Raw genomic sequence first — 914,768 nt, 5'->3', positions numbered from 1 at the left:
TTGTAATAATAATAAGATTAACAAAGATAAACCCAAGATTAAAAACACTTTAGATAACAAATCTTTAATTGCTTTGCCTAAATCTTCATTAAAACAAACATTAGAAGTAGCCAAAGGCAATAACAATAGTAACATAATAACATCACCAGAACAAATACTACCAAAACGACAACAACCTGTAGGAACACTTGAAATTAATAAAATTAATAAAACAAATCAACAAGTAGTAACACAAAAAGGAAATGTAACATCTTCAGTAGAAAATAATAATGGTAATTCAGAAAATCAACTTAATGTAATATCTCAAACAGGAACAGGCTCTATTTCAATAGAAAGTAATGAAAAAATTTTACCACCACCTCAATCACCATCACTAAATTTATCAAATAATAATAATTTAGACTTGGATGCATGGAGTAAAACTTTTTTTGAACAATGCACTACCCACCAACTTAGTGATTGTAACAAACCAAGTTATATTTATTCAAACGATAAATTTTTAGTTGATAAAAATGAAATTATAAATGAGTTTATAAGACAAATAAATATGTCAGTTGAGTATAAAATTGATTGGTCGGGAGAAGAAAATTATAATACAAAAGAAAAAGCTATCCAAATGCTTAAACAAGACATAAATCAAATTTTATTAGTTAATTCTTCAAAAGAAGGCTCTATTCAAAATCATAAATTTAATCCTGAAAATTATCCAGGAGTATCTATAAAACAATTCTTGCACGACAAGGTTAAAATTTATACTGATTTTACAGGTATGTCTGAACAAGTATTATATTCTGCACTTAATTATGATAAAAATTATATTTATCCGTTGATAAAAGCAATGGGGAAGGTATTAAAAGAATGGTCCGACCATAATGAAGCTAAACAAGTTTGTCAGGCTTTATTGAAATCGATAGCATGGATGTCTGCCAAGACACATATTTATATCTATAGATGGGCGAATAATGATGATAATATTCTAGATAAATTAACTAGAAAAGAAATCATTGATTTGACAGCTGGATTGATTATTCAATGGACTAGGAGAAATAGTGTGCTTTATGGCATTACTCAAAAACACATATCTTTTCTTTTTTCTAAAGGAGCAAGTGCTCAAGAGTTTTTAAATCTGTTTAAAGTATTTAATAAACCTGGATCTACATGGAATAATGAATTTAAAAGACGTGATATTGAAAATGAATATCTGATTTCAAGATACTATCGTTAAAGAAAAAACTGAATAAAAAGAAGTACTGTCACAAAACCTCTGCAAGTTAGAATTTACAGTAGGTATTATTGCAAATATTATATATTTGCAATAATACCTACTACTTTTACTGTTATGTTTTCCACTTCTTTTTGAGACACCTTCTTTATCAGCTAATAAAAAATAAAAATAATATCATTATTATATTTAATAAAAAGTAAGAAGATAAGACAATCTGCCCAATCTTCTTTTATCGTCTACCTTTTTGAAAATTATGAAATTATTTAATTGTATCTAGAATAACTACAATTCTATCAAATACTGATTTCATTCCTGGAATTTTAACTTTAATAAGATTTTTATATTCCTTATCAACATGAGCTATTAATTTCTTACTATCAGAATCAATCCCTCCTGTCTTAGCTTTATAAGATGCTATAAGACTATTTACAGCTTTCCTAAATGCTAATCTTTGTATTTGAATTTCTTCAAATTTTGATTTAACTTCTCTTAAATCATCAAGACTTAATTTACCTAATTTATCTCTATTATCTGCTAACTTATTAACCACTCTCTCAAAGTTAGATTGAAGATGTTCTCTTCCTGCATCTATTATATCTTTAATCCATGTACCCTTTGTTTCATCTGATTCTATCTTCTTAAGTATTTCTGCAAAATCTTTTATTCTCTCTTTATTATATAACAAAGAAGAATAAAACAATCTTCTTGCTTCCTTATTATTATCATGCTCTAATGTCTTACCATTAAGCGTATTTATTACTGCTTTAAACACTTCATCCTTCATACCATATTGATTTATATCCTCAACTTCAACTTTATCTTGACTTACCATTTTCCTAACATTATCAACATCATATATAAGAGCAGATATTAATTGCTCTCTCTCATCTTTTCCAATAGGTACTTTATTTCCTTCTTCTTTGGTTTTTTCTTTATCTCCCCCCAACAACAATTTAGAATCTAGATTACAAGACATCATCCCTACCATCAATAGTGTATATAAAAACAAATTTTTTCTCATAGAAATATTCTCCTTCCTTCTAATTAATCATCATTACATTAACAATAATGATGATTAATTAATAATGTATATCACTTTGTCTAAATTACAACTTTTATAAAAATATTTTTTTATTTATTATTCTTACTTTTATAATATATTTCCTTTTCTAAGAGACATTTATCATAAAAAAACAAAATAATAAATCTTTCATTTTTAAATGACTACTTTCTTTATTAAATAATTATTTACAGTTTTTATTAACTATATATTATTGACTGGATATCTCATTAAAATGAGATTTAAAAACTAAAAATACCATAATAAAAACGCGTTCTTATTAAAAAAAATAAATTTAATATACACCTACACAATAATAACCATATTTAAAACTTTGTTTAGTATCATATCAAACAACCATTAGCCCTAACCTTAGAGCTAATGCTAATCCATTCAATTTATCATATGTCAAGTTCGGAAATTAATTTGAGTAAAGCAGAACATATTTTTGAGGAAGTAAAATCAAAGATGTATAGTCTTAAATCTGATCTGGAAGAGGTAGAGAAAGATTTTGCTGCTTTAGATAAGGCACATCAAGCATTATTAGCGGTAAAAAGTGGTATATAAAAGAATTTTAACTTTCAAGATTTATTGTAAAATTTTTATATAAGTGTATGGTTAATCAACAAATTAAAAGAACAGTATGCTAACCTTGCTAAAAAAGATGATGTTGTTTCAGAATCTGATGCAAAAGCAGATATAAAACATACATCAATTTATCCAGACCACCCATTTACATTATTTATTTATCAAATAATAATTGTTCCTCCTTTTCCATTAATACCCTCAATAATATTATTCAATGAAGTAATAATTGCTTTTCTTTTACACCCCTCCCTACTACTATTGCCACCAGACCTTACAAATTCAATACTTGCTTCTACTTTAGGTAACATAGAGCCTGACTCAAAATGTCCTTCTCCTATATATTTCTCTAACTCAAAACTACTTATCTTATCAATTAAAATTTCATCTATTCTCCCAAAATTTAACGCTACTTTTTCGACAGCAGTAACAATTAGCAAATTATCTGCGTCTATATCTTGACCTAATCTAGACGACGAAAAATCTTTATCAATTACTCCACTTATGCCTCTCATTACACCTTTTTCATCCATTATAACAGGAATTCCTCCCCCTCCACATGCGATAACTATAAAACCTTGATTAATTAATGCTTTTATTTCTTCTATTTCCACAATCTTAATAGGTTTTGGCGATGCCACAACTCTTCTATAATACCCCCGCTTTCTATTATCTTCCTTTAAAATATATCCTTGACTCTTTTCAAGCTCACCCGCTCTTTTCTTATCATACAATGGTCCAATAGGCTTACTAGGATTTTTAAAACACTTGTCTTCTTGATCTACCAATACTTGTGTAAGTATTACTACCACTCCACGTTTAATTCTTCGCTTATACAACTCATTTCTTATAGCCTGCTCAATATAATATCCTATCATTCCTTGACTCATACCCACACATACATCAAACGGTATCAAAGGTGTTTCTGTACACATTTCATTATCCATCAAAATTCTTCCTATTTGTGGACCATTACCATGACTAATAATAACTTCATAATTATTTTCTATTAAATCTACTATCTTACACACACAAAACTCTAACTTTATCAATGTCTGATAAAATGACTCTTTTTCTCTTACATCTTCTAACGCATTTCCCCCAAGACTTACTACAACCTTTTTACTCATACAAAATGTTCTCCTAACTTATAAAAAATAAACATTAGCCATTATCACTAAAACACATATTACAAATTCAATCATAAATATCGGAAATACAAATTTAAACCAACTGCCATAACTTATCCTTGCCATACCTAACACAGCCATTATCACTCCACTTGTTGGTGTTAATAAATTAACTAGCCCTGATGCTGTCTGCATAGCCAATACAACCGATGATCTTGGCATGTCTAAAAAGTCAGCCAATGGCGCCATTATTGACATAGTAAGACTTGCATGTCCAGATGATGAAGGAACAACAAAGCCTATACACATTTGCACAAACTGATTTAGCACTACAAACATTCCTTTAGGTAATCCATATAAAAATCTTGATGCTGCATCCAACATAGTTCCTGTAATCATCCCTTCATCAGCTACTATCATCACACCTCTAGCCATGCCTATAATAAGCGCCGCTGTTATCATATCTTTAGTTCCTTCCACAAACGATTCCCACATTTGTAATTCACTAATCTTACATATAAATGTAGACAAAATTGCCGTACCAAGATATAACATTGCCATCTCTTTCATGCCCCACTTAAGCTCCATAATACTATACATCAAAAATAGGATCATAATTCCATACAATACCAATACCATCTTTCTTCTAAATGTAAATTCAGGCATGCAAGTCCCTTCTCTACCATCTTTGACAAAGAGATCATAATGTTCTTCTTTTTGCGCATACACTATAGATCTATTAGGCTCACTCTTTATTTTACTCGCATATACTAATACATACAGTATAGCCACAGACACAGAAACTATATATAAAATAATACGAAAATAAAAACCCTCTTTTATGTCTATACCAGCTATGGATGATGCTATACCAGTAGAAAATGGATTAATAGTAGAGGCCATAGTTCCTATGCCAGCCCCTAAACCAATAATTGAAACAGCTACAATCGTATCATAACCTAAAGCTAGTATTAATGGAATAATAATAAGATAAAATGGAATCGTTTCTTCATACATCCCTACAACAGTTCCTCCTATAGAAAAGATAAACATCATCAATGGTACAAGAATTTTATCTTTATTTCCCACCTTATTAACTAATGAGTTTATTCCTGCATCAATGGCTCCTGTTCTTAAAATCACTCCATAAGCTCCTCCAACAATCAAAACAAACACAATAACCTCAACAGCATGTTCCATTCCTTTAGACATTGCAGTTAAAATAGTAAAAATAGCATCTAAAAATCCCCTAGGTACCCTTTCTACTGTATGATAAGTCCCAGCTACAACAATTTCTCGTAAATTTCCATTTACTTCTCTCGTCTCCTTATAAAATTCACCAGCAGGAATTACATAAGTTAATATAGTCATAACTACTATCAAAAAAAATATTATCGTAAAACTACTTGGCATTCTATTTTTTTGCATCATTTTGTCTCTCCTAATATATTTTTTATTTTTTTTAATCTAATCTTAAAAAAACAATTATCTCAAAGTACTAACCATTATAGCCTTAATAGTATGTAATCTATTTTCAGATTCATCAAATACAACAGAACGATCGCTTTTAAAAACATCATCTGTAACCTCAATACCTTCAAGTCCATACTTATTAAATATTTCCTTACCAATTACTGTATTTAAATCATGAAAAGCTGGTAAACAATGCATAAATATTGCATCTTCTTTTACTAATTTCATTAATTTACGATTGACTTGATACGGCATTAAGAGTTTTATTTTTTCATTCCAATTAGTTTCTCCCATAGATACCCAAACATCAGTATAAACAATATCGGCATCTCTAACTGTTTCTTCAATAGAATTAGAAATAACAATACTACCGCCACTCTCACTTGCTATCAATTTTGTCTTTTCTACTAATTCTGAATCTGGAAATAGTTCCTTTGGTGCAAATATTCTAAAATCCATTCCCATAATAGCACATCCTTCCATTAAAGAATTAGCAATATTATTTCTGCCATCACCACAAAAAACCAGCTTTAAATTATTTAAACAACCTTTATGTTCTTCAATAGTCATCAAATCAGCAAGTACTTGTGTTGGATGCGCAATATCTGTTAATCCATTATAAACTGGAACATTAGAATATCGAGCCAAATCCTCAACTGCTTTTTGAGAAAACCCTCTAAATTCAATAGCATCATACATTCTTTCTAGCACTCTTGCAGTATCAATTATAGATTCTTTATTGCCTATTTGATTACCCGTTGGTCCTAAATAAGTAACATTAGCTCCTTGATCATAAGCAGCTACTTCAAATGCACACCTTGTTCTTGTTGAATCCTTCTCAAAAATTATAACTATATTTTTCCTCTTAAGTTTTTGCTCTTCAATTCCTAAATATTTAGACTTCTTTAATTGATGAGATAAATCAAGTAAATAACGAATATCTTTTTGACTAAAATCTAAAAGCCTTAAAAAATCTCTATTTTGTAAATTACACATAAATATTTCTCCCATTAAAAATTAAAAAAAATCCTCTCTTATTAAAGGCATTGCCATACACCTTGGACCGCCTCTTCCTCTTGAAAGCTCGCTAGAAGGCATCCTATGAACTTTAATTCCAAATTCTTCAAGTAATTTATTAGTTACATGATTTCTATCATAAACTATTACTTCCCCAGGTGATATTGCTAAAGTGTTAGCACCATCATTCCACTGTTCTCTTGCTCCATGTATCAAATCTCCTCCTGCACACTTTATCATATTAACCTTACATCCAAGATAGAATCCTAAAATATCCTCCAATTTAGCATTTTCAATTTTAACTTTAATACTTCCAGAATTTAAATCATAACTCAAAGCATAAATTGTAAATCTCATATCATCACTTGAAAAACTTGTAAAAGTATTACAACTTATTTGAGTAAAAACTGTATCTAAATGCATATAAGCCCTACTTTGTGGAATTTGGAAAGCTAAAATAGTACTAAAAGACGCTTTTTGTTCAAAAATATTGCGAGCTACTTTTTCAACAGACTCAGCTTCGGTTCTTTCAGAAACACCAATAGCCAAAATATCCTGACTCAAAATCAACTCATCTCCACCTTCTAATGAAGTATCTTCATCTCTAGTATACCATACAGGAACATTTTCTCTATAAACAGGATGATATTTAAAGATATATTCGGCAAATATTGTCTCTCTTTGCCTTGTTTTAGAGCTCATTCTACTTATTGATACACCATTACCAATACTTGCAAAAGGATCTCTTGTAAAGAGCATATTAGGCATAGGCTCAATAATTAAAGGGCATTTACTATTCACTAAAGAATTAAGAGAATCAGACTTATAATTCTTAAGATCATTATTTGTAACCCCTGCTATCATCTTTGAAATCATATCTTTAATAGACATATTATAAAAATAATCTTTCAAAGATTTAATCCTATCTTCAGTTTTAATCCCCGCTTCAAAAATAAATTGAGATATAAATTGTTCTTTTATATCATCATACTTAGACATAATTTCGCTAATTAAATCTGTAATATAAATAACTTCTACTCCACTATTTTCTAAAATACTAGCAAAAACATCGTGTTCTTGCTTTGCAACCTCAAGATAAGGAATATCATCGAATAACAATCTATTCATTATTGGAGGAGTCAGGTTTTCCAATTCTTCTCCTGGCCTATGTAGCAACACTTTTTTTAAATGACCTATCTCTGAAAATACATTTATTGGTTTTGAATATAGCATAAGAAACTCCTATTTTATAAAAAAAATTAAAAAATCTTAATTTATTATAAAATATAAATATAAAAAAGTATAAACTAAATATAATTAAAAATTATAAAAAATAAATAGATATTAACTATTATGAAAATTTATAGAACTTAATTTCTCAATATATCAAGTCATTATATTTTGTTATGTCTTTAGTTAAATATTAAATAGTTATTGATTTATTGAGCATCACAAATTATATGCATTGTCAAATTAATTGCAAAGTATAAATATTTTTGATATTTTAGTTATAGAAAGAAGTATAAAAAGTGTATTACTTGTTTTTTTGATAAGTTATCTTTTATGGAAGCCAAGATCCGCAATATTATTATTTCCTGATATTAACAAGACCTTCCCTCCTTTTTCTTCAAATATATTTCTTAATTTAATTACATTTTCAATTAATTTGATAGTATTTTTATTTAAGTTTTTATTGTAAAATCCCTTAGACCAATAATCAATTACTAGTTTGCTATCTCCGAATATATTTTTTACATCATCTTTTAATGATATTTTTAATGCAACATATAGCCCGAAGAGTTCACCATAATTATTGCTAATTCCATCGAACTTTTTGATATAATGATTATTGTAATCATTGATTAAGCTTTGATCTATGATCTTATTAAGCATCGGCATCCCTTTTTCATTGACAACCCTAATTTCTATACCTTTACCTCTTCCGGTTCCAGAATCAAAGTATATTCCTGCTGGATAGATATAAGTAGTTTTTCCATCTCTTAATAACCAATCCTCGGCTTCCCCTCTTGTTTGAAAGCTTTTAATTTTGTTTGCTTGTCCTTTAATTTTATTTTTACATTCCTCCCAAGATGTAAAGATAATTTTTTCATTGTTATTTTTTAATATACATGCATAATATTTTTTCATGCTTAATTTTAACTCCTTTGGATATCAAAAGTTAATCATATTTTCAATATTAACAAATTTTGTCCATTTAAAATCTTTCATTCTATCAATTTTTCATCTTTATATTCTACCTAAACAGTTTTCCTCTAAAATAAAAACTCCTCTTTTTAAATAAATTAAAAAAAGTGAATTTTTAAACACATTAAAACTATATCTAAGCTTAAAATCATATCCAAATTTTTTTTACCACAACAAATTTTTACCGCAACAAAAAATCACACCAAAATTATTTCTTAGATTTTTGATTAATTAAAAGTTCATAATTGGTATTTGAATTATTTTCAAATGAGGAATTAACAGGTTCAAAAAAGTTCCAGGAAATATAAATTGAAAAATTGTTCCTCCAAATAGAAGAATATTGACCATTCGCATCTTTTAAAATATCTGGATTTAAACTATACTCTCCACTAAATTGCCAATCATAAAAATTAAATTTAAAACCTGTAGTAATTTTTTTAATTTTAAACAATGATTCCTTTCTATCTTGAACATTAAAGAAATTAAATGATTTAAACAGGTCCATAAAAATATTAATTGTCTCAAGACCAACCTGATTCATATATCCACTAAAGTATCTAAAAGTTTTTGTATTAATAGAACGAGTAGAAAAATTCAATTCAAAAAACTTAGCATACTTAAAATTGATAATAAACTCAGCCCAAAGTTCATTATCTATAAATTTCTGTAAATTCATTTTCCATCCAACATCTGTCCCTATCCCAAATGAAAACCTTTCATCTAAAAATTTAAACGTATATAAATCTTTTTCATACTTAGTAGATACAGAATATGGAATAAACTTGGTTGTATTGCCTACTTTTATAAAATCACCAATCAATTTATCATACTTATACTCAAAATCATCTTTCATTGCAAATATAAATTCAAAATCATAAGAATTAAATTTAAAAGAAAGTTCAGATATCCTATTAATTAAAGGATCATAAGCAACTAAAAAAGCAAGTTTTAAATAATCTAAATATCCTGGTTCTATCTTATAATATAAGGCAGGATTCATCTTAAAATTTTTATCAGTAGAAATTGAATTTAAAGAGGACAAATTAACAGTCATTTTATTAAGAGAAAATTTATTCTTTTCTTCATTAAATTTTTTATCATATTTAATCCCAAGACCTACCTCTTGCAATAAATAAGGAAACTCCAAAGTGACTTTAAAATCAGAAGAAAAATATATATTTTCAAAGGTATTTTTCAGCACTCCTGAAAGATTAGTTGTCAAAAACCTATAATCATAACTTAAGGCAATACTAAGCTCTTGATAAAAAGTTTCAGGACTCTGCCAAAAAATAGTACTGCTCTTTCCATCTAAAATTTTAGAATTTTGATCATACTTTTTATCAAACGAATAAAGTGTCACTTTGTTTTCATACTTAATACTGCTCCTAGAAAAAGCAGGATACATAATAAAGGGCAATAAATCTAAACTAATCTTATTAATAACTGAATATTCGCTCTTCTTATCTTTATCGATTAAATGATAATCTTTGTCTAAAGGATTATATTCAATAGTATTGAAGTATAAAATATCTTCAAAAGTAACAAGTTTATCATAAAAATCAGCATAAAATTTTAAATCCATTTTATTTTTAATATCAAATAAATAGGATTTTACATTATAGTTAAAATCCTGGGGGGACCTCTTCGAGGTATCAAAAAATATATTATTTTTCAAATAAGGATTAATTCCAAATCTCAAATAAAAAGTATCTTGCTTTCCAAAATCATTAGATACAATTGGCTCAGGAGATAAATACAAATTCTGATCGGTATCTTTTTCTTCTTTAAATTTTTTGACATTCTCCTTATCTTTGTCATCCTCCTTTACAATATCACGTTTAACATTTTCGACTTTAGGAGCCATAATTATCTCTTTATCCTTATTATCGTCAAAAGAAGAAGTCCAACTACTATTATAAAGATCTTTTTGAAAGTTTAAATCAATGTAAGGAACATACACTCTTTCTAAATAAAACCATCTACTAGTTGGGTCCTTATTTTTTTTAGGAAATTTGCCAAGGGTATTTTCATAATCTGACAACTTAAAGGTAAAGCCAAAATTATTTAATCTATAATCAATAAGAGTATTATTACTAAAAGTTCGATTATAAAAAGAAGACAAATTCCAATCGAATGTATTTATAAAATGTTTTGTTTCTGACAATTCTTTTGCAGGACTCAAAAGAGAAAAAAATGTAGCACTCTCTAGTCTATCTTTAAAATCAATAATGACATAGGGATCTGAATAATGTTCAAAAATAACTGAAAAAAGAGCATCATGAATCAAAAATTCTGATTTAGATTTGAGTAAATATCTAAAAGGCACCTCAAATCCAAATATGTCACCCTTATTTATATTATCAAAACTAAAAAGAGAATATTCAATGCTGTTATTTTCAAAAGGCCTATAAACATTAGATAAACTATTTTGATATAGAGTTCTTGTTAAACCTATTCCAAAACTACCTTCAAAAGTTTTAAAAAAATTTAAAGTATTGCCTAAATCAAAATCAAAACCTACATAAAATCCTAAATTAGAATAAATATCAAAAATAAATTTAACATAGTCTTTATTAAGTTTAGAAACAACATCTTCTGCAAAGAAATAAGTTAAGTAACCATTTCGAATATAAGGCTCTTTATCTGAACTATATATTGCATTCAAATCAAAATCTAAAAAAGAAAGCTCATTAAGATCAAGAGATTTTTTTCCAAATAAATACACAGTATTAAAAAGCGTAAGACCCTTTTTTGAGGAATATCCTAAAGATGGATTAAAGAATAAACTATCACCTGGCTTAAAAAAAAATGGAATGTAAAATATAGGTACTTTGCCAACATAAAAAACGGCATTAAGAAAACCCAAATCCCCAGATGGCAAAATCCACATTTTAGAAGCTTTAATAGAATAATAAGGTTCTAAAACTTTACTAGTTGTAATAAAAGCACTTTCTAGTATATTTACCTCATTATCTAATCGTTTTAAAACTTTTCCACCAAATGAAACAATATGATCCATTAAATTCTTATGCATTTTCTTCTGAACAATCCCATTTTTAAGAAGAAAATTCTGAGAATCAAAATCTACAAATAATTCACTGCCGTAAAAATATAACTTATCATTTACATTTAAATCAAGACTATAGTCAACATTACCACTAGAGAAAAGCTTCTTGGTCTTCTTATTAAAAAGAATTTTATCACCCTTAATACTGTGCTTTTTATTCTCTTTAATGTCTTCAATAATAATCCTAACTCTTCCTTTCAATATGATATTTTCGTCTTCAGTAAGTTCATAAGTAAAATTTTCAAGATTATCTGTACTTTCAATAATTATTTTATATCTGCCTAAATCTTTTTTATCTTTTGAAAAAAGATTAGGAGATATACCAAATTTTTCCAATAGTAAAGCTTTTATTTTAGAAACATCTTTTTCTTGAATACCTTCTTTTAAGGCCCATTTTCTCAAATCTTCATCACTAGATAGTTCAAGCTCTTTTAAATTGGCTTTTTGCAACAAAGTCAGATTTTTTCTATCATCCAAACTCTTTTTATTATCGACATTCTGAGCAAATAAAACAGAATAATTAGAAATATTTATTAAAAATAATATTACAAAAGATTTTTTAAGAACATTCCTGTATAGGAACTTTTGCATTTTGAAACCTCTTCAGGAGTTCCAGACACAACAATATTTCCTCCAGACACTCCACCTTCAGGACCTAAATCTATTATATAATCTGCCTGCTTAATCACATCTAAATTATGTTCTATCAAAACCACAGTGTTTCCACGTTGAACAAGCAATTGCAATACCTTCAACAATCTATTTATATCATCAAAATGTAAACCTGTTGTTGGTTCATCAATAATATAAAAAGTTTTACCTGTACTTTTTTTTCCAAGCTCAAAAGCCAACTTGATCCGTTGAGCCTCTCCTCCTGAAAGAGTTATTGATGATTGCCCCAATTGAATATATCCAAGACCCACCTTTTCTAAAATATTTAAATAATGATTAATCTTTGGGATATTTTCAAAAAAATTTTTCGCCTCAATAACACTCATTTTTAAAACATCATAAATATTTTTTCCTTTATATCTAATTTCTAAGGTTTCCTCATTAAATTTTTTACCCTTACACAAATCACAAGGAACAAAAATATCAGGTAAAAAATGCATTTGAATATTTAAATGCCCATCCCCCTGACATTTTTCACAACGCCCACCTTTAACATTAAAAGAAAATCTACCGGCCTTAAATCCCCTTGCTCTAGATTCTGGAAGCCTAGAAAACAGTTCGCGAATTTCTGTAAAAAACCCAACATAAGTTGCAGGATTTGATCTTGGGGTTTTACCTATTGGCTTTTGATTTATCTGAATAATTTTATCAATTTGTTCATACCCAATGATATCCTCAAACCCATCACAATAATTTGTGTTTAATTTTAACCTACTATCAAGAGCAGGATATAATACTTCATTAAGAAGTGTACTCTTACCACTACCAGAAACTCCTGTTATTACAGTAAAAACTCCCAAAGGAATACTAACATTAATATTCTTTAAATTGTTTTTATTGGCACTTAAAAGCAAAATTTCCGAACTCCCTATCTTACGCCTTGTTTTTGGAACTTCTATCTTAAGCTGACCACTTAAATACTTTCCAGTTAAGCTATTTTCATTATTTAAAATATCAACTAAAGTTCCTTTAGCAACTATCTCTCCCCCATAGATCCCAGCTCCAGGACCAACATCAACAATATAATCTGCAGTACGTAAAGTTTGCTCATCATGCTCTACAACAATTACTGTATTGCCAAGTTCTTTCAAATTAACAAGAGTACTTATTAATTTTTCATTATCCCTTTGATGTAATCCAATACTAGGTTCATCAAGTATATAAAGAACACCAGCAAGGGCAGAACCTATTTGAGTAGCAAGTCTAATTCTTTGAGCTTCTCCTCCTGAAAGGGTTCCAGACATCCTATCTAAATGCAAATAAGAAAGTCCAACATCAATTAAAAATTTAAGCCTGCTCTTAATTTCCTTTACAATTTCCTTAGCAATCTTTGCATCAAAATCATCAAGCTCAATATTTTTAAAAAACAAACAAGAATCGATAACAGAAAAACTACTAAGTTCTTGAATATCTTTCCCACATAACTTAACAGACAAAGTTCCAGGACTTAAACGCTTACCCTTACAAGAATTACAAATCTTTCTAGACATTAAACTTTCATAAAACAATCTAGCACTATCAGATTCAGTAGCAAGATAACGTTTCTTCAAAAGAGGCATAAGACCCTCAAATTCCTTAGAATAACTAAAACCAACACCATCTATTTCTTCATCCGCTATTCCTTTAGATTGATATACAAAATTTATTTTCTCATTGGTTCCATAAAAAATTTTTCTAAGAATAGATTCTGGAATGTCCTTCACAGGAGTATCTAAACCAAAACCATAATGCTTATCAAGTCCTTTAAAAATCGCCAAAGCCCAAGATGAACTGGTTTTAAAAGTCACAAATGCATTTTCATTAAAAGAAAGTTCTACATTAGGACAAATTTTTTCAAAATCAAAATCAAGTGTGATACCAAGACCAGAACATTCACTACAAGCTCCAAATGGACTATTAAAAGAAAAAAGTCTTGGCTCGATTGCAGGCAGAGAAAATCCACACAAAGGACAACTATTATGTTCTGTAAAAATTTTGTCTATCCTTTCTAAATCATTTTCAACCTCTACACGCAGATACCCATTAGAAATAAATAAAGCAGTCTCAATAGATTCTGAAAGCCTAATTCTTATAGCACTACATAATTTTATCCTATCTACTATAACTTCAATATTATGTTTCTTATTTTTATCCAAATTCAAATTAACAGCATCTTCTATTAAATAATCTTGAGAATCTATTCTTACTCTACTAAACCCCTGACTTAATATCTTTTCAAGCTCTTTTTTATGCGTACCTTTTGCACCCATCACAATAGGAGCAAACAATATAATCTTAGAACCCTCGGGATAACTTAAAATAGCATTAATCATTTTATCTAAAGACTGCTTTTCTATTAAACTCCCATCTTTTGGACAATATGGTTTACCAATTTTTGCAAATAGTAATCTATAATAATCATAAATTTCAGTAATTGTTCCAACAGTTGATCTTGGATTATTGCTTATTGTTTTCTGCTCAATTGAAATAGCAGGTGAGAGTCCTCCTATGTACTCAACGTTGGGTTTCTTCATTACCCCCAAAAATTGCCTTGCATAAGATGACACAGATTCCATATACCTTCTTTGACCTTCTGCAAAAATTGTATCAAAAGCCAAAGAAGACTTGCCCGAACCACTCTTACCAGATATAACTACCAAACTATTCCTTGGAATATCAATATTAATATTTTTTAAATTATGCTCTTTTGCACCTCTGACAGTAATTTTTTCTCTCAAAAATATAAACTCCTCTAAATTTTCAAGATTTTATCATTTTAAAATCTCTCTTATTCTATCTCGTATCAAAATAGCATCCTCAAACCGTTCATCATTAACTGCCTCCTCAAGTTTAGACTTAAGTTTCATAATAATATCTTTTTGAGACATTTTTTTATCAGAACTAATCTTTTCAATATCATAATTAACTGTTTCAGTTTTTAATTCTTTGTCTAAAATATTTTGTACTTTCTTAATAATCGTTCTTGGTATAATATTATTTTTTTTATTGTACTCAATTTGAATATTTCGCCTTCTATTAGTTTCATCAATGGCTTCCTGCATTGCATAACTTATTTGATCATAATACATTATAACACACCCATTTGAGTTTCTAGCAGCCCTACCAATCATTTGAATCAAAGAAGAAGTAGATCTTAAAAATCCTACTTTATCAGCATCTAATATAATAACAAGAGAAACTTCAGGAATATCTAAACCTTCCCTTAACAAGTTAATACCCACAATAACATGAATTTCTGATCTTCTAAGAGATGTAATAATATCTACTCTCTCAATAGTATCAAGCTCTGAATGCAGATATCTAGCCTTTATGCCAAGAGTTAATAAATAATCTGTCAAGTCCTCAGCCATTTTTTTAGTTAAAGTTGTTATTAAAACTTTTTCATCTAAAGCTATTCTTTTTTGAATTTCCCTATAAATATCTTCTATCTGTCCATCTGAAATTCTAAGCATAATTTCTGGATCAACAAGCCCTGTGGGACGTATTATTTGTTCAACAATAACACTACTTTTTTCATGTTCTTCAAGACCAGGAGTTGCTGAAATAAAGACAGCCTGATTAATTAAGGATTCAAACTCATTATATTTAAGTGGTCTATTATCAAGTGCTGATGGAAGTCTAAATCCAAAGTTTACAAGGTTTAATTTTCTTGAATAATCTCCATTATACATACCTCTAAACTGAGGCAAAGTAACATGAGATTCATCAATAAATAGTAAATAATCTTTAGGAAAAAAATCAAATAAACAATAAGGCCTACCCATTTCATTTTGATCAAAATATTTTGAATAATTTTCTATACCTTGACACGATCCAGTCTCTCTTAAAAGCTCAAGATCATATTCTACTCTTTGCCTAAGTCTTTCGGCCTCAACAAGCTTATCATTTTTCTTTAAATAATGATATTGTATTTCTAAATCATTACATATTTTAGGAAGAGCATTCAATATATTTTCATAAGGAATAACAAAGTAAGACTTAGCAAAAAGAGTAAATCCATCAGTAGAACCTAAAACCTTTTTTGTAAGTGGACTAATCCTAGTTATCCTAACAATTTCATCAAAATCCAAATAAATTCTATATGCAAAATCACCATGTTCATTACTAGGCCATACTTCAATAATATCACCCTTAATAGAAAACTTATCATGTTCAAGATTCATAAGCGTCCGCTCATACTGAAGCTCAACAAAAATTTTTGATATCTCTTTAATAGAAATTTTTTGCCCTACAAAAAAAGCATGAGCCGCATTCTTAAAAAATTCTGGTGAACCTAATGCATAAATTGAAGAAACTGTAGCAATAACAATGACATCTCGCCTTCTGGAAAGAGATGTTATCGTCCTTATTCGCTTTATCTCAATCTCTTCATTAATAGTAGCTTCTTTTTCTATATACAAATCTTTTGAAGGAACATAAGACTCTGGCTGATAATAATCATAATAGGAAACAAAGTATTCAACTGCATTATTGGGAAAAAAATCTCTAAATTCTCTATAAAGTTGTGCTGCTAACGTTTTATTATGACTAATGATCAAAGAAGGACGATCTAAATCTCTAATAATATTAGCTATCGTAAAAGTTTTGCCACTACCTGTAACGCCCTTTAAAGTTTGATACTTATTATTAAGTAAAATAGATTGCTTAATTTCTTTAATTGCTTTTGGTTGATCACCAGCAGGAGAATAATCAAACTTTAAACAAAATTGCATAAAAACCTCAAGTAAAAAACCATAATTGAATATAATTACTAACTTCTATAAATTCTACATCCTTATTTTATCATTTAAAAATTTAATTATAAATTTTTAAATGATAAAATAGAGAAAAAAATAATATGAAAAATAGTCAACTTGAAAAAAAAGTAAAACAATATATCCAACTTGAACAAAACAAATACTTTAAAGACGAAGCAAAAAAATTACTAAAAGAAAATAACAAAAGGGAAATTTACAATAGATTTCACAAAGATTTAGAATTTGGAACTGCTGGCATTAGAAATATTATTGGAGCTGGAACATGTTATATCAATAACTACAACGTTAAAAAAGTAAGTCAAGGGATTGCCAATTATATTCTTGAAATAACAAAAAATCCTAAAGTTGTAATAAGTTATGATTCAAGATATTTTTCAAAAGAATTTGCATACGACACTGCTAAAATTTTTGCAGCAAATAAATTTAAAGTTCATATATATAAAAATTCAAGACCAACACCCCAATTATCATATACAGTTAGAAAACTAGAGTGCGATATTGGAATAATGATAACATCAAGCCACAACACAAAAGAATATAATGGATACAAAGTATATTGGAAAGGAGGCGCTCAAATAATTCCTCCTCATGACATACAAATAACATTGAAAATTAAACAAACATCTAATATCATGAATATACTTACAAATAGAGCAAGCATAAATCAAAAACAAACAATAATTGAAATTAATGATGAAATTGATATGCAATATATAGAAAAAATAAATGAAGAATTTCCTGATTTTAATGAAAAAAGCAAAAAAATAACTTTAAAAGTAGCATATACTCCTTTGCATGGAATAGGAGGAACAATAATAAATAAACTCTTTAAAGGTAGCAAAGTAGAACTTATAACTGAACCTAGTCAAATAAATCCCGACCCAGAATTTCCTACAATTAAATACCCTAATCCCGAAGATCAGTCTGCCATGTCAAGAGTAATCAAACTTGCAAAGAACAAGAACTGTGATATTGCATTTGCAACTGACCCAGACGCTGATAGAATGGGAATAGCTTTTAATGAAACTCAAGAAAAATGGAAAATTTTAAATGGGAATCAAATTTCTTGTATTTTAATGAATTACTTATTATCTAGAGAAGATAATCCACAAAACGCATTTGTAATAACTTCTTTTGTAACAACACCAATGCTAGACAAGATAGCAAAAAAATATAATTCAACATTATTTAGAACATATACAGGATTTAAGTGGATAGGAAACTTAATAGATGAGATAAAAAAAAAAGAGCCAAACAAAAAATTTATTTTAGGATGTGAAGAAAGTCATGGATACCTAATCGGAAATGCAACAAGAGACAAAGATGCATTCTCAGCAATAAAAGGAATTTGCTATTTAATGTTTGAACTAAAAGAAAATCAAACAACAATAGGAAACTATCTTCAAGAAATGTATAAAGAATTTGGATACTATAAAGACTTTGTAATTAATAAAAGTTTTAAAGGAACTAAAGGAGATTTTTTAAGAGAAGAATTAATATCAAAATTTAGAAAAGAAAACCTAAAAAAATTTGCAAATATTAATATAATTAAAAAGTTAGATTACAAAACATTAAAAGAAACTGACATTAAAGGAAATGTATATAATATGACAAAATATAAACATACCACAAATGCAATAAAATTTTTATTAGAAAATGAATCAGAAGTAACTATTAGGCCATCTGGAACAGAACCAAAAATCAAATTTTATGTATCCATATATTCAAAATACGAACAAAAAAATAATATTTTTGATATAATGAATGATATAAAGATGGAGATAGAAAAATATTAATATAGCAGAAAATCTAATCAACCTAGTCGAAGTATCTGCAAGAGAAGTTGCTAGAAAAAATAAAAATAGAGAAGTTTCAACTTGGCATCTATTAATGTCTATACTAATTTATCCTAAAAAATCTGAAATAAAAAATCTAGATACCAAAACATTAAAAAATATCAAACAAGACACACTATATGAAATAGAAAAATTAGAAAAAGTTCTACTCGGAATTAACGAAATTATGATTCCAAAAATAAACAGAGAAATCTTTATTCTTATTGAAAAAACTAAAAAAGAGTTCAAATCTAAAACTTCTATAGGAATCAAAGAAATCTTTTATCAAATATTAAAAACGAAAAAACTTTTAAAAAAATACAAACTTAATAAATTGAGCTTTAACTTTAAAGACGAAAATATAATCACTAGCGTAGATAAAATAAGATTAATTGAAACATATAAAGACTTTGACGATGAAATAAGACTTGCAAATGAATACTTTGAAATAAACAAATATGTTAAAAATCTAACAATACTTGCAAAAGAAAAAAAACTTGATCCTTTAATCGGGCGTGAAAAAGAAATCCAAGCACTAATAAATGTGCTTGAAAGACGAAATAAAAATAACACGATTCTAATAGGAGAACCTGGAGTTGGAAAAACGGCAATCGTTGAAGGACTAGCCATCAAAATTGCAAATAAAGAAATCAAGGGCCAACTAAAAAATAAAGTAATACTACAAATTGATACTTCTGATTTAGTATCAGGCACAAAATATAGAGGTGAATTTGAAGAAAGATTAAATAATATCATCAAGTCAATTAAAAACAATAAAAACATAATAATATTTATCGATGAAATACACACTTTAATAGGAGCTGGAAATTCTGAAGGTTCCATTGATGCAGCAAATATTTTAAAGCCTGTTTTATCTCGCTCTGAAATACAAATTATAGGTGCAACAACTTATGATGAATATAGAAAACATATATCTAAAGACAAAGCATTTATTAGAAGATTTCAAACAATATCAATTAAAGAACCTAATGAAAAAGAAACACTAAATATAATCAACAGTATAATAAAGAATTTTGAAGACTACCACGGTGTTACTTATGAAAAAGAAGCCATAGAAAGTGTGATAAATCTATCATCACAATATTTAATTAACAAAAGATTTCCTGACAAAGCAATCGATTTAATCGACATTGCTGGAGCTCAGAAAAAACAAAAGGAAGTCAATCAAAAAATAGTCAGTGGCGAAGACATTAAAAGAGCAACAGATGAACTATTAAGTATTAAAATAAGATCTAATATCAAGGAAGAAATCAATACACTTAAAAAAAAAGCGGCATATATAAAAGAAAAAATTATAGGACAAGAATATGCAATAAACGAAATAATTATAGAAATGGTTAAAACAAAACTCAATATCAATAACAATGCACAACCTTTAACATCAATACTACTTATAGGTTCAAGTGGAAGTGGAAAAACAATCATAGCAAATGAAATATCAAATACTATGATTGAAGATCAAAACTCAATATTAAAACTAGATATGTCAGACTATAAAGAAGAAATTTCCATATCAAAATTAATAGGGACAAATCCAGGATATACTGGCTATAATGACGGTGGAATTCTAACAAATAAATTAAAATATAATCCCAGAACATGTATCATACTTGAAAATATTGAAAATGCTCATCATTCTGTACTAAACACAATAGAGCAAATACTTGAAAATGGAGAGCTGATTAGTAACCAAGAAGATAAAATATCCTTTAAAAATGCCATTATTATTCTAACTACGTCTATTGGTTCTAAAATACTACTTGGCAAAGGAAGTATTGGATTTAATAATACAGATAATAATAGAAATTTTAAAAGCGAAATCAACAATGAACTCAAAAGACGATTCAACTCATCGCTATTAGATAAAATACAAAAAAAAATAATCCTTAATGTTTTAAATGAAGAAGACACAAGCATAATTTATAATAATTATTGCAAAGAACTTACTAAAAAATTTAGCTTAAAAAAAATACAAGTAAAAATTGATGAAGCTCTTAAAAATTATATAATCAAAAAATATTATGACAAAAATTCTGGAGCAAGAAGTATTTTAAATGCAATAAAAGAAAAAATAGAAGAAAAAATTGTAAATCAAATCTTTCAAAATCCTAATACCAATCTAATAACAGTATATTTAGAACAATATAATATAAAAATAAAACAAAAGGAAATATTATGTTCAAAAAAGTAGAAAATAAAGTGGATTTTCCTAAAATAGAAGAAAAAATATTGAAATTTTGGAATGACAATAAAATTTTTGAAAAATCCATGCAACAAAGAGAAGATTGTGAAGAATTTATATTCTATGATGGACCACCATTTGCAACAGGACTTCCACATTTTGGGCATTTTGTTCCAAATACGATCAAAGACATAATTCCAAGATATAAAACAATGAAAGGCAAATATGTTAAAAGATATTTTGGATGGGATACTCATGGTTTACCTGTGGAATATGAAGTAGAGAAATCTTTAAAAATATCTGGAAGATATGAAATAGAAAAATATGGAATCGAAAAATTTAATGCAGAATGCAAAAAGATAGTTCTAAGATATACAAAAGAATGGCAAAAAACAATTTTAAGACTAGGTAGATGGGTTGATTTTGAGAATCATTACAAAACAATGGATGTAACCTTTATGGAATCTGTATGGTGGGTATTTCAAAAACTTTATAATAAAGGATTAATTTATGAAAGTTACTATGTATTACCATACTCTCCAAAACTTGCAACTCCTCTATCAAATTTTGAGGTAAACCTTGGCGAATATAGAGAGGTTAATGATCCATCACTAACTATAAAGTTTAAAATTAAAAATAGAAATGAATATCTACTTGCATGGACAACAACCCCTTGGACATTACCTACAAATCTTGGTATTGCAGTTGGTCAAGATATAGAATATTCTAAAATATTTGATAAGGAAAAAAATGAAACATTCATCATAGGCACAAACAGATTAGATCACTATTATAAAGATGAAAAAACATACACAATAATAGAACAATTCAAGGGAAAACACATTGAAGGACTCGAATATGAGCCTATATTTGACTACTTTTTAAAACAACAGGATAAAGGAGCCTTCAAAATTCATACAGCACAATATGTCACAACTGATGATGGAACAGGAATAGTACATATAGCACCATTTGGAGAAGAAGATTATAAAATACTTAAAAGTAAAACAAAAACTGATATAATAGCGCCTATAGATGCCGAATGCCGCTTTACAAACGAAGTAAAAGATTTTGAAGGATTATTTGTTAAAGATGCAGATAACAAAATAATAGAAAAATTAAAATCAATGAATTTACTATTTAAAAGAGAAAACTTCCTACACAGGTATCCATTTTGCTACAGAACAAATTCACCTCTAATTTATAGACCAATAAGCTCATGGTTTGTAAACATTGAAGCAATAAAAGAAAAACTTATAAAATCAAATGAACAAATAAATTGGATGCCCTCACATTTAAAAAAAGGAAGATTTGGCAAATGGCTAGAAAATGCTCGAGACTGGGCAATAAGTAGAAACAGATTTTGGGGCAATCCAATACCAATTTGGGTATGCTCAAAAACAGGAAACAAAATATGTATAGGATCTAAAGAAGAACTTGAAAAAAGATCGGGTCAAAAGATTAACGATTTGCATAAAGATAAAGTCGATAAAATAACCTGGCCTAGTGAATATGGTGGTGTATACGTTAGAACAAGTGAGGTTTTAGACTGTTGGTTTGAATCTGGCTCTATGCCTTATGCAAGCAAACATTATCCATTTAAAGATAAAGATAAATTTAATAATATTTTTCCTGCTGACTTTATTGCAGAAGGATTAGACCAAACAAGAGGATGGTTTTATACACTAACAATCTTAGGAACTGCACTTTTTGAAAATACAGCGTTTAAAAATGTAATAGTTAATGGACTTGTATTATCTAGTGATGGAAGAAAAATGTCAAAATCACTTAGAAATTATACAGATCCAATGGAAGTAATAAATACATTTGGAGCTGATGCTTTAAGACTTTACTTAGTAATGAGTCCTGTAATCAAGGCTGATGACTTAAAGTACAGTGATGATGGAGTTAAAGATGTTTTAAAAAATATTATAATACCTATTTGGAACGCTTATTCATTTTTCATAACTTATGCAATAATTGACAAATTTGAACCTAACAATAACACAAATTTACATAAAACTAATATACTTGATAAATGGATAATTAGCGAAACTGAAAGCCTAAAAAAAATTTTAAACAAAGAAATAGATCAATATAACTTAACAAAATCAATAGCAGAACTTATTGCATTTATAGACAAATTAAATAATTGGTATATAAGAAGATCAAGAAGAAGATTTTGGAAATCTGAAAATGACAATGACAAACTTGATGCATATGAAACTTTATATTACACACTCAAAAATTTAATGTTGATGCTTGCACCATTTATACCTTTCCTAACAGAAGAAATTTATCAAAATTTGAAAGCAAAAGATGAAAAAGAATCAATACATCTAAACGAATATCCACAAGAAATTGAAGAACTGATTAATATAGATCTTGAAGAAAAAATGAATTTTACAAGAAAAGTTCTCTCTCTTGCAAGAGCACTAAGGGCATATCATAATATTAAAATACGAAAACCTATCAGCACAATCTATGTTGTTACCAAGAATCATAAAGAACAACAAATACTAAGTGAAATGAAAGAAATAATACTTGAAGAAATTAACGCAAAAGAAATCGAAATAAAATTCAATGAAGAAGAACTGGTAACTTACAAAGCAAAAGCAAATTTTAAAGAACTTGGAAGTAAACTTGGTCAAAATATGAAAGTAATAGCATCAAAGATAATGAATCTAAATAACGAAGACATATTAAAAATAATCAAAGGTAATAAATATATAATTAAAATCAAAGAACATACATATGACATTACACTAAAAGATATAATCTTGGAAAGACAAGAAAGAGAAAATTTAAAAGTAATTAACGAAGATTCTGTTACAATTGCTCTAAATTCACTAATAACAGAAGAATTATATTTAGAAGGCTTATCAAGAGAACTAATAAGAAAAGTACAAAATTTAAGAAAGGAAAATAACTTCAACGTTAGTGATCGAATCATACTATATATAGATAATAATGAAATATTAAAAAAAATAATAACTCAATTTGAAAGCTACATTCAAACTGAAACTTTAACATTTAAAATAGAAATCAATAAAGAAAAGGCAATAACAAAAGTAGAAATTGACGATGAAATGTTAATTAATATAGGTATTGCAAAATGGGAAAATTAATTATCAATACTTTATTAAGTATTTTTATTATAGGATGTGAAACTTTCACTTACCATAAACCTAAAAACAACGTATCTTTAATCATGTTGTTAGAGCCTTCATCAGATGTATATGTCTACATAAACTTATCCAAAAACAGATTTATCTATGATGAACTTAACTTCAAATACAAACTTGGCCTTCATACTATTGGTAACCTATACTTAAGTTATACAAAACAGCCAGAAGTTTTTTCATTAATAGTAACTGGAAATTTTCCCAAAAACATATTTTGGGGTATACAAAAAAACTCAAATTTTGAATCTCAAGGCAATATATTTACAAATCCAAAATGGAAGATAAAAAATTCAAATATATATATCAGACCTACTAAAAATAAAAAAGGAATTTTAATAAATCAAAAAGCAACAATTCACAAAAATGAAAACATATTAACAACAAAATTTATTGATATCATTGATCAAAATGAAATATTCATTTTGATCAATGATATCAATAAATTAATGCCAAATAATATAAAAAAAACAAATCTAATTCCCTTTAGTAAAGGGATATTCATTGCAAATAATAGTGCAAACGAAAATGACTATAACTTAAAATCTTATTTAAATACTAATAACCCAGAAATACTATCAATTTTTTCAAAAAAATTGATTCCAATTTTATTAAAAAACACAACGAATATAATAGTTTCAAGTCCGATACAATCTAGCGTCAAAGATCAAAATACTCTAGAACTTCACTTTAACGTTAATAAGATGAGCGTTAAAAAATTTATAACAAACTTGATAATCAATAAAAATTAAAAAATCAATATGCTAAAAACAACTATGAATTTAAATCACCGACAATAAGTCTCCCATGATAAGCCCTGGCACTTAAAATAGAATCAATATTATCAATATTATAGCTATTAACCTTACCAGCAATAACAATTTCTAATTCTTCTCCAACCATTAGTATCAAATCTTTAAGTATCATAAGTGAATCTTCTGCCTTAAGACCTCCTCCTGAAGTCAATATCCTATGCACACCAATATCTAAAAGTGTAATTACAGAAGATCTAATATCAAAAGTTGCATCAATTGCTTTATGAAAAGTGACTCTTAAAGGCTTAGCAAAACTTAGCAACTCTTTAGTTCTCATTATGTCAATTTCATGATCATCATTCAAAATTCCAAAAACAACGCCTTCTACTCCAATATTTTTGCAAATCTTAATATCTTCCTTCATAGCTTTAAACTCTAAATCAGAATATATAAAATCCCCACACCGTGGCCTAATCATTACAACAATAGGAATATCTAAAATTTCTTTTAAAACTTTTATATTACCATAAGAGGGAGTAGTGCCTCCACAAGCCGCATTTTCACAAAGCTCAATCCTATTGGCACCAAGTTTAACAGCATTTAAAGCTTCTAATATATTAAATACACATGCCTCTTTTATCATCAAAACACCTACATAGAATAACACAATTTATTTTCAATAAAATAATGATATAATGCTCCAATTTTACCAGATTCATTGTTAAATTTAGCTGTCTCAATTTTAATAAGTTTTTTAATATCATTATCATAAATATTAGCCAATTCTAAAGACCATAAATTCTCTAACTTATCATATATCCTACTTATTAAATCGAGCCTTGAACTTATCCCTCCTCCAATTAGGACTTTTTCAGGATTTAAAATAAAAGTCAAATTAAAGATTCCAAATGATAAAGATTCAAAAAAACAATCAACTTCATTCCTAGCATGGATGTTACCAGAATCAGCAAGATCAAAAACATATTCTCCAGATACTTCATCAAAATCCATTTCCAAACGCTCTGCAACTCTTTTCCTTAAAGATGCGACAGAAGCTACAGATTCCCACCTACAATTAAAAGGAATATTATTACTTAGACCCCTAGTAATCATAAATCCAACTTCACCAGACATAAAAGAATGTCCTCTTAAAAGTTTTCCATCCATAAATAGCCCAGCGCCAATGCCTGTCCCAAGAGTCAAAGCAACAAAATTATTAGAATTTACAGCATTGCCTTTAAATTTTTCTGCTAAAGCTACACAATTAGCATCATTTTCAATCTCTACATTCACACCTGTTAAAACTTCAAGTTTTTTCTTTAAAGGATAATTAATAAATCCTTTAATAGCATTGACTCTAATAACAATTCCCTTAGGATCGACAAATCCAGGCATACAAATTGCAACACCATTAACATTTTCTTTTATTTTATAAGAATTAATTATATTGACTAAAATACAAATTTGCTCATCAAGAGTAGCACCTGATTTAACTTCATGTTTATCAAGTAAATTCCCATCACTATCTGCAAGAGAATATTTAGTATTAGTACCTCCAACATCAATTGAAACATAACGTTCCATATAAAATCTCCATATTTTTAAAATATTTTTGATAATTATACAATGAAAAATTAAAAACTCTCTATGGTAATTTTAGAAACTGAAGAAATTTTACTTATAAGTATTTGGGCCTTAATCTCCTCCTTTAAATAAGAGACATGAGATATTATACCGATTTGACGTCCATCAATACGCTGTAAATCAAAAATTTTAGGAATAACCACTTTTAAAGTATCCTCATCAAGACTTCCAAATCCTTCATCAAGAAAAAAAGCCTCTATTTTAAGCTCACTATCCCTTATCATATCTGATAAAGCTAAAGAAAGTGATAAAGAAATAAGAAATTTTTCACCACCAGATAAAGTTTTAACACTACGAGTCATATTACCATCCCTTTTGCTTCTGACTAAAAAATTAAAATCTCTGCTATTTGTATTAATTTCAAGCTTAAAATCAGGGAAAATAACACTTAAATACTTTTTATTTGATATATTTAAAATCTCATTAATCAGAAAACTTTGAACATAGTACTTTAAAGTAGGCGAGGTAATAACAACTCTCTTTAAAATTTCTAATTTATCATTACGCTCATTTATACTACTTAACTCATCCTTAATATTTTCTAAATTAATTTTTTGTTTATTAATCTCTATTTGAAGCGTCTGAAAATTTAACAAAGTTGTCTCATATTGACTAATATCTTTTGAGAAAACCTCAATCTGAGACATAAAATTAGATTTCAACTCTAAAAAATAATCTAAACTATCTTTATTAGGTCTTAAAGAATCAAGAGATAAAATAAAATCTTGAACACAAAAACCATATACAATGATTAATCGTTTAAAATCTGCAAAACTAGAACTAAAATTCATCAATTCACGCTTAAGATCTTTTTTTAAATTTAGCATTGTTTGTTCTATAAACTCAATTTGACTCTCAAGCTTCAATTTTGTAATATTTATATTATCAAGATGCAAGCTCAATTTAAAATGATTATTTTCTATTTCTGCCTTAGATCTTAAAAGTTCTGAAAACTCTTCCTCTAACAAAGCAGGATTACTCAAGTTTATATTTAAATTTATATGAGACAATAAACTTTTTATATTATTTAAATCCTTTTCAATTTCTATCTCCTTTAAAGAAATTTTAGAATTTAAATCATTAAAAATAGCCTTTAAGGCTGCAACCTTTTTAAGTTTATCTTCAAAAATCAAAATCTTATTTTTATTAGAATAATCTATATATTTATTAAATAAATCATGACCAATTCTTTTTAAAATTTCTGTATTATTTTTTTTAAAATTCAAAGTTTGATTTTCCCATTTAATTTTATTTTCCTTAGTACGCAAAACATCTTGTTTAATAACCTCCAATTCAGACTGTAAAACCTGAAGACCTGAATTTAACTCCAAGAGCTCATTTAGACTATTCATTTTTAATATTTTTTTCCCTTGATATACCTTATATGCATCCTCAAGATACGCAAGCTTTTTTATATCTCTCTTAACAGACTGATTATTAGTACTAAGATGCGCCAAAAATTCCTTATATAAATCAACTTTAATATTATTTATATTAATGTCCCATAATGAATCGCTATCAATTGACTCTAACAATGATTTTAATCCATTTCTATATTTCAATATTAATTCTTCATTAAACCCTCTTAATAACTTCAAAGCCTCATAATAAACATATTTTTCAAAATCAAATTTTGTCTCCTCTGAAGTAATATTTTTTAGTTCAATATTTTTAATTCTTTGTTTTTCTAACAATTCTTTTTTTTGTGCTTCTAATTGACTTTCTTTTATAAACAATCTATCACAAGCTTGTTCATCAAAATCTATATCAAAGAAAAGAATATTTTCGTAATACAAGTCTTTAACATAACTAAAATTAAAATTATCTAAATCCAGATATTTTAATTCTTCCAAATCTTTTTGGATACTTAAAAGCTCTAACAAAAACTTATTCTTATCATGAAGAAGTTCGCTATGTCTTTTAACAAAATTTTTTAAATCTAAAAAATCATTAGAATTATAAAATTTAAGGCTCTCATCTAATTCTAATTTAATCTTTTCCTGCAAAGAATATTCATGTTTTAGTTTTTCTTTATCCTTAACCTTAGAAGATAATTCCAAGTTTAAATTATTTATCCTATATTGAATATCTAAATAATTCCGATTAAATTTTATTATTTGTTCACAACAAAATATCAACTCATACACATTATCAAGATTTTTTTTTAAAATTTTTATATCAATAGAATTCAAAAAATTAGTCAATTCATTTAATTTTTGAACATTTAGATTAAATCTATTTTTTTCTTCTATATCTAAAAATTGTAACTTTTCTTTATTAAATTTTGTAATTTCTAATTCACGCTTTAAAAAAATTTCTATATCATCATATTTTTTTAAGCTAAAAATATTGTCAATAATCGCCGTTTTATTCCTTGGTTTTGAAGTTAAAAATTCCTGAAAATTACCCTGAGGCAAAATAACGGTTTGACAAAACTGTTCAAAATCCAATCTACAAAGGTTTTTTATAAAAAACAAAATATCGTCTTTATTGTCAATCAAACTTCCATCACTAAGACAATTCAAAATCATATTTTGAGGAGTTTCCTTTTGTTTTATAGTCAATTCAATAAACGATTCATAAATTTTTTCAGAAACAGTGAAAGTAAGCCTAACATAGGCACTTTCAAAACCCTTAGAAATTGAATCTGAAATACTCCTATCAAGCCTATAAACTCGAGCATAAAGAGCAAGAGTGATGCAATCTAAAATTGTACTTTTACCAGCTCCAGTATTTCCAGAAATCAAAAAAATGCTAGATTTTTTTAAAACCGGAATATCAAAATCTATTTCATATTTTCCTTTATAAGAAGCAATATTTTGAAATACTAACTTATTGATTCTCATAATCGCCTGCTCTTCCCTTGAGTAATATTTCTTCAAAAAGAGCAATAATATCTTCTTCTTTAAATTTATTTCCTTTCCTAAAACCATTCATAATATCTCTTCTTAATTTTTTTTGGAAAAAATATTTTTCATCTTTACTTAATACCTCATCCCGGCTAAGTAATTTTTGTTCATTGTGTAAAAATTCTTCCTCAGAATCTACTAAATGATAATAAATATCAAATATATTAATTGAACTTGACCTTACCAAATTATAAATCTGCTCTTCAAATTCAACATTCACTTTCTCATTAATCTCAATTTTTAAGTAACAAAGAGAAGAAATATCACCTTTAATCTTATTCAAAGCATTCATAATATCATCAAAGGAACCTTGCAAAAAACGTAATTCGCCAAATAAAGGAAGTAAAATCCTGTTTTGCTCAATCAATTCATTACCACTAAAAAACAAAACATTAACATATTTTTTAACATCTTCATCAAATGAATACTGAATTGGTGAACCTGAATAAACTATATTATCTTTTAATTTTTTGAAATTATGTATATGTCCAAGTGCAATATAAGAAAAATTACCATCACCAAAAACACTAATAGGCAGAATAAAACTATTCCCAATACTACTAGCTACAGAACTATTAGAAAAAAAAGAATGTGCAATTAATATTTTAGGAATATTACAATATTTATCATCAAACGAGCCAACAATATTTAATATTCGATCTTTATAAACATTTTCAAGATTTTTAAGAAAGACATCATTATGAAGTTCAATATCACCACAACTTTGATTCACAAGAAATTTTTCGTTAAAATAAGGCACACAGACAATAATAAACTTAATATCACCACAATCTTCTAAAAAAATCACTTGATTGAAAAATTCATCTCCAGTAACTAAAAAAAAATTAAACTTCGAGAGTATTTTTTTATTAATATTAAAATAATCTTTTTTATCATGATTTCCAGTAATGACTACACACCACCTACAAGATGTAAAGGATAATTCATAAAAAAAATCATTTACTAATCTTTGCTCATCAAGTCCAGGTCGCTTGGAATCATAAACATCACCAGCAATAATTAAAAGATTAATTTTTTCATTTTTGATAAATTCTAATAAAAAATTTAAAAACTTTTTTTGCTCACCAATCCTAGAAAAATGGCCAATCTTCTTACCAATATGCCAATCAGATGTATGCAACACTTTACAAATACTCATCAATATCACAATATCACATTATTTTTCTTAAAATTTATAATAATTTATACATTATGTTATATTATATATATATAAGGGTTTTATGCAACAAAGAAAGTTAATAATAGTAGAATCACCTACAAAAGCGACAACAATAAAGAAATATCTTGATGGCTCATTCTCAGTAGAAGCCTGCATAGGACATATAAGAGATTTACCTAACAGTGCTAAAGAAATACCTGAAGAATACAAAAAATTTGAATGGGCAAATATCTCTATAGATTATCAAAACAACTTTAAGCCACTATACATTATTCCAAATAACAAAAAATCTGTAATAGAAAAACTTAAAAATCTTATAAAAGAAAAAGATGAGATATACCTTGCAACTGACCAAGATAGAGAAGGAGAAACAATAGCTTTTCATCTAAGAGAAGTTTTACAGATTAAAAATTACAAAAGAATGGTATTTCATGAAATTACAAAAAGTTCGATATTAGAATCACTTAATAACACAAGAGAAATTAATATGAACCTTGTTAATGCCGGGGAAACAAGAAGAATATTAGACAGACTTTATGGATATACAATATCTCCTCTACTTTGGAAAAAAATCGCATATGGGCTATCTGCTGGCAGAGTACAATCTGTTGGACTACAACTAATTATAGAAAAAGAAATAGCAAGAATAAAATTTAAGCAAGCCAATTACTATTCAATTACACTGACATGCAAACATAACAAAAATGATAGTATAAGGATTGAAACAACATTAGAAAAGATTGAGGATAAAAATATAGCTGAAAGTAAAGATTTTGCAAATGATACAGGAACTTTGCAAGATCCTAATAAAACAATTATAATAGACAAAACATTAATGAATATACTTATAAAGGAATTAAAAAAAACAAAAGAAATAAAAGTAATCTCTATTGAAACAAAAGATGTAAAACAAACCAGTCCTAAACCCTTTATTACATCATCCCTTCAACAAGAAGTAAACAGACGATTAAAAATAGGAACTAAACAAATTATGAATTATGCACAAAAACTGTATGAGAACGGTTATATAACTTATATAAGAACAGATTCTTATCATATTACACAAACAGCAAAAGATAAAATAAAAACTATTATAAAGCAAAAATACGGTGAAGAATATATAGAAATGAGTGACAAAATATATGCTAAAGCAAAAATGGCTCAAGATGCACATGAAGCAATAAGACCTTCTGAAATGTTTACTCCTCCCGAGCAAATAAAAATAGAAAGCGAAACCGCCAAAGCAATATATAAAATAATATGGGATAGAACTATCGAATCCTTTATGGGGGATGCAATAAAAAAAATTATAAAAATAACATTCAAGTATGGAAATTTAACTTTTAAATCAAGTTTCACAAAAATAACTTTTGATGGATTTTTGAAAAATAGTAAAGAATCTTATGAGGAGGATAATAACATAGACTTTTCCCTTATAAAAGAAGGTGATCAATTTATTATATTGGACATAAAACCAGAAGAACACTCCACTAAGCCTCCAATTAGATATACAGAAGCATCACTAGTACAAAAACTTGAAAAAGAAGGTATAGGACGCCCTTCAACTTATTCCACTATTATTTCAACATTATTTGAAAGAGAATATGTATTTAAACAAAACAATACATTAATACCAACAATAAAAGGAACTGCTGTCATAAATCTGTTAAAAAAATATTTTCCAGTACTCATTGAACTAAAATTTACATCACATATGGAAGAAAACTTAGACAAGATCGCAATAGGCACACTAGATAAAGTTAAATATCTAAATAAATTTTATAATGGAGAAGAAGGTCTAAAAAATAAAGTAAATAAAATCGAACCTATCATCAGCCCTGAAGAATTTAGAATAGTCCACGAATACAAAAATGATGTAAAACTCAATTATAGCATCAACATTGGAAAATTTGGTCCTTATTTAATTTATAACGGAAGTAACTACTCTATTGATGTAAAAACACCACTAGAAAACTTATACAAAGAAGATGAAATAAAAAAAATAATAGCAGAAAAAGAAATAAAACCCAATATATTAGGAGTCGATCCTGAAACAGGTCTTAATGTAATATACAAAAATTCTAAATATGGAGGAATTGTCCAACTTGGAGAAGATGTATATGCTTCACAAGAATTTACAAAAACAGGCAAACCAAAAAAAGCTAAATTAATAAAAGCAAAAAAAGTTTCAACAAAAAATATAGCATATGAAAATATAAACTTAGAACTTGCACTAAAACTACTCTCACTTCCAAAAATAATTGGAGAATATCCTAAAACTAATGAAAAAATAATTGCTGCAACAGGAATTTTTGGAGATTATATTAAAACTGAAAAAAACAGTATAATATGCCCACTAAAAAAAGATGTAAAAGCATATGAAATAACATTAGAAGAATCAATCAAACTTTTAGACACAAAATTAGAAAAAAACGGAATCATTGTAAAAATAATATCACTATCAAAAAACAAAGTTGGCAATAAAATCTATGTTTACAAACAAAATGATAAATTTTATGCTAAAATTAAGAGAACTAAAGTTTATTTGCCACCTGGCATTGATCTTAGTCAGATAGATGCAACTTATATTTTTGGACTAATGTAGAATATGAGCGATTTTGAGCTTCCTATTTATAAATATAAAGATGAACTAATTAAAAATTTAGAAACAAATAACGTTTTAATAGTAGAAAGTCCAACAGGAAGTGGGAAAACAACACAAATACCAAGAATAATATATGAAGCCGGGCTTGCAAAAATTGGTAAAATTGGTGTAACTCAACCAAGAAGAATAGCCACTGTATCAATAGCAGAATATATTGCAAAACATATTGGTGTCAAACTTGGAGAAGAGGTAGGCTATAAGATAAGATTTAGAGAAGTTATAAGCTCTAAAACTAAAATTAAATTAATGACTGATGGGGTTTTATTACAAGAACTCAAGAAAGATACCCTACTTTATGAATATGATGTAATCATAATAGATGAAGCTCATGAAAGAAGTTTAAACATAGATTTCATACTAGGACTTATTAAAGACATATTAAATAAAAGAAATGATTTTAAAATTATTATTTCATCTGCCACAATAAATACACAAGTATTTTCAAAATACTTTAATAACGCACCAATACTTAACATAGAAACAATTACTTATCCTGTACAAATCATATACAATCCACCATCATTTAATACATCAAAAGCAATGATATTAAAAATAAAAGAGATAATTAGTGGTATTCTTAAAGAGGGAAAAGAAGGTGATATTCTTATATTTCTATCAGGAGAAAAAGAAATCAAAGAAACAATAAAAGAAATTCATGAATTGAATTCAAAACAAAACTTAGTAATATTACCTTTATATGGCCGAATGGCAAAAGAAGCACAAGAGGAAATATTCAGGCCTACACCAAAGAATAAAAGAAAAATAATAGTATCTACAAATATCGCAGAAACATCAATTACAATTGAAAATATTAAGATAGTAATTGATAGCGGAAAAGTCAAAACAAACAGGTTTCAAATGAAAACACATACTTACTCTCTTCAAGAAGTACCAATTTCAAAATCATCTGCTACACAACGAGCAGGAAGAGCAGGAAGACTTTCAAAAGGAACATGTTACAGGTTGTACAAAAGAGACGAATATAATTTAAGAGACGAATATCAAAAGGAAGAAATATATAGAACAGATCTCTCTGAAGTAATATTAAGAATGGCCGATATTGGAATTAGAAATTTTACAAAATTTGACTTTATTTCAAAACCATCAATTAAATCCATCCAAACAGCAAGTGATATATTAAAATCTCTAGACGCAATAAACGAAAAAAACGAGCTTACAGAAATTGGAAAATATATGATAATATTTCCTTTAATACCAATACATTCAAGAGCATTAGTCGAGGCAATGATAAACTATCAACAGGCAATATATCCAACCACAATTGGACTATCATTTCTATCCACAAGCGGGATTTTTTTGTTGCCTCAAAATGAAGAAATTGAGGCTAGACAAGCTCATATAAAATATAAAAATCCACTAGGAGATTTAATAGGATTTATCAACATATTTGAAGACTATAAAAAAGCTATTAACAAAGAAATATTTGCTAAAGAAAATTACTTGGACTTACAAGGTCTTGAGGAAATTGCCAATGTACAAAGACAACTTGAAAACATTGTAAGTAGCTTTAATATCCCAATAGTAAACAAACATGAAATTGATCATGAAGGCTACCTTAAATCCATAATGAGAGGAATGAAAGATTATATTTGCTTTAAAACTTCAAAAAATAAATATAAAACCATAAAAGCACAAAATGTAGTAATACATCCTGGATCACTTATTAATACAGACTCTGTAAAATATTTTGTGGCCGGAGAAATAATAGAGACAACCAAAAGATATGCTAGATCAATTGGGGTACTTAAAAAAGAATGGATCAACGGTATTCAATTTGAAAAAAATGAAAATAAATATGCTAAAAAAGAGAAAAAAAATCTAAATAATAATACTTATCACACTATAGAAAAAAAAGATCAAAATCTTGTATCAAAAAATGAAATAACTATTGGAAAGAAAAAATTCAATATTAAAAATGAAAATAAAAATCAATTAACACTGAGTTTAAAGGAAGTACAAGAACTAATTTCAAGAACAATAAAAAATGAAGAAGAAAAATCATTAAGGAATACCTTTGCAAAATTAACATATGAAAACTTAACAATATTTAAAAATAAAAAATTAATAGAAATAATGCGTATAGTAAATGGTATGGAATTGGATTGGAAACTACTAGAAAAATATGAAAACACAAATGTCAATATCAGTGAAATTGATAAAATGAAAAATATTTTAGAATGCACCATGAATTTTATTAAACATCCAAATAAAAAGTCAGTCCTTTTTCTATCACTTAGAAGTGACTATTCTGACAATTTCTGGCTCAAGCCTCAAAAAAGTTTTATTATAGCAATAGAAGAATCAATGGATAGCATAAAAAGTTTAATCGACACTCAAGATAATATTAAAAAATTAACATCTATTAAAAAAACAATAAATAAAGTTTATCAAAAATTAAACTTTTTTTTCTAAAAATTTAAAAATTACACATCACAGTTAAAACAATAAAATCAACAAAATTTAAAATAAGGTGTCAGATTTAAAATTAAAATATAATAACGAACAGTATAATAAATGGGAGGTTAAACATGAATAATTTAATGAAAAATATGCAAAATCTTGGAAAAGCCTTACAAACTCCTGCAGCTATCTTACCAATTGCTGGTATTTTACTTGGATTTGGACATTTGATAATAGCAACTATACAAACTTCCAACACAATGATACAAATAGGTAAATTAATGGAACAATCAGGAAGTGCTATTCTTGGAAACTTACCAATATTATTTGCAATTGGAACTGGAATGGGATTATCTCAAAATAATAAAGCAGCAGCAGCACTAGGGGGTGCTGTAGGATATCTAATTTTTAATGCAGGACTATCTACATTTACAATAACCATTAATGGAAAATTAGAACCTGTCAACATGTCAGTTTTAGGGGGTATTATTACAGGTATAAGCTCAGCCAATCTTAGTGACAAAGTAGTAAACTATAAAATGCCACAATTTCTAGGATTTTTTTCAGGACAAAGATTGGTACCAATATCTAATGGAATACTTTGTGCAATACTCTCCGCAATATTTGGGTTTTTATGGGCACCACTACAAATAACTATTAATCAGATTGGAATCTGGATGATAGAAGCCGGAAATATAGGATTATTTATATTTGGCTTCCTAAATAGATTACTCATAATAACTGGCTTACATCAACTTTTAAACACCTTAGTATATTTTGTACTTGGAGAATATACTACAAACGATGGCAACATAGTTCAAGGAGAAATTACAAGATATTTAAATGGGGATCCAAATGCTGGAATATTTACATCAGGAATGTATCCAATTATGTTATTTGGATTACCAGGTGCAGCTCTTGCAATGTACTTAACATCCAAAAAGGAAAAAAGAAAAGAGATAGGTGGTATTCTCTTCTCAGCAGCACTCACCTCATTTCTAACAGGCATTACAGAACCAATAGAATATACTTTTATGTTAATAGCACCTTTACTTTATTTAATACATGCCATCTTAACTGGAATATCATTAATTATTACTAATATATTTGGAATACGTATAGCATTTGCACTCTCAGCAGGAATAATAGACTACTTCTTGATGTTCCCAAAATCAACAAATGCGCTACTAATAGTCCCAATAGGGCTTGTCATTGGAATTGTTTATTTCACTATTTTTATCACACTAATAAAAATATTTAATATTAAAACACCTGGCCGTGAACAAGAGACGACGGAAAAAATAACGTTTAATTTCCTTAAAAACGAAGAATTTGAAAAAGTCATTCAAGCTCTTGGGGGAATTGATAATATCATAGATGTAGATGCATGTTTTACACGACTCAGAGTCGATGTAAAATCTACCTCATTATTAAACCAAAACTTAATGCTAAAAATTGGAGCTACAGGAATGATAATTACATCAGGAAATCAAGCTCAAGCAATATTTGGAGCAAAATCTGAACAAATTTCAAATTACATAAAATCTAAAATTTAAATTATAAAGAAGAATAAGAAGAAAAAATTTCACTCATTTCTTCTTATTCTCTTTAAAAAAGAGTATACTGATTTAAATAAGTCATATGAATATTATATTATTTATAATGTTGCTATTTTATTTATTAATGATTCCTATTATTTCAACATACTGCACAGATAAAAAAAGTTTTGAAAAACTAAATAAATTATATATGCTATATAATTTAAACAATAACTTACCAAAAGAACTTGAAACAATAAATGAAATTAAAAACTTGGACTTGGAGTACTATTATTTACTCATGACAAAATACTTGCTTAAAATAAAAAAATATGAAGAAGCCAATAATTTTTTAAACAAGATGAAAGAACCCAAAGATAAAAATAAACAAAATGAAATACTGCTATTAAAACTCATCATTAATGAAGATCATATAAGGGAAAATGAAATTAATGAAATTTTAGAAAGATATAAAGCTCTAGACATAAAAATAATTTACCAACTATATAATATTGCAAAAATAAAAAATGATAAAATATCGTTGAAGATAAAAAACATAATTTTAAAAAATTATCCTAAAAGTATTTATGCCTATAAACTAAAAAGAAATGAATAAAAAAACCTTACATTTAACAATATTGCTCTTCATATCAATCATCTTTCCATTACAAAAATCACTTCATTCAAAAGATATAAACATGAGATACGAAATAATCAAAGGGTCTTTCAAAGAAAGCAATTATGTGATTGTTAAAATCAAAAATCAAAATTTAAAGTTCATAATATCAAAACCTATTTATGATGCAAAAAAGAATAGTTATCACTTTAAAGGACAAACAACAAGTCAATTCTTACTTTCTAATAAAGTAGATATTGCTATTAACACTAGCCCATATGAAATCAAAGGAAACATCTTCTATCCCAATGGCTTATATATATATGAAAAACAAATAATATCCAATGCAAAAAAAAATCAAGGAATAATTATAATCAAAGATAATCAGATTATTTTAAATCCTAAACAAGAAGAAATCAAAAATTCTGATTATGGTTTTAGTGGTTTCTTTTCGTTGATTAAAAATGGAAAATATATTAAACATTTTAAAGAAAATAAACACCCAAGAACAATAATAGGTGCTGACAAAGGCAATAAACACTTATATCTTATAACAGTTGAAGGAAGGGGTACTAACAATAGCAAAGGAATCTCATTAAATGAAGCAATCGATCTATCATTAAGTTATGGTATTATAAATACCATTAATTTAGATGGAGGTGGTTCAAGCACACTTGTAATAAAATCTAACAATTTTTCTCACAAACTTAATTCTACATCTAATTTTTTTGGCCAAGAGAGAATAGTACCTTTTCACTTAGGTATAAAGCTACCTGATTAATTAAGAAATTTCCAACCAATATTAATTCCAAGAGTAATTTCAGTTGTCAATGAAAAAAATTTATTTACAGACAAAGAAGTAGGTGAAATTGAAAGCATAAATAAAGGTCTAATATAGAGTCCTTCAACCTCAGGAATAAAAAGATCTGTAGCAAGACCCAAAGACAAAAACAACAAATCTAGCCTTTTAGGGCTTAAATCAATTGTATACTTAAGACCAAGCAAAGGAAATAATGTTCTAACATATTCATTAAAAACCATTGGATAAATCCCATAAAGTCCAAAAGCAAAATATCTACTATGATGACTAGATAAAAAAGCCTCTTTATAAGAAAAATCTAAAATAAAATAATTAGCATCAAAAAACAAATTTAAATTCATTCCATTGTCTATCCTATTATCATTTTTTACAAACTCACCTATATCACTTTTACTAATAGTATAATGAGTAAATTGATAAGATATCCCCCCTCCAAAAGACAATGGATATGAAAATATGAAAATACTTGAAGGAAAAAACAAAAATAACACAAAAATACACTTTTTCATTGATAATCCCCAAACTTTATAAAAAAAACATTATGTGATTAATACACATGTATATCAAGTAATATATATAATATATAATATAGAAGAAACTTATGAAAGTAAAATTTCTACCCTTAATTTCTATAATATTTTTAACATGCAATAAAAAATCAGAATTGTCCTTAATAGAAAAATTCAATTTGCCCAAAAGCAGTATATTAGGATTTTCAATAAAAATGGGAATAGTAACAAAAAATTATGTTATTTTAAATAATACAACGAAAATAGACAGTAACAATTATAACTATCTAACAATAATTAGAAAAAATGAAATAGTCAAAATCGAAAAAATCATGCAAAACACAGAAAAGCATGGAATTAAAGGCAAATGGATCTTAGTAAGTTATAAAGGAAAAAAAGGATATCTATTTAGCAAAGACATCAACATAATAGATAACATTATAATTAAATAGTTCAACATAACACAAAGCAAAATGTTAGTTAGCAAATAACTAACTAACATTAAATATTATTTATTCTTTTTCTTATGTCTATTTTTTCTTCTCTTCTTTTTTCGCTTATGAGTAGATATTTTTTGTAATTTTCTTTTTCTTCCGCAAGGCACGCCCTATATCTCCTTATTATACAAAAATTAAATCCAAAATGTCTTTTAAGTCATCATCTGGATGAAACCATAAAACATTAGGAATCTTATCAAAAAAAGTCATCTGCCTTTTCACATATAAAAATGAATTTTTAATTATCAAGTTTATTATATCACTTAACATATAATAAGGTCTACCTTTCCAAAACAAAAATTCACGATATCCTATCCCTTTAAAAGCCGGAGTTGATTCATTGTATCCTTTGCCTAATAATCTCTTAATCTCTTCAAGCAAACCACAATCAACCATATTATTTACCCTAGATATTATCCTAGACTTCATTTCATCTATAGGTCTTATCAAACCAATGGCCAAGATATTTTCAATCTTTTGACCTTTGTTTAAAAATTGACTAATTGAAATACCTGTCTGATAATAAACTTCAAGTGATCTTTTAATCCTATAAATATCATTTTTACTTATTGATTCATATCTATTAAAGTCCACTCTCTTAAGTTCCTCTAAAAGGAAATTTTTTCCCCTTGTAGCTAAAAGATTGTTTACATAAATTCTCACTTCAGAAGAAACAGCTGGAGTTTCAGGCAGTCCATCCTTTAAATGTTTAAAATAAAAAGCAGAACCACCCACAAATATGGGAATCTTTCTTTGCTTTTTTAAATTTTCTATTATTTGACATGCCTCTTTATAAAATAATCCAAGAGTATATTCTTGGGTTGGCTCCAAAAAATCTACTAAATGATGTCTTATATGGGATCTTAACTCAAGACTGGGTTTACAAGAAGCAATATCAAACTCCTTATACACTTGAATAGAATCTACATTAATTACCTCAGCAACATCTTTAGGAAAATTGAATAAAATGTCACTTTTACCTACACTGGTAGGACCAAATATAAAAACTATCTTATTTTTCTTCAATTGAATATGTATATTTACCTGTCAAAATATCATTAAAAGCATTAGCTACTACTCTTTCATCAGAAATAGCATGCTCTGCCAAAGAAATTTGCTCAACAATCTGTTCTGTACGAACTATTACTGCCATAACAAGCTCGTAATAATTACCACTAAAATCTTGTATATCCTTTAAAGGTATTTTCATTTTCAAACATCTCCTTAATTATTCATTTAATTTATATAAATTCCGTTTCTCTATTTCATCCTTTATTAATTCAAAAACTCCATTTGCAGATCTATTAGTCGTATCAACTATAAAATCAGCCACGTCCAAATAATGATCAACATTTATATTATATACAGATAAATATCTCTTTGAATCATTGGAATCCCTATTAAAAGTATTTTTTAAAATATCAGAATACATACCACCTTCTCTGTTTATTATTCTCTCTGCTCGAATTTCTATCTTCGCATAAAGATATATCTTTAAATCAGCATTCTTTGAAAGCCAAATTGCAAGACGAGATGCAAGAACTGTATTATCCTCTTTTGAAAGTTCTAATAACTTACTATCAAGATATTCATCCCAATAATAATCATTTCTACCTATTATTTCCTTTTCATAAAACTTATCAAAAGACATATCCTTTTCCCTGGCAATATCATGAAAAGTATAATTAATAAGTTTTAGTCCATAATATTTTGCAAGCATTCCACTAATAGTTGTATTGCCACAACCACTTTTGCTAGAAACAGCTATTCTCATTCAATATTCCTTACATGTTCTTTGATTTTCTCTAAATTTAATTTCATATTTAAAACCAGATTTCTAACATCAAGATCAATTGCTTTGCTACTCATTGTTGTAACTTCTCTATGCATTTCTTGAGTAATAAACTCCAAAACTTTGCCACATACTTCATTTTCAAGATTTTTATAAAAGTTATCTATATGTGAATACAATCTTACTATTTCCTCATTAATATCTAATCGAATTGCCATCTTAGCAGCCTCTTCTGCAATATTAATATCACTAAAATCATCTATTAATTTCGATAAATTTTCCTTTAAGCTTAAAAAAAGTTTATTATTTATACTATTTTGAGATTCTTTTAATATTTCTAAATCATTACGTATTAAAACAAGAATTGAAATTATATCTTCCTTAGTATTCTCTCCTTCAAAAATCCTACTCTTATCATAACTTAATAAAGTTTCTTCTAAAACATCTCTAAAAACATTATAAATCATTTCTTGATCAACATGACTTTCATCAAAAATTAAAGCACCTCTTAAGGACAAAAAATCACCAAAACTTAATTCATCTTTAATATTTAAATTACTATTTAATAAACTATCTCTAAGACGAGATATTGCATCAACATAATGAGGATTTAAACTAAAATGGATATTTGGAACTATTTCCTTATAACCCACACTTAAAAAAACATTTCCTCTTTTAATATAATTTGAAATTATATTTCTTATCTCAAGCTCATAAGCATATAAAATCTCAGGTAACTTAAATTTCAATTCCAAAAATTTACCATTATAAGACTTTAAATTAACACTAAACATATAATTTGAAATAATTTTTTCTAAATGAAAAAATCCTGTCATACTCTTCATTAAAAATACCTTTTACAAAAAATCATGCAAAACAAAATTATTACCAGCCCCCATTGTAATAAATAAATCATTTTCCTTTAATAGATCCTTTATAAAACTAACAGAATCCACTACTTCTTTAAAAAAATAAACATTTTGTTTTAAATTTTTAAGAGCTAAAAATAGTTCTCTAGAGAGTTCATCAGGATCACAATCTTCTCTTACCGAAAGATATATATTATGCAAAATTAATACATCAACATTACTTAAAGATTTAACAAAATCATTAAAAAGAACTTCTGTTCTTGTAAACGTATGTGGCATAAAATCTAAAATAATACGCCTATCCTTATAAAAATTCTTTAGCCCCAAAAGCGTATTTTCAATTTCCTTTGGATGATGAGCATAATCATCAAGATATATAACTCCATCTTTTTCCATGATAAATTCTACTCTTCTTTTTATACCCATATAATTTTTCGCTATTGTCTTTATTCGTTCATCAAAATCCCATATTAATCGTTTATTATTTTCTAAAAATAGTTTTAAAGCTAAAAGTGCTGCTGCAAAATTTAAAACATTATGCATTAAAGGAGTTCTTAACTTAATATCAACTCCTCTTAAAAAATCAAATTTTATAAACTCACCTATCACTTCGACACGTTCAATTTTAAAATCAGCCAAAGAACTAAAGCCAAAACTAAACACTTTAATATCTGTTCTTAAAATTTTATTTTTAATCTTAAGCAAATTAATTTCATCAGCATTAATTATTAATATACCATTTTGCTTTAAATTATTAATATATTTCAAGAAAACATCTTCAACAGCTTCATAACTTTCAAAAAAATCAACATGCTCATAATCAATATTAGTTAGAACAATCATGTTTGGTGAAAAGTGTAAAAAATGATTTCTATATTCACAAGTCTCTGCAATAAATATATTGCTTTGACCAACAATACTAGATTTACCTCCAAAATCTTTAACACTAGCACCTAATATCACATTAGGTTCAAGTCCTAAATTACTAAATAAAATACCTAAAAATGCTGTTGTAGTAGTTTTACCATGAGAACCTGCAACACCAATACTATAATACTTACTAGAAATTTTTCCAATAATCTCAGGATAAGATAATATAGGAATACCAAGTTCGCGTGCTTCTAATAAAACATTCAAATTATCCTTATCATAAGCTGGTGAATATATCAAAAGATCATAAGACCTATTACAATCCTTTAATGAGAACTCATAAATATTCTCATAGTAAGTTATACTATTACTATTTAATATATCTTCTGTATAAAATCTGCAAGGAACATCAACTCCTTCGACAAAATACCCATTATCATTTAAAAAACAGGCAAGTGAACAAAGCCCAGCACCCTTTATGCCCACTAAAAATACATTCTTTAAATTATCTAAGTCAACATCATACATTTTTATCCCGAATTACCTTTCTTTATGATCAAAAAATTTATGTATTACAATATCAATACTAGATATATTAATTACTGTATATTTTAATACATTTGCAATAATATAATTTCTAAGCATTTCTGCGTTATCAAATAAGTTATTCTCAAGTGGAACATCCAAAAAAAGCTTAAAAGAATAAGTACCCTGATTTTTTTTAATCTTCAAATTATAAACAATATAATCTTTATTGTATTCAGAAACACAATGTTCAATAATCTGTCTTACAGCATTTTTAGAAATAGATAAATTTCCCCCTTCTTCATGGAAATGAGGCTTGACAATAGAACGAATATAGTTTTTTCTCTTTGATAAAAACCACTTACTTTTAAAAAAAACTCGAATTGAATCCAATAATAAATTTGGTTTAACAGATGTTATCTCAAAAGCTGCTGCTGGAACAACATGTTCACCCATCTGTCTTGACATTCTTGCCCTTTCGATTTCTTTCTTAGTCGAAACATCTGTTATATAAATAATTTTAAAATAACTAGGTAAGCAAAGTCTAGACGTGATTTTATCTATCATACGAACACTTGTACCCAATATTAATATTTTACTGAAATTTTCTCTTTTAAGAGCCTCAACAACCTCATTTCTATGAACATCATCTTCAAAAATAGAACGCCTTATTGCATTAAATACATTATCCTCAAACTTAGCAGAATTTCCAGCAATAATCTTCATATTCTTTATTAAAAGACCATCATCAATAATCAAAGGAATGGAATACTTATCTGCTATTAAGTGAGACCTAAAACTTTTTCCAGTGCCAGCTACACCAACTAAAGAATAAACCTTAATCTTTTTAAACTTATTCTTAATAGAAATTGAGATGCACTTCACCACACCTAAAGCATTTTTAAATGCAAATTTATTAAATAAATCCCTCAAAATCATATACACCAAAAATGTTACTTATCTGCTTTAAAAAATCTGAACTAGGTTCAGCAAAAAACTCATTTCTTAAAAACAATGACTGGTTAAATTTTATCAAAAAAGAATGTAAAAAGTAATTGGTTCTTCTAAATTTAGAATCGTATTTTTTATCATTAATTAAGGCATGTCTATTAAAAGCACACTGAGCACGTATTTGATGTGTAAATCCTGTTTTAATGGACACTTCTGCAAGTGTTGCAAATTTAGAAAATAAAATTGGTTTAATATCAGTTATAGAATTACATTTATCTGTATCCTTAACAACAAAAGTTCTTCTTAAGACCCTATCACGACATAAAAAGTTTCTATAAGTTAAAGGTTTCTTAATCTCACCATCAAGTAAAGCTAAATACTTTTTAGTAACAAAACCATGCTTAAATGCATGACTTAAAAGTCTTGCAGAATCTATATTTTTTACAAAAATAATAAGCCCTGAGGTATTCCTATCAAGTCTATGCACAGCCGAGGGTTTAAAACTAAGAGACTTAAGATTTTCACTTACAAGATAAGCGCTAATTAAATTATCAAGCGAATATTTATCTCCATGCACCAGAACTCCTTTACGCTTATTAATTACAAGCAAATCTTCATCTTCATATATTATTCTTCCCTTTATATCTCTTAATACATCAGTTTCATCCATAACTGCAATTTTTTTTAAACTAAAACTTAAATTTTGTAATAAAGGCTTATATAAAAAAATTTCATCATCCTTAAAAACTCTATGAGAAAAAGAAACCTTTAAATTATTTAAAAGAATATCTCCATTTCTAATATGTTTGATTATTTTAGATTTAGGAAATTTTAAAAACTTTATTAAAACTGCATCAAGTCTTTTACCATCATCATTCTTAAGAACATTAATAACATTATATTTACCAAAACTTTTCATATATAAACCACACATAAAACTAAATTTTACTATATTTTTTACAAATAAAATTAACTATTAAAAATGAACATACAGAGATAAAAAGCGAAGGAATAACAGGATGAAAATGACAACCACTGCCTACTTCATTATAAAAAATGATGTTTAAATAACTGAAAAGTCCCAAAAATTGAGAAATAAAAGCTGCTATTTTACTTACAAAATTTAAATAAAGCCCAAAAACAATAATAGAAAAGAATGCAACTTCTAAAGCTCCAATTGCAAAAATATTTAAAAAAAGCAAAAAGTCATATGGTTTAAAAGATAAAGACACTATGATTAACATAAAAAAAACATTAGAAATAACAATAATTTTATTAATTCCAACCTTATCTCCAATTTTTTCACTTAATAACAATATTGATTTTACCCAAATGGAAGATAAAAAAAGAAAACCTGAATCTATTGTAGACATTATTGCTGATAAAAGACCTATAAAAAATAAAATTAAAATTCCAGGGTTTAATACCTTTAATGCTACATTTAAAATAACTTTATCGTTTGGTTCAAATTCAGGAAAAATGACAAGACAAAAAAAACCTATTAAATGCATAATGACAACCAAAAATCCTATTACAAAAGTAACAATAGGAAGAGAAAATCTAATAGCTCTCCTGTCTTTAAATGCTATAAAATTATTAACAAATTGTGGTAATCCTAATGCCCCAACTCCTATTAATATCCAAAAAGAAATTATATATTCAATTGTTAAATTCAAGTTTGATGGTAAAAATAATTCATTTTTAAGATTTAATTTGGCTGTTTTAAAGATATTACTAATTCCACCTCCTAAATCAGATAATTTAGAAAATAGTAGTATAGACGATATGAACATTAAAATTCCTTGTATTAAATCCATGTATGCTATCATCTTAAATCCTCCTAAGCAAACATATAAAAACACAGATAAAGAGAAGAAAATAAGAGCATCAGTGTAATTAATATTAAAAAAAACTTCTAAAAGTTTAGCACCACCCATAATCTGAGCTGATACTAAAAACAAGGAAAAGAAAATAATTACTAAACTACTAACAAGAGCTAAAAAGCGACTGCAATATCTATATCTAATATAATCAATAATATTTATCGCATTAATCTTTTTAGATACTAAATTTAATTTCTCACCAACAATAACAAATAAAATTAAACTTGTAGGAATTTGAATAACTGCTAAAAATATAAAAGATAATCCATATTTATAAACAGCCGAAGGTCCTGATATAAAACTACTAGCACTAATATAGCTAGAAGCCACAAGTAATGACATAATAAAAAAATTTAGACCTTTATTCGCAAGAAAATAATTATGCAAAAATAAAATTCCTTCTTTTTTTTTGCTAATAAAAAGGCCAAAAGTACAATATAAAATCAAAAAGATAAAAAATAAAAAAGAACTTTTAGTCATTTTTAAAAATGCTCACAAAAATACACACTAATAACAAACTGAAAATAGGCAAGAAAATACATGACAGCACAAACCACAGAGGAATATTAAATATCGCAATAGAAAAGTAAGACAAAAAATATGAAAAAAGCCACCACATAAATAAAAAAAAATATATTGCAATAACTGCAAAAAATACTTTAGTTATCAACCAAAACTCCTTTCAAAAATGTTAAATACAATTATATAATGTTATATAAAATAAAGATGAACAAACATAAAAATATATTAATAGGAATATGCGGAGGAATTGCAGCCTACAAGGCTGTTTATATCATCTCAAACTTAGTCAAAAGAGGATATAATGTCAAAGTCATAATGACGGATAATGCAACAAAATTTATTACCCCTCTAACATTAGAAACTATCTCTAAAAATAAAGTAATTAAAAGTTTGTGGAATACAACTCATGAAGAGATAGAGCATATAAACCTAGCAAGATGGGCAAACTTAATATTAATTATTCCAGCCACATACAATACTATTTCTAAAATAGCCTCAGGTATTGCTGATGATGCATTAAGCACAGTCATATCTGCAAGCACAGTTCCAGTCTATTTTGCAACAGCAATGAATAACATAATGTACCAAAATCCTATCTTAAAAGAAAACATTAAAAAATTAAAACAATATAATTACAAATTTATTGAACCTGATGAAGGATTTTTGGCATGCTCTTTAAACGCTATTGGGCGACTTAAAAATGAAAATGATATTTTAAATATAATATTAAACGAATTAAACCCAAAATTACCTTTAAAAGGTAAAAAAATACTTATAACTGCGTCTAGAACCGAAGAAGCATTAGATCCCATTCGTTACTTCTCAAATAAATCAACTGGTCAAATGGGCTTTAATTTAGGAATAGAAGCACGAGATCTTGGATCTGATGTAACAATAATTACAGGACCAAGCAATGAAAAAAATCCTTATGGAATAAACGTTATTAAAATCAAGACAGCATCAGAAATGTATAAAGAAGCAATAAATATATATCAAAAATTCGATATAATAATTGGTACTGCTGCTGTGGCAAACTTTAGGCCTGAGAAAATTTATGAGATTAAAATCAAAAAAAATATTATGAAAGATCTTCATATAAAGTTCATTCAAAATCCAGATATAATAAAATATATAGGTCAAAATAAAACTAAAAACCAAATTGTTATTGGATTTTGTGCTCAAGAAAACGAAACTTTAATAGAAAAGGCTAAAGAAAAATTAAAAACTAAACAATTAGATTATATCATTGCTAATGATTTAAAATATTTCGGATCAAACTTAAATAAAATTTATATAATAGACCAAAATAACGTTAGGGAACTGCCTGAAATGTCAAAAAAAGAAACTGCAAAGGAAATCTTAAAAATACTATATTAATAATTTTCTAAAAGTTTCCTTAAATATGTAGAATTAGTCGTTCTCTTGATCTCTTGAAGTCTACCTGAGAGTAAAGAAGATTTATTATAAGCAGCTCCCTTTACTGCAAGATTCATCAAATTAATATTTTGACTATTAATGATCTTAGAATAAAAATCATCAAAATTACCCTTTTTAGCTGAAAGAAGTATAGCAATACCTATAAGTACCTTTGAGGGTTTATTAATATTTTCCTTTTCTAAAAGTTTTAAAGCAATTGAAAGTGCAGAACTTACATCTTTATCTAAAAGATAGCCAAACATATTAAGTTTAAAGTCTCTCTCAAGGATAGAATCAAACATTATATCTTGTATTCCCTCATAACCAGAACCCATATCTATTAAAACTTTAGCAGATGCCTCTCTGACTTTCAAAGAAGGATCACTTTTAATCTTATAAGTTAAAATCTCTTTTGAAACAATATCGCCATGACCTTTAATAGCATTAACAGCACTAACTCTAATGTTCTCATCAGAATCTCTTAAAAAATCTTGCAATATCTCTTTTGATTTTGCAGATATATCTCTTGAAAGTGCTTCTAAAATGGCAGATTTAATATAATAATTGTTATTGCTACTTTGAAGATATAACCCAACATTTTGTGTTATTTTTTCAGGCGTAAAATATGATAATGCCCTAATTGCGGATGCCTTAATTGACGAATTTTCATAACTATCCATAGAAATTTCATAAAATCTATTCTCATAATCAACAGCACTAGATTTACCAAGAGCAATCAGTATTGCTGATTTAACTCCATCATCACCAGAATACCTATCATAAACATCCATCATATCTTTTGAATACTCAGGAGAAGAAAGCTCACCAAGATAATAAGCAGCAGCAGCAGCAACATTACCTGCTTTATTTTGAAGTATATTAATAAGTTTTTTCTTTAATGAATCCTTATCACTAAATTCCTTAAGATATAAAATTGATAAATTAATCAAATTATTGGGATATTTATTGATCTCATAATTATCAAGAATATAATTAGCAGTATCAACAGCCCCTGAATATTTAAGTGACAAGAATAAATCAAAAATTGATAATTTAAGATCAACATTAAAAGTTTTTTGTAACCGATTCTTAAGTAAAGAATTATATTCACCATCACCTGATTTTTTAAGACTATTAATAATTTCAATAACTTGAACATCAAGCCCATAAGAAATCACATCACTTACTCGCTTCAGATTTAAATTAGTATTGTCAAAATTAGGATTTTTCGTAACATCACTCTTAAAATAATTTTCATTTATGTTCTTATCATTTTCAGACCCAGACTGTTGAGACAATAAAAAGATAGTTGATAATTCTGGAGACTTAATAGCAAAAATATCAAAAATAATGAAAAAGAAAAAAATAAATTCTAAATTTTTCAAACGATCTCCTCTCTACCAATAAATTTAAAAACTTTATTAACACCAAGCATATAATAACAGGATATTAAAATAATAATATTACCAATACCTACAAAAGTTAATAAACAAAAATTACTAAAACTAAACCCTATATCCCACTTAAAGTTTTTAAAAAGAGTATAAAACAAATATAAAGGTATAAGGGAAATAAATGCTTTTATAAAGGCTATTAACGACATTACAAATTTTAGTTTCATTCCATTCTTTAATCCAACAAAATAAAAAATAATCACACATAAGGCAAAAGAAACTGATTGTGCGATAGGCAAAATATCTACCTTATAAAGGTTAATACCAAAAACTGAAATAGCAATATCAATAACAGCAAAAATAAGACTCAAGTAAAGCGGGATTTTTGAATTACAAATTGAAAAATAATATTTCTGAAAAAACCCAAAAATGGAAGAAAATGGTAATCCAATTAAAAAATACTGCAACACATTAACGGTCCTTTGCGTATCATATACAGAAAATTTACCGCCTGTAAGCAATAAATTTAAAATAGGACCAGCCCAAATATATAATAAAAATGAAATAGGAACCAAAATAAAAATTAAAATATCAATTCCCTGATTTAAAATCATATTTAATCCCTTTTTATTTCCCATAGAAGCATATTCGGTCATTTTAGGAAAAATAACTGTAGAAATAGATACATAAAAAATTCCAACAGGAAGCTGATAATAAACAATTGCATTACTTAAAACAGAAACACTCCCAATATCTAGGGTTGATGCTAATGCAAAAGAAATTTGCTGAGTAGCAATTGAAACCAAAGCCGATAAAATCATATGTAACCATCGTTTCAAAAACCTTAAAAATGCAGGATTATTAAAATTAAATATTGGTTTATATACAATGCCAATATAAATACAATTTATAATCTGGACTACAAACTGCAAAATTCCACCAACAATCACACCAATAACAGCACTATATATTCCATATTGATTATAAAATAGATATATACTTAATATCACACTAAAAGAGAGCATAACTGGAGAAAAAGATGGAATAAAAAAAATCTTATAAGCATTTAAAACCGATGCAAATACTGAAGTTAAGCTTATAAGCAATATATAAAGTACTAAATAATTAAACATATAACTCGCTGATTCTAAATGACTGCCTCTATAAGAAGATATAAAATATATAACTTGTTTAGAAAAAAAAATCATAACTAAAATACCAAAGCTAATACTTATAACATTAAAAGTAATAACCTGCCTAAAAAAATCAATAGCATGCTTATTAGATTTATTTTTTTCATAAATAAATTCAGGCATAAAAGCCGATGTCATTGCACCTTCTGAAAGAATCTTCCTCAAATTATTTGGAATATTAAAAACATAATTAAAAATATCTGATTCAAGATTTGCCCCAAAATAATAAGAAAATACCTTTACCTTAATAAAACCCATTATACGAGAAAAAAAAATTGAAACCATTACAATAATTGTTGAAAAAATATCTTTACTCATTAAAATTACCTTCATCATACTTGTTTAAATAAAGCTTTTTAAATTTTGCAAAATCATCATTCATAATTGCATTTCGGGCTCTCTCAATAAGTCTAAACATATAATAAATATTATGCTCACTAGCCAACATAATTCCAAAAATTTCTCCTGATTTAATTAGATGTCTTAAATACCCTCTTGAATATCTTGTACACAAAGTGCAAAAACAACCTTGCTCAACAGGAGAAGTATCAACAGCAAATTCAGCCCTCTTAATACGCAATATTCCATTATCGGTTAAAAGTGAACCATGCCTAGCAATTCTGGTAGGATTAACACAATCAAAAATATCAACACCATAATATATTGCTTCTAATATATAGTGTGGAGTACCAATCCCCATAACATACTTTGGCTTATTTTTAGGTATTAATGAAGAATTATATTCAAGAATTTCTAAATATTTATCTCTTGGTTCTCCAACAGAAATACCACCAATGGCTACACCAGGACTATCTAATCCCACAATATCCTCAGTACTTCTTTTTCTCAAATCTTTAAAAAAATTACCTTGGGTTATTAAGAATAAAAGACCATTATATCCCTCTTTCCGATTTTTATAAGCACTCAATGTACGACGAGCCCAAGAGGTTGTAATATTTGTATATAAACTTGCCTCACTATAATCAATACCGTAAGAACTACAAATATCAAGCGCCATAATAATATCACTTTCAAAAATTTCTTGCATCTTAAAAACACTCTCAGGTGTAAAATAATGCTTAGAACCATCAATATGAGATTTAAAATTTATTCCACCAGTCTCAATTTTTCTAAAATTAGATAAAGAAAAAACCTGAAATCCCCCAGAATCCGTCAATAAATTTTTCTTCCAAGATGTAAAATTATGCAAACTTCCATATTCTTTAATTACATTAATACCAGGCCTTAAATAAAGATGATAAGTATTTGCAAGTATTAAATTACATCCTAATTGATTAAGGACATCATGCTTTAAACCTTTCATAGCACCTAAAGTACCAACCGGCATAAAACATGGGGTTTTTACCTTGCCATGAGGAAGTTCCAATATGCCAAGCCTTGCATAAGAATTTTTATCATTTTTAATTATATTAAACATATACTTCCTAAATACCCACTACTTATATACAAGATTATAAATAACAAAATTAATAATAATAAACAAAACAGTGGGTAATAAACTTGCAATTGCTATAGGCAGATAGCCAAGATCAGCTAAAAAGTTAAAAATTGTTATTGCAATAACATATACAACTGCAAATGCAATACTATTTAGTAAACTCCATATAAAAATATTTTTTTTCAAAGCAAGACTTACAAAAACCACAGTAAAACTAAGAAGTATGAGTCTAAATGAAAAAAATATCCTATTTAGCAAATCAAATAAAGCTTCAGAATAATCTAAATTTTCTCTCTTAAGATCCCAAATCCAATTAATAAGCTTTGAAAAATTCAATGTTTTTGAAGAAAGCATAATTACTTTAATATACTCAGGATCTAAATTAATAATCCCGCTTCCATCAAGAACCTCATAGAATTTTTCTATAACGTCGCGCTCCACCTTCGAAAACTCTCTTATACCATAAAGTTGCCATTTATTATCAATCCATTCTGCCTTATTTATATCATACCGTTTTTTAAAATTATCATCTTGATCTTTTAATATAATCATTAATTTTGAAATAGTCTTATTCTTAATATCATAACTCCTAAGATTATAAATTTCTCTTGCAAAATCCTTAATGATTATATTTTTATCATCATTAACACTATTACTACTACCAATACTTTTTTTAAGAAAAATATCCCTTTTAGTAACAGTATCTACAACTAAATAATTATCAAAAAAAAATAGTATTATTGAAATCAAAATACTAATTATAATTATTGAAATTAGTATCCTAAAAATAGAAATACCACAACTAAAAAGCCCTATCATTTCATTTCTCATGGAAAGATTACCAATAAGATTAGAAATAGCAAAAAGAAAAGATAAAGCCAAACCATCTGAAAAAGATTTTGGCAAATAAAGATAATAAATATAAATGATATCATTAATACTAAGATTGTTATCAATATAATTAAAAATATTGGTAAACAAATCGAAAAGCACAAGCAATATCACGAAGAATAAATTCATAACCAAAAAAGTCGATAATATATTACTTATAAAAAGCTTATCTACTCTCATTTTTTTAAAAGTCTAAAAAAGAGTATTAAACCCATAAAAATTAACAATAAATTTGGCAAAACAGTTACAATAAAAGGGTTTGCAGCATTCTGCACAGTATACACTTTTCCACCAATAAACATCGTCCAATAGAAAACGCAAATAAGAATTGAAATCACAAGTTCAAGAATAATGGAATATTTTTTATTTGAATACATACCCATACCAAAAGCTAAAAAAATAAAAAATAAAACAGACAATGGTAAACTAATTTTTTGATAAAATTCAAGATAAAAAAGAGCATGGTTTTTCTGCATAATTAGATCTTCATAAGGAGTATAATTTAAATTTAATTCATACAAATAATGTAAATTTTCAAGAACAGAATCTTCATTAAAAAAGTTGTTCTTATCATATAAATAATTTAAATAAGTATTTGTAAGATTTAAACTCAAAAAGTCTTCCTCTAAATTATTTTTGATATTTAAATCTTTGACTAAATTATTTTGTTTAACAATAAGTTTCATAACATCTCTTATACTCATTTGCGATGGAGTAACACTACTTAATAACCAATTATCACTAAAAGTAACTTGCTCAATTGAATATTTCATCCGATCAGCATAAAAATAATCATAAAATCCACTCTGATCTTCTGTTAAAGCGATCGATAAAACGTCATTTAAAATGAAATACACTTGATAGCTTTCTTTTTTAATATTAAGTTCCTTTGCCATAAATATTCTATCATAACCTTTAAGTCTAGTATTATCAAAGAAAGTAACATTTTTATATCCAGTATCAGATTTTTCTCCTGATACAAATATCAAATCTCCATACTGTTTGCTTGAATAAGGTTTTAATATCAAATGGGGCACTTCTTCTTTTATTTCATTAAAAATTTTCAATCTACCAATAGAACCAAGAGGGAGCAAAAAATCATTTGCAATAAAAGAAATCAATGCAATAACTAGACCTAATTTTAAAAATGGCAATAATAAATCAAAAACAGATAGTCCAATTGATCTAAAAGCTAATATTTCATTATGAAGTTTAAACCTATAAATAGTAAGCACAACTGAAAGCAAAGCTGCAAATGGAGGTGAAAGGTTAATAACCATAGGAAGCGAATATATAACAAAAGTAAAAGCTTTGAAAAATGGAACATAGTTTTGAAGCAATACCCTCATAAAAAAAAGTATTTGATTGACGAAAAACACAAAGAAAAAAAATAAAAAAGTAATTAAAAAATACTTACAAAATTCAAGAACTATATAAACTTCATAATTGTTTTTTAATAATTTCATTTACAAAAACCAAACCATTATTTAAAGTCCCAATCAAAACATAATCCTTAAAATTTAAAACTTTGATTAAATTTAAACTAAGAAGTCCATCACGAGGGCCTAAATAATCCCAACTATTATTTACTGTATCGTAAATTAATAAACCATGCTCAAAAGTTGCAAATAACAATTTATTATCTCTAATCTCCATATCTAGAAAATACCCAATACTAGGATCATTATTAACAATACACTTTACATATGTATCATTGTCTAAATTTAACCTAAAAAGACCACCGCCATAAGTCCCAACATAATAATCACTATTATGTTCTTTTATAAAATTAATATTTCTCTCACTATCTAACTTGCTAAAAAAATTTAAATGTTTAACATCATTAAAATCAGTTATAGCAACACTATAAATACTTTTATCCATTGTCCCGACTAACAATAAATTTTTATGTTCATCTAAATAAAGTGATGAAATTTTCTTAGAACCAAGTTTAATATAAGTCCATTCACCCATATCAGAATAAAACCATAGTCCAGAATCTAGAGTACCAATAAAAATTCCATTCTTAGCACTTATCAAAACTTGCACACTATTTAAATTCACATTTAAAGGTATTTTAACTTTCTTAACTAAACCTTGAAAATTATCAATATAATAAAGAGCATCATTTCCACCAATATATATAACATTATTATGCTCTGCAAAACCCTTAAGACCATTTAAAACGATACTTTTTTTGTCTTTAATATAAACTTTATATTCATTAGTCTCAATGTTATATCTTAAAAGACCACCAAATATATTAGAAATAAAAATATTATTTCCAGAAATAAACATATCAAAAATACTATTATCCAAAAATCCTAATGTCTTTAAATTTAAATAATTGATCCCAAACTTATTATTTAAGAAATAATAAATTCCTAAATCATAGTCTGATTCAAGAGACAATCTATCAACACAACTTAATGCAGATATAGCACCAATCTTATCTTTAATAAAATATTTTAATTCAGCAACCCGAAGACTAGCATGAGAATATTTATAATATTTTAAAAAATTATCGAAATTATATTCAGAGAGATCATAAGCACCAACACTATAATTCACATAACCAAAAAATAAATTCGCCTTTGCAACTAATTCTTTATCATAATTTTTATCATCGCTTACTATTTTATTTAAATAGTAACTAGTCATACCAATATTTTTCTGAGCATAACTCTCTCTAGCCATTTTAAAATAAGAATTATTTTCTTTTAAAAAAGCATCACTTAAAAAAAAGAACTCGTTATCTTGAAGCCCCGATAAATAACTCCTTTTGTTTACATCTAGATCATCAACATTTGTTCTATCAATATCATCAATCAAATTAAAATGTAAATTAGTATCTTGATTAGTCAAACATGAAATTAATAAAAATAAGCTTGAACAAATAAACCTATTTTTTACAATGCTATTTAAAAGTTCAATTAAATTCATAATATCAATTATTAATCTCTAACAAATTCAAGCTCAATCTTACCAAACTTATCGATATCAGATATTCTAACCTTTATTTTTTGTCCTTCTTCTAATCTTGGAGGACGAATACCAAATGTAGTTTTATTATCTCTACTACCATATCTAGAATATCTATTATTGCCATACCTAGAATTTCTAACATCACTGTATCTATCATCTTTTAATTTTGCTCGATTACTCAAAAATCCTTCTTTTATAGGAGTAAGCTCAACGAAAGCTCCAAAACTGTTAATCTTTTTAACAATTCCTTCATAAATTTCACCAACCTTAGGTTCTCTAACAATACTCTCTATCCTTTCTTTAGCTTTTTGCATTTTTAAGCTATCAGTTCCAAAAAGATTAATTCTTCCATCTTGCTCAATTTGCACTCTAACTTCAAATTCATCTGTAATTGCTTTAACTGTTTTACCAGTAGAGCCAATAACAAGCGAAATTTTATCAATATCAATTTGTAATTGAATAATTTTTGGAGCATTAACAGATATATCATACCTTGATCTTGAAATTACAGAATCCATAATAGAGAGAATATGCATTCTCCCAATTCGTGCCTGTTCAAGAGCTTCCTTCATTAAATGCCTTGTAACATTTGAAATCTTAATATCCATCTGAAAACCAGTAATTCCATTCTTAGTTCCTGCTACCTTAAAGTCCATATCCCCTAAATGATCCTCTTCTCCAAGAATATCACTTAAAACAACATACTTATCACCCTCACTAACAAGTCCCATTGCTATTCCTGCAACTTGCTCCTTAACAGGAACCCCCGCTGCCATTAAAGACATACTCCCAGAACATACTGTGGCCATGGAAGATGAACCATTGGACTCTAAAACTTCAGATACTACCCTAATAGTATATGGGAAATTATCTTTTTTAGGTAACATAGCTTCTAAAGACCTCTGAGCCAAATGCCCATGTCCAATTTCACGTCTTCCAGTCATCAGCCTACCTGTCTCTCCAACAGAAAATGGAGGAAAATTATAATGAAGCATAAAATTAAGACGCTTATCGCCATCAATATCATCCATTATCTGTTCATCAATGCTTGTACCCAAAGTAGTTACAGCTAATGCTTGAGTTTCACCTCTTGTAAAAAGAGCAGAACCATGGGTTCGCTTTAAGAGATCAATTTCAGCAACAATATTTCTTATTTGTGTAGGAGTACGTCCATCAGTTCTAAGATTATCTTCAAGTATTGATTTTCTAACAATTTCTTGCTCAAATCCATCAAAAGCCTTATAAAAAAGAAACTCATTCTCTTCATTTACTTGATTGAGAGAAGAAAAATGTTCATAGGCCTTAGTTTTAACTAACTTTATAGCTCGATCTCGATTAAGCTTACCCTTAACAAAGCAAGCATCTCTAAGTTCAGAATAAATTAAACTCTTAAGTTCATCCTTAAATTCAAATACTCTTTCCTCATAAGCAAGTGGTAATTTTTCTTTATTCTGCATTATAGACATAAATTCCTTTTGGAGATTACAAATTTGTTTAATATATTCATAAGCTTGATCTATAGCGGACAGTAAAATTTCTTCGCTAACTTCATTAGCACCACCTTCAACCATTGTAATCCCGTCCAAACTCCCAGCAACAACAATATCAAGCATAGAATCTTCAATTTCACTAAAAGAAGGATTTACTATAAATTCATTATTTAAGTAAGCTATTCTAACAGCCGCAATTGGACCATTAAAAGGTATATCTGATAAAAAAACTGATGCAAAAGCAGCATTCATCCCAACAATATCAGGAGGATTCATCTGATCCGTAGATAAAGTAGTAGGCACAACCTGAATTTCCCTACCAAATCTCTTATCAAAAAGGGGTCTCATGGGTCTATCTATTAACCTAGAAACAAGTACTTCTTTATCTTTTGGTTTACCTTCTCTCTTAATAAACCCTCCAGGAATTTTCCCAGCAGCATAATACTTCTCATTATATTCAACTGATAAAGGGACAAAATCTAAATCTTCACGAACTAAATCTGAACAACAAACCGTAGCAAGAACAGTAGAACCACCATAAGTAGCAAGAACTGCGCCATTTGCTTGTTTGGCCAATAAACCCGTCTCTAAAATCAAGTCTTCCCTTCCTATTTTCAACTTTAAAACTTTTTTCAAAATTAACCCCTTATTACTTTCTAAGTCCAAGTTTAGCTATCAAGGTTCTATAAGCTTCCAAATTTTTTCTCTGATAATATCTTAAAAGGCTTCTTCTCTGTCCAACCAACTTCAATAAACCCCTCTTAGAACTATGATCTTTTTTATTATTCTTCAAATGCTCTGTTAAATACTTTATTCTACCTGTAATCAATGCTATTTGAACTTCAACCGAACCTGTATCATTCGGATTTTTTCCAAATTCTGTAATTATTTTTTGTTTTTGTTCTTTATTAACCATAAAATACGACTCCATATACCATCATAGCAAAGCCTAAAAAAAACCATTTTGCTATAATTAAATCTTCACAGTAAATTATAATATTTTTTCATTCAAATAACAAAAATAAACCAAAGACTTTTTCCAAGTTATACAAACTACCAATTAAATAAATTAATCAATTATTAATTGATTAATTTATTTAAATACTTCCTTATAGCCCAATTTCCTATTTTATTGCCTTGTTGCAAAATTAATATTAATTATCAAAAAATAATAATATATTTGTATTTATTAAAACCAATGCCATAAATTAATGCTAACATCTCTTCATCTCTAGACTTAAAAAGCTTAAATTCACCAACATTAATAAGAATATTTATATAAATACCATTTTGAATAACCTTAATCATATTATTATTAACATAAATTTTTTCAAAAAATCCTAAAGATTCTAAACTGATTAAAGAATTTACATTACAATCCTCACAAAAGCAAGCACTATCCAATTTAAAATCTCCAACTCTAATTCTCTCAAGACTCTTCACATAAGCAAAAGATCCTAAAGAAAGTGCCAAATCTCTTGCTATACTTCTAATATATGTTCCTTTAGAACATTTTATTCTTAATTTCAAAATACGAAAATCAATATTATAGTTTAGGATTTCAATATCATATATTTTAATCTTTCGAGGTTTAAGTTCAAAAGATTCTCTACCAAGAGCCAACTTATAAGCTCTTTTTCCCTCAAAATGCACTGCAGAAAATTTAGGAGGAATTTGATAAATTTCCCCTAAAAAAGATTTAATTCCACGATTTAATTCTTCTAAACTTGGAACATAATCTGTTGTATTTAATACTCTACCATTAGGATCAAGAGTATCAGTTTCAATTCCAAATTCAAATTCTGATACATACTCTTTATCTAAAAATGTAATATAACTTGAAAGTTTAGTATATTTACCAACAAGAACAACTAAAAGACCACTTGCAAATTTATCAAGAGTCCCAGTATGTCCAACTCGACTTGTAGAGAAATATTTTTTTAAAGGTAACAGCGTGCTACAAGACGTTATGCCAGCTTTCTTATTTAATAAAACAATTCCATCCATCACACTCTATTGTTATTAACCACCAAAACCTAAATTTTCAATTACTTTATTAACATAAAAGGCCTTAGAAATAGTATCATCTCTTAAAAAATTCAATTTTGGAGTATTCCTAACCCTAATACGTTTAACAATCTCTCTTTGAATGAATCCTTTAGCATTATTTAATGCTTTAATAGCATTATCAAGAGATGCACCTTCTTTAATAGAACAAATAAATACTTTAGCATTTATTAAATCTTTTGAAACTTCCACTCTTGCAACAGTTAAAAATTCATGTACCCTAGGATCTTTAATTCCTTTTGTTACTATCAAATTACCAATCTCTTGAACTAATAAACTTTCAAGTTTTGATTTTCTTATTTCTCTTTCCATAAATAAAAACAATAAAGCAAATGCTTAAGAGTTAAATCGTCTTTTGACTTTCTTAATCTCAAATGCCTCAATGATATCTCCCTCTTTAATATCAGAATAATTATCAATTATAATTCCACATTCATATTGAGCATTAACTTCCTTAACATCATCTTTAAATCTCTTTAATGAAGAAATTTTACCTGAATGAATCTGGAATCCTTCTCTCATCACATTAGTTATAGCATCCCTTTTTATGCATCCTTGAGAAACATAACATCCAGCCACTACTCCACCCTTAGGAATGCTAATCACAGCACGAACTTCAGCAAATCCAATAAATTGCTGCTCGATATCTGGTTCTAACATACCCTCTAAAATTGATTTAATACTATTAATTGCATCATAAATGATATTATATTTTTTAACTTCTACCTTTTCTTGATCAGCTAATAATTGTGCTTTTGCTGTAGGTCGCACATGAAAACCAATAATAGTTGCTTCACTTGCCGCAGCAAAACTAATATCAGTTTCTGTTATTGCCCCTACTGATGAATGAATAACTTTAACCCTAACCTCATTATTTGTTAATTTTTCAAGTGAATACCTTAAAGCCTCAACAGAACCTTGAACATCTGCTTTTAAAATTATCTTAAGTTCCTTTAATCCCCCATCTTTAATTGAATCATAAAGATTTGACACGGTAACTTTTTTAACATTTTTAGCATCTTCATATTTTTTAAAATCTTGCCTTTTAGAACTAATAAACTTAGCTTCTTTCTCTGTTTTTGTAACCTGAAATGGATCACCAGCCTGAGGAACTGATGAAAAGCCCAAAACACTAATAGCTTTTGCAGGACCAACACTCTTAACAGATATTCCTCGCTCATTAACTAAAGCCCTAACCTTACCATGATAGACTCCTCCAACAAAAGAATCCCCAACAGAAAGCGTCCCATCCTCAATTATAACAGAACAAACTATTCCTCTACCTAAATCAATTTTAGCATCAAGAATTCTACCAATAGCCCTTTTGGCTGGATTAGCCTTTAATGACATTACTTCAGCCTGCAAAATAATCATATCAAGAAGTTCTGTAATACCAATATTTTTAAGAGCTGAAATTGCAACAAAAATTGTAGTTCCTCCCCAATCTTCAGGAACCAAATCATATTCTGAAAGCTGATGCTTAACTCTGTCCAAATTTGAATCTGGTAGATCAATCTTATTTATTGCAACAATAATTGGAACTTTAGCATCCTTAGCATGATTAATAGCCTCAATAGTCTGTGGCATCACTCCATCCACAGCAGAAACAACAAGAACAACAATATCTGTAACTTGTGCTCCTCTACTTCTCATCATTGTAAAAGCTTCATGCCCTGGCGTGTCTAAAAATGTTATTTCATGGTTATTATAATTAATAGTATAAGCACCAATATGTTGAGTAATTCCTCCATATTCTGTTTGATTTATATCAATATTTTGTAATACCGACAAAAGCCTAGTTTTTCCATGATCTACATGTCCCATTATTGTAATAATAGGGGGTTTTGCAACCCTATCACTCTCATTATCTTTTTCTAGTTCTATAACCGTTTCATCATATATTGAAACAACATTTACTTTAGAACCATATTCTTCAACTAAAATAGTAGCAGTATCAGAATCAATCTTCTCGTTAATAGTTGCCATCACTCCTAAAGTCATTAATTTGGCAATTAAATCTGAAGACTTTAAATTCATTTTTCTTGCAAGTTCAGCAACAGTAATAGTTCCCATTATATCAATTGATTTAGGAATCGGATTTGCAAGATTGTCTTTTTTCTTTTTTTGAAGTTGCTCAAAAACTTTTTGTTCTATTGTTTTGCTCTCAATTTCTTCCTTTTTCCTCTTGTAACCTTTCTGACTTTCCTGTTGTTGCTTTTTCTTTTCACCAAGCTTTCTATTAAGCCCCTTACTATCAGAATCAGCAGGCGACAATGCAACATTAGAGACAACTTTAGTTCTTATCACTCGTCTAAATGTTTGACCAGTAGCAACACTACTATTGTTGGAATTGGTTTTATTAAAAGGCCCTCTATTATGACCTTGTGAATGACTACCTACCCCACTTTTATCCGCATAAGAAGGCCTTGCACCTCCCCTATCTCTATTGCCATAAGAATGTCCTCTATTATCTTTAATATAAGTATTAGTACTATTGTTGGAACTGGTTTTATTAAAAGGCCCTCTATTATGACCTTGTGAATGACTACCTGCCCCACTTTTATCCGCATAAGAAGGCCTTGCACCTCCTCTATCCCTATTACCATAAGAATGTCCTCTATTAAATCCTTGATTACCAAGTGAGTTTGATGGCTCAAAAGAATCTTTTTTGAACTTATTTAAATTTCTATCAGTATGGGCTACAACCTTTACTATTTTTTTGCGCAACTTAACAACTTTAATTTTTCTTTCATCCTCATTGCGATCATCATCAATATTTTTCGACAAACTACTACTCCTCTTCAAATTCAAAGCTAAGTCCTATCTTACAACCTGGACAAAAAGTCATATTTTCATTAATAACAGCTCCACACTCAGGACAAAGCAATTCTTCTTCTTCTTTAACTCCTTCAATAGACCCATCATCATTAGAAATTATTACCATACCTTCTTTCAAGATCTTATTTATTTCTTCTTGCTTATCATAACTTATTCCTAGCTCAAAAAGTTTTTCTTCACTAGCATCTAAAAAATTATCAATATCATCAAAACCTGATTCAATTAACTTATCAACAATCTCATTATCAAGAATTTTAAGATCGCTAATTTTATTTATTTCTTCAAATTCATCTTCCTGAACATTGTCCATAATTTTGTCAAACATTTCAAATGTTTCTTGTTTAAATTCGCCACTTGCTTTCATTTCCGCAAACTGGCTATTAGTTTTAACATCAATTGCCCAATCAAGAAGCCTATTTGCAAGTCTAACATTCTGCCCCATTTTACCTATTGCAAGAGAAAGTTGATCATCACTAACAACTACTAAAGCCTTATGCAAATCTTCATCAACAATATACACATGATCTATTTTGGCAGGAGTTAGAACATCTTTAATAAACTCTTTAATGTCTTTAGAATAAGGAATAATATCTATTTTTTCTCCTTCAAGTTCCTTAACAATTGACTGGATCCTAACACCTTTTTGCCCAATACAAGGACCTACAGGATCAATCTCATCTTTCTCAGAATAAACAGCAACTTTAGTCCTATAACCGGGATCTCTTACTATTTTATGAATCTTAATAATACCCTCTTCAATTTCAGGAATTTCAAGAGTTAGAAGTTCTTCAATGAATTTAGGATGAGTTCTTGACAGAATCACTTCTACTCCATTTTTACCCTTATTTATACTATAAACAAGAACTCTAACTTTATCATTAAGCCCATAAACTTCCCTTGGAGATTGATATTTTTTAGGAATAACACCATCTGTACTACCAAGATTAACATAAAGGTCTCCATTTCTATTCTGTTGAACATAACCAATAACAATTTTATGCAGTTTGTGTTTAAACTCTAAATAAAGTTCATTATCTTCGATTCCTTGCAAATCACTCTTGGTTCTTTGTTTAGCAACTTGAATTGAAAGTCTATCAAAAATCTTAGGATCAATTTCAACATATACATATCCATCTTCCATGATTTTAAATTTCTGAGCATCGTCTTTCGATATTTCCAGTATGTCATCTTGAACTTCACTATCTACAACCTTTTTTTTGGAATAAACTATTAAATCTCCAGTATCTTCATCAAATTTAATTAAAGCATTCTCACTTGTTCCAAAATATTTTTTATAAGCTATAATCATAGATTCCCTCACTGTCTTTCGAATAGCATCTATGCTCATCCCTCTATCATTAGCTATATTGGAAATCATTTGACCAGTACCCTTTATCATACCAACGACTCCTTCATGATAATTTAGCCTTTTTTATATCAGTATAAAGAACTCTTATTTCTTTGTTATCTGTCTTAAAAATAAAACTATCTGCTTCTGCTTTTAAGATCAAACCTTCCTCAAAATCATTATCTAACATTAACTTAATCTTTTTACCCTCAAAAATTTGGAACTCCCTATCACTCTTAATATTCCTATTTATCCCAGGTGTAGAGATTTCTAAACTAAAGTTATACCTAATAACTGACTGTAAGCGCAATAAAATCATTTTATGTAAATCACAAAGTGTATCACACCCAAATTCATGATCTTTATAAAGAACTATTTGAATCCTACCCTCACCTTTTTTCATGAAAAAATTTACTTCTATAATTTCAATTCCCAAACGATCTGTCACACTCTTTATTAAATTGTAAATTTCACTATTATCAAAAGTTTTAACCAATCACATTCCCAAAAAGAATAAGGTCCTTTCAAAAGAACCTTATTAAATACAGCAATCAACCTGTTTAAAGGCTAGCATTAATGGTAATAAATGTCAATATAATAAAATTACCCTAAGCCCTTGCAATTGACAACTTTAAAACACTAAAAGCTCCATGTTTAACAAGAATATCTTTACACAAAGACATGGATATTCCTGTTGTTACAATATCATCAATCAACACAATTTTTTTGAAATTAATATTTCTATATCTCAATTTCAATTTAACTTTATTTTTTAAATTACTATATCTCAAATCCCTACTCAATAATTTTTGACTCCTACCTAAGCCTCGCTTAAAAACATTGATATAATTTATTCCATTATTACTCAATAAATTCCCAATATATTCCATATGATCAAAACCATAAACAATCTTTCTTTTAAAACTACAAGGAACGCTAACAACTAAATCAAAATCAATGTTTTTTAAAAATTGATAAATCCCATTTGCAAAAAATTTACCAAGCGACCTTTGTCCATATTTTTTATAAGCAAGGATTAACCTTTTATATTCATTTTTATACTCAAAAAAATACCAATCAGTATCTTTCATCTTGATATCAAAATGAAGAAATTCAATGCAACTCTTACAAAGAGCATTTAAATAAATATAATCTTTATGACAACACGAACAAAAAGGAAGAAATATGCTCTTTACAATAACCCAATTCCACATCTAATATACCTATACTTCAATTTTTAAGACTATTTCTCTTAGTAAATCCATAGCCTGTAAAGGAGTAATATTATTTATATCTATCTTAGAAATAATATTTTTTAGTTCTAAATAAGAATCAAGATCAGATTTATAACATAAATCTTCTTCTATTTTTTCTTCACTATTATTAATAGCAAAAAAATTTGAAGTAAAAAATTTTGTAACATACAAGTGATCTCTACTTGTTAAACTTTTAAGCATAACAGTAGCTCTCTCAATAACTTTTAAAGGTATTCCAGCTATTTGAGCAACATAAATTCCATAAGAATTAAGAGAAGGTTTTTTTTCAACTTCCCTTAAAAATATAAGCTCATTACCTTGCTTTTCAATTTTCATCGAAAGATTAACAAAAGAATTATGATTAATAGCTGAAAGTTCATGAAAATGGGTTGCAAATAAACTTCTAGACTTAATACATCCTAAAATATATTCAACAACTGAACATGCAATAGCAAGTCCATCATTAGTACTAGTACCTCTACCAACTTCATCCATAATGATCAAACTATTTTGTGTTGCATTTCTTAAAATATTAGCCGTCTCATTCATTTCTACTAAAAATGTAGATTCTCCTTTAGAGATATTATCACTTGCTCCGATCCTACAAAAAATTTTATCTGTAACTCCTATGATAGCTTTATCAGCAGGTACAAAAGAACCAATATGTCCCATTAAAACAGCTAAAGCTGTCTGACGTAAATAAGTTGACTTACCTGCCATATTAGGACCAGTAATTAAACAAAAATATTTTTCGCTGTCAATCATTATAGAATTTTTAGTAAAAGTACCAACACCCTTCATATAATGTTCAACAACAGGATGTCTGGCATGCTCAAGAATAATCTCTTTATTATTAGTCAAAGTAGGTTTTACATATTCATTCTTCTTAGCTAAATACGCAAAATTAGAAATTACATCAACATATGCATAAAATTCAGCAAGCCTTTTAATAAGTATACTATGCCTTACAATTTTTAAAGCTATTTTATCAAATACTTCTTGCTCAAGAATTGATAAATTATCTTCAGCATCATTAATCTCTCTTTCAAGTTCAATAAGCTTATTGGTTTTATATCTCTTAATAGAATTTAAAGTTTGACTTTCTATAAAATGAGATGGAACTTGTCCGTAATAACTCTTAGTAACCTCAAAAAACAAACCTCGAATGTTAGTTTTCTTAATTTTAAGATTATTAATCTTACTAAAATTTCTCTCAAAATTAAGATAATCATCAATATATTTGCTTGCATTATTCTTAAGCTCTCTTAAACGATCAATATTAGAATTATATCCATGTTTAATAATTTCATCTCGATCTTCTGAAATAGAATCATTAATTAAAGAGTAAATTTCTCCTAGATCACTCTCATCCTTAATATTAAATATCCAATAATCAAAAGAATACTCATTAAATAATTCCTTTATCGAAAAAAATACAATTAAAGCTTCTCGAATAAATAAAAAATCTCTTTTAGCATATTTTTTCATTTGAAGTCTTGAGATTATTCTTTCAATATCCCAAACATTACCAAGAATATCTCTTAGCTTGATACTTAAATTAATATTGTTGTTTAAAAATTCTACATGATCCAATCTATTATTAATTGCAACAATGTCTATAAGCGGATTTAATATATATTCTCTTAAAAGTCTCTTACCCATTGAAGTTTTACACTCATTTAAAACTGAATAAAGAGAATAATTAACACTTAGATCATTATTATTCTTAACAAGTTCAAGATTTATTTGAGTAACATCATCAAGAAACATATACGAAGAATCATTATTAATATAAATTGTATTAATATTTTTCAATAAATTCTTCAAGTTGTTCTTTATATAATCTATGACTAAAAAAGATGCAATATAATAAGGCTCGTCTTCTTTAAATCCAAGAGCACTTAAACTTAGAACATTAAAATGATTTTTTAATGTTCTTATTGCAATTTCTTTATCTAAATGCCAATTAGGCACTTTATTTACTAAAAATCGATCAAGAACAAGCTTATCTAAATATTGATAATAAAAATTCTCTGAAACTATTATTTCTCTTGGACAATACTTTGCAATATCACGTCTTAATTTTGCTAAAAAATTTCCATCATAAAAAATTATTCCAAGTTTAGATGTTGACAAATCTATATAAGAAAATGAACAATAGCCCTTATAATCACTAATAGCAACTAAATAATTATTAATATCATCCTGTAAAAAATCTTCATCAACTATAACTCCAGGACTTATAACCTCAACAACCTCTCTTTCTAAAGGCCCGCCTTTAGAGTCCGATTGTACTCCTTGCTCACAAATAGCAACCTTTTTATCAAGTAAAATTAACTTTTTTATATATTCTTTACTTGCATGACAAGGTACTCCACACATAGGAACATCATCTTTTTTAGTAAGAGTTAAACCTAAAAGCTTACTTCCCTCAATAGCATCATCAAAAAACATTTCATAAAAACTACCTACTCTAAAAAACAGAATAGCATCGCTATATTTGACTTTAATATCTAAATATTGCCTCATCATAGGCGTAAGCTCTTTTTTCATACTTATCAATAAATTATTTAAACAATAATCAAATTATAATTGATATTATTAAAACTTTACAATATATTTATAAAGTTAATTAACACATCTAATTTATACAAATTAACAATTATTATATTAAAATAAAAATTACTACAACCTAATATTATTATTATTATTGAGCTCTCAAATGTTTAATTACATCATCTGTTATATCAACTGTACTATTATAATAAAGAATATAAGGATTATCCTTTTTCATCACCAAAGAAATACCATTAGCTTCTGCAACATATTGAACACCATTTAGTATTTTGCTCCAAAGCAACCCATCACTATTTAAATTATTTATATTAATCCGCTTCTGTTGCTCAAGATCATTCTTAGCCAGGCTTTTAAGTTTTTTAAGCTCATCAATCTTTAAATTATACTGATTACCATATAATTTAGCATTCTCCAAATCATGAATACTAATAGATTCATCATACATTTTTTTTAAATCTTTAATCTTAGAATTTAAAATATCTATTTCCTCTTGATAACGATTTTTTAATTTTTCAAGATTAGATTTTAATTGGGGACTCAAAAATCCAATCACAACTTTTTCAAAATCTACAATACCCACCTTTGTTACATTTACCGAAAAAATATTTAATGGGAAGAAAAATGAAAATACAAGAATCATTAAAAACATAACATTCCTCCTTATTATATCAGTATAATAACTAACTAAATTATATCAATACCTCATATCAACTGCTAAGAAAAATTTGAATCCTTTAAAATAATCATAATATCTATTCACACCTGTATCATTAAAATAAAATGGATAAGCTATTACAAAAGACAAAGGCATTTGAGGTAATATACTTCTAACTCCAAATCCCCAACTAAAAATAAAATTACTAAAAGGAACAAATAGAGAATTTGCTTGTCCTTCTAAAGAATATGAAGCTATATCTAAAAATAAAACATCCCAAACCAGAATATTCTTAATTAAAGGCATTGACAACTGAATAGTATTAACAAATGAACTATAAATATTGTTTAAAGTTCCCCAACCTCTTGACATCATAAAATTTTCACTAATCACTATAAGATGATGTGGTTGTGCTTCTATTTCAAAACCATTTCCAAGTGGCGGCAAAATATTTGAATAAACACTTCGTAAAGTTAAGATTAAATCAAAAAATGGGCTAAAAATATCTTGATATCCTAACAAAGAGAAATATCTCTCAAAAGTTGTCGTAGATTTTGAAAAGTGACTCTGTCCAAATAAAAATCCACCAAAAAAATCAAATTGCTGCTTAAGTAAAAACCCATTATTAGCCAAAGATTGAGAATTTCTTGTATCCCATGAAACACTAAGGCTAAGAGAATTTTCAAATCTAATAGTATTATGATTATCTCTTAAATAATAATTTGAAGGCCTATTAATATTATCATCATAATATACATATTTTAAAGCTGTCTGTAGAGTACCAATAAACGATTGTTTGCCAAGATAGTTTAAAAAACTATAACCAGTAAACCCACTCAAACTAAATTTAGCTAAAGAATAATTCATAAAATTAAAATCTGAAAAATTTTTAGCACTATTATATGTTCCCAAACTTACAAAAGGATCTGGAACTTCCTTCTTTCCTATAAAGATAGGACCATTAATATCCTGATAAGCTGTATTTATAGAATGTGAAAAATCAACAAATCCCCCAATAGTCCACCTAGTCTGCATAAACCAATTATCTTCAAACATAAATCTAAAGCTTTGCTCTGAAAAAGCAAGATTAAGTTTTGCAGATAAAGAATGCCCTTTACCTAAAAAATTAGATTCCTCCCATTGCCCAAAAATTGAAAATGGAAGCCAAGAATTATTAATTCCACCAAAATTCATACCAAATCTAAAACTCGCCGTCTCTCGCTCTTCCACAGCAAAATTTATTTTCATCAAACCTTCAATATTACTTGGAACAATATCAGGTACAACATTCCCAAAATAACCAATCCTTTGCAAATTAAGCATTCCCATTCGAAGTCTTTCTAAATTAAAAATATCACCTTCTACTAATGGAATTTCTCTCAGTATTACATACTGAGCTGTTCTTTTATTGCCTGAAACAGTAATAGACTCAATATGTGCCTTTTCTTTTTCTGTAATCTTAATGGAATAATCTACAAATTCATCTCTTATCATTTGAGAAGGAACAATCTCTGTAAAAATATAACCATCTGAATAATATTTGTCCCTAATTTTTGCAAAATCTTGTTCAAATCTAGAATCATCAAAAATATCTCCTTCATTGAAGGTAATTAAAGATTGCAATTCTTCCAATTTAAAAACCAAATTACCAATAATTTCACATTTACCAAACTTAAAAACATCGCCTTCTGAAATAAAATATTTTAAGTAAACCCATTTTTCCAATTTTTTAGAATTAACGGGCTCTTGTATATTTACAATATTATTTATAACTTTTGCATTAACATATCCATTATTCTTATAATAAGACTCAAGCTGGGACTTATCTTTTTCAAGATTTGATTCTAAATATTTGCCATCAGAAAACAAAGATGCGGTTTTTGATACTAAATATTTTCTAAGAGTACTGTTCTTAAAATTTACATTACCATCAAAAGAAACCTCTTTGACAATATATTTAGGACCAGCATTAATTTTAAAAACAACATCTACTAAGCTATTTTCTTCTTTAATATCAAATTCAATAGAAACATCAAGATATCCAGCTTCTTTATACATTTCTTCAAATTCAACAACACTCTTTTTAATCTTTGAAAGATTTAAGGCTCCTTTTACTTTAACACTTGATTTATCTCTCAATTCACTATTCCAAAAAATCCCACTCTTATCAATAAAAGTAACACTGGTTATTAAAGATTTTTCCTTGACAAAAAATGTAATAACAAGCTTATCATCTTTTAAATTAAATTCAGGACGAATAAATCCTTCAAAATAATCAAGTGCATAAAGATCAATTTGTAATTTATCAAAAAGTTCATCAGAGTAAGCTTGCCCCAAATAAGAATTTAAAATAAAGCTAAGATCATTTTCCTTTATATTTTTAAGGCCATTAAAATTAATACTATCTATTATTTTGTCCGTATAGTTCTCTTGAGCATAAAGAAAATCAAATACACATAAAAAACAAATCATAAAAACAAAAGTTTTTAATAAACGCATAGCAAACCCCTTAAATAACTCAGTATTTAAACTTCCAAAAAATAGATATATGGCTTCCTATCCCATGACCATGTTTCATAAAATTATAATTAAAAACATAATCAATAAAGAAAAATGGTGCATCAAGCTCAAGTCCAAAATTAACACTAAAGTTTAAGTTCTGAGAAAACGGTGTGATTGTTTCTTTTAAAAATCCAAATCCTGCTTTAGCAAAAACACCATCGACAATATACTTGCCTACGTTAACACTTGTCTTATCAAGAACACCTGCAAAAGTTGTTGGATTCCCCAAGGTACCAATAGCATTCCTTAATATATCTGTTTTGATACTCAATAAGTCTAATTTTAATACAGAACGCATATAATCTTCAATAGGTTGTACGATTAGATCAACAAGAATATCACTAGCTATACCAAGCGCCATTTCTGCCGTATTTGTACCTGCTGATTGTAATCCACGCTCACCTCCAATTATTGCATTTGATAAGAGATATTTTATTTCCTGCTCTGTTCGTACAGGATAAGATGAAAAGTTTAGCCTCCACAAACTTAGAGGACCATCTATGTTCATCGTTACCAATAAATTTTCACTACCATCTTTAATGGTATTTGTTGCTTCAGCTTTTACCCAAGGGTCAAATTTATTTCTATTCTCATTAAAAGATATATATGAACCACTCTTAAAAGCAAATTGCTTATTATTATAATTAAAAGAACCACTTGCAATATTTAAATCTCCCTTAATAAGGAAATCATCCGTTTTAGTATCAAATTTAACCTCAAGCTCATTTCCTCGTGCAATAAAAGCATTTAAAAAAGAAATCTTATTATCCGGCCAGTGAAAAGCAACATTACTATCAAAATGAATTTTAAGTTTCATACCAATGTCTAAACCCTTAGATTTAACATCAGATACTATTGGCTTTCTTGAGAGTTTATAAGGATCTATTAATAAATCAACAATCGAATTTTCAAGTAAGTAAATCCAAGCATTCGAAACATTTATATTTCCTGTTAACATAACCTCTTCAAAATTACCTTCAATTAAAAAATTACCTAAAACATGTCCCGTAAAATTTATAGTTATGTCATTAAATTGAATAGGCGCCCCAGAACTACCAAAAACATCAATATTTACTTTATAATAATCAACAATACTATCACTTAAAAAATTTAAGTTTAAATGAACATCAAAATTGAGATTAGAATAATAATCCAAGTTAAACTCGTGCTTAATATATACGTTATTGTCCTTAATAATAACTGGAACATTGACAAAATTTAAAATTCTATTCTTTCCATATTGTCTAGAAGATTTTAGATATCCATTGCTTATTGAACCATCTAATATATTAAATTTGCCATTAAGATTGGGATTATATAAATTACCATCAATAGACAATTGACCAGTCAAATTAATATCATAAAGAATAAAATATTTTTTAAAATCAAAAAGGGTTTGTGAACCTAACAAATCTTTTGATATTAAATTCGAATCAAATTTAATATCTTGAATACTACTATTAATTTTATTCCCCAAAATGCTACCTGATGCATCAAAACTAAGGGGTAAATAATCATATAATCTAAAATTAAAATTACCGCTCTCATATTCATACAAACACTTAACAAGATCGTACTCAACTGATGACATGATAAACCTTTCAAAATTATTTTTAAATTCAATTGTAAGATCAGAGAGATCGTTACCTTTATATCTTAAGGCTCTAAAAGCAACTTCTCCATCAGTTTTCTTCTTTAAAATACCAAATTCTTCCTCTAATTTATCTTCAAATTGCTGAAAATTTATATTCACACTTGAAGAGAAAAGTTTGCTACTGAAATTTAAATTTGAAACTCCAATATAATTCTTAATATCATATCTAAAATTACCTGTGAGAATTTCTCTTTTATTCTGAATAGCCTTTATGTTATAAATATTCAAATTATTCTCAATTAAGCCTAAATTTAAAGAACAATATGTAGGAATACCTGCCAAAGAAAGACCATCTGTTTCAAGAGAAGCACTAAGAGAATAATTAAATAAATTATTCTCTTTAAAATCCAAGATAAAAATAAAATGACCATTAAGTTTTCCATTTAAGAAAGACAAGAATTTGAAATTATTAAAATCTAATCCATGAAATCTAACAACAAAATAACTGCTATTTTCATTAGAGTCAACGCCAAAAAAATAACGCTCTGTATTCAAATTTGAAAACAAATTCAAATTACCATCAAGTCTATCATTCAAATTAAAATTTCCTTGCCCTTGTAAATTTGAAATACTATTTACAAATTTAATATTTGAAAGACTAATTTTTTTATGCTCATATAAACCTTCAAAGCTAAAATTAAAATTATAAGAAGGATTATCTGAAAGTCTATCTAATCTAAACTCAGTAAGGGTAACATTTAAATCATTATTAACTTTTTGATAATTTCCATAAGAATTAATATTAAATAAAAGCTCATAATTTCCATTATAAAAATGAAAATTCTTAACATTTAAAAAATACACTATTAATGAATCAGTATAATTTAGACTTGCTCGTGCCTTAGGTGTAATTTCAAAGTTAACATATCTATCTTTAAAATTCCACTCAAAATACAAAGGATAATTCCTATTTAAATAATTAAGCTTAGTATTTATCTTCAAACTTTCTTCAAATAAATGTACAAAAAAACTAGAATTTACATTATAATTTGAATTACTATAATTAAAATAATTAACCTTATAAACATCATTCGCTCCATCAGCATCAAAAACTAAACTAAAATTATCTAATTTTGATGAAATAGTAAAATTAAGATTATTCAATTTACTCTTAACATAATCAAAAGTATTTACATTAAAATCTGAAGTCAAATTCAAATACTTACCTGACAAAAAAGATTCTGGGATAATATTAGTAATGAATGATTTTGGTAAAACATCCTTTAAAAAAAGCATAGGAAAGTCTTTAACACCCAGATTAAGATTAAAATTTTGTTTGTTAAAATCACCCTTTAACAAAATTTTAGACTTATTATTAATAAAGTCTAACAAATAATCAACATGAATCTTATCTTTAGAAAAACCCGTTTTCATATTTAAATTTTGAACTTTAAGCCTACCAATCCTAAAATTATCAGACTTTACCACAAAGTATTTGTTTTTATTACTAAAATCTAAATATCCATTAATATCTTTAAAACTAAAAATCTTTGCGGATTTAAAATCAAGCCTTCCTATTGGTACTAAATCTGTCCATGAATAAAAACCTTTATAACCAATAAATCCTCGCTTAAGTTTTATGAAAACATTTTGTATATCTGCAACTTTTTCATTACCTTTGATCTGTACTCTTATTCCCTGGATCTCCTTGTCTTTCATATCAACTTTTGGAGATGAATCTAATAATAATGCATACCGCAAATCTTTATCTTTAAAATCATAAGAAAATGCTAATTGACCATTTAAACTTGTATCAAGATAACTGTTATAAGCACTCAAATTATCATTAAGTTTTATCCAATTTAAAAGATTTACATTAAAAAATAAAGCTTCTAATCTTAAAAAATTTTTATTAAAATCATATCTTAAGTTAAAATCTAAATTTTCTCTTACATTAAAAATTTCAATATTTCCTTTTGAATAATTTATTTGAAATCCCTGCTTAAGCAAAGTAAAATAACCAGTATGCAATTTTAAAAAATTAAAATTAATATATCCATCTTTAAGATCCTTTTTAAACTTACCTTCAAAATAAAAAGTAGAATCAGGAATGTCCTTGGTACTAATATTCGAACTTATACTTGAAATAGGACTATAATCAACAACAAAATTAAATAAAAAATCATCATCAATAGTCTTTAATGATAAATTCTTAATCTGAAATCTTAAAAATTTATCATAATTTAATTTAAGATAAACTTTAATATCTTCTAAATAAACATGAAGACTGCCAAATCCGCCAAAAATTTTATTAAGTATTGAATAACTAATACTATTTTCACCCAAATCTAATCTATTAGAATTAAAATTCTGAGCATTAAGGAACAAATCATCTAAATCCAAATTTAAGGTGCTACCCCTTACAAAAATATCTAAAATAATATTTTTATCTCCTAACAAGAGTTTAAATAAATCCAAATTCACCTTAACAGTATTCATCAATATCTTATCTTGTTCATTTAAACTTAACTCTAAATTATCTATCTTAATTGAAGACAAGAAATAAGGAGCAATTCTTTCATATTTGATTTTAAATCCCGATTTCAATTCAAGATAATTTATAATAAAAGATCTTGCAGAATAAACTTGGACCTGAATAAATAAAATAAAAACTATAAAAATTGATATAAAAATCAAAACTGAAAAAACAAAAGATAAAGCTATCTTATTTCTTATAAAAAACAAATTCATATATTTACGTATATATACTATTATATATAATACTTAATAAGTATATAAGGGGAAAATTTTTGTGAATGTGAATAAGATTCTAAAAAACTTTTATTGCATAGAAGGAATAGATGGAAGCGGCAAAACAAGTATAATTCAAAGACTACAAACACTTTGTAACAACAACAAACTCAAATACCATTTTACCAAAGAACCTTCACAAGGAGTAATTGGAGAATTTATAAGACAGCAACTGACTAATTTCAAAAATCCTCTAAAAAAAGCATCGCTTGCACACTTATATGTAGCAGACAGATATGAACACTTATATAATACCAAAAATGGAATAATAAAAATATTAAATAAAGGCAAAACAAAAGTAATAACTGACAGATACTTATTTTCCTCTATAGCATACCAAGGAAAATTGGGATATAAACTAAATAAAGATTTTCCACTCCCTGAAAAACTTTTTTTCATAAAAACGGATCCCAATATTGCATATAAACGCATTCAACAAAATAGAACACAAACTGACATTTTTGAACTTGAAGCATCAATACTCAAAGAAACTAATTTTAAGTATATGAAAATACTTAAAATATTTGATAGCTTAATTGACGTAGTATACATTGAAAATTCAAATAAAGAAGATTTAGAAATAAATACAAGAAAAATTTTTGATCTAATAAAATTTTAATATAATCAAATAATCAAAATAAAGGCAAGGTTTTAAAGTATGTCTAATAAAAGTATTTTTACATTATGTATAATAATATTTGCAATCATATTCATAACCAATACAAATGCATCATCAAAATTTTTTTATGCTGAGCAATGGTATGTAATTTTTAATGAACAAATGAAAAGAGAACCTAGCAATTTTAAAAGAAATATATTTTTCTTAAAAAATGCATTAAAATATCCATTTGGAAACCCAAATTACTCTTTATCAAAAGTAGAAACAAGAGAAGAATGGGACAAATATAAGCTTCTCTTTAAAATGCATATAAATCTGCTTCTTGTTAAACAACATCTATATTTAGGTGATCTATTTGATACAAGACACACATATTTTTATAAAACTCCAAAAAAGAATGGAATTATTAAAAACTTAAATAAAGCGACAAATTTTTATAAAATAGCTGCCAATTATTACACAGAAGCTTTAAAATATCACAATCAAATTAACAAAAATTATAAATTCACTAAAATTCAAAGCGATGGAATAACAAATTGGGAAGATGAATATCATAAGATAGAAATGAAAGAACTTAACTATTATGACATAATTAAAAAAGAATTAGTGCGTATTGAAAAAACAAAAGAATTTTTTAAGAACAAACCAAACTATTATTAAGATCCTTTAAAAATTCCATTCATTTCCTCTTGAAACAACTACTTTGTTAATATAATCCTTACTAAGAGAAAATTTATCGATAAGTTTTTTAAAATCTCCTTTACTAAGGATATTATATTCTAATGAAAGTGTAATTAAAGCTCTCTCTGCTAAAAAGGGCAATTCTAATAAATCTTCCAAAACTGCAATATCATCATATCTTCCTCTAGATTCAATTAAAAGAGAATTTTTAAAATTTGAACTTATCACATTACTGCTTAAATCCAAAATCTCCTTTTCAAAAATTTTTTTATCACCTTGGGAATATAATAATGCAAAAGGTTTAAGAATAGTAAAAAAATATTCCCTACCAACAAGATAATGATGTTTAGAACATCTTGTAGCATAATTGGGGTAAATAGCAGATTCAACAATTTCATCACCACCAACAATCAACAAAGGATCAAAATAAGGTGCAGCTATTTCCTTTCCTCCATGAAAATAATACCTATATGTCAAAAAAGACTCATCCATACAATCAACATGTTCACAATAAGCACCAATACGACAAATTTTATCTGCATACTCTATTAAAAGCCTAGCAGTATTATTAAATATTTCTTTCCTAAAGTTATAAAGCAAGGTAGGAAGTATAAATAATACGTTTGAATCTAATGCAATTTTATTTAAGATAAAAACCAAACGTTCATCATAAAAACAAGTCTCATCAATAATAAATGTTCCATATTCAGGATTATTATCTATCAATTTATCTACATCAAAAGAACTACAAGCAAAATCAACTCCATCAATTTTATCATGCAGACCACCCCTATATGGAATAACATTTTCAGGATAATCTTTAAATCTTTTCTTATCAAGAACATTTCTAATAAAAAATACATTAGCTCTATTTCTTAAACCCTTAGTAACAGATGATAAAACTTTAAGAGATTTATTCTTAATAATAAGAGAATCTTTATAAATTTTAGCAGCATACTCTGTCTTGCCACTACCCATAGGACCAATTATAAGCATTAAATTTAAATTATTTTTAAAGTCAAAATGACTAATAGACACAATATCATTGGGATTGGATTTAGTCTCTCCACTAACTAAATTTAAATAAAAGCCCATAAAATCAACCTCAAAACAAATTAAAATTTTTTATACAAATACAATAGAATCAAATGGAATAACAAGCTGTAATGGAGTTCCTAAATATCCTGAAAATAGTCTTTTAACATAAAGCAATACAACAAATATCTTCTTATTCTTAACCCATTGAAAATCATAAACAAAAATTTCATCATTTGCCCTGAAATTCAGATCGTTTCCAAGACCATTTGTAAATACTTTTGACACTCGATATTCTTTATCGGAAATCAAATTTAACTTTAAACCCAAAAAAGCTCCCAAAAAATTTTTAAAAGAATCATTTTTTACAATATTTTCAATAATATTTTCCGGCCTGTTTTGAGGATAAAAATAACCTTCATATTCCTTATTATCTCGCATATATTTAATTTTCACCATAGACTTTCTTTGTAAAATATAGTATTGAAGATCACTTAAGCTATTAAACTGCAAAGAATTAACACTTAAAATATAATCTCCAATCCTAAGACCACCAATATCTGCAGAGGTGTTAGGAGCAACATATGATATTTCCAAATTTTTTAAGCTCTCAGAACAAGTAAACCCCAACCACTTATTTATTAAACTTCCACCACCATACATAAATGGCAAAACTTTTAAAACCCACTTTGAAGGTATAACAAAATTAAGACCTGGTGCATGTAAAATTCCAGCAAATGAAATTCCAACAAATTTGCCTTTTTCATTTATTACAGGTCCACCAGAATTCCCTGGACTAATTGCAGCATCAATTTGATAAGAATCACCAACAGATAATAAATTTCTATTCTTGCCAGAAATTATTCCAGAAGTAATGCTCTTCTCAAGCCCCATAGGAGATCCCATTGCATAAATTCTATCTCCAATATTAATATTGACAGAATAACTTAAATTAAATTGATGTTCTAATTTGAAAGGAACTTCAATTAAGGCAAGATCCATTTCTTTTGAGTAAGAAATTACTTTTGCAGGAAGTTTTTCACCTTTGCCTCTTGGATGTCTAACATAAAGATTTGAAACTCCATTATACTCCTTATCAACTTGAGAACTAATTACATGATAATTAGTTAAAGCATACCCCTTTGAACTATCAATAACAAAAGCAGAACCTAAAGCAACATTTGGTATCATATATCCACCTGAAACTTTAGTGCCCATATCTACCCAAACTGTTAAAACGGATGTATCAAGCAAAATATTTCTTGAAGGAGATTTTTGTTTCAAAATAAAATTTTCAAAAGAATTAAAAGTATCATCAAGTAGATAATATTTTGCAAAAAAATCCGCAAGCATTTGATCTTTACTTTTCACACTCTCAAGACACTTTAAAATTAATTGTTCTTTACTTTCATTAAGTGAGACGCCAAACAAATTCAAAGTCTCAAACTTAGAGATTGCTTTTTCATAATCTTTTTCTTTATAAAATTTAACATATTCCTCTTTGAGCCTAGATAAAGCTTTATCTCTCAATTTTAAAATACCTTGTTCCATTTCAAATCCATTATTCTTAATGCTATAAAAAATGGAAAGAGCGATTTCAAAATTATTATCATCAATATGTTTTTTTATCTCTTCAGATGGAATGTAATAAATTGGCTTATAGTCTATGTCTTTTATTGTTCTGCATGAAATAATTAAAATTAAGATAATAAAAATTCTTTTATGCATTAATCACTCTTAAAAGCTAATCAACATTATGATAGACATCAATACTATCATCTAAAATAACTTTTTTAGCTTTTAAAACTCCTTTATCATAAATTTCAACATAATTGAATTTTTTAGAACCATTAATTTTTTTATAAACCGATACCAAATTTCCAAGAGAATAATTCTTAATCTCAATAACACCAGAATTGTCCAAAGTTTGTTTATCTACTAAACTTTTCTTAATATCTAAAAAAGAAACTTGATTAGGATTCAAATTTAGATGACTAAAAAGAAAAATCTCTGGAACATTAGCTACTACAAATTCATTAAGACCCACATAATCAAAATTACAATTAAAGCTATCAAAAATTTCATATTTAAAAGAGTGTCTAGAAAAAGTATAGATATACTTCTTATCTGGACTATCAACTTCAATCATACTAACATAAGGATAAATAGAATAATTAACTTTATAATTAAGGGAACTATTTTCATAATAAACAGGGGCCTTATCTTTAAAATAAACTTTATGAAAATACTTCTCATCCAAATTTAGATCCATGGAGCAATTCACCATTTTTGAAAAAAAACTTACAAAAACACCATTCTTAAAAATGGCAACATTCTCTTCATTATCTATAAAATATATGCCAGATAAATTCTTATAATGATTTAAAAAATCATCTTTTATAACAGGATCTCCTAAAAGATCATAAAACATTTTATACTCACTTATTATTTTGGGAGGATCTTCTTTAAAAAACATATAAGCTTCATCAGGAGTTAATAGCTTATACTTTAATAAATAAATACTTTGAACACCATTTAATTTTTTGCTCTTATTCTTTAAGAGGGTAAATAGAGCAATGGTATTGGGTTCGTCTAATACTGTATTTTTAAAGATAAAATCGATATTATTACTTTTAAAAAAAGAATCTTCTTTGAATTTAACTTCATGAAAAAGACTGGGAAAACATTTATCTTCCTTTAAAAACCATTTAAAAAATCTTAAATCATCAATATACATAGCAAAGGAATTTTCCAAAACCTTATTAAAATTTCCTTTAAAATCCCCAAGCTTACTGGAAGCTTCAAGTCGCATGTAAATTAAATCTTTATCATTTTGTAAATCATTGTCCAATTTATCATAAAGCTCAATAATTTCTCTATTTTTATTGATATCATCATTTTGACTTAAAATTAATGAAAAATAATGGTAATATAAATCTCTAGACTTAACAAATGTGAGATTTCCAATATCTATTGCAAATCTCAAAAGATAAATTCTATCTAGAACGGGAATACAATCTTTTAATGAAAGTTCATAAAGAGAATCCGAATTTATTACATTAAACTCAAGAGAACTATAAATTACATCAAGTCCTTTATAAGATATAGTACTACCATAAATGTTTTTAGCCTTAAGAAAAAGAATTTTTGAAATATCCTCGTCTAATTCCCTTAAACTAGCATTCAATCTCATTAAAAATAAAAGAAAAAACACAATTTTTAAGACAACCATACAAACTCCTTAAAAACTTTAATTACACATTCTCTATCTCCACCACATCAGAAGGCTCTTTTAAACTTTTTTCATAATCATTTTCAATAATATCAAATCCTAAAAGTTCTCTTACTTCATTATCTGTCAAAGTTTCTCTTGCGACTAAAGCTTCTGCAACTTTAACTAACTTATCCTTATGTTTAATTAAAATATCTGATGCTTCTTTTAAACATCCTTCAAGAATTTTTTTAACTTCTCTGTCTACTCTATCAGCAGTATTTTCAGAATAAGCTTTTGCTTTAGAAAATTCTTTTGGCAGAAAAATTGGAGCCTCATCATCTACTAAAAATATTGGGCCTACATCTTCTCCCATACCCCACTCTGTAACCATTTTTTTTGCTAAATTAGTAGCCTGCATTAAATCATTTTGTACACCCGCTGTAGTAAAGCCTAAATTAATCTGCTCACTAGCATAACCACCATAACATATTTTAATCTTATCAAGAATCTGATTTTTATTTATTGAAAGCCTATCTTCTTTAGGAAGCGAAAAAGCAACTCCAAGAGCTCTACCTCTAGGAATAATAGTAACCTTATGCAAAGGATCAGCATACTCAAGATAATAATGAAGTAAAGCATGTCCTGCCTCATGATAAGCTGTTTCTAACTTTTGTCTATCAGTAATTGTCATAGATTTCTTGGCAACGCCCATTAATATTTTATCCCTAGCTTCTTCTAAATCACGCATAAGAATTTCAGATTGATTATTCCTTGCTGCAATCAAAGCTCCCTCATTAATTAAATTTGCAAGATCAGCACCACTAACACCAGGAGTAGCTCTTGCTATTACTTTTAAATCAATTCTTTGTGAAAGTTTAGTTTTCTTAGCATGTATATTTAGTATTGCCTCTCTTTCCTTAATATCAGGCAAAGTCACTGTTACTTGTCTATCAAACCTCCCAGGTCTAAGCAAAGCAGAATCAAGAACGTCAGGTCTATTTGTTGCTGCCATAACAATTACATTGGTATATGTTCCAAATCCATCCATCTCAACTAACAACTGATTAAGAGTTTGTTCTCTTTCATCATGACCACCACCAAGACCAGCTCCACGACTCCTACCAACAGCATCAAGTTCATCAATAAAAATTATGCAAGGAGCATTTTTTCTTGCATTGTCAAATAAGTCTCTTACACGACTTGCACCAACTCCCACAAACATTTCAACAAAATCAGAACCTGACATATGAAAAAAATTGACACCAGCTTCCCCTGCAACAGCTTTAGCAAGCAAAGTCTTTCCTGTTCCAGGAGATCCAACTAAGAGAACACCTTTTGGGATTCTTGCTCCTATTTTCTCAAACTTTTTAGGATACTTAAGAAATTCAACCACTTCATTAAGTTCTTGCTTAACTTCTTCTTGACCAGCAACATCTTTAAAGGTAACCTTATTTTTTCCTGCTTCGTACTTTTGAGCATTACTTTTTCCAAATGAAAATACCTTCCCTCCTCCACCCTGAGTTTGACGAAAGATAAAAAAGAAAAAAATAAAAAATAATATCCATGGCAAAGTTTGAAAAATAACACTAATTAAAGAAGATTGACTTTTGCCAGAACTTACCTCAACCTTTTTATCTTTAAGCTCAGAAAGTAAACTGATATCAAAATAAGGTATATTAGTAAAAAAATAAGACTTATCTAAATTATTTAAATTCTTTACAACAAACTGAATTTGACTTTTATCAATGATTACAGCTGACTCAATTAATCCACTATCTAAATAAGTTTGAAATGTACTATAAGGCACATTTTTATAGCTATTACCACCTCGAATGAAATAAGACATTGATATTGCCAAAACTAAAAAAATTATAACAAAAATCAAAATCCAATTCTTTTTTTTATTTTTATTATTAGATTTGCCATTATTACTCAAGTTATTATTGTTAATACTCATTCCTTTAAAAATCCTCCGAACAAAGATATATTAATTTTTTTAAGAATATTCCTATCACTCCACATTAATTTTAAAGTATTTAAATCAATAATTCCAATTATCTTCTCATTCAACACTAACAACATTAAATAGAGCGGATTATGTCTTACAAACTTAGAGAAAAATCTCTTTGCTTGCAACTTATTTTTAAAAAATCTATGCCTAAACTCATAAGAACAACATCTCAATGCCAGTATAGAATCATCTTCACACTCCAAATATTTTAACAAAATCTTACCTAAAGATAAACTATGATATTCATTAAGTTTTAATAAGAAATCAAAAGGTTCATGCATCTTCTCAGCACCCTTAAAGATAAGATTAATCCTATCTTTGCGCTTTTCTAAGAAAAAATCATTGGTCTTTAATAAAATCTTACTTCTTTTATCAATAGGTTTTACCCTGAAAATTTCACCTAAAGCTCCATATGATAAATTTGACACAATGCCCTCTAAATTTAAAATCTTAAAAATACTCCTAAAAACTAAATATTTTGGAAGACTAAAAAAAGTAACAACATCAAAAGAATAGTAGTAATTACCTCTAGTAAATGGAAGTAAATTCTTCTCATCAAAATAATTGACAAGCTCACTTGAAAAATCAGATATTCTCTCCAATCCTCTTTCATAGCCTTTAAAAATTTTTTTAATAACTGGAATAAGAGTATTTCTAATTCTATTTCTTAAATAGAAATTCTCAAGATTAGTACTATCAACAAAATAAACTATATTATTTAAAGAAAGAAACTCTTCAATTTCTTTTCTTGATGCTTCAAGTAAAGGCCTAATAATATTACCATTAATAATTGGAATGCCAGAAAACCCATCCAAAAATGAACCCTGAAAAAATCTCATAACCAAAGTCTCAAATTGATCATTCTTATTATGGGCAATAGCAATATATTTAGCCTTATTTTCAATAAGAGCTTCAAATAAAGCATTATATCGATATTTTCTAGCTAAATCTTCAATTGACATATGTAGTTGCTTAGATTCTCTATTTATATCAATACTACATTCCTTAATTTGAATAGTAATATTGTGACAATTACAAAACTTTTTTACATGCTCTATTTCTAGATTTTGTTCGAATTTTGATCTTATATTATGTGCAAAATAAAGTGCAATAACATTATTATTTAAATATTTTTGCAAACTTAATAGTAGCACAGTAGAATCTGCACCTCCAGAAAAAGCAACAACCACTTTTTCTTTGGTCAAAGAATTGTTTTCATAAAAATTGTCTATTTTTGATATTATATTATTCCAAAACATTAAAAACTACTAGAATTAATAGTTGCAATTTTATATTCAAAATTAAAATCATCAAGCTCTAATATCTCTTCACTTAAGAAATCAAAAATATTTTCAATACGCTCAAGTTCATTATCGCTAAATTTTGAGAGAACAAAATCTCTAAGACTAGATTCATTATTGCAGCCAACTCCAATATAGAGTCTACTATAATTTGTACTGCCTAAGCTATCAGAGATAGAACGAAGCCCATTATGAGTAGAAGCCCCTCCTACCTTTCTAAGTTTACACTTACCCAAAGGCAAATCAACATTATCAAGTACAACTAAAATATTAGCTATTTTCATATAAAACTTAGAAAAAACAGAAGGAAAGATTTTACCACTTAAATTCATATAAGTTAAAGGCTTGACAAACACTATCCTTTTATTTTTAAAATTAAAATCAGAGTATTCATAATTCTTCATCCTCTTAAAGACAAGACCATTTTTAACTACTAATCTGTCTATAAATTCAAAACCAACATTATGTCTAGTATGAAAAAAATTAGACCCGGGATTACCCAGGCCAATTATTAATAAATTCATAACTCTCTATTTTACAACTAAAACAGCTAAATTTTCATCCTCTTCATGAAGTTTAACACTATGGGGAAGAATAATATCCTTATAAGTTATTTGTTCTCCTTTCTTAACAGGTGTTAAATTTACTTCGACAAATTCTGGTAAATCTAAAGGCAAAGACCTAACTTTAACTTTCCTTTTAAGGATATCTAAAGTACCACCTTCCTCCTTAACACCAATAGAAGCTCCCAAAAACTTAATTGAAACATCCCTTTCAATCTCTACATCTCTATCAATTTCATAAAAATCAACATGATAAATCAATCTTTTAGTAATATTTTCACTTACATCTTTAATAAAAACACACTTCTCAACTTTTCCATCACTTAAAATTAAAACAGTATTATCTGTAAACTTGGCAAATTTTTTATTAAATTCATTTTCCTTAACTTTTATATGAAGAACATCTTTTCCTCGCCCATACACAACAGCTGGTATTTCAAACTTTGCTCTTATCCTACGAGCACATAATGAACCAAAATCTAAACGGCCCTCATATCTCAAAATCCTACTACTATCCAAAATGAAACTCCTAATATAAAAATACTGGGACGGAAGGATTCGAACCCTCGAATGCCTGGACCAAAACCAGGTGACTTACCACTTGTCGACGTCCCAAATACTCAATTATCCATAAATCAAAAGGATACAAAATACAATACACTTTGTCAATAATATTTTTTAGCCTAATTCGAGTTCAAGATTTAAAGGATTTTCTTTGACATATTCTTTAAAAATAGCAGTTTGCAAAACCTCTCTAAAACTTTGATTAATAGGATGTACAATATCCTTGTACTCTCCAACTTTAGTTCTTCTGTTGGGCATAACAATAAAAATACCTTTTTGTCCCCTAATAACCCTAATATTATGCAAGACTAAACAATCGTCAAAAGTAACTGTAACATATGCCAATAATTTCGAACCGGAATTTTTATTCTCCACTCTCCTAATTCTTATGTCTGTAATATTCACCTCTAGGCCTCCCTAAATACATGTTTTAAATCTAGAATATTTTTAATTTTTTGTAAATAATTATTGTGATATTTTTATTTTTTCTAATTAAATAACTTTTAGAAATAAATAACTTTTCCTTTATCCCATATTTTTTCAAGTTCATAATATACCCTAGCCTTTTCACTCATTAAATGTATAATTAAATTTTCACATGAAATAATGTTCCAATCATTAACAAAATCCTTACCTTGAGTACAATAATTAAAACCTTTTTCCTTAAAATATTTAATTAATTTATGAGAATATAAAGCTTCCATATGCTTAAATGATAAACAAGAAATAATAATAAAAAAATCTGCCCAATTACAAACAGAGCTAACATCAATACCCACAACATTCATTCCACCAAAATCAGATACTATATTGCATAACTTATAAACATCATTTATTTTTAACATATCTCCCATCAAAATCATCTCCCAAAATGATTATTACATCAGGACTAATATCGGATGTATCAAGTCCTAAAATATCTATATGAAACTCAGAAACTGGCTTGATGTTTTTTGCTTTAATCACATCGCCAACCTTAATGGCTATTTCTAAATTATCTGAATTATTTATTATTAAGGTATGAGAATAATTATGATTATCTGCATTTCCAAACCTTACAACCTTAAATTTAAAAGATTTGAAAATATCAGCTACATTTCTTGCAAGTCCAGCTGTTTTAGTTCCATTTAAAACAATAACTTTTATTGCTTCTTCATTCTTATTCTCACCCATTAAATCTCTATTCAAATTTTCAATTGATTCCTTCAGAACTGCACCCCCATAATAAGGAAAAATAACTTTTATTAAATTATCATCATTATCCTTAAATGTTTCCTCTTGACCTTTAATATTAATAAAAACACTCTTTTCATTATTCATTTTATAGTTAGTAAAAATATATTTAAATATGGTCTCAGAAAGATTAGTATCTAACATAAAATACATTTTGGACAAATAATCATGTTCATCTTTAAAATCAGAAAATTGTAACAAAAATTTTTTAAAAAATTCCTTAAAAAATTCAAATCTTTCATTATAAGAAGCAATATCTCTGAAATAACTCAAATAATCATAAGATTTATCTCCATCAAAAAAAGAATTACCAGAAGGAATTAGAATAGGACGTGTTAAATCATATACTTTAACAGGATTTTTAACAAAGAGTTGAACTCCACCAATATAGTCAATAAATTTCAAAAAATCATTTTTTTTTAAACGAATATAATAGTCAGGTTCATGATTTAACTGTCTAAATATTTTAGACAAAAATTCACGAAAATTATTCTTTTTATATAAATCTTCAAACCAAGACACATTTCCTTTTAAATCCTCATAACCTGTATAAACAGGAATATCTAAAAATCCAATATTACCTGTTTTCATATTAATTAGAATCTCTTGCATGCTTAAAAGACTATTATTATTGCCTTCTATTAAAAATAAAAAACTAATATTATTCTTAGCATTCAATTCAAAATATATTTGCTCTTTTTTAGAGCTATCAACAAAAAAAATTATAATACCAAGAATGATTAAAATAATTAAAACCAAAAAAAATAATTCTTTTCTCAACTATTTACCTTTAATATACAAGTTATTGTCTTTAATATACCGTAAAACATCAAAGGGAAGTAAATAATCAACAGGTAACCCTCTTTCAATCCTACTTCTAATTTCTGAAGAAGAAACAGGCAATATTTTATTATTAATATAAATATGTCTAAACCTACTAATTATTTTTTCATTATAAATTCTATGAACTACAACAAGATTAACTAATTCAACTATTGTATCTGGCTCCTTCCACGAATCAAAATCCTTGAAAAGATCATCACCAATGATCAAATAAATTTCATCATGAATATATTTATTTTTAATACAAGCAATAGTATCAACAGTATAAGTTATACCACCATTAATTATATCACACTCATCAATAAACATATTACGCTCATGTTGTATTGCTAATTTAAGCATTTCAACTCTATCTTGAACACTGGTCTTTTCAACACGCTTATGAACAGGCTTATGAGTAGGAACAAATATGATTTTATCAACATTTAGGAAATATTCTATTTCCTTTGCCAGAAACATATGACCAATATGAACAGGATTATAAGTACCACCCAATATTGCTATTCTCATAAATCTCCTATCTTAATATATCAATTGAAAGTCTATAATAAAAACAATTTTATCCATTTCCTGATAGAGTAAAAAGTTCACTAACAAGTTCGTCTATTCCTATATTTTTATAAATAGAAACTCCTAAAATTTTTTCACTCTTTAAAGTACTCTTAAGCTCATTAAAATTTTCAACAGCACCATCTAAATCAAGTTTATTAGCAACAATTATGCGTTTTTTGTTTAAAAACTCAGTATTATATACACTAAGCTCATGAAAAAGAACATTATAATCATTTAAAAAGTTATTACTAGAAACATCAATCAAAAAGACTAAAATTTTAGTCTTTAAAATATGTCTTAAAAATTCGTATCCAAGACCTAAGCCCCGATTCGCACCTTCTATTATTCCAGGCAAATCTACAACCACCAAATCATCATAATAAGACTTAATCACACCAAGATGTGGAATCTGAGTAGTAAAAATATAATTGGCAACTTTAGATTTTGAATCAGTTATTTTAGAAATAAGAGAAGACTTGCCTGAATTAGGAAGTCCAACAAGCCCAATATCAGCTATTAATGATAATTTAAGACGCAAATTTAAAGTTACACCAGACTCTCCAGGCTGAGCAAACCTTGGAGTCTGTTTAGTAGAACTTTTAAAACTTGCATTTCCAAGTCCACCTCTTCCACCCTTTAAAACAATAACTTCATCATCAAAAGTTTGAAGTTCAAACAACATAGAATCGGTTGCAGCATCATAAACACAAGTATTTGGTGGAACAAAAATAAACAAATTTTCACCACAAGCCCCACTTCTTCTAGAGCCCATACCAGGCTTGCCATTACTAGCAGCAAGCCTTTGACCATTTTTATAAATAGATAAAGTTTTAAGATCGGCCTTGACCTTAAAAATTACATCTCCCCCTTTTCCCCCATCACCACCGTCAGGTCCACCTTTAGCCTTAAATCTTTCACGCAAAAAAGAAACAGAACCAGCACCCCCATTACCTGAAGATACGGTTATGTTCAAAGAATCTTTAAATGTATGCAAATCAACCCCAACTATAAGAATATTAAATAATATTTATATATTTTCGGCCCTTAGAAGTTTTAAACTCTACTATACCATCCTTTAATGCAAATATTGTATAATCCCTGCCAAGACCAGAATTTTTACCTTTATGAAATTTTGTACCTCTTTGACGCACAATTATTTCTCCAGCTCTTACAAATTGCCCACCACTTCTCTTAACACCAAGCCTCTTAGATATAGAATCTCTTCCATTCTTAGAACTACCACCACTCTTACTTGTTGCCACTAGTTTCCTCCAAAATTAATTTAATATCATACGGATATTCAAGACATAAATCCTTTACACCTTGTAATAAAAATTTACTATAATAAAAAAGACTCTGCTTATTCAAATGCCCAAAAGAAGCTTCAAATTTTAAGTACCCTCTCCTTAAAGAATTATCTACAATAAAATTTTCTTGATCATAATCAAGAATACTTAAAAAAGTCCTTAAAATAAAAGAAAAAGAAGAACAAACCATGCTCACACAACCATTTCCTTGTGCATGTCCATTAGCTAAAACATAGATAATCACATCATTATGGGTCTTTATTAAAACACTAATCACTAACTAACAATTATGTTATCAACTAAAACATAAGAATAGGATTGACGATGTCCAACTTTCCTTTCACTTGCTTTCCTTCTTCTATACCTGTAAGAGATAACTTTTTTATCTTTTTTATCTTCTACATAAGTACATTTTACACAAGAACCCAAAACATAAGGTTTTCCTATTTTGACATCTCCATCTTGATTGACAAGCATTACACTGTCAAATTCTAATTTATCCCCTTTAGTAGCTCCAACCTTATCTATCTTTAACATCTCTCCTACAACAGCCTTATACTGCTTGCCTTTTATTTCCAACAACGCATACATGACAATCACCTCTTCAATATTTAACTATGGCATTATAAATTTAATCAGATTTAAAGTCAATCATTAAAATTCAATTAACAATTGAAATTATTTGCTAAAAAGCTATCATGGATATTTAACAAGAGAATTAAAATTATACTCCCTTAAAATATCTCTACCATTTATGCTTACAAGCTCAATAAAACAAAATATATCAGACACTACAGCACCTGCCTTTTCAAGCAACATGGCTGCTGCTTTTAAAGTACCTCCAGTAGCCAAAATATCATCGACTAATAAAATGTTTGAATTTTGTTTAACATCATCATTATGTATTTCAATACTGCTAAATCCATATTCAAGCTTATATTTCTCCTTTAAAACTTGCCTTGGAAGTTTACCTTCTTTTCGAATTAACAAAAAAGGCAAGCTCATTTTCAAGGCCAAAGGAGCACCAATAAGATATCCTCTTGATTCAATAGCAGCAATGCAATCAATTTTTCTTTTTGAATAAAAAGCATATACATCTTCTAATAAGGACTTATATGCTTCTGTTTTTAATAAAACATTAGTAATATCATAAAAAAGTATACCTTCTTTTGGAAAGTTAGGAACTTTTAAAATAAATCTATCATAATATCCCGTTTTATCCTTCATTGAGACTTCTCACAAAATATAAATATTTATTTCTCTGATATAGGGGGATTTGGCAGCATACCTTCAACATCTAACTGTGGAATTTCATTTTTTTTAGCTCTTGTCCAAACTTTACTTCTGCCAAAAATCCAAACCTTACCTTTAGTAAGAAGATTTCCAGTTGTTGAATCTACTCGCATCTCAGAAGCATAAATTTTGCCATTCTTAGGGTCAAGAATTTTCCCATAATCCCATTTATCAGCAGATTTAATATATCTAAGTCCCCACATAAAATCAAGACCTTCAATACTTAAATGTTCAAAACCCACAACCTTAGAGCCAGAAGGATTATTAATATCATATACTTTACCTTTCTTTATTACATTTAAAATTCTACCATAAACTTTATCATTATATTTATAGACATAAATAACAGAATTTTTAAGATTTGTAGTATCATCATATCCAATCCAATATCCTAAAACTTCACTACCATCTTTTTTATCACCTGTCTGCTCAGACTCTGCAAATACAAAAAATAAAAAATAAAATAGAAACATAATTTTTAATATATTATTTTTCATAAAAACTCCTAAAAATTAATTTCTGAGGCTCTAATTCAAATAGATTAAGAATAAAAAAATTATACATTCATTTTTTGCTTTTTGCAAAAGCAAAAAATTTATATTATATAATTTAACATATTAAAAATATTATCATTTCAATCTTTTGAAATCAAAATCAATAAAAGAATCACTAAATTAGAATTGATATACAACTATTTTAGTGATAGAATTTTAATTGTACAAATAAAAATAATGGGGATTTAATTTGGTAAGAGGCATTTATACGGCTGCCAGTGGAATGATGGCACAAAGGCATCGATTAGATGTTATAGCTAATAACTTAGCAAACATTGATCTTACAGGATATAAAAAAGATTCATCTATACAAAAAGCATTCCCTGAAATGTTAATAAGGAGAGTTAATGACGATGGTCTTTATAAATTTCCTAAAGGATATCTTGAAACAGCTCCTGTTGTAGGTAAAATTGGAACAGGAGTTGAAGAAAATGAAATATATACTTCCTTTGAACAAGGGCCACTAAAAATTACTGGAAACCCTCTTGATTTAGCATTAACAAATGAAGGCTTTTTTGTCGTTAAAACGCCAGAAGGAGAAAGATATACACGAAATGGTTCCTTTACACTAGGAAAAGAAGGTATACTTGTCACCAAAGATGGCTATCCTGTGATTGGAGAAAAGGGATATATACACTTAAAACACAATAACTTTAAAATAACAGAAAAAGGACAAATATTTCATAACACAACATTTGAAGAAAACCCTAAAAGACTTGTAAGTGAATATGAAAATTCTTGGGACAACTATGAACTTCTTGATAATCTAAAAATTGTAAATTTTGAAAAACCAAGGTTTTTAAAAAAGCAAGGAAGTTCACTTTGGAACAGTACGGAAATATCTGGAGAAGCCAAAAATATTGCAATAAACTCAAGACCTACAATTGAAACTGGTGCATTAGAAGGGTCCAATGTAAATGCAATTAATGAAATGGTATCAATGATTACAGTTAACAGAGCTTATGAAGCAAATCAAAAAATAATACAAACAGAAGATTCACTTCTTGGTAAATTAATTAACGAAATTGGAAAATTTTAAGGAGATTAGTTTATGATGAGAGCACTATGGACAGCAGCCAGTGGAATGAAAGCACAGCAATATAATGTGGATACAATTGCCAATAATCTTTCAAATGTAAATACCATAGGATTTAAAAAAATAAGAGCTGAATTTGAAGACCTAATATATCAAACACAAAAAAGAGCAGGAACTCCCGCAACTGAAAATACAGTAAGACCCATTGGCAACCAAGTTGGACACGGAACAAAAGTATCAGCAACACACAGAATCTTTGAACAAGGAAAGATGCAAAATACCAATTTAAATACTGATGTTGCAATTGAAGGTGAAGGATTTTATAAGGTTCTTCTGCCAGATGGCACTTACGGATATACTAGAGATGGTTCATTTAAAATAGATGCAAATGGAGATCTTGTAACAAGTCAAGGATACAAATTATTACCTGAAATATCCTTTCCTGCAGAAGGGTATATAAAAGATTCCATAGCAATATCTCAAGAAGGAATAATATCTGTAAAAATTAATGAAAATAATGATCCTATTGAACTAGGACAAATAGAAATCACAAGATTCGTTAATCCATCAGGTCTAAATGCAATTGGAAATAACATATTTAAAGAAACAATCGGATCTGGAGAAGAAATATCAGGAACACCAGGAAATAACGGAATGGGAAGACTAAGACAAGGAATTCTGGAAATGTCAAACGTATCAATTGCAGAAGAACTAGTAACAATGATCGTTGCACAAAGAGCCTATGAAATAAACTCAAAAGCAATTCAAACCTCAGATAATATGTTAGGAATTGCCAATAACTTAAAAAGGTAGTGAACACACTTACTAATAAACTTGTATTATGCTATTTACTTACAACCAATTTATTGCAAATAAAGCCTTGTACTTATGATACCTGTTTTACAATATCTACTAACAAGGTATATTTTTTTTCAAAAGAATATTCAAAAATGTGTAATGATAATAGCATATCACAAATTTACATAGGTTCACATTTTAAGAAAAAACAAATCATATTTGAAATGATTGACTATATTACAAAGTCTCTAGCAAATAAAAATATTTATATATTACAATTCAGTTTTGATGAAGCAGAAATAAACATAGAAAACAAATTTTCTCATAACATAAAATTTAAATTAATAAAAAATATATTATATAAAAACATACCAATTCAAAAAAACTTAATTTATTATGCAAACAAATTTGAAGATTATAAAAAACATAATAAAGTAAACATTTATATTGACATAATAGAACCAATCGTATTTGCAAAACTAAATTTAAAAGTAGGTCAAAGCTTAAACGAATACAATATTTATTTTCAATATAAAATAAATACAATTAGAAATAATGAAATTTTAAACTTAAACTCATTAAAACAGGATCATTATACAGTACTATACGATATAATGAAGAATGACGAAATAAAACTAGATAAAATACAAAAACAAAAGTAAATGATTAATATTTAAACCACAAATCTTCAATCAAGCTATCATTTTTATTTAATAAATTGTCAAACAATTATAAAGCCATAAAAATTCACTTCTAATAAATTTTAACTATAAAAACAGTATTGACATAGTATGATCCAAAAATGAATAAGCACAAAAGCAATTGAAATAATATCAAAATAAAGGTAAACTATATTGCCATACAAAAGGAATATATATCATGAAAGTATTGATAATTATAGCCACACTAAGCCTAAATACAATTGCTAGCTCATTTGCACAAGAAAATCAACACCCACCAAATAATCTAGCAAATACGAATGATATTAGCAATCGAATAATTGAGAAAATAAAGCTAAAAGATATTGCAGAAATACGATCTAGTAATTCACAAATATTAACAGGAATTGGAATAGTAGCAGGACTTATTGATAAAGGAGATTCATCAAAGGGAAAAGAAATTTTAAATCAAGCTTTAAACAAAATTGGCATAAATAACATAGATCTAACAAAAATTGAAAGTAAAAATATTGCACTAGTAAGTGTAACAACCAAAATAAATGGAAATATAATTAAAGGCGCAAACCAAAACGTTTACATAGCATCTATGCTAGATTCAAAAGAATTGACAAATGGCATACTTCTAAGAACAGAATTAAGAAATCAAGAAGGCAAAATATTAGCAACTGCAGCAGGACCAATATCAACTAATTCAAAATCAAAAGGCACAGGATATATACTAAATGGAGCAACAATACACGAAAATAAAGAATACAAAAATTACAATATAATTTTAGAAAAAGAAGATTATACTTTAGTAGATTCAATAAGCAAAAAACTAACAAGCAAAAATATCAAAAATAATGTAAAATCAGGTAAAATCATAGAAATTGAAATTAAAGAAACTCGCTTACTAAGCGAAATTGAAGAAATGACAATAGAAAACATACCTAGAGTTTTAATAAATGAGAAAAATAAACTCATTATAACAAGCAAAAACGCGGAAATAGGGCCTTTAACACTTTCAATCGAAAGAGATGAAAAAAATTTATTTAGCAATAAAAAAAATGAACAAATAAAAATTGAAATAAAACAAATGACAATAAGTGAATTCATATTAAAAAATTCAGATACACTTAGCAATGAAGAGTTAATAAAAATAATAAAGGTATCTAAAAAAATTAATAGACTAAATGGGGAACTAATTTTGGAGGAATAAATATATGATAAACAAAATTAACCTACAAACCTTAAAAACAAATAATCAAATTAACCAAATGAAAAATTTAAAAACAAAAAAATCAAAAGAAACAAATCAACACAAAAATGACCATAGAATTTATACAGCTGCATTAGAATTCGAGGCAATATTTATAGAGCAAATGATTAAAAGCATGAGAAATTCTTTACAAAAAGAAAATAATCTAATTAACGGTGGACAAACAGAGGAAGTCTTTGAAGATATGCTTTATTTAGAAAGATCAAAACAAATAGCTAAATCCAAAAGTTTCGGACTTGCCGATTTAATCTACAATCAAATAACAGAAGTAAAGCAATCCTAGAAAATAATTCATACATATACAATCAGAATATAAATTATTTTCTAAATTGGCATTATTTTTGCATCACATCAAAAGGGAGAAGGATGTTAATACACAAATTTAAAAGATGGGAGAAGTATTGTGAATATATTTAGTAATGAAGATTTAAACATATACCTAAAATCAGTAAGAGGACACAGATTGATAACTCACGAAGAAGAAATTGAGCTAGCAAACCAAATAAAACGTGGGGATATAAAAGCAAAAAATAAAATGATAAATGCCAATTTACGTCTTGTACTGAAAATCATTAAAAGATATGCTGGCAAAGGATTAAAAGTTGAAGACCTAATACAAGAAGGAAATTTAGGTTTAATTAGAGCTGCAGAAAAATATGACCCAAGCAAAAATACTAAATTTTCAACCTATGCTTCATTCTGGATTAAGCAATCACTTCAAAGAGCATTAAATACTAAAACAAGACTTGTAAAGGTTCCTTACAGAAAAGAAAATTTAATACTCCAAATAAACAAATATCTTATGGAAGAAGAAAAATCTCCTAAAAAAGAAGACATAATGGAAAAGTTTAACTTAACAACTTCTCAATATATAAAAATCATTCCTTATCTGGAAAAAGAATATTCCCTTGATAAAAAGATTGAAGGTTCAGAAAATTCCACACTCTTAAATCTTTATGAAGATAATTCTTTTAATCCAGAAAGTACTCTTGAACAAAATTCAACACTAAAACATCTCAATCATATATTAGAGACCAAACTAAACGATAAAGAGAGATATATTATAAGAAAGCGATATAACTTAGATAATGAAGATAAAAAAAGCACATTAAAAGATATTTCTAGTGAGCTTGGCATTTCCTCAGAAACCGTCAGACAAATTGAAAAACGGGTACTAAAAAAACTAAGAGATGAACTTTATCAATAATAATTGACTTAATGCCAGATTCTGATATAATTAAAATCCATTGTGCATGAATATTCATAATGCTTCTATTTTTTTTAAAAAAAATAAATCTAAGGTTGCAATATTGTTAGTTCTTATTACATCTTTTGTTTCAGTGATTGTGATGTTTTTTAGTCTTGCACATATAATAGCAAATTCAAAAAAATTCAATTTAAGTTTTAAAGATAAATTAGCAACAATTAAAAAAGTAAATCTAATCAAAAAAATAAAGAAAGTAAAACTTAGCAAGTTAAAACCTGAATTTTATCTTATAATTGATGATGTTGGCTATGACGAATTTATGCTGGACGAATTCATAAAAATTAACTTAAAAATCAATTTTTCAATTATTCCCTTTCTGCCAAAATCAATGGATTTTTATAATAAACTAATAAATAAAAATAAAATTACAATGATTCATTTTCCAATGCAATCACAACACAATAATTCGATAGAAAAATTTCATATAAATATAAATGACAATCAATTTGCAATACAAAAAAAACTTGAAAAGACATTTAAAGCATATCCTAAGGCAAAAATAATGAATAATCATATGGGAAGCCTTATTACTGCAAACGAAAACATAATGAAAATTATTTTAACCAAACTTAAAGAAGAAAATAAATACTTTTTTGACAGCCTAACTACTCAAAAGAGTATATCTGAAAAAACTGGCAAAAGTATTGGAATTACAGTAGAACAAAGAGATATATTTCTTGATAATAATGATAACGAACACGATGTTAATAAAGCACTTGAAAGAGCAAAACAAATAGCAAGAGAAAAAGGAGTGGTTAAAGTAATAGGACACATTTGGTCAAAAAATACTCTTAAAATATTAAAACAAGAAACAGAGAAATTAAATCAAGAATTCGAATTTAAAAATTTAATCAATCTTTATCAAAGAGAGGAAAATAATGAAGGTACTTGGCATAGAGAGTTCATGTGACGACTGTTGCGCAGCCATAGTAGAAAATGGTACTAAAATTTTAAGCAATATTAAGTTTAGCCAAAAAGAGCACAAAAAATATTATGGCATAGTACCAGAGATTGCCTCAAGACTGCACACAGAATTTATCATGGATATATGTCAAAAGGCAATAAAAAATGCCAAAATACATGTATCAGAAATCAATTTAATAGCAGTAACATCTAAACCAGGGCTTATTGGTTCTTTAATCGTTGGAGTAAATTTTGCTAAAGGACTATCAATTGCCCTTAAAAAACCATTAATTTGCATTGACCACATTTTAGGACATCTCTATTCTCCTTTAATGACTAAAAAAATAGAATATCCATTTTTATCTTTAATATTAAGTGGAGGACACACAATACTTGCAAAACAAAACGACTTCGATCAAGTTGAAATACTAGGCAGAACACTTGATGATGCTTGTGGAGAAGCATTTGATAAAGTAGCAAAACACTATAAAATGGGATTTCCAGGTGGACCAAATATAGAAAAACTAGCTAGAAACGGTAATGAGCATGCATTTAATTTTCCAATTACAATATTTGATAAAAAAGAAAATCAATATGATTTTTCGTACTCAGGACTTAAAACAGCATGCATACATCAACTTGAAAAGTTCAAAGACAAAAATGCAAATATCACAAAAAATAATATTGCCGCAAGCTTTCAAAGAGTAGCTTTTGAAAACTTGATTATTCCAATCAAAAGAGCAATCAAAGATACTAACATAAAAAAGTTAATAATATCTGGAGGAGTTGCAAGTAATCTTTATTTAAGAGACAAGATAAAAAAAAATATTGCAATAGAAACATACTATCCTCCTCTTGACCTTTGCACCGACAATGGGGCAATGATTGCAGGAATTGGATATCTTATGTATTTAAAATATGGGGCAAGTCCAATTGAAACTGATGTTAATTCAAGAATAAGAAGCTACAAATATACAAAAGGATAATAGTTATGAAAAGAATATTGGCCATGCATGATATTTCAACTATGGGACGCTCATCACTTACAATATGCATACCAGTCATATCTTCATTTAATATGCAAGTTTGCCCACTTGTAACTTCTGTTTTATCAGCAACAACAAACTATAAAGAATTTGAAATAATAGATTTAACAAATAACTTAGAAAAGTTTATTTTATCTTGGAAAAATCAAAATGAAAAATTTGATATATTCTATAGTGGATTTCTTGGAAGTAATAAGCAACATAAAATAATAGAAAATATGTTTAAGATGATGAAGTTTAAAAAAATAATAATTGATCCCGTCTTCGCAGACAATGACATACTCTATCCTATTTTCAACCAAAAAATAGTAAATGAATTTAGAAATTTAATCAAATATGCAGATATCATAACACCTAACTTAACAGAACTGAAAATGCTATCTAAAACTGAAAATATAAAAAATAAAGATGAAATGATAAAAGCAATATCAAGTCTTGAAATAAATGGAATAACCATAGTTACAAGTGTAGAAAAGAAAACTCTTATAGGAACTGTCGCTTATAATTCAAAAACAAAAGAATATTCAGAAATTTTTCTAGAAAAATTAGAACGAAACTTTGGTGGAACAGGCGATTTATTTACTAGCTTACTAATAGGTTACCTTGAAAAACTGGAAATAGAACAGGCTTTAGAAAAAGCAACCAAAGTACTTCATTCAATAATAAAATATTCTATTGAAAATAATGTTCCACAAAAAGAGGGTATTCCAATTGAACAATTTTTAAAAAATATTTTTTAAAAATATTGCAACATTTTCAATTAAATAATAACACTATAAAAAATATAATCTAATAAACACAAAATGCACCAGTAAGTTTTTATTAAAAATAAAAAATATAAAATATTTGCATTAATATATATTGTTAAACTAAAATGTAAAGGTAGGTCGATTTAACATACATAAATTTAAGGAATATATACAAGAGGCATATGAAAACCAAAAAGATAATATTTTTTACAGGAGGAGGTACAGGAGGACATATTTTTCCAGGCATAGCAATAATTTCAAAACTTAAAGAATTTGATCCACAGATCAAATTCTTCTGGCTAGGACAAAAAGGCGCAATGGAAGAAAAAATTATAAAAGAACACACACATATCAAATTTATTGCAATTCCATCAGGAAAATTTAGAAGATATTTTTCTTTAAAAAATTTCATTGATTTTTTTAAAGTCATTTTTGGAATAATTACAAGTTTTTTCATAATAAAAAAGTATAAGCCTCAAATTATATATGCAACCGGCGGCTTTGTATCAAGTCCTCCAATTATTGCAGCAAGTTTACTTAAGATAAAAAGAATAACTCATGAAATGGATCTTGACCCAGGACTTGCAACAAAAATTAACTCGAAATTTGCACACAAGATACATGTCAGTTTCAAAGAAAGCACAAAATATTTTAATAACAAAAATGTCTTATATACAGACTCACCAATAAGAAAAGAATTTCTAAATCCAAATCTAAATATCTTAAAAAACTTAACTCAAAATACAAAAAAGCCTATCATTAGCGTGCTCGGAGGTTCTCTGGGAGCAGAGGCTTTAAATAAGTTGACTACTAATATAAAAAATCAAATTGATGCGTATTTTATCCATCAATGCGGAAAAAATTTAGACACAATTAGAGAAAAGAATTACTTAAGAAGCCAATTTTTTAATGCAGAAGAAATGGCAAGTATAGTAAAGTTTTCAAGTATAATAATAAGCAGGGCAGGTTCAGGAGCAATTAAGGAATTCGCAAATGCTAGTGCATGTGTAATATTTATACCATTGGTCAAAGGTTCAAGAGGAGATCAAGTCAGAAATGCAAAATTATTAGAAGACCAAAATGCATGTTTAAAAATAGATGAAGAAAACTTAAATGAGAGTAAAATAATAAATACAATCAAAGAAATTTTGGGTAATAAAGCAAAAGCTAATATACTACGAAATAACATAAAAAAATTTTACAACCAAGATTCATCAAAGATAATAGCCAATCTATTATTAAAAGAATTTACAGAGGAAATCAATGCTAGTTGATAGTCCATTCAAAATAACTGGTATAGTCGATATACTAATAATAATCATTTTCACATCATTGGGATTTAGAGGGTTTTTAAGAGGCTTTATCAAAGAAATAGCTGGATTTGTTGAAATTGTTAGTTTAATATTTCTACTCTATAACAAAACCAATGATTTTAAAATATTAATATCTCCCATTCTCGATTTGTCATATATCCAAGCATTATTAGTATTTTTTTTGGTAATACACATAGGATTCTTAATTTTGCAATCACTAATTGAATCAATAATAAGCCATCTCAAATTATTATTTTTTAATAGAATACTTGGATTAATACTAGGTTTATTTGAGGCTTTTGGAATTATAGCAATCGTGGTTTATATAATTTATTCACAACAAATATTTAATCCTGAATATTTTTTATCGGGAAGTAAATTCCTTGAATATCTAAATCCTGGAATAAACTATATTTTTAAAATATCAAAAACACAATAAAGAGAATCGAAAAAAATGGAAATACTACCCACAATAGCCCAAGAAATAATTAATGAATATAAAAACAATACTCTTCCAAACGCAATACTTCTTTGGGGAGAAAGATTTTCTTCAAAAAAGACAACCGCAATCGCACTTGCAAAAAAAATTTTAAATACAAAAAATCTAACAACTCCAAATATAATCATTTTCTCAAGTCTTAATATAATTGAAGCAAAAGCATACATACAAACTAACTCAAATGAAACGATCAATAAATACCTAGAATATGTTAAGAACATCATCTTTACTAAATACAATTTCAGTAGTGATAAAAACCTAAAAAAAATTGAAGCAAATATCAATTTCATTAATAATATTTATTATAAGAATGAATATAATGAGACAACTAAAAAAGAACTTATAAAAAAAATTGAAGAAATAATCAAAGAGATAAATTTCAACATTACTATAAATGATATTAGAAAAATTAAATCTTGGGCATTATCAGAAAAGAATAAGAAAAAGATAATTTATATAAATGAAATTGAAAACTTAAACCTTAATATCTATAATGCACTACTAAAAATATTAGAAGAACCACCTTTAAACATTTACTTTATCCTAGCTACAAGAAACAAAAATAAGATTCCAAAAACAGTACTCTCAAGACTAAGGGTATACAAATTCAAAAAAGAAAATAGAAATTTTGAAATCAAAAAATGTAAAAAAATCTTTAATCAAAATGAAGAAATGACAACAGAAGAATATTTTAATTCATTTTATAGTGAAGAACAAACAAAATTAAAAGAAGAAGTCAAAAAAATGCTTAATATAATAAAAGAAAAGCAGGGTATATTTAATCTTGACATATTCAATTTCCTAAAAGATGAAAATATATTTAGCCTATTCTTACAAGAACTTATAAACCAACTCAGAAATGAATTTTTAAGCCAAAATTTAGACATTCACATATATTTAAAAAGATTAGATTATCTAAAAAATATCTTAAGACTCCGTCCATACAATCAAAATAAAAAATTAATAATTGAAAATTTAATGTTAAACTATGAGGATGAATGAGCAAATTCGTCAAAAAAACACTCTCTAAATTAAATAAATTATCAAGTGATCAAAAACTTAAATTTATTCAGGACATCTATAAAAAAATAGAAATATATGATGGAATATTTGCATCTATTAATGAAGGAATCTTAGTACTTGATAAGCTTAATAATATAATCTACTTAAATAAAATGCTATTTCAAATTTTAGTAATAAGTCCTAAATATAAACTAGAAACACTTAAAGATATTCAAATCCCAACTTTAACAAATCTAATAGAAGAACTAGCAAACAATGAAGACAAAATAATAGGATTTGAAGTGCAAATTTCAACAAATATATACATTAAAATATCATTTATGCCATATGTCAAAGATCAAAAACTTGAAGGAAATATTATCTTAATTGAGGATATCAAAGAAAAAAAACATAAAGAAGAACTTTTCAGAAGAGCTGAAGCTTTAGCCGCTTTTACAAGACATGCAAGAAATATTGCTCATGAGATTAAAAATCCACTAGGCGCAATTGACATAAATTTACAACTATTAAAAAAAGAAATAGACAGACAAAATATCAAAAGTACAAAAGCAAATAATTATTTTGAGATAATAAAAGAAGAAATAAATAGAATGGATAAAACTGTAACAGATTTTTTATTGACAGTTAGACCAATAAAAATAATGCCCAAAAAGAAAGATATTACAGAAATTATAAAAAGTGTTTATAATCTATTAAATCCAGAATTAAAAAATAAAGAGATTAAATTGTCATTGTCTTTAAAAAAAGTAAGTCCAGTTTTAATTGATGAAAAACTCATCAGACAAGTAATAATCAATATAATAAAAAATGCAGAAGAAGCATTACTTGAAGCAAATAAAAGAATAAAAAAAATAGAAATTTCCATCCAAGAAAGCGAAAATAAAATATATATCAATATTAAAGACAATGGAAATGGAATAAAGAATGAAACAAAAGATGATATATTTAAGCCTCAATTTAGTACAAAAGAATGTGGAAGCGGCATAGGACTTACTATATCTTATAAAATAGTTAAAGAACATGGAGGTGAAATTTTTATGGAAAGTAAAGAACTCAAAGGAACGTTATTTACAATTACACTTCCTAAATTAAACACAGACAAAATTCTAATTGAAGGATGTTTAGAAAATGAGTAAATTACTAGTAACAGATGATGAAAAAAATATAAGAGAAGGAATAGCAACTTATCTTGAAGAGGAAGGTTACTTTGTATTTACTACTAGTAATGGAAAAGATGCTCTTAAAATAATTAAAAATGAAAAAATTGATGCTATAATATCTGATCTTAGAATGCCTCAAATATCAGGAGAGGAACTATTAAGAATAGTAAAAGATAAAAAACCAAATATACCTTTTATTATTCTTACAGCCCATGGAACTGTTGATTCAGCCGTTGATGCCATGAGAGAAGGTGCTTACGACTTTTTAACAAAACCTGTTGATCTTGAAAGATTGCTACTCATCATAAAAAGAGCCTTAAATGATAAAAATAATAAAATACACGAAAAAATATCCCAAAAAAATGTCATAATCCGAAAGGATCTAAGCTATTATGAACAAATATTTGGAAAATCACTTATAATGCAGAAAACCTTAGAACTTGTAAATAAAATTGCGAAATCAAAAGCATCTGTATTAATAACTGGAGAGAGCGGAGTTGGAAAAGAAGTAATAGCAGACGCCATCTTCGACCTATCAAATAGAAATGATAAACCTTTTATTAAAGTTAACTGTGCTGCACTCTCTGAGAGAGTACTTGAAAGCGAACTGTTTGGACATGAAAAAGGAGCATTCACAGGTGCAATATCTCAAAAAAAAGGCAGATTTGAATTAGCAAATAAAGGAACAATCTTTTTAGATGAAATAGTAGAAATATCACCTGAAGTTCAAGCAAAACTACTAATGGTACTTCAAAATAAGACATTTGAACGAGTAGGAGGAGAAACTACTATTCAAGTTGACATTAGATTACTAACAGCAACAAATAAAAATATTGAAGAAGAGATTAAAAAAGGAAGATTTAGAGAAGACTTATTTTATAGACTTAACATCATAAACATAAATATCCCACCGTTAAGAGAAAGAAAAGATGACATACCAGATCTAATAAGAATACTGATTAAAAGTGTTGCAAATGAAAACAATAGAGAAGAGAAAATTCTCTCTAATGATGCACTAAAAACTCTTTACGCATATGATTGGCCAGGAAATATTAGAGAACTAAAAAACGTGCTAGAAAGTGCCTTAATATTATCTAAAGGAAAGCAAATTGTAAAAGATGATCTACCTCTAAAAATTAGAGGTAATACAAATCAAATAGTAAAGATAACACTACCAATAGGCATAAGTTTAAAAGAAGCAGAAAAAGCAATCATTAAGCAAACTCTTTTACACTCTAAGAATAATAAAAGCAAGTGTGCCGAAATTCTTAAAATAGGAAGGAAAACTTTACACAATAAAATAATAGAATATGATATAAAATAATAGAATATAATATAGATTAAACAAAAATATAAAAATACTAAAGTAGGCATATATAAGATTTCAATTTATCAAATCAATATCTATTTTACAATTTGAAAGGGATTAACAGGCAAATCTTTTTTCAATATTTCAAAATGCAAATGAGGACCTGTTGAACGACCAGTTTGACCTACTCTGCCAATAAATTCACCTACCTTTAGAATATCTCCCTTACTTACAATATAAGAACTAAGATGTCCATAAAGAGATTTAACCCTATTTTTATGTTCAATTACAACAAAATTGCCATAAATATCATTATAGCCAACCTCAACTACAACTCCATAAGATGTACAAAAAACCAAGGAATTCATTGGTGCTGCAAGATCTATGCCTGTATGAAAACTTCCTCTGCCAGTAAAAGGGTCTGATCTAAATCCAAAATCAGAACTAATAGTAAATGTCTTTAAAGGAAAAATAAAATCAGAATTTAAAAAGAAAAGCATCTCTGTACTTGATAAAAAGCTTAACTCTGGCTGATTAACAGAATCAAAAAAATAAAATTCATAAATCGTATTATCCCTTTTAACCTTTATCTTTTCTGCTTTTGTTAAATCTCTTGTTGCTAAGAGTAAACTATTAAATCTATATTCTTTGTTATTTAAAATGAAAATACCTTTTTTAGTAGGAATTAAGATTCTTTTTCCTGCCTTTAGTAGAGGAGTATTTAATAAATTAATTGTCGAAATACTAGCTTGCCAACCATTTACCTTATTTGCAATCTTAAAAAAAGTATCACTTTTTTTAACTGTATATGAATAAATAAATAAGGGAACATTTTCCCTTTTATTATATTTAGCAATTTTTCTCCTAAGATCAGAAAAAATAGGATCTTTATTTGAAAAACTTTTTATCTCAGGATAAGAATATATAAAATCAAGCTGTAAAAAAAAACAAAAAAACAAATCCCAAAAAATAGCAAATTTACTCATAGGCAAACTCCAATTAATATAAAGGGTCAATATAATAAAAATTTTAAAAAAAAAAGAAATAATAAACAAACTTGTAAATAAATACAAACTATATTAAACTAGTCTTACTTATGGAATTAAATGAATATCAAGCAAAAGCCAAACAAACTGCTAAATATAAAAATAAAAAGGAAGAACTAATCTTAACAACTCTTGGTCTTGCTGGAGAGACAGGTGAAGTTGTAGAGAAAATAAAAAAATTAGGTCGTGATAAAGATTATATACTTGATCAAGAATATTTATTGTCAATTAAGAAAGAACTTGGTGATGTACTATGGTATATTTCAAACTTAAGTAATAATCTTGGCATCACACTTGAGGATGTTGCTATTACAAATTTAGAAAAATTAAAAAAAAGGTATGATAATGGCACAATAAATGGCGAAGGCGACGAAAGATAAAAACACCAAGCTTATAAAAAGCTAAAAATCATGTTCATAAATTATTACATAAAAGGTCTATTAATTGGTATTGCAAATATAATACCCGGTGTTTCTGGTGGAACATTAGCTTTAATTTTAGGAATCTATCATAAAATAGTATCTTCATCTGCAAATATAATAAAATTAAAAATAGGAAAAGAAAACACAACTTTCCTTATGATACTATCACTTGGCATATTAACTTCAGTAACAATACTTTCGAAAATATTAAAAAATTATATTTTAGACGGTACAACAAGAGAAGCATATTTAAATATGCTTTTTATAGGACTAACTACAGGAAGTATATTCACATTAAAAAAGGAAACAAATCACAAGAGTAATCATAGTAAAGCAATTACAAAATATTTATTATTTTTAATTGGATTCTTAACAACACTATCTTTTGTAATATTAAGAACTTATAACATATCATCATATATATCAGAATATCAAAATAAAAAATCAATCAAATACTACCTAGCAATCGCTAATTCAGGAATAATGGGTGGATGCGCAATGATTTTACCAGGAATCTCAGGTTCACTTATACTGTTAAGCCTTGGTACTTATAAAGAAATCGTCGACATAATTTCACAAATTAAAATAATACCATGCTTAATATTTGGCCTATTTACAATAATAGGAACAGGAATTACAATACTAATAATTGAAAAAATAATAAACAAATATTTTGCCCAATTTATTTACTTGTCTATGGGTCTCATTCTAGGCTCCATTCTACAAATGCTAATAATTATAACAAAACTTAACATAAAACCTAACCTAACACTTAGTGTATTTTCATGTATATTATTCATCACAGGAATATACATCAATAAAAAACTTGAGAATGCAAAAAAACCAACCTTAAACCTTAAATGCCGAAAACCGGACTCGAACCGGTACGGAGATTACTCCTCAGGATTTTAAGTCCTGTGTGTCTACCATTTCCACCATTTCGGCATTGCTAGTAATAATATAACAATGAAATCATGATGTCAAGAACTAAACATTTACAAAATTCATTTAATCAAAATACTTTTTGGAAAACTATCTATATAAAAATCATTATATAAATAACTTAAGATAACATAAATTAAAGAACGAAAAGATATTTGAGCTGAAAATTTAGAATAAACTCTACTATCAATAGTATTAATTATGTGTATAGGATTAATTGAGTCATAAATTAAACTAAAAAACCCATTCTTAATCAATATATCTAGCAAACTAAGCTCATCTTTATATAAAATAAACAATAAATTATCATATCTACAATTTAAATATTTTATCTGATCATCAACAATAGAAAAATCTAAATTATCATATATTTCTTCATCAAAATTAAAAACAACAATTGCATACTGACAATCCTTAAATATAAAATCAATAATCACACCTAATCTATATTGATAAAATCCTTTGACAAAATCTAAAACTGTAATCTTAATATTCTCTTTAGAAAGAATACTAATAGAAGAGTTATTATTTTGCCTAATAAAATACGCATTTTTCAAATTCCCAAATGAAACTCTATTATTAATCAGATCCAAATCTTCCTTATTAGTTAAATTTTTAATAATAACTAAATCAAAATTTGGCAAAATCATATTATAAGCAACATCGACTAATAAATCTAGAGAAGCCGAATCGTTGGGCACATTAGTAATGCTAAATTCCAAAATGCTAAAATCACTCTTCACATAGTTACAAGAAAAAACTAAAAGACTAAAACTAAGAAATAAATTTTTCAAATTCAAGTCTAGTTGTAATAATTTTAAAAACAAGACCATATTTTATTGCAGACTTACTATCTAACCAAAAATCCCTATCGGTATCTTTTTCAACCTTATCAAGCTTCTGTCCTGTTTCTTTTGAAATTATAAGATTAAGTTCACTCTTAATCTTATTAAGTTCATTTGTATAAATCTCAATATCTGTCGCAAATCCCTTAAAACCACTTAAAGGTTGATGTAACAAATACCTAGCATAAGGCAGAGAAAACCTACTCTTTGAATCTGCACCCAAAAAAATTAGAGCACCAGCACTTGCTACAAGCCCAACTCCAATTGTAAAAACTTTAGCTCTTACAAAACGTATCATATTAAAAATAGCAAATCCAGCATCAATATCACCACCTTCTGAATCAATATAAACAAATATAGGTTTATCGCCATCTGATGCTTCTAAAAATAATATTTTTTCCTGAAACAACCTAGAGGTCTCTTTATTAATCTCTCCAGTAATCACTATTGATCTGCTCTTTAATATAACCTCTAGTGATTGCTGCTGAATTCCTATTTGCATATTCATGTCTTTAAAATCCATAAATTTACCTTTCCAACAAATGTATATGTAATACCTATTATAATGAAAAACAAAAGGTTTTTAAATCTAAAAATACTAAAGAATAGAATTAAAATTATTAACCCATATAAGAATATACCAAAAAGAATAAAACAGAGAAGTATAAATAAAGATTTGAAGGCAAATTCAATTCGCAAAAATACTTTCAAATAAAATAAATAATTTTATTAATTTAATCTTAAAATTGTAAAATTAAAATTATAAAAACAAAATATAACAAAAAAGGGAAAAATATTTATGGAATACGAATTCGCTGTTATTGGAGGTGGAATTGCTGGGAGTACTTTAACTTATGAAATACTACAAAGAAAAAAAAGTGTAATTCTTTTTGACAATGGAAAAGACAAGGCAACAACCACAGCAGGAGGGCTTATTAACCCTATTATGGGAAGAAAAATGAATATTGCTTGGAGAGAACCTGAAATTTTCACATTTGCAATTCAATATTATAAAGAGATAGAGCAAAATATTAACTGTAATTTTTTAAAAGAAAATCTTATTTTTAGACCATTTACTACAAAAACACAAAAAGAAGAATTAAACTCAAAAATCAAAAATGATGAAAATATAAAAAATTTTATTGTAAAAATTAAAAATAAGAAAGTATATGATTTTTCTAATGACAATGATGGAGGCATACTAATAAAAGGAGCAATCCTAAACACCAATTTATATATACAAAAACTTAAAAAGTACTTCATAAACCATAATACATATATAGAAGCAGAAATCAATGAAGATCAAATTAAAGCAAATGATAATTTCTTTATAATAAATGGACTTAAATTCAAAAAATTAATCTTCACAAAAGGATATAAAGAAAAAATAAAAGGATTTTTTTCATATCTTCCATTCAGACTAGCAAAAGGAGAAATGCTTATAATAGAACTTAAAGAATTAAATCTTAAAGAGATTTATAATAGACACGTATCATTAATACCTTTGCAAGACAGCAAATTTTATCTTGGTGGAACTTATGAATGGAAAAATTTAAACACAAGCACAAATGAATGGGCAAAAAAAGAATTACTAGACAAGTTTGAAAAAATTACAAACCTAAAAAATTATAAAATAATCCAACATAAAGCTCATATTAGACCTTCCACACTGGATCTAGAACCTTTTCTTGGTGAACATCCAAAATACAAAAATAAATTTATATTAAATGGATTTGGCACAAGAGGAATATCAATGGCAGCATACTTATCTAAAAAAATTCTAGATTATATTGAGAATAAAACAAATCTTCCAACACATTATGATATAAAAAGATATGAAAATTTTCATAATTCTATAAAATAGATATATTTTATATCCCCTCTTCAACTTCTTCTCTACATTCATATAAGGGATTTTCCTTAAAACTTTATTTAAACAAAGAATTTGTATTTAAAATATTTCTAAATTTAAAAAAAAATAATATAATACTTTAATGTACGAAAAACTAAAATTGAAAATTAAGAAAATGTTTGTTTTCCTATCTTTCATCACAATAAAAACACTTTGTACAGCACCAAGGAGCATTTGCTATTAAATTAAAAAATAATTTTAAAAATATTCAAAACACCAATGAAGAGTCCATAATTATTTTAAAAAGCAATTTTGATACATATCTTTGCATACTAATAAGAAAAAAGAATTGGGAGATTATTTTTGGATTTTAATATTAACATTCTTGGCACAGGAGGAACAAGACCACTACATAATAGATATTTAACTTCCATTTTAGTAGAATACCATGGTGAAAATTTCCTCTTTGATTGTGGCGAAGCCACTCAAATGTCCCTTAGAAAACAAAAAATATCATGGCAAAAAATCAAAATTATTTGCATAACACATTTACATGCTGATCACATAACAGGGTTACTTGGAATAGTAATGCTTATGGCACAAAGTGGTGATACAAGAAGAGAACCTCTAACTATAATTGGACCTATTGGAATTAAAAAATATTTAGAAACAAACATCGAACTTTTGCGAGTACACAAGAATTATGACATAATATACAAAGAAATAATAATAAACAAAACAGAATCTGTTTTGTATGAAGATAAAAGAAAAAAAATTGAATACATAAAACTTAAACATTCAATAGACTGTGTTGGATATTTATTTATAGAAAAAGATAAGCCTGGTAAATTTGACAACCAAAAAGCCGAAAATTTAAATATACCAAAAGGGCCTATTAGAAAAAAATTACAGGACGGATATGAAGTAATACTTAATGGAAAGAAAATATTACCCTCTGAAATACTAGGCAAAGCACAAAAAGGATTAAAATTTGCATATATCACAGATACGGCTTACTTTGAAGAACTATCTATACACATTAAAAACTTTAATCTAGTAATAATTGAGAGTACATTCAAAAATGACTTAAAAGAGGAGGCTAAAAAAAAATTACATTTAACATCAAAATCAGCAGCACAAATTGCAAAAAAAGCAAATGTGAAGCAAACAGGTCTTATCCATTTTAGCGAAAGATATATACTTAGTAAAGATTTATACGAATTACTAGATGAAGCAAAACAAGAATATCCCAATGGAGAAATATTTTTAACAAAAGATGGAATGAGACTCAAATCAAATAAAGATAAATTTATTATAAAATAATAATATCTAAGGAGATAATACATGATAAGTGTAAAAAATGTCACTAAAACATATGGGTCATTCACAGCTCTCTTTAATATTAGCTTTAGGGTTGATAAAGGAGAGGTACTTGGCATACTTGGACCAAATGGAGCAGGAAAATCGACATTAATAAAAATTCTAACATCATTTCACTACCCTAACAAAGGCAATGTAGAAATCTTTGGAAAAGATATCACACAAAATTCAAAAGAAATACTTAAAAATATAGGTTACATACCTGAAAAACTAGCTCTTTACCAAGAACTATCTGTTAAGGAATATTTAGACTTCATATCAGAAATTAAGGGAATTGAAAACCCTACAAAAGAAATAGACAAGGCTATTGATATCTTCAAGCTTCAAAGTGTCAAAAATAAACTAATATCTACACTATCAAAAGGATTTAAGCAAAGAGTAGGAATAGCTGGTGCTTTAATTAATAATCCCAAACTTGTAATACTTGATGAACCTACAAATGGGCTTGACCCAAATCAAATTATAGAATTTAAAGAAGTTTTAAAAGAACTTGCAAAAAATAGCACAATACTATTCTCATCTCATATTTTAAGCGAAGTAGAGTCAATTTGTAAAAGAATAATTATTATCAATAATGGAGAAATTATTGCTGATGATACTAAAGAAAACATAACTAAAAACAGAATGCAAGAAACTGAAATAGATCTAATTGTTTATAAAGATTCTGGAATAACAAAAGAATATTTCAATAAAACTGATATATTTACACTAATTAAAATAGAAGAACATCAAAAAGAAATAAACGTTTCACTAAGACTTGCACCTGATAAAACAGAGAAAGAACTTTTTAATTATGTTGTAAGTCAAGGTATGATATTAAAATCAATGATACCAAAATCTGAAAATTTAGAAAAAATATTTAGCAAACTAACAAAGGAGAGAAAACAATGAAAATAGACTTAAGACAATCCCTAATCTTGTCAAAGAAAGAATTAAAAGTTTTATTTGGAACACTAACTGCATATGTTGTAATGTTATTTTTCCTCATATTTGTAAATTTCTCTTTTATTTTTTTATCAGGATTTTTTATCAAAGACAATGCGTCATTAATGTCTTACTTCTCATCAATGCCAATTATTTTAATGTTAGTGCTTCCTGCCCTTAGTATGGGAATATTCTCAGAAGAATATAAAACAGGAAGCATTGAATTACTTTATGCACTACCAATAAGCCCACAAGAAATAGTATTTGGAAAATTTATTACACTTAAGATATTTACATTAATACTTTTCATACTCACACTACCACTGACAATAATGACAATCTTTATGGGTGAATTTGATCTTGGTATAATTTTCCTTCAATATCTAGGAATAATTCTTTACTCCTTATCAGTACTTAGCATGGGAATATTCATATCATCTATCACTAAAAGTCAAATAGTATCTTATATACTAAGCGTATTCACACTAACAATAATATTATTTTCAGGAAAGTTAGTAATGATATTTGGTAAAGATAATATATTTGGAAAAATACTCAACTTTATCTCAATTAACAATCACTTTAATTACTTTAATATGGGAATATTAAACTTATCAGACCTTATCTATTTTATTACATTTTCAATTACTTTCCTGATGTTAAGCTCATATATCATAAAATTAAAAAAATGGAGATAATTATTTTATGAAAAATAAATACAAAGAGATTTTAAATTTAGCATTAAATCTTACAATAATATTTTTAGTTTTTTGCAACATATCCATATTAATTTTTAAAATAGACTTTACTAAAAACAAAGCCTTTACAATTTCTAAAGTTACAAAAAATTTATTTACAAATGCAAAGGAAAAAGTGTATATTACCTACTATAATTCCGCAAGTCTTGGAAATTATTTTGCATTTCCAGATCAAATAAAAAATTTTCTAACAAGCCTTGCTGACTCTTCAGGTGGGAAATTAATTTACAAAGAAATAGATGCTGATAAATTAAACACTCCTTTAGAACAAATTGGAATTCCATCTCAACAAATTGATCTAAGAGATATTAACCAATTTTCAATACTTAAAATATACTCAGGAATTGAAATAATTTATGAAGGAAAACGCGAAGTACTTCCTATAGTAACAGAAATTAGCAACTTAGAATATGATCTTGCAAGTAGCTTAGATAAATTAATAAACAATACAAAAAAAGTATTAGGACTTATTTTTGGAGATGCCAAATTAAAAGAAATACATAAAAATTTTATAACAATAATGCAAAAAGGTTTTAAAACCGAGGTTAAAGAAATCAATATTAACAATGAAACACTGCAAGATATAAATGGATTATTTATAATTGGTTCTAAAGAAATAAACAAGGAAAATTTGAAAAAAATTGACGAATTTATTGTCAATAACGGAAAAGTATTATTAGCCACAAGTAAAATCGATTATAATCCCCAAAGTCCATATACAACAACTGCAATTAAATCAGAACTCTTTGATTTAATTGAAAGTTATGGTGTTAAGTATAATGAGAATATGATCCTTGATAAAAGAGCCCCAAGTCTTTTTTTAGGTGGCAACTTTCAAACTTATTATCCATGGATCTTAATTGATAAAAGTAATATTGTAGATAACAATAATCCCCTACTTAAAAATTTTTATGACACCATAATTCCTTGGAGTAATTCAATAGAGATTATAGAAGCTAAAGAGAATGAAATAAAATATTTACCTCTGTTTACAAGTTCTAAAGAATCTTGGCAAGTTGATGATAAAAAAATTGCAAGCATAGCCATGCATTCGTTTAACGTTCCAAAAACATTTGACAAAGATGATAAGCAAAAAATTCTTGGATATTCCATTGAAGGACAAATTAAAAGCTTATACAAGGACAAAAAATCTGAAAATTCAAAAATAATTTTACTAGGTTCAAGCATGATATTTAGCGATTATATGTATAATGGTTCACCTTCAAACTTTGAATTTGCAGGAAGAATTTCAGATTATCTAATGAAAAAGGAAGCATTTTTTAGCATTAAATCAAGAGAAGTACGTTCTAAATTAAAATTTATCAATTCATCAACAGAAATGTTAAATGCAAAATTTTCGTTAATAATCATAAATTTAATCATATTGCCTACAGCAATAATAATATTTGGACTTATCAGATTTGCCCAAAAAAGAAGAAACAATTAATAAAGGAGAACTTATGAACAATAAAGAAACGTTGTTAGGAATGAAAGAAAATATAAAAATAGCAATAATTATAATATTAATATCTACATTTTTATTAGGAATAATATTCTCCAATCAAAATAAAGTTGCAAGACTTTTAGAAGAAAAATTTTTTTCAATAGATTTTAAAAAAATTGCAAAAATTGAAACAGAACTTGAAGGTACAATGATAAAATCAGGAAAAGTTTGGGAACTGAAATACAATGATATCAATATTCCAATTGATGAGAAAAGAGTTAACTCTATGATTCAAGATTTGGAAAAACTTCAAAAAAATAAACTCGTAAGTAGAGATCACAAAAAACATAAAGAACTAGGAATAAAAGAAAAGCCAGATTTCAAACTATTTGATGATAAAAATAATCTTTTAACAGAAATATTTATTGGCAATTCAGGAGAAGGAGATTCAAGACTATCTTATATCAAAGGCAGCGACCAAAATGTATATTTAACAGACAACATCTTTTTATCATATAAAGGCAACTCTTATAATACATTTGCAAACACTAAACTTTTTGAAGAAAATAACTCAAAAATAGAAAACTTATCTTTTAAAGTACTAAATAAACTAAAAAAAGATGAGGAAGATACAATAAAAAACGATTATAGTGTATCCACTAAAGATGGTCTTTACTTTTTCAATCAAGAAGTATTACACAAAGAAAGAATCTTACAAATGATCCAAGAATTCATAACAGACGGAATTGAAATAGACACAAGCAAAATCAAAGATTACAATCCACAATATAATATTGAAATAAAATGGAACAATAAAAGTATCAATAATATTGATGTTTATTTCAATAAAAATGAAAAAAATAGAGATATCTTAATCAAAAAAGATAATGATACATATTATTATACCACTAACAAGTGGGCCTTTTTTGAGGCATTCGATTTAGAAAAAAAAATAAATATAAAAGATGATGCTCCGCCTAATGAAGATCATCTACAAGAAAACAATGAGCACCACCATTAAGATCTATATGTATGCGATATATAATGAATATAGAAAAACAAAAATAAAAAAAAGACATTAAAAAAAGATACGAAAATAAAATGTAAAGTATCCTGCTTTTTGGCAGGATATTGTAATATATAACTAAACTAATAAGAACATCATCACTTAATTCAAAATTAATTTTAACCTTTTTTATAAAGCCACTACTCTTAAAAGAAGTTGATTCTAACTTATCTTTTAGTTTATAAATAGAATTATCTTTTGATTTATAAACTAATATCCCATCAACTGATGAAAGTAAATAATAAGAATTAACCAAATCATCCTTAAATAAAGTCTGTTCAAAATAATATTCTAGATTTAAATCTCTAAAAAAATTTATATTATATGACTTTATATCATCTACTAAATTATTAAGATCAAACTCAACTTGGTTTAAAAATTTATTAATAAAATAAAAAAAAGTTAAAAACAAAAATAAAATTGAAGCAATAAAAAATAAAAAATAGTATCTAATTAAGTAGATATTTCTACTCTCTAACTAATAAATGCTTAATTTTTTGTAAAATTTCATATTCTTTCTTAATTGTAAAATTATTGGATTCAGATTTAGATTCCATATCTTCTTCTAATTTACTAATAAATTTAACTAACACATCCCGTTCTTCATTGCTTAAATTAATTTTACTTAAATAATCACTATCATTAAACTTATTTATTATAGTCTCAACATCAGCAAAACTAAAATCTAAAGCAACATTCTCATTTTTCATACCCTCGGTTTGCTCTTTTAAAAAAGATGAATCTAATTTCTCATCCTGTTCCAATTTTTCTTCCGAATCTACTAAATGATTATCATAAAGATTTTCCTCTTCAAGATCTTTAATATGTCCTTGTAAATCTAAACACTCTAAATCTGCCTTTAACACATCTTCAAAATTATCAAATTTGTTTAAAGCAAAAGAAACATTATCAATTTCCTGATTTTGATTTAAGCCATCATCATCAATACTATCACTCCCTTTATGTAAGGCCATATCCAAATCAGAACTTACACTATTTATTTTCTGAAGAGCAATCTCACTAAAATTATTTCCTTTGTCATCCTTTTCCTTAGACTCTTCAATATTCATATCATATAAATCTTTATCTAAAGATTGAATCTTGATTAAGTTACCATTATTCAAATAATCATCAGTTTTCTTTAAATTATCTTCAACATCACACGAAACACCACTTCCTTCCTGTAAAGTCATTAAATCTGAATAATTGTCACTAAGAGGTAAATTATCTAAATGAGAATTATCATTAATTTCTGAATCAACACTAACAGAACCCATATCAACAAGCATATTTTCTAACGCTTTATCATCTCCAAGTGCTTTTATCGTCATATCCTTAGATTGAACATCATTACTATTAATAGTAACATCAGATACACCAAAACCATTCAAAGAACCTACATTTTCTGTATCTAATAAATCACCAATAACATTATTGACATCACTTTCTGATTCTGAAAATAAATTTTGACTTACATCTAAATTACTAGACTCATTGCTAGTAATTCTTTCAGAATAAACATCCGTATCTGAATCATTTTTCAAAGCATTACTATTATCAAAACTTTTTCTATTATCTTTGGCATCATTTATTGAAATTTCATTAAGCCCTCCAAGCAAAGCATCAAGCTCTTCTTGATCAAGTGAAACATTTGGCAAATTATTATTATTATTATTATTATTTTCTTTTTTTACTAAATCGCTAAACTCATTACATTTCAAGCTAGAATCATTACGAGAACCAACTATAAAGTCAGTTGATTTTTTTTTGAAATTAGAATTATCAAATTCTAAAGAACTAGAACTAAAATTATGCCCAAGAAGTTCATCTTCAACTCTTGAAATACGATCTTCAACCTTTTTTAAATAATCAACTAACTCTCCGTGTCTTTGTTTTAAAGAATAATCAAGTTTTAATAATTGCTCACCTAAGAGATCTTTAATCTCTTTAGAATGTAAATGAACAACTTTCTCAGTAACTGATTGGCGTATAAATACACTGTCCATATCGAAATCAACTTCTTCAGGTCCTTGCTCGATAAAAAAAGATTTTTTATGATTTGCCATATTAAATTTTCTCCAAATCTAATCAGTCAATATTTAAACAACCAAACACTTGTATAAGTGTATAATTGTAAATATAATATATTAAAGATATAATTACAAGGTAAAGATAATATGGCTTTAACAAAAAAAATTATATTATCCATTTACATAGGAATAATAAGTTATTTTACAATTGTACCAATATTTGGAGAAATGGGAATTGTGAACTACAAGAAACTAAATAACAATCTAGCTTTAATGAAAAGTCATATTGAAAAACTAAAAGAAATACAAAAAACACTAAAAAAAAAATATATTGCTTTGCAAATATCTAAACCAGCAATCTTAAGAGAGGCAAGTAAGATAGGGTACTATCCTAAAAAATCTATAATCATAAAAAGTCTTGATGAAGATGAAAATTTATACCAAGGAAATATATTAAATATAGAACATAAGGTGGAAAATAAAAACATAGTTAAAAATTTTCACTTCTTTTCAATAATAATTTCACTCATTTTTTATTTTTTATTAAGTTACTTTGATAAAAGAACTATTATTAAAAATGGAGGTAAATTCACACAAATACATTTATTCTAAAAAATATATCATTCATGTTAATTAATGCAATTCTATCAACATTTCTTTGCATATCATTACTCAATATGTTTTCGGACAATAAGCATTCTAATATCCCATTTATACAAAAAAATATATTTAGAGATTATTTGGAATATATTGGAATAATAAAAAGTATTGAAAGCTATAGATTAGCATATGATTTTGACCCAAACAAACCCTTGAGCAAAAATCATTTTGCAAAACATATTGCAGGTAGTCTATACATAGTCTATCAAACAAAATATAAAGGATTAATATGGGGTACGCCTTATAACTCTGCACTTATAAAAGGAGAATCACCAATAAGTGTAATTTTTAGCAAAATGAAGAATACATTAAAAATATCAATCCCAGGTATTATTCTCTCTTACACAACAGCCATTTTGTTCATTTTTGTTTGGACTTTATTCGTCAAAAATAAAATATTAAACAATATTTTAGAATATACATTGCTATTTTTACATTCAATACCAAGAAATTTAACGATCATAATAATAACTTCTTTACTTTACTATCTAAAAACAAATCCAAAAAACTTAATAATAGGCGGATTTGCATGGTTCTTTTCCTTTTTTATATTCAATGCTGTTATTTTTAAACAATCTCTTGATAAAAATTTGTCTGAATTCTATATAACAGCTGCAAAATCAAGAGGAATAAATAATTTTAAAATAATAATATTACATGCATTAATTCCCTCGCTAATTCCACTCATTACTCACCTTAGATCTGTTCTTTCTACAGCTTTCTTTGGTTCATTTTTTATTGAGACAATGTTTGGAATTGATGGAATTGGGGCTTTAACAATCAATGCAATGAGAAATAATGATTACATTGTCTATAGAGATTTATTATTTGTTGGGGTTTTTATTATGCTTATACCAAATTTCATAAGTGATATCTTAATACATAATCTTAATCCTTATAGAGGAATATTAGAATGATACCTAAATTAAAAAAGTCACAGGCCATAATATTACTAGGAATATTTTTTTTAGTTTTAATCATAACTCCTAAATTCATTAATGAAAATTCGCAATTAGCCATATATAAAAAAGATCCAAATAAAATATATAATCAACAAAACAATAATTTACCCCAACTACCAACAGACAAAAATCCTCTAGGAACAGATAAAATGGGAAGAGATATACTAGCAAGACTAATACTTGCTACTAGAAATTCTATTTTACTATCATTTAGTTATGCAGCTATTTCTGCAATAATCGGAGTATTTATAGGAATAACAATAGGAAATTTAAAATTTAAAACTTGTTTGATCATCTCAAAACTAATAGAATCACTACAAACAATACCATTTTCTTATATATTAATGCTAATTTTTTACTACTTTGCAAAGCAAAAAACCTACGGTATACTAGAAGTCGCAGTTACTTTAGCATTAATACATGGCTGGATTAAATTTGCATTCATAGCAAGAAATAATACACTGATAATTAAAAACCTTGATTACGTAAAAGCAAGTAAAACGATAGGTGCAAGTCGATCTAGAATAATAATATATCACATATTTCCAGAAGTTTTTTCATCAATATCATCAATAATTCCTCTACAAATTTCTAAAAGTCTAACTACTTTTGAAATAGTAAGTTTCTTACAAAAATCAGATAAAAGCTCTTATCCAAGCCTTGGAGAACTTTTACAATATATAGAAATGGGAAAAGAATATTTTTGGATATGGGGCAATCCATTAATCATATTAATCACCATTAATATAATATTAACACCAATAAGCTTAAAACTTAAAAAATATATAAAACCTTTTATTTCCTGAGCAAGTCAAAATTAAATAACTCTGGGTACAAATTTGTTTAAAAAACAATCATTACAGGTCTTATTGCGTGACGTACAAATATCTCTTCCATGCTTATTAATAGCCATAGAAAATCTATATTGTTTATCAGGAGATATTTTCTGCTTTAAATCTAATTCAATTTTTAAAGGTGTTTTCTCAATTGTAATTCCATGTCTCATTACAACCCTGCTAAAATGAGTATCTACAATTATAGCAGGCTTGTCATAAATAACTCCAAGAATAACATTAGCTGTTTTCCTACCTACCCCTGGCAAAGATACAAGATCAACAATATTATCAGGAATAATACCTTTAAAATTTTCTAAAATCATTCGTGAGCAATTAATAATATTTTTAGATTTATTTAAATAAAACCCTAATTTATAAATTAATCTCTTAACATCCATCAAATCAGCATTGGCTAAACTTTTAAAATCTCTGTATCTTTGAAAAAGTTCAGGTACAGTTTTATTCACCATATTATCAGTTGTCCTTGCACTTAAAATTACCATTATTAAAAGTTCATAATTATTTTTAAAAGTTAAAAAAGGTTTAACATATGGATATCTAGATAAAGTTTCATCTACAATTAAGTCAATATCAAGCATAAAATAATTATAAACCATATTATAATTCTAATAAAATATAAGTAATAATCATTTTTATTGACAAGGATTTTTCAACATGATATACTCAATTTTAGGCTTAAAAGCGCTAATAGCTCAATTGGATAGAGCAACAGACTTCTAATCTGTAGGTTTTAGGTTCGAGTCCTAATTGGCGCGATTATTTATTCGGGACATGGCCTAGTGGCTAAGGCACCTGCTTTGGGAGCAGGGGATCGTGAGTTCGAATCTCACTGTCCCGATATTGTCCTGATAAAATAGCAGTAAGCCAAAGCATTTTTCAAATATTTCCTATTTCCTTGGCATCAATTCAAGATATTTAAGTATCTTTAGATTCAAATATCTTTTTAAGAGTATTTAAATCTAAAGTAATAATATTCTTAGATGCATCTTGCAAATAAACATATTTTTCATCAACAGTAAAACTTGTAAATGGAAAAATTTCATCCTCTGATAGCACAAATTTATTCAAATCATTTGGAGCAAATTTTGCCAATTTCCACATATTATTATCCTTAACAACCACTAAAATCATTTTCGAATCAACAAAAAGAGAAGAATTTCTATTTAAATCAAACTTTGCTTGAGATTTAACTTCTAAATTTTCTGACTTACTAATCAACTGAAGCTTTGCAACACCCGAACAAAGTCTTATAGCTACAAAATCATTATCTCGCTCATAAATACCATATCTTCTAATACCATATTGAGAAGCCTCTTTTACTTTATTTTCATCTGCATCAATCAATCTAAGAACTCCCAAATTAGTATTGGGATTAATAATCTCTAAGAAAACAGACTTATGCTTATGATTCGCATTATTAAGAGGCAATTTACTTATATTTTTTGGATGAACTGATTGAGCAAGTTGCATTTTAGAATTTAAAGGTCTATTCCCTAAATTTTCCCTTTTAACCATATTATCATCAATTTGTTTCTTAATCCTTTCCTTCTCAACATCATCAGTAGCTTTCTCAAGTTGCTTTTTCAAATCTTCAATAGCTTCAGTTAACTGTAATTTCTCATCTACTTTTAAAGAACTTATATCTCCAGGTTTTGGCAAATTCTTATCTTTGTTTTCTTGACCAATTTTTTCTTGTAATTTATTCTTAGCTACATCTCTTTGCTTATCTAATTTACTCTGAGAGTTATCTAATTTCTTTTGAGATTTTTCAAGTCCACTTTCTTTATTCTTTAAAACATCTCTCCTAACTACTTTATCATCAATTTGTTTCTTAATCCTTTCCTTCTCAACATCATCAGTAGCTTTCTCAAGTTGCTCTTTTAAGTCTTCAATAGCTTCAGTTAACTGTAATTTCTCATCTACTTTTAAAGAACTTATATCTCCAGGTTTTGGCAAATTCTTATCTTTGTTTTCTTGATCAATTTTTTCTTGTAATTTATTCTTAGCTACATCTCTTTGCTTATCTAATTTACTCTGAGAGTTATCTAATTTCTTTTGAGATTTTTCAAGTACATTTTCTTTATTCTTTAAAACATCTCTCCCAACTACTTTATCATCAATTTGTTTCTTAATCCTTTCCTTCTCAACATCATCAGTAGCTTTCTCAAGTTGCTTTTTCAAATCTTCAATAGCTTCAGTTAACTGTAATTTCTCATCTACTTTTAAAGAACTTATATCTCCAGGTTTTGGCAAATTCTTATCTTTGTTTTCTTGACCAATTTTTTCCTGTAATTTATTCTTAGCTACATCTCTTTGCTTATCTAATTTACTCTGAGAGTTATCTAATTTCTTTTGAGATTTTTCAAGTCCACTTTCTTTATTCTTTAAAACATCTCTCCTAACTACTTTATCATCAATTTGTTTCTTAATCCTTTCCTTCTCAACATCATCAGTAGCTCTCTCAAGTTGCTCTTTCAAGTCTTCAATAGCTTCAGTTAACTGTAATTTCTCATCTACTTTTGGAGAACTTATATCTCCAGGTTTTGGCAAATTCTTATCTTTGTTTGCTTGATCAATTTTTTCTTGTAGTTTATTCTTAACTGCATCTCTTTGCTTATCTAATTTACTCTGAGAGTTATCTAATTTCTTTTGAGATTTTTCAAGTCCACTTTCTTTATTCTTTAAAACATCTCTCCCAACTACTTTATCATCAATTTGTTTCTTAATCCTTTCTTTCTCAAAATCATCAGTAGCTCTCTCAAGTTGTTCCCTTAAGTTATCAATAGTCTTATTTAACTCATCACTAATACTTTTCAAAGCATCAGATTCAATATCTACCTTATCTTGATCAACATCGCGCATTTCATCCTGAACATCAGTAAGCTCTCTTGCAAAATCTGTTTGAACTTCCTCATTTTCATTTAAAAGCGCCCCTAATACCTTATCCGTAACTAGTTTATCAAGATCAACATCTGTCTCAATGCTACCTGATAAAATATCTCTCTTAAGCGGAATAAAAATACAAGTTTTTCCAGCCCACTGGCTATAAACTCTTGATAATCCTACATTCTCTTTACTTATACCTTCAAGTGCAGGCTGAATATAAGCATCACTATAATAATTCAAATCACCACGATAAACAGCATTAGATATTGTAATAGCTTTAGCCAATAAAGCTGCACTTTCTCTACTGTAACCAAAAGCTTCTATCAAATATCCAGTCAATATTCTTCTAAGATTTAAGATACTATCAAGAGAAGAACTAGCACCAATAAGAAAAACATCTGTACTACTTTTATCATCACTATTATCAACATATCTATTAAGATAATATCTTTTATAATAATTAGACTTATTATTAATTAAATTTTTAGCTAAAAATTCACCAATACCTACTATTTGTTGATACGTATCTGTAGAATCATAAGGACCTCTATAATTCACAAATTCAAGATCCATATTAATAAAATCTTTCAATTTTTTTTTATCAACTTCTCTAGCCTGAAAAGGAAAAACATTCAAAAATATAAATAAAGAAGCAAAAACTAATCTTATTACTCTCATAACAAAAACTCCCTCTAGTTAACCATAAAACCTACTATTGAACCAAAACAGTATAAAACTCAAAAATCAATTTAAAAAAAATAATCATTTATGCACTTAGTAAATAATAACACAAAATTAGCCACAAAATAAATCAAAGATCTGCAATAATTTCATTAACAAACTGGTTAATTTTTTCTGAAAAATTTTGCCGTTTTATAAACTTTAAAAGTATCAAATATTTACTTTTACAATTTTTAAGATTATCCTCTGAAGAATTCAAAATTATCTTTCGCAAGCTCATAAGAACAGCATAAGCTATCTTTATATTACCTTGATAATTTAATACTATATATTGAATATAATTATATACAAGATCATCTTCTCCATGGTAATATTCAAATTTAGCAATATTTTCAACTAATTGAATGACATTATTAATATCCTTTTCCTTAATTGCCATATTAATAAAGCTCTTAACCGAAGAGACATCATCAACATACATAAAATACTTATAAAGTTTCCCTCTTTGCGATATTCTATCAATACCATTTCTTGGAGCAAGCCACTTATCAATAACTTTCTTATATAAATCCAAATACTTTTTTGGAAAGCTACCATATTTCAATACTAAAGAATCTAGAACACTTAAAAAGTTGTTATAATTATCAATACTATATGAGGAGTTTAACATTTCATCAAGAACCAAATAAATATCTTCATTCTCTACTATAGATTTTTCTCTAAAATCTATCCTATTTTGATGATATCTATTGCCTAATATATGGTTCCAAACAATAACATCAAGCTCATTATCATACCCATAATAATAAGTAGTTAATATCCAATTAACTCCACCTGTAGCAATTATTCCAACATTGGCTTCAAGCCCCGATATATCCTTCATTCCATCATACTTATCAACCAGTTTAAAAGATTCATTAAGGGTCAAAACTCCATTTGATTTCGTTACAATAAAAAGATTTTTGTTATCATAAAGCACAGCCTCTTTAATCTCTAAATTTAAATTTTGAAACAATATAAGATCAAGATTTCTACTTAAGCTAAAACAACCCCCAATATTAGATACTGCAATATATTCTCCATTAAACTTTTCAAATAAAAAATTAATAGGGTAACTTAAATTGATAGAACTTAATATATTGCCAAAATCACTATTATAAACAATGATATCTCCAGATTGACATCCAACAATTATTTCATTATTAGTACTTATCATTAATACATTGGGAAAAGACATAATCTCAGAACTCCATATTTTTTCCCCCTCATAATTAAAGGCAAATAGTTGATAATTTTCATTTGCAACATAAAAATTACCATTTTCAAGAACAACAGAAGAAGTTATGGCCTTCCCTTCCGTATCCACTTCAAAAATTTTTTGACCATCTCCAAGTCTTAAAGCAATAACCTTACCATCACTCCTAGGCACTAAAATGTAACCATTGCCTATTGAAGGGGCTTTTACAGGAGGTGCATCTAGATTATATTTCCAGATAAGCTTTCCTCTTCTAATCTTTTGAACTTCATTACGCCCTGTAATGACATAATAACCATTGCCAAAATCTTTTAAAAGATAAGGATATGGAGTACGATTTAATCTATAAGCATACTGTTTATTTAAAGACATAGTATAGGTTATCAACCACCTATCCTTTGTCAACACTGTAATAGTATTACGCCTTTCATCAAGAATAGGATTTCCCAAAATCTGACCTGTTAGAGCTTTCTGAAAATAAAGATTAACATTTGCTGAAATGAGAAGACAATTACTTAGAAATATAAAAATACAAATATTTATTTTAAATACCACAAAAATCCTTTAACAGTCTAATATATACAATCAAAGTTTCAAACTGGTATGTCCTTCATAAAGCCTATCTCTTAATTCCTTCACTTTAACATCGTCTACATATTCTGAAAAAGTCATGAAACGATCAATTATTCCCTTAGGTGTAAATTCAATAATTCTATTAGCAATAGTATCAATAAACTGATGATCATGGGACGTGAATAATACAACTCCTTTAAAATCTTGAAGGCCAGTATTTAAAGATGTAATGGCTTCAAGATCCAAATGATTTGTTGGCTGATCTAATAATAATACATTAGCACCGCTAAGCATTATTTTGGAAAGCATACACCTTACTTTTTCACCTCCTGATAGAACATTCACTCCTTTTAAAGCTTCATCTTGACTAAAAAGCATTCTTCCTAAAAATCCTCTAATATAAGTTTCATCTTGTTCTTTTGAATATTGTCTTAACCAATCTATCAAACTCAAATCAACGTTAAAATATCTCTCATTATCTTTCTTAAAATATTCGAAATTAACAGTAGTACCCCACTCATAATGCCCTTTATAATCTCTGTCTTCATTGGCAATTATATCAAAAAGAGCACTTGCTGAAATCGGACTGCCCAAAAAAACAACCTTTTGTCCAGGTTCTATAATAATACTAAACTTACTTAAAATATGTTGCTCTTCAAATTCTTTAGTCAAATTTTTGATTGTAAGAACATTTTTTCCAAGATCTCTCTCAATCTTAAAGTTAATATAAGGAAATTTTCTTGAAGAAGGCTTTAAATCCTCAACTTTAATCTTATCAATTAACTTCTTTCTTGAAGTTGCTTGCTTAGCTTTTGATACATTACTTGAAAATCTTTGAATAAAGGCTTTAAGTTCAGCAATTTTCTCCTCAGATCGCTTTTTTGCATCTTTTAATTGCTTATTAAGAATTTTACTAGTTTCATACCAAAAATCATAATTACCAAGATAAACTTGAATTTTTCCATAATCAATATCAACAATATGAGTACAAACTTGATTTAAAAAGTGCCTATCATGTGATACAACAATAACTGTATTTTCAAAATTGATCAAAAATTCTTCTAACCACTTAATCGATTGAATATCAAGATTATTAGTAGGTTCATCAAGAAGCAATATATCAGGATCTCCAAAAATAGCTTGTGACAAGAGCACTCTTACCTTTAAAGATGCCTCAATATCTCTCATTAAAACAGAATGCAGCGACTCATCTATACCTAATCCTTTAAGAAGAATTGCAGCATTAGACTCAGCCTCATAACCACCAAGCTCAGCAAACTCAGCTTCAAGTTCCCCGGCTCTTATTCCATCCTCATCACTAAAATCAGGCTTGTCATAAATTTCATCTTTTTCTTTTTGCACAGCATAAAGCTTCCTGTGACCCATAATCACGGTATCAATAACCTTGAAATCATCATAAGCAAACTGATTTTGCTCAAGCACAGCTATTCTTTGATTCTTAGCAATTAATACCTCACCTTTGCTAGGTTCAATGGTTCCTCCTAAAACCTTTAAAAAGGTACTCTTTCCTGCACCATTAGCTCCAATTATTCCATAACAATTTCCAGAAGAAAATTTGATATTAACATCTTTAAATAAAATTCTCTCTCCAAATACAACTTCTAAATTACTTACTGCTATCAAACTACTTTTCCACCTAAATTCGATATTTTAATAAAAAAATTATCTTTAAAATTAGATTAAGTTTCAAGTATTATGTAAATATATTGACTTAATACTTCACTTTTTCGTATATTTATATTATCAAATTAAGGAGATGTTTGAAAATGAAAAATATTAAACCTTTAGGTGATAGAGTTTTAATAAAAATAAAAGAAGCCGACAGTAAAACAACTTCAGGATTATATCTACCAGAAAACGCAAAAGAGAAAACAAATATTGGAACAGTCATAGCTGTTGGTTCTAACAAAGAAGAAATAACTGTTAAAGTTGGGGATATGGTACTTTATGAAAAGTATGCTGGAGCTGCTGTAAAGATTGATGAAAAGGAACATTTAATTTTAAAATCAAAAGAAATAATAGCTATCATAGAAGAATAAAGAGTAAGATAGAGAAACTAAAAGTTAAGGTTAGTTTCTCTTAAAAGGCAAAAAATTTAAAATTGGTAGCTTATATTCTATTATCCTAGTCAAACAAAATATTTTAACAATGTTGTTATATTATATGACTTGTTCATGTATAAGAGTCAAATAAATAAACTTAAGTTTAAAGGTAAAACCATATATTCAAGCAAATTTGAAGATATTTATTATGACCCCCAGTACGGGCTTGAAGAGAGTATTTATGTATTTATAAAGGGCTGTGAATTAGATAAAGAACTTGTAAGACAAAAAAGTATAACAATTGCTGAATTAGGATTTGGAACAGGACTTAATTTAATAACACTTTTAAAACACGTAAAAGAAAATAATATCAAAACAAAAATTAATTATTACTCCATTGAAAAGTTCCCACTAAAAAAAGAACACATTAAAAAAATATCAAAATTCTTTTACAAAGAGACGCACTATTTCAAAACATTGCTTAAAAAATACCCTAATATACCCAAAAAAAACATAAAATCTAAAATAACAGACAATATTAATTTAAAAATATTAGTTGGTGATGCAAAAACAAAACTTAAAGAAGTCCCAAAATACGTAGATTATTGGTTTTTAGATGGATTTAATCCCCAAAAAAATCCCGAAATGTGGAATAAGGAAATATTTATAACAATTTCTCAAAAAAGCAAAATTGGCACAAAACTTTCAACATTTTCTGCATCAAGAATTGTAAAAGATGGATTAAAATTAGCCAATTTTCATTATTCTAAAATAAAAGGATTTAACAATAAAAAACATATGATCAAAGCACAAAAAGAATAATAAATTTTATCTAAAAAAATTCTAAAAAGTTTTAATAAAGTAAAATAGATTTTAAGATATTCTTTGAATACTATAATGAATAATTTAATCAAGATCAAATAAACGAAATACTTTGCATAAATAAATTACAATTAAAAAATAACACTTTAAACTAAAAAAATTACTAACATTTTCTTAAATTACTAATATAATTGTTAATTTTTAAAATGAAAGAATCAAACTCTTCTAATTTTGAATTCTCAAGCTCAATAATCTCATCAGGAGCATTTGACAAAAAATCTTGATTTTCAAGCTTTTTTAATGATGAAAATTTAAGTTTTTCATATTTTTCTAGCTTTTTACTAAGCCTCAAGAGTTCTTTATCAGTGTCTATTAGATTCTTAATATCTGCAAAACTTTCAAAATTAACATTAGGAACACCTATCATATTTTCATAATTTTCATTATAAAAAATAAAATCAAAGTTAATAAGCTTTTTTGCAATATGTTCATGCTTCCTAAAATATCTCTCGTATTTAAAAGTATCACTAAACTTTAATGCAACATTAATTTTAATACTAGGCACTATATTAAACTCACTCCTAAGCGTCCTAATTGACACAATAAATTCTTTTAATAAATTAAATTGTTGAAATTCTTCCTTAAAATTTCTCTGAATAACAGTTTCAGGATATTTTGCTAAAGCCAATATATCCTTTGAAGACATAAACTTAGAATAAATCTCTTCAGTAATAAAGGGTATAAACGGATGCATAATTAGTAAAGATTCTTTTAAAAAGAAAAGCAGCTTAGAGATAACCATATTTTGAAGATTAGTATCATCATTACTTAAATTAATTTTAGCAATTTCAATGTACCAATCACAAAAATCATTCCAAAAAAATTCATATATGGCTTTAGTGGCCTCACTATATCTATAATTTTTAAAAGCCCAATCTATACCTAAAATAGTTGAATTCAAACTTGTAAGCAACCATTTATCAACATCATCTAATTCCAAACTTTCACTTTCTAATACTACTCTACCTTCTAAATTTGTCAAAATAAATTTACACGCATTAAACACTTTATTTACAAACTTAGCTCCAAACATAAAATCTTTAGTATCAATGTTTAAATCCTGACCTTGAACAGATAAAAATGCAAGAGTAAAACGCAAAGCATCACTTCCATACTGTTCAATAATTTCAAGAGGATCTATGCCATTTCCCAAAGATTTAGACATCTTCTTACCCTTTTTATCTCTTAAAAGAGGTGTTATGTATATATCTTTAAATGGTACCTGTCCTGTAAATTCAAGGCCCGCCATTACCATTCGTGCTACCCAAAAAAATATTATGTCATAAGCAGTAATTAAAGTATTTGTAGGATAATAATTTTTGAAATCACAAGTCATTTTTGGCCAGCCAAGAGAAGAAAATGGCCAGAGCCAAGAAGAAAACCAAGTATCAAGTACATCTGGGTCCCTAAAAAAATTCCTACCCTTATACCTTTCAGTCAAAGAAGGATCAATTTCACTGATAATAATTTCTCCTGTTTCAACATCATACCAAGCAGGAATTCTGTGTCCCCAAACTAACTGTCTAGATATACACCAATCTTTAATATTAAGCAACCAATGCTTATATGTATTTTCCCATTTCTTAGGATAAAATCTAATCTGGCCATCCATTAAAGCTTTTAAAGCATTATCAGCCAAGGGCTTCATTTTTACAAACCACTGATTTGATAAATAAGGTTCAATAATCTCTCCAGATCTATGACAATGCCCAACCTGGTGTTTATGAATCTTAATATCTATTAATAATCCTTTTTCTATTAGCTCTCTTTCTATTTTAACTCTTGCATCGCTAACTCCTAATCCTTGATATTCAACTGGAACATTTTCATTAAGTTTTGCATCCCTAGTTAAAATATTAATTTTAGGAAGATCATGCCTTTTTGCAATTTCAAAGTCATTAGGGTCATGGGCAGGTGTTATTTTTAAAGCACCACTACCAAATTCCATATCAACATAATGATCTGCTATTATTCTAACCTTTCGGTTTACAATAGGAACTGTGACATATTTACCAATCAAAGATTTATAACGTTCATCATCAGGATTCACAGCAACTACCACATCTCCAAACATTGTCTCAGGTCTAGTAGTTGCAACCTCAATAAAATTATTATCATCTAACAAATATTTAACAAAATAAATTTTTCCAATAACTTCTCTATACTCAACTTCTTCATCACTAACAACACTCCCAGAGCCAGGATCAAGATTTACAAGATATTCTCCCTTATAAATTAATCCCTTATTATATAAATCAATAAAAACTTTATTAACGGCCTGGCAAAGCTCAGCATCAAGAGTAAATCTTTCTCTAGAGTGATCATAAGATGCTCCAAGTTTCTCTATTTGATTTACAATTATTTCTCTATGTTTCTCTTTGAATTTAAAAATTTCTTCAACAAATTCTTCACGACTAAAATCATCCCTACTTTTTCCACATTCTTTAAGCTGTTTTTCTAAAACCGATTGTGTTGCAATTCCAGCATGATCTGTTCCAAAAAGCCAAAGAGTATCAACTCCCCGCATTCTTTTGTAACGAACAAAAATATCTTGCAAAGTAAAATTAAGAGCATGTCCCATATGAAGAATACCTGTAACATTTGGAGGAGGTGCTACCATACTAAATCTGGATTTAAATCCAGAATTGGGTCTAAACACATCATTATCTAACCACTTCTTATAAATTTTGTCTTCAAAAACTTTAGGATCATAATTTTTTGAAAATTCATAACTCATTATTTAAGGTCATCTCCTATCATATCGATTTGGCTTAGATTTTCAAAAAGTTCATCATAATTATTTGAATTTATAATGTTATAAAAATACTCACTATTTCTCTCATCTATATTAAAATAAATCTTAAAGTATTTCTTAAGTTTATTAAAATCCTTATTAGTACCCCAAGTAGAATGAAAATCTTTTATATGAAATTTTAATATATTTAACCTAAAATTCAAATTATTACTTAAAAAATTAGGTAAACCTTCTCTAAATAAGTTTAAATTCTTAAAAATCCCACGACCAAACATTACTCCATCAAGAGAATACTGTTTTACAATTTGATACGCTTGCTTTAAACTTAAAATATCTCCATTTCCAATAACTAATGTAGAAGGATTGATTTGATTTTTCAGATTAACAACTTCAGCAAACACATTCATATCTATTGGACCTTCACTTTGATTAATAGCAAGCCTAGGATGCACAGTCAACATATCAATTCCTAATGTGAGCAAAAATCCTAACCAATTTTCAACTTCAGAGTTAAAAAATCCATGTCTTGTTTTAATACTAAGAGGCAATCCAAATTTCAAACATGCCTCTTTACTTGCAATAATTATTTCACGAGCTAAGGATTTATTATTAATTAAAGCAGAACAAACTCCCTTTTTAACTATCTTTTTCTTGGGACAACCCATATTAAGATCAATCCCCCAAAATCCCAATTTGCTTAAAATTTCTATTGCCTTAAAAAATTCATCAGGATTATTACCCCAAATTTGAGCAATTAAGGGTCTTTGTAGTTCATCATTTTTTGTTAAAATATGCTGGATTGACTGTTTTGATTTACTTAAAAGTCCTTTTATAGAAATAAATTCAGTAAAATAAATATCAGGCCCATCCTTCTCATCACCTATCAAATGAATCAAATTTCTAAACACAGTATCTGTCACATCTTCCATCGGAGCCAAAATCATAATTGGACGATTTATATTATTTAAAAAATTCATAAAATTAAATATATAATAAGACAATAACATGGTAAATAAGTATATAAAAAGATATAACTATTTTTTCTATTAGATTTCATCTTTAATTACTATAATAATTATAGTATTAGCAAAAATATCAAATTAAAATCATCACAATATTGAGAAAATTTATAAAATGTTAAAAAGGATACTTATAAAATTGGACTTAATTGAATATATATTAGAAAAAGCAGAATTAAAAATCAAAGGCTTTGTAAAAAGAGATACACAATTAAAGATGATAGAAGAAGTAAGCAAATCGTTTGAAAATGAAAATTTTTTAGTTATTGAAGCACCAACAGGTACAGGCAAAAGCTTTGCTTATTTAATTGCTGCTATTGATTTTATTAAAAAAACAAAAGAAAAAGTAATAATCTCAACAGCATCTATTAATCTTCAAGAACAACTAATTAAAAAAGACATAGAATCTATAAAAAAAATCATTCCTTTTAAAATTAAATTTGGAATAATTAAAGGAATGAGCAATTATCTGTGTCTACGCCGACTTGAAGAATTTGAAAAAAGTTTGTTCATATACTCATTTAATAAAGAAAAATTAAAAGCATTACTGGACTGGTCAAAAAGAACAAAAACAGGAGATAAAGACGAACTTAATTTTGTTGATGAGAAAATTTGGGAAGAGATATCAGCAAGCCGTGAAACATGTTCAGGTATTACCTGTCCTGATGAAAATAAATGTTTTTTTAAAAAGGCAAGAAAAAAAATAATAGAAAGTAATATTATCATCACCAATCATCATTTACTTTTAAATGATCTTTACATAAAAAATGAAATACTAAAAGAAAAAGAAAACGATAAAAAAGGTTCTGAAAACTCTAAAAACTCTGAAAAAGATAATGAAAATAAAGAGATTAATTCAGTTTTACCTAATATAAAAAACATAATAATTGATGAAGCACACCATTTAGAAGAAGCTGCTAGAACCTTATTTGGAAATAATTTTTCAAGAATAGGAATGAAACAAATTTTTACAAAAATAAATAAAGTTATAAAAAGACAAAATATAACAAACGATCAAAATACGGATGATTTTGAGACTGCAATAATGATAAGCCTTGAAGATATAGAATATTTAATGAAAATACAAAAAAATTTTCCACCAGTTTATAGAATAACTAATAATACACATAAGATAGGTTCTTATATACGCATTAAAACACAATTAAAATATATTCTGAATAATCTAAAAAATTATAGAGAAGCTATAATATCACTAACACAAAACATTGAAAACAATATGGACAAAATTGAAATAAACAGATTAATGAGAAATATAGAATTAAAAGAATCACTAATTTCAAAATTTATCTTTGTAAATCAATACACTAATCTTTGTATTTGGATAGATAATAAAAATAATATACCTATATTTAAAACATATGAGATTAATTTGGGTCCTGGATTAAATGATATTTTGCATAAACGGGCAAGAAGAGTAATCTTTACTTCAGCTACTCTTACTATAAACCAATCATTTTCATATTTTATCAAACAGACAGGACTTAATTTAATTGATAAAGATATTAAAACAGAAATATTACCATATTCCTTTCCTTATGAAGAAAAATCAATGTTTGCAGTTGTATCAGATATTGAAAATCCTACTAAAGAAGAAAAATTTTTAAATCAATCAATACAATATATTAAAGAACTTGTAATTCTAAACAAAGGAGGCACCTTGATTCTTTTAACATCAATTAAAAGCTTAGAATATACAAGTAAAAATATTAAAGACTTTTTTCTTAAAAATGGTATAAACCTTTTCGTACAAGGAGAATTACCAAAACATGAACTTATAAATGCTTTTAGGAAATCAAAGAAAAAAAGCGTTCTTATAGGAATAAAAAATTTTTGGGAAGGAATTGACATTAAAGGTGATAAATTAACAATGGTAATAATTCCTAAACTACCATTTCAAAATCTTGCAGATCCAATTTTTATGGCCAAAAACGAATTAGCCATAAAAGCAAATGAAAGTTTCTTTTTAAAAGAAGCATTGCCACATGCAGTAATGAAATTTAAACAAGGAGTTGGAAGATTAATTAGAGATCCAAAAGATTATGGCATTATAGTATGTTTTGATAAAAGGATTTTTGAACAACCTTATGGCACATTATTCTTACAAGCCTTGCCTGATATCAAAACATATTACTTGAATTTCAAAAACATAAAAAGCATAATCGATACATTCTTTAAACAAATAGTCCAAAATGCTAATCTATAGAAATATTATCTCCTGGAATCTTAGTCTTTCTTACCAAAACATCTTTATAACCTGTAGATTTAATAAGTTCAACATTTTTATGAACATCATCAGCATAAGTAGGAATGAAAACTGTAAAAAAAGGACCATGAGTATTTATTAAAACATTAAGTCCAACTTTTTTAAGAATTTTATAAGCCCGTTGTGCATAATCTTTAGTCTTATAAGAACCAATTTGTATATAGAAATCTGGTTCTTGGTGATCAGAACTATCTAAAATCTTTTCTGCAACATCAAAGTGGGCTTTATCTACATTAGTATCCTTAGGATCTTTTTCAGATTTTAAATCTGAAACAATATAATTGTCCTTAGAAGAATCTAGCATATTAAAAGTTTTCTTAGATTCTTGTGCTACGACTCTATTTTCATCTAATTTTTCTACTATCTCAACTTTTACAGGAGCAACACCTATGCCTAAAAAATCTAATTTTTCAGCAGCAGATTTTGATAAATCAATGATCCTATCCTTTCTAAAAGGACCCCTATCATTAATTCTTACAATAACTGTTCTATTATTCAATAAATTAGTAACCTTTACAACAGTATTAAACGGAAGTTCCTTATGCGCAGCAGTAAGAGCTGTCATATCAAACTTTTCACCATTAGCAGTAACCTTACCATGAAAAGCTTCTCCATACCATGAAGCAAGTCCCACAATAGCACTGTTCAACTGAGTACAAGCAAACAATAAGAATAAAAAACTAAGCCTAAAGCTAGTACTCCTTAGATTAAACAAATCTACCATACTGCATATTATAATATAAAACTTAATATTTGCAACATAAAGTCAACTATCCAAATTACTTTCAATTGTTTATTTATAATTTTTTTGTTTTAATAAATAAGATAAATAGAGAATTAAACTAATGGAAACAAAAATTATAAAATATTCAGAATTAGAAAAAGCAGTAGAGCTTATAAAAGCAGGAGAATTAGTAGTATTTCCTACAGAAACAGTATACGGAATTGGGGCTGACGCATATAATGATGACGCAATACGAATGATATTCTTAGCAAAGAAACGTCCCATTACAAATCCTTTAATAATACATGTTGAATCAATAGAAAAGGTAAGTGAACTTGTAGAAAATATACCCAAAAGTGCAATGATTTTAATGCAAAAATTTACACCAGGACCTTTGACATTTATACTAAAGAATGCAAGTAAAATGTCTAAATTTATAAGCGGAGGACTTGATAGCATAGCAATAAGAATACCATCAGAACCTATAGCCCTAAAACTAATTCAAATGAGCGGAGTTCCAATAGCAGCACCATCAGCAAACTTATCAAAACGCCCCAGTGCTACCAATTTTACAATGGCAATTAAGGAACTCAATGGTCTAGTTAAAGGCATTATACAAAAAGATGAGGATGAGTCACCAATTGGCATAGAATCAACTGTTATAGGATTCAATTCGAAGGAAGATATACTAATACTAAGACCAGGTTCTATTACAAAAGAAATGATAGAGAAAGAACTCAAGGGAGAATTTCGAGTAGAATATTCAACAGAAGAAAAAACACTATCTAAGTCGCCGGGTAACTTATTAGAGCACTACAGACCACGTATACCCATTTATTTATTTAATTCTGGAGATAACATAAGACGGTATGCAACACAAAGAGACACAAAAATACTCATAATGAAAGATACTTTTAAATCATATTGGTTTAATGATCTTTGGGATATGAATAACATCTGCGTATTTAATACACTAGAAGAATATGCAAGAAATATTTATAAAATATTTGTGGAATCTGAAAAAACATATAAACAAATACTTGCTGAATTTGTAGATAATAGTCAATTTGGATATTCAATTAATAATAGACTTAAGAAAGCTAGCCTAAATAAATTTATTTTATGAAAGCAATATCAAGAATCAATTAAAATTATCTACCTAAAAGATCCAAGTATTTAAGAGCAATAGGATTACTTAAATCATACTCAAGAACTATCTCAAAATATTTTTTAGCTTCTTCCCTACGCTCCATCTTTAAATGAAGAATTCCAAGATTTGAAATAATTTTAAGATTATCAGGCTCAAGCCTTAAAGCTTTAAACAAATACTTAAGACTATCATTAAATTCAAAAAGCTCCATTAAACATATTGAAAGTTCATTCATGGCATCAATATTCTCAGCATCAAGAGATAATACTTTAAGAAAAGCATCCTTGGCATTAGAGTAAGCTCCCTTTCTCCTATAGCTCCATCCAAGCAAAAACCAAGCATTCCAAGAATTTGTATGATATTCTAAAAGTTTAATAAGCTTAAAAATAGCTTCATCTTCCTTTGAGAGAATTATTAAATCATATATTTGCTCAAGATTTATATTTAAACTCTTATACTCCTCTATAGAATTTAACACTTCGCTTACTTTACTCTTCAATTTAAAATTAGTAGAAATTTTTAAATAATGATTAAGCAATTCTTGGGCTTTACCCAATTTATACTGTTTAATAAAGAAAAATCCTGCATTTGCGAAAACATTTTCATTTGGATTTTTAAAGTCTAAAAGACACTCATAAATCTCTAAAGCACTTTGATTGCTACTAAAAGCATCCCTATCTTGCTCAAATTTTAAAAAATTCTCAGCAAGTTTTTCATACAATAATGCCAAATTCAAAAGAAGAATATCATTTTTTTCATCAATGCCTTTTAATGACAAAAAAATTTCAAGAGCTAACTTATAATCTCCTTCTTCAATCTTGACAAGCCCAACATTAATAAGATCATTAACAATATTAGGCTTTAAAGCTAAAAGAAGATTTTTATAATAAATAAAATTAACATTATCTTTATCATAAGCTGCAATCTTAAGGATAGCAGACATAACGGATTCAAAATTAAGTTCATCTTGAGAAAAATTTCGGATATTATCAACCTCAACAGGTAAAAGTATCTTAGGATCAAATACAAAGTCCTTAATTTGAGTTTTAAAATTTACTGGAAGCGAAATATAAATAATATTCTTCAACATAAACTCTCTAGTTAAAATAATCATGAATTAACATAGTGTAATCAAGCGGAATTCTATCCTCACAAAACGCCATTCCTAAAGCCAAAACTTTACCATTAGGCGTCTGAATAACACTTAAATTTCTGGCTTTACCCACAATGAAAACTTTTTTACCTGCAATATCAAAATTCAAAGTCAAATCAGTATTACCTTCATCCATTCCTTCAAAATTAAAACAAGATATTAAAAGTGCACCTCCATAAGACATGTCTTTAATCAAACATTTATGCTTAGTACCATTAATTTCAATAAAAGCTTTATCAGATATAAGATTAAGCTTTCTAAGGGAATCTTTATTAATAATAATACGCTCATGAATTCTTTGATTTTGCCCAAGCTTCAAATCAAGAAGTTTACCAATCTTAATAGCAAAATCTTCTGGCATAGCAGATATCAAATCTAAAGTCAATAAATTATACTCCTTATCCTGCACAGCATAAGCAGATGTATTAACTAATTTAACAAATAAAGGATGAACAAACAAAGGACTATCTCCGATATTGTCAAAACTTTTAAATTGGAGACTACCTGAATTTCCATTTTTTGCTAAAACAGGTAAAACTTCATCTTCTTGCGAAATAAGTTTGATAGCATTCATAGAAATAGAATAAATTACACCACATGCTACGTAATCACCAACTCTAATTTCAACAGTATTTTTAATATTAAGAAAACTGTTAATTTCAGTGCTCATATTAATCTCTTTACCTTTATATTTAGTTTCATAATCTTTTATTTTCTTAGATAAAAACATAAACCTCTCCTTTGAAATCTAACAAACATGTTGAAATCGATATTTAGAAACTTAAAAGCAATAAAACCTAAAAAATCTTAATTTATGCATACACCTTGCAATAATTTTATCCCAAAATATTGCATACAACCAATAGTTGTTTATTTATTCAACATAGATATTAAAATCTAATCTATAACTAAATAAAAGCAAAATGTCAAATTAATTGAATAAATAAAACCTTAAACAAGTCATATCAAAAAAAGTGATTAATTTCAGTTAATGCTTATGCTTATTATAATTTTCAATGTAGAATATAAAAAGAACCAAGTATTTAAGACTTTATTTTTTATAACTTTGTATTATAAAATTATGTAGTAATATACATAAAAAAATTATAATAATTTTAGTTATTAATAATCACTAAATAAAAATAAAAACCAAATGTATCATATTTATAGTATAATTAATTGGAAGGATATAATTTGAAAAACTTCAAATTTAGTAAAAAGGACAATGTTCTCATATATCTCACATATTTTTCTGTCAGCTTCACTATTATTTCGCTCTCAATTGCATTAGCTGAAACTATAAATATTCAAAAAGACAAAAAATTTGGTAACGTGAACCCAGCTATACCATCAAAACTTTTTGATGCTAATGGAAAGGTAATAACACAATTTATCTCTGATGAGAATAGAGAGCTACTATCTTTAAGAGAGATGCCTAACAACTTAATAAATACTCTATTAATACGTGAAGATCTTAATTTTTACTTTCACAGAGGTTTTTCATTCATAGGAATTCTAAGAGCTGCGTTTAATATCGCTCTTGGAAGATATTTTTCAGGAGGAAGCACTTTAACACAACAATTAGCAAAACTTCTTTATACCAATCAAAAAAAACGATCAATCCTAAGAAAGCTAAATGAAATTTGGTGGGCTATACAACTTGAAAAAAAATTATCAAAATATGAAATAATTGAGAAATATCTTAATAAGGTGTATTTTGGAAACGGAAACTATGGAGTCGTAGCAGCTTCAAAATTTTTTTTCAATAAAAGTGTCAAAGATCTTAATACTGCAGAAGCCGTTTTGATGATCATACAACTACCAAATGCAAAACTATATTCACCATTTTACAATCCAAAATTTGCTAAAAAAATACAAAAAACAGTATTAAATCAAGTAGTATCTAATGGGATAATAAGTCCTAAACTAGCTGAGATAGAGTTTAATCAATACTGGGAAAACTACGATTGGACTCGTATGGCAGACACAACAGCTATTTCTGATAAAGAAGATCACGCTCCTTATTTTTCAGAATATATAAGACAAAAAATAATTAAATATCTCCCAGCAGAAGCAAACATATACAAAGACGGATATTCAATATACACAACACTTGATCTTGATGCACAAAAATGTGCAGATAAGATTACACAAGAAATGATTACAAAAACAAGAAAAATGTATAATTCTACAAAATCATCTGAAACATTAGTAATTAATTCTGAAATAGTTCCTGTAATTGATACAATATCTGATCTACTTGGTATAAAAAGTACAAGAGTTAATGGAAGACAATACAAAAAACTACGAACAAGAAAATTTTATGAAGATAACATTGATTTAATTGCAAGTTTTGCAGCAATATTAGGCATTGATAAAATAGATAAAGCAACAAAAGAATACACAACAAACAATAAAACAAATCCAAATTCAACTGTACAACCAGAAGGTGCATTAATAGCACTAGACACTGCAACAGGGGCAATAAAAGCAATGGTTGGAGGAAGTGGATATAGAAAAGGAAGCGAATTTAATAGAGCAACACAAGCAAAAATACAACCTGGAAGTTCATTTAAAGCATTATACTTTTCAGCCGCAATCGATCTAAAAAAAATTACAGCTGCAACAATGTTTTCAGATTCTCCAGTGGCATTTTTAAACCAAGAAGGTGAAATTTATGCCCCTGAAAACTATGGAGGAAAATGGAAAGGCAATGTATTAACACGTAAAGTACTAGCTTTATCCTTAAATATTCCATCTCTGAGAATACTAGATAAATTAGGCTTTGACAATGCAATTAAATATTCTGCTAAATTATTAGGCATAAAAGACCAAAATGAAATAAACAAAACATTTCCTAAAGTATATCCCCTTGCACTTGGAGTTATATCAACATCACCTATACAAATGGCAAGAGCATTTGCAATCTTAGGAAATAATGGCAAAGAGGTTGAACCATACGGCATAAAATATATTGAAGACAGAAATGGAAAAGTAATAGCAAACATAGAATCCACCATATTGACAGAAATTAAAAATAAAGGATCTAATGCACAAATAGTATCTCCTCAAACTGCATATATCATGACAGACATGATGAAATCAACAATCCAATATGGAACTTTAGCAAATCAAAGATATACAAATCTTAAAGATTTCAAATCTGACATTGCGGGAAAATCAGGAACCACTCAGAACTGGGCTGACGCTTGGACAATAGGATACTCGCCCTACATAACAGTAGCTGTTTGGGTTGGCTTTGACAAAAAGGGATACTCACTAGGAATTGCTGGAACAGGAACAGGTCTTGCCAGTCCTAGCTGGGGTAAATTCATGGCAGAATACCATAAAAATTTACCTACAAAAGTCTTTGTAAGACCCAAAGGAATAATTAACGTAAAAGTACAAGCAGAAACAGGATTATTACCAGAAGGAGTAGAAAATGAGAAAACAATAAATGAAATATTTATTTCAGGAACTCAGCCATTTGAAAAATCAAAATACTATGAAAATAAATCTGAATTTTTAAATAAAATGGAATTTAATATTTATGGGATAGATAAAATAAATGATAATGATGACTTGCAAATTGAAACTAATGAATTTGAATATCTTATGGATAATTTTGACAAATCAAATGAAATAGAAAATAAAATATCAACTGAAAAAGATATTAATAATATCAATGAAATTAACAATAATAATTCTTCAGAAACTGAATACCAAAATCAAGAAAAACTAAATCATGACATTCCAGATGTAATAAACAATAATGCTAATGATATCAATCTAGATAAAAGAGATGGAACAAATAATAATACTAATAATAATACCAAGATAGATGAAGTAAATGATAATATTATTGATATGCAAACAAATAAAAAAAGATATACAAAAATTAAAGAAGAGGAAGAATTTAAGGATAACACAAAACTTAAAAAAAATTCTCCCAACATCGAAAATGAAGAACATAAAGATGTAAATGGGGAAAATATTCAATTGGATTAATAAAATGTTAATAGATCTAGAACAAATAAAAATTAAAAGACGAATAAGACAAAATATAGGAGATACTGCAACTCTTAAAGAGAGTATCAAAAAACATGGCTTAATTTATCCAATAATAATAGATAAAAATAAAAATCTAGTAGCAGGCTTTAGAAGATATCAAGTTTTAAAAGAACTTGGCTATAAAGAAGTAGAAGTCAAAGTAATTCCTATAGAAAATAAGAAAACTCTACTTGAAATTGAACTTGATGAAAATAATGTTAGAAAATCATTTACAAAAAGTGAAGCAGAGGCAGGGGAAAATCAATTAAAAAATTATTCGGAAAACAGTATAATAAGATTTTTAAAATCTATTATACTTAAAATAAAACTAATCTTTAAAATAAAGAAATAGAATTATAAACATTGGAGGATGCCTTATGCTTAAATACACAGATCTTAATAAACTAAAAAGCTTTCAAGAGTTAAGACAAACCAATCCAGAAAAATTACATCAAGCTTTAAATGAAAATAGAATAAAAGAATATGATATCAAAATAGACGGGTATGAAGTACATTACAATTATGCTACAAAACAAATTAATGAAAATCACCTAAAAATATTTCAAAACTTAAGTGATGAAGCAAATCTAATAGAAAAATACAAAGAAATAATTAATGGAAATAATATTAATATCAGCGAAAATAGAAAAGTTCTACATCATTTGACAAGAGGTCAACTTGGAACAGAAGTCATAGAAAATAACGAAAATATGAGAAAATTTTTTCAAAAAGAACTTGAAAGAATTTTTGAATTTGCAAAACAAGTTCACAACGGCTCTATTAAGAGTATAAGCGGAAAACTCTTTAAAAATGTAGTACAAATTGGAATTGGTGGTTCAAGTCTTGGACCAAAAGCACTATATACCACAATAAAAAATTATGCAAATAAGCAAAACTTACATCTCATGAAAGCATATTTCATTTCAAATGTTGATCCAGATGAGGCAGAAGAGATCTTAAGTGAAATAGATCTTAAAGAAACACTATTTATTATAGTGTCAAAAAGTGGGAACACACTAGAGACAGCATCAAACATGCAATTTTTAATTAAAAAATTAAAAGATAATGGTATCAACGAATATCAAAAACAAATTGTAATCATTACTTCAAAGGGAAGTATGCTGGCCCTTGAAAAAGGATATCTTGAATACTTCTTTATGCATGACTCAATTGGCGGAAGGTTTTCACCAACATCAGCTGTAGGTCTTGCCCTAATTACTCTTTGCTTTACAGAAAATATCACAAAAGAAATCCTAAAAGGAGCTCATGAAGTCGATAAAAAATCATTAAATAAAAACGTAAAAGATAATGCTCCTCTCTTAGCAGCACTAATTAGTATATATGAAAGTAATATTCTCAACTATAGCAGTAACTGTATTATTGCATATTCAAAAGCAATGGAAAATTTTTATCTTCATTTACAGCAACTTGAAATGGAAAGTAATGGAAAAAGTGTAAACAGATTTGGAGAAAAAATTAATTACAAAACAGTAAGAATAATTTGGGGAGGCATTGGAACAGATGTCCAACATTCATTCTTTCAAATGCTTCATCAAGGAACAGAGATAGTGCCAATGGATTTAATAGGATTTAACGAATCACAACTAAAAGAAGATATTACAGAAGAAACATCAAATAACAAAAAATTAAAAGCAAATCTAATAGCTCAAATAATAGCATTCTCGAATGGGAAAGAAGACATGGACAAAAACAAAAATTTTGAGGGTGAGAGACCTTCTTCATTAATATATTCAAAAGAGCTTACACCCTATAGTGTGGGTGCAATACTCTCGCACTATGAAAACAAAGTGATGTTTGAAGGCTTTTTACTTAACATAAATTCATTTGATCAAGAAGGCGTTCAACTTGGCAAAATAATTGCAAATAAAATTTTAAATAATAACGAAACAAAAGATGAAATAATCAAATCTTACAATAGCTTGCTTAAATTATAAAGAGAATTAATAAGAAAAATATGAATAAAATATACACTCCAAAATAAAACTTATAAATAAGAGGTAAAAATGGATAAAACAATACTGTATATTATATTAAATATAACAATCATGATGATACTAATAGGACTTCTATATTTCCTACACAAAAAACACATTTCATTTACAAAAAGATTATTAATATCTTTAGTTCTAGGAATAATCTTTGGTATAAGCATGAAATATTTTTATGAATCAGAGCCAAGAATATTAAAAGAAACTATTCAATGGATTAATATCATAGGTATAGGATATATAAGATTTATTAAAATGATGGTAATACCACTTATACTTGTATCAATAATATCTGCAATAGTAAAATTAACAAATAGCCAAGATGTTTGGAAGATGAGTTTATCTGTAATATTTATACTCATATTTACAGCAGGAATTGCCGCAGCAATTGGCATTCACACAGCTCTCTTCTTTCAATTAACAGCAGACGGACTTCAATCTGGAGCAGATGAAATTATTCAAGGCAATAAACTAAATCGAGGTCTTGAAAGCTTATATCAAACTCCAATTACGCAAAAAATATCAGAAATTATACCTGAAAATATATTTGCAGATATGGCAGGAACAAGATCAAATTCAACACTAGGAATAGTCATATTTGCTGCCTTAGTAGGAATAGTTGCTCTTAAAGTTGCAAGAAAAAAACCAGAATCAATAGAATTTTTTAAACAAATAATATCTACAGTACAAGATTTAACTTCAGGAATGATCATTTTAATTATCAAGTCAACACCTTATGCTATATTAGCAATGATTACAAAAATATCAGCAACAAGTGATACTGCAAGCATCATGAAACTTGGAAAATTTGCATTTGCTTCTTATATTGCCATTGGTCTTACACTTTTAATGCACATGACACTAATTGCATTTAACAGGCTAAATCCAATTACATTTATTAAGAAAGCATGGCCAGTTCTAACATTTGCCTTTATATCTCGTTCTAGCACAGCAACAATACCTGTTAATGTAGAAATACAAACTAAACAATTAGGAGTTAGCGAGGGAATTGCAAATCTAGCAAGTGCTTTTGGAGCATCCATTGGACAAAATGGTTGTGCGGCCATTCATCCTGCCATGCTAGCAATAATGATTGCTCCTACTCAAGGAATAAATCCAACAAACCCTTTATTCATTCTCCAACTTATAGGAATAATAATAATAACTTCATTTGGAGTAGCTGGAGCTGGGGGTGGTGCAACAATATCTTCTTTAATGGTTCTCTCATCAATGAATCTACCTGTTGAACTTGTTGGACTATTAATATCTATTGAACCTTTAATTGATATGGGTAGAACATCTGTTAATGTAAGTGATTCAATGGTTGCAGGCATAATCACAGCAAAAAAGCTTAATCAATTAGATATCAATCTTTATAATAATAGAAATGAAATATCACAATAAGGAAATTTATGAAAATAATAATTATTGGGGGCACAGCTGCAGGAACGAGTGCTGCTGCAAAAGCAAAACGAACAAATAAAGAATTAAACATTACTATTTATGAAAAAACAAATATAACATCTTTTGGAGCTTGTGGAATACCATACTTCATTGGTGGTTTTTTTGATGAACCAAATAACATGATAGCAAGAACACCCGATGAATTTTCAAAAAATGGAATCTCAGTGTTTGTTGAGCATGAGGTTATTAAAGTAGATACAAAAAACAATACTTTACAAATAAAAAACCTTAAAACAAAACAGGTGTTTAATGATACCTATGATAAATTAGTAATTGCAACAGGCGCAAATCCTATAATTCCTCCAATTAGCAATATTAAACTAAATAATTTTTATACAATAAAAAATATGCAAGACGGAAAGGCGATAAAAGAGCTTTTGGCAAAAAAAGATATAAATGACATAATAATCATAGGGGCTGGATATATTGGTATTGAAATGATAGAGGCTGTTAAAGCCTTAAGAAAAAATGTACGATTAATTCAACTAGATAAAAGAATACTTCCTGAATCATTTGATCAAGAAATTACTAATATAATGGAAGAAGAATTAAAAAGAAACAATGTCTTAGTCCATACAAATGAATTTGCAAAAAGTCTAATAGGAAAAGAAAAAGTTAAGGGAATTATTACAAATAAAGGAGAATATCCAGCAGATCTTATCATTCTTGCTACAGGAGTAAGGCCTGCTACAGAATTTCTAGAAGGTCAACTTGAAACTTTACAAAATGGGGCAATAATTGTTAATGAATATGGTGAAACCAGTATAAAAAATATATTTGCCGCAGGAGATTGTGCTACAATTTACAATATTGTAAGTAATCAAAATGATTATATTCCTCTTGCAACAACAGCCAATAAATTAGGAAAGGTAATCGGTGAAAATTTAGCAGGAAAGCGTGTTTCTTTTAAGGGAACATTAGGATCTGCCTCAATTAAAGTATTATCTCTTGAAGCAGCCAGAGCTGGCCTTACAGAAGAAACTGCTTTAAAGATTGGAATTAAATATAAAACAGTCTTTATAAAAGATAAAAACCATACAAATTATTATCCAAATCAAGAAGATTTATACATTAAATTGATATATCATGAAGAAACAAAAAAAATCATTGGAGCACAAACAATTGGAAAAAATGGAGCTGCAATAAGAATGCATGCACTATCCTTAGCAATTTATTCAAAACTTACAACAAAAGAACTTGGGATGATGGACTTCTCATATTCTCCACCATTTTCAAAGACTTGGGATGCCTTAAATATTGCAGGTAATGCAGCAAAATAACTAAAATAAAACTGCTGCTTGGAGTTTTATTTTAGTTCTTCATACTAAATGGCTGACCAGTACTTGCAAGTACATCTCTCCAGAAAGAACCATTTATATTTACTTTATTTCTTGCAATCACCGCCATTTTGATTGGAATATGTACAAATTTTGTACTCCACAAACTAACTAATAATTTTGTCTTACCTGCCATAGCCGCATGTACGGCATTTGAACCAAGACGAGCACAATAAAGAGAATCACTAGCATTAGCCGGAGCACTCCTAATAATATAACTAGGATCAATATACTTAAGAGTAATTGGAATATCCTTGGATTCAAAATATGCCTTAATCTTAGCTTTCATATAAAGTCCAATATCCTCATAAAGCAAATTGCCAGATTCATCTCGTTGACGATTATCAAAATCAAAATATTTTTGTCCTGCACCCTCAGCTATTAATATTACTGCATGAGGTATTTCATCCAAATTACCCTTTGATAATAGTCTTCTCTCAAGATGAGCAAGAAAACCATTAGGCCCCTCAATATCAAAATCTAGTTCTGGTATCAAACAAAAATTAACATCATTAGAAGATAAAGCCGTATGGGCAGCAATAAATCCAGAATCTCTACCCATAACTTTAACAAGCCCAATTCCATTATAAGCACTATTTGCCTCAAAATGCGCACCAGCAACTGCAACAACAGCTTGTTCTACAGCTGTCTCAAATCCAAAAGACTTTTGAACAAACATAAAATCATTATCTATCGTTTTTGGAATACCTACAACAGCAATTTTCAAATTTCTTCTCTCTATTTCCTCAGCTATTAGAATCGAACCCTTCTGCGTTCCATCTCCACCAATATTAAATAGAATATTAATTCCCTTTTTTTCCAAAGTATCAACTATTTCAACAGGTTTAATACTCCCTCTTGATGAACCAAGTATTGTACCACCAAGCTGATTAATATCATCTACTATATCGGGATTCAGTTTGACAAAATTTAAATGAGCATTTGGCAATAATCCTTGATATCCTAATTTTACTCCATAAACATTACGAACTCCATATACTTTCCATAAGGTTCTAACAATTGAACGAATAACATCATTAAAACCAGGACAAAGACCCCCACAAGTAGTAATTGCCGCTTTAACATCCTTTGGGACGAAATAAATCTTATTTCTAGGCCCAGCTTTTTCTAAAAATATATCTTCATATTTATTGCAAATATCTTCATTCTTATAAACATTAAACCTAATCATATTCATCTCATCAGTAAAATGAATATGACTTTGATTTGCATAAAAATCTATTAAAGGATTATCTTGTCTACATTCTCCCAAATTTTCTATTTCAAAATCCAACTCTCTAAAATTTAAATCCTTATTCGTAAGACTATGCATTAAGTTATTCCTCCATAACAAGTATCATTATAATTCAATTATCTCCTAATAAATTGACTTTGCTCCTTAATCATATCGTATATATCATCGTATATATAAGGCGAACCCTCAGCTGGAGACTTAATTAAATTATTTGCAATAAACTCAAAATACTTATTGAGTTTCGAATTTTTATCAAAATCAGTAAATGGAATTCTATTATTAACAGATTCTCTAAAACTTTTGGCAAATGGAATAAAACCAATAAATTCTACTGGAACATTAATATTGTTTTTAACAACATTTATTAAATTTTCACACATAGCTATTTCCTCACTAGATTCTATCCTATTTAATATAACCCTGGGATAAAAATTATTCATCACCTTTTTTATCTTAAGCGATGAACTTAAAGATACGGTTTCCATCCCCATAACTAAATCTTTAAACTTAATATTTGTACCTTCTATTTTATTTTTAAAAAAATTACTAATATATTCACGCTCAGAACTCTTTGGAGGGAAAGTTAAATATAAAAGACGATAAAGTGCATTTTTTAAAAAAGAATAAGCATTAAGAATTGAGGGCGTTTCTGGAACAGTAACGATTATACCACTATAAGCTGCCAAATAAAAATCTACTGTATTGTAAGATGTACCTGACCCTAAATCTATCAAAATAAAATCAGCAACAAGATCTCTTTGAATTGATTCTATTATCCTCTTTTTAATAGAAAAAGGAATATTAGCTGTTCCTGTATAAAGAGCATCGCCTGGTATTAAATAAAGCTTCTTATAAGGCGTTTTAATAATCAAATTTGAAAAATCTTTTTCATGCTTATTAATAAAAGAACCTATTCCAATACCAGTATTCTTAACTCCTAAACATGTATGTAGATTGGAACCACCAAGATCAAGATCAACAAGTATTACTGTCTTGCCTAAACTTGCAAGTTTATAACCAATATTCGCAACAAAAGATGTTTTGCCCACACCACCCTTACCACTTGCAACAGGAATAATTTTAGTCATATTCAAATTTTTATTAATCATTTCCATTATCTTTGTTAAATTTTTTCATACAATCAAAAAACTTTAAAAATCTGAATCTATTAGACTCTACTTTGACCTTGGAAGAAGTACACTCTGATTTAGAAACTGATATTAAGTCTTTTATTAAATCTTTATTATTTGTAAAATTTTCAATTTTATCAGGTTTACCACAAATCACAATTTTATCATCTTTTAAAAAAAAATAATCTCCATCCACAAATTCATATCTAGAATTACTTAAATTTCTAACAGCAATAACAGTAATGCCCTTTTCTCTTCTTAAATCAGCCTCAAGCAAAGTCTTCCCAACATACTCTTTAGGAATAACAGTCTCAGCAACAATAATGTCATGACCAACAATACTATATGTAGAAAGATTAGGAGATACTAATAAAGGTGTTAATCTTTTTGCAGCATCTTTACTTGGAAATATAATTTTTGTAGCACCAAGAGTTTTTAATATCTCAGCATCATCACTATCTTCAGTTTTCACATATATCTCTTTAACACCCAAAAGATTACAATAATGAGTAATAAGAGCACTCTTACCCAAATCATTGTTAAAATCAATAATAACAGCATCAGTATCTATTGGAATAATCTTCTTTAAAGCATTTTTAGTAAATTGCTCTAAAACAAAGCTCTCTGTAGAAATAACATCATATTCTTCAATCACTTCCCTTGATGTATCAACAATAATAACCTGACAATCAAGTTTACTCAAATTTTCAAGAATATGTATACCTAAATTACTAAGACCAATAATAACAAATGTTTTCACTTTTTATTAACCCACTAAAATATCTTGTCTTGGTCTTGTAAATTCTTCAAAACGAGATCTTCTTGAACCAAAAATCGCAATAGAAAAAAGTCCTATACGACCTGCAAACATAGTAAAAATTATAATTACTTTACCTAAAAATGACAAATCCTGTGTAACACCAACTGACAAACCAACAGTCCCAAAAGCAGAGAAAACCTCATATCCTAAACCAATAACTCTACACTTACCACCACCTTCAGTAGCAAGAAGAACAAAAAATGCAAAACATAAAATAAAAATGGCTCTTACAAAAAATAAAAGCGCAAATCTTATGCTATCAAGAGAAACCTTATAATAACCAATAATATAACCATTACCATCTTGACCATTTTGAGATTTTACTACTGCAAGCAAAATTAAAAAAAAGGTAGTAATCTTAATTCCTCCAGCAGTAGAACCTGGAGCACCACCAATTAACATGAAAGGCAACGAAAGCATTTGGGTTCTACTTGTAATAAGAGAATTTTCAAAATAACTAAAACCAGCTGTTCTTGTACTTATTGAATAAAATATAGAATTAAGTATGAGATCGCCAAGTGAATGACCTTCCTCAAGTTTATGAATCTCTGCGAAAAAAAACACAACTGCACCAAAAACAATTAAAAAGAAACTAAGTAAAAAAACAATTTTGGCATGAAGAGACAGCTTTTTTCTATATTTAATAGTATTAGTAACATCACGATACACCATAAATCCAAGTCCACCACAAACAATTAAAATCGCAACAACAACTATGGCTTCAGGAACATCACGCCACGCATAAATACTCTCAGAATGCATAGAAAAACCTGCATTACAAAAAGCTGAAACTGCTGTAAATAAAGCTTCAAGCAATGAAATCCTAATACCTCTAAGATTAAAACATAATAATATTAATATTAGTCCAATTAGTTCAATTAAAAAAGTTATAAAAAGTATACCCTTCAGGATTTTAATAGGATTGTATTCAATATTTGAAAGAGAATATTGCTTTATTATCCTAGCATCAGTTAAGTTCAACTTACGCTTAGGAATAAGCAAATAAAAAGTCGCAATTGTTATAAAACCAAGACCTCCAAATTGGATCAATAGCATTATAACGATAAAACCAAAAGTAGAAAAATTTTCCATCTTCACAGTAACAAGTCCTGTAATACTAACAGCAGACACAGATGTAAATAAAACATCTATGTAATCTAATTTTTCCTCACCATTCCAAGAAATCGGTAATGACAATAAGAAAGAGCCTAATAACATAATTAAAATAAAATAACTGAAAAGGAAAAACCTATCACCAAATTTAAATTTCAACATAGCAAAATAAAATACATAAAAAAGACACCATTATAAAAATGATAAAATCATAGGCTATTGAAATATTACCATAATTTTACTATTTTTAATACATGTTTGAAGTTGAATTAAAAGCTTTTATTCCCCCCAAAAAATTAAAAAAAATCTTCAAATTGGCTAATGAAAAATTCAAATTTATTCAAGAAACAATAAAAAAAGATATTTATTATTCTAATAAAGAAAAATTAATTAGAATAAGAAAATTTAACACCTCAGAAGAAATTATAACATTTAAAGTTAAATCCTTAGAAAATGACATAGAAATAAATAAGGAGATAGAATTTAAAGTAGACAATACAGAAAATTTTGTCTGTTTTTTAGAACAAATGGATTTTAAAATCCTATATAAAAAAAGAAAAAAAAGTTTAATTTATAAAAAAAGAAATATAAACATAGAAATTAATGAAGTGGAAAATCTTGGGTCCTTTTTAGAAATAGAAAAAATAATTTATGATGAAAACGAATTAACCCCTGCAAAAATAGAAATTTATGCAATAATAAAAGAACTTAAATTACAAAATAACATTGAACAAAAATCTTACTTCGAATTAATATTAGCTAATCAATCTAAAGAATAAAACTTTAAAATCTAAACTCATATATGACAATATGAAACCTTCATCTTGATATTTAAAAAATTGAGGACTACAAACAGATTCCTTAAAAATTTCAGATTTATTTAGAAAATACCAATTATCATCTTCAAAATAAATAATTCTAATATTATTATTATCTTCAAAGGTTAAAAACAAATCATTCCTATAAACAAAAATATCACTCACTATTCCCTTAATATTAATATTTGGACTTATATTTTGCCATTTATCATGCTTTAAGGTAGATACACTCACAAAAGGTTTATCTTTTGTTATACAACTTAAAACAATTGCAGCTTGATCAGACTTAAAATTAAAAAGAATTTTGACAGAATTTGCCATATTGAAAGATTGAATATTTGTATTTGTCCAAGTCTTGCCTGTATCAACAATAAACTCAGACTTAACATAATCATTTATCTTGTAATTATAAAAAATTCCTAAAAAAGGTTCTGAAATAATACCAATATTTGAAACCTTAACATTGGCATTACCTTTAGAGTTATAAGAATCCATAATATTATTCCAAATATTACCATACCCTCTATTTGCAATAAAATTTATTTTATACTCACTACCTATTTTTCTTAAATAAGCTACATATAAATTATCTTTTTTATCAATGCTAATATTTATCAAAAATCCAATGTTATCTCTAAACTTAGGACTAATATCAATCCATTTGCGACTATTAAATTTTTTAACTATAAGTTCACTAGAAAAATCATTGGTATTATTAGTAGTAAATACAATATATAATTCTCCTTTAGAATTAACTGCAAAATCAAAATTCGCAATATTAGTAATATTATTATTAACAGCAGTACTTATATCAAACCAACCAATATTTTCAATAAATGAAGAAACCTTAATATTATCACTATGCTCCATTTGATAAGCAAGATAAATATTACGTTTATAAGTCCTTAAAATATATTTTTTAAGTTTTGAGCTCAATTGAAAGCTTGGCAAATTCCTTATTAAAAAAGTCTTATCTTGTTTTTTTATATTAGATGATTTTGCCCTTAAAGCATTGCCACTTATTATTGACAAATCCAAATCAGTTAGCGTAAAATTAATGTTTACATTTTCAGATGTAATATAGATTACAGCATAAAGAATATCTTTATTTAATTCAAGCTTGGTATCCCTTGTGCTTACCTTATCTGTTATATATCTTTTATTCAAAACATCATATACCATATAAACAAAATCTGAACCTATAGAATTATCAAAAGTTAAAATATAAGTAGAAGATTTACTAACTCTTAGATAAATACTTCCCTTTCCACTTACGCTTGAAATATTTAAAGGCTTAACTTCCGTTAACACTAGTTCTAAGTGAGCATAAGAATGCAAACTAGTTAATATCCAAACAAATATTAGTAATATACTATTTTTCATACTTTATAAGATCCAAAAATATAAAAACATAATCAATTAAAGATATGATAGTCAAAAAGGCAGATGCACAATATATCATTTCAACACAAAAAGAAAAATTTAAATTTAAACTTAAGTTTGAGATAATAAAATTATCAACAAAAATAGTAATTTTTAATTTATCTAAACTATAAAGAAAAAGACTTGCAAATGCCGATATGGCATAAAATAATGATTTTAATTTACCCAAAAATTTAGCTTGCTGAACTACATTAAATTGAATAATTAAATTTCTAAAAACACCAATAGAAATTTCACGATATATAAAAATTACAAAAAAATAATATGGTGTAATACCTTTATAAAAGAAAAAAACAAAATATGTTAGATGTTGCAATACATCTGCATAAGGATCTAAAATTTTGCCTACATCACTAACCAAGTTATATTTTCTGGCAACATATCCATCAATAATATCTGTTATTTCATTAAAAACAATCAGAACCCAAATTATGATTAAAAAAAAATAAAGATTCAAAAAATTTTCAAGAAAAAATATAAATAAAATAATAAAAGATAATATAATTCTACAAAAAGTTATTCTATTAGGACTAATTATGCTCTTGACATTCAACCTATAAAATCTCCTTATTCTTTATTTTTAATTTTAAAAATTCAAGAGCTTCTTGTAATTCAAGTCCATTAATCTGATCATTTGCTCTGGTTCTAATTGAAATTTTCTCTTCTTCTACCTCTTTTATTCCTATTATAAACATATAGGGAATTTTTTGAGCTTGATATTGCCTAATTCTTGAATTCATCCTAATACTGCTATCATTATCAAATTTTATTCTAATGCCTTCATTTTTAAAATAAGATAATACTCTTAAGGCATACTCTTCTACAATATTATTTACAGGAATAATTACAACTTGAAGAGGTGCTAACCATACAGGAAATGCTCCACCATAATGCTCTATCAAAATCCCAAAAAATCTCTCAATAGAACCAAGAAGAGCTCTATGAATAACAAAAGGTTGCCTTTCTTTACCATCTTTTGCTATATAAGTCATCTTAAATCTTGCAGGAAGATTAAAATCAAACTGAATTGTACTCATCTGCCACTCTCGATCAAGAGAATCAATTATTTTTAGATCAATCTTAGGTCCATAAAAAGCTCCGCCTCCCTCATCAATATCATAAAGAATACCTAATTCAATTAAAGCTTCCTCTAAAACTTTTACTGATATTTCCCAATCATCCTTATTTCCAACAGCTTTTTCCGGCTTTGTAGAAAGATATGCTTTTAAGTCGGTAAATCCAAATTTATTCCACATACAAATAGCAAATCTTAAAACCTCTTGAATCTCAGACTTAACTTGTTCATAAGTACATATAATATGTGCATCATCTTGTGTAAATCCTCTAACGCGCATAGTACCATGAAGAGCACCAATCTTTTCATACCGATACACAGTACCAAGTTCTGCCCATCTAAATGGTAGATCTCTATAAGAATGCTTTCTAGTATTATAAATTGCAATATGAAATGGACAATTCATAGGTTTAACATAATAATTACTTTTATCTATCTCCATTTTTTCAAACATACTTTCTTGATAAAAATCTAAATGCCCAGATATCTCCCAAAGACAAGATTTACCAACATGAGGCGTAAAAAGTATGTCATAACCATTTCTAAAATGTTCTTCTCTCCAAAAATCTTCTATTAAAGCCCTTACTCGAGCTCCATTTGGATGAAAAAATATAAGACCAGGACCTATATCTTCATGTACAGAAAATAAATCAAGTTCGCGTCCAAGTTTTCTATGATCCCTCTTTTTTATTTCTTCTTTTAATCTAAGATATTCTTTTAATTCTTTTTCATTATTCCATAAAGTTCCATAAATACGAGTAAGCATTTTATTTTTTTCATTACCACGCCAGTAAGCACCAGCAATATTAGTTAACTTAAATGCTTTTGGATCAATTTTATTCATATTATCAACATGAGGACCCTTACAAAGGTCAATAAAATTATGACTTTTGTATATAGAAATCTCATCTTTAATATCAAGCTCTTGAATTAAATCTACTTTATAAGGCTCATCTTTAAAAAGCATTAAAGCATGCTCTTTAGTTATTACTTCTTTTATAAAAGAACTTCCTGTCCTTAAAATCTCTTTCATCTTTTGTTCTATTAACAAAAGATCATTTTCTGTAATATGTTTTTCAAAATCAAAATCATAATAAAATCCATTTTTAATGGGAGGCCCTATAGCAATCTTAGTATTTGGAAACAATTCAAGAACAGCTTCTGCCATAACATGAGCAATTGAATGTCGTTTTTTATAAAGAACACTGTCTTTATCTAATTTTTCACTCATAACAACACCTTATAAACCCTAAGATTTTAAATAATACTTAATTTAATAATAAAATTTAAACTTCAACCAAAGTTATTCAATAAATAAGAAATTCCATCAATTTATAAGTATAAATATACAAGAAAATTTACTAAAAAAACAGATAAAAAAATAAGAACAAATAAATAAAAAACTTTAATCCATAGTTACTATAGATTCAATATTAAAATAAAGAGTCATAGCCATAAAGAAAGTAATAGTAGAGGAACCACCGTAGGATAAAAACGGCAAAGGTATTCCTGTAATTGGCAAAAGCCCTAAAGACATACCAACATTAAAAGATGTATGAAAAAATAAAAGACTCAATACTCCAGCAAGAACCAAAGACATATAACTATCTTTACTTTTATTCATTATTATTAAAATTCTAAAAAAAATAAGAAAAAATAATACTAAAACTAAACTAGCTCCCAAAAAACCAAATTCTTCAGCAAGGATTGAAAAAATAAAATCTGTACTTTGAGATGGCACATAATTTGCATGAGTATAAGGACCTTTTAAAAATCCTTTACCAAACATGCCCCCAGAACCAATAGCGACTTTTACTTGATTCAAATTCCAGCCAGCACCTTTAAGGTCAATATTTGGATCTAAAAAAACTAAAAATCTTTTAATCTGATAAGGTTTCATAAACTTTGAAAGAAATTTAGAAAAAAAAGCAGAAATTAACAAAATTGAACTTATAAATAACATATAAAAATAAACAAATCTAATAGTTAAATTATATTTCGAAACAAAAAAGCCTATAGCAGAAAATAAAAACACCAAAACTAATACTAAAAAAGATACTTTAAAATAAAAATTATTTGAAAAAATTAAATACAAAATACTTCCCATATCTGCCTGATACTCATACCAAACAGGCAACACCATAAAAAGGAATGAAAAAATCCCTGTTAATGTAAAATACAAAAGATAATGTATATCTACACCAGCAAAAAAAGAAATAAATATAAACATATTCAAATAAACTACAGCAGTACCAAAATCAGGTTGCAACAATACAAGCAAAATAACGGGTAAAATTAATATAAAAGCAAAAATAAAAACAAAAAAACTACGACAATCATTCCTTTTAGTACTGTAAAATTTAGCAAGAGCTAAAATACTAATAATTTTACCAAATTCTGAAGGTTGGCCTCCTAATTTCCAAATTCCAATCCAAGACTTAGCTCCATTAACAGTAATACCAAAAAAAGCAGTGAAAATTAAAGCAACAATCAACAAAAAATATAAAGGATAAATCATGCCATGTATAATCTTAAGGTCATATCTTCCTACTAAAAAAACTATAAAAAATCCACTAAAAACCCATATAATCTGTTTAATATATTCGATTTTCATCAAAGAACCATTAGAAGTATAATCACTAGAATATATAAGTAAAATTCCAATAAAAGATATCATTACTAAACTAAATAATGTAAAACCATCGTAACCTTTTCTAAAAACAGCCATTTGTCCTACCTAATATACCATGGTCTATATACTTTAAGAATATCTTCATAACTTTGATTAGCAAAAATCCCTTGCATCATTAAATCTATAGATTTAGCAGACCACATATTGTCCAAGTTACTCCTTCCTTCAATTAAACTAAATATAATAATTTGTTCATCAGGAGAGCCACCATAAGGAGCAAGTCCGACAAAAGAACTATTTTCAATACCAGTAACACCAGTTTGACCTGTCCCAGTCTTTCCTATAACTTTGACAGCTTTTGTGAGAACTGAATTTTTAGCAGTACCATAAGTTATAACATTTCTCATATAATTTTTTAAAAGTCTAAACGTGGTTTTACTAATAACATTTGTTTTCCGAAGAACTTCGGGAACATTTTTAAGGACAACTTCATTACTATTCCCATCTAAAATTCTATTAACAACCCTTGGTTTATAAACAACACCTTCATTTGCAATCATAGCTATCATATTAGCAATCTGAATAGGGGTAGCATTTACAAAGCCTTGCCCTATTGAAAAATTTACAGTATCACCACCTACCCAAGACTGATTAAAAGTTTTTTCCTTCCACTCCTGACTGGGAAGAAGGCCAGAAACCTCATTTGGCAGGTCAATACCAGTCTTCTCACCAAAGCCATATTCTTTTGCATACTTAACAATATTCTCAATACCAAGATATTTAAGTCCTAATATATAGAAATAAACATTACATGAATGAGCAACAGCCTGCTCTAAATTGACATAACCATGCCCACCACGATTCCAACAATGAAACATTCTATTTCCTACTCTGAAATATCCCAAACAATATATCTTCTTATTCTTATCAAAAACTTTTTCTTCTAACAACGCCGTAGTCATAACTAATTTAAAAATAGATGCAGGAGGATAAACTGATTGAATTGCCCTATTTAAAAAAGAATAATCTTCTTTAGAATCCTTATTATAAACATCATTCATAGAATAGTAAGGATAATTATAAAGAGCCAATATACTTCCTGTTGAGGGTTTTAACACTACTAAAGATCCATATCTTTCACCCAAAGTTTCCTTTGCAAGCATTTGAATATCTTTATTAATGTTTAAAACAATGTTATTACCAGGTATCATATACTCTATAATAGAACCATTATCTATCTTCCTTTCTCTAGAATCTACCTTATATTTAATTAAACCTTCTTTTCCTCTAATATAACTATCATAAGTTTGTTCAATACCCAACTTTCCTATTGTAGAATTATTATCATATCCCTTAACATTATAAAAAGCACGAAGTTCTCTTTGATTAATCTTGCCAACATACCCAATAGAATGAGAAAAAGAATCATCTACCAAATAATTTCTTTTAAAAGAATATGTCCATAAAAGTGCAGGATAATAACTTCTTTTCTCAGCAATTCTAAAAAGCATATCTGGACTTAGCCCTTCAACTATTTCCACATCCTTTAAATATCCTCTAGAAGCCTCGATTTTAGAAATGATAAGCCCTTTTTCCATGCCTAAAATGCTTGATAAAAAATCTAACATCTCCTTTCTATCCTCAATAGGCATACTATAATATTGCTCTAAACTAATCTTTAAAACAAATGCCGTCAGATTATTTGCAAGAATATTAAAGTTTGAATCTAGAATTTCACCCCTTGCAGCCTTAATTTTATCCACTCTAGACAACAGAACTGTAGCTTCTTTATCATACAACAAGTGCTTTCCAATTTGCATTTTAAACAAAGCAAAAAGATAAGAAAAAAAAACGAAAGATAAAAGTAACATCCCAAACCTATATCTGCCAGCCAAAATGACTTTCACTTTAGTATTCCTCTTTGATAGTATAAAAATTTTTAGTACAATAACTTAAAATTGAATATAAAAAATTCAAAAATACTATATTAAGTATGAGATTAAAATCAAATATTGAATAATTAAATCCTTTAAGATCAATAAAATCTGAAAAAACCATTGCCACAAACCAAATAATAAATTTTGAAACAATGAAAAATACGGTTATACTAAACATGCTCTTTGGAACAACCATCTTAATTTTCTCAAGAAGATAAAATATCAAAACATAATTAAAAACAAAAAATCCAAGCGGTAATCCATTGAAATATTCCATAATAAAACCATGCAAAATACTTGAGACTAAACCTAAATTAAAAACAAAGTTCAAAGAATTGAAAATCAAAATAATTAAAAATATATCTATTGAAAAAGAAAAACTAACATCACAATAATATTGAAAAACTTGACCTAAAAATACACTAATAATATAATAAAGCACAAATGATATCACTTCTCTATCCTATTGTTACCCTTAATCAAAAAAACATATTCTAACTTATCTAAAACTATTATGGGTTCTATCTTAATACTTAAAAGAGAGTTATATTCAAGAACATTAAAATAAGTAATTTTTCCTATGTAAATTCCACTGGGATAGTCGCTAAATCCAGCAGTAACAATAAAATCTCCAATTTTTAAAGAACTCTCAGCCAATTTATTGACATAATTCATCTCAAGAGGTTTACCATACCCCTTACCTTCAACAAGACCAATAAATTTGCTATTTTGAATTCTTGCAGAAACAAAATTTTCATAACTAGTTAAAGGCAAAACCCTTGCAGTATGTGCATAAACTTTAACAACTTTGCCAACAAGACCACTAAATCCATCTTGGTAAGCAATAGCTATCATGTCTTTCTGAACACCATCATTATAGCCCTTATTAATTGCCATTAAAGACGAAATATTTGCATAATTCAAGTAAATTATTTCAGCAGAAATAAAATCATGAGAATGTATTGAATAAAATCCAAGCTGCTCTTTAAGTCTAGAATTTTCTTGCCTTAAAACCTGAACATTTTGAAGTACTATTTCAAGTTGCTGTATTCTTTTTTTATAAGCCTCTACTATTTTTCCATAATCTTTATATTCATTTATAGCCTTAAAAATACTAGAAACAAAAACAAAAAAATCATACATATTCCTTTGAATATATGAATTTAATGTAAAAATAAAAAAATTATCCTTCTTCTTTACATGCAAACTACCTGAATCATAAATCATAAGAACAATAGCAAATATTAATACACTTAATACCTTAATAAAATTCTTGATATTAACAAGAAACTTCATACCTATTCATTAATAAAACTATATATATTTTTACTAATATCTATTCTATTGGCATAATCATAAAATAAACCTGCTCCAACAGCCACAGATAGCAAAGGATTATCTGCAACATATACTGGAACTCCTGTTTCTTTTGATAAAAGCCTACTAAGACCCTTAAGAAGAGCCCCACCCCCTGTTAATATAATCCCACGCTCAACAATATCTGTTGCAAGCTCTGGAGGAGTTGCTCCAAGAGTACGCTTAACTTCATCAACAACAGTACTAATAGGTTCTTGCAAAGATTCTCGTATTTCCATGGAATCAATAATTTGCTTTTTAGGAAGCCCAGTAACAGCATCTGTACCTTTAATATCTATCGTTTCTACTTTTAAATTATGAATATCTGGATAAACATTACCAATCTTAATTTTTAATTTTTCTGCTGTTTGCTGACCAATAACAATATTATGAACATTCCTCATGTACTTTATAATGCTTTCATCAAACTCATCTCCACCAGTTCTAATAGCTCTACTTACTACCATACCACCAAGGGAAATAACTGATATTTCAGTAGTTCCTCCTCCAATATCACACACCATATGACCAGTTGGTTCAAAAATAGGGATATCAGAACCAATAGCAGCTGCAAGAGATTCCTCAATAACCTTAACTTCGCGAGCACCAGCATTCATTGCACTCTCTTTTACTGCTCTTCTCTCAACTTCCGTAATGCAAGTTGGCACTCCTATTACCATCCTGGGCTTAAAAAACAATTTTTTTCGAGAAAAAATCTGATTTATAAAATATTTAATCATTTTCTCTGTATTTTCAATATCAGCAATAACACCATCACGAAGCGGTCTTACCGCCTTAATGTTTTCAGGTGTTTTCCAAAGCATTTTCTTTGCATTACGCCCAACAGCCACAACTCTATTACCTTTACTAACATCTATAGCAACTACTGAAGGCTCGCTCATCACCACACCATAATCCTTTATATAAACTAAAGTGTTACATGTACCAAGATCAATACCAATATCTATTAAAAAAGATTTAAAAAAATTCAATTCAAGTTCTCCCTAAAATCCTCTAAACTAATTTTTAGCCTCTCTCTGGCTTCTTCCAAATAAGGATCAATGCTTAGTGCTTCTCTCCAATATTTCCTAGCTTTAGGATAATCTTTATCTTTTTTCCTATATATGTCTCCTATTTTAACATAAACATTAGGATTTAAACTATTAATTTTCAAGACTTTATCATAGCAATTAAAAGCCTCATCATAATCATTTTTGGCCAAATATATATCCCCATATAATAAATATACTTTTTGAATTAAATTACCATCACTTCTCTCATTTGCTGATATGCCATTTTCTTCTTGCAAAAATTTGTTTATATATTCAATGCTATCATCAATATTTCCAGCCTTATAATTCACATAAGCCAAACTCCAAAGCACAAGATCAGACTTATTCTCTTTATAAGCTTTTTCAAAAAATTTCAAGCTAGCATTATAGTCCCTTAAAAGCTGATATGAATATCCCAAGTACTCAAAAATATCATTTTTCATACTCATAAAAGAAAAACCACTTGAATATAGTGCCTTATTTAAATATTTAACGGAAAGATCACTATAATATTCACCCTTATGAGAATAGGCTTTACCCAAAACATAATAAATCAAACCCATAGAAGCATCATCATTAATAGCTATTAAAAATCTCAATCTTTCTATTGCATTGTCTAAAAATTGGTTTTTCAAATAACTATCATTTAACATCAAAGAATAATAAAAATATGAAAATCCAAGAAGCAAATTTAAATTAAAATCAAACCTGTTTGCCTTAAGCCCATTTTCAGCATAATCTATTATTTCTTTATATTCCTTATTATCCCAAAGAGCAAGTAAATTTACCTCAGTAGGTCCTGCCTTTAAATATGAATTGGAAAAAGCCTTAAAATAAGACAAGATGTAAAAAATAAAGAACAAAAGTAATAAGCTGATAAGTAAATAAAAAACATATTTTAAGTAATTGCTCCCCATAAAGGTCCTCTATGAAATATAAAATTTAAGTTGATATCCATAAGCCGAGTTCTGTACTAAGTCATCATCTATCTTGTTTTTCCATCACTGAAAAAATCATGCAATCTACCCGCAAGCACACCCTCAAGAGCTAAGGAAACCTGCATACTTGATTTTGCTCCTAATGAGGTTTGTCTGGACCCTATTTATCACTAAATAAGCGGTGAGCTCTTACCTCACCTTTTCACCCTTACCTTAAGATGGTCTTAAGGCGGTAATTTTCTGTGACACTGTCTTAAGTTTAAAACTCCTAGGCATTACCTAGCATTATGCTCTTATTGGAGCTCGGACTTTCCTCTTAAAATGCCTAAATGCACATTAAGTGATGACTGGACATCAACTTAAACAAAATACAAAATTAAAAAATTTATTATAGCAAATCTGCTAAACCACCAGGAACCATTTCTAAACCAATTTCAAATTTAGCCTGATAATAAAGTATTCTACTACAATAAGGACAAAACTTGATATCATCAGGTTCACGCCTTACCTTATTTGCAAACTCAACAGGAAGTATCATATGACAACCTTTACAAACACTGTCAATTAAAGGTACAACTCCATTAGACTTATTTCTAATAATTCTTTGAAATTTAAATAAAAAGTCCTCATCCATTCTAGAGGCATATTTCTCCTCTTCTAATTTTATAGAATCAAGTTTTTTTATAATTTCTAAAAGCTCATTTTCAAGACTAGCACTCTCGGTAGCATAAATATTTTGCTCAAATTCAAGCTTACTCTTAACCTCTATTATTTCCTTGTCTACTTTTGCCTTAAGGCCAGTAATATGTGTCATTTTCTTCCTAACAGCAACCTCATCATCAATTATAGTCTGTAATTCTTTTTCAAGAGCCTCATACTCCCTTTGAGTTTTAATGCTATCAATTTTTTCCTCTGCCTTACTCTTTCTCACATTAATATCTTGAATATCCAATTTCAAAGAGACATCATCTTTTTGATAGTCTTTAAATTTAAGCTGTAAGTCATCAAGCCATCCAATTAGTTCATCTATTTGAGCTTTTTTAGCTTGCAAATATCTAGGAATAGTTTTTTGTCTTTCCTCAAGCTCAAACCTAGCTTTATATATACCTTCAAGGTTTTTCAGTATATCAATATTAGTTTCCATGAATCCTCCTATTCAATTTAAATCTTCCAAATAATCTTTAAGTTTTTGAGTTTTTTTAGGATTTTTAAGTCGCCTTAATGCCTTAGATTCAATCTGTCTAATTCTCTCTCTTGTAACGTTAAAATGCAATCCAACTTCTTCAAGAGTTAAAGAATACCCATCTTCAAGACCAAATCTCATCTTAACAACTTCCTGTTCTCTTTCTGGAAGAGTTCCAAGAACTGCTCTTATTTGATCTTGCAAAACTACAAAAGATGTGTGTTTTGCTGGATTTCTTATAGCTTTGTCTTCAATAAAATCACTTAAAACAGAATCTTCTTCTTCTCCAATTGGTGTTTCAAGCGATACGGGTTCTCTTGAAACATTCTTTACAGTTTTTACCTTTTTAAGATCCCATCCTAATCTAGCTGATAATTCTTCATCTGTTGGATCCTTACCTAAGACTTGAACTAAATATCTTGTTTCTCTATTCAATCTATTAATCTGCTCAATCATATGCACAGGCACACGAATAGTACGAGCCTGATCTGATATTGATCTAGTTATTGCCTGACGAATCCACCACGTCGCATAAGTAGAAAACTTAAATCCTCTCTTATATTCAAACTTTTCAACTGCTTTAATTAGACCAATATTGCCCTCTTGAACAAGATCAAAAAAATGCAGACCCCTATTAGCATACTTTTTGGCAATACTTACCACAAGTCTTAAATTAGCCTTAATTAACTGATCTTTTGCATGTTGCATCATCTGCTTACCCTTTAGGATCTCTTCTGACATACTTATTATTTTATCCATTGGATACTCATAATACATTTCAATTCTCTCAAGCTCTTTTTGAGCAAGTTGAGCTTCTGTAATTTGCTCTTTAATTAGATCTTCTCGAATATTTAAAGACTTTTCTATCCTTTCCCGTTTTTCAGGAATAGCCAAATCTCTACCAAGAATCCTAAGATTCCTTACTTTATCTATCTTCAATCTATCTAATATAGACTTTTGTTGTCTCTTTAAATCTTTTATCTTACTAGCAGAATCAATGTAATCATCTGAAAAAAGTCTCAACTCCTCTTGATACAAAGGCACAGACTTAAGCATTGCTTTAATCTCAAGTCTCTCATTTGCAATACTTTCTTCAAAAATATCCTCTCCAAGTTCATACAATCTATGTTTCTTTTCTATATACTTTATCAAACGATCTTGAAATGGTTTTAACGAAACCTTATAAAAGGAAGAGATCCTTTTTTTTTTGTTATAATAGTCAAAATTATTATCTTTTTCTCTTTCCTTTTCTTTTTTAAAGAACTCTTCTTTACTTATTCTTGAATAAATAGCATTAACTAAATTATAATAGTTCTCGATAACAAGTCCTTCACTTCTAAGGATATTCTCAATTATACTCTCGCCAGAATCCATCTGCTTTGCAAGCTCAACCTCTTGATTTCCAGTTAATAAAAATTCTTTTCCTATTTCCTTTAAATAAAGTCTTATGGGATCCTCAGAATTATTATCTTTTAACAAACCACTCTTAATATATCCTGAATTAAAATCTTCCCTTTCTATAGATTCATCTTCAAATACATCTAATTTATCATCTATTTCATCATCTATTTCATCATCATCATTTTGAACAGCATCATCTAACATCATACATTGAGTATCAATTTTATCTGCTTCATCTAACTCATCAATATCACAAATGTCTGAATCCATTTTCTCGTTAATCAAGCTTATTCCCTCATCTTCAAGAAATTCATAAAGATAATCAATATTTTCAGGCTCCAAAATATCTCCTGATAGAAAAGTCGATAAATCTCCAAATGCAATGGCTTTCTTATCACCCAAATAATTTAAAATGGCTTTTATTACTTTCGAATTTTTTTTCTTAAAAGTTTGCAAGTCTTTATTCTTTATACTATTCATTCAAATATATCCTCAAGCACTCTCTCTGCATATTTAAAAACATTAATTCTCTAATTTGTGTCTTAGCATCTATTAAAAAATCATCCTTATTCATTTCCTTAAAAAAAGAAATTCGTTTCTCTACCTTTCTTTTTTTAATTGCAAATAAAATTTGCTTAACCATCTCATAATCCACATCAAACTCTACTCTTAGCATATTTTCTAAAAAAACTTCATTACAAAAACCATACTTATTTTTTAATAAATCTTTTAAACAAGTTAATGAAACATTCTCACTATTCTCAAATAGGATTTCAAAACACACAAAAATTTTTTTTACATCAACATCATATAAGTCGCTGTCAATAATATTACGCCTTATTATAGTAAAATAATTAAAGTCTTTCAATAAGGCCACTACTAAATATCTCTCATAGGTGTTTATCTCATGGGAATATGCATTTCTTTTATAAACTTCAATCGCACTCTTTTCTCTAATATTATAGTAATCTTCTCTTAAAGTTTCTAATTTAACACCTACTCTACTCTCAAGCTTTGATAAAAGAAGCTCCCTTTGCGTATTAGTACTTGATAAACTTATCAAATTGATAAACAAACCAATCATACTATTTAAATCTGATGTTTTACTTAAATCATATTTACTGGAATATTTTTCTAAAAGATATTCAAAAGCCTCACAAGTATGATCAATCATATTTTTTAAAGCAGGTACACCTTTTTTCTTTAAAACATCTGCAGGATCAAATCCATAATCCATTCCAATTACACTTACATCAACATCAAAGGGTAAACAAAGCTGATAGGCTTTAAAAGTAGCTAAAAGTCCAGCAGCATCATCGTCAAAACATATTATTATCCTATCTGTATATCTTCTAATTAAAGCAAGATGCTCCCTTGAAAAAGCTGTACCAAGTGTAGAAACAGCAATTTTCACACCAGCTGTAAAAAAAGCAAGAACATCTATATAACCTTCTGTCAATATTACAGATCTACTTTCCTTAATTACAGAAAAACCTTCATAAAATCCATAAAGCAATTCTCTCTTTTTAAAAACCTCTGTTTCACTTAAATTAATATATTTAGGCCCATGATTTTCACATATATTCCTACCTCCAAATCCTACTACGTTTCCTTTAAAATCTCTGATTGGAAAAATTAATCTTCCAGATAAAATCGAAAATTTTTGTTTTTTTCTTGAAAATAAACCACTCTTACTTAATATTTCATCAGAATATCCTCTTGAGCTCAAAAAATCATAAAAATTAAACTTATTTGAAACGTCTCTTTGTAAATAACCAATGCTAAATAAATTGATAACCTCTCTTGATATCCCTCTTACATTGAGAATATAATTTAAAACTCCCTGATTATTATTAAAAAAAAATAAAAAGGTATTAATCAATTTAGAGTTTAAATCATATATTGTTGAAATTATTGACTTATTAGGATCTTCACCCTTAATTTTTATAGTTTTCTTAATATCATCATATACAATCCCTATCCTACTACACAAAGCTTTAACAGCAGAATTATAATCAATCTTTTCAATATCCATTAAAAAATTTATGACATTCCCTCCTTTTTTACATCCAAAACAATAAAAAAGTCCTTGAGAAGGAGTTATAGAAAAAGAAGGTGTTTTTTCAGCATGAAAAGGACAAAGCCCCTTATAAGATACACCGGCCCTAACCAAGCTAACACGCTCGCCTATTAATTCTACAATGTCAACTCTTTTTTTAATCAAATCTATAAAATTAGAATATTCCATATTCCTTTTATTCCTTAGCAACAAAATTACGAATATAAGTATCTACAGCTACAATATGGTCACTATAAGCTGATGAAAAATTATGAGTTCCAACATTAGGATCTTTGATAACAAAAAATAAATAATTTGTATTCTCTGGAAAAAAGGCTGCTTTTAAAGATATAATTCCGGCATTTGAAATTGGACCTGGGGGATAACCTTTATTAATATAGGTATTATATCTAGACTTAATCTCTAAATCTGAAAAATAAATTCTTTCAGGGTGAGGTTTTTTTAATTTCTCAGTAATAATATATTCAATTGTAGCACAAGATTGTAATGCCATATTAGAATTTATCCTATTATAAAAAACAGACGCAATTATTGGTGCTTCACTGATAACCCTATATTCACGCTCTACAATAGATGCAATAATTACTTTATTATAAAACTCTTCATTAGAATAAGACTTATGATCTATGCCAATAGAACTAAGTTTGCTAAAAAAATTCGAAACAAAAATTTGAATTATTTTCTTTATTTCCATATCCTTATAAAATTTATAAGTATCTGGAAACAAAAAACCTTCAAGAGAATCATAACTAAGTCCAAGATTATTAATAAATTCAGTATCGTTTATTAAATCCATGAAACTTTGATCATCATTAATAATACCTGACTCATTTAACTTCAACGCTATTCTTCTACCAGTATATCCTTCAGGTATGGTAATATTAATAGCAAATATAGGCCTACCTTTTAATAACTCTTTATATACATCAAAAGTTGAACAATTACCATTAATTAAATACCTACCTTCCTTAAAATTTTTATCACTACCAAAAAAATAAGAAATAGCTACCAATAATTTATCAGATCTAATTAATCCTTTCTGTTTAAGCTCCCAAGCAATTCTTTTTACTCCCCACCCTTTTTGAACTTCAAATTCATATATTAATTCAGCTTGCAAAGAAGAAGAGTTTAAAAAACATAGGTAAAACAATAAAACAGAAAAAGTAATAAATACAATAAAAAGGGAAATGAAAATTTTTTTTAGTGCCATAAGACTTTAAAATCTCTTTTAACAAAAAGCAAATTAAACTTTTATGCCTTTAACCAAATAAAAATGAAAAAACACATTATCCCTAAAAACACAATCTACAAATATTAAATTAAGACTTGGTCATAATGAATTTTACAATACTTATAAACACTCAACAAGTCCAAAAAAAAATCTAGTATAATATCTATAAAAATTACACCTTAAATTGGGGAGGGTGGGATTCGAACCCACGTAGGCAATGCCAACAGATTTACAGTCTGCCCCGGTTAACCACTTCGGTACCGCCCCTAAAAAGCCGACTGTCGGATTTGAACCGACGACCTGCGGTTTACAAGACCGCCGCTCTAGACCAACTGAGCTAAGTCGGCACACATAACAAAGACAATGGTTAGTTTATAAAAATACCATATATTAGTCAATAGAAAATATAAAAATAAATAAAATTATATTCAAAAAGAAAGAAAAATTTTTATAAAAAAAGATAAAAAACAAATAATAAAGCTAAAAATTAAAATTATATAATTTTTGATCTTCTTTCTTAAAAATATATAAAAAAATATTAATCTAGTAGATTCAAGTCCAAAAGCAAAAGCACTTAATAGAATTGCACATTCAAGTGAAAATTTTTGAAAAGAATACATAAAAACATTATAAGCACCAGCCAAAAATAAAAATAAACTAAGTAAAGAATTAAGAAAAAAAATTAACACTAAAATTCTAATAAAAATTGAAAATAACCTTAAATCATTTATCTTAAAACCTTTCATAATAATCTATAAATTTTCAAGTATAAAAAGAGCACGCTTAATTACAAACAATATGTTACTACTAATAACATAACCCAAACTAATCCTTGAACTACTCTCTGGAGATAATTTATGAGAAATATTAAGAGCACTTTGTATAAAAGTGTTATTATTTTCTAAAAGGGCAATATATTTTTCTTTAAGATCAAGAAAATATTTTGTAAAATTAAAAACTAATTTTTTAATAACATTTGTCTGCTTTAAACACCATGCCAAAATTTTTTCCCTGTAATAATCACCACCATTATCCAACTTGATACATTTTTCATATTCCTCATTTTTATAATTAACCTCAATATAAAAATCATAAACTTCTTTCTTAAGAGCACTGATATTTCTCTCAAGCTTAACATATACGTTCCTTAAATCAGAATTATTTACAAGTACTACATTATTTATTGTTTTCAATATTTCTATCATTTTGACATCATAAATATCTTTAAAAAATTCATTAATAAAGTAAAGTTTTTTAAAACTTGAATATTCAAGTTCTATCCCTTTAAAAATTACGCTATGTAAATTAAAAATAACACTATAATTTTTAATTAGGCTTTTCATTTCTTGATTCATAAGCATTTCTAAGGCATTATCATGCTCTTTAACAAGCTGACTACTAACATTTAACAATAAAATATTCTCATAAAAGCTTTTTACATCAAAATAAGGAACATACTTCTTAGGTGTCAAAACTGGATTTTCATAATAAATTTTAAAAACATCTAAATAAGGCAAAGTTTTTGCTAAATTAATAATCTTTAAAATAATGCCCAAAATGCTTTTAAACATAGCATCAATTTTTAAAAGCTTTTCTTCACTCAAAATAGAATCCTCATTTGACTTTATTATTAAAAAATAATTTTTAATAATAATTTTTAAAATTTCTTCATTTACCTCAATCTCTCTTAATGTATATAAAAGCTCAAAAAAACACTTAAAATACTTATCAATACTTGCAAAACTGGTACTGACTGTCCTATCAAAATTAACAATATCATCAAAATTCTTTAAATCATCTAAAAGATCCACATTAAAAAAAGAAAAAAAAGATTTGTAAGGAAAAAATACAATACTATTTAGAATATAAAAAAATTCAAACATGTCTTCTACAACTTTATAAAGTTGTGAAGGAATTGAATCCACATAAGAACTAATATTTATTTTAATGATTTCTTCCAAGTTTTCTTGACTTTTCTCTTTTTTTAAGAATTGCTCATATATCTCAGGGTCTAAAAAATCTTTTATTTTACACTTGAAATTTGGAATCTTACTCTGAATAACTTCAAACATTGCTTGTTCAATAACATTATTATCCTCTAACATCTTGAAATATTCTTTAAGCTCCATTAAATGGCAATAAAATTCAAAAAACATTTCTATAAAACCTACACGTAAATATCCTTTCTTAAAATCTATAACAGGATTTTTATAAATATTATTAACATGGGTTTCTAATTTTTTTAAAATATGAATTTTATAAATATCCTCTTTAGACTTACTTCTTTGAAAGAGATTTAAAATATAGATCCATATCTTTAGAAAAAACGATTCTTCCATAAATTTTTTAGATAAAAAATCATCAATCTGAACGGAAGAATATGCATCTAAATAATTAGTAGAATTATTTGTAGATAATACTGAAGAATTTAAGCTTAAACTCTTTTTAATTTCCCTTAATAATTTAACCTTCAAATCTTTTGAAAGTTTGTCAATAGAATCATATATATTAACATTAATCTTATTCATAAAACCCCATTTATAATTTATAAACATTAAATATAAACCAGATAAGTATTATTTTATGACATTTTAATAATAAACTAAAATTTTTTTTACGATCTTATAAAAAATAATATTTTAACTATAATATAATTCTATATGAACCTAGGCACTAATGCTAAAGATATATTAAAGATTAGTAAAATATTTAATAATCACAACTATGAATTTTTCTTAGTAGGAGGTGCTCTAAGAGACTTGATTCTTAAAAAGATACCTTATGATTTTGACTTTACAACAAATGCAACTCCAAAAGAAATAATGCGACTTTTTCCAAACAACATGCAAACAGGAATAAAACACGGTACAATAAGTATAATTTTTAACAAAAAAATTTTTGAAATTACAACTTATAGAATAGACATAGACTATGAAAATAAAAGATCACCTAAAAAAATAAAATTTACAAAAAGCTTAATTGAAGATCTAAAAAGAAGAGATTTTACAATAAACTCAATTGCAATGAATATACTTACCTGCAAACTAATAGACTACTATAATGGCAAAAGAGATCTCAATAAAAAGAAAATCAAATGTATAGGAGAACCAAATAAAAGATTTGAAGAAGACGCTCTTAGAATACTTAGAGCTGCAAGATTTGCATCTACTCTTAACTTTACAATTGATCAAAATACATTGGTGTCTATGAAATATAAAAAAGAAAACATATTGCTTTTGTCAAAAGAAAGAATAAATAATGAATTCATCAAGCTTTTGGAAGGACAAAATCCAATAAAGGGAATTAACTATTTACAAAAAGTAAATTTCTTCAAATATTTTTTCAATATAGAAATAAACAAAAAATTAAAAAATAGAATTAATCTTTTAAATAAAAATCAATTCTACTATTTAAAAGCAATAGTTATTCTTACAATAAAAAAAGATATACAAAGTTTAAGAGAAAAGTTAAAATTACTTAAATTTTCAAACAAAGATATAAAACTAATAACACTTTACAGAGTTATTATTGATGAAATTAACAATTTAAAAATGAAAAACTTAAGTAATGTTAGAATATTACTAAGCAAAGCTACCAGAGAAAATCATAAGGAAATATTTGATATATACAAAGCTCTTAAAGGAAAAAACAATAAACTCCAATTTATAATAAACAACATAAAAAGAAAAAAAATGCTCAAAAATCCCTTATCTTTAAGAGAACTAAAAATCAATGGCAATGATATTAAAAATCTCAAACTAACAGACAATAGAAATATTGGAAAAATTTTAAATAATTTACTAAGAGAAGTATTAATTAATCCCACACTTAACCAAAAAGAAACTCTAATCAAAAAAATTAAAGAGCAATATTTACAATATTTTTAAGTGCCATCTCAGCAGCAATCATTTCAGCTTCTTTTTTCGATTTGCCTTTGCCATTTGATATAAATTTATCATTAACATAAAGTTCAACACAAAAAATTTTATTATGATCAGGTCCCAATTCTTTAACTAACTTATAACTTGGTGAAATCTTATACTTTTTTTGAACATACTCTTGAAGAAGACTCTTATAGTCTTTAAAATCACCACGATTGAACATTAACCTTATATGAACTTCAAAAAGTTCCACCACGAAAGCAGATACTTTTAAAAAGCCACCATCAAGATAAAGAGCACCAACAAAAGCTTCAACAGCATCTGCAAGAATACCTTTCTTATTACGCCCATCATTACTTTCCTCACCTCTACCAAGCAAGAGATAGTTGCCAAGATTAAGCTCCCGAGCAATACTAGATAGAGACTCTTCACTAACAATATAAGATCTGGCCTTACTAAGTTCACCCTCACTCTTATCAGGATAAAATTTATATAAATAATCTGTAATAATAAGATTAAGAACAGAATCTCCTAAAAACTCTAATCTTTCATTATTAGCATATCCTTGATCAAATTCATTAGCATACGATGAATGAATAAAAGACATATTCAACAAATCAATATTATTAAAATCAATATGCAAATTCATTAAGAATCCATCTAGTTTTTTTTTACGATCTTTATCTAGCTTCATTATAAAAGAACCCATTTAACCCTTTTTTTTCTCAATGAAAGCAACAACATCACCTATAGTCTCAAACTCACTAGCTTCATTTTCTGGAATTTTATCATCAAAAGCTTCCTCAAGCAAATATAAAAGTTCATAAATATCAAGACTGTCTGCACCAAGATCTTCAACAAATCTAGATTCCATAGTAATTTCATCTTCTTTTTTATCTAATTGCTCAGATATAATAGACCTAACTTTTTTAAAAATCTCACTTTGATCCATAAATAAACATCCCTCGTTCAAACTACAGTTCTACTTCTAAGTACTGACTATTTCTATAATAACCACACTTTCCACATATTCTGTGCCTTATTACAAGAATACCACAATTTGAACATTCTTGAAGCTGAGGTACCTTTTTTCTCATATTTACACTACGCCTTGTCCTACTTCTAGACTTTGAAGGCTTAAATTTAGGAACAGCCATCCCTTTGTCTCCTTAAAATAAACAAATTTATCTTAATAATATATATATTATTAAGATAATTTGTCAATAAATTTGTATTTTAACTTTTTTTGCACTAATTCTGGAATAAAGTTTAAGAGATCAAAATTTTTATTCTTAATTAATTCCTTAACAATATCTGATCTTACAAATAGATATTTATCACTACTTGGTAAGAATACTGTGTCTACATAAGGATTAAACTTGCTATTTGCAATATATCTTTCAAATTCAAACTCAAAATCACGAAAAGCCCTAATACCTCTTACAATAAAACCAATATTATTCTTTAAAATATAATCTGAAATAATCCCATCATATCTATCCACAAAAATATTTTGCAATCCTAAAGATGAAATAACTTCACAAGTAAGTTCATATCTTTCAAAACTACTAAGCAAATAATTTTTAATAGTATTATTAGCAACAAGAACAATAATCTTATCAAAAATCAATGAGGCCCTCTTAACTAAATCAATATGTCCCAAAGTAATAGGATCAAATGAACCAGGAAACAATGCTACTCGCATAATCAATATAATTTAAATCCTTTATTAATATTTTGAAGGATTTTTTCTCTCCAACTAGGATTATTATCTAAATTTTCAAAATTAATCTCTTTAAGTATTTTAAAAGCTAAATTATTGCCTCTAGTAGATTTATCAACAACAAAAAATTTTCCAACACCCCCATACACTAAACTTTCATTATTACAAAAGTTATTCTCAGACTTTAACTTATCAATTGCACAATCAAAATGTATAGGCTTGTCCTCATTATCAAACTTCATAGACATACAAGATGCAACATATTTAATTTGTTTTAAACAAACAGGACATATCTCTTTAATCTTAAAATGAGATACTCTTCGCTCTTTAATAAAATCTTTTTGACTATTCACCTTATAATCAATTCGTTTTCCAAAGTTAATGTCAACAGATTTATGATCATCGGTATTTAAAGATGTACCATTCTGTTTTTTAAGATCATTTCTTAATCTTTTCCTTTTCCAATAAGGAATACCGGTGTTTTTTCGCAAATCAGTGGCAACAACTTTATTTTGAGCATACTTCAATGCTACCTCCTTAAATTATATGAAATATAATAACATCTTATACCTCTAAATTCCAATAAAGTCAAAAAAACTGCCTTTCCAAAAGGAATTTAATTATCAAAATAAACTATAATAACTTTACCTATCATCTTATGATCATTTCTTAATAAATATTTTTAAGCAAAAGATTCTCTTAGCTCAATTTTTAATTTACCTAGCGATTTATAACTTATTATTTTTAAACTTATATACAATAGATAAAATATATGCAATTACTTTAAAATACTTAGAATCAATAAAATCGCCCTCATTAATTGAAAATAAATTCTCGGATAAATATTTATCTTCAACAATAGGAATATTTTCTTGCTTAGCAAGCTCTTTTATAAGTAAAGCTCTCTCTCCCTTAGCCTTAGCTAGAATAAAAGGAGCTGGAAATTTAGTGTCATATTTAATTAATAAAGCTAATTCTTCTTTCTTCATACTGTATAATTAACGCTCTTAACTACTCTTATTTCACAATCAAAATCAGAAAGCTCTTGCATTGAATCTAAGATTTGTATATCAATTATATTATAATCAAAAAGAGAGCTTTTTAGTTTTTCAATCACAGTATCTAAATTAAAATCTGAATATATCCTTAATTTATAATTAAAACCAGCATTATTAATTTCACAAATAATCTTTTCACTTTTATTAAAAAAATAAATAAAACTCCACTTATAAATTATTTTTAAATTTTTATTTGAAAATAAGAATAACAAACCAGAACTATCTAAAAATCTAAAGGGAATTGAAATAATAAAATTATAACCATTTTCAATAAAAATTGGTAACTTGGCATTCCACTCCTTTCTTTCAACTTCACTGCTAAAATAATTATAAATTTTCATAAAATCTTGTTTTGTTATGTTTTGCTCATGCAAAGCCAAAAGAAACTTTAAAACAAATCCATCCTTTACATTGTCATAAATATCACTGAATAACTTTTTAATATTTTGACCTATAAAATCACCATTACGCTTAATTATAAGCTTATTACCGCTTTTAAATAAATCTAAATTTTCAAATACAGATTCATAATTAATACTAATTAAAAAACTCTTTGAAGTCTTCATCATCCTAGAAGGATACTTAAATCCAACCTTTAAAGGTAAACAACTATCTACTTCAAAATATCTACCTACAAAAGATACAAGCCACTTATTAATACCAATAGATCTAACAACTTCTAATTGCCCACTTAAAGAAGGCTTTACTAACCCAAAATCACATTTATATGGTTGAACATCATTTAGGATTTTTAATCTCAAGACGTTCCTTCACCTTCATCGCAGCTTTACCAATTCTATTTCTCATATAATAGAGTTTGGCTTTTCTTACCTTACCTCGCTTTAAAACTTTAACTTTCTCTATAATAGGTGAATGCATTGGAAAAATTTTTTCAACACCAATTCCTGAAGAAATTTTTCTCACTAAAAAAGTTTGTCCAATGCCCTTATTTTGAATAGATATAACAAGACCCTCAAAATTTTGAAATCTCTCATTAGTTCCTTCAATTATCTTATAATTAACACAAACAGTATCTCCTACCCTAAAATTAAAGCTTTCTGCTCTCTTTCCGTCAGCCTCAATTTTTCTTATTAAATCCATCATTTTCTCCTCTCTTTTCCAAATATTCAAGGTATAAATCATATCTATTTTTTTTTGTTTGCTCAACAGATTTAACAAATCGCCATTTCCTTATTTCTTCATGATGGCCTGAAAGAAGCACATCAGGAACTTTTAATCCTTTAAATTCATAAGGCCTAGTATAATGAGGATACTCAAGCAAGCCACATCCAAAATTAAAAGATTCCTCAATCAAGGAACTTGGACTTATTACATCATCTAATAATCTATATACACTATCTATTATAACAAGAGCAGCAACTTCACCTGAAGATAATACATAATCTCCAACTGAAATTTCAAAATCAACGTACAAATCAATTATACGTTGATCAAGCCCTTCATATCTTCCACAAATTATAACAAGTTCACTCTTCTTTGACAAGTCATAAGCCAATTTTTGAGTATACTTAACCCCAGATGGACTTACAAATATCGTGGTTTTTACTTTTGAGTTCACATAATCAAGAGCAGCAGAAATAGGTTGAGCCTTTAAAACCATCCCTGCACCTCCACCATAAGGAGCATCATCACACCTTTTATATCTATCATCAGAAAAGTCACGAATAGATATAATTTCATAACTTATGATGCCTCTATCTACAACCTTTTTCATTATTGAATTTTTAAAAAATGGAGTAAGTATTGAAGGGAATAAAGAGAGAATCGTAATTTTCATTCTAACAGTTCTAATACCTTAAGTTCAATAGTCTTCAATACTCTATCAACATCTCCTAGATAAACACCTAAAAAAGGAATAAAAAACGACTTATTTCTAGCTTTAACTTCAAGAAGAATTGACTTACTACATTCTGAAAAAGACACAACAACACCTAGCTCTTTTCCACTATTAACAAGCTTATATCCAATAAGCTCACCAAAATAATACTCATCCTCTTCTAATTTAGACGCAAACTTATCATTTACCCATAACTCAAAACCCACCAAATCCTTAATTGGTTCAGGAGCATTAAATTCTTCAAACTTTACTAACAATGAATTATTGATTAAAGATACATTTTCAACCTTAACCTCAATAGAAGAACAACTTTCTTTTTTTAAAATCAATTGATGACCTTTTAAAGCAAAAAAATCATTCAAATCATTGGATATGCTTTTGATCTTAGCATATCCATTCACTCCATAAGATGACAATATTATGCCCTTTATAAACATCAATTAGTCCAAAATTTCTAACTGAACTCTCCTATTTGTTTTTGCAGCACAAGCACTAAGAAGCGTTCTAATAGCCCTTGCAATGCGTCCCCTTTTCCCAATTATCTTGCCAACATCATTTGCTGAAACTCTTAATTCCAAAATAGTTGACTTCTCACCTTCAACTACATTTAACTTAACCTCATCCCTTTTATCCACAAGAGATTTTACTACAAATTCTATAAGCTCAATTTCATTGCCGTACTCTTTCATTAAGTCCTCCTAACTCTAAATTTTAAAATTATTTTTATTCACAATTTTCTTAACCGTATCACTTGGAATAGCTCCTTTGCATATCCAATCCTTAAATTTTTCTTCATTTATTTTAATTTGATTTTGGCTTTCAATAGGATGATAATACCCAAGCTCTTCAATAGCTCGTCCATCTCTAGGCGAAGTAGAATCCATTACCACAATTCGATAATAAGGCCTCTTTTTTGCCCCCATCCTTTTTAATCTTATTCTAACACTCAATTTACCATTCCTCCTTTACCTCCCAAAAGAGATGCTATCTTGTTTTGAAAGCTCTTATTTTTCATTTTTTTCATCATTAAAACTACTTGAGTAAACTTTTTAATAAGTTTATTTACTTCAAAAATTGTCGTTCCACTTCCCAAAGCTATTCTTTTTTTTCTTGAAGGACTATTTAAAATGACAGGATTTAATCTTTCTTTTTTAGTCATAGAAAGAATGATCGCCTCTTCTCTTTTAAGTTCCTTTTCATTAATATTACGAAGTAGCATTTCTGATGAAGAAATACCAGGAAGCATTCCTATCAAACTAGAAACACCACCCATACTACGCATATACTTAAATTGATTTAAATAATCTTCAAAATTAAAGTTAGCTTTTTTAAATTTCTCTTCAAGTTTTAAAGCTTCTTCTTTATCTATAACAACTTGGGCTTTCTCAACAAGGCTAACAATGTCTCCCATGCCAAGAATTCGCGAAGCAACCCTATCTGGATAAAAAATATCAAGATCTTCAGGCTTTTCTCCAATTCCAACAAATTTAATGGGAGCACCACAAATAGTCTTAAGTGATAGTATTGCACCACCTTTAGCATCAGAATCAAATTTTGTAAAAATTACACCTGTAATTCCAACCCTGTCATTAAATTCCCTTGCAACATTTACAGCAACTTGTCCTGTAATTGCATCTGCTACCAATATTGTCTCAGTAGGCTTTAATATATCTTTAATATCTTTAATCTCTTTTAATAATAAATCTTCAACTTCAAGACGCCCTCTAGTATCTACTATCACTGTATCAAAAAGTTCTGTTTTATTCGCATATTCAATGGATTTTTTTACAACATTAATAGGATTGCTTTCACCCTCAAGAGTAAAAACAGAAACGCCAATTTGCACACCTAGAACTCTTAATTGTTCAACTGCTGCTGCTCTAAAAGTATCTGCAGCAACAAGAAGAACTCTTCTATTTTCTAATTTAAGTCGCCTTGCAAGTTTTATACAGGTTGTCGTTTTTCCAGAACCTTGAAGACCAAGCATCAAAATGCATGATAATTTATTAACTGGATGTAAAATAAGATTAGAATGCTTATCTCCTAAAAAACTTACAAGCTTATCATTGACAATCTTAATAAACTGAGATTTAGGATCAACATTTCTTAAAACTTTAATCCCCTTGGCTTCCTCAACAACAGAATTTACAAAACGTCTTACAACACTTAAATTAACATCAGCTTCAATTAAAGTATTCTTAATAGTGTCAACAGCTTCTTCAATATTCTTTTCACTTATTACAGATTTTCCAGATATATACTTGATAAAATCTTTAAAACCTGAACCTAAACTCTCAAACACTAAAAATCACCTTCATTTGTAAAAAATTCTACAAAATATACAATACAAAAAAAGAAAATATTAATCAATATCTCCTCCGGTCAAATAAAATTTATTAAATATCACACTAGAAGCAGGACCAACAACAGATACTTCAGTATCTAAAGAACTAAGCTTTAATACTATCTTTTCTTTATTGAATCGCTTGATTTCATCTTTCAACAATTCAAAAAAACTCTTGAGTTTAAAACTTTGTCCATAAAGCACTAAATAATTAAAATCAAGAACTCTTTGAATATTAACAATCACTATTGCCAAATATCTTACCGTATCTTCCATTATTTTCTGTATAAATTCATATTTATCATGCAAAGCAAAAATATCATATATAGTAACTTTTTTAAGTCTACCTTCGTATTTGTCATAAAGTTCAGAAATCTCACCATTCATAAATTCTTTATAAATCAAACGCTGCAATGCAAAATTAGATATTAACATATTAACACAACCCTTATTTCCACATGTAGGACAATTTTTCTCACCTCCATAATCAATTACCATATGACTAACCATACCAGATTTATTATTAAATCCAGGATAAACATTACCACCAGACCAAATAGAAAGCTCAGCAGTATCTGTATAATCAAAAAACATGATATTATCTATGTTCTTTCCCATAAATTCAGCAAGTGAAAGGTTCTTAACATAGCTTTCAAGATACACTGTAAGTGAAAAATATTCCTCTAATATAGCCTTAACAGGAACATCTTTTTCAATCCATGTACCATGACTATCATTAACAATTCCAGATTCCTTGTCCTTAATTATACCAGTAATACTAAATCCTAATCCAATAAATTTATCCCTTGAAAAATTATGCTTCCAGATAATTTCAATCATATGATCCTTAATTTTTTCTAATATTTCATAAGCACTAACTGGTGGTTCAAAGGAATAAGTTTCACTTATTAAAACTTCACATTTAAGGTTTGCAATTCCTATTTGGAAATAATTACTTGAAATAATTACTCCCATTGAATATGCAAAATCTTTATTAATATCAAGAAGTATTTCTTTGCGCCCATGCTTTTTAACATCCGATTCTTTTGAACCAACTTCAACTAAAATATTTTCCTTAATCATATGATTAGTAAGAATCGTAACCGCTGCATTTGTCAATGACAATTTACGAGCTAGATCAGTTCTTGAATACTGCATATTTTTCAAACTAAGGAGTATCTTTTTTCTATTACTACCTCTAATTGAAACCATGTTCTCACCCTGCATAACAACAACCTCCTTTATTTTTAAAATAAAAAAATATTCATAATAAGACATCATATCAAAAAATCACACTAATATTCTAGTAGCACTTACAAGACAAAAGAATCTTTTTTAATAACAAAAAATATCTTATATTTTCAACCTTGAAATAATGCAATCAAATATTAAAATACAAACTTTATAAAAAGTTAAAATCTAGATAATCAAAAAACAGTGCTAAAAATTTAAAAATAGGAAAAAACAAATGCAAACCAACAAATATGGCATTTTAAACTAATTAATCATAAATAATCAAATACCAAAAGGATATCTTGAAACGAAAAACCTATTAAATAACAAAGTCAAAAAATTTACTAAAAGCTAAAATGATTCCATAATAAAATAAACAAATTGAATAACAATTAATCATGCTTTTCCTTAAAATATGAAAATTCCATAGTAAAATCTCCCCTACCTTTAGTAGAGCTTCTTAACACAGAAGTATACCCAAAAAGTTTTTCAAAAGCTGCTTCAGCTTTTATTATCTCATAATCTTCAATATTAGTAATGGAATGAATTATTCCACCAACAGAATTCAATGTAGAAACTACTTCTCCAGTATACTCAATTGGAGTTCTAATTTCTAACATCATTATTGGCTCAAGCTTAATGGGATGTGCTCTTTTAAAAAATTCATTAAAAGCAAGACCCGATACCGACTCAATTGCAAATTCATTAATCTTACCCTTATCAAAATCCAATGAAACGATCTTAATTCCTACATCAATGATTGGATATCCAATAATACCAGTTGATAAGGCAGAAGTAATACCTCTTAATATTGCTGCTTTAAATAAAGAATCAACACTACACTCAAACTCAATTTTATTGCCTTCACCTCTTAGTAAAGGACTAATAATCATACCAATTTTTAGATTAATTTCTTTACCCGCAAAAATATTAACAAATTCAAACACATCCTCAATTTTTAAATTTACACTTTCCCTATAGCTTACTTGAGGCTTACCCGTATACACATTAAGTTTAAATTCATCTTTAATCCTAGTGATAATAATTTCAAGGTGTAATTCACCCATTCCAGAAACCAATAATTGACCTGTTTCTTTGCTTTCTTTATAGCTAAAAGTAGGGTCTTCTTTGGCAATGATCTCAAGAACTTCTTTAAGTCTAGTATCATCTGATGCTCTTTCTGGCTCAATAGATATTGATACAACTGGTTCTGGAAATATTAAAGGTTCAAGTATAATATCATGACCTTCTTCTACAAGTGTGTCTCCCGTTACAGAATATTTAAGTCCAATAACTGCTCCAATATCTCCTGCTTTAATTTCATCTATCTGCTCACTTTTATTTGAAAAAACTCTAAAAATCCTTGTAAATTTTTCACGCTTGTTCTTAACAACATTAAGAACCCTTTTAGATGAATTAAGTTCTCCTGAATACACTCTAACAAAATAAAGATGTGCAGCAATTGCACTAAAATATTGAACTTTAAAAACAAGTGCAGATAAATTTTGCTCATTCTTAGGATCAATTGATATACTTCTATCTGTTTTTGCAGAATAGGCATTAAACTTTTTTTCAAAAGGACTTGGAAGATAATCTACAATTGCATCTATTAAAGGCTCTATACCAATATTCTTCAGGCTAGTTCCCACCAAAACAGGAACAATCAAACCACTAATAGTACATCTTCTAATTTCTTCTACTATAATATGATTATCAATGATAGAATTTTCAAGAAAAAGTTCTGTAATTCTTTCACTAAAATTACTAATAGAATCTATTAAATTTTCTCTAAAAATTTTAACATTTTCAACAAATTCTTCACGCACTGCTTCTTCAAGAACAATAGGTTTGCCATCTTTAAATTCAAAATGCAACTCTTTATTGCGAATAATATCTATAACCCCTTCAAAGCTACTCTCACTTCCAATTGGTATTTGTAAGACTATTGGCACTATACCAAATTTATTTTTTATACCCTCAACTACTTTGAGAAAATCAGCCCCCATACGATCCATTTTATTAATATAAGCAAGTCTTGGAATACCATATTTTGATGCCTGTTTCCAAACAGTTTCAGTTTGTGCCTGAATCCCATCAACAGCGCTAAAAATGATAATGCCTCCATCAAGAACACGAAGAGATCTCTCAACTTCAGCTGTAAAATCAACATGCCCAGGAGTATCAATAATGTTGATCTGATGGTCCCGCCAATAACAAGTAATAGCAGCAGAACTAATTGTAATACCTCTGTCTTGTTCTTGAGTCATCCAATCAGTAACAGTATTGCCAGAATCAACATCACCTATTTTATGAGTTTTACCAGTATAATATATAATCCTTTCTGTAGTGGTAGTCTTTCCGGCATCAATATGCGCCATGATCCCAATATTCCTAATTTTCATAAAGTCCTCAAACATTATAAAAGCTATAGATCTTGCTATAGCTTGTTTCAACTAGAATATAATTCTATAATTAACACATATAAAATTAATCTTAAAATTCTTTTTATATCATATTATAAATTAACATTTTTATCACAACATTTTTTCTTATTACATAAGCACCTACAATCAGTTAATAATGATCTATACATCCATAAATACTTTTCAAAAGAAACAATAATATCATCTAAGATATTAGCAGTACCATAATCAGATGTACTATCAATAAAACACCTGGTTTCACATATATTCTTAAGAATGTCATTAAGATCACAAATAATATTGTTAATTGAAGATAACAAATTTGAAGAAGTCTCTAAAGTAATTTCCTTAATAAAAGATGTCTTCATAAATTCAGAACATCTAAATTCAGAATCATAACCAAGTGCTCTGGATCGCTCAGCTAGAATATCAATAACTTCTCCAACATAATCATAAAGATTTTCGGTTTTTTTATGAATTACAAAAAAATTAATATCTTTTATATTCCAATGAATACCTCTTAAATTAGCATAAAAAACATGAAGTCCTGCCAATAAATCTTGAAGTTTTAAGTTTATTTTATCCAAATCATCTTTTTTCAAATAACTTAAATGATTTGCCATATCATTCTCCTATTATTCTATTATGTTATTAATCAAAACAATTAAATACGTGTTATAATGACATTATATTATAAGTAGGATCATTATGCAAAAGAAATTTATTCTCTTTATTTTAATTTTTACAAGTCAATGCACACTTTTAGGCATAAGTGAAGACTTAGAATTTCTTTACTCATCAATTCACAAGTTAAGAGCTGATTTCAAATTGAAAAAACTAGAAATAGATACTACTCTTGCAAGAGTAGCAAAAGAATATGCAATAAGTCTTAATACAAATAAAGTATTAACACATACACTCTTTGGAACAACTCCTATGCAAAGAGTAAAAAAATACGATCAAGATTTTTCCATAATAAGGGAAATTTTAGCATCAGGTTTGGATGTCGAAGACGTAATATATGCCTGGCTTAAAAGTCCAGGACACAAAAAAGCTCTTTTAAACAAAGATACAAGTAAAATGGGTGGATACGTATTAAAAACTCAAGATAATAAAAATATATTTGTGGTTCTTTTTGGAGAAAAATTTTAAATAAATTGACATAAGTTAAATTTATTTTATATAATTGTCCTCAGTGTTAAAAGGGTTCATAGCTCAGCTGGTCAGAGCGCCTGCCTTACAAGCAGGATGTCGGGGGTTCGAGTCCCTCTGAACCCAAAGTTATTCTATTGGATTGTTTGGTCCTCTTAATGAAATATATCTTAAATCACTCGGTTTTTAATTAGGAAAATCAAAAGTATAAAATGGTTTTTTACTTAATTAGTAAAATTTAAATCTGAATAAAGAATAATTAAAATTTAAATATTTGAAGCTTATAAGTCAATTCAATATTATTTTTATCTAAATCTTTACTTAATTCTCTCAAACACAAACTAGCATCATGATTATCTCTAAAAAGCAAAATGAAAGCTCCACCCCTACCAGCACCACTAAATTTACCAGCAAGAGCCTTAAATTTTAGGCTTCTTCTTATTATATAATCAAGAGTATCTGAGGACAAACCTAAAGACTTTAAATAATTATTCGCAACACCCATATTATATGCCAATAAATTAACATTTTGTTTATCAAAAGCAACACAAGAATTTCTAACAATATAACCAAGCTTTTCAATAATGGCAAATTGACTATTATCAAGAGATAACCTATGATTTAAATCAGATATTATTTCACTTACTATACATTCCCTCTTAATTGCCCCAATTAAGAAATGAAAATTACAAGGTTCAATTTTTTTAAAATTGAAAACATCATTTTTTTTTTCTAAATAAAAAGTTCCACCTAACTCAATTAATAAAATATCCATACCAGAAGAACTACCATGAAAAATATTCTCAATTTCACGTGCCAACACAATTTTATCATAAGTTTTATATTCATCATGACTTATAATATACTCAGCAAAGCATAAACTAAGACTAGCAGAAGATCCAAAACCCAATCCAACTGGAATCTGTGAAAATATTAAAAATTCAATGGGCTTAACCTTATCAAAGTTAATATTAATAAAATGAATTATTTCATCTATTTTAGAAGAAGGCACTCCTAAATATCTCCAAGAATCAGAAAAAGTATAAACTAGCTGCATATAAAGAGGCATTGTAGTACCAATAACTGGAAAACCATAAACAGCACTATGTTCGCCTAAAAACAATATTTTAGAGGGTTTTTTTATTATAAACATCTATCGCAAAATTTAACACCTTCTAAATCTAACTCTATCGGTTTAATATTAAATTGTTTAAAAACTTTAAAATTTGGTTTATAGATTAAAAAAGTTTCATTTCCAGCACCTAAAGCTTTAATTAACAAACATTCTTGTTCAAGATACGCAATATTTAAGGGCAAATCAGCAGAAACACCTATCCTTTTCCCAATTTCTAATCCTATTTCCTTTGCTAATTTTAAACTAACAAGCAAACAATCAAAAGAATTACTAGCATTCAAAACAATTTGCTCCATTTTTATATTAACATCTCTTATAAAATTTACTAATAAATCCCTATTTTTGTAATACATAACAATTGAATTAGTGGTCTTAACTGACTTGGGACCTTTCATTAGGTAGAAATCACTAAAACACATTTTTTCCAAGAGCTCATACATAGGAGAGTCTCCTCCCTTAAGCCTAATAACACCACCAAAAAGACTTGTAGCTATATCATATCCACTGCCCATACCTCCTTGAGCATACCGATAAGCTTCTAAACAATATATAAAAATTTGATCTTTAACAAAAGAACTCTTATTATTCAAAACTAAAAAAATTCCACATGAAATACCAACAGCAACAACAGCACTTGAACCAAATCCTTTCTTTACACCATTATTAAAAAAAAAATTACTTGTATCAATATAAACATCAAAGGAAAAATCTTCTAAATTAGTAAAATATCTCTGTTTTAAATACCTAAACATTTTAAAAACAAAATCATCATTATTTTCTATTAAAGTAAAATTATCAATTTCACTTTTTTTAGAAAAAAAACGCCAAGTATCACTTTTTTTAAAAGTAAAATAAGCTCTCTCTTTGATTGCAATTGCAAGCCCAAGGCCATTCTCTTCTAAAATAGAATATTCTCCCATTAAAAGCAAATTACCAGGCACTGAAAAATTAATTATATCCATTCCAAACCACTTCCAATCCTTGAGACAACAAAATTAACATCTCTAAAATTTTGAGTAAGTTTAGTTAAAATAAATTCCAAATCCCTCTTTAAACATAAAATCTTAACCTGTGGCCCTGCATCCATAGTTTCAAAAACAAGGATGCCCTTACTTCTAAGTTCAGAAACATATTTTATTAATTCTATAGTACGACTTTTAAAATAAATAATAGAAGATGATAACATTAAAGCAAACATGCACTGGTAACTCTTTACAACCTGAAGACCAAATGCATTGAAATCTCCTTTTAAAAAAAAATATAAAGCTTGCTTGAATATATTCCGACTAGACTTAACCCAAGCATCCCAATAAAACCTTTCCTGTTTACAAATCTCCATAGCAATTCTTGATGATATTTCTTTTTCTTGATTGTCAACTATAGCAAATATTATGTATAAATCATTAAAATAATTGAAATTATTTGCCTGAAATGCACTTTTAGCTCCTTCTTTTAAAAAGGTAAATCCACCATAAATAGCCCTTGATGCTGAAGCTGATCCTATTCTTGCAAGCTCTGAAGCCTTTTGATTAGAATATTTATTAAAATATTTTAAAATGCAAGCAGCAATAGATGCAAAACCAGAACTTGAACTTGCAAGTCCTGCAGCTGTTGGAAAATTATTTGTACTAATTACCTTAAAATAAACATTTGGATTATTTAGAATTTTTCTTGCATAATTAAAAAATTTTATTTCTCTATCTTTTAATACAACTGGCTTTGAATTTAAAATTATTTCATCCTTACATGAGAGTTCAAGCTCACTTACTGAATAAAACTTGTCAATACTAACAGCAATACTAGAAGTACCTGGAATATTTAAAAACCTATCTTTCTTGCCCCAATATTTAATTAATGCTAAGCTAGGATTTACCTTACATCGAACCTTCACATTAAACTCTCAAACCTTTTAAAACTTTAAGAGCATAATCAAGAGAATAAATACCACTATTACTCATCTTTAACTCTATTTCTCCAATTTCATACTCAGAAAGATTATAATCTCTTTCAAGAAGATATAAAATCTTCTTAACATGCAATTTCATATGTCCTTTTTGAATTCCATCAAGAGCAAGTGCTCTTAAAGCCGCAAAATTACTTGCAAGTCCAACACAAGACAGAATACCCATAAATTCTCTCTTACAATTAATGCCCATAATTTTAAAACTCAATATAGCTGCTTCATGAGTACTAGTTGAACCTCCTTTAATGCCAACCTGTAAAGGAAGTTCAATCTCTCCAATCAAATTATCATCAGATACATAAAATTTACTAAGGGGTAAATACCTTCCACTTTTTGATGCAAATTTATGTATACATGCTTCAAGTGCCCTTGTATCATTAAGTGTGGCAATACATACACCTGTTATACCATTCATAATACCTTTATTGTTAGTAACAGCACGTTCTTCCTCAAAAAATCCTATTCTAGAAATAAGAGCAATATTGTGAGCTAAAACTAACGATTCTTTACTATCTTTAAGCAAATAATTAACATTTAATTTAAAATTGGCTTTTAAAACAAAATCATTTGAATCATTGCTTAGAATTTTTAAAACACACTCATATCCAAATTCCATAGTAATATAATAAGATATTCGTTCAGCTACTGCGTTCAACAAATTTGAACCCATAACATCACAAACATCTACATAGATATTTAACTTTTGAATACCAATTTCCTTAATAAATTTAGTTGAAATTCTTCTAAGCCCACCACCCCTAAGTTCCATATTATGCAAAAGAGGTTTTGACCAAATATCAATTTTTTCAAAAAGACCAAGAAGTATACAACTCAAATCTTCCTTTGTCTTTATATAAACTTGAGCAATACCTAAAACTTCACCCAAAGAATAATTTAAATCAGCATTTTCAAGAATCTTAGCTGCAAAATTTAATGCAGCAATCACTGATGGTTCTTCTGTAGCAATGGGTATAACATAATACTTATTATTTATTTTTAAATTCTTTACAATGCCAATAGGCAAAGATAAATAACCAACATAATTTTCTATCATAAAAGAAAGAAAATCTTCATTAACAGAATCATAAAAAAAATCAAAAGAATTCAATTTTAAAAGATTCTTTATTTCTCGCTTTTTTTCTAAAATACTTTTATTTCTAAAATTTTTACTAAGCCTCATAAAACTTTTTAAAGCTCTTAACATTAAATAATAATGGATAATTTAAAAAATATTTATTAACCCTAAACTGTTCCAAATTCTTACTATTACTTAAAAGCATAGCCATCTTTAAAACATATTCATAATCTTTGAAAAGCTTATATAAAGCAACTTCACCACCTGTATAAAAAGCCCTAAGGATGGCTGATGCAACACCTACCAACTTAGCACCAAGAGCAATTCCTTTAGCAATATCAATTCCAGTGTCATATCCTCCTGATGTAAAAATCTTACTTTTCAAATAATCCTTAATAGTAAGCAATGTTAAAACCGATGATATTCCCCAATTAGAAAAACAAGATGCAATATCCAAATTCTCTTCTTTAATTCCTTCAACTAACACCCAGTTAGTTCCTCCACTCCCAGCCAGATCAACATAGGAAACCCCAAGTTTTAGTAAACTAATAACAATATCAGGAGAAATTCCAAATCCTGTTTCTTTAACAATGACTGGCAAATTCGATGCAGAGCAAAGTTTAGCAATCGAGTCCTTAATTCCTTTAAAGTTTCTCTCACCTTTTGAATTCATTAATTCCTGACCTGAATTTAAATGAACAATTATAGCATCAACTTCAAATTTCTTATTCATCTCAATTATTTCAGAAATCCCAAACTCCCTTAATTGAATAACACCAATATTTGAGAATAAAGGTATATTATCAGCATATTTCCTTAAGGCAAAATCTTTAATATATTCAGGATATTTAAATACAAGCTTAAAAGAACCCAAACCCATTGGAATTCTTAAATCATTTGCAATCTTAACAAGAGCTATATTGAGCTTATTACCCTCCCTAATACCTCCTGTCATGGATGAGATAAAAATAGGCATAGAAATATTATAACCAAATAAACTCTCTCCAGTATCTATTTCATCAAAATCAAGCTCACTAAGTGCATCATGTTTTAAATTAACATAATTTAAAAGATTACCACTTCTACTAACATCCTCTTTATTTAAACAAATTTCAATCTGCCGTTTCTTATTATCTAATATATTAGACTCGATACCCATAAATTCGGTATCCATCCTCTCTGATTTCTTTTAAATAAAATCCTTCAGATTCACCAGGAATAATCTTATTTTCAAAAAAATCTATATACTCATCATAACTTGCATCATGTTTTACTGAGAGTATTTTATCAATATCCCAAGTTTTAACAACAGACTGAGCACCATCTTCAACTGTAAGCTCATAAATAACCATAATATTACCAGAACCATAAGAACAAAAAAGTATCTTATCTCCACTAATATCTTTTTTTGCAAACACTCGTTTTAAATATGACATTAAAGATAAAAATATTGAACCTGTATACAAATTTCCTACACCCTTAACAGCTTCAACAGAATCATAAAAATCTATAGATTCTAAATAAGCATTACACTCAGATTCTTCTTCACTATAATACTTCTTTAAAACATAATGCATTGAATCTATAGGCATTTTTGCAAAAGGCACATGTAAAATAAACCTATATTTAGAAAATAAATCTTTAATACTGATATTTTTCTTATATGCAAAATTTAATAAAGCCTCTTCATAAGCTTTATTATAACATTCAATAGAATATCGTCCCTTTACTTTAGCCTCAATACTTCCAAGGGGTCTAAAAAAATCATCAACATTATCAGTGTAAACCCCAAATTCAGATAAATTGATAGACACAACCTTTGGATTTTGTTCAATAAGCACTGCTGTTGCTCCAGCTCCTTGAGTAATCTCTGCTGTAGTTAGATTATTATAATGTGCAATATCACTAGAAAATACTATTCCATACTCAGAGTTATTCAAATGGCTCAAAATACTTGCAGCACTGTGCAAAGCAAGTACAGAACCTGCACATGCATGCTGAGTTTGGAAATTCAAAAAATTATTTTTTAAATCAATACCAGCTAGCTTCAAAGCACCATAAACATAAGATGAAATTGATTTTGCATAGTCTACCCCCGTTTCAGTTCCCCCTAAAAATACCCTCATCTTATCTAATTTAAGATCATTATTATCAAAAATCAATTTAACAGCAGAACTAGCCATTGTAACGCTATCCTCATGTGGATTTGTAAATCTAAATGATTTTTGAAGCGTTGCCTCAATTGCTCTATTAAATTTCCTAAAAAAATTTTCATCAGAATTATATAAAGAATTTTCTAAAAGAACACGTAAATCTAAACAATTTAAAGGTAAAAACACTCTAATATCACTAATACCTACCTTCATTAACCTCTCTCAATAAAAAAATCATTTTCAGATATTATACTATAGATCATACAAACATCAAAGTTCAATATAATATGATGATATAATGAAAGGAGAAAAAATTATGAAAATAGCAGTGCTTTTATCTGGAGGAGTCGACAGCTCAGTGGCTCTTTATACTATGATACAAAATGGCCATAAAAATATAAAATGCTATTATCTAAAAATATGGCTTGAAGATGAACTTTCCTACATTGGAAACTGTCCTTGGAAAGAAGATATTAATTACGTAGAAGCTGTGTGCAAAAAATTCAATGTTCCATATGAAATAATCAGTTTACAAGATGAATATTATGACAAAGTAGTAACTTATGCTATTGAAGAATTAAAAATTGGAAATACACCAAGTCCAGATATATTCTGCAATCAAAGAATAAAATTTGGTGCATTCTTTGACAAGATCAACGAAAACTATAACTTAATTGTTACAGGACACTATGCCAAAATAGAAAATATAAATAATAATTTTATACTTAAACAAGCTAAAGATAAAATAAAAGACCAAAGCTATTTCTTATCCCATTTATCTACAAAACAAATATCAAAATTGCACTTCCCATTAGGAGACTTGTTAAAAACCGAAATAAGACAAATAGCACATAAAATAGATCTACCTAATAAAAATAGAAAAGACAGTCAAGGAATTTGTTTCCTTGGAAAAATCAAATACGATGAATTTATAAGATATCATCTAGGAGAACTTAAAGGTAATATTATCGAAAAAGAAACAGGCAAAATACTTGGAACACACAATGGATATTGGTTTTTTACAATTGGACAAAGAAAAGGGATTAAACTTAGCAATGGACCATGGTTTGTAATAGAAAAAGACATTGAAAATAACATCATTTACATCTCAAATAGCACAAACTACTTCAAAGAAAAGAAAAAACAATTTATAGTATACAAAACAAATTGGATAAATAAACCATCAAATCATGATAATTTAAGTGCCAAAATAAGACATGGAGAGAAAAAAATAAAATGCAAAATAGAAGTATTAAAAAACGACTCTATCAAAGTTACTCTAGAAGAAAAAGAATATGGAATTTCACCAGGACAATTCTGCATATTTTATCAAGAAGACGAGTGCCTGGGTGGCGCTAAAATTCTTAAAACACTAATATAACAAAAAACATCTGTAGACATAATAATTTATAGGAATTTGAATATCCCTATAAATTATTGATCAATCTTAAAATAATCTACTGATTCTTTTAAATGTTTAACACTCTCCAACATCCTCTCAGACATTGCTGAGAGTTCTTCACTACTTGATGCTGTTGTTTGCACTAACTGACTAACTTGCTCTATTGCATTCTTAAACTGTTCAATTTGATTACTTTGGTTAGAACTCTCACTGGTAATATTTTTAACAAGTTCAGCTGTTTCTTCCATTCCAGGAACAATTTGTTCAAAATTGTTACCTGCCTTACTTGCAATAGTTAAACTCTTATGTGCAATATCAATAATTTCTCTAGCAGATTCTTTGCTTTGATCAGCAAGCTTTCTAACCTCAGCAGCAACAACTTCAAAACCTTTCCCCTTATCCCCTACTCTGGCAGCCTCAATAGAAGCATTTAAAGCAAGTAAATTAGTTTGTCGAGTTATCTCATCAATAACGCTTATTTTATCTGTAATAATCTTCATAGCTTCAATAGCTTTAACAACAGATTGATGCCCCTTTTTAGTTTTCTCATTAGTACTAACAGCAATACTCTCAGTAGTAGACGCATTACCAGTATTCTCGGTAACGCCTTGGGATATCTGCTCAATGTTTGCTGTCATTTCTTCTAATGTAGATGCCTGCTCAACTGCCCCAGAGCTTAAATTTTGACTAGAATTTGCTATTTGAATTGCATTCTCATAAAGATAATCAAGATTTTCATTAACTCCTCTTGCAACAGATGAAAAATTAGACCTCAAAAGCTCTAAATTTTCATATAATCCATAAAGTTCTAATGTACCCCATTCTAAAGGATTATTTGAAACAGTAAAATCTCCAGAAGCAAGTCTCTCAGAATAACATAAAATTCCATTTAGAGAAGAACTAAGTTTTCCTACAAGATAAGTAGTAACCAATCCAAGAATAATCAAAGTAACTATAAAACTTATTACTAAAATGAAATTAGTAAGTCTAGACATATAATAAAAATCATTGGCATTAGCTCGTATGTACACTATAAAAGGAAAATTGGATAACCGACATTGCACTTTTTGTGCAAGTCCAACAAACTTTTTTCCATAAGGATCCAAATAATGTTTTAAACTAATTTCCTTATTCTTTTGAATTAAATCCTCATAACTATTTTTAACTACATCATCATAGTATGAATTAACATTAACTAAGTTATCACCAGGTAACCATTTATGGTGAACAAGAAATAAACCCGTTTTGTCAAATACCATAGCACGACCACTATTCAATGTTCCAAAAATAATACCTTTAAATGAGCTATAAATATAATCAAGTGCATAAAAATTCATAAAATAACCAAAAAGATCACCAGTCTTATAATCTCTTAAAGGAACCCCTATTAACAAATAAGGAATCTGTCCTGCCTTATTTCTTATTTTAGAAATATCTCTCATCAACACCTCTTCAACAGATCCAGGCTCTGCCAAGAGAACAGAGGAGTTATAAATAGAAGTTGTTTCCCTTAATTTAACAAAGTATTCCTTATCTGAAACAGAAATACCATAATCACTATTATCTTTAATAGCAGTAGTGAGTAATACTTTACCTTCTTTATTAGTTATCATTAGATTATCACCCTTGCTTGTTTTCCCCAAAATTTCAATTTGATCCAAAATAGCTTCTATTCTTTTAGCCTTACTATTATTCATTGATTCAAACTTAGATGAAGAATCTAAATACATTGAATTGATTTTTACCCTTTCCTCCATGGAGGAAAGATAAATCGTTAAAGAATTTTTGATATTTCCAATAAAATTTTTCATAAGATCTAACTGCTGATCAACTAGTCTAGAATTAATTAACAATCCAAATACGATAAACAATATAGAAACAAAAATTGATATACAAATACTAACAATAAACAATATCCTAACTTTCAGCTTGAGTTTCATACACTAACTACCTCTCACAAAATAAATTCTAAAAATCTGAAAAGTCTTCATCAAAATCTAAGTCCTTGTCGGCAATATCAATAGCTTTTTTAGGGTCTACCCTCTTATTAATAGATTTACGACTTATACTTGAATCACCATGCATATTATCATTTTGACTATCAACTGAAGATGAATTATCTTCTATCTTTAAAGAAGAAAAATCTTTAGTCATAAGGTCATCATTAATAGGGCTAAAATTACAAGAAGAAACACCAACTTCACAATCTTTAATTTGGAAGAAAGATACTATTTGCTTAAGCTCCTTGGCTTTTTCAAGCATTCTATCAGCCATACTTGAAAGCTCTTCACTACTTGATGCTGAAGCTTGAACAACTTCCTCTACCTGATCAAGGGCTGTTTTAAACTGAATAATTTGTTCATTTTGTTTATAACTCCCTTCAGAAATCTTCTTTACAAGTTCGGTGGTTTTCTCTATTTCAGGTAATATATCTTTAAAAATCAATCCAGCATCTGCTGCCAATTTAGAATTTTTATCAACTAATTCACCAATCTCAAGAGCAGATTCCTTACTAAGATCAGCAAGCTTCCTAATTTCACTTGCTACAACAGCAAATCCCTTGCCTTCATCTCCAGCCCTTGCAGCTTCAATAGCTGCATTTAAAGCAAGCAAATTAGTTTTTCTAGCTATCTCCTCAATAACACTAACTTTCTCCACAATAGCTTGCATAGCTATAACAGATTCCTCAACAGCTTTACCCCCTATTTGAGCATTCTTATTAGTAGTTAAGGCAATACGCTCCGTTTCTCGGGAATTATTAGCACTCATCTTAACTCCAGATGATATTTGTTCAATATTAGCTGACATTTCTTCAAGTGTTGAAGCTTGTTGTAACGAACTAGAACTTAAGTTTTGACTTGAATTAGCAACTTCAAGACTTGCTTTATTAACATAACTAATGTTTCTAAGAACACTTGTAATAGCATCAGCAATAGCATCTCTCATTTTAATAATTTGTAATCCTAATAAACTCAGCTCATCAGAGTATTTATCACTTTGGATAACATAAGTTCCATCTAAATTGCCTTTAACTATTTCTTTTACTAATTTTCTAACCAGATCCAACCTAGAACTAATAATTTTTTCTACTTCTACTGAAAAAATAATAACTAACACAATAAGCCCTACAGCAGAGCATAAAATAAATTTAAAAGCTAAACTATTAACAACTCCATAAATATCTTCATAAGGAATTCTTGCAAGAAGAATCCCACTATTTTTGCCAAGCTCACTGCCAATAGGCAATATGGCATAATAGTTATACAATTTCATTTCTGGAAGATAAGCCCTCTCAATTTGATAAACCGGTAACTCAGTTGCTACGGAAGATTTTTTAGGAGGTCTAGACAATACATCCTTTAAAATACCAATAAACTTATCACTAACATTGCTACTCTCGTTATATTCTATTAAAGGATTAACAATCCTATTATTTGGATCTAAATAAAATAAATTTCCTCTATTATAAAAACCAAATCTAATTCTATCTAATTTATCTCTTATAACATCATCTAGTACATAACCTACCAAATAACCAAAAGCTACTTTATCTTCTGCTGAAAATACAGGAACAACTACAGCAAAAGCTTTTTTATTATCATATCGGGATCTCGAAGCAACTTCTCCTGCCATACCTTCAGTAAGATTAGAATACCAACCAACGAAATTTAATTTATTTTTTTTAAAATCTTCCAAAGCTTTTTTAATATAGCTGATGTTTGCCTCAGACTGACCAAAATCAGTATTACTTTCATGTCTTGTAGTAACAATTATTTTACCTTCAAAATCAAGAAATGCAAATTCTTCATAAAAAGTATTAAGTTTTAGATCCGATAATATCTCATATAATCGACTTCTATATCTTTGATCTACCTTTAAAGTATCAATAACTATTTTAGAATTAGATCTAATTTTATTTAATTCGACTTCTGAAAAACTACGTCCACCATTTTTTAAAGAAGAATATCCTCCTATAGTCTCAAGAGCTAAAGTAGAGCTTGCACCATCAATTATGATATAAAATGTATCTAACAACGCCTTTACAGAAAAGGCAGCTCGTCTTACTTGTCCTCTTGTAAGCTGTTTATAATAACTTTCTAAATAATTACCCAAAATAAATTTAAAAATTAAAGATAAAAATAATATAGTCATCAATAAATATAAAAATAAAAGTCCAACAAATTTGTGCTTAATTTTTAACATAAAAATACCTCGTAAATTAACCACTCACCTAATTAATTCAACAAACCTAAAAATTAAATAAATATCCCCATAAAAAATTTATACCAAAAAATATAATTCTCCTAAATAAATCTCAAATAATTTAAACAGTATATTAAAAGAGTATATTAAAAAAAATGAGAATAAAAATCAACAACCTTTTTTATAAGGAACACCTAAAGATTTAGGAGCATAATTACTTTTCGAAAAAAACATAAGACTGAGAATAACAACAAGATAAGGTAAAATGATTAAAATTTTAGGAGAAACCATCAAAGAAAAAAAAGAAACCTGAGATAAAATGACAACTAAAGTTCTCATGAAAGAAAATAAAAAGCTACCCATTAAAATTCCAAAAGGTTGCCAATTTCCAAAAATTAACATAACAATAGCAACAAAACCTTGACCACCAACCATACCTTGCGTATAACTTGAAGCAATTACAGTAGAGAGCACCGCTCCAGAAATTCCAGCAAATAAGCCACTTAAAAGCACACAAAAAAATCTAATCATAATTACATTAACTCCAAGCGATTCTAAAACTTCCGGTTCTTCACCACTAGCCTTAATTCTAAGTCCAATTTTAGTATATTTCAATATAATATGAACAATAATAACACATATTATTGCCATATGAAATGAATATCTTTTACCTAAAATCTGAAAGATAAGAGATTTTTTATCTAAGACACCATCAAAAAATACAGGCAATTTAATATCTATTGGAGGCGTTGAAATAGAACCAAAAATAAAAGTTCCAAACAATATAGCAATAGCCGGCCCTAAAAAATTAATAGCCATCCCAGTTATTATCTGATCTGATTGAAAAAAAATAGTAAAAATAGCATGAAGAATTGAAAGAATAAGTCCTGAAAGACCGCCAATAAAAATTGCAAATAATGGACTACCATAATAATATGCACAAGTAGCACCTACAAATGCCCCAAGAGCCATTGTACCCTCAATCCCAATATTTATTATTCCACTTTTTTCACTTATAAGCCCACCAAGAGCAGCTAAAATTAAGATCTGAGAATTTACAAGAGTTTCACTAATTAAAAATACTAGCGTATTTAACACTTTTTATACCTCCCCAAGAAGATCTTATTTAAAAAATGGCTAGCAGACATTACAATCATTACTATTCCTATCATTAAAGTCACAACTGCAGAGGACAACCCCATTAAACTCTGAACTCTACCACTCCCATAAATCAAAACTGAAAATAAAATACTTGAAAATACTATTCCTATTGGTGAATTATTTCCCATTAAAGCAACAGCTATACCATTAAGTCCAATCCCTTCCATATAAGAAAGCTTAAATATTGACTTATTAACCCCTATAACCTGTACAGCACCTGCACACCCAGCAAGTGCACCTGATAAAAACATAGTAAACATCAAGACTTTTTTAATATTAATGCCTACACGATAAGAAGCATCAATGTTATGCCCTACAGAGCTTATTTTAAAGCCAAGAATGGTTTTATTCAATAAAATCCAAATTAAAAATGCAATAACAATTCCAATAATTATCCCAAAATTAATAGGAGCCTTCAACAAATCATTAATAAATGGATGCTCTGCTCTATAAGCAAGTCCTTCAGAGGAAAGTTTCCAAGAACCAAAAAAATCAATAAAAGCACTTTCTCTAACCGGCTTAGATAAATCACTGTTGTCTTTTTTGATAAAAGGCAAATCTACAATCAGATTATTAAAATGAAATAAAATCCAATTAAACATTATACCCGAAATTACTTCGCTTACATTGAATTTAATTTTTAAATATCCAATCAAAATACCTAAAATACCTGAAACTAAAAAGGAAAAAATAAAAATACAAGTTATATGTAATAAAGGAGAAAAATCCAAAAAAATTCCAGCTATCAAAGCTGAAATTGAACCAAGAATAAATTGACTCTCAACACCAATATTAAAAAGTCTGGCTTTTAAAGCAATGCCAATCGAAAGACCAGTAAAAATTAACGGTGTAGCATAGCTTAAAATATATCCAATATGCTTAGGCGAAGAAAATATCCCTTCTATCATTATATAGTACATTCTAAAGGGGGAATAACCAATAAGTAATACTATTAATCCAAGAATTAAAATAGCAAAAAAAAATGCAAAAAAATTGATAAACACTGATGAATTTAAAAATTCCATAATTACTTTTTTAAAGTTATAATTCTTTATGCTCATTTAAACTACTCCCATCATCATCTTACCAATTACGCTAGCATCAAAATTAATTTCTAAAATACCCATAATTTTCCCGTTATACATTACAGCTATCCTATCACAAACTCTCATAAGCTCACAAAGTTCAAAAGATACAAGAAGAATTGTCATCCCTGCATCCCTCTGTTCCATAATCTTTTGATAAACATTTTCAATAGCACCTATATCAAGTCCCCTTGTAGGATGAACTGCTAATAAAATTTCAGGTTTTAAATTAATTTCACGTGCAATAATTACCTTTTGTTGATTACCCCCAGATAAATTTCTAACTTTGCTTGAAACATTCCTCGGTTTAATATCAAATGATACTGCAAGCTGTTTGCTTATTTTCTTAAGAAAGCTTAAATCAAAATTAACAAACTGTTTTTTAAACATATTTAAAAACTTAAATATTAAGTTACTATTATCTAAACTATTACTCTTAATCTTTAAATAATTTGCATCATCAAAACTCTTAAGTCCGATATTTTGAAAAATATTAAAGTCTAAAATAAGACCATGTTTTTGCCTATCAGATGGAATATGACCAATTTTTTTTTCTATTATTTGTTTTACGCTTAGACCTTTTATTGATTCAAACTTATCACCGACTCTCTTAAGAATATCACCACTAAATACATCCCTAACTCCAATGAGTGCTTCAACTAATTCTTCTTGACCACTTCCTTCAATGCCAGCTATTCCAAAAATTTCACCTTTTCTAAGACTAAAACTAACATCCTTTACCTTTAAAACATTTCGTTCATCTTTAACACTTAAGTTCTTAATATCAAGAATGTTTATATGAGAAACAACCTGTTTTTTAGAAAGATCAAGAGAAGTTTCTTTACCTATCATCAACCTAGTAAGGTTCCTTTCATCAATTTCAGCAACCTCAAAAGTTCCAACCACTTTGCCAAGACGCATCACTGTGCATCTTTGTGCCACAGTTTTTATTTCTTTTATCTTATGTGTAATAAGTATTATAGTATGTCCTTCCATAGCTAATTTTCTTAAAATATTCATGAACTCATCAATCTCAATAGGTGTAAGCACTGCTGTAGGTTCATCAAAAATAATAATATCTGAGTTCCTATAAAGAACTTTTAATATTTCTATTTTTTGTGCCATCCCAACACCTAAATTTTCAATTGGATTATCAAGATCTATGTTTAAACCATATTTTTTAGAAAGATGAAGTATCTTTTTTCTGATAAGAGAATAATTAATAAAACCAAATCTTGTATCTTCGCACCCTAAAATGACATTCTGCAAAGCAATAAATCGTGGAATTAACATAAAATGTTGGAAGACCATCCCAATACCATTCAAAATGGACTCGCTTGAATCTTTAAGATGTAATTCTTTGCCTCGTAAAAAAATTTTTCCACTATCTGGCTTATGAATTCCATAAATAGTTTTCATTAAAGTAGTTTTTCCTGCACCATTTTCGCCAAGAATAGCATGTATTTTTCCTTTTTCAAAGTTTATACAAATATTATCATTAGCAATAAAATCTCCATACCGCTTAGTAAGCTTATCTAAAATTAGTATATCTTGCATCAAAAAATAACCTGAAACCTAAAAAAGATAGAATAACAACTTGTTTATACCTTACAAAAATATGTTAAAATTAAAAATAAATATTTTCAAGGGATCTTAAAAAAAAGATAAAGCATGCAAAACATTAAAACCATGCAATACAATTAATAAAAAATAAAAACAATGATAAAATGAAAATACATTCAAAAAATGATTATCTTTAAGAGGATTAAAATATGAAAATCAAAGCTTGCATTTTTGACATGGATGGGACTTTAATAAACAGCATCATGGATATTGCAATTTCAATGAACTGGGCACTAAAAAAACTAGGGTATAATGAAATTAAAACAGATGAATATAAAACCTTTGTTGGAGGGGGATATTCTAAATTAGTAGACAATACTTTAAAACATCTTCAAATAAACTTAAACGATAATCAATTTAAAGACAATCTTTATCAAGAATTTGTAAAAGCATATAATCAAAATATCTTTTCCAAAACAAGAGTATATGATGGAATACCAGAACTTTTAAAAACTCTAAATTCACTTAAAATTCCTGTTGGTATTTTAAGCAACAAAAACCATGAAGAACTCTTAATAGTAACAAAAAATATATTTAAAGATATAAACTTTTTTGAAATCAGAGGTTATTCATCAAGATTTGAAGCAAAACCAAATCCTGCAAATGCACTTGATATGATAATAGAATTAAATCTTATACCAGAAGAAATAGCATATATTGGAGACAGCGATATTGATATGATGACTGCTAAAAATGCCGGATTCTTACCCATAGGAGTTTCATGGGGATTTAGAACAAGAGATGAACTTAAAGAAAATGGAGCAAAATATATCCTCAATAGTCCATCTGAACTTCTGGAAATAATCAAATGAATTTAAAGGTATATTTCCCGCACTTGTATCATTATTTATTTAATCATACAAGCATCAAGGGTTTATCAGTATTTGAAAAAGAAATTGAAATAATCAAATATCTAGAAGAAAATAAAAAAACAATTTCAACATTTATAGATGAAAACTTTAAATCTGATGCTGATTTACTTATTCAATACGTTAAAAAAAAAACAGACATCATACTTAATCCTATTATTTTGTCAAATATCGATTCTATTGATCTTAACCTCGTAAAAGACCTTTTTAGAAAAGAATTCAACAAACATAATTTAGAACTAATATTTCATTCTATTAAAGCAAATCCTTACTTTAGAAAAGAATTTTTATACAATTTTAATTCTATAAGTAGTGGACATATAACATTTTATGTAAACAAACTTTTTGAAGACAAAAATTCTTATACAATATACCTAATAAAAAAAGAAAATGATATTCTTAATTCTTCAAAAATTGTAAAAAACTACTTAAAAATATTACTACTATTGAGGGTTTTAATAATCAAATTTTATATTGAAAAAGAGGTGAAATTAATTTCAACAAATATTGAAAATATATCAAAATTAATCAGCCAAGAAATTGAATTTTTAGACAACACCACAACTAAATTAATAACTCAAAGTCTATTTAGATATGAAAATCTAAATAATATGTCACCAATTGCAACATTAATATCTGTTTTTGCAAACAGAACTAAAATTCCAAACATTAAAAATAATAAGACACAAGGATTCATAGGATATGATGAGAGCTGGTTCTCAATAAAACAATCAAACTCAAAAGAATATGATCCAAGAATTATTAAAGAACTTCTAGAAATAGCTAGGAAAAATAAATGGTAAAGATACTCTCAAATTTTTTTAAAGCTGCTTTGATTGCTTCAATACTTGGATTTTTAATAGAGGAATTATCAATCATACTTTTTTTACCATACAAGATTCGATTTGCACTAATATTTATTGGATTCTTATTTGATTTAATATTGATCTTAATTTTTATCTATAAAATATCAAAAGCTTATTTATCACAAACATTACAAATATATATAAGAAACAATTTATTCTTTGATTTAATACATTGCCTAGTTCCTTTAATATTTTATAGTTCTCATCAAATTAAAAATATAATTAATCCTCATGAAACAATTCTAAGTCCAATTATACTCTCACTTTTAAAATTAAGATTTCTAAGACTACTTAGATTTAACGACCTAATGATAGAAATTTATTATAATTCAAAAGATAAAAATTTAATATTAATTGCATTTGCTAGAACATTTTCAATAAGTTTATTAATTCCATTCATATTTTTCATAATATTCTCAAGTTCAGGTTTTGCAAACACAATTCCAGAGAAACAAGAATTTAATATTATAAAAAACATATCAATAACAACTGAAAAAAACTATATTAAAGAAATGTATCCCTTTATACTCATAATTAAAGATATGGATAAAACAATATATTCTAAATCTGATGATATATTTTTTTACTACAGTCCTAGTGAATACAAGATTATCGAAATAGATCAAACAAAATTTTACATAGATAAATATCTTCAAAGAAAAAACGATTCTGTAACTGGACTATTCCTATTTACAATATTTGTATCATTTGCTATGTTTTTAACAAATTTTTATAAATTTTTTAAAGCAAGTTTTCTAAATCCAATTATACTTATGCAAAAAGTCTTACAAGACCCAATTGAATACAGAAAAATTCAAATTCCATTCTATTTCAGTGAAGAAAAAGTATATCAAATGGCAAAAGCATTTAACAATGTAATATTAAAAGATAAGCTAAATGCAAAGAGAAAAAGCAAAATTCCCTTAGAAATTGAAATTGTAAAAAAAATAATAAATACTAATAGTAAGGAAAATACATGATACAAAAAGTTTTTTTTCTCATAATGATCAGCATACAAATTCACTCAAGATTAATAACAACTTCAATTGAAAAAAGATCATCAGAATCACCTAAAAGATACTCAGCTTTTAATTTAATCATAGAAGAAGAATATTATACTAAATATCCAAAAAACACATATGAAATACAGATATATAAATTAACAGAAAATTTTATAAAAAGCATTATTAAAGGCAAAATTGACTATAACAACATAACACCAACTTACAAAGAAGCCAATAAATATCTAATTCAAGACGAAATTATTGACAATGATTTTTCAAAATATAAAATATTTAAAATAAAAACTATTAACTCAATTTTTAAAAGCTCAGCATTAATATATACAAAAAAAGGATTTTATAAGCTAGAACTATATGTAGGCAATAACAACAAGAACAAATTAGAAATCTTTAACCTAAACATGCAATACTTCACAAAAAATTTAAAAGAAATAAGTAATGAAATTATTTTTTATAGATCACAACTAGAACACTAAACAAAAATAGTGATTCATTTAACAAATACAGACATAACTCTTTGAAGAACCTTGGCTCTATCAAGAGGCTTTACAATAAAAGTCTTTGCACCTTTAATCAAACAATCCTTAACCAACTGCTCTTTCCCCAAAGCAGAAATCATTATGATTTTGGCATTTGCATCAAATTCCATAATATTAGAAAGACAAGTGATCCCATCCATTCTAGGCATAGTAATATCAAGAGTAACAACATCAATGTTAGGGTAGTGATTTTTATACTTAATCACAGCCTCCTCACCATCAGCAGCAGTATCAATAACATTAAACCCTTCAGAAGTAAAAATTTGTGTAAGCTGCTTTACAGTAAAAACTGAATCATCAACAATTAAAACATTAAAAGGGAGTCCTGTATCATAATTAATCCCTCTTGGCTTAGATAAAGAATCCGTAGCAATTGTAGTTTTCTGAATCATATTAAACCCTCTTCTTGTATTATAATAAGTACTTTCAAATTCATAATAATATCAAACCCTCTCTCTTATTGCAATATTAACTTCTATGATTTTACCATCTGGCAAAGTAAAAGGTACTATTAAAGCTTCAGAACCTTTATTACTTATTTTCATATTTTCTCCATAAATAAAAGCTGGTGGGGTTATATCAAACACAAAACCCTTAGCATGTAAAGTAGTAACAAAATTACCAGCAATAATATTACCAACTTCTGTAAGAGTTGCAGCTACCATTTCCTTAGTTTCTTCATCATCAAAATCAGTATACTCCTCAAAATTTAACTTAGATGCCACAAAAAGAGCCGTAGCAATATCCATATCAATAATGATACTACCTTCAACAGAACCTGCAAGCCCTACAATTACAGAAACTCCTTTGATTTTCTGATTTATAGACTTAAGCCCAGGACTACCCATATGAATATCTTCAACAAGCAACATATCCCTTAAAACTGAAGAAGCAGCATCTAAAAATGGTTCTATATAATCTATTCTCATTAATTTCTCCTTTTATACAAGTTAAAACATTCCACAGATCTATCCTTTATAAAAATATCATTATTCTTAAGATCTTCATTATCTCCCAAAATTAAAATTGCACCCTTAACAGATTTCTCTGCAATAGTATCTAAAATCAAAGCTTGATCATCATTATTTAAGAAACACAAAATATCCCTTAAAAAAATAACTCCTAAATTTTCTGGAAACTCTGATAAAATGGCATCTGAATATTCAAACAAAACACTATTCATGATTTCTGGTTTGAATTTATAAATTCCTGAACCTTGCTCAAAAGAATTTTTTCTATAAATCTCGCTCACATTAATCTCAGATTCTGAAAAAGTCATATTAGCAGTCCCAATTACCTTAACTAAATTATTATCAATAGCCGTTACCTTAAAAGGATTCTTATAAGAATCATATAAAGCATTAACAAAAGACATTGTCTCCTTTCCATCACCACACCCAATCTCAAAAACATTTAAAAGAGAACCAATATTACTCATACTATTGATATGTTTATTAACAATTTCATCCTGAAATTCTCTTAAATACTTATCATCCCACAAAACCCCTGATGATTTTGAATAAAACTCACTTAAAAAGTGATCATAAACTAAGTCATCAATATTCTCAATATCTAATTTTAGCCCAATTTTTCTCAAAAATTCATCACTTACCAAAGAAGCATTAAAAGAATATTTAAAAAGATTTTCTTTGATAATTCTTAAATCATCTAACGAAGGTTCAAATGATGTTATAGATGAGCTTGGCAATTCTAACGAATAATTACTATTGATCAATGACTCATCCTCATGTTTAGAATGATTTACTTCATCATTCTTGTTGTTATCTTCTAAATATTCCTCTTCATCATCATCATAATCAAAAATCTTATCAACATCAAGAAGAATATATAACTTTTTACCATATTCAACCACTCCCTTTATGTAGCCTATCAATGATTCCTGAGACAAAACAGGATGGGGCTCTTGAATCATAGAAGAATCAATCGAAAAAATATTATTTACTTTATCAACAATAACTCCTATTAAGAGATCTCTATTTCTAAGGATCATAATATCTTCAACTTCTTTTTGAATAACTTCCAAATTAAACATTATTCTCAAATCAATAATCGAGATTATCTCACCTCTTAAATTATCAAGACCAACAACATATCTTCTAGAATTTGGAACATATGTAAAATTGCCAGATTTCCTAATTTCTTTAACTTGCATAATATCTATTAGATAATTATCATTTCCAATATTAAATGACACTACTTTAAAATCTAAATTAATAGAGTCAGTTCCTTTTGCGTGATCACTTAAATTATGTTCGCCCAAATATATTTCTTTTATTTCCATCATAAGACTATTATTTCATATCCTTTAAGTCAAAAAGCCTAAATACATCAATAATCAAGACAACCTTACCATTACCAAGTGTAGCAGCCCCGACTATTCCAGGACTTGAAGCATATTTATCTTTAATAGGCTTTACAACAAAATCTTCTTCCCCAAGAATAGAATCGACAACTATGCCTGCTTTTTTATCATTAATGCTAACAACTATCAAAAATTTTTCATACAAATCCTGATCATACTTTATATTAAAAAGCTCATCAAGTCTAAGCACGGATATAACTTCTTCTCTTAAATTATAGACCTCATGGTCATTTTCAAGAATTTTAATATTTTCCTCGCTAATCCTATGCGTTTCAAGAACACTATTTAAAGGAAGAACATAAATTTCACTACCAGATCTTACAAGAAGACCCTGAACAATTACTAATGTTAAGGGAAGTTTGATTTTAAAAGTAGTACCAACATTAACTTTAGAATCTATAATAATGGTCCCATTTAATTTCTTAATACTATTCTTAACAACATCCAACCCTACCCCTCTACCAGAAATATCTGTAACATGACTAGCTGTTGAAAATCCAGGAGAAAAAATTAAATTTAAAATCTCATTATCAGATAAAACCGTATTTTCATTAATTAAACCTTTCTCAATTGATTTTTGCCTAATAATATTTGGGTCTATACCTCTACCATCGTCTTCAATCTCAATTGAGATTACATTACCTTCGTTCCTAGCACGCAAAAATATATGCCCAGTTTTATTTTTACCTTTCTTAAGTCTCTCATCAACAGTTTCCAATCCATGATCCATAGAATTTCTAACACAATGCATTAAAGGCTCTACAAGATCATCTATAACAGATTTATCAATCTCAGTATCCTCACCCTCAGTACTAAGCTCTACGATTTTACCTAATTTCTTTGACAAATCTCTTACAACTCTTGTAAATCTTGAAAAAATCCCAGAAACTGGCAACATCCTTGTTTTTAAAACACTCTCATGTAAATCAGTAATTATTCTAGAAAGCCTATTAGATGCAAATTTAGAATCCTGAATAATTTTAAATAATAAGTCTTTCAATTCTGCAATATCATGTAAAGCTCTATCTACCTTAAACTCTATTAAACTTGCTATTTTATTTTCAATAGAACGTTCTAACTCTAAATCTATATCCTTAAAAATCATCTTTAAATCTAGCAAAAAGCTATTTCGCAAATTTTCTTGATAATCATAAAAATGATTAAAACCATTAAGAAATGACATCATATCAGAATTGATTTGATTATAAGCAGACTTACTTACGACAGCCTCACTTACAAGATTTAATATGGAATCTATTCTTTTACTATCAATCCTAATTAAATTAATATGCATAGGTGACTTCTTAGATTCCTTAACAGGAGCATAATCATCAACTTCAGAAGTTAAATCTATATCCTTAATATTTTTAAAATCAACTTCATTAATATCAAAATTTACAACAACATCTGATAAATTTACCTTTTTAATGATACTATCTACTGAGGTATTGGATATCAAATAATACACAATAAAATCAAAAAATTTATCGCTCAATAAATCGTCACTATTAGGAATAGATTTATAAACTTCTCCCAAACTTTTTAATGCCTGAAACATCTGAAATCCTGAAATTGTAGCCATAGGATTATCTTTATTAAAATTTAACTTCACCTCAAATAATTTAGCATCACCAATACGCTCATTTAAACTTATAATCTCATCATTAGAAAGTTGCAATTTCTCTTTAGATGAAATTTTATGATCAACAATACGTTTTTCTCTTAATTCTGCTTTTGCTAATTCATTATCAATATCAAATTCAGTAATTGCATAATTTAAAGCAACATCAGACAAGTTTATTTTTTCCTCAACACTATTATGCAAATTATTATTAGTTGAATAAATCAAATAATAATCTACCCTTTTTAAAAATTTACCTGCAATAATTTGATCATAACTAGGAACAGTGTAAAGGATTGGTCCTAAATCTTTTAAAGATTGAAACATTTGTATGCCAGAAATTGTAAGCATAGGATTATCTTCATTAAAATTAATACTAACCCTTAAAATTTTTTGACCAAGTCCCAAACTCTCTCGCATATCACTAAGTTCATAAAAAGAAAGCAAAAATTCATCATCACTTACATTATTTAATGACACTACGGAATTTGTACTCTCTACTTTTATAAATCCTCTTAATTTACTTTTAAGCTCACTTACATCTTGTAAATAAACATTTCCATGAAAACGTTCATCAAGCATGCTTTTTATTACATCAAGAGAACTTAAAAGTAAATCAATAAGATCATTACATATCTTTAATTTATTATCTCTAATAGCATCAAATACATCTTCCACAACGTGAGTAAATTCTGAGAGTTCCATCATGTCAACTGACGCTGAACTACCCTTAATGGTATGTGCCGCCCTAAATATTTCATCAATAGTTTCTGCATTATTAGGGTCATCTTCTAATGACATAATATTTTCTTCAAGAGTATCTACAAGACTTTGAGCTTCCTCAAAAAAGATATCTAAAAGTTCTTCATTTTCTGAATCTATCATTAAATTAATTTTCCTATATTGTCTCAATATGGCAAAAACTCTTTAACAGAGCTTTGCCATTGACATCATTAAAATTACTTACTTTTCCTTAGTCAGTAATCCAGCTCCAGTATCAGGAGAATTATTACCTTTCTCTAATAAATTTTGGAAAGATTCATCTGACATTGATACATCTTCCCTAATTTTTAAAATCCTCTTAAGAGTTTCTTGCGCCTTCAATTTTTGAAGTGATTTTGCCCCTTGTGTTCTATAAATTTTAAATATAGATTCACTATCAATGTCAGAATCAAAGGCAATGTTTAACTTATCATAAATAACTCTCACATCCTTAACATAAAAAATACAATTTTGCTCCCTTGAACTATGAGATTTCAAGACTCTAAATGCTTTAAATCTCATCCTACTTGAAGGAAGAGGATAATTAGGAATATTTTCTTGTAGAATTCTATAATGCATGCCTGGAAGATAATTCGGATTTGACCATACTAAATCCGACCAACCCTTAAATTTTAAAGTGCCTAAAGGATAAACATACTCCACACCACTCATATCTTCAAATAAAGCATCAAGATAAACCTCATAACCCAAACTGTAAACAGTCACCTTTATCTCTTTAACAGTCTTAACATTGTCAATTAATCCCTTACCTATAAACTGATTGCCATCCTCACCAGAATAAAAAGGAATCTTAAATGGAGGTAAAATCATTGCAGATGATTGAGAATTTCTTGGAAAAAACACTCTAATTCCTAAAATTGTATCACCTGGATATCTAACAGATTCATTCTTAACAATAGCTGGGGCTACAATAGAATTTTTCACATAAGCCTGCATTCTAGCTGAAGGAGTTAAAAGAACAACCCAATTACTTAGCCGTAAATCTAATACCATATCTTCTGACTTAAGAATACCCGCATTTCCAGAATATACACGATCAACATAATCGGTAAGATCAAGCTTAGTTGGGTTTGGATCTTTTGCAAGTTCTGCAAAGTCAAAAACTAATTCTCCAGGCTCACTTTTTTGAGAATTATTACCTGATGATGCACTTATAGGAATATTTTGTGCAAAAATAGAACTAAACAACAGAAAAAAAAATAAAATAAAAATAAGTTTTTTTGCTTTAATCATAAACCAACTTCTCCCATAAAAATAACTTAAGATAAGAACTTGATTCTTAATTTTATAAATATATTCTTACAACATATCTAAACATACTAAATAGGTACACTTAAACATTTAAAATATATCCTTCAATAAAAATCAAAATCTTTCCAACATATCCAGGATAGTTAAAATTAATTGTTTCTTCTAAAGATTTAACAAACAAATTTACTCTTAACTTATCAGAGTCATTATAACCACCATTTTCAAAAGAATAATAAAACTCCTTTGAAAGATTTATACAATATACATCATTATTAATAAAAGAGTATAAAAGTTTCACATCTCTTGTACCAAATTGCAAAGCAAAACCATTAATATTCCCCAACAAAAAGTCTCTAACTACAAGATCCAAATTTTCTTTAATAGTTTTTTTCTCTTTTAAAAATCTCAAATCAGCAATCAATTTATGTTCTAAATGAAAATAAAATACTTTTCTAAAGAAAATATTTTCATAATTAAAAATAATCATACATGAAGAAAATAAAAAACTTGAAAATAAAATCGCAACTAGAATTCCAAGCATATATTTGGTTACAGTACGACTAATAAAATTATAATAAGAGTAACTATTTTTTAAATATATGTTCAACACATTACTTCTCATAAAATTCAATAAACTTAATCAAAGATTCAAGTACTAACATATTCATCTTACTCATATAACTATAATCTAAAATCAACATTGCATCATCAATATTAGATAAAAATCCAATTTCAATTAATACTGCTGGCATACTACTATTTTTTATGACAAACCACTGTTCTTCCCTGATTGATCTAATTTTAGTTTCACATACAACATCAACAAAAGTTTCATATAAAATCTCAGCTAATTTTTTGGATTCGTATTTATACTTAACATCTAGTATATCATTAAGTTCCCTTAAGTATCTATTACCTCTAATATCATATCCTTTAAAATTTTTTATAACTTCTCTTCTTGAATCTTGGGGCAAATACCAAAATTCAATCCCTCTAGCTTTAGGATTTGGAGCATTATTCACATGTATTGACAAAAATATTACATTATTAGGAAAATCCGGTTTAATAGCATTTGCAAGCTCAGACCTATCTTGCAAGGACACAAAAACATCATCTACACGAGTTAATACAATATTCCTGTCTAAAAAATAATTACTTAAAAGTTTATATAGATGCATAGAATAAGTTAAAGAAAAATCTTTCTCAAAAAAAGTAATATCATACTCATTTATCCTATGAGTCACCATAGCTCCTCTATCATAACCACCATGACCAGGGTCAATTACTATTGATGTTATCCTTGGTTTATTATAACTTTGCAAAGAATTAAAATGATTTTCAATCTGCATCAATGCTTTCTTAGTTATTAAGATTTCTCCGTTCTTTAAAAGAATAGGATCTATATAAAGATAATAACCAATGGATGAAAGACCATATTCAAATCCCACCTTAATCTTAAGATATCCTTTTTCATGTTCAATTGTCAGAATGTCATTTTTAATGTCAAAATTAAACTTAAAAAATTTATTATTAAATGAATCGAGAATATTAATATAATTAACTTCTTGGGCTTCTAAAGATAAGTAGCAAGAAAATATTAAATTAATCAATAATATTATTTTCCCAAAGCTCAATTGCACTTTTTAAATCACCTTTAAATCTCAAGCTATTCTTAACAGTTTCACGTTTAATTTCTTGAAATTCTTTGATAAACTGAAAAGGATTAACCCTATATTTTAAACATAATTTCAAAAATCTAAAGAACGAAAATTTTATTCCATTTCCTACAAAAATAGGAACATAATTTTTAAGCAAAAAGATTAAAAAGCTTCTATCTTTTGTCAAATTTTCTGGAACATTTAAAGCCGTATATTGTATTCTCAATTTTCTATAAATATGAACACTCTCTCCAAAATAAATAGCCCTCAGTCCAAAATCTAGTCTTTGAAAATACTCATTTTTAATTCTTCTATCAAAACCTCCCAACTGAATAAACCTCTCTTTAGAATAAAGCCCACAATAATCCATGGTAACTAAAGTTTTCTCATAATCCCTCTCAGAATTTATTAAAATTACCTTTAATTTTTGCTGTTTATCAATAGTAGGAAGAAAAACTGAAGGAATAACTTCCTCTTCCTTATCAAAAAATTCTCCTCCAACAAGAAGCACATTTTTTTTAACTACTTCGTCAAATATATTAGGAATCCAAAAAGGATTTAACAAATACATATCACTTTGCAAAACAAAAACAAAACTACAAATGGATTCTTTCATGGCCAAATTTACTTTTTCACCAGAATTTAAATTATCAGAAAGTAAAATAAACTTTAATTTATCATAGTTTTCTGAAATGGTTTGAACAGAATTCCTATTACTTTGTTTTTCAATAGAAATAATCTCTCTTATAAAATCAAAATTAGAGAGAGACTCAAATAAATCTTCTCTAAAAATTTTTGTACCTCTATTTAAAATTACAAAAGAAATCCCAAATGTTGACTTCTGCACATAATTATTTTTAGACTGAATCACTGTATAAGAATAATCATTGCTCTTAAAATACATAAACTTACTTTAAAAATCCTTATAATTAAACTATAATAATTACATGATAAGTACTAAAATGCTAAAAATAAGTATCTTAAACATATATAAACTAAAATATAGCATAGTTATTTCCGTTTTAATACTTATAAACTTTATAAGTTGTAAAGACAAAAATATAATTTATGATAAGAGAATAAAAAAAATACTTGATAATAACAAAATTGAATATAAAATAGACAAAGAAAATGACTTTATTGTATCAAAAATCAGCAATAATACAAAAATAGAGATAATCATTAGATCCAAGCTAAATTCGTATCAAAAATCAAAAACAAGAGAAATATTTGGCATAGTTGAAACATTCGATATTAATTCAGATAAAATTCAAGAAATATCAGAATCTCTAATGAGTGATAGCTACAATAATAGAGTACTAGGTTCATGGGAGATTATCCATGATACTGAAAGGGGTAATAATTCCTTAATATATATTGTTAAAGCTGAAGAGAACGCAAAAGAATCTTTTATACTTGATGCTATTGAGGAAGTTGTAACAACAGTTTCTATCTTTAAAAAAGTCATAAAGGGTAATGATGCAGAAACAAACATTAAAAATGTATCTAATGAATCTGATAACGATACCTTGCAAAATGAAAAAGATACAATGCAAGATCACGTAGAAGAAGAGCTTCAAAAAATAAAAGCCAAATAACTATTCCACACTTAAAGAATTAATATCAAAATTAAACTTTACTTTGCTACCTACTTTAATTTTAAATCTAGAAAAAGAACCTTCTAAAACTTCAAGTGCATATTTAACCTTATATTTAGAATTCACAGGTTTTTCTGAAAAAGGCACCAAACTATAAATTTCCTTAATAACACCAGCAGAATCAATATAAGCAATTTCAAGTGGAATAGGAGTATCTTTCATCCAAAAAGATAAATTTTTTTCCTTCTTAAAAATAAAAAGCATACCATTATTCTCACTTATGCTCTTTATACCCATATATCCCTTAGCTCTAGTAAAATCATCAACTGCCAGTTTAACAAAAAACTTAGTATCATTATTTATAATAATTTCTTTATCATAATTATGATTATGACAGGAGACATAAAAAATTAACGCAAAAAAAAGAGCATTCAATTTCAATTTGTCTTATCAACCTTATCAATATAAGATTTCAATGTCATTCTTAAGATATTATTATTTAAAGCAATAATAACATTATCAATATACCAAAGATAATTAAAAGGAGTTACAACAGTAGCATCACCAAATTTTTCTTTAATAGCAAGAAATATAGAATATTGAGATATTAATCTTTTATCAAAAACAAAAGTATACGAATAAAGCTTATTTTTATCAAAATTAAAATAAGAATATTTTAAAGGGCTTTTACCATTAAACTTTAACATTTGTGTTTCAGTAAAAGAAAATTCAACTTCTTTAACATCATAATAAAAAATAGGGTTTTTTTGAATATTTTTTTCAACAGATTTAAAATCATCACCAAATTTAAAAGATAGAAAAATAGCAAATAAATGAAAAACTGTAATTCCCACGTGAAATCATCCCTAGAAAAAAAGAATATATGTCATAAACAATACTATCAAAAAACTCGCAAATAAATAAAGCATCACATTCACATTAAATCCAAAATTAAATCTTGTCTTTAAAAAGATATTATCATTCCAAAATCCACTCATTTTCATTTTATGTTTTCTTTTAAAAGGACTTTCCTTAAGTTCTTCAAAAGGACTATAACTACATTTTGGACAACCATTTTCAAACCCAGAAACAACACCTACATATTTACAATTTGGACACTCAAGATCACCAAGCTTGGCTTTACAATTAGGACATATAGACTTACTAAGTTGAACCCTTTCACCGCATTGTTCACAAAAAACTTCAAAATTAATTTTTTTCAAACTATAATCCTTTAAATAAAACTCTTAAAAATAGTATACATCAATTGTTATATATAATATATTATATATTTAAATAAGAAGGCTAAAATGAAATCAGGATTTATATCAATAATAGGTAGACCATCAACAGGGAAATCTACACTTTTAAATTCAATATGTGGGCACCAAATATCAATTATTTCATCTACACCACAAACTACTAGAAACAAAATAAAAGGAATATTTACAGATAATAGGGGTCAAATCATTTTCATAGATACACCAGGCTTTCATCTAAGCAAAAAGAAATTTAATAAAGAATTAATGAATAATATATATTCTGCAATTGAAGAGACAGAACTCATTCTTTATGTAATTGATATTCAAGATGAACCTGGTATTGAAGAAAATGAAATACTAACAATTATTAGCAAATCAAAAATTTTTTTCCTAGTAATAATCAACAAAATTGACATTCCAAAAACAAAAGAAAAAGAAATAATTCTATTTTTAGATGCAAAAGGAATAAAAAAAGAAAATATTATCAAAATATCTGCTAAAAAAAAAATTAATATTGAAACAATCAAAGATAAGATTTATGCAAATCTCAAAGAAGGACCCCTTTACTATCCTGAAGAATATTATACGGATCAAGAAATAAAACTAAGAATTAGCGAAATAATTAGAGGTGTTACTATTAGAAAACTCAAAGAAGAGCTACCATATTCTTTATATACAGAAATTGAAATTTTAGAAGAAAGAAAAAATAAACTTCTAATTAAAACAAATATTATTGTAGCTGGAGAGAGTCAAAAGGGCATAATAGTTGGCAAGGGAGGAAAAGGAATAAAAGCAATTGGAGAAGAATCAAGAAAAATAATATCAGAAATATTTGAAAAGAAATGCGACCTGTTCTTACAAGTAAAATTAAGGAAAAATTGGAACAAGAACAATAAAATAATTAAAAACCTAATAAATTAACAATTTATATCATAAAGCATCCCTTTAAAATCTTGCAACAAAAAAAATAGAATGATAAAATCAAGTTTTAAATAAGGGTAATTTTATGAAAACATCACATTGGGCAGATTTTTATGCAAAAAAAATTATAGAAGAAAAAGGTGAAAAGAAACAATATACGGTTGCATCAGGCATTACTCCATCAGGAACCGTTCATATTGGAAACTTTAGAGAAGTTATTTCTGTTGATCTTGTAGCAAGAGCATTAAAAGATGCAGGCAAAAATGTAAGATTTATCTACTCGTGGGATAATTATGATGTATTTAGAAAAGTACCTAGCAATATGCCAGATCAAAAATTACTAAATTCCTATTTAAGACAAGCCATTACAAGAGTACCTGACACTAAAACTAACAAGTCAAGCTATGCAAAAGCCAATGAAATAGAATTTGAAAAATATCTACCTAATGTAGGAATTGAACCAGAATTTATAAATCAAAGCCTAAAATACATGTCAAGTGATTATTCAAATCAAATTAAGTTTGCATTGGATCATAAAGATGAAATAGCCAAAGTCCTAAATGAATATAGGACAACAAAATTAACAGATGACTGGTATCCAATTAGTGTTTTTTGCACTAATTGCAATAAAGATACTACAATAATAAAAAATTATAATCATTACTATTCCATTGAATACTATTGCGAATGCGGAAATAAAGAATCAATCGATTTAAGAAAAACAGGAGCTGTAAAACTTCTGTGGAGAATTGACTGGCCAATGAGATGGAAATATGAAAACGTTGACTTTGAACCTGCTGGTAAAGATCATCACAGTAGTGGAGGAAGCTTTGATACTTCAAAAAAGATTGTAAAAATTTTTGGAGGCACTCCTCCTATAACATTTCAATATGATTTCATATCAATTAAAGGGTGTGGTGGCAAAATATCTTCCTCATCAGGCAACGTGATATCACTAAAAGATGTACTTGAAATATATACTCCTGAAGTTACAAGATTCTTATTTGCATCTACAAAACCCAACACAGAATTTTCAATATCATTTGATCTTGATGTAATAAAAATCTATGAGGACTACGATAAATTTGAAAGGGTATATTATGAAGTTGAAGATGTTAAAAAAGACAAAAAAGAAGCTTTTAAAAGAATTTATGAACTATCTCAACCCAAAGCACCAGATAAAGAAATTCCTTATCAAATTGGTTTTAGACATTTAAGCGTAATTTGTCAAATATTTGAAGGTGATAAAGACAAAATTTTAAAATTTTTAAATGATGTTAAAGAAAATCAAAAAGAAAAACTGATTAATAAAATTGAGTGCGCAATTAACTGGATTCAAAAATTCGCGCCTGAAAATTTTAAATTTTCATTAAGATCCACATTCGATAATATCCAGCCTTTAAATGATAGCAATAAACAAGCAATCATACAATTACTAGATTTTCTAAAACAAGATTTTGATAGCATAACTGAAAAAGAAATTCAGGATAATATTTATATTATTGCAAAAGAAAACAAAATCGAAACCCCATTATTCTTTAAACAACTATATATTATATTAATTAACAAGGAAAAGGGACCAAAATTAGCAGGATTTATTAAAACAATTGGCATTAATAAATTTGAAAACATTGTAAAACACTATATTTAGATCTAGTATCAAACTAACTAAAATCAAAACTAAAAAGAGATCATTAATATTCTACATATGATCTCTTTTTATTCATTATCAAACTCTTTATTTTTTTTTACCTTGATTGGCAACAGATTCCATAGCTGCCTTAATTTTATCCTCATCACCCAAATAATAGTGTTTAATAGGGCTTAACTCTTTATCAAGTTCATAAACCAAAGGAATACCAGTTGGAATATTGAGCTTTAAAATGTCATCATCACTCATATTATCAAGATATTTAACAAGAGCTCTTAAAGAATTACCATGAGCAGCAATAATAACTTTTTTCCCCTCAATAATAACTTTAGCAATTCTATCTGTCCAATATGGTATCACTCTTGCAACAGTATCCTTTAAACATTCTGTTGAAGGAAGCTCCCTTTTAGGAATCCCTTTATATCTTATATCATGAATTGGGTGACGATTATCAGACTCTTCTAAAGGCATAGGAGGAACATCATAACTACGCCTCCATATTAAAACCTTATCCTCTCCATACTTCTCAGCAGTTTCAGATTTATTTAATCCTTGTAAAGCCCCATAATGTCTTTCATTGAGTCGCCAAGACTTTTCTACATTAATATAAGACTGACCCAATTCACTTAAAATAATATTTAAAGTATCATTGGCCCTTACCAACAATGAGCTAAAAGCAATATCAAAAAAATAGCCTTCTTGCTTAAGAACTCTACCCCCCTCTAAAGCTTCAGCAATACCCTTTTCAGAAAGCTTAACATCAGTCCATCCTGTAAAAAGATTTTCTTTATTCCATTCACTCTCACCATGCCGCACTAAAACTAATTTGTACATAAAATCTCCTAAGAAATGTTTTTATTACTTTAATAACACCTTATTCACTATAAATTATCACAAAATCTGACTAATGTTAATACTTAAAAAGATATCTAATAGTAGCCACAAATATAAAAAATTAATCAGTAATTTTATTAAAAAAATAAAACAGTTGATTATACTATCCTGAATGATATAATGTATTGTAAAAGCTTATTACTAAAGCTAATGCTATTAAGGACAATTTAATAATGGAAGAACAAAAAAAATTAGTTTCGCAATATGCAATTGATCACTATGTAAAAAACAATATGCACATTGGTATTGGAACAGGAACAACCGTTTACTACGCCATTAAATATTTAAGTGAGAAAATAAAATCGGGAGATTTAACAAATCTAAAACTTTATCCAACAAGCAGTGATACAAAATATTTACTTGCAAAAGAAAATATTATATATGAGTCCAAATTCACAAAATTTAACAAAAATATCGATATTACAATTGATGGGGCTGATAAAATTTTATTAGACAAAAAAACTCTAATCAAGGGTGGTGGAGCAGCTCATTTAATGGAAAAAATAGTAGCATATAATTCTGATGAATTATTAATTATTGCAGATGAAACAAAAATTATACAAACCTTAGGAAAAAAAATATCTGTACCGATTGAAATTGTTCCAGATGCTCTTGCCTTTATTACAGCTAATTTAGAAAAAATGAACTTTAACTATGCTTTAAGAACTTGTAAATCTAAAGCAGGTCCAATAATAACTGACAATAATAATTATATTTTAGATATAGAAATGAACCTTGCAAATCCTAAAGGTGCTGAGAAATACTTTAAACTAATTCCAGGAATACTTGAAATTGGAATTTTCAATCATCAAAACACAAAAATTGTATATTATCAAAATGGAGAAGTTAAAGAGACTTAAATTTCACTTTAAAACAATTATTAACTAAATATTCTGAGATCAATCGAAGATATAAATCCAACTTAAACCTTTCATGTCCATCTAAATAAAGAATATCGTTAAAAAAAACAACTGATCGATTTAATCTTAAAAGATAATCAATAAACTTAAAAAAATCCTCTTGATCATATACAAACCTATGCTTTAAAACAGAAATATTAAGACCATTTTTAGTCCCAAGATTGGTAATGAAATGACAAATAAAAAAATCTAAATCACTTAAAATCTCAAAAGTTGCTGAAGATTCTTTACTGCCTAAAAAATTATTATCATTCCTTATTACAGCCTTAGGGCTGCCATCTTGAGTACAAATAAGTAAACTAACAGAACCTATCCCAAGGCCCAAATAAGGTTTAAGCCCCCAATATCTAAAATTATGTTTACTTTCATGGCCTTTTAAGGCAAAATTTGAAATCTCATAATTTACATAGCCATTAGATTCTAAAAAATTAAGGGCATAAAACCACAAATCTTCAGACTTAGCTTCATCATTAACAAAACACACATCTTGAGAATGCCCAATATAATTTCTTTCATCGACTAAAAATTCTGAAAGACATACATGCTTGGGAGAAAATGACAGCAATTTCTCTAAATCATTTTTCAGATGTACTTTTTCTTGATAAGGAATACAAATATTTAAATCAATGTTCAAATCAAAATAAAATTTATGAATATTATCAACTACAGAATTTAAATTCTTTATAGGTGCATTAAAATTATCCATGATTCCTAAGAATTTCGAAGAAAAACTATTTATATCAATACTAACTCTACTAACAGAAAAATCACTTAATACTGACAAAAGAGAAAGAGTTACTTCTTCAGGATGCAATTCAAAAGTAAATTCATCCAATTTAATGAAATCAAACCTTGCAGATAAAGAGGCTAAAAAACTTTTTAAACGAGAATTATTGCAACAATCCAAAGCTTCATATTTAATATAAAGAGTCTTTATTTTTGGAAAACCTAAAATTTCTAAGTAAAAACAAAATTCACGCAATATTTTATCAAAAAAATCATAACTTAGACATTTGCTAAGATCAATATAAACAGATAAATCGGTTAAACTTAAAAAAATCACTACTGTACAAACGGTCTTTAAAAAATTTAAATTTCATTATAATATATATAATATTATTATTACACATAAATAATATAAATAACTACAGTATAAAAACAGAAACAAATAAAATCAAGGGGTTTTGAATGTCTAAAGATTATTACAAAATACTTGGCATACAAAAAAATGCTACGATGGAAGAAATCAAAAAAGCCTATAAAAAACTAGCCATAAAATACCACCCTGATAAAAATAAAGGAAACAAATTTGCTGAAGAAAAATTTAAAGAAATAAATGAAGCATACGAAGTTTTATCATCTCCTCAGAAAAAAAACAATTATGATAATTTTGGAAGCTCAAATTTTAACAATAATTTCAATACAGAATCCTTTAGTAAAGGATTTAAAACCACTGGTTTTCATCATTTTGAAAATTTTGACCTATTCACAAATATTTTTGAAAATTCTACAAAAGGAATACTTAAAGATAAAGAGATAACAATTAAAATATCATTATATGATGCGTACATGGGAGGAAAAAAGTCTATAGTAATAAATAATGAAAAGATAGCAATCAATATTCCAAAAGGGACAATTGCAACTACTCAATTAAAATTCAACGCAAAGGGTAACATAAATCCAATATCTGGAAAAAGAAGTAACTTAATTATAAAATTTGAAATATCAAGTTATAAAAATTTTACTTTGAAAGAACGAAATCTAGAAACAAAAATTAAAGTATACCCATGGGAAATAGCTTTGGGTAGTGAAAAAATTTTTGAAACAATTGAAGGAAAAAAAATAAAAATTAAGATTCCAAAAGATACAAAAAATGGAGAAACACTCATATTAAAAGGTCTTGGCATGCCTGCACTTGGAAATACTATTAAGGGAGACCTTAAAGTTAAGCTAATAGTAGATGTGCCCAAAATAATAAATGATGAAGTAAAAAAAATTTATGAAAGATTAAAAGAAATCTATAATTAAAGATTTTAAACAAACAAATGATCAAAAATTTTTAAATTTTGTTCCCAATCAAGCTTAAGCTCATTAAGCTTATTTATTTTAAGTTCATACTCTTTAATTCCATCCTCGATATTATTAAAATTTTTGTTAATATCAATTGAAAATTGAATAATATCACCTTGACGAGGCGAAAGGCTAAAAAAAGTAAATTTCCAACTTCCAGAATTTATAGCAGATATTATTCTTTTTTGAAAAACATAATCTGATATTAAAACAAGTTTCTGAAAATCTCTCCGATGTAAATAAACAAGTTCATTCCAATCATTAAAAATAGCATCAGGTAATTCATCCAAGCCAATCTCAATAATATTATTTATTGAGAAAAGAATATTAAGAAGCTCTAACAAATTCAAATAATAACTTTCAAAACACTGAATAGTAATATCTAATAAAGAAATTTTAATTAACAGCTTAGATACATCAAGACTATGTTCGCTCATAATCCTTGATACTTTTTCTTGTACATACTCTATAACAAACTTTTTATGTGTATCTTTAATATTTTCGCTTACCTTAACCTGCTCCACTCTTTCATAATAATCACCTATCTCTTTATTGATCAAATCGAGGCTATTATTATTGGCTTCATTAGCAAAAAAATCAATAGAATTTGTAAGTCTTTCTAAAAACTCTTCTTTAATAAAAAAAGTAGCAATTTTTATACAAGAGTATGGGGTTTTGCTTCTTTTGTCAAATTCTTCAATTTTTTTCTTAAGATCTACTCTAAAATTTAAATATCTAAGCTTATCTAAAAATTTATTAAAAGTATCTCCATCATTTAAAAGGATATCACATTCTAAATCTAAAAATTCTGACTCTGGATAATACTTTTTTATCAAACCTTGAATATTAATTAAAACATCACGAAATATCTTTTTATTAATATTTAAACTCTCATTTGTCTTTGAATAAGTATCATCAGAAATCTTAGCAATATCTTTATGGGCTTTATCTAAAAATACAATTTTACCTTTAAGTAAATTGGCATCATTAATAAGAGTTGTTTGTTCTTTATAAGAATAATAATTTATCAAACCATATCGAAAAATACTAAAATTTAAGTGTTTCTGAAAATCAAAAAACCTATAAAATCCTAATGAGCCAAAATCAAAAAACTTCATATCATAATATTATAACAAAATACCTATTTAATCTTTTTATAAAAATTTAAAAGAACAGTAGAAGCTATAAAAATTGAAGAATAAGTACCAACAACAACACCTACCATAAATATTAAAGCAAAATCCTTAATAGGACCCTCAGTAAACACATAAATAGAAAACACAGCAACAAATGTAGTAATAGATGTTAAGATAGTCCTTGATAAAGTTTGCCCAATACTCATACTTAAAACATTGAAAAACGAAGTATCTGGAATATTTTTAGAATTTTCTCTAACTCTATCAAAAATAATTATTGTATCATTTAAAGAATAACCAATAATAGTAAGTATAGAAACAATTATTGAACTATTTATCTCTATTCTAAATACCCCCAAAAAAGCAATTACAAAAAGTATGTCATGTATTGTTGCAAATATTGCTGATATAGCATAAATTAACTTAAATCTCAATGAAACATAAACCAAAATAAGCATAAATGTTAAAAATACTAATAAAATTGATTTTGTTCGTAAAAGAGATGAAAAACTTGAATCAATAAAATAAGAATCAAGAATTTCAACAACAACACCAAACTCTGCTTTTAATTTATCAACTAAAATACTTTGAATTTCTTTTTTAAGAGCATAATCAGTAACATCTGACTTCACTATAATGGAAAAATGGCTCTTAGAAGCATCACTTGAAATAATTTCATTAACATCAAATATTTTATAAACCGAAAAGAATAGTTTTTTTATTTCATAATCCTTAATACCTGCTTTATCTATTACAAAATTGATACTAACCCCCGAAGAAAAATCTATGCCCCACTTATATTCACCATGATGCATAAAAGTATAAACAAAGCCCAATAAAATAACACAAAAACTAACTATAATAACTTTATTCCCATATTTAAAAAAATTAAATACCTTTTTTTGCATAATTTGAACTCCAAGAGATACTTACACATTTATTTTTATTTAAAGAGATAATAGATTCTAAAATAAACCTTGAAAATATTAAACTACTAAAAAGTGAGGCTACAATTCCTATAGATAAAGACCATGCAAAACCTTGAATAGGTCCTGTTCCAAGCAAAGTTAAAAAAAGAACAGCAATAAATGTTGTAACATTTGAATCCATGATTGCCCAAAAAGCTTTTTGAAAACCATCTTCAAACGCTCTCTCAAACTTTCTACCATTTTTAATTTCTTCCTTAATCCTCTCATAGATAATTATATTAATATCAACAGCCATACCCATAGTCAATACAAGACCTGCAATACTTGTAAGAGTTAAAGTAAAATTAAAAGCTGAAAGCATGGCCAATATTAAAACTAAATTATAAATAACCAATGAAAATCCTGCAACAAAGCCACTTGTCTTGTAATATATCATCATAAATACAAAAACTAAAATAAGAGCAAGAATAGACGCTTTTATTCCAAGATTAACTGTTTTTTCTCCAATAGTAGGTCCAATAACTCTTAGGTCATCTATATTTATCTCAACTGGAAAAGCTGCTGTCTTGAAAACAAGTGCAAGCTCATTGGCTTCTCTTTTATCAAAAGAATCTCCCTGAATTGAAACATTTCCTCCAGCAATAGCATTATTAATATTAGCTACTGATTTAATTTTGCCTTCAATAACAACAGCCAAAGCTTTACCAACATTTCTTTGTGTAAATCCAAAAAACTTTTCACTTCCTTCATTATCTAGACTAAATGTAACAATATCCCTACCCGTTTGAGGATTATTTGAAATCCCAGCATCACTAATGTGTGCACCGTCAAAAGAACTATCAACATCAGAATCAACAACATAATAACGCACCGTAGCTTCATCATCAATACCATAAGAATCTTTAACATAAAATGGAAATACTTTCTTATTGTCATTATCGTTAAATTTCATACTATCCTTAATATCAGAAATAGAATAAAGTGGTCCAGCTTCTAATATTTTAGTATTAAGCATGGATGTAGCCTCATTATCAACCACATAAAAAGTCAAATTACCCTTAGTACTCAAAAGAGAATCAACTCGCTTTTCATCCTTTTCTCCTGGAATATCTAAAAAAATTTTATTTCCACCTGCTTCTTTTGTAATTTTAGGTTCTGTAAGACCAAAGGTATCTACTCTTTCTTTAAGTATTTTCATTGTACGCTCAAGAGCACTTTCTTTCTCAAAAGAACTCAAAGTTCTCCCTAATTTTTTCTCAAGACTTGAATAATTAAGAGAAATAGTAATATTCATTCCACCAGATAAATCAAGTCCCAATTGGATTATTCTATTCTTATTTTTCTTTATGTTGTCATAATACCTATAAATCTCTAGACTAAGCTCTTCAATATCAGCATCTGTTAAAAATCCATTTCTTAAAACTTGTAAATTATAAGTTTTAGGAAAATTTTTTCCATAAACTTTATAGTTATTTTTTGCAATTGGAATCAAATACTTCAAATCATCTGGAATTTGAGCATTGGGATCTTTTTGGTATAACTCCTTAAGTCTGACAAGAGAATTTAAAGCTTTATTCTTAGAATAATCTCTTAACATCTCTTTAGAATAAGAGCTAATCCTTTTATCCTCATCATTAGTAAAAAAATACCAATTTAAAGTAGGAAATATCAAAAAATAAGCAAATGACGTTACAAAAAGTATTAGTATAAATTTAGAAACTCTATTCATATAATAACAACACCCTTATTATATTAAGTTTATTTAAAATAAATATTACCCTAAAAAATAACATTTACACTATATTATATTATTAATTTTTAATACCTTAACTTGCATCTTTACTTTCGTCAAAAAAAACCTTTTCAATTGAACTTTTGATAAACCTTGCTTCAGAAGTTGAATTAATCGCAAGTACAACCTCATCATCACTGATCTTTTTAATAATTCCAAAAATTCCACCTACGGTTAATACCTTATCACCCTTTTTAAGATTCTTGATCATCTCTTTCCTTTTTTTATCTTCTTTACGCTGAGGAGATATTACTAAAAACCAAAATATAGCAATTACAGGAATAAAAACTAATAAACTTCTAAACACACTACTGTTATGACTAAACTCTTGTAATAAAAACATAAAATTTCCTAATTCTTAAACATAAGTAACTTTTATACTAGCAATATTATCCGGATAAACTACTCCAAAGAGGAGCTCAAGCTCCTCTTTTTTACTATAACTAGATTTACTAATCTTATTATACTCTTCAATTAAATATCTAATAAGAGTATCATCATTTTTGAAAAGAGCTTTGCTAAAAGCACTCCTATAAAATCCAAGCTTGAAAAGCTCCTCTACATTTTTATCTTTATATTGACGTAAAAGCTCTTTATCTATTATTGCCTTAGAGCCATCATACCCTATACAAAATACAAACTCATCTTCACTCAAAGTTTAGCTCCTAATAACAATACAAACATCTATCTACTAAAGTAGAAATCTAAAGGCAAAACTAACAATTTACATCATTCCCATTCCAGGATCCATAGGATATCCACCACCAGCACTAGTTTTCTCTTCCTTAACCTCAGTAATAGCACATTCTGTTGTCAATAATAAGCCTGCAATTGAAGCTGCATTCTGAAGAGCACTTCTTGTAACTTTAGCAGGATCAATTATACCACTCTCTATCATATTCACCCATTTAAAGTTAGCTGCATCAAAACCAAGTCCCTTCTTTTCAGTTTTAATTTGATGAATATAAATAGAACTCTCAAATCCAGCATTAGATATTATTTGCCTCATTGGCTCTTCAAGACTTCTTTTCACAATTTCAAAACCTTGTTTTTCTTCATAAGTAAGCTTACTTGTATCAACGTTTTCAAGATACATAGCAACTTCAATAAGAGTTGAGCCTCCACCAGGAACAACCCCCTCCTCAACAGCAGCTCGAGTCGCAGATAAAGCATCCTCAACTCTATGCTTCTTCTCCTTAAGTTCCAATTCAGTAACAGCACCAACATTAATAACAGCAACTCCACCAACAAGTTTTGCAAGACGTTCTTGAAGCTTTTCTTTATCGTATTCAGAACTTGTTTCTTCAATTTGTTTTTTAATAAGCTCAGCACGCTCTTTTATTTTATCTTTATTACCAGTATTAATAATTGTAGTATTATCTTTATCAACTTTTACTGATTTAGCCTGTCCAAGCTGCTCAAGTTCAACGCTTTCAAGAGTAAGTCCCAATTCTTCACTAACAAGAGCTCCTCCAGTAAGTATAGCAATGTCTTCAAGAATTGCCTTTCGTCTATCACCAAACCCAGGAGATTTAATTGCACAAACCTTCAAAGCACCACGAACACTATTTAAAACAAGTGCTGCAAGAGCTTCTCCTTCAATATCTTCAGCAATAATTAACAAAGGTTTATTTGTATTTAAAACTTTTTCAAGAATTGGCAAAAGTTCTTTAATTGTACTAATTTTCTTTTCACATATTAATATATAAGCATCATCAAAGCTTACACTCATATTTTCTTTATTTGTAGAAAAATAAGGAGACAAATATCCCCTGTCAAATTGCATTCCTTCAACATAAGAAATTGTAGTATCAAAAGTTTTTGACTCTTCAACAGTAATAACCCCATCTTTTCCAACTCTATCCATTGCTTCAGCAATTTTTTCACCTATTGAAGTATCATTATTAGCAGAAATAGATGCTACTTGTGCAATTTCTTCCTTGGTAGTAATTTTTTTAGCAGATTTACGAATTTTATCAGCAGCTAAAGCCACAGCATGATCTATACCCTTTTTTATTCCAATTGGATTAATACCAGAAGAAACATTTTTAAGTCCCTCTCTTGCAATTGCATAAGCAAGTACAGTAGCAGTAGTAGTTCCATCACCAGCTAGATCATTTGTCTTAATCGCAACTTCTTTTAAAAGCTGAGCTCCCATATTTTCAAACGCATTATCAAGCTCAATTTCACGAGCAACACTCACTCCATCTTTTGTAACAGTAGGAGAACCAAATTTTTTATCAATTAAAACATTTCTCCCTTTAGGACCAAGAGTTACCTTTACAGCATTTGATAATTTTTCAATGCCGCTGAGTAGATTTTTTCTAGCATCTTCATTAAAATATATGTCTTTAGCCATAAATTTTACTCCTTAAACATAAAAATATACAATATAAACTTTAAAGTTAATAAATAAAATATTATTTTTAACACGTATCACTATAAAAATATAGTTTTTTTTTATTCATTAATCAAGCACAAATTATATAAAAATCAAGAAAACCTCTTTTTTGAAACAATTTACTGAAAAATCAATACCATGTATACTAAATCTAATATATACTTATGTAAAGATTTTTTATGATGTTCAGAAAATTTAGAAATGCAAGAACTTACATTGTTATCATTTCAATAACTGCTTTTGCAGAAAATAAACTATGTTCCATTTTATCAAATGCTAAATATTTAATTGAAAATAAAAATTTAAATTACACAATACATTGGATATTTCCAACATACTTTTTTGAAATTTTAAAATTAAATCCAGAATTAAACCAATGGTTTTTTAAAAGACTTAAAAACAATGAAGATATTTACATACCAAGTACGTATAGCGGAAGTCCTCATGAGTATATGTTACACGATGAAATACATGTGGATTTATATTGGGCTTTAAAAAACCCATTTAAAAGCGGATACAAAGATTTATTTAAAGATAATCCACATACATTCTACATATATAACATGGAAAAACTAAGAAAAAAAGTACTAGAACTCTACAGAAACCTTAATTTTAACTATATAGAAGGAATAAGAACTGCAAAAAATAATAAAAAATATTTGGTATTTTATAAAAAAAACTGCCAATTTTTATCAGAAATTCAAGAACCTGAAACAAAAAAATATAATGTAGATACACTTATTTACTTCCACGAAATTAAAGACGTCTATAATAACCAAGAACTAAAGAATTTTTTACTGTATCTAAAAGAAATGGATACAAATTTTTATAGCATTAAAATACAAAACCTAGAAGGAAAAAAAATAAACATAGAACTCTTAGAAATTCCAGAGTTTAATTCATTAAAAGAACAATCATTAATATTTCAATTTCAAAACAAAAGACTAAAAGAATACCAAATAAACGAAAACTCTTTAAAAGAATTTTTAGTGAATAAAAATTTTGAACATCACTCAAATAATTTAGAGACTATTACAAATAAAAATCTTGAATATAACATGGAAGGCAATTTTACATTATCCCATGAAAAATATTATGTTAAATTTGAATCAGGAAAGCTAAATAAAATAAAACATAAAGATAGACAAGCTGAATTTTTAGACTCTTGCAAAACCTATATTAAAATTATATCAAAAAAAAGCATAATTATAGAACCAACTATTGAGAGTTCATTTTCATTTTCAAATGATAAAATTTTAGGAATTAGGCAATATCTAAATTTTAATACAAAAGAGAAATCAATAATTGACTTCTTTCTAGACGAAAGCCTTGCAAGCTTTTTCATATCGCTTAAAATCGTATGGCCTTCTGTTATAAATCACAATAACAAAAATGTAAAAACAGGTAACCTAAATTCTTTAATTGAATATTCAAGTTTTGAAATGCCTATTTTTGAAATTGAAAAAGGAAAAAACTTAAAAATTACGGCAAGATATAATGATTTTGATACTTATGAGAAAATTGTTGAGATAAAAAAAGATACAAAAGGATATATTAATGGAACAGAATTTTTAATATCTAAAGGGAATGATCAAAAAAGTAATTTTTACATTAGCTTCTTAAATATTGAAAAGCATATTATATACACAATTAATTATAAAATTGAAAAAAGAGGCCTTAAGAGATGGTTTATTTTAAACATAGGGGGTTCTTACAATACAATACAAGCCGAAGATTTAAAAAATTATTCTTTGAGTTTAAACTTGCTATTACTACCAATTAATAACAATTTTGATAATAAAATCAAAATAAATTCAAAAATAAAAACACTACTTTTTTACCCAAATATAAAAAAAAATGAAAATAAATAGCTATCAGTAGCAAAATATTAATAAACCGTTATAAAATTATTTTTATAAGGACATTAAAGTACTTAATCTTAAATAATAAAGGGTATTATATATGAACAACAACACAATAGAGGTACATTCTACTTTAGAAAAAGTCGGAATTACTAATGACCCTATCTTACTAAAATCATTAACAACTGAGTTGGGCATGAAAGCCTCTCATTCAAGAAATAGAATAATTTTACACATTGCATCAAATCCAAGAGAATATTTTACAGCAAAAGAGATTTACAACAAATTAATAAAAGAAATACCTAGTTTATCAAAAGCAACAGTGTACAACACATTGAATATCTTAAAAGAACGTAACATTCTAAAAGATATAAAAACAACAGACCAAAAAGAAACAAGATTTTACTTAAGCTTGACTTCTACAATAGCTCACTTTAAATGCAACAAATGCAATCAAGTTTATCCTATCCAACTTGATGACATTAAAGATATTTTAAAAGATAAACTAGGAGAAGAATGGAAAACTAAATCTATTGAAATCATTTACTCAGGATCATGTAATAATTGTTATCAACAATCTAAAAAAGAAAAATTTAATACCGAGTATGACAATAATCAAAAGGAAAATAATTTATGAACATAAAAAATGTTATTTTTATTTTTATATTCTTACTTCTACTAATATTAGTAAGTCCAAGAGTAAAATTTAAAAATGAGTTCTCAAAAATAAACGTTCCCAGTACAATTAAAGAAATTGATCAATACTTAATAACTGAAGAATCCAAGTTTAGTTTAGAAGAAAACACAAAAAAAGAAATTATATGGAATAAAGATAAACAAAGAACAGAATACGCAGTGGTATATATTCACGGCTTTGGGGCATCCAAAAATGAAATTTATCCTGTTCCAAATAACATAGCAAAAGCATTAAATGCAAATATATTCTTTACAAGACTTAAGGGACATGGAATTAAAAATAAAGATGCATTTAAAAACGTCAAGACTCAAGATTGGTTAAGAGACATCGATGAGGCTATTCAAATTGGACAATCAATAGGAGAAAAATTAATACTAATTGGAACTTCAAATGGTGGAACTTGTGCTATTTGGGCATTAAAAAATTATCAAGACAAAATACACTCCTCTGTTTTAATATCACCTAACATTTATCCTAAAGATAAAAGAACAAACCTTATTTATTATCCTTGGGGTCGTCAAATTGCATACCTTGTAACAGGTGGATATGATGAACCTGCAATACAACAAAATAAAAAAAAAGAATATGAAAAAATTAAAACATTTCATTCCTCAACACGACAAGTAGACTCAATTATTGCAATGATGGGACTTGTTAAATTAATTAATGCTAATGGCTATGACAAGATACAAACCCCATTGACAATAATTTATTCCCCAAACGATCCTACAGTAGATTCTAAGGAAATAAATAAATTCATAAACGAATATGGAGGATATAAAAAAGAAATTCCCATGATTCTTGTTGAAGGCACCCACTCTCATGTTCCTGTTGGAAATCATAGCTATAGAAGCGCACAAAATACGTCTTACATAATAAAACATTCGGTAGATTTTATTAAAAATATAAAAAGCAAGTGATATGAAAAAAGTAGCATACACTTGCTTAAAATAGAATTTAGACTATCATTAATTATCCATTATTTCTTCAATTTCATTTTTAAGCACACTAACACCAGGACCATAAATTACTTGAATTCCACTACCGCTTATAAGAACGCCCTTTGCACCAGTACTCTCAAGAGTATCTTTTGACACTTTTATAGAATCTTTAACAGTAATTCTAAGTCTTGTAGCACAACAATCAAGTTCAACAATATTATCAAAACCCCCAAGACCCATAATCACTTGAGAAGCAACACTGCTACTCCCCTTTTCATCAGCCTTAGAAACAGATTCATCCTGAGCCTCTATCATATCCTCTCTACCAGGAGTTTTATAGTTAAATTTAGATATTATAAAAGTAAAACTAAAGTAATATAAGAAGAACCAAAAAAATCCTACTACTGGAACTAAAATCCAATTTGTTCTTGCATTACCTTGTAAAATGCCAAAAAGAATAAAGTCAATAAATCCTCCAGAGAAAGTTTGTCCTATTGTGATTTGTAAAATATGAGCAATCATAAATGCAAAACCATCAAATATCGCGTGAAGAACATAAATAAATGGTGCTACAAATAAAAAAGAAAATTCAAGAGGTTCTGTAATTCCTGTTAAAAATGAAGTAAAAGCTGATGAGAATAAAAGGCCAAAAACTTTTGATCGTTGACTAGGCTTTGCAAGACGATAAAGAGCAAGAGCAGCTCCAGGTAATCCAAACATCATAGTAATAAATCTTCCACTCATGAAACGACTAGTTCCAATAAAAAATTTATCAGTACCAAGAGATGCAAGTTCAGCAAAAAAGATATTCTGAGTTCCTTCAACCAACCTACCATTAATAATTTCAGAACCACCAAGACCAGTTGTCCAGAACGGCAAATAAAATATATGATGCAATCCAAAAGGTCCTATCATTCGTAAAAAAATACCGTAAATCAAAGTACCAACATATCCTGTAGCATCTACTAACATGCCTACCTTGCTAATTCCAGATTGAACAAAGGGCCAAAGAATAAACATAAAAACAGCAAGTATCATACTTGCAAAAGATACTATCATTGGTATAAATCTAGAACCTGAAAAAAACCCAAGCACTCTTGGAAATTCGACTTTATTAAACTTATTATGAAAATAGTAAGTTAAAACACCAATAATAATACCACCAAAAACACCCGTTTCTAAAGTTTTAATTCCAAGTATTGACCCAATAGCCCCACTTGATAAAATTTCAGTTTTTGAAAATATATCTATTAAAATACCAATAGTAGAATTTAAAACCAGATATCCAATAAAAGCAGCAAGTCCTGCTGTTCCCTTATCTGATTTTGCAAGACCAACAGCAACTCCAATTGCAAATATCGGAGGCAAATTAACAAAAATAATAGAACCTGCAGTACGCATTACACTAAACACTACTTGAAGAGCAAATACATCTAAAAAAGAATATGCGTTAATAGTAGCTGGATTAGAAAAAGCACCTCCAATACCTAAAAGCAATCCTGCTGCAGGAAGAATAGCAATAGGCAACATAAAAGAACGTCCAAATTTTTGAGCATTCTCAAAAAATTTTCCCATAAAACCCTCCTATATAAAAAAGAGACTCATCAAACATAATCAACGATCCCTAAGTTCCCTTAACTTCATTTATTTTATCAACAAAACTCTTAGTAATTTCCATAGGTCGTGTAATAGCGCTACCTACAACAACCAAATCAATTCCCAGTTCAAAGCTTCGTTGGGCTTTAAGAGGAGTATCAATCTTACCCTCAACGATTAATTTTGATTTAAAATTACATTTAATTAAATTTTTTAAAAAGTCAAAATCATTATCTGCAATATTACACCCTTCAGTATTCTTTGTATACCCATGTAGAGTTGTACCAATAAAATCAAATCCAAGCTTATCTGCATTGATAGCTTCTTCTAAAGAAGAAATATCTGCCATCAAACGCTGATTTGGATACTTTTTTTTGATCTTATCAAAAAATTCAGTTAACAAGAGACCATCAGGACGTTCCCTAAGCGTAGCATCAAGAGCAATTACATCAACTCCTTCCTTGCAAAGCTCATCAATTTCCTTAATAGTAGGTGTAATAAAAACAGGAGCTCTATCATAAACTCTTTTAATAATACCTATTATAGGTAAATCTACTTCCAATTTTATTTGCCTAATATCTAAAACACCATTGGCTCTTATTCCAATTGCACCTCCCATCTTGGCAGCTAAAGCCATCTTTGACATAATAAAGCTGCTATGCAATGGTTCTCCTTCAAGGGCCTGGCAAGACACAATTAGACCTCTTTTAATTTCTTTAATAATATTAAAACCTCCTATAACTCAATTTTTTAAAAATGTCAAATTATAAACTATATCATTTTTAAAAAAGATACAATTGGATATAAATTGGAATATATAAATTTATATTTGCATAAATTACGCTATAATAAATTTAACAATGTCAAAAAAAATTAACTGGTTTCCTGGTCATATGAAAAGAGCACTAGACTTAATCCAGGAAAACCTTAAAAGAACAAATGTTGTATTAGAAATACTTGATGCTAGAGCTCCAATTAGCAGCAAAAATCCACTAATTGAAAAAATAATTAAAAACACAAAAAAAAATAAAATAATACTCTTAAACAAATCAGATCTAACACAAGAGAGAGAAATCTTGAAATGGAAAGAATACTTTGAAACACTTGGCAACCATGTAATAATTACCAACATATATAAAAAAGGAATAAGAAAACAAATAATAGATAATATAAAAAAAATAGCTAATGTAAAAAAAATAAACAACTATAAAGAAAAAATAAAAATATTAGTAATTGGAGTACCAAATGTTGGAAAATCATCAATTATCAACCTACTAGTAGGCAAAAAAAGTACAAGTGTTGCAAATAAACCAGGGCATACAAAAAACATACAAATAGTAAAAATAAATGAAGAAATTAATATCTTCGATATGCCAGGAATCTTATGGCATAATTTAGAAAATCAAGAGATTGCAAAAAAACTTGCCATATTAGATATGATTAAAAACGAAATACTAGATCACACAGAACTTGCACTATATCTACTTAAAGAAATGCATATAAACAATAAAAAAAAATTATTAAAAAAATATAATATAACATCAATAGATTCACTTAAAATTTTGGAAGAATTTGGAATAAAAAGAGGTTTAATAAATAAAAAACATAAAATAGATATCGAACGAGCATCAAAAATACTAATCAAAGAATATAGAGAAGGAAAATTTGGACAAATTATACTTGACATAAGATGTTAAAATAACAACAAATAAAATTATTTACATAAGCATTGATATAAAGTATAATCTTTTTCATGTAGCCCAAATCGGCACACAAAAGGGAGGGTCCAATTAGTTGGATAGCTATATCCTAGAGATCAAAGATTTAAGTCATTATTATACTGATATTGCCAATAAAACCCTAGATAAGATTAATTTAAAAATTAAAAAAAACGAATTTATAACCTTACTTGGTCCATCAGGATGTGGAAAAACAACATTAATAAAAATATTAGGAGGCTTTTTAAACCAAAATGAAGGAAAAATCTATTTTTTATCACAAGAAATTTCAAAAGTTAAACCTAATAAAAGAGAGATAAATACTATATTTCAAAATTACGCTCTATTTCCACATATGAATGTTTTTGACAACATCTCATTTGGGCTTAGAATGAAAAAAATAAATAAAAAAATAATTAAAGAAAAAGTAAAAGAAGTACTTTCCCTAATTGATATGCAAAAATACGCCTACAGAAATATTAATGAACTCTCAGGAGGACAAAAACAAAGAGTAGCGATTGCAAGAGCAATCATTATGGAACCTAAGCTTTTACTATTAGATGAACCACTCTCGGCTCTTGATTTAAAGATGAGACAAGAAATGCAAAGGGAGCTTAAAAAAATACAAAGAAAGCTTGGAATAACATTTATCTATGTTACTCACGATCAAGAAGAAGCACTCACAATGAGTGACAGAGTAGTAGTCATGCATGAAGGAATAATACTTCAAATTGGAACACCTGAGGAAATCTACAATGAACCTAAAACAAAATTTGTAGCTAGTTTTATCGGAGAAAGCAATATTTTCGAAGGAATATATGAAAAAGAATTCGTTGTGAGCATGTTTGGTAAAAATTTCAAATGTCTTGATAAAGGATTTCAACATAAAGAACCCGTTGACTTGGTGATTAGACCAGAAGATGTAAAAATACTGCCAAAAGGCCAAGGACATTTAACTGGAATAATCACTTCAGCAATATTCCAAGGTGTACACTACGAAATGTCAATAAAAATTCAACAATATAACTGGTTAGTTCAAAGCACAAAACTTACAAAAGTTGGGGAAGAAGTTGATATTTTATTAGGACCTGATGATATTCATGTAATGTGTAAGGAATAATAAAAATGAATAGAATAATTTTAATTATATATATTTTATTCTTATCAATATTTATTATCTTTCCAGTAATCACAATAATAGTTTTAGGATTTATTAATGAACAAAAAGAATTCACATTTGCAAATTTTATAAGATTACTAGAACCAAGTTACTTAAAAATTTTTTCAAGAAGCCTAAACTTTGCACTAATTACAACCACTTTTTGTATGCTAATTGGATATCCAACAGCATGGTTTATATCCATATCAAAAAAAAATATCCAGAACATTCTTATAATAATGATAATACTCCCTATGTGGATTAATACTTTACTTAGAACTTATGCTTGGATAAGAATATTAGGCAAAAATGGTATTCTTAACAATTTAGTTGAAGCAATGGGATTTAAACCTATGGAATTGCTCTATAATGAAAAAGCCGTAATCATAGGCATGGTATATAATTTTTTACCATTTATGGTCCTACCAATATACATAGGACTATCAAAAGTAAAGCATGAATACATTGAAGCTGCTAGAGACCTTGGTGCAAAAACATGGCAAATATTATTGTATATAAAATTGCCATTAACACTATCTTATCTTGCAACAGGCATAATAATGGTATTCATTCCTTCAATCACAGAATTTATTATCTCAGATCTACTAGGAGGGTCAAAGCAAATTTTAATTGGGAATTTAATTGAAAAACAATTTTTATTCGTAGAAGATTGGAATACCGGAGCCTCTATTTCTTTTATCATCATGATAATAATATTAACATTTAATCTAATAATACTTAAGTTAATGAGAAACAATACCTCACAATCAGGATGTTAATATGTTAAAAATATTAAGAAATACTTTTTTAAGTATAATATTTGGATTTATCTATGCTCCAATACTTACTTTAGTAGTTTATTCATTTAATGATGGAGATAATGGATTTTTTTTTCAAGGATTTAGTCTAAAATGGTATAAAGAAGTTTTTTTATCAAATCAAATAAGAACAGTTATATATAATACCTTACTAGTAGCTATACTATCATCATTAATTTCTATTGTAATGGGTATTCTTGGAGCTTACAGTATCTATCAAACAAAAAATAAAAAAATGAAAAACATGCTGTTATCAATAAATAAAATACCAATAATTAATCCTGATATTGTAACTGGCATTAGCTTAATGACATTTTATTCTTTAATAAGAATAAAATTGGGCTTTTCTACAATGCTAATATCACACATAATTTTCTCAACACCTTATATCATAATAATAATTTTACCTAAACTATATTCTCTTCCAGAAAATATTATTAACGCAGCTCGAGATCTTGGAGCATCAGAAAGTCAAATATTTAAGAATATAATATATCCAGAAATAATTAGCAGTATAGCAACAGGAGGCCTTATTGCATTCACTCTATCAGTCGATGACTTTTTAATATCATTTTTTACAACAGGTCAAGGATTCAATAACTTATCAATACTTATAAATTCATTAACTAAGAAAGGAATAAAACCCACAATTAATGTTATTTCTTCCATACTATTTTTTGCAATACTTGGTCTATTATTTATTATTAATAAATGTGTAGGTATCAAAAAATTAACATTAGATACAGAAATTTAATAAAAAGGAGTTTAATTTTGAAAAAAATTTTCATATCAATAATTATTTTAACAATGCTATCTTGTTCTTCTAAAAATACACAAGGTACCCTTAATATCCTCAATTGGGCTGAATATATTGATGAAAAATTACTAATTCAATTTGAAAAAGAACACAACATAAAAATAAACTATGAATGTTTCAATAATAACGAAGAAATGATGGCAAAATTCAATAATACAAAAGGTTATTATGATATTATAGTCCCATCAGAATATTTAATAGAAGAATTAGCAAATAACAAAAAAATTGAAGCTCTAGACCATTCAAAATTACCAAATGTAAAAAATAATTTGTTAGAAGAATTCCAAAATTTAGAATATGATCCTGGCAATACTTACTCTGTGCCTCTATTTTGGGGATTAATGGGCATACTTTATAACAAAACAAAAGTTGATATAAAAGATATGAACGAATTTGATATACTATTTAACGAAAAATATAAAAAAGAAATTTCAATGTTAGATTCTCCAAAAGAGAATATTGGAGTAGCACTTAAGAAACTTGGTTATTCTTTTAATGAACACGACATATCAATAATTCAAAAAGCAGAAGAATTATTAAAAAAACAAGCTCCCTTAGTAGTAGGCTATTTCTCAGATATTCCTGCGAAATCACTCATATTAAATGATGAAGTATCAATCCAATTAACATGGAGTGGAGAAGCAATAGATGCAATGTTGAAAAATCCAAATTTAGACTTCTATACACCTAAGAATACAAATCTTTGGATTGATGTAATTGTTATTCCATCAGATGCACCTAATAAAGAACTTGCTTATAAATTTATAAACTTCCTATATGACAACGAAGCATCTTATGCAAACTTTAAAGAAACAAAATATAATTCACCAAATAAAAATGTATTTAGACGATTAAAGGAAGAAGCAAAAACCAATCCTGAAATTGAACTATACTTACAAGAAAGATTTGTTCCAAAAGATCTCTCAAAACATGAGGTATTTAAATCAGTACCTAAAAAAGTAAAAGAAGAACAAATGCGAATATATGTAAACTTATCATCTTAATAAAACCTATAAGAGGTGCATTTTAAATAAAAAAATGCGCCTCTTTCTTTTTTAAGCCTCATAAGACTGCTCATTAGAACTTAAAAATTGATTTTTTAATCCAAAAAAAGCTATAGATAAAATAATAATAATGCCTAGAAATACTTGATAAAATAAAAACGGCATGATCTCAATCGGAGATATAGTTCCCTTTGAAATATTCATAACACTTATCATATGCATACCATATGGCAAAGCACCAATTAAAGCACAAGAAGAAATTGAAAGTAATGCTGCACAACGTTTAGGACATACAGAATTAGCCTCAGACATACCCTTAGTAACAGTACCATTAACTAAAATTGCAAGACCACTGTTTGAAAGAAATCCAGTCACAAGAACTATCAAAAAAGTAATTGTAAATTCGGCACTTCTTCTACACTTAGCCAAATACTTCAACTTAATTAAAATCCATTCAAAACCCCCACGCTTAATAGTCATATAAGAAATCCCTCCCGTAAAAATAACAAGAAGAAGCATTTCACTTAAATCTAAAAGCCCTGCATTAATCTTCTGAAGCATTAAAAGTAGAGTTATATCACCACAAAAAATACCAATACAACCAGCAATCAATATTCCAAAAAATAAAACTAAAAATACATCTATTCCTAAAAATGCAAAAATTATAACAAATAGATATGGAACTACCTTCAAATAATTTATATCGCCCAGTTCAACATTAACTCCAATATCACCAATATAAGAACCTAAAATAGCAAATGATACAACTGATAAAATAGATGCAGGAAATGTCAAAAAAGCACCACTTTTGAAAAGATCTATAATCTTAACTCCTTGAGTACGACTTGCAATAATAGTTGTATCTGATATTAAAGACATACTATCACCAAAAGCACCACCTCCAAGTACAGCTCCTGCAACCATTGGCAATGGAATCCCACTCTTAGATGCTATTTCAAATCCAATTGGAGTAATAGCTACAACAGTCCCAAGAAAACTACCAGTTGCAGTAGATAAAAAAAGACATATTAGAAATATTCCTGCTACTAATAAATTAGATGGTATATACTTAAGTCCAATATTGGCTACAGTTTCTACACTACCTATTTCTTTACAAACAGTCGAAAAAGCACCTGAAATTAAAAATATGAAAGATATAAATATAATGTCATTTTGTGCACATCCTTGAATAAATTCATTTAACTTATCTATAAAAGAATCTTTAAATAAAATAAATGCTACAATAATAGCTAATAACATAGCCATTAATGGTGGCATTTGATAAAAAGCCATCTCAACACCTTGAATTTCTAAAATTATCCCTGTTCCTACATAAAAAACAATAAAAACAAAAAAAGGAATAAGTCCTAAAAAACTTGGTTTTACACGATCATTATCCTTCATTTTCAAACCTCCTAAATAATTTAGACAAAATCACAGAACCTTATCATAAATATTTCTCAAAATCTAAATTATACTTAAAATAAACCTAACCTTTAGCAAAAGCTTATGTAAATTTATTTATACTAAAACAATTATAGATAAGATTACAAAACACAATAAAAATAATAGATAAATTAAAATGATATAATATTTAAAATATTCATATAAAAGAAAATAAGAACTAAAAAGAACATATATAGCTAATGATAAATCACAAATAAAATTGGATTGAAAAGTAAAAAGACCTGTTATATTACGTTTTCGAGTGCAGTTTGATATAATACCTATATCTGATATCAAAGAAAAATTGTAACAAAATATAGTACCACGTAATATAACAATTAAAATTAGATTAACGCAGTTCTTAATTGCAACTTTAAAAAAGCTTTGCACATCAGTTAAAATAAAACTGACAAAATTCACAAAATCCTTTACTAAAAAAGATATCCTTGTAACAACCCATCTAAAAATAAAACGACAACTATAAAAACATGAAATTATACTGATATCAACACTCTTCACTTTAAAGCCTCAAATATAAAAAAAGAAAAATAATCTTTATACTTATAAAAGTATACGAATATATTCTTATGATTATATCATAAGAATATATTATTTAATAACAAATAAAAAATATGAATTAAAGCCATACTAAAATTTTATTGTTTAAAAGACATATGACTCTTCAAAGAAAGACTTAAATTAATGTTAAATATCTAAAACATACTACAAATAAAGTATCCATAAGCTTTGTTATACTTAAGTAATGTCCTTTACATTTTACGCCAAAAATGATCCTTTTCCAAAACCATATTTGCTTCAACTGGTCCTTCCGATCCATAAAAATAATCCCAATTTTTAACGTATTCCCATTTGTCAAGAATATCTGAAACAAATTCCCAAGAACCATCAATCTCATCATTACGAGTATACAAAGTTCTATCACCCAAAAAAGCATCAAAAAGCAATCTCTCATAAGCTTCATCAAAAAATTTGTTAAATGAAGAATGATAAGAAAATTCCATATTAGCTTCCTGAATATCATAATTATACCCTGGACGCTTAGTATTAAACTTAATTTCAATACCATCTCTTGGTTGAATTCTAAAAATTAAAGCATTTGAAATATTACTTAACCCAGTATTAAAAATAGTAAAATCAGGTTTTTTAAACTGAATATATATTTCTGAAAATTTCCTTACAAGTGCTTTTCCTGTCCTAATATAAAAAGGCACTCCAGACCAACGCCAATTATCAATAAATAATTTCATAGCCAAATAAGTCTCAGTATTTGAAGAACCTAAAAACTCAGCCTCTTCTCTATATCCTTTCTTTAAAACCCCTCTTACCAAAGAACACACATATTGTCCTTTAACAATATGACTTTCCATATTTTCTTTAGTGAATTTTCTTAAACTTTTTAAAACTTTAACCTTTTCATCATGAATAAAGTCAGCATTAAATGCAATAGGAGGTTCCATTGCAACTAAACTTAAAAGCTGAAGAATATGATTTTGAACCATATCTTTTAGAGCACCAGCAGAATCATAATATTCAGCTCTACCATCAATACCTATCTCCTCAGCTACTGTAATTTGCACAAAATCCACATAACGATTATTCCAAATATTCTCAAAAATAGAATTTCCAAATCTAAATGTAAAAATATTTTGAACAGTTTCTTTGCCTAAGTAATGATCTATCCTATAAATTTGTTCTTCTTGAAAAACAGAGTAAAGAAGAGAGTTAAGACATCTAGCTGTATCAAGACTATTACCAAAAGGCTTTTCAAGAATAATCTTAGATAAACAAGGAATATCATTAAACGAATATGGCTTTAAATTTTCAATTATTACTTCATAAAACTGAGGAGATGTTGAAAGATAATATATTGTTTCTCTATTCTTTAAAAGAAAGGATAATTTTACATAAGCATCCTTTTCTCTAAAGTCTCCTGATAAATAAATAAAAAATTTTAAAAAATCATTAACTAAAACAGTAGACTCTTCTTGCCACAAAGAATCTTTAATATAAGCTTTAAGTTCATCATCAGTAAAATTTCTTCGTGAGAACCCAATTACTCTAAAATTACTAATGTGACCATCTTTATATAAATTAAAAAGAGAAGGAATAAGTTTTTTTTTAGACAAATTACCAGTAATACCAAATATTACAACATCAAAATTAGATACATTCTTTTTACTCATAAAATATCTCCAATAAGTAATTATACTATTATTGTCATATCAAAAACTATGAATCAACTTATTCTCCTTTAAACAAATATAAATCCCTTAAATTAAATGACAATAAAGATAAGTTAAGACTAAGGTAAACATCATAAAATTTAAAAGTAAATATCAGTATGATGTATAATATAAACGATGCAAAATCTATCACTATTTACAGACTTTTATGAACTTTCAATGATGAATGCCTACTTCACAAAAAACATTAATCCAAAAGCCAAATTCGAAATGTTTTTTAGAAAAACACCATTTAAAAACGGATATATAATTTTAGCAGGAATTCACACATTATTTAACATTTTAAAAGAATTCCGATTTAAAGAAGAAGAAATTGAATATTTAGAAAGTCTAAAATTTTTTGACAAAAGATTTTTAGACTATTTAAAGACATTTAGCTTAAAAATAAAAATAAGCTCAATAAAAGAAGGAAGAATCGTTTTTCCATATGAACCTATACTAATTGTTGAAGGAAATTTAATTGAACTTTTGCTTATAGAAGGACTAGTATTAAATACAATAAATTTTGAAAGCTTAATCGCAACTAAAACAGCAAGAATTAAAGAAGCTGGAGCTAAAAATTTAGCTGAATTTGGACTAAGACGAGCTCAAGGCATTAATGGTGCGCTCTCGGCAAGTAAAGCTGCTTACATAGGAGGTGCTGACTTTACAAGCAATATGCTTGCAGGATTTAAATATAATATTCCTATAACTGGAACAATGGCTCATAGCTGGGTGATGAGTTTTAAAAGTGAAGAAGAAGCTTTTTGGGAATATGCAAAAACATATCCAAACAATGTAAGCTTGCTACTTGATACTTATGATACGCTTAAAAGCGGACTGAAAAACGCAATAAAAGTATTTAAAGCATTAAAAAGTAATAAAGAAAGCAAAAACTTCTCTGTTAGAATCGACAGTGGCGATCTGGAATATTTAAGCAAAAAAGTAAGAAAAAAACTTGATGAGAATGGATTATTTGAAGTAAAAATTATTATATCAAACGAACTTGATGAAGATATTATTACATATCTAAACTCAATTCACGCCCCTATTGATTTTTGGGGAGTAGGTACTAATCTAGTTACTGCAAAAGGGGACCCCAATATCGCAGGAGTATATAAACTAATATCAATTCAACAAGATGGTCAATTTATTCCTACAATGAAAATATCAAATAATACAGAAAAAATAACGCTACCTTCTCAAAAGGGAATTGCCAGAATATATTTAAATGGACAAATGATTTTTGATTTAATTTTTTTAAAAGAAGAAGAAGAAGAAATAAAAGAAATGTTAAGCTTAAAAAAGAAATTCACCATTTTTCACCCTATACAAGAAAATATATTCAAAGAAATACAAACATATGACAACTTTGAATTTTTAATTCACACAGCTTTCAAACATAATCAAACGTGTAAAACCTTTGAATCAAATCTAGAAAACATACGAAAAAGAGTTAAAAACGATCTTGAAAAAATAGATACAACTTATAAGAGAATAATAAATCCACACATATATAAAGTAAGTATTACAGAAAAATTAAAAAACTTAAGGAATATGCTTGCTAAAAAAAACAAAATACCGTAATACTCATGTATAAAATATATAAAACAAATAAAGTAAGTAAAATTTATAACAAAATTAAAGAACTCACTCAAAAGGACGATATCTTCCAAAAAGAAACCATTATTATTGTAAGAAATAATATTTTAGGCGAAGAAATTAAAAAATACATAGCAAATATAAATGAAGTTTCATATAACCTCAATATAAAACAAAATATAATGAAAATTATATATAAGATTTCAATAGAAAATCAAAACATAAAAAATTTTTTAGAAAAAAATACAATACTTCTTTATTCAGAGACAGAAAAATTCATTTTATATCAAATACTAAAAGACAATCAAATAAAAGACATAAATGAATTTAAATCAACAAAAAATAGATACATATTTGCATCAAAGATAATAAATTTATTTCATAAATATTACTCTAATTTTTCAAATCTCATTGAACATTGGAGACAAAACAAAATTTTATTTCAAGATAAAAATAAGATCCAAAATGAATTAATGCAAAAAGAAATATTTGAAAAACTATTTAAAAATCAAATTAATATTTTTGATTTTCAAGAAAAGATAGAAAAAGAAGCAACAAAGCCCCAACAGAGCATTGAAACAAAAAAAATAATAATTATTGGAGAAACCAGAGAAATTGACAGAAAAATTCTATTTTGCCTGCAAAAAATTTTTGATATTAAAGTATACGAATTAATACTTGAAGATATAGAGCAACTCAAATCTGCACTAATAAAAGAATTAATACCAAAAAAATTGCAAAGATACAAATCAAGTATACAAATAGAACAAGAAATTGACTTGCAATCATTTGAAGAACAAAATTTTTTAGCAAGTTTTAAAAATAATATCTTAAAAGATACCCCTTTATTGAACTTGGATAATAGTTTTAAAATCATAGAGGCAAAAACAAAAAAACGAGAGGTAGAAATATTAGTAAACAATATTTTACATTCAACACAAAATCATGATTTAAAAATAAATGATATTATAATAACTTGCCTTGCAAAAGATATGGATATGTATTTAATATACATAGAGGAATTTTTAAATAAATATGAAATTGAATTTAACATTTTAGATTCTAAAGATTTATCAAAAAGTCAAAGCGTCACTGCTTTAAAAAAATTAATGCAACTTTTTATCTCAAATAAAGGAACAATTAGTAATTTCAATAGAAAAGAAATAATTGAATTTTTAATCAATACAAAAGTAATGAATAAATTCAATATCTCAATAAGTGAATTAGAATACTTAATAAAATTTAGCGAATCAGTAAATATTAATTTTGGAATGAATGATAATCATAAAGAAAGCTTATCTTATGATAAAAATTTTTTAAATTCATGGGAAGATGGTTTTAATAGATTTTTAAAATCTGAAATCTTTAATGAAACATATGAATTTGAAAATTACCAAGGATTTATAAGTTTTCAAGATTCAGATTCAATAATAAGGCTAATAAGCATAATAAGAAGCCTATATGAAGACATAATGTACTTCAAAGAACAAGAATATACAATATACGAATGGGCAGAAATAATAGATATCTTTATAGATAAATACATTAAACTTGACGATGAGAATAAAATCGATGAATATATAAAAACAAGAATACAATACCTTAAAAATTTTTCAAGAGACTTCAATGAAAATCTTCACAAAGATTATATGGAAAAAGTGAAAGGAAGAAAAATTGAATTTGAGCTTTTTAAAATAATACTTGAAGAGAGCATAGAACAAAAAGCATATAAATTAAATAATCCAAATATGGGTATACTTGTTGCAAGCTGCGATAAAATCGAATATCTACAAAAATCTGAAATTCACTTCTTAGGAACTCATGAATTAAATTCAAATATTTACCTTGATAACATGAATTTATTAAATGAATATTATGACTATGTTAATCTAGAAGAACAAAACATTTCAAATTTAATTAAAATAATTTTTGCAGCATCAAAAAAATTATACTTTTATTACTCAACAAATGAATCTATCAATTTAGAAAGCAATAAACCTAAAATAATAAATAAGATAGTCAAACACATCAAAAACATGGGAATAGAAATAAAAATTGAAGTACACCCAATTGAAAATTATAATTTTGAATACTTCAAACAAGAAAAAGATAATCACTTAATAAACTATGACATAGAGGCTTTCAATATCGCAAAGTCATTACAAAAAAGCAAGCCTTCAAAATTCAAACAAAAAAGAATTAAATTACAAAAACAAATTACGCTAGAAATAGAAGATATCAATAAAGCTATGACTAATCCCTATAAATATTTTTATGAAGAAATATTAAATATATATATCAAAGACATAAGCCAAATCAGTATAATTAAGGAAAATCAAGAAGAACAAATTATTGATACTGATAATTTTAATTATCAATTAATGAATAATATAATACCAATACACGAATGCATAAGAAATAAAATTGATGATAATCATATATTAAAAATAATAGACAACATAATTGAGAACCAAATTCAAAAAGGAATAATGCCTATAAACATTAAAAAGACAAACTTAAAAGAAGAATTTATAGGGAAATTCAATGAAATTAAAAATAATATTGCTATTAATTTTCAAGAATTCTCTAAAATGCAAGAAACAGAAATCATATTAAATCAAACTATACCCATTAACTTTGAAGGTGAAATATTAGAATTTAAGTTAAACGGAAAACTTAAAAACATCTATAAAATTGATAATAGATATTATTATATCAATATAGAAAAAAAAGATTACAGCCAAGATAAAATTATTAGAAAAATAAATCTATATATAATGGGACTAATTTTAAAAAGCAAAATTAATAATATGGACTCAATTCAGGAAATAAGAATCATTTATGAAAATTCTAAAATATCACTCAATAATAAATATATCAATGGAATAATAAACTCTTTGGATCTTTCAAATCTACTAAAACAAATAGCATATATTTCAAGCTACCCCACACCAATCTATAAAGATTTAATACAGAAAAGTTTAACTAAAATAAAAAATATAAACGAATTGCCAACAACGTTAAAAACACAAATAAAATATCTAAAAAAAAGCATTAATATTAATAAAAATATGGAATTTATTCTCAAACAAAAAGATATAACATGGTGTCCATACTATAACAGATTTAAAGATACTCACGACCTAATCATAAATGCAAACTTAGAAAAGGTACTTAAGGATTTCTATGCTAAATTTATTTAAGACTATAAAATTAATCCTATGACAAAAATAATAGATAAAATTAAAGATAATGAAAAAATATTAATTGAAGCTTCAGCAGGAACTGGAAAAACCTATACACTTGAAAATACTATTACTAACCTACTCACAAACAAAATGTATTCTCCAAGTGAAATCTTGGTACTAACATTTACAAAAAAAGCAACAGAAGAGATGCTAATTCGAATATTAAAATCAATTGAAACTGAATATCAAAATTCAAAACCAAATCAATATCTACAAACAATCTATGAGCAATCAAATAAAATTTTTATTTCAACAATAAATAAATTTGCACTACACTCTTTAAACAATTTTCAAATAGAGACAGAAAATTTTTCCAGATATAGTGTAAAAACAAACTTCAAATCAGAGATAGATGAAATAGTTTATGAGTTTTTAAGAAAAGCAAACTCATTAAAAAAAGAATTACAAATTAAAGAGTATGAATTTGAAATCTTTAAATCCAAATTTAAAAATACAAAAGATATGGCTCAATATATGAGACAAGCATATAAAAGAAATAAAACAAAAGAACTTGGAGATTGGATAAAAAAACAAACAATTTTTGAAAAAATCCTCATAAATAAGAATAGATTAATTCATAATTACAATTTAATTATCAAAGCATTAAACGAAATGACTATGCAAGAAAAAAGAACTTTCCTCAATAAACATAACCAAGGAGTGAAAATATCAACTATAAAATATAATTATGAAAAAGATATAGTAAAAATAACAGACATACTGATACACAATAAATTTTTCTATAAAATAATAGAATCTAATCTTCAAAAGAATGCTACTCTATCAGATAAAGAACTAAAGATAAAAAATGATTTAATAGAACTTAGCAATGAAACAAACACATATCAAGAAGATGAAAGTAAACTTAAGAAATATATTAGACTAAAAGTAGAATATAAGATACTTCAATATATAGAAAAAGAACTTGCAAATACTATTCATTTAACAAACACAATAGACCAAAAACATATAATGCTACATTTTAAACAATACCTAGAATCTTATAATAGCAAACTATTAAATTCAATAAAAAATAAATATAAAATAATATTAATAGACGAAGCACAAGATTTAGACATCATACAAATAGAAATATTTGAACTGCTTAATTCTTGTGGCATAAAAGTAGTATTTATTGCCGATCCAAAGCAAATAATTTATACATTTAGAAATGCTGATATATCGTTTTACAATCAAAAAATAAAAGATAAAATAAAAAATGATGCAAGAATAACTTTGCTAACAAATCATAGATCAAATAAAGAATTAGTTGAACCTTTAAATATTATGTTTGATAATATCTATAATAAAACATTTACAGATGAAATAGAACGAATAGAATTCAAAAAGGCAATAACAAATCCCAATAATGATGAAAATAAAATTTTTGTAAATGATCAAAAGATAAAAGCAATAAATATAATTGAAATTGAAGAAGATAGAAATATCTTACAAAAGACAGCACTAACAATAAAATACCTGATAACAAATGGAAAAATTTATGATAATAATCAACTTAGACAAATTACAGAATCAGACATCAAAGTGCTTTGTAGAACTAGCAAAGAAATATATTTAATAGACAAAGAACTTAAAAAGCAAGATATAAAAACAAATTTTAAGATCGAAGAATTATTATTTAAAACAAAAGAGTTTAATGAAGTATTTTATCTGATCAAATGTCTAGATAGGAAACAAAATTTTCAAACTCTAAATTATATATTAACCAGCAAAATAATAAACATGCCATGGGTATTATATCTAAGCTTAATTGAAAGAAATGAAATAAAATATATAGAAGAAGCTATTATTGAAATCATACATTTACTTGAAAATCAAGAAATAACACTAATCAAAGCAATAGATAATATTGTCTCAAATAAAGAGTTATGGGTCAGTTTAGCAAAAAATCTTAATAATCCTACATTTATTGAATTTGCACAATCAAAAAAAAGCTACAAAGAAACTCTAATAGTTGAAAAAAAATTTGAATCACTTAAAAATTATCAAACAAGCCTAGATTTTATATCTAAAATTTATTATGAAGAAAAAAATATAGAATCATTAATATACACTCTAGAAAGCCTAATAATTAATGAAAATATTGACCAACAAGATGAAGATCAAAATATAATTCAAGAAAGTAAATCTATAGAAATAATGACAATTCATAAATCAAAAGGACTAAGTCTTAATATTGTATTCTTAATAGGTGATACACAAAACAATGATAATATACTAAAAAAATCTGATCCATTTTATAAGTTTTGCTTAGACAATAAGACAGAATATGACTTTTTAAAATTAAAAAAAAATCAACAATTTGCCAAACAAAAAACCTTCAATGAGGAGAAAAACATTTTTTATGTAGGAACAACACGATCTAGATTTTCTCTATTTATTATCAATCAAGGAACAATAATCAACAAAATATTAGAATTAGCAGAAATAAAAGTAATTGATGGAATAAATCTAGATTTTAATGTATACAACCTTATTAAAATGCATCCCTTTAATAAATTAGAAACAAATATTACAAAAGACACAAAATTGAGCCCACCAACACCAATCAACAAAAACCTGTTTATAAAAGAATATACACACAGCTATACAAGCCTTGCGTCAATTTATAAATCCAATTATTATGCCAAAAATAAAGAAATTAGAAGTGATGAGACTTTTTATGATGAGACTTATTATAATGATCATACTCTTACTGAAGAAACACTTCCAAGGGGTAAAGATATCGGGAATATTTTACATGCCATAATGAAAGATATAAATTTCAACGACGCAAAAAATAATTTAAACAACTTTCAAAAAATCAACATCTCCCTTGTACAAAAAAAAATAGAACATTTTAATCCAAAATTAAATACACCAAAAATACAAGAAATACTAACAAATATGATCTACAACATGCTAAATACTCAAATTAAATTTATCAATGCAAGATTATGTGACATTCAAGAAGTGCAAAAAGAAATGGAATTTTTAATCAAAATAAATACAAAAATCTACAAACAAAAGTCTCTCTTTAATTATCAAAACAAATTAGATTTGACATTAAATAATGGCTATATAAAAGGAATCATTGACCTTATATTTAAGATAAATAATAAAATTTATATTCTAGACTATAAAACAAATTACCTTGGAAAAAACTTAAAAGATTACAATACAATGAGATTAAAAAAAACGATCAAACAAGAACAGTATGATTTACAATACAAAATTTACTCACTAGGCATAAAAAAAATATTCTTTAAGACTACAGAAGAATATAACAATAATTTTGGAGGGGTAATATACCTCTTTACAAGAGCATTTCAAAATATTACTAAAGAACAATCTAAAACTCAAAATGGGATTTATACTAATATACCAAAATTTAAAGAATTAGATTTAGAACAAATACATTTACAATTCAACCATTAAAAGGACAATATGAGAAATTATTTAGTGTTAAGGGAATTTTTAAAAGATCATAAAATGAATTATTTAGGTCCAGAACTTAAAATCCATGAAATAATTGAAACTTTAAACATAAACATAGCAAACTACTACAAAGCATACTTACTTACAAAAAACATACAAAATGAACAGTCGAAAGAACTTGCTATTTTTTTAATATTTTTATTTAATTATCTTTCTAAAGGACATTTAAGAGCCAACATTCATCTACTAATAAAAGATATTCAAAAAACAATTGAATATACTCGCTTGGAATTAGACAAAGAAAATCAATCTTATCAAAAATCAATAGATATACTAGAAGAACTTGCACAATTTACAAAACCAACAAAAATGAATTCCATGATCGCACTTTTAAAAGAAAATAATATCATGGCAAATTACAATCAAAATGAAAAAATCACAACTCCTTTAATATTAGAAAATAATATACATATCTATACCCAAAAAAATTTCAGAGAAGAAGAAGAACTAATACAAAAAATAGATCAAAGACTTAAAGACTATAAAAGTAAAATAAGTGATCAAAGAATACAAGATATTATAACCAAATTAAACACCAAAGGACTAAGTGAAGAACAGATTAATTCAGTCAAAAAATCTCTCAAAAGTAACTTTTTTATACTAAGTGGAGGCCCTGGAACAGGAAAAACAACAACTATCAATTATATTTTAAAGGCAATAGATATTCACTTGAACATTAAGCAAAAAGTAGCTCTTATAGCCCCAACAGGAAAAGCAAGTCAAAAATTAAAGTCAAGTTTAAAGGAATCATTTAAAAATATTGAAACAGAACATAGTACAATACAAAAATTACTAAAAATCTCATTTATTAGCAAAGTCAACAAATACGATGAAGCCAATTTTCTAGATTTTGAAATAATAATAATTGATGAAGCATCTATGATAGATGCAAGTACTTTTTTAAAATTGTTAAAGGCAATCAAAATAAACACAAAACTTATCATAACAGGAGATAAGAATCAACTTCCTTCAATAGCTGGAGGAAATGTATATGCAAGCCTTATGAAAATAAAAGATATAAGTGATGAAAATGTAGAAATACTTAAAAAAAATTTTAGAAGTAACGATGAGATAAATTTATTAGCAAAAGCAATCTATAAAGAAGATACGAATTTAATTGATCTTCAACTTAATGCTAACAAAAATATAATTTTAAAAGATATAGATAAAGTAAATATTGAACACGAACTATTAAACTACAGAAAAAACTTATATAAAGATATATCTAACTTCGATCTTAATTCATTAAAAGATCAAGAAGTCGAATCAATAATAAATACTCTACTTAATAATACAATTTTATGTTCAAAAAATTTTGGAAGATTTGGAACAAAAAAAATTAATGAAATAATAAAATTGGATTTAAAAAAAGTATATGGCGATTTAATTGGACAAATAATTTTAATTACTCAAAATGACTATAAGAATAATCTATTTAATGGAGAAAGAGGTATTATTTTTAGAGAAAATTCTAAAATTTATGCTCTATTTAAAAAAGAGGACGAAAAATATACAAAAATAAATCTTAATTTACTTGATAAATATGAAATTAGTTTTGCAACAACAATACATAAAAGCCAAGGTTCTGAATATCAGCATGTACAAATAATACTAGAAGACCATCCGTTCTTAACAAAAGAACTACTCTATACTGCAATAACAAGAGCTAAAGAAAGTATAGAAATAATATCAAGCAAAAATATTATTAAAAATGTTAGTCTAAAAAAAGTAGAAAGAGATTCAAAGATTTTAGATTACATAAATGCATTGAGTCATTAAATCAAATTGACAAATAAAAAGAAAAACAATATAATCTTAAGGTATTGTATTTGGGGGCGTAGTTCAGCTGGTTAGAATGCCTGCCTGTCACGCAGGAGGTCGCGGGTTCGAGTCCCGTCGCTCCCGATAATGGATCGTCTTTTTACAAAGTTTTACTTAAATTAAAAGCTAAAACTAATTAAATTATGCATACTAAAGAAAAAAATTAAAGATATTTAATTTCCACCTTATCAAGAATAGCATTAACATCATCAAGATTACAAAGTTGACCTTTAAGCGCCGTTGCTGTACCTGATGCAACTCCAAATCTAAAAGAGTCACAAAAAGAACCTCCTTTCATATATGTATATATAAATCCAGCAATAACAGAATCTCCTGCACCAATAGTACTTTTTGCATTAATTTTAGGAACACTAGCCATAAAAATATTTTTATTATTCATAAAAAAAGCCCCATCGCTTCCCATTGAAACTATAAGATTTTGAACACCCATGTCCATAATCTTATATCCAGCATCAATTAATTCCTTGCTAGAATTTAAATTATTACCTAAAAGTTCTTCAAGTTCCTTAATATTTGGCTTGATTAAAAAAGGATTAAGATATACAATTTTTTGCAATGCAATACCACTAGTATCAATAATCAACTGAATGTTTTTTGAAAGATTTTCAGCTATTTCATTATAAGCACTATATCCAAGCGAGCTTGGAACGCTACCAGACATAATTAATATGCCTTTATCTAATTTTTTCAATTTGAAAATTAAAGACTGAAAATCACTCTTCAAAATATCAGGTGAATTGCCATTAATTTCTGTCTCTTTTCCATCTGACATAATTTTAATATTTATTCTAGTATTACAAGATATACTAACAAAATCATGCTTTATTTGCATTAAATCAAGAGTGGATTTTATAAAATCACCCGTAAATCCACCCAAAAATCCAAAAATAACACTTTCCATTCTAAAATTCTTAAGCACACTACTGACATTTATACCTTTACCACCAGCCAAAAAATTATGACTAACAATATTATTAAGACATCCTTCTTGAAATCTATCTACAATCATCTTATAATCAATTGAAGGATTAAGAGTAAGAGTATATATCAAATCAAGCTCCTTATTCATCAAATAAATAAAACAATTAATAAATATATTAATTAATGATTATAATAATCATTAACCATATGCTACAATATCCGTACCAATAATAAGTATAATACAGATATAATAATATTAATAATAATAATAGCAAGGAGAAGTCCCTTATGAAAGATTTATTTTCTAATAAATTAATCATATTAAATTATAAAGGCAAGAGTAAAGATGATGTTATTGAAAAAATGACCGATATGCTTAATGAAAATGGATATTTAACAAACAAAGAAGCCTTTATCAAAGAGATTAAAAAAAGAGAGGCAATAAGCGGAACAGGACTTGAGGAACATATTGCAATGCCACATGCAAAAGGTAATTTTGTTAAAAAACATGGAATAGCTATATTAAGAGTTGAAGGAGAAGGTTTTGATTTTAGCGCTTCTGACTCGAAAGCCTCAAAATTATTTTTCATGATGGCTGTTCCTGAAAATATTACAGGCAATGAGCATATTAAAATAATATCTAATCTTAATAAAATCTTTAACGATGGGGCTTTAAGACAAGAAATCATGACCATCAACGATACAAACAGATTTTTAGAAATTATTTTAAACAGCAATACAGATATAAAGATTAATGAAAATAGTTTCAAAAACTTCATTCTAGCAGTAACAGCCTGCCCCACAGGAATTGCCCATACATATATGGCAGCCGACAGCCTAAAACGAGCAGCAGCCGAACTAAACGTAGAAATCAAAATAGAAACTAATGGTTCTAGTGGAATTGATAATCTACTAAACAATGAAGATATAAAAAGAGCAAAAGGTATAATTATTGCAGCTGGAAAAACTGTTGATAAAGAAAGATTTAATGGCAAACTATTAATTGAAGTTGGAGTTAAAGAGGGAATACACAAAGCAAAAGAACTAATTCAAAATATTATTGAAAATAAAGCAAAGATTTATACTAGTAATGAAGTTAAAGAAAAAAATGAAAAATATAATCAAACAGGAAATGCATATAAACACTTAATGAATGGTGTATCCTTCATGCTTCCATTTGTAGTATCTGGAGGAATAATTATTGCAATATCATTCATGTTTGGCATTCAGGCTTTTGATCCAAATGATCCAAGTTATAATAAAATAGCTGATATTTTAATGTACATCGGAGGTAATAATGCTTTCTTCCTAATGATTCCAATACTTGCTGGATATATTTCATTTAGTATAGCAGAAAGACCTGGACTTACACCTGGAATGATTACAGGATTAATGATGAGCAAAGGAAACGCAGGTTTCTTAGGAGGGATCATAGCAGGATTTCTTTCCGGATATATAACTTTAGCAATCAAATCAATAAGTAAAAAAATAATACCAGTAAAAATAAGTAGTATAAACCCCGTTTTAACCTACCCTTTTTTCTCAGTACTAATATCAGGCTTTTTAACATATTCTTTACTAACACCAATTGCATATATTAACACATCAATAACAAATATATTAAATTCGCTAAGCGGGATAAATATGGCACTATTGGGTGCATTGCTTGGTGGAATGATGGCGATAGATATGGGTGGTCCTATAAATAAAGCAGCCTACGCATTTGGAATTGCAATGATAACTGCAAAAAACTATATCCCTCATGCAAGCATAATGTTAGGAGGAATGACACCTCCACTTGGAGTAGCACTTGCAACTAGTATCTTTAAGAATAAGTTTTCACAAGAAGAAAAAGAAGCTGGGAAAATTTGTTACATTTTAGGTGCATGTTTTATAACAGAAGGAGTAATCCCTTTAGCCGCTGCAGATCCTTTTAAAATAATACCTGCATGTATAATAGGATCATCTATTGGAGGTTTCCTATCTGCATTCTTCGAAGTAAAACTTATGGCCCCACATGGTGGTATTTTTATTCTCCCAATAGTAATTAACCCATTAATGTGGATAATATCTATCTTAATTGGAACCTTAATAACAGGCATATTAATAGGAATTCTATATTAAGAGATAAGAATTAATTCTTATCTCTTAATATAGAATTCCTTAAAATAATATTTACAAAAAGTTTAATAAACTAACTTTAATTTTATTGGCTTTTCAAGACTTAAAGTCCTAATCATATCCAATTTAAGCTCTAAAGTATTCGAGTTAATCTGATCAAATCCAAACTGTTCTTGAATTTTTCTTGATGTCTTAATCTTAACTGTAAGATTAGAGTTATCAATAAGCTGATTGGCATATGGGGTAAAATCTGAGAGAAAATAAACCAAAGCATCTTTATACTCTTTTTCAGACATTGGAATTTCTTCTGAGGGTAATAGTGTCGCAAGAGCATCGTTCATACCTTCCTTATTTGAATTAATGATCTTAGTAATATTTTTCAAATTAACATCAATATTAAGAATATTTTTCCCATTTTTGTTTCTTATCATAAATATAGGCAATTTTTCCTGTGTAAAATATTCTCTTAAGATCTCAATCAAACTATTAAATTGAATATCTAAATAAAAAGAATCATCATCTGACTTAATATTTAAAAGTTTAAGACCTAACTTATTACCTTCATTGTCAAAAAATTGCTTTATTGTATCAACAGGGAAAAGAGGAATCTTAGCAACTTCCTCTCCCCCAAGAGTTGTTACAATTTCTTTTCTGATCCTTTCAAATTCTTTATTAACATTAAATATTAATGAAACCGTCCCACTTACATCATCTTTTAAATTAACTTCTGAAACAGCAGTACAAGCAATAAATATTAAAGGAATAAACATCAATTTATAAAATTTACCCATCTAATCTCCTTAACATATGTACACTTATGAGCTTATTATAATAAAATAATAGGTATTAAAACAACAAAACCATAGGAGAAAAAACATAATGTATGACCAAACACTAGATATATCGCATTTACAAAACTTACTAGATAAAAGTCTAACTCCATACCATGTAGTAACCTATATTGAACAAAAACTAGTGTATTATCTCAATGCAAAAGAACTCAAACTTGATAATAAATGGTCATTAGAAACGGGATTTTACTATGTAAAAAAAGAAGGTACAAGTCTCATTGCATTTAACATTAACACTAACAATGTACACGAACCATTCCTAATAGCAACAGCACACTCTGATAGTCCTAGCTTAAAACTTAAAATAGAATCTATCAAGAAAACAAATAATGTATTTTCTAACCATATAGAAGTCTATGGTAGCCCAATCATTTCAACATGGACTGATAGAGATTTAAGCCTAGCAGGATTTGTATACTTTAATAAAGATGGAATAATTAACTCAGAACTAATAACAATTGAAAATATTGGAATTATACCAAATGTAGCCATTCATCTAAACCGAAAAGCAAATGAAGGATTTGCATACGATGCTCACGAACACATTATAATCATTACAAGTCTCCAAAAAAGCATTAAAGAAAAAATTTTAGAAAAGCTGCAAATATCTGAAAAAGATTTTCTATCATGTGATTTAATATTCACAGCATCTGAACAGGCAAAAATTATAGGTAGTGAAGGCGAATTTTTGGCATCTAAAAATCTTGACAATAAAGCAGGATGTCACGCAATCATGAATGCATTTGTTCACACGAATCATAATAGAAATAAAGTAATTGTATTTTTTGACAATGAAGAGATTGGATCTTTAACTTCTAGAGGGGCTAACTCCAAACTATTAACAGAAGTATTAGAAAGAATTGATCATGCTTTAAATCTAGAAAAAGAAGAACACTTAATCAAACTAAATAAATCATTCAACATTTCAATGGATGGTGCACATGGGACTCATCCAGGATATATAGAAAAACATGACCCAAATTATCAAATCGCTCTAGGCAAAGGCATCACTATTAAAAGTAATGCTAACTTCAAATATGCAACAACAGCAAATGGATATGCAAAACTTAAATTACTAGCTATGAAGAATAATATTAAAACTCAAGAAATAATAATGAAAGCAAATACCAATTCTGGCACTACAATTGGTCCAATTGCAAATTCACAAACAGGTATTGAAACAATAGATATTGGAATACCAATGTGGGGAATGCACTCTTTAAGAGAAACTATTGCAATATCAGATCATATAGAAGCAATAAAACTTATTAGAGTATTTTTTGAAAATTGGAATTAAATCTGAAGCAAATAAAAGAAATAATTGTAGTTGAAGGGAAAAATGATGCTAAGAGAATAAAAGAACTATTTAAGTGTACTATAGTTGAAACTGGTGGATTGTATCTTAAACAAGAAACTATTAATATTTTAAAAAAAGCAATAGAAACAAATGGAATAATTATTTTTACTGACAGTGACAAGGCAGGAAACCTAATTAGGAAAAATATTCTTAAAAAAGTCGGCTGTTCAAATCAAGATAAGATTAAACATGCCCATCTTAAAAATATTGATAAAGAAGTAGAAATGTCTTCTAAACTTGAAATAATAAGCATTATTAAAGAAATAGGTACTTTTTACAATGAACAACACAAGGAAAGTTTAAGTTTAAATGATTTAATAGAACTTGGCATCATAGGAAAACACTCTAAACATAAAAGAGAACAAATACAAAAACAATTAAAACTGGGAAGTGGAAATAATAAAAAATTTCTTGAAAGATTAAACTACTTCAATATAAAACGAGAAGAAATTGAAAAAATAATTTCAAATAAGTAAAAAAAGCTCCCCCAGAAGGATTTGAACCTCCGACCAAGTGGTTAACAGCCACCTGCTCTACCACTGAGCTATAGGGGATCTAATATTTAGATATTATGATAAATTGAAATGCTTTTGTCAAGTATATTTAGATAATATAGTAATTATAAAATTTTTAAAATAGCAGTAGCAAGTATTCTAGAATCCCGATCTCTAATCTTAGAAGATCTAATTGCCCAAGCCTCATCATCAAATGCCAAATTTCTAAGCTCAACTAAAAATTTTGTCTTAACAACATTATTTTTTAGCATATAAAGGTTTTGCCCCTTAATATAAGGGACTCTTTTAAAATCTGATGTCATCTTTTCAATAATATTTTTAGAATGAGAATCAAATCCTTTGCCTTCCTCAGACTGATAATAAAATCCCATGCATCTAGGAGCCCCAACACTATTATCTGAATGTAAACTAATATAAAGAATATCCTCTGACTTAATATTTTTATACTTATTGACAAATTTATTTACAACAGTCAATCTTTTCTTTAAACCTTCCAGAGTACCATTTATCCAAGAATCAACTGTATCGGTTTTATTCAAATCATAATTATTATAGACTTCATTCTTAATATTAACAAATGTATTATTAGCAGACACACTATCTCTAATTAAATGATCAGGTGATAAAATAGTCAATTCAACATTGGCTCCATATTCTTTAAGATATACATAAAGTCTTAACGCAATATCATAAACATATTCATCCTCAACAACAAAAATTTCATTATTAAGTCCATCTTTAGCTTTAACAATAGCACCAGGATCAAGCCCCCCATGACCAGGATCAATAATTATTAATTTATTTTCAAGCTTATTATTTTTAACTGGCCTAGATTGCACAAGCTTTTCAAAACTCTTAAAAAGCTGACTTGCTTTTTTATATGCATTTAAAGGAGAATACCAATCTTCTGAATACAGCTCACTTGGCTGACTTACTTTTTTAGGTTTATACCAATAATAAAAAACCCCATTAACCTCAAAAATAGGTATTTTAGGATCTAAAATAACTAAAGCATTAATATCAAAAGCATTATTACTGTCTAGAACACTAGAAAAATTTAAATCTAACTTTTTACTCTTAGTAGAAGCAATATTTGCAATATCTTTGACTTTAATCTTAGAATTATCAGATTTATCTACTAGCACTTCTCTTAAAGCCTTATCTGCAATAATAGTGCTTTTACTTTTATCATAAATCTTAAGTTCCTGATTATAAAAAATACTATTCCCAATTAAATTATTCCAGGTCTTAAGATCTTCAAGCAAAACTCCATATCTACGAGCAATACTATATAATGTTTCACCAATAGATACCTTATGAGATATAAAAGTTTCACTATCACGTTTTTTAGTTTTTGATTGTAAAGATTTTTTTACATTTGGCAAATTTTTTTCTACCATCTTAGAAACATCTAAAACTGAATCCACTCTTAGATTTGTTGCTTTCTCTCCATTAAGATGAACAAGATGCTTTGCAGTAACGCCATAAATATACGCAATCTTACCAAGAGTTTCTCCTGGCTTCACATAATGAAAATTAATATTATCATAAGCTCTTTTAATATATAATTTTTGACCAATAACTAACTTAGGATTATTCTCTAGATAATTAAAGCGCAAAATATCCTTAATACTAATATCAAAATCCATGGACAACTTTGAAAGAGAGTCACCCTTTTTAACTATATATGGCTTTAAAAAATCAGGCTCATCTAAATGTAACTTAAAACCAACCTTAAGAATTTTAGAACTTAAATTATTCCAAGCGAGTAATGCTTTTTCCTTAATGCCATATTTTTTAGATATAGCTTCAATAGTATCGCCAACTTTAACAACATGAATCTTAATATTAGTATTAATACTAGTATTATTAGATTTAGTTTTATAATTGATCTTTTTAGCAATAATTTCATCTCTAGTAGAACTTGGAATAATCAATACACGCCCAACTCTAATACTATTAGATTTAAGATTATTTATTCTCTTAAGATCTTTAATTGCAACCTTATACTTAAGAGATATCGAATACAAGGTATCACCTTTAACCACTTCATGTTTAAAATCAGCATACAAACTAAAAGAACTTATGGTCCATAAAATAACAACAAACCTTTTAATACTAAAAATAAAAGGACTGTTATTTCTCCCTAATCCCAGTATTTTGAACAGTATAATCATAAATGATCCAACAATAATCATACTTTTTGAAAAAAAAGGTATATCGTCTGGCTACATAAAAATGACCATCATCAAAATACACATCAGACACAACTTTTCCTGTAGAATCTGTATAAGTCGTTTCAACAATGGAAAATTTACTTGGAACTCTTGATATATCAGAACTACTATTTTCCCACAAATACTCCTTATACTCCTTTAACATATTATCAGAACCTGACTTAAATTCTTGCTTATAAAGATATGATTTATTTCGATCATTTAAAATAAGACTTTCAACATCAATATACAAAAAGAATTTCTCTTTTTCTCCAAGCCGCAACGCTGAAAATAAATATTCAACAACCTGATCAGGCGATAAATTCTCTCTTTTTAAAACATCCTGAATCTCATGATTAGAAGATAAATTAGAAAAATTGAATTCTTCAGCACCATTGCCCATTTTAGGCTTCAAAAATAAAGTAATAACATTAGACTCTATACTTTTTTGAGGGTCTGAGATATCTGGGAAAAACACACCCTTAACAAAATAAACTCCATCTCGATCAAACTGAACAAATTGATTTAAGTTAATCACTACAGAAAATCTTTCATTAGGTCTTAAAGTTAAAGTCCTAATAGGAACTGCAATATTTTTTGCTCTATTTTGAACATATTCAAGTGGTCTTTTAACTTTTATATTAGTAGTATCTGTAACATCAAAATCAAAACCAAAAGTATTAACATCACCTATTTCAAGAGTTAATAAATCATCAGATGAATTACTAAGCGAAATTTCAATAGCAACCTTACTATTAACACGATAAATTGATTGATTAAAAAACTTTATCTTAAAATCAAGGCCCTTATAATCTCTAGAAAAAAGCATCAAAGGAACAAAAACAAGAAACATAAAAAACAATAATTTTCTAAATTCCATAAACTCCTCAATATCTAATTATATTACAAATAACGAAACAGAATATATCTATAATATATAATATTATACTAAACTACATAAACAAAAAGGTAAAAAATGAATATAAAAAAAGAATTAACTGATAGATTAAATGACACTCAAAAATTCCAAATGATGCAACGACTAATTGAAAAAAAACAACCTTTTACAATAGTAGGATATGAAGGATTTTTTAAAGCTTTCTTAATAAACATAATAAAGGAATATAATAAGAGTAATAAAGTTGTATTAATAGTCAAAAACGAAAATATTTTAGATAAATTTAAAGATGACTTGATGCAAATTACAGATAAAATATACGAACTTAATTATTTTAGTCTCCTTGCATATCAAGGCATTAGCTCAAAAAGTAAGATATTTAGAGAAAGAGTAAATTTTTTAATAAATTTTTACAACAACAACCCTGGAATTTACATAGTGTTGCTCAAATCTCTACTTAGTAAAATTCCTGCAAAAGAAAATTTATTTAAAAATATTTATACAATTAAGACAGATGAAACAATACAGATAAAAAATATTGAAAACAAGCTTATAAGATTAGGATATGAAAAAACGACAAGAGTCACATTACCTGGAGAATTTACAATCAAGGGCGAAATAATAGATATATATTCATTTAATCAAACAGAACCAATAAGAATTTCACTTAATATTGATAAAATAGAAGAAATCAAATATTTTAATCCCCTTACCCAATTAAAACAAGGTAATGCAATTTATGAATTTAATATCGTTCCAATAAAGGAAATCATTTGGAATAACGAATGCATAAACAAATTAAAAAATTACATCAAAACTAATGAATACACACAATTACTCCAAAACATCGAAACTAAATATCATGCAAGAGCAGAAGAAATATTTTATTCATTAATAGGAGATACATACCTAAGTCAAGAAATAAATGAAGATACACCTATTATAAATTTCGAAATGCCAAATTTAGAAAAAGAGATCCAAAAAATCCACAAAGAATATGAAAATCTTTATAGTCAAGCAATAGAATCGGAAAAAAAAACAATTTTACCAAAACAAATTTTTATAAATTCAAAAGATTTAAAACTAAAAACTAATATTTTTTTTGTTCAAGCCTCTTCAAACATACCAACAAAAGAAATATTAGAATTTGAAATCGAAAGTGAGAGTAAATTTTTTTCAAATATTACACTTGCAAAAGAAAAAATAAAAAATTGGCTTAACAATGGATTTAAAGTAATCATTGCAGCAGAGTCTAACTCACAAAAAGAAAAATTAAAATATATCTTTAAGGATTTGCCAAAAGCCATAATTGAAGTTTTCAAAATATCAAGCTCACTTGTAATAAATAAAGAAAAAATAGCAATTATTATTGAATCAGATATTTTTGATAGAACACAAAAAATAAACAAAATTTTTGAATCATCAAAAACAAAAATTATTGACTCATTTATTGAAATTGAAAAAAATAGTCATGTAGTTCATATAAACCATGGAATTGGAATATTTAGACAAATAAAAAGAATCAAAACAAGTTTTCTGGAAAAAGACTATATTGAAATTGAATATGCAGATGATGAAAAATTATTTATCCCAATTGAACAAACACACCTTATTCAAAAATATATTGGTAACGAAAATCAAAACATAAAATTAGATAAAATCAGTTCAAAAACATGGGAAAAGAAAAAAGCTTACGCAAATAAAAGAATTGATGAAACTGCAGATCATCTTGTTGCGCTCTATTCAGCAAGAGAGAATATCAAAGGCTTTAACTATCCTCAAGATAATGAAATGCAATTATTATTTGAATCAGAATTCCCATATGATGAAACTTCAGATCAATTAACCGCAATATCAGAAATCAAACAAGACATGATGAGTTTTAAAGTAATGGACAGACTTTTATGTGGCGATGTTGGATTTGGTAAAACAGAAGTTGCAATGCGAATCGCATTTAAGGCTGTTATGGGCAACAAACAAGTAGCAATACTCTCTCCAACAACAATTCTCACAGAACAACATTTCAACACATTTAAGCAAAGATTTAAAAATTTTCCGATTAAAATTGCAATGATGAGCAGATTTACAAAAAAATCAAAAGAAAATGAAATAATTAAAAATTTAGAAACAGGAAAAATTGATATAATAATTGGAACACACAAAATACTTTCTAAAAAAATAACATACAAAAATTTAGGCCTTATTATAATTGACGAAGAACAAAGATTTGGAGTAAAAGAAAAAGAAAAATTGAAAGAAATAAAAGTTTCTGTTGACTGCCTTGCCCTATCAGCAACTCCAATTCCTAGATCTCTTCATATGTCACTAATTAAACTAAGAGACATTTCTGTTTTAAAAACCCCACCTAAAAACAGAATTAAAATTGAAACTTATGTGGAAGAATTTAGTGAACTATTAATTAAACATGCAATAGAAAATGAGCTGTCAAGAGATGGACAAGTCTTTTTTATACATCACAATATTAAAGAATTAGACTCAATAAAAACAATGCTAGAAACAGTAATCCCTTATGCAAGAATTGCAACTTTGCATGCAAAACTAACAGATAATCAAATTGAAAATATTATGCACGATTTTATAAATAAATCATATCAAGTGCTAATAGCAACAACAATAATTGAAAATGGAATAGACATTGAAAATGCAAACACAATAATCATTAACAATGCAAATAGATTCGGACTTGCACAACTATATCAACTAAGAGGTAGAGTTGGAAGAGGATCCCAAAAAGCTTTTGCTTACTTATTATATAAAGAAAACTCAAGCTTAAACGAAAGCGCTATTGAACGACTAAGAGCAATATCTGAATCCTCAGAACTTGGATCAGGATTCCAAATAGCCATAAAAGATATGGAGATAAGAGGTGTTGGGAATCTACTTGGAAGAGAACAACATGGGGAAATAGAATCTATTGGACTAGATTACTACTTAACAATGCTAAATAAAGCAATTGAGAAGCGAATGGGTAAGGATTCTAAAGAAAACAAAGTAATTATTGAAATTAACTATAATGGATTCATACCCGATAACTATGTCAATAATGAACAAGATAAAATATTAATCTATAAAAAAATATCATCCATTCAAAGTGAAGAAGAAAATAGTAAAGTAAGAGACGAAATTCATGATCGCTTTGGCTCAATACCAAAAGAAGTAAATGACTTATTTATATTAGCAGAATTGAAAATACTTGCACAAAAACTCAATATTGTAAGCCTTAAAGAAAGAAATGGATTACTAGAAATAGAATATTCAAACATAAAAAACATTCCTGCTGAAGAAATAATGCAAATTATAAAAGAAAATCCAAATAAAATTAAAATAAATCCAGAATATAAAAATTCAATATTTCTAAACTTACAAAATACTAAAGCATCAGAAAAAATTAATTATATATATAGCAATATAAACTTCTTTAATAGTAAAATTAATTGAAAAATATGAAAATATTAACAATTAATACAGGAAGTTCTTCATTAAAATTTACACTCTACAAAAACAAAGACGCACAAGTATTAGCATCTGGGTCAATTGAAAAAATAAAAACAAGAGAATCAATAATTAAAGTCAAAACTAAAAATGGATTACTAGAAATAATCAATCAAAATATTAAGTCCCATAAGGAAGCATTAAAAAAACTAAATGGAATACTAACTAAAAAATTCAAAATCATAAATAACCCAGATGAAATTAAAGGAATAGGCCATAGAATTGTACATGGGGGACCAAATTTTAAAAATTCAGTATTGCTTAATGAAAATGTCTTAAAAGAACTAAAAATAACATCTGGACTTGCACCTTTGCACAATCCAACTGCAATAAAAGTAATAGAAACAATTAGCAAAATATTTCCAAAGGCTAAACAAGTTTTATGCTTTGATACATCATGGCATAAAACCATAAATGAAAAGGCATTCCTATATGCTATACCATATTCCTGGTATAAAAAACATAACATTAGAAAATATGGATTTCACGGTTTATCATACACATATATTACAAAAAGAGTTTCAAAAATACTTGATAAAAACACAAAAGATTTAAACTTAATCATATTACATCTGGGCAATGGCTCAAGCATTAACGCAGTAAAAAAAGGAGTGTCTTACGATACAAGCATGGGTCTTACTCCCCTTGAAGGACTTGTGATGGGAACAAGAAGTGGTGATATAGATCCTGCTATTATACCTTTAATGAGTAAATTACTTAACAAAACCCCAAGAAAGATTGAAGAAATTCTTAACAAAGAAAGCGGTATGCTTGGCGTATCTCTTAAATCAAACGATCTAAGAAATATTTGGGAAGAAGTTGAAAAAAATGATTATAATTCTAAACTTGCAATTGAAATAATGGCTTATAGAATAAAAAAATATATTGGTGCTTACCTTGCAGTTCTTGATTTTAATGTTGATGCTATAATTTTCACAGCCGGTATAGGTGTTAGCGATCATGGAATAAGGGAACTGGCTTTAAAAGGATTTGAAAACATTGGCATAGAAATTGATCCTCAAAAAAATAATTTAGCAAGAGCAAAAGATTTAGAATCTGAGATATCAAGTGCAAAAAGCAAGACAAAAATATTTACAATACCAACAAATGAAGAATTAATTATTTTTGAAAATACACACAGTTTAATTTTCAAACATCAATAAATTTAATCAATAAAAAAGTAACTTGTAACTTCAATACGTTTAATCAAAATACCTACCTTAAGGTTTTAAAATATTGGAAATCACTGCTCAAATCAAAACTTGCCTTTTGACATCTTCAAGCACTCTCTCTCCCTTAACAATTTTAAGTAAAGCAAAAGCAAATTTAAAAGCAGTACCAACACCCTTAGAAGTAATAAAATTATTACTAATTACAACATCTTCATCTACAAATTCACCATCAGTAATACCATTTTCAAATCCTGGATAACACGTAAATTTATTTATACCCAATAGTCCCTTTGCCGCAAGTACAATGGCTGGTGATGCACAAATGGCCGCAATAAACTTGCCTTGTAAGTTCATATCTATTAGAATTTTATCCAAATCTTTTGATTCAAAAAGATTTGTAGCACCAGGCATCCCCCCAGGAAGTATTATCAAATCAAAACTATCTGAACTACAATCTGATATCTTATCATCAGCTAAAAAAGTAACCCCTCTAGCACCTACAACAATTTTATCATTACTTAAGCTTATAACCTTAACATTTACACCGCCACGTCTTAAAATATTAATAGGTATTATAGCTTCAATCTCTTCAAAGCCATTTGCAAGAACAACAGCTACCCTCATAAAACAAAGCTCCTTAATGCTGATGGAGGGACTTGAACCCACGACAACTCGGATATGAGCCGAGTGCTCTAACCAACTGAGCTACATCAGCTTGTAGACATTAAAGTCTATAAATTCAAAGATATTTTGTCAATACAAAACTACCATTATTAAATACATAACCTATTTTATTTAAATGCTCATAATGAACAAATATATTAATAACCTTTAATTGAGCAAATAAATACTTGGTATTTTTTAAAGAGAATAATAAAATTACTATTAGTATGGTAATAAATGAAATTATCTGGTTACAAATGAGAAGAATAATAAAAAATTTATAATTTAAGTATTTTCACTCATCAAAGTAAGCTTCAAGTAATAAAGAAGAATATAAAATGGAAAAATATAAATACTTATGAACTAAAAAATGGAAAATTAGTATTATTAAATGAAGAAAATTATTTGTATTACTATCTTTTTTATACATAATCATTGCTTTCCCTATAATTTTTGGACTACAAAAGATGACAAAGAAAACTTAATAGATCAAATAGTAAACCACATGGACAATAAGGAACTATTAGGACAAATGTTTATGATAAGTTATCCAGGAGATAAAATAACAAAATTCACCCTGGACTTTATAAAAGAGAAAAATCTAGGGGGAATTAAAATTTTTGGATGGAATGCCAAAAATTTACAAATGTTAGTAGAAAGCATAAATAAGGCACAATCTATGTCTCAAAAGAATAGATTTAAAATTCCTCTATTCATTGCAACAGACCAAGAAGGAGGATGGACACAACACATAAAACTTAATACATCTAAAACAATAGGCAATCTTGGAATTACAGCTACTTTATCACCAAATGATTCCTATCTTACCGGATATCACATAGCAAATGAATTAAAACAGCTTGGGATCAATCTAAATTTTGCACCCATAACAGATATTTACAGCAATGAAAACAATTTCACAATAGGGCCAAGAACATATTCAAATAATCCACAAATTGTTTCTCTTTTTGCTTTAGCTTTTTATAAAGGTCAAAAACAAGCAGGTATAATTTCAACAGCAAAACATTTTCCCGGACACGGAAATACCACTATTGACTCTCATACACAAATGCCAACAATAAACTTAAATTTAAAAGAAATACAATCAGCTGAACTATTACCATATAAAATATTAATACAAGAAAATATTCCAGTAATTATGAGTGGACATGTAGCATATCCAATGCTTACAAATGGCAAAGAAATACCTGCATCATCATCAATTGAAATAATAAAAGAACTACTTAGAAAAAATCTCAAATACGACAATTTAATAATAACAGACGATTTATTAATGAATGCCGTAAGATATAAAAACGAGAGCATTTACGATACAATTGAAAGAATTATTAGAACTGAAACTGACATTCTATTAATATCACTAAATGAAGATATACAAAATAACGCCTACAACAAACTATTAAACTTGATGCAAAAAGACAATGAAATAAGAGAAAATATTATTAAATCTAACAAAAGAATACTTAAAATAAAGTTGGACTACCTAAAAGGGACAAACAATAAAACAGAAATTTACCCAAATATTCAAAAAGCTCAAACAATACCTACCAAAGAAGCCAAAAAATTTTTTGAACAAAGCACATTAAGAGGAATAACAAAAATCAAGTTATCAAAAAAAGTCTTGAAGAATAAAAAAACACTTTTAATATCACCTTATCAAACAATGATTACAGAAGGTAAAAAAATATTTCCAAATGGTTCTATTTACTATTATGATTATTATCCTTTAAACAATATGAAACCTAAAAATCTTCAAGAAATAAAAAAACTAATTGAAACACATGAACAAGTGATTTTTAACATCTCAACACCCGCTAGTCTTAAATACATAGGAGAATTAAAACAATACAAAGATAAAATAAGCATAATTGCCTCACTTACACCCCAACACATAAAAAAACTAGACTGGATAAACAACATAGTAATAGTATATGGCACTACAATGTTAGCATTTAAGTCTGGACTATTAACTTTGACAGAAGACTTTTATCCAAAAGGACAAATTCCTTTAGTAAACTTTAATTATTAATATGGTCCTTGATATATGCTATGATTTGACTTTCTAAAAGAGTTAAAGTAATACTTTTTACCTTAAAACCACTGGCATGCTTATGTCCCCCTCCTCCAAAACATTTTGCAAGTTCACCCACATCAAAATAATCTTTAGAACGAAGTCCCACCAAAATAGAACCATCCCCTATTTCCTTTAAAATCACTAATATTTCATTATTTTCAACATTAGAAAGGAGTGCATAAAATAACTCATTAACACCACTAACATTATTATCTTTTTTAGAATTAAATGGCAAAACAGTAAGTAATACTTTACCATCAAAATAAGATTTAAGATTACTCAACATTATGCTAAGAATATCTATTGAAGTTAAACTCTTAACAGATTCAACATAACTATAAACATCCTTAAGGCTTAAACCTTTAGAAACAAGTCTAGCAACCATTTCAAAAGGCTCAGGGTCACTTCTTGAAATAAATCTAAAAAATCCTGTATCTGTGCAAAATCCAACTAAAATATACCATGCCTCTTCCTTAGTAACTTCATATCCAAATTCTCTAATTAATTTCTCAATTAAAAAAGTAGTTGAAGGAGCGCAAGGTTCAATATACCCAGGAGCATCTAATTTATCACCTGAGGCATGATGATCAATAACTACAATAGGCATATTTTTTATATAAAAAACAAATTCATCTCCAATTCTATCATATATAGAGCAATCCAAAATAATAACAGCATAATCTGAAAAATCAATACCTGGCCATCTAGATAAAAATCTATCTTTAAAAGGAATAATTTCCTTTCTAACAAAGGGACCCTCATTTAGCATGAGGGCCTTTTTATTTATTCTAGATAAAAAAGAAGATAGAGCTAAAGATGAACCAATACAATCAAAATCAGGATCCTTATGCCCAATAATAATAAAATTATTATACTTTTTAATAAACTCAATAACATCTATCATACAAAAATACTAACAAACCTTTCATATAAATAAAAAATGTATCTAATAAACATTCTACAATATTTCAATAGAAAATTATAATCATTGTGATATAATTGATAACGCTACAAAACAAGAGGTTCTAAATGGAAAATAATAGACAAAATACAATTGAAAAAGCATTTAAATTAGCCGAAGCTGCAAGGAATAATTCATATTCACCATATTCACAATTCAAGGTGGGAGCTTGTGTTAAAACTAAAGACAATCTATTTTTTCAAGGTGCAAATGTTGAAAATGCAAGTTTTGGAGCAACTCGTTGTGCAGAACAAGCTGCAATAATGAACATGATATCATCTGTTGGTATGCAAAAGGTAGACTTTATAATAATTACAACAATTCCAGCAAGTATTCCATGTGGCATATGTCGTCAAATAATGTCAGAATTTTTTGAAGAAGATACCAAAATATTAATAACAGATCCCAATCAATTTCAAGTTACTAAAACAGTATCACAAGCTTATACATTAAAAGATTTACTTAAAATCCCATTTAATAAAAACGAACTATCAAAAATATTTAAGACAAATCAAATAAAATAAATTCAAAATTTCTATAAACACAAAACCTAAATGCTATTTTAAAATACCAAGAGAAACAATAGCTCTGGCAAACTCATTTAAATTACTAGCTTGCATAGTACATGCTGACGAATTAAAAATTTCTAATATTAATTTTTTTTCATCAATACTAAATTCATAGTCTAAAACTTCTAATGACAAAAAGTTAATAATCGGAATAAATTTCTCAATGAAAGCATATATTCCATTATCAAAGTCAAAATTATCATAATAGTAATCAAATATACTCTTTAAAGCTTGTTTATCAAACATTTTAAGTAAATCATAAAAAATAGTCTCAACATTTTTCACATTATTTATAAAAATTTTATCTTTAGCAATATATCTTTTACATTGCTTAACAAAAAATTGAGATTGTAACATAAAACCTCCAAAACACTCCTAATTAATTAAGGATATTCATATAAAACAATTGAACATCAAAAAAAATAATGCTATCTTTCACTATAATAGGATTATGCAATAAAAGAAAGATTAAGGTAAAGTGTAAATATGATCAAGATAATCAACTACACAAATATTAATAAATACTCTTATTTAAAACTTGAAAGCTTAAAAAAAGATGAAATTTATACAGTTTATATAGAAAATCATATGAAAATAATTGCATATCTTAAAGCACAAATAAAAAACAAAGAGATTAAAATCACTCACTTTTATATCGATCCAAATTTCAAAGCAGAGGGAATAGAAAGAGTCTTAATTAAAAATCTAATTTATTATGGTAAAAAAAATAAAATGCAAAAAATTTTATGCAAAATCAATGACATCAATGAAGAACTTCAAAGTCTAAAATTTGAAAATAAAAATAATTTATATGAAAAAGACTTAACTTATGAAACAAGAAAAAATTCGATCATAATGACAACAGGACTTATCTCAGTATTAGCAGAAATAGCCTCAATAACATCTAAATTTACTGTAGGAATTCTTTTTAATTCATTTGCACTTATTGCAGATGCACTTCATGTTATATCAGATCTTATACTATCTACAATTACGTATTGTAGTTTAAAAATTACAAGTCGTCCTGAAACAATTTATTATCCATATGGATACAAAAAAATGGAAACCTTAATATCTCTTATTATAGGAATAGTTATAATAATCACAGGATTTACAATATTTTTAAACACAACAGGATTAAGTAACCTAATAATTCTTGGTAGTAAATCTGGATTACATATTCACATGAATGAAAATGAACATCATCATGATCATCTATATGAAGATAAAAAAAACATATTAGAAATATTTTCAAATAATTCGTTAAAAAAAAGTATTTGGATACCACTAGTACCATTTATATTCTTCTTAGTTAAAATCATTGAATATTTGGCGAAGTTTCAAATTGGAAAACGATATAACAACTATCTGCTCTTAGCACTATCATCATCTGATAAAAACTGTATATTCTCCCATGGGGGAACTACACTAAGCTTATTACTTGCAAACTACGTATGGACAGGATTTGATAAAGTAATATCCATATGCATTAGCTTTGTCATGATCAAAGAAGGACTACACGTAATCATAAATAATGCAAATAACCTTCTATCAAAACAAGATATAGACCTAAAAAGAGAAATAAAAAACACATTAAAAAACATTGATGCAAATCTTAAAGAACTTAGTTTTCTATATCAAGGAAACAACCTAATTCTATATATAAGACTAGATTTAAACTATGAAGATAATTTAAAAAATTTGATACAAAAAATAGACAACATAAAATCCACCATAAAAAAATACCATAGAGAAATATATGAAATATACATTTTAATATAGTAAAACAAAATTGATTGACACTTAAAATAAAATTGTGTTAGACTATGATTTAAGAAGCAGGGTGGAGCAGCTTGGTAGCTCGTCGGGCTCATAACCCGAAGGTCGTAGGTTCAAATCCTACCCCTGCCATTTATATACGTGAGGAATTAATGAATAGAAAAAATATAGCAAAAGGAAAGCTAGTAAGGAGATTTGGCATAAATATATTTGAACAACCCAAATATGATAAACTACTCAAAAAAAAGCCAAATCCACCTGGAATGCATGGGAGATCTAGAAGAGCTAAGACTACAGAATATGGAAAACAACTCATAGAAAAACAAAAGGTGAAATTTGCTTACGGTATAAGTGAAAGACAGCTTACCAATATTTTCAAAGAAGCAAGAAGACAACAGGGAGTTACAGGGGATAATCTTTTAGCACTACTTGAGAGAAGAATTGACAACGTAATATACAGATCTGGATTTGCTATTTCAAGAGCTCACGCAAGACAGATAGTCTCACACGGAATTATCATGCTTAATGGAAGAAAAGTTACTATTCCATCTATTACTCTAAGAGCAAACGATATGATACAAGTAAAAGAAAAAGATAGCCTAAAAAAATTGATTAGATCAAACATAGAAAGAACATCAACTCTTCGCAAATTACCAACTTGGCTAGAAGTAAATGCTGATGCCTTACAAGTAAAGATAGCTCGTCTTCCATCAAGGGATGAAATATCTATTCTTGCAAATGAACAAATGATTGTCGAATACTATTCTAAAAGAGCGTAAAGTCAACAAGCATATAGGTATAATAGTATTTCTACTATTATACCTTATGGTCTATTTGCCTTTCTTTTTTTTAGCAAAACTTTTTCCAAAATTACACTTTGAAAATGCTAAGAAATTATTTTTAATTATGTTTTTTCCAGAACCTTGGGAATTAAATGACGCTCTATTCCCTGAAGGTTTCCTTACACCATCTTTCATAAATGCTCCTTGATAAATTGTAACACAAAAAATTTCTAAATAATATATACGCCTAAGTAATATTTAAATAATCAAATACTTCTCCCAAATGAGATACATACTTAACATCAATATTTTCTTTAATCTCATCTGGAAGTTTAATATAATCTTTTTCATTATCTTTTGGTAAGATAACTTTAATTATACCATTTCTGTAAGCTGAGAGTATCTTTTCTTTAATGCCTCCTACAGGGAGAACTGAACCCTTAAGAGTAATTTCTCCTGTCATCGCAAGATCTAAGGGCACTTTTTTATCAACTAGCACAGAAGCTATGGCTGTTGCAATAGTAATGCCAGCAGAAGGTCCATCTTTTGGTATGGCTCCCTCTGGAAAATGAAGATGGATTTCAGGAATTTCATTTATATCAAAATTAAGCTTAGAAGAATAAGTTTTGACAACAGAATAAGCAAGTTGTGCACTTTCCTTCATAACACTTCCAAGACTACCTGTTAAAATGATATCACCTTTTTTGTCAAATTTAATAGCTTCAACAGGCAAGACGGCCCCTCCATAACTTGTCCAGGCAAGACCATAAACAAATCCAGCAGAATCAATCTTGATTAAATTGAATCTATGTTCACAATCTATATAATAATGAAAATTCTTCATATTAATTATTTTATAAATACCAGGAATATCAGGATCACGACTAAAGAGTGAATTATTTTCATGCATCAAAGAACTTGGAAAATAAAAATTTCCTTTAATTATTTCTTCCTTTGAATAAATATAAAGTAATTCTCTTACAACCATTCTAATCAAATGAGTTAGAACTCTTTTCAAATTTCTAACTCCAGATTCCATAGTATAGCTTCTGATTATGTGTAAAACAACATCATCTTCTATTTTTATATAAACTTTATTCAAAGAACTCTCTTTAATTATACTTGGTATCAAAAAATTTCTTGCAATTTCCAATTTTTCAACACAAGAATAACCTTCTACCTTAATAATTTCCATTCTGTCAAGAAGAGGTTTAGAAATACCATGCAAAGAATTAGCTGTTGCTACAAACAATACTTTAGAGAGATCATAAGGAATATCTAAATAATGATCAACAAATCTGGAGTTTTGTTCAGCATCTAAAACTTCTAGAAGTGCTGATTCTGGATTTCCTTTGTAAGTACTGTTAATCTTATCTATTTCATCAAGAAGAATAACAGGATTAGATTTTCCAGCCAATTTGATTGCATTAATAAAAACGCCAGGAAGAGCTCCAATATAAGACCTTCGATGTCCTCTAATATCTGTTTCATCTCTTAATCCACCAAGAAAAATTTTAAAAAATTTCCTAGAAAGAGATTTAGCTATAGATAATGCAACAGAAGTTTTCCCCGTACCTGGTGGACCTACCAAACACAAAATAGGTGCTTCAACTTTAGAATTAATATAATAAACTGCCAAGAAATTCATTATTTTTTCCTTAGCTTCATTCATACCATAATGAGCATTTTTTAAACTAGATTCAATCTCACTTAAAGAATTTACCATCATCGTACTTTCATTCCACGGTAGATCAAGTAATAATTCAACATAGTTTCTAACAATATTAGCGTCTGGTGAATTTGTATTCATCCTAGCCAATCTAGATATTTCCTTTTCAATTCTAGATTTAATATCTTGGGGCATATCCTTAGCATTTAATCTATCAAGATAATCAGTTTCATCTTGACCTAATCTTTTTTGAATTTCCTTAATTTGCTCATTTAAAAAATATTCTCTTTGTCCATTATCAAGTTTGGCCTTAACTTGAGCTTTAATATTTTTTTTAAGAACTAAAAGTTCTGTCTCAATATTTAAATTTATAATTAACTTTTCTATTCTAACCTGAACATCTAATTCTTGTAAAAGTTCTACCTTAAATTTATATTCAAAATTCACACTAGATGCTATAATATCAACAAGCTTGGCTGGACTATCAAAAAATTTGCTACTCTCATAAACATCATCTTCTGATGCTTTAAGAGATAAATAAGATTTATAAGTCTCATAAGCTTCTCTTAAAAACTTAGTATAGGTAAGAAGTTCGTCATTAAGTTTACACTGCTCAGATAAAAAATCGACTTTTGCTCTAAAATAATTACCTTTTTTAAGAGTATCTCTTATAACAACCCTATCTTGACAATCAACTAAAACTTTTATTAAAGTTTCAGTTAATTTTATAACTTGAACAATCTTTGCATAAGTACCAATAGAATACAAATTTTTTAAACCAATGTTTTCTAAATCATTTAACTCAGCATTGTTGACACAAAAAAATAAAATCAACCTACCCTCTAGCATAGATTGATATACTGCATTAATTGAAACTCTATCATCAACAGTAGTCCATAAAGTTACATTAGGAAAAAATACATCTTTATTTAAAAAAATGACAGGAAGATCATCTTTTTTAGTGCTAATTAGATTGACAATTGATTTCATAAAGCTCTTTTGCCCAAGGTTTATTGATATGCTTTCCTGTCAAAATTAAGGGCTCAATATTGCTATTTAAAACCGATTCTTTAGTAACAATAACTTTTTTAATTTGCTTGGTTGAAGGTATTTCAAACATAACATCTTTAAGCAATTCTTCTAAAATAGATCTCAAGCCTCTTGCACCTGTATTTTTAACCATAGCCTCTTCTGCAATTGATTCAAGTGCGTCCTTCTCAAATACCAAATCAACATTATCCATCTTAAACATATGGCAATATTGTCGAACAATAGAATTTGCAGGCTCAACTAGTATCTTAATTAAATCTTCTTTTTCTAGCTTTTCAAGATAAGAATGTACAGGAAGTCTACCGACAAACTCTGGAATGAGTCCAAATTTAACTAAATCTTCCATCTCTAAATATTTTAAAATATGCTCTTCCTTTGAATCTTTTCTACTAGCAGATGAAAATCCAATAGAACTTTTATTAATCCTTTTTCTAATAATATTTTCAAGCCCTACAAAGGCGCCACCGCATATGAATAATATATTGTTTGTATTAATTTCAATAGTATCCTCGTAAGGATGTTTTCTACCACCCTTTGGCGGAACATTTGCAATAGTTCCTTCAATGATCTTCAATAAAGATTGTTGAACTCCTTCTCCAGAAACATCCCTTGTAATTGAAACATTCTCACCTTTTTTTGCAATCTTATCTATTTCATCTATATATATAATACCTCGCTCCGCAAAACTTACATCTCCATGTGCAGCATGAATCAGCTTAAGCAAAATATTCTCAACATCTTCCCCCACATACCCAGCTTCAGTAAGCGTTGTGGCATCTGCAATTGTAAATGGAACATTCATCTCAGCTGCCAACTTTTTTGCAAGCAAAGTCTTACCACTTCCAGTGGGACCTACAAGCAATATATTAGACTTCTCAAGCTCAACTCCATTCTTCTCATCCTTATCGCCACCCCTAAATATCCTTTTATAATGATTATAAACAGCAACAGATAATACTTTCTTAGCATCTTCTTGTCCAATAATATACCTATCCAAATGACTCTTAAGTTGCTTAGGAGTTGGAAGTTTTTTTAAATATTTACTATTGTCAGGCTGTTCTGATTCTTCTTGAAAAAGATTATAACATATCCTAGAACATTCAAAACAAATAGCAACTGACTTTGCAGAAATAATACGTCCTTCAGCCTCAATCTTAGTACGACCACAAAAAGAACACCCATCAATTTTTTGACTTTTGCTTCTCGCCATATATAAAGTCCACCCAAATAAAACTAATTTCTTACCAAGATACTATCAATAATTCCATAATCAAGAGCATCTTTTGGAGTCATAAAATAATCTCGTTCAATATCAAGAGACAATTTTTCCTTAGAAACTCGCATCTTATCAGACATAATATCTATTATTAACCTCTTAAGTCTTATAATTTCATTTGCCTGTATATTGATATCACTTGCTTGACCACCTATTCCACCCCAAGGCTGATGAATCATTATTCTTGAATACGATAATGATTCTCGCTTACCTATAGTACCTCCTGCAAGAATGAATGCAGCCATTGAAGCTGCCTGCCCAATACAAATTGTTCGTACATCTGGTTTGATGTACTGCATAGTATCATAAATTGCAAGTCCTGAAGTAATACTACCACCTGGAGAATTTATATAAATATATATATCCTTCTTAGGATCTTCAGACTCTAAGAAAAGAAGTTGAGCAATGACGGTATCTGCTCTCATATCATTAATCTCACCACTCAAAAAAATTATCCTGTCTCTTAATAATCTTGAATATATATCAAATACGCGTTCATAATTACCAGTATGCTCTACAACAGTAGGTACTAAATTATACATATATTCTCTCATCATTACTCACCTGTTTTATCATTAATAAAGTTTTTAAAGGAAACTTTATTATGTTTAATTTCCTTTACATTTTTTAAAATTTTTTGTTTAATTTTTCCTCTCTTAATTTCATTTCTCAAAATCTCAAGCAAATTTTTCTCTTCATAAAATTTTTTAATATCTGAAAATTTCATCTTTGCATCATCAGCTTGCTTAACAAGTTCATTTTCTAAATCAACATCTGTAATTTCCATAGAATCACTATCTACGATCTTTTGAAAGACTAATTTAGATTTTAACTGTTTAAGTACAGTATCCTTTAAAATATCATCAGCACTTTGCAAATCTGAAGAAACATTATTTAATTGTTTAAGATTAACCTTATTTTTATTCAAAACCCCATTTAAAGCTTGCTTAAATTCAGCCTCAAACATAGTAGGTGGAACTTCTATATTTATCTGATCCACAATAGAAGACAATAATTTTGAAAGTTTAAAAGACTCAATTCTTTCTTTAACTATCCTCAACATATTACCTTTTATGTGTTCCCTAAGCTCATCTAATGTCTTAAAACTATCCCTAATATCCTTTGCAAAATCATCATTAAGCTCAGGAATATCACGTCTCTTTATATCCTTAATGGTTACCTTTAACCTCTTAAAAGAATTAGCAAGCTCATCAAATTTATAATCAGAATCATAGCTTTTCTCTACTACTCTACTCTCATCCTTCTTCATTCCAAGGATGTCATCATCAATACCATAATAATTATTATTAAATTCCCCAACAGTAAAAACAAAATCTTGCCTTTTAGTTGTTAAAATTTCACTTAAAGAATCATCAAGTTCAACAAAATCAACCTTAACAATACTTCCTAACTTAACTTCACCACCATTATCATCAATGATCATTGAATTTTCAAGTTGCAACAATTTAAGTTCTTCTTCCACATCAGAATCAGACACAAGAACTTCTGGAACTTCTACTTCAAAATCAGATATATCAGGTACATTAAATTCAGGATAAGTCTCATAAACAAAAGTAAACTCAAAATCTTGACTGAAATCAATCTCTAATCTTTCGTCTAATATCTTCGGAACAGCATAACTTAATGGTTTATAAAGTGCACTTTTAAAGAATTCTTCTAAAGATTGATGAATAATTTTTTCCATAGTAAGAGCTTTTATATTATCAGCATATTTAGATTCAATAATACCAAAAGGAACCTTTCCTGGTCTAAAACCTTTGATCTTAATACGCAAAGAATAATCCTGCAAGATCTCATTGTATTTATCTTTAATAAACTCCTTTGGAATTCTGATCACAACTTCAACCTTAGAATCAGAAACTAACTTTACATTACTATTTAATATCACATTATTCCTCTAATTTAAATATCTTAATGTTAATGTCAATATTTGATAAAAACTAAGCGAAAGACGGGATTTGAACCCGCGACTTTCACCTTGGCAAGGTGACACTCTACCCCTGAGTTACTTTCGCATTTCTTGCAGAAGGTGGGACTCGAACCCACACGCAAAAAGCACTAGATCCTAAGTCTAGCGTGTCTACCAGTTTCACCACTCCTGCACACTTTAGGTAGTATACAAAACTTAAAAAGCTTTTTCAAGTATAAAACTAACGCTTCACACCCAGCAGGGTTTGAACCTGCAACCTTTGGATTCGAAGTCCAACACTCTATCCATTTGAGCTATGGGTGTAGTTTAATAAAAATAAAAGGTGATTGACGGGGCTTGAACCCGCGACAGCCGGAACCACAATCCGGTGCTCTACCAACTGAGCTACAACCACCAGTTATGCCAAGTATATGTAAATTTATTTTATATACATTCAAACAGTAAGTCAATAATAAAAAAATATCTGAAATTAAAAATTTGAATAAACTTCATAAAGTTTTTAGGCTTTCTTTTAAGAAATTATAAACTCTAATAGTTGAAGCAATATCAACACGTTCTCTTGGTGTATGAGGAGCTTCAATCCAAGGACCAATTGTAACTGAATCTATTCCACCAAATTTTGCAGAGATTATTCCAGTTTCAAGACCAGCATGAATCACCACAGTTTTAGCTTCTTTTAAATACAGGCCTTTATAAATATTCTTAAGATGATTTAAAAGCTTACTATCCCCCCCAGCCGGCTCCCAAGAAGAATAATTATAAACTATTTTAAAACCAGCACCTGATAGCTCACAAATAGCTTTTAAATGATTAAAGATATATTCTTTTTCAACATCTAATAAAGACCTTATTGTAAATGAAAATCGATACTCATCACCAACCTTGAAAAGACTAGCAAAATTTAAAGAAGTTCTAATAAGCTTTTCAGTGTAGTTTTCAACCTTATGAATTCCATGTAAAAATGCCATGCCCATATTTAAAAGCTTTGCTTGAGATATATCGTCCAAAACATTATCAGAAAAATTTACTTTTCCTAGAACAATTTCAAAATCTAAATCAAGAGTATACATTTTTTGGACATCAAGCTTGAACAATTCTAATTCTTTTTCTAATAAAACAAAATGCTCTGTTTCAATAAATATTAATGCCTTTGCCTCTCTAGGAATTGCATTGCTTTTATCTCCACCACATATATACGCAACTTCAAATTCCATTTTTTCCCTAAGTTTATTTAAAGCAAAAAACATAAGTTTCAAAGAATTTGCTAAATCAAAATGAATATCTGCACCAGAATGTCCACCTTTAAGACCTGTAAATAAAATTTCAATTCCCATAGTTTTTTTACTTTGTCTGTATTGAGGCTTAAAATTAATATGCACAAGTTTGGAACCAGCACAGCCAACCAAAAAATAGCCTTCTTCTTCTCCATCAAGATTAATTAACATCTTACCACTGCACAAATTAGAATCAAGGCCAATAGCACCTATTAATCCTATTTCTTCATCAACAGTAAAAAGAAGTTCTAAATCAGGATGTTTAAAATCCAAAGATTCGCTCATAACAGCAAGCATCATGGCAACTCCAATACCATTATCAGCACCAAGAGTAGTACCTGATGCATAAAAATATCCATTATCCTCAATAATACCAATTGGATCATTGTTAAAATCATGCGCAACAGACTCATTTTTTTCACAAACCATATCTATGTGAGCTTGCAAAATAATAGGCAACATACTGCCACTAAAATCATTAGCTTTGATATTAACTACAATGTTACCAGCAGAATCTTCCTTAAAGGAACATCCAAATTTTCTAGCTTCTTCTTTAATAAAATTACTAATACCTTTTAAATTTTTTGAACATCTAGGAATTTTAGATATTTTCCTAAAATAACTAATTGCAATACTTTCCATATTTATTCCTTAGAATTTTATTTAAAATAGCAACACACCATACAAGAGCAAACTAAGATCTTACTTATTTAATCAACTAAAATTTAAAATAAAATAAAATTAAAAAACTTTAGCACCATCTGGATATTCCACAATAACCTTACAATTCTCAGGAAAAACAAAAATTTTTCTGGATTTAAACTGATCTAAATCTTGAACTACAATTGGAATACCATATTTGGCCAACTCATTAATGGCAAAACTTGAATTTTCAAAACCTACCTTTATTTTACCTTTAGCCATGAAGTTAGCACCTCCAAAGATTTTAGCTACAAGATTACTCTCAGATGCACCACTTTCTATCATAGCATCAATTAACATAGGAATAGCATAAATTCCATACCTACCCTTTTGCGAAATATCCACTATTGAATCAGATTTAACTAGTACATAATGATTGACCCCTATAAGTTTATGAAAACCATCATAAAGCACAACAGAAATACAAGAACCAAGGATTGTAGAAATAACTCTATCATTTGACACAAAAGCTTCACCTGGCACTATTATCGTAACATCTCTTTTTAATTTAAAATTAAAATGATTTAACATATAATTAATTACTCTCTAAAAAATTTTTATAAAAATCCTATCAATACTGCCATTAAAATTTCAAATATATAAAAGAATTTATGAATCTACTACTTCATTATTAGCAATCGATACATCAATTCTTTTATATAAAATTTCACAACATCTCTAATTCACTTTTTCAAAAAAACATACTTAACAACCTCGTAAAGAAATAAATACCCATATCTGTTAACTAATTATAGACCTTTTCTTTTAATTTTACCAATGAAAAAAATTGAGAATAATTACTAAATCCGTATTCAAATAATCTTTGTGCAATTAAAGCACGCTTTTTCTCACCAACATTATTAGTACCCTTATCCACTCCCAAAATCACTGCTATTAATCTTATGTTATCTTTTTTTGCTGTAGCAACTAAATTTAACCCAGATGCTTTAATATAACCCGTTTTTAATCCATCAGCATAAGGATAATTAAGAATTAAAATATTTTTATTCTCCTGTTTTAAATTTAACATCTTTGAAGAAACAGTATTGCCTAAATTTTCAGATTTTGGATAAACAAAATCTTTAAGAGAATGTATATTAAGCATAAACTTAAATTTTTTTATATAAGCCCTTGCAAACAATGCCATTTCTAATGCAGTAATTTTATTATCATTACTATAACCAGATGTATCAACAAAATTCATATTTTTAAGCCCTAAATCTAATACATTAACATTCATCAAATTGACAAAATTGTTTAAATCTCTTCCAACTATAAATTCAGCAATTGCAATAGCAGCATCATTACCTGAAGAAATCGAGAGACCCTTAAGTAACTCCTCAAAATTTACTTTTTGCCCTTCTTCTAAAAACATCAATGAAGAATCTAAAGGCAAATTATAATATGATGCAGAACTACTAATAGGAACAATAGTCTTAAAATTAATATTTTTTTTATTAGCTTCAACTAAAGCAGTATATATAGTAACCAGCTTAGTAAGTGAAGCTGGCGGCAAAACTAAACTTGGATTTTTCGCATAAAAAACACATTGAGTATCATAATCAAGTAAAACAATTGACTTAGCATCTTGAACTACTCTTTCAAATTCAAAAGAATCAATTGAAAAAAGTTCACTAAATACACCAAATAAAACGAAAACATTTATAATATTGAAGATTATTGTCATAAATTAACATTATATATGATTCATAAAGATTTATTTCAAAACAAAAATTTAGAAAGGAGCAAAAAATATTATGATGAATTTATATGATTTCATTAAAGCCTTAGTACCAATTATATTAATAATTGTTGGACTAGGAATAATAAAAAAACCAGCATACTACGTAATACCAATATGCTTAATAGTAACTATTGCAATAGTCCTAATTGATAAAAACTTAGGAATAGTCAATACAAGTCTTGCAATATTTGAAGGAGCAGTAATGGGAATATGGCCAATAATCATTGTAATTATAGCTGCTATTTTCACATATAAAATGGCTGAAAATCAAAATGATATAAAAATTATAAAAGCCATGTTAGCAAATGTATCTTCTGACAAACGAATAATAGTTTTACTTGTAGCATGGGGATTTGGTAACTTTTTAGAAGGAGTTGCAGGATACGGAACTGCTGTTGCAATTCCAGTATCAATACTAATAGCAATGGGCTTTGAACCATTTTTTGCCTGTCTTATATGTTTAATCATGAATACATCTTCAACCGCTTATGGCTCAGTAGGAATCCCTATCATATCCTTGGCACAAGCAACAGAATTAGATGTTAAAATGTTATCATCTGATATTTCTTTGCAATTAATATTTCCAACTATAGTTATACCATTTGTACTAGTTATGCTCTCAGGAGGCGGTATTAAAGCTCTTAAAGGAGGAATTTTTATCCTTACACTACTATCAGGAGTATCAATAGCAATATCTCAAATTTATATTTCAAGAACTCTAGGACCTGAACTCCCTGCAATACTTGGAAGTATACTATCAATGACAATAACAATAATTTATGCAATGCTTTTTGGAGAAAAAGATACTGCAAACAAACATATAAAGGTATCACCAATGCAAGGATTTCTTGCTTGTTTAAACTACATCTTAATAGTGTTATTTATAATTATTGCATCACCACTTTTTTATAAAATAAATAAATATCTATCAAGTTTTAAAACTGTTATTTCAATTTATCCAGGGTCAAACCCACTACAATTTAAATGGATAACTTCACCAGGATTTTTAATTATTCTTGCAACAGTAATATCTTACTCACTCAGGGGTGTTTCTATGATGAAACAACTAAATACATTTTTAATGACAATAAAAAAAATGGCAGCATCCTCATTCGTAATTATTTGCATAGTATCAATATCAAGATTGATGACACATAGTGGTATGATAAAAGACCTTGCAAATGGCATATCAATAATGACAAGTACATTTTATCCGTTATTTAGTCCATTAATAGGGGCTTTGGGTACTTTTTTAACAGGAAGCGATACCGTTTCAAATGTCCTATTTGGTCCGCTACAAACACAAATTGCAGCAAATATTGATGCTAATCCTTACTGGCTTGCAGCTGCAAATACAACAGGAGCAACGGGAGGTAAAATGATATCACCTCAAAATATTACAATAGCAACAACAACTGCAGGACTTATTGGTCAAGAAGGAAAATTATTATCAAAAACAATTGTATACGCCCTTTGCTATATCTTTATATCAGGTCTTTTAATTTACTTTTGTTATCAATAAAATCAATAAAAAAAAGCAAAAAAAATAAGACTAACATAATTTTTTTGTTAGTCTTAATTAAAAGATCATCAATTATGAAATATACAAACACTTGAATTTTTGTTTAGTAACTAATATTATTTATATCCTATAAGTTAAAATTATAAATTACTCAAACTATAAGGAAGTCAATATTATAATAAAGAGGACATAAAATGAATCAAGTAATATTATTATTTTTAATAATGACATTAAGTACCGCTATAGTTTTTGCAGATGAGAGCACAGATAATAAAATTGCAGCAAATCAATTAACTCATAAAATAACATTTGAAAACAGTGTTGAGTTTAGATTTGATATGGATGAACTCACTCCTGGACTGCAAAACCAAAGTAATATAGGCATCAAATTTCAACCATCTAATAAGATCAAAGAAATAGGAAAAAATGATCCCTTCTCAGCTTATATTAAGGTAGAAAATTTGGGATTCAAAGCTCAAGGCTCAAAAGATGCCACATTAAAACTTGATTTAGGAGATATTATAGCAAAAATAAAAATATATGATTTCCATATCAAAATGGAATCATCAACCAATTTTAATTTTAACCAAGAATCATTGTTTAGTTTTGCACCAATGACTGAAATTGATAGTACATACTACGGTTTCCCAAGTGATGATAGAACTACAGGTAAAAAAATTCTTTCAAAAATATCAGACAAAAAAACAGGGGTTGTTCAATTTGGATACAAGCTTCCACCAAAAATAGAATTTTTAATTGCAATTGGAGCAATAGGAACAGGTAATAGAAACCACAAAATAACCAATGATGATTCTGCAGAAGAAAAAAAGAAAAAAGAGGCAACTCCTTATAATGATACCTATCAGGGTATACTTTACGGAACCCAATTTAAATGGAAACCAATTCAAAATATATTGGAGCAAAACAGTTCAAATGTAGTCGTAGAAACTCCCTTTGAATTAAATTTTGGAATATCAGGGGCAATAGGAAACTCAACATTTAATAATTCATCATCAGCATACACTGTACAAGATAAAGCTGATATTAACTCAGATCTTGTTACTCCAACTTTATCAAACGCATCTATAGTAGCCTCTATTGGTCTACTTTACAAGATTGGGCTTACAAAAATTAATGATAAAAATAGTTATCTAATATTCAAAACGGGATATGATTTAGGAATAGATCCATTTGCTAGCGATTTTTCTATATTAGGACACATATCTAAAAAGGCAAATATAGATCAAAATACTAAATTGCTCGATCCAAAATTAAATGTACTTCAACTTAATAAAAGTAGAAGTACTAATTTTGCATTTTCTGCAGGAGCAGGAATTGGTTTTGCCTGGAACACAGAAGAAGGCGAAAAAGAATCATGGGCAATTAAGGGAAGGGACTCTTATAATACAAGAATATTTGGTGAACAAGATAAAAAATCTGGAATTGGAATAGGTATTAGCTACGGTCAAAATTTATATAATTATAATCCTAGCTCTTCAAATACCCTAATAAATCAGCTCTCTAAAAAAGCATTTAAGACCCTCAATGCAGAGCTTTCAACTTATGAAGATAATAAGGACGGTCTTATTTCTGGGCTTGGATGGATAGCGTCAATTGGGGTTTATGATCTCCTTAAAGAGTATCCTGAAGCATCTGACATAATTGAGACTATTAAAACAAGTAATAACAACAAAAGCAATGAAAAAGCAATCTCATTTTCTAAGTCAGCCAAATTTGGAGGTGCTTTATACCTAGACTATGCAATACCTTTAGAATCCATATCAAACAATACATATATAACCCCATATTTAGGTGCTCATTTTTTAGGCTCTCCTAATGATTTAACTAAAAGCATGTATGTAAAAACTGGATTGGAATTAAACAATTTAATAAAAATGACAAAAATTTCACTTGGATGGGATTCAAACAATCTTTTCTCAAAAACAGATCAAAAAGGAAGTGTATTCCTGCAACTTAAAGTCTCATTCAATGAATAAACAACAAACTGTTTAAATAAATTATTATTTAAACAGTTTTATACTCTTCAAACAGTTTGAAAAACTTATTTCAGTAGTAATAAATCTTGTAGAATAGCATAGTCCAAATTTATTTCAAATTTCTCTCTTTACAAATCTTTGCATAAGCTTCTTGAACCTTAAGAAATTTTTCATTAGCCTCTTTTTGCTTAACAGGCTCATTTGCAAATCTATCTGGATGACACTTCATAACCCACTTTTTATAAGCTTTCTTTACATCATCATTACTAGCATTATAATTTAATCCCAAGACCTCATAAGGATTAACAATTTTTATATTAATATTTTTATAAGTATCAGAATTTTCAAAATCAAGCTCAAGAAAAGAACTAACATAGCTAATAAATTTATTCCCTTCCGAATTCCCATATCTAGATAAATTATTAATCTCCTTCATAGTTGAAACAAGCCATACAAAAAGATCTTTATGTTGAAAATACCCAAGCTTCAATGTATATAATATTTTATCTGTGTTTCTGTTTTGAGTAATAGAAAAATGAAATATATTATAAAGCTCTGTTTTATACCTTTCAGATAAATTCAAAGAATTAATTATAAAGTTAATATAATTTAATTGCTCGCCTGTCATTGAACCTAAAATAGAAATCAATTTGGCTATTAATAAGAAAGATAATTTATAAAACTCAAATTCTCTTGACTTAGAATAAGAATAATCGCTTGCTGTATATATCTTAAATCCACCAAAAATGCTAGAGATTACAAAAAAAATAAAAAGCATAAAAAATATGCTTAAAATAAATGGACTAAAAATCAAAATAAATGGTAATAACAAAAACAAAATTTGAAACAAAATCAGACACCTAAAGAAACAAAAAGACAATCAAAATTAGGGCATACTAAAACAACTGATAAATTCTATTACTTCTTGCTTGATTCTTCTAAGCTCAGTATCAGATTTAGTCTTTAAAGCCCTAACAATCAAACTAGCAACTTTAATAGAATCATCTCTATTTAAACCTCTTGAAGTAATAGCAGCCGACCCAATTCGAATGCCAGAAGCTACAGAAGGACTCCTAGAATCAAAAGGAATAGCATTCTTATTAAGAGTAATATTGACATTTTCAAGAATACTCTCAGCATCAGCTCCTGTAATACCCACAATACCAAGATCAACTAAAAATAAATGATTATCGGTTCCACCACTAACTATTCTAAAACCCTCTGATATAAAATATTCAGCCATAGCCTTAGAATTTTTTATGACCTTAGAAATATAATCTTTAAAATTATCCTCTAAAGCCTCTCTAAAAGCAACCGCTTTACCTGCAATAACATGCACTAAAGGTCCACCTTGAGTTCCTGGAAAAACACAAGAATTAACAGCATTCTCCAATGTTCTCTCCCTATTATTATAATTAACTATTATATTAGACTCCTTACCTGCAAGAATTAATCCTCCTCTAGGTCCCCTTAAAGTCTTATGAGTAGTACTTGTAGTCAAATGTGCAACATCAATAGGAGAATTATGAAAACCTGTAGCAACAAGACCTGCAGTATGAGCAATATCACATAAAAGATAAGCTGAGACTTCATCAGCAATCTCACGAAATTTTTTAAAATCAACTTCCCTTGAATAAGAAGAAGCACCAGCAATTATTAAATTAGGACGACATTCCTTAGCTATTCTCATAACATCCTCATAATCAATTATTTCAGACTCTCTTGATACTCCATAAGAATATGAATCAAATAAAATTCCAGAAAAACTAACCTTGCTACCATGGCTTAAATGGCCACCATGAGCTAAATCCATTCCAAGAATTCTATCTCCAGGCTTAATAAGTGCCATTATAGCAGCCATATTGGCTTGAGAACCACTATGAGGTTGAACATTAGCATAAGTTGCATTAAAAAGCTCTTTTGCTCGTGATATAGCCAAATTCTCAATATCATCAACAAAACAACATCCTCCATAGTATCTTTTTGAAGGATAACCCTCAGCATATTTATTAGTTAAAATACTACCAACAGACTGTCTTACATCTAATGATACGAAATTTTCAGAAGCAATCAATTCAATATTTTCTATCTGTCTTTTATTTTCTTTTTCAATTAAGTCAAATAAAATTTTATCTATTATCAATGTTTTCCTCCAAAGTAATTCTATGGCTTAACGAATAACTATTATTTATCAAATTTTTATACTTAAAAAATACTAAATCTAAGTATTCATTAAACAACAAGTTATCATGATAATCTTCCTTATATCCATAGTGGATATAATTCTCTGACATATTCATAAAATAATTAGAAGTATCTTTAAATAATACTGCATTTACTATATCAAAATAAATAAATCCAACATACTCTAAAAAAAATTCACACCAAGTATGCTCTTGCAAATTAGAAGACTCGGGATTAAAATAAAATCCAACAGCGTTTCTTAAAGGTATATTGTTCCGCAAAAATAACAAATTTGTCAGTATAAGCAAATTATCAGCTGAAATCTTTCCTAATTTAATAGATTCATCTAAACTTAAATCATTATCTACAACGGTAAAATACAAAACTAAAGCATCAATAATAGCTTTTGCTAATTCATAAGCTGAATTATTATGTTTTATCTTGTTTATATGAACATCAATTGGACTTAAATCAAGCGAATCATAAGATAAATAACGATTTTTCTTATTTAAAACATAAGTTTTAAACTCATGCACATTACTATCAGCTTTTATTTTAACACTCTCCAAAGCTTTTTTATCAAAAATTTCTAAACCTAACCTATAAGTCTCAATTTCAAATTTTAAGTGGTACTTATTTGACTTTAAACTTTTAAAAAATAAGTTATTCGAATGCAACATAGTTCCATTATTATATAAAAACTTAATTTTTTGTCTTGCATTTTCAATTGGACCTAAATAAAAAAGATTAAAATTGATGTCATTCGATATCAAACTAGAATCTTTATCATTAGCATTAACACAATAAATTTCATGCAATATTTTAAAATTTTTATTTTTATTTTTATGTAAACTCCACTTAAAAAAATTTGGACTAAAATTAAAAGGAATCTTATTGCTTGCAATTCCATCAACTATCAAAAAGATATCACCATCAAAATGCAAAGTTTTTGGTGGAATAAATTTTATCTCCTCTTCACTTAAATTCAATATATCTTTAGTAAAGATTTTATAACGTCCATGCTTAGTTTCAATGAATATTTCAACAATATCAGAATCTAATACTAAATTTTTCACCTTTAATATTACAGGAATATTTGTTTTTAAGACCAAATTTGGGACATCAAAAAGAAAAGGTTTTTTATATTCCTCAAGTTTAATTGGAACTTGCCGACTAATTACAAGAAAAAGCTCATTACTAATTCCTTTATCATTCTTGATAAAAACAAGACCAGAATTTATTTCATCTGTAATTCTAAACATAATTTTCTCATCATGCCAGCTAACAATACTACTTTTCATTAAATAATGATCATTGATATTAATTTCTCCAACTTTATTTCCTAAATGATATCCTTTAATAACAAGTACATTTTCATGCGATGCAGGCATAGGTGATATTTCACAAATTATAGGTTTTAAGTAAAATAGAAATCCAGAAAAAACAAATAAGCTCAAAAAAATTAGAAAAACCAAAATTAAAAGCAAATACTTAAACTTTAATGATATTGCCAAAAGCTACCCTCTTTTTATCCTAGTACCATCTTCAGTATCAATTAATATAAGACCATTAGAATGGAAATACTGTCTAATTTCATCAGCACGCTTAAAGTCTTTTTTTAACTTAGCAAGTCGTCTCTCTTCTAGCAAAGAACTCATGAAATCATCAATATTTACCCTATCCCTCTCAATTTCTTCAAGCACTTTTTCCTTTAAATTAAGAGATAAAATCTCATCAAACTTAAACGCAAGTTTAAGTTTTGAAAGAGCAGACAAATTATCATCTCTAACAATATCCCATAGCAAAGCTAATGCCTGAGGAATATTTAAATCACAAGCTATTTTATTTAAAAAATTATTATAATATTTATTCTCTAAAACAGATTCAATATTTCCATAATTCTCACTAAGTAACGCTATGTTAAATTGATTTAACGAGGAATAAAAAGTGGTTAATTTATTAATCATATTTTCTCTAGCTACTTTGCAAGCTCTTAAATTATTTAATGTAAACTTAATCTGGGTTCTATAATGTGCTGTTAAACAAAAATATCTAAAATCTAAAGGAGAAAATCCATTGGCTTCTAAATCTTTAATGGTAATAAAATTATTATTTGATTTCGACATCTTCTCATTTTCTATAATTAAAAATTCACCATGAACAAATATGTCACACCACTTTTTATTCAAATAAGATTCAACAATTGCTATCTCATTGATGTGATGGACACCAATATGGTCAACTCCTCCCAAATGGATATCAAGATTACTATTAAAACACTCCAAATTCATCGCCGCACATTCTAAATGCCAACTTGGATAACCAAATCCCCAAGGTGAATCCCATTTCATTTCCTGATCTTTAAATTTTGAATTTGTAAACCACAAAACAAAATCAGATTTATCTTTTTTAAAATGATCTACCTCAACCCTGGAAACAGAGTAATGAACAGAATTATTCAAATTAATACCAGCCATCTGACCATAAGTCTTAAAATGAGAAGTATCAAAATAAACATTGCCATTCACAAAATAAGTAAATCCATTTTTCTCAAGAAACTTGACTACTTTTATCATGCTAAGAATATATTCACTTGCAACAAGAATCTTGTCGGGACGCAAAATATTTAATTTTTCACAGTCCTTAAAAAAAGCTTCTGTAAAAAATTTGCTTATTTCATAAACTGTAAGTCCCCTCTCTCTAGCAGCTTTAACAACTTTATCTTCTCCTTCATCAAAATCACCTGTTAAATGCCCAATATCAGTAATATTCATCGCATAACAAACATTATATTTTAACAACCTTAATGCTTTAATAAGCAGATCTTCAAAAATATATGTTCTAAGATTCCCTATATGAGCATAATTATAAACAGTAGGACCACAAGCATAAACCTTAGTATCACTAAAATTTTTTACCTCAGATAAACTCTTTGTTTTTGTATTATATAGCCTAAGAAGCATAGTTTTCATGAAAAATTAATTTTAGAGATCAAAAATATAAAAACTAAATTTTTGTATAATCTCTACAACATAACTTATTATAAAAGTGTATTATATTTAGAAAGATTTGACAAATTAATTAAAAAAATCTATAGAATCTATACGATTTGGATCAAGTTTGAAAAAAGCAAAAATACAATATAAAATAAAGCTTATGTTTCAAAACATATACAATTTTCTTAATAAGATTAATATTAAGCCTAAGAAAAAAAATCTTGCAAACTACACTACCTATAAAATAGGAGGGATTTCCAAATTATTCATATCACCTAAAACAATCAAAGATATAGAAGATATATTTAAAGTAGCAATAGAAGAAAAAGTTAAAATATTTGTTTTAGGAGGAGGTTCGAATCTATTAATCAATGATGAAGGAGAAATTGATTTTCCCATAATTTATACTGGAAACCTAAACAAAATTGAAGTTAAAAACCATCAAATTACTGCTGAATGTGGTGCAAATTTCGACGAACTATGTCATTTTGCAATGCAAAATGAACTAAGCGGCTTAGAGTTTACATATGGACTTCCTGGAACACTTGGAGGTGCAATTTGGATGAATGCTAGGTGTTTTGGTAGTGAAATATCTGAAATATTAGATAAGATTGTGTTTATAGATGAGACTGGAAAAACTATCTGCAAAAAATTTGAAAAAAATGAATTCTCATATAAAATATCTCCATTTCAAAACAAAAATATTATAATATTAAAAGCAACCCTAAATTTAATAAAAGGCAATAAAAAGCAAATTGAAAACATTATGAAACAAAATAAGCAAAAAAGAATTGATAAAGGTCACTATCTATTTCCAAGTAGTGGAAGTACATTTAAAAACAATAAAAAATTTTTAAAACCCACTGGAAAAATAATCGAAGAATGTAACTTGAAGGGACTAAAAATTGGAGGAGCATCAGTATCACAATACCATGGCAATTTTATTATTAATAATAATAATGCAAGCTCTAAAGATATCAAAACCTTAATTAAACGAGTAAAAACTGAAGTAAAAAAACAAACGAATTTTTTACTTGAAGAAGAAATTCTTTACATTGGATTTAATGACCTAAATTAAATTATAAATTTTAAAATTTATTACTAATATTTTCAATCATATCTCTCATATTAGCAATTTTTGCTCTATATTCATTAATTAACGCTAAATGTTCACGTAAGGGTTCTACGGCTTCTAAACTCATCTTAGAAAACTCAAACTCACCTAAATCACTATTTAAATTATTAAACTTTCCACTAACAGCAAAATAACTATTAAATATTTCCTTACACATATTTTTAGTATCTTTAATCTTAATATCGTGAGCTAAATATTTATTTTTAAACTCTTCAATTTCTTTTACATGCTTAGCAAGAGTAATATTAATTTTCTCATGCTGAACAGAATGATTATCAATATTATCCTGAATATCCATAAAATCTTTATAAATAGAATCAATCTCAGAGCTTATAACTGAAATAATATTATTTACTATCTTAAGTTCATCTTTAATAGTTGTTGAATACTTTCCAGAATTAATAGCAAGTTTTCTAATTTCCTCTGCAACAACAGCAAAACTCTTACCAGCATCTCCAGCCTTTGCTGCCTCAATAGCTGCATTCATTGCAAGCATATTAGTCTGAGCTGATATTAACACTAAAAGTTTATTTGCGCTTTGAAGATTATTAGCCTGAGATAAAAGCTCTGAAAAATTCTTATTAATACTTTTAAAAATAGAATTTAATTCAAGCACTTTATCCTTTACAGTATCAATGCTTGCAGAATTTGATGTAACAACTTTATCAAAAATTTCTAAATGTTTATCTATTCCATAAAAAGCAATGGCATTTTCTTCAAACTTAGTAGCAATATCTAATATATTTTTATTATGTTCACTAATTGGTCCAGATATTGATTCAAAATCTTTTAAAACATTCATAATTGATTTTTCAAACTTAGAACAAGCATCACCTATTTTATCGTAAGTAGCAAGACTATTATTAACTTTATCTATAACCTCTTCTGGTATGCTTATCTCAGCTAAACACTTACTTAAGTTTTGTACATAGACCTTTACACTATTGATAGTATCAGCAGATTTTATATAAAGACTATCAAATTCAGCACTAATGTAGGAAAAAATAAAAGATTTATATTTAACTTCTAAAACAGGATCAAGATTAAATATATCTTCTTTTGCCTTCTTATACTTAATCAGCATTTTAAAATCTCTAATACAGTGAACAATAAGTTCATTGCAAAGATAAAATATCACTAAAAAAGAAAAAATTATAAACCCTAGAAAAAATATTGCATTTGATTGGAATCTAAGGGGAAGATAATCTTTATTAAAGATAATACCTTGAAATCCATTTTGATCAATCTGAGCACTACTTAAAATATAATATTTTTTATTATGTTCAAAAGTATAATTAAAAATATTAGGATTATCTTTAACATGCCTTACAACACTGCTTAAAACACTATTTGTATAGTTTATAGCAAAATTATTAATGTTTAAATCATTCAAACTTAAAAATAAAGGCTTAAACTCTCTATCAACCAAAAAAAACTCATAATTTTTATTATTAGATTTAAAATAAGAATTAAACTGATTTGCAATATTAATAAACAAGTCATCAAAATAAACAACAAAACAGATTACACCTTTTACTGACAAGATATCATTCACAACAGGCATACTGACAACAGAATAGAGCTTATTTTCTATTCTTTTATAATTTGAATAATACACAACATGATTATTTGCAGGAACAGAGTAAATTGGATCCTCAATAATGTTATTTATACCTAGAAACGAAAAGTCTTTATTTGAAATTAAAACATTTTGCCCAGTAGGAATGTAAAAAATACCTTCTAAAGAATTTTCTACAAAATACATACGAATATGCTTAAAAACTTTACTTACCTCATTAAATCCCTTAGAATTTAAAAACAAATTAACACTTATCTTCAAGTCACGCATGGATTCTAAATTAACACTTGCAATAAAGCTATTTGAAACCTTATTTAAGGTATTTAAAACCTCACCATCTCTAACAAGCTCTCTTAAAATACTAACAGCATTATTATATTTACTCTTAATCTGCAAAGCCACATTATTTGAAAATAATTTAAAATCAGATTCGATACGTTCTAAATATTTGTCTTTATAGTTTAAATAAGCTTGACCTAAAAATAATATACTAAAGCAAATAAAAACAAAAAGTACGAAATATAAAAAAAACTTCATATTTTTTAATTTAACATTTACCAAATCATCATTCATACAAAAATTTCTCCAAAATCAAATCAATAAAAGCAAAATTTTTAAGCCGTATTACATTATTATATAGATAGATCGTTAATAAAAATATGCATTTTAATATTCCAATATATGTATATAATTATATAATAAAACATATATAATACTAGTTAGTTGTAACATTTTATAAAAAGTTTTGTGAGGCTTCAAGTGAAAAAAAATCATTCTAGTTCTAGTCTTTTTTTTAAATTTAATATTCTTATTGTAGTCTATACAATTATTATTGGTATGAGTATTTCCATCCTATTAAATAACGGATATAAGAAAATAATAACAAAAGAACTTCAAAGTTTTACAAAATTCGTTAATAATATCATGACAAAAAGCTTTTCTAGAGATACAAGAAACATGTTAATCGCTATTGATGATTTTATAAAAAATCACAACCAAAAGATTAGAACACAACAAAACACAAGCTTAACAAATATAATATCTATCGATCATTTAAATGCTTTCCCATCATACATAAAAATTATAGAGTATACAAATAAAAACGGAAAAATATTATATTCAAGTAATGATAAAAGATTAAATACTTACATAGATTTAAAAAAAATTAAAGCAATTAATAATGAAAACAATTATAGTACATTCACACTAAGTCAAGATTTAACAATAATAAATAATAAATCCTATATACCAATGTTTTATAAAGTTCCTCAACAAATACAAGATAATTTAAATAATGAAAATATCATAGTGAAAAAAGATCTTATCATAAATAGCGATGGATATATGATATTATATGTAGACATATTAGAACATATAAGGCAACTAAGAAAAAATATATTTATGCTATTAGAAAGATCTTTAATAGGAAAAGGGGGAGGTCATTATGCAAGTTCTCACTACTTTAAAATATATGCAATCAACAATCAAGGAGACATCTTTGGTGAACAAAATGAAGAAACACTTAAACCTATAAAATTATCAATAAATAGCCTATTTAAAAACAATATAAAAATAACAACCCCATTGCTGACTGCAATAAATGACAAAAAAAGTAATTATAATATTAGCTACAATAATAATATTATTTCCATAGCAAGGCTTATATCTTCATCTTGGTATTTAGCAATACAAATGAACTATGATAATATATTTTCAAATGAGCTTAATAGTATCAAATTGATAACAATAACAATAATAATCCTCCTTATAATAATATTTATATTAATAATGATAATAACAATTAAAAAATTAATCATATCAAAAATAGAAAAGCTTAATGAAGTTATTCCAAAAGTAAAAGAAGGAGACTTGACCATAAAAATTGAATCACAAGGAAAAGACTCAATAAGTGCTACAATAAATTATTTTGGATATTTTATTGAAAACCTAAAAAATGTAATAAACTCACTACAAGGCAGGGTAAAACTACTAAAAGATAATGGGGACATACTCTTTAATGAAATAAACAAAGCTTATGACACAATAACAAACTCAAATAAATATATAGAAAAAACACAAGGAGAAGTAGAAAAGCAAGTCGAATTTATTTCAAATACAACAAACACAATAGAAAATTTATCTAAAAACATCACATCACTTGACAATTCAATTGAAACTCAAGCTGCAAGCGTTGAAGAATCATCCTCAGCTATTGAAGAAATGATAGGCAGCATACAATCAGTAACAGAAATAACACAAAAAGCTGCAAAAAGTACAGAAGAGCTTAAAATGTTTTCTGATGATGGTAGAAAAAAACAAGAAGAAATTATAATGCAAATTAAAGAAATTTATAAAAATTCAACAAGACTTCAAGAAGCCAATTCATTAATATCATCTATTGCCAGCCAAACCAATTTACTATCAATGAATGCTGCTATTGAGGCATCTCATGCTGGAGAAGCGGGAAAAGGTTTTGCAATCGTTGCAGAAGAAATTAAAGATCTTGCAGAACAAGCTACTTCACAATCAGAATCGGTTGCAGCATCAATAAATGAAATAATGGAATCAATCAATCAAACAGTAAAAACTTCAGAATTAACAAACAAAGCCTTCAATCAAATATTCAATTCAATCAATCTAGTAGTTCAAGTTATAGAAGAAATAAATCATACTATGCAAGAACAATCAATTGGAAGTCAAGAAATTTTAAAAGCTTTAAACACAATGAGAGAAATAACATATGAAGTAAAAATAGGTTCAAATGAAATATTTAGAGGCAACAAAGAAATAATAAATACAGTTTCTTTCCTAGAAGAAATTAACATAACAGTTTCAAACTCAATGAAAGGATTAAAAGAAGAAATCAAGAAACTAATAGAAACAGTTGAAAGTATAAAGGCTTTTGGAACAACAAACTCAAATCACATTACAGAAATTAATATAAATACAAATCAGTTTAAAACAAAATAGCTCAAGTAAAGGCAACGCTCATGAATAACAATACATTTTACATCACAGATAAATATTTGAAAACACCTTTAATGCTCTTTCCAATTTTTGCTTATACAAAAAATTTCTTAGAAGGAATTGTCATATCAATTTGGATTTCATTGTGCATTTTACTTCCAGCAATAATTATTAAAAAAGTGAAATTAAAAAATCAAATATTAATGATTTATTTGCTAGTAATAGGAATATTTATTAGTTTAACTTATTTATTTATGTATTATGTAACCCCTATCCTTTATGAGAATTTAAGATTTTCAATCCCTATTTTAATAGTCATAATAGTATCATTTCACAAAAACGAACCTTTTAAAAATTTACAAGATCAATCAAGTATATTAAAATACTCAAAATTACCAATAATAACATTCATATCGCTAAGCACAATAATTTCACTCTTTAGAGAAATACTTAGTACTGGTGAATTACAGTTTTTGATTTTCAAATTAACGATAATTAAAGATAGCAATATAACAAAAACACCAGCTTATAGTTCAAATGTTTTCTTAGTAGCATCTTTAATATTCCTCTTTATTAATATATTGATAAACATTAAAGGAACAAAAAATGATCAGTGAAATAAAAAAAGATTTAGAAAATAAAATTAGTAATACAATAAAGAAACTTGCACTCAAACAAAACATTAAATTAGAAAAAATAAATGTAATAATGCAAAAACCGCCAAAAAGTGAACTGGGAGATTTATCAATATTAATATTTGAATTTAGTAAAATATTAGGACTTAGTACATCAGTGATTACTGAAGAGATAACAAAAGATCTTAGAAATAAATATGAAACTAAGTCAATGGGACCTTATTTAAATATCAAATTTAACAAAATAGAATATATAAAAAAGACAATCATAAAAGTCAATGAAAAGCAAGATAAATATGGAACAAATAATTTACTTAAAAATAAAAGAATAATAATAGAATTTTCATCACCAAATACAAACAAGCCATTGCATATAGGACACCTTAGAAATGACATTATTGGAGAAAGTTTATCAAGAATATTAAAAGCTACTGGCGGACAGGTAACAAAAATCAATATGATAAACGATAGAGGCACACATATCTGCAAGTCCATGCTCGCTTACCAAAAATTTGGTAATAACATAACTCCTGAAATTTCCAATAAAAAGGGAGATCATTTAATCGGTGATTTCTATGTAAAATACAATGAATATGCTAAAACCAATAACAAAGCAGAAGAAGAAATACAACAGTTGCTATGTAAATGGGAAACAAAAGATGAAGATACTGTCCAACTTTGGCAAAAACTAAATAAATGGGCAATTGAAGGAATCAATGAAACCTATAAACTTACAAATATCACATTCGATAAAATTTATCTTGAAAGCGAAATATTTAAGATTGGACGAGAAATTGTACTAAAAGGCTTAGAAAAAGGTTTATGCTATAAAAGAGAAGATGGAGCAATATGTATAGATATACCTACGGAAAAAGATGAAATGAACAATCAAAAATTTAAACAAAAGGTACTCTTAAGAGCAAACGGAACATCTATCTATTTGACCCAAGATTTAGGAAATATAGTAATTAGAAAAAATGAATTTAATTTCGATGAAATGATCTATGTAGTTGGCAGTGAACAAATTCACCATTTTAAAAATTTATTTTTAATTGCAGATAAATTAGGCATTATAAAAGAAAATAATCTAATGCATTTATCATATGGAATGGTCAATCTCCCTGAAGGCAAAATGAAATCAAGAGAAGGTAATGTAATTGATGCTGATAATCTAATTTATGATCTAATGGAATTAACTATTTTAGAAATAAAAAAAAGACATTTAGATGAAAAAGATTATCAAAACACTGCATTAAACATATCATTAGGAGCTATTCATTACTATCTATTAAAAACAGCAATACATAAAGACATATTATTCCACAAAGAAGAAAGTTTATCATTTACTGGAAACTCAGGTCCCTACATTCAGTATGTAGGAGCAAGGATTAATAGTATTCTTGAAAAATGCACAGAATTAAACTTACCGTCTAAAGAAAATATTCATTTTGAAGTTTTAGCAAATGAAAAAGAATGGGAAATAGTCAAGATTATATCTGAATTTGAAGAACACATAATTAAAGCCTCAAAAGATCTTAATCCTTCAATAATAGCTAACTATTCTTACTCACTTGCAAAAAGCTTTAGTATATATTATCAAGACATAAAAATCATAGATGAAAATAACCTTGAACTTACAAATGCAAGAATTCACTTATCAAAAGCTGTACTACAAACAATAAAAAACTGTATGAATTTACTTAATATCCCCTATATGAAAAAAATGTAACTCTATATATTTTTAAGCTCATATCAAACACAATGATCATAGTTTTTTCCAAAAGCATCAAACTTATTTTAAGCATCACAATCTTTATTAAACAATGTCATTATCTTGTTATTATATTTCTCAAATATATAATACCTTTTAAGCTTAAGAGTATTTGTAAGTTCTTCCCCAACAACAAAAGTATCTTTTAACAAAATAAACTTAACAATTCTCTCAAAATTTTTAAATCCAGATTTAGAGCTAACTATATCTGAAATACATTTAGAATAAAGATTATTAACAGATTTATTAGATAATAAATCATCATGAGAAGAAAATGATATTCCATTGGAATTAGCCCATTGTTCAAGATTTTCAAAATTAGGTAAAATCACAGCTCCTAAAAATTTCTGATCTTGACCAACAACCATAACATTATTAATAAATAAAGACTTTGATAAAGCTCTCTCAATAGGTTCAGGTTCAACATTCTCACCACTCTTTAAAACAATTGTATCTTTACTTCTGCCAACAATTGAAATTTCACCGTACATTGTTGCATAAACTAAATCACCTGTCTTCAACCAACCATCCTTTGTTAAAACCTCAGAAGTCATAGTTTCATCTTTAAAATAACCACTCATAACCTGAGGAGATCTTATCCAAAGTTCCCCCTTCTCACCAAAGGATAAATCATTCCCATCACTATCAACTATCCTATATTCAACATCTGGAAATAAAGGTCCGACAGTTTTTGCAACAGGACACTTAAGACGTCTCACGCTTAAAATTGGACCTGTCTCTGTAAGACCATAACCCTCAAGAACTACAATACCTACGGCCTTAAAAAAATAATCAACATACTCTAATAAAGCTCCCCCACCAGAAACACCAAATTCAAATCTTTTTCCAAGTGCTTTTTTGATCTTTTTAAAAATCAAAACATCTCCTAATAATTTAAAAGGAAAAATTAAAATCAATCCAAAAAGACAAATAAACTTAACAAATAATAAAACAAAAGAATTTTGATTCTTATAAACAGGAACAAGTCCTAAAAGTCTCTCCTTAAGCTTTACATAAAAAGTTCCAGTTTTTAAAAAGAAATTAAATAAAAATTTTTTAAAAAAAGACTCCGATACTTTTTTAATAATACCAAGCCTTATTGCCTCCCAAATCCTTGGAACAGAAATAATTGCATGAGGATTTAGAGTTGCAAAATCTTTAAGCAAAATAGGTCCAATAGGTTTTGAATAAGCGATAGATATACCATGAAGAGTAACTATATATTCACAAGCCCTCTCAAATGAATGCCAAAGAGGAAGAACAGACATCATTATCTTTCCTGGCAAAAGCATTGGTAAATAATCATAAACTCTATCTAGTTGAAAGATAAAAGATTCATGGCGCAATACAACACCCTTTGGCAATCCTGTTGTTCCTGAAGTATATATTATAGTTGCAATATCTTTACTAGAACCTTTCTTAAGCTCAGCCTCAAACATACTAGGATTATCTTTCAAGAAATCATAACCTATATTTAATAATTTTTTATAAGACATTATTGTAATATTTTCTAACTTATCCTCATAAAGCCCATCATCCTCAATTACAATGATATACTTAACAAATTTAAGCTCATGTTTATTAGCAATAACTTTTTTAAGCTGTTTATCATTTTCTACAAAAATAAAAATAGATTCAGAATGATTAATAATATAGGCTATCTCATCTTCAGATGAATCGTTACCCTTTGGAACATCAATACCTCCTAAGCTCATAACAGCCACATCAATAATTACCCACTCTCTTCTTGAATCAGAAATAATAGCTACTTTATCTCCTTTTTTAATTCCATAATGTAAAAGCCCAGAACCTACACTCTTAACTTCATTCCAAAAACTAGAATATGTCTGTTTCTTAAAATCCTTAGATTCACCTTCTCTATAAATAAAAATATCAAGATCACTATAAAGTTTAACAGCTTCATTAAAACGTCTTGGTATGGTATCCAACATAAAATCCTCCTTAATTAATTTGATAAAAAGAGCAAAAAACTAACAAAAATATTATAAAAACTATGAAAAAAAATTGAATAATATATATTCTTATAAACTAAATATATATAAGACAAAATTCCTCCAGCAACGAATGTAACTAAACATCCAATAAACCCATAATACAAATGTCCATAAGCAAAAATCACACTACTAAGAAAAGATGCAATTAACGAGGCAATGCCTACCTGCCTAAGCTTGGTAATAACAAAAGCTCTAAAAAACAATTCTTCAACCCCGCCTGCAAAAAGCGAAGTAATAACCATTAAAAAAAGCGCTCTCCTACTGCTTATATTCCATACAAACTTTGGTTTAAATGCTTCCTCTCCTTCCCAAAATTGAAATGCTTCTGGAAAAAAATAAAAAAGCAAAAGATAAACAATAATTAATGGGACAAAAAGCCAAATAAGGATTTTAACAAAAATTAAAAATGATTGCCAAATAAAAATGGGCTTAAACTTCGGAATAAAAAACTCATCCCTAAAATTGTAAGAACTTGTTAATCTAGAAAAATGCAAAATGAAAATAATTAAAAATGTACTACATATCCAATAGTAATAATGGTTTTCACTAACATTCCAAAGGTCAACACTTAGCTTACTAACAGAAATTAAACGAGTAACTATAAAATGAGCTAAAATAAGCTCTAAAAAAGCATATTTTACAGAATATTTACCGTTGTTTAATAATATCATAGTAAATTATAGATATATAAATATCATATTGTCAAACTGTATAATAAGTAATTTAAAAATAAACTAATATAGTCTTGATATTTTTTAAAAATAAATAAATAAATAAATTTATTTATTTATTTATTTATTTTTAAAAGAGAATCCCAATGATTTTATTATTTATCATAAGTTCATTAAATTTATTAACAAGGTACTATTTAAGATTACATTCAATATATTTAAATATAATTTTAATATTAATCTTTTTAATCAAAAAAAACATCCATCTAACACTAACATTCATAATTAGTACAAGTATTCTAATAATCTTTGAAATTAGCCTAAATTTTACAAGACTTGAGGATAATTTTCATCAAATAACAAAAATTATATATCTTACAAAATCTTCAAATACTAAGGTTGAATCAATAGATGGATTTGGTAAAAAACATCAATTTATATTTAAAAATATTAAAGACAAATATAAAATCAGAGACATAGTAAAAATCCAAAACAATCAAATTCAATTAATTAAAAGACCACTATTGGTAAAGATAAAAGAAAAGTATAATAGAGTACTAAATCAGTTTTTAAATAAAACCAGTACTCAATATTGTCACTTTTCCAAAGCTATCTTAACAAATAATAAATTAGAAATAACCAAATATGAGAATAACTTATTTCAAAAAGCAGGTATATCACACATATTAGTAGTATCTGGGTTGCATTTTTACCTAATTTATATCATTTTCTTTTATTTACTATATATAATCAAAAATGAAAAATTAAAATATTTAATTTTAAGCATAATATTATTCAATTATCTAATCCTAACAGACTTTTCACCATCTGCACTAAGAGCATTCATAATGATAGAAACACTTATAATCTATAAACTAACATACGGAAAAATTAATCTAATTAATACATTATCAATTAGCTTTATACTAAATTCTATTATTTTACCACATACACTAAATTCAATAAGTTTTAAATTATCCTATCTTGCAGTACTTGGGATAGCAATCTCTCTTGCTATTAAGCAAAGATATCAGTTAAATAACATTACTTCTGCAATTTTGACAACCTTTATAATTCAAATTATAACAGCTCCTATTCTTTTCACTAATAATCTTGATCTTCAACCAATTTCAATAATATCAAACCTAATAGTTACTCCGATTATACTATTATTTTTATTAATACAAATATCAAGTTTAGGAGCTTATTTAATAAATACAAATCTGTTTTTAGTATTTGATCTAATAAACATCTATATATTCAAGGCAATAAAAGATACAGCCACTCTCTTTAGCAAATTTCCAATAATTCAAAATCACAATATAGGAATATTCTTGGGTTTAAGTATTTTAACGATATTTTACATAATCTACAAATTAGAGAAAGAAAGAAATATTAAAACCAAAGTTTAAAACACTCAAGATATCAATATGCTATTATTTTAATATCTATGAACATAAACTATAACAGCATAAACAGCATAAAACTTGCTCTTAAAAATAAAAATATAGCTCCACGAAAAATATGGGGTCAAAATTATCTAATTAACGAATCAATAAGAGAAAAAATAGTAGATGCACTTGAAATAAAAGAAAACGAAAAAATTTGGGAAATAGGACCAGGTCTTGGAGCAATGACAATTATATTACTTAAAAAAACAAATTTTTTAACAGTTTTTGAAATTGATCCTAAATACTCAGAAATTTTAAATGAACAATTTGGTAAATTTAAAAATTTTAAGTTAAAAAAAGGTGATTTTTTAAAAACATATAAACAAGAAGAAAGTCAAAATATTAACAAAATATTTTCAAATCTACCTTATAACATCTCATCAAAAGTAATATCAATACTTATTGAAAATAAAATTTTAAAACACATGGTATTTACAGTACAAAAAGAACTAGCAGACAGAATGCTTTCAAAAGAGAGAAATAAAAATTATTCATCATTTACAGTATTAGTACAATCACACTTTAAAGTAATTAAAATAATGGATATAGATAAAAAAAATTTTTATCCAATACCTAAAGTACAATCAACAACTCTTAAACTCATTCCCTGCAAAAAAGATATTAAAAATTTCAACGAATTTAACAAATTAGTTAGGACAGTCTTTACGAGTCGCAGAAAAAAGCTTAAAAATACAATCATTAACTTTGTAAAAGATAAAAGTATTCTTCAAGAAGAGTTCTTAAAAAATTTTTTAGATAAAAGACCTGAAGAAATCTCTGTTAAAGAGTTCATCTTAATTGCAAACAAACTAACTACTGATCATAAAAGCACTTGTTAATACAATATCATCCACAGAACAACCTCTTGAGAGATCACTAACAGGATTTTGAAGACCTTGCAAAAAAGGCCCATAGGCTTTAGCAAAAGCTAATCTTTCAACAAGCTTATAACCAATATTACCAGACTCTAAATTAGGAAAAATTAATATATTAGCAGAACCAGCAACTAAAGAACCAGTACACTTTTTCTCAGCAACACTTTTGATCAAAGCTGCATCAACTTGAAGTTCTCCATCAATTAACAAATCTGTACACTCACTCTTAACAATCTCTAAAGCAGTTCGCACCTTTTCAACTTCTACAGAATTAGCAGACCCCTTAGTAGAAAAACTTAAAAGAGCCACTTTTGGTGGTAAATCAAAAATTTTTTTAAATGAATTTGCACTCTGTATTGCAATTTCTGCAAGCTGTACAGCATCAGGACTAATTATCACAGCACAATCGGCAAACATCAAAATTCCTTCATATCCAAAATAGGTTTTAATCTGACCAATATTATTCCCAGTATCTATAATCATAAAAGAAGACACAAATTTAGTATTTGGAAGTTTAGGGAGTACTATAAAAATACTTTTCAAAACTTTAGCAGAAGGTGTTAAAGCACCACAAACACAAGTCTTAATCTCACCAAGTCTAACCATCATCATAGAAAAAACAATTTCATCTAAAAGCTCTTCTTTAGCCTTTTTAAGAGTTAATTCTCTATTCTGTCGTAAACTACAATAATTATACAAATATCTATCAAAATCCCTAAAAGAACTAGGCTTTACAACCTTTACCATTGCCAATATATCATCCCCAGCTCCTAGTTCTTTTAATCTCTTAAAGATCTTATACTCACTCCCAATAAGCATAACAAGTCCTGCTAAGTTTTTCTTTAAAATATCAACAGTAGCTTTCAAAATTCTAATATCACTACTTTCAGGAAAAACTATACTAGCACTATCTCCCTTTTCCATTACAATTCTCTTTGCTCGACCAAATACATAATCTTTAAAATTAAAAGACCCCATTATAGCCTCCTATATAATATTTGTACTCATATACTAATAAAAACATAAAAACATAAATTTACTAAACAAAATAAATGAAATAAACTAGCATTAGTATTAAAATACGAATATAATACATCAAAAAAAGGAAAAATAAATTAAGTGAAAGTAAAAAAAAAGAACCTAATTACAGCTGCATTACCATATGTTAATAATATACCTCACCTTGGTAACTTAGTACAAGTTCTCTCAGCAGATGCTTTTGCAAGATATTCAAGAATGATGGGAATAGAAACACTTTATATCTGTGGAACAGATGAATATGGTACAGCAACAGAAACTAAGGCATTAATAGAAAAAATTACTCCTGAAGAACTTTGCAATAAATATTATGAAATACACAAATCAATTTATAAATGGTTTAACATCAAATTTGACATATTTGGACGTACAACTAATAAACACCACAAAAAAATTGTACAGGATTTATTTTTAAAGCTAGAAGAGAATGGCTATATAACAGAAAAAGAAAATAAACAATTTTTTTGTCAGCGAGATCAAATATTTCTAGCAGATAGATACGTAACAGGAGAATGCCCAAATTGTGGTCATAATGCAAGAGGAGATCAATGTGAAAACTGCTCTAAATTATTAGCTTCAAACGAATTAATAAATTCAAAGTGTATAATTTGCCAAAATACACCTATTTTAAAAACAACTAAACATCTCTATATTGATCTACCCAAAATACAAAAGAAACTTGAGCATTGGATACATACAACTTTACAAAATAAAAACTGGAATACAAATGCCATTCAAATGACAAATGCATTCTTAAGAGATGGTCTTAAACAACGAGCAATAACAAGAGATTTAAAATGGGGAATACCAGTACCAAAAAAGGAATATGCTAACAAAGTGTTTTACGTATGGTTTGATGCACCAATTGGATACATTTCAATTACAAAAGAAATCACAAAAGATTGGGAATCATGGTGGAAAAATAACGAAAACGTAAACTTAGTACAATTTATTGGAAAAGACAATATTTTATTTCACACTATTATATTTCCCAGTGTAGAACTTGGAAGTCAAGAAAACTGGACAATGCCATGCCACATAGCTTCAAGTGAATATCTAAATTATGAAAACCTAAAATTCTCAAAATCCGCAGGAACTGGAATATTTGGTAACGATGTCATGAACACTGAAATACCAGCTGATGCTTGGAGATTTTACATATACTATAACAGACCTGAAAAATCTGACTTTCAATTTACATGGGACGATTTCATGGAAAGAATAAATAGCGAACTTATTGGAAATTTTTCAAATTTTATTAACAGAATATTAACATTCTATAAAAAATTTTTTGGAGATAAAATAGATAAACTAGAAATAAAAGAAAACTTTTGGCAAGAAATTAACTTTAAATATGAAAGGATTTTAAATTTCTTTCAAAAAACAGAACTCAAATCAGCACTAAGAGAAATTCTTGAAATATCAAGAATAGGTAATAAAATATTTCAAGACAGAGAACCATGGAAAACAAAAGATAATACACCTAAAGAGACAAAAGAGCTACTATTAAACCTCATATATTTGATAAAAGACTTATCAATTTTAATCTCACCTTTTATACCACATACAAGTGATAAAATAAGAAATTTTTTTGGATCAAGTTATGAAATTTCTAACGAGTTTTTAGGAATAAATTTAGGTCTAGATAAAATTCATACTACAGAGGTACTATTTGCAAAGATAGAAAAACAATTAACTGATAGTTTAAAATCAAAATATTCAGGGGGTAAAAATATGCAAGATCAACAAATAGAGAGTCCAATAAAATTATTTAGCGAACAAATATGCTTAAAAGTTGTAAGAGTAAAAACAATAGAACGAAATCCAGAAGCACAAAAACTTTTTATTTTAAAACTTGATGATGGAACTCCTGATGGAAAACAAATTGTAAGCAGTATTGCTGACTATTATAAAGAAGAAGAATTAATTGGAAAACACATAATAATAGTTGACAATCTAAAACCTGCAAAATTTAGAGGAATAAGATCTGAGGGGATGTTAATTGCAACTGAAGATAAGAACAAAAATTTTAAGGTAATAATTGTAGAAGATTTTAAAGATAATCCTACTCCTGGAGAACGAATTATACTTGAGAGTGATATTAACAAAGAATTAAAGCATCCATCAAAAATCAGCGTAGATAAATTCTCTCAAACTCAAATTGTAGCAGAAAATGGAGAACTTAAAATCAATGGTATTAACCTAATATTAGAAAATTCTAAAGAAAAAGTACTATCTAGAGAAATTCCAAATGGAAAAATATATTAAGCTTTAATTAAGAGAAATTAATGGATATTAAAAAAATAGAAATAGAAAATTTAAATGAAAATTATCTTCAAAGCAAATTATGGACAATTGTCAAAAAGACTTCAAGCAAAAAAAGTCAATGGAAAGCCATAGCATTAAGCAGTAAGAATTTTAATAAAATTCTTATTATGCAAAGAAAGCTCTTTGGAAACTTTTATTTAAGCTATATAGCTCATCCAGAATTTTCAAATCAAAAAATTGAAGAGATTAACATTGAAGAGATTAATACTAAAATCACAAAATTTAGTGAAAAAATAAAACCATTTTTGCATAAAAAGACAATATTTATACGATATGATTTAATGTTTTACACCTCAAGAAATTTAAAAGAAGAATATAATCCAATAAAACTAAAACTTAAAAATCTCAAAAAATCATTTGATGATATACAACCTCCAAACACAACTATACTAAATTTAGACGATTCATTAGAAAACATTAAAGCTAAGATGAAAAAGAAAACAAGATATAACATAAATCTCAGTAGTAAAAAAAATATAACAGTTATTATAGATAATAAATTTAAATATTTTGATGAATTTTATAAACTTCATCAAGAAACAGCAAAAAGAGATAAATTTGCTATTCACTCAAAAGAATATATAAAAAATCTAATAAAAGCATTCAAAGAAGATGAAAATTCTAAAATCAAGCTCATAGTTGCACTATATAATGACAAACTAATATCTGGAATAATTGTTGGAATATATAAAGATAAAGCCACATACCTTTATGGTGCTTCAAGCAAAGAAAATAAACATTTAATGCCAAATTATGCAGTACAATTTAAAGCAATACAAATACTCCAAAGTCTATCAATCAAAGAATACGATCTTCTAGGAATTCCTCCAACTGCAAATGCAAAACATCCTCTATTTGGCTTATTTCAATTTAAAACTGGATTTGGAGGACAAATCATTCACAGGATTGGATGTTATGATTTTGTGTACCAAGAATTTTTATATAAAATTTATAGAATTCTTGAAGTATTAAGATATTTTTACTATAAAATTCTAAAGAAAAAATTTTAAGTCATAATGCGAACTAAATTTTTAAATTGATTTCCTCTATCAAATTCATTATTAAAAATCTCAAAAGAAGCACTAGCAGGGGAAAATAAAACTATGTCATTTTGAATAGAAACTTTCTTAGCATAACAAACACATTCTTTTAAAGAAGAGAAAATATAATAATTAATATTATTAACCTCTAAAAATTTAATAATTTTTAAAGTAGCACTTCCTCTTAATAAAATCCAAGTCTTCACCATGTTTAAAATCTCACTAAAAACTGAAAAATCAAGCTCTTTATCAGTTCCACCAACAATAAGATGAATAAAATTTCCGTTGACTTTTAAACTTTTAACAGACAAAACTGTAGAATCAGGAATAGTTGAGGCCGTATCATTATAATATTTTACACTCTCATATTCTCTTACAAATTCTAACCGATGCTCAATTCCATCAAAATCAGCCACAATATTAGATACATTCTCTAAATTCAAGCCTAAATAATTTGCAACAAAAACAGCAATCATTTTAGAGATCAATAATACAATTTTTGATTCACGAATAGCACTTATTTCTTCTTGATTTAAATAAATTTTTCCATCTCTAAAATAAAAAATATCATTTTCATATTTTAAAGGTACAGTTTCTGAGAATAAAACAACCTTGGACTTAGATTTAAATTTACAAAAATAATCATAATAAGCTTGTTCTTGTAAAATCAAAATTCCTGAATCTTGGCCTATAAAAATTTTAGACTTATCTTCTATATAACTATCAAAATTTGAATAATAATTTTGATGATCACGATAAATATTAGTTATTATGCTAACAATAGGATATAAATTGTTAAGATCATGCAATTGCCAAGAAGAAAGTTCTAAAACAATAGGCGATATTCCATCAAGTTCATCCAAAAAACTTAAAGGAGACAGTCCAATATTACCTCCAAGTTTAGAATTTGGATACTTAGAAAGCAAAATTTTATACAAAACAGAAGCAAGAGTAGACTTTCCCTTAGTTCCTGTAATAGCAATTATAGGATTTCTATTAAACATCAAAAACAAACTAATATCAGTCTCAATTCTTTTTGCAAGTTTTAAATACTTATTCTCAGCACTAACAGCAGGATTCTTAATAACAATATCTGCATTCTTAAAATCATACTCATCATGGTATCCTAAAACATATCGAATTCGATTTTTAAATTGCTCCAATAACTTAATGCTTAAAGCTAATTCTGACTCATTCTTTAAATCAGTAATTACCAAATTACCGCCATGTTTTAATAAAAACTCTGCAACAGCCAGACCTCCCCCATTAAGACCTAATCCCATAATTAAGAAATTTTTATCTTTTATCTGACTTAAACACACAATAAAAGTATTATAACAAAATAATTAGTTCATCCAATATACTTAACAAAAGCACAACATAAACCATAAAAACACTAAGCGAAATAATAAAATAATATGAACTACTTAAAAACAGTAAAGCACAAAACATAAATTAATATTCTGTAAAATCAAAATAAATTTTAAATTTATATTCTCATTTAATATCCCAATTATCATCACATAATATTGCTAAAAATTAATTCAGTTCCTCATAATGAATTTGTCTTATCCAATTATCCTTAAAAAAAACTATTAATATAAATATATTTTTAAAAACTTCTTCAAAATTTACAATAAAAACTATTAACGGTAATCTAAAATTTGTAAAAAAAACTAATAAATAAGCAACTGGCAATGTATAAAAAACAATTACTCCTATTTCAATATAGAAACAAATATTAGGAATTCCACTAGCTCTAAAAATACCAACAAGCGCCTGAGCTGTAAAACCCTTAAAAACAACAATACTTGAAAAAATAGCTATAAAAGTACCAACAAGTTCAGGAGAATCTAAATTACTAAAAATAATAGGAGCAATTTTAGATGTTAAAAAAAGAATAAAAGATACACACAATCCTAAAACAACTCCAATCACAGATAAAAATATTCCTAATGTTCTAATATGATTTTTATCCTTTACCATACGGTGTCCAATAATAACACCAGTAGCAAGTCCCATCCCATGCATAACAACAAAACATAAATCTAAAAAATTAGAAGCCACTGCAAAAGATGCATATTCACTACCTCCAAGCCTAGCATAAAAAGCATGCAAAATAGTTATACTTAAAACCCAAAAAACCTCATGTAACAAAACAGGCATCAGTATTCTTAAATAAGCTATTTTAATACTCTTTGAGATTAGAAAATCACCTCTTTTTAAATGATAATAAAACTTTGAATTTACAATGTTGTAAAAACAATAAAAGAAAAATTCAATAATTCTAGCAATTAAAGTGGCATATGCTGCACCATTTATTCCCATACTTAACTTAAAAATAAAGATATAATTAAAAATAATATTAGTTAATACAACCAATATAGTAACAATTAAAGGTATTTTAACATCTTTTATACTCTTAAAACCCATTGCAGACAAAAAAGAATAAGCCATAAAAAGATAAGAAAAAGAAACAATTTTTAAATAAGTCATTCCAAAATTCAAAGCTTCATTTTCTGCAATAAATAAACTAATAATCTCCTTTGAGAAAACAAAAGATACACAAAAGAAAATAATTCCAATTATTGTTCCAATCAATAAAGCATAAGCAAATGCTTGCTTAATATGTGCAAATTTTTTTTTAGACAAGGCTTGAGAAGCATAAACACTAAGCGTAGTCCCCAACCCAAAGATAACAATAAAAAAAAGAAAAGTTACCCTATTGGCAATAGAAACTCCTGTAACCTGAGCAGAGCCTAAATAAGCTATCATGTAATTATCAAAAAATGTCACTAATTGAAATAAAAAAGCTTCAAAAGCTGCAGGAATAGCTAAAATCAGTAACTCCCTCAATATCAAATTATAATTAAACTTTTTCAGCATACATTATTTAGTTTATCATTTTCGTAAATAAAATTTAAATTAACATTTATAAAACTATAAAATATTAAAACTACTCTTATAGTAAAAACAAACTATAATATAATTAATCTTGAATGGAATTACTAAAAATTTTTTCACTAACACTATTAATTAATAATTTAACTTTTCAAACAAAAACCATAATATCAAAACAAGATCTATCAATCTTACTTCAAACTACAAAAAATTTACATAAACCTTATCAACAACAAATAAAAGAAAATCCAATCCAATTTATAAAAGAGATTAAACCATTACTTGAAGCAGAAAAGAACGCTCTCTTAATACTTGTAAATAAAAAAACCCCAATTCCTAAAGGATATAACCCAACTGATTTGGTTTATCTAAAAGATTTTAGAGAACTAAAAAATATTGGAAAAGAAAACTTAAGAGTAAGAAAAATATTAATAGACGACTTAATAAATCTTATAAATGCAGGTAAAGAAAATGGTTTTCAAATAAAAATAACATCAGCATATAGAACAAAAGAATATCAAAATTTTTTATTTGAACATAATGTAAAAACCTACGGAAAAAAGATAGCAAGAATCCAATCAGCGCTTCCCGATCACTCACAACATCAATTAGGAACAACCATAGATTTCATTAAAATAGATGATAATTTAATAAATACAAAAGAGGGTAAATGGCTTTATGAAAACTCATTAAAATATGGATTCTCATTATCATATCCAAAGAATCACGAAAAAGAAACTGGATATAAATCAGAACCTTGGCATTATATGTATATTGGCAAACAAGCATGTATGATTCAAAAAAAATACTTCAACAATTTACAGTATAAGCTTCTTGAATTTTGGAATGAAAATAAAAGAGAACTTGCAAAGTTAATTCAAAAATATACAGACTAATACTAACTCTCTTTATCAATAAATCTTAAATATGAAATTAAAAGATTATCAAGTAATTTAATATCTGATTTATTATACAAAGACTTATTTAAAAAAAACATATCGAGTTCTTCCCTAATTAAACTTATGTCTGTCCTATTTTCAATGAAATCTGCTATTTTAAGCTTTAAATAACCAGTTTGCTCAAGTCCAAATAAATTTCCAGGACCTCTTAATTTGAGATCTTCCTCTGAGATTTTAAATCCATCTATATTTTCCTTTATAGTCTTTAATCTAAACTTTCCAGCTTCTGTTAAAGGTTCTTTATAAAGCAAAAATAAAAAAGATTTTAAACTGCCCCTACCAACACGCCCCCTAATCTGATGTAAAGTAGAAAGTCCAAAACGCTCAGCATGTTCTACCACCATGCAAGTCGCATTTGGACAATCAATACCAACTTCAATAACACTTGTTGCAACTAAAATATCTATCTTTTTTAAATAAAAATCCTGCATAATTTCTTCTTTAACATGCGATTCAAGCTTAGAATGAATCATTACAACAGAATATTCAACGAAAATTTTTTTAAGTATTAAACACATACTAGTCGCATCTTTTAAATCAAACTTCTGTGAAGATGATATTAAAGGATAAACAAAATAAACTTGATGCCCTTTTGCAAGTTCATTCTTTAAAAATTCATATACCTTTTCTTCATTTCCATGTTTAGCCAAATAGGTAGTAACAGGTATTCGACCTGAAGGACTTTTCTTAATTAAAGAGACTTCAAGATCACCAAAAAGAGTCAAAGCTAAGCTTCTAGGAATTGGAGTTGCTGACATTAAAAGAACATCAACCCCTTCTCCCTTATTTTTAAGTTCTTCTCTTTGCTCAACACCAAATTTATGTTGTTCATCAATAATAACATAGGCTAACTTTTTAAATTTTGTTTCTTGAGAAAAAATAGCATGAGTTCCAATGACTAAACTATAAAACCCATTTTTAAGTTTTTCTATAACATCTTCTCGATCTCTCTTCTTCAAACTACCAGTTAAAAAAGCCATGGGAATATTAAAATCTTTTAATATATTTGACAAATTATTATAATGTTGCTTAGCTAAAAGATCGGTAGGAACCATTAAAGCAACTTGATATCCAGCTTCAACTAAAGGAATACTAGATAAAAAAGCAACGAGTGTTTTTCCACACCCAACATCACCTTGTAACAATCTATTCATTGGCTTACTGCCTTTAAGGTCATTAATTATTTCATCAATTGCAACTTCTTGATCTCTTGTAAGCTTAAATGGAAGTTTTAAAATAATCTGATCAAGCAAATTCCTTGATAAATACCTCTTATCACGCAAAAAAACCTTAGAATTTTTCCCCCTTGAAAAAAACTGAAGTAAAAAAATCTCTCTATAAATTAAAGTTTTTTTTGCTCTATCAATCATTTCAAAAGAACTTGGAAAATGAATTTCATTTAAAGCTTCATAAAAAGGTAACAATGAATATTTATTTATAAAAAATTCAGGCATATCTGATTGACCAAACTTTAAAAAATAATCAAGAGCTTCTTTTATATAAGAGGAGATTTTTTTAGAACTTAGTCCCTCACTAAGAGAATAAACCGGAGCAATTTTATTAAATTTTTCAGGATTATAACTAAACACTTCACTATCAAAATTGGAACAACTCCACATCTGAGTATAATCGTTATAATTGAATTTAGAATAAATAAAGAATTTTTGACCTATCTTAAAAATTCCCTCTAAAAATCCCCTATTAAAAAGAAGAATTTCGAATATCTCACCATTTTCACTTTGAGCTATCATTTTTAAATTTTGTTTATTAACATTATTTCCAAACTTTTTATGTTCTAAAATAGTACAAATTGTCATAAGTTCACAATTTCTAATTTCTAAAGGATCTGGGAAAGATTTTATATTTTTACGATCCTCATATTTTCTAGGGAAATATTCTATTAGTTCTTTAATATTTGTAATTTGAAGATTGCTTAATTTAGCAATCCCCTTCTTACCAAGACCACTTATACCTTGTAAATCATACTGAAACTCATGCAAAAACATATAAAATTACTAAAAAGGCAAGTAAATCCCTAATATCCTAATAGCTTGTACAGTTTGTTCAAAAATAATTATAAATGCCGTTAATAATGATCCTGCTACAATTAAATTAAAAGTATAAGACATATTTTGGTCTGTAACTATATTTTTTATTTTAAAAGATAAAGGAACTAAAAAGGAATCAACACTTCTCATAAAATCAGTATCATCAAATAGATGCAAAAATAAAAATATTAATCTTAAAACAAAGAAAAAAATCATAGTAACAAAAATACTTCTAAATATTCCCCAAATCTCAACAATAAACAATATAATAAATGTAGAAAGCTTATAATCACCATAAGACAACATTTCTTGAGATATTGTAAGAGTAATTAAAGCTGCAACTGGTGAAAAATCATATATACCAAATCTAAAAAACTTAATCCTTCTAAAAACAGACAAAAATGGCTCTGTTACATTATATATAAATCTAAAAAACATACTAGTATTAATTCCTGAGGATATAAGCCAACTAAGCAGAATTCTAATCAAAATTAAAATCCTGTAAATATTTAATAATATAATTAAAGTCTCTATCATAAACAAATAATCCCCCTAATCACACCAAACATCTTCTACTATTTCACTAGACCTTAATGCATTAAGCTTAAATTCATCAGGTTTAAAATTTAAAGTTAAATTCATTTTTAGCTTAAAACTTTTATCATCATTTTTTAAATAAAGATAAACATTTGAAAATCCAGTATTATCTTCAAGATTCAAAATTTTATCCTTTAAAGAATAAAGAAGATGCGAATCATTTAATCTTTCACTAAAAAGTTTAATATAAAGATTATTAATCTTATTAAAAGAAATCTCATTAATACTTAAAATCTTTTCAGCAATTATTGAAAATTTATCCCTATTAAATGTAAGCTTACCTATAACACCAATCACATCTCCCTCAATAAATAAATGTTTATATTTTTCATAATTTTCAGTAAACACTACAATGTCCATTGTACCTTTGAAATTCTCAATAACAGCAAATGCCATTCTAGCATTATTTTTCTTAGTATGAATAACCTTTATCGAATTTAAAATACCAGCAAATTTAACAATACTATCCTTTTTAATAGCCAAATCTTCTAAAATGTTTAAATCTGTAAAATACTCTATTTCTGTTTTATAAGGATCAAGAGGATGTCCAGATACATAGAAACCTAAAAGTTCTTTTTCAAATCCCAAAAGTTCAAGATAAGAATATTCTTCAAATATATCATAACTAAAACTTTTATAAGCAACATCTTGTGCTTCAAAAGTAGCAAACAAACTATTTTGACCAAACCTTTTATCATTCTTATCTTGTGTTATAACATCTATTAATCTGTCAAGATTTTCAAAAAGGGTTCTTCTATTTTGACCAAGGCTGTCAAAAAGTCCAGACTTTATTGCAGCCTCAAGAAATTTTTTATTTATAACTTTATCATCTACTCTTCTAACAAAATCTTCAAAAGACTTATATTCTCCATTCTCTTGTCTCTCAGAAATTATAAGATCCACCATTGAACCACCAATATTCTTAATCCCATTAAGACCATAAGAAATCTTACAATCTACTACACGAAACTCTTTAAAAGACTGATTTATATCAGGTTTTAAAATATCTATTCCGATTAATTTTGCTTCTTCAATGTAATAGGAGAGCTTCTCAGTGTTATTAATCTCATTTGTTAAGTTTGCAGCCATAAAATCCTCAGGATAATTAGCCTTAAGATATGCTGTTTGATAAGCTATTAAAGAGTATGCAGCTGCATGAGATTTATTAAATCCATAATTAGCAAAAGGCTTTAAAAGCTCAAATATATCCTTAGCAAGACTCTCATCATAACCCTTGCTAATAGCACCTTTTATAAAATCAACCTTCATCTTATTCATCTCATCTTCTTTCTTCTTGCCCATTGCACGCCTTAAAATATCTGCTTTTCCAAGAGAAAATCCACCAATAATCCTTGCAACTTCCATCACTTGCTCTTGATAAACAATAACTCCATAAGTCGGCTTTAAAACATCTTTTAGATCTGGATGGGGATATTTAATCCGCTTAGTCCCTGTCTTAGCTGAAATAAATTGAGGTATAAACTGCATAGGCCCTGGACGATAAAGAGCATTTAAAGCAATTAAATCTTCAATACTATCAGGTTTAGCTTCCCTTAAAACTTGCTGCATACCTTCAGATTCAAACTGAAAAACAGAAGCACTACGTCCCTCAGCAAGCATCTTAAAAGTTTTAGGATCACTATCAGAAATATTAGCAATACTAAAATCAGGATTAGTAATCTTAATGAGATCTTCTGCATTCTTTATCAAAGTTAATGTCTTAAGCCCAAGAAAATCCATCTTTACAAGACCACAGTCTTCTAATAAATCCATGGTATACTGTGTAGAAACTGTGTTTTGCTTATAATCTTTATAAAGTGGAACATAATCTGTTAAAGTGGTTCTTGCAATTACAATACCTGCTGCATGAGTTGAAACATGCCTATTCATACCCTCAAGAACAAGTGCTGCATTCATCAATTCATTATAAAGAGGACCCTTATTTAAATAAGTCCCCAAAGCTCCATCAGTAAAAACTTCTCTTAAACAAACCTTAGGACCATCAGGAATAAGCTTAGTAAGTTCATTAGATTCAGAAAAAGGAATATCTAAAACTCTTCCCACATCCTTAAACACAGCTTTAGGTTTTAAAGTTCCAAAAGTAATTATCTGTGCAACTCTATCCTCACCATATTTACTTGTAACATACTTTATAACCTCATCTCTACCTTCAAAGCAAAAATCAATATCAAAATCAGGCATAGATACACGCTCAGGATTTAAAAATCTCTCAAAAAGCAAATTGTATTTCAAGGGATCAATATCTGTAACTCTAAGAGCATATGCAACAATAGAACCAGCACCAGAACCACGCCCAGGACCAACTGGAATACCATTATCATGAGCAAATTTAATAAAATCCCAAACAATTAAAAAATATGCTTCAAATCCCATCTTAATGATTGTCGAGAGTTCATAAAAAGCACGTTCTTTAATACTATCACTTATATTGTCATATCTAAATTTTAAACCTTCAAATGTCAAATATTCCAAATACTGACCAAGAGTAGAAAATTCACTAGGTACCTGATATTCAGGAAAAATAGGACCTGGAAATTGAATCTCAAATTCATCACATTTTTCAGCAATTTTTAAAGTATTTGCTAAAGCTTCTGGCAAATCCTTAAATAGTTCACACATCTCTTCTTGAGATTTAATGTAAAATTCATCTGTCTCCATTTTAAGTCTATTGGGATCACTTATCTTAGAACCAGTTCCAATGCATATAATAATATCTTGAGCTTTTGCATCTTCTTTATTTACATAATGAGAATCATTAGACACAGTTAGTGGAATATTAAGTTCTCTAGAATAATCTATTAATTTTTCATTCACTATATCCTGTTGCTTAATGCCATGACGTTGAAGCTCGAGATAAAAATCATCACCAAAAACAGTTTTAAACCAAAGAATTTCATTTTTTGCGTCATCAAATCTACCTGCAATAATTAATTGGGGAATAATGCCACCAATACATGCAGATGTGCAAATAAGCCCCTTAGAATATTTTTCAATGTCACTCTTATCTATCCTTGGACGATAATAAAATCCCTCAAGATAAGAAACACTTGTTAGTTTCAATAAATTCTTATAGCCTAACTCATTCTTTGCAAGAAGAATTAAATGATAATAAGGTTTTCCAAGTTCATCATTTTTCTTTATATGCTTTGAATTACTTGACATATAAGCTTCAATGCCAATTATAGGCTTTATTCCAGCTTTTTTTGCCTCCCTATAAAACTTAATAGCACCAAAAAGATTACCATGATCTGTTAATGCAATATGAGACATATTGCATTTTTTTGCTTTTGCTATAATATCTGTAATCTTGGCAGCCCCATCTAAGAGAGAATAATCTGAATGAACATGCAAATGAACAAATTTAACTTTTAAATCCATATCCATACTTATTTTATCAAAATAAAATCTAATTTTTAATAGGAATATCTTAACCTAAAGCAAAATATTGAATAATAAGCATTATTGGTACAAATAAATTATACAATAATCCACATTCAAGCCTAATACAACCTGTTTGAACTACCACAAAAAGAGCTAATTTATATTTATAAAAATATAAATTATTAATAATATATATAAACAAAATAACATAAACTTAATAATTATGGATTTAAAAAATTAAAGACATGCTTTTACTAACCCTAAAAAAAGTTTAGCAGGATTCTCTAATCTTGTAATAAGCTCAGGATGAAATTGACAAGCTACAAAAAACTTATTATTAGATATTTCTATTATTTTAACTATACTAAAGTCTTTAGAAAATCCAGATACAACAAGACCATGCTTATTTAATAAATCAAGATAATCATTGTTAACCTCATATCTATGCCTAAATCTTTCAACAATCACTTCACTCTCATAAAGTTTAAAAGCAAGAGTACCCTTCTTTAAAAAAACAGGATGTCCTCCAAGTCGCATTGTAGCACCCTTATCTTTTAGTTCTCTTTGACCAGGCAATAAATGAATCACAGGACTAATAGATTTGCATGTAGCACTATCTTCAGACAAATTCTCCTCAGTATCAGCATTAAGTATTCCACAAACATTACGAGCAAATTCAATTACTGCAAGTTGCATACCAAGACAAATGCCAAGAAAAGGAATATTATTTTCGCGAGCATATTTAATTGCACGAATTTTACCTTCATACCCTCTAACTCCAAAACCACCAGGAACTACTATACCATCTATATTTTTCAACATCCCCTCATTAAAATTAGTACTATCAATTATAGTTGTTTTAATCAGTATGTCTAAATTAGCAGATACATGGGTTAAAGATTCAAATATCGATGCATAAGAGTCACCAAGCTCAGTATATTTGCCACAAATAGCAATATTTACTATCTTCTTAGGAGATACAAGATTTTTACTTATTACATTAACCAATCTATTAAGACTATCTATCTTAGGCTTAACATTTATTTTTAATCTTGAGCCCAAAATTTCATGTAATCTTTGTTTATAAAAACATATAGGAATTTCATAAATAGTAGGAACATCAATATTATCAATAATAGAGGAAGCATCAACATTACAAAACATAGCTATTTTATGTCTTATCTGCTTTGTCAAAAGTTGAGAACTTCTTGCAATAATTAAATCTGGAAAAATTCCAGCCTTATTTAACGTCTTTACACTTTGCTGAGTGGGTTTAGACTTTTGTTCATTTATCCCAACAGGATTTGGAATATAAGTCAAATGAACAAAAGCAATATTATCAATACCAATTTCATATCTTATTTGTCTCATTGTCTCAATAAATAAAATATTTTCCATATCTCCTACAGTACCACCAATTTCAATCACTAAAAGTTCACTGTCCTCATCTTTAGCAATCTTAAAAATAGTTTCTTTAATCTCATTAGTAACATGAGGAATAAGCTGTACAGTACGTCCTAAATATTTTCCTTGTCTCTCATTTTCAAGAATATTTTTATATATTTTTCCCATTGTAATGTTCCAGTTAGACTTAGAATTCAGATTTAAAAATCGCTCATAATGACCAAAATCCATATCCACTTCTCCACCATCATTTAGAACAAAAACTTCTCCATGTTCAACAGGATTAATAGTACCAGGATCAGTATTTAAATAACCATCACACTTAATTGGTGTTATCTTCAAATCATCCTTAAATAACCTTGCAATACTTGCAGATGTAACTCCCTTACCTATCCCAGAAATTACACCACCTGTTACAACCAAAATCTTTAGATTATCTATCATTAACACCCTCCACAATAAATTCAAATAACCAATGCAAAACTTAAAATACTTTATAAATACAAATCTTTAACATCATAATCTTTTAAAAGAATAAAATAAACACAAAAAACTTATAACACTATCCATAAACATGACTTACAAAAAATTTTTATTAAAATGTTATTTTAATAAAAATTATAGCTATGAAAATCAATAACCACTTTATTTAAATAGGTAGTAATTAACAATAATAGATATATACAACAGATAAAAATCCCAATAACAAAAAAAATAGAATTGCAAAAAAAGATACTAATCTTAATGAAATACTTAAACTAAACTTAATATTGAAATTACCCAAATTTTTAAGAAGAAAATATGCATAACTATATATAAATCCTGAAAAAAGCATGAAAATAGCCATCAAAAAATAATTTCTTTTACTAAAAAAAATAAAGTGACATTTAATCTTAAATAAATAGCCATCAACAAAAAATATAACAAAATAAAAAAAGATAATTAATAATGCTGAAAATATGCTACCAATAATCATAGCCTTAAAAAAAGGATAACTTTTAAACATGATTCTAGACAACAAAAACATCGAAAACATTATTAAATATACAACATAAGTAGACCCAAAAAATTGAACAATATGATATGGAGAAAAATAAAACACTTTAATTCCTAAATGAAAAATCTTAACTAGCAACAAAATTAAATTTAAACTCGTATAAAAACAAGATACTAAAAATAAAGGCAAAATAAATAAAAATTGAACTAAAACAAACAAATATCTCTCTAAAGTTGAAACGGGTAGAGATAAATAAAATATATTTTCATATACATCATGAATCGATTTATAGTGATCAAACATCCTGTATATCGAAACAATATAAAATATAATGCCAAAACTTAATAACAAAACAGCTTTGTCATTAAATATAAAATAAAAGAAAAAAGTAGACCCAAAAATTTCTACAAAAAAATGAATCAAAATAAGAGCTACGAAAATTGAAATAAAAAAGTAAAAATATAATTTTTTATTATGATAAAAATCAAAAATAAAAAGGTTTAAATATCTCTTTAAGCTAAACATCTTCTAAATCCTTTAATTGATTGCTAGTAATATATAAAAAGAAAAACTCAAGATCAACATCATTATCACAAGTCCCACTCTCAAAATAAAGTACCTTAAATCCACCTTTTACTTCTTCATAATAAAGCTCTTCCCCACTTAATTTATCTACAATCTTAACTTTATAATTACTTTTAATATAAGAAACTGAATTTGAAAAAAGAATATTATTATCGCCAATAATAGTTAAATGATCTACTATATCTACCAAGTCTCTAACATTATGCCCTGTAAAAAAAATTATTTTGTCCTCTAACCCACTGACAATACTTCTAAAAATACTCTTTGAAGCAATATCAAGACCATTTGTTGGTTCATCAAATATCAATATAGGTACATCTGTAGCAATAGCAAAAGCAATAACACTCTTTTTCTTTTGACCGTATGAAGAATGAGCAAATTTTAGATTGACATCTAGCTCAAATTTGAATAAATATTCCATAAAATCGTTTTCTTTAAAATTTGAATAAAATCTATACAAAGATTTATAATAATCATTTAAAGAAATATTGGGTAATTTAAAGTCTTCAGGTACAAAAAATAAATTCATTAAATTTAAAGGATCTCTTGGAAAAACTTTTGAAGAATTTAATAAAACTTCCCCCTTTAATGCATTTAACATTCCACTAATAAGTTTAAGTAAAGTAGTTTTGCCCATACCATTCTTCCCAATAATCAGATAAGTCTGTGGTTTTGAAAAGCTTACGTTTAAACCAGAATAAACTTCACTCTTACCATAAGAAAACGAAACATCTATAAATTCTATTTTCAATTAAAACTCTCCTTTATACTTATTGTAAAAAGAGTCTATAATAAATACAAGACCAAAAACAATTATTTGAAAATATTATAAATAATCAACAAATAATGGAAATAAATCTCACAATAATACGCCAAACCTTCAACATGCAATTATTGCCACAATTTGACAATCTTTAACAAAAGGCATAAGGAAATGATGCATCAAACAATATAGTTAAAAAGCTTAAACGATTTGCAACATATTTTGCAGTAAAAAGATTTCAATGTACTATATAATACAAACTAAAGAAATAGATAAATCAACCCAACAATAAGGAGTTTAAATGATTAAAATAATTAGCCTTGGGGGTGGAATAATCAATCCTGATCAAATCAATATAGAATACATTAAAAATTTTAGAAATCTTATCTTAAAATGGTTAGAAGAAAACAATAAAAGAAAAATCATTTTAATTACAGGAGGAGGAAAAACAGCAAGAAAATACCAAGACGCTTACAAACAAATTAATCCTAAATTTAAAAATTATGAACTTGATGAGATTGGAATAATGGCAACTAAATTAAATGCTAAACTTATTAGCAAAGCAATGCAACCATTCTGCATTGATGATATTGTCAGCGATCCTACCCAGGATTTCCATTTTAAAGGACAAATATTAGTTGCATCAGGATGGCAAGCAGGATTCTCAACAGATTATGTTACTGTAAAGTTTGCCGAGAAGTTTAACTCAAATGAAATAATTAATTTAACAAATGTAAATCAAATTTATGATAAAGATCCAAAAAAATTTGACGATGCAAAAGGATTAAAAAATATTACCTGGCAAGCATTACAAGAGATTGTTGGAAAAAACTGGGAACCTGGATCAAATCTACCATTTGACCCAATAGCAACTAAATTAGCATCAAAGCTTGGCATTAAGGCATATGTAGTTAATGGAGCTGATCTTAAAAACTTAAAGAAAGTTTTTGATCAAAATGATGATTTTTTAGGAACTATTGTAGTAAAATAAAAGCTATTACCACCGGTATGGCGAAATTGGTATACGCGTCAGACTCAAAATCTGATGAAGGCAACTTCATGTCGGTTCGACTCCGACTACCGGTATTTAGATGTTTCTTAAAGCAATTATATTTATAGCAAAAAATCCAAATACAAATTGATATAAAGCTTAAGTCAAACATTTAAAGCATTAAGGCTTTCAATAGCATCCTTATAAATTATAATAAGATTCATTAGATCATTTTCAGTAATGTATTCATTAATTTTATGAGCCGTACTATCTGATTCTTTAAATAATGGACCAAAAGCAACACAATTATTTAAAGCTCTTGCATAAGTTGCACCACCAATAGAAATAGGCATAGCATCGCTATCTCCTGTAAAATTTTTATAAATTTCAATTAAAGACTCAACAAACTTTAAACTAGAATCAACATAAAGAGAATCAAGATAAGACACTTCATGATAACTTAAAGAATACAAATTTAAAGCTTTTTTTATTAAATCTACTAATACTTCTCTTTTATAACTTACAGGATATCTCATATCAAAAGATAAAATCTGATTATTAGATGTCTTAGACAAACGAATTTTTGTTAAACAAAGAGTAAGCTTTCCAGATATTGAATCCTCTAGGACTTCATTAAATAATTTTTCTCCATTAATAGTAAAACTTATTTTATCTTTAAAAAAGTTGATAAAATTAGCTTTTATGCCTACTAAAGACTCAATAATAGTTAGCGCATAAGGAGCAACATTAATACCAAGTTCAGGCAATGAAGCATGAGCAGAAATTCCATGAATTATAACATTGTTCTCAAAAAATTTATATTTAATCTTACCTTCAAAACTATCAAGTAAACCTCTAAAATCACATTTATTAGAATCACCAAGCTCAAAAATACACTCATCAGGAATCACATTGTAGCCAGTACCAAGCTCAAAATTCATAAAGAATTTTTCATTACTAATAACATCAAACTGCAATAACCCTTTCTCAGCATTAACAACAGGAAAATAACCATCAGGTGTAAAAGCAATACTAGGAATCTCCTCTTTAATCTTATATTGCTCAATACAACGCCATGTTGTTTCTTCATCCGTTCCAAAAATTACTCTAAACCTTTTATTAAAAAAAATACCCTTTGAAATTAACAATTTAAAAGCATAAAGAACAGCCATCAAAGGTCCCTTATCATCTAAAACACCCCTAGCATATACCTTTCCATTTCTAAAACTAAGCTTAAAAGGATCTGAATGCCAATTAGAAATATTTCCAGCATCAACAATATCAATATGAGTCAAAATACCTATAAGTTCATCTCCTTTTCCTATATCAGCAAAACCATAATATCCATCACAAGCTTTATAAACTTCAAAACCAATATCTTGAGCTATTTCTAAAACTTTGTCCAAACATAAATCAATCTGTTCTCCAAAAGGTTTATTTTGTAAAGGAAAAGATATAACACTATTAAATTTGATTAACTCTTCTAAATGAAAATAAAATTGTTCTTTTAACTTGAAATTCATAACGTAATAAACCTTAAATATAGTTTAGAAAGAAAAATTAAAATATTTTTGATATTGTTTGCATTAGAGTATCAGGATTAAAAGGTTTAACAAGCCATCCAGTTGCACCAGCTTTACGGCCCTCATCAACCTTTGACTGTTCAGATTCAGTAGTTAAAACAAGTATAGGAACAAAACTTCCAAATTCTCTTATCTGTTTAATAACTCCTATTCCATCTAAATTAGGCATATTAATATCCGTAATAACAAGATCAAAATCTTTATCACTCTGACCAACAGCTTCCTTAAATTTTGACACACCCTCTAACCCATCCTGAGCTTCAGAAACTTTAAAACCATTCTGCTCTAAAATATAAGCAACACTTTGTCTAATAGCTCTATTGTCATCTATAACTAAAATCTTTTTCTGCATTTAACGCTCCTAAACCATACAAAAATCAAAATAAAATTACACTACCTTCGTCTAATGACGGTACATCTCTTTCATCTTCAATAAGAGACAATAAATATTTTTTATGAACAAATAAAGTAAATCTACCAGCAATTCTGCGAATAAATTCCTTGTCTTCAATTTCAACACAATTCAAACCATTTTTCAACAATTCTAAACCAAGAATACTATTAATATCATCATCCATCTTAACCAAAATTTTCTCAATATTTAAAAGATTAAGCTTTAAATTCTTAATATTTTGAATATCTGATTTAATTTCTTCAAAAATTTCTAAAAAATTAACTGGAAATATCTCATAAGATAATACATGATCAATAGCAATATTTTTTATCTCAATAATATTATTCTTTAATTCCACAAATAATTTTTTAAACCTGTTAAAATTATTTTTTTCAAAATAAAACCTATTATCACAATCCTTTACAACTCTTTCAAAAAAAAATATTATTTGAGTCAAAAATTCTCGTCCTTTAATAATATTTTGATCAATATTATTGATAATTTCTGACATCTCAGAAATATTACTCTCCATATCTTCAAGTTCAACTCTTTTTACAACCTCTATTTTAGAAGCTATATTAATGTTTTGAAACCTAGAAGAAATAGCTGAAATATTTGAAAACATAAATTCTAAGGATTTAACAAGCTTAATCTGCTCATAATAAAGATTTAAAAAGTCAGCATTATTTTTTTCAACATCATCAATTCTTCTAAGTAAACTTGATAAAATAACTGAAAAAGATTCTACTGATCTTGAAATATCAACATACGAAGAATTATCTGATTTTAAATCATTAATAACACTAATAGAAGAAATAGACGTATCAAGAAATCCTTCAAAAGCCATAAAATTCTCATCCAATTTAGCAATAACATCTTTAATTATCATCTTAGATGAATCTGTAAAAACAGATAAAACTTTTAATTTTTGAATTTCACTTATGTCTTTAAATCTTAACACATCAACACTTGAATACATAATATTTAAATGGTACAAAGATTGAGTAAGTCTATCTTGAAACTGTAGATAAGATACAGCATTTAAAAACTTAAATTTAAAATCAGTAAGTATGCCTAATATATTATCATAAAAGGCAATAACTTCTCCTATTCCTCCTGAGAACTCATCTATATTCTTAACCAAATTATCTTTAAATTCTTCAAGAATTTGATTTTCTGCAATATTATTCTCAAGTATCTGATCTTTCGAACGATCAAGTCCAATTTTAATATCTCTACCTCTACTAGTAAGCTGATCTGCTTGCTTAATCATAGATTGGGTCAAAGTTTTAATCTCATTTGTAATATAAGAAAAAGCACCTCCTGCTCTTCCAGCCCTCATAGCAACAGTTAATGTATTAATAGACATTATTTCCATATCAATGGAACTTTTTTTCATCTTTTCAATTACATCTTCAAGAATCTCTATGTCTTTAACCTTATCCCTTATTACGCTAAACTGAGTTTCAAGCAACGTAGCTGATGAATTGAAATAAGATACAAAATCATCTAATACCCTTATTACTTTCGAAATAAAGTTATTTAAAGAATAATCATTATCAATATCAAGATTAGAAATAAAACCAATATTAAAAGATAAATCTTTAATATCTTTAGAAATTTTCTCTATTAATTTAGGAATTGACTTACTTAAACTAGTATAAATCTGTTTTGAATGATTATTAAAATCCTCAAGCTCGGAAATTAATTTATCAATATGAGGATTAATATCTAAAAATTTATTATTATCCTCCATCAAGGTCTCCTCAAAATATATTCCGATATCTTATTTAAAGGAAGGACTTTATCTACAGCACCTATTTTTATTGCCTCCATAGGCATACCAAATATTACAGATGTTGCCTGATCTTGCGCAATATTGTATGCACCACTTTTCTTCATTTCAAGCATACAAAAAGCACCATCATCTCCCATTCCCGTAAGCATAACTCCAATAGCATTCTCTCCAGCATACATAGCAGCAGAACGAAATAACACGTTAACAGAAGGTCTATGTCTACTAACTAAGGGCCCATCTAATAAATTAACAAAATAATTTCCATTAGCATACTTCACAATTAAATGATAATGACCATTTGCAATTATTACAAGACCGGGTCTTAAAATATCTCCATCTTCAGCCTCTTTTACATCAATTTCAAGTTCATTATTCAAACTTCTGGCAAAAGATGTTGTAAATCCACCTGGCATATGTTGCACAATAACAATTGGAGGAGAGTCTTTTTTAAAAATTTTTAAAAAAACTCTTAAAGCCTCAGTACCACCTGTTGAAGCTCCAACAAAAATAACTTTTCCTGTTTTATTTTTATTAATAACACCTTTATATTTTAAAACAACATCTGGATCATTTTTAGGCGCAACATTAATAACATCTGAGACTCTATAATTTTTAGTTATACCAGAAGTATCTGTATCAGCTTTCTTATCTTCAGACTGACTAAAAAAATCATGGGGAGCTTTAATTATTTTGGGTTCAAAAGAAGCAACAAATTTATTATTAGCTAGTTTTACGACTTCAGATTTTATTAAATCCAAATAATCACTTCTAAATAAATTAATTGTCAGTTTAAAATTAAGTTTATTTATTATTAATTTAATTCTATTTTGCTTAGATTCAAGAAACCCAAAGTTTGGAGAAACCTCATTTTGTGTTATAAAAACAACGGGAATTGAAATATTATTAAGAACATTGTTAAGAGCAATCCCAAAGTGCGACTTAGCTGTATTTTCATCAACAATAACCACATTAGGAAATTTTTGCAAAAAAACATTAATAAGGTTTAAAGAATTAAAACCAGGATTTAATATTTCAACATTAGCATCATTAGAAAAAGCTTTAACAAAAACCTGCCTTATAAGACCTTGAATATCAATTATTAATATCTTCACATTACTACTCTTTTTTACTATAAATCCCTACCTTATAAAATCCCAAATATATTATTTAAAAATACTATCTTATAGATTTAGTTAAAGCATCAACATCAATTACAAGTGCTAGACTACCATCTCCAAGTATTGTAGCTCCAGAAACACCTTCTGCTTTAGAATAAATTTTACCTAAAGTCTTTATAACGGTTTGATGTTGCCCTAATATCTCATCCACTATAAGTCCTATTTTACCACTATTTGTATTAACAACAACAACATACTCACTATAACTTTTTTCTTCAGATATTCCAAAAAACTCTCGCAAACGTATAAAACTAATCATGCTCCCTCTATAATCCATAACACTACCATTATTTTCAAGTCCATAGCTTTTAGAAACCAATTTATTTGCCTCAAGACAAGATTCAACAGTAGAGAGAGGAACTATAAAATGCTCTTCTTGTACTTTAATTAGCCAACCTTCAATAATTGCCAAAGTTAAAGGAAAAATCAACTTTGTTCGAGTATATTTACCAAATTCACTCTCAAGAACAACATTACCTCTAAGAGCCTCTACTTGCGTTCTCACAACATCCATTCCAACACCACGCCCTGATATATTAGTAACAGCATCAGCTGTGGAGAACCCAGGTTCAAAAATCAAATTATAGACATCTTTACTAGACAAAATTTTTGAAGCTGCCTCAGATATTATATTTTTTTCTATAGCCCTCTTAATGATCTTAAGTTTATCAAGGCCCTTACCATCATCCTCAATAGTAACAATTACAGCATCTCCTGACTGATATGCAGAAAGCTTAATTGTACCTTTAGGATTTTTTCCTGCTTTTACTCTCTCTTCAACAGGCTCAATTCCATGATCAATTGAATTTCTTATCAAATGGATTAAAGGTTCATTTAACCTTTCAATAATACTTTTATCAAGAACAGTATCACCACCTTGAACATCATAAGAAATTGACTTGCCAAGCTGAGCAGATAAATCCTTAATTATTCTTTGAAATTTTACAAATAAAATTTCAATAGGAACCGTACGAAGTCCTGTGGTATAATCTCTTAGTTCATTAATCAGAAAAGAAAATTCAGCTGAAATTGAATTTAAAACATTAAGATTGCTATTCTCAGCTTCCTTTGATAACTTAGATTGAATCGTTACAAGCTCACCAACAAGATTCACCAAATGATCTAATTTCCTCGAATCAACCTTAATACTTGAAATATTGACTTTACTCCTTGCAGCATCATCAATCAAATTAAATACATTGCCTTTAAGAGAAGTTTTATTATGTATTTCCTTTGATGGTGATAAAATTTGCCTTTCCTTAGAAAATATCTCATCATCAATATCTTTATCTAAATTATCTACTAAAGAATCAAGCTTTAAATCTTCAGGGATTTCATAAGACATATCAACTTCTTCAACAACAAATTTTGATTGTGCATCTAAAAACATAAAAATATCTTCTACAGACTTTTTACTCTCTTCTGTCTCTAACTTAACTTCCCACTCAACATAAACATTATCAGCAGATATTAACTCCAAATTAGGAATATTTTTCACTCTAGCCCTAACTTGTCCATTACCAAGATTTAATAATTTTTTTAAAAAATTGATTGGCTTATGCCCATGAAATAAAATTCCCCTTGAAGGTAAAAAAAGAATTCTATAAAATTTAGTCTCAACACTTAAAGCTTCTTCTTCAAATTTATATTCCTCTAAAGATGTATCTAATACAGCTCCTTGAGAACTTAAATTACTAGAAGAACTGACTTCTTCTTTTTTAACAGCAGGTAAAACCAAATCAACACCAAGTCCAAACCCTTTTTTTATTTCGTCTATTAAAAATTTTTCACGCTCTTTATATGCAATCTCACTAATAGCCTCATCACCTTCAATCAGCTCTCGAATAAAATCAACTGCCATCAAAGTAGCATCAACAATATTTTGATCAAATAAATTACGGCCTTCCTTTATAGGGTCAAGAATCGTTTCTATTTCATGCACAAGAGAAGCTGTTAAATTAAATCCAAACATACCAGCACTACCCTTTATTGTATGAAAATTTCGAAAAATAGATTTAATAACCTCTTTGCCTGATTCAAATTCAATATTAAGAAGTGCTTGCTCAATATCTAAAATATTTTCTACAGACTCCTCTTTAAAAGAATCTTTAAATTTATCAATCATATCATTACTATTCATACACTGACCTTAAATATCTAAAACTAAAATTTAATTAAATTACACCCTAAATCTAAATTATCAATATCTTCAATATCACTTAAAAATCCACCATATATTAATGAACTTAAAACTTCATCAGATGGATATTCTATCTTTACAAACAGATTTTTATCTTTAGCATATTTATTGGCAGCATACAAAATTTGTATAAAAGTAACATCCACTTTTTCTACATTTGCAAGATTAATAATTAATGTCTCTTTTTCTTTCATTTCTTTGAAAATATTTAAAAGGTCTTCTTTAACCTTAAAAATATTATTTACTACAAGTTCCCCTGCTGGCTTATAAATCATAATACCTAAAAACTCCTATTAATCATAATCAGAGTGATTGACTGTAGTATTTTTAAACTTTGAGAGTTCTTTAATATCAAATAGATTTTCTATATCAAGAATAATAATAAACCTATTATTATTTCTACCAATCCCAGATATAAACCTTGAATTAAATCCAGTACCAAGCTTTGGAGCATCATCAATATCAAATGGATTTAATTCAAGAACCTCATTAACATAATCTACTAGAATTCCAAGATTTAATTCATTTCCTTCATATATCAAAGTTAATATAATTATATTTGAAATACTAACGTTTTTATTCTTTTTAATTCCATCATCATTAACTTTACGATCTTCCATACCAAATTGTTTTCTAATATCAATTATCGGTACTATTTTACCTCTATTATTAATTATTCCTGCCATATAATCAGGGGTCCTTGGTATTTTTGATATTCTAGTATACTCCAATACTTCAACAACATACTTAATCTCAATCGCATAAAGTTCATCTAAACTAAATAAAAGATATTGACTTAACTTTAACTTATCTTGTACATTGGTTTTTAATTCCATAAATGCCCCTTAATTAAGATAATTAATAATTATAAAGAGAGTAATAGTCAATTTTATGCAAACTCCACATATCCTTATATAATGTCATGTATCAATTATAAATCAAAAATTTCAATACCAAACACAAATATAAACTAATGTTTAAGCTATCAACCACAATAAAAATTGTGTTTAAAATTAAATCTAATAAAACATAAATACTTTTTTACTTAAATAGATTATATAAAAAAAATATATATATATTCTATATTATTATATATAACTATCATCACAAATCATTTGCTCTTTTATTTCAAGCAATTGAAATTATGCAAAAAAGTGAAATTAAGCATATTACTAAAAGACAACTCACTTCCATATTATCACTATAAATAGAAAACTAAATAATCAATAAACTTTTTTATCTTAATTGCAAACTTAATGAATTATGAAAATCTATGATTAAGATTTATAATAAAAAAAATAACACAAAACTTATGATAAAAAAGGAAGGAAAAAACTTATGATAAAAAAGCATACACTCATTCTAATAATGTCCATGCTATTATCAAAATATGCTTTTGCAAATCTAGAATCAACAATTACAAAGCTAAAGTCAACGACAATAACAAATATCAAATCAACAACTCATAATCTAGAATCAACAACCAGAGGTAATTTCGGCATAGGAATCTTACTACCATTCCCAATTGTTTTAGAATTCAATATTTGGAATTTTGATGTAGATCTTGGTATCTACAGTGGAGCAAATAACCTTTTTGAGGATTGGAAAACTTTCTTTTTTGCAATAGATTATATATTTTCTACAAACAATAACTTTGCAGGGACAGATATCTTAGATTTTTCTGTTGGATGTGGTAGTTATGGGACAATATGGCTATCACAATGGGAAAAGAACCATACAACTAATGGACCAGTAAGTCTAGGGGCAAGATTACCATTGATCTTGAACCTTGCAATAACCAAAAAAAAATTTGATGTATTTTTAAAATTAGCACCTGGCCTTGGAATCAATATTTGGAGCCAAAAAGTTGGATTTAGATGGGAAATATTTGCAGCACTGGGAATACGTTTTTGGTTTAAATAATTAAAACAAATTTATCCAATAAAGAGAAAAAGTAAAATTAATGCTTTTCTCTTTATAAATTAAGCAAAACAATCTAGGTATATTATTAATATATATAAAATTATATCCCCCCTTCCATCAAGCTGTTATTCATCATCAAAATTATGCAAAATAAACTAACCTTATATTTATAAATATAAAATATGGATGATTTTTACTTAGAAAGTATAAGTATATGCACCTAAAATCTCAAAAAAAAATCAAATTAAAAAAGAATTTTCTATTATAAAATTTATCAATTATTAAAAATAACATATAATAATGCATAAACCTTGATTGATGAGGACTTAATGAAACAATTAGTGCTAATAGTAATACTAACGTTAGGTATATGGGTTAATTCATTTGGAAGAAGTTCATACTTAGATAGAAAAATAGGATTTGGAGGAAGCATTGGCAATCCTATATTAAACTACATTATGTCATTTCCATTTATTGATCTTGAAATAGGCTATGGAGGAACCAATGGTATTAATATGTCAGGCTCCAAACTCAAATCAAAAAAATATAATTTTAATGTGTTTATACTCTCAGCTATAGACCTGATATTTACAATACCATTGATAGAAAAATTATCTCTTGGAACAGGGATTGGTGTACATATACACATATCATCGTACAAATCAAACTTTCAAAACATGGAAACAGGATTTGGATTTAGAATTCCAATAGCTATTTTATATGATCTAACAACAAAAGTAGAAATAGGAGCTAAAATAGCCCCTTCAATAGAGTTTGTGTCAAATGCAAAATCTATTGCATATCATTACATATATGCAGGACTTAAAACAAATATCGTAGGTGGAATATTCGTTAAATATTATATTTAAAAGACAATAATAACATATTATTATTATTAAATTATTTCCAAGTACTATGGAAAAATTCACCTCTCTTAGAATCAATCCTTTCAAAACTATGCGAACCAAAAAAATCTCTTTGAGCCTGAATTAAGTTGGCTGGCAAGTAATTAGTAGAATAAGAATCTAGAAAAGAAAGACTTGCATAAAATGCTGGGAGTGGAATGCCTATTTTACTAGCTTGAGAAACTACGCGCCTTAAAGATTTATGGTGTTTTCTTATTATATCTAAAAAATAATCATCAAAAAGTAAATTAATAAGATGTGGGTTTTTATCATAAGCCAATTTAATCTTATCTAAAAAAACACTTTTAATTATGCAACCCTCTCTCCAAATCAAAGAAATTTTTCCCAAATTTAAATCCCAAGCATAATTAGCAGAAGCAGTCTTAAGCATCATAAACCCTTGAGAATAAGCTAATATTTTTGTAACTAAAAGAGCATAATAAAGATCCAAAATCCAATCACTAAGATCGAATTTAATTAAATCTAAATCCATTTTAAGAATGTCACTAGCAATTACTCTCTCATGCTTCAATCCAGATAAAAACCTTGCAAATACAGATTCAAAAATCAAATTTGCAGGCACATTTAGATGAAAAGCCTCAATTGATAACCACTTTCCTGTTCCTTTTTGATTTGCAACATCCAAAATCTTATCAAGTAAATATTCATTATTTTCCTTATATTTTAAAATTTTTGATGTTATTTCCATCAAATAACTAGAAAGGTCTCCTTCTCCCCACTTTTCAAATACCTCAGAAATTCTTAAATTATCTAAATTAAAAGCTCTCTTCATAAAAAAATATGCTTCGCCAATGAGCTGCATATCTGCATATTCAATTCCATTATGAACCATCTTGACATAATGACCAGCCCCATTCTCACCAACATAATCAGAACAAATATCTCCTGAACTTGTCTTTGCAGCTATCTTATTCAAAATAGGCTCAATTAATTCATAAACCTTTTTACTCCCACCATACATCAAAGAAGGTCCAGATCGCGCACCACTCTCACCTCCTGACATTCCAAGTCCAATAAAATAAATATCATAAGAGGATAGTTCTTGCTCCCTTCTCATAGTATCCTTATAATGAGAATTTCCACCATCAATAATAATATCGAATTTTTCAACTAAAGGTAAAATTTGTTTAATAACTTCATCAACAGCAAAGCTTGATATCATCAAAATAATTTTTCTGGGCTTTTTTAAACTCCCAATAAAAGCCTTAATATCTTTAAATCCATTAATCTTTTTATGAGCATTACTTGTAATAAAAATCTCTGTCCTATCATTATCTCTATTATAAACAGAAACATTAAAACCATTATCAGCAATATTTAATGCCAAATTACTGCCCATAACTCCTAGTCCATAAATACCAATATCCATCATATTATCCTCTGCCACTAATTTATTTCTGGACAAATTCATTTTATTCATTATTCTTAGATTATGTTATATTATAAAAAAAGTAAAGATTAAAACAAATGCACAATAGGAGAATTTTATGAAAAAAAATTTTGACACAGAAGTTAATGATTTGCTTTACTTAATCATACATTCTCTTTACTCTCATAAAGAAATATTTTTAAGAGAATTAATATCAAACGCTTCTGATGCAATTGACAAACTTAAATTTTTAAACTTAACAGATGAAAAATTTAAAAATATCAAATTAGATCCAAAAATAGAAATAAGCTTCAATGAGAAAACTATTACAATAAAAGATAATGGAATTGGAATGAACCAAGAAGACCTAATTAATCATCTTGGTACAATTGCAAAATCAGGAACAAAAGAATTTATAAATAACTTAAAAAAAGACGAAAAAAAAGATGCAAGTTTAATTGGACAATTTGGAGTTGGATTTTACAGTGCTTTTATTGTAGCAGAAAAAGTCGAGGTTATAACAAAAAAAGCCTTAGAAGAAGTTGCCTATATTTGGTCTAGTGACGGAAAAACAGGATATGAAATAGACAAAGCAGAAAAAAATGAAATTGGAACTGAAATAATTCTTTATCTAAATGAAGAAGGAACTGAATACAATAATAAATGGAAACTTCAAGAAACTATCAAAAAATATTCAAATCACATTAGTTATCCTATTTTTATTAAGTACACAGAACCTTTAATGAAAGATGGAAAACAAGAAGGATTGGAAGAAAAAGAAGACAAAATAAATGATACTACAGCAATTTGGATAAAAAATAAAAATGAAATCACTGATGAAGAGTACAACGAATTTTATAAAAACTTAACCTTTGATTATGAAAATCCATTAATACATATTCATACAAAAGCCGAAGGGAGTATTGAATACACAAACCTTTTTTATGTTCCAAGTAAAGCTCCCTATGATCTATATTATCCAAACCCTAAACCCGGTGTAAAGCTATTTATAAACAGAATCTTTATTACAGATTCTGCAGACAGTTTACTACCAAATTACTTAAGGTTCATAAAGGGTATAATAGATTGTCAAGACTTGCCCCTAAATGTAAGTAGAGAAATTTTACAGCAAAACAAAATATTATCTAAAATCAAAGCATCTTCTGTAAAGAAAATACTAAGCGAACTTGAAAAGCTAAGCGAAAACAATCCTTCCAAATTTAATGAATTCTCTAAAGAATTTGGAAGATGTTTAAAAGAAGGAGTTTATTCAGATTTTGATAACAGAAATAAGCTTGTATCCTTAATTAGATTTAAATCTTCTCATATAGATGGCTTTGTATCATTAAAAGAATATAAAGATAGAATGCCTGAGAACCAAAAAAGTATTTATTATATAACTGGTGGTAAAGAAAATATACTTAGAATTAATCCGATAGTAACTGCTTATAAAGAAAAGGGATATGAAACTCTTATAATGGACGATGAACTTGATGAGGCAATTTTAAACTTCATCACAGAATACGATGGAATAAAATTAAAAGCAATAAACAAAAACGAAACAAGCGATGAATTAAAAGATGAAAATTTCAAACAAATGGAAGAACAATTTAAAGATATTCTAAATAAAGTAAAAGAAATACTTAAAAATCATGTCAAAGATGTATCACTCTCAGCAACTCTAACACAAGAACCATCAGCAATAATTATTGACAGCACTGATCCCACTTATCAAATGCAAAAAATCATGATATCAATGGGACAAGAAGTTAAAGAAACAAAGCCTATCCTTGAGCTTAATCCAAACAATAAAATCATTCAAAACCTAAAAAATCTAGATGATGAAAATTTGGAAAAAATAAGCATTATCCTTTTTGAAGAAGCAATGATAACTTCAGGTTTGCCAAATAAAAATCCAAGTCAATTCATAAAAATTATAAATGAAATAGTAGAAAAAACTATATAATAAAAGTTAAGTTCACAGTATATAAAGCTGTGAACTTACTTTTTAATTCTAAGCACTACATCTTTACCTGCTTCAACAAACTTAGTTTGAGATATCTTGTTTTTAATTTCCTCAGTTAAAGCAATAGAAGAAAGTAATGTATATTCAGAACCATCATCAAGTCTTCCAAACACATATTCAATGCTTGAAACTTCATCAGAATTTGCAATAACAACAGGAGTAACTACTGATTCAGCATGAGTCTTTAAATATTCAAGATCAAGCCTAATAATAATATCTCCCTTTTTTACACTCATACCCTCTTCAGCAACCCTTGTAAATCCCTTTCCATTCAAATTAAGAGTATTAATGCCAAAGTGTACAAAAATTTCAATACCTTCTTTAGTTTCAAGACTAAAAGCATGATTGGTTTTAAAAATTTTACCAATATTACCATCACAAGGTGCAACTAACTCGTTTCCAGTTGGCATAATAGCAATTCCATCTCCAACTATTTTTTCAGCAAAAGCTTCATCTGGAACCCCGTCAATTGAAATAACCTTACCACTAACAGGCGCCATTAAATCTAGAGTAGCTGCCTTTTTAAAAAAATTTAAAAATCCCATAAGTTAATCTCCTATATATTTATCTAAAAATTTTAAAGTCTCTGATTCTGACTTACTATTTAACACTTTATTTGCCAACTCACTTAAGTCAGATATTGTATATTTTTTTAGCAAATACTTAATTCTAAGTGAAGAACTAGGCACCATACTCAAAGATCTAAATCCAAGTCCAACAAGGATTAAAGCTCCAGCTTCATCTCCTCCAAGCTCACCACAAACAGAAACATCAATACCAGCACTATTTCCAGCATCTAAAACATTCTTAATCAACTTTAAAACAGCAGGATTATATTTATCATATAAACTTGATATATTCTGATTACCTCGATCAACAGCTAAAGTATATTGGGTTAAATCATTAGTACCAATACTAAAGAAATCCAACTTATCAGCAAATTCAGAAGCAACTAAAGCCGCTGAAGGAACCTCTATCATACATCCTACTTCCAAATTTTCATCAAAGGACAAGTTCCTAGATTTTAAGCTTGCCTTAGCTTTATTAACAAAATGATTAATGATATTAATCTCTTCATATCTAGTTAGCATCGGAACCATAATCCTTATTTTCCCATAATGACTAGCTCTAAAAATTGCATTAAATTGATTTTGTATTAAATCCTCATAGTCCATATACATCCTAAGAGCACGATATCCTAGAAAAGGATTATCTTCCTTTGGAAAATTAAAATATGGGATTTCTTTATCCCCTCCAATATCAAGAGTACGAATAGTAACAATACCTTTTTTATCAATAGTTTCTACAACTTGCTTATAGGCTTCAAACTGTTCGTCCTCTGTTGGTGGTTTTACAGATTCCATGTATAAAAACTCTGTCCTAAAAAGACCTATTCCATCAAGTCCATATTTATTAACATAACAAATATCTGCAGGAGTTCCAATATTAGCCTTTAACAAGATTTTAACATCATCTTTTGTTTGAGCATCCTGATTCCTTAAAGCAAAAAGCTCTTGTTCATGCCTCTCATATTCTAATATTTTATCCGAATATTTATTAAGCTCACTTAATGAAGGACTACTAATAATCACTGAAGATACTCCATCAATGATTAACTTCTCACCTTCTTTAATTTTTGCAATATCTAAAGATTCTACTACAAGCGCTGGAAGTCCCATAGTCCTTGCCAAAATGGCAGCATGAGAAGTTTCACCACCAACTGTAGTCAAAAATCCCTTAACATAACTTAAATCAACTTGCACCGTATCAGAAGGTGTTAATTCTTCAGTAATCAGAACAACATCTCTATCAATCTCAGAAAGATCAGTAACCTGATCTAAAATACTTGCAATAAGTCTATTCCTAATATCTTTAAAATCAGAAACTCTTTCTTTTAAATAATTATCAGTATATTTTTCCATCCCTGAAATTAATTCTTTGAAAGATAAATACACTGCATAAGCAGCACAATAATTCTCATCTTTGATCAAACTTATAACAGAATCTGAAAGCTCAATATCTTCAATAACTAACATCTGACCTTCAAAAATACCTTCTTTATCAGCACCAAATTGAGCTACAGCCTTCTTTGTAAGACTTTGAAGTACAGACATAGCCTTTAACTTAGCATCATTAAACTTTTTTATTTCATCATCAATTTGTAAAGAAGTAATCTTAGATTTATCAAATAGTTTATCAAAATCTTTCTTAATAAAAAGAGCTTCTCCTATACCTATCCCTTTAGATATTCTTTTCCCCGATAAAATCATATCAACCTTCCAAACCTATTCCTTAAAAGATTCAAGGAGTTCAGCAAGTTCTCCAGCAGCTTTCTCTTCATCATCACCCTCAGCACAAACTAAAAGTTTCTTACCAAAAGATAACTCTAAAGTTTGTAATCGAAATAAACTTTTGCCATTAACAGTTTTATTATCAGCTTCAATAGTTATATCACTAGCATATTCTTTAGCCTTTTTTACAAATGTTGACGCTGGTCTAACATGCAAGCCATTAACAGCTTTAATTGTAGCTTCTTTTTTTACCATAAACTTTAAGCCCCTTATATTTGAATTAATGTATTTTTTGATTAAATTATTAACAAATAAATATTATAATGCATAAAAACAAATTGATAAATTAATTCTATTGCTTTTATATCAAAACTATGCCAAAAATCAGTAATTATTTATTAATACCAATTTTTACAAAATTAAAAATTAGACAATATATCAAAATAAAAATTTTTTATAAGTCTTAAACTTCGCTCCCCTAAAATAAAGTTTTTAGCATCCCTAATACTTTTATCCAACATCTTAAGCGAATCCTCAATCTCAAATATAGATAAGGGCAAAGACTTGTTAATAAGTAAAACCTGGAAATCTCGCAAAGTAATAACCTTGTCATTGTAAAATATTTTCATTAAAAAATCACTTATAATATCTCTTTTAATATTTAAAAGCACACAAACAAAAATAATATTGACCTCTTCTAAAATATCAAATGAAAAATTCTCAACAAATATTCTGCTATAAAAACTCTTATTCCACAAATTTGTGATAGGAAATTTTAATTTACTCAAAAATAAAGTATTGCGATTCTGTATATAATCATCTCTATTAATACTATAAGCGTTATAAGTATAAGTCTTTTTAGTTGAAATATCTTTAAACTCAAGATGAGCATCAAGACTTAATAATAAAGGATATAAATCAAAAACTGTATTTTTATAATAAAATCCATTAGCAATATTAATACTACTAAGATAAATTCTATCACTTAATCTTGAAATAAATTCATAAAATAGTCTTGGAATATTTCTCTCACCAAATTGCAATATTGCATCATAAGTAAGGCATGGACCCATCTCCAAAAAATTACTCTTAAGTAAAACCTTATTAAATTTTTCAAAATTATTTATCACAAAAAAATCACCTGAAATTTCCTTTTTCACAAAAACCTCAATATTTTTATGAAAATCAATCTCATTATAAATTATATAATTATCTAAATTTTTATTAAATAAACTAACAAGTGCATTAAAATTTTCTGGATAATATACTCTCACATCAATTACTTTCTCTCTAATTCTTCTAAACGCAAATAAAGCTCTAAAAAAGTATTAACATCAATACAATAACATTTAAGTATATTATAATATCCTAAAATGTCAGTTCTAATTATAACTTTATGTTTTAAAAAATAATAAAATAATAATGCATTAGATGAAAAACAATTTGCACAAAAACTAATATCATTTGTCAATAAAACATTCAACAAAGACTCATAAAAGGTAGTATTTTTCAAACCTTCAACAGTAATGATGCTACGCCCATTTAACATAAAAGCTGGAACTAGAAATGAATATACAGGTTTTAAATCTAAAAGCACTAAAGAAAATTTTTTATTTATATTTTCAATCAAATTCATCTCATTTGAATAAAAAATACTTATTAAAAGATCCCTGGTACTCAAAGGAAGTTCAACACTTTTTGAAAGACTCTCTCCATTCAAATTAAAGCTAATTAGTATCAATTCGTACGCTCCAACTATTTAGAATGTCATTAAGATTAATAGGGGTTTTACATATATTAAAATCAAAAGCCTGAATTAAAGCTGTTCTAATTGCACAAACAGATGCAATAAATACTGCTCTAAAAGAAAAAATAAATTCGCCATCCTCAATAAATTCAAGCTCTACAGAATCAACAATATCATAAGTAATATTTCCAAAAACATAGGCAACTGCAACGCTAAAAATTGAAAATACCCTTTTATTGTTTATTCTAAGTTTATCAAACTTACCATTTTCAACAAAAAAATTTACATTGCTAAATGTAATATTAAAAGAATTTATTTCTATATCAATTTCCAAAGAACAAGCAACATTAACCTTTTTATTCATATCTATAGCAAAATTTTGACTAACTACAACAGGATATTCACCATTAAAATTTTCCTTACCAATAACCATAGCAAGGTTATCTTTAATAGCTATAACCTCTTTTTCAATAAAATACGATTCTTTGATTAAAGTACTATAAAGCTCAACATCATTTCTAAAAATATCACTAACAATAAAGTTGACACTTTTATAAGACAAATTAAAAGCTCTAGCCAAAATATTTTTTAAATAATTAATTAAGTTAACATCTATTACCTTATAAGGAATAAATATATCCAATTTATCCTTGTATAAACTCATAGAAACAGTTTGTTCAACTCCTAGAAAAGCATAGTCTAGACTTAACAAGGAAAATCCTATACCCTTTCTTCTTACATCAAAAAGACTATATTTTCTATTTAAACTCATAGAAGATGATTTGCGCATAATAGAATTTTTTAAATCCATCTCCTTAAAAAGTTTTACAAAAACACTATATTCTTTTTTAACATAACTAAGTAAATAGCTAAGGGGTTCAAGTGAAAAACTAACTGCAAGATTATAAAAATTTGAATAAATAAAATTATAAACAGATCCCCCAAATAAAAAATGATTGTCATAAAAAAACACAGTATTACTCTTAGTCTCCGTAAAATTCACATGTATATACAGATCAAAAAATAAATTACTAAAAATATACTTAAGATAGTCAAAATAAAATTTATAAAGAAAATTTAACGGTCTATTAATTTCAATATCTACAATAATCTTAGCAATTCTATTCTCTGTTGATAGATAATTAAACACTGAAAACTTTAAGCTCAAAGATTGTGCCATTAAAAAATGCCTTTTATAATAAAGAACATTAACTCTCTTTTGCCCAAGTTTCTTAGCAATTATTATACCTTGTAAAACAGCATTAAAAGAAATAGAAAATAAAATATTAACACAATCATTATTAATAGGGTTAATAATGATCTTATCCATACCAATATAAAAATTATTACTAATAATCTGCTTGACTAGTTTAATATTATCAAGGTCTGCATCAATGATTAAAATATCATTTTGAAAGCATACCCTAACCAAAAGGACATCATTACAATAATTTAAATATTCTGAAAATTCATAAAGAGAATGATGAATTTTAAATTCATCATTCTCTTTATTTTCTTTTGACTTGAAATTAGAAGCAACATTATGCTCCTCATCTTCAATAGCTTTTAGTTTGAAAACAATGCTTTCTTCTGCTTCTAACAAAGAATCCAATCTATCAGAATATAAAATTAAAGGAATCTGCCCTTCAAAATCTATTTTATTATCAAAAAGTTTTAGATTAAACTCATTAAAATCAACAATATCAATCAACTTCAAACTAATATTATCTTTATAACTTATATTAAAAACTCGATCTTTATATTCATCTAAAAGCTTAAAATCATCAATAACAGCATTCTTGATATTACAACAAACTGGTAAAGCAAAAACTTCATCCATATTTTCTATCTTCATAAGCAATTAAGTAAAATAATAAGTCAAAACTTTATAACTTATCTTCTGTTTGTATCATTATGGCACAATACCAACAAAATTGCTATTAAAAATAAAAACATAAAAATATTCACAATCAAATAATTTGCGCAATAAATTACAATTAAAAATTAAAGCACAAGTCTTATATAGAAGAGCTTTATTTAAAAAACAATAAAGCTATCATATTCACATTATGTATATTGTTTAATTAAATATAACAATGAATTTTCTTTTGATAAATTTTAAAAACTATGGTAGTATCAAGAGTAAACACAATATCAAACAATATAAATGAAGTAATTATGGATAAAGGTAAAAAGACAATCCAATGTTATCTAAAATTTTTATTCTTTTCTTATACACATTACTCTTTGAAACAACTCAAGGAAATACGACTAATTACATAATAAATTACTCAAAAATTTATATTCCAAAAGAAGATTTTAACGAAGACTTTAGTAATAAAGAAGAGGTGATTCAATCAACAAACGATCAAATCCTAAAAAACAAAAACTTAAATAAATTAAACAAAAAACTCAATGAATTTAAACTTAAAAATTCAACACAACCTCAAATATTAAATAACACACAAGAAACAAATAATATCTTAATAAGCAAAGAGTTAACACATCCACAAATTTTAAACGCACAAAATTTCTACTCAGAACAAGAAAATTTAGATGACTGGCTTATAGAAAATATAGATAATTTAAAATTTCGAATCAAAAATTATGAACGAAAAATACAAAATATAGAAAATCTTTTAAATCAATTAAACCTAAAATTAATCAAAAACACAAATACAGAATACACAAACCTAGCAAAAAGTTTAAAAAAAGAAATTGAAAATATAAAAAAATTACTTATCACAAAAGAAAATTTATTTAATAACAATGTTCCTCAAGTAAACAATAGTATTCATAACAATGATGAAGAATATGAAAAAAATCAAAATGAATATATGTCAGATGAAGAATATGACTATCCACTTGAAAATCCACCTGAGGAAAATACACATGAAATGTTGTATAACCCACAACAAGAGTATTTTGATGCAAAAATACAAGCTATAAATGAACTTGATAACAAAATCAACATTAACAAAAACTTACTTGACAATCAGACCAATAAAATTAATGAACTTGATGACAAAATTATTAACAATGAAGACAAATTACTAACACTTCAAAAAGAGTTAATCAAGTCACAAAATAATAACTATAATAATTTTCAAACTATCGAACACAGCTTATCTTCACTAGAAAAAGCAATAGATATACTAAAAGACAAAATTGAGAAAAATGAAGAATTATACAAAGAAAGTAAAAATAGAATTCAAAAAAAAGAAGATCAAATAAATGAATTAAGTCAAAGACTAGTTGACAATGAAAGTGCTATTTTAACATTTCAAGGAAAACTTGAAAAATATCAAAATAAAAATCTCCTCAAAAAAGAAAACACAGACTTAAAACGAACAAAAAATGAATTTTGCTCTAACAATACAAAACTACCAAATGAAAATCCCGTAATAAAATCTGCTAATTTTAAAATATATCCAGATACACATTCAAATAACTATGATTTTAAAGACAAAAGTAATGAATTTGATTTTAAAAAATCTAAAGGATATTACATTGAAATAGAACCAACAAAAAATTTACACAGGGCAAAAGAAATTTATAAACTAATCCCAAAATATAAGGTTAAAAACTATTTTATCAATCCATCATTAAAACAAAAGGAAAAATTTTTCAGAAACTTAATACAAATAGATCATATAAATGATATACAGACTTTATACAAAAATTTAATATTGGAATTCAAAAATATAAGAATAATAAAATAAATTTAATCATTCAAATCTATAAAACTTATTATGTCAGAAAGAGTAAAAATTTTAATGCCTAAATTATTGGCTTTAGACACTTTTAACCCAGGATTATCTCCAACAAGCAAAAAATCTAAACTCTTAGTAACTGAATCTTTAAAAGTAGCACCTTTACTAGTAATTCTTTCAACAAGAATATGTCTAGTATAATCCCCAAAAGAACCTGTAATGCAAAATTTTTTGCCCATTAAAAAAGAAGTATCTACAGAAGAACTAGCATTATCCTCTTTCATAGCAAACCCTAATTTTTTTAAAAAATTGAACTTATCAATAATAATCTTATCATTAAATGCCTCAATAATATTTAAAGCTATATTTCGCCCAATCCCCTTAATCTTTAAAAGTTCTTCAAGAGCAGCCTCTCTATTTTTGCACAAAGTACTAATTATATCAAATGAGTTTAAGTTGTTATTCAATAGCATTAATATTGTATTTGCTCCAAGTTCTTTAATGCCCATGCTAAGAAGTAATTTTCTAAATGGTCGACCTTTACTCTCTTCAATTGAACGTTTTAAATTATTAATTCTTTTAATATCAAAACCTCTTAGATTAATAAGCCTATCAAAATCAAAAGTGTAAAGCTCAATTTCTGAAGATATAAAATCCATTTTACAAAGGAACTCAATTGTTTTCCCTGAAAGTCCCACAATATTCATACACTTCTTACTACAAAAATACTTGATCTGCTCAATTATTCTACAAGCACACAATTTATTTATACAAAAAAGATGTGATCCTTCTTTTATCAAAGTCCTTTGACATGAAGGACAACTATCAGGAATTTTAAAATTACCTACCGTAAGCTTTTCTACCACCAATTCAACAGCTGGAATAACATCTCCACGTCTTGAAATTGAAACAATATCTCCAATATTTAAACCAAGAAAATCTATATAATCTTGATTATGCAAACTTGCATTAGTAATAAAAGCCCCAGCAATAAGCACTTTATCTACATGTGCAACAGGAGTAATTTTTCCACTACGACCAACCTGAACAAATATATCAACAACTCTACTTAAACCTGTAAAAGATTCAAATTTATAAGCTATTGACCACTTGGGATGATGAGCAGTATATCCTAAGATCTCTCTTAAAGAAAAATTATCAACTTTTAGCACAATACCATCAATTTCATACTCAAAAGAATTTCTTTGACCTTCTATCTTCTTTACATGACTAATAATATCTTCTTCTAAATTTTTACCATCAAAAAATGCACAGTAAGGATTAACTTTAAATCCAAATTTTTTAAGTTTATCAAACGCATCATGACCCAAATTCAGTTTCAGGCAAGAATATAAAATATCATATACAAAAATATCTAAAGGAAAATTAGCAACTTCACTACTATTTATTCTCCTCAGTATACCCGAGACTAAATTTCTAGCATTAACATAAGGAGTTTTTAACATCTGATTTATCTTTAAAAAATTTGCCTTGGTAATATAAATTTCACCTCTCAAAGCTAATTCAACTTTTTCATCAATACTTAAAGGAACATTTTTAATTGTTCGTACATTCTCAGTAACATCATTTCCCACTCTCCCATCTCCCCTAGTTAAAGCTCTTTGAAGTATGCCATCTTTATAATAAAGAACAATTGAACATCCATCAATTTTGGGTTCAACTGAAATGGCACTACAAAATCCCACTTTAGAACCCTCTAACTGTATTTTTTTAACCCACAATAATAATTCTTTAATATCATAAGCTTTATCCAAACTTAATATAGGAAAATCATGCTTTACTTCTTCAAAACTATTTAAGAGATCACTCCCAAATCTAAGGGTTGGAGAATCTAATGTTTTATATTCAGGATACTTTTTTTCTAAATATTGCAGTCGTAAAAGAGCTTTATCATAAACTAAATCATCCACACTAGGTGAAGAATCAATATAATACTCTTTGTTCCATTTTCTAATGATATTTTTCAAATTTAAAATTTCAGCTTTAATATCTTTGCTCATAAATATGAAATTGAAACTAATTAGTAATTCACAATATATTTTAACAAAATAATGTAAATAACAATAATCAATATTGTACTGAAAATAACAAAAATAAAAATATAAAATTTAAGCAAATTTATAAACTTTTAAAAAAAAATCAATAAATTATAAATAAAAACATAAATTTTTTAAGTTAAAACCTTGAGTAATAAACTCATTAATCTTAAAATCTAAAGTAAAATAAAAAATAGATTATTTTATTTTACTTTGTATATAAAGTTATTGATATTGATGATTTTTAATGTGCTATTAAAAACTATGCTATGTTAAAATCAAATAAGGAGTAAGATTTGGAAACAAATAAAAAGAAAGCCTTGATAGTTGATGACTCTATCTTTATGAGAAAGAATTTAATTAAGATTTTAAAAAAATTGGGCTTTAATGAATTTTTTGAATCAGAAGATGGTATTCAAGCTATTAAAGAATTTGAAAAGCATGAAGAAATTCATCTGATAACTCTTGACATAACAATGATGGGTATGGATGGTATTACAGCTCTTGAGAAAATAAATGAAGTTAACAGTAAACTTGCAAGAAAGATGAATGTATTAATGGTTACAGCACTTGGAAAACAAGAACTAATCGAAAAAGCCTTGGAGCTTGGAGCAAAAGGATACATTACAAAACCTTTTAAAGAAGAACAAATAGTAGAACAAATAAAAAAACTCAACTAGGGGAAAATTATTGCTAACAAAAGAACACATATATAAAAAAACACAAATCAATACATCAAACTCCATATCAATATTGGTAATGCTTTACGACAAAGCAATACAAGATTTAGAAATAGCTAAAGAACTTTATAAAAGTGAAGATTTTATCAATATAACAAAAGCGGATGCAAAAGTTTACCACGCACAAGATATCATTATTGAATTAATGTCAACATTAAATTTTGCAGATGGTGGAGATATTGCAAATAATTTGCTATCAATATACTCCCACTTAAATAAAACATTAGAAAATGTTGTATTTAAACAGAATATCGAAGATAATATTGAAGAAGTTTTAAAACACCTAAAAAATCTAAATACAGCTTGGAAAGCACTACTTAAAAAAGATAATCATATTATTACCAAAAAATTAGGAATTAACATTGTCAGTTAACAGAACATTAAAAATATATTTACAAGAGCTAATATTTGAACTAAACAATCTAAAAACAATTTTAGAATTTGAAAATCAAGAAATTAAGAAAGAAGTAAATATATTAAACATTACAAATCCTAGAAAAGATTTAATCATCAATTCAATCAATAATTATTATATCACTATAAATTCATGGTTAAAAAAAAACTATCAAAAACAAGAAGAAATTGAAAAATTAATTGCAGAGACTAATTTATTAAAAGAAATAATATGCATTCAATACCAAAATATATGCAAAACTTTACAAAATCTCTTTGATCAAAAGACAACAATTCCAAAGATTCAATTTCCTCAAAATCTTTTTAGTTATACAAGAACAATTGCAGTAGATGTCAAAATATGAAAGAAATTTATTTAATCGACGCTTTAAATATAATATTTAGAAGCTATCATGTAATGAAAAATAATCCTTTAATAAATAGTAAAGGAGAAAATGTTAATGCATTTATTGGATTTTTTAAAACTCTTTTTTTCATAATTAAAGAGAAAAATCCAAAAAGTTTAATTGTAACTTTTGATTCAGAAACACAAACATTTAGACAACAAAAATACCCAAGCTATAAAGCAACAAGAGAAGCTCCACCAGATAATTTAATTCCTCAAATCTATTGGATAAAAGAAGGTTTACTAAAAGCAAACATCCCAATGTTTGAGGTAAAAGGGTATGAAGCTGATGATCTAATAGCTAGCTTTTCAAAAAAAGCAGAAAGTAATAATTATTTAACTTATATCATATCTCCAGATAAAGATCTCTTACAACTGATGTCAAATCAAATCAAAATATTAAAAATTGAGAATAGTAGTTTCGTAGAAATGGATAATGATTATGTAATGAAAAGGTTTGGAATAGATAAATCCCAAATCAAAAGTTATCTATCCATAGTTGGAGACAGATCAGATAATATACCAGGCATTAAAGGAATTGGAGAGAAAGGAGCAATCAAGCTACTAAATGAATTTCAAACATTAAATGGAATATATGAAAATTTAGATTCTATTAATAATCGATACAGAGAAATACTACTAAGAGAGAAAGAAAATGCCTTTTTAAGTTATGAACTTATCACTCTTGTAGAAAATCTAAAACTACCATCACTTGAAACATTTAAATTAGAAAATCTTAAAGAAGACATTATTTTATTATTTGAAGAATACTCTGCAACAACTCTAATTAAATCTTACAAAGACATACTAAAAAAAAGAAATATTTCAAATCAAACACAAAGATCAATTTTTGAAACAAATACAACTAAGCTAAATCAATTAGACACAAATATTTTAGAAACAACATCATACTCAAATAATCTTAAAACAATACAAGAAGAAAATATCAAATATGAAACAATATTAACAAAAGAACAACTTGACTCATTAATAGAAAAACTAAAAAATGCAAGCTACGTAGCAATAGACACAGAAACAACTTCACTTGAAGTTCATGAAGCACAAATAATCGGAATTTCAGTTGCATTTAAAGAATTTGAAAGTTATTATATTCCCATAGAATCTCAAGAAAAAAACTATATTGAAAAAGAATATGTAATACAAAAATTCAATGAATTCTTTAAAACAAAACCTAAATTAATTGGTCAAAACTATAAATTCGATTATAAAATACTGAAAAAACATGGATTTAATATAATTCCTCCTTACTTTGATACAATGATAGCAGCATATATCATTAACCCAAATATAAAAACATCACTTGATTTTCTAGCAGAAAAATATTTAATGCACAAAAATATTAAATACGAAGAAATAGTGACAAAAAATAGTACCTTAAAAGATATACCTATTGACATAGTTTCCAATTACGCTGCTGAGGATGCAGACATTACTTTTAGATTATTTACAATTTTTAAAAAAACACTCAAAGAAAAAAACTGTGAAAGTCTAATGATGGAGATTGAAATGCCATTTAGCAATGTAATTACAGAAATGGAAGAAAATGGAATTTACCTTGACAAAGATTATCTAAGGAAATATAGTCATGAACTTGATAAAGAATTAACATTAATTGAAAATGATATAATAGAAAGTATAGGTATTAGATTTAATCTAAATTCAAGCAAACAACTGTATTCAGTTTTATTTAAGGAATTAAATTTAAAAATACCCCAAAATGTCAATAAAAACTCAACAAATATTAAAGTATTAGAAGCAATCAAAGGTCAGCATGAATCTATAGAAAAAATCATACAACACAGACAACTCTTAAAACTCAAAAACACGTATACAGAGAATCTAATAGAATTCATAAATGAAAAAACAAATAAAATACACACAAACTTTATACAAACAAAAACAGCAACGGGCCGTATCTCAAGTAATGCTCCCAATTTACAAAATATTCCAATTAAAGATGAAAAAGGACGCAAAATAAGAGAAGCTTTTAAACCTGAACAAGGTAATATTTTTATTTCAGCTGACTATTCACAAATTGAACTTGTAATATTAGCACATCTCTCAGAGGACGAAACATTAATTGAAGCATTTAAAAACAAAAAAGATATTCATACAAAAACAGCATCCCAGCTTTTTAAAGTAGATGAAGATAAAGTAACATCTTCTATGAGAAGAATAGCAAAATCAATCAATTTTGGAATAATTTATAGAATGTCAGCTTATAGACTATCACAAGAATTATCAATTAAAAGAGAAGAAGCACAAAAGTTCATAGATTCATATTTTAACCTTTATTCTAAAACAAAAATTTTTATAACAGATCAAATAGAGTTTGTAAGAAAAAATGGATATAGCGAAACTCTTTTAAAGAGAAGACGATATATAAAAGAAATTAATAGCCAAAATTATACAGAACGCTCGGGCGCTGAAAGAATAGCAATAAACAGTATAATCCAAGGTAGCGCTGCTGATATAATGAAAATAGCAATGATCAAGGTATATAACGAATTCAAAAGTAAAAATCTTAAGTCAAAAATAATATTACAAGTACACGATGAAATGCTAATCGAATCTCCTAAGCAAGAATGTGAAGAAGCCAAAGTAATAATAAAAGAACTAATGGAAAATGCGTATCCTTTAAAACTCCCTCTAAAAACAAATATTGAGACTGGAAAATCATGGGGAGAAATACATCAATAATAATTGGCATCACTGGACGAATATCAACAGGCAAAGATACCGTTTCTAAAATCATTAAAAATAAATATAATTTTAAAGAAATAAATGTGGATAAAATTGGGCACATAATTTTAAAATTAAAACAAGATAAAATAGTGAATACATTTGGCACAGAAATATTAAATAATCAAAATGAAATTGAAAGAGCAAAACTGAGAAATCTTGTATTTAAAGATAGAAAAGAACTAGATAAATTAGAAGCAATAACACATCCTATTATATATAAGAAAGTAGAACAAGCTATATTACAAAGCACATCTAATAAACTCATAATAAACGCAGCATTACTTTTTAAATTAAATCTTGCAAAGTTTTGCAATTACATATTTATGATAAAAGCAAATGACGAGATAATAAAACACAGGCTAATATCAAACCGAAACATTGATGAAAATTTAATTATAAATATCCTTAAACAACAAGAAAATATTTTTTTAAATAAAAATATTCTAAATTCAAAAATAATAAATATAATTAACAATAAGAGCTATAAATATCTAGAAAAAAAGATTAGGACAAAAATGAAAGGGGTAATATAGTGCAAGACTTTAATGAAAATAATAGCAAAGGATTTTTAGTAGCATTAACTTCAATTGTAGCTGTGTGTACAATAATATTTCTTGGAATAATAATTTTCTTTCCAAATAAAAACCTAGCCTCTGACATCGCAGGTAAAAATATTGTCCTACAAGAAATAAAAGATGAAAAAACTATAGAAGAAATAAAAAATGAAAGCCCAGAAGAAACTTTATCAATAACTGACAAACCAAATGAAATTATAATTGACCTAACGAAAGATAGCAAAAAAGATAAAAGCTTAAGTAATAGCATAAACAACAATAATAAAAAAATTATTAATGAAAAAGAATCACAAGTAATAAATCAACAAAAAGTTGACAAAATAAACTCCAAAGAAAAAACACCACAAACATCAAAAGTAACTATTAAAACAAACAAAGAAATTAAAAAAGAAAAAAACAAACATAGTAAATCTGAAAATAAAGATAATAAATATAAACCTCAAAAAGAATATTACATACAATTTGCATCACTCTCAGATCCTATTTCTGCTGATAATAATATTCAAGAATTAATTAAATATAAAATACATGCAAAAATCCAATCAGCAACAGTAAATAAAAAAGATATATATAGAGTCAGATCTGGACCTTACAAAACTATATCAGAAGCAAAACTAGATCTCAAAAAAATACTAGGATTAAATGAGTTTAAGGACGCTTATATATTAACTATTAACAAATAAATTAAAATTGGAAATATACTTATGATATTTCTCCAAATAAATATCATGAACACTAGCATTAAAAGATATCACTTTCTTACATTTAGCAATCTTTTTAAATGCCTCATCTAAGCTATCAAACTCTTTTAAACAATAAAAAGCTAAGATTGCATTACCAATGATCTCAGAATGTTTAAATTCAAAGACCTTTAAATCTCTACCAATAATATTAGATTTTAACTCATTTAAAAACGAATTATCAGAATTAGAACCACTAACAAAAATATCTAAAACATCTTTTTTCAAGGATTTAAGCTGAAGTATTCTATTGTAAAAGGAAAAATAAGAAGACTCAAGAATTGCAATCACTATCTGTAAAGAATTTTCTAATTTTCCAACAATACCTTTACTCAAATCATCTCTTATTTGTGAATCTATTAAAATACGATCAGAGAAAAGCTCTTTTTTGTTTAAATAAAAATAAACATCACATAGATTATACACCTTAGCAATTTCTTCAAAAAATTCTTTAAAAGACTTATTACTCCTAAAAAATTTATCTTTAAATAATTGTAACAAATATCCAGAAGGAATTATCTTACCAATAATAAACAAATTATCTAAAAAATAAGGATATGCCAAAGAAAAGCCAGGTAAACATTCATCTGAGACAAAATTAAATCCTTCACTTGTACCTGTTCTATTGGATATAACTCCAGGAAAAAATGCCCCAATTCCAATAAGTACGCTTAAATAATCTATTCCAGCATTAATAACCTCTATTCCACTTTGTATTCCAAACTCAATACTGGCACTATTAGTAACTTTACCAACACTTGTGCCCATCCTTAAAAATGGAGGAAATTTATCTTTATCAAGATTATATTCACTTATTTCAATATCATCCCAAATAAAAGGAATATAAGATAAATTTGGATAACTTGTAATTAGATTACCTGTGAGCAAATAAATAAAATATTCAAAACAAGATACAAAATATCTAACCTTATCATAAATGCCCCTCTCAATAGTACTAAGAACAAATGGTAAAAAAGCTGATTTTCCGCTAAAGTTACCAACCACTTTAGAAGAATTCCAATGTAAAACCTCTAAAGGAACTAAATCTGGACCAAGAGCTATTAAACATGGAGAAATACCACTAATAGAAATACAATCTATTTGTTTATATCTAAACTTAGAAATTACCTTTTTTAAAGCAAAAATCCATATTTTGAAATCAAAATTTTCAAAATCAACATTAAAGTAATCAAAATAATTTACATCAAAAGACTCTAAAACTCCATGTTGTGAATTAACTAAAGCAGACTTCAAAGTACTAGTACCAATATCAATACTAAGTACATTCATAAAATTAACTCTTAGAAATCAACTCTTGAATATCATGACTTCTATCAAGAAGCTTTTGAAAGCTTACTCTATTGTGAATTGCAAGAATTGCACCAGCAAAAAGATGCGCAACATTAGATTCATAATACCAAGGTTTACTGATAAGTTTATCATCATGATAAACAGCATTTGTCCCAATTATTTTATAAAAATAACCTTCTTCATAAGCCTTATCGAAATACCTAATTGCATCCCCATTAAAAAATGGTAAACTTATTGCACATATAATCTTTTTTGCCCCCATTCCTTTTAGCAATTTCACAGCCTTAATAAAAGTTCCACCAGTAGCTAAAATATCATCACTCATAAAAACATTCTTCCCTTCAACATCTCCTAAAAGCTTAGTAATAGAAATATTAGAATCATTAACATTATGTGCTATTTTTGAATAATCTCTTTCTTTATAAAGCAAAGCTAAAGGTCTCTTAAGATTAGATGCAAAAAACTTATTTCTATTAACAGCTCCAGTATCAGGAGAAACAACTACCAAATTTGAATCTTTAATATCTATTAGCTCAGCTAAAGCACAAAAAATTTCATAAGATGCATTTAAATTTTCAAAACATGTTTTTCTAAAAACATTTTCAATCGCTTTTGAATGAATGTCTAGTGTTAAAATATGTTTAACGCCCAATTCCTCCAAAAATCTTCCAAAAAGACTTGCCGTTAATCCTTCTCTTGAATGTTTCTTATCTTGTCTAGAATAAGGATAAGAAGGTACAATAACACTCACAGAGCGAGCTTTAGCTTGCATGCATGCATCCACTGTAGTCATCAAATTCATCAAATGATCATTAATTGTCATTAATACTTTTTCGTTATTATTTACATAAACCGGATAAGTATTAGAAACATCTTGAACAATAAAAATATCTTTATTTCTTATGGTTTCCAAAATTTCTGATTTAAATTCACCATTAGCAAATTTAACAAATGTAACAGGAATTTCCATAGTTTCATTAAAACTTAAGTTAGGAAATTCAAGTCCTTCTAATAAATGAGATAAAATTCCCTCAGGCTTTAAAACATCTTCTTTTAAGGAATTGGAAGTTTGTGAAATTTTTTCAATAACTTGACTCTCGGCATCTAAAAATATTTTTCTAAGTTCTTCCATTATTTTATCTGCAAATACTCTACCACCAGGACACGCAATAATCCCTATCGATTTTTTAATAATCAAACTCAAATTTGAACTCCCTATTTTAAAAAGAAAATATTGATTTTATTTTACCTTAATATAAGCAAAATTTACACAAGTCTAAAAAAGATTACTAAAGTTTAAATATTTATTAGTTAAAAATCAATCTGGAACTTAGCTAATGCAATTACTATTAATATAAAAGCAATATAAATTTTAGATTGTCAACTTCTTTATTACTTATTTAAATAATTCCAAATTCAAAACCTATACCAAACTTAAAACCAGAAAATCTATTATCCTGAATATTCCAATTATAATATCCCTCAAGCATCAAGAAAGAAAACGTAGATCTCACTCCAAGATCCCAACCAAACACTCCAAATTCAGTCAAAATACAATCCTTATCCACAGCAACAACATTAATTCTAGGTCCGGTAAATAATAAGATAGCTCCAACAAAAAAGTCTAATCTTGTATACAGTCTAGGTTCAAAAGCTGAAATCAATGAAAGACTATCACTCAATCTTCCTTTGCCATTGATTGTATTAATCATATTAAAATCAATTCCAAATTCTAAACCAAGTGAAATAAAATCATCAAATCTTCCTCCCATTTGAGCATGTATTCCATAATTTAAACCAGCCTTAGAAAGATTAACCATATCAGCAAAATTTCGAATGATCTCTTTTCGATCTGAATCAGAGATACTATTGCCAAGTTTTTCACCTAAATATAAAGGTGTATTATAAAAATTTGAAACAATGTTCAATGGAAAATCAAGTCCAAATCCTAAATTAAATTCAAAGGCAACATATGAGAAAGAATTACTTGTAACAAATATCAACAAACTTAAAAATAAAATTCTTATCCTAAGAATAACTTAATCCCTCCTTAAAACATTTAAATTAACATGAAAACTTAATTAATTGTATCAATACAAACAAAAGATAATGAACTAATATAGCATAAAATGCTCTTTATACTCTAGCCACCACTTTCCAACAAAGATGAAACTATCTCATTTGCATTCGAAGGTATTGAATAATTTAATTCTTTATATTTCAAAATATATTTCTTTGCGTTTTCTAAATCATTCTTTAAATAATAAATATAAAAAGTATTAAATAATGCTTCTTGATTAGCAGGTACTACTTCTAAATTTTTTAAATAAAATTTTAAAGCCTCATCTAGATTACCCTTTTTAAAGAATAAATAAGCCTTTAAATTAACTAACAAAACATTGTCTGGATCCTTTTTTAGTAAAGATTTAATTTCTAACTCAGCTTTATCATATTGCTTTAAATTGATATAAGCCAAAACAAAATTATAACTGGATGCATCATCTACATTAACATTAAATTTAATAGCTTGTTCATAAAGCGCAACCGAAGTCTCATTATTTCCAAGATCATCATTTAATTTAGCAAGTTTATAATATTCATCTGATATAGCCTGATATTCTTTAGAAAGAGTGCCACAAGATAATAATAAATAAAAAAAGAAAAAAGATGAGCTCTTACGCATTAAAATCAAATCCAAACATTTTAGATAACATAAAAATTAGGCAAAATATTCAAAACTAAATCTAAATATTAAACACAGTATTAATGATTAAAATCTCAAAAAATTACTGGAATCTCAAATCCAAGTCCAACTCTTAAATCTCTATATTTAAAATCATTAACAGAAAATAACACTGATGATTCTAAATTAAGAAATGCCAATCTGAATCTTAAGCCTGTTTCAACAATACTAAAAGGATTAATTATCTTATTATTACTAGATAAATTCCCAACATAAACAGGATCTGCAACTAAAGATTTATCACCAAAACCCGTAAACAAAGCAGCAGCTAAATAATAAATATCGTATTTAACAAATAATCTTGGTATAATTCCTATACCAAATTTATCAGGAGAAGATGAATCCTTTAAAAAGTCTAAATCCATAATACTTCGACCAAGATTCATACCAAAACCAAGCTCAAAACCATAATAAAAATTACTATCAGCAATAGGAAGACCAACTTGAAAATATCCTTGAAAACCAGTACTAAACAAAGGTGATAATTTTCTTCTCAAAGCATCATTTAAAATAGTACCTGGAGTAGTAAGTTCATCCCGCAATTTCAAAATATCTTCTTTACTACTAACTCCAAGTTCTTTTAAGTGACCAAAGAATTCATCTTTTAGATCCATAGCATTTTTTGCTGTTTCCTCTAAATGATCTAACATTTTTTTGATCTTCAAGCCATCCTTATCTAACTTCTTAATTAAATCTTTGGCCTTTAACTTAGATAGTTCAGAAAAAAATTTTTCAGGATCTTTAGCAAGATCAGCACTCTTTAAAAATGAACGCAAATCACTTATTGCAGTTTTTTTAAAATTTGTATCATTAGCATTGGTTAAAGTAGTACCATTATTGGTTTGATCAATATCATCATATAAATTTGTAAAAAGTTCTAAACTTTCTTGTGCAGAATGATATAGATCATACGTACTATTAGAAAGTGCATCCACATGAGTTAATAAATCATTTTTCATATTTTTTATGATAGATAACAATTCAAAACTCATCCACTTATCTAAAACCGTATAAGTTTTCTTATTAAATAAAAAAAGTGATTCAAGACTAAATTGAGTATTAAAACCCGCTGCAAAATAAAAAATCTTAGCATAAGAAACATTTAACAATAAAAACATCATTATAAATGACAACAACTTCTTCATCATTATCTAGATCCTATAAAAACTGCTAATTTTACCAAATTTAACAATTTAGTAAAATTATAACTCTTATTTAAAAAAATATCAAGATAATTATGGATAATAGCGATTTTATTATATCGAAATTAACAATATTAAAGCAAATAAAAAGGGCTTCTTAATATATTAAGAAGCCCTTACTCAATTATTAATCTAAATGACTAGAACTAAAGCTTTTCTTGATCATATTTGTTAAAGATATGCTCTGTCAAATATTTACCAACTGATTTTCTCTCTTGCACAAGCTTAGATATCATATTAAAATGCCTTGGCTCAATTTTGAAATATTTATAAGCTCGCCCGTCCTTAAAAAAGATAGAAAGTTCAGACAAAGCAGAATCATAATCCACCTGATGTATTTTGCTCAATTCATGAGATATTGTTAAAGTATTCAAACTTATACCCTCCAATTATTATTCTTAGGAGTATAAAATATAAAGTAAAGAAAGAGTAAATTCATTAAATGTTAAGCATTTTTAATCAATAAAATCAAAATTTACTAAATGATATATTCCTTGTAATTAATTTTATACTTTTAATAAAACTTAGTCAAGTAAATCTTTAAATGATTAAATCACATAAAATAATTCAAACTCAAAACAATTGTATTTTTCTGGTCAACAAAAAATATCTTCTTTAAGACTAAAAGATATAATTTGTCACCGAATTAAAATGATTTTTTATTATAAACACTTAAATCTTTTTTACCAAAAGCTACCAATAAAGCCACAAGCAGTTTAATGACTACTTTTTAAAAAATGCATTTATATTTTAAGTCAAACCAATTAAAACAGTTTAAAATAGACTTTTTTTAAAAAACCATGTAAAATCCTTAAGATAAGTAGTGTTCTAATTAATATATACTCAGGAGGAAAATAGTCCATGGACTATCAAAAATTGCGAAATATAGGCATTAGTGCCCATATTGATTCAGGGAAAACCACACTTACAGAACGTATCCTTTTTTATTGTAACAAAATTCATGCTATTCATGAAGTAAAAGGTAAAGATGGAGTTGGAGCAACAATGGATTCAATGGAACTTGAAAGAGAACGAGGAATCACAATAGCATCAGCTGCAACTCATGTTGAATGGAAAAGTCATCCTATTAATATTATTGACACCCCAGGTCACGTTGACTTCACAATTGAAGTAGAACGTTCACTTAGAGTTCTAGATGGAGCAATACTTGTTCTTGATTCTGTTGCAGGAGTACAATCTCAATCAATTACAGTTGACAGACAATTAAAAAGATATAATGTACCACGTCTGGCTTTCATAAATAAATGTGATAAAACTGGAGCAAATCCCAATAATGTCAAAGAGCAACTTAAAGATAAGCTTGATTTAAACTCAGTTTTAATGCAAATTCCAATTGGACTTGAAGATAAGCATATGGGAGTTGTAGATCTTGTCTTAATGAAAGCATATTATTTTGAAGGCAAAGATGGAACAGAAATTATAGAAAAAGAAATTCCTGCTGAGCTACTAAAGGAAGCTGAGGAAAAACGAAAAATAATGCTTGATGCTTTATCTGACTTTAACGATGAACTTATGGAATTGCATATGGAGGGTCAAGACGTATCTTCAGACACAATATATAATGCAATTAGAACAGGTACTTTGGCTTTAAAACTTTGTCCTGTATTTATGGGATCCGCTTATAAAAATAAAGGTGTACAGCTTCTACTTGATGCTGTAACGAGGTTCTTACCTTGTCCTTATGATGTTAAAAATGTTGCACTCGACTTAAATGCGAATGAAAAAGAAACCGAACTTAAAATTGATGAAAACTTACCAACTGTAGCTTTAGCTTTTAAACTTGAAGATGGACAATACGGACAATTAACTTATGTAAGAATATACCAAGGAGTTTTAAGAAAAGGACAAGAACTAGTAAATTCAAGAACTTCCAAAAAGTTTAAAGTCGGAAGACTTATTAGAATGCATGCAAGTAATACTGAAGATATTGAATTTGGAGGCAGTGGAGATATTGTTGCATTATTTGGAATAGACTGTGCCTCAGGTGATACATTTTGCGACCCTTCTATTAACTATTCAATGACATCAATGTATATTCCAGAACCAGTAATATCGTTATCTATAAAACCTAAAGACAAAAAATCAGCTGACAATATGGCAAAAGCTCTTGGAAGATTTACAAAAGAAGATCCTACATTTAAGACTTATGTAGATACTGAATCAAAAGAAACAATAATACAAGGAATGGGTGAACTACACTTAGAAGTGTACATTGAGAGAATGAAAAGAGAATTTAAGGCAGAAGTTGAAACAGGCATGCCTCAAGTAGCATACAGAGAAACTATTACAGATAAAGCAGAATTTAACTACACCCATAAAAAGCAATCAGGAGGTGCAGGTCAATTTGGAAGAGTTGCTGGATTTATGGAACCACTTAATACAGAAGAACAAAATTATGAATTTGTTAATCTTATAAAGGGTGGAGTGATTCCAACAGAATATATTCCATCATGTGACAAAGGATTCCAAAAAGCTATGGAAAGAGGAACTTTAATTGGTTTTCCAATTGTAGGGATCAAAATTACAATTAATGATGGTCAATACCATGTTGTTGACTCCTCAGATATGGCATTCCAGCTTGCAGCAATTGGAGCATTCAGAGAAGCTTATAATAAAGCAAAACCTACAATACTAGAGCCAATCATGAGAGTAACTCTTGAGGGTCCAACCGAATTTCAAGGCAATATGTTTGGCCTTTTAAACCAAAGAAGAGGAATCATTTTAGGTTCTATTGAAGAGGGCAGTTTTTCAAAGGTTGAAGCCGAAGTGCCTTTAAGCGAAATGTTTGGATTTTCAACTGTTTTAAGATCGTCCACACAAGGAAAAGCTGAATTTGCAATGGAATTTCTAAGATATGGAAAAGTTCCAAGTACCATATTTGCTGAATTATGTAAAAAATTTAACGAACAAAATAAATAGGAGGGATTATTATGTTTGAATTAAGTCAAGTTAAACAAGAAATAAAAATAAAAAATAAATTCCTTGCTCAAGTTTTTGGGTTAATGGCAATTGGTCTTTTAATATCTGCAGTATTTGCATATACAACATCTGAAAATGCAGCAATGCGTGCCGTAATATTTTCAAATCCAATGTTGTACATAACCATGTTAATTGTACAGTTTGGACTTGTTTATGCAATAAGTGGAGCAATCGAAAAAATATCAAGTAGCACAGCAACAGCGCTCTTTTTAGGATACTCAGCTTTATCAGGAGTAACCCTATCTTCTATATTTATGATATACACACAAGGGTCAATATTTTACACATTTGGAATTACTTCTATAACTTTTCTTGCAATGTCTTTTTATGGATATACAACAAGCACAGACCTTACAAAAATGGGAAGCTACTTTATAATGGGAATATGGGGCATTATTATTGCATCAATTTTGAATATGTTCTTAAAAAGTTCAGGTCTTGATTTTTTAGTTTCAATTATAGGTGTTATATTATTTACAGGTTTAACAGCTTATGATGTTCAAAATATTTCTAAAATGAATAGAATGCTAGAAGATGATACTGAAATTAAAAACCGAATGGCAATTGTAGCATCATTAAAGCTTTACCTAGACTTTATAAATCTATTCTTACATTTACTAAGATTTTTAGGACAAAGAAGAGATTAAAAGTAACAAAATATTTCAAGTCAAAATCAAAATGAATGCTTTAAATTAAGCATTCATTTTGAGGAGTTAAATTGAGTATAGACACCCTAGAATTTGCAGAAAATAATATACAAAATGTTATAAAAAGTAATTTTGAATTTGAAGGATATATAGAAAGCAATAAGCCAATAATTATCGAAGGAATACTAAAAGGACTTATTAAGTCTACCAACTCAATATATCTAAGAGAAAAGGCTAATGTAGAAGCAGAAATTAAGTGTAAGGACTTCCTAAATCATGGAATAATGAAGGGAAATGTAGAGGCTTTAGAAACAATAAAAATTTACAAAACTGGAAAATTAATTGGAAATATTAAAACAAAAGAACTCTTCATAGATTCAGGAGCACTATTTAATGGAAACTGCGAAATGGAGAAAACATGATAAATAAAAGCCTTTGTTTAAAAATAATTTTTATTTTACTTTCGGGCTTCTTAACCCTAATAAACGCACAAGAAAAAGAGGATTCTCTTTTACTATACAAACAAGGTAAATTTCAAGAAGCAATTATAAATACTCAAGAAGAACTAAAACATAAGCCAAAAAATCTAGATGCAAGAGCAATACTTATATGGAGCCTAATAGCATCAGGCGAATATAAAAAAGCTGAGCTAGAATCTATTAAAGGCCTTGATATAAACAAATATGATCCAAGAATAATTCAAACATTAGGAGAAGCCTATTTTTTTCAAGGACAATATAAAAATGCTTTAAAATATTTTCAAAAATATATTAGTCTGGCACCAAATGGAGCACGAATAGTCAAAGTGTATATTTTAATAGCAGATTCTTTTTATAAGCTTGAAAGATATAACGAAGCTGATTTTTCATATGAAAACGCTTTAAGATTTTTGCCAAATAATCAAAACATACTATTAAAGCTTGCCAAATCAAGACTTAATGCAAAAAATAAAGCTTTAGCAAAAGACACTTTAACAAAGTTATTAACTCTAAATCCCAATCATTTAGAAGCAAAAAAACTACTAGAAAAGATAGAAAAAAAATAATCATAATCCTTGACATTTATACCTACAAGCATTTATCCTATTTATTAGTTTATTAATAAATAGGAGAGGGCTGCTAGCTCAGGTGGTAGAGCAACGGATTCTTAACCCGCAGGTCACAGGTTCAAATCCTGTGCAGCTCACTTAAATAAGTTAAGCTGGGTACTTTTGCAATCAAAAGTATTGACTTGATTTTAAATAAATGGTAAAATGCTTATTGGTAAATTTGTTGTTTGCCACTTTAATTATTTAATGTTTCTATTTATGGGCTCATAGCTCAGCTGGTAGAGCATCGCCCTTTTAAGGCGGGTGTCGTAGGTTCGAGTCCTACTGAGCTCAATTTTTTGTCCTCTTCGTCTATCGGTCAGGACTCCAGGTTTTCATCCTGGCAAGAGGGGTTCGATTCCCCTAGAGGATGGTAAAAAATATCTAATTAGTTCTCTTTCTCAATAATAAAAGTTATATTATAATGAAAAATATTCTAGCAATGTTAATTTTGTTAGCCAATTATCAAACATCGCAAGCATCGTATGAAAGTCAAAATTTGAAAAATTCCCCAATACTCAATGGCAATCAAACAATAACATATTGTAATAAAGAAGAAATAAGTTGTGTCATATTAAATATAGAAATGCTCAATGATAATTCTATAATAAAAATAAACACTCAAGATAAAAATTTTTCATATAATCTCCCAAAAATAATTAATAAAGAAAAAGAATTAACAATAGAAATTAAAATAAATAATATTAAATCCATTGATCTAAGTAATGCTAAAATAAAAAACTCAAATGCTCAAACAACAGCAAAAGCAAGGTCGCAAAAATTAAAAATACTTATTGATCAAAATGAATATTCTATTAAATTTAATCTTGCTAAAAATATGTTTCCTATCTTAGGCTTTAAAGCAAAAGAAGTAATATCAAGTCCCATGATTACAAGTTTAGATTCTGAAAAAGAATCACAAAAAATAGTATTATCTAATGTCATCAAGTACACATCACTAGAAAATGAAAATGATGAAATAAAATTCACGAGAAATAATAATATGATACAAATAGTAACAATTGGATATATTAATATGAACACTTATTATGACATAAACAAACCAATCAATTCTGATCTCAAATTCATATTAAATTATAAAAAATCAAATTATAGAAGAAATACGTTTGAACTTTTTAATCTAATATCTGAACCTAACATATATATACTAAAATTTAAGAATCTCAAATACCAGTCTTTAATGTTAAAAAGAATAGCATTTTTCACAGAAAAAAAAGAATTTAGAGGAATCTTACTCTCCAACAACGAACTAGAAAATAAAATAGGATGGAGAGGTCACGATTACCGACTTCAAGACATAATTATATTTTTCAACACAGCACAAAAGTCAAATATCAAACTTAACCAAGAAGAAATAATTTTAAAAAATTTAATTATACTGAATAAGTTAGCATATATGGAAAACAATATACTAAAAATAAAAGATAAATCCATAAACGTTGCATTTGCAGCTTATCCAGAAGATGAAACTATACTAAGCATAGATCAAATAACAATATTTATGCATGAAATATTACACATGTATTACTTTATAGACAATGATTTTAATAAAGCAATCTATAATTTCTGGAATAACAATGTTTCACAAGAAGATAAACAAGTTTGGATTCAATTTTTAGACAGTAAAGATTATGATACTAATTATCAATATCTAGTAATAAATGAATTTTATGCTTATATAAGCCAAGTTCCAAAAGAAGATATTGCAAACTATTTAATTAACACTAACTATTTTCCCAAACTCGGACTAAATAGATACGATAAATGGGGTAAAAAATTAGAAAAATTATTATGGGAAAAAAAAGGACTAATATCTGGAGAGCTATTAGTCCTTTTTAAAGACAAAATAATAAAAGATTCAAATAACATTTAATTATAAAACTTTAAACTAATTACCCTTCTTTTCAGGAACTAACACAATCTCTGTTTTCTGTTTAAAATCAATTTTCTTAAACAACATATTTATAGTATCCTTACTTAAATTCTTTTCAATAAATTTAACATCTAAATTATTATTCCAAAAAATTGAAAATAATATCTTTTCAACCCAATAGCCATTAGATTCAGAGTTGATATTATCATTTTTAATGATATTCTTCTTAACATAATCAAAATCGTGTTCGTTAAAACCTATTTTTTGTCTCTCTACAATATATTCATTGACAGCCTTTAAAACATTATCAAAAACTTTAGGCTCAACGGAAAAAGATATACAAATAAAACCATCTGAATTAGAATGTTTTCTAATTACATAATCAAAAGATGCGCTTATTGAATAAACACTAGACAGCTTTCTTCTAATATTCTTAATAAGGTCATCACTCAAAAGCAATGATAAAGCCTTATAATTCAAAGCAACCGAAGGTGTGTAGTTAAAATTAAAAGGATAATAAACGCACACTAAACTACTTGCATCCTCACCCTTTTTTACAACTATTCTTTGTGTACCTTTTTTATAGGAATAATCTATATCTTTAAACTCATCCAACTCTTTAGAATTTAAATTACCCAAATACTTTTTTGAAAGATTTTTTATTGTCTCTAAGTCAGTATCTCCCACAAATATAAATTTAAAATTATTAGCATAAGTAAACCTTTTTTTATAAAAACTTAAAAGAATATCCTTTGATATATTGTTCAAATCAGCTTCCTGAATATCCCTAAAACGATAATCATCATTATTCAAAAATCGTCTAATAGTACTATAAAAAAGATGTTTAGAATCATTTTCATTACTCTTAATACTTGCTTTTAAATCAGTAATGGCATTTTGCAAAACAATATCATCTATTTTTGGCTCATTAAATATAAAGTATATAAGCTGAAAAAAAGTTTCAAGATCTTTTGTATCAACACTACCATTAATGCTTGACATTTGATCACCAACTGAAGGCATTAAATTCATAGTCTTACCTGATAAATATTTTTCAACTTGAAGCATAGAATAATCTCCATATCCTGAATTAGAGACTATTCTTGGAGCCAAAGATAAAACGGGAACAAGCTCAGGATTTTCACTTAACAAACCACCCCAAGAATGCGCATTCAAAGTTAATAAATTTTTATTACGTTCATTATGTTTAAAGTAAACTTCAACACCATTTTCCAGCATAAATGATGAAATTCCCTCAGATAATTCTTTTTCATCAACAATCTCTTTGCTTTTCAAAGACTTTTTAAAGAATTCTCCCTGAATCGATACTGCATTATAAGGTTTAATTTCTTGCTTTAAAGCAGAATCACGTAATTTGTTAATCTCTTCAAGGGTTAAATTAGGATGAGATTTATTAGAATAACAATATAAAATAGCCATATCATCTATATTTGCTTCACTCTTGGCCAAATCTGAAATTGATCTCACACTAATCTTATTTAAATAATCAATAGCAATATCAACATACTCACTCATGTCAAACATAGTAGAATTTTGAAAAGCAATATCAACTAAACTATTCTCAATACTAGATGAAGATTGGTTCTTAATGTTATCTTTACTTAACTTATAATTACTTATAAGTTTAGATTTGACTTCATCAATTTCTCCTTGTGTAAAACCAAATTTCTTGATTCTCTCAAGCTCATAAAAAAACTCTTTTATACCTTCACTGAAATGATCTGGATTAATTTCTAAAGAAATTTGCTCAATTGAAATATAATGATCATCTGATTTTAACTTAGAATCATTTCTATCAAGTGAAATAAAATGATTTGTTCCAGCGGTCTTTAAGTCATAAAATCTATTTCTAAATAGACTGTTTAATAAAATTCTCTCAATAGATTTTTTGACATCATCAACAGTACCTACACTATTTTTAGCATTTTTTTTAATAACAAAATTCATGGAAGGAAATGGTACTTCAAAATCTTCTATACTTATAAATTTCTCGCTTATTGCTGTATCCAAATTAATTTTAATATCTTCAAGCTTAATTTTCGGTTTTTCTAAAGATGAAAATTGCTCTATCACTTTTTTTTCAATTTTATCAGACTCAATATCTCCTACAATAATGACACTAGTAACATCTGGTCTATACCATTTCTTATAAAATCTCTTAAAGTCTTCTGATTTAAAAGACAAAATTCTCTCTTCAAGTCCAATAGGCAATCTGACTGTATATCTACTATTACCAAAAATAAATCCCAATACCTTTTCAGTAATTCTACCTAAATAATTATCTCCAATCTTCTTTTCTTCAATAATAACATTACGTTCTTTTTCTATTTCTACTTCATCAAATTCAATCTGAAAAGCCCAGTTTCTTAATAAATTCAAAGCCTCATCAATTTCTGTATTATTATTACCATCTGATAAATTAAGCTTATAATAAGTCCTATCAAAACTAGTATAAGCATTAATATCAGCGCCAAATTCCATACCAAATTTTTTTAGAGTTTTAAAAATACCCTCACCACCAGGGTAATCCTTTGTACCCTTAAAAGCCATATGTTCAAGATAATGTGCCAACCCTCTTTCACTCTCTTCTTCATTTAAAGATCCAACATTAAATAAGATCCCCATATAAACAGCCTTAGCAGGAACTTTATTTGCATAAATATAATATTTAAGCCCATTTTCAAGCTGGCCACTTACTAAATTTTTATTTCTCTTTAATTTAGTAGATGAACAAGATAAAAAAATAAATACTAAGATTAAAAAGGTAGATTTTAAAATATTGATATCAATATACTTATACTTCATTTAATTTTCCTTGCATTTAAACTAATTTCTATATTATAAGCTTTTTTAATTTGTTTCAAAATAGATGAAAATCCAAACTCATACCAATCCTTAATACCCTTTAACCTAGAAACAGGAAACAAGTCATAAAATAAAAATAAGGATTCTTCATTTGATAACTTTGCAATATCATCAAAGTAAACTTTTTTATTCAATTCTTCCACATAAACATAAGGTCCATACTTATCCAAAATAAACTTACTAAAATCAGGTTCTAGAATACTTGCATTATAAATTTCGATAGTAGAATGTTCACTTGATATGTTTTCATAGCCTTTAAAAGGTAATGGATCTAAAATCACAAACTTACCATCTTGAAATCCTATATTTCGACCATCTAAAGTTTTAAAAAATCCATCATTACCATCACAATAAATGAAAAGATTTAAATCTTTTGATGCTTTTAAAATAAACTTCGTATTTTTACAATTTTTCAAATATTTTAAATCATTATTATGTTGCATACTATCTAAATTAGTATTTTCATTTATAATTTTAATACCCTTCTCAGTTAAAGCCTGATTGGCTAAATCAATATATGTAAAGAGTTCATTATTTTGACTGAAATGTTTCTCTCGTTCCAATAATTGAATTACAAGCAAAAGCTCTGTATTTTCAAGATAGCGATAAAAATTAATATTATTTAAATCAATACCAAAAATTGACCCATGAATAAATAAAACACTAATAATAATTGTAAAATATTTAAACATCTAACACCTCTTATACTAGCTTAAATCCAACAAAATAGGACAATGATCACTTCCCATTACTTCACTTAAAATTAAAGAATTTTTTATCTTGGACTTAAAGTTTGCATTAACAACAAAATAATCGATCCTCCAACCTATATTACGCTCTCTCGATTTTGTTCTATAATCCCACCAAGTATAATTACCCGGCTCCTTATTAAACATTCTAAAAGTATCAACATAACCTTGATTTAAAAAAGAATCCATCCAAGTAGTTTCTTCAATATAAAAACCAGCAGATTCCCTGCTAGTTTTAGGATTAAATAAATCAATTTCTGTATGAGCAATATTAAAATCACCACAAATAATAATATTCTTTCCAGAACTTACAAGTGAATTTGCAATAGACTCAAGACTAGTTAGAAACTCAAGCTTATAATTAAGTCTTTTTCTTAAAGCTTGAGAATTAGGGAAATACGAATTAATAAGAATAAAATCACTATAATAAACAATTAAACATCTTCCTTCCCTATCAAATCCTTCTATATTCATATTCTCTACTTTAATGGGATCAATCTTTGAATAAAGACCAACTCCACTATAACCTTTAATTACGGACTTTGAAAAGTAAGAATAATATCCTTTAATATTAACAAGTTCTTTTGGCAATTGTTCTTTACAAGCCTTAGTTTCTTGAAGGCATAAGATATCCGGATTATATTTTTCAATAAAATCAAGAAAACCTTTACCAAAAAGGGCTCTTATTCCATTTACATTCCAAGAAATCAAATTCATTAACTATAATACCAACTTAAGTATATATCCTAAGACCATCATAAGCCAGATAAATATTATCTCTTTTTAGATAATCAAATTCTTCATGCATTATATCATGCGAAATATGTGTAAAATAAGTGATCTTAGGATTTATTTTTTTAACCTCAACAATAGCATCATCAAAATTTAAATGCCCAGGATGAGGCTTAATCCTTAAAGCATCTATTATAAGTACATCTAATCCTTTTAAATAATTATAAGAAATATCAGGAATAAACTTAACATCAGTAAGATATGCTAAATTATTTATTCTATATCCTAAACTGACTATGTCTCCATGCAATAAAGGAATTGGTATTATATTGATCCCTTTAAAAACAATTTGTTGTAAATCCACTGCCAAATTAGGAAGGACATTAGCTCTCCCGCTTATAGATATTTTTGATGAAAAATTATGCGGAAATGCATTTTTAATATGTTGCATTGTACTCTCACGCGCATAAATGGGCAAAGGAGAAGTTCTAGTGTAACATTTAATATCATCAAATCCCATAATATGATCATAATGCTCATGAGTATACAACACCAAATCTAAATGAATCACATTTTCCCTTAAAAGCTGAATTCTAATATCAGGACCTGTATCAATTAATAAATTTATTCCACGAAGACTTAGCAAAAATGAACTTCTAAGTCTTTTATTTTTAGCTAAGTTTAAACTACATACTTTACAATTGCAATTCAACATAGGAACACCACTTGATGCACCGGTGCCTAAAAAAATTCCCATCATATCTTAACACTGTCCTTTAAGTTAAGAACTCTAATCATATTATAATAAAAACAAACAATAATAAGATAAAAAGCAACAAATATCTAAAATAAGACACACTAAAAAATAAAACAATCTAACTCTAACTTTAAAAAGTTAAAAATAAGGTTATATTTATATATATAATCATTCAAAAAAGAATGACTTATAAAGTATACTAATCATTATAAATGATGATTACAATTTATTTTGTAAATAACATTTTTACGCTTATAATTAATTAAGGAATAAATTATTTTTTATGAACGAACAATATTATGAAGTGATATTCTTAATCAGTTTTAGTATATTCTTAGCAATAAACTTATTCAATATTAAAAGAGAATTCTCTTATGAAGATTATTTTATAGTCTTTCCAGGAATCTTTTTTATAATTACACTATATTTAATAGAAATTAGGCCATTGATGTTTTATATTGGGGCAATATTTTTATTATTTTTAATCATAACTACTATTAAAACTATAAAAACAATAATCCTTAGAAGAAAACAAAATAAAAAATACAATAAACTTCAAAGAATAATTTTAACTATCCCATTTAAAATAATGATAGTATTACCATCAATCATTATTGTACTAACTGCAACAATATTTTCATATCTTGGCTTATTTATCAGTTATCCAGAAGATACAAATCCCAATTACAAAGTAGGTTTTACAAAGATCAAAGATCAAAAGAACAATTTAAACTTATCAATTTGGTATCCAACTAATCTTACTATAGGACTTAGACATCAAAACCCTTTTGCATCTTATAAATTTAATCCATTTTTCATAAATGAAATGAATTATCTCCCTTTATACGCTAATGTCTATAAAGACGCTCCAATTAGCAACAATCAAAAAATATATGAAAGCATCTTAATAATACTGCCATTTTATTCTCATGATGCAATGTTTAAATCATTTGTAAATAGACTAGTTAAAAAAGGAAATATTGTCTATTTATATGCACCAAAATACAAAAATATAAATACTAGCAATTTTGTTAAAAATGACAATTCGGGATTGCTAAGTTATACTTTAAATGTAGCTATTAAGTACTTAGTAGAACCTATAAAAATTTTTAGCGATAGAAAAGATATACCATCTCAAGTTTCAGAGATTCAAAATATTCTTGAACTTATTAAATCAACTCAAAAACTAAAATTTTTAGGTCCTAAAATGAATTTAAATAAGTTAATTCTAATTACAATGGGAAACCAAGCAAACATTGCAAACTCAATTATCAGTGCAAATAAACAGATAAATAAATATATAAATATTGGTGGAAAACCTCAAAATTTAAACATAAAAGCATTGCAACTATTAATAAATAAAGATGAAAATGAATGGCAAAAAGCAAATATCGATCCATCTTCTATAAAGATAATAAATATGAATCATATTGGCGAAATTTCTGATTTTATCTTCAGCAGAAGTTATTTAGAAAGTTTTAATTTTCTTAAAGAGAAAAGCCTGATTGTACCAAGATTTGATTTCATAATCAATGAAATTAATAAATTTATTGAAGAAAGGGGATCTTAAAAATGCCAAAAACATTTTTACTGTTAATAATACCTTTGATATTATTAACAGTAAAAGGTTATTGTGTTGAAGACATAATTGAAATAAACACTGAAATAAAAAAAGAAAAGTATATTCCTTTTTTACTAAGTAAAGGCAAAAGTCAAATAGAAGTTCTGGTTAAATATACATTAAAAATGAATCCTCATCTAGAAGCAGAATATGTGAAAAAAATTGCACAAACTTATATAGACGAATCTCTAATTGAAGGAATAAATTATGATATTGCTTATGCTCAAATGCTACTTGAGACAGGTATTTTAAAATTTAACGGTATTGTTTCTAAAGAACAACACAATTTTTCAGGAATAGGAGCAACTAATAAATTCACAAAGGGTAATTCTTTTTCTAACATTAAAGAAGGAATAAGAGCACATATTCAACATTTAAAAGCTTATGCTTCAAGTAAAAATATAAAATCAAATATGGTTGATCCCAGATTTTACTTAGTAAAAAGGGGTTCTGCACCAACAATATATGATCTAACCGGAAAATGGGCAACAGATAAGCTGTATGATAAAAAGTTAAAGAAAATATTACTTGAATTATTAGAATTTGATAATGCAAAAAGATAAAAATACTATATTAGATACGTTAGAACTCATATACAGTAAATACAATAAAAAAGAATTTGTTCATCCTGATCCCCTAGAATTTTTATATAAATATACTAAACAAGAGGATATTGAGCTAGTGGGACTTATTAGCTCATCATTGGCACTAGGAAGAGTTGAACAAATATTATTAGCAATTGACCAAATTTTAAAACCACTGGGAAATCAGCCCTCAGAAACACTTGAAAGACTTAAAAAAAAAGATTTGGATGTAATATATAAAAACTTTATTTATAGATTTTTTAAAACAGAAGATATTGTTCAATTACTAATGTCTTTTAAAAAGATCAAGGAACATTATTTCACAATTGAAAATTTACTATATAACATTTACAAAAAAAATAAAAACTTAGTATTGAGTTTAGATACTCTAATAACACAAATGGAAAAAATGAATGGGCAATCATTTGGAATAATACTTCCAAAACCTTCAAAAGGCAGTGCTTGTAAAAGATTATTTCTATTTTTAAGATGGATGATAAGAAAAGATGAAGTTGATTTAGGAATTTGGAACAAATTCAATCCATCAAATTTAATAGTGCCAATGGACACTCATATGACATATATCTCATCAAAACTATTTAATATCCAAATCAATAAAAATATAAGTCTTAAAAAAGCAATAGAAGTCACAAAACACTTTTTAAAAAACAATAAAGATGATCCCGTAAAATATGATTTCTCTTTAACCCGATTTGGAATACATAAAGACTTTGACAAAAAAGAATTATTTACAAATATTTTTAAAAATTAAAAATATAACAAAAAAATTTACCAGAAATAAAATATGCAAAAAGTACTAATAATCTTCTTTAAAGGCATTTCCCAAAATCCTAATTCCCTCAATGGTCAAATACAAATTATGAACAAAATCCACATTTATTAAAGGCAAAATTAAATAAGAATTTCCGCCAGTTATTATTAGATTAAATTCCCTTTCATAATCACGTACAAGTTCATAATAAACACCCTCTATTAAATATTTGTACTGATAAATTACCCCACTATTTATACTATCAATTGTTGAAATCCCAAGCAGTTCTTTTGGAACTGTAAGATTAAAATTTTTTAAAAGATAGGCACTATGAACTAATGAATTTAAACTTGTAAAAGGTCCACCATTAATAAGACCACCAAGTATTCCTTCTTTCCTGCTAATAGCAAAAATAGTACAAGCAGTTCCCAGGTCTACTACTAAAGCATCATTAATATTATAAAACTCAATAGCTCCAACAAGATTTGCAAAAACATCTGAACCTAATACAAATCGATTGCTATTATAAAGATTAAAACTTAAATCATAGTTTAAATCAAATCTAATGAATAAAGGATTCACTTTATAAAGAGAAACAATAACATTCACTAGTATTTTATCAATAACTGGTACAACACTACTTACAAATATTTTATCAACCTTACAATCAAACTTATACTTAAGGAAATCATAAAGTTCCTTGAAACTCAAATCACGTCTTGTCCCAAGCTTACAAAATATCTGCATTTTATTAAGCTCATAAAATGCAAAAGATATACTGGTATTTCCAATATCAATGATTAAACGGGACGTATAAAAAAATTTACTCATTAACATTCCTAATTAAATTTATATTATCAAATCTCAATAGAATATTCGTATCACTGATCTTCTTTGGTGTTATTTTTACAACCAACATCTTGTTATCAAAATAATATCTCCATCCATCAGAATATATGTAAAACTGAGGGTCTGTAAACCAACTAATATCCCTAAATTTAATCAACGTAGGAATCTCAATACCTTTGAAAAAAAAATATCCAGGAATATTTAAATTACGCTCAAAATCAATAGAATAAAAATCCTTAGAAAATTTAAAATTTACAATTTTTGATGCACCATAAATCCAATTACCAACTCCAAGATTTGGAAATAAGCTGAACTTTGGAATATAATCATTATCCACAATATCGGCATAATAATCTTCACAAGGAATTTGATCAACATCAGGATTAATTAAAGAATAATAAATAGCATTACAAGTAAACTGTAACATTAAATCATCTCTCAACTGATAAGCAAGTCTTTTAAGTAGGCCTGCGATCTTAAGTGTATATTTTAAATCTCTAGACAAATAACTCTTATCATCAAAAACATAGACTTCACCATTACTAGTTACAGAAAATAAAGTAGATACAAACTTGGTTAGTTCTTCTTTTAGTCGCCCAATAATCAAATTATCATTATCAAATTTCAAAAATATAATATAATTAGAAAGTACATTATAAGCTTGAACTAAATTAAATCTAGAAGTCAATATTATCTCTGGATTCCTTAAAATATTTAAAGCACCATTTAAAATAGAAATATTCTCAGATAAAAAAATTTTCTCCAAAAGATAAGCATCCTCTTTTAAATATTCTAAAAGCTTATCCAACTCAAGAGAATCAATAAACTTCTTATTTACAGATAAATAATGAAAAAATTGATCAAGTTTTTCTGAATCAGCATAGTAACTCACACTTAAATGTGTTAATTTATCTTGATTAAATCTTATTAAAGATTGAAGATTTAAAAATATCTTCTCATAATTAGGTTTCATCAAAGACTCAGCTAAAAGATAAACAAATATATTCTCATTAAAAGAATATACATTATCTTTAAGCCACCCACCTTGTTTAACACTAAATTTTGACTTATTGGTCCAATAATCATAGGCTTTATCTCTAAATAGTGCCAACTTTGAGTCAAAATCCTTCTTATCTATAATATTAATTAATGAATACATATCAGAAGAATTCATACCTAACGGAGTATCATTATTAGAAGATGTTTGAGATATAAATTCTTCTGACATTTTTGATTTTTTAATCAATTTGCCAATCTGAAAACTTTCCTGAGGACTAACTGAAATTTCCTTATCATTAATATGACTATGCTTCCCCAAAATAACTTCAAAATAGCTATCTGAACCATTAATTGTAATATTTTCATCAAATAAAATTTTATAATCACCTTCAATTTCATAACTTATTATCAGTTTTTTAGAAAGATTTGAACTAATACTAAAATTATCATTTGAATCAAATGCAAATGATAAAAAAATATTATTTGCAAAATAAATATAAACTGCATCTCCCTGCAATTTATAATCAACGGGATACAAATTAAGCCTAGTTTCAGGAATAAAAAGTGGTTTATCCTTAGACAAGTTTATCTTAATTCCCCTTAAGCTGATAACAAGACTATCCAAAACAGATTTATTATTTTCAAACTTATTGTTAGCTAAAAATTGTAAATCTCTTAAAAAAAATACACTTGAACTCAAGTCTCTAAACTGAATAAAAATAATAAAGAACAAAAAAAATATACCAAACAACAAGTAAAAAAAGCTTAAGCTCAAATATCTTTTCATACCATTAAATATTAATAATAAAGAATTAAAATATCAACATCGGTTGTATAAAAGCAAAAAACTTAATAAACTTAATAAAAAGTACGTGGTAATCAATGAAAATAGGAGCAAGATAAATGAAAATTCCAAAAAATTATATACCAGGAACAAATCCATATAAATCACTTCCTAAAAAACCTATTATCGAATCAAATAAAAAAATCTCAAAAAAACAAGAAAAAATAAATTCAGAAATCATGAGTTCACAAGAAAGAGTATTAAAATTATACATGAAAAGGTTACAAAAAAAAGAGCAAATAATGCTTCAAACCTTTATCATGGAAGGACACAAAGTTGGTTCTAAAATATTTAATAATTTACCACGAAATTTAAAAGAAATAATAACTCTAATGAATATTGAAGCTCTAAAAGTATTACTTAAAAATACAAAAAACCCCATTAAAAAACTTTATATCAAGTTTTCAAATTGGACACTAAATAAATTATTAAAATCTATTGATAACTCAAATGCCCACCAAGAAAAGAAAACAAAAACAAATAATAAATGATATATTTCCTTTAAATAACTAATAGTAACCCATTTTTCTGCAATATTATTTTTTATCTTGATTAAAAATTAATATATCAAATTAAAACAACATACTACTAAAGCCAAAATTTATTTCTAAATAATAACTTTGTTTAAATAAAACTATTTTAGTCTATTATTACTGTTTATTTGTATTACTCAAAACAACTTTTGAAATAGGAAGCAAAATATCACTACCAAAAGCTTTTCTTGAAACTTTAATTATCATAGGAGCTTGCCTTCTTTTATACTCACTCCTAAAATAAAGATCTAATACCTTTGTGACTACTTCTCTCTCAAAAGACTTATAAAGTAAATCTAAAGGCTTATTTTCAATTAAATATTGACATAATATTTCATCAAGAATCTCATATCTGGGAAGAGAATCACTATCTTTATGTTCAGGCCTTAATTCAGCAGAAGGCTCTTTAAAAATAATATTAACAGGAATAACATCTCTTCCTTCTTTTAAATTAATATGTTTTGCAAGATTATAAACATCCTTTTTAAATAGATCGCCAATCAAAGCAATTCCTCCACACGAATCACCATAAAGAGTATAATAGCCAGTAGCAATTTCACTTTTATTTCCAGTATTTAGTAGCAAAGAATTATTTGCATTACTATAAGACATTAAAAAAAAACCTCTCAGTCTAGATTGAATATTTTCCTCAGTAGTTCCCTTCGTATTAAAATATCCATCAAAAAACTCTAAAACAGATTTGAATATTCTCTCAATAGGCATATCAATTAATTTAAACCCTAATTCTCTAGCAAGTTCCTTTGCATCTAAAACAGACGATTCTGATGAAAATCTACTAGGCATAGAAATTCCAACAACTCTTTGAAAACCTAAAGAAAAACATGCGATATAAGCAACAAGTGCAGAATCAATACCTCCAGAAACACCTAAATGAACTTTCTCAAATCCAGATAAATACACATATTCTCTTAAAGCAATTGCTAAAGCCTCAAGAAGTTTATCAAAAGTTTCAAACTCAGAATCAAATTTTAAATCATGAAATTCATCATTTAGTAAAATATCATCTTCAAATTTACTAGCTTGTTTTATTTTGCCATACTTATTAACAAAAAAACTAGAACCATCAAATAAAATAGAATCAAAAACACCATACAAATTGACATAAGCAATTTCCACATTATTTTTAATAGCTACCTTATTGAAAAATTCAAGTCTTAAGTTATTTTTATCTTTAGTAAAATAAGACTTTGATGGCACTAAAAGATAGTCAAATTGATTATTTAAAAAAGCATTAAATCCTTTGTCAAAATCTTGAAAGAAAAGCTCATCGTTCAAATTCAAGACAGCAATACTTTTTTCCTTATAATCAAATACAACTGGTACATTGATTTCCCTAGTTGTAAATAAAGTTTGATGACCGCTTACTACAGATATGCAATCTAATAATTTGTCTTCATAGATGCTATGATGTCCAAATACAATGCAAAGTCTATCATCAACTTGCTCTTTGATAAAATCAAAATAATCGGTATATTTTTTCAAATATTCTTCTTTATGAAATAAATGCTCATACTCAAGACCGCCAATAAAAATAAAAGGAAAAACTAAAATATCAACCTTATTTTGAAGGGCATACTCATAAATCCTCTTAAACTCACCTAAGTCCTTCTTAGAACTAAAAAACCTACACTTTATCTGTGCTATACATACTTTCACCAATGAAATAATAAGCAATAATATAAAAAATTACAAGAAATTTCTAAAACAGATTTAATCATTTTCCAAGCTTATCTGATATATACACTCAATACCTCTCAAAAAAACATATTTACTCAAACAAATTTTGAACTCTAGAACTCTAAACGAAAAAATAAAAAATTATTTATTTTTTGACTTTGACAAAAAAATACACATAGGTAGTAATTAATCTCAAAATATGTGTAATTATTACACCACAATTATTTGACAGTTAAAATATCTCCTTTTAAAGATAATTAAAATGAATCAAATTCATCAAAAATTTTTCAAAAAAAAAATTTGTAAAAAATTATATTTGCAGATAAAATGCTTTATAAAAGGAGGCTACAATGGAAGAAAAAGAAAAATGCGAATCAACTGAAAAACTTAACAAAGAACAAAAAAACGATACGCTCCAAAACCAAAACAATTCTACTAGTATGGAGAAAAAAATCAATGAATTAGAAAATGAAATTTCCAATATAAAAGACTTATATTTAAGAAAACAAGCAGAATTTGAAAATTTTAGAAAAAGACTTGAAAAAGATAAGGACAACTTTGTCAAATTTGCAAATGAAAACATAATGAAAGATATAATAAATTTTCTTGATAATTTAGAAAGAGCAATAGAGTCATCAAAACAATCAAAAGACTTTGATACTTTATTATCAGGAATTAGTATCATTGAAAATGAAATACTCTCAAGCTTCGATAAAAAATATAACTTAAAAAAATTTGGCAAGCCAGGAGAAGACTTTGATCCAAGTCAACATGAAGCAATAAGCATAGAAGAAAAAGAAGGAACTAAAATTCCTAAAATTGTAGAAGTATACCAAAAAGGATATTGCTACAATGATCGGGTATTAAGAACTGCAAAAGTTAAGGTAGCACAAAGCAAAAATTAATTATTAATTTAGAAATAAACAATAATAAAAGGAGGCTTTATATGGGAAAAATAATAGGAATTGATCTTGGAACAACAAATTCATGCGTAGCTATAATGGAACACGGGAAACCTGTTGTAATACAAAATTCAGAAGGAGGAAGAACTACTCCATCAATTGTAGCTTATACAAATAAAGGCGAAAGACTTGTGGGACAAGTTGCAAAAAATCAAATGGTTACAAATCCTGAAAATACCATATATTCAATAAAAAGATTTATGGGAAGGAGATTTGAGGAAGTTGAAAGCGAAATCAAAATGGTACCTTATAAAGTAGAAAAAGGTAAAAATGGAGATGCTCGTGTAAATATTTCCAACATAAAAAAACAAATGTCACCACCAGAAATATCAGCTGCAACTCTTACAAAAATGAAAGAAACAGCTGAAGCATACTTAGGAGAAACAGTTACTGAAGCTGTAATTACTGTCCCAGCCTATTTCAATGATGCACAAAGACAAGCAACAAAAGATGCAGGAAAAATTGCTGGACTTGATGTTAAAAGAATTGTTAACGAACCAACCGCTGCAGCTCTTGCCTATGGAATTGAGAAAAAAAATGAAGAAATAGTCGCTGTTTATGACCTTGGTGGTGGAACTTTTGATATCTCAATACTTGAACTTGGAGACGGTGTTTTTGAAGTTAAATCAACAAATGGGGATACTCATCTTGGGGGAGATAACTTTGACGATGAAATAATTAAATACTTAATTACTGAATTTAAAAAAGATAATGCTATTGACCTATCAAATGATAAAATGGCACTTCAAAGGCTCAAAGAAGCAGCAGAAAAAGCAAAAATAGAACTCTCAGGTGCTCAAGAAGCATCAATAAATCTTCCATTTATTACAGCTGATGCAAATGGCCCTAAACACCTACAATACACTCTAACAAGAGCAAAATTTGAACAAATGGTAGACCACTTAGTTCAAAAAACAAAAGAACCATGCCTTAAAGCTATTAAAGATGCTGGACTTAAATCTTCTGATATAAACGAAGTAATACTTGTTGGAGGATCTACAAGAATACCAGCTATTCAAAAAATAGTAAAAGAAATATTTGGTCAAGAGCCAAATAAGGGTGTAAATCCTGATGAAGCTGTTGCCATAGGAGCTGCAATTCAAGGTGGAATATTGACAGGAGAAACTAAAGATATGGTACTCCTTGATGTTACACCTCTCTCACTAGGTATCGAGACACTTGGTGGAGTTATGACAAAACTAATTGAGAGAAACACTACAATTCCTACAAAAAAAAGCCAGGTATTCTCAACAGCAGCAGATAACCAAACTTCAGTGGATATTAAAGTATTGCAAGGTGAACGTGAAATGGCATCACAAAATAGAGTACTGGGTAATTTTATTCTTGATGGAATACCAGCAGCACCAAGAGGAGTTCCACAAATAGAGGTTAGCTTTGATATTGATGCAAATGGAATAGTTCATGTTTCTGCAAAAGACATGGGAACAGGGAAAGAACAAAAAATTCGAATTGAATCATCATCAGGATTATCTGAAGACGAAATTGAAAAAATGGTTAAAGATGCTGAAGCTCATGCTGAGGAAGATAAAAAACTAAAAGAAGGCATAGAAGCAAAAAATACAGCTAATTCATTAATTTATCAAACAGAAAAATCTTTACAAGAATATGGAGATAAAATAACTAATGAAGACAAAGGAGCTATTGAAAGCAAAATAAAAGATCTTAAAGATGCATTAGAAGGTTCAGATATATCTTTAATTAAATCAAAAACAGAAGAACTTCAACAAGCTTCTTATAAAATAGCTGAAATGATGTATAAAAACGTTCAACCCAACTCATCAAATGATGAAGAGAATACTCAAAACAATGCAAATAATAGTAGTGAAAGCAAAGAAGCTGATTACGAAGTTGTTGATGAGGATAAAAAATAGTGAAAAAAGATTATTATGAAATTTTGGGGCTCTCAAAAGGAGCCTCAAAAGATGAAATCAAAAAAGCATATAGAAAAATAGCAATTAAATATCATCCTGATAAGAATAAAGACAATAAAGAAGCTGAATCTATTTTTAAAGAAGCAACAGAAGCTTATGAGGTCTTAGGAGATGATAACAAACGCGCTCAATATGATCGATTTGGACACACAGCTTTTGAGGGTGGAAGTTCAGGGTTTAGTGGATTTTCTAGTAACTTTAGTGGGTTTTCAGACATTTTTGAGGACTTTGGTGATATTTTTGATTCATTTTTTACTGGAAGACGTGGACAAGATAGAGGAAGCCAAAACACAAAGGGTCAAGATATAACATACCAAATAGAAATATCACTAGAGGATGCTTATTTAGGATATAAAAATAACATCACCATTGCAAGAAATATTTTATGTGAATCTTGCATTGGCAAAAAATCTGAGAAAGGAACTAGTCCTTCCGTATGTAACATGTGTAATGGTAGTGGCCGAGTAATGCAAGGAGGAGGATTTTTTAGAGTCACAACTACATGTCCAAAATGCCACGGAAATGGAAAAATAATATTAAATCCTTGCAAATCATGTAAAGGTACTGGAAGCCTAAAACATAAAGAAACAATCGAACTCAAAATTCCAGCAGGAATTGATGACTCTCAACAAATAAAAATGAGAGGAAAAGGCAGCATAAATCCTGATAATCAACAATATGGGGATCTCTACATAAGAGTGTCAATAAAACCACATAAAATATTTAAAAGAAATAATAAAGATCTATATGCAGCTCTTCCTATAAGCTTTACTCAAGCAGCACTTGGAAAAGAAGTAAAAATACAAACAATAGCCGGAAAAAAGATTGAAATAAAAATTCCAAAAGGTATAGAAAATGATGAACAAATCACCATTAAAAATGCAGGAATGCCAATATTACAAACAGAAAAAATTGGAAATCTAATATTAATTGTCAAGATAAAAACTCCTAAAAATCTAAGTTATGATGCCATTAATTTAATGGAAACTTTAAGTAAAGAAATCAGAGATATTGATGAGGTTACTTTAAACTCGGTTTAAGTATGTATATTACACACGCCAATTCAATAATCGAAAGCATAAAAAATAATAAAGGACTTGAATTATACATTTCAAAAACAAGTCCCAAAAGTATAAGTATTGAAAAATTAGCCCAAAAATATAACATTAAAATAACCAAAGTTAATGATCTAACTAAGATAATTAAAACCAAAAATCACAGGGGTTTTGCATTAAAACAAAATGCTTTAACGTCTAATAATATAAAAAAACAAGATAAAAGTTTAGAAGAATTTTTAGAAGAATTTCAACACAAAAATAATGTATTCATATTAATACTTGATGGAATAGAAGATCCTCAAAATTTTGGAGCAATTCTTAGAACATCAGAACAATTTAATATTGATCTTGTAATTAATAGTCAAAGACGAAGTGCAAAAGATAATTTAACCATTTTGCGTACTAGTTCTGGAGCAAGTCAATATGTCAATAAACTTATAGTACCAAATATAAATAATGTGATAAAAAACTTAAAAAAACATGGATTTTGGATATATGCTAGCGATATCAAAGGAAAAATGGTAAATTCCATTAAAATAAACAACAACAAGATTGCACTTATTATGGGAAATGAGGGTAAAGGAATACACAAATTAGTAAAAGAAAATTCAGACTTTTTAATAAGAATTCCCACTAGAGGTAAAATAGATTCATTAAATGTATCAGTTTCAACAGGAATTTTAATATTTGAAATAAAAAGACAGCTTAACTGGCTTTAAAATAGTTTATACATGATTAAAAGAGTCTAGGCTATTTTTTTGTAAAAAATTCCTAAGCTCAACAGATGCAATAAAACCTTCAGCAGCTGCAGTAATAGCTTGTGCATAAATTTTATTACTAACATCACCACAAGAAAATACTCCCTCAACACTAGTCTTAACAAGATCTTTAGTCAAAATATATCCATCTTCATCTAATTCTAAAAATCCCTTTAAAAATTCTGTATTTGGTTTATAACCAATAGCTACAAATACTCCATCTACGTTTAACTTAGAAACAGAATTATTTTTATTATTTATAATCTGAATACTAGATAATACACAATTATCCCCATTAACCTCTAAAGCTTCACAATTATATAAAATTTCAACATTACATAATCTTTTAACATTTTCACTTAGCATAGTAATAGCTTTTAAATAATCCTTTCTCACAATAATATATACTTTTTTCAATAACTTACTTAAATAAATAGCTTCCGAGATTGCAGTATTGCCTCCACCAATCACAGCAACAGTTTTTCCCTTAAAAAGATGGCCATCACAAATAGCGCACACAGAAATACCTTTATTCCAAAACAAATCTGAATTTTTAAGAGTATCAAGCTTTTTAGGTACAGACCCCGCTGCAATAATAACGGATTTGCTTTTATAAACATAATTATCAGTAAAGAGATAAAAAATATTATTCCTCTTCTCTATAGCACTTACAGTCTCAATATAAGTGGTAGCACCTAGATTAATTACTTGCTCCCTCATATTTGACATTAATTCTCGACCACTAACACCATTTTTAAACCCTGGATAATTATATACTTCTGTAGTCGTTGTAAGCTGACCTCCAGGTTCAGGACCTTCTAAAATCACTGTTTTATATCCACTCATAACAGCATAGATGCCAGCTGTAATTCCCGAAGGCCCTGAACCAATAATAATTACATCCTCAATAGAACTGACCTCTGTTCTTGTAATATTTCTGTTGTCACTCTTTTTGATATCTAGCAATTCAAACTGTAACATTAATACCTCTCTATTTACCTTTTTAATAACTTGATAAAAATATAATTCATATCTTTTTTAAATTAACTAAAATATCAAACCAATTATAAAGCATTTTTTTTTGATGTTTTGTATTAATTTAAAAGCTTATTAAGATTAATCTCTAAAGCAGAACATGGAACCATAATTCCAAAATTACTCAATATATAAGGCGATACTTCACCAAAATTACCTATAATGACATCATTAATTAAAATATCAGCACTTCTGCCATCTATATAAAGAGTTCTACTTGATTCTTTTAATTTAATTTCAATATTTAAATAATAAAAAAGAGATGAAACTAAAGAACTAATATCATTAAATGAAAAATCTTTACCGGCCATTAAAAAAGCCAAATTATCAGAAGTAATGGTACCATCAGAACTATTTAAGTCTTTTAAAGCTACCTTACCGATCTCAAAAATTTTATGCGGATAAGGAAAATTGGAGCTAATACTCTCAGATTTAAGTAAATCGGGCACTATAGAACCCCTAACATAGGCATAACTCTCTGTCATTGGATTAGCAACACTTAAAAGTTCATTACCCGCAATATTCATCTTTTCAATAAAATCTTTTCGGGAACCCAGATAATTATAAATCATCTCCTGAAATCCCATTCCGATCATCAAATTTCTAAGCTTTCTTGAAAATTCTTCTATCTGACTTAATCTTCCTATAGTAAAATTTTTAGGAAGCTCTGGCTTAAAACTATCCAGGCCCTTGCCTATCATTATTTCTTCAATAACATCCACTTCATGAAGAAAATCATTTCTATAAACAGGCGGAATAATGTAAAATTTATCTAGTTTACTCAAAAAAGCAGATATACCTAATTTTTTTAATTCACGTTGCACATCATTTATTGTTAAATTGCTACCAAGCATTCTGTTTACACTATTGACATTAACATCTACTCTATTTTGAAAATAATAAGGACAAACTATTGCTTTTCCAAATATAGTCTCCTTAGGAAAAACGGTCTTTAGTGGTAAAATCTCAAAACCCATGTCATGCAAATCACAAGCAATAACTGATAAAGATAATAAAGTAGCTTCGATATTAGTTCCTGTAACTTCAATAAATAAATTGGAATCACCTAATTTTAAAGCCCCAATATCATGAGAATTGATCACCGGTGGATAAGAGAGAACCTTATCTTTACAATCTAATAACAAAGGATACTGATCAAAATCCTTAAGAATTGATGAATACTCTATTCCTTTAGGATGTTCATTATTAATCTCTTCAACAGACATTTCAATATCCATACCTAAAGGAATAAATTTATTATCAGAACTACAAGTAATATACCTTAATGGAAATTCAATAAAAGTTGATGGATAAATTCCCATTGCAACTCTTTTACGTTTCTGTCCATAATTATGACAAAGCTTTTCTTGAAACTGAATTAAAGTTTCAAGTATTTTCTCATCACAAATCATTCCTCTTGCCAAAAATCCAAAAATAAAAGGCCTAATAGCAAATACTTCAGAACTAACTAGAATTTCACCATAAAATCGTTGCAAATTATCTGACATTGAGAAAAATTTAAATTCAGGTATCTTGCCAAAAAGGCAAATCTTAATTTGACGTGCAAGCCCTACACAAGACCACAAATCTGGTCTATTTGTATCATTAAATTCAATTTTTATTTTATCATTCACTATATCAATTTCACAAATTTCAGCCTTAAACATTTCCAGAATAGATACAAGCTCAGAATGAGTTAAATCTTTTCCTATTTTTTCTAACAAAATGCTTTTATCAATTTCAATCTTAGGCATTTATTTTCCCTCGTCTTAACACAACATCACCAATATCATGAGTAAAAAGATCTCTTAAGTCATTGAGCTCTAAATGCATTAAAGCCATTCTATCAAGACCAATACCCCAAGCAATAACAGGTACATTAATTCCAAAAGGTTTTGTAACTTCTGGCCTAAAAATACCACTCCCACCTAACTCAAACCAACCAAGCACAGGATGTTTTACATGAACCTCAATTGAAGGCTCTGTAAATGGAAAATAAGCAGGAACATATTTGATCTCAGTAGCACCAGCCAATTCTTTAGCAAAAATTTCAAGAAGGCCTAGTAAAGTTTTTATATTAACATCATCTCCAAGAACAATTCCTTCTGTTTGATAAAAATCAACTCCATGAGTAGCATCAACTTGATCATATCGAAAACATCTAACAATTCCAAAATATTTACCAGGATTTTTGGCATTCATTAATTGCTTTGCAGAAAGCACCGTACCTTGAGTCCTAAGTACCAATCTTTTTGAAATACTCTCACTAAAATTATATCTCCAACCTCTTGAACCTGTAATATAACCATTCTCATGAGCAGCTTTAACATTAGAAAAATAAGGTTCTGGCAAAGATTTTAATGAACTTGGCTCTTTAATACAGTAAACATCCTTTGAATCACGCGCAGGATGAAATTGTGGCATAAAAAGAGCATCATTATTAAAAAATTCACTCTCAACTAAAGGACCATCAAATTCCTCAAAACCAAGACTTACAAGTTTATCTTTAACTTTAGAAATATATTCCGAATAAGGATTGGCTCGCCCAATAAAGGTCTTATTTGATGAAATGTGAATATTATAAGCTCTGAAATTTCTATTTTCATAAGATTTTTCTTTTAATATCTCAGGTGTCAACTTTGTAATCTCGTCACCTATTAGATTATTTTTCTTAAGTTCAGATTTTATCACCAACCCAAACTTAGATAATGCAAATCTTAAGTCTAGTTTTTCTACTATCTTAAATAGCACGTTACTAGCACCTTTCTTTTTAGAGTAATCAGAAATAACTAATACTTCATCTTGAGATAAATTTTCTTCTAAAAGATCACATTCTCTAGCATTTGTAAGCAATTCTTTAAGAATTTTATAATTAGAACGCTTTTCCAAATCTTTAGCAAGAATCTCTTTGTTCAATCCCAAAGAAATAACTCCTTCTTTAAATAGATTACCAAATGCCTTGCCAACATCTCTAATATCAACCCCTAATTCTAAAGACAAATCGGAAATTAAAACTGTTTTATTAGATATTAAATTAACTATTCTCTCTTCAACCAAGCCATTATCTAAAGCATCTAAGCCTTTTTCAGTTAAACGATAAAATATATTGATCTTTTTGTAAGTTTCCTTAAGAATACCTTTAGAAACAAGCCACTCAATTGTTTTATTTGATTGTCCTTCATTATAAAGCAAATCATTAGCAAGCCTTAAAGCAAAAATTTCATCTCCATCTTCATAATTTAAAATTACTTTTATCTCAAGAGGATGTAATGTTTTTATTATCTCAAATTTATTATCCATTAAAATGTCTCATTAATCATCACTTTTATGACTAATCCCAAGTTCCAAAATAAGCTCTACTTCTCCAACAGACAATTTAGTAGCCCTTGAAATTTCCAAAGCACTCCACCCCTGTTTCATAAGTTTAATGACAGAATCTCTAACTGTTTCGTTATTAAGACCAACATTATCCTTATACTTAGATTCTGTTTTTACAAGAATTCCAAGTGTTTTAATTCTCTCTTCAGCAGCAATATTCAAATTTTCCAACCGTGTCTCAGACTTAGCCACCTTTTCTCTTATATCCATAGTATATTCCAATTTACTTTCAACCTCTCCTAGCATTTCTTTAAGAGTTTTAACATTATCTAGCACTTCTTGTGATAAATCTTTATTTACCAACAATTCTGACATAATATCTTTTAAATCAGAAAGACTTTGCTGAAATCCAGCACTCTCCTTAAATAAGACCTGCATTCTATCCTCTATTTCACTTATCAAATCAAAATTTTTATCAACAGATTCTAATGTAGATTTTAATATACTATCTTTATTACTAATCCTATCATAATTGTCAAGAATATTATTTTGTTCTTCCTTTATCTCCCTAAGCTTAGTTTTATAAACTTGAATTTCATCATAAGATTCTGCAAATTTCTTATATCTCTCCTTAAAGGAAGCATAAAATTCAAGAAACTGATCAAGATCTTTTTTAGTTTCATTTATATCTATTTGATACATCTTTAAATCATTAAATACTTCAATAACATCTGATGATTTACTTTTGATATCTTCAATCTCTCTATTAATATTTTCAAAATCACCCTTATATCCTTTAATAAGATTAATTTCATTTACTAAAACTTCCCGTAACTCTTCCAATTTATCTTTGAAGTAATAAACTTCCTTAATCGTCTCGTTACTTCTATCAAGTTCAATTTCAAGATTCTTAAAATTCTCAAGCTTAGCACTCATAGAAGAATATCGACTATCAAGATCTTCTTTCAAATCAAGCTTATATACAAGCAAATTATCCCTGGTTTCATCAATAAAATGATTAAGATCATTATCATAGTTTGAAACCCTTAACTTAAGCTGTGATAAATTTTCATCAATACCCTTGATCATTTGATCATATTTATTCTTAAATTCAGACTCCATACTATTTACTTGGATTTTTAAACTATCTCTTAAAGTTTTTAGCTCTTCATCTGAATAATTCATACTATTTTTAATTTCATTTTCAAAAGCAACATATTCCTCTTTCATAGAAATGGAAAAAGAATCATAATTTTCTCTAATTGTGCTTTCAACCTGAACTCTATATGAATCTAATTTTTCAGAAATATTTAAAATATCATTATGCATCAATTTGACCTGTTCTTTAAAACTATCTTTATCATTTAAAAACTTACCTGCAATCGCTTGCTTTTCTTCTTCAATCCTAAAAGTTACTAGATTAAATTCATGTTCTAATTTTTCATTAGCCTGAGTAATTTTATCTTCAATATCTTTATGCTGACTTAAAAATTTAATCTCAATTTGTGTTGAAAGCTCATCAACACGAGAACTTATCTTATCGTCTATAGATCTAATCTTAGAATCCATAACACTTTCAATATTTAAAACTTTCTCTTGAATATTATCTGAAATACTACTCAAGTTAAGATAAGACCTGCTTTCAAAATCCTCAATATCTCCATTTAAACGATCAAAAATTTCTTTTGATCGTTGATTAACACTGTCCCTAACAGTTTCTAAGCCACTCTCAATAGCAGCAACATCATCCTTAATTTCAATTAAATTATCCTTTGTAATACTTGCTTGTTTTTCAAGTTCTTTATAAGTATTCTCTTGCCAATTTGTAATATCATCTTTAATTTTTGCAAACCAAGAGTCAACACTATTTTTACGATTGTCCACTAATCTACTAAGTTCATCTATTCTATTAATAACATCACTTTCCATTGAAATTATCTTGCTTTCTGCATCTTTTTTCCTGCTATCAAACTCTTTATTAAACTCTGAGTAAAAATTTTCTTTATTAATCATAAGTTCCCGATCAATCTCAGTCTTAAAGTTATTCAAAAGCATAGACTTATCTTCCAAACTCTTCATTATATCTCTTTCTAAATCTTCCATTTTTTGACCTGACAATATTACAAAATTATCCAAAGAAGTTTTTAAATTCTCGCTTCTTGTCTTTAAATCTTTAAAAAAATCTTCTTCAAGAAGTTTAAGATGAGATGAAACATTATGATAAGAATCTTCCTTAAGCTTTAATATATCCTCTTCAATGTTACTTAAACTCAGTTTAAGATCATCGAGATTGTTCAATTGCTCCTTAATCGCACTACCCATCTTTTCACTTGAATGAAAAATTTCTGCATTCAAAGCAGACATAGATGAATTTAATTTATTTTCTATATCAAGATGCATATTCAAATATTTGCTATCAAGCTCTGAATATTTATGAGCAATCATTTTATCAATCAAACTAGTTTCATCATCTACTTTCTTCTCTATTAGTAAATATCTTTTGTTATATTTATCTTCAATTTCTAAATATTTATGAGCAATCATCTCATCAATTAAACTAGTATTATCATCGATTTTTTTTTCTATTAGTAAATGCCTCTGGTCATACTTATCCTCAATCTCACTATATCTTAAATCAATAGCTTTACCTAATTCACCATGATATTCGCTAATTTTATCCTTTAAGTCCTTTTCTATCATAGAAAAACTATTTTTAATTGACTTAAGAGCAGATATCTTATCATTAATACCATGCTCATACTTTTTAATCTCTTCATCAATTGAAGCAATAGCTTTTATCATATATGTATCAAATTGAGTTTTCATTTCATCCTCAATTTGAGATTTAATAGTATCAAATTGATGGTGTATGTTATGATGACTCTCATTTATTCTCTTCTTTAGATTTTCTTCAAGTTCTAGAACTTCTTTTGCTCTTTCCTCGATCATCTCAAAATTATTATTCATATCAGAAATTTTTGCCCTTAAATGCTTGTCATTATCCATCAATATCTTATATATTTCATCTCGAATTTTTGAAATAGCACCTTCAATCTCAATAAAAAATGATGAATATTTCTCATCAAAGTTATTTTCAATAATTTTGAATCTCTCTTTATAAAGATCATTTAAAAAATCAGATTTGTCTTCAATATTATTCCTAATCTCATTGATCACTCCTATAAAGTGATTTCTTAATTGAGAAATATCATTATCTATGCTTTTCCTGTAGTCAATTGCCTCTTCTCGCCTAAACTTATACTGCTCCTCAATTTCTGTAAGCAATTTACTAATCCTTAATTCCTCTTCTTCTATTATACCCTTAAGTTTAATCTCAAAACTTTCTACTTGATATTGTGACATATCAAAAGATAATTTAAAGTTATCTAAACTTTCACCCATATTTTTACTAAGAACATCTATTCTATCTGAAAGCCTTCTACTTAAATTTTCAATATCATACCCTATTTCATTTTCTAATTTATTTGCAAGACTCTCTGAATACTCCCTAGAATCAGATATTACTTTACTATATTTATCATTAATTTCCCTACTGACATCATTAAATCTTGAATTTAAAGAATCAATAGTAATATCAATATTTGCCTGGAATGAAGTAATATCTGTCCTTTTATCATTAAGCAAACTATCAACTTCCTTAACAAACTCTTCTGATCTCTCTAAAACTGTAGCAAACCTTTTAGACAAACTCTCATCAAGCTCTTTAGTATCTGAATCAAAATGATTTATAATGTTTTTCAAAAGCTCATCTGCATATATATTTCCTTGATTTCTAAACTCATCTATTTTTTCAAGATAATAACCTTCAAGACTTTCAAAAGTAGTTTTAAGCTCTTTGATCTTTAAATTTATCTCAGAATCAATAGAAGTTATATCGATTTTTCCTGATGATAACACATTATCAATATTAACTGATATTTCACTTAACTTACCTTGCCAATCATTAAGCTTAATATCTATTTCACTTTGAAGTATATCCCTTCTGCTTAAAATATCTTCCGATATTCTATTTAAAAAATTATCTATTTGTTTTTGATTATCTATTTTAATTTCAGAAACTTTTTGAACTCTAGATTCAATAAATCCATCTAGATCTGACCTAAAATTACTCAAAACATCTTCACATTCAACTTTAATGTCTTTAATCCTACAATCAAGCTCTTCTATTTTGTCTTTAAGTAACTCCTCTTTATTAGAACATCCATTATTAAGCTCATTAAGCATAGTAATGATTTTGTCATGCATTATTTCAGCCTGATTATCTATAAATTCCTTAACCCCAGATAAAATTTCTTCACCATTCTTATAAGACATATCCCTTAATTCTTTATACTTATCTAATATTGAATTTTCAAAATCTTCTGTCTTTGATGTTACATATTCAAGTCTTTCACCAAAATCTTTTTCAAAAGACTCGATCTTTGAAGAAACTGATAAGAGCAAATCTTCACTTGAAATCTTAATATCAAGTAAAGATTTGTTTAAAATAACAAGCTCATTTTTCCAGTTACTATGCATATCCATTGCTTTATTTTGAACATGTTCTGAGAGTTCATTAAAAATATTTTCACTTAGTTCTTTCCCTTTTGTTCTTTGAACTTCAATTAAATGTAAAAACTCTTCATTTGCTTTACTTAAATCAGATTTAACATTCTTTAAATCTGAATGCACTTCACTTTGCCAATGTTCATGCTGCAACTTACTATTTTCCATTTGCCTAATAAATTCACCTATATCTTCTCCATAACGACTCTTTAAAAGAGACAATTCATTATCAATATCAGTAACTATATTATTTAAATTAAGCTCGAAATCTCTTCTTAAAGCTTCAAAATCTTTAATCAATAAATCATTTAAAGAACTGATACCCTCTTTTATTTTTTTACTAGTGATTTCAAAATTTTGGTAATCAGAATCTGATCTTTGAGAAATTTGATTAAATTTCTCATCATACTTCAAAGTAAAATCATTAATATTACGCTCAAACTTATCTGTAACATCCTTATATCTATTCTCAAGTTGTGTCTCTAATTCACCACTTTTTAATTTTAAAGTTTCAAATAGGGTTTCATACTTAGAACTAATACTATCATCTAAATATGAATAATCATGAACAAACCTATCATTTATTTTTTCAAGATCTAAGTATAAGCTATTATCTAACTTGGAGATCTTATCTTGAATATCTGTTGTAATATTTGAAAGCCTTAATTCCAACTCATCTCCAATATTATTCATCCTTGAAAATATATTATCATTAAAATTATCAATATCACCTTTAACTTTTGCCTTAAATCCAATATATATTTTGTTAGAATCCTGTTCAAGATCATCTAGCAAAGTTTTAACATTATCTTGCACACTTTCTATTCTTAAATTAGCATTTTCTAAACTAAGTTCTATCCTCTCTTTGATATCTTGATCAAATTGATTTATCTTACTTTCATATTCTTTATACACATCACCAACATTAGCTTCAACTTGAACTCTAAACTGCTCTAAAACATCTGAAAATTGTTCTTCATACTGCCTCATTTCTTGTTTTATAGTCTCTTCAAGAGAACTTAATCTAGAATAGGTATTGTCCTTAAAAACAGAGCTTATAGAAGAAATCTCATTATCTACTAATGTCAATTTATCTTCAAGTTTATCTTTCATCTGATTGGAACGATCATCAACATACATAAAAACTTCATCAAATTTGATTTGTAATTCTTTATTCAATCTAGTTAATATGAAATCTTCTTTATCATTAATCTTGGTCTTAGCTTGTTCCATAATAAGTTCAAGAGAATTTTCTATTGATTTACATTTATTGTCATATGATATAAAAGAATCCTTCATCGATTTATCATAATTATCTATACTAGATTCCATTTTAAGCAAAAATGTCTTAAATTCATTCTCAAGCTTTTCATTACCCCTATCTAACATATCTTTCTTTTTCTCGTCAAGAATTACCAAAGATTCTTGATAAGAAACAAGATCTCTATCTAAATTATCCATTCTCATACTAAATTCTTTAATAGTTTTATCAAATTTATCCCAACTCTCAAGCTTGACTGCTTCAATATTTTCTCTATTGATCTTATCAAATTGTTCAAAAACTGTACTTAATCTAGAATCAATAGAATCAATCTGAGTATTAAAATTTTTTAAGGTTTTTGAAAGTTTATCTACTATTTTTCCATCCATTTGAAGTCTTTGTATATTATCTTGTACCTTAAGGGCCATGTCATCTAGCTCTTTAAGCATGGAATCGTGATAAGCTATTTTCTTTTCAACCTCTGCAAAATCATTACTTTTATCTTTAATCTTTTGCTGAACTTCATCTATTTTTTTTATGATCTCTATACCAGAACGTTGATACGCCTCCATATCAACAGCAAGATTATTGATCTCTTTTGTCTTTTCATCAATGAAATCTTCAAGATTATCCTTAGCAATATCAACAAATTTTTTAATCTTGTCTAAAGCTCTTGAACGCCTATCATATTGCCTATAAATAAATAAAATTATAAAAACCAATAAAAGATTAATTAAAATGGTTACAAAATCTACCATAAATATTTTACCCAAACTCTATATATTTAAAAGTATATATCTTTGCAAGTCTTTATAATTATTAAAAATAAAATCACACTTAATACATTTCAACAATCTTTTTTTAGAAAAATAAGCTGTTCTCATATGCACACTACTAGCACCTAAAATATCATATTCATAAGAATTGCCAACATACAAAATATGACTATTATCTATTCTTAATTCATCTACAATCCTTGAAAAAGCTATTTTATTTGGCTTTAAGTATCCTGTATCCTCTGATGAATAAAGAATATCCCAAAAACTATCCTCAATACCTAACAAATTGCTTACACGAGTTGCAATAGGAAAATCTGACATCACACCTAATTTTATACCCTTATATTTAAGAGCATAAATTAAATCATGAACACCTGCATACGGTTTTAGATCTCTAAATTTATTTCTAAAAGATTCCCCATAGTATATTTTATTTAATAAAAATTCACACCTATTTGGACTAAAACCCAAATAATTAGCAAGCATTTCAACTTCCATAGAAACCAATTCATTCCTATTGGAAGGAATATTTAGCCCACTTTGCAAAAGTCTTATTTCTTTTCTTACCTTTTTAAAAGCTAAAAAAAATTTAATATTCTTTAAAAAATCATAAAACATTAATAAATTTAGACTACTCTCAGGATAAAGGGTCCCATCAAGATCAAATATCACAGCCTTTATCATAATATCTAATTATTCCTTTTTGGTATTGGCACTATAGATATATTACTTGGAACTTTGACTCTAACTAAATGAATATATGAATTTGGATATCTACTCTTAAGAGATTTGATAGAAGTTTCATTATTAACTTCCATTAAGGCTATTCTAAAAATAGATTCTTGATCAATAAATGGAAATAATACAACAACATGCTTATGAAACAATTTGCCTGGAAATTTATCAATTGTTGTACTAATTGAACCCAAATACATATGACCAGGCTCTTTTAAAGCTAGATAATACAAAATAAATTCTAAATTATCAATCTCATATCCACGATTTTCAATATATTTAAGAAAATCAATACTATTTATATCCAACTCATTTATCTTAGACAAATTCAATTTAGAATTAATATTTTTAAGCTTATAGGCAATATTACGAGTCCAGTCAAGTCCAAAAAATGGGTCTAAACTAAATTCATAATAATTAGTAAAATCATTACCTCTTATTCCAATATGCCTAACTTTCAGATCATCTATTTTTAAAAGCTTTCCCGTCATTGTTTTATACATTGAATCTGCAATCCATTTTGCAAATCCAGAACAATTAAAACCTCTAAGCTCTCGTTGAGGCTCACCGGTTTTAATATAGACCATCTCACCTAATTCATTCATAGCTCCATCATGTACTTCCAAGATTGGAGGTGAAGTCTTTAAAAAAGTTCTAAGACTCTCAACAAGATTAGAAATATTTTCATGGACTTTAAGATGTTGAGGATTAAAAAGTTTAAAATCAATAAAATCACTAATATATTCAGATACTTTTAAAAAAGAACCAATGGCAATATCACCAATTTTAAAAGGCAATTTAATATCTTTATGAATCAAAGTATCTATTAAATAAAAATCGGCACTAGAATAAATATTATTTTCATTTGCTTTTATTCTAATAAAAGTATCTGCTCTATTTAAAAAAAATATCTTTACCTGTTCAATACCATGTCTTCCAACTTTAATCACATAAGATCCTGAAAATATATAAGACGCACCATCTTTTCGATTAAAAAAAGAATAGTATGCATAATCTCCCAATATTGAACTTGATACTTCAACATAATAACTATCTGAAATATAATACTTTTGGGACTTTATTTTTTCAACAGAATCACTTGAATTAAAATACTTTGCATAATTTGCTCTAATACTAAAATTAGAGAGAAATTTTTCAAATGCAAATAAGCTTAAATTACCAAATATTAAAAATAAAAATATATATCTCACTATAAGTCTCTGTCTTTTATCTTAGTTCTACTAAAATTGGAATATTATAATAACCAATTTTACGAATATTATTTACTAAATAATTATAATAAGAATTTGGGAAATTAGTTATCTTATTTGCAAATAAAATAAACTTAACAGGATTAACACTGACCTGAGTTATATATTTCACTTTATGTGAAGCATTTAAATGATAATCCTTAATCCACAAACTTAACATCTTATTCAAATCAGCAGTACTTGTCTTAAGTTCAAGTTGTGTTTTTAACTTAATTGCTTCTTTAAAAATATTATCTATTCCCATTTTGTTATGAACAGATATTCTTAATATAGGAGAAAAGTTCAAAACTGGAAAAAAGAACTTAACACGATCCTTTAAAACTTCAAAATAACTACCTTTTGACTCCACAAGATCCCATTTGGTAAATACAATAATAATACCTTTTCCTTTTTTGGTTGCATAATGAGCTATTTTTTTATCTTGAGTTGTTAAGTCTTCTTTAACATCAACTAACAAAAAAACAATGTCTACCATATCAATTACTCTTAAAGCTCTACTTACAGAATAATGCTCAATAACTTCATTTACTCTTGCTCTACGTCTTATTCCAGCCGTATCAACAATTTCAAATGTTTTACCATTTCTTTGAAATTTTGATTTAATAAAATCTCTTGTAGTACCAGCTATTGAAGAAACAATTGAAACTTCATGTCCTGCTAAAAAGTTAATAAGAGTAGACTTGCCTGAATTGGGCTTTCCTATAATACCAATTTTAATATCAACATTATTATCATCACTTGCTAATTTACCTACTGAATCTTTTAAAAAATTCCTTAACTTATCAATTCCCTTTCCATGCGTAGCACTAACTAAAAAACTTTTTTTAAAGCCTAATTTTTGAAAATCATAAGACAAAACCTGCTTATGATGACTATCTATTTTATTTAATACTAAAACTATCTTATAACTATATTTTCTTAATTTTTCAATAAGTTCATAATCTTCTGATAACATTTCATTTACATCTAAAACAAGTAAAATCAAATCAACATTATCAAGCAAACCTATAACTTTATTAACCACAAGCTTGCTAAGTTCATCCTTTAAAAGTGTAAATCCACCAGCATCAATCAAATCAAACCTATAAGAATCTACTATACAAACTTCTTTTATTAAATCTCTAGTAACTCCATAAACCTTATCAGTAATACTTCTATTCAAGCCCAAAAGCTTATTAAATAAAGTTGATTTTCCAACATTTGGCCTTCCAGCAATAATAACACTTTTATAATCTTGAAATTTAGAATCAATCAAAGATAATCCGCCTCTTTCTTTATGTAGGTATCTTTATTATAATATCAAATATCATAACTTTATGCTAATTAAAGACGGATATTCAATTGATAAGAAAAAAAAGAAACAGTAGACGAAAAAAAAGTAATTTTGGGCAAATAGATATATTTTTAATATTATTCGCAATCTTTTTAACAGGATTATGCTTATTAATAATAATTAATAATTCATTATTTAAAAATATATTTAAAGAACAAATGAGCAATGAAAATTTTGAATTCATTCAATCAAAACCCAATAAAATAGAAGCAAAATTAGATAATACAAATAGTGAAAACATTAAAACACTAAGCGATGAAAAATTTTTAATCAAACCACCTGAAATACAAAAAATTGACGAAGAACTGAAATATCAAGAACAAAAACACTTCAAAAATAAAAAAACAGTAAAGCTATATTTTATCAAAGTCACTTCTGAGGGCCATTTTTTAAAACAAGGTATTAAAAGAAATATTCAGTATGACAAAAACATTCTTGAAGAAACATTAAAAGCACTAATTAACGGTCCTAATGAATATGAACTTAAAAACAATTTTTTAAGTCTAATTCCTATCAATACAAAAATCCTAAATTTAAGAATAAGTGATGGAATTGCACACATAAACTTATCTAAGGAGTTTTATGAAAACAGCTTTGGAATAGAAGGAATAATCAATCAGATAAGACAAATTATTTCAACATGTATTGAAATTCAAGGTATTGATGGAATAACTTTAAAAGTCGAAGACAATCCAATAATACTTGGAGATTTAAATTTAAACTTCTCAGGAATTTTAGATAATAAAAGATTCAAAAAATACTAAAATTAATATCTTTAAGAACCGCAAGAGATTGCTCAAAACTCACAAAACTATCTTTAACAATCAAAAACATAAATTCTTGATTTCCCTTGCGTCCTTTGGTTTTAAGCTTTAATATATCTTTAACTTGTAGATTGTTATCATAAAATTTTTTAATTACTTTTTCTAATATTTGACCTAAATATTTACTTTCAACTATTCCATTAAAATTTTTTATCTTTAAACCCAATCCTTTAATTTCAAATTGGGGTTTAATAAGAGCAATAATCAATTTATTCGCAAGTTTGTCAATTAAATTTGAACATATACTCACCACAGATCTAAAAGAAACATCAATAACGGCTAAATCAGGCTGTATATCAAACTGATGAATATCAAAAATATTAGTCTTTTCAAAAACACTAACCCTAGAATCAACTCTTAGTTTATAAGCAAGTTGATTAAATCCAACATCAACTGCATAAACTAATCTCGCACCATTTTGTAAAAGACAATCGGTAAAACCACCAGTTGAAGCACCAACATCAACACAAATTTTGTCTTTAATTATAATATTAAATGTTTCTAAGCATTCAAAAAGCTTATTTCCTCCTCTTGAAACAAATTTCCTAGATTCATTCTCTACTAGTTGTATTTTACTGTTTTTTGAAATTAAAGCTTTAGGATTTTTTTCCCTATGAGAATTAACATATACTTTACCAGTTAAAATTAGAACCGTTAATTCCTTTCGTGTAAAATTGGGATAACTCTTGCAAAGAATATTTAATAAATTATTTCTGTATTCTTTCAATTTTAAGAGCACGCCCCGTCTTTAAATGAGAAGTAATAACAACTCCTTGTATAATGACATCCTCTTCAACGGTTTCAGTTCTTAACGCTACGTGTTCAAGTAATCCTTTAAGAGAAATTTCAGGATTAAATCCTATGACAGAATTTAAACTACCAGTCATCCCAAGATCACTAATATAAGCTGTCCCTTTATCTAAAATTCTTTCATCTTGAGTCATTATATGTGTATGAGTACCAACAACTCCTGTTACCAACCCATTCAAAAAATATCCAAAACTTTCTTTCTCATAATTACTCTCAGCATGAAAATCAACAAAAATAGTCTTAACCTTGCTCTTAATCATGTTCACAACTTTTTTTATATTTTCAAAGGGATTTTTAACAATGAAAGTCATTCCTAAAAACCCTTGAACATTTATAACAGCAACTTGATCATTCTTAACATTCAAAATACAATACCCATGCCCTTCAAGTAAATCTGAAAAATTATTTGGTCTTAAAACATATTTTTGCTTATTTAAATATTCTCTTATACCATGATCAGAATAAACATGATTGCCTGTAGTAATAACATTTACACCTGCTCTGAAAAGATTTTCTGCTATCTCTGGAGTAATTCCAAAACCACCTGATGAATTTTCTCCATTCACAATCGTAAGATCTATATTATGCTTTTCTTTAAGACCCTTAAGGTTAAAAAAGACTCTCTTTAATCCCCCATCACCTATAATATCTCCAATGATTAAAACTTTAATAACATCATTATCTTGCATACTCAATAACTCTAGTTTCACGAATAATAGTGACCTTTATTTTACCAGGATATCTCATTTCAAGTTCTATTTTTTTTGCAATGTCTCTTGCAAGCATAGTAGCTTTATCATCATTAATTAATAGATTGTCAACAATGATTCTAACTTCACGACCAGCCTGAATTGCATAGCACTTCTGAACACCCTCAAAACCATATGCAATCTCTTCAAGTCTTTTAAGTCTACTTATATAATTATTCAAACTCTCACGTCTTGCACCAGGACGAGATGCAGAAATAGCATCAGCTATTTGAACAACAATAGCCTCAAAACTTTCAGGCCTTATTTCATTATGATGCGACGCAATAGCATTAACAACAATATCGCTCTCCCCACAACTTTGAGCAAGTTCAGCACCTGTAATAGCATGTCCCTCACTATTCTCAGAAATACTCTCCATACCTTTTCCAATATCATGCAAAAGACATGCCCTTTTTACAACAACAGGATCTAATTTCATCTCTTTAGCTAAAATCTCCCCTATTATTGCTGTTTCCCTTGAATGACTTAGAACATTTTGACCATAACTACTTCTAAAGTAAAGTCTTCCAAGTCCCCTGATAAGTCTTTTATCAAATCCATGTATATTTAGATCAAATACTGCCTTTTCGCCTTCTTCAAGAATGATACTATTGATCTCACTTGTAACACTATATACAACTTCTTCAATTCTTGCAGGATGAATCCTTCCATCTGCAACAAGCCTTTCAAGTGTTCTTTTAGCTATCTCTTTCCTTACTGGATCAAAACAAGATATAACAACAGCTTCAGGAGTGTCATCAATAATAATATCTGCACCTATTAAAGTTTCAAGAACTCTAATATTACGTCCTTCCTTACCGATAATCCTACCTTTCATCTCATCATTAGGCAGCTCAACAGAAGTAACTGTAAATTCAGAACTGACTTCAGTTACTATGCGTTGCATGGTAGAAACTAATATATCTTTTGCTACCTTATCCGCTAAAAGCTGAGCCTCTTGTTCACTTTTATTAATAATTATTTGAGCGTCTCTTTTAGATTCATTTTCGACTTTTTCAATTACAATCTTTCTTGCTTCTTCTTTAGTAAGACCAGAAATATTTTCTAACTTCTTAACAAGAGATAATTCTTTATCTCTTATTATTTTTTCTTTTTGCTCAAACTCTTTAAGCTTAACATCAATTCTACTTTGCTGCTTATCAAGAGCTGAGATCCTCTTATCTAAAGTTTCTTCTCTTTGTAATAATCTTCTTTCTAAATTAAAAACCTCATTCTTTCGTTCTCTTATTTCCCTATCCTGCTGGTTCTTATCTTTAAGCATTTGAGTCTTTGTATGTGCAATAATTCGCTTTCTTTCATTTTCTATCTCTAAAATGGCCTCTTCTTGTACTTTCTTTAGCTTTTTATCTAAATTTAATAAAGCAAACCTACCTAAAATAATTCTTATCACAAAACCTAATATAACACCTAGGATACCAGCAAGAATAGACGAAAAAGTAATATATGACATATAATTACCCCCTATTCTATTAAACCAATTAAATATAACTTTATTAATGAAAAGATATATTTAATATGCAGTACTATTACTTTTCTTATAAGGTCATAAGGTCTTATCAACTAGTTCAAGAATTGCCATCTCAGCTGCATCTCCATACCTTCGTCCTAGCTTAATAACCCTAGTATAACCACCCTTTCTCTCATTAAAGATAGGGGAAATTTTAGTAAATAATTTATTCAGGATATACTTATCATGTATAAATTTTGATACTTCTCTTCTATTATGAACGCTATCAACTTTGGCCCTTGTAATCAACTTCTCAGCAAATCTCTTAACTTCACTCAATTTTGCCTTAGTAGAAATTATTTTTTCATGCCTTAAAAGAGAAATTACCATATTTTTTAAAAGTGCCCTTCTATGACTTGATTTTCTATCTAATCTATTAAATCCTACCTTAGTTTTCATATAATCAACGAACTCCTAACTAGATATTTTATCGTTTTTATTCAAGATTTTTAGAGCTTCTGCTTTAGGCATTCCTAAAAATAATCCATAAGAATTAAGCTTTTCAACTATTTCTTCTAAACTTTTTTTACCAAAATTTCTTGCTTTTGAAAGTTCCTCTGGAGTTTTACTAATAAGTTCTCCTAAAGTTTTAACATTTTCTTTATTTAAACAATTCAATGATCTAACAGATAAACTTAGTTTATCAATACTCATACCAAGAGTATCAGAATCTCCAACAAATCCAGAATCTTCAACAGAATGAACAACTTTATCTTCAAAATTTACCAATGGAAGTAAAAATTCCCTTATAACAGATGATGCCTTCTTGATTGCATCCTTAGCACTAATAACACCTGTTGTCCAAATTTCCATAACAAGCTTATCATAATCAGATCTTTGTCCAACTCTAGTATCTTCAACAAAATACGTCACCTTTTCTATTGGAGAGAATATAGAATCAATCGCAATGGTATTCACTTCCTCTAAATATTTTGCATTTTGTTCAGAAGAAATATACCCTCTCCCATAGTTCACCTGAAATTCAAAATCTAAATTTGCTTCACTTGACAGTGTAGCAATAACTAAATCCTTATTAAAAACCTCAACACCCTCCATTTCAAGATGGGCGGCCTTTAAAACATTAGTATCTTTGCCATTAACATTTACACTTATAGTTCTACTGTTAACTCCCTCATCTAATTTTAAATGAATATTTTTAATATTAGCAATTACTTCAAGCGTATCTTCTACAACACCAGGTATTAAATCAAATTCACTTGAAACGATCTTCAAAGATCCACCTTGATTAGACTGAATTCTCATAGCAGAAACAGCATATCCTTCAATAGAAGATAACAAAACTCGTCTTAAAGTATTTCCAATGGTAACACCAAAACCTTTCTCAAAAGGATATATTACAAATTTTCCATAAGAGCCATTATCTTCTCCCCTTAAAAACTCAATCCTATCAGGTATAGTAAAATCTTTCAAAAGCTTTCCTAAAGACATTAATAGCTCCTCTAACTAAACTCGTCTAGTTTTCTTAGGTCTACATCCATTATGCGGTATTGGAGTAACGTCTGAGATTGATTTTACAACTATACCTGTTGACCCAACAGCTCGTATAGCAGACTCTCTACCAATTCCTGGCCCTTTAACAAAAACATGAACATAATTAATTCCAAAATCCTTAACTTTACCTAAAGCAGCTTCTGTGGTCATCTGAGCAGCATAAGGAGTTGATTTTTTAGCACCCTTAAATCCCATTCCACCTGCACTTGCCCAAGCCAAAGCATTACCTCTTATGTCTGATACAGTTACAATTGTATTATTAAAAGTAGCCTGTATATAAACATTTCCCTCGCCAATACTTCTTTTTATCTTTTTTTTATTAGTTGACACCTTTGTACTCAACCTTCTCCCTCCTCAATAGACAACACAATATTACTTAGTAGCCATTTTTTTATTAGCTACAGTTTTTCGCTTGCCCTTCCTAGTTCTTGCATTAGTTTTAGTTCTCTGTCCCCTTAAGGGTAAACCTTTTCTATGCCTAAGACCTCTATAACATGCAATATCCATAAGTCTCTTAATAGACATAGCTAGCTCACTCCTAAGCTTTCCCTCAATAACATAATCATTCTCAATTATCTTTCTAAGCTTATTAACCTCATCATTATCTAAATCTTTAGCCCTTCTCTCTGGAGCAATATTTGTCTTTCTACAAATCTCTAAAGCTCTAGATCTTCCTATGCCATAAATAGAAGTAAGAGCTATTTGAAGTTGCTTATTATTTGGCAAATCTATTCCTGCTATTCTAGCCATTTTTTCCCCTTATTTTTGTCTTTGTTTGTGTTTAAGATTATCACAAATAATTCTTACAACACCCTTTCTTTTTATTACTTTGCATTTTTCACAAATTGGCTTTACGCTTGCTCTAACTTTCATAAATTACTCCTAAATTTTTTGCAAAAAAGCATACTGTTTACCAGTTCCACGAGACAATCCTTGGGTCTTTAAATACGCATCAATCTGAATTAACGTATCAAGAGCTACTCCCACCATAATAAGAAGCGAAGAACTACCCATAATCCTTGAGACATTATAAGGAAATCTAAAAATATTTTGCACTAAAAATGGAATAATTGCAATAATAGACAAAAAAATAGAACCTGAAAATAACGTTCTATTCATAATTTTATCTAAATAACCCTCCATTTCATCCGCCTTTACACCCGGAATAGTCCCTCCATTTGTTCGAATATTATTACTTACATCCTTTGGACTTAATTGTATCTTTGAATAAAAATATGTAAATCCTATTATTAATACTACATTTAATAATGTATAATAAAATCCATTAGGCTTTAAATAAGATAAAATTTGTCTTGAGAGAACAGAAACTTCTGCAAATCCACTCAAAATTTGTAAAGGCAAAGTAATAAGCACTGACGCAAAAATAACAGGTAAAACACCTGATGGATTAAGCTTGATTGGCAAATATGAACTAACTGTATTTCTTAAGTTTGCTCTAGCATAATGTATAGCTATACGCCTTTGGGCTTTATATTCATATATGATTAATATGACAACCAAAATAAAAATACTTAAAACTAATATAACAAAAACAGGATTAATATTTTGAGATGGGTCTCGCATGCTTTGAAACAAATTAAACAAACCCGCCTGAAGCCTAACAACTATTCCTGAAAAAATTATTAAAGACACACCATTCCCAATTCCTTTTTGATTAATTTGCTCACCAAACCATAACAGAATAAAAGTACCTGTTGTAACCGTTAAAATAGCAATAAAAATATATCTATAAAAAGAGAAATTAAGTGCTCCTGGAATACTTTTGGCATAAAGACTAGTAGCATATCCTTGCGCTACTGCTGCAACAATTGTTAAATATTTAGTGTATTTCTTTACTTTTTTTCTTCCATTATCTCCTTCTTGCATCTTTTTAAGAGAAGGAAAAGAATAAACAAGAAGCTGAATAATAATAGATGCTGAAATATAAGGACCTATGCTAAGCATAAATATAGAAAAATTACTAAATGCACCACCTGAAAAAAAATCAAAATAATTAGTAATTGAAAAATCTGATTGAGATTTAAAATAACTCCTAAGAGCCACTGGATCTATTCCTGGTATTGGTAAGTAAGAACCCACTCTAAAAAGAAAAAGAATAAATAGAGTAAATAAAAATTTATTTCTTAAATCCCTAATTGTAAATAAATTAAAAAACAATCCTTTCATTTTACTACCATTCTAAATCAATTTAATATTGCAACCAATTTTTGTTGCAGATTCTTCAGCAGATTTTGAAATACGAGAAACTTCAAAATTCACTTTCTTTGTAAGCTCACCATTAGCCAAAATTTTAATATTTTTCTTATTTTTGCTTACAAGACCTTTTTCTAACAAAGTGATATAACTTACCAAATCTCCTGCCTCAAATTTTTTATCTATATCTCCAAGCCCCACAATCTCATATCTAACCTTATAATCATGATTGGAAAAACCTCTTCTTGGAAGTCTTCTATAAAGAGGAGTTTGTCCCCCTTCAAAACCAACACCTGGTGAAGTATTTCTGGCTTTTTGTCCTTTTTGTCCTCGACCAGAAGTTTTTCCAAGACCAGAACCTGGGCCTCTGCCAACAATCTTTCGCGATCTATTAGCCCCTAAAGGTTTCCTTAGATTAACCATTTTTTACCTCACTTAACAAGATCATGCTAATTACACTCTTAAGCATACCTTGTATAGACTTATTTAAAATATGAATTTTCCTATCTCCTATCCTCTTTAAACCTAAAGCTTTCAATGTCTTAATCTTAGTGTCTAACTTACCAATAAGACTTCTATTAAGTTGCACCTCTACTTTAATATCACTTTTAGCAAGAATTTCCCTATTTTCTTTCATTTTGCTAATAAAAGCTTTATTTTTACGTCTAGACCTAGAAGCTTTAAACCTAGTTTTTTTTAACTGAAGTCTCAATTTTCTCTTAATCATAAATTTAACCCCATAAAGTCCTTAAAGTTTTACCTCTTATCTTTGCTACTTCTCTACCATCTAAAACCAAATCGAATGCTTTAAAAGTAGCTTTTACTACATTCATAGAATTATTTGAGCCAAGAGATTTACTTAATATGTCATGAACTCCCAAAGCTTCCATGACAGCACGAACAGGTCCACCTGCAATAATACCAGTACCTTGAGTAGCTGGTTTAATTAAAACTTTAGCTTTTTTAAAATCACCAATGACCATATGAGGCAGAGTTCCTCTCTTAATTGGAACAAGTCTTAAATGCTTCCTAGCATTTGTTAAACTTTTCTTTATTGCATCACTGGCATCATTGGCTTTACCAAATCCCCAACCAACACGACCTTCCCCATCACCAACAATCATAAAAGCAGCAAAAGAAAATCTTCTTCCACCTTTTACAACCTTAGTAACCCTATTTAATGATATTAATTTTTCTATTTGCTTTTTATGAACTTGAGATTCCACCATAACTCTCCCTCCACCCTAAACATCAATACCGGCTTCTCGCAAAGAAGTTGCAAAACTTGCAATCAGGCCATGATACTTATAACCATTCCTATCAAAAATAAGTCTATTTATTTTTTTATCCTTAAGTTTCTTTGCAAGGATTTCACCAAGCTTCTTTACATCATTAACATTTTTGTTCAATTTAAGATCTTTATCAATAGTAGAAACACTAGCAAGTGTATGACCCGCAATGTCATCAATAACTTGAACATAAAAATATTTATTGGATTTAAAAACTGTAACCCTAGGTCTATCTGCAACACCAAATCCAATTCTATTCCTTATTCTTTTTTTACGCTTTATATTTCTTTTTTCAGCTTCTTTGACTTTTTTCATAAATGCTCACCTAGAACCTATTTTTTTACTCCTGATTTTCCTACTTTGCGTCTGATTACTTCATCATCATATTTAATTCCCTTACCTTTATATGGTTCTGGAACTTTTAAACTTCTAATCTCAGCAGCAACCTGACCAACTCTACACTTATCTATACCCTCAACAGCAATTTTAGTATTGCCGTCAAGCCGAATATTAATTCCTTCTGGAATTACATACTCAAATTGAGTTGAATATCCCAAATTTAACAAAAGGCTATTCCCTTGTTGTTCAACCCTATATCCTATACCATTAATAGTAAGAGATTTTGAAAATCCATCAGATACTCCCTTAACCATATTAAAAATTAAGCTTCGATAAAGCCCATGAAAAGCTCTTGTTTGTTTATCATCAAAAGAACGCTCAACAATAATATTGTCATTCTCAACTTTAACTTGAACACTACTTTTTATTTTTTGGCTTAATTTGCCTCTCTTTCCCTCAACTGTTATTATATTATCCTTAATATCAACTTTAACAGAATCAGCTATTTTTATAGGAAGTTTACCAATACGTGACATATTTACCTACCTCTTAAACCTTACCAAACTGAGCAAATTAGCTCACCACCTACTTTACTATCTTTGGCTTGTTTGCCAGTAATAACACCTTTTGAAGAAGATACTATTAATACACCATATCCGTTTTTTATTCTTGGCATATTTTTATATGAAGAATAAACCTTTCTACCAGGAGTTGAAATGGCATCTATTCTGTTTATGGCCGGATTTCTTTTACTATCATAATTAAGAATTGCCTTAATAAAAGAAATACCTTTTTTATCAAAGACAGTATAATTCTTAATATAACCCTCTTCTTTAAGAATATCTAAAATTGACTTATTAAGCTTAGACATCTTCAAGTCTACAAACTCATGCTTAACCCTACTTGCATTTCTTATTTTAGTTAACATATCTCCCACTGAATGCGTAACAGCCATAAACTCTCCTTACCAGCTTGATTTTGAGACACCAGGAATTAATCCTGCAGATGCATTATTCCTAAAGCATATACGACATATACCAAAATCTCTCATATATCCCTTTGGACGACCACATAATTTACATCTATTCTTTTGTCTTGTTTTATATTTTGGCTTTCGTAAGGCCTTAACTATCATTGATTTTTTAGCCATAAATAAAAACTCCTCTTAATTACTAAATGGCATACCAAACTTAGAAAGCAAAGCTTTACCCTCTCTGTCATTTAAAGCCGTAGTTACTATTGTAACATTCAAGCCAGATATCCTCTCTATTTTATCATAATCTATTTCAGAAAATATTATCTGCTCTGCTATTCCAAAAGAGTAATTACCATTACCATCAAAAGCATTGCCATCTACCCCTCTAAAATCCTTAACACGGGGCAAAGCTAAATTAATAAGTTTATATAAAAACTCATACATCATATTACCTCTAAGAGTAACCTTAGCACCTATTTCTTGACCTTGTCTAATCTTAAATCCAGCAATAGCTTTTTTAGCCTTAGTCTTAATAGCCTTTTGACCAGTAATTTGACTAAGTTCAGAAACAGCGGAATCTAAAAGCTTTTTGTTTTTAACAGCATCACCCACTCCCATAGAAACAACAATCTTCTCTATTTTTGGAACTTGCATAACAGACTTATATTGAAATTCACTAACAAGATCCTTTACAACACTATCTTGATAATGTTTCTTTAACACAGGAATATAACTCATAAGCTAAACATTCTCCCCGTTCTTTTTAAGGTATCTCTTTTTTTCATTATTTTCAATTTTAATTCCAATTCTTGAAGCTACACCATTAGAACATAACATTACATTTGAAATATCAATAGGTGCTTCTTTATCAATTATTTTACTCTTTTCTTGAGGTGTTCTTGCTTTAACAACCTTTTTAACCATATTACAAGACTTAACAATAACTTTAAGCTTTTTCCTATCTATGCTGACAATTTCACCCGTCTTACCCTTATCTTTACCACAAATAACTTTTATATTATCACCTACTCTCAACTTTGTCTTCATAAATAGCCCCCTTATATTACTTCTGATGCTAATGAGACAACTTTCATAAAATTGGCATCTCTTAGCTCCCTTGCAACAGGCCCAAACACTCTTTTACCTCTTGGATTCAAATTGGAATCGAGTATCACACACGCATTATCATCAAATCTAACATAAGTACCATTTTTACGCCTTATCTCTTTTGATGTTCTAACAACTACAGCTTTATGCACATCTCCTTTCTTAATAGGCGAATTGGGAATCGCTTGTTTTACAGCAATCACTATTATATCTCCAACTCTAGCATATCGCTTTTTACTTCCACCAAGAACCTTTATGCACTGTGCTATCTTTCCGCCCGTATTATCAGCAACCGTTAAATATGTCTGCATCTGCACCATAATTCATCTCCTCTAAAAATAACAAAAATTACTTTGATTTCTCTAAGATTTCAATAAGCATCCATCTTTTTTCTTTACTAATAGGTCTAGACTCAATAATTTTTACTTTATCTCCAAGTCTTGATTCTTCTTTCTCATCGTGAGCTTTAACTCTTTTACTAACTTTTAAATATTTATGATAGATAGGATGCATCTTTCTTTGAACAACTTCAACAACTATTGTTTTACTCATCTTATCACTAACAACTTTTCCAACCAGCTCTTTTTTATTTTCTTTTGCCATAATATTTAAACCTTCCTAATCCCGATTTTATACTCATGAATTATTGTATTAAGTCTTGCAATATCTCGTCTTAGTTCTCTTTTTTTTAAAGGATTATCAACATGACCAACCACAGCTTTAAATCTTAAGTCCATATATTCCTTTTTTAAAACCAATATTTTAGCTTTCATATCTTCAAGAGTAAGATCTCTAAATTTTCTCAACATACCTCACCTCAAATCTCGTCTTATAACAAATGTAGTTTTAACTGGTAACTTATAACTAGCAAGCATCATGGCCTCTTCTGCAAGTTCTCTAGACACTCCAGACATTTCAAACATAACAGTTCCAAGTTTAATAGGAGCATTCCAATGGTCTACTCCTCCCTTACCTTTTCCCATTCTTGTCTCAGCAGGCTTTTTAGTATAAGGTATATCTGGAAATATTCTAATCCAAATTTTACCTCCTCTTTTAATCTTACGAGTCATAGCAATACGAGCAGCTTCAATTTGCCTTGCAGTAATAAAATATGTTTCAAGAGAAACAAGTCCATATTCTCCAAAAGATATTTCGTTACCTTTCTGAGCCTCTCCTGACAGTCTTCCTCTTTGCTTCTTTCTATACTTAACCTTCTTAGGACTTAACATTTAACGCTCTCCTTAAAGATTCTAGACATCAGAACCATTTTTCCTTTTAAAATCATTCCTGGATGTAGAACCAGGTTCTAATTTTTCTTTAGAAAATCTATTATAATCATTTAAATTTTTTTTATCCTTATCATCAAACATACTACTTCTATCATCTACTCTATTTCTACTAAAAGACTCTCGATCATCTTTTAAAGGCTTCCTGTTAATTACCTGACCAGCATCAGAATTAGTTTGCTTACCTAATATTTCTCCCTTAAATAACCAAACTTTAACACCAAGAACACCATAGGTTGTATGAGCTTCAGCAAAACCATAGTCTATATTAGCTCTAAGAGTATGCAAAGGAATTCGTCCTTCTTTAACTTCAAAACTTCTAGCAATCTCAGCTCCTCCAAGTCTGCCTGCAACTTTAATTTTTACACCTTGAACACCCTTGGAAATAGAAGATAAAAGTGTAGATTTTAAAAGTTTTCTATAAGAAGCTCTATTTTCCAGTTGTTTTGCTATTCCATTAGCAACAATTTGTGAATCAAATTCTGGCTTCTTAATTTCCTTGATTTTAATATTAATCTTTTTAGATATTTTCCTAGTTAATAATTGTCCAATTTTTTCAAGATTGGCACCCTTAACACCAATAACAGAACCAGGCCTTGGAGTAAAAATTACTACTGTTACTCTTTGAAGATTGTTTCTAATAATCTCTATATCGGAAATATCAAATCTAATCCCTTTAAGGAACTTCATAGTTTCCCGTCTTATTAAGAAATCTTCGTGAAGAATTTCAGAATATAATTTTTTATCAAAATACCATTTTGATTTCCAGTCCTTATTGATCTTAAGTCTTAAACTGTAAGGATGTACTTTTTGACCCATATCTTATTCTCCACCATACATCTTTTCATAAACTTCAACAAAAATATGACAACTTCTATTAATAAGCCTATCTGCTCTGCCCCTAGCCCTGGGCCAAATGCTTCTACGCCTTCTGCCATCGTCTACCATGACTGTTTTCACAAATATCATATCCTCAGAAAGATTCCTATTATGATACATAGCATTTGACACTGCAGATTTAATGACTTTACCTAAAAGCTTAGCACCTTTATTGGGCATAGAATAAAGTATTGCAACAGCCTCAGTATAAGATTTTCCTCGTACATTATCAGCAATAGGTCTTACTTTTTTTGGAGAAGATGGCAAATTCTTGCCTCTTGCAGTATATCTTCTATTTACAAACATAAACCTTATTTCCTTCCCTTCTTATCTGATTTGGCATGTCCCCTAAAAATCCGTGTAGGTGAAAATTCACCAAGCTTATGCCCAACAAGATCCTCAGTAATATAAACAGGAATAAAAGACTTTCCATTGTAAACAGATATAGTAAGACTTACCATCTCAGGAATTATTGTTGAGGCTCTAGAATAAGTTTTAATGACTACTCTTTTCTCTTTGCCACAAGATGCCAAAACTTTTTGATAAAGACTTTTTTCTATAAAAGGTCCCTTTTTAATAGATCTTGCCACTATGCACTCCTACTTATTTCTTCTTTTAATGATAAACTTGTCTGAGTATTTATGTTTCTTTCGTGTTTTATATCCCTTAGTCGGCTGACCCCAAGGAGATACAGGGTGACGACCACCAGAAGTCTTACCCTCACCACCTCCGTGTGGGTGATCGATAGGATTCATTGCAACACCTCTCACCTTAGGCCTTTTTCCAAGCCATCTACTCTTACCAGCCTTACCAATAGAAATATTAACATAATTTTCATTTCCAACTTCTCCAAGAGTTGCCATACACTTTTTAAAAATCATTCGAACTTCACCAGACGGCAGCTTAACTGTTACATAATTTCCCTCAGAGGCAAGTACCATAGCATGCCCCCCAGCACCTCTAACAAGCTGTCCACCTTTTCCAACGTTAAGCTCAATATTATGTACAGCTTTACCAATAGGAATATTTTCAAGAGGCAAAGAATTGCCAATCCTTATTGGAGCATCTGGACCACTTTGTAAAATATCGCCTACTTTAATTCCTTTAGGAGCAATAATATATCTTTTATCTCCATCCTGATAAACAAGCAAAGCTATATTAGAACTTCTATTTGGATCATATTCAATAGACACAACTCGAGCAGGTATACCAAACTTATCTCTTCTTCTAAAGTCAATTTCTCTATACCGTCTTTTATGTCCTCCACCTCTTCTTCTAACACTAATTCTCCCAGAAGAATCCCTTCCAGCCTTAGATACCTTCCCCTTAGTTAAAGACTTCAAAGGGTTATTACCCTTCTTACTTAAATCATCAAAAGATAAAGTTGTCTTATAACGTAAAGACGAAGTTTTTGGCCTATAAGTTTTAATACCCATATTTCCCTTTCTCCAAAATCACTAAAAAATATCTATCTTATCTTCTTTTTTAAGATAAACATATGCCTTTTTCCAAGAAGAGGTTTTACCTTTGCCAATAGGATAACCTTTTCTTGAAACAACCCTCTTAACCTTGCTCTTAACATTAAGCAAATTACATGATATTGGAGTAACATTAAAAAGCTCTTTAATCGCAGCACCAATCTCTTTTTTATTTGCTTGCTTCTTAACCTTAAAAGTATAAACATTTATATTCTCTCTTTGAATATTAGTTTTTTCAGTAAGCATAGGCGAAATTATTATATCATAAGCTTTCATAATTCATCCTTAATATCAATCTTATTTAAGATAAAGCTCATTAAGCCCATTAATAGCAGACTCAAGAGCTATTAAATTTTTAGCATAAAATAAATCAACAACTCTAAGTCTATTAAAAGACAAGATCTTTAAATCTCTTATATTTTTCCCCGCTCTTTTAATCATCTGATCATCATTACCCAATAAAACAACTGTTTTTCCATGAGTATTTATAAAATGATTTATTATCAATGCAAGCTCTTTTGTCTTCCCTGATTCAATAGTAAAATTTTCAACAACTTTAAATTTATCCTCTGAAGACGCCAATAAACTAAGAACAGACCTAAAAGCAAGTCTTTTAACTTTTTTTGGAAGCTTATAACTATAGTCTCTTGGTTTTGGTCCTAAAGCTATACCCCCACCAACCCAAATTGGATTTCTCTTAGTACCAACTCTTGCACGTCCTGTACCCTTTTGTTTCCAAGGCTTTTTTGAACTACCTCTAACCTCAGATCTAGTCTTAGTTGAAGCTGTTCCAACTCTAAGATTAGCTAGCTCATTATTAATAGCATTATATATAGAACCATAACTAACATCTATATTAAAAACTTTGTCTTCTAAATCTATAAACCTAAGTTCTTGTCCATCTTTAGAAAAAACTCTCTTTTCCATACTAAACACCCACTTTTTTTGCCTTTTTAACAACAACAAAAGAACCTTTAACTCCTGGCACAGCTCCTTTTACCAAAATAGCTCTTTTTTCTTCATCAATAAAAACAATCTCAAGATTTTGAATAGTTTGTCGTTCGCCACCCATCCTACCAGCCATTTTAGTTCCTTTAAAAGTTCTACCAGGTGTAGTAGCTTGCCCTGTACCACCAAGATGCCTATGAAACTTAGAACCATGAGAAGATGGCCCTCCACTAAAATTATGCCTCTTCATAGCCCCTTGAAAGCCCTTACCCTTAGTAGTACCAGTAATATCTACGTATTTAATTTCTCTTAAAGCATCAAGACCAATTTCATCACCTGCCTCATAACCTTTAAGCCCCTTAAATTCTACAATATACCTTTTAGGCTCAATATTCTCTAAAAGCTTATATTGACCTCTTATAGGCTTTGAAATTTTAGAACTCTTTAGATCAACTGACCCCATAACTAGAGCATCATAACCATCTCTTTCTACTGTTTTTTTTCCTATAACATAATTGGGCTCAAATTCTATAACTGTCACAGGCACCACAACTCCATTATCTTGAAAGACCTGCGTCATGCCAACTTTTTTTCCTATCAATCCCAACATTAAAACACCTCAAATTCATAACTTAAAAAATCTATTTTACTGCTTAATATCAACTTCCACCCCTGCAGGAAGCTCCAATTTCATCAAAGAGTCCATCAAAGCAGAAGTAGGCTCTAAAATATCAATAAGCCTTTTATGAGTTCTCATTTCAAACTGTTCCCTTGATTTTTTATTAACATGAGGAGAACGTAAAACGGTATATTTCTTTATCTTTGTCGGCAAAGGAATAGGACCTTTAATTTGAGCCTTAGACTTTTGAACAGCCCTTACAATAGACTCAGCACTCTGATCTAATATCTTAACGTCAAAACTAAAAAGCCTTACTCGTATCTTATCTTTAGTAATCAATTTATTCTCCTAAACTTTAGAGATACAAAAGCTCTCTAAACTTTACACTATTCTAATATCTCAAGAATTCTTCCTGAAGCAACTGTTCTACCACCTTCTCTAACAGCAAATTCAACATTTTTATCCATTGCTATTGATGATATAAGTTCGACAACAATATCAACATTGTCTCCAGGCATAACCATTTCTTTGCCCTCTAAATTAACCATACCAGTAACATCTGTGGTTCTAAAGAAAAACTGCGGTCTGTATCCTGAGAAAAATGGCTTATGCCTACCACCTTCTTCTTTAGTTAAACAATATATTGAGGCTTTGAATTTTTTATGAGGAGTAATAGTACCAATAGCAGAAATAACCTGACCTCTTTCAATATCCTTCTTATCAACACCTCTTAGCAAAAGACCAACATTATCTCCTGCTTGACCTTGCTCAAGTATCTTTTGAAACATTTCAACACCAGTAACAGTTGTTTTTCTAGTTTCTCTAATTCCAACAATTTCCACTTCCTGCCCAACCTTAATAAGGCCTCTTTCAATACGACCAGTAGCAACAGTACCACGTCCAGAAATAGAGAAAACATCCTCAACAGCAAGCAAAAACGGCTTATCAACATCTCTTTCAGGAAGATCAAAATAATTATCCATAGATTCAAGAAGTTCTTTTATACATTTAGTGGATTCAGGATCATCAGGATTTGACATAGCTCCAAAAGCTGAACCTTTTACTATTGGAGTATCACCAGGAAATCCATACTTTTCAACAAGTTCCAAGACCTCAACTTCAACAAGCTCAACAAGTTCGGGATCTGCTAAATCTAATTTGTTTAAAAATACTATTATTTTCTTTATTCCCATTCGCTGTGCAAGAAGTAAATGCTCTTTTGTCTGAGGTTCTGCTCCACTATCAGCTGCAACTAACAATATTGCTGCATCCATTTGAGCTGCACCTGTAATCATATTTTTAATATAGTCAGCGTGTCCAGGACAATCTACGTGAGCATAATGCCTACTTTCAGTTTCATATTCAATATGTCTAGCATTAATTGTTATTCCTCTTGATTTCTCTTCAGGGGCATTATCAATATCTTCATACTTAAGCGCCTTAGCACCTTGATTTACCTTTGAACAATAAATACTAATAGCTGCAGTTAATGTTGTTTTACCATGATCAACATGCCCTATTGTACCCACATTCATATGTGGCTTTGTTCTTTGAAAAACTTCTTTAGCCATTAATCACCTCCCAAATTTGTATTCCAAATCTTCATTTATTCTTTAAAACTCTTAATTTCTAAGAATTCCATTTTAATTCTTTATTAAGATAATTAATATAAACATATAACATTTACACAATAAATAATCATATTAAAAAATGTACCTTCTTAGAAATTGACCCGATTTTTCGTGTTTTTCTAAAAGAATTCTTAATAACTCTATTAGTTTACATATTATGCAAAATATAGTCAATATATTGACTATATTCCTATATTTATTTGAATCATTAATGCAAATAAACAACAATTCCATAAACATAACTTACAAATAATTAAGACAATAATTTTTTAGCAAAAAATAAAATAATAAAGCAAAATTTACTCACTATTTCCAATCTTATCATTAAAGAGGATACAATAAAATAACGATATGTCACAATATAATCTAAAAAAAATACCATTCAACACTATTACAATATTTATTTTATCAATGACTATGTCATGCATAAAAAATAATTCTATAAAATCAAAGGAAATTGCCAGAGAAATTACTCATATTATCAGCATAAATAAAAATACAGAAAAAATTAAAATAGTAAAATTTAAAAATAATGATAAAAATCATTTAACTATTACTCTTAAAAATAATAAAAAAACAAATATAAAAAAAAATTCATTAGCAATTTTTAAAAAAGGAAGCAAAACAGGTTGCATAATTCAAGAAGAACTTAAGGCAGGAGAAGAAAAAACTTTTAAACTAAACATTAAAATTAATAAAAGAAAAAAAAATGTATTCTATATTTTTTTAAAACAAGATTAATTTATTAATATCCAACCTTATATGATTTACCCACTAATTGCAAAAATTAAATTGAAATTTATATAGGTATATAGGATTTATTCTAACCAAAACCAAATCAAATAATTATATATAATCTTACCATTTCTTTATCCAATATCTAAAATTAAGACTTATGAATAATAAGATAATTAAAGCCACATAATTTGAAATCGTAAAAGCATATCCTAAAGAATTTTCTAACATTCCAAAATATTGAAATATAAATACAGCTGGCAAACGAATAATCCAAAGACGAATAAAAATAATTACCATCACAAGTCTTGTAAGTCCCATGCCAATAAATCCTCCAAAAAAAACTTGCTGCAATCCAAATCCAATAGCTCCAATTGATGCCACTAATAAATAATTATTAGCATAATTAAAAACTTCTAAATCTTTTGTGAAAATTTGTATTATAACTATTCTAAAACATATTAAAAACACTACAAAAGAAACCATTATTACTAGTGTAATAAAAAATCCTTTTTTAAAAATATCCTTAATCCTATCAAAATTCTTTGCACCAAGATTTTGTCCAACAATTGTAATAATTCCAGTACCAATACTTACCCCAGGAAGAAGTAAAAATGAAATAATATGATTGGCCATACCATAAGCAGCTAAAAATTTTGGACCGATTTGAATTGCAATATAATTAAAAATAAAAAACGACAATGAAGCCATAGTCTGTCCAAAAGAAGCTGGAAGTCCCAAACTAACAATATTTTTTATTATAGGAATATTTGGAATAATATCTCTTAAACGTATTTTAAGTCCATAATTTAATTTGTAAGTTAAAAAAAAATAAAAAAGAATAGTCATCAATCTTGACAAAAGAGTAGACCAAGCAGCTCCAGTAATACCCAAACCAAAAGTAAACATTAATATTGGATCAATAATAAAATTAATAATATTTGCAACCAAAATTAATACCATTGCAAGAATAGTCTCTCCTTGAGCATTTAAAATATATATAAAAGAAGTACTTAAAAACATTACAGGTATTGTATAAATTACAACACGGAAATAGGCTTTTGTAAGCTCTTTAAGTTCACCACTTACACTCATAGCATCCAATATAAAATCTATAAATATTAAAACTAAAATAGTAACAAACAAAGACAATACAAAATTTAAAAATATTAACTGACCTGCATATTTCGAAAATTTAGAAAAAGTCTCCTCTCCAATAGATTTAGACATTAAAGACACACTTCCAATAGCCATTCCCATAGCAAAAACCATAATAAGAAAATTAATAGGAACAGTAAGAGACAATGCAGCAATCGCCATAGCCCCAAGTTTTCCAACATAAAACATATCTGTAAGCTCATAAAGAGCCTGAAGCATATTAGTGATCACAACAGGGAAACTGATAACCAAAAGTACTCGATATATGTTACCTTCTAATATTAATTCTCTAGTTTTAGTCTTACTTATTATCATAAAAGCACATCTTGCATATTACACTTATAAAATTTAATTAGACTTCATATACAATTTATTTAATTATTTATTTATTTAATTTAAAAAATTAAATTAAATCTGAAACCTACATAGACAATTTTTTCCTTTTTAAATAATAATATATCAACACATAAATACCAAGCTTTTTAATATTAAATATTACATAACCCTAAATTTATACAACACTAATAATAAAATTGTTAGTATCTTTCTTTCACTCAACAATCAAATTAATCCTTTAAGAAAAAAAATATAATTTCTACTTTTCTAACACTTTTCTAATCCTTGCTCCCAAACAACTTAATTTATCAACAACATCTTCATATCCTCTTTCAATCTGATAAATATTTTGAATACGACTCTCGCCCTTAGCACAAAGAGCTGCAATAAGCAAAGACATACCAGCTCTAACATCAGGAGAAGACACATTACTTCCTTTAAGGATAGTTTTTCCTGTAACTACAGCACGATGAGAATCACAAAGAACAATCTGAGCACCCATTTTAATAAGTTTATCTACAAAAAACATCCTAGATTCAAACATTTTCTCAAAAATAAGAACAGTTCCTTGAACCTGAGTAGCAGTTACTATCATTATACTCATAAGGTCTGTTGGGAAAGCTGGCCACGGCCCATCATCAATTTTAGGGATATGCCCTCCAAAATCTAACTTTACCTTCAAATCTTGTTTTTCCTTAACATATATGTTGTCATTATCATACTCAAAATTAATACCAAGTTTTGAATATACATGCTTGATTAAAACAAAATTTTTGGGATCGGCCTTTTTAATCTCAAGCTCACCTCCTGTTAACGCAGAAAGACTAATTAAAGATCCTACCTGCATAAAATCAGCTCCTATACGAAATCTAGTTCCACCTAACTTTTTTACACCTCTTATTCTAAGCATATTAGAACCAATACCAGATATATCAGCACCCATAGAATTCAACATATTGCACAAATCTTGTACATGTGGTTCACATGCAGCATTCATTATTACTGTATCACCAATAGCAAGAACAGCAGCCATTACAATATTCTCAGTAGCAGTAACTGATGCCTCATCTAAAAACATTTCAGCACCAATCAACTTATCGATCTCTAAAACAATATGTTCATTATTTATTAATCTAGCACCAAGCTTACAAAGTCCATAAAAATGAGTATCAAGACGCCTTTTTCCAATAACATCTCCACCAGGAGGAGCAATATTGACCCTACCACACCTAGCAAGCATAGGACCTAAAAACAAAATTGAAGCCCTAATTAAATCTGCCAAAGAAGAATCTATATTAGTTTTAACAACATTTAAAACTTTAATTTTAACAACATCACCCTCGCGTGATATCCAAGCCCCAAGATCCTTTAAAATATCCAAAATAACTTCTACATCTTTAATATTTGGAATATTTTCTAAAATCACTTCTTCATCTGTAAGTAAAGCAGCAGTAATACAAGGCAAAGCTGCATTTTTATTGCCACTAGCTTTTATTATTCCACCTATTTTAAAACCACCGTCCACAATATAGCTATACATGTTCCGCCTCCATAAGAAATAAAATCGTATAAATCAAATTAATTTTAGAAATTAAAACACATTTTAAATATCACTTCTATTGTCAAGATTACCATCAAACTCTATATATTCCCTTACAACTTCTACACAAACAGATTTACCATTATCAATCTCAAGGATAACACCATTAAAACCAAGCCCTTCCCAAGATTCAGTAAATCGATTATTCAAAAATCCTTTTAAAAACTTATCTATCTCAAATTTAGGATCATATCCAATCACACTATTCAAGCTACCAACCCTACCAAGATCAGTAATAACTGCAGTACTATCTAAAATTCTAAGATCTGCTGTTAATATTCTCTTACCAGTACCAAAACAAGCACTAACTCTAGATTTTAAATAAAAAAACATAGCATTAACTTCAGCCGTTGTGTTTGAATCAAAAATGACAATTATATTGCTCGTATGCGACTTAATTCTTTCATAAAAATAATCAAAAGCAAAAAAAGGATTATTAAAATTATATTTTGTAATACCTGTTTGTCCAACAAGTCTAATTACAGCTATTTTATTGCCATTAACATTGTAAATAAAATAAGAATAACCTCTTAATTTGGTAGGATAATTTAGAGGCTTTAAAATAAAATTATATTTATCAAGATAATCATTAAGTTCAGCTCTTACAAATGCGTTTTCTCCTAAGGTCAAAACATCAATACCATATTTTTTTAATAGAAACGCATGTCTTTTACAAAGCCCTCTAAATCCCGTAGTAAAATTATTACCAGATATTACAAAATCAATTTGCTTCTTCTGTTTAAAAGAAGACAAAAAATTTTTTATTACAACAATACCAGGCTTACCTACAACCTCTCCGGTAACCAAAATCCGCAAACTCACCAAAGCCTCTCTCTTTATTTAATCTAGATTGAAAAATTTAGAAATAGCATTTTTTATAATAATGCTTGATAAAAAATAGCTTATCATAATTGAAATTATAATCATAAGAAAAACTATAATAAATTGAAAAAAATAAGAAACAATAATATTAACTTTTGCAACTAAAAGAAACTCAAGAAAAAAAAACAAAAACATTAAAGATAAATTAATCAATGAACACAAAATAAAGTAAAGAATTCTCATAAATCAGTACTTTTTTTTTATTACAAATAAATCATAAATTATAAATAAAGTCATTCCTATAACAACATAAGTATCTGCAAAGTTAAAAGTGGGCCATCTTTGAAGTCCAAAAATACCAAAAAATTTAATATCTAAAAAATCTACAACTCCCAAAGGTCTAAAAATTCTATCAATAATATTCCCAATGCCCCCAGATAAAATCAATAAAAGAGAAATTCTAGCAATTCTATTGCGTTCTTTTAATATACAAATACAAACAAAAGCTAATACAATAATCGGAGCTATAAGAAAAAATAAATTCTTTAAACTAGAATCTATATTAGAACCTATTGAAAATAAAATACCAGTATTTCTAACATGTATTATTTTAAAAAAATCTCCAAAAAAAGAGAAATATTCAGTTCCAATTCTTACATATTTAACAATTAAATACTTAGATAATTGATCAAAAAAAACCAAAGTAGAAACAAATATTAAATTATTTATTAGTCTTTGCTTATTTATATTCATATACAATCCTTATAAACTAGTATCTTGTAAAATAAAATTCACATCTAATTTTTTCTGATTACCAAGATCATCCATTAATTTCATTAAACCAAAAGTTTCAGTAAAATAATGACCAGCAAATATTAAATTTACACCATATTCCTCAGCTAAAGCATATATCTGATGAGAAGTATCTCCTGTGATAAACAAATCAATATCATGTTCTAACGCTTCCTCAAAAAAAGAAGCTCCAGAACCACTAATAATTGCTACCTTTTGAACATGTTCTTTAAATTGTTTATAATAAAGAACGTGCTTATTATGAGCCTCAATTTTCTTCAAAATTTCAGAAAAATTAAGACTCGAAACAGCAATAATACCCAACTTAAATCCTTTATAATTTGCAAAGGAAATAGGACTATGAAATCCTAAAAAATCAGAAAAAACCTTGCTATGAGAATAAACAGGATGGGCATCCATTGGTAAATGAACGCAGTAAAGAGATAAGTCATTTTCAATAAGCCATCTAACTTTTTCATACATTCCAGAAATAATTTTTTCTGATTTTGACCAGAAAATTCCATGATGAGTTATTAATAAATCACAATCCTTTGCTTCTTTCAAAGTTGCCATACTTGCATCAACAGCAAAAGCAATCTTTTTAACTTTTAATCTCAAATTACCCACTTGAAGTCCATTAACACTTTTATCAATATCCTCATAATCTTTTATCTTAAACATTTCATCTAAGGTAGATGATAATTCTTTAACAGTCAAATTAAGTTCTCCAAATCGAAGCGTAACTTCTCTTTCCTCTAAATTTTCTATAAGAATAAAGATTGCGACTACAATAAGTACACAAGCCTGAATCCTCAATATCTAAATTAAAATTAGAAATCAATTCTAAATTAAAATCAGCATTATCAAAATATATTTTATCATCCTTTTTATAAAAAGACATATCTAATAACTTTTTACTAAATTTTGAATTTACTTCTTCAAAAAGCTCTAAAGAAACTTCATAACAGCAAGATCTATTATAAGGACCAAAGACAACTTTCAAATCATTAAAATTTGAACCCATGCTTTCAAACATAAGTAACATCTTCAAAATTATAAGCTTAAAACTACCCTTATATCCACTATGAGCAAGTCCAATATATTTTTTCGATCTATCAAATATGTATATTGGTAGACAATCTGCATGATAAGTAAGAAGAGCAATATTACCAGAAGAAGAAACAAATCCATCTCCCTCCTGAAAATTAACAAAATCATCAAAGACTTTATAAACAACATTAGTATGTAATTGCTTTAAATATTTTATATTTTTGTTCTTAGGAATAAAACTTAAATTATCACTATTAATATCTCTTATACTTAAATTGAAAGGTTTCTTAGTATAGATCAACTTAACACTGGGGTCTAATTCGAATTCATAATAAAGTTCTTTTTCTATTATTTTCATAATTTAAACTCTTTACCAAGATAAAGCTTTTTAGCTTTATCACTATTTATAATATAATCAACATTTCCTTCATCAAGCACCTGTCCTTGATAAATAATATAAGCTCTATCTACTATATCAAAAGCATCTCTTACATTATGATCAGTAATTAAAACCCCAATATTCTTACTTTTTAGAATTTTTATTATATCTTTTATATCACTAATAGCAATAGGATCAATACCTGCAAAAGGTTCATCAAGCAATAAAAAATATGGACTAACTGCTAAAGCCCTAGCTATTTCAGCTCGCCTTCTCTCTCCACCAGATAAAGTATAGGCTTTTTGATATTGTATCCTCTTGATTTCAAACTCTTTAAGAAGATTTTCTAGCTCCATCTTGCGCTCAACTTGAGATAAGTCTTCTCTCCTCTCAAGCGCAACTAAAATATTATCCTCAACTGTAAGTTCTCTAAAAATAGATGGTTCTTGTGGCAAATATACAATTCCTAACCGTGCTCGTTCATACATATTAAGACTAGAAACATCATAACCATTTAGCAAGACACTCCCACTATTAGCTTTAATAAAACCTACAATAGTATAAAAGGTTGTAGTTTTTCCTGCACCATTAGGTCCAAGAAGACCTACAACTTCACCCTGATTAACATCAATTGTAACCCCATTAACAGCTAGTTTTTCTCCATATTTCTTAACAATGTTATCTACCTTAAGCACAATATGAGTGTTAGTGTTAAAACTAAGGTTTTCTTTTATTAATTTCATTTTATTTCTTTTACCGAGAAACATTTTCTTCCATTTGAGTAAATTTACCTTCAACATCACCCTCAAGATTATATTTATTAGTTTCTGTATTAAAGACAATTCTTGAAGCCGAATAATAATTATCACCTTGATAAATTACAGGAACACCTTCAAGAATCATCTCTTTATCTTCCTTATTATAAATTCCATTTTCAGCTCTTGCAAAAGTATCATCTTTATATATTTTAACAGAATACTGCATAATATAAATATTTGTTTTTCGACTACCCTCAATTCTTTCTGCTTTAACAACAAGTTCATTGTCCAAATCTTCAAGCTCAACATCTCTATGAAGATAAAAATTATCTAGTTTTCTATTAACAAATAAAAACTGAGACTTAACATTCATTTTATTTGCATAATCCTCATAATAAACATTTCCACGAGCTTCAATATAAGAACTTCCCTCACCATAAATTTCAATTTCATCAGCTCTAAGCTTAAAATCAGATGAAATTACCTCAGGATTTCCCTTTAAAACAATTTTTCTATAAAGAGGAGACAAAATACCATGAGAAAAATCTGATTTAAAAGTAAATTCATTCTTTTTCTTTTGCTTATCTACAGTTTTCAATTTCAAAGATTCATCTAAATCTTCTTTATCTTGCGCATAACTACTAAAAAAAGAAATTAAAATTAAGCCAATAATTAAATTTCTCACCTTACCAGTCCTTTGATACCAGAATAAAAATAAAAATTATTGTTATTTAAAAAATATGAAAACCCATTTCCAGTTATATTACTATCATCAAATCTAATTAACACTGACTCATTTGGTGGAGATAACAATCTTTTCTCTTTATCTCGCCATAAAAGCCTATTAGTATTAATCAAATAATAGTTCTTCTTATCTTCTATCTTTAATTCTACAGAATCTCTCATGTCTGAATCCTTAGTAACATGTGAACCTTCCAAGACATTAAATTTTCCTGATATTCGATTTTCTAAAGCATGATATAAAAATCTTCCATTATCAATTTTATAAATCTTATCATAATGAAAATAAGTTAGGCTTAAAGCTTTTAATATAGTCTGCTTTTTACCATCTACAATATTATGATAACTAATACCTAATATTTGTATTGAAGGAGTATCCCTGGCAGCTTTTGTTCGCTCAGAATACTCACTGTAATCAAAAGTACAACTTAAAAAAAATAAAAGCAGTAAAAAACAAAACAAAATAATTCTCATTATACAAACCCTTGCACAAGTTCACCAAGCAATATTTAATCTTTCCAATTAAAAAATAAACAATAAAATTCCAATACGACTTTAACTTTCCAGATTTAGATAACTATTAATACTATTTTGAACCTAAAAGATTTATAATATAAATTGCTCACAAATAAAAAAATTCTCACTTCACTTTCTCAAAGTGATCCACATTTTTATGGTTAAATAAGCCATAACATAATAATTATGCAACACTCCTAAAAATTTTTCACTAAAATTTCTTTTATACTCCCACGTCCAACTGGATTTGAATTAATCACTCTTTTAGAATCAACAAAAATAACATTATAATTCTTATATAGTTTAAGACTAGAATTAGTATAAGAATTTGAAAGCAAAAATTTAGCTCCAATTTGATCTATATTGTCACAAAAATGTAACAATTTTTCATGCATTTTAAAATCAAACCCATATCTACTATAATTCGTAAAATTACTTGTTTTCGAGCAAGGTATATACGGGGGATCAAGATAAACAAAATCATCCCTTTCTATAAAATTAAGTAAATAAAAAAAATCTGTGCTTAAAATTCTAACTGACCTTAAAAGCCTAGATGCAAACTGCAAATTCTTAACTTCATAAAAACTAATTTTTTTATATTGACCAAAAGGAGTATTAAACTGCCCCTTGCTATTCTCCCTATAAAGACCATTATAACAGGTCTTGTTTAAATAAAGAAAAATACATGCTTTTTCTAAATTAGTCAAATTTGCATTATTGAAACTATTTCTAATATTAAGATAATGCTCCTTAGTTAAAGGAATATGATTATATTGTTCTATTCCTAATAAAAAGTTATCCAAATTATAAGCAATTTCCTTATAAAAATTAATTAAATTAGAATTAATATCGTTAATAATTGAGTTTTGTAAATTCAAAGCAAAAAATAATGCCCCTCCACCTACAAAAGGCTCAATATAATTATTAAAAATAAGAGGTATATTATCTAAAATAGATTTGAGTAAATTTGTCTTTCCTCCAGCCCATTTCAAAATAGGTTTTATTGAAACTTGCATATTAATATCAACCATAATAATGTTCAACTTCATCATTTCTTTTATAGGTTAAAATTTCATCTTCTTTAAACCAAACAGATATTTCACGAAAAGCATCAGCAACATTAGAAGAAGCATGGATTACGTTATAAACTGAAAACTTTTTCTCATTTGCATAGTTAAAACTATGATATGCAAAATCACCTCTTATTGTACCAGGAAAAGCCATTTTTGGCTCTGTAGTACCACAAAATTTTCTAACAACTTCGATCACCTCAACACCCTCAATAACAAAAGCAAAAACTGGTGAACTCATTATAAAATCGATCAAAGATCTCCAAACAACCTCGCCATGCCTTAAGGCAATATCATCATATAAATAATGTGCTTCAGCTATTTCTCTAGTGACTAAAACCATCTTAGCAGCCACAATTTTTAATCCTGCTCTTTCAAATTTAGAAATTATATTACCAATCAAACCCCTTCTCACTCCGTCAGGTTTAATAATACATAAAGTTTTCTGTATTAAAATAGACATAAAACTATCTCCTAGTTTTTAAACAAAATTTAAGTTAATTATAAGACATAATTTATTAACTTTATGAGGCTAAATTGCAAAGACAAAATAAAAAGTTAAAAATAAAATTGATTTTTTTAAATCTTAATCTCAAAAACTATAAATGAAAAAACTAAAACTAACAATTAAATAAAAATAAAATCATGCAAAATCTTTTTTAAAAACTAAAAAATAACAAAGTGTCAAACTTTACATCTTAAGTCTTAAACGTAAAGCTCTAAGAGTAGTAATTTTATCAGAACTACTAATCCTACCTCCAACAGGAAGACCGGATGCTATTCTTGTAACATTAACATCTAAATCTTTTAAAATATTACTAATATAATTTGCTGTTACATCCCCTTCAATACTAAATTCTGTAGCAATAATTACTTCTTGAGCCTTAAGTGATCTAACACAAGTCTCTAACTTATCAAGATTTAACCTACCAGGACCAATATCTTTTAAAGGATCAAGATGGCCATGAAGTACAAAATAAAATCCATTATACTCTCTAGTAGACTCAATAACATCTAAGTCTTGGGGTGTTTCTACAACACAAATTAAATCTTTGTTTCTACTTAAATCTGCACAAATATCACAATATTCCCCCTCAGCAAAGTTATAACAGTTTTTACACTCCCTTACTCTAGCGTGCAGATTAATTAAAATTTGTCCCAAATTTTTTGCATAATCTTCACCACTATAAAGAATATCATATACCATCTTTATTGCCGTCTTTTTACCTATACCTGGCAACTTAGAAACCAAATCAATTAAATCTTTTATAACCAAATTTAAATCCCAAATGGGATAGAACCCATTGTTTTTGACTTTATTTCTTCCTTAACCTTAGAAATAGCATCATTAAAAGCTGATTTTATCATATGTTCAAGAGACTCATTATCTAAGTCACTAAAAAATTCTTCCTTAACTGTCACTTTCTTCACAACAAATTCTCCATTCATTTCAACAATAACAACATCGCTTCCCGCTCTGCCAGAAACAACAATTTGAGAGATTTCTCTTTTAATGTTATCAATATTACCTTTAAAATTTGACATATTCTTTAAAAAATCAAATGGATTTATTGACATACTCTACTCCTTTACCTCACTTGCTCCAAAAATATTTTTAATCCTTAATACATCACTTTCAAACTCATCATCATTATCTTTAAACTGCTTTTGCAAAATAACATTGAACCTAGGAAATTCTTTACGAAATTCAGTTATTATTTCATTTTGATAAGCTTGCAACTGATTATACTCAAACCCACTAAAAATCTTATAATAAAGTATCCCTTTATCAATATGAACCTCTCCTGAATATACTAAAGTTTGAACATACTTAGATACTAAATAAATAAAACGCTCTTTAATTTTATTATTATCATCTATCCCATTAAAACTATCTTTTGTCTCTATAAAGATCTCATCAATATCATTACCATCATCAGATTTTAGATTCTCAAAACTATTAATTTCAGTCTCCAAAAAAGCAGTATCAACTTTATCTTCATTAATACTTAACGACTCTTCTACTGAATCAATATTATCTAATTTTAGTTTTAAATCGGCAACACAATCAAGAGAATTCATACTAAAACCAACCTCATCAGACACTTTAGCTTCAATATCTTTAATTTGTTCAATTAAAACATGATTTGGTACATAATCTTTAAGTCTCAGTATCTTAATAAAATTAATCTCAAGTTCATACCTAGGATTTACTGAAAATTGCAAATCCCTATAAGTTTCAAGCAATACACTAATACTTCTCTCAACATGCTTTAAATCAAAAGTTAACAATTTTTCTTTTAAGATTTCAGATTTAACCCCAATAAATGTAAGATTTTTAATATCTAATTTGATAAATAATATCTCTCTAAAAAATTCAATTGAATCAATAAGAAATTGTTCACAGGAAATTCCCGTTAAAAAAACATCATCTAAAACACAAAGTAATCCCTTTAAATCATCATTAAGAATACTTAATGCCAATTTTTCTAAAAAATCGTCACTGGTTAATCCCATCTTAGATTTGATTTGTTCAAACTTTATGTCGGCATTACTTAATGAAACAACCTGATCAAAAAGCGTATAAGCATCCCTTACACTCCCTCCACTCTTATAAGCAATCCACCTTAAAGCTTCATGTTCATACTTAACATTATCTTCAATACAAACTTTCTTTAACATTTCATAAATACTATCTAAAGGTAAAAGTCTAAAATTAAAATGCTGACACCTGCTTTTTATTGTATCTGGAAGTTTATGTACCTCTGTTGTAGCAAAAATAAAAACAATATAACTAGGGGGTTCTTCAATTGTTTTTAAAAGAGCATTAAAAGCAGAATTAGAGAGCATATGAATTTCATCAATAATATAAACTCTATATCTAGAATTAGCAGGAGGAAATAATATTTCTTCCTTAATTTGTCTTACATCTTGAACAGAGGTATTTGATGCTCCATCAATTTCAACAATATCAAGACTATTATCTTTATCAACAGATTTACAACTGTAACAAATACCACAAGGAACAATTGTAGGGCCTACGTGACAATTTAAACATCTTGCAAAAGCTCTTGCAGAAGAAGTTTTACCAACTCCTCGTGGTCCTGAAAATATATAAGCACTTGCTATTTTATTGTTTTCTATTGAATGTTTTAAGGTTTCAACAACAAAATCTTGACCCTCAAGAGAATTAAAATCTCTGGGACGCCTCTTAATAGCAGTACCTCTTGCAGATATCACACCATTATCCCCACACATTAAATGATAATTTTATTTTAGCTCTAAACTTATAAAAGCAAAATAATTTAAACAAGAAAAATTATTACTAAATAAAATATAATATAACATGAATATTTTGATTAAATATTAACTTTTTATAAAAATACATATGTTTACTTAAAGCAAATTAAATTTATCCTAAGACTTACGCACTCATCAAATAATTGCTTACCGCTGCTACCTTCCAGTCCTGACGGGATTAGGCAACACTCAATAGTGCGGGTCCTAGGAAACGGAGAAAATGGGATTCGAACCCATGATACATTTTCATGTATACACGCTTTCCAAGCGTGCGCCTTCAGCCACTCGGCCATCTCTCCAAAATTAATAAATTTCCGTGCCCAAGAGGACTTGAACCTCTGACCTTTAGAATCGCAATCTAATGCTCTATCCAACTGAGCTACGGGCACAAACAATATTTTACTTCAATTGTAATAAAAATTATTATTTATTACAATTAGTAAAAACTAAAACATGAAATTCGTACATAAAAAGGAGTAATAAATGACAAGCAAGCTTTCAATCATAATAGCAATATTTTCATTGTTCATATTCATATCATGTCAAAAAAATGAAAAAAAAACAGAAAGCACTGATATTAATATTGAAACAAAAATTATCAAAGAAACAGTTACCGACCCAAATAATAATATTTTTCAAATAGATGCTCAAATTCCTACCATAGAAGGTTTAGATCTTGGATTTGAAGAGCTTATAACAAAATGGAAAGCTTATAACGAAACTGAATTCCTTAAAACAAGGGAAACAAAAAAATATAACTATGAACCTTTCTATTACGCTGACTTTGAAATATTTAAAAACTCAGCTCTAAAAATAACATCAATTCTATATTCTCAATATTTAATAAACAAATATGATGCAAACGGACTGACAACATATCATCCAATTAACTTAAGAGGAAAAGAAAAAATAAAACTATCAGATATAATTTCTAAAGACCAATTAGACTCTTTAATGCAAGTACTAAAAGAACAAGTGAAAACAGAATTTATAAAATTCACAATTAATTCTAAGGATAACCCTGAATTTGAAAAAGAATTTGAAGAGATCTTTAGACAATATAAATACTATTTTAAAAATAATAAGGTAGTAATATTTTATGATCCCCTAGTAATTCGTGCACGAGCTGAAGGAAAGACTGAATTTACATTCCCAATCGATCAAAATACTGAGAATTAAAAACTAATTATACAATTAAATCATTATGAACTAATGACGGAGAGGGTGAGATTCGAACTCACGGTAGGTTACCCTACGACGGTTTTCAAGACCGTAGCATTCAACCACTCTGCCACCTCTCCTAAATTAATATAAATACTAATAAATCTAAGAAACCTTTGTCAAGATAAATCTTAGCAAAAACTCCCTACGGAGAGAATGGGATTCGAACCCATGGTCCCTCTTTTAGAAGGACAACTTCTTAGCAGGAAGCCCCATTCGGCCACTCTGGCATCTCTCCTTACGATATACCAATAAGTAAGTATATATCAAAATAGTATATCAGAGTCATCATATTGTCAATAAAATAAGTTTTAATATTAACAATTGTTCTTAAAATCTATATAAGCTTTTATTAAATCTTTAAACTCTTTAATTGTAACATCAAATTTTATACACATAAGCTCATCTGAAAAAATTTTTTTGGTAATTTCTACCTCACTATTGCTAGCTCTAAGCTCAATATGTTCATCTTTAATTTTCCAAATATAAGGACAAATTCTATTTTCATAACTAAATACAAACACAGGATCTCTTAAATTTAAGGAATTGTCAATAAAAAATTGATATTCAAGCACCCACTTATCTTTTAAAGCCATTGCAAACTCATCTAAGAGCTCTTCAATCAAAATATCTTCTCTAGCTTCAATCAAACCTAAAAAATTAGAATAAATATCTGGTTTAAGTTCACAAAGCTTTTTCAGATAAAAATAAGCATCTTCGAGTTCTCGATTTCTTAGAAAAAATAAGAACGCGTAAAAATAAACTGAATCCATATCAGAATAATCTGATACCATCCTCTCAATAGATTTTCTAGGAGAAAAATTTAACAGTTTTATTGTAGCAATATGCATATTATATATTGTGTAAATATTAGGAAAATTTAAAATAGCTTTCACATAAGATTGAGTGGCTTGTGTCATACTACCTATCTTATGCAAAATAGTTGCTCTATTATGCCAAATATACTTAGAATAACTTGAATCTGTTAAAAATTGCTCAGAAAGTTTAATTGCACCACCTATATCTTTAATATAATAAAGATAATACATTAAATAATTAACAATAAGAGCAAGGTTAACTTCTGAAAAGCTCTCATCTATCTTTAATGGTTCCTCTTTTTCAAAGATATAATTTTTTTCTAAAAACCAAGCATTTAACTTAACAAGAGCATTATTTTTATCCACATCAGCAGCCCTAATAATCATCTCAATAGCCTCATCTCTTCTACCCAGTATCTCAAGAACAATAGAGGCATTATTAATGGCTTGAATAAACTTAGAATTTTGTTTGTTGGCTTTTAAAAAACAATTTAAAGACTTCTCATAATCTTTTAATCCAAAATAAAAAACTCCAAGATTATAATTTTGAAAATAACTCAATTCTTCTTCCTTACCATCAAACTTACCATAATGTAAAATTTTAACTAAAAAACTATATTCACTTAAAACAGGATAAGTATCTAATATATAAAGAAGTGCCTTATAATCTTTCAATCTAAAATAGATTAAAGATTTAAGAGATAAAACATCAAAGCTATCATCAAAAACATCCAAATTTAAAAGTGCATTTTTCAAATCACCTTTTTTATAAAGCTCAAAGGCTTTTTCAAAATTCAAGCTACTCATATTGCTCAAAAAGCTCCATAGGTCTTACGGAAATCTCTTTTGAGAAAGAAGCTGCATTAACACTCTTATCTAAATTATAAGAAGCAACACTAATATAATAAAGTCTTCCATTCTCAAGACCTGTAATTTTAAAATAGGTTTGATTTCCAACATCAATAGGAGATGATAAAAAACTGCCAACTCTACCATGATAATTGCCAGGGCTAACACCAATATAAATATAATAACCTCCAATATTATTATTATTAACAGGAAACCATTCAAGCAATATTTCACCAGATCCAGGAACGGCTTTTGTTACTAAAGGAGGGAAAGGAGCAGCCTCAGGTGTATAAGTTATAACCATATTATAAAGAGCTGGACTTTCTAAAGGAATACCACTTGGATAAAATTCGACTTTAATTTGAATATACTTTGATGTATTAAATTTAGGCAATCCATTTTTAGGATCAAAATGAATCCAATCTCCTGTTAAATTCTTTTTTATCTGTCCATTTTCATCTTTTCCATAAAATATTTTATTATCTAACTTATAATAATAAACAATATCTGTATCTTTTGGTTTTACACTATCAAATTCAATAGATAAAATTTGAGAATAATCTTTGGACAACTTTATTGGTTCTGTAACAATATATCCTTTGCTCTTTGAAAAGAAAGCATTATGCACTTCTTCAAAACTTTTATGAATTTCAAAATTTTCAATAGCTCCCGTAAAATATTGTCCCAATGTAAAATCAATAAAATCACCAATATTTAATAAATAGCCAGCACCTTCTGTTTTATCAGCAGTAACATATTCTATAGCTTGAGGCTTAGAATCTATTAAATATTCCAATAAACCATCTTTTTGCCTATACCTAATAGTATGCAAATGCCATTCTTTTGGGATAAAATCATCATAACTTCTCATCTTAATCTTAACTGGTGCTCCATTATCATTTAAAAACACATTATTAAAATTCCAAATGAAAGTACCGCCTTCACTCTCTAAACGAATAGCTTGATCTAACCAAACACCCTTAACATTTTTATATCCGTTCCAATTTACAATAACTTCTCCAGTAACAGAAGTAGAACGATAAGCCCAAAACTGAATAGTAAAATCAGAAATTATATTACCAGAATAAAATAAAGCCTTTTTAGTTAATGGTTGAAGTTTAACAGTATTGCGACCTGAATAAAAAATTAAAGAACTTCCTGAAATATTATGAAAAAAATTTGAAATCTTTGCATTTTTTGCATCAACAAAATAATTTAAAGCAGCATCATTGATAATATTATTATTTCCCATTTCTAATCTCAAATCAATATTATCAAAATCTGAAATTCCCTTATATCTATCCAAATAAATCCCAAGAATGCCCCGACTATCTCGTGCAAAGCTAATATTATGAGCTTCCTGAATAAATTTAAATCCATCTTTAGAATTAAGAATTAACTTAAGCTCTTGAGAAAAAACACTAGAAACATACAAACAAAATAGGGGAAATATAAAAAACAATCTCATTATAGACCTTTATCTTTTTTAACATAAAAAACTAAAAATATACAATAATTCAAATATAATTTAGTATTATAGCACAAAAATAAAATGATTATCTAAAGGCAAGTAATAGACATAGAATGCAAGAATACTTAAACAAGTTATATAATAAAGTACAAGAATTTCCAACAACAAGTGGCTGTTACAAGATGTATTCACAAAATAATAAAATATTATACATAGGAAAAGCAAAAAACTTAAGAGCAAGAGTAAAAAACTATTTTATAGAAAGAATTAGCCATAAAACAAAAATACTAATGAACAATGTAGCAAATATAGAAATAATTACTACAAATAGTGAATATGAAGCTTTATTATTAGAATGTAACTTAATTAAAAAATACAAGCCAGATTACAATATTAAGTTAAAAGATGACAAAGGATATCCTATGATAAGGATAACTTGTGAAAAGTACCCAAGAATCTTTAAAACTAGAAAAATAATAAATGACGGAAGCGAATATTTTGGACCATATGTTAATACAAAAAATTTAGATTTAGTATTAGACCTCATCAACAAAATATTTAAAACTAGAAAATGCAAAAAAAAATCAAAAAATCCCTGTTTTTATTTTCATATGAATCAATGCCTTGGAGTATGTCACAGAGAAGATCTTGAAGAAGAATACAAAAAAGAAGTAGAAAAAATAAAACATATATTAAATGGTAATATATCCAAACTTTTAGATGAAATTGAAATACAAATGCAAGCAGTAATTAAAAAAGAAGATTTTGAAACAGCAATAAAGTTAAAAGAAACTAAAAAATCATTAATGGAAATAAGTCAAACACAAATAATTACAAGAATGAATAAAATTAGTACAGACTATGTATATATTCATAAGACAGATAACCTAAATGTTATTGTAATACTTAAATACAGAGACGGAAAATTAGTAGAAAAAGACATAAATTTCGATAAAAGTATATATGACGAGGGTGAGTTAATATCAATATTTATAACACAATACTATACATCTCTAAACATGATAGTACCTGATAAGATCTATATCTTTAAAAAGATCGAAACTGAAAATATAATAAAATTGATTAATGAATTTAAAGATATAAAACCTGATATAGTTCACGAAGAAACTCCAAACACTACAAAAATAATGGAAATGGCAATTTCTAATGCAGAAATCGCACTAAGAGAATATAGTAATGAACAAAATCAATCACTAGAAAACCTAAAGATCATCCTTGAGATGACAAAATTACCAAAGACAATTGAAGGATTTGATGTTGCTCATCTTAATGGATACAATACAGTAGCATCACTTATTACCTTTAAAATGGGCAAACCTTTTAAAGATGGTTATAGAGTTTATAAGATCAACTCATTAAATCATGGTGAAATTGACGACTTTAAGGCAATAAAAGAAGTTGTATCAAGAAGATATTCAAAACTTATTAATGAAAAATCAGAAGAATTGCCCGATCTAGTACTAATAGATGGAGGGAAAGGGCAATTAAATGCCGCTTATGATATTTTAAAAAAATTAAGAATTAAAGATAAAGTTGCTATTTGTGCACTAGCAAAAAAAGAAGAAATGATATTTTTACCAAATAAAACACAAGGTATTAAACTTCCTGAGGGAAATTCTGCTCTTAAAATATTACAAAACGTTAGAGATGAGGCTCACAGAAGAGCAAATGGTTTTAATAAAAAGTTACGAAGCAATATAAAATTGAATTACAGTAAGATCAAAGGAATTGGAGAACAAAAATCCAAAACCATTTTAAAAATGCTTGGCACACAAAAAGATATCTCTCTTTTAAGTGAAGATGAAATAGCAAGCAAGGTAAATACAAATATCAAAACAGCAAAAAAAATAAAAGATTTCTTAGAAAATCAAAATTTGAAAAACAATCAGTCATAAAATATGATTAAAATCAAATTTAAATTTATTTCAATAAATAAGTAATATATTCTTTCATTTTTAATAATTTTAAATTCAATTCAAGACCAAAAGCAGATACTTTAAAAGGTATACTTAAATTTACAAAAAAAACTATTAATCAAAGTGTCATCTTGAGTCAATAAGATTGATACCATAAAATATGATAAATTTAAATGCATATTTTTACCATAGATTCTTGCATATAAATCAAATTTATGCAAAATTTTCAAAATAAATTTGATATCAATAATTGAATAATTTTGAAGCCCTATCTTATAAGTTTTCTCTAGTGAAGCAAATACCTTATACTTTTTAAGTACAGATGAAATACTATTAAAATTTTCGCAATCTATTTTCACTTTCAAAAATTTTTTAAACTGCCAACCAAGATTCATTAAAATACTAATCAAATCTTCTCCTTGATCTAGAATAGATTTAACTTTTAATAAAGAACTCTCCATATCTTTTTTCAAAATTGACTCAAACAAGGAAAAAGGATTTTCAGGACGCATAAAACTAAGCCAAGAATTCACATCATGCTCATCAATAGTTCTATCTTTAATAAGAAGAGCAAAGGAATTAATATAAAACTCCAAAATCTTAGTATCTGTATCTAACATAAAAAGCATTAAATTTATTGCTTTATCTGTAATTTTAATTCCAAGTTTAAAAAAACTTTTTTTTACAAATAAAAATTTATCAGCATCAGATAATTCATAAAAAGTTTTTTTAACCACCTTCAAAGAATCTTTAAGATCAAAATTGATCGAATTTTCCTCAGAAATAAAAATAATAACTTTATTTAAAGGTTTTAAGATTACACTATAAATTAACTCTAAATCTTTTTTATTCTTTAAATTTTCAGCCTCATAAATAATAAAGACTTCCCTTTTATTAAAAAAAGAATTAGTTAAAAATAATTCATAAAGTTCTATTGATGATAATTCTGACATAAAAAGCTTGATAACGCATTTATTATCAACACCTAACTTACTCAAAATATCATTTAAATAAGCTTCCTTTAATCCATGTTCTTTACCTAATAATAAATAAATTTCATTCATTTAAAATATTTTATACTAAAAATAATATTATGTTATACTTAAAATGTAAGGATAAAAGCATGAAAATTGCAATGTTTACAGATACGTATGTTCCAGATAATAATGGAGTATCAACGTCTATCAAACAAATCAAGGCTGGCCTTGAAAAAAAAGGTCATACCGTTTACATTTTTTGTACACAATCTCAAAAAACAGATTTAAAAGAAAACTGTGTTTATAGAAGTTTATCAATTAACCTAAATAAAAAAGTAGATGCTAAAATAGCACTTCCAAATACAAGACAAATAAATAAAATTATAAAAGAATATAAGCCTGAAATAATTCATACACATTCAGAATTCATTATGGGAAATCTTGGAAAAAAGATATCAAAACAATACAATATTCCAATCGTTCATACCAATCATACAATGTGGGATCACTATTTGCATTATATCAAATTTTTAAAATGCTTCATTAATCCAGACAAAATAATGAAAAAATTTTATGATCAAATCCACCATTTTATTTATCCATCAATTAAAACATATGATAAATATTTTAATCTTGCAAAAAATGCCGACTATAAAATAATACCAAATGGAGTAGATAGGGAACTTTTTATCAAGGAACTAAGTCAAGAAAAAAAACAAGAAATTTTAAATAAACATGGAATCAGCAACAATGATAAAATCATAATCTTTGTTGGAAGAATCAATAAAGAAAAAAATGTATCTCTGCTAGTAGAACATCTAAAAAAACTTCTTATTGAAAATAAACACTGCAAGCTACTACTCATAGGAAAAGGAAAAGAATCAATTCAAATACAACATTTAAGAAAGCAATATAAGATTGAAAAACAAATCATACTAACTGGACCAATACCATGGGAAGAAATGTACTATTATTATAAAATTTCTGATGTATTTGCAAGTCTATCAATAAGTGAGGTATATCCAATGACAATAATCGAAGCTTTAAGTTCTGGAATACCTGCAATACTTGCCAATGACATAATATATAAGGATATAATACATCAAGGAAAAAATGGATTCTTAATAGACAATTATGAAGACATATACAAATATATGAAAGAACTAATAGAGAATGATGAAAAATTACGAACTTTAAAAAAAAATACAGAAAAAACATCAACTATTTTTTCAATTTCATTTGTTATAGATCAGATTGAACAGTATTACTTTGAAATAATTAAAAGCCAAAAAATTAATAAAATTTAATACAATCTATGATTTTAATAGGCAATTTTATTCCCATGTCAAATAAAACACATTTAATATTTTCTGCCATGAAATATTTAAAATCCCAAAAAAATTCAGTCTTTACAAAACATCTTACTTGCATGACTATGTAATGAGGCGTATATTCTTTTACAACAATACTAGGTTCATCAATACCATATTGTTCCTTATTAAAGGAAAATGCTAAATTTTGTATTTTGACTTTAAGTAACCCAATATCTGTATCATAAGGAACTTGAAAGTCAAATGAAATCCTCCTTGTAGAATTTGCAGAAAAATTAGTAACTGATGTATTTGTAAACTTACTATTTGGAACCTTAATAATTTTACCATCCACGGTCTTAAGTGTAGTAAAAAATATCTGAATATTATTTACTTCTCCTTCAAAATCATCACAGCTAATATAATCACCAATTTTAAAAAAATTGGCATTAAGCACAATAAATCCGCTAACAAAATTGGATAAAATCCCTTGAGCAGCAAATCCAATTGCAAGACCCAAAGACCCAAATATAGCAAAAATAGAAGCTGTAGAAACACCAAGATAAGGTAAAATCATCAAAATTAATACCATATCTGTAGTCACTTGAAAAAATGATCTAAAAAAATTAAGAACAGTAGAATCTAACTTTGTTTCTAGCTTGGATTTTTCAAAAGCTTTCAAAAAGAGCTTAGCTAATTTTTTAACTAAAAATCTCAAAATACACCATATTAACAGTGCTAATAAAAATTTTAACCCATAAACCAATATCGTTTCAAAAATTTTATCAACATATCCCTGAAAAACAAATATCTCTTTTAATACATCTAATGCTCTTGGTTGACCATTCATAAGTCATTAGATTATAACATAAAAAAACAATAGAAAAATATAATTTTACAAGACAAATGAATATCAAAATCAAAAGTTCACACATAAAAGTATCAATGCTCATTAATAATAAAGAACCACTTATGGTAAAATTTAATTAATTTTAATTTTAAATTAACAAAAATATTAAAACTTGGACAATTTGGACAATAAGTATATGAATAAAAAAAAAGAAGAATTACATGAATTATTGACATTATGCTACATTGTCTTTAAGATCACAACACTAACAATTGGCGGGGGATTATTAATCATATCTGAACTTAAAAAAATAATTGTAAATAAAAAAAAATTAATATCTGATGAGGAGTTCAATAAAATACTTGCAACATCAAATGTAATCCCTGGAGTAACAGCAGTCAATTTTGTATTCTTAATTGGTAAAAAACTTAAAGGATTTAAAGGCGCAATTTTACTTACTATTGCTGGAATATTGCCATCAATAATTATAATTACCATAATAGCACTTTATGCAAAGTTAGATTCAAATAATATTTACTTCCAAAAATTCATCAAAGGTGCAAAAATATCATCAGCTATTACAATGTCCATGCTCATATTCGAATTCTCAAAAAAAATGCTAAATAAATCCATAAAACAATGGATCACATGTTTATTAATAACATATGTACTATATCAATTTAATGTAGACTTATCATATATACTGCTATTATTCCTATTAATATGTTCTATAACATACAAAATAAAGAAAAAATTTTATTAAGAAAGGTATAAATTTGATTTTAATAAGTTTATTCATTATATTTTTTAAAATAGGAATTCTAAACTTTGGCGGAGGAAACGGAATTACAACAATTATTAATAAAGAAATTGTTAATAATAAGGAATGGCTCACAAAAGAAGAATTTATTAATCTAATTACAATGTCTAGAATTACTCCTGGACCCATTGCCACTAACGTAGCATCATATGTTGGTACAAAAGTAGCTGGAATTACTGGGTCAATAATTGCCACAATAGCACTAATATCTGCCCCAATATTAATTATCATTCTTATAACATCAGTGCTGCAGAAAATAAAATTCTTCAATTATTACCTTAAGAACCTAAGACCCATAATTATAGCATTATGGATCATAACTACAATTATTTTATTTAAAAGCATATTTTTACAACCAAACTTTAGTAACACAGAATTTTTAAAAACCCTTGCACTTATAGGACTAAATATAATAACTTTATTAGTTTACAAAAATGTCACTCCTACAATACTAATCATATCAAGTGGAATACTCTACATTATTGTATAAATATGTAAAAACAACACTTCAAACTAATACAAAAAATTTAAAATAATACAAATTAATACAACAAAAATTTTAAGTTCTAGCAAAAAAAATTTGATAAAATTTGTATAACACCAAATAAAAAACAATTAATATTTTCAAGTAAAATCAAACAAATATTTTTAGAGACACACAACATCTATTAATCTAAAAAGTCTTTTATCAAAAAATTGAATCCCTAATATAAAAAGGTGAAACAATTACCAAAATAGGAAAATCAATATATGTATATTACAAAAAAGATTTAAAAAACTAAAACTAATAAAGCTGATTGACACATACCTAATAAAATCAAATATATCAAAATCAACTATATCAAGAACAATAAAAACAAATATTTCAAATGTGATTGAAAATAAACTCAATTAAAAACTATTTAAATCAGTCAGTGATGCTATTAAAATAAAACAAATTTTTAAATTAAAAGTATTAAATTAGTATTAAAGGTAATCTTAGAGCAAAACAAGAAGATTGCAGATAATCAAATTTCTGCTATACTAAAACCTAAAGAAAAATTTCAAGAAAAATTGTAAATAAATGTGGGAATCAATCAAACTTTAAAGGAGAAATGTATGGAACTTAAAATACAAGCTATTAATTACCATTTAAGTAACAATACAAAAAATTTTATTGTAAAAAAATTAGAAAAACTTGGGGAACATATCAAAAACAACTCAGAGAGTCTAAAGATCACAATAAAAAAAGAAAATGATAGTTTTGACATAAATGCTCATCTGCACTTTAATTGGGGAAAGATAATACATATTACAGAAGAAGGTAAAGAATTATATGCCTTAATAGAATGTATAATAGACAGATTACATAATACAGCAAACAAGGAAAAAGATAAAAAAGAAACAAATAACAAACAACAAGTAAAAATAAATGCAAACAATGATAATTAAAATAGCCAATAAAGAAAGTATTAACGTACAACCATCAAGCATTCTTTCAAAATTTACAAGTAAATATCTGTTTTTCGGTATAAAGTTATTTATAAAAAATGAACAAAAAGCTAACATCAAATATGTAGTTGAGATTATAATGCTTAGAGTTATTAAAAAAGAAAAAATAAAAATTATAGTAAATGAAAAAAAAGAAATTGAAATCATTAATAATAAATTATTAATGGCAAACTTTAAAAAAGAGATTCAAGAATGAATAAAAAAATCTTTTATAAAATATTATTTGCACTAAATCCTATCCTTTTATTTGGGGTTACAGACTACATGAAAGACACAAGCCATAATGTTGAAACTAAAATTTCTTCTTTCATAATGAGTTTAGCAGTTATTGTAATATTAGCTAATCTGCTTGGCAACTTAGTAGGAAAATTTGGAATTCCAAAAGTAATAGGACAAATAACAACAGGCATTCTACTAAGTCCAACATTTCTTGGAAAGATTAAAATGCCTTTACTATTTCCACTAGGCATTATCAGTATAGGTGACAATTATCTAATCAATGAAGAAATATTTGCAATATCAACAATAGCATCAATCATTTTACTCTTTATGGCAGGTCTTGAAACCGATTTAAAATTATTCCTAAAATTCTTACCACGTGGGGGACTAATAGGAATAACAGAAGTAATTGGTACTTTTACAAGTTTTGCACTAATATCTACTATTTTATTTGATGTGCCATTAATTAGTCCTACATCTCTTTTTATAGGTATAATAGCAACACCTTCCTCAGCAGGAATTGCTGCAAGCATACTCTCAGCTAAAAAAAAAATGAGTACATCAGAAGGGGTAACAATAATATCAACCTCAATAATTGATGATGTACTCTCAATGATTATGCTAACAAGCGTAATAACAATATCACGTTCACTCTCAGATCTTGACATTACAATCTCAATCACAGCTACAATTAAAAACATACTAATTTGGTTTTGTCTAACATTTGCATTAATCCTGCTATCAGAACCAATTTCAAAATTGCTTAAAAGCTTTAATAGTGTTACTTTAGCAACTGTAATAACTATTGCTTTAACCCTTATTGTTTCAAGCTTTTTCCAAAATTTAGGAATGTCATTTGTAATTGGAGCTTATATATTTGGCCTTGCTATGTCAAAAACAGATATTGTATGTGTAATTCAAGATAAATTAACAATATTTGAACGGTTTTTTATACCAGTATTTTTTACGTCAATAGGACTTATGGCTGACATTAATGTGATATTATCAAAAGAAGTCTTAATGCTTGGAATTATGCTTAGTTTCATAGCTATAGCAACAAAAATCATATTTTGTTTTATTCCATCATATTTTTTAGGGTTTAACAAATTAGGTGCACTAAGAATAGCTTTTGGAATGGTTCCAAGAGGAGAAATCTCATTAATCATTGCCAACGTAGCACTTTCTTCTGAATTTATAAGTCAAAAAATATTTGGTATAATAATAATTATAGTTTTCCTGCCAACAATAATAGCAACACCAATAATAAACATGTTATTTCGAATAAATAAAAATGGCTTAAAAAAAGAAATGAAAACAGAACAAAATACCCAAATTACAGTATCATTTAAATATGATAACCTAACAAAAATACTTGTATGGGAATTAAAAAATGAAATAAGAAATGAAGGATTCTTTACTCAACAAATAAAAAATGACTTCTCACAATATATCAATGCAAGACGCAATGATATTTCATTATCAATAAAAAGAGAAGGAACTAAAATTACATTTGAATGCCCCAAAAAACACTTAATCATAATACAAGATTTATTTAGAGAAACCATTTTAAATATAGAAAAAATGACTAAAGAAGTTAAAACTGCTTCTTTAAATGCACAAAAATTAGATTATTCAATAAATTACGACAAAATAAGTAGCAACATTAATCTTAATAAACGAATTAAAAAGGAAAATATTATTTTAGAATTAAAAGCAAAAAATAAAATTGAAGTGTTAAGAGAATTACTCGATGTAATAAAAGTCGAAATTGATAAAGAAATAATATTACAAGATTTAATGGAAAGAGAAAAGTTAATAACTACAGCGCTTAAAGAAGGATTTGCAATACCTCATTTAAAAACTAATTTAATCAAAAAAATGCATATTGCTATTGGAATAAGTCACAATGGAGTTGATTTTAATGCAATTAATAAAAATCTAAGCCATATATTTATATTAATACTATACCCAGCAAAAGAATACGTTAATTATCCGCGCATTCTATCATCTATTGTAAGAAAGGTTGACTCTAATAAAAAAGCAATGCTTAAAGCTAAAACTGATAAAGAAATTTATAATATAATAGTAGGATAAAGTTATGTTTAAAACCATTAAGTGTAATCAAATAAGTTATAAACTTGTAAACAAAAGAATCGAAATAAATGCCTGGGTCAAAAAAATAAGACATCATGGAAAAGTTACCTTTATTAACCTTAGAGACAGATATGACGAAGCACAAGTAATTGTAAATGATGAAAATCTTTTAAAAATAACATCTCAAATAAAAATGGAATATTGCATTAAAGTTCAAGGAACATTAGAACTAAGGCCCCTAGAACTTGCAAATACAAAAATGAACACAGGCTCATTTGAAATATTAGCAGAAAATATAGATATAATATCAACATGTAATGAACTACCCTTTATGATTGAGGATAATAATAACGCAAGTGATAACTCAAGACTTGAATACAGATATTTAGATTTAAGACGTGAAGAGCAAAAACAAAAAATAATATTAAGAAGTAAAGTAATACATATCATTAGAAATTATTTAATACAAAAAGACTTCCTAGAATTAGAAACTCCAACATTTGTAAAATCAACACCAGAAGGTGCAAGAGATTTTCTTGTGCCATCAAGAATACATAAAGGGCACTTTTACGCACTACCGCAATCACCACAGCTTTATAAACAACTTACAATGATAGCAGGATTTGACAAATACTTTCAAATAGCCAGATGCTACAGAGACGAAGATTCAAGAGGGGATAGACAACCAGAATTTACACAACTTGACCTAGAAATGAGTTTTATCACAAAAGAAAATGTATTTAAACTAATGGAAAACCTTATGTCTACCATCTTTAAAAAGACATTAAATATCACTCTACCAAAAAAATTTAAAAGAATGACATATGAATATGCAATAAATACATATGGAAGTGACAAACCAGATACTAGGTATGAATTACTAATAAACGATATGAGTCAACATTTTAAACAATCCTCATTTAATGTATTTCAAGATACATTAAAGAATAAAGGTACAATAAAAGCAATTATTGTTAAAAATCAAGCTCATATTTTCTCAAGAAGCAAAATCAATAATTTAGAAGAACATGCTAAAATTTACAAAGCCCATAGTCTTTATTTTGCAAAAATGGAAAATAATGAATTTCAAGGTGGTATCGCTAAATTTTTAAATGAAACAAAACAAACTTTAATTGAAACTTATTCACTTGAAAACAATGATATAATGTTTTTTATAGCTGATTCATGGGAAATTGCTTGTAAATCCATGGGACAAGTGAGAATTAAAATTGCAACTGAACTTAATCTAATTCAAAAGAATACATTTGAGTTTGCATGGATTTATGATTTCCCTCTATTTGAATACGATGAAGAAACAAAAAGCTATCAAGCAGCTCATCACATGTTCTCACTACCTCAACAAAAATATATTAATATCTTAGAGAGCAATCCAAGTAAAGTCTTAGGAGAAGTTTATGACCTTTTATTAAACGGAATGGAACTTGGTTCAGGTTCAATTAGAATACACACAAGAGAACTTCAACAAAGAATTTTTAACATAGTAGGATTTAAAGAAACAATAGCAGAAGAAAGATTTGGATTCTTTTTAAAAGCATTAGAATATGGAGCCCCTATTCATGGTGGAATAGCAATTGGAATTGATCGACTCTTAATGCTAATGACACATTCAAGCTCAATAAAAGATGTAATACTTTTTCCAAAAAATTCATTTGCAGCTAGCCCCCTTGACAAATCCCCTTCTAGAATTTCAAATGAACAGCTAAGAGAAATCAACTTAAAAATTGAAGATCAAAAAAGATAAGGATGCCGGATACATAAGATACATCCTTATCTCTATTCAAGATTCATAAAATTTATTCAATTGCAATCTTTTTTTCTTGACTTTTTTGAACAACTTCATCTTTTTTTGCAAGTTCAATAATCAAAACACCATTTTTTAATTCTGATCTGATCTTATTTTGATCAATATTCCCAGATAATCTAAAACTTCTTGAAAAAGAAATATCCCTTCTCTCTACTCTTAAATATTTATCATCCTGCTCTTCTTCTGTCTGCTTACTTTCATAACTTATTGTCAAATAATCATTTTTAATTGAAATTGCCACGTCCTCTTTTTTTATTCCTGGCAAATATGCTTCAAGAATGAATGATTTACCTTCGTCCTTAATATTTACTGGAACATCTTGAATGCATCTAGAACTGATAAAATCAAAATCATCATTTAAAAAATCAAGAAAACTTTTTTTATAATTTGTTAATAACATATAAAACCCCCTATTTTAAAATTTTGAATAAAAACACACTAAACGAAGTAACATCAATATTTTTAATTAAAATAATAAAATAAAAAAATAAAAAGCACAATATTAAAATAGAAAATAAAAATATAATTATTAAAATAATTATATTAATTTAAATAAATTAAATACACAAATAAAATTATTTATAATAAATAAATAAAAAGTCGCCTTTAAAGGCGACAAAACTAAATTCTTAATTACATATATTTAATTTCTATTAATATTATTTAGATTCTTGCAAGCAATTTTTACACGTTCCTTCATACTAATCTCAGATTCTCTAAGCCACACTCTTGGATCATAAAATTTTTTATTTGGAATATCAAAATCAATCCCATCACCAAGTTGACCTTGCAATCTATTTTCATTTTTTTTATAATAATTTAATATACCTTCCCAAGCAGCCCACTGAGTATCTGTATCAATATTCATTTTAACAATTCCATAAGAGAGTGCTTCATTAATCTCCTCTATTGTAGATCCAGAACCTCCATGAAACACATATGAAACAGGTTTTAAATTACTTGAATTAGTCTTTGAAACAACATAATTTTGCCCATCTCTTAATACTTTAGGAGTAAGTTGCACATTCCCAGGCTTATAAACACCATGAACATTACCAAAAGCCGCGGCAATCTGGAAATTAGGACTAACCTTAATAAGCTCAGAATATCCATAATAAATTTCTTCAGGAGTTGAAAATAACTCGTGATGCGCTCTATCGGAATTATCAACACCATCTTCTTCACCACCAGTAATTCCAAGCTCAATTTCTAAAAACATCTCAATATTAGCCATTCGCTCTAAGAATTTTTTTGATATTTCAATATTTTCTTTAATTGGTTCTTCAGATAAATCTAACATATGTGAAGAAAATAAAGGTCTCTTATGTTCTTGATAATATTTCTCCCCATATTCTAAGAGTCCTTCAACCCAAGGAATTAATTTTTTTGCACAGTGATCTGTATGAAGAACAACAGGTATTCCATAATGTTCTGCTAGAAAATGCACATGAAAAGCACCCGAAACAGCTCCAAGTATAGAAGTTCCTTGAGGTTTTTCAACCTTTAATCCTTTACCACAAATAAAAGCAGAACCACTATTTGAAAATTGTATCATAATAGGAGAATTAATTTCCTTTGCTGCTTCTAATACAGCATTAATTGAATTTGTACCTACACAATTAATTGCAGGAATAGCAAATCCCTCTTTTTTACATATTTCATATAAAGTATGTAGATCTTCACCATAAACTACACCAGGTTTAATTTTATCTAAAACGCCCACCTATAATACCTCCTTTCTTGTGAATTGACATATATTCTATATTATATACTTCAAAATGCAAAATTAATCTCACTTCAAAAAAACAAAATCGCAAAAAGAACCTAATACCACAATTTTATGCAAATAAAAACACGCAAATGTACTACTCAACCATTCTAGACTTATACCAATCTGCAAATTTTTTTATCCCTTCTTTAATACATATTAAAGCTTCATAATTAAAAATTTTTTTAAGTTTTGAAACATCACAGCAACTCTCTATAACCTCTGATTTTTGCATAGGTAAAAACCTTTTATCAGCTTTATTTCCAAGATTTATTTCAAGTTCATTAATAAATTCTGTAAGTTTAACAGAATGTCCTGTACCTATATTATATATCCTATAAGGAGCAATAGAACTTGAAGAATTGGGATTATTTACATCAAACTTACTATCACTTGCAGCTGGATTTTTAAGTATACTATAAACACCATCTACAATATCATCCACATAAGTAAAATCCCTAGCCATATTGCCATTATTAAAAACATTAATAGGGGTTTTATTTACAATGCCATCTGCAAATAAATATAATGCCATATCAGGTCGCCCATAAGGTCCATAAACCGTAAAAAACCTTAACCCTGTCGTTGGAATATTAAAAGATGCACTATAAGCATGAGCAATCAATTCATTAGACTTTTTACTAGCCGCATACAAATTTAAAGGATGATCTGTTATATTATCTTCATCTGAAGGCATTTTTTCATTCAAGCCATAAACTGCAGACGTTGAAGCATAAACAAAATGCTCAATATCATCTTTGTAGATTCTACATGCATCTAAAACATTAAAAAAACCAACAATATTAACTGAAACATAACTATCAGGATTTTCCAAACTATCTCTAATACCAGCCTGAGCTACTAAATGACAAACATGCGTAAATTTATAACAAGCAAAAAGAGACAATATTTTATCTTTATCTAAAATATCAAGATAAACAAAACTTAAATTATCATATCTATTACTTTGAATAACTCTACCGCTATTTATATCCTTACAATCAAATCCTAAGATTTTTAATCGTTCAAATTTAATACTGGGGTCATAATAATTATTTAAAATATCAACACCAATAACTTCATGCCCATTTTCAGCAAGCTTCTTTGCAACATAAAATCCAATAAAACCTGCAATACCTGTTACAAACACTTTCATAGAACCACCACGAATTACTAATTAACAATATATTTATTATTTTAATAACTACATTATCACAAAATATAGATTCCAAATAAATACTAATTTACAACCTTAATAAAAACATAAGTATAATAATCCATTCACAAAATTTTAAGTGATAAATTTATTTTCTAACATTAGTATCCCTTTTGCGATAACTATGAACATTACCATTATACTTACTACCCCGAACATAAGAAATTCGAACTCTCTTTAAATTTCCATCTCCCTCACTTTCTGTTTTAATATCATTATAACGATTTAAAGTAGTATGAATAATTCTTCTCTCAAAAGGATTCATCGTTGGCAAAAGAATAGAACGTCTACTCCTTTTAACCTTATGCAAAGAGTTTATTGCCAAATTAATAAACCTTGATTTAAATCTTTCTCTATAGTCTTCAATATCTAATATTAGCCTATTAAAATTGCCATTTTCACCAATAAGTCTAGATAAATAAACATTTGCTAAAAGCTGTAGAGCATCTAAATTTCTTCCTTCTCTTCCAATTAAGATATTTGGACTGTCTGTATCAATAGAAATTTTAATATAATCACCTTCACTAGATTCAATCTTTAAATCAACACAATAACCCATTTTATTTATCATTTCTTTAACAAAATCTAATACTTTATCATAAACATCTTCATTTAACTGAACACCTGACTTTTTTGCATCCTCTTTAACGTGAGGAGACACTTTTATTTTAATCATCTCCTTTTTAAATAAAAACCCAACCTTTTCTTTATCTAAAATCTCTACATCAAACTCGCCTTCTCTTAAATCAAGATCTCGCATGGCTTTTTTAATTGCTTCTTGTTCTGTTTTTCCATAAAACTCATAACTCATTTGTTCCTCCTTTCATATACATTCATCTTTATGTAGTATTGCTGAAAAATAGTAAAAATATTTGTTGTAATCCAATAGATCAAAAGCCCTGATGGCATATCATAAAGTATGAAAAAAAACATAACGGGCATACCAAAATATAAAAGCTTTTGTTGTGACCCAAGATTTTTAAAATCAACATTAGAACTAATCATTGTAGAAAACAACTGAGTAAGCATCATAATAAAAGGTAAAATTCTAATATCAGTCCACCAAAAAACTTTATACCCAAAATAATATAAACTATCACCAGCTGACAAATCATCAATCCAACCTGGAATAAAACTAGCCCCCCTTAGCAAAAAGAAATTATTTACAAGCCCATAAAGAGCAAAAAACACAGGTAATTGTAAAAGAATCGGAAAACATCCTCCAAGAGGATTAACACCTTCTTCCCTATAAAGCTTACCCATCTCCTCATTTAATCTTCTAGGGTCATCTTTAAACTTCATTTGTATATCTTTCATTTTTGGCTGTAATTTAGAAATTTCTGCTGTAGCTCTAAAACTTTTAAAAGTTAAAGGAAATATAAGGATCCTTACAACAATGGTTAAAAACATTATCGAGAGTCCCCAATTAGGAATAACATCATAAAAAATTTGCATTATTAATTGCATAGGAACCTGAATAAAATATAAAAAGCCCTTCTCCACAGAAATTCCAAATTCAACATTAGATAAACCAAAACTATTAAAATTATCTTTATCAAAAATATCTAAATACTTACTATCTTTAGGACCTACATAAATATAAAAGGTATCAATAATATTTTTATTAATTATCTTATTTAAAATCAAGATATTTAAGAGTTTATCTTGCTGTTTAAATTCAACATTCATACCATCTTTTGCAACTAAAACTTCAAAATACTTAGTACCTGCACCTACCCACTTAGGATTAACAACGTTTAAACCATCTTTGCCATATCTAAGTTTATTATCATAATAAATGGGCTGAGATAAATAATTACTATATTGAAGCTTACCTCTATGACTCAATTCTTCAACATCAGAGCTTAATACAAACTGATAAGAATCAATATCAAAATTATCATTAGTATCAACATTATTTAAAAAGATTTCAAACTTAATTAAATATTCATCTTTCCTTGAGAAGGTATATCTCTTGATATACTCATAGTGCTTGCCATTATACCTAAAATTTGTCTTAAAATCATGTGTATAGTCATCTAATTTGTTGTATAAAAATAAACGCTTGGTTAATTTATCAAAACTAATATAAAAAAGAGCTTCTCTACTCACATCAACTTTTACCATTTCAGTTGGTTCCTTCTCTAAATTTAAATGATTTTTAAGCTTTAAAGAAATTAAATTCCCGCCAAACGTAGAAAAAGTAGCATCATATATATTAGTTTGAATATTAATTTTTTTAGCATTAGCACTTAAGTTTAAAGCATAATTTTTATCAATTGAAAAATCAGCAGCACTAAAATCTCTATCCAAGTCAAAACCAATTTCCTTGTCTACTGCCAAAGAAGAGGATTTTCGAGAGAAAAACATATCATCAATAAGCATAAACACGCCAACAAAAAACAAAGAAAAATAAACAAATCTTAAAATTCTTTTATTCTGACTCACACCTTCCTCTTAATGATATCTAAATCTATATTTTTTAGCACAGTCTTAAATTCACAATAACTAATATTTGTCCTTTGAGGATAAACCACAAAAATAAAGTCAATACACCCACTCTTAAGTAAAGCATATTGCCTTCTAAAACATTCCTTTAAAACTCTCCTAACACGATTCCTTTTAACAGCACCTTTAAAAATCCTAGGGAAAGTAACAAGTATCCTAGAGATTGCTAAGTTTGTAACCTCATAAAATACATTAATTCCTTCTAACCTAATAAGCCTACCTTTTTTAAAAAGCTCTTGAATTTCTATCTTTGATTTTATATTAATACTTCTTTTTTTCATCAGAAACAGTTAATTTTGACCTTCCTTTTGCCCTTCTTCTAGCAAGAATCAGTCTTCCGCCTTTAGTTTTCATCCTAGATCTAAACCCAAATTTTCTGTTCCTTTTAACCCGACTAGGCTGATAAGTCCTCTTCAAAAAAGCCCTCCAATTAAAAACATTATTTATTTATAAGATTACAAGATAAACACTACAAATATTATATTATACAAATACAATTGTCAATAAAATCATCTTATCAAAACCTTTATATCTACTATTTCAAGGCCTGTAGCATCCTTTATTAATTTTATTAATTGTGATTTATTAACAGAAATGTTGTATAAAACACTTGAATTCTTCACAGAAACAAATAATATTTTATTATCCTTCAAATTCAATAATTTTACTCTATCTGCAAGTTCATTAAATATAATCTGCCAATTCTGAGAAAGAATAAAACTAGCATTTAGTTTTTCATTAGCACGTATATTCGAATCTAAATATTTCTTAAGTATATCAGTAGCTTTTTTAAAACTCAAATCTTCCATTCTTAATCCTGTATACAACGAAATTACTGTCTTGTTTAATATTATAACAGTCATCTAAAAATGTGAAAAAGCATTGAGAATCTTTCGGCAAAATATCAAAAACTTTTTTCCTTTTTATACTATCCAATTCTAAAAAGACATCATCAAACAGTAAAATGGGAGCTATACCAAATCTATTATTAAAAATAACAACTTGAACAAGTCTATAAATTAAAGCAAGCGTTCTGTTTTGACCAGTTGAAGAATGATGAGTAAACACTCTCTCGCCATCTAATATTTCATATAAATCTCTGTGAGGACCTATCAGAGTAACTTTTCTGAAAAATTCATCTTTTTCTTTCAAAGTTAAAGCTTTTAAAAATTCATCTCTCACATCAGATTGCACAGAAGGTAAATATTTAATCTCTAAACTATAAGAAACATCAAAAATACAAGAATAATAGTATTTAAAAAATTCATAAAAATACTTTATAAAAGCTTTTCTTCTTCTTGTTATTTCAAGTGCACAATCAACAAAAATTTCATTATAAAATTTAAGCAAATTTTTATTTCCTTGTCTTAAAATCAAATTCCTTTGCTTCAAAATTTTTCGATATTTCCTAAGAGAATCCAAATAACTTAAAGAAATAAGACTTATTGCTTGATCAAAAAACCATCTCTTCTTAACAGGAGCCCCAATAATAAAATCAGTATCATAATTGGAAAAAACAACTGTTGGAATATTTAATATCAACTCTTTTCTATCTTTTACAAGATTATTATTAACCCTTATTTCTTTTTTACCATTCCTGAATGACAAACTAATCCTTCCATTATCCTGTTCTTTAGTATCATACAAACATTTTAGATAAAATTCAGCCTTGCCATATGTAACAAGTTCTATATCTGTATCAACTAAAAAGGAAGACGCAAAAGCAAGACAATAAATTGCATCAAGGATATTAGTCTTACCCGAACCATTTTCTCCACAAAAATAAATATTATTGAAATTAAAATCAATAACCTGATTTTTTATATTTTTAAAATTAAAAAATTCGATTTTCTTTATCATTTTATCTTATCAATAAAAAAGCCTTAATTTAGTACCATGGGCATTATTAAATGAATAAAATCAGAATTTTCAGGCTCACTTAACTTTAATATACCTCCTCTAGTGAATTTTATCTCTAATTTTGCAGTATCAAATACACCCATTGCTTCAGTAAAATAAGCACTATTTATTGCTATAATTTCCTCATCTCCACTGTAACTATAATTGGATTTTTGTACAAAAAATTCACCCTTTCTGCCTATAATTGGATCTTCTGCCACAAGTCTTAATTGTTCATTAGTAAAACTTAAAATAACTTTTTTAGACCTTTTATCTGTATAGGAACTTACCCTTGAAAGCCTATCTTTTAAAACATTGATTTCAACTAATGCACTGTTTTTTTGTTTTTGTGGTATGATACTTTCATAATCAGGATAGTTACCACTTATAAGACTGCAGGCTATTTTATAATTATTAAACTCAATATAAAATTTTTTATCAGAGACTTTAATTTTTATTGTACCTTCTCCTACTATCATTTGTTTTAAGAGATTAAACATTTTAACAGGCACTATAAAGTTAATATCCTCTTCAAAGATTAAATCTGTTTTATATATAGACATTCTGTGTCCATTAGTTGAAACAAGAATTAATGCAGAGTTTTTATCTTTTGTAAAGTAAATTCCATTTAGAGTGTTTTTAGATTCATCATGTGATGCTGAAAATGATACTTTGTTTATGATTTTTTTGAATTCTCTTTGACTTAGCTCAATTGTAAAATTGTAAGCATCTCCATTTATATCATAATTATAACTCTCAATTTCTTCATTAGAAAAAGTAGGTTCACTTAAATGATCATTGACCAAAATACCATCTTTATTTTTTGATTCTCCAATGATACTTAGTTTACTTTCATTTTCATGAAAATTTATCTTTAATTCATCGTACAAATTTAATGCTTTAACAGCATCGGAAAAGTTGGAAGCATTGATTAATACTTTGAAATTTTCTGCTGAAACAATTGGAATTGTGCTTTGAAAAAGTATATTTCTATCTGTTGCTTTTATTGTAAGATTAGAATTTTTTATCTCAAGCAATATCGCACTCCAAATATCATTTATGTTTCTGTTTAAAATTATGCTTTTGGCTTTGTCTATCTCATTTGATATTTGTTCTGTGTCACATAATATGAACTTTTCATTCAATTTTTCATCCTCCTTGATTATTATCATATCATTTTTTATTTTTTTTAATTTAGATTTTTTCCAATCATTTGTATGTTTCTCTTTATATTTTATTGTGTGTTTCTCTTTATATTTTAATAGTTGTATTAGTAGGGGGCTGTCTAATTGTCTAATTCTATATATATATATATACTGTAAGAAATAACCCCTGTCTAATTGTTTGTATTTTTTGATGAATTATTTGTTTAATTTGTTCAAAAATATTTTTAATATTACAGATTTTGTTAATTTTTGTTAATTTTGTTCATAAGTTCTATGATTAAATTGTTAATTTCTAAGTCATTATTTCTTTCTTTATCAATCTTATTTATTGAATAAAGTACTGTTGAATGGGTTTTGCCTCCAATAATTTTACCTATTTCAATTGTTGAAAGCTCTGTAAAATTCCTTAAAAGATAAGCATAAATGTGTCTTGCTTTTGTGATTTCAGGTTTTTTGCTGTTGCCTTCAATATCCTTATTTGTGAGTTTTAGTTCTCTTAATATAACTTTTTTTATATTTTCAATGTTTATTTTGTTATGTGTATTTGTGTTTTCTTGTTCATAAACTATTATTTCTTTAATTATTTTTTCTACTATACTAGTATCAATTTCAATGTTTTCTAAATCTATGTGGGCTTTTAATTTTGTTACAGCAGCTTCAAGATCTCGTATATTTGTTGTAACTTTTTTTGCAACTAAATTGAGAATGTTTTTTGGAACTTTGATTCCATCTTCTTCTGCTTTTTTTTCTATAATTGCTATTCTTAGTTCAAAATTTGGTTTTGATATATCAACATTTAATCCTCTTGTAAATCTGCTTTTTAATCTGTCTGTAAAATTTATGAGTTCTGAAGGTTGTCTGTCGCATGTAAATACCATTTGCTTATTGTCTTCATAAAGAGCATTGAAAGTATGAAAGAGTTCTTCTTGTATTCCTTCTTTTTTTTGTAAATCATGAATATCGTCTAATAGTAGCATATCTAGGTATCTATATTTTTTTTTAAATTTTTTTGTTTCATTCGTTTTTATGCTTTCTACAAATTCATTTAAAAAATTTTCAGCAGTTACATAAAGAATTTTAAATTCTTTATGTAACTCTTCTGTTTTATTTCCTATACTTTGAAGTAAATGTGTTTTGCCAAGGCCAACTCCCCCATATATTAAGCATGGATTGTACTTTGTACCAGGATTTTTTGCAATTGATAAGCTAGCATTGTATGCTAGCTTATTGTTTGGACCTGTAATGAAATTTTCAAATGTATATTTCTTTTTAAGAAAAGGATTTCTATATTTTGTGTGCATTTCTTCTTTTATAATATATTTTCTTGCATTTCCTGTTGTATTGTTATTGTGATTTTTAAAGTCCAATCTTTTTGTTGATGAATCTTGTTGTATAACAATATCTTTTAATGAATTGTTTTTTGATATTACATCATGAATTTTTACTTCATTTTTTGGATTTATAAATTCAACATTAATTGTATGATAGCCTTTTTCAATAAGAATTTCTTTGATTTTTTTAGAAAATCTTTTTTCTACTTGGTTTTTATGAAAAGAATTTGGAGTAGATATTTTTATATTGTTATTAGTTGCATCTGTGAAATATAAATTTTCAAACCATATATAAAATTCTTCCTCAGAGAGTTCTTTTCTTATTGCTGTTAAGATTAAACTCCATATGTTTTTTCCCTCTTGCATGCTTTATCCTCATTGACTTTGGCTTTTTATTATTATATCTTTTTGATTTTAGTAATGTAGTATTAAGTATATAGTATAATAGTGAACTAGAATATTATCTTAACTATTTGTAGATTTTGCAATTTTGTTTTTTGTAATTTAACTTTAATATGAGTTGCGATTTTTAGTATTTAATGGATATTATATTTTTTTTGATATAAAATTTGCTTATATCTACGTCTATGTTATTATTATTAATTGTGTGGAAGGTTTATGAGTTATTTTGCGAATAATATTCAGGTATTAAAGGGGCTTGAAGCTGTTAGAAAAAGGCCTGGAATGTATATTGGGTCTGTTTCAATTAATGGATTACATCATTTAATTTATGAAGTAGTTGACAATAGTATTGACGAGGCTTTAGCAGGCTTTTGTGACAAAATAGATGTTATTATAAATGCGGATAATTCCATAACAGTAAATGATAACGGTAGAGGAATTCCTACAGATATTCATGAAGAGGAAGGTATTAGTGCACTTGAATTAGTGTTGACAAAGTTACATTCTGGAGGAAAATTTAATAAAAATACTTATAAAGTTTCTGGTGGACTTCATGGAGTTGGAATTTCAGTTGTTAATGCATTATCATCTTTTTTAGAAGTGATTGTTAGTAGAGACGGAAAGGTTTTTAAGCAGACTTTTGCAAGAGGTATTCCAACATCTGAGGTTGAAGTTATTGGAGTTAGTTCTTGTAGGGGTACTAAAGTTACTTTTTTAGCTGATTCTGAGATTTTTGAGACCTTAGAGTATGATTTTGAAACTCTTTCAAAGAGGCTTAGAGAACTTGCATTTTTAAATGATAAGATATGTGTTTCACTAGAAGATAAAAGATTGGGCAAAGAGAGATTGTTAGAATTTTATTTTGAAGGTGGAATAAAAGCTTTTGTAGATTATATAACAAATAATAACAAAAATATTCAAAATGAGCCTTACTTTATTGAAGACACTTATGATGATGTTATTGTTAGTGTTGGGCTTAAATGGACTGAAGGATATTCTGAGAATGTTTTGTCTTTTGTAAATAATATTAATACTAGAGAGGGAGGAACCCATGTTTCAGGTTTTAGGCATGGTCTTTTAAAGGCTATGAATGAAGCTTTTAGGGAATCGAAGATAAGCAAGAAAGATATTCCAAATCTTACATTAGATGATTTTAAAGAGGGTTTAACAGCGGTAATTTCTATTAAGGTTCCAGAACCTCAATTTGAAGGTCAAACTAAAGGAAAATTGGGGAATTCTTATATAAAAAAAATTGTTGAAGGTATTGTATATGATGGTCTTTTAAAAATTATTGGAAATAATCTTTTAGAAATAGATATTATTCTAAATAAAGCAATAAGGGCTGCTCGTGCTCGTGAAGCAGCAAGAAAAGCCAGAGAATCTGAGAGAAAAAAGAGTGCCTTTGAGAGCTTGGCATTGCCTGGAAAATTAGCAGATTGTGCGTCTAAAAATCCGGTTGAAAGAGAAATTTATATTGTTGAAGGTGATTCTGCTGGTGGAAGCGCAAAGATGGGTAGAAATAGGTTTTTTCAAGCGATCTTGCCATTATGGGGTAAGATGCTTAATGTTGAAAAGACAAAAGAAGATAAGGTGATCACAAATGACAAACTTATTCCAATAATTGCATCTCTTGGTGTTGGTGTTGGAAAAAATTTTTATATTGAAAAGCTTCGTTATCATAAGATTATTATTATGGCTGATGCTGATGTTGATGGATCTCATATTAGGACATTACTTCTTACTTTTTTCTTCCGTTATATGAGAGAATTAATTGAAAATGGGCATATATACATAGCTATGCCTCCTCTTTATAAAGTTAAATATGAGAATAAGGTTCATTACTTCTATAATGATTTTGAAAAAGAATCTTTTTTAAGTTCAATTGAAACTGTAAAGAGAGACAAAGTTAGTCTTCAAAGGTATAAGGGGCTTGGAGAAATGAATCCTACACAACTTTGGGAAACTACTATGAATCCTGCTACTAGGAAAATGAAATTAATAGGAATAGATGATGCTGTACAAGCTGAAAAAATTTTTGTTACTCTTATGGGAGATGAAGTTGAGCCTAGAAGAGAATTTATTGAACAAAATGCGCTTGATGTGGTAAATCTAGATGTGTAATTGGAGCATTAATGTCAGTTGAAGGAAATAAAGAACAAATATTAAATATAAAAATAGAAGATGAGGTTAGGACTTCTTATTTAAATTATGCGATGTCTGTTATTGTTTCAAGAGCTCTTCCTGATGTTCGAGATGGGCTTAAACCTGTTCACAGAAGAATCCTTTATTCAATGCATGAAATGGGGCTTAAGGCTGAAAAACCTTTTAAGAAGGCTGGAAGAATTGTTGGAGATGTGCTTGGAAAATATCATCCCCATGGTGATCAGTCTATTTATGAAGCACTTGTTAGACTTGCTCAGGACTTTTCTTTAAGATATCCTATAGTAAGTGGGCAGGGCAATTTTGGTTCTATTGATGGTGATCCTCCTGCTGCTATGCGATATACTGAAGCTCGTATGGCTAGAATAGCAGAAGAGCTTGTTAGAGATATAGATAAGCAAACTGTTGATTTTAGAGCTAATTATGATGATTCCTTGCTTGAACCTACAGTTTTGCCATCTGCTTTTCCATTTTTATTGGTAAACGGTTCTAGTGGGATTGCTGTTGGAATGGCAACAAGTATGGCTCCACATAATTTAAGGGAAATTTGTGATGCTATAGTTTATATGTTAGATCATGATGATGCTTCCATTTATGATTTAATCGAAATAGTTAAGGGACCAGATTTTCCTACTTATGCTGAAATTATTTATAATGATAATTTAATCAAGGCTTATTTGACAGGAAAGGGTAGTGTTATTATTCGAGCCCAATACCATATTGAAAAAAAGTCTGAGGATAACATTTCTATTATAATTACACAAATACCATATGCTGTTAATAAATCTTCTTTGCTTATGAAAATAGCATTATTAATAAAAGAAGAAAAGCTGGAAGGAATATCTGATATAAGGGATGAATCAGATCGTGATGGTATTAGAATTGTTATTGAAATTAAAAAAGGTTTTGATCCTAATGTTATTATGAATTTGCTTTATGAATATACTGAATTAAGGAAAAATTTTAGCATAAATAATTTAGCTCTTGTCAATGGAATTCCAAAGCAATTAAATTTAAAAGAACTTTTATCTGAATTTATTGCACATAGGAAGGAAATTGTTAGAAGGCGGGTAGATTTTGACTTAAAGAAGGCAAGAGAAAAGGCTCATATTCTTGAGGGATTAAATATTGCATTAAAAAATATTGATAAAATAATAGAAATAATCAAGTCTGCTAAGCTTGTAAAAGAGGCTAAAGAATATATTATGAAAGAATTTAGTTTATCAGAAATTCAGGCTAATTCTATTCTAGATATGAAATTACAGAGATTGACATCTCTTGAAATAGAAAAACTTAAAGAAGATTTTACAATTGTTTTAGCTTTAATAAAAGATTATGAAGATATTCTTATCAGTCCAGTCAGAATTGTAAATATTGTAAGAGAAGAGATTAATAATTTAAGTTTAAAATTTGGCGATGAGCGCCGAACAAAAATAATTTATGATGAGGAGGTTTTGAAAACCAGTATGTCAGATTTAATGCAGAGAGAAAATGTTATTGTGATTCTTACAAAGCAAGGTTTTATTAAAAGAATTTTACAGGATGAGTATAAACTCCAAGGTATAGGTGGTAAAGGCCTTAGTTCTTTTGAGTTGCAAAATGGAGACCAAATTAATATTGCTTTATGTGTCAATACGCATGATTTTTTGTTGATGATTTCAAATGAAGGGAAGCTTTATGTAATTAATGCTTATAGTATTAAGGATTCTGCTAGGACTTCCAAGGGACAAAATATTCGTGAACTTATAAATTTGGGAGAAACAGAAAAAATATTGGCTATTAAAAATACCAATGAATTATCTGTGAATAATTATTTATTAATAACAACTGCAAAGGGGAAAATAGCTCGTATTGAAACGGAAAGTTTTAAGACAGTTAAATCAAGAGGTGTTATTGTTATTAAACTTGATAATAATGATTTTGTTACAAGTGCTGAAGTTGTTTCTAAAGATGAGAGAGTGATTTGTATTTCTAAAAAAGGTAATGCTTTTGCATTTAATTCAAATGATATTCGGCTTACGCACAGAGGTACTCAAGGTGTTTCTGGTATGAAAGTGAGAGAGGGAGATGTGTTTATTAAGGTCTTAGCAGTAGGACATGGTTCTCATCTTTTGATTGTTTCTGAGAATGGATATGGTAAGAGATTAGAAATATCTAAAGTGACTGGACTTAAAAGAGGAGCTACTGGATATACTAGCTATAAGAAATCTGATGAAAAAGCAGGTGAAGTAGTCGATGCTATTACAGTTTCACATGAGGATGAGGTTTTACTTATAAGTAGAAGTTCAAAAGTTTTAAGAACATTAGTAGATAAAATATCTGAACAAGGTAAAGATGCTAGAGGAATGCAGGTATTGTCTCTTGATGAGGATAGATTAGTATCTGTTTCAAAATTTATTAAGTGATAAGTTAGTATTTAAGTATATTATTGTTGGAATGTTCCACGTGGAACATTCTTTTTTTTTGTTTCTTTAATAGAATGTGGACATGGCACAACTTTATAAAATTTTGTATTATTACAGGGGGAGGACCTTAATAGAATGAAAGAGACTTTTAAGATGGTAGACATTAATCTTTTAGATATAGATAAGTTGCAACCTAGAAAGTCTATTAATCTTGCTGAACTTGAAGAATTGAGTATTTCTATAAAAGAGAATGGAATATTACAACCGATTGTTGTTTTTCATAATAATGGTAGATATAACATAGTAATAGGTGAACGAAGATTTAGAGCTGCTAGGCTTGCTAATATGATACAGGTCCCTATTATAGAGATAGAATCAACTCGAAAGAATAAAGATTTTATGTCTTTAATTGAAAATATTCAAAGAGAAAATTTAACTCCTGTTGAAGAGGCATATGCTTATAAAAATCTCATGGATAAGCATTCTTTAACTCAAAAAGCTTTATCTGAAAAAATAGGTAAAAATAGGTCTCATGTTGCTAATTTAATTCGAATTTTAGAACTTGAGCAAGAGATATTAAATTCTTTACATAATAAGGAAATATCATTAGGTCATGCTAAGGTTTTATTATCTTTAAAAGATGATCAAGATAGATATGCTCTTTATCTTTTAATTATTAAAAAAAAGTTGTCTGTTAGAGATGTAGAGAATTATGTTAAAAATTTTTATAAGCCTGTTAAGGATGCATCTACATCTGAAATATTAGGAGATCCTTTTTTAAATAGTGTGAAAGAATTTTTAATAAGTAGAATACAAACTAAAATAAGTATTAAAGGAAGCAAAGAAAAAGGGAAGATAGAAATAAGTTATTTCACGTCTTCTGATTTAAAAAGAATTATTTCTATCTTTGAAAATATAAATATTAAGTAATTTTTTTAATCTGATTTATTTTTTGTCGTATTTCTTTTAAAGTAATAAAAAGTTCTTTTTTATTTGCTATTTTATCTAATTTAATATTTCTGATATTTTTTAGTTCTTGTAAAATTAGTTTGATGATTTTTATCATATCTTTATTTGTAAATTGCGTTTTATTAAATTGAATTTCATAATTTTTATCTTTTTTATAAAGTAATTTAAATTCTTTTAATGATTTTATTTTGCCATTTAAGACTTCCATTTTTAAATGAGCAGGACAAGATTTTTTAGAAATTTCATATGAAAGAGATAAAGGTAAATTTTCTATTATGAGTTGCTTATCTGAATTTGCTACAAGCAATTCATATCTTGATATTAATGAGTAAACTTTATCCTTTCTAAATCCTATACTAGTAAACCATTTATAAAAGAGTCCATCATATTGGTTATTTCCACGTAGTTTGTCTTGTGCTTCTTTTAATATTTTGCCAATTTCTGTGTATGTGTTGTTAAAAATGTTAAAAATTTCATCTTGTTTTCTTTTTAAAAAATCAGCTGTTTCTTGGTCTAATTTTTCATATTTAAAACTTTTATTTTTAATAATAACCAATTCTTGTTTTGCTAAAATATGTTCTTCTTTTTCATTGTTTTTTAATTTTTTGCCCATTAAAGCCATTAGGGTGTCTAAGTTATCTGACATTTTTATTCTTTAATTTTCTCCATTATTTCTTTTGTAAGCTCTAAAAAATCTTTTGCAGAATTACTTTCTTTGTTATAAATATATACTGGTATGTTTTTTTCTTGAGATTTAGAAATACTTATATTTTTTCTTATTTTGGTGTTTAATAATTTTTCTTGAAAAACTTTTTTTAAAGAATCAATATATTTTTCTTTACTTTTATTTCTGATGTCATATTTGTTTATGAACACACCAGTAATCTCTAGCTCTTGATTTATTTGTTTAACGGCAGTTATTGTGTCTAATAATTGATTGATACCTTCAAATGCGAAAAATTCTGTTTCTATTGGTATTAGTATATAGTTACTTGCAACAAGTGCATTTATTGTGAGTATTGAAAGAGTAGGAGGACAATCAAGAAAAACAAAATCGTAGTTATCTTGTTTATATTGTTCTAAAGCATTTTTAAGAAAATTTTCTCTTGCAATTTCATGTATTAATTCTTTTTCAAGTAATGCTAACTTAATATTTGAAGGAATTATGTCTAAGTTGAAATTTTTAATAGGTTTAATTTTGTTTTTTTTATAAATAAGTTCATAACTTGAATTGATATCATCTCGTTTTGAGATGTTAACACCGCTACTGGTATTTCCTTGTGAATCAATGTCTATTAGGAGAGTCTTTTTTTTAAGTAATGTGGTTGAATAAGCAATATTGATAGCACTTGTTGTTTTTCCAACACCACCTTTTTGGTTAATAATCGATATTATTTTCATAAAAGTTTTCTCTTATCTTATTATGTATATTGATAATAATCTATTGTAAAACATAATAATGAAAATGGTAATAGTATATGTAAAATTATTTAGTAATAAAATATAAACATTTAATTAAACTAAATGTTTATACGAATTCTTTAATTTAATTAAATTAAAGAATTTTCTTGTAGAAATGTCATAATACTCTTTTTATTTTTTATATTAAATTTTATTTTGGTATTTATTTTATCTAAAAAATTTGCATCTATAATTTTAATTCCTATTTTATCTTTTATTCGTATAAGTAAACTATATTGATTGTAATTTAAATTAATGATTAATGTTTCCGTTTCTTCCTTTTCTATTAAATTTGATATATTGATTACTTGTTGTGCTGCTTTGGAATATGCTTTAATTAAGCCTCCTTTGCCAAGTAAAGTTCCTCCAAAATAGCGTACTGTAATTATTAAAGTATCGGTTAAATTCTTATTTAATATGGCATCTAGTGTAGGTTTGCCGGCTGTTGATCTTGGTTCTTTGTCATCGCTCATTCCATTTATAAATGATTTAGAATTTCCAATTCTAAATCCATAAACTATATGAGTTGCATTTTTGAATTTCAATTTATATTCTTTTAAGATTTTATTTATTTCTTCTTTTTTCTCTGTGTGGAAAATATATGATAAAAAAATTGATTTTTTTACTTCAATTTTTGAACTAGTATTTTCTTTAGGAATTAGTATCATTCAATTTAATAATATATCATTTTTTGTATGTTGAAGTATTTTGAATTTATGTATATGATTAATGTTGACAATTTATTTTAATAAATTCTAAGAGCATGTATTTAAGAGGTTATAAGGATGATATCAGGATTAAATCCTAAGTTGAGATTGTTTAAAGAACATAGAATACTTTATTCTAATATGGAAAGAGGATTAAAACCTTTATTAGAAGTTGATAATTTTATTAATAAATATATTCAAAATAAGGAAGGTTTGGAAATTTATGATAAAGTTGTAGGTAAAGCCGCTGCTGTTATAATTTATAATATTGGGTTTCAAAATGTTCATGCTGGTGTGATTTCTCAAGTGGCAAAGGATTTTTTGGAAAGTAGAGGAATAAGAGTAAGCTTTAAAAGGCTTGTAGAAAAAATAAATGATAAAACTGAGAATTTAATTGAAAGTTTAGAAAATCCAGAGGAAATTTACAAGTATTTGATTAAGAGAGGAATTATTGTCAGTAACAGCTGAAGATCTTAGGTTTACTTGTTTTTTGTTTTTGAATATGTAGAAAGAATTAAAGCTATGTTATATATTAATATCATTAAGTTTCCCCAGCTTAAATAAAAATTGTCCTTTCCATAGTCAAAAATCCATGTACCAGCATAAACTCCTAAAAATCCTCCAATTGAAGAGGCAAGCATAATTAAATTAGGGTCAATTGTATTTTTAATAATTTGACTTTTACTATTTTGACCAGGATGTTTTTCGGAAAATTTACTGTCAATGAAAACCATGATTAATCCAGTGAGTGTTATACATAAAAAATATATTACAAATATCTTCTTAATGAGCTTAAACATAAAATTTTACCGCCTTTTAGTTTTCATTTCTTGAAATTAAGTAATAATATAAATATAACATAAAACAAGTATTTTCTCATATGAACATGTAAAAATACTTTTAAAGTAATTCATACATTTGGAATTTTTTTATAGATTTGATTTGTAAAATTTGAGTGTTGGATTTATTTATTTAGTAGTGTTTAATACAATTTTGTAAGTTGTATTTTAAATTATAAGGAGATTTTATGTGTTGTATATTGTAGGAACGCCCATAGGTAATTTAGGCGACATTACGTATCGTGCAATTGATATTTTAAAATTAGTTGATGTCATTTTTGCTGAGGATACAAGGATTACCAAAAGACTTTTGTCGCATTATGGTATTGTAAAAAAGTTAATTTCTTGTAATACGGTAATAGAACATAAAAAAATCGACTTATTATTAGAGTATTTGTCTAATGGTAAAAGCGTAGCTTTTGTTAGTGATGCAGGAACTCCTTGTCTTAGTGACCCTGGCGGTTTGCTTGTTAATTCAGCATTTAACAATGGATATAAGGTTTGTCCTATTCCTGGTGTTAGTGCTTTTAATACTATTATAAGTGTTAATCCTTTTAAAGATAAAGTTATAATATTTGAAGGTTTTTTACCAAATAAAGGTCTTAAGAGAGTAAGAAGGATAGAGGAACTTTATCATACAGGCGATGCATTTGTTCTTCTTGAATCTAGTCATAGAATTTTGAAGTTGTTATTTGAAATTTCTTTAGTGAATTTAGATGCTAATGTTCTTGTTGGTCGTGAAATGACAAAATTATATGAGGAATATAAAATTGGTAAACCTTTAGAATTAAAAAAATATTTTGAAGAAAATAACAAAAACAAAGGTGAATTTACAGTTTTAGTTAGCAGGAAAAAATCTAAAAATTAAGACTATTTTGATTGGTTTGTGTTTGTAAAAATCTTGATATTGAAAACATTTTAGCTTTAAAATTGAAATTTTAGTTAGATTTTATTACTTTAATAATATTATCTTATTGCTAAATAAAAATAAGTTTTTAAATTTACTTAAGAGAATGTATTTGGAGGTTGTCTTATCTAAAAGAAGAAAAAAAGTAAATTTGAAGATAAATAGTCAATATTAAAGTTGAAAAATTTTTTTGATTATTCGAGATTAAAGTTAGTTTCTAATTGTAAAAATAATGAAATATGTATTTTGGAAATGATATATTTGAGGTTTACTGAGATTAAAGACTTCATTTGTGTTTTTTGGAGAAAAAAAAGGATAAAATATCTTTAGGTATTGCTATTAGAATAACTAATGAGAGAAATAAATTGTGTTTGTAGAGCAATACAGGCTTTCATTGTAATGATAAGTATGAATATTATTCGTCGTCAGATTTTTCAGAAAAAATAGATTCTAGTAAAATATCAATAATATTAGCTGTTCTTTGTAAGTATTTAAATCTTAATTTTAATGATGATATATATATGAATGTTTTTGTATAAGTTAAAATTGATGATGTGTAGAAATTTAGCTTGTTATTTTGTATTTGCATTATTTTCCACTAATTAATAAGGATATTAGTGGAGCTCAAGAGTTAATTTTTTATATAAGAAGCTTTCTTCTCTTTTAAATAAATTAAATATTTTAGGTTCTTTTAGCTAGTAAGGCGATTTAAGAGAGTATTAATATCAATTATAGTATTATATTCATATTATAATTGATATTAAAGTATAGTTATTATTAGTCGATTATTAGCGGATAAAACAATGAAAGAATAGAAACATTATTTTTTTTTAAAAAATAATATTAAAAATGAGTATTAGATATTGACAAAGTATTATGTATGTTATAAAGTAATAAAAGTTGACATTCAAAATTGGAAGAGAAGAGAAGGGAAGAGTTAAGTAAGGTTTAATAGCCAAATAAAATGAATAACCTGTTAATTTTTAAAAGTAAAAAATAAAAATAACGAAGAGTTTGATCCTGGCTTAGAACTAACGCTGGCAGTGCGTCTTAAGCATGCAAGTCAAACGGAATGTAGTAATACATTCAGTGGCGAACGGGTGAGTAACGCGTGGATAATCTACCTACGAGATGGGGATAACTATTAGAAATAGTAGCTAATACCGAATAAAGTCAATTGAGGTGTCAATTGATGAAATGAAGCCTTTAAAGCTTCGCTTGTAGATGAGTCTGCGTCTTATTAGCTAGTTGGTAGGGTAAGAGCCTACCAAGGCTATGATAAGTAACCGGCCTGAGAGGGTGATCGGTCACACTGGAACTGAGATACGGTCCAGACTCCTACGGGAGGCAGCAGCTAAGAATCTTCCGCAATGGGCGAAAGCCTGACGGAGCGACACTGCGTGAACGAAGAAGGTCGAAAGATTGTAAAGTTCTTTTATAAATGAGGAATAAGCTTTGTAGGAAATGACAAAGTGATGACGTTAGTTTATGAATAAGCCCCGGCTAATTACGTGCCAGCAGCCGCGGTAATACGTAAGGGGCGAGCGTTGTTCGGGATCATTGGGCGTAAAGGGTGAGTAGGCGGATATGTAAGTCTATGTGTAAAATACCACAGCTCAACTGTGGAACTATGCTAGAAACTGCATGACTAGAGTCTGATAGGGGAAGTTAGAATTCCTGGTGTAAGGGTGGAATCTGTTGATATCAGGAAGAATACCAGAGGCGAAGGCGAACTTCTAGGTCAAGACTGACGCTGAGTCACGAAAGCGTAGGGAGCAAACAGGATTAGATACCCTGGTAGTCTACGCTGTAAACGATGCACACTTGGTGTTAATCGAAAGATTAGTACCGAAGCTAACGTGTTAAGTGTGCCGCCTGGGGAGTATGCTCGCAAGAGTGAAACTCAAAGGAATTGACGGGGGCCCGCACAAGCGGTGGAGCATGTGGTTTAATTCGATGATACGCGAGGAACCTTACCAGGGCTTGACATATACAGGATATAGTTAGAGATAACTACTCCCCGTTTGGGGTCTGTATACAGGTGCTGCATGGTTGTCGTCAGCTCGTGCTGTGAGGTGTTGGGTTAAGTCCCGCAACGAGCGCAACCCTTATTGTCTGTTACCAGCATGTAAAGATGGGGACTCAGACGAGACTGCCGGTGATAAGCCGGAGGAAGGTGAGGATGACGTCAAATCATCATGGCCCTTATGTCCTGGGCTACACACGTGCTACAATGGCCTGTACAAAGCGATGCGAAACAGTGATGTGAAGCAAAACGCAGAAAGCAGGTCTCAGTCCAGATTGAAGTCTGAAACTCGACTTCATGAAGTTGGAATCGCTAGTAATCGTATATCAGAATGATACGGTGAATACGTTCTCGGGCCTTGTACACACCGCCCGTCACACCACCCGAGTTGAGGATACCCGAAGCTATTATTCTAACCCGCAAGGGAGGAAGGTATCTAAGGTATGTTTAGTGAGGGGGGTGAAGTCGTAACAAGGTAGCCGTACTGGAAAGTGTGGCTGGATCACCTCCTTTCTAAGAGAAAGAAAATTTAAATTAAATAATATTATTTTAACTCTTCCCTTGTTTTCTTAAAGGCTTTTTTGGGGGTTTAGCTCAGTTGGTTTAGAGCATCGGCTTTGCAAGCCGGGGGTCAAGGGTTCGAATCCCTTAACCTCCATTTATTCATTTTAATAGTGAGTTTAGCCTTTAGTTGGATAATTACCAAGATTGATAATTGTAAAATTTCGTAAAAATTAAAAAGCTTTTTTTTAAATCATTTTTTGTGTCTTATACTTTAAGGTTTAGTATTTAAGTTTGTTGATTAGCAATCAGTAGTACTTATTTAAGGTATAACAAATATATGCAGCACATTACATGAGTTTACATTTTTTCTATCTTTTTTAAAATTTCTTTTTGTAAGTTTAAAACTTTAATCATAAAGAGACTTAATTTAATTGGGATCAGGAGGAGTTGAACCTCCGACCTCAGGTTTATCAGACCTGCGCTCTAACCACCTGAGCTATGATCCCTAAAGTATCATTATCCTTTAAAATTTTATTTAACTTTATTGCGTTTGTCAATATGCAATTTATTTTATATTATTGTTACAATACTGTTTTTAATTATTTATTAATATTTGTTTTAATTATTATAGTTTTTGAATTTGAATTTCGTTTTGGGTTAAAATTTATCAATGGATAGAGAATTTTTTATGCAAGATGCTGTTATTGTTGCAAAATCTTTACTTGGACACTTTTTGATTAGAAATATAAACGGTAAGGAGATTGTCTCAAGAATTGTTGAAACTGAAGCATATATGGGTTTAACAGATAAAGCCTGCCATGCGTATGGAGGTAGGCGAACAAGTCGTACAAGTGCAATGTATAATATTGGAGGATATGCTTATATTTATATGATTTATGGCATGCATTATATGTTAAATGTTGTAGTGTCTAATGAGCATAATCCCCATGCTATTTTAATCAGAGGTGTTGAACCTATTTCACCAGCATTAAATTTTAATAAAATATTGACTGATGGACCTGGTAAACTTACTAAGTTTTTAAATATCGATTTAAAGTTTAATAAAATAGATCTTATTAATAACTGTGAACTTTTTTTAAAGAGAGGCTTATCTTTTGATTTTGAAGTTTCATGTTCAAAGAGGATAAATGTTGACTATGCAGGTGAAGAATATGCAAACAAGCTTTGGAGATTTTATATAAAGAATAATAAATTTGTTTCTAAATATTAGTTATTATTTTTCATTTTTTTCTAGAATAGGGACAACTATTTCGTTAATAAATTCTTCTACTTGCAATGATGCAAAACCTATATTTTCATTTGAATTTAAAATTTCATCTATATCTGTAGAGGTTAATTTAAAATTTTCATCATTAATGATTAGCTTAGTTAAATTATTGTCAGTATTTCCTAAATAGAGGTTTTCTTTTACTTGCATTGAATAAGTTTTTATCTTTTCATGCAATATTTGTCTATCACCACCATTTTTTGTTGCTTTCATTAATATGTCCTCTGTTAGTATAAATGGCATTTCTGTTTTTACGTGTTTTTCAATTATTTTTTTGTTTACTCTGATATTACTAAATATTTTATTTAATAATATTAAAATAGCATCAACTGCTAAAAATGCTTGGGGAATATTTATTCTCTTACAAGCTGAATCATCTAAAGTCCTCTCAAGCCATTGGGTTGCTGCTATAAATCCACCACTTGATTGTATACTCATAACAAACTTAGCAAGAGACGCTATCCTTTCACTATAAATAGGATTTCTTTTATAAGGCATTGCTGATGAACCTATTTGAGTTGTTTCAAAATGTTCTTCAATTTCTTTAAGGTGTTGCATAAATCTAATGTCGTTAGTAATCTTATGTGCGCTTTGAGATAAGTTACTTAAAAAATTTAATATTGATGCATCAAATTTACGGTCATAGGTTTGACTAGTTATTTTATAAACTTTTTCAAAACCCATTTTTTTTGTTAGATTAATATCTAAATTTTTTACTTTTTCAAAGTCATAAGAAAACAGTGCGTTAAAACTACTTTGATTTCCAACCGTTCCCTTTACTCCTCTAAAGCACATATTAGACAAAATGAAATTGAGCTCTTCAAAGTCGAAAATTAGACTTTGAAGCCATAAGCTACTTCTTTTGCCAAGAGTTGTTAATTGTGCTTCTTGAAGATGAGTATATGCAAGTATTGCCAAATCTTTATGCTTTATTGAAAATTTTTTTAAGTTTTTGATTAAGACTAGTAAATTATTTTTAATAAGTAATAAAGCTTCTTTGATTTGGATTAAGTCTGTGTTATCCATTAAATATGCACTTGTAACACCAAGGTGTAAAATTTTTCTAGCATCCTCACCAGCTAAATCAGCATAAGCATAAAGATGTGCCATGACTTCATGTTGAAATTTGTCCTCATATTTTTTTACAAGTTCAAAATCAATGTGTTCAATATGTTTATATAGTTTATCAAGTTGTTTTTTGCTAATATCTATTCCTAATTCTTTTTGTACCAAAGCTAAGTTATACCACAATTTTCTCCATATGGTGTACTTAAATTTTGGTGAAAAAATGTATAGCATTTCTTTACTTGAGTATCTTGATTTTAAGGGATTTATATATTCATCCATTTTTTATTCCTAAAAATGGTTTTTTCTCTTTCTGCTCCAAGAGACAGGATTGAAATTTGAACTCCAACTTCTTTTTCTATAAATTCAATATAATCTTTAGCTTCAATAGGCAAATCATCATAATTACTAATGTTTTTAATGTCTTTTTTAAATCCTTTAAAAACCTTGTATATAGGCTTAACTTTTTCAAGTAATTCACAAGAAGAAGGTATATAATTGTATTTTTTTCCTTTTAGCTCATATTCTGTGCAAATTTTAAGCTCTTCAATATCATTTAGTATATCTAATTTAGTTAAAGCTAAATGATTGAGTTCATTAAGATAAATAGATTTTTTTATTGCTAAGAGATCCAGCCAACCAATTCTTCTAGGTCTTTTTGTTGTCGAACCATACTCTTGTCCCTTTTCTCTGATGTCATCTCCAATGGAATCTAGTATCTCAGTTACAAAGGTTCCTGAACCGACTCTTGATGAGAATGCTTTTACTATTCCAATCTTTTGTGTGATTTTTGACATAGGAATGCCACATCCTGTTGCTGATGCAATCAATGTATTGCTTGATGTTACAAACGGAAAAGTTCCATGTTCAATATCAAGCATTGTACCTTGAGCACCTTCTATTAAGATACTTTTACCTGAATTTATGATATATTTTAATACTTCTTCTGTATTCGTAATTGTAGGTCTAAGTATTTCTATATATTCTTTATATTGATTAAGAATATAATCATAATTAAAGGGTTTGTCATTGTAAATTTTTTCTATAATCTCATTTTTTTCATCTAAGTTTATTTTTAGTTTTTTTTTGAAAATATCTATGTTAAGTAAATCAACAGCTCTTATGCCTATTCTATTGATTTTGTCAGCGTAACAAGGTCCAATCCCTTGTTTTGTGGTTCCAATTTTATAAATGCCCTTTCTTTGTTCACTAAGTTCGTCAATTTTAATGTGGTAAGGCATTATTATATGGGCTTTGTCGCTTATCAATATTTCTGTATTTATATTATTTTGTTTGAGTATTTTAAGTTCTTCAATTAGAATAAACGGGTCAATTACTACACCTGGTCCAAGTATGCATTTTGCTCCTTGTAAAATGCCAGATGGTAAGAGATGAAAGATGAATTTTTTATTATTAGCAATGATTGTATGTCCTGCGTTATTGCCTCCATTAAATCTTACCACATAATCTAACTTTTTTGAGAGAAAGTCTATTATTTTGCCCTTTCCTTCGTCACCCCACTGAGTACCAATCACTGCATAAATTGACATTTATATCTCCTATTTATTTATTTTTGCTACATTCTTTAAAGTTCTATGTTTTTCATTAAAATCAATACCATATCCGACTACAAAATGATTATCAATTTCAAATCCTGTATAGTCTATATTTAATTTTGTTAACCTTCTAGATGGTTTATTAAAAAGAGTACAAATCTTAATTTCTTTGGGATTCTTTCTTTGTAAGTGTTCAAGGATTTTTGTGTATGTTAGTCCAGTATCTATAATATCTTCAAAGATTATGACATAACTATTTTCTATATTAACATCAATATCTTTTTTTATTAATACTTTTAATGAGGATTGAGTTTTATTATGGTAACTTGAAACTTGAAGAAAATCTATTTTTACATTTAACCCTATCTCTCTTGCAATGTCTGCAAAAAACATGAAAGAACCTTTAAGGATTGCTATAAAAACCACATTATTTTTGTCTTTGTAGTAGCTTCTAATTTCTTGAGCTAATTTTTGAATTTTGGTTTTTATTTTTTCTTCTGTGAATAAAGTTGAAATTTCATCATTCATTCAATTTTATATTTAACCCTCTACCTTAACCTTTTGAGATTATTATATTTTTTTTGTTAATTTAATTCAAGTCAAGATTATGATTCATAATCTACTTTATATGATATTCTTTATTAAGAAAGAGAGTATTATAATGAATGCTAATTATCAAAAGTATAAAATGTTGGTTTTCGATCTTGATGGAACTTTGCTTAATAATAATCATAAAATTACACCGTTGACGCTTAAGGTTCTTTTAAAATTAAGAGATGATTTTAATATCATTATTGCTACTGGTAGGAGATTATACGAAGTAAAAGATGTTTTGCTGCAACTTAAAGAAGTGAAAATCGATGAGGGCTATGTTATTCTTGCAAATGGAGCTGAAGTTTTTTTTAAAAATAATTTAATTTTGCGATATAAGATAAATTGTGATGTAGTAAAGGAAATTCTTAGTATCAATAGGGAAGAAATTGATATTAACCTTTATACTCTTAATGATTGGTATTCTGATAGAAAGGTCAGAAGTCCAATTATGAATTATTTTATTGAAAATTTAGGGTTAAAGCCTATTATTGTAGACTTTTCTATGCTTGAAGTAGATTCTTTTTCTAAAATAGTTTGTTATTCTCATGATTTATCTAGACTTGAAGAGTTTAAAAATAAAATTAGAGAAAAAAATTTGAAAGACATAAGTGTATTCTATTCTGCACAAAATCTTTTAGAAGTTACAAGTATTGATGCTAATAAATATAATGCTGTTAAAAATGTTGCTTTATTTGAATGTATTTCTATTGATGATATTTTAGCATTTGGAGATAACGGTAATGATTATGAGATGTTGAAGAATGTTGGTAAAGGAATTGTCATGAAAAATGCAAACGATAGCATTAAGGCTAAGTTACCAAACAACGAAATTACAATATTTGATAATGATGAAGATGGTGTTGCAAAGTTTTTAATTGAGTTTTTTAATCTTGATATTAACTCATTTTAGGTGGTATTTTGTCTGAAGAATTTTGAGGTATTAAATATTTTTACTCTATTGTACTTAAGGTAGATATCTTATTTATTTGATATAAATTATATATTTTTTATCTTCTTCTTTTTCTTCTGCGATATATTTTATTTTGCAGTGTCGTTTGTACTAATTCTATGTTAATTATAATTATTTCAGGTAAATAAGTACATTTGTAGTATTAATTATGTTTTTATCTATATATTTATATTTATCAATTAATAGTGTAATTTAATTTCTAAAAAAATTATTTAGTGAAAAGTTCAATAATACTATTGACATAGTAAAGTTAAACGTATATATTAGTTTATGTTGTGTAAACGATTGGCAAATTAGAGACGGAAGATAAAAATATGGTCAAAGTAATAAAGAGTCTATGGTGGATGCCTAGGAGCTTTAAGGCGAAGAAGGTCGTGGTAAGCTGCGAAAAGCTTGGGGGAGAAGCAAACATTTTATGATCCCAAGGTCACCGAATGGAGTAATCCAATTAGTTAGATGCTAATTATTTACTGCGTAAGTAGTAAAGGCTATACCAGGGGAAGTGAAACATCTAAGTACCCTGAGGAAAAGAAATCAAAGAGATTCCCTAAGTAGTGGCGAGCGAAAGGGGAGTAGCCTAAACTTTAAATGTGTCAAGCTGCAGAGCGTTGCATTTAGAGGGTTGTAGGACACTTGGAGCTTAGTCTGTAATAAGCTGAGAAGTTACAAAATATTTATATAGAAGAATAACTTGGAAAGGTTAGCCAAAGAAGGTGATAGCCCTGTAATTTAAATTTAAATATCTTCTTAAAGATGTTCCTAAGTAGGACGGGACACGAGAAACCCTGTCTGAAGCTGGGGAGACCACTCTCCAAGGCTAAATACTATAAAGCTACCGATAGTGAAGAGTACCGTGAGGGAAAGGTGAAAAGAACCCCGGGAGGGGAGTGAAATAGAACTGAAACCGTAGACTTACAAGCAGTCAAAGCCATGATTATTCATGGTGATGGCGTGCCTTTTGTATAATGAACCTGCGAGTTACCATGGCTAGCAAGGTTAAAGCATAGTAGTGCTGGAGCCTTAGCGAAAGCGAGTCTTAAAAGGGCGATTTAGTTAGTTGTGGTAGACCCGAACCCGAGTGATCTATTTATGGCCAGGCTGAAGCTTGGGTGAAACCAAGTGGAGGGCCGAACTCTAGTCTGTTTAAAAAGGCAGAGATGAGCTGTGAATAGGAGTGAAAGGCTAAACAAACTCGGAGATAGCTGGTTCTCCTCGAAATGGATTTAAGTTCAGCCTTATTTTAGTGCAGTAGAGGTAGAGCACTAATTGAGCTAGGGCCTGTCAAAGGGTACCAAACTCAGTTAAACTCCGAATGCTACTGCATGATGAATAGGAGTGAGACTATGGGCGATAAGGTTCATAGTCGAGAGGGAAACAACCCAGACCAACAGCTAAGGTCTCAAAAATGTATTAAGTGGAAAAGGAGGTTTAGGTACGTAAACAGCCAGGAGGTTGGCTTAGAAGCAGCCATACCTTTAAAGAGTGCGTAATAGCTCACTGGTCGAGTACTTAAGCGCCGACAATGTAACGGGGCTAAATACATTACCGAAGCTTTGGACTCTAATTTAGGTTAGAGTGGTAGAGGAGCGTTCTGTAAGCCTGAGAAGTTAAACTGAGAAGTTTGATGGAGGTATCAGAAGTGAGAATGCAGGTATGAGTAACGAAAAAATGGGTGAGATCCCCATTCGCCGAAAACCTAAGGTTTCCTGGGTAAAGGTCGTCTTCCCAGGGTTAGTCGGCCCCTAAGGCAAAGCTGAAAAGCGAAGTCGATGGGAAACGGGTTAATATTCCCGTACCTCTTATAGTTTCGATTGGAGTGACGCATGAGGTTAACTACTGCTAGGCGATGGTAGTCCTAGTTTAAGCATTAAGGTGTTGATTTTAGTAGGCAAATCCGCTAAAAGAGCTAAGATGTGATGATGAGTACTGTTTAGGCAGTATGAAATGTAGGTAGTCAAGGTGCCAAGAAATAACTTCTAAGGTTAGGCTATAAGGGACCGTACCGCAAACCGACACAGGTAGGTGGGATGAAAATTCTAAGGCGCTCGAGAGAATCCACGTTAAGGAACTCTGCAAAATACATACGTAACTTCGGGATAAGTATGACCTAAGAGATTAGGTAGCATAAAAATGGTCCGAACGACTGTTTACCAAAAACACAGGTCTCTGCAAATCTGCAAAGAAAAGTATAGGGACTGACACCTGCCCGGTGCTGGAAGGTTAAGAGGAGATGTTAGTGTAAAAGCGAAGCATTGAATTTAAGCCCCAGTAAACGGCGGCCGTAACTATAACGGTCCTAAGGTAGCGAAATTCCTTGTCGGGTAAGTTCCGACCCGCACGAATGGTGTAACGATTTGGACGCTGTCTCAACGTGGAGCTCGGTGAAATTGAAGTATCGGTTAAGATGCCGATTACTTGTGGTTAGACGGAAAGACCCCGTGAACCTTTACTATAGCTTGGTATTGAAGTTTGATTAAATATGTGTAGGATAGGTGGGAGACTTTGAAGCTATCTCGTTAGGGGTAGTGGAGTCGACCTTGAAATACCACCCTTGTTTAATTAAGTTTCTAACTCATAGTGATATGAGGAAAGTGCCAGGTGGGTAGTTTGACTGGGGCGGTCGCCTCCTAAAGAGTAACGGAGGTGCGCAAAGGTTACCTTAGAGTGGTTGGAAATCACTCTGTAAGTGTAAAGGCATAAGGTAGCTTAACTGTAAGACTGACAAGTCGAGCAGATACGAAAGTAGGTCTTAGTGATCTGGCGGTAGCGAGTGGAAGCGCCGTCACTTAACGAATAAAAGGTACTCCGGGGATAACAGGCTTATCCTTCCCAAGAGTTCACATCGACGGAAGGGTTTGGCACCTCGATGTCGGCTCATCGCATCCTAGGGCTGGAGCAGGTCCTAAGGGTATGGCTGTTCGCCATTTAAAGCGGTACGCGAGCTGGGTTCAGAACGTCGTGAGACAGTTTGGTCCCTATCTGCCACAAGCGTTGGATATTTGAGAGGAACTATCTTTAGTACGAGAGGACCGAGATGGACGAACCTCTAGTGTACCAGTTATCCTGCCAAGGGTAAGTGCTGGGTAGCTACGTTCGGAAGGGATAACCGCTGAAAGCATCTAAGTGGGAAGCCTTCCTCAAGATGAGATATCCTATTTAGGGTTCTGGAAGAATACCAGTTTGATAGGTTAGAAGTGTAAGTATAGTAATATATTAAGCTGACTAATACTAATTACCCGAATCTTTGACCATATTTTTGTCTTCCTTATAAAAAAGCACCCTGGTGATTGAAGAAAAGAGGAAACACCTGTTATCATTCCGAACACAGAAGTTAAGCTCTTATTCGCTGATGGTACTGCGAGTTCGCGGGAGAGTAGGTTATTGCCAGGGTTTTTTGTTTTCATTTCATATTAATATTTATTGTAAGTCTATATATTATAAGTTATGCGTAGTTTAATTACTTTTTTATTTGTACTTTTTTTATCTCATGTTAATCTATTTGCTAAGCAAACCATAAAATTTAAACTTGTAGATCAATATTATCCTCTTTATTATAAAAATAAAGAAGGTAAAATAGTTGGAATGATTTTCGATCTTATAGGTAAATGGGCTCAAGATCATAATTGTGATATTAGTACAGAATGTATTAATTATCTTGACAAAAATAAAATTGAAGATGATGTTGTTTATTTAGGATTGACTTATAATTCAAATTTAAATGAATATCTTTACTTTAAAAATGAAATTGGAAAATGTATTTCTTCATTCATTTATGATACTAAAAAAGGCAATAAATCTTTTAATACATTTTTATCAGACAAGTTACGAGTAGGTGTTGTCAAGAATACTATATATGAAGATATTTTAAAATTTCATGTTCATATTGATAATGTTTTTTCATTTACAGATACTGAAAAATTACTTTTGGCATTAAAAAATAACGAGATTGATTTAGTATATGGAAGTTATAAATCATTATCTAGTATATGGTATAATTCTTTTCATTCATCTTCGATGAAAGTTTTTAAATCCGAACATTTTTATAGTCTTGGTATAAGAACTGCCATTAGTAAAAATGCTATTAATCATTTGAAATTTTTAGATATTGATCTGTTTAGTTATATGAAATCTCTTTCAAAAAAAGAATATGCGTCTTTTAATTTATTTAAGCTTGATATAGGAATATATAATGATTATCCCCCTTTGAGTTTTGTGAATGATAAAGGTCAATTTTCAGGAATTTTAATTGATTTATGGGATACTCTTGCTAGAGAATATGGGTTTTCAGTTAAATTTATAGGATTTCCAAAGGAAAGCATTAAAAGAGGTATAGATGATAAGGACGTATCTGTTTGGGGTGGAATTATTGAAAATGACAGTATTTTAAGTTCTAAAAACTATAAAACAACCCTTCCCATATATTCACTTAATTTTAATTTGTATCTTACAAATGCCAGAAATAGTAATAAAGTAATAAATTCACAAATTATTGATTTCAATTTAAATGATATTCACCTAGATAAGAATACAGATATAGTAAATAATTTTTCATATGTAGTAAATAATTCATATGGATTTATAGAAAATTCAATTACTACAAGGTATTTGTCAAAATTGCATGGATACAATAATATATTAAGATTTCAAGATCTCAGTTTAAATAGGAAAAAGTTTTTAGTATTAGCTACCAATAATAAAAAATTGCAAATTTATTCATATATGATTAATGCATTATCTAAAAACATTTTATTTGATACTTTTTTGCAAATAGATGAAAATTGGCTTGATCAAGAAGAGGTTGAAGATTATCGCAGTAATTGTCATGGTCACATAAATAGTAGTAGTAGTTTTAATATTGAGGAGAAAATTTGGTTATTAAGTAATAAAAAATTAAATCTTGCTGTTAAAGATTGGTATCCTATTGACTTTTCTGATTCTGGTCGTTATAAAGGAGTAAATGAGTGGTTAATTAAGAAAATAAGAAAACTTACTAATTTAGATTTCAATATTATAAATGTTAGCCAGAGCAAGAAGATTGAGGAATTGATTAAACTAGGAAATATAGACATGTTGTCTGTTAATTTGGATGAATCAAATTCAGATTATGTTTTTAACATTAAAGCAATTTCAGGAATTCCATTACATATTTTTTCAAATAGAGCAAGACTATATTCCTCTCACTCATCTGATCGTCTTGCAATACTTAACTTCTTGTATACAAAAAAATTGGAAGATCAGTTAGGTAAACAACTAATTCAAGTGGATAGTTTTAACGAGGCTTTAGACTTTCTTTATAGAGGAAAGGTTAATGGTATTATTAGTGATGAATATACTGCTACTGTTAATTTTGAGGATTTAAATATTAGAGATATTAAGAAAATTATTACTATGTCAGATTTAAAATTGGATTTAAATATTGCAGTTTATAACCAGGATTATATTTTAAGAAGGATTATACAAAAGATCTTATTTTGTACGAATATTGATAATAAATTATATTTTGATGACTGGGTCTTTAATATTCATGAGAATTCTAAAGACATACTGCTAAAGAAGTCTGGAATAGCAGCGTTAACTGTTGGTATGTTTATTTTTACTATTTTAATATTTTTCTTATTTAATTTGTGGAATGAAATAGTATTTAGTAAAAGAATGTATTCTTCTGCAATTAGCAAGAAAAAAGTTATTGAGGATGCTATTGCTGCAAAAACTATTTTTTTAGCAAGCATGAGTCATGATATTCGTACCCCTATTAATGGCATAATAGCAGCTGCTGAACTTTTAGAAAATACTGATCTTTTGGGTGTTCAAAAAGAGTATGTACAGATGATCAACTATTCATCTATTTCATTGCTATCTTTAATTGATGAGATATTATATATCTCTAAAATAGATATGAACGGAATATATATTGAAAATAATGAAATAGATTTGGAACATGAAATTGAAGGTATTGTAAAGGGTTTCCAGTCTCAGAGTGCAAAACAAAAGATCGATCTTATTTTTTATTCAAAATCAGATTTGGAGAACTATTTAATAGGAGATAAAGCCAGACTTAAAAAAGTACTTATTAATTTAATAGGCAATGCTTTTAAATTTACTACAGATGGACTCATAGTTTTAAATTATGAATTGATATGCAGTACACAAAATGATAATGGTAATAAAATTATTACTATTGAGTTTAAAGTAACTGATACTGGTAAAGGGATTAAAAAGAGTGACATGCAAACAATATTTGAATTATTTAAGCAAGGAGATGATTCTGATGCAAAAAAATATGAGGGTACTGGTCTTGGGCTTGCAATATCTAGGAAACTTATTAGTTTAATGGGCGGTCCTGGCATTACAGTTGATAGTGAAATAGGCAAAGGAACAACTTTTTCATTTATGTTGCCCTTTACTTTAGGTAACAAAATTAAAGATAAAGCATTAAATAGATTAGAACTAGTAAAGAATAAAAAAATTTTAAGTGTGGTTTTAAGTAAAAGGGCAGTTGAGATATTTGAAAGCATAAGTGAGGTATTTGATTATAAAGATAATATAAATTATTTCTATTCTTATGATGATGCTTATAAAGCTTGTTATCAATATCCCTATTATGATTTTATTTTTGTAAACGTTGATGATTCTAGATTGGAAGAAGGTATTATATTTGCTGATAAGGTTGGAAATTTAAATTCTAATATAAAAATAGTATTTGTATTACACTATTTAAATAGTGATAAAATTGGTGATTTGAAATATGAGTATATTCAAAAACCATTTAAAAGATGGGATTTTTATTCTGATTGGATTGTAAATGGTCCAATTATAGATGTTCCTATAATAAGTGAATCCATGCCTTTTCAGCTTAAAAATAATGTTAGAATTTTAATAGCTGAAGATAATGAAATTAATCAAAAAATTTTAAAAAATATTTTGATTGTTATAGGTATAAAAGAAGATTTTATTGATATTGTAGATGATGGATTTAAGGCTATTGAACTTTTAAAAATTAATAGATATGATATGGCTTTTATTGATATAAGAATGCCAAATTGTGATGGATTTACAGTATCTAAAGAGGTTAGAAAATTCGAAATTCAGAATAACTTAAGATCATGTGTGTTGATAGCTGTAACTGCACATGCATTAAGAGAATATAAAGATAGGTGTTTAGAGAGTGGAATGAATGATTATCTTGCCAAACCAATACATATTAGTTCCATTAAATGCATATTAAAAAAATATTTTTATATTGAGGTTGAAAATAATCAGATTGTAAACAACAATAAGTTTGACAGGCTTCCTGATTTACCTAATTTAGATGTTAATGCGGCTTTAAGAGATTTAAATATTTCATATGATATATATGTTGAATTATGTAGTGGATTTATTGGTGTGATTGATAATCTTCTTCGTGATTTAGATGAAGCTTTTAATAGAAATGACATAGAATTAGTAAAGAGTTTATCACATTCAGTTGCTGGGGCTCTTGGTAATATGCGCAGTGGCTTATTTGAGAATTTTAAACAGATTGAAATAGGTTCAGGTTCGATTGAGGAATTAAGAGTTTTATATTCTAATGTGCGTAAAGATTTGGTTGTACTTATTGAGAACATAAAATCTAGCATTTTATGTGTTCTTGAAGATCAAGCTCAAGAAAAATTAAAATTTAAAAACAACGATGAATTTTTAAGTCTTATGCAAAAGCTTTTAAATGGTATAAATAATAGGAATCCAAAAGAATATAGAGAGATACTTGAGATTCTTAAAAAGTATAGTTTAGATAATAATGGTATTATGTTACTTGATTCTCTTATTAAATGTTTAAAATTATATAAATTTGAAGAAAGTTCTAAGATTGTTAAACGCATGATGAGTGATAATAAGATAAGAAAGTCATGATTCAAGGTATGATTTTAGATAATTTTGAAAAAATTTCAAATGAGCCTCAAAAATTGTTGCTTGTGGATGATACTCCCACAAATTTAGATTTATTAATAAGTATATTGCAACATGATTATGAGATTAGAGTTGCATTGAATGGGTTTGATGCTCTAAAACAAGTTGAAATTGCTAATCCTGATTTGATTCTTCTTGATGTATTGCTGCCAGATTTAAGTGGTTATGAAGTTTGTAAAAGGTTGAAGAATGATCCTGAGACTAGAGACATTCCTATAATTTTTATTAGTTCAAGAGATTCTATTGATGCTCAACTTGAGGGATTTAATGTTGGTGGAGTGGACTATATTTTAAAACCTTTTAATAGCAAGATTATTGATGCAAGAATTAAAACTCACCTTGAACTTAAAAGGCTTAGGGATTATTTTAAAGATCTTGCAAGAATTGATGGTCTTACTCAGATTCCTAATAGAAGGTTTTTTACAGATAAATTTGCTAAATTTTGGATGAAAGCTCTAGAACATAAAAAACACGTCATTGTTGGACTGTTAGATATTGATTACTTTAAGAAATATAATGATAATTATGGGCATACCAATGGTGATGAGTGTCTTAAGTTGATAGCAAAGAGTTTAAATAAAATTGCTCTTAGATATAAGATAGATATTGCTCGATATGGTGGTGAAGAGTTTATTTTATTTTCCATAGATAAAAGTTTAGAAGAGATGATTGAGATTGTCAGCATAATAATTGAAGAGATTAGGAATTTAGAGATAGTTCATGAGTACAGTAGTATTTCTAATTTTGTTACAGTTTCAATTGGACTTGCTGAACAAATTCCTTATAATACTAATTTTACTAATATCATTAAGCTTGCTGATGAGAAATTATATGAAGCTAAAATTTTTGGTCGAAATCAGTTTAAATATTAGTTTGGATGAAGTCCAAATTTATAATTTAAAGATAATCCAATAGAATCGTAATAAATATATGAATTACCTGTTGCTATTCTTTTAGAGATATCAGATATTCCATTTGTATCTGCTGTATAAATAGGCGCAGTTGAAAATTTAAGTAGCAAGTCTAAGTCTAAATTTTCAATGATTTTAAATTTTGTCACAAAAGAAAGATTATGATAGAAAAAATCACTTCCCCATCCTTTATTTTGTATTGTACTGATTTTTCGTGCATATCCAATATACGTTTTTCCTTCATATAGAAGTCCAATCATATTGAAAGAGAATAATGGCATTTTGTAGATCAATGCTGCATAAGGTAGGATTATAAATCCATTTATATTTTTACCTTCATCAGCGTTGTGTTTCCAAAGTTGATTATAATTTGCCTGTGGATTGTTTATATACATAACATCATTGCCAATTACTGTAATAATATGTGTCCAGTCTCCATCAAATATAGCATTTAGATCAAACTGTAGCCTACCACCTCCTACTGTTATCTCAGTGTAAAACTCAACGTTTTTTGAATATTGTCCATCTCCAATATGTACTCCAGTACCTTTAAATCCAAATGCTTGCCAACCAAGTCCCAATTCAATTCCTGCATATAAATTTATAAATGCAATGGGAGTAAAATAGATTTTTCCTTTAAGTAGTGCAGTAACAGGTGAGAGCCCAATTTTAAAATCCATAGTTACTTTATTATCTTTAAATAAAAGTGAATTAGGATCATTAAAAAGCTTAAAAGATGTGTTGTATCCTAAATGTGATATTGTTTTAATAGCTCCCCAAAAACTAGGTGAAATTTGCTCTTCTGGTATTACGGACTCAAATTGAGGAGTTATAAAACTTGGAGAAAATTTGCTTTCGCCTCCACAATAGGTTCCAAGTGCATTTGGAGGATAATAAGCCGATTGAAAGTCAATGTAAAAATAACTCATGTCATCTTGTTTTTTTGTTGAATAAATTGAAACAGCCTGTAATAGCATTAAAACTATTAAAGATTTTTTTAAAATATAAGTTTTTACCTTCATACACATGCTTAATTATATCTTATTTTCTTTTAAAAAATATATTAGAGTAATTGATTTCAAATTAATTTTTTTGGTTTTTTGCTATAATTTCCATTAAATTTGTTGCTACTTCATCAACATCTTTTGATGCGCTTATATTATTAATTTTATTTTTCTTTGAATAAAAATCTATTAGTGGTTTTGTTTGTAGATTATATTCTTTAAGTCTAACTTTTAAAGATTCTTCTTTATCATCTTTTCTTTGAAAAAGGACACCTTTACAAATATCACAGATTTCTTTTTCTTTTGTAGGTAGTGTGTATATGTTAAATATTCCTCCGCATGATTGGCATATTCTCCTTCCAGAAAGCCTTTTTATTAATATACTTTCATCAAGTAAAAAGTTGATTACCTGAATATTTTTTAAAAAATTATCTAAAGCCTTGGCTTGATTGATATTTCTGGGAAATCCATCAAGAATAAAATTGTTTTTATTTTTAAGGGTATTAATTTTATCTTCAACAATTTTTATTGTAATTGCGTCAGGTACTAATTGTCCATTTTCAACTATTTGTTCGATTTCTTTACCAAGAGGTGTGGACTTTGATATATTTTCTCTAAATAGATCTCCTGTTGAAATATGATCATAATTAAGTTTACTTGAGAGTATTTTAGCAATTGTACCTTTTCCAGAACCTGGAGGCCCTAAAAAAACAAGTTTCATAATATCACTCCTATATTCTCTTATTTTTATTTTTTGGTGTTTGTTTATCTAAAAATATTTAACAAGAATTTAAGTCCAACAATTGTTCCAATTGCAGACCCAATGTTTACAAAAAATACTATTAGTAAAATTTTTGTAATTTTATTTTTAAAATATCCTTTTATATTAACCAAGTCCTCTTGCAGTTTTTCAAAGTCTTTTATTTTTGGTTTATTTATGTAAGCTTCAACAAGACCTGCAACCATTCCAGTTCCGATAAATGGGATTAAAGAAAATATTGGAGCACCAATTGCTGCTGTTAGTATTGTTATTATGTTAGCTCTTAATAAAAGAGCAGCAAGTCCTGCAAATAAAGAGTTGCATATTATCCAGGATTCTAAATTTTTATAGGCAAAGTAAAATCCTTTAAAGTAAAATGAGCTTGCTATTAGTGAAACAATTAATATTGTTATAAAACAAGATATTAATTTACTTATTGAGAAAGTATTTTTAGGTATAGAATTAAGAATATCAATATTGATAATTTTTTTATTTTCTTTAATTTTTTGTAAGTTTTCTATTATTCCCTTTACATGACCGGCGCCAACGACTGCAAAGATTGTTCCTGAACCTTCAAGTATTTTACTTGCTATAAATTCATCTCTCTCATCAATTAAAATTTTTTTTACAGTAGGAATTTCTTTTGCAAGTTCTTCCATCATATTTGATAGAACATCTTGTTCTTTAAGTTTTTCAATTTCGTCCTGTGTTATTTTTACATCTGAGAATGAAAACAGATGTGATATTATTTTGGCTTTTTCAAAAATTGGAACACAGTTCCAGGCTCTCTTTAGAGTTATTTCAATTTTTCTATCTGCAAGTATTAATGGTATGTTGTGTTCTTTAGCTTTTAGAATAGCTGTTTTCATTTCTTCACCAGGATTAATTCCTTGTTCTTTTGCCAGTTTTTTTTGGAAATTACTTAAAATAATTTGTACTATTAATAAAAATGCTTTTCCTTGCTTTATAACTTTATATATATCTAAATTACGCCACTTTTCATTTTCATCTGTTTCTAAAATTTTGTGGTATCGAGCTTCATCAAGTTCTACAGCAATAAAGTCTGGTTTTAATTCTTCAATTAAAATAGCTGTTTCTTGCGAACTTTTCTTTGATACATGTGCCGTTCCTAGTACATATATTTTATTATTAGATATATCAATAGTTCTTACATGTGAAAAATGATTTTCGATATTATCTTTTTTGATGTCCAAATGTTATCCTTGTCTTTAAAAATCTAACCATCAAGAAGGATGGCCTTTAATAATTTTATCACATGACTTATTGAAACTACATAGTCTATATTATTTTCCTCTATTGCTATTTTTGGCATTCCAAAAACCACTGAACTTTGCTCATCTTGTGCGATAGTTAATCCACCAGCTTTTTTAATTTCTCCAATTTCTCTAGAGCCATCACTTCCCATTCCAGTCATTATTAAAGCTATTGCTTTTTCTTTTACATTTTCTGATATTGATTTAAAGAGTACCCCGATAGAAGGTTTGTGTCCGTTTACATTTTCAGCATCAAATACCTCTGTTTTATATTTTCCATTAATTTTATTTATTCTTGTGTGATATCCTCCAGAGCTTATGTATATGAATCCTTTTTGGAGTATTTCTTGATTAGTTGTTTCTTTGACACCTAAGTCACATATATTATTAAGATTATTGGCAAACTCTGAAGTGAATCCTTTTGGCATATGTTGAACAATAACTATTGGAACAGGAAAATTTTTAGGAATTTCTGGTAGTATTTTTTTTAGTGCTGCAGGGCCTCCTGTAGATATTCCAATAACAACTATGTCGAATTTTCTGGTTTGCAATTTTTTTAAATCTTTTTCGTTTATTATTTTCGATTGATTAAAATATTTATTATCAATTTTTTCTTTTTTAAGTATTAGATTTTTATCTGTTAATTTTATAGGGGTTGGCTTTTTTTCTTTTTCATTATTTATTGTTAGTGATTTATTTTTTTTGACTTCTAAGTTGATATTTGTGATAATTTTGTTTTTTATAGTCTTTTTACCATAAACCGAGAGTAAATTGATAATTTTATCTTTTATGTATTTTAATTTATCATCAGTTTTTATTATGAAATCATTAGCACCTTTTAAGAGAGCATTTTTTGCTATTTCTTGGCATGATGATAGGATAACAACAGGAAGCTTGTCAATTATATTTTGCTTTTTTTTTAAAAAAGCAATTTCTTTGATTGTTTCTGTTTCTAAACTAAGTAATACTACGTCTGGATATTTTTTAAGTTTTTTAAGAGCAAAGTCTCCATTAGCTGCAGTGGCAATCACTTCAAGGTTTGAAGATGAGTTTATAATATCTGATATAGCCTTTCTATTAGTAGAAGAAGGTTCAATTACAAGCACATAAATTTTTACTTGCATTTTTATTTTGCTCCTATAGATTTTTTGTGCACGATTATAATTTATATCGGCTTTGGAACTGAAACTTATTTTTGGGAAGACTTGTATCATCTTTTTCATATATTATAGACCAAGCTGTCCTTAAAAACTTGAAAGGAAGATTTAAACCAAAAAGTGATTCTGAGTGTCCAATAAATAAATAACTTTTACTAGCCATAGAGGCATAAAATTCTTTTAGAACTTTTATTTTAGATTTTTCATCAAAATATATAAGTACATTTCGGCAGAAAACAACATCTATATTTGAAAATTCACTTTCAAAACTTAAATTATGATAGTCAAACTGTATGTGTTTTTTGATATTTTCTATTACTGTATAATCATTCATATAAGGTTTAATATATTTTTTGTATTTTGTTGGAATCTTTTCACATTTTTGTGCATTATAATGTCCTTCTTTTGCTTTTATTAGGGACTTTAAACTTAAATCGGAAGCAATAATAGTGAAGTCAAAATTTTTTGGAAGATTAGATTTAAGAACAAATGCCAGAGAATATGGTTCTTCTCCTGTTGAGCATCCAGCAGACCATATAATAATTTTGTTTTTACCTTCTTGATTTTTAATTTTTACTAAGTTTGGAATTACAAATTTTTCAAAGGTTTTAAAATGGGCTTCATTTCTAAAAAATTGTGTTAGGTTAGTAGTTACAAGATCTAGAAAGTATTTTTTTTTAACTTGATCAGAAATTATTAATTCGTATAGTTGTTTAGGATTATTTATATTTTCAAGTTCTTGCATTGCAGTGTTGATTCGGCCTTTTAAAACGACTTTGTTTTTCTCGTTAAATCGAATTCCACTGCTGTCATATATAAAATTACAAAATTTTATAAGGAGTTCATTGCTAATATTTACCATTTAATAACATCCAAATTTTCTAAGTCCCTTACTAGATAGTATTATTTATTAATTGTGAATTGATAGATTATTTTACAATTTTTACTTAAAAATTGTAAAATGAGGGCTGATCGCTTTATTTAAATATTATTTTATAGGGAGTAGGCTTTGTGTATAAGTTTTTATTATATTTTATATTGATTTTTATGTTTTTAGCTTGTAATGGCAAAAGGAAAGATATAGTGAGAAAAGATGGAATATTTGCATTAATTAGTACAAATAAGGGCAATATAGAAATTGAACTTTATTATAAGGATGCACCTTTAACAGTTATGAATTTTATAGGTCTTAGTGAGGGCACTATTAAAAATTCTGTTACAGATAAACCTTATTTTGAAAATATTATATTTCATAGGGTAATTGATGATTTTGTTATTCAAACAGGAGATCCTACAGGAACGGGGACTGGAGGACCTGGTTATTTTTTTCCTGATGAATTTAATAAAATATTGAGTCATAATCATTCAGGAACTGTTTCTATGGCTAATTCAGGACCTGATACTAATGGGAGTCAGTTTTTTATTACTCTTTCAGATAATCTTACTTATTTGGATTTTAAGCATTCAATTTTTGGTAAAGTAATTGAAGGAATGGATACGGTTAGAAGTATACGCCAAGGAGATAAAATAAATAAAATAAATATTTATCGTTTTGGGGAGTATGCAAATGCTTTTAAAGTTGATAATGAAGAATTTTTAAAATTAAAACAGAGTTATGAGTTAAAAAAAGTTGAAGAGAATAAAAAATATATGGCTTCTCAGCTTAAGATAATTGAGACAGATTACAAAGATTTTCAAAAAGATGCAAATGGCATCTTATACAAAATAAAGAAAAAAGGTAATGGCAGAAGTGTTAGAAAAGGAAATGTTATAAGAGTAGATTATGAGGGTTTTTTGTTAAGTGGAGTAAAATTTGACAGTTCAATTGAGAGAGGTGAACCAATAGAGTTTGTGGTTGGTAATAGTCAAGTGATTAAAGGTTGGGATTTAATGTTGTCTGGTATGTATGAGGGAGAAGAGAGAGTAATAATAATTCCGCCAAGTCTTGCTTATGGAGATAGAAGTATTGGTGGTATTATAAAGGCAAATTCTTTTTTAAAATTTAATATTATTCTAAGGAAAATTAATTAATGTCTAGACAATTTTTTTTTAACAAAAATATTAAATTTGAGATTTATAGAAAATTTTTTCATATTTCCACTTTGACTTTTTTATTGTTTTATAAGATGAATTTTTGGATAGGTTTTGTATTTAGTTTGTTTTTTATATTTTTATATTTAACTTTGGAAATATTTAGAATAATGGAAATAAATTTATTTTTTCTAAAGGGTATATCGGAAATAATAGTAAACTCCAGAGAGATATCTTCATACAAGAAGGTTTCTCTTTCTCCGATATTTTTGGTAATAAGCATATTTTGTACTTATTGTTTTATACCAGCGCCTTTTAGTTACATTGGAATATTTTCTGCATGTCTTGGAGATGGTCTTGCTAGTCTTTTTGGGAAAATGATTCCTTCTTTTAAACTTGTAAATAATAAAACATTCTCAGGTAGTGTTATTGTTTTTTTAGTTGCATTTATTGTTTTTTATTATTTTTTTCCAAATTTTTTATTAGCATTGATTATTGGATTTGGGGCTATGCTTGTTGAGCTTTTTGATTTTAAGAAATACGATAACTTATTTTTACCCTTAGGTATAGCAACTTTATCTTTGATATTAAGTAGGTAGGGTTTATAGCCAATAGAAAAAAAATTTTCCTGCCTCTCTTAAGTATATTGGTACTCCTATTAGACTTGGTATAAAGGAGTAAGGTATTTCTATAGAGTTGAGATAAATTCCTATTACTATTAGAAGTATTGATGTAAAGATTAAAAGGTAGTTGGAATTTTTTTTTCTTGAGAAGGCTACCAAAATGTTTATTGGTATTAAGAATAATGTTAAATCAATATAAAATCTATTGTTTTCAGTTGAGAATAATAAGTAATTTGTCTGATCGTGGGCGTTAATAGGTACTAATGAGCTATAAAGTATTGCAAAAGTGAAGATCAGGTAAATAGTATAAGTTATTGATTTAATTTGAAAGTCACATATGTATAAGCTTAAAAAAAATAGATTTAGTAAAGAAAATATGGTGATTAAGTGATAGAATTTCATGAAATAATGAAATTCTAGACTTAATGAATGGCTGAAAAGATAATGTTTTAAAATTGATATAGGCTCGAGTATGAAAGAACAAATGAAACAGTAAAAAAATACAAATTGTATGTTATTAGTTCTTTTATAGTTAATATATGTCCAAATGGAGCCTATGATACCAATAGTGAAAATGAAAAATTTATCAACTAAAATCAATAAGTTCTTATTATATATATTGATAAGATAATTATAAAAGCTTACATTAAAGTTTATGTAATATATGAATATTGATATAATAGTTAGTCCTAATGTGAATATTGTTAACAAAAAAATATTAAATTTTGCAAAGGTTATTTTCATCAAAATTTCCAAGAATTTATATCTTTTTTTATTTTAATTATTTTTTTTATTTTAGCATCGAGTTTTGCAAAAAAATCTATTTTGGTTTTTTCTTCAATTGCATTAACGCTCACAACATAATTTTTTAATTCTAAGTCTTTGGCTTTTTCATTTGGAATGATAAAAGCTAATATATCATAGGAGTTGTCACTATTTAATGATAACACTATTTTATAGAAATTTTTTGGCACTATAATTTTATTTTTTCCAATAAATCCCTTATTTTCTGTTAAAATTCCTGCACTAACAATATAAATTCTTCCTTTTAAAATAGCCCATTTCCTAACTAATTTTTCAAGCTTCAGCCAGATTCCAGAGTTGAACTCTTTTTGTTGGGGCGATATATTTGATAGGAAATATGTATCTATCATCGCATCTGTAGAAAAAGACATATCAGCAGAGCTGACAATATGTCCTCTATCATATCCGCTCTTTAAATAGTCAATTAACTTGGGGGCAATGCCTTGAATATCTTTATCTTCAAAAAATTTTTTACTTCGTTTTATTTTATTTTCTTTAAGCAAAGTTAAGGCTAGTTCAACCATTTCTTTTTTTAACTTGTAAGCTACCCATTCTGCCTGCTTAGCACTCTCAGCATATCCTAAAGAGTAATATTTTTTATTTAGTACTTGAGTTGTAAGATATCCTTTTGGTAAGAGATATTCTTCTTTTAATTCAATTAAACTTTTAGGTCTGTAAATTTTGTCTTTGAGTATTTCTAAATAATTAGAAGCTAGTTCTTTTATATTATTGACGATTTTGGGGTTTTGATATAAAAATAATAATCCTAATAAAATTAATATATAACAACAGAGGAAAATTTTTATCTTTTTTTTCATAACTATATCTCTTTAATATATTGAAAATTATATCTAATATCAAAATCAAAAAAAATATTGCATATATGAATAAATCAGTTTTTATTTTTTAAATAAAATGCAGGTTTTATTTAAATTTTCAAGAATACATTTTCTTTTTTTCCCTTAATTTAATTTTTTATACATAATAAATTCTCTTTTGTGTGAGAAAAATCAGTTTTATTTTTATTTTAAAAATAAACTTTTTTATAATCTATTGCACTTATTTATGTGTGTGATTTATTTAAAAAATATCAAATATGAATATTTATATCAATAAAATCCGATAAATTTTATATTATATAAACTAATTAAATAATATAAAACGAATTTAAAATAAAAAAAAATCAAATCAGAGTTTAATATTTTCTATTATGATAAAATTAGTTTTAGTATTGAAGGAGGTTAAAGGTTATGTTTTTAGACTTTTTAAAAAAAGATCTCATTTTTATATCTAATGAAATAAATTCTAAAGAAGAAGCAATTGATTTTTTAGTTGAGCAAGTAGATAAGCAGGGTTATATATATGATAGAAATGAATTTATTCAAGGATTATTTGATAGAGAAAAAATTGGAGATACATCTTGGGAAAATGGGGTTGCTATTCCTCATTTAATGGGAGATGTTATTAAGTCAAGTTTTATTTCATTGCTTTATATAAAAGGCGCTGGTATAAAGTGGACTGACGATAATCCACCTGTTAATGTAATATTTTTAATTTGTATGTCAAAAGATCATCATAATAATAATCATGTTAAGTCAATATCTTTCATAGCTAATTTATTTGAAAACAATGAGTTTACAAATATTTTAAAAATTTTAAATAGTTCTCATGAGATTTATTCTTATATCAAAAATGTTGAGAGTAACTCCACATATAATGTTGCAGGTAATTTTTTTAATTCAGGAAGAATAGTATCTGTATGTGCTTGTCCTGTGGGAGTTGCACATACATATATTGCTGCTAAGAAGCTTGAAATTGAAGCTAAAAGACAAGGGTACAGTATTAAAATTGAGACACAAGGTTCTATTGGTATTGATAATGCTTTAACAAAATCAGATATTGAATCTGCTGATGTTGTAATACTTGCAGTGGATAAAGATATTAATGAAGAGAGGTTTGATGGAAAAAAGGTTTATAAAGTCTCAACTGCAAAAGCTATAAATGATGTAGACAATGTTATCAAAGAGTCTTTTAATGCTTCAATATTTAATCATAAGAATTTGAATTCTATTCAAGATAAGTCTGGCATTACTAAATACAATTTTTATAAGTATTTAATGAGTGGTGTGTCTCCTATTGTTCCAATTGTAGCAAGTGGTGGTATTTTAATAGCTATTGGTATATCCTTGGCAGGAATTGGTTCTGATGGTCCAAATTTTAATAAATATCCTTTTTATAAGACAATTACAGATATTGGGGCTGTGTCTTTTGACATGATGTTGCCAATACTCTCAGGTTTTATTGCTATGGCAATTGCTGATAAGCCAGGTCTTGCCCCGGGTCTTGTAGGAGGTGTGTTTGCTAGGGATGTTAAAGCAGGATTTTTAGGAGCAATACTGACAGGATTCATATCAGGTTTTATTGCTAGGTGGATAGCAAAAATTAAGGTTCCTGAATGGCTAAGACCTGTAATGCCTATTTTTGTCATTCCTGTGATAAGTACTCTTATGATTGGACTTTTTATGATTTATGGTGGTATTTATATTGGGCAATTTATGACATTCCTTGAGGGTACTCTCAAGTCACTTCAGACCAATTCAAAAACTTATGGTATTTTGGGAAAGTTATTCCTGGGATTAGTACTTGGTGCAATGGTATCGATTGATATGGGGGGACCTTTTAATAAAGTGGCGTTTCTTTTTGGTGTTGGTATGATTACTAAAGTCCCACAAATAATGGGTATGGTTGCATCAGCTATTCCTGTTGCTCCAATGGCTATGGGTCTTGCTACTTTTATTATGCCTAAATTGTTTGCAGAAGAAGAGCGGGAGTCTGGTAAAATAGCATTTTTGATTTCTTTTATTGGTATTAGTGAAGGTGCTATTCCTTTTGCTGCTAGTGATCCTGTAAGAGTATTACCTTCAATAGTTATTGGAGGTGCTGTTTCAAGTATTATTGCTGCATTCTTAGGTGTTGCAGACCATGCTCCGCATGGAGGGCCAATAGTTCTGCCTGTTGTTGATAATAAGTTGGGATTTATTATTGCAATAGTTGTTGGAGTTGCGGTTGCAACGAGTTTAGTTCTTTTTCTTAAATCTGTAAAAATTAAGGAATTTAAATGAAAAGTAGTAATATATTTTTAATGAAGAATTCAGTTAAAGAATATGATTGGGGTGGAATTAGTTTCATCCCTTCTCTTTTAGGACAAAAAGAAGATGGTTTTCCTAAAGCTGAGATGTGGCTTGGAGCACATAAAACATTTTCTAGTAAGATATTGGTTGGTAGCCAATATGTTTCCCTTTATGATTTTTTAAAAAATTATAAAGAGTTTTTAGGCAATGAAAATGAATTATTTTTTTTATTTAAAGTTCTCTCGGTTCAAAGACCTTTATCAATACAAATACATCCTTCAAAGGATATTGCTTTAAAAGGTTTCAAACTTGAAAATACCAAGGGAATAGATATTAATGATTTTAAAAGAATTTATAAAGATATAAATCCAAAAATAGAACTTGTTTATGCTTTGAGTAATTTTTATGTTCTTAAAGGTTTTTTACCTCTCCTTGAAATCAAAAACATATGTAAAAAATTAAAGTTAAATCTTAACTTTACAACGCATAAGGAATTTATAAAGAATATATTTAGTTTAAATAAGTTTGAAATTGAAGCTGCTATTGAAAAAGTAAAAATCAATTTAAATTCTATAGATAGTCTTAGAGCTTATTGGTTTAAGGAGATTAATAAGGTTTATGGGTTAGATATTGGTCTTTTAGTGTTTTTAGGGATGCATATTGTTCAGTTAAATCCAGGGGAAGTTTTTTATATAAATAGTCAAGAAGTTCATGCTTATCTTAAAGGTGAGTGTATTGAGCTTATGACCAACTCTGACAATGTGATTAGGGCAGGTCTTACTACCAAATATGTTGACAGAGATGAGATGTTAAAAGTTGGTAGATTTGAAGAGACAGTATTTTTGTTATTAAGAGGTGAAAATATTGATGGTTTTAATATGTTTAAGCTTCCAGGTACTAATTTAAGTTTATTGCAAAGATATGTAGATGATTTAGATGGAAACATTTATTTTGCAAGAGATAGTGGTGTGATGATATTGTTAGTGATGCATGGAGAAATTCATGTGAATTATGACTTTTGCCTTAAGACAGGAGAAAGTATATTTATAGGAATTTGTGATCAAGGTTTGTTAATTTGTGGAAATGGAGAAATTTTTATTGCAATCTCTTCATAGCACAATATGTAAATGTTTGAATTGGGTAAAATTCATAGTTTACATGAAAAATCTGATAAACCCAATTGCAAAGAATTTAAATCTCATTCCTTCAAATACTATTTTTGGTTTTGTGAGAAATATTGTTGGACCAACTGTAGCACAGACTTTAAGTCCTAATGATAAATTTTTTATAATTTTGTGTTCTATTGATATGGGTAATCTAGCTAATATTGCTATCCTTTCATAAGGAGAAGTTTGCGTTGTAGTTCCGCCAGGTATAGTTAAATTGGCTTGTGACCAGTCTGCACCAACACCAAAACCTCCTCCAAGTATTAAAGTTCCTATTTGTTGTTTGAAAGATAAATCGATTCCTATTAAGTTGAAGGGATGAAAATTCTCGGGATTTAAGTATAAAAACCCTCCATATCCAAGATTGATGTCTATATATGGAATAGAAATTAAGATATTAATGAAAGGATTCCCAATCCCTATTCCTGCTGCAAATGAATAAGGATTGTTCTTTGCTTTTACTATTGATTGGGCGAGATATGGGTTAGTTTGTTTAGGAATGGGATTGGGTTTCTCAGGAATTGGATTGCGTTGTTTAGGAGTTGGATTAGGTTGTTTAGGAGTTGGATTAGGTTTCTCAGGGGTAGGTCTGGTATTTGTAATGCAAACTGTTCCATCATCTTCTTGCTTGCATTCAATCGAATAAGGATGATTAGATTTAGAGAACGCAAAATAATATGAATTAAACATTAAAATTAATATAAAGATAAATATCTTTTGATATTTTTTTCTCATTAATTTTCCTTTATAAGTATACTTTTATAAATCCAACACCAAAAAATCCAAATCTTATTCCTTCCATAGATACGGGATTAAAGATCGTTGTGCATCCAATTGTTGCTATGGCCTTAAATCCTATTACTATATTATTTAAAAAATAATATTCCAATGTAATAGGTAATCTGAGTACAGTTCCCAATCTGTTGTTAGTTGATGTTATTGAAAATTTTTCTTCTTCTTGTGTTTTTGTACTATTTCCTTCTGGTAGGCTTGCAATATGTTGTTCATCTGTTCTAATTTGGGACAAGTCAATACCCACACCAAGTCCACCGGTAAATATTGTATCTTCATAAATTTCTTCTTTAAATAGGGCATCAATTCCAACAGCAATATAGGGTATGAAATTATTAGGATTTAGTCCACTAAAACCCCCATATCCAAGTTCGATTTCTACGTATGGAACACTAATGATAACATTAATTAGAGGACTTCCAATTCCAAAACCTATTCCAAACCTATTTAGATTTTGTTTTTCATTTAGTATTTTATTAAGAGCTGATGGATCGATTTGTGATGCAAAAGATAGACTTGCTAATAATACAATCATAATCAATTTTAATAATATTTTCATAAAACCTCCTTTAAACTCTTGTGTTTGATTAGATGATATATAATTCCTAAAAATATGTTTTGTAAAACATGTGCCATGAAGTAGTTTTTCATAGTCAATAAATATAAATAAATATATTTGTTTTATATGCTTTTAATATTAAAATTTGGTTCATATCAATACGTTTTTGGCAATTTTGAGTTATAAAACTTGAGTTTGTTTTTTTGTAGTTTATGAATCAATGTCAAATTTTGGTTGACTTGCGAAGCGATGTCATAAATTAATACATGATTAGTATTGGTAAAATATACACCTGATTTTTTCAAACTAGTAGATAAGAAGTTCCTTTTGATATTCTTGTGGATATGTTTTAGTCTAAGTTTTTGGCATGAATTTTTTTTTAATCTTTGCCATGAGATTGTGGTTGCTGTTATATGTATTCTTCTACATATTTGTTTCAAAAATTTATTGTAAATTACAAGCATACTTTTTCGTCTTACAAAAATAAATATTAGAGCAAAGATTTATATATCAAAATATATTTGACATATTTTTAATATAAATATAAATTTAATTATGTATTTTGCTTTTCAATCAGTTGTTAGGTTATTTTTTTCTTTTATCTATTTTTGTTTTTTGATGGTTAAGATTGCTGAAATTTTTCAAAAAAGGTGAGGTTTATGGGTAATTTTATTGCTTCAAAAGAAGAAGAGTTTTCTAAGTGGTATTTAGATATAGTACACAAAGCAAAACTTGTTGATTATGCTCCTGTTAAAGGTTGCATGGTAATTATGCCTTATGGATATGCTATTTGGGAGAGAATTCAAATCATACTTAATGATAGTTTTCAAAAAACGGGACATAAGAATGCATATTTTCCATTGCTTATTCCTTATGAATTTTTTGAAAGAGAAAAAGAGCATGTCAAAGGATTCTCACCAGAAGTTGCTGTTGTAACAACTGCTGGTGGGGAAGAGTTATCAGAACCTTTAGTTTTAAGGCCTACTTCTGAGACAATTATTTGGAATATGTATAGTAGATGGGTTAAATCTTATAGAGATTTGCCTATTAAGATAAATCAATGGGCAAATATTATTCGTTGGGAAAAAAGAACAAAGCCATTTTTACGTACCACTGAGTTTTTATGGCAGGAGGGGCATACTGCACATGAAACTGAAAAGGAAGCTCAAGAGGAGACTTTATTTATTTTAAATATTTATAAAAGGTTTATTGAGGACTATTTAGCTATTCCTGTATTTTGTGGTAAAAAGACAGAACGAGAAAAATTTGCAGGTGCTGTGTCTACTTATACACTTGAAGCATTAATGCAGGATAAAAAAGCTTTGCAAGCAGGAACATCTCATTATTTGGGCTCAAATTTTGCAGAGGCTTTTGATGTTAAATTTCAGAATAATAAAGGTGAAATGGACTATGTTTTTGCTACTAGTTGGGGAATTTCAACTAGGTTAATTGGGGCATTAATTATGGTTCATTCTGACAATAAGGGCTTGATATTGCCACCAAAAATAGCACCGGTTGAAATTATTATTGTTCCTATTTTTAAAATAGATGATGAGCTAAATAAAAGGATTCTTGAATATTCAACTACTGTTTTTAATCTTTTAAATAAAGAGGGATTTAGAGTTGATATTGATAGAGATGTTAAGAATTCTCCTGGATTTAGATTTGCTGATGCAGAGCTTAAAGGAATTCCAATGCGAATTGAGATAGGATCTAATGATATTCTCATGGATTGTGTTACTGTTGCAAGAAGAGATAAAGATAAAAATGCTAAGTATCAAGTATCAATTAAAGAGTTGGCATTAAAAATGAAATGTGAACTTGAAGATATTCAATCTGAATTATTTAAAAGAGCATTAGAGTTTAGAAATTTGCATACCAAAGAAATTATTGGATTTAAAAAGAATGATTATGATATTTTTAAGACTTATATTAATGAGAATTTAGGATTTGTTCTCTCTTCATGGTGTGGAAATGAGGTTTGTGAAGAGAGTATCAAAAATGATACAAAAGCTACAATACGATGTATTCCTGAAGATTTCCAGAATAGGCCTTTAGATAATTTGACTTGTATTTATTGTAATACAGTGGCTCAACATCTTGTTTTATTTGCACGCTCTTACTAATGTTAGAGCTATTTTTAAGGATCTTCTAAATCATTAAAGTCTATTATATACATTATTGTTACACTATAAGTGAAGTCTATTATTAAAGCTAAGGATGTTAAGATTGGAATTATTGGAGTTATATTAGAATAACTAAGTTCAATTCCTTTTGTGTAAGTCGAACATAGCATTGTAATTATATATATTAAACTATTTGATACATGTGGAAATGCAAAAATAAAAAGAAATGCTAATATGCTCATATAACTTATTTCATAAATTGATATGGGCAAGCTAGAGTAAGATTTTAAAATAATAAAAAATGAAATTGTTGAGATAAAAATTGTTCCAGATTTAGAAATAAAATTGATTATTGGTATATTCGTGATTATTGATTTTTTTATATTCATTCTTTCTGTTTTAATATCTTCTATTAAAACAGAGTAAGGGGCATAAGAGTCCATGGTAAAGCCCGCAAATATTATATTTTGGATAGATATTAGTATGCTTTTATATACAAGTTTAAAATTTTTAGTTAAGTGGTAGCTAAGTATTGGAATTATTATTAAAATAATGATTATTGTCCATAATGAGAAAAATATTATGCTGTTTATATAGTATTGGTAGTCTTTGAAGTTTTTTAAGTTTGTAGTATATGCTGCTGTAATGAAAATAATTCCAAAATTTAGTATTTTGACAACTATCCCGTTTGCATTGTAAAAAAGATTTGAAGTGCTTAATATAAGTTCTCTAGCAATTCTTCCCTTTTGTTTTGCATAATAAAAACTAATTCCAATAATTATTGAAATAATATAAATACTTAAGAGATTTGGATTTTTGTTTGTGAGTATTGTAAAGATATTTTTAGGAAAAAATGTCTCAAGAAATGCTGTTTTATCAAATATATGTAGATTTGGAATATTTTTATCTAATATTGGGATTCTTTGTGGTATGTGTATTATTGCAGCCACGATGGATGTAAGTACTCCTATTATATTGATAACAATTCCATAATAGATGGTTTTTACAATCAATTTCTTAAATTTTTTATTCTCAATAATATTTTCTATGCCAAGTGGAATTGAAAATATTAAAAAAGGAATTAACGAAAAGTAAGCCAATCTTATGCATATATGTGATAGTGTATTGTAGACTTCGGAGGGAAAAAATAATCCAATCAATATTCCAATAGGCATTGTTAGAAAAAATTTTACTTTTGTATTCATATGTTATTCCTTTGCGAGTTTTTAAAATAGTCTTTACAGCATAATAAATCTTACTAGATTTTTGGACAAATATGAAATTTAGTATCTTTTTTATTAAGATTACTTACAATATATAATTATCTAAGATAAGTGTCTTGGAAGAAATATGATCAAATTTTAACCTGTTATTATGAATGGAATTCATATATAAAATAACTTTTTTGAATAAGTATCAAGAGTGTTGGGATATTAGTTAATTATTTTATATTTTTTTATAATATTTTTTATACTTTTATTTTCTAAATTGTTGATTTCTTTTTTGTATTCATCTTTAATGTAAACATTCTTTTTAAGTAATAGTTCGATTAAATTCATATTTTCAATTTCTATTGCGGCTTGTACAGGTGTTTTTCCATTTTTAAGTGTAAGGCTTAAGTCTGCTCCTTTATCTGTTAAAAAATTAAATATTTTTTCATTATTAATGTATATTGCCCAAAATATTGATGGATATTCTGTTTCATCTATTCTGTTAATATTAATTCCATAATCTACTAATATTTTTATAGTTGTAAAGTCGTTATTGATTATTGCAATTGATAGTGGAGATATTCTATATTGGGAATTTATTTCTGCTGAAAGAGTTAAAGCTATTAAAGTTCCTTTTATATTTTGAAAATATACAGATGTGATTAAAAAATCATTTTTTATTTTTTGTAATTTTTTTAAGATTTCATTATTTTTTAAATCTATTGAGTCGATAAAGTTGTCTAGCTTTTCTTTGTTTTGTTCGTATTCTTGATCGTTAAGATTATAAATTGTTTTTGATAAGTTCTTTATTATGCTTGTTGTTTCATCTGCATTTAAAGACATAACATACTGTATGAATATTAATATAAGTATTATTCTCATTATTTTTAACCTTTAAAGATATTTGTGTTGATTTTTTATAGATGAATTTTGATTAATCTGAATGTTGTTAAAGAGTATGATTGCAATTTTATCTTTGTCATTCATTATTATTAAATTATCTTCAATATTTTTAGGAGATATGAATATTAGTTGTAAAGCATTTTGTGTATAGTCTAGCAAACAAAAATATTCTTTTCCTTCATTATTAATTAATTTGATAGCGTTTTTATATGAAATTTGTAAATTTGGACTAAGCCCTATTATTTGAAATATTCCAGAATTTGGTAAATTGTAAATATTTTGGTCTATTTCCCAAATAAAAGTTTTATCCTTTTTAAATCTAATATTTCCATATTGTGTGTTTATTAATTTTTCGTATGATATTAATTTGTTTATTAAATTTTGATTTTGTTCTTCTGCTTCAAGAATAATTTTTGCAATGTTTTGTTCAATAATCACAAATTTTAATTCAATTTTATGTTCTTTAACTTGAATGGTTGACCGATAATAATTTTGAGTTACTTTTGCTAATAAAATAAAATCTTCTTCTGCAATGTTAGATTTAAATAAAAATCCGTTAGGTTTTACTTCTTCAACAACATTATATTTGAAAGATAGACTTAATTCGGGTGTATGAATTTTTATTTCATTTTTGGGAGTAAAAAACAATCCATAATCTTCTCTTAGTAGATTGACATCATATGTTTTATGAGAAATCATTTTTTCATAGTACATTGGTCTTAAATATTGAATACTTTTAAATGTGTTTATTACTTTATCTTGTGATGCTTGATCTAATGGATTTGTGAGTATTGTACCTGTAATGTTATCGAAGATTTCAAGTGCATAGTCAAAGACATAGCCCTTGTATCCATTTTTTGTTAAGGCATATAACCATTTTCCTTTAAGTGAGCCTACTTCTGTTTCTTGTCCAATGTTTATTATTTTTAAAATGCTCTCTTTTGGAATCCTGTATATTATATTTTCTTTATAGTTATCTGGATGAGTTCTAAGAGGTATTAGATCTTTTTTACTTATAGCATATTTATTTACATATGGCTGAATGCTTAGTTTAAATTTTTCTGCTTCTTGTTTTGTTTGAAATTCTTCTATTGTGAATTTGTGTACTATAAATTTTATTCCATTATAGCTTATTGTTACTGTCATTTGTTCTTGATTGATATTTTCTATTCTTACAATTGATCCATTTGGAAGTTTTTCTCTATTGTTTGAATCTAGAATAATACCGTATTTATTATTTTCATAATAACAAGATATAAATAATGTGAGTAATAAAATGTGTATCAAATTTTTATTCATGTTCAATCCCGATAATTTTTCTTGATTTTAAGATGTATTTTGTTATGCATGTCCTTTATTATATAATAAAAATAATGAGGTTATTAATTCAAGCATTTGGGCTAATGCTGGTCTTTAGTTGTTATAAAACTAAGCATAGTGAAATTCAAAATCTCATGGGTCTTTTAGAAGGGTCAAATAAAAAGGATTTAGATAGATTTCTTATTGTTGATAGAATAGTTGATATTCATATGCGCAATAAAGATTATAACAGTGCTTTGCATTCTATTAATCAAGGAATTGCTAATGATATTGGTAAGGAATATTACCCTTTATATTTTTATCTGATGGGCAATATATATTCTTTCATTAAGGAAGATCAGGTGGCTTTTAACTATTACAGATATGTTGTTGATAATTATAATGATTATATTTATGAGAATGGCTCTGTAAAAATAGAGATTGCGAAAAGAGTTATAAATTTAAATATTGAGGCTGGCTATAAAATACGTTATTATAAATTATTGCTTGATAATAATGCTGATAGTCTTACTAATTCAGATAAGGGCAATTATTATTACAATCTTGCTTTAAGTTTAGAGAGTATTCAAAATTATGATGAAGCTTATTTTTATTATAAAAAATTGCTTTTAATACCAAGATCAGACTTAAAAATAGATTCAATAGACTATTCTGGTGTTGTTACTAAAGTTAATTATTATAATAATCCAGATTTTGTAATTTATAGGAATTTAAATGATTTAATAAAAGATATTAAAAGATATATTTTTTCTGGAAATACTTCAAAATTATTAAGTATAAGGAATAAACATAATTTTTTTATTCAAAGTTGGGATCAAAGGGGTGGTAAGGGTAATTCAATTAATACAGACAGTTTTTTGACCACAATGATTAAACTTGGAAGTAGGCGAAAAAATGGCATACAATTTGCAAGTAGTTTTGAGGCTGATTCTAGCAATGATATATCTTATCTTGGGTCTAGTGGTTGGGAACACATTTGGGAGTGGTATTTTGTCTTTAAAAAAATTTCTTATCCAAAAGATCCAGAAATTAATAATGGTTGGGCTTGGATAGGAGTTTATTTAGGTAAAAAGTAAGGAGATATAACTTGAATTTACTTAATGGTCTTTTTAGTTTTTTATTTTTATTTTATTATAATACTTCTATTATTAAAGATTCTGTGTCTCAATCTAGCATAACAAGGACAATTGATTGGGATGCAAAGTACGTTTATTTTGATATTACAAAACCAGTAGATGAGGATAAATTTGATACAGGAGTACTTGATTCTACTTCTAGATTAGTTTTTGACATTAATGATTTTAAAGATACTTTAATAAGACAATCTCTTTTTAAAATGGTAATTGATTCTGAGAATACTTTTGAAGATTATTTTAACTTAGACCCCCATTTAGTACTTTATTTTTCAGGATTTGATAGTATTTTAAAACGAGGCTACACTAAGCATTCAGAAGATTTAAAAAGTATAACCATTAGATATGAGCTTTGTCTTTTCCCTGATTTTATTAATTTATTTTTATCTCATAGTAAGCCTTATAAAGCTTTTTATCCATTGGTAAGTACAAGTGTTGATAAGCTTGCTTATACTGGGATTATTATTTATGCTGGTGATGATTATAAGGCTTCTTCGGGTGATTTTGTAAAATTAATGAATGCTTTCTTTATTAAGATTTATGATGAAAATATCAAGCTTTATTTTGATAAAAGAATGGTTGACCCAGATGCACTAAAAAAATGGGGAATGCTTGAATATACAAATGATATCTCTTATAAAGATAAGAGTAGAATTGGCAATTATCCTTTGAAATTAATTGCTAAAGGGATTTATGGTAAACATAATGCAGATATCATACTTGATGAATATTCTATTAATAAAATATTTTCAAACAGTAATAATATTGAGCTTTTAAGAGAAGGTAAGCTTGTTATTATTAAGTAAGTAAAAAAGGGCCCAGAAATATAATTTAGGGAGAGGGCTTGTCTTTTTTGAGATAATAAATTACTATGATATGAGAGTTTATTATAAAGGGAATTGATGCCCTTATAGCTCAGGTGGTAGAGCACCACCATGGTAAGGTGGCGGTCGTCGGTTCAAATCCGATTGAGGGCTTTTTTGTATTCAGGAGTGTTATTATGGGCAAGAAGAAAGGTAAAGGTGCTGTTGAGCTTATAGCTTTAGTTTGTGAAGAAACAGGAATTAGGAATTATACTACTACTAAAAACAGACGTAATAAACAGGAAAAATTAGAATTGATGAAGTATTGTCCAATTCTTAGGAAGCATACTCTTCATAAAGAAGGCAAAATAAAGTAATTATAAAGAGTAATAGGCCAGTAGTTCTAAATGGTAGAACGACGGTCTCCAAAACCGTATGTTGGGGGTTCGAGTCCCTCCTGGCCTGTGGTTTTTATTTAAAGAGAGGCTTTTAAGTGTTTAAATTTATTAAAGAAAGTGTTTTAGAACTTAAAAAAATAACATGGCCTAAATATAGTGAAGTAATAGGTAGTGGAAAACAAGTTTTTTGGTTAGTTTTTTTTGTTTCAATTTTTTTAGGTATAGTGGATTATATCATGTATCTTGCTATAACCTATATATTTTAAGGAAGGATTATGTCCAGGGCCTGGTATGTATTGCAAACTTTTTCTCAGTATGAAAGGAAGATAGAACAAGAGATAAGACTTTTAATCAATGAGGGTATTTTTGGTAGTAATGTTTTAGATGTGAAGGCCCCTATTGAAAGGGTAGAGGAAATAAAAAATGGGAAAAAGCGTATAAGGGAAAGAAAGATTTGGCCAGGGTATATTCTTATTGAATTGGATCTTCCTGAACAAGAATGGAAAAATACAGTTGCTGATATTGTCAAGATTCCAGGTGTTGTAAGTTTTGTTGGAACTAATAAAGAGCAAAAACCTCTTCCAATTAGTGATGAGGAAGTCAAAAGTGTCTTTATGCTTGCTGGAGAGATTAAGGCAGACAAGTCTATTTTCATACTTTATGATTTTGAAGAAGGTGAACGGGTTAGAATTAAGGGAGGACCTTTTGATTCTTTTGAGGGTATTATTGGGACTATTGATTATGAGAAAAAAAAGCTAAAAGTTGCAGTTCAAATTTTTGGAAGGTCAACTCCTGTTGAAGTTGATTTTCAGCATATAGAAAAAATTTAATTATTAATTATACGTTAATGGGAGCCTAATGGGCGTTTTTACCATAAGGAGTTATTTATGTCTAATGTGTCTAAGAAGAAAAAAGAGATTGCTTGGGTTAAGCTTCAAGTTCCAGCTGGCCAGGCTGCCCCAGGAGCCAAAATAGGTCAGGCCCTTGGGCCTCATGGTGTTAGCGGTCCTCAGTTTGTTAAGGAATTTAATGAAAGAACAGCTAAAATGGAACCAGGGATTGTTGTGCCTGTTATTATTACTATTTACAGAGATAAGAGTTTTTCATTTGTTATAAAAACTCCTCCAGCTTCTATTTTAATTAAAAAGGCTATTGGAATAGAAATAGGATCTAAGAAGTCAAATACAGATAAAGTTGGAACTATAACAAAAGAAAAGATAATGGAAATTGCAAAGGTCAAAATGCCTGATTTAAATGCAAAAACTGAGAAAGCGGCATTTAAAATCATTGCAGGAAGTGCTCGTTCTATGGGTGTTGAGGTGGAAAAATAATGGCTAAGAGTGGAAAAAAATATATGCAAGCTCTATCTAAGGTGGATAAGCTTAAATCTTATAGCTTAGATGATGCTATAAATTTATTAAAAGAAATTAAGTTTGTTAAGTTTGATGAAACTATAGACGTATCTATTAATCTTAACTTGAAGAAGAATCATACGGTTAGAGATACGGTTGTTTTACCAAATCAATTTATGAAAGAGAAGAGAATACTTGTGTTTGCAAAGGGTGTTAAAGCTGATGAAGCTAGAGAGGCTGGTGCTTCTTATGTTGGGGATGATGACCTTATAAATAAGGTGAAAGATGGATTTAATGAATTTGATGTTGTTGTTGCAACACCTGATATGATGAAAGATGTGGGAAAACTTGGTCCTATTTTGGGTAAAAGAGGATTAATGCCAAATCCTAAGACACAAACTATTACAAATGACTTAAAGAGTGCAATAGCTAGTTTGAAGAAGGGGCGTACAGAGTTCAGAGCGAATAAAAATGGTGTTATCAATTTTTCTCTTGGTAAGTCTTCTATGGATAATAAGATGATAAAAGAAAATTATGATCAATTTATTAAGGAATTACTTAAGAAGCGACCAAGTGACTTAAAGGGTACTTTTGTAAATAGTGTTTACATGACATCTACCATGGGGCCTTCTGTAAAGATCGATTTTGTTTAGGAGTTAGATTATGAGTGCAAAGATAAACCCTAGAAAGGTTGAAATGTTTAATTTATTAAAAGAGTTTTTAAATAATAAGGATAATATTTTTTTCTTGGATTATAGAGGATTAACAGTTGCAGAACTTACTGACTTAAGGAATAAGGTTGAAAAAGAGAAGGGTGAATTAAAAGTTGTAAAAAATAATATAATGAAGCGGGTTTTAAAAGATAAACTTATAGACGGACTTGATCCTTATCTTTTAGGTCCAACAGCTGTTATTACTGCTGTTGATGAAGCTAATATAATTGCTAAGATTTTTTATGATTTTACTAAAAATACTACTTTAAAGGTTAAAGGAGGTTTTGTTTTAGGAGAAATCTATAATGAGGCTAAACTTAATGCATATAGTAAACTTCCTACTAAGAAAGAAGCTATTTCGTTGTTTATCAGTGTGCTTAAAGCACCAATTTCAAAACTTGCAAGAACTTTAAAAGCTGTATCTGATGTTAAAGTTTAATTAAATTTAATCAAAACGGTGTTAGTCTTAAATATAAGTGCATGCTATCACTGTTAAAAATAATAATATAAGAGGAGTTAAGTTAATATGGCACTAAGTAAAGAAGATATTTTGACATGGCTTGAAGAAGCTAAAACATCTGAGGTTGTTGAACTTATAACAGCTATTGAGGAAAAATTTGGGGTTACTGCTGCTTCGGTTGCTGTTGCTGTTGGATCTGGTTCTGCAGTAAGTAGTGTTGAGGAACAGACAGAATTTGATGTTATGCTTGTATCTTTTGGAGATAATAAGATTAATGTTATTAAAGAGGTAAGGGCTATTACTGGACTTGGACTTGGAGAAGCTAAAACTTTAGTTGAGTCTGTTCCTAAGGCGGTTAAGGAAGGTATTTCAAAAGCAGATGCTGAGGAAATTAAGAAGAAATTAGAAGCAGTTGGTGCAAAAGTTGAAATTAAGTAAAGCATTAAAAATATGTCAGATTTGTTATTCCACATGTCATTAAGATGATATGTGGTTTATTGTGCCTTAAAAAAGGAGTCTTTTAATGATAAAAAGGGTTTATCTAGGACAAGGAAAAGTAGAAGAAATCTTAGACTTACCTAATTTAATAGAAATACAATTGAATTCGTATGAGAAATTTTTACAGCTTAAGAGATTAAAGAATAATAAACCTTTGCTTAATGAAGGCCTTGAATCTGTTTTTAGGGATGTTTTTCCTATGAAAAGTAGCAATGGTGAGGTTGTACTTGAATATGATAAATACTACATTGACAATGATTCTATTAGTTTTACTGAAAAGGAATGCAAAAGAAAGGGTCAAAGTTATGAGGCTGTGTTAAAAATAAGATTAAATTTGCAATTTTTAGCAACAGGAGAGATAAGACAAAAAGATGTCTATATGGGAACTATTCCTTTAATGACTGATAGAGGGACTTTTATTGTTAATGGTGCTGAGAGAGTAATTGTATCTCAGATTCACAGATCTCCTGGGGTTGTTTTTTATAAGGAAAAAGATTTATATTATGCTCGTATTATTCCTTATCGTGGTTCTTGGTTGGAATTTGAGATTGATTCAAAAAAAGATTACCTTTATGTTAAGATAGACAGAAAAAAAAGAATACTTGTTACTCTGTTCTTAAGAGCCTTGGGACTTGATACTAGAGAAAAAATAATTGAAACTTTTTACAAAATAAAAAAAATTGAGGTAAATGAAAATACTAAAAGAGAAATCACAGGTCAATACTTAGCAGTAGATGTTGATATAAAAGAAAATATGAATTATCGGGCAGGTGATAAAATAACTTTGCAAGATATTGAGGATTTTCTACAACATGGAGTAAAAGATATATATCTTATTGATTTTGAAGGGTATGACAGTGTTCCGGGAAAACGTTTGATTAGTTCAAATATTATTTTGAATTGTTTTGAGAAAGAAGATGCTTATTTTCCTTTAAAAGATGGTGTTAAAGAACTTTCAAGAGAAGCTGTGATGCTTGCAGTTTATAGTGTGCTTTTACCTGGTGAGCCAATATCTGTTGATAATGCTGAGAATGACTTAAGAACTGTATTTTTTTCAGAGAAAAGATATGATCTTGGTCATGTTGGAAGATACAAGCTTTCTAAAGAATTTGGTCTTGATGATCTTACTACTTCAGTTCTTACTATGGCAGATATAGTAAATACAATATCCCATCTTTTAAGGATATATGATGGACATGATGTTCTTGATGATATTGATCATCTTGGAAATAGAAGAGTTCGTTCTGTTGGTGAGTTGCTTACAAATATATATAAGGGCGCAATGTCCAGGGTAGAGAAAATTGCAAGAGATAGGATGTCTAATAAAGAGGTATTTAGTCTTAAGCCTCAAGAGTTGATTAGTGTTAAACCCATTGTTTCTGCTGTTAAAGAATTTTTTGCAACTAGCCAGCTTTCACAGTTTATGGATCAAGTTAATCCATTGGCTGAATTAACACATAAAAGGCGTCTTAATGCTTTGGGTCCTGGAGGACTCTCAAGAGATCGAGCAGGTTTTGAAGTGAGAGATGTTCATTATACGCATTATGGTAGAATGTGTCCTATTGAAACTCCTGAAGGGCCAAATATTGGTCTTATTGTTTCTTTGGCTACTTATGCTAAGGTGAATGATTATGGTTTCTTAGAAACTCCTTATCGAAAAGTTATTAATGGTAAGGTTACTAATGAGATCAAGTATTTATCAGCAATCGATGAGGAAAAAAAATGTATTGCTCAGGCAAATGCTGTTGTTAATGCTGATGGTAATTATGTTAATAATTTAATTTCTGTTAGGGTTTCTGGTGATTATACTACAATGGTTCCTGAAAATATTGATTATATGGATGTTTCACCTAGACAATTAATTTCTGTTTCTTCAGCATTAATACCTTTCCTTGAACATAATGATGCAAACCGTGCTCTTATGGGTTCAAATATGCAACGTCAAGCAGTTCCTTTATTATTTCCACAGCCACCTATTGTTGGTACTGGCATGGAAAGGATAGTTGCACAGGATTCTGGGGTTGTTGTTAAAGTAAAGCGGTCAGGTATAGTGGTATTAGCAACAAGTAACAAAATAGTAATCAAGCCCGATGATGCATCTGGTAATAATGATTTGGATGAATATGAACTTGCAAAATATGAAAGAACTAATCAGGATACTTCTTTTAATCAATCAGTTTTAGTTAAAGAAGGTCAAGTAGTTAGTAAGGGTGAAATAATTGCTGATGGACCTGCTACTAGATATGGGGAATTGGCACTTGGAAATAATCTGTTAGTTGGTTTTATTCCTTGGAACGGATTTAATTATGAGGATGCTATATTAATTTCTGAGCGTATTGTAAAAGAAGATCTTTATACCTCGGTGCATATTAAAGAATTTAGTATTGAAGTAAGAGAAACTAAGCTTGGACCTGAGAAAGTTACAGCTGATATTCCTAATGTTAGTGGAAAAATATTAAGTAAGCTTGATGAGAATGGAATTGTGAGAATAGGGACTTATGTAAAGCCAGGTGATATATTAATTGGTAAAGTAACACCAAAGTCAGAAGGAGATATTACTCCTGAATTTAGGCTTTTGACATCTATTTTTGGAGAAAAAGCAAAAGATGTTAAAAATAATTCACTTAAAGTGCCACATGGTACTGAGGGTACTGTAATTGATGTTCAAAGAATTACTAAGGATGATGTTGGTAATATGCCACCTGGTGTTGATGAAATACTTAAAGTTTATATTGCTAAGAAAAGAAAACTTAAAGAAGGGGATAAGATGGCTGGCCGACATGGTAATAAGGGTGTAGTTGCAAAAGTGCTTCCAGTTGAGGATATGCCATATCTTGCGGATGGAACTCCTCTTGATATATGTTTAAATCCTTTAGGAGTGCCATCTCGTATGAATATTGGACAGTTAATGGAGTCTCAGCTTGGTCTTGCTGGTAAATATCTTGGTGAGTATTATGATGTTCCTGTTTTTGAATCTGCTACAAATGAATGTATACAAGAAAAGTTAACAAAAGCTGGATTTCATGAAACATCAAAAGCAATTTTATATGATGGATATACGGGTGAACCATTTGAAAATGAAGTAATGGTAGGAATTATATATATGCTCAAGTTGCATCATCTTGTTGATGATAAGATGCATGCAAGATCTACAGGGCCTTATTCACTTGTTTCTCAGCAACCTCTTGGAGGAAAAGCACAATTTGGTGGTCAAAGACTTGGTGAGATGGAAGTTTGGGCACTTGAAGCTTATGGAGCTGCTCATACTCTGCAAGAGCTCTTAACTGTAAAATCAGATGATATGTCAGGTAGAGTTAAGATATATGAAAATATAGTTAAGGGTATTCCTACCAATGTATCTGGCATTCCTGAATCTTTCAATGTTTTGATGCAGGAGTTAAGGGGTCTAGGATTTGATTTATCAATTTATGATGATAATGAAAATCAAATTCCTTTAACAGAAAAGGAAGAGGAATTGATTAATAAAACTTAGGTTTTGAGGGTTTTATGAAAGAGATAAAAGATTTTGAAAAGATAAGAATAAAGATAGCATCTCCTGAGCAGATTAGAAATTGGTCTTATGGAGAAGTTAAAAAATCTGAAACTATTAATTATAGAACTTTAAGACCTGAGAAAGATGGTCTTTTTTGTGAAAGAATTTTTGGAACGACAAAAGAATGGGAATGTTATTGTGGCAAATTTAAATCTATAAGGTATAAGGGTATTATTTGTGATCGTTGTAATGTTGAGGTTACTCATTTTAAAGTTAGACGTGAAAGAATGGGGCATATTGAATTATCAGCACCTGTTGCTCATATTTGGTATTATAAATATATTCCTTCTAGAATTGGTCTTTTGCTTGATATTACAGCTTCTAATTTAAATTCTATTCTTTATTATGAGAAATATATTGTAATTGAACCAGGTGATACAGACCTTAAGAAAATGCAACTTTTAAATGAAGATGAATACTCTGAAGCAAAAGAGAGATATGGGATGTCTTTTAGTGCTTCAATGGGTGCTGAAGCAATTAAAACTTTACTTGAAAATCTTGATCTTGACGAACTTTCATCTAAGCTTAGACTTCAAATGATTGATAAGGATGATAAAACAGATAAAAAGCTTTTAAGACGTCTTGAGATTATTGAGAATTTTAAAGTTTCTGGTAATAAGCCATCATGGATGATTCTTGATGTGCTTCCTGTAATTCCACCAGAAATTAGACCAATGGTTCAGCTTGATGGGGGAAGATTTGCGACTTCTGATCTTAATGATCTGTATAGACGAGTAATTAATAGGAATAATCGTTTAAGAAAGCTTTTGTTGCTTAATGCGCCTGAGATTATTGTAAGAAATGAAAAAAGAATGTTACAAGAATCAGTAGATTCTCTTTTTGATAATTCACATAAGAGAAAAGTTGTTAAGGGTACATCCAATAGACCGCTTAAATCTCTTTCTGATGCATTAAAGGGTAAGCAAGGTAGATTTAGGCAAAACCTTCTTGGTAAGAGAGTTGATTATTCAGGTCGTTCTGTAATTGTTGTTGGACCTGAACTTAAGTTACATCAGTGTGGTATTCCTGCAAAGATGGCGCTTGAGCTTTTTAAGCCGTTTGTAATTAGAAAATTAATTGAGAGTGAATCTGTCTTTAATATAAAAAGAGCAAAAAGTTTAATTGAGCAAGAAGTGGATGAGGTATGGCAGATTTTAGATAATGTTATTAAAGAACATCCTGTTCTTTTAAATCGGGCCCCAACCCTTCATAGATTAGGAATACAAGCTTTTGAGCCAGTTTTAGTTGAAGGTAAGGCCATCAAGTTGCATCCTCTTGTTTGTCATGCTTATAATGCTGACTTTGATGGTGACCAGATGGCTGTACATGTTCCATTAACTCCTGCAGCACAGGCTGAGAGCTGGGCTTTAATGCTTTCAACTAATAATCTTTTAAACCCTGCTAATGGACATCCTATTGTATTTCCATCTCAAGATATTGTGTTAGGTCTTTATTACTTAACTATGGAGAAAAAAAATGTAATTGGAGAAGGACGTAAATTCGCTAATTACAACCATGTTCTTCTTGCAATTAATAGTAAATGTTTAGACTATAATGCACGTATTTATGTTAAGGTTGATGGGGCATATACAGAAACTACCGCGGGACGTGTTGTATTTAACGAAGCTTTGCCAGATAGGATTGCATTTGTCAATAAAACTCTTAGTGATTATGAGTTGCAGGCTTTAATTTCTGAGGTTTATGTTGTTCATGGTTCATCTATTGTCATTGAAATGTTAGATATTATAAAAGAGCTTGGTTTTAAATATGCGACTAAATTTGGATGTACAATAAGCATGAGTGATATTATTGTTCCTCAAGAGAAAAAAGAATATGTAGAGAGGGCTAATAAAGAAATTACAAAAATACAAAATGATTATTCAAAAGGTGTTATTACTGGAGAAGAGAGATATAACAATGTTGTTTCTGTTTGGTCAAAAACAAATGAAGAGCTTACTAATAGGATGATGGAGATTCTTAAAAAAGATAAGGATGGATTTAATGTAATTTATATGATGGCTGATTCTGGTGCTCGTGGAAGTAAGAACCAAATAAGACAGCTTGCAGGAATGAGAGGATTAATGGCTAAGACCTCTGGGGATATTATTGAGCTTCCAATTATTTCTAATTTTAAGGAAGGACTTTCTGTAATAGAGTTCTTTATATCTACAAATGGTGCAAGAAAGGGACTTGCAGATACAGCTCTTAAAACGGCCGATGCTGGATATTTAACACGAAGATTAGTTGATATTGCTCAAGATGTAGTTGTTAGAATAGAGGATTGTGGAACTATTAATGGTATAAAGGTTGAGGCTTTAAAGCATGGTGAAGAAGTAGCTGAGCCTTTAAGAGAAAAAGCTGTTGGAAGTTATTCAATTGAAAGAATCAAAAATCCTATTACGGGTGAAATTATTTTGGATGTAAATGAGGAAGTTACAGAGGATAAGATAAAATTATTAGAAACCGTTGGTATTGACAAACTTGTAATTAGATCTGTTTTAACTTGTGAAGCTGAGCATGGAGTTTGTCAAAAATGTTATGGTCGGGATTTTTCAAATAATAAGCCTGTTAATATTGGAGAGGCTGTTGGAATAATAGCTGCCCAGTCAATAGGTCAACCAGGAACACAGCTTACTATGCGAACTTTTCATATTGGTGGAGTTGCACAGGCAGGTAGTGAGGATGATAAGATTTCGCTAAAAAATTCTTTTATTCTTAATGGGATAGAGGGGTTTAATGTTAATATTGATGGTGGATTGCTTTTTACAAGAAAAGGAACCTTGAAAATAATAAATGTTCTTTATGAAGAAGATATGAAGAGTGTTAAAGAGCTTAGAGTTTTGGATTCTCAAAAGGTAATTAAAGGAATGCCTTTATTTACAAATCAAGAAGGTATTGATGTAATATCATCTTGTATTGGTTATACTAAGATTAAGGATGACAAGATTATGATTGTCTCTGAAGAACAAGAGGTATCTTTAAAAGCTGGTACGAGACTTGAAATCAATGTGGGTGATTATGTTAATGCTGGTCGTATAATTGGGACATTTGATCCTTTTGCAGAACCAATTATTGCTGAACTTAAAGGAAAGGTTAAATTTAAAGATGTTATTTTAGGTACAACTTTAAAAGAGGAAATAAATCTTGAAACTGGAAATATTGAGAAAAGAATTACAGATCAAGTTTTTGAGTCTCTTGACCCTCGAATTTTAATTATTAATGACAGAGGGATTGAGATTGCATCTTATGTGCTTCCTGGAGATGCTTATCTGCAGGTTGAAGATGGACAAGATGTTAACATAGGAGATATCATTGCTAAGCTTTCTAAAGGTTCTGAGAAGACTCAAGATATTACAGGTGGTCTTCCTAGAGTTAATGATTTGTTTGAAACAAGAATTCCAAAGAATCTAACAGAAATGGCTAAGGTAAGTGGAGTTGTTCAATTTAAATCAATTCAGAAAGGTAAAAGGCTTATTAATGTTTTAGACGAGTATGGGGTTGAACATAAACATTATATTCCTGCTGGTAAACATCTTTTAGTTAGAGATGGAGATATTGTAAAGGCTGGAGATATGCTTTGTGATGGAAGAATTAATCCTCATGATGTTCTTGAAATTCTTGGTGGTATTAGTTTGCAAGAATTTTTATTAGCAGAAATTCAAGATGTTTATCGAAAGCAAGGTGTAAGTATTAATGATAAGCATATTGGTGTAATTATTAAGCAAATGATGAAAAAAGTTAAGATTGTATCTGTTGGTGATACTAATTTTGTTTATAATCAGAAAGTAGATAAGCATACTTTTTATGAGCAAAATCAAAGGGTAATTGAGCAAGGTGGTGAGCCAGCGGTAGCTAGTCCAATTCTTATTGGAATAACAAAAACTTCTCTTAATATAGATTCATTTATTTCAGCTGCTTCTTTTCAAGAAACAACTAAAGTGTTAACAGATGCTTCAATTGCAGGTAGTATTGATGATCTTAAAGGTCTTAAGGAAAATGTTGTAATTGGACATTTAATTCCTACAGGAACAGGTATGAATTTGTATAAAAGAGTGAAAGTAAAAGAAAAATCAAGCTCTGAAATATAGCTTGAAAAGAAAACACATATTTGATACCATTTTATTGGTAAAATTAGTAAAAGGGAGCATAGATGCCTACAATTAATCAACTAATTAGGAAGCCAAGAAAGAGACGAAAGGAAGAAACAGCATCTCCTGCGCTTCAAAATTGTCCTCAAAGAAGAGGAATTTGTACTCGTGTAATGACTGTTACACCTAAAAAACCTAATTCAGCATTAAGAAAAGTAGCTCGTGTTAGGCTTTCAAATGGATTTGAGGTAACAGCTTATATTCCAGGGATTGGTCATAATTTACAAGAGCACTCAGTTGTTCTTATCAGAGGCGGGCGAGTTAAAGATTTGCCAGGTGTTAGGTACCATATTATTAGAGGGGCTAAAGATACACTTGGTGTTAATAATAGAAAGCAAAGTCGTTCTAAATATGGAACTAAAAAACCAAAAGCTTAAGAGGTATAAGTTGTATGTCAAGAAAGAGTAAAAAGATTAAGAAAAAAATCTTTAAAGATACCAAGTACGATTCTCGAGTTGTTGCTAAATTTGTCAATAGAATGATGTATGATGGAAAAAAATCTATTAGTGAAGCTATAATGTATAATTCAATTGATATGCTTTCAAAAAAGATTGAAGAAGATGATAAAATTGCTGCTTTTACTAAGGCATTAGATAATGTTAAGCCTTTAGTAGAAGTTAGGAGCAGAAGAGTTGGTGGTGCTACTTATCAAGTTCCAGTTGAAATTAGAGAAGAAAGACGAGAAGCCTTAGCAATGAAATGGATTATTTCAGCTGCTAGGAAATCTAGTGGGAAGTCTATGCAAGAGAAGTTAGCAAATGAACTTGTTAATGCTTACAATTCAACAGGTGTTGCTTTTAAAAAAAGGGAAGATACTCATAGAATGGCAGAAGCAAATAGAGCTTTTACACATTATAGATGGTAATAAAAAAATATTCTTGATAAATTTTGTTTTGTGAATTTAATTAAGTATTAAATTAGGTCAATAGGGGATTATTTTATGTTAAAGAAGGTGCTTGTGTTTTTTTTTATCTTAGGTTGTGCAGATTCACAAAATAAAGTTTCACTCTCTAATACTATTGCTTTAATTGTTGATGGAAATTTTGATGATAGGGGTTTTAATGAAGGTTCTTCTAAGGCAATAGATCAAATCAAAGAAGAGTTTGATGTTAAAATAATTAAAAAAGAATCCAAGGTTTCTGATTACTTAGCAGATATGGGCGGATTAGAAGAAGCTGGTTCTAGCTTAACTTGGGGAATTGGTTTTAAATTTACAGATGTGTTTTTACAAAAGTCTATAGAAAATTCTAATGCTAATTATGCTGTTATTGAAGGATCTTATGCAAAAGATTTTAATTTACCTAAGAATTTAGTAAATGTAAAATTTAGATCTGAGGAGGGAGCTTTTTTAGCAGGTTATCTTGCTGCTAAGATATCTAAGACTGGTAAAATTGGATTTTTAGGTGGAATGGATGGTGAAGTTGTCAATGCATTTAGATATGGATATGAAGCTGGTGCTAAATATGCAAATACAAATATTGAATTAAATTCTCAATATATAGGTACATTTTCTGATCTAACACTTGGACGTTCTATGGCAAGCAAGATGTACGCTTCTGGAGTTGATATTTTATTTGCAGCAGCAGGACTCTCGGGACTTGGTGCTATTGAAATTGCCAAAGAGCTTGGAGATGAGCATTATATCATTGGGGTTGATCAAGATCAATCATATCTTGCACCTAAAAACGTGATTATTTCATATGTTAAGAGAATTGATGTTGTTATTTTAGATTTGACAAAGGCTTATTTAGAGTTTGGAAAATGGAACGGAGGGAATCAATTAGAATTTGGATTTAAAGATGGGGTATTTGATTTAATTTTTAATAAGTTGATTAATACAGACTTGATGACTGATTATGATGGATTTGCAGAAATTAAAGATAAGATGATTAAAAATGAGATTGAAGTTCCAAAAGATAAAAAATCTTATGATGCTTTTATTATTAATTATGTTAAATAAATAGTAGTTAGGTAATCATAAGGAATTGTATCATGCATAAATTAGTATTGTTCATTGTTATTGTTTTATCTTTTATAGGATGTGTTAAGAAAGTATCTGATTTTAAGTCTTTAAATAAACCAGTGATTTCTTTAATAGTTGATGGAGTTTTTGAAGACAAGTCTTTTGGTGAGAGTGCTTGGCAAGGCATTCAAATGTTAAAAAAAAATTTTGAAGTTGAGGTTTTTGGTAAAGATTCAATAGGCAAATCTTATATTAGTGATTTAGAAGCTTTTAAGGATAAAGGTTCTAGTGTTATTTGGGGAGTTGGTTATAGATTTCAGGAAGCCATTGAACAATCTGCTTTGTTAAATAGAGATATTAAGTATGGAGCTATTGATGTTGTTTATAGAGATGGTGTAAAAATTCCAGAAAATTTGCTTGGTCTTTCATTTAAAGTAGAAGAAGCCTCATTTCTAGCGGGTTATCTTGCTGCTAATACATCTAAAACAGGAAAAATTGGATTTTTAGGTGGAATTGATAGTTCAATTGTTAATGCATTTAGGTACGGGTATGAAGCTGGTGCTAAATATGCAAATAGGGATATTAAGTTAACGTCTCAATATGTTGGCTCATTTGTGGATTTAGCTTTAGCTAGAACTATTTCTTTAAAAATGTATAAAGATAATATTGATATTATTTTTGTAGCAGCAGGACTATCAGGTCTTGGTTCGATTGAGGTTGCAAAGGAACTTGGGATTGGCCATTATATTATCGGAGTTGATCAGGATCAATCATATCTTGCACCTGATAATGTTTTAACATCAGTTGTTAGAAATATTGGGCATTCTATTTATGAAATAACAAAGAGTTATTTAGAAACAAATAATTTTTCTGGTGGGAGAATATTAGAGTTAGGACTAAAAGATGAGGCTGTGAGTATTATTAAGGATAACGCTAACATAAATAAAAATATTGTAATTAAGATTAAAGCTATAGAAGATAAGATAATTAGTGGAGATATTTTGGCTCCAAGCAATATTGATGAATATAACAAATTTTTAGATATTCATGTTCTATTAAATTAATGCATAATTTAGCAAATATATAATTTATTTTATTATTTGTATCTTATTTTACTGTAAAAGTTTCTTTTTTGAAAAATTATTATAGTAATTATAGCCCAAAAATTGATTTTGAGAATATTGAATCGGTAGTTAATAAGGAACATTGTCATTCTAGTACTTGCAAATATTATTATTTTTATGCTTCAATAGGTTTGAAAAGTTCATATACACTTTTTTATTAGATGTTGTCAAACTTATAAGTTAAATAATAATTAAATATGAGTTTGATTTATTTAATCCAAGGTTATAAGATCTTATTAGATTAATCTTAAACGGAGATATATGTGAAAAATTTATTTTTATCTTTATGTATTTTATGTTTTTCATGTTCTGATGTTAAATTGGATAATAGTTCTGTTAAAATTGCTGTATTAATTGATGGAAAATTTAATGATAATGCTTTTCATGAAAGTGCTTGGAAGGCTGCTAAAAAGTTAGAGAAGGAATTTGGATTAGAAATAGTTATGAAAGAGTCAAATCCAGATTTTTATTTGTCTGATATTGAATCATTAAAAAATAATGGCTTAGATCTTATTTGGCTAATTGGATATAACTTTAGTGATCTTGCTGTTATTGTTGCTGAAAAAAATCCAGGTATTAAATGTGTAATCATTGATCCTATTTATAATAGGCAAGATTTAAGAGTTCCAGATAACTTGTTAGCTATAACTTTTAGAGTTGAAGAATGTGCATTTTTAGTAGGTTATATTGCAGCTAAAGTATCTAAAACAGGAAAAATTGGATTTTTAGGTGGAATGGATAGTGCAGTGATTAATGCATTTAGATATGGATATGAAGCTGGTGCTATGTATGCGAATAAGAATATTATTGTTGATAGTAAGTATATTGGTAGTTTTGTTGATATTTATACTGGTAAGAGTATGACAAATGATATGTATGCAAATGGTGTAGACATTGTTTATCATGCTGCGGGATTAGCTGGGCTTGGAGTTATTGAGGTTGCCAAGGAGCTTGGAGATGGACATTATGTTATTGGCGTTGATCAGGATCAGTCACACCTTGCACCTGAGAATGTTATTACATCCTCAATTAAAGATATTGGACGGGTTTTGAGTATTGTTACTTCAAATTATTTAAAAACAAATATTTTTGAAGGTGGTAGAGTGTTAAATTATGGATTAAGAGAAGGCTTTCTAGGCTTTGTTAGAAATCCTAAAGAGATTTCTTTTGAGCTTGAGAATGAATTGGAGCATATTTCTGAAAGGATAATGAATGGGGAAATTGTTGTTCCTAATACTAAAGAGGCTTATGTTGATTTTCTTAGGAGGGTGGGAATCTTCTTGAGTTAATAATAATATTGAATTATTATTATTTATATATAGTTTAGTAAACTAAGTTGATTTAAGTTTGTATAATTTATTATTAAGCTTTTTTGATTTTAAAGTAGCAATCTGCTTTAAATATGATTAATTTGAATTAGCTACGTCCTAGCTTTAAAATTTTTAGGTTTCAATTCTCATTTTATTATTATTATAATGTATAATAAATAGAAGTCGATTGATATTTGTTTTTCAGAGGTTTGAGCATTGAATAAGAATGTATTTCCCAAAATTTATTATTATGATCAGGATTTTATTGATATTTATAATAAGAGTCTTTCGTGGATTCAAGATAAAATTGTTTTCTCTCAAGCTTTGGAAAAGAGTAAAAAGGATAGAAATTATTATTCTGAAAATCTTGGATTTATAGATCAACTTCAAGCTTGTCTTTCAAGCTTTTTTCTTGTTTATAGTAATGGAGAATATTCTCCCACATCTACCATTGATAAATTTTATGAACTTCAAGAGGCATCTGGTGCAATTAGGGCCCGATATGATCATAATAATAATATTCTTTATATGGAAGGAAATGATGATGGTATTGGATTACCCATTTTTGCTTGGGTTGAATATAATTTATATCATAAAACAGGTAATAAGAAACGTATTTGTGATGTTCTACCAATTCTTGATAGATATTATAAGTGGATAGAAAAAAAGTTTTTAAAGCCAAATGGTCTTTATTCAATTGATATGAATAAAATTTTTTATAAAAATTCTCCCAGAGAAGGTGCGTATTATCCAATAGATTTTAATTCATTGCAAGTACATAGTGCATATTGTATTGCCAAATTGGCAGATATACTAAATGATAAGAGTGTGTCACTTGAATATAAGAAAAGATTTTTTTCTCTTAAAGCTAAAATTAATTCATTAATGTGGGATGAGAAAGATGGGTTTTATTATGATCTTGATATTGATGAAAATATTATTAGATGTAAAACCATAGTTGGATTTTTACCACTTCTTTCTGAAATTCCAAGTGAAGACAGAATAGAGAGAATGATTTTTTATTTGAAAAGCCATAAACATTTTGGAACTCCAAATCCTTTTCCTACTCTTTCGGCTAATGACCCCAGGTTTAATTCAGATGGCAATGGATATTATGGTTCTGTTTACACTTATATGAATTTTTTTGTTATTAAAGGACTTGAATATTGTAGGCGTGCAAATATTGCAAGGGAATTTACCATAAGACACTTATATTATATATTAGACACTCTATTGCCTGATGGTAAAGTTAAGGGGCATATTTGGGAGGCTTATAAGCCAATGAAAGAAGGCCCTGCATTTTTAGATGTTGATAAAAAAATTCTTCCAGAGAAAGATATTATTTGTTATCTAGCACTTTTTAGTATTAGTTTGATGATAGAAAATATTATTGGACTTACAATTAGTTTGCCCGATAAAACAGTTTATTGGAATATTCCTACTCTTGAAATTATGGGAATAGAGAGTTTATCTCTTAAAAAAAATCAAACTACGATTATATGTAATAAGGGCAAGAGAGGCTGGGAGATTAAAATGGAATCTGAAAAACTTTATTATTTCACAATAAATATATTAAATAAAAAAGAGAAAACTCTACCTATACCTTCAGGTAGGTGTTCAATGCTTTTGGATAAGCTTTAATTAATAGTCCACTGCTATGACATTTATTCAAAGTTAGAACTTGGAGATGTTGATATGATAGATGTTGTATTTTTAAAAACCTTACTTGAGAATAGAAGATATTCTAAAATAAAGGAAGAACTTTTAAAATACGATGCCTTTGATATTAGTGAGGCTCTTAAAAAACTTAATGGTTCTGATTTGATTTTACTTTATAGATTTCTTCCAAAAAAAGTTGCTGTTGAAGCTTTTTCTAATTTTGATCAAGTTACAAAAAATAAATTAGCAAATTCTTTTACAAATAAAGAGATAAGAGAAATGATAGATGAGTTAAATCTTTATGATGTCATTGATCTCTTAGAAGAAGTTCCAGCAAATGTAGTGCAAAGGTTTTTAGCAAGTTCTACTGAAGAAAACAGAGAGATTATTAATAAATTTTTATCTTATAATGATGATTCTGCTGGGTCAATTGTAACAATAGAGTATATTGAACTTAAAGATTATTTTTGTGTTGGAGAAGCTCTTGATTATATTAGAAAAGTAGCAAAAACTAAAGAAGACATTTATACCTATTATATTACTGATGAAGAAAAACGATTAAAGGGCGTTATAAAGATTGAAGATTTGATGTTGTCTAGTGATGATGTTGTGATTTCTGCAATAATGAAGAGTAATGGATTTTATATTGTTAAAGTTAGTGATGAGAAGGAAGATGTTGCTCTTCTTTTTCAAAATCATGATATTTCAAGTGTTCCTGTTGTTGATAATGAGGGTAGGATGATAGGGATCATCATTATTGATGATATTCTTGAAGTTATTCAAAATTTAAATACCGAAGATTTTCATATAATGGCTGCTGTTACTCCTTTAGGGAGGTCTTATCTTGATACTTCTATTTTTGATATGACAAAAAATAGAATTGTTTGGCTTTTGATTCTTATGATATCTTCTACTCTAACTGCTACTATAATTACTAATTATCAGAATTTGGTCTTGTCTTTAGTTATTTTAACTAGCTTTATTCCACTTTTAATGGATACTTCGGGGAACGCTGGTTCTCAAGCCTCTGCATTAATTATTCGTGAACTTGCCCTTGGAACTCTTAAGGTAAGAGACTTTTTTAGAGTGCTAATTAAAGAAATATGTGTTAGTATTTTAGTTGGTTTAATTCTTGCTAGTATTAATTTTATAAGAATTGTACTTTTTGTTATTCCTGAGCATGGTGAAAAATTTAAAATAGCTTTTGTTGTATCTTCATGTTTGATGATAGGTTTAATGGTCGCAAAAATATTGGGGGGTCTTTTACCAATTTTAGCTAAATTCATAAGAATAGATCCAGCTTTAATGGCAGGACCCTTAATTACTACTGTTGCTGATGTTATTACCTTGATTGCTTATTTTAATATAGCTAAATTAGTGTTAAGCAATTATTTTTAGATATTAATTTAATTTTTTTTAATCTTATAATTAAATAGGAGAAATTTTTGAGTGAGTGTATTTTTTGCAAAATAGTACAAAATGAGGTTCCATGTTATAAAGTATATGAGGATGAGTTAGTACTTGCTTTTCTTGATATTAATCCTTTAAATATTGGACATACGCTTGTTATTCCAAAACAACATAGTAATGATGCTTTAGATATGAGCGCTGAACTTAATGGTCAAATATTAAGGGTTTGTAACAAAGTGGCTTTGTCCTTAAAAAAATTAGGATTAAATATTTGTAATGGTATTAATATTTATACTGCAATTGGTGCTGATGCAGGTCAGGTTATTTTTCATACTCATTTTCATGTATTGCCAAGATTTAAAGGGGATAATTTTGGGTTTAAAAGAGGTAGCAATATTGAGCTCTTAGGAGATGAATTTTTGGAGTTATCTCAAAAGATAAGTAATAATATTTAATATCTTTTAAATATAAATTTTTTTGCTTTTTGTTTATATTTATTATGACTTTTTGTCAAGTTATATACTATTTAATTTTATTTGCCTATATGTGATAAATTGGCTTTTATAATATTAAATTTTCTCCAAATAGGATAATTTTTGTAGATTGTTAATATACAAAATAAATTTTAATTGTTATTAAGGATATATTAAATTCTCTTCTTTTATATTGCTTAATATTTCTAAATACCGATTAGATTCATATTTTGCCATATTTAAATTGTGATCTTGATAATTTCCACATTCGTGAGCTGTTGCGCCTATAATATTTCCTTGCAAATTAACAATTTCATGAAAAAGCCACGATATTAAATCAATAAGATCTCTGCTTTCGTAATCACCTAAAAGAATTAGATAAAATCCTGTCCGACAGCCCATTGGTCCAAAATATAATATCTTGTCGCCCCAGACTTTGTTATTTCTAAGCATTTCTGCTCCTATATGTTCAATTGTATGTATTTCTGAGTTATTTATTACAGGTTCCCTATTAGGAGCTTTCATTCTAATGTCTACAGTAGTGAATGTTAAATTTTCAAATGTATCTTTTCTTGAAATATATATACCAGGTTGTAGTTTTGTATGATCAATTGTAAAGCTTGTTATTTTATTCATATTTGAACTCCTTTTTTATTTTATCTACGAAGTCTAATTTTTCCCATTCCATCTCACTTTTACCAAAATGTCCATATGTGCATGTTTTAGAATAAATAGGTTCTCGTAATTTTAATTTTTTGATTATGCCATTGGGAGTTAGATCGAAGTTATTTAAAATAAAAGTTAATATTTTTTTTTCATATGCGCTGTCGTTTATACCTGTAGTTATTTTAACAGATATTGGGTTTGGAATCCCAATAGCATAAGCTAGTTGCATTTCAAATTCTCTAGAAATGCCTGCTGCTACCATGTTCTTAGCAATATATCTTGCCATGTAAGCTGCTGATCTATCAACTTTAGTAGCATCTTTTCCACTATAAGCTCCACCTCCATGTCTTGCAAAACCACCGTAACTGTCAGCAATAATTTTTCTTCCTGTAAGACCTGTGTCTCCAGTAGGTCCACCAATGACAAAATTACCTGAGGGATTAATATAATATTTAATATCATTATTAAGCATTGATTTGCTTTCAAGGACAGGCCTTATAATTTTTTCAATGATTGTTTCCTTTAGGAAATCTTGAGGAATATCAGGATCATGTTGATGGGATACAACAATATTATTGATTTTAATAGGAATTTTATTAGAGTCATATTCTATGGTAACTTGGGATTTTGCGTCGGGGCGTAGCCATTCAATTTCACCTGATTTTCTAAGTTTACTTGCTTTTTTCAAAATTAAGTTAGCTAATTCATATGCTATGGGTAAAAAATTTTCAGTTTCATTGCATGCATAACCAAAAATTATTCCTTGATCTCCTGCTCCTATGATTTTAGAATTTTTTTTTTCAACGGCATTTGTAATATCAATTGACTGATGTCCAGTAATATCAATTATTGTAGCATACTTATAATCAAGTCCATATTCTATATTTGTATATCCAATATTCTTTATTGTTTGTTTTGCTATTTCTTGTATATTGATTAAATTTTTTGCTTTGCTATTTATCTCTCCTGCTACTATCACTAAATTTTTTGAAATTAATGTTTCACAGGCTACTTTTGCTGTTTGATCCTTTTTAAGTATTTCGTCAAGTATTGCATCAGAAATTTGATCTGCAATTTTATCTGGATGTCCTTCAGAAACTGCTTCAGATGTTGATGTTTGGTTATTATTAGGCATAATATTATCACCTTATATGAGTTTAATTAGTTCCTTTACCATATTAGCTGCATTAACTGATGCAACTTGTAAAAACTTATTAAAATCCATGTGATTGTCTTTGATTCTTGCTAAATCAGATACAGAGCGTGTAATAATGAAAGGTATTTTGAATATGTATGCTACTTGAGCAATTGCCGCACTCTCCATTTCTACAGCTAAAGCATCTGGGAAGTTTTTTGTAATTTCTTCTAGTTGTTTTTCATCTCCAATAAATTGATCACCTGTAAGTATTAGACCAATGTGAGCATTAATATTGTTAATTTTATCTTCAATAACCTCAACAGTTTTTCTTAATAAATTTTCGTCTGATTTAAATTTTTGTGGAAGATTTGGTACTTGTCCTGTTTTATATCCAAATTTAGTTAAATTAAAGTCATGAAATGCTGTTTCTGATGATACTACTATGTCTGCTATTTTGATATTTTCAGATTCTTTTATGCCACCGGCAGTTCCCGAGCTTATTATATGAGTGATTTTGTATTTTGATATAATGTAGCTAGTCCAAGTAGCAGCATTTACTTTACCAATACCAGTTGTTAAAGAGATTACTTTATGTCCTGATATTTCTCCTTTATAAATTTTTTTCTTATTTAAATAATCATCCAATATGATTTCTTCTTTATCTTTAATCATATTATTTATTTCGATTGCTTCTTCATCCATAGCAGATGTTATTAAAATCATGATTTGCTCCTTTTTAAATTTCTTTTAAACCATATTTTGTTAAAAGAAATTCTATTTCATCTTGTCTGAGTATTTTTTTAATACCCGTTTCTGTTTTAGGTATAGATTTAACATATTTTTGACTTTTATCAGAGCTTACGACTTTGTTATCTTTGATTATATATTTTATGTATGGTGTATTTGCATTAGTTTCACTAATTTTTATTATTTTAGCAATTGATTGATCATTAAGTTCAACAATAAAGTCCAATGGACATTGAGAGAGAACTTTAATTATTAGTTTTAACACCCTTTTATCAAACTTCTTGTCAGCATCTTGTATTAATTCGATAAGAGATGCTCCAGAATTTAAGGCTTCTTTATATATTCTATCTAAGAGTATTGCACTATATGCACTAGCAGCACCTATTACATTAGACTCAATATTTATGTTTTCACTTTTAAGCTTATTAGGATATCCTGAACCATCTAAATTTTCTTTATGAGTGAGTATTGTTGAACATATAGATTGCGAAAAATTAGTAGTTGATAGTATGGTATAACCTATAGAGGGGTATTTTTTTATTATTTCGAATTCTTCTTCACTTAATTTTTCTTTTTTTTCGCTTATTTTTAAAGGAATAAATAAGAACCCTATTTTGTGCAAAAGGGCTGCTGTGCAAAGTTCAACCATTTTATGATTGTTTAAATTCATTTCACTTCCAAGTGCTACAGTTAGTATTGCGGTATTTACTGGGTGAATGGTATTATAGGCGGATAAGAGTTTGGGTATTTTAATATACTTGATAAATGTTTTTTGATTTTTTTTGTAAAATTCTATTACTTTTTTGACAGTTGGAAGAACATCTTGATAGTAAATTTTTTTGTGTTTTTTGCATGTCTCGTATACTTCTTCTAAATTGCTTATTAGTATATGGTAATTAGCAAGGGATTCTGCATCATATTCTATGTCAATAAGTTGCTGTGTTGTTTGCATTGCTGACTCATTGAAAAAAGTTTTTTTCATCTTAATGGCTTTTTGTAGATCCCATTTTTCAATGAGTTCAATATTTTTAGATGTTAAAAATGAGTTTTCCGGCCATACCAAGAAATCTTCATCTATTATGTATGAAAAATTTTTTATATCTTTTGCTAAATTATCAAAGTTTTGCATTCTTCCTCTTAAGCTTAAACCCATGTATAACATATTATTTATTAATTGTCTATCTATTTAGTATAATACTATATGTGGATATCAATTTTAAAAACTGAGTTTTATGATAAGAGATTTTTGATGGTTGACAGAATACTTTTAATTTTTAATATTTTGTTTTGTTGTGCTTTTTTAGTTTTTGTATATTTCTTAGAGAGTTTTAAATTTGCTTATTTTTTAAACTTTATTTTTTTTAATTTTCATTTTATTTTAGCTTTTATTTTATCTGTCTTTATTTTTAATACTGTTTATATCAGATTTCTATATTCAAGATTATATTTTATATTTAATGGTGTAGATGATACTTATATTTTTTTAAAGCTTAAGATAATGCGCAAAACACTTAAAAGTGTTTTTGATATTTCTCTTATTCTAAAGATAATTTTAATTAAGCAAGATAAAAAGACTTTGAATGAACTTTTTTTTTATTTAAAAAATATTAAAATAAGTAATAAGACAATAGTAGAGCTTTATTCAATATTTATCAGTTTGAGAGACAAAGAGAAAGCTGCTAGTTTAATTGTAGATTACAAAGAGAATAAGAATAGGTGGGTAAGGTATTGCGTGGCACTTAATCTAATTGCCAATGGAGAGTTTGTTAAATTGAACAATGAAATAGACTTTTTAAAGAAATATTTTTTAAGATCTGATCCTATTTTTACAATTTATTTTCATTATATATTGAAAAACTCTAATTTGGGATATCAGTTGATAGAAAAAGATCGACTTAAGATTAGGGATAAATATTTTAAATATACAGAGCGATTGAATGCCAAACATACAAAATTGCTTAAGTCAAACTTATTTTTTGTTGTATTTTATTATATTTATGATATATCCAAAAAGGATATTTTTTTATTAAAAGAGGTTATATTTTGAATATAAGAGTAAGATATGCACCCTCTCCTACTGGTTTACAGCATATTGGGGGCATTAGAACAGCTTTATTTAATTATTTTTTTGCCAAATCCTGTGGTGGGAAGTTTTTGCTTAGAATAGAGGATACAGACCAAACTAGGTATTTTAAAGAAGCAGAAGAAGATTTGTATGAAAGTTTAAAGTGGCTTGGCATTGATTTTGATGAAGGGCCTAATTGTGGTGGTCCTTATGGGCCTTATGTTCAGTCAAAAAGAACAAAAATATATCAAGAATATGCTAATAAATTAGTTAAATTAGGACATGCTTATTATTGTTATTGTACACCTGAGAGACTAGAGAGAATTAGAAAGATTCAAACTGTTAATAAGATGCCAACAGGTTATGATAGACATTGTAGAAATTTAAGTGATAGTGAAATTAAGGATGCTTTAAATGTAGGAATCACTCCTGTTATTAGATTTAAGATTTCTCTTGATGGAGAAACTCATTTTAATGATATTTTACTTGGTAAAGTTACATGGGCTAATAAGGATATTAATCCTGATCCTGTTATTCTTAAATCGGATGGACTTCCAACTTATCATCTTGCAAATGTTGTTGATGATCATTTAATGAAAGTATCTCACGTATTAAGAGCTCAAGAATGGCTTTCTTCTGGGTCTTTACATGTTCTTCTTTATAATGCTTTTGGATGGACTCCTCCCATTTATTGTCATCTTCCAATGGTCATGGGTAGTGATGGACAAAAATTAAGTAAAAGGCATGGTGCAACAGCTTTAAAACAATTTATTGATGATGGATATCTGCCAGAAGCTGTTATTAACTATATTACTTTACTTGGTTGGTCTTATGACGATAAGAGGGAATTCTTCACAAGAAGTGAACTCAAAAAGCTATTCTCTATCGATAGAGTTAATAAATCTCCTGCTATTTTTGATTATCATAAATTAGATTTTTTTAATAGCTATTATATTAGAAAAAAAGAAGATGAAGAGTTAGTCAATCTTTTAATTCCATTTTTACAAAAAGCAGGATACATTAAAGAAGATGTTAATTCATGTGATAAACAAACATTGATGCTTTTAATTCCTTTAATAAAGCCGAGAATTAGAAAACTTAGTGAGGCTATAACTATGCTTAGGTTTTTTTATGAGGACATTAAAACATGGAACTTAGATGAGTTTTTAGGGAAGAAAAAAACACCAGATGATATTTACCTTATTTTAGAAAATATTAAGCCAATACTAGAAGGATTTGAAACAAGAATATTGTCTGAAAATGAAAATATTTTTTATGATTTCGCTAAAAAAAATAATTTCAAAATAGGAGAAGTTCTGCTTCCAGTTAGGATTGCGGTTCTTGGCAGTAAGGTATCACCGCCTCTTTTTGATTCTTTGAAATTACTTGGCAAAGACAAGGTATTTGATAGAATAAATTTAGCGCAGCAGTTTTTAAAAAAATATGGATTATAAACAATAAATAATTTTGGAGATGTTTAATATGGCTAAAATAGAAGATGTTATTTCGCTTGCTAAGAGAAAAGGTTTTGTGTTCCAATCCTCAGAAATCTATGGAGGTCTCTCAGGCGTATGGGATTACGGACCTTTGGGTATTGAGCTTAAAAAAAATATCCAGAAAGAATGGTGGAGAGATATGATTTATTTGCATGAAAATGTGGTAGGTCTAGATAGTTCCATTTTAATGAGACCTGAAGTTTGGACAGCATCAGGACATGTTGATAGTTTTTTAGAGTTATTGGTGGACTGTAAAAATTGTAAAAATAGATTTAGGACGGATTGTGTTGATTTGTCTCAAAATTGTCCTAATTGTAATACTATGGATTCTTTTACATCTTCAAGAAGTTTTAATTTGATGTTTAAGACTAATATTGGAGCGGTTGAGGATAGTTCTAGTGAAATTTATTTAAGACCAGAAACTGCTCAGGGTATTTTTGTTAATTTTCGTAATGTGTTAGATTCTACAAGACTTAAGGTTCCTTTTGGTATAGCTCAGGTTGGGAAAGCATTTAGAAATGAAATAATAGCAAAGAATTTTATATTTAGGACTTGTGAATTTGAACAAATGGAAATGCAATTTTTTGTGCATCCTAATAATATGGATGATTGGTATTATTATTGGAAGCAAAAAAGAATGAATTTTTTTATTGAAACTCTTGGAATAAAATCCAGTAATCTTAGGTTTAAAGAACATAAAGATGATGAACTTGCTCATTATGCTAAATATGCAGTTGATATTGAGTATGAGTTTCCATTTGGTTTTCAAGAAGTTGAGGGAATTCATAATAGAGGTGATTATGATTTATCTCAGCATGCAAAATTTTGTGGAAAACCTAAGTTATTTGAATATCATGAATTAACAAGTGGTGAGAAATATGTTCCTCATGTTATTGAAACGTCAGTTGGACTTACAAGGAGTGTTTTAATGACCCTTTGTGATGCTTATGATCATGAAGAACTTGATGGAGGAGATAAAAGAATAGTTTTGCGTTTACATCCTAAACTTTCTCCTTATAAGGTTGCAATACTGCCTCTTGTAAAGAAAGATGGATTGCCTGAACTTGCTAGAAAAATTTTTATGCAACTTAGTGATGATTTTTACATGTTTTATGATGATGGTGGTACGATAGGTAAACGTTATAGGCGTCAAGATGAGATTGGAACACCTTATTGTGTAACAATAGATTATGATACTATTGAGAATAAAACGGTTACTTTAAGAGAGCGGGATAGTATGACTCAGATAAGAATTCCTATTGATGATTTATATTCATATATTAAAACTGAAATTCTAAATTACAAGGGAGTTTCAAATAGATGAATCTTGCATTAGAGATTTTGAAAAAGAGAGGATTCTTAAAACAATGTACTAATTTAGGAGCATTAAATGCTTTAATGAATAGGGAGAGGATAGTCTTTTATATTGGTGTTGATGCTACTTCGACCTCTTTACATATTGGACATTTAATTCCTTTTATGGCAATGGCACATCTTCAAAGGCAGGGTCATATTCCAATTGCTTTAATTGGTGGTGGTACTACAAAGATAGGTGATCCTTCAGGTAAGGATAAAATGCGAAAAATTTTAGCAAAGGAAGATATAAGCAGAAATGTTAAGGCAATCAAGGAACAATTATTTAGAATAATAGATTTTAGTCAAGGATATGTTCTTGATAATGCAGAATGGATTGATAATATTAATTATATTGAATTTTTAAGAGAGGTTGGAGTTCATTTTTCTGTTAATCGTATGTTGGGATTTGAGACTTATAAAAGAAGATTGAATAATAATGGTCTGTCTTTTATTGAATTTAATTATCAACTTTTGCAATCATATGATTTTTATATATTAAGTAAGACTAAAAATTGTAGCCTTCAAATTGGAGGTGATGATCAATGGGGCAATATTGTACTAGGTGTTGATTTGATTAGGCGAAAGTCAGGAACAGAGGTTTTTGGACTTACATTACCACTTATTACAAGAAGTGATGGCAAGAAGATGGGAAAGTCAGAACAAGGAGCAGTTTATCTTGATTCAAAGATTTACAGTGTTAATGACTTTTATCAATATTTTAGAAATGTCCCAGATTTGGATGTTAAAAAATTTTTATATCTGTTTACTTTTTTAGAAGAAGATGAGATTGATCATATTTCAAGCTTCAAGGGAGCATTGTTAAATAAAGCAAAAGAGACCTTGGCTTTTGAAATAACAAAGATTGTTCATGGAGAAGATGCGGCTTTAAGAGCTAATTCAGCAGCTAAAGCAGCCTTTCAAGGACATGGAGGAAATAGAGCAGATATTCCGTCCTTTAAATTGGGACCGCTTGGTTTAGATGGGGGTGGTGTTTTATTAATTGATCTGATGGATTTTTTAAAAATTGTATCTAGTAAGTCAGAGGCCAGACGACTTATTAATTCTGGTGGAGTTTATATAGATAAATTGAGAGTAATAGATCAAAATTATTTCCTTAGTAAAGATAGTTTTGCTAGTGGTGAGCTTGAACTTAGAGTTGGTAAGAAAAAAATTTTGAGAATTATTTTATAGTTGGTGTTTAATGTATAACAGAAGAGCTTTAAATAATTTATTTTTTAAATCATTTCTGTTTTTTATGGAACGTAAGCATCTTATCTTTACTGAAGAGCATATTTTTTGTAGTTTAATTAGCGATGAAAAAATTAAAGAATTGCTTAGTTTATGTACACTTGATTTTTATCTTTTTGACAGAGTTTTAGAAGAGTTTTTCAATAAGCTTCCTTTAAGAAATTCTGATATTTCAAATTATCTTTTTAAAATAAATGATTTGTATCAAGATATAATAGATACTATTTTTTATTATAAAAAACCTTATAGATTACAAGAGAAAGATTTATTATGGGTATTAATTAAAAAAAGAAAAAATACAATTTTAGATGCTTTGTTAAAGTCAGGTTTTAATTTAACTATCTTTGACAAGATGATCGAAGTTTATGATTATTTAGGTTCAGACTTAAATTTAGGAGCTTTTGAGAGGGATGAATTAGGTTCAGGAGATCTTTTTAATAAAGATGTAAATGGAGATGAAGGTTTGGGTATTTTTGAAGAAGATTATTTTAATTTAGAGCAACATGATGATTTATTGGGTAGTAGTAACAATTCTGTTGAATATTTTTTAGTTAATATTACTGATAGTTTAGAGCCAAGTTTAAAGAAAAATCCCTTGATTGGTCGAGAAAAAGAGTTATTTAAGTTGATTCAAGTCATGCTTCGTAAACATAAAAGTAATCTAATTGTATTTGGAGAACCTGGAGTTGGAAAAACAATATTGCTTCAAGGACTTGCTTATGTGATAAAAGTAGGTCAAGTGCCCCAAGAATTGATAGGCTATGAAGTTTATTCTCTTGATATTGGAAGACTTATATCTGGGACTAAATATAGAGGAGATCTTGAAGATAGAATAAATAAAATTTTAGATTGTTTATATTTTAAAAAAAAAGTGATTCTTTTTATTGATGAAATTCATATGATAGTTGGAGCTGGAGCTACTTCCTTTAGTAACATGGATGTTTCTAATTTATTAAAGCCTATATTAACTTTAGGTAGAGTTAAGTTTATTGGTGCTACTACTAAATATGAGTATCAGAAGTTCTTTTTGAAAGATAAAGCTTTAATAAGAAGATTTAATAGCATAGAACTTAGAGAACCAAGCTTTGAGGATACTTATCTTATCTTAAAAGGGACTAAAGAACAATATGAAAAGTATCACAATGTTAAATATACAGATGAGGCTTTATTAGCTTCAATTTCTATGTCTAAATGTATTAAAGACAGGTTTCTTCCTGATAAAGCTTTTGATTTATTAGATGATCTTGGAGCTAAATTTAAGCTTGAGGGTAACAAAAAAGTCATAACAAGTGATGATGTGAGAAACTTTGTGAATTCTATGATTGGAGCTAATATTTTTACTTTTGATAATTATGATAATGACTTACTTATTAGTCTTGAGAGTAAAATAAGAGAAAGCATCATCATTGATGAGAAACTTTTATCCGATTTAATGTTGAGTATAAAACTTTTAAGGATCAAATTTTTATTTAAAAACAACACTCTTGGTATTTTCATTTTGATAGGTTCCTCTGATGCAAATAAGAGTAAACTTGCTTCTATTTTATCAGAAGAGCTTAAGATTCCCAAGCTTACTTTGGGAATGAGTGAGTATGGAGATTTTGATGGAATTAATCGATTAATAGGGCCCATATATGGAGCTGATTCTTATGATGAACCCACTAAATTTTTTAAATTTTTGAGTAAAGCCCCAAGTTCAATTATTTTGCTATCAGATTTTGACAAATCTCCCAAGAGAGTCATAGATTTTTTTTTTTGAAGGATTTAACACTGGTAAACTTTTTGATAATCTTGGTAGAAGTGTGAGTTTATCAGATAGTATAATAATAATAGATATTAATATAGAACATAAAGAACTAAGTAGCATTGGATTTAAAAATGATGTAGTTAGTAGTCGAAATTTATTAGAAAAACGTTTTTCTAGTAGATTTTTGGATTTAGTAGATCATATTTTTTTCTTTAGGCCTGTAGATGAGAGTGATTTTGAAAAGGCTATTATCGAAGAGATGAATAATTTTGTTAAGATACTAAAGGCTGAGAATATTTTTGTTTGTTTTGAAGAATGCGTTATTCATTATTTAAGGGATAAGACTTATAAAAGTGGGCTTGGCATTAAAAGTGTACATAAGGTTGTAGTCAAGGAGATTGGAAGTTTATTAATTAATGATTTGATTTTAAAAAGATTTAAAGATAATGATAAGGTTAGAGTTTATTTATTAGATAAGACAATCAAATATGAGTTATTATAATTAATAAGGAGTAAATATGCAGATATCTATTATTGGGTCAGGAGCTTGGGGAACCGCTATTGCTAAGGTTTTGGCAGATAAATTTAGAGATAATAATATTTTATTATGGTCTTTTGAAGAGAGTGTTAAAAATAGCATTAATAATGAACATGAAAATTTTAAATATTTAAATGGTATTAAATTATCAGATAACTTGGTTGCAAGTTCTAACTTGCTTAACGTTGTGAGTTTATCTGATTATATTTTTATTGCAACTCCTTCCCTTTATACTTTAGATATTTTAAATAAATTAAGAGATATGTTTATTACTAAACAACCTACATTAGCAATACTTACAAAAGGTTTTATAACAATTGAAGAAAAACCAAATACGATTATGGAAGTTGCAGAAAGCATTTTAACTGAATACAAAGATAAAATCACTTATATTGCTGGACCAAGTCATGCTGAGGAAGTTGGACTTGGAATTATTACAGGACTTGTGGCTGCTAGTAAGAGCTTGGAAAATGCTTGCAAATTTATTGATTTATTTAGTAATACTTCCATTTCTATGTTTTATAGTAATGATGTTCTTGGTGTTCAAATAGCATCGGCTTTGAAAAATATATTTGCAATTGCATTTGGAATTTTAGATGAATATAAAATAAAAAATCCAAATTTAATAGGTAGTAATACAGAATCTTTTTTATTTGCAGTTTCTTTAAATGACATGAAAAATATTGCATGTAAGATTGGTGTTTGTAATGAAGAAACGTTTTTATTCTTGGCTGGCTCTGGAGATTTAGATGTTACTTGTCGAAGTATTTTTGGAAGGAATAGAAGATTTGGTAATGAAATTGTGAGTAAAAATATTTTAGCAGGATTTACAGATATAGATGATTTGATAAGAAATATTCACAAAATTGGTTATTTGCCTGAGGGAATATTGGCAGCTAAAGAAATTTCTTTGCTTTTTAAATCTTTAGGTTGTGATTTAAATTATTCTAATTTAGCAAACATAATTTATAAGATTTTAAATAAAGAGTTAATGCCTGAATCAATTATTGATTATATAAGAAATTTTAAATTTTAGAGGACCCATTAAGGGTTCTCTATTATGTTTTTTGATTTATCATATACATGATATTATTATAAACTTCGTCAATTATTTCAAAATTTATCACAATTTCTATGAATTCATTTGACTTAATTGTGCCTATAACGTTTTGATCGTTTGTTAAATTTTCTCTTTTGACTAAGGCTTTACTATCAACTAGTATCTTTATTCTAGTGATATCTTTTTGTACTTGTTTAATATTTCCAACACCTCCAAAGCATTCTATAATATGTTGTGATGTTTCTTTTTGTTGGTTCATATTTCTTTATCCTTCAAAAAATGCTTTATATGCCATATAAGAAGTATATATGTCAAATTTAGAGGTTATTTCAAATGGCGAGTGCATGCTGATTACTCCAGGTCCCATGTCTATTGTTCTAATGCCATAATGTGCCAAGAATTTTGCGACAGTGCCTCCACCACCTTCTTCCACTTTTCCAAGTGTAGCTATTTGCCAAGCTATTTTATTTTTATTGAGCAAATTTCTAATATAAGATACAAGTTCTGCATCAGCATCACTTGCCATGATTTTACCCCCGTGTCCTGTATATTTAATTATGGGTATTCCATATCCTAATTTGGGTGCATTTTGTTCATCATGAACAGATTTAAATAAAGGGTTTATTGCTCCGCAGACATCAGCAGATATGCTTTTGGAATTCCATAATACTTTTTGAACAAGAAGATTATTGTATTTATTTTTATCCATTTTAAATATTATGTCTGATACGAAGTATTCAAGGTATCTTGAGTTAAGTCCAGTTGAACCAGTTGAACCAATCTCTTCTTTGTCTACTAAAAAACATACAGCAGTCTTGTTAGGAGTTTCTTCTAAATTTAATATGGCCTCTAGTGAAGTATAGGCACAAACCTTGTCATCTTGACCGTAGGCTCCAATAAGTGCTCTGTCAAATCCTATATCTCTTGCTTCTCCTGCTGGTACTATTTCTATCTCTGCTGAAATAAAATCTTCTTCTTCTATTTTATATTTTTCTTTTATTAGTTTAAGAGTAGCTAATTTTACTTTGTCTTTTTCTTTTGTTTCAATAGGTAGACTGCCAATTATGATTTTTAGATTTTCGCCTTCAATAATTTCATCAGCTTTTTTGTCTCTTTGTACTTTTCTGTCAAGATGTGGCAAAATATCAGGAATTATAAATACGGGATCATTTTTATCATCACCGATGTTAATCTCTACTTTTTCACTGTTTTGCAAAAATATTACTCCTCGTATTGATAGAGGAAGGGATAACCATTGATATTTTTTGATACCTCCATAATAATTTGTTTTGAGCAATGTTAATTCATTTTCTTCAGTAATTGGTGATGGTTTTGCATCAAGTCTTGGTGAGTCTGTGTGTGAAACAATGAAATTTATTCCATTTTCAATAGGGTCTTTTCCAATCAATACAAGCGCGACGTTTTTATTGCGACATGTATAAAATATTTTATCTCCAATTTTTAGTTCTTGTTTTTCACATGCATTAATAAAGTTTTTTTCCTTTGCTCTTTGTATAGCGTAATTGGTAGCTTCTCGTTCGGTTTTAATTGTACTTAAAAATTTTTTATATTTTTGAGCAAATTCAAAAATTTGATCTTTTTCTTTTTCGCTTAAAGATAGCCAAGGATTTTGTTTTGTCATTAAAATTTTTCCTCCAAGTTACTTATTATAACATTATATTCTTGTTAAAATTTAGTTTGACAATAAACGACAAATTAACTCAATCAATTTTTGATTGTGATCTAAAGATTATTTTGGGATAACGACCATATTTACACATTGTATTATGAGCTTTATTTGTCAATTTTCTTTTTTTTATAAAATTATTTGATGTATTTGTATTAGTATTTAAGTATTGTCTCTAAATTGGCTCTGGTTTGTGCCATAAAAATCCTTGACCATAATCTATTCCAATTTCATTTATTTTTTTAAGTATTTCTTCATCTGAGACAAATTCAGCTATAATTTTTATTTTCTTTGTATCAGCAATTTCTTTTATTGATTTTATGATTACAAGATCTATTTGGCTAGAATTTATTACCTGAATAAAGGATCCATCAATTTTAATTATATCTATTGGCAATATTTTAATGTATGAGAGTGAAGTATATCCGCTGCCAAAATCATCAAGTGCAAGTTTAATACCAAAAGTTTTAAGTTCTTTAAAATATTTATTCATCAGTTCAAAATTTTCTAAAATTCCAGTTTCTGTAATTTCTAAGCATATATTTTGAAGTGGAATATGACTTTTAAGAAGTGTTTCTCTTAAAAACATTCTAAAATTTTTGGATTTAAGTGAGTATGGTGAAATATTTATTGAAAAAATATGAATACCATTTTTTGATACAAAGTTTGTATACTCTCTTAAGGCTTTAGTAACTACTAATTTATCCACTTCAACGGTTAAGTTATACTTATCTATTAAACTAAAAACATTACCGTTTGGAATGGGAGTTCCTGTATAGTCAAAAAGTCTTGTTAGTATCTCAATTTTAGGTTTTAAGTGCTTTTTAAGAGGGGTAATTTTTTGGTAGTAAAGGCTAAAAAAGTCATTCTTTATTGCTTTTACTATGTATTCAAATATTTTATTTTGATTTTTAATAAGTACTATTTCTGGTAATTCATCTTTGTACAAAATAGGCATAGAATCTTTATATTCTTCAGATATTTTTGTTGCTATTTTTAATTTTGCAATTTTTGTCTCTATATCTTCTTTTAAGTTTACTTCTATTATTCCAATGTTAAATTTGAATATTATGCAACCTTCCTTTCTAAGTTCTGTAGAGATAGTATTTTTGATTTTTTCTGCAATTGATATTATTCTTTGTTCTCCTCCGCTTGTGGATATAATAACTATTAAATTATTATTATTTAATCTAAATATATATTCTAAATGGAATGACATTATTTTAGAGATCATTCCTTTAAGTATTTTTGTATTCAAGTTATCTTTATTATTTTTATATTCGCAATCTATATTTATGTGCAAGTCTAGATCAAGTAAATAGACCTTTTTATAAGAAGATTCAACTTGGTTGATTAATAGTTTTTCAAGTTCCTTAATATTATACAAATCTATTTGTTGATCGATAAGTCTGAGATCTTTGATTTTATTTTTAGATTTTGAATATGATATATCTTTTATTGTAATTAATTTATCAATGTTATTTTGAGCAATTGTACTAATAAATAAGTCTACGATTAATTTTTTGTTATTTTTAGTCTTCAAAATACAGTTAGTTATCAATATTTTTTTAAATTCAGGAATAACATTTGTGTTATAATTCAAATCTATTTTAATTTCTTTTTCTAAATCTATGATCTTGATATCACTTATTTTATTTGGTTTTCCTTTAATTTTTATTGGTAGTTCAAGTTCTCCGCTGCCTTTTTCGTTAATATAGATGATTTCATTGTTGGTATTTGTGATGATTACTATTTCTTGGATAAGTTCAGCTAGATTTAAAAAAAAATCAAGATTAGTATTGTTATTATCGTTATGAATTTTTTTCTGTTTTATTAGTTTATGTGTATCGTTTAATTCATTTATTGTCTTTAGTATATCTATATAGTTTGTTCTATAGATTGATTCGTCTATAGGCTTGTTATTGATGATAATAGAATGGATGTTATTGATATTTTTTAAATCATTTGCCAGACTAATTGAAAAATCTATTTGTCTTTTATAGTTGTAGATAATAGCAAACTTAATGTTATTTTGTTTTATAAATGCATTAGATACATTTTTTCTAGATTTTACTATGTGAACTATGTTAAAGAAAGATTTAAACCTTGTAATATCATCTTCACTAATGTCTTTTTCAGATATTACAATTGTGTTTAAATTTAAATTTTTCATTTTATTTAAATAAGTTTATATTAATTTTATTTTAAATCTATGTTTTGTGATTTATTTTTTTTTAGTTTATTTGAGTTTATTTTGGCTAGTACTAACCAAGTAATTCCTAATGATATTAAGATTAATGACAATATTTGTCCCATTGATATGTTTAGGAATGAAAAATCTAATATACTCTCAGGTGTTTTGTAGGTTATAACAAATCCTATTTCCTTATCTGGTTCCCTTAGATATTCAATAGAGAATCTAAATACTCCATAAAGAATGATGTATATTCCAGAAATGAACCCATCATATTTTTTAATTTTTCTAAAAACAAACCATAGTAGTAAAAATGATATAGTCCCTTCAAATAATCCTTCGATGATTTGAGATGGAATCCTTGGAAGATTAATAAATAAATCATGAGGCAGTATTTCTAGTCCAACTGATTTTGCAAATTCTTTTACTCCTTTATAAGTTACTTTAAAAGGTTCTGCGTTAGGAAATATGATCCCGCCTTTCATTGGTCTTCCGTAAAGTTCTCCGTTCGCAAAGTTAGCTAATCTTCCAAATATGTAACTTGAAGAGAAAGATATTGCTGCATAATCTGATATCTTTAGTGAGTATTTCTTTATGTTTGTATTTTTAAGTTTAGTATTTATAGTTGTAAATACTGCAATAATGATGCCAACAAAACCTCCATGTATTGCCATTCCTCTAAATCCTGTAAAGTTCCAATTTTGGTCAAATGGAAGAAAGATTAACCATGGGTGTGTATAGTAAATTCCACTTTTATCATAAATTAAGGTAGATGTTAATCTAGCACCAAGTATTGCCCCTATCACACTTGCAAAAAATAATGTTTCAAAGTCACTTTTTTCTATATCAAGCTTATTGGTTTGTATTTGATACCAAATGAATTTATAACATATCATTATTATTATGATATAAGATAGGCTGTACCATGTAATTGGTATTCCTTTAATTACTTCAGGATGTAACCAGCTAGGGTAATTTATGTAATTTGGCATTTTTTCTCCTTACTCTTCTTTTAGTTTTGCAAATAACTTTTTTTTAAACAACAAATTTTGTTTTCTTAGTTTTGCAATTTCGCTTTGTTGAGATTTTATTATATCAATAATGGCATTATTATCTATGGTTTTGTTTATTAATAATGATTCAAGATATGAACATCTCTCTAGATATTCATCTTGTGCTTCTTTAATTATAAAATGATAGCTTGCATTTAGATCATCTTCGCTTAACAAGTTTACGCTATCTATTACATCTTCAAGTTCAATTAATTTTTTTGCTATTTTTTGTATACTTTTAGAAGTCATGCTTGTTGGTTTATAAAGAGTTATTGGTATTTTATGATTTAGTGCATTATCAACAAGTTCATCTTTATAAATTGAACCTATACTTTGTAAATTGATGTTTAAATAGTCTTTTGCTGATTTGAGTATTTTTTCAGTTTTTTTAATATCATCGGGTGTATTTAACATATTAAATACTATGAAAGGACTAAACTGTGAGAATATTTGCATAAATTTTTCATAATTTTCAGGATCATAAACTTCTATTTTGAGTAATAAATTAGGTATATATATTTTTTGTAAATCACTAGAATCTTTTTTGATTTCAGATATTATTTGGTATGCTTTGGTTTCTTTTATAAATACTTTTGATATTATTCTAAATATTACGTTTTTTAAGAATAAATAGGCATTCATTGTTGCTGTTACTGTTGGGATTGTGACTATTACTCCACTATTTGACATTAGAAAAAAGTCTACTGTATTAAATGTTGTTCCAGCTCCAAGATCAATTATAAGATAATCATAGTTTAAGTTTTTTAAGTTATTGATTATTCTTTTTTTTTGAAATATGGTTATATTTGCAAGTTCAGGAATATCTGAATCTCCTGCTATAAAGCTTAAATTTTTTATATCAGATTCAATTATTATGCTATTAAAGGGAATTTTTGTCTTAAGAAAAGTGCCAATACTTTTTTTGGGTATGATGTTGAGCATAGAATGTAAATTTGAACCCCCAAGATCAAGGTCGACAAGTAATACTTTTTTCCCTTCATTTGCAAGACAAATTGCAATATTTGTTGAAAAAAGAGATTTTCCAACACCTCCCTTTCCGCTAGCTACAGGAATAATAATCAAATCTTTACTCCGTCATTTTATCCTTTTTTTTAATTAAAATTAAAATTATTGAGTTAAATATGGTGTAAGTTGTTACTATTTTGGCTAACATAACAAGAAACCATATTTGCTTTGTATGCAATAAATTAAAAACAGCTCCCAATACAATCAGTAAAGTACTCATGATTATTTGAAAAGTTTTTGTTATTGTAATTAAATTATGAAGGATTTTAAATTTTGCATACAGTATATAATTTATTGTTAATATGCATATGCATAATTCTGGTGAAAATATGATAAATGCTACCATGAATTTTACAGAAGAATTGCTTATAAACACTGTATTTTTAGTAAATCCATATAGTGCTGATAATATTAATAGACTTGAAATCCCTTGTAAAATAAGAATAAATACTGTGATTATTCTTTTCATTTTTGGGTTATTTGTCTTTAACATAATTTTAAAATATTATATTATGGAGATAAAATCAAGTTTTATTTGATGTAGGTGTTAAATAGATGAAAAAGAAATTTTTAGTAGTTTTATACTTTGTGTTAATTTTAGGTATAAGTTCTTCAGTTATTGTAGAATCTATATTCGCACAGTCAAATTCTTCTAATGTTAAGATGTCTGATGAAGGTTATTCTCAGTTGATGTTGGAAGCTTTTAAATTTATTAAGGGTGCTTATGTTGAACCTGTTGATGAAGAGGCTATTTTTGAAGGGGCATTAAAGGGAATGTTTAATGCATTAAATGATCCTTATTCTCAATATTTGACACGAAAAGATTTACTAGAGATTTCAAAGACTACACACGGAAATTATGTTGGGATTGGAATTTCTATTGTTAAGAAAAATGTTACTTTAAATTCCAGCAATTCTGTTGCTTCTTATGTCATGGTGATTAGTCCTTTTGAAGATGGACCTGCTTATAAGGCTGGAATTAAGGCTGGTGATTATATTACTGCTGTTGATGGTAAGAGTACTAATTCAATGACACTAGAAAAATTTACTGAACTCCTAGGTGGAGAAGCGGGTACTAAAGTTAAGATTTCTGTTTTAAGGGGTGAAGATTTAAATCTTGAATTTGAAATTTGTAGAGAAAAATTAGATATCAAGACTGTTAAACATGATGTTATTAATAAAGACGTTGGATATATTAGGATAATAAGTTTTAACCCAAATACTAACGTGGATTTTAGAAAAGCTTTTGAAAAGCTACAGAAACATAAAATAAAATCTTTGATTTTAGATCTAAGATGGAATGCTGGGGGTTATCTTCAAGATGCAATAAAGATAGCAGATGATATTTTAACTGAGGGTATTATTGTATCAACAAAGTCAAGAGATTCTAATGTTCCTATAGAATATAAGGCGACTTCTTCACATATCGTGCCTTTGAATATGAAAATTGTTACTTTGATTGATAAAAACTCAGCATCAGCATCAGAAGTTCTAGTGGGAGCCTTAAAGGATAATAATAGAGTTTATGTTATAGGGGAGAAATCTTATGGTAAAGGTGTAATTCAACGCATATTACCTTTTTACACTGGAGGATTTAAGATTACAAATTCAAAGTACTATACTCCTTCTGGTAACAGTATTCATAATGTTGGTATTAAACCTGATTTAGAGGTTGGAAGGTCAGATTATTCTGAGGATGAAATTTCAGCATATAAACAAATTTTTGATAAGAATTTTGTGGAGAACTTTTTAAAGGGTAAAAAAAATAAAAAATCAATTACTGAGGATGAAATAGATTCTTTTGTAGATAATGCTGTTAAAAAGTATTCAAGCCGTAGTTTAGAAATAGATAAAGATATGTTAGGTTATTATTTATTTTTTCAATTTTATCAACACACAGATAATAAAATACCAGTTTATAATTTGCGTTATGATAGAGCGCTAAAAACTGCTTATGAATATCTTTTAAAGGAAACTAAAAATTAATTTGTGAAGCAGATAGTCTTAGATGATAGTTGTTTGCTAGAAAATGATATCATCATTAATGATATTAAGATTTATCATTATCTTGTTGATGTAAGAAGAGTGAGGGTAGGTGATACGTTAAGTATTCTCTTTAGGGGGAAAGAAGTAAGATTTACTAAAATTTTAAGTATAGGCAGTAATTTTATTAAGCTTTCTACTCTTAAGGTGGAAAAACTTAAGAAGCGTGATTTCGAAATAAGCATGTTTATATCTACTCTTAAGGGTAAGAAGTTAGATTTAAGTTTAAGGCAGATTGTTGAAATTGGTGTAGCTCAGATAAATATTGTTAATGCTGAGCATTCTGTTGCTAAAATAGATATGGATAATTTAACCTTTAAAAATGAAAGATTTTTAAGATTGATTGATGAGGCTTTAAAACAGAGTGGTAATACTCAAGCTCCTAGCCTTAATTTTTATAGAGATTTTTTTTGTATCCCTTATTCTCCATCTGTAAATTATTATGTTGCTCATAATGATGGTCTTTTGCTAAGTTGTGGTGATGATATTAGTTTTTCTGGTAAAATTGGAATTTTAGTAGGTCCTGAGGGTTGTTTTTCAAGTTCAGAAATTGCTTTTTTTAAAAAGTTAGATTTTAAGTTTGTAAGATTTAATACTCCAATTTTAAGAGCTGAGACAGCTATTATTTATTCTCTTGTGCATTTTAAATTATTATTAGAGGCTAATAATAATGGCTAATTTAAAAGATATATATTCAAAACCAGATAGGATTTATCTTTTTGGAATGCCAATAGATGTATTTAAGAGTAGTAATAAATTAATTAGTCGATTTGAGTATCTTGTTTCTCATCCATACCATTCGATGGTTATTTTTGTTAATTGTAAATCTTTTCTAAAGTTTTTGTTCTTTAAAAAGTTTAGAAAGCGTGTTAAGAGTTCTTCGCTTGTTTTTTCAAATTCTAAATTGTTAAGAGCTTTTTTAAAATTTTTTAAGCGGATTGATATTGGTTGTTATGATGCAAATACAATTTTGCTTGTTTTAATGAGCGTGTTGGAAAATACATATAAAACGTGTTATATTATTGATCAAGATAAGATGATTTCTAAAAAAAATTTTCTAAGGTTAAAAGAATCACATAAAGAGATTAACTTTATTGGTTATTATGATTTAAAAGCTGTTAAAAGGAATAAAGAGATGTTTTTTGCAAATATTAATAAGCTAACTCCTAGCATGATAATAAGTTTTTGTAGTAATGATTATCTTGAAAATTTGTTTTATGTAAATAAATTTGGAATTAGAACTAATTTAAGTGTGTTTTTATGATTTTTTTAAGCTTAAATATTATTAAATTATTTTATATGAGGTAAATAATGGCATTTGTATTAGATCAAGCTGTAGTCTATCCAATGCAGGGGGTGGGAAAAATAAAAAATATTCAAAATAAGGAATTTAATGGTGAGTTTATTGATTATTATGAAATATATTTTCCATTCAATGAGATGACTTTTATGGTTCCAGTTTCTAGGGCAGATGATCTTGGAATTAGAGCTTTAGTTAGCAAGGAAAAGGTAGAGGAAGTTTTTGATGTAATTAAAGACTTTGAAGGTCAAATAGATCAAAAAAAGATAAAGGATGGTAGTCATGATTTCTATAAACAAAGTGATATATTAAGTACCGCTAAATTGTATAAATTTTTATATGCAAAATCTATGCAAAAAGAATTGCCTTTCTATGAAAAAAGAATTTTAAATGATTTTGAATTAATTTTACAGCATGAAATTAGTTTGGCCTTGCAAATTAGCTTTGAAGAAGCCAAGCAAAAAATTAAGGAAGTCTTATCGATGGAAAAGTCTTAAATTGTTTGACTTATAGGAAATTAGTATGTTGAGTGCTTTAAAGTTAGTTTTTTTGATATCATATAGATTTATTTTATTTTTTTTTACCTTTTCTATAATTTTTGTTTGTGCATCTTATTTAAAATATAATTTTTTGTATTCGAATTTGTCTATTGTTAACTTTAAACTTTATTATGATGCTTATTGTTATGTTTTGCCTTTTGCTCTTGTTTGTACCTTTATGAGAATTGCTTATCCTTTTAATCTAGAAAGTTTTAAGCTTTCTAAAACCCTATATATTGTAATTTTTATGTTTATATTGCTATTATCTTATTTTGGCTTTTTAGCATTATTTCATTTTAATTCTATCTTTTTGAATGTTTATAGTAGAGACAAAAGTATCATTAAAGATGGGGTAGTACATTTTTTCGATGATAAAATAATATTTTATAGTAATGATGTTAAATCATTTGGTTTTAAAGGTGTTTTGAAAGTCAAAGATAATGGGTTAGATGATGAAAATTTGAAAACATTGTCATATAATCCAGATTTTTTTAAATTTAATACCATTAATTTGAATAAAAGTTCATTTTTAACTCAAAAATTACATGATAGTAGTCTGATGAGTGCTATTTTTAATGATTTAGATACTTTAAATAATTTTTTTCTTTCTTTAGAAACTTATAGTTTAATATTTAATATATTTGGATTTTCTTTACTTTTATTTGCATTTTGTTATACTTTTAACTTTATATTTTCAAGTTGTTTTTCTTTTTTTCTTTATCCTATTTTTGTTATATTATTTTTTAAGGTTTACAATATATATGCAGTTGAGTTTCCAGAGAGTATTGATTTACTTATGGGGAAAAGTGCATTTTCTAATTATGTTCCTTTTGTGTTTTGTTTAATAACTTTTTTTTCTGCTTATTTAGTTGGTTTTGTTTCTGATTATATTAGAGTTGATGGTAAATTTGATAGTAGTTTGCATTGAGATAGTGTATTAAATATGAAAAAAGAATTATGTATATTTTTAATGAATTTTGTTACTTTTTTATTTTTCTTTATTGGCTTTACTTTTTGTTATACATATTTTTTTGGAGCAGATTATCTAGAAAAACATGTATTAATAGCCACATTTTTTGACGCTGTTTTAAATGTTTATTACTATTTTAATGGATTTTTCATTTTTTTTATTTTAATTTATTTTATTTTTTTAATTAGTAAAGATACAAAGCTTTATCTAATAGAATATAAAGGGTATTTATTTAAAAAGCTTTATCCATTCACATTTTTATTTTTTGTAATAGGTATTGTTTTTTTGCTTGTTTTTAATTCTATTATGTCTTATGTGCTTGAGCAAAAAAATGAGTATAGGTATAACTATGAAAGATATAATTTTCTTAAAAGTCAAGCAGATATAATAGTTAACGATGTTAAAAAGATAGATATAAATTTATCTTCAAGTAAAGCTTTAGGTGTAGAGGAGTCAATAGAAATTTTAAAACAGAAAAAAAAATACCTTGAAAAATTGATTGACATATATGAAAAGATGAAACTTATTAATTATGATGATAATGAAGTATCAATGAATTATTATTTAGTTAGATCTGAATATGATAGAATGCTGATTTATGACATTGATTTAGAAAAAGCCAAAAAAGCTATTAAAACGTATTTGATTAAAAGTCTAAACAAGAAAGATTTTCAAGATATTATTAATGGATTTCTTGATAAAGGTGATTATTCTACAGCTAATTATTTTGCTTACATGGGATTTGTTGCAACTAAAGATGATGATTTTTCTGCACTTTTAGACTTGACTTTCAAGGCCATTAATGAAAATAAAAATATCGAGTTTGAACAAAAACATTCAATTTTTGAAGAGAAGCAAAAAAATTTTTTATATCTTAATACAAGCAAATTTAAATCTGCCTATTATGGCTTTTTAAAACTTCATAAATTATTCCCAAATGACAATGAAATCTTAAGTTATAAGAATAAATCTTTGGAAAAGCTTAAAAATGAGTATTTCTTTTTTGATGAACTTGAAAAGTATTATGAGCATTATGGTATAAATGATGTGTTTTTATTTCAATCTGATTATATTAATAGGACATATGATTATATTTATATGCAAAAAGTAGTAAACACTAGGTCTAATATGAAGATGGTTAAAAATTTTGAACTTATTAAATTTGATAATTTAGGCAATGTTATGTTGCATATTAAAGTGCCATTTGCTACTATTAAGGGAAATAGAGTTTATCAAAATGTTTTAGATAAGAATAGTGAAAATAGTGATATTACTGCTACTAAAGTTATTGTTGCAAATGTAAATTTTAGTTTAAGTAACCCAGGTATAATTGATATTAATAAAGATATAAATAACTTAGGTTTGTTTGCAAATTCTGATGGAAATAGTATTTTTGTACCCATTCAAAATCTTATAAGTTCTTTTAATCAAGTTAAAGTATTAAATTTAAGACTGATTAATATTTTCTCTTCAAGTCTTTTTTTAATGATAAATCCTATTTTATTAGTTTTTTTGGGAGTTATATTTATTGTTATAGCTTCTAGTATCAATTTTGAATTTAATTTAAAATTTGTAATATCACTTGTATCCTTAATTATAGCTGTTTTTTCAATTATTATATCCTTTTTTGTAAATTATTTATTGTTAGTTTTAATATCACTTTTTACTCAAATATTTGCTAATATATATATATCTTTCATTTTGATTTTTTCTATTTTGTTTCTTGCTACATTTTATCTAATGCTAGTTAATTATAAAAGAGTATAACTTTTTATTGGGAATTAGTGTTATCTATTTTATATAAAAATATTTCATTAATCATTTGGTTTTCTTTGTCTATTTGTTTTTTGTTTAATATATATGAATTTTTGTTTATGTAATTTTCGTCTATGATAAATAAAGGTATTTCTTTAGATGTATGTTTTAATTTCAGATTTAACTCTTTATAAGGTGTAAATCCATTTATAAATCCAAAATGTTCATTAAATTTTGTTTTATATTTAAGATTAATAAGAGCTTCTTGTATCTCTTTATTTAGTATCCATTGAATAAACTTTTCTATAGGTTTTGAGATTGCTTTAACTCCCATGAAGTTCATATTGTATATTGATGTTTTTTTTTCTTTGTTTGTTAGATATGAAAAATTGAGATTGTCTTTTGTATCTTTGTTTAATTTATGATAATATGTTAAGTCAGTTATTCCTGCAATAAGAAGAGTCTCCTTTTGAAATAATATTTTCTCTAAATTTAAATATTGATATTTTTCGGCAAACCTTTTTTGTAATTCAAGTTCATTATCATTCATGAAAGATTTGATGTGATCTATCATATTAGACATTTTTTTTTCATCATACTCTGGTTTATTTTTTCTAAAGCTAAAGTTTAAGTCATTTATTTCAGATATTATGTAAAATAGATTTTCAGAGATATATGGAGAGACAAAAAATTTTTTCTGTTTTTGAAAGCTTTTATATATTTCTTTAATATTTTGTAAATCAATGTATTTTGGTATTTGATATTTATTTTTGTATATTAAGATAGGAATATCAAAGCTTATTGGAATAATTTTGTATGCAAATTTTGCAGATATGTTATTTAATACTAGATAATCTGGATAATAGTATTTTTGAATATTTTTAAAATTTTTAGCTATATTGATATTATCAATATTTTTTGAGACAATAATTTGAGCATTTTCTTCATTAATTGTTTGCATATTAATATGTTCTTTGTATTTAATGATAAAACTTTCTTTATTTTGGATATTAAATTGGTTTATATAAAATGGAATAATTTGATTATCGGTCAATATTGTAATAGTATCATGGCTTGAACAGCTGAAAATTAAAATAAAAATTATTCTTGAAATTAGCTTCTTTATTCTCATAAAATTGATTATTCTATTTCATTTTACAATAAATTATGTATAATTCTTATAGTTTATTTTATAATTTTAATATATTAAGAATCTTAAATATTTGTATTTTTTGTATAAAAGGAGGTTGGCTTAATTTGGGTTTATTTGATTTTTTATTTTCTATTTTTAGTAGACAGCTTACTCCTGAACAGTTAAAGCAGAGAAGACTTAGGGAAGTAAAAAATAATCTAAATAAAGTAAGCAATTTTTTTAGTGCTTCAAAAATTCAAGCTTTACCTCAGTTTGCTAAATTTATTTATAATCTTTATAAAGTGTTAATGCCTTTTAAATTTTTTGTACAAAGGTATAGAAATTCTAATAAAATAATTCACTTTGTTGTTGAGAAATATTTGAATGATAACCAAAAAAAAGCTTTAGAATATATTTATTCCTTCTCAGCTAATGATATAGTCAACTTCACATCTGATTTATCTAAGAATTTGAATAATAATTTGAATTATTTGTTAAAAAATATTACTCAAGAACAAGTTAGATTAATAGATGAGACTTATGGAGCTTTAGAAATATTTTTTGATTTAGTTTCATATAAGTATTATTCAATTATTAAAAAATTTGATTCTTTATTTCCAGAAAATGACTTTATATATAAGCCAAGATTTAATGCTATTAGTTGTGGTGTGATTCTTGATGATGTTAAAGAGTTGTTAGAATGTATATATTCTATTAGAGATATTTCTGTTTGGAGGAATCTTTACGATATTCTTGTAGAAGTACATGGAGATAAGGATAATTTTCCTATTAAACCGAATTTTTGGCTTAAGATGTTTACTTCTATAATTGATATAAATAAAAAGAAAGAAATTTTATATCTTGTAAGGTATGTTAGTGGTGAGCCTGATTATTTGCCTATGTCTAATATTAAGAAATCAAAAGCTAAGGCAAAAATCTTTTTTAATGATCTTACTAAACATGTTTCAAATGAAATAGCAAAAATTGAGATTTTAAGAAAAAACAATAAATCCAAAATTTTGGCTGAAAAGCTATTTTCTAACACTAATCTTTTGAGTTTAGATAACTATAATGAAAATATGAATGCCAAGATTACATCTAAAATCTTAAATACCACTGGATATATTTATTCTGAGCTTTTAGGTTATTTGAAAACCTATGCAGTTAGTTTTGTGAAAAAAGAGTTAAGTGATATTGTTAATGTTCTTATTATTAAGGGACAGTGGAAGGATATGGAAGTTTCTAGAGATATTTCTAATGATATTCATTCTTTATATGGCATTTATTCAAGTATAATTGAATTTGATGACAATCTTAGTGAACAAGGTGGTTATGGCTCTAGAATTAATGCTCTTTTGCATAGGGTATCAATTGGAGAGAAATCATCAGAGAAATTACTGTTAAATATAATATCAGATATTAATAAAAGGGCTTTAATTTTATTGAATGATTATTATTCAAAGATTGGTTCTTTGACAAGACACTTGAAAGATTGTTTATCAGATTATGTTAAACCTCCTTCGGAAAAGGAGCTTATTTATAATTGGAAAGAACTTGATATTGAGCTTGTCAAAAGCTATAGCAATAATGTAAACTTTGGTAGTATAGTGAAAAATATTGTTGATAGTTTAAATCTATTTTTAAAGTTAATTGATTTATATTTAGACAATAAAAATACTGTTTAGTAGTAGGAGTGTGTTTAAATGGGAAGAGCATGTGAAATAACAGGTAAAAAAACAATGTTTGGTCATAATGTTCCAAGAAAGGGTCTTGCTAGGAGAAAAGGTGGAGGAGGACAACATATTGGTGTAAAGACTAAGAGAACTTTCAAAGTAAATTTAATAAATAAAAAATTTTTTGTTCCAGAAATTGGAAGAAATGTTAATATTAAGGTTTCTGCAAATGCTTTAAGAAGTATCTCAAAGATGGGCCTTGATGTATTTTTGAAAAAAAATTCTAAAAAGATAGAAGATTTTATTTAACATTTTAATTTTTGTAAATCTTAATTTATTAAGATATTTTCCATTATGAAGTATTCATTATATTTATTTATGATCTTGCGGTTTATAAATTCAAGTTTTTGGAAAATTTTGTGAATTATTATAAATGCGCTTATATTTTCAGGAAATATTTTGTGTGCATTGTAGTATTCTAATAGAATGGATGAATTTGTATTAGGTGTAAGCAATAGTTTTTTTAGTGTTTTTTCTAGTTGGATTGTTTTTTTTAAATTTGTAGAGTATGAAATAAATTGAGATAGGAATATAAACGAATTCTCTTCTTTATTTGTAAATGGAATTAAAAATGTACTAAATTTTTTTAGTTCTTGGCCTTTAAGCTTACCTAAGATAATAGGAATGATTTTTATGTTTTTTGTGATGTCTTTAATAAAATTCAGTGTAATTTCAATTTTGTGGTCATTATTCATAATTTTATCTTCTTGATTTGTAAATTCAAAATTTTTTATTAGATTGATTATGTCTAGATTGACATCAATTGTTTCATTAAAGAATTTCCAAGTTTCATGATTTGAAATATTGATGTGTTTATTTTCTCTTGTTTGTGAGAAGATAAACACATTTTTTGTATTACCTGATATTACTTTTTGAAATGTATTAATGTTTTCTAAGAAAAACTCATAGCTACCATAGCTAGTTAGAAGTGCTTTATGAGTTTTTCTTTCATTTAGATTTAATAATCCTAAATTTATCTTGTTAGTTGAATAAAATATATTATCAACTAAACTATTTCTTATTTTATTTATAGGTTATATCCTTTAATTGCATCTTCTACTGTATTGATTTCCATAAACTCTGTTCCTTTATTGGTGTCTCTATTTGGGTTTCCAGAAACAATTACTACAATATCTGAATCTTGGACTATTTTTTTTGTTTTAAGCATTTCAAGAGAAGTTACTACAAATTCAGTTGTTCGTTTAAAATTATTATCAACGAAATTGGAATAAACACCGTAAGAAAGTGATAGTTCTCTTGCAATTCTTTCATTGTTTGTTGTAATAAATAGCGGTACACTTGCTCTGTATGTTGCCATTATTCTAGCAGTTCTTCCCTTAAGTGAATCAACAATAATAGCTTTAATAGGCATTATCTTAGTTGCGTCAATTGCACATTTAATAATATAGTTTCTTATAACTTTTTTACTACAGAAAATTTCATCTTGGAATAATTTTTTTTCTCTATATTTTTCAACTTCTATAGCAATTTTGGTCATCATCTTAACAGCTTCAACTGGATATTTACCATAAGCTGTTTCACCAGATAACATTATTGCATCTGTACCGTTTAGAATTGCATTAGCAACATCAGAAACTTCTGCTCTTGTAGGTCTTGGATTTTCAATCATTGTATGAAGCATTTGTGTTGCAGTGATTACAGGTATTCCGTATTTGATACAGGTTTGTGTGATTTTAATTTGTGCTAAAGGAACATCCTCAGCAGGTATTTCTACTCCCATATCTCCTCTTGCTACCATAATTCCATAAGAAGCTTTTGCAATTTCTTCAATATTATCAATTCCTTCTTGATTTTCAACTTTAGAAATAATTTTGACTTCTGGATTTCCAGCAATATTTAATATATCTTGAACGTCTTTAATATCTTGTGCATGTCTTACAAATGAGTGTGCGATGAAATCAATATTTTGCTTTGCTGCAAGTTCAATAAATCCCTTATCTTTTTCAGTGACAGATTTGAGTTTGAGTGGAATTCCAGGTGTGTTTATTGATTTTTTGTTTTTAATTTGCCCATCATTTTGAACTTCACAAATCAATCTGTCTGTAAATTTTTCGATTACAATCATTTCAAGTTCGCCGTCATCAATTAGGATTTTAGAGCCATTTGGAACTTCATTTACAAATCCATCATAATTGGTTTGCAGTGAGTTAGGATCATTGATAGGTAATGTTGAGATTATTATCTTATCTCCTATCTTAACTGTAATAGGAGCTTCAATATTAGCTGTTCTGACTTCTGGTCCTTTAGTGTCAATCATTAATGCTATTTTATTTGAAACTTGTCTAACATTGTTGATTACTTTTATTGCATCTTCATGAGATTGATGAGCAGTGTTAAGTCTTATTACATTTACTCCTGCTTCATATAGTTCTTTGATGTGTTCTGGATCACATCTGAGATCGGATATTGTTGCTACTATTTTTGTTAATTTTTGTATCATTTATTTTTCTCCTACGGTTATAAATTTTATGCTTTTTAGGTTTCAATAACAACATTTTTTGATAACTCTATATAATTTTATTTTAAGAATAAATTGAGACATTCTATATATTTTTATTTTTTAGTTTGCTTATGATTTGAAGATCCAGTTTAATATTTAAGTTTTTTTCTCTGCTAGGTATTACAAGTCCTTGTTTACCTCCTTTGATTTTTCTTAAATATTTGACATTAGTATAGTAAAGATCAGCCCTACCCAATTGTCTTGTGGGTTTTGTATAAAATACACATAAATTACCAGCATCTAACAGGACTTCAAGAGGAGGTGTTTTGTCTTTTTGATTTTTAATAAATACGTAAGCCCCAGGATAGTCTCTTGTATGTAGCCAATAGTCATTTCCTTTTGCCCAGTTCCTTAAAAGTTCATCGTTTTCTTTTGCATTTCGTCCTACAATTATATCAAATCCACAAGATATGAAATGAATACCGATAGATGATTTTTTGATATTTTTTTTCTTTTTAATTGTTTCATTGTCCAGAATGATGTAGTCTTGTTCGTTTATGCAAGCTATTTTTGATATTAGTGTATCATATTGTTTTTTTGCATGTTCTAATTGTTCTTTTATCAGACTGAAAGAATTTTTCTTTTTCTTATATTCTTTAAAGTATTTTGAAGCGTTATCTTGAGGGAGTAATGCTTTATCTAGTATTATTCTAATTTGTTCACCCTTACTGTTATTTAGCATTATTTCACTCATTCCTTTTTTGATCTTATGAATATTTAATAAGATTATTTCACCTTTTTCTTTTTGATCTTCACCTATTTCAATTGAAACTAGTTGCTTTTCTAAAGAACTTATTTTGTTTTCTAAATGTATTTTTTCTTTTTCATATCTTTGCTTAAGTAATTCTGTATTATGTGCTTGAATTTCTTTGATCTCTAAATTATCATAGTATTTTTCAATAAATTCAGAATAAGATAGTTGAGGATTGTATTCATTTTTTAATTTAACTTCTTTTTTTTCATTTATGGTGTTATTTTCAATAATTTTTTTTACTGTTGTGAATATTTCTCCTGTAATTTCATTTGAATTTGGTCTTCTATAATATGCATCAAAGATTTTAAAATTTGTGTCTGTTACAATTATATTGGGAGATGATGGCCATAATTTTATGAAGATAAAGTTTATTATTTTATCTTTGATTACTTGAATGAAAATTATTCTTTCATTTTTTATTTGATATGCTTCAGATATTTTGCCATGTTGAATTTTTGATTTTAAGAATTCAAAAAATCTTAATGGAGGTTTAATATTTTCAAATCTTTTGCTTGTCTTATGAATTCTTGTTTTTTTTGAGTCTAGTGATATCAATATATTGAAATTTTTTTCATTTTCTTCTTTATTATAAAGTTCTATAATCAAAGTTTTGTGGTTAGGTTGTTTTATTTTTCTTATAAATGACCTTTTTAATGGTAATTCTTTAAGTAAGACGTTTATTTCATTATAGTTTAATGACATTTTACCCCTTAAATCTTTTAATAAACATGTTTATTATTATTTTACAAAATGATATATTATAAATAAGAGTTATTATTATAACAAGTTATTCTATCATTGGACATATATGAATGATATTTTATTGAAGTTTGTATTAATAATATACTGGTTTTTATATGATTAAGAGAATAATATTAGTTTTATATCCTTGTTTAATTTTTGCTCAGGTATCTGCTACTCAGTATTTTGAGGATATTTCTTCAAGATATCAAAATATAGAAGATATGCAGGCTAAAATTAGTCTTAATGTTAAAGGCTTGAAACAAACAGGAACTTTGCTATATAAGTTTCCCGATAAATTTATTGTTAATTTTGATTCAAATAATCAGGTTTTTGTAAGTGATGGAGAAGTTTTAACAGTTTATGTTCCATCTCTTGGTACTTCTTTTAGACAACAATTGACTATGGGAAAAGGTGGGAGTGGTTTTATGAATATATTAGGTACTGAATATAGCGTATCTTATACTAATTCTCCCAATTTAGAGCCTCTTGATGAATCGGGAGGATCAGAAAATTTTATAAAATTAACTTTTTCAAGACGACTTTATAAAGGTGCTGCTACAATTGACTCTTTTATGATTGCTTTTACATCTAATGGTGTAATTAGGAGAGTTATTGCTTATCCTACAGGTGGTGGTAGAGAAATCGTTATTGATTTTTTGTCTGTGAAGTTGAATGTTGGGATTCCTGAAAGTAAGTTTAAGTATGAACTACCAAAAACTTCAAATAAGGTAGATAATTTTTTGTATGATATTAAAAAAACTTGAGGTGGGGAAAGATGCAAGAAGAGCATTTCATTAGATTTGGAGATTTTTTAAAAAAGACTCGGATTGATAAAGGATTAACTCTTGAAATGATATCTGATGATATTAAAATTTCTGTTAAATATCTTAAAGCGCTTGAAGATTCTAATCTTGAGTTGTTTCCAAATGAAGTTTTGATTTCAGGATTCTTAAGAGCTTATAGTGAATATTTGGGTGTTGATGTTTGGTATGTTTCATCTCTTTTTAAGGAGTATAAAAGGAATCTAAATAGTCACTATATTGGGATTAAGGCTGAGGAGCAGAATATTAGTTTAAATTTTATAAATGAAGGTGGATTTAGAGAAAAATATTTTGATATTTTAAAGATAGATTTTTCTAAAGTGGTTAAGATATTGTCAGGGGTCATTAGTATTATAGTGTTAATGTTTTGCATTTTAAATTTTGTTGTTATTAAGAAGTTTGTGGGAAAATTTTTCAGATCAAATCATGTGACGGGTAAAAACCCTGAATTTCACAAGATTCTTTTTGATAAGGAAAATTTTTGGAATGTTGTACTTAAAGAAGGTGACTTGTTATCTTTAATTTATGGTAGTTCAATTTCAGAGTATAAAATCTCTTTTTTAAATGATGATTTGGTTATTACAAATAATTTAGAAAATGGTCGATATATTTTTAAGTTAGGAGAATCACAAAAAATCAACTTAGATAATACTGTCAAAGTTAAGATGATTTATGAGAATTATTCTAGAAATAATTCTCAAGAAGCTCATATAAGTTTAGAGTCTATTGTGTTAAATGCGGGATATGTGTTTGAAACCAATTTATCTAATAGATTTAACATTTTGAATTGGGGATTTGAAGTTAGTGGTCCTAAGGGAAGAGTGATTAGTGAATATCCCACTGTATATTTTTCTCAGAATATGGTTACTATTGATTTAGTTATTAATTTTTTAAATAATACTTTTTTAAGATATGCTGATGAGAGTAATCTTTATGGTAAATCTTTGCTTGTATCCAAGGGTGTTCCTCTTAATTTAACTTTTAAAAATTCTATAATTTTATTTTTATCAAGACTTTCTGATATGAACATTGTTCTTCAAGGTAAAGATATCACTTCTAGTTTAAAGAGTTTTGGAAATGAAATCATGGCAGTTCAATTTTTTTGGTTAAAAAACCCTGGAGGTTTTGAGCTTAAAGTTTCTGAAGTTTATTAATGAGCAAAATAGAAAAATTTCTCTCTAGTTTAAATTCTTATCAGAATCAGATTGTTTTAGATGATACCAAAAATCCTATTCTTGTTTTGGCAGGTCCAGGTAGTGGTAAAACAAGGGTTATAATTGCTAAAATAGCTTACTTAATCAAAAAAATGTATTTAAGACCAGAAGAGATCCTTGCTTTAACTTTTACAAATAAAGCCGCAAGTGAGATGAATTTAAGAATAAACTCTCTTTTTGATTTTAATAAGGCGTTGCATATTCAAACTTTTCATTCTTTTGGTGCTTGGCTTTTAAGACTTTACTGTAAAAAATTTGATGAAAATTATGATTCTAATTTCACAATTTGGGATACTAATGATGTTGTTAGATTTATTAAGCAAATTAGACTTGCTCCAACTATTGAACTTGCAAAGAATATGTCATCTTTAATATTTAAATATAAAGAGAGTTGTTTTTTAAATGATGATTATAGTCTTGATGAAAAAAGTTGCAAGAATATTGAAATTTATGAGCAAGAAAAATCTAGAAGTAATGCTTTTGATTTTGCTGATCTTATTATTAAGGCTACTTTAATGCTAAGAAATTGTGAAGATATAAAAACGAAAATTAATACAAGGTTTAAAGCTATTTTTGTAGATGAATATCAAGATACTAATTATGCACAGTTTTTATTTTTAAGAGAGCTTTATTCTAAAGATATGCATTTTATGGTAGTAGGAGACGAAGATCAATCTATATATTCTTTTAGAGGTGCTAGGATTGAAAATATTCTTGAATTTGAAAAAACATTTGATAATGTGTCTAAATATTATTTGGTAAAAAATTACCGTTCTAGTTTAAGCATTGTTAATGTTGCGAATGATGTTATTTCAAAGAATAAAAATCGATATGATAAAGTGATAATTACAGAAAACAGTATAGGTAATAAGGTAAAGTTTTTTGTATTCCAAAATCCTGCAGAAGAGGCGGAATATTTTTTAAATTTTCTTGTTGAAGATAACCTTGATACAGCAATTCTTTATCGATTTAATTATCAATCTTTGCAATTTGAGAAAGCTTTTTTAAAGAATAATATCCCATATAAAGTACTAGGTTCAATGAGATTTTATGAAAGAGAGGAGATTAAGGATGTAGTCTCTTTGTTAAGGCTTTTTGTAAATAAAAAAGATAGAGTGTCTTTCTTAAGAGTAATAAATAAGCCTGCTAGGGGGATTGGTAAGAGCACCGTGGATAAAATCATTGAGATTATCAATGATCTTGATGTAAATCTTGATTTAATTCTTGCAAGCAGAAAAGTGATTAATGTTTTAAAGGGCAAAGCAAGAGATTCGCTTGTTAATTTTCTAAGTTTGTATGATAAACTTTGGGAAAAACTAAAAAGAGATTTTTATGTGAACTTATCCTCATTTATAAGGGATGTTGTAATTAATTTTGGTTTTTGGGATCATTATCAGAAATTTGATAATGATGATAAATCTAGAAATATTGATGAGTTTATTAGCAGTGGAGTTGAATATTCAGGAAGTGTTGAAGGGCTTGTAATATTTTTAGAAAATTCTTCTCTTTCATCTTTAGTGCATGGAGATTCTAAATCTAGCGTTATACTTTCTTCAATTCATGGAGTTAAAGGACTTGAGTTTGATAGAGTAATAATATCTGGTTTTGAAAAGGGATTATTGCCTTCTGAGATTGACACATTGACCCAAGATAGATTGGAAGAAGAAAGAAGGCTTTTTTACGTTGCCATTACTAGAGCCAAACTTGAACTTATTATTACAATAAGTTTGCAAAGATTCTTTGCCGGAATACAAAAAAATACAGCTATTTCAGTTTTTTTTAAAGATATTAGTGAATACAATTATGACATTGTTTTTGTTCCAAAATATTTAAAAGATAATTTTAAATATTTTAAAACAAAAAGTATTGTAAAGAGTGATAGTAAAATCTTTAATATTGGAGATTATATAACTTATGATGGTAAAAATGGTATAGTTATTGACAAATGGTATAAAAATGATGAACAATTTATTAAAATTAATCTAAGTGATGGCAAAAAAGCTATTTTAAGCTCAAACTACATTAAAAAACTTTATAAAATTTATTAGAGGTGCAATTTGAAAGATCTTCATTTAGAAAGTAGCTTGAAATTAAGCTTATTAAGGTTAAGTGAAAAAGAAGAGCAGGAATTTGTTACAAAATTTCAGAAAGTTATTGACATGCTAGATAAAATTTCTCAATTTGATGTTAGTAATGATTTTGAAAAGAAAACGTGTAGTCTTACTGACTGTAGAGATGACGAAGTTTCATCTTCTTTAACTATTGAATCTATTAAAAAATTTAGCAATATGTTTGTTGATGGATATTTTTCATCACCTAAGGTTCTTTAAATAGGGAGGGAGTATTGATTTGGATTTAAGGGGTTTAAGTTTAGTAAAGATTAAGGAATTAATATTAACTCGAAAGTGTAAGATTTATGATGTTGTTACCTTTTATAAAGAGCTTTATGAAGCAAATAAAGATGTTAATGGTTATATTGAATTTTTTGATGATGCATTAAAATTAGCAAAAGAATATGATGGGCTTTTAGATAGAGGTCAAGGTCAATGTTTACCTTTAATTGGTCTTCCTATTGCTGTTAAAGATAATATTGCAATTAAAGATAAGAGTTTAACTTGTGCATCTGAAATTTTACAAGGGTATATTTCTCCTTATGATGCGACTGTTATTAAGAGATTAAAGGATAAAGGTGCAATTTTGATTGGTAGAACTAATATGGATGAGTTTGCAATGGGTTCTTCTTGTGAATTCTCGTATTATGGGGTTACCTTTAATCCTTTAAATAAAGAATATGTCGTGGGTGGCAGTTCTGGTGGTTCTGGAGCTGTTGTTGCCGATAATCAAGCTCCTTTTGCACTTGGTAGTGATACTGGAGGATCTGTTAGAATTCCTGCGTCGTTTGCAAATTTAATTGGTTTTAAACCTTCTTATGGAGGTTTGTCTCGTTATGGACTTGTATCATATGCATCATCTCTTGATCAAATAGGATTTTTTTCAAATTCCATTGATGATGTGGCTTTAATATTAAGTTTTGCTTGTGGAATTGATAGAATGGATGCTACTAGTATAGATATTTTTAAATCTCCTTATCCATTGTTAAACAATTCTTTAACAGGCATTAAAGTAGCTGTAATTAAAGAACTTGATGAGAATTTAATGGAACCAGAGGTTGCGCATGCGTTTTCTAAATTTAAGTCTAAACTTTTAGGTAGAGGAATTGAAATACATGAGGTTTCAATAGAGGAGATTAATTTTGTGCTTTCTCTTTACTATTCGGTATCTCCAGTTGAAGCTGCTTCTAATCTTGCTCGTTACACTTGTATTCATTATGGGAAAAGACTAAATGATGATTTAAATCTGGATGATTTTTATCATAATCATAGGAGTTTATTCTTGCAAGAAGAAGTAAGAAGGCGTATTGTGCTTGGTAATTATTTGTTATCAGAAGGTTATGATTTGAAATACTATTCAAGGGCTTGCAAGATTATTGAGAATTTATTGATTCCTAAGTTTAATGAAATTTTTAATAATTTTGCGTATATAGTTACACCTACAAGTCTTGTAAAACCTTTTAAAATTGGTGAGAATTTTGATGAGCCTGTAAAAATGTATTATTCTGATTTGTGTACTGTAATTGCAAATCTTATTGGATCTCCTGCACTTTCTGTTCCCTTTGCTAAAGATGACAAAGGATTGCCTATTGGTATGCAGATCATTGGTCAATTTAAAAAAGATTTTGAGCTTTTGAACTTTGCAAAGAATATAATAGAGGGAATGGATTAAATGGAATATAAATTACTAGTTGGCTTAGAAGTACACGTACAGTTGGGATTAAAGACAAAGGCTTTTTGTGGATGTAAAAATGATTCTGGAGGAATTCCAAATTCCCGTACCTGTCCAATATGCCTTGGGCTTCCTGGAACTTTGCCTAGTGTAAATAAGGAGCTGATTAATAGTGCAATTTTAGCTGGGCATGCTACTAATTCTAAAATTAGAAATATTGTTAAGTTTGATAGAAAACATTATGCTTATCCCGATTTACCTAAAGGATATCAAATATCTCAAAATGATGAACCAATTTGTGAGAATGGATTTATATTTATTGAGACTTCTTCAGGTCTAAAAAAAATTGATATTGTTAGAATACATATGGAAGAAGATTCTGGTAAAAGTTTGCATTTGCTTGAAAGTGAGAATCGAAGTTATATTGATTTTAATCGTGCAGGTGCTCCTTTATTAGAAGTTGTTTCAAGTCCCAATATTAATAGCGGAGAAGAAGCTGTTGCCTATTTAGTTGCTTTAAGAGAAATTTTTAGATACCTTGATTTATCTGATTGCAACATGGAAAATGGATCGTTTCGATGTGATGTTAACATTAATTTACTTATCATTGATAATGATGTTGAATATAAAACGCCCATTTCTGAAATAAAGAATCTAAATTCTTTTAAATCGGTAAAATCGGCGATTGATTATGAAGAATTAAGGCAAAAAGAAGAATGGATTTTACATAGAAGAACTTTTGATAGTATTGGTAAGCGTACAATGGGTTTTGACGATAAAAGGAGTGTGACAATTCTTCAAAGAAGTAAGGAAACGGTCGTTGATTATCGGTATATTAAGGAACCTGATTTACCTTTGATCAAGCTTGATTTTTCTTATATTGAAAGTATAAAGAATAGTAGAATGATAGAGCTTCCGTTTGATGCTAGAATAAGGTTGAAAAATCAGTATGGTATTAGTGATTTTGATGTTATTACTTTAACTTCTGATAAAAACTTGGTTAAATATTTTGAAGAGGCAGCAAAGGGATCAAGTGATCCTAAGAGAGTGGCTAATTGGATATTGTCCGAGGTATTGAGCGTTTTAAATGATAAAGAGATAAACATAGTTGATTTTATTTTACCACCAGCATATATTAGTGAACTTGTTGAATTTATTGTTGATGGAAAGATAAGTGGTAAGCTTGCAAAATCAATATTTTTAGAAATGCTTGAGCGTAATATTTCTTCTTCTATCATTATTAAAGAAAAAAATTTAGAGCAGATAAGTGATATATCTTTAATTGAATCAATTGTAATGGAAGTTATAAAAGAAAATCCTAAATCAATTGAACTTTATAAGAAAGGTAAAAATCATGCAATTAGGTTTATGATGGGACAAGTTATGCAAAAGGCTTATGGTAAAATCAATCCCATTCTTGCAAATGAAATTTTAATGGGCAAGTTGAGGGATGTATAGGGAATCTTTAATTGATCGTTTGCCAATAATTAAAAGAGCAAGATTTTTTTATCTTTATGATATTAATGGTAATAGATATTTAGATTTGTACTTAAATGGAGGTCTAAACTTTTTAGGTCATAGAGTTAATGGGTTAAATCTTATTCTTAAGCAAACTTTTTCAAGAGGTCTTACTGCTTCTTATCCTTCTATATTTAAAAAACAGTTTGAAAATATTCTTTTCTCTTTTTTTAAGGAAGCAGGTTTTGTATGTGTTTTTAAATTTGAAAGGGATGCTAGAGATTTTTTATTGTCTTTAACAGGTCAGAGTTGTTTTAGTAATCCTTGGGAAAAAAAACAAGGCATATATGAATTTAGGATTGGGTTTAGAAATTTTAGATATCCTATGCTTGTAAATATTCCAATGCCTGGATGCATGTCTATTAGTATTGCTATAGTAGATAATTTGTCTAAAAAAATAGAATTTAGAGATACTTTGGATGCTTTAACTTTAGCGATTGCTAGGCATATGTTTGTTAATATTTTGTCTTATGAGAAGAGTTCAAAAATAAATTTTAATGTTTTTGCTACGCCTATGTTTAGAATAATTAATAGATACATGTTTCCTCTTTATAGGCCTGAGTTTCATAATGAAGTTTTTAATGAGTATTTAAAAAGTGGCTATTTAATTAGCCCTACTTTTAGCACCCCTTGTTTTGTTCCTTTAAAATTTTCTAAAGGAGATTTAGATGGTTTTCTAAAAGTTTCTCTTAGACTACAGAATAAATTTGGATATCAGTATTGACAGGTTAACTTGCAAGTAATATACTGAATAAGTATAATTTTGTAGAATATCTAAGTGAGGACTGTGTATTTATTATGAATAGGATAACAAGTAATAAAACAATATGGATTAAGCCAAAGTATGTAGAGAAAAAATGGTATGTAATTGATGCGGCAGATAAAGTTCTTGGTAGAGTTGCTACAGAAGTTGTTAAAATTTTAAGGGGTAAGCATAAGCCTTATTATACTCCACATCAAGATTTAGGTGATAATGTTGTAATTGTCAATGCTTCAAAGATCAGGCTTACTGGTAAGAAATATTCTCAAAAAATTTATTATAGACATTCAAGGTATCCTGGGGGGCTTTACTCTGATACTTTTAGAACGTTATCTGAGAAAAAACCAACAGCACCTCTTGAAATAGCTATTAAAGGCATGTTACCAAAAGGGCCTTTAGGGCGTGAGCTTTTTAGGAATCTTAGAGTTTTTGCTGATGCTAATCATACGCTTAAAGCTCAAAATCCTTGTAAATTAGAATTAAGTTAGGAAGAGAGGCAAGATGTCAAGTTCAGATGTTAAGGATATTAATTTAGGGATGGGTACTGGAAGGAGAAAGTCTTCTGTTGCTAGGGTTTATATTAGAGAAGGTAAAGGGGATATTAAGATCAATAGTAAGGATATTGGTTCTTATATGCAACTTGAAAAATTAAAGTCAATTGCTTTATCTCCATTGATTTTAACAAATACTCTTGGGAAATACGATCTTTATATTAATATTTATGGTGGAGGTATTTCAGGTCAAGCTGGTGCGATTAGACATGGTATTGCAAGGGCTCTTTATGAGCTTGATAAAGGGTATAAGATGATTCTTAAATCTAATGGGCTTTTAACAAGAGATCCAAGAAGAGTTGAGCGTAAAAAGTTTGGTAAAAAGAAGTCTAGAAAAAGTTTTCAATTTTCAAAAAGATAAGTACTCGTTTTTACATTGTATTTGTATAAAAAAGCCCTTATTAAAGGGCTTTTTTATTATTTAATAGAATAAAAAACATTTTTTCCATGATATTCTGCAATACTTCCTAATTCTTCTTCTATTCTTAAGAGTTGGTTATATTTAGCTATTCTGTCTGTTCTTGAGAGAGAGCCTGTCTTGATTTGGCCTGTTCCAAGTGCAACAACAAGATCAGCAATTGTTGTATCCTCTGTTTCTCCTGAACGATGTGAGACTATTGCAGTATATCCAGCTTTTTTTGCCATTTCTACGGCTTCAAAAGTTTCAGTTAATGTTCCAATTTGATTTACTTTGATAAGAATTGCATTTGCAACTTTCATTTCAATTCCTTTTTTCAGGAAAGATGTGTTTGTAACAAATAAGTCATCACCTACAAGTTGAACTTTATTTCCAATTTTATCTGTAAGTTTTTTCCATCCATTCCAGTCTTCTTCTGACATTCCATCTTCAATTGATATGATAGGATATTTTTCTACCCATTTTGCCCAATATTCAACCATTTCTTCAGAAGTAAGTTCTTCTTTTGTTGACCATCGAAGTACATATTTTTTGGTTTTTGGATCATATAATTCAGATGTTGCTGGATCTAGGGCAATTGTAATATCTTCTCCAGGTTTGTAACCTGCATTTTGTATAGCTTCCATAATAACTTCACAGGCTTCTTCATTTGATTGTAGATTTGGTGCAAAACCACCTTCATCTCCAACAGATGTTGCATAACCTTTCTTATTTAAAATGCCTTTGAGTGTGTGAAAAACTTCAGCAGCCATTCTTATTGCATCACTGAAAGTTTTTGCTCCAATTGGCATTATCATAAATTCTTGAAAATCAACAGAGTTGTCAGAGTGAGCACCTCCATTTATAATGTTACACATAGGTGTAGGTAAAATGTTGGATTTGTAAGCCCCAAGATATTGATAAACTTGAAGTCCAAGGTGTTTAGCTGCTGCTTTGGCTGTAGCCATTGAAACTGCAAGAATAGCGTTAGCTCCAAGTTTTGATTTGTTAGGTGTTCCGTCAAGTTCAATCATTTTTCTGTCGATTTCAACTTGATTCAAAGCATTCATTCCTTCAAGTTCTGGAGATATAATGTTTATTATATTGTCAACTGCTTTAAGTACTCCTTTGCCCATATAAACAGATTTATTACCATCTCTTAGTTCAACAGCTTCATTTGTTCCTGTTGATGCACCTGATGGGACAGCTGCTCTACCCATAGAACCATCTTCAAGTATTACATCTGCTTCAACCGTTGGATTTCCTCTAGAATCAATGACTTGCCTAGCTTTTATTTCATAAATATGAAAACCCATTTTATACACTCCTTATAGGTTAATATTTGTATATTTACTTTAATATATGTTTTTAGTATAATGATAAATAAGACAAATGTGTAGTATTTTGGCAAAAGAATTGTTTGTTGGGTTTTAAGTTAAATGATAGAAAGAATGTTTAAGTGGCAATTTTATTGGATATTCTTTTTGTTTAATATTATTAGTGTTTATTCAAAATCTTATATAGTTCAAAATTTTGATTTATCATTAAATGAATTTTTAGAAGTTTCAACAAGAAAGGATAATTTGACACCCATTGTTGATTCTAAGAGGATTATTATATTTTATCCTTCTAATAAAGGTGTTAGAAAAATTTTTGCTGCTTTTGATTTTGATGATTATTCAAAAAAGTATTTATTTAAGAAAAATAAATATGGGCTTTTTTTTGTCAAGGTAAATCTTCCCCATAGAGTTGGTAAAGTTAAATATAGGCTTGTTGTAGATGGTATCTGGACGAATGATGAGTATAATAAAAATGTAGCGGTTAATAAAGATTCAATACTATTCTCTATAATTGACATAGGTGTAGAGAATTGCTATGCTTCTTTACGAAATCCAATTGATTCTTCTGAGAGTAGGGAAGTTGAAATTTTTTATATAGGACGTCCTGGCCAGATTGTTACAATAGCTGGCAATTTTAATAACTTTAATCCGTTTTTCAATAGATTAATTGAACAAGAACCTTATAAGGGTGTTTATACTATTAAGCTTAAAGACCTTCCTAAAGGTAGAATTTATTATTATTTTGTTGAGTCTGGTAATAAAGTTATAGATAAGAATAATGTTAATAGAATTAATTTGTATTCAGTTGGAGGCAATGAAACCAAGATGAATTTTGAGGTTTCATATTTTGATAATTAGTTTTTTGATGAAGTTAAAATTCGTAATTTGAGTTTGTAATTTTTTTTAAGATTTACCGGTAGTATTAGCTTCTAATCAATTTAAATAAAAAGTTATATCATTTATTCATTTAGCAGACTATTCATTTCATCAAATAGGTATTTAGATACAAAATGATCCTTTTCTATTTCTTCAAGAGGTGCATTTTCCGATGTAAAGGATGTGTTATTTATATTTATTAAGGATAATTCGTCAAGTTTGATTGTTTTTTTGTCCTTTATTTTTTCAGGATTAATTTCAGGGATAGATGCTATTAATGTTTTTGTATATGGATGTTTAGGATTTAAAAATAAAGTTTCTCTAGGTGCAATTTCTAAAATGGAACCCATGTACATTACAGCAATTTTATCGCTCATATATTTTACTACTGATAAGTCGTGTGATATGAATAGATACGATAATTTTAATTCTTTTTGTAGATCTTTAAGCAAATTTAAAATCTGTGCTCTTATTGATACATCTAATGCAGAAACAGCTTCGTCTAGCAATAAAAGTTTAGGATTTAAAGCAAGTGCTCTTGCTATTCCTATTCTTTGTCTTTGTCCTCCTGAGAATTCATGTGGATATCTTGAAAGCATGCTTTTTTCAAGGCCAGTAATATCAATTAGTTCGTTTACTCTTTTATCTATTTCTTGTTTGGTTTTTGGAAGGATCTTATTTTCACTGTATATTACTAGTGGTTCTGCTATTATTTCTTTGATTGTCATTCTTGGATTAAGGGATGTATGTGGATCTTGGAAGACCATCTGCATGTCTTTTTTGGTTTTGAGAAGTTCTCTTTTTGATAGTTTGGTAATGTCTTTTTCATTAAAATATATGCTACCTGATGTTGGTTTATAGAGTTGCATGATTGTTCTTAAGGTTGTTGATTTTCCACATCCAGATTCTCCAACAAGTCCTAATGTTTTATTACGTTCAACTTCAAAGCTTATGTTATTGACAGCATTTACCTTACGTTTGTTTTTCCAGAATAAGAAATCTTCTCCAATTGTAAATGTTTGTACTAAATTTTCCACTTTAAGAATTATATCTTTCTTGCTATTCATTTAAACTCCTCAATTTATACTTGTAGTGATTTCAATAGGATGATCTTTGATGGAATATAGTTTTTTATTTGGATCCTGTTCAAGAGTAAGTATTGATTTTAAAAGTCCGATTGTGTATGAATGTTTAGGGTTTTTAAATATTTCTTGTACTGTACCTTCTTCTACAAATTGTCCCTTATACATTACAGATACTGTATCACAAACTTCTGCAACTACACCTAAATCATGAGTTATTAATATAGTTGAAGTATTAAATTTTTTAGAAAGATTTTTAATTAGCAGCAGTATTTGTTTTTGGATTGTAACATCAAGAGCCGTAGTAGGTTCATCAGCAATTAATAATGATGGATGGCAACTTAGAGCCATTGCAATCATAACTCTTTGTCTCATTCCTCCTGAAAATTGATGTGGATAATGCTTTATTCTATCTTCTGCATTTACAACCCCAACCGTTTTTAACATTTCTATTGCTTTTTGTTGAGCTTTATTTTTATCTAATTTTTGATGTAGCATTATTGTTTCTTCAATTTGTGTAGATATTCTTAAGTATGGGTTTAAAGAAGTCATTGGATCTTGAAATATCATTGCTATCTTATTACCTCTAATACTTTGAAGCTCTTTTTCGCTAAGTTTTAATAAATCTTGACCTTCAAATAGTATCTCTCCACTTTTATATACTGTCGTCATTTCTGGTAAAAGTTTTAGTATTGCCATGCTTGTGACGGATTTACCACTACCAGATTCTCCAACAATAGCCCTGATTTCACCTTTTTTCATTTTTAAGTTTATGTTGTTTACGGGATATATTGTTGTATGTTTTAGCTTAAACTCAATTGCTAAATTTCTTATGTCTAGTATGTAGTTTTCTTCTTCCATTTGATTGCTCCTAGAGATTGTCTTTTGGATCAAATGCATCTCTTAATCCATCTCCTAAAAAGTTCATAAATAATAAAAATATTGTCATGACTGTTGCTGGTATAAAAATTTTCCATGGATATTCAATAAATGTGGAAATTCCATTTTTTATTAATTCTCCCCAACTAGTCATTGGTGCTGATATTCCAAGACCCAAGAATGATAGAAATGACTCAAACAGAATAAATGATGGAACATTCATTGTTGTAATAATTACTATCATGCCAATGCTGTTAGGAATTAAATGTTTAAATATCATTCTTTTATTTGTTGCACCTAGTGTTTTGGCTGCTTGTATAAATTCAGATTGTGCTAGTGATTTTACTTGACCCCTTACGATTCTAGCAATTGTTAGCCACGAGATAATGCTAATTGCAATAAATAATCCAATTATATTTCTTTCCATAATAGTCATTAGTGTTATTATTACAAGTAAAGTGGGAAGGACATAAAGAATTTCTATTATTTTAGTTATTATTTTATCAATGATACCACCAAAGAATCCTGCTGTTGCACCTATAATGGTTCCTATTATCATTGATATAAAGGCTCCTATAATTCCTACAGATATTGATATTTGACTTCCCTGTATTATTCTTGAAAGTAAATCTCTTCCAAGACTGTCTGTGCCTAAGAGATATATTCTTTTGTGTATTTTAACTTCTTTTCCATCAATTGTTTGAATATCAGTTTCTATTTTTCTTTTTATTTCCTCTAGATTTGTTTTTTCTTCATTTGTTATTTCTCTTTTTTCTTTAGTCGCTAATCTTTTTATAAAATTAAGTTCCTTTTCGTACCAAAGTTCTCCTGCATGTCTAAGAGATGGAGGCAAATCAGCATGTTCTACTATTTGCGTATAATATTTGTATATTGGTAGTATTGGTTGAAACATTGCAATTAGTATGTAAAATCCAATTACAAATATACTAATAAATGCCAGTTTGTTTTCTTTAAATCTTAGCCAAGCGCGATTGTTTGCTGATTGGGTTTCAACATAGGTATTATCTTTGCTCATTTGTTCTCCTATATTCGTGGATCAAGTTTTTTATAAACAAGATCAGATGCTAAAATGGAGAAAAGCAAGATTATTGAATATATTAATAATGAGCCCATTAATAGTGGATAGTCTCTGTTTAGAGATGCTTCTACTGTAAACATTCCCATTCCAGCAATTCTAAATATTTGCTCAATAACTATACTCCCAGAAATTATACCAGCAAATCCCGGGCCTATATAACTTATTAAAGGGAGCAAAGAACCTACTAGCACATGTTTTCTTATTATTACATTAAAACTTAGTCCTTTAGCTTTTGCTGTTCTTATAAAATCGCTATTTAGTATTTCTAAAGTAGAGCCTCTAGTTATTCGTGTAAAAATAGCTACCCATGGCAAACTCATTGTTAATATTGGCATGATTAAATTTGTAAGCCCCCCTCTTTCTGAGATCCAGCCAGAAGTGTAAAATAATCCTAATTTTATAGATAAAAAATATTGCAAAATGGGTCCAGTTACAAAAGTAGGTACTGAAAGCCCAAACATTGCTGTTAATCTTATTATATAATCGATACGTGTATTTTTCTTAATGGCTGCTATTGTTCCTAGTAAAATGCCAAGTGTAAGAGATATAATGAGACTTATTAGCCCGAGTGTAAGTGATCTAGGAATCCCTAATTTTATATATTGGTTTACACTTAAGTCTTTCTTTACTAATGATGGACCAAAATCACCTTTTAAAATATTTGTGATATAATAGTAGGCTTGAACATAAAAAGGTTTGTCAAGGTGGTATTTTTGCATTAATTTTTCTTTTATTTCAGGAGCAATGGGTTTTTCAGAGTCAAATGGATTTCCAGGAGCAAGTCTCATTATTAAAAAACAAATAAAAATTATTATTATTAAAGTTGGTATTGTTTCTAGTAACCTTTGTAATATAAACTTTAACATAGTTGCTCCTTATCACAAGAGAAAAATTTTAAATCTTATAGTTAATCATTTTAACATATGATCTTAAATATTATTCAAATAATTTTAATTTATTTTAATTGCTTTGTAAATTGATATTTTTTTATATATCTATGATTGTATATTATTTAATTATGTTTTTTTTATAAATTCATCATTATTGTATGAATATCATTATTTAACAAAACTGGTTTTATGTGATTTTAAATGATTAATAGAGCTTTATCTATTAATCATTTAAATAAATATTTATCTATGTATTATTCTTTTAATCTCTTAAGTTCATAGAAATTGAACCTTTCTGAAATATTTGGTGTCCAACCAGTCCATTTGTCATTTCTAAATAGGTAATTGCCTGCATGTATATATATTGGGGCTACTGGGAAATCTTTTTCTATGATTATTTCTTCAGCTTTTCTTAAAATGTCTTGTCTTTTTAGTGGATCTTGCTCTAGATCAGATTGTTTTATTAAATCTTCATATTCTTGATTAAAATAGTTATATGAAGAAAAATGTGAAAATTCTTTTTGGAATAAGCTTAAGAATGTCAATGGGTCTGAGTAATCTCCAATCCAACCAGCTCTTATTATCTCATAATTTCCTTTGTTTTTAGTTTCTATAAATGATGCCCATTCTTCATTTTCAAGTTCAGTATTTATATTTAAAATACTTAACCATTGGTTTTGAATAAATTCAGCAATTTTTTTATGGCTTTCGTTTGTGTTATATTTGATTTTTAGTTGAGGGAATTTATTACCATTGGGGTAGCCAGCCTCATTCATTAATTGTTTTGCTCTTTCAGGATCGAATAATTTTAGTTGTTTGCCGTAAGAATAATTATTATAATTTGGACTTATCCTTCTTGTAGGAATAGAATCATTTGCCAAAACTTTTTTTGTTAATGTTTCCCTGTCAATAGCAAGAGTTAGTGCTTCTCTAACTTTTACATTATCAAGTGGTTTTATTTGTGTGTTAAATGAAAAGTAGTAAAGACCATTAACAGCAGATGAATAATAATCATTTCTTAGTTTTATTTCTTTAATTAAATCATTTGGGATTGTTGTAAGTGCATCAATTTCGTTGTTTTCGTACATTCTATAGGCAGTTGAAGTATCGCTTATTGTGTAAAATATAATTTCTTGTAATTCAACTTCATTGACATTAAAATACTTATCGTTTTTTATAAGTGATATTTTTTCATTGGGTATTCTTTCTTTTAATTTGTATGCACCACTTACTACAATATTTTCAGGATTTGTCCAATCTTTTCCATGTTGTTCAATAGCATGTACTGGTACTGGTATAAATGTTTGGTGTACTAGCATATCAAGAAAATAAGGTTTTGGAGTAAGAATAGATATTTCTAGTGTTAGTTCATCTATGGCTCTAATACCAAGTTCAGATTCTTGTATTTTTCCCTCAAAGTAATCTTGTGCGTTTTTTATTGTTGACTTAACTGTACCAACATAATTTGACCCTGTTTCTTTATTTAATATTCGAAGATAAGATTGACGTATACCCTCAGCAGTAATTGGAACCCCATCACTCCAAATAAGACCTTCTCTTAAGTGAAATGTATATACAAGACCATCATCAGAAATGTCCCAAGATTTAGCTAATCCTGGTTTATATCCACCAGTTTGTGAATCACCATTTACTATACCACTAAACATGTGTGAAGTTATAATCGCGCCTAATTTGTCTTCAGTTAGTTGAGGATCTATTGATTTAGGCTCTGCTCCCATACTAATTTTGAATGTCAAGTTTTCTCTGTTGCTTTCCTTATTACAAGATATAAAATTTATTATAATAAGTACCATAAATATGCATTTTTTGATTTTCATTATTTTTCTCCTGTGCACTAAAATTAATAACAATTCATTAAAAATCATAGATAATGAAAATTTATTTGTTGAAAAACTTGTTTAGTATATCATAAAGTCGATAAAAGTATAAATATATAATAGACAATAAATATTGTCAGATATAATGGTTAGATAATTAAGATGAAAATAAATGTAAAAATTTTTAATAATTTTAAAGTTTTTATTGTGCTAAAAAACTACCATTCCTATAGTCTGTAGAAATGGTAGTTTTTATAATTATTGTTAATTATTTTCTTTTTGATGTTTTATTTCTTCATAAATATAACATTCTGAAACATTAGGAGTCCATCCTGTCCATTTGTCATGTCTAAATAGATAGTATGATTTAAGTACTGAGAGTGGAGCTACTGGGAAATCTTTTTCTATAATAATTGATTCAGCTTTTCTTAGAATGTCTTGTCTTTTTAGTGGATCTTGCACGGAATTAGATTGTTTTATTAAATTATCATACTCTTTATTTGAATATCCGTATGCTCCAAATCCTTGATTTTCTGTTGTAAATAGACTTTCAAGGAATGTTAATGGGTCTGTATAATCTCCTGTCCATCCCATGAATGAAGTTTGATAATTGCCCATGGATCTGCTACCTAGGAAAGTATTCCATTCTTCAATTTCAATCTCTATATTAATATTTAGTATTCTTTTTAATTGTTCTTGTAAAAATTCTGCAGTTTTTGCCATTTCATCGCGTTGTGCAGTCTTATATTTAAGCGTAGGAAAACCTATACCATCAGGATAACCAGCTTCAGCTAGTAGTTTTTTTGCCCTCTTAGGATCAAATAATTCTAGTTTTTTGCCATAAGAGTAGTGTTCAAATGGTGGTGTTAAGTTTCTTGTTGGTTGTGATTGACCTTTTAGAGTAATTTTGCTTAGTGATTCTCTGTCAATTGCAAGGGTTAAAGCTTCTCTAACTTTTACATTATCAAGTGGTTTAACAGTAGTGTTGAATGCCACGTATACTACTCTGTTTACAGGATAAGAATAGTAATCATTTCTTATTCTAGCTTCATCTAAATAGTCTGATGCTACTTTCATAAGGAAATCAAGTTCATCATTTATGTACATGTTATAAGCAGTGTTGCCTTGTACTTGATAAAATATAACTTCATCTATTTCAACATTTGAAGTATTATAGTATTTCTCATTTTTTTTAAGTACTATTTTTTCATTGGGTATTCTTTCTTTTAATTTGTATGCACCGCTTACTACAATATTTTCAGGTTTTGTCCAGTCTTTTCCATATTTTTCAATAGCATGAATTGGTACTGGTATAAATGTTTGGTGTACTAGCATATCAAGAAAATAAGGTTTTGGAGTATCTAAAGTTATTTCTAAAGTATTATTATCTATAGCTTTAATACCAAGTTCGGATTCTGATATTTTACCTTCGAAATAATTTTGTGCATTTTTTATAGTTGATTTAACAATATCAACATATTGTGAACCTGTTTCTTTGTTTAAAATTCTCAGGTAAGACTTTCGGATACCCTCAGCAGTAATGGGAACTCCATCACTCCAAATAAGACCTTCTCTTAAGTGAAGAGTATATACAAGACCATTATCAGAAATATCCCAAGATTTGGCTAGCCCTGGTTTATATCCACCAGTTTGAGTATTTCTTACTGTTAGTCCTAAAAATGTGTTTACAATTATGTTAAATGATTGAACAGAAGTAGCAAGTTGAGGATCAAGTGAATCAGGCTCAGCTTCATTTGTAACTCTAAATGTTATCTTATTTTTGTATTCGTCACTTGAACAAGAAATTAATGATATAGTAAAAAGTAATAAAGGAATTATGGTTCTATGTTTCATAACTCATTCTCCTAAAGTATTTATGAATTTTGTTTAACGTACTTGAATGGATTTTACTTTAATTTGATAAATAAATAAAGTATAATTAAAGGAAAATGTTTTTCATGTAACTATTTACAAGAAATATTGTTGATTTACTAGTATATTATTTCTAATAACTTTAAGGAATAGAGTTTTATGTTTATACATAATGAAAGTTTTAATAAATATTTCAAAGATATTGAGAATGAATTTTTTAGTAGATTTAAGGCTATTGAAAATGTAAATTGTTTGAATGATTTTTATCATGAAGGCGATCCTGTTAGTAGGAATTTGGTTGATACTATGATCAAAAGGCTTCTTAAAGATAGTTCTACTATTATTGGTATTCAAAATATTTTAGAGCTTTATGAAAAATCTAAATCTGGAAAGTCTTCAATTATATTAATGGAACATTATAGTAATCTTGATTTTCCTTGCTTTCAATTTTTGCTTAATAGAATGAATTATAAAGAAGTTGCAGATCACATTATTCCTGTAGCTGGTGTTAAGCTTTTTCAAGACAGTTTATTTGTTAAAACTTTATCTTTGGGTTATAGCGTAATATTTATTTATCCTCCGCATTCGTTTGTTGGAGTTGAGCGTGAAAAGGTTAGAGAGAGACGAGTTTTTAATGCTAATTCTATGAAATATATTGTAGATAAAAAGACCAGTGGACATATAATTCTTATTTTTCCAACAGCCACAAGATATAGAAAGGGTAGACCTGAGACTAAAAAAATAATTTCAGGAGTTTTAGGTTATTTTAAGCTTTTTGATTATTTTGTCATGGTTAGTATTAATGGTAATGTCCTTGAAGTTTCTCCAAATGAAGATATGTCTTGTGATCTTTTTAAAGAAGATATTCTTGTGTATAATTCAACAGAAGTATTAGACATATTTGAGTATAAAAATTTAATTTCAGAGCAGTTAAATCAAGAAGGTTTAGAACCAACAAAAGAGCTTTTAGGTTCTAGAATTGCTGATGATTTAGAAAAGCGTTTTGAGGTTCTTCATGAAATGGGGGCCAAAATATATAATAGTTTGAATTAGGATTTTTATTATACTATGCCTGATGTAGAAAAAATAAATAAGTTTAAAAAAGAAATTCTTGACAATATTTCTGATGAAAGAGCTAAAAAAGAACTTTTTGGTATAAAAATGGATATTGAGCCTCCAAAGGATGGGGAGGTTATTGTTCCTTGGGAAGAAGAAGGCAAAGACAATATTATAGGTCTAGAAGAAGAATCTGAGGACGAACTTGATTTAGATACAATTCTTGGTCACCTTGATAGTGAGGAGGAACAGGAACGCATTGCAAATGAAAGTGAAATTTTAAAAGATTCTAATAAAATAGATATTGATTCTGAATTTAATGATTTAGATAATGATTTTGATGTTTTAAGTTCTGAACTAGAAGAAAATCTTGCAAAAGTTCTTGATGATAATTCTATTGGTATAGATGATGCCATGAATTTGAATTTAGATAATTCTGATGATTTGCAAAATGTAGATCTAAGAAATAATTTGGATTCAAATTTATTAAATTCTGAAGGGTCTATTGATAGTGAGATCGATAATGATTTAGCTCAAGATTCTATAACTAATAGCAATGATGCTTTTGATTTTGATAGTGTTATTGGTATTTTAAATGAATCAGATAAAACAATTAATCAGATAGAAATCCCTGACAATAACAATAATGCAAATGCTTTTGATGAGAATTTGGATGCTCTTGATGCGCAAGAAGATAATCATGTTCCTAATACTTCAAATTATTCTAAACTATTAAGAGATGATAATGATAAATCCTTAGATGAGAATAGTGTTCAAATTAATTATAATTTGTTTTTTAAGAATTTGAACTCTTATCCTAGAAATTTGAGAATTGCTGTTGCTGAGGCTTTAATGTTAGATAATGTCTCTAAATATAAAATTGAGGCATTAATTGATCTTGTTGAGCAAAATACGAAAGGGCTTAAGTTTATCGCTAAATTTGTTGGAGACATTATTGGTCGTTCTGTCAAATTGCCCGTTATGTATTATAAGTCAGAGGAATTTAGCAAGCTTGAAAAAAAATTTAGCTATAGAGCTTCTCAAGCTTTAATGCCAATAATAAAAATAGCGTCTATTTTTATTATTTTAACTTTTTTGTCTTTTTATTTTTTAGTTGATGTTATGTTTTTTTATATTGCATCTGATAGAAAGTATAAAGAAGGAATATCTTACATATATAAAAATAAGAAAGAACTTGCTAAGGCTACTTTTAAAGATGCATATTATATGCAACCTAGCAAACATTGGTTTATTACTTATGCTAAGGCTTTTGAAGATGTAAGGGATTTTGATAGTGCTGAGGAGAAATATGAAGAGTTATTTACTATTGACCCATTTTCTGAGGATGCCTCTAAGAGAAGACGTAAAAATTTTGATAGGGATGGTTATATATCTTATGCTTCTATGAAAATTAGGCTTGGTGAATATGCTGATGCCAATTCAATTTTAGATGAAGTTATATCTTATTCTCTTTATGATTATGAAGCCTTAATGGCTAAAGGTGATAATTATTTTCAATGGGCTCAACTAGAGCCTATCTATTACAAAGATAGCATTAATAGTTACACTATTTTACTTTCAAAATATGGTCGCAAGAAGGAAATTTTATTTAAGCTTTTTAATGTTTATATTGAAGCTGGTGCAGAGAGAGAATCAGAAAATGTAAATGCCTTTATTAAGGCAAATTCTAAATTAGATATTGATGAGGTAGTTTATACTAAGTATGCTAAGACATTAATAGACAAATATATTGAGTTTAAAGTTTATCATAAAAGAATAAATGCTCTTTCTAGAAATCTTAAATATTTTAGTGCTCAAATGGACTTACTTAGTAAAGAATTTTCTAATTTTAAGACAGGTGATGGCAAAAATATTTCCGATGTTTTAAATGATATTAATCTTAATTCGGAAATTGAATATATTCTTAGAAGAGTTTTGATTAAGAATCCTGATTATAACAAAGCTCTTTTTGAAAGTGGTAGATATTTTTATTATATGGGTGATTTTAAAAAATCGGAAGGATATTTGTTAACAGCATTAAATAGCTTTAGACAGGAAAATTTAATTGAAAATTTTGCTGAAAAGATAATTGCTTATAGGCTTTTATCAGAGATTTATGAGATGGAAAATGATACACTTAAAGCAAGTAATATTATGAGTTTAGCTTTAAATGAATATGATTTTTATAAAAAAAATGAACTTGTTAAAGTTTCCAGAGAGCTTGCTTTAATTTATGAGAAGCAAGGGGATATTCTTAAAACTTTAAATGGTTTTAAATCAGCTATATCTTCTTATAATATGGCAATAGATGAAGGTGTTAATTCACCAGATATTTATTATAAATTAGCATTGCTCAATTATAAGGAGCATAATTATAAAGATGCATTGTCTTGTTTATTTAAAGTTGAGAATATGTCTGGATTTGCGAATAGTGATAAAGTTTTAAATTCAATTGGATCTGTTCTTTATAAAATGGGTGATTTAGAAGCTTCTAGAAGTTATTATTTAAGAGTATTGCAAAATTTAGAATCAGAAAAGTCTAGCATTTTGAATTTTAAACCTAACGAAAATGATTATCATAGAAATTTGTTGATCAGAGAAATTGAGATTTACAATAATCTTGGAGTTGTTGAGGTAGTGGCATCTCTTGGTAGTGATAATAAGGGTGGAACTAGTATTGTTAAAGATAGTAGCCTTTTTAATTCAGGAGTTGCTCATTTGACCGAATCTTCTAGAATTTTTGATCTATTAAATCGTGATGATATGGTTAAGACAGCTAAAAAAGATCTTGCTAGCTTAAATCTTAGAGATATTTTTAAGAATAATTTTGTTATTTCGAAAGTTTTGTTTTATGATAATTTATCTGATAATCTTTAAATTTTTGATGAAATTGATTGTTAAGAGTATGGGTAAGGTTAAATGATTAATTTGTAAGGGTTTATATGAAAAAAGCTTACTTTATAGTTTCCTTATTTATTGTATTTAATTTGTTTTCATCTATGGGTGATGATTTAAGTATTGATATTGATGATGTATATGTTGAAGCTCATGAAGATGGTTTTCATCTTTTTATTAGGAAAAAGCCAAATATTAAATCAGTTATTTTAACTGAGTCTTTTGAAATTCCAGATAAGAGTAAAGATGTTTCTACTTATTCATTTAGAACATTAGAATATAATGATGTTAATGGAGATGAAATTAGAATTTTGAATGGCAGAGTTATTCAAAATAAAAGTCTTTTATCATTAACGTCTTCTACTCCTGTAAAGAATAGAAAATTTGGACAAGCTTTTCATATATTAATACCTAAGAGATTAAGATATGGGTTTCCTGATTTTTCAACAAGAAGTGGTGATATCAATTTAGAAGTTCTTAAGAGAAATAAAGAACCTTTTTGGTTTTCAATTAGGACTTTTGAGAAGAAATATAATGATTATTTAGGAAAATATAAAGATAATGCTTATGAGCTATTTTTTGGAGACACTCAGCTAGAAAATGCAAGAGAGCCTAATAGTAGTTTAGAAGAATCTTTTCATAGATTTTCTGATGATGTGCTTGTTGCAGACAAGGGACTTGATATTATTGATAAAATAAAAGACATTTTAGAAAAGTCAGAAGATCCACTTGCTGATTTAGATCTTGTTTTTGTTATTGATGTGACTGAAAGTATGAAAAGTCATATTGAAATTTTAAAGAAACATCTGTTTGATATGGTAGAGTCTCAGCTAAATAAATTTAAATCTTATAGGATAGGTTTTGTATTTTATAAGGATTATCTTGAAGATTTTTTAACGAGATCTTTTGATTTTAATAATAAAGAATATTTAAATATTGTACTTGAAGATCTTAATGTGGGTGGTGGTGGAGATCATCCTGAGGCGGTATTTGAAGGTATTAATGCTGCTGTTACTCAGTTTGATTGGAAAGCAGATAATAGATTTATTATAGTATTAGGTGATGCACCGCCTCATGAATATCCTAGAGGACCTATAGTTTATGAGGATGTTATTAAAGCAGCTAAGGAAAAAGATATTATAATTTATGGAATATTACTTAATTAAGTTTCATTAGTTGAATATCATAATTTATTTTTTAGCTTAATTGTTGTTTATTTTTTCCATTATCTTTTTAGATAATGGTGTAATCCATTTTGGATTTTGTATATTGGATTGTATTATTTCTTGAAATAACTTTTTTGCCATTTCTTTTTTATTGGTTATGTAATATATAAATGCAATCTCGTACTTTCCAGTAGCAACAATACTTTCATTGTCTTTATGATTTTCAATCATTTTATTGTATATCTTTAGTGCAGATCTGTAGTCATTAACATTTGTTGATTTTTGAGCTTCTCTTAAGTAAATACTGTAAGGAGTTTCTTTTGTGAGTTGCTTATCTAGATGTGCTGCTGTGTAGCAGGAAAAGAATATTATACTTGTTAGAATTAGCTTTTTCATTTTTTATTCTCTTATTTAATAATTAATTTTTACTAAAATGTTTGATTTAGATTTTATTCTATTAAATCTAAAAAAAGAAAACAAGCTTATATGCTCATTTTCTTTTTTTATTTTTTATTTAGAAGGAATTATTATTTTCCAGTTTTCATGTATTAGATCTGGATTTTGAATTTTTTGTCTGTTTGCAAACCAAATTTTTGGCCATAAATAAGGATCGTTATATAATTTTTTAGAAATGCCCCATAAGGTGTTTCTAATTTTAATTATATATAGTTCTTTACTTGCATTGCTTTCATAAGCCTTTAAATATCTTGCAGAATCTAAAAATAATTCATTTGCAAGTCTAAGGTTATTAAGATTTTTAGCTTCAAGGCCTTGTTTCCATAATTGTCTAGCTTTTTCAATAAGCTGAAGAGTTTTAAATTTAGTTGAATCTGATTTTTGCACTTCCTTAGCTGTTTCTTCATAAGCAAGTACTATTGGAGTCGCATCTCCAAATAAATAAGGATGATTGCTTTCATAGTCTAAAAGGTTTATATATTTGCCTTGATCCTTAAGTAGAGTTCTTCCATTCCATGGTGAAGGCTTAATGAGTTGGTTGTTGTTATAGATGGGAAGATTAGAAGCAGCTTCTAACGCTTTTAATTGTTTGTACATTCTTTCATCTGTTTCTTTAATAGCTCGTGCTTCTTTTGCTTTTTTAGCAGCTTGTTGTGCCCTATTAAATGCTTTACTATACATTTCAAGGGAATGTTCGATGTCATACATTTTATATTTTCTTGTTGCTTCGAAATATAAGTTATTTACTTCATCGATTTCTAATGGAATCCATATATATGCTTCATTAATTTCAGCATCATTTAGGTATTTTTCAATATTATTTTTCAGGTAGTTTATTTTTTCTTTTTTTTCTATTGTATCTTTTGCGATATTTTTATACCTTTCTAATACTTTTAGAGCAGTTTTATTACCTTCTTTAATCATATTTTTAGCAAATTTTGCTTCCATGTTTTTTTCAAGCCTTTCAGCTTCGTTAAATTCTTCAGAGTAAAAAAGATCTCCCCGCTCTCTTATGATTCCATTTTTGATTTCTTCAATATCTTTTCTTATATCCCCTGTTTCCTTAGTTGAAATTTTTGAGTTTTTATTTTTTTTATCTTCCTGAGAGGTTACACATGAAACTAGGAAAAGAGCGGATATAGATAACACTAAAAATAATAATTTGTTTTTTTGTATCATAAATACATCCTTTCTATATGGTATATTGATTATAATAAGCTAAAAAATTTGTTTTTTAGTTTAGATATTAATTCTTTTAATTCTTTCATTTTTATATATCATCTTATAACAGCATAACATTTTAATGTGACATAATACAATTTTTTGCTTTCATCTCGTATCCATTTTATTTAATCAATACTTTAACCATTTTATTATGACTTTGAATATTTATTATATCCACATGTTTTTTCTTCTTGATCTAATTGCTGCTCTGAAGTGGTTGAACATGAAATTAAGGAAAAAACAAGTATATGTAATATTAAAAATGATAATTTAATTTTTTTAATCATAGTCACATCCTTTTGATATTATGTTAGAGCTACTTAAATCGTAACTTTTATTATGCCTTATCTTTTTAAAAACAGGCCTGGCAAAAATAATATTTTTGCATTTTTAATGAATTATAGCGTATTTTTCATTTTTATTAAAGTTAGTAAATATTTCTAAAAAAGATATAATTAAGCTTATAAGATTTTAAAAAAGAGGAAGATTTAATTTTGAAATCATATATTATTATTATTTTACTTTTGTTCTTTCAAGTAGTATTATTTTCTCAAGTAGCATCTGTTAAAGAAATAGAAGGTCAAATTAACGTTATAAGAAATGCTATTTCTGTTAAATTAGATTTGGGAGATGAAATTTTTGAGTATGATTTTATTGAGGTTGGAGATAATTCTAAAATTAAGATAGGCTTGTATGGTATCAATGGCGTTTCATCAGATTTAACTCTACATTCTAACACTCATAGCCTTATTTATTATTCTTCTCTTAAAGATGTTCAAAATGCAAAAATTTATTTATTTAAAGGTAGCTTAGATGTTGTTGTTTATGAGGTTATTAAAGGTTCTTCATTTTCTGTTGATATAAATAATTATTTTTTTGCGACTGATGTTCCTTCAAAATTTTATGTCAATTGTGAATATTTTAATAGTTATTTTGTTAGTGTTTTTGATGGCATGCTTAGGCATTATAATAAGAATGAATATTGGATTTCAACAGGTACTAGTATTTTACTTTGGGATAATAAATCTTTTTTATCTAAAAATGGTGATTCTGTTTATGAGAATGTAATTCAAAATTTTAAAGAGATGTCTCATAAAAATTTTATTGCCTTGGTTAGCAGGTGTTCAAATTATATATTTTCAAAATATGTTGAGATTAGTTTTAAATTTGATTTTGTTTATGATTATCTGGTAAGAGATCCTAAATTTAATACCATATATTCAAAGTGGAGTTTAGAGGACAAAAACCATATTTTAGGAGATAGGGTTATTATGATGAATTATGTTAATTATCTAAAAGGTAGGATAGGTATTCTTTTTAATAATTTCATTTATTTGGCCAATATGTTTTTTTTCATAGAAGATATTGTTAAGAATTTTTCTGATATGTCTAATAAAGTCGTTATCCATGGTTCTATTTTTAACTTCTTCAATAACTATAAAAAAAACAAATCATTTTTACTCAAGAAGTTTTTTAAAACCATTTATTCTTTTAAAATGTATTTAGTTCGTACAAATGGTGATATTCCTAGTAATTTGAGTATTGATGAATTTTATTTATTAAAGCCTGGAGAATTTTAAATTTGATAAAATATTTATCAAATTATAATAAATAGTCATTTATAATAAATAGTCATTTTTAGTTGATTTTGATAATTTTTATATTGAATTAAATTAATGGATTTTTTATTGATTAAAGGTTTATTTTAAGCTTGTTTAATGTAAAATTTAATACAAGAATTGGACGTAGTACAGGCTTTTATGGTATTCTCTTACAAAGAAACTTTCTTTAAGGAATTGGTGTGTTTTTTGAGTATTAGGTTTGCAATTTTATATTGTTTTGTTTTCTTAATTGATTGCATTTTTTGAAAAGAAGGTGTTTAATTTTTGTGAATAGATTTCTTTTCGTTAGAATTTTTTGTATTTTGATTTCAATAATCTGTTTGTTTTTATTTGTTTATATTAACTTTTTTAAGATTAGAGAACTCAAATCTTCATGTAATAGAAAAATTGCGTTTTTTATTCCTGGAATTATTAGTGGTTCCCCTTCCTATAAAACAATATATGATTTTCTAATTGAATTTAAAAAAAATAGAAATGATATTGAAATTAAATTCTTTGAAGCTGGATTTAATCAGCATGAATGGATGGAATTACTTGAAAAGTTGTTAAATTCTCAAAATTTTGATTTTTTAATTACAACGAATAATGTAATGCAGAAACTTATCGATAAAGTTTATCATAATTATCCTTATACGAAATTTTTGCTTTTTGATTCTTTAGTTAAGAATACTAATCCTCAAGTATATTCACTCTCTTATAATGTTGCAGAAGAGGCTTATATATTAGGATATTATGTGGGTTTATTTTTACAAAGCTCTAATTTATCAAATAAGAATGTTGCCTTGATTTCTGGTCAAGAGTATCCTGTTATGAATAATTATATTTTTCCTTATTTTAAGGATGGAGTTAAATCAATTTTAGATTCAGAAGTATTTTTTAGAACTTTAGGAAATTGGCATGATAGCAATAGAGCTAAAATGTTATCTGATTCTTTAATTTTAGAGTCAGGAGTTTCTGTAATTCTTCCAATTGTTGGAACAGCTATTGAAGGAGTTCTTGCATCAGTGCGTGAGCATGGTATTTTCGCTGTTCTTTTTGATAGTGAAGATTATTTGGATAATAAGGATAATATTATTGGTTCAGGAATTACAAATCAGAAGTTTTGTTTAAAAGAAGTCTTAAGTAAAGCTTTAAAAGGAGAGATTAAGTATGGAACTTATGAAGTTTTTGGATTTAGAGAGGGGGGAATTTCATTTAATTTATTAAATGAATTTTATATAAATCATACTGATTTAGAACTTAAGAAGAGAATTGAGAAAAAGATAAAAGAGATGAGTAATAGTGAAATGAGAATAGGCTTATAATTCTTTATGATAGAGTTTAAAAACATAATAAAATCTTTCCCAGACATTGAGAAACCTATTTTAGATAGTGTAAATTTAAGGATTGAAGAAGCTAAAATTTTAACTGTAATTGGAAGGAATGGAGAAGGCAAGAGTACTTTGTCAAAAATTATAGCTGGTTTTGTTTATTTTGATAGTGGTGATGTCTTTGTAAATAATAATAGGCAAAGAAACTGGAATGTGGACGTGGCAAAAAGTAATGGTATTTATATTGTGTCACAAATTCCAAAGCTTGATATGAATTTAAGGATTTGGGAATATCTTAGTATTTATTGGTTTGATTCTAAATTTTTTATGCCGATGAATAAAGCTAAAACTTATAGATATTATAGATGGCTTAGACAATTTTATGAGATTTCTTTTGATTTAGAGACTAGAATACAAAATTTAAATATTAAAGAAATATATTTTTTGCTTATTATTTCTTCTCTTAAAAGAAATGCAAAGATCATTATTTTTGATGAAAGTGTAGCTTATTTTTCTCAAAAAGAGGCTAAAGATTTTATTAAATTGCTTCAAAATCTTAAAATAGCAGGCATTACTTCTCTTTTTATTACACATAGAGAGATTGGGGATGCTATAATTTTTAGTGACGAATTTATTATTTTAAAAGATGGAAAGTGTTTTAGAACAACAAATAAAGAGGTTATACTTGGCAAGATTGAAATACCTACTGATAAATTTATTACTACAAGTATTAGGCGTAGTGAGTTAAATGAAGACTTGATAAAATTTAATTTGTTTTTTGAAGATTTTTGGAAGTATGATATTAGTTTTTCTTTAAAAAAAAGAGGGGTTTTAGGAATTATTGCAGAAGATGCAGCAATAAAAACATGGGAAAAATTATTTCTGGGTAAAATTCCATTTGTAGGATGTATTAAAATGAATGGACATAGATACGAACGTATTGATGTTTATGAGCTAAAGGCAGGATTTTTACCTTTAGGAATTGGCAATTTATTTTCTGATAATACTACTATATTAGATAGCTTTTTGGCTAAGATAATGAGTTTTGAGAATGAATTTTTTATTAAACAATCTACTATTGATAAGCTTAAAAAATTTTTTAAGAAAGATATGGAATATTGTGATAGTAAGATATTAAAAACTTTTTATTCTAAATCTTTTGCATTTTCTGGGGGGACTTTAAAAAAACTTGCTCTTTTTAGAGAAAAATATATTACAAAGAGCTTTTTAATTTGTTTCTCACCTCTTAGCAATTTAGATTATAAGGCATATATTGAAACATCTAATTTTATTCGTAATTTTTCTAATGAAAAGCCTGTTTTATTGATTACTCCTAATTTAGATGAACTTCTTCTTTTATCAGATAATGTTTTGGCAATCAAGGCCGGTGAAGTTGTATTAAGATTAGAAAGGGAAAATATCAACAAAACAGTTTTAAAGGAAATGTTGTTTATATGAGGACATTAAAAAAAGAATATGTTCTCTTAGTATTTTCACTTAGTATATTAGGTATTAGCTATTTTTTTGATGGATTTTTTAGTTTTTCTTATATTAAGATGATATTGTGGAATTTTATATTGCTCTTATTAATTGCAACAGGAATTTCTACTTGTGCTAGGAGTAATAGTTTGACCCTTGGAGATGAAGGTCAAATTTATTTTGGAGCATTTTTATCATATATATTATGTGAGTTTTTTGAACTTACATACTTTAGTTTTGTATTAATAATGATTTTAAGCTCCATTTTAGTTGGTTTAATAGGAATTATTCCTTTTTTGTTAACATTCTTTTTTGGCTTAAATGGGATGCTTACAGGTCTTTTAATGTCTTATGGGAATCAGAGATTAGTTGATGGTTTAATATCAAAGCTTTTAGGTTCAAACGAATTATTAAACAGAACAAAAAGTATTAATAAGATATTTTCTCTTGATGCTTCTTTGCCTTATTTGCTTGTCTTTGGTGTTTTAATTTGGGGGAGCTATTTATTTATTCATAAAAGAACTATTTTAGGATTAAAACTTGAAATATTAAGCGATAGAAAGCCTTTAAGCAAATTTTTCAGTATTAATGAATTTAAGTATAAGTTTTTTACAGTATTTACCAGTGCTTTTTTTAATGGACTTGTAGGTTCAATATTTTTAATTTTTTTTAAAAATCATTTATTTTTAGGATTAACCGCTGGTCTTGGTTGGAGTGGATTTGTTGTTGCGGTAGTGTCAGGATTTAATTATATGTATGTGGTTTGTTTTAGTTTATTTTTTTCCATGCTTAATGAATTTAATAATTATCTTAAAATAAATTATGCGTTTAAGTTTGAGTTTATTGGTTTATATCAGTCTATTGCAATTTTTATCTCATTATTTTTAATTAATTCAGGTAAAAAATAAATGTTTAGTATTTTTTTAAATTCTATAATATTTGCATATTTGGCTCTTGGGATTCTTTACACTGAAAAAATAGGACTGTTAAATATATCTATTGAAGGAATTTCTTTTTTAGCTGTTTTTTTGACATCTTTTTTGATTTATTTAGGATATGGAATATTTGTATCGGTTATCATAACAGTTTTTGTTAGCTTGATGTTTGGAGTTGTTTTGTCTTTTTTTGTAAAAAATGGCTATAACATTTTTATAGCAGGTATAGGAATTAACATATTGTGTTATTTTTTAGTAGGAGTTTTAATGAAAGCTAATTTTAATTTTATACCCGGCTTTAGTTTAAATATATCTAATAATTTTGCTACTACATTTTTTACCGTATTGTTTTTTATTTTATTAGGTTTAAGCATTTATATACTAAATTATTCAAGAGTAAGAGTAGTTTTTGAATTTATTCGTTCAAATGATTATGATAATTTATTGGGAGAGAAAACTAGTTATTGTTTTAAATCCTTTGCTATATTGATGTCAGTGTTCTTTGCAAGTATTGCAGGTTCACTTCTTGCTATAAATTTTAATTTTTATTCTTATAACTTAGGATTAAATAATGGTTGGCTTGCAATTTGTATATTGTATATTGCATTTGTAAATCCTTGGCTTATTTTTCCGATTTCATTTTTGATGATATTTATTGAATACAAGTTTTTCAATTTTCAGGATTATTTTAATTCTTATATTTCTCTTTCATTAATCTTTTATACGGCTATATTGATTAATATATTAATTTCTCTTTTTAGGAAAATCAAACTATTTTAATAATATCATGTGTTGAATTTTTAAGAATTTTTAAAGTTTGCATTTGTAATTCCAAGTCTTTAATTTTATTTTTATTAAATTCATAGAAAGGAATTTGTTTGAGTACAGCTAAATTATTAATGAAAATTGTGAATATGATGTCGTCATATGTTTCTATTTGAAAAATAGCATTCATTATTAGATTAAACATTAAATCTTCATCTTGGATGAAATGATAAATTCCTTTTTTTAAGATAGCATCAATTAACACGAATAAATTAATGTTTAATAATTTTTGATTATCTTGAATAAATTGGATAATATAGTCCATTGAATTGCTTGATTCTCCAATGAGGAAATATGCCCATGAAATGTCAAGATAATTTTTTGGGTCTTTAAAATCAATTATTTGTAGATAGGTGTTTGTTTGTTCAATTGCTTTTAACCAGTTTTTAGTGAGATATTCTAATTCTGAGAGCAATAAATATGCATCAAATTGTTTTGGATCTTTATTGATAATTTGTCTTAGTAATATTTTAGATTGTGTATATTTTTTTAAGTCTTTCAGTAACATTGCTTTTATGTAAAGTTCATCTATTTGATTTTTATCTGCTTTATTTTGGCTTGTATTTTTTATCGGAGTTGTTGCATGAATAGAAACAATTATATTCATCCATACTAATAATGTTATTGCATATTTTTTCATAAACTTGCCTCTTTTATTTTATGTAAAATGTCCATTATCATGTTTTTATATTTATCTATAAGTTTATATGAATTTAATTCTTCAATAAATCTATTAAGGTAGAACATTGCAAGAGTTGAAGAGTCTTTAATAGCATTTGATGAATTAATCATATTGCTAAATTTTAATATTTCTTCTCTTGATTCATTTATAGGTTTATTTCTAATTTTTCTTAGTTCTATAATAATTTGCTTATCAAATTGTTTTTCTTTTAAAAAATATATTATGGGTAGACTTTTTTTCCCTTCAATTAAGTCTTCTCCAAAATCTTTGCCATTAATTCCATTTTTAATATTTTTTATATCATCTATTATTTGAAAACAAGTTCCAAGTTTTAAAAATGTGTTATAAAGGTTTTTTGCATTGCTCTCATTATTGGTGAGTATTCCAGCTAGAAATCCAGCCATTCCAAAAAGGGAGCTTGTCTTAAGTTCAACCAAAGATATATATTCTTCAATATTTGGAATATATGTCTCATTATGAAATGCAATGTCAATGCCTTGTCCTAGGTGGAGATTTGATAGAGTCGTAAAAAAATTTTCATAAATTAACAGTTTTTGCTTTGTTTTTAAATTTGAAGTTTGTATTAATTTTACAGGCAGAAAATAAAGTAAATTTGCTGTATTGATGCTATTGTCCAATCCATAAATTAAGTGAACAGCGGGTTTACCTCTTCTTTTTGTAGATCCATCTTCTATGTCATCAATAATTAAACTGCCAGAATGAGGTAATTCAAGTAACATGCTTAAATTGTATAAATTTTCAGTATTTTTCTTTTTATATCCTAGTGCATATGCTAGTAAAATCATTAGTATTGGTCTTATTCTTTTTCCTCCTCTATTGATTATTTCAATAGCCGGGGCTTGAATTACTTTTATTATTTTTTCTTGTATATTTAGTTTTAGTTTTAATTCTTTGTCTTTAAATATATTTAGAAAATAATCATTTGAAAATACATTGTTAATATTTTTTTCGATCTTATCTAGAAATGATTTATTGTTCATAATTATAATTATAATTATAATAAAAAGTATAATTATAAGTGTATTTAAGAGATTGATATGTACGATGTTGTTGATGAATATTCACAAAGAGCCAAAAGAGAAGGGTATCTTGCGAGATCTGTTTATAAATTAATAGAAATTGATAAAAGATTTTCTTTATTTTCCTCTGGTAATATATTAGATATTGGAGCATCTCCAGGAAGTTTCTCTCAATATGCTTATGGCAATCTTAAAAATGGGGTACTTGTTGCAGTTGATTTTAATAATATAGAGCTGAATTTTGTTGATAATTTTCATTTTGTTAAGGGTGATATATATGATGATGATGTTTGTCAAAAGATAAAGACTTTTGCGCCTTATAGTTTAATTATAAGTGATGCAGCCCCTAAAACTACTGGTAATAGATTAGTTGATACAAGCAATTCTTTTAATTTGAATATGAGAATAATCGAATTAGCTTTTGATATCTTAACAAGAGGCGGTAACTTATTACTTAAAGTTTTTCAAGGAGGAGATGAAGAACAAATTTTTTATAAGCTTAAGAGTTGTTTCAGTCTTGTTAAGAAGGTTAAGCCTAAAGCTGTTCGAAAAAATTCCTTTGAGATTTATTTTCTATCTAAAGATTTTGTTGGTTTAAAAACAACTATTTAAGTTAATTTTAAGGGGATTAAGATATGTTTATAAAAGAAAAAGTTATGGATAAGAAGTTTTATTTGCAAATTGCATGCTTTAAGATAGGCAAGGAAAGTTATGGTATTTCAATAGATCATATTAGGGAAGTAATTAAGGTTCCTGTGGAAGGTATATATGCAATACCCAATGTTCCTGATTATGTTACTGGTATTTATAATCTTAGAGGCAATGTTGTTCCTTTAATAAATTTAAATATTAGATTTAAAATTCCTTCGGTCTCTGTAACAGAAGAAGATAAGCTTCTAACAGGTTATTTAATAGTTAAGATTAAAAATAAGCTTTTAGGAATATTTGTAGATAAAGTTCTAAAGGTTATTAACTTTGATGGATTTAAGGTTCAAGAGCCTCCTGCAACTTTGCAAACTTTAGACAGGAGATATATATCTGGTGTTGTTAGAATTGATCATGATGAAAACTTTGGGAGTGAATATTTAATTCTGATTGATATTGAAAAAATATTTGACAAAAGTGAATTTGAAAAGATTCCATATAAGGAAAGTGATGAATAATAGTAAGGTTCTCATTTATATAAATTATTCAAATTTAAATGCTGAAATCCTTGCTTGTGAAATACAAAAGTATTTAAAACATGAATATGGTATTTTAAGTTTATTTATAGGAAGTAATCAGTCTTCAAAGTTATTAATCGGAGATGATCTGCTGTTTGCCATAACTTTGGGTGGAGATGGTACAGTTTTATTAGCTAGTAGCTTGCTTTTAAAAAATGATATTGACATTCCAATTATTTCAATAAATTTAGGTAAAGTAGGATTTTTGGCAGATATAAAACCCAGAGATTTTAAAGAAGTAATAGATAAATTTTTTGATAATTCTTTAGTTATTCATAAAAAATATTTGCTTAATATTAGTGCTTATAGGAGTGGATATAATATATTTACTCAATATGCTTTAAATGATGTGATTATTCGTTCTAGTATGCTTAATAAGTTGATTTATGCAAATCTTAGAGTTAATTCAGAAGATTTTCTTTCTTATAAGAGTGATGGGATCATATTTGCAACTCCAACAGGTTCAACTGGATATTCTTTCTCAGCAGGTGGATCGATTTTAGAATCAGATCTTCAGGCGTTTATTCTAACACCTATTTCTCCTCATTCTGTTTATAACCGTTCTTTCATTTTTTCAAGTGCTAGTAGGCTTTCCTTGTCATTTTATAAGGAATATGCATTACCCCCAGCATCAATTTTTGTTGATGGTGTTAATATTGGTAAATTTGAAGTTGACGTTGTTTTAGAATTAGGTCTTGATAATAAGAGTTTGCGGTTTGCATCATTTTGTACAGATACTTTTGTTAAAAGACTCAAAAATAAGTTATTATAAGATATATTATTTTATGAGTATTAGTTTGTTTTTGACTTTTGTATGTTAATTGAGCTTTTTATAAAAAATTTTGTTTTAATTAAAGAGTTGTCTATTAAGTTAAATTCAGGATTGGTGGCATTTACAGGTGAATCTGGAAGTGGAAAGAGTTTGTTGTTATCCTCAATTTGTTATTTATTTGGTGAAAAACTTAAAACTAATATAATACTTGACGGCGAGCAGGAATGTATTTTACTTGCTAAATTTAAGTCAAATGATGATGTTAGAAATTATTTGATTTCCAAAGGTATATTAGTAAAAGAGTATATTATCATAAAGAGGATAATTGTATTTGGAACTTCAGATACTTTTTTGAGCAGTTATTATATCAATAATGAACCAGTTTCTAGCGTCATTTTAAGATCAATTTTTCATATGTTAGTTGAGGTTCATTCTCAAAATCAACAGTATTTGATTTTAAAAAATCCTTTAAATAATCTTAAGATTTTAGATAATTATATTAATATAAATGTTCAATTGAAAGACTATAAATTGGCTTATGAAGAATACATGAAATATTTAAATGAATATGATGATTTTCTTTTAAAAGAAAAAACATATAAAGTTAGTATTGAAGAATATGAGAAGATAATTGGTGAAATAGATGCTGTTAATCCTAAGCCAGGGGAAGAAGAAATTTTAAAGAGTAGATTAAATGAGCTTAGACATTATGAATCTTTATGTAATGCACTTGCCAATTTAAATAGTGTTTTAAGTTTTAAAGATGGTATTTCTGCTTTAAATGAGATAAGAAAGGTAATTTGTGATGCTGAATATCTCTCAAGCTTAAATAATAATTATCTTGAACTTGAAAATCGTCTTAAAAACTCTTACTATGAACTTGAAGATATCGGTCAAGCTTATAGTGGGTACCTTTTCAATAATGCCTATGATGAGAAGGAAATTGAAGCTACTGAGAGTCGTATGTATGAGCTTTCTCGTATTAAAAAAAAATATGGGCCAAGTCTTGATGATATAATAGCATTAAGAAAAAAGTGTGATGATGCTATTAATTTATCACTTAATTTTGAGACTGAAAGATTAGATAGAGGGTACAAGTTAAATAATTTGTTTGAGATAGTTAAAAAATTGGCATCTGATATCTCAGATATTAGAAAAGCTGCTGCATTGAGATTTGCATCTGGTGTAACAGAAATTTTGCATAAGCTTAATATGAATGATGCTGAGTTTTTTGTGTCCGTTTCTGAAGGAAAAATTAAATCAACAGGTGTTGATGAGGTGGAATTTTTAATTTCTAGTAATCTTGGTTTGAAAGCCCAACCAATTTATAGAGTTGCATCTGGGGGTGAGCTTTCAAGAATAATGTTGGCTATTAAGAGTGTTCAAAATGTTGATGAAAATAAGCTTATTATATTTGATGAAATTGATTCTGGTATAGGGGGTGAATCCGGAATAAGTTTAGGTAAGTATTTAAAGAGTTTGTCAGATAATATGCAAATATTTGTTGCTACTCATCTTGCTAATATTGCAAGCCTTTCAGATTATCATATTTTAGTGAAAAAGGAATGTGTTCAAGATAAAACTTATGTTCAGGCTTCTTTATTGTTAGGTGATTCTCGTGCTTTAGAAATTGCTCGAATGCTTAGTGGAAACGTTAATAAAATTAGTATCAAACATGCTAAAGAGCTTTTAAAGGGGTAATAATTGATTATAAGTGGGTATTTATGGATTTAGTATATAGTGAAAATTATCAAAAAATTTTGTTTATTGATAGTATGATTTTGCAGACTTTAAACGATATAAAAGATATAAAAGAATCCGGTAATCTTACAGTAAATTCAGATGTAATATTTAATTATATTAATTTAAATTTAAATGTTTTAAGTTATATTGCATCATTGAATTATTTTTATACACGACCTAGATTAAAAGTTAACTATGATTTTCGAACGAATCTTTTTAATTTTATTTCTGATTTTTCATTATTTGTTAGTCCTATTTTGCTTATCTCTGTTAGGGAACTTATGACAACAAGTAGTTCTTTGCTTGATTTAAATCCAGAAGAGCGATTTTTGATTGTTAAGAAGTTGGGATATCTGATTGATCTGGGGTTATATTTTAGTAAAGGTGATTCTAAATCGGTTCTTTTATTAGAAGATATATATCTTAAATTTATTATTTTGACTAAAAATTTTATTGATTTTAAAAATTTATCTAAAAATTTACTTATTGATAGTCCTTTTTATAAAGTGCAGTTAGCTCATCTTGTTAAATCTTTAGAACTCTTAGAAGAAGGAGCGTTTTTGCTAAGAGCAAGATATGAAACAAATGAAGCTTATGGATTATCAGAGAAGATTTTAAATTATATTGAGGCCGGGAGAATTTTAGCTACCGTTACTTCTCAAAAAGAAATAGCTGAAAAATTTGCAAAATTTCATGAAGTTTGGTCTATTAAATTTCAATCAGATTTAGGCAAGATCAAATAATTTTATATAAAGAGAGGGTATGAATAATTTTGAATCTTCATAAAAAAAGAGTAACTAGATTTAGAAAAATCAAGTTACTCTGTTCTTTTCTTTTTTTAATGTTTCTTATATTAATTAACTCTATCTTAAAATACAAGATTAATATTTCAACTTTTTATAAGTTTAATCATTTCAAGCGTGCTGATACTTTAGTCAGTGTTATTTCAAATAATAATGTTTTTATGCAAGATCAAATTTTAAGTTTAGATTCTGATAAATATTATTATTCTGTTATAAGTGATCGTTTAGTAAGTTTTTCAGATTATTACTATGTTCTTAAGAAATTTAAAGATAGTTATTCTGTATTTTCTAAGAAAACAGATAACTTTTTATTTGATTTAAAATATAAAGATTTTGTTTTTACAAAGGATGATGCTATTTTTGCTTTAAATAATTTATATAAAGTTTTGGAAGTTTATAAGATGGAGAGAAGAAAAGAGGATGAAAAAAAGCTTTTTTCTCTTAAATTTATAGCTTCAATATTAAGTATTGATTATAATAATGGTGTTTTGGCTTTGGGACTTTCTGATGGTAAGATTTATGTATATAAACATGACGTAATGATTTATAGTAGTGATTTGCTTGGTATTGGCTTGCCAGTTATATCTGTTAAATTAAGCTTAGATAATAAGTATTTGTGCATTTTAAGAGAGGATGAGAAATATTCTTTAGAAGTAATTAATTTAGAGGATGGGTATAATCAGATTTTATATTTGGATAATTTAAATATTAAGGATTTTAATCCTTTTTTTAAAGTTGATAGATTTTATAATGTTTTTGTTGAAACTTTAGATTCATTTTTAATACTTAATATTGAAAATGATAAAATTTTTAAGGTTTCTAATAAAAATTCTGTTTTAAAAGCCGATTATGATTCTTTGTCTAGGGTATATAGGATATATTTTTATGATTTGCTTAGTAATATGATCAATATAAAGACTTATTTTGTAGAGTCTTATGAATTGTTTGATAATGTTTTTTTTAGAGATACAATAAATTCATATGTTGAATTTAATGAAGGAATTTTATATTTTAATGATAATAGTAATTTAAAATATTTAGGACTGTAGTTGTAAATGATAATTGCTTTTCTGTTTTTATTTAGTTGTTCTAATTTATATTCGTTTTTTGAATTTAAAAAAGGGGAGAAGTTTGATTTAGTAGGTGATTTTGGAGAATTAAAAGATGGTATTTTAGGAGTTGGCGTAAGGTTAAGGGCTTGGGATACACATTTTTCTGTTTTTTCAAATAATTATAAAATTTTGTATTCTAAGAATAAGATTAGTAAATATGATAGGAGTATTTTGATCATTTTTGATAAAGACTTGGGTCTTAATTTAGAGTTTTTTGGTAATTTTATATATAAAGCTGGAAGAATTTTTTTAAAGGATGATAGTAAGGTTTTTGATATAGTAGTTTTTGACCAATATAGTGGGCAAATAGTTAATCCTTTATTTGTAATAAAGAGTAGAAATAATTTAAATGGCAATTTTTCTTTTTTGGGAGGTAATATCTTTTTAAAAGATAAGGACAATACAAAGTTCGAGTTAAAAGGCGATGTGAATCTCGATTTAGAGTTTGGTAGTTATAGTCTTATTTTAAATTTTTCGAAAAATAATGTTGGTTATTCAAAATCTCTTAATGGTATTTACTATTTTGAGGTATTTCTAAATAATAAGAGTATTTTTCGTGCTGATTTCCAGAGTATATATTTAGAAAATAATGCATATGTTATATCTGAGAATAAAGATTATCAATTAGATATTTTTAATATAAAAAGAGATAATGGCAGCATTGAGATAAATAATCTTGAGTTTACTAATGGTCGTAACGAAATTAAAATAAAGTATGGAGATGTTTATGATGCTAAGAATAGCTTGATTTATAGGTTTACGCTTAATGGATAGTTTGATTTTTCATACTCCTGTACTTCTTGATGAAATTATTAATCTTGTAGATTCCATGTATATAAGTGATGGATTTATTTTTGTTGATTGTACTCTTGGAGAAGGCGGTCATTCAAGTGCTGTTTTAAGAAAATATCAAGACATAAGTGTGATTGGTATTGAAAGAGATAATATTATTTTAAATAGGGCACAGAAATTTCTTGAAGAATTTAAAGAAAGGGTTTCATATTTTAATGTTTGGTTTGATGATTTTTTTAGTGAATATCCTTTAAATAGTAAAGTAAATTTTATTTTATCCGATCTTGGTATTTCTATGTTTCATTATAAGATGAGTGGTAGGGGATTTTCTTTTATTAAAGATGAAAAGTTAGATATGAGACTTAATCCTGATGTTAGTGGTTTGAGTGCTTATGAAATTATTAATACTTTTGGCAAAGAAAGACTTGAAGATTTAATTTATGAGTTGGGTGGTGAATATTATTCTAAAAGGATTGTGAAGTCTATTTTGGAATATAGAAAGGTTAAAAAGATACAAACCTCAAAGGAACTTCAAAGCATAATTAGCGCGTCGTATCCTACTAGGATAAAGTATAAAATAAATCCAGCAACTAAAACTTTTCAGGCATTAAGAATTTATGTTAATGATGAGCTTTTTCGTTTGAAAAGAAGCTTGCCTTTATGGATAGAAAGCTTAGCAAAGGATGGAATATTAGCTGTTATTACATTTCATTCCTTGGAAGATAAAATTGTAAAAGAGTTTTTTAAAGGTTTAAATAAAGACCAGTATTATATCCTTACTAAAAAACCTGTAATTGCAAGCTTTGAAGAGAAAAGATATAACAATGCATCAAGAAGTGCTAAACTTAGGGCCATAAAAAAATTATATGAGTAAGATAGGAATACTTGAAGTTAGATTGTGTTATTTATTAATTTTGGTATTAACAATTATAATATGTCTAAATATTTATCTTAATTTTAGATATGTTGTTAAGTTACGTGAATTTAATGATTTAAATTATGAACAAGGTAATATTATTGATGAAAACCTTAGATTATTAACCATAATATATGAGCTTCAAAGTATTGATAGAATAGAAGAGCTTAGCCAAGAGTATTTAGATTTAGAGAAGAAAGATAATAAGGATATAAACATTATTAAACGGTAGTATTTGTGAGGGTATTTGGTGCATATAAAAATTAAAGATATTTTAAATGCTTTTCAAGATATTAAATTTATTGGTAATTCTATTGGTATTAACAGGGTTGTATCTTTCTATTCTCTTGATAGTCGTGAAATAAATGCTAAAAATAGTGAGACTAGTCTTTATTTTGCATACAAGGGCGATAGGGTAGATGGATTTGATTTTATTGAAGATTTAATTGGTCTTGGAGTTAAATGTTTTGCTTGCTCTAATGAGTATGAGTCTTTATGTTTTAATTATTTTCGTAAAAATGAGAATTTAGTTTTTTTGCTTACTAGTAATGTTGTCATTTTTCTTCAATGTTTAGCAGAACATTTTATTAAAAAAACAAGTTTTAAGAGAATAGCCATTACTGGTAGTAATGGCAAAACTACGACAAAAGAAATGCTTTATAGTATCTTGTCAAAGAGGTATAAAACTTGCAAAACCTGGGGAAATTTAAATTCAGATATCGGGCTTCCTTTAAGTATTTTAAGGACTAAAGGAGATGAAGAGTATTCTGTTTTTGAAGTAGGGATAAGCTATGTTGGAGAGATGAGTCTTCTGGCTGAAATATTAAATCCTGAGATTGTTATTGTTACAAATATAAATTATGCACATATGCAATCTTTTAAAGATTTAGACATTGTTGCTTCTGAAAAGGCTAAAATCATAACTAAGAGTACTAAGATGGTCATATTAAATGATTCTTGTCCTTATAATTCTTATTTAGGGGAGATAGCCAAGTCTGTTAATCCAGATATTAATATTTTTTATTTTGATTTTCATAGTCTTACAATTGGGACGTTTTCATTTTCAAATGATAAGTTTACTTATCATTTTACTTATAAAGGGTTTGATTATTCTATTTTATTACCAGGTAGGCATAACATTGTCAATGCAATATCTTGCATTAATTTAGCTTTGTTACTTGGTTTAAGCGAAGGTGAGATCTACAAGGGTCTTATGCATGTTGATTTTCCAAAAGGTAGAGCAGAACTTTTAAGGGTAAAGGACCATTTGATTTTAAATGATTCTTATAATTGTAATTTAGGTTCATTTATGGCTTTAAAAGAGATTATTTTAGATCTTAAAATTAAGACTAAAAAAATTATTATTCTTGGTTCTTTTAAAGAGCTTGGAAAATTTTCATATGAAGTTCATAAAACAGCAATTCAAGAAGCTGTTTTGATGAATTTTGATGAAGTGTTTTTAATTGGTGATGAATTTCAAGAAGTAAAGAGAATTGAAAATTTGACTTTTGATAATTTATTTTATTTTAAGAATTTTGAAGATTTTGTTGATTGTTTTTTTAATAAGAATTTGGAAATTCAGTGTTTTATTGTTATTAAAGGGTCAAGATCAAATAGGCTTGAAAGGGTTCTTGACTATATTTAAATATTCACGAATGTTTGGAGGGTATATTGTTTTATCTTTTAGGATTTAGATTGCTTAAATATATTACTTTTAGAACCGCTTATGCTACTATTTTTGCATTTTTGCTTTCTTTAATTTTTGGTCCCTTTATTATCCTAAGACTTAAAAAATTAAAATTAGATCAAATTTTAAGGGAAGATGGGCCAAAGCGTCATTTAAATGAAAAAACGGGTATTCCTACTATGGGAGGTATTCTTATTTTTTTTTGTGTTTTAGTCTCTTTATTTTTTTGGATTAATCCTTGGAATATTTACTTTTTAATTATACTTTTTGTCATGATTAGTTTTGCATTTTTAGGATTTATGGATGATTTTCTGAAAATAAAGAGAAAGAATGTAGATGGACTTCATCCTCGTTTCAAGGTTTATGGACAGATATTGTTTTCTTTTGTTTCTGTTACTATGCTTTATTATTTTGGTGGCGATCATGTCAGTATAATTTATTTTCCATTTTTTAAATCTCTAAAGTTAGATTTAGGAGTTTTTTATATTCCATTTGGAATGTTTGTTTTAATATCTGCATCTAACTCTTTTAATTTAACAGATGGACTTGATGGGCTTGCTATAGGGCTTAGTATTGTTGTAACAGGTGCTCTAATAATAATTTCATATCTTACAAGTAGAGCTGATTTTGCATCTTATTTAAATATTCCAAATATTAAAGGTTCTGAAGAGCTTGTAGTATTTCTTGGCGCTTTACTTGGCGGTGGTTTTGGATTTTTGTGGTTTAATGCGTATCCTGCTAAAATAATGATGGGTGATACTGGGAGTCTTTCACTTGGTGCAATTCTTGGAATGGTAGCTTTAGTTTTAAAAAGTGAGATTCTTTTTGCCATTCTTTCAGGAGTTTTTGTAGTTGAGGCCTTGTCTGTAATTATTCAGGTGGCAGTTTATAAGAAGACTAAGAAAAGAATATTTAGAATGGCCCCACTGCATCATCATTTTGAAGAGCTTGGATGGTCTGAAATGCAGGTTGTTATTAGATTTTGGATAATAGGTTTTATATTTGCTATAATTGCCTTAAGTACTCTTAAGATTAGGTAAATTGAGATTAACCATTATGTTGGTGGAGAAGAGCTTCCTTAGAAAATATTATTTACTTGTTTTATTATCACTTATTTCTTATGGCCTTATTATATTTTATACTTCTTCATTTTTTTTAAGTGTAGAACTTACAGATGACCCTAATTTTTTGTTTTTAATGCGTCTTAAATATCTTTTTTTTAGTTTTCTTGTATTTTTTGTTTTTGAAAAAATTTCTTTAGATTTTTTAAGAAAAATTGTTTCTATTGTTATAGCTGTAACTTTTGTATTGATTCTTGCAACTTTTTTCTCTCCTAGTATTTCTGGTGCACAAAGATGGATATTTATTAAAGGAATTAGTATTCAGCCCTCAGAGATTTTTAAGGTGTCTTTTACAATTTATTTTTCAAGTTATTTAAGTAAGTTTAGATTGAAGTCAGATAATAAAATTTCTTATTGGCTTAAGCCCATGTTAATTTTTGGTATTTTTTGGCTTTTAATAATTTTGCAAAATGATTATTCAACAGCTATTTATTTTGCTATTCTTTTTTTTGTTGTTTTATTTGTTTCTGATATATCATTTGGGTATATTTTTGCTATTTTATTTACTTTTATTCCCATTGCCATGCTTTTTTTAATATTTGAGCCTTATAGAGTTGCTAGAATTTTTGCATTTTTAAATCCTTATGAAGATCCTTTAGGCAGGGGATATCAGATAATTGCATCACTTAATGCTTTAAAGAGTGGTGGTCTTATGGGTAAAGGTCTTGGTATGGGGGAAATAAAACTTGGCAGGCTTCCAGAGGCGAATTCTGATTTTATTTTTTCTGTTCTTGGAGAAGAATTAGGATTTGTGGGTATTTTTTTTGCAATGATATTATTTTTTTTATTTTTTTATTTTGGGTATTTTATTTCTATTTTGGCTAAAACCAGATTTAGATTTTTTATTGCATTTATTTCAAGTCTTACAATTTTTCTTCAAAGCATTATGAATATTTTAATTGCAATTGGACTTTTGCCTCCTACAGGTATTAACTTGCCATTTTTTTCTTCAGGTGGTTCTTCTATTATTGTTACAATGGCACTTGCTGGGTTGATTGCAAATGTTTCTAGAGATATTGAAAGTAAATAATTTTGAAATTTTATTAAAGTGGTAATTTAATTTTGAATTCATGTTAATTTATAGAAAGTTTTTGCTCATATATACTTATATAATAATTTCTATTATGTTGCTTGAGATTATTTTTATTATTTTTATTTCACCTTATTTTTTAATTAGATATATTAGTTTTAATGATGATATTCATATTCCCAAGGAAGATATATTAAGTATTTCAGGCATTAAACCCAATACTTATTATTATGATGCTGATGTTGATACTTATAAAAAAAATATTATGAGAGATTTAAGAGTGAAGGATGCAAAGGTACAACTTAAATTTCCCAATACAATTAACATTAATATTGAAAGAAGAATTCCTATTGCGACTGCTTATGAGAACATTGATGGAAGTTTGATTTACTATTTTATTTCTTCAGATGGTGTAATTTTGGAGAAATGTAAGGATTTAATTTATGATCTGCCTATAATTAGTGGGTTAAATTTAAATGGCAATGAAGTTGGTGATTTTTTAGAGGATGGGATGTTGACTATTGTAAAGAACCTTAACTATGTTAAAATAAATCAAAATACTTTGTATAATTTAATATCAGAAATTAGTTTTTTGAAGTTGAATTTCTATGATTACAAAATTTTTTTATATATAAAAAATATATATAATAAGGTATTAATAACATCGGATATGAATTTAATAAGTGTAATGTATAAGGTATTCATGATATCTAATTTGCTAAGGGGAAGAACTGATACTATTGATTTAAGAAGTGGTGATATCATTTTATTAGGAGAAGATTAGTGTCTAGAGATTTGATTGTAGGATTGGATATTGGAACTTCAAAGATTTGTACTGTGGTGGCTGAGGTAAACTTGAATAATCAGTTAGAAATAGTCGGAATAGGCACTAGTGTATCAAGAGGTGTGCGGAAGGGAGTGCTTATAAATATTGAAGCAGCACTTGATTCAATTTCTAATGCTATTGAAGCTGCTGAACTTGTTTCTGGGTGTGATATTGCTACGTTGTCTGTCTCGATGTCAGGTAGTAGTGTTGAGGGTACTAATTCTAGGGGAGTTGTCGCAATAAATTCTAAGACAAGGGAAATTGGTAATGAGGATGTTGAGCGAGTTATTGAAGCAGCTAAAGCAATTGTAATTCCAATGGATAGAGAAATCTTACATGTGATTCCTCAGGAATTTATTGTTGATGGGATTCCTCATATAAAAAATCCAATAGATATGATGGGAATTCGTCTTGAAGGTGAGGTGCATATTATTACAGGATCTAGTTCTTCAAGTCAAAATTTAGTTAGATGCGTCAATCGTGCTGGATTTTCTGTTGATGAAGTTGTGCTTGGAAGTTTGGCATCATCTTATTCTACTTTATCTAAAGAAGAGAGAGAAATGGGTGTTTTGTTTGTTGACATGGGTAAGGGTACCACTGACGTAATTCTTTATATTGATGGCTCTCCTTATTATACAGGAGTAGTTCCTATTGGTGCTAATAGAGTTACTCTTGATATTGCTCAGGTTTGGAAAGTACCTGAGGATGTTGCTGAGAATATTAAGATAACAGCCGGTGTTGCGCATATTTCTGCCCTTGAGAGCCAGATAGAGAGTGTTATTATTCCTAATCTTGGTACTAGGCCTCCTCAAGAAAAAAGTCGAAAGGAGCTAGCTGTAATAATTAATTCAAGATTAAGTGAGATTTTTGAAATGATAAAAGCTGAAATAATAAAAAGAGGACTTTACAATAAAATTAATGGAGGAATTGTTTTAACTGGTGGGGGAGCTTTGTTTCCTGGTATTGCTAATTTAACAGAAGAAATATTTAGATATCCATCAAGGATAGGATTTCCGATGAATATTAATGGAGTTGGAGAGGAGTATATTGATCCTAAATTTTCCTCAGCTCTTGGGCTTGTTCTGTATAAGCATGAACAGCAAAAATTCAATAAATTAAAGAAAGGAAATAATAAATCTAAGAGACAAAGTAAAATATCTTCAAAATTGAAAGGTTGGTTTTTGAAGGAGTGGTTTTGACAAGTCATGGAGGAAGTTTAATGAAAGATTATAACATTATTGATAGTCATTCAAAGAGGTTTGATGCTACTACAAATCCTACGGTTCTTAAGGTAATTGGTGCAGGGGGTGGTGGTAGTAATGCTGTTAATCGTATGATTGAATATGGAGTAAGAGATGTTGAATTTATTGTGGCAAATACTGATCTCCAGGCTCTTCAAACTTCTATTGCTCCAATAAAAATTGCCCTTGGAGCCAAAGTTACTGCGGGTCTTGGTGCTGGTGGTAGGCCTGAAATTGGACAAGCAGCAGCAGAAGAAGATATTGATGTTATTAAGAATCATCTAGCAGGAGCTGATATGGTTTTTATTACTGCTGGAATGGGCGGAGGGACTGGAACAGGGGCTGCGCCTGTTATTGCTCAAGTGGCTAAGGAACTTGGAATTTTAACTGTTGGAGTTGTTACTAAACCTTTTAAATTTGAAGGGCCTAAAAAGATGCGGCTTGCTGAACAGGGAATAAATAATCTAAGGAAGTCCGTTGATACTTTAATAATTATTCCAAATCAAAAACTTTTAACTGTTGTTGATAAAAGAACTACAATTAAAGATGCTTTCAAGAGAGCTGATGATGTTTTAAGAATGGGTGTTCAAGGAATTGCAGGGCTTATTATTGAGCATGGTGAAGTTAATATTGATTTTGCTGATGTTAAGAGTATTATGCAAGGACAAGGTGATGCTTTAATGGGTATTGGTTATGGTAAGGGTGAAAATAGAGCAGTTGATGCTGCTACTTCTGCGATTAGTAATCCCTTGCTAGAAGAAGTTAGAATAGAAGGTTCTAAGGGACTTCTTGTTAATATAACTGGAGGAGAAGATTTTTCATTGCTTGAGCTTGAAGAGATTATGGGAATAATTACTGCTAGTGTTGATGATGAGGCAACCGTAATATATGGACATGCAATTAATTCAAATCTTGATGATGAAATTTATGTTACGGTTGTTGCTACTGGTTTTTCTTCTAAAAAACAAAAAGATTTATCTGGAGTGTTTGAAAATAATACTTTAAGTTCAAAAGAATTTGATAGTTTAATGTCAGGCAGTCAAGATACTTCAGATGGTGTTTATGGAGGTAATGATAATTTTATAGCAAAATCAAAAAATGTTAATTATTTTGAAGATGATATTGATATCCCTACATTTCTTAGAAATTTGAATAAGAAAAATAGCGACAATTAAATGAAACAATGGGTGTTAATATTTTTATGTTTGCTTATATCTTGTGGTGATGAATCTAAAGAGAGAGCAAATCTTGGGCTTAGACTAAGAGAAATAGAGGTGGCTGGTGGTTCTTCATTAGAAAAAATAGAAATTTATAGGGAATTTATTGAAAAAGAAGAGCAAAATATTTTAAGAATAATAAATTCTGTTGATAAAAAAGCTAGATTTTTTAGTTTAATTGGACTTGAGTTTATTAAACTAGGTCAGTATGGAGCTGCTATTGAATATTTTAATAAAAATTTAGAGCAGGGTCCAGACAATCATTTGTCTCATTTTTATATAGGAATTTCTTCTTATAATTTAGCTAAGGGAATAAAAACCAAGGAAAAGATTGAAGAGTATTTTATTCTTGCTGAGAATTCTTTTTTAAAGTCAATCTCTATTAAAAATGATTTTAAAGAATCTATTTTTTCTCTGTCAAATATGTATGTCTATGATCTTGATAAGCAATTAGAAGCTAAAGGATATTTAAATAGGCTTGAGTCTATGGGAGAGAATAGTTTTGAATTTTTTATGTTACGGGGAGCAAACTATTATTCCCTTGGGGATTTCACTAATGCGTTGTTATTTTATAAGAAGGCAAAAAGTAAAGCCTTAAATAAGGAACAAATAGAGGGAATTAATAGGATAATGAATAATTTAAAGTAGCTTTTATGTTTAAATTGCTATATGTTGATAATTTAAAGTTTTTAAAGAGTAAAGATAAGCTTAAAATTTTTAATAATTTTAATTTCAATGATCTTTGTCGTTTAAGCTTAAGAGATATTTCCAATTATTTGTCTAAAGATTTTAAACAAAATTATAAGCTTCCAGATTTAAAATTAGTAGAGTTACAACAAAAAATTATTAATAGAGCAAATGCAAAGGTTGTTATACTTGAAGCTAAAGATTATCCTTTAAAGCTCAAGAGGATTTATGATCCTCCATTTGCTATTTATTATAAAGGTAATCTTCCAAACGCTAATTCTTTATCTTGGGCTGTTGTTGGTTCAAGACAAATTTGCAGAGCTTTAGTTGATAAGATTAAAGAGTTATCTTCTCATCTTGCTAAAAATAATGTAGAAATAATATCTGGGTTTGCAATAGGAGCTGATATTGCAGCACATCTTGGTGCAATTAGTGAAAAAAAAAGAACGTATGCAGTTATTGCAACAGATATTGATAATGTTTATCCAAAACAAAATAGGAAATACATTGCTCATCTTTTAGAAAATGGTGGAGGAATTTTTACTGAAACTTTACCTTATGAAAAGATACAAAATTATTTTTTTGCAAAGAGGAATAGAATAATAGCTGGTCTTTCAGATGCTGTTTTGGTGACTTATGCACCAAGGAAATCAGGTGCTTTAATTACTGCTGAACTTGGGCTTGATTTAGGTCTTGATATTTATGTTTATAATATTGATTATTCTGGTGATGGTTCTAAAAATTTATATGCTTCTGGAGCACAAGAGATAAAATCAATATCAGAACTTTATAATATACTAAATGTTCAGTATAATGAGCCTGGAATTAATGATTACTCGGTAGATTATTGTTTGGGTAAAGATGTATCGAGTATTCTTATTAATGAGTTACTAGATGAAATATCGAAATAGGGGGGATCATGAGTTTTAAAGGAACTACTGTTATTGCAATAAGACGAGGAGGAAAGACTGTAGTAGCAGCAGATGGGCAAGTAACTTTTGGACATACTGTTTTAAAGTCTAATGCTGTAAAAATCAGAAAGTTGATTAATGGTAAAATTTTAGCAGGATTTGCAGGTTCAACTTCTGATGCCATTACTCTTTTTGAGAAATTTGAGGAGAAGGTTAAAGCACGAGAAGATGGAATTATTGATATTAAAAGGGCTGCAGTAGAGCTTGCAAAGGATTGGAGATCTGATAGAATACTTCATAAACTTGAAGCAATGATGCTTGTTGCTGATTCTGATAATATTTTATTAATTTCAGGTACTGGAGATATTGTTGAACCTGAAGAAGATGTAATTTCAATTGGTAGCGGAGGAAATTATGCATATTCAGCTGCCCTTGCTTATATGGAAAATAAAAAATTAAGTGCTGTTGATATTGCTTTTAAATCTTTAAAGGTGGCAGCAAGAGTTTGTATATATACAAACTCAAATATTGTGCTTGAGGAGATTGGTTGATGGATAAGGTTGGAAATCAAAATTTAGTTCCTAAAGATATTGTTGAAGAGTTAAATAAATATATAATAGGACAAGTTGAGGCTAAAAAATTGGTTTCAATTGCTCTTGTTAATAGATATATGAGGTCTAAGCTTTCTAAGGAAATAAGAGATGATGTAATGCCTAAAAATATTATTATGGTTGGTTCAACTGGAGTTGGTAAAACTGAGATTGCAAGAAGGCTTTCAAAATTTATTAAGGCTCCTTTTATTAAAGTTGAAGCTACAAAATATACTGAGGTGGGTTATGTAGGTCGTGATGTTGAGTCTATGATTCGTGATTTGATGGGTATTGCGGTGAATATGGTTAAGGAAGAAATGTATGATTCTGTTCGCGAAGAAGCTAGTAAACGTGCTGAGGAAAAAATACTTGACAAGCTTTTGAAAGCTTCTGAGAGTTCTGAGAATGATAATTCAAGTGAGGAAGAAAAGAAGGTTTGTGCTAAATTAAGAGATAAATTTAGAAAACAATTAAGAAGTGGTGCTATTGATGATAATCTTATTGATATTTATGTTTCAGGGAAAATGCCCGTTTCTACTATAGAGATATTTTCTGGTAGTAATTTTGAAGAGATTGATATGAGTATTGGAGGATTGATTAATAATATATTTGATAGAAAGAAGAGAAAAGAATTAAAAATAAAAAAAGCTAGAGAAATAATAATGTCTGAGGAGCTTGAAAAATTAGTTGATCATGAAAATATTGTAGAGATTGCCAAATCAAGGGTTGAGAATATGGGAATTGTTTTTATTGATGAGATCGACAAGATAGTTACTAAGAATAGAACCGGTAATGATGTGTCTAGAGAAGGTGTTCAAAGGGATATTTTGCCAATTGTTGAGGGATCTAAGGTTAATACAAAATATGGAATAGTGGATACTTCTCATATATTATTCATTGCCGCAGGTGCTTTTAATTTGTCAAAACCGTCTGATCTAATACCAGAGCTTCAGGGTAGATTTCCAATTAAGGTTGAGCTTAAAAGTTTAAGTGTGGATGATTTTAAAAATATTTTGAAGAACACAAAAAATTCTTTGATAAAGCAATACATTGCAATGTTTAAAGTTTATAATTTGAATTTAACATTTAGTGAAGAGGCAATTGATAGGATTGCTGAACTTGCTTTTAATATGAATTTTGAAGGTGAAAACCTTGGAGCAAGAAGATTGCATGGGGTTATGGAAAAAATTCTTACTGATCTTTTTTTTGAAGCTCCTGGTAGTAAGTTAAAGAAAATTGAAATAAATTTGGACTATGTTAATGAAAAAATAAAAATTAGCGAACAAAAAGACTTAAATTATTATATAATATAGTAAAAAGTAATTTGTGGTATAGAGGGTATTAGCTTGAATAGTTTTGAGAAATCGGTTGATTTGGTACATAGATATTTGGATGTTCTTAGCTTAAGACAAAGTGTAATAGCTGATAATATTGCAAATGTAGATACTCCGAGTTTTAAGAGAAGTAGAGTTTCTTTTGAGGCTGAGCTTGAAAAAGCAATTTTAAATGAAAAAGCAAGCAATTTATCTTTAATTAAGAACAATGATAAGCATTTTGATGGATTTAAAGAGCTCAATTATTTAGATATTAAGCCGCTTAAGATGCTTGATCATCTATCTACTATTAATAATAACGGTAATAATATTGACATTGATTCTGAGATGAAAAATCTTGTTCAGAACCAAATGATTTATGGTTTATTTACAAATATTCAAGCTCATAATTTTAAAAGTGTGAATATTGTAATAAAATAAGTTATAACCTCAAGGAATATATATGGGATTATTTTCAAGTATTAATATTGCTTCAACGGGTTTGACTGCTCAAAGATTAAGACTAGATGTTATTGCAAATAATATTGCAAATGTAGAGACTACTAGGACTTCTGATGGTGGTGCTTATAGAAGGCAGAGAATAATTTTTTCTCCAAGAGTTATAAGTCCATATTGGAAGGGTCCTTTTGTTCCTGATTATCTTGATAATGGAATTGGACAAGGTGTAAGAGTTGCTGGCATTGAGAAAGACAAATCTCCTTTAAAATTAAAGTATGATCCAACACATCCTGATGCAATAAAGTATGGTGATCGGGAAGGTTACGTGGAATTGCCTAATGTTAGTGCAATTGAAGAAATGGTAGATATGATTTCTGCTTCTCGTGCTTATGAGGCAAATTCTACTGTGATTAATAGCAGTAAGGCAATGTTTAGGAGTGCATTATCAATACTACAAAGTTAAGGAGGCTTGTGAAAAATGAAGATAGATTCTTTTTTTACAGACAATAATGTTCATTTGGTGAGTAAAAATCCTTTGCATTTTGGTAAGAGTTCTTTTAGTTTTGGTGTAGAGCACTCAAAAAGGGCACAGACTTTTAAAGATTTATTTTTTAATTTAATGTCTGATGTAAATAATAGTCAATTAAATGTATCTAGAATATCACAGCAAGCTATTTTACAGCCTAATGATGTTGATGTTCATGATATTGTAATAGCAATGGCAAAAGCTAATATGAATTTAAGTATTACAAAAGCTATTGTTGAGAGAGGCATTAAGGCTTATCAAGATATAATTAATATTCGTTAAGGAGCTATTTGGTTTGAACAATTTTATTACTAAGTTTTTTGCATCAGTAAATAAGGTTTTTAAAAAAGCCAGTATAGTTCAAAAAGTGGCTTTTGGTTTTATTGTTTTATTCGTGATTTTAGCGCTTATTTTCTTGGTAGGATTATCTACTAAAAAACAGGGAATTGCTCTTTTTGGTGTTGGTATTAAAGATCAACACTTATTGGATAGAATAATGCAGAGATTGGATAAAGAAAATGTTCAATATACTGTTACTGCTGATGGGAAAATTTACTTAAGTAATGAAAATGTGTCAAAAAGAATGAGGGCAGTTCTTATAAGAGAAGAACTTGTTCCTATGCATATGGATCCTTGGTATCTTTTCGATATTGATCGATGGACCATTACAGATTTTGAGAGGAATATTAATCTTAGAAGGTCAATTACAAGAGCTGTTGAGCAGCATATTGTTGCTCTTGATGATGTTGATGCTGTTAGCATTAACTTAGTTATGCCTGAGAAAGCTCTTTTTAAAGAATCACAAGAAGCTGTTAAAGCTTCTGTTAGAATTACTCCAAAACCTGGTTCTGACATTGTTACTAATCGTAAAAAAGTTGAAGGGCTTGTTAAGTTGATTCAATATGCTATTGAAGGTCTTGAATCAGATAATATTGCAATTGTAGATAATAAAGGCAATATATTAAATGATTTTTCTAATTTAGGTGGAATTGATAGGATTGATTTAGCTGAAAAAGAAAGAAAGCTTAAATTAAAGTATGAGTCTATGCTTAGAGATGATATTGATTCTGCTTTAAGTAGAGTTTTATCTGGTGATAGATTCATGATTGCAAGAGTTAATGTGACTCTTGATACTTCGCGTCAAACCACAGAATCTAAGGAGTATGCTCCTATTGAGATTGAACCCCAAGATCCAAAAGTTTCTTATAATACAAGAAAAGTTAGTGATTCTACATTAATTTCTTCTCAGATACATAAAAGGGAGTATGAAGGGCAAGGTTTTAGTCCATGGGGGCCTCCTGGACAGGAAGGTAATACTCCACCTGAGTATCGGGATTTAAGTGATATTATTGGAAAGTCAAATGAATTGCAAGAAATAAAGAATGTTGCTCTTAATGAAAAGAAATCCTTAAATGAGAAGGAACCTGCTAAAATTGCAGGAATTTCTCTTGGTATTTTTATAGATGGTGTTTGGGATTTTGTTTATGATGACTCTGGTAATTTTATTATAGAAAATGGCATGCGTAAAAGGGAATATAAACCTATTTCTGATGAAGCTTTAAAAAATATTACAGATGTTTTACAGAGTTCTTTTGAATATAGACCAGAGAGGGGTGATTCGATTATTGTTAGGAATGTTGCTTTTGATCGAGCGAATGAATTTAGAAAAATAGATGAATATTATTTTGCAAGTGAAAAGTTTAAATTTTTGATTTTTATAGTAAGTATAATATTTGCATTATTGATATTAATATTTACAATATTTTTCATTGTGTCTAGAGAGCTTGAAAGGAGAAGGCGAATTAGGGAAGAAGAGTTTGCAAGACAGGCGCATTTAAGACGACAGCAGTCGTTAATAGATGGTGATGATATTGGTGTTGATGATGTTGTTGGTGGGCTTAAGGAAGAAGATGAACTTCAAAATAACGTTGAGCTTTTAGCTAGAGAGAAACCCGAAGATGTTGCTAAGCTTATTAGAACATGGATGGTAATGTATAAAGGATAGTAATTTATATGGAAGAGCAAAAAGAAAAAGAGATCTTTAATGTCTCTACTTTAACGGGGAAACAGAAAGCCGCTATCTTGTTAGTTTCAATAGGTTCTGAAATTTCGTCCAGAGTATTTAAATATTTATCCCAAGATGAGATAGAATCTTTAACTTTTGAGATAGCAAAGCTTGATATTGTTACTTCTGAACTTAAAGATACTGTTCTTTTAGAGTTTAAAGAGTTAATGATGGCTCAAGAATTTATTCAAAAAGGTGGTATAGATTATGCTAGGGAACTTCTTGAAAAATCTCTTGGTACTCAAAGAGCAGTAGATATTATTAATAATTTAGGTTCTGCTTTGCAATCAAGGCCTTTTGAATTTGTTAGAAGAGCAGATCCTGCTAATATTTTAAACTTTATTCAACAAGAACATCCGCAAACAATTGCTTTGATACTTTCGTATCTTGATCCTCAAAAAGCTTCTTTTATTCTCTCTAGTCTTCCTACTGAAATTCAGACTAATGTTGCAAGAAGAATTGCATTGATGGATAGAACTTCTCCTGAAGTAGTAAGAGAGGTCGAGAGAGTTCTTGAGAAAAAATTAGCTTCTTTATCTTCAGAAGATTATACTTCAGCTGGGGGTGTTGATAATGTTGTTGAGATAATTAACATGGCGGATCGTAAAACAGAGAAGTTTATTATTGAATCTCTTGAAGAAGAAGACCCTGAGCTTGCAGAAGAGATTAAGAAAAAAATGTTTGTCTTTGAAGATATTGTTCTTCTTGATGATAGATCAATACAGAGGGTTTTAAGAGAAATAGATGGTCAAGAATTAGCAAAGGCTTTAAAGTCAGTTGATATGCCAGTTCAAGATAAAATTTTTAAAAATATGTCTAAAAGAGCAGCCGGAATGCTTAGAGAAGATATGGAGTTTTTAGGACCTACTAGACGTAAAGATGTTGAGGAAGCTCAGCAGAAGATAGTTGCTCTTATTAGAAAGTTAGAGGAGCAAGGGGAAATAGTAATCTCAAGAGGTGGTGAGGAAGATGTGCTTGTTTGATAAAGGAGTTGTATTTGCCTAAGGTTTTATATAAATCAAAAGAAGTTGTAAATGCAGTAAAGTTAGAGTTTGTTGAGATTACAAATCCTATTTTTGAATCATTAGAAATTAGAAAAAAAGAAAGTGAAATTTCTGGCATAGATGATCGTATTGTTAAGCTTCGCAAAGAGCTTGAAGATTTAATGGAGCAAAAAACAAAACTTCAAGAAGAAATTAAGAATGAACATGAGCTTGCTAAAAAAGAAATAGAAATTGAGTGTTCTAAGATTCTTGAAGATGCTAAAGAACAGGCTGATAAAATAGTAAGTTTAGCAAATCAGAGATCTGAGGCTTTGCAAAAAGAAGCTGAGGATAAGAAGGGAGCGATTGATCGAGAGTCTAATTTGGAAATTGAAAAAAGAGTAAAAGAGCATGGGGAAAAATTAAAAAGAGAGCTTGAAATAGAAACTGAAAAAGGAAGGCATGAAGGATATGATGCAGGTTTTGAACAGGGTCGTGAGGACTTTGATAAAGTTTTAAGCAAATTAAATAGCATAATATCTTCTTTGGTTGCAAAGAGAAAAGAAATTCTTGAATCCTCAGGTGAACATATAATGAATCTTGTGATGCAGATTGCAGTCAAAGTAGTTAAGAAGATTGTAGATTCTCAAAAAGGTGTTGTTATAGAAAACGTAAATGAGGCTTTAAAAAAAATAAAAAGTAAAACAAATATTATTATTCGTGTTAATCTTGATGATATAGATATTGTTAGTCATAAAAAACATGAGTTTATTTCTAAGTTTGATCTTATAAAAAATCTAGAAGTTATTGAAGATATCAATATAGGAAAGGGTGGATGTATTGTTGAGACTGATTTTGGGGAAATAGATGCGCGAATTTCATTTCAACTTGATAGAATAGAGGAAAAATTTAAAAATTTTTCCTCCATATTTTAAAGACTAGGGGATATTAGTGGACAATTTTTTTGAAAATTATTCAAAAATATTAGATACTGTTGAGTCTATGCCTCTTATTGGAAAAGTAAAAAAAATTAAGGGTCTTTTAGTTGAAAGTTTGGGTCCAAAATGTGGTATTGGTGATTTATGTTTAATTGAACAGAACAATGGTAAAAAAATATGTGCTGAAGTTTTAGGTTTTAATGGTCCTTTTGTTAGTCTTATGGCTTATGAAAGATTTGATGGACTTGAGGTTGGTGATAAAGTTTATTCCTTGGATAAAAAGCTTCAAATTAATCTTAGTGATGAATTGCTTGGAAGAGTAATTGATTCTCTTGGTAGGCCTATTGATAATAAAGGCCAATTTCTTGGTAATCATTATAAAGAGCTAAGTTTTAGTAGTATTAATCCTTTAGATAGGGGTATTTTTTCTGAGCAAATGGTTACTGGTGTTAGAGTTCTTGATAGTTTTTTGCCAGTAGCAAAGGGTCAACGTGTAGGTATTTTTTCAGGTGCTGGTGTTGGTAAATCTACTTTACTTGGTATGATTGCTAAGAATTCTAAAGCAGATGTTAATGTCATTGCATTCATTGGTGAGAGAGGGCGTGAGCTTAATGAGTTTATTAAATATGAACTTGAAGGGGAATGTTTTAATAGAAGTGTTTTAATTGTTTCAACTTCCGATGAATCTCCTATTTCAAGATATAGAGGGGCTTATACTGCAACGTTAATAGCTGAATATTTCAGAGATTGTGGTATGGATGTTATGTTGCTATTTGATTCAATCACGAGATTTGCAAATGCTAAAAGAGAAATGAGTCTTTCTATGGGAGAACCGCCTGCTACTAAAGGATATCCTCCTTCTGTTTTTGTAGAGATTCCTATTTTGCTTGAACGTTCAGGACTTAAGGGTAAGGGAAGTATTACAGGTTTTTATACTGTTCTTGTAGAGGGTGATGATTTTACAGAACCAATAGCTGATATTATGAAAGCTACTTTAGATGGACACATTATTTTGGATAGAGATTTGTCTGATAGAGGAATTTATCCCTCAGTAAATATTTTAAGTTCAACTTCAAGATCTTTTCATAGAATATTAAGTTTTGAAAGACAAAAATTAATATCTAAAATTAGAAATTTGTTGTCTATTTATAAAAATTATGAGGATTTAATTAAGACGGGAATTTATTTAAAAGGTTCTAATAAAGAAGTTGATTTAGCAATTTCAAAGTATCCAAAGATTATTGATTTTTTATCTCAAGGGATGCAAGAAGAATTTAATTTTGAAGATTTAGATGATGAAATTAGAGAAATATTAGTTTGAGTGGTCTATATTTTAAGATAAGAAAATTTAAAAAAATATTAAATATTAGAGCTTATGATAGAAAGTTGAGCGAAAATGATTTAATCAATATAAATGGTAAAATTTCAAAAATAGAAGAATTTTTAGAGGGAATTTCTAAAGATTTAGATGGATTAAATGACATGGATGTTTTTTTAAAAGGAAATTATTTAGATTATTTGACTTTTAGAAAAAAGGAAGAGTTAAAAAAGCTTGTAAAATTTAAGCATGAGTATGATAAATATCGTGGTATTTATTTAAAAAAATATGGAGAAGAAAAAAAGATTAGCATGTTAATAGAATCTTTAAATAGTACTATAATTAAAGAAACACTAAAAAACGAAAACCTGTTTTTAGATGAATATGTTAATTATAAAATTTTTAAAAAATTAGGAAATATAGATGAATAGTTTCTTGTCATTTGTGTTGAGATTGGTTTTTTGGTTATTGTTAATTGTTTTTTTATTAGGACTGTCATTTTTTTTAATTGATTTATTTGGTATATATAGAGCTAGAGATTATTTGCCTTCGTATATCAAAACTTTAGTTTTTAAAGAAGATGCTCAATTTAGTGAATATACAAATATTAGTCTTGACGAGATTAGGATGATAAAAGAAAAAGAGGCCATCTATATTAAAAATCAGCAAGTTGAAAAATTAAGAGAGGAATTAAAAAAAAGGGAGGAAAGTTTAAACAAATTTGAGGCTGAGCTTAATCAAAAGCAAAAAGATTTAGATTTGAAACAAAAAATAATTGATGATATTGTAAATAAATATAAAGACGAAGATAAAAATTTTGTACAAGCCGCTTTATATTTAATCAATATGCCACCACAAGATGCTGTTAAGAGGCTTGAAGAGCTTAATGATGAAATTGCAATATCTTATATGCGAAAAGTAGAAGATATTGCTAAGAAAGAGGGTCGGTCATCTATTGTTCCTTATTGGTTATCTCTTATGGATTCTAAGAAAGCTGCCGTATTGATTAGAAAAATGTCTGTTAGTTCTTTGGAGTGATGTATTATAATGATTTTAGATAAGATTGGTAATAATTCTCAAGGTCTAATTAAAGGTTTAAATCTTATAGATTTAAATAGTGGTTTTACCCGAGATAGCAAAAGTGTGTTTTCAAATTTAATTTTTTCTGAGATTAAAAATTTATCTCAGTGTAGAGATTTAGTGCAAGGTTTTATTAAGTTTTTAAAAAATAATGGTCTTATAGATAATAATTTTAAAAGTGTATCTTTAAAACAGTCGTTTATTTTTGAAAAGCTTAGTGATAATAGTTTTATATCTGATTTAAAATCTTTGTTAAAAAAAGTGGAGCATTTATTTAATTTTGAAAATTTAGAAATTTTAAATGAAAATTTGTCTTTTGATTCTGGTTTTGTTAATAAAAAAGAATTATCAAACACTATTGAAAATTTTTTGTCTGACCTTAACATTTTATTTAATAATATGAATTCTCTTTATAATTTTGATGTGTTAGGTATTGATTTTGATTCTAATCATAAAGAATTAGATTTCACCAAAAAAGATAAAGAAAGCAATATTATTAATATTGATGTTAAAAATTTTAAGAAAAATGATAATGTTAAGGAATTTCTTAATTCAGGTTCTAAGTTTAGATTAGTTGATAGTGAAAATTCTATTGGTAAATATGAGATTAAGGAAACTTTTGATGGAATAACAAGGTTTATGGGTGACCTTAATAGTTTTAATGTAAAACATATGAGAGAATCTTTTATCAGTCAAATGAATGATAATTTGATGTCAGAATGGAATTTAAAAATTAATCATAATATTGTGAATAAAGCTAAAGTTGTGTTAAAATCGAATGATACAGGAGAGATTAGGTTAATTTTAAAGCCTCAAAGACTTGGTAGTATAAGAATTAATTTAAATCTTGATTCTAATAATAATTTATTAGGTAAGATAATAGTTGATAATCATAATGTTAGAGCTCTTTTTGAACAAAATATGTATTCGCTCAATAAAATGTTAAATGATAATGGTTTTAATAGTAGTTTAAATCTTTCTCTTGCGGGTAGTGGTTCTAGATTTTTTTCTGGTGATTCTAAAGATGATTTTAAGAGTCAAGAATCTCCTTTTAATAAGGGTAAGATATTTAAGGTTGAAGATGATGTTGAGATTTCTGATGATTTAGAAAAGAGTATTAATTTTATTGTTTAGAATGGAGGATAAATGAGTACAATTGATAATTCAGTTAGTGTAAATAGGTATGGAATAGTATCTAATTCTAAGGTAGAACGCAATGTTAAGGGAAATAATCTTGGTCGTGATGACTTTTTAAAGTTGCTTATTACGCAACTTAAATATCAAGATCCAACAGATCCAATGAAAGATAAAGAATTTATTGCTCAAATGGCACAATTTTCAACGCTTGAGCAAATGACAAATATGAGTAAATCTTTTGAAAATTTATCGTCAGTTATTGGTCAAAATAAAGATTTGGGTTTATTGGGAAAAATAGTTGAGGTTGAGAGTGTTGATGGAGAAATGATCAAGGGAAAAGTCACAAATATTAAAACAGGAGTAGTTCCACAAATTATGATTGATGGAAAATATTATGTTTATGACAATATTTTATCAGTAGGATTGGAGGGATAATTATTATATGATGAGATCTTTGTATTCTGGTGTTTCTGGTCTTCAGAATCATCAAACAAGAATGGATGTTGTTGGAAATAACATTGCTAATGTTAATACTATTGGTTTTAAGAAAGGAAGGGTGAATTTTCAGGATATGATATCTCAAAGTATCACTGTAGCGTCTCGTCCTACTGATGGGCGTGGGGGTGTGAATCCAAAGCAAGTTGGACTTGGAATGAGTGTTGCTACTATTGATACTATTCATACTCAAGGATCCTTTCAGAGTACTCAAAAAGCATCTGATCTTGGAATTAGTGGAAATGGTTTTTTTATATTAAGAGATGGCAATAATTCTTTTTATACAAGAGCTGGTGCATTTGATGTTGATTCTGATCGGCGTCTTGTAAATTCCGGAAATGGTATGAAAATTCAAGGCTGGATGGCAAAGTCTATTGCAGGTGAGCAAGTTATTAATACATCTGCTGATGTTGAAGACTTAGTTATTCCTATTGGAGATAAAGAAGCAGCTAAGGCCACTGAACACATTACATTTGCTTGTAATCTTGATAAAAGGTTGCCTGTAATTAATGAGGGCGGAAGCGAAGCTGATATTGCGCGAGGTACTTGGGTTGTCAATAAAACTATTTATGATAGTTTTGGAAATACTAATATTGTTGAACTTAGGGTTATCAAGGATGCAAATGTTCCTAATACTTGGAATGCTACGGTTTTGGTAAATGGAGAAACAAATTCCAATTTTACAATGGGATTTAATAATGAAGGAGCATTACTTTCTTTAAATGGTCAGCCAGGTCAGCCAGGTGATTTACTTGAATTTCCTATAACTTTTGGTGTTGTGAATTCTAATGCTGGGGAAATTGGTGAACAGCAAACTGTGAATCTTAGACTTGGAAATGTTGGTAGTTATACTGATTCAATTACTCAATTTGCTGATTCAAGTACTACAAAAGCCATTATTCAGAATGGATATGGCATGGGATATATGGAAAACTATGAAATTGATCACAATGGAGTAATAACAGGTGTTTATTCAAATGGTATCAGGCGAGATATAGGAAAAATTGCACTTGCATCATTTGTTAATCCAGGTGGTCTTGCAAAAGCAGGAGATACTAATTTTAGTGAAACAAGTAATTCAGGTCAGGCTAGAATAGGTGAAACTGGTTTGGCAGGACTTGGTACTATTAGAGCAGGAGTTTTAGAAATGGCTAATGTAGATCTTGCTGAACAATTTACAGATATGATAGTTACTCAAAGAGGTTTTCAAGCTAATGCTAAGACTATTACTACTTCAGATCAGTTATTGCAAGAGCTTGTAAGGCTTAAGAGTTAGTTTTTAATTTTAATTTATGATTTATGTAACTAAACTTAATGGCAATGGATATTATTTAAATCCTTGTCATATTGAGAGCATTGAGGCTAATCCTGATACTACAATTCTTCTTATGAATGGTAAAAAGTTGATTGTAAAAGAAGATATAGTAGAGATAGTAAATAAAATCAGGATACATAGGAGAGAGATTAATTTGTTAGACAGAGTTACACAAGCGGATAAGGGAGTTGGGCTATGAATTTGGCTAGTATAATTGGATGGGGAGTTGGATTTGGTGCTATTTTAATTTCTATGGCATTTACTCCTATAGGCTTGGGAGTTTATTGGGATTTGAGTTCTGTGTTTATTACAGTTGTTGGTTCTTTTTCTGCACTTATAGCTTCCTCAGAAATTTCCACTATTAAAAGAATTCCTACATATTTGGGATTTTTCTTTAGAAAAAGTTCTTTTGATAAAATGCCTATTATAAAGACCTTAGTGGAGCTTTCAGAAAAAGCTAGGAAAGAAGGTCTTTTGTCTCTTGATGATGAACTTGATCAAATCAATGATGCCTTTTTTAAGTCTGGCATGAGACTTGTGGTTGATGGTGCTGATCCCGAGATAATTCGAACAATGCTTTATCTTGAACTTGATCAAATGCAAGAGAGACATAAAATTGGTTCTAATCTTTTTGGAACTTGGGCAAAACTTGCCCCTGCTTTTGGGATGACAGGTACACTTATTGGGCTTATAGCTCTTCTTGGAAATCTGGAAGACAAATCTGCACTTGGCTCTTCTATGGCTGTTGCTCTGATTACAACTCTTTATGGTACAATAATGGCAAATTTGATGTTTTATCCTATTCAAATTAAATTAGAATCTATAGATCTTGAGGAAGCGTCAGTTAGAACTATGATAGTTGAGGGTATTTTATCAATTCAGGCAGGCGATAATCCTAGAATTTTAGAACAAAAACTGGTGACATTTTTAAGTTCTAAAGATAGGGGTCATCTTGGTGGAAATATCCTTGGGGGTGAATAATGGTATTTAGAGCTAGAAAAAAGAAGCATACAAAATGTGAAGAAGGTGTTCCTGAATACATGTTGACATATGGAGATATGGTAACTTTATTGCTTGTTTTTTTTGTTACTATGTTTTCATTAAATGATATTCTTTTTCAAGAAAATGTATTGAAAATAGTGTCAGCATCATTTACAGGTTCTGGGGTTTTTAGGGGAGGTAAAACATTAGATATTAATAGACTTTCTTATTTGAGTAATAATTTTTTATCTTTACCTTCTACTGAGAAGAATAAACAAGCATCTCAGGCATCTAAAAACAAGGCCATTATTGAGTTTATTGAAAAAATTCAATCTAATAAAGTTGTTGTCAAACAACATGAACGAGGTGTTGTTGTGTCTCTTTTAGCTGATGCTTTTTTTGATTCAGCTAGTGCTGAGGTTAAACTTGATAATAACAGAGAAACTATACAAAATATAGCTTCTTTTATTGGGTTTTTGGATAATCAAGGGTATAATTTTAAAATTGAGGGACATACAGATAATGTTGATGTTGATATGAATGGAATTTGGAAGAGTAATTGGGAGCTTTCATCTGCAAGAGCAGTAAATATGTTAGAGCAGATTTTAAATTATACTGACCATTCTAAATTAAAAAGTATTGAGAGTAAATTTGAGGTGTCTGGATTTTCAGGCAGTAGGCCAGTTGCTACAGATGATACTCCTGAGGGCAGGGCCTATAATAGGAGAATAGATATTTTAATTACTAGTGACGCTTCTTTGAGTTCTGCTAAAAGTATTAAACAGTAAGTAATATTTTAGCAATTAAAGAAGAGAAAATTTATAGGAGGTAATAATATGCCTGATGAAGACGACGGTAGCATTGATGTAGGTGTTGCTAATAATAAGAGAGTGAAATTACTACCTGATATTATAATAAAGATTTTACAAATTTTAGCAGTAGGGTTGTTTACTGTTGTTATTATGATAATAGTTTCTTATTTCGTTTCTAAAATAGTAGTAAGTCAAAGTGAGACGCCTAATAATTTTCCAATTTTTTCTAATGAGTATTTAGGAAAACCACCTATGCTTATATGGTATGAAAGCATAGATGAAATTAGAGGGACTACTCAGGATAATCCTCCAAAAGCTTTTGTAATAAAACTTGCTTTAGGTTATGCTGAGAGTAATGTCAATATTTTAAATGAACTTGGAAGACAAAAAGTGCGCTTAAAAGATGTTATTAGAGAATATTTTAGTCAAAGAACAGGGCAAGAGATAAAAAATGAAAGTCAGATTAAAGCTGAGATTAAGGCTAGAATTAATAGTATTCTTAGAAATGGTGAAATAGAAGAGATAGCTTTGACTCAAATTGATATTTTTGATATGTGATTTTTAAAAGGAATTTGAAATGGCAGTTAATCCAGGAGCATTATCACAAGATGATATAGATAATCTTTTAGAATCTATTAATTCATCTGATAATCTATCATCAGATGATTCGCTTTCTAATATTATATCTAGTCCTATGGGTAAAAAGCAGAAAGTTAAAGTTTATGATTTTAAAAGACCAGACAAATTCTCAAAAGAGCAAGTAAGAACAGTATCAAGTTTTCATGAGGCATTTGCAAGATATACCACGACATCTCTCTCGGCACTTTTGAGAAAGATGGTTCATGTGCATGTAGCCTCAGTTGATCAGTTGACTTATGAGGAGTTTATCAGATCTATTCCAAATCCTACTACTCTTGCAATAATTAACATGGATCCTCTTAAGGGTTCTGCTATATTTGAAGTTGATCCAACCATTGCATTTGCAATAGTGGATAGACTTTTTGGAGGAGATGGAGATACCATTAAGGATAAGAGTAGAGATTTAACAGAAATAGAGCAATCTGTAATGGAGAGTGTTATTATTCGTATATTGGCTAATATGAGAGAAGCTTGGTCTCAAGTAGTTGATCTTAGACCTCGTTTTGGGCATATAGAAGTTAATCCTCAATTTGCTCAGATAGTCCCTCCAACAGAAATGGTTATTTTGGTAACTCTTGAAGTTAAAATAGGTAAGGTTGAAGGACTTATGAATTTTTGTTTGCCTTATATCACAATAGAGCCTATTGTATCTAAGCTTTCAACAAGGTATTGGCATTCTTTAATTGGTGTGGGCACTACTAGTGAAAATCTTGATGTATTAAGAGAAAAGCTTGAGAATACAGATATGCTTTTAGTGGCTGAAATAGGTGGGATTAAATTAAAGGTAAAAGAGATATTATCCTTAGAAAAAGGTGATGTTCTTAGTCTTGAAAATTCTCCAATAAATAAGGATTTAACCTTGAGAGTAGGAACTAAAGAGAAATTTAAATGTAGGATGGGCCTTGTTGGCAATAAGATTTCTGTTCAGATCACAGAAAAAGTTGGCGAAATAGAGGATTTCGATTTATTAAAAGAACTAACAGAAGAAGTTGAATAGTTTGCTAAAAGTTTAAATGTGTTGAATAAGTGTTTAGTAAAGAGGTGAATTAATGGCTGTAGATGATAATATTGGTATCGGTGAAGAAAAACCTGAGATAAAGGGTGTTAAACTTCCCGATTTAATTGATACTTTGCCTGAGGGTGTTGATCCTAGTAATTTTGGTCTTTTGATGGATGTTTCCATGCAAGTTACTGTTGAACTTGGAAGGACTGAACGTAAAATTAAAGATATACTTGGCATGTCTGAGGGAACGATTATTACACTTGATAAGCTTGCTGGAGAGCCAGTGGATATTTTAGTCAATAGTAAAATAGTTGCTAAAGGAGAGGTTGTTGTAATTGATGAAAATTTTGGTGTTAGAATTACCGAGATAATTAAAATTAAAAATGAGTAGCTTAACTTTATTTAAATTTTTCTTTTTTTTTATGTTAATTATTTTTGGAAATTTGCTTGCACAGGAAAATAAAGTTGATTTAGGTATTATTGCTTCTAATTTGGAGAATGAAGTAGATTTACCAATATTTGGAGATAATGATACGGATTTAAATAGTAAGGATTTGTCAAGTTTATCTTTTTTTAATATTACAGATTTAGTCACTTTATTTTTGTTTTTTCTTTTTTTCCTTATTTGTGTTTTTTTGTGTAAAAAAATGATTATAAATTATAAAAAAACTAAAAATGATAGTAAATTAGATTTCATAAAAGAGATTGCTTTTTATGAAATAGATAATAAAAACTCTATAAGAATTATCAATATACTAGGTGTTATTTATATATTTTTAATTTCCAGTCATTCTTCTGTTTTGTTAAGGGAAATTAGACAAGGTGAAGGGTTAGAAAATTTAGATTTTGAACTTGATAAATCTAATAGTAGTAATACAAATTCTTTCAAATTAATTTTTAATAAAATATTGCGTAAGCATAATCAAGATGATTCATCACTTGATGAAACCGAATATGCAGAGTTAGAAAATGATATTGAAACTTCTTTAAAAAGTAAACAAGATAGATTAAAGAAGTTTTAGAGGTTAAGTTTGGGTAAAAAATTCAGTTTTTTCTTATTTTTTGGAGTTATTAATTTTTCATTTGCTCAAACCAAGTCTTTGCAACCTACTACTGGTCTAAACTTTCCGTTTATTGATTTTTTAAATTCTGATGGTAGTAATGGCATAATTTTCCCTTTGCAGCTTTTATTAATATTAACTGTAATAACGCTTTCTCCAGCTTTTTTGGTCTTGATGACTTCTTTTTTAAGGATAGCAATAGTATTAGATTTCATTAGGAGAGCATTATCACTTCAACAATCACCCCCAAACCAGGTAATAATGGGATTAGCTTTGTTTTTAACTCTTTTTACTATGTGGCCGACTTTTAATATAATATATAAAGATGCATATTTGCCCCTTAAAGATTCAAAAATAGATTTTAATCAATTTTATGATAAAGGAATTGCTCCCCTTCGAAATTTTATGTATAGGCAAATGTCTAATAGCAAACATGAAGAGATTAAATTATTTATGAAAATTAGTAATTATTCTAGGCCTAAAAATTTTAGTGAGGTTCCAACCCATGTTCTTATTGCATCTTTTATTTTGCATGAACTAAAAGTTGCTTTTAAAATGGGTATTTTGATATTTTTGCCTTTTATAGTTATAGATATTATTGTATCTGCAGTTCTAATGGCAATGGGTATGATAATGTTGCCGCCTGTAATGATATCTTTGCCATTTAAGCTTATTCTTTTTGTAATGGTAGATGGATGGACTTTAATTACTAGTGGACTTGTTAAAAGTTTCATGTGAGGATTTAAGTGACAACAGGGCAGATTATTTATCTAATTAGACTTTCTATTGAAAATATTATTATTTTATCAGCTCCAATGTTAATTACAGCATTAATAATTGGTCTTTTAATTTCTATTTTTCAAGCTATTACTTCGATTCAAGATCAAACGCTTAGTTTTATTCCCAAAATTATTGTAATACTTTTAACACTTGTCATATTTGGTCCTTGGATTTTAAAAAAGCTTATGCAGTTTGCTTTTATACTTTTTAGTCAAATACAAAATATATAACCTATGGATATGAATTTTTTAGTTTTAAAATCTTTTATAATTTTACCTGTATTTATTAGAATTTTTCTTTTTTTAAGATTTTCACCTTTTTTTTCAACTATAAGAATTGGTTATTTAAATTTTTTCTTTTCTTTAATTATATCTCTCCTTGTTGTAAACAAGATTAATATTGTTTATCCTTTAAATAATTTAATTGCATTTACGTTAATATTAGTAGGAGAGGCAATTTTGGGTCTTATTCAGGCTTTCTTTATAAACGTAATTTTTAGTGTATTTCATTTGCTTGGATTTTTTTTCTCAAATCAGATGGGTCTTGCTTATGTAAATATTTTTGATGTCTTTTCAGAAGAAGATAATTTGGTAATATCTCAAATATTTACTTATCTTTTTTTACTTTTATTTTTATCAAATGAGTTTTTATTGCGTTTCTTTATGATTGGAGTGCATGATTCTATTTTAAATGTTAGAGTCGAAAATATCGTTAATATAAAAAGTTATGAATTTGTTAAGTTAATATTTTATTCTTTTACTATTCTTTTTGAAAAATCTTTAGTAATTTCGCTTCCAATATTGGGGGTCCTTTTACTTTTATATCTCATTTTAGGAATACTTTCAAAAACTTCTCCTCAGATTAATTTGTTAATGATTAGCTTTGCAATTTCCTTGGGATTAGGATTAATTGTTTTATATATTGGTTTTCCAAGTTTAGTAATATCTATTAAAGGAGTAATTGAACTAGCTTTAGGAGCGCTTAAGGATGCTTTAAATTTATTTTCTGGAAGTTTAGAATGAACAACAGAAATGAATTATTAAATAAAAGTTGGTATATACCTCTTAATTTTTTTTCCTCAGATGATGAGGGACGCACTGAACTTCCTACTGAACAGAAAAAGCAGAAGGCAAGGAAAGAAGGTCATGTATTAAGATCAACAGAGATTAATTCAGCTGTTACTCTTTTGATATTATTTGCTGTATTTTTTTTTATGTTATCTTATTTTTCTAAGGAATTAGTGAGTGTTTTTAAATGGCAATCTAGCAAGCTTCCAGAAATAATGTCAATTAGTATTTATTCATTGAGTTTTGCATATCTTAGACCAATGTTTGGATATTTAGTTATATTTCTTTTGATATCATTTATAGTCAATTTTTTAATTAATGTTATTCAGGTTGGTTTTTTTATTACCTTTAAGCCCATATCTCCTAATTGGAGTAAAGTGAATCCCAACTTTTCAAAGTGGATAAAAAATTCCTTTGGTTCATTAGATGCTTTTTTTAATTTGTTTAAAAGTTTATCAAAAGTTGTTATAATATCCTTCATATATTACATTATACTAAAAAGCAATATAGGTAAAATTTCAAGGATATCTGAATACAGTCTTGAATATGGTATTTCGGTTATATTAAGTCTTGCGTATAGGATATGTTTTTTTTCATTGATAGTTTTGATGGGCATTAGTATTTTAGATTATCTCTTTCAGAGAATTCGTTATATTGAAAATTTAAAAATGACAAAAGAAGAAATAAAAAGAGAGAGAAGAGGAATAGAAGGAGATCCTTTGCTTCGTTCTAGAATGCGGGAGAGAATGAGAAAAATTTTAAGTACTAACTTGAAGGTAGCAGTTCCTCAAGCAGATGTGGTAATTACAAATCCGGAGCATTTTGCCATTGCTATTAAGTGGGATAGTGATACTATGTTAGCACCAAAGGTGCTTGCAAAGGGGCAAGATCAAATTGCATTTTTAATTAAACATATTGCAAGAGAAAATAATATTCCTGTCATGGAAAATAAACCGCTTGCAAGAGATCTTTATGCTAATGTTGATGTTGATGAAGAAATACCAAGAGAATATTGGGAAATTGTTTCTAAAATTCTTGTTAAAGTATATTCTATTACTAAAATTTAATTAGAGGTTGAGTTTTGGATGCAAGTAAGAATCCTGTATTAGGATATTTAGGACTTAGTAATAAATCAGATTTAATAGTTTCAATTGGGTTAATATTTATTGTTGCTGGATTTATTTTGCCACTACCTGCATTTATTTTAGATGCTTTGATTGTAGTTAATTTAGTAGCAAGTCTTTTAATTATTCTAATTGTTCTTTATTCAAAGAGATCACTTGATTTTTCAATTTTTCCAACACTTTTACTCATTATGACTATTTTTGGTCTTGTTTTAAATGTTTCTTCTACTAGATTAATTTTAACAAAGGGAATGAATTTTGATGGTCAAATGATACGGGCTTTTGGAACATTTGTTGTTGGAAGTTCTGGGTCTCAGGGTCTTTTTGTTGGGTTTATAATATTTTTTATTATCATTGCAGTTCAATTTATTGTTATCACTAAGGGTGCTACAAGGGTTGCTGAGGTAGCTGCTCGTTTTGCGCTTGATGCTCTTCCTGGAAAACAGATGGCTATTGATTCTGCTTATAGTTCTGGACATTTAACAGAAGAGGAGGCAACAAAGCAGAAAAGTGATTTGCAAGCTGAGGTAAATTTTTATGGGGCTATGGATGGTGCTTCTAAATTTGTTTCAGGAAATGTAAAGGTTGGATTTTTAATAACATTTATAAATATTGTTGGAGGACTTATAATAGGAATGACCCTTCAAGGGCTTAGTCTTAATGATGCACTAAGTAATTATGTATCTTTAACTGTTGGAGATGGACTTGTTTCTCAACTCCCAGCTCTTTTAATTTCAACGGCTACAGGACTTATTGTAACTAGATCAATATCAAAGGATAGTTTTGGAGTAGAGATTACTAAGCAGTTTACTTCTTATATAGGGGTTTATTGGATTGTATCTGGGTTTTTGTTATTTTTGGCATTTCTTCCAGGGTTTCCTACATTTATACTCATTATTTTGAGTTTTTTAATATCTTTTTTAGCTTATTCACTTTCTAATTCGGCTAGAAATAATGAACTTCATGAAAAACAAATGGCAGAAAAAGAGCAAGTATCAAGTTATGCTGATAAGGAAATCGCTCCTGTAGTTCCATTAGATCCATTGTCTTTAGAAATTGGATATAATCTTGTTCCACTAGTTGATGATTCAAAAACATCAGAACTTCTTGATCGTATTGTTAAAATACGTCGTGAGATTGCTCTTGAATTTGGAATTGTTGTTCCTAAAATTAGAATAGTGGATAATATGAGGCTTGAACCAAATGAATATTCATTTAAACTTAGAGGAGTGGAGATTGGACATGGAGAAATTAAGTTGGGTAAGTTTTTAGTTATAAATGTGGGTTCTGATTCTAGTATTGAAGGAGAACTTACAAAAGATCCCTCATTTGGGCTTCCATCTCTTTGGGTAAATGACAATGGGAGAGAGATAGCTGAAAAATTAGGTTATACTGTAGTTGATCCACCTTCAATTATTGCTACTCATATGACAGAACTAATTAAGAGGCATTCTTATGAAATTTTAACGCGTCAAGATGTTCAAAATATTCTTGATATTTTTAAAAAGGATTATGGAGCTATTGTTGAAGAAGTGTTAAAAGATTTTTCAGTTGGAGAGATTCAAAGAGTTCTACAAGGTCTTTTAAAAGAGCAAGTTTCAATACGTAATTTGGTTACAATTTTTGAAGCGATAGCAGACTTTACAAGTGTTACTAAAAACACATTCTTTTTGATTGAAAAATGTAGACAGGCAATTGGAAGACAAATAGTTAGTGGATATTTAGATTCTAATTTAGAACTTAATGTAATAACAATAAATCCATATTTTGAGCAGAAAATAATTGATTCACGATTTGAAGCGAATAATGATCTTGTAAGTTCTCTTGATGCAAATTTGAGAACTAAATTTATTTATGAACTTTTTAAATTTGTAAGTGAGGTTCAATCACAAGGGTATTATCCTGTCATACTGTCTAGCGAATCTGCAAGGCCTTTAATAAAGGTTTTAACAAATAGAGAGCTTTCAGATATTGTTGTTATATCTGTTTTAGAGGTTCCAAGAAATGTTAAAGTTAATGTGCTTAAAACGGTAGAGGTTGAAGAGTAGTTATGGTACAGTATTTTACAGAAAGAGGTTCAACTTACAATGAGGTGATAGAAACTGTTAAAAAAAAGTATGGAAAAAATGCTAGAGTGATGACCTATAAAACTGTAGCTCATGGGGGCATCTTTGGCTTGTTTACTAGAGATTGGATTGAGGTTTCAGGTTATGTTAGATATGATGTTTATCAACAGCAAATAAATGTTGAAGAAGAAAAGCGTAAGATTCTTCAAAGTATTAAAAAAGAAGGAAGTTCTTCAATTGAAGATGTAATTAAGGAAGTTAAATCACTTAAAAATGAGCTTGCCAATAAAAAAGAGGAAGTTAATCATCCAACAATTTTAAAAATAGAAGATATTTTGCGCAATAATGATTTTTCTGAAAGTTATATTAGAGATATTAATGATTTTATTAAAAAAGAATTTAGTTTATCAGATCTTGATGATTATGATAAAGTGAAAGACAGTGTTATAATATACATTGCTAAAACTATTAAATGTTCAGGAACTCTTATTGATAATCTTAAGAAAAGAATTTTTATTTTAGTTGGACCAACAGGTGTTGGAAAGACTACCACTATTGCAAAGCTTGCAGCAATTTATGGCATTAATAGTGATCCTGAAAGTTTAAACATTAAGATTATCACCATTGATAATTATCGTATAGGAGCTAAAAAGCAAATCCAGACGTATGGTGATATTATGGGTATTCCTGTAAAGGCAGTTGAATCTTTTAAAGACTTAAAAGAAGAAATTACGAATTCAAGAGATTTTGATCTTGTTCTTATTGATACTATTGGTAAGAGTCCTAAAGATTTTATGAAGCTTGCTGAGATGAAGGAACTTCTGAGTGCTTGTGGTCGTGATGCTGAATTTCATTTAGCCGTGAGTTCTACTACAAAGACATCAGATATTAAAGAAATATTTCATCAATTTGCCCCCTTTAATTATAAGACTGTGATTTTTACTAAGTTAGATGAGACAACATGTGTTGGTAACTTGATAAGTTTAATTTATGAGATGAGAAAAGAAGTGTCTTATGTCACTGATGGACAAATTGTTCCTCATAATATTAGTATTGCAGAACCCCTTACCTTTATCAAGAAGATAAATGGATATAGAATAAATGACGATGTTGAGTTTATTCGCAAGCTAAGAAGTAAATCTTATTATTAAGGATAATATATAATGGAAGATCAGGCTCAAAGTTTACGTGATATTATGAGATTGAGTAATAAGGCTAATTTTACTGTTGATGATAAAATTCAAAATAGTAAAACAAGGTTTATTGCTGTTACTAGTGGTAAGGGTGGTGTGGGTAAAAGTAACATTGCTGTAGGTATTGCTCTTAAGTATTCAAGTCTTGGTAAAAAGGTTTTAGTTTTTGATGCTGATATTGGAATGGCTAACATCAATATTTTGCTTGGAGTTATTCCAAAGTACAGTATTTATCACATGATTATGCAAGGCCGAGATATTAAGGATGTAATAACAAAGACAGAATATAATATTGATCTCTTAGCTGGTGCTTCAGGAACAACAGAACTTTTGGATTTATCAGAGGCTGAGATGAATCAGTTTATAAAAGAGTTATTAAAAGTTTATGAATATGATATAGTGATCATAGATACTAGTGCTGGCATTTCAAGACAGGTTATTTCATTCTTATTTTCTAGTGATGATGTAGTGATTGTTACAACTCCAGAACCTACGTCTATAACTGATGCTTATGGTATAATTAAGGTTTTATCTCATCGAATGGAAAATTTAAAAAATTTAAGGCTTGTTGTAAATAGAGTTGCCAATGTAAGTGAGGGCAAAGTAGTGGCTAAAAAGGTTATCGATATATCAAGTCAATTTTTGAATTTAAATATAGATTATTTAGGCTACATTTATGAGGATCAAAATATTAAGAATTCTGTTTTTAAACAGAGACCTTTTATTTTATTAAATCCTAATAGCAAGGCTAGTTATTGTTTGGATTCTATTGTGGCTACCCTTGAAGAGATTAAACTTGATAATAAAAGAAGAAGGGGTGTAATAGGATTTATATCTAAATTTTTCGGGATGGAGTAGTAGGTAATATGTTATTGAATAAGTTAAACAAATATGTTTTATTGTTTAGTACGTTTGCATTTATTCTTTCAGTTTTGCTTGGCATTCTTGCTCGTGTTACTTTTATTGCAATATTGTTTAGGGCACTTTTTTTGTTTATTGTTTTTTTTTGTATTGGGCTTTTGCTTGATTTTATATATAAAAAGCATTTTTATAATCTTTTTCAAAGTGATAGTTTAGGTGATGATACTACTAAGAAAGATTTTAATGAAGATATACACTATAAGCCTAAATCAGATAGTATGCATACTTTTTCTGAGGATGTTTCTTTTAATAATGTAAATGATTGTGATGACAATATAAAATTTGCTAAAGAATTGAGTACATTTGATAGAGATATTCAAACAAGTAAATTGAAAGGTGGATTATCAAATCAGGTTTCATATATTGAAAAGACTGATCCAAAAATTGTTGCCGAGACTATCAAAATTTTAATTAATGATAAAGAGGAATGATTATGAGTAGTATCATGGTTGATCTTTCTGAGTTTAGGAGTAAAATTAAACACTATTTAGAAAAAGAGAGGAATGTTAATTTAATAGAATTAGAGGCAGATACTCTTGAGGAAGCTTTAAATGATGCTTCTTTAGAACTATCGATTCCTTATAAAGACTTGGATTATGAGATTTTAGTAAGGGGTAGTGACGGGATATTTGGATATGGTAAGAAAAAATGGAAAATAGCTGCTTATAAGAATTCTTATACAAAATTTGGTATTTTCAATGTTTTAAGCTCGCAGGATAAATCTGAGGAAGTTGTCTTGCAGGATGGTAAATTTTTTATCAAAAGAACTACAAGGGGAGTATTTTTAAAAGTTACTGGTGCTCAAGGAGATGGAAGTGTTGTGAATCTTAAAGACGTAATGGATAAACTTGAGTCATATAATAATATTAAAGATTTAGATAGAGAGATTGTTAGAGTTGTAGTTAATCGTGCTAGTGGTACTTATGAACAAGTGGCTATTTTTGAGGCTGATCTTTCTGAGAGTGTAACTATGATGGTTCATATATCAGAAGATTCAATGTCAGTAACTATTGAGTTTACTGCTCCTGGACCTAATGGTGCTGAAATTTTAGAAAAAGATATTTATAATATTCTCAAAAAATATGGAATATCAGATAAAGCATTTCTTAAAGATAAAATAAAAGAGTTTGTAGATTGTCCATTTTATGGTGAACCAGTTGAGATGGCAAGGGGAGTTTACCCTGTTAGAGGGAGAGATTCTTATATTAATTTTATTGCTAGGAGTAAATATTTAGGTTCATATGGTTCTCCAGAAAGTGAGTTGAGAAACGTTGAACAAGGAGAGGAACTGGCAGAGATTATTCCCTTATCAAAGGGTGTTGATGGATACACTGTATTTGGAAAAATATTGCCAGCAGATAGTGGTCGTGAATTAGAGCTGATTTTGGGAGAGAATACTTTAAGAGAAGGAAATAAGATTGTTTCAGGATGTAATGGGTATATATCTATTATAAATGGTGTGATTTCTGTACATGATGTTTATATCATTGAAGGGGATGTTGGTCCTGCTACTGGGAATATAGTAAATAATGGTATGGTTCTTGTTAAGGGAAGTGTTTTAGATGGATATAACATTATGGCTAAGAGTGGAATAGAAGTCAATGGACTTGTTGGTAGATGTAATTTATATACTGAGGGTTCTATTCTTCTTCGAAGTGGCGTTAATGGAAAGGGTGATGCAGAGATTTATGCAAAAAAATATATTAAGTCTAAGTTTTTAGAAAATGTTAATGTGCGATCTGAGGGTGATATTGAAGTTATAAGAGGAATTGTCAATTCTTATGTTTCTTCTCAAAAGAAAGTACTTTGCATTGGTAAAAAATCTAAGATAGTTGGTTCTTACATTAGTGCAAGAGAAGAGGTTAGAGCATATTCTATTGGTTCTGAGGGTAATGCTGAAACTTCTCTTTGTCTTGGTTTTGATCCTGAAATAAAAGATTTGCTATTTAAACTTACTGAATATCTTGTAAAAATTGAGAAACGGTTAGAAGATTTGGTGAAAGATATTTTTTCTTTAAAGAAAAATATTGAACTTACAGTTGATAAAGCTGATAAGTCTATAAAAATTGATAGTTGTGAAGAACTTATTAATGAGAGAGATATTTTAGTTTTAGAAATAAAGATGGTGAAAGATAAGCAAGCAAGTTTACAAGTAAAGCTTGAAAATAGCAAGACTGATGGTAAAGTTTTTGTTGAATATATTGCTTATGCTGGGGTTAAGTTGCATATTAAGGATGCTTATTATGAACTTCCAAGAGATTATAGTAATATTACCTTTATAGAGGATGACAGCATCATTAAAATGATAGCTTATATTCCTTTTAAATCACATGAATAGATTGTTGTAGTTATTATAGGAGTTGCTTTATGGATGTTAATGATTCATTTTCGGTTGGGAAAATAATTTCACAGAGTGCTTTTCATGCTACTGAAATTTCAAATAAAGATTTAAGAGAAAAGAAGATAAGGGATGATAAAAATGTGAATGTTGATCAATACAAAAAAGAGCATGTTGATTCTTCAATAATTAGTATACAGCCAATTGATGAGCTTAAGGATGCTCAGCATGATTTTGTTACAGGGTCAAAGGCTAAGATTGATAAGGAAAGCTTATCTGATATATGTGATAATAATTTAAGTGACCCAAAAATTGGAAAAAACGTTGATATTGATCGATAGTTTAATATAGGACATTCTGTATGTTTGTTGTTTTTTGTTTTATTTTAATTATATTTGTTTTTGTATATTTTCATATTTATATTGGTTTAAAAATAAAGTCTAATAGCATACTTAGGAAGTTTAGAAGTGAGGTAGACAAGACTATTATTGAAATTAATCAAGCTACTGATAGGAATATAAATATTATTGAAATAAAAATTGAGAGTTTAAATAGGATTATTAAGGAAGTCGATGAAAGAATAGAAATACTTGATCAAAGATTGCTAGGATTTAATGCTAGTTCAATTTCAATGGGAAGTAATAATTTTAGTATGAAAGGTGATGTTAATACTTATAAAAGTAATTTAAATTATGCTATACCTACTATTGAGAAAAATATGCTTAAAGAAACATATGATATTCGTCAACAAGTTATTTCGCTTTATGAACAAGGAATGTCTTTAGAAGTTATTGCCAAAAAATTGAAATTGGATTTGGGTGAAATTGAGTTAATTGTTTCAATTCATAGAGGTAGTTAATGAAAAAATGGATAGGTATAGATCTTGGTACTACAAATACTGTAGCATCTTACTTTGATGTTAATTGTAGAATAATATTAAATGATAGGGGTGAAAGAATAACACCCTCTATCGTATCTTTTACAGATTCTGGTGTTATTGTTGGTAGTGTTGCGAAACATCAGATATTAGTAAATCCAGATAATACTTTTTATAATTTTAAGAGCAATATAGGTACCGAAATTTTTTATAAAGTAGGCGATAGTACATATAGAGCTGAGGATATTGCATCTTACTTACTTTTGCATGTGAAGATGAATGCTGAAAAGTTTTTAGGCACAGAGGTTTGTGATGTTGTAATAACTGTTCCTGCTTATTTTTCTGAAATTCAAAGAAGGGGCGTTATAGAAGCTGCAAGGCTTGCTGGATTAAAGTGTCAGGCAATACTTAATGAACCAACTTCAGCAGCTCTTTCTTATGCTTTTGAAAAACAAATAGATGGATTTTTTCTTGTTTATGACCTTGGTGGTGGAACTTTTGATGTTACTCTTTTAGAAAAACAGAATGATACTTATACTGTTCTTGCAATTAAAGGTGAAAATAGACTTGGCGGAAATAATTTTAATGAAGTTATAGAAAAGCAAGTTTTGGCTCATTTTAAAGAAGAATATCCAAATATCAATCTAGATGATATTGTTATTCTTGAGCAGATAAGAGATAGGATAGAAGAGGCTAAAAAAAATTTATCTATTATGGATGAAGTTAATATTATATTACCTTTTCTTGATGGAAAACATTTAAATTATAAGCTTAAAAGAGATGATTTTAATTTTATGATCAGTAAATTTATAGAACAAACCATTTGTCTTACTAATGAATGTATTGCTGATTCAGGAATTAAATCTAGTCTTATTTCAAAAATAATACTCTCAGGAGGTTCAACAAGAATCCCTTTAGTAAAAGAGAGATTAAATGAAATTTTTCCTAAAATTGAAGTTTTAGATTCATTAAATCAAGATGAAGTTGTTGCCAATGGAGCAGGCATTCATGCTTTTAGTATTTCAAGTAATAGTGCCCTTATTAGCTTTAAAGATGTGACGCCTTATTCTCTTGGTATTGAAACTTATAATGATGGGTTTTTTACATTAATTAAGAAAAATACTTTATTGCCAATTTGTGAAAAAAGAATATTTACAACAACTAACGATTATCAAGAAGAGATTGAGGTGCATGTACTTCAGGGTGAATATAATAATGCATCTTTAAATTATTCTATAGGTAGATTTTTCTTTAGTAGTATACAAAAAGCTTTAAAAGGCATTCCTAAGATAGAAATACTTTTTAGTTTGGATGAAAGTGGTATTTTAAGCGTTTCTGCCAAAGATTTAGATACTAATGCTTTTAAGTTAATTCAAATAAGGATGACAAGTGCTTCTAATAGTGATGTTCAAAAAGAAGGTATGATTGCTTCTTTATAAGATGTTAAACTTGATTGCATTATCTAATAATTTATTTTGATGTTTTTGATGTTTATTTATAAGATTTATTAAAGACAGTATATTATTTTTCCAATAATATTATTTATGTTGATAAATCCATATTTTCTTGAATCAATGGAAACTTGTCTATTTTCTCCTATTACTAAGTAGTATCCTTTTGGGATAGATTTACTTTGTAGGTTTTTTAGATGATTTTCATTTATATGAAAATTTGAGTTATGTATAGATATTACATTTTTTGCTAGATTTATAAATTTTTCTCCTGGTATAGCAAAAATTTTTTTGACAGATATTTTTTGGGATATCGGGTCTTTAATGAGTACCATTTCATTTTTTTTTGGAGTGTTCCATAATATGATATATGCACCTTTATTATTTGTTCTTAGTCCATAGGCTAGTTTGTTATTTATTATCCAATGTTTTTCTAAGATTATTGGTGACATTGAAGAACCTTTGACTAAATGGAAAGATATGAATACTTTGATGATTATAAGCATTAATATTAAAGCTAGTATCATAGGTGCTAATTTTTGTTTTATAAATTCTGGAATCTTCATTGATAGTGTTTTAATAAATTTAGGATTCTAGTGTATAGTGTATAATGAGGCATGCTATGATTATACCAAAAAAAGAACAGAATGTATTTAAAAGGAACAAAAATTTTTTATTTAATAAAGCTGTTGAGGGTAATTTTGAATCAAGAGATTTTCGTAATATTAATAAAGGTTATAATAGAAAAAAAAATAATCATTTTTTTTATTCTACAAAGAGTTTTAAAAAACTTTTTAGTGTAATAACATCCTTACTTTTAAATTTAGTTAGATTTAGAATTGTAAGCATTGATGGTTATAAGTATCGATCTTTTTATAATAATTCTGGACTTAAAACAATGAATGCTTGTGATATTAATCCAACTTATAATTTTATTTTTAAATTGAATGCGATAATTTTTGCTTTAATAATAATATTTTATTTGGATGTTTTTTCATATTATGGTTCTTATATTTTTCTCAATAAGCTTAGTTTCCCTAAGGATCATTTTATTGATACTTTTTTATACTATAGCGACCAAGACTTAGCTCAAATTAATAATTATCTATTTGGAGTAGATACGAATGATTATGAGACAACGCTAAGGAAACCTTTTATTTTAAAAGTGGTTGAACATGAAATTAAGCCGGGAGAAACACTTTCTCATATTGCTGCTAGGTATAACATAACAAGTGAGACTTTAATTTCTTATAATAATATTAAGGATGTAAGGAGTATTAAGCCCAATCTGATTATTAATGTGCCTAATATGAAGGGGATTCTTTATACTGTTGAGAAAAATGATTCTCTCTCATCTATTGCAAACAAATACAAAGTTTCCAAAGTAGATATTCTTGATGCTAATAATCTTGATAATGAAGTGCTACATTTAGGTCAAAAGTTATTTGTTCCAGGAGGAAGGATGTCTCGCACATTGCTTAGAAACGCCTTAGGAGAAACTTTTTTATTTCCAACCCAAGGAGTTATTACATCAAGTTATGGATATCGTCCTGATCCTTTTACTAAGACTATTAGTTTTCATAATGGAATTGATATTGCAAATGCAGCCAATACTCCCATTTTAGCAACAAAGGAAGGTGTTGTTGTAAAAGTTGGTTTTAATATTGGAGGATATGGAAAATATATTATTATCTCTCATAATAATGGTTTTCAAACGCTTTATGCTCATTTAGGTTCTTTTGCGGTTAAATCTGGACAAAGAGTATCAAGGGGACAAATAATAGGACGTATGGGAAGTACAGGATATAGCACAGGTAATCATTTACATTTCACCATTTTTAAGGATGGGAAAACTGGAAATCCTATGAAGTACCTTAGATAATTGCTATATATACTTTGATATATCCAATTTTTTTAGTATTTGCATTAATTTTTTACCTTCTACAATGTCAATTAATCTACCTTCAATAATTTGTTTGGCTTTATCAGAAAATGTAGCTGGTGCGATGCATAAGCCTTTTAATTTGTTTTCTTTGGTTTTTGCAACAAGATCTTTTAAGAATAATTCACCAAAATTTTTTTGATCTGTTCTAACAAATCTGACTATTAAATTTTCTTCCCATTGATTATTTGATAGTTGGAAGTTTATATCTATAAATTGTAAGTTTATTTCATTTATTTTTGTATATCTTATTTGAAACTTATTTTTGTAGAGCATAAGAATAATTTCATTAGCTAAGCTTTCAAATTTTTCTTGTGAGCTTTTGAGATATATTCTTAGTGCTAAATTTTCACTTAATCTTTTACTAAATTCAAGTTTTTCAGCAATTTTTGGATAGTTTGGATCAAGTCTTTCAACTTGAGTAAATGCTTCTGCTGCTTTTTTATAATTTTCAGATTCTATGTAAAGTTCTCCTAGTGTGCCAAATAATTTAATGGATATTTTAGGAGGTAAATCAGGTTTAATTTTAAGTATTTCTCTAACATTATTTTCTAGTTTTGCTAGATTATTATTTTTTGAATTAATATCAGCTTCAATTAGAAGAGATTCGTATGTCATTCCATCTCTATTTCTTATTTTTTTTGCTATTTCAAGTGCAAGTTGATCTTGATTTAGTTGAGCTAAAGACTGGGCATATATTAATAGAACATGTACATCATTTTGTATGTGCTTATTTATACTATTAAATATTCCAACAGCTTTATTATAGTTTCCTGTGTAAAATAGTGCTATTCCTATGTGTTTTAAGGCATCATAATTGTTTCTGTTCAATTTGTATATCTTTACAAGGTAATGGAGAGCTTCTTTGTAGTGTGCATTTTTTAGGAAGGCTACTCCAAGGTAATAATTTGCATCTACATCACCTTTTTTAATAAAATATGCTTTTTTAAGAAACTTTAATGCTTCTAGATTAAAATTTCTCTCAAGATTATAAACACCGTAGCTTAAGAAAGCTTTAAAAGAATCTATTTCTTGATTTGTAGGATTTTCTTCTATGAATTGGCATAGTTTTTTAGCATATTTAATGCCGTTTTCATAGTTTTTAGTAGAATAATAATAGTCATTTAGAGTTTGTAAAGCGTTTATTTCATTTGGATTTGCTTTTAATATATTTTCAGCTTTTTCTATTAATTTTTTTGTTCTATTATTTTTACCTTTATTTCTTGTTTTTGAGTTTACTATTGTTATTCTGAATAATAAAAATATTAAAGCAGATATCGCAATTGAGGAAAGTATTATTAATAATGGTAACACCCTAACATCTCCTAAAGATTTAATTCATATAACCTAAGTATTTTCTTTTAAATAAAAGCTACTTTTAAGTTGAATATAACATTAATTATATTATACTATTATCATAGTTAATCATATATGAAGTTGTTTTTTGTAAAAGGAAAGGACAAAAAGGTTGGAATTCTTGAAAGGATTTTTAGCAATAAAGCTTTCTGATAATGAATATTTTTCGATTTTGAATTTAGATGATGTTGCTGTAAAAAGAGTAACATTGGGTAAGTTTGAAGATGAAACCGATGTAAAATTAGATTTTTATATTAGTGAATATAAAGATTTTTCTAATCCTATTTTCATTGGTTCTTTTTTCTTAAATAATCTCATAAAGGAAAGTTCCAGTGTAAATGTTTATTGCAGAATAGCTTCTATGGTTTTGTATGTTTATGGTGAGTGTGGTGGAATTACAAATAAATCTAAGTTTGATTTAAAGTCAATTAAGCTTAGTACAAGTAGTTCTGCCAAAGGACTTAGTGGGTCTTTAAGTAGTACTAAATTGGATAATTTACCTAATAGTTTGAGTGATTTGGAATTGGAAAATGAAAATGAAGTTGGTAAAAAATCAGAAGGTGTTTTGGTGCAAAGCCAAGAGGATTATTTAGATGAGCTCTTGGATAATGTTGATCATTTGAGAGAGCCTCAAAGTTTGCTCATGGACGAAAATTTTTCTAATAATGAGAGTAATTTAAACTTATCTTCAAATTTTTTAAGTTCAGATAATTATAAATTATCTAAAGAAGATTTAAATTCTAATTCTAATCTTAATTTAAATTCAGGAAATTTTGATATTGGAGTTGGAAAAGATAGATTTGGGACTCCCATTGATAAAGGGAGTGAGATTAGACATATAATTAATGAAAATAATACTGTTAATAAGGATACTTCTGATTTAGGTAATATTTCTGTTAATGATAATGATGTAAGTACTTATTCTGACGATTTTGATAATTTGAATGTTGAGTCAATTATGACAGATCTTGATAAAGAATTTGTTGAGAGTGAATTTGATAGTATTGATTTAGATGATTTTGGTGATCAAGATTTTACTATAGATGTTGAAGATAGTAAGTCTAGCTTAAACTTAGAAGAAGAAGAAGGACTTATTCAAACTTCTATGCTTTATTTAAGTCTTGTTTCTTTATTTCTTTTAATATTCTTTTCGTTATTTTTAATTTTTTCTAAAGTGTTAAATCATAGAAATTTTGCAATTTCTTGTTTTTCTTTTTATAAAGAAGAAAAAATTTATAAATATGAAATATGAAACAAATAATTATGTTTAAGCAAATCATTTGTTTTTTCTTATTAAGTTTATTGTCTTGTTCTTGTGGAGAAGGGTCTTCAAGCAATAATATAGTTAGAAAAAATGTATCTGATTTTGATTTAAATAATCTGAATTGGTTATGGAATTTTAATTATAAAAATCAAAATTTCGATGAATATTTTGGAATAGATTCCAGTTCTTATGTGTATATTGCTTATCTTTTTAAGAAAATAGGATACAACGAGAAGTTTAAGGAATATATGTATAAGGCAATAAAGAGTGGGAATGATATTATCTCACAATTTGCTGGTATTAAGATTCTTGAATATCATAATTATAGAAAGGAATATTCTGAGGCTGAAGTTATTGGACATAAGCTTTATACAAAATACGACAGTAATAAATTTATTATGTTGGGTTATTTTAAGAGTCTTTATTGGCAAAAAAAGAACAATGAAGCGCTTTTGGTTTTAAATAAATTGGAAAAGATGGATTTTTCACAATCCCAAGAACAAGAAAATATTTTATTTAAAGCAGTTCTTTATTTTAATGCTGCTGATATTAATTCATCATTAATTTATTTCAAGAAGTTATTTGAAGATTTGCCGGCAGGATACTTACATATAAGGGCTCATGATTATCTTACTCTTGAGGATCGGTCTGGTCTTTTAAGTTCAGATTTTTTAAATCTTGTTAAATTTAAAGCCTTAGTAGCTAATGGAGATTTAAGACGTGCAGTTAGTATATTAAGTGATGATTTTAATAAGTATTATAATAATTTTACATTTTTAAATGATGTTTATAAGTCTTTTGTGGGTTCAGGGCATATGAGCAAGGCATTGCTCTTTTTTAATAATTTAAATAGTATTTATAAGGATTATTACTTAGGACTTATTAATTTAAGGTTGAAAAAAGATGTAGGTTTTACTAGTATAGTTAAATATTTAGAAAATACTTCTTTTAAAGATGAACCTTATAGACTAGAAATGCTTAATGAAATTTTTAGTAATTTAATCTTTACTAAAGATGCACGAAATTATTTTGTCCAAAATATAACTAAATTTTATACCGATAAAGATAAAAATGAGCTTAGTTTTATTAAAGTTTTAGACGAGTATATTTTAGAGGCTATACAACTTGAAGATTATGATAATTTATATGCACTTTATCGTAATGGTCAAGATGTTATTGATAAAGCCATTTTATCTAGGCTTGCTTTTATTAATGCAAGGCTTATATATCATAAATTTATTAATGCTAAATCAAAAGATGAGTATATTGAACTTTTACATTCTTCTATTGAGTATAATCAGACATCTTATGCCTCATTTATGAGCAAATATTTATTAAAACAAGGTATTAATGATTTTTTTGAAAATAGTTTAGATATTCATTATGACCAGTCTGATTATGAAAAGTTTTTAGAAGGATTTTTGAAATTTAATTTGCATTCTTATGTTAGTGTTTTTGTTGCTAATGATTTTAAGAATGGTTATAGGTTTTCACCTAATTTTTATCGTAAACTTTATGATGAACTAATAAAGCATGAATATTATTATGAATCTACAGTTGTTATCAATTATCTTGTAAGACAAGATAATTCAGCTTTAACTAAAGATGATTATAGGCGTCTTTATCCTTATTTATATAGTAATTTAGTTAACTATTGGTCAAATAGACGGGGACTTGAGTCTAGTCTTGTGTTTGCTTTGATAAAGGCTGAGAGTAGTTTTAAAAGAGATGCTATATCTAAAGTTGGTGCTATTGGACTTATGCAGATTATGCCTTTAACATCGGTTGATGTTTCAAAAGAGATCAAATATTACGATTATGATTTGAAACATCCACAAGATAATATCATTATAGGGACTTATTATTTAAGTAAAAGAATAGGAATGGTAGGGGATGTTTATAAAGCGCTTGCATCCTATAATGGTGGTATTGGCAATGTACGAAAATGGGAAAAAGACTATGGGCATTTACCCAAAGAGCTTTTTGTCGAAGCAATTCCTTTTGGGCAAACTAGAAATTATATTAAAAAGATATTGGTTTATGCTGTATTATATGATTCTCTGTATGATCGTAAGGGTATGGACTTTATTATAGAGTATATTATGGGGAAATTCTCTACTTTTTAAGAGTTTTGAAGTTGTTGAGATCTAGATGGAAAAAATTTTAAAAGTTATGATTTTAGGCTTTGTTCAAGGAATTACTGAATTTTTGCCTATATCTAGCTCAGGACATTTGTTGCTTATAAAAAATTTTATGCATGTTGATATTTCAATTATATTTGATATTTACTTGCATTTTGCCACTGTTTTAGTTGTAATATTTTATTATAGAAGGCGAATATTAGAACTGATTTTGATCTTTATAAAATTTTTTTTAAGAAAAAATACTGCATTGGATCTTGATAAGTTTAAATTAATATTACTTATATTAATAATTACTTTATTTACAGCATTTATTGGAATTTTTATAGAAAGTTTTAATAGATTGTTTACTCTTGATTTGGTCTTAATTAATTTTATTTTGACAAGTATTTTATTATTTTTACTTGAATCTAAGATTTTAATTTTCAATTTGAAGCATAATATTTTGCTTTCAGGATGTTTAATTGGCGTTATGCAGGGCATTAGTGTCATGCCAGGGATTTCTCGTTCAGGCATTACAATTTTTACATCAGTTTTGCTTGGGTTTAATAGAGCAGAATCATTTGAAATTTCTTTTTTATCTTTGATTCCTGTTGTGCTTGGAAGTTTGCTTTTAAAGCATAAGGAATTTTTTGGAGAAGATATGCTTTTTAATATTTTTGAGATGAATTTGGGAGCCATTGTTGCTTTTACAGTTGGTCTATTGTCAATAAATTTGTTTATTAAAATGCTTAACAATAGTAAGATTTATTATTTTTCAGCTTATTTGGTTGTACTTGTAGGTTTTATTTATTGCTTTTTGAACTTTAGTAAAATATGAATAGTTTTTATTATTATTTTCAATTTTTATTGTTTTTTATGTTAGCTGTTATATTATTATCGATTTTTGTAGCTTTGACTCCTGTAGGAAATATATTCATATTTTTTGTTTTTAATCTTCTAGGTCAGATGCTTATTAATACTTTTTCGTTTTTATCATTTTATCTTATACTTTATCCAGTTGTAAATTGGTATGTTTATCGAAAAAATATGTTTAGCAAGAGATTTATATTTAATTGGAATTATACGGTTATTTTATTTTTTACCTTGACATTGTGGTTAAAAGTTAATTCTGATCTTGAAAATGCTTCTAATTTTATTCGTTGGTTTTTGAGTAATTTTGGAGTTGTGCTTGGCAATTTTTTTATTTTTCTTATTTTAATTTTAGAACTTATGATTTGGATTTATTTAAATTATGTCTTTTTTAATGATGCTAGCTTTATTTTAGATTCTTTTCATTTTATAGTATTTAAGTTTAAAATCTTGTTTGAAAGTTTTTTTTCCTGTTTGCCATTTTTAAGTACTTTAAAGATTAAGAAAGATATTAAAGTTTATAAAGATTTTGAGAATAATTTAGATTCAAGTGAGTCTGATGAACATGAAAGTAATATTATTAATGATGAAGAATATCAAGCTTTATGGTCTTTTAAGACATTTTTGAGAAAATCCGATAAATCTTTAAATGTTGATTTGGATAAGACCATTTTTGATCACTCAGATGTAAAAATCAAAAAATTAGATGAAGATTTATCAGAAAAGCAATCCTTTCTAGAAAATCGGCAACCTCAGAATAATTTAAATGCTGAATCTGGTGGTTTTAGGTATAAATCATTAGAGTTTGAGGATAACAAATTAGTGGCTGGTGGCAAAATTAAGGCTATTGACATAAGAAAAAAAGGAATGATAAAGAATTTTGTTAGTTCTGAGCATGGAGACTTATTAGTAAATAAAGATGGTAGTAGTTATTCAATAGATATTTCTGTTTTTGAGCAAAGAGAACCCAAGAGTGAAATTGAAGATATTGAATATGAGAGAGATATTCAGAAACAGTCAATGATTTTACAAAACACTTTTAAGGAATTTAACATTAATGCTGAACTTATTGATGTTATTAAAGGACCTGTTGTTACAATGTATGCTGTTCGTCCCGATAAAGGTATTAAGCTTTCAAAAATAACTTCAATATCTGATAATATTGCATTAAGGCTTGCAGCAGTGAGAGTTAGAATTATTGCTCCAATTCCTGGAAAAGAAGCTGTTGGGATTGAAATTCCTAATAAAAGACGAGAATTTATTTTGATTTCAGAGATAATAAATAGTAAAGAATTTAATAATGATTTTAAAGTTCCTTTTGCACTTGGTAAGGAAATTAATGGCAATAATGTTGTTTTTGATCTTGTTACTGCTCCTCATCTCTTAATAGCAGGTGCTACTGGAGCTGGCAAGTCTGTTTGTGTGAATTCTCTGATTGCTTCAATTATTTTTTCCAAATCTCCAGATTATGTTAAGCTTGTGCTAATAGATCCTAAGGTTGTTGAACTTAAGCTTTTTAATGACATCCCACATTTGTTAACTCCAGTTATTACTAATGTAAATAGAGCCTTAGAGGCTCTTCGTTGGTGTCTTGATGAGATGGAGAGAAGGTATATTCTTCTTGATAATTTGCTTGTGAGAGATATTAATACCTATAATAAAAAGATACTAGAAGAAGGATTAAGAGAAGTGCCATTACCTTATTTAGTAATAATTATTGATGAATTTGCAGATTTGATCCTTTCTGCGAGAAAGGATTTAGAAAATTTAATTTCTAGACTTGCAGCTATGGCTAGAGCTGTTGGTATTCACTTAGTTCTTGCTACTCAAAGACCATCTGTTGATGTTATTACGGGAGTAATAAAAGCCAATTTTCCTTCAAGAATTTCTTTTATGGTTGCTAGTTCCATGGATTCAAGGATAATTCTTGGAGCATCAGGTGCTGAGAAACTTTTAGGAAAAGGAGATATGCTTTATATTAGTCCTACTTCTCCTTTTCCTCAAAGAATTCAAGGTGGATTTTTAACTGAAAAGGAAGTTTATAAATTAGTTGAAGAGTCAAAAAAATTTGGTCCTCCAAATTATATTGATGATGAGATATTTATTGATAGTGGTGTTGTAGAGGCTAATGCTGTGGTTCTAAATTCTGAAGATGAGCCTATGTTTGATGAAGCTCTTGCAATTGTTCGTTCTACCAAGAAAGCATCTGCATCTTATTTGCAAAGACGACTAAAGATAGGTTACAATAGAGCTGCAAGGATTATTGAGCTTATGGAAGAAATGGGATATATAGGGCCTGTAAATGGTTCAAAACCTCGAGATGTTTTTATTTAAAATATCTACAAAGGGGATATTTAATATAAATATCCCCTTTATTATTATTTGCTAATTTTTTGTTTTAGCTTTCTGACTTTTTTTGCTTGCTTTCGTTTGAATGCTTTTTCTTTTTTAACTCGAATGGTGGATGGTTTCTCATAATATTCTCTTCTTTTCCATTCTCTAATTATCGCTTCTTTTTCAATCATTCTTTTGAAACGTTTCAATGCTTTTTCTAGACCTTCATTTTTATCAACATTAACAGTTACCAAAGAATCACCCCCTCTTTTTTATTGTATTCTCTTAATGTTATTGATTATTTGATTTTTGTCAATAAGCATTTGCTTAAAGAAAAAATCTGGATTTATTGCGATCCCATTAATTCTGACTTCAAAATGTAGATGGGGTCCTGTTGAAATTCCTGTGTTACCAATGTTTCCAATATATTCGCCTGTATTTACTATTGTATTCTCTTTTACTCCAAATTTTGATAGATGTAAATAAATTGTAAATACCCCTGGTAAGTGTTGGATAATTACAGTTTTACCGGTAATTTCTCTGTCTCTTGCAAATACTACTTTACCTTTACCAGCTGCAAAAATAGGTGTTTTTTCTTTTTTAGATGTAGCATAATCTTTGCCATTATGCATTTTATAGTTTGTTGATATTTTAGTGTTATCTTGCATATAAATTCTTTGTTCTCCAAAAAGACTAGTTATTTTATATTGATCTTTAATTGGTTGAACTAATTTATCGTAGTGATATATTGTTGTGTCTCCTATGTTTCCAATTATATTCCATAGTGTGACTGCTTGTTCTTTTGCTTTAGGCGACTGTTGATTTTTAATGAGCTTGGATTTTTTTTTGTTAAATTTAATCATTGTTTTTTTAAAGTTAAATTTTTTTATTTCTATTTCCTTTATATATTTTTTATTTTCGAATTCTATTTCGATTTTTCTTTTACCTTCTTTAATCATTGGTGTGATGCCTATTAGTGCCATATAGTATTTTCTATTTCCTACGTTGAATTTGAAAGGATAAGAACTTAAGATAGGTTTTTGGTTTGTTCCTAGAAGAGATAGTTTTTTAAAATTTTTGTTACTTGCAAGGTATATGCTTTCTCCCTGAAAAACTTCGTTTTTATATTGTATTTTTATGACATCATCAGTTACTGCATTTATATTGAGTAGTTCAATTATTAAAATAAAAAAAATAAATAAAATGTTTTTTATTTGAAGCATTAATTTTATCTCTTTTTAAGATCAATTATTTTTAAAATTTTTTCGCTTTGATTGTAAAAGTCTTCGCCAATTGTAAATATTATGTCTATATTTTGTCCATCTTTGATTTCAAGTTCTTGAATATTTTGAGTTCCATTAAAGTAAATGGCTTTATAATAATCTCTATTATTTTTGATTTTCATGCTTATATGTTTCGAATTTCCATTTTTATCAATTGTTCTAATTTCTTGAATTAGTACATCTTCCATTTTGAGAATAAATTCTTTAAAACCATGTCCGTAAGGTTCAAATAAATCTATTATTTTTACAAGTTTTTCTTTTGTAAAGTTCTTAGGTATAATAGCATCGATTATTATTGAATCTTCATTTAATTCGTTGTATTCTATTTTTTCAATAGCGTTTTCAAGTTCTTTGATAAATTCATTTAATACATCTTCATAGAATGTAAATCCAGCAGCAGCTTTATGACCTCCAGAGTTCATTATTAAATGACCCGGTATCATTGAAATTAATTCTTTTGAATTTACTTTATTATTTGATCTTATAGAGCCTTTAATTATGTTTTCTTGTTTTGTTAAGAAAACAGCCACTTTTTGATAATAGGAAGCAAGCCTTGTTGCCATTCTTGAACTAATTCCTTTTGGAGTATTTTTGTCATAACATATTATAAATTTATCATTTTTAAAAATGGTATTCTCATTATGTGTATTCCAAGATATTTCTTCTTTATGTTTTCTTAAAGTATTAATGTTTTTAATTTCTTTAAACTTGTTTTCTATTTTATTAATATCTTTGGTTAATAGAAATTGAATTGTAATATCTGCTTTTTCAAGTCTTCCTGTTGAATTTAGTATTGGAGCAATCTTAAAAGCAATATCTGTTGAGGTTATTTTTGTTTTTGTTAGTATGTTGACTTCTTTTAAAAGGTAATTAATTGACATATTTTCCCTTAATGCGATTTCTTTAAGTCCTTCTTTTACAACTATTCGATTTTCATTGATAATTGGCATATTGTCAGCAATAGTGCCTATTGCAACAAATTTAAGATTTTTAAGGCAGCTTTTTAATATATCTTTATTTACTTCAAATATGATGTTATAGAATATGTAATATAATTTTTCTTTGATATCAATTTCTTTATATTTAAAATATTTACAAATTTGCATGAGTTCTTTTAATGTTTTTTTAGAAAATTTTGGAAACTTTTTTACAAAATTTTCACTAATATCAATTGTTTCAATATCTATTTTCTTATTAAAGAATTTATTTAAAAGGTGATTTTGTTCATCTTTATTAAATAAAATTATGTATTTATTTTTTGAGAATTCTTCTAGCTTATGAATATTACTTTGTAAGTCATTATTACTTTCTAACATTAGATATTTTTTTAAAATATAGTTGTTTATTGCTATTGCATGAAGAACGATATTATTATTTAATTTTTCTAGAAATAAAAAAGCGATGTTTTTGTTATAAAGGTTAGTGGTGGACAATTGGAGTGCAAGACATGCTTTAAAACTGACATAACATCCAGCAATTTCTTTAAATGGCGAGAGATCTCCTTTTAAATGAGGATTAATAATTATATTTTCTGTGTTAATTTCTTTGTTTGGAAGGTGATGATCTGTGATGATTACTTCTATATTTTTTGATTTTGCATAGTTTGCTTCTTCGATATTAGAAATTCCACAATCAACAGTAATGATTATTGATATTTTATTTTCATATGCTTTATCGATGATTTGTTTTGTTATACCATAAAATTCTCCATTAGAGGGTATTTTATAGGTTACATTAATTCCAAAATTTTTAAGGGTTTCATACATTATTATTGTGGCTGTGATTCCATCAGCATCTTTGTCTCCAAAGATCAATATATTTTCTTTATGTTCAATGGCTTCATTAATTCTATAAATGAATTTGTCTATATTTTTTAATAAAAATGGATTGTGCATTAAGTTTACACTACTTTCTATAAAGAATAAAAAGTCTTCTTCTTTAACCTCTCTTCTTAGTAATAGTGTTGTTTCAACAAAGCTAATATTATACTTTTTTGCAATACTGATTATATCTTCTTTTTTGATATCGATTTCTTTTTTTTTCCAAATTTTCATTTACTATTCCAGATTGTTTTATTTAGAGAAGTGTTTTTTCAAACTCTGTATTGATCTTGTTTTTGATCATGCATTCAAGAAGTTTTCTTGACTTATGAGTCAAGTTTACATTTAGGGTTTTATTTATCTTTTTTTGATTTAAATATTCTAAATATTTAAAACTCCCTGCACTAATATAATTATTTTTATTACTGGTACATTTTATACAGTTAAATCCATTAACCTGGGTACTATAGTAATAGTAATTATCAATTTGTTTTTTACATTGAAAACATACTTTTGATAAGTACAATAATCCCTTTATTATGAGAAATCTTACCTTGTATTGCAAGTCAATTAGTTTTGCTTTTTCTAAGCTAGAGGCATTAATAGCATCAATAGCTTCTGTAAATAAATCGAAGCATTCTCCATTATCAAAACTTAAATTGATGAGCTTAAGCCAAATATTGATGATTATTAGTTTTTCATAGGTTAAATCTTGCATAATGAATTCTTCGTCGTTAACTTCTATTATCTTGCACAAATTGTTTTCTTTTACTATTTCAAAATTGGCTTTTACTAAGTTATTGATGTTTGATTTAAATTTTTTTATAGTAGAATTATAAACTATTGTGTTAGTAATGCCTTGTGAATGAAATAGACTTACGAAGTAGTAACTTTTTTTGTAATACAAATTTGTTATAATAGCATTAATTTTGGTAAACTGCATTATACATATTGTATAATAAAAAAATTCATTGTTAAATGAATTTTCATAAAAATTTTCTTTTGTTATAATTGAACTTAAGGAGATTGAATATTCTATGGAGGAATTAAAAGATACTGTTTCTAAGGGGAAGAAGCGTTCAAAAAACTCTGGGGGGGGCATTTTACCGCATTTTGATAAGCCTGTTAGAGTGCCTTTAATTGCAGTTCCATCACATCCTGTATTTCCAGGTATGTTTATTCCAATTATTATAGTTTCTGATACTGATATGAAGGCTGTTGATTATATCATTAAGGGTAATGGTATCGTCTCCTTATTTGTATTGCGTGATTTATTTTTAGAAAAAGTAGGTAATAAGAGTGATAAACTGACTATCAATTATAAAAAAGATATTTATTCTGTTGGTGTGACGGCTAAAATAGTTAAAAAGATTAATCTTCCTGATGGTGGGTATAATATTTTTGTTTCAACTGTTGACAGAGTGAAGTTTGTTAAGGTTATTCTTAATAAAGAGTTTCCGATAATTGAGGTTGACTATTTAAAACAAATTGCGGTTAAAAAAGATGATATTCAATCTAAAGCAATTTATAGTAGTATTTTGCTTAGAACTAAAGAAATATTTTCACATAGAAAGATGCCTGAATTTCAATTAAATATGGTCAATATTGAGGATAAAGGTCGATTATGTGATGTTGTTGCAGGAATGATTTCATCTTCAAAAGAGTCTCATCAAGAGGTACTTGAAACTTTAAGTGTTAAAGATAGGCTTCAAAAGATTTTGGAATTAATTTATGAAGAATTAAATTTAATTGAGATTCAAAATAAAATTGCTAAAGGAATTCAGGAAAAGTTAGAAAAACAACAAAAAGAATTCTTCTTAAAAGAACAACTTAAAGCCATTAAAGCTGAGCTTGGTGTAGGAGATGAAAGGAGTAATGAATTTGTAAAACTTAAATCCAAAATTGATGCTTTAGTGTTAAAAGGAGAAGCTTTAGAAACAGTTGAAAGGGAGCTTGAAAAATTTTCATTTCTTGAAAGGCATTCATCTGAGTATATTGTAGTTAGAAACTATCTTGAACTTATTACCAATCTTCCTTGGGGAGAATCTAAAGTTAATTTCGACAAATTTAATTTGCAAAAAGCAGGTAAGGTTTTAGATAAAACTCATTATGGTATGAAAGAAGTTAAGGATAGAATTATTGAATATATTTCTGTTCTTAAATTAAGAAAATCTCAAAAAGGAGCTATTATGCTTTTGGTTGGCCCTCCTGGAGTTGGTAAGACCTCTATAGGGACAGCTATTGCTGAAGTTCTTAAAACAAAATTTTTTAGATTTTCTGTAGGTGGTATGAGAGATGAATCTGAGATTAAAGGTCATAGGAGAACGTATGTTGGAGCGTTGCCTGGAAAAATTATTCAAGGATTAAGAATTACAAAGACAAATTCTCCTGTTTTTTTAATAGACGAGATTGATAAAGTTTCAGCGTCTAATTATGGGGATCCATTTTCTGTCCTTCTTGAAGTTTTAGATCCTGAGCAAAATATAAATTTTAGAGATCATTATCTTGATTTGCCTTTTGATATTTCTAATGTATTTTTTATTTTAACAGCTAATTCTCTTGAGACAATACCTATACCTTTACTAAATAGAATGGAAATAATTCATCTCTCAGGATATGTTGATGATGAAAAAATAGAGATAGCAAGAAAATATTTAATACCTAAGGTTTTAAAAGAAAATGGTGTTGATAAAGATTCTTTAAAATTTCAAAGTTCAGCTCTTGTTCAGATTGCTAGGGAATATGCCAGAGATAATGGACTGAGAAATTTTGAAAAATATTTAAAACAAATTGTTAGAAAAGTTGCAAGAAAACTTATTGAGAATGATTCTGTTAAGGCATACCAGATTTCTAAGGAAAATCTGGAAGAATATATTGGTATTCCTGTATTTAGAAAAGAAGAATTTTTAAATAAAGTGATGTCTCCAGGTATGGTAATGGGTCTTGCTTGGACCAATTATGGAGGGTCAACTTTAGTTATTGAGACAGTTAAAACTAAATCTAAATCTTCTGGTATTAAGTTAACAGGTAGACTTGGCGATGTGATGAAGGAATCTGCAAATATTGCACTTACTTATGTTAACAGTATTAGTGATGAGCTTAATTTGCACAGTGCTTTTTTTGAAAAATATGCAATTCATTTGCATATTCCAGAAGGTGCAACTCCAAAAGATGGACCTTCTGCTGGTATTACTATTGCTAGTGCTTTTATATCTTTAGCTCTTAATAAAACTGTAAGACCTAATTTAGCTATGACAGGAGAGTTATCATTAACAGGAAATGTAATGGCTATTGGTGGACTTAGAGCAAAAATAATTGCTGCTAAACGAAGTGGAGTTGAGCATATTATTATTCCTAAATCAAATAAAGTAGATCTTGATGATATTCCTACCAACATTAAGAGTGGTATAAATTTTCATCTTGTGGATAATATGCATGAAGTTATTAAATTATTATTCTAGATTCTAAGTCTTATCTTAAACTTTATTACTCTTTCCAATATGTTATTTTTTTGCTTTTATTATTGAGTTTTCTATTCTTAGTATCTTAACTGTTGGTTTAAAGAGATAAATTAACAATGGCAGTAGTGTTAATGATGCAAGAGATGTTGTTATCATTGTAAAGGCTATGATTGCACCAAGTGTTGAGATTATTTTATAAGTGGAAAATATTAATGTTAAGAATCCTATCCCTACTGATATTGAATTTGCAAAGATGCCATCAAATACATTAGGAATTGATTGAATTAAAGCTGTTTTATAATCTTTTGTTATTTGATAATTTAATCTAAATGCATTAAAGAAATGAATAGAATAGTCTACTCCTATACCCATACTGACTGATGCAATTGCTGCTGTTGCAGGATTGAGGGTTATCCCAAAAAGTTTCATTACGGCAAAATTTAAAAATACTGACCATACTACTGGGGCTGCAATGATTATTCCAGTTTTCATGGATTTAAAAAATAACATTAAAAGTAGTGTGATTGCACTAAGAGTTGTGATAATGTTTGTGATTTGTTCTAATACCATAATTTTAGATATTAATATTTTTTCATATGCGCCTGAAAATTTATATTCATGTTTTGGCATATGTTTTTCAATTAAATTGCTGGAGTAGTTTGCAAAATTTTTAATTTCCTCAGTTGAATTTTGATCTGTTATTACAAGAATTGATATTTGAGACCAATCATCATTAATATAAATTTTTGCCATATTCTTAATAGAGTTGCTCCTACTTATTAAGAGTATTAGTTTATTTAATACAGCTTGATTTTCAGGAAGCCTATACTCTTGTGGATTTTCTTTTTTGAATTTGAAGTTCATCAATCTTACAACTTTATTTATTGAATTAGATTGTGTTTTCTCAGTAAATTGATCAATTTTATCTGTAATTAGATCTAGGGTTTTCATGGTTTTTTCATTTTTAAATTCGCCAGGAGTTCCCTTGATCTCAATTTTAATAATTGAAGTTCCTCCTATTTCTTTTTGCATGAGATTTAATGTTTGTTTGACACTTGTACTTTCTTTAAAATATTCTTTTTCGTCAAAATTGATTTCTATATTGAAAAGACCTATAATTGAGATTAATAAAATAATTAAGGTTATTGTGGATGAAAGATATTTGTTATTTAACATCCAGTTTGTAACTTTTTGGTTTATTAATGATAGTCTTTCAAGAAATCCTTTTTTTAATTTTTGACTTTCTTTAATTTCTTTATGTTTAAATGGTATTTTTACTAGTATTCCAGGTAGTACTAGTAATGACATTAGCATTGCAATAATAACTCCTAGTGACATAAAAATTCCCATTATTCTGTATGCATATATTGATGATCCTGTTAATGATAAGAATCCAAAAGCTGTTGTAAGAGAAGTTAAAATTATTGGTACTTTGAGTGTTTTAACTGTATTTATTATTGTATCTTCAGTGAAAGGTTCTTTTTTAATTCTCTTTAATATTCCATTTATTATATGTACAGAATTAGCGCATCCAATTGAAATAAGGAGTACAATCATTGTTGTTTCTGGAACAGTGATTGGAGACATTAAAAGGCTTTTTATTCCAAAAGTCCAGATTATTGCAAGTAGTGCAATAAGAACAGGAATTATTGCTCCTAATATATTTCTCACAATAAAATAAAGTGATAGTATTACTACAAAAGTAGCAAATGGACCTAAAAATTTAAAGTCGTCTACCATGTAGTTGAGTATTTTTTCCCTTATTATAAGATCTCCTGTTAAGTAAAGCTTTAGGTCATCAGTTTCATATTTTTTAATTGTAGCTTCCATTCTTTCAATCTCATTCTTTAAACTATGACCAAAGTTTATATTATTGCTCTCTGTTGAGATAACCATAAATAGCATTAAAGTATCATCATTATTTATAAATTTATTTTTTATAAAAGGTGTTGAATTTATTTTTTCTTTTATCTTAATCATATCTTCATCTGTGTATGTATCTTTTTTAAATTGCGGGAAATAAGTAAATATACTTGTAACAGAGTTGGATTGTAGTTTTAGTATATCAGTGATTTCTTTTGCTACTTTGCTAATTTTAACAAATGTTTCTTTGTTAAAAATTCCTTTTTTGTCTTTAAACATTACTATTGTTGGTAATAGTGACTTACTTTTATCCATATCGGTTGTTTTTTCAGTATTTTCTTCGGTTGTTGGGATAAGTTTTGAAACATCAGAATTGAATTGTATATTTTTTAAGGAAAATCCTAAAAAGATTGTTATTGACATTAATACTATTAATATTAACGTCTTATATTTAATACTTAATTTTTCAAAATCCATTTTTGTTTGCCTCTTTATTTTATAAATATATTTATAAGTTATAAACTCATTTTTGTTTTACTACTTTATTCTATTACTATATTTATAAGCTTATCTTTGACCGTAATGATCTTTATTATTTTCTTATTTTGTATATTTTGCATAATTTTTTGATTTTTAAGTGCAATGTCTTTAAGAGTTTTTTCATCTGTTTCGTTATTTAGTGTAATTATATCTTTTATTTTTCCATTAATTTGTAATACAATGTCTTTTGTTTCATCAATAATGAGATTTGGATTATATTTAGGCCATTTTGTATTTTTGAATATGCTAGGTTTTTCTTTAATATATTCCCATAATTCTTCTCCTAGATGTGGTGCAAATGGTGAGAGAATAATCGTTAGAGGTTTAAAAATTTCCAAATAATTTTTATTATATTTTAAAAGCTCATTTGTCAATATCATTAATGATGATATTGCAGTGTTAAAACTTAATCTTTCTATATCTTCTGTTACTTTTTTGATTGTTTTGTGAAGTTCAGATATTAATTTTTTTGGTGCTGCTTCTTTTGTTAGTTCTTTGTTTTTTATAGTCCATATTTTGTTTAAAAATCTGAAAATTCCAGCTAATCCTTGTGTATTCCAAGGTTTTGAATCAGTTAAAGGTCCCATGAACATTTCGTATATTCTCATTGAATCTGCGCCATATTCTTTAATTATATTATCTGGATTTATTATATTTTTTAATGATTTTGACATTTTTGCTACTATTTGTTTTAGTTCTTTATTATTTTTTTTGGAAAAAAATTTATTATCTCTTTTCTCGACTTCATCATTGGGAATTAAAATTCCATGCTCGTCTTGATATGCAAATGATGTTATCATACCTTGATTTATGAGTTTTTTGAAAGGTTCTTTTGTGTTAACATATCCTAAATCGTAGAGAACTTTGTGCCAAAATCTTGCGTATAGTAAGTGTAATACTGAGTGCTCTGCACCTCCAATATAAAGGTCAACTGGCATCCAGTAATTAATTTTTTCTTTGCTTGCAAATTCTTTTTCATTATTTGGATCAATGTAACGTAAGTAATACCAGCAGGAACCTGCCCATTGTGGCATTGTGTTTGTTTCTCTTTGATACATTTTTCCATTATGTTCGACATTTACCCAATTTTTTATCCTTGACAAGGGTGATTCGCCTGTGCCTGATGGTTTATAATTTTCTACTTCTGGAAGTGTTAAGGGTAATTGATCTTCTTCTATTGGTATTTCATTTAAATCTTTATCAAGCATAATAGGAATAGGTTCTCCCCAATATCTTTGTCTTGAAAAAATCCAATCTCTAAGTTTGTAATTAACTTTTTTTTCTCCCTTTTTATTTTTAGTAATCCATTCTATTACTTTTGTTTTTACTTCCTCTGTTTTTAGATTATTAAATTCTTGAGGTGTATTAATTGAAATGCCATCTTGAGTGAATGGTTCTGTTAGTATTTCATTTTTTCCTGTTTTAGAGACTACTTGTTTTATTGGTAGATTGTATTTTTTTGCAAAAGAAAAATCTCTTTCATCGTGTGCTGGAACGCCCATTACGGCTCCAGTGCCATAAGTGCCAAGTATATAGCTACATATCCAGATTGGAATTTCTTCTTTAGTTATTGGGTTTATAGCATATGACCCTGTAAATACACCTGTTTTATCTTTCTCAAGAGATGTTCTTTCAAGATCGCTTTTAAGATATTCTTTGTTTTTGTATTCTGAAATCAGTGGTTTAAAATTATCTTTTGTAATTTTGTCTACTATCTTGTTTTCTGGGGCAAGTACTAAGTATGTTGCTCCAAAAATTGTGTCTGGCCTTGTTGTAAATACTTTTATCTTTTCTGTGTTTGATTTGACTGAAAATTCAATTTCGGCTCCTATTGATTTACCAATCCAATTTTTTTGCATTTCTTTAACAGATTCAGGCCAGTCTATGTCTTCAAGATCTCTTATGAGTCTTTCTGCGTATTGTGTGATTTTTAGCATCCATTGTCTTAAAGGTTTTCTTTGTACTTTATGAAATCCTCTCTCCGATCTTGGACCATTGGGAGTTTGAATCACTTCTTCATTAGATAGCACTGTTCCAAGCTCTGGACAGTACCATACAGGTATTTTTTTTGTATAAGCTAGACCTTTTTTATATAATTTTAGGAAAATCCATTGTGTCCATTTATAGTAATTTTCATCATGAGTTTTAATTTCTCTATCCCAATCGTAAGCAAATCCTAGTGCTTTAATTTGTTCTTTAAATCTTTCAATATTTTTTTCAGTTATTTTTTTAGGATGTTCTCCTGTTTGTATAGCATAATTTTCTGCAGGTAATCCAAAACTATCAAATCCTATTGGGTGAAGTACATTAAATCCATTTAATAGTTTATATCTTGTTAATATGTCAGTTGCTGTATAACCTTCAGGGTGACCTACATGAAGTCCATTGGATGAAGGATAGGGAAACATATCTAGAATATAGATTCTTTTCTCTTTAGGAATGTTTGGGTCTTCATTAACTTTATATGTTTTGTTTTGATCCCAGTAATTTTGCCACTTTTTTTCTATTTCTGTAAAATTATACTTAGACATCTAACCCCTCAAGTAAATAGCAATGTTATATTTAAGGTTTATGCTTATAGCATTTTATATTTTATAGTTATTTTACTGAAAAGTAAAATAACTATAAAATGCCTTTTATGATTGACTAAAATTTTAATGTTTTAGATTGATTGCTCAATTATGCTGTGGACTGGACTTGAACCAGCATGGGCATAAGCCCACTAGCCCCTCAAGCTAGCGTGTATACCACTTCCACCACCACAGCGTCATACATATTATATTTGCTATTTTAAAAGTTTGTCAACTTTTTGTGTTTTTTTATTTTTTATAATGTAATTTATTACAAAAATTATTGTGATTGTAATAAATATTATTAGTAATAATATTTTAATTTTAGGTAGTATTATTTTAAATGCCTGACCTATTTTAAAGCTTAATATAAAATAGGTTGTAATTGATAGCATAGCTGCAAAAAAATCAGTTATAAGAAAATGACTAGTGCGCATGTTTCCCATTCCTGCTGACATAAATATTGCATTTCTAATTCCAAATGGAATAAATCTTCCAAAGATTAAGGTTAATTTTCCGTATTTTCCGTAATAGTAATTCATTTTATCTAATAATTTATTTGTTTTTGTTTTTTGTTTAAAAAATTTTTTGGCTAAAAATTTCCCTATATAAAATGAAATTATGTCGCTAATATATGCTCCGCAGAAAATTGCTAAAAATATTGGAATTGTATATTCATTTCTTCGACTCGAAAGCATTCCGCCTATTATTACTATTGCATCTTCAGAAATTGGAATATTAAAGCCAGCAATGATAAGTAGCCCAAAAAATATTATTGGTGAATAAGCGATGTTGAGATCTATAAATTCTAGTATTATATTCATAAAATTTCTCTTTATTTTTTTCTCGTTTTATAATGTAAATATATGCTTAGTAAAATTAAATATGAGCAATAAATAATTATCATTGTTCCATATATATTTAAATAAAGTTCTGTCGTTTTTATAAGTATTGTAGGTATTGCTAGTAAAATAATGATTACTGTTAAAGGAAAGGTTATGTATTTAAATTCTTTATTTTTTGAAGGATAAATGAACTTAATTGGCATAAAGCTAAATATTATACATAATAGTATGATAATTAGATTAGTAATCTGGGTCATTGTGAATATTATGTTAAAGATTATTAGTAGATTCCATAAAGATGGGAAACCTTTAAAATAATCATCACTGGTTTTTGCATCTGTTCTTGAGAATTGGTATGCTGATGAAAATAAAATTCCAATACAAACTATTGTTTTATATTCATTTTCTATGAAATTACTGTAATAAAAAAATATTGTAGGAACAAATGTGTAATTTAAGTAGTCTACTATATTGTCAAGAAGTTCTCCATTTATTGTTGGTATAAATTCTTTTACCTTTAGTCTTCTTGCTAATGTGCCGTCAATACCATCAATTAGGATAGCAAGAATTGTAAGTTTTAATAGCAGATTATAATCTTCATTTATAATAGAAATTATTGAGTAAAGGCCAATTATTAGTCCAAAAGCTGTTAAAATATGTACCGACCAAGCTAAAATTAAGTTTAATTGTTGTTTCAAATTTTACTCCTTTATTGTTATTGAGAATAATTTTTTTACATCCTCTAGACGTTCTTTAAATATGTCAATAGTATTTTTTATTGTTGATTTTAGGCTTAAATCAACACCAGTAACTTTTAGTGATTCTAAAGGGTATTTTGATCCTCCTGTTTTTAGAAATTCTATGTAATTTTTAATAGTATCTTTTTTGTCTTCTTTTATATTTTTATATATTAAAAGAGCAGCTGTAATGCCTGTTGCATATTGATATACGTAAAATGGTGAGTAGAAATGAGGAATCCTAAAACATTCAAGAGAACTCTCTTCTTTAAACTTAAGACTAGGACCAAAGTATTTTTTTAACAAATTTAAATACATGGTTTTTATTGTTTCTTTGACTACTGGTTCGTTTTTATTGATCATGTCATGAATGGCATATTCAAATTCAGCAAACATCGTTTGCCTAAAAAATGTTGCAAGTAAGTCATCAATTTGATTTAGTTTAATATATTTTATTTTTTCATTGTCATTTTCATTTTTGAGCAAATATTCTGCAAGTATTTGTTCATTTAAGGTAGATGCTATTTCTGCTTCGAAAATAGAATATTGATATTGAGGGAATGGATTATTTTTAATGCTGAAATAGGAATGCATGGAGTGTCCAGCTTCATGGGCTAATGTAAACATATCTCTTATTGACTCATCTTTATAATTCATTAATATGTAGGGTTTGCTGTTGTATGAACCTGCACTAAAAGCCCCTGCCGTTTTTCCTTTATTTTCATATTTATCAACCCAACGTTCTTCAAATAGTCCTTTTCTTAGTATTTCGGTATACTCATCGCCTAGTATTTCTAGTGATTTTAAAATTTTGTCACATGCTTCTTTAAAGGAGTGTTTGAATTTAATATCCCTTGTTAAGGGAACATAAACATCGTAATGGTTAAGATATTCTTGTTTTAGTATATGTCTTCTAAATTCGTAATATTCATGAAGTACAAATAAGTTTTCATTAACTGTTTCAATTAAGTTTGTATAAATCTTAGTATCAATATTATTTTGAAAAAGTTGCATTGATATAGTATTTTCAAATTTTCTTGTTTTGGCCAAGAATTTATTTTGATTTATATTAGCAATTAGTAGGTTAGCTAATGTATTTTCATGTTTTTTATATACTTGATAAAATTTTAAAAATGCTTCTCTTCGTATTTCTTGATTCTCATTTTGAAGAAATAAATTGTAAGTAGTATTTGTTAATGGTTTGCCATCGATTTTTCCAAATTCCATGTCTGCATTTGTTAATGCAGAGAATATATCTTCATAAGATGAATGAAGAGATGTATAGTTAGCTAATATCTTTTCTTCGCCTTCATTTAAGATATGTTCTTTGTGTCTTAATATTTTTTCAATTGCTATTTTGTGATTTTTGATTTCTATATCTTCAAGCCATTCTTTGACTTGTTTTGTATCTATTTTTAAGATTTTTGGAATAAAAAATGCTGTAATATTTGATGCATATGTTTCTAAGTTGACATTAATTGCTCTAAGTTCGTTTGAAATTTGATTGGTGACATCTGTTGCCAGTTGAATATGTGTGTAATATGTTGTTCTCTCAAGTTCTTCTTCTATTGTATAATAATCATTTAATGCTTGCTTAAAGATATTTGGATCGAAATCTAATTTTTCATATTTTTTGAAGTTTTGAAGTTTTGATTTTATTTTTTTGACTGTTTCCCTGTATTCGTTGTCATTGTTAAATAGAGAAGATAAATCCCATTTGTCATTTTCATTTATGTTGATTCTGTCTATCATTAAACTTTCTCCTTGAATTTGATATGACATAAATTGTAACTGTAAACAATAATTATTTTAAATGTTTACTTTCGATTTTACAAATTAATGGAAAAATTTGATTTGTATTAAATTGTTACAATTTATTTTTATGGTATTAATCTAAAGATTTCATTAAAAAATTTTTAAATTTGCTGAATGCTATTCCTCTATGGGATATTTTATTTTTTTCTGAAAGACTTAATTCACTAAGTCTTTTATTATTTGTAGTTAAAAATATTGGGTCATATCCAAATCCATTCTTTTTATAATGATTAATATCCATAGCAATTGTTCCGCTAAAGGCACCTTTAAAATTAGTTATAGTTCCATTGATTGAAATATGACTGACTACACATATGAAATATGCAGTTCTATTTTTTTTATTTTTCATTAAATCTATAATAAGCTGATTTTTTTCATTGGTTCCTAATTTTTTTCCTAATTTATGTTGGTCATATCTTTTAGAATAAATTCCAGGCTCAAAATCTAATGCTTCTATGCATAATCCCGAATCTTCGCTAAAAACAGGTTGTTTCCTATCTAATAGTTCAAATAAAGTTTTTGCTTTGAGCAGAGAATTTTCTTTAAAAGTTTTACCTGTCTCTTGTACATTAAAATTTTTAGGAATTTCTATTTTTATATTGGGGATATCTAAAATTTGCTTTACTTCATTTATTTTATTTATATTAGTAGTTGCAAAGAATAATGTTTTCATTGTATATAATAATAAATCATTTACTTTTATTTTTGTATTTTTATTGTATTGATAATGCTATCATTTATAAAAAGTGTTGTAAATATTAATTTGTGGGTTTAAAATGGTTTTTAAGTATTAAAGACTTTTTTTATTAGTCAGTATATGTGCTGAGGGGTTTATTATGATAAAAAAGAGAGGATTCAAAATCATATCTTTTTTTAAGAGATTAGATAAGATCTTTCTTTCAAGTTTTGGTTATTTTTTTAAACTTTTAAATAATATTTATTCTTTTTTCAGGCAAAACGTTAGCTTTATGATTATTCCTCATGTTAAAGGGGATGTTAGAAATATAAAGATTTCTTTTTTGACTTTATTTTTATTTTTTTTATTTTTTCTTTTTATCTTTATAGGGTTTGTTTTGCTTGCTGTTAATTATGTTACTCTTAAATCGATTGTTAATTCTACTGAAAAGAGTTATGCGCTTGCAGAATCTGAGATTGAATATTTTAGAAATACTGTTGTAGAAATTAATTCTGTTGCTAGTAACTTTTCTAAAGTTCTAGATGAACTTAGTACTTCTTTAAAAATCAATGAGAATAATACTAATTTAAATCGCGATAAATTAGAAGGAGACTTTGCAGATTTTATTGATTTGCAATTGCTAGAAGCTAATGCACTTAAAGAGTTAAATGATCTTAAAAATGTTAAGCATACAATAGAAAGGTCAATTTCTCCTCTTAATAGTATAGTGAAATTACTTCATTCCCAAAATAAATTATTAAATGATATTCCTTCGCTTTGGCCGATTTCTAAAGGTAATGGTGTTGTTTCTTTGCACTTTGGACCTGCTATTGAGCCTTTTACTAGGCAATGGTATATCCATAAAGGAATAGATCTTGCAGGAGTAAGGATTGGAACGGCTATTGTCGCAGCTGCTAATGGTGAGGTTGTTAGGGCTAGTTACCAAGGAACAGGTTATGGTAATTTTATTCAAATTAAACATAAATATGGACTCTCCACTCTTTATGCTCATATGTCTCGTTTAAATATTACTAAGGGTTCTTATGTTAAAAAAGGTCAAGTGATTGGTTTACTTGGTCAAACAGGATATTCAACAGGTCCACATCTTCATTATGAGATTCGTATAGGGTCTCAGGTTGTAAATCCTGATATGTATTTAAATTTGGCAGTGGGGGCTTCAAAATAAATGCTTAATCTTTTAAGTATGAAAAAAGATAATAAGAATAAGAAATTTTCATCATCTTTTATTTTCGCAGAGATAAAAACAATTATTGGAAAAGATGATTTTTTTAAAGGAGAAATTGTTTCAAATAATTTTATTAGGATTGATGGTGATTTTTTAGGAACCATTAGTTCTACAAAGAGGGTTATAATTGGAGAAACAGGACGCATTAAGTCAAATATTAATGCAAATGAGATTGTTGTTTCTGGAATTGTTCTTGGAAATGTTTGTGCTAGCAAAAAAATTAAAGTTTTTCAATCAGGATGTATTATTGGAAATATTTCATGTCAGTCTATTGAGGTTGAAGAGGGTGCTATTATTGATGGATATATGAATATTGGCATTGAAAATCTTAGTTTTGCTGAAAAAGATGTGTTAATTTATACTGGTTCTTATAAAGTTAATGAAGATATTTTAATTGAAGTTAATAAGGGAATGGATAGTAAGAAAATATCTAAGGATGTCATTACAGATGATAGTGATAATTATTTATTTAATGGTATAAGCAGCAAGATAGATGAAGATTAATAACTTAGTCGCAGGAGCCTTAAATCTTGATTCAAAGGATTATAAGGCCTCTAAAAAGAAGGTTACTACTAACAGGTTAGGTATTTTTTCTTCTATATTTAAATCTGAGGTTGTCAGACAAGATAAACCTTTTATCTTACTTGAGAATGGTGAATTTAATCTTGAATTAATTAAAGATATGCTAGATGATATTAATGATTTTGGTGAAAAACTATTAAGTGAACCTTCTCGTCAAAATGTGATTTTTTATAAAAAAACTATAGGGGAATTTTTATCTATTATTTTGTCATCTTCTATTTCTATTAAAGAACAAAAAGGTGGAAGTAATGGAGCAATAAAAAGACCTAAATATTCCATTATTAGAATTATTAATGAAAAGCTTGATAAGCTTGCTTATTCTGTTTTGCAAAATCAAATTTCTCAGATTAAACTTTTAAGTAGTCTTGAGGAAATTCAAGGATTACTTGTTAATTTGCTAAGGTAGATGATTTTAAATTGATATTTGATTTTTAAATTTGATATTAAATAATTAGATTATACATATTCAAAATAAATTTTATAATGTATGGGATTATTTTTAATAGGAGGATTACATTGTATCCTCACTTAATTAAACTAAATATTTTTCTGCTATTTCTTTAAAGCTTTTTAGTTGTTCATTTTTCCATTCTTCTGATTTACCAAGTTTATGCATCATAATCTCAGCAACCTTTGGTGCAGCTTCAATTGTGGCTTTTGCGTTTAATAATAGCGATCTTGTTCTTCTTGATAAGATATCTTCAATAGTTTTTGCTTGCTCAAATTGAATAGCAAAGGTTATTTGAGCAGTATTTAATGGCAAGTTTTTATGAATCTTATTGTTGAATTCTTGCATTTTTCTTAAGTATTGAAAATCATTTCCATAAGTTCGAAAGTGTTCAGGTATTTTAAGTGCTTCCTCTTTGTCTATGTATCCGTGTAGTTTTAAATTTTCTGTTATAGAGATTGATTCAGGTAGTAGTTTTTCTTCGATTGCTCTTTTTAAGACTTTTTCAGCCATCTTTCTGTAAGTCGTATATTTGCCTCCGGCAATTGTAATAAGATTTGAATCTGATACGAATATTTTTTCGTTTCTTGATATTTTTGAGGTGTGTTTTATCTTTTTAGGACTTGCGATGAGAGGTCTAATTCCTGCATAAATACTTAAAATATCATTTTTATTTATTTTAATATTTAGGTAATTATTTATGGTATTTATTATAAATTCAATTTCACTTTCTAGACTTTTGGGTTCTTCCTCAATTTTGTCTATTGAAACATCTGTACTTCCACAAATAATACCATTATACCAAGGTACAGAAAATAAAATTCTATTATCACTTGTTTTAGGTATAACCATTGCGCATTCTGTATTTAATTTATCTTTGTTAATTACTATATGTGTTCCTTGGGAAGGTTTTATAATGTTAGTTGTATTGGGATCATCTAATTTTCTAATTTCATCTGAAAAGATTCCTGTTGCATTTATTATACATTTACTATTAATGATAATTTGTTTACCACTTAGTTTATCTTTGATAATGGCACCTGATATTTTTCCATTTTTTTTTGTGAAACTTATAAGTTCTGTATAATTGAATGCCAACCCTCCTTTTTCAGTAAAAGTTCTAAACATGCTTATTGCCATTCTTGAATCATCAAATGAATTGTCATAGTACAAAACAGAGCATTTAAGACCTTTAGTTTTAATATTTGGCATTTTTTTTATTGTCTTGGATTTTGATAATAACTTTGTTTTATACTTAGCTTCTTTATATTTTCCAAGAAGTTTATAGTACCAACTCAAGCCAAGATAGTAGTAGGGAATACTAAAGATATTGTATATGGGTATAATAAATTCAAGCTTTTTAACTAGATGAGGTGCATTTTTTTCAAGTAGAGCCTTCTCATATAATGCTTCTTTTACTAAGGATAAATTAAATTGAGCTAAGTATCTTACACCTCCATGTATTAGTTTAGTCGATCTAGAAGAGGTGCCTTTTGCATAGTCAAATTTTTCAACGAGTAAAGTTTTATATCCTCTTGTAATTGAGTCTATTCCAATGCCAAGGCCAGTTGCTCCTCCCCCAATTATTATTAAGTCAAAATCTTGTTTATCAAGATCTTGTAATTCTTTTGTTTTATTTTTACTCATAAGAATTAAATATTCTCCTTATTAAAATCGATGGTTTTATTTTTTTATGAAATTCACTACTATGTCAGTGAAATCTGTAAATATGCCATCTACTTTTGCTTTATTGAATAATAAATCTAGTAGTTCATGTGCATTGTTAACATATGAAGGTAATTCATCTATCCTAAATGTGTAAGGATGAACTTCTATATTATATTTATGAGCTAAACTTGTAAGTTCTGTTATTTTACCATCAATGATAATTTGGGACATCCAAGCTCCAATTCCGTCAGAATACTTTGCAACTTCAGCCATACCTTCTTCTGATTTGATATATTCATAGTCTGTTGGGGCTTCGTTCCAGTTATTTTCTCCAATAAGCATTATTAATTTTCCTTGGTATCCAAGTTCGTTCCTGATTCTTTTTAATTCATCAAAGTCAAATGTTTGTAGATAAATCTTATCTTCTTTTGATTTGTATCCATATTTATTTAAAATTTCTATTACGATTTTAGAAATATCTTTACCTTGTTGTTTATGCCAGAAGGGTTTTTTAATTTCAGGGTAAATTCCGACATTTTTTCCTGTGCTTTTATTTAGTCCTTGTATAAATTGTATTTCTTCTTCTAATGTTGGAATTTTAAAATTGTATTCATTTAGTGGAAAACGGCTAGGATATATTGGTTTTTGATTTTCAGGATTAAATCTTTCACTAATACTTAGTGATTTAAGTTCAGTTAGTGTAAAGTCGGTAGAGTAATATCGCCCGTTTTCTCTAGCTCGGTTAGGAAATAGTTGTTTAACATTTGTGGTTGTGTCAAGTTCTGGATCATGCATTATAACAGGAATATTGTCCTTTGTTAGCACTATGTCTTGTTCTAAATAATCAGCTCCTAAGGCATAAGCGTATGCTTTAGATTCTAAAGTATGTTCTGGAAGGTATCCGCTAGCACCTCTGTGAGCTATAACTAATGGTGATTTTTTATTTTTACTCATTTTTTCATTAAAGCATGAAATTATGAAAAATATATTAATTGTAAGTATTAATAGTTTTAATTTCATATTTAACTCCTTATATTATATAATTAACAAATTATATAACATATTTATTAGCCTTCTATTTTTAGATAAATTCTATTGTATTTGATTAAATGTCATTAATTTTTTCTCTTTCTTCAAAGTTAGACTTATAAATATTATTGCAAATATACATGAAGCTATTAATAGATAAAAATATGTGTCCCAGCTAAAGTATTGCAATACAAAGCCCGTAATGGCGCTGGCAGTAACAGAACCCCCTATATATCCAAATAGTCCTGTAAATCCCGCTGCTGTGCCTGCAGCTTTTTTTGGTACAAGGTCAAGGGCATGAAGACCAATTAGCATAACAGGACCGTAGATTAAAAATCCTATTATTGCTAATAGAATAATTGTCAATGTTGGATTATTTTCTGGTAACTGCCAATATATAAATATTGTAATAAGAGTAGCAGTGATGAAAATTATTCCGGTTTCTGATCTTCTTCCTTTAAAAATTTTATCAGACATCCATCCGCAAATTATTGTTCCAGGAATAGCTGAAAATTCATAAAGAGAATATGCCCATCCTGAATCTTTTATAGAAAAGTGTTTTACTTGTAAAAGATATGATGGTGCCCAGTCTAGAACACCGTATCTTATAAAATATATGAAAGCATTAGCAATAGCTATATACCATAGCAGTTTGTTATTAAAGACATGGTTGACAAATATTTCTTTTGTGCTGAGTTCTTTTTCTGCATTGTCTGTATAGTTATCAGGATAATCATTTTTGTATTCTTCAATTGGCGGTAAGCCTACAGATTGAGGCGTATCTCTTAGTGTCATTAAAACAAATATTGCAATGCCTATTACTATTCCTGCTGGTACATAAAGTATGGCTTGCCATTCTTGAAAGTGGAGCAAAGCCCAAGAAGATATGATTCCAGTTGTTCCTCCGCCTATATTGTGAGCTAAGTTCCAAGTGGCAACAGTGATGCCCCTTTCTTTTTTGGACCACCAGTGGACTATAGTTCGTCCACATGCAGGCCATCCCATTCCTTGAACCCATCCATTTGCAAACATTAAAATGAACATTAATATTATTGCATTTTTAGTGCTAATTAAGTTCCATGGAAATAATCCAAATATAATGGTAATTACTGCTGTAAGGAATAGTCCTAATGTTAAAAAATATCTAGGATTACTTCGATCCGATACATTTCCCATAATAAATTTAGAAAATCCATATGCAATTGAAACTCCAGATAAAATTATTCCTAATTGACCTTTGCTGAAACCTTCTTTTTCAAGTTCTGGCATAATGAAAGCAAAGATTTTTCTTGTTAAATAGAATCCAGCATATCCAATAAAGATTGAAATGAATATTTGAAGTCTTAGTTTTCTATATAGGGAATCTTGTATTTTTTTATTTACTTGATTTTTCATATGAGGTTCTGGTTTTAGAAAATCAAACAATTTTTTCATAATTAAATATCTCCATTGCATGTATTAAATATTATTGAATCCAAGCCTTTGCTCTTTCAATTGCTTTATTCCAGTTATAAATTATATCTTCTCGTTTGCTTTTTTCCATGGAAGGTTCAAATATTTTACCTGATTTCCAAAGGTTTGTAATTTCTTGGACACTTGTCCAGTATCCAACAGCAAGTCCTGCCAGATAAGCTGCGCCAAGAGCAGTAGTTTCAGTTATTTTTGGTCTAACAACATTGCATTGTAGAATATCAGCTTGGAATTGCATAAGCATATTATTTGTGCTAGCTCCTCCATCAACTCTTAATTCTTTGATTGTAAATCCTTGAATGGAGTTTTTCATTTCAGTTAGTACGTCAAAGCTTTGCAGGGCAATGCTTTCAAGAGCAGCCCTTGTTATATGTTGTTTTGTTGAGCTTCGTGTAATCCCAATAATCATTCCTCTAGCGTAAGAATCCCAATGAGGTGTTCCAAGTCCTACAAATGCCGGTACGAAATAAATACCTCCATTATCATTTACTGAAGCGGCTAGTGCCTCTGAATCAGCACTTTTTCTAAATAGTTCTAAATTGTCTCTCAACCATTGAATTACAGCCCCTCCAATAAAAACACTTCCCTCAAAAACATACGTCATTATATTTTGTTTAGCCCATGCAATTGATGTTAAAATTTTTTGTTTATTATTAATAATAGCTTTTTGTCCTATATTGACGGTTAAAAAGCATCCAGTTCCATATGTATTTTTAGCCATTCCTTTTTGAAGACATGCTTGTCCAAATGTTGCTGCAAACTGGTCTCCTGAAATTCCTGAAATAATGACTTCTGTTCCTAATATGGAAGCATCAGTTTTACCATATATCTCAGAACTTTGTTTAACTGTAGGTAAAATTGATTTTGGGATATCTAATATTTGTAGTAGCTCATCATCCCATTCAAGTGATTTAATATTGAAAAGAATAGTTCTTGATGCGTTAGAATAATCTGTAATATGTAATTTACCTTTAGTAAGATTCCAGATTATCCAGCTGTCTATTGTTCCAAAACATAGTTCTCCTTTTGCCGCGCATTCTCTTGCTCCTGCAACATTGTCTAATATCCATTTTATTTTTGTACCGCTAAAGTAAGAATCTAATACAAGTCCTGTTTTTTGTAAGATAATTTTATCTTTTTCTTTTGCTTTTAATTCCTCGCAAAATTGTGCTGTCCTTCTATCTTGCCAGACTATTGCGTTGTAAATTGGACTTCCTGTGTGTCTGTTCCAGATAATGGTAGTTTCTCTTTGATTTGTAATGCCAATGGCTGCAATTTCATTAGGAAAAGCTCTTGCATTTGCTAAAGCTTCTGTTATTACTCCTAATTGAGAACTCCATATTTCATTTGGATTATGTTCAACCCAACTTGGATATGGATAAATTTGTGAAAATTCTTTTTGTGCTAATCCTTTTATATTAGCATTCTTGTCAAATATTATAGCTCTTGAACTTGTCGTACCTTGGTCAATAGATAAAATGTATTTCATAGTAACTTTTCTCCTTCTTCAATATTATTAATAACTAAATCATGCTAGTTGTTTATATAAATTATTTTGATTGTTGTTTGTTAATCTTTCAAAGTAAACTTTTCATCTTTGTCTGATAAAATAAATTCATAAACTATGGCTCCTAAGATTGCACCAATTATTGGTCCTAATATAGGAATCATAAATACATTTATTTCATCAAAACCGTGGTTTTGAAAACCAGTGAGTAGTAATAGTATTCTTGGCCCTAAATCTCTTGCTGGATTAATAGCATAACCATTCATTCCCCCAAAGCTTATTCCAATAGATAAAACTATTGCTCCAATAATAAGAGGAAAAATTAGCTTTCGACAAGCTTCCTTGACAAAGTTTCCAACAACTAAAATTAAAAGCATTAGTAAAAATGTTCCAAATATCTGGTCAATAAATCCAGACCAAAAACCAGGCACAGCAGGAAAAGTTGACATTATACCGTGGGTAGTTTCAAATGCAGGATCTATTTCTATCCATTTAGGGTAAAATACAATTAGTGTCATTAGAGCTCCAGAAAATGCTCCAAGCATTTGTGCTAAAATGTAATGAAAAAGTTTTGACATTGGGAATCTACCAATAATAGCTAATCCAATACTCACAGCAGGATTAAGATGTGCACCACTAATTCTTGCAGATGTATAAACTCCAAATGTTACACCTAATCCCCATCCAAGTACTATATTGGTATAGCCTCCTTTTATTATTTCTCCATCTATGGGTGGATTTGATGGGAATAAGACTGTCATTGCTACAGAACCTGTTCCAAGGGCTAGAAGAATAAATGTTCCTAAAAATTCTGCAAAAAATTCCTTAAATCGTGTACAACAAATCATAATTTTAACCTCCTTGTATTACAAAAACTTAATTTGAAATTAACTTTTTAAAATATCTATAGTATTTAATTAAATTTATTGTTTCTTTGATAAGTCTGTGTGTTTATTGCCAAAACAATATTTTTAATGTTATAAGATGTTTTTATAGTTTTCCATTTGATTTTACTTCATAATATCTTTTCTAATATGTATTAATATACTTAAATTATTAAGCTTATTGTCAAATTCACGATTTCATTTAAGCATTTTTGTTTTTGCTAAGTATTATTTTTTCTTTTATACGTCAATTGAGATGTTTACTATCTTAAATTTTGATCTATTTAAAACAATAGGCATTGAAATATAAAAGAAAAAAATTCTGATTCGTAGATATGTTTGCCAATGGTGACCGTTACCTTTTTTATATTTAGTATAATCAATAATTATGATTCATTTTATATGAATTATGGCATTTAATTAATGCTTTTATTTTATTGATATTTTTTGTTGTAGCAGTAGATTTTTCTTACCTCCCTTTACTAGTTGATTAATTTATTTTTTTAGTAATTTTTTTAATTACTATCAGATAATGTTTTTTTCTTATCCAAATTGATTAAGACGGAGTTGATGTCCATTTACGTTCTCCTGAGCATAGAATTGAAGAATATAAAATCGTTTGACCTACTAAAAATTTTATTTTTTATTTCTATTAATGTCAATGGTTTAAAAAATTCTAATTTCAATACTATTGCATTCTTTTTTTAAACGTTTTTTACTTGATATTGTATGTTTTTATATGTTTAAATAATCTTATTTTGAATTGGCTATTGATATTGTTTATAAATTTTGGAGGCACAAGTTTGGTAATTGTAATTGAAGGTTTAATTGGAGTAGGAAAAACTACGCTTGGTCATTTTTTGTCTAGTGAATTTAATATTCCTTTTTACACTGAATTGAATAATGAATTCACATTAAAAATGTTAGATAAATTTTATAAGGATAAGTCCAGGTGGGCTTTTTCAATCCAGATTAATTTCTTAAATGAGAGATTTAAGCTTATAAAGGATATATGTAGAACTAAAGGAGGAATACTTGATAGGTCTATTTATGGTGATCGTGTGTTTGCTTCTCTTTTAAATGAGAATGGATATATTTCTGATGATGAATATATGATATACCTTGATTTGCTTAGTAATATGCTGGAGCATTCTCAAAAACCTGTATTGATGATTTATCTTGATTGTAGTGTGGATGAAGCTGAGCGTCGTATTAAAAATAGAAATAGAAATTTTGAGACAGATATTTCTAGAGATTATCTTCAAGACCTTAATGAAAAATATTTAAGTTGGTATGATAATTATGATTTGTCTCCAAAATTGAGATTTAATTACGATAATATTAATATTTTTGATGATATACATAAAAGCAAAATTATTGCTTTTATTAAAGATAAACTTATAATATAATTGCTTATAAACTTGATATTTGTTTTTTTGAGTATGAATAGATTTTATTGGAGGTTAGCATGAAAAAATTGGTGTTATTGTTTTTATTTATTTCTTTTGTTTTTATAAATTTATTTGCAGAAAATGCTTCTTTGGTTGATGATAGGCAAAAAGAACTTGCTATTTTTTATTATGAAGTTGGACAAAGATATATTAATGTGGGAAAAGTTAAAAAGGGGCGAAGTTTTCAAAAAAAAGCTTTGGAAATTTATCCAAAATTAAAAGAAGAAGTTAATCTTAAGATTGCTGTAAAAGAAATTGATTCTAAAATTAAATTAGAAGGTGAGCCTAGTTATCTTGCATTTGATGATATTAAGCTTGATGATATTCCAGGAATAACTCATGACAAGATTGAAATTAATGAAGTAACAAATGCCCCTAAGATAGAATACATTGCAAATGTAGAACGAGAGAAACATAAAGAACAGGCAGTTAAATTTCAGTTTAATAAATTTGTAAGAGCTCTTCTTTTGCAGAATGTTGATTTATTTAATTCCGTTATATCTGATGAGATTAAAGTTTTAGGAAAAGTTAAGTCCAAGGATGATTTTATTGCAAGTTTAAAGGTTAATTCAGGGTATATTTCTGAGGAAGATTTAAATTATCTTGCATTTGATGATTTTTATGACTTCAAGTCTTTAAGTATTATAAAAGATACCGATAATTCTTATATTGTTAAAGTTAAGGCTAAGAGGAATGATTTTACTAAGAAAATCCCATTTTGGACAGATATTCAGACTTTATCTTTTATAAAACATTATGATAAATGGCTACTTTCTTCAATAAAGTAGGCTCTTAATGTCATAATTACAATCATTATTGCTAAAATATATACAAATAATTCCCCTATATATTCATATATTGTTGTGAATCTTGGGGATAATTTTATTTTTGATGTTAGGTATCCTTCTTTAAATGTTTCTAAACTTTTAACATTTTCTCCATATTCATTTATTATAGCGGTTATTCCAGAGTTTGTAGTTCTAACGGTTTTAATTCCATTTTCTATACTTCTAAATTTGGCTACTACAAAGTGTTGCCATTCTGATGAATTTGTATTTGACCAAGAGTCATTTGAGAAATTTAATAATAGGTTTGCACCTTGTCTTTTATAATTTCTTGCAAGGTCTGGAAATGCGTCATCATAGCATATTAATAGGGCCAAATTGAATTTTTTTAGTTTAAAGATTTCAAGTTTATTTCCATTGATGTTTGCTTGGATATTAAAGTTTTCATAAAAGAATTTTCTTACGGGTTCGTAGTTATCAAATGGTATTTTTTCTGCAAATGGAACTAAAAATATTTTAGAATATATATTTGCTATTTGGAGATTAGGTTTTATTACATAAACTGAATTTTCATGTGTTAGTAACTTTCTGTTTACATTTGAAGGTGATCCAATAATAAAATGAGCTTTATTGTTGATTATTAGTTCATTTATTGAATCATATAATTTAAGTAATTCTTCGTTATAATAATAGGTATTATTATTTCTATAAGAGTCAAATGGTAAATTTAATACTCCTTCACTCCAAAGTACAAGTTCTGTATCTGGATATTTTTTTAAAGCTTGTTTTGTAAGTTTAATAGATTTTTTAATTTCTGCTTTATGATTGCTAGTCCAAGGAGCACCATTTAGTTGTATGGCTGCAATGTTTAGAGTGTCTATTTCTTTTTTTAAAATTGGATTTAGTTCTATTTTTTTAATGATTCCGTAAGCAAAAGATGTACTTACAAGTAGGATACAAAGCAAAAGGCTTAATGTGTTTATTTTGTTTTGTTCTACAAAAAAATTTGCAAGTCCCGCATTAAGAAAGTAAACAATAAAGCATACAAAAAACACTCCAAAAATGTCGGCTACTTGTATAAGTTCATTAAAGTTATTGACCATGAAAGCTGAAAATCCCCAAGGGTATGCACCAAATCCGATTGATTTAGCATAATCATAGAATGTGAAAAGTATAGCTAAGGTTAATGTTTTATTTTTGAAAGCATTTAATGAATAACATAATAAATATCCCAGAACTAACGAGTGAAGAGTATAACCTGATACTGCTCCTAAAAATGTAAGTAGTCCAAATGCTTTAAAAAATGCAAGCCAAAAATTTTGTAGACTATTAGCTATTAAGAAGTAAAAGATTGTTAAATAAATAATAGTTTTTTTATCTTTTGTTTTTATTAATGCAATGAAGAGTGGTATATATCCAATTAACCCAATAATTGAATATCCCATATTTTCTATTTCATTTGGAATTGCTAGAGTTGTAAGAATTCCTGAAAAAGCAGCTAGACAAAAATATTTTGTTTTCATTTACCCTCTTTTTTTTATCTATATTATACTATGTAAATGTTTGTATATTAATATCACAGATATTAATATACAAACATTTACATAGTATAATATAGATAATATGTTTTGTTTAATAATGTCAAATTTTTATAGTGTTTGCTTAATTATGAAGAGAATAATTTTAATTTTTAATATAATTATTTTGTTTTTTGGAAATGCATTGATTTTAAATGCTCAGGGTATAGTTACCAAAAAGGATGCTCAAGAAGAATTGCGATGGGCACTTAATTCTTATAATGATGGACTTTATGATGATGCTCTTTTGTCTTTTAAAAAACTTTTAAGTTTTGACCCAAACAATCTTGATTATCATTTTTGGATAGGTAATGTTTATTATAGATTAGGATATGTTGAGGAAGCTTTAATGGAATGGCGGAATTTACAATTCAAGGGGTATAAAGTAGCCTATCTTAGACAATTAATATCTACAATTGAGCAAAGAAGAGGTATATCATTGAATAATGAACTTGATGTTGATAACTTTATTCAAGTTGCTTTTCTTGATAATTCTATTTACAGGCGGCCAAATGGATATCAAATTACATCTTTGAAAGCCAATCAATATGGTGGATATTATGCTGTTAATTTTGTAGGAAATGAAATATTACATTTTGATGCTAATAATAATATTAATGTTCTGGTTAAAGATGGAATAACTTCTTTAAGATCACCTTATGATATGATTGAGCTTGGAAAATTACTATATGTAACACTATATTCAAATGATGAGATTGGAATATATGATAAAACTTTTGGTATTAAAAGGGGTTCAATTGGGAAAAAAGGCACTGAAGCTGGCGAATTGCTTGCACCACAGTATATGACAGTTGATGAGAGAAATTATATTTATGTTAGTGAATGGGGTAATAAGAGGATAAGTAAATTTGATGTTAAGGGTAATTTTATTTTGTATTTTGGCTTTAAAACTGTTGGATATCCTGGACTCTTGGGCCCTACTGGTATTACATATTTAAATGGTAATATTTATGTAGCTGATTCTCCAAAAAATTCTATTGAGGTTTTTGATACTAGTGGTAATCATTTATATTCTATTGCAACTTCTCTTGAATCAATAGAAGGACTTAGCAGTGATTTTACAGGGAATAATATTATTATATCTTCAAAGTATGGTGTTTATAAGTATAGTGTTTTAAGAAAGACATTTGTTAAACTTTTAAAAGCAGATAAGATTGATTCTAAAATTTCATCTTCAATCATTGATGTTAATAATCAAGTTATTGTTTCAGACTTTGATAATGCTCATATTTCAATTTATAAGACTGATTCTAGTATTTATGATAGTCTTAATGTTGATGTACGTCGAGTCATTAGGCTTGAGAATTCTAAAATTTATGTTGAACTTAATGTTAGCAACAGAAGTGGTTTGCCAGTTGTTGGTCTTAAGAGTGAAAATTTTTCAATTGCTAATGAGAGATATTATATCGTTAAGCCTAAAATAGCTTATGATATTAATACTTCTTATGATATGAATATTGCAATTGTTTTTGATAAATCTTTTGCTATGAAAAATTATGAGTCAGAACAGATTATGGGTATCAATACCCTTCTAAAATATAGAAAAAATAAGAAGTTTAGTTTTATAAATGCAACAAGTGTACCTTTGGTAGATAATATTGATAGTTTAATGAGTACTATACATAAGACCAATTCCCTTGGAAATTATGATTCAAGCTATGTAAAGACGGATGTTAGTCTTAAACTTGCAGGTTCTGAACTTATGTCTAATAGCTCAAGAAGGTCTGTTATTTATTTTAGTAACGGAAATTTAGGCAGTTCTTCTTTTAATAGATATTCTATAGACACTATTTTAAGTTATTATAAGAATAATGATATTCGATTTTATTTAATATTATTTGGCAATAATCCTATTGATCCTAAATTGCAATATTTAACAAATGAAACTGGAGGTGCGGTTATTCCTTTTTCATCTTATGATGGAGTGTCTAAGGTCTATGATTTAATTATGATGCAAAAAACAGGTACTTATGTGCTTGAGTATAATTATTCAGGGCCCCAAGAGGAGCCTAATGGGTATTACAATTTGTCTGTTGAAGTAAATTTTAATCAGCAGATAGGTAGAGGTGAATTTGCTTATTTGGCTAATTAAATTTTATTATTTTATGGAGTTTTATTTATGGCACTTAATGTAGGAATAGTGGGGTTGCCGAATGTTGGCAAATCTACTTTATTTTCGTCCTTAACAGCATCTAAGTCAGAAATTGCTAATTATCCTTTTTGTACTATTGATCCCAATGTAGGTATAGTTGAAATTCCTGATGATAGGCTTTTAGAAATTGCTAATTTTGTTGAATCAAAAAAAATTATTCCTGCTGTAATAGAATTTGTTGACATTGCAGGTCTTGTGAAGGGAGCTTCTAAGGGAGAGGGACTTGGTAATAAATTTTTGGCAAATATTAGAGAGGTTTCCATTATTGTACATGTTGTTAGATGTTTTGAAGATAAAGATGTAATTCATGTTGATGGAAATGTGAATCCACAAAGAGATATAAATACAATTAATACAGAATTATGTCTTGCTGATCTTGATACTGTGCAGAAAAGCATTGTAAAAAATGAAAGAAATGTAAAAAGTTCTGATAAAAAGATTAGTGAAAATGCAAAAATGATTGTTTCAATGCTTAAGAATCTTGAACGTCACTTGATAGATGTTAGACCAGCGATTGAATTTGAGTTTGATAAATTTGGTTATGATTTTATCAAATCTTTAAATCTTTTGACTATTAAAAAGGTTATATATGTGTGTAATGTTGATGAAAATTCTCTTTCTGGTAATAAATATACAGATATTGTAAAAGATATAGCTTGCAGTGAAGGTAATGATTATTTAATTCTATGTGCTAAAATTGAGGCAGAACTTGTTGAAATTGATGATTTAAGTGAAAGAATGGCAATGCTTGAGTCTATGGGAATAACTGTTAGTGGTCTTAGCAATTTGATACGAAAAACTTATTATGCTTTAGGATTAAGAACCTATTTTACTGCGGGTGTGCAAGAAGTTAGAGCTTGGACTTTTCAAGATGGAATGAAAGCGCCTGAAGCTGCAGGTATAATTCACAGTGATTTTCAAAGAGGTTTTATTAAAGCAGAAGTGTATTCATTTAATGATTTAGTTGAATTTCAAGGTGTTCAGGGTGTAAAAGAGAAAGGTCGTCTTAGGCTTGAGGGTAAAGATTATGTGGTTCAAGATGGTGATATAATTTTCTTTAAATTTAATGTTTAATTATAACAATAATATGAATGAGTTATTGTTTTATAAAGTTAGATTGATTTCTATTTTTTTTCTTAATGTTATTTTTTCTATATTTTATTTATTCATGTATGGTAATGTCTTTGGTATTTTTATACTTTTTTTAATGTTGATAAACATTTTTGTGATAATTTCTTATTTGCGATATTTTTATGAAATTGATTTTGAAGAAAACAAAATTTTTTATAGAAAATATTTCCCTAAAATAAATTTTAATTTTAATGATATAGTATGGATTGAAAAAAGATTACTAGACAATGTATTAATTTTAGGTTTAAATAATGGACTGAAAATAAAAGTTTATTTTTTATTAAGAAACGAGTATTTAAACGATCTTTTTAGGAAGCTTAAAAGTATAAGGAGTGATCTATTTATTGTAGATACACAAGAACTTCCAAGAAAGTATTATATATCAAGTATTTATTTAATGGTTTATTTAAGTCGAATTTTGACTAGTATTTTTATTTACTACGTTTCCTTTGATAGCATAATAATATTTTTGTTTATTTTATTTATTGATATTAAGGTTTTAATAGGGGATATTTTATCTATTAAGGATTTAGTTATTTTTTATGAGTTTAGAGAAGATTCTGTTTATGAAAGAAAAATTTTTTCTAAACGAGAATATTTTTATAAATTTTTTAACAATATTTTTGTTAAAAATTCTGAATTAAATACAAATGGTTATTTGTCTTTTATTTATAGTTGTAATGATAAACAAAAGAAAGTATACATTAATGATAAAAAAATGTCTTATTCGATGTTCAAGGTGTTTAATTATGTAAATAGATATTGTAAAGAGTATTCTTGTTCTTAATATATGATTGACTATATTGTGATTAGTTGATATATTTAATATGATGCTTGCTGCATTAAGGAGTTTAATTTGGGAAATAATCCATCAGCATTGAAGAGAGCTAGACAAAATGTAAAGCGGAATTTGAGGAATGTAAGTGTTAAGAGTGAATTAAAAACAATAGAGAAGCGTTGTTTAAATTTAATAAGGGAAGCAAAAAAAGAAGAAGCATCAGAATTTTTTAAGTTTGTTGCAAAAAAGTTGGATACCGCTGCTAGAAAGAAGATAATCCATAAAAATAAAGCTGCACGTAAAAAGTCAAGTTTGAGCATTTTATTATTGCGATAAGGAATTAGTTTATGTCTTTTCCAAGAAGACCCAAAGTTACTAAATCAAATATTATTGATCAAATATCCTTAAATATGAAAAATAGTAGTGAAAAGTTAGAAAAAAAATACATCAGGCTTGTGGTCGATGCTTTTTTTGAAGAACTTAAGAATAGTCTTTGTCTGAATAACGTCATAGAGTTTAGGTCTTTTGGGACATTTGAGCTTAGGAAAAGAAAAGGTCGAAAGAATGCTCGTAATCCTCAAACAGGTGAGTATGTAAGCGTTGATGATCATCATGTGGCTTATTTTCGTCCAGGCAAGGATTTAAAAGAACGAGTATGGAGCATTAAAGGATAGTTAATGCCTGTTAATGTTAGGGATTCTTATAAATGGGATTGCAAATTAGATGCAAGCTTGATTTTCAGAGGAAAGTTAAAGTTTGAAGGGGCTTTATATCTTGATTCATCTTTTGAGGGTGAAATATTTTCAAGAACTGGAGTGCTTTGTATAGGAAAGAATAGTAAAGTTATTACAAATGTAGTAATTTGCGATACATTAATTGTTGAGGGAATTTTAAAGGGAAATGTTAATGTTAGTAATAAGGTTTATTTAAGTAGTGGTTGCAAGATATATGGCGATGTTAAGACAAAAAAGATATTTATTAATGATAATATAGTCTTTGATGGTAAATGTGAAATGATTAAATCTACTGAAAGCATAGATTTATTCTCTTTTACAGTGTCACAAATAAAAGATACTTTTCAATGAATTAATGCCTGAGTGATTTATTTCTAATGATTAAGATTTATAAATAATCATTATTAAGTACTAATTTTAGTAAAATACCCTTCTTAAAAATTTATCTCGTAGAGGAGATTATGGATAAAAAATGTGAGGAGTTTGATTTAGAGGATGAAATGAAGCGTTTAAGTTCTTCTAAAGAATCAAAAATTGACGATCATGCTAAGAAAAAAATAGTTAAAGTTGTAACTAAAAAAGACTCTGTTTCTAGTGGACTTAAAAAGTTTGATACTGACAAATTAAGAGAAGAATCTAATGGTATATCATCAAATTTTGATTATGATATACCTGAACCAGACTTGGAAAGCGGTATTAGAACTCTTGAACAAAGCAATATTATTAATTTCTTAGGTGGTAAAGATTTTATAATTATTGATAGTCTTTACGACAAACCAATTACTGAAATTAGGAAGATTGTCGAGGGTCTTGGTACTAATCATACTATTGCGGTAACAATGAAAAAGACAGAGTTAATATTTTTACTTGTTAAGATATTAACTGAACATTCTATTAATGTTTTATTTACTGGAGTTCTTGATGTGTTAAGTGATGGTTATGGGTTTTTACGTACAGCATCTAACTCTTATCTTGCAGGGGGTAATGATGTTTATGTTTCTCCATCTCAGATTAGGCTTTTTAATTTGAGAACAGGGGATATTTTATATGGTCAAATTCGTTCGCCAAGAGATGGTGAGAGATTTTTTGCTATGATTAAGATTAAAAGCATTAATGATCAAGATCCTACATTTGCACAAAATAGAATACCTTTTGATAATTTAACACCTTTGTATCCTAGTTCCAAGTTGGATCTTGAATATGAAAATTGTAATATTTCTACAAGACTTATTAATCTCTTTTCTCCTATAGGAAAAGGACAAAGAGCATTAATAGTATCTCCTCCAAAGGCTGGTAAAACTACTTTGCTTCAAAAAATAGCTAATGCAATTACGACAAATTATCCAGATATTGTTTTAATGATTTTACTCATTGATGAGAGACCTGAAGAGGTTACTGATATGATTCGTAGTGTTAAGGGCGAGGTTATTGCCTCAAATTTTGATGAGCAAGCTAGTAGACATGTACAAGTTGCAGAGATGGTTATTGAGAAAGCAAAAAGACTTGTTGAAAATAAAAAAGATGTTGTTATTCTTTTAGATTCTATTACAAGACTTGCAAGGGCTTATAATCAGACTATGCCAACTTCTGGAAAGATACTTTCTGGAGGAGTTGATTCTAATGCTTTACATAAACCAAAAAGGTTTTTTGGTTCTGCTAGAAATATTGAGGAAGGTGGAAGTCTTACTATTATAGCTACAGCTTTAGTTGATACTGGGAGTAAGATGGATGAAGTTATATTTGAGGAATTTAAAAGTACTGGTAATATGGAATTAATTCTTGATAGAAGCTTAGCAGATAGAAGGCTTTTCCCTGCTATTAATATTAAGAAATCAGGAACAAGAAAAGAAGAGTTATTATTAAGTGAAGAGGAGCGATCTAAGATTTTGCTTATTAGAAAAATTTTAAGTGGTGTTGATGATTACGAAGGTGTTGAAGCTTTAGTTGAAAAGATGAAAAAAAGTAAAAATAATGAAATTTTCCTAAAAACCATGAGTAATGGTGACTAGTAAAATTGACTTTATTTTAAATTTAGACTAAACTTTGACTAAATTAAGAGAGGTTTTATGAAAAAAGATATACATCCTGTTAGTGGTTTAGTAGTATTTAAAGATGGTGCAAGTGATGAGATGTTTTTAACTAGATCTACTTTGACTTCAAAAGAGACAATTAAATATAGTGACAATAAAGAGTATCCATTAATTACTGTTGAAATTACAAGTAAATCTCATCCCTTTTATACAGGTCAACAAAGATTTGTGGATGCAGCAGGTAGAATTGATAAATTTAACAAAAAATACAAGAAGCTTAAATAGTCTTAATTAGTTTTTTATTTGTTTGTATTGTTTATGCTTAATATATTTTTTTTACCCTGTATTTTTTTCCAAGCAATGTTTCTAATTTTTCTTTTTCATTTTCATAATTTTCATTGGTAACAAGAGATGTGATACTTCTCTTTTGTTTTAATTGGCATAGTGCTTGTTCGGATATATCCTTAATGTCTTGACTTGTTATTTTGAAGTAAGCATTCCTAATATTTTGTCTTAGCTGGTCATTAATTTTTAGTATTTTTCTTTTATAGCTTTGTAATATCTCTGTAGATTTTGTTTTTACATTTGTAGTTAGACCAATTACTCCTACTAAATATGTGTAAAGCTCTTCATTATTGATTTTGTTATTAGCTAATTCTTCTAATGATGCCTCAAAAGCTTGATATGTCTTTATGAAGTTTGGATCTCTGTATGATGTAAGAGAAAATATTCCATTTGTAATAGATGCAAATGCGCCATAAGCTCCACCCATAACTCTTATTTTCTCCCATAAAACTCCACTTTTTAATATATGTGTTAAAAAATTGATTTTTGGGTAATTTTCATCTGTTATTTTATAGCTTGAAAAGCTCATAGCATTAAAAGATACTTTTGATGGAATTATAATTAATTCTTTTAGTATATTACTTGATGGTATTGCAAGAGAATTATTTAGGTAGATCTTTTTCTTTTTAATTAAATTTTCTCTTAGTATAAAGAGTTCACTTTCTAATCTTTTAATAACATCATTAGTATTGCCTATAATCAGAGATGAAAAATTGTCTTTAAAAATTATCTTATCTTTTAAATTTTGCAAATTATGTGCAATTTCTTTTAAAGATTCTATGTTTGTTTTAACTTTTTGCCAGAATTCTCTTCCTGTAATACCTGATTGAAGTTCTCTTAGATATTTACTTCGGGTGAGTTTTGATTCTGCTCTTGTTGTTGCAAATATGTGTCCTTTAGGAACTAGGGCTGATTTAAAATCGTTTTTTAGACTTAAGACCACTTCTTTTAATCTATCGTAATCATGAAAATTTATATTGGTTAAAATTTCTTTTATAAGCACAAATGATTCTTGAATTTTATTGTTAAAAGATTTGAAATTTATATTAAGCAGATTTATCATATTACCTTGAACATCTTCTTCATAAGTTTCATATATATTGATTTGTCCTAAAGTATTTTGAATTTTATTATTTAAGTCTATATAAGAGTAATTTTGAGTAGATAAAGCCTGAATTGCTCTTTTGAGTAAAGAGATATGTATAAAATCTTCTTTTTTAAGACCATCTAGTTTAAAAAATAAATATACATTAAAAATGTTGTTATTTTTTTTTACTTCAAATGTATGTGTATTAATTTCACGATTTTCATTTAAAATTAAGCTTTTTTCAACTTCTTTTGGTAAATCCTCCATTTTTAGCATGGGCAATTTAGTAATGTCAGATTTGAGATCTTCTTTTTTTTGGTAATTTTTAAATTGATTGTAATCTTTAGTGAATTCCTCAAATTTTTCTGGATTTTTCTTTATTTTAATTTCTCTATCCATTAATTTTTTTTCTATTTCTTCTTCCATTTCCTTAAGGACATTCTCTGATGGATTGAAGTTGATTAGGGTATAATGATTATTATTAAGTAGGTATTTTTCTATTAAATTTTCAAAGTAAGGTTCTCCTTTCTCTAGTTTGCTTTTGATATTATCCAAGTAGCAATTTATTTTTAGAGTTTCAATGGGATGCATTCCATGTATCCAGCCTTTAAAGCTTTTAATCATTAAAGATATAGGCCAATCTTGTCCTTTTTCTTCCTTTAATGCAAATTCATAACCAAATAGAATACCTTGTATTAGTTTTTGTGGAATTTTGACTTTAACTAAATTTTTGAGTTCTTTGAAAACTAAATTTTTAAATTCTTCCAATTTGCCTGGGATTACGTTTTGTAATCCAAATGACAATACGCATTCTTTTATGTCTGTGTTAATGCCACTAATATCTGATATTACATCACCAATTCCACTTTTTAGCATGTTGATAGTGAATTGACAAGAATCGTCTAACAAAATTTCTGATAAAATTTCAAGTCCAATATTGTCTTTAATATTTTCAATATCAGCACATAACCAATTTATTGCATATACCCCAAGCGTATTTTCAGTTTCTTTGGGAATATCATAATTTAATGTTTTTCCTTGTTTCCATCTTGTAACTTTTTCTATATTATAATTAATATTTAATTTTTTCTTTTGATAAGGTCTAATTATATATTTTTCAATAAAATTAAGATTTTTATTTGTATCAATATTTCCAAATAAGAATATTTTACAATTTTCCAATGTATAATGCTTATTATAAAATTCAATAAATTCTTCATATGTAAGATCAATGATATTGATGGGATTACCACCAGAATCATATTGATAGGTGCCTTCACAAAAGAGAGAATTAGTTGCAAGTTCATTAATTAAAGAGTTTTTATTAGAATAATTACCTTTCATTTCATTTAAAACAATACCTGATAGTTCAAAGTTGCTTGGATTAATATTATAACCTTCTTGCATAAAGGCTTCTTTTTTCAGTAGAGGATGAAAGACAGCATCTGCATATATTTTAAATAAGTTAAAATAATCTTTTTCTATTGTAGATGCTGCTGGATATAGAGTTTTATCTTGAAATGTCATTGCATTTAGGAAAGTGTTTAAGCTTCCTTTCATTAAATAAAGGAAGGGATCTTTTATTCTATATTTATTTGAACCACAAAAAATTGTATGTTCTAGAATATGGGCAACTCCAGTGTTATTGAGAGGAATAGTTTTAAATGCTATTCCAAATGCATTTTCTTTAAATTCACTGCTTTTTAATTCAAATATTTCCAATCCGCTTTCATGTTGAAAATAACACCCCTCGGCATCGTATTCCTCCAGGTAATTTTTTGAACTTAAGCAGAAAATTTTTTTTCTTTTCATTTGTTCTTTATTTTATCCTTTTTTTATGTATTTTTGTGCTTGTTCTTTATTAAATACAAATATATTGTCTGTGTTTTCTGTGTCATCTAAATTAAATACATAAATTGGAAATTTAATTATTATTTTTTTCTCCTCAAAATAAATTACTGCTTGCTGTAAATCAAATAGTAATTCGCTTAGTTGTGTTTTGTTTAGTCTTTCTTGAATTTGTTGAGTAAAGTAAGGAAATGCTTCTTCTACGTTAATAATTTCATCTATATTATAGATGTAATCTCCATTATCACTAATGTAGTAACTTCTATAGTTTGTTATTGATGTATTATTGATTTTTTGTGTAGCATTTACTACTATTGTATAAATACCATATCCATGGTGGATTTCATAGTCTATTTTGAGGCTTGGTTTGTCAAACTCTTTTTTAGTATTTTGGGCCCCACTTTCTAGATTTTTGACTATTTCATTTGCATAATTTTCAATCTCTTCATTGAATGCTTTTAGGTTATTATCTTGTGATTTGGCATTTATTATTTTAGGTATTCTAATTTCATATTCAAAGAGTTCGGTTTTTTCTTGTGATAAAACTGATTGAATCACTATCCCGTTTGTTTTTTCATAATTTGTATTAATGTTATTAAAATTTATCTTTTTTATTTTTTTTGAACATCCCATAATAATTACTATTAAATACATTAGCATAAAAATCTTCCGAACAGTTAATGGTTTTCTCATAAAGATTATTTATTCCCCTTATGTTAAGTTTATTCTATTATTATCCTGGAATATTATATAATACTTTTTATGTTAATTAATATAACTTATTTTGTATTTTATTTGACTTTAATTATTTTTAGTTAAGTCTATTTTGGGAGTTTTTGATGCTTGACTTGAAGTTTATAAGAGATAATTTGGAAGTTATTCAAAAAAATATTAAAGACAGAGGTCAAAATTTAAATATGGATCTTTTCATTGCTCTTGATGATGAGCGCAGGAAACTTATTACTAAGATAGGTGAGCTGAATGCAGAGAGGAATGAGAATGCTAATGTTATGAAGGATAAAATAGATTATTCTAAGAGACATTCTTTAATAAAGATTGGCAAGGATTTGAAAGTTGAAATTACAGATTTGGAAGAAAAGTTAGGTCATATAAAGTCTAGGCTTTTGATTGAGCATAAAAAGATTCCAAACATTATTGCTCCTGATGTTCCTGTTGTTGAGAATAAGGATGGAGGTGTTGTATTAAAGGTATCAGGCAATATTCCAGAATTTGATTTTAAACCAAAGGATCATTTAGAGATTGGTTTTGCTTTAGAGCTTTTTGATTTTGAGAGGGCACGTGAAGTTAGTGGTAATAAGTTTTATTATCTTAAAAATGAGGCTGTTTTATTGGAACTTGCTTTGATTAATTTTGCTTTAAATAAGCTTAAACTTAAGGGTTTCGATTTGTTTATTACACCTGATGTTGCAAGAGAATTTATAGTTGATGGAATTGGATTTAATCCGCGTGGTAATGAAAGTAATATTTATAAAATTGAAGATACAGATAAATATCTTGTTGGTACGGCTGAGATTACTCTTGGTGGATATTATTATGATACAATATTGGACCTCAAGTCTCCACTAAGAATGGCAGGACTTTCGCATTGTTTTCGTAAAGAGGCTGGAGCAGCTGGGCAATTTTCCAAAGGACTTTATAGAGTTCATCAGTTTAGCAAGGTTGAAATGTTTTGTTTGTGTAAGAGTGAAGATTCTGCTCGTATTCACGATGAGTTTTTAAAATTAGAAGAAGAAATTTTTACCGAACTTGAGATTCCGTATAGAATTTTAAATGTTTGCTCTTTTGATCTTGGAGCACCGGCTTATAAGAAATATGATATTGAGGCTTGGATGCCAGGTAGGGGAAATAGGGGTGAGTATGGGGAGGTTACCTCAACTTCAAATTGTACAGATTATCAGTCAAGGCGCCTTAAAATTAGATATAAGGATAATGGTCAAAATAAGTTTGTACATATGATCAATGGAACAGCAATAGCTTCAACAAGAACTATAATTGCTATACTTGAGAATTTTCAGGACAAAAAAGGTGGAGTTCGCATACCTAATAATTTAGTCAAATATACAGGTTTTGATTATATAGCTCCTAAGAATTAGACTTTAAAGTATCTTCTTTTAACTGTTCAATTGCTTTTAGGAGTATTTCGTGATTTTTAATGTTTTTAGGGAAAGGTGCGCTTAAGGCCTGTCTAAATTTGCAAGCATCTTCTTTAGCAAATACTATCCCCATTATATGTTTTAGTACAGTGTTAATTGAACAATATTTGTCATATTCTTTAATGTATTCTACCATTTTTAATAATATTTCTTCTCTTGTTGGAATTTCTTCTGTTTCTTGTAAAAATTCTCTTGAAATATGTGCAATGAAGTAAGGATTTTTTGCTACAGCTCTTCCAATCATAACAGAATCTACATTGGCTAAATGTGTTTTTATTTGGTCGCTGTTAGCGATTCCTCCGTTTGTTTCAATGAATATATTGTTATATTCTTTTTTCAATTGATAGACAAAGTCATGCCTGAGTCTTGGAATATTTAGATTGTTTTTGGGGGAATATCCATTTAGTATGGCTACTCGTGCATGAACGGTAAAATTTTTGATTTCATGTTCTATAAGTTTTTCTACGAATTGTTTAAGTTCTATATAATTCTCTTCATTACATTCTCTTTCATTCTTTCTTATTCCTATCCTGTGCTTGATTGAGACAGGTTTATTTGTATTTTTTTTCATAGCTTGTAAAATTTTTCCTACTTGAATTGGGTTTTGCATTAAACAGGCGCCATAGTTTCCATTTTGGACCCTAGATGATGGGCATCCAACATTGAGATTATATTCATCAAAATTGAATTTATTTTCCAAAATTTCTATGGCTTTTAAAGCATCATTTTCACAGTTTGTTGCTATTTGAATTGCAATTGGAGAATCAGTTAAGGTTTGTTTTACAATTGTATTTAAATTTCCCATGATAATTGATTTTGCAGAAATCATTGGAGTGTATAGGGTAACTTTTTTTGATAATAATCTTATTAGGTACCTGAAATGCTCATCGGTGATATCTACCATTGGTGCTATTGCTATCTTTCGATTTGTTAACATGGTCTAATATGTTAAAATAAATTATTCAATTTGACAATATTTTGATAATTATTATATTTGTAAATTTATAAAGACCTGAGGGCAAAAATTTATGTTTTGGAAATGTGTATTAGTTTTGTTTCCATTCTTAGTTATTATTATATCATCAACTGTGGTATTTAATACAGTAAAGAATATCGTAGCTAAAAATGAAAGTTGTGTTATTGTTGAGAAATTAAGTGAGAGAAATTATTTTAACTTTCTTAAATTGTTATTGAACATATCGTTTTCTTGGAATTGCTATGGGTAAGATTGATAAGTTGAAAACTGATAAATTTTTTGAGGTAAAGGATTTTTTTGTTAATTCTGGATTTAATAAGGAGAACATAAATACTAAAATGATATCTGTTTTTAGTGAAGAGCGGCATAGCTTTACTCTTAAGTATGAGTATTCATATTATTATGGGCATTTATACTAAAGATGTTAATAAAGTGGGGGAGGGGGTATATGAGAAAAGATATTGCAAAATTTTATGCTAAAGATATATTTTTGTCTTATTTAAAAGAACCAGAGTATTATTTTAATAATATTAATACTGAGTTTCTCTTAGCTGCTATTCAAAAGGCTAAATTGACTGCTTTAGAGATTGAAAGTAATTTGGATATTGTTTTAGGCAAAATTAAAATTATCAATCAAGAGCAATTTGCATTTTGTTCACTTGGTAAAAATGTAAAATCTTATTCAAATTTCTTGAAAAAGAAGATATTAAGAATAGTTACAACGGTTTCTTATTATTTAATTTGAATTTATTAAAGGGAACAGTGATGGAATTTTTTTATTCTGATAAAGAAGATGATTTAAAAGAGAAATTTTTTGATTTTTTTGTTAATAATGTTAGTCAAGATGATTTCACTAGTATTGGTGTTTGTGGTGGTCGTAGTATTATTTCTTTTCTTAATGTTTTTAATGAAAAAAATTATTCTCTTAAAAAATCTCATTTTTTTTTGACAGATGAGCGTTGTGTTGATTTAAATAGTGATTATAGCAATTTTAAGCTTTTAAATGAAGGATTTTTTTCTAAAATGGAAAAAAAGGGTTTAACTTGTTGTGGTAATTTGCATCCATTTATTTACAATGAATTTGATGAAGCATTGTCTATTCATAATTACAATATTGAGTTTAATTCCAGATTTACAAGGTTAGATCTTAGTATTTTGTCTGTTGGTGAGGATGGACATCTTGCTTCACTTTTTCCTTCAAAAAAACTTTTATTTTCTGAAATGGATGGGTATCAATATGAATATGATTCACCCAAGATTCCAAATAAACGCATTAGCCTTACTCCTAAATCTTTACTTTTTTCTAAAGCTTCTGTGTTGCTTTTTATTGGTAATGAAAAAAAGGGTGCTTTAGAGAATTTTTTAAATTTAGAAGTTTCTTTAAGTTTATGTCCATCTAAGATGTTTAAAGACCACTCTTGCTTATTAGTTCTTACAAATATTGAGGGTGTTTATGCAGGATCCTAGGCTTACTAAGTATCAAAATGCAAAAAATTTAGTAGGAATGACGACTTTAAAAAGTGTTTCAAAAGAAGGTTTCAATGATGATTTTTCTGATTCTGAGATTCAAGGTTCATTGCTTAAGTCTTGGGTTAATCTTGTAAAGAGAGGAAAAAAAGAAACTTTTAGTGAGTCAAGTTCTTCTAAGAAAATAATGGGTAAGCCAGGATTTATTCGTAGAGAGAGTAAATTATCAAAAATAGCAAAGTATTTCTTAGCTATTGGTCTTGAAAAGTCGGCACAGATTATGGCTGAGCTTGATGATTCTTATATAATTGCAATTACTAGAGAAATTACTAAGATTAAGTACATTACTCCTGAGGATAAAAAAAGGATTATTCAAGAATTTGAGGAGATTGTAAGTAGTAAGAAAAAATATATAAAAATTGATGATAAGTTTACTTATGAATTATTGAATAAATCTTTAACTAAGTCTAAAGCAAATGAGATTTATAAAAAAGTTACAGGAGTTGATCCGTTTTTGCCTTTTGATTATTTATCTGGTATTGAGAATGAACAGCTTTGGGCTTTAATTAAGGATGAAGATATGAAAACGCTTTTGATAATATACAATTATTTAACTAAGGGTCAAAAGAAATATATTTTTTTCATGTTAGAAAAAGATGTTAAGAAAAAATTTATTAAAGAACTTTCTAAGCCAAGACAGTTAAATATAGATATGGTTGAGATTATTTCTAATAGTTTGAAAAGCAGATTTGAAATACAAGGAAAGATTAGGACTGAAAAAATTGATGGTTCTAAGATACTTGTTGATATTTTAAGTTATATGGATTCTGAGGATGAAAAAAAACTTTTGCATAATATTGACATGCAAGCTTTAGATCCTATTAAAGATAGTGAGATTAAAGAAAAAATATTTGATATTAATATAATACTTAGAATTAAAGATAATGACATGCATAATATTTTAAGGGAATTTACAGATCAAGACATTGCAGTTATTATTAAAAATAAAAGTAATGAAATTAGAGATAAAATTCTTTTTAATGTTTCAAGAAGACGTAAAGATATTATCTTAGAAGAAGAATCTTTTTTGCAAAAAATAAAAAAGAAAGATGTAAAGTCAATAACTACATCTTTTGTTGATTATATTAGGAAATTAACTCTAAAGGGTGAGTTGGTAATATATAGAAAAAATGAGGAGTTTGTTTAGTGAAACTTAATGACCTACGTAAGAAATATATAGACTTTTTTAAAAGTAAGGGGCATTATGAGATTGCAGGTAAATCCTTAATTCCTGATAATGATTCTACAGTCCTTTTTAATACAGCTGGTATGCAACCTCTTGTACCTTATCTTCTTGGAGAAATGCATCCATCTGGTGACATGTTGGTTAATGTTCAAAAATGCTTAAGAACAGGAGATATTGATGAAGTTGGAGATTTTAGTCATTTAACTTTTTTTGAGATGCTTGGAAATTGGTCTCTTGGTGCTTATTTTAAGGAACTCTCTGTAAAGTATAGTTTTGAGTTTTTAACTTCACCTAATTATTTAAATATTTCAAAGGATAAACTTTATGTTAGTGTTTTCAAGGGAGATGAAAATATTCCTTGTGATGTAGAGACTGCTAATTTATGGGAAAGTCTTGGAATTCCTAAAGATAGAATATTTTATCTCTCAAGAGAGAGTAATTTTTGGGGTCCTGTTGGCAATGTAGGGCCTTGTGGGCCAGATACTGAAATATTTGTGGATACAGGCAAAGAAAAATGTTCTATTAAGTGTGATATTACTTGTTCTTGTGGTAAATATTTTGAGATTTGGAATAATGTTTTTATGCAATATAAAAAGAATGAGGATGGGAGTTATGAGGAACTAAAGCGTAAATGTGTGGATACAGGCATGGGACTTGAGAGGACAATTACATTTTTGCAAGGAAAATCTTCAGTTTATGAAACAGATGCGTTTAAACTTATAATTGAGAAAATAGAAGATATTTCTGGAAAGATTTATGGACAAAATTTAGCTGATGATAGAGCTATGCGCATAATTTCTGATCATATTAAGGCAAGTTGTTTTATTTTGGCTGATAATTTTGCAGTTCTGCCTTCTAATGTAGGTCAAGGTTATGTTTTAAGAAGAATAATTAGAAGAGCTATTAGATATGCAAAGAAACTTGGGGTGAATTATCATTTTCTAGCAGATCTTGTAGATTCTGTTGCAGATATTTATAAATCTTTTTATAAAGAACTAATAGAAAAGAAAGATTTTATTAAGGCTGAATTAAATATAGAGGAAGAAAAATTTTTTAAGACTTTGCGTTATGGTGAACAGGAATTTGTTAAGTTGATTCAACGATTGTCATCAAAATCAATTCCTGGTGAAATTTCTTTTAAACTTTATGATACTTATGGTTTTCCTTATGAGATAACAGAAGAGCTTGCATTGGAGTATGGATTTAGTGTAGACAAAATAAGCTTTGAAGAGCATTTTAAAAAACATCAAGAAGTTTCTAAAAAAGGAGGTGATAAGATTTTCAAAGGAGGTCTTGCAGATTGTACATATGCAACTACAAAATTGCATACCGCTACTCATTTACTTCATAAAGCTCTTCAATTGGTTTTAGGTGATCATGTAAGGCAAAAAGGCAGTAATATTACTAGTGAGAGACTAAGATTTGATTTTAGTCATCCTCATAAAATGACAGAGGATGAAATAAGAAAAGTTGAAGATATGGTTAATTTACAAATAAAAGATAAATTATCTGTAAGTCGATCCGTGATGAGTCTAGATGATGCCTTGGCTAAAGGCGCTATTGCTTTATTTGGTGAAAAATATGAAGATGTTGTTAGTGTTTATGAAATAGATGGATTTTCAATTGAAGTTTGTGGTGGGCCTCATGTTAATAATACTGGTGAGCTTGGTACTTTTAAGATACAAAAAGAACAAGCATCTTCTTCAGGTGTAAGAAGAATAAGAGCAATTTTGATCGATTAATTAATATTTCAATTAATGATATAGGGAGGGTAACTTTATGTTTAGAAATTTGTGCGATTATTTAGTGACTTTACATCCTATTTTTCTAGGATTTTTGGGTTCTACTTTTACTTGGTTTACTACAGCCTTTGGAGCGGCTGCTGTTTTTTGTTTTAGAAGGGTAAACAATAAAATAATGGATGCTATGCTTGGATTTTCAGCAGGAATTATGATTGCTGCTAGTTTTTTTTCACTTATTAAGCCGGCAATAGAGATGGCAGAACAACTTGGTTATGTTGCGTGGATGCCGGCAGTTTTTGGATTTCTTTTGGGGGCATTTTTTATATATGTTGTAGATGTCTTTGTACCAGATCTTGATAAACTTGCGTTTATAGATGATGATTTAACAAGGCATGGTAAAAAAGATTTTTTGCTTTTTACAGCTGTTACGTTGCATAATTTTCCAGAGGGACTTGCTGTTGGTGTTGCTTTTGGTGCTTTAGCTTCTTCTCCTGACCTTCATACTTTAATTGGAGCTATGATTTTGACATTAGGAATTGGTATTCAAAATATGCCAGAAGGTGCAGCTATTTCTTTACCTTTAAGACGGGGCAATGTGCCTTTGTGGAAGTGCTTTAATTATGGTCAAATGTCAGGTCTAGTAGAAATTATAGGCGGATTTTTGGGTTCTTACGCAGTTTATACTTTTACTAGGATTTTGCCTTTTGCTTTATCTTTTTCTGCAGGGGCAATGATTTATGTTTCAATTGAACAATTAATTCCTGAAGCTAAAAGAAAAGATATTGATAACAAGGTCCCAACTATCTTTGGAGTTTTGGGATTTGCTTTGATGATGTTTCTTGATGTTTCTTTAGGCTAATTAGCCAAATTTACCAGTGATATATTCTTCTGTTTTAATATTTTTAGGATTGAAGAATAGATCATCTGTTTGGCTTTCTTCTTCAATATATCCGTTGAGGAAAAATGCCGTTCTATCAGATATTCGTCCAGCTTGTTGCATGTTATGAGTTACAATTATAATTGTATAGCTTTCTTTTAGATTTATTATTAATTCTTCAATTTTTCCTGTTGAGATTGGATCAAGAGCAGAAGTAGGTTCATCCATTAATATTACGTTTGGCTCAATTGCAAGGGTTCTTGCAATGCAGAGTCTTTGTTGTTGTCCTCCTGAGAGACTTAAAGCATTTTTATTAAGTTTATCTTTTACTTCATTCCAGAGAGCAGATTTTATTAGAGATTTTTCAACTATCTCATCAAGTTGTCTTTTATCTTTAATTCCATGGATTTTGGGTCCGTAACTTATGTTATCATATACTGACATTAGGAATGGGTTAGGAGTTTGGAAAACCATTCCAATTTTTCTTCTAAGTTCTAGTACATCAAAGTTATTTGAGTAGATACTCTTGCCTTCATATATGACTTTTCCTTCTATTTTGACACCTTCGACAAGATCATTCATTCTATTTAGTGTTCTAAGAAATGTTGATTTTCCACAACCTGATGGGCCTATTAAGGCTGTAATGCTATTTCTTAGTATTGATATATTAATGTTACTTAATGCCTTGAAATCTGTATAAAACAAATTTAAATTTTCAGTTTTGATAATTGCTTTATCTTCAATCATTTATTTTATCCTGTATAGTCTATGAATTAAAAATTTTGATATTAAATTTATTAAAAGTATCATTATTATGAGTATTGATGCTGTTGCAAATCCTTTGTCTAGGTATCCTTCTTGAAATAATAATAGTAGATGTACAGTTAAACTTCTTGAAGGTTCATTCAAGGAACTTGCAAGTCCTAAATTTGTTCCCATTGTAAATAGTAGTACAGCAGTCTCTCCAAGAGCACGTCCTATTGCAAGAACTATTCCTGTTAATATACCTTGACTAGCAGCGGGTAATAAAATTTTAATTATAGTTTCTGTTTTATTGGCACCTAAAGCAAGAGAACCATATTTATATGATTTAGGAATTGATTTTAGTGCTTCTTCAGTTGTTTTAATAATCATTGGCAATATCATTAAAGAACTCGTTATAGCTCCAGACAGTATTCCCATTCCGAAAATTGGAACAAAAAATATAAGTCCAAAAAGCCCAAAAATAATGGCGGGAATTGATGATAATATATCAACGCTCATAGATACTGTTTTATACAATACTTGATTAGAAGTATATTCTGCAAGCATGATTCCAGTTCCAATTCCTATTGAAACTGAGATTATTGCTGTTAATAGTATGACATTAAATGTATTTAATATTAAGTAAGAAATACCCCCATATTTTCCAGAATTTCTTGGGGTGGATAATATAAAATTTAAATTTAAGGGCATGCTTTTTTGAATATAGTATAGTTTGAGAAAAGGAGCATCATTTTTATAAAAAGCATGCCAAGGTACAACTGCAATTGTACCTTCATTTTTTTCTACTATTTTTATTGCATTTTGGTCATAATCTGAATATTCTATGATATTTAGTTTGATATTTTTAGATATTAATTTATTCCAATCTGTCTTGCCTATGAGTAATTTTTTAACTTCATTAAGACTTAGTATGTCAATAATTTCATTTTCACTTTTTTGTAATGTTTTTTTGCCTACTAAGATAGACATGGAGCTAATTTTTAAGGATTTGATTTCAGGATATTTTTTAAAATCTAATTTTTCAAGTTCTTCTTTTCTTAAGTATCCAATAGCACCTGATGTTTTATTGACATTTTCTATCATCTCCTGATTACACTTTACAATCTTTATATATCTATTGTTAAATTTATTGCCTTTGGTAAAAATGTTGAGTATAACTTTACTTATAGTATTTGACTGTGAACTTGCAATTGGAACTATATCGATATTTTGATCCGATATGCTTCCCCAGTGTGAAATTTTATTGTTGTATATGTTGTAGATATCTTGAGTGGTTATGTCTTCTGCTTTTATATTCTTATTAACAATAAAGGCAATTTTGATTATTTGATCATTAAATTTAAAGGGTAAAAAGTGTTTTTTGTCATCTAAAAATATTGTTTGCTTTTTACTTGTAAAGAATAGTGAATTATATAATATGTAAGATATTAAAAAAAATAGTAGCATTATTAATGAATAGGCAATACATCTGATTATACAAAATGCGATTTTATTAAATAATTTATTTATTTTAATTTTATTCACTTAACTTTTAGCCTTTTAGACGAAGATAGAATAAAATGCTTAATTGAGTTCGTTATTATTACTAGTAATAATAAGACTAGTGCTGTAGAGAATAAAGCTTCTCTGTGAGTGCCAGATGCATATCCCATATCTATTGCAATGTTTATTGTTAGTGTTCTAATGGGTGAAAATATATTTGTTATAAATAGAGGCGAACCACCGCCAACCATTAAAACTGCTATTGTTTCACCGATGGCTCTTCCTATTGCTAGTATTATTCCAGCTAGGATGCCTCTTCTAGCTGAAGGAATCATCACTTTATATGTTGTTTGCCAATCTGTTGCAGCTAGTGCAACAGATGCTAGTTTATATGATTTTGGAACAGCTTTTAGCGCTGTGTATGAAACACTAATTATTGTTGGGAGTATCATTATACTTAAAACTATTACTGAGTTTATTAGGTTATATCCTAAGTTATCTTCTCTTTTAAAGATGTGCTTTATAAGTGAGGCTATAAATGTACTTCCAAAAAATCCATAAACAACGCTTGGAATTCCTGCTAAAAGTTCTATTGTGGTTTGTAATATTTTTTGATAAGCTCCTTTTGCTTTTTCAGACAGATAAATGGCAAATCCAAGTCCAATTGGTAATGCAATCAATACAGAAAAGAATGTTGTTAAAGCTGAATTTATAATGAAAGATAAAACTCCGTAAGATTTCTGTAACCTGCTAGTTGGATCCCAGTTTGTACTAAATAAAAAATTAAAAATTTTAATTCTATTATAAAGAAATGGAGTTAATCCGTTTTTAATTATGAATAAGATTAGTAGTACTATTGTCAAAGTGCTAATTGTTACTGATACAAAAATAAAACAGTTGAAAGCCAACTTAACAATATTTCTTTTTGTCTTTAAAGTTAATTTCATGCTTTAAAAGAGTTCCCCTATAGAAAATGCACTTTGCTAAGTTTATATTTAATTTAAATTTTTAGTCAGGTTTATCATGATTTTAGTTGTGTTCAGTTGTGTGAAGCCTGATAAACCCTTGTTCTTCAACAATATCTTGTCCACTTGGACTTAACATAAAATTAATAAAGTCAAGTGTGTTTTGATCCTCAGAAATACTGTTTGTGATTGCTATTAAATTTCTCTTTATAGTATATTTATCCTTTGTTATTGTTTCTTTTGTAGGATATATGCTATTTATTGAGAGTACGTGTAGGCCCTTTTCTATTGAATTTCTTGCATATCCAAAACTGATATAACCAATTGAATGAGATGTGAGACTTACCTTTTCAATTACTTCGCCATTAGATTTTACCACAATATTATCTTGTCTAAATTGGGTCTCTTCAGGATTTTTTAATATTTTATCAAGCAATAGTTCCTTTATAGATGAATGAGAACCAGAAGATGAGTCTCGATTTATGAAGTTAATTTTAGCATCAGGACCACCAACTTGTTTCCAATTTCTAATATTTCCATTAAGTATTTTAACTAAATCTTCTTCTGTAATATTTGTGACCTTGATATCAGGACTTGTAATAAATATTAAAGCATCATAAGCAATCACTGTAATTTTTGCTCCTTTAGCTATTTCTTCCTCAGTTGCGTCTCTTGAAGATATTGCAATTTTATAAATACCATCAAATAACCCTTGAATACCAACGCTACTACCTTGTGCATCATAAGTCACTTTTAGTTGATCATTTATTTTTTGATACCTTAAAATTATTTCATCCATGATAGATGTTGTTGAGGTAGATCCACCTATTGCAATTACATTTTCCTTGCTTTTATTTGTACAATTACTAAATAAAAAAGCTAGTAAAATAGCAAAAAGCATTTTGATTGCTTGCATTAAAATTAACTCCTTTTATACCTATATATAATATCATTAATCTTAGATAAGTCAATGAATAGTAAATATTTTCATTTTTTGATATAAGTTATTATACAGATTATGAATTTGAGGTGTTAGATGGGTGTCATTAAGTCTGGTGATATTGAAAAGGGTTATTTTTTACTTTTTAAAGGTGTGCCACATGTTGTTCTTGAACGAGAATTTTCCAAAATGGGTAGAGGTGGTTCTATTGTAAAATTAAAACTTAAAAATCTTAAAAATAAGTCTATTGTTCATGAAACCTTAAAAGGTGCTGATACAGCACAAGAAATTGAAGTATTAGAAGTTAGTTCTCAATATCTTTATAAGGAAAATGAAAATCTTATTTTTATGGATTTAGAGACATATGAGCAATTTAATGTGAATTTAAAAGAAGTTGCAAACATTGAGGATAAGTTTTTGTTTTTGCAAGAGGCTGAGGTTTATACCCTTATCAAGTGGGGAGATGAAGTTCTTGATCTTAAATTGCCTCCAAAAATTGTATTTGAAGTTGTAGATGCTGAGCTTGCTGTAAAAGGCGATACTGTAACTAATGCAATGAAGAGTGTTACTCTTCATACTGGCTTGACAGTAAAAGCACCTCTTTTTATTAATATTGGGGATAAAATTTTGGTTAATCCTGAAACAAAAGAATATGTTGAGAGATTTAAATATTAACAAAATATTCTTTTATTTAATTTTTTTTATTGCTTTTTTTTCTTGTGAGATGAGTTATCCTGATCTGCGGGAAGTTGATTATGTACTTAATTATTATTTCACTAAGAATAAGTCCGATTATTTTATGACTTTTGATTTGGCCGTTAGAGTTTTAAATTCTAAAGATATAAGCAAATTTGTTTTTGAAAATATTAATAGTAAGGAATTTATTGAAATAACTAAGGATAAATATGTTTCTTATTTTGTTGATTCTGTACTTGGTAAGGATATTCTTTATTGTCGAGATTTGAGGTTTAATGTTGGGGATAAAACTTTTCAAGCTTTTGAAGCAAAGGTTCATCTTTTTGATTTTGGAATGAGAGTATATAGTAAGGATATTATCATAAATTTAAGCTTGTCAGAAGAAGAGTTATTTTTAGTGCATGATTATGTATATAAATTGAAAGATATGGTTAAATTAAAGGAAATTAGTGGCAATAAGGTGTATTTGATTAAAACACCTGAGGGTGAAATTGACTTTTTATATTCAGTTGTTAAGATAGAAGATTTAGGTAATGTTCAAGTAAGTGGTGGTGATTTTGATACTTATCTGGGATTTTATTTCATAGGAAAAAATTCTAATTTATTTTTTAAATTAAATTAAGTTTGGGCCCACCAGGACTTGAACCTGGGACCACCCGATTATGAGTCGGGGGCTCTAACCAACTGAGCTATGGGCCCTTTTTATAATCAAAGCTAAAAAGCTATTAAACATATTTAACGTCTCTTAAAGCTTTGAAATATTGTATTTACTTTTTTATTGATTGTCAAGTTCATTGATTTCATTTTGTATAGCTTCTATTTTTGAATTTAATGCTTTTAATTTATCTTCAATTGATTCTTTGTTACTTATTAGTTGTTTAATATTTTGCTGTATTTTTTCAACTTCTTCGATTTTGATTGTTTTTATTAAAGTTGTGTCTAATTTAGATATTTGTTGATTTAGAGCTTTTATTGATTCTAACAATGAATTAATTGCTCCACTTTTATTTAATCCTTTTTCTGTTTTTGACATTTCAATAAATTCTTCGGCAATTTTTTTTAAAATAGCTTCTTTATTTATTTGAACAATATTAATTGTGCTTTCTATTTTATTTTGATTATGAATATTTTCTTTAGTTTTGTGGTGTTTTATTTTACTTTTTGTATTTATGATTTCTGATTGAATTTCATTAATTAATCTGTATTCTTCAATAATTTCTTTGCTTAGGTCTTGATTTTCTATGAATTTATTAACCATTTGTTCTAAGCTTTCTGAGAATAAATATTTTTTTAGTATTTTTGTCTCAAATTCTTTTTCTATTGTTTTTATATTTATTTGATTGATGATTGATTTTAGCATTGAATTGATATTTCTCATAAATCTTTTTAAAAAATTAATTTTTTCGTTGAATTTTATTATTTCGATTTGTTTATATTTATATTTTGCAAGTATAAATTTGGTAAAGTTCATTTTGTATTCTGAAATTAATGACAGATTATTTGGATATTGATTTATTATTACTTCAATAACTTTTTTAAGTTTCATTTCGTATGTTTGCATAATATATTTTTTGTTTTTTTTATGGTTTGTAATCTTTTGATACAATTCTTTTAATTTAATTGCATTATCTTCTGCTTGACTTAATTTTATTTGAAGATGAGATATTTCTTTTTCTATTAACTTTAAAGATGTGTAAGATTCTAATTTTTTAAGTTCTATTACATTATTGTTTTTAAGTATTTTGCCAAGTTCAACTAATTTTTTGTCTCTCTCTGAGATTATTTTTTGAATTTTGGATTTAAGATCTTGTATCATAAACATATTTGCATTATTTTCTATTTACACTCTTTTCAAGCTCAAATTTGGAAAACTTATGGTAAATTTTTCTTCCATGTGGACAATGCTTTAGCTTGAGATTGAAAAATTCATTTATTAAAAATTTACTAAATTCAGAACTTATTGTATCATTGCGTTTAATGGCTTGTCTACATGCAAGTGTTGCATATAATTCGGTTTCCAAAGAATCAATGATTTTGCTTTTTCTTGTTTTTAAAAATTGAATAATAATATGTTCATACTTGTTGCAAATATTGGGAATTGATTCTAGTTGATAGGTTTGATTGTTTATTTTGGTAACTATAATGTCTATTTTGATATATTCTTCTAATTCGCTTTCTAATATTTTATTTGTATCTTCAGAATCTACTTGAAATTTAATTGGTACTAAAAGATTTTGGATAGTTTTTTTTGAATTGATTAGATTTTTATATATGATTTTTTCATGAAGTGCATGCTGATCTATAAAATAGACTTCATCATAGTTTTCTACTATTAGGAATTCTGAGAATAGTTGCCCCATATATCTAAATATATGCTTTTCTATTGGTTTTTGAATTTCGTTTATTGTTGTAGATGTTTGTAGAAAAATATTTTGTATGTGATTTTTAAATGATGGTTTATCTTTATGAATTAGATTTTGACTTTCAAATTTTACTTTATCTTCTATTATATTTGTTATTTTATTATCCTGTGGTGCATTTAGAACGAATTCTTTATTGTTTATAATTTCATAATTTTGAAAATCTGGGTTTGTTGAATCATGTTCAGATTGTAATAGATGAGCATCATTTGTTAATTGTCTTTTTATTATTATATTATGATAATCTTGTAAAATTTCTTTTTTTTCTCTATCAAAGAATGCGTTAATATTGTTTGCAATTTGTTTAGGCAGAAATGGTAAGTTAAAAAATCTTACTTCTTTTTTTTGAGGATGTATATTAAAATCAATACATCTGGGATCTATTTCTAAAAATAAATAACATATTGGAAAATTTCTGTTAGTTAGTATTCTTCTATGTCCTTCAATAATTGCTTCTAGTATGCTTTTTTCTTCGATGGGTCTTCTATTTATAAATATTTTTATATTTCGCCTGTCGTTTCTTGAAAAATTAGGAGGAGCAAAAAAGATCTTCATTTTTACATTTTCATATTCAGCTGTTACTTTTCCAAATTTATTGTTTTCGATCATTTCTCCATATACGCTTTGCACTCTGTCTATGAGGCTTTCTTTAAAATAAACTTTTCTTAGCTCATTATTTATACTTAGTTTAAAGTCAATATTGGGATGAGTGACAGCTTTTTCTTCAAAAACTTTTATGCACATTTTTGTTTCAACAGAATCTTTTTTTAGGAATCTTTTTCTTGCAGGAAAATTATAAAATAGATTTGTAATATCTATTATTGTGCCATTTATTGCAGATTGCTTTTTAAAATACTTTTCAACTCCATTCTCAACTTCAATTTGGTAACTGTTTTCTCCTGTAATTGAACTTGTTATTGTAAGATTTGAACAAATAGCTATACTTGATAGAGCTTCTCCTCTAAATCCTAGTGTTTTTATTTTTTCAAGGTCTTGTTCTTCAGTGATTTTTGAGGTTGTATGGGGTAGGTAGCATATTTTTAAATCCTCTTTACTTATCCCACTACCATTATCAATTATTAGTATTCTGCGTATACCACCTTCTTCAAGAAAAACTTCAATTTTATCTGCTTCAGAATCTATTGCGTTGTCAAGCAATTCTCTTAAAACAGAGCAAGGTCTATCTATGACTTCTCCTGCTGCTATTTTTTGTACTAAAGTTTTATCTAGGAATTTGATTTTATTCATTTATTTATTATTTGCATTATTATATTGTTATGTTTGTAATTAGGAAATTTTTTAATAACATCTCTAAGTATTGTATCATTTTTATTATTATCGTATTCTATTATGCCTAAAGCGTGTAAGGCTTCTGGATTGTTTGGATTTTCTTTTATATATTCTTGTAATTTTTTAGTAGCTCTTTTATTATCTTTTATATCAATAAAGGTAGTTGCAAGATTATATTTTGCTTCAAGACTTGAGAGAGATTCTGCTTTTTGGAAAATTTCAATTGCTTTTTGATAGTTTTTTTGTTTTTTGTAAAGTATGCCAAGATTGTTTAATGCTAGTAAATGATTCTTATTTCTAATTTTTTCAAGAATTTCAATTGCTTTTAGTATATTGCCTGAATTTTCGTATGCTATTGCTAAGTTTATATGAGCTGTAATATTTTCAGGATTTTTGGAAATTACATTATTATAAAGTGGTATTGCTTTATTATAATCTTTTTTATTTAGATAAATGGATGCTTTTAAATATAGGTATTCAGGTTTTTGCGGATTTATGTTAATAGCTTTATTGATAATTTTTAATGAGTCATTAATATTATTATTTTCAAATTTTGATATTGCTAAGTTGTAAAACATAATATCATTTTTTTCTTTTATTGAAGCTATTGCTTTATCTAGATATTTTTCACTGTCTTTAAAGTTACCCATATGGTTTGCAATAATTCCTGCCTGAAGGGCGTAATAAGGATTTTTAGTAATATCGTAAGCTTTTTTCAAACTTAAAAAAGCATTTTGTTTGTCATTGTTTTTTTCTTCTGCTATTCCTTTTTGGTAGTATGCAATATCATAGTTTGGATCGATTGCAATTGCTTTATTGAAAACCTCAATTGCTTCTTTTAGTTTGTTTAATAATATTAAGTTTGTTCCTTTATTTGCATATGCCTTTTTATGTTTTGGATTTAGTGATATTGTTTTATCAAATGCTTGTATTGATTCTTCATATTTGTTTAGTTTAAATTTTATCACTCCAATTTTATAGTAATCTTCTTCGTTTTGTGTAATGCTTGCAATTTTGTCATAAATTTCTTCAGCCTTTTTAAAATTTTGATGTCTCTCACTTGCTAATGCTATCATTTTAAGAGATTCTAAATCGTTTATAGATTGATTGGAATTATCTGTACGGGTTTTGAGATTTTTTTCTGTTGAGGTTTGATCGTCTATTGAAAGTCTTTTTAGCTTAGGTTTTTCTTTTTTATGTTGTTCTTTTTTGAAAAGCTCCTTGTTAAAAGGAGCTTTTTCTGTGTTAGCTAAGTTGTTAGTTGCTAAGTTAGCTAAATTTGGTTCAATATCTTGTTTTATTAATTTGATTAAGAGATTAGCAGCTTCTTGAGTTTGTGATTTATCAATTAGATCATTAATTTTATTAAATTTATCACTTAATCCTTTTTGAATGAGTTCATTAAGTCTTTTTTTAGCAAATAAAGGATTTCCGGTATTAATATTATCTAATATCTCATAGAGTGTTTTTTTTATAATATAACTATAAGGCCTATCTATTTTTTTAGTTATTTGATTTTGTAAAATGGAAGTTTTTTTTATATCTGTGCTGTTTATTTTAATTTCTGGTTTTACAATAGGATCTCTTTTCTTAGTATTTAGATTTTGATTTATTTTATTTTCTTTCAAGTCATCTATCTTCTTTTGGATAATTTTATCTTCATTTTGTTTGTGTTTTTCTAAAACTTGTTTTGAGATATCTTGTTGGAAGCTTTCAGCTTTATTTAATTCTTTATTTAGACTTTCTTTTAATTTTTTTAAGTTAAATTGATTTTTTTTGTGTTCAATATGTTTAGTGCTATCTAGGTTTTTTGGCTTTTCATAATTTGAGATTTTATTTTTATTTAGATTCTCAGGTATTGTGTTTTGTTTGAATTCTAAAATATCTTCGTTTTCAATACCAGTATCATTTTTTCTATCTGCATAATTTTCTGTTTTTGTAGTGTCTTTTATATATTTATTATTGAAAGCAATCTCGGAATTTTCATTATTTATTGGTATTGATTGTTCCTTTCCTTGTATTTTATCTAGTATTTGATTAGCAGTATCTCTTTGTAAATCTTTTGATTCAAATGGGCTATTATTTGCAAGTTCTGATAAAGTATTTTCAAGGATTGCAATGTCTGTATTTTGTGGGTATTTATTTTTTAGAATTTTTGTTATTGAGTGTGCTTTTTTATAATTTCTCTCCATAATACTATTTTTTACTTCATTTAACATTATTTCTTGGTTGTTTTTGTTTAGACGTTTTTTATACACATAATAACCAAGGCCTCCAAATGAAGCAATAAGTAATAATATTAAAATTATTAGTATAGGTAAGCTTCTTATTTTATTCATCTATATTTAACTCCTCTTGCCAATTAATTTTGTCTAATTCAATTAAAGAATCCGTTTTTAAATTGTCTTCAAATTCTTTTTTAATCATTGTGTTTTTATTTTGTAGATGATCCTTTGTCTTATCCCGTTTTGTCTTATCTTGCTGTTGTTGTATTTGTTTTGTCTTATCTTGCTGTTGTTGTATTTGTTTTGTCTTATCTTGTTGTTGTATTTGTTTTGTTTTATCTTGCTGTTGTTGTATTTGTTTTGTCTTATCTTGTTGTTGTATTTGTTTTGTTTTATCTTGTTGTTGTTGTTGTGTCTTATCTTGTTGTTGTTGTTGTGTCTTATCTTGTTGTATTTGTTTTGTTTTATCTTGCTGTTGTTGTATTTGTTTTGTCTTATCTTGTTGTTGTATTTGTTTTGTTTTATCTTGTTGTTGTTGTTTTGTCTTATCTTGTTGTTGTATTTGTTTTGTCTTATCTTGTTGTATTTGTTTTGTTTTATCTTGTTGTTGTTGTTTTGTCTTATCTTGTTGTATTTGTTTTGTTTTATCTTGCTGTTGTTGTATTTGTTTTGTCTTATCTTGTTGTATTTGTTTTGTTTTATCTTGCTGTTGTTGTATTTGTTTTGTCTTATCTTGTTGTTGTTGTTTTGTCTTATCTTGTTGTTGTTGTTTTGTCTTATCTTGTTGTTGTATTTGTTTTGTCTTATCTTGTTGTTGTTGTTTTGTCTTATCTTGTTGTTGTTGTTTTGTCTTATCTTGTTGTTGTATTTGTTTTGTCTTATCTTGTTGTTGTTCTTTTGTCTTATCTTGTTGTTGTTCTTTTGTCTTATCTTGTTGTTGTATTTGTTTTGTCTTATCTTGTTGTTGTATTTGTTTTGTCTTATCTTGTTGTTGTATTTGTTTTGTTTTATCTTGTTGTTGTTGTTTTGTCTTATCTTGTTGTTGTATTTGTTTTGTCTTATCTTGTTGTTGTTCTTTTGTCTTGTTTTCGTCTTTTTCTTTTTGTTGTTCTTTAATCATTTGTTCACTTCTATTTTTTAGACTTTTATCAATTTTTTCAAGTTTTGCTTTTTTATTTCTTAAAAGATCTATCATATGGAGAATAGATTGTCTTTTTTCACTTTCATATCTTAATGTAATAAATTGAGAATAATCATGGATTGCCATAGTGTATGCATCCCATGAATTTTTATAATCTTTTTGCTTAAAATTAATTTTTCCTTGTTCTACATAGGAGTTTGCTCTATTAAGTAGTGCTTTGTCATAATTAGGCATTTTTTTAATTGAGTTAGAATAATATTTAATTGCTAAATTATAATAACCCTCTCCTCGTTTAAACATTATGTTACCTAGTTCAAAATATAGTTTATAATCAATATCTCCCCCTATTGCAATTCCATCTAGTAATGCTCCCTCTGCTTCTGTTAATTGATTATTTTCTCTATAAGCTATTGCTAAGAAATAGTATCCATTTTGTACTGTTGGATATTTCTGTATAGCTTCGCTGAGTATTTTGATTGCTTGTGGGTAGTTTTTACTTTTTATTTCTTCTTGTCCAATTTTAATTAATCTTTGTGAATACCCGAGATTTGAATTCAATAGTAAAATTAGTGAGATGAATAAATTTTTAAGCGGTAATAAGAATTTTTTCATATCTTTTATGAATATTATTTTATTACTTTCAAGCAAATATTTCTATATTTCATAGTGTTTTAAAGTCAAAATTATTTTGTTCTTGATTTAAGAATATGACAAATTTCATTATTTCTTCTCTTTGTTCTGTTGACATTGTTTTTTCTTCTTTCAATTGTTCTGATACTGGGTCTGATTTGGCATAATAAGCAATATAGTATATGGCGGGTAATAGTGTTTCAGTCTTAAATTCCTCTAGATTAATATTTTTATTTAGTATTTTTTTAAATACCCTTGTTCTTAAAATCAACGATTTAATTAAAATATATGATTTATGATAGCTTAAATTATAAGAACTTATTTTTTTCATATTTATTATTTTTTTAGGTATTGTGATTTTGCTCTTATCAAGTTGTGTTATGATTTCTGATATAAAGTTAAAAATTTTTTTATCAATATTTGGGTAAAAAGATAGGAAGTAGACAAATATTTGATTTTGAATTTCAAAATTTTTGTTTTTAAAAAAGTTTTCTATATCCTTTGAAAATTTTACTTTGTCATCTTCATCTGCATATATATAAAATGCCATCCATCCGTACGTATCTATTTTTTTCGTATTATCGTTTATATATTTTATTACGTTTTGTAAAAATGTTCTTTTGATGTGTTTGTTTTGAAAGATTTTTAAATCTTCATATGGATTAAAATTCATTTTTTCAAATGAGACAAAAAATTCTTCTGCTTTAAATTTTGCTATGGTGATATTTTCTATATTTGCATTTAAGTTCATCAGCTTATGTTTTTCAATATATTTAATTGCAAATATAAAGTCATTCCATTCATTTGGTACTTTGTCTTTAAAAAACCATTCTAAATATTGTTTTATTGTACTTATTTCAAGTGAAGATATATAAGTCTTTAAAGTATTGTGGAAATCTTTTGGGGTATATTGTACAAATTCACTTAAGAAGTAGTTAAAATTAGAATTTTTATTTGATCCTTTGTAAAAAATTTCATTAAGACTTAATGTTTTTATTGTTCTTAGGTATTTTAGAATTTCATCGTATTTTAAGGTTAAAACTTCATCTATTATATATCTGTAGTTTTGTGTTAGAATTTTGTTAAAAAGTGATTGAGATAGACATCCGACTGGCCAATAGGTTAAAATAAGCAATTTTTTTATTTTAATTATTCTGCTTTGTTTTTTTCTTAAGCTTGATTTGAATAATCTTTGCAATGATTGATTGTATTGCAATATTTGGCTAATTTTTTTCTTGTTTCGATGTCTTACGGCTAGTAATATATCTATTGTTGATTCTAAATTTTCTACCTTTAAATTACTAGAGAAATTCAAGATTAATTGTTTATATAATTCTTTTTTTTCTTCTGTATATGTGTGATTGTTTTGTATTTCGATTATTTTTAGAAAGTTAGTGGCGTTTAGTTTATATGTGATGCCAGATCTTTTACTAATAAAATTTGTTTCTTTTGTTATGTGTAATAAATTTTTTTCTCTAATTATTTCAAGTATCCAGTTTTTGATTTTTGTATCTTGTATTTCTTCATAATAATATTCTTCAAGTGTAATATTTATTGAATTTTTTTTAAGTTCATAATTTTTACTTACTTTGATAAGATTTTTAATATCGGATTCATTGAGTTTGTAAAGTTTTGATAATATGCTATACCTTAAAATTTTTTCTTCTATGTTTAAGATTATGTGTTTTTTTAACATTCTAAGATTATCATAAAATGTTTGACTTTTTGTTAATAATTTCATTTAGTCCTTTAATGATTTTTTGATAATTTTTAGTAATTTTTCGTCACGTTTTGAAACTTTTATTATTGCTTCTAAATAACCATCAACATCACCTATATCAAGTCTTTCGCCTTCTACTTTTTTATATAATACTTTATTTTCAGATATCAATTTTTTTAAAGCATAAACATGATGATATTCTCCTTTTTTGTGAAGTTTAAACCCATCTTCTAAATACTGGAAAAATTCATGTGTATATAAAAACCTTCCAATAGATGCTTTATTGCTTGGTTCTTTGCCAATTTCTGGTTTTTCTACGATGTTTTTTACATGAATGTTATCTTCACTTAATTCTATTACTCCATATCTATTAATGTTTTTGGGATTTTCAATAACAGATAATATATTTTTTCCGGTTTTGTTGTGCAATTCTATTAATTGTGTTGTTAAAGATGGATTTCCAATATGTAAATCATCTGGATATGCCACTATTACAGCTTCAGTTCCTATCCAAGGTTTTGCATATAATAAAGCATGACCCGTGCCTAGCATTTCATTTTGCTTTATAAAACTAATATTGATATCTTTAACTTTAATTTTTTCTAGCAAATCTTTTTTGCATTCTTTTGTAAATGCAGCTTCAAGTTCAACCTCTTTGTCAAAATAATTATCCAAGACCATTTTTCTTCTTGAGGTTATTATTAATATTTCTTTAATTCCAGAAGTAGTGAATTCTTCGATTATGTAATCAATTGATGGTTTGTTTAAAATTGGCAACATTTCTTTTGGGATAGTCTTTGTAATGGGTAAGAATCTTGTTCCATATCCTGCTGCTAAGATAATACCTTTCATACTTTGTTTCTCCTAAATAAAATTATATCAGAATTTGGATTGTAAACATTTAACATTTTTTTAAAATAGTTTAGAATTTGCTCTTATGCATATAAGTGCAGGTAAATATAAGGGACAAAAAATTAATTTTCCTAAAACAGGTAGTGTACGTCCTGTGATGGCTGTTGTTAGGGAAGCATTTTTTTCTATTCTTTTTAATCAAATTTTAGGATCCAATTTTCTTGATGTATTTGCAGGTACAGGGATTATGTCTCTTGAGGCTCTAAGTAGGGGAGCTAGTCTTGTTCATCTTGTTGATTATAATAGGTTTTCTAAGAATACTTTAATGAAAAATTTTGAGTTTGTAAGTGAACCTTACAAATTTTTTTTCAGTAAGGCTGAATTTTTTCTTAAAAATAGTAATCTTTTTTATGATGTTATTTATCTTGATCCGCCTTTTAAATATGGTTTTAAAGAGGATTTGCTTAAAATAATATCAAGAAATAAAAGTTTAAATACAGATGTAAAAATTATTATTCATTATCCTTCTAGAGAAAGTTTAGATGACAATATTTTAAGACTTTCTAGACATGATTTTAGAAAATATGGGGGATCAAGACTTGATTTTTTTAAAGTAAATTCTTGTATCTAAAATACGATTTTATTCTTGGTTAGAACTCAAAAGTCTGAATTCATTACTTTTGAGTTCTTCAATATTGTGTCTAAATTCAAATTCGTCAGTATTTTTGAATGAATTTTTTTTAATTGTTCCATTTTGTCTTTTGATAATAATTTCTTTGGCTTCAACATTCATTAGTATATCTCCTATTTTATAGGATTTGTCATGTTTTTTTATAATGGATACAATAGGTATTTTGCCTGTTGTATATTCAAGGACAACTGCTTTAAATATGGGTTTATTACAATTTTTTGTATATATATCTAGTATTGTCCCATAATCAAATGGTGCAAGAACTTTCAAAAAAATTTGTAGCATTTTGACATCAAATTTTTTATTTAGTAAGTATTCCTCTGGTTTATCTTGTTGCCAATGATATTGAGCACTGTTTGTTGTTAAAAATTCAATAGCTTCTAATGGATTAACGGGTTCTTTAATAATTATAGGATTAACCATTTCATCATAAACATCTATTATACAAAATATTCTAATAAGTTCATGGGTAAATTTTTTCATTATATTGTTTGAATCATTGTTGATGTTAAGATAATTTTTTTGTCCATTTATCATCATCTTTGTAATTGCAGAAATATCTTCTCTCATTCTAAATAGGTTTTTAGAAACATTGACACTTTTTTCTAGAATTTCTATTTTGGATATATATTGTTCTTTTACATATGTATTCTTAAGGCTAATCTTTTCTCTTAATTCTTGTAATATTGTGATATGCATAAGTCCTATTGGGTGCAATAAGACTCCAAGAGCGGCTTGCAATATAGTATCATTATCATAAAAAAATTCTGTGAATTCTGTGTATTCTGATTTGTCAATGAAAAATTTTGATGTTAAACGAGGTGCATCTTTTCTTGCTCTTTCTTTATTTAACTGTGAAATAGTTATTAAAAAGTATATTGTAGTATCAATTGCGTGTAGCAGTATTGAATCGCCTTCTGTTTGTATTTGTCCTCTAAAGAATTCATAATCTCTTCTTATTGAGTACAGATATAGTTTTTGTATTATTGTTGTGTTATTAAGATTATCTTCATTTTTAATTCTTTGTAAATCAAAGTGGTTATATATTTTTAATAGTATTTTTTGAATAGATATTATTTTGTGTCTTGGTAAAATATTAGAACTTGCTTCAATAATTTCTTTATGGTAAATATGATCAGGTTCTTTTTCCATGAGAGTATTTAAATTAATTGTTGTTTTTTTCCCAGCAATTGTAAATATTTTATCTTTTTCTGAGAATGGTTTGTATATGTCTTTTAAAACTTCTGCTAGGTCTTCCCTTAAAAAATTTATTTCATTTTTTATAAGTTCGTCATTAACTATGTTTATTAGTTTTTCATGTGGAAGATTTTTGTAATTATTTATTACTGGTATGTATGAAACATTGCCTTTATTTAGAACTTGAATTATCCTTTCATTTATTCTTGTACTTAACTTAGTCAGATTTCCAATATTTAAATATATTATATCGTTTTCTGTTAGATCTTCTATTTTTTTTATTTCTTTAAGAATCATTGGCATACCTTTTAAAACCAAATCTTTAATATTGTTTTCTAAAAGAAAATTGAACTTTTGAGACAAGAATATTAGTTTTATACTTTATCAATTAATACCACAGCCATATTTTTTTACACATTAAACAGTTTTAACATACGAGGATTAAAGCTTATTTTTACTCCTTTTAAATCTTAGCTGTGTTGTTACACATAAAAATCTTTAACTGATAATACCGCCGAGGAGAATCGAACTCCTGACACAAGGATTTTCAGTCCTTTGCTCTACCAACTGAGCTACAGCGGTTAGATTTTTTAAAAGATCATAGTTTCTTTATTAACAGAAATTATTTTTTCATAAACAAGATTTTTTGTCAATAAAGAATTATTGTTGAATTTTTCAAGCTTAAAGCATTATTACTGCGATGATTAATTATTGATATCAAAATTTAATTTTTTTGATAAAAATGGGCATGATACTAAAATTAAATAGTTGCCCATTTTATATGATTTATTTTTTATTATGTAAATATTTGAAAAAATCCATATCTGTTGAGAATATTTTTCTTTTATCTTTAAGTGTGGTTTTATAACTTTCTAGTGTTTGCCAAAATTTGTAAAATTCAGCATTTCGTCCATAAGAGTTTTCATAAATTTTTGCAGCATTAAGATCTCCTTCAGCTTTAGTTTTAGCTGCTTCAGCTCTTGCTTCACTTAATATTTTTAATTTTTCTTTTTCAATACTACCAAGGATTTTTGTTTGCTCAGCAATTCCCAAACTTCTTTGCTCTTCTGCAATTTGTTGCCTTTCTGAAATCATTCTGTTATGTACTGAGTCAATTAAACTTGGATCATAACTTATTTTTCGAATAAGGACATCTACAATCTCAATTCCAATGTCTTTTGTATTGTGATTAGAAACTTTAATTATTTCATTTTCAATTATTTTTCTACCTTTGACAATTTTATAGGTTGTGTTATTTTGAGTTTCTTGTGGTATTAAAACTCCATCAGATAGGCGTTGAATAGGATTATTTGAGCTTCTGATAATTTCAAGTAAAGGATATTTTGCAATGACACCTCTAACAGCAGGCTCAATAGCAGCATTGATTCTTGTGTAGGCTCTGTCCATTGTTTTAATTGCTGTATAGAATTGATTAATATCCGAGATTCTCCACCTAGCAGTTGTGTCTATCCAGATTAATTGCTTTTCTTCTCCTCCTGTTGGAATTCTTTGAGGTTCTCCATCCCATCTAAGAATATTTCTGGGAAATACTTGTACATTTTCAATGAATGGGATTTTATATTTAAGACCTGCTGTATTTTCAGTTCTTTCAATTTTTCCAAGCCTTGTAGTGATTGAAATTTCATTTTCTTTTAAAATATAGATTGGTTGTACTATAGCTAAGAGTGTTAGTCCTAGTATTAATATAGAAGCTAGAATTTTTGTTATAAGAAATAAAAATTTTAATATGTGCTTCATTTATTTGACCTCCTTAAATGGTAGGAAATTTTTTAAGTTTTTGTCGATTATTTCAATATTATCTTTATTTTCAAGAATTTCCTTCATTGCTTCATTATACATTCTCTCTCGTGTAATTTCAGGTGATTTAGTGTATGCTTCAAGTATTGCATTAAAGATAGCAGTTTCAGCTAATGCGTTATTTATTCTATTTTCTTTATATCCTTGTGCTTCTTCTATTAGTTTAAGTGCTTCTCCTTTAATTTTTGGTATAACTTGATTAAATTTTTTCTTTCCCTCATTAATGAATTTATTTTTATCTTGGATTGCAATGTTAACATCTTCAAATGCCTCATAAACTTTTCCCTTTGGTGGCATAGCATTTCTGATTTGTACTTGCACAATATCAATGCCCAAATCATACTTATTTATGATTTCATTCATAGAAGCTCTTACTCCTTCTGTTACTCCAACTCTGTTATCATTAATTATCTCAAAAATAGTATTGTCGCCAATTAATCTATTCATTGATGATTTAGCTATGTCTTTTATGGTTTCTTCAGGGTGTTCTACCTTAAACATGAAAGAATATGGGTTGCTAATTTTATATTGCACTAACCATTCAACAGTGATTATGTTTAAATCACCAGTAATAATTATTCCTTCCTCTTCATCTGGAGAGTTTATTGTTTTGTGGTTTGTATTAAAACCAAATTTAACTTCTTGTACTATCTTGACAGGTACAATGACTTTTTCTTCGATTAATGGAATTTTGATATGTATTCCTGATTCAAGTGTTCTATTAAGCTTACCAAGACGAAGAACAATTGCCTCGTCAGATGGCCCCACTATAAAAACATTTGAAATAGTTATTATTAATATTATTGCTAGTATAATTAGTATGATCATGTAATCATATGTTTTATTAAGAAATCTTATTATATTGTTTAGCATTTTGCCTCCTTGTTATTATTCCATACCTAAAGAATTGTAAATTTTTATTTTAAATTCTTTATACATTGTGATATTTCTTTTAGGTTGGATTTTAAATAATGGGAAAACATTTTTCAAATGTTTTCATTCTTTTTCAAATTTTTTGAATGTTATTTTTTTTATTTTATGATTTTGAATTTCTTCTATTAAATATTCTCCATGTTCTGTATTAACTTGTTCTCCTTTTGTAGGTATTTTATCCAGTAAATCCATGATGTATCCTCCAATTGTATTTATATAGTCCTTGTGTTGAATTTTTATTCCAACTGTTTCTTCAATTTCATCAAATGTAGTCTCTCCAGATATTAGATATATATTTTCATCTTTTTTAGTAATAAGTTGTTTTTCTTCTTCAAAATCATATTCATCAAATATTTCTCCAAATATTTTTTCTACTATGTCTTCTATTGTAAGTATTCCTGAAAATCCTCCATATTCATCTATAACAATTGCCATTATTTTTTGCTTTTGTCGCATTATGTCTAGTATATCTTTTATTCTTTTGTTTTGTTGTACAAAAACAGCAGGTTTAATAAATTTAACAATACTTTTTTCAAGTTTTTTTTTACTAATTTCAATTAAATCTTTAGTTATTAAAATTCCAATTATTTGTTCTCGATTTTGACCTTTATATACAGGAATTCTAGAATATCCTTCTTTTTTAATTAATTTAATTTTATCTTTTAGTTTTGATGTGCTTGATAGTAAAAATACTTCTGTACGGTGTGTCATAATTTCAGATGCTCTAACTTCTCCTATGTTTAACATTTTTTGCATGAATATTCTATCATCATTTTCTAAAATACCTAGTTTTTCAGCTAAAAATAACATGTTTTTTATGCTGTCTTTAGTCATCTTTTGAGTTGATTTTATTTTGCAAAGGTTTAATAAACCTTTGACTATGCTATTAATTGCGTATATTACTGGTGTTAATATAATTGTTAATATCTTGAGTAGGATTGAGGTTGATAAAACTATACGCTCATTATTTATAATAGCAATCTGTTTAGGAAATATTTCTGAGCAAATGAGAACTATTATTGTTATTATTCCAGTTGATAAAGCAAGGGCATTATTTCCATAGTTGTCAAGAACAAATTTTGTAGTAAGGACACTTGTTGTTATATTTGCAATGTTATTTCCAATAAGAATTGTTGTTACAAGTTTTGATGGATTTTGGGCTAAGTGGTATACAATTGTTCCTAGCTTGCCTTTTTTCTTTATATCTTGAAGTTGAATTAGACTTAATGATGTGTAGGCCGTCTCTGATGCTGAGAAAATTGCTGAGAGAATTATAGATATTAATATGATTATTAATTCTAACATACTTATTATTTTAGTTTATCTTTAAGGTATTTTCTTTAATAATTTTGTTTCTCTTTATATAAAACTATATTGGCTGTAACTTATAAATTGTAAGGCGCCGACCGGATTCGAACCGGCGAATCAAAGTTTTGCAGACTTTTCCCTTAGCCACTTGGGTACGACGCCATATAAATATTAGTTAGTTTATTAAAAAATATGTAAATTGTAAATAATATTGATTGATCTTTTGTAGTTTGATTCTTGAAGTTTAAATTTTTTAAATATTCTCTTTTTTGTATTTTTATATAAAAATAAGTTTTATTTTTGTAATATTTATAAATATGAATAAAAAAACTCTTAATAATATTTTATCTATGCTTGATAAAAATTTAATCAAGGAGATTAAAGGTTCTTGTAATGTAGAAATATTGGGACTTGCATATGATTCAAGAAATATTTTATCTAATTTTGTATTTTTTGCTCTTCCAGGGCTTCGTATTGATGGTCAAAAATTTATTGGGGAAGCAATTCAGCGAGGTAGCAATGTTATTGTTCATACTACTGATATTGATTTTTATGATTCCAATGTAACATATATTAGAATTGATTCTTGGAATATGAGAAAATTTATGTCAAATTTTTCTCATATTTTTTATAATGAGCCTTCAAAGAAACTGAAGATTATTGGCGTTACAGGAACCGATGGTAAGAGTTCTGTTTGTTTTTATATCTATACTTTATTAAAATCCATGGGTGTTAAAGTTGGATTTATTTCAACAGTATTTTTTGAGGATGGAAGTGGAACTTTAATTAAAAATCCTTATAGGCAGTCAACTCCAGAGTCAACAGAAATTCATTTAGTTCTTAGTAAAATGGTAGAGAATAATATTGAATATGCTGTTATTGAATCTACTTCGCATGGACTTGATTCTAGTACATCAAGACTTATTGATATTGCATATTTTGCTGCTGTTTTAACTAATGTTACTCATGAGCATCTTGAATTTCATGGCACTATTCAAAATTATTTGAATGCTAAACTTGGGCTTTTCTTGTCTGCAGATGCTAATAATGGTTTTGGTATTATAAATATGGATGATGATAATTTTTCTCTGTTCTTAAATTCTATTAATAAAGCTTATACATATAGTTTAAAGAACCATGAAGCTGATTTTTTTGTAAGTAGGATTAATGAACAAATAAACTCTACTGAGTTTGAATTTTATCATAAAAATATCAGGTATGATGCTAGAGTTAATTTGGTTGGTAGTTTTAATGTCGAAAATGTTATGGCGGCTTTAATTGTTGTTAATCAGATTATGGATGTTGATATTTCAAAGATTATTGATAAGCTTGTGAATATTGAGAGTCTTTGTGGACGAATGCAGGGTATTGATTTTGGGCAAAATTTTTCTTTAATTATTGATTATGCACATACTCCTGGGGCTTTTGTTAAAATTTTTCCTATCTTTAAAAGACTGTCTAAGAATAGATTGATTTCTGTTTTTGGTTCTGCTGGAGATAGAGATCTTCTTAAAAGGAGATTACAAGGGGAAATAGCAAATAGGTACTCAGATATAATAATACTTTGTGATGAAGACCCAAGGAGTGAAGATAGTATGCAAATAATTAAAAACATTGCAGAAGGAATTTCAGAAAAGATTTTAAATGAGAATTTATTTTTTATTCCTGATCGAAGAAGTGCAATTGAAAAAGCAATAAGCATTGCAAGTAGTGGTGATTTAGTTGTTACACTTGGAAAGGGACATGAAAATTCAATAATATATAAAGATCGAAGTATTTTTTGGGATGAGGAAGCTGTCATTAAGGATATTATTTTAAATATGAATTAGGAGATTTGATATTATGAGAAAAAATCTTATGTTAATATTTGGAGGAGTTTCTTTTGAACATGAAGTTTCTCTTAGATCTGCTTATGGGGTTTATTCAGCTCTTATGAATCTTGATAAATATAATGTGTTTTTAAGTTTTATTGATAAAAGTACTGGGATTTGGTATTTGATAGAGTCTATTCCTAATGATCCTGCCTTAATTACAAGAGATAATTCTGCTATTATTAGTTTGATTCCTGGATGTGGGATGTTTGTAAATAATAGGGATCTTAAAATTGATGTTGTGTTTCCAATTGTGCATGGAAGAACAGGTGAGGATGGTTCTATTCAAGGACTTTTAAAAATTATGGATATTCCTTGTGTTGGTGCTGGCATTTTAGGAAGTGCTATTGCTAGTAATAAGTATTTCTGTAAGCTTTTGCTTAAAAGTTTTAATCTCCCCTTAATCCCTTTTATTGGATTTAAAAAATATGATTATCTTTTAGATAAAGATGGAATTAAAAAAGACATAATGCAAAATTTAGGATATCCTGTCATTATAAAGCCAGCTATGCTTGGGTCTTCAATTGGAATAAGTATTGCGTATGATGAGACTCATATTGAAAAGTGCATTGAGGAAGCTTTTGAGTATGATCTAACAATTATTGTAGAAAAATTTATACAGGTAAGAGAAATTGAATGTTCTATTATTGGGAATGATCAAGTTAAGATATTTACTCCGGGGGAGATTGTTATACAAAATTTTTTATTTTATGATTATGATGCTAAATACTCTACTATTCCTGGGAATTCCGTTATATTTAATATTCCTGCTCAACTTGATACTAAGCATTTGTTAGATATTAAGGAGTATGCATATCTTACTTATAGATGTTTAGAGCTTAGGGGTATGGCAAGAATTGATTTTTTAATTGAAAAATGCACTGATTTAATTTATATTAATGAAATAAATACAATTCCAGGGTTTACAGATATTTCTATGTTTTCTAAAATGTGTAAACATGATGGCCTTGATTATGAATCTTTAGTTGATAAATTGATAACTTTGGCTTTTCAAAGTTATGAGTCAAAAAAGAAAAACATTGATTTTAGGCGATTAGAAATTTAATTTAGCTTCAAATTTTTTAAATTTTCTATTTCTTTATCATTTTGGAGCTTAAAAAATTTATCTTGGTCATATTTTCCAGACTTTGGCAGTATGCCAGAATACTTTATTGCATATGAATAATCTATGTTGATATTTTGAACTTCTTTTTTACTTTCTTTATCATATATTTTTATGTAGTGTTCATTAATATCAAAGTGAGCAAAAGTCTCATATTTAATTTCTTCTTGAGATTTTATAGTAAAAGTTATGTTTATTGTATTTGATTTAATATTATTTATTGTAAATATTATGTTGTTGGATGCTATTTTATACGGTGTATTACTTTGATATATGATTAATTCAGATGCATTTTTTAGAAATAAATTAATTTGTTTGGCAATCTTATTTGTAGCAATATTAATTTCATAAATAGTTCTCTCAGCTGCATCTGTTTTTTTAAAAGATAGATTTATTAAATCTTCTTGTATTTTGATTTCGTGTTCTATATATTGTTTATTTTTGTTTAAGCTTAAATGAAAATCTTTTGTTGATATTTGAATCGCATTTCTATTTTCTTGTAAATACTTTATTTTAATTTTATTAATTTTTTCTGGAAAGCTTATTATTTGTTCTATTTTTATTGTCGCAATTTTATCTATATTATATGACATTGTTGTAATGGCAATTATTAAAAGAAAAATGATAGATTCAATTTTTTCAGCTTTTTTAAATTCTTGATTTATCGTTTTAGTTTTCTGTTTTAAATGTTCAGCTATATTAGTAAGTATTACTGAGAAAAGCGATATTGATATGAAGTAACTTAGTAGAATTGATTTTGATATCATTGAGGTTGATTGTACTGATGTTATTATGGTGAAATTTATTATCCAAATCATTATTATTATTATTTGTTTTAAAATTTTTATTTTATTAGGAATAGTTAATATTAGTATATTTTTTAAAATTATGAATAAAGTAAATTCTATTTTGATGTACAATAACATAATAAGTTCAATAACTGATATTACTATTGCTAAATATTTAAGTTCTTTAAGTGTTAAGTGTATTTTAAAATCATATGTAAAATAAGATATAAGGTTAAAGATAAATAATGTTAGAAAAAAATTTACTAGATATATTGGATTTATAATGTTATAGTCTGTGAAATTTTTATAGATATTGAGCATTTTATTTGTAAGTAAAGTAGAAATATATGTGCTTAAAAATAAAATAAGAAATAGTTGTATTATTTTATGGTAATTTTCTTTGGTCTTTCTAATAATGATACTAGTTTTTTTAAATCTTGTGATGAAGGTTAGGATAATTAAATTATAAATAGCATATATTATTATCATAAGTGTGCTTTCATTTATTATCCACTTTTTAAATGGAATATTTATAATGATATAGTGTAGAGCATTTTCTTTTTGAATATTTTTTTTAGCTTTGATTGTATCTTTAAGTGATTTATAAATATCACAGAGATTGTTATTTTTGAGATATTTGAGCATTGAATCTTTATTATTGTTTATTATTAAGATTGGAATTTCTTCTTTTAAATATAAGTTGTATATTTCATTAGTGTTTTTATCATTGACTTTTGATATCTTAAAATTGATTTTATTGTTATCAAATGTTTTAATTAGTATTTCTAAAAAACTTAGACTTGTTTTTGAGTTTACTATGTTTGATTGATTTTCAAACTGTATAGGATTATTTTCTTTTTCTGAGTTTAACATTAAATATATTGTATTTGTATTTTTTTCAAGAAAATTATTGTCTAGCAACAATCTACTGCTTATTGTTGTTATTTTTTTGTGTGAATCGTCTTCTATAAAATAAATATTGATATTGTTTTTAATTTCTTTATTATTTAAGTTATTTAATAATGTTATTATGATGGCAATTGCCATATCATTTTTTAAATCATATTCTATTTCTATTGGTACAATGATATTATAAGTGTTTTTTTCTATGCCTTTTATTTTTACGTGAATTGCTTTTTGTGAGTATCCAATAAATCCAATTTCTTGTAATGAGTGTTCTTGGTATTGAATCTCATTTTTTAGAAAGTATTGCTTTATATAATCATAAATGTTTTCTATTCGTTTTATTTTGTCTTGGAATTTATTTAGCTGGTTGATTTTAGTGATATGTTGTCTTATTGGATTTCTACATTGTTCGGTTTCCTCTGCTTTAATTATTTTATGTGAAATGAATGTTTGTATTAAGATTAACAGTAATGTCTTAATTGTCATAATTTTTAATGTCTTCTTCTACTTGCATTATTTGAAGTACATTGGGATTTTCTTTAAGTGAAGCAAAAATCATTGATACTTTTTTTGCATTTGATGAGATAATTATATTAATGATCCCATGTCCATTGCCGCAGTCTTCTATTTTTTCACTGATTAGTCTTACTTCAAAAGTTGTAAAAAGGTTATCTAAATAATTAAAAAGACCTTTTAAATTTTTTAAAAATATTATGATGTGGTATACTTTTCTTGTTGGTGTTGCTTCCCATTCTACTTCAACAAGATGATTTTTTTTATGATTTTGGATTTCTTTACAATTTTCTTTGTGCACTACTATTGTGTCCTTTTGTATTATTCCAGTAATGTCTTCGCCTGTTAATGGGTTACACTCAGGAGCTATTGTAATGCTTTTTATTTTGGATTTTGTTAAAGATTTAAATAGACTAAAGAGTCTTTTTTGTTCCTTATTTTCTCCAATGAGATATGCAATTATGTTATTGTCTACAAAGATTGTGTTATCATTTTTATTAAGCCAAGATCGAATTTTTGAACGTGCTCTTTTTGTTCTAACGCTATTAAGCCAAATTACATCAGGTTTTGCCTCTGGAGAAGTGAATATTTCAACTATTTGTTCGTTTTTTAATGGTTTGGTTAATGAGCTAATTTTGCCATTAATTTTTGCATAAAGCGCTTGATCTCCAATATCTGTATGTATTGTATATGCAAAGTCGATTGAGTTTGAGCCAAATGGGAGTTCTACTATTTCTCCTTCTGGTGTATAAACATATATAAATGTATTTAGGAGTTCTTTATATATGTCATGCATTGAGTATTGAATTTTATTTGCTGATTCTTGTTGCCATTTTTTGATTCGGTTAATGAATGATATGTCATCAGCTTTTAATTCAGCTTGTTCTTTATAGAGCCAATGAGCCGCAACACCATATTTAGCAATTTTATCCATTTCTTCTGTTCTAATTTGTATTTCAATTAATTGGTTGTCTTCAGGGATTCTAACGGTGGTATGTAAAGATTGGTATTTATTTTCTTTAGGGATTGCTATGTAGTCTTTTAATCTACCTGGTATTGGTTTCCAAACTTTATGTACAATTTCTAGTATTTCATAGCATTCTTTTTGTTGTTTACAAATTATTCTTATTCCTAAGGTATCAAATATTTGAGAAATATTATTATTTCTTATTTTCATTTTTCTAAATATTGAGTAAAAATGCTTTGAACGTACTGTAATTGCAACATCAATACCTATTTTTTTAAGTTCTTTTTCGATGATTAATTTTCCCTTATATAATTTTTTCTCTCTCTCTATTTTTGTTGCGGCTAGGAAATTTTTGATCTCTTTATATTCTTTTGGATAAAGATATTTTAATGATAAATCTTCAAGATATATTTTTAGGGATGAAATTCCAAGTCGCTCTGCAATTGGCACATAAGTTGCAAGGCAATCTTTTGCTATTCTTTCCCTTCTTTTTCTAGGCAAATGAGAAAGAGTTGCCATATTATGTAATTTATCAGCAAGCTTTATGATTATTATTCTAATATCGTGAGTCATTGCAAAAAACATTTTTGAAATGCTATTTGCTTCTTTGATTGCTCTTGTTTTATTATGTAAGTCATTAATTTTTGTTACACCATCAATTAAACTTAAGACCTCTTGATCGAATTCTTCGATGATTTCTTCCTTAGAAACACTTGTGTCTTCAAGAACATCGTGTAGTAGGCCGGCTATTGTCGTTTTAAAGTCTAGTTGAAATTTTATTAAAAATAATGCAACCATGATTGGATGAATTACGTATGGATCTCTACTTTCTCTATATTGCCCGTAGTGTAATTGTTCTGATATTTCAAGAGCTTTAAATATTAATTTTTTTTGAATTTCATCTTGATATGTATTATTTACAGTTTTTCTAAAAATGTTTTTTAATTTATCAATATCATTAATTTTAAGTAAATATGCTATTTCATAAACTTGTATCATGTTCTATCCTTAGAACTAATCCTCTCTTTCTTTTTTCGATATCATATATGGGTTTTAAATATTTAAAACCTTCTTGAATTGCAAACTTTGTTATTGATTTTGTTTGCCATGGAGCCATTTCTATTATTAAGAGTCCATTTTTAACAAGCTTATATTTTGCTTGTTTGATTATTTTCTTTATAATTGTAAGTCCATCTTTTCCATATCCTAAAAGAGCTAGCCTTGGTTCTTTTGTTAATTTTTCTTTTATTTCTAATTCATCTTTAGTTAAATAAGGAGGATTAGTTATTATTAGATCAAACTCTTTATCTATACATTTTAACAGATCTGAGTGTTCTATTTTGATATATTTTTCTAATTTTAATTTTTGTGTGTTTTGTAATGCTACTTTTAATGCTTTTATAGAAATATCTGTTAGTGTTACTTTTGACTTGATATAATGTGCAATTGTTAAGCCAATGCACCCACTACCGCAACATAGGTCTAGTATTCTATTTAAATTATTTTTTTTTATTTGAATTAAGGCTTCTTCTACTAAGCATTCTGTATCTGCTCTAGGAATTAGTACATATTTATTTATATTAAATTCAATTCCCATAAATTCTATTGTTCCAAGTATATGATGTATGGGAGTACCTGATTTTATGTTGTTTATTTGACACAATAATTTATTCTCTTCTTGAATTGTTAACTTTTTATTTGTATTTGCAAGAATTATTTCTTTTGAAGTTTTTAAAATTTTTTCAAGTAGTAGCAAAGTTTCAAGAGTATTTAAGTTATGTTTTTTTGAATTTTTTATAGCTTCATTGATTGTCATTAGAAAAATTATATTGGATTATCCTTTAAAGTTTGTTCTTGAAATTTTATAGCTAGTGAGTCTAGAAAAGGATCAAGTTCTCCTTGCATAATTTCTTCTAGTTTATAAAGGCTAATATTTACTCTGTGATCTGTTATTCTGTTTTGTGGGAAGTTGTATGTTCTAATTCTCTCAGAGCGATCACCTGAACCTACTTGTTGTTTTCTATCATTTGAGCGTTGTTCTTGTTTTTTAAATTCTTCAAGTTCATAAAGTCTTGCTCTTAATACTTTCATAGCTTGATCTTTGTTTTTATGCTGACTTCTTTCATTTTGGCATTGTACTACGATTCCTGTAGGCAAATGTGTAATTCTAACAGCAGAGTCTGTTGTATTGACGTGTTGACCACCAGCACCAGAAGATCTATAAACGTCTATTCTTAAGTCTTTTTCATTGATTTTAATATCAGTTTCTTCAACTTCAGGTAGTACAGCAACGGTTGCTGCTGAGGTTTGAAGTCTTCCATTAGATTCTGTTATAGGAATCCTTTGAACTCTATGCACTCCGCTTTCATATTTTAATTTTTTAAATACATTTTTTCCCTTTATTTCAAAGCTTACTTCCTTAAATCCACCAAGTTCTGTTTCATTAAAGTTAATAAGTTCTGTTTTCCATTTTTTCTTTTCAGAATACTTGATATACATTTCATAGAGGTTATTTGCAAAAAGAGCGGCTTCTTCTCCTCCTGTTCCAGCTCTAATTTCAATGATGATATTCTTACTGTCATTTTCATCTTGTTTTAACATTAATAATTTTATTGCGTGTTCAATTTCATCTTTTTTAAGATCCAGATTAGTTAATTCTTGTTCTAATAATTCTTTCATTTCTAAATTTTTTTCTTCTAACAGGATTTTTTGGTTCATATCAATTTGGTTTAATATGTTCTCGTATTCTTCCTTTTTTTCTTTAATTTTTTCTAAGTAATTGTATTCTTTTACTATTTTTGAATATTCTTTTTGATTTTTTATTAGATTTGCATCTTGTAATTTTTCTTCAAGTAATTTTATTTTGTCTTCGATGGGATTTAATTTTTTTAAAAACATAATAATTTTCTCCTAGCAAGGTAGTAATATTTTATCCTATTTTTGAGTTTTTTTTGTTATAATTGGTCATGAATTTTATCTAAATAGGCTTATTTACAATTTAAATAAATAAGTTTAAGTTTACAAAATTAAGTATATTTTTTTAATTTTTTATATAATATTTTTATTGAGATTGGATATTAAAGATTTATTAATATCTTGATGTGTTTATATATAAATATAGTTTATATGTTTTTGAGATAGTATATATATGAAGTGAATGTTATGTCTTTAATAAACCAGTTAAAAAGGGGTATTTATGTTAGACAAGAAACTTTTAGATGATTTTGAGGATATCTCACAAATTTCTGATAATGAGCTTCTTGATGTTACTGAAAAATCCAAAAGGGGATATCAGCTGATAAAGGAAGAGAGACTTCCTGAAGCAGAGGAATTATTTAATGATATCTTAGAAAAGGATGATGATAATAATTATGCTCTTGTTGGACTTGGTGACATTGAAAGAAAAAAACTTAACTTTGGTAAGGCTATAATTTATTATCAAAGATGCCTTGCTAAACATTCAAACAACAATTATGCACTTTTTGGTTTAGGAGACTGTTATAGAAGTTTAGACGATTATAAAAAGGCTACAGATATATGGGAAGAGTATTTAAAATATGATCCTGAAAATATTACAGTTCTTACAAGAATTGCTTCTTCTTATAGAAAATTAAAGAATTTTCAAAAATCTAGACAATCATATTTAAGAGTCTTAGAGCTTGTACCTGATAATGATTATGCTCTTGTTGGTATTGGACATTTGTATTATGACTTTAAGGAATATAAGGAAGCATTGAAGTATTGGCTTAAAATGTATGAAATAAATCAAGTTAAAATTGATGTACGTGTTTTAACTTCAATTGGTAATTGTTATAGGAAATTAAAGGAATTTGGTAAAGGAATTTATTTTTTTAAAAAGGCTTTAGGAATTTCTCCTAACAACTTTTATGCTATTTTTGGACTTGCTGATTGCTATAGAGGAAATAAAGAGTATGATGAAGCTTTAAAATATTGGCTTTCAATAATAGAACGAGACCCAAAAAATAATTTGGTTTTAACGAGAATAGGGGATACATACCGATATTTAAGAGATTATGAAAATTCTCAAATTTATTATAAGAGAGCTCTTGATGTTGATTTTGATATTTTTGCTATACTGGGTCTTGCATTGCTTCAAAAAGACCAGGGGCAGTATGAAGAGGCCTTAACAGCTATTAAAAACCTGATAAAGACCAATCCTAAGAATTCAATATTGTACGTAAATGCTGCTGAGTGTTATGAAGCATTAGGTCAGATTGAAAATGCTATAGATATTTTATCAAATTTCTTGCAACTTGGAATGAAGAATGTTACTGTTATTGATTACATTAATAATCTTAGGAATAAATTGGATTAATGAAGCTTAATTTTGAAAGATCTGTTTTTTTTAATAAGTTAGTAGATACTCATGTTCATTTTGATGAACTGAATAAAAATTCTATAGATGTTCATTATGTTATTAATGAATGTTTTAGAAATGGATTTTCTTATTTAATTGATGTTGGATTGCATCCTAGTGATTTTTATGGGAGAAAAAAACTCTTAGATATTTATTCAAATATTTTACTAACAGCTGGAATTCATCCCTTAAATAAGGCTTTAAGAGAGGATTTTGAATTGCTTGAAAGGATTTTAGCGGAAGAAAAAGTTGCTGCTATTGGTGAAATTGGTCTTGATTATTTTAAATCAGATAATAAAAAGGAGCAAATTGAAGTTTTAAATATTCAGTTAGATTTTGCTAAAAAATATAAAAAGCCCGTTATTTTACATGTAAGGGAGGCTTATGATGATATTTGCAATATAATTAAATCCTTTAATTTGACAAGTAGAGGAATATTGCATTGTTATTCTGGTACTTATGAATATGCTAAAAAGTTTATTGATCTTGGATTTAAGATATCTTTTGCTGGTAATTTAACTTTTAAAAATTCAGATTCTCTAAGATCAGTCTTAAAAAAATTAAATCTTAAAGATATTTTAATTGAAACAGATAGTCCATTTTTAGCTCCAGTTCCTTTAAGGGGAAACATAAATGCTCCAATTTTTTTAGGATATATATGTCTTGAAATTGTAAAAATTAAAAATTGTGATTTGGATAGTGTTGTATCTGTATTATATGATAATTTTGAAGATTTATTTAAAGATTCAACCTGTAAAGTGTTGGCTTAAATTTAAATAATTATTATTATTTAATATGTACAATATTATTGATAGTCTATTTATTATGTCATAGTTCTTTTTTACATAATTCAATATTATTTGCATATAAGGTTCATTTTATTTTTTGTAAATGTTAAATTCGTATTGAGAGTTTTTGTTAATTTTTTTTACTATTTTTATTAGATCTAATTCATTAATGCCAATTATATATTTAACATTAATTTTTTTTAAATCCTTTTTATTGTTTCCAATTAATGTGAATTCTATTTTTGGAAAAAAAGCTGATTCTGAGAATTTTTTTACAAAAACATGATTATTCTTCATTGAAAATATGATCACTCTTGTTATTTTAGGAGTAATCATATTTTTTAAGTATTGAATATTTTTGTTATCTATCATAGTAATATTTATATTCTGTTTTTTTGCATTTTCATTTAAATGTTCTGAATCTTCTTTGTTTAGTGTATTGTCTTGTATGATTAAAGAAGTTTTTAAATCTTTTGGGGAGTCGTTAAAGATAAAATCAATTGCTTTTTTTAATGAAAATTTAACTTCAGATAGGTGTAGAGTTTTTTGTTTAATTTTTTTTTCAGCAAATATTGTATTATTTGGTTTGTGTGTAAGGAGTATCTTTTTTATATTTTCTAGTTCTAGTTTATCTTTAATAAGTTCAATATCTTTTTCATTGATAAATAGTATTTCTTCTTGTATGAATGGAGTATTTTTGATTTTGAATAAATACTCTGTTGGATTTGAGAATATGATTATATAACTGAAATCTTTGTCTGTGATTTGATTATATTTACAGGTAAACAATAGAAATAGTATTATTGTAAATAAAAAAATTGTTATTTTATGTAGCATTATTTTGAATTTCCAATAAATTTTTTATTCAATATTAAGACTGTGATTACCAGTATTATTATCAATATAGTTAAAATGTGTATTTGTATATTTGTTAAAATTAATACTTTTAAAAATGTAATGATTGCTTCTAAGATTAAAATTGGAATAAAAATCGATTTATATCCATTTATTTTTCTTGTTTTATGAAGATATATTCCTCTTTCACATATGATAGCTGTAGATATTAGTTCTATTATATGTAGAAGTGGTATTTTGATATATTCATATGTCCCAAAAACTTTACTGTTTGTGATAATGAGTTCTAAATTTTGGGATAATATTAATCCAAATGCAAAATATGTTAAAAATATTGGATTTGTTTTAAGTATTGAATTTGGATTGAATGTAAAAAAAAACGTAAATATAAATAATGGGAAAGTATAATAGTATATTTGTTCTTTAATGAATATTGATGCTGCCAAACTAAGTTTTGTTTGGTAATTTATTATCAAAGTTCTATATAATATGAATTCTTCTATTAGGTATAGTAGAGAAAAAATGGTCATAGCGTATAATATCAATAGTAAATGAATATAACTCTTTTTGATTAATTTTATATTAGGATGTTTTACGATCATGTATATTTTAAATGCTAAAGGTAGGCTTACTAGCAAAAATAGATTCATAATAAATAAATTTTACTTTTAAATTATTCATTAATCAATTAGATTTTTATTTTTTAGTATTTTGAAAGATAGTTTTTATTATTGTGATTAATAGATATGTGTTCGAATTTACTTTTTAATTAAGGTATATTAAAATTAGTTATTATTGATTAATGCTATTTGAGGAGTACGTGTTATTAGATGATAAATAGGAATTTCGGTAAGGATAGGGATAGGGCAAAATCAGGAGATAAAGAATTAAAAATTAATCATAAAATTAAGGCTCGTGAAGTTAGGTTGGTTTTTGATGATGGGACCCAATCTGTTTTGCCAATTGAAGATGCTATTAGACGTGCTAAAGAGGTTGAACTTGATTTGGTTGAGGTTTCTCCAAATGCATTGCCTCCTGTTTGCAAAATAATTGATTATGGAAAATATAAATTTCATCAGGAAAAACGTCAAAAAGAACAGAAGAGAAACCAAAAGATAATTAAGCTTAAAGAAGTTAGGATGCAGCCAAAAATAGATACTCATGATCTTGATTTTAAGTATAGGAATATTTTAGGCTTCCTTAAATCAGGTAATAAGGTAAAAGTTACTATAAGATTTAGGGGGCGTGAGCTTGCTCATACTCATTTGGGATATAAAATTTTAGAGGGTATTCTTGAAAGAGTAGGTGATTCTAATTATATTTTAGAATCACCAGCTAAAATGGAAGGCAAAACAATGTTTTTAATTATTGCACCTAAGTCTAAGAAGTAATTAATAAGGAGATATAAATGCCAAAGATGAAAACATGCAAAAGCGCTCGCAAAAGGTATGCTTTTACTTCAAAAGGTAAAGTTAAACATAAAAAGCAAAATTTAAGGCATATTTTAACTAAAAAATCTTCAAAAAGAAGAAGGAATTTAGGCAAAGCAGGTTTACTTTCAATTGCTGAAGTCAAGAGAATTAAAACTTTATTACCTTATGCTTGAATATTTAAGGAGATTATATGGCTAGAGTAAAGAATGGCATAGTTCATGTTGCAAGGCGAAAGAGAATTTTAAAGCAAACTAAGGGTTTTTGGGGTACTAAAAAAAGTAACTATAAAAAGGCTAAAGATACTCTTCGTAAAGGCATGATGTATGCTACAAGAGATAGAAAAAATCGTAAAAGAGATTTTAGAAGTTTATGGATTGTAAGGATTTCTGCTGCTTTAACAGGAATGGGAATTAATTATTCTAACTTTCTTGAAAGTTTAAATAAGGCTAATATTAGGTTGAATAGAAAAATTTTGTCTAATTTAGCTATTGAAGATATTGAAACTTTTAAAAAAATTGTTTACGAGGTAAAGAATTAAAGATTTCCTGGGAAGTTTAATTATAGAAATTAGAGTTATTTTTTGCGACGTCTCACTCAATTTGGGGATTTAAGTATTTTTTTAGAAGATAGTTTGCTTTGTATAAGGTGGGCTAAAATCTAGAAATGAGAATCCCACTTTTAAAAATAGCGCTAAATGAAGATGTTTCTGTGTTGGCTTCTTGGGATTTTTATTATTTAAAGGAATAATAGTTGTGAGATTGATTTCTCTTGACAATATTAAAAAGCAGGATAGTCATATATATTATAGAAGTGTATATTATGCTAAAGTTTTTTATGAATATAAGGGCTCTAAGGACTCTAAAAAAGTAAAATTCACAATAGAAACAACTCCTTTGGGTGATAAGCATATCACTGTTGAGTTTCTAGATTCTTTAGATTATCCTGTTCTTAGTTTGATGATTGCAATAAAAAAATATGTTATTGATCTTGATGTAAAAGGTGAGCTTCCTTGATTTTGTCGTTTAGATCAGAAGAAGCAATGGTAGACTTTTCTAAGTCTTTTTTTAATCCTTTGCCTATTGGTAAAATATTATGTCTTTGTGGTGATATGGGTGCTGGAAAGACAACCTTTTTAAAGGGTTTAGCTTTTAATCTTAGTATTTCCTATTTTATAAGTCCAACTTATAACATTATCAATGTTTATGAATTTATAGGTTTTAAGTTTTATCATATTGATTTATATCGTTTGAATGTTTTGGATGAGTTTGAACTTGTTGGTGGAATGGAGGTTTTATTAGATAAAGCTTCTATAATAGCTATTGAGTGGCCAGAAATTATTATTGATATTTTGCCAAAGGATAGATTGATGTTTGTAAAATTTAAAATAGAAGATAATAATAGGATTTTAGACTTTTCATTATGAATACTTTTGCTATTGAATATTCATATAAGACTTTGATGATTTATTTTGAAATTAAAGGTAAGGTTTTCTCTATAGTGAAATGTAAAGATGAGATTAATTCTTCTCTTAGTGTTCCAAAATTATTTTATGATTTTGTGTTGGAAAATGGTATTGAGCTCAATCAGATTGATTTACTTATTAATTCTTCTGGTCCTGGGTCTTTTACGGGTTTGAGAGTTAGTTTAAGCTTTGTTAAGGGACTATCTTTAGGACTCTCAATTCCTTTTGTTAATATACCTACTTTTGATGTTTTTGAAAGATTGGTTTATACAAAAGCAAATAAGATAATTTTAAGCTTTACAGCAGGTAGATATTTTCTTGGATGTTATAGGGATTTTAAGTTATGTGGTGAAGTTTCTTGTTTGTCTGAGTCAGAGTTATTTGCATATTTAGATAACCTCGATTCAAAATTTGTTATTGTTGGCAATGGTATTGAATTGATTTGTGAAAAACTTAAAAATAAATTTGAGATTTTCAGTGATTTAGATTCTTTTGGTTCAATTTTAACAGAGCTTGGTAAGCTTAAATATTTATCAAATATGCGACAAGGTGATGACATTTTGTCAGGACCTTTTTATGTAAGACTTAGTGATGCAGAGATTAATTCTCATTTACTAAAATAATCAATTAAGCTTTTCATTTTATGCATATGATTTTTTATATTATTTTTATCTTTGAGTATTGATTTTTTATTTTCTTCTTTAATGATATTATAAATTTCGGATCTCAGTATTTTAATGCTTGCAGGAGCCGTTATAGCTATTTTAACACTATCTTTTTTTATTTCTAATATTGAAATTTCAATATTAGAGTCTATCTTTATGCTTTCGTTTATTTTTCTTGATAATATTAGCATCTTTATTCCTTAAAGACTTTGTATCTAAGATAATGCTCTTCATGTGTAGATATAGCTTGTTTTCCTATTAATTTTTTTTTATTTAAGATTATTGGGGCTTTTAAATTGGCAGTTATGTCTTTGTAATTTGTTACATGCATGTTGACTATGCACAATATTACTTTTTCATTTTCATTTTCTGCTTGGATATCTAACCAATCTTTTTCTTCTATGTTTGGCAAATATTTTTCTAAGAAGTTAAAAGGAGATGTTACTAAAAAATTTATTTCTTCGTTTATTGATTGCATGATAGAGAAAAGTTTGTGCTCAGAATTTTTAATTACAAATTCTTTGATATTTTCAAAGCCTAATATCCCTTCAGGAAAATTGAATTTTATACTAATTTCATTTTTCATTTATTTTATAAAGTCTAATAAAGTTGTTTGCATAATTTTTGCAGATGCCCCTAAAGATACCTGATAAGCTAGACTTGCCATATTAAGATCAGTTATTGCTTTTGTTACATCAAGGTCAGTATATTGAACCATGTCATCTCTCATATCCATTATTTCTTTGCTAATTCTTGCATAACTTAAATCAAGTCTGTTTTCTTTTGCTCCAATATCAGATAATGTTGTAAGAATTTTATTTAAACTCTCATCAATTTCTGCCAAGCTCCTACTTCCAATAAGTTCTTCTTTATTGTTATCTAGATTATCTCTTAAGTCAATTAAGCTATCAAAAATCGTTCTATTTATAACTTCAGCATTGTTTGCAATATTGTAAGGAGGAATTTTATTATCATTATTTTGAGTAAGAATACCTAGGTCTTGTAATATTGTTGAACCTTCTTCTGTGATCCATATTTGATGGGGTATAGTTGTTTTTATAGTCATTGAGTTTGAAAGAGGATCAAGAGTGGCTTCAACGGAAGTTGATGATTCATTAATTTTGGCAATAATGTCAGTAGCAGTATCTCCTGCTGTTAGTGCTATCTCAATGTTATTGAGATAGATTTTTGTGTTTTCTTTAACAATAAATCCATTAATGTTTTGTGATGATATTATGTGATGATTTTGAGAAAAGAATATTTCGCTTCCAGGATAGTTGGTTGATCCATAAATTCTATTGTATATTTCAGATGACTTTTTCTCTTGATTGCCGTTATAATCTACTTTTATTATTTGGGATTCTGACCCATCATCTTGATTTGTTTTGTTTTCTCTAGTTGCTTTGAATGCCTCAGAATCAATTTTGGTTCCTGCAAATATACTATATCCATCTGGTCCTTTGATATTTGCTATTGCAAGGATATCTTCAAGTATTGCATTTATTTCTTTTGCTATTATTTTTTTATCATTGGCTTCGTATGTACCACTTGCTCCTTGGACAGTTATTTCTTTTGCACGAGTTAGAATAGTGGCTAATGATTGTAAACATCCTTCTACGTATCTTAATTTACTTTTGGTAGCATTGATATTTTGGGCATAGGTGTTAAGTTTAAATATGTCACTGTCTAATCTTATTGCGTGAGTGATACCTGTTGGATCATCTCTTAGCGTTGTAATTCTTTTGCCACCTTTGTATAAATTTTCTAAAAGTTTAGCTATTTTTGCTTCCTTATCTGTTGAGGATGCTTTTAAGTTATCGTATGTTAGAGGATGACTTACCCTGTTTATCATGTATTATACTCCCATTTTATTTATTATTGTGTCTATTAATTCTGATGAAATAGTAATGAATTTACTTGCAGCAATAAATGATTGTTGAAATTCTATCATGTTTGCTAATTCTTCATCTTTATTTACACCAGATATTGATAGTCTTAAATCAGTTAAATCTTTAAGTATTTGTTCTTGACTATTTTTTGTAATTTCTGCTATTTGTCCTTTTATTGCAACATTAGAGGCTGTATTTACAAAGTAGTCACTTAATGTTTGATTTTTTCCAATCATGATTTGTGAGTATGCAAAAGAAGCAATATGTAATGCTGCTTCGTTGTTGCCAGTAGGGGTGTTATTTGTTGGATTTCTAATTCCTGATACTATTTTGGATGGATCTTCTTGAATTGCTTTAGCTACTTTAAGCCATGCAGCTGGATTTTTTAAAGGAGATATTGAGTATCTAGATGTGTTTGTTAGTTTGTTAGTGGTATTAATGTCTTTGTAATTATAAGCACCCTGAACACCTGATGTATTTAAAATTCCTGTGTAAGTTGTTAAAAATAACCCAGAATCTTCCATATGTTTAATTCTAAATGTATTAACACCTAATTCTTCTTCTTGGATTGCCTTGATTTCAAGTTTTCTTTCTGAATTAATTCTTGCAGTAATTTGTGCATTTGAGTTATTTATTTTATTTATTATGTCTTGAACAGTATCTGTTGTTAGGTAAGGTATTTCTATAAAATCATTTTTATTGACTTCTTGAAATCTTAGTATTCCTGATAATCCTAACTTTTCTTCTGGAAAAATTTCATTGCTGCTGCTGATTTTGAATATTTGAACAGAATCAAATTGACCGTCTCCATTGCTGTCATATCGTCCAAGCTCGTCAGTTAACTTATATTCTTGATCGAAAAATATTCTTCCATTTTGTTTGTCAAGACCGTATCCTGATACATGAGTTTCATTTATAAGCTCTATAATATTAATTGCCATATCGTTTATTTCTTTAATTTCATTTTTAATTTCATTATCTCTTACTTCAATGAGAGCTCCTAATTTCCCTGTATTGGTATTCATTGGTTCTCTATTGTTCCATAAAACATTCCATTTGGTTTTTGTAGGTCCATTGGCTGCTTCTAGGACAAGTTCATTTGCAATTGTACCTTGTACAAGGTGTTTTCCATTTACGTGAATTAAAAATTCATTAGGATCTCGTTTATTTTCTATTGAGATGGAAATTAAATTGCTTAGCTTGTCAACTATTAAATCTCTTTCATCCATTAAGTCATTTGGTTGGTCTTTCATTGCAATTGCTTTTAAGATTTGCTTATTGAGATTGCCTATATTTCTAATATAGTTATTTATTTCTTCTGTGGTAATTTTTACTTCATCGTTTGCCATTGTGTATATTCTCTCAAGAGAGTGAAATCTGTTTCTTACCATTTCTGCAAAAGATTTCCCGCGTTCTAATATAATGTTTCTTTCAGCCAATCCTTGGGGCTGTTTTGATAGATCTTGCCAACTTTTCCAAAAATCATTTAATATTTTTCTAATAGATTGTTCTTCTGGTTCATTATATACATTTTCAATTAAAGAAATAAATTTATCTTTTGAGTTCCAATAGCCTAGATGGTGTGATTCTTCAGCGATTCTTGTATCAAGCAAGTCATCTCTTACTCGTTCTATGGATTGAACCATGATTCCTTGACCTAGTTGACCGGCTTTGTTTGCTCTATTTAATTGAGGAGCGTAAATTGGCATTTCAGTTTTCATTATAACCCTTTGTCTTGAATATCCAGGTTTTGATGTATTAGCTAGATTATGTCCAACTGTGTTCATAGCATCTTTGTGTGCAATTAAGCTTTTCTTGCCAAGTTCTATTCCTGAGAATGTTGAATCCATTTTAAACTCCTTAAAGTAGTTAAAGTTTTTTATTTATTAAAACGGATGCTTCATTTAAGTTTCCACTTTTTGGCCCATAGGGATTTTTATAAGTGATATTATCTACACTTTCTTGAGCATCCTTAAATATTAGGTCTAAAATATCAAGGGATGTTATGGCATAGCTTGATATTAAGTTAGTTAAGTTTTTAATATTCAATATTCCTATTCTCAATCTATGAAAATAATTATATATTTCTTTTTTATAAACCAAGCACAGTGTTTCTATAGCCATGTAAGTTGATGCAAATTTTTTATTTTCTGTAAATTTTTTCCAAACTTCATCTCGCTTTTGCTCTATATCTTTAAATTTATTAAGATAGATGCTTGTTTTCTCAATGTCTTCTTGAAGCATCAGTTCATTCTTTTCATCAATATGTTTTTTTATTGTTATATGCATATCATATATTTTTTCTATTAAAAGAACTTCTTTTTGTAGAGTGTTTTTAAGTTCTGTTTCTAATTTGATCTTCATTTTTATAAATTAAATTATAAGTTAAATTTTTAATATTTACAAATTTAGGTCATTTATCTTATGTGATAATAGTTAGTAGGATTTTAGATATAGCAAACAATAATTTATATGTGTCATTAACAATTATTGCTTGAGTAATTTTAATTTGAGTTTAGGATTTTTGATGTTAGATAAGATAATTTTTTGCTTAATACTTGTTTATGCTATGCTATAATTTTGCATAGTTTATGAGTAATTTTTTTTCAAGAGAAGACGATATTGTTGCGCTTGCGACACCTTTTCTTAGTAGTGCATTATGTGTGATTCGTAGTAGTGGAATTTCTTCAATTGAAAGATTTTCTAAAATATTTTCAGATCCCAAGCGTCTTATTGAAGCGTCTGGCCATACAATTCACTATGGATATATAGTAAATAAAAAAACTGGTGATAACTTGGATGAAGTTGTTGTGTGCCTTTATAAAGCTCCAAAAAGTTTTACAGGTCAAGATTCAATAGAAGTTATGGCTCATGGTTCTCTTATTGGCATAAGAAAAATTATAGATTGTTTTTTAAAAGTGGGATTTAGAATGGCTGAGCCTGGTGAATTTATGCTTCGTGCTTTTTTGGCTGGCAAAATTGATCTTACTAAGGCAGAGGCAGTTAATGAGTTAATTGCTGCTAAAACTAATAAGACCCATGCTCTTGCTGTTAATAAGCTTTCAGGTTCTTTGTTTTCTAAAATAGACTTGATTAAAAAAGATATTTTAAATTTTCTCTCATCACTTAGTGTTTATCTTGATTATGAAACTGATGAAAATGAAGTTTCTGTTCCTTTTGAGGTTATTTCAAGAAATAGAGATGAACTTAAGAGGTTAATAGATTCTTATGAAATTACAAAAAACATGGATCATGGAATTACATTAGTTTTGGCAGGATCTGTTAATGTTGGTAAATCTTCTCTTTTTAATTTGCTATTAAAAGAAGATAGAGCCATAGTTTCGTCTTATGCTGGTACTACAAGAGATTATATTCAAGCAAGTTTTGAACTTGATAGTATTTTATTTAATGTTTTTGATACTGCAGGATTGCGCGAGACTAATGATTTTGTTGAACAGTTGGGTATAGTTAGAAGTAATGCTTTGATCAAAGAAGCATCTATAATTCTTTATGTTATTGATTTGAGTGTCAAATTAACAGGTGATGATTTAAAATTTATTGATTCTTATAAAGGACATTCTAACGTTCTTTTTGTTTTAAATAAAATAGATTTACAACAGAATGATAGGACAGTTAAATTTTTTAATTCAAGTAATATAAGTTCGTCAAATTTAGTAAAAATTAGTACAAAAACTTTGTTTGGTATAGATTCTCTTTATGATAAGATCAAATCATTAGCGTGTTGTGATTATGTTGATATTAATGCTTATGATGTAGTTGTCTCATCAAGTCGTCAGGTAGAACTTTTAAAGAAAGCTTATAATTTAATTATTAATTTATTACATAAAATAGAACATCATGTAAGCTATGATATGTTAGCATTTGATGCTTATGAAATTCTTAACCTATTAGGTGAAATAACAGGTGAGGTTACAAATGAGGATGTGCTTAATAATATGTTCAAGAGTTTTTGTTTAGGGAAATAGGTAATAGGCATATGGATTTTGATGCTATTGTGATTGGAGGGGGACATGCTGGTATAGAGGCATCCCTTGCCCTCTCAAGATTAAATTTTAAAACACTCTTAATTACTCAAAATTTAGATACAATTGGTAAACTTTCTTGTAATCCAGCTATTGGTGGGCTTGCTAAGGGCAATATGGTACGTGAAATCGATGCTCTTGGAGGAGAAATGGGTTGCCTTATTGACTTTAGTATGATTCAATTTAGAATTTTAAATAAAAGTAGAGGGCCTGCTGTTCAGGCACCGCGTGCACAAGCTGATAAATTGGTATATCAAGTTAAGGCAAAAGAAACATTAGAAAAACAGGATAATCTTGATCTCTTTCAAGATACCGTTTGTGACTTTTTGCTTAATTCTATTAAGAATAGAATTCAAGGCGTTGTGACAGAGCGGGGTAATAAATTTACATCTCGTGTTGTAGTGCTTACAACTGGGACTTTTCTTAGAGGTAAAATATTTATTGGTAAATATAAGGCTTGTATGGGTCGTATTTCTGAGCCTGCTGTTTATGGTCTTGAAAAGATTTTACTTGAACTTGGTTTTGAGATGGGCAGACTTAAAACAGGTACTCCTGCTAGAGTGCATAGGAAGAGTATAAATTTTGCAAAAACAGAGATTCAATTTGGTGATTCTGATATCATTCCTTTTTCCTTTTCAAATACTAAGCTAGAAAAATCGCAACTCTCTTGTTATATTACTTATACCAATAAAAAAACTCATGAAATAATTAGTGATAATATGCATCTATCTCCTCTTTATTCTGGTGAAATTGTTGGGAATGGTCCAAGATATTGTCCTTCAATTGAAGATAAGATAGTAAAATTCAAAGATAAAGATAGACATCAAATATTTATTGAACCTGAAGGATTAAGTACTGAAGAAATGTATCTTAATGGTTTGAGTTCTTCTTTGCCTGAGGATGTTCAAAAACAATTAATCCATAGCATTGATGGACTTGAAAATGCAGTTATTACAAGACCTGGATATGCTGTTGAGTATGATTATATAAATCCTATTGAACTTTATGCAAGCCTTGAAACTAAAAGAGTTGAGGGACTCTTTGTAGCAGGTCAAACTAATGGTTCATCAGGATATGAGGAAGCAGCAGCACAAGGGTTAATGGCTGGAATTAATGCAGCACTTAAATTGCAGGAAAAACCTCCAATGATACTTCCAAGGACAAGTTCTTATATTGGAGTGCTTATAGATGATCTTGTTACTAAAGGGACTAAAGAACCTTATAGAATGTTTACCTCAAGGGCTGAACATAGGCTTAATTTGCGACATGATACTAGTGATAAGAGGTTGATTAAGTGGGGGTATGAGGTTGGACTGGTTAGTGAAGAAAAATATTCTAGATATTTTTTCAAAGAGAAAAAAGTAGAAGAAATAAAGGAACTTTTGCGTAAAAGGCGTCTTAAAGAGAAGGAAGCTACTACCTTGCAATTAAAAAGACATGTTAATAAGGATTTTTATCATATTGTAAAGGACCCCAATATTAATTTAAGCGATCTTATTAATATAGATTCTAAATTAAGTGCTTCCCAAGTGATTCTTGAACAGGTTGAGTTAGATATTAAGTATGAAGGCTATATTAATAGGCAAAGAGATTTGATTAGTAAAATGAATAACCTCGAGCTTATTAAATTGCCTCTTGATTTCAATTATGAAATTGATGGTCTTTCTAGAGAGGCAAGGGAAAAATTTACTAAAATTCAGCCAGCAAATCTTGCTCAGGCAAGTAGAATCTCAGGCATTAGAAATACAGATATTCAAGTTTTGCTTATATATTTGTCAAGTCCTAAAAGTAGGGTAGTACCCAGTGTGGCCTTGTGATGAATTATTTTAAACTTTGTTTTGAAAAGTTTTTGAGGGAGAGATAGAAGTCTTTTATTTATATCAAGCATTGATAAGTTCATAAAAAAATAAATTTATTATAAGTAGTATAAGAAATATAAACAGATATTTTTAGGGTTCTAAGGTTTGATTATGGCTTATATTGATAGTGTCTAAATCTTTTTGACAAAATAGAAAAATGATCAGTAATAGATAAAGCTAAAGATAGAATTTTTTTCTTTATTAAGTAGTGATTTTATGTTTATATTTGATTGTTTATATTTTATTTTTAATGTTTTTGATAAAAAAAATTTAGTACAATAGGAGCGGTATGAAAAGTAGTTTTCAAATAGATTCTGAAGTAGAGAATGCGTTAAGTTTAATTAATAAATTTAGAAGAGAAGTTTCAAGTAGGATTCTTGGACAAAAAGAAATGATTGATGCTATTTTGATGGGAATTTTGACTGAAGGTCATGTCTTGCTTGAAGGTGTACCAGGACTTGCAAAAACATTGACAATTCAGACGGTTTCAGATGTGCTTGATCTTGGATTTAAAAGAGTGCAGTTTACTCCAGACCTTTTGCCTTCTGATCTTACAGGTAATATGGTATATAAGAGTACAACAGGAACTTTTAAAGTTAGGAAAGGACCTGTATTTTCAAATATTGTCTTGGCGGATGAAATTAATAGAGCGCCTGCAAAGGTTCAATCAGCACTTCTTGAGGCGATGAGTGAGCGTCAAGTAACACTTGGTGATGAAACCCATAAGTTGCCAGAGCCATTTTTTGTGCTTGCAACACAAAATCCAATTGAACAAGAGGGAACTTATAATTTGCCAGAGGCTCAACTTGATAGATTTTTATTGAAGGTGAACGTGAAATATCCTTCTATTCAGGATGAAATTAAGCTTCTTAAGATATTTTCAGTTGATGGTGGGCTTGAGAATATTAAAGTTGCAAAAGTAATGAATACTTATTCTTTAATAGATCTAAAGCGTATAGTTGGCAAGGTTAAGGTAGATGATAAAATAATGCTTTATATTGTTACTTTAATAGCAGCTTCTCGTGAAAGTGACAAAAAAACTTATCCATTTACTAAGTATATTGAATTTGGGGCGTCTCCTAGGGCATCACTTAGTTTACTTAAATGTGCTCGTGTTAATGCTCTTTATGAGGGTAGATTGTTTGTTCTTCCTGAGGATGTTAAGGCTGTAGCTTATAATGTTTTAAGACATAGAATTATTCCATCTTATGAGGCAGAAGTTGAAGAAATGAATACTGATGATATTATTAAAATACTCCTCTCAGCTGTGGCTCTTCCTTAAAGGTTAAAATTTAGTATGCAATATAGTAATGAATCAACTACTAGCACTAAAACTAAAATAAAAGCTTTAAAGTTCTTCTCAAGAAAAATGCTATTGGAGCTTAATTTTGGTGGATATCGTTCTATTTTTAAGGGCCTTGGCCTTGAATTTCATGAGTTTAGACCATATGAAGAGACAGACGATGCTAGGTTGATTGATTGGAACGTTAGCTCGAAGACTGATAGTATATTTTCCAAAGTTTTTAGAGAAGATAAGGGCATGAATCTTCATCTGCTTGTTGATAATTCTCTTTCAATGAGTCTGGGATGCTTGACTAGTAAAAAAGAAATTCAAGATTTGTTAGTTTCTATTTTTGCTCATATGGCATTTTTTAATAATGATAAAATAGGAATAACTTTTTTTTCAAGTGAAACGGATAAGTTTATTTCATCTAGAAAGGGACATTCACATTTAGGATTAATTTTAAATGAAACAATAAATAGAAGACTTAAAAGAGGCAGTAATTTAACTTATGTGTTTAAAAATACAGCTGAATATTATAAAAAAAGATCTTTGATTATTATTATTTCAGATTTTAAAGCTAGTGATTATTTTAAATCTTTGACTGTTCTTAGTAAACGTCATAATATTATTGCAATAAGGCTTACAGATTTCTTTGATGAAAATCTTCCTCAGTATGGATTTTTAGCTTATGAAGATATTGAAACTCGTGAAGATTTTTTAATTTCAGGACTTAGTAAGTCGATATTAAATAGTTATAAAAATTATTGGACACTAGATAAGATAAAATGGAGGAAAGAATGTATAAAAAGAGATATTAATTTTATAGAAATTAATACAAAAGATGATGTTTTTAGAAAATTGAAAGCTCTTTTGAAAAAGGAGAATGGTATTTGAGACATACAATTGTTATTGTTCTTTTTGCATTGCTTTTTTCTTTTAACTTATTTTCTTATGAGCTAGGAAGTGAAATATTTGTTCCAACCCGTTATTATGTTGGAGATGCTGTTGAACTTAAATTTACGTTAGTTCTTAGTGAAGATGAAGAATTTATTCCTGTTGAGTTTGAAGAAATTAAAAATGAGTTTGTTGAGGTTAAATCGCTTGTTTACAGATCTGATAGTAAAGAATTGATAATAAATTTTGTTTCATTTTATGTTGGTAGTAACACTCTTCCGCGTATCTATGCTGGTAATGTTGTTAGTGGTGACAAATTGTTTAAAATTATTCTTAATAATATAAAAATAAATACTAGTAAACTAGTTTCTGATGATAATTCTCTTAAGATTCAAGATATAGAAGGAGTACTTTTTCTCCCAGGCACTAGTACTTATTTTATTCTTTTTCTTTTAGCTTTTGTATTAGTTCCTTATTTATTTATTAAATTTTTAAGTTTTATAAAACAGCTATTAGTATTTTTAGTAATGAGGCATAGCCTGAGAAAGCCTTATAGAGTTTTTCATAAGCAGTTAATGGTTTTATTTAATCATGTTAAAAATAATGAAGATCAAGCTGTTTTTTATAATTTATTAAATTCTTCTTTACGAGTTTATTTGTCTAAAAAAACAGGTTTTAATTTTAATGCAATTACCACTACAGAAATTTCTGAAATTTTGCACAGTCTTAGTGTTCCTTATGAAATTTGTTCAATTTTTATTAATGTGCTTAGACTTGCTGATTTTAGCAAGTTTAGTGGAATTAATTTGTCTGGTGGGAATCTATCACTTATTTTAGAAGATTTAAAGAAAGCAGTTTTTAATTTTGATGAATTTATTAGAGGTGGTAATGTTAACATTTAATGAACCTTTCTATTTATTTTTACTTGTGATTCTTCCATTATTGATTTATTTTAGTCATTTTTTTGGTAGTAGGGGAGGAAAAGTTAAATTTCCAGTATCTATTTATGGAAATTTTGGTTCTATAAAGTTAAGAGATTATGGTTTGAATTTTTTATATTTTGTAACTTATTTCTTATTATATTTAGCAATAACATTGATGATCTTAACTTTAGCGGGTCCTTCTGTCTCAAAGAAAAAAAAAACCTATCTTAGTAGTGGTGCTGATATTGTTATTGTGCTAGATATATCTCCTAGTATGGGAGCTGTTGAATTTTCATCTAAAAATAGACTTGAATTTGTCAAAGAATTAATTAAATATTTTGTTTCTCAAAGAGAGAATGATAATATTGCTTTAGTAGCTTTTGCAAAAGAAGCTTCCTTAATAGTTCCACTGACAGTTGATAGAGATTTTTTTTCTAAGAGGTTGGATGATATTTATATTATGGATCTTGGGAATGGTTCTGCTTTGGGACTTGGGATTTCTATTGCTCTTTCTCATTTGAAACATTCTGAAGCTCCTAAAAAATCGGTAATTGTTTTAACAGATGGTGTAGTTAATTCAGATGAAGTTTATAAGGACCAGGTAATAAACCTTGCTCAAGGATTAAATGTTAAAATTTACTCTGTTGGAATTGGGAGTAATGAACAGCTTAATGTTGAATTTAAATTGCGATCTGGTAAATTTTATCGAGGAACTTTAAAAGAGGTTTATGATTCTAGTATGCTTTTTGAGATTTCAAATAAAACAGGTGGGCTTTTTTATTCTATAGGTGATGATTTTTCATTTAAACTTGCAATTCAAGATTTTTCTAAGAAAGAAAGTGTAGAACGAAAGTTTAAAATTATTGTTGATAATAATGATATTCACAATGAATTTTTATTGGCAATATTTTGTTTGTTGAGCATTTATTTTGTTTTGTCTAAGGTCTTTTTAAAAGAGGTATTATGAGCATAGGTAATTATTATGCTTTTTACTTGTTTATTATTTTGTTTTTATTTCTCATTGCATATATTGATAATTTTAGAAAAGTTGTTCCATTTTTTAAGACTTTAAGTGTCATGTATATTAATAATGCTTATATTAAAAATTATTATATAAAAAAAATTCTTATGATATTCTTTTTTATGTTAAGTTTGGGTTCTTTGATTGTTGCTATTTTAGATATTTCTTGGGGACAAAAAGCTACTGAAGATAAGAGATCAGATGTGAGAATATCTTTTGTATTTGATATTTCGCGTAGCATGTTAACTTTTGATGAAGGAAAATCGGTTAACAGACTTGAGAGTGCTAAAAATTTTATTAGTTTAATTTTAAATAATTTTGAGAATTTTGAGTATTCTCTTACTGTTTTTAAAGGTAAATCCTTGCAAGTATTACCCTTTTCTAAGGGTAAAGCTAGTTTGAATAAAATATTAAGTTATATTGAGCCTAGTTTGATAAGTTCTCCTGGAAGTTTTTTGGGTGAGGGAGTTTTTAGTGCTTTGCAGGGCATAAAAGATGATTCTTATTATAATTTTTTAATTATTTTAACTGATGGTGATGAATGGGGAGAGAATAATTATTATAGATTTTCTAAGTTGATTGATTTGAGTAATATTACTAGCTTTGTAGTTGGAATTGGAAGTAATATACCATCTGTCTTGATTGATGATAATTTGATTGTTAAAGATAAAGACGGCAATGCAGTAAAGACTATGCTTAATGAGGATAATTTGAATCTTCTTGCAGCTGCTCTTAAGGGTTCTTATTACAATTTATATCTTAAAGGTATAAATTATGTTATTGATGATATAAGGAATGATATAATGAAAAAAAGTTCAAGTGATATTTTGATTGTTGGTATTTTGAGATACAAGATTTTTTTAGTATTTTCTTTTTTATTTATATTATTGTATGTATTTGTTAAGGTCATTAGATGGGACGAAACTTTTTAGTTTTTTTGTTAATTATTGGTGTTATTTCTGCATCTTTTTTATCTTGTTCTCGTATTAAGGCTATGTCGCTTATGGCCATTGGTAATTACAAGTATATGAGGGGCGACTATCAAGGTGCAATTTCTATTTATTATAATCTTTCAGATGATGAACAAAGTTCTTCTTGGAGTTATTATAATCTTGCTATTGTATATTATTCTTTAGGAGAGTATGAAAGCTCTCTTCGTATGTTTTCATATGCAAAAAGAGATAGTGATTTTTTTTTGAATTTTAATATAAATTATAATGAGGGGGTAATATACTATAATCAAGGTCTTTATAGGAAAGCTGAGATGGCATTTAAGGAAGCTTTAAGGATTAATCCTGCAAGTTATAATGCTAAATATAATCTTGAACTTGCCATAATTAAGAAAAGGACTATTCTAGATAATTTAGGAAATTTAAATGTTAAAAAAAATCAGGGTTTTATTGAGAACAATGAAAATTTTTTAAGATATGTTGAGAATCTTGAGAGGGTTTTATGGGTAATGAGGTCAGAAGAGCGAGTTTTATCTTTAAAAGAAGATTGGTAATATTTTTAATTTTGTTTTTTATAAATTTTCAAATTTTCTCTTTGTCTGGTAATGATTATTTGGTGTCGACTAAAGTTCTCAAAGGTTCTAAGGTTATTCATGTGATTAGATTAGATTTGCCTCAAGATATTGATAAAAATTTATTAAATATTGAAATAAATAAGGATATAAAAGATAAAGCCAAGGTTACTTTGATATCTAAGGTTCCAGATGGAAATGGTTTTATTACAGAGGTAAGGATTGAGTATTATTTTGATAAATTAGGCTTTGTTAAGATTCCTTCATTAAAAGTAACTTATCGTGATGAAGTTTATTTAAGTTCAGAATTTGAAGTGGCTATTTTACAAGAAGATGAGATGCATTCTTTTGGTTTACCAGTTAAATTATATTGGGATTTTGATAAAGAAGGAATTTATGAATATCAAAGCATTGGGCTTGTTTTGCGTTCTAAGTGGCTTATAAATAGTAATTTGAAGTTTATTAACAGTTCTTTTAATGTTGTTAAAGATGCTATGGTTGATCGAACTCCTATATTTGAGAGTATTAAGCATAGAACTTTTAATAGTAAAGAAATTTTGGATTTACCTCTTTATAATTTTATCTTGACTCCTATTAGAGGCTCAAAGGGTATTGTGATTCCTAGTGTTTCTTTTAACATAGGCGAAGATATTCTACGTATGAGTCCTGAGATTTTTCTAAAAATTAAACCAATACCTGATGAGCTAAAGTCTTTAGCTATTGGAACTTTTAAAATCGACTATGAATTTCCTAGCTCAACTTTAGTTAATCAAGATACTTTTACTATTGTAGTAAAAATTACAGGTCAAGGTAATCTGCCTTACATTAGATTTCCAGAAGTTGAAACTTATAATGCTAAAGTTATTTATAAGAAAAAAAATTATAATTTTAAGCCTTCAAAGGATGGATATAAGGGCAGTATATCTAAGATATATACTGTCAATCCAGATAATAGGGGTAATTTATTCCTTAATATTCATGATTTTACTTATTTAGATCCTGACAATGGAAAAATTTATACACTTAATGGTAAACGACTTAAATATGAGTATTATGGAGATTTTCAAAAGGGAAATACTCTTAGTAAAGATTTATTTTCTGATTTTAGTTTGCTTTCATATCATGATATTTTAAAACATAAGAATAAAACTTTTTTATTTTTTGTGCCTATTTGTTATTTGATTTTAATACCAGGAGTGTTATGTTCTCTAACTATTTGCATTAAGTACAAGAAATTCTTTATTGCATCGGGTTTTGGATTGATTATTTTGATATTAACATTTGCTGTTAGTCTTAATGCTATAAACGATGGTTCTTTATCAGAAGATAACGTAAGTAATTTGATAGAAGATTATAATTCAAAAAATTATGGTGTTGCTCTTAATAAAATTGACAATATTTTGAAAAAGAATTCGACTTACTCAGGATTGTGGTTAAATAGAGCTATTATTTTAAGCAAGGTGGATAGATATTTTGATGCAATTTATTCGGCTTATAAAGCATTTTTTATATCACCAAATAATGATACCTTTTACAAGGTAATTGATTTTCTTGAAGCTAAAAATGGAATTAATGAGAATATTCGAAATAATAGTTTTGTTTTTTCTAATATTTTTTTTATTATTACTTTAATTTTGATAAATATTTTGGTGGTGATTATTTCTTATAAATTTTGTGAAAATAATTTAAAAAGAATTATTTTGTCCTTGCTTTTATTTATCATAAGCTTGACTTCATTTCAAACATATTACTTTTATGTTGATCAACAATCTGAAATTGGAATTATTAGAGGTGATTTGGTTTCTCTTTATAAAGTTCCTGATAATTTCTCAAGGAGCTGGAAATTTTTGAAAGGCAATGTAAGTGTTTATATTCTTAATAGAAAAGATGACTTTGTTCTTATTCAAACAAATCATGGACTTCAGGGATGGATTTATAAAACCTTTGTTGTCTCTGTTAAAGATAATTTAATATAAAATAAATTAATACTTTAGTAAATTTGAGTTTGATTTATATGAACTTAAGTTATTTTTCTCTATAGACTATTCTTCCCTTTGTAAGATCATAAGGTGATAGTTCAACCTTTACTTTATCTCCAGGGACTATTTTTATGAAATGTTTTCTCATTTTACCAGATAGGTGAGCTAGAACTAAGTGCCCATTTTTAAGCTCCACTCTAAACATTGTATTTGGTAAAGATTCTTTTACAATACCTTCGGTTTCAATAGCTTCTTCTTTAGTGTTCAAAACGTCTCCTTATTATTTTTAATAATAGAATAAATTGTACACAATTAAGAGTATCATTGCAATTAATTTTTTGTAAAAATTAATGTACTAGTTTACATTATATGGGATTTGTTTATATAATTACACGGAGTTTTTTAAAAATTGTAATTTATTATAGGGAGGTAATATCATGCAGAAAAGTAATTTTGAGCATGAATTTATTGAAAAGATGAAAAATTTTCTTTTAGAATCAAAAAAAGAAATATTAAATTCTATAAGATCTGTTGAGAATAGCAAAAGAGAAATAATTAATAATGATATCCATTTAAAGGATATAATTGATATTGCATTTGACAATATGGATGGTAATAATCTTGAGGCTTTAAGTTTTGTAGAAAAGAAGAAGTTACATTTAATAAATCAGGCACTTTATAGAATTTCACAAAATACTTATGGTAATTGTTTGGCTTGTGATAAGGGTATTGCAAGAGAGAGACTTGAAGCTATTCCTTATGCATTTTTGTGTATAGATTGTCAAACCAAAAAGGAAAAAAAGATCAGAAGGTCTGTTTAATATTTAATTGTTTAGAATTGTAATTTCTACTCTTCGGTTTTGTGCTGATAAGGGAGATGAGCTTGCATACTTAGGTTTTTTAGCACCCCATCCTTTGAAAAATATTTGGTTTTTGTTTTTTACTTTCGTTTTTAATAAATAGTTTCCAATTGAATGAGCTCTTTTTTCAGACAGTTCTTGCATGTCTTGATCTGTGCCAAATTCTGCCGTATGTCCTTCTATTAGAATGTTATTATCTTTAAATTTTGTTAATAAATTAGCTATGTGGTTTAGTTTGTTGTATTCTTTTTTAATAATTTGAAAAGAATCAGGATAGAATTCGATATCTAAGCTTAATTTGATACCATTTGCATTTTTTTCTATTTCAATAGAGTTTATCTTATTTTCATTAACATATTTTTTAATTTCGTTTTCTACTGAGTTGTCATTTGGCAATTCAATAGAGATTATTTTTCCAGATGAGTTTCCAATCATTTTAATGTTATTGTTTTCATTTGCTATTTCAAATTCATATTTATCTTTGTATTGATATATATTTCCTAATTTTGAATCAAAATGAATTATTTGGTTAACTTTTTGGGAAAAAAATGTATTTTTCACATTATATTTAGACTCGTAATTTGAGTAGATTATATCATAATATTTGTCACCTATTTTTTCCTTTCCTTTATATGTATAATTTACATCAAACTTTATAACGTAATCTTTTATTTCTTTTGAAATCTCAGATGCTTGAACGTATTCTTCTGCTGGATAGGTCCAAGTTTCATTTATGGCTATAGGTTTTTTTGGAAATTTGGGAATACCTCTAACAGAGGGTCTTTTTTGGTTGCTATTAATTTTATATTCACCTTGTTTATTAATACTAAAATTTCCTTCAAATTCTTCTTTTAGTAGGAAAACATCACTCTCTTCATTTCTTTTTAATATTCTAAAATAAGATTTAATATCAGCAAAGTTGTTTTTTACGTCTTTTATTTCACTTGAAATTTGGATATTGGTTTTATTTTTTGAATTAAATATTCCATTTAGATAGATTGTTTGATCATCTGTAGTTTCTATTCTAAATTTAGTTCCTTTTGTGTATTTAAATTCTAATATTTCAGATGAAAATGCTAAAGTGTTTGCTACAAATAGTAATAAAACAGTTTTAGTATTCATTTAATAAATTATATCATAATTAAGATTTTGTTTATTCAAAATATTTTATTAAATATTTTGAATAATGTATTGTGATTATATATTTTAGTTATAATAATTGTATATTAATAATTTTTTTAAATAATTAATTAATTAAATAATTAATTATTTTGAGGTATAAAAAATGAATAGAAAGAGTGGAATTTTACTAAATATTGGTTCTTTACCATCTAAATATGGTATTGGTGATTTAGGTCAAGGAGCATATAAGTTTATAGATTTTCTTGCCGCTTCTTCTCAAAGTTATTGGCAAATATTGCCTTATTCACCTCCTGATTTTTTAGGATCTCCTTTTCCAAGTTGTTCTGCATTTGCTGGTAATATTAATTATATTGATTTAAATACTATTAGTAGATTTATTGATATGGATTTAAGCACACTTGAATGTTTAAAGAGTAGATATATTGATTATGATAATTTAAGGGCTAAAGAAATTGTTTTAAGAAGTGCTGCACTTAATTTTTTGTGTAGAGCAACAATTGAGGAGTTGAATGCTTTTGAGAAGTTTAAAAAATCTGCTGCTTATTGGCTTTTAGATTTTGCAAGTTTTGTTGTTTTTAAGGATTATTATTCTAAATTTAAATCTCCAAATCCTTTCAATCTTTTATTTAGTAGAGAAATTTTAAAAAGAGATACTAAAGCTTTAGCTAGGCTGAGAGAAAATCTTGAGATTGAAATACAGCTCCAACAAGTTTTACAATATTTCTTTTTTTCACAATTAAAATCTTTAAAAAAATATGCGAATAATGCTGGAATTAAAATAATAGGTGATATGCCCATTTTTGTTTCTTATGATTCTGCTGATGTTTGGGCTTATCAGAAATATTTTAAGTTAAAATTTGATGCAAGTAAAGATAAGATAACAGGTATGCCTCCTGGCTGCTTTTCTAAGAAAGAATATCTTTGGGGAAATGCAGCTTATAATTGGAAAGCTTTAAAAAAAGATGGTTATGAGTGGTGGATTAATCGTATTAGTTTTCTAAGTAAATATGTTGATATTATTAGAATGGATTATTTTAAGGGATTTGTATCAACTTGGGAGATTTCTGTAAAAGAATCTTCAGTATTTAGTGGACGATGGGTCAAATGTCCAGGTAAAGATTTTTTTAAGCATGTCCTAAAAAATAAGTTGAGTCATTTAAAAATTTGGGTTGAGGACCTTGGAGAAGATCTTGGAGATACATTTAAATTAAGAGATTATTTTAATTTTCCTGGCACCAAAGTTATGCAATTGGCATTTGATTCTGATTCTAAAAATATATATCTTCCTCATAATTATGTAAGAAATTGTGTTGTTTATACAGGTACTCGTGATAGTTATACTATACGTGGATTTATTGATTCTATTGGCATTGAGTATAAAAAATATATTTTTGATTATTTTAATACTAGTGAGGATGCTATTGTTTGGGATATGATAAAATCTGCAATAGCTAGTGTTGCAGATAATGTAATTATTCCTATGCAAGATTATCTTGATGTTAATATTGATTTGAGGATGCATATGCCTGATATAATTTTTAACAACTTTAGAATATTTAATGATGATTTAAGCGATGATTTAAGCAAGAAGATAAGTTATATTACAAAACTTTATGGAAGAAGTTAATAGTCAATTTAATAATTTGTTAAAATAGTATTTATTTTAAAAAAGGTTGGAATTTATTTTTATGAGACTTAATACATGTATAATGTTTTTATATGTAATTTTTTTGTTATTTGCTTATTTTTTTTTATGTTTTCGGTTGCATTCATTAGATGAAGATAGATATTTTAAAAATAATGATTTATTTTTTGTTCACAAAGGTGCTTTGTATAAAAAGAAGAATAATGCAATACTTAAGATTGAACCTGAAGGTTTGGAAACCAGATGGATATATCCGTTTGTAAGACCTGTACCTAAAAGAATAACTTCTATTTATGAAGATTTTTATTCTTCAAATTCCCTTTTAACAACTAGTGATTCTGTTTATATTTCTAATAATTATTTTAAAAATTTTGTTAAATTAGTTGGTAGTGAAAAATTTAATAAAAATTCTTATATTACATCAAGTGCATTATCTAGAGGAGATAATAAGTATATTGCTATTGGAACTTCTAATAGTGGCATTTATTTGAGTGTTAATGATAATTTAGATTTTAAAAGTTTAAATTCTTTAATTTCTAAAACGTATTTAGGTGCTGGTTATTATGATGTGATTAGTGCGATAGAGTTTGCAAAAAATAATACAAATGAGTTGTATTGTTCTTATGGAGTTTATGGAGATATTCTTTTAATTAATACAGTGTTAGGGGTCATTAAAAAATTGAATTTTCCCTTTAATAAGCAGATAGTTCGCATTATTGATTTGTCAGATAAAAAAAAGGAAAAACTTTTATTTAGAACTTATGATAATCATTTTTATTCCTATGTGGATGGAAAATGGGCATTTTATGATCAATTCTCTGTTTATGAAGAAGATTTTGGTAAAAAGTCAGCAAGAATGAATCTTGCTTCTAATAAGGGTTCTATTTATTTGACAGCTTATACTCTTAGTAATAAAAAATCTGTTGAAGAGAGATTTAAGTTTATAAAGCGATTGGGTATGAATGCTGTTATAATTGATTTTAAAGATGATAGTGGTATTTTAACCTATTCAAGTAAATTAGATGTTCCAAATAAGATAAAAGCTGTTAAGAATTTACTAGATGTACCTTATATCTTAAGTAAGGCAAAGGAATTTGGAATATATGTTATTGCCCGAGTTGTTGTATTTAAGGATGCAAAGCTATATACTCATAATAATTATGAATATGCTCTTTGGAATAAAAAGACTAATCGACCTTGGGGGAACATTATAAGGGTTAGCAATGGTGATGGTTCTTTTAAGTTTGTTCAAAAAGAATATTGGGTAGATATCTTTAATAAAGATATATGGGATTATAATTTGCATATTGCAAAAGAAATTGAGTCTCTTGGAGTTGATGAAATTCAATTTGATTATATTAGATTTCCAACAGATGGTCCTGTATCTCTTATAACGTCAAGATTTAATAAATATAATATGCAAGCAATTGATGCACTTGAATCTTTTTTAATTATGGCTAGAAAAAGTGTTGCTATTCCTATTTCTGTTGATATTTACGGAAATAATGGATGGTTCATTACAAATAGTATTGGTCAAAATATTGCTATGATTTCAGATTATGTTGATGTCATTTCGCCCATGTTTTATCCTTCCCATTATACTAATGATTTTTTAAAGAATGAATTGTATTATACTACTAGGGCTTATAAAATCTATAAAGAGGGTAGTAATAGAGCTTTTATATTTTCTTCTGGTCGAGTGATAATTAGGCCTTATGTTCAAGCTTTTTTGCTTGGTCAGGAGCGTCGAGTGAGTAAGGAAGTTTATTTAGAATATTTGTCTCATCAGTTGAAAGGTATTAAGGAATCATTAGGTAATGGCTTTAGTTTATGGAATGCATCTAATATTTATTATATGATTAAAACTAATCTAAGTGAGTTTTTAGATTTTTCTTAAAAATATTATTTTAGTAGGAGATTTTTTTGGAATTGCTTTATTTTTTTTATATAGCACTTGGCATATTTTTATTATATGTTGGTGGGAATTGTCTTTTGAAGGGTTCTGTTAATATTGCTTCTTATTTTCAAGTACCCCGTCTTTTAATTGGTGTTGTAATAGTTTCATTATCAACTAGTGCTCCAGAGCTTTTTACAAGTTTAATAGCATCGTTTAAGGGTGCCAATGAAATTATTGTTTCTAATATTATTGGTAGTAATATCATTAATATTATTCTTGCACTTCCTTTAACAGGGCTTTTTTTAAGGATTGAAACTGATTTTAAGAGACTTAAATTTTCTTTTATAATTTTATTTTTATTGATGTTTCTTCTTTTATTTTTGTCTTTTGATTTTAATTCGTGGTCTTTTTTTAAGGTGCCTTATTATAGAATCAGTGCATTTATAATGTTTATTATATTTTTATTATATCTGTTTTTGTTTTATCGAGAGGAAAAAAAAAATCATTTTATTACAAAAGATTTAAACGATTTGAATTGTAATTATGGTTTAAGGTTTTTATTTGTTAATATTTTTATTTTATTGTTAAGTATATATTGTTTGTATTTAGGTTCAAAGCTTTTAATAGATAATTCAATATATGTTGCACACAATATTTTTAATGTTAGTGAGAAAGTTATTGGCATTATTGTTGTAGCCTTTGGAACCAGTATACCAGAGATTGTGGTTTCTATTTTTGCAGTGATTAAAAAGGAATCTGATATAGCCATTGGAAATATTATTGGAAGTAATATATTTAATATAGGGTTTATTTTATCTATTAGTACTTTTATAAGTCCTGTACTTATGAGTGATATTTATTTGGTTGACTTTAGTATAATGTTTGCTGTTTCTTTAATTTTATTGTTAATAGTAAGATTTAAAGGAGCTTTTAGCAGAGGACCTGCTATTCTTTTTTTATTTTTATATATTTTATATAATTCGTTTTTATTTGGTGTTTTTTAATTTTAATAATGTTATTATTATAATGTCATATTATTTTTGTTTTTATATGAGAGGCTCAAACGTATAAAATGAAAAAATTACCTGAAATTTTTTATCTAAATGATAAGGAAGTTGATATTTTAATTTCTCAAATAGGAATTTCCTCAGATACTCAGAAAATGATTTTAGGTATTATTTTGGAATGTAATCAAAATATTATAGATTATGCTAGTTTTGTTGAAGATTATTCTGTTAAAATTCGTGGTCTTAAAGGAGAATTAGATTTTTTATTTAGAAAACTTTATGAAGTTAAGAGAGGAATTATTATTAATCAGGTGATAATTCCGACTGGAGAATTGGTACCTTACCAGATAGTAATAACAGATGAGAATAGTTATGATTTTTATTATTATGCTATAGAAGATTTATTTTTAAAGCATTATGTGGGTATAGAACTTTTTACTACTTTGTTTACAATTAATAATATAGATAAAGATTTGTTAGCTTTTGAAAAGTCATTTATTAATCTTGCAGATTCAGATATTAATTTTAAATATTTTCAAGACAATATTTCATTTAAGAAGATATTTGTGTTGGATTCTTTGATAATTCCTTCTCGAAAGAGCTTATATTTTATTGAATTTATTAAGAGGGTTTTATTTAAAGTTGCTTCTAACAGAATAGTGAAAGATATTTTACTTAGAGCTAAAAATTTAAAGCTTAGTGAATATGATAGGATTTTAGATGACAGTATTAATAATATTGGAGTTATTTATAATATTCTCTTAGCTATCTTAGAAAACAAGGATGAGATTTTAAGTAAGAAGGGTATTAATATTTCTAAAAATTATTTTACATTTTTAAAAATATTAAATACTTATATTGTTAATGAGAAGAATTTAGAAGAATTTAGAAATTTAGAAAACATTAAAATTGATGAAACTCTAAAATCGATTGAAAAAAAAATGGAATTTAAACCAGAATTTGTCAATATAGAAGAATTAAAAAACATTCTTAAAGAATATTCTAAAGAATTATCCGAGCCTGATCATTTTTTAAAATTGGCCGATGAATACTTTTTTCAATCTAGTATTAAGGGTTCTTTACCTAAAGTGTTTAGTATTAAGCGTGGTATGTATTTATATAAACCATGTGCTTATTCTATGTTTTTAAAAGAATTCAGTCAAATTTTAATTGATGTTAAGGAAAAGTTGAGGAAAGAATTTTTAAAGATTTTGAATAACGATAAAAATTATTCTGCTGTTATGACAGAAGAAGGTCTTGAAAAAATTTTGATTGAATTTGTTATTAATTATGATATAAATGGTTATTGTTTAAAAAATAAAGTAGCATTTCTTGATTTTATTGTCTCTCATTATAGAAGAGTTTCTAAAATACAAAATATTCAGATGAATCTTAAGGATGTAATAAAAACCGAGGCTTCAAAGTATTTTAAGAATAGTAATACATTTTTACCGCTTTATAAAATTTATAAGATTGACTTATTTAGTCTTTTAGATTCTGCTTATAAGGATTTACCCTTATTAAGGAAAATTGTGTTATTCTTAACAGGTAAACATCAAAGCTATAAAGAGGCTTTGTCTAGGTTAGATTCTAAAGTTGTGTTTAAGAGTCAAGTTGGACTTTTTGATCCAAATGAAAGAGTGAAAAGGCAATTAGAAAAAAGGCGCAAACAAAGAGAAGAGATGAGAGATAGAATTAGGAACTTTCATACTAAGAAAGATGAAACAGCTTCTCCCCAGATTCAGCCCATGAATAAAACCTATACTAAAAGCGAACAAGATGAAGCTTGGTCAAAATTTGAAGATCAATTAAATAAAAAATAGATTTTTAAATTTAAAATAAATCTTTAGGCTTTCTTGCTGTATTTTTTGATGCTTGACATTCAGCATAATGCCTTATCTTACCATTTTCAAATTTAGACTTCATTATAATTTTTCCGCCCCATCTGCTTAATAATTCCTGAGATCCACCTCTCTGGGCATTTTTAGAAATTTTGGCCATCTTAAACCCCTTATTATATTAATTTATTGTATAATAAATTTATCAAAATGAAGTTGATTGATCAAGGAATTGTTATGTTCTTAATAATATTTTTTATAACCCATGCTCTTTTTTCAAAAGAAGTTTACTATGGATTTGCTGATTATGATATTAATTATAGGATAATAGGTAAGTATGAGATCAGTAAAGAAGAGGCTAGTGAAGAGTGTGGATATAAATTCATTTATGATGATGACAAACTTGTATTTGTTGATTATATTGGAAAACTTAGTGTTTTAAGGCCTTCTTTTTTTTGTGCAAATCAGGTAAAAATAGAATATTTTGGGAATGTAGAGAGGAGAACATTTTTAAATGGGGGTTTTGCTGCTAAGAATTTAAAGGATGTTTATGTTGAACAAATAGAATATTTTTCCACTAGAAAACCGAAAAATATTTTCAATTATAATAAATCTAATGAAATTATGAGGGATAAGTATGGAGTTGCTTATTATCATTTTGTATATAATAATGATAATAGTTTTGATGTTTATAGATTTAATGAAGTTGGTTTTCAAATTAAAGATTTAAATAATATTTATTATACTAAAATTAATTATGATAATTCTGGTCTGACAAAAACGGTTTTATACTATGATGATAACAATTATAATATAAAAGCTAAAAATGGCATATATGGTTTTAGATTAACTTATAATAGTAATTTTAATATTGTTAAAGAAGAGTACTTAGATCAGTTATCTTATTTGTATTCAAATCCTTTTTCTGTTGCAGTACGAACGTATCGTTATGATGAGAGTGGTAATGTTATTGAGATTTTAAATTATGATATTAAAAATAACTTGACCCCTGATGAGAATAATGTAGCAATATACAGATATGAGTATAATTTAAAAGAAAGAGATTATTTTTATAAAGAATATAATTATGATGCTAATAACAATTTGACCATTAGTCAGGATGGTTATGCAATGAGAAAGACCATTTTTTATATACAGAACAATGAAAAAAGGGTAATAAATTATACTAACAAGATAAATAAAAATTATAGTGATTCCATTCCTGCTAGTTATGAAGAAAAGTATGAAATAATGGATAGTTTTAATGGTATTGCAGTTTATAGTTATAAATATGACAATAAATTTTATTTAATTGAAAAACTTTTTTTTGATAAGAATTTTAATTTAGTAAGTGATGCCCACGGAGTGATGATTTATAAGTATGCTTATAATGCAGTTGGACTTCTTGAGTCCCAAGAGCATTATGGAGATTTTGATAATCCCATAGATGATGTTGCTGGTGTTTTTAGATATAAATTTATATATGATGATGATGGAAATCTTATTGTAAAGAGTAATTATTCTAAAAGTGGAGTTTTGGTTGCAGATCTAAATGATATTTTTGAATATGCTTATGAATATGATAGACAAAATAGACTTATTAGTCAGAAAAATTTTGGAAGTTTGGGACAATTACAAGATGATATTCATGGTGTTAGTATGTATAAATATGAGTACAATAAGTTTGGGAAACTGTCACAAAGGACAAATCATGGTCCGGATTTAAGACTAAGAGATGATATTGGGGGTATTTCAGTTTACAAGTGGATTTATAATAGTAAAGGGAACTTAGTTGATTTTAAAAAATTTGATTCTTTAGGTAATTTAATATAAATATTTTTTCTTATTATTTTTTCCAATTGAGCAGAGTATTTCATATTGGCTCATTTTAGATTTTTTGCTAAGTATATTTAAGCTTAATCTTTCAGATATTATTTCTACTTTTTCTCCTATATTGATTTTTAGATCATTGGGTATTTCTATAATTGAAATATTCATACATATTTTCCCTCTAATAAAACATTTTCTATTTTTGATTAAATAGTAGAAAGTATTTGATGTGTTTTGTGGTATTCCATCAAAGTATCCAACTGGTACAAGTCCTATTTTCATATCTTTTTTTGCAGTAAAGGTACCAGAGTACGATATTTGATCGCCTTTTTTGATATTTTTAATAAATATGATTTTTGAATACAAGCTTAGTACGGGTTTTAGTTGTAAGTTATTATTTGTTTTATTGGGATTTGAGTAGTATCCATATAAGATAAGACCTGGCCTTATCATGTTAAATTTTGCATTTATTGTATAGTTTGCTATGTGTTCTGAGTTAGAAACATGGATATATTTTGGAGTAATATTTTTTTTTTCAAGTTCATTTATGAGGTGAATAAATTTTTCGATTTGCGATTCAGTTATTTTTTTATTTTCTGTTGTAGGTAAATGTGTACAAATTCCTTCAAATTCAACTAATTTTGAAGTTTGTATTTGCATTGCTAGATCAAAAGCATGTTCTATTTTGATTCCATATCTGTTCATACCAACGTCAACTTTTAGATGAACTTTGATTTTTTTATTTTGTTTTTCACATTCTTTTTCTATGAGTGATAAGTATTTAGAGTCAGCAACAAAGGGTGTAATATTAAACTTGACTAGATTTCTAATTGAATTTTGATCTGTATTAATGTAGAGCAATACCCTTGCATTATTATCTATTTTTTTAAGTTTTAAAGCATCATCTATCCAAAAGAGACCAAAATAACTTATTCCTCTTGTTTTTAAAAATTTGAATGTTTGAATAAGCCCATGTCCATAGGCATCTGCTTTTAACGTAGCTATTAATTCTTTTTTTTGAACATGATTCTTGATTGATATTACATTATGTTCTAGATTTTTAAGGTTTATTATGATTTCTTTATTTTTAGTCATTTTATATATTGATAGTACATCATATCGTTAATGTTTTACTTTTTTATTACACTGAACTATATTTTTCATTTTTCTGTTTATAATTATTTTTATTCTTAGTCTTTTTTATATTTTTATAGATAATAAATTTAGATTTTAAAGAAAGGGTGCTCTTGCTGCAAAAAAGTGAATTATTCCAATAATTAATGCAAAAATTCCTATTACTTTTTTATTATTTTCAATAAAACATTTAAATTTTCCACATTCTTTATTATTTTGAAGAATTACAGGTATTTTTTGTCTAAAAATAAAACCAATTAAAAACAAACTTATAGCAGGGAGTAAGTTTCCAATTATTGGCAAGTCATAAGGTATAATTATTTCAAAGATGCTAACTATTAAAGATACTATTCCAAAAATGCTTCTTACTTTTTTGTTATCTTGAATTATATTTACAAAATCTTCAAAGATTATTAAGAACTTAAATTGTTCTCTTAAAATTGGAAATGCTAATACTATTCCTCCCAAGATATTTACTAAAACTGATATAAAATATATTTGCAACATCTTTTATCCTCCAAGAACTAATATTTACTAAAATATGATTTATAGCCTTTATTATTGATGATCACTATATTTAATAAATTTTCGTTTTTATATGCAACATTAGTATATAACGTATAGTTAATCTTGTCTATGTAAATTATGGATTTTCAATGATTTTGTTATCTAATAACACTTATATATTGGCTTTTTTTAAGTAATTTTTATATTGATTTTGATGTATCAATTATTGTTTATATTTTATGTTTTATTACTATAGTAGAATAGTATCTACTTTTTGATTTTTTTAATTTAAGAATCAATATGATTTTGATAATTATTAACATGATTACAAAAATTATTCCAATGATTAGATGTTTTTTTATCTTTTTTTCATTCCTTTTTTTTATTTCTTCTTTCCAATTTTTATTTATCATAAGCATAAATATTAATTATTTGAATATTTATAGTTTAAGTAAGTTATTTAAATTCCACCAATAGACGCTGACCCCACTTTTTGCTCCATAAAGTATACTAAGTATTCCATCTTTAGATAAACTTTCTGCAAGAAATTTAAGATTTGGTGGTTCAATTAAGATCATCTGCTCTTTTATTTTGCCCTTATTATCTAGTTTCCATATTAATGTATTAGATAGGTTTTTCATGTTAGTAGTGGCTATTATTTTATCTTTTTGGATTCCAATAATATTGATGAAACTTTCTTGTTGATCTTCTAATATATTTTGGGGTAGAGTGATTTTGTTTTTAATTTCAAATTCTTTGTTTTTGTTTAAGCTTATTGTATAGAAATATTGATTTTTAATTCTTATTCCAAGGTCATTAATGTTTTCGTTTGTTTTAATATTTTCATAGTGGGTTGTCTTGACATAAATTATTTTTTTGCTCACGTCAAAAGATACTTTATCTATTGATATATTATATTTTTTTATTTCGTTTTCTGGTATTTTTAATATGTTTGTATTTACATAAATTTTGTAAAGAGGTGAGAAAGTTTGGTCATAAGAGTATATTATGTATCCTTCATGGTATATAGTTATGATTGCTATATTGTTTCCTTCATCTATATTAATATCATAAACCTGTGGAAATGGTGTTCCATTTTGTCCTTCTTGTCCCAATACTGCTACGGATAAATCTTTACTTAAAATAAATATTTTTGTAGAGTATGTTATATTTTCTTTTTCATTAAATTTAGATTTTTTATGATCTATTTGGTCTGATACAACAATAAAGTCTTTTGATGGATAAATAGCTTGAATATTTTCAAAGTCTATTTTTTTGATTTTAAGATCATAATTTGTTTTAAAGATGCCATTTTGATAAGTTTGAATTAATTTGCCATAAGAATTGAAAATCATTAATTTATTTGCTTTTGTTTCTACAATATATACAAGCCCATTATATGTTTTAATATCAAATCTTGAATTTATAAATTTGTTTTCAAATGGTGTGATTTCTCCAGGCAGTGTTCCAAATGGAATTTCAAATTGTTGTTTTCCAAGCTCGTTTAAAGTTTTGATGTTACATGATATAATAAAAAGAAATAATTTTAAATAAATTGTATAAAACTTTTTCATGTTTTAGATGTTATTATTTTAAATAGTTGAAAGTCAATTATTTTAGGAGAATTGATACCTGATATGTTAAGAGCTATCTTTGAATCAACTATTGGTTCAAAAAATAAAAGAGATTTAAAAAAATATCTTCCTATTTTGAGAAATATTAATAAATTTGAGTCTTGGGCATTGTCTTTATCAGATGAGGATTTTGCCAGGGAAACTGATAAATTTAGAGATGAACTTAAGAGAGGTAAAACTTTAGAGGATATTTTAGAAAGAGCGTTTGCTCTCTCACGAGAAGCTGCTAGAAGGCGACTTAGAGAGAGACCCTATGATGTTCAACTTATTGCTGGACTTGCACTTCATCAGGGAAAGATAATAGAGATGAAGACAGGGGAAGGTAAAACTTTATCCTCAGTTCAGGCTGCTTACCTTAATAGTTTAAAGGGTGATGGAGTAATTATTGTTACTGTAAATGATTATCTTGCAGAGCGTGATTCTAATTGGATGAAACCAGTTTTTGACCTTTTAGGAGTTAGTGTTGGCGTTGTTTTATCTAATATGGATTCTGCTAGGAGAAAAGCAGAGTATGATAAGGATATTACTTATGTTACAAATAATGAGCTTGGATTTGATTATTTACGAGATAATATGTGTTTTGATTTATCTCATAAATCTTTAAGAAATTTTAATTATTGTATTATCGATGAAATTGATTCTATTTTGATTGATGAAGCTAGGACTCCTTTAATTATTTCAGGTTCTACTGATGGAGATACTAGTGCTTATCTTGAAGTTAATTCTCTTGTTTCAATTTTAAAAGAATGTTCTAAGGACCCAAAAACTGGAGATTATCCTTTAGAGATTGATGAACTTGATGGAGATTATACGATTGATGAGAAAGGAAAGAGAATATCTTTTACAGCAAATGGATTAAATAATCTAGAGAAAATTTTAGTTGAAAAAGGCATAATTCAGGGTTCTATGTATGTTGATTCCAATTTTAATTATGTTCATTATATGACTCAAGCACTGAAAGCTCATTTGCTTTTTTATAAGGACAGAGAATATATTGTTGGAGATTCTGGAGTTGAAATTGTCGATGAGTTTACGGGACGTATTTTAAAAGGACGCAGATATTCTGATGGGTTGCATCAAGCTATTGAAGCTAAAGAAGGTGTTAAGGTTGCAAGTGAAAATAAAACTATGGCAACAATTACATTTCAGAATTTATTTAGGATGTTTAACAAAATTTCTGGTATGACTGGTACAGCTGATACCGAGGCAAAAGAGTTTCATAGAATATATAATCTTGATGTTGTAGTTGTTCCTACTAATAAGTTGGTATCAAGAATAGATGAAGATGACATTATTTATTATACTGAAGAATTTAAATTTAAAGCAATTACTGATGAGGTTTATGAGGCTTATAAGAGAGGTCAACCTGTTCTTGTTGGAACTGTTTCTATTGAAAAATCAGAAATTTTATCAAATATGTTTAAAAATAAGGGCATTAAGCATGAAGTTCTTAATGCAAAAAATCATTTTCGTGAAGCTTTAATTATTGCTGAAGCAGGAGCAAAATATTCTGTTACAATTGCGACTAATATGGCTGGACGTGGTACTGATATTAAGCTTGGTGGAAATCTTGAGCATCGGATTCGCAAAAAAATTGGTACAGGTGTAAGTTTTGAAGAATGCCAATTAGCTATACAAAGTGAGAAAGAGGAATATCTTAAGGATTATGAGGAAATTAAGAGTCTTGGTGGACTTTATGTAATTGGTAGTGAACGTCATGAGTCAAGAAGAATAGATAATCAGCTTAGAGGTCGAGGGGGAAGGCAGGGAGATCCTGGACGATCAAGATTTTACGTATCACTTGATGATGATTTGATGAGGCTTTTTGCAGGGAATAATTTAAGAGTTTTGATGGGCAAGCTTGGAATGGCAACAGGTGAGCCCATTACACATTCTTTATTAACAAAATCCTTGGTTAATGCACAAAAGCGTGTAGAGGATAGAAATTTTGAGATTAGAAAACATCTCTTAGAGTATGATAATGTTATAACAAATCATAGGGAGTTTATTTATTCCCAAAGGAACTCAATTCTTATTGATAATAATATTAAGGAACGTATTCTTCTCACTTTAAGAGAATATCTTGATTTTTTATTTGACCAAATTAAGGGAGAGGTGGTTACAAGTTCTATATTAAATGAAATAAATTCAGTTTTTGCTTACATGATGGGAGATATTGGCTCTGTTGATACCATAAGTATTTTATCTTTGAAAGATAAGTTAATGAAAATTGCAAGATCTAATTTAGATACAAAAGAAGAGCTGATTGGAGCTGAACTTTTAAATGAATTTTTAAAACATGAATATTTAAGGAATATTGATTCTAAGTTTCAAGATCATCTTGCAAATCTCGATTCTTTAAGAGAGTCAGTTTATTTGAGATCTTATGCTAATAAAAATCCAATTACTGAATATAAGGAAGAAAGTTTTACAATTTTTAGTGAGCTTGTAAAAGATATTAAGGTTGAGACATTAAGGCGGACTTTACAGATGAAAGTTGATCTTGATTCTAGTGGTAGTTATAAAAATAAAAAGCCTAAGCGTGTTATTGCTACTCATAATCAATTTTCAAATATTGCCATGAGAGAAGGAAATGATGTATCAGGAGCGCAAATAATTAGAAATGTTCCTAAAATTGGAAGAAATCAACCTTGTTATTGTGGTAGTAAAAAGAAATATAAAAATTGTCATGCAAAAGACTAAAAAAAAAGGAGGATTTTATGTTTCAATTACCAGAACTTGGTTATAATTATGATGCTTTAGAACCGTATATTGATACTGAGACAATGAAATTGCACCATACCAAACATCATAATGCATATACTATGAATTTAAATTCTGTTCTTGAAAAAACGGAAATAAATTATTCTAGAGATATTGAAAGTATATTAAAAAATATTCATCGTTTTCCCAAGGAACTTCAAACTGCTATTAGGAATAATGCTGGTGGATATTCTAATCATAATATGTATTTTAGGATTTTAAAACCTGGAAATAAAGATAATATTTTGAAAAATTTTGCAGATCACGTAAATAGTACTTTTGGTAATCTTGATAATCTTAAGATATCTTTAAAAAATTCAGCTATGAATATTTTTGGAAGTGGTTGGGCTTGGTTAGTTCTTCATACAAATAAAGAATTACAAATAATATCAAGAACAAATCAGGACAGTCCTTTAATGGAGGATTATAAGCCTATTTTAGGTATTGACGTTTGGGAACATGCTTATTATCTTAAATATCAAAATAGAAGAGCTGAATACATTGATGGATTATTTAAGGCTTTAAATTGGGAGGAAATTTCAAGAGTATATAATGAAATAATAGAATAATTTTTATGCTAAAAATTTCATAAACTAGGCATTAAGGAATATTTACTCTTATGCTTAGTTTGTGTTTCTTTGTATAGTTATATGATAGGTTTTATATATCATTATTTAAGTTGTTTTTTTCGATGTCATTAAAATACTTTACTGTTCCTACTTTTAATTCATATGTTGCAGGTTCATCTGATACTATAATTGCATTTTTATGTAATTGAAGAGCACTAATGGTCCACATATGATTTATTCCTTTTTCAATAGCATGTTTTAATGCCCTTGCTTTATTATGGCCATTTACTATAATCATTACTTCTTTTGAATCCATAATTGTTCCTACTCCTACTGTTAAGGCGCTTTTAGGCACTTTATTAATATCATTTTCAAAGAACCTTGAGTTTGCAATAATTGTATCTTGAGTTAGAGTTTTAATTCTTGTTCTTGATTGCAGTGATGATCCAGGCTCATTAAAGGCAATATGACCATCAGGTCCAATTCCTCCTACAAAAAGTGTAATACCGCCGTAATATTTAATTTTTTTTTCATATTCTTCACATTCAATAGTAAGGTTAGGTGCATTACCATTTAATATATGTACATTTTCTTTTTTTATATCTATATGGGAAAAAAAATTATTCCACATAAATGAACAATAGCTTTCAGGATGATTTTTATCTAATCCTATATATTCATCCATATTAAATGTAATTATATTTTCAAATGATATTTTTTTGAGTTTATTCATCTCAATTAAATTTTTATACATTTCAATGGGTGAACTTCCTGTTGGGAGTCCTAAAATGAATGGCTTTTCTTTTGTTGGTGAGAATTCTTTTATTCTCATGGCTATGTGGTTAGCTGCCCATTTTGAAACTTCTTTATAATTAGATCGAACTATTAATCTCATTTTTCTTTCCTCATTTGTATATGATATATATAAAATTAAAGTTTATTAAAAATTATTTTTGATTTTATCATTGTTAATTTTAAATCCAAGTTTTTATCAAGGACATTTATATTTGCATCATAGCCATGGCATATTAAGCCTTTTTTTTCAAGATTAATTATTCTTATTGGATTGTATGAACTTGCTTGAATTGCATCGCTTAAGCTGTATCCAAATTCTACTAAATTTTTAACTCCTTGTATCATTGTGAGTGCTGAGCCTGCTATTATATCGTTTTCTACAATATGAAATAATCCATCATCTTTAAGGTATACTTCCTCTCCATTAGCTATTAATTTGCCAGATTTTTGTAGCGTTGGAGTTAATCCATCGGTTACAAGAATTAATTTACTTATATCCTTAAGTTTTCTAAGCATTAAAACTAGTTTTGGATGTATGTGGCATCCATCAGCAATAAGTTCACACGATATATCTCCATGAATTAAAACAGCTCCTATTGCATTTGGATTTCTGTGGTTAAGTTGTGACATTGCATTGAAGAAGTGAGTTGTATGCAGTATTCCGACTTGAAATCCTTCGATCATATTTTCATATTTTGCATTAGTATGTCCAGCTTGAAGTGTTATGTTATTTTCCATACAAAATATTGCTAGTTCTCTCATGCCTTTAAGCTCAGGTGCAACTGTCATTGTTGCAATATTTGTTTTTTTTCTTCCAAAAGAATCTATAAAAGTACCACCTGCGGCATCTATAAATTTTTTCATGATCTCAATGCTTGGATTTTGAAGATAAGATGTAGGATGGACACCCTTTTTTTCAGGAGAGAAAAAGGGTCCTTCAAGATGAAGCCCTAAAATTTTTGCGCCTTTTTCATTGCCTATTGCTTTTGTACATGCTTTGATTGTCTCAATCATTTCATCAATTGGACGTGGATAGAGTGTTGGTAAGAATCCTACTACTCCATATTCTGCTAAATGTTGTGACATTTTAATTATTGAATCTGTTGAGCATTGATCGGTTCCATAGCCGTGAAATCCATGTATATGATTATCGTAAAGACCAGGTGTTATGTAGTTACCTTTAACATCAATCATTTCATATTTTTTTAAATCAATTTTTTCAAGTCTATCGGCTGTTACGATATCAAAAATCTTACTGTCTTCAATTAGGACAGCTGAATTGTCTATTTTATCATTTCCTGTCAACACAGATTTTGCATTAAACAAACAGAAATTTGGCATGCTCACTCTCCCATGAATTAAATTGTACTATAAGCATATATTTTTTTAAATATTTTTGTTTATTTAATATGTCTTTTATTAGATGTTTATTTTTTGTTTTAGAAATGTAATATAATTTTATTTGATTTATGTATTTTTATGTTAGACTTTCTAGGTAAAGGGGTATTTCAATGTCTTCTGGGTTTTTTGTTCCAGGTGTGGATAATAAATATAATACTAAAGAAATCCGTGAGTCTATGCTTAAATCTTATAAAGCTAAAGTAGATTTATCTGTAGAGAAGCTAGAGAACTTAGAGCAAGAAAAATATGCTTGGCAAATGATTAATAAAAAAATTGCCACTCTAAATTCGCTTTCAAGGCAAATTACGTCTCTTAATAGTCCTTTTAATTATATGTCAGGTAATTCTAGTAATAATGATATTCTTTCCATATCTGCTCGGTATGGAGCCAAAAATGAATCTTATAAAATCAATGTTAATCAAACAGCAGGTTGTGATGTTTTTTTATCTGAGAAGTTTAAACACAAAGAAGTTAGTATTCCTGAAGGAGACTATATATTTTTAGTTGGTAATAAAGAGATTAAGGTTAGGAATAATGGAGATATTGAATCTCTTGTAAAAGATATTAATAATCGGGGTAAGGGATTTTTATCAGCTAAAATTATAAAGAGTGATAGTTCTGGTAATAGTAGGTTAGTTTTACAATCCTTAAAGGAAGGAGAAAATAATAAACTTATTATGAAAGATGAGGCTTTAAAGCTTGCTAAACAGATAGGTATTTTAAGTGAGCTTACAACAAATTTCAATCCAAATTTAGTAGAAATTGTTAATAGTCAACAAAATAGTAGTAATAAGATTTATCTTGATGAGGATAGTGTTGTTTTAGAGCCTCTTTCAGAAATTACGATAAGTATTCCAGATAGTATTGAGATTAGTATCAGAAGTAAAATTAAATTTGAAGTTAAATATTATGATACAGATAGCAATGGTGTTTTAAATGAGATTATTTTCAAACCTGGGGATGCTACATTTGAGGATGCTAAAGTTGAAAGTGAAGATAGCATAATTGATCTTGATTCTGATCATAAACTTCCTTTAAAAGAGAAAAAGTATATTCAAATGAATATGGTTAAACTTAATGGTAATACAGGTTCCTTAGAGTTGCCTCCAATAAATGTTGCAAGTAATTTTGAAAAAGTTGAAGTTGAAATTGGTTCGCTTTCAGATTTAAAAGAGATTAATATCGAAAATAAAGTGAATAATAAGGTTTTTGTTATTAAAAATATTGAGATTTTTGATCCAAAAAATAGAGATGGTTATTTGCCAATAAATGCAAAGAGCTTTGCAGAAAATGCAAAGATAAAATTTGATGGAGTTGATGTTGAGCGTGATTCAAATGTTATTAATGATTTGATTCCTAATGTTACATTAAATTTAAAACAAGCATCAGATGATACTATTGTTGCTAAGGTTGAGCCTGATTATGATGGGATTAAAAAACTTTTATTAGATTTTCTAATAGCTTATAACGAGGTTCTTGCAGGGATTAATATTGTAAGTTCAAATGAGAAGAATTTAGAAGGTCAAAAATTAGATGTATTAGAAGAATGGTCTTATTTAAGTGATGAGGAAAGGGAGAGGGCGTCTAAAAATTTAGGGATCTTTAGAACTGAATTTGCATTAAAAAGTCTTAAATTAAGATTAGAAGCGATAATGTTTAATGCTTACAGGACCAATGATCCTGATTTTTCAATCATCAATCAAATAGGAGTGTTTACTAATTCTATGTCTTCATCAGGAGGTCTCTCTCGTTATTTAAAGCTTGATGATAAGAAGTTTGATGAGATAATAAGAGGCAATATTAATTCAGTAAAGGAACTTTTTGCATTTGATTTTAATGATGATCGCATTTATGATGATGGACTTGCTAAGATGCTTGGCGATTATCTGTCTTCTTTAGTAAGTTCTGGAGGATTTATTTATGATAAAATCAGAAGTTATGATCTTAGGATTTCTAATCAAAGAAATGTTGTTGAAGATTATAAAAAGAAATATGAAGACAAGGGTAGAAAGGTTGAAGGGGAACTTAATACTTTAGATTTTACTATTAAGAAAATGAAGGAGCATGAAAACATTCTTAAATCTTTGAATTTCCAAAGGCAAAATAAATAACTGATTTAATTTAAGTTGATTATTATATTTATTTTTTTCTTATTTTTGTGATATCCTTTTTTAAAAGGACAAATGGATTTGTCTAAAATATCAAAATTATATTAATTTACACGGAGGGAATTTTATATGATTATAAATCATAATACGTCAGCTATAAATGCTTCTAGAAATAATGGCATTAATGCTGCTAATCTTAGCAAAACTCAAGAAAAACTTTCTAGTGGGTATAGAATTAATCGTGCAGCTGATGATGCTGCTGGTATGGGTGTTGCTGGTAAGCTTAATTCTCAAATTAGGGGATTATCTCAAGCTTCTAGAAATACTTCAAAGGCTATAAATTTTATTCAAACAACAGAAGGAAATTTGAATGAAGTAGAGAAGATATTAGTTAGAATGAAAGAACTTGCTGTTCAGTCTGGTAATGGTACATACTCAGATGCAGACAGAGGTTCTATTCAAATTGAAATTGAACAACTTACAGATGAAATTAACAGAGTGGCTGATCAGGCTCAATATAACCAGATGCATATGTTATCTAACAAGTCATCTGCTCAAAATGTAAAAACTGCTGAAGAGCTTGGAATGCAACCTGCAAAAATTAACACACCAGCATCACTAACTGGAGCACAAGCTTCATGGACATTAAGAGTTCAAGTGGGTGCAAATCAGGATGAAGCAATTGCAGTTAATATTTTTTCAACTAATGTTGCAAATCTTTTTGGTGGAGAAGGTGTTCAAGCAGCTCCAGCTCAAGAGGGTGCACAACAGGAAGGAGTTCAACCAGCTCCAGCTCAAGGTGGAGTTAGTTCTCCTATTAATGTTACAACTGCTATTGATGCTAATACATCACTTACAAAGATTGAAGATGCTATTAGAATGGTAACTGACCAAAGAGCAAATCTTGGTGCTTTCCAAAATAGACTTGAGTCTGTTAAAGCTAGCACAGATTATGCTATTGAAAACTTAAAAGCATCTTATGCTCAAATTAAAGATGCAATAATGACAGATGAAATTGTTGCATCTACAACCAACAGTATTTTGACACAATCTGCAATGGCTATGATTGCACAAGCAAATCAAGTGCCTCAATATGTATTGTCATTGCTCAGATAGATTTGATTTCGGAATAAGGGTCTTTGACAGACCCTTATTTTTATTTGTCTTAATTAAAATTCTGATATTTGAGTATTATAATATTGATTTATATGTAATTGTAATGTTTTCATTAGGAGTTTGCTTTGTGTAAAGCTAGTGTTAGAGTCCGCAATCTTTATAAGACATTTTCTTATCATAAAAACAAAAAACAAATAGTTAAGGCTATAAAGAATTATGAAAATGGTCAATGTAGAACTGACATTTACAAGGAATCTTCTGTTTTTATTGCAAATGCAAATATCAGTCTTGATGTTTATGAGAATGAAATTTTAGTTATTATGGGTATGTCAGGTTGCGGTAAGTCTACTTTTGTTAGGTGTTTGAATGGCATATACAAAATAGATTCTGGATCTATTTTGGTAGATAATATTGAAATGAATGATATTAATCAAAAAGATTTATCTGCTTTAAGAAAAGATAAGTTTGCCATGGTTTTTCAGAATTTTGGGCTTTTTCCACATATGAATGTTTTAAGGAATGTGACTTATGGACTTGAAGTTAAAAATATTCCTAAGGAAGTAAGGACACAAAGGGCTTATGATATTTTAAAGCTTGTGGGTCTTGAAGATTCTAAATATAAATATATCAATGAGCTTTCAGGAGGAATGAAGCAAAGGGTAGGTATAGCACGAGCTTTGGTAGTTAATCCCGATATACTTTTAATGGATGAAGCTTTTTCAGCCCTTGATCCTTTAATTAGAGGAGAAATGCAAGGTGAGCTTTTGAGATTGGTAGACAAGTTAAAAAAAACAGTTGTGTTTATTACTCATGATTTAATTGAAGCTTTTAAATTAGGTAATAGAATTGCTTTTATGAAAGATGGAGAGATTGTTCAAGTTGGTAAGCCTTTGGAAATATTAAGGGATCCAAAGACAGATTTTATAGCTAATTTTATTGATAATCTTCCTGTTTTAAATATTTTAAAAATTAAGGATATTATTAAAATGGATTTTGCTTTTAATGATGATCCTAACAAATTTAATGTTCTTCTTGAAAAAGAAGGTGATAATTTTAGTTTGTATAGTTTGTCTAATGGTAAAAAGTATAGTAATCTTATTGCTTTAATTTTAGATATGAATGATGAGATAAAAAGTATTGTTAAGTATTTAAATAGGATGGAGTATTTGATTATAAAAGGAGAACAAGGTAATATTATTGGGTATATTGACTTGGAGGAGATTGCTAGCTTATTGGCAAGATAGGTAATTTATGACTAGAGATTCCATAGTTTCTAATATAGATAAAGCTTTTAGTTTTTTTGTTGATAATTTTTCTCATTCTAATGGCATAGGATTTGCAAAAGTTGTCATTTGGTTTTATGAAAATTTGAAAAGTCTATTTCTTTTTATTAATCCTGTCCTTTTTATTGTTATTATTTGTGTCTTAAGTTTTTTATTTTTAAAGAAAAGATTAGCTTTATTGATTATGTTAGGTTTTTGCTTTATTTTGTATTTTAATCTTTGGGAAGTTTCAATGGATACAATATCAATTATTTTTGTATCTGTATTTTTTTCAGTAATTTGGGGAATTTTGATAGGTATTTTAGGTGGATATTATTCAAAATTTTATGTATTTTTGAAACCATTTCTTGATTTAATGCAGGCCATGCCTCCGTTTATTTATTTAATACCAGCTATACCTTTTTTTGGCATGGGTACACCTTCAGCTATTTTTGCTACAATAGTTTTTGCTATTCCTCCTGTTATTAGATATACAAGGCTTGGAATTGTTCAAGTTCCAAGTGAAGTCATTGAAGCTGCAAAATCTTTTGGAAGTAGTAATGTTCGTATTCTTTTTCAAATTCAGTTGCCATTGGCGCTTCAAAGTATAATTGAGGGAATTAATCAGTCAATAATGATGGCAATCTCTATGATAGTAATTGCAGCTATGGTTGGTTCATCAGGGCTTGGTAGAACAGTAATATATTCTGTTGAAAGATTAAATTTTGGTGAAGGTTTAATATCTGGATTAGCTGTTGTGATTATAGCTATTATCTTAGATAGAATTATGCAGGCTATTTTTATTAAGTTCAGTTATTTAAATACTGATAATTATGGAACAAAAAAGGAAAATAAATTCAAAAGGTTTTTAGAAATGTATAATAAAGAATAATTTTGTTTTTATACATTAATAGGAGAATTGGGTTATGAGAGTTTTATTGATATCTGTTTTTATAAGTTTGATTTTAATTTTATTTTCTTGTGATAAGGATGATAGTCTTAATAATAATAACTCCAAAAATTTGAAATTAATAAAGATTGCTTATGTTAATTGGATAGGAGAAACAGTTGCTACTAATATTATGAAAGTTGTTTTTGAAAAAATAGGATATAAAGCTGAGATATTTCCTGTTACAACATCTGTAATGTATCAGTATTTAGCACTCGGACAGGTAGATGGTATGGTGTCTGCATGGGTTCCTACGGCTGATAAATTTTATTATGAAAAATTTAAAGATAAATTTGTCGATCTTGGCGCTAATTATGAGGGTACATTACAAGGGTTTGTAGTGCCAAGTTATGTAACAATATCAAGTATTGTTGAGCTTAAAGGTAGAGGTTCTGAGTTTAAAAATAGAATTGTAGGAATAGATGCAGGAGCTGGAACACAACTTTCTGTTGAAAAGACACTTAATATTTATGGTTTAGATAAAGAATATGAACTTGTTTCTTCAAGTGAAAGCGTAATGCTTTCAAGTTTAGAGTCTGCTATTAAAAGAAAGGAGTGGATTTTAGTTCCTTTATGGAAGCCCCATTGGGCATTTGCCGAATATGACATTAAATTTTTAGATGATCCTTTATTGGCAATGGGAGGGCCTGAGAGTATTCATTCTCTTGTTAGAATTGGACTTAAGGAGGATGATCCTGATGCTTATTATTTGTTTGATAATTTTTATTGGAATGATGACTTATTGTTGCCTTTAATAGAGAAAAATTATAAAAAATCTGGACACGAATATAGGAATGCTGTTGAATTTGTTGATATTCATAAAAATTATGTTAAAAATTGGGTTCCAGATAAATATAAAATCTTATTTGATTAATCTTTTTTTAAATTCCTTTAATGAATTTAATATTGGATTTTGAATTGATATTGTTTCAAAACCCCCTTTAAATAGTGCATTGCATCTAATGAGTCTTAGTGTAATTAGAATTGAAGCTGTTATGATGTTGTATTGTTTTAGACATTCTAATGCGTAATTTGAACAACTGGGTTTGTATATGCACTGAAAGCCAATAATTTTGGAAAAAGTTTGTTGATATATTTTAATTAATAATATAAGTACCAAGTTAGGCACTAGTAAAAGTTTCGTTAAGATATTCATCATAGTAATGTAATTTTATCATTATATTTATTAAATTTATGATATAGTAATTTTACTAGTTATTTTTATACAAAATATTTTTCTGTATGTGTATGTATCTATAGGGGAGTATGGGTGGAAGTGAATATTAAGAAGTTAATTCTAGTTTTTATTTTTCCATTTTCATCTTATGCAGAGGTTATGCAAATATCGGTTGAAAATGCTGTTCGTATGGCTTTAAATAACGGTTTAGATATTAAAAATGCTGAGTACGAAGAAAAAATAAAAAAATTACATCGAGATACTGCTTGGAATATTTTTATTCCAAATTTAAATATTAGTACAAGTTTTTCAGGTCCTCAATTTTTTATGTCTAATTTAGTAAGTAGTTCACCTTGGCAGTTAGGTTTTGGTATTTCTGCTAATTTTTTAATATCTGCATCTGATTTTAGTAAAATTAAGCTTGCTATTCTTAATTATGAGGCTTTTAAACTTAACAGGGAAAAAGTTATTCAAAACATTAAGTTAACTGTTCTTAAAACATATAATAAATTAATAGCTTTCAAAAATATTTTTGAAGTTTTGAAAAGTCAGCTTGAAAATAGCAGAATTAAATTTGAGCAAGCAAGTATTGCTTATAAGAATGGGATTATTTCTGAAATAGATTATCTTGATGCTAAATTAAAGTATAGCAAGTCTCAACCTGATTTAGATCAGCACATTATTGAGTTTGAAGGGATAAAAGAAAAATTTAAATTATTATTAGGATTAGATGTTGCTCAAGATTTTGAGACTATAGGAGAATTATCAGATGAAATATTAGATGTTTCATTATTTGATAAAATAGTAAATTTTAATGAGTCTTTGGACTTGAAAAAGTTAAATGGTTCTGCTCAAATTATGAAAGCTATGCTTCATAGTATTTGGTTAGATACTTTCTTGCCAAAATTTTCATTTTCAGTGTCTTATTCTCCTGGGGGTGTTTCTTTTAGTAATGGTTTTAGTAATTTTTCCAATCAGGGTTTTCAAGTTTCTTTGGGATTAACTTATAGTTTGAGTGAAACTTTACCATTTTCAAAGAGTTTTGCAGGAATATGGGAGCAAGATTATCGGTTACATATTTTAGATAATCAAATAAAAAATAAGATTCGTGAATTTAAATCTAATATTATTCAGAAGCGTAAAAGTGTAAGACTATATAAATCTATTTTAGATAATTCCAAGATAAATTTGGAAATATCTAAAAAGAATTATCAGATGGCTTTTAAGGCTTTTAATAAAGGTACCTTAGAACTTGTGAAATTAAATGACATCGAGACTTCCTATAAACAGAGTGATTTGCAATTTATAAAAGATAAACTAAATTATGCCAATATAATACTTGAATATAAGGAGTTAATAGGTGAATTAGATAGTTGATAGGAGGATATTTTTGTATTTTATTTTTAATATTCGATTTTATTTAAAACATTTTTTATTTTTTTTAATTTTATTATCTTTGTTATTGGATTTTTCTTGTAGTAAGAATGCTATTAATGATGGTTTACAAGAAGATATTAGTATCCCTTCTAATTCCAATAAGTCTTCTAATAAATTTCCAGTTATTCTTATTAAAGCCCAAAGGGGGATTTTGAGTAATTATCTTACTTTAAATGGAGATATAGATACGAAAGTTAAATCCGAGGTTTTCCCAAGTGTTATGGGTAAAATAGTGTCTCTTAACATTAAGCTTGGAGATTATGTAAAAAAAGGACAAGTAATTGCAGTACTTGATCCCTCAAAACCGGGTTCTTTTTATTTAAAAAGTTCAGTGATAACCCCAATTTCTGGATATGTTTTATCTGTTAATTGTAAAATTGAAGAAACAGTTAGACCTCAAAAAAGTATAGCTTTAATAGGTAAAATAGATACAATTCAGATTAAGACTCATATTTCTGAGAAATATGTTTTGGATGTTAAGGTTGGTAGTGATGCTGTTATTGAGCTTCAATCTTATCCGAATGAAAAATTTAAAGCAAAAGTTTCAGAAGTATCCCCTATTTTGGATTTTAAGAGTCGTACTGCTGCAGTATATCTTGAACCTATAGGAAATAATAAAAATAAAATGATTATTGGTATGTTTGCCAAGATCAAGCTTATTACTAATCATTTAAAAAATGCGGTCAAAATTCCAAGACGTGCATTTGTTGAGCGAGAAGGTAAACTTTGTGTATTTAAGTTAAATAAAGCTAAAAAAACCGTTGAAAGAGTCTTTCCGATAATAGATTTCGAGGTAGATGATATTGCCTCTATTAAAGAAGGTGTTAATGCTGATGATTTAATTGTTATTGAGGGTATTTCTTCTCTTTCTGATGGAGTTGGTGTAGATATAGTGGACATTCAAGATGGACTTGCTGTTGAAGACAATGTTTAATTTTTGAGGTTTTTGTATGTTAATAAAAAAGGTTGTTGGTAGGCCAATAACGATGTTAATATTATTTTCGTTATTGATTGTAATTAGCATTTATGCTTTTTCAAGATTAAAAATGGATTTGCTACCTGTTGTTGAAGACAATAATTTAGCTATTTATACTGTCTATGATGGGGAAGGAGTATCTGCTCAAGAAATTGAAAAGACAGTAACTAGTGTTTTAGAGAGCAATCTGGGCTTAATAAATAATGTGCAAACAATAAAAAGTATTTCTTTTAAAGGTGGTAGCAGTATTTACGTTCAATTTTATCGTGGAACCAATGTAGATTTAGCTCTAAATGGGATAAGGGATGCAATTGAGGTTTCAAAAAGTTTGCTTCCTGAAAAAGCAAGATTACCCAAAGTTTATAGAAGTAATCCAACAGATTTAGAAGTATTATCATTTGTTTTATATGCAGATAGACCCCTTATAGAACTTAAGAGATATGTGGATAATATTATTAAGCCTAAATTGGGAAGGATTAATGGAGTTGGAAGTATAGAGGTTAATGGAGGGGAGACTAAACGAGTTTTAGTTGAGGTTTCTCCAAATAGGTTGGAGGCGTATGGACTTACTTTATCAAAAATAGCGCCGTTTATTTTGTCTCAAAATTTTGGATTTTCAGTTGGTAAGTTATTAGACAATGATTTGCGATATCAAGCACAAGTATCTGGAGAATTTAGTTCGTTTAAGGACTTGGGAGATGTAGTTATTTCTTATAAAAATCCAAGTACTTATGTTTTAGATGGTAGTTCTCTTGCTCAAATTAGATTAAGGGATATTGCAAATATTAAGATGGTCTTTGATGATTTACAAACTTATGTTCATTATAATGGTAAGCCTTCTATTAATATATCTATCAAAAAACAAAGTGATGCAAATTTAGTTATTGTTTCAGATGAAATAAAAGCAGAGATTGAAAAAACAAAGCTTACACTTCCAAAGGATATATCTTTAGATGTTTTTCATGATGCTTCTGAGTTTATTAAAAAGTCTATTTTGTCTGTTTCTAATGCAGCTTATTCTGGTGCATTGCTTTCATTATGCATTATTTTTTTCTTTTTAAGAAGTCTTAGAGCAACTATTATTATTGGAATTGCCATACCATTTGCTATTGTTTTTACTTTTTTTTTAATGTATTTTGCAGATATTTCATTAAATGTTATGAGTCTTTCAGGTCTTGCTTTGAGTGTTGGTATGCTTGTAGATTGCTCTATTGTTGTAATAGATAATATCTATAAATATAGACAAAAAGGAGCCAAACTCATTTCATCTGCTATTTTTGGAACACAAGAAGTGATGTTGCCCATTATGGCTGCAACTTTAACATCAATTTGTGTGTTTCTTCCTATGCTTATTTTTAAGGCTGAATTAGATTTAATAGGTGATTTTATTAGGGATTTTGTTTTTACTGTTGTTGTATCTTTGGCAGCCTCTTTATTTGTTGCAGTTTTTTTAGTTCCCGTTCTTTCAAGTTATTATGTTGGACTTTATACTACTTTTCAAAAACCCATCAAGAATAAATTTATTAGAAAGGTTGATAGTTTTTTTTATGGGATTTATTTGTTTTCTGAAAAGCTTTATCTTAAGTTGCTAAAATATGTTTTAATTCACAAAATAATTTTTTCGCTTATTGTTCTTTTTAGTTTTATTTTAAGTTTGGTTTTATTGCCTTTTTTAAAGGTATCTTTTCTTCCTGAAATTCATTCTTCTTCTATGAATTTTGATTTTAGCTTTCCTAATGAAAAGAACTTGGAAATTTCAAAATTTTATTCAGATAAAGTTTTAGAAATTTTGAAAAGTGAAATTAAAGGTTATAAGAGTATTCGGTCTTCAGTAAGTCCAAAAAATTTTTTCTTTAGCTTCACATTTTCCTTAGAGGAAGAGAATAGTAGAAGACTTATTAAGGAAGAAAGAAATATTAAGTATAAAGTTTTAGAACGTGTTAAAAACCTTTATCCTGACCTTATTTTTAATACTTCATCAGAAAGAACTGCTTATGGTGGTGGTGCTTCTATTGATATTAAAATTATTGCTTCTGATTTTGAGTATGCAATAGGATATGGGAAGTTGTTAGTTAGTCTTTTAAAGAAACAATTTCCCAAACAACTTGTTAATCCCAAGCTTGACATAAAAGAAAATCTTCAGATTGAGATAGAAATAGATCGAGAAAAGGCTTATTCTTATGGAATTAGCCTACAAGAGCTTTCAAAAGAGATTAAGAGTAATATTGATGGACTTTTATTAGGAAAATATAATCAAGACGGAATAAATTATGATATTGTTCTTAAGCTTGATAGAGGCAATATTGTTAGTTTGAGTGATTTGGATAAAATGTTTGTTATGAATTCAGCTGGTATTAAAATTCCTATATCTTCAATAGTGAGGATTAAGAAAACAAAAGGATTTGATGATATTGTAAGGGAAAATCAATCTTTAGTAGTTACACTTACATCAAATATTTCTCCAAATGAAAATCTAGCTTTGATTACAAAAAATGTAGTAGATTTTGTAACTAATAAGGTTCCCAAAAAGGATGATATTTTAGTTAAGTTTGAAGGAGAATACAGCTCATTTGTGAAGTATATACAGCATTTTATAATACTAATTTTTATGGCTATTTTGCTTGTATTTGGAGTTATGGCAGCACAATTTGAGTCTCTATTAAAGCCATTCATTATCCTTTTTACAATACCATTAACATTAATAGGTGTTTCACTGATTTATTTTATATCAGGAGAACATGTTTCTGTTTTTACTGCTGTTGGTATGCTTATGCTTGTTGGGATTGTTGTTAATACAGGTATTGTGCTTGTAGATTACATTAATTTATTGATTAAAAGGGGATTTAGTCTTAGAGAATCTGTGCTTGAAGCAGGTCGTTCTAGATTTAGACCAATTTTAATGTCTGCCTTAACATCAATAATTGGGCTATCTCCTCTTGCGTTCTCAGATTCAAGTGAGAATGCTTTTGTAAGATCAATTGCTTTTACCTTTATTGGTGGAATGATTGCTAGTACGTTATTGACTTTATTTTTTATTCCTATGATTTTTGAAATTTTTTCTAATCTTTCTGTAAAGAATTTCATTCTTTTTAAATTTTTTGTTGTTATTGGCAGAATTAATTCTAAAAAATGTGTTAAGAGTTCTTTAAATAACGATCAAGGCGCAAATGACATGGATATTCCCAAAAATAATATTAAGGACAAAGCTAAGACTAAGAGTAATTTTAATAATCTTTTTATTGATGAGAATGAAGACTAGGAGGGTATGTGTATAGAGTAGAAATAATTTCTAATCTGTCTTTAGAGTTTGATCTTCATGAACATATTAATAGGATAGAAAATGATTTTGGTGAAAATATATATTATTCTCAAATATATGACGTTCATGGTAAAGGAAGAAAGGGTAAAAAGCAAGGTGATGGGGTTTGGCCAGGGGAAAATTTTATTCTTATAATTTATACTGAGAAATTAATTGTTATAGAGAGATTAAGAAGTATTGTTGATATTTTAAAACAAGAATACCCTACTGAAGGAATTAAATTTTTTATTATAGGCAATTAGCTTTTTTTATTCTTAATGATATAAATAAATATTTTGAAATATTACACAAGTCAATTAAAGTTTAAATTAGGATTTTATTGTTTTGAGTGTTATAATATTACTAGCATTATAAGTGTTATTTAGGTGTGAGATAGAGTAGAGTGATATGTCTTTAGTAAAAGCTTTTTTTGAAATTGCTGAAAAGCATAACAGTAAAATTGCACAAATATATAGAGTAAGTAATAAAGATTATTTCAAAGTTACTTATGAGGAGTTAAAGAATAATGTTTTGAAATTTGCATCATTCTTAAAAAAAATGGGCTTGGGATATCAAGATAAAGTATTTATTTGTTCTGAGAATAGAATTGAATGGAGTGTTATAGATTTTGCAATTTTAGCTTTAGGTGCTGTAGATGTTCCAAAAGGAACTGATATTACTCCTTTTGAGGCTGAAGTAATCATTAATGCTGTTATGCCAAATATAATAATAGTGGAAAATCTAAATATTCTTGATTTGATTATGCATGTTAACTTGAAAATTAAGCCTATCATTATTACTATTGACGATTTAAGTGAAAACGATAAAAAACGTTTTAGTGATTTTAAAATTTATACTTATAAAGAGTCTCTTTCAATTGGAGATGATGCAAGACAAGATGTGAAGATTATTGAAATTGTAAATGATATTAGTCCTGATGATATGGCAACAATAATATATACTTCTGGTACCACAGGGGAACCTAAAGGAGTAATGCTTTCTCATGCTAATTTTCTTTATCAGGTATCTAGTTTTAGTCGGATGGTTAATGCTAGTGAGGGACAAATATTTATGTGTATTTTACCAATTTGGCATTCATTTCAGAGATCTTTTTCTTATAATATTTTTCTTAAAGGTATGACTTGTTTATTTTCAAGTATTGTTCCAAGGATTATACTTGATGATATTAAAAATATTAATCCTCATTATCTTGCTGCTGTTCCTAGACTTTGGATTGCAATAAGGCATAATATACTCAAGGAAGTTTCCAAGAAGTCATTTTTAGCAAGATTATTATTTAGTACTTTTGTTAAAGTAGCATGTTTATATGATATTTGTCATAGAATAGTTTTAGGATTATACCCTAATAATGGCTTTGATTTATTGGTACCTATAAAAAAATTTTTAGGAATTTTGGGTTTGGTAGTTTTATTTCCACTTAGAAGTTTGGGAGATTTTCTTATCTTTAAAAGGATAAGAAAATTTTTGGGCAATAATTTTATTGTTGGGATTACTGGTGGGGGCAGTATGTCTTTATCTATTGTTAGATTTTTTAATGCGATTGGCATTAATCTTGCTAATGCTTATGGATTAACAGAGGCATCTCCAGGTGTTGCATCTAATAAGTATGGAAAGTTAATTCTTGGTACTTGTGGTAAAGTGTTGCCTGAAACTGTTGCTGAGATTAGGGATGAAAATGGTAATAAGCTTAGTAAGCCAGGTAAGGGGATTTTATTTATTAAGGGTCCTCAAGTTATGATTGGGTATTATCAAGATAAAAATGCTACTAGTCGGGTTATTGGGCCTGATGGATTTTTAAATACAGGTGATATTGTTAATTTGTCAAAGGATAATGTTGTTCAGATAATAGGGCGAGAAAAAGATACTATTGTTTTAAACAATGGAGAGAATATTGAACCTGTGCCAATTGAAATTAAGCTTGAAGAATCATTATTGATTGAAAAAGCAGTTGTTGTGGGTCAGGATCAAAAATTTTTAGGAGCATTAATTCTTCCTAATTTTGATGAAATAAATAAATATTTAGAGAGCATTGGTCAGAAAATTTTTGATGCTCAAAATAGGCAACAAATTGTTGCAAATAACATTGTCCTTAAAGCTATTAGTGATGAGATAAACAAGCTTGTTAATAGAGCTAATGGATTTAAACCTTTTGAACAAATATTAAAGTTTGTTCTTTTAGAAAAGCCTTTTGAGATAGGTAAAGAGATGTCTATTAAGATGGATGTTAAACGTAATTATATTTTAGATTTTTATAGAAATGAGATAAAAAATTTATTTTCTTAAATTATTTTAGAGTTATTTCAAGCTTATTGATATCTTTTAATTTTGTATTAGGTGTATGAGATTGTTTATATACAAAGCCATTGCCTTTGATTTCAATTTTTATGTTTGTATAGTTTTTTAAAATTTGCATCAGATCTCTTTTTGACAACCCTTTAAAGTTTGGCAGGATTTCCTTTGTTTCGTGTTTAATTGTAACTTTTGGTATGCTAATTTTTGGAGAAATTTTAATTTTATTGTATGCATTTTTATTATTTTGATTTTCAATTAATTCTATTATTTCTTTTGCCATTGGAGCAGCAATTCGTGTTCCATATATTATTTTTTTAGGATATCTGTATACAATATATATGATGTATTTAGGATTTTCTGTAGGATATATTACAAGTATTGAGGATGTATAATCTTCTTCTGAATATTTGCCTGTATTTTTATCAATTACCTGAGAAGTTCCACTTTTTGCAGAAATGCTTAAATTTTTCATTTTAAGATTTGGTATGCCTCCTTTATTTACAACTTCTCGCATCATTTTTAATACTTCTTTTGCTGTATGAGTAGATATTACTTTTTTAAGTTCTTCTTTTTGAAATTTTTGAATTACATTTCCTCCTTCATCACTTATTTCTTTTATTATTTTAGGTTTTAACATAATTCCATCATTGCTTAGTATGCTAGCAGCTTGTAATATTTGAATAGCAGATACTCCTATTTCTTGTCCAAAGCCAATTGTAGCTTTGCTTCGTCCTGACCATTTTGAATGGTGAGTTAGGAGGCCTTTTGTCTCTCCAGGGAAAGGAAATCCAACTTTTTCTCCAAAGCCAAAATCTATTAATTTGTTATAAAAATATTCGTTACTTACTTTATCTGTAATGTGAGCTATTCCTACATTAGATGAATAAATGAGGATCCCACTAGGATCGATATAGTCATAAGGAGGATTTAGAGTTTTTATTGTAACTATTTCACCTGATTTAAATTTTTTTTGGTATATACCGTTATCTAGGAATTTTTCATTTGATTTTAATAATCCACTCTCTAATAAAATAGCTACTGTAAAAATTTTATTAATACTTCCAGGTTCATAGGTGAGAGCGGTTGCAAAATTATTCCATATTTCTTTAGGATAATTTGAATAATGATTGGCATCATATTGTGGAAGTTGAAGCATTGATAAAATTTCTCCATTCTTGGCATCCATTACTATAGCAATCATGTTTTCAGGTTGGTTTTCTTTAAAGTATTTTTTTGCTATTTGATTTATATTTTTTTGCAGGTCTATGTCTATTGTTAAGTATATGTTATTTGTGTATAGCTTTTCGTTTATAGATTTTTGTTTGGTCAAATCTTCGTTTAATAGGCTATTTAAGGATAGTTCAATACCTGTAAGCCCAATATTGTCAGTTCCAACAAAACCTGTAATGTTGCTTGTTAGTTCTTTAAATGGATAAATTCTTGTATAGTCTGGATATAGTACGATGTCTTTTAATCTTCCTTCTGATTGAATTCTTTTAATTAATTCAGATTCTTCTCTTTTTATTTTTCTTTTTATATATATGAACCCTTTTTTTAAGGACAATTTTTTTTTTAGTGTTTGGGGTTCAATTTTCAATATTGCACCAAGGGTTTCTGATGTACTTACGATATTTTTTATTTTATTTGGATCCGTTCCTATTGAATGTGATTTTGAAGAGAATGCTATTATTTTTCCATTTCTGTCATAAATATTGCCTCTTCTTGAAATATAATTTGTATTTTGAGGAAGATATGGTATTTCTTTGGCAGAAGACATTAGCATAAAATATTTATAAATAGTTAATAATGTTATTATTAGTGAAACTATGAGAATTGTATTTAATCTTAAATTGTTAGCAAAATTTTTATGCATCAAATACTACATGCTCCTTATTGTAAGTAATAAACATTTAAGAGTACAAGATTTTAATATTAATGTTTGATTAATTTCTTCTCATATTTATAATATTATATTATGAAAAGATTAAATTTTAAATTAGTAGAGGTTTAAATATAGTGGATGTCAGAACTTTAAAAGGTTTTAGAGATTACTTGCCAAAAGAAGCGTTGATTCGTACTCATATTATAAAGCAGATACATAGTGTTCTTGCTTCATATAATTTTGATTTGATGGATACTCCTATTCTTGAATATTCTGAATTTTTATTAAAAAAAGGTGGGGATGAGGTAGAGAAACAAATATATCGATTTAAAGATAATGGAGATAGAGATGTTTCTATGCGTTTTGATTTAACGGTTCCTTTTGCAAGATTTATGGCTGCTAATAGAAATAAGATTAAATTTCCTTTTAGAAGATCTCAAGTGGGGAAAGTATTTAGGGGAGAAAACACTCAAAAGGGTAGATATAGAGAATTTATGCAATTTGATTTTGATATAGTAGGTGAGGATACTTTTCGTGGTGATGCTGAGATCTTATCTGTTGTTTATTGTGGTCTTGGAGAAATTTTTTTAAATTTTATAGAGGGTATTAATAGAAGGTTTGTTATTAACTTTTCTCATATTGGAATATTGAAAGCTTATATTGATAAATTGGGGTTAAAAAATGATTATATTTTTATTTTGAGCAATATAGATAAATTAGATAAAATAGGAATTGAAAGTGTTAGAGAGACTTTACTGACAAAGCTAAGTGAGACACATGTTGATTTAATATTAAAATTTGTGAATTTACAAGGAACTTTTTGGGATAAATTGAAAATCTTAAAAGATATGTTAGATCATAATGATGATATTAATAGAATTGAAGATATCTTTATGCATCTTAGTGCATTAGGCATTCAAGATGCATTTAACTTTAATCTTAAGATAGTTCGTGGTCTTGATTATTATACCGGACTTGTGTTTGAGGCTAAGATGACTGGCGTTGATGTAGGGAGTATTTGTAGTGGTGGAAGATACAATAATTTATTGTCCTTATTTTCTAATTCTTTGCAAAAAGTGTCAGGAGTTGGTGGATCTTTTGGTGTTGATAGGATTCAACATATAATTGAGAGTGATAAATTTAATTATATTAAATTATTTGTTGTTAAAGCCAGTTCAAGGGTATTAATTGTTAACATAGACTCTGAATTGCAAGACTATTATTATAAACTTGCAGATAAATTTAGAAGACATGATTATTCTAAGATAAATAATATTGCTTGTGAGGTATATCCAAAGAATAAGGATGGTAAGAATATTAAGGAACAAATAGAATATGCTCTTGATAAAGCTATAAGATTTTTATTTTTTATAGGACAAGAGGAATATAAAGAGGATAAGATAAAGGTAAGAGACTTAACCAAGAAGGAAGAGTTGTTATTGTCTTTTGATGAGACCATAAAATTTGTTAAAGGGAATGATAAATTTTTAAGCACACCTTTTTAGTAGAAAGTAATTAAGCTTCAATGGTTTTATATGATAGTCACAAAGTTAATTTTTTCTCTCTATTTTGCGTATTGTGATTGCATTTAAAGTTATTTTATTTGTGTTATAGTCATAATCTATTTGTCCAAGTATTTCAACAGAGTCCTTGAAATCAATATCGATATCAAAACTTGTTTTTGTAGTTATTATTCCTTCAAGGACATTTTTGTTATATCCAACATAAAAGTCAAAGTAAGTTATGTTATCTTTTTTTTCAACATTATGTGTAATTCCCTCCCATTTTACATATACATTTGAGTAAATTGATGGATTTTTTTGAATTTGTTTTAAAGTTAAATAGTCATTGAATGTAATAAAGTCTGGTCTTGAGATAAAACTTGCTAAATTTTTGGCTTTAAGTTTAATTGATTCTGATGCATTTGAGTTTAATATCTTATTTATTTCAATTCTTGCAAAATTATCTTTACTTTTTTTTAGATGATTTTTAATTTTTTGAAATGAATTTTTGATTTCAGTTTCAGTGAGTATGAACACAAATTGTCCTTCATGATTTTCAATTTTTTCTTTATCATTTATTTTAATATCATCAATATATGCTGCAATATTGTTTAAAGCTTTTTTTTCTTGTGATGTAGGATTGATTTTTAATATCAGTTTAATTACTTCGTTGTAGTTTGTAAATAAGAGTATTGATATTACTAAAAATACAAGGCTTGGTATTGTTAGTAATTTTATTAATTTAGATATTTTATATTTTGTTTTGACTTTGATTTTTGGAAATAGCTTAGCATATAGTTTGTTTTTGTTTAGGAATAATGTCCCTTGAATGGGATTTTTTCTAATCACTTCTAAGGAGAGTTCTGATCGTTTTATTGCTTGATTATCTTCTATCATTTTAAGCCATATTTGTATAGCTTTGTCTTCTTTCCCTTGGGCTGCTAGTAATATTGCTATTGATTGTTTAACATCTGGTTCTGTTGGATTTAAAGTATAAGCTTTTTTAAGATATGTTTGAGCATTTCCTAAATTTCCTATTCGAAGATAAGACATTCCTAAAATGTAATGATAAAAGTAGTAATTCTTGTAAAAGAAAATTTCCTTTTCTAAGAGTTTTATTACGTCTGAATATTTTTGAGAGTTATAATAGCGAATAGATTTCTTAATAAGTTTGTTAGTTTCCATGTCCATAAAATCGAAGCTATCCTCATGATGATTGTTTTTAACATTTTTTACATAAATTCTATATTAAAAAAATAATAAATAGAATATTGTTTTTGGTTTTAAATAGGCTGGTTTGACTAAAAACTTATTAATGTTATAATTATATAAACTAGTTTGGGATTTATATATATTTTAAAGTGGTAGGAATGTGTCATCAGAAAAAATCGCGGAATTAATCAAGGATGTTTATTTAAGCTTCAGAAAAGGTGATTTTAAAACAGCTTTAATGAAATCAGAAGAAGCACATGCTCTTGATTTTGATAATATTGAGGTTTTGACTGCTTTAAAAAGTTCTGTATATTGGAGTGGTCAGGTTGAAAGTCTTGATCGGATAGATAAGGACTATGAAAAGGCTGAATTTTTAGTTAGAGAGTGGAATAATTTTGCTAGAAGATATTTAAAAAAGATGAATTTTGATTTTGTTCAAGGCCGAAACTCAATTAAATATTTTATATTTCAATTATGCTTAACTATATATAAAGATATATATAAATTACAACCAGAAAACTTGGATATTTTAATAAAGATTGCTAAGTCTTATAAGGGAATGGGGAATTATGAGAGGGCTATATCCGTTTTTTTGCAGATATTAGGGGATGCGAAAGAGAATGCAGATGTAGTTGCTGAGCTTGCTGATTCTTATGCTCTTATTGATGAAATTAAAGAAGCTAAGGTTTTATTTAGAGAAGCTTTTTTTATTAATCCCCAAAAGATAGATATAGATGCTCTTGAATCTGAAATGATACTTAAGTTAATAGAAGCTATTAAGATTGATAGGAATATTTCTGATACTCTTATTAAGGAATGGATACCTGTTTATGGTGCATTGAATGGTGTATTTAATATAAAGCGAGAATTAAGACCTATTGAACTTGGTCATTTAAAGCAGTCTGTTTATAGTTTACGCAATGAGCTTAAAGAAAAATCTTATCGATCTATAAATGAAAGTATATTGCTTCCAAGGCTTATTAATAAATATTTTTGGCTTATTGATCATTATGTAAGGATAAAAGAAGATCGTGTCCGAATTGATGAAATTTTATCTTATATTAAAGAAATAGATATAGGAATATATCAACAGTATGTCAATTAGTTTAATTTTAATAAAATTGATATTAGGAGAGTTGAATGTCTAACACCACTATAGAAAGATTGGATAATATCTTACAAGAGGATAAATGGACAAGGATAGTTGTTAATAATTATTCTCTTGCAAAGATAAAGGAATTGGATGAATTAATAGATAATATAATTTTGGAGAATTTAACAGAGGAAGCTCTAGATATTTGTAGTAAACATTTAAAGGATATCAAGAAGAGTATTGCTGGTCTTTATATTTCAGGCATGCTTATATATAGTAGAAGGCCACTTAATGATATGAGTTTGCTTACAGTTTTAGATTTGTTTTCCCAAAATTTGAGGTGGTCTCTTGTTGAGCATATATGTCATAAGATGCTTTTAACTTCTGAGAATAAGCATGCACTTTACACGCTTGCAAAGATATATTCGCAAAATAATGAAAATGATAAATTACCAGATATTTGGATTCGTATTGTTGAATCTGATGTTGATGATACTGTATTTGTAAGGCAGCTTGCTATGCATTATGAGAATATTGATTTGCAAAAGTCAATATATTTTTTTAGAAAAGCAATTTATCGTTTTATTGATAAAAAACAAATGTCAGGCATCAGAGAAATATGGTCTAAATTGATTCGATATACTTCTGATGACTTTGATTCTTTTCTTTTAATACTTCAGAAAGTTGAAAAAGAACTTGGTTTTAAAAAAGCTGTGGTTCTTTATGAGGATTTATATGAACATTACTCTATAAGTGAACATGTTAATGAAACAATAGAAATTTTGAAAGGAATTTTAAAGCTTGATAATAAAAATCAGAAAGCAAGAGAGAATTTAGTTCTCTTTTTAAGAGAAAAATATAAGGATATTAAAAATATTGAGGAATATCTTGAAAAATCTGACATTGAAAACTTAGATAAAAATTTTGTTGATGTTTATTCTGATTTTGAAAAGTATTTATTTTTTGCTAAAGGAAATTTTGTTTATCATCAGACTTGGTTTGTAGGAATAGTTAAAGATGTAAATGAACAAGGTATTGTAGTTGATTTTGTTTCTAAGCGTGGACATTTTATTAGTTTTGATATGGCTATTTCTGCTTTAGTACCTCTTGAAAAAGATAATATTAGGGTTTTAAAGGCAATTAAACCAAAAGAAGAACTTGTAGAGAGTTTAAAAAGAGATATTGAATGGGCTTTAAAAGTAATTATTAAAAGTTATAAATCAATTGATCTTAAAGGAATCAAGCGAGAACTTGTTCCAAGTTTAATGACTCAAAGCGTGTGGAATGCTTGGAGTATAAAAGCTAAGCAAATTTTAAGAGATAATCCTCATTTTGTTATGGCATCCGGAAAAGCTGACTTTTATATGTATAATGAGAGGGCTTCTAATTTTAATGAAAAAGTTTATGATAAGTTTAAAATAGAAAAAGATTTTTACAAAAGATATGAAATTTTTATGCATTATTGTACAGCAGGTGGTGTTGTAAAGGATTTGCATATTGAAGAGGAGATGCTTAATTATTTTTTAATTTATGTTAATAATTTTACAAAAGTTGATCACTATGTGATAAGTTCTTATGTGATACTTAAATCTTTAAAAAACTCTGAAAATGGAATTGCTTTAAAAATTAATATTGAAAAAGATATTAATTTAGAAGTTCTCTTAAGAGAGTATTCTAAAAATATAGTTGATCTTTTTGATTCAATCTTGAATGCAGAGATCAAAAAAGAGTTGGTATCTTTAATTAAAGAAGAGTTGATTGATTGGGTTTGTTATTATAAACAACTTTTTCCTTATTACATTAATAAGAAATTGATAGATTCTCTTTATAAGGAAGATCTAAAAGAAATAGAACAGCTTTTTAATTATGTCATCAAAAATTATAAAGTCTATAAAGATGCTTATATTTGGATTTTAAAACATTACACCATTTATTCAGTAAATTTAGATTATTCTGATTCAGAGTTATTAGTAAATTTGATTAAAATTTTAACAGGTAGTGTTGTTAAAATTAATAATAAAAACAATTCTGTTGCTAATAAGAGAATTTATAGGATGGTAATTAATCTTTTGATTAAGGATAGATACCTTAATATTGTTTTAGGTAAGGTTATGGATGAGGAACTTGCCAAAAGGGTATATATGACGTGTTTTTATATAAGAGATTTTCCTCCAAAAGATCTTCTACATATTAAATCTGCAATAAGGACTATATTTGGTGATATTGAATTTGAAGATGAGAAAATGCAATTCGCAGGAGAGAAGGTTGAGGTAGGATTTTTAACTATTTTAAGTTCTCTTAGTAGAAAACAAAAAGAATTGCAGTATTTAAAGGATGTAGAAATACCAGAAAATTCTAAAGAAATTGGTAAAGCTCGTGAGCTTGGTGATTTAAAGGAAAATGCTGAATATCATTCTGCTAAGGAAAGGCAGCAGTTCTTAACAAAAAGATTGAATTTGCTTATGTCAGAAATAGATGTTGCAAAGGTTGTTGATATGAAAGAGCTTCAAAGTTCTGTTGTTGGATTTGGAACAAAAGTTACTATGCTTAATGAAGATACTGGTAAAGAAGAGTTTTATTTGATATTTGGACCTTGGGAATCAAATCCTGATGAGGGTATTATATCTTATAAGTCTCCTTTTGGAGAAAATTTATTAGATGCAAAGGAAGGGGACAATCTTGATTTTATGATAAATAATACTCATTTTAGATATCATATTAAAAAGGTAGAACCTGCCAAAATTGATTAGAAGAAGTAAGATGTCAAAATTAAAAGACAAAATAGATAATTCTTTAAATGACAGATTAAGTAGAGAAAAGGCTATTGAGCTTGCTAGAATTCAGATAGAAAAAGATTTTGGCAAAGGAAGTCTTATTAAAATGGGAGAATCTCCTGTAGGCAAGGGTATAAAGAGCATCTCTAGTGGTTCTATTTTACTTGATGAGGCAATTGGTGTTGGAGGATATCCAATGGGAAGGGTAGTAGAAATTTTTGGACCAGAATCTTCTGGTAAGACTACTTTAACTCTTCAAGCAATTGCTGAGATTCAAAAAAGTGGTGGAATAGCGGCTTTCATTGATGCTGAGCATGCCCTTGACCCTGGTTATGCACGTGCTCTGGGTGTTAATATTGATGAACTTTGGCTTAGTCAGCCTGATACAGGTGAGCAAGCTCTTGAGATTACTGAGTATTTAATTAGGAGTGGTGGAGTTGATTTGATTGTTATTGATTCTGTTGCAGCTTTAACACCACGGGCAGAGATTGAAGGAGAGATGGGAGATTCTCAGATTGGGCTTCAAGCAAGATTAATGAGCAAAGCTTTAAGAAAGATTACCGGAATACTTTCAAAATCTAATACTTGTATTATGTTTATTAATCAAATAAGAACCAAAATTGGTATCATGTTTGGCAATCCAGAGACTACTACTGGAGGAAATGCTTTAAAATTTTATTCTTCTCTTCGTCTTGAAGTTAGAAAGATTGAACAAGTAATAGGAAGTTCTGCAGATGATGTTATTGGAAATAAAATAAGAGTTAAGGTTGTAAAAAATAAATTAGCACCTCCTTTTCGTAAAGTAGAGCTTGTAATTTATTTTGGAAAAGGTATTTCTCGTGAAGCCAGTATATTGGATGCTTCGATTAAGTATAACTTAATACAAAAAACAGGTTCTTGGTATTCTATGGGCAATGATAAATTAGGACAGGGTAGAGAAAGTGCTGTTAATTATCTAATTCAAGAAAAGGAAATTACTGATAAACTTGAGAATACACTTAGAAAGATAATTTTTGAAGGTCCTAGTCAGGATTGTCTTGAAATTAGTGCTATTGATATTGTGAAAGAAAAAGATTAAAATGGCGAATTTAAATGATTATTTGATTGTTTGTGATGATTTTAAAGGGGAAATAGAAATTTTTTTTGATTATATAGTGGGTAAAAGAGAGCTTTTAAAGACTTTGAATTTAAATAAAATAATAGAAGATTTTTTGATATTTTCTGATGGTCTTGAAATAGATGTTAAAGAATTAATTAGATTTTATTCTTTTTCGGCTAGTTTGCTTTATTTGAAGACACAGGTTCTTTATACGGTAAAATTAAAAGAAAAAAAGCTATTTGGAAGGAAGATGGTTCGCAAATTAATAAGTTTTAGCAAAAAAAATGAAAAATCTAAAGATGTGAAGCAAAATTTAAAACATAGTGTATATTCAGATATATCTAAGGTTTCTTTTTTTAGAAATGCTAGTATCTTTGTGGAAAGTTCGGGGGGTGGTAATAATAGTCCCCAAAGTTATATGGCTGTTTCTTCTGGTATTCAAAAATTTAAAGATAGTAGTGTTAAGGCTTCAAGGCGTATCAGGAAGTATGGTGAGATTTGGGATAATATAAAAAAGTCTAATGTCATTTTAGGTACATATAATGCTAGATTTTTGGATAAAAAAAATAGAATTATTTCTATTTTAGCTAAGGAAGGTAATTGTGTTTTTGATTTTTTATTGGATCCTAATGATAGGTGTTACTTTTTTGAAAAATTTTGTTATTTCTTAGTTGTTCTTGAATGTAAAATGTTAAATATTATAGATATGGTTTATATAAATGGTAACTTGGTTTTAAAAAAAGGAAAAAGCATTGAACAATATGAATAGCAAAAAAGGACTTAGGGCGCATGTTTTTTTAGCAGAGAAGGGTATAGGTTCTAGGAGATTTTGTGAGGATCTTATAAAAAAAAATTTCGTCAGAATAAATGGCAATCTTGCAAAGCTTGGAGATAAAGTTTTCTTAGGTGATAAAGTGAGGTATAGAGGACAGATATTTGTTTGTCGTGATTCCAAAATCAAAACTAACATTTATATAGCTCTTAATAAGCCTAAAAATTATTTGTGTTCTAATTTTGATCCAAATGGAAGAAAGTTGGCAATATCTCTGGTTCAGCCTTTGTTTAAAGAGCGTTTGTTCTCAGTTGGTAGACTTGATTTTAAAAGTTCTGGACTTTTATTGTTTACTAATGATGGTCAGTTTGCAAATAATATTTTGCATCCAATAAAGGAAGTTGAAAAAGAATATATTGTTGAGTCAAAAAAGGCTATTGATGAAGATTTGCTTATTAATTTTAAACGTGGGATAAAAATAGAAAGAGAAATTTTAAAATTAAAATCTTATATAATGCTTGGTGATAATTCTTTGAGGTTAATTTTAACAGAAGGTAAGAATAGAGAAATTAGGCGAGTCTTTTTAAGTCGGAATATCTATTTAAAGAGAATTCACAGGATTAGAATAGGTAATATTAAGTTAGATGATTTAAAGGAAGGACAAATTAAAGTTCTCTCTTTAGCTAAAATTAATAAATTTAAGTCACAGTTTTTGGGAGAGTGTTGAGTGATAATAGCAATTGATGGACCTTCTGCTTCAGGAAAAAGTTCAGTTGCAAGAGCCTTAGGAATTAGATTGGGTTTTAAGTTTATTAGTTCTGGTTATTTTTATAGAATTATAACTTTAATTGCTCAAAGGTTTACTCTAAATGAATATGATTTGCTTAGTGAGAACAAAATTTTGGAACTTATATCACAAAATAATATTGAATTTGACGGTGTTGATTTTTTGCTTAATGGTACAAATGTTATAAATCATATTTTAAATGAAAAGATAGATTTTCAAGTTTCTCTTTATTCTTCTTATGCAGGTATTAGAAATTTTGTGAATAAAAAATTAAGAGAAATAGTCAAATTAAAGGATGATGATTATATAATAGAGGGTAGGGATATTACTACTGTAATTTTTCCAGAAGCTAAGGTTAAGATATACCTTGATGCTTCAGTTAAAGTGAGAGCTTTAAGACGATATAATCAAAGAGACGGGAATGTGGCTTTAAACGAGCTAGAGCAGGCACTTGATAAGCGAGATAAAATTGACCAGAATAAAGAGTATGGTAAATTAAAATTAGTCAAAGAAGTTTTTTATATTGACACAAGTTATAAATGCTTAGACGATGTATGTGATATTATCATAAGGACATTTAATTTGAAAAAAAAAGTGATAGAGAGGTGAGAATGGAAAATCAAGAAGATTTACAAGAAAATTATCTAAAGGTTCTTGAAAAGATAGAGCTGGGTAGTAATGTTTCTGGTATTGTTATAAATATCATGAAAGATTATGTGCTTGTAGATATTGGTTATAAGTCTGAAGGTTTTGTTAAAATTGATGAATTTGAAACCATTCCAAATATTGGCGACAAGCTTAATGCAATAGTTACAAAGGTAGGGGGAGAGTTGGGATTAGTGCTTAGTGTTGCAAAGCTTGATGCTCTTAATTTGCAAGATAAGGTTGATGAGTATATTGCAAATAAAAAAGTGCTTAAAGGCAAGGTTTTAGTAGAACTTGCAAGTGGCTATAAGATTCAAATTAATGAAGATGTTACTGGGTTTATGCCGTCTTATTTAAGTTCTAAGTCTAGGGATGAAAAATTAAAAAGAGGCTCAATTATTGAGTTTTATATTTTACAAGCAGATAAAACAGATGGCCTTAAGCTTATTCTTGATAGACGGTCTTTGGAGAGGGAACGAGATATTGTTAAGAAAAAGGAATTTATTAGTTCTTATAATGAGGGCGATATAGTAGATGGAATTGTTGAAAGAATTACTGAGTATGGTGCTATTATAAAGGTTAAGAATTTTGTTTTAGGGGTGTTGCATAAAAGAAATATTGCATTTAGTCGTGTTGAAAATGTTGAGGATTTTATTCGTGTTGGTGATAAATTAAGATTGCAGATTATCAAATTAAGTTTAAATGTGGGCAAGATGGAGTTGTCTCTTAAAGCTTTAAGGCCAAATCCTTGGGATTCTATTGAAGCTAAGTATAAGATTGAAAGTATTGTTAAGGGTAAGGTTGTCAAAATATTGCCCTTTGGTGCTGTTGTTGAACTTGATAGTGAAATATCAGGATTTTTGCACATAAGTAATTTTTCTTGGGTAAGGGTTATAAAGAGTCCTCAAGAATTGGTTAAAGTTGGACAGATTGTAGAAGTTAAAATTTTAGATATTGATAAAGAGAATCAAAGAATATCTTTAGGTATTAAGCAAGTTAATGCTAATCCATGGAATGGATTAGCTGAGAGATGTTCTGTTGGCAAAGTTGTACAGGGTGTTGTTAAAAATATTACAAAGTCAGGTGCTTTTATTAGTATTGAAGAAGGTATAGATGCATATATTAGTAAGTTTGACATTTCTTGGATTGGTGAGATTAATCCTGAGGAATACTTTAAATTAGGAAGTGCAATTAATGGAAAGGTTCTTGAATTTGATGCTAAGAAGCAAAATATTAGGTTGGGAATTAAACAATTGGAAGAAAACCCTTGGGATGATTTCTCTAAGAGCTATAAAAGAGGTGATATTATTGAGGTCGAGGTTGTAGAGAAAAAATCAAAAGGAGTTCAAGTAAAAGTTTATGGCAAGATAATGGGATTTATTAGCAAAATTCAGCTTGGGGATACTAAAGAGTCTAGTTTGGATACTTTTGAAAGTTTGAATATTGGAGATAAGCTTAAAGTTATGATTACCAATATTGATTTCAAAAATAAGTTAGTTTTGCTTTCTTATAGAGCTTATAAGGAGCAAAAATCAAGTGAAGAAATTTCTTCTTATTTGTTTAGGGAAAATGATGAAGAGTCTTATAGACCGTTTGAAAATTTATTGAAGAGGAATGTTGATGTTTAAAAGTAAATTCTTTATAGCAATTCTTGCAATTATTGTTTTTGGGGGGGGAGCTGTAGTTTTTTTTTATGATTACTCCGTTGATTCAGATTCTGTTAAGGTAGGAGGAGAAATAGTAGAAGAGCTTGAGAGTGATTTAAGTATTTATTTAAGAACAAAAGATGAAGAAGAAAAACGTAAATTGGCATTTAAGATAGAAGCAGCTATAGGTAATAAAGATAATATTTCATATGAATTTATGGCTCGTTTTTATCTTGCTAGGTCTTCTTATTTTCAAAATAAAGGTTTATATAAAGAAGCTCTTAATGATTTAGATCTTATTATTAATTCTAAATGGATTGAAAGAGATCTTGCTTATATAAATAAAGCTATGGTTTATGAAAAAATGGGACAACCAGATGAGGCTTTATTGATGTATGATAATGTGGTTAAGAAAACTAAATTGGATTTTATTAAAATTAGGGCCTTGCTTAGTAAGGCAGCATTAATTGAAGTTAGAGATAAAAAATTGGCTATTGACATATATGAGCAAGTTGCTAATTTTCCTTATGAAAATAATTTATATATTAATATTGCCAAAAATAAGCTTTTACAACTTAGGTAAGCTGAGTTGTGTTATTTTTTGTTTTGATTGATGGTGAACAATTCTTGTAAAAGCACGTTTTTATTTGTTTTATTAGTTGTATTCTATTCTTGTGGACTTGATAATGCAATTATAATTGATTCTCCACTCAAGGTTGATAATAGAGCTTCTAGGGATATTCTTGCTTTTAGATTACCTTCTTCTTATTTTAATACTAAAAATAATGCTAAGATTAAAGGTTTTGATATATATTACAAGTTTTATCCAGAAGGTTCAAATTATTATTCTAATGGATTTACAAAGAGTGTTCAAAAAGATTTTGATGTTTTAAAGAGTGTTTTTAATAATATTAATGAGTTTAATAGAATGGGATTTTATAAGATTAATTTAGATGATGTTCGTTTTTCAGGTAAACCAACTTTTAAATTGGATAAAAGTTGGATTCAAAATAAATTTTCTTTATATTTTGAACTTAATTTTGAGAACTTAAGAAAGAGTACTCCTGGTTCGGTTTTGCTTAGTGTAAAGAAGGGTAATGATTTTTCAGCTCCTGTTATTGGAGATGTTAAGACGGTGTATAGATCTTACACTATTGATGGTGCTTATATTGAATTTTCTGAAGCTTTAAAAAAATTTAAATTATTAAATAGTGATGAGAGGCCATTTGATCTTAAGCATATTAGTGATGATTTTTTTAAAAAAGACGTTGTTCCTAAGTATAATTTGGTAATTTTTGTTATGGCAGTAGGAAATCCTATTGAAGATGATTTGTATAGTGTTATTGTTAATATAGGTAGTTTGCATAGTTTTGAATTGTCGAATTAGTTAAAGGAATTATATGGTAACATTTTTTTTACATTTAATTTTAACTAATATTTTTATTTCTTTTATTGTAAGTTTTTTTGTTGTTTTTTTTGGTATATTGAAGTTTAGATTTTTATTGGTTTATTTTATCAGTTTTTTAGGAAGTGTTCTGTTTTTATTTTTTTTACCTATTTTTTATTCAGATTATTATAACAGGCGAATTAATATTTTGTTTTACTTATTTCCAATTATTGGTTCAATAGTTTTAGTATCTTTGTTAAGATTTTCTGAGAGAAATAAAAATGATCTATAAGGAAAATTTTGAGATTGCACTTGTATCAAGTTCTCTTGCTAGAGTAAAGCTATTAGAAGCATTGAAAATTAATTTTTTATCTCTTAGTATTGATGTTGATGAAGATTCGATAATAAAGTCAGGTGAATCTGGTGTTACAGAAAAAATAGCTGCTCTTAAGCTTGTTAGTGCTGTTAAAAAATATGGTAAAGATAAATGTTTAATTACTATTGATACTTTGTTAAAAAATGATTCGGTTTATATTGGCAAAATAAGAGATGAAAAAGAGGTTTTTAGTAGAATAATGGAGTATAGCCATAAGATTATTGAGGTAGAAACTAGTTTTTGTATATTTATTCCAAAAAAAGAAAAAATAGTTAAAGCTTGTGAAGTTTCATTTATTAAATTTAGGGAATTAACACCAGATATTGTGTATCATTATGTTATGCTTGGACATTGGAAAGATAAAGCCGGAGGTATTAGTTTTGAAAATGGTATTGCAGAAATTTTGATTGAATATATTAATGGTAGCTATTCAAATATAATAGGCTTACCAATTGGTTTATTTTATGATATTCTTATTAAAGAAAATATAATTTCCACTAATTTTTAATTAGTGAGTAAAAGCGAGGGACTTAGGAGGTTATTTTGGCAGTTATTACTATGAAAAGTCTTTTAGAAGCTGGGGTTCATTTTGGACATCAGGTGAAAAGGCTTGATCCAAGGATGAAAAGATTTATTTTTTCAGAAAGAAATGAAATCCATATTTTAGATTTGCAAAAAACTTTACAAGGCATTAAAGATTCTTATGAGCTTGTTCAAAATATTATAAAGAGTGGTAAGAAAGTTTTGTTTGTTGGGACTAAAAAGCAAGCAAGCGAAATAATTGAACAAGAAGCTAAAAGAAGTGATATGCCTTATGTTAACAATAGATGGCTTGGTGGAATGCTTTCAAACTTTAATACGATTAAGAAGTCAGTTCAAAGATTAAAAAAATTGGAAAAAATGGAAATTGATGGAACTTTTGAGATGATTAGTAAAAAAGAAGTTTCTCAACTTAATCGTGAAAAGCTAAAGTTGTCTAAAAATTTGACTGGTATTAAGGATATGGAAGAACTTCCTGGTGCTATTTTTATTATTGATCCTAAAAGAGAGCAAATAGTTATTAATGAGGCTAGGAAAATTGGTATTCCTATAATTTCGGTTGTCGATACAAATTGTAATCCAGATGTAATTGACTGTCCAATTCCTGGAAATGATGATGCAATTCGTTCTGTTGCTTTGTTTACTAAAATAATATCTGATGCTATTTTAGAAAGTGATAAAGAAGTTGGAATTCAGATCGTTGAAAATTTGAATGAAGAAGATTTAATGAGCGAAATTGAAGTCAAAAATGACAAAAAGGATAAAGGAGAATAAAATGGGTATTATTCCTCAAGAAGTAAAAAAACTCAGAGATGCAACTGGAGCTGGATTTGGTGATTGCAAGAAAGCGTTAGAAGCTGTGGGTGGTGATTTTGAGTTGGCCAAGAAAAAACTCAGGGAGATGGGTATTGCATCAGCTGATAAAAGAAGTGGTAGAGATGCTAAGGAGGGTCGAGTATTCTCTTATGCAAATCAAGAGAGAGTAGGACTTTTGCTTATGTCCTGTGAAACAGATTTTGTTGCCATGAATAGTGATTTTGTAACTTGTGGGAATCTTTTGATAAGACAGTTGGTTGAGAGTAATAATGATTCTTTAGATGAATCTCAGGAACTTGAAATTAAAAATTTAGCAGCTAAGATCAAAGAAAATATTCATGTAAGTAGAATTTGTATTGCAAATATTAAGTCTAATGAACTTGTAAAAAGTTATCTTCATGGAGAGCAATCTAGAATAGGTGTGTTTGTTAAATTAAAAGTAGATGATGTTTCAAAAGTAGGAGATGATAGATTGGGTAATCTTGCAATGGATTTAGCTTTGCATATAGCAGCTTTTGCTCCCCATTATCTAAATGTTAATGATGTTTGTCCTGATTATGTAAAAGAACAAGAAGAGGTATTTATAAAACAGTTGGAAAATAGTGGGAAACCTGAAAATGTAATTAAGGGAATAGTGTCTGGAAAACTTAAAAAGCATTTAGGAGAAATTGTTCTCTTAGAGCAGTTATTTGTAAAGGATGATAAACTTACTGTTAAAGAGAAAATTGAAGAGGTGAGTAAATTAATTTTAACCAATATAGAGATAATAGATTTTAAATATTTAAGTGTTGGATAATATTTTATATTATTCTTTTGATTTTAAGGGGGCTTGAATGGAGGAATATAAGGCTTTATTGGATGAAAAAATGAATAAAGTTCTTTTATCTCTTGAGAGTGAGTATAAATCTTTAAGAACAGGTAGAATAAGTAGTGCTCTTTTTGATAAAGTATTAATTGATTATTATGGAGAAAAAACTCCTTTAACTAGAGTTGCTAATATTAGTATTCCTGAGGCAAGGCTTGTTGTAATTCAACCTTGGGATAAGAGTCTACTTTCTAAGATAGAGCAGGCTATACTTAATTCAGATCTTTTTATGAATCCTGCTAATGATGGTTCTGTTCTTAGAATCAAAGTTCCTGCATTAACTATTGAAAGGCGTAAAGAAATATCAAAACAAGCAAAAAAAATAGCCGAGGAACATAAAGTTGCTGCTAGAAATATAAGGCAGGAATTAAATAGTAAAGCAAAAAAACAAGAGAAAGATTCTCAGATTACTGAGGATGATTTAAGGCGAATTTTGGATGATATTCAAAAGAATACTAATTCTTATATTAAAAAAATAGAAGATATTTGTGGTTTAAAAACAAAAGAGATAATGGAAATTTAAGTTTATGAATAGTGACTCCCTTCCAATACATGTTGGAATTATTATGGATGGAAATAGAAGATGGGCTTCAAAAAATGGTCTTTCATTTTTTGAAGGGCATAAAGAAGGTCTAAGGAGAGCTAAAGAAATAATTTGTCATTCTATTGAATTGGGCATAAAATATTTGTCTCTTTATATTTTTTCTACTGAAAATTGGAACAGAACAAAGTCCGAAATAGAACATTTAATGTTTTTAATTGCCAATTATTTGAGTTCTGAATTTGAATTTTATAGTAAAAATAATATAAGAATAATAGTTTCAGGAGATATTGAATCTTTAAATAATGAAGTAAGGGAGTCAATCATTGATACTATTGACTTTACAAAAGATTTTGATGGATTTGTGTTGAATTTAGCCATTAATTATGGTGGTCGAGATGAGATAGTAAGAGCTGTTAGGAAAATTTTGAGAAGTGATTTAGGTTTTGAGACTTTGAATGAGCTTATGTTTTCCAAATTTTTGGATAATCCGGACCTTTGTGATCTTGATCTTTTGATACGTACCGGTGGAGATATGAGAGTGAGTAATTTTCTTTTATGGAGGATTGCTTATTGTGAATTTATTTTTTCAAATGCTTTGTGGCCGGATTACTCTGTTTCTCATTATATTAAAGACTTGGCTTGTTTTAAGAATAGGAAGAGGAATTTTGGAAAATAAAAGTTTATTTAATTTTGGGTCTAAGGAAATAGCATTTCTTGCACGTCTTGGAACATTTTTATTTTTTGTTCCTTTAATTTTAATTTTAATTTTTGTTGAATTTAGAAATTATTTATTAATTAATATTTTAATTTTTATGTTTAGTGGAGTTTCTGCTAAGGAAGTTAATGATTTGCTTAAAATTAAATCTTCTTCTGTATCTAGTCCTTTATCATTCCTTTTAGGGGCAGCTCCTCCGATTTTAACATATGTACATTTTAATATTTTTGATTTGGGTATAAATATAATATTTTATTTGGTTATAACTTTGATTTTTAGTAATTGGATTGTTAATTTGGTTTTTATTAAAGAGCATGAAATTGTTAATTTTTTATTACAGGCAACTTCCATGATTTTCATACTTATATATCCTGGTATTTTAATGTCGTTCATTGTTGCTATTACTACTTTGCCAAGAGCACCTATTCTTTTACTAATACTTTTTTCAATGGTTAGTGGTAATGATACTTTTGCCTATCTTGTTGGATATTTTTTTGGAAAAAATAGTTATAGACCTACTATTATTAGTCCTAATAAAACGTTAATGGGGTTTTTAGGTGGTGTATTTTTTTCTATTATTTTTGCAATAATCGTGGTATTTTTAGGCTTAATCAATTTAACTTATGGGGAAGCTGTGGTTTTTGGTATTTTGATAGGATTTTTTACTATTATTGGTGATTTATTTGAATCTGGACTTAAACGTAGTGCAGGGGTAAAGGATTCCGGCAATATTATTCCTGGTAGAGGTGGTGCTCTTGATTCGATTGATTCATACCTTTTAACAGGTCCTATATTTTACTTATGTTTGTCTTAATTTTATAGGGGAGGAAAAGTAATATATGTTTATTTTTATTAATATTTTAGCTTTGACCTTGATAGTATTTGTTCATGAATTAGGACATTTTTTATGTGCAAAGCTTTTTAAAGTTAAGGTTGAAGTTTTTTCTATTGGTATAGGACCTAGTCTTTTTAAGATTAAAATAAAAGATACAGAGTATAGAATTTCTCCAATTTTTTTGGGTGGGTATTGCAAGCTTAAGGGGGCTGACCACTTAGAAAATGAGCTTAAACTTAATAGACAGCTTGAAGCAGATAAAGATTCTATTTTTGGTATTTCTCATTTTAAGAAAATACTCATATATTTTGCAGGTCCTCTTTTTAATTTAATTTTGGCATTAGTTATTTTTATCGCTATAGAAATAATAGGAGTTGTTTATCTTGATTATCCTGGTAAAATAAGTGTCATTAATAATAATGTTTTAAGTAAGTTTAAAGATGGAGATATTATTTTAAAAGTTAATGATAATAATATTCAATATTTTTCTGATTTAAGTAAGTTTGTTGATTTAAAAGATTCTAAAATAACTTTTACAGTTTTAAGAGATAATAATAATGTTAGTTTTGAAGAATATACTAGTTTAGACAAACTTTTAAAAGAAATTGGTCCTTGGGTAGATCTTATTGTTGCTAAAGTTGAAGTAAATTCTCCAGCAGGAATTGCAGGTCTTAAACCAAATGATAAAATAATAAGTATTAATAATATAGTTTTAAGTAATAGTAATGATTTAAAAAATTTAATATCTAATCTTGATGTTAATGTAGTGGATATTCAATATGATAGGAATGGTGAGATTATTACTTCAAAATTGGTGTTTCAAGATACTAATAAAATTACAGGAATTTCTCAATTGTCTGGTATAGAACGTGTGATTAAGACAGATAATTTAATAATTGCTTTTCAAAATTCTTTGAGTAAAATCTTAAATATTTTAGGTCATATATTTTATTCTATTATTGAATTATTTACTAATTTTAAAAATAATTCTAAAAATGTTGTAGGTCCTGTTGGAATGATAAATATTCTTGTTGGTTCTTCTTCTATTGGATTTTTACATTGGTTTAAGACTATTGCAATTTTAAATTTAATTATTGCTGGTATGAATTTATTTTTTTTTGTAATTCCAATGCTTGATGGAGGTCAGATTTTTATTAGTTTAATTGAGCTCTTGAGAGGAAAACGGTTTAGTGCAAAATTTATTTATTACTTTTATTTTATTGGTATTGTATGTATATTAAGTCTTTTCATATTAGGTTTTGTAAACGACTTAAGAGTTATATTTTGGAATTATTATTAGTATATAAACGTAAAAATATTTTGATATTTAATCAAGCGGCAATATATACTTTAGCATGAACCAAAAGTGAGAAAAAGATGCAAGTAAGATTAAAATATGAAAGACATCATGCATTCTCATGCTTGTTATTGGGCTAAATTTTTTGCTGATTGAGTACACTATTCCTCCTAGTGTGTAAATAATGCCTCCAGAGGTTAGCCATAAAAATCCTTCTATAGGAATAGCATTGTAAACAAATTTAATACCAAATATAATGATCCATCCCATCAATATGAATATACATCCATTAATCCATCCCGGACTGTTTACATATAATGATTTAAAAATAATTCCTAAAATAGCAAGTCCCCAAACAGTTAAAAGGATAATTTTTCCATAAAAATTTGGAAGAAGAATGAGAGAAGGTGGTGTGTATGTTCCTGCTATTAATATAAATATTGAGATGTGATCAAATTTTCTAAAGAGTTTCTTTAGTTTACTTTTTTTTGGAAAAATATGATAAAGAGTACTCATTGTATATAATAATATCATTGATGAGCCGTATATAAGGAATAACACTACATGAAAATATTTTTTTGCAATAGCTGACATGGTAATAAGAATAGTTGTTCCTATTATTGATAAAATAATACCAAATAAATGAGATATTGAACTAAATAATTCATTTGTAGGTATTAAATAATTGTATGATTGATGTTCTTGATTTTTTGTATACATACGCCTATCCTATATTCTTTTTTTTATTTTTGAGTGTACATACCCATTCTCACACCTTAGGTATCTTAATGCAAAAATAGACATAAATCAAGAGGTGAAAAATGTTTGTATTTAGCGAGCAAAATTTAATGATAATATGTGGTAATACTGTTTTTTTCTTAAATTTTGTATGAAAATTATATTAAAACCTAACTTTTTTTTAAAAAAGAAGATATAATATTACTGTTCTAAGTTTTTGAATGGAGAGGCTCAGTGAGATGAATTTTTTCGAGATTCTTAGATTTGCAAATTTGCAGAAGTTTTCTAATGCGGTAAGATTGCCAATTTCTGTTTTGACAATCTTTTGTTTAATGCTTGGAATTGTCTCTGCAATGTCAGATCCTTCTAATTTATTTTATATTGATAATATCGTATTTAAAGTTATTTTAGGCCTTATAAAAGCCACAAGTAATATTATTATTTTAAATATTCCATTACTTTTTGTTGTAGGAATTACTATTGGGATTTCAAGAATGCAAAAAGGTCTTGCCGCACTCTCAGGTATTATTGGATATTTGATTTTCAATATTACTGAGAATTATTTTCTAGATGTGTTTTCAAGACTTGCTGAGCCTAATTTAATGTCTTCTGTTGGGCAAATAAATATTTTAGGAATTCAAACTTTAAATACAGGTATTTTTGGTTCTTTAGCAGTTGGACTTTTAGTTGGATATTTACACAATAAATTTTATTGCATTGAATTACCAGAACCTTTTAGTTTTTTTTCTGGTTTTCGGTTTGTTCTAATAGTAATTTTTCCTTTTTGTATTTTGTTAGGAATAGTATTTGTTTTAGTTTGGCCACATCTTAATGCATTAATTACTTCTTTTGGCTTGTTCATTTCTAAGTTTAATTATTTTGATAGTTTTCTTTATGGATTTTTAAATAGAATTTTGATTCCTTTAGGTCTTCATTCTATTCTTACATTTCCTTTTAATTTTACTCCATTAGGAGGAACTGAAGTTATTAATGGTCAAGTTTTTGGTGGTATTCAAAATATATTTTATGCTCAATTAGCAGACCCAAATCTTACCAAGTTTCATTCAGGTATTTCTAGATTTAATAGTGGATTTTATCTATCTATCATGTTTGGGCTTCCTGGTGCAGCATTTGGAGTTTATAAAGGAATAATTCATGATGACAAGAGTAAAATTTCACCTTTGTTGTTTTCAGGTGCTCTTGCAGCTTGTTTAACTGGAATTACAGAACCTTTAGAGTTCTTATTTATTTTTACAGCACCTTTACTTTATTTTATTCATGCTATTTATACAGGATTTGCATTGTTAATTGCTAACATATTTGATATTGCAGTTGGAGTTACTTTTTCTGCTGGATTTTTTGATTTTTTCATGTTTGGGATATTACAAGGACATGCCAAGACAAATTGTTTATATTTATTGCCATTAGGATTTGCATTTTTTGTTTTGTATTATTTAACTTTTAAATGGGTTTATAATTATTTTGATTTTCAAATTTTTGGTGTTGGTGATCCATTTTTTGAGGGTAGTGAAGGACAAGTCGAAGGAATAGGGATTGCACATCTTGTCTCTAAGGGTCTTGGTGGTCTTGATAATATTCAAGAATATAGTATCATATCAACATATTTAAACTTTGTGGTTTTTAGTTCTGAACTTGTATCTGAGGATATCCTTAAAAAAACTGGTGCTTTACATATTGTTATAGTGGATAATAAAATTAGAATTGATTATGGAACAAATGCTCATTATATAAAGCAAGCTATTGGGAGTTATTCTCCAAAAAAACTTTTTAAGGCTAGTGTTGTTGCAGCATCTGATAATGTTAAACAGGGAATTAAAGCATATATTGAAATGAAAGAAGATGATAAGCTTGAAAGGCAAGGTGAGACAGGTAAGCTTTATAAACTTAATAAGGATGATGATTGAGTGCTGGTTTAAGTTTATATGTAAATATTATTAAAGAGTTATGGATTCGTATTAGAATATTGGTTTATTATAGATATAATACATATATAAGTTTTTAAGGATCTAATTTAGAATTAGATTATTGTTTTGAAAGGCATTCTGTTAGAAAGATTTTTAGTTCAGTATTGAAAAAAAGTAGGTGTTTTTATATACTACTTAAATAGGAAATAGTATACCTTTGTCATGATTTTTTAAAAAATTTGTGACGCGATCAAGACCAAAAGGGGTGTGATAATGATAAGAAAATATGAAGGTTGTTTTTTGTTTAAGAGTGATGATCTTGAATATAAGGTTGCTTTAGAAGAGGTTAAAAAACAATTAGCAGCTTTTAATGCTAGTGATATAGTTGAAAATTCTCTTGGAGAGAGAGCGTTAGAATATCCTATTAAGAAGCAAACACGTGGTAGATATGAGATAGTGGAATTTAAGATGGATGGTGATAATTTAAGAGAGTTTGAGCTTCAATTAAAGCTAATTAAGTCTTTATTAAGATATATGCTTTTAATAAAGCACAATAAAAAAGTCAATGTTAAAAAAGTTAGAAGAAGGAATTTTAGAGATAATAGAGATATTAAAGAAAGGGAATCGTCAGGATCTAATGGTAATGCCGATGCAAAAGTAAATTGAGGAGGTTTTAGATGGCCGATATTAATTCCTTAGTATTGTCTGGTAGACTTACTAGAGATTCTGAGCTTACTTATACTGAGACAGGTATGGCTATTCTCAAATTTGGCTTAGCTAATAATAAAAGAATAAAAAGAAATGATGAATGGTTAGATTATGCACAATTTTTTGATTGTGTGATCTTTTCAAAAAGAGCTGAAAGCCTTAGTGTTTTTCTTAAGAAGGGCAAGCAAGTTGTGGTTAGTGGTTCTTTAAAATATGAAAGTTGGCAGGATAAAAATACTGGAGATAAGAGAAGCAAGTGTAGTGTTTTAGTAGACAATATTCAGATGTTTGGGTCATTTGTTGCTGCTCAAGATACAAATAATGGTTTAGAAAACCATAAAAAACCAGATTCATTTAAAGAGCTTGGTTTTGATAATGATTTTAATGAGGATATACCTTTTTAGGAGTTTAATTTTATGTATAAAGATGTAGATTCTAGTCAGAGAGATTCAAGAACTGATGGACATCAAGATGGTTTTAAAAAAAATCCTAATTTTAGGTTTTTTAAGAAAAAAACATGTAAGTTTTGTGATATAGATAAAGTTCCTGATTATAAAGATTTCGATTTCCTTAAAAAATTTATTACTGATCAAGGGAAAATATTACCTAGAAGAATTACAGGTACTTCTGCTAAGCATCAAAGGTGTCTTGCATTAGAGATTAAGAAAGCTAGATATATGGCTTTGCTTCCTTTTGTAAAGAAGTAATTTAGGGAGATATTATGAGAGTAATATTAAAAGAAGATCTTATTAACATTGGAAAAGAAGGTGATATTGTTGATGTGAAAGATGGCTTTGCAAGAAATTATTTATTGCCAAAAGGTTTTGCTGTTTTTTCAAATAAACATAATATTGATATTTTTAATCAAAAAAAGAGAGCAATACTTAAGAGACAAGAAATAAGACAAAAAATGGCTCTTGAACTTAAGGGAAAGCTTGATGGGATTAAGTTGGAATTTGTCATGCAGTCTAATGATAGTGACAAGTTATTTCATAGTATTAATAGCTTAAATATTTCCGAAGAACTTTTAAAACTTGGTTTTGAGATCGAGAGAAGAAAAATAGATATACATCATGGTACATTAAAGTCTTTTGGGATTTATGATGTTACTATCAAGCTTTATGAAGGAATTAGTACTATAATTAAAGTTGAAGTAAAAAGAGAAGATAAAAAAGATTCTCTTAAACACTCTAAAAGTATTGAAAAGGAAATTTAAGGAAAATAGAGGTAATAAGGTGGTAAGGTATAGCTTGTGGCTTTTACTTCAGTAAGTGCAGCCTCTACCCTTCTTTTTAACGAAGGTGCAGAAAAGGCAGTTATTTCAAGTATATTTTACAATCCAGAAAAAGTTGAAGAAGCATCTTTATATCTAAAGCCAGATGATTTTTATAATCAAAATCATGAAATGATTTTTAGGGCTATGATTTCTCTTTATGAGAAAAGGGAAAACATTGATCCAATAACTGTATTTGAAGAGGTATCTGCCCTTACACCTAAGTCACAGCTTTTAAATAATTTTAAAGCTTTAACAGGATTGCAAGATTACTTGAATTTTCTCTCAGGATATCTTCCAACTGATAAAACCATAAATGTTTATGCAAAAATCGTTAAAGAGCATCGTATTCGAAGAGATATTTCTAAAATTTCTAGAGAACTCAATGATTTGGCAAATGATTCTACGAAAAAAGTTGATCAATTTGTAGAAGAAGCCCAAAGACAGATTCTTTCAATTGAACTAGATTATTCTAGTAAAAATCTTAATCATGCAAAAGTTATTGCTGAAAGAGTACATGCTGAAATATATGAGAGGAGCATGAAAAGACGAGAGGCTAATTTTGGAATTCCAAGTGGGTTTAAAAGGGTTGATAGTCTTATTGGGGGTTTTAGAGATAGTGATTTTATTATTATTGGTGCTCGTCCTAGTATTGGTAAGACTGCATTTGCACTCAATATTGCCTCAAGTATTGCATTAAAGCATGATAAGAGATGGAAAGTAGGGTTTTTTTCTCTTGAAATGACTTCTGATGCCTTAATTAAAAGAATAATAGCATCTCAAGCTAATATTGATAGCTTTAAAATTCAGAATAGTATTTTGTCAGGTCATGAAATTAAGGCGCTCAATGATGCTGTAAGTGATATTAGTAATGCTGAGCTTTATATTGAAGATACTGCTAATATTAGCTTATTAACACTTGCAACTCAGGCTAGGAAACTTAAGAGGTTTTCTGATATAGACATAATATTTGTTGATTATATTAGTCTTATTTCTCTTGAAGCTAAAAATATTCCAAGGCACGAACAGGTAGCCTCAATTAGTAAATCACTCAAAGAACTTGCCAGAGAGCTTAAGATTCCCATTGTTGCCCTTTCTCAGCTGACAAGAGATACTGAGGGGCGAGAACCTAATCTTGCTAGTTTAAGAGAATCTGGAGCATTAGAGCAAGATGCAGATGTTGTTATTTTACTTCATAGAGATAAGGATTTAAAAAGTGGTTCTGAGGATGAATCAGTTGCAAGTGCTATTGATACAAAGGTTATTGTTGCTAAGCATAGAAATGGGCCAACAGGAAGGGCTGATATATTATTTTTGCCGCATGTTGTTAAATTTGTTAATAAAGAACATGAACGTAATTATTAGCTTTAGTATAGGTTATATTTTTAAAGTAGATTATTTGCTTTTAATGTAAAGTATTATGTTTTGATTTCTATGCCTATTCCAAAATAGTTAAGAGTTAATCTTTGTTCTTCTAGAGTATTATTATTTATGTTATATACAATTGGAGAATAAGTTATTTTAGTAAATATTTTTATATTATAAGTTATTTTGTTATATTTTATTGTTTTTACTGATATTCCAGGTTCAATTTCAAATCCTGTTTGTATTGTATCTTTTATTTTTTTTGGTCTATAAATAGATTTTATATCCTTGTTATCTCTATTATGAGATAAGGCTATTCCACAAGATATGTATAATGTTAAGGGATCTTTTGTAAAGAATTCATATATAAATCCGGATGAAAATCTATTTGTACGACTATTGATATGAACTAAATTAAGATCATAATTTGTTGCTATTGCAAAATAGTATTTTAATTGAGGCATGATTTTATAGTATATTGAATTTCTAGTTTGTAATGGGCTCATGATATCGTATCCAAGAGAAAAATTATGATTTAAAGTATATAGACTATTTTCCGATGTGTTTTCATATTCTTTAGTGAAAATTAGACCAAATCCTCCTACGCTAAAAAATTTCTCCTTACTTGAAAAATTGAATAAATTGAGATTATTTATTGTGAAAAAATTTTTAGAGTGAAGTCTATATTGAATTCCAATACCAGTTTCTGCTTCTTGTATTTTTGAGTAGATTTCTATATCTTTTATTTTATTTTGAGTTTGATAGAATATTTGTGCTTCAATGCCTATAAATTCGTTTCTAAAATTTATTGCAATACTTGTTTTGAAAAAATAATCTGCAAAATAAGATAGATCTATATAATTTTCGATGTTTAAAAATTTCATATATGAATAGTTTATTGCTGCACTTAGAAAACCTCTGTAATTATAATTATCATAATTTATAGGAATTGGTCGTAATTGTCTTAAGACAAAATGCACTGATGATTGTGCTAGTGCTCCACCCCAGTTTCCGTAAATTAAATTTTTCATACCAATTCCAATATCAATGTTGCCAAGATATTGTTTTTCTGATTGTATTAAATATGAAAAATAATACATAAAATCAATTTCAAAAAGATCTATTCTTTTTCTTAGTTCTTCAGGATTATCTTGATCTCCTCTAAAAGTTAACATATGTGCTTCTGTATTTATTGTAAAGTTATATTTTGATTCGTATTTAAATGTTAAAGTCCCGCTTCTTAGATCGTCGAAAAAGTCGATAAATGCAAATCCCATACAATCATTCAAGTTATTAAAATAGTATTTATCAATTCCGTCATTTTGATATTTTATTAAGTAATTGTAGCCATAAGAGTTTACTGCTAGCATTATAATGATTATATTGAAATGAAGTTTGCCTAAATACATTTAATTAAACTATATTAATAACATATATCTTTTTTTAATTAATGTATCATTTTATTTAATATAGGTTCAATAATTTATGCTATAAATGATATTCTTTTTATAAGATTATTTGTGATACTTTTCATATTTGATTTTTATAACTATATTTTGGTATTTTTTTAATTTAAAATTATTTTTTGAGGTTAAGCATGGAAAAAATAGCAGTTCTTGATGGACTTAGATCTCCGATTACTAAATTTGGGGGAGTATTAAAGGGACTCAATATTATTGATATATCTGCAGATATTATTAGGGCTTTGCTTAATAAAAATGGTATTGATAGAGTTGATGAGGTTATTATTGGAAATGTCATTTCAGCAGGACTTGGGCAAAATATTGCTAGGCAAATTACTTTAAAAGCCAGTTTAAATGAAATGATACCTGCTTTCACTGTAAACAAAGTTTGTGGTTCTGGACTTAAATCTTTGGAACTTGCTTTTAACTCTATTGCTCTTGGTAATAGTGATATTATTTTGGCTGGTGGTATAGAAGATTTAAGTAATGCGCCTTATCTTTTACCAAGGGTTGTTAGATTTAATGGTTTAAGGTTTGGTGACTTTAAAATGGAAGACTCAATATATAAAGATGCATTAATTGATACTCCAAGTAGTACTGTAATGGGACTTACAGCAGAAAATTTAGCAGAAAAGTATGAAATTACTAGGGAAATGCAAGATCAGTTTGCGTATGATTCTCATATGAAAGCGATTTCAGCAAGAGATATCGGATATTTTGATGATGAAATATATCCACTTTCAGTTTTCGATAAGAAGCTAAAACTTCAACATGTTATACGTAGTGATGAAGAAATACGTGATAATTTAAGTTTAGAGAAACTTTCTTCTTTAAAACCTGTATTTAAAGAAGGAGGTACTGTTACTGCTGGTAATTCTTCTAGTTTAAATGATGGAGCTTGTTTCCTAATATTGGCTAGTGAGAATTTTGTTAAAAAGCTAGGAGTACAACCTTTAGCTTATATTGGTGGTTTTAAAAGTGTAGGATTAAACCCCCTTTATATGGGATTTGGAGCTTATCTTGCTATTGAGGAGATTATAAAGAAATTTGGATTGAGCCCAAGTGACATTAATTTTATTGAAATAAATGAAGCTTTTGCAGCACAGTCTTTAAGTGTGTTAAAAGCTTTAAATCAAAAATTTGGTATAAATAATAATATTGTTAATGTTCATGGAGGAGCTATTGCATTGGGTCATCCATTTGCAGTTAGTGGCTCAAGAATTTTATTAACTCTTGCACGTCTTATGAGGATGAATGACAAATCAAAAGGAATAGTATCCCTTTGTATTGGTGGTGGACAAGGTATAGCAGCTTTCTTATATAGATAAATATAGATAAATGTTATTGATTTTAAACTAGATTTAAATTTAATGTTTTGTTAAAATTTGATTAAGTAATAGTAATTTAAATCGGTTATCGATATAAAGGTGATTTTTATGAGTAATTTTTTATGTTTTCTGTTATTTTTTTTTGTAGGAATGACTTCTTTTGCTCAAAACACTCCTATTGTAATTATCAATTTGCATAGTAATCAAATTATTACTAAAACAGAATTTGATTCTAGATTAGATACATTAAAAAAGACACAGGGTAGAGATTTAAGTAATGCTGAAAAAAAGCAAGTTTTGCAAATTTTAATAGCTGATATTCTTTTTTCTCAAGAAGCTTTAAAGCAAGGAATTAAAATTGCAGATGAAGAGGTTATTCAAACAATTAAAGCTCAATTTGGACTTGCAAATCTTGCAGATGCTCAGCTTAAACAAATTATAGAAAGTCAAGGTACTAATTGGAATGAACTTTTGTCTTCAATGAAAAGATCGCTTTCTTCACAGAAATTGATTTTAAGAACAGCTCAGCCCAAATTTTCAGAAATAAAGGTGCCAAGTGAAAAGGAAATACTTGAGTATTATGAAGCTAATAAAACTAAATTTGTTAATCCTGATATAGCAAGAATTAGTCATATTTTCTTTTCTTCAAAAGATAAAAAGAGATCAGAAGTTCTATCAAAGGCAAAGGATATTGCAAGTCAGATAAAATCAAAAAAAATTACCTTTGAAGAAGCTGTTAGAAAATATTCAAATGATGAGGGTTCTAAGACTAAAAATGGTGATTTTGGATTTTTGACAAGAGGAGATCAAAGAGTACAAAATGTTCTTGGCCTAGATTTTATTAAAGAAGTTTTTATGCTTAATAAGGGGAATATTTCTCAACCAATACCATCAAAAGAAGGTTTTCATATAGTGAAAGTTACTGAAACTTATTCGCAGAGATTTTTAGATATTAAAGATAAGGTATCTCCTAATGTAGATATGACTGTTAAGGATCTTATAAAGAATAATATGATTAATTTGGATCAACAAAAAATTATTGCTAAAATACAACAAGAGCTTTATGATAAGCTAAATAAATCTGCTAGTATACAAATTTTAGATTCTAGTTTGAAGTAAGAAAAAGAACATTTATAATAGGCTATGGATTTAATTCGGCATAAAGCTAGAGTATTAGCTTTTCAAAAGATTTACAGTATTGATATTAATTGTAGGGCAAGAGATAATATTTATGATATTTTTGGTCTTGAAGATCATGGGATTGATTTAGAAGAAGAGTTAAAATTATTTTATTCTTTTTTAGTTAATGGTACTTGTGATAATTTAGAATCTATTGATAAATTGATTTCTGATATTTCTTTTAATTGGCGTTTAGATCGGATGGATAAAGTTGATCTTGCTATATTGAGAATGAGTGTGTATTCACTTAAATTTCAAGATTTAGAAGAGGTTCCAAGAAGGTTTATAATAGATGAGGCTATTTTGATTGCCAAAAAATATGGTAGTAAAAATTCTTATAAATTTATTAATGGTATACTTGATGCTTTGTTAAAAAAAATGGAGAACTATTTTGAAAGCAAATAAAGTATTTTTATTTTTTATTGTATTTTTTGTTTTTTGTGCTTCAGTTTTTATTTATTTAAATTTTAATCCATATGTTTTATATCTTTTGAAGGGTAAACGGGACTTTAATGAGCTTATTGCAGAAGTTGATGATTATTTTTTAAAGGAAAATTTAGATGGTGCTCAAAAGGCAATCAAGTTGTGTTCTTATTATGCTGATACTGAATATAATTGGCTTTCTCTTATTAAAAGGGCAAGACTTTATTCTATGAAAGTTGATAATTATCTGTTGATGAGAGATATTTTAAATATAGGGGTTAAGAATTTGCCAGGGAATTTAAAACTCAGAGCACTTGAAGTACATTCTAAACTTAAAGTAGGTGATATTTTAGAGGCTTATAATGTTGCAAAGCAGTACCTTATGGGATATGAAGAATATAAAAATTTGTACGATGAGGCTTTTATTAAAAGATTGACTTTAAGTTATGATGTAGAAGATACTAAAAATTTTTTAATTAGAATAGAAAAAGAAAAAGACCCGATGATTTTTGAGACTATAGGTTTAAGTCTTAATAATAATGCCTTTTTAATTAATGCAATGCTATTATATATAGAAAGAAAGGATTTTGATTCTGCCAAAAGAATACTTTCAAAGATAAATGAAGATAAAAATTTTGCAAGAGAGCTTGCTTATATTTCTTATGGTCTTGGCAATTTAGATTTTACCATTTTCAATCTTAAACTTATTAATAATAATAGTGAACCGAGTTTAATGTTTTTATTGGCCGATGCTTATTTAAAGAAGGGTGATATTCATAATGCTAAAATTGAATATTTAAGACTTTATACTGAATTTCCTGATTATAGCATGATGGTATATCTTGGACTGGCATTTATTGCTAAAAAAGAAAATGACTTTAAACGAGCTATTATTTATTTGAATAAAGCTAATGAAAGGTTTAAAGGTGATGAAATAATGAGTTATTATTTAGCCAATACTTATTTTGAAGCTGGTGATTGTTTTAATGCAAGTGAGATTGTAAAAAAATATAAGAATAGTCCTTTGTTTTTTAAACTTAATTTTGTATTGAATTATTCTAATTTCAATTATGAAGCTAAAAAATCTTTTTTATGGCGTTTATTTTATAGATCAAATTATAGTGCAGATATTGCTCAGCTTTTAGCATGGAATTTGCTTCTTTATTCTGATCTAAGAGATTTAGATTTATTTTTTAAGATTTATAATCCTATTGATGAAGTTCAAGATTGGTATTATTTCTATAGGTTTTATTATTTTTTCCTTAAAAAGGATTTATATGTTGCAGAGAAAGTAATTTATGATAATCAAGTGGGAAAGTATTTATATGGGGTTTATTATAATCTTGGAGTTTTAAAGTTTTATCAAAAAGATTACAAAGCAGCTGAAGAATATTTTGATAAAACAGTTTCTTTTTTACCTTTCACTCTTGATGATAAAAATAAAATGACTTTAGACGAATGTGAGGATATAGCAAAAATATATTTAAAGCGTGGAATTAATTATCTTTATTTAGGGCAATTTGAAGATGGACGTGAGTCTATTTTAATGTCTCGTTCTTTTCATGAAATTAATGCAGGTAAGCTTTATATTAATATGATAGAAATGATTAAGGAAAGGAATTAATTTTTTGAAATTAAGATTAAAATCTAGAGAAGAGATTAATAAAATCAGAGCATCAGCAGTACTTTTAGCTCAGACTTTTTTAGAAATTGAAAAAAATATTGTGCCTGGAATTAGTACAATGGCGCTTGATAAAATTGCTAGTGATTTTATTACTAAAAATGGAGGCAAATCTGCTTTTAAAGGATATAATGGATTTAGGGGAACTATTTGTGCTTCTGTAAATGAAGAAGTGATTCATGGAATTCCTGGTGCAAGAAAACTAAAAGAGGGTGATGTTATTAGTATTGATTGTGGAGTTATTTTAAATGGATTTTATAGTGATATGGCTAAGACTTTTAGGATTGGCAAAGTAAGTTCTGAAGTTGATAAATTATTAGAAGTGGGGGAGATTTCTCTTTATAAAGGAATTTCTGAAATGAAAGTTGGTAATCGAATTTTAGATATATCAAGAGCTATAGAAAATTATATTAAACCATTTGGCTTTGGAATCGTTCGTGAATATACAGGGCATGGTGTCGGTTTTGCTTTGCATGAAGAACCAAGCATACCCAATTATTATGAGCCTTTTTTTAAGAATATTAGAATTCAAGAAGGTATGGTTTTAGCAATTGAACCGATGGTAAATTTAAAGGGACACAAGGTTTCTATTAAGAATGATGGTTGGACGGTATTTGCTTCTGATTTTAGCTATTCTGTTCATTTTGAGCATACTGTTGCTGTTGTTGATGGGAAGCCTTTGATTTTAAGCAAAATTTAGTAGGTATTATTAGTTAAGTATTATTTAAAAGACGATTTGGTTTATATTATGGAGGTGTGTAAAATGAAGAAAAATTTTATTTCTGTATTTTTTGCTAGTTTGCTAGCTTTAGCCACTGGATTTTTTGTTGGAATATATTATTTGGGGTTTGATAAAAATACTATTGTTTTTGCACAGGAAAAAGGCAAACACGCTGTACAATCTCTTCAAGAATCATTTAAGAGTGCATCTAAGAATATTTTGCCATCAACTGTTGCGGTCTATGCTACTGGGATAGCTAAAGTTAAAGATCCTTTTAATTTTTTGTTTTTTTTCGATATGCCAGGACTTAATGTTGAAAGAAAGACACATAGGGTTGGTTCTGGAGTAGTTATTGGAAAAGATTCTAAGAAATCTAATTTATTTTATGCTCTTACAAACAGTCATATTGTGGATGATGCTAATGAATTTGAGATTATAACTTATGTTGATAAGACTTATAAAGCAAAGTTAGTAGGTATGGATGATAAAAAAGATGTTGCACTCATTAGTTTTGAAGCTAGTGATACAGATATTAAAGTAGCTGAACTTGGTGATAGTGATGAACTTGAGGTAGGGGATTGGGTGATTGCTGTTGGGCATCCTCATAACTTTAGTTTTTCAGTTACTGCTGGTATTATAAGTGGTCTTCATCGTTCAGCAAATCCTAATTTGAAGGGAAGAAATTCATTTATTCAAACAGATGCTGCTATTAATCGCGGTAATTCTGGTGGTCCTCTTGTAAATATGAATGGAGAAGTGATTGGGATAAATACTTGGATATCTTCTCCTTCTGGAGGTAGTGTTGGGCTTGGTTTTGCTATACCTATTAATAATGCTAAGAGTGTTATTGATATTTTAATGAGCGGTAAGAAGTCTGAGTCAGCTTGGATGGGAGTTTCTTTGCATTATGGAAAAAATAAGGACCCAGAATTTCTTAAAAGTTTAGGATATGAAGATGATTCTATTTCAGCAGCAGTTATTACAGGTATTTATGAGAAGACATCTGCTTTTATAGCAGGTCTTAAACCAGGTGATGTAATTAGCAAGATCAATGGTGTTAAAATGAATTTTTCCTATGATGTTAGACAATATATTAATGATTTTTATGCACAAGAGAAAATTAAAATTGAAATTTTAAGAGGGAAAGAAAAAAAGGATATTGATATAGAACTTAGTGCTAAACCTAAGGTAAACAATGAAAAAGGAATTATACCAAATGTAAAATTAATTCCAGGGTTTACTGTTTATCCTTTAACTAATGAAGTTAGGATTCAACTTGGTTTGAGAAATTGGATTAATGGAGTTGTCATAGATAGTATTGATTCAAGTTTAGGTGAAAATCCTCAAATTTTAACAGGTGATGTTATTACGGCTGTTAATTCAAATAGCATTAAAAGCATAAGAGATTTTTATGATGCTGTTGAGCTTAAGAAAAAGAATAATTATAGTCTTTTAAGAGCAGGTAAAACTATGAAAGTTTCTTTTTAGAAATAAATTTAACAATGGCTTAAAGATATGTATATCTTTAAGCTTTTTGAGATATTTAATCACATAAGTTTTATTAGATTAAATATCTCAATTCATTTAATCAAATGTATATTTGATTTTTAATTTGTTTAAAGCTTCTCAGGTGGGGAGGATTAGTTTTAAGCTTAAAATTTAAATGTTTTTTAGGAAGAATTAGTGTTGATTATGTTTAACCAACATTTAGTTAGTGTAAGTGTTCATTTAATTTTGATGTTTTTGGGGAGTACTATTTAGATGAAAAAATTTATTTCTTATGAAGAGATAAGAATAAACGGTCTTAAACTTGCTTATAAAATTTATAAAGATGGATTTATTCCTGATATTATGTATGTCTCTTTAAGAGGTGGTGCTTATCTTGGCAATATTATTAGCGAATTTTTTAAGTTTATTAAGCTAGAAAAACCTCTTCTTTATGCTGCGGTTGTTGCAAGGTCTTATGATGTTTCAAATCATCAAAAAGAAATAATGATAGATGGATGGACTTATGATCCAAAATATTTAAGAGCAGGAGATAAGGTGTTATTTGTTGATGATATTTTTGATACTGGACGTACTATTATCTATTTGCGAGATGAAGTCTTAAAAAGAGGCATAGATAGTAAAAATGTTAAGATTGCTGTTTATGATTATAAAGATCGTAGATGTGTGGATTGTAAGCCAGATTATTATGTTAATAAATATTCAACAGAAGATGATATAAACACTTGGATACATTATAGCAATCATGAGTTAATAGATTTAACAGAAAATGAGTACAAACTTAGTTTTACCAATTTAGATGATGAGTTAAATGATATTTTGAAATTTTTGTCAAAAAACTTTAGTTTGCATTAATTTTTATGTATTCTAGTTCATCATATCCTATGATTTTTAATGATTTTGTTATTTCATCTAAATTGTTTTCTAAAATTGGTCCAATTAAAGCAAAATTTGTTTTAATTTGTTTATTGATATTATTTATTTCTTTTAATCTTGTGAATGTATCTTGTTCATTAGTTGGATAAATTTTGATGTTATACCATATATTTTTTTTTGAATGCGATGTTTTTTTAGGATAATTTATTTTACTTGATTTCTTGATTGCTAGGATATTATTCCTATACTTTTTATTATTTTGTTTTTTATTAGTTTTAAGATTTTGATATTTTTTATTTATAGCCTTGAGACTGTGAATTTTTTCTTTTTTTTCTGGATATTTTATAGTACTAGATTTATTAATCTTAGTTTTTTCTTTGCTATTATATTTGTTGTAGTTTGATTTGTTATTTATGAGTTCTTCTTCTACGTTTAAAACTGGTTTTAAATTATTATCTAATTGTTCATTATTTGAAAATAACATTAATGTTGATGACATTAATAGTATTTTACATAAAATTTTAATTTGCATTTGTTTCCTCCTAAACTCTCTATTAGAAATAAAGAGTTTTAGGGGTTCTTGGAAATGGAATAACATCTCTAATATTAGCTATTCCTGTTGTGTATTGTATTAGTCTTTCAAGTCCAAGTCCAAATCCAGAGTGAGGAGTTGACCCAAATCTCCTTAAATCTAAATACCAATTAAGAGTTTCTACTTCTAAGTTTAGTTCTTTTATTCTTTGATTCAATTTTTCTAAATTATCTTCTCTTTCACTTCCTCCAATGATTTCTCCAATGCGTGGAACTAGTATGTCCATTCCTTTAACAGTTTGATTGTCTTCATTTATTTTCATGTAAAATGCTTTAAATTTTTTTGGATAATCAATTACTATAGTAGGTTTTTTGATAATTTCTTCTGTTAAATATCTTTCATGTTCTGTTTGTAAATCCATTCCCCAGTAAGGCCTTATTTCAAATTGTTTTGTTGCATTTTCAAGTCTTTTAATGGCTTGGGTATAGGTAATGACTTCAAAATTGGAGTTTATTACGTTCTCAATTTTTTTTATTAGACCTTTTTCAATAAAATTATCAAAAAATTCCATATCCTGGCTGCAATTATTTAAAGTTTCTCGTAAAATATATTTAAGGAAATCTTCTGCTAAAGTTATATTGTCTTCAAGTGTAAAAAAGGCCATTTCAGGTTCGATCATCCAAAATTCTGATGCATGGCGTGTTGTATTAGAATTTTCTGCTCTAAAGGTTGGGCCAAATGTATATATTTTTGATAAAGCCATTGCATAAGCTTCACCATGCAGTTGTCCAGTTACTGTTAAGAATGCTTGCTTGCCAAAAAAATCATCCTTAAAGTTTACTTCTTGTCCTTTTGCGATGTTATTGAGGTTTAAAGTGGAGACACGAAATATTTCACCCGCTCCTTCTCCATCATTTGATGTAATAATTGGAGTGTTAATGTATAAAAATCCATTGTTTTGAAAATATTCATGAATTTTATAAGAGAGTTGGTTTCTAATTCTGGCTACAGCTCCAAATGTGTTAGTTCTAATTCTTAAATGAGGAATTTCTCTTAAAAATTCAAAGGTATGTCTTTTTTTTTGTAAAGGATATGTTTCTTGATCCGATGCTCCAATTACATTAAAATTTGTTGTTTTTATTTCATATGTTTGTCCTTTTGCTGGGCTTAAGATTAAAATCCCAGTTAAAGATATGCTAGCTCCTGTTGTCAGCTTTTTTAGTTCTTTTTCTTCAAATTGAATATTTTCTTGATCAATGACAGCTTGAATTCCTTTGATGTTTGAACCATCATTAATTTCTACAAATGAAATTTTACCATTGCTGCGTTTTGTTCTGATCCATCCTTGAACTGTAATTTTACTATCTACTTTGGGATTGCTTAAAATTTCTTTGATGCTCTTATACATATTTTCCTCTATCAATTTATATTAGTAACAATTATAGCTTAATATATAGTTGTTTTGAAAATTGTGCGTTGTAAGTGATATTATTTTCATTGAAAGAGAACAAATTAGTTTCTATACTTAATTTTGGTAGGGTTTATTTTTATGAGCGATTTAAAAGATGTTATAGTTATTTTTGATTCGGGTATTGGTGGACTTTCTTATTTTGAGTATATAAGTAGTACTCTTGTTAAAAGAAACTATGTTTATGTTGCAGATAATAAGAATTTTCCTTATGGAGAAAAGAATCCGGAATTTCTTTTAAAGGTAATTTTAGAACTAATCTCAAAATTAAAACAAATGTATAATATTATTTCAATTGTTATTGCTTGCAATACAGCTTCTATTAGTGTATATGACAAATTAAATTTTAATTTTCCTGTAATATATACTTTACCTTCAGTTAGTTTAGTAAAAGAGCTTGTACATAAAAAGGTTATTTTAATTGCAACAAATACTACCATAAATAGTATCTTTGTTCAAAGAGAAAAACAATGTCATTTAAATTTAGTCTTAAAATCATCAAGTGAACTTGTAAATTTTGTGGAATATGGAGATAAATTTAAAGAAGAAGCGATTAGAGCATTGAGATTCTTGAAATTAGAAATTGAAGCTAGTAGGAGAGATATGATTTTTTTAGGATGTACACATTATTTGCATATTAAAGATATGATTGAAAATTTTTTAGAAATACCTATTTATGAGAATCGTGAACTTGTTACTAATGAACTTGCTAATTCATTGAAGGCCATTGAAATTAGTGATGGTTTAATGCGTTATTTTTATTTAACTCAAAATAAGAATTTGTGTTTTTATAAAAATTTCTGTAAAAAATATGGTTTGCATTTTAAAGGAATAATTGATTGAACGACCTAAGATTTGAGGTTCTCTGGGGTGTTAATAACATCTATTCTATTATTGAAGTTAATACTAATTTAATTTATGAAGGTGTCATTAAAGGAAAGATTTTAAATACTCAAGATAAGGAATATAGTCCTTTAGTCCCCGGAGATTTTATTTTTGGTGATGTTTATGATGAGTTTAAGGTATATATTAAAGGAAGATTAGAACGTAAAAATATTCTTTGGCGTTATAATAAAAAAGCTGCTCTTAGGCAAGTTATTGTTTCAAATATTAATAATGTTTTAATTGTTAGTTCTGCTAACCTTCCTGAAATTAAAAATTCATTTATCGATAGAACGTTAATAGTTGCTGAGGAGCAAGGAATAACTCCTATTATTTTGATAAATAAGGTTGATCAAGGTATAAGTGATAAAGTTGACACTTTTATTAAAATATATGAAAGCATAGGTTATAGGGTTATTAAAACTTCTGTTATTACTTTGCAAGGTATTGAGGAAATAAAAAAAGTTATTAAAAATTCAAGGACTTCTTTTGTGGGGCAGTCTGGGGTTGGGAAATCTTCACTTATAAATTTATTAGATTTAAATGCAGCTCAGGCTATAAATGAAATATCATATAAATATGCAAGAGGTAAGCATACTACAGTTTATTCTATGGCTTTTCATTCTGATAATGGGGTATTAATTGATACTCCTGGTGTTAAGGAATTTGGAATTGAAAGTTTGGATCATTTAAATCTTAGATATTGCTTTAAAGAGTTTAGAAGTTTAAATGATTTATGTCGATTTAATTCTTGTTTGCATATAAATGAGCCAAATTGTTTTGTAGTAAGTCAAATTGGATTTCAAGTTTCAGAACTTAGATATAATAGTTATTTAAAAATTTTAAATGAACTTAAGAGATATAAGAGTTATGCAAGAGAAATATTTGGAAAAAATTGATTTTTATCAAATTTTATCTTCAATTTCTTCTTATGTATCTATTTCAGATACGGTTACTCTTCTAGGTGAACAAGAAATATTAAAAACTGAAGAAGAAATTAATCAAATATGTTTTTTAGTTAAGTTAATTAGGGAGCTTATTGAAGTTTATAATGATTATCCCAATTCTTGTCTTGAGAGTATAGGTGATTCTATTATTTTGCTTTGTAAGCAAAATTCAAGAGTTTCTATTGAGGAAATTAAGAATATTATTTTGTTTCTAAAAGAAGTTTTAAAAATAAGGATTTTTTTTGATCAAAATGAGTTTCAATTGAGTCATGAAATTGAAGTTTTAAAAAAATTATTATTTTTAGAGCCAAGTCTTAAAGATTTATTAGAGATTTTATGTATTTATATTGATATTGATGAGCTTAAAATAAAACAAGGTGTTGTTAAGGAGTATGATGAAATTGATTTTGAAATTAAAAATTTAGACAAAAGAATTAATAGGAAACTCAAGCAAATTATAGGGTTAAATTCAAAATATTTAACCTCTTTATTTGTTTGTTATAAATACAATAAGTATACTATTGCGCTTAAATCTAATTTTAAAAACAAAATAAAGGGAAATGTTTTATCTATTTCATCATCTGGTGAGACATTGTATATTGAACCAAATGAGATTGTCATTGACAATAATAGGTTGGGCTTTTTAAACCTTGAAAAAGAACGTATAGTTTTAAAAATTCTACAAGATCTTTCATATAAGATACATGAGCACATTACGCTTTTAAAATCTCTTTATGGAAATTTTTTATATTATGATTCTTTAAAGGTCAGAGCGATTTATGGAATAAAAACTCAAGGAATATTTCCTAGATTAGATAGTAGTCTTAATATTGTCAATGCTCGTCATCCTTTGATAAAGAATGCAAAATCTATAAATTTTTGTCCTTTAAATAATAGAGTTGTAATTATTACAGGGCCCAATGCTGGTGGTAAAACGGTAACTTTGAAAACGGTGGCTTTATTGAGTGCTATGTTCCAATTTGGAATTCCTGTTCCAGTTGATGAAGCTAGTACTTTTAAAATTTTTGATAACATTTTAATTAATATTGGAGATGATCAATCAATTGTAAATTCACTTTCAACTTTTTCAAGTCATATGAATAATATTGCTTATATTTTAAAGCATTCGACAAGGAATAGTCTTTTAATATTTGATGAATTTTGTTCAGGTACTGATATTGAACAGGGACAAGCATTAGCTGTAGCTATTCTTGAGCATTTAATTAATATTGAGTCTTATGCTATTGTCTCAACTCATTACAATGCTCTTAAATATTTTGCATATACCCATGAGTTTGTTATTAATGCTTCTATGCAGATGGATTTAGAAAAAATGGAACCCAATTATGAATTGATATTCTCTGTTCCAGGTGAAAGCTTTGCATTTAATGTTGCAAGCAAATCTTCCATTAATCCTAGTATATTATTTAGAGCAAAAGATATTTATTCATCTAATAAGACAGAAGTTAATGGGATATTGGAAAAACTTGCAAAAAAAGAGAGAGAAATATATTTACTTGAAGAGGAATTAAAAGATAAGCTTAAATGTATTGAAATGAAGGAAATTGAGATTAGTAATATTCAGGATAATCTTTTATTAAGAGAAAGAAACTTAGAGGAAAAACTTATTAATGAGCAAAAAGAATTTTTAAGAAATTCAAGAAAAACTTTAGAAAATTTGGTTAGAGAAATAAAAGAAGGTAATATTTGTACTATTAAAAACAAGGCATTTATATCTGATATTTCAGATAATATACTTGCTAAGTCTAATAAAATTAAATCACTTAATCAAGATATTGCTACTAAAGTTGAATTTAAATTAGGCGATAAGGTTAGGGTATCTGGATCAAGTTCCTCAGGAGAAATAGTGGGGGTTACTAAGAAAGGATTTATTGTCAATACTGGTGTTTTTAATATTACAGTTTCGTCTTGCAATTTAGAAAAGATATCAGATATTGATCGATATAATGATAATTTTAAGAAAAATTTCGAATTTTCTTTTGAAAATCAAGATGATGTATTAAACCTAACTATTGATATTAGAGGAATGAGAGTAGTTGAAGCTATAGACTTTTTAAACAAGAAAATAGATAATATGTTACTAAGAAGTATTTGTAGATTTGAGATTATTCATGGTAAAGGTGAAGGGCTTCTTATGGAAAAAGTACATGAATTTCTAAAAGATATAAAATTTGTTAAAAAGTATTATTTTGCTCATCCAAGTGATGGTGGAGTTGGCAAAACAATAGTAGAAATTTAGATGAATATATCAAGTTTTGAAAAATTTGAAAATGAATTGTTTAACATTTGTCTTGATGTTGATTATATTCTTGAGAATGAATTTGGTAGTTTTTATGAAATTCATCCAAGTAGGCCTTCTAGAGGTAGTGCATCCAATGGAATTTTGGATGGGCTTTTTCGTGTTACTACGTCTTTTACCCTTGGATATGGTTCTAAATTTGGACGAGGATATTTGATTATTATTGAAATAATAACTCTTAACGTAGTTGATGAGGAATTCACTAATAAAGTCATAAAGAGGGGTATTAAAGTTTTTGCTGAAAAATTGAAAGAAAAATTTCCAGAGAAAAATCTTTCTATAGTGTATGATATAAATGTTTATAAGATTATAGGGGATTTTTTTTAGCCATGTTTGATTTAAATATTTTTAATTCAATTTTGAAGGATTAAAAATATATTGATATATTTTTAATTAAATATTCTGTTTATTGAATATTTAAGTTATTTTTTGTGTGTTTAAGGAGTTCTTGTGCAGTTTGAAGTTAAGGATCTGATAAATAAAATTAAAAAAGATGGGCTTGAAGAAGCTGAAAAGTTGGCAAATGAGATTCTTTTGAATGCAAAGAGAGATGCTGAGGCTATTATTTTGAAGGCGGAAAATGAGGCTACAAAATTAAAAATGCAGGCAAAAAAGGAAGCTGATGAATATAAAAAACATTCTCTTGAAGCATCTCATCAAGCAGTTAGGGATTTGATTATTGCTACTGAGAAGAATATTAAATCTCTTTTTAAAATTTATTTAAGAGATTCTATTGCTAATGTTTGTAATGATAATTTTTTGGCAGAACTTATTATTAAAGTTGTGGATGTTTGGAGCAATAACAATAATCTAGATATAATAATTGATGAGTCTGATATTTCTAATTTATTATCTATGTTAAGAGCAAAAATAGGAGATAGACTTAATAGTGCAGTTGAGATTAAACCTTTTAAAGGGATAGGGAAAGGGTTTAAAATTCAACAAAGAGATGGTAATTTATATTATGATTTTACGTCAAAAACTATTGCTGATATTCTTTTTGAATATTTAAATCCGAGATTTAAAGAAATTATGAAATTAGTTCAGGAGATATAGCATGTTGAGTTCATATTACTATGTTATGTCATCATTACCTTATCTTGATTTCAAAATAGGAAAGGTGTTAAGTGTAGAACAATTTTTCAATAGCATTGAGAATGTTTTAAGCAAGAGAGATTTTATTCTTTTAAAGGATTTATCTGAATCTAGATTTACTAAAGGAACTTTAAAGATAATTGATCAATTTATTGAATTTGAAGAAATAATAAGATATACGCTTGCATATGTTAGGGCTGAAAAGTTAGGGCGATCAAAAGATGTTTATTTAGAATCATCTTATTTTTCTAGTTATTATTTGGGAATTTTGAAGTCCCTTTGTCTTAAAGAAAATCCTTTTGAGGTAGAATTAGGACTTGATATGTTAAAATGGCAGTTTTTAATGTATTGTGAGGTAGGGAATGAATTTAATTTTGAAAAATTAGTGATTTATTTTTTGAAGTTAATATTGCTTTCAAGAAGAAGTCTATTTGTAAAAAAGATAGGCGAGAAGAATTTTGATGATATTTGTCAAACATTAAGTATGCAAATAAGTAAAACTTTTAAAGGAAATTTGAATGGAAACTAGAGGAAAAGTAGTAGGAGTTATTGGAAATTTGGTTACTATTGAGGTAGTTGGTACAGTTTCCATGAATGAAATTATTTTTATTAAAACTACCGGACAGAATTTAAAGGCTGAGATAATTCGCATTAGAGATAGAGAAGTTGATGCTCAAGTTTTTGAAATGACTAAAGGAATTGCTGTTGGAGATGATATTGAGTTTACAGGTAGACTTTTGACAGTTGAACTTGGTCCTGGTCTTTTAAGTCAGGTGTATGATGGTCTTCAAAATCCATTGCCAGCACTTGCTGCTCAATGTGGTTTTTTTTTGGATAGAGGTGTGTATTTAAGTGCGCTTGATAGAACTAGAAAATGGAATTTTATTGCAACTGCAAGAGTTGGAGATACTGTTATTGCAGGGGATTATCTTGGGTTTGTTGTTGAGGGTACAATTAATCATCAAATTATGATTCCATTTTATAGAAAAGATTCTTATAAAATTGTTGAGATTGTTAGTGATGGTAGTTATACTGTAGATGATAAAATTGCTGTAATTGAAAATGATGCTGGGCAAAGACATATAATTACCATGTCTTTTCATTGGCCTGTTAAAATTCCAATTATTAATTATAAAGAGAGGCTTATTCCTAGTGAGCCTATGGTAACTCAAACAAGGATCATAGATACGTTTTTCCCCGTTGCAAAGGGTGGTACATTTTGTATTCCTGGTCCTTTTGGTGCTGGTAAAACAGTTCTTCAGCAAGTTACAAGTCGTAATGCTAATGTTGATATTGTAATTATTGCTGCTTGTGGTGAGCGTGCAGGTGAGGTAGTAGAGACTCTTAAGGAATTTCCTGAACTTAAAGATCCAAGGACAGGCAAGTCATTGATGGAAAGGACATGTATTATTTGCAATACATCTTCTATGCCAGTTGCTGCTCGTGAAGCCTCCGTTTATACAGCTATTACTATTGCTGAATATTATAGACAAATGGGTCTTGATATACTTTTATTAGCTGATTCAACTTCAAGATGGGCTCAATCCATGAGAGAAATGTCAGGTCGCCTTGAGGAAATACCAGGTGAAGAAGCATTTCCTGCTTATCTTGAATCTGTTATTGCATCATTTTATGAAAGAGCTGGCATTGTTATTTTAAATGATGGTCGTAGTATTGGTTCTGTGACTGTTGGTGGATCTGTAAGTCCTGCTGGAGGTAATTTTGAAGAGCCAGTAACTCAGGCAACTTTAAAAGTTGTAGGAGCATTTCATGGACTAACAAGAGAAAGATCTGATGCTAGAAAATTTCCAGCCATTAATCCTCTTGAATCTTGGAGTAAATATAAAGGTGTTGTTGAGTTTAAAAAAACAGAATATGCAAGGTCATTTTTATCAAGAGGGAATGAGATAAATCAAATGATGAAGGTTGTTGGTGAGGAAGGGATAAGTGATAGTGATTTTTTAGTTTATTTGAAATCTGAGCTTTTGGATGCGTGTTATTTGCAACAAAATTCATTTGATATTGTTGATGCTGCTGTAAGTCTTGATCGTCAAAATTATATGTTTGATATACTTTATAATATTTTAAAATCAGACTTTAAATTTGAAAATAAATTGGAAGCACGAAATTTTGTAAATGAATTAAGGCAAAATATTTTAGATATGAATCTTAGTCCCTTTAAGGAAGAAAAGTTTAATAAATTAGAAATTACGTTAAAGAATTTAGTACATTCTAGGAAGTTGCATTTTAGAGGTGAATAAGTGAAGAGAGTATATAGCAAAATAGAATCTATTGTTGGGAATGTAATAACTGTTGTAGCACAGGACGTTAAATATGGGGAACTTGCTATTGTGAAGTCAAAAGATACAAGTTCTTTAGCTGAAGTTATTAAGTTAGAAAAAGAAAAAGTTTCCCTTCAAGTATATAACGGAACGATAGGTATTTCCACTTCAGATGAGGTTAAGTTTTTAGGCCATCCAATGCAAATTACATTTTCTGAGAATTTACTTGGTCGAATTTTTGATGGAGCTGGAAATCCAAAAGATGGAGGACCGCGTCTTGAGGACGATTTAATTGAAATTGGAGGGCCATCAACTAATCCTGCAAAGCGTATTATTCCAAGAAACATGATAAGAACAGGAATTCCAATGATAGATGTTTTTAATACTCTTGTTGAATCGCAAAAGTTACCAATTTTTTCTGTATCTGGAGAGCCTTATAATGAGCTTCTTGTACGAATAGCTCTTCAAGCAGAAGTTGATTTAATTATTCTTGGTGGAATGGGACTTAAGAATGATGATTATTTGACGTTTAAAGATTCTCTTGAAAAGGGTGGAGCTTTAAGTAGGACAATCTTTTTTGTAAATACAGCTAATGATCCTGTTGTTGAGTCTTTACTAGTTCCTGATATTTCTCTTGCTGTTGCTGAGAAATTTGCTTTGCAAGGTAAGAAGGTTTTAGTACTTTTGACTGATATGACTAATTTTGCAGATGCTATGAAAGAAATTGCTATTACTATGGAGCAAGTTCCTTCTAATAGAGGTTATCCTGGTGATTTATATTCTCAGCTTGCATCTAGATATGAAAAAGCTATCGACTTTGAAGGGGCTGGGTCTATTACTATACTTGCTGTTACTACAATGCCTGGAGATGATGTTACTCATCCTGTTCCTGACAACACAGGATATATTACTGAAGGCCAATACTATTTAAAGGGTGGCAAAATTGAGCCTTTTGGTTCTCTCTCAAGACTTAAGCAAATGGTTAACGGTAAGACAAGAGATGACCATAGGACTATTATGGACTCAATGATTAAGCTTTATGCATCTTCAAAGGAATCTGTAGAGAAAAAATCCATGGGGTTTAATATGACACAGTGGGATGAGAAACTTCTTAAATACAGTAGTATGTTTGAAAGCAAGATGATGGACTTGTCTGTTAATATTCCTTTAGAAGAGGCCTTGGATTTGGGTTGGGAAATTCTATCGAATTGTTTTGAACCTAAAGAGACTGGAATTAAGACTGAACTTGTAGAAAAATATTGGCCTGAGAAAAAGGATTAAAAATGTCCAAAATTAAGTTAACAAAAAATGAGCTTAAAAAACAAAAAGATAATCTTAAAATGTTTAGTAGGTATTTGCCTACCCTGCAGCTTAAGAAACAGCAATTGCATTTAGAAATTCGAAAAATTGAATCGCTTAAAATAGATCGCAAAATTGAGCAAGAAAAGCTTAAGAAAAATATTGAATCTTGGATTGCTTTATTTGGTGAGAGCTTTTCTTTTCAAGATTGGATTAAGATTAAAAAAGTAGCAATAGTCTTTTCAAATATTGCAGGTATTACTATTCCTGTATTTAATTCTGTAGAATATGAGACTATTAATCATGATCTTTTATTAACTCCTTATTGGGTAGATAGCGGCATAGATGCTATTAAGAATATAATTAGGATAAATGCGGAGATTGAAGTTTTAAATGAACAGGCTAGCTTATTAGAAGCAGAACTTAATACTACTTCTCAAAGAGTAAATTTATTTGAGAAAATTATGATACCTAATGCTAAAATTAATATCAAGAAGATCAATGTTTATCTTGGTGATCAGCAAACAGCTGCTGTTGTAAGAGGTAAAATGGCTAAAGCTAGATTAATTAAGGATAGATAGGGATGCGTTTATGATTGTAAAAATGAAGAAAGTTTTGATTTTAACTCTATTAAAGTATAAAAGAGATGCCATTGAAATTTTAAGGGAGTTAGGAGTTGTTCATATCAATTTTTGTAATAAAGTTTCAGAGTCTTTAGAAAAAGTTGTTGAAACGAGGGGAGTTTTAATTAAAGCTTTATCTTTGCTTAAAGATGATTGTGAAGTAAAGGTTTTAAGCTCTTCAAATGAAAATTTTTTGGAAGTTGCAAAGAGCATAGTTAATCTAAGTACTGAGATTAAAGATTTGAAGAATATTCAACAATCATTGCTTAATAAGAGAGATATTATCTCTTGTTGGGGAAATTTTTCTATTGATTTAGTTAATAAATTAAGAGATAGTAATATTTATGTGCAATTTTTTAAGTCTGGGGTTGATGAATATAGAAAATTATTAGCATCTTCTGAAATTAATGTTGCTATTATTAAGAATATTAAGGGAACAATTTATTTCGTAGCTATTAATGATTCTATGCAAAAGGTAAGTACAGTTGAGGAGTATAATTTTGATTTTGATCTTGATTTTATTGAAAATAAGTTAAGAGTTGTTAGTGAAATTTTAGATCAAAAATTAACCCAATTGTCTGTTTTAAATAAATATAGAGATGTCTTAAAAGACAAAATAAGAGAGTATGATCAAGTCGTTGAGTTTGAACAAGTTATGACTGACATGGATATAGAGGATGATAATTTTGTCTATATTACAGGATTTTTGCCAGAAGATAATAAAGAGCTACTTAAAAGTGCAACTATTGAAGGTAAATTTGTGGTACAGTTTGCAGATCCAGATGATGATGATGTTGTTCCTACTTATATAAAGAGAAAGGGAATAGCTAAGCTTGCTAAGCCTATTTTTGATGTTTTAGATACAATTCCTGGATATAAAGAGAGGGATATTAGTTGTGTTTTCATGTTATTTTTCTTTATATTTTTTGGAATGATAATTGGTGATGCTGCTTATGGAATGATATTCTTGATAATAGGTATTATTCTTAGTTTAAACAATTTATTAAAAAATAAACCTTTAACATCTATTCATGCTTTAGTATTTTATTTAAGCGCATCAGCAATAATATATGGTTCGATGACTGGAACTTGGTTTGGTAGTAGTCCTTTTTTTATTGAGTTATTTCCTATTTTAAAATCTTTTAAACTTGAATATTTGACGGGAAAGAGCAGTACGCAAAATATAATGTTTGTATGTTTTACAATAGGCCTTTTGCAAATATTACTAGCTCATATATGGAATTTTATTCAAAAGGTTAAAGAGAAACCCTATATACATTCAATTTCTCAAATTGGTTGGGTTATTGTTATTTCTGGGCTTTATTATCTCGTTCTTAATTTGATACTTGGTAAAGATAGGTTTCCTATGTATGGTTTTGTTTTTAATATGATATATATTGGAGTTGTACTTGTTTTTATTTTTGAAAAACAGGATGGCTCAAACTTTTTTAGATGCATATTAAAAAGTTTTGGAGGGATAATAGAACAATTTTTAGCTACTGTTTCAGGATTTGCAGACATAATATCTTATATTAGGCTTTTTGCTGTTGGGCTTGCAGGGCTTGCAATTTCTGATAGTTTTAATAGTATGTCAGCATCTTTATTAAAATCATCTAATATTGGTCTTATAATAAGTGGCATTCTTGTAATACTGTTTGGACATATTCTAAATATAACTTTATCTTTATTATCTGTTGTTGTCCATGGAGTTAGACTTAATATGCTTGAATTTTCAAATCATTTGGGTCAAGAATGGAATGGCTCTTTTTATAGACCTTTTAGAAAAATTAAAGAATAGATAAGGAGATATAATTATGAATATAGGTTTAATAGGAGTTCATTCAGCTTTAACAATAGCAGCAATAGGTTCAGCTTTGGGTATGGGAGCTGCAGGAAGTGCTGCTATTGGAGCATGGAAGAGATGTTATATGCAAGGTAAGCAAGCTCCTTTCTTATTGATTGTTTTTGTTTCAGCACCCTTGACACAAATAATATATGGTTATATATTGATGAATACTTTATCAGATGTCATTACACAAGCAGATCCTTGGTTATTATTTGGAGCTGGTTTTGGTGGCGGTCTTGCAATTTCTATTTCTGCTTTTGCTCAAGGTAAAACTGCTGCAGGGGCTTGTGATGCTTTTGCTGAGACTGGAAAGGGATTTGCTACAAATCTTTTGGTTTTAGGTTTAATAGAATCTGTTGCCCTTTTTGTAATGGTATTCTTGATGATATTTAAATTTGTTTAAGTTTGAAAGGATTCTAGACGTTAAATTTTCTTGCAATTTGTGAGAAAATTTAATGTGTTTATGAATATATGTTAAGATTGGTTTTATGTTTTTTAATTTTAAGTTTTATATTCAATTTAAATTCTTTGCCTGTTAAAGAGTTTCCATATTGGATTTTGCTTGAGAAAGGACGTCAAATTATTTATTCTAAGGAAGGATTCATTAAATCTAATCTTACTAGTGCAATAAATTGTTTGCAGGAAGCTTTGCTAAAAAAAGGAATATATCCTGAAGCTAATTATTATTTATCTATTGCTTATAGGATGACTGGCAACGTTGTGCTGGAGAAATTACATCTGCATAAGGCGTTAGAATATAAAGATTATTTATTAGATAAATTTTTTGAGAAAAAAATTCTTTTTTCTTTGGCTAAAATTTCTGAGCTTGAAAATAATTATGTTGATATGATTGATTATTTAAATGAAATTTTAAATAAGTTTTCAAATAGTGATGATTATTATAATTATCATTATGTTATTAAAAAGTATAGGGGTACTTCAGATGAAAAATCTAATATGTCATTTTATTTACATTCTTATTTAAAACAAGTTAGAGGAACTTCTGGTTTAGATTTTACTTTTAATCTTTACAGGTTTAATAATTATAATGTTATTGATACTCACCAGTTATTATCAGAAGTATATTTAAAAATAGGTGCTTATGAACTTGCAATTACTCATGGACTTGTAGCTGCGATTGGTATTTTAACGAGAATGTATGAATATGTTAATTATTATGAACCTCTTTATAAGTTTAAAAATTTAAGGGCTTTTGTTCAAAAAATAAATGAATACACTGATATTAAAGCCAGTTTTGAATCGACAGATTTTTGGACAATATTATATAATGTTGCTTATGCTACTTATAGTTATGATAATCATAACTATAAATTAAGGGCTATAGACACTTGGAAATTAGTTGTTGATCTTGCTCCTAAATTTTCTCCTTATGTTTTAAAATCAAAGATACATATTAGAAATTTTTTGATTAATAAAGGTGTACATTAGGTATAGTATTTTAAAAAAAATATTATTTCTGTTTTATTTAGGATTAAAAGGGGAGGTTGAAAGATTAGTTCTTATAAAAAAAATTTTTGCATTATTGCACATATTGATCATGGTAAATCAACGTTAGCAGATAGATTTATACAAAAAGCTAGAATAATTTCAGATAGAGAATTTAAAAACCAAATTCTTGATAGTATGGATATTGAAAGGGAAAAAGGCATTACAATTAAGAGTCAGGCAGTTACTATTAATTATAAGTGTAGAAGTGATGGTAATACTTATGAACTTAATTTTGTAGATACTCCAGGTCATGTTGATTTTTCTTATGAAGTTTCAAGAGCAATTTCATCTTGCGAGGGAGCACTTTTACTTATTGATGCAAGTCAAGGGATAGAGGCTCAAACTGTTTCAAACTTCTATATGGCATTTGAACATAATCTTGAAATTATTCCTGTTATTAACAAAATAGATTTACCAAGTGCTAATATTGATTTTGTAAAAGAGCAAATAGAGCATGATTTAGGAATAGATTCAAAGATTGCTATTCCCATATCTGCTAAGAATGGGATAGGAATTGATGAATTACTTGAGGCTATTTGCAAACATGTTCCTTCTCCCAAAGGAAGTATTAAAAGCCCATTAAAGGCTTTAATTTTTGATTCACATTATGATTCTTATCGTGGTGTGATTGTTCATTTTAGAATTTTTGAAGGGCAAATTAAGACTGGTGACAAGATTAAATTTATGCATGCAGGTGGGGAATATTTATTGGAGGAGATTGGAATTTTTAGAATAATTCTTGAAAAAAAAGATTTATTGGAAGCAGGTGATGTTGGTTATTTTATTGCAGGAATAAAGAATATATCAGATGTTAAGATTGGAGATACTGTAACTCTTGTTGATAATCCAGCAAATGTACCTCTTGAAGGATTTAAAGAAGTTAAGCCTGTAGTATTCTCTTCTATTTATCCAGTTGATGCTAATCAGTATGATGATCTTTTAAAGGCAATGGAGAGACTTAAACTTAATGATGCATCACTTACTTTTGAAAAAGATGCTTCATCTGCTCTTGGACATGGATTTAAATGTGGCTTTTTAGGACTTTTACATTTAGAGGTTATTCAGGAGAGAATTGAGCGTGAATTTGATCTTAATATTATATTAACATCACCATCAGTTCGTTATAAAATTATTCCTAAAAAGGGAAATCCTTATTTTATTGAAAGTCCTGAACAGTTTCCTGGAAATGATAATATTGAGGTTGCTCTTGAACCTTATATTAAAGCTAATATTATTGTTCCTACTGAGTTTTTGGGAAATATTATGAGTATTTGTCTTGTTAAAAGAGGCATACAAGAAAATTTAATTTATCTTGATGTAAAACGTGTTGAGATTATTTATAAAATGCCACTTTCTGAGATACTTTTTGACTTTTACGATAAGATTAAATCTGTAAGTCGTGGATATGCTTCTTTTGATTATGTATTATTAGGATATGAGGAAACGAGTTTAGTTAAGTTGGATATTTTAGTTAATGGAGATAGAGTAGATGCACTATCTCAGTTAGCTTTTAGAGATAGTGCAAGAACAAAGGCTATGAGTATTTGTAAAAGATTAAAAGATGAAATTGCAAGGCAGCAGTTTAAAATAGCTATACAAGGAGTTATTGGTTCAAACGTTATTGCTCGTGAGACGATATCACCTTTTAGAAAGGATGTCACTGCTAAGTGTTATGGAGGTGATATTACTCGTAAAAGGAAGCTTTTAGAAAAGCAAAAAGAAGGCAAAAAGCGATTGAAAATAATAGGTAATGTTGAGATACCACAAAGTGCATTTCTTGCTGTTCTTAAACCAGAGAATAATTAGTATTGTATTTTAATTAGTACTTTAGTTTAGTGTGAAGAAATTATCAAATATTGAATTTTAGTTAAATTTAAATATTGTAAAATTGTTTTGAAGTATTATAGAATTATTTAATATTTGTAAACATAGTATATGGAGATCGTTTATGCTTAAATGTAATAAGGTTGTTCTTATTGGAGCTGGTGGTGTTGGTTCAAGCTTTGCTTATGCCTTGACTATAGATAACTCACTTGTTCATGAACTTATAATTATTGATGTAGCTCAAGATAAGGCTAAGGGTGAGGTTATGGATTTAAACCATGGTCAAATGTTCTTAGAGAAAAATATTAAAATAAAATTTGGTAATTATGATGATTGTTCAGATGCTGATATTGTTGTAATTACTGCAGGTCTTAATCAAAAGCCAGGTGAAACAAGACTTGATTTGGTAGGTAAAAATACTAAAATATTTAAAGATATTATAACAAGTGTTGTTGCAAGTAGATTTAGTGGTATTTTTGTAATTGCAAGTAATCCTGTTGATATTATGACTTATGTGACAATGAAATATTCTCATTTTCCAATTCACAGAGTTATTGGTACAGGAACAACACTTGATACTTCAAGACTTAAGTATTTTTTAGCTGAACGCCTTGGTGTTAATACTCAAAATATACATTCATATATTATGGGTGAGCATGGAGACAGTTCTTTTGCTACTTGGGATGAGACCAAGATCGCTATGAAGCCTTTATCTGAATATATTGATGAAGGGAAACTAAGAGAAGAAGAGCTTGATGAAATTCATAAAAATGTTGTTAATGCTGCTTATGAAGTAATTAAGTTAAAGGGAGCTACTTATTATGCAATTGGGCTTGGAATTAAGAACATTGTGAATGCAATAATTAGTGACCAGAATATTATTTTACCTATATCTTCATATATTAATGGGCAATATGGTAATTCCATCAAGGATATTTATATTGGGGCTCCTTCTATAGTTTGCAAAGAGGGTGTTAAAGAAGTTATTAATTTTAAAATAAGTGATAGAGAGATGGAAAAGTTTGAAGCTTCTGCTAAGCAGCTTAAGAGTTATATTGATAAGATAGAATTTTGATTTTGCCCCAATTAGGGGCTTTTTTATTCTTCTAGAAGTCTATCTCCATTTTTTCTGTGTTCAATGGATTCTAATAATGATTCTCTTGAAATACAGTCTTCTTCTTTTAAATCAGCAATTGTTCTTGCTAATTTTAGGATTGAATGAGTTGCTCTTGATGATATGTTAAGTTTATTTAATATATAAATCATTTCATCTTTTAAGATTTTATCTAATTCACAAAATATTGCAATATGTTCTGGTTTGAGATCAGAGTTTTTATGGACATTTTCAATGTTTTCGTATCTTTTACTTTGTATGTTTCTTGCTTTGATTATTTTTTTTCTTATTTCATTTGAGCTTTCACTGTCTTCTTGAAACAATTTTTCATTTTTTACTGGTTTGGCTGGCACTCGAATATCAATTCTATCAAGCATTGCTGCTCCAAGTTTTTTCCAATAGTTTGAAACTTCTTGTTGAGAACAAAAGCATTCTGTGTCATTTTTTCCAAGATTGCCACAAGGGCAAGGGTTTGTAGCAATCATTAATTGGAAATTTGCAGGATATTTGGATGATTTAGAACTTGCTCTTACTATTGAAATCATCTTATCTTCTATTGGTTCTCTCAGTGATTGTAATATTGATTTTTGAAATTCTAAGGCTTCATCTAGAAATAAAACTCCATTGTGTGCAAGTGATACTTCACCAGGGAGTGCATTAGAGCCTCCACCAATGATTCCTTCTTTACTTGCAGTTTGATGAGGTTGTCTAAATGGTCTTCGTTTTATTATTTTTGTATCTATTAGTTTGCCCGATACTGACCAAATCCTGTTTGTTTCAATTAATTCTTTGTTTGTAAGTGGAGGTAAAATTGACTCTACACATTTGATGCTAAGAGTTTTTCCACTTCCAGGAGGGCCAAATATCATTATATTATGCCCTCCAGCAACTGCAATTTCAAGTGCTCTTTTGATTCTATGTTGTCCTTTTATATTTCTGAAATCATATTCAAATTTTTCGTCATTGTTTTCTATTTGAATTTTAGTTTTAATGAGGGGTTTTGGTGGCAATATATTATTATTAAGATTTTCTACTATGTCTAAAGCTTCTTTTAGAGTTTTTATTCCCCAAATGTTTAGATTTTCTATTAAAAGAGCTTCTTCTAAATTAGCAAAGGGTATTATTATGCATTTAATTCCTCTTTTCTTTGCAAGTGATATAGCAGGCAATACTCCTTTAATTGGTCTTATTTGACCGTCTAATTGTAGTTCTCCTAATATTAAAATTTCTAAATTGTTGTTGTTGTCTTGATTTTCTTTTGTAGTAATAATGCTTGTTGCAATTGAGAGATCAATTGCCGTTCCAATTTTTTTTATTCCAGCTGGTGCAAGATTTATTAATATTCTGTCTTTTGGAAAAGTAAATTTCGAATTTTTAATAGCTGCTTTTATTCTTTCTCTTGATTCTTTGATTTCACTTCCAGCTAATCCAACAATATCAATCCCTGATATTCCTTTTTTAATATCTACTTCAACTTCGATTAATTCTCCTTCATATCCTATTGATGAATGAGAGTATATTTTCATATGTAATTCTCCTTTAAATTAAGACGTTATTTAGTATTATTTAGGATTTCACTTAAAGCTTTGTATGGTAACATAAAGCAATCTTTTCTATTTGTATGTAAAAAGTTTTCAAAATTTTTAAGTCTTATATCAATTTCTTCTATTTTTTCAAAGTTTTTATTAATTATTTTAATTATGAATTTTAGTATTGCTTTTCTAGATTGATTGTCACATAATTTGGTTAATATATATGCACTAGAGGAAAGTATTATGCATCCTTGTGCATTGTATTTTAATCTGATTTTTTCGTTATCTTCTTTTACTTGAAATGCTATTTTATCACCACATTTGGACTGATAGTATGTTAGGTTTTGATTTTTATTATTATCTGTTTTAAAATAATACTTATTTATTTTACTCAGTCTTATTAATTCGTTTTTTGTTTTTTCTGAGAACATGATTCAATTTTACGGGGTTTGTTTGATTAAATCAACAATAATTTTATGTTGATTTAATTTTAAGATTTATATTTATATTACAGATCAATTTATGAGCATTATCCTTTTATGTTATGCATAATAAAACTTGAAAACTTTTTTTAAGTTTTAAGATAGATACTTAATAAAAGGCTTTTATGGTTCTCTTTAGGCAAGATATAAAAGTATCAATTTCTTCTTTTGTATTATAGAAATAAAAGCTAATTCTTAATAAATGATCTTTTTTGATATGTTCTGATAAAAATGCCATGTATGCGCAACTTTTTCCTGCTCTAATTGCAATTCCCATCGTGTCAAGATATGTTTCAACATCATGGGAGTGTATATCTTTTATTGTGAATGATATTATTGATTTTCTTTTTATATTTTGATTTATAACAAATTCAACTTCATCAATTTCTTGTAATTTTGCAACGCAATATTCAATTAGTTCTTTATCGTATTCTTTAATAAATTCCATTGAAATATTATTAATGTATTCTATTGCCTTTCCAAGACCAATTATGCCTGCAATATTTGGTGTTCCTGATTCAAATTTATTTGGAGATCCAAGGGTTTTAAAATTAATCTTTCCATTTTCTATAAAAATATTTTCTATGGCATTGCCTCCTAGTTTGGAACTATTAAGTTTGTTTATGATTTTTTCTGATATGTATAATACTCCAATTCCTGTTGGAGCAAGCATTTTGTGTCCTGAGAATACTAAAAAATCACAGTTTATTTTATTTACGTCTATGTTCATATGTGGTGCCATTTGTGCCGCATCTACAAATAGAATAATTTTGTTATCTTTGGCAATTTTTCCAATTGCTTCTAAGTCTTGTGTAGTTCCTAATATATTACTTATGCCAGATATGGCAATCATTTTTGTTTTATTTGTAATTAAGTTTTTTATTTGTTCTGGGTGAATAATGCCCATTTCATTAAATTTTGCAAGTTTAATATTTAAATTTAAAAATTTCGCAATATTTATCCAAGGAAGTAAATTGCTATTGTGTTCTAATGTTGTTAAGATGATTTCATCTTTTTCTTTTAAAATTTTTGAAAATAGTAATGAATTTGCTACTGTATTTATTCCATCTGTTGTTCCAGAATTAAATATTATGTTTGTACAAGATTGTGCGTTAATAAATCTTTTTACAATTTCTCTTGTTTCTTCTACTTTTAAGCTGGATTGTATTGTAAGTTCATGACCGCTTCTGTGAACATTTGCATTATAGTTTTCGTAGTATTGAGCTACAGATGAAATAACGATTTTTGGTTTTTGAGAAGTTGAAGCATTGTCAAAATAAATTAGTTTTTTATTATGAATAGTTTTGTTTAGAATGGGAAAATCCTTTCTTAGATAGTTTACTTTTTCATTTTTATATTTTAAAGGATTAAAATTCATTTTTTGGTACTCTTTGCTTTTTATAGAAGATTTTTATTATAAAAATTATACCATTATTTTTTTATGTTCATGTATGGATAATAATTTCTTTATTTTATAATTTTATAATCTTAGTTTTTATTCTTTTCTTAAATTTATGTTTTATAATCATAATATTTTAAGCTTTTATCTTTTCAGGATATGTTTATGCTATAATTCGTTTTATGAAAGAAATAATTTATAGGTTTGAAAAAGCCGAAGATTATAAATTGGTACCTGTTAATAATATTTATGGTAATGTAACTAATACTGGTGAAATTTTTTGTGATCTTGTTTTTGAGTCTACAGAAATCCCTGAAGAAATTGTTTATACTAAAACTAAAGAAGGTGTTTTAGAAGAAATTTCTAAAGATCTTAAGGGTTCTAAAGAAAAGATAATTTTAATAAATTCTTTTGTTGGAATTTCTATTACAAAAGATACTGCTAAAAATATTGCTTATTGGCTTTTAAAAAAAGTTGATGAACTAGAGGATAATGAATAAAACTTCTGAAGAAAGAATTAAAATTTATTTATCTAAGCTTTCTAAATACAAGAATAAGATTATAAAAGAAAAATATGTAAAGGACATTATTGAAAAAGCAGATATCTCGGATGCTGATATTGAGAATATCGAGATGTATTTTTATAAGGTATATGATAGGGCTAAGCAATTAGAGAAAATAGGAAAATTGAATGATTCTTTAAGAGAGCTTGATACTGTGTATTTATATTCTCTTCATAGTAATTCCATTTTTTTTTCGTTTTTTAGTTTTTATAGAAAGCTTGTAAAAAGAATATATAGTAAAGGTGTAGATAAAAGGTTGATTCATTTAAGTTTACAGGCTAGAGAATTTGGGATAGTAAATAGTCTTGATTTAATAGCTTATGATAAAGCTGGAAAGTTAAAACATAAATTATTAAGATTATTGTTAAATTTTATATTAATAGCTATTATTTCGTTAATTACATATACAGTAGTGATGCCTTTTATTGTTGGTTATTACAAAGATTTAAGTAAAGTAAGCAATATTAAAATTCAAGAAACTATGGTTCAAGGTTTGCCTTCAGTTACAAGGATGACTGATTTAATAGTTGAGTCTGCTGATATTTTTGCAAAGCCTTATGCTTTATATAGTGTTGAAGTTGAAGATGCTAAGGTGCTGGTTTTTGAGGATGCACATACTTATCAACTAAAGGCAGGAGTTATTTCATTTAAAAAACCTATTAAAAAAATTTCTTATAGTATTACTGTTTATGATGATTTAGGAAAACCTATTTTAAATAAGGTGTTTGAAAAGATAAGTGATTTTCATAATCAGTGGCGTAAAGGTGTTTATGTACCAATTGATTTTACATACAATATTGCTAAAGATATTAAGGGACATCCTAAAAAGATGGTTCTTAATATAACTTCAATTGAATTTTTTGATGAAGATAATAACATTTATAATGTTGATTTAGAAACAAGTTCTTCAGTTTTGAAATTTAAATATCTTGGAAATTATTTTAATGAAGATTTTGGAATTTATGAAGCTAATTCTTTTATAGAAGTTTACAATAATTTAAAAGATACTGTTAAATATTTAGAAATTGAGTTAGCTTATTTTACAAAGGATAGTCAAATTATTAGGACTTTGCGACGCAAGTTGATTTCTGATTCCAACTCTTTTCTTAAACCTTACTCTAGGCAGAGTTTTGCATTAAAGACTGTTTTTCCAAAAGAGATTTATCCAAATATTCAAGAAGAGTTATCTTTTATTAAGATTTTGAATGTTTTTACAAGATAGTCTGAGTATTATCGTTATAAAAAACAAAAAAAAGTTTAATCTATTTTAAAATTTCTTTTTCTTTAAGTTTTGAAATAATATTTAAAGGAATTAGTGTTGTTGTAATGCTAATTAATGTGTAAGATAATAGAATGATTAAGCTAAATTTTAAACTTATTTTAATATTAAATTCAGATATATAATAATCATAGTTTAAAATTTCTGTATTCTCAGCTCCAAATATTTTTAAAATTGTATTGATAATAATATCTATTGTGTTGATGAAATGTTCTATATTAATAGTTATGTAATTACCAATCATTATGCCTATCATACAAAATGTTGAACTTAAAACAAATGCTATGAATATGAATATTAGTTTTAGACTTAAATTGCTCATTCCAATTGACTTAAATATTGCAATTTTCTTTTTATTTTCAAGTATTAACATGCAAAGAGATGAAGATATATTAATACTTGCGAATATTACAATAAGTGCCATAATAAATATTAAAAGTTTTTTGCTGATATCTAAGTTTACATATTTATTTAAATAAAGCTCATAAAATGTTTTTATTTTGTATTCTTTGAATTCTTTTTCAATATCTTTTTTTAGATTATCAGTTTTTTCTTTAGTATTATTTCTAGTAGAAATCCCAATTATGCTTTTAGAAAATTCTTTTGACATTATGTTTGAATCTTTTAGTAAAATGAAAACTAAATTTTTGTCAATTTCTCTTATTCCTGTTTCGATAATTCCAGCTATGTTAAATAGCTTTGCATTTGGAAATATCTTTTGATGTTTAGTATTTGCCACTACAAGGTAAATAGATTGATTAATATGTAAATTAAGTTTATCTTTTATTTGTTTTGATATTAGGATTTCATTTTTTTGAAATCTTTTTTTGCCATCTATGAATTTTATGTTCTTATTCTCATCAATAAATTTATTTTCTATTGCTCTTATTAGTACACCTTGTTTTTTTTTATTTCCTATTATTCCATAAGTTCTTCTTTCAAAAAAATATTTTAATTCATCTTGTTTGTATTCTTTTTTGAATTCTTCTAATTTAGTTCGCAGTTGTTCATCTTTTTGAGGTTCATTATATTCGATTTGTACGGAAAATCCTTCATTTTCAATGTATTTGTCTATTGTAGAATTCATGATATTGCTTGACATGTAATAAACAATAATTAAAGGAATCATGACTAAACTTAAAGATATCCCAGAGCCAATTAGGGCTTTTTTGTTTTTTGAGTTTATAAAAATTATGTATGCTATTTTTATAAGTGCTTTAATATTTGAATGACTCATATTCTATTTAGTCTTTTTTCTTTAAGTTCATATTTTATATCTGCTTTGTTAGAAAATTCTGGATTATGACTAACTAAAATTAGTGTTTTACCAAATTTTTTGGCTGTGTTTATTAATAGAGATTCTACAGTTTTGGCAGTCTTAACATCCAGATTACCAGTGGGTTCATCGCATAAGATTATATTTGGTTCATTAATTAAAGCTCTTGCAATAGCTGCTCTTTGTGATTCTCCTCCTGATAGTTCTGAAGGGTAATGTTCTACTCTTGTATCTATTTCTAATATTTTCATTAGATTTATTGCTTTTTGATTTATTGTTTTTAAATCATCTTGACCTTCAATTATTTTAGGTAGGATAATGTTTTCAAGTACATTAAACTCGTCAATTAAATTGTGATTTTGAAAAACAAGACCTATTTTTTTATTTTTATATAAACTTAATGTTTTCTCGCTTGCATCTTTTAAAGATATTCCACATGAGATGATATCTCCTGAATCTACTTTATCAATTCCTGATATTATGTTAAAAAGAGTTGATTTCCCACATCCGCTTTTACCTTGAATTGAAATAAAATCTCCACTTTTTACATTTAAATCTAAATTTTCTATTACTTTTATTTTTGTTTTATTTTTAGTATATGTTTTATGAACTTTCTTGATACATAGTATGTTTTCCATTTATGTTGCTCCATTTATATTGTCAATATATTTGATCTTTTTTGTTACCTTTAGACTTGAGCATATTGTAAACAAACAAACAAAAAATAGCGTTGATATTAAATCATTGATGAATATTTTAGGTGTAATTATATTTTTTACTATTTTTATTTCAACATTTTCTAGTTTGCATTTTAATAGATAATTTATAGCTTTGATCAGGCTGTTAATTATAATATCTATTACATATAGAATTTCATTAATATTTAAAGATATTATAACACCTGAAATTAATCCAATAACTCCTCCTAGTATACAAATTATTACTGAATGCATTAAAAAGACTTGTCTGATTTTTTTTGATTTGGTGCCTAAGCATAATAGAATTGCAATTGCTTTATTCTTGTTTATTATTATTCTTTTTTGTAAATAATATGTGTTAACAGCAATGACAAGAAATATGCTTGTTAAGATGATTAACATTGTATTTCTTTCTATTTTTAGTGTTTTATAAAATTCTTTGTTATATTCATTCCAAGATTTAAATTTAATGTTTGGATTGATATTTTTTATTTGCTCTATTAGTTTTTTACTAGGATATAAGCTTTGTGTTTTGACTTGATAGTTGATATTTGTATCTTTTATAATTTTATTTTTGTAAAAATAGTTTATATTCATAAATACTGTAGATTCATTTATTTTGGCATACTTGCTCTTAAAGATGGCTTTTATTTCAAAGTATTTTATTTTTTTTGTTAATGTTTGTAAATTTTGTATTTCATCACTTAATATTAATCCTATTTTATCTCCTTCAAATAGTCCTAAATTGTAGGATAATACATCTCCTATAATAATTTCATTATCATTAAGTTGGAGTTTTGATTCTGAGAGATCAGTTAGTAGAATAAAGTTTTTATCTTTTATAATATCTTTTGTGTCAAGTGCAATAATATTTAAGATACTTGGGGAATAATAGTCTTCAATCCCAATTCCTTGTGTTTCATAAATTTTGTTTATTTGGATTATTTCTTTAATCTTTTTAAGTGTATTGAGATCTTGCTCGCTTAATTTGCTTTCAATTTTTAAATTACCACTTTCTAGTGTGGACATACTTATGAAAAAGTCATTTTGCAAACCATTCATTATAGATATTATTACAATAATAATGATTTGTCCAATTATTATGCTTAAGATTATTACAATTGTAAGTGATAAGCTATTTTGTTCATCTAGTATTAGTCTTTTCAATAAAAATTTAGCTAATCTCATTTTTGTCTCTTGCAATATCTTTATTGTTATTGAGTTTTTCAATGATTTCATCATTTTTGTATTTTACTTTAAATATAGGATTTCCGTTATAGTATATTTCTTGCTCATATTCATTGTCACTAAAGTATTCATTTTTTAATAATATTGAGTTATTCTCATAAATTGTTTTTAACGTTAATTTATTATCAGAATTATATTCATATTTTGTTTTGACACTATAGTTTTTTTTATTTTCATTTATAGTTATATTTTCTTCCAATATAATATTTCCAGATTCATTATATTCAAAATTACTTAAATTTGTGATTTTATTATTTTTATATACTTCTTTTTTAATTAAATTATGTCCTTTATATGTTGATATGGTTTTTATGTCGTCCTCTTCTATCGTATTTATTCTTTCATCGTCATTTATGTAGTTATTTTTTTCTTTAGATTTTATTTTGCTATTATCTAGTCTAATGCTTTTTAAATGTCTTTTTTTTTCATCATAATGGAGTACTTTTATTATTTTTGATTTGTTGATGTCAAAATATATTGATTTTATTTCTCCATCAATTCCGTAATTCCAAACTTGAAGGTTTGAACCTGCTATTTTTAAAAGTTTACCATTAATGTCTTTTGTATATTGTATTCTTTTTGGTTTTTGGTTTAAAATTTTGATTTCTTTATAAACCAAATCATTTTTTTCATAAAAATAAGCTACAGATTCAAGGATTGTTCCTTTGGGACTGTATTGTATTTCTTGTATTTTATTATTTAAGTTATCAAAAATTTCTTCTTTTGTTTTAATGTCTTTTGCATTATAGAATATTAACTTTTTTTTATCTTCTATTGTTTCTTGTGTTTTATATTTAATAAGTTTTGAGTCTTTAAAGAGACTAAATTTTTCAATTTCATTGATTTTTGTATATTCGATATAAAATCCTGTTTGTGGGACTTCATATATTTCCTGATATTTATTGAAAAATACATCAGATATGAAGTAGCTTTGTCCATATGCGGTTGATGTTAGAAATATTATAAAAAATAGGATTAATATTTTTTTTGTCATAGCAACTTATTGAAGTAATCATCAATGTTAAATTCTTTGATATGTTCTAATTGTTCTCCAAATGTAAAAAAATATATTGGTTTGTTAAATAGTTTTGAAATATTTATTATTCCACCGGCTCTAGATGATGAATCAAATTTTGTAGCTATGATTCCATCAATTTCTATTGCTTGATTAAATATTTCTGTTTGATTGTTTACATTTTTCCCAGAAATAGAGTCTATTACTAATATTTTTTTATAGTTAACATTTGTTTCTGCTATTTGCTTTTTAATTACATTGTCCATTTTTTGAAGTTCTTTGATTAAGTTTGCTTTATTTTGAAGCCTTCCTGCTGTATCAATTATTAATATGTCATAGTTTTTTGCTTTTGCACTTGCAATACTATCAAATATTACTGATGATGCGTCACTTCCTTGATTTTGAGATATGACTTTAATTCCAATTTTTTCACTTTGTATTTTGAGCTGTTCAATAGCTGCTGCTCTAAATGTATCTGCTGCAGCTATTAACACATTTTTTCCTTCATTTTTTAATTTGTTTGCAAGCTTGATGATGCTTGAAGTTTTACCAACTCCATTTACCCCAATTATTAATAAAATATTTAATCTATTACTATCTAAATTGAGTTTTTGTTGATTGATATAACTTTTTAAAAAGTCTTTTAGTTTGATGAGTATTTCTTTTTCGTCTTTGACCTTAATTTTTTTTATATATTCTGTTATTTCAATCACTATATTATTTTTAATATCTGCTTCTAATAGAATATCTTCTAAATTTTCAAATGTTCGTGTTTTTTCCTTATTTATAAATAAATTCTTTATCTTTTCAAAAATACCCAAAGGTCCCATTCTCCTATTTTTTATTGTTTCCTAAATAATTTTATAATAATTTGTTCGCATTTATTTATATTCACCTTTACTTGCTTCTTGAATATATTGTATCAAATGAATTATTAATGGTATAAAGCTTCCAATAGAAAGTGTGATTCCTGTACTAAGCAGGAATGTTGTAATCATTTGTTCTGATTTTGCATTGTATAGAGCCTGAGGTGTAATTCTGTATTTCATAATATTATTTAAAGATATATTGTAAAATTCTGATGCTTCATTATATTTTGTTATGGAAAAAGCAGTACCTATTAGGCTTAATGTAAAGATTCCAAGATTAATATAGAAGAGATCTCTTTTTATAATAAGTTCACTTTTATTGTCCTTTAACATTTCTATATTAATTTCTTTGTCTTCTTTGCTTATCGTCTTGAACATATTTTTGTATCCTTGAGCTTGCAATAGAATAGACTCTATGCCTTCAGGTTCTTCAATTTCAATTGGTGTTTCACCTATAAATATTCCTTTTTTAAAGACTTTAGATGTTACATTACTTTGAATTAATATTGTCTTAAAGTTTTCTTTTTGCAAGTTAATAGCTAAATTGATTATGTCTCCATTTTTTACTCTTTTTTTTACTACGTATGGTTTGTAGGTTTTACTTGTGATATTAATGATGATTTCTTGATTTGGTAATTTGGCAATATCCCATATATCGTTGTTATATATTCCTTTTGATACAAATTGTTCATTTATATAGATTTTAGCATCCAGGTTATTTATGACGTTGATTTTAATTTTGATAAATTCTCTTCCAAGTATTTCTTTAAAACTAAGATGAGCTATTTTATTTGCAATATCATCAGTGGATGATGATAATTGAAAAATTTCTTTTTTCACTTCAATTCCTTTAGGCGTAATATTGTGAACTTCAACAAGATAATGTTTATCTATTTTTTTAATATGTATATAATTAATGAAAAATAGTTTTTGGTTTATTAAGAATTCTGTGTTTAAATTTAATAAATGTATTTTTTCTTTGTTTTTTGCATATTCTGCTTTCATCTTTTTTAAATTTATGAGGTAATTTTCAAATTCTTTTTGTTTAATTTTAATGTTTTCAATTTCTTTTTTTAGTTTATTAATTTTGATTTCTATTTGATTTTCTTCTTTTGTGCTTATTGTATTTTGAAGCCTTTTTTTGTCCATATCTTCTCTTAATTTGCTAATTTCAATTTCTTTGTTTACTATGTTTTGGTGTATATGAATGCGTCTTATAAAATCTTTATCATTATTATTTACAATATGTTCGTTGATTGTTTGATAAATTTTATCTAGTGTTTTTTCAATACCTTTTTGGAGATCGTTATTTTCTTCTGATGTATTGATTATATAAGAAAATCTATACTCTATGTTATTTTGAGGATACGCTAAGTTTATTTTTAAGATTAAAAATAATAATATTATTATTAGCTTAGATTTTTCCATTTTAGATATTCTTCTATAAAATTATCAATGTTTCCATCCATAACAGAGATAATATTTGGATTTTCAAATTTTGTTCTGTGATCTTTGACTAGAGTATAGGGTTGGAATATGTAAGATCTTATTTGATTACCCCAAGATATATCTTTTTTTTCTTCTTGTTGGGATTTATTTTTTTGTTGCTCTAGTGTTTTGTAATATTCATAAAGTCTTGATTTTAAAACTTTCATTGCTAATTCTTTATTTCTATGTTGACTTCTATCGGTTTGAGATTGAGTTACTATTCCTGTTTGAAGATGGGTAATTCTGACTGCTGAGGATGTTTTATTGACATGTTGTCCACCTGCTCCTGAAGCTCTATATGTGTCAATTCTAATATCTTCTGGCTTAATTATTATTTCGATTTTATCATCAATGACAGGGTCAAGAAAAATAGAGGCAAAAGATGTATGCCTTTTTTTTGCAGCGTCAAAAGGAGATATTCTTATAAGGCGATGTATTCCTACTTCACTTTTTAAAAATCCATAAGCATACTCTCCCTTTATTTCAATTGTCACAGATTTAATGCCTCCTTCAGCTTCAAGTAAATCTATAAGCTCTGTTTTGTAGCCACGTCTTTCAGCATATCTTAAGTATACTCTGTATAACATGCTAACCCAATCACAAGCTTCTGTACCACCTGCTCCTGAATGTATTGTTAAGAATGCATTATTTATATCAATATCTTCTTTAAAATAGGATATTGTTAGAACATTTTTATATTGCATTCTTAATTTTTCAAGCTCTTGGTCTAATAGCATTATATCTTCTTCGCCTTCTGCAATGTCACATAGGTCTTTTAGGTCTTTAAGTTTACATATTAACTCTTCCCAAGGCTCAATTTTAGATTTTAAAATATTTTGTTGTTTAAGAATTTCTTGTGCTTTTTTATTGTCATTCCAGAAATTTTCATTATTTATTTGTATTTCATATTCTTTAATCTGTGCTTTAAGCTTATTACTGTCAAAGTTTCCTCCAAACATTATTGATTTGCTCTAAGAGTTCGTTTATTTTTTCTTTCATTGTAAACCTCCGTTATTGTTGTTTATTAACATAATTATATTTGGAATTAGAGATAAGATAAATATTATAAAAAAATATACTGTTTCATTTACTAATATTTTAGATGGTGTTCTTTGTTCAAAGTTTTTCTTTATAAATATTATTAATATTAGGGCTATTAATACACCAAGTGAAGATAAAAGTATTATTTTAAACCCTTCTAAAAATTTATGACTTTTATCTAGAGCAAAAAATGTTATTGCAATTAAGCTACTATTAGATAGTAAAAAATCGTTTGAATATTTCAATTTATTATTATAAATAATTAAAACATTGTTTAATGTTTTTAGTGTTATCGTGAACAAATAAATAAATATTACATATATTATTGGGATTATAAACAATAAGTTATATTCTAGAAATAATTTATAAATATAAAAAAAACTTGAATAAATTAACATAGAAGTCATTGTTATTATTAAATATTTTTTTAATAATGTTTTATTATCTTTTGTTGTTATATCTTCAATTCCTATAAAGTATATTAATAATAGGTTGTTGACTATTAAATAACTTATTACACTATTGTTCATAATTTAATAATTTCTTCTCCATTTTTGTTTGTGCTTGTATGTTCCATAAATTTTGCTTTATTTACTTTTAATTGATGCAATATTTTTTTGATTTGAAATGTTAAGCTATATTTTTTTATTAATGTTGAACTGATTTGCAATATAAAAATAGATATTACAGCTGATAAAGTTTCAAGTGGAATATAGATTAATGTTATAAAATATGCTAAAGATAATGTAATTCCATAAAGTATTTGTTCAAATTTAAAATGTGGTGCTATTTGTAGTTCTGTGCCCATTGTGAATACTAAGATCATTGGGATGGGTGATATTATTAGCGTTAACATATCAGAACTTATATAGGTGTAAAGATCAAGACTTTTAAGTGTATATGCAATTAAAAATAAACCTATATAAAAAGCCAGTGGTATTAATTTATTTATAATAAACTTTCCAAAGATAAGTGAAAAACCAATATAAATTAGAATAGGTGACAAATATTTTTCGTTTTGTAGTCCAAGTAAATTTTCAATTTGAAATCTTGGTATAGTAATGTTTACATAAGACAATATATTATCATTTATGAATTTTTCAATGATGTCAATATTTCTATTTTCATGTATTGTAATTTTTTTTAAGCTTTCTATACTTTTAATATTTGGATTTTGATTAATTACTTTATGCCAGGTAGGAATTATATCTTCTTGTTTTAAAAGTTCTTTAAAATATGTTTGTTTGAAACTTGATGGGAAATTTAGTATTAAAAACATAAAAGAAATTAATATGGGATTTACAATGAATTTCGAAAGTTTTGAAAAATACAAAAATACAAAAAATGTGAAAAGTAATGCCATTATTTTTAATACAATAGGAAGATTTAAAGGTAATATTATACTAATAATTAAAGCGGTATATATAAAGAATGACATATATCTGTGTTTTGACTTTAGCATTATTGGAATATATGAGCATAAGCTTATGGTTATTAATATTGAGGTATCAATGAAAAATTTTTTGTTGTTTATAAACGAGAGTATTAAATTAGGTATTAATGCTAATATAATAGTTAAATAAATATCTTTTAAATTGTTCTCAGTATATATTAGTTTGTTATTTAGGCCTAAATTTAATATTTGTTCCTTTATTTCTTTTTTAACTTTGTTTATTTCTTCTTCGATTTCAATTTCAGTATATCTGAAATATTGTAATTGTTTGTTTTCAAGATTATTTTTATTTTTAATTTTTGATAAAATAAGTCCTTCCATATAAAGTGGTGAAAAACTAGGTATTTTAAAGATCTTTATTTTACTAAATATTGATTCTTTTTTGAGTATTGTGATGCTATATATATCTCTTGTTATAGGTGCATTTAGATTACTTATTTTTATCTTATTTATTGGATTGTTTATAAAGATGTCATATTTTTTTATATTAATATTTCTGTTTATTATTTGCTTGATAGATGTTCCAATTTTAGTTTTAATTATCTTACTTTGTCTTTTCTTAATATCGTTTATGGTTACAAATTTTTCCTTATATGGAGAGTCTGTTTTGATTGCACTATATACATTATAAAGATCCTCAACATTAGATAGAAGTATATTTTTATTTGGATTTATATTATTTTTTATGCTCTCTTCATTATATAAGAAGTGCATTATCACTTCATGATTAGAATATAGGCATGGCGTATTTGGAATTAATTTAATTTTAAATCGTTTCTCTTTAAAGATATTTAACTTTTCAAGTTCTTTTTTTAAGTTATAGTTATCAAGTATGATTAAAATTTCTTTAAATTTAAATACTTTGTCAATTGTTTCAAGTCCATAGATGATATTATCCAATTTTTTATTTATTAATATTTCTGAGATATTAGTAAATGAATCTTTACCATTGACTAATAAAAGCATTTTATCTATTTTTTTGCATTTACTTACGTATTGGAATAATGAATCTTCATTAAACCATGGAATTCCTAATCGAATTAACTTTTCTAGTGTTTTTTCTCTTGATGTTTCTTCACTTGGCAATTCTTTTTCATTTTTAATTTTTCCGTGAAATCTTATTAATGCTGATTTTACTTGATGTCCATTTGGAAGGTTTGCAGTATATATTTTTTCTATTGTTCCAGATATGGAAGCATATGTGTATAATTCTGAATTTTTATTTTTTGATAGTATTTGTCCTTCCTCAATTCTTTGATTTTCAATAATATATATTGTGGATTTTGAATTTTCTGTTTCTAGTGGAATTAATACGCATTCGGGTATTTGAATCTCGTCTATATTTATTTTATATTTATACTTATTTTTTAACTTTGTTGCTTCTGCTATAGGCATCAGACGTTCCCTTTAATATATTTCTTATAGTTTTTTTCACTCATGTTTAAAAGAATTGTAAATCTTATTGCTTTAAATAGGAATAGTAATAAGAAAAATGGCAATGAAAGAGTAAATAAAATTTTAAAATTATCTTTATTGATTTTAATATTATTAGGTGCTTCTTTATAGATTAATATTGGATTTCCATTGTCTAAAAATAATTTTGGCAGTTCTTTGTTAAGGTTTTTTGATATAAACTCTTTATCTACTTTATATACAGTTTTTGGATTAATAGTAATTTTATTATTTTCTATTTCAAAGTAATCCTCTTTTATGTGTGTATTTACTTTCCCATATTGAGCTGTGATCTTATGTTTAAGTTCATTTTGATAAAATGTGTGGTACATATAACCCACTATATTTGGAATTTCTTCGTTATGTCCTACCATTAAGTAGATGTTATTGGGGTTTAGGTAATCAAAATAATGCAATTTTTTGCTATAAAGATAATTAAGATCTTTGTAAGAATTGAGTATATTTTGCGAATAAAAAAATGGTATTATTGAGGCTATAAATAACATTATATGTATTAGAATCTTGAATTTTAATATTTTTGTTTCTCTTTTTTGTTCTTTAATTTCAATTAAAGATAAAAATGTATTTTGTAAATTGCTTTCAGTTTTTATCCAAGTGAATATTAAAAAAATACAAAGTGTTGATACTGATACGAAAATGATTAGAATTGCTTCAAGATTGGTAGTTAAGAAATTGATTATCACACTATAGTATAATACTATAAATAAAAATAGAAATATTGGTATTTTAATTTTCTTAATTAATATTGTAAAGCTTATGTCCCTCAAATATATTTTATTATAATTTTTATTGAAATTATCAATCAGTGTGAATAATAGATAGGCTAATATAGTTAAAGGATAAAAAAATAATATCTCGTTGCTGAATATAAATATTATACATGAGCTTGTTAAAAAAAGTATTATAAAAGGTGCATATTTTATATTTAACATTAATAGAAGTATAATTATTATTAAAAATGTTATACTTGAAAAGTAGTTAATTTTAGTTTTGTAAGTAAAAGAATGCATTTCTGCTTCAATATTTTTATCTTGCTTTAATTTTTTAAGATCTTGACTAGTAAATGTTGAATCTACATAAAGTATTTTTTTATTTTCTAAATTAAAAAGGTTAGGCAGTTTTTTTAAAAACAAGTCTTTTCGGAGATCTTCATCGTGAAGGATATTTAATTTATTTATTGTTATCTCTTTAAAATTGGGAAAGTCTAATATGTCTACTTTTGTTGTATATTCAGATATAGTCTTATATCCTAATGAATTTATATAATCATTTGCGATTTTTAAATCTTTTTCTTTTGGGAAATATATTGGTTTATAATCCCCAAATTTTGTCATGTTACAAGAAATTAACAATAGTATTAGTGACAGGTGTAAAAAGTTTAGTAGGTTCATTTTTTCCTTTATTTTATAATTTGTTGTTTATATAATGCGATTACATATTACCCATGCAGAAATTATTCCAATAAGTATTCCTGTAACTACTTCTTTTTTTTTATGACCTTTAACTACTTTGATTTTTAAAGGTTCAATTTTAATTTTCAATTTTAATTTTTCTGACAGATCATTTAAATATTCTGCTTGAACTCCTGCCATATATCTAACACCAAAAGAATCTCTTATTGTTATTAACGCTACAGCAAGAGCAATAACAAAGTTAGTGTTTATTCCTTCTGTTATTAATATGGATGTCACAAGAGCTGTTACTGTAGAGGAATGACTACTAGGCATTCCTCCTGTTTCTAAGAAGATGCTTTTTAAAAGATATTTTGGACTCAATTGAAGTTTTCTTGTCCTCATTACTTGAATAGCGTATTTAATTATTTGTGCAACAATGCCTGAAATCAGACAAGATAAGAAAAGATTATTTGTAAATAACTCTTTTATCATAATTTGATTACTCCGTTTATATTACAAACTGTCCATTTTGTATTATTGTATGTTCTTTTCCTGATTTGTCAATGCCAATAACATTTATGTTTTTGCTGCCAATCATGAAATCTGTATGGATTAAAGATACATTACATCCATATTCTAGTTTTTTGGTGTCAGTATTTAATTGTTTTTCATTGCTTAAACAAGATGGATAAGCATTACCTAATGCAATGTGGCAACTTGCATTTTCATCGTATAATATGTTGTAGAATATAAGATTGCTTTGATATATTGGAGAGCTATTATCTACTAATGCAACTTCTCCTATATATTGTGCTTGTATGTCAGTTTCTATATGTTTTTTTAAGATATTTCTTGATTGGGCATTATCGCATCCAAAGTTAATTACCTTTCCTTTATGAAATTCTATCCATATTTCGTTTATTAGGTTTCCCATAATTGTTACTGGGCGAGTGGTATAAATAATTCCATTTGTTTTTTTATAGTTTGGGGTTGTAAAAACCTCTTGAGTAGGCATATTTGGATTAAATTCAATGTTTGTTCCTTTTATTTTTTCACTTCCCCCTGTCCAAATAGAATGTTCTAAGAGGTATATTTCCAGATTTGTTTTTTGATTTTTAAAAATTAGTTTTTCTAATTTAAGTTTATTTAGTATTTCGCATCTTTGATGGAGCTTTTTTGAATGGTCTTCCCAGGCCTTTATTGGATTTTTAGAATCTAGAAACATGATTTTTTTTTGAATCTCAAAAAATTCTTCCAATGTTTTTTGACCTTCAGGTTTATTTAGAATTTTTGCAGCCCATTTTGGCCCTGGAGCGCAGACTATACACCAGGATAATTCATTATTCATGATGGCACTTGAAATTTTTTTTGATGCTTGATTGAGTGATTTAAAGTATTTTGATATTTTATTACTGTCATTATTTTTAAAAGTATCTAAATTTTCTGTGTTATCAATGCGTATTTTTGCCCATTTTTCATTTACCATTTCTTCAAAGAGTTTATTCTTGAAAGCTGGAATAAACTCTAGTAGTTCTTCTTTTGAATATTTTAATCTTGCTTTTAAGATGTTAATATCTTCGATATTTAATTCTACATATTTTGCTCCATATTCATAAGCTTTTTCTGCCAGCATTCTTAAAAATTCATAATTTTCAATTGAACCTGTAATAAGTACACATTGACTTTTTTGTAAATTGATTCCTTTTAATATAATTAATTCTGCGTATTTTATTAAGTCTTTTTCCATATTATTCATAATTATTATGTTTGTACAGTAATTTCTAAAATATTATCATTAATATAGTGTGCTACAGCTTCATTATCATTAGTACCTATTATTTCTAAATATGATAACATTTTCTTTAGTCTATAATTTGCATTTCCCATTAATAATCCTTTTTTTACGTTTTCTAGCATGTCAACATCGTTAAATCCATCTCCAAATGCAATTGTTTCATCTAAACCAATATTGATGCTTTGAAGAACATCCTTTAATGCAGTTCCCTTTGAAACTCTTTTGTTAACAATTTCAAGTGAGTTTGGTGTTGATAAATAAACATTTATTTCTGTTTTATATTTTTCTAAAATGATTGCTTCATATTTGATTAACTGAGATTCTTCATCATGTAATAATAATATCTTTGCAATATTGTTAAAATTTTGCATTGTTCTAAAACTATTGACATAGTGATATTTGATACTTGTATCTTTTAATTCATGTGCTATATATTTATGTCTGTTTAATAATTCATGTTTTTTGAATATATTTTTAATTGCATCTTTAGTTATGTTATCAGCATAAAGTTTTTCATCTGAATCCTCAGATTTTTGTAAGAAATGCGGTATATCTTTGTATTGTTTTTCTCTCAGATCTAAAATCTCATCTACGATTTTAGGAGGTAGATCATAACTGCTTATTAATTGCCATTTATTGTTATATACTCTTGCTCCGTTTAATGTTATAAAGAATGAAACATATGAGCTTAAATCTTTTATAAGAGATATTATTTCATTTTTACTTCTTCCTGTTGCGATAATAAATTTTTTGTTTTCTTTTGTTAGATTTTTTATTACAAGTTCACTAAAAGCTCCTATTTGGCTTTTGGATAGCAAAAGTGTCCCATCAAGATCAGAAATAACAGCTTTTATATTTTTCATATTTATGTCCTTTGGTTTTACTCTTAAACTTAATTATAACAAATAAAAAAAAATTAAATAAAGAAATTTTTTAAAATTGAATTATTTGTTATAATTAAGTTTAAAATTGTTTTTTTAAGTATGAGGAGCTTGCTTTTATGGAGTTCAGTGTAAAAATATTATGTTTAAGAAATTTGATGATGAAAAATGATATAGATGCATATTTAATGACTAGTTATGATCCACATATGAGCGAATATTCTCATGCTAGATTTAATATTCGTGAATTTATGACGGGGTTTAAAGGAAGTGCTGGAACAGTAATTGTTACAGAAAAAGATGCACTTCTTTTCACTGATGGTAGGTATTTTTTACAGGCATCAAAAGAGCTTGAAGGAACCGAGTTTAAATTAATGAAGCTTGGAGTCAAGGGATATCCAGATATTTTTGAGTATATAAATACGAATCTTAAAGGATTAAGACTTGGTTTTTATGCTGAGGGTGTTAGTATAAAGTTTTATAATGATTTGGTTAAAAATTGTAGAAATACAGATATTGATATTTTGCATGAAGATTTGATTTCTGAGATTTGGCAGGATAGACCTAATCTTAAGAATAAAAAAATATTTGAGTTAAGTAATGTTGAGAAAAACTATAAAAGAGCAGATAAACTTAATAAAGTGAATGCAATACTAAATGCAAAAAATATTGATTTTTATATCATAAGCTCTTTGGATGAAATAGCTTGGCTTTTAAATTTAAGGGGTTTAGATATTGAATCATCGGCTTTATTTTATTCTTTTTTATTTATTGCTAAGAGTAAAAGATATAAGAATGTTCTATTTGTCAATGTTAGCAAACTTGATTCTAATTTAAAAGAAAGACTTGAGATCGAAAATTTTGATATAGAAGATTATTGTAATTTTTATTCATTTTTATCAAAAATTAAGCATGAAGGAAAATTTTTTATACCAGTTGATAGTAACGTTAAAATATTGGAAGTTATTGGGGAGTCAAATGCAATACTTGGGCAAAGTATTGTTAATGAATTGAAGGCGATAAAATCTGATTATGAGATTAATAAGATGAAAGAAGCTCATATTATTGATGCTGTGTGTTTGATCAAATTTTTATATAGATTTAAGAGTTTGACTAAGGATGATTTGTCTAAGTTAGATGAAGTTGATGTTGCTAATATGATGCTTGATTTTAGAGCTAAAAGAGAAGAATTTTTTAGCTCTAGTTTTGATTCGGTAGTTGGTTTTAAAGAAAATGCAGCTTTACCTCATTATAGTCCTGAGAAAGGAATGAAAAAACTTGATTGTAATGGATTGCTTTTAATAGATTCTGGGGGATCTTATTTTGAGCTTGGTACAACAGATGTTACAAGAACTATTTTGATTGGAGAAGCATCTTATGAAGAAAAAAAAGATTATACTTTAGTGCTTAAGTCTTTTATTACTCTTGCGTCTTTAAAATTTCCATTTGGGACTCTAGGCTCATCTCTTGATGGTATTGCTCGATTTCCTTTGCTAAGAGAAAAGTTGAATTTTGCTCATGGAACGGGCCATGGAGTGGGATTTTTTCTTAATGTCCATGAGCTTCCTGTTTCTATTAGTCCTTTGTCTGTTTATTCTTTTAAAGGTTCTGAAATTGTTTCAATTGAGCCTGGAATTTATCGAAATTCAAAATATGGAATTAGACTTGAAAATTTAGTTTTTGTAAAGCAAAGTTACTCTAATGAATTTGGGGCTTTTTTAGAGTTTGAAAATTTGACTCTTGTGCCTTTTGAAAGAGAGTTAATAGTCACTTCAATGCTTTCAAAAGATGAATTACAATACATTAATAGTTATCATGAATTTGTTTATTTTAGTTTGAAAGAATATCTTAGTAATGATGAACTGAAGTTTTTAGAAACATTAACTAGTAAAATATGAAATTTTTAAGCTTATTTATAATGTTTGTTACCTTAAGCTTTGTGCATTTATTTTCGCTTTCATCGAATATTATTTTCCAGGATTCTTATAAGAATGCGATGTATGAAGCCCAAAAGTTAAATAAAAATCTTTTAATATTAGTTGGAAGAGATGTTAAAGATAATTTAAAAAAGGATTTTTTAAATTCATTTGAGGATGATAATCTTTTGAATGCTATTGCTAAAAAAAATGTTTTTCTGATTATTGATATGAATAATGAAATTTTTGGTGAGATTAATTTAAAAAAGAGTCCTGTTTTGTTTTTTGTTGATTCAAAGAGTGAACAAGTTAAGGCTGCATATATTGGTTCTATTAAGAATACTGTTCAAAGTAATCAAGAGTTTTTAAATTATGCTCTAGGAGTTTCTCATTTAGACAATGTTGTTAAAAAAAAGAATAATTATGAAGTTAATACTTTGCATGATAAGGTTTTTTTTTATAAAACGTTTGATGGTAATTGGAGATTAAAAATGAATGGTCAAGACAAAAAACTCCTTCCTTCAAAAATAGAACTTAAAGAATTTTTAGTATTCAAAGATGAAAATGGAAGTAATCTTTATGCTTTTCCCAAGTCTTTAAAAGGTAGTATTTATTTTTCAGAAGCAGAGCATGAAGAATGGAAACTTTTTGGGCAAATAAAGTCTTAATTTTAGGTTAAGTTATTTTTAGGAAGTTTGTTTATGAAAATGGTTTTTTATCCTGATGATTTGCTTCGGGTAACTACAAAGTCAGTTTTAAATATTGATGATGAACTTAGAAATATTGCTTTTAAAATGTTAAATCTTATGGATGTTAATAATGGTGTTGGATTGGCAGCACCTCAAATAGGTCTTGATTTGTCTATTTTTGTGATCAGGGAGAATATTATATCAAAACCTTTAATTTTTATTAATCCTTTAATAACAGAAACTTCTTTTGAGCTTTCTGTTTATAAAGAGGGTTGTTTAAGTATTCCTGGAGTTTATTATGATCTCTTAAGGCCAAAGTCAGTTGTGATTGAAGCTTATGATGAGAATGGTAAATTTTTTAAGATTGAAAATTCAAATCTTTTAGCAAGGATTATTCAACATGAAATGGACCATTTAAAAGGGGTACTTTTTATTGATTATTATGAAGATAAGCTTAAAAATAAATTGTTGAAGTCCTATATGAAAAGAAGGAGGCTTGTTAAAGTTTGAGGATTTTCTTTGCCAGTTCTGATAATATTGCGTTGGAAGTTTTAAGGAAAGTTGCGGATCATTATGATGTGATTGGTGTATTAACTGCCCCTGATAAATCCAGTGGTCGTAGTTTTTCTTCAAGAGTTAATAAGATCAAGATCGAAGCTGTTAAGAGGAATATTACGGTTTTAGATCCTTTGGTACTTGATATTGACGTAATAGAAGAGATTAAAAAGTTAAAACCGGATCTTATGTTGGTTTTTTCTTATGGCAAGATATTTAGACAAGAATTTTTAGATATATTTCCAATGGGTTCTATTAATATTCATCCTTCTCTTTTGCCAAAATATAGAGGACCTTCTCCTATACAAACTGCTATTTTAAATGGTGATAATGTTAGTGGTATTACTGTCCAAAAAATGGATTTAGGGATGGATAGTGGTAACATTTTATCACAAAATCAGTTTGAGATAAAAAGTTTTAATACAAGTGCTGATCTTTTTAGTTATGTTTCTTTAAATAGTTTTCATCTTGTTGTAGAGGCTTTAGAAGAAATCAAGAAAGGGAATCTTGGAATTGTTCAAGATTCAAGTCAAGCAACATATTGTTCTTTTTTTAGTAAGCAGTATAGAGTCCTTGATTTTAATTTGAGTGCTTTTGAGATTAAGAATAGGATTAATGCTTGTAATCCTTGGCCTCTTGCAAGAGCTAAGCTTGGAAAAGATGAGATTATTTTTCATAGAGCTGATTTTTTACTTGCTGATGATTATAGTGATCAAGCCATAGGTAAAATTATTGCTTTTGATCCTAATCGAGGCCTTTTGGTAAAGACGGGGAATGGGATTTTATTATTGTTGGAGCTTCAACGAACTGGTAGAAATATTTTGGATTATAGGTCTTTTTATAATGGAAGTAGAGATTTAATAGGTCAAATTTTTTATTAAAAATTTAAATATAAGGAGATGATATGGTATTAGGTGGTGATAATAGGTCTCATAGTAAGTTATCGTGTTGTAATAGTCAAAATTTAAATAATAGTAGTAATTTGCATAAAGATAATAAAGATTGTGATAGAGAAATCCTTACTTTGCCTAAGTATATAGCTAAGGGCTTAATACTTATTATTTTTGGTTCTTTTATTATTTCGTTTGCAATATTTTTTATTTTTTTAAAAGGTAGCGATCTTGTTATTGTGCCAAATCTTATTGAATTTTATCTTGAGGATGCAATTGCTGAGCTTCAAAATAAAGAACTCATTCCTTATGTTGAGCTTAAATTTTCATCAACATCTCTTGATAAGGGGAAGGTAATAGATCAAAATCCTAAAGCAGGTACTGTTTTAAGACTTGATAGTAGGGTTAAGATTTTTGTTAGTAAAGGAGCTGTAGTTAATAAGATTGATAATTTTATTGGAAGAAATATTGATGATGTGCTTATTAATTTAAGGGCAGCTAATTCAACTAGCAATAATAGGATGCTTTATCATTTGTTAAAGCCTATTGAAGTTGAGAGTACTCTGCCAAGGGGAACAATAATTCAGCAAAAACCTTCTCCAGATACTAATATTGCAAGTCTAGTTGATCTTCAATTTTTAGTGAGCAAAGGTCCTGTAGAGAATGCTATTAAATATTTAAAAAATTATGTTGGGCTTTATTATAAAGATGCCATTATTTCTCTTTTAAATGATGAAATTGGTTTTGATATAAGTTTATCAACTGGAAGTGATTTTGGAATTGTTGTTTCCCAATCTTTGCCTCCGGGGAGTAAGGTTGAAAATGTAGATAAATTAACAATTGTCATTAATAAACCAAAGACTAATGATTTAGATATTTTCGGTATTTTGACTTATAAATTAGATACTTATCCGTCTAATGTAGATATGATGGTTAAGGTAAAGGATTCTAGTGGTAATCGTACTCTGCTTTATTCTTTTAGATCTAAAGGGGGACTTATTAAATTACCCTATGATGTGTTAAAAGGTTCTATAATTGAACTTTATATTTATGATAAACTTATAAATCAAACAGTAGTAAGCTGATACGATAGTATCAGTTAAATTGAAATGTCTATATGAAAAGAAGTTTACATTATGTAATTATTATTATAATGTGACACGGAATAGTTTTATAGTATATAAAACAAATAAGCCTATTCTAATCAATAACTTTTTTATATTATTAGTCATTCATTTTTGATGTAATAATAGTTGATGCTACGATTGTAGATGTCTCTGTCATTAAAATATTTGGTGAAATGTTGTAGGTGTTAAAATTATAATCTTTGATTAAATTTATTTCTTTTGTTATAAGTCCTCTTTCTGGTCCTATAATAACAATAGCATTCTTTGTATTTATATTGAGGTCAATTAATTTGTGTTTGCTTTCTCTTTCAAGTAATATTTTTGTTGAATCAGATTTTTCAGCTTCTATTTTTTTTAAAACTTCTTTTATGTTATTAAGGATTTTGACTTTTGGTATATAGGTAATGCCACCTTGCATGGCACCTTCTATTAAATATTTTTCATATTCTTTTTTTTGAAAAAGTTTGGAGCATGAATATGATTTTTCGCTAAGTAGAGCATTAAAAAAAATAAGTTCTGATATTCCAATACTTCCAAGGTGTTTAATTATTCTTTTTGCTACAATAGGCCTTACTAAGCCAATTATTACTTTTAATTTTTTTAACTTATTTGATTTTGCTATTTTATGATTTTCTTGAAAAAAAAGTTTGACATCTTTTTTGTATATGCATGAGTAAATGTGCTCTTTACCAATAATACCAAATTTAAATGTTTCGTTATTTTTAAGTTTTAATATTTCGGTAATGTGTTTTGCTCTTGTATCGTTAAGCACTATACCATTTTTAAATTCATCTAAATTGATTAGTATCAAATTCATTTCTATATCCAGCCTTATTAACTATATTTTATTTATGTTATAATAAAAAATCGACTAATTTAGGAGAAAATATGGTAATTAATTTAACTAATCAGGAATTTATTGATAAGGTCTTTGATTATCAAAATAATAAGGAATGGAGCTTTAAAGGTAGTAGACCTGCGGTCATTGATTTTTATGCTGATTGGTGTGGTCCATGTAAAATGCTTGCTCCGATTTATGATGAGCTTTCAGAAAAATATGTAGGTAAAGTTGATTTTTACAAAGTGAATACTGATAAAGAACAGAAAGTTTCTATGGCACTTGGTGTACAAAGTTTACCTACTATTCTTTTTATTCCTATTGGAGAAAAGCCAAAGGTTTCTGTTGGTTTTATTCAAAAAAATTCTTTTGAAGAGACAATAAAAGATTTGTTTAAAATTTAGCATTTTTCAGATATTGTAATAAAAACAATTAAAGTCTTATCTGTTTATATAATATTTTTTTTAAGTTATAATTATTCTAGGATATGGTAAATTGATAAAACAGGATTTAAGCTTATGGACAGAGGGTGTTGAGTTTAATCATTTGGATGCTTATTATAATTTTATTTTATCTGTTTTGGATTTTCTTTGTATTGAAGAATATGAAATTGCTGTTATCCTTTGCAATAATGCATACATTCAAAAGTTAAATAGTGAGTTTCGAAAAAGGCCTGAACCCACTGATGTTCTTTCTTTTAATTATCGTGAAGACAGTGGACGGCTAAGTCATAAAATACAAGGTGATCTTGTAATATCTCTTGAATATTTAGAGTTTAGTTCTTTAGAATTTAATGTTGAAATATGCAATGAACTTCAAAGAACTACTATACATGGTATTTTGCATTTAATAGGATATACTCATAAAACAAATGACTTTCAAAGTGAAGAGATGTTAATTATTCAGGAAAAAGTTTTAAGAGAAATCGGAAAGGTATTTTGATGTTCAAATTTTTGAGTTTTAAAAATAGAAAAGTAAAAGGTGGTGAGCTTAAAGATATTGATTCCAAGTCGAGATTTGAGACTTCTTTACTTAAGAATTTTAATTCTCTTAAAGAGACAATTGTTAAAGAAATCATGATTCCAAGAATAAGTGTAATTTTTGTTGATTATTATGGAAGCAAGGATGAAATTTTAAAAGTTGTAACATCTAGTAATCATTCAAGGTTTCCAGTTTATAGGGAAACAATAGATGATATTATTGGAATAATTCATACAAAAGACATACTTTTACATATGTGTAAGAAAGATTTTTATGACATAGATCTAAAAGATATTATGCGAAAAGTCATGTTCGTTCCTGAGAGTAAAAAGATTGATTCACTTTTAAAAGAGTTTCAAGAAAATCATATTCATATTGCTATTGTGGTTGATGAGTATGGAGGAGTTGCAGGACTTGTTACACTTGAGGATATTCTTGAAGAGATTGTGGGTGATATTCAAGATGAATTTGATAATGAGCTAGATGAAATAGTACCTCTTGAAGATGGTAGCTATCTTTGTACTGCTAGAGTTTTAATTGAAGATTTAAACGAGTCGCTTGGATTAAGTCTTCCAGATGGAGATTTTGATACTCTTGGGGGTTTTGTTTATGATCTATTTGGAAGAATCCCTTTAAAAAATGAAAAGATAGAATATAATAATTTAACGTTTACTATTAAGAATATGCATCAAAGAAATATTAAAGTAATAAAAATTTCCCAGAAGGAAGGTTTATGAATTTAAGCAGGTTTTTGGCAATATTGTTAATTTTTAATTTAAATTTTGGGAGTTTAATAGGTTCTACTACAACTGCAATAGAATATTATCAAAAAGCACAAACATATTATCTTATGCAAAAGTATTATGATGCTATTGATGAGCTTCTTGAAGCTATGAGGATTAATCCTAATTATTATGATGCGTATAAATTTATTGCAAAAATTTATTATCAGTTAAAGATATATAATCAGGCTCAATTTTTTATAGAAAAAGCCTATAAAATGTCAAATGGTGATACCGAATATAAAATTCTTTATGCAAATATATTGCTTAAGAATAATGGGACAGAACAGGCTAAAAAATTTTATTCTGAAGTTCTTTCCACTCAAAAAAATAATATTGATGCTTTAGTTGGGCTTGCTACAATATTTGAGACAGAAGGGTTACTTGTTGCAGCTGCTAATTATTATCTATCTATTCTTGAATATGATCAGGCAAATTATCATGCATTTGAACATCTTATAAATATTTATGAAAAATTGAATATGAAGGCTAAGGGTCAGTATTTAATAAACAAAGTTAGGAGCAATTTTACTTCTTTGCCAAGTTTTCATAAAAGAGTAACAGAATTTTCTATTAAAAATAACAATTTAGGAGTTGCTGAGAAATATGCTAAAAATTACTTAATGTTAGTTAAAACCACTTATCAGGACCTTGGTCTTGTTGATGCTTATCGTTTACTTGCTCTTGTTTATTTATATCAGTCTAAATATGAAGATGCTGTACATATTCTTCAAAAAGCTCTATTGCTTGAACAAAATTCCGATGAGCTTTATTATTTACTTGGCTATTCTTATTTAAAACTTGGTGAAGTTAGCGAAGCTGTTTTAAATTTGGAAAGGGCTAAGGATATGAAGAAAGATTTAGAGTTTTATAATATAGCTCTTGAGGGAAGTTTTTTTGTTTCTAATTTTAGGAGTTCTGTTCAAAAAAATAAAAAAATTAGTGCTAACATAGAAATTTCTAATAGATATGCAAATGAGGGACTTAAGGCTTTTAAAAGTTTGAATTTAAATAGAGCAATATTTAATGTAAAGAATGCTATTGAGATTTATCCTGATAATGATAATGCTAGGTTTTTACTTGCAAAAATTTATAAGTTTATGAAATTGGATATGATGGCTTATGAGGAGCTTTATTATTTAGTCGAACAAAGGAAGAGCACAGATGCTAAAATTTTGGATTTTTACGATACAGTTGCATTTGATATTCGAAGTTCTTTATTCTTTAAATATGGTTATAAGACTATGGGAGATTTGAATAAGCTTTATGATAATCAGACAGTTTATAAGATAGGTATTTTTACCCAAGATGAAAACAAGGTTTTTGGTGCAAATGATATGATTTTACGATATGCTGAGAGGATACTTGATCGCGATTTAAATATAGAAGTAGTTAATTATAAGTTTAATTATGATAAAAATAAGGATTATTTGGTAAGTAGTTTTTCTGAAGAATTTTCTTATGCAAGAAATAATAATCTTGATTTATTTTTAATGTTTGATCTTGATGTGGATGTTTTTAAAAATTCAGCTAGTTTAAAGGTAGATGTTTTTTCAGGTAAGACTGGAGTTAAGGTTCAGAGTTTTAATTATAATTCTGGAGGAGTTTTGTATTTAAGTGATATTTTAACTTCTTTTTATAGGGATTTTAATGATTATTTACCTAAGAGAGGCAAAATACTTAAGATTAATAAAGATGATGTTCTTATTAATCTTGGTTATTTAAATGATGCAAAGAAAGGTGACAAATTTTTAGTTCTTAAAGAGGGGTCTTTAAAATATAATAGTGATAGTTCTAGTTTTATTAGTTATAATAAATCAGATATTCTTGGTGAAATCTTTATTGAAGAGGTTAGTGATTATATTTCCAGGGGAATTTTAAGCTCACCTGCTCTTTTAAGAGATTATATTCAGGAAGGTTATACAGTCTTTATAAAAAGATAGTTTGACACTTGTAATTAATTTATTTATTATTTAATAATTCTAGTAGATAATAAAAAATAGACGGAGGATTTGTATGAAGCTAGCCATTAATGGTTTTGGGCGTATAGGTAGAAATGTTTTTAAAATTGCTTTTGAGAGAGGACTTGAAGTTGTTGCAATAAATGACTTAACAAATCCTAAGACACTTGCGCATCTTTTAAAGTATGATTCAACTTTTGGAATATATAATAAAAAAGTTGAAGCAAGAGATGGAGTAATTATAGTAGATGGTAAAGAGATAAAGATTATTGCTGAGCGAGATCCAAAAAATCTTCCTTGGGGAAAACTTGGGGTTGATGTTGTAATTGAATCAACAGGTGTTTTTTCATCAGCAACAAGTGATAAAGGTGGGTATCTTGATCACGTTGATCATGCTGGTGCTAAGAAGGTAATTTTAACAGTTCCTGCTAAGGATGAGATTAAGACAATCGTACTTGGTGTAAATGAGCATGAGATTACTTCTGATTTAAAATCTGTATCTAATGCTTCATGCACAACAAATTGTCTTGCACCTCTTGCAAAGGTATTACATGAGACTTTTGGTATTGAACAAGGACTAATGACTACTGTTCATGCTTATACAAATGATCAGAAAATACTTGATCTTCCGCATGCTGATCTTAGACGAGCAAGGGCCGGGGCTCTTTCAATTATTCCTACTTCAACAGGTGCTGCTAAAGCTGTGGGACTTGTTTTACCTGAACTTAAGGGTAAACTTAATGGTACTTCTATGAGAGTTCCCGTGCCAACAGGTTCTATTGTTGATTTTACAGTACAACTTAAGAAAAAAGATGTTACAAAAGAGGAGATCAATGCTGTGCTTAAAAAAGCATCAGAATCTAAAGAATTGAGTGGTATTTTAGGATATACTGAAGATCCAATAGTATCTTCAGATATTAAGGGAAACTCTCATTCTTCAATAGTTGATGGTCTTGAGACAATGGTTTTATTAGACGGTTTTGTTAAAGTGCTTTCATGGTATGATAATGAATTTGGATATTCTACAAGAGTAGTTGATCTTGCACAAAAATTAATTAAATAAGAGCTAAAATAATCTTGAGGTAATTATAAATGTCAATAAAAACGATAAAAGATTTTGACTTTTTAGGTAGACGTGCTTTAGTAAGATGTGATTTTAATGTTCCCTTAAAAGATGGGAACATTACTGATGATACTAGAATTAGAGCTGCATTACCCACAATAGAGTATCTTATAGCGCAAGGAGCCAGAGTTGTTCTGATGAGTCATTTGGGTAGGCCAAGAGGAGAGAAAAATTTTAAATATTCTCTTATGCCTGTTGCTAAAAGATTATCAGAACTCTTAGGTCAAGATGTTAAGATGCTTCCTGATTGTATAGGTAATGAAGTCTCTGCTGTTGTTTCTTGTATGAAGAATGGAGATGTTGTTTTACTTGAAAACGTAAGATTTTATAAGTCAGAAGAGGAAAATTGTAGTGATTTTGCAAAGAATTTATCACAAAATGGAGATGTTTTTGTAAACGATGCTTTTGGTAGTGCTCACAGAGCACATGCTTCTACAGTAGGGCTTGCAACTTATTTGCCAGCTGTAGGTGGATTTTTGATAGAAAAGGAAAATGAGTTTTTAGGAAAGATTTTAAAGAATCCGGAAAAGCCGTTTGTTGCAATAATTGGTGGTTCAAAAGTTTCCTCAAAAATAGCGGTATTAGAATCTCTTTTGCCAAAATCAAATGTTATGATAATTGGTGGCGGAATGGCATATACCTTTTTAAAGATCAAAGGATATAATATTGGGAAATCTCTTTTAGAAAATGAATATATTGATGTAGCTGCATCTTTTTTACAAAAAGCAAAAGAATTAGGTGTAGAAGTTATTTTGCCTCTTGATCATGTTGTTGCAAGTGATTTTGAAGAAGATTCTGTTCCTGAGTATGTTGCTTCTATTGATATTCCAGATGATAAAATTGGAATGGATATTGGTAATAAAACTTTAAAAAAAATTGAGGAATCTCTTGTTGGAGCAAAAACTGTAATTTGGAATGGTCCTCTTGGAGTTTTTGAGTTTGATTCATTTTCTAAAGGCACAGCAAAAGTTGCAGAGTATGTGGCAAATTGTTCTGGTATTACAGTTGTTGGTGGAGGGGATTCAGTAGCTGCTGTTAATAAGTTTAATTTATTTGAAAAGATAACCCATGTTTCAACAGGGGGTGGTGCTTCTCTTGAGTATCTTGAGGGAAAAATTTTACCAGGTATAAAAGTTTTGGAAAAATAAAATGAGAAAGATATTTTTAGCGGGAAATTGGAAAATGCACTATACAAGTGTAGAAGCTGCAAGTGTTGCTAAACAAGTTGTAGACGGAGTAAAGTATGTTAAGGATGATGTTGTGATTATGATAGCCCCCACATTTACATCTCTTTATAAAGTTTGTGAAGTTACTAAAGGGAGTAATGTTCTTCTTGGTGCTCAAAATATGTCTTATGAGAATAATGGAGCAAGAACAGGCGAAATTTCACCTAGTATGCTTTTAGAATTTGGAGTTGATTATGTAATCCTTGGTCATTCTGAGTGTAGAACTTATCTTGGCGATACTGATGAGGTGATAAATAAAAAAGTTCTTGCAGGACTTAAGCATCCATTTAAATACTTAATTATTTGTGTTGGTGAAAGTCTTAAAGAGAGAGAAAATAATAAAACATTAGATATTGTTTTAAATCAAGTTAGAAATGGATTAGTTTCTGTGCCTGAATTTGATCTTAATAGAATAATTTTGGCTTATGAGCCTGTATGGGCAATTGGAACTGGTAAAACAGCAACAAAGGAAGAGGCACAGAAAGTTCATAGGGCAATTAGGCTTGAGATTGAAGCTTTATATTCAAAGGCAGCAGCAGATAGTATTATTATTCAGTATGGTGGTTCTGTCAACATTAATAATGTTGAAGATCTTATGGGAGAAGAGGACATTGATGGAGCATTGATTGGTGGTGCATCTTTAAAGGCTGATTCGTTTTTAAGTATAATTAATAAAGTAGCCAAATAAAGGGGTTTATTTTGGAATTATTTAAGTTTTTAACATTTATATTTTTTATTATTATTTCATTTGTGATTATTTTACTATTATTATTGCAGGATGAACAAGGTGATGGTATTGGAGGAGGCATGTTTGGAGGTGGAAGCTCGTCTATTTTTGGAGCAAAGTCTTCAAGTATTGCTGTAGGAATTACAGCATTCTTCATTTCACTTTTTTTTATTTGTGTAATTATATTATCTTTTATTAATACCAAGAAAGTTGATGATAGTTTATTAAAGGACGTAAAAGTAAATGAGAAAAGTTCAACATTTTGGGATGATGCTACAGAGCAACATAAAGATAACAAAAATGAAGAAGAAAATAAAAAAAATAAATAGGTAATATAGTTTAGTTGATCATTTAAATGATTTATTTGTATTCTTTTGATTATTAGCAATCTGATCTACTGAAAGTTTATTGGGATTTTGTTATATTCTTTTAGATATTTTAGAGTTTTGCTAAAATGATTGGATCCTAAGAAGCCATTATTTGCAGAATAAGGAGATGGGTGGCTTGTTTCAAGAATTAGATGTTTTGATGTGTCGATTAATTCTTTCTTGCTTTTTGCAAAATTACCCCATAGCATAAAAACAATGTTATTTAAATTTTTTGAGATGATTCTTATCACCTCGTTTGTAAAAACTTCCCAACCTATTTCTTTATGAGATGACGGGTGACCTTCTTCTACTGTTAATATTGAATTTAATAAAAATACACCTTGTATTGCCCATCTTGTTAAGTCTCCATTTGGAATAGTTTTAATTTTTAAACTTCTCTCTATTTCCTTGAAAATATTTTGTAGTGATGGGGGAATTTTGACATTTGGATTTACAGAAAAGGCTAACCCATTAGCTTGTTGTTTGCCATGGTATGGATCTTGTCCAAGTATTACTACTTTTATGTCTTTAAATTGCAAAGAATCAAATGCATTAAATATTAGTTTTGGAGGTGGAAAAATTTTTCCTTTTTTTGTTTTATATTCATTTTTTATAAAACTTACAAGTTTTATAAAATATTCTTTACAAAATTCATCTTTTAAAATTTTTTTCCAAGAGTCTTCTATTTTTACTTCCACCATTCAATTATATAAGAAATGTTTTATTTTTGAGCATTTTATTTAATTTTATTTTTATTTAAACTTATATTTTATGAATAGTGATATGTTAAATATAATGAAAATTTTGTCTTAATTTATGCTTAATAAAAGACTATTGCAATATATCTCATAGATATGATGACTTTGAGTAAGAGCATATTATCTTGTGTTGAAAATCATCTCTTTATTTAAAAAAGATACCGATAATATGCCAAATAATTAGTAAAATTGCTTGACACTTAGTTGAACCTATCCTACACCTTTTATTTGTAATAAAGTCGTTTGCAAAAAGCTATATTGTAATATTTGTTGAATAACAAAAAGAAATGGACTATAAAATTCAATTATTATATATAGTTTTAAATATTGAATAACTTGGGTTTTCTTATTTCTTTTATTTTCATAGTATTTAGGAAATAATATGCTAAAGTGTCAATTGTCATTATTATGATAGTAAAGATCCATGAACTTTCTATTATATTTATGTTATTGTCAGTATATAATTGTGAGATAATATACATTGAAATGTTTGCTAACATATAAGCTATACATGCAGAACATAGCCTTGATAAATTATGATTTATCAATTTATTTTGCATATTGTGTTTTTTGAGTATGGAATATATTTTGATATTAGTATAACTACATAAAAATATGATATATGTTCCACTAAAAACTATTGAAATATAAGAAGCATTGTAAAACAATATTTTTAGGTGTATGTTAGAAGTGTCAAATTCGTTTTGTTGAAAATATAATGTAAAGTGTATCATTATTACAAAGGTTATATGCATTAACATGTTTAATGTTGCAGATTTTATTGCTGATTTGTCATTATATTTTTCTGTAATTAGATTTAATGTACAAAGAATTGAGAGAAATGTTATTCCTGATAGGTTAATTTTCTCTCCAAATATTAATATTCTCTTTAATATAATAAGATTTGAAAGCATTGTCATAATTATGTTAAAACAAAAAAGACCTGATTTTCCAAATATATAATATGACAATATTAATTGTAAATATATAAATACCACTAAGGTTGTCCATACAATCATGTCTACCATATATTAATTATAATAGATTAGTAAACAATAGTTAAGTGGATATTTTATTTGTATTAAAACTTTTTTTATTTTGAGATATATATTTTGCAATATAAATAAATGGGGTGCCTAAGATTCCAGCAAATCCTTTAATAATATACGTAGAAATGACTATATCGAAATACGCTTCTTTTGGAAATATATTAAAATATGTTGCAATGCTTACAAATATTATCGTATCTATTAGTTCACTTGTAAGTGTTGAACCATTACTCCTTATAAATAGAAATTTTGGAAATTTATCTTTAATAAATTCATACAAGTATACATCATTTAGTTGAGATATTATATATGCAATAATTGATGCAAGCAATAAAATTGGGATTGAAGAAAAAATATTTTCTAAGCTTTTTAAATATATATCCAAATTATTTGTTGAAAAATAAAGTTGAATATTTGTAATGAATGCAAAAGATATGAAGCTCATGAATCCAATATAAACTGCTTTTTTTGAAATTTGGCGACCGTAAAGTTCTGATAAAATATCTGTTGCAACATATGATGATGCGTAAATAATGTTGCCAAGAGTGGCATTAAATCCAAATATTGTGATTTGCTTTAAGACTTGAATATTTGCAATAATTACAGAGGATGTTATCCATGCGAATAATCCTTTTTGTCCAAAAAGCTTATATATTATTATCAAAATTGAATAGATGCAGATTAACATAATGCACCATAGAATTTCATTGCTCAAAAGAACTTCCTTATTTGACTTGTAATTTATCACATATTTATTATTATGAAAATTATTATAAGCTTTTAAATGTTGTTTTGCAAATTGGATTATTTTGCCTTTTAGATTTATTTATGTTAAAATGTTATTTTAAAGTCCAATAATTTGGAAGGGGATGTTTTGGATTTGACTAAAAAATTTAATAGCATAGGTTGCAGGCAGAGTGAATCTCTTAAAACTTCTTTAATAAATGCAAAAAATATTAACTTTGCAAGTTCAAATCTTGTAATGGCTGCTTAATTTAGCAGAGAGTTTTGTTGAATTTTGCTTTGAGATTTAACTTATACTCTTTCATGACATCAAAGCTTGCTTAAAAATATTTCAAGTTGATTTTTAGGGACTCTTAAACTTGAGAGTAGTTAGGTTGTTGGTTTGCTAGTTTTCCCAAGCCTTATTTACTTAAAATGAATACTAGCTAAGCTTGTAGATGCTTATGATATTATTTTTAGGACGCGGGTTCAATTCCCGCCATCTCCATCATTATTTTATTCACTAAAAACAATATTTACTTAAAAAGCGTCCTATCGGAATCGAACCGACATCATTAGCTTGGAAGGCTAAGGTAATAGCCATTATACGAAGGACGCACAAATAATACAAAGTTGATTCTATAGAAAAATGCGATTTATGTCAATTGATTTTATTATTAATTTTAGATAGTATTTTTTTACTTAGTAAGTATAATTATGTTAATTTTTTTGAGCTAATATAATATATAGGCTTTTTTGTGGAGGACTTAATGGGCGAAAGAGGGGAAGTATATTCTGATAAATTATTTACAAATTCTGATAGAACTTATTTTTTTAATGTTAAAGAAAATAGGAAAGGTGATTATTTTTTAAATATTGTAGAAAGCAAGAGAAATATGAATGGAGACTTTGAAAGACATTCAGTTTTTGTTTATGAAGAAAATATTGAAGAATTTGAATCAAATCTATTAAGAGCAATTTCTGTTATTAAGAGAAAAATTTCTCAGAATTCAATTTCAAGAAGAGAATATCATAATGATTTTTATAGCCATGATGAAAATAGGAAAAAAAACAATCTAAATTATGACAAAAATGATCGTTTGTCAGGAAAATTTAGAGATAAGGATGATTAAAATTATATGAGTTGAAAACTTTTTCTATGAAGGTTTAAGATTCCATATTTTTTTATAGCATATTTATGTTCTTTTGTTGGGTATCCCTTATTTTTTTTAAGTGCGTATAGGGGGTAAAGTTTATCGTATTCATCCATTAGTGCATCTCTTTTTACTTTTGCTATGATTGATGCTGCTTTTATTTCGTTAATTATGGAATCTCCTTTAATTATAGCTTGAATGTTTTTAGCTTTTATTTTTGGAATAAATTTTCCATCTACAAGTACTAAATTACATTCTATGCTTAGCTTTTCGTATGCAGTTTTCATGGCAAGAAGTGAAGCATGATGAATGTTAATTTTATCAATGATGTCGTTAGAAATTTCTGCGAATGCATAATATGACTTTTCAAGTATTAATGAGGATAAATATTCTCTTTTAACTTTAGTAAGTTTTTTTGAATCGTCTAGTTCATTTAAAAAATTTGGTTTTCCTTTAAAAATGACAGCTGCACTTAGAACGGGACCAAAGATGCAACCTCGTCCAACTTCATCAATTCCACAAATCATAACTATTGATTATAATATAAAGTCATCCTTGATAGATTAATCTTATTTGTAATTTAATTGGAGTGTAACTTTGTTTTTAGAGAAGATAAGTCTTTTAGGTTTTAAGTCCTTTATTAAAATGCAGGAATTAAAATTAAATAGTGGTTTAAATTTTATTATTGGTCCTAATGGTTGTGGAAAGAGTAATTTATTAGATGCAATTCGTTTTTGTATCGGAGAGGATAATATAAAGATTTTAAGAGTCAAAAATATTACGGATTTAATTTCTATAGCAAAGTCTGGAGAGTCTAATTTTGCTGAAGTAACTCTTTTTTTTAACAATGAAGATTTATCTATCAGTGATTTTAGAAATAAATTTTATATCAGAAGAAGGCTTTATAAAGATGGTACGAGTGAATATTTCTTTAATAATGATACTTTAGATATTAAAAGTTATGCAATCCTTATGAATAAGCTTAAATTAAAGAATTCGCCTTATATGTTTATTAATCAGGGTAATATTGAAAGAATTTCTTCTGGTGATAATATTAATTTGAAATCTTTAGTAGAAGAGGCTAGTGGAATAGATCTACTTAAAGTTGAAGAGGAACAGGCATATAAAAGATTGGAAAAATCAAAAGAAAATTTAAATTCTCTTTTGATTTTAAGAAGGGAGTTAAATGAAAAATATGAAAAGATTAGAAGTGATTTTTTGCTTAAGGGTAAGTATCAAAAATTAAAAGAAGATTTAGAAAATTTAGAAAAAGAATTAAGATTAAAAAAACTTTTTAATCTTAATTTTGATTTGGATGAGCTTAAGAGTAAATTAGATATTAAAGATATAGATAAAATTTTATCTATAAATAGCTTTTCTATTGAAAATATTAAAGAAAAATTAGAATTTTATTCTTTTAGAGAGAAAAATGTTATTAAAAATATTGAGATGGTTAAAAGCGAAATTGAAGCTTTAAAGACCAAATTGTTTGGAGTAGAAATTAAAATTCAGAAATTAGAACATGATAAAAATGGAAAATTGAATTTGGCAAATATACTTATGGGAAATAAAGCACAAATTGAATCAGTAAAAGTCAGTGTAAATGGAGAGTTAACTAATTTGAATAATTCTCTTCAAGCCAAAAAGAAAGATTTTTTTTCTCTTACTGATGAAATAAATAGATATACAAGAAGTTTTTTTGAACTTATTGATTTGATTTTATCTATTTCTAAGGATAGTAACATAGAAGAATTTGAATTATTGAAAAAAAATATTTTGAATTCCTTAAAGTTTTTTGAAGATACTTTAAGCATAAAATATATTAAAGAGATTAGGGAAAATTTGCTTAAATATATAGTTAAAGAAGATAAGCTTTTAAATTTATTAAAGGAAAAAATTGAACCTATATTTGAGCAAAATGTTGATTTAAGGAAATTTTTGCTTTCAAAAAATAGTTTTAAGGCTAATATTGCAAAAGAAATAACTACCATTGAGAGTTTAATATCTGATAAAACAGTAAAACTAAATGAGATATTAGGAGAAATTGAATATACAGAGCTTTCTAGACTTAAGAATGAAGATGAAATTAAGCTTATAGATAGTAATTTAAAATTTTTATTTGAGACTAGAGATGAGCTTAAGGAAAGACTGAATAATTTGAGCTTAAAATTAGATGATCTGAGTTTAGAGAGAAGTGATATTAATATCAATTTAGATAAGTTTTTAAGTGAAGCTAAGGGTAGTAAATTAGTTGTTAATGGTGAGATGCATTCTGTGAATTTATTAGATGCTTTTAGGAATTCATCTTATTATGAATATATGAAAAAGCAGGCCGAATATGATATTTTGTTTAATTCTAGCTTAGATATTGAAGATGATATAAAAAATTTTAATTTGGATAATAAATATTTGGCAAAGTTTGAACTTACAGAGGATATTGCCAAAATAGATTCTTTGAAAAAGGAAATTAATATGATTGAACATAATAATTATATTTTCTTTAATGTTGATAAAGAATACAATGAGGTAAAGGAAAGGGTTGAAAAGATAGATTTACAGATAGATAATTTAAATTTAACCAAAGAATCTTTAAATAAATTGAGAAAAAAAATAAAAAGAGAAATTGATAAAAGATTTAATGATGCTTTTAGTGAGATTAATAACCATTTTATTTATTTTTTTAATAGAATGTTTAAGGGTAATGGTAGTCTTTTTTATAGTAAAGATTCAGTAGATATAGAGATTAAGGTATATTTTAAGGATAAGTTGGCTAAAGGGAATAAAATGCTTTCTGGAGGAGAACATTCTTTGATTAGTATAGCATTTTTATTTTCTTTGTATTATTATTCTCCTGCTTCATTTTGTGTGCTTGATGAGATAGATGCTTCTCTTGATTTTGAAAATAGCAATAAGCTTGCTGTACTTTTAAGAGAACTTGGTCAGAGAGTTCAATTATTTGTAATAACTCATAATATGTATGTTGCTCAAGATAGTAAGAATTTAATAGGTATTACTAGTGACAGTGGAGAAAGTATGATATTTGATATATAATAATTACGCATATTAAGGAATTTATCATGGTAGAGAAAAGATTTTATTTGCAAAGCTATTTTTTAATTTTAATATTTTTATTAATTATTATTTCCTTTTTAACATATTTCTATGCACATAGAATGATTGAAAAGACTCGAAATAGTACAGCAGAAGATTTCAATCAAAAACTAAAAATGCTTGATATAGAAGATTTTTATTTTGATTTGAATTCTAGTTTAAATATGGATGATTTTTTCTTTCCCAAGCCTAATCTTCCTGATGGTAAATTAGGTAATAGTTTGATTCATTATCAGCCAGTTAACGAAGGGCTTCTTAAAGGTCTTTGGATAAAGTCAGAAAATTTGTTTAATATTGATTTAGAGAAGAAAAATGAATCATTAATTGATAGAATGCTGGAAAATTATCGGTGAAGAAAAATTTTCTTATTTATTTTTTATTTTATATTGTTAATACATTATTTTCTTCAACTTTTAAAAGTCAATACAGTACTTATGAGCTTGATTTTGGCAGTGAAGAGCAAGAATTTACAGTAAGTACTAATTCAAAATTCAATTTTTTTTTTAAAGAAGATGCTTGGATTTATATTGAAAATGTTAAAAATAATTCATTTATTAGACTTTTAGCAGAATCTTATCAAGATGGAGCTATGTTTACTTTTCAAACTTTAAGAAATTCTGGCAATGTTATATTAAATTTCAAATATCAAAATGTAAAGGATTCTAGGGAATTTATTAAAAATGTAGTTTTAAAAATTATTAAGCAAGAAGAAGTTTCTAAGTCTGATAAAATGGATTTTAAAGATAAGTTAGATTCAGATAAAAAAATTAATTTTGATAAAGATATTGATACAGATAGTTTAAATGCAGTAGATATTATGAGAAGGGCTTTAAATTTATCTTATATTAATGACTACAAAGGTGCAATTGATTTGCTTAATAGGTATAATTTTGACAGTAATGAGTATACTTTATTAAAAGCTGAGCTTTATTATAAGAATAAAGACTATTTAAATTCTTATTTGAATTACTTAAGTTTGAGGGAGAAAAATTTTAATAAAATTTTTTTAAATCTTATTGAGCTTGGAATGAAATTAAATAAAGTAGAAAATGTATTAAGAGATGTGAGGTTTTTAGTAGAAAATAACATTGATTTTAGTGAGGATATTTATCTTGATATTCTTGATTTCTTATTAATGAATAGTGAATATGATTTTTTTTTGAATTTAAGTTTGTTGTATTATCCAAAGTATATGAATTCAAGGTTTCCAGATAGGTATAATTATTTATTGGGCAGGTTGTATGAAACTGAGAGCAAGTATAAGAATTTTGTAGAGTCTCTTAGTTATTATAAGAGAGTTGTTGATGGTTATCCTTTTAGCAATTATTATGAACTCTCTAAATTGAGATATTTATTTTTAAAACGGTTTTTTTAGGAGAATTTGGTATGATTAGGCGTAGACTTACTAAACAACTTGAAGTAATCAAAGATTATCTTTGGGATATGAAAGAGTGTGTGCTTAAAATAATAGAAAACTCGTTAATAGCCTTAGAATCTAGGGATAAAAATCTAGCTAAAAAGATTATTAATGAGGATGAAAAAATGATAGATGATTACCAATATGATATTGAAGATTTATGTGGGAGAATAATTGCTACTGAACATCCTGTTGCAACTGAACTTAGAGAAATTTTGGCGATTATCAAAATAATTAGCTCTCTTGAACGTATTGCTGATCATTCTACTAAAATTGTAAAGGTTGTATTGCTTTTGGAGTCTGATGTGGGTAATTTTTCTTCAGTTGACATTTATCAAAAGCCTTTAAGGGAGATGGCAGATACGGCAAAGGATATGCTTTCAAATATTTTTGATGCTTACTTTGATGGAGATTTTATTAAAATACTTAAGATAGTCAAGTATGATAACGTTATTGATAAATTATTTTCAAAACAAAAAACAGTTGTGATTAATGCTATGAAAGATAATCCAGAAAATTTAGATTATCTTTTAAATATCCTATTTTTAAATAGTTTTTTAGAAAGAGTAGGGGACCATGTTGCAACAATAGGTGAATTACTTTATTTTATTAAGGTAGGTGAAAAAGTAAATCTAACTTAATAGTAGTTATTAGTTGAAAATAAAAAGACTTTATTGATTGATTTTAGAAAATAAAAAAAATGCACTTAAAAACAGCTAATTTATGAATAAGTTATTTTTAGTTTATCTGGTTGATTTTTTATATGTTGCTGGCATTATATACTTTAAAGTTTTATTACTTCTAATTGTTTCTGAATGACCAATAAGTAAATAAGCGTCGTCTTTTAAATGTTGACTGAATTTTTCAGCAAGTTTATTTCTAGTCTTTTCATCAAAATAAATCATTACGTTTCTACAGAATATTAAATCAAATTGTTTCTTGAATGGAAAAATTTCATTCATGAGATTTAATTTTTTAAACTGTATCATTCTTTTCAGTATGTCTTTGACTTCAAATTGCTCATTTGTAACTTTATTTAAGTATTTGATTTTTAAATACTTTGGCAGTGTTTTTATACGGTCTTGTGTATAGATTCCTTGCTTAGCTTCATTAAGGACAGTAATTGAAATATCTGTTGCTAATATTTTTGTCTTACATTGAATTTGGTTGTTGTTTATATATTCATTTAATATCATTGCAATTGTATATGGTTCTTCTCCGCTTGAACATCCAGATGACCATATGCGAATTTCTTCTTCTCCTAATTGAGATGCTTGATTAAATATTGTGGGTAATATTTTCCTTTCAAGGAATTCAAAATGATTATGTTCTCTGAAGAAATAAGTATGATTAGTTGATATTTTATCAACTAATTCTATTAAAGGCATTTGATTTTTATAATTTTCTAAATAATTGATGTATTCTGTAAAATTATTAAAATTTTTTGCTTTGATGATTGATGACAATCTGCTTTCGATTAGCAACTTTTTTTTCTCGGTAAGGTTAATACCAAAATTATTATATATTATTCTGGTTAACCTATTAAGCTCTTCTTGATTGATTTTGATATTAAACTCATTATTCATATGCATCATCTTTTTATGTTACGTTATAAGAGGTTTAAACCTAATATTATCAATAATTATATAGCATATTATGCTTATTATAGTACCAAAAATGATTTTTGATATGAATTCTTTAATTGAAATAATATTTTAATTATGCTATTTTAGTACTTAAAATGTTATATTACTTAAGTTATTAAAGGTTGTTTTTATGCATAATAGAGTAAATAGAACAAAAGAAGTTGTATCTAAAGAAGTATCTAGTATTGATTTTAATGATAGAAGAGTTGGCAAATGGGGACTCTTAGCACTTATATTGATTGTGGCTGGGTTTATTATTGTGCCCTTAATGTCAGGTGTATTTGATACTATTGGTTCATCTAAGTTAAAGTTTGGATCTTATAAGAGACAGCCAATTTACTATGAAAAAGACAATAAATTTGCTCAATATGTTAATTATTACTCAAATTTTTATTCTAATTTAACAAAAAATAATAATTCTGTTGATATAGAATATTTTATTTGGAACTTAGCTTTTATGAAATATGTTGAGGATATTGCTTTTATTGATTTAGCAAAAACCAATGGTTTTTATATTTCAAAAAGCATCTTAAATAAAAATTTAAAGAATTCTCCTGCTTATTTAGATTCTAAGGGTAATTTTAGTCCCAAGCGATATAAAAAGGTTTCTGATTATCAGAGATTTAAAATTCATAGCAACGTTGTAGAAAATTTACTCTCTTCTAACATGAAAATTTTGTTAAATAGTAGTTTTATGTTGTCAGATTCTATTCTTAATGCTGTTAAGTCTATGAGCGAAGTTAGAAGGAATATTTCATATATTATGCTATCATATCAAGATTTTCCAAGAGAGGAGATAATTTCTTATGCCGATAAAAATTCAAAGTTATTTAAAAGCTTAGATATTGCATCTATTCATTTGAAAAATTTAAATGATGCTAATGATGCTTACGATAAATTGACTAAGGGCACTCCTTTTGAAGAAGTTGCTAAATTTTATTCTAAAGATATGGCTAATTTTAAAGGTGTTGCTTCTTTTAAGAAATATTATTTTGATTTGGATCTTATGTTTGAGAAAAAGGAAGATTTAGGTGCAATTTTTTCTTTGAAGGTTAATGAATTTACTAAACCTATTAAATCTAAGAATAGAGGTGAATATGAGATATACAAAGTATTAAGTGATGTTTATGATTTTAATAAAGATTCAGAACATGATATTAGCTCTGCTAGAAATTATATAGAAACTTATGAACCAAGTGTTATTGAAACTTTCCTTGAGAATAAGCTTAATGGTATTCTTGATGAGATTAATTCTACTGAATTGATGCAAGTTATTAAAAATCATAGATTAACATTAAAAGATGATATTGTTAATCTCTCTTATAACATGAATGTTTATCCTAATACTTTAAAAGAGTTGTCAGCTTTTAGCAATAGTAAAGATTTTTATGATATCATTTTTAGTTTGAAAAAAGGTCAGTGGTCTAATCCTTTTTTAGCAGATCGTAGGGTTTATTTATTTTATTTACGTTCAGATGAAAATTCTTATATGAATTTTGATGATTTAGTTAAAGAAGATCGTCTCTTTGATGAGTTTTTTCAAGCAAATAATAAGTTGGTTTTAGATTCTGTTTTAAATAGAAATGATTTTAAGGATAATTTTTATGAAGCATTCTTTTCTTTACAGTTGAAAATGAATAATTAGTTTGTATATTCAAGACACTTATTTCTATTAGGGTGATAGGTTGGGATAAATAATATATGAAAATCATTTATTATGTGTTTTAAAAAATTAGTATTGTTTCTTTTTTTTAGTTTATTTTCGTGTGGTAAAGAAAATAAAGGTTTTATTGTTTTTAATAAGGATATGCGAAAGCTTAGTGAAGTGGACTATTCTAATATAGATATAAGTGAAAATAGGGGAGAAGATGTTTTTGGCTCTCTTGTTGATCTTAAAGGCTATAAAATTCTTTCAGTTCATCAAGAAGATTTAAATTTAGATATTTATTTTGAGCAAGTGGTTTTAGCCCAGAATTTTTCAGACTTTAAAACGTATTTGTTTATTATTGGTTTTGACCCAAAAAGTCGTGAAGCAGTCGTTCTTTTTAAAACACAGGTAGATATTGATTCTAAAAGTTCTTATAATATGTATCTTGAAGATATTACTGGTGATTATTATTTAGATATAGTAGTGCAAGGTTTTTTAAATGAAGATTCTGTTTTATATGTTTTTCAAAGAGCAATTCCAAATGATGTTGCATCATATAGACCTATTTTTTTTGATAAAGTTAATGGAAATATTATTATAAATAAATATGACAGGTCTTCAGCTTATGATGAAAAGAAGTCAAGGGAGAGTTATTCTATTTCTTTGGAGAGATATGAGAAGCAGGGTGGTGAGGATATGATATTTAGTAAAATAGAAAAGTATGAGTATTCCCAATCGCAGGGTAAGTATTATCCTTTATCTGCTAGTGAGAATGTTGGTAGGATAGATAATGGTATATATAAGACTTTAAAAAATTTGCCTAAAGATGAAGTTTATAAGTTTTTGTATGGTATTTGGTATGATGTTAATGCCCATAGCCGTTTAGGGGGATTAAATATTGATAATATTTTATTTTTATCATTTAGTAGAAGTCCTAATGAGATTAGTATTTTTAAAAATAATTCTCAGGAAATTGCACACATTGATTATATCTCAAAGCCTACCTATAATACCCTTAATATTAGTACAAAATCTATTTTTTCAGATTTAATAGTGTATAATTTTTGGATTAAAATAATTGATCTTGATAACATTGAGATAAAAGTTGATACTGGAACAGATGCTTATGATAAATATGGATTTTCAGGTGTTTTTAAACGATTTGATGATTCTATTTTGGCTAAGGATAAGTATGACAAGAAAAAATCTTGTTTTATTCCAAATGGTAATTATGTATACAAGGATATTATTTATGATTTTGCTTATCCCAATTTAACTTATATTGTTGAAGATAATATTTATTATGGAATTTTTAATGTTTTTAGTTTAAATAATGATTTAATTCTTGAATATGAGATTAGCATGGATGACACCACTATAAGGAAGTCATTTATTATTGAACATAATGAGAAAATAGTACAAAAGCAAAAATTTTCTACCATTGTACTTAATCCTATCAAAATTTTAAAAGATGAGGTAAGCTTGGTAAAGGGATACAAATTAAAACTTGAGAGGATAGAAAAATTAGGATAAATCTTATGAAAATATTTGGAAGCATTGTTGCTTATATTATTTTTGGGTTAATCATTTTGATTTTGACGGTTTTATTTCCAGTGTTTTTGATTTTTAAGATTTTTAGATTTGAAGCTTATTTTATAAAATGTGTTTTTATTCTTATTAGATTTGCTGTTAAGATAGGTTTTCGGATTATTGGAATTAAATTGATTATTACAAGGGATGATGCTTTTTATTCTTATGAACGTAGTGTTGTTATAATGGCAAATCATATTGCTTCTATGGATCTGCTTTTTTTAATGCTTGTTTTTAAGAAACCTTTTATAATAGTTGTTAAATCATCACTTTTAAGCATTCCCTTGGTTAATTTTATGTTAATTTCTATGGGAGTTATTTTTGTAAGTAGGGGTAATATAAAGTCTTCTGCTCTTGCTCAAAAAAGAGCAATGGATGCTATTGAGAAAGGATGGTCTATCGGCATTTTTCCTGAAGGGACTAGGAATCGAGGTGGTAAAACACGAAATTTTAAAAGAGGTTCTGTTAATTTGGCTTTAAGAACAAATTCTCCTATTATTCCTGTTACTTTGCTTAATACAGAGAAGTTTTTTATTAAAAATTTTATATTAAATTCAGGATTGTCCATATATGTGCATGTTCATTTTCCAATAAATATTTCTAGCTTAACAAATTATGAGATAGATAATCTTCATGTTATTGTTAGAGATAGGATAGTGAAAAAATTAGAGGATATGAAAATTCAGTATAATATTGATAGGAATTTGAATGAAAGCAAATAATTATGATGAGAGTAAAATTATTACCTTATCTTCTCTTGAACATATTAGATTAAGATCTGGGATGTATATTGGGAGATTGGGAGATGGTTCTAATATTGATGATGGTATTTATATTTTAGTTAAAGAAATTATTGACAACTCAATTGACGAATTTATTATGGGTTATGGTAATGAGATCTTGATAAAGAGAGAAGATAATGTTATTTGTGTAAGAGATTATGGTCGTGGAATTCCTCTTGGAAAAGTTGTTGAGAGTGTGTCGGTTATTAATACTGGTGCTAAATATAATGATAATGTTTTTCAATTTTCTGTAGGACTTAATGGAGTTGGAACTAAAGCTGTTAATGCTTTAAGTTCAAAATTTTTAGTAAGGTCAATGAGACAAGGCAAGTTTTTTGAGGCAGTTTTTTCAAAAGGAAATTTAATTGAAACTCAAGAGGGTAAATCTTATGAGCAGGATGGTACTTATATTGAGTTTTTAGCTGATACGGAGATTTTTGGAAAATATAAATATAGTGAAGATTTTTTAAGGAGAAGATTTTTTCATTATGCTTGTTTGAATAAAGGTTTAAAAATCAATTATAATGGTGAAATTTTTCATTCTAATAATGGGCTTTTAGATTTTATGAATGCTGAGATTAAGTGTGAGGATTTACTTTATGATTTTGTTTATTATTCTAATAGGACTTTGGAATTTGCTTTTTCTCATACAAACAATTATGGTGAAACGTATTTTTCATTTGTGAATGGACAGTATACTAGTGATGGGGGTACCCATCAGACAGGGTTTAGGGAAGGATTTGCTAGAGCTATCAATGATTTTCTAAAAAAAACATACTCATCAACTGATATTAGAGAAGGGCTTGTTGCTACTCTTTCAGTAAAAATAAAAGATCCAATGTTTGAAAGTCAAACTAAAAATAAACTTGGCAATATTGAAATTAGAAGTGATATTGCTAAAGAAATTCAAAGAATAATTTTGGAGATCCTTTATAAGAATAAACAACTTGCAAAGGTAATTGAAAATAAAGTTGTTGATAATGAGCGTCTTAGAAAAGAATTAAGTAGTGTACGAAAGGAGGCAAAAGAAAGAGCAAGAAAAATATCTTTTAAAATTCCTAAGCTTAAGGATTGTAAGTTTCACTTTAATGAGAAAAGTATGCAGTCTAATTCTACTATGATATTCTTAACAGAAGGAGATTCTGCAACAGGGTCAATGGTATCTTGTCGAGATGTATATACGCAAGCTATATTTTCCCTTCGTGGTAAGCCTCAAAATATGTTTGAAAAGAGTAAGTCTGAAATATATAAAAATGAAGAACTTTATAATATGATGGTAGCTCTTGGTATTGAGGAGTCAATTGAAAATTTGAGGTATAATAAGATAGTAATTGCTACAGATGCAGATTTTGATGGTTTTCATATTAGAAATTTGCTTTTAACATTTTTCTTGACTTATTTTGAAGATTTGGTTTTAAATGGTCATATCTACATTTTAGAAACCCCACTTTTTAGAGTAAGAAATAAAAATTCTACTATTTATTGTTATTCTGAGGAAGAAAAGCAAAAAGCTATTCTTAAACTTAAAAATCCTGAGGTTACAAGGTTTAAAGGGCTTGGAGAAATTTCCCCAAGTGAGTTTAAGAATTTTATAGATGTTTCTAGCATTAAGCTTACAAAAGTAGATCTTGTCAATATTAAGGAGATAAAGGAAAAATTAGGATTTTATATGGGGCCAAATACTCCTGAGAGACGAAACTTTATTATGGAGAATTTGATTTAATGGATATTAAAACAGTACTTAAGGATAATTTTTTACAATATTCATCTTATGTTATTAAAGATCGTGCAATTGCCAGTGTGATTGATGGATTTAAGCCTGTTCAGAGACGAATTATACATTCGCTTTTTGAGATGAATGATGGTAATTTTCATAAAGTTGCAAATGTTGTTGGTAATACAATGAAATATCATCCTCATGGAGATACTTCCATTTATGAAGCACTCGTTAATATAGCAAATAAAGATTTATTTATTGAGAAGCAAGGAAATTTTGGTAATCTTTTAACAGGAGACCCTGCTTCTGCTTCACGTTACATTGAATGTCGATTAACTTCGTTAGCATTTGAGGTTCTCTATAGCAAAGAAATAACTTCTTATGAACCATCGTATGATGGTCGAAATGATGAACCTTTAATTTTTCCTGCTAAAATTCCTGTGATACTTATTCAAGGCAGTGAAGGAATTGCTGTTGGCATGGCTGCTAAAATTCTTCCTCATAACTTTAATGAAATTCTAAGTGCTGTTAAGAGTGAGTTGCTTGGGGAAGCTTATGAGCTTTATCCTGATTTTCCAACAGGCGGTATAGTGGATGTTAATGAATATGCTGATGGAAATGGAAAAGTATTAGTTCGTGCAAAAATTGAGCCTACAGATGACAATAAGGCTATTTTGATAAAAGAATTGCCATTTGGAGAGACTACTGAAAGTTTGATAGCTTCAATTGAAAAAGCTATTAGGAAAAATTATATTAAAGTTTCAAGTATTAATGATTTTACTACTGAGAATGTTGAAATTGAATTAACTCTTCCAAGAGGAGTTTATGCAAGTGAAGTGATAGAAAAACTATATCATTATACAAATTGTCAAGTATCTATTTCTGTCAATTTGCTTTTATTAAGTGATAGGTATCCTGTTATTTATACTATTACAGATATTATCAAATTTCATGCTGAACATTTGCAGAAAGTTTTAAAGATGGAACTTGAATTGGAAAGAAATAAAATTCTTGAAAAGATATTTTCGAAGAGCTTGGAACAAATATTTATTGAAAATAAGATTTATAAAATCCTTGAGACTATTACTAAAGAGTCTAATATTATTGATACTGTGTTAAATGAAATTTTAAAGTATAGGTCTAATCTGTATAGAGATATTGTTTTGAGTGATATTGAAAATTTACTTAAAATTCCTATTAGAAAGATAAGTATGTTTGACATTGATAAAAATAATAAAGACATTGAGATTTTAAATAAAGAATTGAAAAATGTAGAGAGTAATATTAATGCAATTAAGGGTTATGCAATAAATTTTATTGATAAGCTTCTTGCAAAATATTCTAAAATTTATCTTAGAAAAACGGAAATATCTCTGATTAAGTCAAAAAATGTTAGAGAAATAGCTACAAAGAATATGAAGGTTTATTTAAACTTAAGTACTGGTTTTGTTGGAACCAGTCTTATTGATGGCGAGTTTATTGGTAATGCTAGTCACTATGATAAGATATTGATATTTAGAAAAAATTCTTATTTGTTAAAAAATATTGAGGATAAAACCTTTATTGATAAGAACAATTTGGATGCTTTAGTTTATGATATCAATAATTCTAAAGAGCAAATATTTTCTATAATTTATCTTAATAAGATTGATAATTTTTATTATCTTAAGAGATTTAAAATAAATAAGTTTATTACAGATAAGGTTTATAAATTTTTAAATGATGAAGATGAATTTGTAGATTTTGCTTTAAATCCAGAGTATGTAGAATTTTCTACTAGTAAAGATATTATTAAAGCGATTAATATTAATGATTTTATGGTTAAATCTAGAATGTCTGTAGGTAGAAGGATTTCAAGTAGTAATATTAAAAAAATTAAGTTTAAGTAAAATTATATATATAATAAATAATTTATTTAATTTAATTGATTAATTTGTTTATTATATATATAATTAGGTATTAAATAAATTAAATAAATTAGATTATTTTTTTAATACTTAATTATATGATTGGGGGTATGTTATGAAAAGAATATTAATTTTAATGTTATTTTTTAGTTGTGTTTTTGTTAGTTTTGCTCAAAGTAATAATAATGGTAATGCTTTTGATGAGGGAGAGAGGTTTTTATTCTATGAGAATAATAAAACAGGTACCTTATTTCCTTTTATATTGAATGCTACTGTTGGATTTGGACTAGGATCTTTCATTCAAGGTGACCTGATTGGAGGAATAAGTCTTTTTAGTTGTGATGCTTTGGGTGCAGGGTTGTTGGCTTATGGTTTATATTCTAGGTATCAGTTTGATAAGTTGCCTGATACTCAAAAAGAATCAGAGTATAAGATGGGTTTAATTGCTCTTTCTTTAATAGGAATAGGGGGTAGTGCTATGCTTATAACACGAATTGTTGGAATGATACTGCCCTTTACATATGCGAATAGTGTGAATAAAAAGCTTCAAGAAGATTTAGCAATCGAGTTAGGAGGATTTAAACCTACATTTGATGTAAGCTTTCAAGAAAATTCTGGGCTTGGATTTGAGTTTGCTTTTGTTAAAAAATATTGATTATAAGATTATAAGAAAAATAAAAGTTGGATAGTAGTTATAATAGTTATTATGACTACTATTTTTGTTAATTATATTATAGTTTTAGTTGAGATCATGTTTCATGTGATTATTTTATTTTTAAAAGTTATTAGGATTTATCTATATTTTTTAATTTCACGATCCAAGTCTTTTTTTATGCTTTTCTGTTTTAAGACTTCTCGTTTATCAAATAATTTTTTCCCTTTACATATGCCAAGTTCTACTTTTATCAATGAATTTTTAAGATAAATTGAAATAGGGACTAATGTGTATCCTTCTTTTTCTTTAAACTTTTTCAGTTTTTGTATTTCTTTTTTTGTTATAAGAAGTTTTCTGCGTCTTGTTTCTTCATGATTGAAAGTATTACCTTCTTTATACTTTGCTATATGTAAATTTTCAAGCCATATTTCATCCTTTTTAATGTTAGCAAAACTATCATTAAATGAAAATTTTTTCAATTTAATTGATTTAACCTCAGTTCCTTTTAAAACAATTCCGCAGTTTATTTTATCTTCAATAAAATAATTGAAACTTGCTTTTTTATTTTCAAGCAATAATATGCTCATATTTATTCCTTTTCAATCACTAATCTAAATCCAATATTTGGTGAATAACTCCAACTTTTAAAAAATGAGGCTTGTGTTGAAGGTTTAAGCATTTTATTGTCATTATAGTTATATGTTCTAATTTCAGTGTACAGTGAATTGAAATTTAAATTTGTAGAATATATATCATTTTCATAGTCATTTTGAAATAATAGAGTGTCATTAAAGTTTGAGTTTTGCATTAAGTTCCAAAACCCAACTTTTTTAGATATTTCATTGACATTTATACTATTTATGGAAGTTGGTACTTCTTGTTGATATAGTTCCCATTCTTGAGCTATGGGAAGTCTTGCTTTAAATCCTTTTGGTAAATTTAAAGAATACCATTTAGCATATTCTATGGCTGCATGATACGATATATTTGTAATGTCTTCATTTGAGGGCATTTGCTTAAAGGTTTTAAGATAACTTTCATCTACAAGTTCTTCTTTTATTAGATTATCTTTATTATTTAGTGTCCATTTTGGATTTTCATTTAAGAAATCTTGATATTCAGCTTTAGTGACATTTTTGTTTTGGATTAAAAATTCTTTTAAGTTATATGTGGTTTTTAGTTTAATGTTTTGTGAGTATAACTTGTAATTTTGAATATTTTCAATATTTTTTGATTGTATCTTTGTAAAATTATTTAGATGTAAATTTATCCTGTTATTTTTAAATTTTAAAATCTTATTATTATTTTTTAATTTTTCTGTTAATGCTTGGAACCACGTTTCTTGAGATATTTGCTTTTGTTGTTCCTTATCTAAGTTTTGAAAAAACCAAATTATTGATCTGTTGTCTAAATTAAAATTTTGTTGCAAAGATTCCCATATTTCTTTATTGTTATTACTTTTTATTAAGTAGATTCTTTTATATGATTTAAGAAAATCTTTAAATATTTCATTTGAATTTAAATATCGAATGGATGATTTGAAGAATTTTATTATATGTTCTGGATTATTTTTGAAATCATTTAAAAGTAGTGAGAATACAGGAATCAATTTTATGTTGTTATTAGTATTTTTGATTTTTGTCATGACTGAGAGTTCTTTTTGTCTTTGTGCAATGATTTTGTCAGGATCTCTTAGTTTTAAATCAATACTGAACTTATATGTTTTGAACAAACTATTATGTATTTCAATTTTTTTTTCATAGGGTTCAAATCCTAGTCTTTGTATTTTTAAAATTCCTTTAGTAGCACTTGTATATTTATTTAATGGGGTTCTTCCAATATACTTTTCATTTAGATAAACATGTGCATTGTTGATATTAGTTTTGATTTTTAAATATGCTCCGGGATTTTTGAGCTTATTATTTATAATTAAAATAACCGGTATTATTAAGGGTAATATAATTATTATGAAGAAAATATAAACCTTTGGCGTTATTCCTAACACTGGTTTTAACTTTACTTTAAGCATTTCTTCATTAGTATTAGTATTAATAAGATTACCATTTTCTTCGAGCATATATAGTGATTATAAGAAAGTATGAGAAGAAATTCAATATTGAATATGTTTGTGATTTTTTAATTGGAATGTGCTTATTTTCTATTGTAATTAATTTTTATTAATTACAAAATACAAGTGTGGCATTATTTTATTTTTATTTTTTTATAAAATTACAATATTAGCTTGTGCATTCTATATATCCTTGCTTATATGCCTTGATTTTAGATATTGTTCTTTTTTATAAGGCTTTGTGATTATAAGGATATTAATAATTTTTGATTTTGGATATAATTTGATTTTGAGAATGAGGATAAGTTTATGTATTTAGAAAAATTAGATAGTTTTGCTAACTTTTTGGTGAGAATTGTTGAGCGATATTTAACTTATAGAAAGAGAAAAAAATATTTTTATAAATTGAAAGCTAAAAAGCGTGGCTTTATTATTAACTTTTTATTTGAACTTTTAGGTGCGGCGATTTTTGTTTTGGGAATAAATCAATATTTTTTACAAGCATATAGAATTCCATCTGGTTCTATGGAAAATACTCTTCAAGTTGGAGATTTATTATTTGTGGACAAATTTTCTTATGGACCTGAACTTTTGCCGGGAGTGTTAAAAGTTAATGGATTACAAGAGCCAAATGAGACAGATATTGTTATTTTTGAAAATATAGAATATAAATCAAAAGGACTTTTTTTTGATATTTTACATAGATTACTTTACATGTTAACTTTTAGTTTTATTGATCTTGATAAAGATGAGAATGGGAATCCTAGTGTTAGATTCCTTGTTAAAAGAGCATTATTTTCAGATGGTCAGCTTGTAAGGTTTCGAGAGGGGAAAGTATTTGTTAAAAAAGAAGGAGAAGAAAATTTTATAGAAGAAGATTTTTATAAAACTTCCTTAGGATATACTTTTAGTATTAAGAAATCTATACAAGATTTAGATTATAAAGTTTATGATAATCTTGCTATGTTTATTGCGCTAAATCAATTAAGCATTAATGTAGAAAATATGTCTGATTTTTCATTTTTTAATGTTAAAGAACTTGATAGATTTGAAGTTGAAAGGTTGGAGTATCGCTATTTGGTAGCTTTCATGCCATATGTTGATTATTATATGGAAAAGGCTATAACTAAAGATTATGGTATATATGTGCCTTATGGATATATATTGCCTATTGGAGATAATAGAGATAATTCTTATGATGGTAGATTTTTTGGAGTCATAGATAAAGATAAGATTCTTGGCAGAGCTATTTTTATATATTTTCCTCTTTCTAGAATAGGTTTGATTTAGTAGCATATGTCATCATATTTAACTTTTGAGCAAAGACTCTTACAGAAAAAGAGGAGACAGGATTTTTTAAGTTTTATTTTATTATTTTTAATATTAAATTATTTTTTTACAAAATTTGTTTTACAGATTTTTACTTTTCAAGGTGATGAGATGTCGCCTTTAATAACAAAAAATAACAGTTTGATTTTTGTTTCAAAATATATGAGAACTTTTTTTAAACCTTTAAAAATAAATGATATTGTGCTTTATGAAGATTTAAATTTAAAAAAAAATTTTATTCTAGATTTTTTCAGAGATTTATTTCTTTTAAATAAATTTTTTAATAAAAAAAGTTATAAAATTGCAAAGATAGTGGCTACTCATGGAGACATAGTTTATGTTAAGGGTTTTGACGTTTTGATTTATAAAAGAGATAATAATTTGTATTATTTAAATGGTAAGCTTATGAGTGGTTATGAATTAAATAATTTTTTTAGCTTCAATGAAATTATTAAGTGTTTTGTTTTAAAGAAAAATGAATTTTTTTTATTAAATGAAAACTTAAAAATTTTAAATGATTCTAGAGTTTTTGGACCTGTTAAAAAGTCTCATATTTTGTCTTTATTAATGTTAAAGATAGTGGATAATAAAATTGTTAAATAAAATTTTTGTTGATGCTGATTCTTGTAATTTTCGGGTAATAAAATTTTTACAAAATTTTGTATTAATTAGAGAAGTAGGGCTTATTTTAGTTGCAAATCGGTATTTAAATTTAGAGATATCAAACAATACTATTGTTAAAGTTGTCAATAATGTTGATTCTTTTATTTTAGAATTAGTTGATGAGAATAGTATAGTGGTTACCAGAGATATATTACTTGTTAAGAAATTATTGAATTTTCAAATTAGAGTAATTAATGATGAGGGTCAAATTTTTGATAAAAATAACATAAATTACTTATATTTTAGGTCTAAGTTAAATATTAACTTAGGCATTAAAGTTAAAAAATATTTTAATGAAAGCTCTGCTAAATTTAAATACTCAAATTTTACAATGAGTTTTCATCGTCTATTCTTTAGTTAACTTTTTGTTTTCAACTTTCCATAATCCTTTACCTTGGGTTAGTATGTAAATTATGTTATTTGATATGGGTATAATATCATTAAGTTTTGTTTTGCTTAATTGTGAACCATTATAAGAGCCTGATAGTACAGATTGTGAAGGTGGTTGCAAAGTAAATGTGTTTTTATCTTTAACAAGTTCTACAAATCCACTATTACTTCCAATAAGTATCACTCCATTAACTTCTCTTGCAAAATATGAAGTAAATTCTCCAATTCCTTCATAATTAAATATTGGAGATTGATAATGATTTGTGCTTGAGTATATTTTGAATTGATTATCTGATGTATTATCATATTCTTTTCCAGTGATTACTAAGGTTTCCTTAAATCCCCGAATATTTGTTTCTATTATTGCCATTATTGCATTTGTTGAGTTAACATTTATAACTTTTCTTCCTCCCTGTAGTTCCCAAATTTTTGAAAAACTACCTGTAATTGACATATTGTTATCGTTTGAGAGTTGATAAAATTTATCATTATTGGTTGTGCCGCTTGGCGTCTGATTATTTCCATTTAAATCTAAAATTATTTGTTTTCCAGTTTCTTCTAATGCTAAGATATAAGCTGAAGAAATACCACTTGTAGTTATAGATTTTAAAAATTTAATTGCAATTAAATCATCCTTTTTCAGTTTAAGTATCCAGTTATTGTTTTGAAGGGTGTATAGTTCTAGTTGTCCATTTTTGTTTTGAACTAATAAATAAGTTGTTCCTGAGACATTTACTAAATCAAGTACAAATTCATAAGAATTATTAAAATTGACCTTTTCAACTTTTCCGTTTTCTTTTTTAAATAAGTGCATTGCTGCAATATAAAGAGTATCATTTACTAGGGATATACCACTTGGACTTGCACTGTCTAGTGTATTATTCTTGTTATTTATTTTTTGTAATTTGCTTAGTTGTGAAAAGATAGATTCACTTGAACATGAGAGAATGAAAAATGTTAATATTATTATCATAAGAAATATAAATTTTTTCAAATTTTTTTTGTTCATAATAACAACCTACAATTTACTTATATTCACTATTACTGATAGTGATATTATTAAAAAATGTCCCATTTTAGCTGAATTTCCAAATTCAAATATTGTCCACCATGCAGTTGTCATTCCTAAAGCCCATTTATGATTAAAGTTCCAAAAAATCCCAGAACCAATAGATATTACGGGCATTGTATCAAAAGTTCTTAAATTTGAGATATTATCACTTTTGTCTCCATAAGAGCTTAAAGAAAATCCTATATTTGAAAATATAGGTATTTGAAAAAGATCGCTTATGTTAAAGACATAGCTTATTAGGAATGTTATGGGTACTGTACTTAGTGTTTTTCCTATACTAGATTCAGGATTTAATAAGCTAAATGAATGATTAATATCAAAATTAAATAAGTATCTAAGCTCAAGACCTATAGCTAAGTTACTTAAGATGTAATATTGGTATTTAAGTGCTCCAATGCCTCCAGGATATAGATTTGATGAAAAGGTTTTTGATAGATCATTATAAAAGAGTGGAATACCTAAACTTAAATCTGCGCTCATAATAGAATTGCCTTTTTTATCGATTGAATATGCTTCAATTTTTTTTACGTTGGTTAATAATAGTAAGAGAGGGAAAATGGCTCCTATTAAAAGATTTTTTATCATTATTCTCCATATTTAAAAAACTTTGTCATTTGAAAATTATTATAAAGTTATTATATTTAAAAATAGGTTTTATTACAATTAATTTTTGTGTTAATTTATATTCTTTATGTTTACACTACAATTGTAGTATAATACATAATCTTTTTATCTAAATTTTGGTTATGAGGAAATTTTTATTTGGGTAATATTTTTGATGGTAAATCGTTTGCAAATCAGTATTATTTATTATTAAAGGATTTTTTAATCTATCATGATTTAGTGGATAAAATTTCTTTAAAAGTCATTTTAGCAAATGATAATCCTGCAAGTAAACTTTATGTTTCTGTTAAGGAAAGAGTATCAAAAGAGATTGGTATTAATTTAAATGTTATTAGATTAGCTAAGAATTCAGGGCAAAATGATATTTTACAATCTATTGAATATGAAAATTTAAATGAATCTACTGATGGTATCATTGTTCAGTTGCCTATTTGTGGTTCGATAAATTTAAATCTAGTTTTAAATAGTATATTAGATTTCAAAGATGTAGATGGGCTTTCTGCTATTAATTTGGGTAAGTTGATTTTAGGTGATAAAAGAGGGTTTATTCCTTGTACAGCTCTTGCTGTTTTAAAAGTTTTATTTGATCAAGGTATAGAAATATCTGGGAAGACTGTTGTTGTGGTTGGTAGAAGTTCTCTTGTTGGAAGACCTATTTCTATTTTGCTTTCTTGTAAGCCTTATGATGCAACTGTAATTACTTGTCATAGTCGAAGTATTAATTTAGGTTCTTATATTAAACAAGCAGATATTATTATTTCTGCTGTTGGAAAACCTAAATTAATAGACGCTAGTATGATTGTGGGGAATCAATGTGTTATTGATATTGGTATTTCCAGGGTAGAAATTGATGGGAATACTACTATTGTAGGAGATGTTGATTTTGAATCAGTTAAGGATAATGTTAAGTTTATTACTCCTGTAATAGGTGGAATTGGTCCTGTTACAGTTCTTATGTTAATGTTTAATACGATTAAAGCACATTTAATTAGTCATTGTAAATTTGATGTTTTAGAAAAGTTAGAAAAATTGGTGGAGGTTTAACATGTCTGGTCATAGTAAATGGTCAACTATAAAGAGAAAGAAAGGTGCTCTTGATGCTAAGAAAAATAAAATTTTTACTAAGTTAATTCGTGAAATAAGTGTTGCGGCTAAGATGGGTGGGGGAGAGATTGACTCTAATGCTAGATTGCGACTTGCTATTAATAAAGCAAGAATTGCTAATATGCCTAAAGATAATATTGATAAAGCAATAAAAAAGGGTATTGGAGATAATACAGGAGCTGAATATTTTGAGCTTACTTATGAGGCTTATGCACCCCATGGTGTAGCCTTAATAATTAACTGTTTAACTGATAATAAAAATAGAACAGCAAGTGATGTAAGGAGTGTTCTTTCAAAAAGTGGCGGTTCTCTTGGCGCTCCAGGGTCTGTATCTTATATGTTTCACAAAAAAGGATTAATTTCTTATAGTTTAGATAAATATTCTGAAGATATAATAATGGAACTTGCATTAGAGGCGGGGGCAGAAGATGTTTATAGTGAAGGTTCTCAAATAGAAGTAATAACAAGTGTTGAAAATTTTGAATCTGTTCTATCTGTTTTAAAAACAAAATTTGAAGAAGACATTTCAGAAATTGCTCTTATTCCTGAGAATAAAATTTCTTTAAATAAAGAGCAAATGAATAAAATAATTGTTCTTATTGAAAAATTAGAAGATTTTGATGATATTCAGGAAGTTGTACATAATTTGGAAATTACTGATGAGATTGATTAATTGTGTTATTTGATTTTATAAAGTTTGCTCATGAGAATATTAGGTATTGATCCTGGTCTTGCAAATGTTGGATGGGGCGTTTTAGATCAAGAGGGTAGTCGGTATATATATGTTCAAGATGGAACTATTATAACTGATCCTCGTGTTTCTTTAAAAGATAGACTGAACATCATTCATGATAATCTTGTTCTAATTATTGATAAGTTCAAGCCTAATGTTGCAAGTATTGAGGGTATTTATTTTTCTAAAAATAAAAAAACTGCAATAAGTGTGGCTGAATCTCGAGGTGCGATTATTTTAACCCTTGCTTTACAAAATATAGATTTTTATGAGTATACTCCAATACAAGTTAAAAATTCGATTTCTGGATTTGGCAGAATAAAAAAGTTACAAGTGAAATATGTTATTCGTATTTTACTTGGAATGAATTCTAATTTTGTTTTTACTAGTGAGCATAGTAGTGATGCACTGGCTCTTGCAATTTGTCATGGTAATCATAGAGCTTAGGTTATGAATATAGATTTTGTTGTCAAATTTTCGTCATAAAGAAAGAAACTTAAATAATATAAAGTATTTTATCGTTGTTAATGCGTAAAAGTAACATAAAACTAAAGTTTTATGTATTATAATTTAGTTTTATGATCAATAAAATTTATGGTAAAATTGTAGAAAAAAGGGAATCTAGTGTTGTTATAGTAGTGCTTCCCTTTGAATTTGAGGTTTTCATTAGTTCTTTTTGTATGAAAAAATTGGACCTGCTAGAAAATGTTGAAATGTTAACTTATATTTATTTACGAGAAAATGAAATTAAGCTTTTTGGTTTTTTGAATTTATTAGAGAGAGAGGTTTTCGAGAATCTTATTAGTGTTGATGGAATAGGACCAAGAGCCGCTTTAAGGATATTGTCTGGAATAAAATATAGCGAATTTAGGAATGCTATTGAAAAGGAGGATATTAGGCTTATTTCTAAAGTCAAAGGAATTGGAAATAAAATAGCAGGCAAAATATTTTTAAAACTTAAAGGAAAATTTGTGAAATCTGATGAGTTAGATTTAGATATAAGATTTAAAGATCTTGAACAGTCAATTGTTAATATGGGTTTTGATAGAAAGTTAGTTATATCTAAGATAAAAGAAATTTTGGTTACTGATGAATTTTTGATGTTGGGTGAGAGTGAACAAGAACAATTTTTATTTAGAGAAATTTTAAAAAGGCTTGCAGGTTCAATTTAAGATCTAGACTGTTTAATAGAATATGAGGAGATTAGATAGATTTGAAAGAGGGAACTAATTTTTTAAGTTCTGATAAAGATTTTTTGTATGATACTAATGAAAATGAACTTAGACCTAAATCCCTTGGAGAGTTTGTTGGACAATCTCATATTAAGGAAAACTTAAATATTTTTATAAGAGCATCTAAGGATAGAAATGAAGCACTTGATCATATGTTTTTAAGTGGACCTCCAGGTCTTGGGAAAACTACTCTTGCTAGTATAGTTGCTTTTGAAATGAATGCTACAATTAAGGTTACTTCAGCTCCAGCTCTTGATAAACCGAAGGATATTGTTGGTATTTTAACAACTCTTGATGATAAAAGTATTCTCTTTATTGATGAATTGCATAGACTTAAACCTGTTGTAGAAGAGATGCTTTATATTGCAATGGAAGATTATAAGATAGATTGGATAATTGGCCAAGGTCCTTCTGCAAGGACTGTAAGAATTCCAATTCCTCAATTTACTTTAATTGGTGCTACTACAAAACCTGGGAAAGTTGCCGCACCACTTTATGCTAGATTTGGTATTGTGTTGAGATTTGAGCTTTATAATGAAGATGAACTTGTAAGAATAATCAAAAGAAATTCGGTTATTTTAAATGTTAATTTAGAGGATAAGGCCGCTTGGCTTCTGGCAAAAAGTTCAAGAGGCACTCCTCGTATTGCAAATAGACTCTTAAGACGAATGAGAGATTTTGCTCAAGTTGGTGGTTATAATTTTATTACAGAGAGTATTGTAAATTTTGGACTTAAAATGTTAAAAATTGATCATGAAGGTCTTGATGATCAAGATAGAAATATTTTAAGGAATTTAATCTTGAAGTTTAAAGGTGGACCTGTTGGTGTTGAAACTTTAGCAATTTCTGTTGGTGAAACGGCAGATTCACTTGAAGATTTTTATGAACCTTATTTGATTTTAAAGGGATTAATTGAGAGGACTAGTAGAGGACGCAGAGCTACTGATTTAGCGTATCTTCATTTGAATTTGGATAAGAATAATAACTTAAATAGTGAAGAAAATGAATACCAAAGAGTTTTATTTTGAATTGCCATATAATTTAATAGCACAGTATCCTAGTAAAAAGAGGGGCTTGTCAAGATTAATGGTTCTAGACCCTTGTAATCAAAGGATTTATCATAATTCTTCAATAATCGATATTTTTAAATACATTAATAGCAATGTTTGTTTAGTATTTAATGATTCAAGGGTTAGAAAATCAAGAATTTATGCTATCACAGAGCATGGGAGTAGTGTTGAGTTTTTGATTTTAGACAGGTTATCAGACGATATGTTTACATCTTTAATTTCTAAGGCTAAAAGACAAAATATTGATAAAGTGTATAAGTTTCCTCAAGGTTTATTAGGTCAAATAATTTCAAGATCAGGTGATGAATTTATACTTAAGTTTAATAGATGTGTAGATGAATCTTATTTTGAAAATTATGGACTTATTCCTTTGCCACCTTATATTAAGAGAAATTATGATAAAGAAGATGAGGAGCGTTATCAGACGATTTATTCAAAAAGTGTGGGTTCATCAGCATCAGCTACAGCAGGCTTGCATTTTAGTAAGGAGTTTTTTTTTAGTTTGGATGAAAATAATATTGAATACTATTTTATTACCCTTCATGTTGGTCTTGGTACCTTTCTTCCTGTAAGAACAAAGATAATAGAGGAGCATAAAATGCATTTTGAGACTTTTTCAATCAAAGATTCTGTAGCTTTTAAACTTGAGCAGGCAAAAGCTTTAGGTAAAAAAATTTTGGCTGTTGGAACAACTACTCTTAGAGCATTAGAGTCTTCTTATTACAAGCAAAAAGGATTTATGCGAGGTGAACAAAAGACCAATCTTTTTATTTATCCAGGTAAAGGATATGAATTTCAATTTGTTGATATGCTTTTTACAAATTTTCATACACCAGAATCAACGCTTTTAATGTTAGTTTCTTCATTTGGTGGCAAAGATTTTGTGTTTAATGCTTACAAAGAAGCTATAAAAATGAATTATAAATTTTTTTCTTATGGTGATGCTACTTTATTTTTAAATCATATATAGATATTGGTGATTAATTATTTTAATATTTAACTTAGTAATAATAATTTAGATCAATAGTGAAAGGAGAAGGTATATGACCTCAATTTTTCAAAAAGAGAGATATAAATATATTCCAAAATTGCCTAAAATTTTGGAGACTGATTTTCAAAATATTAATGTTGTTTTCGGAGAAAAAACAGAAGCTCTTCAGGATAGAGATGCTTTAGGACATATTTTTAAAAATATTTATGGAATTCCAGTTGTGAATTTTATTCAAGGTCCTTCAAATGTGGATTATACAAAGGTTTTAAATGTGGGAATCATTCTCTCAGGTGGTCCAGCTCCTGGAGGACATAATGTTGTTGCTGGTATTTTTGATGCTATAAAAAGGTCTAACTCAAATTCAAAAATATTTGGCTTTAAAGGTGGACCTTCAGGATTATTAGAGGATAGGAAAATTGAAATTACTCAAGATTTAATAGATGCATATAAAAATACGGGAGGTTTTGATATTGTATCTTCTGGTAGAACTAAAATGGAGACCGACGCTCAGTATGAGCAGGCTTTGTCAGTTGCACTTAAAAACAATCTTAATGCTATTATTGTTATTGGTGGGGATGATTCAAATACTAATGCAGCTTTGTTAGCAGAGTTTTTTAAGAAAAAACAACATGATATTCAAGTTATTGGTGTTCCAAAAACAATTGATGCTGATTTAAAAAATGAGCATATTCAGATTTCATTTGGATTTGATTCTGCAACTAAAACTTATGCTGAATTAATAGGTAATTTATGTCGTGATGCTATATCAACTAAAAAATATTGGCATTTTGTTAAGCTTATGGGCAGGAGTGCATCTCATGTTGCTCTTGAGTGTGCTTTAAAGACACATCCTAATATTTGCATTATATCTGAGGAAGTTTTAGCAAAAAATAAAACTTTATCAGAACTTGTTAGCGATATAACTTCTGTTGTAGTAAAGCGTTCCTTGAAAGGATATGATTTTGGTATTATTGTAATTCCTGAAGGTGTTATTGAATTTATTCCTGAAGTTAAATCTTTGATGGTTGAGTTGTGTAATATATTTGATAGTAGTAAAAATGAGTTTAGGGGTTTAGAAGTTGAAGATATAAGAAAGGTTTTTATATCTAATCTTAATGGATATATGAGAGAAGTTTATATATCGTTGCCTTTATTTATTCAGAGCGAACTTGTACATTCTGTATTAGAAAGAGATCCTCATGGTAATTTTAATGTGTCAAGAGTTCCTACTGAGAAACTATTTATGGAAATGGTTAGTGTTCGATTAGAAGAGTTAAGACAACTTGGTGAGTATAGTGGTAAATTTATTCCTATTGATCATTTTTTTGGTTATGAGGGTAGAAGTGTTGCTCCTTCAAATTTTGATAGTAATTATTGTTATAGTTTGGGGTATAATGCTGCAATACTTGTTTTAAATGGATTAACAGGCTATATGTCTAGTATTAAGAACTTAAACAAGAGTGTTACTGAATGGATTGCTGGTGGAGTTCCTTTAACTATGATGATGAATATGGAAGAGAGATATGGTGTTTCTAAGCCTGTTATTAAAAAAGCTCTTGTTGATTTAAGTGGAGTACCCTTTAACGAGTTTGTAGAAAATCGTGACGAATGGGCATTAAATAATATGTATGTTTATCCAGGCCCTATTCAGTATTTTGGTATTCCTGAACTTGTTGATGAGATACCTTTAACATTAAAATTAGAATTAAAAAATTTTTAAAGTAGTAATGATAATTAAATTCTTGCTATTGTTTGTTAATGTTTTGATTATTTATTCATATCCTTTATATCATGTTTATTCTGGATTTGATTTGCAATATCTGTATTTAGAGCAAAAATTTTCGCTGATAGATGAAATTTCTTTCAGCGAAGGTTATGCTAATATTGTTAATAATAAAGATTTTATAAGGTTTCAATTTGATGATGATTTTCCTTATAAAAACATTCAGGAACATAAAGATTTAAATATAGAAAAGACTATTAGTTCTAATTGGGGTAAAAAAATATTTAGATTTTCGGCAATCAGTGTAGGTACTTTTCCTGTAGCTTTTTTTATAAGTTTGTTTTGTTTTGATTTTTTTGTTCCTTTATCAAATAATGTTATGGTTTTAAAAGATAGAAATTTTAATAGATTTGCTATATCTACATCAATTGGATTGGCACTATCTTTTATAGTTGCTTTGATTGATAGTTTGATTTAGATTTTGTTAGATGAAAAGGTACCGTAAAGAATTTGTTGTAAGCAAAAATGCTCAAAGATTAGATATTTATTTGTCTGAGAATTTAAACTTTTTTACTAGAAGCCAACTTAAGAAAAGAGAATTAAGAGCTTTTAAAGATAATAATGGTATTTTTGTTTCAATCAAGTTGTCAAAACCTGTCTTTGTGAATGATAAAATATTAATAGAATTTAATGAAGAAGTAAATTTAAGTGAAAATATGATGCCTTTAGATTTGCCCATTAAAATTCTTTATGAGGATACAGATGTTATTGTTATTGATAAGCCTCAAGGTATTTTAAGTCATCCTGGTATATCTAATTTTGAGAATACTGTTGTAAATTTTCTTTTACATCATATTTCAGGCTTAAAAGATAATTTTCATGAAGATAAGATTAGACCTGGAATTGTGCATCGGTTGGATAAGGAAACATCTGGTATAATGATTTGTGCTAAAAATTTGACGACTTTAAATTTTTTGTCTAAACAGTTTAAAGAAAGATTTGTTAAAAAAGTTTATATTGCAGTTGTGAAAGGCAATTTTAAAATTGATTCTGGTATTATTGAAACTTTTATAGACAGAGACAGATATGATAGAAAAAAGTTTAGTGTGCATGAAAATAGGGGCAAAAGGGCGTTTACTAAGTACAAAGTATTTGTTAACATAGGAAATTATGCTTTAATAGTTTTAAGTCCTCAAACGGGGCGTACACACCAATTAAGAGTGCATATGAAGTATTTAAATCATCCAATATTAGGAGATAGTGTTTATAGTAAATTAGATAAAGGCTTTTTGAAAACAAAATCTTTGATGCTTCATGCTTTCAAACTTGAAATTAATATTAAAGAGGGATATTTAAAAAAGTTTACCTCAGGTTTTCCACAAAGATTTATTGATTTTTTATCAATTTTTTATGATAAAGAAGAATTAAGTTCACTTATTAGTGATTTTCTTATTTTTTTAGAAAAGTTTTAAGTTTCACTATCTTGTTTATTTGTAATTGATTCAATAATTTTTTTACCACCAGTTATTTCGTTTGTGTTAAGCACTGCAATAAAACAATTAGGATCAATTTTTTGTGAGATATATCTAATTCTAGAGGTGCGTATTGTGGGAACAACTAAGAAAACTATTGTCTTGTCATTTCCAGCCCAAGCTCCTTTTCCATCAATTAATGTAGCTGCTAGTTTTAATTTATTGGTAATTAGATAAGATATTTCTTTCCCTCTATCTGAGACAATAAGCATTGCTTTTTGATTACCAAATCCTGTACTTGTTTTATCTGTCATTATAGATGTTACAAATGAAGCAATTAAAGTGTAAAGAGCAATTTCTATGTTAAAAAAGGCTACTGCAATTAGTAATACTGCAAGATTACAAAGAAAATTTGTGGTTCCAATACTAATTGAATATTTTTCTTTAATTATCATGGAAATTATATCTATACCTCCTGAAGATCCTTTTGCTTTAAATATTAGGCCAAGGCCAAGACCTGATATGATGCCTGCAAGAATTGATACAAGTATCATATCATTGATTTGCACTTTGTATTGCAGAAATTGTGAATAGTTAACCATTAAAGAATATAAAGCCATTGCTATCCAGCTTTGAATGACAAATGTTATGTTTAAGAACTTGATACCTATAATGAATAATGGAATATTTAATATGAACATTGTAAGTCCCAAGTTAAAATTTAAAAGATAGTGCAACATAAGAGCAATGCCAGAAATTCCGCCACTTAAAAGCTCATGTGGTATATATAAAATATTTGTAGATATTGCCATTAATAATGATCCTGTTATTATTTGCAATGTGCTTAGTAGTATTAATTTGGGATTTTTAAAGATATTTTTTAGCTGTTTTCTAGATACTTTTAGTATGATAAATTTGATCTTTTGTTTTATTCTAGTTAGCTTATTTCTTTTTTTCTTCATTTCTTTAGCATAATATATGATCATTTGAATTTTATATTAATTTTACTAAAAAACAATTTAATTTTATTGCAATTATTTCTTTTTTTTTGATATTATTTTTTATAAAAGATATGATTGTGAGTTATGTAAAGTTTATATGTTTAATATTTTTCCTCTTTTTTTATATTTGGTTTTTTATTATTTTAAAGATGAAAAAGATTAACGTGGCTTTACTTGAAAAAATACAAAATGGTGCGAAAATATTAGATATTCGCTCTCCTAAAGAATATAATAAGTCTCATTATGCAAGGGCAATTAATATTCCTTTTAAAAGTTTGTTTGCTAAAAAGGATAAGTTAGGTAGTACTGAGAATCATATAATAATTTATGGTAAAAGTTTTAGCAAATCATTTGAAGCTGAGAAGGTTTTAAAAGGATTGGGGTTTAAAAATGTTTTTGTTGCAGGAACATTAAAGAATATGCCTGAATTGTCTAAATCTAAAGAAGAGGTTAATGGTTAAGATTATTGGAATAGCTGGTGGATCTGGGAGTGGTAAGACTACAGTTGTTAATAAAATTAGTGAAATTATTCCGGAATTTGTTCTTATATCACAAGATAATTATTATAAGAGTGTTGATGATTGTGATAATGCATTTTTAAATGTTAATTTTGATCATCCAGATGCTTTTGATAATAATTTATTTTATAGACAGTTAAAGAAACTAAAAGAAAATAAGCCGATTAATATGCCACTTTATGATTTTATTAAACATAGAAGAAAATCTGAAGCTTTAGAGATAATACCTACTCCTGTTGTTATTGTTGAGGGTATTATGATTTTTGTTGAAGAGCGGGTGCGTAACTTGATAGATTTGAAAATATATATTGATACTCCTAATGATATCAGGTTTATTAGACGGCTTGAGAGAGATATATCTAAGAGAGGGCGTACATTGCAATCTGTTATTGAGCAGTATTTAAGTACTACTAGGGCTGGATATTATAGATTTATTGAGCCTACCAAGGAATATGCAGATCTTATTATTCCAGAAGGAGGACATAATGATAAAGCCCTTTATGTTCTATCATCTTTTTTAAGAACTCTTGGTAAGGAAAGTTCAGGTTTTTTTTAACAAAGATATTAAATTAATGAGATTGGATAATAATCTATTTCAATATAGGCGTCTCTTGTTGATTTGACTTTTTCTCTTGTATTGCGTATTACTTTTTCAAGTAGGCTGAAGGAATTTGATAAATAAATGATGTTATACCTATAATACTTAGATATTTTTAACATAGGGGCTTGTGATGGGCCAATATATTCAATTTCGTTAGTTAAGAATGCTTTTGATATTTCAAAAAATTCTAGGCATTTATGTTTGGCAGTTTCTTCTTTATAGCTTCTAACTACTATTCTAATAATTTTTTTAAATGGAGGATAATTTAATTCTTTTCGAATTTTTATCTCCTCTTGATAGAATTCCTCATATTTGCCTTCATATGCATATTTTATAGCGTAATAATCTGTGTTTTTTGTTTGAATAATAATTGTGTTATCGTTTTGGAATCTTGCAGCTCTTCCTAGTACTTGTGAAATAATTGAGAAAATTCTTTCGCTACTTCTAAAATCGGGAAGTCCCATTCCAATATCTGCATTAATGATACCCAATGTTTTTATCTGTTTAAAATTAAAGCCTTTTGCAATAATTTGTGTTCCAATTAATATATCTAATTTTCCATTTTCAAATTCACTTATTGAGTTAATAATTTCTTTTTTACTAATATCAGAATCCGTTCTTGCTATTTTTGCATTTGGCAAAAGTTTTTTTAACTCTCTTTCAATAAATTGAATTCCATATGCTTTATAAGCCATATCTTGTGAGTTACAATCAGGACAATTATTTATTATGTTTATTTTATGGGTGCAGTAGTGACAAATGAGTTTGTTTTCATTTTTATGATAAGTCAAATTAAAAGAGCAGTTTGGGCAGCAAATTACATATCCGCAACTATTGCATTCAATTGTTTTTGAATATCCTCTTTTATTGATGAATATTAATGATTGTCTTTTATCAATTAGACTTTTTTGTATACTATATAGCAATTCTGATGATATTATTTGGTGTGTTTTTTTCATGTCTATAATTTTAAGTTCTTGAAATGTTTTTTTGAAAAATTTGTTTTTTAAAGCCATTTTCTTTATTTGATTATTTTCCATTGCAAGATATGCTTCAAGAGATGGTGTTGCGCTGCCCATTATAAACTTGGCATTGAATGTGCTTTGTAAAAAAAATCCTATATGTCTTGCATGAAACCTTGGAGTGTTTTCAGATTTATATGTATGTTCATGTTCTTCATCCATTAATATTAATCCTAAATTTTTAAAGGGCAACATTAATGCACTCTTAATTCCGATTATAATTAAATTTTCTCCGTTTTTGACTTTATTCCATATTAAAACTTTATTTGATTGTGATATTTTTGAGTTATATTCAAAAACTTTATTTGTACCTAAGTTTGCTTTTATCCTTTTAACTATTTGATAGCCTAAAGAAATTTCAGGAATGAGAAAAATTATTTGTTTTTTTTGTTGTAAATAATTTTCGCATAGTTTAATAAATATTTCTGTTTTTCCAGAACCAGGGATCCCAAACAAGTAAAATGTGTTTTGTGTATTTGATACAATAATTTCTTGATAAATTTTATTTTGCTCTTCATTTAATTGAATGGGTATTTTGGAATTTAAATTTGCATTTTTATCATCATTTTTATTTTTTATTTTCTCTTTTGTTAGATTTAAAGCTTTAGGTAGCCCGCAAAATAGGGCTTCTCCAAATCCAGAAAATGTTTTTTTGCTAATCCAGTGTGCGAGATTAATGTTATGCTCTATTATGAGTTCATTCTCATCAATGACCTTTAGTATATTTTTTATTTCAAACTTAAGATCTTCTTTAAGTTCTTCTTTAGTATATCTTTTAATTATGATTCCAATTTTGTCTTTTCCATTAAAATTTGTTATTACTCTTATGCCTATTTTTAATTTTAAGTTATACCTATAAAAAAAAAGTCTATTTAAGGGAATATTAAAGGCAATTTCATAATAGTAAAAGTTGTGTTCCAATTTGCTATCCATATTTTATTATACCTTTTATTATTTTTAGATCTTGCCATATTTCTTCCTTGAGTTTTGGATTTGTTATTTGACTTGTAGGTAGATATGTAAATACTGTTGGAATTCCTTTAAAGTTCAATTCAAATCCTCTAACAACTTGAATTCTTAATTTTTGATTTAGAAACAGTTCTACTTCTTCACAGGCAAGAATTGCTTTAGGTTGCTTATCTTTAATCTCTAATGTTAGTGTGTTGGGGTTGTCTATTATTTTATAATTAAATATATTAATGCTATCACACCATTTTTTTACTATTATATTTACATTTTTGTTTAGATATTTTTTATCTATATATATTATTAATAGATCTTTTTTATTTGTATTATTTCTTATTAATTCTATTGGTCTGTGATTTTCTTTTATGTTTTTTTGTTTTACCTTTTTTAGAGTTTTTATATTTTTAGTTTTTATTATTGTATTTTTAATTATTTCAATATTTTTTTCTTGCTTACTATAAATATTTCCAGATATGTTATTTTTAAGTGTTCTTAATAGTATTAATTTTTGTAATAGTTGATTTTTATTCATAAAAAATCTTATCTAAAAATAAAGCTTTTGCAGGGGCTGTGGTTCGTGTAAATTTTCTATTTTTTAAATTTAAAATTTTTTTAAAGGTATCAGTAGGTTCATTTTTTATTTCTATATCGATTATTGTTCCTACTATTGATCTTATCATTTTCCATAAAAATGATGAGCCTATTATTTCAAAAATTATAAATTTATTTTTCTTCTTAAATCTAGCAAAATAAATTTCCTTTAATTTTGAAGTTGTTTTGTCTTTTATGCATGAAAATGTTGTAAAATCATGTATTCCAATTAACATTTCAGCCATTTCATTTAGTCTTTTGATATTTAATTTTTTCTTTACATAATAAGCTTGATAGCCTTCCCAAGGATAGTGATTTTCATAATTTAGTATATAATAACTATATTTTCTTTTTTTTGCATCAAATCGAGGTTGAAATTCATCTGTTACATATTTTAATTTGATTATTTTAATATCGTTATTTAAAATAGAATTTATTGCTATCTTTAGATTTTTGGGCTTAATTTTGATTCCTATATAAAAAGATATGACTTGCCCTTTTGCGTGAACCCCTTTATCCGTTCTGCCGGCTGAATGAACTTTAATTTTTGTTTTACTTATTTTTTCTAAGGCTTTTTCAATTTCTCCTTGAATTGTTGGTTTTTTTGGTTGAATTTGAAATCCGTAATATAGCGAACCATCATAAGCTATTTCTGCAAGTATTTTTTTCATTTATTTGAAAGTTTTTATTTCATTTGCTATTTTAAAATAGACTTCTTTAATTTTATCTAAGAGTATTGATGGTTTTTCTTTTGATGATTTTCCCATTCCAGCTATTTTAGAAAGCAAAGTCTTTATTTCAATTAGCTGATTATATCTGTATTGCTTATCTTCTTTATTGCCATAAAAATATTCTAACAGACTTGATAAGTATAAAACACTATCATATCCATAATTTTTATCTGTGTCAGGACCAAATGTGATTGCCGCATTAATTGGTTCTGAATTATTTTGTTCTTTTTCAAGTGTTAGTTTATAAAGGTATGCGGCTTTATAATAAAATATTTTTTGCAAGTAGTTATAGTTTTGGTTTGGATTTTCCTTGTCTAGATCCTCAAATATCCATGCTGTTCTTATTGCGCATTTTGCTTGATTGAGTGTTGGATTATGATTTTTATCTAAGTAGTCGTAGCACATCATAGCAAGTATATAACTAGCAGCTCCTTCTTGAAGTCTTCTTGGTGCATCAAAGTTTAAGTTATCTTCAAAAATTGATTTTATTGCTTTACGATTATTAATGTCATTTATTAAGAGTTTCTTTATTTTGTTATTAACAAATATTATTGCATTAAACTCATTAGGGAAAGCAGCTAAATAACAATTAGGACATACTATGACTGAGTATATTCTAGGATATATGTTTCCATATTTGTCATTTTTTACATAATTTCTCTTTAGATCAACTTTTAATTCTCCAGCTATTAATCTACTACTTCCTGTTAATAATTCTTCTTTTTTAAATTTTTGTTTGCATAAAGGACATTCAATTTCATATTTTGTAAAGTATGATATTTTTTTCATAAATTAATTTTCAACTATTACAAACGCAATAGCATATTCTCTTTCATGTGAAATTGTTAAATATAACTTTAGGTTCATTTGGTTAATAAAGGCTTTAACATCATTGTGTAATTGAAATATTGAGTTTCCCTTTGATGATTTTATTACCTCAATATCTTTAAGCGAGTATTTTATTTTATTATTTATCAGTGGACTTATAGCCTTTATTAATGATTCTTTTGCTGAAAACTTACCAGCCAGACTTTCTAAACTTTCTTTTCCTTTCATTTTTAAGTTTTCAATTTCCCTTTGTGTAAAAAATCTTTCTAATTTTTTTCTATTTTGTAAAAAACTACTACACCTTTTAACTCTTATTATATCACATCCTATTGATTTAGTCATTTTATTGATTGATTGATTGATATTACCTCTATTTTTATTATTTTGGGTTCATATTCATGTACTTCTATACCATGAGTATTATTTTTAAGTATTACATCTGTGTTAATACTATAGATTCCAGGAGTTTCAATTTGACTTAAGTCAAGACCGAAATTAATATTATTATTGGCTATATGCATTTTGGTTGTTTTTTCTGACAGTCCGCTTCTTATTTTAATAAACATATTATTTTCTGGATCTGGAATTTTTTCCTTCATTTTTATTTCTAATCCACTTTTTAGGTTATTGAAAATTAAATTAGGATTTTTGATTGTTGCTTGTATGTATTTTTTGCTTAGAGTTATATTAACTATTACATGATTTTTTTCAAGGGTTATGAGTGGAGCTGGAGAGAGTACTTCAAGTTGTTCTGAAATAAATACAGTGTTGGTATCAAATTCTTTTACTTTAGTCTTTACAGCGTTAATGGTTTTTATTATTTTTTCAGGGCCATATATTTTCAATTTTTCTGGCACTATGTTATATTTAGCAACAAAATATTCTTCTTTATTATTTTCTTTTTCAAGTAGCTTTAATTTGGGTTCAATTCTAACTAATTTTGAAAATTTTTTATCAACATTTATTACAATTTTGTTTATTGAAAGATGGTATTCAACAATAGGTATGGGATTGAAATTTTTTATCTTTATTGGTAGTTCATATTCTCCAGCCTCTTTTATACCCTTAGCTTCAACTAGTAAGGCTATTCGGTCAAGATCTAAATATTTTGAATCTTTTCTATTAATTTTGACTGTAAGCAATACCTTGTTAAAGTCAGGAGGTTTTCCTAGTGTAATTTCATCTTCTAATAAGATATTGATTTTTTTTTCTATTGTAATTGATTCTATACTATTAAAGTAAAATATCATAAATATAATAATGGCTATGAGGATAGCAATAGCTTTATTTTGCCAATCTTCAAATAATAATTTCATTATATCTTTGAATTTTTTAGTTATAATCATTATTCATTCTATTAATGCAAGATTTAATTTCTTTCTAATTTCGTTCAAGTCTAAATTATATTCTAATTTTCCATTTTGTGTTAGTGAAATAGAACCAGTTTCCTCAGATGTTATTATTGTTATTGCGTCTGAATTTTCAGAAATCCCAAGACCTGCCCTATGTCTTGTTCCAAAGGTTTTGCTAATAGATTCAACATTAGATAGCGGTAGGAAAGAACCAGCATAAGCTATTTTGTTATTGCTAATTATGATTGCGCCATCATGTAAAGGTGTTTCATATTCAAAAATTGATATTAATATTTCATTAGATATGATTGAATCCAACTTTATGCCTTTATTTATTATTTGGTCTAATTGTATTTTTTTTTCTATGCAGATTAAGCTACCAGACTTATTTTCCGATAGATGTTTAATTGCTTTTATTACCTCAGCAATAGTTTTGGTAGTTTCTTCTTTGCTGTTTGCAAGCTTAAAGGACAAATTAAAAGTTCCAATTTGCATTATTATCTTTTTTATTTCTTGATGAAATAGTAAAAGCATTGCAATTGGCAGTATATTTGCTATGTAATTTAATAACCAGTTTATTGTATATAAGTTAAAATAGTATGACAAGATTCCAATAGACGTAATAATGATCATTCCTTTTAGTAAGTTTACGGAATAAGAATTAATCACATTTTTATATATATAATACACTAAAGTACTAGTTAAACTTATATCCAAGACTCTTGAAAAAATATCTTTTATTTGATTTATACTATCTACATTTATCATAAGCATTTTTATTTAATTTATTTTATATACATTTTCCTTACTATATGCAATATATTGAATATATTTCTAGTTATATATATATTTTAATATAAGTTAATCTTAATTTGAATTGATTTTTTGTTTATGAACAAAAAAGAAAAAATAATAGCTTTTATATTTGATTTTGATGATACTTTGATTCATGGTAATATGCAACAAGTACTTTTTGATGAATATGATGTTGATGCTTCCCTGTTTTGGAATGAGGTTGAAAATTTATCTGTTACTTATGATAAAAATCATTGTAATATCATTACTAATGAGATGATATATTTGTCACATTTTTTAACGTATGTCAAAGAAGGTATTTTTAAAGGTTTAAATAATAAAATATTATTTAAGTTGGGTTCAAAATTAAGGTTTTTTGAAGGTGTAATTGAGTTGTTTAAAGAAATAAGTGAAATAAATAGGAGTTTAAAGGAATCCGATATTGTAATCAATATTTATATAGTATCAAGTGGTTTTAGGCAGATGATTTTGGGAAGTAGTATTGCTCCTTATATTACTAAGGTTTGGGCTTGTGAATTTATAGATACATATCTTATGCCTTTTTATCAGGGTTTAGATAATAAATTCTCAGAAAATAATATTTTAAGTAGTGTATGTTATTTTGTAGATCATACAATAAAAACTCGAGTAATTTTTGAACTCAATAAAGGCTCTTATGATAAAATTAATCAAAGGATTCCAAGGCATAGAAGAGAAATTCCTTTTGAGAATATGTTTTATATTGCAGATGGTTTTAATGATATTCCAGCTTTTGAAATTTTAAATAACAATTTAAATCATTACAGAAATACAATGACGGTTTATTATGATAATGATAAAAATGCTAAAAAACTTGTTAAAGAGAAAAGAGTTGGTGATTTAGCTGAAGCCAATTATAGTAAGGGAACTAAACTATATAATTGGATAATGGAAAAAATTTATTTAAACATATGAATTGATTTTAGATTTTGACAAATTTTCTAAAATGAGTATTAATTGAGTATTAATTCTAATTTTAGTGTTTTTCAGAATAACTAAACATATTAAGGGGGCAATAGAAATGGCTTTAGAACTAAAACCAACAGATAGGTTACAGTTTGTTAAATTTCAGTCTATTTTTTATATTTTAGCTTTAATAGTAATGTTAATTACTATTTTAAAAATAGCACAGGCTATTTTTAAGCCTTTAGCTATCGCAGTGGTTCTTGGATTTTTAGTGTATCCTATTTATACTTTTCTTAAGAAATTAAGAATCCCAAGAGTTTTAATAGTTTTTATAATTTTCTTTTTTCTTTTTTCTTTTTCGTATTTGGTTTTTAATTTTGTTTACTACAGTGTAACTATTTTATTAAAGCAATTGCCGTATTATCAGAAGCAATTGATTTTTATTATAGTAGATATTTTGAATAAATATAGTTTAGATAGCAGTGCTATTATTAACAATATAGATTTTTCTGGATATATTTATCCTTTTTTGACACGGATATCTAATGAAATTATTGGTTTTGCAAGCAGCTTGGTAGTATTATTTTTGTTATTGTATTTTCTACTATCAGAAATACATATTTTTGATATAAAGGTTAAGAATGCTTTTAAGCAATCCGTTGCTAGTATGTTTATTGAAGCTTTAGATACAATAAATAATCAAATTAGTAAATATTTAGGTATAAAGGTTTTTGTTAGTTGTCTTACAGGGTTTTTAGTATTTATAGGATTGACCTTATTTGGACAAGATTTTCCTCTTGTGTGGGCAGTATTAACATTTGTATTTAATTTTATTCCAAGTATAGGATCAATTTTAGCTGTTTTTTTTATTGTAATGGCTGCTTTGGTACAGTTTTATCCTAATTTAAATTTAGTGCTTTATATATTCATATATAATACTTCTGTTCAAATGTTAATTGGCAATATTCTTGAGCCAAAGATGCAAGGACACAGACTTGATCTTTCTCCTTTTTTATTGCTTTGTTTTCTTTTCTTTTGGGGATGGCTGTGGGGTGTTGTTGGCCTTTTAATAGCTTATCCTTTCACTGTTATTGTAAAGGTAATAGTAGATAATATATCATATTTAAAACCTCTGTCTGTATTTTTAAGTGGTTCGAAGGTATTAAGTATTGATGATATAAGTAATAAGGAGAGTTGAATTTGCAGAATAAAATTATGCTTACAGGAGATAGACCTACGGGACCTCTTCATTTAGGGCATTACGTTGGTTCTATTGTTAATAGATTAAAGTATCAGGAAGAATATGAAACATATATTATTATAGCAGATTTGCATACTCTTACTACGAAGTCAGATTTAAAAAGTATTAGTGAAATACCTATTAATGTTAGAGAAATGGTTTTAGATTATCTAGCTTGTGGAATTAATCCTGATAAAGTTAATATCTATTTGCAATCAGCTATACCTGAGCTTTTAGAATTAAACTTAATACTGTCAATGATTGTTATGGTTAATCGATTGCAAAGGATTCCTAGTATAAGAGAGATGAGTACTACTGCTGGATTGACTGAAGTTCCTTATGGGCTTTTAGGTTATCCTATTCTTATGAGCTCAGATATTTTGATGACAAAGGCCAATTTAGTTCCAATTGGACGTGATAATGAGGCTCATATTGAACTTACAAGAGAACTTGCAAGAAAGTTTAATTCTCTTTATAGAGAAAATTTCTTTCCCATTCCTGAAGCTTTATTTACAGATTCTCAAACTCTTGTGGGAATTTATGGTAAGACTAAGATGAGCAAGAGCCTTGGTAATGCTATATTTTTAAGTGATGATGAGGGGTCACTTTACAAAAAGGTAATGTCTATGTTTACAGATCCAAAAAGAGTGAGAGCGGATATACCAGGAAAAGTTGATGGTAATCCTGTTTTTATTTATCATGATTTTTTTAATAATAATAATGAAGAGCTTTGTGAACTTAAGACGAGATATAAAAATGGTACAATTGGAGATGTTGAAGTGAAAAAGAGGCTTTTTGAAGTTTTAAATCAATTTTTAATACCAATTAGGGATAGGAGAGAGTTTTTTAAATCTAAGAAAGGATATATTGATGAGATAATATTTGAAGGTACAAATAAAACTAGGAAAGTTGCACTAAAAGTCATCAAGGAAGCTAAAAGTTTGATGGGAATATCAAAGACATGGAATGGAATAAAGATGAGTGTAGAAAAAGCTTTTGATAAATAATTTCAATATATGTTTTGTGTTGTATGATAAATAACTTAACTAATTTATAATTACAATACTAATTTATAATTACAATATTAAGTGAGAGAGTTAGCTGCTTGTATTAAGTTTTTATTAAACTTTAAAAGTGAAGTTAGTAAGTTTTTATGCTCGTATGTAACTTCGCTTAATACTCTAAATATTGGTTCTGTTTTTGAACCTCGCATCCATAAGCTTGCAACTATATCATTTGTTTGATTTTTAAGTAAAACTTTAAGACCTCCTGAAGAATCTCCGGTTCTAATGTTGTTTTGTGTAATGCCTTCATAGTTGATAATTTCATAACTGTGTATTGATAATTGTTGTAAAAATATATTGTTATTATGTTTGAGTTCTTTTCTTAATAATTTTTCGTAATTAGATTTTAGTATTTCTTGATTTTTTACGTTTATTTTGAGCATAGCTTGTTCTGATGATACTTCTACATTGCAATAAAAATTAATTGTATTTAATATATCATTAAGGGTATAGTCTTCATTATATGTGTTATGAGATAGTGTACACCATATTTTATAAAGTTGTTTTATTTTAAGCAATTTTATTATGCTAAAAACAGTTGTTAAAGGATCTCTTACTCTTGCAGGGTATATAATATTTCCGCCATTTGATCCTTCTCCAAAAATTTTTACTATTAGTCCTTTGTTTCGTAATAGATCAGCCATTTCTATTAAATTGGCTTCGCCAACCTCAACTCTGTAAACTTTTGTATTAAATATAGTTGCTATTTTTTCTATATTTAATGAAGTTGCATCATTAATTACAACTGCCAAATTGTTTTTAATACCATTATAATACTGATAGCTAAGCTCTGATAGTAATGATAGTGAAAATATTTTTTGTGATTCAATAATGCTTGCTAATCCATTTTTTTGAATTACTACTAAATTACCCCTGTCTCCGTCACAGTCAGGAACATATCCCAATTGAAATGAATTGTCATTTTTAAATTTTTGTTCTAATAGTTCTTTGCACATATTTAATGATTCTCTTTCAGGAGTCATTCCATGTTTAAAAATCCCAATTTCAGTGTTGTAAAGTTCTAATTTTATTCCTAAAGATTTGATAATTTCTTTATCAATTGAGTTGATTCTAGAACTACCATTCATTTCGCCTATGATCCCTATAGGTTCTTTTTTTATATTTTTTTTTAATATACTGATATGTTCAGTTGCATATATTGTTTGTTGTTGCATTAGTAATTTATATGCATTATAAGATTTCGTTTTATTTTTAGTTTGTGATGTGATAATTTTTTCATATTTTCTTAAATGTATATAGTTTGAATTGAAATTTTGTAGATTTTTTATTAGGGTTTTTATTAAATTTTCATTGTTAATGTTAGATTGAAGTTGACTGATGATTGTTTTTATTTTCTTTGAATTTAACACACCCCCATCGTTTAAGCCAGTTTTAATTCCGTTATACCCCTTGGGGTTATGACTAGCTGAGATATATATGAATCCTTTTGAATTTTGATTTGCTTTTGTGTAGGCTAATATTTCTGGTATTGGAAGTATTCCCAAGAAATTAACATTATCGTTGTTAAGTATTAGGGTCTTGAGTGTTATTTCTGAGATGATATTTCCAGTTGCTCTTGAATCTAGTCCTATATTGATATATTTTTTTGGATTATCCTCGAAGTAATTTGATATTGTGAAGGTTATAAGCGACACTAATATTTTATCGTCATCATTTATTTCAGAATCATTTGAATTTTCATCTTTTGATTTTGCAAATATTTTTCTAAATCCTGAAGGAGAAAGTATCATTTCTTTAATAGCTTGATTTAGATTGGTCATGTTTAATGTATAGTGTTGTAGCATGTTTCCCTCTTAATTAATATATATATGTATATTTTCTTTAATACTTGTATTTATGTTTAGTAACAATTATACTATATCAATTATTATTTACCTTGTGGATTGTAAAACTTACATTTGGATCTCATAATGATCAAAATCATTAAATTTAAAGAGTCTGGGCATAAAATCTTGAATTATTTTATTTAAGTTAGTCTTAATAATTCTTTTATAAATTATTATCTAGTATTTAATATGTCTTAAAAGGAATTTTATTTGCATACAAAGTAAATAGTAAGTGTTGTAGTTTATCAAAATATTATATTTTATGGTTATTTAACTTTTAGCTTATTTTTCCAAGAAATTGTATAATGTTTAATATTAGGATAAATATAGTGTAGATGAGGTTTTGCTTAATTGCAATATTTATAATATGTTAAAAGTAGATATAATTTTGTATGTTTTTATTGAAGTTAAATGTGATGTTTAGACTTATGTTACTTAGATTTTTATTTGCTAGTATAACTTTGCTAGGAGCCATTCCTGAAATAGAATATGATTATTTTGAAAATGATAAGTCTGATCTTGTAGATATCGATGAATTTTTGGGGATAGTTGACTTTAATAAAATTTTAAGGGAACGTTTTTTATTTATTGGCATTAGAAATGTTGCTAATCCTAATATTGTACAAACACTTAGTATAGATAAGCTTGAAAAAATAAGAGAGATAAATCCAGTTGGAATTATTTTATTTAGTGAAAATTTTAAAGAACCTCAACAAACCAAAGATTTAATAGAAGGATTAAAGAAATATCTTGGTGATGATCTTTTTATTGCTGTTGATGAAGAAGGGGGGATAGTTAGTAGAGTAAGTGAGAATAAGAAATTAGGAGTTTATAATTTTCCTTCTATGGAATCTATTGGTAGTACTGGAGATATTCATATTGCATATAAGATTGGCGAGATTATTGGCAAACAACTTAGACGTCTTGGTATTAATTTAAATATGGCACCTGTAGCAGATGCTAAATTGGATAATCGTAGTCCTTTGGGTAGTAGGACTTTTGGAGCTTCATATTATAATATTGGTCTTATGGTCGAAGCATTTATTGATGGAATACAAAAGGAAGGTGTTTTTGCTGTAGTTAAACATTTTCCTGGACTTGGAGGTACTAAAGTAGATACTCATAAAGAATTAGCTTTGTTGCCATATAGTAAAAATTTTTTGATGTTAAATAATTTTGTGCCATTTCTTTTTGCTAAAAAAGCAAGATTTATTATGATTGGTCATGTAATTATTCCTTCGATTTCTAGTGATATAAGTAGTATGTCAAAAGATATTGTAGATATTATAAGGTATAATTTAAACAATGTTAATATTATAATGACAGATGCATATGATATGGGTGCAATTTTAAATAATTTTAATCTAAAGAATGCAGTAATGAAATCATTAAATTCAGGTATTGATATTGTGCTTATTCCAGAAGGCTTTGAAGGACTTGATATAAAAAAATGAGTCTTTAAGACTGTCTATAATGTTTTATCTAAAATTTCAGTAAAAAACCAATTGATAATATATTTAGTCATAAAATGATATAAGACGCTAGTAAACCTATTGGTACGTAAGCTAATTGCTAATGTAGCTGATGGTGGTAGCGGATACATTAAGCTTAAAGGTAATTACAGATATAAAAAAGAGTGATTTAGGAAACTATTTTAGGTGGTCTAGGTGAGAAACTTGGAAAAGCATCAGAAGAGTTGGAAGCAGTAGTAAGTGACTGAATAAAATAAAGTCAATAGAGATAGAATAGATAGAAATTAAGTTAGGAATCTAATGTTCTTAGCTTTTATTTTTATCTGAATGAATTCAAAATTTTTTAATTTTTTACTACCCCACACCTATAAATTAAGTAAAAAAAAAGAAGGAGGGAGAGATGAGAAGAAGAGGGATAATAATAGGAGGGATGGTAATAGGGTTACTGATGGGATGTAATAATGGAGGAGAAGATCCACAAAAAGTATTTTTAAAGTCTGTAGTAAGTTTAGGGAATGAATTTTTAAATGTGTTTACATCTTTTGGAGAGATGGTTGGTGATGTATTAGGGTTTAATGCTGAGACTAAAAAGTCTCAAGTTGGGGAGTACTTTAAGAAAGTAAAAAAAACTGTAGAAGGGACTAGGGACAAGCTTAATACAATGGTTGAGAACATGAGAAAAGAAGGGAATCCTAATGCAGAGGCTACTGATGGGGCTGTAAAAATTTTAAATGGGAAACTTGAAGAAATAATTAAAGGAGCAAATACCGTTAGTGAAGCTATTGGTGATGCAGATGCTAAAGACCTAATTGGTAATGTTGCTGATACTGGTACTAAAGCAGGTGCTAAAGGTGATGTTGAGAATTTAATAAATGGAATGAAAGGTATAGTAGATGTAGTTCTTAAAAATGAGGGTAATGCTGGAGATGGTGATACTAACAAGGCTTCAAGTGGTACTGGCCCAAGGACTGCTAATGATGCAGGAATACTATTTGCTAATAACAATGCTGGATCTAATGAAAAAACAGCAGCAACTGATGCAGCAAAAGCAGTTGGGGCAGTAAGTGGCATTGCTGCTATATTACAAGCTATTGCTAAAGGTGAAAGTGGTGAGGCTGCTACGTTAGCTAAACACAATGCGGGAAATGGTAGTTCTGGTGATGGTAAAAAAGATGCAGTAATAGCAGGAGGGATAGCACTTCGAGCAATGGCTAAGAATGGTAAGTTTGCTAATGGTAGTAGTCAGGATATTTCTGCTGCAGTTAAGGGAGTAGCAGTAAGTGCAGTTACTAAGGCTTTAAATGCACTTACAATAGCAATAAGAAAGACAATTGATGATGAACTTAAAAAAGTAAAAGAAGCAATGAAGATTAATCCTGAAACAACTCCTGTAGCTGTTGAAGCTGGGCATGCTGCTAAATAAATAACAAGAAGAATTAAGTAAACTAAATAATAAAGTTGTTAAAGGAAAACATATCTCTTGTAATAAGAGTTGTTTTCCTTTTTTTTCATGTTAGTGACTTGAATGTGGTTCTACAAATATCTGATAAAGGTTTATAAAGTAAGATTTCAGTAGAATTAAGTAGTTTGTTATAAGACCAATTTTGTTTAGTGAATTATTAACTAACAGGGAAAAATAAAGTTAATCAACAGTAACTTAGTATATTCTTCCATCGTTTTTTTATTTTTTATTCAATATTTAAAAAAAAAAGAAGGAGGAAGATGAGGAGAGGGATAATAGTAGGAGGAGGGATGGTAATAGGGTTACTAATGGGATGTAATAGTGGAGCGATAGCCTAGTTAGAGAAGAAGAGTAGTTTTTATGAGTCAATAGCAAATTTAGGGAAAGGGTTTTTATCAGTGTTTACTGATTTGGGAGATATGGTTAGTGACGTTTTTGGAATTAAAGCTGATACAAAAAAATCTCAGATTGGTGATTATTTTAATAAAATTGCTGATACTATGGGATCAGTTAAGCAAAAATTACAAGATGAACTATCAAAGAATGGGAATTATGAAAGAGTTAAAAAAGTTGTTGATAAGTTTATTAAAGAGACATTAGATAAAATTGCAGAAGTCGCTAAAGAAGTAGCAAGTGGGGCTGAAGGTACTCAATTACTTGGTAATATGCCAGATTCTAATGGTGGTGGTGCTATTGGAGAGGTTGATAAATTAATAAAGGGAATTAAGATTATTGTAGAGGCAGTAGAGCTCAAAGAAGGGAATCCTGAAGCTGGTACAGATAAAAGGGGGGCAGACGATGGTAATACTCAAAGGACTTCTGCTGCTAGTGGAGCGGGTGGTGAATTGTTTGCTACTGGAAAGACTGTTGATGGTGGTTTAAAAGAGATAAATGAAGCATTAGCATCAGTTAATCAAGGAGATATGTCAGTATCAGAAACAAATGAATCTGGAGCTGCTAAGAAGTAAGGAAGTCAATAAAAGAAAAAGATAAGTAAACAAAATAATAAAGTAATTAAAGGGAAACACTTTTAGAGAGATGTGTTTTCCTTTTTTTGTATTTTGGTGGCTTAAAAAAGAAACTCTAGTATACTGAGTTTTCCAATTTTTTGTTTTTATCTTATGTAAAGCTTTTTTGACTATTTTATAAAAATTATAAGAAAAAGGAAAAGGAGGGAGAGATGGAGAGAGAAGGAGAAGTAGTAGGAAGAAGAGGAAGAGAAGGAGAAGGGAGAAGAAGAGGAGGAGGAGAGAAGAGGAAAGGGATAGTGATAGGAGGGATGGTAATAGGGTTATTGATGGGATGTAATAATGGAGGAGAGAGCGCAGAGGGAAATTTGGGCAAAGTAATTATGGAAGTAGGCAAAAGTACTGAAAAAGCTTTTTATTCATTTATAGAGTTAATTTCAGATACATTGGGGAGTGTAAGAGTAGATAAAGAGACAAAGAAGAGTCAAGTAGCAGGTTATTTTAATAGTTTAGGTGAGAAACTTGGAAAAACATCAGAGGAATTAGAAAAAGTAGCAGAAAAAGCAACATCAGATAGTGATAAAGATGGATTATTAAATAAGGCAATTAAAGAAGCAGTTGATACAGCTAAGAGTACTTTAAGCGCATTAAAAAAGCATTTAGAATCTTTGAAAGATATAGGTGATAGTGGTAATGTGGGTGAAGTAGCGGGCGATAAACAAGGAAAAGCAGCCAAATGATAGTGAGTTAAAGAAAGTATATGGTGCATTGAAAGAAATAGTAGAGATAGCTAAGGCACAAAAAGTTGAAGCACCAAAAAAAAATGATGTAGCAACACTAGAGGCTGCACAAGTAGGAGGAACCACTCCACAAGAAGGGGCTAGGGTCTTGACAAAAGATGCTGTTGCCGGAGCAGATGCAGGGCCAGGAGCGGCAACAATAGTATCAGCAGTGAGTGGTGAAGAAATATTAGCAGCGATTGTTGGAGCTGGAGCAGATGATCCGGAACTAGCAGGGAGTGCTCCAGGTGTAGGTACAACTTCGATGTCATTTGCAAGGGGAGGAACAAGTAATACTGAAAGTAGAAGTGTAACAACTCCAAAAGCAGCAGCAGTAGCAGGAGGAATAGCATTGCGTTCATTAGTTAAAGAAGGTAAATTAGCTTCACATACTGGTAACGATAATAAATCAGTACAGTCAGCGGGAATAAGTGCAGTAAATAAATTATTAGTAGCAGTAGAGGATATAATTAAAAAGACAGTAAAGAAGGTGATTGATAAAGCAAAAGAAAAAATAGATGAAGCAAGAGATTCAAAAGAAACAGTTAAGCAATAATAGAGATAGTTAGATTAGTTACTTAAAAGCAAGAGTAGAAGGTAAACTAGATATTAATTTAGTTTACCTTTTTTTATTAAATTAGGGGAGAGATGGAGAGAGGAGGGAGAGAAGGAGAGAGAAGGAGAAGGAAGAGGAAGAAGAGGAGGAGAGAAGATGAGGAGAGGGAAAGGGATAATAGTGGGAGGGATGATATTAAGTTTACTATTGGGATGTAATAATGGAGGAGAAGATCCGCAGAAAGTATTTTTAAAGTCTGTAGTAAGTTTAGGGAATGATTTTTTAAATATTTTTACATCTTTTGGAGATATGATTTCTGGATTATTAGGATTTAATAAAGATCCCAAAAAGTCAGATGTTGCTAACTACTTTAATAAATTAAAAGAAACTGTACAAGGCACTAAAGATAAGCTTGAAAAAATTGTTGCTGAAATGAGGACATCAGGTAATCCTAATGCAGAGGCTACTGATGTGGCTGTAAAAGCACTAATTGATAGTAAACTTAGTAAGATAATAGAAGGAGCGAAGAAGGCTAGTGGGGCTATTGGTGATGATGCTAGTGATAAGATTGGTAATGTAGCTGCTGGTGGTACTGGTGGTGCTGGTAATGGTGCTAAAGGTGATGGTGTTGATAATTTAATAGAAGGAATTAAAGATATTGTAGATGTGGTGCTTAAAGGCAAAGATAAGTATAATACTGGTGATGATAAAAAAGCTGCGGATTTTAGTGCAACAAGAACTGCTACAGCCAATAATGGTGAAGCAGGAAAACTATTTGTAACTGATGCTGGTACTGCTTCTAATGTAAAGAATTCAGCGGCAGATGCTGCTAAGGCTGTTGGGGCAGTAACTGGTGCTGACATATTACAAGCTATGGTTAAAGATGATGGTTCTGCTAAGTTAGCTAAAAATAATGATGGGAATGTTGGTACTGAAAAGCCTAAAGATGCAACTATAGCAGGAGGTATAGCATTAAGAGCGATGGCCAAAAATGGTAAATTCGCTAATGCTAATGATGCTGATGGTGTTAATTCTAGTATTGCTGCTTCAGTTCAAGGAACAGCACTAAGTGCAGTAACTAAAGCATTAGATACATTAACAATAGCAATAAGAAAGACAATTGATGAGGAACTTAAAAAAGTAAAAGAAGCTATGAAGATTAATCCTGAAACAACTCCTGCAACTGTTGAAGCTGGGCATGCTGCTAAATAAATAACAAGAAGAATTAAGTAAAAACTAAATAATAAAGTTATTAAAGGAAAACACTTTGCTTGTGTAAGGCAGTTGTTTTCCTTTTTGATATTTTAATAATTTAAATATGGCTTTAAAAATAAGGCTAAAAATCGTTGATAAATTTTATTTAGTTAACCTTTTTTCCTTTTATTATTTGATTAATAAGTAAGTCATAGGAAAAAAAAGCTTATTCCAGCTTGTATTTTCATCTTATTAAGAACGTTTTAACTATTTATTTACTTAAATAAGAAATAAAAAAAATAAAATAAAAAAAAAAGAAGGAGGGATTGGAGAGAGAAGTAGGAGAAGGAAGGAGAAGAAGAGGAGAAGGAGAGAAGATGAGAGGGCTAGTGATAGGAGGGATGGTAATAGGGTTATTGATGGGATGTAATAATGGAGCGATAGCAGAGTTAGAGAAGAAGAGTACATTTTATGAGTCAGTTATGAAGATAGGACATGGGTTTCAAGAGATATTTGGGATTTTTGGAAAGGCTATGGGAGATGATTTTGGGATTGTTAAATCTGATGATAATAGAAGTGTAGTAGGAGACCACTTTGAGAAAGTAAAAAAAGGATTGGAAGGTACTAAGAATAAATTAGAAGAGCTATCAGGCAAAATATCTGAAACAAAAAATGCTGATGGAAGTACAATTGAAAATGTTAAGAATGCAATTAAAGGGGCAAGTGATGTTTTTGATAAATTAATTAGTGCCCTAATAAAACTTGCTGGGGCAGTTGGTAATGCTCCTATAGGTGATGCTGGTTCTCAAGCCGCTGCACCTGCTGAAGTAGCTAGTGTTAAGGATTTTATTGAAGGAGTCAAAGCGATAGTTGAGATTGCTCCTAATTCTGATGTAAAGATTAATGGTGGTGATGCTGGTGCTACAGTGGATAATGCCAATGGCCCTAAAGCATTGACTAATGATGTTAAAGCTTCAGGTAATGCTACTAAGCTAGCCGATGAAGTAACTAAAGCAGATCCATGGGCAATGATTGACAAAATTAAAAATGCTACAATTGTTAAAGCACCTGATGCTCCTGCTGCTAAGGATGATGCCGGAAAACTAGCTACTGGTAGTGTTGGTTCTTCTAATTCTGCTGGTACTGCAGCTACTAATGCAGACTTAGCAGCAGCTGTTGCACTTAAGGCTATGACTAAGGGTGGTAAGTTTACTCAACCTAATGATGCTAATGAAGTTGCTATTATGAATGCAAAAGCAGCAAGTGCAGTAAACAAGGTATTAGGAGTACTTGATGAAATCATTAGAAGAACAGTATCAAATAACCTAGAGAAGGTAAGAAAAGCTGTTGAAAAAATAAATTATTCTGAGACTAATGGTGAAGTAACAGAAGCTAAGAAGTAATTAAAAGTTAATAAAATATATAAATTTAAATAATAAAGTCATTCAAGGAAAACACTTTTTGATAGAAGTTGTTTTCCTTTAATTTTTATTTATTCAAAGTCTGTTAACTATTTTTAATATTTAAATCTAAAGGAGGCAAGAGGAAAAGGAGGGAGAGATGGAGAGAGAAGGAAGAGAGATGAGAGGAAGAAGAGGAAGAGAAGGAGGAGGAGAGATGAGGAAGAGAGGGAGAGGGATAATAGTAGGAGGGATGACTTTATTGTTACTCTTTGGATGTAATAATGGAGCGATAGAAGAGTTAGAGAAGAAGAATGAGTCTTTAGGCTCTTTGGTTAATTTAGGGAATGAATTTTTAAATGTTTTTACTTCTTTTGGAGATATGATTTCTGGAGAAACATTAGTATTTAAGACAGATTCTAAGAAATCAGATGTTCGAGATTACTTTAAGAAAGTACATGAGAAAGTAGAAGGAACTAAGACAGCCCTTAGTAAAATTGTTGAGAATATGGAAAAAGAAGGTAATCCTAATGCTTCTGCTGTTAAAACAAAAGTAGAGGAATTAATTAAGAATAAACTTAATAATATAATAGAAGGAGCTAAGGATGCTAGTGAGGCTATTGTTGATACTGGTAATGATCTGCTTGGTAATGTGGCTTCGCACACATCTGCTGCAGGTGTTGAAGGTAAAACTGAGAGCTTAATAAAAGGAATTAAAGATATAGTAGATATAGTGCTTAAAAATGAGGGTGATGCTGAGGCTGGAGATGATAAAAAGGCCACAGATCTTACTAGAAGAACTGGTGGCAAATCTACTGATAATGAAGCGGGAAAGTTATTTGCTTCAGATAATGCTGGTGATGGTACTACTTCAAAAAAAGCAGCAGCTGATGCTGCTAAAGCTGTTGGAGCAGTAACTGGTGCTGACATCTTGAAAGCTATGATTAAAAAAGGTGGGGATGATAAAAAAGATGCAGTAATAGCAGGAACTATAGCATTAAGAGCAATGGCTAAAGATGGTAAATTTGCTGGTCCTAGTACCCAGACTGATGATGCTGCTAATGCAATTAAAAGAGCAGCAGTAAGTGCGGTAACTAAAGCATTAGATACGTTAACTATAGCAATAAGAAAAACAATAGATGAAGGACTGAAAACTGTTAAAGAAGCTATGAAAATTAATGCTAATGATAGTTCTGTAACTAGTGCAACTGGTGCTGCCAAATAAATAATAAAATAAATAAGTAAAATTAAATAATAAAGTAATTTAAGGAAGACTATTTATCTTGATTCAGGAAAATAGTTTTCCTTTTTTGTATTTGAATAACGTAAATATGGCCTTAAAAATAAGACTAAAAATCGTTGATAAACTTTCCTTTAGTTAACCTTTTTTTTTATTAATAATGGAATATCAAAGGAGTTGGCAGTAGAGAAAAGATTAGGTGAAATAGGTAAAAGTGCTGAGAATGCCTTTTATTCATTTTTGAATTTTATATCAGATACATTAGGCTTAAGAGTAACTGCAGAGACAAAGAAGAGTGAAGTAGGAGAGCATTTTACTACTTTAGGCACTAAACTTGGAGAAGCATCAGAGGAGTTAGAAAAAGTAGCAGTGAAAGCAGCAACAGATGGTGATAAAGATAGTCTATTAAATAAGTCAATTAGAGAAGCAGTTGAAGCAGCTAAAACTACTTTAAACACATTAAAAACCCATTTAGAGGATTTAAAAGGTATAGGTAATGATGGTGAAAAAGTAGGTGTAGCAGCAAATAATGGTTCTGATAAAGAAGGAACAGGAGCAGATGGTGAAGAGCTAAATAAAGTCCTTAAAGCATTTAAAGGGATAGTGGATGAAGCAGGTAAAGTAGATGTTGTTGTGAAGCCAGTAGTAGGTACTTCAACATTAAATAATGGGACAGATAATATTACTACAAGGGCTAAAATATTAGCTACAAATTCTGGTGGTAATAAGCCAACAAACACAGATCCAGCAAAAGCAGCAGCAATACTTGAAGCAGTAAGTGGAAAGGCAATGTTAGCATCAATAATTGCATCAAAAGAAAACGATCCACAAATAGCAGGAAGTGGTGCAGATGGAAATACAACTGCTATGTCATTTGCGAGAGGTAATTCGGTAACTACTGCAGCACAAAATTCAGCTAAAGTAGAAGAAGCAGTAGCAGGAGGAATAGCATTACGTTCATTGGTTAAAAGTGGTACACTAGCAAAAGGAGCAGCAGATAATGCTACAGGAGGAGGAAAAGAAGTACAAGGAGTAGGAATAACAGCAGTAAATAAGTTGTTGGGAGCAGTAGAAGATATAATTAAAAAAACAGTAAAGAATGTGCTTGATAAAGCAAGAGATTCAAAAACAGCAAGCCAACAATAATAATAGAGATAATTAAGATATTTTAAAATAAGATTAGAAGGCAATCTAGAGATTAGTCTAGTTTGTCTTCTTTTTTGTTAAGTAAAAAACTTATTTTATATAATTCAAGGATTAATAAATAGGAGTAGTATAAGATTACTGTTGAATAGTATAAGTTGAGCAATGATAAGAGATTTTTTTGTTTTTTATATGTTGTACAAAGCAAAATAATTGTTTTTATTTTATTGTGTAGGTGTGTATATTAAATGTTTTTTAATAATAACGCGTTTTTTCCTTATGTTATTTCTGATTTTCAAATGTTTTTGTAATGAAATGAGATGTTCACTCAATAACATCAAGATAGGCTTTAAATAAAAACCTATCTTTTTTGTCAAAATATAAAAGTTTGTCTTTTGTTCGAAGTTGCTTAAGATTGTACTATCTTCTTAATACCAATTTATGCTATTAAATATTTGCTGTATTGATTCTAAGCTACTTATTATTGTATATATTTTTGGTTGTAATTTTTTGTATATATAGTAAATACCAGTATTATTAGGTTGATTTTCCACATTTATAATTACACTATATATTTCATTTTTGACCTCATTGAATTTTTGACTTGTGTTTATATTTTTAGAGTAATTGGTAAGATTTTTGGTAAAAATTAAGCTTCGACCAATATGATCTACTAGTTGTTTTAAATCATTTTCTAACTTATCTTTAGAAAATTGAGATAATTTTTCTTTATTTTCATTTTTTATTTTATCTGAAAAGCTTCTGCTACCGCTTAACATAGTGTGTGCAGTTTCCACTTGAATTAAATCCTCTTTTATTTGTTGAGCTAATGTTATTGCTTTGTGTAAATTTTCTTTTGCATTTTTTTGATTTGCTATTTCTTTTTTGTTAAGTCTTTCTTCTTCCTCATTTTCATCCTTTTCTTCTTGTTCATCTTCTTCAAATTTTGTAGTTCCGGAATATGAACCTGAAATTTTTTCTTGTGATGTATTTTCGCTAAATGTTATTGGTCCTGAATTATGTTCTATTAGATAGGTATCACCAGTTTCACTTTTCAATTTGTTGTTGTTACCTGAGTATTTATTTAAATTTGAACCTTTTATTGAAGATAGAGGTGTTTTTTTACTGAAACTGTTTGTAGAAGTACTATTGTTTTGTGCAATAGATGTTAAATTTTCTCTTTCTTTTGGTAGTTGAACATCTTTTTTTGGATCGTTTGCAGTAGTGTCATCAGTAATAGGATTGGCTGCAACCAATTTACCTTCTTTTGTTGGTAGTAATGTTTCAGGCTTTTCAGATATTTCATTTTCTATTTTGGTGTTGTTAGGTAGTTGTTGTGAGTTTTGAGGTGTATTTTGACTGGTAGAAGTGTTTTGATTAGAATTAGAATCTTTTTTTTCACTAGAATTCAGAATCATGGAGTTTACGTTATCTAGAAGTTGAGCAGATTTTTGTTGAAGATGATCGTCGGTAAAGAATAACTTACAACCTGCAATAAAGCTGAAAAGTAGTGCAAAAAAAGCGAAAAGTTTATTTTTAAACATACTTTGCTCCTTAAATTTAAATTATAAAGATAAATATAAAGCAAATAT

General features: G+C 27.7%; 809 protein-coding genes, 31 tRNA genes, 3 rRNA genes, 3 other RNA genes and 9 pseudogenes. 423 read left to right on the top strand and 432 right to left on the bottom strand.

Features of this window, described 5'->3' with window-relative positions:
* Positions 1 to 1,225, top strand: a 1,225-nt coding sequence (locus K5563_RS04260) for a hypothetical protein (protein WP_221037722.1), incomplete at its 5' end; no start/stop codon positions are given.
* 259 nt (positions 1,226 to 1,484) lie between these two features.
* On the opposite strand, the gene K5563_RS04255 is transcribed toward K5563_RS04260, so the two are convergent.
* Positions 1,485 to 2,246 (bottom strand): complement regulator-acquiring protein, encoded by a 762-nt coding sequence (locus K5563_RS04255; RefSeq protein ID WP_221037721.1) that lies wholly within the window; start codon positions 2,244 to 2,246, stop codon positions 1,485 to 1,487.
* 444 nt (positions 2,247 to 2,690) lie between these two features.
* Here K5563_RS04255 and K5563_RS04250 point away from each other — a divergent pair, with 444 nt between their 5' ends.
* Positions 2,691 to 2,852, top strand: a complete 162-nt coding sequence (locus tag K5563_RS04250; protein WP_221037720.1) for a hypothetical protein — start codon at positions 2,691 to 2,693, stop codon at positions 2,850 to 2,852.
* Between the two features lie 182 nt (positions 2,853 to 3,034).
* On the opposite strand, the gene arcC is transcribed toward K5563_RS04250, so the two are convergent.
* The 8 genes from arcC to uvrB all read right to left on the bottom strand — a co-directional run bounded on the left by arcC (position 3,035) and on the right by uvrB (position 17,146).
* Positions 3,035 to 4,000, bottom strand: a complete 966-nt coding sequence (gene arcC, locus K5563_RS04245) for a carbamate kinase (protein ID WP_221037719.1) — start codon at positions 3,998 to 4,000, stop codon at positions 3,035 to 3,037.
* A gap of 18 nt (positions 4,001 to 4,018) precedes the next feature.
* Complete coding sequence (locus K5563_RS04240) at positions 4,019 to 5,431, bottom strand: YfcC family protein (protein ID WP_221037718.1); 1,413 nt, start codon at positions 5,429 to 5,431, stop codon at positions 4,019 to 4,021.
* Positions 5,432 to 5,485: 54 nt separating this feature from the next.
* Positions 5,486 to 6,469 carry an ornithine carbamoyltransferase gene (gene argF, locus K5563_RS04235; protein ID WP_221037717.1) on the bottom strand — a complete coding sequence of 328 codons (984 nt, stop codon included), beginning with the start codon at positions 6,467 to 6,469 and terminating at the stop codon, positions 5,486 to 5,488.
* Positions 6,470 to 6,490: 21 nt separating this feature from the next.
* Positions 6,491 to 7,723, bottom strand: coding sequence for an arginine deiminase (gene arcA, locus K5563_RS04230; RefSeq protein ID WP_221037716.1), 1,233 nt, complete (start codon positions 7,721 to 7,723; stop codon positions 6,491 to 6,493).
* Between the two features lie 321 nt (positions 7,724 to 8,044).
* A complete protein-coding gene (locus K5563_RS04225; RefSeq protein ID WP_221037715.1) occupies positions 8,045 to 8,638 on the bottom strand; it encodes a ribonuclease H family protein in 594 nt (197 codons plus the stop codon).
* A gap of 265 nt (positions 8,639 to 8,903) precedes the next feature.
* Positions 8,904 to 12,353 carry an LPS-assembly protein LptD gene (locus K5563_RS04220; protein WP_221037714.1) on the bottom strand — a complete coding sequence of 1,150 codons (3,450 nt, stop codon included), beginning with the start codon at positions 12,351 to 12,353 and terminating at the stop codon, positions 8,904 to 8,906.
* Entirely contained in the window at positions 12,308 to 15,151 is a 2,844-nt protein-coding gene (uvrA, locus tag K5563_RS04215) for an excinuclease ABC subunit UvrA (protein WP_221037713.1), read from the bottom strand. The genes K5563_RS04220 and uvrA overlap by 46 nt, the downstream gene beginning before the upstream one ends.
* 33 nt (positions 15,152 to 15,184) lie before the next feature.
* Entirely contained in the window at positions 15,185 to 17,146 is a 1,962-nt protein-coding gene (gene uvrB, locus K5563_RS04210) for an excinuclease ABC subunit UvrB (protein WP_221037712.1), read from the bottom strand.
* Positions 17,147 to 17,271: 125 nt separating this feature from the next.
* Here uvrB and K5563_RS04205 point away from each other — a divergent pair, with 125 nt between their 5' ends.
* The 4 genes from K5563_RS04205 (at position 17,272) to K5563_RS04190 (ending at position 25,163) form a co-directional block, all read left to right on the top strand.
* Positions 17,272 to 18,987, top strand: coding sequence for a phospho-sugar mutase (locus K5563_RS04205; RefSeq protein WP_221037711.1), 1,716 nt, complete (start codon positions 17,272 to 17,274; stop codon positions 18,985 to 18,987).
* 94 nt (positions 18,988 to 19,081) lie between these two features.
* Entirely contained in the window at positions 19,082 to 21,238 is a 2,157-nt protein-coding gene (locus K5563_RS04200; RefSeq protein WP_255571094.1) for an ATP-dependent Clp protease ATP-binding subunit, read from the top strand.
* A complete protein-coding gene (gene ileS / locus K5563_RS04195) occupies positions 21,223 to 24,357 on the top strand; it encodes an isoleucine--tRNA ligase (protein ID WP_221037710.1) in 3,135 nt (1,044 codons plus the stop codon). Before K5563_RS04200 ends, ileS begins: the two co-directional genes overlap by 16 nt.
* Positions 24,345 to 25,163: a hypothetical protein gene (locus K5563_RS04190; RefSeq protein WP_221037709.1), complete on the top strand. Its 819-nt coding sequence runs from the start codon at positions 24,345 to 24,347 to the stop codon at positions 25,161 to 25,163. Before ileS ends, K5563_RS04190 begins: the two co-directional genes overlap by 13 nt.
* 22 nt (positions 25,164 to 25,185) lie before the next feature.
* Here K5563_RS04190 and K5563_RS04185 read toward each other — a convergent pair whose 3' ends face one another.
* Genes K5563_RS04185 through sbcD form a run of 4 tightly spaced genes read right to left on the bottom strand, consistent with a single transcriptional unit; the run spans position 25,186 to position 30,878 of the window.
* Positions 25,186 to 25,809, bottom strand: coding sequence for a copper homeostasis protein CutC (locus tag K5563_RS04185; RefSeq protein ID WP_221037708.1), 624 nt, complete (start codon positions 25,807 to 25,809; stop codon positions 25,186 to 25,188).
* An 8-nt stretch (positions 25,810 to 25,817) separates the two neighbouring features.
* On the bottom strand, positions 25,818 to 26,750 hold the full coding sequence (locus tag K5563_RS04180; protein ID WP_221037707.1) for an ROK family protein: 933 nt from the start codon (positions 26,748 to 26,750) through the stop codon (positions 25,818 to 25,820).
* Positions 26,751 to 26,800: 50 nt separating this feature from the next.
* Positions 26,801 to 29,656: an SMC family ATPase gene (locus tag K5563_RS04175; protein WP_221037781.1), complete on the bottom strand. Its 2,856-nt coding sequence runs from the start codon at positions 29,654 to 29,656 to the stop codon at positions 26,801 to 26,803.
* Positions 29,643 to 30,878 (bottom strand): exonuclease subunit SbcD, encoded by a 1,236-nt coding sequence (sbcD, locus tag K5563_RS04170; protein ID WP_221037706.1) that lies wholly within the window; start codon positions 30,876 to 30,878, stop codon positions 29,643 to 29,645. Before sbcD ends, K5563_RS04175 begins: the two co-directional genes overlap by 14 nt.
* 82 nt (positions 30,879 to 30,960) lie before the next feature.
* On the opposite strand from sbcD, the gene topA reads away from it, so the two are divergent.
* The 5 genes from topA (at position 30,961) to K5563_RS04145 (ending at position 38,920) form a co-directional block, all read left to right on the top strand.
* Positions 30,961 to 33,504, top strand: coding sequence for a type I DNA topoisomerase (gene topA, locus K5563_RS04165; protein ID WP_221037705.1), 2,544 nt, complete (start codon positions 30,961 to 30,963; stop codon positions 33,502 to 33,504).
* A gap of 3 nt (positions 33,505 to 33,507) precedes the next feature.
* Entirely contained in the window at positions 33,508 to 35,997 is a 2,490-nt protein-coding gene (locus tag K5563_RS04160) for an ATP-dependent RNA helicase (RefSeq protein ID WP_221037704.1), read from the top strand.
* 116 nt (positions 35,998 to 36,113) lie between these two features.
* Positions 36,114 to 37,541: a PTS transporter subunit EIIC gene (locus K5563_RS04155; protein ID WP_221037703.1), complete on the top strand. Its 1,428-nt coding sequence runs from the start codon at positions 36,114 to 36,116 to the stop codon at positions 37,539 to 37,541.
* Positions 37,542 to 37,626: 85 nt separating this feature from the next.
* Entirely contained in the window at positions 37,627 to 38,139 is a 513-nt protein-coding gene (locus K5563_RS04150; RefSeq protein ID WP_221037702.1) for a hypothetical protein, read from the top strand.
* Entirely contained in the window at positions 38,132 to 38,920 is a 789-nt protein-coding gene (locus tag K5563_RS04145) for a phosphodiester glycosidase family protein (protein ID WP_221037701.1), read from the top strand. The genes K5563_RS04150 and K5563_RS04145 overlap by 8 nt, the downstream gene beginning before the upstream one ends.
* Here K5563_RS04145 and K5563_RS04140 read toward each other — a convergent pair.
* Complete coding sequence (locus K5563_RS04140) at positions 38,917 to 39,468, bottom strand: hypothetical protein (RefSeq protein ID WP_221037700.1); 552 nt, start codon at positions 39,466 to 39,468, stop codon at positions 38,917 to 38,919. The genes K5563_RS04145 and K5563_RS04140 overlap by 4 nt on opposite strands.
* Before the next feature lie 92 nt (positions 39,469 to 39,560).
* Here K5563_RS04140 and K5563_RS04135 point away from each other — a divergent pair, with 92 nt between their 5' ends.
* Positions 39,561 to 39,920 carry a hypothetical protein gene (locus K5563_RS04135; protein ID WP_221037699.1) on the top strand — a complete coding sequence of 120 codons (360 nt, stop codon included), beginning with the start codon at positions 39,561 to 39,563 and terminating at the stop codon, positions 39,918 to 39,920.
* A gap of 168 nt (positions 39,921 to 40,088) precedes the next feature.
* On the opposite strand, the gene miaA is transcribed toward K5563_RS04135, so the two are convergent.
* Genes miaA through K5563_RS04090 form a run of 9 tightly spaced genes read right to left on the bottom strand, consistent with a single transcriptional unit; the run spans position 40,089 to position 47,474 of the window.
* Entirely contained in the window at positions 40,089 to 40,991 is a 903-nt protein-coding gene (miaA, locus tag K5563_RS04130) for a tRNA (adenosine(37)-N6)-dimethylallyltransferase MiaA (RefSeq protein ID WP_221037698.1), read from the bottom strand.
* The gene (locus K5563_RS04125; protein ID WP_221037697.1) at positions 40,978 to 41,175 is read right to left on the bottom strand and encodes a DNA-directed RNA polymerase subunit omega; all 198 of its coding nucleotides are present in this window, start codon (positions 41,173 to 41,175) and stop codon (positions 40,978 to 40,980) included. The genes miaA and K5563_RS04125 overlap by 14 nt, the downstream gene beginning before the upstream one ends.
* Before the next feature lie 18 nt (positions 41,176 to 41,193).
* Entirely contained in the window at positions 41,194 to 41,739 is a 546-nt protein-coding gene (gene cmk, locus K5563_RS04120; RefSeq protein WP_221037696.1) for a (d)CMP kinase, read from the bottom strand.
* Positions 41,736 to 42,602: a YicC/YloC family endoribonuclease gene (locus K5563_RS04115; protein WP_221037695.1), complete on the bottom strand. Its 867-nt coding sequence runs from the start codon at positions 42,600 to 42,602 to the stop codon at positions 41,736 to 41,738. Before K5563_RS04115 ends, cmk (K5563_RS04120) begins: the two co-directional genes overlap by 4 nt.
* Before the next feature lie 12 nt (positions 42,603 to 42,614).
* On the bottom strand, positions 42,615 to 44,024 hold the full coding sequence (murC, locus tag K5563_RS04110; RefSeq protein WP_221037694.1) for a UDP-N-acetylmuramate--L-alanine ligase: 1,410 nt from the start codon (positions 44,022 to 44,024) through the stop codon (positions 42,615 to 42,617).
* 12 nt (positions 44,025 to 44,036) lie between these two features.
* Positions 44,037 to 44,969, bottom strand: a complete 933-nt coding sequence (locus tag K5563_RS04105; RefSeq protein ID WP_221037693.1) for a hypothetical protein — start codon at positions 44,967 to 44,969, stop codon at positions 44,037 to 44,039.
* The gene (locus tag K5563_RS04100; RefSeq protein ID WP_255571093.1) at positions 44,938 to 45,906 is read right to left on the bottom strand and encodes an RluA family pseudouridine synthase; all 969 of its coding nucleotides are present in this window, start codon (positions 45,904 to 45,906) and stop codon (positions 44,938 to 44,940) included. The genes K5563_RS04105 and K5563_RS04100 overlap by 32 nt, the downstream gene beginning before the upstream one ends.
* A 4-nt stretch (positions 45,907 to 45,910) precedes the next feature.
* The gene (locus K5563_RS04095; RefSeq protein ID WP_221037692.1) at positions 45,911 to 47,335 is read right to left on the bottom strand and encodes a sodium/pantothenate symporter; all 1,425 of its coding nucleotides are present in this window, start codon (positions 47,333 to 47,335) and stop codon (positions 45,911 to 45,913) included.
* Positions 47,328 to 47,474: a DUF997 family protein gene (locus tag K5563_RS04090; protein ID WP_255571101.1), complete on the bottom strand. Its 147-nt coding sequence runs from the start codon at positions 47,472 to 47,474 to the stop codon at positions 47,328 to 47,330. Before K5563_RS04090 ends, K5563_RS04095 begins: the two co-directional genes overlap by 8 nt.
* A gap of 107 nt (positions 47,475 to 47,581) precedes the next feature.
* On the opposite strand from K5563_RS04090, the gene coaBC reads away from it, so the two are divergent.
* On the top strand, positions 47,582 to 48,754 hold the full coding sequence (coaBC, locus tag K5563_RS04085) for a bifunctional phosphopantothenoylcysteine decarboxylase/phosphopantothenate--cysteine ligase CoaBC (protein ID WP_221037690.1): 1,173 nt from the start codon (positions 47,582 to 47,584) through the stop codon (positions 48,752 to 48,754).
* Here the strand turns inward: coaBC and K5563_RS04080 are convergent.
* The 18 genes from K5563_RS04080 to K5563_RS03995 all read right to left on the bottom strand — a co-directional run bounded on the left by K5563_RS04080 (position 48,751) and on the right by K5563_RS03995 (position 75,853).
* The gene (locus K5563_RS04080; RefSeq protein WP_221037689.1) at positions 48,751 to 50,178 is read right to left on the bottom strand and encodes a HEAT repeat domain-containing protein; all 1,428 of its coding nucleotides are present in this window, start codon (positions 50,176 to 50,178) and stop codon (positions 48,751 to 48,753) included. The genes coaBC and K5563_RS04080 overlap by 4 nt on opposite strands.
* The gene (gene murJ / locus K5563_RS04075; RefSeq protein ID WP_221037688.1) at positions 50,175 to 51,698 is read right to left on the bottom strand and encodes a murein biosynthesis integral membrane protein MurJ; all 1,524 of its coding nucleotides are present in this window, start codon (positions 51,696 to 51,698) and stop codon (positions 50,175 to 50,177) included. Before murJ ends, K5563_RS04080 begins: the two co-directional genes overlap by 4 nt.
* Positions 51,691 to 52,818, bottom strand: coding sequence for a tRNA guanosine(34) transglycosylase Tgt (tgt, locus tag K5563_RS04070; RefSeq protein WP_221037687.1), 1,128 nt, complete (start codon positions 52,816 to 52,818; stop codon positions 51,691 to 51,693). The genes murJ and tgt overlap by 8 nt, the downstream gene beginning before the upstream one ends.
* 18 nt (positions 52,819 to 52,836) lie before the next feature.
* Complete coding sequence (locus tag K5563_RS04065; RefSeq protein WP_221037686.1) at positions 52,837 to 53,910, bottom strand: LptF/LptG family permease; 1,074 nt, start codon at positions 53,908 to 53,910, stop codon at positions 52,837 to 52,839.
* Positions 53,907 to 55,196: an LptF/LptG family permease gene (locus K5563_RS04060; protein WP_221037685.1), complete on the bottom strand. Its 1,290-nt coding sequence runs from the start codon at positions 55,194 to 55,196 to the stop codon at positions 53,907 to 53,909. The genes K5563_RS04065 and K5563_RS04060 overlap by 4 nt, the downstream gene beginning before the upstream one ends.
* Complete coding sequence (locus K5563_RS04055; protein WP_221037684.1) at positions 55,171 to 56,673, bottom strand: hypothetical protein; 1,503 nt, start codon at positions 56,671 to 56,673, stop codon at positions 55,171 to 55,173. Before K5563_RS04055 ends, K5563_RS04060 begins: the two co-directional genes overlap by 26 nt.
* A gap of 11 nt (positions 56,674 to 56,684) precedes the next feature.
* A complete protein-coding gene (gene pnp / locus K5563_RS04050) occupies positions 56,685 to 58,841 on the bottom strand; it encodes a polyribonucleotide nucleotidyltransferase (RefSeq protein WP_221037683.1) in 2,157 nt (718 codons plus the stop codon).
* A gap of 13 nt (positions 58,842 to 58,854) precedes the next feature.
* A complete protein-coding gene (gene rpsO / locus K5563_RS04045; protein WP_221037682.1) occupies positions 58,855 to 59,121 on the bottom strand; it encodes a 30S ribosomal protein S15 in 267 nt (88 codons plus the stop codon).
* A gap of 245 nt (positions 59,122 to 59,366) precedes the next feature.
* Entirely contained in the window at positions 59,367 to 60,215 is an 849-nt protein-coding gene (truB, locus tag K5563_RS04040; protein WP_221037681.1) for a tRNA pseudouridine(55) synthase TruB, read from the bottom strand.
* A 12-nt stretch (positions 60,216 to 60,227) separates the two neighbouring features.
* Positions 60,228 to 60,584 carry a 30S ribosome-binding factor RbfA gene (rbfA, locus tag K5563_RS04035; protein ID WP_221037680.1) on the bottom strand — a complete coding sequence of 119 codons (357 nt, stop codon included), beginning with the start codon at positions 60,582 to 60,584 and terminating at the stop codon, positions 60,228 to 60,230.
* Between the two features lie 24 nt (positions 60,585 to 60,608).
* Complete coding sequence (gene infB, locus K5563_RS04030) at positions 60,609 to 63,059, bottom strand: translation initiation factor IF-2 (protein WP_221037779.1); 2,451 nt, start codon at positions 63,057 to 63,059, stop codon at positions 60,609 to 60,611.
* Positions 63,060 to 63,063: 4 nt separating this feature from the next.
* Complete coding sequence (gene nusA, locus K5563_RS04025; RefSeq protein ID WP_221037679.1) at positions 63,064 to 64,509, bottom strand: transcription termination factor NusA; 1,446 nt, start codon at positions 64,507 to 64,509, stop codon at positions 63,064 to 63,066.
* A gap of 13 nt (positions 64,510 to 64,522) precedes the next feature.
* On the bottom strand, positions 64,523 to 64,954 hold the full coding sequence (rimP, locus tag K5563_RS04020; protein ID WP_221037678.1) for a ribosome maturation factor RimP: 432 nt from the start codon (positions 64,952 to 64,954) through the stop codon (positions 64,523 to 64,525).
* 112 nt (positions 64,955 to 65,066) lie between these two features.
* Complete coding sequence (locus K5563_RS04015; protein ID WP_221037677.1) at positions 65,067 to 65,672, bottom strand: amidophosphoribosyltransferase; 606 nt, start codon at positions 65,670 to 65,672, stop codon at positions 65,067 to 65,069.
* A 9-nt stretch (positions 65,673 to 65,681) separates the two neighbouring features.
* Complete coding sequence (gene mutS / locus K5563_RS04010; RefSeq protein WP_221037676.1) at positions 65,682 to 68,267, bottom strand: DNA mismatch repair protein MutS; 2,586 nt, start codon at positions 68,265 to 68,267, stop codon at positions 65,682 to 65,684.
* Positions 68,268 to 68,421: 154 nt separating this feature from the next.
* Positions 68,422 to 68,940 (bottom strand): OmpH family outer membrane protein, encoded by a 519-nt coding sequence (locus tag K5563_RS04005; protein ID WP_221037675.1) that lies wholly within the window; start codon positions 68,938 to 68,940, stop codon positions 68,422 to 68,424.
* Positions 68,941 to 68,985: 45 nt separating this feature from the next.
* Positions 68,986 to 71,418 carry an outer membrane protein assembly factor BamA gene (bamA, locus tag K5563_RS04000; protein WP_255571100.1) on the bottom strand — a complete coding sequence of 811 codons (2,433 nt, stop codon included), beginning with the start codon at positions 71,416 to 71,418 and terminating at the stop codon, positions 68,986 to 68,988.
* A gap of 46 nt (positions 71,419 to 71,464) precedes the next feature.
* Positions 71,465 to 75,853, bottom strand: a complete 4,389-nt coding sequence (locus K5563_RS03995; protein WP_221037673.1) for a translocation/assembly module TamB domain-containing protein — start codon at positions 75,851 to 75,853, stop codon at positions 71,465 to 71,467.
* A gap of 67 nt (positions 75,854 to 75,920) precedes the next feature.
* On the opposite strand from K5563_RS03995, the gene tmk reads away from it, so the two are divergent.
* The gene (gene tmk, locus K5563_RS03990) at positions 75,921 to 76,532 is read left to right on the top strand and encodes a dTMP kinase (RefSeq protein WP_221037778.1); all 612 of its coding nucleotides are present in this window, start codon (positions 75,921 to 75,923) and stop codon (positions 76,530 to 76,532) included.
* A 39-nt stretch (positions 76,533 to 76,571) separates the two neighbouring features.
* On the top strand, positions 76,572 to 77,192 hold the full coding sequence (locus K5563_RS03985; RefSeq protein ID WP_221037672.1) for a hypothetical protein: 621 nt from the start codon (positions 76,572 to 76,574) through the stop codon (positions 77,190 to 77,192).
* A gap of 6 nt (positions 77,193 to 77,198) precedes the next feature.
* On the opposite strand, the gene K5563_RS03980 is transcribed toward K5563_RS03985, so the two are convergent.
* The 18 genes from K5563_RS03980 to K5563_RS03895 form a co-directional block, all read right to left on the bottom strand.
* Positions 77,199 to 78,308, bottom strand: a complete 1,110-nt coding sequence (locus K5563_RS03980; protein WP_221037671.1) for a thymidine kinase — start codon at positions 78,306 to 78,308, stop codon at positions 77,199 to 77,201.
* A gap of 30 nt (positions 78,309 to 78,338) precedes the next feature.
* Positions 78,339 to 79,976 carry a trypsin-like peptidase domain-containing protein gene (locus K5563_RS03975; protein ID WP_221037670.1) on the bottom strand — a complete coding sequence of 546 codons (1,638 nt, stop codon included), beginning with the start codon at positions 79,974 to 79,976 and terminating at the stop codon, positions 78,339 to 78,341.
* Between the two features lie 16 nt (positions 79,977 to 79,992).
* Positions 79,993 to 81,480, bottom strand: coding sequence for a hypothetical protein (locus tag K5563_RS03970; protein ID WP_221037669.1), 1,488 nt, complete (start codon positions 81,478 to 81,480; stop codon positions 79,993 to 79,995).
* Positions 81,481 to 81,502: 22 nt separating this feature from the next.
* Entirely contained in the window at positions 81,503 to 83,419 is a 1,917-nt protein-coding gene (gene ftsH / locus K5563_RS03965) for an ATP-dependent zinc metalloprotease FtsH (RefSeq protein ID WP_221037668.1), read from the bottom strand.
* A complete protein-coding gene (tilS, locus tag K5563_RS03960; RefSeq protein ID WP_221037667.1) occupies positions 83,416 to 84,732 on the bottom strand; it encodes a tRNA lysidine(34) synthetase TilS in 1,317 nt (438 codons plus the stop codon). Before tilS ends, ftsH begins: the two co-directional genes overlap by 4 nt.
* The gene (gene pth / locus K5563_RS03955; protein ID WP_221037666.1) at positions 84,732 to 85,298 is read right to left on the bottom strand and encodes an aminoacyl-tRNA hydrolase; all 567 of its coding nucleotides are present in this window, start codon (positions 85,296 to 85,298) and stop codon (positions 84,732 to 84,734) included. Before pth ends, tilS begins: the two co-directional genes overlap by 1 nt.
* A 6-nt stretch (positions 85,299 to 85,304) precedes the next feature.
* A complete protein-coding gene (locus tag K5563_RS03950; protein ID WP_221037665.1) occupies positions 85,305 to 85,856 on the bottom strand; it encodes a 50S ribosomal protein L25/general stress protein Ctc in 552 nt (183 codons plus the stop codon).
* Positions 85,857 to 85,880: 24 nt separating this feature from the next.
* Positions 85,881 to 85,952: transfer RNA gene (locus K5563_RS03945), tRNA-Gln, on the bottom strand.
* A 63-nt stretch (positions 85,953 to 86,015) separates the two neighbouring features.
* Positions 86,016 to 86,306 carry a septation regulator SpoVG gene (gene spoVG, locus K5563_RS03940; protein WP_221037664.1) on the bottom strand — a complete coding sequence of 97 codons (291 nt, stop codon included), beginning with the start codon at positions 86,304 to 86,306 and terminating at the stop codon, positions 86,016 to 86,018.
* A 98-nt stretch (positions 86,307 to 86,404) separates the two neighbouring features.
* Positions 86,405 to 86,755 carry a ribosome silencing factor gene (gene rsfS, locus K5563_RS03935; RefSeq protein WP_221037663.1) on the bottom strand — a complete coding sequence of 117 codons (351 nt, stop codon included), beginning with the start codon at positions 86,753 to 86,755 and terminating at the stop codon, positions 86,405 to 86,407.
* Positions 86,730 to 87,914, bottom strand: coding sequence for an LCP family protein (locus K5563_RS03930; RefSeq protein ID WP_221037662.1), 1,185 nt, complete (start codon positions 87,912 to 87,914; stop codon positions 86,730 to 86,732). Before K5563_RS03930 ends, rsfS begins: the two co-directional genes overlap by 26 nt.
* Entirely contained in the window at positions 87,915 to 88,487 is a 573-nt protein-coding gene (nadD, locus tag K5563_RS03925; protein WP_221037661.1) for a nicotinate (nicotinamide) nucleotide adenylyltransferase, read from the bottom strand.
* A 49-nt stretch (positions 88,488 to 88,536) separates the two neighbouring features.
* The gene (gene obgE, locus K5563_RS03920; RefSeq protein WP_221037660.1) at positions 88,537 to 89,523 is read right to left on the bottom strand and encodes a GTPase ObgE; all 987 of its coding nucleotides are present in this window, start codon (positions 89,521 to 89,523) and stop codon (positions 88,537 to 88,539) included.
* Positions 89,524 to 89,545: 22 nt separating this feature from the next.
* The gene (gene rpmA, locus K5563_RS03915) at positions 89,546 to 89,791 is read right to left on the bottom strand and encodes a 50S ribosomal protein L27 (RefSeq protein ID WP_025408348.1); all 246 of its coding nucleotides are present in this window, start codon (positions 89,789 to 89,791) and stop codon (positions 89,546 to 89,548) included.
* On the bottom strand, positions 89,778 to 90,113 hold the full coding sequence (locus tag K5563_RS03910) for a ribosomal-processing cysteine protease Prp (RefSeq protein ID WP_221037659.1): 336 nt from the start codon (positions 90,111 to 90,113) through the stop codon (positions 89,778 to 89,780). Before K5563_RS03910 ends, rpmA begins: the two co-directional genes overlap by 14 nt.
* Positions 90,113 to 90,427 (bottom strand): 50S ribosomal protein L21, encoded by a 315-nt coding sequence (rplU, locus tag K5563_RS03905; RefSeq protein ID WP_221037658.1) that lies wholly within the window; start codon positions 90,425 to 90,427, stop codon positions 90,113 to 90,115. The genes K5563_RS03910 and rplU overlap by 1 nt, the downstream gene beginning before the upstream one ends.
* Positions 90,428 to 90,532: 105 nt before the next feature.
* The gene (locus tag K5563_RS03900) at positions 90,533 to 91,063 is read right to left on the bottom strand and encodes an adenine phosphoribosyltransferase (RefSeq protein WP_221037657.1); all 531 of its coding nucleotides are present in this window, start codon (positions 91,061 to 91,063) and stop codon (positions 90,533 to 90,535) included.
* Between the two features lie 26 nt (positions 91,064 to 91,089).
* Positions 91,090 to 91,626 carry a DUF2147 domain-containing protein gene (locus tag K5563_RS03895; RefSeq protein WP_221037656.1) on the bottom strand — a complete coding sequence of 179 codons (537 nt, stop codon included), beginning with the start codon at positions 91,624 to 91,626 and terminating at the stop codon, positions 91,090 to 91,092.
* 247 nt (positions 91,627 to 91,873) lie between these two features.
* On the opposite strand from K5563_RS03895, the gene flgF reads away from it, so the two are divergent.
* From flgF to K5563_RS03825, 14 genes and pseudogenes are all read left to right on the top strand, one after another.
* Positions 91,874 to 92,722 (top strand): flagellar basal-body rod protein FlgF, encoded by an 849-nt coding sequence (flgF, locus tag K5563_RS03890; RefSeq protein ID WP_221037655.1) that lies wholly within the window; start codon positions 91,874 to 91,876, stop codon positions 92,720 to 92,722.
* Between the two features lie 12 nt (positions 92,723 to 92,734).
* A complete protein-coding gene (flgG, locus tag K5563_RS03885; RefSeq protein WP_221037654.1) occupies positions 92,735 to 93,532 on the top strand; it encodes a flagellar basal-body rod protein FlgG in 798 nt (265 codons plus the stop codon).
* A complete protein-coding gene (locus tag K5563_RS03880) occupies positions 93,532 to 94,179 on the top strand; it encodes a hypothetical protein (RefSeq protein ID WP_346010888.1) in 648 nt (215 codons plus the stop codon). Before flgG ends, K5563_RS03880 begins: the two co-directional genes overlap by 1 nt.
* 217 nt (positions 94,180 to 94,396) lie before the next feature.
* Entirely contained in the window at positions 94,397 to 95,395 is a 999-nt protein-coding gene (locus K5563_RS03875) for a flagellar basal body P-ring protein FlgI (RefSeq protein ID WP_221037653.1), read from the top strand.
* A 4-nt stretch (positions 95,396 to 95,399) separates the two neighbouring features.
* Positions 95,400 to 95,738: a rod-binding protein gene (locus K5563_RS03870; RefSeq protein ID WP_221037652.1), complete on the top strand. Its 339-nt coding sequence runs from the start codon at positions 95,400 to 95,402 to the stop codon at positions 95,736 to 95,738.
* Positions 95,739 to 95,858: 120 nt separating this feature from the next.
* Positions 95,859 to 96,662 carry an RNA polymerase sigma factor RpoD/SigA gene (locus tag K5563_RS03865; protein ID WP_221037651.1) on the top strand — a complete coding sequence of 268 codons (804 nt, stop codon included), beginning with the start codon at positions 95,859 to 95,861 and terminating at the stop codon, positions 96,660 to 96,662.
* A gap of 46 nt (positions 96,663 to 96,708) precedes the next feature.
* Complete coding sequence (locus K5563_RS03860; protein WP_221037650.1) at positions 96,709 to 97,632, top strand: divergent polysaccharide deacetylase family protein; 924 nt, start codon at positions 96,709 to 96,711, stop codon at positions 97,630 to 97,632.
* Positions 97,601 to 98,642: pseudogene (gene tsaD, locus K5563_RS03855) on the top strand (tRNA (adenosine(37)-N6)-threonylcarbamoyltransferase complex transferase subunit TsaD). The gene K5563_RS03860 and the pseudogene tsaD overlap by 32 nt, the downstream one beginning before the upstream one ends.
* On the top strand, positions 98,617 to 99,411 hold the full coding sequence (locus tag K5563_RS03850) for a pyridoxamine kinase (protein ID WP_221037648.1): 795 nt from the start codon (positions 98,617 to 98,619) through the stop codon (positions 99,409 to 99,411). Before tsaD ends, K5563_RS03850 begins: the two are co-directional and overlap by 26 nt.
* A 191-nt stretch (positions 99,412 to 99,602) precedes the next feature.
* The gene (gene murG, locus K5563_RS03845) at positions 99,603 to 100,694 is read left to right on the top strand and encodes an undecaprenyldiphospho-muramoylpentapeptide beta-N-acetylglucosaminyltransferase (protein ID WP_221037647.1); all 1,092 of its coding nucleotides are present in this window, start codon (positions 99,603 to 99,605) and stop codon (positions 100,692 to 100,694) included.
* Positions 100,684 to 101,172 (top strand): CvpA family protein, encoded by a 489-nt coding sequence (locus K5563_RS03840; protein ID WP_221037646.1) that lies wholly within the window; start codon positions 100,684 to 100,686, stop codon positions 101,170 to 101,172. Before murG ends, K5563_RS03840 begins: the two co-directional genes overlap by 11 nt.
* 15 nt (positions 101,173 to 101,187) lie before the next feature.
* Entirely contained in the window at positions 101,188 to 102,234 is a 1,047-nt protein-coding gene (locus K5563_RS03835) for a hypothetical protein (protein WP_221037645.1), read from the top strand.
* Positions 102,231 to 103,391, top strand: coding sequence for an ATP-binding protein (locus tag K5563_RS03830; RefSeq protein WP_221037644.1), 1,161 nt, complete (start codon positions 102,231 to 102,233; stop codon positions 103,389 to 103,391). Before K5563_RS03835 ends, K5563_RS03830 begins: the two co-directional genes overlap by 4 nt.
* A complete protein-coding gene (locus K5563_RS03825) occupies positions 103,384 to 104,739 on the top strand; it encodes a sigma-54 dependent transcriptional regulator (RefSeq protein WP_221037643.1) in 1,356 nt (451 codons plus the stop codon). The genes K5563_RS03830 and K5563_RS03825 overlap by 8 nt, the downstream gene beginning before the upstream one ends.
* Before the next feature lie 80 nt (positions 104,740 to 104,819).
* Here K5563_RS03825 and K5563_RS03820 read toward each other — a convergent pair whose 3' ends face one another.
* A complete protein-coding gene (locus K5563_RS03820) occupies positions 104,820 to 105,710 on the bottom strand; it encodes a M23 family metallopeptidase (protein ID WP_221037642.1) in 891 nt (296 codons plus the stop codon).
* A gap of 110 nt (positions 105,711 to 105,820) precedes the next feature.
* Here K5563_RS03820 and K5563_RS03815 point away from each other — a divergent pair, with 110 nt between their 5' ends.
* Positions 105,821 to 106,150, top strand: coding sequence for a nucleoside triphosphate pyrophosphohydrolase family protein (locus K5563_RS03815; RefSeq protein ID WP_221037641.1), 330 nt, complete (start codon positions 105,821 to 105,823; stop codon positions 106,148 to 106,150).
* Positions 106,151 to 106,180: 30 nt separating this feature from the next.
* A pseudogene (locus tag K5563_RS03810) lies at positions 106,181 to 106,867 on the top strand (DUF368 domain-containing protein); the annotation flags it as partial.
* Positions 106,868 to 107,053: 186 nt separating this feature from the next.
* Here K5563_RS03810 and K5563_RS03805 read toward each other — a convergent pair.
* From K5563_RS03805 to K5563_RS03795, 3 genes are all read right to left on the bottom strand, one after another.
* Positions 107,054 to 107,137 (bottom strand) — tRNA-Leu (locus K5563_RS03805).
* A gap of 59 nt (positions 107,138 to 107,196) precedes the next feature.
* The gene (locus K5563_RS03800; protein WP_255571090.1) at positions 107,197 to 107,928 is read right to left on the bottom strand and encodes a hypothetical protein; all 732 of its coding nucleotides are present in this window, start codon (positions 107,926 to 107,928) and stop codon (positions 107,197 to 107,199) included.
* Positions 107,909 to 108,502 (bottom strand): ATP-dependent Clp protease proteolytic subunit, encoded by a 594-nt coding sequence (locus K5563_RS03795; protein WP_221037639.1) that lies wholly within the window; start codon positions 108,500 to 108,502, stop codon positions 107,909 to 107,911. The genes K5563_RS03800 and K5563_RS03795 overlap by 20 nt, the downstream gene beginning before the upstream one ends.
* 276 nt (positions 108,503 to 108,778) lie before the next feature.
* Here K5563_RS03795 and K5563_RS03790 point away from each other — a divergent pair, with 276 nt between their 5' ends.
* The 6 genes from K5563_RS03790 to K5563_RS03765 all read left to right on the top strand — a co-directional run bounded on the left by K5563_RS03790 (position 108,779) and on the right by K5563_RS03765 (position 115,358).
* Positions 108,779 to 109,843 carry an FAD-binding oxidoreductase gene (locus K5563_RS03790; RefSeq protein ID WP_221037638.1) on the top strand — a complete coding sequence of 355 codons (1,065 nt, stop codon included), beginning with the start codon at positions 108,779 to 108,781 and terminating at the stop codon, positions 109,841 to 109,843.
* Between the two features lie 351 nt (positions 109,844 to 110,194).
* Positions 110,195 to 111,154: a ribonuclease Z gene (locus tag K5563_RS03785; protein ID WP_221037637.1), complete on the top strand. Its 960-nt coding sequence runs from the start codon at positions 110,195 to 110,197 to the stop codon at positions 111,152 to 111,154.
* 21 nt (positions 111,155 to 111,175) lie between these two features.
* The gene (locus K5563_RS03780; RefSeq protein ID WP_221037636.1) at positions 111,176 to 112,102 is read left to right on the top strand and encodes an ABC transporter ATP-binding protein; all 927 of its coding nucleotides are present in this window, start codon (positions 111,176 to 111,178) and stop codon (positions 112,100 to 112,102) included.
* Complete coding sequence (locus tag K5563_RS03775) at positions 112,099 to 112,833, top strand: ABC transporter permease (RefSeq protein WP_221037635.1); 735 nt, start codon at positions 112,099 to 112,101, stop codon at positions 112,831 to 112,833. The genes K5563_RS03780 and K5563_RS03775 overlap by 4 nt, the downstream gene beginning before the upstream one ends.
* 7 nt (positions 112,834 to 112,840) lie before the next feature.
* Positions 112,841 to 114,340 carry a Gldg family protein gene (locus K5563_RS03770; protein ID WP_221037634.1) on the top strand — a complete coding sequence of 500 codons (1,500 nt, stop codon included), beginning with the start codon at positions 112,841 to 112,843 and terminating at the stop codon, positions 114,338 to 114,340.
* 13 nt (positions 114,341 to 114,353) lie between these two features.
* Positions 114,354 to 115,358 (top strand): DUF4340 domain-containing protein, encoded by a 1,005-nt coding sequence (locus K5563_RS03765; RefSeq protein ID WP_221037633.1) that lies wholly within the window; start codon positions 114,354 to 114,356, stop codon positions 115,356 to 115,358.
* Here K5563_RS03765 and K5563_RS03760 read toward each other — a convergent pair.
* Both K5563_RS03760 and K5563_RS03755 read right to left on the bottom strand, forming a co-directional pair.
* Positions 115,315 to 115,815: a hypothetical protein gene (locus K5563_RS03760; protein WP_221037632.1), complete on the bottom strand. Its 501-nt coding sequence runs from the start codon at positions 115,813 to 115,815 to the stop codon at positions 115,315 to 115,317. The two genes, K5563_RS03765 and K5563_RS03760, sit on opposite strands and share 44 nt — an antisense overlap.
* 55 nt (positions 115,816 to 115,870) lie before the next feature.
* Positions 115,871 to 117,469: a hypothetical protein gene (locus K5563_RS03755; protein ID WP_221037631.1), complete on the bottom strand. Its 1,599-nt coding sequence runs from the start codon at positions 117,467 to 117,469 to the stop codon at positions 115,871 to 115,873.
* A gap of 111 nt (positions 117,470 to 117,580) precedes the next feature.
* Here K5563_RS03755 and K5563_RS03750 point away from each other — a divergent pair, with 111 nt between their 5' ends.
* From K5563_RS03750 to K5563_RS03740, 3 genes are read left to right on the top strand one after another with little or no spacing between them, the layout of a single operon-like run.
* The gene (locus tag K5563_RS03750) at positions 117,581 to 118,045 is read left to right on the top strand and encodes a septum formation initiator family protein (RefSeq protein ID WP_221037630.1); all 465 of its coding nucleotides are present in this window, start codon (positions 117,581 to 117,583) and stop codon (positions 118,043 to 118,045) included.
* A gap of 14 nt (positions 118,046 to 118,059) precedes the next feature.
* A complete protein-coding gene (locus K5563_RS03745; protein WP_221037629.1) occupies positions 118,060 to 119,010 on the top strand; it encodes an ABC transporter permease in 951 nt (316 codons plus the stop codon).
* Positions 119,007 to 119,861, top strand: coding sequence for an ABC transporter permease subunit (locus tag K5563_RS03740; protein ID WP_221037628.1), 855 nt, complete (start codon positions 119,007 to 119,009; stop codon positions 119,859 to 119,861). Before K5563_RS03745 ends, K5563_RS03740 begins: the two co-directional genes overlap by 4 nt.
* Positions 119,862 to 119,872: 11 nt before the next feature.
* On the opposite strand, the gene nth is transcribed toward K5563_RS03740, so the two are convergent.
* The gene (nth, locus tag K5563_RS03735; RefSeq protein WP_221037627.1) at positions 119,873 to 120,508 is read right to left on the bottom strand and encodes an endonuclease III; all 636 of its coding nucleotides are present in this window, start codon (positions 120,506 to 120,508) and stop codon (positions 119,873 to 119,875) included.
* A gap of 85 nt (positions 120,509 to 120,593) precedes the next feature.
* On the opposite strand from nth, the gene K5563_RS03730 reads away from it, so the two are divergent.
* Both K5563_RS03730 and K5563_RS03725 read left to right on the top strand, forming a co-directional pair.
* Positions 120,594 to 120,667: transfer RNA gene (locus K5563_RS03730), tRNA-Arg, on the top strand.
* A 10-nt stretch (positions 120,668 to 120,677) separates the two neighbouring features.
* Positions 120,678 to 120,750, top strand: a tRNA-Pro gene (locus K5563_RS03725).
* Between the two features lie 77 nt (positions 120,751 to 120,827).
* Here K5563_RS03725 and K5563_RS03720 read toward each other — a convergent pair.
* The 3 genes from K5563_RS03720 to K5563_RS03710 form a co-directional block, all read right to left on the bottom strand.
* Positions 120,828 to 123,476, bottom strand: coding sequence for a P83/100 family protein (locus tag K5563_RS03720; protein ID WP_221037626.1), 2,649 nt, complete (start codon positions 123,474 to 123,476; stop codon positions 120,828 to 120,830).
* A gap of 133 nt (positions 123,477 to 123,609) precedes the next feature.
* Positions 123,610 to 125,295, bottom strand: a complete 1,686-nt coding sequence (locus tag K5563_RS03715; RefSeq protein WP_221037776.1) for a PQQ-binding-like beta-propeller repeat protein — start codon at positions 125,293 to 125,295, stop codon at positions 123,610 to 123,612.
* 24 nt (positions 125,296 to 125,319) lie between these two features.
* Positions 125,320 to 126,951 (bottom strand): ATP-binding cassette domain-containing protein, encoded by a 1,632-nt coding sequence (locus tag K5563_RS03710; protein WP_221037625.1) that lies wholly within the window; start codon positions 126,949 to 126,951, stop codon positions 125,320 to 125,322.
* A 143-nt stretch (positions 126,952 to 127,094) separates the two neighbouring features.
* Here K5563_RS03710 and groES point away from each other — a divergent pair, with 143 nt between their 5' ends.
* Both groES and mnmD read left to right on the top strand, forming a co-directional pair.
* A complete protein-coding gene (gene groES / locus K5563_RS03705) occupies positions 127,095 to 127,367 on the top strand; it encodes a co-chaperone GroES (protein ID WP_221037775.1) in 273 nt (90 codons plus the stop codon).
* Between the two features lie 150 nt (positions 127,368 to 127,517).
* The gene (mnmD, locus tag K5563_RS03700; RefSeq protein WP_221037774.1) at positions 127,518 to 128,192 is read left to right on the top strand and encodes a tRNA (5-methylaminomethyl-2-thiouridine)(34)-methyltransferase MnmD; all 675 of its coding nucleotides are present in this window, start codon (positions 127,518 to 127,520) and stop codon (positions 128,190 to 128,192) included.
* A 163-nt stretch (positions 128,193 to 128,355) separates the two neighbouring features.
* Here the strand turns inward: mnmD and valS are convergent, their stop codons facing one another.
* Together valS and K5563_RS03690 are read right to left on the bottom strand one after the other, a co-directional pair.
* A complete protein-coding gene (valS, locus tag K5563_RS03695; protein ID WP_221037624.1) occupies positions 128,356 to 130,989 on the bottom strand; it encodes a valine--tRNA ligase in 2,634 nt (877 codons plus the stop codon).
* On the bottom strand, positions 130,989 to 131,984 hold the full coding sequence (locus K5563_RS03690; protein WP_221037623.1) for a tRNA-dihydrouridine synthase: 996 nt from the start codon (positions 131,982 to 131,984) through the stop codon (positions 130,989 to 130,991). Before K5563_RS03690 ends, valS begins: the two co-directional genes overlap by 1 nt.
* 157 nt (positions 131,985 to 132,141) lie before the next feature.
* Between K5563_RS03690 and K5563_RS03685 the strand changes: the two genes are divergently transcribed.
* Positions 132,142 to 134,250: a helicase C-terminal domain-containing protein gene (locus K5563_RS03685; protein WP_255571089.1), complete on the top strand. Its 2,109-nt coding sequence runs from the start codon at positions 132,142 to 132,144 to the stop codon at positions 134,248 to 134,250.
* On the opposite strand, the gene K5563_RS03680 is transcribed toward K5563_RS03685, so the two are convergent.
* Complete coding sequence (locus tag K5563_RS03680; RefSeq protein WP_221037622.1) at positions 134,240 to 135,034, bottom strand: septal ring lytic transglycosylase RlpA family protein; 795 nt, start codon at positions 135,032 to 135,034, stop codon at positions 134,240 to 134,242. The two genes, K5563_RS03685 and K5563_RS03680, sit on opposite strands and share 11 nt — an antisense overlap.
* A gap of 121 nt (positions 135,035 to 135,155) precedes the next feature.
* On the opposite strand from K5563_RS03680, the gene K5563_RS03675 reads away from it, so the two are divergent.
* Positions 135,156 to 136,160 (top strand): L-threonylcarbamoyladenylate synthase, encoded by a 1,005-nt coding sequence (locus tag K5563_RS03675; RefSeq protein ID WP_221037621.1) that lies wholly within the window; start codon positions 135,156 to 135,158, stop codon positions 136,158 to 136,160.
* Positions 136,161 to 136,185: 25 nt separating this feature from the next.
* Here K5563_RS03675 and K5563_RS03670 read toward each other — a convergent pair whose 3' ends face one another.
* Both K5563_RS03670 and K5563_RS03665 read right to left on the bottom strand, forming a co-directional pair.
* Positions 136,186 to 137,274, bottom strand: coding sequence for a tetratricopeptide repeat protein (locus K5563_RS03670; RefSeq protein ID WP_255571088.1), 1,089 nt, complete (start codon positions 137,272 to 137,274; stop codon positions 136,186 to 136,188).
* 7 nt (positions 137,275 to 137,281) lie between these two features.
* A complete protein-coding gene (locus K5563_RS03665; RefSeq protein ID WP_221037619.1) occupies positions 137,282 to 138,067 on the bottom strand; it encodes a PilZN3 domain-containing protein in 786 nt (261 codons plus the stop codon).
* A 464-nt stretch (positions 138,068 to 138,531) separates the two neighbouring features.
* On the opposite strand from K5563_RS03665, the gene K5563_RS03660 reads away from it, so the two are divergent.
* From K5563_RS03660 to K5563_RS03640, 5 genes are all read left to right on the top strand, one after another.
* Positions 138,532 to 141,345: a PBP1A family penicillin-binding protein gene (locus K5563_RS03660; protein WP_221037618.1), complete on the top strand. Its 2,814-nt coding sequence runs from the start codon at positions 138,532 to 138,534 to the stop codon at positions 141,343 to 141,345.
* Between the two features lie 4 nt (positions 141,346 to 141,349).
* Entirely contained in the window at positions 141,350 to 141,739 is a 390-nt protein-coding gene (locus K5563_RS03655) for a ParB N-terminal domain-containing protein (protein WP_221037617.1), read from the top strand.
* A gap of 25 nt (positions 141,740 to 141,764) precedes the next feature.
* Positions 141,765 to 143,342 carry a glucose-6-phosphate isomerase gene (locus tag K5563_RS03650; RefSeq protein ID WP_221037616.1) on the top strand — a complete coding sequence of 526 codons (1,578 nt, stop codon included), beginning with the start codon at positions 141,765 to 141,767 and terminating at the stop codon, positions 143,340 to 143,342.
* 69 nt (positions 143,343 to 143,411) lie between these two features.
* Positions 143,412 to 144,800 (top strand): cation:dicarboxylase symporter family transporter, encoded by a 1,389-nt coding sequence (locus K5563_RS03645; protein ID WP_221037615.1) that lies wholly within the window; start codon positions 143,412 to 143,414, stop codon positions 144,798 to 144,800.
* A gap of 8 nt (positions 144,801 to 144,808) precedes the next feature.
* A complete protein-coding gene (locus K5563_RS03640; protein ID WP_221037614.1) occupies positions 144,809 to 146,140 on the top strand; it encodes a CoA-disulfide reductase in 1,332 nt (443 codons plus the stop codon).
* A gap of 31 nt (positions 146,141 to 146,171) precedes the next feature.
* Here K5563_RS03640 and K5563_RS03635 read toward each other — a convergent pair whose 3' ends face one another.
* Genes K5563_RS03635 through K5563_RS03620 form a run of 4 tightly spaced genes read right to left on the bottom strand, consistent with a single transcriptional unit; the run spans position 146,172 to position 150,677 of the window.
* Positions 146,172 to 147,530: an ATP-dependent 6-phosphofructokinase gene (locus K5563_RS03635; RefSeq protein ID WP_221037613.1), complete on the bottom strand. Its 1,359-nt coding sequence runs from the start codon at positions 147,528 to 147,530 to the stop codon at positions 146,172 to 146,174.
* Between the two features lie 38 nt (positions 147,531 to 147,568).
* A complete protein-coding gene (locus K5563_RS03630; protein WP_221037772.1) occupies positions 147,569 to 148,540 on the bottom strand; it encodes a MinD/ParA family protein in 972 nt (323 codons plus the stop codon).
* A 13-nt stretch (positions 148,541 to 148,553) separates the two neighbouring features.
* Positions 148,554 to 149,342: a TrkA family potassium uptake protein gene (locus tag K5563_RS03625; RefSeq protein ID WP_221037612.1), complete on the bottom strand. Its 789-nt coding sequence runs from the start codon at positions 149,340 to 149,342 to the stop codon at positions 148,554 to 148,556.
* Between the two features lie 6 nt (positions 149,343 to 149,348).
* Positions 149,349 to 150,677 carry a TrkH family potassium uptake protein gene (locus K5563_RS03620; RefSeq protein WP_221037611.1) on the bottom strand — a complete coding sequence of 443 codons (1,329 nt, stop codon included), beginning with the start codon at positions 150,675 to 150,677 and terminating at the stop codon, positions 149,349 to 149,351.
* Positions 150,678 to 150,769: 92 nt separating this feature from the next.
* Between K5563_RS03620 and cyaB the strand changes: the two genes are divergently transcribed.
* Positions 150,770 to 151,294 carry a class IV adenylate cyclase gene (gene cyaB, locus K5563_RS03615; RefSeq protein ID WP_221037610.1) on the top strand — a complete coding sequence of 175 codons (525 nt, stop codon included), beginning with the start codon at positions 150,770 to 150,772 and terminating at the stop codon, positions 151,292 to 151,294.
* Here cyaB and K5563_RS03610 read toward each other — a convergent pair.
* The 18 genes from K5563_RS03610 to K5563_RS03525 all read right to left on the bottom strand — a co-directional run bounded on the left by K5563_RS03610 (position 151,271) and on the right by K5563_RS03525 (position 170,189).
* Entirely contained in the window at positions 151,271 to 152,716 is a 1,446-nt protein-coding gene (locus K5563_RS03610) for a hypothetical protein (protein WP_221037609.1), read from the bottom strand. The two genes, cyaB and K5563_RS03610, sit on opposite strands and share 24 nt — an antisense overlap.
* Complete coding sequence (gene pgsA / locus K5563_RS03605; protein WP_221037608.1) at positions 152,706 to 153,329, bottom strand: CDP-diacylglycerol--glycerol-3-phosphate 3-phosphatidyltransferase; 624 nt, start codon at positions 153,327 to 153,329, stop codon at positions 152,706 to 152,708. The genes K5563_RS03610 and pgsA overlap by 11 nt, the downstream gene beginning before the upstream one ends.
* Before the next feature lies 1 nt (position 153,330).
* Positions 153,331 to 155,082, bottom strand: coding sequence for a threonine--tRNA ligase (thrS, locus tag K5563_RS03600; protein ID WP_221037607.1), 1,752 nt, complete (start codon positions 155,080 to 155,082; stop codon positions 153,331 to 153,333).
* A gap of 174 nt (positions 155,083 to 155,256) precedes the next feature.
* A complete protein-coding gene (rodA, locus tag K5563_RS03595; protein WP_221037606.1) occupies positions 155,257 to 156,579 on the bottom strand; it encodes a rod shape-determining protein RodA in 1,323 nt (440 codons plus the stop codon).
* A gap of 5 nt (positions 156,580 to 156,584) precedes the next feature.
* Positions 156,585 to 158,390, bottom strand: coding sequence for a penicillin-binding protein 2 (mrdA, locus tag K5563_RS03590; protein ID WP_255571087.1), 1,806 nt, complete (start codon positions 158,388 to 158,390; stop codon positions 156,585 to 156,587).
* A 1-nt stretch (position 158,391) separates the two neighbouring features.
* Positions 158,392 to 158,874, bottom strand: coding sequence for a rod shape-determining protein MreD (locus K5563_RS03585; protein WP_221037605.1), 483 nt, complete (start codon positions 158,872 to 158,874; stop codon positions 158,392 to 158,394).
* Positions 158,871 to 159,716: a rod shape-determining protein MreC gene (gene mreC, locus K5563_RS03580; RefSeq protein ID WP_221037604.1), complete on the bottom strand. Its 846-nt coding sequence runs from the start codon at positions 159,714 to 159,716 to the stop codon at positions 158,871 to 158,873. The genes K5563_RS03585 and mreC overlap by 4 nt, the downstream gene beginning before the upstream one ends.
* Before the next feature lie 2 nt (positions 159,717 to 159,718).
* Positions 159,719 to 160,768, bottom strand: a complete 1,050-nt coding sequence (locus K5563_RS03575) for a rod shape-determining protein (RefSeq protein ID WP_221037603.1) — start codon at positions 160,766 to 160,768, stop codon at positions 159,719 to 159,721.
* The gene (locus tag K5563_RS03570) at positions 160,765 to 161,745 is read right to left on the bottom strand and encodes a tetratricopeptide repeat protein (protein ID WP_221037602.1); all 981 of its coding nucleotides are present in this window, start codon (positions 161,743 to 161,745) and stop codon (positions 160,765 to 160,767) included. The genes K5563_RS03575 and K5563_RS03570 overlap by 4 nt, the downstream gene beginning before the upstream one ends.
* Before the next feature lie 24 nt (positions 161,746 to 161,769).
* Positions 161,770 to 162,126, bottom strand: an RNA gene (gene rnpB, locus K5563_RS03565) — RNase P RNA component class A.
* 28 nt (positions 162,127 to 162,154) lie between these two features.
* Complete coding sequence (locus K5563_RS03560; RefSeq protein ID WP_221037601.1) at positions 162,155 to 162,910, bottom strand: zinc ribbon domain-containing protein; 756 nt, start codon at positions 162,908 to 162,910, stop codon at positions 162,155 to 162,157.
* 12 nt (positions 162,911 to 162,922) lie between these two features.
* The gene (gene rpoD / locus K5563_RS03555; protein ID WP_221037770.1) at positions 162,923 to 164,806 is read right to left on the bottom strand and encodes an RNA polymerase sigma factor RpoD; all 1,884 of its coding nucleotides are present in this window, start codon (positions 164,804 to 164,806) and stop codon (positions 162,923 to 162,925) included.
* Between the two features lie 16 nt (positions 164,807 to 164,822).
* Entirely contained in the window at positions 164,823 to 166,598 is a 1,776-nt protein-coding gene (gene dnaG / locus K5563_RS03550) for a DNA primase (protein WP_221037600.1), read from the bottom strand.
* 7 nt (positions 166,599 to 166,605) lie between these two features.
* Positions 166,606 to 167,640: an endolytic transglycosylase MltG gene (gene mltG, locus K5563_RS03545; protein WP_221037599.1), complete on the bottom strand. Its 1,035-nt coding sequence runs from the start codon at positions 167,638 to 167,640 to the stop codon at positions 166,606 to 166,608.
* Positions 167,641 to 167,846: 206 nt separating this feature from the next.
* Positions 167,847 to 167,928 (bottom strand) — tRNA-Tyr (locus K5563_RS03540).
* Positions 167,929 to 167,933: 5 nt separating this feature from the next.
* A tRNA-Thr gene (locus tag K5563_RS03535) sits at positions 167,934 to 168,008 on the bottom strand.
* A gap of 81 nt (positions 168,009 to 168,089) precedes the next feature.
* Positions 168,090 to 168,407, bottom strand: a complete 318-nt coding sequence (locus K5563_RS03530; RefSeq protein ID WP_221037598.1) for a hypothetical protein — start codon at positions 168,405 to 168,407, stop codon at positions 168,090 to 168,092.
* 6 nt (positions 168,408 to 168,413) lie between these two features.
* Positions 168,414 to 170,189: a DUF5312 domain-containing protein gene (locus tag K5563_RS03525; protein WP_221037597.1), complete on the bottom strand. Its 1,776-nt coding sequence runs from the start codon at positions 170,187 to 170,189 to the stop codon at positions 168,414 to 168,416.
* A 132-nt stretch (positions 170,190 to 170,321) separates the two neighbouring features.
* Here K5563_RS03525 and K5563_RS03520 point away from each other — a divergent pair, with 132 nt between their 5' ends.
* Positions 170,322 to 171,548: a polynucleotide adenylyltransferase gene (locus K5563_RS03520; protein ID WP_221037596.1), complete on the top strand. Its 1,227-nt coding sequence runs from the start codon at positions 170,322 to 170,324 to the stop codon at positions 171,546 to 171,548.
* Here K5563_RS03520 and rnc read toward each other — a convergent pair.
* From rnc to K5563_RS03440, 16 genes are all read right to left on the bottom strand, one after another.
* A complete protein-coding gene (rnc, locus tag K5563_RS03515) occupies positions 171,520 to 172,251 on the bottom strand; it encodes a ribonuclease III (RefSeq protein ID WP_221037595.1) in 732 nt (243 codons plus the stop codon). The genes K5563_RS03520 and rnc overlap by 29 nt on opposite strands.
* Entirely contained in the window at positions 172,252 to 172,494 is a 243-nt protein-coding gene (acpP, locus tag K5563_RS03510) for an acyl carrier protein (RefSeq protein WP_025400008.1), read from the bottom strand. It abuts the gene before it with no gap.
* A 22-nt stretch (positions 172,495 to 172,516) separates the two neighbouring features.
* Positions 172,517 to 172,699: a 50S ribosomal protein L32 gene (rpmF, locus tag K5563_RS03505; protein ID WP_221037594.1), complete on the bottom strand. Its 183-nt coding sequence runs from the start codon at positions 172,697 to 172,699 to the stop codon at positions 172,517 to 172,519.
* Between the two features lie 50 nt (positions 172,700 to 172,749).
* Positions 172,750 to 173,247: a pantetheine-phosphate adenylyltransferase gene (gene coaD / locus K5563_RS03500; RefSeq protein WP_221037593.1), complete on the bottom strand. Its 498-nt coding sequence runs from the start codon at positions 173,245 to 173,247 to the stop codon at positions 172,750 to 172,752.
* A 2-nt stretch (positions 173,248 to 173,249) separates the two neighbouring features.
* Positions 173,250 to 173,792, bottom strand: a complete 543-nt coding sequence (locus K5563_RS03495) for a hypothetical protein (protein WP_221037592.1) — start codon at positions 173,790 to 173,792, stop codon at positions 173,250 to 173,252.
* 201 nt (positions 173,793 to 173,993) lie between these two features.
* Positions 173,994 to 174,254 (bottom strand): EscU/YscU/HrcU family type III secretion system export apparatus switch protein, encoded by a 261-nt coding sequence (locus K5563_RS03490; protein WP_221037591.1) that lies wholly within the window; start codon positions 174,252 to 174,254, stop codon positions 173,994 to 173,996.
* Positions 174,251 to 175,084 (bottom strand): hypothetical protein, encoded by an 834-nt coding sequence (locus K5563_RS03485; RefSeq protein WP_221037590.1) that lies wholly within the window; start codon positions 175,082 to 175,084, stop codon positions 174,251 to 174,253. The genes K5563_RS03490 and K5563_RS03485 overlap by 4 nt, the downstream gene beginning before the upstream one ends.
* Entirely contained in the window at positions 175,062 to 175,424 is a 363-nt protein-coding gene (rplS, locus tag K5563_RS03480; protein ID WP_221037589.1) for a 50S ribosomal protein L19, read from the bottom strand. Before rplS ends, K5563_RS03485 begins: the two co-directional genes overlap by 23 nt.
* Positions 175,402 to 176,121: a tRNA (guanosine(37)-N1)-methyltransferase TrmD gene (gene trmD, locus K5563_RS03475; protein ID WP_221037588.1), complete on the bottom strand. Its 720-nt coding sequence runs from the start codon at positions 176,119 to 176,121 to the stop codon at positions 175,402 to 175,404. Before trmD ends, rplS begins: the two co-directional genes overlap by 23 nt.
* The gene (rimM, locus tag K5563_RS03470; RefSeq protein WP_221037587.1) at positions 176,118 to 176,618 is read right to left on the bottom strand and encodes a ribosome maturation factor RimM; all 501 of its coding nucleotides are present in this window, start codon (positions 176,616 to 176,618) and stop codon (positions 176,118 to 176,120) included. Before rimM ends, trmD begins: the two co-directional genes overlap by 4 nt.
* A gap of 3 nt (positions 176,619 to 176,621) precedes the next feature.
* Entirely contained in the window at positions 176,622 to 176,870 is a 249-nt protein-coding gene (locus tag K5563_RS03465) for a KH domain-containing protein (RefSeq protein WP_152300445.1), read from the bottom strand.
* Positions 176,871 to 176,885: 15 nt separating this feature from the next.
* Positions 176,886 to 177,131: a 30S ribosomal protein S16 gene (gene rpsP, locus K5563_RS03460; protein WP_221037586.1), complete on the bottom strand. Its 246-nt coding sequence runs from the start codon at positions 177,129 to 177,131 to the stop codon at positions 176,886 to 176,888.
* Positions 177,128 to 178,483 carry a signal recognition particle protein gene (ffh, locus tag K5563_RS03455; RefSeq protein WP_221037585.1) on the bottom strand — a complete coding sequence of 452 codons (1,356 nt, stop codon included), beginning with the start codon at positions 178,481 to 178,483 and terminating at the stop codon, positions 177,128 to 177,130. Before ffh ends, rpsP begins: the two co-directional genes overlap by 4 nt.
* A 60-nt stretch (positions 178,484 to 178,543) precedes the next feature.
* Positions 178,544 to 179,752, bottom strand: coding sequence for an ROK family protein (locus K5563_RS03450; protein ID WP_221037584.1), 1,209 nt, complete (start codon positions 179,750 to 179,752; stop codon positions 178,544 to 178,546).
* Between the two features lie 398 nt (positions 179,753 to 180,150).
* Positions 180,151 to 182,160 (bottom strand): elongation factor G, encoded by a 2,010-nt coding sequence (gene fusA / locus K5563_RS03445; RefSeq protein WP_221037583.1) that lies wholly within the window; start codon positions 182,158 to 182,160, stop codon positions 180,151 to 180,153.
* 113 nt (positions 182,161 to 182,273) lie between these two features.
* Positions 182,274 to 182,804, bottom strand: coding sequence for a Dps family protein (locus tag K5563_RS03440; protein WP_221037582.1), 531 nt, complete (start codon positions 182,802 to 182,804; stop codon positions 182,274 to 182,276).
* Positions 182,805 to 182,889: 85 nt separating this feature from the next.
* Here K5563_RS03440 and K5563_RS03435 point away from each other — a divergent pair, with 85 nt between their 5' ends.
* Complete coding sequence (locus tag K5563_RS03435; RefSeq protein ID WP_221037581.1) at positions 182,890 to 183,333, top strand: CAP domain-containing protein; 444 nt, start codon at positions 182,890 to 182,892, stop codon at positions 183,331 to 183,333.
* Between the two features lie 52 nt (positions 183,334 to 183,385).
* Positions 183,386 to 183,459: transfer RNA gene (locus K5563_RS03430), tRNA-Val, on the top strand.
* 133 nt (positions 183,460 to 183,592) lie between these two features.
* Here the strand turns inward: K5563_RS03430 and K5563_RS03425 are convergent.
* Genes K5563_RS03425 through K5563_RS03400 form a run of 6 tightly spaced genes read right to left on the bottom strand, consistent with a single transcriptional unit; the run spans position 183,593 to position 189,872 of the window.
* Positions 183,593 to 184,486 (bottom strand): mevalonate kinase, encoded by an 894-nt coding sequence (locus K5563_RS03425; RefSeq protein ID WP_221037580.1) that lies wholly within the window; start codon positions 184,484 to 184,486, stop codon positions 183,593 to 183,595.
* Positions 184,477 to 185,430, bottom strand: coding sequence for a phosphomevalonate kinase (locus tag K5563_RS03420; protein WP_221037579.1), 954 nt, complete (start codon positions 185,428 to 185,430; stop codon positions 184,477 to 184,479). The genes K5563_RS03425 and K5563_RS03420 overlap by 10 nt, the downstream gene beginning before the upstream one ends.
* A complete protein-coding gene (mvaD, locus tag K5563_RS03415) occupies positions 185,421 to 186,359 on the bottom strand; it encodes a diphosphomevalonate decarboxylase (RefSeq protein ID WP_221037578.1) in 939 nt (312 codons plus the stop codon). The genes K5563_RS03420 and mvaD overlap by 10 nt, the downstream gene beginning before the upstream one ends.
* Before the next feature lies 1 nt (position 186,360).
* Positions 186,361 to 187,611, bottom strand: a complete 1,251-nt coding sequence (locus K5563_RS03410; RefSeq protein ID WP_255571086.1) for a hydroxymethylglutaryl-CoA reductase, degradative — start codon at positions 187,609 to 187,611, stop codon at positions 186,361 to 186,363.
* A complete protein-coding gene (gene fni, locus K5563_RS03405; protein WP_221037769.1) occupies positions 187,601 to 188,665 on the bottom strand; it encodes a type 2 isopentenyl-diphosphate Delta-isomerase in 1,065 nt (354 codons plus the stop codon). Before fni ends, K5563_RS03410 begins: the two co-directional genes overlap by 11 nt.
* The gene (locus tag K5563_RS03400; RefSeq protein ID WP_221037576.1) at positions 188,649 to 189,872 is read right to left on the bottom strand and encodes a hydroxymethylglutaryl-CoA synthase; all 1,224 of its coding nucleotides are present in this window, start codon (positions 189,870 to 189,872) and stop codon (positions 188,649 to 188,651) included. The genes fni and K5563_RS03400 overlap by 17 nt, the downstream gene beginning before the upstream one ends.
* Before the next feature lie 103 nt (positions 189,873 to 189,975).
* On the opposite strand from K5563_RS03400, the gene mnmA reads away from it, so the two are divergent.
* Positions 189,976 to 191,040, top strand: coding sequence for a tRNA 2-thiouridine(34) synthase MnmA (mnmA, locus tag K5563_RS03395; protein ID WP_221037575.1), 1,065 nt, complete (start codon positions 189,976 to 189,978; stop codon positions 191,038 to 191,040).
* Between the two features lie 53 nt (positions 191,041 to 191,093).
* On the opposite strand, the gene K5563_RS03390 is transcribed toward mnmA, so the two are convergent.
* From K5563_RS03390 to K5563_RS03370, 5 genes and pseudogenes are all read right to left on the bottom strand, one after another.
* On the bottom strand, positions 191,094 to 193,001 hold the full coding sequence (locus tag K5563_RS03390; protein WP_221037574.1) for a methyl-accepting chemotaxis protein: 1,908 nt from the start codon (positions 192,999 to 193,001) through the stop codon (positions 191,094 to 191,096).
* Positions 193,002 to 193,029: 28 nt separating this feature from the next.
* Positions 193,030 to 195,264 (bottom strand): methyl-accepting chemotaxis protein, encoded by a 2,235-nt coding sequence (locus tag K5563_RS03385; RefSeq protein WP_221037573.1) that lies wholly within the window; start codon positions 195,262 to 195,264, stop codon positions 193,030 to 193,032.
* A gap of 168 nt (positions 195,265 to 195,432) precedes the next feature.
* A complete protein-coding gene (locus K5563_RS03380; protein ID WP_221037572.1) occupies positions 195,433 to 196,362 on the bottom strand; it encodes an ABC transporter permease in 930 nt (309 codons plus the stop codon).
* Positions 196,334 to 197,486: pseudogene (locus K5563_RS03375) on the bottom strand (ABC transporter permease). The gene K5563_RS03380 and the pseudogene K5563_RS03375 overlap by 29 nt, the downstream one beginning before the upstream one ends.
* Positions 197,487 to 199,070, bottom strand: a complete 1,584-nt coding sequence (locus K5563_RS03370) for an ABC transporter ATP-binding protein (protein WP_221037570.1) — start codon at positions 199,068 to 199,070, stop codon at positions 197,487 to 197,489.
* Between the two features lie 212 nt (positions 199,071 to 199,282).
* Here K5563_RS03370 and K5563_RS03365 point away from each other — a divergent pair, with 212 nt between their 5' ends.
* Genes K5563_RS03365 through K5563_RS03350 form a run of 4 tightly spaced genes read left to right on the top strand, consistent with a single transcriptional unit; the run spans position 199,283 to position 202,366 of the window.
* A complete protein-coding gene (locus K5563_RS03365; protein WP_221037569.1) occupies positions 199,283 to 199,945 on the top strand; it encodes an HAD family hydrolase in 663 nt (220 codons plus the stop codon).
* Complete coding sequence (locus K5563_RS03360; protein WP_221037568.1) at positions 199,942 to 200,805, top strand: hypothetical protein; 864 nt, start codon at positions 199,942 to 199,944, stop codon at positions 200,803 to 200,805. The genes K5563_RS03365 and K5563_RS03360 overlap by 4 nt, the downstream gene beginning before the upstream one ends.
* A complete protein-coding gene (locus K5563_RS03355) occupies positions 200,799 to 201,848 on the top strand; it encodes a hypothetical protein (RefSeq protein WP_221037567.1) in 1,050 nt (349 codons plus the stop codon). Before K5563_RS03360 ends, K5563_RS03355 begins: the two co-directional genes overlap by 7 nt.
* Positions 201,845 to 202,366, top strand: coding sequence for a hypothetical protein (locus K5563_RS03350; protein ID WP_221037566.1), 522 nt, complete (start codon positions 201,845 to 201,847; stop codon positions 202,364 to 202,366). The genes K5563_RS03355 and K5563_RS03350 overlap by 4 nt, the downstream gene beginning before the upstream one ends.
* A gap of 14 nt (positions 202,367 to 202,380) precedes the next feature.
* Here K5563_RS03350 and K5563_RS03345 read toward each other — a convergent pair whose 3' ends face one another.
* The 8 genes from K5563_RS03345 to K5563_RS03310 form a co-directional block, all read right to left on the bottom strand.
* Positions 202,381 to 202,821, bottom strand: a complete 441-nt coding sequence (locus K5563_RS03345) for a response regulator (RefSeq protein ID WP_221037565.1) — start codon at positions 202,819 to 202,821, stop codon at positions 202,381 to 202,383.
* Positions 202,822 to 202,872: 51 nt separating this feature from the next.
* Positions 202,873 to 203,358, bottom strand: coding sequence for a chemotaxis protein CheX (locus K5563_RS03340; RefSeq protein WP_221037564.1), 486 nt, complete (start codon positions 203,356 to 203,358; stop codon positions 202,873 to 202,875).
* Positions 203,358 to 204,731, bottom strand: a complete 1,374-nt coding sequence (locus K5563_RS03335) for a CheR family methyltransferase (RefSeq protein ID WP_221037768.1) — start codon at positions 204,729 to 204,731, stop codon at positions 203,358 to 203,360. The genes K5563_RS03340 and K5563_RS03335 overlap by 1 nt, the downstream gene beginning before the upstream one ends.
* A 10-nt stretch (positions 204,732 to 204,741) precedes the next feature.
* Positions 204,742 to 207,318 (bottom strand): chemotaxis protein CheW, encoded by a 2,577-nt coding sequence (locus K5563_RS03330; RefSeq protein ID WP_221037563.1) that lies wholly within the window; start codon positions 207,316 to 207,318, stop codon positions 204,742 to 204,744.
* A gap of 78 nt (positions 207,319 to 207,396) precedes the next feature.
* Positions 207,397 to 208,449 carry a flagellar filament outer layer protein FlaA gene (locus tag K5563_RS03325; protein WP_221037562.1) on the bottom strand — a complete coding sequence of 351 codons (1,053 nt, stop codon included), beginning with the start codon at positions 208,447 to 208,449 and terminating at the stop codon, positions 207,397 to 207,399.
* Positions 208,450 to 208,549: 100 nt separating this feature from the next.
* Entirely contained in the window at positions 208,550 to 209,089 is a 540-nt protein-coding gene (locus K5563_RS03320) for a flagellar filament outsheath protein (RefSeq protein WP_255571085.1), read from the bottom strand.
* On the bottom strand, positions 209,079 to 210,077 hold the full coding sequence (locus K5563_RS03315; protein ID WP_221037767.1) for an N-acetylmuramoyl-L-alanine amidase: 999 nt from the start codon (positions 210,075 to 210,077) through the stop codon (positions 209,079 to 209,081). The genes K5563_RS03320 and K5563_RS03315 overlap by 11 nt, the downstream gene beginning before the upstream one ends.
* Positions 210,070 to 211,029 carry a hypothetical protein gene (locus tag K5563_RS03310; RefSeq protein ID WP_221037560.1) on the bottom strand — a complete coding sequence of 320 codons (960 nt, stop codon included), beginning with the start codon at positions 211,027 to 211,029 and terminating at the stop codon, positions 210,070 to 210,072. The genes K5563_RS03315 and K5563_RS03310 overlap by 8 nt, the downstream gene beginning before the upstream one ends.
* Before the next feature lie 58 nt (positions 211,030 to 211,087).
* On the opposite strand from K5563_RS03310, the gene K5563_RS03305 reads away from it, so the two are divergent.
* The gene (locus tag K5563_RS03305) at positions 211,088 to 211,723 is read left to right on the top strand and encodes a hypothetical protein (RefSeq protein WP_221037559.1); all 636 of its coding nucleotides are present in this window, start codon (positions 211,088 to 211,090) and stop codon (positions 211,721 to 211,723) included.
* On the opposite strand, the gene K5563_RS03300 is transcribed toward K5563_RS03305, so the two are convergent.
* Genes K5563_RS03300 through K5563_RS03290 form a run of 3 tightly spaced genes read right to left on the bottom strand, consistent with a single transcriptional unit; the run spans position 211,724 to position 212,946 of the window.
* Positions 211,724 to 212,158, bottom strand: coding sequence for a DUF192 domain-containing protein (locus K5563_RS03300; protein ID WP_221037766.1), 435 nt, complete (start codon positions 212,156 to 212,158; stop codon positions 211,724 to 211,726). It abuts the gene before it with no gap.
* Positions 212,159 to 212,160: 2 nt separating this feature from the next.
* Positions 212,161 to 212,577 carry a hypothetical protein gene (locus tag K5563_RS03295; RefSeq protein WP_221037558.1) on the bottom strand — a complete coding sequence of 139 codons (417 nt, stop codon included), beginning with the start codon at positions 212,575 to 212,577 and terminating at the stop codon, positions 212,161 to 212,163.
* Positions 212,578 to 212,589: 12 nt separating this feature from the next.
* Positions 212,590 to 212,946: a hypothetical protein gene (locus K5563_RS03290; RefSeq protein ID WP_221037557.1), complete on the bottom strand. Its 357-nt coding sequence runs from the start codon at positions 212,944 to 212,946 to the stop codon at positions 212,590 to 212,592.
* A gap of 87 nt (positions 212,947 to 213,033) precedes the next feature.
* Here K5563_RS03290 and era point away from each other — a divergent pair, with 87 nt between their 5' ends.
* Positions 213,034 to 213,906, top strand: a complete 873-nt coding sequence (era, locus tag K5563_RS03285) for a GTPase Era (protein WP_221037556.1) — start codon at positions 213,034 to 213,036, stop codon at positions 213,904 to 213,906.
* A gap of 85 nt (positions 213,907 to 213,991) precedes the next feature.
* Complete coding sequence (lysS, locus tag K5563_RS03280; protein ID WP_221037555.1) at positions 213,992 to 215,557, top strand: lysine--tRNA ligase; 1,566 nt, start codon at positions 213,992 to 213,994, stop codon at positions 215,555 to 215,557.
* An 87-nt stretch (positions 215,558 to 215,644) separates the two neighbouring features.
* Here lysS and gpmA read toward each other — a convergent pair whose 3' ends face one another.
* Positions 215,645 to 216,391: a 2,3-diphosphoglycerate-dependent phosphoglycerate mutase gene (gpmA, locus tag K5563_RS03275; RefSeq protein ID WP_221037554.1), complete on the bottom strand. Its 747-nt coding sequence runs from the start codon at positions 216,389 to 216,391 to the stop codon at positions 215,645 to 215,647.
* Positions 216,392 to 216,624: 233 nt separating this feature from the next.
* On the opposite strand from gpmA, the gene rpiA reads away from it, so the two are divergent.
* A complete protein-coding gene (gene rpiA, locus K5563_RS03270) occupies positions 216,625 to 217,311 on the top strand; it encodes a ribose 5-phosphate isomerase A (RefSeq protein WP_221037553.1) in 687 nt (228 codons plus the stop codon).
* Here rpiA and psgB read toward each other — a convergent pair.
* The gene (gene psgB / locus K5563_RS03265) at positions 217,298 to 218,434 is read right to left on the bottom strand and encodes a HemN-related non-iron pseudo-SAM protein PsgB (RefSeq protein ID WP_221037552.1); all 1,137 of its coding nucleotides are present in this window, start codon (positions 218,432 to 218,434) and stop codon (positions 217,298 to 217,300) included. The two genes, rpiA and psgB, sit on opposite strands and share 14 nt — an antisense overlap.
* A gap of 125 nt (positions 218,435 to 218,559) precedes the next feature.
* On the opposite strand from psgB, the gene K5563_RS03260 reads away from it, so the two are divergent.
* Positions 218,560 to 219,399, top strand: a complete 840-nt coding sequence (locus K5563_RS03260) for a DnaJ domain-containing protein (protein ID WP_221037551.1) — start codon at positions 218,560 to 218,562, stop codon at positions 219,397 to 219,399.
* A gap of 5 nt (positions 219,400 to 219,404) precedes the next feature.
* On the opposite strand, the gene K5563_RS03255 is transcribed toward K5563_RS03260, so the two are convergent.
* From K5563_RS03255 to groL, 6 genes are all read right to left on the bottom strand, one after another.
* Positions 219,405 to 220,559: a hypothetical protein gene (locus K5563_RS03255; RefSeq protein WP_221037550.1), complete on the bottom strand. Its 1,155-nt coding sequence runs from the start codon at positions 220,557 to 220,559 to the stop codon at positions 219,405 to 219,407.
* A 23-nt stretch (positions 220,560 to 220,582) separates the two neighbouring features.
* On the bottom strand, positions 220,583 to 221,485 hold the full coding sequence (gene secF / locus K5563_RS03250; protein ID WP_221037549.1) for a protein translocase subunit SecF: 903 nt from the start codon (positions 221,483 to 221,485) through the stop codon (positions 220,583 to 220,585).
* Positions 221,466 to 223,235, bottom strand: coding sequence for a protein translocase subunit SecD (gene secD, locus K5563_RS03245; RefSeq protein WP_221037548.1), 1,770 nt, complete (start codon positions 223,233 to 223,235; stop codon positions 221,466 to 221,468). The genes secF and secD overlap by 20 nt, the downstream gene beginning before the upstream one ends.
* A gap of 97 nt (positions 223,236 to 223,332) precedes the next feature.
* Positions 223,333 to 223,641 carry a preprotein translocase subunit YajC gene (gene yajC, locus K5563_RS03240; RefSeq protein WP_221037547.1) on the bottom strand — a complete coding sequence of 103 codons (309 nt, stop codon included), beginning with the start codon at positions 223,639 to 223,641 and terminating at the stop codon, positions 223,333 to 223,335.
* A gap of 15 nt (positions 223,642 to 223,656) precedes the next feature.
* Positions 223,657 to 223,953: a hypothetical protein gene (locus K5563_RS03235; RefSeq protein WP_221037546.1), complete on the bottom strand. Its 297-nt coding sequence runs from the start codon at positions 223,951 to 223,953 to the stop codon at positions 223,657 to 223,659.
* A 69-nt stretch (positions 223,954 to 224,022) separates the two neighbouring features.
* Positions 224,023 to 225,657 carry a chaperonin GroEL gene (gene groL / locus K5563_RS03230; protein WP_221037545.1) on the bottom strand — a complete coding sequence of 545 codons (1,635 nt, stop codon included), beginning with the start codon at positions 225,655 to 225,657 and terminating at the stop codon, positions 224,023 to 224,025.
* 224 nt (positions 225,658 to 225,881) lie between these two features.
* Between groL and K5563_RS03225 the strand changes: the two genes are divergently transcribed.
* From K5563_RS03225 to K5563_RS03215, 3 genes are all read left to right on the top strand, one after another.
* Positions 225,882 to 227,570, top strand: a complete 1,689-nt coding sequence (locus K5563_RS03225; protein WP_221037765.1) for a histidine kinase — start codon at positions 225,882 to 225,884, stop codon at positions 227,568 to 227,570.
* Between the two features lie 91 nt (positions 227,571 to 227,661).
* The gene (locus tag K5563_RS03220; RefSeq protein WP_221037544.1) at positions 227,662 to 228,198 is read left to right on the top strand and encodes a transcriptional repressor; all 537 of its coding nucleotides are present in this window, start codon (positions 227,662 to 227,664) and stop codon (positions 228,196 to 228,198) included.
* Entirely contained in the window at positions 228,195 to 229,178 is a 984-nt protein-coding gene (locus tag K5563_RS03215; RefSeq protein WP_221037543.1) for an alpha/beta fold hydrolase, read from the top strand. The genes K5563_RS03220 and K5563_RS03215 overlap by 4 nt, the downstream gene beginning before the upstream one ends.
* A 48-nt stretch (positions 229,179 to 229,226) precedes the next feature.
* Here the strand turns inward: K5563_RS03215 and K5563_RS03210 are convergent, their stop codons facing one another.
* Together K5563_RS03210 and K5563_RS03205 are read right to left on the bottom strand one after the other, a co-directional pair.
* Entirely contained in the window at positions 229,227 to 230,774 is a 1,548-nt protein-coding gene (locus tag K5563_RS03210; RefSeq protein ID WP_221037542.1) for a PTS transporter subunit EIIC, read from the bottom strand.
* 49 nt (positions 230,775 to 230,823) lie between these two features.
* Complete coding sequence (locus K5563_RS03205; RefSeq protein WP_221037764.1) at positions 230,824 to 231,519, bottom strand: N-acetylmannosamine-6-phosphate 2-epimerase; 696 nt, start codon at positions 231,517 to 231,519, stop codon at positions 230,824 to 230,826.
* A 136-nt stretch (positions 231,520 to 231,655) separates the two neighbouring features.
* On the opposite strand from K5563_RS03205, the gene ylqF reads away from it, so the two are divergent.
* From ylqF to K5563_RS03180, 5 genes are all read left to right on the top strand, one after another.
* Positions 231,656 to 232,492, top strand: a complete 837-nt coding sequence (ylqF, locus tag K5563_RS03200; RefSeq protein ID WP_221037541.1) for a ribosome biogenesis GTPase YlqF — start codon at positions 231,656 to 231,658, stop codon at positions 232,490 to 232,492.
* Positions 232,493 to 232,589: 97 nt separating this feature from the next.
* Positions 232,590 to 233,633, top strand: coding sequence for an ABC transporter ATP-binding protein (locus K5563_RS03195; protein WP_221037540.1), 1,044 nt, complete (start codon positions 232,590 to 232,592; stop codon positions 233,631 to 233,633).
* Positions 233,634 to 233,638: 5 nt separating this feature from the next.
* Positions 233,639 to 234,451 (top strand): ABC transporter permease, encoded by an 813-nt coding sequence (locus K5563_RS03190; protein WP_221037539.1) that lies wholly within the window; start codon positions 233,639 to 233,641, stop codon positions 234,449 to 234,451.
* A gap of 1 nt (position 234,452) precedes the next feature.
* Entirely contained in the window at positions 234,453 to 235,244 is a 792-nt protein-coding gene (locus tag K5563_RS03185; RefSeq protein ID WP_221037538.1) for an ABC transporter permease, read from the top strand.
* Positions 235,245 to 235,261: 17 nt separating this feature from the next.
* On the top strand, positions 235,262 to 236,311 hold the full coding sequence (locus K5563_RS03180; protein WP_221037537.1) for an ABC transporter substrate-binding protein: 1,050 nt from the start codon (positions 235,262 to 235,264) through the stop codon (positions 236,309 to 236,311).
* A 51-nt stretch (positions 236,312 to 236,362) separates the two neighbouring features.
* Here K5563_RS03180 and K5563_RS03175 read toward each other — a convergent pair whose 3' ends face one another.
* Both K5563_RS03175 and zwf read right to left on the bottom strand, forming a co-directional pair.
* Positions 236,363 to 237,715, bottom strand: a complete 1,353-nt coding sequence (locus K5563_RS03175; RefSeq protein WP_221037536.1) for a Na+/H+ antiporter NhaC family protein — start codon at positions 237,713 to 237,715, stop codon at positions 236,363 to 236,365.
* 812 nt (positions 237,716 to 238,527) lie between these two features.
* On the bottom strand, positions 238,528 to 239,961 hold the full coding sequence (gene zwf / locus K5563_RS03170) for a glucose-6-phosphate dehydrogenase (protein WP_221037535.1): 1,434 nt from the start codon (positions 239,959 to 239,961) through the stop codon (positions 238,528 to 238,530).
* 177 nt (positions 239,962 to 240,138) lie between these two features.
* Between zwf and K5563_RS03165 the strand changes: the two genes are divergently transcribed.
* The 5 genes from K5563_RS03165 to K5563_RS03145 all read left to right on the top strand — a co-directional run bounded on the left by K5563_RS03165 (position 240,139) and on the right by K5563_RS03145 (position 250,253).
* Positions 240,139 to 241,587, top strand: a complete 1,449-nt coding sequence (locus K5563_RS03165; RefSeq protein WP_221037534.1) for a nicotinate phosphoribosyltransferase — start codon at positions 240,139 to 240,141, stop codon at positions 241,585 to 241,587.
* Between the two features lie 5 nt (positions 241,588 to 241,592).
* Positions 241,593 to 244,805, top strand: a complete 3,213-nt coding sequence (locus K5563_RS03160) for an exodeoxyribonuclease V subunit gamma (RefSeq protein ID WP_221037533.1) — start codon at positions 241,593 to 241,595, stop codon at positions 244,803 to 244,805.
* Between the two features lie 18 nt (positions 244,806 to 244,823).
* The gene (recB, locus tag K5563_RS03155) at positions 244,824 to 248,288 is read left to right on the top strand and encodes an exodeoxyribonuclease V subunit beta (protein WP_221037532.1); all 3,465 of its coding nucleotides are present in this window, start codon (positions 244,824 to 244,826) and stop codon (positions 248,286 to 248,288) included.
* Between the two features lie 9 nt (positions 248,289 to 248,297).
* Positions 248,298 to 250,127 (top strand): exodeoxyribonuclease V subunit alpha, encoded by a 1,830-nt coding sequence (gene recD, locus K5563_RS03150; RefSeq protein ID WP_221037531.1) that lies wholly within the window; start codon positions 248,298 to 248,300, stop codon positions 250,125 to 250,127.
* A gap of 52 nt (positions 250,128 to 250,179) precedes the next feature.
* Positions 250,180 to 250,253, top strand: a tRNA-Asp gene (locus K5563_RS03145).
* A 79-nt stretch (positions 250,254 to 250,332) separates the two neighbouring features.
* Here the strand turns inward: K5563_RS03145 and pfkB are convergent.
* The gene (gene pfkB, locus K5563_RS03140; protein WP_221037763.1) at positions 250,333 to 251,241 is read right to left on the bottom strand and encodes a 1-phosphofructokinase; all 909 of its coding nucleotides are present in this window, start codon (positions 251,239 to 251,241) and stop codon (positions 250,333 to 250,335) included.
* Positions 251,242 to 251,399: 158 nt separating this feature from the next.
* Between pfkB and K5563_RS03135 the strand changes: the two genes are divergently transcribed.
* Positions 251,400 to 253,235: a fructose-specific PTS transporter subunit EIIC gene (locus K5563_RS03135; protein ID WP_221037530.1), complete on the top strand. Its 1,836-nt coding sequence runs from the start codon at positions 251,400 to 251,402 to the stop codon at positions 253,233 to 253,235.
* Positions 253,236 to 253,297: 62 nt separating this feature from the next.
* Here K5563_RS03135 and K5563_RS03130 read toward each other — a convergent pair whose 3' ends face one another.
* On the bottom strand, positions 253,298 to 254,023 hold the full coding sequence (locus tag K5563_RS03130) for a hypothetical protein (RefSeq protein WP_221037529.1): 726 nt from the start codon (positions 254,021 to 254,023) through the stop codon (positions 253,298 to 253,300).
* Positions 254,024 to 254,108: 85 nt separating this feature from the next.
* Between K5563_RS03130 and K5563_RS03125 the strand changes: the two genes are divergently transcribed.
* On the top strand, positions 254,109 to 255,380 hold the full coding sequence (locus tag K5563_RS03125) for a M18 family aminopeptidase (protein WP_221037762.1): 1,272 nt from the start codon (positions 254,109 to 254,111) through the stop codon (positions 255,378 to 255,380).
* Positions 255,371 to 255,916, top strand: a complete 546-nt coding sequence (gene rnmV, locus K5563_RS03120; protein ID WP_255571083.1) for a ribonuclease M5 — start codon at positions 255,371 to 255,373, stop codon at positions 255,914 to 255,916. Before K5563_RS03125 ends, rnmV begins: the two co-directional genes overlap by 10 nt.
* Before the next feature lie 6 nt (positions 255,917 to 255,922).
* Here the strand turns inward: rnmV and K5563_RS03115 are convergent.
* The 3 genes from K5563_RS03115 to K5563_RS03105 all read right to left on the bottom strand — a co-directional run bounded on the left by K5563_RS03115 (position 255,923) and on the right by K5563_RS03105 (position 259,051).
* Positions 255,923 to 255,994, bottom strand: a tRNA-Asn gene (locus tag K5563_RS03115).
* 65 nt (positions 255,995 to 256,059) lie between these two features.
* Positions 256,060 to 258,132 carry a LysM peptidoglycan-binding domain-containing protein gene (locus K5563_RS03110; protein ID WP_221037528.1) on the bottom strand — a complete coding sequence of 691 codons (2,073 nt, stop codon included), beginning with the start codon at positions 258,130 to 258,132 and terminating at the stop codon, positions 256,060 to 256,062.
* Complete coding sequence (locus K5563_RS03105) at positions 258,092 to 259,051, bottom strand: hypothetical protein (protein ID WP_221037527.1); 960 nt, start codon at positions 259,049 to 259,051, stop codon at positions 258,092 to 258,094. The genes K5563_RS03110 and K5563_RS03105 overlap by 41 nt, the downstream gene beginning before the upstream one ends.
* Positions 259,052 to 259,147: 96 nt before the next feature.
* Between K5563_RS03105 and mfd the strand changes: the two genes are divergently transcribed.
* Positions 259,148 to 262,528: a transcription-repair coupling factor gene (gene mfd / locus K5563_RS03100; RefSeq protein WP_221037526.1), complete on the top strand. Its 3,381-nt coding sequence runs from the start codon at positions 259,148 to 259,150 to the stop codon at positions 262,526 to 262,528.
* A 5-nt stretch (positions 262,529 to 262,533) separates the two neighbouring features.
* Positions 262,534 to 263,745, top strand: a complete 1,212-nt coding sequence (locus K5563_RS03095) for an acetate kinase (RefSeq protein ID WP_221037525.1) — start codon at positions 262,534 to 262,536, stop codon at positions 263,743 to 263,745.
* Between the two features lie 87 nt (positions 263,746 to 263,832).
* On the opposite strand, the gene K5563_RS03090 is transcribed toward K5563_RS03095, so the two are convergent.
* Positions 263,833 to 264,378: a DJ-1 family glyoxalase III gene (locus K5563_RS03090; RefSeq protein ID WP_221037524.1), complete on the bottom strand. Its 546-nt coding sequence runs from the start codon at positions 264,376 to 264,378 to the stop codon at positions 263,833 to 263,835.
* Between the two features lie 17 nt (positions 264,379 to 264,395).
* Positions 264,396 to 264,469: transfer RNA gene (locus K5563_RS03085), tRNA-Met, on the bottom strand.
* Between the two features lie 453 nt (positions 264,470 to 264,922).
* Here K5563_RS03085 and K5563_RS03080 point away from each other — a divergent pair.
* Positions 264,923 to 266,467 (top strand): glycoside hydrolase family 3 protein, encoded by a 1,545-nt coding sequence (locus K5563_RS03080; protein ID WP_255571082.1) that lies wholly within the window; start codon positions 264,923 to 264,925, stop codon positions 266,465 to 266,467.
* Here the strand turns inward: K5563_RS03080 and K5563_RS03075 are convergent.
* Positions 266,457 to 267,416, bottom strand: coding sequence for a bifunctional oligoribonuclease/PAP phosphatase NrnA (locus K5563_RS03075; protein ID WP_221037522.1), 960 nt, complete (start codon positions 267,414 to 267,416; stop codon positions 266,457 to 266,459). The two genes, K5563_RS03080 and K5563_RS03075, sit on opposite strands and share 11 nt — an antisense overlap.
* Positions 267,417 to 267,541: 125 nt before the next feature.
* On the opposite strand from K5563_RS03075, the gene cdd reads away from it, so the two are divergent.
* Positions 267,542 to 267,997, top strand: a complete 456-nt coding sequence (gene cdd / locus K5563_RS03070; protein WP_221037521.1) for a cytidine deaminase — start codon at positions 267,542 to 267,544, stop codon at positions 267,995 to 267,997.
* A gap of 33 nt (positions 267,998 to 268,030) precedes the next feature.
* Here the strand turns inward: cdd and K5563_RS03065 are convergent, their stop codons facing one another.
* Positions 268,031 to 268,399 (bottom strand): hypothetical protein, encoded by a 369-nt coding sequence (locus K5563_RS03065; protein WP_221037520.1) that lies wholly within the window; start codon positions 268,397 to 268,399, stop codon positions 268,031 to 268,033.
* Between the two features lie 129 nt (positions 268,400 to 268,528).
* Here K5563_RS03065 and K5563_RS03060 point away from each other — a divergent pair, with 129 nt between their 5' ends.
* The 3 genes from K5563_RS03060 to rpsD all read left to right on the top strand — a co-directional run bounded on the left by K5563_RS03060 (position 268,529) and on the right by rpsD (position 270,600).
* Positions 268,529 to 269,824 carry a cation transporter gene (locus K5563_RS03060; RefSeq protein WP_221037519.1) on the top strand — a complete coding sequence of 432 codons (1,296 nt, stop codon included), beginning with the start codon at positions 268,529 to 268,531 and terminating at the stop codon, positions 269,822 to 269,824.
* Between the two features lie 55 nt (positions 269,825 to 269,879).
* A tRNA-Met gene (locus K5563_RS03055) sits at positions 269,880 to 269,953 on the top strand.
* Between the two features lie 20 nt (positions 269,954 to 269,973).
* Complete coding sequence (gene rpsD, locus K5563_RS03050; RefSeq protein ID WP_221037518.1) at positions 269,974 to 270,600, top strand: 30S ribosomal protein S4; 627 nt, start codon at positions 269,974 to 269,976, stop codon at positions 270,598 to 270,600.
* A 51-nt stretch (positions 270,601 to 270,651) separates the two neighbouring features.
* Here the strand turns inward: rpsD and K5563_RS03045 are convergent, their stop codons facing one another.
* From K5563_RS03045 to K5563_RS02990, 12 genes and pseudogenes are all read right to left on the bottom strand, one after another.
* A complete protein-coding gene (locus K5563_RS03045) occupies positions 270,652 to 270,798 on the bottom strand; it encodes a hypothetical protein (RefSeq protein WP_221037517.1) in 147 nt (48 codons plus the stop codon).
* 52 nt (positions 270,799 to 270,850) lie between these two features.
* Positions 270,851 to 273,262: an endopeptidase La gene (gene lon, locus K5563_RS03040; RefSeq protein WP_221037516.1), complete on the bottom strand. Its 2,412-nt coding sequence runs from the start codon at positions 273,260 to 273,262 to the stop codon at positions 270,851 to 270,853.
* Entirely contained in the window at positions 273,237 to 274,532 is a 1,296-nt protein-coding gene (gene clpX / locus K5563_RS03035; RefSeq protein WP_221037515.1) for an ATP-dependent protease ATP-binding subunit ClpX, read from the bottom strand. Before clpX ends, lon (K5563_RS03040) begins: the two co-directional genes overlap by 26 nt.
* 23 nt (positions 274,533 to 274,555) lie before the next feature.
* Entirely contained in the window at positions 274,556 to 275,140 is a 585-nt protein-coding gene (gene clpP, locus K5563_RS03030) for an ATP-dependent Clp endopeptidase proteolytic subunit ClpP (RefSeq protein ID WP_221037760.1), read from the bottom strand.
* Positions 275,141 to 275,154: 14 nt separating this feature from the next.
* Positions 275,155 to 276,507 (bottom strand): trigger factor, encoded by a 1,353-nt coding sequence (tig, locus tag K5563_RS03025; protein ID WP_221037514.1) that lies wholly within the window; start codon positions 276,505 to 276,507, stop codon positions 275,155 to 275,157.
* Positions 276,508 to 276,562: 55 nt separating this feature from the next.
* Positions 276,563 to 276,634: transfer RNA gene (locus tag K5563_RS03020), tRNA-Gly, on the bottom strand.
* Between the two features lie 6 nt (positions 276,635 to 276,640).
* Positions 276,641 to 276,721 (bottom strand) — tRNA-Leu (locus K5563_RS03015).
* A 57-nt stretch (positions 276,722 to 276,778) separates the two neighbouring features.
* Positions 276,779 to 276,852 (bottom strand) — tRNA-Arg (locus K5563_RS03010).
* A 17-nt stretch (positions 276,853 to 276,869) separates the two neighbouring features.
* Positions 276,870 to 276,944: transfer RNA gene (locus K5563_RS03005), tRNA-His, on the bottom strand.
* A 93-nt stretch (positions 276,945 to 277,037) separates the two neighbouring features.
* Entirely contained in the window at positions 277,038 to 278,465 is a 1,428-nt protein-coding gene (pepD, locus tag K5563_RS03000) for a beta-Ala-His dipeptidase (RefSeq protein ID WP_221037513.1), read from the bottom strand.
* A gap of 99 nt (positions 278,466 to 278,564) precedes the next feature.
* Positions 278,565 to 279,056 (bottom strand): chemotaxis protein CheD, encoded by a 492-nt coding sequence (locus K5563_RS02995; protein WP_221037512.1) that lies wholly within the window; start codon positions 279,054 to 279,056, stop codon positions 278,565 to 278,567.
* Between the two features lie 217 nt (positions 279,057 to 279,273).
* Positions 279,274 to 280,212 (bottom strand): annotated as a pseudogene (locus tag K5563_RS02990) (D-alanyl-D-alanine carboxypeptidase family protein); the annotation flags it as partial.
* A gap of 73 nt (positions 280,213 to 280,285) precedes the next feature.
* On the opposite strand from K5563_RS02990, the gene K5563_RS02985 reads away from it, so the two are divergent.
* Positions 280,286 to 281,791 (top strand): lactate permease LctP family transporter, encoded by a 1,506-nt coding sequence (locus K5563_RS02985; RefSeq protein WP_221037759.1) that lies wholly within the window; start codon positions 280,286 to 280,288, stop codon positions 281,789 to 281,791.
* 194 nt (positions 281,792 to 281,985) lie between these two features.
* Positions 281,986 to 283,788, top strand: coding sequence for an integrin-binding adhesin P66 family protein (locus tag K5563_RS02980; RefSeq protein WP_221037510.1), 1,803 nt, complete (start codon positions 281,986 to 281,988; stop codon positions 283,786 to 283,788).
* A 109-nt stretch (positions 283,789 to 283,897) separates the two neighbouring features.
* On the opposite strand, the gene K5563_RS02975 is transcribed toward K5563_RS02980, so the two are convergent.
* Genes K5563_RS02975 through K5563_RS02960 form a run of 4 tightly spaced genes read right to left on the bottom strand, consistent with a single transcriptional unit; the run spans position 283,898 to position 288,935 of the window.
* On the bottom strand, positions 283,898 to 284,644 hold the full coding sequence (locus K5563_RS02975; RefSeq protein ID WP_221037758.1) for a J domain-containing protein: 747 nt from the start codon (positions 284,642 to 284,644) through the stop codon (positions 283,898 to 283,900).
* Positions 284,645 to 284,674: 30 nt separating this feature from the next.
* The gene (gene glyA, locus K5563_RS02970) at positions 284,675 to 285,928 is read right to left on the bottom strand and encodes a serine hydroxymethyltransferase (RefSeq protein WP_221037757.1); all 1,254 of its coding nucleotides are present in this window, start codon (positions 285,926 to 285,928) and stop codon (positions 284,675 to 284,677) included.
* Positions 285,918 to 287,486 (bottom strand): DNA-binding protein, encoded by a 1,569-nt coding sequence (locus K5563_RS02965; RefSeq protein WP_221037509.1) that lies wholly within the window; start codon positions 287,484 to 287,486, stop codon positions 285,918 to 285,920. The genes glyA and K5563_RS02965 overlap by 11 nt, the downstream gene beginning before the upstream one ends.
* 3 nt (positions 287,487 to 287,489) lie before the next feature.
* A complete protein-coding gene (locus K5563_RS02960) occupies positions 287,490 to 288,935 on the bottom strand; it encodes a cysteine--tRNA ligase (RefSeq protein ID WP_221037508.1) in 1,446 nt (481 codons plus the stop codon).
* Between the two features lie 193 nt (positions 288,936 to 289,128).
* On the opposite strand from K5563_RS02960, the gene murB reads away from it, so the two are divergent.
* Complete coding sequence (murB, locus tag K5563_RS02955) at positions 289,129 to 290,046, top strand: UDP-N-acetylmuramate dehydrogenase (RefSeq protein ID WP_221037507.1); 918 nt, start codon at positions 289,129 to 289,131, stop codon at positions 290,044 to 290,046.
* A gap of 10 nt (positions 290,047 to 290,056) precedes the next feature.
* Here murB and K5563_RS02950 read toward each other — a convergent pair whose 3' ends face one another.
* Positions 290,057 to 292,255 carry a methyl-accepting chemotaxis protein gene (locus tag K5563_RS02950; RefSeq protein WP_221037506.1) on the bottom strand — a complete coding sequence of 733 codons (2,199 nt, stop codon included), beginning with the start codon at positions 292,253 to 292,255 and terminating at the stop codon, positions 290,057 to 290,059.
* A gap of 186 nt (positions 292,256 to 292,441) precedes the next feature.
* Here K5563_RS02950 and K5563_RS02945 point away from each other — a divergent pair, with 186 nt between their 5' ends.
* The 3 genes from K5563_RS02945 to argS are packed head-to-tail and all read left to right on the top strand — an operon-like array spanning position 292,442 to position 297,013.
* The gene (locus tag K5563_RS02945) at positions 292,442 to 294,652 is read left to right on the top strand and encodes a methyl-accepting chemotaxis protein (protein WP_221037505.1); all 2,211 of its coding nucleotides are present in this window, start codon (positions 292,442 to 292,444) and stop codon (positions 294,650 to 294,652) included.
* Between the two features lie 20 nt (positions 294,653 to 294,672).
* Positions 294,673 to 295,266 carry a hypothetical protein gene (locus tag K5563_RS02940; RefSeq protein ID WP_221037504.1) on the top strand — a complete coding sequence of 198 codons (594 nt, stop codon included), beginning with the start codon at positions 294,673 to 294,675 and terminating at the stop codon, positions 295,264 to 295,266.
* Complete coding sequence (argS, locus tag K5563_RS02935) at positions 295,256 to 297,013, top strand: arginine--tRNA ligase (protein ID WP_221037503.1); 1,758 nt, start codon at positions 295,256 to 295,258, stop codon at positions 297,011 to 297,013. The genes K5563_RS02940 and argS overlap by 11 nt, the downstream gene beginning before the upstream one ends.
* A 68-nt stretch (positions 297,014 to 297,081) precedes the next feature.
* On the opposite strand, the gene K5563_RS02930 is transcribed toward argS, so the two are convergent.
* The gene (locus K5563_RS02930; RefSeq protein WP_221037502.1) at positions 297,082 to 299,007 is read right to left on the bottom strand and encodes an AMP-binding protein; all 1,926 of its coding nucleotides are present in this window, start codon (positions 299,005 to 299,007) and stop codon (positions 297,082 to 297,084) included.
* A gap of 14 nt (positions 299,008 to 299,021) precedes the next feature.
* Positions 299,022 to 299,741 carry a CPBP family intramembrane glutamic endopeptidase gene (locus tag K5563_RS02925; RefSeq protein WP_221037501.1) on the bottom strand — a complete coding sequence of 240 codons (720 nt, stop codon included), beginning with the start codon at positions 299,739 to 299,741 and terminating at the stop codon, positions 299,022 to 299,024.
* A gap of 146 nt (positions 299,742 to 299,887) precedes the next feature.
* On the opposite strand from K5563_RS02925, the gene K5563_RS02920 reads away from it, so the two are divergent.
* A complete protein-coding gene (locus tag K5563_RS02920; RefSeq protein ID WP_221037500.1) occupies positions 299,888 to 301,153 on the top strand; it encodes a ComEC/Rec2 family competence protein in 1,266 nt (421 codons plus the stop codon).
* 38 nt (positions 301,154 to 301,191) lie between these two features.
* On the top strand, positions 301,192 to 302,031 hold the full coding sequence (gene rsmA, locus K5563_RS02915; RefSeq protein WP_221037499.1) for a 16S rRNA (adenine(1518)-N(6)/adenine(1519)-N(6))-dimethyltransferase RsmA: 840 nt from the start codon (positions 301,192 to 301,194) through the stop codon (positions 302,029 to 302,031).
* Here rsmA and pta read toward each other — a convergent pair.
* Positions 302,002 to 303,045: a phosphate acetyltransferase gene (gene pta / locus K5563_RS02910; RefSeq protein ID WP_221037498.1), complete on the bottom strand. Its 1,044-nt coding sequence runs from the start codon at positions 303,043 to 303,045 to the stop codon at positions 302,002 to 302,004. The two genes, rsmA and pta, sit on opposite strands and share 30 nt — an antisense overlap.
* Before the next feature lie 141 nt (positions 303,046 to 303,186).
* Here pta and metG point away from each other — a divergent pair, with 141 nt between their 5' ends.
* Together metG and K5563_RS02900 are read left to right on the top strand one after the other, a co-directional pair.
* Entirely contained in the window at positions 303,187 to 305,373 is a 2,187-nt protein-coding gene (metG, locus tag K5563_RS02905; protein WP_221037497.1) for a methionine--tRNA ligase, read from the top strand.
* 20 nt (positions 305,374 to 305,393) lie between these two features.
* Positions 305,394 to 306,443: a peptidoglycan bridge formation glycyltransferase FemA/FemB family protein gene (locus K5563_RS02900; protein ID WP_221037496.1), complete on the top strand. Its 1,050-nt coding sequence runs from the start codon at positions 305,394 to 305,396 to the stop codon at positions 306,441 to 306,443.
* Here the strand turns inward: K5563_RS02900 and murD are convergent.
* Positions 306,440 to 307,795 (bottom strand): UDP-N-acetylmuramoyl-L-alanine--D-glutamate ligase, encoded by a 1,356-nt coding sequence (gene murD / locus K5563_RS02895; RefSeq protein ID WP_221037495.1) that lies wholly within the window; start codon positions 307,793 to 307,795, stop codon positions 306,440 to 306,442. The two genes, K5563_RS02900 and murD, sit on opposite strands and share 4 nt — an antisense overlap.
* A gap of 217 nt (positions 307,796 to 308,012) precedes the next feature.
* A complete protein-coding gene (locus tag K5563_RS02890; RefSeq protein WP_221037494.1) occupies positions 308,013 to 309,359 on the bottom strand; it encodes an MATE family efflux transporter in 1,347 nt (448 codons plus the stop codon).
* A gap of 113 nt (positions 309,360 to 309,472) precedes the next feature.
* Here K5563_RS02890 and K5563_RS02885 point away from each other — a divergent pair, with 113 nt between their 5' ends.
* On the top strand, positions 309,473 to 310,270 hold the full coding sequence (locus K5563_RS02885; protein ID WP_221037493.1) for a M15 family metallopeptidase: 798 nt from the start codon (positions 309,473 to 309,475) through the stop codon (positions 310,268 to 310,270).
* Between the two features lie 2 nt (positions 310,271 to 310,272).
* Here the strand turns inward: K5563_RS02885 and recG are convergent, their stop codons facing one another.
* The 6 genes from recG to K5563_RS02855 form a co-directional block, all read right to left on the bottom strand.
* The gene (gene recG / locus K5563_RS02880) at positions 310,273 to 312,339 is read right to left on the bottom strand and encodes an ATP-dependent DNA helicase RecG (protein ID WP_221037492.1); all 2,067 of its coding nucleotides are present in this window, start codon (positions 312,337 to 312,339) and stop codon (positions 310,273 to 310,275) included.
* Positions 312,340 to 312,348: 9 nt separating this feature from the next.
* A complete protein-coding gene (locus K5563_RS02875; protein WP_221037491.1) occupies positions 312,349 to 312,918 on the bottom strand; it encodes a YggT family protein in 570 nt (189 codons plus the stop codon).
* Between the two features lie 15 nt (positions 312,919 to 312,933).
* Complete coding sequence (gene dnaE, locus K5563_RS02870) at positions 312,934 to 316,377, bottom strand: DNA polymerase III subunit alpha (RefSeq protein ID WP_221037490.1); 3,444 nt, start codon at positions 316,375 to 316,377, stop codon at positions 312,934 to 312,936.
* A 240-nt stretch (positions 316,378 to 316,617) separates the two neighbouring features.
* The gene (pyrG, locus tag K5563_RS02865; RefSeq protein WP_221037489.1) at positions 316,618 to 318,228 is read right to left on the bottom strand and encodes a CTP synthase (glutamine hydrolyzing); all 1,611 of its coding nucleotides are present in this window, start codon (positions 318,226 to 318,228) and stop codon (positions 316,618 to 316,620) included.
* Positions 318,229 to 318,448: 220 nt separating this feature from the next.
* Positions 318,449 to 319,306, bottom strand: coding sequence for an ABC transporter permease (locus K5563_RS02860; RefSeq protein WP_221037488.1), 858 nt, complete (start codon positions 319,304 to 319,306; stop codon positions 318,449 to 318,451).
* Positions 319,299 to 320,117 carry an ABC transporter ATP-binding protein gene (locus K5563_RS02855; protein ID WP_221037487.1) on the bottom strand — a complete coding sequence of 273 codons (819 nt, stop codon included), beginning with the start codon at positions 320,115 to 320,117 and terminating at the stop codon, positions 319,299 to 319,301. Before K5563_RS02855 ends, K5563_RS02860 begins: the two co-directional genes overlap by 8 nt.
* Before the next feature lie 313 nt (positions 320,118 to 320,430).
* On the opposite strand from K5563_RS02855, the gene pyrH reads away from it, so the two are divergent.
* Positions 320,431 to 321,120: a UMP kinase gene (gene pyrH, locus K5563_RS02850; RefSeq protein WP_221037486.1), complete on the top strand. Its 690-nt coding sequence runs from the start codon at positions 320,431 to 320,433 to the stop codon at positions 321,118 to 321,120.
* 11 nt (positions 321,121 to 321,131) lie between these two features.
* A tRNA-Leu gene (locus K5563_RS02845) sits at positions 321,132 to 321,215 on the top strand.
* 69 nt (positions 321,216 to 321,284) lie between these two features.
* On the opposite strand, the gene K5563_RS02840 is transcribed toward K5563_RS02845, so the two are convergent.
* The 7 genes from K5563_RS02840 to K5563_RS02810 all read right to left on the bottom strand — a co-directional run bounded on the left by K5563_RS02840 (position 321,285) and on the right by K5563_RS02810 (position 329,109).
* Positions 321,285 to 322,643, bottom strand: a complete 1,359-nt coding sequence (locus tag K5563_RS02840) for a Sapep family Mn(2+)-dependent dipeptidase (RefSeq protein ID WP_221037485.1) — start codon at positions 322,641 to 322,643, stop codon at positions 321,285 to 321,287.
* A gap of 37 nt (positions 322,644 to 322,680) precedes the next feature.
* Positions 322,681 to 323,055: a response regulator gene (locus K5563_RS02835; protein WP_221037484.1), complete on the bottom strand. Its 375-nt coding sequence runs from the start codon at positions 323,053 to 323,055 to the stop codon at positions 322,681 to 322,683.
* Between the two features lie 25 nt (positions 323,056 to 323,080).
* Positions 323,081 to 324,853, bottom strand: a complete 1,773-nt coding sequence (locus K5563_RS02830; RefSeq protein ID WP_221037483.1) for a hypothetical protein — start codon at positions 324,851 to 324,853, stop codon at positions 323,081 to 323,083.
* Positions 324,853 to 326,007: a chemotaxis protein CheB gene (locus tag K5563_RS02825; RefSeq protein WP_221037482.1), complete on the bottom strand. Its 1,155-nt coding sequence runs from the start codon at positions 326,005 to 326,007 to the stop codon at positions 324,853 to 324,855. The genes K5563_RS02830 and K5563_RS02825 overlap by 1 nt, the downstream gene beginning before the upstream one ends.
* 64 nt (positions 326,008 to 326,071) lie before the next feature.
* Positions 326,072 to 328,213, bottom strand: a complete 2,142-nt coding sequence (locus K5563_RS02820; protein WP_221037481.1) for a chemotaxis protein CheA — start codon at positions 328,211 to 328,213, stop codon at positions 326,072 to 326,074.
* 23 nt (positions 328,214 to 328,236) lie between these two features.
* Complete coding sequence (locus tag K5563_RS02815; RefSeq protein ID WP_221037480.1) at positions 328,237 to 328,548, bottom strand: STAS domain-containing protein; 312 nt, start codon at positions 328,546 to 328,548, stop codon at positions 328,237 to 328,239.
* Positions 328,549 to 328,566: 18 nt separating this feature from the next.
* Positions 328,567 to 329,109 (bottom strand): chemotaxis protein CheW, encoded by a 543-nt coding sequence (locus K5563_RS02810; RefSeq protein ID WP_221037479.1) that lies wholly within the window; start codon positions 329,107 to 329,109, stop codon positions 328,567 to 328,569.
* 502 nt (positions 329,110 to 329,611) lie between these two features.
* Here K5563_RS02810 and K5563_RS02805 point away from each other — a divergent pair.
* A complete protein-coding gene (locus K5563_RS02805; RefSeq protein ID WP_255571081.1) occupies positions 329,612 to 330,196 on the top strand; it encodes a DUF3996 domain-containing protein in 585 nt (194 codons plus the stop codon).
* Between the two features lie 329 nt (positions 330,197 to 330,525).
* Positions 330,526 to 331,065, top strand: coding sequence for a DUF3996 domain-containing protein (locus tag K5563_RS02800; RefSeq protein WP_221037478.1), 540 nt, complete (start codon positions 330,526 to 330,528; stop codon positions 331,063 to 331,065).
* A 31-nt stretch (positions 331,066 to 331,096) separates the two neighbouring features.
* On the opposite strand, the gene gnd is transcribed toward K5563_RS02800, so the two are convergent.
* Positions 331,097 to 332,491: a decarboxylating NADP(+)-dependent phosphogluconate dehydrogenase gene (gnd, locus tag K5563_RS02795; RefSeq protein ID WP_221037755.1), complete on the bottom strand. Its 1,395-nt coding sequence runs from the start codon at positions 332,489 to 332,491 to the stop codon at positions 331,097 to 331,099.
* A gap of 118 nt (positions 332,492 to 332,609) precedes the next feature.
* Between gnd and htpG the strand changes: the two genes are divergently transcribed.
* Positions 332,610 to 334,457, top strand: coding sequence for a molecular chaperone HtpG (gene htpG / locus K5563_RS02790; RefSeq protein ID WP_221037477.1), 1,848 nt, complete (start codon positions 332,610 to 332,612; stop codon positions 334,455 to 334,457).
* A gap of 35 nt (positions 334,458 to 334,492) precedes the next feature.
* On the opposite strand, the gene crr is transcribed toward htpG, so the two are convergent.
* From crr to K5563_RS02760, 6 genes are all read right to left on the bottom strand, one after another.
* Positions 334,493 to 335,062: a PTS glucose transporter subunit IIA gene (crr, locus tag K5563_RS02785; RefSeq protein ID WP_221037476.1), complete on the bottom strand. Its 570-nt coding sequence runs from the start codon at positions 335,060 to 335,062 to the stop codon at positions 334,493 to 334,495.
* A gap of 3 nt (positions 335,063 to 335,065) precedes the next feature.
* Positions 335,066 to 336,787, bottom strand: a complete 1,722-nt coding sequence (ptsP, locus tag K5563_RS02780; RefSeq protein ID WP_221037475.1) for a phosphoenolpyruvate--protein phosphotransferase — start codon at positions 336,785 to 336,787, stop codon at positions 335,066 to 335,068.
* 15 nt (positions 336,788 to 336,802) lie between these two features.
* Complete coding sequence (locus tag K5563_RS02775; RefSeq protein ID WP_221037474.1) at positions 336,803 to 337,063, bottom strand: HPr family phosphocarrier protein; 261 nt, start codon at positions 337,061 to 337,063, stop codon at positions 336,803 to 336,805.
* Positions 337,064 to 337,227: 164 nt separating this feature from the next.
* A complete protein-coding gene (locus tag K5563_RS02770) occupies positions 337,228 to 338,103 on the bottom strand; it encodes a xanthine dehydrogenase family protein subunit M (RefSeq protein WP_221037754.1) in 876 nt (291 codons plus the stop codon).
* Positions 338,088 to 338,549 (bottom strand): hypothetical protein, encoded by a 462-nt coding sequence (locus K5563_RS02765; RefSeq protein WP_221037473.1) that lies wholly within the window; start codon positions 338,547 to 338,549, stop codon positions 338,088 to 338,090. Before K5563_RS02765 ends, K5563_RS02770 begins: the two co-directional genes overlap by 16 nt.
* Positions 338,536 to 340,410, bottom strand: coding sequence for a hypothetical protein (locus tag K5563_RS02760; RefSeq protein WP_221037472.1), 1,875 nt, complete (start codon positions 340,408 to 340,410; stop codon positions 338,536 to 338,538). The genes K5563_RS02765 and K5563_RS02760 overlap by 14 nt, the downstream gene beginning before the upstream one ends.
* A gap of 349 nt (positions 340,411 to 340,759) precedes the next feature.
* On the opposite strand from K5563_RS02760, the gene K5563_RS02755 reads away from it, so the two are divergent.
* Positions 340,760 to 342,277 (top strand): hypothetical protein, encoded by a 1,518-nt coding sequence (locus K5563_RS02755; protein WP_221037471.1) that lies wholly within the window; start codon positions 340,760 to 340,762, stop codon positions 342,275 to 342,277.
* A gap of 2 nt (positions 342,278 to 342,279) precedes the next feature.
* On the opposite strand, the gene ligA is transcribed toward K5563_RS02755, so the two are convergent.
* Complete coding sequence (gene ligA / locus K5563_RS02750) at positions 342,280 to 344,289, bottom strand: NAD-dependent DNA ligase LigA (protein ID WP_221037470.1); 2,010 nt, start codon at positions 344,287 to 344,289, stop codon at positions 342,280 to 342,282.
* A gap of 332 nt (positions 344,290 to 344,621) precedes the next feature.
* Between ligA and K5563_RS02745 the strand changes: the two genes are divergently transcribed.
* From K5563_RS02745 to K5563_RS02720, 6 genes are read left to right on the top strand one after another with little or no spacing between them, the layout of a single operon-like run.
* A complete protein-coding gene (locus K5563_RS02745) occupies positions 344,622 to 345,005 on the top strand; it encodes a response regulator (protein WP_221037469.1) in 384 nt (127 codons plus the stop codon).
* Between the two features lie 10 nt (positions 345,006 to 345,015).
* The gene (locus K5563_RS02740) at positions 345,016 to 345,438 is read left to right on the top strand and encodes a flagellar protein FliS (protein WP_221037468.1); all 423 of its coding nucleotides are present in this window, start codon (positions 345,016 to 345,018) and stop codon (positions 345,436 to 345,438) included.
* On the top strand, positions 345,428 to 345,823 hold the full coding sequence (locus tag K5563_RS02735) for a hypothetical protein (protein WP_221037467.1): 396 nt from the start codon (positions 345,428 to 345,430) through the stop codon (positions 345,821 to 345,823). Before K5563_RS02740 ends, K5563_RS02735 begins: the two co-directional genes overlap by 11 nt.
* Positions 345,820 to 348,585 (top strand): DNA polymerase I, encoded by a 2,766-nt coding sequence (polA, locus tag K5563_RS02730; protein WP_221037466.1) that lies wholly within the window; start codon positions 345,820 to 345,822, stop codon positions 348,583 to 348,585. The genes K5563_RS02735 and polA overlap by 4 nt, the downstream gene beginning before the upstream one ends.
* Positions 348,564 to 349,163, top strand: a complete 600-nt coding sequence (coaE, locus tag K5563_RS02725) for a dephospho-CoA kinase (RefSeq protein WP_221037465.1) — start codon at positions 348,564 to 348,566, stop codon at positions 349,161 to 349,163. The genes polA and coaE overlap by 22 nt, the downstream gene beginning before the upstream one ends.
* Positions 349,163 to 349,888 carry an SPOR domain-containing protein gene (locus K5563_RS02720; protein WP_221037464.1) on the top strand — a complete coding sequence of 242 codons (726 nt, stop codon included), beginning with the start codon at positions 349,163 to 349,165 and terminating at the stop codon, positions 349,886 to 349,888. The genes coaE and K5563_RS02720 overlap by 1 nt, the downstream gene beginning before the upstream one ends.
* On the opposite strand, the gene K5563_RS02715 is transcribed toward K5563_RS02720, so the two are convergent.
* From K5563_RS02715 to K5563_RS02690, 6 genes are all read right to left on the bottom strand, one after another.
* Entirely contained in the window at positions 349,871 to 351,235 is a 1,365-nt protein-coding gene (locus K5563_RS02715; protein ID WP_221037463.1) for an FGGY-family carbohydrate kinase, read from the bottom strand. The two genes, K5563_RS02720 and K5563_RS02715, sit on opposite strands and share 18 nt — an antisense overlap.
* A 4-nt stretch (positions 351,236 to 351,239) precedes the next feature.
* Positions 351,240 to 352,460, bottom strand: coding sequence for a ribose-phosphate pyrophosphokinase (locus K5563_RS02710; RefSeq protein WP_221037462.1), 1,221 nt, complete (start codon positions 352,458 to 352,460; stop codon positions 351,240 to 351,242).
* A gap of 196 nt (positions 352,461 to 352,656) precedes the next feature.
* The gene (locus K5563_RS02705; RefSeq protein WP_255571080.1) at positions 352,657 to 353,262 is read right to left on the bottom strand and encodes a hypothetical protein; all 606 of its coding nucleotides are present in this window, start codon (positions 353,260 to 353,262) and stop codon (positions 352,657 to 352,659) included.
* 137 nt (positions 353,263 to 353,399) lie between these two features.
* A complete protein-coding gene (locus K5563_RS02700; protein WP_221037461.1) occupies positions 353,400 to 353,939 on the bottom strand; it encodes a tetratricopeptide repeat protein in 540 nt (179 codons plus the stop codon).
* 95 nt (positions 353,940 to 354,034) lie between these two features.
* The gene (locus K5563_RS02695; protein WP_255571079.1) at positions 354,035 to 355,147 is read right to left on the bottom strand and encodes a hypothetical protein; all 1,113 of its coding nucleotides are present in this window, start codon (positions 355,145 to 355,147) and stop codon (positions 354,035 to 354,037) included.
* 200 nt (positions 355,148 to 355,347) lie between these two features.
* Positions 355,348 to 355,575, bottom strand: coding sequence for a KTSC domain-containing protein (locus K5563_RS02690; RefSeq protein ID WP_221037460.1), 228 nt, complete (start codon positions 355,573 to 355,575; stop codon positions 355,348 to 355,350).
* 487 nt (positions 355,576 to 356,062) lie between these two features.
* Here K5563_RS02690 and fusA (K5563_RS02685) point away from each other — a divergent pair, with 487 nt between their 5' ends.
* The 7 genes from fusA (K5563_RS02685) (at position 356,063) to K5563_RS02655 (ending at position 361,829) form a co-directional block, all read left to right on the top strand.
* The gene (fusA, locus tag K5563_RS02685; RefSeq protein ID WP_221037459.1) at positions 356,063 to 358,141 is read left to right on the top strand and encodes an elongation factor G; all 2,079 of its coding nucleotides are present in this window, start codon (positions 356,063 to 356,065) and stop codon (positions 358,139 to 358,141) included.
* 11 nt (positions 358,142 to 358,152) lie between these two features.
* Positions 358,153 to 358,848: a Bax inhibitor-1/YccA family protein gene (locus K5563_RS02680; RefSeq protein ID WP_221037458.1), complete on the top strand. Its 696-nt coding sequence runs from the start codon at positions 358,153 to 358,155 to the stop codon at positions 358,846 to 358,848.
* Between the two features lie 71 nt (positions 358,849 to 358,919).
* The gene (locus tag K5563_RS02675; RefSeq protein WP_221037457.1) at positions 358,920 to 359,270 is read left to right on the top strand and encodes a polymer-forming cytoskeletal protein; all 351 of its coding nucleotides are present in this window, start codon (positions 358,920 to 358,922) and stop codon (positions 359,268 to 359,270) included.
* Positions 359,267 to 359,893, top strand: a complete 627-nt coding sequence (locus K5563_RS02670) for a tetratricopeptide repeat protein (RefSeq protein ID WP_221037456.1) — start codon at positions 359,267 to 359,269, stop codon at positions 359,891 to 359,893. The genes K5563_RS02675 and K5563_RS02670 overlap by 4 nt, the downstream gene beginning before the upstream one ends.
* Positions 359,894 to 359,960: 67 nt before the next feature.
* Positions 359,961 to 360,033: transfer RNA gene (locus tag K5563_RS02665), tRNA-Lys, on the top strand.
* A 123-nt stretch (positions 360,034 to 360,156) separates the two neighbouring features.
* Positions 360,157 to 360,229 (top strand) — tRNA-Lys (locus K5563_RS02660).
* Between the two features lie 130 nt (positions 360,230 to 360,359).
* Positions 360,360 to 361,829: a hypothetical protein gene (locus tag K5563_RS02655; RefSeq protein WP_221037455.1), complete on the top strand. Its 1,470-nt coding sequence runs from the start codon at positions 360,360 to 360,362 to the stop codon at positions 361,827 to 361,829.
* A gap of 15 nt (positions 361,830 to 361,844) precedes the next feature.
* On the opposite strand, the gene K5563_RS02650 is transcribed toward K5563_RS02655, so the two are convergent.
* From K5563_RS02650 to K5563_RS02635, 4 genes are read right to left on the bottom strand one after another with little or no spacing between them, the layout of a single operon-like run.
* Entirely contained in the window at positions 361,845 to 364,655 is a 2,811-nt protein-coding gene (locus K5563_RS02650) for an insulinase family protein (RefSeq protein WP_221037454.1), read from the bottom strand.
* Positions 364,652 to 365,407: a hypothetical protein gene (locus tag K5563_RS02645; RefSeq protein ID WP_221037453.1), complete on the bottom strand. Its 756-nt coding sequence runs from the start codon at positions 365,405 to 365,407 to the stop codon at positions 364,652 to 364,654. Before K5563_RS02645 ends, K5563_RS02650 begins: the two co-directional genes overlap by 4 nt.
* Positions 365,408 to 365,422: 15 nt before the next feature.
* The gene (gene xth / locus K5563_RS02640; RefSeq protein WP_221037452.1) at positions 365,423 to 366,181 is read right to left on the bottom strand and encodes an exodeoxyribonuclease III; all 759 of its coding nucleotides are present in this window, start codon (positions 366,179 to 366,181) and stop codon (positions 365,423 to 365,425) included.
* 16 nt (positions 366,182 to 366,197) lie between these two features.
* Positions 366,198 to 366,956 carry an MBL fold metallo-hydrolase gene (locus K5563_RS02635; RefSeq protein ID WP_221037451.1) on the bottom strand — a complete coding sequence of 253 codons (759 nt, stop codon included), beginning with the start codon at positions 366,954 to 366,956 and terminating at the stop codon, positions 366,198 to 366,200.
* A gap of 280 nt (positions 366,957 to 367,236) precedes the next feature.
* Here K5563_RS02635 and K5563_RS02630 point away from each other — a divergent pair, with 280 nt between their 5' ends.
* The 3 genes from K5563_RS02630 to K5563_RS02620 are packed head-to-tail and all read left to right on the top strand — an operon-like array spanning position 367,237 to position 369,930.
* Positions 367,237 to 368,523, top strand: coding sequence for a hypothetical protein (locus K5563_RS02630; RefSeq protein WP_221037450.1), 1,287 nt, complete (start codon positions 367,237 to 367,239; stop codon positions 368,521 to 368,523).
* Positions 368,524 to 368,525: 2 nt separating this feature from the next.
* The gene (locus K5563_RS02625; RefSeq protein ID WP_221037449.1) at positions 368,526 to 369,137 is read left to right on the top strand and encodes a glucosaminidase domain-containing protein; all 612 of its coding nucleotides are present in this window, start codon (positions 368,526 to 368,528) and stop codon (positions 369,135 to 369,137) included.
* Complete coding sequence (locus K5563_RS02620) at positions 369,124 to 369,930, top strand: TIGR02757 family protein (RefSeq protein WP_221037448.1); 807 nt, start codon at positions 369,124 to 369,126, stop codon at positions 369,928 to 369,930. The genes K5563_RS02625 and K5563_RS02620 overlap by 14 nt, the downstream gene beginning before the upstream one ends.
* Before the next feature lie 45 nt (positions 369,931 to 369,975).
* Here the strand turns inward: K5563_RS02620 and K5563_RS02615 are convergent, their stop codons facing one another.
* Together K5563_RS02615 and K5563_RS02610 are read right to left on the bottom strand one after the other, a co-directional pair.
* Positions 369,976 to 370,761: a type III pantothenate kinase gene (locus K5563_RS02615; RefSeq protein ID WP_221037447.1), complete on the bottom strand. Its 786-nt coding sequence runs from the start codon at positions 370,759 to 370,761 to the stop codon at positions 369,976 to 369,978.
* Entirely contained in the window at positions 370,754 to 372,565 is a 1,812-nt protein-coding gene (locus tag K5563_RS02610; protein WP_221037446.1) for a hypothetical protein, read from the bottom strand. The genes K5563_RS02615 and K5563_RS02610 overlap by 8 nt, the downstream gene beginning before the upstream one ends.
* A 116-nt stretch (positions 372,566 to 372,681) precedes the next feature.
* On the opposite strand from K5563_RS02610, the gene K5563_RS02605 reads away from it, so the two are divergent.
* Positions 372,682 to 373,113: a hypothetical protein gene (locus K5563_RS02605; RefSeq protein ID WP_221037445.1), complete on the top strand. Its 432-nt coding sequence runs from the start codon at positions 372,682 to 372,684 to the stop codon at positions 373,111 to 373,113.
* A gap of 159 nt (positions 373,114 to 373,272) precedes the next feature.
* Here the strand turns inward: K5563_RS02605 and nadE are convergent, their stop codons facing one another.
* The gene (gene nadE, locus K5563_RS02600; protein WP_255571078.1) at positions 373,273 to 374,832 is read right to left on the bottom strand and encodes an NAD(+) synthase; all 1,560 of its coding nucleotides are present in this window, start codon (positions 374,830 to 374,832) and stop codon (positions 373,273 to 373,275) included.
* A gap of 371 nt (positions 374,833 to 375,203) precedes the next feature.
* On the opposite strand from nadE, the gene grpE reads away from it, so the two are divergent.
* Genes grpE through rlmB form a run of 4 tightly spaced genes read left to right on the top strand, consistent with a single transcriptional unit; the run spans position 375,204 to position 379,544 of the window.
* The gene (gene grpE / locus K5563_RS02595) at positions 375,204 to 375,758 is read left to right on the top strand and encodes a nucleotide exchange factor GrpE (RefSeq protein ID WP_221037443.1); all 555 of its coding nucleotides are present in this window, start codon (positions 375,204 to 375,206) and stop codon (positions 375,756 to 375,758) included.
* Between the two features lie 41 nt (positions 375,759 to 375,799).
* Positions 375,800 to 377,707 (top strand): molecular chaperone DnaK, encoded by a 1,908-nt coding sequence (gene dnaK / locus K5563_RS02590; protein WP_221037442.1) that lies wholly within the window; start codon positions 375,800 to 375,802, stop codon positions 377,705 to 377,707.
* Positions 377,707 to 378,807 (top strand): molecular chaperone DnaJ, encoded by a 1,101-nt coding sequence (dnaJ, locus tag K5563_RS02585; RefSeq protein ID WP_221037441.1) that lies wholly within the window; start codon positions 377,707 to 377,709, stop codon positions 378,805 to 378,807. Before dnaK ends, dnaJ begins: the two co-directional genes overlap by 1 nt.
* A gap of 2 nt (positions 378,808 to 378,809) precedes the next feature.
* Entirely contained in the window at positions 378,810 to 379,544 is a 735-nt protein-coding gene (gene rlmB / locus K5563_RS02580) for a 23S rRNA (guanosine(2251)-2'-O)-methyltransferase RlmB (protein WP_221037440.1), read from the top strand.
* A gap of 6 nt (positions 379,545 to 379,550) precedes the next feature.
* Here the strand turns inward: rlmB and trxB are convergent, their stop codons facing one another.
* The 7 genes from trxB to der form a co-directional block, all read right to left on the bottom strand.
* Positions 379,551 to 380,564 carry a thioredoxin-disulfide reductase gene (gene trxB, locus K5563_RS02575; protein WP_221037439.1) on the bottom strand — a complete coding sequence of 338 codons (1,014 nt, stop codon included), beginning with the start codon at positions 380,562 to 380,564 and terminating at the stop codon, positions 379,551 to 379,553.
* Positions 380,565 to 380,677: 113 nt separating this feature from the next.
* Positions 380,678 to 382,372 (bottom strand): phenylalanine--tRNA ligase subunit beta, encoded by a 1,695-nt coding sequence (gene pheT, locus K5563_RS02570; RefSeq protein WP_221037438.1) that lies wholly within the window; start codon positions 382,370 to 382,372, stop codon positions 380,678 to 380,680.
* On the bottom strand, positions 382,365 to 383,918 hold the full coding sequence (locus K5563_RS02565; protein WP_221037437.1) for a phenylalanine--tRNA ligase subunit alpha: 1,554 nt from the start codon (positions 383,916 to 383,918) through the stop codon (positions 382,365 to 382,367). The genes pheT and K5563_RS02565 overlap by 8 nt, the downstream gene beginning before the upstream one ends.
* A 12-nt stretch (positions 383,919 to 383,930) precedes the next feature.
* Entirely contained in the window at positions 383,931 to 390,521 is a 6,591-nt protein-coding gene (locus K5563_RS02560) for a hypothetical protein (RefSeq protein WP_221037436.1), read from the bottom strand.
* An 18-nt stretch (positions 390,522 to 390,539) separates the two neighbouring features.
* Positions 390,540 to 391,226: an HAD family hydrolase gene (locus K5563_RS02555; protein WP_221037435.1), complete on the bottom strand. Its 687-nt coding sequence runs from the start codon at positions 391,224 to 391,226 to the stop codon at positions 390,540 to 390,542.
* A 5-nt stretch (positions 391,227 to 391,231) separates the two neighbouring features.
* The gene (locus K5563_RS02550; RefSeq protein ID WP_221037434.1) at positions 391,232 to 392,488 is read right to left on the bottom strand and encodes a hypothetical protein; all 1,257 of its coding nucleotides are present in this window, start codon (positions 392,486 to 392,488) and stop codon (positions 391,232 to 391,234) included.
* 16 nt (positions 392,489 to 392,504) lie between these two features.
* Positions 392,505 to 393,803: a ribosome biogenesis GTPase Der gene (gene der / locus K5563_RS02545; protein WP_221037433.1), complete on the bottom strand. Its 1,299-nt coding sequence runs from the start codon at positions 393,801 to 393,803 to the stop codon at positions 392,505 to 392,507.
* Positions 393,804 to 393,889: 86 nt separating this feature from the next.
* Here der and K5563_RS02540 point away from each other — a divergent pair, with 86 nt between their 5' ends.
* Positions 393,890 to 394,645 (top strand): GerMN domain-containing protein, encoded by a 756-nt coding sequence (locus K5563_RS02540; RefSeq protein WP_221037432.1) that lies wholly within the window; start codon positions 393,890 to 393,892, stop codon positions 394,643 to 394,645.
* On the opposite strand, the gene K5563_RS02535 is transcribed toward K5563_RS02540, so the two are convergent.
* The 31 genes from K5563_RS02535 to tuf all read right to left on the bottom strand — a co-directional run bounded on the left by K5563_RS02535 (position 394,632) and on the right by tuf (position 412,010).
* On the bottom strand, positions 394,632 to 395,432 hold the full coding sequence (locus K5563_RS02535) for a TlyA family RNA methyltransferase (RefSeq protein ID WP_221037431.1): 801 nt from the start codon (positions 395,430 to 395,432) through the stop codon (positions 394,632 to 394,634). The genes K5563_RS02540 and K5563_RS02535 overlap by 14 nt on opposite strands.
* The gene (locus K5563_RS02530) at positions 395,413 to 396,204 is read right to left on the bottom strand and encodes a TIGR00282 family metallophosphoesterase (RefSeq protein WP_221037430.1); all 792 of its coding nucleotides are present in this window, start codon (positions 396,202 to 396,204) and stop codon (positions 395,413 to 395,415) included. The genes K5563_RS02535 and K5563_RS02530 overlap by 20 nt, the downstream gene beginning before the upstream one ends.
* Positions 396,194 to 397,735, bottom strand: coding sequence for a ribonuclease Y (gene rny, locus K5563_RS02525; RefSeq protein ID WP_221037429.1), 1,542 nt, complete (start codon positions 397,733 to 397,735; stop codon positions 396,194 to 396,196). The genes K5563_RS02530 and rny overlap by 11 nt, the downstream gene beginning before the upstream one ends.
* A 93-nt stretch (positions 397,736 to 397,828) precedes the next feature.
* Entirely contained in the window at positions 397,829 to 398,191 is a 363-nt protein-coding gene (rplQ, locus tag K5563_RS02520) for a 50S ribosomal protein L17 (RefSeq protein ID WP_221037428.1), read from the bottom strand.
* A gap of 15 nt (positions 398,192 to 398,206) precedes the next feature.
* A complete protein-coding gene (locus K5563_RS02515) occupies positions 398,207 to 399,241 on the bottom strand; it encodes a DNA-directed RNA polymerase subunit alpha (protein ID WP_221037427.1) in 1,035 nt (344 codons plus the stop codon).
* A 15-nt stretch (positions 399,242 to 399,256) separates the two neighbouring features.
* Positions 399,257 to 399,646 (bottom strand): 30S ribosomal protein S11, encoded by a 390-nt coding sequence (gene rpsK / locus K5563_RS02510; RefSeq protein ID WP_221037426.1) that lies wholly within the window; start codon positions 399,644 to 399,646, stop codon positions 399,257 to 399,259.
* Positions 399,647 to 399,676: 30 nt separating this feature from the next.
* A complete protein-coding gene (rpsM, locus tag K5563_RS02505; RefSeq protein WP_221037425.1) occupies positions 399,677 to 400,054 on the bottom strand; it encodes a 30S ribosomal protein S13 in 378 nt (125 codons plus the stop codon).
* Between the two features lie 9 nt (positions 400,055 to 400,063).
* The gene (rpmJ, locus tag K5563_RS02500; RefSeq protein ID WP_221037424.1) at positions 400,064 to 400,177 is read right to left on the bottom strand and encodes a 50S ribosomal protein L36; all 114 of its coding nucleotides are present in this window, start codon (positions 400,175 to 400,177) and stop codon (positions 400,064 to 400,066) included.
* A gap of 9 nt (positions 400,178 to 400,186) precedes the next feature.
* Entirely contained in the window at positions 400,187 to 401,491 is a 1,305-nt protein-coding gene (secY, locus tag K5563_RS02495) for a preprotein translocase subunit SecY (RefSeq protein ID WP_221037423.1), read from the bottom strand.
* 12 nt (positions 401,492 to 401,503) lie between these two features.
* On the bottom strand, positions 401,504 to 401,941 hold the full coding sequence (gene rplO / locus K5563_RS02490) for a 50S ribosomal protein L15 (RefSeq protein ID WP_221037422.1): 438 nt from the start codon (positions 401,939 to 401,941) through the stop codon (positions 401,504 to 401,506).
* Positions 401,934 to 402,245 carry a 50S ribosomal protein L30 gene (rpmD, locus tag K5563_RS02485; protein ID WP_221037421.1) on the bottom strand — a complete coding sequence of 104 codons (312 nt, stop codon included), beginning with the start codon at positions 402,243 to 402,245 and terminating at the stop codon, positions 401,934 to 401,936. The genes rplO and rpmD overlap by 8 nt, the downstream gene beginning before the upstream one ends.
* A 4-nt stretch (positions 402,246 to 402,249) precedes the next feature.
* Positions 402,250 to 402,747 carry a 30S ribosomal protein S5 gene (gene rpsE / locus K5563_RS02480; RefSeq protein WP_221037420.1) on the bottom strand — a complete coding sequence of 166 codons (498 nt, stop codon included), beginning with the start codon at positions 402,745 to 402,747 and terminating at the stop codon, positions 402,250 to 402,252.
* 15 nt (positions 402,748 to 402,762) lie between these two features.
* Entirely contained in the window at positions 402,763 to 403,122 is a 360-nt protein-coding gene (rplR, locus tag K5563_RS02475) for a 50S ribosomal protein L18 (RefSeq protein WP_221037419.1), read from the bottom strand.
* 17 nt (positions 403,123 to 403,139) lie between these two features.
* On the bottom strand, positions 403,140 to 403,682 hold the full coding sequence (rplF, locus tag K5563_RS02470) for a 50S ribosomal protein L6 (protein ID WP_221037418.1): 543 nt from the start codon (positions 403,680 to 403,682) through the stop codon (positions 403,140 to 403,142).
* 20 nt (positions 403,683 to 403,702) lie between these two features.
* Entirely contained in the window at positions 403,703 to 404,101 is a 399-nt protein-coding gene (gene rpsH / locus K5563_RS02465) for a 30S ribosomal protein S8 (RefSeq protein WP_221037417.1), read from the bottom strand.
* Positions 404,102 to 404,110: 9 nt separating this feature from the next.
* Positions 404,111 to 404,296 (bottom strand): type Z 30S ribosomal protein S14, encoded by a 186-nt coding sequence (locus tag K5563_RS02460; RefSeq protein ID WP_221037416.1) that lies wholly within the window; start codon positions 404,294 to 404,296, stop codon positions 404,111 to 404,113.
* 15 nt (positions 404,297 to 404,311) lie between these two features.
* The gene (gene rplE / locus K5563_RS02455) at positions 404,312 to 404,860 is read right to left on the bottom strand and encodes a 50S ribosomal protein L5 (RefSeq protein WP_221037415.1); all 549 of its coding nucleotides are present in this window, start codon (positions 404,858 to 404,860) and stop codon (positions 404,312 to 404,314) included.
* A 3-nt stretch (positions 404,861 to 404,863) separates the two neighbouring features.
* The gene (gene rplX / locus K5563_RS02450) at positions 404,864 to 405,169 is read right to left on the bottom strand and encodes a 50S ribosomal protein L24 (RefSeq protein ID WP_221037414.1); all 306 of its coding nucleotides are present in this window, start codon (positions 405,167 to 405,169) and stop codon (positions 404,864 to 404,866) included.
* Between the two features lie 11 nt (positions 405,170 to 405,180).
* Positions 405,181 to 405,549, bottom strand: coding sequence for a 50S ribosomal protein L14 (gene rplN, locus K5563_RS02445; RefSeq protein WP_221037413.1), 369 nt, complete (start codon positions 405,547 to 405,549; stop codon positions 405,181 to 405,183).
* A 28-nt stretch (positions 405,550 to 405,577) separates the two neighbouring features.
* Complete coding sequence (rpsQ, locus tag K5563_RS02440) at positions 405,578 to 405,832, bottom strand: 30S ribosomal protein S17 (RefSeq protein ID WP_221037412.1); 255 nt, start codon at positions 405,830 to 405,832, stop codon at positions 405,578 to 405,580.
* Positions 405,833 to 405,837: 5 nt separating this feature from the next.
* Positions 405,838 to 406,038: a 50S ribosomal protein L29 gene (gene rpmC / locus K5563_RS02435; protein ID WP_221037411.1), complete on the bottom strand. Its 201-nt coding sequence runs from the start codon at positions 406,036 to 406,038 to the stop codon at positions 405,838 to 405,840.
* A 3-nt stretch (positions 406,039 to 406,041) separates the two neighbouring features.
* Positions 406,042 to 406,458, bottom strand: coding sequence for a 50S ribosomal protein L16 (gene rplP, locus K5563_RS02430; protein WP_221037410.1), 417 nt, complete (start codon positions 406,456 to 406,458; stop codon positions 406,042 to 406,044).
* 21 nt (positions 406,459 to 406,479) lie between these two features.
* On the bottom strand, positions 406,480 to 407,334 hold the full coding sequence (rpsC, locus tag K5563_RS02425; protein ID WP_221037409.1) for a 30S ribosomal protein S3: 855 nt from the start codon (positions 407,332 to 407,334) through the stop codon (positions 406,480 to 406,482).
* A 3-nt stretch (positions 407,335 to 407,337) separates the two neighbouring features.
* Positions 407,338 to 407,700 (bottom strand): 50S ribosomal protein L22, encoded by a 363-nt coding sequence (rplV, locus tag K5563_RS02420; RefSeq protein ID WP_221037408.1) that lies wholly within the window; start codon positions 407,698 to 407,700, stop codon positions 407,338 to 407,340.
* A 5-nt stretch (positions 407,701 to 407,705) separates the two neighbouring features.
* Entirely contained in the window at positions 407,706 to 407,984 is a 279-nt protein-coding gene (rpsS, locus tag K5563_RS02415; RefSeq protein ID WP_221037407.1) for a 30S ribosomal protein S19, read from the bottom strand.
* Positions 407,985 to 407,993: 9 nt separating this feature from the next.
* A complete protein-coding gene (rplB, locus tag K5563_RS02410; RefSeq protein WP_221037406.1) occupies positions 407,994 to 408,830 on the bottom strand; it encodes a 50S ribosomal protein L2 in 837 nt (278 codons plus the stop codon).
* Between the two features lie 21 nt (positions 408,831 to 408,851).
* Positions 408,852 to 409,148 carry a 50S ribosomal protein L23 gene (gene rplW / locus K5563_RS02405; protein WP_221037405.1) on the bottom strand — a complete coding sequence of 99 codons (297 nt, stop codon included), beginning with the start codon at positions 409,146 to 409,148 and terminating at the stop codon, positions 408,852 to 408,854.
* Positions 409,149 to 409,169: 21 nt separating this feature from the next.
* Entirely contained in the window at positions 409,170 to 409,799 is a 630-nt protein-coding gene (gene rplD / locus K5563_RS02400) for a 50S ribosomal protein L4 (RefSeq protein WP_221037404.1), read from the bottom strand.
* 1 nt (position 409,800) lies between these two features.
* Complete coding sequence (gene rplC, locus K5563_RS02395) at positions 409,801 to 410,430, bottom strand: 50S ribosomal protein L3 (protein ID WP_221037403.1); 630 nt, start codon at positions 410,428 to 410,430, stop codon at positions 409,801 to 409,803.
* Between the two features lie 36 nt (positions 410,431 to 410,466).
* Entirely contained in the window at positions 410,467 to 410,778 is a 312-nt protein-coding gene (gene rpsJ, locus K5563_RS02390) for a 30S ribosomal protein S10 (RefSeq protein ID WP_011772424.1), read from the bottom strand.
* 47 nt (positions 410,779 to 410,825) lie between these two features.
* A complete protein-coding gene (gene tuf / locus K5563_RS02385) occupies positions 410,826 to 412,010 on the bottom strand; it encodes an elongation factor Tu (protein ID WP_221037402.1) in 1,185 nt (394 codons plus the stop codon).
* A gap of 411 nt (positions 412,011 to 412,421) precedes the next feature.
* Between tuf and K5563_RS02380 the strand changes: the two genes are divergently transcribed.
* Positions 412,422 to 412,811, top strand: a complete 390-nt coding sequence (locus tag K5563_RS02380) for a hypothetical protein (RefSeq protein ID WP_221037401.1) — start codon at positions 412,422 to 412,424, stop codon at positions 412,809 to 412,811.
* 117 nt (positions 412,812 to 412,928) lie between these two features.
* Here K5563_RS02380 and K5563_RS02375 read toward each other — a convergent pair whose 3' ends face one another.
* The 18 genes from K5563_RS02375 to K5563_RS02295 all read right to left on the bottom strand — a co-directional run bounded on the left by K5563_RS02375 (position 412,929) and on the right by K5563_RS02295 (position 425,716).
* Complete coding sequence (locus tag K5563_RS02375; RefSeq protein ID WP_221037400.1) at positions 412,929 to 414,278, bottom strand: MATE family efflux transporter; 1,350 nt, start codon at positions 414,276 to 414,278, stop codon at positions 412,929 to 412,931.
* Between the two features lie 280 nt (positions 414,279 to 414,558).
* On the bottom strand, positions 414,559 to 415,839 hold the full coding sequence (gene murA / locus K5563_RS02370; protein ID WP_221037399.1) for a UDP-N-acetylglucosamine 1-carboxyvinyltransferase: 1,281 nt from the start codon (positions 415,837 to 415,839) through the stop codon (positions 414,559 to 414,561).
* A 63-nt stretch (positions 415,840 to 415,902) separates the two neighbouring features.
* Positions 415,903 to 416,721 carry a YmdB family metallophosphoesterase gene (locus tag K5563_RS02365; RefSeq protein WP_221037398.1) on the bottom strand — a complete coding sequence of 273 codons (819 nt, stop codon included), beginning with the start codon at positions 416,719 to 416,721 and terminating at the stop codon, positions 415,903 to 415,905.
* Positions 416,722 to 416,739: 18 nt separating this feature from the next.
* Positions 416,740 to 416,964, bottom strand: a complete 225-nt coding sequence (locus tag K5563_RS04275; protein ID WP_255571076.1) for a hypothetical protein — start codon at positions 416,962 to 416,964, stop codon at positions 416,740 to 416,742.
* Positions 416,965 to 416,967: 3 nt separating this feature from the next.
* Positions 416,968 to 417,474: a signal peptidase II gene (lspA, locus tag K5563_RS02360; RefSeq protein WP_221037397.1), complete on the bottom strand. Its 507-nt coding sequence runs from the start codon at positions 417,472 to 417,474 to the stop codon at positions 416,968 to 416,970.
* Between the two features lie 9 nt (positions 417,475 to 417,483).
* Positions 417,484 to 418,230, bottom strand: coding sequence for a Nif3-like dinuclear metal center hexameric protein (locus K5563_RS02355; RefSeq protein ID WP_221037751.1), 747 nt, complete (start codon positions 418,228 to 418,230; stop codon positions 417,484 to 417,486).
* Between the two features lies 1 nt (position 418,231).
* Positions 418,232 to 418,921, bottom strand: coding sequence for a peptidoglycan editing factor PgeF (gene pgeF, locus K5563_RS02350; RefSeq protein WP_221037396.1), 690 nt, complete (start codon positions 418,919 to 418,921; stop codon positions 418,232 to 418,234).
* Positions 418,918 to 419,709 (bottom strand): LPS export ABC transporter ATP-binding protein, encoded by a 792-nt coding sequence (lptB, locus tag K5563_RS02345; RefSeq protein WP_221037395.1) that lies wholly within the window; start codon positions 419,707 to 419,709, stop codon positions 418,918 to 418,920. The genes pgeF and lptB overlap by 4 nt, the downstream gene beginning before the upstream one ends.
* Positions 419,696 to 420,385: a hypothetical protein gene (locus K5563_RS02340; RefSeq protein WP_221037394.1), complete on the bottom strand. Its 690-nt coding sequence runs from the start codon at positions 420,383 to 420,385 to the stop codon at positions 419,696 to 419,698. The genes lptB and K5563_RS02340 overlap by 14 nt, the downstream gene beginning before the upstream one ends.
* Complete coding sequence (locus K5563_RS02335) at positions 420,382 to 420,915, bottom strand: hypothetical protein (RefSeq protein WP_221037393.1); 534 nt, start codon at positions 420,913 to 420,915, stop codon at positions 420,382 to 420,384. The genes K5563_RS02340 and K5563_RS02335 overlap by 4 nt, the downstream gene beginning before the upstream one ends.
* 239 nt (positions 420,916 to 421,154) lie before the next feature.
* Positions 421,155 to 422,006 carry a DNA adenine methylase gene (locus K5563_RS02330; RefSeq protein WP_255571075.1) on the bottom strand — a complete coding sequence of 284 codons (852 nt, stop codon included), beginning with the start codon at positions 422,004 to 422,006 and terminating at the stop codon, positions 421,155 to 421,157.
* Entirely contained in the window at positions 421,981 to 422,490 is a 510-nt protein-coding gene (locus tag K5563_RS02325; RefSeq protein WP_221037392.1) for a nucleoside-diphosphate kinase, read from the bottom strand. The genes K5563_RS02330 and K5563_RS02325 overlap by 26 nt, the downstream gene beginning before the upstream one ends.
* 228 nt (positions 422,491 to 422,718) lie before the next feature.
* Entirely contained in the window at positions 422,719 to 423,303 is a 585-nt protein-coding gene (recR, locus tag K5563_RS02320; protein WP_221037391.1) for a recombination mediator RecR, read from the bottom strand.
* Positions 423,304 to 423,305: 2 nt separating this feature from the next.
* Positions 423,306 to 423,605, bottom strand: a complete 300-nt coding sequence (locus tag K5563_RS02315) for a YbaB/EbfC family nucleoid-associated protein (protein ID WP_221037390.1) — start codon at positions 423,603 to 423,605, stop codon at positions 423,306 to 423,308.
* A 3-nt stretch (positions 423,606 to 423,608) separates the two neighbouring features.
* Complete coding sequence (gene dnaX / locus K5563_RS02310) at positions 423,609 to 425,267, bottom strand: DNA polymerase III subunit gamma/tau (protein WP_221037749.1); 1,659 nt, start codon at positions 425,265 to 425,267, stop codon at positions 423,609 to 423,611.
* A 173-nt stretch (positions 425,268 to 425,440) separates the two neighbouring features.
* An RNA gene (ffs, locus tag K5563_RS02305) (signal recognition particle sRNA small type) lies at positions 425,441 to 425,536 on the bottom strand.
* A 3-nt stretch (positions 425,537 to 425,539) separates the two neighbouring features.
* Positions 425,540 to 425,626: transfer RNA gene (locus K5563_RS02300), tRNA-Ser, on the bottom strand.
* A gap of 16 nt (positions 425,627 to 425,642) precedes the next feature.
* A tRNA-Arg gene (locus tag K5563_RS02295) sits at positions 425,643 to 425,716 on the bottom strand.
* A 94-nt stretch (positions 425,717 to 425,810) separates the two neighbouring features.
* On the opposite strand from K5563_RS02295, the gene K5563_RS02290 reads away from it, so the two are divergent.
* Complete coding sequence (locus tag K5563_RS02290; protein ID WP_221037389.1) at positions 425,811 to 426,506, top strand: DUF3298 domain-containing protein; 696 nt, start codon at positions 425,811 to 425,813, stop codon at positions 426,504 to 426,506.
* A gap of 37 nt (positions 426,507 to 426,543) precedes the next feature.
* Here the strand turns inward: K5563_RS02290 and K5563_RS02285 are convergent.
* The 4 genes from K5563_RS02285 to K5563_RS02270 form a co-directional block, all read right to left on the bottom strand.
* Positions 426,544 to 426,628, bottom strand: a tRNA-Ser gene (locus tag K5563_RS02285).
* 68 nt (positions 426,629 to 426,696) lie between these two features.
* Positions 426,697 to 426,786, bottom strand: a tRNA-Ser gene (locus tag K5563_RS02280).
* A gap of 79 nt (positions 426,787 to 426,865) precedes the next feature.
* The gene (locus tag K5563_RS02275) at positions 426,866 to 428,173 is read right to left on the bottom strand and encodes a hypothetical protein (RefSeq protein ID WP_221037388.1); all 1,308 of its coding nucleotides are present in this window, start codon (positions 428,171 to 428,173) and stop codon (positions 426,866 to 426,868) included.
* Positions 428,166 to 429,683 (bottom strand): fibronectin type III domain-containing protein, encoded by a 1,518-nt coding sequence (locus tag K5563_RS02270; RefSeq protein ID WP_221037387.1) that lies wholly within the window; start codon positions 429,681 to 429,683, stop codon positions 428,166 to 428,168. Before K5563_RS02270 ends, K5563_RS02275 begins: the two co-directional genes overlap by 8 nt.
* A 116-nt stretch (positions 429,684 to 429,799) precedes the next feature.
* On the opposite strand from K5563_RS02270, the gene uvrC reads away from it, so the two are divergent.
* Positions 429,800 to 431,602 (top strand): excinuclease ABC subunit UvrC, encoded by a 1,803-nt coding sequence (gene uvrC, locus K5563_RS02265; RefSeq protein ID WP_221037386.1) that lies wholly within the window; start codon positions 429,800 to 429,802, stop codon positions 431,600 to 431,602.
* 101 nt (positions 431,603 to 431,703) lie between these two features.
* Here uvrC and holA read toward each other — a convergent pair whose 3' ends face one another.
* The gene (gene holA, locus K5563_RS02260; protein WP_221037385.1) at positions 431,704 to 432,687 is read right to left on the bottom strand and encodes a DNA polymerase III subunit delta; all 984 of its coding nucleotides are present in this window, start codon (positions 432,685 to 432,687) and stop codon (positions 431,704 to 431,706) included.
* A 59-nt stretch (positions 432,688 to 432,746) separates the two neighbouring features.
* Here holA and K5563_RS02255 point away from each other — a divergent pair, with 59 nt between their 5' ends.
* Positions 432,747 to 433,907, top strand: coding sequence for a glycosyltransferase (locus K5563_RS02255; RefSeq protein ID WP_221037384.1), 1,161 nt, complete (start codon positions 432,747 to 432,749; stop codon positions 433,905 to 433,907).
* Here K5563_RS02255 and K5563_RS02250 read toward each other — a convergent pair.
* Complete coding sequence (locus K5563_RS02250; RefSeq protein WP_221037383.1) at positions 433,894 to 434,760, bottom strand: mechanosensitive ion channel family protein; 867 nt, start codon at positions 434,758 to 434,760, stop codon at positions 433,894 to 433,896. The genes K5563_RS02255 and K5563_RS02250 overlap by 14 nt on opposite strands.
* A gap of 196 nt (positions 434,761 to 434,956) precedes the next feature.
* Here K5563_RS02250 and K5563_RS02245 point away from each other — a divergent pair, with 196 nt between their 5' ends.
* The 6 genes from K5563_RS02245 (at position 434,957) to aspS (ending at position 441,146) form a co-directional block, all read left to right on the top strand.
* A complete protein-coding gene (locus K5563_RS02245) occupies positions 434,957 to 435,523 on the top strand; it encodes a chromate transporter (protein ID WP_221037382.1) in 567 nt (188 codons plus the stop codon).
* 13 nt (positions 435,524 to 435,536) lie between these two features.
* Positions 435,537 to 436,070: a chromate transporter gene (locus tag K5563_RS02240; protein WP_221037381.1), complete on the top strand. Its 534-nt coding sequence runs from the start codon at positions 435,537 to 435,539 to the stop codon at positions 436,068 to 436,070.
* A gap of 608 nt (positions 436,071 to 436,678) precedes the next feature.
* Positions 436,679 to 437,011 (top strand): HPF/RaiA family ribosome-associated protein, encoded by a 333-nt coding sequence (locus tag K5563_RS02235; RefSeq protein ID WP_221037380.1) that lies wholly within the window; start codon positions 436,679 to 436,681, stop codon positions 437,009 to 437,011.
* Positions 437,001 to 437,267 carry an HPr family phosphocarrier protein gene (locus tag K5563_RS02230; RefSeq protein WP_255571074.1) on the top strand — a complete coding sequence of 89 codons (267 nt, stop codon included), beginning with the start codon at positions 437,001 to 437,003 and terminating at the stop codon, positions 437,265 to 437,267. Before K5563_RS02235 ends, K5563_RS02230 begins: the two co-directional genes overlap by 11 nt.
* Complete coding sequence (locus tag K5563_RS02225; protein ID WP_221037378.1) at positions 437,264 to 439,384, top strand: cation:proton antiporter; 2,121 nt, start codon at positions 437,264 to 437,266, stop codon at positions 439,382 to 439,384. Before K5563_RS02230 ends, K5563_RS02225 begins: the two co-directional genes overlap by 4 nt.
* A gap of 4 nt (positions 439,385 to 439,388) precedes the next feature.
* Entirely contained in the window at positions 439,389 to 441,146 is a 1,758-nt protein-coding gene (aspS, locus tag K5563_RS02220; protein ID WP_221037377.1) for an aspartate--tRNA ligase, read from the top strand.
* Positions 441,147 to 441,198: 52 nt separating this feature from the next.
* On the opposite strand, the gene K5563_RS02215 is transcribed toward aspS, so the two are convergent.
* The 11 genes from K5563_RS02215 to dnaA form a co-directional block, all read right to left on the bottom strand.
* Complete coding sequence (locus tag K5563_RS02215) at positions 441,199 to 441,609, bottom strand: Hsp20/alpha crystallin family protein (RefSeq protein ID WP_221037376.1); 411 nt, start codon at positions 441,607 to 441,609, stop codon at positions 441,199 to 441,201.
* A 243-nt stretch (positions 441,610 to 441,852) separates the two neighbouring features.
* Entirely contained in the window at positions 441,853 to 442,932 is a 1,080-nt protein-coding gene (gene fbaA, locus K5563_RS02210; RefSeq protein WP_221037375.1) for a class II fructose-bisphosphate aldolase, read from the bottom strand.
* 142 nt (positions 442,933 to 443,074) lie between these two features.
* Entirely contained in the window at positions 443,075 to 444,133 is a 1,059-nt protein-coding gene (locus tag K5563_RS02205) for an NAD-dependent epimerase/dehydratase family protein (RefSeq protein ID WP_221037374.1), read from the bottom strand.
* A 148-nt stretch (positions 444,134 to 444,281) separates the two neighbouring features.
* Complete coding sequence (jag, locus tag K5563_RS02200; RefSeq protein WP_221037373.1) at positions 444,282 to 445,004, bottom strand: RNA-binding cell elongation regulator Jag/EloR; 723 nt, start codon at positions 445,002 to 445,004, stop codon at positions 444,282 to 444,284.
* On the bottom strand, positions 445,001 to 446,641 hold the full coding sequence (gene yidC, locus K5563_RS02195) for a membrane protein insertase YidC (protein WP_221037372.1): 1,641 nt from the start codon (positions 446,639 to 446,641) through the stop codon (positions 445,001 to 445,003). Before yidC ends, jag begins: the two co-directional genes overlap by 4 nt.
* Complete coding sequence (gene rnpA / locus K5563_RS02190; RefSeq protein WP_221037371.1) at positions 446,638 to 446,982, bottom strand: ribonuclease P protein component; 345 nt, start codon at positions 446,980 to 446,982, stop codon at positions 446,638 to 446,640. Before rnpA ends, yidC begins: the two co-directional genes overlap by 4 nt.
* Positions 446,963 to 447,118 carry a 50S ribosomal protein L34 gene (gene rpmH, locus K5563_RS02185; protein WP_221037370.1) on the bottom strand — a complete coding sequence of 52 codons (156 nt, stop codon included), beginning with the start codon at positions 447,116 to 447,118 and terminating at the stop codon, positions 446,963 to 446,965. Before rpmH ends, rnpA begins: the two co-directional genes overlap by 20 nt.
* 92 nt (positions 447,119 to 447,210) lie before the next feature.
* Entirely contained in the window at positions 447,211 to 447,510 is a 300-nt protein-coding gene (locus tag K5563_RS02180; RefSeq protein ID WP_221037369.1) for a DciA family protein, read from the bottom strand.
* The gene (gene recF / locus K5563_RS02175) at positions 447,491 to 448,561 is read right to left on the bottom strand and encodes a DNA replication and repair protein RecF (RefSeq protein ID WP_221037368.1); all 1,071 of its coding nucleotides are present in this window, start codon (positions 448,559 to 448,561) and stop codon (positions 447,491 to 447,493) included. The genes K5563_RS02180 and recF overlap by 20 nt, the downstream gene beginning before the upstream one ends.
* 23 nt (positions 448,562 to 448,584) lie before the next feature.
* On the bottom strand, positions 448,585 to 449,772 hold the full coding sequence (gene dnaN, locus K5563_RS02170; protein ID WP_221037367.1) for a DNA polymerase III subunit beta: 1,188 nt from the start codon (positions 449,770 to 449,772) through the stop codon (positions 448,585 to 448,587).
* Positions 449,773 to 450,008: 236 nt separating this feature from the next.
* Complete coding sequence (gene dnaA, locus K5563_RS02165; RefSeq protein ID WP_221037366.1) at positions 450,009 to 451,463, bottom strand: chromosomal replication initiator protein DnaA; 1,455 nt, start codon at positions 451,461 to 451,463, stop codon at positions 450,009 to 450,011.
* Between the two features lie 252 nt (positions 451,464 to 451,715).
* On the opposite strand from dnaA, the gene gyrB reads away from it, so the two are divergent.
* The 3 genes from gyrB to K5563_RS02150 all read left to right on the top strand — a co-directional run bounded on the left by gyrB (position 451,716) and on the right by K5563_RS02150 (position 456,994).
* Positions 451,716 to 453,620 (top strand): DNA topoisomerase (ATP-hydrolyzing) subunit B, encoded by a 1,905-nt coding sequence (gyrB, locus tag K5563_RS02160; protein ID WP_221037365.1) that lies wholly within the window; start codon positions 451,716 to 451,718, stop codon positions 453,618 to 453,620.
* 11 nt (positions 453,621 to 453,631) lie between these two features.
* A complete protein-coding gene (gyrA, locus tag K5563_RS02155; RefSeq protein WP_221037364.1) occupies positions 453,632 to 456,064 on the top strand; it encodes a DNA topoisomerase (ATP-hydrolyzing) subunit A in 2,433 nt (810 codons plus the stop codon).
* A gap of 135 nt (positions 456,065 to 456,199) precedes the next feature.
* On the top strand, positions 456,200 to 456,994 hold the full coding sequence (locus K5563_RS02150) for a ParB/RepB/Spo0J family partition protein (RefSeq protein ID WP_221037363.1): 795 nt from the start codon (positions 456,200 to 456,202) through the stop codon (positions 456,992 to 456,994).
* Here K5563_RS02150 and K5563_RS02145 read toward each other — a convergent pair.
* The 3 genes from K5563_RS02145 to K5563_RS02135 all read right to left on the bottom strand — a co-directional run bounded on the left by K5563_RS02145 (position 456,987) and on the right by K5563_RS02135 (position 459,162).
* Entirely contained in the window at positions 456,987 to 457,679 is a 693-nt protein-coding gene (locus K5563_RS02145; protein ID WP_221037362.1) for a hypothetical protein, read from the bottom strand. The genes K5563_RS02150 and K5563_RS02145 overlap by 8 nt on opposite strands.
* Before the next feature lie 2 nt (positions 457,680 to 457,681).
* On the bottom strand, positions 457,682 to 458,434 hold the full coding sequence (locus K5563_RS02140) for a ParA family protein (RefSeq protein WP_221037361.1): 753 nt from the start codon (positions 458,432 to 458,434) through the stop codon (positions 457,682 to 457,684).
* Positions 458,435 to 458,583: 149 nt separating this feature from the next.
* On the bottom strand, positions 458,584 to 459,162 hold the full coding sequence (locus K5563_RS02135; protein ID WP_221037360.1) for a YigZ family protein: 579 nt from the start codon (positions 459,160 to 459,162) through the stop codon (positions 458,584 to 458,586).
* A 117-nt stretch (positions 459,163 to 459,279) separates the two neighbouring features.
* Between K5563_RS02135 and K5563_RS02130 the strand changes: the two genes are divergently transcribed.
* Positions 459,280 to 459,669 carry a DUF1893 domain-containing protein gene (locus K5563_RS02130; protein WP_221037359.1) on the top strand — a complete coding sequence of 130 codons (390 nt, stop codon included), beginning with the start codon at positions 459,280 to 459,282 and terminating at the stop codon, positions 459,667 to 459,669.
* Positions 459,670 to 459,680: 11 nt separating this feature from the next.
* Here K5563_RS02130 and K5563_RS02125 read toward each other — a convergent pair whose 3' ends face one another.
* The gene (locus tag K5563_RS02125; RefSeq protein ID WP_221037358.1) at positions 459,681 to 460,001 is read right to left on the bottom strand and encodes a hypothetical protein; all 321 of its coding nucleotides are present in this window, start codon (positions 459,999 to 460,001) and stop codon (positions 459,681 to 459,683) included.
* Between the two features lie 229 nt (positions 460,002 to 460,230).
* Between K5563_RS02125 and rsmI the strand changes: the two genes are divergently transcribed.
* Positions 460,231 to 460,908, top strand: a complete 678-nt coding sequence (gene rsmI / locus K5563_RS02120) for a 16S rRNA (cytidine(1402)-2'-O)-methyltransferase (protein WP_221037357.1) — start codon at positions 460,231 to 460,233, stop codon at positions 460,906 to 460,908.
* Between the two features lie 454 nt (positions 460,909 to 461,362).
* Here rsmI and K5563_RS02115 read toward each other — a convergent pair whose 3' ends face one another.
* Positions 461,363 to 461,536: a hypothetical protein gene (locus K5563_RS02115; RefSeq protein WP_221037356.1), complete on the bottom strand. Its 174-nt coding sequence runs from the start codon at positions 461,534 to 461,536 to the stop codon at positions 461,363 to 461,365.
* 413 nt (positions 461,537 to 461,949) lie between these two features.
* Here K5563_RS02115 and K5563_RS02110 point away from each other — a divergent pair.
* Positions 461,950 to 463,486 (top strand): 16S ribosomal RNA (locus K5563_RS02110).
* Between the two features lie 70 nt (positions 463,487 to 463,556).
* A tRNA-Ala gene (locus K5563_RS02105) sits at positions 463,557 to 463,631 on the top strand.
* A gap of 278 nt (positions 463,632 to 463,909) precedes the next feature.
* On the opposite strand, the gene K5563_RS02100 is transcribed toward K5563_RS02105, so the two are convergent.
* Positions 463,910 to 463,983, bottom strand: a tRNA-Ile gene (locus tag K5563_RS02100).
* A 164-nt stretch (positions 463,984 to 464,147) separates the two neighbouring features.
* Here K5563_RS02100 and K5563_RS02095 point away from each other — a divergent pair.
* The gene (locus K5563_RS02095) at positions 464,148 to 464,708 is read left to right on the top strand and encodes a DNA-3-methyladenine glycosylase (RefSeq protein WP_221037355.1); all 561 of its coding nucleotides are present in this window, start codon (positions 464,148 to 464,150) and stop codon (positions 464,706 to 464,708) included.
* A 3-nt stretch (positions 464,709 to 464,711) separates the two neighbouring features.
* Here K5563_RS02095 and purB read toward each other — a convergent pair whose 3' ends face one another.
* The 3 genes from purB to hpt are packed head-to-tail and all read right to left on the bottom strand — an operon-like array spanning position 464,712 to position 467,914.
* Positions 464,712 to 466,112 carry an adenylosuccinate lyase gene (purB, locus tag K5563_RS02090; RefSeq protein ID WP_221037354.1) on the bottom strand — a complete coding sequence of 467 codons (1,401 nt, stop codon included), beginning with the start codon at positions 466,110 to 466,112 and terminating at the stop codon, positions 464,712 to 464,714.
* Positions 466,097 to 467,380 (bottom strand): adenylosuccinate synthase, encoded by a 1,284-nt coding sequence (locus K5563_RS02085; protein WP_221037353.1) that lies wholly within the window; start codon positions 467,378 to 467,380, stop codon positions 466,097 to 466,099. The genes purB and K5563_RS02085 overlap by 16 nt, the downstream gene beginning before the upstream one ends.
* A gap of 9 nt (positions 467,381 to 467,389) precedes the next feature.
* Positions 467,390 to 467,914: a hypoxanthine phosphoribosyltransferase gene (gene hpt / locus K5563_RS02080; protein ID WP_221037352.1), complete on the bottom strand. Its 525-nt coding sequence runs from the start codon at positions 467,912 to 467,914 to the stop codon at positions 467,390 to 467,392.
* Between the two features lie 133 nt (positions 467,915 to 468,047).
* Between hpt and K5563_RS02075 the strand changes: the two genes are divergently transcribed.
* The 5 genes from K5563_RS02075 to K5563_RS02055 all read left to right on the top strand — a co-directional run bounded on the left by K5563_RS02075 (position 468,048) and on the right by K5563_RS02055 (position 477,769).
* A complete protein-coding gene (locus K5563_RS02075) occupies positions 468,048 to 468,890 on the top strand; it encodes a Cof-type HAD-IIB family hydrolase (protein WP_221037748.1) in 843 nt (280 codons plus the stop codon).
* A gap of 376 nt (positions 468,891 to 469,266) precedes the next feature.
* Positions 469,267 to 472,202, top strand: a 23S ribosomal RNA gene (locus tag K5563_RS02070).
* Positions 472,203 to 472,229: 27 nt separating this feature from the next.
* A 5S ribosomal RNA gene (rrf, locus tag K5563_RS02065) occupies positions 472,230 to 472,340 on the top strand.
* A gap of 54 nt (positions 472,341 to 472,394) precedes the next feature.
* On the top strand, positions 472,395 to 476,840 hold the full coding sequence (locus tag K5563_RS02060; protein ID WP_221037351.1) for a transporter substrate-binding domain-containing protein: 4,446 nt from the start codon (positions 472,395 to 472,397) through the stop codon (positions 476,838 to 476,840).
* Positions 476,841 to 476,848: 8 nt separating this feature from the next.
* On the top strand, positions 476,849 to 477,769 hold the full coding sequence (locus K5563_RS02055) for a diguanylate cyclase (protein WP_221037350.1): 921 nt from the start codon (positions 476,849 to 476,851) through the stop codon (positions 477,767 to 477,769).
* Here the strand turns inward: K5563_RS02055 and K5563_RS02050 are convergent.
* From K5563_RS02050 to K5563_RS02030, 5 genes are all read right to left on the bottom strand, one after another.
* The gene (locus K5563_RS02050) at positions 477,766 to 478,830 is read right to left on the bottom strand and encodes a hypothetical protein (RefSeq protein WP_221037349.1); all 1,065 of its coding nucleotides are present in this window, start codon (positions 478,828 to 478,830) and stop codon (positions 477,766 to 477,768) included. The two genes, K5563_RS02055 and K5563_RS02050, sit on opposite strands and share 4 nt — an antisense overlap.
* Before the next feature lie 61 nt (positions 478,831 to 478,891).
* The gene (locus K5563_RS02045) at positions 478,892 to 479,533 is read right to left on the bottom strand and encodes an adenylate kinase (protein ID WP_221037348.1); all 642 of its coding nucleotides are present in this window, start codon (positions 479,531 to 479,533) and stop codon (positions 478,892 to 478,894) included.
* A gap of 44 nt (positions 479,534 to 479,577) precedes the next feature.
* Positions 479,578 to 480,786: a TraB family protein gene (locus K5563_RS02040; RefSeq protein ID WP_221037347.1), complete on the bottom strand. Its 1,209-nt coding sequence runs from the start codon at positions 480,784 to 480,786 to the stop codon at positions 479,578 to 479,580.
* A gap of 23 nt (positions 480,787 to 480,809) precedes the next feature.
* Positions 480,810 to 481,970 carry a chemotaxis protein CheB gene (locus K5563_RS02035; RefSeq protein WP_221037346.1) on the bottom strand — a complete coding sequence of 387 codons (1,161 nt, stop codon included), beginning with the start codon at positions 481,968 to 481,970 and terminating at the stop codon, positions 480,810 to 480,812.
* A 34-nt stretch (positions 481,971 to 482,004) separates the two neighbouring features.
* Positions 482,005 to 482,865, bottom strand: coding sequence for a CheR family methyltransferase (locus K5563_RS02030; protein WP_221037345.1), 861 nt, complete (start codon positions 482,863 to 482,865; stop codon positions 482,005 to 482,007).
* A gap of 185 nt (positions 482,866 to 483,050) precedes the next feature.
* On the opposite strand from K5563_RS02030, the gene K5563_RS02025 reads away from it, so the two are divergent.
* Both K5563_RS02025 and K5563_RS02020 read left to right on the top strand, forming a co-directional pair.
* A complete protein-coding gene (locus K5563_RS02025) occupies positions 483,051 to 484,034 on the top strand; it encodes a peptidylprolyl isomerase (protein ID WP_255571073.1) in 984 nt (327 codons plus the stop codon).
* Complete coding sequence (locus tag K5563_RS02020; protein ID WP_221037343.1) at positions 484,034 to 484,633, top strand: hypothetical protein; 600 nt, start codon at positions 484,034 to 484,036, stop codon at positions 484,631 to 484,633. Before K5563_RS02025 ends, K5563_RS02020 begins: the two co-directional genes overlap by 1 nt.
* A 3-nt stretch (positions 484,634 to 484,636) precedes the next feature.
* Here the strand turns inward: K5563_RS02020 and K5563_RS04280 are convergent, their stop codons facing one another.
* Positions 484,637 to 485,401, bottom strand: coding sequence for a hypothetical protein (locus K5563_RS04280; RefSeq protein WP_346010887.1), 765 nt, complete (start codon positions 485,399 to 485,401; stop codon positions 484,637 to 484,639).
* Positions 485,401 to 486,279 (bottom strand): DNA/RNA non-specific endonuclease, encoded by an 879-nt coding sequence (locus K5563_RS02015; RefSeq protein WP_221037342.1) that lies wholly within the window; start codon positions 486,277 to 486,279, stop codon positions 485,401 to 485,403. Before K5563_RS02015 ends, K5563_RS04280 begins: the two co-directional genes overlap by 1 nt.
* A 432-nt stretch (positions 486,280 to 486,711) precedes the next feature.
* Here K5563_RS02015 and K5563_RS02010 point away from each other — a divergent pair, with 432 nt between their 5' ends.
* Positions 486,712 to 488,583 carry a fructose-specific PTS transporter subunit EIIC gene (locus K5563_RS02010; RefSeq protein WP_221037341.1) on the top strand — a complete coding sequence of 624 codons (1,872 nt, stop codon included), beginning with the start codon at positions 486,712 to 486,714 and terminating at the stop codon, positions 488,581 to 488,583.
* Positions 488,580 to 489,707: a mannose-6-phosphate isomerase, class I gene (manA, locus tag K5563_RS02005; protein ID WP_221037340.1), complete on the top strand. Its 1,128-nt coding sequence runs from the start codon at positions 488,580 to 488,582 to the stop codon at positions 489,705 to 489,707. Before K5563_RS02010 ends, manA begins: the two co-directional genes overlap by 4 nt.
* 39 nt (positions 489,708 to 489,746) lie before the next feature.
* Here manA and K5563_RS02000 read toward each other — a convergent pair whose 3' ends face one another.
* On the bottom strand, positions 489,747 to 490,493 hold the full coding sequence (locus K5563_RS02000; RefSeq protein WP_221037339.1) for a DUF3996 domain-containing protein: 747 nt from the start codon (positions 490,491 to 490,493) through the stop codon (positions 489,747 to 489,749).
* A gap of 10 nt (positions 490,494 to 490,503) precedes the next feature.
* The gene (locus K5563_RS01995) at positions 490,504 to 491,109 is read right to left on the bottom strand and encodes a DUF3996 domain-containing protein (RefSeq protein ID WP_221037338.1); all 606 of its coding nucleotides are present in this window, start codon (positions 491,107 to 491,109) and stop codon (positions 490,504 to 490,506) included.
* Between the two features lie 659 nt (positions 491,110 to 491,768).
* On the opposite strand from K5563_RS01995, the gene proS reads away from it, so the two are divergent.
* Entirely contained in the window at positions 491,769 to 493,235 is a 1,467-nt protein-coding gene (gene proS / locus K5563_RS01990) for a proline--tRNA ligase (RefSeq protein WP_221037337.1), read from the top strand.
* A 14-nt stretch (positions 493,236 to 493,249) separates the two neighbouring features.
* Here the strand turns inward: proS and K5563_RS01985 are convergent, their stop codons facing one another.
* From K5563_RS01985 to K5563_RS01975, 3 genes are all read right to left on the bottom strand, one after another.
* Positions 493,250 to 494,440 carry a cation:dicarboxylase symporter family transporter gene (locus K5563_RS01985; protein WP_221037336.1) on the bottom strand — a complete coding sequence of 397 codons (1,191 nt, stop codon included), beginning with the start codon at positions 494,438 to 494,440 and terminating at the stop codon, positions 493,250 to 493,252.
* Between the two features lie 228 nt (positions 494,441 to 494,668).
* The gene (locus tag K5563_RS01980) at positions 494,669 to 495,328 is read right to left on the bottom strand and encodes an ankyrin repeat domain-containing protein (protein ID WP_221037335.1); all 660 of its coding nucleotides are present in this window, start codon (positions 495,326 to 495,328) and stop codon (positions 494,669 to 494,671) included.
* A gap of 12 nt (positions 495,329 to 495,340) precedes the next feature.
* Positions 495,341 to 496,648: a hypothetical protein gene (locus tag K5563_RS01975; protein ID WP_221037334.1), complete on the bottom strand. Its 1,308-nt coding sequence runs from the start codon at positions 496,646 to 496,648 to the stop codon at positions 495,341 to 495,343.
* A 74-nt stretch (positions 496,649 to 496,722) separates the two neighbouring features.
* Between K5563_RS01975 and K5563_RS01970 the strand changes: the two genes are divergently transcribed.
* The 21 genes from K5563_RS01970 to K5563_RS01870 all read left to right on the top strand — a co-directional run bounded on the left by K5563_RS01970 (position 496,723) and on the right by K5563_RS01870 (position 517,648).
* On the top strand, positions 496,723 to 497,745 hold the full coding sequence (locus K5563_RS01970) for a hypothetical protein (protein WP_221037333.1): 1,023 nt from the start codon (positions 496,723 to 496,725) through the stop codon (positions 497,743 to 497,745).
* Between the two features lie 11 nt (positions 497,746 to 497,756).
* Positions 497,757 to 498,608 (top strand): hypothetical protein, encoded by an 852-nt coding sequence (locus tag K5563_RS01965; protein WP_221037332.1) that lies wholly within the window; start codon positions 497,757 to 497,759, stop codon positions 498,606 to 498,608.
* 98 nt (positions 498,609 to 498,706) lie between these two features.
* Positions 498,707 to 498,779: transfer RNA gene (locus tag K5563_RS01960), tRNA-Thr, on the top strand.
* 23 nt (positions 498,780 to 498,802) lie between these two features.
* A complete protein-coding gene (rpmG, locus tag K5563_RS01955) occupies positions 498,803 to 498,982 on the top strand; it encodes a 50S ribosomal protein L33 (protein ID WP_011772345.1) in 180 nt (59 codons plus the stop codon).
* 14 nt (positions 498,983 to 498,996) lie between these two features.
* Positions 498,997 to 499,070, top strand: a tRNA-Trp gene (locus tag K5563_RS01950).
* A gap of 28 nt (positions 499,071 to 499,098) precedes the next feature.
* A complete protein-coding gene (secE, locus tag K5563_RS01945; RefSeq protein WP_221037331.1) occupies positions 499,099 to 499,269 on the top strand; it encodes a preprotein translocase subunit SecE in 171 nt (56 codons plus the stop codon).
* A gap of 9 nt (positions 499,270 to 499,278) precedes the next feature.
* Positions 499,279 to 499,833, top strand: coding sequence for a transcription termination/antitermination protein NusG (gene nusG, locus K5563_RS01940; RefSeq protein ID WP_221037330.1), 555 nt, complete (start codon positions 499,279 to 499,281; stop codon positions 499,831 to 499,833).
* Positions 499,834 to 499,890: 57 nt separating this feature from the next.
* Complete coding sequence (gene rplK / locus K5563_RS01935) at positions 499,891 to 500,334, top strand: 50S ribosomal protein L11 (RefSeq protein WP_221037329.1); 444 nt, start codon at positions 499,891 to 499,893, stop codon at positions 500,332 to 500,334.
* On the top strand, positions 500,334 to 501,008 hold the full coding sequence (gene rplA, locus K5563_RS01930) for a 50S ribosomal protein L1 (RefSeq protein ID WP_221037328.1): 675 nt from the start codon (positions 500,334 to 500,336) through the stop codon (positions 501,006 to 501,008). The genes rplK and rplA overlap by 1 nt, the downstream gene beginning before the upstream one ends.
* 10 nt (positions 501,009 to 501,018) lie before the next feature.
* Complete coding sequence (gene rplJ, locus K5563_RS01925) at positions 501,019 to 501,507, top strand: 50S ribosomal protein L10 (protein WP_221037327.1); 489 nt, start codon at positions 501,019 to 501,021, stop codon at positions 501,505 to 501,507.
* Positions 501,508 to 501,594: 87 nt separating this feature from the next.
* The gene (gene rplL / locus K5563_RS01920) at positions 501,595 to 501,966 is read left to right on the top strand and encodes a 50S ribosomal protein L7/L12 (RefSeq protein ID WP_221037326.1); all 372 of its coding nucleotides are present in this window, start codon (positions 501,595 to 501,597) and stop codon (positions 501,964 to 501,966) included.
* 85 nt (positions 501,967 to 502,051) lie between these two features.
* Complete coding sequence (rpoB, locus tag K5563_RS01915) at positions 502,052 to 505,519, top strand: DNA-directed RNA polymerase subunit beta (protein WP_221037325.1); 3,468 nt, start codon at positions 502,052 to 502,054, stop codon at positions 505,517 to 505,519.
* Between the two features lie 14 nt (positions 505,520 to 505,533).
* Complete coding sequence (rpoC, locus tag K5563_RS01910) at positions 505,534 to 509,667, top strand: DNA-directed RNA polymerase subunit beta' (RefSeq protein ID WP_221037324.1); 4,134 nt, start codon at positions 505,534 to 505,536, stop codon at positions 509,665 to 509,667.
* A gap of 62 nt (positions 509,668 to 509,729) precedes the next feature.
* Positions 509,730 to 510,104 carry a 30S ribosomal protein S12 gene (rpsL, locus tag K5563_RS01905; RefSeq protein WP_221037323.1) on the top strand — a complete coding sequence of 125 codons (375 nt, stop codon included), beginning with the start codon at positions 509,730 to 509,732 and terminating at the stop codon, positions 510,102 to 510,104.
* 14 nt (positions 510,105 to 510,118) lie between these two features.
* On the top strand, positions 510,119 to 510,592 hold the full coding sequence (rpsG, locus tag K5563_RS01900) for a 30S ribosomal protein S7 (protein WP_221037322.1): 474 nt from the start codon (positions 510,119 to 510,121) through the stop codon (positions 510,590 to 510,592).
* Positions 510,593 to 510,667: 75 nt separating this feature from the next.
* Complete coding sequence (locus tag K5563_RS01895) at positions 510,668 to 511,687, top strand: BMP family protein (RefSeq protein ID WP_221037321.1); 1,020 nt, start codon at positions 510,668 to 510,670, stop codon at positions 511,685 to 511,687.
* A 32-nt stretch (positions 511,688 to 511,719) separates the two neighbouring features.
* On the top strand, positions 511,720 to 512,754 hold the full coding sequence (locus K5563_RS01890; RefSeq protein ID WP_221037320.1) for a BMP family protein: 1,035 nt from the start codon (positions 511,720 to 511,722) through the stop codon (positions 512,752 to 512,754).
* 323 nt (positions 512,755 to 513,077) lie between these two features.
* Positions 513,078 to 514,103 (top strand): BMP family protein, encoded by a 1,026-nt coding sequence (locus K5563_RS01885; protein WP_221037319.1) that lies wholly within the window; start codon positions 513,078 to 513,080, stop codon positions 514,101 to 514,103.
* A 237-nt stretch (positions 514,104 to 514,340) separates the two neighbouring features.
* A complete protein-coding gene (locus tag K5563_RS01880) occupies positions 514,341 to 515,765 on the top strand; it encodes a trehalase family glycosidase (protein ID WP_221037318.1) in 1,425 nt (474 codons plus the stop codon).
* A gap of 54 nt (positions 515,766 to 515,819) precedes the next feature.
* The gene (gene mgtE / locus K5563_RS01875; protein ID WP_221037317.1) at positions 515,820 to 517,181 is read left to right on the top strand and encodes a magnesium transporter; all 1,362 of its coding nucleotides are present in this window, start codon (positions 515,820 to 515,822) and stop codon (positions 517,179 to 517,181) included.
* A 47-nt stretch (positions 517,182 to 517,228) separates the two neighbouring features.
* Positions 517,229 to 517,648, top strand: a complete 420-nt coding sequence (locus tag K5563_RS01870) for an HIT family protein (RefSeq protein WP_221037316.1) — start codon at positions 517,229 to 517,231, stop codon at positions 517,646 to 517,648.
* Between the two features lie 180 nt (positions 517,649 to 517,828).
* On the opposite strand, the gene K5563_RS01865 is transcribed toward K5563_RS01870, so the two are convergent.
* The 4 genes from K5563_RS01865 to K5563_RS01850 are packed head-to-tail and all read right to left on the bottom strand — an operon-like array spanning position 517,829 to position 521,346.
* Positions 517,829 to 518,302 carry an S-ribosylhomocysteine lyase gene (locus K5563_RS01865; protein WP_221037315.1) on the bottom strand — a complete coding sequence of 158 codons (474 nt, stop codon included), beginning with the start codon at positions 518,300 to 518,302 and terminating at the stop codon, positions 517,829 to 517,831.
* Positions 518,295 to 519,467, bottom strand: a complete 1,173-nt coding sequence (gene metK / locus K5563_RS01860) for a methionine adenosyltransferase (RefSeq protein WP_221037314.1) — start codon at positions 519,465 to 519,467, stop codon at positions 518,295 to 518,297. Before metK ends, K5563_RS01865 begins: the two co-directional genes overlap by 8 nt.
* Before the next feature lie 12 nt (positions 519,468 to 519,479).
* The gene (locus K5563_RS01855; protein ID WP_221037313.1) at positions 519,480 to 520,193 is read right to left on the bottom strand and encodes a 5'-methylthioadenosine/adenosylhomocysteine nucleosidase; all 714 of its coding nucleotides are present in this window, start codon (positions 520,191 to 520,193) and stop codon (positions 519,480 to 519,482) included.
* Positions 520,194 to 520,206: 13 nt separating this feature from the next.
* Entirely contained in the window at positions 520,207 to 521,346 is a 1,140-nt protein-coding gene (locus K5563_RS01850; RefSeq protein WP_221037747.1) for an HD-GYP domain-containing protein, read from the bottom strand.
* A 120-nt stretch (positions 521,347 to 521,466) separates the two neighbouring features.
* Here K5563_RS01850 and K5563_RS01845 point away from each other — a divergent pair, with 120 nt between their 5' ends.
* The 6 genes and pseudogenes from K5563_RS01845 to K5563_RS01820 all read left to right on the top strand — a co-directional run bounded on the left by K5563_RS01845 (position 521,467) and on the right by K5563_RS01820 (position 529,703).
* On the top strand, positions 521,467 to 522,264 hold the full coding sequence (locus K5563_RS01845) for a hypothetical protein (RefSeq protein WP_221037312.1): 798 nt from the start codon (positions 521,467 to 521,469) through the stop codon (positions 522,262 to 522,264).
* Entirely contained in the window at positions 522,261 to 523,736 is a 1,476-nt protein-coding gene (gene gltX / locus K5563_RS01840; protein WP_221037311.1) for a glutamate--tRNA ligase, read from the top strand. The genes K5563_RS01845 and gltX overlap by 4 nt, the downstream gene beginning before the upstream one ends.
* 28 nt (positions 523,737 to 523,764) lie before the next feature.
* Positions 523,765 to 525,102 (top strand): glycine--tRNA ligase, encoded by a 1,338-nt coding sequence (locus tag K5563_RS01835; RefSeq protein WP_221037310.1) that lies wholly within the window; start codon positions 523,765 to 523,767, stop codon positions 525,100 to 525,102.
* Complete coding sequence (gene tyrS / locus K5563_RS01830) at positions 525,099 to 526,325, top strand: tyrosine--tRNA ligase (RefSeq protein WP_221037309.1); 1,227 nt, start codon at positions 525,099 to 525,101, stop codon at positions 526,323 to 526,325. Before K5563_RS01835 ends, tyrS begins: the two co-directional genes overlap by 4 nt.
* Before the next feature lie 10 nt (positions 526,326 to 526,335).
* Positions 526,336 to 528,631 (top strand): annotated as a pseudogene (locus K5563_RS01825) (ATP-dependent Clp protease ATP-binding subunit).
* 16 nt (positions 528,632 to 528,647) lie between these two features.
* Positions 528,648 to 529,703: an NAD(P)H-dependent glycerol-3-phosphate dehydrogenase gene (locus tag K5563_RS01820; RefSeq protein WP_221037308.1), complete on the top strand. Its 1,056-nt coding sequence runs from the start codon at positions 528,648 to 528,650 to the stop codon at positions 529,701 to 529,703.
* 22 nt (positions 529,704 to 529,725) lie between these two features.
* Here the strand turns inward: K5563_RS01820 and K5563_RS01815 are convergent, their stop codons facing one another.
* The 5 genes from K5563_RS01815 to K5563_RS01795 all read right to left on the bottom strand — a co-directional run bounded on the left by K5563_RS01815 (position 529,726) and on the right by K5563_RS01795 (position 535,743).
* The gene (locus tag K5563_RS01815) at positions 529,726 to 529,986 is read right to left on the bottom strand and encodes a PTS transporter subunit EIIB (protein ID WP_221037307.1); all 261 of its coding nucleotides are present in this window, start codon (positions 529,984 to 529,986) and stop codon (positions 529,726 to 529,728) included.
* 6 nt (positions 529,987 to 529,992) lie between these two features.
* Positions 529,993 to 531,369, bottom strand: a complete 1,377-nt coding sequence (locus K5563_RS01810) for an aminopeptidase (RefSeq protein WP_221037306.1) — start codon at positions 531,367 to 531,369, stop codon at positions 529,993 to 529,995.
* A 220-nt stretch (positions 531,370 to 531,589) separates the two neighbouring features.
* Positions 531,590 to 533,587: an EAL domain-containing protein gene (locus K5563_RS01805; RefSeq protein ID WP_221037305.1), complete on the bottom strand. Its 1,998-nt coding sequence runs from the start codon at positions 533,585 to 533,587 to the stop codon at positions 531,590 to 531,592.
* Between the two features lie 26 nt (positions 533,588 to 533,613).
* Complete coding sequence (gene lgt, locus K5563_RS01800) at positions 533,614 to 534,600, bottom strand: prolipoprotein diacylglyceryl transferase (protein ID WP_221037304.1); 987 nt, start codon at positions 534,598 to 534,600, stop codon at positions 533,614 to 533,616.
* Between the two features lie 9 nt (positions 534,601 to 534,609).
* Positions 534,610 to 535,743 (bottom strand): P-loop NTPase, encoded by a 1,134-nt coding sequence (locus K5563_RS01795; RefSeq protein WP_221037303.1) that lies wholly within the window; start codon positions 535,741 to 535,743, stop codon positions 534,610 to 534,612.
* A 245-nt stretch (positions 535,744 to 535,988) separates the two neighbouring features.
* On the opposite strand from K5563_RS01795, the gene K5563_RS01790 reads away from it, so the two are divergent.
* The 7 genes from K5563_RS01790 to K5563_RS01760 are packed head-to-tail and all read left to right on the top strand — an operon-like array spanning position 535,989 to position 542,305.
* Entirely contained in the window at positions 535,989 to 536,225 is a 237-nt protein-coding gene (locus K5563_RS01790) for a hypothetical protein (RefSeq protein WP_221037302.1), read from the top strand.
* Between the two features lie 16 nt (positions 536,226 to 536,241).
* Positions 536,242 to 537,672 (top strand): S41 family peptidase, encoded by a 1,431-nt coding sequence (locus tag K5563_RS01785; protein WP_221037301.1) that lies wholly within the window; start codon positions 536,242 to 536,244, stop codon positions 537,670 to 537,672.
* A gap of 3 nt (positions 537,673 to 537,675) precedes the next feature.
* On the top strand, positions 537,676 to 538,407 hold the full coding sequence (locus K5563_RS01780) for a 16S rRNA (uracil(1498)-N(3))-methyltransferase (RefSeq protein ID WP_221037300.1): 732 nt from the start codon (positions 537,676 to 537,678) through the stop codon (positions 538,405 to 538,407).
* On the top strand, positions 538,400 to 538,993 hold the full coding sequence (locus K5563_RS01775) for a hypothetical protein (protein ID WP_221037299.1): 594 nt from the start codon (positions 538,400 to 538,402) through the stop codon (positions 538,991 to 538,993). Before K5563_RS01780 ends, K5563_RS01775 begins: the two co-directional genes overlap by 8 nt.
* A 47-nt stretch (positions 538,994 to 539,040) precedes the next feature.
* Entirely contained in the window at positions 539,041 to 539,526 is a 486-nt protein-coding gene (locus tag K5563_RS01770; RefSeq protein WP_221037298.1) for a CarD family transcriptional regulator, read from the top strand.
* Positions 539,527 to 539,551: 25 nt separating this feature from the next.
* On the top strand, positions 539,552 to 540,496 hold the full coding sequence (locus K5563_RS01765) for a hypothetical protein (RefSeq protein WP_221037297.1): 945 nt from the start codon (positions 539,552 to 539,554) through the stop codon (positions 540,494 to 540,496).
* Positions 540,497 to 540,511: 15 nt separating this feature from the next.
* Complete coding sequence (locus tag K5563_RS01760) at positions 540,512 to 542,305, top strand: hypothetical protein (RefSeq protein WP_221037296.1); 1,794 nt, start codon at positions 540,512 to 540,514, stop codon at positions 542,303 to 542,305.
* Between the two features lie 4 nt (positions 542,306 to 542,309).
* On the opposite strand, the gene K5563_RS01755 is transcribed toward K5563_RS01760, so the two are convergent.
* Positions 542,310 to 543,425, bottom strand: coding sequence for a hypothetical protein (locus K5563_RS01755; protein WP_221037295.1), 1,116 nt, complete (start codon positions 543,423 to 543,425; stop codon positions 542,310 to 542,312).
* A 125-nt stretch (positions 543,426 to 543,550) separates the two neighbouring features.
* Here K5563_RS01755 and K5563_RS01750 point away from each other — a divergent pair, with 125 nt between their 5' ends.
* Entirely contained in the window at positions 543,551 to 545,110 is a 1,560-nt protein-coding gene (locus tag K5563_RS01750; RefSeq protein WP_221037294.1) for a hypothetical protein, read from the top strand.
* Positions 545,111 to 545,128: 18 nt separating this feature from the next.
* Entirely contained in the window at positions 545,129 to 545,407 is a 279-nt protein-coding gene (rpmB, locus tag K5563_RS01745) for a 50S ribosomal protein L28 (protein WP_221037293.1), read from the top strand.
* Between the two features lie 20 nt (positions 545,408 to 545,427).
* Here rpmB and amrB read toward each other — a convergent pair whose 3' ends face one another.
* The 3 genes from amrB to K5563_RS01730 form a co-directional block, all read right to left on the bottom strand.
* Positions 545,428 to 546,135 (bottom strand): AmmeMemoRadiSam system protein B, encoded by a 708-nt coding sequence (gene amrB / locus K5563_RS01740; RefSeq protein WP_255571099.1) that lies wholly within the window; start codon positions 546,133 to 546,135, stop codon positions 545,428 to 545,430.
* Between the two features lie 50 nt (positions 546,136 to 546,185).
* Entirely contained in the window at positions 546,186 to 547,619 is a 1,434-nt protein-coding gene (gene pyk / locus K5563_RS01735; protein ID WP_221037292.1) for a pyruvate kinase, read from the bottom strand.
* 103 nt (positions 547,620 to 547,722) lie between these two features.
* Entirely contained in the window at positions 547,723 to 549,135 is a 1,413-nt protein-coding gene (locus tag K5563_RS01730) for an NFACT RNA binding domain-containing protein (protein WP_221037291.1), read from the bottom strand.
* Between the two features lie 155 nt (positions 549,136 to 549,290).
* Here K5563_RS01730 and K5563_RS01725 point away from each other — a divergent pair, with 155 nt between their 5' ends.
* The 9 genes from K5563_RS01725 to rpsI all read left to right on the top strand — a co-directional run bounded on the left by K5563_RS01725 (position 549,291) and on the right by rpsI (position 558,185).
* Complete coding sequence (locus K5563_RS01725; protein WP_221037290.1) at positions 549,291 to 549,941, top strand: outer membrane lipoprotein carrier protein LolA; 651 nt, start codon at positions 549,291 to 549,293, stop codon at positions 549,939 to 549,941.
* 11 nt (positions 549,942 to 549,952) lie between these two features.
* Positions 549,953 to 551,152, top strand: coding sequence for a helix-turn-helix domain-containing protein (locus K5563_RS01720; protein ID WP_221037289.1), 1,200 nt, complete (start codon positions 549,953 to 549,955; stop codon positions 551,150 to 551,152).
* Positions 551,152 to 553,260 (top strand): ATP-dependent helicase, encoded by a 2,109-nt coding sequence (locus K5563_RS01715; RefSeq protein ID WP_221037288.1) that lies wholly within the window; start codon positions 551,152 to 551,154, stop codon positions 553,258 to 553,260. Before K5563_RS01720 ends, K5563_RS01715 begins: the two co-directional genes overlap by 1 nt.
* Positions 553,261 to 553,269: 9 nt before the next feature.
* Entirely contained in the window at positions 553,270 to 553,542 is a 273-nt protein-coding gene (gene gatC / locus K5563_RS01710) for an Asp-tRNA(Asn)/Glu-tRNA(Gln) amidotransferase subunit GatC (protein WP_221037287.1), read from the top strand.
* A gap of 19 nt (positions 553,543 to 553,561) precedes the next feature.
* Positions 553,562 to 554,995 (top strand): Asp-tRNA(Asn)/Glu-tRNA(Gln) amidotransferase subunit GatA, encoded by a 1,434-nt coding sequence (gene gatA / locus K5563_RS01705; RefSeq protein WP_221037286.1) that lies wholly within the window; start codon positions 553,562 to 553,564, stop codon positions 554,993 to 554,995.
* Positions 554,996 to 556,453 (top strand): Asp-tRNA(Asn)/Glu-tRNA(Gln) amidotransferase subunit GatB, encoded by a 1,458-nt coding sequence (gene gatB / locus K5563_RS01700; protein ID WP_221037285.1) that lies wholly within the window; start codon positions 554,996 to 554,998, stop codon positions 556,451 to 556,453.
* A complete protein-coding gene (locus K5563_RS01695) occupies positions 556,446 to 557,237 on the top strand; it encodes a hypothetical protein (protein ID WP_221037284.1) in 792 nt (263 codons plus the stop codon). The genes gatB and K5563_RS01695 overlap by 8 nt, the downstream gene beginning before the upstream one ends.
* 74 nt (positions 557,238 to 557,311) lie before the next feature.
* Positions 557,312 to 557,761, top strand: coding sequence for a 50S ribosomal protein L13 (gene rplM / locus K5563_RS01690; RefSeq protein ID WP_221037283.1), 450 nt, complete (start codon positions 557,312 to 557,314; stop codon positions 557,759 to 557,761).
* 13 nt (positions 557,762 to 557,774) lie between these two features.
* Positions 557,775 to 558,185, top strand: coding sequence for a 30S ribosomal protein S9 (rpsI, locus tag K5563_RS01685; RefSeq protein WP_221037282.1), 411 nt, complete (start codon positions 557,775 to 557,777; stop codon positions 558,183 to 558,185).
* Between the two features lie 56 nt (positions 558,186 to 558,241).
* Here the strand turns inward: rpsI and eno are convergent, their stop codons facing one another.
* The gene (eno, locus tag K5563_RS01680; protein ID WP_221037281.1) at positions 558,242 to 559,537 is read right to left on the bottom strand and encodes a phosphopyruvate hydratase; all 1,296 of its coding nucleotides are present in this window, start codon (positions 559,535 to 559,537) and stop codon (positions 558,242 to 558,244) included.
* 135 nt (positions 559,538 to 559,672) lie between these two features.
* Between eno and K5563_RS01675 the strand changes: the two genes are divergently transcribed.
* Positions 559,673 to 560,419, top strand: a complete 747-nt coding sequence (locus K5563_RS01675) for a hypothetical protein (RefSeq protein WP_221037280.1) — start codon at positions 559,673 to 559,675, stop codon at positions 560,417 to 560,419.
* 101 nt (positions 560,420 to 560,520) lie between these two features.
* On the opposite strand, the gene K5563_RS01670 is transcribed toward K5563_RS01675, so the two are convergent.
* The 6 genes from K5563_RS01670 to K5563_RS01645 all read right to left on the bottom strand — a co-directional run bounded on the left by K5563_RS01670 (position 560,521) and on the right by K5563_RS01645 (position 568,079).
* Complete coding sequence (locus tag K5563_RS01670; protein ID WP_221037279.1) at positions 560,521 to 561,504, bottom strand: ATP-binding cassette domain-containing protein; 984 nt, start codon at positions 561,502 to 561,504, stop codon at positions 560,521 to 560,523.
* Positions 561,505 to 561,513: 9 nt separating this feature from the next.
* Entirely contained in the window at positions 561,514 to 562,380 is an 867-nt protein-coding gene (locus K5563_RS01665) for an ABC transporter ATP-binding protein (RefSeq protein ID WP_221037278.1), read from the bottom strand.
* A gap of 10 nt (positions 562,381 to 562,390) precedes the next feature.
* Complete coding sequence (locus K5563_RS01660; RefSeq protein WP_221037277.1) at positions 562,391 to 563,434, bottom strand: ABC transporter permease; 1,044 nt, start codon at positions 563,432 to 563,434, stop codon at positions 562,391 to 562,393.
* Between the two features lie 8 nt (positions 563,435 to 563,442).
* Positions 563,443 to 564,363 (bottom strand): ABC transporter permease subunit, encoded by a 921-nt coding sequence (locus K5563_RS01655; protein WP_221037276.1) that lies wholly within the window; start codon positions 564,361 to 564,363, stop codon positions 563,443 to 563,445.
* Between the two features lie 278 nt (positions 564,364 to 564,641).
* Positions 564,642 to 566,225, bottom strand: a complete 1,584-nt coding sequence (locus tag K5563_RS01650) for a peptide ABC transporter substrate-binding protein (RefSeq protein ID WP_221037275.1) — start codon at positions 566,223 to 566,225, stop codon at positions 564,642 to 564,644.
* A 264-nt stretch (positions 566,226 to 566,489) separates the two neighbouring features.
* Complete coding sequence (locus K5563_RS01645; RefSeq protein ID WP_221037274.1) at positions 566,490 to 568,079, bottom strand: peptide ABC transporter substrate-binding protein; 1,590 nt, start codon at positions 568,077 to 568,079, stop codon at positions 566,490 to 566,492.
* A gap of 177 nt (positions 568,080 to 568,256) precedes the next feature.
* Here K5563_RS01645 and K5563_RS01640 point away from each other — a divergent pair, with 177 nt between their 5' ends.
* The 3 genes from K5563_RS01640 (at position 568,257) to K5563_RS01630 (ending at position 573,214) form a co-directional block, all read left to right on the top strand.
* Positions 568,257 to 569,150 (top strand): 1-acyl-sn-glycerol-3-phosphate acyltransferase, encoded by an 894-nt coding sequence (locus tag K5563_RS01640; RefSeq protein WP_221037273.1) that lies wholly within the window; start codon positions 568,257 to 568,259, stop codon positions 569,148 to 569,150.
* A gap of 15 nt (positions 569,151 to 569,165) precedes the next feature.
* Complete coding sequence (locus K5563_RS01635) at positions 569,166 to 572,030, top strand: tetratricopeptide repeat protein (protein WP_221037272.1); 2,865 nt, start codon at positions 569,166 to 569,168, stop codon at positions 572,028 to 572,030.
* Between the two features lie 65 nt (positions 572,031 to 572,095).
* Positions 572,096 to 573,214 carry a vWA domain-containing protein gene (locus tag K5563_RS01630; RefSeq protein WP_221037271.1) on the top strand — a complete coding sequence of 373 codons (1,119 nt, stop codon included), beginning with the start codon at positions 572,096 to 572,098 and terminating at the stop codon, positions 573,212 to 573,214.
* 36 nt (positions 573,215 to 573,250) lie between these two features.
* On the opposite strand, the gene K5563_RS01625 is transcribed toward K5563_RS01630, so the two are convergent.
* Both K5563_RS01625 and K5563_RS01620 read right to left on the bottom strand, forming a co-directional pair.
* On the bottom strand, positions 573,251 to 573,610 hold the full coding sequence (locus K5563_RS01625; protein WP_221037270.1) for a tetratricopeptide repeat protein: 360 nt from the start codon (positions 573,608 to 573,610) through the stop codon (positions 573,251 to 573,253).
* Between the two features lie 114 nt (positions 573,611 to 573,724).
* Entirely contained in the window at positions 573,725 to 574,849 is a 1,125-nt protein-coding gene (locus K5563_RS01620; protein ID WP_221037269.1) for a LysM peptidoglycan-binding domain-containing protein, read from the bottom strand.
* A gap of 539 nt (positions 574,850 to 575,388) precedes the next feature.
* On the opposite strand from K5563_RS01620, the gene K5563_RS01615 reads away from it, so the two are divergent.
* From K5563_RS01615 to K5563_RS01595, 5 genes are all read left to right on the top strand, one after another.
* Entirely contained in the window at positions 575,389 to 576,474 is a 1,086-nt protein-coding gene (locus K5563_RS01615; RefSeq protein WP_221037268.1) for a hypothetical protein, read from the top strand.
* A gap of 308 nt (positions 576,475 to 576,782) precedes the next feature.
* On the top strand, positions 576,783 to 577,820 hold the full coding sequence (locus K5563_RS01610; protein ID WP_221037267.1) for a BMP family ABC transporter substrate-binding protein: 1,038 nt from the start codon (positions 576,783 to 576,785) through the stop codon (positions 577,818 to 577,820).
* Positions 577,821 to 577,826: 6 nt separating this feature from the next.
* Positions 577,827 to 579,284, top strand: a complete 1,458-nt coding sequence (locus K5563_RS01605; protein ID WP_221037266.1) for an ATP-binding cassette domain-containing protein — start codon at positions 577,827 to 577,829, stop codon at positions 579,282 to 579,284.
* The gene (locus K5563_RS01600; protein WP_221037265.1) at positions 579,281 to 580,213 is read left to right on the top strand and encodes an ABC transporter permease; all 933 of its coding nucleotides are present in this window, start codon (positions 579,281 to 579,283) and stop codon (positions 580,211 to 580,213) included. Before K5563_RS01605 ends, K5563_RS01600 begins: the two co-directional genes overlap by 4 nt.
* Entirely contained in the window at positions 580,214 to 581,020 is an 807-nt protein-coding gene (locus K5563_RS01595) for an ABC transporter permease (protein ID WP_221037264.1), read from the top strand.
* Here K5563_RS01595 and K5563_RS01590 read toward each other — a convergent pair.
* The gene (locus K5563_RS01590) at positions 581,007 to 581,705 is read right to left on the bottom strand and encodes a tetratricopeptide repeat protein (protein WP_221037263.1); all 699 of its coding nucleotides are present in this window, start codon (positions 581,703 to 581,705) and stop codon (positions 581,007 to 581,009) included. The genes K5563_RS01595 and K5563_RS01590 overlap by 14 nt on opposite strands.
* On the bottom strand, positions 581,702 to 582,748 hold the full coding sequence (locus tag K5563_RS01585; protein ID WP_221037262.1) for a polyprenyl synthetase family protein: 1,047 nt from the start codon (positions 582,746 to 582,748) through the stop codon (positions 581,702 to 581,704). The genes K5563_RS01590 and K5563_RS01585 overlap by 4 nt, the downstream gene beginning before the upstream one ends.
* A gap of 57 nt (positions 582,749 to 582,805) precedes the next feature.
* Here K5563_RS01585 and K5563_RS01580 point away from each other — a divergent pair, with 57 nt between their 5' ends.
* The 50 genes and pseudogenes from K5563_RS01580 to K5563_RS01335 all read left to right on the top strand — a co-directional run bounded on the left by K5563_RS01580 (position 582,806) and on the right by K5563_RS01335 (position 627,388).
* Positions 582,806 to 583,399 carry an RlmE family RNA methyltransferase gene (locus K5563_RS01580; RefSeq protein ID WP_221037261.1) on the top strand — a complete coding sequence of 198 codons (594 nt, stop codon included), beginning with the start codon at positions 582,806 to 582,808 and terminating at the stop codon, positions 583,397 to 583,399.
* Between the two features lie 23 nt (positions 583,400 to 583,422).
* Positions 583,423 to 583,950, top strand: a complete 528-nt coding sequence (locus K5563_RS01575) for a chemotaxis protein CheW (protein WP_221037260.1) — start codon at positions 583,423 to 583,425, stop codon at positions 583,948 to 583,950.
* Complete coding sequence (locus K5563_RS01570) at positions 583,943 to 584,782, top strand: NAD(+)/NADH kinase (RefSeq protein WP_221037259.1); 840 nt, start codon at positions 583,943 to 583,945, stop codon at positions 584,780 to 584,782. The genes K5563_RS01575 and K5563_RS01570 overlap by 8 nt, the downstream gene beginning before the upstream one ends.
* A gap of 42 nt (positions 584,783 to 584,824) precedes the next feature.
* The gene (locus K5563_RS01565; protein WP_221037258.1) at positions 584,825 to 586,483 is read left to right on the top strand and encodes a DNA repair protein RecN; all 1,659 of its coding nucleotides are present in this window, start codon (positions 584,825 to 584,827) and stop codon (positions 586,481 to 586,483) included.
* 23 nt (positions 586,484 to 586,506) lie between these two features.
* Entirely contained in the window at positions 586,507 to 587,268 is a 762-nt protein-coding gene (locus K5563_RS01560; protein ID WP_221037257.1) for a hypothetical protein, read from the top strand.
* A gap of 98 nt (positions 587,269 to 587,366) precedes the next feature.
* On the top strand, positions 587,367 to 588,377 hold the full coding sequence (locus K5563_RS01555) for a hypothetical protein (RefSeq protein WP_255571069.1): 1,011 nt from the start codon (positions 587,367 to 587,369) through the stop codon (positions 588,375 to 588,377).
* Between the two features lie 6 nt (positions 588,378 to 588,383).
* Positions 588,384 to 589,214 carry a hypothetical protein gene (locus tag K5563_RS01550; protein WP_221037255.1) on the top strand — a complete coding sequence of 277 codons (831 nt, stop codon included), beginning with the start codon at positions 588,384 to 588,386 and terminating at the stop codon, positions 589,212 to 589,214.
* The gene (gene rsmH / locus K5563_RS01545) at positions 589,207 to 590,106 is read left to right on the top strand and encodes a 16S rRNA (cytosine(1402)-N(4))-methyltransferase RsmH (protein ID WP_221037254.1); all 900 of its coding nucleotides are present in this window, start codon (positions 589,207 to 589,209) and stop codon (positions 590,104 to 590,106) included. Before K5563_RS01550 ends, rsmH begins: the two co-directional genes overlap by 8 nt.
* Positions 590,099 to 590,380 carry a hypothetical protein gene (locus tag K5563_RS01540; RefSeq protein WP_221037253.1) on the top strand — a complete coding sequence of 94 codons (282 nt, stop codon included), beginning with the start codon at positions 590,099 to 590,101 and terminating at the stop codon, positions 590,378 to 590,380. Before rsmH ends, K5563_RS01540 begins: the two co-directional genes overlap by 8 nt.
* Before the next feature lie 18 nt (positions 590,381 to 590,398).
* On the top strand, positions 590,399 to 591,793 hold the full coding sequence (murF, locus tag K5563_RS01535) for a UDP-N-acetylmuramoyl-tripeptide--D-alanyl-D-alanine ligase (protein ID WP_221037252.1): 1,395 nt from the start codon (positions 590,399 to 590,401) through the stop codon (positions 591,791 to 591,793).
* Positions 591,794 to 591,819: 26 nt separating this feature from the next.
* Positions 591,820 to 592,875, top strand: coding sequence for a phospho-N-acetylmuramoyl-pentapeptide-transferase (gene mraY, locus K5563_RS01530; protein WP_221037251.1), 1,056 nt, complete (start codon positions 591,820 to 591,822; stop codon positions 592,873 to 592,875).
* Between the two features lie 16 nt (positions 592,876 to 592,891).
* Complete coding sequence (gene ftsW / locus K5563_RS01525) at positions 592,892 to 593,986, top strand: putative lipid II flippase FtsW (protein ID WP_221037250.1); 1,095 nt, start codon at positions 592,892 to 592,894, stop codon at positions 593,984 to 593,986.
* Between the two features lie 40 nt (positions 593,987 to 594,026).
* The gene (locus K5563_RS01520) at positions 594,027 to 594,770 is read left to right on the top strand and encodes an FtsQ-type POTRA domain-containing protein (protein WP_221037249.1); all 744 of its coding nucleotides are present in this window, start codon (positions 594,027 to 594,029) and stop codon (positions 594,768 to 594,770) included.
* On the top strand, positions 594,770 to 596,011 hold the full coding sequence (gene ftsA / locus K5563_RS01515) for a cell division protein FtsA (protein ID WP_221037248.1): 1,242 nt from the start codon (positions 594,770 to 594,772) through the stop codon (positions 596,009 to 596,011). The genes K5563_RS01520 and ftsA overlap by 1 nt, the downstream gene beginning before the upstream one ends.
* Before the next feature lie 20 nt (positions 596,012 to 596,031).
* Positions 596,032 to 597,228: a cell division protein FtsZ gene (gene ftsZ / locus K5563_RS01510; RefSeq protein ID WP_221037745.1), complete on the top strand. Its 1,197-nt coding sequence runs from the start codon at positions 596,032 to 596,034 to the stop codon at positions 597,226 to 597,228.
* Complete coding sequence (locus tag K5563_RS01505; RefSeq protein WP_221037247.1) at positions 597,229 to 597,918, top strand: hypothetical protein; 690 nt, start codon at positions 597,229 to 597,231, stop codon at positions 597,916 to 597,918.
* Between the two features lie 5 nt (positions 597,919 to 597,923).
* Positions 597,924 to 598,868, top strand: coding sequence for a DNA-processing protein DprA (dprA, locus tag K5563_RS01500; protein WP_221037246.1), 945 nt, complete (start codon positions 597,924 to 597,926; stop codon positions 598,866 to 598,868).
* Between the two features lie 8 nt (positions 598,869 to 598,876).
* A complete protein-coding gene (gene hslV, locus K5563_RS01495) occupies positions 598,877 to 599,419 on the top strand; it encodes an ATP-dependent protease subunit HslV (protein ID WP_221037245.1) in 543 nt (180 codons plus the stop codon).
* Positions 599,419 to 600,771 (top strand): HslU--HslV peptidase ATPase subunit, encoded by a 1,353-nt coding sequence (hslU, locus tag K5563_RS01490; RefSeq protein ID WP_221037244.1) that lies wholly within the window; start codon positions 599,419 to 599,421, stop codon positions 600,769 to 600,771. The genes hslV and hslU overlap by 1 nt, the downstream gene beginning before the upstream one ends.
* Positions 600,772 to 600,804: 33 nt before the next feature.
* A complete protein-coding gene (gene flgB / locus K5563_RS01485; protein ID WP_221037243.1) occupies positions 600,805 to 601,212 on the top strand; it encodes a flagellar basal body rod protein FlgB in 408 nt (135 codons plus the stop codon).
* 22 nt (positions 601,213 to 601,234) lie between these two features.
* Complete coding sequence (gene flgC / locus K5563_RS01480) at positions 601,235 to 601,693, top strand: flagellar basal body rod protein FlgC (RefSeq protein WP_221037242.1); 459 nt, start codon at positions 601,235 to 601,237, stop codon at positions 601,691 to 601,693.
* A 15-nt stretch (positions 601,694 to 601,708) separates the two neighbouring features.
* On the top strand, positions 601,709 to 602,038 hold the full coding sequence (gene fliE, locus K5563_RS01475; protein WP_221037241.1) for a flagellar hook-basal body complex protein FliE: 330 nt from the start codon (positions 601,709 to 601,711) through the stop codon (positions 602,036 to 602,038).
* A gap of 13 nt (positions 602,039 to 602,051) precedes the next feature.
* Positions 602,052 to 603,761: a flagellar basal-body MS-ring/collar protein FliF gene (fliF, locus tag K5563_RS01470; protein ID WP_221037240.1), complete on the top strand. Its 1,710-nt coding sequence runs from the start codon at positions 602,052 to 602,054 to the stop codon at positions 603,759 to 603,761.
* A gap of 8 nt (positions 603,762 to 603,769) precedes the next feature.
* Positions 603,770 to 604,804, top strand: a complete 1,035-nt coding sequence (gene fliG / locus K5563_RS01465; RefSeq protein ID WP_221037239.1) for a flagellar motor switch protein FliG — start codon at positions 603,770 to 603,772, stop codon at positions 604,802 to 604,804.
* 14 nt (positions 604,805 to 604,818) lie between these two features.
* Positions 604,819 to 605,739, top strand: coding sequence for a flagellar assembly protein FliH (fliH, locus tag K5563_RS01460; RefSeq protein ID WP_221037238.1), 921 nt, complete (start codon positions 604,819 to 604,821; stop codon positions 605,737 to 605,739).
* A 16-nt stretch (positions 605,740 to 605,755) separates the two neighbouring features.
* A complete protein-coding gene (locus K5563_RS01455) occupies positions 605,756 to 607,063 on the top strand; it encodes a FliI/YscN family ATPase (protein ID WP_221037237.1) in 1,308 nt (435 codons plus the stop codon).
* A complete protein-coding gene (locus tag K5563_RS01450) occupies positions 607,060 to 607,491 on the top strand; it encodes a flagellar protein FlbA (RefSeq protein ID WP_221037236.1) in 432 nt (143 codons plus the stop codon). The genes K5563_RS01455 and K5563_RS01450 overlap by 4 nt, the downstream gene beginning before the upstream one ends.
* On the top strand, positions 607,484 to 608,098 hold the full coding sequence (locus tag K5563_RS01445; protein WP_221037235.1) for a flagellar protein: 615 nt from the start codon (positions 607,484 to 607,486) through the stop codon (positions 608,096 to 608,098). The genes K5563_RS01450 and K5563_RS01445 overlap by 8 nt, the downstream gene beginning before the upstream one ends.
* Before the next feature lie 9 nt (positions 608,099 to 608,107).
* Positions 608,108 to 609,274, top strand: coding sequence for a flagellar hook-length control protein FliK (locus tag K5563_RS01440; RefSeq protein WP_221037234.1), 1,167 nt, complete (start codon positions 608,108 to 608,110; stop codon positions 609,272 to 609,274).
* Positions 609,275 to 609,286: 12 nt separating this feature from the next.
* Positions 609,287 to 609,712 carry a flagellar hook assembly protein FlgD gene (gene flgD / locus K5563_RS01435; RefSeq protein WP_221037233.1) on the top strand — a complete coding sequence of 142 codons (426 nt, stop codon included), beginning with the start codon at positions 609,287 to 609,289 and terminating at the stop codon, positions 609,710 to 609,712.
* A gap of 7 nt (positions 609,713 to 609,719) precedes the next feature.
* Positions 609,720 to 611,048: a flagellar hook protein FlgE gene (gene flgE / locus K5563_RS01430; protein WP_221037232.1), complete on the top strand. Its 1,329-nt coding sequence runs from the start codon at positions 609,720 to 609,722 to the stop codon at positions 611,046 to 611,048.
* A gap of 16 nt (positions 611,049 to 611,064) precedes the next feature.
* Positions 611,065 to 611,286, top strand: coding sequence for a flagellar FlbD family protein (locus tag K5563_RS01425; protein ID WP_221037231.1), 222 nt, complete (start codon positions 611,065 to 611,067; stop codon positions 611,284 to 611,286).
* Positions 611,283 to 612,068: a motility protein A gene (locus tag K5563_RS01420; RefSeq protein ID WP_221037230.1), complete on the top strand. Its 786-nt coding sequence runs from the start codon at positions 611,283 to 611,285 to the stop codon at positions 612,066 to 612,068. Before K5563_RS01425 ends, K5563_RS01420 begins: the two co-directional genes overlap by 4 nt.
* Positions 612,068 to 612,856 carry a flagellar motor protein MotB gene (gene motB / locus K5563_RS01415; protein WP_221037229.1) on the top strand — a complete coding sequence of 263 codons (789 nt, stop codon included), beginning with the start codon at positions 612,068 to 612,070 and terminating at the stop codon, positions 612,854 to 612,856. Before K5563_RS01420 ends, motB begins: the two co-directional genes overlap by 1 nt.
* Before the next feature lie 48 nt (positions 612,857 to 612,904).
* Entirely contained in the window at positions 612,905 to 613,438 is a 534-nt protein-coding gene (locus K5563_RS01410) for a flagellar basal body-associated protein FliL (protein WP_221037228.1), read from the top strand.
* A gap of 19 nt (positions 613,439 to 613,457) precedes the next feature.
* Entirely contained in the window at positions 613,458 to 614,516 is a 1,059-nt protein-coding gene (gene fliM, locus K5563_RS01405) for a flagellar motor switch protein FliM (protein WP_221037227.1), read from the top strand.
* A gap of 52 nt (positions 614,517 to 614,568) precedes the next feature.
* On the top strand, positions 614,569 to 614,913 hold the full coding sequence (gene fliN, locus K5563_RS01400) for a flagellar motor switch protein FliN (protein WP_221037226.1): 345 nt from the start codon (positions 614,569 to 614,571) through the stop codon (positions 614,911 to 614,913).
* Positions 614,906 to 615,544, top strand: coding sequence for a flagellar biosynthesis protein FliZ (locus K5563_RS01395; RefSeq protein ID WP_221037225.1), 639 nt, complete (start codon positions 614,906 to 614,908; stop codon positions 615,542 to 615,544). The genes fliN and K5563_RS01395 overlap by 8 nt, the downstream gene beginning before the upstream one ends.
* Positions 615,545 to 615,553: 9 nt before the next feature.
* Positions 615,554 to 616,321, top strand: a complete 768-nt coding sequence (gene fliP, locus K5563_RS01390) for a flagellar type III secretion system pore protein FliP (RefSeq protein ID WP_221037224.1) — start codon at positions 615,554 to 615,556, stop codon at positions 616,319 to 616,321.
* Between the two features lie 8 nt (positions 616,322 to 616,329).
* Complete coding sequence (gene fliQ / locus K5563_RS01385; RefSeq protein WP_221037223.1) at positions 616,330 to 616,593, top strand: flagellar biosynthesis protein FliQ; 264 nt, start codon at positions 616,330 to 616,332, stop codon at positions 616,591 to 616,593.
* A gap of 3 nt (positions 616,594 to 616,596) precedes the next feature.
* Positions 616,597 to 617,385, top strand: a complete 789-nt coding sequence (gene fliR, locus K5563_RS01380) for a flagellar biosynthetic protein FliR (protein WP_221037222.1) — start codon at positions 616,597 to 616,599, stop codon at positions 617,383 to 617,385.
* Positions 617,382 to 618,497, top strand: a complete 1,116-nt coding sequence (flhB, locus tag K5563_RS01375) for a flagellar biosynthesis protein FlhB (RefSeq protein WP_221037221.1) — start codon at positions 617,382 to 617,384, stop codon at positions 618,495 to 618,497. The genes fliR and flhB overlap by 4 nt, the downstream gene beginning before the upstream one ends.
* 14 nt (positions 618,498 to 618,511) lie before the next feature.
* Positions 618,512 to 620,602 carry a flagellar biosynthesis protein FlhA gene (gene flhA / locus K5563_RS01370; RefSeq protein WP_221037220.1) on the top strand — a complete coding sequence of 697 codons (2,091 nt, stop codon included), beginning with the start codon at positions 618,512 to 618,514 and terminating at the stop codon, positions 620,600 to 620,602.
* Between the two features lie 2 nt (positions 620,603 to 620,604).
* Positions 620,605 to 621,771 carry a flagellar biosynthesis protein FlhF gene (gene flhF / locus K5563_RS01365; RefSeq protein WP_221037219.1) on the top strand — a complete coding sequence of 389 codons (1,167 nt, stop codon included), beginning with the start codon at positions 620,605 to 620,607 and terminating at the stop codon, positions 621,769 to 621,771.
* A gap of 12 nt (positions 621,772 to 621,783) precedes the next feature.
* Positions 621,784 to 622,671 (top strand): MinD/ParA family protein, encoded by an 888-nt coding sequence (locus K5563_RS01360; protein WP_221037218.1) that lies wholly within the window; start codon positions 621,784 to 621,786, stop codon positions 622,669 to 622,671.
* Between the two features lie 8 nt (positions 622,672 to 622,679).
* The gene (locus tag K5563_RS01355; protein ID WP_221037217.1) at positions 622,680 to 623,165 is read left to right on the top strand and encodes a hypothetical protein; all 486 of its coding nucleotides are present in this window, start codon (positions 622,680 to 622,682) and stop codon (positions 623,163 to 623,165) included.
* Positions 623,166 to 623,179: 14 nt separating this feature from the next.
* A complete protein-coding gene (locus K5563_RS01350) occupies positions 623,180 to 625,072 on the top strand; it encodes a FapA family protein (protein WP_221037744.1) in 1,893 nt (630 codons plus the stop codon).
* 29 nt (positions 625,073 to 625,101) lie between these two features.
* A complete protein-coding gene (locus K5563_RS01345) occupies positions 625,102 to 625,413 on the top strand; it encodes a hypothetical protein (protein WP_221037216.1) in 312 nt (103 codons plus the stop codon).
* Between the two features lie 20 nt (positions 625,414 to 625,433).
* Positions 625,434 to 625,989, top strand: a pseudogene (locus tag K5563_RS01340) (hypothetical protein).
* Positions 625,931 to 627,388, top strand: coding sequence for an Hsp70 family protein (locus tag K5563_RS01335; RefSeq protein WP_221037214.1), 1,458 nt, complete (start codon positions 625,931 to 625,933; stop codon positions 627,386 to 627,388). Before K5563_RS01340 ends, K5563_RS01335 begins: the two are co-directional and overlap by 59 nt.
* 68 nt (positions 627,389 to 627,456) lie before the next feature.
* Here K5563_RS01335 and lepB (K5563_RS01330) read toward each other — a convergent pair whose 3' ends face one another.
* Positions 627,457 to 627,966 carry a signal peptidase I gene (gene lepB, locus K5563_RS01330; RefSeq protein WP_221037213.1) on the bottom strand — a complete coding sequence of 170 codons (510 nt, stop codon included), beginning with the start codon at positions 627,964 to 627,966 and terminating at the stop codon, positions 627,457 to 627,459.
* Positions 627,967 to 628,022: 56 nt separating this feature from the next.
* Here lepB (K5563_RS01330) and K5563_RS01325 point away from each other — a divergent pair, with 56 nt between their 5' ends.
* The gene (locus tag K5563_RS01325) at positions 628,023 to 629,282 is read left to right on the top strand and encodes a M23 family metallopeptidase (protein ID WP_221037212.1); all 1,260 of its coding nucleotides are present in this window, start codon (positions 628,023 to 628,025) and stop codon (positions 629,280 to 629,282) included.
* Positions 629,283 to 629,285: 3 nt separating this feature from the next.
* On the opposite strand, the gene K5563_RS01320 is transcribed toward K5563_RS01325, so the two are convergent.
* A complete protein-coding gene (locus K5563_RS01320) occupies positions 629,286 to 630,656 on the bottom strand; it encodes a hypothetical protein (RefSeq protein ID WP_221037211.1) in 1,371 nt (456 codons plus the stop codon).
* Positions 630,657 to 630,810: 154 nt separating this feature from the next.
* Here K5563_RS01320 and K5563_RS01315 point away from each other — a divergent pair, with 154 nt between their 5' ends.
* From K5563_RS01315 to K5563_RS01300, 4 genes are read left to right on the top strand one after another with little or no spacing between them, the layout of a single operon-like run.
* Positions 630,811 to 631,950, top strand: coding sequence for a hypothetical protein (locus K5563_RS01315; RefSeq protein ID WP_221037210.1), 1,140 nt, complete (start codon positions 630,811 to 630,813; stop codon positions 631,948 to 631,950).
* A complete protein-coding gene (locus tag K5563_RS01310; RefSeq protein ID WP_221037209.1) occupies positions 631,947 to 634,088 on the top strand; it encodes a lytic transglycosylase domain-containing protein in 2,142 nt (713 codons plus the stop codon). Before K5563_RS01315 ends, K5563_RS01310 begins: the two co-directional genes overlap by 4 nt.
* 25 nt (positions 634,089 to 634,113) lie before the next feature.
* Positions 634,114 to 634,923 (top strand): undecaprenyl-diphosphate phosphatase, encoded by an 810-nt coding sequence (locus K5563_RS01305; protein WP_221037208.1) that lies wholly within the window; start codon positions 634,114 to 634,116, stop codon positions 634,921 to 634,923.
* A complete protein-coding gene (locus K5563_RS01300; RefSeq protein WP_221037207.1) occupies positions 634,920 to 637,289 on the top strand; it encodes a DNA translocase FtsK in 2,370 nt (789 codons plus the stop codon). Before K5563_RS01305 ends, K5563_RS01300 begins: the two co-directional genes overlap by 4 nt.
* A gap of 44 nt (positions 637,290 to 637,333) precedes the next feature.
* On the opposite strand, the gene rpsU is transcribed toward K5563_RS01300, so the two are convergent.
* From rpsU to K5563_RS01280, 4 genes are read right to left on the bottom strand one after another with little or no spacing between them, the layout of a single operon-like run.
* On the bottom strand, positions 637,334 to 637,543 hold the full coding sequence (gene rpsU / locus K5563_RS01295; protein WP_221037206.1) for a 30S ribosomal protein S21: 210 nt from the start codon (positions 637,541 to 637,543) through the stop codon (positions 637,334 to 637,336).
* Between the two features lie 18 nt (positions 637,544 to 637,561).
* Complete coding sequence (locus K5563_RS01290; RefSeq protein WP_221037205.1) at positions 637,562 to 638,512, bottom strand: M23 family metallopeptidase; 951 nt, start codon at positions 638,510 to 638,512, stop codon at positions 637,562 to 637,564.
* A gap of 5 nt (positions 638,513 to 638,517) precedes the next feature.
* Positions 638,518 to 640,626: a single-stranded-DNA-specific exonuclease RecJ gene (recJ, locus tag K5563_RS01285; RefSeq protein ID WP_221037204.1), complete on the bottom strand. Its 2,109-nt coding sequence runs from the start codon at positions 640,624 to 640,626 to the stop codon at positions 638,518 to 638,520.
* Between the two features lie 22 nt (positions 640,627 to 640,648).
* The gene (locus K5563_RS01280) at positions 640,649 to 641,335 is read right to left on the bottom strand and encodes a DNA repair protein RecO C-terminal domain-containing protein (RefSeq protein ID WP_221037203.1); all 687 of its coding nucleotides are present in this window, start codon (positions 641,333 to 641,335) and stop codon (positions 640,649 to 640,651) included.
* 67 nt (positions 641,336 to 641,402) lie between these two features.
* Between K5563_RS01280 and lon (K5563_RS01275) the strand changes: the two genes are divergently transcribed.
* On the top strand, positions 641,403 to 643,853 hold the full coding sequence (lon, locus tag K5563_RS01275; RefSeq protein WP_221037743.1) for an endopeptidase La: 2,451 nt from the start codon (positions 641,403 to 641,405) through the stop codon (positions 643,851 to 643,853).
* A gap of 42 nt (positions 643,854 to 643,895) precedes the next feature.
* Here the strand turns inward: lon (K5563_RS01275) and K5563_RS01270 are convergent, their stop codons facing one another.
* From K5563_RS01270 to rdgB, 7 genes are all read right to left on the bottom strand, one after another.
* A complete protein-coding gene (locus K5563_RS01270) occupies positions 643,896 to 646,193 on the bottom strand; it encodes an MMPL family transporter (protein ID WP_221037202.1) in 2,298 nt (765 codons plus the stop codon).
* A 65-nt stretch (positions 646,194 to 646,258) separates the two neighbouring features.
* Positions 646,259 to 648,787, bottom strand: a complete 2,529-nt coding sequence (leuS, locus tag K5563_RS01265) for a leucine--tRNA ligase (protein ID WP_221037201.1) — start codon at positions 648,785 to 648,787, stop codon at positions 646,259 to 646,261.
* A 151-nt stretch (positions 648,788 to 648,938) separates the two neighbouring features.
* Positions 648,939 to 649,022 (bottom strand) — tRNA-Leu (locus K5563_RS01260).
* A 19-nt stretch (positions 649,023 to 649,041) separates the two neighbouring features.
* Complete coding sequence (locus K5563_RS01255) at positions 649,042 to 649,650, bottom strand: DedA family protein (RefSeq protein ID WP_221037200.1); 609 nt, start codon at positions 649,648 to 649,650, stop codon at positions 649,042 to 649,044.
* A gap of 11 nt (positions 649,651 to 649,661) precedes the next feature.
* A complete protein-coding gene (pcsA, locus tag K5563_RS01250; RefSeq protein ID WP_221037199.1) occupies positions 649,662 to 650,369 on the bottom strand; it encodes a phosphatidylcholine synthase in 708 nt (235 codons plus the stop codon).
* A 3-nt stretch (positions 650,370 to 650,372) separates the two neighbouring features.
* Positions 650,373 to 652,160, bottom strand: a complete 1,788-nt coding sequence (gene pepF / locus K5563_RS01245) for an oligoendopeptidase F (RefSeq protein WP_221037198.1) — start codon at positions 652,158 to 652,160, stop codon at positions 650,373 to 650,375.
* Between the two features lie 136 nt (positions 652,161 to 652,296).
* Complete coding sequence (gene rdgB / locus K5563_RS01240) at positions 652,297 to 652,896, bottom strand: RdgB/HAM1 family non-canonical purine NTP pyrophosphatase (RefSeq protein ID WP_221037197.1); 600 nt, start codon at positions 652,894 to 652,896, stop codon at positions 652,297 to 652,299.
* 163 nt (positions 652,897 to 653,059) lie between these two features.
* Here rdgB and K5563_RS01235 point away from each other — a divergent pair, with 163 nt between their 5' ends.
* Genes K5563_RS01235 through K5563_RS01225 form a run of 3 tightly spaced genes read left to right on the top strand, consistent with a single transcriptional unit; the run spans position 653,060 to position 655,133 of the window.
* Positions 653,060 to 654,085, top strand: a complete 1,026-nt coding sequence (locus K5563_RS01235; RefSeq protein WP_221037196.1) for a M23 family metallopeptidase — start codon at positions 653,060 to 653,062, stop codon at positions 654,083 to 654,085.
* Positions 654,086 to 654,649, top strand: a complete 564-nt coding sequence (locus tag K5563_RS01230; RefSeq protein ID WP_221037195.1) for a polymer-forming cytoskeletal protein — start codon at positions 654,086 to 654,088, stop codon at positions 654,647 to 654,649. It begins immediately after the preceding gene.
* The gene (locus tag K5563_RS01225) at positions 654,639 to 655,133 is read left to right on the top strand and encodes a DUF327 family protein (protein ID WP_221037194.1); all 495 of its coding nucleotides are present in this window, start codon (positions 654,639 to 654,641) and stop codon (positions 655,131 to 655,133) included. Before K5563_RS01230 ends, K5563_RS01225 begins: the two co-directional genes overlap by 11 nt.
* Before the next feature lie 126 nt (positions 655,134 to 655,259).
* Here K5563_RS01225 and K5563_RS01220 read toward each other — a convergent pair whose 3' ends face one another.
* The 5 genes from K5563_RS01220 to K5563_RS01200 form a co-directional block, all read right to left on the bottom strand.
* Positions 655,260 to 656,822, bottom strand: coding sequence for a glycerol-3-phosphate dehydrogenase/oxidase (locus tag K5563_RS01220; RefSeq protein WP_221037193.1), 1,563 nt, complete (start codon positions 656,820 to 656,822; stop codon positions 655,260 to 655,262).
* A 36-nt stretch (positions 656,823 to 656,858) separates the two neighbouring features.
* Positions 656,859 to 657,863: a glycerophosphodiester phosphodiesterase gene (gene glpQ / locus K5563_RS01215; protein WP_221037192.1), complete on the bottom strand. Its 1,005-nt coding sequence runs from the start codon at positions 657,861 to 657,863 to the stop codon at positions 656,859 to 656,861.
* A 72-nt stretch (positions 657,864 to 657,935) separates the two neighbouring features.
* On the bottom strand, positions 657,936 to 659,306 hold the full coding sequence (gene glpT / locus K5563_RS01210) for a glycerol-3-phosphate transporter (RefSeq protein ID WP_221037191.1): 1,371 nt from the start codon (positions 659,304 to 659,306) through the stop codon (positions 657,936 to 657,938).
* 31 nt (positions 659,307 to 659,337) lie between these two features.
* Positions 659,338 to 660,831, bottom strand: a complete 1,494-nt coding sequence (gene glpK / locus K5563_RS01205; RefSeq protein WP_221037190.1) for a glycerol kinase GlpK — start codon at positions 660,829 to 660,831, stop codon at positions 659,338 to 659,340.
* 80 nt (positions 660,832 to 660,911) lie between these two features.
* Complete coding sequence (locus K5563_RS01200) at positions 660,912 to 661,694, bottom strand: MIP/aquaporin family protein (protein ID WP_221037742.1); 783 nt, start codon at positions 661,692 to 661,694, stop codon at positions 660,912 to 660,914.
* An 842-nt stretch (positions 661,695 to 662,536) separates the two neighbouring features.
* Here K5563_RS01200 and K5563_RS01195 point away from each other — a divergent pair.
* Both K5563_RS01195 and K5563_RS01190 read left to right on the top strand, forming a co-directional pair.
* Entirely contained in the window at positions 662,537 to 663,142 is a 606-nt protein-coding gene (locus tag K5563_RS01195; protein ID WP_221037189.1) for a deoxynucleoside kinase, read from the top strand.
* A gap of 59 nt (positions 663,143 to 663,201) precedes the next feature.
* Positions 663,202 to 663,972 carry a hypothetical protein gene (locus K5563_RS01190; RefSeq protein ID WP_221037188.1) on the top strand — a complete coding sequence of 257 codons (771 nt, stop codon included), beginning with the start codon at positions 663,202 to 663,204 and terminating at the stop codon, positions 663,970 to 663,972.
* Here K5563_RS01190 and lnt read toward each other — a convergent pair.
* The gene (lnt, locus tag K5563_RS01185) at positions 663,939 to 665,492 is read right to left on the bottom strand and encodes an apolipoprotein N-acyltransferase (RefSeq protein ID WP_221037187.1); all 1,554 of its coding nucleotides are present in this window, start codon (positions 665,490 to 665,492) and stop codon (positions 663,939 to 663,941) included. The genes K5563_RS01190 and lnt overlap by 34 nt on opposite strands.
* A 157-nt stretch (positions 665,493 to 665,649) precedes the next feature.
* Between lnt and K5563_RS01180 the strand changes: the two genes are divergently transcribed.
* The 8 genes from K5563_RS01180 (at position 665,650) to K5563_RS01145 (ending at position 672,677) form a co-directional block, all read left to right on the top strand.
* Positions 665,650 to 667,659 carry a tetratricopeptide repeat protein gene (locus K5563_RS01180; RefSeq protein WP_221037741.1) on the top strand — a complete coding sequence of 670 codons (2,010 nt, stop codon included), beginning with the start codon at positions 665,650 to 665,652 and terminating at the stop codon, positions 667,657 to 667,659.
* A 27-nt stretch (positions 667,660 to 667,686) separates the two neighbouring features.
* On the top strand, positions 667,687 to 668,793 hold the full coding sequence (gene ychF, locus K5563_RS01175; RefSeq protein ID WP_221037186.1) for a redox-regulated ATPase YchF: 1,107 nt from the start codon (positions 667,687 to 667,689) through the stop codon (positions 668,791 to 668,793).
* Positions 668,794 to 668,806: 13 nt separating this feature from the next.
* On the top strand, positions 668,807 to 669,637 hold the full coding sequence (locus tag K5563_RS01170; RefSeq protein ID WP_221037185.1) for a hypothetical protein: 831 nt from the start codon (positions 668,807 to 668,809) through the stop codon (positions 669,635 to 669,637).
* Positions 669,638 to 669,706: 69 nt separating this feature from the next.
* Positions 669,707 to 669,964, top strand: a complete 258-nt coding sequence (gene rpsT / locus K5563_RS01165) for a 30S ribosomal protein S20 (protein WP_221037184.1) — start codon at positions 669,707 to 669,709, stop codon at positions 669,962 to 669,964.
* An 11-nt stretch (positions 669,965 to 669,975) separates the two neighbouring features.
* Positions 669,976 to 670,302 (top strand): HU family DNA-binding protein, encoded by a 327-nt coding sequence (locus K5563_RS01160; protein ID WP_221037183.1) that lies wholly within the window; start codon positions 669,976 to 669,978, stop codon positions 670,300 to 670,302.
* Between the two features lie 3 nt (positions 670,303 to 670,305).
* Positions 670,306 to 670,713, top strand: coding sequence for a polymer-forming cytoskeletal protein (locus K5563_RS01155; protein ID WP_221037182.1), 408 nt, complete (start codon positions 670,306 to 670,308; stop codon positions 670,711 to 670,713).
* Between the two features lie 110 nt (positions 670,714 to 670,823).
* A complete protein-coding gene (gene rho, locus K5563_RS01150; RefSeq protein ID WP_221037181.1) occupies positions 670,824 to 672,371 on the top strand; it encodes a transcription termination factor Rho in 1,548 nt (515 codons plus the stop codon).
* A 57-nt stretch (positions 672,372 to 672,428) separates the two neighbouring features.
* Positions 672,429 to 672,677, top strand: a complete 249-nt coding sequence (locus K5563_RS01145; protein WP_221037180.1) for a type B 50S ribosomal protein L31 — start codon at positions 672,429 to 672,431, stop codon at positions 672,675 to 672,677.
* 37 nt (positions 672,678 to 672,714) lie between these two features.
* Here K5563_RS01145 and K5563_RS01140 read toward each other — a convergent pair whose 3' ends face one another.
* Both K5563_RS01140 and K5563_RS01135 read right to left on the bottom strand, forming a co-directional pair.
* Positions 672,715 to 675,636, bottom strand: coding sequence for an insulinase family protein (locus tag K5563_RS01140; protein WP_221037179.1), 2,922 nt, complete (start codon positions 675,634 to 675,636; stop codon positions 672,715 to 672,717).
* 12 nt (positions 675,637 to 675,648) lie between these two features.
* A complete protein-coding gene (locus K5563_RS01135) occupies positions 675,649 to 676,365 on the bottom strand; it encodes a DUF4163 domain-containing protein (protein WP_221037178.1) in 717 nt (238 codons plus the stop codon).
* A 146-nt stretch (positions 676,366 to 676,511) separates the two neighbouring features.
* Between K5563_RS01135 and serS the strand changes: the two genes are divergently transcribed.
* Positions 676,512 to 677,786 carry a serine--tRNA ligase gene (gene serS / locus K5563_RS01130; RefSeq protein ID WP_221037177.1) on the top strand — a complete coding sequence of 425 codons (1,275 nt, stop codon included), beginning with the start codon at positions 676,512 to 676,514 and terminating at the stop codon, positions 677,784 to 677,786.
* On the opposite strand, the gene dusA is transcribed toward serS, so the two are convergent.
* On the bottom strand, positions 677,776 to 678,783 hold the full coding sequence (gene dusA, locus K5563_RS01125) for a tRNA dihydrouridine(20/20a) synthase DusA (protein WP_221037176.1): 1,008 nt from the start codon (positions 678,781 to 678,783) through the stop codon (positions 677,776 to 677,778). The genes serS and dusA overlap by 11 nt on opposite strands.
* Before the next feature lie 281 nt (positions 678,784 to 679,064).
* Here dusA and K5563_RS01120 point away from each other — a divergent pair, with 281 nt between their 5' ends.
* From K5563_RS01120 to K5563_RS01095, 6 genes are read left to right on the top strand one after another with little or no spacing between them, the layout of a single operon-like run.
* On the top strand, positions 679,065 to 679,241 hold the full coding sequence (locus tag K5563_RS01120; RefSeq protein WP_221037175.1) for a hypothetical protein: 177 nt from the start codon (positions 679,065 to 679,067) through the stop codon (positions 679,239 to 679,241).
* A 29-nt stretch (positions 679,242 to 679,270) separates the two neighbouring features.
* Positions 679,271 to 679,567: a hypothetical protein gene (locus tag K5563_RS01115; RefSeq protein ID WP_221037174.1), complete on the top strand. Its 297-nt coding sequence runs from the start codon at positions 679,271 to 679,273 to the stop codon at positions 679,565 to 679,567.
* A gap of 20 nt (positions 679,568 to 679,587) precedes the next feature.
* Positions 679,588 to 680,289, top strand: a complete 702-nt coding sequence (locus tag K5563_RS01110; RefSeq protein WP_221037740.1) for a 6-phosphogluconolactonase — start codon at positions 679,588 to 679,590, stop codon at positions 680,287 to 680,289.
* Positions 680,276 to 681,496, top strand: a complete 1,221-nt coding sequence (locus tag K5563_RS01105; RefSeq protein WP_221037173.1) for a flagellar motor switch protein FliG — start codon at positions 680,276 to 680,278, stop codon at positions 681,494 to 681,496. Before K5563_RS01110 ends, K5563_RS01105 begins: the two co-directional genes overlap by 14 nt.
* Positions 681,496 to 683,277 carry an alanine--tRNA ligase gene (locus K5563_RS01100; RefSeq protein WP_221037172.1) on the top strand — a complete coding sequence of 594 codons (1,782 nt, stop codon included), beginning with the start codon at positions 681,496 to 681,498 and terminating at the stop codon, positions 683,275 to 683,277. Before K5563_RS01105 ends, K5563_RS01100 begins: the two co-directional genes overlap by 1 nt.
* A 37-nt stretch (positions 683,278 to 683,314) precedes the next feature.
* Positions 683,315 to 684,136 carry a ZIP family metal transporter gene (locus tag K5563_RS01095; RefSeq protein WP_221037171.1) on the top strand — a complete coding sequence of 274 codons (822 nt, stop codon included), beginning with the start codon at positions 683,315 to 683,317 and terminating at the stop codon, positions 684,134 to 684,136.
* On the opposite strand, the gene pstB is transcribed toward K5563_RS01095, so the two are convergent.
* From pstB to K5563_RS01075, 4 genes are all read right to left on the bottom strand, one after another.
* The gene (pstB, locus tag K5563_RS01090) at positions 684,137 to 684,901 is read right to left on the bottom strand and encodes a phosphate ABC transporter ATP-binding protein PstB (protein WP_221037170.1); all 765 of its coding nucleotides are present in this window, start codon (positions 684,899 to 684,901) and stop codon (positions 684,137 to 684,139) included.
* Complete coding sequence (pstA, locus tag K5563_RS01085; RefSeq protein WP_221037169.1) at positions 684,902 to 686,443, bottom strand: phosphate ABC transporter permease PstA; 1,542 nt, start codon at positions 686,441 to 686,443, stop codon at positions 684,902 to 684,904. It lies immediately after the preceding gene.
* Positions 686,440 to 687,348: a phosphate ABC transporter permease subunit PstC gene (gene pstC, locus K5563_RS01080; protein WP_221037168.1), complete on the bottom strand. Its 909-nt coding sequence runs from the start codon at positions 687,346 to 687,348 to the stop codon at positions 686,440 to 686,442. The genes pstA and pstC overlap by 4 nt, the downstream gene beginning before the upstream one ends.
* Before the next feature lie 82 nt (positions 687,349 to 687,430).
* A complete protein-coding gene (locus tag K5563_RS01075; protein WP_221037167.1) occupies positions 687,431 to 688,282 on the bottom strand; it encodes a phosphate ABC transporter substrate-binding protein in 852 nt (283 codons plus the stop codon).
* Positions 688,283 to 688,402: 120 nt separating this feature from the next.
* On the opposite strand from K5563_RS01075, the gene efp reads away from it, so the two are divergent.
* Positions 688,403 to 688,981 (top strand): elongation factor P, encoded by a 579-nt coding sequence (gene efp, locus K5563_RS01070; RefSeq protein ID WP_221037166.1) that lies wholly within the window; start codon positions 688,403 to 688,405, stop codon positions 688,979 to 688,981.
* Positions 688,959 to 689,624: a hypothetical protein gene (locus tag K5563_RS01065; protein ID WP_221037165.1), complete on the top strand. Its 666-nt coding sequence runs from the start codon at positions 688,959 to 688,961 to the stop codon at positions 689,622 to 689,624. The genes efp and K5563_RS01065 overlap by 23 nt, the downstream gene beginning before the upstream one ends.
* Before the next feature lie 3 nt (positions 689,625 to 689,627).
* Here the strand turns inward: K5563_RS01065 and K5563_RS01060 are convergent.
* From K5563_RS01060 to K5563_RS01030, 7 genes are all read right to left on the bottom strand, one after another.
* Positions 689,628 to 689,701, bottom strand: a tRNA-Ile gene (locus tag K5563_RS01060).
* A 76-nt stretch (positions 689,702 to 689,777) separates the two neighbouring features.
* On the bottom strand, positions 689,778 to 690,818 hold the full coding sequence (locus K5563_RS01055) for a hypothetical protein (RefSeq protein ID WP_221037164.1): 1,041 nt from the start codon (positions 690,816 to 690,818) through the stop codon (positions 689,778 to 689,780).
* 13 nt (positions 690,819 to 690,831) lie between these two features.
* The gene (mutL, locus tag K5563_RS01050) at positions 690,832 to 692,670 is read right to left on the bottom strand and encodes a DNA mismatch repair endonuclease MutL (RefSeq protein WP_221037163.1); all 1,839 of its coding nucleotides are present in this window, start codon (positions 692,668 to 692,670) and stop codon (positions 690,832 to 690,834) included.
* Complete coding sequence (locus K5563_RS01045) at positions 692,667 to 695,051, bottom strand: tetratricopeptide repeat protein (RefSeq protein WP_221037162.1); 2,385 nt, start codon at positions 695,049 to 695,051, stop codon at positions 692,667 to 692,669. The genes mutL and K5563_RS01045 overlap by 4 nt, the downstream gene beginning before the upstream one ends.
* A complete protein-coding gene (locus tag K5563_RS01040) occupies positions 695,044 to 696,690 on the bottom strand; it encodes a tetratricopeptide repeat protein (RefSeq protein WP_221037161.1) in 1,647 nt (548 codons plus the stop codon). Before K5563_RS01040 ends, K5563_RS01045 begins: the two co-directional genes overlap by 8 nt.
* A 49-nt stretch (positions 696,691 to 696,739) precedes the next feature.
* Complete coding sequence (locus K5563_RS01035; RefSeq protein ID WP_221037160.1) at positions 696,740 to 698,449, bottom strand: BB_0208 family protein; 1,710 nt, start codon at positions 698,447 to 698,449, stop codon at positions 696,740 to 696,742.
* The gene (locus tag K5563_RS01030; RefSeq protein ID WP_221037159.1) at positions 698,450 to 699,280 is read right to left on the bottom strand and encodes a UTP--glucose-1-phosphate uridylyltransferase; all 831 of its coding nucleotides are present in this window, start codon (positions 699,278 to 699,280) and stop codon (positions 698,450 to 698,452) included.
* A gap of 85 nt (positions 699,281 to 699,365) precedes the next feature.
* On the opposite strand from K5563_RS01030, the gene rsmD reads away from it, so the two are divergent.
* Positions 699,366 to 699,911: a 16S rRNA (guanine(966)-N(2))-methyltransferase RsmD gene (gene rsmD, locus K5563_RS01025; protein ID WP_221037158.1), complete on the top strand. Its 546-nt coding sequence runs from the start codon at positions 699,366 to 699,368 to the stop codon at positions 699,909 to 699,911.
* Between the two features lie 9 nt (positions 699,912 to 699,920).
* On the opposite strand, the gene K5563_RS01020 is transcribed toward rsmD, so the two are convergent.
* The 6 genes from K5563_RS01020 to K5563_RS00995 all read right to left on the bottom strand — a co-directional run bounded on the left by K5563_RS01020 (position 699,921) and on the right by K5563_RS00995 (position 705,389).
* Positions 699,921 to 701,465 (bottom strand): hypothetical protein, encoded by a 1,545-nt coding sequence (locus K5563_RS01020; protein ID WP_221037739.1) that lies wholly within the window; start codon positions 701,463 to 701,465, stop codon positions 699,921 to 699,923.
* A 212-nt stretch (positions 701,466 to 701,677) separates the two neighbouring features.
* Positions 701,678 to 701,750: transfer RNA gene (locus K5563_RS01015), tRNA-Phe, on the bottom strand.
* 204 nt (positions 701,751 to 701,954) lie between these two features.
* Complete coding sequence (hflC, locus tag K5563_RS01010; RefSeq protein WP_221037157.1) at positions 701,955 to 702,926, bottom strand: protease modulator HflC; 972 nt, start codon at positions 702,924 to 702,926, stop codon at positions 701,955 to 701,957.
* On the bottom strand, positions 702,927 to 703,859 hold the full coding sequence (gene hflK, locus K5563_RS01005; protein ID WP_221037156.1) for an FtsH protease activity modulator HflK: 933 nt from the start codon (positions 703,857 to 703,859) through the stop codon (positions 702,927 to 702,929).
* A 123-nt stretch (positions 703,860 to 703,982) separates the two neighbouring features.
* Positions 703,983 to 705,224: a hemolysin family protein gene (locus tag K5563_RS01000; protein WP_221037155.1), complete on the bottom strand. Its 1,242-nt coding sequence runs from the start codon at positions 705,222 to 705,224 to the stop codon at positions 703,983 to 703,985.
* Positions 705,225 to 705,316: 92 nt separating this feature from the next.
* Positions 705,317 to 705,389 (bottom strand) — tRNA-Cys (locus K5563_RS00995).
* Positions 705,390 to 705,544: 155 nt separating this feature from the next.
* Here K5563_RS00995 and K5563_RS00990 point away from each other — a divergent pair.
* Positions 705,545 to 707,056: a UDP-N-acetylmuramoyl-L-alanyl-D-glutamate--2,6-diaminopimelate ligase gene (locus tag K5563_RS00990; protein ID WP_221037154.1), complete on the top strand. Its 1,512-nt coding sequence runs from the start codon at positions 705,545 to 705,547 to the stop codon at positions 707,054 to 707,056.
* Between the two features lie 10 nt (positions 707,057 to 707,066).
* On the top strand, positions 707,067 to 708,164 hold the full coding sequence (locus tag K5563_RS00985) for a D-alanine--D-alanine ligase (RefSeq protein WP_255571098.1): 1,098 nt from the start codon (positions 707,067 to 707,069) through the stop codon (positions 708,162 to 708,164).
* Here K5563_RS00985 and K5563_RS00980 read toward each other — a convergent pair.
* Genes K5563_RS00980 through prfA form a run of 4 tightly spaced genes read right to left on the bottom strand, consistent with a single transcriptional unit; the run spans position 708,161 to position 714,293 of the window.
* On the bottom strand, positions 708,161 to 710,401 hold the full coding sequence (locus K5563_RS00980) for a hypothetical protein (protein WP_221037152.1): 2,241 nt from the start codon (positions 710,399 to 710,401) through the stop codon (positions 708,161 to 708,163). The two genes, K5563_RS00985 and K5563_RS00980, sit on opposite strands and share 4 nt — an antisense overlap.
* Complete coding sequence (locus K5563_RS00975; protein WP_221037151.1) at positions 710,391 to 712,394, bottom strand: RelA/SpoT family protein; 2,004 nt, start codon at positions 712,392 to 712,394, stop codon at positions 710,391 to 710,393. The genes K5563_RS00980 and K5563_RS00975 overlap by 11 nt, the downstream gene beginning before the upstream one ends.
* Entirely contained in the window at positions 712,378 to 713,211 is an 834-nt protein-coding gene (gene prmC, locus K5563_RS00970; protein WP_221037150.1) for a peptide chain release factor N(5)-glutamine methyltransferase, read from the bottom strand. The genes K5563_RS00975 and prmC overlap by 17 nt, the downstream gene beginning before the upstream one ends.
* Positions 713,212 to 713,219: 8 nt before the next feature.
* Entirely contained in the window at positions 713,220 to 714,293 is a 1,074-nt protein-coding gene (gene prfA, locus K5563_RS00965) for a peptide chain release factor 1 (RefSeq protein ID WP_221037149.1), read from the bottom strand.
* A gap of 298 nt (positions 714,294 to 714,591) precedes the next feature.
* Here prfA and K5563_RS00960 point away from each other — a divergent pair, with 298 nt between their 5' ends.
* Complete coding sequence (locus tag K5563_RS00960; RefSeq protein ID WP_221037148.1) at positions 714,592 to 715,731, top strand: tetratricopeptide repeat protein; 1,140 nt, start codon at positions 714,592 to 714,594, stop codon at positions 715,729 to 715,731.
* Complete coding sequence (locus K5563_RS00955; protein ID WP_221037147.1) at positions 715,731 to 716,543, top strand: TatD family hydrolase; 813 nt, start codon at positions 715,731 to 715,733, stop codon at positions 716,541 to 716,543. The genes K5563_RS00960 and K5563_RS00955 overlap by 1 nt, the downstream gene beginning before the upstream one ends.
* A gap of 108 nt (positions 716,544 to 716,651) precedes the next feature.
* On the opposite strand, the gene K5563_RS00950 is transcribed toward K5563_RS00955, so the two are convergent.
* Both K5563_RS00950 and K5563_RS00945 read right to left on the bottom strand, forming a co-directional pair.
* Entirely contained in the window at positions 716,652 to 717,398 is a 747-nt protein-coding gene (locus K5563_RS00950) for a hypothetical protein (protein WP_221037146.1), read from the bottom strand.
* A complete protein-coding gene (locus K5563_RS00945; protein WP_221037145.1) occupies positions 717,398 to 718,066 on the bottom strand; it encodes a hypothetical protein in 669 nt (222 codons plus the stop codon). The genes K5563_RS00950 and K5563_RS00945 overlap by 1 nt, the downstream gene beginning before the upstream one ends.
* 180 nt (positions 718,067 to 718,246) lie before the next feature.
* Here K5563_RS00945 and infC point away from each other — a divergent pair, with 180 nt between their 5' ends.
* The 6 genes from infC (at position 718,247) to tsaB (ending at position 720,934) form a co-directional block, all read left to right on the top strand.
* On the top strand, positions 718,247 to 718,807 hold the full coding sequence (gene infC / locus K5563_RS00940; protein ID WP_221037144.1) for a translation initiation factor IF-3: 561 nt from the start codon (positions 718,247 to 718,249) through the stop codon (positions 718,805 to 718,807).
* 17 nt (positions 718,808 to 718,824) lie between these two features.
* Entirely contained in the window at positions 718,825 to 719,022 is a 198-nt protein-coding gene (gene rpmI / locus K5563_RS00935; protein WP_221037143.1) for a 50S ribosomal protein L35, read from the top strand.
* 17 nt (positions 719,023 to 719,039) lie between these two features.
* Positions 719,040 to 719,387, top strand: a complete 348-nt coding sequence (gene rplT / locus K5563_RS00930; RefSeq protein ID WP_221037142.1) for a 50S ribosomal protein L20 — start codon at positions 719,040 to 719,042, stop codon at positions 719,385 to 719,387.
* Positions 719,388 to 719,601: 214 nt separating this feature from the next.
* Positions 719,602 to 719,862, top strand: coding sequence for a hypothetical protein (locus K5563_RS00925; RefSeq protein ID WP_221037141.1), 261 nt, complete (start codon positions 719,602 to 719,604; stop codon positions 719,860 to 719,862).
* Positions 719,859 to 720,272 (top strand): tRNA (adenosine(37)-N6)-threonylcarbamoyltransferase complex ATPase subunit type 1 TsaE, encoded by a 414-nt coding sequence (gene tsaE / locus K5563_RS00920; RefSeq protein WP_221037140.1) that lies wholly within the window; start codon positions 719,859 to 719,861, stop codon positions 720,270 to 720,272. The genes K5563_RS00925 and tsaE overlap by 4 nt, the downstream gene beginning before the upstream one ends.
* Positions 720,266 to 720,934, top strand: a complete 669-nt coding sequence (tsaB, locus tag K5563_RS00915; protein ID WP_221037738.1) for a tRNA (adenosine(37)-N6)-threonylcarbamoyltransferase complex dimerization subunit type 1 TsaB — start codon at positions 720,266 to 720,268, stop codon at positions 720,932 to 720,934. Before tsaE ends, tsaB begins: the two co-directional genes overlap by 7 nt.
* Here the strand turns inward: tsaB and csrA are convergent.
* The 5 genes from csrA to K5563_RS00890 are packed head-to-tail and all read right to left on the bottom strand — an operon-like array spanning position 720,919 to position 725,229.
* Positions 720,919 to 721,167, bottom strand: coding sequence for a carbon storage regulator CsrA (csrA, locus tag K5563_RS00910; RefSeq protein WP_221037139.1), 249 nt, complete (start codon positions 721,165 to 721,167; stop codon positions 720,919 to 720,921). The genes tsaB and csrA overlap by 16 nt on opposite strands.
* A gap of 2 nt (positions 721,168 to 721,169) precedes the next feature.
* On the bottom strand, positions 721,170 to 721,562 hold the full coding sequence (gene fliW / locus K5563_RS00905; protein WP_221037138.1) for a flagellar assembly protein FliW: 393 nt from the start codon (positions 721,560 to 721,562) through the stop codon (positions 721,170 to 721,172).
* Positions 721,563 to 722,828, bottom strand: coding sequence for a flagellar hook-associated protein 3 (locus tag K5563_RS00900; protein WP_221037137.1), 1,266 nt, complete (start codon positions 722,826 to 722,828; stop codon positions 721,563 to 721,565).
* A gap of 3 nt (positions 722,829 to 722,831) precedes the next feature.
* A complete protein-coding gene (gene flgK, locus K5563_RS00895) occupies positions 722,832 to 724,715 on the bottom strand; it encodes a flagellar hook-associated protein FlgK (protein ID WP_221037136.1) in 1,884 nt (627 codons plus the stop codon).
* A gap of 19 nt (positions 724,716 to 724,734) precedes the next feature.
* Complete coding sequence (locus tag K5563_RS00890) at positions 724,735 to 725,229, bottom strand: flagellar protein FlbF (RefSeq protein WP_221037135.1); 495 nt, start codon at positions 725,227 to 725,229, stop codon at positions 724,735 to 724,737.
* 227 nt (positions 725,230 to 725,456) lie between these two features.
* On the opposite strand from K5563_RS00890, the gene mnmE reads away from it, so the two are divergent.
* The 9 genes from mnmE (at position 725,457) to K5563_RS00845 (ending at position 736,388) form a co-directional block, all read left to right on the top strand.
* Positions 725,457 to 726,851: a tRNA uridine-5-carboxymethylaminomethyl(34) synthesis GTPase MnmE gene (mnmE, locus tag K5563_RS00885; RefSeq protein ID WP_221037134.1), complete on the top strand. Its 1,395-nt coding sequence runs from the start codon at positions 725,457 to 725,459 to the stop codon at positions 726,849 to 726,851.
* 11 nt (positions 726,852 to 726,862) lie between these two features.
* Positions 726,863 to 728,725, top strand: a complete 1,863-nt coding sequence (gene mnmG, locus K5563_RS00880; RefSeq protein WP_221037737.1) for a tRNA uridine-5-carboxymethylaminomethyl(34) synthesis enzyme MnmG — start codon at positions 726,863 to 726,865, stop codon at positions 728,723 to 728,725.
* Between the two features lie 331 nt (positions 728,726 to 729,056).
* Positions 729,057 to 730,049, top strand: a complete 993-nt coding sequence (locus K5563_RS00875) for a MoxR family ATPase (RefSeq protein ID WP_221037133.1) — start codon at positions 729,057 to 729,059, stop codon at positions 730,047 to 730,049.
* Between the two features lie 15 nt (positions 730,050 to 730,064).
* Complete coding sequence (locus K5563_RS00870; RefSeq protein WP_221037132.1) at positions 730,065 to 730,946, top strand: DUF58 domain-containing protein; 882 nt, start codon at positions 730,065 to 730,067, stop codon at positions 730,944 to 730,946.
* Positions 730,943 to 731,848 carry a hypothetical protein gene (locus K5563_RS00865; RefSeq protein ID WP_221037131.1) on the top strand — a complete coding sequence of 302 codons (906 nt, stop codon included), beginning with the start codon at positions 730,943 to 730,945 and terminating at the stop codon, positions 731,846 to 731,848. Before K5563_RS00870 ends, K5563_RS00865 begins: the two co-directional genes overlap by 4 nt.
* Positions 731,835 to 732,836, top strand: coding sequence for a VWA domain-containing protein (locus K5563_RS00860; RefSeq protein ID WP_221037130.1), 1,002 nt, complete (start codon positions 731,835 to 731,837; stop codon positions 732,834 to 732,836). Before K5563_RS00865 ends, K5563_RS00860 begins: the two co-directional genes overlap by 14 nt.
* Positions 732,833 to 733,822 (top strand): VWA domain-containing protein, encoded by a 990-nt coding sequence (locus tag K5563_RS00855; protein ID WP_221037129.1) that lies wholly within the window; start codon positions 732,833 to 732,835, stop codon positions 733,820 to 733,822. Before K5563_RS00860 ends, K5563_RS00855 begins: the two co-directional genes overlap by 4 nt.
* Complete coding sequence (locus K5563_RS00850) at positions 733,804 to 734,394, top strand: tetratricopeptide repeat protein (protein WP_221037128.1); 591 nt, start codon at positions 733,804 to 733,806, stop codon at positions 734,392 to 734,394. Before K5563_RS00855 ends, K5563_RS00850 begins: the two co-directional genes overlap by 19 nt.
* Positions 734,343 to 736,388, top strand: coding sequence for an SH3 domain-containing protein (locus K5563_RS00845; protein WP_255571068.1), 2,046 nt, complete (start codon positions 734,343 to 734,345; stop codon positions 736,386 to 736,388). The genes K5563_RS00850 and K5563_RS00845 overlap by 52 nt, the downstream gene beginning before the upstream one ends.
* Before the next feature lie 49 nt (positions 736,389 to 736,437).
* Here K5563_RS00845 and infA read toward each other — a convergent pair whose 3' ends face one another.
* Complete coding sequence (infA, locus tag K5563_RS00840; protein WP_012537936.1) at positions 736,438 to 736,659, bottom strand: translation initiation factor IF-1; 222 nt, start codon at positions 736,657 to 736,659, stop codon at positions 736,438 to 736,440.
* Positions 736,660 to 736,828: 169 nt separating this feature from the next.
* Between infA and K5563_RS00835 the strand changes: the two genes are divergently transcribed.
* Positions 736,829 to 737,212, top strand: a complete 384-nt coding sequence (locus K5563_RS00835; protein ID WP_221037127.1) for a TraR/DksA family transcriptional regulator — start codon at positions 736,829 to 736,831, stop codon at positions 737,210 to 737,212.
* Positions 737,213 to 737,215: 3 nt separating this feature from the next.
* On the opposite strand, the gene K5563_RS00830 is transcribed toward K5563_RS00835, so the two are convergent.
* Complete coding sequence (locus tag K5563_RS00830) at positions 737,216 to 738,373, bottom strand: OmpA family protein (protein WP_221037126.1); 1,158 nt, start codon at positions 738,371 to 738,373, stop codon at positions 737,216 to 737,218.
* A 163-nt stretch (positions 738,374 to 738,536) separates the two neighbouring features.
* On the opposite strand from K5563_RS00830, the gene malQ reads away from it, so the two are divergent.
* The 4 genes from malQ to K5563_RS00810 all read left to right on the top strand — a co-directional run bounded on the left by malQ (position 738,537) and on the right by K5563_RS00810 (position 744,766).
* Entirely contained in the window at positions 738,537 to 740,021 is a 1,485-nt protein-coding gene (gene malQ / locus K5563_RS00825; protein ID WP_221037125.1) for a 4-alpha-glucanotransferase, read from the top strand.
* An 82-nt stretch (positions 740,022 to 740,103) separates the two neighbouring features.
* A complete protein-coding gene (locus K5563_RS00820; RefSeq protein ID WP_255571067.1) occupies positions 740,104 to 741,936 on the top strand; it encodes a putative glycoside hydrolase in 1,833 nt (610 codons plus the stop codon).
* Between the two features lie 26 nt (positions 741,937 to 741,962).
* A complete protein-coding gene (locus tag K5563_RS00815; RefSeq protein ID WP_221037123.1) occupies positions 741,963 to 742,940 on the top strand; it encodes a calcium/sodium antiporter in 978 nt (325 codons plus the stop codon).
* A 68-nt stretch (positions 742,941 to 743,008) separates the two neighbouring features.
* Positions 743,009 to 744,766 (top strand): hypothetical protein, encoded by a 1,758-nt coding sequence (locus K5563_RS00810; RefSeq protein WP_221037122.1) that lies wholly within the window; start codon positions 743,009 to 743,011, stop codon positions 744,764 to 744,766.
* A 10-nt stretch (positions 744,767 to 744,776) separates the two neighbouring features.
* Here the strand turns inward: K5563_RS00810 and K5563_RS00805 are convergent, their stop codons facing one another.
* A complete protein-coding gene (locus K5563_RS00805; protein ID WP_221037121.1) occupies positions 744,777 to 744,944 on the bottom strand; it encodes a hypothetical protein in 168 nt (55 codons plus the stop codon).
* Positions 744,945 to 745,018: 74 nt separating this feature from the next.
* Between K5563_RS00805 and K5563_RS00800 the strand changes: the two genes are divergently transcribed.
* Positions 745,019 to 746,614: a hypothetical protein gene (locus tag K5563_RS00800; protein WP_221037735.1), complete on the top strand. Its 1,596-nt coding sequence runs from the start codon at positions 745,019 to 745,021 to the stop codon at positions 746,612 to 746,614.
* On the opposite strand, the gene alr is transcribed toward K5563_RS00800, so the two are convergent.
* The 4 genes from alr to K5563_RS00780 all read right to left on the bottom strand — a co-directional run bounded on the left by alr (position 746,606) and on the right by K5563_RS00780 (position 749,826).
* Entirely contained in the window at positions 746,606 to 747,706 is a 1,101-nt protein-coding gene (gene alr / locus K5563_RS00795; RefSeq protein ID WP_221037120.1) for an alanine racemase, read from the bottom strand. The genes K5563_RS00800 and alr overlap by 9 nt on opposite strands.
* A gap of 135 nt (positions 747,707 to 747,841) precedes the next feature.
* A complete protein-coding gene (locus K5563_RS00790; RefSeq protein ID WP_221037119.1) occupies positions 747,842 to 748,252 on the bottom strand; it encodes a hypothetical protein in 411 nt (136 codons plus the stop codon).
* 230 nt (positions 748,253 to 748,482) lie between these two features.
* Positions 748,483 to 748,665: a hypothetical protein gene (locus tag K5563_RS04270; RefSeq protein ID WP_255571065.1), complete on the bottom strand. Its 183-nt coding sequence runs from the start codon at positions 748,663 to 748,665 to the stop codon at positions 748,483 to 748,485.
* Positions 748,666 to 748,692: 27 nt separating this feature from the next.
* Positions 748,693 to 749,826 carry a hypothetical protein gene (locus K5563_RS00780; protein ID WP_221037118.1) on the bottom strand — a complete coding sequence of 378 codons (1,134 nt, stop codon included), beginning with the start codon at positions 749,824 to 749,826 and terminating at the stop codon, positions 748,693 to 748,695.
* Positions 749,827 to 749,889: 63 nt separating this feature from the next.
* Between K5563_RS00780 and secA the strand changes: the two genes are divergently transcribed.
* Together secA and K5563_RS00770 are read left to right on the top strand one after the other, a co-directional pair.
* Positions 749,890 to 752,589, top strand: a complete 2,700-nt coding sequence (secA, locus tag K5563_RS00775) for a preprotein translocase subunit SecA (RefSeq protein ID WP_221037117.1) — start codon at positions 749,890 to 749,892, stop codon at positions 752,587 to 752,589.
* Between the two features lie 17 nt (positions 752,590 to 752,606).
* Positions 752,607 to 753,218 (top strand): superoxide dismutase, encoded by a 612-nt coding sequence (locus tag K5563_RS00770; protein ID WP_221037116.1) that lies wholly within the window; start codon positions 752,607 to 752,609, stop codon positions 753,216 to 753,218.
* 91 nt (positions 753,219 to 753,309) lie between these two features.
* Here the strand turns inward: K5563_RS00770 and nagB are convergent, their stop codons facing one another.
* Positions 753,310 to 754,113 carry a glucosamine-6-phosphate deaminase gene (gene nagB, locus K5563_RS00765; protein WP_221037115.1) on the bottom strand — a complete coding sequence of 268 codons (804 nt, stop codon included), beginning with the start codon at positions 754,111 to 754,113 and terminating at the stop codon, positions 753,310 to 753,312.
* Positions 754,114 to 754,148: 35 nt separating this feature from the next.
* A complete protein-coding gene (nagA, locus tag K5563_RS00760) occupies positions 754,149 to 755,354 on the bottom strand; it encodes an N-acetylglucosamine-6-phosphate deacetylase (RefSeq protein WP_221037114.1) in 1,206 nt (401 codons plus the stop codon).
* A 170-nt stretch (positions 755,355 to 755,524) separates the two neighbouring features.
* On the opposite strand from nagA, the gene fliD reads away from it, so the two are divergent.
* The 5 genes from fliD (at position 755,525) to K5563_RS00735 (ending at position 761,723) form a co-directional block, all read left to right on the top strand.
* Positions 755,525 to 757,525: a flagellar filament capping protein FliD gene (gene fliD, locus K5563_RS00755; RefSeq protein WP_221037113.1), complete on the top strand. Its 2,001-nt coding sequence runs from the start codon at positions 755,525 to 755,527 to the stop codon at positions 757,523 to 757,525.
* 126 nt (positions 757,526 to 757,651) lie between these two features.
* Positions 757,652 to 758,638: a flagellin gene (locus K5563_RS00750; RefSeq protein WP_221037112.1), complete on the top strand. Its 987-nt coding sequence runs from the start codon at positions 757,652 to 757,654 to the stop codon at positions 758,636 to 758,638.
* Between the two features lie 125 nt (positions 758,639 to 758,763).
* Positions 758,764 to 759,882, top strand: coding sequence for an ATP-binding cassette domain-containing protein (locus K5563_RS00745; protein ID WP_221037111.1), 1,119 nt, complete (start codon positions 758,764 to 758,766; stop codon positions 759,880 to 759,882).
* Positions 759,883 to 759,889: 7 nt separating this feature from the next.
* Positions 759,890 to 760,792 (top strand): proline/glycine betaine ABC transporter permease, encoded by a 903-nt coding sequence (locus K5563_RS00740; protein ID WP_221037110.1) that lies wholly within the window; start codon positions 759,890 to 759,892, stop codon positions 760,790 to 760,792.
* 34 nt (positions 760,793 to 760,826) lie between these two features.
* Complete coding sequence (locus K5563_RS00735; RefSeq protein ID WP_221037109.1) at positions 760,827 to 761,723, top strand: glycine betaine ABC transporter substrate-binding protein; 897 nt, start codon at positions 760,827 to 760,829, stop codon at positions 761,721 to 761,723.
* On the opposite strand, the gene yidD is transcribed toward K5563_RS00735, so the two are convergent.
* Complete coding sequence (yidD, locus tag K5563_RS00730; RefSeq protein ID WP_221037108.1) at positions 761,712 to 762,005, bottom strand: membrane protein insertion efficiency factor YidD; 294 nt, start codon at positions 762,003 to 762,005, stop codon at positions 761,712 to 761,714. The genes K5563_RS00735 and yidD overlap by 12 nt on opposite strands.
* A gap of 180 nt (positions 762,006 to 762,185) precedes the next feature.
* Here yidD and K5563_RS00725 point away from each other — a divergent pair, with 180 nt between their 5' ends.
* The 5 genes from K5563_RS00725 to K5563_RS00705 all read left to right on the top strand — a co-directional run bounded on the left by K5563_RS00725 (position 762,186) and on the right by K5563_RS00705 (position 770,041).
* Entirely contained in the window at positions 762,186 to 763,403 is a 1,218-nt protein-coding gene (locus K5563_RS00725) for a TolC family protein (protein ID WP_221037734.1), read from the top strand.
* A gap of 13 nt (positions 763,404 to 763,416) precedes the next feature.
* Positions 763,417 to 764,397 carry an efflux RND transporter periplasmic adaptor subunit gene (locus K5563_RS00720; protein ID WP_221037107.1) on the top strand — a complete coding sequence of 327 codons (981 nt, stop codon included), beginning with the start codon at positions 763,417 to 763,419 and terminating at the stop codon, positions 764,395 to 764,397.
* Positions 764,398 to 764,413: 16 nt separating this feature from the next.
* Positions 764,414 to 767,698 (top strand): efflux RND transporter permease subunit, encoded by a 3,285-nt coding sequence (locus K5563_RS00715; RefSeq protein WP_221037106.1) that lies wholly within the window; start codon positions 764,414 to 764,416, stop codon positions 767,696 to 767,698.
* Between the two features lie 8 nt (positions 767,699 to 767,706).
* The gene (locus tag K5563_RS00710; protein ID WP_221037105.1) at positions 767,707 to 768,000 is read left to right on the top strand and encodes a PG0541 family transporter-associated protein; all 294 of its coding nucleotides are present in this window, start codon (positions 767,707 to 767,709) and stop codon (positions 767,998 to 768,000) included.
* A 145-nt stretch (positions 768,001 to 768,145) separates the two neighbouring features.
* Entirely contained in the window at positions 768,146 to 770,041 is a 1,896-nt protein-coding gene (locus K5563_RS00705; RefSeq protein ID WP_221037104.1) for an AMP-binding protein, read from the top strand.
* A 1-nt stretch (position 770,042) separates the two neighbouring features.
* Here K5563_RS00705 and K5563_RS00700 read toward each other — a convergent pair whose 3' ends face one another.
* Positions 770,043 to 771,923, bottom strand: a complete 1,881-nt coding sequence (locus tag K5563_RS00700) for a penicillin-binding protein (RefSeq protein WP_221037103.1) — start codon at positions 771,921 to 771,923, stop codon at positions 770,043 to 770,045.
* 143 nt (positions 771,924 to 772,066) lie between these two features.
* Between K5563_RS00700 and hisS the strand changes: the two genes are divergently transcribed.
* The gene (gene hisS, locus K5563_RS00695) at positions 772,067 to 773,437 is read left to right on the top strand and encodes a histidine--tRNA ligase (protein WP_221037102.1); all 1,371 of its coding nucleotides are present in this window, start codon (positions 772,067 to 772,069) and stop codon (positions 773,435 to 773,437) included.
* Between the two features lie 45 nt (positions 773,438 to 773,482).
* Here hisS and K5563_RS00690 read toward each other — a convergent pair whose 3' ends face one another.
* Positions 773,483 to 774,619: a hypothetical protein gene (locus K5563_RS00690; protein WP_221037733.1), complete on the bottom strand. Its 1,137-nt coding sequence runs from the start codon at positions 774,617 to 774,619 to the stop codon at positions 773,483 to 773,485.
* 187 nt (positions 774,620 to 774,806) lie between these two features.
* Between K5563_RS00690 and K5563_RS00685 the strand changes: the two genes are divergently transcribed.
* The 17 genes and pseudogenes from K5563_RS00685 to rseP all read left to right on the top strand — a co-directional run bounded on the left by K5563_RS00685 (position 774,807) and on the right by rseP (position 790,840).
* On the top strand, positions 774,807 to 775,751 hold the full coding sequence (locus K5563_RS00685; RefSeq protein ID WP_221037101.1) for a tetratricopeptide repeat protein: 945 nt from the start codon (positions 774,807 to 774,809) through the stop codon (positions 775,749 to 775,751).
* Positions 775,752 to 775,786: 35 nt separating this feature from the next.
* Positions 775,787 to 778,489 (top strand): transcription elongation factor GreA, encoded by a 2,703-nt coding sequence (gene greA, locus K5563_RS00680; RefSeq protein ID WP_221037100.1) that lies wholly within the window; start codon positions 775,787 to 775,789, stop codon positions 778,487 to 778,489.
* 10 nt (positions 778,490 to 778,499) lie between these two features.
* On the top strand, positions 778,500 to 779,591 hold the full coding sequence (gene recA, locus K5563_RS00675; RefSeq protein ID WP_221037099.1) for a recombinase RecA: 1,092 nt from the start codon (positions 778,500 to 778,502) through the stop codon (positions 779,589 to 779,591).
* 1 nt (position 779,592) lies between these two features.
* Positions 779,593 to 780,381, top strand: coding sequence for a hypothetical protein (locus K5563_RS00670; RefSeq protein ID WP_221037098.1), 789 nt, complete (start codon positions 779,593 to 779,595; stop codon positions 780,379 to 780,381).
* Positions 780,374 to 781,128: pseudogene (locus K5563_RS00665) on the top strand (pseudouridine synthase). The gene K5563_RS00670 and the pseudogene K5563_RS00665 overlap by 8 nt, the downstream one beginning before the upstream one ends.
* Complete coding sequence (cmk, locus tag K5563_RS00660) at positions 781,112 to 781,780, top strand: (d)CMP kinase (RefSeq protein ID WP_221037096.1); 669 nt, start codon at positions 781,112 to 781,114, stop codon at positions 781,778 to 781,780. Before K5563_RS00665 ends, cmk (K5563_RS00660) begins: the two are co-directional and overlap by 17 nt.
* Before the next feature lie 2 nt (positions 781,781 to 781,782).
* Complete coding sequence (locus K5563_RS00655) at positions 781,783 to 783,444, top strand: 30S ribosomal protein S1 (RefSeq protein ID WP_221037095.1); 1,662 nt, start codon at positions 781,783 to 781,785, stop codon at positions 783,442 to 783,444.
* Entirely contained in the window at positions 783,437 to 784,045 is a 609-nt protein-coding gene (locus tag K5563_RS00650) for a hypothetical protein (protein ID WP_221037094.1), read from the top strand. The genes K5563_RS00655 and K5563_RS00650 overlap by 8 nt, the downstream gene beginning before the upstream one ends.
* Before the next feature lie 30 nt (positions 784,046 to 784,075).
* Entirely contained in the window at positions 784,076 to 784,849 is a 774-nt protein-coding gene (locus K5563_RS00645) for a hypothetical protein (RefSeq protein WP_221037093.1), read from the top strand.
* 13 nt (positions 784,850 to 784,862) lie between these two features.
* The gene (locus tag K5563_RS00640) at positions 784,863 to 785,141 is read left to right on the top strand and encodes a hypothetical protein (protein WP_221037092.1); all 279 of its coding nucleotides are present in this window, start codon (positions 784,863 to 784,865) and stop codon (positions 785,139 to 785,141) included.
* Positions 785,131 to 785,733 carry a Maf family protein gene (locus K5563_RS00635; RefSeq protein WP_221037091.1) on the top strand — a complete coding sequence of 201 codons (603 nt, stop codon included), beginning with the start codon at positions 785,131 to 785,133 and terminating at the stop codon, positions 785,731 to 785,733. Before K5563_RS00640 ends, K5563_RS00635 begins: the two co-directional genes overlap by 11 nt.
* Before the next feature lie 35 nt (positions 785,734 to 785,768).
* Positions 785,769 to 786,539 carry a 30S ribosomal protein S2 gene (rpsB, locus tag K5563_RS00630; RefSeq protein ID WP_221037090.1) on the top strand — a complete coding sequence of 257 codons (771 nt, stop codon included), beginning with the start codon at positions 785,769 to 785,771 and terminating at the stop codon, positions 786,537 to 786,539.
* A 1-nt stretch (position 786,540) separates the two neighbouring features.
* Positions 786,541 to 787,377 (top strand): translation elongation factor Ts, encoded by an 837-nt coding sequence (gene tsf, locus K5563_RS00625; RefSeq protein ID WP_221037089.1) that lies wholly within the window; start codon positions 786,541 to 786,543, stop codon positions 787,375 to 787,377.
* Positions 787,378 to 787,414: 37 nt separating this feature from the next.
* Positions 787,415 to 787,969, top strand: a complete 555-nt coding sequence (gene frr, locus K5563_RS00620) for a ribosome recycling factor (RefSeq protein WP_221037088.1) — start codon at positions 787,415 to 787,417, stop codon at positions 787,967 to 787,969.
* A 4-nt stretch (positions 787,970 to 787,973) separates the two neighbouring features.
* On the top strand, positions 787,974 to 788,666 hold the full coding sequence (uppS, locus tag K5563_RS00615; RefSeq protein WP_221037087.1) for a polyprenyl diphosphate synthase: 693 nt from the start codon (positions 787,974 to 787,976) through the stop codon (positions 788,664 to 788,666).
* Positions 788,581 to 789,519 carry a phosphatidate cytidylyltransferase gene (locus K5563_RS00610; protein ID WP_221037732.1) on the top strand — a complete coding sequence of 313 codons (939 nt, stop codon included), beginning with the start codon at positions 788,581 to 788,583 and terminating at the stop codon, positions 789,517 to 789,519. The genes uppS and K5563_RS00610 overlap by 86 nt, the downstream gene beginning before the upstream one ends.
* A gap of 25 nt (positions 789,520 to 789,544) precedes the next feature.
* A complete protein-coding gene (gene rseP / locus K5563_RS00605) occupies positions 789,545 to 790,840 on the top strand; it encodes an RIP metalloprotease RseP (protein WP_221037086.1) in 1,296 nt (431 codons plus the stop codon).
* Between the two features lie 27 nt (positions 790,841 to 790,867).
* Here rseP and K5563_RS00600 read toward each other — a convergent pair whose 3' ends face one another.
* Positions 790,868 to 791,557 (bottom strand): hemolysin III family protein, encoded by a 690-nt coding sequence (locus K5563_RS00600; RefSeq protein ID WP_221037085.1) that lies wholly within the window; start codon positions 791,555 to 791,557, stop codon positions 790,868 to 790,870.
* 239 nt (positions 791,558 to 791,796) lie between these two features.
* On the opposite strand from K5563_RS00600, the gene K5563_RS00595 reads away from it, so the two are divergent.
* The 6 genes from K5563_RS00595 to dnaB all read left to right on the top strand — a co-directional run bounded on the left by K5563_RS00595 (position 791,797) and on the right by dnaB (position 796,846).
* Positions 791,797 to 793,500, top strand: a complete 1,704-nt coding sequence (locus tag K5563_RS00595; RefSeq protein WP_221037084.1) for a PTS transporter subunit EIIC — start codon at positions 791,797 to 791,799, stop codon at positions 793,498 to 793,500.
* A gap of 273 nt (positions 793,501 to 793,773) precedes the next feature.
* Entirely contained in the window at positions 793,774 to 794,166 is a 393-nt protein-coding gene (gene rpsF, locus K5563_RS00590) for a 30S ribosomal protein S6 (RefSeq protein ID WP_221037083.1), read from the top strand.
* A gap of 11 nt (positions 794,167 to 794,177) precedes the next feature.
* Positions 794,178 to 794,612, top strand: coding sequence for a single-stranded DNA-binding protein (gene ssb / locus K5563_RS00585; RefSeq protein ID WP_221037082.1), 435 nt, complete (start codon positions 794,178 to 794,180; stop codon positions 794,610 to 794,612).
* 12 nt (positions 794,613 to 794,624) lie between these two features.
* Positions 794,625 to 794,915, top strand: coding sequence for a 30S ribosomal protein S18 (gene rpsR / locus K5563_RS00580; protein ID WP_221037081.1), 291 nt, complete (start codon positions 794,625 to 794,627; stop codon positions 794,913 to 794,915).
* A 14-nt stretch (positions 794,916 to 794,929) separates the two neighbouring features.
* Positions 794,930 to 795,424, top strand: coding sequence for a 50S ribosomal protein L9 (rplI, locus tag K5563_RS00575; protein WP_221037080.1), 495 nt, complete (start codon positions 794,930 to 794,932; stop codon positions 795,422 to 795,424).
* A 36-nt stretch (positions 795,425 to 795,460) separates the two neighbouring features.
* Complete coding sequence (gene dnaB, locus K5563_RS00570) at positions 795,461 to 796,846, top strand: replicative DNA helicase (RefSeq protein WP_221037079.1); 1,386 nt, start codon at positions 795,461 to 795,463, stop codon at positions 796,844 to 796,846.
* Between the two features lie 53 nt (positions 796,847 to 796,899).
* Here dnaB and K5563_RS00565 read toward each other — a convergent pair whose 3' ends face one another.
* Positions 796,900 to 798,255 carry a hypothetical protein gene (locus tag K5563_RS00565; protein ID WP_221037078.1) on the bottom strand — a complete coding sequence of 452 codons (1,356 nt, stop codon included), beginning with the start codon at positions 798,253 to 798,255 and terminating at the stop codon, positions 796,900 to 796,902.
* Between the two features lie 188 nt (positions 798,256 to 798,443).
* On the opposite strand from K5563_RS00565, the gene K5563_RS00560 reads away from it, so the two are divergent.
* From K5563_RS00560 to K5563_RS00530, 7 genes are all read left to right on the top strand, one after another.
* Entirely contained in the window at positions 798,444 to 799,637 is a 1,194-nt protein-coding gene (locus K5563_RS00560) for a thiolase family protein (RefSeq protein ID WP_221037077.1), read from the top strand.
* A gap of 108 nt (positions 799,638 to 799,745) precedes the next feature.
* Positions 799,746 to 800,756, top strand: coding sequence for a peptidylprolyl isomerase (locus tag K5563_RS00555; RefSeq protein WP_221037076.1), 1,011 nt, complete (start codon positions 799,746 to 799,748; stop codon positions 800,754 to 800,756).
* A gap of 24 nt (positions 800,757 to 800,780) precedes the next feature.
* On the top strand, positions 800,781 to 801,221 hold the full coding sequence (gene nusB / locus K5563_RS00550; protein ID WP_221037075.1) for a transcription antitermination factor NusB: 441 nt from the start codon (positions 800,781 to 800,783) through the stop codon (positions 801,219 to 801,221).
* A complete protein-coding gene (locus tag K5563_RS00545) occupies positions 801,208 to 802,863 on the top strand; it encodes a tetratricopeptide repeat protein (protein WP_221037074.1) in 1,656 nt (551 codons plus the stop codon). Before nusB ends, K5563_RS00545 begins: the two co-directional genes overlap by 14 nt.
* A gap of 4 nt (positions 802,864 to 802,867) precedes the next feature.
* Positions 802,868 to 803,620, top strand: coding sequence for a type I methionyl aminopeptidase (gene map, locus K5563_RS00540; protein WP_221037073.1), 753 nt, complete (start codon positions 802,868 to 802,870; stop codon positions 803,618 to 803,620).
* Between the two features lie 63 nt (positions 803,621 to 803,683).
* Positions 803,684 to 805,129: a trypsin-like peptidase domain-containing protein gene (locus tag K5563_RS00535; RefSeq protein ID WP_221037072.1), complete on the top strand. Its 1,446-nt coding sequence runs from the start codon at positions 803,684 to 803,686 to the stop codon at positions 805,127 to 805,129.
* Positions 805,130 to 805,402: 273 nt separating this feature from the next.
* A complete protein-coding gene (locus K5563_RS00530) occupies positions 805,403 to 806,002 on the top strand; it encodes a phosphoribosyltransferase (protein WP_221037071.1) in 600 nt (199 codons plus the stop codon).
* Here K5563_RS00530 and K5563_RS00525 read toward each other — a convergent pair.
* Together K5563_RS00525 and asnS are read right to left on the bottom strand one after the other, a co-directional pair.
* On the bottom strand, positions 805,989 to 806,555 hold the full coding sequence (locus K5563_RS00525; protein WP_221037070.1) for a hypothetical protein: 567 nt from the start codon (positions 806,553 to 806,555) through the stop codon (positions 805,989 to 805,991). The two genes, K5563_RS00530 and K5563_RS00525, sit on opposite strands and share 14 nt — an antisense overlap.
* Before the next feature lie 22 nt (positions 806,556 to 806,577).
* Positions 806,578 to 807,963, bottom strand: coding sequence for an asparagine--tRNA ligase (gene asnS / locus K5563_RS00520; RefSeq protein ID WP_221037069.1), 1,386 nt, complete (start codon positions 807,961 to 807,963; stop codon positions 806,578 to 806,580).
* Positions 807,964 to 808,104: 141 nt separating this feature from the next.
* Between asnS and murI the strand changes: the two genes are divergently transcribed.
* The 14 genes from murI (at position 808,105) to K5563_RS00450 (ending at position 823,725) form a co-directional block, all read left to right on the top strand.
* Positions 808,105 to 808,866, top strand: a complete 762-nt coding sequence (gene murI / locus K5563_RS00515) for a glutamate racemase (RefSeq protein ID WP_221037068.1) — start codon at positions 808,105 to 808,107, stop codon at positions 808,864 to 808,866.
* Positions 808,863 to 809,804, top strand: coding sequence for a ribosome small subunit-dependent GTPase A (rsgA, locus tag K5563_RS00510; protein ID WP_221037067.1), 942 nt, complete (start codon positions 808,863 to 808,865; stop codon positions 809,802 to 809,804). Before murI ends, rsgA begins: the two co-directional genes overlap by 4 nt.
* Positions 809,776 to 812,112, top strand: coding sequence for an endonuclease MutS2 (locus K5563_RS00505; protein ID WP_221037066.1), 2,337 nt, complete (start codon positions 809,776 to 809,778; stop codon positions 812,110 to 812,112). The genes rsgA and K5563_RS00505 overlap by 29 nt, the downstream gene beginning before the upstream one ends.
* The gene (locus tag K5563_RS00500; RefSeq protein WP_221037065.1) at positions 812,113 to 812,499 is read left to right on the top strand and encodes a hypothetical protein; all 387 of its coding nucleotides are present in this window, start codon (positions 812,113 to 812,115) and stop codon (positions 812,497 to 812,499) included.
* A gap of 123 nt (positions 812,500 to 812,622) precedes the next feature.
* The gene (locus tag K5563_RS00495) at positions 812,623 to 813,228 is read left to right on the top strand and encodes a V-type ATP synthase subunit E (protein WP_221037064.1); all 606 of its coding nucleotides are present in this window, start codon (positions 812,623 to 812,625) and stop codon (positions 813,226 to 813,228) included.
* A gap of 1 nt (position 813,229) precedes the next feature.
* A complete protein-coding gene (locus K5563_RS00490) occupies positions 813,230 to 813,796 on the top strand; it encodes a DUF2764 family protein (RefSeq protein ID WP_221037063.1) in 567 nt (188 codons plus the stop codon).
* On the top strand, positions 813,786 to 815,528 hold the full coding sequence (locus K5563_RS00485) for a V-type ATP synthase subunit A (protein ID WP_221037062.1): 1,743 nt from the start codon (positions 813,786 to 813,788) through the stop codon (positions 815,526 to 815,528). Before K5563_RS00490 ends, K5563_RS00485 begins: the two co-directional genes overlap by 11 nt.
* A complete protein-coding gene (locus tag K5563_RS00480) occupies positions 815,529 to 816,830 on the top strand; it encodes a V-type ATP synthase subunit B (protein WP_221037061.1) in 1,302 nt (433 codons plus the stop codon).
* A 2-nt stretch (positions 816,831 to 816,832) separates the two neighbouring features.
* Positions 816,833 to 817,429: a V-type ATP synthase subunit D gene (locus tag K5563_RS00475; RefSeq protein ID WP_221037060.1), complete on the top strand. Its 597-nt coding sequence runs from the start codon at positions 816,833 to 816,835 to the stop codon at positions 817,427 to 817,429.
* Positions 817,430 to 817,439: 10 nt separating this feature from the next.
* Positions 817,440 to 819,269 carry a V-type ATP synthase subunit I gene (locus K5563_RS00470; protein ID WP_221037059.1) on the top strand — a complete coding sequence of 610 codons (1,830 nt, stop codon included), beginning with the start codon at positions 817,440 to 817,442 and terminating at the stop codon, positions 819,267 to 819,269.
* 16 nt (positions 819,270 to 819,285) lie between these two features.
* On the top strand, positions 819,286 to 819,720 hold the full coding sequence (locus K5563_RS00465; protein ID WP_221037058.1) for a V-type ATP synthase subunit K: 435 nt from the start codon (positions 819,286 to 819,288) through the stop codon (positions 819,718 to 819,720).
* A gap of 68 nt (positions 819,721 to 819,788) precedes the next feature.
* The gene (locus K5563_RS00460) at positions 819,789 to 820,766 is read left to right on the top strand and encodes a hypothetical protein (protein WP_221037057.1); all 978 of its coding nucleotides are present in this window, start codon (positions 819,789 to 819,791) and stop codon (positions 820,764 to 820,766) included.
* 63 nt (positions 820,767 to 820,829) lie between these two features.
* Complete coding sequence (lepA, locus tag K5563_RS00455) at positions 820,830 to 822,632, top strand: translation elongation factor 4 (protein ID WP_221037731.1); 1,803 nt, start codon at positions 820,830 to 820,832, stop codon at positions 822,630 to 822,632.
* Positions 822,633 to 822,774: 142 nt separating this feature from the next.
* The gene (locus tag K5563_RS00450; RefSeq protein WP_221037056.1) at positions 822,775 to 823,725 is read left to right on the top strand and encodes an L-lactate dehydrogenase; all 951 of its coding nucleotides are present in this window, start codon (positions 822,775 to 822,777) and stop codon (positions 823,723 to 823,725) included.
* Between the two features lie 23 nt (positions 823,726 to 823,748).
* Here the strand turns inward: K5563_RS00450 and K5563_RS00445 are convergent, their stop codons facing one another.
* The 3 genes from K5563_RS00445 to K5563_RS00435 form a co-directional block, all read right to left on the bottom strand.
* Positions 823,749 to 825,290 (bottom strand): YifB family Mg chelatase-like AAA ATPase, encoded by a 1,542-nt coding sequence (locus K5563_RS00445; RefSeq protein WP_221037055.1) that lies wholly within the window; start codon positions 825,288 to 825,290, stop codon positions 823,749 to 823,751.
* 26 nt (positions 825,291 to 825,316) lie between these two features.
* On the bottom strand, positions 825,317 to 825,727 hold the full coding sequence (locus K5563_RS00440) for an iron-sulfur cluster assembly scaffold protein (RefSeq protein ID WP_221037054.1): 411 nt from the start codon (positions 825,725 to 825,727) through the stop codon (positions 825,317 to 825,319).
* Between the two features lie 160 nt (positions 825,728 to 825,887).
* A complete protein-coding gene (locus K5563_RS00435) occupies positions 825,888 to 827,156 on the bottom strand; it encodes a cysteine desulfurase (RefSeq protein ID WP_221037053.1) in 1,269 nt (422 codons plus the stop codon).
* Between the two features lie 203 nt (positions 827,157 to 827,359).
* On the opposite strand from K5563_RS00435, the gene K5563_RS00430 reads away from it, so the two are divergent.
* Positions 827,360 to 827,677 (top strand): hypothetical protein, encoded by a 318-nt coding sequence (locus tag K5563_RS00430; protein ID WP_221037052.1) that lies wholly within the window; start codon positions 827,360 to 827,362, stop codon positions 827,675 to 827,677.
* A complete protein-coding gene (locus K5563_RS00425; RefSeq protein ID WP_221037051.1) occupies positions 827,670 to 828,962 on the top strand; it encodes a hypothetical protein in 1,293 nt (430 codons plus the stop codon). Before K5563_RS00430 ends, K5563_RS00425 begins: the two co-directional genes overlap by 8 nt.
* 40 nt (positions 828,963 to 829,002) lie before the next feature.
* On the opposite strand, the gene K5563_RS00420 is transcribed toward K5563_RS00425, so the two are convergent.
* The 13 genes from K5563_RS00420 to K5563_RS00360 all read right to left on the bottom strand — a co-directional run bounded on the left by K5563_RS00420 (position 829,003) and on the right by K5563_RS00360 (position 843,632).
* A complete protein-coding gene (locus K5563_RS00420) occupies positions 829,003 to 830,256 on the bottom strand; it encodes an FtsX-like permease family protein (protein ID WP_221037050.1) in 1,254 nt (417 codons plus the stop codon).
* Positions 830,253 to 830,933 (bottom strand): ABC transporter ATP-binding protein, encoded by a 681-nt coding sequence (locus tag K5563_RS00415; protein ID WP_221037049.1) that lies wholly within the window; start codon positions 830,931 to 830,933, stop codon positions 830,253 to 830,255. Before K5563_RS00415 ends, K5563_RS00420 begins: the two co-directional genes overlap by 4 nt.
* A complete protein-coding gene (locus K5563_RS00410; protein WP_221037048.1) occupies positions 830,934 to 832,181 on the bottom strand; it encodes an FtsX-like permease family protein in 1,248 nt (415 codons plus the stop codon).
* Positions 832,168 to 833,235 carry a hypothetical protein gene (locus K5563_RS00405; RefSeq protein WP_221037047.1) on the bottom strand — a complete coding sequence of 356 codons (1,068 nt, stop codon included), beginning with the start codon at positions 833,233 to 833,235 and terminating at the stop codon, positions 832,168 to 832,170. Before K5563_RS00405 ends, K5563_RS00410 begins: the two co-directional genes overlap by 14 nt.
* A complete protein-coding gene (ftsY, locus tag K5563_RS00400; RefSeq protein WP_221037046.1) occupies positions 833,232 to 834,077 on the bottom strand; it encodes a signal recognition particle-docking protein FtsY in 846 nt (281 codons plus the stop codon). The genes K5563_RS00405 and ftsY overlap by 4 nt, the downstream gene beginning before the upstream one ends.
* Before the next feature lie 60 nt (positions 834,078 to 834,137).
* Entirely contained in the window at positions 834,138 to 835,553 is a 1,416-nt protein-coding gene (locus K5563_RS00395; protein WP_221037045.1) for a hypothetical protein, read from the bottom strand.
* Positions 835,535 to 836,612, bottom strand: a protein-coding gene (prfB, locus tag K5563_RS00390; protein WP_221037044.1) for a peptide chain release factor 2 whose coding sequence is annotated in 2 segments (ribosomal slippage) — positions 835,535 to 836,558 and positions 836,557 to 836,612 — 1,080 coding nt in all. Because the reading frame shifts where the segments join, the coding sequence is not laid out codon by codon here. Before prfB ends, K5563_RS00395 begins: the two co-directional genes overlap by 19 nt.
* Positions 836,609 to 837,184 carry a hypothetical protein gene (locus K5563_RS00385; RefSeq protein ID WP_221037043.1) on the bottom strand — a complete coding sequence of 192 codons (576 nt, stop codon included), beginning with the start codon at positions 837,182 to 837,184 and terminating at the stop codon, positions 836,609 to 836,611. The genes prfB and K5563_RS00385 overlap by 4 nt, the downstream gene beginning before the upstream one ends.
* Entirely contained in the window at positions 837,181 to 839,502 is a 2,322-nt protein-coding gene (locus tag K5563_RS00380) for an RnfABCDGE type electron transport complex subunit D (RefSeq protein WP_221037042.1), read from the bottom strand. Before K5563_RS00380 ends, K5563_RS00385 begins: the two co-directional genes overlap by 4 nt.
* On the bottom strand, positions 839,502 to 840,971 hold the full coding sequence (locus tag K5563_RS00375; RefSeq protein WP_221037041.1) for a hypothetical protein: 1,470 nt from the start codon (positions 840,969 to 840,971) through the stop codon (positions 839,502 to 839,504). Before K5563_RS00375 ends, K5563_RS00380 begins: the two co-directional genes overlap by 1 nt.
* A gap of 27 nt (positions 840,972 to 840,998) precedes the next feature.
* A complete protein-coding gene (locus K5563_RS00370) occupies positions 840,999 to 841,466 on the bottom strand; it encodes a divergent PAP2 family protein (RefSeq protein ID WP_221037040.1) in 468 nt (155 codons plus the stop codon).
* Positions 841,467 to 841,482: 16 nt separating this feature from the next.
* The gene (locus tag K5563_RS00365; RefSeq protein WP_221037039.1) at positions 841,483 to 842,721 is read right to left on the bottom strand and encodes an aminopeptidase; all 1,239 of its coding nucleotides are present in this window, start codon (positions 842,719 to 842,721) and stop codon (positions 841,483 to 841,485) included.
* A 14-nt stretch (positions 842,722 to 842,735) separates the two neighbouring features.
* Positions 842,736 to 843,632: an HAD family hydrolase gene (locus K5563_RS00360; protein WP_221037038.1), complete on the bottom strand. Its 897-nt coding sequence runs from the start codon at positions 843,630 to 843,632 to the stop codon at positions 842,736 to 842,738.
* A gap of 137 nt (positions 843,633 to 843,769) precedes the next feature.
* Between K5563_RS00360 and K5563_RS00355 the strand changes: the two genes are divergently transcribed.
* From K5563_RS00355 to K5563_RS00335, 5 genes are all read left to right on the top strand, one after another.
* The gene (locus K5563_RS00355) at positions 843,770 to 845,548 is read left to right on the top strand and encodes an aminopeptidase P family protein (protein ID WP_221037037.1); all 1,779 of its coding nucleotides are present in this window, start codon (positions 843,770 to 843,772) and stop codon (positions 845,546 to 845,548) included.
* A complete protein-coding gene (locus K5563_RS00350) occupies positions 845,545 to 846,234 on the top strand; it encodes a hypothetical protein (protein ID WP_221037036.1) in 690 nt (229 codons plus the stop codon). The genes K5563_RS00355 and K5563_RS00350 overlap by 4 nt, the downstream gene beginning before the upstream one ends.
* Before the next feature lie 33 nt (positions 846,235 to 846,267).
* Positions 846,268 to 846,765, top strand: a complete 498-nt coding sequence (def, locus tag K5563_RS00345) for a peptide deformylase (protein WP_221037035.1) — start codon at positions 846,268 to 846,270, stop codon at positions 846,763 to 846,765.
* Positions 846,762 to 847,691, top strand: coding sequence for a methionyl-tRNA formyltransferase (fmt, locus tag K5563_RS00340; protein ID WP_221037034.1), 930 nt, complete (start codon positions 846,762 to 846,764; stop codon positions 847,689 to 847,691). Before def ends, fmt begins: the two co-directional genes overlap by 4 nt.
* A gap of 134 nt (positions 847,692 to 847,825) precedes the next feature.
* Positions 847,826 to 848,785 carry a PASTA domain-containing protein gene (locus tag K5563_RS00335; RefSeq protein ID WP_255571097.1) on the top strand — a complete coding sequence of 320 codons (960 nt, stop codon included), beginning with the start codon at positions 847,826 to 847,828 and terminating at the stop codon, positions 848,783 to 848,785.
* A gap of 139 nt (positions 848,786 to 848,924) precedes the next feature.
* On the opposite strand, the gene K5563_RS00330 is transcribed toward K5563_RS00335, so the two are convergent.
* The gene (locus K5563_RS00330; protein ID WP_221037032.1) at positions 848,925 to 849,644 is read right to left on the bottom strand and encodes a 16S rRNA (uracil(1498)-N(3))-methyltransferase; all 720 of its coding nucleotides are present in this window, start codon (positions 849,642 to 849,644) and stop codon (positions 848,925 to 848,927) included.
* A gap of 71 nt (positions 849,645 to 849,715) precedes the next feature.
* Between K5563_RS00330 and trxA the strand changes: the two genes are divergently transcribed.
* The 8 genes from trxA to secG all read left to right on the top strand — a co-directional run bounded on the left by trxA (position 849,716) and on the right by secG (position 856,794).
* Complete coding sequence (gene trxA / locus K5563_RS00325; RefSeq protein ID WP_221037031.1) at positions 849,716 to 850,069, top strand: thioredoxin; 354 nt, start codon at positions 849,716 to 849,718, stop codon at positions 850,067 to 850,069.
* Positions 850,070 to 850,160: 91 nt separating this feature from the next.
* Complete coding sequence (gene ybeY, locus K5563_RS00320; protein ID WP_221037030.1) at positions 850,161 to 850,607, top strand: rRNA maturation RNase YbeY; 447 nt, start codon at positions 850,161 to 850,163, stop codon at positions 850,605 to 850,607.
* Entirely contained in the window at positions 850,607 to 851,383 is a 777-nt protein-coding gene (locus K5563_RS00315) for a hemolysin family protein (RefSeq protein ID WP_221037029.1), read from the top strand. The genes ybeY and K5563_RS00315 overlap by 1 nt, the downstream gene beginning before the upstream one ends.
* On the top strand, positions 851,380 to 853,371 hold the full coding sequence (locus K5563_RS00310) for a CDC27 family protein (protein ID WP_221037028.1): 1,992 nt from the start codon (positions 851,380 to 851,382) through the stop codon (positions 853,369 to 853,371). Before K5563_RS00315 ends, K5563_RS00310 begins: the two co-directional genes overlap by 4 nt.
* Positions 853,372 to 853,444: 73 nt before the next feature.
* The gene (gene gap, locus K5563_RS00305) at positions 853,445 to 854,452 is read left to right on the top strand and encodes a type I glyceraldehyde-3-phosphate dehydrogenase (RefSeq protein ID WP_221037027.1); all 1,008 of its coding nucleotides are present in this window, start codon (positions 853,445 to 853,447) and stop codon (positions 854,450 to 854,452) included.
* 29 nt (positions 854,453 to 854,481) lie between these two features.
* On the top strand, positions 854,482 to 855,660 hold the full coding sequence (locus tag K5563_RS00300; RefSeq protein ID WP_221037026.1) for a phosphoglycerate kinase: 1,179 nt from the start codon (positions 854,482 to 854,484) through the stop codon (positions 855,658 to 855,660).
* A gap of 1 nt (position 855,661) precedes the next feature.
* Positions 855,662 to 856,426 carry a triose-phosphate isomerase gene (gene tpiA, locus K5563_RS00295; RefSeq protein ID WP_221037025.1) on the top strand — a complete coding sequence of 255 codons (765 nt, stop codon included), beginning with the start codon at positions 855,662 to 855,664 and terminating at the stop codon, positions 856,424 to 856,426.
* Between the two features lie 11 nt (positions 856,427 to 856,437).
* Positions 856,438 to 856,794, top strand: coding sequence for a preprotein translocase subunit SecG (secG, locus tag K5563_RS00290; RefSeq protein WP_221037024.1), 357 nt, complete (start codon positions 856,438 to 856,440; stop codon positions 856,792 to 856,794).
* A 65-nt stretch (positions 856,795 to 856,859) separates the two neighbouring features.
* Here the strand turns inward: secG and ung are convergent, their stop codons facing one another.
* The 3 genes from ung to K5563_RS00275 all read right to left on the bottom strand — a co-directional run bounded on the left by ung (position 856,860) and on the right by K5563_RS00275 (position 859,355).
* Complete coding sequence (gene ung, locus K5563_RS00285; protein WP_221037730.1) at positions 856,860 to 857,531, bottom strand: uracil-DNA glycosylase; 672 nt, start codon at positions 857,529 to 857,531, stop codon at positions 856,860 to 856,862.
* A 380-nt stretch (positions 857,532 to 857,911) separates the two neighbouring features.
* Complete coding sequence (locus K5563_RS00280; RefSeq protein ID WP_255571061.1) at positions 857,912 to 858,505, bottom strand: VUT family protein; 594 nt, start codon at positions 858,503 to 858,505, stop codon at positions 857,912 to 857,914.
* A 145-nt stretch (positions 858,506 to 858,650) separates the two neighbouring features.
* Positions 858,651 to 859,355 carry a queuosine precursor transporter gene (locus K5563_RS00275; RefSeq protein WP_221037022.1) on the bottom strand — a complete coding sequence of 235 codons (705 nt, stop codon included), beginning with the start codon at positions 859,353 to 859,355 and terminating at the stop codon, positions 858,651 to 858,653.
* A 150-nt stretch (positions 859,356 to 859,505) separates the two neighbouring features.
* On the opposite strand from K5563_RS00275, the gene ssrA reads away from it, so the two are divergent.
* Positions 859,506 to 859,874, top strand: a transfer-messenger RNA (tmRNA) gene (ssrA, locus tag K5563_RS00270).
* A gap of 35 nt (positions 859,875 to 859,909) precedes the next feature.
* Here ssrA and K5563_RS00265 read toward each other — a convergent pair.
* Positions 859,910 to 859,981 (bottom strand) — tRNA-Gly (locus tag K5563_RS00265).
* A 152-nt stretch (positions 859,982 to 860,133) separates the two neighbouring features.
* Between K5563_RS00265 and K5563_RS00260 the strand changes: the two genes are divergently transcribed.
* Complete coding sequence (locus tag K5563_RS00260; RefSeq protein WP_221037021.1) at positions 860,134 to 860,496, top strand: DUF3276 family protein; 363 nt, start codon at positions 860,134 to 860,136, stop codon at positions 860,494 to 860,496.
* A 2-nt stretch (positions 860,497 to 860,498) separates the two neighbouring features.
* Here K5563_RS00260 and K5563_RS00255 read toward each other — a convergent pair whose 3' ends face one another.
* Complete coding sequence (locus K5563_RS00255; protein ID WP_221037020.1) at positions 860,499 to 861,044, bottom strand: ribonuclease HII; 546 nt, start codon at positions 861,042 to 861,044, stop codon at positions 860,499 to 860,501.
* Between the two features lie 70 nt (positions 861,045 to 861,114).
* Between K5563_RS00255 and K5563_RS00250 the strand changes: the two genes are divergently transcribed.
* The 4 genes from K5563_RS00250 to phoU are packed head-to-tail and all read left to right on the top strand — an operon-like array spanning position 861,115 to position 865,686.
* Entirely contained in the window at positions 861,115 to 863,568 is a 2,454-nt protein-coding gene (locus tag K5563_RS00250) for an AAA family ATPase (protein ID WP_221037019.1), read from the top strand.
* 26 nt (positions 863,569 to 863,594) lie between these two features.
* Positions 863,595 to 863,981: a hypothetical protein gene (locus K5563_RS00245; RefSeq protein WP_221037018.1), complete on the top strand. Its 387-nt coding sequence runs from the start codon at positions 863,595 to 863,597 to the stop codon at positions 863,979 to 863,981.
* Complete coding sequence (locus K5563_RS00240) at positions 863,978 to 865,003, top strand: hypothetical protein (RefSeq protein ID WP_221037017.1); 1,026 nt, start codon at positions 863,978 to 863,980, stop codon at positions 865,001 to 865,003. The genes K5563_RS00245 and K5563_RS00240 overlap by 4 nt, the downstream gene beginning before the upstream one ends.
* Positions 865,004 to 865,014: 11 nt before the next feature.
* Positions 865,015 to 865,686, top strand: a complete 672-nt coding sequence (phoU, locus tag K5563_RS00235) for a phosphate signaling complex protein PhoU (RefSeq protein ID WP_221037016.1) — start codon at positions 865,015 to 865,017, stop codon at positions 865,684 to 865,686.
* A 102-nt stretch (positions 865,687 to 865,788) separates the two neighbouring features.
* On the opposite strand, the gene K5563_RS00230 is transcribed toward phoU, so the two are convergent.
* A complete protein-coding gene (locus K5563_RS00230; protein WP_221037729.1) occupies positions 865,789 to 866,637 on the bottom strand; it encodes a protein-glutamate O-methyltransferase in 849 nt (282 codons plus the stop codon).
* Positions 866,638 to 866,821: 184 nt separating this feature from the next.
* On the opposite strand from K5563_RS00230, the gene K5563_RS00225 reads away from it, so the two are divergent.
* From K5563_RS00225 to K5563_RS00200, 6 genes are all read left to right on the top strand, one after another.
* Positions 866,822 to 868,336, top strand: a complete 1,515-nt coding sequence (locus tag K5563_RS00225) for a peptidylprolyl isomerase (RefSeq protein WP_221037015.1) — start codon at positions 866,822 to 866,824, stop codon at positions 868,334 to 868,336.
* Positions 868,337 to 868,408: 72 nt separating this feature from the next.
* Complete coding sequence (locus tag K5563_RS00220) at positions 868,409 to 869,872, top strand: pallilysin-related adhesin (RefSeq protein WP_221037014.1); 1,464 nt, start codon at positions 868,409 to 868,411, stop codon at positions 869,870 to 869,872.
* Between the two features lie 5 nt (positions 869,873 to 869,877).
* The gene (locus tag K5563_RS00215; RefSeq protein WP_221037013.1) at positions 869,878 to 870,651 is read left to right on the top strand and encodes a lysophospholipid acyltransferase family protein; all 774 of its coding nucleotides are present in this window, start codon (positions 869,878 to 869,880) and stop codon (positions 870,649 to 870,651) included.
* Positions 870,638 to 872,434, top strand: a complete 1,797-nt coding sequence (locus K5563_RS00210) for a DNA topoisomerase IV subunit B (protein ID WP_221037012.1) — start codon at positions 870,638 to 870,640, stop codon at positions 872,432 to 872,434. The genes K5563_RS00215 and K5563_RS00210 overlap by 14 nt, the downstream gene beginning before the upstream one ends.
* Entirely contained in the window at positions 872,434 to 874,317 is a 1,884-nt protein-coding gene (locus tag K5563_RS00205) for a DNA topoisomerase IV subunit A (protein WP_221037011.1), read from the top strand. Before K5563_RS00210 ends, K5563_RS00205 begins: the two co-directional genes overlap by 1 nt.
* Positions 874,318 to 874,450: 133 nt before the next feature.
* The gene (locus tag K5563_RS00200) at positions 874,451 to 874,990 is read left to right on the top strand and encodes a P13 family porin (RefSeq protein WP_221037010.1); all 540 of its coding nucleotides are present in this window, start codon (positions 874,451 to 874,453) and stop codon (positions 874,988 to 874,990) included.
* 137 nt (positions 874,991 to 875,127) lie between these two features.
* Here K5563_RS00200 and smpB read toward each other — a convergent pair whose 3' ends face one another.
* A complete protein-coding gene (gene smpB / locus K5563_RS00195) occupies positions 875,128 to 875,583 on the bottom strand; it encodes an SsrA-binding protein SmpB (RefSeq protein ID WP_221037728.1) in 456 nt (151 codons plus the stop codon).
* Positions 875,580 to 877,067, bottom strand: a complete 1,488-nt coding sequence (locus tag K5563_RS00190; RefSeq protein WP_221037009.1) for an SUMF1/EgtB/PvdO family nonheme iron enzyme — start codon at positions 877,065 to 877,067, stop codon at positions 875,580 to 875,582. The genes smpB and K5563_RS00190 overlap by 4 nt, the downstream gene beginning before the upstream one ends.
* Positions 877,068 to 877,367: 300 nt before the next feature.
* Here K5563_RS00190 and lepB (K5563_RS00185) point away from each other — a divergent pair, with 300 nt between their 5' ends.
* Genes lepB (K5563_RS00185) through K5563_RS00175 form a run of 3 tightly spaced genes read left to right on the top strand, consistent with a single transcriptional unit; the run spans position 877,368 to position 879,411 of the window.
* Complete coding sequence (gene lepB, locus K5563_RS00185) at positions 877,368 to 878,348, top strand: signal peptidase I (RefSeq protein ID WP_221037008.1); 981 nt, start codon at positions 877,368 to 877,370, stop codon at positions 878,346 to 878,348.
* 6 nt (positions 878,349 to 878,354) lie between these two features.
* On the top strand, positions 878,355 to 878,990 hold the full coding sequence (lepB, locus tag K5563_RS00180) for a signal peptidase I (RefSeq protein WP_221037007.1): 636 nt from the start codon (positions 878,355 to 878,357) through the stop codon (positions 878,988 to 878,990).
* Entirely contained in the window at positions 878,980 to 879,411 is a 432-nt protein-coding gene (locus tag K5563_RS00175; protein ID WP_221037006.1) for a DUF188 domain-containing protein, read from the top strand. The genes lepB (K5563_RS00180) and K5563_RS00175 overlap by 11 nt, the downstream gene beginning before the upstream one ends.
* Here the strand turns inward: K5563_RS00175 and K5563_RS00170 are convergent.
* Positions 879,397 to 880,449: a hypothetical protein gene (locus K5563_RS00170; protein ID WP_221037005.1), complete on the bottom strand. Its 1,053-nt coding sequence runs from the start codon at positions 880,447 to 880,449 to the stop codon at positions 879,397 to 879,399. The genes K5563_RS00175 and K5563_RS00170 overlap by 15 nt on opposite strands.
* Before the next feature lie 9 nt (positions 880,450 to 880,458).
* A complete protein-coding gene (locus K5563_RS00165; RefSeq protein ID WP_221037004.1) occupies positions 880,459 to 881,097 on the bottom strand; it encodes a hypothetical protein in 639 nt (212 codons plus the stop codon).
* A 177-nt stretch (positions 881,098 to 881,274) separates the two neighbouring features.
* On the opposite strand from K5563_RS00165, the gene K5563_RS00160 reads away from it, so the two are divergent.
* From K5563_RS00160 to K5563_RS00120, 9 genes are all read left to right on the top strand, one after another.
* The gene (locus K5563_RS00160; protein WP_221037003.1) at positions 881,275 to 882,180 is read left to right on the top strand and encodes a bifunctional 5,10-methylenetetrahydrofolate dehydrogenase/5,10-methenyltetrahydrofolate cyclohydrolase; all 906 of its coding nucleotides are present in this window, start codon (positions 881,275 to 881,277) and stop codon (positions 882,178 to 882,180) included.
* A 1-nt stretch (position 882,181) separates the two neighbouring features.
* Positions 882,182 to 882,913, top strand: a complete 732-nt coding sequence (locus K5563_RS00155) for a YebC/PmpR family DNA-binding transcriptional regulator (protein ID WP_221037002.1) — start codon at positions 882,182 to 882,184, stop codon at positions 882,911 to 882,913.
* Between the two features lie 30 nt (positions 882,914 to 882,943).
* Positions 882,944 to 883,420 carry a crossover junction endodeoxyribonuclease RuvC gene (gene ruvC, locus K5563_RS00150; protein ID WP_221037001.1) on the top strand — a complete coding sequence of 159 codons (477 nt, stop codon included), beginning with the start codon at positions 882,944 to 882,946 and terminating at the stop codon, positions 883,418 to 883,420.
* A 131-nt stretch (positions 883,421 to 883,551) separates the two neighbouring features.
* A complete protein-coding gene (ruvA, locus tag K5563_RS00145) occupies positions 883,552 to 884,145 on the top strand; it encodes a Holliday junction branch migration protein RuvA (RefSeq protein ID WP_221037000.1) in 594 nt (197 codons plus the stop codon).
* Between the two features lie 41 nt (positions 884,146 to 884,186).
* The gene (ruvB, locus tag K5563_RS00140; protein WP_255571058.1) at positions 884,187 to 885,233 is read left to right on the top strand and encodes a Holliday junction branch migration DNA helicase RuvB; all 1,047 of its coding nucleotides are present in this window, start codon (positions 884,187 to 884,189) and stop codon (positions 885,231 to 885,233) included.
* Positions 885,208 to 886,245, top strand: coding sequence for a tRNA preQ1(34) S-adenosylmethionine ribosyltransferase-isomerase QueA (gene queA, locus K5563_RS00135; protein ID WP_221036999.1), 1,038 nt, complete (start codon positions 885,208 to 885,210; stop codon positions 886,243 to 886,245). Before ruvB ends, queA begins: the two co-directional genes overlap by 26 nt.
* Positions 886,246 to 886,318: 73 nt before the next feature.
* Entirely contained in the window at positions 886,319 to 887,986 is a 1,668-nt protein-coding gene (locus K5563_RS00130; protein WP_221036998.1) for a diphosphate--fructose-6-phosphate 1-phosphotransferase, read from the top strand.
* 7 nt (positions 887,987 to 887,993) lie between these two features.
* On the top strand, positions 887,994 to 888,467 hold the full coding sequence (locus tag K5563_RS00125) for a hypothetical protein (protein ID WP_221036997.1): 474 nt from the start codon (positions 887,994 to 887,996) through the stop codon (positions 888,465 to 888,467).
* Positions 888,468 to 888,477: 10 nt separating this feature from the next.
* The gene (locus K5563_RS00120; protein ID WP_221036996.1) at positions 888,478 to 889,461 is read left to right on the top strand and encodes an RluA family pseudouridine synthase; all 984 of its coding nucleotides are present in this window, start codon (positions 888,478 to 888,480) and stop codon (positions 889,459 to 889,461) included.
* Here the strand turns inward: K5563_RS00120 and K5563_RS00115 are convergent.
* Entirely contained in the window at positions 889,458 to 890,423 is a 966-nt protein-coding gene (locus tag K5563_RS00115) for a YitT family protein (protein ID WP_221037726.1), read from the bottom strand. The genes K5563_RS00120 and K5563_RS00115 overlap by 4 nt on opposite strands.
* 116 nt (positions 890,424 to 890,539) lie before the next feature.
* Here K5563_RS00115 and K5563_RS00110 point away from each other — a divergent pair, with 116 nt between their 5' ends.
* A complete protein-coding gene (locus tag K5563_RS00110; protein WP_255571057.1) occupies positions 890,540 to 890,923 on the top strand; it encodes a rhodanese-like domain-containing protein in 384 nt (127 codons plus the stop codon).
* On the top strand, positions 890,916 to 891,536 hold the full coding sequence (gene udk / locus K5563_RS00105) for a uridine kinase (protein ID WP_221036994.1): 621 nt from the start codon (positions 890,916 to 890,918) through the stop codon (positions 891,534 to 891,536). The genes K5563_RS00110 and udk overlap by 8 nt, the downstream gene beginning before the upstream one ends.
* A gap of 8 nt (positions 891,537 to 891,544) precedes the next feature.
* Here the strand turns inward: udk and priA are convergent, their stop codons facing one another.
* Genes priA through cdaA form a run of 7 tightly spaced genes read right to left on the bottom strand, consistent with a single transcriptional unit; the run spans position 891,545 to position 897,839 of the window.
* On the bottom strand, positions 891,545 to 893,536 hold the full coding sequence (gene priA, locus K5563_RS00100) for a primosomal protein N' (RefSeq protein WP_221036993.1): 1,992 nt from the start codon (positions 893,534 to 893,536) through the stop codon (positions 891,545 to 891,547).
* Complete coding sequence (locus tag K5563_RS00095) at positions 893,529 to 894,101, bottom strand: hypothetical protein (RefSeq protein ID WP_221036992.1); 573 nt, start codon at positions 894,099 to 894,101, stop codon at positions 893,529 to 893,531. Before K5563_RS00095 ends, priA begins: the two co-directional genes overlap by 8 nt.
* On the bottom strand, positions 894,094 to 894,831 hold the full coding sequence (gene truA, locus K5563_RS00090) for a tRNA pseudouridine(38-40) synthase TruA (RefSeq protein WP_221036991.1): 738 nt from the start codon (positions 894,829 to 894,831) through the stop codon (positions 894,094 to 894,096). The genes K5563_RS00095 and truA overlap by 8 nt, the downstream gene beginning before the upstream one ends.
* Positions 894,832 to 895,680 (bottom strand): DUF2225 domain-containing protein, encoded by an 849-nt coding sequence (locus K5563_RS00085; protein ID WP_221036990.1) that lies wholly within the window; start codon positions 895,678 to 895,680, stop codon positions 894,832 to 894,834.
* Positions 895,681 to 895,683: 3 nt separating this feature from the next.
* Positions 895,684 to 896,061 (bottom strand): holo-ACP synthase, encoded by a 378-nt coding sequence (gene acpS, locus K5563_RS00080; RefSeq protein ID WP_221036989.1) that lies wholly within the window; start codon positions 896,059 to 896,061, stop codon positions 895,684 to 895,686.
* Positions 896,058 to 897,065 (bottom strand): YbbR-like domain-containing protein, encoded by a 1,008-nt coding sequence (locus tag K5563_RS00075; protein WP_221036988.1) that lies wholly within the window; start codon positions 897,063 to 897,065, stop codon positions 896,058 to 896,060. The genes acpS and K5563_RS00075 overlap by 4 nt, the downstream gene beginning before the upstream one ends.
* A 3-nt stretch (positions 897,066 to 897,068) precedes the next feature.
* Positions 897,069 to 897,839, bottom strand: coding sequence for a diadenylate cyclase CdaA (gene cdaA / locus K5563_RS00070; RefSeq protein WP_221036987.1), 771 nt, complete (start codon positions 897,837 to 897,839; stop codon positions 897,069 to 897,071).
* Between the two features lie 123 nt (positions 897,840 to 897,962).
* Between cdaA and K5563_RS00065 the strand changes: the two genes are divergently transcribed.
* The 3 genes from K5563_RS00065 (at position 897,963) to trpS (ending at position 901,058) form a co-directional block, all read left to right on the top strand.
* Entirely contained in the window at positions 897,963 to 898,820 is an 858-nt protein-coding gene (locus K5563_RS00065; RefSeq protein WP_221036986.1) for a hypothetical protein, read from the top strand.
* A gap of 106 nt (positions 898,821 to 898,926) precedes the next feature.
* Positions 898,927 to 900,009, top strand: coding sequence for an AI-2E family transporter (locus K5563_RS00060; protein WP_221036985.1), 1,083 nt, complete (start codon positions 898,927 to 898,929; stop codon positions 900,007 to 900,009).
* Positions 900,010 to 900,011: 2 nt separating this feature from the next.
* Positions 900,012 to 901,058: a tryptophan--tRNA ligase gene (gene trpS, locus K5563_RS00055; RefSeq protein ID WP_221036984.1), complete on the top strand. Its 1,047-nt coding sequence runs from the start codon at positions 900,012 to 900,014 to the stop codon at positions 901,056 to 901,058.
* A 77-nt stretch (positions 901,059 to 901,135) separates the two neighbouring features.
* Here trpS and K5563_RS00050 read toward each other — a convergent pair whose 3' ends face one another.
* On the bottom strand, positions 901,136 to 902,920 hold the full coding sequence (locus tag K5563_RS00050) for a phosphoglucomutase (RefSeq protein ID WP_221036983.1): 1,785 nt from the start codon (positions 902,918 to 902,920) through the stop codon (positions 901,136 to 901,138).
* Positions 902,921 to 903,378: 458 nt separating this feature from the next.
* On the opposite strand from K5563_RS00050, the gene K5563_RS00045 reads away from it, so the two are divergent.
* The 9 genes and pseudogenes from K5563_RS00045 to K5563_RS00010 all read left to right on the top strand — a co-directional run bounded on the left by K5563_RS00045 (position 903,379) and on the right by K5563_RS00010 (position 913,179).
* Complete coding sequence (locus K5563_RS00045) at positions 903,379 to 904,416, top strand: glycoside hydrolase family 3 N-terminal domain-containing protein (RefSeq protein ID WP_221037725.1); 1,038 nt, start codon at positions 903,379 to 903,381, stop codon at positions 904,414 to 904,416.
* 418 nt (positions 904,417 to 904,834) lie between these two features.
* A complete protein-coding gene (locus K5563_RS00040; RefSeq protein ID WP_221036982.1) occupies positions 904,835 to 905,857 on the top strand; it encodes a variable large family protein in 1,023 nt (340 codons plus the stop codon).
* Between the two features lie 404 nt (positions 905,858 to 906,261).
* Positions 906,262 to 906,864: pseudogene (locus tag K5563_RS00035) on the top strand (variable large family protein); the annotation flags it as partial.
* Positions 906,865 to 907,175: 311 nt separating this feature from the next.
* A pseudogene (locus tag K5563_RS00030) lies at positions 907,176 to 908,199 on the top strand (variable large family protein).
* 92 nt (positions 908,200 to 908,291) lie between these two features.
* Positions 908,292 to 908,417, top strand: a complete 126-nt coding sequence (locus tag K5563_RS04265; protein WP_255571054.1) for a hypothetical protein — start codon at positions 908,292 to 908,294, stop codon at positions 908,415 to 908,417.
* The gene (locus tag K5563_RS00025) at positions 908,389 to 909,411 is read left to right on the top strand and encodes a variable large family protein (RefSeq protein ID WP_255571096.1); all 1,023 of its coding nucleotides are present in this window, start codon (positions 908,389 to 908,391) and stop codon (positions 909,409 to 909,411) included. Before K5563_RS04265 ends, K5563_RS00025 begins: the two co-directional genes overlap by 29 nt.
* Positions 909,412 to 909,794: 383 nt before the next feature.
* Entirely contained in the window at positions 909,795 to 910,796 is a 1,002-nt protein-coding gene (locus K5563_RS00020) for a variable large family protein (protein ID WP_255571095.1), read from the top strand.
* Between the two features lie 157 nt (positions 910,797 to 910,953).
* Positions 910,954 to 912,018: a variable large family protein gene (locus K5563_RS00015; RefSeq protein ID WP_221036980.1), complete on the top strand. Its 1,065-nt coding sequence runs from the start codon at positions 910,954 to 910,956 to the stop codon at positions 912,016 to 912,018.
* A gap of 192 nt (positions 912,019 to 912,210) precedes the next feature.
* Positions 912,211 to 913,179 carry a variable large family protein gene (locus K5563_RS00010; RefSeq protein WP_221036979.1) on the top strand — a complete coding sequence of 323 codons (969 nt, stop codon included), beginning with the start codon at positions 912,211 to 912,213 and terminating at the stop codon, positions 913,177 to 913,179.
* A gap of 425 nt (positions 913,180 to 913,604) precedes the next feature.
* Here K5563_RS00010 and K5563_RS00005 read toward each other — a convergent pair whose 3' ends face one another.
* On the bottom strand, positions 913,605 to 914,720 hold the full coding sequence (locus K5563_RS00005; RefSeq protein ID WP_221036978.1) for a hypothetical protein: 1,116 nt from the start codon (positions 914,718 to 914,720) through the stop codon (positions 913,605 to 913,607).
* Positions 914,721 to 914,768: the final 48 nt, after the last annotated feature.

The sequence above is a fragment of the Borrelia sp. HM genome (genome assembly GCF_019669085.1).
Classification (GTDB): Bacteria; Spirochaetota; Spirochaetia; order Borreliales; family Borreliaceae; genus Borrelia.
Note: the sequence above shows the minus strand (reverse complement) of the source record. Positions and strands in the feature narration are given on the sequence as shown.

Coding starts and splice junctions, on each gene's coding strand:
- K5563_RS02810 (WP_221037479.1), bottom strand. CDS start 329,109: ATGGAATTAAAAACCAATGTACAAGATAAGTTAAAGTTAAGTCAATAT.
- rsmH (WP_221037254.1), top strand. CDS start 589,207: ATGGATAGTTTGATTTTTCATACTCCTGTACTTCTTGATGAAATTATT.
- cmk (WP_221037696.1), bottom strand. CDS start 41,739: ATGAGAATAGCTGTTTCTAGCAAAAGTGGTTGTGGCAATACAACTATT.
- K5563_RS04240 (WP_221037718.1), bottom strand. CDS start 5,431: ATGATGCAAAAAAATAGAATGCCAAGTAGTTTTACGATAATATTTTTT.
- K5563_RS00780 (WP_221037118.1), bottom strand. CDS start 749,826: ATGAAAAAGTTTTATACAATTTATTTAAAATTATTTCTTTTTATTATA.
- htpG (WP_221037477.1), top strand. CDS start 332,610: ATGAAAAAAAATTTTGACACAGAAGTTAATGATTTGCTTTACTTAATC.
- pstB (WP_221037170.1), bottom strand. CDS start 684,901: ATGATTGAAGATAAAGCAATTATCAAAACTGAAAATTTAAATTTGTTT.
- K5563_RS00465 (WP_221037058.1), top strand. CDS start 819,286: ATGAATATAGGTTTAATAGGAGTTCATTCAGCTTTAACAATAGCAGCA.
- K5563_RS04055 (WP_221037684.1), bottom strand. CDS start 56,673: ATGAATTTAATTGAACTTTTAAATAGCATTGTAAAAAATAGGTTTATT.
- K5563_RS01000 (WP_221037155.1), bottom strand. CDS start 705,224: ATGTTAGAATTAATAATCATATTAATATCTATAATTCTCTCAGCAATT.
- K5563_RS00365 (WP_221037039.1), bottom strand. CDS start 842,721: ATGGAAAAAGACTTAATAAAATACGCAGAATTAATTATATTAAAAGGA.
- dnaE (WP_221037490.1), bottom strand. CDS start 316,377: ATGGATTTAAAAGTTAAATTTGTTCATTTGCATGTTCATTCAGATTAT.
- K5563_RS03220 (WP_221037544.1), top strand. CDS start 227,662: ATGAACAACAACACAATAGAGGTACATTCTACTTTAGAAAAAGTCGGA.
- efp (WP_221037166.1), top strand. CDS start 688,403: ATGGGTGTCATTAAGTCTGGTGATATTGAAAAGGGTTATTTTTTACTT.
- K5563_RS03465 (WP_152300445.1), bottom strand. CDS start 176,870: ATGAAAGAGTACGGCAATGAAATTGAGCTTATAGAATTTGTAGTAAAA.
- rplS (WP_221037589.1), bottom strand. CDS start 175,424: ATGGATTTAATAAGAAAAATTGAGGCTGACGGAAAGAGAGCAGAAAGC.
- K5563_RS01770 (WP_221037298.1), top strand. CDS start 539,041: ATGGCATTTGTATTAGATCAAGCTGTAGTCTATCCAATGCAGGGGGTG.
- K5563_RS01045 (WP_221037162.1), bottom strand. CDS start 695,051: ATGAATAAAATAAGAAGCTTACCTATACTAATAATTTTAATATTATTA.
- K5563_RS00050 (WP_221036983.1), bottom strand. CDS start 902,920: ATGCTACAACACTATACATTAAACATGACCAATCTAAATCAAGCTATT.
- flgC (WP_221037242.1), top strand. CDS start 601,235: ATGGGATTATTTTCAAGTATTAATATTGCTTCAACGGGTTTGACTGCT.
- K5563_RS03345 (WP_221037565.1), bottom strand. CDS start 202,821: ATGATTCAGAAAACTACAATTGCTACGGATTCTTTATCTAAGCCAAGA.
- rplL (WP_221037326.1), top strand. CDS start 501,595: ATGGCACTAAGTAAAGAAGATATTTTGACATGGCTTGAAGAAGCTAAA.
- K5563_RS00075 (WP_221036988.1), bottom strand. CDS start 897,065: ATGATTATAACTAAAAAATTCAAAGATATAATGAAATTATTATTTGAA.
- K5563_RS01635 (WP_221037272.1), top strand. CDS start 569,166: ATGCCTGATGTAGAAAAAATAAATAAGTTTAAAAAAGAAATTCTTGAC.
- K5563_RS01360 (WP_221037218.1), top strand. CDS start 621,784: ATGGAAGATCAGGCTCAAAGTTTACGTGATATTATGAGATTGAGTAAT.
- mutL (WP_221037163.1), bottom strand. CDS start 692,670: ATGAATAAAATCAAATTCCTAGATAAAACTTTAGTACAAAAAATAGCA.
- K5563_RS02150 (WP_221037363.1), top strand. CDS start 456,200: ATGAAAGAGACTTTTAAGATGGTAGACATTAATCTTTTAGATATAGAT.
- K5563_RS01730 (WP_221037291.1), bottom strand. CDS start 549,135: ATGTCATTAAACTATAATGAAATAAACGTCTTACTTAAAGAATTACCA.
- K5563_RS00280 (WP_255571061.1), bottom strand. CDS start 858,505: ATGCTTTCAAATCTTATTATATTAAAGAGAATATTAATATTTGGAGAG.
- K5563_RS00225 (WP_221037015.1), top strand. CDS start 866,822: ATGCATAATAGAGTAAATAGAACAAAAGAAGTTGTATCTAAAGAAGTA.
- fliM (WP_221037227.1), top strand. CDS start 613,458: ATGGCAGTTAATCCAGGAGCATTATCACAAGATGATATAGATAATCTT.
- rpoB (WP_221037325.1), top strand. CDS start 502,052: ATGATAAAAAGGGTTTATCTAGGACAAGGAAAAGTAGAAGAAATCTTA.
- K5563_RS04135 (WP_221037699.1), top strand. CDS start 39,561: ATGAAAGTAAAATTTCTACCCTTAATTTCTATAATATTTTTAACATGC.
- K5563_RS00960 (WP_221037148.1), top strand. CDS start 714,592: ATGTTAGACAAGAAACTTTTAGATGATTTTGAGGATATCTCACAAATT.
- tuf (WP_221037402.1), bottom strand. CDS start 412,010: ATGGCTAAAGAAGTTTTTCAAAGAACAAAGCCACATATGAATGTGGGT.
- pyrG (WP_221037489.1), bottom strand. CDS start 318,228: ATGATAGATAATCTAAAGATTTTGGTTGTAACAGGTGGTGTAATTTCT.
- K5563_RS02980 (WP_221037510.1), top strand. CDS start 281,986: ATGAATCAAGTAATATTATTATTTTTAATAATGACATTAAGTACCGCT.
- K5563_RS01345 (WP_221037216.1), top strand. CDS start 625,102: ATGGATGTTAATGATTCATTTTCGGTTGGGAAAATAATTTCACAGAGT.
- rplR (WP_221037419.1), bottom strand. CDS start 403,122: ATGAAAAAAGTCAAAGAAGCTGAAAAAAGAAATATAAAGCGTAAAAAA.
- K5563_RS00475 (WP_221037060.1), top strand. CDS start 816,833: ATGTCCAAAATTAAGTTAACAAAAAATGAGCTTAAAAAACAAAAAGAT.
- K5563_RS01655 (WP_221037276.1), bottom strand. CDS start 564,363: ATGTTAAAGTTTATATTACAAAGGTTACTAGAAACAATACCAACTTTA.
- K5563_RS00015 (WP_221036980.1), top strand. CDS start 910,954: ATGGAGAGAGAAGGAAGAGAGATGAGAGGAAGAAGAGGAAGAGAAGGA.
- K5563_RS00600 (WP_221037085.1), bottom strand. CDS start 791,557: ATGTATACAAAAAATCAAGAACATCAATCATACAATTATTTAATACCT.
- K5563_RS02560 (WP_221037436.1), bottom strand. CDS start 390,521: ATGGTAGATTTTGTAACCATTTTAATTAATCTTTTATTGGTTTTTATA.
- rpsF (WP_221037083.1), top strand. CDS start 793,774: ATGATAAGAAAATATGAAGGTTGTTTTTTGTTTAAGAGTGATGATCTT.
- K5563_RS01255 (WP_221037200.1), bottom strand. CDS start 649,650: ATGAATATAATACTAGAATTTATAGATCTCAACATCGCTTATTCACCA.
- K5563_RS01985 (WP_221037336.1), bottom strand. CDS start 494,440: ATGAATACAAAAGTAAAATTTTTTCTAACAATGCCTATTGGAATATTG.
- K5563_RS00610 (WP_221037732.1), top strand. CDS start 788,581: ATGCTTTGTGGCCGGATTACTCTGTTTCTCATTATATTAAAGACTTGG.
- K5563_RS03450 (WP_221037584.1), bottom strand. CDS start 179,752: ATGCAGGGTGAGAACATGGTTTCAATTAGAGGTAGTAATAGAAAAAAG.
- rplV (WP_221037408.1), bottom strand. CDS start 407,700: ATGTTTGTAAATAGAAGATATACTGCAAGAGGCAAGAATTTGCCATCT.
- K5563_RS00655 (WP_221037095.1), top strand. CDS start 781,783: ATGGAAAATCAAGAAGATTTACAAGAAAATTATCTAAAGGTTCTTGAA.
- K5563_RS03260 (WP_221037551.1), top strand. CDS start 218,560: ATGTCTAAAGATTATTACAAAATACTTGGCATACAAAAAAATGCTACG.
- K5563_RS03320 (WP_255571085.1), bottom strand. CDS start 209,089: ATGAGAAGTAATGTGTTGAACATATATTTAAAAAATAGTTACTCTTAT.
- K5563_RS03985 (WP_221037672.1), top strand. CDS start 76,572: ATGTCTAATAAAAGTATTTTTACATTATGTATAATAATATTTGCAATC.
- K5563_RS03795 (WP_221037639.1), bottom strand. CDS start 108,502: ATGGATTTTAAAGACATGAATATGCAAATAGGAATTCAGCAGCAATCA.
- K5563_RS01105 (WP_221037173.1), top strand. CDS start 680,276: ATGCAGGATCCTAGGCTTACTAAGTATCAAAATGCAAAAAATTTAGTA.
- fusA (WP_221037583.1), bottom strand. CDS start 182,160: ATGAAAATTAGGAATATTGGGATCATGGCGCATATTGATGCCGGAAAG.
- K5563_RS03365 (WP_221037569.1), top strand. CDS start 199,283: ATGAAAATCAAAGCTTGCATTTTTGACATGGATGGGACTTTAATAAAC.
- K5563_RS00165 (WP_221037004.1), bottom strand. CDS start 881,097: ATGATAAAAAATCTTTTAATAGGAGCCATTTTCCCTCTCTTACTATTA.
- acpP (WP_025400008.1), bottom strand. CDS start 172,494: ATGGATCAAAGTGAGATTTTTAAAAAAGTTAGGTCTATTATATCTGAG.
- K5563_RS00790 (WP_221037119.1), bottom strand. CDS start 748,252: ATGTTGCAAATATATTTTATATCAGTTTTAGTAAATATCTTGGGAGGA.
- rho (WP_221037181.1), top strand. CDS start 670,824: ATGGATAAAAAATGTGAGGAGTTTGATTTAGAGGATGAAATGAAGCGT.
- hslV (WP_221037245.1), top strand. CDS start 598,877: ATGAGTTTTAAAGGAACTACTGTTATTGCAATAAGACGAGGAGGAAAG.
- valS (WP_221037624.1), bottom strand. CDS start 130,989: ATGAGTTATGAATTTTCAAAAAATTATGATCCTAAAGTTTTTGAAGAC.
- ylqF (WP_221037541.1), top strand. CDS start 231,656: ATGTCAAAAAAAATTAACTGGTTTCCTGGTCATATGAAAAGAGCACTA.
- K5563_RS04250 (WP_221037720.1), top strand. CDS start 2,691: ATGTCAAGTTCGGAAATTAATTTGAGTAAAGCAGAACATATTTTTGAG.
- K5563_RS00025 (WP_255571096.1), top strand. CDS start 908,389: ATGATATTAAGTTTACTATTGGGATGTAATAATGGAGGAGAAGATCCG.
- secD (WP_221037548.1), bottom strand. CDS start 223,235: ATGAATAGAGTTTCTAAATTTATACTAATACTTTTTGTAACGTCATTT.
- K5563_RS00535 (WP_221037072.1), top strand. CDS start 803,684: ATGAAGAAAAATTTTATTTCTGTATTTTTTGCTAGTTTGCTAGCTTTA.
- K5563_RS02055 (WP_221037350.1), top strand. CDS start 476,849: ATGATTTTAGATAATTTTGAAAAAATTTCAAATGAGCCTCAAAAATTG.
- K5563_RS01975 (WP_221037334.1), bottom strand. CDS start 496,648: ATGAATAAAAATTTGATACACATTTTATTACTCACATTATTTATATCT.
- K5563_RS00005 (WP_221036978.1), bottom strand. CDS start 914,720: ATGTTTAAAAATAAACTTTTCGCTTTTTTTGCACTACTTTTCAGCTTT.
- prmC (WP_221037150.1), bottom strand. CDS start 713,211: ATGACAATCAATGAAGCTATAAAAAATTCAAAAAAACATAACTTAAAT.
- K5563_RS00355 (WP_221037037.1), top strand. CDS start 843,770: ATGGAGTTCAGTGTAAAAATATTATGTTTAAGAAATTTGATGATGAAA.
- K5563_RS00875 (WP_221037133.1), top strand. CDS start 729,057: ATGAAAAGTAGTTTTCAAATAGATTCTGAAGTAGAGAATGCGTTAAGT.
- K5563_RS02060 (WP_221037351.1), top strand. CDS start 472,395: ATGCGTAGTTTAATTACTTTTTTATTTGTACTTTTTTTATCTCATGTT.
- K5563_RS03720 (WP_221037626.1), bottom strand. CDS start 123,476: ATGAGAGTAATAAGATTAGTTTTTGCTTCTTTATTTATATTTTTGAAT.
- K5563_RS01865 (WP_221037315.1), bottom strand. CDS start 518,302: ATGAATAAAATAACAAGCTTTACAATTGATCATACAAAACTACAACCT.
- dnaA (WP_221037366.1), bottom strand. CDS start 451,463: ATGCAAGAGGGAAAAAACATATGGAGTTTAATCTTAACAGCAATAAGA.
- gyrB (WP_221037365.1), top strand. CDS start 451,716: ATGAGTTATTTTGCGAATAATATTCAGGTATTAAAGGGGCTTGAAGCT.
- K5563_RS02925 (WP_221037501.1), bottom strand. CDS start 299,741: ATGATATTATTAAACAACGGTAAATATTCTGTAAAATATGCTTTTTTA.
- K5563_RS02715 (WP_221037463.1), bottom strand. CDS start 351,235: ATGAATGTACTTAGTATTGATATTGGTACTAGTACTTTGAAGTCTGCT.
- K5563_RS00460 (WP_221037057.1), top strand. CDS start 819,789: ATGTTAAGATTGGTTTTATGTTTTTTAATTTTAAGTTTTATATTCAAT.
- K5563_RS00555 (WP_221037076.1), top strand. CDS start 799,746: ATGAGTAATTTTTTATGTTTTCTGTTATTTTTTTTTGTAGGAATGACT.
- xth (WP_221037452.1), bottom strand. CDS start 366,181: ATGAATTTGATTTCTTGGAATGTAAATGGAATAAGAGCCCTTTTTGGT.
- rpsQ (WP_221037412.1), bottom strand. CDS start 405,832: ATGGCAAAAGAAAATAAAAAAGAGCTGGTTGGAAAAGTTGTTAGTGAT.
- K5563_RS00350 (WP_221037036.1), top strand. CDS start 845,545: ATGAAATTTTTAAGCTTATTTATAATGTTTGTTACCTTAAGCTTTGTG.
- nadD (WP_221037661.1), bottom strand. CDS start 88,487: ATGAGAATAGCAATATTGGGTGGTACTTATAATCCTGTTCATATTGGT.
- thrS (WP_221037607.1), bottom strand. CDS start 155,082: ATGAGTGAAAAATTAGATAAAGACAGTGTTCTTTATAAAAAACGACAT.
- prfA (WP_221037149.1), bottom strand. CDS start 714,293: ATGTTTTTAAAAAAATTAAATCCCATCGAAGACAAAATAAAATTACTT.
- K5563_RS00635 (WP_221037091.1), top strand. CDS start 785,131: ATGATCTATAAGGAAAATTTTGAGATTGCACTTGTATCAAGTTCTCTT.
- K5563_RS04100 (WP_255571093.1), bottom strand. CDS start 45,906: ATGTGTGGTTTATATATGAAAAGTTTTGGTAAATATAATGTTATTAAT.
- K5563_RS02625 (WP_221037449.1), top strand. CDS start 368,526: ATGCCAAAAACATTTTTACTGTTAATAATACCTTTGATATTATTAACA.
- K5563_RS03635 (WP_221037613.1), bottom strand. CDS start 147,530: ATGCATAGTCTTACGAATAAGGATTTAAATTTTAGAGAGTTGGATTTT.
- K5563_RS00020 (WP_255571095.1), top strand. CDS start 909,795: ATGGTAATAGGGTTATTGATGGGATGTAATAATGGAGCGATAGCAGAG.
- K5563_RS03775 (WP_221037635.1), top strand. CDS start 112,099: ATGAAAATAGACTTAAGACAATCCCTAATCTTGTCAAAGAAAGAATTA.
- rpmI (WP_221037143.1), top strand. CDS start 718,825: ATGCCAAAGATGAAAACATGCAAAAGCGCTCGCAAAAGGTATGCTTTT.
- rplK (WP_221037329.1), top strand. CDS start 499,891: ATGTCTAATGTGTCTAAGAAGAAAAAAGAGATTGCTTGGGTTAAGCTT.
- dprA (WP_221037246.1), top strand. CDS start 597,924: ATGTTTAAATTGCTATATGTTGATAATTTAAAGTTTTTAAAGAGTAAA.
- K5563_RS02335 (WP_221037393.1), bottom strand. CDS start 420,915: ATGAGAATTATTTTGTTTTGTTTTTTACTGCTTTTATTTTTTTTAAGT.
- arcC (WP_221037719.1), bottom strand. CDS start 4,000: ATGAGTAAAAAGGTTGTAGTAAGTCTTGGGGGAAATGCGTTAGAAGAT.
- K5563_RS03820 (WP_221037642.1), bottom strand. CDS start 105,710: ATGAGTAAATTTGCTATTTTTTGGGATTTGTTTTTTTGTTTTTTTTTA.
- uvrC (WP_221037386.1), top strand. CDS start 429,800: ATGCAAGAATACTTAAACAAGTTATATAATAAAGTACAAGAATTTCCA.
- K5563_RS00370 (WP_221037040.1), bottom strand. CDS start 841,466: ATGATAAAAGAGTTATTTACAAATAATCTTTTCTTATCTTGTCTGATT.
- mgtE (WP_221037317.1), top strand. CDS start 515,820: ATGATAGATGTTGTATTTTTAAAAACCTTACTTGAGAATAGAAGATAT.
- K5563_RS02255 (WP_221037384.1), top strand. CDS start 432,747: ATGAAAATTGCAATGTTTACAGATACGTATGTTCCAGATAATAATGGA.
- K5563_RS03110 (WP_221037528.1), bottom strand. CDS start 258,132: ATGATTATACTGTTCAAAATACTGGGATTAGGGAGAAATAACAGTCCT.
- K5563_RS02180 (WP_221037369.1), bottom strand. CDS start 447,510: ATGGAAGATTTGAGTTTTAAAAAAGCTACTGATATACTTAAGAAATAT.
- rpsE (WP_221037420.1), bottom strand. CDS start 402,747: ATGGTGGAATCTCAAGTTCATAAAAAGCAAATAGAAAAATTAATATCA.
- K5563_RS01820 (WP_221037308.1), top strand. CDS start 528,648: ATGCAGATATCTATTATTGGGTCAGGAGCTTGGGGAACCGCTATTGCT.
- K5563_RS01675 (WP_221037280.1), top strand. CDS start 559,673: ATGTTTAAGTGGCAATTTTATTGGATATTCTTTTTGTTTAATATTATT.
- K5563_RS01020 (WP_221037739.1), bottom strand. CDS start 701,465: ATGATTCTTAAAGAAATAAAAAAAATAGAAGATCTAACAGAAAACGAT.
- K5563_RS02115 (WP_221037356.1), bottom strand. CDS start 461,536: ATGCAAATACAAAATAACAAGCTAAATTTCTACACATCATCAATTTTA.
- rpsR (WP_221037081.1), top strand. CDS start 794,625: ATGTATAAAGATGTAGATTCTAGTCAGAGAGATTCAAGAACTGATGGA.
- K5563_RS01595 (WP_221037264.1), top strand. CDS start 580,214: ATGTTTAGTATTTTTTTAAATTCTATAATATTTGCATATTTGGCTCTT.
- gyrA (WP_221037364.1), top strand. CDS start 453,632: ATGTCAGTTGAAGGAAATAAAGAACAAATATTAAATATAAAAATAGAA.
- secY (WP_221037423.1), bottom strand. CDS start 401,491: ATGAAAGGATTGTTTTTTAATTTATTTACAATTAGGGATTTAAGAAAT.
- nagA (WP_221037114.1), bottom strand. CDS start 755,354: ATGCCAAATTTCTGTTTGTTTAATGCAAAATCTGTGTTGACAGGAAAT.
- K5563_RS04065 (WP_221037686.1), bottom strand. CDS start 53,910: ATGAGAGTAGATAAGCTTTTTATAAGTAATATATTATCGACTTTTTTG.
- K5563_RS02680 (WP_221037458.1), top strand. CDS start 358,153: ATGTTTGAATTAAGTCAAGTTAAACAAGAAATAAAAATAAAAAATAAA.
- K5563_RS01585 (WP_221037262.1), bottom strand. CDS start 582,748: ATGAACAATAAATCATTTCTAGATAAGATCGAAAAAAATATTAACAAT.
- K5563_RS01030 (WP_221037159.1), bottom strand. CDS start 699,280: ATGAAAGGTATTATCTTAGCAGCAGGATATGGAACAAGATTCTTACCC.
- K5563_RS02015 (WP_221037342.1), bottom strand. CDS start 486,279: ATGAAAAAAAAGATAAAAATTTTCCTCTGTTGTTATATATTAATTTTA.
- cdaA (WP_221036987.1), bottom strand. CDS start 897,839: ATGATAAATGTAGATAGTATAAATCAAATAAAAGATATTTTTTCAAGA.
- ruvC (WP_221037001.1), top strand. CDS start 882,944: ATGAGAATATTAGGTATTGATCCTGGTCTTGCAAATGTTGGATGGGGC.
- K5563_RS01135 (WP_221037178.1), bottom strand. CDS start 676,365: ATGAGAAAACCATTAACTGTTCGGAAGATTTTTATGCTAATGTATTTA.
- rplD (WP_221037404.1), bottom strand. CDS start 409,799: ATGGAAAAGAGAGTTTTTTCTAAAGATGGACAAGAACTTAGGTTTATA.
- K5563_RS02235 (WP_221037380.1), top strand. CDS start 436,679: ATGGAACTTAAAATACAAGCTATTAATTACCATTTAAGTAACAATACA.
- K5563_RS00740 (WP_221037110.1), top strand. CDS start 759,890: ATGACTAGAGATTCCATAGTTTCTAATATAGATAAAGCTTTTAGTTTT.
- K5563_RS02325 (WP_221037392.1), bottom strand. CDS start 422,490: ATGTCTATTTTAATACAGAAAACTTTATGTATTATTAAACCTGACGGA.
- K5563_RS00770 (WP_221037116.1), top strand. CDS start 752,607: ATGTTTCAATTACCAGAACTTGGTTATAATTATGATGCTTTAGAACCG.
- K5563_RS02995 (WP_221037512.1), bottom strand. CDS start 279,056: ATGTTAAATCATTTTAATTTTAAATTAAAAAGAGATGTTACGATAATA.
- K5563_RS01155 (WP_221037182.1), top strand. CDS start 670,306: ATGCCTGTTAATGTTAGGGATTCTTATAAATGGGATTGCAAATTAGAT.
- flgE (WP_221037232.1), top strand. CDS start 609,720: ATGATGAGATCTTTGTATTCTGGTGTTTCTGGTCTTCAGAATCATCAA.
- K5563_RS02835 (WP_221037484.1), bottom strand. CDS start 323,055: ATGCAGAAAAAGATTTTAGTTATAGATGACAATAGAGCTATTAGACAA.
- K5563_RS02010 (WP_221037341.1), top strand. CDS start 486,712: ATGTTTTTAGACTTTTTAAAAAAAGATCTCATTTTTATATCTAATGAA.
- K5563_RS01035 (WP_221037160.1), bottom strand. CDS start 698,449: ATGAAATTATTAACAAAAAGTCAAACATTTTATGATAATCTTAGAATG.
- K5563_RS01855 (WP_221037313.1), bottom strand. CDS start 520,193: ATGATTTTAATAACATCTGCTATGGATGAAGAAGCAATCGAAATAAAT.
- K5563_RS02000 (WP_221037339.1), bottom strand. CDS start 490,493: ATGAGAAAAAAATATCAAAAGATATTTATCTTTATATTAATTTTAATG.
- flgD (WP_221037233.1), top strand. CDS start 609,287: ATGAGTACAATTGATAATTCAGTTAGTGTAAATAGGTATGGAATAGTA.
- K5563_RS03740 (WP_221037628.1), top strand. CDS start 119,007: ATGATACCTAAATTAAAAAAGTCACAGGCCATAATATTACTAGGAATA.
- K5563_RS01715 (WP_221037288.1), top strand. CDS start 551,152: ATGAGCAAAATAGAAAAATTTCTCTCTAGTTTAAATTCTTATCAGAAT.
- rplQ (WP_221037428.1), bottom strand. CDS start 398,191: ATGAAAACTAAGGTAGGATTTAATAGATTAGATAGAAAATCAAGTCAT.
- rplN (WP_221037413.1), bottom strand. CDS start 405,549: ATGGTGCAGATGCAGACATATTTAACGGTTGCTGATAATACGGGCGGA.
- K5563_RS01095 (WP_221037171.1), top strand. CDS start 683,315: ATGTTTAGAAATTTGTGCGATTATTTAGTGACTTTACATCCTATTTTT.
- K5563_RS04180 (WP_221037707.1), bottom strand. CDS start 26,750: ATGGAACGTTATGTTTCAATTGATGTTGGAGGTACTAATACTAAATAT.
- lon (WP_221037516.1), bottom strand. CDS start 273,262: ATGAAATCAATTGTCAATCTAATTAGCACTAAAAAAGATGATCTTCCT.
- K5563_RS00085 (WP_221036990.1), bottom strand. CDS start 895,680: ATGAAAAAAATATCATACTTTACAAAATATGAAATTGAATGTCCTTTA.
- eno (WP_221037281.1), bottom strand. CDS start 559,537: ATGGGTTTTCATATTTATGAAATAAAAGCTAGGCAAGTCATTGATTCT.
- K5563_RS00215 (WP_221037013.1), top strand. CDS start 869,878: ATGAAAATATTTGGAAGCATTGTTGCTTATATTATTTTTGGGTTAATC.
- K5563_RS02135 (WP_221037360.1), bottom strand. CDS start 459,162: ATGATACTAATTCCTAAAGAAAATACTAGTTCAAAAATTGAAGTAAAA.
- K5563_RS00315 (WP_221037029.1), top strand. CDS start 850,607: ATGTTCAAATTTTTGAGTTTTAAAAATAGAAAAGTAAAAGGTGGTGAG.
- K5563_RS01895 (WP_221037321.1), top strand. CDS start 510,668: ATGTTAAAGAAGGTGCTTGTGTTTTTTTTTATCTTAGGTTGTGCAGAT.
- K5563_RS03610 (WP_221037609.1), bottom strand. CDS start 152,716: ATGAAAAATAGTATATTACTAATATTTGTTTGGATATTAACTAGTTTG.
- lepB (WP_221037007.1), top strand. CDS start 878,355: ATGTCATCATATTTAACTTTTGAGCAAAGACTCTTACAGAAAAAGAGG.
- K5563_RS01230 (WP_221037195.1), top strand. CDS start 654,086: ATGCTTAATCTTTTAAGTATGAAAAAAGATAATAAGAATAAGAAATTT.
- K5563_RS01785 (WP_221037301.1), top strand. CDS start 536,242: ATGAAAAAGAAATTTTTAGTAGTTTTATACTTTGTGTTAATTTTAGGT.
- rplC (WP_221037403.1), bottom strand. CDS start 410,430: ATGTTGGGATTGATAGGAAAAAAAGTTGGCATGACGCAGGTCTTTCAA.
- K5563_RS00860 (WP_221037130.1), top strand. CDS start 731,835: ATGTTAACATTTAATGAACCTTTCTATTTATTTTTACTTGTGATTCTT.
- K5563_RS02315 (WP_221037390.1), bottom strand. CDS start 423,605: ATGTCAATAAATCCATTTGATTTTTTAAAGAATATGTCAAATTTTAAA.
- K5563_RS00130 (WP_221036998.1), top strand. CDS start 886,319: ATGACCTCAATTTTTCAAAAAGAGAGATATAAATATATTCCAAAATTG.
- K5563_RS00245 (WP_221037018.1), top strand. CDS start 863,595: ATGGTAGAGAAAAGATTTTATTTGCAAAGCTATTTTTTAATTTTAATA.
- rpmD (WP_221037421.1), bottom strand. CDS start 402,245: ATGATTAAGAGAAAATTGAGACTTCAGTTAAAAAAAACTAGGTTTAAA.
- K5563_RS03350 (WP_221037566.1), top strand. CDS start 201,845: ATGATACAAAAAGTTTTTTTTCTCATAATGATCAGCATACAAATTCAC.
- K5563_RS01995 (WP_221037338.1), bottom strand. CDS start 491,109: ATGAAAATATTATTAAAATTGATTATGATTGTATTATTAGCAAGTCTA.
- K5563_RS01620 (WP_221037269.1), bottom strand. CDS start 574,849: ATGATACAAAAAAACAAATTATTATTTTTAGTGTTATCTATATCCGCT.
- recF (WP_221037368.1), bottom strand. CDS start 448,561: ATGATAAAGAAAATCGAATTTTTTAATTTTAAAAATATAAAAAATCAG.
- K5563_RS01115 (WP_221037174.1), top strand. CDS start 679,271: ATGAGAAAAGATATTGCAAAATTTTATGCTAAAGATATATTTTTGTCT.
- K5563_RS00870 (WP_221037132.1), top strand. CDS start 730,065: ATGCAATATAGTAATGAATCAACTACTAGCACTAAAACTAAAATAAAA.
- sbcD (WP_221037706.1), bottom strand. CDS start 30,878: ATGAGTATTTGTAAAGTGTTGCATACATCTGATTGGCATATTGGTAAG.
- K5563_RS03755 (WP_221037631.1), bottom strand. CDS start 117,469: ATGGCAAATCATAAAAAATCTTTTTTTATCGAGCAAGGACCTGAAGAA.
- K5563_RS03850 (WP_221037648.1), top strand. CDS start 98,617: ATGAAAAGAATATTGGCCATGCATGATATTTCAACTATGGGACGCTCA.
- K5563_RS01575 (WP_221037260.1), top strand. CDS start 583,423: ATGTTTATAAAAGAAAAAGTTATGGATAAGAAGTTTTATTTGCAAATT.
- K5563_RS00490 (WP_221037063.1), top strand. CDS start 813,230: ATGTTGAGTTCATATTACTATGTTATGTCATCATTACCTTATCTTGAT.
- K5563_RS00170 (WP_221037005.1), bottom strand. CDS start 880,449: ATGAACAAAAAAAATTTGAAAAAATTTATATTTCTTATGATAATAATA.
- K5563_RS04275 (WP_255571076.1), bottom strand. CDS start 416,964: ATGAGAATTCTTTACTTTATTTTGTGTTCATTGATTAATTTATCTTTA.
- K5563_RS01065 (WP_221037165.1), top strand. CDS start 688,959: ATGTTGAGAGATTTAAATATTAACAAAATATTCTTTTATTTAATTTTT.
- K5563_RS00750 (WP_221037112.1), top strand. CDS start 757,652: ATGATTATAAATCATAATACGTCAGCTATAAATGCTTCTAGAAATAAT.
- K5563_RS01540 (WP_221037253.1), top strand. CDS start 590,099: ATGAGTAAGATAGGAATACTTGAAGTTAGATTGTGTTATTTATTAATT.
- rsmD (WP_221037158.1), top strand. CDS start 699,366: ATGCATATAAGTGCAGGTAAATATAAGGGACAAAAAATTAATTTTCCT.
- K5563_RS00725 (WP_221037734.1), top strand. CDS start 762,186: ATGCAAATATCGGTTGAAAATGCTGTTCGTATGGCTTTAAATAACGGT.
- crr (WP_221037476.1), bottom strand. CDS start 335,062: ATGGGATTTTTAAATTTTTTTAAAAAGGCAGCTACTCTAGATTTAATG.
- K5563_RS00670 (WP_221037098.1), top strand. CDS start 779,593: ATGGCGAATTTAAATGATTATTTGATTGTTTGTGATGATTTTAAAGGG.
- K5563_RS03895 (WP_221037656.1), bottom strand. CDS start 91,626: ATGAAAAATAATATATTAAAAATTATGTTTCTATTTTATTTTTTATTT.
- K5563_RS03780 (WP_221037636.1), top strand. CDS start 111,176: ATGATAAGTGTAAAAAATGTCACTAAAACATATGGGTCATTCACAGCT.
- K5563_RS03790 (WP_221037638.1), top strand. CDS start 108,779: ATGGAATACGAATTCGCTGTTATTGGAGGTGGAATTGCTGGGAGTACT.
- rpsM (WP_221037425.1), bottom strand. CDS start 400,054: ATGGCTAGAATAGCAGGAATAGATTTGCCAAATAATAAGCAACTTCAA.
- K5563_RS00395 (WP_221037045.1), bottom strand. CDS start 835,553: ATGGAAAAATCTAAGCTAATAATAATATTATTATTTTTAATCTTAAAA.
- pepF (WP_221037198.1), bottom strand. CDS start 652,160: ATGATAGACAGAATCAACATAAATGAAAATGACAAATGGGATTTATCT.
- proS (WP_221037337.1), top strand. CDS start 491,769: ATGGGTAATTTTATTGCTTCAAAAGAAGAAGAGTTTTCTAAGTGGTAT.
- K5563_RS01350 (WP_221037744.1), top strand. CDS start 623,180: ATGGTTGATCTTTCTGAGTTTAGGAGTAAAATTAAACACTATTTAGAA.
- K5563_RS02050 (WP_221037349.1), bottom strand. CDS start 478,830: ATGAAGGTAAAAACTTATATTTTAAAAAAATCTTTAATAGTTTTAATG.
- K5563_RS00260 (WP_221037021.1), top strand. CDS start 860,134: ATGGGCGAAAGAGGGGAAGTATATTCTGATAAATTATTTACAAATTCT.
- argF (WP_221037717.1), bottom strand. CDS start 6,469: ATGTGTAATTTACAAAATAGAGATTTTTTAAGGCTTTTAGATTTTAGT.
- udk (WP_221036994.1), top strand. CDS start 890,916: ATGGTTAAGATTATTGGAATAGCTGGTGGATCTGGGAGTGGTAAGACT.
- K5563_RS02615 (WP_221037447.1), bottom strand. CDS start 370,761: ATGAGTAAATTTTTTTATACGTCCCGTTTAATCATTGATATTGGAAAT.
- K5563_RS01645 (WP_221037274.1), bottom strand. CDS start 568,079: ATGAAACATAGAACCATAATTCCTTTATTACTTTTTACTATATCATTA.
- K5563_RS00950 (WP_221037146.1), bottom strand. CDS start 717,398: ATGCTACATAAAATAACAATTTTTTTATTTACAATAATACTATTTCTA.
- K5563_RS03255 (WP_221037550.1), bottom strand. CDS start 220,559: ATGAAGTTTTTTGATTTTGGCTCATTAGGATTTTATAGGTTTTTTGAT.
- K5563_RS00190 (WP_221037009.1), bottom strand. CDS start 877,067: ATGCTCGAAGAAAATGGTAATCTTATTAATACTAATACTAATGAAGAA.
- K5563_RS03075 (WP_221037522.1), bottom strand. CDS start 267,416: ATGATAGATGTTATTGAGTTTATTAAAAAGTATAATAATTTTATTATT.
- K5563_RS03980 (WP_221037671.1), bottom strand. CDS start 78,308: ATGGGCTTTTATTTAAATTTAGTTAGTGGAGAGACTAAATCCAATCCC.
- K5563_RS01805 (WP_221037305.1), bottom strand. CDS start 533,587: ATGAAAAATTTAAATTTAAACACAATTGTAATATCTGAAAAAGACATT.
- K5563_RS01650 (WP_221037275.1), bottom strand. CDS start 566,225: ATGAAAATCAAAAAATGCATATTTATGGTACTTATTATAATAAATTTT.
- K5563_RS00255 (WP_221037020.1), bottom strand. CDS start 861,044: ATGATTTGTGGAATTGATGAAGTTGGACGAGGTTGCATCTTTGGTCCC.
- nth (WP_221037627.1), bottom strand. CDS start 120,508: ATGGTTTATAATTATTTTATGCTTGATATTGACTTAATTGTAGATGAA.
- K5563_RS00560 (WP_221037077.1), top strand. CDS start 798,444: ATGGAAAAAATAGCAGTTCTTGATGGACTTAGATCTCCGATTACTAAA.
- K5563_RS02830 (WP_221037483.1), bottom strand. CDS start 324,853: ATGGAGGATAATAATAAATTTTTAGATATTAATCCTCATATTGATAAA.
- lptB (WP_221037395.1), bottom strand. CDS start 419,709: ATGTTTCTCGGTAAAAGAAATAAAATGAAATTAATAAAAGAAAACCTT.
- mnmG (WP_221037737.1), top strand. CDS start 726,863: ATGGATTTTGATGCTATTGTGATTGGAGGGGGACATGCTGGTATAGAG.
- K5563_RS01225 (WP_221037194.1), top strand. CDS start 654,639: ATGAAGATTAATAACTTAGTCGCAGGAGCCTTAAATCTTGATTCAAAG.
- K5563_RS04190 (WP_221037709.1), top strand. CDS start 24,345: ATGGGAAAATTAATTATCAATACTTTATTAAGTATTTTTATTATAGGA.
- K5563_RS01120 (WP_221037175.1), top strand. CDS start 679,065: ATGGGTAAGATTGATAAGTTGAAAACTGATAAATTTTTTGAGGTAAAG.
- recJ (WP_221037204.1), bottom strand. CDS start 640,626: ATGAAAATTTGGAAAAAAAAAGAAATCGATATCAAAAAAGAAGATATA.
- murB (WP_221037507.1), top strand. CDS start 289,129: ATGTTTCAAAACATATACAATTTTCTTAATAAGATTAATATTAAGCCT.
- motB (WP_221037229.1), top strand. CDS start 612,068: ATGGTATTTAGAGCTAGAAAAAAGAAGCATACAAAATGTGAAGAAGGT.
- K5563_RS03185 (WP_221037538.1), top strand. CDS start 234,453: ATGTTAAAAATATTAAGAAATACTTTTTTAAGTATAATATTTGGATTT.
- pta (WP_221037498.1), bottom strand. CDS start 303,045: ATGGGGTCTTTTAATTTTAAAGATTATGTATTTGGTCGAGCAAAGAGA.
- K5563_RS03970 (WP_221037669.1), bottom strand. CDS start 81,480: ATGGTTGTCTTAAAAATTGTGTTTTTTCTTTTATTTTTAATGAGATTG.
- K5563_RS02960 (WP_221037508.1), bottom strand. CDS start 288,935: ATGCTTCTTAGGCTATATAATACAAAAACAAAGAGTTTATCTGAGGTA.
- K5563_RS01720 (WP_221037289.1), top strand. CDS start 549,953: ATGCAAGAAGAGCATTTCATTAGATTTGGAGATTTTTTAAAAAAGACT.
- K5563_RS03665 (WP_221037619.1), bottom strand. CDS start 138,067: ATGTTTTTATCTAAGAAAATAAAAGATTATGAAACTAAATATAAAGGT.
- K5563_RS02145 (WP_221037362.1), bottom strand. CDS start 457,679: ATGTCAGATAACTTAGACACCCTAATGGCTTTAATGGGCAAAAAATTA.
- K5563_RS02380 (WP_221037401.1), top strand. CDS start 412,422: ATGTCACAATATAATCTAAAAAAAATACCATTCAACACTATTACAATA.
- csrA (WP_221037139.1), bottom strand. CDS start 721,167: ATGCTAATATTATCAAGAAAAATAAACGAAAGCATAAAGATAGACTCT.
- malQ (WP_221037125.1), top strand. CDS start 738,537: ATGAATAGAAAGAGTGGAATTTTACTAAATATTGGTTCTTTACCATCT.
- K5563_RS01725 (WP_221037290.1), top strand. CDS start 549,291: ATGATTAAGAGAATAATATTAGTTTTATATCCTTGTTTAATTTTTGCT.
- K5563_RS00205 (WP_221037011.1), top strand. CDS start 872,434: ATGGATATTAAAACAGTACTTAAGGATAATTTTTTACAATATTCATCT.
- trxB (WP_221037439.1), bottom strand. CDS start 380,564: ATGTTACAGTTTGAATTGCTAGATATCAAAAAGAGTGACAACAGAAAT.
- ligA (WP_221037470.1), bottom strand. CDS start 344,289: ATGAGCAAAGATATTAAAGCTGAAATTTTAAATTTGAAAAATATCATT.
- K5563_RS00300 (WP_221037026.1), top strand. CDS start 854,482: ATGTCAATAAAAACGATAAAAGATTTTGACTTTTTAGGTAGACGTGCT.
- rplA (WP_221037328.1), top strand. CDS start 500,334: ATGGCTAAGAGTGGAAAAAAATATATGCAAGCTCTATCTAAGGTGGAT.
- murC (WP_221037694.1), bottom strand. CDS start 44,024: ATGTATGATGTTGACTTAGATAATTTAAAGAATGTATTTTTAGTGGGC.
- K5563_RS00830 (WP_221037126.1), bottom strand. CDS start 738,373: ATGAATACTAAAACTGTTTTATTACTATTTGTAGCAAACACTTTAGCA.
- K5563_RS03995 (WP_221037673.1), bottom strand. CDS start 75,853: ATGAATTTGTTTTTTATAAGAAATAAGATAGCTTTATCTTTTGTTTTT.
- K5563_RS03105 (WP_221037527.1), bottom strand. CDS start 259,051: ATGGAATTTAGAAAATTATTGTTTTTTATGTTTCTTGTTTTTGTTCCT.
- K5563_RS01890 (WP_221037320.1), top strand. CDS start 511,720: ATGCATAAATTAGTATTGTTCATTGTTATTGTTTTATCTTTTATAGGA.
- K5563_RS01290 (WP_221037205.1), bottom strand. CDS start 638,512: ATGCTTCAAATAAAAAACATTTTATTTATTTTTTTTATTTTAATAATT.
- hslU (WP_221037244.1), top strand. CDS start 599,419: ATGGATAAGGTTGGAAATCAAAATTTAGTTCCTAAAGATATTGTTGAA.
- K5563_RS01600 (WP_221037265.1), top strand. CDS start 579,281: ATGAGGACATTAAAAAAAGAATATGTTCTCTTAGTATTTTCACTTAGT.
- K5563_RS00955 (WP_221037147.1), top strand. CDS start 715,731: ATGAAGCTTAATTTTGAAAGATCTGTTTTTTTTAATAAGTTAGTAGAT.
- K5563_RS00650 (WP_221037094.1), top strand. CDS start 783,437: ATGTTTAAAAGTAAATTCTTTATAGCAATTCTTGCAATTATTGTTTTT.
- K5563_RS00890 (WP_221037135.1), bottom strand. CDS start 725,229: ATGAAGATCAAATTAGAAACAGAACTTAAAAACACTCTACAAAAAGAA.
- K5563_RS04090 (WP_255571101.1), bottom strand. CDS start 47,474: ATGTGGTGGCTTTTTTCATATTTTTTGTCTTACTTTTCTATTGCGATA.
- hflK (WP_221037156.1), bottom strand. CDS start 703,859: ATGCTAAACAATATAATAAGATTTCTTAATAAAACATATGATTACATG.
- K5563_RS00330 (WP_221037032.1), bottom strand. CDS start 849,644: ATGAATTTGATACTAATCAATTTAGATGAATTTAAAAATGGTATAGTG.
- coaE (WP_221037465.1), top strand. CDS start 348,564: ATGGGGAGAAATACATCAATAATAATTGGCATCACTGGACGAATATCA.
- K5563_RS02650 (WP_221037454.1), bottom strand. CDS start 364,655: ATGAAGTATAAGTATATTGATATCAATATTTTAAAATCTACCTTTTTA.
- K5563_RS04175 (WP_221037781.1), bottom strand. CDS start 29,656: ATGAGAATCAATAAGTTAGTATTTCAAAATATTGCTTCTTATAAAGGA.
- ruvA (WP_221037000.1), top strand. CDS start 883,552: ATGATCAATAAAATTTATGGTAAAATTGTAGAAAAAAGGGAATCTAGT.
- pyrH (WP_221037486.1), top strand. CDS start 320,431: ATGATTAAAATAATTAGCCTTGGGGGTGGAATAATCAATCCTGATCAA.
- pepD (WP_221037513.1), bottom strand. CDS start 278,465: ATGGAAAGTATTGCAATTAGTTATTTTAGGAAAATATCTAAAATTCCT.
- K5563_RS04060 (WP_221037685.1), bottom strand. CDS start 55,196: ATGAAATTATTAAAAAACAATTATGAAGTTTATATAGTTCTTGAATTT.
- tilS (WP_221037667.1), bottom strand. CDS start 84,732: ATGTTTTGGAATAATATAATATCAAAAATAGACAATTTTTATGAAAAC.
- K5563_RS00120 (WP_221036996.1), top strand. CDS start 888,478: ATGAAAAGGTACCGTAAAGAATTTGTTGTAAGCAAAAATGCTCAAAGA.
- flgG (WP_221037654.1), top strand. CDS start 92,735: ATGATGAGAGCACTATGGACAGCAGCCAGTGGAATGAAAGCACAGCAA.
- K5563_RS00975 (WP_221037151.1), bottom strand. CDS start 712,394: ATGATACAAGTTTATGAAATAGCATATTTACTTAAAATTAATGATATT.
- K5563_RS03305 (WP_221037559.1), top strand. CDS start 211,088: ATGCTAAAAATAAGTATCTTAAACATATATAAACTAAAATATAGCATA.
- K5563_RS03560 (WP_221037601.1), bottom strand. CDS start 162,910: ATGGAAACTAATATTGATATACTGAAAAACCTTGAAGGTATATATAAA.
- nusA (WP_221037679.1), bottom strand. CDS start 64,509: ATGATAAAGGGTACTGGTCAAATGATTTCCAATATAGCTAATGATAGA.
- flhF (WP_221037219.1), top strand. CDS start 620,605: ATGGTACAGTATTTTACAGAAAGAGGTTCAACTTACAATGAGGTGATA.
- fliG (WP_221037239.1), top strand. CDS start 603,770: ATGGAAGAGCAAAAAGAAAAAGAGATCTTTAATGTCTCTACTTTAACG.
- lnt (WP_221037187.1), bottom strand. CDS start 665,492: ATGAAAACAAAATATTTTTGTCTAGCTGCTTTTTCAGGAATTCTTACA.
- murJ (WP_221037688.1), bottom strand. CDS start 51,698: ATGAGTAAAGATATTTTTTCAACAATTATTGTAATGGTTTCAATTTTT.
- gnd (WP_221037755.1), bottom strand. CDS start 332,491: ATGGATATTGGTATTTATGGACTAGGAGTTATGGGCAGTAATTTGGCA.
- K5563_RS04200 (WP_255571094.1), top strand. CDS start 19,082: ATGTCTATACTAATTTATCCTAAAAAATCTGAAATAAAAAATCTAGAT.
- rdgB (WP_221037197.1), bottom strand. CDS start 652,896: ATGAAAACATTATTCTTTGCAACTACTAATATAAATAAAATAAATGAA.
- jag (WP_221037373.1), bottom strand. CDS start 445,004: ATGAGTTATGAGTTTTATGGAAAAACAGAACAAGAAGCAATTAAAAAA.
- K5563_RS02555 (WP_221037435.1), bottom strand. CDS start 391,226: ATGATAAAGGCTGTGATATTTGATCTTGATGGGACCCTTTATCCTGAG.
- rpsG (WP_221037322.1), top strand. CDS start 510,119: ATGTCAAGAAAGAGTAAAAAGATTAAGAAAAAAATCTTTAAAGATACC.
- K5563_RS02875 (WP_221037491.1), bottom strand. CDS start 312,918: ATGATAGAGACTTTAATTATATTATTAAATATTTACAGGATTTTAATT.
- arcA (WP_221037716.1), bottom strand. CDS start 7,723: ATGCTATATTCAAAACCAATAAATGTATTTTCAGAGATAGGTCATTTA.
- K5563_RS02940 (WP_221037504.1), top strand. CDS start 294,673: ATGAATAACAATACATTTTACATCACAGATAAATATTTGAAAACACCT.
- K5563_RS04095 (WP_221037692.1), bottom strand. CDS start 47,335: ATGACTAAAAGTTCTTTTTTATTTTTTATCTTTTTGATTTTATATTGT.
- K5563_RS00595 (WP_221037084.1), top strand. CDS start 791,797: ATGGAGAGGCTCAGTGAGATGAATTTTTTCGAGATTCTTAGATTTGCA.
- phoU (WP_221037016.1), top strand. CDS start 865,015: ATGATTAGGCGTAGACTTACTAAACAACTTGAAGTAATCAAAGATTAT.
- rpmJ (WP_221037424.1), bottom strand. CDS start 400,177: ATGAAAGTTAGAGCAAGCGTAAAGCCAATTTGTGAAAAATGCAAAGTA.
- zwf (WP_221037535.1), bottom strand. CDS start 239,961: ATGAGTAAAAAGAATGTATCTAATTTTGATGTTGTAATATTTGGTATT.
- K5563_RS02565 (WP_221037437.1), bottom strand. CDS start 383,918: ATGGATAATAAATTTGAGATAATAAAAACATTACATCCTCTTGAGATA.
- K5563_RS00415 (WP_221037049.1), bottom strand. CDS start 830,933: ATGGAAAACATACTATGTATCAAGAAAGTTCATAAAACATATACTAAA.
- fliD (WP_221037113.1), top strand. CDS start 755,525: ATGTCTTCTGGGTTTTTTGTTCCAGGTGTGGATAATAAATATAATACT.
- K5563_RS02075 (WP_221037748.1), top strand. CDS start 468,048: ATGAATGCTAATTATCAAAAGTATAAAATGTTGGTTTTCGATCTTGAT.
- K5563_RS03670 (WP_255571088.1), bottom strand. CDS start 137,274: ATGTTGAAGAATATTATTTATATTTCGCTTCCAGTAAATTTTAAAACT.
- groES (WP_221037775.1), top strand. CDS start 127,095: ATGAAAAATATTAAACCTTTAGGTGATAGAGTTTTAATAAAAATAAAA.
- K5563_RS03215 (WP_221037543.1), top strand. CDS start 228,195: ATGAACATAAAAAATGTTATTTTTATTTTTATATTCTTACTTCTACTA.
- lepB (WP_221037008.1), top strand. CDS start 877,368: ATGTATTTAGAAAAATTAGATAGTTTTGCTAACTTTTTGGTGAGAATT.
- K5563_RS03570 (WP_221037602.1), bottom strand. CDS start 161,745: ATGGGGAGCAATTACTTAAAATATGTTTTTTATTTACTTATCAGCTTA.
- K5563_RS00850 (WP_221037128.1), top strand. CDS start 733,804: ATGGGACGAAACTTTTTAGTTTTTTTGTTAATTATTGGTGTTATTTCT.
- rplP (WP_221037410.1), bottom strand. CDS start 406,458: ATGTTAAGTCCTAAGAAGGTTAAGTATAGAAAGAAGCAAAGAGGAAGA.
- K5563_RS02950 (WP_221037506.1), bottom strand. CDS start 292,255: ATGAATGATGATTTGGTAAATGTTAAATTAAAAAATATGAAGTTTTTT.
- K5563_RS02885 (WP_221037493.1), top strand. CDS start 309,473: ATGGAATTACTAAAAATTTTTTCACTAACACTATTAATTAATAATTTA.
- K5563_RS00640 (WP_221037092.1), top strand. CDS start 784,863: ATGGTAACATTTTTTTTACATTTAATTTTAACTAATATTTTTATTTCT.
- K5563_RS01775 (WP_221037299.1), top strand. CDS start 538,400: ATGGCTAATTTAAAAGATATATATTCAAAACCAGATAGGATTTATCTT.
- K5563_RS01560 (WP_221037257.1), top strand. CDS start 586,507: ATGGATTTAGTATATAGTGAAAATTATCAAAAAATTTTGTTTATTGAT.
- mnmE (WP_221037134.1), top strand. CDS start 725,457: ATGAGTAATTTTTTTTCAAGAGAAGACGATATTGTTGCGCTTGCGACA.
- pheT (WP_221037438.1), bottom strand. CDS start 382,372: ATGCCTAAGATTGAAATTGATAAAAGCATTTTGTTAGAAAAAATAGGA.
- K5563_RS04270 (WP_255571065.1), bottom strand. CDS start 748,665: ATGATAAATAAAAATTGGAAAGAAGAAATAAAAAAAAGGAATGAAAAA.
- purB (WP_221037354.1), bottom strand. CDS start 466,112: ATGGATGAATATATAAATCCCTTAAAATCAAGATACTCAAGTAAAGAA.
- K5563_RS02035 (WP_221037346.1), bottom strand. CDS start 481,970: ATGCAAGTAAAAATTTATGTGCTTGTAATTGAACCTTCTTCTACTAAT.
- K5563_RS03095 (WP_221037525.1), top strand. CDS start 262,534: ATGAAAATATTAACAATTAATACAGGAAGTTCTTCATTAAAATTTACA.
- K5563_RS03340 (WP_221037564.1), bottom strand. CDS start 203,358: ATGAGAATAGATTATATAGAACCATTTTTAGATGCTGCTTCTTCAGTT.
- K5563_RS03490 (WP_221037591.1), bottom strand. CDS start 174,254: ATGAAGAAAGAAGAATTAGCTTTATTAATTAAATATGACACTAAATTT.
- leuS (WP_221037201.1), bottom strand. CDS start 648,787: ATGTCTAAGTATAATTTTACAGAAATAGAAAAAAAGTGGCAAAATTAC.
- K5563_RS03675 (WP_221037621.1), top strand. CDS start 135,156: ATGGAAACAAAAATTATAAAATATTCAGAATTAGAAAAAGCAGTAGAG.
- K5563_RS01270 (WP_221037202.1), bottom strand. CDS start 646,193: ATGGATTTTGAAAAATTAAGTATTAAATATAAGACGTTAATATTAATA.
- K5563_RS04150 (WP_221037702.1), top strand. CDS start 37,627: ATGAATATTATATTATTTATAATGTTGCTATTTTATTTATTAATGATT.
- K5563_RS00200 (WP_221037010.1), top strand. CDS start 874,451: ATGAAAAGAATATTAATTTTAATGTTATTTTTTAGTTGTGTTTTTGTT.
- K5563_RS01280 (WP_221037203.1), bottom strand. CDS start 641,335: ATGCAGTTTACCAAAATTAATGCTATTATAACAAATTTGTATTACAAA.
- K5563_RS01605 (WP_221037266.1), top strand. CDS start 577,827: ATGATAGAGTTTAAAAACATAATAAAATCTTTCCCAGACATTGAGAAA.
- K5563_RS02530 (WP_221037430.1), bottom strand. CDS start 396,204: ATGCAAGATAATGATGTTATTAAAGTTTTAATCATTGGAGATATTATA.
- rpsC (WP_221037409.1), bottom strand. CDS start 407,334: ATGGGTCAAAAAGTACATCCTTACAGTTTAAGACTTAAGATCAATAAG.
- fusA (WP_221037459.1), top strand. CDS start 356,063: ATGGACTATCAAAAATTGCGAAATATAGGCATTAGTGCCCATATTGAT.
- K5563_RS00505 (WP_221037066.1), top strand. CDS start 809,776: ATGCAAGAGAAATATTTGGAAAAAATTGATTTTTATCAAATTTTATCT.
- frr (WP_221037088.1), top strand. CDS start 787,415: ATGGAGGAATATAAGGCTTTATTGGATGAAAAAATGAATAAAGTTCTT.
- K5563_RS01565 (WP_221037258.1), top strand. CDS start 584,825: ATGTTAATTGAGCTTTTTATAAAAAATTTTGTTTTAATTAAAGAGTTG.
- K5563_RS00530 (WP_221037071.1), top strand. CDS start 805,403: ATGAAAAAATTTATTTCTTATGAAGAGATAAGAATAAACGGTCTTAAA.
- alr (WP_221037120.1), bottom strand. CDS start 747,706: ATGACTAAAAATAAAGAAATCATAATAAACCTTAAAAATCTAGAACAT.
- K5563_RS00095 (WP_221036992.1), bottom strand. CDS start 894,101: ATGAATAAAAATCAACTATTACAAAAATTAATACTATTAAGAACACTT.
- nagB (WP_221037115.1), bottom strand. CDS start 754,113: ATGAGATTAATAGTTCGATCTAATTATAAAGAAGTTTCAAAATGGGCA.
- K5563_RS04205 (WP_221037711.1), top strand. CDS start 17,272: ATGAAAAATAGTCAACTTGAAAAAAAAGTAAAACAATATATCCAACTT.
- K5563_RS02670 (WP_221037456.1), top strand. CDS start 359,267: ATGATAAATAAAAGCCTTTGTTTAAAAATAATTTTTATTTTACTTTCG.
- K5563_RS03690 (WP_221037623.1), bottom strand. CDS start 131,984: ATGAATTTTTTAAATAATATAAATCGTCCAATTATGATTTTGGCTCCG.
- K5563_RS03135 (WP_221037530.1), top strand. CDS start 251,400: ATGAAAGATTTATTTTCTAATAAATTAATCATATTAAATTATAAAGGC.
- K5563_RS01835 (WP_221037310.1), top strand. CDS start 523,765: ATGGCTAAAATAGAAGATGTTATTTCGCTTGCTAAGAGAAAAGGTTTT.
- K5563_RS00385 (WP_221037043.1), bottom strand. CDS start 837,184: ATGAACAATAGTGTAATAAGTTATTTAATAGTCAACAACCTATTATTA.
- K5563_RS01980 (WP_221037335.1), bottom strand. CDS start 495,328: ATGAGAATAATACTTATATTAATATTCATACAGTATGTTATGTCTTTA.
- K5563_RS00040 (WP_221036982.1), top strand. CDS start 904,835: ATGAGAAGAAGAGGGATAATAATAGGAGGGATGGTAATAGGGTTACTG.
- K5563_RS01580 (WP_221037261.1), top strand. CDS start 582,806: ATGTACGATGTTGTTGATGAATATTCACAAAGAGCCAAAAGAGAAGGG.
- K5563_RS03900 (WP_221037657.1), bottom strand. CDS start 91,063: ATGAAGGATAAAACGGGATATTATGATAGATTTATTTTAAAAGTTCCT.
- K5563_RS02755 (WP_221037471.1), top strand. CDS start 340,760: ATGTTATCTAAAATTTTTATTCTTTTCTTATACACATTACTCTTTGAA.
- trmD (WP_221037588.1), bottom strand. CDS start 176,121: ATGAAAATTACGATTCTCTCTTTATTCCCTTCAATACTTACTCCATTT.
- fliN (WP_221037226.1), top strand. CDS start 614,569: ATGGCTGTAGATGATAATATTGGTATCGGTGAAGAAAAACCTGAGATA.
- recB (WP_221037532.1), top strand. CDS start 244,824: ATGACAAAAATAATAGATAAAATTAAAGATAATGAAAAAATATTAATT.
- K5563_RS02840 (WP_221037485.1), bottom strand. CDS start 322,643: ATGAATTTCAAGTTAAAAGAACAATTTTATTTTCATTTAGAAGAGTTA.
- K5563_RS00470 (WP_221037059.1), top strand. CDS start 817,440: ATGATTGTAAAAATGAAGAAAGTTTTGATTTTAACTCTATTAAAGTAT.
- K5563_RS04265 (WP_255571054.1), top strand. CDS start 908,292: ATGGAGAGAGGAGGGAGAGAAGGAGAGAGAAGGAGAAGGAAGAGGAAG.
- K5563_RS00125 (WP_221036997.1), top strand. CDS start 887,994: ATGATAATTAAATTCTTGCTATTGTTTGTTAATGTTTTGATTATTTAT.
- K5563_RS03530 (WP_221037598.1), bottom strand. CDS start 168,407: ATGAAAGGTTTTAAGATAAATGATTTAAGGTTATTTTCAATTTTTATT.
- flhB (WP_221037221.1), top strand. CDS start 617,382: ATGAACAACAGAAATGAATTATTAAATAAAAGTTGGTATATACCTCTT.
- K5563_RS02245 (WP_221037382.1), top strand. CDS start 434,957: ATGAATAAAAAAAAAGAAGAATTACATGAATTATTGACATTATGCTAC.
- tgt (WP_221037687.1), bottom strand. CDS start 52,818: ATGTTTAATATAATTAAAAATGATAAAAATTCTTATGCAAGGCTTGGC.
- K5563_RS00810 (WP_221037122.1), top strand. CDS start 743,009: ATGAAAAAATTACCTGAAATTTTTTATCTAAATGATAAGGAAGTTGAT.
- K5563_RS00645 (WP_221037093.1), top strand. CDS start 784,076: ATGGTGAACAATTCTTGTAAAAGCACGTTTTTATTTGTTTTATTAGTT.
- K5563_RS02605 (WP_221037445.1), top strand. CDS start 372,682: ATGAAAATTCCAAAAAATTATATACCAGGAACAAATCCATATAAATCA.
- K5563_RS00990 (WP_221037154.1), top strand. CDS start 705,545: ATGAATAAAAAAACTCTTAATAATATTTTATCTATGCTTGATAAAAAT.
- rlmB (WP_221037440.1), top strand. CDS start 378,810: ATGTATATTACACACGCCAATTCAATAATCGAAAGCATAAAAAATAAT.
- K5563_RS01640 (WP_221037273.1), top strand. CDS start 568,257: ATGTTTATACATAATGAAAGTTTTAATAAATATTTCAAAGATATTGAG.
- topA (WP_221037705.1), top strand. CDS start 30,961: ATGCAACAAAGAAAGTTAATAATAGTAGAATCACCTACAAAAGCGACA.
- nusG (WP_221037330.1), top strand. CDS start 499,279: ATGTCCAGGGCCTGGTATGTATTGCAAACTTTTTCTCAGTATGAAAGG.
- rpsH (WP_221037417.1), bottom strand. CDS start 404,101: ATGGCTGTTACGCATTCAGTGGGAGATATGTTAACTAAAATAAGAAAT.
- rodA (WP_221037606.1), bottom strand. CDS start 156,579: ATGGCTGTTTTTAGAAAAGGTTACGATGGTTTTACATTATTTAGTTTA.
- K5563_RS01235 (WP_221037196.1), top strand. CDS start 653,060: ATGATAAAAAAGAGAGGATTCAAAATCATATCTTTTTTTAAGAGATTA.
- metK (WP_221037314.1), bottom strand. CDS start 519,467: ATGCCTAATAATAACCAAACATCAACATCTGAAGCAGTTTCTGAAGGA.
- bamA (WP_255571100.1), bottom strand. CDS start 71,418: ATGATTTGTTTTTTATGTGTATTTGATTTTCTTTATGCTCAAGAGAAC.
- K5563_RS03620 (WP_221037611.1), bottom strand. CDS start 150,677: ATGTTGAAATTTAAATTTGGTGATAGGTTTTTCCTTTTCAGTTATTTT.
- dnaK (WP_221037442.1), top strand. CDS start 375,800: ATGGGAAAAATAATAGGAATTGATCTTGGAACAACAAATTCATGCGTA.
- ftsW (WP_221037250.1), top strand. CDS start 592,892: ATGTTGGTGGAGAAGAGCTTCCTTAGAAAATATTATTTACTTGTTTTA.
- K5563_RS02095 (WP_221037355.1), top strand. CDS start 464,148: ATGGATAGAGAATTTTTTATGCAAGATGCTGTTATTGTTGCAAAATCT.
- K5563_RS01555 (WP_255571069.1), top strand. CDS start 587,367: ATGTTTCTTATATTAATTAACTCTATCTTAAAATACAAGATTAATATT.
- K5563_RS02205 (WP_221037374.1), bottom strand. CDS start 444,133: ATGAAAGTGTTTGTAACAGGTATTGCAGGTTTTATTGGATTTTATGTT.
- K5563_RS01845 (WP_221037312.1), top strand. CDS start 521,467: ATGGTTGACAGAATACTTTTAATTTTTAATATTTTGTTTTGTTGTGCT.
- greA (WP_221037100.1), top strand. CDS start 775,787: ATGTCTAACACCACTATAGAAAGATTGGATAATATCTTACAAGAGGAT.
- K5563_RS01145 (WP_221037180.1), top strand. CDS start 672,429: ATGAAAAAAGATATACATCCTGTTAGTGGTTTAGTAGTATTTAAAGAT.
- pstC (WP_221037168.1), bottom strand. CDS start 687,348: ATGAAATTAACTTTAAAGACAAAAAGAAATATTGTTAAGTTGGCTTTC.
- K5563_RS01630 (WP_221037271.1), top strand. CDS start 572,096: ATGAAAAAAGCTTACTTTATAGTTTCCTTATTTATTGTATTTAATTTG.
- K5563_RS03685 (WP_255571089.1), top strand. CDS start 132,142: ATGTTAAAAAGGATACTTATAAAATTGGACTTAATTGAATATATATTA.
- K5563_RS03875 (WP_221037653.1), top strand. CDS start 94,397: ATGAAAGTATTGATAATTATAGCCACACTAAGCCTAAATACAATTGCT.
- K5563_RS00820 (WP_255571067.1), top strand. CDS start 740,104: ATGTTTTTATATGTAATTTTTTTGTTATTTGCTTATTTTTTTTTATGT.
- K5563_RS00060 (WP_221036985.1), top strand. CDS start 898,927: ATGGCTTTAGAACTAAAACCAACAGATAGGTTACAGTTTGTTAAATTT.
- K5563_RS01110 (WP_221037740.1), top strand. CDS start 679,588: ATGGAATTTTTTTATTCTGATAAAGAAGATGATTTAAAAGAGAAATTT.
- K5563_RS00835 (WP_221037127.1), top strand. CDS start 736,829: ATGCAGAAAAGTAATTTTGAGCATGAATTTATTGAAAAGATGAAAAAT.
- K5563_RS02290 (WP_221037389.1), top strand. CDS start 425,811: ATGACAAGCAAGCTTTCAATCATAATAGCAATATTTTCATTGTTCATA.
- glpT (WP_221037191.1), bottom strand. CDS start 659,306: ATGAAAAAATTGTTTGATTTTCTAAAACCAGAACCTCATATGAAAAAT.
- K5563_RS00700 (WP_221037103.1), bottom strand. CDS start 771,923: ATGCATAAAAATTTTGCTAACAATTTAAGATTAAATACAATTCTCATA.
- K5563_RS03765 (WP_221037633.1), top strand. CDS start 114,354: ATGAACAATAAAGAAACGTTGTTAGGAATGAAAGAAAATATAAAAATA.
- K5563_RS02920 (WP_221037500.1), top strand. CDS start 299,888: ATGATTTTATTATTTATCATAAGTTCATTAAATTTATTAACAAGGTAC.
- K5563_RS00485 (WP_221037062.1), top strand. CDS start 813,786: ATGGAAACTAGAGGAAAAGTAGTAGGAGTTATTGGAAATTTGGTTACT.
- dnaG (WP_221037600.1), bottom strand. CDS start 166,598: ATGGAATATTCTAATTTTATAGATTTGATTAAAAAAAGAGTTGACATT.
- K5563_RS04225 (WP_221037715.1), bottom strand. CDS start 8,638: ATGAAAAAATATTATGCATGTATATTAAAAAATAACAATGAAAAAATT.
- era (WP_221037556.1), top strand. CDS start 213,034: ATGAAATCAGGATTTATATCAATAATAGGTAGACCATCAACAGGGAAA.
- polA (WP_221037466.1), top strand. CDS start 345,820: ATGAAAGAAATTTATTTAATCGACGCTTTAAATATAATATTTAGAAGC.
- K5563_RS03090 (WP_221037524.1), bottom strand. CDS start 264,378: ATGAGGGTAGCTGTTGTTCTTGCAAATGGCTTTGAAGAGATTGAAGCT.
- rplE (WP_221037415.1), bottom strand. CDS start 404,860: ATGAGTTATATTCCTGTGTTAAAGAAACATTATCAAGATAGTGTTGTA.
- K5563_RS03330 (WP_221037563.1), bottom strand. CDS start 207,318: ATGATAGATTCAGAAAATGAAGAACTTTTAGATATCTTTTTTGAGGAA.
- K5563_RS03435 (WP_221037581.1), top strand. CDS start 182,890: ATGCAAAAGAAATTTATTCTCTTTATTTTAATTTTTACAAGTCAATGC.
- rplT (WP_221037142.1), top strand. CDS start 719,040: ATGGCTAGAGTAAAGAATGGCATAGTTCATGTTGCAAGGCGAAAGAGA.
- clpP (WP_221037760.1), bottom strand. CDS start 275,140: ATGTATAATTTAGTACCTACTGTTGTAGAGCATACTGGTAATTATGAA.
- gpmA (WP_221037554.1), bottom strand. CDS start 216,391: ATGTACAAATTAGTTTTAGTGCGGCATGGTGAGAGTGAATGGAATAAA.
- K5563_RS03770 (WP_221037634.1), top strand. CDS start 112,841: ATGAAAAATAAATACAAAGAGATTTTAAATTTAGCATTAAATCTTACA.
- gatB (WP_221037285.1), top strand. CDS start 554,996: ATGGAATATAAATTACTAGTTGGCTTAGAAGTACACGTACAGTTGGGA.
- K5563_RS01755 (WP_221037295.1), bottom strand. CDS start 543,425: ATGAGAATAAAGAAGCTAATTTCAAGAATAATTTTTATTTTAATTTTC.
- ptsP (WP_221037475.1), bottom strand. CDS start 336,787: ATGATTTTATCGGGGAAAAGAATATCTAAAGGGATAGGTATAGGAGAA.
- K5563_RS04015 (WP_221037677.1), bottom strand. CDS start 65,672: ATGTGGAATTGGGTTATTGTAAAGAGCATATTTCTTCCTTTTTGTTCG.
- K5563_RS03440 (WP_221037582.1), bottom strand. CDS start 182,804: ATGGCAAATCATTTAAGTTATTTGAAAAAAGATGATTTGGATAAAATA.
- K5563_RS02025 (WP_255571073.1), top strand. CDS start 483,051: ATGTTTTTAGCTTGTAATGGCAAAAGGAAAGATATAGTGAGAAAAGAT.
- K5563_RS03860 (WP_221037650.1), top strand. CDS start 96,709: ATGAATATTCATAATGCTTCTATTTTTTTTAAAAAAAATAAATCTAAG.
- K5563_RS02125 (WP_221037358.1), bottom strand. CDS start 460,001: ATGTTTAAGCTCATTAAGAAGATATTTGTAATATATTTTTTATGTATA.
- K5563_RS00115 (WP_221037726.1), bottom strand. CDS start 890,423: ATGAAGAAAAAAAGAAATAAGCTAACTAGAATAAAACAAAAGATCAAA.
- K5563_RS04145 (WP_221037701.1), top strand. CDS start 38,132: ATGAATAAAAAAACCTTACATTTAACAATATTGCTCTTCATATCAATC.
- K5563_RS01760 (WP_221037296.1), top strand. CDS start 540,512: ATGAAAAAAGAATTATGTATATTTTTAATGAATTTTGTTACTTTTTTA.
- rpsO (WP_221037682.1), bottom strand. CDS start 59,121: ATGGTTAATAAAGAACAAAAACAAAAAATAATTACAGAATTTGGAAAA.
- K5563_RS01625 (WP_221037270.1), bottom strand. CDS start 573,610: ATGAAAAAGCTAATTCTAACAAGTATAATATTCTTTTCCTGCTACACA.
- K5563_RS03815 (WP_221037641.1), top strand. CDS start 105,821: ATGGAATTAAATGAATATCAAGCAAAAGCCAAACAAACTGCTAAATAT.
- rplM (WP_221037283.1), top strand. CDS start 557,312: ATGAATAGGATAACAAGTAATAAAACAATATGGATTAAGCCAAAGTAT.
- K5563_RS02330 (WP_255571075.1), bottom strand. CDS start 422,006: ATGAAGTTGAACATTATTATGGTTGATATTAATATGCAAGTTTCAATA.
- fliR (WP_221037222.1), top strand. CDS start 616,597: ATGGATATGAATTTTTTAGTTTTAAAATCTTTTATAATTTTACCTGTA.
- K5563_RS00155 (WP_221037002.1), top strand. CDS start 882,182: ATGTCTGGTCATAGTAAATGGTCAACTATAAAGAGAAAGAAAGGTGCT.
- recG (WP_221037492.1), bottom strand. CDS start 312,339: ATGTTTTTGCATGAGTTTCAGTATGATTTACAAGGTATAAGTGGTCTT.
- mltG (WP_221037599.1), bottom strand. CDS start 167,640: ATGGCACTAAAAAAAATTTTCATTTCCCTTTTTATTGTATTTATTACT.
- K5563_RS00410 (WP_221037048.1), bottom strand. CDS start 832,181: ATGAGATTAGCTAAATTTTTATTGAAAAGACTAATACTAGATGAACAA.
- hpt (WP_221037352.1), bottom strand. CDS start 467,914: ATGAATGATGAAATTTCAACTTTATTCACAGAAGAAAAAATAAAAACC.
- K5563_RS04005 (WP_221037675.1), bottom strand. CDS start 68,940: ATGTTTTTAATGATTCTTGTATTTTCATTTTTCTTCCCATTAAATATT.
- K5563_RS01220 (WP_221037193.1), bottom strand. CDS start 656,822: ATGAGTAAAAATAAAACAAAAGAATTACAAGATCTTGATAAACAAGAT.
- K5563_RS03310 (WP_221037560.1), bottom strand. CDS start 211,029: ATGTATTTTAAGAGCAATGATTATTCTTATACAGTGATTCAGTCTAAA.
- K5563_RS00805 (WP_221037121.1), bottom strand. CDS start 744,944: ATGGCCAAAATTTCTAAAAATGCCCAGAGAGGTGGATCTCAGGAATTA.
- flgK (WP_221037136.1), bottom strand. CDS start 724,715: ATGGATTCAACATTCTCAGGAATAGAACTTGGCAAGAAAAGCTTAATT.
- K5563_RS02760 (WP_221037472.1), bottom strand. CDS start 340,410: ATGAAGATAGAAAATATGGATGAAGTTTTTGCTTTACCAGTTTGTTGT.
- truA (WP_221036991.1), bottom strand. CDS start 894,831: ATGAAAAAAATACTTGCAGAAATAGCTTATGATGGTTCGCTATATTAC.
- K5563_RS03680 (WP_221037622.1), bottom strand. CDS start 135,034: ATGGTAGATTTGTTTAATCTAAGGAGTACTAGCTTTAGGCTTAGTTTT.
- K5563_RS01310 (WP_221037209.1), top strand. CDS start 631,947: ATGAAACAAATAATTATGTTTAAGCAAATCATTTGTTTTTTCTTATTA.
- K5563_RS02815 (WP_221037480.1), bottom strand. CDS start 328,548: ATGATTTATAAGCCAGCAGGGGAACTTGTAGTAAATAATATTTTTAAG.
- K5563_RS00715 (WP_221037106.1), top strand. CDS start 764,414: ATGTTAATAAAAAAGGTTGTTGGTAGGCCAATAACGATGTTAATATTA.
- aspS (WP_221037377.1), top strand. CDS start 439,389: ATGTTTAAAACCATTAAGTGTAATCAAATAAGTTATAAACTTGTAAAC.
- K5563_RS00845 (WP_255571068.1), top strand. CDS start 734,343: ATGGGTAATGAGGTCAGAAGAGCGAGTTTTATCTTTAAAAGAAGATTG.
- K5563_RS00980 (WP_221037152.1), bottom strand. CDS start 710,401: ATGACAATTAAGACATTACTGTTAATCTTAATACAAACATTCATTTCA.
- K5563_RS00500 (WP_221037065.1), top strand. CDS start 812,113: ATGAATATATCAAGTTTTGAAAAATTTGAAAATGAATTGTTTAACATT.
- rnpA (WP_221037371.1), bottom strand. CDS start 446,982: ATGAAAAAAAGAAGTATTAATATAAAATCAAAGATAGAAATTCAAGAG.
- K5563_RS01410 (WP_221037228.1), top strand. CDS start 612,905: ATGCCTGATGAAGACGACGGTAGCATTGATGTAGGTGTTGCTAATAAT.
- gap (WP_221037027.1), top strand. CDS start 853,445: ATGAAGCTAGCCATTAATGGTTTTGGGCGTATAGGTAGAAATGTTTTT.
- K5563_RS03425 (WP_221037580.1), bottom strand. CDS start 184,486: ATGTTTATAATAAAAAAACCCTCTAAAATATTGTTTTTAGGCGAACAT.
- uvrB (WP_221037712.1), bottom strand. CDS start 17,146: ATGCAATTTTGTTTAAAGTTTGATTATTCTCCTGCTGGTGATCAACCA.
- K5563_RS00565 (WP_221037078.1), bottom strand. CDS start 798,255: ATGTATTTAGGCAAACTTCATTTCAATATAATCATTATAATGCTAGCA.
- K5563_RS03190 (WP_221037539.1), top strand. CDS start 233,639: ATGAATAGAATAATTTTAATTATATATATTTTATTCTTATCAATATTT.
- K5563_RS00405 (WP_221037047.1), bottom strand. CDS start 833,235: ATGACAAAAAAAATATTAATCCTATTTTTTATAATATTTCTAACATCA.
- K5563_RS02230 (WP_255571074.1), top strand. CDS start 437,001: ATGATAATTAAAATAGCCAATAAAGAAAGTATTAACGTACAACCATCA.
- ychF (WP_221037186.1), top strand. CDS start 667,687: ATGGCACTTAATGTAGGAATAGTGGGGTTGCCGAATGTTGGCAAATCT.
- K5563_RS00450 (WP_221037056.1), top strand. CDS start 822,775: ATGCTTAAATGTAATAAGGTTGTTCTTATTGGAGCTGGTGGTGTTGGT.
- K5563_RS03080 (WP_255571082.1), top strand. CDS start 264,923: ATGGACAATAAGGAACTATTAGGACAAATGTTTATGATAAGTTATCCA.
- K5563_RS01695 (WP_221037284.1), top strand. CDS start 556,446: ATGTATAGGGAATCTTTAATTGATCGTTTGCCAATAATTAAAAGAGCA.
- K5563_RS02130 (WP_221037359.1), top strand. CDS start 459,280: ATGATATCAGGATTAAATCCTAAGTTGAGATTGTTTAAAGAACATAGA.
- asnS (WP_221037069.1), bottom strand. CDS start 807,963: ATGTATAAGAGCATCAAAGAAATTTTAAGCAATCCCAAAGTAGATAGT.
- K5563_RS02375 (WP_221037400.1), bottom strand. CDS start 414,278: ATGATAATAAGTAAGACTAAAACTAGAGAATTAATATTAGAAGGTAAC.
- K5563_RS00045 (WP_221037725.1), top strand. CDS start 903,379: ATGTTTAGACTTATGTTACTTAGATTTTTATTTGCTAGTATAACTTTG.
- cyaB (WP_221037610.1), top strand. CDS start 150,770: ATGTTTGAAGTTGAATTAAAAGCTTTTATTCCCCCCAAAAAATTAAAA.
- rsmA (WP_221037499.1), top strand. CDS start 301,192: ATGAACATAAACTATAACAGCATAAACAGCATAAAACTTGCTCTTAAA.
- K5563_RS01140 (WP_221037179.1), bottom strand. CDS start 675,636: ATGAAAAGAAAAAAAATTTTCTGCTTAAGTTCAAAAAATTACCTGGAG.
- K5563_RS00445 (WP_221037055.1), bottom strand. CDS start 825,290: ATGAAAATATACTCTCATTCATCAATAGGATATGAAGGAGAATTAATC.
- K5563_RS00800 (WP_221037735.1), top strand. CDS start 745,019: ATGTTCTTAATAATATTTTTTATAACCCATGCTCTTTTTTCAAAAGAA.
- pyk (WP_221037292.1), bottom strand. CDS start 547,619: ATGATACAAAAATTAACAAAAATAGTAGCAACAATATCCGATCTCAGA.
- K5563_RS00065 (WP_221036986.1), top strand. CDS start 897,963: ATGAACAAAAAAGAAAAAATAATAGCTTTTATATTTGATTTTGATGAT.
- K5563_RS01810 (WP_221037306.1), bottom strand. CDS start 531,369: ATGACAAAACAAAATCCTTGGCTATCTTTAAGCGAAAAAGAAAAAGAT.
- ftsZ (WP_221037745.1), top strand. CDS start 596,032: ATGAAAGATTATAACATTATTGATAGTCATTCAAAGAGGTTTGATGCT.
- nusB (WP_221037075.1), top strand. CDS start 800,781: ATGGATTTAATTCGGCATAAAGCTAGAGTATTAGCTTTTCAAAAGATT.
- K5563_RS00525 (WP_221037070.1), bottom strand. CDS start 806,555: ATGCAAATTAAAATTTTATGTAAAATACTATTAATGTCATCAACATTA.
- K5563_RS02270 (WP_221037387.1), bottom strand. CDS start 429,683: ATGAGATTGTTTTTTATATTTCCCCTATTTTGTTTGTATGTTTCTAGT.
- K5563_RS00735 (WP_221037109.1), top strand. CDS start 760,827: ATGAGAGTTTTATTGATATCTGTTTTTATAAGTTTGATTTTAATTTTA.
- K5563_RS00440 (WP_221037054.1), bottom strand. CDS start 825,727: ATGTTCTCAGAAAAAACAAAAAACGAATTAATAAGACTGAGTAAAATA.
- tpiA (WP_221037025.1), top strand. CDS start 855,662: ATGAGAAAGATATTTTTAGCGGGAAATTGGAAAATGCACTATACAAGT.
- fni (WP_221037769.1), bottom strand. CDS start 188,665: ATGGGTATCGAGTCTAATATATTAGATAATAAGAAACGGCAGATTGAA.
- grpE (WP_221037443.1), top strand. CDS start 375,204: ATGGAAGAAAAAGAAAAATGCGAATCAACTGAAAAACTTAACAAAGAA.
- K5563_RS03400 (WP_221037576.1), bottom strand. CDS start 189,872: ATGAAGGTAGGTATTAGTGATATTAGAGTGTTTTTACCTTTAAATTGT.
- K5563_RS00360 (WP_221037038.1), bottom strand. CDS start 843,632: ATGAAAAATATAAAAGCTGTTATTTCTGATCTTGATGGGACACTTTTG.
- recA (WP_221037099.1), top strand. CDS start 778,500: ATGTCAAAATTAAAAGACAAAATAGATAATTCTTTAAATGACAGATTA.
- serS (WP_221037177.1), top strand. CDS start 676,512: ATGCTTGACTTGAAGTTTATAAGAGATAATTTGGAAGTTATTCAAAAA.
- K5563_RS02140 (WP_221037361.1), bottom strand. CDS start 458,434: ATGAAAATAATATCGATTATTAACCAAAAAGGTGGTGTTGGAAAAACA.
- K5563_RS01520 (WP_221037249.1), top strand. CDS start 594,027: ATGTTAATTTATAGAAAGTTTTTGCTCATATATACTTATATAATAATT.
- infC (WP_221037144.1), top strand. CDS start 718,247: ATGATAAATAGGAATTTCGGTAAGGATAGGGATAGGGCAAAATCAGGA.
- rpsD (WP_221037518.1), top strand. CDS start 269,974: ATGAATAGAAAAAATATAGCAAAAGGAAAGCTAGTAAGGAGATTTGGC.
- rplX (WP_221037414.1), bottom strand. CDS start 405,169: ATGAAGACAAAGTTGAGAGTAGGTGATAATATAAAAGTTATTTGTGGT.
- K5563_RS03325 (WP_221037562.1), bottom strand. CDS start 208,449: ATGATTAAAGCAAAAAAACTTATTTTTATTTTATTTTTTTTTCTGTTG.
- K5563_RS03130 (WP_221037529.1), bottom strand. CDS start 254,023: ATGGGTAAATTTTATAAATTGATGTTTATTCCTTTAATATTTATTGCT.
- K5563_RS00430 (WP_221037052.1), top strand. CDS start 827,360: ATGAAAGAAATAATTTATAGGTTTGAAAAAGCCGAAGATTATAAATTG.
- K5563_RS03390 (WP_221037574.1), bottom strand. CDS start 193,001: ATGAAACTCAAGCTGAAAGTTAGGATATTGTTTATTGTTAGTATTTGT.
- K5563_RS01420 (WP_221037230.1), top strand. CDS start 611,283: ATGAATTTGGCTAGTATAATTGGATGGGGAGTTGGATTTGGTGCTATT.
- K5563_RS03645 (WP_221037615.1), top strand. CDS start 143,412: ATGGATAAAACAATACTGTATATTATATTAAATATAACAATCATGATG.
- K5563_RS01300 (WP_221037207.1), top strand. CDS start 634,920: ATGAATAGTTTTTATTATTATTTTCAATTTTTATTGTTTTTTATGTTA.
- K5563_RS03630 (WP_221037772.1), bottom strand. CDS start 148,540: ATGACTAAAATTATTCCTGTTGCAAGTGGTAAGGGTGGTGTGGGCAAA.
- murI (WP_221037068.1), top strand. CDS start 808,105: ATGAGCGATTTAAAAGATGTTATAGTTATTTTTGATTCGGGTATTGGT.
- K5563_RS03060 (WP_221037519.1), top strand. CDS start 268,529: ATGATCAAGATAATCAACTACACAAATATTAATAAATACTCTTATTTA.
- K5563_RS02020 (WP_221037343.1), top strand. CDS start 484,034: ATGTCTAGACAATTTTTTTTTAACAAAAATATTAAATTTGAGATTTAT.
- argS (WP_221037503.1), top strand. CDS start 295,256: ATGATCAGTGAAATAAAAAAAGATTTAGAAAATAAAATTAGTAATACA.
- K5563_RS01815 (WP_221037307.1), bottom strand. CDS start 529,986: ATGAACCAACAAAAAGAAACATCACAACATATTATAGAATGCTTTGGA.
- K5563_RS00310 (WP_221037028.1), top strand. CDS start 851,380: ATGAATTTAAGCAGGTTTTTGGCAATATTGTTAATTTTTAATTTAAAT.
- mfd (WP_221037526.1), top strand. CDS start 259,148: ATGAATATAAAAAAAGAATTAACTGATAGATTAAATGACACTCAAAAA.
- rplU (WP_221037658.1), bottom strand. CDS start 90,427: ATGTATGCGTTGTTGGAAATAAAAGGCAAGCAGTATAAGGCTGTTGTA.
- trxA (WP_221037031.1), top strand. CDS start 849,716: ATGGTAATTAATTTAACTAATCAGGAATTTATTGATAAGGTCTTTGAT.
- K5563_RS02805 (WP_255571081.1), top strand. CDS start 329,612: ATGATAAAAAAGCATACACTCATTCTAATAATGTCCATGCTATTATCA.
- rpsI (WP_221037282.1), top strand. CDS start 557,775: ATGTCAAGTTCAGATGTTAAGGATATTAATTTAGGGATGGGTACTGGA.
- mutS (WP_221037676.1), bottom strand. CDS start 68,267: ATGAAAAAAGAGCTTACGCCTATGATGAGGCAATATTTAGATATTAAA.
- K5563_RS00420 (WP_221037050.1), bottom strand. CDS start 830,256: ATGAGTCATTCAAATATTAAAGCACTTATAAAAATAGCATACATAATT.
- rbfA (WP_221037680.1), bottom strand. CDS start 60,584: ATGGAAAGAGAAATAAGAAAATCAAAACTTGAAAGTTTATTAGTTCAA.
- K5563_RS02900 (WP_221037496.1), top strand. CDS start 305,394: ATGGATATTAAAAAAATAGAAATAGAAAATTTAAATGAAAATTATCTT.
- K5563_RS03065 (WP_221037520.1), bottom strand. CDS start 268,399: ATGTTACAATCTCAATTTTTTGTTAAGCAATGTAAAAGATATATTGCT.
- rplW (WP_221037405.1), bottom strand. CDS start 409,148: ATGAAAGCTTATGATATAATAATTTCGCCTATGCTTACTGAAAAAACT.
- K5563_RS03225 (WP_221037765.1), top strand. CDS start 225,882: ATGTTCAGAAAATTTAGAAATGCAAGAACTTACATTGTTATCATTTCA.
- K5563_RS01850 (WP_221037747.1), bottom strand. CDS start 521,346: ATGCAAAACTTTGATAATTTAGCAAAAGATATAAAAAATTTTTCATAC.
- K5563_RS03175 (WP_221037536.1), bottom strand. CDS start 237,715: ATGAAGGATAATGATCGTGTAAAACCAAGTTTTTTAGGACTTATTCCT.
- lysS (WP_221037555.1), top strand. CDS start 213,992: ATGAAAACATCACATTGGGCAGATTTTTATGCAAAAAAAATTATAGAA.
- K5563_RS02630 (WP_221037450.1), top strand. CDS start 367,237: ATGAACGAACAATATTATGAAGTGATATTCTTAATCAGTTTTAGTATA.
- K5563_RS03360 (WP_221037568.1), top strand. CDS start 199,942: ATGAATTTAAAGGTATATTTCCCGCACTTGTATCATTATTTATTTAAT.
- K5563_RS02655 (WP_221037455.1), top strand. CDS start 360,360: ATGAAAAATATTCTAGCAATGTTAATTTTGTTAGCCAATTATCAAACA.
- K5563_RS03420 (WP_221037579.1), bottom strand. CDS start 185,430: ATGGATATAATTAATTTTTCAGTGCCTGGTAATTTGCTTTTAATGGGA.
- K5563_RS03870 (WP_221037652.1), top strand. CDS start 95,400: ATGATAAACAAAATTAACCTACAAACCTTAAAAACAAATAATCAAATT.
- rpsL (WP_221037323.1), top strand. CDS start 509,730: ATGCCTACAATTAATCAACTAATTAGGAAGCCAAGAAAGAGACGAAAG.
- coaBC (WP_221037690.1), top strand. CDS start 47,582: ATGAACAAACATAAAAATATATTAATAGGAATATGCGGAGGAATTGCA.
- K5563_RS03840 (WP_221037646.1), top strand. CDS start 100,684: ATGCTAGTTGATAGTCCATTCAAAATAACTGGTATAGTCGATATACTA.
- rpiA (WP_221037553.1), top strand. CDS start 216,625: ATGGAAGAACAAAAAAAATTAGTTTCGCAATATGCAATTGATCACTAT.
- K5563_RS00380 (WP_221037042.1), bottom strand. CDS start 839,502: ATGCCTATAGCAGAAGCAACAAAGTTAAAAAATAAGTATAAATATAAA.
- hflC (WP_221037157.1), bottom strand. CDS start 702,926: ATGAAGCACATATTAAAATTTTTATTTCTTATAACAAAAATTCTAGCT.
- rimM (WP_221037587.1), bottom strand. CDS start 176,618: ATGTTTATAAAGGGCATAATATTGTCATCTTATGGAGTGAATGGATAT.
- K5563_RS04115 (WP_221037695.1), bottom strand. CDS start 42,602: ATGAAGAGTATGACAGGATTTTTTCATTTAGAAAAAATTATTTCAAAT.
- K5563_RS04125 (WP_221037697.1), bottom strand. CDS start 41,175: ATGAAAATACCTTTAAAGGATATACAAGATTTTAGTGGTAATTATTAC.
- K5563_RS01670 (WP_221037279.1), bottom strand. CDS start 561,504: ATGAATAGCAAGAAAGATATAATTCTTAAAGTGGAAAATTTAGTACAA.
- K5563_RS03655 (WP_221037617.1), top strand. CDS start 141,350: ATGTTAATAGATCTAGAACAAATAAAAATTAAAAGACGAATAAGACAA.
- K5563_RS01660 (WP_221037277.1), bottom strand. CDS start 563,434: ATGAGCAAAGATAATACCTATGTTGAAACCCAATCAGCAAACAATCGC.
- K5563_RS03385 (WP_221037573.1), bottom strand. CDS start 195,264: ATGTTAAAAATTAAGCACAAATTTGTTGGACTTTTATTTTTATATTTA.
- K5563_RS01445 (WP_221037235.1), top strand. CDS start 607,484: ATGAATAGTTTCTTGTCATTTGTGTTGAGATTGGTTTTTTGGTTATTG.
- K5563_RS00705 (WP_221037104.1), top strand. CDS start 768,146: ATGTCTTTAGTAAAAGCTTTTTTTGAAATTGCTGAAAAGCATAACAGT.
- K5563_RS03520 (WP_221037596.1), top strand. CDS start 170,322: ATGAACCTAGGCACTAATGCTAAAGATATATTAAAGATTAGTAAAATA.
- K5563_RS02085 (WP_221037353.1), bottom strand. CDS start 467,380: ATGTCAATTTATGCAGTGATTGGTACTCAGTGGGGTGACGAAGGAAAG.
- secA (WP_221037117.1), top strand. CDS start 749,890: ATGTTAAGAGCTATCTTTGAATCAACTATTGGTTCAAAAAATAAAAGA.
- K5563_RS04280 (WP_346010887.1), bottom strand. CDS start 485,401: ATGAAAATAACCTTTGCAAAATTTAATATTTTTTTGTTAACAATATTC.
- K5563_RS02030 (WP_221037345.1), bottom strand. CDS start 482,865: ATGGTAAATATTAGCAATGAACTCCTTATAAAATTTTGTAATTTTATA.
- K5563_RS01765 (WP_221037297.1), top strand. CDS start 539,552: ATGTTGAGTGCTTTAAAGTTAGTTTTTTTGATATCATATAGATTTATT.
- K5563_RS01425 (WP_221037231.1), top strand. CDS start 611,065: ATGATTTATGTAACTAAACTTAATGGCAATGGATATTATTTAAATCCT.
- rplJ (WP_221037327.1), top strand. CDS start 501,019: ATGAGTGCAAAGATAAACCCTAGAAAGGTTGAAATGTTTAATTTATTA.
- K5563_RS00900 (WP_221037137.1), bottom strand. CDS start 722,828: ATGATAAACAGGGTAAGTCATCCTCTAACATACGATAACTTAAAAGCA.
- murA (WP_221037399.1), bottom strand. CDS start 415,839: ATGTATAGCTATATTGTGGACGGTGGTTTTAAAATAGGTGGAATAATA.
- holA (WP_221037385.1), bottom strand. CDS start 432,687: ATGAATGAAATTTATTTATTATTAGGTAAAGAACATGGATTAAAGGAA.
- ileS (WP_221037710.1), top strand. CDS start 21,223: ATGTTCAAAAAAGTAGAAAATAAAGTGGATTTTCCTAAAATAGAAGAA.
- K5563_RS02275 (WP_221037388.1), bottom strand. CDS start 428,173: ATGAGTAGCTTGAATTTTGAAAAAGCCTTTGAGCTTTATAAAAAAGGT.
- K5563_RS03335 (WP_221037768.1), bottom strand. CDS start 204,731: ATGGAAATAAAAGAAATATATTTGGGCGAACATAATTTAAGTGATCAC.
- tsf (WP_221037089.1), top strand. CDS start 786,541: ATGGGTATTATTCCTCAAGAAGTAAAAAAACTCAGAGATGCAACTGGA.
- queA (WP_221036999.1), top strand. CDS start 885,208: ATGAATACCAAAGAGTTTTATTTTGAATTGCCATATAATTTAATAGCA.
- mreC (WP_221037604.1), bottom strand. CDS start 159,716: ATGAAGTTTCTTGTTAATATCAAGAATTTTATTAAGGTATTAAGTGTA.
- K5563_RS01355 (WP_221037217.1), top strand. CDS start 622,680: ATGTTATTGAATAAGTTAAACAAATATGTTTTATTGTTTAGTACGTTT.
- K5563_RS02635 (WP_221037451.1), bottom strand. CDS start 366,956: ATGATGGGAATTTTTTTAGGCACCGGTGCATCAAGTGGTGTTCCTATG.
- K5563_RS01550 (WP_221037255.1), top strand. CDS start 588,384: ATGATAATTGCTTTTCTGTTTTTATTTAGTTGTTCTAATTTATATTCG.
- K5563_RS02930 (WP_221037502.1), bottom strand. CDS start 299,007: ATGTTGGATACCATACCAAGACGTTTTAATGAAGCTGTTAAACTTTAT.
- K5563_RS00435 (WP_221037053.1), bottom strand. CDS start 827,156: ATGAATTTTAATCCTTTAAAATATAAAAATGAAAAAGTAAACTATCTA.
- def (WP_221037035.1), top strand. CDS start 846,268: ATGAAAATGGTTTTTTATCCTGATGATTTGCTTCGGGTAACTACAAAG.
- K5563_RS00375 (WP_221037041.1), bottom strand. CDS start 840,971: ATGAACCTACTAAACTTTTTACACCTGTCACTAATACTATTGTTAATT.
- K5563_RS01570 (WP_221037259.1), top strand. CDS start 583,943: ATGAATAATAGTAAGGTTCTCATTTATATAAATTATTCAAATTTAAAT.
- K5563_RS03210 (WP_221037542.1), bottom strand. CDS start 230,774: ATGGGAAAATTTTTTGAGAATGCTCAAAAATTTGGACGTTCTTTTATG.
- rpoC (WP_221037324.1), top strand. CDS start 505,534: ATGAAAGAGATAAAAGATTTTGAAAAGATAAGAATAAAGATAGCATCT.
- K5563_RS04160 (WP_221037704.1), top strand. CDS start 33,508: ATGAGCGATTTTGAGCTTCCTATTTATAAATATAAAGATGAACTAATT.
- K5563_RS02695 (WP_255571079.1), bottom strand. CDS start 355,147: ATGATGAAGAAGTTGTTGTCATTTATAATGATGTTTTTATTGTTAAAT.
- groL (WP_221037545.1), bottom strand. CDS start 225,657: ATGGCTAAAGACATATATTTTAATGAAGATGCTAGAAAAAATCTACTC.
- K5563_RS03525 (WP_221037597.1), bottom strand. CDS start 170,189: ATGAATAAGATTAATGTTAATATATATGATTCTATTGACAAACTTTCA.
- pth (WP_221037666.1), bottom strand. CDS start 85,298: ATGAATTTATTAATAATTGGCCTGGGTAATCCCGGGTCTAATTTTTTT.
- K5563_RS01440 (WP_221037234.1), top strand. CDS start 608,108: ATGATTTTAGATAAGATTGGTAATAATTCTCAAGGTCTAATTAAAGGT.
- K5563_RS03835 (WP_221037645.1), top strand. CDS start 101,188: ATGGAAATACTACCCACAATAGCCCAAGAAATAATTAATGAATATAAA.
- K5563_RS02800 (WP_221037478.1), top strand. CDS start 330,526: ATGAAACAATTAGTGCTAATAGTAATACTAACGTTAGGTATATGGGTT.
- secF (WP_221037549.1), bottom strand. CDS start 221,485: ATGCAAAAAAAGGTATTTAATTTTTTTAAATATGGGAATAAAGTTATT.
- K5563_RS02645 (WP_221037453.1), bottom strand. CDS start 365,407: ATGTTTAAATATTTTACAATTATTATTAGTGTTTTATTTATTCATGGG.
- K5563_RS03650 (WP_221037616.1), top strand. CDS start 141,765: ATGCTTAAATACACAGATCTTAATAAACTAAAAAGCTTTCAAGAGTTA.
- rpmC (WP_221037411.1), bottom strand. CDS start 406,038: ATGTTGAGAAAATTTAGAGATCTTACTCTTGAAGATATGAAAGCTAAA.
- K5563_RS01305 (WP_221037208.1), top strand. CDS start 634,114: ATGGAAAAAATTTTAAAAGTTATGATTTTAGGCTTTGTTCAAGGAATT.
- K5563_RS02620 (WP_221037448.1), top strand. CDS start 369,124: ATGCAAAAAGATAAAAATACTATATTAGATACGTTAGAACTCATATAC.
- K5563_RS01970 (WP_221037333.1), top strand. CDS start 496,723: ATGAGGTTATTAATTCAAGCATTTGGGCTAATGCTGGTCTTTAGTTGT.
- K5563_RS01790 (WP_221037302.1), top strand. CDS start 535,989: ATGCATATGCATAATTCTGGTGAAAATATGATAAATGCTACCATGAAT.
- K5563_RS03045 (WP_221037517.1), bottom strand. CDS start 270,798: ATGAAAGATGGTGTAAGGAAACCTTCAGGGAATAGAGCGTCATTTAAT.
- K5563_RS02890 (WP_221037494.1), bottom strand. CDS start 309,359: ATGCTGAAAAAGTTTAATTATAATTTGATATTGAGGGAGTTACTGATT.
- yidD (WP_221037108.1), bottom strand. CDS start 762,005: ATGAATATCTTAACGAAACTTTTACTAGTGCCTAACTTGGTACTTATA.
- glpK (WP_221037190.1), bottom strand. CDS start 660,831: ATGAAATACATTTTATCTATTGACCAAGGTACGACAAGTTCAAGAGCT.
- dusA (WP_221037176.1), bottom strand. CDS start 678,783: ATGTTAACAAATCGAAAGATAGCAATAGCACCAATGGTAGATATCACC.
- K5563_RS02515 (WP_221037427.1), bottom strand. CDS start 399,241: ATGTCTTTAGGAAAGCTTTTGAAAGATTTTACTATACCTGATAGGATT.
- K5563_RS01665 (WP_221037278.1), bottom strand. CDS start 562,380: ATGGAAGAAGAAAACTACATACTAGACATAAGAAATTTAGCAATTGAG.
- K5563_RS04140 (WP_221037700.1), bottom strand. CDS start 39,468: ATGAAAAAGTGTATTTTTGTGTTATTTTTGTTTTTTCCTTCAAGTATT.
- rpmB (WP_221037293.1), top strand. CDS start 545,129: ATGGGAAGAGCATGTGAAATAACAGGTAAAAAAACAATGTTTGGTCAT.
- dnaN (WP_221037367.1), bottom strand. CDS start 449,772: ATGATAATAATCAAGGAGGATGAAAAATTGAATGAAAAGTTCATATTA.
- ftsH (WP_221037668.1), bottom strand. CDS start 83,419: ATGAGTATTAACAATAATAACTTGAGTAATAATGGCAAATCTAATAAT.
- K5563_RS02250 (WP_221037383.1), bottom strand. CDS start 434,760: ATGAATGGTCAACCAAGAGCATTAGATGTATTAAAAGAGATATTTGTT.
- K5563_RS01190 (WP_221037188.1), top strand. CDS start 663,202: ATGAAAAAATTGGTGTTATTGTTTTTATTTATTTCTTTTGTTTTTATA.
- K5563_RS04255 (WP_221037721.1), bottom strand. CDS start 2,246: ATGAGAAAAAATTTGTTTTTATATACACTATTGATGGTAGGGATGATG.
- acpS (WP_221036989.1), bottom strand. CDS start 896,061: ATGACTAAATCAATAGGATGTGATATAATAAGAGTTAAAAGGTGTAGT.
- K5563_RS01040 (WP_221037161.1), bottom strand. CDS start 696,690: ATGAAAAAATTCTTATTACCGCTTAAAAATTTATTCATCTCACTAATT.
- rplI (WP_221037080.1), top strand. CDS start 794,930: ATGAGAGTAATATTAAAAGAAGATCTTATTAACATTGGAAAAGAAGGT.
- K5563_RS01160 (WP_221037183.1), top strand. CDS start 669,976: ATGTCTTTTCCAAGAAGACCCAAAGTTACTAAATCAAATATTATTGAT.
- murG (WP_221037647.1), top strand. CDS start 99,603: ATGAAAACCAAAAAGATAATATTTTTTACAGGAGGAGGTACAGGAGGA.
- recD (WP_221037531.1), top strand. CDS start 248,298: ATGAGAAATTATTTAGTGTTAAGGGAATTTTTAAAAGATCATAAAATG.
- rpmG (WP_011772345.1), top strand. CDS start 498,803: ATGGGCAAGAAGAAAGGTAAAGGTGCTGTTGAGCTTATAGCTTTAGTT.
- K5563_RS01055 (WP_221037164.1), bottom strand. CDS start 690,818: ATGATACAAGATCTTAAATCCAAAATTCAAAAAATAATCTCAGAGAGA.
- K5563_RS04220 (WP_221037714.1), bottom strand. CDS start 12,353: ATGCAAAAGTTCCTATACAGGAATGTTCTTAAAAAATCTTTTGTAATA.
- K5563_RS02820 (WP_221037481.1), bottom strand. CDS start 328,213: ATGAATAGTAATGATATGATTGATAAATTTAAAGATTCTTTTAAAGAG.
- K5563_RS00425 (WP_221037051.1), top strand. CDS start 827,670: ATGAATAAAACTTCTGAAGAAAGAATTAAAATTTATTTATCTAAGCTT.
- K5563_RS02700 (WP_221037461.1), bottom strand. CDS start 353,939: ATGCGTAAGAGCTCATCTTTTTTCTTTTTTTATTTATTATTATCTTGT.
- K5563_RS03160 (WP_221037533.1), top strand. CDS start 241,593: ATGTATAAAATATATAAAACAAATAAAGTAAGTAAAATTTATAACAAA.
- lspA (WP_221037397.1), bottom strand. CDS start 417,474: ATGAATATAAATAAGCAAAGACTAATAAATAATTTAATATTTGTTTCT.
- fliW (WP_221037138.1), bottom strand. CDS start 721,562: ATGAAAAATGAAATTAGTATAAAATTCAATTTTCCTGAAGGGATATTA.
- K5563_RS02860 (WP_221037488.1), bottom strand. CDS start 319,306: ATGTTTAGCTTAAAGAGATATTTAAACCTTTTTATTTTTGATTTTTAT.
- K5563_RS01505 (WP_221037247.1), top strand. CDS start 597,229: ATGAAACAATGGGTGTTAATATTTTTATGTTTGCTTATATCTTGTGGT.
- fliE (WP_221037241.1), top strand. CDS start 601,709: ATGAAGATAGATTCTTTTTTTACAGACAATAATGTTCATTTGGTGAGT.
- cdd (WP_221037521.1), top strand. CDS start 267,542: ATGGAAAATAATAGACAAAATACAATTGAAAAAGCATTTAAATTAGCC.
- K5563_RS00855 (WP_221037129.1), top strand. CDS start 732,833: ATGAGCATAGGTAATTATTATGCTTTTTACTTGTTTATTATTTTGTTT.
- K5563_RS03640 (WP_221037614.1), top strand. CDS start 144,809: ATGAAAATAATAATTATTGGGGGCACAGCTGCAGGAACGAGTGCTGCT.
- K5563_RS03975 (WP_221037670.1), bottom strand. CDS start 79,976: ATGCATAAAAGAATTTTTATTATCTTAATTTTAATTATTTCATGCAGA.
- lepB (WP_221037213.1), bottom strand. CDS start 627,966: ATGAAGATTCCAGAATTTATAAAACAAAAATTAGCACCTATGATACTA.
- K5563_RS00690 (WP_221037733.1), bottom strand. CDS start 774,619: ATGGAAACTAACAAACTTATTAAGAAATCTATTCGCTATTATAACTCT.
- glpQ (WP_221037192.1), bottom strand. CDS start 657,863: ATGAAATTAAAACTATTAATACTTACAATTAATATATTTTTCATAATT.
- priA (WP_221036993.1), bottom strand. CDS start 893,536: ATGGATAGCAAATTGGAACACAACTTTTACTATTATGAAATTGCCTTT.
- K5563_RS01590 (WP_221037263.1), bottom strand. CDS start 581,705: ATGAAAAAATATGCAATAACATTATTAGTATGGATGAATATAATTGTT.
- K5563_RS02215 (WP_221037376.1), bottom strand. CDS start 441,609: ATGTTATTAACAAATTATAAAAAAAGTTTTCTTGATTTTTTAAATGAT.
- lgt (WP_221037304.1), bottom strand. CDS start 534,600: ATGCCAAATTACATAAATTACCCTAGCTGGTTACATCCTGAAGTAATT.
- K5563_RS03355 (WP_221037567.1), top strand. CDS start 200,799: ATGGTAAAGATACTCTCAAATTTTTTTAAAGCTGCTTTGATTGCTTCA.
- pgeF (WP_221037396.1), bottom strand. CDS start 418,921: ATGAAAATAATAGAAAAAGAACTTTATTATGAATTCGAATTAGACCCC.
- K5563_RS03410 (WP_255571086.1), bottom strand. CDS start 187,611: ATGAGGCTTAGTAAAAATTTTAGAAATAAAAGTATTTTAGAAAAAAAG.
- rseP (WP_221037086.1), top strand. CDS start 789,545: ATGTTTATTTTTATTAATATTTTAGCTTTGACCTTGATAGTATTTGTT.
- mnmA (WP_221037575.1), top strand. CDS start 189,976: ATGAAAATAGCAGTGCTTTTATCTGGAGGAGTCGACAGCTCAGTGGCT.
- K5563_RS01325 (WP_221037212.1), top strand. CDS start 628,023: ATGATTATACCAAAAAAAGAACAGAATGTATTTAAAAGGAACAAAAAT.
- rplO (WP_221037422.1), bottom strand. CDS start 401,941: ATGGTTAATCTAAGGAAACCTTTAGGGGCTAATAGATCGCGAAAGATT.
- clpX (WP_221037515.1), bottom strand. CDS start 274,532: ATGGCGAGAAGCAAAAGTCAAAAAATTGATGGGTGTTCTTTTTGTGGT.
- K5563_RS04185 (WP_221037708.1), bottom strand. CDS start 25,809: ATGATAAAAGAGGCATGTGTATTTAATATATTAGAAGCTTTAAATGCT.
- coaD (WP_221037593.1), bottom strand. CDS start 173,247: ATGCGAGTAGCATTGTTTCCTGGTTCATTTGATCCTATTACTTTGGGA.
- rplF (WP_221037418.1), bottom strand. CDS start 403,682: ATGTCACGTATTGGTAAACTTCCTATAAAAATAGCTGATTCTGTTAAA.
- K5563_RS02775 (WP_221037474.1), bottom strand. CDS start 337,063: ATGGTAAAAAAAGAAGCTACAATTAAAGCTGTTAATGGCTTGCATGTT.
- K5563_RS03745 (WP_221037629.1), top strand. CDS start 118,060: ATGTTAATTAATGCAATTCTATCAACATTTCTTTGCATATCATTACTC.
- K5563_RS00945 (WP_221037145.1), bottom strand. CDS start 718,066: ATGAATCTATTTTTGCTAGTAAGCCTACCTTTAGCATTTAAAATATAC.
- ssb (WP_221037082.1), top strand. CDS start 794,178: ATGGCCGATATTAATTCCTTAGTATTGTCTGGTAGACTTACTAGAGAT.
- K5563_RS00220 (WP_221037014.1), top strand. CDS start 868,409: ATGTGTTTTAAAAAATTAGTATTGTTTCTTTTTTTTAGTTTATTTTCG.
- K5563_RS02045 (WP_221037348.1), bottom strand. CDS start 479,533: ATGAAACTTGTTTTTTTAGGGCCTCCAGGTTCTGGAAAAGGTACAATT.
- K5563_RS00210 (WP_221037012.1), top strand. CDS start 870,638: ATGAAAGCAAATAATTATGATGAGAGTAAAATTATTACCTTATCTTCT.
- K5563_RS02225 (WP_221037378.1), top strand. CDS start 437,264: ATGAATAAAAAAATCTTTTATAAAATATTATTTGCACTAAATCCTATC.
- K5563_RS01395 (WP_221037225.1), top strand. CDS start 614,906: ATGAGTAGCTTAACTTTATTTAAATTTTTCTTTTTTTTTATGTTAATT.
- rnc (WP_221037595.1), bottom strand. CDS start 172,251: ATGGGTTCTTTTATAATGAAGCTAGATAAAGATCGTAAAAAAAAACTA.
- rsfS (WP_221037663.1), bottom strand. CDS start 86,755: ATGGGAGATATGTTAAAAATAAATGATGTTTATAAGTTATGCAATATA.
- K5563_RS02985 (WP_221037759.1), top strand. CDS start 280,286: ATGAATTTATATGATTTCATTAAAGCCTTAGTACCAATTATATTAATA.
- K5563_RS03830 (WP_221037644.1), top strand. CDS start 102,231: ATGAGCAAATTCGTCAAAAAAACACTCTCTAAATTAAATAAATTATCA.
- K5563_RS01335 (WP_221037214.1), top strand. CDS start 625,931: ATGAAAAAATGGATAGGTATAGATCTTGGTACTACAAATACTGTAGCA.
- K5563_RS04155 (WP_221037703.1), top strand. CDS start 36,114: ATGAATAATTTAATGAAAAATATGCAAAATCTTGGAAAAGCCTTACAA.
- K5563_RS03750 (WP_221037630.1), top strand. CDS start 117,581: ATGGCTTTAACAAAAAAAATTATATTATCCATTTACATAGGAATAATA.
- yajC (WP_221037547.1), bottom strand. CDS start 223,641: ATGTTTTTATTACAAGAGTTTAGTCATAACAGTAGTGTGTTTAGAAGT.
- rpmF (WP_221037594.1), bottom strand. CDS start 172,699: ATGGCTGTTCCTAAATTTAAGCCTTCAAAGTCTAGAAGTAGGACAAGG.
- K5563_RS01170 (WP_221037185.1), top strand. CDS start 668,807: ATGAATGAGTTATTGTTTTATAAAGTTAGATTGATTTCTATTTTTTTT.
- rny (WP_221037429.1), bottom strand. CDS start 397,735: ATGTCATATATTACTTTTTCGTCTATTCTTGCTGGTATCCTAGGTGTT.
- K5563_RS02610 (WP_221037446.1), bottom strand. CDS start 372,565: ATGAAAAGATATTTGAGCTTAAGCTTTTTTTACTTGTTGTTTGGTATA.
- K5563_RS03825 (WP_221037643.1), top strand. CDS start 103,384: ATGAGTAAATTACTAGTAACAGATGATGAAAAAAATATAAGAGAAGGA.
- K5563_RS01075 (WP_221037167.1), bottom strand. CDS start 688,282: ATGCAAGCAATCAAAATGCTTTTTGCTATTTTACTAGCTTTTTTATTT.
- tyrS (WP_221037309.1), top strand. CDS start 525,099: ATGAATCTTGCATTAGAGATTTTGAAAAAGAGAGGATTCTTAAAACAA.
- K5563_RS00230 (WP_221037729.1), bottom strand. CDS start 866,637: ATGCATATGAATAATGAGTTTAATATCAAAATCAATCAAGAAGAGCTT.
- K5563_RS03165 (WP_221037534.1), top strand. CDS start 240,139: ATGCAAAATCTATCACTATTTACAGACTTTTATGAACTTTCAATGATG.
- manA (WP_221037340.1), top strand. CDS start 488,580: ATGAAAAGTAGTAATATATTTTTAATGAAGAATTCAGTTAAAGAATAT.
- uppS (WP_221037087.1), top strand. CDS start 787,974: ATGAATAGTGACTCCCTTCCAATACATGTTGGAATTATTATGGATGGA.
- rplB (WP_221037406.1), bottom strand. CDS start 408,830: ATGGGTATTAAAACTTATAGGCCAAAAACTTCGTCTTTACGTTATAAG.
- K5563_RS02460 (WP_221037416.1), bottom strand. CDS start 404,296: ATGGCTAAAAAATCAATGATAGTTAAGGCCTTACGAAAGCCAAAATAT.